Below are 900,867 nucleotides of genomic sequence, written 5' to 3' on the forward strand. Positions count from 1 at the left end.
GGTGCTGAAACCGACGGTGCCTTCAGTGAAGCCCGAGTTGTACTTGATGATGGTGCCTTGCAGCCAGTTGATCCGGCGGTCGGTCTCGCGTGCTTCGCCGTTCTTGCGGTAGGTGAGTTTCGCACCACGCTTGAATTGTTCGTTGGCGTACCAGTTGCGAGTGGTGCCACTGATGGACTGGCCTTCGATAAAGCCCTTGGCTTCGCTTTGCTCACTGCTGGTCTTGAGGGTCACGGGGGTGACCGCCTGGCTCTGGGATTCTGCGTACGCCGTCGCGGTGACGCTGCTGATGGCCAGGGCCAATAACGCGGTGCTGCTCAGTTTCATGGGTAACGCTCCTTTTCTTTCTTTTAGTGCCGGTCTTTTTTGGTGATACGGCTATTGGTTTTTACAACTCATTTACAGATCGCAAACGTTTGCATAAAGCCTGATCGGCGAATTACGGCAAGACGTCTGCGTCAGGGCTCCAAGGGAGCCCTCGCTGCGCGGCTAAGCGGTTATGGGTTCAGGCTGACGCCCGAGAATACGTTGCGACCGAAGGGGCTGACTTTGAACCCCTCGACTTTGGCACTCAGCGGCTGGTTGACCGTCGAGTGGGCAACAGGGGTAATCGGCACTTGCTGCTTGAGCAACTGCTGCGCCTGTTTGTAGAGCACGGTGCGCTGGTCGCGGTCGGTGACGACCTTGGCCTGCTTGATCAGCTTGTCGTAATCCTGGTCGCACCACATGGAGTAGTTGTTGCCACCAATGGCGTCGCAGCTGTACAGCGTGCCCAGCCAGTTGTCCGGGTCACCGTTGTCGCCGGTCCAGCCGATCAGGCTGACGTCGTGCTCGCCATTCTTGGTGCGCTTGATGTACTCGCCCCATTCGTAGCTGACGATCTGCACCTTCAGGCCGATCTTCGCCCAGTCGGCCTGGAGCATCTCGGCCATCAGCTTGGCGTTGGGGTTGTAGGGGCGTTGCACGGGCATGGCCCAGAGGGTGATTTCGGTGCCTTCCTTGACTCCGGCGGCCTTGAGCAACTCCTTGGCCTTTTCCGGGTTGTAGGCGGTGTCCTTGATCGTGTCGTCGTAGGACCATTGGGTCGGCGGCATGGCGTTGACCGCCAGTTGCCCGGCGCCCTGGTACACGGCGTTGAGGATGCCTTGCTTGTTCACCGCCATGTCCAGCGCCCGGCGCACTTCGACCTGGTCGAACGGTTTGTGACGGGTGTTATAGGCGATGTAGCCGAGGTTGAATCCAGGCTTCTCGATCAGTTGCAGCTTGGGGTCGTTCTTCAAGGCCGGCACGTCGGCCGGACGCGGATGCAGGGTGACCTGGCATTCGTTGGCCTTGAGCTTCTGTACCCGTACCGAGGCGTCGGTGTTGATGGAGAAGATCAGGTTCTTCAACTTGACCCGTTCCGGCGCCCAGTACTGCTGGTTGGCGACGTAGCGGATGTTGGAGTCTTTCTGGTAGCTCTTGAATTCGAACGGCCCGGTGCCGATCGGCTTCTGATTGATGTCGCTCGGCTTGCCGCTCTTGAGCAATTGGTCGGCGTATTCGGCGGACAGGATCGCGGCAAAACTCATGGCGATGTTCTGGATGAACGCCGCGTCCACGCTGTTGAGGGTCATGACCACGGTCAACGGCCCGGTCGCTTCCACTTTGGCGATGTTCTTGTTCAGGCTCATGCCGTTGAAGTACGGGAACTCGGTGGGGTATGCCTTGCGGAACGGATGTTGCGGATCGAGCATGCGATTGAAGGTGAACAGCACGTCGTCGGCGTTGAAGTCCCGGGTCGGGGTGAAGTAGTCGGTGGTATGAAACTTCACGCCTTCGCGCAGGTGAAAGGTGTACTTCAGGCCGTCTTCGGAAATGTCCCAACTCGTCGCCAGGCCCGGGACGACATTGGTTGCGCCTTTTTCGAACTCGGCCAGGCGGTTGTACAGCGGTTCAGCGGCATCGTTATCGGTGGCCGTGGTGTATTGGGCCGTGTCGAAACCGGCCGGGCTGCCTTCGGAGCAGAACACCAGGCTGCCATCGGCGGCGTGGGCTGCGGATGTAGCGGCCAGCAGGCCGGTGCCCAGCAATGCGGATAAAACCAAGGTATGGCGCATGACGCTCCCTCTCTCGTTCGGGGTGTTTTAACAGTGAACCGGTGTCCTTCCGGGGACCCGGAGCACTGAGCTCATTCCATTGCGTCGCGATGCCGCAGGATCAGCAAGCCGTCCAGGCCTCGACGGTAGGAGTCGTGGGCCAGGCGGTAAATGCGTAATGCCTGAAAGACTTGTGGGAAAAGGCGATACGTCCTAAACCAACTGCCGTGGTACGCAGTGCTTTTGGATGTAGGCGATTTCCTAAGTCTTGGCGTAAAGCAACGGTATGCCGTGGGAGCGAGCCCTGCTCGCGATGGCGTTGTGGGTAACTCCGCCATCGCGCTCATAGAAGGGGCTGCTACGCAGCCCAGCGGGAGCAAGCTCCCTCGCCACGGGTCGCCTTATTTGCTGACGCTGACGCCGTAGAAGGAGTTCAAGCCAAAGGGGCTGATCTTGAAGTCCTGCACGTTGGCGCGCATGGGTTGATACACCGTCGAGTGAGCGATAGGTGTCATTGGCACGGCATCCTTGAGGACGTGTTGTGCCTGTTTGTACAGTTCGGTGCGCTTGCCTTGGTCGGTGGTGCGCTTGGCTTCCTTGACGAGGCCGTCGAACTTCTTGTCGCACCATTTGGAGAAGTTGTTGCCACTCAGGGAGTCGCAACCGAACAGCACGTTGAGCCAGTTGTCCGGGTCACCGTTGTCACCGCTCCAGCCAATGATCATGGCCTGGTTCTCGCCGCCCTTGGAACGCTTGATGTACTCGCCCCATTCGTAGCTGACGATGTTGACGTTCAGGCCGATTTTCTTCCAGTCGGACTGCAGCATCTCAGCCATCAACTTGGCGTTCGGGTTGTACGGACGCTGCACCGGCATCGCCCACAGGGTGATGTTGGTGCCTTCTTTCACGCCGGCTTCCTTGAGCAGCTCCTTGGCTTTCTCAGGGTCGTACTTGGCGTCCTTGATGGTGGTGTCATAGGACCATTGGGTCGGTGGCATGGCGTTGACCGCCAACTGGCCGGCGCCCTGGTAGACCGAATCGATGATCTGCGGCTTGTTGACCGCCATGTCCAGCGCCTGGCGCACTTTGAGGTTGGCGAGCACGTTCGGCTCGTTGCTGCCCTTGATCTTGTCCATCACGTTGTAGGCGATGTAGCCGAGGTTGAAGCCAGCCTGGTCAGGCATCTTCAGGGCCTTGTCTTCCTTCAGCGCCTTGAGGTCGGCCGGGCGAGGGAAGAGGGTGATCTGGCACTCGTTCTTCTTCAGCTTCTGCATGCGCACCGACGGATCGGTGGTGATGGCGAAGATCAGGTTGTCGATCTTCACGTCTTCAGGCTTCCAGTAGTCCTTGTTTCCGGAATAGCGGATGTTGGAGTCTTTCTGGTAGCTCTTGAACACGAACGGACCGGTGCCTACCGGTTTCTGGTTGATGTCGGCGGCCTTGCCTTCCTTGAGCAACTGGGCGGCGTACTCGGCGGACTGGATCGAGGCGAAGCTCATGGCCATGTTCTGGATGAACGCGGCGTCGACATCCTTGAGGGTGAACTTGACGGTGTGGTCGTCGACTTTATCGATCTTGGTGATGTTGGTGTCCATCCCCATGTCGGTGAAGTACGGGAATTCGGTCGGGTACGCTTTACGGAACGGGTCATCCTTGCTGATCATGCGATTGAAGGTGAACAGCACATCGTCGGCGTTGAATTCGCGGGTCGGCTTGAAATACGGGGTGGTGTGGAACTTGACGCCTTCGCGCAGATGGAAGGTGTAGGTCAGGCCGTCGTCGGAAATATCCCACTTGGTCGCCAGGCCAGGAATCACGGCGGTGCCGCCGCGCTCGAACTGGGTCAGACGGTTGAACATGGTCTCTGCAGAGGCGTCGAAGTCGGTTCCGGTGGTGTACTGACCAGGGTCAAAACCGGCTGGGCTCCCTTCGGAGCAGAACACCAGGTTAGTCGCGGCTTGGGCGAAAGGTGCGCTGGCTAATAAGCTCGCGCCGACTAAAAACGGAATGACCGCTTGTTTAAGCATGTTGGCCTCATGATTTGTTGTCATTTTTGGATTTGAGGGCGACCTCGTGAGTCGTCCTGCGGATACTTATGCAGGCCCCATACCCAATGCAAGATCCAGAGCGGTCACAAGTCCGAAACAGTGGCACGAACGTACCTTAATGTCGCATCTGTGTAACTTCTGACGCATTTGATCGTTTGCGCGTGTTTTTTCGGGGCAATTTGCGCGCTTTCACGGTGCGTCGCCGAGGCGCGGCGCACCGTGATGGAGCGGGTGTTACTTCTTCAAACCCACGCCATAGAAGGGTGTAAGGCCAAATGGGCTGAGTTTGAAATCGGTCACTTGCCTGTTTATCGGCTGGAACACCGTGGAGTTGGCGATGGGCGTGATCGGCACTTGCTGCTTGAGGATTTTCTGCGCTTTTTGGTACAGGTCGATCCGCTGCTGGCGGTCGTTCGAGACCTTGGCTTGCTGGATCAGGCGGTCATAAGCCGGGTCGCACCACTTGGCGTAATTGCTGCCCTTGACCGCCGCGCAGCTATACAACACGCCCAGCCAGTTGTCGGGGTCGCCGTTATCGCCGGTCCAGCCGTAAATCATTGCGTCATGCTCGCCATTTTTGGCGCGCTTGATGTATTCGCCCCATTCATAGCTGACGATGTTGGCCTTGATGCCAATTTTGGCCCAATCCTGCTGGATCATCTGTGCAGACATTCGCGCATTGGGATTGGACGCGCGCTGCACCGTCATCGCCCATAAATTGATGGTGGTACCGGGCGCAACCCCGGCCTCCGTGAGTAGCGCCTTGGCCTTGGTCACGTCATGGGGTGCGTCCTGGATGGACGGGTCGAATGACCACTGCGCCGGCGGCAAGGCGTTTTGTGCCAGTTGCCCGGCGCTCTGGTACACGGCCTTGATGATTGCCGGCTTGTCGATGGCCACGTCCAGCGCCTGGCGCACCTTGAGCTGATCCAGCGGCGGGTGCGTCACGTTGTAGGCGAGGAAGCCCAGGTTGAAGCCGGGCTGCTTGAGCACCTGCAGGTTCGGGTCCTGCTCGATCAATTCGATGTCGGCCGGGCGCGGATAGCCGCTGACCTGGCATTCACCGCGCTTGAGCTTTTGCAGGCGCACGGCGGCGTCCGGGGTGATGGAGAAAATCAGGTTGTCCAGCTTCACGTCCTCGGGTTTCCAGTACGCGGTGTTGCCGGCGTAGCGGATTTGCGAGTCCTTCTGGTAGCGCTTGAACACGAACGGCCCGGTGCCGATGGGTTTCTGGTTAAGGTCGCCGGCCTTGCCTTCCTTCAGCAACTGCGCCGCGTATTCGGCGGACTGCACGGAGGCAAAACTCATCGCCAGGTTCTGCACGAAGGCGGCGTCGACGTTGTTCAAGTTGAAACGCACGGTGTGCTCGTCGACTTTTTCGACGCTCTTGGTCGTGGTGTTCAGGCCCATGTCGGTGAAGTACGGCGACTCGGTGGGGTAGGCCTGGCGGAACGGGTGTTGCGGGTCGAGCAGGCGCTGGAAAGTGAACAGCACGTCGTCGGCGTTGAAGTCGCGGGTTGGGGTGAAGTAGTCGGTGGTGTGGAATTTCACGCCGTCGCGCAGGTGAAAGGTGTAGACCAGGCCGTCTGGGGACACGTCCCAGCTCGTGGCCAATCCCGGTTCGACTTCGGTGCCGCCACGTTTGAATTGGGTGAGGCGGTTGAAGACGGTTTCGGCCGAGGCGTCGAAGTCGGTGCCGCTGGTGTATTGGCTGGGGTCGAACCCGGCGGGGCTGGCTTCGGAGCAGTAGACCAAGGTGGTGGCGGCTTGGGCCGTTGGGACGCTGCTGATCAGGGCGATGGCAAGTAGAAGAGGTTTGAAGGTGATCCGGTCCATGAAATCCCTTGAGGGTGGTGAGGTTTTCAGGAGAGTAGCGTTGTGGGTGGGGGTGTTGGAAATATCGAAAAGTGAGGGGGACCGTTGGGTTTGGGCATAGGCCGCTTTACGAGGCTGTGCTTCGATCCAATTGTGCGGGCTTGTTCGCGAAAGCGGCCTGACCTCCAACCTGATTTCCGCAGCTTTACCCCGATCCAACTGTGGGAGCGGGCTTGCCCGCTAAGGCGGTCTTATTGCCGACCTATTTCTTCCGGTCGTACACCGATCCATTGTGGGAGCGAGCCTGCTCGCGATGGCGGTCTGGTAGCCTGATTATGTTCTGTGGGCGGTATGTATATCCATTGCTGCGGTAACGGCGACTTAGGGGTTCGCCCTTACGGCGACTCACTTTTTTTTCAGACGCCAAAAAAAGTAAGCAAAAAAGGCTTGCCCCACCACTTGGTGCCTCGCCTGGGCTCGGCATGCCCTCACTCCGGCATTGCTTCGTGGGCCCACTCCACAATGCCTGCGTTCGGCCAGCGTGGTTAACGGGGCCCCAAAATCAAAAGCATTGGCGAGGCGGCCTTATAGCCGGCCTGTCTCCTGTGTCGTACTCCGATCCAACTGTGGGAGCGGGCTTGCCCGCGAAGGCGGTCTTATTGCCGACCTATTTCTCCCGGTCGTACACCGATCCATTGTGGGAGCGAGCCTGCTCGCGATGGCGGTCTGGTAGCCTGCTTATGTTCTGTGGGCGGTATGTATATCCATTGCTGCGGTAACGGCGACTTAGGGTTTCGCCCTTACGGCGACTCACTTTTTTTCAGACGCCAAAAAAAGTAAGCAAAAAAGGCTTGCCCCACCACTTGGTGCCTCGCCTGGGCTCGGCATGCCTTCACTCCGGCATTGCTCCGTGGGCCCGCCGCGAAGGGTCATCCATGACCCAACGCGGCTATCCCGGCATCCATGCCGGGATGCCCACTCCACAATGCCTGCGTTCGGCCAGCGTGGTTAACGGGGCCCCAAAATCAAAAGCATTGGCGAGGCGGCCTTATAGCCGGCCTGTCTCCTGTGTCGTACTCCGATCCAACTGTGGGAGCGGGCTTGCCCGCGAAGGCGGCCTTATAGCCGACCTATTTCTTCGGGTCGTACACCGATCCATTGTGGGAGCGAGCCTGCTCGCGATGGCGGTCTGGTAGCCTGATTATGTTCTGTGGGCGGTGTGTATATCCATTGCTGCGGTAACGGCGACTTAGGGTTTCGCCCTTACGGCGACTCACTTTTTTTCAGACGCCAAAAAAAGTAAGCAAAAAAGGCTTGCCCCACCACTTGGTGCCTCGCTAGGGCTCGGCATGCCCTCACTCCGGCATTGCTCCGTGGGCCCGCTGCGAAGGGCCATCCATGGCCCAGCGCAGCTATCCCGGCATCCATGCCGGGATGCCCACTTCACAATACCTGCGTTCGGCCAGCGTGGTTAACGGGGCCCCAAAATCAAAAGCATTGGCGAGGCGGCCTTATAGCCGGCCTGTCTCCTGTGTCGTACTCCGAGCCAACTGTGGGAGCGGGCTTGCCCGCGAAGGCGGTCTTATTGCCGACCTATTTCTCCCGGTCGTACACCGATCCATTGTGGGAGTGAGCCTGCTCGCGAAGGCGGCCTGATAGCCGGCCTGGTTCTTTTGGATGTACCCGATTCACCGGTTGAAGCAATACGCCTCCGTCTCGTCGAACACCTAACCCCCGTGGCGAGGGAGCTTGCTCCCGCTGGGGCGCGAAGCGGCCCCAACAGCAGCGACTGCATTTATCTGACACACCGAGGCGCCAGGGTTTGGGTCTGCTGCGCAGCCCAGCGGGAGCAAGCTCCCTCGCCACAAGGGGCTTTGTCGCTTCAAGTCAGTGTTCAGCCAGCCAAAAAACTGGCTGATCCACTGCCCATCATCACTGCATCAAAACCTCAATCGCCCCATCCGCCGTCATGCTCACCTTGCTGGTACCCGCTTCCACGTCCGGCGTCACGGATTCAGCGTCCATGGAGCCGCCTTTCATCATCATTGTCGGTGCGCGCATGAAAGGTTGTGGATAACCATTGGTGTTGAGGTTCAGGCTGACGATCTTGTAACCCTTGCCGCCCAAAGCCTCGGTGGCCAGTTGGGCGCGGGCCTTGAAGGCGTTGACGGCGTCTTTGAGCAGGGCGTCTTCGCTGGTTTGACGGGTGGCGGTGGAGATGGCGAAGTCCATGCCGCCCATTTTCATGTCGGTGAGCAATTCGCCGGTGAGTTTGGACAGGGCGGCGAAGTCGGCGCTTTCCAGTCGCAGTTCGGCGCGTTCACGCCAGCCGGTGATTTTCTGGCCCTTGTTGTCGTAGATCGGATAGCTGTTGCGGCTGCCCTGGCGCAGGGTGATGTCCTTCACTTCCTTGGCCTGGCCGATGGCTTTGTTCAGCGTGGTGCTGACGGTGGCGGCGAGTTTGGCCGGGTCGGTGTTTTGCTCCTCAGTGTAGAGGGTGACGATCATCAGGTCGCGGGCCACTTCCTGGCTGGCATCGGCGCGCAGGGAAATCTGGTTGTAATGAAGATCATCGGCGGCCAGGGCCGGCAGGCTGGCGACGGTGCCGAGGCTGAAAGCGAGCAGGGCGGCGTGACGACTGAACATGTGCATGAAAGCTCCTTGGGATGGTGCGCAGGGGTTTTGTCCGAGCCTGCGTAAACGGTAAGACTCTAGCTTTTATGGTCCGGTTCGCACAGTTACAACTTCTATACAGATAATGAGGCACGGGGCCGTGTGTCATTTCGAGGCTGTGGCGCTTTGCCGCATATCCGCCTCTGCAACCCGCGGCTTGGTTATACTCCGTGCGATCCGCCTGGAGCGCTCATCAGGAGAGCTCATGCTCGCCCCTTTGCAAATGACTTCTGCCTCTCGCCAGAACCTTTGGCGCCTGACGTTTATCCGCATTCTGGTCCTGGGGGCCCAGGCTGGGTCCGTGGGGCTCGCCTATTGGTTCGATCTGCTGCCGCTGCCCTGGCTGCAACTGGCGATCACCCTGGCTTTTTCCTCGGTACTATGCGCGCTGACCGCCATTCGCCTGCGCACCTCATGGCCGGTAACCGAGCTCGAATATGCCGTGCAACTGGCCTGCGACCTGTTTATCCACAGCGCGCTGCTGTATTTCTCCGGCGGCTCGACCAACCCTTTCGTGTCCTATTACCTGGTGCCGCTGACCATCGCTGCAGTGACCTTGCCGTGGCGGTTCTCGCTGATCCTTTCCGGCATCGCCCTGGCGCTGTACACGCTGTTGCTGGCGCGGTTCTACCCGCTGGAAACGTTCCCCATCGCCCGGGAAAACCTGCAGATCTACGGCATGTGGCTGAGCTTCGCCCTGGCGGCGGCGGTCATCACGTTTTTTGCCGCGCGCATGGCCGAGGAGTTGCGCCGCCAGGAGGAACTGCGGGCCATCCGCCGTGAAGAGGGCCTGCGGGACGAGCAGTTGCTGGCCGTGGCAACCCAGGCCGCCGGCGCCGCCCATGAATTGGGCACGCCGCTGGCGACCATGAGTGTGTTGCTCAAGGAGATGCGCCAGGATCACCATGACCCGGCGCTGCAAGAGGACCTCAGTGTGTTGCAGGATCAGGTCCAACTCTGCAAGGAAACCCTCCAATACCTGGTGCGTGCCGCCGAGGCCAATCGCCGACTGGCCATCGACATGCAAGACGTTACCGATTGGCTCGACGAGGCCCTTAACCGCTGGCACCTGATGCGCCCGGAAGCCAGTTATCGCTTCCAGCGCCTGGGCCAGGGTCCGGTGCCGCGCATGGCGCCGCCGCCGGACTTGACCCAGGCGCTGCTGAACCTGCTCAACAACGCCGCCGACGCCTGCCCCGAAGGCCTGGAAGTGGCGCTGGACTGGAACGCCTACGAGCTGACCATTTGCATTCGCGACCACGGCGCGGGTGTGCCGCTGGCGATTGCCGAGCAGATCGGCAAGCCGTTCTATACCACTAAGGGCAAAGGCTTCGGCCTGGGCCTGTTCTTGAGCAAAGCCAGCGTGACACGCGCCGGCGGCTCGGTGAAACTCTACCCCCATGAGGAAGGCGGCACGCTCACCGAGCTGCGCCTGCCCCATGCCGACCGAGGAGACGAAACATGAGTGACGAGATCCAAGTCGACGGCGAAGAGCTGCCGCACCTGTTGCTGGTAGATGACGACGCCACATTCACTCGCGTCATGGCCCGGGCCATGTCCCGTCGTGGCTTTCGGGTGAGTACCGCAGGTTCCGCCGAAGAGGGCCTGACCATCGCACAGGCCGACCTGCCGGACTACGCTGCCCTGGACCTGAAAATGGACGGTGACTCGGGCCTGGTGCTGCTGCCCAAGTTGCTGGAACTGGACCCGGAAATGCGCGTGGTGATCCTCACCGGCTATTCGAGCATCGCCACCGCCGTCGAAGCCATCAAGCGCGGCGCCTGCAACTACTTGTGCAAACCGGCGGACGCCGATGATGTACTGGCGGCGCTGTTATCCGAGCACGCCGACCTCGACACCCTGGTGCCGGAAAACCCCATGTCGGTGGATCGCCTGCAGTGGGAGCACATCCAGCGGGTACTGACGGAGCACGAAGGCAATATCTCCGCCACAGCCCGCGCCTTGGGCATGCACCGCCGCACCTTGCAGCGCAAATTGCAGAAACGTCCCGTGCGTCGCTGAACCTGCGCTGAACAAATGTTGTCCACCCTCGCGATAAATCGGGCCGTTGCACTATGATCGGCCCGAGTTCCTTTCTCTATTGAGCCTTAACCATGAATCAGAACGCTGAATATTCCGCGGTCAATGACGCAGTGCGCGGGCAGTTTTTCCGCCGTGTCTGGCAAATGACCACGCCATACTGGCGCAGTGAGGAGAAGGGCAAGGCCTGGACGCTGTTGATCGCCGTCATCGCGCTGTCGCTGTTCAGCGTGGCGATTTCGGTGTGGATCAACAGTTGGTACAAGGATTTCTACAACGCCCTGCAAGAGAAAAACAGCGCGGCGTTCTGGCAGTTGATCCTGTATTTCTGTGGCATCGCGGCGGTGGCGATCCTGGGTGCAGTGTACCGCTTGTACCTTACGCAGATGCTCACCATCCGCTGGCGGGCCTGGCTCACCGAGCAGCATTTCGCCCGTTGGCTCAATGACAAGAATTACTACCGCCTGGAGCAGGGCGGCTATACCGACAACCCGGACCAGCGCATTTCCGAAGACCTCAACAGCTTCACCACCAATACCTTGAGCCTGGGGTTGGGGCTGCTGCGTACCGTGGTCAGCCTGGTGTCGTTCTCGATCATCTTGTGGGGGGTGTCGGGCAGCATCGAAGTGTTTGGCTACACCATCCCCGGCTACATGTTCTGGTGCGCGCTGGTGTATGCGGCGGTGGGCAGTTGGCTGACGCATCTGATCGGCCGGCGCCTGATCGGCCTGAACAACAACCAGCAACGTTTCGAAGCCGACCTGCGTTTTTCCATGGTGCGGGTGCGTGAAAACGCCGAGAGCATTGCGCTGTACAACGGCGAGCCCAACGAGAACCGTCGCCTGAGCGGGCGTTTCGGCCTGGTCTGGCATAACTTCTGGGACATCATGCGAGTGTCCAAGCGCCTGACCTTCTTCACCTCCGGCTACGGCCAAATCGCGATCATCTTCCCATTCATCGTCGCCGCGCCGCGCTACTTCGCCGGCAAGATCCAACTGGGCGAGCTCATGCAGATCAACTCGGCGTTCGGCAATGTGCAGGAGAACTTCAGCTGGTTCATCAGCGCCTACTCCGACTTGGCCGCGTGGCGCGCCACCTGTGACCGTCTGCTGAGTTTCCGTCAGGCCATGAGTGACAACGAAGCGCGGGTGCCGGCCATCGACGTGCAAAACCAGGGCAGTGAATTGAAGGTCCACAACCTGGGGCTGGGCTTGAGCGATGGCCGCCATCTGCTTGGCAACGCCGACATGATCGTCGAGGCCGGCGAGCGAGTGATGCTCAGCGGCCGTTCCGGCAGTGGTAAATCCACTTTGCTGCGAGCGATGGGGCACCTGTGGCCCACCGGGCATGGCAGCATTGTGTTGCCAGCGGCGCGTTACCTGTTCCTCCCACAAAAGCCTTATCTACCGATTGGCAGCCTGCGGGAGGTGCTGAGTTATCCACAGCCCGGCGACATCTATCCCAACGAACGTTATGAGCAAGTGCTGGAAACTTGCCGCTTGCCGCACCTGATCGCGCGGCTGGACGAAAGCAACCACTGGCAACGCATGCTCTCGCCGGGCGAGCAACAACGCCTGGCCTTTGCCCGCGCCTTGCTTTATGCACCGCTCTGGTTGTACATGGACGAAGCCACGTCGGCGATGGACGAAGAAGATGAGGCGACGTTGTACCAGGCGCTGATCGAGCAGTTGCCCGGCCTGAGCATTGTCAGTGTCGGCCATCGAAGCAGTTTGAAACGTTTCCATCCACGACATGTACGTATCGAAAATGGCCAACTGGTGGAGCACACCGTGGTTGCTTGAACACCGTAAAACCTGTGGGAGCGGGCTTGCTCGCGAAAGCGGTAGGTCCGTTGAGATTGTGTGACTGACCCACCGCCATCGCGAGCAAGCTCGCTCCCACAAGGGTTTGGGATGAATCTGAGGCTGGTGTGCACAACCGATTCAATGGGAGAGCGAGCTTGCTCGCGATGATGACAACCCGGTCTATCTGCCAATCACAGATAATGGGGCCGCCGCGCCCCCGGTGATCGTACAACCACGTTGCGCTATGATGGTGCCATTCAGCCGCTTGCCGAGACACAGACACATGGAAAACCCGATCGACGTACCACGCCTTCCCCGCAAGCGCCGCAGCCTGGCGCAGGAGCTGGTGACGGTGCTGACCGAGCAGATTCGCGACGGCTTGCTCAAGCGCGGCGATAAATTGCCCACCGAGTCGGCGATCATGGAAGCCCATGGCGTCAGCCGCACCGTGGTGCGCGAGGCGATTTCTCGTTTGCAGGCGGCCGGCCAGGTGGAAACCCGCCATGGCATCGGCACCTTCGTGCTGGATACACCCAGCCCGAGCGGTTTTCGTATCGACCCGGCCACAGTGGTCACCTTGCGTGACGTTCTGGCGATCCTGGAGTTGCGCATCAGCCTGGAAGTGGAGTCTGCCGGGCTGGCAGCGCAGCGTCGCAGCGACGAGCAACTGGCCACCATGCGCGCCGCCCTCGACGCCTTGAGCGAAAGCGCCGCCCACGCCAGCGATGCGGTGGCCTCGGACTTCGCCTTCCACCTGGAAATCGCCCTGTCCACCGGCAACCGCTATTTCACCGACATCATGACTCACCTGGGTACCAGCATCATTCCGCGTACCCGGGTGAACTCCGCGCGCCTGGCCCACGATGACCAGCAGCGCTACATGAACCGCCTGAGCCGCGAGCACGAGGAGATCTACGACGCCATCGCCCGCCAGGACTCCGAGGCGGCCCGTGCGGCTATGCGTTTGCACCTGACCAACAGCCGCGAACGGCTGCGCCAGGCTCATGAAGAAGCGCAAGCGCAGGGCTAAGATGCTTCGCTGCCCTCTGTGGCGAGGGAGCTTGCTCCCGCTGGGCTGCGAAGCGGCCCCCTTTTTATGAGTGAGTGTTTCGCACTCAAGCGGGAGCAAGCTCCCTCGCCACAGGGGAGGGGTGTCCGGTTTTCTATCGGTGTGCCTGTCTGACCAATAGTAGGCGCCAGTCCTACGCGCTGATCCGCAACATTTGCGGCTCGGATATATCGTTGTCCCGGCCGCTCTCATAACTAACCTTGTAACGAAGCTCGACCAATTGGCCGGCGTAAGCTGTCAAGTCGGCATTGGTTAACGTCACTGTCACCCCCTTGCGTGGCGTACCTTCCTCGCCTTCGGTCAGAGATGTAAACGCGCCTACCGAAGTTGGAGGCGTCGAGCCGACGCCCACAGTCAGTTGGGCGTTCGAGTACGGGTGGAAAGCTGCATCCGGAATTTTCACGGTTAACGTCTTTGTCTTTGACAGGCTGAGCGTGACTTCCCCGCTGGCTGGAAAATCCTTGAGCGTCGGTTTCGCAAACGTCTTCGCCATGATGTCACTCCTTGTGAGGCGGCCCTGCTCGTTGCGGACGGGCGACTCACTTAAAGGTTGAAAAAAGGACTACAGCCGGGCATGGCACGGCCATGTCTGGGTTATGCCCCGTTGCCCTGACGACGCCTACTGGCAGAGTTGACAGTGGCGATGAGCGGTGCTGGTGCTCGGTCGGCAAGTTTCATCACTCTTCCAATTTCTCTCAGAGCCCCGATTTATAAGGCTTCGCAACAAATACCCCAGCCCCGGCACGCGACAAAAGACGAAATGCAGTTGACGTTCATATTTTAAGTTGTACGATGACCTACAACTTCTCGTGAAGCTGAACCATTTCTTACAACACAACATTTGCGTCCAGGGTGTTCGAATAATGAATCCACAAGAACTGAAGTCCATCCTCTCGTCTGGCCTGCTGTCGTTCCCGGTCACCGATTTCACTGCCCAAGGCGATTTCAATCGCGACAGCTATATCAAGCGCCTCGAGTGGCTGGCCCCGTATGGCGCCTCTGCATTGTTCGCAGCGGGCGGCACCGGTGAATTCTTCTCCCTGGCTGCCAGCGAGTACTCGCAAGTCATCAAGACCGCTGTCGATACCTGCGCTACCAGCGTGCCAATCCTTGCCGGTGTCGGCGGTGCCACCCGCCAGGCCATCGAATATGCTCAAGAAGCCGAGCGCCTGGGTGCCAAGGGCCTGTTGCTGCTGCCGCACTACCTGACCGAAGCCAGCCAGGACGGGGTTGCCGCCCACGTTGAAGCCGTGTGCAAATCGGTGAAGATCGGCGTCGTGGTCTACAACCGCAACGTTTGCCGCCTGAACGCCACCCTGCTGGAACAACTGGCCGAGCGCTGCCCGAACCTGATCGGTTACAAAGATGGCCTGGGCGATATCGAACTGATGGTGTCGATCCGTCGTCGCCTCGGCGACCGTTTCAGCTACCTGGGCGGCCTGCCGACCGCTGAAGTCTATGCCGCGGCCTACAAGGCCCTGGGCGTACCGGTCTACTCCTCGGCGGTGTTCAACTTCATCCCGAAAACCGCGATGGACTTCTACCACGCCATTGCCCGCGACGATCACGAGACCGTCGGCAAGATCATCGACGACTTCTTCCTGCCTTACCTGGACATCCGCAACCGCAAGGCCGGTTACGCCGTGAGCATCGTCAAGGCCGGCGCGAAGATCGTTGGCTATGACGCAGGTCCTGTGCGCACGCCATTGACCGACTTGCTGCCAGAAGAATACGAAGCACTGGCCGCGCTGATCGACAAGCAAGGCAAGCAGTAACAGACCCGGCAAGGCCGCTGAGCGATCAGCGGCTTTTTGCGTAAGGCTGTTTGTAACGACTTTATTTGAGGAGAAGCATCCGTGGCAGATGCAAAGCGTTTCGATAACTACATCAACGGTCAGTGGGTGGCCGGTGCCGACTATTGCACCAACATCAACCCGTCTGACTTGTCCGATGTCATCGGTGAATACGCCAAGGCTGACGCAGCGCAAGTCAACGCCGCCATCGAAGCCGCCCGCGCCGCTTTCCCGGCCTGGTCGACCTCGGGCATCCAGGCCCGTCACGACGCGCTGGACAAAGTCGGCAGCGAGATCCTCGCCCGCCGCGAAGAACTCGGCCAACTGCTGGCCCGGGAAGAGGGCAAGACCCTGCCTGAGGCCATCGGCGAAGTGACCCGCGCCGGTAATATTTTCAAATTCTTCGCTGGCGAGTGCCTGCGCCTGTCCGGCGATTACGTGCCGTCGGTGCGTCCGGGCGTCAATGTCGAAGTCACTCGTGAAGCCCTGGGTGTGGTCGGCCTGATCACCCCGTGGAACTTCCCGATCGCTATCCCTGCGTGGAAGATTGCCCCGGCCCTGGCCTACGGCAACTGCGTGGTGATCAAGCCCGCCGAGCTGGTGCCTGGCTGCGCCTGGGCTTTGGCCGAGATCATTTCCCGCGCTGGCTTCCCGGCCGGTGCGTTCAACCTGGTGATGGGCAGCGGCCGTGTGGTCGGTGAAGTCCTGGTCAACAGCCCGAAAGTCGACGGCATCAGCTTCACCGGTTCCGTGGGTGTGGGTCGCCAGATCGCGGTCAACTGCGTGGCGCGCCAGGCCAAGGTGCAACTGGAGATGGGCGGCAAGAACCCGCAGATCATCCTCGACGACGCCGACCTCAAGCAGGCCGTCGAACTGGCGGTGCAGAGCGCGTTCTACTCCACCGGCCAGCGTTGCACGGCTTCGAGCCGCCTGATCGTTACCGCGGGTATCCACGACAAGTTCGTCGCGGCCATGGCCGAGCGCATGCAGTCGATCAAGGTTGGCCATGCCTTGAAGGCTGGCACCGATATCGGCCCGGTCGTCTCCGAAGCCCAGCTCAACCAGGACTTGAAATACATCGACATCGGCCAGAGCGAAGGTGCGCGGCTGGTCAGCGGTGGCGGCGTGGTGACGTGTGACACCGAAGGTTACTTCCTGGCGCCGACGTTGTTTGCCGACAGTGAAGCTTCGATGCGCATCAGCCGCGAAGAAATCTTCGGCCCGGTGGCCAACGTCGTGCGCGTGGCTGACTACGAGGCGGCGCTGGCGATGGCCAACGACACCGAGTTCGGTTTGTCAGCCGGTATCGCGACCACCTCGTTGAAATATGCCAACCACTTCAAGCGCCACTCCCAAGCGGGCATGGTGATGGTCAACCTGCCGACTGCCGGCGTGGATTACCACGTGCCGTTCGGTGGGCGCAAAGGTTCGTCCTATGGTTCGCGCGAGCAAGGTCGCTATGCGCAAGAGTTCTACACCGTGGTGAAAACTTCTTACATCGGATCGTAAGTGCGGCACCGCCAGGGCAGGACATCCTGCCTTGGCGACACAATCTGCTGACCCGCATAAAAATAAATAGTGGGAGTACATTTACATGCAAGCGACCAAGCCGACTCACGTCCGCTATTTGATCCTGCTCATGCTGTTTCTGGTGACGACGATCAACTACGCTGACCGTGCCACCATCGCCATCGCAGGCTCCAGCCTGCAAAAAGACCTCGGCATCGACGCCGTTACCCTCGGTTATATCTTCTCCGCTTTCGGCTGGGCCTACGTGGCCGGGCAGATTCCTGGCGGCTGGCTGCTCGACCGTTTCGGGTCGAAAAAAATCTATGCCCTGAGCATTTTCACCTGGTCGCTGTTCACCGTGCTGCAAGGCTATGTCGGTGAATTCGGCATGTCCACGGCCGTGGTTGCGCTGTTCATGCTGCGCTTTCTGGTTGGGCTGGCCGAAGCGCCATCCTTCCCGGGCAACGCACGCATCGTCGCCGCCTGGTTTCCCACCGCAGAACGCGGCACCGCTTCGGCGATCTTCAACTCGGCGCAGTATTTCGCCACCGTGTTGTTCGCACCGCTGATGGGTTGGATCGTCTACCGCTTCGGCTGGCAGCACGTGTTCATCGTCATGGGCGTGATCGGCATCGTGTTCTCGCTGATCTGGCTGAAGGTGATCCATAGCCCGCGCCAGCACCCGATGATCAACGAAGCCGAGTTCAATCACATCGCCGCCAACGGCGCGATGGTCGATATGGACCAGGACAAGGGCAAGGAAAAGAAAGCCGACGGTCCGAAGTGGGATTACATCCGTCAACTGCTGACCAACCGTATGATGCTCGGTGTTTACCTGGGTCAATACTGCATCAACGGCATCACTTACTTCTTCCTGACCTGGTTCCCGGTGTACCTGGTGCAGGAACGCGGCATGACTATCCTCAAGGCCGGCTTCATCGCGTCCTTGCCGGCCATCTGCGGTTTCATCGGTGGTGTACTCGGCGGGGTCATTTCCGACTACCTGCTGCGCAAAGGCCACTCGCTGACCTTTGCCCGCAAGGCGCCGATCATCGCCGGCCTGCTGGTTTCCAGCAGCATCGTGGCGTGCAACTACGTGGACATCGAATGGATGGTGGTGGGCTTCATGGCCCTGGCCTTCTTCGGCAAAGGCGTGGGCGCGCTGGGTTGGGCCGTGGTGTCCGACACGTCGCCTAAACAGATCGCCGGTTTGAGCGGCGGCCTGTTCAACACCTTTGGTAACCTGGCATCGATCACCACGCCAATCGTCATCGGCTACATCATCAGCGCCACCGGTTCGTTCAAGTGGGCACTGGTGTTCGTGGGCTGCAACGCGTTGGTAGCAGTGTTCAGCTACCTGGTCATCGTTGGCCCGATCAAGCGTGTGGTACTCAAGGAACCTACGGCCAAGGATGCCGACATCTCCAGCCTGTCTGAAGCTAAATCCTGAAGGAGCGGCATCGATGCAACTGATTGAACATGCCGATTCGCCTCGTTACATCCGCCTGCATGAGCGGGACAACGTCGTGATCGTCGTCAATGACCAAGGCGTACCGGCCGGGACCGAGTTCCCGGACGGCTTGGTCACCGTGGACTTTGTACCGCAGAGCCACAAGGTCACCCTGGAAGATATTCCCGAGGGCGGCGAGGTGATTCGCTACGGCCAGGTCATTGGCTACGCGTTGCAGCCGATCCCCCGTGGCAGTTGGGTCAAGGAAGACCAGCTGCGCATGCCCACCGCGCCACCGTTGGACAGCCTGCCGCTGTCCACCGACGTGCCGGCGGCCGATGCGCCGCTGGAGGGTTACACCTTCGAAGGTTATCGCAACGCCGACGGTACCGTCGGTACGCGCAATATCCTCGGCATCACCACGACCGTGCAGTGCGTGACCGGGGTGCTGGATCACGCGGTCAAGCGCATCAAGGATGAGTTGCTGCCCAAGTACCCGAACGTCGATGACGTGGTGGCGCTGACCCATAGCTACGGCTGTGGCGTGGCGATCACCGCCACTGACGCCTACATCCCGATCCGCACCGTGCGCAACCTGGCGCGCAACCCGAACCTGGGTGGCGAAGCACTGGTGATCAGTCTGGGCTGCGAGAAATTGCAGGCCGGTCAGGTGATGCATGAAGGCGACAGCTCGGTGGACCTCAGCGAGCCTTGGCTGTATCGCTTGCAGGACTCCAGTCACGGTTTCACCGAAATGATCGAGCAGATCATGGAGCTGGCTGAGACTCGCCTGAAGAGACTCGACCAGCGCCGCCGCGAAACCGTGCCGGCCTCGGAACTGATCCTGGGCATGCAGTGCGGCGGCAGCGATGCGTTCTCCGGTATTACCGCCAACCCGGCCCTGGGCTATGCCTCGGACTTGCTGTTGCGTGCCGGGGCGACGGTGATGTTTTCCGAAGTCACCGAAGTGCGCGATGCCATCTACCTGTTGACCTCCCGGGCGCAAACCCAGGAAGTCGCCCAGGAGCTGGTGCGCGAAATGGACTGGTACGACCGGTACCTGGCCAAGGGCGAAGCGGATCGCAGCGCCAACACCACGCCGGGCAACAAGAAGGGCGGGTTGTCGAACATCGTCGAGAAATCCCTGGGGTCGATCGTCAAGTCCGGCAGCAGCGCGATCAATGGCGTGCTCGGCCCGGGCGAACGCTTCAAGCAGAAGGGCCTGATCTTCTGCGCCACGCCGGCCAGCGATTTCGTCTGCGGCACGCTGCAACTCGCGGCGGGGATGAACCTGCATGTGTTCACCACGGGTCGGGGCACGCCTTACGGCTTGGCGATGGCACCGGTGGTGAAGGTCTCGACCCGCACCGAACTGGCCCAGCGCTGGCCGGACCTGATCGACATCGACGCCGGCCGGATCGCCACCGGACGCGCCACCATCGAGGAGCTGGGTTGGGAGTTGTTCCACTACTACCTGGACGTGGCCAGCGGCAGGAAGCAGACCTGGGCGGAGCGGCACAAGCTGTTCAACGACATCACGCTGTTCAACCCGGCGCCGATTACTTGATCACTTGTTGATCGCCGAGAACCACTGTGGGAGCGGGCTTGCTCGCGAAGGCGGCAGTTCAGCTTGCATTGATGTTGGCTGAGCCGACGTCTTCGCGAGCAAGCTCGCTCCCACAAGGGGGCTGCGGTGGATATGGATTTTGTGTTCACCAAAGAACAAATGTGGGAGCGAGCCTGCTCGCGAAGACGCTTCACCAGACGCCAACGCCGTGGGTGGCTTATCATTAGCCACCTAACGACACCCCTTTCAAAGGTCCCCGGCATGCTGGCAATTTTCCTCGAAACCCTGAATATCACCGCGCCGGTGTTTGCCATGCTGTTTTTGGGGACGTTGCTCAAGCGCATCTACTGGATCAACGACAATTTCATCCACATCGCCTCGTCCCTGGTGTTCAACGTCACCATGCCGGCGCTGTTGTTCCTCGGCATCCTCCATGCCGACCTGCACGCGGCGTTGCAGCCCGACCTGCTGATCTATTTCTCCATCGCTACCCTGGTGAGCTTTGCGATGGCCTGGGGTTGGGCGATCTGGCGTTGCCCGCGCGAGGATCGCGGCATCTATACCCAAGGTGCGTTTCGCGGCAACAACGGCGTGATCGGCCTGGCGCTGGCGGCGAGCATGTACGGCGACTACGGGATTTCCTTGGGGGCGATACTCGCGGCGCTGGTGATCCTGTTCTACAACACCCTGTCGACCATCGTCCTGGCGGTATACAGCCCGGTGATCAAGTCCGATCCGTGGAGCATCTGCAAAAGCGTTATCAGCAATCCCCTGATCATCAGCGTGATCGTCGCCGCACCGTTTGCCTATTGGCAGATCGGCCTGCCGAACTGGTTCGAGACCTCGGCCAAATACCTCTCGCAAATGACCTTGCCCCTGGCGCTGATCTGCATCGGCGGCACGCTGTCCCTTGCAGCCTTGCGCAAGAGCGGCAAGATGGCCCTGAGTTCGAGCCTGGTGAAAATGGTCGGCCTGCCGCTGCTGACCACCCTCGGTGCCTGGCTCTGGGGTTTTCGCGGGGCCGAGTTGGGGATTCTGTTCCTGTACTTCGGCAGCCCCACCGCTGCGGCCAGCTTCGTCATGGCCCGGGCGGCCGAGGGTAACCATGAACTGGCGGCGGCGATCATCGTCATCACCACGTTGATGGCGGCGATTACCACTAATGTGGGGATTTTTGTGTTGCAGTGGGGTGGGTGGATCTAGGTTCGGGTTTGCGGTGTTCTTTCGATCCATTCGCGAGCAAGCCCGCTCCCATATTCGACCGCGTTCCCATGGAAGAACGCAGTCAATGTGGGAGCGGGCTTGCTCGCGAAGAGGCCTGACCTGTCACTGCAAGGCTCAGGCTTTTACTCAGGCTTCTGATAGCTATCGATCACTTCCTGCGCCGCCCGAAACGCATCGATCGCCGCCGGCACTCCGGCGTACACCGCGCAATGCAGCAGCGCCTCGCGAATCTCTTCCACCGTGCAACCGTTATTCAGCGCGCCGCGCACGTGGCCTTTGAGCTCCTGCGGGCATTTGAGCGCAGTGAGGGCGGCGAGGGTGATCAGGCTGCGGGTTTTCAACGGCAGGCCTTCGCGGCTCCAGACGCTGCCCCAGGCATGCTCGTTGACGAAGTCCTGCAAAGGTTGGGTGAATTCGGTAGCGTTGCCCAGGGCGCGGTCGACGAATGCGTCGCCCATGACCTGGCGACGCATGTCCAGGCCGGTCTTTGGAGTGTCGGTCACGGCAAATCCCTCTTATGGTGTTGGCGGCGCCAGGCGCGCAAAGAGCTGAACAGCAAAAATACCAGCAAGGCCGGCAGCACATAGAACAGCATCAGCCGTTCCAGTTGGCCGGCCAACGGCATGCCGGTGGTAAACGACACCACGTGCAGCCCGTAGGCCAGGTACAGGCCGAGGAACAACAGGCCTTCGGCGCGGGTGACGCGGTAACCGGAGTAGAACACCGGCAAGCACAACACAGCCACGCCGAGCATCACCGGCAGGTCGAAATCCAGGGCGTTGGGCGAGACGGAAAGTGGCGTCGGCGCGGCGAGGGCCGTCACCCCCAGCACGCCCAGTAAGTTGAACAGGTTGCTACCAATGACGTTGCCCACCGCGATGTCCCGTTGGCCCCTCAGCGCGGCGATCAGCGAGGTGGCGAGTTCCGGCAGCGAGGTGCTGACGGCGACGATGGTCAGGCCGATGATGCGCTCCGAAAGCCCAAGGTCCGTCGCCACTTCCACCGCCGCGCCCAGCAGCAAGTGCCCGGCATAAATCAGCATCGCCAGGCCCAGCACGATCATCGACAGGCTCTTGGGCCAGGACACCTGCGCAACTGCGACACCCGCCGCGTGGGGACGTACCGAATGCCGCGATTGACGCAGCAACAGGCCCAGGTACACCGCCAGGGCCATCAACAGCAGCATGCCGTCGAGTCGGGTCAGTTCTTCGTTCCAGGCCAGCACGAACACCAGCAGGGCGGCGCCGATCATCAACGGGATGTCCAGGCGCACCAACTGGCGCGAGACGCGCAGCGGGATGATCAGTGCCGACAGGCCGAGGGTAACGAGGATATTGAAGATACTGCTGCCGATCACACTGCCCACGGCGATGTCGGCGTTCTGCGCCAGGGTCGCTTGCAGGCTGACGGCCATTTGTGGCGCGCTGCTGCCGAAGGCGACGACGGTCAGGCCGATGATCAATGGTCGCACTTGCAAGCGTGCTGCCAGGCCCACAGCGGTGCGCACCAACAACTCGGCACCGGCAATCAGCAACAGCAGGCCGCCGAGCAGTTCGATCAGGCTGAGCAGCGGTAGGGCGGTAAGTAGGGAAATGGCCGGGCTCCGTCTATCAATCGTCGAGGGCTTGCACGCGCACCCGTGCGGTGCCGCTGCGCAACATGCCCAGTTGCTCGGCGGCTTCGCGGGAAACGTCGATCAGGCGGCCGCGTGAGTATGGGCCCCGGTCGTTGATGCGCACCACCACGCTGTCATTGTTGCCCAGGTTGGTGATTTTCACCCGCGTGCCGAATGGCAGCTGGCGATGGGCGGCTGTCAGGCTGTGCTGGTCGAAACGCTCGCCGCTGGCGGTGCGCTTGCCGTGGTGCCTGGAGCCGTAATAGGAGGCGACGCCGGTCTGGTCGTAGCCGTGTGGATCGACCGTCCCGCTCTGGCTGGCGCAGCCGGCCAGCAGGAACAGCAGGGCGCAGGCGCCGAGGAGACGCTTCATTTGAAAGTTTCCAAATACAAGTGTGGGAGCGGGCTTGCTCGCGAAGGGGCCATCAAATTCAACATCAATGTTGCATCCGATGACGCCTTCGCGAGCAAGCCCGCTCCCACAGGGGAATGAGCCAGATTCAAAGACTGGCTCCATGTCCATCAGCCCTCGAGCTTGCTTTTAAGCAATTCGTTGACCTGTTGCGGGTTGGCCTTGCCCTTGGAGGCTTTCATGGCCTGGCCGACGAAGAAGCCGAACATCTTGCCGCGCTTGGCTTCGTCTGCCGCCCGGTACTGTTCGACCTGCTCGGCGTTGGCTGCGAGCATTTCATCGAGCACGGCGCTGATCGCACCCGTGTCGGTGACTTGCTTCAAGCCGCGCTTTTCGATGATCTCGTCGGCGCTGCCTTCACCATTGGCCATCGCTTCGAAGACCATTTTGGCGATCTTGCCGGAGATGGTGTTGTCCTTGATGCGCAGGAGCATGCCGCCCAATTGCTCGGCCGACACCGGCGACTCGTCGATCTCCAGGCCCTGCTTGTTCAGCAGGCTGCCCAATTCAACCATCACCCAGTTGGCCGCCAGCTTGGCGTCGCCGCCGATGCTTACGACTTTCTCGAAGTAATCGGCCTGCTCGCGGCTGGTGGCCAGGACGTTGGCGTCATAGCTCGACAGGCCGAACTGCGCTTGGAAACGCTCGCGTTTCTGCGGCGGTAGCTCCGGCAGGGTGGTGCGTACGTCGTCGAGGAACGAGTTTTCGATAACCACCGGCAACAGGTCCGGGTCGGGGAAGTAACGGTAGTCGTTGGCTTCTTCCTTGCTGCGCATCGGACGGGTCTCGTCCTTGTTCGGGTCGTACAGGCGGGTCTGCTGGATGACCTTGCCACCGTCCTCGATCAGTTCGATCTGGCGCTGGATCTCGCTGTTGATCGCTTTTTCGATGAAGCGGAACGAGTTGACGTTCTTGATCTCACAGCGGGTGCCGAACTCAACCTGGCCCTTGGGCCGGATCGACACGTTGCAGTCGCAGCGCAGCGAGCCTTCGGCCATGTTGCCGTCGCAGATGCCCAGGTAACGCACCAACGCATGGATCGCCTTGACGTAGGCCACGGCTTCCTTGGCGCTGCGCATGTCCGGTTCAGAGACGATTTCCAGCAGCGGCGTGCCAGCGCGGTTCAGGTCGATGCCGGTGGCGCCGTTGAATTCTTCGTGCAGGCTCTTGCCGGCGTCTTCTTCCAGGTGCGCACGGGTAATGCCGACGCGCTTGACCGTGCCGTCTTCCAGGGCGATGTCCAAGTGGCCCTTGCCGACGATCGGCAGTTCCATCTGGCTGATCTGGTAGCCCTTGGGCAGGTCCGGGTAGAAGTAGTTCTTGCGGGCGAACACGTTGTGCTGGCCGATCTCGGCGTCGATCGCCAGGCCGAACATCACCGCCATGCGCACCGCTTCGGCGTTGAGCACCGGCAGCACGCCTGGCATGCCCAGGTCTACCAGGCTGGCCTGGGTGTTCGGCTCGGAGCCGAACGTGGTGGAGCTACCGGAAAATATTTTCGACCGGGTGGTGAGCTGGGTGTGAATCTCCAGCCCGATCACGACTTCCCATTGCATGTGTTTCTCCTCAGAAGCCGGTTGGGGTGCGGGTATGCCAGTCAGTGTTCTGCTGGTACTGGTGCGCCACATTGAGCAGGCGGCCTTCCTGGAAGTACGGCGCGAGCAGCTGTACGCCCACCGGCAGGCCGTCGACGAAACCGGCCGGCATGGACAGCCCCGGCAAACCGGCGAGGTTGGCGGTGATGGTGTAGACGTCTTCCAGGTACGCAGCGACCGGATCGCTGTTCTTGGCGCCGAGTTTCCACGCCGGATTCGGCGTGGTCGGGCCGAGGATGATGTCGACTTCGTTGAAGGCAGCCATGAAGTCGTTTTTCACCAGGCGACGGATTTTCTGCGCCTTGAGGTAGTAGGCATCGTAGTAGCCGGCGGACAGCGCGTAGGCACCGACCATGATCCGGCGCTGCACTTCGGCGCCGAAGCCTTCGCCACGGGAGCGCTTGTACAGGTCGATCAGGTTTTCCGGGTTCTCGCAGCGATGGCCGAAACGCACGCCGTCGAAACGCGACAGGTTGGAAGATGCTTCGGCCGGGGCGATCACGTAGTACGCAGGAATTGCGTGCTGCATGTTCGGCAGGCTGATTTCCTTGACCACCGCACCGAGCTTTTCCAATTCCTTGATGCTGTTGTGGATCAGGTCGGCGATACGCGGGTCGAGACCGGCACCGAAATATTCCTTCGGCACGCCGATGCGCAGGCCTTGCAGCGAACCGTTGAGGCTGGCGCTGTAGTCCGGCACCGGTTCATCGATGCTGGTGGAGTCGTTCGGGTCGAAGCCGGCCATGCCTTGCAGCAGGAGCGCGCAGTCTTCGGCGGTGCGGGCCAGCGGGCCGCCCTGGTCGAGGCTGGAGGCGTAGGCGATCATGCCCCAGCGCGAGACGCGACCGTAGGTCGGCTTCAAACCGGTGAGGTTGGTGAACGCCGCCGGCTGGCGAATCGAGCCGCCGGTGTCGGTGGCGGTGGCGGCTGGCAGCAGGCGCGCGGCCACGGCGGCAGCGGAACCGCCGGACGAGCCGCCCGGTACGTGCTCCAGGTTCCACGGGTTTTTCACTGCGCCGTAGTAGCTCGACTCGTTGGCCGAGCCCATGGCGAATTCGTCCATGTTGGTCTTGCCCAGGGTCACGGCACCGGCGGCGGCCAGCTTGGCAACCACGGTGGCGTCGTACGGGGCCTTGAAGTTGTCGAGCATCTTCGAGCCGCAACTGGTGCGGATGCCCTGGGTGCAGAACAGATCCTTGTGGGCGATCGGTGCGCCGAGCAGGGCGCCGCTCTCACCGTTGGCGCGCCGGGCGTCGGCGGCCTTGGCCTGGCTCAGGGCCAGCTCCGGGGTGAGGCTGATGAAACTGTTGAGCTGCGGATCGAGCTGGGCGATGCGCGCCAGCAGGACCTGGGTCAGCTCTTCGGAAGAAAACTTTTTATCGGCGAGTCCGCGGGCGATCTCGGCCAGGGTCATGTGATGCATGAGAGGCTCTTTCCCTTTAGTCGATGACTTTCGGAACCAGGTACAGGCCGTTTTCGACCGCTGGTGCGATGGACTGGTAGGCCTCGCGGTGATTGGATTCGGTCACGATGTCGGCGCGCAGGCGCTGGCTGGCTTCCAGTGGGTGGGCCAGAGGCTCGATACCGTCGGTATCGACCGCCTGCATCTCGTCGACCAGCCCCAGAATGCTGTTCAGGGCAGAAGTGATGTGTGGAAGATCGGCTTCATTGAGGCCCAGACAGGCCAGATGAGCGATTTTTTCCACGTCGGAGCGTTCAAGCGCCATGGGATTCTCCAGTGGAAAACAAAACGGACGTAGTCTGTCCGTGTGTTAGATTGTCGGAACACTACCGCAGTTCTACGGTCTTTTGGCCGCGATTGTAGGGTTTGGTGCGCAGAAAAGCGGTCAATTTAACATATTGGCGCCTTGCCCAAAATCCCTGTCGTTGTTAGAGTTTGCCGCACTTTTTTACCCACGCGTTGCCTAGGGTCCCTTTCCCATGTTCAAGAAACTGCGTGGCATGTTTTCCAGCGATCTTTCCATTGACCTGGGCACTGCCAACACCCTTATTTACGTGCGCGAGCGCGGTATCGTCCTGAATGAACCCTCGGTCGTGGCCATCCGCACCCACGGTAACCAGAAAAGTGTCGTGGCTGTCGGTACGGAAGCCAAGCGCATGCTGGGCCGTACACCGGGCAACATCGCGGCCATTCGTCCCATGAAGGACGGCGTGATCGCCGACTTCAGCGTCTGCGAAAAGATGCTGCAGTACTTCATCAACAAGGTTCACGAAAACAGCTTCCTGCAGCCCAGCCCTCGCGTGCTGATCTGCGTGCCATGCAAATCCACCCAGGTGGAGCGTCGCGCCATCCGTGAATCGGCCCTCGGTGCCGGTGCCCGCGAAGTATTCCTGATCGAAGAGCCAATGGCAGCTGCCATCGGTGCCGGCCTGCCGGTGGAAGAAGCCCGCGGCTCGATGGTTGTCGATATCGGCGGTGGTACCACCGAAATCGCACTGATCTCCCTCAACGGTGTGGTCTATGCCGAATCCGTACGTGTGGGCGGCGACCGTTTCGACGAAGCGATCATTACCTACGTGCGTCGCAACTACGGCAGCCTGATCGGCGAATCCACCGCCGAACGCATCAAGCAGGAAATCGGCACTGCCTACCCGGGCGGTGAAGTGCGCGAAGTCGACGTCCGCGGCCGCAACCTGGCCGAAGGCGTTCCACGTGCCTTCACCCTCAATTCCAACGAAGTGCTCGAAGCGCTGCAAGAGTCGCTGGCGACCATCGTGCAAGCGGTCAAGAGCGCCCTGGAGCAGTCGCCGCCGGAGTTGGCCTCGGACATCGCTGAGCGCGGCCTGGTGCTGACCGGTGGTGGCGCGCTGCTGCGTGACCTCGACAAGCTGCTGGCCCAGGAAACCGGCCTGCCGGTGATCGTGGCCGAAGACCCGTTGACCTGCGTTGCTCGCGGCGGTGGCCGTGCATTGGAAATGATGGACAAGCACACCATGGACCTGCTCTCCAGCGAATAAGTCTTGCTGGATGGTCTATGTTGTTCGCTCCCGGGCAGCACTTTGCAGTGCTGCCCGTTGGCGTTTATCTTCTGTCATTCGTATCCAGGCCGGTTTGATGCCGTATGAATAAAGAGAACATTTGCCTGGGAGGAGCGGCCTATTAAACCGCTTTTCGCCAAAGGCCCCTCATTGGGTGTGCGCCTGCTGGTGCTGGCCGTGCTATCGGTTGCGCTGATGGTGGTCGATGCCCGTTTTACGCTGCTCAAGCCTGTGCGCAGCCAGATGTCGCTGGTGTTAATGGAATCCTATTGGATCACCGACCTGCCCCAGCGTTTGTGGCAAGGTGTGGCCAGTCAGTTTGGCAGCCGGACCGAACTGGTCGCCGAAAACGAAAAACTCAAGACCGAAAACCTGCTGTTGCAGGGGCGCATGCAGAAGCTGGCGGCCCTCACCGAGCAGAACGTACGGCTGCGCGAGTTGCTCAACTCTTCTGCGCTGGTCAACGAAAAGGTCGAAGTGGCCGAATTGATCGGCATGGACCCCAATCCGTTTACCCATCGCATCCTCATCAACAAGGGTGAGCGCGACGGCGTCGTCCTCGGCCAGCCGGTGCTCGATGCCCGGGGCCTGATGGGCCAGGTCGTGGAGTTGATGCCGTACACGTCCCGCGTGCTGTTGCTGACCGATACCACCCATAGCATCCCGGTGCAGGTCAATCGCAACGGCCTGCGCGCCATTGCCAGCGGCACCGGCAACCCGGAACGCCTGGAATTGCGGCACGTAGCCGATACCGCTGACATCAAGGAAGGCGACCTGCTGGTCAGCTCCGGCCTCGGTCAGCGCTTCCCGGCCGGTTATCCGGTGGCGACGGTCAAGGAAGTCATCCATGATTCCGGCCAGCCTTTTGCCATCGTGCGTGCGGTGCCGACGGCCGCGCTGAATCGCAGCCGCTACCTGCTGTTGGTGTTCAGCGACAATCGCACGCCGGAAGAACGCGCCAACGACGCCGCCGTAGCCCAGGAAGCACAGGACCGCCAGGGCGGCGAGCCAGCTGCTTCCGGCACACCGGCGCCAGTGCCCGCCATCGTGCCGAAACCGGCAGCCCCTGCACCGGCCGCGACGGCCCCGGCAACGACACCGACTGCCGCACCCACTGCACCTACACCGGCCAGGCCTTCCGGTCATGCGCCGGCTGTCGCGCCCGCTGTACCCGCCACGACATCCACCCGGCCTTCGGCACACGCGCCAGCGGCCCAGCCCGCCAAGCCCGCAGCCAAGCCGCCCGTCTCCACGCCGGCTGCCGCGCCGGCCTCCAGGGGAGCACGAGAAGAATGAGCAGTACCCAATCCGGTAACGGCTGGATGGTCTGGCTGACCTTCGCCATCGGCCTGCTGCTCAGCGTTTCGCCGCTGCCGCAGTTCATGGAGATCCTGCGCCCGCTGTGGCTGGCCTTGTTGCTCGCATTTTGGGCGTTGGCCCTGCCGCACAAGGTCGGCATGGTCACCGCCTGGTGTCTGGGCCTGGCCGAAGACGTGCTCTACGGCACGCTGCTGGGGCAGAACGCGTTGATCCTGACGCTGATCACCTTCCTGGTGCTGTCGTTGCAGCAGCGCCTGCGCATGTTCCCCATGTGGCAGCAATGCCTGGTCATCCTGGTGATTTTCGGCCTGGCGCAACTGGTACAGCTGTGGCTCAGCGCGCTGACCGGCAATCGCCAGCCGACCCTGGCGCTGGTCTTGCCAGCCCTGGTCAGTGCTTTGCTCTGGCCCTGGATCAGCTTCGGCCTACGGGGCTTGCGCCTGCGTTTCAAAATCAACTGATTTGGTCAGGCATTGGCCCGCACCTTGAGAGGGAGATGTCTTGATGAAACCGCTTTACCTCGCCTCAGGCTCGCCGCGTCGCCGTGAGCTGCTCACGCAGATCGGCGTAGCCTTTACCGCCATCAGCGCGGACATCGACGAAACTCCCCTGAAAGATGAAACCCCATCGGCCTATGTCGAGCGCTTGGCGCGCGGCAAGGCCGAGGCTGGGCAACGCTCCTTGCAAGAAGACGGCGTGGACGGCTGCGTATTGGGCGCTGACACGGCGGTGGTGCTGGATGGGCGGATCCTGGGCAAACCCCTGGACCAGGCCGACTCCTTGTCGATGCTCCTGCGCCTGTCCGGTCGCGAGCATGAAGTGTTGACTGCCATTGCCGTACTGGACGGGCAGCGTTGCGAATCCCATGTGGTCCGCAGTCGGGTGCGCTTTCGGGCCATCACCGAGCGGGAAGCGGCGGCCTACTGGGCCAGCGGCGAACCCCGGGACAAGGCCGGCGGCTACGGCATCCAGGGGTTGGGGGCAGTGTTCGTCGCCGGGCTGGAAGGCAGTTATTCAGCCGTGGTCGGCCTGCCACTGTGCGAAACCTGCGAGTTGTTGGGCCATTTCGGCATACCCTGTTGGCAAACCTTGAACGCGCGCTGAGCGCCGTCTGACTGATGCGGCCATAATCGTGAATATGCCTGAACGAGACCCTGCCATGAGTGAAGAGATCCTGATCAACATCACGCCGATGGAATCGCGCGTGGCGGTGGTTGAAAACGGTGTGCTGCAAGAGGTTCACGTCGAGCGCACGCAAAAGCGTGGCATTGTCGGCAATATCTACAAAGGCAAGGTGGTGCGGGTGTTGCCGGGCATGCAGGCGGCTTTCGTCGACATCGGCCTGGACCGCGCGGCATTCATCCACGCGTCGGAAATCTCCATGCGCGAAGGCCCGGCAGTGGAGAGCATCAGCGCGCTGGTGCACGAAGGCCAGAGCCTGGTGGTGCAGGTCACCAAGGATCCGATTGGCTCCAAGGGCGCGCGGCTGACCACGCAATTGTCGATTCCGTCGCGCTACCTGGTGTACATGCCGCGTACCGCACATGTCGGCATTTCGCTGAAGATCGAAGACGAAGGCGAACGTGAACGTCTCAAGCAGGTCGTCAGCGACTGCGTGGAAAAAGAAGGCATCAAGGAAGCCGGTGGGTTCATCCTGCGCACTGCCGCCGAAGGGGCCGGGGCCGATGAAATCCTCATGGATATCCGCTACCTGCGCAGGCTCTGGGATCAGATCGCCGCGCAGATCAAGACCATCGCCACGCCCAGCGTGATCTACGAAGACCTGGGCCTGGCGCTGCGCACGCTGCGGGATCTGGTCAGCCCCAAGATCGAGAAGATCCGCATCGATTCCCGGGAAACCTTCCAGAAGACCACGCAGTTCGTGGCCGAGCTGATGCCGGAAATCGCCGACCGCCTCGAACATTACCCGGGCGAACGGCCGATTTTCGACCTCTACGGCGTCGAGGACGAAATCCAGAAAGCCCTGGAACGCAAGGTGCCGCTCAAGTCCGGCGGTTACCTGGTGGTCGATCCGGCCGAAGCCATGAGCACCATCGACGTTAACACCGGGGCGTTTGTCGGCCATCGCAACCTGGAAGAAACCATCTTCAAGACCAACCTGGAAGCGGCGACCGCCATTGCCCGCCAACTGCGCCTGCGCAACCTGGGTGGGATCATCATCATCGACTTCATCGACATGGAGGATGAAGAACATCAGCGCCAGGTGCTGCGCACCCTGGAGAAGCAGCTCGAGCGCGACCACGCCAAGACCAACATCATCGGCATTACCGAGTTGGGCCTGGTGCAGATGACCCGCAAGCGCACCCGCGAGAGCCTCGAGCAGGTGCTGTGCGAGCCCTGCAGCAGTTGCCAGGGGCGGGGCAAGCTGAAGACCCCGGAAACCGTGTGTTACGAAATCTTCCGGGAAATCCTCCGGGAAGCGCGCGCCTACCAAGCCACCGGTTATAGAGTGTTGGCGAACCAGAAAGTGGTGGATCGGCTGCTCGATGAGGAGTCCGGCAACGTCGCGGAGCTGGAAGCCTTTATCGGCCGCACGATTCGCTTCCAGGTAGAAACCATGTATTCGCAGGAACAATATGACGTGGTGTTGCTCTGAAGGGCCTGGGAAGCGGCGGGGCCGCTGATTTGATTATCTTTGCCAGGGGAGCCCAGTGACATGGAGCGTCTGACACGCATTTTGGCTGTGCTGACCCGCTGGGGGCTGAGCCTGTGCGCGCTGCTGCTGGTGTTGCTGGCGTTGTATGTCAGTCTCGGACGCGAGTTGGTTCCACTGGTGGCCGAGTATCGCGCCGAGGTCGAGACACGAGCCGGCGCAGCCTTGGGCATGCCCGTGCACATCGGCGGTCTCGACGGGAGCTGGAGCGCCCTGGCACCGGTACTGGCGGCGCGCGACGTGGTAGTGGGCGAAGGGGCCAATGCCTTGCACCTGGACCAGGTTCGCGCGGTGCCTGACCTCTGGGCCAGCTTGCTGGCGCGCCAGGTGCGCATCGCCAATTTGGAAGTCAGCGGCCTGAAGATCAGTCTCAAGGAGGGCGCGGATGGTAAATGGGTCCTGGAAGGTTTGCCGGTGCAGGACGACCGTCCCTTCGATCCGCAGCAACTGTTCGATCGCATGCAAGTGGTGTCCAGGCTGTCGGTGCTCGATAGCCAAGTGACCTTGCAGCCCCTCGAACAACCGCCGCTGACCCTCACCTATGTTGGCTTGAGCCTGCGCACCGGCGCTACCCGCCAGCGCCTGGACGCACGCCTGACCCTGCCCGACGGCCAACCCGTGGCGATCAACCTGCGCACCCGCATTCGCGCCAGCGACTGGAAAAATGGCGAGGCCGATGCCTATCTGAGCCTGCCGCAAAGCGACTGGGCGAAATGGCTGCCGAAACGCCTGACTCAACAATGGAATCCTTCCCGGATCAAGGCCGGCGGCGAGCTGTGGCTGAGTTGGGGCGAAGGCACGGTGCAAAGCGCGGCCGTGCGGTTGAACGCGCCGCAGCTCCAAGGCGCGTACGCCGAGCGCAAACCGGTAGACATCCACAATCTGGCCCTCAACGGCTATTTCCAGCGCAGCAGCCAAGGCTTCACCGCGACCCTCGACTCCCTCGCGATGAACCTGGGCGAGACCCGTTGGGAATCGCGTCTGCAATTGCAACAGAGCAACGCCACGGACAAGGCCGAAGAGCGCTGGCACCTGGAGGCCGACCGCCTCGACCTGACCCCGCTCACCCCGCTGCTCAATGCCCTGGCGCCGCTGCCCGAGGGACTGACGACGACCATCGACCGCCTGAAGGTGACCGGTGGCCTGCGCAACGTGCTGGTGGATTACCGGCCGCAGAACACCGGGGACCAGAAAGTCAGTTTCGCCACCAACCTGGACACCGTGGGCTTTGACGCCTATCACGGCGCTCCGGCTGCCCGTAACGTATCCGGGAGCCTGAGCGGCGACCTCGGCGGCGGCGAGCTGCGCATGGACAGCAAGGATTTTTCCCTGCACCTGGACCCGATCTTCGCCAAACCGTGGCAGTACCAGCAAGCCAACGCCCGGCTGACCTGGAAGCTGGACAAGCAAAGTTTCACCTTGATCGCGCCGTACCTGAAGGTGCTGGGCGAGGAGGGCCGGATTGCCGGTGACTTCCTGATTCGCCTGCATCTGGACCACAGCCAGGAAGACTACATGGACCTGCGGGTCGGCCTGGTAGACGGCGACGGGCGCTACACCGGCAAATACCTGCCGGCGGTCCTCAGCCCGGCGCTGGACGAGTGGTTGCGCACGGCAATCGTCAAGGGCGCGGTAGACCAAGGTTTTTTCCAATACCAGGGCTCGCTCAACCACGGTGCCGAGGATGCGGCGCGCAGCATCAGCCTGTTCTTCAAGGTGCATGACGCTGAACTGGCGTTCCAGCCGGGCTGGCCTTCGGTCAGCAAGGTCAGCGGTGACGTTTTCGTCGAAGACAGCGGCGTGCGCATCTTTGCCAGCCAAGGGCAATTGCTCGATACCCAGGTCAAGGATGTGTCGGTGAACATCCCCCACGTACCCAGCGGACAGAGCTCGCACCTGCTGTTGGACGGTGGCTTCAGCGGAGGACTGGGCGACGGCCTGAAGATTCTCCAGACGGCACCGATCGGCACGGCCGAGACGTTCGCCGGTTGGGAAGGCGAGGGCGATCTGCAAGGCAGCCTGAAGCTCGACATCCCGCTGGTCAAAGGCGAACAACCGAAGATCCTGGTGGACTTCGCCGTCGACAAGGCCCGGCTCAAACTCAGCGAACCGGCGCTGGAACTGACCCAGCTCAAAGGCGATTTGCGTTTCGACAGCAGCAAGGGGCTCAGCGGCAAGGGCATCAGCGCCCGGGCATTCGACCGACCCGTGACCGCACAGATTTTTGCTGAGGGCCGCGCCGGAGCGCTTAACACACGGGTCACGGCTTCAGGGCAGGTGGAGATCAAGAAACTCACCAGTTGGCTGAACGTCACGCAGCCGTTGCCGGTTTCCGGGGTGGTGCCTTACCAGCTTCAAGTGGTCCTCAATGGCGCCGACAGCCAGTTGTCGGTGAATTCCAACCTCAAGGGCGTTGCCGTTGACCTGCCCGCGCCGTTCGGCATGGCGGCCGATGTCGGTCGCGACACAACGTTGCGCATGACCCTGCAAGGGCCGGAGCGACGCTTTTGGGTCAATTATGGCGACCTGGCCAATTTCACTTACGCCGCGCCGAGTGAAAACATTGCCGATGGACGTGGCGAATTGTTGCTGGGCATCGGCGATGCGGTCCTGCCTGGGGCCAAGGGCCTGCGCTTGCGCGGTACGCTCTCGGAACTGGACGTCAGACCCTGGCAGGACCTGGTGAACAAGTATGCCGGCCAAGACCCGGGCGGCAGTGCCAAGCAGTTGCTCAACAGTGTCGATTTGACCATTGGCAAGCTCACCGCCATGGGCACGACCCTGGACCAGGCGTCGGTGCAACTTGATCGCAAGCCGGACGCCTGGGGCATGCGGCTCGACAGCCAGCAAGCCAAGGGCAGCGTCAGCCTGCCAGACGCCAAGGCTGCGCCGATCGGCATCAAGCTCGACTATGTTCGCCTGCCAGCTGCGGATCCTACGGTCCAGGCGGATGAGAATGCGCCGGACCCGCTGGCATCGGTCGATCCCGGTAAGATCCCGGCCATGGATATCGCCATTGACCAGTTGTTCCAGGGACCCGATCTCATCGGTGCGTGGTCGTTGAAAGTACGACCCACGGCCAAGGGCATTACGCTGAACAATCTGGACATGGGCCTCAAGGGCATGGTGTTGAACGGCAGCGGCGGCTGGGAAGGTACGCCCGGGTCCACCAACAGTTGGTACAAGGGGCGCATCAGCGGCAAGAACCTCGCCGATGTGCTCAAGGGCTGGGGGTTTGCGCCAAGCGTGACCAGCCAGGAATTCCGCCTGGATGTCGATGGGCGCTGGCCCGGTTCGCCGGCCTGGGTCGCCACCAAACGATTCTCAGGTAGCCTCGATGCCTCGCTGAGCAAGGGGCAGTTCGTCGAAGTCGAAGGCAGCGCCCAGGCGTTGCGGGTGTTCGGCCTGCTGAACTTCAACTCCATCGGCCGACGCCTGCGCCTGGATTTCTCCGATTTGTTCGGCAAGGGCCTGAGCTACGATCGGGTCAAGGGGTTGCTGGTGGCGAGCGAAGGGGTGTACGTGACCCGTGAACCGATTACCCTGACAGGGCCGTCGAGCAACCTGGAACTCAACGGAACGCTGGACATGGTGGCCGACCGGGTTGACGCCAAGCTGCTGGTGACATTACCGGTGACCAACAACCTGCCCATCGCCGCGTTGATCGTTGGTGCACCGGCGGTGGGTGGGGCACTGTTCCTGATCGATAAACTGATCGGCGACCGCGTGGCGCGCTTTGCCAGCGTAAAATATGACGTCAAGGGGCCATGGAAGGAGCCGAAGATCACCTTCGACAAGCCGTTCTGAAGGCTGGCGCCAGTCCCCCCGTGGGAGCGGGCTTGCTCGCGAATGCGTCAGCACATTCAGCACTTATGTGACAGACACACTGCCTTCGCGAGCAAGCCCGCTCCCACAGGGGCAGATGAAGCAAAAAGTGAGGGAAGCACCATGCCACTCGCAGTGATTCAAATGGTCAGCCAGAGCGACGTGCTCGCCAACCTGGCCCGTGCCCGCGTGCTGCTGGAACAGGCGGCGGCTGGCGGCGCGCGGTTGGCGGTGTTGCCTGAAAATTTTGCCGCCATGGGGCGGCGGGACATCGCCGACATCGGTCGCGCCGAAGCCTTTGGTCAGGGACCGATCCTGCCCTGGTTGAAACAGGCCGCCCGCGACCTCAACTTATGGATTGTGGCCGGCACGCTGCCGCTGCCGCCGGTGGAGCGACCCGAAGCCAAGGTCCACGCCTGTTCGTTGTTGATCGACGATCGAGGCCAAGTCGTGGCGCGCTATGACAAGCTGCACCTGTTCGACGTAGACGTGGCGGACAATCGCGGGCGCTATCGCGAGTCTGATGACTATGCTTATGGCGGCAATGTGGTGGTCGCCGACACCCCGGTAGGAAAGGTTGGCCTGACGGTCTGCTATGACTTGCGTTTCCCGGAGCTGTACAGCGAACTGCGGGCGGCCGGGGCCGAGTTGATCACGGCGCCCTCGGCGTTTACGGCGGTCACCGGCGCGGCGCATTGGGACGTGCTGATTCGCGCCCGGGCCATCGAAACCCAGTGTTATGTGCTGGCGGCGGCCCAAGGTGGGTTGCATCCGGGGCCACGGGAAACCTTTGGCCATGCCGCGATTGTCGACCCCTGGGGCCGCGTGCTGGCGCAACAGGATCAAGGCGAGGCTGTGCTGGTGGCCGAGCGCGACAGCAGCGAACAAGCGTCCATCCGGGCGCGCATGCCGGTGGCCAGCCATCGGCGCTTTTTCTCGCAGGGCGCTCGACAGCGGCCTGTCCAAGACGACGAATTCAAGGCGTAAAACATATGAGCGGGTTGTTGTCCTCAGTCAGTGAACACCTTCTTGCCCCCGGCGGCGTCACCCTGGAAAGCCTGCAAGGCGTACTGGGCGACCTGGCCGGTCCGGGCATCGACGCTGCCGACCTGTATTTCCAGGGGCAGATTTCCGAGTCCTGGTCGCTGGAAGACGGCATCGTCAAGGAAGGCAGTTTCAACCTCGACCAAGGTGTGGGCGTACGGGCCCAGTCCGGTGAAAAGACCGGTTTTGCCTATAGCAACGCCATCACTCTCGAAGCCTTGGGCGCTGCTGCCCGTGCGGCCCGCTCGATCTCCCGGGCCGGGCAGAACGGCACGGTCCAGGCCTTCAGCAGCCAGGACGTGGCGCAGTTGTACGCGCCGGATAACCCCCTGGAAGTCATGAGCCGCGCGGAAAAGGTCGAATTGCTCAAGCGCATCGACGTCGCCACCCGTGCCCTCGACCCCCGTATCCAGCAAGTCTCGGTGAGCATGGCCGGGGTCTGGGAGCGCATCCTGGTGGCGTCCACCGATGGCGGCCTGGCGGCGGACGTGCGACCGTTGGTGCGATTCAACGTCAGCGTGATCGTCGAACAGAATGGCCGTCGCGAACGTGGCGGCCATGGTGGCGGTGGACGCACCGATTACCGCTATTTCCTCACTGAAGACCGCGCCATGGGCTACGCCCGCGAAGCGCTGCGCCAGGCGCTGGTCAACCTCGAAGCTATCCCGGCCCCGGCGGGTACGCTGCCGGTGGTGCTGGGCTCCGGCTGGTCCGGTGTACTCCTGCATGAAGCGGTGGGCCATGGCCTGGAAGGAGACTTCAACCGCAAGGGCAGTTCGGCCTACAGCGGACGCATGGGCGAAATGGTCGCCTCGAAACTCTGCACCATCGTCGATGACGGCACCCTGGCCGGGCGCCGCGGCTCCTTGAGCGTCGACGACGAGGGCACTCCAACCGAATGCACCACGCTGATCGAGAACGGCGTGCTCAAGGGCTACATGCAGGACAAGCTCAACGCCCGGCTGATGGGCGTGGCCCGTACCGGCAATGGCCGCCGCGAATCCTACGCGCACCTGCCGATGCCGCGCATGACCAACACCTACATGCTGGGTGGCCAGAGCGACCCTGCGGAAATCATCGCTTCGGTGAAAAGGGGCATCTATTGCGCCAACCTCGGCGGTGGCCAAGTGGACATCACCAGCGGCAAATTCGTCTTCTCCACCAGCGAGGCCTACCTGATCGAAGACGGCAAGATCACCGCCCCGGTCAAGGGCGCGACCCTGATCGGCAACGGACCGGAGGCGATGAGCAAGGTATCGATGGTCGGCAACGATTTGAGTTTGGACAGCGGCGTAGGGACGTGTGGCAAGGACGGGCAATCGGTGCCGGTGGGTGTCGGCCAGCCGACCTTGAAGATCGACGCGATTACCGTGGGTGGCACGGGCGCGTGAAAATATTCAGGGGCCCCGTGGCGAGGGAGCTTGCTCCCGCTGGGCTACGCAGTAGCCCCAATGCGGTCGCTGCGCAACCGAGCGGGAGCAAGCTCCCTCGCCACGGTCATTGCTACCCTGGCAAGGGAGTGATGAGCCAGTGAACGATCAGCGCAGGCCGCGTTGGGTTTCGTCCAGCTCACGGATGTACTTGAAGATTTTACGGCTCGAGGCCGGCGGCTTGTTCTGCGCCACTTCGTGCTGGGCCTGACGGATCAGGGAGCGCAATTGCTGGCGATCGGCCTCCGGGTAGTCGATGACGAATTTTTCCAGGGTGCCGTCATCGCCTGCGATCAAGCGATCGCGCCAGCGTTCCAGGTTGTGGAAACGTTCGTTGTACTGCCGGGTGGAGGCATCGAGTTGATCGAGCAGAACCAGAATGGCGTCAGTGTCCTGATCGCGCATCAGCTTGCCGATGAACTGCAGGTGCCGTTTACGCGCGATATTCGCGGTGTGCTTGGGCGCATCGGCCAGGGCCCGGCGCAAGGCGTCGGTCAAGGGCAGTTTGGCCAGCAAGTCAGGCTTGAGTGTTGTCAGGCGCTCGCCGAGGTCAACCAGAGCATGCAGCTCGCGTTTGACCTGGGATTTGCTTTTTTCACCCTCGTAGAGGGAGTCGTCGTAAGAATCAACCATGGTGGCAGTCCGCAAAGAAACGCCGCCATGATAACCAGTCGGGGGCCGCTTGTCCGGCCCGGTCGCTCGAAGGCCTCGGGTTTGTACGCAAAGTTGCGTAGGCACCGTGCATGCAAACCCGGCCCGAAAATAGAATTTGAGTGGAGAACACCATGAGTGCAGTTCAGAGCGTCGGCCCGCAAGCATTGCCGGCACTGCAGGAACAAGTCGAGCAGATCCTTGCGCAGGCCAAGCGCCAGGGCGCCAGCGCGTGTGAAGTGGCAGTGTCCCTCGAGCAGGGCCTGTCGACGTCGGTGCGCCAGCGTGAGGTGGAAACCGTCGAATTCAATCGCGACCAGGGTTTCGGTATCACCTTGTACGTGGGTCAGCGCAAGGGTTCGGCCAGCACGTCGGCCAGCGGCCCGGATGCGATCCGCGAAACCGTCGCTGCGGCACTGGCAATTGCCAAGCACACCTCGGAAGACGAGGCCTCAGGCCTGGCCGATGCCGCGCTGATGTGCAAGGAACTGCGCGACTTCGACCTGTTCCACGCCTGGGACATCACTCCCGAGCAGGCCATTGAGCAGGCACTGCGTTGCGAAGCGGCGGCGTTCGAGGCTGACAGTCGGATCAAGAACGCCGACGGCACCACCCTCAATACCCACCAGGGCTGCCGCGTCTATGGCAATAGCCATGGGTTCATTGGCGGTTATGCGTCGACCCGCCACAGCCTCAGCTGCGTGATGATCGCCGAGGCCAACGGCCAGATGCAGCGCGATTATTGGTACGACGTGAGTCGCCAGGGCACGCTGCTGGCGGATCCGGTAAGCATCGGTGTGAAAGCTGCGCAGCGGGCGGCCAGCCGCCTGGGCGCACGGCCGGTGCCGACTTGTGAAGTGCCTGTGCTGTTTTCCGCCGAGTTGGCCGGTGGGCTGTTCGGCAGCTTCCTGTCGGCGGTGTCCGGTGGCAACCTGTACCGCAAATCGTCGTTTCTGGAAGGTGCGCTGGGTCAGAAACTGTTTCCGGAATGGATGACCATCGACGAACGTCCGCACCTGATGCAGGCCATGGGCAGCTCTGCGTTCGACGGTGACGGCCTGGCGACCTATGCCAAGCCGTTCGTGGAAAACGGCGAGCTGGTGTCCTACATCCTGGGCACTTATTCGGGCCGCAAGCTCGGCATGCCGAGTACCGCCAACGCTGGCGGCGTACATAATCTGTTCGTGACCCATGGCGAGGAAGACCAGGCCGCTTTGCTGCGGCGGATGGGGCGAGGCCTGCTGGTGACCGAACTGATGGGCCATGGTCTGAACATGGTCACTGGTGACTATTCCCGTGGTGCGGCGGGATTCTGGGTCGAGAACGGCGAAATCCAGTTCCCGGTCCAGGAAGTGACCATCGCTGGCAACATGCGCGACATGTTCAAGCAGATCGTGGCCGTGGGCAACGACTTGGAGCTGCGCAGCAACATCCGCACCGGTTCGGTGCTGATCGAGCGAATGACGGTGGCGGGTAGCTGACGTTAAATTGCAGTTAAAGGCGCGTCATCCTAGCGGGTGACGCGCTTTTTTTATGTTTGAGGAATCCCTGTGGCGAGGGAGCTTGCTCCCGCTCGGCTGCGCAGCAGCCGCAAAAATCTCAACAACAGCGAAAGACATGAAGGCCCTGATAGACAGGGTCTGCTTCGCAGACCAGCGGGAGCAAGCTCCCTCGCCGCGGTGGGGGCTATTCGCCCTCGTCGAAATAGTTGTTGATCAGCGCCACCAGGGCATCCAGCGCCTCCTGGGCCTGTTCGCCTTCGGTTTCGAGATGGATCTTGGTGCCTTTTCCGGCCGCGAGCATCATCATCGCCATGATGCTTTTGCCATCGATCAGGCTCTCAGGGCTGCGCCCAACCCTTATCTTGGTCTCCGGGAACTTGCCCGCTACGCCAACGAACTTGGCCGATGCCCGGGCATGCAGGCCCAGCTTGTTGATGATTTCAATTTCCCGAGCAGGCATCGCGATGTGAATCCTTTAGCTGAGGTCGCGGTGGCGAACCTGGACATTCTTCAGGGATTGTTGCAGGAGCTGACCCAGGCGTTCGGTCAGGTAGACAGAGCGGTGATGGCCACCGGTACAGCCGATGGCAATGGTGACATAGGCGCGGTTGCTCGCGGCAAAGCGAGGCAGCCATTTGAGCAGGTAGCTGGAAATATCCTGGTACATCTCCTCGACATCCGGCTGTGCGGCCAGGTAGTCGATCACCGGCTGGTCGAGCCCGGACTGCTCGCGCAATTCCGGCTTCCAGTAGGGATTGGGCAGGCAGCGCACATCGAACACCAGGTCGGCGTCTACCGGCATGCCGCGCTTGAACCCGAACGACTCCACCAAGAATGCCGTGCCCGGCTCCGGCTGGTTCAGCAGGCGCAACTTGATCGTGTCGCGCAATTGATACAGGTTCAGGTGCGTGGTGTTGACCTTCAGGTCCGCAAGGTCGGCGATGGGCCCGAGCAATTGGCTTTCGTCGTCGATGGCTTCGGCCAGGGAGCGATTGGCATTGCTCAGTGGGTGACGCCGGCGGGTTTCGGAGAAGCGCTTGAGCAGTGTTTCTTCATCGGCGTCCAGATAAAGCACATCGCATTGGATGTGCCGGCTGCGCACTTCTTCCAGCAGCTCGGGAAACCGCGACAAATGGCTTGGCAGGTTGCGCGCATCGATGGAGACAGCCACCAGCGGCTGCGCCAGCTCGGTATGGATCAGGGCGCGCTCGGCCAGTTCCGGCAGCAGGCCGGCGGGCAGGTTATCGATGCAATAGTAGCCACTGTCCTCAAGCACGTTGAGGGCCGTGCTTTTACCGGAGCCGGAGCGGCCACTGACGATGATCATGCGCATTGTTAATGACCGTTCTGCTCGTCCAGGACTACCTGATACAAGGCTTCGTTGCTCGGTGCGCTGCGCAGTTTTTCGCGCACTTCCTTGCGGTCCAGCATGCTGGCGATCTGGCGCAGCAGCTCAAGATGCGCATCGGTCGCCGCTTCCGGAACCAGCAATACGAACAGCAGGTCGACCGGTGCGCCGTCGATGGCGTCGAAATCTATGGCGGCTTCAAGGTGCAACAGTGCGCTGATTGGCGCGGCACAGCCCTTGAGGCGGCAGTGAGGAATGGCGATGCCGTTGCCAAAACCGGTGGAACCGAGTTTTTCACGGGCAACCAGGGCCTCGAAGACGTCCTGCATTTCCAGATCCGGCACTTCGCGGTGGATCAGGTTGGCGATTTGTTCGAGGGCTTTCTTTTTACTGCCACCCGGCGCGTTCACCATGGAACGGCCGGGGGTCAGGATGGATTCTAGTCGGATCATGGATTGGGGGGGTTAACGACCGGTTGCGCCCTGAAGGAGGCTCTGGGTCTTTTCCTTATGCTTTTTGAGTTGGCGATCCAGCTTGTCGGTCAGCAGGTCAATTGCGGCATACATGTCTGTGTGCTCCGCGTTGGCAACCACCTCTCCGCCGGGAATATGCAACGTGGCTTCGATTTTCTGCAGCAGCTTCTCGACGTTCATCGTGACTTGCACGTTGGTGATCTTGTCGAAATGCCTCTCCAAACGGTCGAGTTTTTCGCCGATGTAGGTGCGCAGGGGTTCGGTCACTTCCAGTTGGTGTCCACTGATGTTGACTTGCATACAGCTTCTCCTTCGTTGCCAGTGCATAAAGCGGCAGGCAGAAATGCCTGCCACTGGAACGCTGTGGCGTGGCCTGTTACATCAACCGCTTGCGTTCGCTCGAAGGTGCGATCCCGAGGGACTCGCGGTATTTGGCGACGGTACGGCGGGCCACCTGAATGCCTTGTGCCTCCAGTAAACCAGCGATCTTGCTGTCACTCAACGGCTTTTTCTGATTTTCCGCGGCCACCAGTTTTTTGATGATCGCGCGGATGGCCGTGGACGAGCATTCGCCGCCTTCGGAGGTGCTGACGTGGCTGGAGAAAAAGTATTTCAATTCATAGATGCCCCGTGGGGTATGCATGAATTTCTGCGTGGTTACCCGGGAAATCGTCGACTCGTGCATGCCCACTGCTTCGGCAATGTCATGCAGGACCAACGGTTTCATCGCTTCGTCGCCATACTCCAGGAAGCCGCGCTGGTGCTCGACGATCTGGGTGGCCACTTTCATCAGGGTTTCGTTACGGCTTTGCAGGCTCTTGATGAACCAGCGCGCTTCCTGCAACTGGTTGCGCATGAAGGTGTTGTCGGCGCTGGTGTCGGCGCGTCGAACGAAACCGGCGTACTGGGCGTTGACCCGCAGCTTGGGCACCGATTCCTGGTTCAGCTCCACCAGCCAGCGGTCGTTGTGCTTGCGCACGATCACGTCGGGCACCACGTATTCGGGTTCGGTGGATTCGATCTGCGAGCCGGGGCGCGGGTTGAGGCTCTGGACCAGCTCGATGACCTGGCGCAGCTCATCTTCCTTGAGCTTCATGCGGCGCATCAGTTGGCTGTAGTCCCGACCGCCGAGCAGGTCGATGTAGTCGGTGACCAGCCGCTTGGCTTCGGCCAGCCAAGGCGTCTTGACAGATAGCTGGCGCAATTGCAGCAGCAGGCATTCGCCCAGGTTGCGAGCGCCGATGCCGGCCGGTTCGAACTGCTGGATGCGATGCAGGACAGCCTCGATTTCGTCCAGCTCGATGTCCAGCTCAGGATCGAAGGCTTCGAGGATCTCTTCGAGGGTCTCGTCCAGGTAGCCCTGGTTGTTGATGCAATCGATCAGGGTGACGGCGATCAGGCGATCGGTGTCGGACATCGGCGCCAGGTTCAATTGCCACAGCAGGTGGCTTTGCAGGCTTTCGCCGGCGGATGTGCGGGTGGTGAAGTCCCACTCGTCGTCATCGCTGCTCGGCAGGCTGCTGGCGCTGGTCTGGTAGACATCTTCCCAGGCTGTGTCCACCGGAAGGTCGTTGGGGATGCGTTCGTTCCATTCGCCATCCTCGAGGTTATCCACCGTCGGGGCGGCTTCCTGGTAGGACGGTTCCGGGATTTCCGTGTTGCTCTTCTGCTCGATGTTGTCGGCCAGCGGATCGGTGTTGTCGAAATCGTCGCCTTCTTCCTGGCGTTCGAGCATCGGATTGGACTCCAGCGCCTCCTGGATTTCCTGTTGCAGGTCCAGGGTCGACAATTGGAGCAGGCGGATGGCCTGTTGCAGCTGCGGTGTCATCGTCAGCTGCTGGCCCATTCTCAAGACTAGCGATGGTTTCATGGCAGGGGCTTAACACCTTATTCGCCGGCGCACATGCGCCATCCACTACAGGGCGCCGAAGCGCCAAACTTAAGCAAATTATATGCCTGAAACTGAAGTGTTTGCCTAGGGCGTCGCCATAATAAATTAGCGACGCCCGGGTGATTTGCCAGACACTTTGCGCTTACAGGCGGAACTCATGGCCCAAGTACACTTCCTTGACCAGGTCATTGGCCAGGATGGCCGCGGAATCGCCTTCGGCGATCAGTTGGCCATCATTGACGATATAGGCGGTTTCGCAGATATCCAGGGTCTCGCGCACGTTGTGGTCGGTGATCAGCACGCCGATCCCCTTGGCCTTGAGGTGGTGGATGATCTGCTTGATGTCACCTACCGAGATCGGGTCCACGCCGGCAAACGGCTCGTCGAGCAGGATGAATTTCGGTGCGGTGGCCAGGGCGCGGGCGATTTCCACGCGACGGCGTTCGCCGCCGGACAGGCTCATGCCCAGGTTGTCGCGAATGTGGCTGATGTGGAATTCCTGCAGCAGGCTTTCCAGCTCCTGGCGGCGACCGGCCTTGTCGAGTTCCTTGCGGGTCTCGAGGATGGCCATGATGTTGTCGGCCACCGACAGTTTGCGGAAGATCGACGCTTCTTGCGGCAGATAGCCGATACCGGCCTTCGCACGGCCGTGCATCGGCTGGTGACTGACGTCCAGGTCGTCGATCAGTACGCGACCCTGATCGGCCTGGACCAGCCCGACGATCATGTAGAAACAGGTGGTCTTGCCCGCGCCGTTAGGGCCGAGCAGGCCGACGATCTGGCCGCTTTCGATGGACAGGCTGACGTCGCGCACGACCTGGCGGCTCTTGTAGCTCTTGGCCAGGTGCTGAGCTTTCAGAGTTGCCATTACTGGGCCTTCTGCTCGGTTTTCTTTTTAGGCTGGATCACCATGTCGATCCGCGGACGCTGCTCGGTCACCTTGCTGCCGGTGGCGCGACCGGCGCTGGCGAGTTTCTTGTTGGTGTCGTAGACGATTTTCTCGCCCTGGGTGACGTTGTTGTCTTTGTCGACGACCTTGGCGCGGTCGATCAGCACAACGCGGTCCTGGGAGGCGTGGTACTGGATGGTCACGCCATAACCCTGCACAGGCTTGGTATCGCCAGCGGTCTGCAACTGCTCGAAATAGGCGAGGTTGCCCACCGAGGTCACCACATCGATGTCGCCGGTCTGGGTACGGGTAATGGTCACGGTGTTGCCGGTGACCTTCATCGAGCCCTGGGTGATGATCACGTCACCTTTATAGGTGGCTACGCCGTTCTTGTCGTCCAGTTGGGCGTCGTCGGCCTGGATGCGGATAGGTTGGTCGCGGTCGGTGGGAAGAGCCCAGGCGCTCGCGCTTCCCAGTGCTGCGCCCAGACTGAGCAAAATAGGGAGGGTTTTAGCGAGCTTCATACTGTCCTCTTACGTTCGATAGCAGGTGTATCCTGCTTTCCTTCAAATACGCCTTCATTCCCGTGCCGGTCGATACACCACCGGCGCCGTCGATTCTAACGGGTTGCTCGGTCTGCGCATATTGTTGCTGCGGGAACACGGTCATGCGAGTGCTGGTGATGATGGTCGTGCGATTTTTCTCATCGGTCCGGGCAACGCGTACCGAGTCGATCAGTTCCACTTCGGTGCCGCCGGAATTGACTTCGGCGTGCTCGCTCTGCACGTGCCACGGAAACTCGGTGCCGCGGAACATGTTCAGGTCCGGCTTGGTCACCAGCGTAATATCGGTGGCCTTGACGTGGTCGACCTTGTCGGACGTCATTTCATACTGCACTTTGCCGTCAGGCAGGTATTGCAGCGTATGGGTATTGGTGGCGTACCAGTCGATTTTTTCCTCGATCTGGACCGCGGGTTGGTCGAGAAACCGTTCCGGGCTGATATTCCAGTAGCCCACCGCGGCGAAAATCGCCGCGATACAGCCAAACACCAGGATGGTGCGGATCTTTTTGCTTAGCATGATTGGCTCACAGGTACGCGGCGTTGGCCGCTTCGAGGCGGCCCTGGGCACGCAGGATCAGTTCACAGAATTCGCGGGCCGCCCCTTCGCCGCCTCGCGCCGTGGTGATGCCGTGGGCGTGTTCGCGTACGAAGCCGGCCGCGTTGGCAACCGCCATGCCCAGGCCAACACGGCGGATCACCGGCAGGTCTGGCAGGTCGTCACCCAGGTACGCCACTTGTTCATAGCTTAGGTTGAGTTGACCCAGAAGCTCGTCCAGCACCACGAGTTTGTCCTCGCGTCCCTGATAAAGGTGCGGGATGCCGAGGTTCTTCGCGCGTCGCTCCACTACCGGAGTCTTGCGGCCGCTGATGATAGCGGTTTGCACGCCGGCGGCCATCAGCATCTTGATGCCTTGGCCGTCGAGGGTGTTGAAGGTCTTGAACTCGCTGCCATCCTCGAGGAAATACAGGCGACCGTCGGTCAGCACGCCGTCCACGTCGAATACCGCCAGCTTGATGGCTTTGCCGCGTTGCAACAGGTCTTCATTCATTTACATGACTCCCGCACGCAGCAAGTCGTGCATGTTCAGGGCGCCCACCGGACGGTCTTCGTCGTCGACGACCACCAGGGCGTTGATCTTGTGGTCTTCCATGATTTTCAGGGCCTCGGCGGCGAGCATCTCGGGCCGGGCCGTCTTGCCGTGGGGTGTCATGACCTGGTCGATGGTCGCACTGTGGATATCGATGGTGCGGTCCAAGGTGCGGCGCAAGTCGCCGTCGGTGAAGATCCCGGCGAGCTTGCCATCGGCTTCGAGTACCACGGTCATGCCCAGGCCCTTGCGGGTCATTTCCATGAGCGCGTCCTTGAGCAGCGTGCCGCGCTGCACCCATGGCAACTCCTGGCCGGCATGCATCACGTTCTCGACTTTCAGCAGCAGGCGACGGCCCAGGGCGCCACCGGGATGGGAGAAGGCGAAGTCTTCGGCAGTGAACCCCCGGGCTTCCAGCAGGGCCACGGCCAGGGCATCGCCCATCACCAGGGCGGCGGTGGTGGAGGAAGTCGGCGCCAGGTTCAACGGGCACGCTTCATGCTCGACATGAACGTTGAGATTCACTTCGGCGGCCTTGGCCAGCGCGGAATCCGGATTGCCGGTGATGCTGATCAACTGGATGCCCAGGCGTTTGATCAGCGGCAGCAACGTGATGATTTCATTGGTTGAGCCTGAGTTGGACAGGGCCAGGATAACGTCGTCCCGGGTGATCATGCCCATGTCGCCGTGGCTGGCTTCGGCCGGATGGACGAAAAACGCCGTGGTGCCCGTACTCGCCAGGGTGGCGGCGATCTTGTTGCCGATATGTCCGGACTTGCCCATGCCGACCACGACCACGCGGCCCTTGCTGGCCAGAATCATCTCGCATGCGCGTACGAAATCAGCGTCGATATGGGGCAGCAAGCCTTGTACGGCTTCGAGCTCGAGGCGGATGGTACGTTGTGCCGATTGAATCAGGTCGCTGGATTGGCTCATGTCAGAAATCGTATAGCCCAATGAAAAGGCGGCGATTATAGCGGCAATGAACAATTCCCTCACGTAAGTTCGTCATGCTTTGTTCGAATGGTCCGTCAGGTCGATATAAAGTGGGCCTTTTACTGGCGAGCGGACTGAATGGGCACGGGCTTGGGCCTTGGGCGCATGGTGGTTGCAGTGATATAGTTCGCCGCTGGTTCGGGTACCCGGCGTCATCGACGTCTGTCGACTGGCCAGGGCATTCGAATGTGAGGCTGCATCGCAAGGAGTTTAGATGAGTGCCGACAACGCCTACGCGGTCGAGCTGAAGGGATTGTCCTTCAAGCGAGGGACGCGCAGCATCTTCAATGACATCGATATTCGCATTCCACGCGGCAAGGTCACCGGCATCATGGGGCCTTCCGGGTGCGGCAAGACCACGCTGCTGCGCCTGATGGGCGCACAACTGCGGCCCAGCGCCGGCGAAGTCTGGGTCAATGGCCAGAATCTTCCCGAGCTGTCGCGTAGCGACCTTTTCGATGCGCGCAAGCACATGGGCGTGCTGTTCCAGAGCGGTGCGCTGTTCACAGACCTCGACGTGTTCGAGAACGTGGCATTTCCCCTGCGGGTGCATACCGACCTGCCGGAAGAGATGATCCGCGACATCGTGCTGCTCAAGTTGCAGGCCGTCGGGCTGCGTGGCGCCATCGACCTGATGCCGGACGAGTTGTCCGGTGGCATGAAGCGTCGGGTCGCACTGGCGCGGGCGATCGCCCTCGACCCGAAGATCCTCATGTACGACGAACCCTTCGTCGGGCAGGACCCGATCGCCATGGGCGTACTCGTGCGCCTGATCCGCCTGCTCAACGATGCGCTGGGCATCACCAGCATCGTGGTATCCCACGACTTGGCCGAGACCGCCAGCATCGCTGACTACATCTATGTAGTCGGCGATGGCCAGGTGCTGGGGCAGGGGACGCCCCAGCAGTTGCAGGATTCGGACAACCCGCGCATTCGCCAATTCATGAAGGGTGATCCGGACGGGCCGGTGGCGTTCCATTTTCCGGCCACGGATTACCGTACCGATCTGTTGGGGAAGCGCTGATGCGCAAAAAATCATTGTTGGAAAGGATTCGTCTGTTCGGCCGTTCCGGCATCGACGTAGTGGCGGTGCTGGGCCGCTCCTCGTTGTTCCTGATGCACGCATTGCTCGGGCGCAGCTCGACCGGTGGCGGTTTTGGCCTGCTGGTCAAGCAGTTGCATTCGGTGGGCGTGATGTCCCTGGTGATCATCGTCGTCTCGGGGATTTTCATCGGCATGGTGCTGGCGCTGCAGGGCTTCAGCATCTTGTCCAGCTACGGTTCGGAGCAGGCGGTCGGGCAGATGGTTGCGCTGACACTGTTGCGTGAGCTCGGGCCCGTGGTCACCGCGCTGCTGTTCGCCGGGCGTGCCGGTTCGGCGCTGACGGCCGAAATCGGTAACATGAAATCCACCGAACAGTTGTCCAGCCTGGAAATGATCGGTGTCGACCCGCTTAAATACATCGTTGCCCCACGCCTGTGGGCCGGTTTCATTTCCCTACCGGTGCTGGCGATGATCTTCAGCGTCGTCGGGATCTGGGGAGGCTCGTGGGTGGCCGTCGACTGGCTGGGGGTCTATGAAGGCTCCTACTGGTCCAACATGCAGAACAGCGTCGACTTTCTCGACGATGTGCTCAATGGCGTGATCAAGAGTGCCGTATTCGCCTTCGTGGTGACCTGGATCGCCGTGTTTCAAGGCTATGACTGTGAGCCCACGTCAGAGGGGATCAGCCGTGCCACCACCAAGACCGTGGTATACGCCTCGCTGGCGGTCCTGGGCCTTGACTTTATTCTGACCGCCTTGATGTTTGGAGATTTCTGATGCAAAACCGCACCCTGGAAATCGGTGTCGGCCTTTTCCTGCTGGCTGGCATCCTGGCTTTGCTGCTGCTGGCCCTGCGGGTCAGTGGACTGGCGCCGACCGCGAGCACCGATACTTATAAACTTTACGCCAACTTCGACAATATCGCCGGTTTGACGGTCAGAGCCAAGGTGACGATGGCCGGTGTCACTATCGGCAAGGTCACGGCAATCGATCTGAATCGCGAGGACTTTACCGGTCGGGTGACGCTGCAGTTGGAAAAGCGCGTGGATAACCTGCCAACCGATTCCACTGCATCTATCCTCACGGCTGGGCTGCTGGGTGAGAAATACATCGGCATCAGCGTGGGTGGGGAAGACACCGTGCTCAAGGACGGTGGGGTGATCCACGACACGCAGTCATCGCTGGTGCTTGAGGACCTGATCGGTAAATTCCTGCTCAATACCGTTAGCAAAGACGCCAAATGAGGAGCTTTTGAATGATCTCTATCTTGCGACGTAGCCTGTTGGTGTTGCTTGCGGCGCTGCCGCTGATGGCCAGCGCCGTGGCTGCGCCTTCGGCACACGACATCATCCAGGACACGACGACCCGGTTGTTGGCGGACCTTGCCGCCAATAAAGAGAAGTACAAGCAGGACCCAAGCGCGTTCTATGACGCGCTGAACGGTATTGTCGGTCCTGTGGTGGATGCCGACGGCATCTCCAAGAGCATCATGACCGTCAAGTATTCGCGCAAGGCAACCCCAGCGCAGATGACGCGTTTCCAGGAAAACTTCAAGCGCAGCCTGATGCAGTTCTATGGCAATGCCTTGCTCGAGTACAACAACCAGGGCATCACCGTTTCGCCGGCCAAGGACGAAAGCGGTACCCGCACCAGCGTCGACATGCAGGTCAAGGGCAACAATGGCGCGGTCTACCCTGTTTCCTACACGCTCGAGAAAATCAACGACGAGTGGAAAGTGCGCAACGTGATCATCAATGGCATCAACATCGGCAAGCTGTTCCGTGATCAGTTCGCCGACGCCATGCAGCGCAACGGCAACAACCTGGACAAGACCATCGACGGTTGGGCCGGTGAAGTCGCCAAGGCCAAGGAAGTCACCGAAGAAGCCAAAGAGAAGCAGGAACAATGACCGAGTCGGCCGTTCGTCTGGGCGAGGCTGGCGAGCTGCTGGTCAGCGGTGTGCTGGACTATCGCACCGGCCCGGCGCTGCGCAAGCAGGGCCAGGCGCTGATCAAGTCCGTCAGTGCCGCGCAGGTGGTCATCGACTGCTCGGCGGTGCAGAAGTCCAGCAGCGTCGGCTTGTCGTTGCTGCTGTGTTTCATGCGGGACGCCAAGGCGGCCGGCAAGACGTGGAGCATCCGTGGGATGCCCGAAGACATGCGCGAAATAGCCCAGGTCAGCGAACTGACCGAGCTGCTGGCGCACCCCTGACCCACATCCTTGGGAAAGCCCCCCGTCAGAGTCCTGCTTTGCGGGGTTCGCAGGCCCGGGGCTTTTTTGTATGATGTGCGACCCGCGCGCACAGGGCGCCGATTGAGGTTGAGCATGCAGGCTGTAGAAGTGAAGAGCTTTCTTGAAGGAAAGCTGCCTGATACTCAGGTGGAAGTTGAAGGCGAAGGCTGCAATTTTCAGCTGAACGTGATTAGCGATGACCTGGCGGCATTGAGCCCGGTCAAGCGTCAGCAGAGCATCTATGCCCATTTGAACCCATGGATCGCCGATGGCAGCATCCACGCGGTCACTATGAAATTTTTCAGCCGCGCGGCTTGGGCCGAGCGCACCTGAGCCCAAGGGCCTCGAGATTCTTATGGATAAACTGATTATTACCGGCGGCGCTCGTCTTGATGGCGAGATCCGTATTTCCGGGGCAAAGAACTCCGCCCTGCCGATCCTGGCCGCAACCCTGCTGTGCGATGGCCCGGTGACCGTGGCCAACCTGCCGCACCTGCACGACATCACCACGATGATCGAGCTGTTCGGCCGCATGGGCATCGAGCCTGTGATCGATGAGAAGCTCAGCGTCGAAATCGATCCGCGCACCATCAAGACCCTGATCGCCCCGTACGAGCTGGTGAAAACCATGCGCGCATCGATCCTGGTGCTGGGTCCGATGGTTGCCCGTTTCGGTGAAGCCGAAGTCGCATTACCTGGGGGCTGCGCCATTGGCTCGCGTCCGGTGGACTTGCACATTCGTGGCCTGGAAGCCATGGGCGCGATCATCGACGTCGAAGGCGGCTACATCAAGGCCAAGGCACCTGAAGGTGGCTTGCGCGGCGCGAACTTCTTCTTCGATACCGTCAGCGTGACCGGTACCGAGAACATCATGATGGCTGCTGCATTGGCCAAGGGCCGCAGCGTGCTGCAAAACGCCGCGCGCGAGCCTGAAGTGGTCGACCTGGCGAACTTCCTGATCGCCATGGGTGCCAAGATCACTGGCGCCGGTACCGACACCATCACCATCGATGGCGTCGAGCGCCTGCATTCGGCCACCTACAAGGTGATGCCGGACCGGATCGAAACCGGCACCTATCTGGTGGCCGCTGCCGTCACCGGTGGCCGCGTCAAGGTCAAGGACACCGACCCAACCATCCTTGAAGCTGTCCTGGAGAAACTCAAGGAAGCCGGTGCCGAAGTCACCTGCGGCGAAGATTGGATCGAAGTGAACATGCACGGCAAGCGGCCCAAGGCCGTCAACGTGCGAACCGCTCCGTACCCGGCGTTCCCGACCGACATGCAGGCCCAGTTCATCTCCCTCAACGCCATTGCCGAAGGCACAGGCGCGGTGATCGAGACGATCTTCGAAAACCGTTTCATGCACGTCTACGAGCTGCACCGCATGGGCGCCAAGATCCAGGTCGAAGGCAACACCGCCATCGTGACCGGCACCGAGAAGCTCAAGGGCGCGCCAGTGATGGCTACCGACCTGCGGGCCTCGGCCAGCCTGGTGATCTCGGCCCTGGTTGCCGAAGGCGATACCCTGATCGACCGCATCTATCACATTGACCGTGGCTACGAGTGCATCGAAGAGAAACTGCAGATGCTCGGCGCCAAGATCCGCCGCGTGCCCGGCTAGTTCCGGCTGCCTGGACGCAGGGAGGCGTCCACCGATTTGTTTCGATCGAGGGTGGTTACACCCTCGATGTGTGTCCGGCGCCGCTTGCGCCCGGGCATGAGTACCTTGATAAGGACTGACGTTTCCCATGTTGACCATCGCACTGTCCAAGGGCCGCATCCTTGACGACACCCTGCCGCTTCTGGCTGAAGCGGGCATCGTGCCGACCGAGAATCCGGACAAGAGCCGCAAGCTGATCATCCCCACGACCCAAGCCGACGTGCGCTTGCTGATCGTGCGTGCCACCGATGTGCCGACCTACGTGGAACATGGCGCCGCCGACCTGGGCGTTGCCGGCAAGGACGTGCTGATGGAATACGGCGGCCAGGGCCTGTACGAGCCCCTGGACCTGCAGATCGCCCGCTGCAAGCTGATGACCGCCGGTAAAGTCGGCGCGCCGGAGCCCAAGGGCCGGCTGCGCGTGGCGACCAAGTTCGTCAACATTGCCAAGCGTTACTACGCCGAGCAGGGTCGTCAGGTCGATATCATCAAGTTGTACGGTTCGATGGAGCTGGCGCCGCTGATCGGCCTGGCGGACAAGATCATCGACGTAGTCGACACCGGCAATACCTTGCGGGCCAATGGCCTGGAGCCCCAGGATTTCATCGCCAACATCACCTCCCGGCTGATCGTCAACAAAGCCTCGATGAAAATGCAGCACGCCCGTATCCAGGCGCTGATCGATACCCTGCGCAAGGCAGTGGAATCGCGACACCGCGGCTGATTCACCTGCGCGACCTTGAGTCGCGCCCGTCTATCCGCGTCATAGCCAATTTTCTCAGGTGCCCACGCGAATGGACTGGTAGCTTAGGGCGCCTGAGCATTTGCCATTAATGAGGCCCTCGCTATGACCGCTCCCACCTCGATTCGCCGACTCAACGCTGCCGACCCGGATTTCGCGCATCATCTGGATCATCTGCTGAGCTGGGAAAGTGTGTCTGACGACTCGGTCAATCAGCGGGTGTTGGAGATCATCAAGGCTGTGCGCGAGCGTGGCGATGACGCCCTGGTGGAATTCACCCAGAAATTCGATGGCCTGCAAGTGGCATCCATGGCCGACCTGATCCTGCCGCGCGAGCGCCTGGAACTGGCCCTGACCCGGATCACCGTGCCCCAGCGCGAAGCCCTGGAAAAAGCCGCTTCCCGGGTGCGCGACTATCACGAACGGCAGAAACAGGACTCCTGGAGCTACACCGAAGCCGACGGCACGGTGCTGGGCCAGAAGGTTACGCCGCTGGACCGCGCCGGCCTCTACGTGCCCGGTGGCAAAGCGTCCTATCCGTCCTCGGTATTGATGAACGCGATCCCGGCCAAGGTTGCCGGCGTGACCGAAGTGGTCATGGTCGTCCCGACGCCGCGTGGCGAGATCAATGAACTGGTGCTGGCCGCCGCGTGCATCGCTGGCGTGGACCGGGTGTTCACCATCGGCGGCGCCCAGGCCGTGGCCGCGCTGGCCTATGGCACACAAAGCGTGCCACGGGTCGACAAGGTGGTCGGGCCGGGCAACATCTATGTTGCCACTGCCAAGCGTCACGTGTTTGGCCAGGTTGGCATCGACATGATCGCCGGCCCTTCGGAAATCCTCGTGGTATGCGACGGCCTGACCGACCCGGACTGGATCGCCATGGACCTGTTTTCCCAGGCCGAGCACGACGAAGACGCCCAGGCGATCCTGGTCAGCCCGGACGCAGAGTTCCTCGACAAGGTCGCCGCCAGCATCGACAAGCTGCTGCCGACCATGGACCGCGCCGAGATCATCAACACCTCGATCAACGGCCGTGGCGCGCTGATCAAGGTCGATGACATGGCACAGGCCATCGAAGTCGCCAACCGGATCGCGCCGGAACACCTGGAGTTGTCGGTCGCCGATCCGCAAGCCTGGCTGCCACAGATCCGCCACGCCGGTGCGATCTTCATGGGCCGCCACACCAGCGAAGCCCTGGGCGATTACTGCGCAGGGCCCAACCACGTATTGCCGACTTCCGGGACCGCGCGCTTCTCGTCGCCGCTGGGGGTGTATGACTTCCAGAAACGTTCGTCGATCATCTTCTGCTCCGAACAAGGCGCGTCGGAACTGGGCAAGACCGCGTCCGTGCTGGCCCGTGGCGAATCGCTGAGCGCCCACGCCCGCAGCGCTGAATACCGCATTCTTGACGATGAAGGACAGGGGAACTGATATGAGTAAATTCTGGAGCCCGTTCGTCAAGAACCTGGTGCCCTACGTGCCGGGCGAACAGCCGAAGCTGAGCCGCCTGGTCAAGCTCAACACCAACGAGAACCCTTACGGGCCATCGCCCAAGGCGCTCGCGGCGATGCAGGCCGAGCTGAACGACAACCTGCGCCTGTACCCGGACCCCAACAGCGACCTGCTGAAAAACGCAGTGGCCGGTTATTACGGCGTGCAGAGCAACCAGGTATTCCTGGGCAATGGTTCGGATGAAGTGTTGGCGCACATTTTCCATGGCCTGCTGCAACACGATAAGCCGCTGCTGTTCCCGGACATCAGCTACAGCTTCTATCCGGTGTATTGCGGGTTGTACGGCATCCCATTCGATGCGGTGCCGCTGGATGAGCAATTCCGCATCGATCCGGCGGACTATGCCAAGCCGAACGGCGGGATCATCTTCCCCAACCCGAACGCGCCAACCGGTTGCCTGCTGGCGCTGGAGGCCGTGGAGCAGATGCTCAAGGCCAGCCCGGATTCGGTGGTGGTGGTCGACGAGGCCTATATCGATTTTGGCGGCGAGACGGCCATCACCCTGGTGGATCGTTACCCGAACCTGCTGGTGACCCAGACCTTGTCCAAGTCCCGCTCGCTGGCAGGGCTGCGAGTGGGCCTGGCGGTCGGCCATCCGGACCTGATCGAAGCGCTGGAGCGAATCAAGAACAGCTTCAACTCCTATCCGCTGGATCGCCTGGCAAACGTCGGCGGCGCGGCGGCGTTCGATGATCGTGAGCATTTCGACAAGACCTGCCGGCTGGTCATCGAGCACCGAGAATGGGTCGTGGCGCAGCTACAGGCTAAGGGCTTTGAAGTGCTGCCTTCAGCGGCCAATTTCATCTTCGCCCGTCACCCCCGGCACGATGCGGCAGCCTTGGCGGCGAAACTGCGGGAGCAGGGCGTGATCGTGCGTCACTTCAAGCAGGAACGAATCGCGCAATTCCTGCGGATCAGCATCGGCACGCCAGAGCAGAATCAGGCGCTGATCGAAGCCCTGGGCGAGCTCTAAAGCCTGGCGCTGAAGCTGTGGGAGCGGGCTTGCCCGCGAATGCGTAGTGTCAGTCGATATCTCTTCGCTTGATCCACTGCATTCGCGAGCAAGCCCGCTCCCACAGGTTTAGAGGCGTCTTTGGCTCTACTCTTCTTCCTTGGCCGCAACCGGCGCCGGCGGTGGACGCAGGCCGATTTCAGCGGTGAGCTTGAGTTCCTTGCCGTTGCGCATGACCTGGATCGTGACCTTGTCGGTGGGCTTGATCCGCGCCACCTGGTTCATCGAACGGCGCCCATCGCCGGCGGGTTCGCCGTCGATGCTCAAGATCACGTCGCCCAGTTGCAAACCGGCCTTCTGCGCCGGGCCGTCGCGGAAAATCCCCGCGACCACGATTCCCGGGCGCCCGGACAGGCCGAAGGACTCCGCCAGCTCCTGGGTCAGCGGCTGGACTTCGATGCCCAGCCAGCCGCGAATCACCTGGCCGTGTTCGATGATGGACTTCATCACTTCCATCGCCAGCTTCACCGGAATGGCAAAACCGATGCCCTGGCTGCCGCCGGACTTGGAGAAGATCGCCGTGTTGATCCCGGTGAGGTTGCCATTGGCATCCACCAGCGCGCCGCCAGAGTTGCCGGGGTTGATGGCGGCATCGGTCTGGATGAAGTCTTCGTAGTTGTTCAGGCCCAACTGGTTGCGCCCGGTGGCGCTGATGATGCCCATGGTCACGGTCTGGCCGACACCGAACGGGTTACCGATGGCCAAGGCAACATCGCCGATGCGGATGCTGTCGGAGCGGCCGATGGTGATGGCTGGCAGGTTCTTCAAATCGATCTTGAGTACCGCGAGGTCGGTTTCCGGGTCACTTCCGATCACGCGGGCCAGGGTTTCGCGGCCATCCTTGAGGGCAACCACGATCTGGTCGGCACCGGCGGTGACGTGGTTGTTGGTCAGGATATAACCTTCCGGGCTCATGATCACGCCCGAACCCAGGCTCGATTCCATGCGCTTCTGCTTGGGCGAGTTGTCACCGAAGAAGCGGCGGAACTGCGGATCTTCGAACAGCGGATGGCTGGGCTTGTTGATGACCTTGGTGGTGTACAGGTTCACCACGGCCGGGGCGGCGGTCGTCACCGCGTCGGCATAGGACACGGGACCCTGCTGCACGGCCTTGGTTTGCGGGGCCTGTTGCAGATTGACGTCGAGGCTCGGCAAGCCCACCCATTCGGGGTAGCGCTGGATAATCAGTAGAGCGACAAGCACGCCAGCCAACAGCGGCCAGCCGGAAAAACGCAGCGCCTTGAGCATTAAGCACGTCCTACAAAGGTTGCAGGCGGTATGAGACCGCCCATAATGACGCGCATTATACGAGGCCGCACGCGCCTCTGAACGGGATATTTAGGAGTCTTTTCATGGCCGTCGCCCTGAGCACCCTGGTCGAAGAAGCGGATCGTTACCTGGCAAGCGGCCGGATCGCAGATTATTGCCCCAACGGCCTGCAGGTCGAAGGCGCGCCACAGGTGACGCGCATTGTCAGTGGTGTCACCGCCAGCCAGGCGTTGCTCGATGCCGCGGTCGCGGCCGAGGCCGACCTGGTGCTGGTGCACCATGGTTATTTCTGGAAGGGCGAGAACCCTTGTGTCACCGGGATGAAACAGCGTCGGCTGAAAACCTTGCTCAAGCACGACATCAGCCTGCTGGCCTATCATCTGCCGCTGGATTTGCACCCTGAGGTGGGTAACAACGTGCAATTGGCCCGTCAGTTGGACATCACCGTCGAGGGCCCGCTGGATCCGGAAAATCCCAAGGTCGTCGGCCTGGTCGGCTCCCTGTCGGAACCGATGACTCCTCGGGATTTCGCCCGCAAGGTCCAGGAGGCGATGGGGCGCGAGCCGCTGCTGATCGAAGGTGAACAGATGATCCGTCGGGTCGGCTGGTGCACGGGCGGCGGCCAGGGTTATATCGACCAGGCGGTGTTGGCCGGCGTTGATCTCTACCTCAGCGGCGAAGCCTCGGAGCAGACGTTCCACAGCGCCCGGGAAAACGGCATCAGCTTCATCGCCGCCGGGCACCATGCGACTGAACGCTACGGCGTGCAGGCGCTGGGTGATTACCTGGCGCGACGGTTTGCCTTGGAACATATCTTTATCGATTGTCCGAATCCCATTTAGACACTGTGAACCCTGTGGGAGTGGGCTTGCTCGCGAATGCAATGGCTCAGTCAACATTTATGCAACTGAACTACCGCATTCGCGAGCAAGCCCGCTCCCACAATAAGCATGCTCACAAAGATGGATATGGGCCCGAACCACCGGGCATATCCATATGCTGTTTCGATCTAGTTGGCGCCCTGAATAGAAGAGGTCGCTGTGCTAGGATTCCCCGCTCGAACACGGCCCGCTGGCCGTTCATAAGAAAGTTTTCGTGAGTAGCCATGGTCGACAAACTGACGCATCTGAAACAGCTGGAGGCGGAAAGCATCCACATCATCCGCGAGGTGGCCGCCGAGTTCGATAACCCGGTGATGCTGTACTCCATCGGTAAAGACTCCGCCGTGATGCTGCACCTGGCACGCAAGGCGTTCTTCCCGGGCAAGCTGCCGTTTCCGGTGATGCACGTCGACACCCGCTGGAAGTTCCAGGAAATGTACAAGTTCCGCGACCGCATGGTCGAGGAGCTGGGCCTGGACCTGATCACCCATGTGAACCCGGACGGCGTGGCGCAGGGCATCAACCCTTTCACCCACGGCAGTGCCAAGCACACCGATATCATGAAGACCGAAGGCCTCAAGCAGGCCTTGGATAAATATGGTTTCGACGCCGCGTTCGGCGGTGCCCGCCGCGATGAAGAGAAATCCCGCGCCAAGGAGCGCGTGTACTCGTTCCGCGACAGCAAGCACCGCTGGGACCCGAAAAACCAGCGCCCTGAGCTGTGGAATGTCTACAACGGCAAGGTCAACAAGGGCGAGTCGATCCGTGTGTTCCCGTTGTCGAACTGGACCGAGCTGGATATCTGGCAGTACATCTACCTCGAAGGCATCCCGATCGTGCCGCTGTATTTTGCTGCTGAACGCGAAGTGATCGAGAAGAATGGCACGCTGATCATGATCGACGACGAGCGCATCCTCGAGCACCTGTCGGACGAAGACAAAGCCCGTATCGTCAAGAAGAAAGTGCGTTTCCGTACCCTTGGCTGCTACCCGTTGACGGGCGCGGTGGAGTCCGAGGCCGAAAGCCTGACGGACATCATCCAGGAAATGCTCCTGACGCGAACTTCCGAGCGCCAGGGCCGGGTCATCGATCACGATGGCGCAGGCTCGATGGAAGATAAAAAACGTCAAGGTTATTTCTAAGGGGTTGTCATGTCGCATCAGTCTGATTTGATCAGCGAGGACATCCTCGCCTACCTGGGCCAGCACGAGCGTAAAGAGCTGCTGCGTTTCCTGACCTGCGGTAACGTCGACGACGGCAAGAGCACCCTGATCGGGCGCTTGCTGCACGACTCCAAAATGATCTACGAAGATCACCTGGAAGCCATCACCCGCGATTCGAAGAAAGTCGGCACCACCGGTGACGACATCGACCTGGCGTTGCTGGTCGACGGCCTGCAGGCCGAGCGCGAACAAGGCATCACCATCGATGTCGCGTACCGCTATTTCTCCACCGCCAAACGCAAGTTCATCATCGCCGACACGCCCGGCCATGAGCAGTACACCCGCAACATGGCCACCGGTGCCTCCACCTGTGACCTGGCGATCATCCTGGTGGACGCCCGCTACGGTGTGCAGACCCAGACCCGTCGCCACAGCTTCATCGCCTCGTTGCTGGGCATCAAGCACATCGTCGTCGCCATCAACAAGATGGATTTGAAAGGCTTCGACCAGGGCGTGTTCGAGTCGATCAAGGCCGACTACCTGAAGTTCGCCGAAGGCTTGAAGATGCAGCCCACCAGCATGCACTTCGTGCCGATGTCTGCCCTCAAGGGCGACAACGTGGTGAACAAGTCCGAGCGCTCGCCGTGGTATACCGGCCAGTCGCTGATGGAAATCCTTGAGACGGTGGAAGTGGCGGGCGACCGTAACTTCACCGACCTGCGTTTCCCGGTGCAGTACGTCAACCGTCCGAACCTGAACTTCCGCGGTTTCGCCGGCACTCTCGCCAGCGGCATCGTGCACAAGGGCGACGAAGTGGTGGTATTGCCGTCGGGCAAGAGCAGCCGCGTCAAATCCATCGTCACCTTCGAAGGCGAGCTGGAACACGCCGGCCCAGGCCAGGCGGTGACGCTGACCATGGAAGACGAGATCGACATCTCCCGGGGCGACCTGCTGGTGCATGCCGACAACGTGCCGCCGGTCACCGACAGCTTCGAAGCGATGCTGGTGTGGATGGCTGAAGAGCCGATGCTGCCGGGCAAGAAGTACGACATCAAGCGCGCCACCAGCTACGTGCCGGGTTCGATTGCCAGCATCGTCAACAAGGTCGACGTGAACACCTTGGAAGAAGGGCCGGCCAGCGCGTTGCAGCTCAATGAAATCGGCAAGGTGAAGATCGCGCTCGATGCGCCAATCGCCCTGGACGGTTACGAGAGCAACCGCACCACCGGCGCGTTCATCATCATCGACCGTTTGACCAACGGTACGGTCGGCGCCGGCATGATCGTCGCCCAGCCTTTGGCCCATGGCAGCAGCACGCACCACGGCAAACTGGCCCATGTATCGGTGGAAGAACGCGCCCAGCGCTTCGGCCAGCAACCGGCCACGGTCCTGTTCAGTGGCCTGTCGGGCGCTGGCAAAAGCACCCTGGCCTATGCGGTTGAACGCAAGTTGTTCGATTCGGGCCGTGCGGTATTTGTGCTCGATGGCCAGAACCTGCGCCATGACCTGAACAAGGGCCTGCCTCAGGACCGCGCCGGGCGTACCGAGAACTGGCGCCGTGCGGCTCATGTCGCCCGCCAGTTCAACGAAGCCGGCCTGCTGACCCTCGCCGCGTTTGTCGCCCCGGATGCCGAAGGGCGCGAACAGGCCAAGGCGCTGATCGGCAAGGAACGCTTGCTGACGGTCTACGTCCAGGCCTCGCCGACGGTATGCGCCCAGCGTGATCCGCAAGGCTTGTATGCCGCTGCCGGCGACAACATCCCGGGCGAGTCCTTCCCGTACGATGTGCCGCTGGATGCCGACCTGGTGATCGACACCCAGTCGCTGACGTTGGAGGAGAGCGTCAAGCAGGTGCTGGATCTGCTGCGCAAGCGTGGGGCGATCTAAGCAAGGCCGCTGTAAATAAAAAGCCCGCAGGTGAGTGATCATCGGCGGGCTTTTTCATTTCCAGAGAGCCACTCGGTCTACTGTGGGAGCGGGCTTGCTCGCGAAGACGGTGGAGCATCCAACGTCTTTACGAGCTGATACACCGCTTTCGCGAGCAAGCCCGCTCCCACAGGGGATTAACGGTGGTCTGGGTATTCGCGGTGCATCTGCTCAAGCAACGCATCCTTGTCCTGCCACAACTGGTTGATCCAGCCCTGGAACTCCAGGCGATACGTGCCGTCCTGGTCGTAGTTTCTGCCGACGAATTGCGGCGGGATCTTCAGTTCCTGGAAATGCACCACCACCTCTCCCACGTTGCCGCAGAGCAGGTCCCAGTATCCCGGACGACCGCCCGGATAATGCATCGTCACGTTGATGATCGATTCCAGTTGCTCGCCCATGGCATCGAGCACGAACGCTATGCCGCCGGCCTTGGGCTTGAGCAGGTAGCGAAACGGTGATTGCTGCTGGGCATGCTTGGCTTCAGTGAAACGCGTGCCTTCGACAAAGTTGAAAATACCGACTGGGTTGTTGCGAAACTTCGCACAGGTCTTGCGGGTGGTTTCGAGATCCTTGCCTTTCTTTTCCGGGTGCTTTTCCAAGTAGGCCTTGGAGTAGCGCTTCATGAATGGAAACCCCAGCGCCCACCAGGCCAGGCCGATGATTGGCACCCAGATCAGTTCCTGCTTGAGAAAGAACTTCAACGGGCGGATGCGCCGGTTCAGCACGTACTGCAACACCATGATGTCGACCCAGCTCTGGTGGTTGCTGGTGATCAGGTAGGAATGCTGATAGTCCAGGCCCTCCAGGCCGCTGAGGTGCCAGCGGGTGCGGCGCAGCAGGTTCATCCAGCCCTTGTTATTGCTGATCCAGGCTTCGTGGATGTGGCTCATCAGCCAGTCGGTGAGGCGCTGGGCGGCAGGGAAGGGCAGCAATAGCTTGAAGATCGCCACGATGAACAGCGGCGTGCAGCAGGCGATGGTGTTCAGCGCCAAGAGCAGCGAGGCAATGACGCCGCGCAGGGGAGCAGGCAGGAAATCGAGCATTTAAATATCCATGGGGCGGTTGGCGGCTTGGATCGCGGTCAGGGCGATGGTGTACACGATGTCGTCGACCTGGGCGCCGCGGGGCAAGTCGTTCACCGGTTTGCGCAAGCCTTGCAGCATTGGCCCGAGGCTGACGCAATCGGCGCTGCGCTGTACGGCCTTATGGGTGGTGTTGCCGGTGTTCAGGTCCGGGAAGATAAACACTGTCGCCCGGCCGGCCACCTGGCTGTTGGGCGCCAGTTGCCGCGCCACGGTTTCGTTGGCGGCGGCGTCGTATTGCAGCGGGCCGTCGATCAACAAGCCGTGTTGCGCTTCGTGGGCCAGCAGCGTCGCTTCGCGGACCTTCTCCACTTCCTCACCACTGGCTGATTCGCCACTGGAATAGCTGAGCATGGCCACCCGTGGCGTGATGCCGAACGCGGCGGCCGAGTCGGCGCTTTGCAGGGCGATTTCCGCCAGTTCCGTAGCGCTGGGGTGCGGGTTCATTACACAGTCGCCGTAGACCAGTACTTCTTCGGGAAAGAGCATGAAAAATACCGAAGACACCAGGGTGCAGCCGGGGGCGGTCTTGATCAGCTGCAAGGCCGGACGGATGGTGTTGGCGGTGGAATGGATCACGCCGGACACCAGCCCGTCGACCTCATCCAGCGCCAGCATCATGGTGCCAATGACCACGGTGTCTTCCAGTTGTTGCTCGGCCATCGGTGCGTTCAGGCTCTTGGTCTTGCGCAGCCGGACCATGGGCTCGACGTAACGCTCGCGAATCGAATCCGGATCGAGAATCTCCAGCCCCGGCGGCAGTTCGATGCCCTGGGCACGAGCAACTGCCTCGACGTCGGCCGGCTTGGCCAGGAGCACGCAGCGGGCGATGCCGCGTGCCTGGCAAATGGCAGCCGCCTGGACGGTCAAGGGTTCGCTGCCTTCGGGCAGCACGATGCGTTTGTTCGCCGCCTGGGCCCGTTGGATCAGCTGGTAGCGGAATACCGCCGGTGACAGGCGCATTTCCCGTGGCGTGCCGCAGCGCTGGTGCAGCCATTGTGCGTCCAGGTGGCTGGCGACGAAATCGGTGATGATCTCGGCACGTTCGCGGTCATCAATCGGAATTTCCTTGTTCAAACCGTGGAGCAGGTTGGCGGTGTCATAAGAGCCGGTGCTGACCGATAGCACCGGCAGGCCCGCCTGGAAAGCGCCTCGGCACAGATCCATGATGCGTGGGTCGGGCAGCGTGTCGCTGGTCAGCAGCAGGCCGGCCAATGGCACGCCGTTGATCGCCGCCAGGCTCACGGCCAGGATAATGTCGTCGCGATCGCCGGGAGTCACCACCAATACGCCGGGCTTGAGCAGTTCCACGGTGTTGCGCATGGTGCGGGCGCAAATGATGATGTTGCTCATGCGCCGAGTTTCGTAATCGCCGGCGTTGAGCACTTGCGCACCCATCAGGTCGGCCACGTCGCGGGTGCGCGGAGCGTTGAGTTCCGGGCGAAACGGAATGCAGCCCAGCAGGCGGAAATCGCCGCTGCGCAGCAAGGGCGAGTGCTCCTTGAGCCGTGCGGAGAACGCCTCGATGCTTTCGTCGGTACGGACCTTGTTGAGGATCACGCCGAGAACCTTCGGGTCTTTCGGCCCGCCGAACAGCTGCGCCTGCAATTCAACCCGCCCGGACAGCTCGGTCAGCACTTCGTTTTCCGGCGCCGAGACCAGGATGACCTCGGCGTCGAGGCTCTTGGCCAGGTGCAGGTTGACCCGGGCCGCGTAGCTGGCGCTGCGGGTCGGGACCATGCCTTCGACAACCAGCACGTCCTTGCCGACGGCCGCCTGCTGGTAAAGGGTGATGATTTCTTCCAGCAGCTCATCGAGCTGGCCATCGCCGAGCATGCGCTCGACGTGAGCCAGGCCCAATGGTTGCGGTGGCTTGAGGCCGTGAGTGCGGGCCACCAGTTCGGTGGAGCGTTCCGGCCCGGTATCGCCCGGATGAGGTTGGGCGATGGGCTTGAAAAAGCCGACTTTCAGCCCGGCCCGTTCGAGAGTACGCACTAGCCCGAGGCTGATGGAGGTCAGACCCACACCAAAATCGGTGGGCGCGATAAAAAAAGTTTGCATGCGGATTCTCTAAGGGTGCATGACAATGGCGTGACCTATGGCTGGTCATCTACCCACAATTCAGTCGCCAAGGTTATCGCTAACCGGGGCCTGCGCGCACCAGCCGCAGTCAAAGGGCTGGCCTATTTTTTCAATACGTTGCGCCGGATCCAGCACCCACGCCCGGGCCTGCCAGGGCGGCTGGTGGCGCAGGTGCTGGGTATGACCGCAGGACAGCTCGGCGACCCAGTGCCCATCCTCGTCCTGATGGAAACCGGTGACCGTCGGTCTGTCCGGGCAGGTCCGTTTGTCCGGGTTCCGTTCGCTTTCGGGCAAATCCTTGTTTAGACTTGTCCGTTCTTCATTCTTATGCAAAAGGTCTCGCCCCATGCTGATCGCCGCCAATAAGGCTGTCTCCATCGACTATACCCTGACCAACGACGCTGGTGAGGTCATCGACAGCTCTGCCGGCGGCGCTCCGCTGGTCTACCTGCATGGCGCAGGCAACATCATCCAGGGCTTGGAAAAAGCCTTGGAAGGCAAAACGGTCGGTGACGACCTGGACGTTACCGTCGAGCCGGAAGACGCCTACGGCGAATACTCCGCTGAACTGGTCAGCACCCTGAGCCGCAGCATGTTCGAAGGTGTGGACGAACTGGAAGTGGGTATGCAGTTCCACGCTTCGGCGCCCGATGGCCAGATGCAGATCGTCACTATCCGCGACTTGGAAGGCGATGATGTCACCGTTGATGGCAACCACCCGCTGGCCGGCCAACGTTTGAACTTCAAGGTCAAGATCGTCGACATCCGCGATGCCAGCCAGGAAGAAATCGCCCATGGTCACGTCCATGGCGAAGGTGGTCATCACCACTGATTTCTGCGCTACGCTCAGAGAACCGGAAAGGCGCCATACGGCGCCTTTTTCGTCGGTAGCTGGTAGCATCACCCATGGCTTTTTCGAAAAGATCGCAAACCTGGAGTTCGTCATGAGTGCTTTTCACGACCTTAAACTGAAAGCCCTGGATGGTCAGGAGCTTGCTCTGGCGCCCTTCAAGGGGCAAGTCGTGCTGGTGGTCAACGTCGCCTCCAAATGTGGCCTGACGCCGCAATACGCTGCGCTGGAAAACCTGTACCAGCAATACAAAGACCGGGGTTTCACCGTGCTGGGCCTGCCCTGCAACCAGTTCGCCGGGCAAGAGCCGGGGACCGAGCAGGAAATCCAGGAGTTCTGCAGCCTCAATTATGGTGTGACGTTCCCGCTGTCCAGCAAACTGGAAGTGAACGGGCATGATCGCCACCAGCTGTACCGCCTGCTGGCGGGCGAGGGCGCCGAGTTTCCCGGGGATATCACTTGGAACTTCGAAAAGTTCCTGCTGGGCAAGGATGGTCGCGTGTTGGCGCGATTCTCCCCACGCACGGCACCGGATGATCCGACAGTGATCCAGGCCATCGAGAAAGCACTGGCTTGAAGCCCCTGCACTGACCCCTGTGGCGAGGGAGCTTGCTCCCGCTGGGCTGCGCAGCAGCCCCCAGACCTGCCAACTCGGTCTGTCAGAAAGACCCGGTCGCTGCTGATGGGGCTGCTGCGCAACCCAGCGGGGATAAATCCCCTCGCCACAGGTTTGCACCCGGCTGTGCATTCGGTTGAGCCCACCCATCGCGATCCTCTCGGCTCCCTTCTGATCCTTAATCATTCCAATCAATAGTGCTATCCAGCACTTGGCACGCCACATATTATCCCCGTCATATTGACCTGTGACTTTGTCCCGTGGAGTGCCTCATGCCTGTAAAAGCCCTGTTCAGACCCTTCCACCTTGGCGCCCTCGAATTGCCGACCCGCGTGGTGATGGCGCCAATGACCCGTTCCTTTTCGCCGGGCGGTGTGCCAAACGCCAAGGTCATCGAATACTACCGTCGTCGTGCAGCGGCCGGGGTCGGCCTGATCGTCACCGAGGGTACGATCGTCGGGCACAAGGCTTCCAACGGTTATCCGAACGTGCCGCATTTCTATGGCGAGGCAGCGCTGGCCGGTTGGAAGCAGGTGGTGGACGCGGTTCACGCCGAAGGCGGCAAGATCGTTCCGCAGCTGTGGCACGTGGGCAGTGTGCGACGCATCGGCACCGAGCCGGATGCCGGTGTGCCGGGCTATGGTCCGAGCGAAAAACTCAAGGATGGCCAGGTCGTGGTCCACGGCATGACCCAGGCAGACATCGATGAGGTCATCGCTTCATTCGCCCAGGCCGCGAAAGATGCCCAGCGCATCGGTATGGACGGTGTGGAGATTCACGGTGCCCATGGTTATCTGATCGACCAGTTTTTCTGGGAAGGTAGCAACCAGCGCACAGACGGTTACGGCGGCAGCCTGGCCAACCGCTCGCGCTTCGCCATCGAGTTAATCCGTGCCGTGCGCGCGGCGGTGGGCGAGGGCTTCCCGATCATTTTCCGTTTCTCCCAGTGGAAACAGCAGGACTACACCGCGCGCCTGGTGCAAACCCCTGAAGCCCTGGACGAATTCCTCAAGCCGCTGTCCGAGGCTGGGGTGGATATTTTCCACTGCTCGACGCGTCGCTTCTGGGAGCCGGAGTTCGAAGGCTCCGAGCTGAACCTGGCCGGCTGGACCCGCAAGCTCACCGGCAAGCCCACCATTACCGTGGGCAGCGTCGGCCTGGATGGGGAATTCCTGCAGTTCATGGTCAACACCGACAAAGTCGCGCAACCGGCCAGCCTGGAAAAACTGCTGGAACGCCTGAATAACGACGAGTTCGACCTGGTGGCGGTGGGCCGTGCGCTGCTGGTGGACCCGGATTGGGCGCAAAAAGTGCGTGAAGGTCGAGAGCAAGACATCTTGCCGTTCAGCCGCGAGGCGTTGATGACGCTGGTTTAAGCGGCACCTGAACTGACGCTATCGCGAGCAAGCTTGCTCCCACATTCAATCTCCAGCGAACATCAGCCTAGTGTTCGACGAGGGTCTCCTGTGGGAGCGAGCCTGCTCGCGATGGCGACCTCAATATCGCCTCACATTCAACGCACTGTCGACGCAGCAGGCAGCACTGCTTCGCCGACACAAACCCCGCGCAGCTGTGCCTCGAATTGCTCGATCACCGATGCCCAGCCCTGGCGACTGGCATGTTGGCGCGCATTGAGCCTCACACAACGCAGGGTTTCGCGTTCCTCCAGCAGCCAACGCACTGCGTCGCAGAACGCCTCTTCATCCCCCGGCATCGCCAGCACGCCATTATGGCCGTGACGTATGTGCTGCGCGGCCGCAGCCTGGTCATAGGCCACCACGCCCAGTCCGGACGCCAACGCCTCCAGCACGACGTTGCCGAAGGTTTCGGTCAGGCTCGGAAAGACGAACACATCGCCGGAGGCATAATGGCAGGCCAAGGCCTCGCCACGTTGCGGGCCACAAAAGATCGCATCGGGCAGCGCCTGCTCCAATGCGCCGCGCTGCGGGCCGTCCCCCACCACCACCAGTTTCATTTTTAGCCCGGGAAACGCCTTGCGCAGTGTGTCGAAACTGCGCTGGAGCAGCCCGAGGTTCTTCTCAGGTGCCAGGCGTCCGACGTGAATCACGGCAATGTCGTCATCACCCAGGCCCCAGGACTCACGCAGGCTGGCCGAGCGCCTGACCGGATGGAACAGTTGGCTGTCGACGCCGCGAGACAGCAATGCCACCCGCTGGAAATGCCGCCGCTCCAGTTCCAGGCGCTGGCTGAGGCTGGGCACCAGGGTCAGGCTGGAGCGGTTGTGAAACCAGCGCAGGTAATGCGTGAGCAGGCGACTCAGCAAGCCGAGGCCGTACTGCTGGGTGTATTGTTGGAAGTTAGTGTGGAATCCGCTGACTACCGAAATGCCCAGGCGCCGCGCCGCTCGCAGTGCCGACAGACCCAAAGGCCCCTCAGTGGCGATGTACAGCACATCCGGACGCTGGCGTTTCCAGCGCCGCAGCAGCTTGTGCATCGACGCCTGGCCCCACTGCAAGCCCGGATAACCCGGCAGCGGCCAGCCCCGGCACAGCAGCAATTGCTCATCGTTGGCCGGGCGCTGGTCATTGGCCTGGCGGGGGCGGATCAACTCCACCCGATGCCCTCGGGCGCGCAAGCCGTCGCACAGGCGGCCCAGGGTATTGGCCACGCCATTGATTTCCGGCGGGAAGGTTTCAGTGATGAGGCTGATGTGCAAGGGTGTGGTCATGACCCCAGTGTCGACCGGGGCCATTTCGTCATTGTGACGCCAGGGTGATGGATTCGTGACAGCTTCAGCCCTGTCGGGCCAACGCGGTCTCGGCGCCTTGCTCCCGGACCCAGAACAATGTCGCCCCGGCCACCGCCGCCGGCATCATCAGGACATTGACCACCGGAATCAGCAGCACCAGATACACGCTGCCGCCAAAGCCCAGGCTCTGCCAGCGCTTTTCCCGCAGCCAGGCGAGCATCTCGTTCCAGCCCAGCTTGTGGTTGTCCGCCGGGTAGTCGATGTATTGGATCGCCATCATCCATACGCCGAACAGCAGCCACAGCGGCGCGGCCACGATGTTGATCACCGGAATGAATGACAGGACGAACAGCCCCAGGGCGCGGGGCAGGAAATACCCGAGCTTGCGCGCCTCCCGGGCAAAGGTACGTGGGACCATGGCGACCAGCTCGCCCCAACTGAAGGCCGGAAAGTCATCGGTACCGCGAACGACCACTTCGACTTTCTCGGCAAGAAAACCATTGAATGGCGCAGCGATGATGTTGGCCAGCATCGTAAAGGTGAAAAAAACCATCAGCACGACGAGCACCACGAACAGCGGCCAGAGGATATAACTGAGGAAACCCAGCCAGTCCGGCAGCGATGGCATCAGTGTGTCGACCCAGAGGCTGAATTGGTGGCCGGCCAAGTAGATTAAGCCGACGAATAGCAACAGGTTGATCGCCAGGGGCAAGAGTACGAACAAACGCAGGCCCGGGCTCAAGACCAACTTGAGGCCTTCTCGCAAATATTGCGGGCCGGACAGGACGGGGGCGGGCATAGGTGGCTCCGAGCGAAGGGTGAACGCGCCGACCTTACCGGCTTTGCCCAGCATGGGAAAGCGGCGACACGGCGCGTAACAACCTTTATTGCCGCGCCAAGCCCTATTGGGGGGACGGCTGGGGATAGAGCTCACCTATGAGCTGGATTGTTAAACCGTATTTCCTTAATCTTCGCTCCCTCGATACGCTGCACCCAATTCTTTGACAGGACTGTCGAACCAAAGCCTTCCCCAAGTGCATCCACAGTCCTTTTTTATTCGCGCCGCTCACCCGGCGTTCCGGCCCGTAAGGTCCGGTCAACAGGAGCAGGTCATGTCTGAAGTCCGTCATTCGCGAGTGATTATTCTCGGTTCCGGCCCTGCCGGTTACAGTGCTGCGGTCTATGCAGCCCGTGCCAACCTCAAGCCGCTGCTGATCACCGGCATGCAGGCCGGCGGTCAATTGACCACCACCACCGAAGTCGACAACTGGCCCGGCGACGTCCATGGCCTGACCGGCCCGGCCCTGATGGAGCGCATGAAGGAACACGCCGAGCGCTTCGAGACCGAGATCGTTTTCGATCACATCAATGCCGTGGATTTCGCTGCCAAGCCGTACACCCTGACCGGTGACAGCGCGACCTACACCTGCGATGCCCTGATCATTGCCACCGGTGCCAGCGCCCGTTACCTGGGCTTGCCGTCGGAAGAAACCTTCATGGGCAAAGGCGTTTCCGCTTGCGCTACCTGCGATGGCTTCTTCTACCGCAACAAACCCGTGGCCGTGGTCGGTGGTGGCAATACCGCCGTCGAGGAAGCTTTGTACCTGGCCAACATCGCCAGCACCGTCACGCTGATCCACCGCCGCGAGACCTTCCGCGCCGAGAAGATCCTGATCGACAAACTCAACGCCCGCGTCGCCGAAGGCAAGATCATTCTCAAACTCAATGCGACCCTGGACGAAGTGCTGGGCGACAACATGGGCGTGACCGGTGCCCGCCTGAAGAACAACGACGGCAGCTTTGACCAGATCACTGTCGACGGCGTCTTCATCGCCATCGGCCATACACCGAACACTTCGCTGTTCGAAGGCCAGCTGGAGCTCAAGGACGGTTACCTGGTGGTCAAGGGCGGCCGTGATGGCAACGCCACCGCCACCAGCATCGAGGGCATCTTCGCCGCCGGCGACGTGGCCGACCACGTCTATCGCCAGGCGATCACCTCGGCCGGCGCCGGTTGCATGGCGGCCCTGGACACCGAGCGCTACCTGGACGGTCTGCAGAACGCTTCGTTCTGACACGACAGGTATAAAAAACCGGCTTCGGCCGGTTTTTTTGTGCTCAGGCTCCACGCAACCCTGTGGGAGCGGGCTTGCTCGCGAATGCGGTGGATCAGCCAGCATAGTGTTGACTGGCACACCATATTCGCGAGCAAGCCCGCTCCCACAGGGGGACGTGTGATGCCCGGAACTCTCCCCAATCCCATCACCCCCGCAACCGCTCCTGAACAAAGTCCATCACCTTCAACGATTGATAGATCGCGTTCGCTGCCACGCGCCCAAACGGTCCACCATTCCAGTCCAGCAAATAAGGTTTGAACACCTTGTAGCGCTCGCTTTCCCCGCAAATGGCTTGCGCGATCACCCTGGCGCCGATAGACCCGGTGTTCAAGCCGTGGCCGCCAAATGACGTACACGCCCAGACGCCAGGTTCCAGCAGGCCCAGGTTGGGCATTTTGTTGGTGGAGTAGCCCATCAGCCCGGACCAGGCCAGCTCGATCTTCACCGATGCCAGTTGTGGATAGACGGACACCATGTCGGCCTTGAGCATGGTCGCCAGGGCTGTTTCGTCCTGTTCATTGCGCGTCGTGATACGTCCGCCCCAGAGCAGGCGGTCGCCTTCGACGACACGGTAGTAATCCGAGGCGCGACGGTCGTCGGAAAAGGCTGCGCTGGAATCCAGGACCTCTCTGATCGAGTCGCCCAGGGGTTCGGTCAGCACCACATAGGTGGCGATGGGCAGGTAGGCACGGTTGAGTTTTTGCAGTTCCGAGCCGCCGTAGCCACCGGCACAGAACACCAGGTCGTTGCAGTGCACGGCACCCAAGGCTGTACGGACGCTAAGGACGTCTCCTTTACGCTGCCACGCAAGCATCTTGGTACCTTCGTAGATCCGCCCGCCCGCCGCTTCGATGGCCAAGGCCAATCCCAGGCAGTAATTGAGCGGGTGGAAGTGCAGGGCTTTCGGGTCTTCGATGCCCTGGAAATAGCGCTGGGTGTGGGCCCGCTCGCGGACTTGCGCGGTGTCGAGGAAATTGAGTTCATAACCGAAGTCGCGGCGCATGCTCTCGATATGGTTTTTCACGCCGGCGCTGTCGTCGTAGCGTTTGACCCGGATCGTGCCGGCGGACGGGTCGCAACCGACCAGGTTAAGGTCCGTGATGTTGTGGCGCACGATGTCCACGCCCTCCACTGACATCTGGAACAGTGTCCTGGCCTGTTCCAGCCCCAGTTTCTTGCGGATCGCCCCCGAGCCTTCGGCCCAGCCCGGTGAAACCACTCCACCGTTGCGCCCCGACGCGCCCCAGCCGACTTGATGGGTTTCCAGCACGATCACCCGCTTGCCGCGCCGCGTCAGCTCCAGCGCCGTGGTGAGACCGGCGATGCCGGCACCGATGATGCAGACATCACAGCTTTCCTGAGTATCGAGCCCGGGCCTGGCCGGGCGCGGCAGCGAGGTCTGGGAATACCAGGTGGTGGGAAAGGACATGCTCGATCCTTGAAGTGTTCTGTGCGGGAGCGAGCAGGCTCGCCCCCACAAGGTGTGTTAGTTGACGACTGAGTAATCGACGCCATACCACTTGGTCGACAATTGAGTCAGCGTACCGTCCTTGTGCATCTGGCCAATGATTTCAGCCAGTTTGGCCTTCAGTTCCGGGTCGCCCTTGTCGGTGGCAATGGCCAAGGGTTCGTAGAACACCGCCGTGCCGCCGATGGCCCGCAATGGGTAGTTCTTCTTGATGGCGGCTTCCAGGGTGCTGCGTTGGGTGAGGATCGCGTCCAGGCGAACGCCGTTGCCCAGGCGCAGGTCATCCAGCGGTGCGAGAGAACCGGCGTAGGTCTTCATCTTTCCGGCCTTGACGTCGTAGGCGACCGGTGGCATGTCCGTGGCCTCAATGGCCAGTTGCTGGTTCAGATAATCTTCGGAGGTGGTACCGCCTTCAACACCAATGGTCTTGCCGTTGAGCGCCTTGCGGTCGGTCAGGGTCGAGTCGTTGTGTACGGCGAAAACGTAGGGCACGTAGTAGTACGTGGCGGGAAAGTCGAGGATCCGCGCACGGCTGCTGGTGGCGGTCATCGAACCGACGGACATATCCCATCGACCGTTCCACTTGCCGGCGGTGATCACGTCCCAGTCGGGCGTTACGAACTTGACCGCAACGCCCAGGCGCTTGGCGATTTCCTTGGACACATCGATATCGAAGCCATCGATTTCATTTTTGTCGTTGATGAAACCTTGTGGCGGCCAGGTCGCCGAGGTGGCGACGGTCATTTGTTTGCTGCTCTGGATCTTGTCCAGCACCGCCCCGGCGTTGGCGGCGCCGACGAACAGCAGCGACAGGGCGGCTGCCAGGGTGGTCAAGCGTTTTTGACTGAGCATGTGCATCTCCACTTTTCGTTATTGTTATGCGGGGTAAAGCGGGTCTCAGTGACCGATGATCTGCGACAGGAATTTCTGTGCGCGTTCGGTCTGCGGGTTATTGAAGAATTCGGCGGGCGTGGCCTGTTCGATCACCTGGCCCTGGTCCATGAAGAGCACGCGATCGGCTACCTTGCTGGCGAAGCCCATCTCATGGGTCACGCAAATCATGGTCATGCCGTCGGTGGCCAGTTCGCCCATCACATCCAGCACCTCATGGACCATTTCCGGATCCAGGGCCGAGGTGGGTTCGTCGAAGAGCATCACTTTGGGGTTCATGCATAACGCCCGGGCAATTGCCACGCGCTGTTGCTGGCCACCCGACAGTTGCGAGGGGTATTTGTCGGCGTGCTCGGCAATGCGTACTCGCTCCAGGTAGACCCGAGCGCGTTTTTTTGCCTCGGCGCTGGACACGCCCTGCACCAGTTGCGGGGCCAGGGTCAGGTTGTCCATGACGCTCAGGTGCGGGAACAGGTTGAAGCTTTGGAACACCATGCCGATTTCGCGGCGTACGGCGCTGACGCTCTCGGCTTCGCTGGTGAGGGCGATGCCGTTGACCTGGATGTGGCCTTTCTGGAAGTTTTCCAGATGATTGATGCAGCGGATCATCGTCGATTTGCCCGAGCCGGACGGCCCACAGACCACCAGGATCTCACCGGACGCGACGTTCAGGTCGACGTCCCGTAGCGCGTGGAAATTGCCATACCACTTGTTCAGGCCGCTGATGGCAATCATCGGGGCTCCGGCCTGCGCAACGGCTGCCGGGGCGAGTCGCTCGGCGGTGTTGGTTCGAGTCATCTGGATCAACCCCTTGCTGTGGATCGATTGACCCGTTTTTCGATACGCGCCTGTACCCGTTCGAGGATGAACGAAAGGGCCCAGTAGATCATCGCTGCGGTGATCAACATCTCCAGGTGTCGGAAGTCTGCACGACCCTGGGTCTTGGCCAGGTACATCAACTCCCAGACGCCAATCACCGACACCAGGGAACTGTCTTTGAGCATGGCGATGAACTGGTTACCGGTGGGCGGGATGATGACGCGCAGGGCCTGGGGCATGACCACCCGGCTCAGGGTCTTGAACGGGCTGATGCCCAGCGCCCGGGAAGCCTCCCACTGGCCCACCGGGATACTCTGGATGCCAGCCCGGAAAATCTCGGTCATGTAGGCGCCGTAGCACAGCGCCAGGGCCAGGATGCCGGCGGGCACCGCGTCGACCACGTAGCCCAGTTGCGGCAGCCCCAGATAGATCAGGTAAATCTGGATCAGCAGCGGTACGCCACGAAAGAACGAGGTATAGAACGAAGCGAGGGCATTGGCCAAGCCGTTGTTCGACAGCTTGGCCACCGCGCCGATCAATGCCAGGACAAAGGCAATCACAATGGCCACGGCGGAAATGTACAGTGTGGTCGCGGCCCCTTGGACGATCAGGAAACCGACCTTTTCGAGAATGAAACTGTAGGACAGGTTGAAAGTATCGAAGAAAGCCAGGAATAGGATCAGCAGTTCGATCCAGACTACCGTGGTCTGCACCTTGAACTTCAAGCGCCCCAGCACGTGGAAGTTCAGCGTGCCCAGCAGGGCGATGGCCAGGCCAGTGGCGATATTGCGGGCGGTCAGGCTGTCCGGCGCGTTGCCCAGCAATGGATGCAGGACCTGGCTGATGGTGCTGTTGCCCAGGTTCGTCAGGTATGAACCGAGGAACAGCAGCACGGCGATGCCGAGCAGAAAGCGAGGATCATTGGACTTTTTCTTATAAATTATATTGTCGTGATACATGACTGCCTCGGGCTTGTGGGTGGCGGCGATCTCATCAGGCTGAAAATGGGAATCGGCCAGTATTGCCAGTCAAAATCCAGTACGACAAGCGAGCAAAATTCGTTACGTCATTCCCTCAGCGCATCCTGATGTTCAGGCCAGTTTCGCAAGGCATGCCTCCAAGATGTCCAGCCCTTCCTCGAGCACGGCTGCCTCAGTCGTCAGCGGCGCCAGCAGCCGGATGATATGCCGCGATTTACCGCTGGGCATCAGCAGCAAACCCGCCTCCCGCGCCAGGGCCAGCAGCTGCGTCAATTGTGCCGCTGCCGGGGTGCCGTCGGCGTGGGCCAACTCGATACCGCGCATGGCGCCGATACCGGTCAGGCGGCCCAGGAAAGGTGACAGCCCACGGCGGCGCCAGGATTCGTAGCGGCTGACGATCGCCTCCTCCTGTTGCGTGCCCCAGGCGTGCAAGTTCGCGTCGGTCATTTCGTCCAGCGTTGCCAGTGCGGCGGCGCAGGCGATGGGGTTGCCTGAATAGGTGCCGCCCAGCCCGCCCTTGGGCAAGTTGTCCAGCAGCGCCTTGCGTCCCATCACCGCGCCGAGGGGGACGCCGCCGGCAATACTTTTACCCAGCAGGACCAGGTCTGGCTCGATGCCCAATCGCGAGAAAGCAAAGCGTTGGCCGGTGCGACCGAAGCCGGACTGGATTTCATCGGCGATCAGCAAAATGCCCTTTTCATCGCAGAACTGCCTCAGGGCCTGGGCGAATGGCACGTCCAGCGCCAGGAAGCCGGCTTCGCCCTGAACCGGTTCAATGATGAAACAGGCGACGTCATTCACGTCGATCTCAACGCTGAACAGCCGTTCCATGGCCTTCAGGGCCTCGGCGCAGGTTACACCGTTGTCCTGGCTTGGATAGGACAGGTGATAGACCGGCCCGGGCAGCACGCCGACTCTCTGTTTATAGGGCGCGACCTTGCCATTGAGGTTGAGGGTGGCCAGGGTACGACCGTGGAACGCGCCGTCAAACGCAATGACGGCGGTGCGTCCCGTGGCGCCGCGTACGATCTTCAAGGCGTTTTCCGCTGCCTCTGCGCCGCTGTTGGTGAGCATGCCGCTGATCGGATAACTCACCGGGACAAACGCCGCCAGGCGCTCCATCAACTGGATGTAAGGGGCATGAGGTGCTGCGTTGAACGCATAGTGGGTGAGCCGGGTGGCTTGTTCGCGGATGGCCTCGACGACACGCGGGTGGCAATGGCCGAGGTTCAACACACCGATGCCGCCGACGAAATCGATGTAGCGCTTGCCATCGCTGTCCCAGACTTCGGCATTTTTACCGTGGTTCAGGCAAACAGGGTGAACGATAGAGATCGACTGGCTGATGGTGTCGCTGTTCATGGATGACGGCTCGCAAGGCAAGAAGGCTTGCGATATTCAAGCCGCGAGCGGAGGGGCCCGGCAAACGAAATAAAGTTGCCGGGTCAATCTTAAAAGTCGGGATGTAGGCGCGGTGTCGCATTAGGGTTACGCAACCCGTGGCGAGGGAGCTTGCTCCCGCTGGGGCGCGCAGCGGCCCTCAAACCAGGCAACGCGGTGTATCGGGCCAATTGAGTTTGACTGTTTGGGTCTGCTGCGCAGCCCAGCGGGAGCAAGCTCCCTCGCCACAAAAGCGGATCTCACCACACAGGCAGGGTTGATCAGCGCCGTTGCAGCGGCTGCGCCTCGAATTTCACCCCCGCCAACCCATGGACCATCAGCGCACGGATATTGCCGTGATCGCTGCCTTCGGGCGTGGCCAGCACCGAGCGGTAATGTTCGCCAAACGCCAGGAGTGCTTCTTCATCGCTCAAGCCTTCGAGCAGCGCCAGGCCCAGGGTCTTGCACGAACCTTCGTTCTGCCCGGCAGCGTTTTCTACGCCGCCGTTGTTGAACGCCTGTGGCTGGTAGTCGTAGCCGGCGGCGATAAAGGCCAAGGTGTCGGCAAAGAGGTGTTCGCCGCTCTTGAGGCGGGTTCGCAGGGCATTCAGATCAAGCATCGGGTTTTCCTTTGGCGAACGCCGCTTGTTGTTCGGCGCTGGCTTCTTGCTGGTATTGGGCTTTCCATTCGGCGTACGGCATGCCGTAGACCACTTCGCGGGCGTCGTCGAGGCTGACCTCGATCTGGCGCTCATCGGCGGCGGCCTTGTACCACTTGGACAGGCAGTTGCGGCAGAAACCGGCGAGGTTCATCAGGTCAATGTTCTGCACATCCTTGCGGCTGTCCAGATGAGTGACCAGCCGGCGGAAAGCGGCGGCTTCGAGTTCGAGGCGTTCTTGAGGAGACATAGGACTCACTGCGAATGTAAGGATAGGGGTAGCTTGCGGCTAGCGGCTTGCAGCCAAGGTGATCGAGACCGACTCGGCAAATCGCAAGGCGTGGGGCTTGTCGACTTCGACCTCGGCGTACAGCACCGATTCGTTGGCCATGACCAGGTCGAGCAATTCCTGGGTCAGGCGTTCGAGCAGGGCGAAGCGATTGCCTTCCACGTGGGCGATGATCGCCTTGGTGATGGTGCGGTAGTTCAGCGCATGATCGATGTCGTTATCGCGGACTGCCTCCTGTGCTGCATACAGGATGGTCAGGTTGATCAGCACGTCCTGCTTGTTGAGGATTTCGTCCTCATTGATGCCGATGAAGGTGCGCAGGCGCAGGTCCTTGACCTTGATGCGTGCCATGGCTGGCTGAAGTTGTGGCATTTATTTGCTCCGTCGAATCAATTGCAAGAACTCCTGGCGGGTGGTGCTGGACTCGCGAAAGGCGCCGAGCATCACCGAGGTGTTCATGGTCGAGTTCTGTTTTTCGACACCGCGCATCATCATGCACATGTGTTGGGCTTCGATCACCACCGCCACGCCGGCGGCCTGGGTGACCTGTTGCACCGCGTCGGCGATCTGCCGGGTAAGGTTTTCCTGGATTTGCAGGCGGCGCGCGAACATATCCACCAATCGGGCGATCTTCGACAGTCCCAGGACCTTGCCCGTAGGAATATAAGCCACATGGGCCTTGCCGATGAAGGGCAACAGGTGATGTTCGCACAGCGAATACAGCTCGATGTCGGCGACGATGACCACTTCATCGCTGTCCGAGGCAAACAGGGCGCCGTTGACGATCTGCTCGACACTTTGTTCATAGCCGTTGCACAGGTACTGCATCGCCTTGGCCGCCCGTACCGGGGTGTCCAGCAAGCCCTCGCGCTCCGGGTCTTCGCCCAGGCCAATGAGGATCTCGCGGTAGTTCTGGGGCAGGGATAGCGTCATGGTGCATCCTCGGGGCAGGGCTATTTGACGTGCCGCCCGCCGTTGACGGTCAGGGTCGTGCCGGTGACGTAGGGATTGTCCAGCAAGTAACGCAGGCTTTGGTAGACCACTTCGCTGCCGGGTTCGATGCCCAGGGCGGACTTGGCCAGGGCCTTGGCACGGTAGGCCGCGTCGTCCTCGGGGTTGAACAGTAGCAGGGCCGGGGCGATGCCATTGACTTTGATGGCGGGCGCGAACTTCGCCGCGAACGACAGGGTCAGGCTTTCCAGGCCGGCCTTGGTGGCGCAATAGGCGATATGCCGACTGCTGCCCTTGCGTGTCACATCATCGCCGATATGCACGATGTCCGCTGGCGTCGAGCGCCGCAGCAGTTCGGCGCAATGCAGGTTGATCAGGTAGGGCGCAAGCATATGCACACTGAACATGGCGTTGAACGCCGCTGCCTCACTGCCCGGATTTTCGGCCAGCCAGGCCGAGGCGTTGTGCACGACAGCCCGCAGTCGGTCGGTGTGCTGCTTGAGCTGTTCGATAAAGGCCAGTATCCCCGCTTCACTGGAGAAATCAGCGAAGAGCATGATCGCTCCCAGCTCACGCAGCGTTTGCACGCCGGGACGTTCGGTGCGATAGGTCGCGATCACCGGTTGGCCGTCTTCCAGCAACCGTCGGGCGCAATGCAGCCCGACGCGCTGGGCTGCGCCGGTGATCAGGATCGGGGCGGTGGCGCTGGACATGGGTGGGCTCGGTTCACTGCAAAAGCAAAACTATAACAGCGACGCCGGGCGCGTCCTATGTACAAAGGTCAATCCGGTCGCGACTCAACTGCCCACAGGAATACTGTTGAGGCTGCTGGCATCAATGATTCTGAGCGGCCGGCTGCGTCCGTCGTGGCGTGCCGTTGAGCCAGTTCGCCAACAGATGAGTGGACATCGGAATAAACAGGTAGACCATCAATGGCGTCAGCACCAGCGTACTGATGAACACCCGGCTCAGCAGGCCCAATTCACCCAGCAGCGGGCCCAGCAGGAAATTGAACAACAGCGACACGGGGAAGAACGCGAGCCAGATCGCCACGGCCTGTTTCCAGCGCGGCGGCCGCTGGCCGACGGTACCGAACCAGCCATCGATACCACGAACCCGATGTTCGGAGGGATGGGCAAACAGATCACCGCCCCGTCCCAGCCAGGCCGTGCGGGACGCCGAGTGTTCCCAGGCGTGCAGGGTCTGCTCGTCGGCAAAGCGGAAAATAATCTGGAATTCGTCGTCCTGGGGCGGTGGCGCGAGGACGCCCGAGCCCAGGTAGCCGGGGAAATCGGTGGCCAATTGTTCGCCTTCGCGCAGCCAGGCGATCAGGTCTTGATAGCGGCCATTGGCGACGCGGCGGGCCACCATCAACGTGACGGGTGAGGTAGACATTTTGTATCTCCGTAAAACAGGCGCGGTGCTCCGGATAGGAGGTTCGCGGGGGACGCCCCGGGGTGGTGGGTAGCGTCTGGTCGCCAAAAAACAGGCAAGGATTATTCCCGATTGCGCGCAAAACAACAAAACCGCACGTCAAAGGCCGTTTGTTGTTGTAATGACGTGTCGGAGTGGGAGTAAACTGGGATCCAATTTGCCAGTCGGATTTGTCTGCCAAAATGAGCGTAAACACAGAAGACAACCTTGTTCTGCTGGCATCCGGTGCCTTGAAACGCGAGGAACTGTTCCCCATTCGCGAAGTGGCGCGCTTGACCGGCGTGAACCCAGTGACGCTTCGCGCATGGGAGCGGCGCTACGGTCTGATCCAGCCTACTCGCACCGAAAGCGGGCACCGTCTGTATTCTCTGGGCGATATCGAAAAAGTGCGCAACATCCTGGCCTGGATCGAGCGCGGCGTGGCGGTGAGCAAAGTCGGTAAGATCCTGGCAAAGACCGAGTCGGTGCAACCGGTCTCCACGCTGATCTCGTCCGATCTGGTCAGGGCCGATTATGCCCAGTGGCAGCAACAGGTGATGGACGCGGTTGGCAAGTTTGACGATGTGGAAATGGATCGTGTCTACGGGCAGATTTTTTCCACCTACGCCGTGCCGATCGTATTCCAGGACATCCTGCTGCCCATCTGGCGGCAATTGCTGCAACGCCAGCAGGAATTCGGCCGGACCAGCGAGTGGGTATTCTTCGACGGCTTCCTGCGTTCGCGCATTATCCAGCGGCTTTTGCTCAAGCGTGAAGGCTATTCGCCGCGTGTGCTCATCTGCGGCATTTCCGGCCAGTGCCGTGAGTTGGACCTGCTGGTCGCGGCGCTGTTCCTTTCCAAGGCTGAGGTGGGCGTCCGGCTCTTGGCGATCGGCTTGCCCTTCGACGAGTTGACCCTGGTTTGCCAGAAGATCCAGCCTTTGGCGCTGGTGCTGGTGTCCAACCACGCGCCGGTCCCTGATTTACCGAAGCGCCTCTCGAGGTTGGCGATGAGCCTGGATTGTCCGTTGATGTTGGCTGGTGATGCGTCCGAGTTGGCACAGGATGCCCTGGCTGGGTCGTCGATCGCCTGTTTGGGGAATGAGGGAACCATGATGCCCCGGCGCCTGCGTCAATTTTTGGCGGGCAACCTGGACACCTGAATCAGAGGTGCATGGTCGGATGGGTCAAACGATGTTGCTGCAGGATGTATTGGCGCAGGCGCTCGGTCTCGTCTTGATCATTCTGGCTCAGGTGATAGGCGAACAACCCTTGGTCCGTTTCCCGCTCAAAGACGCCTCGCAACGAAATTCTCTCGTAGCCTGACGGGCTGAACCACAAAGAAAACTGCCTGGGTGGCTTGGCGCGACTGCGACTCTCCAAGAGGACGCCTTTACAGGAGACTTCGTGGACCCAGAGGGGCCCCGGTTGGCCCTTGATGTTTTCCAGGGCTACGGGCTCGTCGAGCGTCAGGCGCCACGGGCGGATTTTCGGCCCGTCTTCATAGATGCTCGGAACGCCCAGGCGCAAGTGCATCGCATGGAATTCGTCTTCTACCAGGTGCAACGGAAAGGTCATTTGCTGATTTTCGAAATTGGCTTGTAGCGTGACCTGCTCGTTTGCCGCCAGGCGCGTCAGCAGGTCACGGATCTGCGATCCACCATTCACCAGCAGGCTCGACGTGACATCCCGTTCGTTCAACTGCGGGTTGTGCTGCATGGTGCGGATGAAATCCAGTTCATCCTGGGTGAGAAGGGCGTCACGCTGCATGATCTGCTCGAAATAAAAATTTACGTTTTCACTGGTGATTGTAGTGACTGACCATTAATTCGGGGTTTTGTTTGAACCGTTCGTCGCTTCAAGACGGGCAATTGTCTCCCGCGCGTCGGCCAGGTCCTTTTCGAGCTGGATGACCCGTTGTTGAGCCTTGACCTGGGCGGTGACATCTTTTTGCACACCTACGAAATAAGTGCGCCCATCAGCTTCGTTTTTTACCGTGGACAGTGACAGCTCGTTCCAGAACGGAGTGCCGTCCTTGCGGTAATTGCGCAGCACTTCGCGACAGGCTCCGCCTTCCTTCAACGCCTTGCGGATGTGTTCCAAGGACGGCTGGTCGCGATCGCCCGATTGCAGGAACCGGCAATCTTGGTAGAGGACTTCATCGCGGTGATAGCCGGTCAGTCGTTCGAAGGCCGGATTGACATAAATGAGGATGTTGTCTTCGTCGCCTTCTTGTTCAGCGACGACAATTCCGTCGTTAGATGCATTGATGACCAGTTGCATCAGTTGAGCGTTGATCATGGAGAACCCCTCTGCACGTCCCTGTTGAAGCAGCATTCTAGAAGAAAGCCGGGGGCTGTCTACTGGCCATTACCGGTATTGAGAGCCATTCGCGGCTTTGTGGGCGCAACTGTTACCATGACGGCTCTTTTATACAGTTTCAGGGAACAGATTGATGAAAGTCGCCATCCTTTCCGGCTCGGTTTATGGCACCGCTGAAGAAGTCGCCCGGCATGCTGCCAAGCTGCTTCTTGAAGCCGGGTTCCAAGCCTGGCACAACCCCCGTGCCACCTTGGCGGAGATACAAGCGTTCGGCCCGCAGGCTCTGCTGGCGGTGACCTCGACCACGGGCATGGGCGAGTTGCCTGACAGCTTGATGCCGTTGTATTCGAACATTCGCGATCAGCTCCCAGCTTTTTTTCGTGGCTTGCCCGGCGCGGTGATCGGCCTGGGCGATGCCAGTTACGGCGATACCTTCTGCGCGGGTGGCGAGCAGATGCGCGAACTGTTCGCCGAGCTGGGGGTGCACGAGGTGTTGCCGATGCTGCGCCTGGATGCCAGCGAAAGTGTAACGCCGGAAACCGACGCCGAGCCTTGGCTGGCTGAATTGGTCGGTGCGCTGCGCTCTTGAGTCGTTTGGCTGACCCGCTCGGTCAGTAAGCTGGCTGCCAATGCAACTACCGCTGCTGGAGGAGCTGACTAGACTGGTTTTCTTGCATATGAAGTCTTGATGACAGGATTCCTATAATAAGAAACCAGAGGTCAGAGCCGTGAGCGTAGCGCCCCTCCAAACGACACCCAGCGTCAAGGAACAGGTCAGTGCGGCCGAGTGGCAAACCCGGGTGGATCTTGCCGCCTGTTATCGGCTTGTCGCACTGCATGGGTGGGATGACCTGATCTTCACCCACATTTCCGCGAAAGTCCCCGGCACCGAGGATTTCCTGATCAACCCGTTCGGGTTGATGTTCCATGAAATCACCGCTTCCAGCCTGGTCAAAGTCGACCAGGCCGGTAACAAGCTGATGGACAGCCCCTACGAAATCAACCCGGCGGGCTACACCATCCACAGCGCGGTCCATGAGGTGCGCCATGACGTGGCCTGCGTGCTGCATACGCACACCGCGTCCGGCGTTGCGGTCTCGGCACAGAAGCAAGGCGTGTTGCCGATCAGCCAGCAATCGCTGTTCGTGCTGTCGAGCCTGGCCTATCACGCTTACGAAGGGGTGGCCTTGAACCATGAGGAAAAGGCGCGCTTGCAGGCGGACCTGGGCGAAAGCAACTTCCTGATGCTGCACAACCATGGCTTGCTGACGTGCGGCGGCACCATCGCCGATACCTTCCTGATGATGTTCACTTTTCAGCGGGCCTGCGATATTCAGGTCATGGCACTGAACGGCGGGGCCGAATTGATAGCCATTGAACCGCAGATCCTGGCCGGCGCCCGGGCGATGATCGCCGGCGTAACCAAAAGCGCCCAAGGCATGGGTGGCGCGCTGGCCTGGCCAGCGCTGCTGCGCAAGCTCGATCAGCAAGACGGCGGGTATAGAAACTGATGCACCCTGCCCAGATCCCCCTGCGTATCTGGCGCCAGCGTAGCCAGACCTTCATGTTTCGCGGCCATGCCATCCGTTATTGGGTCGCGGGCCAGGGCGAGCCACTGCTGCTGATCCATGGTTTCCCCACGGCCAGTTGGGATTGGCATTACCTGTGGCAGCCGTTGGCACAGCGCTACCGTGTAATAGCATGCGATATGCTCGGGTTCGGCGATTCCGCCAAGCCCATCGACCATACCTACAGCCTGTTGGAGCAGGCGGATCTGCAACAGGCTTTGCTGGCGCATCTGAAAGTGAGCCAAACGGTGCATGTGCTGGCCCATGACTATGGGGACAGCGTCGCCCAGGAGCTCATCGCGCGGCACTACGAAGCGCGTATCCAGCTCGCCAGTTGCGTCTTTCTCAATGGCGGTCTCTTCCCGGAGACCCATCGCCCCGTACTGGTCCAGAAACTGTTGCTCAGCCCCCTGGGCTGGTTACTCGGCCGGGCGTTCTCCCGACAAAGCCTGGCGAAAAGCTTCCGCGAGATTTTCGGTCCCGACAGTGCCCCCACTGAAAGCGAGCTGGATGATTTCTGGAGCCTGATACAAACCCATCATGGCCCAAGGATCATGCACAAGCTCATCGCCTATATTCCCGAACGACGGGTGCAGCGTGACCGCTGGGTGCGGGCGATGCAGCGCGGCGAAATACCGTTGCGGGTGATCGACGGCGCGCTCGATCCGATTTCCGGTGAACACATGGTGGCGCGCTACGAGGCCCTGATCCCGAACCCCGATACGGTGTTGCTACCCGATATCGGCCACTACCCGCACACCGAGGCGCCGTTGCAGGTACTCAAGCATTACCTGGCGTTTCGCGAAAACATCGCCGCGCCACACAGGCAGTTGGCCTGCTCATGACCCTGGCAGGCAGGCCTTCGGGCGTTTACGAGACCACATTCCACCGTAGATCCCTTGTGGGATCGAGCTTGCTCGCGATAGCGGTACGTCTGCCAGCAGCCAATCGAATGCGCCGCCGTGGCCTGGGCCCGCATCATCCCCCCGCCTTATCGCCCACCATTCACTCGCAATCGTGTTGATTGTGACCGGCTGATTTGTGCCGGACACTCGTGCCCATTGTCCTGTCGGCCTGCTGGAGTTCTGCCATGAATGAGTCTGTGCGCTTCGAAGATAAAGTCGTGATCGTCACGGGGGCCGGCGGTGGCCTGGGCCGTGCCCATGCGCTGCTGTTCGCCAGGCAAGGGGCGAAGGTGCTGGTCAACGACCTCGGCGGCTCCGCGCAGGGCGAAGGTGCCAACGCCACGGCGGCGGACAAGGTGGTCGCCGAGATCCGCGAGGCTGGCGGCATTGCCGAGGCCAACCACGACTCGGTTACCGACGGCGACAAACTTGTACAGAATGCCCTCGATGCCTTTGGCCGGGTCGACGTGGTGGTCAACAACGCCGGGATCCTGCGGGACAAGACCTTTCACAAGATGGACGACGCCGACTGGGACCTGGTCTATCGCGTCCATGTCGAAGGCGCTTACAAAGTCACCCGCGCCGCGTGGCCTCACCTGCGCGAGCAAAACTATGGACGGGTGATTTTCACCGCTTCCACCTCGGGCATCTACGGCAACTTCGGCCAATCCAACTACGGCATGGCCAAGCTCGGTCTTTATGGCCTGACCCGCACCCTCGCCATCGAAGGCCGCAAGAACAACATCTTGGTCAATGCCATCGCCCCCACCGGCGGCACCCGCATGACCGAAGGCCTGATCCCACCGCAGGTGTTCGAGCAGCTCAAGCCTGAACTGGTCAGCCCGTTGGTGGTGTACCTGGCGAGTGAAACCTGTCAGGAAACCTCCGGCCTGTTCGAGGTCGGCGGCGGCTGGATGGGCAAGGTGCGCTGGGAGCGCAGCCTGGGGACGGGCTTCGATCCTCGCAAAGGTTTTTCGCCCGAAGATGTCGCCGCTCATTGGCAGCAGATCTGTGATTTCGAGGATGCGGTGCATCCGAACGATAATCTTGAAGCGTTGAAGGAAATGATGGCGAATCTGCAGCGTTACGCTGTTTAGCCCGTTGCCTCGACCGCTTGCCGTCGTCAACGGCAACGACGGTCAGGGAAAGTATTTCTTCACCAAGGCCGTCCGGTTCGCGGCGGTCTCGATAGAGCACGGGTTTATCCCGTACGGCTTCTGTTGCGGGTTATTGGGGCACCGCTCTTGTATGATCAATGAACCCTTTCGCTGCATCTATCAGCAGCGAAAGGGCGCAGATTTAAACAGGCTCAGGGCTGCTTGAAGCCTGGTTTTCCGTTGGCCGCGCGCCAGTTTTTTATCTCGTCGACTATCGCCTCAGAGCTTTCCTTGCCAGGCTCGGGATAAAATAGAAGATCCGATCCTGCGGGGTGCTCTGAGATTCTCTCGAATTCTAGTACTGCATCGACATCGGCTTCTTCTGAAGGATAGTTGCCCTCTGAAATTTCTATTACAAATGCGAGGAACTCTTTCTCGGTTATGTCTGTTATTGAGTTTTTCATTACTTGCGCTCTCTATGAATTTCAATGTGTCTTTTAGGGGTGATGAGAGTAATGTTGTCGATATCGTAAACTTGACCATTTAAGGAGATGAAATGTTTGTGGTGAAGTTCATATCTTGTTCGGGCGCCAATTTTTTCAGCTTTCCTGACGTAGGCGGAGCGTCCTTTCTCCATACGAACCCGATTGCGTAAATTAAACTGTTGAGAAAGTATAGGATCCCCAGCGACGGCTTTCCAAAAAGCCTCCCGAAACCCCCTGAAATTCCTGAATTCCTTCCCTCTCAACTGTTCCGCAATCTGCGACGGAATAGGTGCCCCTTCTCCTTTTGATGCTGCATCCGCCCATATCCCTGAAACGGGAGTACCACTGCCCAGTGCAACCCCAGGATCTTCCCGCCGATCCCTGAACATGACGTACAGAGGCGGCAGGCCTGAGTCGATTGGGAAGACGAAAATATAATCATCGAAGCTGTTTACGGTTATTTCGGGGAACGGATCGATCCTTCCCGAAATGGGCATAACCGATGCGCCTGTATAAACAGGCGGGGCAGGCGGTTCGGCGGGAGGCGCGGTGGAACTGTTTGCGGGTTGAACGACCGGCGTCCACGTCAAAGTTCTGGGTGGGGTTTCTTCAGTTTTAGCGATGTAGAGGTTCTGTTGCGCGTTATAGGTAACGGGCGCCACTCGGACTTTCGACGGGTGGGTTACACCATCAGTGTTGATCACCAGGATCTCTGGCTGGTCATCCGCTGCTTCTTGGGAAGTGAGGCGTACCGGCAAGTCAACGACTCCGTCGGCCGCCGCGATTGCATGCAAGTCGTGGTGATGTGTCGGCGCGAGCTCGGAAAGTGGCGTGCTGAACGCATATCGCTCGGGTAATTCACCGTTCGCCAGCTTGGGTGAATAGAGCAGCGCGCCAAAACCCGCCAAGGCCGGCCCTGCCACTGCCGTGAGCGATTCGACAGCCATGGTGACTGCGGCTCGTAGCGCAGCCTGGATAGCCAAGGTTGCTTCCGGGCTTATGGCCAGGCTACTGCCGACGAGTGTGAACACCGGACCGGCTGCGGCTGACGCTCCCGGTATTGAATATGCGCGCCCCGCCAGGACTTGTTCCAGTGCTTGTGCCTGGGCTACGCGTAGGGTCTCGGCTTCGGCCGCCTTGCGTGCTTCTTCCGCGGATACCCATTCATCAGAACTGTTAAAGACGGTATAAATCGGTGGAATACCCGACTCGACTGGGAACACCGTGACGAACCCGCTGCCAAAATCATAATCCTCTAGCTCCGGTTCCTCCGCTAACCAGTTGATAGAGGCCCAAGGGCTCCTGCCCTCATAGAGAACAATATTTGGGACGCTAAAAGGCCGAGTCGTAGATGCGTCGGTCCCTTTTACGATGGGCGTCCAGGTCATCCTGATAGACGAGCCGTCCGGACTGTAGGACCTATAGACATTGTTGTGGGGGTCGAGTGTCGCAAGCCTGATCGGCACGCTGGAGGGTACCGATGTTCCGTCGGCGCCCGCCACGACGAAATCCATTTCGTGATTGGTGGTCACTGAGCCCAAGACAACCGGGAGATCGATTTCTCCTTTTGATACTGCAACTGCAAGTAAATCATTGGCGTTGTCGGGTACAAACTCTGATAGCGGAACACTCAGGGCGTAGCGTTCTCCGTTGCCAAGCTCTGACGGGTCGACAAGTGTTGCAAAGCCTGCGACGGCGGGTAACGCTGTTGCTGCAACCGCTTCTAGGATCGCCGAAACCGCGGAGCGTAACTCATCCGCGATACCCGAGGCGGTCACAGGGTTGGGAGCAAGACTCCCTCCTGCAATTGTAAATACGGGGCCGGCGGCTGCGGCGGAGCCCGATACGGGAAATGTACGGGTAGCCCGGTCTGGTTTACGTGCCTTCTGAACTTCTGCCTGGCGCCTCGCTTCTTCCGCGTCCCGTTCTGCAATGCGGGCCCATCTTTCGGCCTCCCATAACGCCATGGCGGCCTCGTGGGCTTGTTTAGCCGCTACTGTTGCGGCAACCTGTGCAATCCGTGCTTGTTCTTCAGCAGCGCGTTTAGCCTCGGCTTCGGCTGCCTTGCGCGCCTGTTCCTGTGCCAGGCGTTCGGCTTCCGCTTGGGCCCTTGCCTGAGCCTCTGCGGCTGCTTTCGCGTTTGCCTCGGCAATGGCTTTGTTGTGTGCGGCTAAGCGAGCATCCATTAGCTTGATTTGCTCAGCCAGAAACTTCGCCTCGTACGCCGCAGCATAAGAGACATTCCACTTGGAAATGGCATTGTAATAAGCCCTTTGTCCTCCACGACGGCCAATGAGCTCGAAACCTTTATAACGTGCGTCTTGAGTTTTGTGTGTCAGTGGATCATGACCATAATAAAGATTAGCTATTGCTATGTGTTGTTGATGGTCTGTCCTCGCTTTGAAAAGTTGTAATTTGAGTGTTCGCAATTCAATTTCGATCGCATCGGTTCCAGGAGGAACCACCGCAGCAACGGCCGCTCTTGTTTTTGCGAGTTCGGCGTTGGTTATATTAATGATATTGCCGATATTTTCGTTGAAAAGTTCTTCCGTGGATGTGTTGCTTTCCTCCAGCCAATCATAGGCATAATCCATGGCGTCGTAGGCACGATCGGAGTGGTCTGGGCCTGATACGCGACTTGCGCTAAATCCAAACCCGTCAGATGACGAAGGTGTGCGAGGTATACCTCTATTCACAAGGATGTTTTTTTCTTGCTGCATATCGAGTTCCTTTCGAATCGAATCTGAATAGCCAAACCGTCATTCAGCACGTACGGTCGTTCGTGGCTATTTGCGTAGCCCCCCATCCTGGGCGACCAAGGAAACTATAAGTTCGATCTCTAAATGCAGGCAGGTGAGCCTTTCCGACAATAACGTAGGAAACAAGAAGTTTTAACTCGGAAATAACCCCACATAAAAAAGGCCGCTGCAAAAAGCAGCGGCCTAAGGCATGACGTTGCAAAGGAGCTACAAATCAACGTCGGTAAAACACGGGATGACGGACCGATACACCAGCCCATCCGAATGACGGTGCGCCAGGCATGAGGGATGCCGCGGCGACTTGTGCTTGCAGGCCCGTTGCCCTGCAAGCCCGGCCAGCATAGGCATCGAGCCCAGCGGGAAACAGCCCGGATCCGGACATGCACCGTTGCAGGGCGTGTAACAGTAGCAGGTGCCGCATGAATATGCGCGGCGCTGATAGTCCATCATCCAGAGCGTCCATGCGCAGCGCAAAGGCCCGTCTCGCATGGGCTGTAATCCTTTTTAGGTACAGCGCGAATACCTCCTTGGTGCGCTTATCGCCCATGGCGTGCGGCAGTAGGGTGAAGCCTCTGTCACTCACCGGGGAAGACGCATGACAACAATAACAATGCGCGCCATCTTCAAGCCGCAGGCGCTGGCCGCCGCGGTGGCCTTGGGCTGCTGTGCCCAGGCGCAGGCCGTTTCATTCAACATTGGCGAGATCGAGGGTCAGTTCGACTCGTCGCTGTCCGTGGGCGCGAGCTGGGGCATGCGCGATGCCGACAAGGATCTGGTGGGCACGGTCAATGGCGGCAGGGGCCAGTCCTCCACCGGCGATGATGGGCGGCTGAACTTCAAGAAGGGCGAGACCTTTTCCAAAATCTTCAAAGGCCTGCACGACCTTGAACTCAAGTACGGCGACACCGGTGTGTTCGTGCGGGGCAAGTATTGGTATGACTTCGAACTCAAGGACGAAGGTCGCGAATTCAAGGACATCAGCGACAGCAACCGCAAGGAAGGCGCCAAGTCGTCCGGCGCGCAGATTCTCGATGCCTTCGTCTATCACAACTACTCCATCGCCGATTTGCCGGGCACCGTGCGGGCCGGCAAGCAGGTGGTCAGTTGGGGGGAAAGTACCTTCATCGGCAACTCCATCAACAGCATCAACCCGGTGGACGTATCCGCGTTCCGTCGCCCGGGTGCGGAGATCAAGGAAGGCCTGATCCCGGTGAACATGCTGTTCGCTTCCCAGGGTCTGACCGACAAGCTCACCGTCGAAGGTTTTTATCAACTGGAGTGGGACCAGACGGTTGTGGATAACTGCGGCACCTTCTTCGGTAACGATGTGGTGGCCGATGGCTGTACGACCGGTTACACCGTTGGTAGCCCGGCGATTGCGCCATTCGTGCCATTGACGCGTGCGTTCGGCCAGGAAATCCAAGTGAACCGCGAAGGGGTCGTCGTTGCCCGTGGCGGCGACCGCGATGCCCGGGATTCCGGCCAGTGGGGCACAGCGTTGCGCTGGCTCGGCGATGATACCGAGTACGGCCTGTACTTCATGAATTACCACAGCCGCACGCCTACCGTCGGGACCACAACGGCGGGGCTCTCGACCTTGGCAGCGTTGCCGGGAATGGTCGGGATTGCCAACGGCCTGGCCCCTGGCAGCGGCGCGGGCCTGGCCCAGAGCGTGATGCTGGGACGCGGTCAGTATTACCTTGAATACCCGGAAGACATTCGCCTGTACGGCGCCAGTTTCTCCACCACGCTGCCCACCGGTACCGCGTGGACTGGGGAAATCAGCTACCGCCCCAACGCCCCGGTGCAGATCAATACCAACGACCTGACCCTGGCGCTGGTCAACCCCATCGCCGGCGGCGCGGCATCGCCGATTGCAACCACGCCGGGTGCGGATAACACCGGTTACCGGCGCAAGGAAGTGACCCAGATCCAGAGCACCATGACCCACTTTTTCGACCAAGTGCTGGGCGCTGATCGCCTGACCGTGGTCGGCGAGGCGGCGGTGGTGCACGTCGGTGGGCTGGAGTCCAAGGACAAGCTGCGTTATGGCCGTGATTCGGTCTACGGTCAGTACGGGTTTGGCGGCGACACCGATGGCTTTGTCACCTCGACTTCCTGGGGCTATCGCGCCCGGGCGATCCTCGACTATTCCAACGTCATTGGCGGCGTGAACTTCAAGCCCAACGTGTCGTGGTCCCACGATGTGGCCGGTTACGGCCCCAACGGCCTGTTCAACGAAGGCGCCAAGGCCATCAGCGTCGGTGTCGATGCCGACTACCGCAACACCTACACCGCCAGCCTGAGCTACACCGACTTTTTTGGCGGCGACTACAACGTCCTTGAAGACCGCGACTTCCTCGCGTTGAGCTTCGGCGTGAACTTCTGATCTGGCTGACAAGGAAAACCCAATGCGCAAGATGATCCTGCAATGCGGTGCCCTGGCCCTGAGCCTGTTGGCCGCGAACGTGATGGCGGCGGTTTCGCCGGATGAAGCGAACAAGCTGGGCACCAGCCTCACGCCCATAGGCGCGGAAAAGGCCGGCAATGCCGATGGCTCGATCCCGGCCTGGACCGGTGGGATTGCGAAAAATGCCGGCGCCGTGGACAGCAAGGGTTTCCTGGCCGACCCGTTCGCCAATGAAAAACCGCTGTTTACCATCACCGCCGCGACGGTGGACAAGTACAAGGACAAGCTGTCCGAAGGGCAGGTGGCGATGTTCAAGCGCTACCCCGAGACGTACAAGATCCCGGTGTACCCGACCCATCGCAGTGTTGCGCTGCCGCCGGAGGTCTACGAGGCGGCCAAGCGCAGTGCCCTCAATGTGACATCCATCAACGACGGTAACGGCTTGTCCAATTTCACCGGCAACCGCTACTACGCGTTCCCGATCCCCAAGAACGGCGTGGAAGTGATCTGGAACCACATCACCCGCTATCACGGTGGCAACCTGCGGCGCATCATCACCCAGGCCACGCCACAGACCAATGGCGGCTTCACGCCGATCCGCTTTGAAGAAGAAATCGCCGTGCCGTTCCTGATCAAGGATGCCGACCCGGAAAAGGCCAGCAACGTGCTGACCTATTTCAAGCAGGAGGTCACCGCCCCGGCGCGCCTGGCCGGCAACGTGCTGCTGGTGCATGAGACGCTGGACCAAGTGAAGGAACCGCGCCTGGCCTGGATCTACAACGCCGGCCAGCGGCGCGTACGTCGCGCCCCGCAAGTGGCGTATGACGGGCCAGGCACCGCCGCCGACGGGTTGCGCACCTCCGACAACTTCGACCTGTTTTCCGGCGCCCCGGACCGCTACGACTGGAAGTTGGTCGGCAAGAAGGAAATGTACATCCCGTACAACAGCTACAAGCTCGACTCGCCCAGCCTCAAGTACGACGATGTGATCAAGGCCGGCCACATCAACCAGGACCTGACCCGCTATGAACTGCACCGGGTCTGGGAAGTGGTCGGTACGGTCAAGCCCAGCGAGCGGCACATCTACGCCAAGCGCCACATGTATTTCGACGAAGACAGCTGGCAGGCGGCACTGGTGGATCACTACGACGGTCGCGGCCAACTGTGGCGCGTGGCCGAAGGTCATGCCCAGTTCTATTACGACCATCAAAACCCGGGCTACACCCTTGAAGCGCTCTACGACATCATCGCCGGCCGCTACATCGCGTTGGGCATGAAGAACGAAGAGAAACACAGCTACGTGTACGGTTTCGAAGCCCGGGCGGCCGACTACACGCCGGCGGCTTTGCGTTCGACCGGGGTTCGCTAAGGGTTCGCCACGCTGGAACAATCACTAACGACCGGCAAGGGGCTTGCCGGTCGTTTTTTTATGGGCGCCAATCAGCGCGCTGAATACTTCTCCAAAGGTCAGCGACACAGGTCTAGGGTGGTGGAACAACAATAAACAGGATCTTCGCAAATGACTGCCATGACCCCGTGTCCGGACCGTCCAGGATTGCTGCCTCGCCTGTCCTCGACGCACGTGCCGCGGCGGTCCTTGAGCGAGCCCCTGTTGAGCTCCGAAGCGCGGGTAAAGCTGCTGTGCGCGCCGGCGGGCAGTGGCAAGAGCGCATTGTTCGCCGAATGTTTTCTCCAAGCCCCCGGCGACTGTCGACTGCACTGGTTGCCGCTGGGAGGTGCTGCGCTGGATGCGGCGCAAATGTGCGAGCGGTTGGCACAGACCCTCGGGTTGCCGGTGATGGACGAAGCCGGGCTCCTGGCCCATCTGGCGCGGTTGCAGACGCCCACCTGGCTGTTCCTGGATGATTATTGCCGGGTGCCCAATCCCGGGCTGGACCAGTTTCTCGATCGTCTGTTGAGCGCCAGCAGTCCAGCGCTGCAACTGTGGCTCAATGGCCGGCGTCGGCCTCACTGCAATTGGCCGCGATTGTTGCTCAATGACGAGCTGCATGAATTTGACGTGCAGGCGTTGCTCTTCACCGCACAGGATGTCGAGCAGTTGCTTCGCCATCTGCCTGGCCCGCAGGTGACCCGCACCGCCCGCGAAGTGATTCAGCGCAGTGGCGGTTGGTGCGCCGGGGTGCGCATCACCTTGCTCGAACGCTGTGAGTGGGCGCGCAGTCACGCATCGCCGAGTCGGGCGGGGACCTTGCCAGATTACCTTGAGTACGAGTTGTTCAGCTCGCTGACTGCGGACTTGGCCCAGGCCTGGCGAGTACTGGCGCACCTGCCGCGCTTCAATGCGCGGCTGTGCGAGCATTTGTTTGGCGACACTGTGGGCGCGCAGTGCCTGCCCTTGCTGCTGGAGCTGGGGTGTTTCATCGAGCCGTGGGAGCAGACGTCGGACTGGTTGCAGATTTTCCCCGCCTTGGCGCGGTTGGTGCGCGAGGAGCCCTGGTCGCAACGGCGCTCCTGGCATCGACGGGCCTGCCAGTGGTTTGCTGCCGAGCAGGATTGGCAGATGGCCTTCGAGCAGGCCATGCTCGCCGAGGAGTTCGAGACGGCCGTCAGCTTGTTGCAGCATTTGAGTTTCGAGCACGTCTTGCAGCACCAGAATGTGCAACTGTTGCTGAATCTGCATGATCAGCAAGGCGAGGCCCTGAGCCTTGGCACGCCGCAGTCGGTAGGGTTGGTCACCGCAGCCCTGCTGTTCGCCGGACGTTTCGATCAGGCGCAGGTGTGCATCGAACAACTGTCCCGATTCGCGCCGCAACCGCTGGCGGGGCGGCAGCGCCAATTGGTGGCGCGCTGGCAGGTGCTGCGGGGCTGGCTTCTGCACCTCTGCGGTGATGGCGAGTCGGCGCGCGAGCATTTCCTCCAGGCCCAGGCCAGCCTCGATCCGCAAGCCTGGGCGTTGCGGCTGCTATGCCTGTTGGGATTGACGCAACAGGCGCTGCTCAACGGTGAACTGGCGTCTGCACAATGGACTAACCGCCAGGCGTTATGCCTGGCTCGCGCCCACGGCTCGCTGGTGTTTGAAGGTTTGCTGGAGCTGGACCACGCCCAAGTGCTGGAACAGCGCGGTGCGCCTCACCGGGCCGATCATCTGCTCAGCGAGGTCCAGGCGTTGCTCGATAAGCCAGGCCAGGATTTTTCCGCGCTGCTGGGGCGCATTGCCCTGCGACGCGGTCGCCTGGCATTGCGCATGGGGCAGGAAGAGTGGGCCGCCGAGCAGTTTCAAACGGGCCTGGAAACGGGCCTGCGCAACCAGGACAAACAGGTGCTCTACGGCTTTCTCGGCAAGGCCTGCCTGGCTGCCCACCAGGGCGACTATGGCGAAGCGTTCGCGCAACTGCGCGATGCCGAACGGATCATGCAGCAGCGGCACATCCCCGACACCGTTTACCGTGGCGTCTTGCTGCAAACCAGTTGCCAGTTCTGGTTGCAACAGGGGCGTGCGGAGCTGGCCCATGAAGCCTTGACCCGAGTCCTGCGGCATTTTCGCGGACCGCAGGCCAAGCATGCGCCTCCGGCGACCCTGGAGCTGATTGCACGACTTGAATACTTGCTGGTGCTGACCGAGGTCTACCTGCATCAGGCACCGGACGCGGTAGCGCGCTTGCAGGCAATGATCGCCCGGGCCCAGCATAGTGAAATGCACAGCCTGGAAACGGAGCTGCACCTGGCGTTGACTGAAGTCGTCTGGTTGTCCGGTGACCGCGCCCAGGCCCGCGTGCTCATGCAGGAAGGGTTCAAGCGCGTCAGCTGTTGGCGGGCCGAGCAGGCTTTGCGCGAGCTGCGCCTGCGCCAGCCCGACCTGTTGCGCTGGGCTCAATCGACAACGCCGATCGAACAGGTGGCCGCCAATGAAGACACCTTGCTCAGTCATCGTGAACTGGAAGTGCTGGAGTTGATTGCCCAGGGGCATTCAAATCAGCAGATCGCCGAACGTCTGTTCATTTCGTTGCACACAGTGAAGACCCACGCGCGTCGCATACACAGCAAGCTGGGGGTGCAGCGGCGCACGCAAGCGGTGGCAAAAGCCAAGGTCATGGGTGTCATGGGCTAGAACGACTCGACGCGCAGGGTTTGATCCGAGCCAGGACTCGCCTCATAACCCATACGCCAACTCACGGCCCGGGTCGCCGACAACAGTCGTTGCGCCGCCGGGCCGTTTTCATCAGCGTGGAACAACGATGTCGGGCCGACAATCGTCATGACCGCCGCCACCTGGCCGATCGCATTGAACACCGGGGCGGACAAGGCATCCACGCCCGGCATCAGCAAACCATGCACGTGATGCAGGCCGCGATTACGGATTTGCTCGCACAGGGTGGCATAGGCCTGGTCGTCGGCCAGGGCATGGTGGGTGGTGCCTTCGACTTCCTGTTCCCGCAAGCCGATCGTCTCGCGTTCCGGCAGAAAGGCACTGAATACCAGCCCCGTGGATGAGCTGAGCAGCGGCAATACCGAGCCCAGTTGTGTCACCACGGTCACGGCCCGCACGGCCGGTTCGATGCGCACCACGGTCGCGCCATGGTTGCCCCACACCGCCAGGAAACAGGTTTCGTTCAGGTCGTCGCGCAACTCGGCCAGGGGCAGGGCGGCCACTTGCAACACGTCCATGCCGTTCAAGGCCGCCAAACCCACGCGCAGGGCTTCGCGACCCAAGCCGTAGTGGTTGGTGGCCGCGTTCTGCTCGGCAAAACCACTGGCGATCAACGCCTGCAAGTATCGATGAACCTTGCTTGCCGGCATTTGCACGTGTTCGGCCAGGCGTGACAGTGACGTGGAGGGGGACAGTTCGGCCAGGGCCTTGAGAATGTCGGTGCCGACTTCGGCCGAGCGGACTTTCTGTTTACCGTTGCTGAGCGGGGTTTCCATGGCGGCGCTGGGTCCAGAGGCGAATGGGCGTCTTTATAGCTTGACGGTCGCTGTCGAGCAAATTACGTTATGCGTAATTGAATTACGATAAAAATAACCCAATGCGCCTTACATCGCTCCGAGGAGTGACGGGCCGCATGCCTGGAGGCTCCATGAACCTCGATTCCACAGCGCCGGAGCTGGCTTACCAGTCCGGCTTTGGTAATGAATTCGCCAGCGAGGCGCTGCCCGGTGCGCTGCCCGTGGGCCAGAACTCCCCGCAAAAAGCTCCATACGGTCTCTATACCGAGCTGTTTTCCGGCACGGCATTCACCATGGCCCGCAGCGAAGCGCGGCGTACCTGGATGTATCGCATCCGGCCCTCGGCCCATCACCCGGCTTTCGTCAAGCTTGAACGACAAGTCGCTGGCGGCCCGCTGGGGGAGGTGACACCCAACCGGTTGCGCTGGAACCCGTTGCCGATCCCTGTCGAGTCCACCGATTTCATCGATGGGCTGGTGCGCATGGCGGCCAATGCCGGCGCGGATAAACCGGCCGGCATCAGTCTTTATCAATACGGCGCCAACCGCTCCATGGAGCGGGTGTTCTTCAACGCGGACGGCGAGTGGCTGATCGTGCCGCAGCTGGGGCGGCTGCGGATCGTCACCGAGCTGGGCATGCTGGACGTTGCGCCGCTGGAAATTGTCGTGCTGCCCCGAGGCTTGAAATTTCGCGTCGAACTGCTTGATCCCCAGGCCCGTGGTTATATCGCGGAAAACCATGGCGCACCGTTGCGCCTGCCAGACCTGGGGCCCATCGGCAGCAATGGCCTGGCCAACCCGCGGGACTTCCTGTCCCCCGTGGCCCATTACGAAAACCTCGCGCAACCGACCCCGCTGGTGCAGAAATTCCTGGGTGAATTGTGGGCCTGCGAACTTCCCCAATCACCCCTCGACGTGGTGGCTTGGCACGGTAACAACGTGCCGTATAAATACGACCTGCGCCGTTTCAACACCATCGGCACGGTCAGCTTCGACCACCCGGACCCGTCGATCTTCACCGTGTTGACGTCGCCCACCAGTGTCCATGGCCTGGCCAATCTCGATTTTGTGATCTTCCCGCCACGCTGGATGGTGGCGGAAAATACCTTCCGTCCGCCGTGGTTCCACCGCAACCTGATGAACGAATTCATGGGCCTGATCCAAGGCGCCTACGATGCCAAGGCCGAAGGCTTCCTGCCGGGCGGTGCGTCCCTGCATAGCTGCATGAGCGCCCACGGCCCGGACGGCGAGACCTGCACCAAGGCAATCAATGCCGACCTCTTGCCTGCGAAAATCGACAACACCATGGCCTTCATGTTCGAAACCAGCCAGGTCCTGCGTCCGAGCCGTTTCGCCCTGGACTGCCCGCAACTGCAAACCGACTACGATGCTTGCTGGGCTTCGCTGCCTGTCACCTTCGACCCGACCCGGAGATAACCCATGACTCAACTTTCCACTGCCCGTAGCTGGGTTGCCTCCGCCAACGGCCATGCCGATTTTCCGCTGCAAAACCTGCCGTTGGGCATTTTCAACATCGAGGGCGGCGCCTTGCGCAGTGGCGTGGCTATCGGCGATCAGATCTTCGATTTGCAAGCCGGGCTGCATGCAGGGTTGTTCGACGGCTTGGCGCAAGATGCGGTCGAAGCCATGGCCGGCGGCCAGCTGAACGCGTTTTTCGAACTGGGACGCGGCGCTCGGGCGGCTCTGCGTGAGCGTTTGCTGGAATTGTTGCGCGAGGACAGTCCGTGGCGTGGCAAGGTCGAGGCCCAGGATGCGAACCTGCTGTTGCCTGCGGCCGACTGCCAGATGCATTTGCCGGCGAAGATCAATGACTACACCGATTTTTATGTCGGCATCGAGCATGCGCAAAACGTCGGCAAGTTGTTCCGTCCCGACAATCCCTTGCTGCCCAACTACAAATACGTACCGATCGGCTACCACGGCCGCGCCTCGACCATTCGCCCTTCCGGCACCGATGTGCGCCGTCCCAAGGGCCAGACCCTGCCCGCCGGCCAGGCCGAACCGAGCTTCGGCCCGTGCGCGCGATTGGACTATGAGCTTGAACTGGGCATCTGGATCGGCAAGGGCAATGCCTTGGGCGAACCCATCGCCATCGGCGACGCTGCCGAGCACATCGGCGGTTTCTGCCTGCTCAACGATTGGTCGGCGCGGGACATCCAGGCCTGGGAATACCAGCCGCTGGGGCCGTTTCTGTCCAAGAGTTTCCTGACCAGTGTTTCGCCGTGGGTCGTGACGGCCGAAGCCCTCGAACCGTTCCGCCTCCCACAGCCGGCGCGCCCGCAAGGCGATCCGCAGCCACTGCCGTATCTGTTGGACAAACGTGACCAGGCCGGCGGCGCCTTCGATATCGAGCTGGAGGTCCTCTTGCTGACCGAAAGCATGCGTGAGCAGAACCTGCCGGCCCAGCGCCTGACGCTGAGCAATACCCAGTACATGTACTGGACCGTGGCGCAGATGGTTGCGCACCACAGTGTCAACGGTTGCCAGTTGCAGGCCGGTGACTTGTTTGGTTCGGGGACCTTGTCGGGCCCTCAGAGCGGTCAGTTCGGCAGCCTCCTGGAAATCACTGAAGGCGGGAAGAAACCGATCGAACTGGCGTCCGGTGAAGTGCGCCGGTTCCTGGAGGACGGCGACGAAATCATCCTGCGGGCCCGTTGCCGTCGCGAGGGTTTCGCCTCCATCGGTTTTGGCGAGTGCCGCGGCAAGATCCTGCCGGCGCATTGAGAGGGCAGGGCATGGAACTCTATACCTATTACCGCTCGACCTCGTCCTATCGGGTGCGCATCGCCTTGGCGCTCAAGGGCCTGAATTACCAGGCCCTGCCGGTCAACCTGATCGCACCGTCCGGGGGCGAGCATCGCCAACCGGCCTATCTGGCGATCAACCCCCAGGGGCGAGTGCCGGCGCTGCGCACCGATGAGGGCGAGTTGCTGGTGCAGTCACCGGCCATCATCGAATACCTGGAGGAACGTTATCCCCAAGTGCCGCTGCTCAGCGCCGACCTGGCGGTGCGTGCCCATGAGCGTGGCGTCGCGGCGCTGATCGGTTGCGACATTCATCCGCTGCATAACGTCAGCGTGCTCAACAAGTTGCGCCTGTGGGGCCATGACGAAGCGCAGGTGACGGAGTGGATCGGGCACTGGATCAGCCAGGGGCTGGCGGCAGTCGAGCAACTGATCGGCGATGATGGCTATTGCTTTGGTGCCGCGCCCGGATTGGCGGACATCTACCTGATTCCGCAGCTGTACGCGGCCGAGCGGTTCAATGTCTCGCTGCTGGCGTATCCACGGATCCGCCGTGTGGCGGCGTTGGCGGCTGCGCATCCGGCCTTCCAGCGGGCGCATCCGGCGAATCAACCGGATACACCCTGAGGGCCTGAACAAAGTTTGTCTGCTCAATGCACAATTGTATTGGGTGGCAGATGCCCCAGCCGTTCCGTCAGCCGGATCCGCTGGATCGGGTCTTCGCTGAGCATCAGGGCATGCTCCAGGTCGAAGCGTTCGGCGTTGGGGCAGTCGAGCCGCTGGTACAGGCTGGCGCGGGCCAGGTAATCGGCCGCGCTGGCGTTGCCCAGCTCCAACACCCGCTCGGCATCGATCAATGCGGCGATGTAATCGTCATTGGCCAGATGCAACTGGCGCAGATTGCGCGACAGGCGCTGGAGCATTTGCGTCGGCTGGGCGTCGACCATGTGTTCGGCCTTGAGCTGCATGTTCGCGCCGTATTGACGTTGCAGTAAGTCCCGGCAGTCGTGGGGGTACAACCGGCGACCACCGCACGGATCGAGCAAATGGTCGGCACCGGGCACCTTCAGCAGGAAATGCCCCGGGAAATTGACACCAACCATCGGAATTTCCAGGCCTCGGGCCAACTCCAGGGCGATCAAGCCGAGGGCCAGCGGTTGCCCGCGTTTGCGCACCAGGACCTTGTCGAGCAACGCTGCCCATGGACGCAGCGGCGTGGAATCGTCCTGGGCGAACCCCAAGTCATTGAGTCGTCGCAATAGCGGCTGGCCCAGTTCACTGACGGGCAGCATCGGCAGGTCATGGCTGACCCGCCGTTGCAGATCCTTGAAATCCTTCAGCAAGGCCGCTACGTCCACGTCATGGTGATGTTCGGCAGCGATCCAAAGTGCTGCTTCAAACAGCGCCGGTGGCGAGCGGTGCAGGCAGTCGAAAAAGGCTTGGCGCGGTTTCATCGGACTCTCCGAGGCTATGCCCCGTTTTAGCTCTGCCATGGGTTTTCGTCCAGTCCCGGACAAACGCAGCAACGAGATATGCCCAAAAGCACTGACGGCCCTGGCGCCTTATTCCGGCCTGCTCCAGCAATTTTTGCCTGCACGCCTATACTGGCGAAACAAACAAAAGTGATTCGGGAGCCTGTCGATGTTCGCTCTCATGCAAAGCTCCCGCCTTGAATCGCTGCACTTAAGCGTAGACCCGACCACCGGGTTGAAGGCGGTGATTGCCATACATTGCAGCCGCCCCGGGCCTGCCCTGGGGGGATGCCGTTATCTTGCCTACCCCGACGATGAAAGCGCCGTGGCCGACGCAGTGCGCCTGGCCCAGGGCATGAGCTACAAGGCTGCCCTGGCCGGCTTGCCCGTGGGCGGTGGGGTGGCGGTGATCATGCGCCCGGCCCATGTCGAAAGTCGGGCGGCGCTGTTCGAAGCCTTCGGTCGCTGCATCGAGCAGTTGGATGGGCGCTACATCACCGCCATCGACAGCGGTACTTCGGTGGCCGATATGGACTGCATCGCCCAGCAGACTCGCCACGTCACCAGCACCACCGCTTCGGGAGACCCGGCGCCCCACGCGGCGATGGGAGTATTTGCCGGCATTCGCGCCACGGCCATGGCCCGCCTGGGCAGCGACAACCTTGAGAGCCTGCGAGTGGCGATCCAGGGGCTGGGCAATGTCGGCTACGCCCTGGCCGAACAGCTCCATGCGGCGGGCGCCGAGCTGCTGGTCAGCGACATCGACCCAGGCAAGGTGCAATTGGCGATGGAACAACTGGGCGCCCACCCGATCGCCAACGATGCCTTGCTCAGCACCCCTTGCGACATCCTCGCCCCCTGTGGCCTGGGAGGGGTGCTCAACAGCCACAGCGTGGCGCAACTGCGCTGCTCCGCCGTTGCCGGTTCGGCCCATAACCAGTTGAGCAATCTGCAAGTGGCCGATCAGTTGGAAAGGCGCGGAATTCTTTATGCCCCCGACTATGTGATCAACTCCGGCGGCCTGATCTACGTCGCCCTGAAGCATCGCGGCGAAGAGCTGCCGACCATCACCGCACACCTGTCGAAAATCGGTGCGAGGCTCACCGAAGTCTTCGCCCACGCACAGGCGCAAAAGCGCTCACCGGCGCGGGTGGCCGATGAGTTGGCCGAGCGTTTGTTGTACCGATAGAACCTGACAGCCCTCTTCTGGCAGGGCCGGAAGAGGGCTGTGACGTTCCAAGCCTCGCCCGCCGCTACCTCAGCAGGTACACCGGAAAGCACTCGCACAGATGCATCACCCGGCGCCGGGTATTGTCCAGACGCGCGGCGTTGTCCGGTTGCTCCAGCAGGTCGGCGATCAGGTTCGCCACTTCGGCACATTCCGCTTCGCCAAAGCCGCGCGTGGTCAGCGCCGGGGTGCCGATGCGAATGCCACTGGTGATGGCCGGTTTCTGCGGATCGTCGGGGATCGCGTTTTTATTCAGGGTGATGTGGGCGCTTTCCAGCAATGCTTCGGCATCTTTGCCGGTGATGTTCATCGAGCGCAGGTCGAGCAGGAACATATGACAGTCGGTGCCGCCAGACACTACCCGCAAGCCGCGTCGGGTCAGGATGTCGGCCATGACCCGGGCGTTATCGATCACGCGTTGCTGGTATTGCTTGAAACCATCGCCCAAGGCTTCGTTGAAGGCCACGGCTTTGGCGGCGATGACATGCATCAGCGGCCCGCCTTGGTAGACCGGGAAAATCGTCTTGTCGAGCAGGGCGGCGTACTGCGCCTTGGCCAGGATCAAGCCGCCGCGCGGGCCGCGCAAGGTCTTGTGGGTGGTGGAAGTGATGAAGTCGGCGATGCCGACCGGCGACGGGTATACGCCTGCCGCGATCAACCCGGCGTAGTGCGCCATGTCCACCATCAGGTAGGCGCCGATCTCGTCGCAGATCTTGCGAAAGCGCTGGAAGTCGATGGTCCGGGAATAGGCCGAGGCGCCGGCGATGATCATCTTCGGCCGGTGCTCCCGGGCCAGTGCTTCCATTTGCGCGTAGTCGAGGGTTTCGGTTTCCTTCTCCAGGCCGTAGGAAAATGCCCGGTAGATCTTGCCGGAGAAATTCACCGAGGCGCCGTGGGTCAGGTGGCCGCCGTGGGCCAGGGACATGCCCAGGATCGTGTCGCCGGGTTCGAGCACCGCCAGGAATACCGCCTGGTTGGCCTGGGAGCCGGAGTGGGGCTGGACGTTGACGTATTCGCAGTTGAACAGTTTGCGAGCGCGTTCGATGGCCAGGTTTTCGATTTCATCGACGACCTTGCAGCCGCCATAGTAACGCTTGCCCGGATAGCCTTCGGCGTACTTGTTGGTGAGTACCGAGCCCTGGGCCTGGAGCACCTCCTCGCTGACATAGTTTTCTGACGCGATCAGCTCCAGGTGGGTTTCCTGGCGGTTGCGCTCGCGGTCGATCAGGCGGGCAATGGCGGGGTCGAAATTTTGCAGGCTCATGGTGTGGTTCCTTAAAGAAGTGCTTCGGCCGGCGACGCAGGCACGTGATACGGCAACACCCGTGGCTGGCTTTTGGTCGAATCGGATAGAAAAATGGACGTGTCTTTCAAGCCGCTGCCGGTGATCAGGATCACGGCGGTTTGCGGTGTGTCGGGGTGTGTTTGCGCATATTTCAACAGGCCGGCGAAGGCACTGGCGGCACCAGCTTCAGGGAAGACGCCGGTGCTGGCGGCCAATCTCGACGCCGCGGCGACGATGCTCGGGTCGCTGACACAGATGAACTCGCCGTCACTGGCGGTCACCGCGCGCATGGCTTTGAGCCGGTCGCGCGGCAACGCCACGTTGATGCTGCTGGCCAGGCTGGTGGGGGCGATGCGTTCGATGTGCTCCATCGGCTGGTCGCTGCGCCAGGCGCGGTACATGAAATTACTCTGCTCGGCCTGAACGCCGATCAAGCGTGGGATGCGTTCGATCCAGCCCAATTGCAGCAGGTCGAAGAAACCCTTATAGACCGACCCCAGGATGCAACCGTTGCCGACAGGGACGAACACCAGGTCCGGCACCTGCCAGTTGAGTTGTTCGCACATCTCGAACGCCACGGTTTTCTTGCCTTCGCTCATGTACGAATTGATGCCGGTGGTGCGGTTGTACCAGCCGTGGGTCTCACAGGCTTCGAGGCATTGTTCGAAGGCTTCGTCATATTGCCCATCGACCAGCACGATCTCGGCACCGTAGCCCTGCATCTGCGCGAGCTTCTCGCGAGGCGCGCTCTTGGGCAGGTAAATGACGTTGTGCAGGCCCAGGCTGGCGCTCATTCCGGCCAATGCCGAAGCGGCGTTGCCGGTGCTCGCCACCGCTACCGTACTGGCACCCGATTGCAAGGCGTGCGCTACCGCCAGGGCACTGGCGCGATCTTTCAAGGACCCGGTAGGTTGTCGCGATTCGTCTTTGACAAAGACTTTGATCCGGGCACCTTTACCGAGCAGTTCGGGGCGTGAGTACAGTGGCGTGTTCCCCACCAGCAGCGGCGGAATGAAGCGCGTGGAGCTCAATGGCATCAAGCGGTCATAGCGCCACATGCCACGGGCGTGATCCTGGGCCAGGCTGTCCCGGGACCATTGGCGCTTGAGTGTCGGGTAGTCGTAAAGCGCGTCCAGTGCGCCATCGGTCTTGCAATGGGGACAGTAGTAACTGACCTCATGGGGCTGGTAACTGCGATCGCAAACCAGGCACTGCAATACATACTCTCTGTACGAATTCTTCATGGTCACCCTCTGAAAGTACGCTGTGCTGGTGCTTTCCTTGCCGGCGTCGATCCGGTGGGCCGGACCGACGGGCACTTCGCTGGCAGAAGGTGTTTCAGATCACCATGATGGCGTCGATGGCGACCAGGGTGTTGCGTGCCAGGGCGCTGGCGCCGGCGGTGGTACGGGCCGGATAGGGCTTGGTGAAATACTCTTCCATGACGCGGTTGAGGGTGGGGAATTCGCTCAAGTCAGTGATGAACGCGGTGACCTTGACCACGTTAGCCAGGGTGCCGCCGGCCGCTTCGGCCATTTGCACCAGGTTGTCGAGGGTCTGGCGCAGCTGGCCTTCGAAATCCTGGGCCAATACTTCGTTGTTCAACGCCGAGACCGGAGTCTGCGCCGACAGGTAGATAGTCTGCCCGTGGCTGACCTTGATGCCTTGGGAATAGGTGCCCAGCGGCAGTGGTGCCTTATCGGTGAAAATGACGTTTTCTTCGCCGAGGAAAGGTTTGGCGACGGACTGGATTTGAGCGGTGGTTTGCATGGTTACGTTCCTTGTTAAGTGGATGGGTTAGTGCAAATCGGCAACCTGCTTGACGGCCAGGCTGGAGAACTCTTCATCGCGGCACCGGGCCGGGGAAAAATGCTGGTAATTGAGTTGCAGCGCTGCCAGGTCCTGCGGCATGGCGATGCCCAGGGCCGCGTGGCTGCACAGGCGTGCAATCGCAGGCGCCGCCTGGATGCCGTAGCCACCGAGGGCTGCCAGCCAGATAAAGCTTTCTTGCAGAGGGTCCTGGCCGAGCACCGGCGAGCGGTCGGCGACGAAGGTGCGCAGGCCCGCCCATTTGTTGACGATCGAGCGTGGACGCAGGCGGGTGGTGTTTTGCAAGCGGTCCATGGTGATTGCCAGGTCAAGTTCGTCCGGCAACGCGTCGCAGGGCAGCGAGGGGTTTTCATCGCAGGGCGAAACGATCAATCGCCCAGCTTCCGGCTTGATGAAAATATCTTCGTCGACGGTGCCCAGGTAGGGCGTGTGGTGTACGTCGCACTGGGGATCGACCGCCAGTACGGTGCGGCGCAGCGGGCGCACGCCCACGGTGGGCACGCCGCAGCGCTCGGCGAACGTATCGGCCCAGGCTCCGGCGGCGTTGACCACGATGGCCGCCTCCCATCGTTGGCCGTCCCGGGTGTGCAAGGTCCAGTGTCCGTCGCGGTGTTCGCCGCGCATCACCTCGGCTTCACGCTTGACCACGCCGCTGCGGGCGCGCAGGCCGCCCAGATAGGCGCCATGGATGCCGTGTACGTCCAGGTCGAAGGCGCTGGGCTCATGAATGCCGGCGCTCCAGGCGCCTTCGGCCAGGTAAGGCACCAGCTCCATCACTTGTTTGGCGTCGAGGAGCTCGGCCGTAGGCACTTGTCCCAGTACCGCGCTGAAACGCGCTTTGAGTTTGTCCACCCGCGACGCCTGGGCGACGATCAACGCGCCCCGTGGCGACCATAGCGGATGCTCGGCCAGGCCCTCGGGCGGGTTCTCGAAAAAACTGCGTGATGCACAGGTCAGCGAGCGGATCTGTTGGTTGCCGTAGCTTTCCATCGAGATGGCCGCCGAACGCCCTGTGGTGTGGTAGGCCAGTTGCTGCTCCTGTTCGAGCAGGCAAACGCTGCCGTGGGCGGACAGTTCATACGCGGCGGACACACCGGCAATACCGCCACCGACCACAATGAAATCGTAACGGGCGGTCATGGTCGGCTGCCCTCGGCGATGGCGGCGGCTTTGCTTTCCCGGGTATAGGTCAGGACGAAATGCGCCACCAGGCCGAAGATCAGGCCCCAGAACGCGGCGGCCAGGCCCAGGAAACTCATGCCCGAGGCCGTCACCAGGAAGGTGATCAGCGCGGCTTCCCGTTGTTTGTCGTCGGCCATGGCGCCGGTCAGCCCAGCGCTGATCGCGCCGAACAAGGCCAGGCCGGCGAGGGAGGCGATCAGCTCTTTTGGTAGCGCGGAAAATACCGAGGCCAAGGTCGCGCCGAAGGTACCCATCAGAATGTAGAACACCCCGCAGGCGATCCCGGCGATGTAGCGTTTATCGCGGTCCTCGTGGGCTTCGCGGCCGGTGCAGATCGCTGCGGTAATGGCCGCCAGGTTGAATCCGTGGGAGCCGAAGGGCGCCATCAGCACCGAGCCGATAGCGGTGACCGAAATGATCGAGCGCGCCGGCGTGTTGTAGCCCGAGGTCCGCATTACGGCCATGCCCGGCACGTACTGGCCGGTCAAGGTCACCAGCGCCAAGGGCAGACCAATGTTGATGATTGCGTGCCAGCTCCATTCCGGGGCAATGAAGACGGGGTGGGCCACCGCAATGGTGATCGAACTGCTATTGAGCTCACCGAACGAGGCCGCCACGGCGCAGCCGACAATCAACACTGACAGAATCGCGTAGCGCGGCGAAAAGCGCTTGAAAACCAGGTAAGCCGCGATCATGGCCAGCACCAGCGCCGGCTGCAGCTTGATGGACGTGAACAGTTCGGCACCGAAGCGGAACAGAATGCCGGCGAGCATGGCGGCGGCGATGGCCTTGGGCAGGCGGCTCATCAACTTGTCGAAGGCCCCCGACAAACCGACCACGGCGATGATCACCGACGCCACTACATAGGCGCCGATAGCCTGGGGCAGGGAGACTGTCGGCAGCATCGATACCAGTAACGCAGCACCCGGCGTCGACCACGCGGTGATCACCGGGACACGCAGGCGCCAGCTGAGGAACAGGCCGGTGATGCCGCTGCCAATGGAGATGGCCCAGATCCATGAAGACACCACATCGTTAGGCAGGTGCGCTTCCTTGGCAGCCTGAAACACGATGATGAGCGGGCCGGCGTAGGAGATGATCACGGCGATGAAGCCCGCGATAACCGCTGACAGAGATAGATCCTTTCTGAGTGTGTCCATGATGTCTCGACTTGGCGCGGCAGGGGCGCGCGGTGATCAGGGGATGATTGAGTCGATTGCTTCGATTCGAGATCAGTGTATTTGAATGAATTGAGTTGATTCAATAGCGCGGCGGATTGTTACCAGATATTTTTCTGCCATCAGAGTTCGTCGATGCTTTGTTTTAGCGATAACTGATTGATTTGCAGAAATTTAATCTCAGCTGAACATTTTTTCATGATGTCCTTAAAAACGATCCAATAATCGAATCAATCGACTCAATGCGCAGATTGTTTCGAATTATTAGTTGCCTAACCTCCATGTGATATGCTCGGATATTCATCATTTCTACGATGGGCAGTGATCATTCATGTGGGTTCCCCAGCTAAGCGAGTTCAGCCAGCCGATGTATTTATCGATTGCCGATGCGTTGGCGCGCGATATCAGCAACGGCGTGCTGAACGAAGGCGACCGCCTACCGACCCTGCGGGAGCTGGCCAATACCTTGAATGTCACACCAGGCACCATCAGTCGGGCCTACAGCGAGGCCCATCGGCGCCGGTTGGTGCAGGGGGAAGTAGGGCGTGGTACTTATGTGCTCAACCAGAAGCAGCTGGAGCTGCCGGCCAGCAACAGCGCCGGGCCATTGAACCTGGGGCAATCGGAGCTGCTGGATCTTTCGATCATCAAGCCGTACAGCGAAACCCTGGAGTACTGGTTGCGCGGCGCGTTGGTGGGCATGGCCAAGAGCACCGATTTCGCTCGCGCCCTGGATTACGCACCGGACGGCGGCCATCCGGCTCATCGGGAGGCGGGCGCGCAGTGGCTGCGCCACTCGTTGCCGGATGCACAGTGGCAACAGGTGGTCATTACAGCCGGAGCCCAGCACGGCTTGATGGTCGCGATGAGCGCCCTGACCAACGCTGGCGACCTGGTGCTCTGCGAAGCGCTTTGTTACCCCGGCATCATTTCCCTGGCCCACGGTCTCGAACGGAGACTGCGTGGTGTGCCGATGGATGAAGAGGGCATCATTCCCGAGGCGCTGCGCGAGCTGTGCCTGCGGGAAAAACCGGCGATGCTGGTCTGCGTGGCGACTTGCCAGAACCCGACGGCGGCGATCATGTCGCAAAAACGCCGGGCCCAGATTGCGGCGCTGGCGGAGGAATTCGATTTCATCATCCTGGACGATGATATCTATGGCTTCCTTGCCACCGATCCGTCGATCAAGCCGCTGTCGGCCTTTGCGCCGGATCGTTCGGTGTACCTGACCAGTCTGTCGAAGTCGGTCATGCCGGCGCTTCGCGTTGGCTACATCTACAGCCCGCCGAAGCTGCTATCACGCCTGACCTCGATGGTGCGAAGCAGCGTCTGGATGCCATCACCGTTGACCGCGCAACTGGCCAGTAACGTTATCACCGAGGGCCTGGACAAGAAGCTGATCCGCATCCAGCGCAACGAAGCCGCGGGACGACAGGCGATTGCCCAGGAAATCTTCTCCAATTTCGAACTCAAGACCCAGCCGTATTCGTATCACGTCTGGCTGACCCTGCCCGAACCCTGGACCAGTGACGAGTTCACCATGCTCGCCAGGGCCAACGGTGTGCTGGTGCTCAGCGGCACGCAGTTCCAGGCTGAGCGGTCGGGGACGACTCGTTGCGTTCGGCTGGTGCTGATGTCCCCTACCAGCCAGGACGAGTTGCGCTTTGCCCTGACCAAGCTGGCCAGCCTGATCGATTCAGACCCGCGTCGTTATTACTAAAAAAGATCGCAGCCTTTGGTAGCGCCTGCATGGTGCAAACATGCAAGCACTGCCAAAGGCTGCGATCTTCTTGGGTCATTCGCCCGGCGGATTGAGCAGTTCGGACAAGGCGTCCGGTTGGCTCTTGAACGCCTTGGCGAACACGTCACGATTCTTCGCCATGTAGATCCCGGCTTCTTCCACCTGTTGCTCGCTCAGCGATGGGACGGCTTTTTGCAACACCTCGGCCAGCAATTCGGCGAGTTCCAGCATTTTGTCATGACGGTCAGCTTCGGCTTTATCCATGAACAAGCGCTCCAGATCTCGGCTGCTGCGGTATACCACTTCGACGGCCATTCACCACCTCACATGCCTTCACATTGGTTGTCTTTGTGACTACTGTATTTATATACAGGCAAAAGGATAAGCGAATCCTCTTCCTTTGGATAGTGGCTTTTTAATGTAGACCGATTTCCAGGTTTGTCCCATGGGCAACTCTCCCCGCGAACGAGCCAGAAAAAACACAAAAGTGTCGGATGCGAGCTCATTGCCATCTCAGCCCTAGCCGCTGGCCTTTTTTCTGCATGCAGAACAACCGTCACGTCCAACCCGCATCATCCGGTCGAGTCGACCTAAGGAAACTACATCGTGAAAATCAACTGGGCCGAGAACCTGCGCCAGAACGTCCACCAGATGGCCGAGTCCCTGGGAAACCTGTTCGTCGAGACCTTTCACTACCTGGCGCTGTTCGCCATCGGTGCGGTCACTGCCTGGGCGGCGGTGATGGAGTTCCTGCAGATGATCGAGGCGGGGCACATCAAGATCGATGACATCCTGTTGCTGTTCATCTACCTGGAGTTGGGGGCGATGGTCGGGATCTATTTCAAGACCAACCATATGCCGGTGCGGTTTCTGATCTACGTGGCGATCACTGCACTGACGCGCCTGCTGATTTCCAACGTTTCCCACCACAATCCGCCGGACCTGGGGATCATTTACCTGTGTGGTGGCATCCTGCTGCTGGCGTTCGCGATCCTGGTGGTGCGCTACGCCTCGTCGCAGTTCCCCTCGGTGAAAGTCGAATCCCCGCACCGTAAGGTCGGCGCGGGTTCCAGTGAGCATGGCGAGGTGGAGAAGGGCGAAATCTAGAGGCCGGCGGCAGGGGATGACGAGCCCTGTGCCTGGGGTGGCGGCAGCTTGATGTTGTCGCCACCGGTCATTGCTTCGAGGATGGCCACGGCGCTGTGGCCCTGTTCGATGGCAATGCCGAACTGAATGCTTTGCACCAGGCGCCTGAGCCGTTCCGGGTCATTGCGCTGCTGGGCGCTGATCATGCGTTTGGCGACGATGCGCCCGCTCTTGGACAAAGTCAGCATGATGCTGCCGTCCAGGCCTTGGATGCTCAGGTTGATCTGATAATGCGGCGCAAAGGCCTCGGTAATAATCTGAAAAGGGTTGTCCATGATGCGTCACCGCCTGATTGAACGTGCAGTTGTTGACCGGCCATGATCGGAATTAGTTCGCAACACCGGACCATTGGCCATTCCATGATCGTGTTCATCTCAAGGTTCAGGATTGAACAGGCGAAATCAAAAGGAACGCAGCCTGCACAGTGCCTGGAAGAGAGTTAGCAAGTGGCATGCCGGAAAAACTGTCGGACAATGATCGCGGCACTTGGGCGTTGAACGCTCTGGAATGCGGCTGTTGTGGCTGCCCGTTTCGGGGCAATTACGCGGGGATGTTCGTTGACGGTGCGCCAGGAGACGGGGATTTGCGCGAACAAAGCGAGGCGAGGCAACTCCCGACATTAACAGCGCTTTTGACCGTTGTCCGGCTTTTTTTGCAAATCCATATTTATCTTTTTGAGGGGGTTGAATTGTTCTTCCGCCAGCCCGACTCTGTACTCAAGGGGCCGTTGCGCTAACGTCAATGGGCCCCTGGCGAGCTAGCCGAAATAAGGGATGAACTATGCAAATCCAAGTCAACAGCGATAACCATATTCAAAGCAGCATCCGACTGGAGGAGTGGGTACGTACTACCATTGAAAGCACGCTCGAACGTTACGAAGAAGACCTGACTCGGGTCGAGGTCCATTTAGGGGATGAGAACGGTGATAAGCCTGGCCCCCACGACCTGCGGTGCCAACTTGAAGCACGGCCAAAGGGCCACCAGCCGATTTCCGTGACGCACAAGGCCGACACGCTGGAGCTGGCGATCGAAGGAGCAGCCGAAAAACTGGAACATGCCCTGGAGCATCTGTACGGAAAACTGCGCGGCAAGCGCGGTGGGGTTACGGCGCCGACCGAATCCGCAGCCTTGGCCGACGCCATGCTGGAAGAAGAATTCCTGGAGAATGAACGGGCTGCGCTTCACGGCTGAAGCCTCGCTCATTTTAAATTCCTGACTGAAAAACGGGCCTGCACTTGCAGGCCCGTTTTGTTTTTGGGCGCAGTCTCCCGGACGGCTCGCTCCCACAATGGATCTTCGGCGGGCTTGAATTGTTTGTTCGACGCAGATTCCTGTTGGAGTGAACTTGCTCGCGATAGCAGTACCCGGGGCACTACGAATGCCAGCGCCGTCCGCTAGCGCAAAAACGCCTGCCGGTACTCCCCGGGCGTTGCGCCCAAGGCCTGGCGAAAGCGGTTGGTGAAATGGCTGGCGCTGGCAAACCCACAGGCCAGTGCTACATCGCCCACCGCTTGTTGCGTGTTGCGCAGCAGTTGCCGTGCCTGCGCCAAGCGCCTGGCCAACACATATTGATGAGGGGGCAGGCCGAAGCTTTCGCGGAACATCCTTGCGAAATGGTATTCGGACAACGCACACAACGCCGCCAATTGCCCCAGGCTGATCGCGTCCGCCAGATGGCTGTCGACATAATCCACCAGCATTCGGCGCTGATGTGCCGCCAGGCCGCCCTTGAGGCGAAGTCCTTGGCGCTGGCCGACCTGGCTGAGGAGCAAATGATCGAGCAGATCGTGGGCCAGGCTGGTGGTCAGGAGGCGTTCGCCGGGCTCGTCCCAGTTCAGGGCGATCAGCTGGCGAAAACGTTGAGCCTGTTGCGGGTCGTCGAGAAACGTTCCCTCACGCAGTTGCAACTGTCGGGGTTCACGGTCCAGCAGCGTGACGCAGCCGAGGGCGAATTGTTCGGGGCTGAAATACAGATGGGCGAGACGGATGTCGCCGTTGATGACCCAGGCCGACTCATGCCCAGCCGGCAAAATGCAGAGTTTGTCGGGAGCGCCGGTGGTGTCGGGCTGTTCGCGGCGAAACGTGCCGGTGCCGCCGGCGATATAGCAAGACAGCGTATGGTGGGTCGGCGCCTCGTAGTCTCGGGCGTCATGATGGTTGCTCCACAAAGCGGCCGCCATGCCGTCTCCGAGCTCGGCGCTATGCTCCAGGCGAGCATTGGGCGAACTGTTGAGGGCTTGAAAGACTTGCAAGTTTTGCAGTGTGGGCATGATCGGTTCTCTCCAGACCGAATCCTACTCCGTCCTTCGGCCGCTGCCAGCCTGCAACCCGACAAAACCGCAAGTTTACGCAAGTGCCGGTTGGGCAACGGCGTGACACTGAGGGTCATTGTCAGGAGCCGTCACTATGAACCTCTCGTTGTACCTGCTCACCGTGCTCATCTGGGGCACCACCTGGATTGCCCTGAAACTGCAGCTTGGCGTTGTCGCCATCCCTGTGTCGATTGTCTATCGCTTCGGCCTCGCCGCCCTGATTCTGTTTGCGATGCTGCTGCTCAGCCGTCGCCTGCAGGTCATGAACCGGCGCGGCCATTTGATTTGCGTGGCCCAGGGCTTGTGCCTGTTCTGTATCAACTTCATGTGCTTCCTCACCGCCAGCCAATGGATTCCCAGTGGGTTGGTGGCGGTGGTGTTTTCCACGGCCACGCTCTGGAATGCCCTCAATGCCCGGGTGTTTTTCGGCCAGCGGATAGCTCGCAACGTGTTGTTGGGTGGCGCCTTGGGGTTGCTGGGGCTGGCGCTGCTGTTCTGGCCGGAGCTGGCCGGTCACAGCGCGAGCCCGCAAACGCTGCTCGGGTTGGCGCTGGCACTGCTGGGAACGTTGTGTTTTTCGGCAGGCAACATGCTCTCGAGCCTGCAACAGAAGGCCGGGCTCAAGCCGTTGACCACCAATGCCTGGGGCATGGCCTACGGCGCGACGATGCTGGCGGGGTGGTGCATTTTCCAAGGCATTCCCTTCGACATGGAATGGAACACGCGTTATATCGGCTCGCTGTTGTACTTGGTGATCCCGGGTTCGGTGATCGGCTTTACGGCCTACCTGACGCTGGTGGGGCGCATGGGGCCGGAGCGCGCGGCGTATTGCACCGTGCTGTTCCCGGTGGTGGCGTTGAACGTCTCGGCGTTTGCCGAAGGTTATCAATGGACCGCGCCAGCGCTGCTCGGGCTGGTGCTGGTGATGCTGGGTAACGTGCTGGTGTTTCGCAAACCGCGGCCGCTGGCAGCGAATGGCGCGCTGGGTGCCCGCTGAGACATGACCTGTGATGAGGGAGCTTACTCCCTCGCCACAGGGGTGTGGTCTCGTGATGAATGGCAACAATCCGCCGGGCGGCTTATTTCCAGACTTGCGGGTTGACCAGGTTCTGCGGTCGTTCGCCCATCAAGGCGCTTCGCAAGTTTTCCAAGGCGAGGTTAGCCATGGCCTCACGGGTTTCATGGGTCGCCGAGCCGATGTGCGGCAAGGTCACGGCGTTTTTCAGCTGGAACAGCGGCGAATCGGCCAGTGGTTCTTTCTCGTAGACGTCCAGCCCGGCGCCGCGGATGCGGTTGTTCTGCAAGGCTTCGATCAGTGCCGGCTCGTCAACCACCGGACCACGAGAAATGTTGATGAGAATGGCGCTTGGTTTCATCAGGGCCAATTCGCGCTGGCCGATCAGATGGCGAGTTTTCTCGCTCAGTGGCACCACAAGGCAGACGAAGTCGGCTTCGGACAGCAACTGATCCAGTTCGCGGAACTGTGCGCCCAACTGGTTTTCCAGTTCGGTCTTGCGGCTGTTGCCGCTGTAGATAATCGGCATGTTGAACCCTAGCCGGCCACGCCTCGCAATCGCCGCTCCGATATTACCCATGCCGACAATGCCCAGCGTCTTGCCATGCACGTCGCTGCCGAACAACTGCGGGCCGACGGTGGCCTGCCATTGCCCGGCCTTGGTCCAGGCGTCCAGTTCAGCGACGCGGCGAGCGCTGCTCATCAGCAGGGCGAAGGCCAGGTCGGCGGTGCTTTCGGTGAGTACGTCGGGGGTATTGGTGAGCATGATCCCGCGTTCATTGAAGTACGCCAGGTCATAGTTGTCGTAGCCCACCGAGACACTGGACACCACTTGCAGCTTCGTCGCGTTTTGCAGCTGCTCGCGGCCAAGCTTGCGGCCGACGCCGATCAGGCCATGCACATGAGGCAGTGCTTCGTTGAACTGCGCGTTGATGTCGCCTTTCGACGGGTTGGGCACGATCACGTCGAAGTCCTGTTGCAGGCGCTCGATCATGGGCGGTGTGATACGACTGAAGGCGAGTACGGTTTTTTTCATCGTGCAAGGCTCATCTGCAGGGAATACCAAGCACGCTAACATTCCTGACGAGGGTTAGGCGAGACCGAAGCGTAATCAGCGTGCCGCGGATTCCATTTGTGGGAGCGGGCTCGCCCGTGAAGACGGTCTGACATTCCAACATCAATGTACGCTGCCCCGACACCTTCGCGAGCAAGCTCGCTCCCACAGGATGTTCGCAGTCTTCAGGAATTTACGCCGCCCGCAGCGAAATGAACGCGTAATTAACGGGGTCTTCGCAGACGACCCGCGCACCACTGGCCAGGACCTGTTCAGCGACGTCGTCACCGGAAAGGTGGAACTGCCATTCACTGGCCTGCGGCTCCAGCAGTTGCAAGCGGACCTGGTCGATGGCCATGGCGAACGCTGTCATATCGGGTAAATAGGCGGTAAAGCCGTCGCCCTTCAGCGCGGTGGTATGGATCCCCAGGGATGCGCAGATACGTTCCTTCAACCCGATGTCCTCACGGTCGGCCTGGCGCGAGCGTTCGATCAGGCGCGCCAGTTCCGCATCGACCAGCTTGCCGCCGAGGATCAGTTGCGGGCCGGTTTCCCACGATTCCGGCGGGCATTCCTTTACGGCGATGTTGAGGGGAATGTGCGGGTTGATTTCCATCGGATAGATACGGCACACCAATGGCCGGCGCTCATAGATGCGGCACAGGTTCTCTTCATCAAGGTTGCGGCAACGACCTGCGTTATAGGCGGCGAAGGTGATGGCCACGAGGGCTTCGGTGGTACCGCTGTGAACCACTGCCGAGCGGCGCTCGGCATGTTCGCGTTGCGCTGTCGGCAGGCCAAGGCCGTTGGGCAGGAAGGCTTCCACCAAGACAATCACCTGGCCGCCGTCTTCAGCCCACATCCGGGCCTCGTCGAGCGTCAGGGGAACGTGGTGATCGCTGCAGCATTTGCCGCACCCTACGCAAGAAAACGTTGTGTTCATTAATCAACCGATCGCATGAGGCTGGAGAGTGGCGACAGAAAAGCGCCGTGGTGAGCGGGCGAAGCAAGTTATGCGCCACTCATCGGGCGATGGCCGGGCGGGCAGCAGGACCGGACGAAGCCTGCGGTCCTGATCTCTCCTTGGGAATGAGAGTGTCAGAAAAAATCGCAGCCTCGCTCGGCCGCTGCTAAAGGCTACAGCGGGGCTACAGCAGGACAGCGGGCCTTAGTGGCCTTGCTCGGCGACAGCCTTGGCCGCCGTGATCAGGCATTTGGTCAGTTCAGGCGAGGAGAACTTGGTCAGTACTCCGTTGGCGCCGGCCAAGCGGGCTTTTTCACTGTTCATGGCACTGTCCAGCGAAGTGTGCAGCAACACGTAGAGGTGGGCGAAGTCCGGGGTTTCGCGCAGGGTTCGGGTGAGCGCGTAGCCGTCCATCTCCGACATTTCGATGTCGGAAACGATCAGGTTGATCTGTTGTGCCGTGCCTTGCAGGTCCAGCAGGCATTCGATGGCTTCCTTGGCGCTGCGGGCGGTGTGGCATTGCAGGCCCAGGTTGCGCAAGGTGTAGACCGACTGCTGCAGTGCGACCTGGCTGTCATCGACCACTAGGATTCGTGCGTTGCCCAGCACTTCGGCGTCTTCCATGCTCAGTTCGGTCGGCGCGGTTTCGATCTGCGCCGGGGCGATACCGTGGATGACCTTCTCGATATCGAGCACTTGCACCAACGTGCCGTCCACCGAGGTCACGCCGGTGATGAATGCGCGCACGCCGCCTGAGCCATACGGCGGCGGTTTGATGTCGGTGGTCAGGCAATGGACAATCTTGCTCACTGCCTGCACATGCAGGCCCTGCTTCGAGCGGCTGACGTCGGTGACGATCAGGCACCCGCCGTCCGGATCCTCAAGTGGACGTTCGCCAATGGCGCGGCTCAGGTCGATGACCGACAGCGATGCCCCGCGCAGGGTGGCGATGCCTTTGACGTGCGGATGCGACTCCGGCAGCCGGGTCAGCGGCGGGCACGGAATGATTTCACTGACCTTGAGCAGGTTGATTGCCATCAGCTTGCCGCTGCGCAAGGTAAACAGCAGAAGCGAAAGTGAATCTGCGCGGGCTTTGTTGGAAGACATAAAAACCTTCTGTGGAAAAAAGGTGGGGCGAGCCTGGAGATCGCCAAAACAGCTTTTGATATTGGGTTATCGACTTGTTGGGGGCAGGCTTTAGGGCGAATCCTGTCGATGCTCGGTTCGTTGCTCCAAGATGCCTATGGTGAAGTCGCTTTTGTGGCGAGGGAGCTTGCTCCCGGCTGGAGTGCGAAGCGCTCCTGCCAGTGGTGTGATTTCGAGGTTTACGACCGCTGCGCGGCCGAGCGGGAGCAAGCTCCCTCGCCACGGGAGAGCGCACAAACAATCATTTAAGCCCCAGCCGCCGCGCCATCCGCCCCAGGTTTGCCCGATCCAGCCCCAGCTCCCGGGCGGCGCTGGCCCAGTTGTGCTGGTGACGCTCCAGGCTGGCAGTGATGAGCTGACGCTGGAACGCATCCACTGCTTCGCGCAGATCCCCCGACACGGACGGCATGGCAGGCCCTGGATCGACGGAAGGCATTGGGTTATCCACAAGAGGCCGTGGCAGATCGAGTTCCTGGGCGCTGAGGCTGAGGATTTTCGGGCGCACCGCGCACCTGCCCAAGGCCTTCAAGGCGCTGCGGCCGATCAGGTGCTCAAGTTCACGCACATTACCCGGCCAGTCATAGGCCAGCAGTGCGGCCTGAGCATCACTGGTCAGGCGCAGGCTGCCCAGGCCCATGCGCGATCGATTCTGTTCCAGGAAGAAACCACTGAGCAGCAACACATCCCGTCCACGATCGCGCAGCGCCGGCACCTGCAACGGATAAACACTCAGGCGATGATAGAAGTCGGCCCGATAACGGCCGTTACGCACTTCTTCGGCGAGGTCACGATTGGTCGCCGCGATCAGGCGCACATCGACCCGGTGTTCCTTGTCCGAGCCCAGGCGTTGCAACTGGCCGCTCTGCAGCACACGCAGCAATTTGGCCTGGACGGTCAGCGACAGCTCGCCCACTTCATCGAGGAACAACGTGCCACCGTCGGCCAGCTCGAACTTGCCGCGACGTTCGTTCGTGGCCCCGGTAAAGGCGCCCCGTACATGACCGAAGAGTTCACTTTCCACCAGCGTTTCCGGCAAGGCGGCGCAATTGAGGCTGATCATCGGCTGTTCGGCGCGTTTTGACGCGGCGTGAATGGCCTGGGCCACCAGTTCCTTGCCCACGCCGGTTTCACCGGTGATCAGCACTGTCAGGTCGCTGCCGCCCACCAGGTTGATTTCCTCGACCAGGCGTTTATGGGCCTTGCTCTGGCCGACCATGTCGCGGTGTTGTTGGCCGCTGGCCTGGCGGTAGACCTCGGCGCGACGGTGCTCGTCTTCGGCTTTCAGGGCCAGGCGGTCGATGCGTTCGGCAGCGCTGACCGTTGCAGCGGCGAGGCTGGCGAAGGCTTGCAGGGCATTGAGGTCGATGGGTTCGAAGCGCTCCGGGTCCAGCGAGTCAAGGGTCAGCAGGCCCCAGGGCCGCTCGTCGACGAACAGTGGGCAGCCCATGCAGTCGTGGACTTCCAGATGCTCGTCCAGGCCCTCGACCAACCCGTCGTAGGGATCGGGCAGGTCGCTGTCGGCGGCGAAGCGCGTGGGGTGCGGGTTGGCCAGCAGGGCTTCGAAGCGCGGGTGTTCGCTGACTTGGAATCGTCGGCCCAGGGTGTCGGTGCTCAAGCCGTCCACGGCCAATGGCACCAGGCAGTCCCCGTCGAGGCGCAACAGCGCCGCCGCGTCGCAGGGCATGAGGGCGCGCAACGTGCCAAGCAAGCGACGATAGCGCTCGCCTTCAGGCAGTTCGCGAGATAAATCGGCCACCAGCGGTAGCAGCGAGGTCAGCAGAGCGGTTGCGGTCATAAAGACTCCATGTAGTCTGGATGACTATAACGTTATCGAAGTCTTAATGACTACATTGTCGTTAACATATTGATAATAAAGGGTAAAAAACCTGGCATGGAAACTGATAAGACTTATGCATCTGTTAACACGCCAGGAGTCACCCTTATGCTCAGTCGGGAAGAACGCGCCATCATTCGCTCCACCGTGCCATTGCTGGAAAGCGGTGGGGAAGCGCTGATCACTCACTTCTATCGCATGATGCTGTCCGAATACCCAGAGGTACGCCCGCTGTTCAACCAAGCGCACCAGGCCAGTGGCGATCAGCCTCGCGCCTTGGCCAACGGTGTATTGATGTATGCGCGACACATTGACCAATTGGACCAGTTGGGCGACCTGGTGGCGAAAATCGTCAACAAGCACGTCGCCTTGCAGATCCTGCCGGAGCATTACCCGATTGTCGGTACATGCCTGCTTCGGGCGATTGCCGAGGTGCTGGGCGAAGAAATCGCCACGCCCGAAGTGATTGCCGCCTGGGCGGGCGCCTATAACCAGTTGGCCGATATCCTGATCGGTGCCGAAACCGGCCTGTATGACAAGAAGGCTGCGGCACCGGGAGGCTGGCGCGGTGAGCGCGAGTTCATCCTGACGGCCAAGGTGCAGGAAAGCTCGGAAATCACCTCGTTCTACTTCGAACCGGAGGACAAGGGTCCGATCCTGGTGGCCGAGCCGGGGCAGTACATCGGTATGAAGCTGGTGCTGGACGGCGAGGAAGTACGCCGCAACTATTCGCTGTCGGCCCTGGCGGACAACGGCCAGTACCGCATCAGCGTCAAGCGCGAACCGGGTGGCCGGGTGTCGAACTACCTGCATCATCATTTTGAAGTCGGCAGCCGCATCCAGTTGTTCCCGCCGTCCGGGGACTTCTATCTCACCGCCAGCGACAAGCCGTTGGTGTTGATCAGTGGTGGCGTCGGCATCACTCCGACCCTGGCGATGCTGCAAGCGGCGCTGCAAACCGAGCGGCCGGTGCATTTCATCCACTGTGCGCGCAACGGCCGTGCCCATGCCTTCCGCGACTGGATCGACGGCCTGGCCGAGCGGCACCCGCAGCTCAAGCGCTTCTATTGCTACGACGAAGACGATGGCGTGAGCCCGACGGCTGACAGGGTAGGGCTGTTGAGCCAGGAGCAACTGGCGCAATGGCTGCCGGAACAGCGCGACGTGGACGCTTACTTCCTCGGACCGAAGGGCTTCATGGGCGCCGTCAAACGTCACCTCAAGGCCTTGGGCGTCCCGGACCAGCAGAGCCGTTACGAATTCTTCGGGCCGGCGGCGGCACTGGAGTAAGACGTCGGTACATCCAACCTCAATGCAAACTGATCCACCGCTTTCGCGGGCAAGCCCGCTCCCACAGGGATCTGCGCAAGTCTGATGCCAAGCGCTGCCTCCTTGTGGGAGCGAGCTTGCTCGCGATGGCGGCAGCAGGTCCATCCCTGTCCAACTGCCAGCATTAATCCGCACTTAACCCTCCTCCTGTTTATTCCCTTCAATGTTGGCGGCAGCCGCTCGTTCACTGTCACGGTCAGCGTGTAGACTTCGGCCATCCGATAGCGCGCCGGGTGTCACAAGGCTGCGCGTCGATCCATGCAGACATAGGAAAACGCAATGAATGAGCAAATGACGCGGTTGGGCCGTGAGCGGCGCTATCTGGTTTTGCTGGGGGTGATCTGCCTAGCGCTGATCGGTGGTGCGCTGTACATGCAAGTGGCCCTGGGTGAGGCTCCGTGCCCGCTGTGCATCCTGCAGCGCTACGCCCTGTTGCTGATTGCGCTGTTCGCCTTCATCGGCGCGGCCATGCGCAGCCGTCGCAGCCTGACGATTTTCGAAGGCCTGGTGGTGCTCAGCGCCCTGGCCGGTGCCGCTGTGGCGGGGCACCACGTGTATACCCAATTCTTTCCGGCGGTCAGCTGTGGCATCGATGTGCTGCAACCCATTGTCGATGACTTGCCGCTGGCAAAGATTTTCCCGCTGGGTTTCCAGGTCGATGGTTTTTGCTCCACTCCCTACCCGCCGATCCTGGGCCTGTCCCTGGCGCAATGGGCCTTGGTGGCCTTCGTGCTGACTGCCGTGCTGGTGCCGCTGCTGGTGTCGCGCAACCGCAGAAACATACGCTGAGACATCACAATGAAACGCCCCGGTTTTCTTCTTGAAGACCGGGGCGTTTTGCGTTTCAGTGTCGGGCCGGATCGGCCTTGATCCGAGACAAGAACGGTCTGCGACAATGTGCGACATGTTGTCACACATCTTGCGCCCTACAGCCTTTCTGAAGCCGAATAAACCTCTTCTACTGTAATAAAAAATTGTCTGGTTTCGAGAAACCTGCATCACTTGTAGCAGGCATTTTTAACAGCGAAGCGCTGAACCGCGAAGGCCCCGTAAAATGGGCGCTTGCGCGCAAAAGAAGTTCATCTCGCATGCACCAGGCTGTCTAAATCGGGCGCAGTAGGCCTACGTTTTTTTGGGGTTCTTGTTGAGAATCTATTTCGATAAGATGCTGGCCTGGCGTGATAGCGGCGAAGGATTATTGCCGGATTGGAGAGAAATTATTTCGGGATGAGACATGGTCTACAGCGTCTCAGCTCACTACAATCGCCCGCACCGATTTTCCGACCCGGCTCAAGCTTGAGCACGAGAGTGGTTGAAGGGCGCCAGCGCCCCATGCGACCCCAGGTGTCGGTGCCTCCAACTACCCGCACCAAATGGAATTGGGCTTGAACTAGGCCTTTGACCAACGAATAAGAACTCACTGCTGGCCCAGGATGTGTTGAACAGCGTCTGACGTTCGACGGGCAGCCCTTATTCAATCCAAGAAAATGCCAACCCTTGGCAGGGTGAAGTGTTGGCGATCAAAACCCAACTGCATTGCGCAAGCTGCTTTAGAGGTCGTGAGATGAGTAAAAACAGGTACCCCCGATTACTAGGCTTGTTGCCGCTGCTCGGCACGTTGCTGCTGTCAGGCTGCAACATGACCTTGCTCGATCCCAAGGGCCAGGTCGGCCTGGATGAACGAAACCTGATCATCACCGCCACGCTGCTGATGTTGCTGGTCGTTGTGCCAGTTATCGTCATGACTTTCCTGTTCGCCTGGAAGTACCGCGCCACCAACACCAAGGCCACCTACACGCCGAAGTGGTCGCATTCGACCAAGATCGAAGTGGCCGTGTGGACCATTCCGGTGCTGATCATCATCGCCCTGGGTTACGTCACCTATAAATCGACCCACGCGCTGGACCCGTACAAGCCGCTGGAATCCGACGTCAAGCCGATCACCATCGAAGTGGTCGCCCTGGACTGGAAGTGGCTGTTCATCTACCCGGAACAAGGCATTGCCACGGTCAACAAGATCGTGTTCCCGGCGCATACACCGATCAACTTCAAGATCACTTCGGACGCCGTGATGAACTCGTTCTTCATCCCTGCTCTGGGCGGCCAGATCTACGCGATGGCGGGCATGCAGACCAAGTTGCACCTGATCGCCAACCAGAACGCTGAAATGGACGGTATTTCCGCCAACTACAGCGGCGCGGGTTTCACTGGTATGAAATTCAAAGCGATCGCAACGACTCAGGAAGATTTCGACGCCTGGGTCAGTGAAGTCAAAAAGGCACCTAAACAGCTTGAACAGGCTGAATACGCAGCCCTTGCCAAGCCGAGCCAGAACAACCCAGTCGAACTCTATTCCTCGGTCACGCCGAACCTGTTTCAGATCATCGTCGATAAGTACGAAGGCATGAAGCCGGGCAAGCCTATGCACCACGAGAAGAAAGAGCACGAAGTGGCCGCGATGGAAGGGATGGACATGAGTTCGCATTCAGCTGCCGGGGCAGAGGAGTAAACGATGTTTGGTAAATTAAGTTGGGAAGCGATCCCGTTCCACGAGCCGATTGTCATGGTGACCCTCGCCATCATCGCACTCGGTGGCCTGGCGCTGTTCGCCGGTATCACTTACTTCAAGAAGTGGACCTACCTGTGGACCGAGTGGCTGACGTCGGTCGACCACAAGAAAATCGGCGTGATGTACATCATCGTCGCCATGGTCATGCTGCTGCGCGGCTTTGCCGACGCCATCATGATGCGGACCCAGTTGGCCATGGCCACCGAAGGTTCGCCTGGCTACCTGCCACCTGAACACTATGACCAGATCTTCACCGCCCACGGTGTGATCATGATCATCTTCATGGCGATGCCATTCTTCACCGGCCTGATGAACCTTGCGGTGCCGCTGCAGATCGGTGCGCGTGACGTTGCGTTCCCGTTCCTGAACTCGTTGAGCTTCTGGCTGCTGGTATCCGGCGTGGTGCTGATCAACCTGTCCCTGGGCGTTGGCGAGTTCGCCAAGACCGGCTGGGTTGCCTATCCGCCGCTGTCGGGCCTGCAATACAGTCCGGGCGTGGGGATGGATTACTACATCTGGGCGCTACAGCTATCTGGATTGGGGACAACGCTGACGGGGGTCAACTTCCTGGCCACCGTGGTGAAAATGCGCACCCCGGGCATGAAGCTGATGGACATGCCGATCTTCACCTGGACCTGCACCTGGGCCAACGTACTGATCGTCGCTTCCTTCCCGATCCTGACCGCTACCCTGGCTTTGCTGACGCTTGACCGCTACATGGATTTCCACATTTTCACCAATGAACTGGGTGGGAATCCGATGATGTACGTGAACCTGTTCTGGGCTTGGGGTCACCCTGAGGTGTACATCCTGATCCTGCCGGCGTTCGGTATCTTCTCCGAGGTCATCTCGACCTTCTCCGGCAAGAAACTGTTCGGCCATCACTCGATGATCTACGCCAGCGGCGCGATCTCGGTACTGGGCTTCATGGTCTGGCTGCACCACTTCTTCACCATGGGTTCGGGCGCCAGCGTCAACGCCTTCTTCGGCCTGGCGACGATGCTGATTTCGATCCCGACGGGGGTAAAGCTATTCAACTGGCTGTTCACCATCTACCAGGGCCGTCTGCGTTTCACCAGTCAGGTGATGTGGACCCTGGGCTTCATGGTGACCTTCGCCATCGGCGGCATGACCGGTGTGTTGCTGGCCATCCCGGGTGCTGACTTCGTGTTGCACAACAGCCTGTTCGTGATTGCGCACTTCCATAACGTAATCATCGGCGGCGCTGTATTCGGCTACATCGCAGGCTTTGCCTTCTACTTCCCGAAAGCGTTCGGCTTCAAGCTGCACGAAGGCTGGGGCAAGGCAGCGTTCTGGTTCTGGATCACCGGCTTCTTCGTCGCGTTCATGCCGCTCTATGTATTGGGCTTCATGGGCATGACCCGTCGCCTGAACGCCACCACCAACCCTGAGTGGGTGCCGTACCTGTACGTCGCCATGTTCGGTGCGGTGATGATTGCCGTCGGTATCGCCTGCCAGCTGATCCAGTTGTACGTCAGCGTGCGCGACCGCAACAAGCCAGAGAATATGTGCGAACACGGCGACCCGTGGAATGCCCATACCCTGGAATGGTCGACCTCTTCGCCACCGCCGTTCTACAACTTTGCCGTGCTGCCGAAAGCGGACGTCATCGACCCGTTCACCGAGGCCAAGGAAAACGGCACCGCGTACCAGGCCCCGGCCAAGTACGAGCCGATCCACATGCCTAACAACACCGCCACCGGTGTGGTCATGGGCGCGCTGTTGACCGTGTTCGGTTTCGCGATGATCTGGCACATCTGGTGGCTGGCCATCGCCAGTCTGGTCGGCACCGTGGTGTATTTCGCCATCCATGCCGCCCGTGACGATCAGGGCTACATGGTGCCGGTGGATGTCATCGAGCGCATCGAAGCCGAGCAGCACAAACGCCTGGTAGCGGCCGGGAAAGTCCCAGCCACCGCCACCCGTGTTGAAACCTCGTTGGAACAGGCTTAAACCATGTCGAACTTAGTGACCAATGTTGGACACGCCCATGGTCATGACCATGGGCACGATGACCATCACCACGACTCGGGCGAGATGACCGTATTCGGTTTCTGGCTCTATCTGATGACCGACTGCATTCTGTTTGCGTCGATCTTCGCCGCCTACGCGGTGCTGGTTAACAACGTCGCCGGTGGCCCGTCGGGCCACGACATCTTCGAGCTGCCATACGTACTGGGCGAAACCGCTCTGCTGCTGTTCAGCTCGATCACCTACGGCTTCGCCATGCTGGCGTTGTTCAAAGGCAAGAAAACCCAGGTACTGGGCTGGCTGGCCATGACGTTCCTGTTCGGTGCCGGCTTCATCGGCATGGAAATCAACGAGTTCCACATGTTGATTTCCGAAGGCTACGGCCCTAACCGCAGCGGCTTCCTGTCCGGGTTCTTCACCCTGGTCGGCACCCACGGCCTGCACGTGACCAGCGGCCTGATCTGGATGGCGATCATGATGTACCAGGTCCAGAAAAACGGCCTGACCGCTACCAACAAGACGCGCCTGAGCTGCCTGAGCCTGTTCTGGCACTTCCTGGACGTGGTGTGGATCTGCGTATTCACCGTTGTTTATCTGATGGGGACCCTGTAAATGGCTAACGCTCATTCCCATGATGGCCACGACGACGCCAGCCACGGCAGCGTCAAGTCCTACGCCATCGGCTTCATCCTGTCGGTGATCTTGACCGTCATTCCGTTCGGCCTGGTGATGTACCCATCGCTGCCCAAGAGCCTGACGCTTTGGATCGTTTTGATCTTCGCTGTGGTCCAGGTCCTGGTCCACCTGGTGTACTTCCTGCACCTGGACCGTTCCGCCGCCCAGCGTAACAACGTGGTCGCGTTTGTCTTTGCCGCGATCGTGATCGTCCTGCTGGTCGGCCTGTCGTTGTGGATCATGTTCAGCATCCACACCAACATGATGGCGCACTGAGGAAAGTCCGGATGTCCTTAAAGCACTTTATCCAAATCACCAAGCCGGGGATCATTTTCGGTAACGTGCTTTCTGTGGCAGGCGGGTTTTTCCTGGCCTCGAAAGGGCATGTCGATCTGGCCATCTTCCTGGCGGCCATGATCGGCACTTCCCTGGTGGTGGCGTCCGGTTGCGTGTTCAACAACTGCATCGACCGTGACATCGACATCAAGATGGAGCGCACCAAGAACCGCGCGCTGGTACAGGGATTGATCCCGGTACAACTGGCCCTGGCGTTCGCCACGGTGCTGGGCGTGGCCGGTGTCGCGCTGCTGTACTGGGTGGCCAACCCGCTGGCGGCGCTGTTCGCGGTGATCGGTTTTGTCATCTACGTCGGCCTCTACAGCCTGTACCTCAAGCGCAAGTCGGTGCACGGCACGCTGGTGGGCAGTCTGTCGGGGGCGATGCCGCCGGTGATCGGCTACGTGGCGGTGAGCAACAGCTTCGACATGGCTGCGCTGACGCTGCTGGTGATGTTCAGCCTGTGGCAGATGCCGCATTCCTATGCCATCGCGATCTTCCGCTTCAACGATTACTTGGCAGCCTCGATCCCGGTACTGCCGGTCAAACGCGGCATCCGCGTGGCGAAGAAGCACATCCTGCTCTACATCCTGGCCTTCCTCGTGGCGACCTTGATGCTGACTTTCAGCGGCTACGCCGGCATGAGCTACCTCGCCGTCGCCGCCGCCATGGGCATGTACTGGCTGTACATGGCCTGGACCGGCTACAAGGCCGTGGATGACACCGTCTGGGCACGCAAGCTGTTCGTGTTCTCGATCTTCACCATCACCGCCCTGAGCGTGATGATGTCCCTGGATTTCAAGGTGCCAAGTGAGTTGTTGCTGACTTACGCGCCTTAAGCTCCAGACGCTGTAAAAAAAGCCCCGCCTTCGAGAGAAGAGCGGGGCTTTTTCACTAATATTCCTGTGGGAGCGGGCTTGCTCGCGAAAGCGGTGGGTCAGTCGAGTTGATGTTGACTGACACGGCGCATTCGCGAGCAAGCCCGCTCCCACAGGGGGAAAGTCAACTTGGGCTTATTGCTGGGCGATGCTGTAGCCGTCGAAGGCCGTTTTTTGTTGCAGGGCGGTGACGATGCTTTTGCGGGTGACGGGTTGTTCGGTGCCGTCGTTGTCCAGGAAGGTTTCGCTTTCCAGCTCGGCTTCTTCGCCTTCGCCTGCAAAACTGAAACCCAGGAACTCGAAGGCCTCGCGGTCGACGTTCGGCTTGGAGCGAGGTGTGCGCAGGGGCAGGGTGACGCTGATGCCGTCCTTGCTGATGACGAATACCTCGGCTTCTTTCTTGGCCCGCGAGGCTTTTCCCTTGCTGCCGCTCGGGTTGCTGATGGCCTGGTGGGTCTGGTTCAGCACCTTCAGGGCCAGGCCATAGACCAGTTCCTGGAAGGCCGGGTCGTCCTTGTAGCTGGAGAGGATGCGGCTGATGGGGAAGCGGCTGCCCAGGTCTTCCAGCGCCGCGAAATCGGCGGCTTCGGCGTCCTTGAGTTGTTTGAGCTGGCCCATCAGTTCGTAGGCCTTGTCGTCGTCGAACGCATCGTGGGCCTGGCGGATGGCGTTGCGCAGTTCGCGGATCTGGTCGCTTTCGCGGTTCGACTGGAACGCATCGAGGACCATCTCGCTGATGTTCTTGGCCTGGGGCAGATGCTGTGAAAGATTGATGGAGTTTTCGTATTCCGCTTTGGACGACAGGGTGACTACGGATTCAGCGGTGTTGGAATCGGACATTGAAATTTCACTACTTCTGTTAGCTGGATGAGGCGAGAAAGGCATTGAGCTTTTTTCCGGCCGCCTAATCTATTGGACGCGAGCGATGTTGTCACGGTCGGACCGGCAGCCGGTGACCGATTGTTGCCGTTGTCAGGCGTCAGGCGTGCATCAGTGCCAGCAATCGCAACGCATCGGCCGTCGCGGCGCCGCTGGCGGTGTTGTCGAAAATGCACCAGGTGGGCGTGTCCGGGTCGCTCTTCAATCGCTTGGCGAATGGCTCCAGCCAGTTGTCTTCGTAAGGCGAATAGTAGATCCGCGGCGAGCCATGCAACCGGTAGTAACGAATGCCGGGCCAACCTGCGGGCTGATCGCCACCGGGCAAGGGCGAGGGATCGGCGCCGACGCGACCGATGCGCAGGTTATGCAGCAGCGCCGACGCCTGGGGCGCAAGCCAGCTCGGATGCCGTGGCTCCAGCACCGCATGGCCTTGATAGCGATCACGCAAGATCCTGAAAAACGCCCCGGCCACCGCGTCATCGAAGGCCAGAGACGGCGGTAGTTGGATCAACAGGCAGCCGAGCTTTTCTCCCAGCAGCGAGCATTGTCCCAGGAACTCATCCACCAGCCCTTCGCAATCGAGCAGTCGTCGTTCGTGGGTGATTATCTTCGGCACCTTGACCGAGAACCGAAAGTCCGGCGGTACGCTGTCCGCCCACTTCGCATAAGTGGCGGGACGGTGGGGGCGGTAGAACGAGCTGTTGATCTCCACGGCTGGCAAACGGGCGCTGTAGCGCTGCAGATGCGTTCCCTCGACAGGGAAGGCCGGCCATTGGTCGCGGGGAAGCGACCAGCCGGCGCAGCCCAGGTAAAGATGCATGGTTTCGCTCATTCGCAAATGACGTTCTTGCCCGCCAGCTTGGAGCGATACAGCGCCTGGTCAGCCCGGTGCAGCAATCCCGCCTGTTGTTCATCCTCGAAGCGCTGGACCACACCAAAACTCATGGTGATCTGAAAATCGCCAACCGGTAGCAGGTCGGACAGGCTCCGGCGAATGGTTTCGGCCATCAGGCTGGCGTCGGCCAATGTGGTGTTGGGCAAAATCATGATGAATTCATCACCGCCCCAGCGCACCAGCAAGTCGCCGTCGCGCTCGCAGCGTTTGACCGCCTGCACCACTTGCACCAGCGCTGCGTCGCCGAAAGCGTGGCCGTAACGATCATTGATGTCCTTGAAATCGTCGACATCCATGGCGATCAGCGACAAGGGCTCGCGAAAGCGTTGGGCGCGCTCGCAGGCCAACGGCAGCGCTTGCTCCAGGCGATAGCGGTTGGCGACCCGGGTCAAGGCGTCGGTCTCGGCGAGCCTGCGGTTCTCGTCGAGCTGGATCTGCAACTGATGGTTGACCCGGGACAGTTCGCGGGTGCGTTCGTCGATGATGGCTTCCAGGGACTTGTTGCGCCGCTCCAGTTGTTCGAACAGGCGTTTCTTGTCGTCGATGCTGCGATGGGCCCCGATCATGCGGGCCACCGTGCCGTCAGGATTGCGGGCGATGATGTAACCGCGATCTTCGATCCAGATGTAGGAACTGTCCTGCGTGCGGCAGCGGTATTCGGCCTGATAGCCGTGGGATCGTTGTTCCAGGTAGTCGTCGAACAAGGCCATGACCCGTGGATAATCCTCGGGGTGGATCACGCTTTCCCAGGTCAGCACGGTGTTGTCCAGCGTGTGTGGCAGATAGCCCAGCATCGTGTACCAACCGGGGTTGCGGTAGACGAACCCGGTGTTGGCGTTCCAGTCCCAGATGCCATCGCTGACCAGTTCCAGAATGGTATGCAGCACGCCTTCGTCCAGATCGGACAAGTCGAACCGCAACATATCGATCTTCGAGGCATCCCCCATCATTGTTTCCTCAATCAGCCTTGATATCAAAATGCTCGTCCAAGGATGAAGAGTAGCCGATGGGGCTGGGCGCCACTAGCGGCGCAGGTGTACGGTCCCAAGCCAATGCTGTCGCGGGTGGACAGCCCCTTGCGGCGACATCAATTGGTTGCGAGTTGAGGCTTCCCCCATTTCTCCAACGCAAAGTCGACAAAGCTGCGCAACTTCGGCAAACGGTAGCGATCCTGGGCATACATCAGGCTCATCGGGCGATGGGGCAGTTGATAATCCTGCAGCAGTGCTATCAGCGCTCCATCCTTGAGGTCCTGCGCCACCAGCGCGTCGGGCAGCATCACCACGCCCATGCCGGCCTGGGCCGCGCGATGCAGGCCCGCGGAACTGTTGATCAGCATCGGCCCGCTCACCGGCACCTTGATTTCGCCTTCCGGACCGTTGATCGGCCATTGGTCCTGGGCGAAGCGCCACTCGTCGCCTGCCAGATAGGCGAACGACAGGCAGTCGTGCTGTTGCAGGTCGGTGGGTTTTTGCGGGATGCCTCGTCGTGCAAGGTAAGCCGGGGCGGCGCAGGCAGTCAGGGTGTAGTCCATCAAGGGGCGGGCGATCAGCTTCGAGTCGGGAAGGCCGAGACGGACGGCAACGTCGAAGCCGTGGTCGAGCAAGTCCAGGCGTTGATTGGTCAGCACCACGTCGAGCTTGACTTGCGGGTAACGCTGGCTGAATTCGGCCAGGGCCGGCGCCAGGCATTCAGTGCCGAAAGTCAGCGGCGCGGTGATGCGCAGGGTGCCGGTGGGCTCGCCCTGGGTCTGTTCGGCCAGGCGCTCGGAATCGGCCACCAGCCCCAGCACTTCCAGGCAGCGCTGGTAGTAAGCCGAGCCAAATTCAGTCAGGCGCTGACGCCGGGTCGTACGGTTGATCAGGCGCATGCCGAGGCGTTGCTCCAATGCGCGGAGGTGATTGCCCACCATGGTCGTGGACATTTCGCACGCCTGGGCAGCCGCTGTCAGGCTGCCGGTCTCCACCACCTTCACGTAAACGGTCATTGCCTGGAATAGATCCATTATCAAGCTCGGCTTTTAAATGATTGAAGTAAAGCAGCGTTTATCCAGCAGCAGTGGCTAACCATACTGGAAAAAACCACCCGATGGAGCTTGATGCCATGACCGCTGCCTGCCTGATGACCACTTACCAACCCTTGGCGCTGAACTTCACCCACGGGTTGGGCACGCGCCTGTGGGATCAGGACGGCCGTGAATACCTCGATGCGGTGGCAGGTGTGGCGGTGACCAACGTCGGACACTCGCACCCACGGCTGGTGGCGGCGATCAGCGAGCAAGCCGGCCTGTTGCTGCACACGTCCAACCTGTACAGCATCGATTGGCAGCAGCGGTTGGCGCACAAGCTCACCGAGCTTTCAGGGCTGGAGCGGGTGTTTTTCAATAATTCCGGGGCCGAGGCCAACGAAACCGCATTGAAACTGGCGCGCCTCTACGGCTGGCACAAGGGCGTCGAGCAGCCTTTGGTGGTGGTCATGGACAATGCGTTTCACGGGCGCACCTTGGGCACCATGTCTGCCAGTGACGGCCCGTCGGTGCGGTTGGGTTTCAATCGGCTGCCCGGGGATTTCATCAAGGTACCGTTCGGCGATCTCGCGGCATTGGAACAAATACAGCAGGCCCATGCGGAACGCATCGTCGCCGTACTGGTGGAACCGATCCAGGGTGAAAGCGGCGTACAGCTGGCGCCGCCGGGCTATCTTCAGGCCTTGCGCGAGCTGTGCACCCGGCGGGCCTGGCTGCTGATGCTCGATGAGATCCAGACCGGTATCGGTCGGACCGGCCAGTGGTTCGCCTTCCAGCACGAGGGCATCGTGCCCGATGTCATGACCCTCGCCAAAGGCTTGGGCAACGGTGTGCCCATCGGTGCCTGCCTGGCGCGGGGCAAGGCTGCCGAGCTGTTTACGCCCGGCAGCCATGGCAGTACGTTCGGTGGCAACCCGCTGGCCTGTCGGGTCGGCTGCACGGTGCTGGACATCATCGAGGAGCAAGCGTTGGTGGACAACGCCAGGCTCCAGGGCGAGCGGCTGATGAGCCGGCTGCGGACCGAACTGGCGGACAACCCGAATGTGCTGGCGATTCGCGGCCAGGGATTGATGATCGGTATCGAACTCAAGCAACCGGTCCGCGACTTGACGCTTTGTGCCGCCCGGGACCATGGCCTGCTGATCAACGTCACACGGGGCAAGACCATCCGCCTGCTGCCGCCGTTGACCATAGACGAGCGCGAGGTGGAGATGATCGTCAGAGGTGTGAGCCGCTGCCTCGCACAGCAATGAGTTCGGTCCAGGCCCAATACACCAGGGCCGACGCGCTGATCGACGCGCCCAACAGGCACACCGCGACCCAGCCCCACTGGGCATAAACCTGGGTCGCGGCGGCAGCGCCCAAGGCGCTGCCCACGGAGTAGAAACACATGTATGCGCCCACCAGGCGGTTTTGCGCGTCAGGGCGTGCGGCGAAGATAAGGCTCTGGTTGGTGACGTGCACTGCCTGCACGGCGAAATCCAGGGCAATCACCCCGACAATCAGGGCCAGCAATGAAAACTGCGCGAACGCCGTGGCCAGCCACGACAGCGTCAACAATGCCAAGGCGACGCCGGTGGTGCGTTGCCCGAATCCCCGGTCGGCCCAGCGTCCGGCCTTTGAGGCGGCCAGTGCGCCGGCCACGCCCGCCAGGCCGAACAAGCCGACCTCGGTATGGGACAGCGACAGCGGCGGGGCGCTGAGTGGCAGCACCATGGCCGTCCATAACACGCTGAATGCGGCAAAAATCAGTAAGGCCAATACGCCCCTGACCCTTAAGGTGCGTTCCGTGATGAACAGTTTGAACAGCGAGCCGATCAGCGTCGGATAGGACACGCCGGGCCTGGGCGTGTGGGTCGCAGGCACGGCGATGGCGAGTACAACGGTCAGCGTCAACATCAACCCCGCCGAAACGAAGAACACGGCGCGCCAGCCCGCCAGGTCTGCGATGACTCCCGATACCAATCGGGCCAACAGGATGCCCAGCACCACCCCACTGGTGACCGTGCCCACAGCTTGCCCCCGCTGTTGCGGTGAGGCGAGGGTGGCTGTGTAGGCAACAACGACCTGCACCAGCACCGCCATCATCCCCACCAGGACCATCGCGCCCAACAACATCGGCCACTTTCCGGCGCATCCCGCGACAACCAGTGCCACGGCTGACAGCAGGGCCTGGCACAGCATCAAGCGCTTGCGATCGAGCAAGTCCCCCAGGGCAACGATGAACACCAGGCCCACGGCATAGCCCACCTGGGTCGCGGTCACCACGACGCCTGCCAGGCCCGGGGAGACCTGCAGGCTTTCAGCGATGGCGTCGAGCAGCGGCTGGACGAAATAGACGTTCGCCACGGCCAGTGCGCAGGTGACGGAAAACAGCAGCGTCAACGAGCGGCTCAGCCTGGGGGCATGAATCGGGGATGAATGTGCGACGGCTTCGGCGGATTGCGTCTCTGAGATCATGAGCCCTCCTTGGTTAAAACAGGTTTTGTTTTGAAACTGGTTGTTTGATTTCTAGCTGTTTCGGTTTTAATCTGCAACCAGTTTTTTCAACCAAGGGAGAGCGAAATGACACAGCAGGCATTGGCGGGCAAAGAGGAGTGCCCCGTGGCCCGGGCGGTTGAGGTCATTGGTGATCGCTGGTCACTGCTGATCATTCGCGACGCCTTTGACGATGTGCGCAGGTTCAGCGAATTCCAGAAGAACCTTGGGCTGGCGAAAAATATTCTCGCCTCGCGCCTCAAGGCGTTGGTTGAAGTCGGCGTGTTCGAGACCAGGCCCGCCTCCGACGGCAGCGCCTACAAGGAATACGCGCTGACGCAGAAGGGCCGCGAAGTTTTTCCCATCGTGGTGTCGATGCGTCAGTGGGGTGAGCGGCATTTGTTCGAGGTCGGAGAAACCCACTCGGTATTGCTGGATAAGGAGCATGATGAACCGATCGCACCACTCGAGGTGCGTTCTGCCAACGGCAGGAAACTCGAGCCAGGCGACTGCCATCGTCGCCGGGTGAGCAAACCCTGAGCGATGCGGTTCCTGATTGTAAGTTCTAGGTAAACGCAGCGCAGCGGGTGGAATTTTTAATCTTTATCGCGTTCCAACGCCCGCCAGAGTCGATTGTCTACACCCTGGCACTTCAGACTGAAAACCAGGAGCATTCCATGTTCACCTCGCGTCGCTTGATCGTTGTCGCTACCGCTGTGGCCTTGTTGTCCGGCTGCGCGTCGCCTAACCCCTATGACAATCAGGGGCAGGCCTCCACGGAATCTTCCGGCATGAGCAAGACCGCCAAGTACGGCGGCCTCGGTGCCCTGGCCGGCGCACTGGCCGGTGCGGCCATCGGTCACGATAACCGTGGCAAGGGCGCGTTGATCGGCGCTGCGGTCGTGGGGGCTTCGGCGGCCGGCTACGGCTACTACGCCGACCAGCAGGAAAAGAAACTGCGCGCCAGCATGGCCAATACCGGCGTTGAGGTTCAGCGCCAGGGCGATCAGATCAAACTGATCATGCCCGGCAACATCACCTTCGCCACCGACTCGGCGAACATCGCGTCCAGCTTCTACCAGCCGCTGAACAACCTGGCCGGCTCCCTCAAGGAGTTCAACCAGAACCAGATTGAAATCGTCGGCTACACCGACAGCACTGGCAGCCGCCAGCACAACATGGACCTGTCCCAGCGTCGTGCGCAGAGCGTGGCGACTTACCTGACATCCCAAGGCGTGAGCGGCGCCAACCTGTCGGCCCGTGGCGCCGGCCCGGACAATCCGGTGGCCAGCAACGCCGACGTCAATGGTCGCGCGCAGAACCGTCGTGTCGAGGTCAACCTCAAGGCGATCCCCGGCCAGCAATATCAGGGGGCGCCGCAGCAGCAGGGGCAGACTTACCAGCAGTACCCTTGATTGCTGCGCTGTAAATGAAACGGGGCCATGGAAACATGGCCCCGTTTTTTTGTGGCTGCCGCCACCCCTGCCTAGTCCGGGGACATGGTTTACACACAACCTGTGGCGAGGGAGCTTGCTCCCGCTGGGCTGCGCAGCAGCCCCAAAATCATTCACCTCGGTCCCCCTGGCACACCGCGTTCGCTGATTAGGGACTGCTGCGCAGTCCAGCGGGAGCAAGCTCCCTCGCCACAAAAGTGTTCACTTCAGTGAGTGGGTTCAGTTGGCCTCTTTCACCGCACTCAAAAATGCGCACGTGCGCTCCTGCTGCGGATGCTCGAAGATCTGCGCAGGAGTCCCTTGTTCGTGGATCTGCCCTTTATAGAAAAAGCACACCCGGTCGGCGAATTCCCGGGCGAAGCCCATCTGGTGAGTCACCATCAGCATCGTCAGGTTGTGCTCGGCCCCCAGCTTGCGGATCACGTTGAGCACCTCGCCGCACAGCTCCGGGTCAAGCGCCGAGGTCACTTCGTCGAACAGCATCACCTTGGGCCGCATCGCCAGTGCCCGGGCGATGGCCACCCGCTGCTGCTGGCCGCCGGACAACTGTGAAGGATAGTGGTCGAGCTTGCTGCCCAACCCCACCAGTTCCAGCAAATCGGCGGCACGCTCCCGGGCTTCTTTCGGGTTCATGCCCAGCACCTGCACCGGCGCTTCGATCACGTTTTGCAGCGCGGTCATGTGGGGGAACAGGTTGAAACTCTGGAACACCATGCCGATCTTGCCGCGCACTCGGCGAATGTGTCGGTCGTTGGCCGGCACCAGCACGCCGTTGCGGTTAGGCATGTGGGTCAGGGAATCATCCTCGATTCGGATCTGGCCCTGGTCGATGCCTTCCAGCGTCATCAGCACCCGCAGCAGCGTCGACTTGCCCGAGCCGCTGGGACCGATGATCGCGACCTTTTCTCCCGGTGCGACATCCAGGTTCAGATGGTCGAGCACCGTGAAGCTGCCGTAGCTTTTGGTCACGTCCTGGAAACTCACAATCGGCCGGGACGGAGTCGAGTCTTGCATAGCCGAGGCCTCCTGCTGCGACGCCAGCGTACTGCGCCGGGACAAATCGGTGGGCGTGGACTGAGGTAAAGTCATTAGCGTAGCTCCATGCGCGTTTCAAGGCGCCGTACCAGATAAGCCAAGGCAAGGCTCAGGGCGAGAAAAAACAGGCCAACCATGGTGATCGGTTCCAGGTAGCGGAAATTTTCCGAACCGATGTTCTTGGCCTGCTGCATGATTTCCACCACGGTGATCGCCGACAGCACCGGCGTGTCCTTGAGCATTGCCACCAGGTAATTGCCCAGCGGCGGCACGATCGGACGCAGCGCCTGGGGCAGGATGATGTTGCGGTAGGCGCTGTAGGGCGCGATGTTCAATGCCGTCACCGCTTCCCACTGCGCACGCGGCACCGCATCGAGGCCGCTGCGATAGACCTCGGCGATGTAGCAGGCGTAGTGCAGACCGATGCCGAGGATGCCGACCTGCATGGCCGTCAGGCTCAAGCCGTAGTTGGGCAGCACGTAATAGAGGAAATACACCTGGATCAGCAGCGGCGTGCTGCGGATGAACTCGATCACCGCCGTGGCCGGCCAGGACAGCCAGAGCTTGCGACTACGCCGGCCGATGGCGAGAAACAATCCCAGGACAATCGCGATCAGGAAGCCGATCAGGGTGATGCCCACGGTATTGAGGGAGGCGCGCAACAGGTCCGGCAGGATCTGTGCGGCGTAGGACCAGTCGAACAGCGTCATGACAGACCTCCACGCATCCGGCCCCGGCTCAGCCGTCGCTCGACTTTGCGCATGCCGAAGTTGATGGCCTGGGCCAGGATGAAATACAGCACCAGCGCCAGGCTGAAAATTTCCAGGGTCTGGAAGGTCGCCTGGTCCAGTTGTCGCGCTCGGAAGCTCAGGTCCGACAGGGTGATCAGCGACACCAGTGAAGTGTTCTTCAGCAGCTCGATCAACAGATTGGTTCCAGGCGGGATCGCCGCCAACAGAGCCTGGGGCAGGATGATCCGCTTGAAACGCGTGAAGCCGCTGAAATTCAGTGCCGTACAGGCTTCATATTGCCCCTTGGCCACCGAGCTGATCGCGCCGCGCATGACTTCGGCACCGTACGCGCCGATGTGCAGGCCCAGGCCGACAATCGCCACGGCGTAAGGGCTCAGCTCGATGTTGAATGGTGGTAGCGGCAACACGAAAAACAGCCAGAACAATTGCACCAGCAGCGAGGTGCCACGGAACACTTCGATATAGGTGATCGAAAACCAGCGCAGCGCTCGCCAGGGCGACAACCGCCCGAGGGCCGCCAGCACCGCGGCGACAATCGCCAGCAGCGAACCGAAGAACGTCACCTGAAGCGTGACCCAGGCCCCTTGAATCAATAACGGAAGTAATTCGCCCATGGTTCAACCCGATATCCGATGAAACAGGCAACAGGCATCACGCAACGCGCGTCACGCCTGTTTCGGCACGTCAGTCTCGACTATGGCTGAGCGCAAAGCTCGGCCGCAGTTTTGCTGGTGACGTTGGATTTGTCGAAACCGAATGGCGCCACGGCCTTGAGGTGTTCTTCGGAGCCCAGCCACTTCTTCAGTTCGGCGTTGACCGCGTCGCGCAGGTCCTTGTCTTCGGGGCGGAAGGCGAGGGCGCCGTAACCGATGTGGGAAGGGTCGTCCTTGAATTCGGTCATCGCCTCGACCTTGTCGCCGCCCTTGCCGGCCAGGCCTTTCATGGTCAGTTGCGTGCCGACGGCGGCATCGGCACGACCGGCGCGCACCGCTTGCAGTTGTGCGGTGGTGTCGGGGACCTGGAGGATCTGTTCATCCTTGACCCCGGAATCTCGAGCGTAAGCCAGGTTCACCGTGCCGGCCATGATCGCCAGCTTCACATCCGGTTGCTTGGCGATGTCTTCGTAGCTGTGGAGTTTCTTCGGGTTGCCCTTGGCCACGAGCAACGCATCGGGCAACTGGTATTGCGGGTCGGTGAACAACACTTGCTTGCAGCGCGCCGGGGTGATGTACATGCCGGCGGCAATCACGTCGAAACGACCGGCACGCAGGCCCGGGATCAGCGAGCCCCATTCGGTGAGTACACCGTTGACCTGCTTGATACCCATTTTGGCAAAAATGATCTTGGCGATTTCAGGCGATTCACCGGTCACGGTGCCGTCGGTTTCGGTGAAGGCGAACGGGGTTTCATTGGCGTAGCCGATCCGGATGCTGCTATTGCTTTTGACGGTGTCCAGGGTGGCCGCTTGAACGCTGCCGACCAGGCCGAGGACGGCGCAGGCCAGCAGGAGTCGACGCAGGGGCGCGCCGGTGCTGGGAAGAAAATTGCTCATCGATAAAATCTCCTGTTTCTTGTGGATCCGTCGTTGGACGGCTCTGTGGTAGGAGGCAGTGTTACAAGAGCAAAACGTACAGCGGCTGATCCAGGCTGGGCCATGGATCGGGAACGGCGCCGGTACAGGTCGATCCGGCTTTTTGTCAGGATAAGAACCTGCCTGGATGTCGACCTTGGACCGAGCATACAAAAGCCCCGACACCGATTGTATTGCACTAGGACAATTGCTTTGCCGTGATTGCCGCGCAATGCTGTGCGCACCAGAACACACGCGGGTTGCAGCGTCATGGATAAGTGGAAATCAGCCCTGGAAGTCGCCCGCAGCGGTGAATCCAAATACAAGATTCTGGTGCAGGCCATTGCCGATGACATCGAGCAGGGTGCCTTGGCCAACGAGCAACGCCTGCCGCCGCAACGGCAAGTGGCCGACGCCATGGGCATCAGCGTGCAGACCGTCACCAATGCCTATAAGGAATTGGAACGCCAAGGGCTGGTACGGTGCGAAGTGGGGCGCGGCAGTTTCGTTTCGCGGCGCATGAGTGATCGGGTCGCCACCTATATCCTCGACAGTCCCGAGCGGGCCCTGGTGGATTTTTCCATCACGCGAATCATGCACACCCGTGAACACGACCAGTTCTGGCGCGACACCTGCCTGGAGCTGAGCACCGAGGAAGACCAGCCGTGGATCCATGCGTTTCGTCCGATTGCCGGTTTTGAATCCCACCGTGAAGCCGCTGCGCAATGGATCGGCCGCCAGGGGCTGAAGGTCGATCGCAACGATCTCTTGATCACCAATGGCGCGGCCCACGGGATTTTCCTGGCCTTGGCGTCCCTGGCCGGCCCCGATGATGTGGTGCTCTGCGAAGGCGTGACCGACCATGGGGTGATCGGCAATTCACAAGTGCTGGGCTTCACCCTCAAGGGCCTGGAGATGGACCGCTACGGCATCGATCCCGAGCACTTCGAAGACATGTGCAGCAACGAGCGCATCACCGCGTTGGTGTGCACGCCGAACCTGAACAACCCCACCACCAGCCTGATGCCCGACGCCCGTCGGCGGGAAATCGCCGAGATCGCCCGACGCTTCGGCGTGCACATCATCGAGGACGACGTCTACGGCCCGCTGCTGGATGAACGCCGGGCGCCACCCATCAGCCATTACCTGCCGGAGCTGTCGTTCTATTGCACCAGCATGACCAAGTCGGTGCTCACGGGGCTGCGCATCGGCTATCTGGTGGTGCCCAAGCGCCTGGCCCTGCGCACAGAAAGCATCTTGCGGGTGAACAGCTGGATGGCCACGCCCATGGTTTCGGAGATTGCCGCGCGCTGGATTCGCGATGGACGCGCCGAGTCGCTGGTGCATCTGCAGCGCCGCTTGCTGTCGGGGCGCCAGGCGATGGTCAGCGAATACATGGGCGAGCACCTGCTGGGCCAGCATCCCCATGCGCTGAACGCCTGGATCGGCATCCCGCCCCATTGGGAAGTGGACAGCCTGGTACGGGCGCTGCGGCACAAGCATATCGCCGTGACCTCGCCCGATCCGTTCACCGTCCGTGGCACACCCAAACCCCGCGCGGTGCGGGTATGCGTCGGGGCCGAATGCAGCGATGAGGAAATGCGCGATGCGTTGATCGGCATGCGGGAGATCTTCAATCAGTATCCGCAGATCCATGATTTCTGATGTTGCTGGATTAATGCCCAACACAACCCCCTGTGGGAGCGGGCTTGCTCGCGAAGGCGGCGGCACATCCAGCATTGATGTGACTGGCAGACCGCTTTCGCGAGCAAGCCCGCTCCCACACTGGAATTGTGCTGTTCACGGGATCTGTGTCACTACAAACTAAATTGCCCTAGTACATTCATCACCACAATCCAGCCCTCTTAGACTGCGCCCAACACATCAGCTCGGGACGCGGTCATGGCAGTGTTGCAGCTTCAGGATATCTACCTCGCTCGCCAGCGCATCGCGTCGCTGGTCAGGCGCACGCCCATGGAACATTCCGCCAGCTTGTCACGGCTGATGGGGGTGGCGGTTTACCTCAAGCTCGAATCCCTGCAAATCACCGGCAGTTTCAAACTGCGCGGCGCGAGCAATGCCGTGGCGCAACTCAGCCCCGAGCAGAAGGCCCTGGGCGTGGTCACCGCATCGACCGGCAACCACGGCCGGGCGCTGGCCCATGCCGCTTCGCAGCAAGGGGTCAAGGCGATTGTCTGTTTGTCGAGCCTGGTGCCGGCCAACAAGGTGCAGGCAATTCGCGACCTCGGAGCCGAGGTGTGCATCGTCGGCCAGTCCCAGGACGATGCCCAGCGCGAAGCCGAACGCATCGCGAGGGAACAAGGCGCGACGTTTCTGCCGCCATTCGATCACCCAGCGATCATTGCCGGCCAGGGCACCCTCGGCCTGGAGATCCTCGAACAACAACCGGACGTGGCCCAGGTGCTGGTGCCGCTGTCTGGTGGTGGCTTGTTCGCCGGCGTGGCCTTGGCCCTCAAGAGCGCGAATCCAACAATCCAGGTCCATGGCATCAGCATGGCCCGTGGCGCGGCGATGCACGCCAGCCTCGCCGCCGGCCACCCGGTGGACATCGAAGAACTGCCGACGCTGGCTGACTCCCTCGGCGGCGGCATCGGTTTGGACAACCGCTACACCTTCGACATGACCCGCCAACTGAGCGATGACCTGCACCTGCTTTCGGAAGCCTCCATCGCCAATGCCATCCGCCACGCCTATCACCACGAACGCCTGGTCCTCGAGGGCGCGGCGGCGGTCGGCATCGCTGCGCTGCTCGACGGCCTGATCGAACCTCGCGGGCCCATCGTGCTGGTGGTCAGCGGGCGCAACGTCGACACCGAACACCATGCCCGCGTGATCGCGGGTGCCAACGCCTGATAACAACACCTGATAACTGCGCAACGGAGCCTGTCATGAGTGAAGTCATCCTATTGAGCGAAGCTGATCTGCGCAGTTGCGTGGCCCTCGACCTGCCCAGCATCGACGCCGTCGAACAGGCTTTCGTGCAACTGGCGACGGCCGCCGTGGCGATGCCGCCGATCCTGCGGTTGGACATTCCCGAACATAACGGTGAAGTGGATGTGAAGACCGCTTACCTGCCGGGCCTGGAACGCTTCGCCATCAAGGTCAGCCCTGGCTTTTTCGACAATCCCAAGCTCGGCCTGCCCAGCCTCAACGGCATGATGATGCTGCTCTCGGCGCGTACCGGTTTGCTGGATGCGCTGTTGCTGGACAACGGCTACCTCACCGCCGTGCGCACGGCGGCGGCGGGCGCGGTGGCGGCGCGTTGCCTGTCCCGCAAGGCGAGCCGCAGCGTCGCACTGATCGGCGCGGGCGAACAGGCGGCGTTGCAGCTCCAGGCGCTGCGTCTGGTACGGCCTATCGATGAAGTACGGGTCTGGGCGCGCGATGCGCAAAAGGCCCGTGCATTCAGCGCCGGACTGGCCCGCGACACCGGGCTTGCGGTCACGCCATGCGCCAGTGTCGACGAAGCCCTGGAAGGCGTGGACATCGCGATCACCTGCACGCCAAGCCGCGAGCCGCTGATCGAAGCCCGACACTTGCACCCCGGCCTGCACATCACCGCGATGGGCTCGGACGCGGAACACAAGAACGAGATTTCCCCGCAAGCCCTGGCGGCTGTCGATCGCTACGTCGCCGATCGCCTCAGCCAGACCCGCCTGCTTGGCGAACTGCACCACGCCCTGGCGGCCGGCGCCGTGGACGATGAGCTGGCGCTGATGGAACTGGGCCAAGTCCTGGCGGGGCAGCGGGCCGGGCGGACCAACGAGGCGCAAGTCACCCTGTGTGACCTCACCGGTACCGGCGCCCAGGACACCGCCATCGCCAACCTGGCTTTCGACCGGGCACGGGCGGCGGGCAAAGGCTTCGCCTTCGGGCGCTAAAGCTGTTTTTTCATTCGTGCGTCATTGATCAGAGGGCAGAGGGATGTCAGAGAAAGTCGTCAATCTTCCGTTCCAACGGGAGGAATACGCCCAGCGCCTGGCGAAGGTTCGCGCCGCCATGCAGGCCCAGGGCCTGGAGCTGTTGCTGGTCACCGATCCGTCGAACATGGCCTGGCTCACCGGCTACGACGGTTGGTCATTTTATGTGCACCAATGCGTATTGCTGGCGCTGGACGGCGAGCCGGTGTGGTTCGGTCGCGGCCAGGACGCCAATGGCGCCAAGCGCACGGTGTTCATGCAGGCCGATAACATCGTTGGCTACCCGGACATCTACGTGCAGTCCCGCGAGCGCCACCCCATGGACTACCTGTCCCGGGAAGTGATCATCGCCCGTGGCTGGGGCGCGCTGACCATCGGTGTGGAAATGGATAACTATTACTTCAGCGCCGCCGCCTACCTGTCGCTGCAAAAACACCTGCCCCAGGCAAAACTGGTGGACGCGGTGGGCCTGGTGAACTGGCAGCGGGCGGTCAAGTCGCCCCAGGAAATCGCCTACATGCGCATCGCCGCGCGCATCGTCGAGAACATGCACGGGCGGATCCTCGAACGGATCGAGCCGGGCATGCGCAAGAACGAATTGGTGGCCGAGATCTACAGCAGCGGCATCCTCGGTGCCGACGGCCATGGCGGCGATTACCCGGCCATCGTGCCGCTGTTGCCCACCGGCGCCGACGCCAGCGCGCCCCACCTGACCTGGGACGATTCGCCGTTCGAAAAGGGCGCCGGCACCTTCTTCGAAATTGCCGGTTGCTACAAGCGTTACCACTGCCCGTTGTCGCGGACGATCTACCTGGGCAAGCCGCCGGCGCATTTTATCGAGGGCGAAAAAGCGGTGGTCGAAGGCATCGCCGCAGGCCTGGACGCGGCCAAGCCGGGCAATACCACCGGCGACATCGCCGTGGCGTTTTTCAAGGTGCTGGAGAAATTCGGCATCCACAAGGACAGCCGTTGCGGCTACCCCATCGGTATCAGTTATCCGCCGGATTGGGGCGAGCGCACCATGAGCCTGCGTCCTGGCGACACCAGTGTGTTGCAACCGGGCATGACCTTCCACTTCATGCCCGGGCTGTGGATGGATGATTGGGGCCTGGAGATCACCGAGAGCATCTTGATCACCGAGACCGGCGTCGAGACGCTGTGCAACGTGCCCCGCCAACTGTTCGTGAAGGATTGAACGATGAGTGAACTGCCCGCCAATCCCATCAGCGCCACAGTCGATTTCACTCGCGAAGGCGTGCAGCACGGTTTTCTCAAGCTGCCGTATTCGCGGGATGATTCGGCCTGGGGCGCGGTGATGATTCCCATCACCGTCATCCAACGCGGCAGTGGCCCGACGGCGCTGCTCAGCGGTGGCAATCACGGCGACGAATACGAAGGTCCGGTGGCCCTGAGCAAACTGGCGCAGCAACTGACGGCTGAAGAGGTGAGTGGGCGGGTGATCATCGTGCCGTTCATGAACACCCCGGCGTTTCATGCCGGGCGCCGGACTTCGCCGATCGACAAGGGCAACCTGAACCGCAGCTTTCCTGGCAGGCCGGACGGCACTGTCACTGAGAAAATCGCTGATTATTTCAACCGCACGCTGCTGCCCTTGGCCGACGTCGTGTTGGACATTCATTCCGGTGGCCGGACCCTGGATTTCCTGCCGTTCGCCGCTTGCCATATCTTGCCGGATAAAGAACAGCAGGCGCGCTGCGAGGCCGGGATGCTGGCGTTCAACGCACCGTATTGCATGCGCATGCTGGAGCTGGACGCCGGGGCGATGTACGACACCGCGGCCGAATCCCAGGGCAAGGTGTTCGTGACCACCGAACTGGGCGGCGGCGGCTCGTCGACGGCCCGCAGCGTGGCGATTGCCGAGCGAGGCGTGCGTAATTTGCTGATCCACGCCGGCATCCTGCGCGGCGCGATCGACCTGCAGCCTTCGCTGGTGCTCGACATGCCGGACGCCAGTTGCTTCATCGCCAGCGAGCACGACGGCCTGCTGGAAATGTGCCGCGACCTGGGTGAACACGTAACCCAGGACGAGGTGGTGGCGCGCATTTACGACGCCACCCGCAGCGGCGTCGCCCCGGTTGAATACCGCGCCGCCCGCAGCGGCCTATTGGCGGCCCGGCACTTCCCTGGGCTGGTGCAATGTGGCGATACGTTGGCGGTGATTGCCGATGTGTTGGCCTGATGCAGATTGCGCAGGCCCATTGTGGCGAGGGAGCTTGCTCCCGCTCGGCTGCGAAGCAGGCGTCGCTTCTGACCTGAAGCCGGGAAGGAACCGAGATTAGGGCCGCTGCGCGACCCAGCGGGAGCAAGCTCCCTCGCCACAGTAATCGGTGTGATGTCTGAATTGCCTGGAGAGCCCCGGCCCATGCACAAGCTCGATCGCTACGACCTCAAGATCCTGCAAATCCTCGCCGAGGATGGGCGGATTACCAAATCGAGCCTGGCCGAGGCCATCAATCTGTCGGTCACGCCGGCCTGGGAACGGGTGCGCAAGCTGGAGATGGCCGGGTTGATCACCGGTTACCGCGCGCAGATCGACTGGGGCGCGGTGTTCAAGCGCCAGCAGGTGCTGGTGGAGATCACCCTGGCCCGCCATACCGCCCAGGACATGCGCCGGTTCGAACAGCGCATGGCCAGCGCTGCGCAAGTCGCGTTCTGTTATGCCACCGGTGGCGGGGTGGATTACCTGGCGATGATCCAGGCGCCGGACATCGATTATTACCAGCGTTTCGTCGATCAGTTGCTGCTCGAAGACCTCGGCATCGAACGCTACTTCACCTACATCGTCACCAAGACCATCAAGACTGGCGGCGCCTTGCCGGCGGAGTTGAGCGAGCCATCCTGAGCACAGCAGAAAAGCCGCTTTCGCTGCCTGGATTCAGAAAAAAACCAGGGTTTGACCCACGGCAAACGCCCGATTACCCAAGCGCCGCTGCCCTAGCATGGATTCACGCACACGCTCTGGAGTGAACGTCATGACTTACCAACACCCGCTGCTGTTCAAGGCGCTTTGTTATATCGATGGCCATTGGGTCCACAGCGACAGCGGCCACAGTATCGCCGTGCATAACCCGGCCACGCGCACGGTGATCGGCCATGTGCCGATGCTCGACCAACCGCAGATTATCGCGGCGGTGGACGCGGCCCACCGCGCGTTCACGGCGTGGCGCGAGCAGAGCCTGGACGCCCGCGGCGCGATCCTGCGGCGCTGGGCGGCGTTGATGCTCGAACACCGCGAAGACTTGGCGCGCATTCTCAGCCTGGAACAGGGCAAGTCGTTGGCCGAGTCCCGGGGCGAAATCGCCTATGCCGCGAGTTTCATTCCATGGTTCGCCGAAGAGGCCCGGCGCCTGTACGGGCAAAACATCCCCAGCCACATTCCCAATGCACATCTGGGCACGGTCAAGGAACCGGTGGGGGTCTGCGCGTTGCTGACGCCATGGAATTTCCCGTCGGCGATGATTACCCGCAAGGCCGCCGCTGCCCTGGCTGCCGGGTGCACCGTGGTGATCAAACCGGCCCACGAAACCCCGTACTCGGCCCTGGCCCTGGCGCAATTGGCCGAGGAAGCTGGGTTTCCCGCCGGGGTGTTCAACGTCGTACTGGGCGAGCCGCAGATGACCATGGAAAGCCTGGTCAAGGATCGCCGCGTACGCTCGGTGAGTTTCACCGGGTCAACCCGGGTCGGCAAACTGGTGCTGCAAGCCGCCGCCCATGACGTGAAGAAAGTCGCCCTGGAGCTGGGCGGCAACGCGCCGTTCATTGTTTGCTCCGATGCGGACCTGACGCTGGCGGTCAAAGTCGCGGTGGAGGCGAAATTCCAGACCTCGGGCCAGGATTGCTGCGCGGCCAACCGGATCATGGTGCAGCGTCCGGTGTACCAGGCGTTTCTCTCGCGTTTTGCCGCGGCGGTGCGGGCCTTGCGTGTCGGCCCTGCGATGGTCGATCAACAGGAGCAAGACGTGGACGTCGGCCCGTTGATGCATCAGGCCGCGTTCGACGTGACCGCCGACCGGGTTGCCGACGCGCTGGCCCTTGGCGCGCAACGTCTTGTTGGTGGCGAGGCCCATGCCTTGGGCGGGTTGTTCTACCAGCCGACGGTGCTGGCTGATGTCACGCCGCAAATGCGCATCTACTGCGAAGAAAACTTCGCACCCATCGCCGGGGTAATGCCGTTCGACACCTTGGACGAAGCCATCGACATGGCCAACGACACCGAATACGGCCTGGCGGCCTATATTTGCTCGAACCGCCTGGACGTCATCTACCCGCTGATCCGCCGTCTCGACCACGCCATGGTCGCGGTCAACGGCGTCAAGTTCACCGGCCATCCGATCCCCTTCGGTGGCATGAAAGCCTCGGGCCTCGGCCGTGAGGGTGGCAATGAGGGCTTCGAGCCCTTCGTCGAAACCAAATACTTTTGCCTGCACCACCAAGGCCAGTTCCCAGGAGAGCCCGCATGAGCCAAGAACTCAACACACTGTTCGAACAAGACCGTGCGCATTTCATGCACCCGTCCACCCACGCCCATGATCACGCCAGCGGTGCGCTCAAGGGGCGGATCATCAAGAGCGCGTCGGGCATCCGCATTCGTGACCATGAGGGCCGTGACTTCATCGACGCGTTCGCCGGCCTCTACTGCGTGAACATCGGCTATGGCCGCACCGAAGTGGCCGATGCCATCTACAAGCAGGCCAAGGAGTTGGCCTACTACCACACCTACGTCGGTCACTCGAGCGAGGCGATCATCGAGCTGTCCAGCCGCATCATGGACTGGGCGCCTGAGGGCATGAAAAAGGTCTATTACGGTTTGTCCGGCTCCGACGCCAACGAAACCCAGGTCAAGTTGGTGCGCTATTACAACAACGTGCTGGGGCGGCCACTGAAGAAGAAAATCATCTCCCGCGACCGTGGCTATCATGGCTCGGGCATCATGACCGGCAGTCTGACCGGGCTCGCGGCCTTTCATCAGCATTTCGACCTGCCGGTGGAAGGGGTCAAGCACACCGTGTGTCCTCACTGGTATCGCAAGGCCCCGGCGGGCATGGACGAAGCGACGTTCGTGCGTTATTGCGCCGATGAGCTGGAAAAAATGATCCTCGCCGAAGGTCCCGACACAGTGGCGGCGTTCATCGGCGAACCGCTGATGGGCACCGGCGGCATCATTGTCCCGCCTGCCGGCTATTGGGATGCGATCCAGGTCGTGCTGAAAAAATATGACGTGCTGCTGATCGCCGATGAAGTGGTCTGCGCCTTCGGCCGCCTCGGCTCGAAAATGGGCAGCCAGCGCTACGGCATGAAGCCGGACCTGATCACCACCGCCAAAGGCCTGACCAGCGCCTATGCACCGTTGTCGGCAGTGATCATCGGCGAAAAAGTCTGGAGCGTGATTGAAAAGGCTTCCCAGGCCGAAGGTGCCATGGGCCATGGCTGGACCTATTCCGGACATCCGATCTGCGCGGCGGCGGCGTTGGCCAACCTCGATATTCTCGAACGGGAAAACCTCACGGCCAATGCCGAGGACGTCGGTGGTTATCTGAATCGCCGCCTGCGTGAAACCCTCGAGGGCCATCCGCTGGTGGGAGAGGTGCGCGGTGATGGCATGCTGGCGGCGGTGGAATTCATGGCCGACCGTGAGCAACGCACGGCTTTCGATCCGGCATTGAAGGTCGGCCCGAAAGTCTCGGCCGCCTGCCTGGAGCGCGGCATGATCGCCCGCGCCATGCCCCACGGCGACATCCTGGGCTTCGCCCCGCCGCTGATCCTGACTCGCGAAGATGCGGACCTGATCGTCGATATCACCAAAGGGGCCATCGATCAGGTGGCGGGTGAGGTGTTGGCTTGAGATTTGTGGTGAGCGCGAAATTTTTGAATATCTGGGATCCAGTGTGGGAGCGGGCTTGCTCGCGAAAACGGTCTGCCTGAACCTATGATGTTAGATGTACCACCGCCTTCGCGAGCAAGCCCGCTCCCACAGCAGATTGTCAGTAGTTGCAGGATTTGTGTTCACCACGACCAATCTCCCACAGGGGATTTTCTTGGGCTAAAAAAAAGCCCGCCCGATCTCTGATCGGGCGGGCTTTTTGGTGTCGCGCGTAAATTACTTCTTCAAACCGTAATGCTCATCGAGCATGCCGGGCGAATTGGGGGCCTTTGGGGCGTAGTCCCGCGGCGGTTCCTGGATCCCTTTTGGTGGGGTCAGGCGTTCCCGTGGAGTCTGTGTCGCATCGGCTTGCAGGGCGGCCAGCAGACGTTGGCGAGTCTGCTCATCCAAGGCCAGACGATTGGCGCCTTCGGACAAATGATCTTGGACTTCCTGGTAGCTCTGGGTGAGTTTCTTCACCAGAGAAGCGGTGCTGTTGAAATGGGTGACCACTTCATTCTGGTAACTGTCGAAACGTTCCTGGATGTCGTCCAGCTGACGTTGGGTGCTGTTGGGCACCGCGTTGGGCAGCAATCGGGCAAGCAGGAATCCAATGGCGACACCGGCAACCAGGGCAAGAGTCGGCAACAACCAAACTAAGAGCGAGTGTTCCACGAGTCCTTCCTCTATAAACGGCTTTGCTTTACGTTAACGGCTCGGACCTGCGCTGTATACCGCGAAGAACATCGCAATCATGCCAGGCACAGACTTTTAGCTAGACGAGTCGACCCTATTCGGGGTCACGGAGTTCTTTCCCTTGCTTATGCGCGAAACCCCTGTAGTCATCGATGGCCCCGTCGGCCAACTGGAAGCCTTGTACCTGGACAGCGAGGCCCCCCGTGGCCTGGCGCTGATCTGCCACCCGAACCCGGTACAGGGCGGGACCATGCTCAACAAAGTGGTCTCGACCCTGCAACGCACCGCCCGTGATGCTGGCCTGGTTACGTTGCGTTTCAATTATCGCGGCGTCGGCGCCAGTGCCGGCAGCCATGACATGGGCACCGGCGAAGTGGACGACGCCCAGGCGGCCGCCCAATGGTTGCAGGCAAAATACCCGCAGCTGCCCCTGACCCTGCTTGGCTTTTCCTTCGGCGGATTTGTCGCCGCCAGCCTCGGCGGACGCCTGCAAGCCCAAGGTCAGTCGCCCAGGCACCTGTTCATGGTGGCCCCGGCGGTGATGCGCCTGGACGAGCAATCGCCCTTGCCGATGAACGGTGAGTTGACCGTGATCCAGCCGGAAAACGACGAAGTCGTCGATCCCCAGCTTGTCTACGAATGGTCAGACGCGCTGCAACGTCCCCATGAGCTGCTGAAAGTGGCAGAATGCGGACACTTTTTTCATGGCAAGCTGACCGATCTCAAGGATCTGATCCTGCCGCGCCTCTCGAATTGACAGCAGTCTGAAAGCGATAACCCATGACGACGCGTACCCGTATCCTGACCGGCATCACCACCACCGGCACCCCACACCTGGGCAACTATGCCGGCGCCATCCGTCCGGCGATCCTCGCCAGCCGCGACAGCAATGCCGATTCGTTCTACTTCCTGGCCGACTACCACGCCCTGATCAAGTGCGATGACCCGCTGCGCATCCAGCGTTCACGCCTGGAAATCGCCGCCACCTGGCTGGCCGGTGGCCTGGACGTGGACCGCGTAACCTTTTATCGCCAGTCCGATATCCCCGAGATCCCGGAACTGACCTGGCTGCTGACCTGCGTCGCCGCCAAGGGGCTGCTCAATCGTGCCCATGCCTACAAGGCCTCGGTGGACAAGAACGTCGAGACCGGCGAAGACCCGGACGCCGGCATCACCATGGGCCTCTACAGCTATCCGGTGCTGATGGCGGCCGACATTCTGATGTTCAACGCCCACAAGGTGCCGGTCGGTCGCGACCAGATCCAGCACGTGGAAATGGCCCGCGACATCGGCCAGCGTTTCAACCACTTGTTCGGCCAGGGCAAGGAGTTCTTCACCATGCCCGAGGCGCTGATCGAAGAGAGCGTCGCCACGCTGCCGGGCCTCGATGGCCGCAAGATGTCCAAGAGCTACGACAACACCATCCCCTTGTTCAGCAGCGCCAAGGACATGAAGGACGCGATCTCGCGGATCGTCACCGATTCCCGCGCCCCGGGCGAAGCCAAGGATCCGGACAACTCGCACCTCTTCACCTTGTTCCAGGCCTTCGCCACTGCGGCCCAGTCCGCCGAATTCCGTAGCGAACTGCTGCAAGGCCTGGGTTGGGGCGAAGCCAAGAATCGCCTGTTCCAGTTGCTCGACAGCGAGCTGGGTGAAGCACGCGAGCGTTATCACCAGTTCATCGAGCGTCCGTCGGACCTCGAAGACATCCTGCAACTGGGCGCGAAAAAAGCCCGGGCCGTGGCGACGCCGTTCCTCAACGAGCTGCGCGAAGCCGTTGGCCTGCGCTCGTTTGTCAGCCAGGTCCAGGTGGCGGCCAGCACCAAGAAGAAAGCCGCCAAGGCGGCGCGCTTCGTGAGCTTTCGCGAAGACGACGGCAGTTTCCGCTTCCGTCTGCTGGCGGCCGATGGCGAGCAACTGTTGTTGTCGCGCAACTTTGCCGATGGCAAGACTGCCGGCCAGGTCACCAAGCAATTGCAGGCCGGCCAGCCACTGGATGTGCGCAGCGACGAGCTGGGTTTCAGCGTTTGGCTCGATGATGCATGCGTGGCAGACAGCCCGGCTTTCGCCGACAGTGCCGCCCGGGATGCCGCCATCGAGGCGTTGCGCGTCGCCCTGACGCCTGCCCAGGACTGATTCAGCGCGTTATCCGACCATCGGCTCGAGTAAGGGCCGATTGCCATTCCCTTGGGCCGTCGCTACAGTGACGGCCCGTTTTTGTTGCCTTGCTAACGAATATGACGCCCCTAGAACGATATCAAGCTGATCTGAAACGCCCGGAATTCTTCCACGACGCAGCCCAGGAAACGGCCGTGCGGCATTTGCAGCGCCTGTACGACGATCTGGTCGCCGCCTCGAACAACAAGCCGGGCTTGTTGGGCAAACTGTTCGGCAAAAAAGACCAGACCCCGGTCAAGGGCCTGTATTTCTGGGGCGGCGTCGGCCGTGGCAAGACCTACCTGGTGGACACATTCTTCGAGGCGCTGCCGTTCAAGGAAAAGACTCGGACGCACTTCCACCGCTTCATGAAGCGTGTGCACGAAGAGATGAAGACCCTGGGCGGCGAGAAGAACCCGCTGACCATCATCGCCAAGCGTTTCTCCGACGAAACACGGGTGATCTGCTTCGATGAGTTTTTCGTGTCCGACATCACCGATGCGATGATCCTCGGTACTTTGATGGAAGAGCTGTTCAAGAACGGCGTGACGCTGGTCGCCACTTCCAACATCGTGCCGGACGGTCTCTACAAGGACGGTCTGCAACGGGCGCGCTTCCTGCCGGCCATCGCACTGATCAAGGAACACACCGAAATCGTCAACGTCGACAGCGGCGTCGACTATCGCCTGCGCCACCTCGAACAAGCGGAGCTGTTTCACTTCCCCCTGGACGCCGCCGCCGAAGAGAGCCTGCGCAAGAGCTTCCGCGCCCTGACGCCGGAATGCACCCAGGCTGTCGACAATGATGTATTGATCATCGAGAACCGCGAGATCCGTGCGATTCGCACCTGTGACGACGTCGCCTGGTTCGATTTCCGCGAATTGTGCGACGGCCCTCGCAGCCAGAACGACTACATCGAACTGGGCAAGATCTTCCACGCCGTGTTGATCAGTGGCGTCGAGCAGATGAGCGTCACCACCGACGACATCGCCCGCCGCTTCATCAACATGGTCGACGAGTTCTACGACCGTAACGTGAAGCTGATCATTTCGGCCGAAGTCGAACTCAAGGACCTCTACACCGGCGGTCGCCTGACTTTCGAGTTCCAGCGCACGCTGAGTCGTCTGCTGGAAATGCAATCCCACGAATTCCTGTCACGGGCGCATAAGCCGTAGGGCGATTCGGAAAACAAAAAAGGCCTGCGATTGCAGGCCTTTTTTGTGCCCTCGAGATCAGTCGTTTACTGCAAACCCTGTGGGAGCGGGCTTGCTCGCGAAGGGGTCAGTCTATTCAACATAGACGCAAGCTGAGCCGCCGCCTTCGCGAGCAAGCCCGCTCCCACATTGGGTTGTATTCAATCCTCGGTTCAGGCTGCCTGTTGAAACTGCTGCCGATACTGGTTCGGCGACAGGTCGGTATGTTGCCGGAACAGTCGTGCGAAGAAGCTCGCGTCGTCGTAGCCGACTTCATAGCTGATGGTCTTGATGCTCTTGCGGCTGCCGGACAGCAGGCCCTTGGCGGTTTCGATCCGTAGCCGTTGCAGGTAGTGCAACGGTTTGTCGCCGGTGGCGGTCTGGAAGCGGCGCATGAAGTTGCGGATGCTCATGCCGTGTTCCCGGGCGACGTCTTCGAAGCGGAACTTGTCGGCGAAGTGTTCTTCGAGCCAGTGCTGAATCTGCAGGATGATCACGTCCTGATGCAGTTTTTGCCCCCCGAAACCGATCCTCCCGGGTGAATAGCTGCGCTGGACTTCGTACAGAATGTCCCGCGCTACGGCCTGGGCCACGTTGGCGCCGCAGAAGCGTTCAATCAGGTAGATGTACAGGTCGCAGGCCGAGGTGGTGCCGCCGGCACAGAACAGGTTGTCGGCGTCGGTCAGGTGCTTGTCCTGGTTCAGGTGAACCTGGGGGAAGCGTTCCTTGAAGGCGTTGAAGAAGCGCCAATAGGTGGTGGCTTCCTTACCATCGAGCAACCCGGCCTCGGCCAGCCAGAACACCCCGGTGGCTTCGCCGCAGAGTACGGCGCCGCGGGCGTGCTGGTCGCGCAGCCAGGGCAGGACTTGGGGATACCGTTGGCACAGGGAGGCGAAGTCATCCCAGAAGGCTGGAAGGATGATGACATCGGTATTTTCCAGGCCGCTGTCCACCGGCATGATCACATCGCTGAAGCTGTTCACCGGCTTGCCGTCGGGGCTGACCAGCCGGGTTTCGAATGCCGGCGTCAGGCCGTGGCCCAGTTGTTTGCCGTAGCGCAGGCTGGCCAGGTGGAAAAAATCCTTGGCTTGCATGAGGGTAGAGGCGAAGACCCGGTCGACTGCCAGGATGCTGACGCGCCGCAAGGGCGAGGTGGCGTGAATAGAGGGCATAAGTGATCTTTATTTTTATAGGGGAAAGTGGTCATTCGACGGCTGGATCGTCTTATTTTTTGTCGGATGTGTCCAGTGTCCTGTCGCACGCCGCAGGCTTAGGCTTTGTCGGATAACAACGCCCAACCCTCACGAAAGGTGCGCCATGATCCCGAGAACACTGTTCACCCCCGAGCACGAATTGTTTCGTGACAGCGTACGAACCTTCCTCGAAAAAGAAGCGGTGCCGTACCACAGCCAATGGGAAAAACAGGGGCATGTGGACCGTCAGCTGTGGAACAAGGCGGGGGCGGCGGGGATGTTGTGCTCCCATATTCCTGAGGCCTACGGTGGACTGGATGCCGACTTCCTCTACAGCACCGTGGTGATCGAGGAGATCGGGCGCCTGGGGCTGACCGGGATTGGCTTTTCGCTGCATTCCGACATCGTTGCGCCGTACATCCTGCATTACGGCAGCGAAGCGCTGAAACACAAATACCTGCCGAAACTGGTATCGGGTGAAATGGTCACGGCCATCGCCATGACTGAGCCGGGGGCTGGCTCCGACCTGCAGGGCGTAAAGACCACGGCGGTGCTGGAGGGTGACGAGTACGTTATCAACGGTTCGAAGACGTTCATCACCAATGGCTTCCTGGCTGACCTGGTGATCGTGGTCGCCAAGACCGATCCGAAGGCCGGCGCCAAGGGCACCAGCCTGTTCCTGGTGGAGGCGGGCACGCCAGGCTTCGAAAAGGGCAAGCGCCTGGAAAAGGTCGGAATGAAGGCCCAGGACACGTCGGAATTGTTCTTCCAAGATGTCCGTGTGCCGAAGGAAAACCTCCTCGGACAAGCCGGCATGGGCTTCGCCTATTTGATGCAGGAGCTGCCCCAGGAACGCCTGACGGTTGCCATTGGCGGCTTGGCCTCGGCTGAGGCGGCGTTGCAATGGACCTTGGACTACACCCGTGATCGCAAGGCGTTCGGAAAGTCCATCGCGGACTTCCAGAACACTCGTTTCAAGCTGGCGGAGATGGCCACCGAGATCCAGATAGGCCGGGTTTTTGTCGACCGCTGCCTGGAGTTGCACCTGCAAGGCAAGCTCGACGTGCCGACGGCGGCGATGGCCAAGTACTGGGGCACCGACCTGCAATGCAAGGTGCTCGACGAGTGCGTGCAGTTGCATGGCGGCTACGGTTTCATGTGGGAATACCCGATTGCCCGGGCGTGGGCGGATGCGCGGGTGCAGCGGATCTATGCGGGGACTAACGAGATCATGAAGGAGATTATTGCGCGGTCGCTTTGATTATGCGGTGACTGTCAGGCCGCCTTCGCGAGCAAGCCCGCTCCCACATTCGACCGCATTCTTTCAGGAGAACTTGGTTAAATGTGGGAGCGGGCTTGCTCGCGAAGACTTTTTACCTGGCGATCAAGGAGCAGGGTTTGGGTGATCCTTGTGAATCGCCTCGATCCCCGCCAGCACTTCATCCGATAGCTTCAGGTCGAAGCTGGCTATGTTGCTGTCCAGTTGTTCCAGCGTGGTGGCGCCGATGATGTTGCTGGTCACGAACGGCTGCTGGGTGACGAACGCCAGGGCCATCTGGGCTGGGTCCAGACCATGTTCGCGGGCCAGCGCCACATAACGGCTGCACGCCGCTTCCGATTGCGGATTGAAGTAGCGCGCGAAACGGCTGTAGAGCGTCAGGCGGCCCTTGGCCGGTCGTGCGCCGTTTTCGTATTTGCCCGACAGGAAGCCGAACGCCAGGGGCGAATAAGCCAGCAGGCCGCACTGTTCGCGAATGGCAATCTCCGAAAGGCCGACTTCAAAGCTGCGGTTGAGCAGGTTGTACGGATTCTGGATCGACACCGCGCGAGGCCAGCCGCGGGCTTCGGCCAAGGCCAGGAACTTCATGGTGCCCCACGGCGTTTCGTTGGATATGCCGATGTGGCGGATCTTGCCGGCGCGGACTTGTTCGTCCAGGGCTTCGAGGGTTTCTTCCAGTGGGGTGAACGATTCCTCGGCGTTGTGCTTGTAGCCCAGTTGGCCGAAGAAGTTGGTGCTGCGTTCCGGCCAGTGCAATTGGTAAAGGTCGATCCAGTCGGTCTGCAGGCGCTTGAGGCTGGCATCCACCGCTTCGACGATGTGGCGGCGGTTGTGCTTGAGATTCTTGTCGCGGATGTAGTCGATGGTGTTGCCCGGGCCGGCGATCTTGCTTGCCAGGATCCAGTCGGCACGGTCACCGCGGCTCTTGAAATAATTGCCGATATAACGCTCGGTGGTGGCGTAGGTCTCGGCCTTCGGCGGCACCGGGTACATCTCGGCGGTGTCGATGAAATTGATGCCGGCACCCTTGGCGCGTTCGATCTGGGCGAACGCCTCGGCCTCGCTGTTCTGCTCACCCCAGGTCATGGTGCCGAGGCACAGGGCACTCACGTTCAGATCGGTACGGCCTAGCTGGCGATAATCCATCGGGGACTCCTTGGGCAAAACAATCATAAAAGCAGGTTGAAATATTTTTCGCAATCTGCATAATTGCGCACCTCTTTCTGCAGTGGAAGTGATGCGCCGCCGCCGAAGAATCTTGCCGTTGAACGGACGCGCCGACCCGAGCCCCCGAAAGCGTCTGTATCCGGCTGCCTTTGACTTGTCAAAGTACGCACTATTCAGTAAGATCCGCCGTCTAATTTACAGGGCGGCCCCTGAGGCTATAAAGAATGAAAACTTTTACTGCTAAACCGGAAACAGTAAAGCGCGACTGGTTTGTCGTCGACGCTGCTGGTCAGACCCTGGGTCGTCTGGCCACCGAAATCGCGAGCCGTCTGCGTGGCAAGCACAAGCCTGAGTACACCCCTCACGTTGACACCGGTGACTACATCGTCGTGATCAACGCTGAGCAAGTACGTGTTACTGGCGCTAAAACCACTGACAAAATGTACTACTCCCACTCCGGTTTTCCTGGCGGCATCAAGTCGATCAACTTCGAAAAGCTGATCGCCAAAGCCCCTGAGCGCGTGCTCGAGACCGCGGTTAAAGGCATGCTGCCTAAAAACCCACTGGGTCGCGACATGTATCGTAAGCTGAAAGTCTATGCGGGCGCTGCTCACCCTCATACTGCTCAGCAGCCCCAAGAACTGAAGTTTTAACGGAATAGTTCATTATGTCGGCGACTCAAAATTACGGCACTGGCCGTCGCAAGACTGCAACCGCACGCGTTTTCCTGCGTCCGGGCACTGGTAACATCTCCATCAACAACCGCACCCTGGATAACTTCTTCGGTCGCGAAACTGCCCGCATGGTAGTTCGTCAGCCGCTGGAACTGACCGAGACCGTCGAAAAATTCGACATCTACGTCACTGTTATCGGTGGTGGTGTAAGTGGTCAAGCTGGCGCAATCCGCCACGGCATCACTCGCGCCCTGATGGATTACGACGAAACCCTGCGCGGCGCCCTGCGCAAAGCCGGTTTCGTAACTCGCGATGCTCGTGAAGTTGAACGTAAGAAAGTCGGTCTGCGTAAAGCGCGTAAGCGTCCGCAGTACTCGAAGCGTTAATTTCGCTTCCGCTTTCAAAAGGCGCCCAGTTCCTCACGGAGCTGGGCGTTTTTTTATGCGTGAAAGAATTGCTCTGTGACAACTTGCCACATTCATAGAGCCCCTATACTACAAGGCTTAGCGGTTTGGCCGCTTGGTAATTACCTTGTCAGAATTGGGGGTTTTCATTACCATTCGGCAAAATTTTTATAAGTTCAGATTTTTACTTAGTAGACGCCTGATCTAACAGGCCACAAAGCTGATGGGAGAGGACTGAATGAGCAATGACGGCGTGAATGCAGGCCGGCGTCGCTTCCTGGTAGCAGCCACATCCGTGGTGGGTGCTGCAGGAGCGGTGGGGGCTGCGGTCCCGTTCGTGGGGTCATGGTTTCCCAGTGCCAAGGCGAAAGCCGCAGGTGCACCGGTGAAAGTGAATGTCAGCAAGATCGAGCCAGGCCAGCAGATGATTGCTGAGTGGCGCGGCCAGCCGGTGTTCATCGTCCGCCGTACAGAGGAAATCCTGGGGAATCTGAAAAAGATCGAGGGCCAGTTGTCCGACCCTTCCTCCAAGAACTCGACTCAACCGGAATATGTCAATCCTGAGACGCGCTCGATCAAGCCGGAAATCCTGCTGCTGATCGGCATCTGCACGCACCTGGGTTGCTCGCCAACGTTCCGTCCTGAAGTGGCCCCTGCCGATCTGGGCAAGGATTGGGTCGGTGGCTATTTCTGCCCTTGCCACGGCTCCCACTATGACCTGGCTGGTCGCGTCTACAAGTCGCAACCTGCACCTCTGAACCTGCCAGTTCCCCCGCATTCCTATGAGACCGACGACGTCATTGTCATCGGCGTCGATACGGAGAAAGCGTGATGAGCAAATTCATGGATTGGGTTGATGCGCGCTTTCCCGCGACCAAGATGTGGGAAGACCATCTCAGCAAGTATTACGCTCCAAGAAACTTCAACTTCTTTTATTTCTTCGGTTCCCTCGCACTGCTCGTTCTGGTCAACCAGATCGTCACCGGTGTCTGGCTGACCATGAGCTACACCCCGTCGGCTGAAGAAGCTTTTGCTTCCGTCGAATACATCATGCGTGATGTCGAGTACGGCTCGATCCTGCGTCTGCTGCACTCCACCGGCGCCTCGGCGTTCTTCATCGTGGTCTATCTGCACATGTTCCGTGGCCTGCTCTACGGTTCGTACCAGAAGCCTCGCGAGCTGGTGTGGGTTTTCGGCATGCTGATCTACCTGGCGCTGATGGCTGAAGCCTTCATGGGCTACCTGCTGCCGTGGGGCCAGATGTCCTACTGGGGTGCCCAGGTGATCATCTCGCTGTTCGGTGCGATCCCGGTCATTGGGAACGACCTGACCCAATGGATCCGTGGTGACTACCTGATCTCGGGCATCACCCTGAACCGCTTCTTTGCCCTGCACGTGGTAGCCCTGCCGATCGTGATTCTCGGCCTGGTGGTGCTGCACATCCTGGCGCTGCACGAAGTCGGCTCGAACAACCCGGATGGCGTGGACATCAAGAAACACAAGGACGAGAACGGCGTACCGCTGGATGGCATTGCCTTCCACCCGTACTACACCGTGAAAGACATCGTCGGCGTGGTGGTCTTCCTGTTCATCTTCTGTTCCATCGTGTTTTTCTTCCCGGAGATGGGCGGTTATTTCCTCGAGAAGCCGAACTTCGAACAGGCGAACGCATTCAAGACTCCTGAGCACATTGCCCCGGTCTGGTACTTCACGCCGTTCTACGCGATTTTGCGAGCTATCCCGGACAAGCTGATGGGCGTCATCGCCATGGGTGCGGCCATCGCCGTGCTCTTCGTCCTGCCGTGGCTGGACCGCAGCCCCGTCAAGTCGATGCGCTACAAAGGCTGGCTGAGCAAGATCTGGCTCGTGGTGTTCTGCATCTCGTTCGTGATCCTGGGCGTGCTAGGGGTACTGGCACCGACACCGGAGCGTACGTTGCTGTCGCAGGTTTGCACCTTCCTGTACTTCGCCTACTTCATTCTGATGCCGTTCTACACCAGGCTCGAGAAGACAAAACCGGTTCCGGAAAGGGTGACTGGCTGATGAAAAAGCTATTTGCTGTACTGATTCTTGCTGCCATGCCTGTACTGTCCTTCGCGGCCGAACACGGTGGTCCAGAGCTGGAAAAAGTCGACATCGACGTTTCCGATAAAGCGGCCATGCAGGACGGCGCCCGTACGTTCGCCAACTACTGCATGGGTTGCCACAGTGCCAAATTCCAGCGCTATGAGCGCGTGGCTGACGACCTGGGCATCCCGCACGAGCTGATGCTGGAGAAGCTGGTATTCACCGGCGCCAAGCTGGGCGACCATATGACCATCGGCATGCAGCCTGCAGACGCCAAGACCTGGTTCGGCGCTGCGCCGCCGGACCTGACCCTGGTGGCACGGGTGCGCGGCACCGATTGGCTCTACGGTTACCTGCGTTCGTTCTATGAAGATCCTGCGCGTCCATGGGGCGTGAACAACAAGGTCTTCCCGAACGTCGGCATGCCTAACGTCCTGGTCGGCCTGCAGGGTCGCCAGGTGGTAGGCTGCAAGCAGGTCCAGATTGTCGAGCACGGCAAGAAGCAATTCGATCCGCTGACCGGCACCGCTTTGACCCACGAAGCCTGCGATCAGTTGACCATATTGCCGAACACCGGCAGCCTGACACCGGAGCAGTTCGACGAGAAGGTCAAGAACCTGGTGACTTTCCTGGCCTACTCGGCCAACCCGGTGAAGCTGGAGCACCAGCGCATCGGTACTTATGTATTGCTGTACCTGGCGTTCTTCTTCGTATTCGCTTACCTGCTCAAGCGTGAATACTGGAAAGACGTGCATTGATAACGCTGTAAGCTGCAAGCCGTTGCTGTTAATCGTGCGCGCCCAAGGGCGTCTCTGAAGGTGTAACGAGCCTGGCCAGCCAGGTGTTACGAGAGACGTCCTCTGGGCGCGCTCGTTTTTCCGTTTTTCGATAATTTCAACAAGCGAGGAGGATCGCCATGGGCGTGACCAATCGGTTGGCCTGTTACTCCGACCCCGCCGACCACTATTCCCACCGGGTACGTATCGTACTTGCAGAGAAGGGTGTCAGCGCCGAGATCATTTACGTTGAGGCGGGTCGTCAGCCGCCGAAGCTGATCGAGGTGAACCCTTACGGCAGTCTGCCCACCCTGGTCGATCGCGACCTGGCGTTGTGGGAGTCGACCGTGGTGATGGAATATCTGGATGAGCGTTATCCGCATCCACCTTTACTGCCGGTGTACCCTGTCGCGCGTGCCAATAGTCGTTTGCTGATTCATCGCATCCAGCGTGACTGGTGCGGGTTGGTTGACCTGATCCTGGATTCCCGGACCAAGGAGCCCGCGCGAGTCGTGGCGCGCAAAGAGCTGCGTGAAAGCCTGACTGGCGTGTCGCCGCTGTTCGTCGACAAGCCGTTTTTCCTCAGTGAGGAACAAAGTCTGGTGGATTGCTGCCTATTGCCCATACTCTGGCGTTTGCCGATTCTGGGTATCGAACTGCCGCGGCCCGCCAAGCCGCTGCTTGATTATATGGAGCGCCAATTTGCGCGTGAGGCTTTCCAGGCGAGTCTGTCTGGCGTCGAACGCGACATGCGCTAAAGGCTTAGGGAGCCGCTATGAACTCCAGTCGACCTTATCTGGTCCGCGCGCTCTACGAGTGGATTGTGGACAACGATTGCACCCCGCATATGCTGGTCAATGCCGAGTATCCGTCGGTGCAGGTGCCGCAGGGTTTTGCCAATGATGGGCAGATTGTCCTGAACGTTTCGCCGGCTGCCGTGCGTCATCTGCACATGGACAACGACGCGGTCAGTTTCGAAGGGCGCTTCGGTGGTGTGCCACACACTTTGTACGTGCCTATCGCGGCGATCCTGGGGATTTATGCTCGGGAGAATGGCCAGGGTATGGTGTTTGAGTTGGAAGCACCGTTGGATGGTGAAGATGAGCTTGAGGCGGATGATGATTTGCCGCCACCGGATGATGAGCCGCCGCGGCCTAGCGGTCGGCCTAGTCTTAAGGTGGTGAAGTAGCGGAGCGGGTGATCTGTTCGCTGTTGCTGTTCGCTGAGGAAAATGCCTGTGTCGTGAGATGTGGGCATTTTTTTGGCTGTATTCACTGGTGGATTGGTGTGTATATCCGTTTCTTCGGTAACGGCTACTTAGGGTTCCGCCCTTACGGCCGGTCACTTTTGGAAGAGCCGGGAGCCGGACCAGCCAAAAGTAACCAAAAGCGCTTTGCCCCACCACTGGGCACCTCGCCTAGGCTCGGTGTGCCCTCACTCCGGCATTGCTCCGTGGGCCCGCCGCGAAGGGCCATCCATGGCCCAGCGCGGCTATCCCGGCATCCATGCCGGGATGCCCACTGCGCAGTGCCTGCGTTCGGCCCTTGTGGTTAACGGGGCGCCCAAGATCAAAAGCAAAGCAAAAGCGAGGCGGCCTAACGGCCGACCTGGCTCTCAGGGTGTATCCCCAGTGAAGCAAATGCCATAGCCGAGCAAAGCCCTGGATTGCGCCACCTATCCCTGTGGCGAGGGAGCTTGCTCCCGCTGGGTGGCGAAGCCGCCCCAAATCAGTGGCGCATTTCTTCAGCTAAACCACCTGAACCGGCCATACGACGGCTACGCCGCCGAGCGGGAGCAAGCTCCCTCGCCACAGGGGGCATCGTATGCCTTCAGATTAATGTTCGACTTTACCATTTTGCCCACATAACCCCACACATCCTTGCGCCTTTGCCTACAACTACGCCAGAATCCGCCCGCTTGTGCGCCTTGTCCCTGGGTTCTATTGTCTTCCTGCCACTGCCCATCAGTGGTCGGGTTTAGTAGCCCGGTAATTGCAACGGTTGCATGAGTCTCATCAGTCAGGCCTTCGCCTGCACTTGATGGTGGCTGTGCGCATGGCGCCTTAGGGCGCGCCGGGTTTCCGTTGCCTTACCGGTCTACTAACTTGCGCACAGCTGCCTCCTTTCGTTTAGTAGCGAGACGGTAGCTGCCTACTAACTTAAGGGAACGTAAAAATGTACAAAATAACTCCGAATCCCCCAGAAGCAGCCTCTACCGCACAATCCGAAAAATCCAAAGCCAAGCAGCAAGACGAAGCCACGAAACGTGTACTTGATCACTACTTGCTGCCAAAGCCGGATAAATCCCAAGACGCGCCAAAACCGGGCCAGGTATTCACCGTCGTGAAAGGCCTCGATAACGAATGCCTGCTCGCCAATCTCAGCGAAACCCTGGCCTCGGCGGACGCCATGGCCAACGAACTCGCATTCGACCTGGACGGCTCACGGCGTCATTTGGCGCTTGGCATTCAGCAGCTGATCGAGCTGAGTTCACTGCTGGCGAACCAGGTGCTGGATAACGTCGACCCGCGATAGCCATTAACGGCCAAGCCAGTTTTCGCCAGGCACTCTGTCTTCTGTGGGAGCGAGCTTGCTCGCGATGGTGTCAGGTCAGCACCATCGGCGTTGGCTGGCACACCGCAATCGCGAGCCAGCTCGCTCCCACAGTTGGATTGAGGTGCAGCCGGAGAGGCAGCTCGGCTGTCAGACCGCCTTCGCGAGCAAGTCCGCTCTCACATTTGGAACGGAGTACGACCGGAGAGACAGGTCGGCTTTAAGGCCGCCTCGCTCCGGTTTTTGATCTTGGGCGCCCCGTTAACCACGCTGGCCGAACGCAGGTATTGCGCAGTGGGCATCCCGGCATGGATGCCGGGATAGCCGCGCTGGGCCATGGATGGCCCTTCGCGGCGGCCCACGGAGCAATGCCGGAGTGAGGGCACACCGAGCCTAGGCGAGGTGCCGAGTGGTGGGGCAAGAGCGTTTTGCTTACTTTTGCGCTTCTCAAAAGTGAGCCGCTGTAAGAGCGGAACCGTCAGTGGCCGTTACCGCGGCAACGGATATACACACGAACCCCCGCCCATAACAGAAAAGACGAGCCCAAAAAAAACGGCGCCTCCCCACCCTGGAAGAAGCGCCGTTTTTTAGTAGTCCAACAAGCTGCGTCTCACAAAGCCCGCAACCGAACCACCCCTTAATCGATGTATTCAAACAACTTAACGATCTTCTGTACCCCGGAAACACCTTGCACCAGGTTAGTCGCCTGAGCGGCTTCTTTCTTGGTCAGCAAGCCCAGCAGATAAACGATGCCATTCTCGGTCACAACCTTGATGCGCGAGCCGGGAATGCTGGCGTCCGTGAGCATCTGGGTCTTGATCTTGGTGGTCAGCCACGCATCGTTCTGGCGTGCCAGCAGCGAGGAGGGTTGCAGGACTTGCAGCTCGTTATGCACGGTCTTGACCCGTTGCACGGCGCTGGCTTCCTGTTCGGCCTTGGCCTTGAGGTCGGCGCGTGGGGTCTGGCCGGCCAGCAGCACGACACCGTTGAAGCTGGTGACGACGATGTGCGAGTTGTTGTCCAGGTCCGGGTCGGCCTTGGCGATGTTCACTCCCACCTTGGTTTCGATCAGGGAGTCGTCGATCTTGCTGCCGAAGGTGCGGGTGCCGCGGTCGTCTTCAATCGGCTTTTCCCGGCTGGCGTTAACCACCGATGTGCAGCCGCTGATACCGAGGCACAGGGTCAGGGCCAGAAGGCCTAGGCGATTAGGGGTCATTCTTCACTCCCGAACAGTTGGCTGTCGATCAAGTCGCAAAGACAATGGATCGCCAGCAGATGGACTTCCTGAATACGTGCGGTGACATTGGCCGGTACGCGGATCTCGACGTCTTCAGGCAATAGCAGTGATGCCATGCCGCCGCCATCGCGACCGGTCAATGCTACGACAATCATTTCGCGATCATGTGCGGCCTGGATCGCTTGAATAATATTGGCTGAGTTGCCGCTGGTGGAGATCGCCAGCAACACATCACCGGGTTGGCCCAGGGCGCGGATCTGCTTGGAGAATATTTCGTTGTAGCTGTAGTCGTTGGCGATCGAGGTGATCGTCGAGCTGTCGGTGGTCAGCGCAATGGCCGGCAGGCTCGGGCGCTCGCGTTCGAAACGGTTGAGCAGCTCCGACGAGAAGTGCTGGGCGTCGCCGGCTGAGCCGCCGTTGCCGCACGAAAGCATTTTGCCCTCGTTGAGCAAGGCATTGACCATCACTTGGCTGGCTTGCTCGATGTGCGGTGCAAGTACGTCCATCGCCTGTTGCTTGGTGTCGATACTGGCCTGAAAAAGCTGGCGAATTCGCGATTGCATGTCCATCTGTGTGACCTTAAGTAGCGCGGCTTATCGGCACGAACATGTGCGGCGCGCAAAGCAAAGAGCAAAAAAGTTTAGGTGACGGTGTCCGGCTCGGCATGGGCGCTCAACTGTCGAAGGCGTTTTGCAGCCAGTTCAACTGGTCGGCGTTGCTGTCGATGGCAACCACGTCGAAGCGGCAGGGGTGATCGGCCCAGCGAGATTCGCGTTGCAGGAAGTGCTGCGCAGCGAAAACCAGCTTCTGGCGCTTGCGCTCGTCGATACTGGCGAGCGCGCCACCCCATTGAGTATTTTTTCTGTAGCGGACTTCGACGAATACTACTGTATCGCCGTCAAGCATGACCAGATCAAGCTCGCCGCGCTTGCATAGCCAGTTCTGCGCCACCAGCCGCAGTCCGTGCTGTTGGAGGTGCGCGAGGGCCAGGCCCTCGGCATCCCGTCCGCTTTGCTGGCGTGATCGGTCAGGCATCAGCGCTGGGTGTCCGGCAGGCGCTGGACCTGGCCGTTGACGAACTCTGCCCATGGCAGTTGACGTTGTACGCGCTGGGTCGGCGATACGGCCAGGCTACCCGACAGGCCTTCGATGCGGCTGTCCGGCAGGGTCTTGAGCTGGCCAAGGCGTGGCGCCAGTCGATAGGCGTCGGCACCCATCGCATACAGCCGGCCCAAACTGCCGCCTGCCTGGGGCCACTGGGCGGTAACCTGCTTGCGCAGCGGGTCATTGGCGTCGAGCAGCCAAGGGGTTTCGCAGAAACGAATGCCGCTCATGTCGTTGTACTGGTTCTGGTCGCCGCTGGCGCTGAACACGGACGACGTCGCGTAGACCGGCACGTCGCCGGCGTACTGGAAGTTCAGGGTCGGCTTGATCTGTTGGGCCTGCTGCGGGGTCGATGCCAGGAAAATGAACTCGATGTCCTGGCGACGCGAAGGCTGGGCCGCGACATTGGTGCCAACGGCGCTTTGCAGGCTCTTGGCGCGACCTTCGCTTTGGCGCAGCTGGAACATGTCGGCGATCTGCTGGGCCAGTTGCACGGGCTGATCGACGCGTTCGATAGCGATGATGGTGCCGCCGTTGCCCTGCCAATCCTGGCTGAAGGCCTTCAATACGCGGTCACCCCATTCACCCTTCGGCACCATCACAGCGGCACGGTGCAGGCCATCGGCACGGGCGCGACGGGAGACTTCCCGAGCCTCGTCTTCAGGAGCCAAGCCGAACTGGAACAGTTGGGGCGGGCCTTGTTCGCCTTCGCTGTAGTTCAGTGCCAGGGTAGTGATCGGCAATTGCGGGCGGGTACTGATCTGTTTGACCAGTGGCTTTTCCAGTGGTCCGACGACCAGTTGCACGCCGTCGGCCTGGGCCTTGCGATAAAACTCGTCCATGGAGGTCAGGCTGGAACTGTCATAAAACTGGATGCTCGGCGGCTTTTGCCCGGCCTGCTGGGCCTGGTAATGCGCTGCCATGAAGCCTTCACGCAAAGCCTTTGCGACGGCGGCCAATTGGCCATTCTGCGGCAACAGCAGGGCGATCTTGCTCAGCGGCTGGCTCGCCAGCTCCTTGAGCTTGACCAGCGGTGCCGGCAATTGAAGCGCGGCGGGGTGCTTGGGGTTCTGTTCGCGCCAATGATCGATCGCTGCCTGCTGTTGTTCCAAGGTGCCGGCGGTTTTCACCGCCAGCGCCAGGCTCAGCCAGCCACCCAAGTCATCGTTGGAGGTCGGTTGCAGTTGGTCGGTAGGCAACGAGGCGATCAAAGACCAGATGGCCTCGTGGTTTTTCGCCGCAGCGTCGTTTTCCAGTAGCGGTGCAATGAAGATGCGTTCCTTGGCCGCGGCCAAGGTCTGGCCGTCAGCCTCCAAGGCGCGGGCGCGGACAGTGCCTGTGCGGACCTGCTGGTCCACCGGCATTTCGCTCAGGTGTTGCAGGCTTGGATGGTTCAGGGCGGTCAGCGCGGCCTTGGGCTGGTTGCGCGTCATCGCCAGTTCAGCCGACAGTGTGCTGGCGAAAATCTGCTGGCCGGGCTTGAGTTGCTCCATCGGCACCTGTTGCAGGATTTGTGCGGACTGGCCGGCATTGCCCTGACGGTAGGCCAGGTCTGCGGCGCTGAGGCGTAACAGGGCGGCTTTTTCCGGTGTTTTGCTTTGGGCGGCCTGTTCGAGCAACTGCTCGATACTGGCGTCCGGGGTCCGTGGAAGCTCGCCAAGGCTGGACGAGGGCGAGCTGGCGCAGGCCGCCAGGAGGGCAGCGAGACAGAGGGCGGAGAACAGCCGCAGGCAAGCGATCATGTAAATGTTCCTGATACGAGATCAAATTAGCGTCGAATTGTACCCAAGCACTGGCCGGGGCGCGATGTTAGTGGCGTGAATCGATCAATTTAGGTATTTCAAAGAGTGCGGTGCAGCACAAAAGGCAGGTATTGCCCCAATGGCTAATGTGAACAGCCGAGACCGTCAGCACACGCTACAATGGCGGTTTTTACCGACCGTGAGGTGTGCGTTTTGACTGCTCCAGGTGCTTTGAATTCCGCTGCCGGCTCGCTTTATGTGGTGGCGACGCCCATCGGCAACCTGGACGATATCAGTGCCCGGGCGCTGAAAATCCTGCAGGAGGTTGCGCTCATTGCGGCTGAAGACACGCGGCACTCGCAGCGCCTGTTGCAGCATTTCGGTATTTCCACGCCATTGGCGGCCTGCCATGAACACAATGAGCGCGACGAAGGCAGTCGCTTCATTACCCGGCTGCTGGCAGGCGATAACGTCGCGCTGATTTCCGATGCGGGGACGCCGCTGATTTCCGACCCAGGCTATCACTTGGTGCGCCAAGCCCGGGCGGCCGGCATCGCCGTGGTACCGGTGCCAGGTGCTTGTGCATTGATTGCTGCGCTGTCGGCGGCGGGTCTGCCGTCGGATCGCTTCATCTTCGAGGGTTTCCTGCCGGCCAAGGCGGTGGGGCGACGGGCGCGCCTGGAGGCTATAAAGGAAGAGCCGCGCACGCTGATCTTCTATGAAGCGCCGCACCGCATCCTTGAGTGCCTGCAAGACATGGAGCTGGTATTTGGCCCCGAGCGCCAGGCGCTGCTGGCCCGTGAGCTGACCAAAACCTTTGAAACCCTGAAGGGCCTGCCGTTGGCGCAGTTGCGTGCCTTTGTCGAAGGCGACAGCAACCAGCAGCGCGGCGAGTGCGTCGTGTTGGTGGCGGGCTGGACGCCGCCGGACAATGAAGACGCTGTCAGCAGTGAAGCGATGCGCATCCTCGACCTGCTGCTGGAGGAAATGCCTCTCAAGCGTGCTACTGCCCTGGCGGCGCAGATTACTGGTGAGCGCAAGAACGTGCTTTATCAGGTCGCGCTGGAAAAACAGAAGGGGCAGTGAGCCGGGACGACGGGCGGGCTAAAGGCTTTTAGCGCTTGTTCTTCAGGCGCTCTACCGTTAACCTTCGCGGCGGAGAGTCGATCGGACAGTCGCTGCCCCCTATGAAAATTAGGGGGGGGAGGAAAGTCCGGGCTCCATAGGGCGAAGTGCCAGGTAATGCCTGGGAGGCGTGAGCCTACGGAAAGTGCCACAGAAAATAACCGCCTAAGCGCTTCGGCGCCGGTAAGGGTGAAAAGGTGCGGTAAGAGCGCACCGCACGGCTGGCAACAGTTCGTGGCTAGGTAAACCCCACTTGGAGCAAGACCAAATAGGGTCCCAAGGCGTGGCCCGCGCTGGGACCGGGTAGGTTGCTAAAGATGTCCAGTGATGGCCATCGTAGACGAATGACTGTTCAAGACAGAACCCGGCTTACAGATCGACTCTCCACCTTTTCCCTCCCTGCCAGAATCACTGGCAGACGCAGTTCCTAATACCAAAAAAATCTTACTCTTAACAAATCACTTTAACTTGTGCGCGCAGCCTCCTGTGCTCTCTCGGGTTGAGGCGAATATTCCTACGTCAGATTCTTGTTGACCCTCCTGAAACGCTCCTAAATCTCCGATCTATAAGGCTTTTCCTTCAATCCGCGCCTTGACGGTGCGGTAGGCGCATTCCTATAGTGTGCGCAAGTGGCGGAAAGTGGCACGAAGTGGGTTTTTTTGAAGGTAAAACGCTAAAAAGTGGAGAAACGCTGACGTGTTTCGCGGAGCTAACGCTATCAGTCTCGATGCAAAAGGCCGTCTCGCCATGCCGAGCCGGTATCGTGACGAGCTCGTTTCGCGAAGTTCGGGGCAGTTAATCGTCACGATCGACGCCGTTGATCCATGTTTGTCTGTTTACCCTCTGGATGAGTGGGAAATCATCGAAACCAAACTGCGCGCGCTGCCTTCGCTGCGTGAAGAAAACCGTCGCTTGCAACGCCTGCTGATTGGTAATGCCGTTGATCTGGAGCTCGACGGCAGCGGTCGTTTCCTGGTGCCGCCGCGCCTGCGCGAGTACGCCAAGCTGGATAAGCGCGCGATGCTGGTCGGCCAACTGAACAAGTTCCAGCTGTGGGACGAAGATGCCTGGAATGCGGTTTCTGCCGCTGACCTGGCTGCTATTCAACAACCGGGCGCCATGCCTGATGAACTGCGTGATTTGATCCTGTGACTACTGATAGCGGCTTTAACCACATCACCGTACTGCTTGACGAAGCCGTCGAGGCTCTCGCCGTACGTCCTGATGGCTGCTATCTGGACGGCACGTTCGGGCGTGGCGGGCACAGCCGGCTGATTCTCAGCCAGCTCGGTCCGGACGGCCGGCTGCTGGGGTTCGACAAGGATCCTCAAGCGATTGCCACCGGGCAAGCGCTGGCGGCCGAAGACGGCCGCTTTGTCGTTGTGCAGCGCAGCTTTGCCGAGCTGGGTTCGGAGGTCGCCGGGCGCGGCCTGGCCGGCAAGGTCAGTGGTGTGCTGCTCGACCTGGGCGTGTCTTCGCCGCAACTGGATGATCCCGAGCGCGGCTTCAGTTTCCTCAATGACGGCCCGCTGGACATGCGCATGGACCCGTCCCGCGGGATCAGCGCCGCCGAATTCGTCAACACCGCCCCGGTGGAGGAAATCGCCCGTGTCTTCAAGGAATACGGAGAAGAGCGTTTCTCCGGCCGTATGGCCCGTGCCGTGGTCGAGCGTCGCGACATCAAGCCATTCGAGCGCACCGGCGACCTGGCCGAGGTGCTGAAAGTCGCCAACCCAGCGTGGGAAAAGGGCAAGAACCCGGCGACCCGCGCGTTCCAGGGGCTGCGCATCCACGTCAACAATGAACTGGGCGATCTGGAAGCCGGCCTTGAGGCAGCGCTTGAAGCGCTGGAGATCGGTGGCCGGCTGGTGGTGATCAGCTTCCATTCCCTGGAAGACCGTATCGTCAAGCTGTTCATGCGCAAACTTACCAAGGGCGAAGCCGATAATCTGCCACGCAACCTGCCGGTGCGTTTCGAAGCCTTCGTGCCAAAGATCAAGATTCACGGCAAGGCGCAGTTCGCCTCCGAGGCCGAGCTCAAGGCCAACCCGCGTGCCCGTAGCGCTGTCATGCGTGTTGCGGAGAAGTTGCGGTGAGCAAGCTCTTCGCCAAGCCTCTGCCTGGCGGCAGCTTTTTCATGCTGCTGCTATTTATTGGCGTGCTCGTGTCGGCCATCGCCGTGTCTTATAGCGCGCACTGGAACCGGCAGTTGCTCAATACCCTTTACAACGAACTGAGTGTGCGCGACAAGGCGCAGGCCGAGTGGGGTCGGTTGATCCTGGAGCAGAGCACCTGGACCGCCCATAGCCGCATCGAAGTATTGGCCACCGAGCAGTTGAAGATGCGCATCCCCGGTGCCGCTGAAGTACAAATGGTGGCGCCATGATGAAACTCGAAGGGGCACTGTTCCCGTGGCGGTTCCGTCTGGTCCTGGGTTTGCTTGGGGTCATGGTCGCGGCGATTTCCTGGCGCATCATTGACCTGCAGGTTGTCGACCGCGACTTCCTCAAGGGGCAGGGCGATGCGCGCAGCGTGCGGCATATCCCGATTCCGGCGCACCGTGGCTTGATTACCGACCGCAATGGCGAACCGTTGGCCGTGAGTACTCCGGTGACGACCCTGTGGGCAAACGCCAAGGAAATGCAGCTGGCCAAGGAAAAGTGGCCTGCGTTGGCTGCCGCCCTTGGCCAGGATCCGAAGGCTCTGGCCGAGCGCCTTGAAGCCCAGGCCAACAAGGAATTCATTTATCTGGTGCGCGGGTTGACGCCCGAGCAGGGCCAGAGCGTGCTCGACCTTAAAGTGCCAGGCGTATATGGCATCGAAGAGTTCCGGCGTTTTTATCCGGCCGGTGAAGTCACGGCCCACATGGTCGGGTTCACCGACATCGATGATCGAGGCCGCGAAGGTGTCGAGCTGGCCTATGACGAATGGCTCGCCGGAGTCGCCGGCAAGCGCCAGGTCATCAAGGACCGGCGCGGCAGGCTGATCAAGGATGTCCAAGTCACCAAAAACGCCAAGGCCGGCAAGCCCTTGGCGTTGTCCATTGACCTGCGCCTGCAATACCTGGCCAACCGTGAGCTGCGCAATGCCATCGTCGAGAACGGTGCCAAGGCTGGCAGCCTGGTGATCATGGACGTGAAGACCGGCGAGATCCTCGCCATGGTCAACCAGCCCACCTACAACCCGAACAACCGTCGCAACTTGCAACCAGCCATGATGCGCAACCGGGCGATGATCGACGTGTTCGAACCGGGTTCGACCATGAAAGCCGTTTCCATGGCTGCGGCCCTGGAAACCGGGCGCTGGAAGCCGAGCGACACCGTCGAGGTTTATCCGGGCACGCTGCAGATCGGCAAGTACACCATCCGCGACGTTTCCAAGACCGAAGGCCCGGTGCTTGACCTGACCGGCATCCTGATCAACTCCAGTAACGTGGGCATGAGCAAGATTGCCTTCGACATCGGCGGCGAGACGATCTACCGCCTGGCACAGAAAATCGGCCTTGGCCAGGATACCGGCCTGGGCTTCCCGGGCGAACGCGTCGGCAACCTGCCGAACTACCGCGACTGGCGCAAGGCTGAAACGGCGACCTTGTCCTACGGCTACGGTGTTTCCGTGACGGCAATCCAGTTGGTCCATGCGTTTTCCGCGCTGGCCAACAATGGGCGCATGGCACCGCTGACCCTGATCAAGACCGACAAGGCGCCGCAGACGACCCAGGTGATTCCGGAGAATGTCGCCAAGACCATGCAAGGCATGCTGCAACAGGTGATCGAAGCTCCGCGTGGCGTGTTCCGCGCCCAGGTTCCGGCCTATCACGTAGCAGGCAAGTCGGGTACCGCCCGCAAGACCTCCGTGGGCACCAAGGGCTATGCCGAAAACTCCTACCGTTCGCTGTTCGCCGGCTTCGGCCCGATGAGCGATCCACGCTATGCAATCGTCGTGGTCATCGACGAGCCGAGCAAGGCCGGCTACTTCGGTGGCCTGGTGTCGGCGCCGGTATTCAGCAAGGTGATGTCCGGCACCCTTCGCCTGATGAACATTACCCCGGATAACCTGCCGCCGACGCAGCAGGCCAATACCGCGCCGGTCATACCCTTGAAAGCCGAAGGAGGGCGTGGCTGATGTCCCTGAGCCTGAACAAGATCTTTGCCCACGCCGGCCACGACCTGTTGATCCGCGAGTTGGCCCTGGATAGCCGCAATGTACGTGCCGGGGACCTGTTCCTGGCGGTGCCGGGTGCTCGTTTCGATGGTCGTGCCCATATCGCCGATGCGTTGAAGCGCGGCGCGGCAGCCGTGGCTTATGAAGTGGCAGGCGCGACCGTGCTGCCGATCACTGACGTTCCGCTGATACCGGTCAAGGGGCTGGCGGCGCAACTGTCGGACATCGCCGGGCGTTTCTACGGCGACCCGAGTCGCCACCTGAACCTTGTTGGCGTGACCGGCACCAACGGCAAGACCAGCGTGACCCAACTGGTGGCCCAGGCTTTGGACCTGCTCGGCCAGCATTGCGGCATCGTCGGTACCCTGGGCAACGGTTTCCATGGCGCGCTGGAAAGCGGCCTGCACACCACGCCGAACCCCATCGCCGTGCAAGCGACCCTGGCGGACCTGAAGAAGGCCGGCGCGAAGGCCGTTGCGATGGAAGTCTCCTCCCACGGCCTGGACCAGGGGCGAGTGACTGCGCTGGCGTTCGACGTCGCCGTGCTGACCAACCTGTCCCGTGACCACCTGGATTACCACGGCACCATGCAGGCCTACGGCGAAGCGAAGGCCAAGCTGTTCGCCTGGAATGAGCTGAAATGCCGGGTCATCAACATCGATGACGAGTTCGGCCGACAATTGGCTGCCGACAAACGCGAGTCCCGCTTGATCACCTACAGCCAGGAAGATGCCAGCGCCTACTTATATGTACGCCAGGCGCAATTCACCGATGAAGGTGTGCTCGCCACGCTGGTTACGCCCCAGGGTGAGCATCATTTGCGCAGCACCTTGCTGGGACGCTTCAACCTGAGCAACGTACTGGCCGCCATTGGTGCCTTGCTCGGCCTGGACTATGCGCTGGACGAAATCCTCAAGGTCCTGCCGAAGCTCGAAGGGCCGGCGGGGCGCATGCAACGCCTGGGTGGCGGTACGCAACCGCTGGTGGTGGTCGATTACGCCCATACTCCCGATGCCCTGGAAAAAGTCCTGTCGGCCCTGCGGCCTCACGCCAAGGGCAAGTTGCTGTGCCTGTTCGGTTGCGGTGGCGATCGTGATCGCGGCAAGCGTCCGCTGATGGCCGAAGTGGTCGAACGCCTGGCCGACGGCGTGCTGGTCACCGACGACAACCCGCGCAGCGAAGACCCGTTGCGAATTTTCGATGACATCCGCGGCGGTTTCTCGGCCGTGGACAACGTCACCTTCGTGGCCGGTCGCGGCCAGGCCATTGCCCAGTTGATCGCCAGCGCGTCGGCGGACGACGTCATCGTCCTGGCCGGCAAGGGGCACGAGGACTATCAGGAAATCAATGGCGAACGCCATGCTTTTTCCGATCTGGTGGAAGCCGATCATGCCTTGACCGCGTGGGAGGTGGCCCATGCTTAAGGCCTTGAAACTGAGCGAACTGACCAACGTCCTGAATGCGCGTCTCGTCGCTGCCGACGCCAGCTTCGATGGCGTCAGCATCGACAGCCGGGCCATTGCGCCTGGGCAGTTGTTCGTGGCTCTCACCGGGCCGCGTTTCGACGGCCACGATTACTTGAACGAAGTTGCGGCCAAGGGCGCGGTCGCTGCACTGGTCGAGCGGGAAGTGACCAACAGCACGTTGCCGCAATTGCTGGTCAGCGACACCCGCCAGGCCCTGGGCCAGCTCGGTGCGCTGAACCGCGCGGCCTATGCCAACCCGGTCGCGGCAATCACCGGTTCCAGCGGCAAGACCACGGTCAAGGAAATGCTTGCCAGCATCCTGCGCACCCGCGGTCCGGTGCTGGCAACCCGTGGCAACCTGAACAACGACCTCGGCGTACCGCTGACCCTGCTGGAACTGGCGCCGGAACACAGCGCCGCGGTCATTGAACTGGGCGCTTCACGCCTTGGCGAGATCGCCTACACCGTGGGCCTGACCAAGCCTCACGTGGCCGTACTCAATAACGCCGGGACTGCCCACGTTGGTGAGTTCGGCGGCCCGGAAAAAATCGTCGAGGCCAAGGGCGAGATCATCGAGGGGCTGGCTGCCGATGGCGTCGCCGTGCTGAATCTTGACGACAAGGCTTTCGAAATCTGGAAGACCCGTGCGGGCGAGCGCAAGGTGCTGACTTTCGCCCTGAGCAATCTTGCCGCGAATTTCTACGCCAGCGACCTGGATCGTGATGCCCGCGGCTGCCCAGCCTTCAATCTGCACAGCCCCGACGGCGTCGAGCGGGTCCAGTTGAACCTGCTCGGCACCCATAACGTTGCCAATGCCCTGGCGGCTGCGGCGGCTGCCCATGCCCTCGGCGTTTCGCTGCCGGGCATCGTCGCCGGGCTGAACGCGGTGCAACCGGTCAAGGGACGCACCGTCGCGCAACTGGCCAGTAATGGCATGCGCGTGATCGACGACACCTACAACGCCAACCCGACGTCCATGTGCGCGGCGGTGGATATCCTTGCCGGTTTCTCCGGCCGTACCGTGCTGGTGCTGGGAGATATCGGCGAGTTGGGCGAATGGGCGCAACAGGGCCATCACGACGTCGGCGCCTATGCCCGCGGCAAGGTCGATGCGCTTTATGCAGTGGGCCCGATGATGGCCCATGCGGTCGCCGCGTTTGGCGAGCACGCGCAGCACTTCACCACCCAGGCCGAACTGATTCAGGCGCTGAGTGCCGAGCAGGACCCGAACACCACCTTACTGATCAAGGGCTCACGCAGTGCGGCGATGGAAAACATCGTCGCGGCATTGTGCGGCACCCCGATGGAGAAACATTAATGCTGCTGCTGCTAGCGGAGTACCTGCAACAGTTCCACAAAGGCTTCGCGGTCTTCCAGTACCTGACCCTGCGCGGGATCCTGGGTGTACTGACTGCGCTGTCGTTGTCGCTGTTCCTGGGCCCGTGGATGATCCGCACTTTGCAGAACCTGCAAATCGGCCAGTCGGTCCGTAACGACGGCCCGCAATCGCACCTGTCCAAGTCCGGCACCCCGACCATGGGCGGCGCGTTGATCCTGTCGTCCATTGGCATCAGCACCTTGCTCTGGGCTGACCTGGCGAACCGTTACGTCTGGGTCGTGCTGCTGGTGACACTGCTGTTTGGCGCCATCGGCTGGGTCGATGACTACCGTAAGGTGATCGAGAAGAACTCCCGTGGGCTGCCAAGCCGCTGGAAATATTTCTGGCAATCGGTGTTCGGCCTCGGCGCGGCGATCTTCCTTTATATGACCGCCGCCTCGCCGGTGGAAACCACCCTGATCCTGCCGATGCTCAAGGATTACAGCATTGCGCTGGGCGCAGGTTTCATCGTGCTGACCTACCTGGTCATCGTCGGTTCGAGCAACGCGGTCAACCTCACCGATGGCCTTGACGGCCTGGCGATCATGCCGACGGTGATGGTCGGCGGCGCGCTGGGGATCTTCTGCTACCTGTCGGGCAACGTGAAGTTCGCTGAGTACCTGTTGATCCCGTATGTGCCCGGGGCAGGCGAGCTGATCGTGTTCTGCGGTGCGCTGATCGGCGCCGGCCTGGGCTTCCTCTGGTTCAACACCTACCCGGCGCAAGTCTTCATGGGCGACGTCGGTGCGTTGGCGCTGGGCGCAGCCTTGGGCACCATCGCCGTCATCGTTCGCCAGGAAATCGTCCTGTTCATCATGGGCGGCGTATTCGTAATGGAGACCCTGTCAGTCGTCATTCAGGTTGCCTCCTTTAAATTGACCGGCCGCCGGGTATTTCGCATGGCGCCGATCCACCACCACTTTGAACTCAAGGGCTGGCCCGAGCCGCGTGTGATCGTCCGTTTCTGGATCATCACCGTGATCCTGGTCCTGGTCGGCCTTGCCACCCTGAAGCTGAGGTAGAACGAGTGTCCCTGATCGCTTCTGACCACTTCCGCATCGTTGTCGGCCTCGGCAAGAGCGGCATGTCCCTGGTTCGCTTCCTGGCGAACCGGGGCGTGTCGTTTGCCGTGGCCGATACGCGGGAAAATCCTCCTGAGCTGGCCACGCTGCGGCGTGACTATCCACAGGTGGACGTGCGTTGTGGCGAGCTGGACGTCGAGTTCCTGTGTCGCGCCGATGAACTCTACGTGAGCCCTGGCCTGGCCCTGGCGACCCCGGCCCTGCAGGCGGCGGCTGCCCGTGGCGTGAAACTGTCCGGCGACATCGAGCTGTTTGCGCGTAACGCCAAGGCACCGATCATTGCCATCAGCGGCTCCAACGCGAAAAGCACGGTCACCACCCTGGTGGGCGAGATGGCGGCAGCGGCTGGCAAGCGTGTCGCCGTGGGCGGTAACCTCGGCACTCCGGCGCTGGACCTGCTCAGTGACGACGTCGAGCTGTACGTGATGGAACTGTCGAGCTTCCAACTCGAAACCACCGACCAGTTGAATGCCGAAGTGGCAACCGTGCTCAACATCAGCGAAGACCACATGGACCGCTACAGCGGCCTGCCGGCTTATCACCTGGCCAAGCACCGGATCTTCCGGGGCGCCCGGCAAGTGGTGTTCAACCGTCAGGACGCGCTGACCCGTCCGCTGATCGGCGAAGGGCTGCCGTACTGGACCTTCGGCCTCGGTGTTCCGGATTTCAAAGGCTTCGGTTTGCGCGAAGAGAACGGCGAGAAATACCTGGCCTTCGAATTCCAGAACCTGATGCCGGTGCGCGAATTGAAAGTCCGTGGTGCTCACAACCAGGCCAATGCCCTGGCGGCCCTGGCCTTGGGCCACGCGGTCGGCCTGCCGTTCGAGGCGATGCTGTCGGCATTGCGTAACTTTGCCGGCCTGGAACACCGTTGCCAGTGGGTGCGCGACCTTGATGGCGTGGCCTGGTACAACGATTCCAAGGCCACCAATGTTGGTGCCGCGCTGGCCGCCATTGAAGGGCTGGGGGCGGATATCGAGGGCAAACTCGTGCTGATCGCCGGCGGCGACGGCAAAGGGGCAGACTTCAAGGACCTGCGCGATCCGGTGGCGGCCAACTGCCGTGCCGTGGTGCTGATGGGCCGCGACCGCGAACTGATCGCCCAGGCGCTCGGCGATGCCGTGCCGCTGATTCGGGTCGCTTCGCTGGACGAAGCGGTGCAGCAGTGCCGCGCCCTTGCTCAACCGGGCGACGCAGTCCTGTTGTCGCCGGCCTGCGCCAGCTTCGACATGTTCAAGAATTACGAAGAACGTGGGCAGTTGTTCGCCCGGGCCGCGGAGGAACTGGCATGAGCCTGATGAATATCATCAAGCCGTACCCGTCGCCGTTGATTACCGGGCGTGGCATCGATCTGGATTTCCCAATGCTCGCCGGTTGCCTGGCGCTGCTGGGCCTGGGCCTGGTGATGATCACGTCGGCGTCGTCGGAAGTGGCCGCCGTGCAGTCGGGCAACACGCTTTATCACATGATCCGCCACCTGGTTTACCTGGTGATCGGCCTGGGGGCGTGCATTGTCACCATGATGGTGCCGATCGCCACCTGGCAACGCTTGGGCTGGTTGATGCTGATCGGCGCCTTCGGCTTGCTGGTGATGGTGCTGTTGCCGGGGATCGGTCGCGAGGTCAACGGCTCGATGCGCTGGATCGGCTTCAGCTTCTTCAACGTGCAGCCGTCGGAAATCGCCAAGGTGTTCGTGGTGATCTACCTCGCCGGTTATCTGGTGCGTCGCCAGAAAGAAGTGCGCGAGAGCTGGATGGGCTTTTTCAAACCGTTCATCGTGTTGCTGCCGATGGCCGGGCTGCTGCTGATGGAGCCGGACTTCGGTGCCACGGTGGTAATGATGGGCGCGGCGGCGGCGATGCTGTTCCTGGGCGGCGTCGGGTTGTTCCGTTTCACCCTGATGGTGGCGCTGGCAGTGGCGGCCGTGACGGTGCTGGTGCAGGCGCAACCTTATCGGATGGCGCGACTGATCACCTTTACCGATCCGTGGGCCGACCAATTCGGTTCCGGCTATCAATTGACCCAGGCGTTGATCGCCTTCGGTCGCGGCGAATGGCTGGGTGTGGGCCTGGGCAACAGCGTGCAGAAGCAGTTCTACCTGCCCGAAGCGCACACCGACTTCGTGTTCTCGGTCCTGGCCGAAGAACTGGGTGTGGTGGGCTCGTTGTGCACCGTTGCCTTGTTCGTATTCGTCTGCGTGCGCGGCATGTACATCGGCTTGTGGGCCGAGAAGGCCAAGCAATTTTTTGCCGCCTACGTGGCCTACGGCTTGTCGTTCCTGTGGATCGGTCAGTTCTTGATCAACATCGGCGTGAACGTCGGCCTGTTGCCGACCAAGGGCCTGACACTGCCGTTCCTCAGTTATGGCGGCAGCTCCCTGGTGATCTGCTGTGCCTGCCTCGGCTTGCTGCTGCGCATCGAATGGGAGAGTCGAACCCACCTGGGCAGCGAAGAGATGGAATTCCAGGAAAGCGACTTCGCCGAGGAGCCGACCCATGGGCGCTAATGTGCTGATCATGGCCGGCGGTACCGGCGGGCATGTGTTCCCGGCGCTGGCTTGTGCCCGGGAATTCCAGGCGCGCGGCTACACCGTGCACTGGCTGGGTACGCCACGGGGCATCGAGAACGAACTGGTGCCCGGCGCCGGCCTGGAGCTGCATCGGATCGATGCAAGCGGCCTGCGCGGCAAGGGTAAGCTGTCGTTGCTCAAGGCGCCGCTGATGCTGCTCAAGTCGATCTGGCAGGCGCGGGCGATCATCCGTCGGTTGCGGCCGGTCTGCGTGGTCGGGTTTGGCGGTTATGTGACCGGTCCTGGTGGTGTCGCGGCAAAACTGGCCGGTGTGCCGGTGATCGTTCACGAGCAGAACGCCGTGGCCGGTACCGCCAATCGGTTACTGGTGCCGTTGGCCGCTCGGGTCTGTGAAGCCTTTCCCGACACCTTTACCCTGTCGGGCAGCCGCCGCACCACCGGTAATCCGGTGCGCAACGAGCTGTTCCTGGATACACCGCGCCCGGCCCTGGCCGGACGCAAAGCGCGTTTGCTGATCCTCGGTGGAAGCCTGGGAGCAGAGCCGTTGAACAAATTGCTGCCCGAAGCCTTGTCGCAGGTCGCCACCGAACTGCGCCCGGAGGTGTTTCACCAGGCCGGCAAAAACCACGATGAAGTGACTGCCGAGCGCTACCGCGCCGCCGGTGTCGAGGCGCAGGTGCAGCCGTTCATCAAAGACATGGCCCAAGCCTATGGCTGGGCCGACCTGGTGATCTGCCGCGCAGGCGCGCTGACCATCAGTGAACTGGCTGCCGCCGGTCTGCCCTCGATGCTGGTGCCTCTGCCCCACGCCATTGACGATCACCAGACCCGCAATGCCGATTATTTGGCCCGTGAAGGCGCTGCCTTCCTGATGCCGCAAAGAACGACTGGCGCTGCGGATCTTGCCGCCCGCCTGACAGAGGTTTTGATGCAGCCGCAACGACTTGAAGACATGGCTCGCGCCGCGCGCCGCCTGGCCAAACCCGATGCCACGGCCCAAGTGGTCGATACCTGCCTGGAGGTGGCCCATGGTTGAGAATCGCAAAGCCATGCCCCAACCGGAAATGCGCCGTATCCGCCGCATCCACTTCGTCGGTATCGGCGGCGTGGGCATGTGCGGGATCGCCGAAGTGCTGCTGAACCTGGGTTACCAGGTCTCGGGTTCCGACCTGAAGGCATCCCCGGTTACCGAGCGCCTGGAGTCCTTCGGCGCACAGATCTTTATCGGCCACCGTGCCGAGAACGCCGCCAATGCCGATGTGCTGGTGGTTTCCAGCGCCGTGAACACCTCCAACCCGGAAGTCGCCACCGCCCTGGAGCGTCGCATTCCCGTGGTCCCGCGCGCCGAGATGCTGGCCGAACTGATGCGCTACCGCCACGGCATCGCCGTCGCCGGTACTCACGGCAAGACCACCACCACCAGCCTGATCGCCTCGGTGTTTGCCGCCGGTGGCCTGGACCCGACGTTCGTCATCGGTGGCCGTCTGAATGCCGCTGGCACCAATGCCCAGTTGGGCACCAGTCGCTACCTGATCGCCGAAGCCGACGAGAGCGATGCGAGCTTCCTGCACCTGCAACCGCTGGTGGCCGTGGTGACCAACATCGACGCCGACCACATGGCGACCTACGACGGTGACTTCAACAAGCTGAAGAAAACCTTCGTCGAGTTCCTGCACAACCTGCCGTTCTACGGTTTGGCGGTGGTATGCCTGGACGATCCGGTGGTGCGCGAAATCCTGCCGCTGATCAAGCGTCCGACCGTGACCTATGGCTTTGGCGAAGATGTCGACGTGCGCGCCATCAACGTACGCCAGCAGGGCATGCAGACCTTCTTTACCGTGCTGCGCCCTGATCGCGAGCCGCTGGATGTGTCGGTGAACATGCCCGGCAACCACAACGTCCTCAACGCGCTGGCGACCATTTGCATTGCCACCGACGAAGGCGTCGGCGACGACGCCATCGTCCAGGGCCTGTCCGGGTTCCAGGGCGTAGGCCGACGCTTCCAGGTCTACGGCGAACTGCCGGTGGACGGCGGCAACGTGATGCTGGTGGACGACTACGGCCATCACCCGACCGAAGTCGCGGCTGTGATCAAGGCCGTGCGCGGCGGTTGGCCGGAGCGGCGCCTGGTGATGGTCTACCAACCACACCGCTATAGCCGCACCCGCGACCTGTACGACGATTTCGTCCAGGTGCTGGCGGACGCCAACGTATTGCTGCTGATGGAAGTCTATCCGGCCGGCGAAGAGCCGATCCCGGGTGCCGACAGTCGTCAGCTATGCCACAGCATTCGCCAACGCGGACAGTTGGACCCGATCTACATCGAGCGCGGCGTGGACCTCGCACCGCTGGTCAAGCCGTTGCTGCGCGCCGGTGACATCTTGCTGTGCCAGGGTGCCGGCGACATCGGAGGCCTGGCCCCGAAACTGTTGAAAAGTCCGTTATTCGCTGGGGCAATCGTGGCTTCCAGCGAGGGGAAACTGAAATGACTGCTGCCTACGCCAATCTGGTCTCGACCATAGAGCCGAAAGCCTTCGGTCGTGTTGCCGTGCTGTTCGGCGGCAAGAGCGCCGAGCGCGAGGTGTCCCTCAAGTCCGGCAACGCCGTGTTGCAAGCCCTGCAAAGCGCCGGTGTCGACGCCTTCGGCATCGATGTGGGCGACGATTTCCTGCAGCGGCTGCTGAGCGAAAAAATCGACCGCGCCTTCATCATTCTTCATGGTCGCGGCGGTGAAGACGGCAGCATGCAAGGCCTGCTCGAATGCCTGGGCATTCCCTACACCGGCAGCGGCATCCTCGCGTCTGCCTTGGCCATGGACAAGTTGCGCACCAAGCAGGTCTGGCACAGCCTCGGTATTCCGACGCCGCGTCACGCTGTTTTGGCGAGCGAGGCCGATTGTATTTCGGCGGCGACGGAACTGGGGTTTCCTTTGATCGTCAAACCGGCCCATGAAGGTTCAAGTATCGGCATGGCGAAAGTGAATTCGCTGCCTGAGTTGACCGCGGCATGGAAAGACGCCAGTTCCTACGATTCGCAAGTGTTGGTCGAGCAATGGATCACCGGTCCCGAGTTCACCATCGCCACCCTGCGTGACCAGGTGTTGCCCCCGATTGCCCTGGGCACGCCCCACACGTTCTACGACTACGACGCCAAATACATCGCCAACGATACCCAGTACCGCATTCCCTGCGGGCTGGACGCCGCCAAGGAAAAACAACTGATGGACCTCACGGCCAAGGCCTGTGAGGCGCTGGGTATTGCCGGTTGGGGCCGGGCGGACGTGATGCAGGATGCCGACGGGCAGTTCTGGTTCCTGGAAGTCAACACCGCGCCGGGCATGACCGATCACAGCCTGGTGCCAATGGCGGCCCGTGCTGCCGGCCTGGATTTCCAGCAACTGGTGTTGTCGATCCTGGCGGCCAGTGTCGGCCATCAAGAGCCAAGAGGTTAAGCCATGCAAGGCGCATCGCTTCGTCATCAGCCCACCGCACCCGGCCGCAAGCCGGTGCCGCGGGGTGCCAGCCGGATGGTGGCCAAGGAGCCGATGTCGGCGCGCCTGCCGAAAGCCAATTTTGGTTTTCTCAAGAGCCTGTTCTGGCCGGTACTGCTGGTGGTGTTGGGGTTCGGTACGTATGAAGGCGCACAACGGCTGCTGCCTTATGCCGACCGGCCGATTGCCCGGATCAACGTGCAGGGCGACTTGAGTTACATCAGCCAGCAAGCGGTGCAGCAGCGGATCGCCCCCTACGTGGCGTCGAGCTTCTTCACCATCGACCTGGCGGCCATGCGCACCGAACTGGAACAGATGCCCTGGATCGCCCATGCCGAAGTACGGCGGGTATGGCCAGACCAGGTGTCTATTCGCCTGGAAGAGCAACTGCCAGTGGCCCGTTGGGGCGACGAGTCGTTGCTGAACAACCAGGGCCAGGCGTTCACGCCGCGGGAACTGGCGAACTACGAACATTTGCCACAACTGTTCGGTCCTCAGCGGGCCCAGCAGCAAGTGATGCAGCAATACCAGGTGTTGAGTCAGATGTTGCGGCCTCTGGGCTTCTCCATCGCGCGCCTGGAATTGCGTGAGCGCGGCAGCTGGTTCCTGACCACTGGCGCGGGCAGCTCGGGACCGGGCATCGAGCTGCTGCTCGGTCGCGGCAACCTGGTTGAAAAGATGCGCCGCTTCATCGCCATCTATGACAAGACGCTCAAAGAACAGATTACGAACATTGCGCGCATCGATCTGCGCTACGCCAACGGCCTCGCTGTTGGCTGGCGCGAACCTGTAGCGCCGACGACGGCCGCACCCGCCGTCGCGAAGAATTAAGAAGAGGCAGGACCCATGGCAAACGTGCAAAGCGGAAAAATGATCGTCGGTCTGGATATCGGCACTTCCAAGGTGGTAGCGCTGGTAGGCGAAGTCGCGGACGACGGCACGCTGGTCATCGTCGGGATCGGTACGCACCCGTCCCGCGGCTTGAAAAAAGGCGTGGTGGTGAACATCGAGTCCACCGTGCAATCGATCCAGCGCGCCATCGAAGAAGCGCAGCTGATGGCCGGTTGCCGGATCCACTCGGCGTTCGTCGGCGTGGCGGGCAATCACATCCGCAGCCTCAACTCCCACGGCATCGTGGCGATTCGTGATCGCGAAGTCAGCTCCGCCGACCTCGAACGCGTGCTCGACGCGGCCCAGGCCGTAGCGATCCCGGCCGACCAGCGTGTGCTGCACACCCTGCCGCAGGATTACGTGATCGATAACCAGGAAGGCGTGCGTGAGCCCCTGGGCATGTCCGGCGTGCGCCTGGAAGCCAAGGTCCACGTGGTCACCTGTGCCGTGAACGCGGCACAGAACATTGAAAAATGCGTGCGCCGCTGCGGCCTGGAAATCGACGACATCATCCTTGAGCAACTGGCCTCGGCCTACTCGGTGCTGACCGACGACGAGAAAGAGCTGGGCGTGTGCCTGGTGGACATCGGCGGCGGCACCACCGACATCGCGATCTTCACCGAAGGCGCCATTCGCCACACGGCGGTGATCCCGATTGCCGGCGACCAGGTGACCAACGACATCGCCATGGCGCTGCGCACCCCGACCCAGTACGCCGAGGAAATCAAGATCCGCTACGCCTGCGCCCTGGCGAAACTGGCCGGTGCCGGTGAAACCATCAAGGTGCCAAGCGTCGGCGACCGTCCACCGCGCGAACTGTCCCGCCAGGCCCTGGCCGAAGTGGTCGAGCCGCGCTACGACGAATTGTTCACGCTGATCCAGGCCGAGCTGCGTCGCAGCGGCTACGAAGACCTGATCCCGGCCGGCATCGTGCTGACCGGCGGTACGTCGAAGATGGAAGGCGCGGTCGAGCTGGCCGAAGAGATTTTCCACATGCCGGTGCGCCTGGGCGTGCCCCATGGCGTCAAGGGCCTGGATGACGTGGTTCGCAACCCGATCTATTCCACTGGCGTGGGCCTGTTGATGTACGGCCTGCAAAAGCAGTCCGACGGGATTTCGTTCTCAGGCATCGGCAGCCGCGACAGCTACAGCAACGACGAGCCGAAGGCGCCGCTGTTCGAGCGGCTCCAGGCTTGGGTGAAAGGCAATTTTTAACACAGGTTCAAAGCTTCGAGCGGCAAGTTTCAGGCTTGGCGCTGGAAGGCGGTAAAAAACGCAGTAGGCGAAAAAAAACTAGAGAATGTAAGGAGAGGGAAAATGTTTGAACTCGTAGACAACATCCCCGCTAGCCCGGTTATCAAAGTAATCGGAGTCGGCGGTGGCGGCGGCAACGCTGTCAACCACATGGTCAAGAGCAACATTGAAGGCGTTGAATTCATCTGCGCCAACACTGATGCCCAGGCACTGAAATCCATCGGCGCGCGGACCATCCTGCAACTGGGCACTGGCGTAACCAAAGGCCTGGGCGCCGGCGCCAACCCTGAAGTCGGTCGTCAGGCCGCTCTCGAAGACCGTGAGCGCATTGCCGAAGTCCTTCAGGGCACCAACATGGTGTTCATCACGACGGGCATGGGCGGCGGTACCGGTACCGGTGCGGCGCCGATCATTGCCGAAGTGGCCAAGGAAATGGGGATCCTCACCGTTGCGGTGGTGACTCGTCCGTTCCCGTTCGAAGGCCGCAAGCGCATGCAGATTGCCGACGAAGGTATCCGTCTGCTGTCTGAAAGCGTTGACTCGTTGATCACCATCCCCAACGAGAAGCTGCTGACCATCCTCGGTAAAGACGCGAGCCTCCTGTCGGCTTTCGCCAAGGCTGACGATGTACTGGCCGGTGCCGTTCGCGGTATCTCCGACATCATCAAGCGTCCGGGCATGATCAACGTCGACTTTGCCGACGTACGGACAGTCATGAGCGAAATGGGCATGGCGATGATGGGCACTGGCTGCGCCAGCGGTCCGAACCGTGCACGCGAGGCCACCGAAGCGGCCATTCGCAACCCATTGCTCGAAGACGTGAACCTGCAAGGCGCACGCGGCATCCTGGTGAATATCACCGCCGGTCCTGACCTGTCCCTGGGTGAGTACTCCGACGTGGGTAGCATCATTGAAGCCTTCGCTTCCGAGCACGCGATGGTCAAGGTCGGTACCGTTATCGATCCAGACATGCGCGATGAGCTGCACGTCACCGTGGTTGCCACCGGTCTGGGCGCGAAAATCGAGAAGCCTGTGAAGGTCATCGACAATACCGTTCACACCTCCATGGCTTCGCAACCGCAACAACAAGTGTCTGCCCGTCAGGAAGCGCCTGCGGTGAACTACCGTGACCTGGACCGTCCGACCGTCATGCGCAACCAGGCCCAGGCCGGTGCTGCGACTGCCGCGAAGATGAATCCACAAGACGATCTGGATTACCTGGACATCCCGGCATTCCTGCGTCGTCAGGCCGATTGATGGAATGTATCAGGGGGATACGGGTGATTGGTGTTCAGCAAAGGTCTGGTCTGCTATCATCGCCAGCCTTTGTTGATACCAGTTCGCAATTTGCGCTGAAGCGGCCCATGCCATGATTAAACAACGCACCCTGAAGAATATTATCCGTGCCACAGGTGTCGGCTTGCACTCCGGCGAGAAGGTCTACCTGACCCTCAAGCCCGCGCCTATCGATACCGGCATTGTGTTTTGTCGTGCCGACCTCGACCCTGTGGTGCAGATCCCTGCTCGCGCGGAAAACGTTGGTGAAACCACTATGTCGACCACGTTGGTCAACGGTGACACCAAAGTGGATACGGTGGAGCATTTGCTCTCGGCCATGGCTGGCCTGGGCATCGATAACGCCTACGTCGAGCTCTCCGCGTCCGAAGTCCCGATCATGGATGGCAGTGCCGGACCCTTCGTATTCCTGATTCAATCGGCTGGCCTGGAAGAGCAGGACGCAGCCAAGAAGTTCATCCGTATCCTGCGGGAAGTGACAGTGGAAGATGGCGACAAGCGCGCCACTTTTGTCCCTTTCGAAGGTTTCAAGGTGAGCTTCGAGATCGATTTCGATCACCCGGTTTTCCGTGACCGCACCCAGAGTGCAAGCGTGGATTTTTCCAGCACTTCGTTCGTAAAAGAAGTCAGCCGCGCCCGTACCTTTGGTTTCATGAGTGACATCGAGTACCTGCGCAAGCACAACCTCGCACTCGGCGGCAGTGTTGAAAACGCGATCGTGGTCGATTCCGATGGTGTTTTGAACGAAGACGGCCTTCGTTATGAAGACGAATTCGTCAAGCACAAGATCCTCGATGCTATCGGCGACCTCTACCTGCTGGGCAATAGCCTGATTGGTGAGTTCAAGGGCTTCAAGTCCGGCCACGCATTGAACAACCAGCTTCTGCGCAAGTTGATTGAGCAGAAGGATGCTTGGGAAGTCGTGACGTTCGAAGACGCCAGCACCGCACCAATCTCTTACATGCGCCCTGTCGCGGCCGTGTAAGCAAAAAACCTCTCTAGTTTTTTAAGGGCTGCCTTCGGGTGGCCCTTTTTTATGAACGCGATTCCTTGGAGTGATGCACTTGTGGCGGTTGTAACGGCTGCTACATCGCACAAACCACCCGATTACGCCCACTGGCCTTGGCCTGGTACAGCGCCTTGTCGGCGGCGTGCAGCAATTGTTCCAGTTCGCCGTACGGGCCTTGAACCCACGTGGCGATGCCGATGCTGACAGTCATCGGCACGTCCCCCGGCAACTGTTCCACGGCTTCGCGAATATTCTGGGCCATGGTGAAGGCGCCTGCGGTAGTCGTCTCTGGCAGCACCACCGAGAATTCTTCACCGCCGTAGCGCGCGGCAAGGTCAGCGGGGCGCCGGACATGTTCGCCGATCAACTGCGCCAGGGCTCGCAGGGCCTCATCCCCCCGCTGGTGGCCATGGCGATCGTTGAACGCCTTGAAGTGATCGGCATCGATCATCAGGACAGACAGCGGTTGGCCCGAGCGTTGGGCTCGTAGCCATTCCTGTTGCAGCATCTGGTCCAGTGTTCGCCGGTTGGCCAGCCCTGTCAGCGAGTCGATTGAAGCCAGTTGCGCCAATTCCCGCTCGGCATTGTGGCGGCGTCTCAATTCGCGGCGCAGCAGCCAGGTGAGCCAGAGCAAACTGATGCACAGCGCGCCCGTGGCGCCGCTGACCAGTAATGCCGTGCGTTTCCAGGATGCAAATACCTCTTGGGAGGAGAGCGCCACCACGACGATCAGTGGCAGGTTGCCGACCTGGGAAAAAGTGTACAGGCGCTGCGTCTGGTCGACGCTGGATATGCCGGTAAAGCTGCCGTTGCCTTCGTGCAGGATGCGCACGAAGTTTGGTCGGCTGCTGAAATCCTTGCCAATCATGTCTTCGGCCAAGGGTGGTTCTTGTGCCAATAGAATACCGTCGCGGCTGACCAGGTTGACCGTCCCGCCGTGGCCGATGTTCAGGCTCTTGAACAGTTGGCTGAAGTAGCTCAGGCGCATCGCGGCCTCGGCCACGCCCAGGAAGTCACCCTGCTCGTCGCTCAGTCGGTAGCTGAAACTGATGCGCCAGTCCTGGGCGATACTTCTGGAGCGGAACGGGCGGCTGATCATCATGCCCGGCTTGGGATCCTGGAGGTGGGACTGGAAATATTCGCGATCGGCGTAGTTGCCTTTGCGCGGTTCGATCGAGGCGGAATCGGCAATCACATCGCCGCGCTTATCGAGCAGCAGTATGTCGCCTTTATAAGGCGCCGCCGTGGCGCGGTCGAACAGGGCCAGATGGCGAATCGTCGGCGAAACATCCTTGAGGTCGTCACGTTTTGCGGTAGCGATCAGGCCTTGCAGCGACAGGTCGTAGAGTTCGACGTTGCGCAGCACGTCGGCGTCGATCAGTTGCACGATGTTGGTTGCCGCCCGTGTCGCCGCTTGCTGGGCACTGGCGTGCTCGCGAATCAGCAAGAAGGTCACGATGCCCAGGATGGCGATGACGACCAATGAACTGGCCAGTACGAGTACCCGTTCCGAGCGTATCGAAGAGGGGGGATTGCGGGGTGTCGCACTGCTCGCGCTCATGGTTCCGATGTCTGCATTGTCGTGTGGCTGGGATCCGTCCCAAAAGCGGGCATCACTGGGAGTGAGCCAGATACTGGCCTTTTGCTGAATTGTGCTTGGATCGGTGCGAGCGGGCAATCAATGTTCGCGCAATGACCTGTAGGAGCGAGGCAAGGCCGTTGGATTCCGATTCTGCGCCAGTTGGCTTTCGCCCAGCATTCAATGGGCTGGAAAATTCGCCAGGGAGGCAGCGTGGGGGCGAACGCGTCAGGCCGGTAAACGGATCCCGAAGGTATTGGCGCCATGGTCACTGCGCACGAACACATCTCCACCGTGCATCAGTGCTATCGCCTTGACGATGGCCAGCCCCAAGCCGTGGTTGGCGCCGCTGTTGCTGCGCGAGGCGTCCACCCGATAGAAGCGTTCGAACAGGCGCGGCAGGTGTTCGCCGGCGATCGGTTCGCCGGGGTTGGTAACGGCGAGGATGATCTGGTCGCCAAGGGCTTCGATGCGCACGTCGATCACCTGGCCTGGGGCGGTGTGCTGCACGGCGTTGCTCAGGAGGTTGATCAACGCGCGACGCAGGTGGGCGATCTCGATGTTGGCCCTGGCGTCGCCGCTGACCCGGACTTGGACCTGGGCGTCTTCGAGGATGAAATCCAGGTAGTCGAGGGTGGTTGCCACTTCACCGGCCAGGGACGTGCTGGTCAGCTTGGTGGCCTTGCTGCCCTGGTCGGCACTGGCCAGGAACAGCATGTCGTTGATGATCGAGCGCAGTCGTTCCAACTCTTCGAGGTTGGATTGCAGGACCTCGAAGTAGTGTTCGGCCGACCGCCCACGGGTCAGCGCCACCTGGGTCTGGCCGATGAGGTTGGTCAGGGGCGAGCGCAGTTCATGGGCAACATCGGCATTGAACGATTCGAGCCGCGAATAGGCCTGCTCGACCCGGTCGAGGGTGGCGTTGAAGGAACTGACGAACTGGCTGAGTTCCGGCGGCAGCGGCGTCAGTTGCAAGCGCCCGGACAGACGAGGAGGGGCCAGGCGCTGGGCTTCGTCGGAGAGTTTTATCAGGGGCTTGAGGCCGATTTTCGCCACCCAATAGCCCAGCAACGAAGCCAGCAGCACCCCGACAATCGCCAGGCTCACCAGGGCCACCAGCAGACGGTGCTGGGTCTGGTAGAAGGTCTCGGTGTCGATGCCGATCATGAAACGCAGCGGCGGACGATGGTCCTTGGCCGGGAACTGGCTCACCAGCACTTTCATTGGATAGTGCCGATGGGGCAGCTTCAGGTCGCGTTTACCCAGCGGCCCTTGGGCAAAGGCGCGGACCCGTGCATCGGGATTGCCGTATTCAAAGTGCGGATCACCGCTGACGATCCAGAAATGGATGCGTTTGTCTTCCTCGCCCAGCAGGCGCAGTTTGTTATTGATCTTGACCCAGTGCTCAGCCGTGCCGTAACGGCCAACGGTGGATTCCAGGACGCTGTAGCGGGCATCGAGCTCGGCTTCGGGCAGCAGGCCAAGGCCCTTGACGACCTGCTGGTACAAGGCGCCGCCAATCAACAGGAATACCAGCGCCGCCACCAGCGTGAACATGCCACTCAGGCGCAGGGCGATGCTGTTAGGGTTGGTCATCGCTTCGACTCTCCAGCACGTAGCCCATCCCGCGGATGGTGTGCAGCAGCTTCTGTTCGAACGGCCCGTCGAGCTTGGCCCGCAGGCGCTTGATTGCCACTTCCACGACGTTGGCGTCGCTGTCGAAATTGATGTCCCAGACCATTTCGGCAATGGCGGTCTTCGACAGGATCTCGCCCTGGCGGCGCGCCAGCACGCTGAGCAGAGAGAACTCCTTGGCCGTCAGGTCCAGGCGCTGGCCGGCGCGGGTGGCCTTGCGGCTGATCAGGTCGATCCACAGGTCGGCGATGCTCACCTGCACCGGTTCGTGGCCGCCACTGCGACGGGTCAGGGCCTGCAGGCGGGCCACCAGTTCCAGGAAGGAGAAGGGCTTGCCAAGATAGTCGTCGGCGCCGTCGCGCAGGCCCTTGATGCGGTCTTCGACCCGTTCCCGGGCGGTGAGCATGATCACCGGTGTCTGCTTGCGCGCGCGCAGGGCTCGCAGCACGCCGAAGCCGTCCAGGCCCGGCAGCATCACGTCGAGCACGATCACTGCGTAATCGCTTTCCAGGGCCAGGTGCAGGCCCTCGATACCGTCTGGCGCAACGTCCACGGTATAGCCCTGTTCGGTCAGGCCGCGGTGCAGGTAGTCCGCGGTTTTTTCTTCGTCTTCGATGATCAGAACGCGCATGGCCCCGCCTCAGTCTGTGGTCGTCTGTGCCATGGTCGGCGCGGATCCGGGCGAATGGGCGGGCCGATGAAACAGGCGCTCCAGCCACAAGTATATGACCGGTGTGGTGAACAGCGTCAGCGCCTGGCTCACCAGCAGGCCGCCGACCACCGCGATGCCCAACGGCTGGCGCAGCTCCGCGCCAGGGCCATAGCCGAGCATCAGCGGCAGGGCACCGAGCAGGGCGGCCAGGGTAGTCATCATGATCGGGCGGAACCTGGTCAGGCAGGCCTGGAAAATTGCCTCCTGGGGCGCCATTGCACCGTTGCGCTGGGCGTCGAGGGCGAAGTCGATCATCAGGATGCCGTTCTTCTTGACGATGCCGATCAGCAGGACCAGCCCGATCAGCGCCATGATCGAAAAATCCTGGCCCAGCAACCACAGCATGATCAAGGCGCCAAGACCGGCCGAAGGCAAGGTGGAAATGATCGTCAATGGATGCACGAAACTCTCGTAGAGCACACCGAGGATGATGTACACCGCCACCAGCGCGGCGAGGATCAGCCACGGCTGGCTGGCAAGAGAACTCTGGAATGCCTGGGCCGCGCCCTGGAAGTTACCGGTGATGGCGGCCGGCATGCCGATCTCGTTCTTCGCCTGGTCGAGGATGCGCACCGCATCGCCCAGGGCCACGCCGGGCGCCAGGTTGAACGACAGGTTCGCAGCCGGGAACATGCCATCGTGGGCGATGGACAGCGGGCCGTTGCTCGGGGCATCGAATCGGGCCAGGGCCGAGAGCGGCACCATTTCCCCGCTCAGGGGCGAGCGCAGGTAGAAATACGCCAGGCTTTGCGCCTTGCCCCGTTGCGCGGTGTCGAGTTCCAGGATCACGTTGTACTGGTTGGTCTCGGTCTGGAATTCATTGATCTGCCGCTGGCCAAAGGCGTCATAAAGGGCCTGGTCGACATCGGTGGCGGTGAGGCCGAAGCGTGCCGCCGCGCTGCGGTCGATGTTGATGTGGGTGACGCTGCCGCCCAGTTGCAAGTCGTTGGAAATATCACGGAACGCCGGATTGCCCCGCAACTTGTCGGTGAGTTTCTGCGTCCAGGCGTTGAGGCTCGGCCCGTCGTTGCTCTTGAGCACGTATTGATACTGGGCGCGGCTGGGGCCGGAACTGAGGTTGATGTCCTGCCCGGCGCGCAGGTACAGCACCACGCCGGGGATCTTCAGCAGTTTCGGGCGGATCCGGTCGATGAAGCCGCTGGCCGATACGTCACGTTCGCCCCGGGGCTTGAGGGCGATCCAGAAACGGCCGTTGGCGATGGTCTGGTTGTTGCCCGAAACACCCACGGAGTGGGAAAAGGTCTGCACCGCCGGGTCGGCGGCGACGATCTCGGCCAGGGCCTTGTGCTTGGCCACCATGTCCGGGAACGACACATCCGCCGCCGCTTCGCTGGTACCCAGCACCAGGCCGGTGTCCTGTACCGGGAAAAAACCCTTGGGAATGAACACGTAGCCCACCACCGCCAGCGCCAGGGTCAGGCCGAACACGCCGATCATCAACTTCTGATGGGCCAGTGCCCGGCGCAGGCCGCGCTCATACCAGCCGAGCAGGCGTTCGCCAAACCCTGCCTTGCCGTGGGTGTGATGCACCGGGGCGCGCATGAACAACGCGGCCAGGGTCGGTGCCAGCGTGAGGGACACCACCACTGAAATCAGAATGGTCGAGGTGGCGGTCAGGGCAAATTCCTTGAACAGGCGACCCACCACGCCGCCCATGAACAGCAGCGGAATGAACGCTGCCACCAGGGAGAAACTGATGGAGACGACGGTGAAGCCGATCTCGCCGGCCCCCTTGATCGCCGCTTCACGCATGCCGTCGCCGGCCTCCAGGTGCCGGTGAATGTTCTCCACCACCACAATCGCATCGTCCACCACGAACCCCACCGAGATGACGATCGCCACCAGGGTCAGGTTGTTGAGGCTGAAGCCCATCACGTACATCAGCGCGAAACTGGCGGTCAGCGACACCCCCAGTACCGCCGAGACAATCAGGGTCGCAGAGAGCTGGCGCAGGAACAGCGCCATCACCGCTACCACCAGCATCACGGCAATCAGCAAGGTGATTTCCACCTCGTGCAACGAGGCGCGGATGGTCTGGGTGCGGTCGATCAGCACCTTGACCTGCACGGCGGCAGGCAACATGGCTTGCAAGGTGGGCAAGGCCGCCTGGACACGGTCGACGGTTTCGACGATGTTCGCCCCCGGTTGGCGGAAGATCACCAGGTTGACCCCTGGTTCGTTGTCGGACCAGGCCTGGACGTAGGCGTTTTCCGAGCCGTTGACGACCTTGGCGATGTCCCTGAGCTGGACCGGCGCCCCGTTCCTGTACGACACGATCAGGTCGCCGTATTCCTCAGGCTGGAACAACTGGTCGTTGGTGGACAAGGTGGAAACACTTGACTCGCCGTACAGCGCGCCCTTGGCCAGGTTGAGGCTGGCTTGCTGCAGCGCCACGCGGATGTCGGCCAGCGTCAGGCCGATGGCGGCGAGCCGGTCAGCGGAGGCCTGGACGCGGATCGCCGGACGCTGCTGGCCGGTAATGTAGATCTGGCCTACGCCGTCGATCTGGCTGATCTGGCGAGAGAGCAAGGTCTCGACGTAGTCGCTCAGCTCCGTGCCGGGCATCAGGGTCGAGCTGATGCTGAGGATCAGCACGGGGCTGTCGGCTGGGTTGACCTTGCGCCAGGTCGGCAGGTTCGGCATATCGCTGGGCAGTTTGCCGGCGGCGGTATTGATCGCCGCCTGCACTTCCTGGGCGGCGGTGTCGATGCTTTTGTCGAGGCTGAATTGCAGGATCAGGTTGGTCGAGCCCAACGCACTGCTGGAAGTCATCTGGGTGATGCCGGGAATGGCGCTGAATTGCACTTCCAGCGGTGTCGCCACCGACGACGCCATGGTTTCGGGGCTGGCGCCGGGTAATTGGGCATTGACCTGGATAGTCGGGAATTCAGCTTCCGGCAACGGCGCCACGGGCAGGCGAGGAAACGCGATCGATCCCAGCAGGACCAGGGCGAAGGTCAGCAGAACCGTGGCGATGGGGTGATCGATGCACCACGCCGAAATCGAACCGCGGCCCTTCATGGTTGCGGCTCCGAGGTCTTGGCCAGGGCTGGCGGGTCACTGAGCACCTGGATGCTGGTACCCGGCTTGAGCCGTGACTGGCCGTCGCTTACCAACTGGTCGCCGGCATTCACCCCTTTGACGATGTGGATGTCGCTGTCCTGGTAAACAATCGTCACCGGGACGCTTTCGACCTTGTCGCCCTTGACCCGGTACACGAAGGCTTGCTCCAGGCCACGCTGGACGACGGTCGGAGGCACCACCAGCGCGTCCTTGTCGAGGGCGGTCTGGATCTTGAGTGTCACCAACTGCCCGGGCCATAGCCGTTGCGCGGCGTTGTCGAATTCCGCCTTGGCCCGCAGGGTGCCGGTGTTGGCGTTGATCTGGTTGTCGATCAGGCTCAGGCGCCCTTCGGCAAGCGCTTCCCCGGTGGCGCCCTCGGCGCCGATATAGGCCTTGACCAAGGCTTGCTCGGGGGCGGCGATCAATCGCTGCAACGTAGGCAACATTTGCTGGGGCAGGGAGAATTCCACGGCGATCGGGTCGATCTGGGTCACACTGAAGAGGCCTTCGGCATCGCTGGTGCGCAGGAAATTGCCTTCGTCCACATTGCGAATACCAACGCGACCGGTCACCGGAGAGCGGATCTGGGTGTAGGACAACTGCACCTGTGCCGAGTCGATGGCTGCCTGATTGCCTTGGACGGTGGCCTTGAGTTGGTTGACCAATGCCTGTTGCTGGTCGTAGGTCTGCTTCGACACGCCGTCGTCGACACTCAGTAGTTTGTAGCGCTTGAGATTGACTTGGGCCACCGCCAGTTGTGCCTGGCTCTCGCCGAGCTGGGCTCGGGCCTGGTCGAGGCTGGCGCGGATCGAGCGGTCGTCGATGGTCGCCAGCAAATCACCCTTTTTGACCAGTTGCCCTTCCTTGATCAACAGTTTGGTGAGGATGCCGTCGATTTGTGGGCGGATCACCACGCTGTGCAGCGACAGCACCGTGCCAATCCCGCTGGCGAAGCGCGGCACATCCTTTTGCACCACGCTGACGACCCGTACCGGAACGGCGGCGGGAGCGCCGGGCTTGGCGGTGACCGGCTTCATGACAAACCAGAGGACGAGGGCCGCCAGGGCGACCAGCAGTGCGACGAGCAGGACAGTTTTCTTCTGGATGCGCATGGATATGAAGGGCCGGTTCGGGACTCAGGATTTATAGCTTTCTTATATAGCGTTGCGAGCCGGTCAGGAAGGTGACGGCTAACTGTCAGGCTTGTCAGTTTCGTCTCGGTTGATGGTCGGATGAATCGTTGTTGCGCATCAATCTGCCCGCGCACTGCGATAACGGGCAGGTATACTGGCGCCTTTCACGGCTCGCCCTGCGGACCGACTTGCACGCATTACCCCGGAGCTTTACATGAATTCCCCGATACCTTCGCCTGCGGACGAGCTCCCGGGCGGCGAACAGGCCGACCTGCCCGACAGTGACGCTTCCAGCACCGAGAGCGGCAACGCGGCAATACCTGCGTTCAAGTTCCCGTTCAAGCCCGGCGAGCTGGCCTCGGCCAAAGGCGCCGCGCAGCAACCGTGGTACAAGAACGGCGCAAAGAACGGCCATACCAAGACCCCAGGCGCCGCGCCTCCCGGCACACGCCGCTCGATGGGCAAGCGCTGACACTCATTCCCCGAGCACGGCGGCGGCTTCAGTTCGCTGCCCGTGCCCCCGCCAGGCTTCCACTCAGTTCATAGGCCGTCAGCTCGGCCTGGTGCGCCGCCAGGATCTCCGGCAATGAGCCTCGCAGGTACTCGACCCAGGTCTTGATCTTCGCATCCAGGTATTGGCGCGAAGGGTAGATGGCATAGAGGTTGAGTTCCTGGGAGCGGTAGTTGGGCATGACCCGCACCAGCGTGCCGTTGCGCAAGCCTTCGATGGCGGCGTACACCGGCAATACCCCCACGCCCATGCCGCTGGTGATCGCGGTTTTCATCGCATCGGCAGAGTTCACCAAGAACGGTGAGCTGTTGATAGTGACCATCTCCTGGCCTTCCGGGCCGTCGAACACCCATTTTTCCAGCGGAATGACCGGGCTGACCAGGCGCAGGCAGGCGTGGTTGAGCAGGTCGCTGGGCTTTTGCGGGCAGCCGCTGGCTTTCACGTAGGCAGGTGAAGCGCAGACGATGCTGTAGGTGATGCCCAGGCGCTGGGAGACGAAGCCCGAGTCTGGCAACTCGCTGGCAAGCACGATGGAGACGTCGTAGCCCTCATCCAGGATGTCCGGTACGCGGTTGGCCAGGGTCAGGTCGAAGGTCACATCCGGGTGGGTCTTGCGGTAGCGGGCGATGGCGTCGATCACGAAATGCTGGCCAATGCCGGTCATCGTATGGACTTTCAACTGCCCGGCGGGGCGGGCATGGGCATCGCTGGCCTCGGCTTCGGCTTCCTCGACATACGCCAGGATCTGCTCGCAGCGCAGCAAGTAGCGTTTACCGGCCTCGGTCAAAGCAATGCGGCGGGTCGTGCGGTTGAGCAGGCGCGTTTGCAGATGGGCTTCCAGGTTGGAAACCGCACGCGAGACATTGGCGGTCGTGGTGTCCAGTTGCACGGCGGCGGCGGTGAAGCTGCCGGCTTCGGCAACGCAGCTGAACGCGCGCATGTTTTGCAAGGTGTCCATGAAGGGCTCTCTTGGGAGGTGGCAAATTGTGACATGAAGTTACAGAGCTGCGGGACCCCGACTAATGGATTATCGCGTTTACGGTAACAAAGATTCGCAGAAAGGTCGGCTTATCGCCGTTGGGGGCGATGCCTAGAATTGCCGCCACTGTGACGCAGGTTCGTTCTGATGTCTGGCGCAGAACTTGTGGGAGCGGGCTTGCTCGCGAAGGCGATGGACCTGGCCACGACGATGTTGAATGTTAGTTCGTCTTCGCGAGCAAGCCCGCTCCCACAGGATGTTCGTTTTCTCTCCTAGGAATTTTGCGCAAGTGCCGCGTTGCATCAGCAGAGAGCTGAAGACTCTCAGTGTTTGGGTTTTGACATTAACCATCAGCGGTTGCCTCGGCACAGGCGGGATCGCCCCGCAAGGCGAGGCGATGTCGGCCAATCAGTTGGCCACCGATGCCGCCATTCGCGAAGCCGCCCGCGACGCCCATTGGCCCACTCGCCAGTGGTGGCAAGCCTATGGCGACCGACAACTGGATCGCTGGATCGACCTGGCCGTGCAGGACAGTCCAAGCCTGGCCATGGCTGCGGCCCGAGTGCGTCAGGCCCGGGCACTGGCGGGTATCGCCGAGGCCGCCGAGTCGCTGCAGGTCAACGCCGAGTCGGCCCTCAAGCGCCACAACTGGCCCACCGATCAGTTCTATGGGCCTGGCGAGCTGGCCGACACCACCACCTGGGACAATAACGCAGGCCTGGGCTTGAGCTATGCCCTGGATCTATGGGGCCGTGAGCGCAACGCCAGCGAACGGGCCGTCGACCTGGCTCACGTCAGCGTTGCCGAGGCGCGGCAGGCGCAACTGGAATTGCAGAACAACATCGTGCGCGCCTACATCCAGTTTTCGCTGCACTACGCCCAGCGCGATATTGTCGTCGCGACGCTTCGCCAGCAGGAACAGATCCTCGATCTGGCCCAAAAACGCCTGGACGGTGGCATCGGTACCCATTTCGAAGTCAGCCAGGCCCAGGCGCCGCTGCCCGAAACCCATCGGCAACTCGACGCCCTCGACGAAGCCATTGCCTTGAGTCGCAATCAATTGGCCGCGCTGGCAGGCAAGGGCCCGGGGGAGGGCGCGCGCTTGCAGCGTCCAACGCTGGCCCTCGGTGCGCCCTTGAAGTTGCCGTCGGCCTTGCCCGCCGAACTGCTCGGCCAGCGTCCGGACGTGGTTGCCGGGCGTTGGCAGGTGGCGGCCCAGGCCCGCGGCATCGATGTGGCCCGCGCCGGCTTCTATCCCAACGTCGATCTGGTGGGGAGCTTGGGTTACATGGCCACCGGCGGTGGGGCGCTGGAGTTTTTGACCGGCAAGAAACTCACCTATAGCGTCGGGCCGGCCATCTCGCTGCCGATCTTCGATGGCGGGCGCCTGCGCTCACAATTGGGGGAGGCGGCGGCCGGTTATGACGTCGCCGTGGCGCACTACAACCAGACGCTGGTAAACGCGCTCAAGGGCCTTTCCGATCAGTTGATCCGTCGCGAGTCCCTGGACAAGCAACAAGCCTTCGCCGCCGAATCGGTGGCCGCCGCGCAGCGCACCTATGACATCGCGCTGGTGGCGTTCCAGCGTGGGCTGACTGACTACCTCAACGTGCTCAACGCCCAAAGTCTCTTATTCAAGCAGCAACAAGTGCAACAGCAAGTGGAAGCGGCGCGCCTGACGGCCCATGCCGACCTGGTGACCGCGCTGGGCGGTGGGCTGGAGGCAGGTAGCGACAGTGCTGACCTGAGCCACAATGCTGAGTAGTTCCTTCATGACGTCTTTACTCGCCCCCGCACGCTGGTTGTATCGCCTTGAATGGCGCCGTGGCTTTTTCGAATGGGCGCGCAGCGATGGGGTGACCTGGGTCTACATGTTCAAGGTCCTGTTTGCCGCGTTCCTGACGCTGTGGCTGGCGATGCGCCTGGAGTTGCCGCAACCGCGCACGGCCATGATCACCGTGTTCATCGTGATGCAGCCCCAAAGTGGCCAAGTCTTCGCCAAGAGTTTCTATCGCTTGCTCGGTACCCTGGCCGGCTCGGCGGTGATGGTGGCGTTGATCGCCTTGTTCGCCCAGAACACCGAGCTGTTTCTTGGCTGCCTGGCGATCTGGGTCGGCATTTGTTCGGCGGGGGCGGCGCGCTATCGCAACTTTCGCGCCTATGGCTTCGTGCTGGCGGGCTATACCGCCGCGATGATCGGCCTGCCGGCCCTGGCCCATCCGGAAGGAGCGTTCATGGCGGCGGTCTGGCGGGTGCTGGAGATTTCCCTGGGGATTCTCTGCGCCACGTTGGTCAGCGCCGCGATCCTGCCGCAAACCGCCAGCGCTGCCATGCGCAATGCCTTGTACCAGCGCTTCGGGGTGTTTGCCCTGTTCGTCACTGACGGTCTGCGTGGACGCAGCAAGCGGGAGGCCTTCGAGGCCGGCAATGTGCGTTTCATCGCCGAAGCCGTCGGCCTGGAGAGCCTGCGCAGCGTGACGGTGTTCGAAGACCCGCACATGCGTCAACGCAACGGCCGACTCAGCCGCTTGAACAGCGAATTCATGGGTATTACTACCCGCTTCAACGCCTTGCACCAGTTGCTCGAGCGCTTGCGCAGCAGCGCGGCGGACCACGTAGTGAACGCCATCAAGCCGGGCCTGCAAACCCTGGCTGAATTGCTCGACGGTTTCAGCGCGCGAGCCCTGACCGATGCCGATGCGGCGCGCCTGGCGGCGGCGCTGGCCGACTACAAGGCCGATTTGCCGGCCCAGGTGCGAAGGCTGCGGGCGCTGTTCCAGGAAACCGCACCGAGCGATGACCAGCAACTGGATTTCCACACCGCCTACGAGTTGCTCTATCGCTTCGTCGACGACCTGCATGGCTACGCCCTGACTCACGCCTCCCTGGCCGACCATCGCCACGAACGCGAGCGCTGGGACGAACCGTTCGTACCACAGACCAATTGGCTGGCGGCGACCGCATCGGGGGTTCGGGCTGCCTTTATTTTGCTGGTCCTGGGCAGCTATTGGGTCGCTACGGCCTGGCCGAGCGGCGCAACCATGACGATGATCGCCGCCGCCACCGTGGGCTTGTCGGCCGCCACGCCGAACCCTAAGCGCATGGCCTTCCAGATGGCTTGCGGCACGCTGTTCGGGGCGTTGATCGGCTTCGTCGAGATGTTCTTCATCTTTCCGCTGATCGACGGTTTCCCGTTGCTCTGCGTGATGCTCGCGCCGGTCATCATGCTGGGGTCATTCCTCAGTTCGCGCGCGCAATATGCCGGGGTCGGGCTGGGGTTGCTGATCTTTTTCTGCACAGGTTCCGTGCCGGACAACCTGACGGTCTACAACCCCTACGCCTTCATCAACGACTACATCGCGATGATCCTCGGCATGCTGGTGTGCGCCGCTGCCGGGGCAATCATCCTGCCGCCCAACAGCCGCTGGATGTGGCACCGTCTGGAGCAGGATCTGCGCGAGCAAGTGGTGTTCGCCATCAGCGGCGGGCTCAAGGGCCTCGCTTCGGGTTTTGAAAGCCGCACCCGTGACTTGCTGCACCAGGCCTACGGGCTGGCGGCGGGCCAACCCCGGGTGCAGCGCGATCTCTTGCGCTGGATGTTCGTGGTGCTGGAAGTCGGCCACGCGATTATCGAGTTGCGCAAGGAACAGGCGATTCTGCCGGTGCATCCGGCTTATGCCGAAAGCCAGCCATGGCGCCAGGCGATCCGGGTGATGGGGCGCGCGCTGGTGCGGCTGTTCCGCCAGCCGGGCCAGAGCAATCTGGAGCGTGCGCTGGTGGCGGTGGATCACGCCATCAGCCGCGTACAGGCCACCGACGAGCCCTTCGCCCCCCATTTCGACACTTCGGCCCTGCGCCGGGTGAAAAGTTACCTGCATTTCATCCGCACCTCGCTGCTCGACCCGCAATCACCCATGGCGGCCTATGCCAGGCCGCTGCTCCAGGAACCTGAACATGCCCCGTGAATTCGCCTTCCATGGCGTGTACATGCCCACCATGACCCTGATGTTTTTCATCGCGGCGGCCCTGGCCTGGGCCCTCGACCGCTTTCTCTCGGGGCTGGACCTGTACCGCTTTTTCTGGCACCCGGCGTTGCTGCGCCTGAGCTTGTTTACCTGTCTGTTCGGCGCCCTCGCGCTGACGGTCTACCGTTGAGAACGATGCGATGAAAAAGTTTTTCAGCCTCCTGGCGACGCTGTTGGTGCTGGCCCTGGCGCTGTGGATCGGCCGTACGTTGTGGGTGCACTACATGAACACGCCCTGGACCCGCGATGGCCGGGTGCGGGCCGACATCATCAACGTCGCCGCGGATGTCAGCGGCGAAGTGGTCGAGGTGCCGGTGCGGGATAACCAGACAGTGAAGAAGGGCGACTTGCTGATGCGCATCGACCCGGAGCACTACCGCATCGCGGTCAAACAGGCGCGCTCCCTGGTGGCGTCGCGCAAGGCTACTTGGGAAATGCGCAAGGCCAATGCCCACCGTCGCGCAGACCTGGACAGCCTGGTGATCTCCCGGGAAAACCGCGACGACGCGAGCAACATCGCCGACTCGGCCCTGGCCGATTACCAGCAGGCCCAGGCGCAATTGGAGGCGGCCGAACTGAACCTCGCACGCACCGAAGTGCGCGCTGCGGTGGATGGCTACGTCACCAACCTCAACGTGCACCAGGGTGACTATGCCCGCATCGGCGAAGCGAAAATGGCGGTGGTCGACATGCATTCGTTCTGGGTCTACGGCTACTTCGAAGAAACCAAATTACCCAAGGTGCGGATCGGGGATGCGGCGCAGTTGCAATTGATGAGCGGTGAGTTACTCAAGGGCCATGTGGAAAGCATCTCCCGCGGCATCTACGACCGCGACAACCCCCAGAGCCGAGAGCTGGTCGCCGACGTCAACCCAACCTTCAACTGGGTGCGCCTGGCCCAGCGGGTGCCGGTGCGCATTCATCTGGATGAAGTGCCGGAAGGTGTGCTGCTGGCGGCGGGGATGACCTGTACGGTGGTGGTCGAGCCGCGGGGTTAGCGCTCATACCATCAAACCCCTGTGGGAGCGGCCCGCGAAGGCGTCGGGACACTCGACATTGCTGCAAGCTGACACACCGCTTTCGCGAGCAAGCTCGCTCCCACATGGATTTCGGGTGGCTGCGAGATTTCAATTAGTGGCCAATTCCCGTGGCGAGGGAGCTTGCTCCCGCTGGGCGGCGAAGCCGTCCCTAAAGCGACCCACCCAGCCCAAATCGCTTCATCAACCCTTTCTCCAGCAACCCCTTGGGCAGCAAGCCAGCCATCAACGGCAATGCCCGGCTGCCATTGCCCAGGCGCAGCAGGCGCGGCGGCCTGGGTTGTTGCGCGGCTTTGAGCAACCCGGCGGCAAATTCGCTGGCCGGGGTCGGGTTGTCCTGGGACGCCTTGGCCCGGGCGCGAATGCCGTCGCGCAGGGGCCACCAGGGCGATTGCTCGCTGATCAGCTGTTCTGCTTCATGGCCGGCATTCTTGGCGAAACTGGAGGCAATGGCGCCGGGCTGGACTTCCATGACGCGGATGCCGAACGGTGCCAGTTCCATGCGCAGCGCATCGCTCAGGGCATGCACCGCTGCCTTGGAAGCGCAGTAGGCGCCGGCGAACGGCGTGACCAGCACACCGGAAACGCTGCCGATATTCACCACCAGTCCCTTGGCCCGGCGCAACACCGGGAACAGCGCGCGGGTCACCCCGACGACCGCGAACACATTGGTTTCAAACTGACGCTGCATCGCCGGTACGCCGCCGTCCAGCAGCGGCCCCATGGCACCGTAACCGGCGTTGTTGATCAACACATCGAGGCCACCGTGCTGTTGGTTGATCCGCTCGCTCAACTGCTCCAGGGCCGGGCCATCGTTGACGTCCAGTTGCTCAGCGTTGAAACCGGCGGCGCTGAGCTGCGCCACGTCTTCAGCCTTGCGTGCCGTCGCCCAGACTTGGTAGCCGGCGGCCTTGAAGGCATCGGCCAGGGCGCGGCCGATGCCGCTGGAACATCCGGTAATCAACGCAACGGGCATGGCGCATTCCTTATGCAAAAAGTCAGGAGAGGAAAATCAGTTGGAGAAAGTACCGTGCAATCGCTCGGCGCGAAACTCCAGTGTCTGCGGGCGATAGCCGGGACGCAGCGGCGGCAGGGGCAGGCAGTCTTGCCAGTTGGCGCCAGCCTGCAACGCGCCGGGGCCACGGTAGCGCGGAGCATCGTAGGGGTTGTCGGCCAGGTTGATGGTGTCGCCGGGCGCATAGGCTGCGATTCGCCAGCGCAATTCAGTCAGCGGCACGTCGTTGCCGTTGTTGAGATTCAGCGACAGCGGTCGGTCGGCGGGGCAGTGTTCGGGGGCATAGGTGATGCGCAGCTCCAGGCGATCCAGCTGCCGGTTTTCACGGTTCTCCTGCCAGAGCACCCAAGCGGCTACCAGTCCCAGCCCGACGAACGCCGCCAGGGACACCGGCAGTGCCTTGGCCGGATAGCGCAGCAACAGGATGAGCCAGGTGATGACCAGCAAAACGCCGATAAGCATGGTTGAAGCCTCCGATAGCATCGTCACATCCTACCGAAGGGAACGGGCAATGTTGAAGCGATGATGGGCCGGCGGCAAAGGCTCCATAAAAAAGCCCCCGGCCAACCGGCTGCGGATAGGGGACGCAGTCGGCTGGGCGAGGGCTTCTTGTTTGGCTGGTCTTACTGCGCGATGGTTTTCACCGATACGCCGCGTTCGACCGGGGTGGAGCGACCGTAGATGTCTTCGAAGCGTTCGATGTCGTCTTCGCCCAGGTAGCTGCCCGACTGGACTTCGATGATTTCCAGCGGGATCTTGCCTGGGTTGCGCAGACGGTGGACCGAGGCGATCGGGATGTAGGTCGACTGGTTCTCGCAGAGTAGGAACACGTTCTCGTCGCAGGTCACTTCAGCGGTGCCGCTGACCACGATCCAGTGCTCGGCACGGTGGTGGTGCATCTGCAGCGACAGGCACGCGCCTGGCTTGACCGAGATGTGCTTGACCTGGAAGCGGCCACCCATGTCCACCGAGTCATACGAGCCCCACGGACGATAGACTTCGCAGTGGTTCTGGGTCTCGGTACGGCCCTGGGCGTTGAGGGTGTTGACCATCTGCTTGACGCCTTGGACCTTGTCCTTGTGGGCGATCATCATGGCGTCCTTGGTTTCGACGACCACGATGTTTTCCAGGCCGATCACCGATACCAGCTTGCCGTTGCCATGGATCATGCAGTTGCGGCTGTCCTGGACCACCACGTCGCCCTTGGTGACGTTGCCGTTGGCGTCCTTTTCATTGACTTCCCACAGCGACGCCCAGCAACCGACATCGCTCCAGCCGGCGGACAGCGGCACCACGCAGGCGCGCTGGGTTTTTTCCATCACGGCGTAGTCGATGGAGTTGTCCGGGCAGCAAGCGAAAGTGGCTTCGTCGAAGGTGATGGTGTCGGCCGTTTGCTCACTGCGCTCCAGGGTCAGCAGGCAGGTGTCGTAGATGTCCGGGTCGTGCTTTTTCAGCTCTTCGAGGAAACGGCTGGCACGGAACAGGAACATGCCGCTGTTCCAGAAATAGCCGCCGGCCTCGACGAACTCGGTGGCGCGCTTGACGTCGGGTTTTTCGACGAAGTGCGAGACGCGGCTCACGCCTTCGGGCAGCAGCGCGTCGTTGGTCGACTTGATGTAGCCGTAGCCGGTTTCCGGTTTGGTCGCCGGTACGCCGAACAGCACCATTTCGCCGCGCTCGGCAGCCACGGTGGCCAGGGCCAGTGCGCGCTGCAGGGCTTTCTGATCGTCGATCACGTGGTCGGCCGGCAGCACCAGCATCAGCTCATCGCGGCCTTCGTTGACCAGCATCATCGCCGTCAGCGCCACGGCCGGTGCGGTGTTGCGCCCGAACGGTTCCATCAGGACGCGCTGGACTTCGAGCTTGCGATTGGCCAACTGCTCGTTGACGATGAAACGGTGGTCTTTGTTGCAGACCACGATCGGGGTGTCCATGCCTTCGAACACCAGGCGCTCGAGAGTCTGCTGGAACAGGGTGTGTTCACCGGTCAGGGCCAGGAACTGTTTAGGGAACTGCTTGCGCGAAAGCGGCCAAAGACGTGAGCCGCTACCACCTGACAAGATCACCGGAATCATGTGTGTTACTCCTTTGAAGCGAAATGGTTTTAGAGCTACTGCGTTCTGTCGTTTCACTCTCTTGTTGTTGTTTCGTACCCGACTGACACCCCGATTCAGGGTGGGAGCGGGCTTGCTCGCGAAAGCGGTGGTTCAGCCAACATCAATGTTGAATGTGAGACCGTATTCGCGAGCAAACCCGCTCCCACAGGGGTAATGCGTCAGTCGAGTGAATCTGTCAGCGGGTTGACACTGGACGCTTTACCCAGACCGGCGACAAGCTGCTTCCGGAGCCAGTGACGTACAGCACCGCTGCTTCACCGCGCTCAAGCGCGACAGGCTTGAGGTCGCCAACTTTCTTGTCGCCTTCGAACAGCGCCAGGCTCACTTTCACCGGGTTGATTTCACGCTCGCCACGGCCCTTGGCCGCCACGTTCGGTACCACTTCGGTCTTGCCGTCGGCGGTCTTGAGCGTCAGTGCCTTGTCGGTGAGGTTCTGTACGCGGACCAGGGACTTCTGCTTGTTCTTGAACGGCGGCTCTTCGATCAGTTGAGGCTGGCCGCTGGCGTTGTTGACCAGGGTGTAATAGTGATCGGGGGCCAGTTTTACCGGGACGGTCTGGCTGCCGACCTTGGCGCTGTAGTCACCGCCAGGCATGAAGCTGAAGTCGCTGCTGGCCAGGGGAGCCACGTCGTTGAGGTTGGTGCTGCCGACGGTGGCGCTGACTTCGGCGTTGCTGGCGTTGTAGATGCGCACGAAGCTCGAGCCTTTTGGCGCGACCGGGCCGTACAGGGCCGAGTCACCGGCGAAGGCGGACAGCGAGAGGGCGCTCATGCTGGCGACCAGGGCAACAGCCTTGAAGGAGCGAGCGGCGAGACGGCGAGGAGTAGTGTTGAAAGTCATGGTGGACCTCTCTTTCAGTTTTGCGCCCGGTCGGGCGTCTCGGATTGAGTGTTAGCGGCGACGTTCTGTTGATTTACGCCGGCTTGTTTGAGCTCTGCGACCCACTGCGGGTCCGCATCGCCGATATCGTTGTTCACGGGCAGGTAGCGCTCGGGGAATTCCCAGATCACCACTTGTGGCGGGCTGTTCTTGAAGGCATCGCTCTTGAGGTAGCTGAGCATCGGCAGAATCGGGCCATGGCCGTCTTCGGCGTAGTTCACCACGTCGCTGTGCAGGGCCTGCTTGAGTGCGCCGACGAAGTTCCAGTTCGGGTTGGCGCTGTAGCTGGTACCGATCAGGGCCACAGGCACCTGGGCGTCGGCGAACAGTGCGTCGTCGCCGGCCGGCTGGTCATCGGCTTCACGGGTGTTGCGCTTGACCAGTGGTTCCTGGGCAGGCATCAGGTTTTCAAACAACGGGTCCAGCGGCAGGAACTGGCGCAGGTCGCCCTTGTGGGTGATTTTTTCCGCAGGTTCGGTGACGAAGCGCTGTGGCTCACCGTTGAGTGGCGTTTTTTCTGCGATGGCCTTGGCCAGGTTCTCGGCGGCCACTTGCGCGCCTTCCGGGGTCCAGTGGGTGTCGGTGCGCAGGAACACTTGCTGGCCGCTTTGCTTGGCCTGTTGCAACGGGCCTAGCAAGTCGGGGGCAAGGATCTTGTCAGCCGCCACGCGGGCATGGAAATCCTGGTACAGGTTGGCGTGGATGCTGGATGGCTTCACTTCGCCCAAATGCTCTGGATACAGGCGCGCCTTGGCAGGCACGATCGCCATCACCAGGGTGATGCCTTGTTCCTTGAGCTTTTGGCGCACGCCTTCGACCAGGGCGTAGTTGCCTTGCAGGTTCAGCTCTTCGTTGACGATCGGGTTGAACTCTTCGTCGCTGTACAGCCATTGGTCGCGGCCCAGGACCACGCCTTTGCGGCCTTCATTGAACAGCTTGTAGTCCAGCGCAGCCCAGATGTTGGTGCCCAGGCGCTTGATCGGGAACTCGTCGTCGTAATGAGTTTCCACGGCCTTGGCCCAGCGTCCGTTGAGTACGGTCGCGTCGGGGTTGGTGCTGAAGCCGAAGAAACTGCGCATCGACCACAGGCCCAGTGCTGTCAGGATCAGCATGAACAGTGCGATGTAAAAGATGCGTAATGAGCGGGTCATGGTCAGATCCCTCAGAACTGGAAGTAAAGGAACGGCGAGAAGCTTTGCGCCGAAAGTTTGAGAATCGAAGCGATGAACAGCAGCAGTACGAGGGCGCGCATCACGTAGCGCGACCAATCCACAGTCCAGTAGGCCGGTTGCACCTGGGCTTCGACACCCACGGTGTAGCCCGGTTCGTGGATCGTGGCCGGGTTATCGCCCGGTACGGCTTTGATCAACCCCGGTTGTGCGGTGGCCGGGCCGTTGGCCTCGGTATTGACCTCAGGCTTGGTCTTGACCGGCGGACGATTGGTGTAGAAGTCCCGCAGGCCGAAGAAGGCGAGGGTGATGTAGGCCACCACCAGCGTGGCGATCTGCAGGCCGGTGAGATTGGCGCGGGTCAGTTCCGACAGCGACCAGTCGCCGAAGCTGAACATGGCACCGTACATGCGACCGGCCACGTGCAGGTTCTCGGAGCGGAAAATCACCCAGCCCATCACCACCAGCAGGAAGGTCAACGCCCAGCGGATCGGGTTGATGCTGCGCGGCGTGGTGTTGATGCCGACGGCTTTTTCGATGGCCAGCCAGATGCCGTGCCAAGCGCCCCAGATTACGTAGGTGATGTTCGCGCCGTGCCACAGACCTCCGAGCAGCATGGTCAGGAACAGGTTGCGATAGGTCATCAGCGTGCCTTTGCGGTTACCGCCCAGGGTGATGTAGAGATAATCGCGCAGCCAGGTGGAGAGGCTGATGTGCCAGCGCCGCCAGAACTCGGTGATCGACTGGCTGATGTAGGGCTGCTTGAAGTTTTCCATGAAGCGGAAACCCATCATCAAGCCCAGGCCGATGGCCATGTCGCTGTAGCCGGAGAAGTCGAAGTACAGCTGTGCGGTGTAGGCCAGGGCGCCGAGCCAGGCATCGCCCGTGGTCGGGTTCTGCAGGGCGAAGCAATGGTCGGCCACCACCGCCAGGGTATCGGCGATGAACACTTTCTTGATGAAGCCCTGCATGAAACGGGTGCAGCCTTCGGAGAACTTGTCCAGGGTGTGGGTGCGGTTGTTGAACTGGTCGGCCAGGTCGCGGAAACGCAACACGGGGCCGGCGATCAGGTGCGGGAAAATGGCCACGAACGCTGCGAAGTCGATCAGGTTGCGGGTCGCCGGGGTGTCACCGCGATAGACGTCGATGATGTAGCTGATGGATTCGAAGATGTAGAACGAGATCCCGATCGGCAACAACACATGGGTCAGGATGAACGGCTCCAGGCCGAAACTGGTCATGATCGCGTTGAGGCTGTCGACGCCGAAGTTCGCGTACTTGAAGTAGCCCAGGATGCTCAGGTCCACTGCCACGCCGAGCAACAGCCAGCGTTGGGCCGGTTTGGTGCGCACGCCGGCGGCACCCACCTTCAGGCCGATCCAGTAGTTCCACAGCGTTACGCCGGCGAACAGCGCCAGGAAGTCCACCCGCCACCAGGCGTAGAACACGTAGCTGGCGATCAGCAGCAGCAGGTTGCGATAGCGTTGCCCGCTCAAGTAGTACAAGCCGAGAAAGATCGGCAAGAACAGAAACAGGAACACATTGGATGAAAATACCATCCCGATCTCTCCATGTTGAATCAACAGTCAAGGGCCAGAGCCCCCCCAAACCCCCCCGTGAAAACCGGGGGGCGTAACACAGTTCATTTCTGATACTGCCCCTGTGGGAGCGGGCTTGCTCGCGAAGGCGGTGTATCAGTCGACATCATTGTTGAATGTCAGACCGAATTCGCGAGCAAGCCCGCTCCCACAAGGGTTCCCTGCCGAGCAGGGATAAGGGTGTCAGCTTCCTTTCTCACCTTTTTCCCGCGATGGGTCGTACACCCGGGTCAAGTCGCCGCCGAGGCGGAAGGTCTTGAACGGCTGCATTTCATGCTTGCGTTCCAACACATCCTCGGGGCAGGTGTAGAGGCTGCAGAACGGCTCGAGCCAGGCGAATTTGGAGTCGATCTTCAAATCCTTCATGTCCTGTTCGTCGCCGTTCTTCTTTTCGAAGATGTCCGGGTCTTTCACCCCGGCCAGCACCCGATCACCCAGGCGCTTGAGGGCACCGTTGTTTTCCTGGCGCAGGTCCACGCCGTTGACCTGGGCAAAACTGGCGATCATCGCCAGCGGCGGCAGGGCATAGTTGTGGTAGGACAGGGCCCGTTGCTTGCGCTTGAGTTCGTTGGGCAGGAAGCCGTCGGCATCGACCTGGTTGACGCCGACCTTGTATTCCTTGACGGCCCAGTCGAACAGGTCGCGGCGGTTGGTTGCCACGGAAGTGGCCATCACCGACCAGGCGGCCCAGTAGGAGTGGTTGTTGGTCTTGTCCAGCGGCAGGTTGTCCCAGTCACTGACCACCTGATCGGCCATACGGCTGAACCAACCCTCGATCAGTTGGGTTTGTTGCGGGTAATTGGCCAATGGGTGGGAGTCTGAAAACTTCAGGCGCACATAAGCCGAAGCCATGCTGCCCAGGGCCCATTTGCGCATGGACTTGCCGGTGTGGTTGAAGTCCTTGGACATCAACGCATCGGCCTGGGCCCAAGTGGTCAGCCAGTTCAGGGTGCATTGCAATTGTTCGGGGCGACCGTCACGCATGAATTGCATCACCTGCTTGCTGACGCCGCGCTCGATCTTGGTGATGTCGGCGGTGCTGTCACGGAAGGCTTTTTCCGATTGCACGTTCAGCGTGGCGCGAGCCTTGTCGGAGCCCTCGTACTTGCTGCGAAATTGCAGCGAGCCGGTGTAGGGCGCCGGAACCGCATCGCAGCCTTGGGCAGGTTCGCCCACCTTGACCTTCTCGATCGGGGCGAAGTAACCCTGTGGCGGGCGCAGCGGGGCGGCGGCCTGGGTGGCCCCGGCGAACATCGCCAGGGTCAGCAGGGACGGTGCCAACAGATTTTTCAACGTTCGGGTGCGCATGGTTCTGGTCATGAGACGAGACCTCATTGTCCGATCTGAGCCGTGGTTTGCTCGGCTTGCGGAGATGCGTTGCGTTTGCAGACTTTCGCTTCTACCTGCAGTGGCGCTGCACCGGCGTCGGGACCCTGGACTTCGACAGCCAGCAGGTTTTGCGAGGCCCAGTCGTCGTCGGTGCGCAGTTGGAAGGCGAAACGCCCATCGGTGTCGGAGGTATCCGGTTTTTCAATCTTGATATCCTCGTGGCGCCCATTCATGTACCAGAGGGTGGCTTGCAAGGTTTTCACCGACGTGTCGGCGAAGCGGATGTCGACCTGGTGGCTGCTGTTACGCAGATCCATGTTCTTGCTATTGACCATCAATTCGTTCTTGCCGGGCTTGAGCGCGGTCTTGCTGCTCATCACCGCCGGCTTGCCTTCGCAACCGTTGTTGTCCAGCAGCGCCATCATCTGGCGGTAGATGGTTTCCTGGTCCAGGCGGTACAGCGGCGAGAATTCCCAGATCAGGATTTTCGGCGGGTTCTTCTGGAACTCTTCGCTGCCCAGGTACTGGATCATCGCACCTTCGAAACCGCCGCCAGGGAAGGCAACGTTGAGGATGTCGGCGCCGATGGCCTCTTCCAGGAAACCGGCAAAGTTGTAGTTCTTGCCGCTGTGACTGGTACCCACGAGGGTGATCTGCGGGTTACCGGAATCACCGAACAGGTCGCCGTCACCGGCTTCTCCCTTGGGCTCGGTGGTGAACTGGTCCATGTACTGGATCGCGTAGCTGGTACCGCACAGTTGCCCGGCCATATTGTGCAAGGTGCCGGTCTTGCCCATGCGGCCGGACTTCTTGGTCTCGAACTCACGCTTGGGAATGTCGGCGAAGGCCGGCAGCTGCTTGACCTTTTCGGCAACGATCTTGGCGGTGCGCTGGGCGCCGTATGGCGTCCAGTGCTGGTCGCCACGGAAGTAGAAATCGTGGGCCGGCAGGGTTTCAGGCTGGTTTTCGTTGGTCAGCGGCGACAGGTCCGGCACCACATAACCCATCTGGGCGAAACGACCCAACATCGATTTGTAGTTGGTCAGGGCTTTCTCGTAATCGAAAGCGGCCTTTTCCTGTGGGTTGAGCTTGTTGCGGTTCACCAGGCCACGGGTTGGCTGGTAGACCAGCACCAGCTCGACGCCTTTTGCCTTGAACGCATCATGCAGCTGTTGCAGACGCTTGTAGCCGGCCGGGGTGGTGTTGAACTCGGTACGCAGGTCTTCCTGGGTACGGAACAGCCAGTCGCCCTGGGCCTGCACCAGCGTGGTGAAGTTTTGCTGGTAGCGCGTGGTGTAGTTCTTTGCATCGTGAGCGGCAGGGCACAGGTTGCAGCACGGTTCGGCGGTGAAAGTCGGCGCCTGGGTTTCATCGGCGCGGGCGCCGCTTGCGGCAGCGAGAATGCCGGCAGTCAGGGCGGACAGGCCCAGAAATTTAATCATCTGTGGGTTCATAAAGGTCATTCCTCAGTCCCGCATTTCGGTCTGGCGTTCGACAGGGTCGATCAGCACGGCTTTCTGCTGGCGCACCAGCAGGTCGAGAATTTCATCCTGGCGTTCGCCAAGAATCCCCGTGAAGCTGATGCCGCTGGATTTGGTCGGCGCGAGCATGGACACGCGGTACAGCTCGACGCTCAACGGCGAGTCGATGGACAACGGACCGCTGCCATTGCCGGCCAGTTCGCCACCGACCACGATCAGCGACACTTCAGCGTCGAACGGGTCGAGCTTGATGTCCCGGTCGGTGTCCGACAGGTCCTTGATGTGGCCGTAGAGGCCGGTCAGGCCGTTGGCCATGGACAGGTTTTCGTAGAGGCGGATGTTCACGCTGTTACGAATCCGGATGCCGTGGCGCTGGTTGCTGATCACTTTGTTGCCCCACAACAGGTTGTCAGCACTCTCATAGAGGGTGATGCCGTCGGTGTGGTTCTTGTAGATCTCGTTGTAGGCGATCAGGTTGTTCACGCTGTTACGGTCGATCACCACGCCCGAGAGTTTGTTGTCGTAGCTGCGGTTGTTGATGATGAAACTGTCGTTGACCTCACGGGAAATAATGATCCCGTGCTTTTTCTTGGTCCCGTAGACGGTGTTGTCGGCGATGATCAGCCGATGCGAACGGTCGTGGGGGTCAATGCCATAGACGATGTTGTCTTTGTAGGTGTTGCTCTTGACCACGAAGTCGCGGGTTTCATAGCAGTAGAAGCCGTACCACATGTCCGAAAACTCGGAACCGATGATCCAACCGGTCGGTTCCGGGCGCTTGAGCACCTTGGCCATGTTCGGGGTGTACTGGGAAATACTCACCCCATACGACTTACTGTTGGAGTAGCCGAAGCTGGCCATCTTGGTGTTGACGATGTAGGTCTCGGTACCACCCCAGGCCAGCAGGAACGGACGGAATTCCTTGGGCGAACGGAACGTGGCGGGGCCATTGTCCTTTTCACGCCAGCCGGTGACCTTGGTGTCGCGGATGAACATGTGGCCATCGTTGACCAGGAACGAACCGCCCTCCTGGGACAGGCGCAGTTCCTGGGTCTGCTTGTCGATTTCGAGGATGCCTTTCTGGCCGACGACAATCGGAATCTTCGCCAGGTAGACACCTGGCGAAGATTCGATGATGTACTTCGGCACTTTCTTGGCCAAGTCCTTGAGGTTCATGTAGCCGTCGTCAACGAAGATGGCCTGTGGGATGCCGTGCTGACGCACGACCCACTCGGCCATCTTGTTGTCGCCGCCGATGAAGTCCTTCAAGGCGTTTTCCTGCATCATCCGGCGCACGCTGATCTTGCCGGGCTTGCTGCGCACGATCTTGGCCGCGACCGCTTCGGCGGTATAGCCTTTGAGGTCGGGCAGGGTCGGCTTGGCCAGCTCCAGCGGTTCGGTCGGCGCGCTGCTGACGGTGTAGGTCTTGGCCCGTTGCAGTTCTTTGACCACGTTGCCCGGCTTGACCGCCGGTTCAACGTTGGCGAACGCCGGCGAGCCGGCCAGCAGCATGGCTGCGACCAACAGGCTGATCGAACCTTTCATCGCCTGGCTGTTCCTGAGGTAGCGGTTCATATCGGGCACTCCCATGGCCATTCGCATCAGAAGCGCCAGATCACGTCGACGAAGGCACGATGCATATACGAATCGACCTCTTTGCCGTAGGCGTCGCCTGGCTTGAACACGCCGCCACGAAAGCGCACCAGCGCCGACGGCTCATCAATTGATTGACTCAGCGCAGCCGGCAGCAGGCCTTGCTTGAAGTACTTGGTGACCACCAGGTCGACTTCCTGGCCCAGGTCCTTGTCGCCGTCACGCAGCGGCAGGGTCGAGGTGGAGAGGATCGCGCCGGTCACGTCGTCGGTGTTGTTCTCCACGGCGTTGATGCCGTTGCTGCCCACCGGCTTGTTGCCGTCCACGCGCCAGAACTTGTGGTACACCAGGCTGGCGTCGTACTCGTCACGCAACTGCCAGGAACCGAACAGGCTGGCGCTCTGGGTGTTGGCCATTTCGCCACGGAAGGCTTCGCCGAAACGGTGGACGCGCGAGCGGGTGCCGGTGAAGTTCGAACGGTTGCTTTGCAGGCCGTTCTGTTCGTAGTCCTCGCTGGCCCGGGCATAAGCCGCACCGACCTGCCATTGCGGGTCGAGGCGCAGGCGAATACCCAGGTCGGTGGCCCAGCCGTCCACGTCATCGCTGTGCTTGGCTTGCGCGGGGCGCGTGCCGTCGGCGTTGAGCGGGTTGACGGTGTCACGGTCGCCGGTCATGCCGGTCAGGCTGGCCCAGTAGTTGATGGTGTTGGTGTTGCGCCAGTTGTAGGCGTCGCTGTTGGCTTCCAGGCCCAGCCAGGTCAAGTCACCGTTCTGGGTCTTGTCCAGGGTGTCGGTGGGCTCGCCCGGGGTCGGGTAGTCGAGGCTGCCGTTGTCATGGGTGTGGTGGGCACGGATACCGGCCCACTGGCCTGGCATCCACTGGTAGCTCACATCACCGTAGACGTGCAGGCGATCCTTGTCCTTGGGGGACAATTCCTTGAGGTCGGTGCGGTATTCGCTGAACCGCTCGGCGACGCCGAGGTTGGCCCGCAACAGGGTGGTGTCGAAGATCCAGTTCAGGGCTTCGATATTGGTGTCGCGCCATTGGCCGTCGTCGTTGCGCAGGCGCTGGCGGCCGAACTTCAACTGCTCGCCCGGGTAGGGGGTCAGGCCGCGATAGCCAATCCAGAATTCGCGCATGGCCAGGTAGCTTTTCTTGGCTTCGCGGTCGCCACTGTCGGTTTGCTGGTTGGCGCCATCGGACTGTTGCAGGGTATCGGTCTCGATAATGTCGGAGGACGTCACGGCCTGGGCCATGGCGTAGGCGCTCCAGGCACCGCTTTCACCGTAGACCCATGGGCGCAGGTCCAGGCCGATACCGTTGACGTCGCCACCGCTCTGGGTGCCGAGGTCACGGTCGTCTTCGGACTGGCCGGTGATTTTCACTTCCAGGCCAAAGTTCTTGGTGTCCGTCAGGGCCGCCAGGGTCGGGCAGGACCACAGCAGGGCGCACGTCAGGCCAATACCGGCCTGTACAAAAGGATTGAGCTTCAAAAGCTTCATAGAGGTTCCTCGCCGTCATCTTCTTTTAGGGCTTGCAGTTCCAGCGTATCGGGGCTCATGGCGCCGCGAATGGCCTGCTCTTGTTGTAGCAGGCGTTTCGCTTGTGCAAGTTGTTCCGGCGGTAATTGTGCTTCGAGGGTCTGGGCAAGCTCGATCGCCTGCGGGGTGTTTTGCACCTTGGCCAACTGGCTGAAAACGTAGGCGTTGACCGGGTTGGGCTTGGTGCCCTTGCCTTGGGAAAAGAGCTGGGCGATAGCGAAATCGGCGCTGTTCTGGCCGTTGCGGGCGGCCTTGAGCAGATGGTCCAGGGCTTTTTGCGAGTACACCTGGCCCAGGTAGCCGCGGCGATAGATCTGGCCGAGGTAGTAGTCGGCGGCCACTTCGCGGCCAACGGCTTTCTGGAAATGCTCCTCGGCAGCCTTGGCGTCGGCTGGCACCCACTTGCCCTCGTAGTACAGCTTGCCCAGCAACAGTTCGGCGCGCGGCTGGTCGGCGGCGCGGCCGTTGTCCAGGTATTGCATCATCTTGTCGACGTCACCCAATTCAGGGAAGTCGTAGAGCAGTTGCGCCAGGCTGACCCAGGCGGCGGGGTAGCCAGGGGCGATGCCTTCGAGCAACGACTGGGCGGTCTTCTCGTCCGTCTTGCCCAGGCTGGCATCGGCCAGTACGCGAGCGACGCTGTCCACGCGCTGTGCGGACACGACGCCACGGCTGTGACCGGCCTGCATTTGCTGGATCAACTGGGCCTGCTGGTCCGCCTGGCCGCGTTTCTGATAGACCGTGGCCAGTTCGACGTAGCAGATGTCAGTCGTGGCCAACGCGGCCTTGCAGACCTTCTCGACTTCGTCCAGATGCTGGTCATAGGTGCCCTGGGTGCGATAGAGCAGAATCTGCGCCAGGCCCGCTTCCGGGTAACCGGCGCTGCGCCATTGGTTGATCTGCTGCTGGGCGTTGACGTTCGGGAAACTGTGGGGGTATTGCAGGTACAGCATCGCCAGTGGGATGAGCGTGTTGCCTTCACCGTTGGCGAAGGCTTTCTTCAACAGGCCTTCGGCTTCGTGTTTTTCAGCTTCGGTGGAGCCGGGCTTGGCCACCAGCAGGCGACCCAGGCGGGCCTGGGCCCGTGGCGAGATATCGGCCGCGGCGCGATAAGTTGCCTCGGCTTTTTTCATCTGCTCGGGATCGCGGCTGTCCACCTGGATATCGGCCAGGCCGACCTGGGCTTCGCTGTAGCCCAGGTCTGCCAGTTGCTGATAGTTCTGCTGCGCCAGCGCCGTGTCGCCACGCTTGAGCGCTTCGTTGGCCAGGCGCTGGTCGGGCAAGCCGGCGCAGCCGCCAAGGCCGATAGCCAGCGCCAGTGCGCACAGTGCATGTCCCGTGTGGGAGCGGGCTTGCTCGCGAAGCAGGCGCTGCGTTGCCACGGTGAGACCGCGTTGATCCTTTCGCGAGCAAGCCCGCTCCCACAGGAGCTGTGGGGTGGTCAGGATTTTTGTAATGGTCACGGGCATATCCTCGACTTAACGACCGACGGCCATGGCTTTGTCCATCAGCCAGCCCAGGTTCGGGCCACGGTCGCTGTTGACTTCTACTGGACGGCCGGACAGCGAGCTGTCCAGTGGCTCGTCAGGCTTGATCAGCACGCGGATATCGGAGGACAGGTCTTCGCTTTTCAGGCTGGTGCTGCTGACGATCTTGCCGGTACGGGTGGTGTCTTCGCCGGCGACCTGGAAGCTCACCGCAGTGCCTGGACGCACGTCGCCGAACTGGCGATAGGAGAAGCGCGCTTCGACGTTGGCTTCGGTGCCGCGTGGAACCAGAGTGAAGATCACGTCGCCCTTGCTGGCGTACTGACCGTTGGATACCAGCTGCTGGGACACGATGCAGTCGCATGGAGACGTCAGGGTGCCGGTCATTTGCTTGCCGAACAGTTCTTCAACCTTGGCCGGCTGCAATTGGTTGTCGTCCAGATGACCCTTGAGCACGTCGAGCATGCTGGTGCTAAAGGTCGCCAGCGGGGCGCCCTTGGCGGCAACGCCGTCAGCCTTGACCAGGCTTTGCACGGTGCCGTCACGTGGCATGGTGATGGACATGCCTTGGACGTTCACCAGACCAGCCTGGGCATGGCTGACGAAATACATGCCGTACACCGACTTGAAGATGAAACCGAACGCGGCCAGGCCGACGAGGAAGATCGCCAGGCTGAAGGTCACGGCCCGCAGGCGACCCAGGACGGTCATGCCGCCGTTCTGGTCCTTTTGCTTGCGCGCCTTGGTGAAGTTGTCGCGCTGCAGGGTCGCCAGCACGTCGCCGACGCCGACGATATCGCCGGCCAGGTGCGAGGTGATGATGTGGCGCAGTGTCGAGATGTCCCGCGGCTCCAGGTTCTGGAACTGGCAACCGGTGCGGCCGGTCTCGCGGTCGTAGGAGCGGATCTGCAGCTCCACATCCATGGCCAGGCCAAGGTTGTCGATGACGAACTGCAGGCGGGCCTTGTAGGTTTCACCGATTCTCAGCGGCGTCTGGCCGGCGTTGAAGCACAGCCCGCCCGCGGACAGGTCCAGGACCTTGACTTCCATGGGTGTACGGTCTGGGCCGAAGAAACGCAGCTTGGCCGGGATTTTTACCCGGGCGTGTTGGCGCTGGGCTTCTGATTCATGCACTACGTTGACATTCACGGCGGTGTTCATAGGGGCGATTTCCTAGTTAATTCATGCAAGTCCGGTCAGACCATCGTCAGCAGCACGGCGACAAAAATGCTGCCGGCGGAGAAGGTCATGGTCCGAGACGACCAAGTGTTGAACCAACGTTGAAAGCTGGCGAGATCACGGGTCAGGTGGGTGGGCTGGCGAGTCCAGGACTGTTGGTCGAGGCGGAAGAACACGTAGATCTTCACCAGCGCGCCGACGATCTGGTTGTAATAGAGAATCGCCGGGTAGGCAGGGCCGATCCGGTGACCGGAGCACGACAGCAGCAAGGTCAGGATCAACCGTGTGATGCCGATCCACAGCAGGTACACCAGGATGAACGCGGTGCCGTACTTGAAGCTGGCGATCAAGGCCACGGTCAGGCCCAGCAGCGAAGTCCACATCGATACACGCTGGTCGAACAGCACCACCGAGGTGAACAGGCCCAGACGTCGCAAGCCCAGGCCCAAGGCCCGGGAGTTTTGCCGCAGGTTGTTGCCGTACCAGCGGAACATCAGCTTGCGACTGGCCTTGATGAAGCTCTTTTCCGGCGGGTGCTCGACCGTGTTGATCGCTGCATCAGGCACGTAGAAAGTGTCGTAGCCCAGGCGCATCAGGCTGAACCAGCTCGACTTGTCGTCACCGGTGAGGAACTTGAAGCGGCCCAGGCGCCAGTGTTGCAGCGAGTCGCTTTCCACGTCGGCGATGAAGTCCGGGTTCGTCACCACAGTGGCGCGGAACACCGACATACGCCCGGTCATGGTCAGCACGCGCTTGGACAGGGCCATGGAGCACATGTTGATGTGACGCTGGGCGAAACGCAGTTTGTGCCATTCGCTCATGATGTAGCCGCCACGCACTTCGCAGAACTCGTTGGTGGTCAAGCCGCCGACGTTGCCGAACAGCTGGAACCACGGCACGGTCTTGCGCACGACGCCTTCGGCGAGCACGGTGTCGCCGTCGATCACTGCAACCACTGCACGGTCGTCCGGCAGGTGGCGGGAGATGGCGCGGAAACCGAAGGCCAGGCCGTCACGCTTGCCGGTGCCGGGGATGCGCACGAAATCCAGCTTGACGTGCGCTGGCGGGTTCATGCGGGCCCAGAGGCTCTTGACCAACAGTTCGTCGGACATTTCCACGATGGAGCAGACCACGGTGGTGGGCAGCCCGCAGTCGATGGCTTCGCGGATCACCGAGCTGTACACCTGGGCGGTGGTCAGCGCGTCGATCCGAAAGCTGGTGACCATCAGGTACACATGGGACGGGTCTGCCGCGCTGCCCAGCTTGCGTACCTTGCGGCGCAGGTGCGGGTAGACGATGTACAGGAAGATCATGCCGCGCACGAAATGCGTTGCTCCCATGGAGTAACGCCAAATGCCCACGGCACCGATCAGGAAGATGAAGTCCTTGGATTCGGAGTCGAACGTGGACGTGGGCAGCGCCGTGGCGATGCCCATCAATAAACTCAAGTAAAACAGCCAACCGGCGGCCTGAAGCAGGCCGTGCTTTAGCCTGTGCATAATCTGCATCCGTCTCTATCTCGGGCGGGCCTTGTGGGCGGCCCGATGGGTTAAGGCAGGCGAAAGGCCGGCCAGGGCAAGCCCTGGCCGGCAAACAGACTTACCAGCAGATGCCTTCGGTCCGGCCACTCGGGTTGGTGGCCTTGGACATGAAACCGACCAGGTCGATGACTTGCTTGCCTTCCGGTACGTTCTCGGTCAGCGCGCGGAACTTCTCGTCGCGGTTGCCCAGGATGATGATGTCGGCGTTGTCGACCACTGCGTCGAAATCGGAGTTGAGCAAGGACGAGACGTGAGGAATCTTCGACTCGATGTAATCCTTGTTCGCACCGTGGACACGGGCGTATTCGACGTTGCTGTCGTAGATGCGCAGGTCGTAACCCTTGCCGATCAGCATTTCCGCCAGTTCTACCAGCGGGCTTTCACGCAGGTCGTCGGTACCGGCCTTGAAGCTCAGGCCCAGCAGGGCGACTTTGCGCTTGTCGTGGCTGGAAACGATGTCGAAGGCGTTCTGTACCTGGGACTCGTTACTGCGCATCAGCGAGTTGAGCAGTGGAGCTTCCACGTCCAGGGAACCGGCGCGGTAGGTCAGGGCGCGAACGTCCTTGGGCAGGCACGAGCCGCCGAAGGCGAAGCCTGGGCGCATGTAGTACTGGGACAGGTTCAGGGTCTTGTCCTGGCAGACCACATCCATCACTTCACGGCCATCGACGCCGACGGCCTTGGCGATGTTGCCGATCTCGTTGGCGAAGGTCACCTTGGTGGCGTGCCATACGTTGCAGGTGTACTTGATCATCTCGGCGACGGCGATGTCCTTGCGGATGATCGGTGCGTCGAGCTCTTCGTACAGCGATTGCAGAACGTCGCCAGAGGCTGTGTCGAACTCGCCGATGACGGTCATCGGAGGTTGATCGTAGTCTTTGATCGCGGTGCTTTCGCGCAGGAACTCAGGGTTGACCGCGACGCCGAAATCAACGCCAGCCTTCTTGCCGGAGCAGTCTTCTAGGATCGGGATGACCACATTGGCAACGGTGCCCGGCAATACGGTGCTGCGAACCACGATGGTGTGGCGGGTGGTCTTGTCGCGCAGGACAAAACCGATCTCGCGGCATACCGCTTCGATGTAGTTCAGTTCCAGGTCGCCGTTCTTTTTGCTGGGAGTACCCACGCAAATCATCGACAGATCAGTATCACGAATCGCTTCGGCGAAGTTGGTGGTTCCGCGCAGTCGGCCTGTTTGAATACCTTGCGCCAGCAACTCGCCAAGACCCGGTTCAACGATCGGCGACTTACCCGCGTTGATCATGTCGATTTTGTCTTTGGCGACATCCACGCCAACTACATCATGGCCCCGTGCAGACAGGCAACCGGCACATACTGCACCGACGTAACCCAAACCAAATATGCTAATGCGCATCGCATTTACCTCTGTTTTTCACGCCATTAAATGGCCGGAGTTAATAGTGTCCAGCGGTCATAGTGCACTCGGAAATGTGGAATGCAGGCGCCACAAGTCCGTGTGCAGGCATACTAAGTTCCGAGTGTCCAAATAATTGCACTCAAGTTGTGCGCAAAATGGCCTAGTTGTTATGACCTGCCCTGTTATGCAGCCAGTCCTCGTTGTCGGGAACGTTCGTGCAAAGGTCGTTCACCTCTGATCCCTGGCAAAAAGCCCACAAAATCAGAAGCTTGTGTGCTCAGGAGAGCACGTTATAGGGGCGCAGCCTTGGCCTTGTAGGGGATAGTAATGGTGCGTTATCTCCCATCCTTTAAGGGTGGATCCAATAAGACGACCGTTTCGCTAAGTTGCCATGACAACTTGGTTACTTCGTTCGACGTCCTCTGTAAGTTATCTCTTACACGTACGGCGAGAATCGTTACGGGTGGTATGAGCCGTGCAATTTCACATAGTTCCGATCCGCTCATCGCGATTTTCGAAATTTTTCGAAATATTATCGAAGATGGCACTGCTCGCAATATGATGGCACTCGCCGTTTCGCCCTTTATGAATAGGGAGTTAGAGGGGGTAGATATACTTTTGCCACTACGGAAGAAAAAAATCGGTGCCACTACGCAAAAAACTGACGAGTGTCGAGTGAAAGAAAAGTTAGCAGGGGAGTGGGTCGATTTATTGGCGCCATGGAACTGGCGAAAGAGGAAGGAATTAAAATGACAAGTCGCCGATTGATCGAGGCCCCCAATCAGGGGGCGTTATAAGGTTATGCTTTATTCAGGGGCGTGGTCGCGCAGGAATACGAATTTGTCCGGGCTCGACTGTTGGGCGTTGAAGCGGTAGCCCTGTATGTCGAATTGCTTGAGTTGTGCAGGATCATTGATGCGTTCCTGGATCACGAAGCGACTCATCAGGCCGCGGGCTTTCTTGGCATAAAAACTGATGATCTTGTGCTGGCCGTTCTTCAGGTCCCTGAATTCGGTATCGATGACGCGCGCTTTAAGTGCGCTGCGCTTGACTGCCGAGAAATATTCATTGGAAGCCAGGTTCAACAGCATGTCATCGCCCTGGTCGGCCAGGGCTTCGTTCAGCCATTCGCTGATCCGGGTGCCCCAGAACGCATAGAGGTCCTTGCCGCGGGCGTTGGCCAGCTTCGTGCCCATTTCCAGGCGATAGGGCTGCATCAAATCCAGCGGGCGCAGCAAGCCGTAAAGACCCGACAGCATGCGCAGATGCTGCTGGGCGTAATCGAAGTCGGCTTCGCCAAAGCTTTGCGCGTCCAGGCCGGTATACACGTCACCTTTGAAAGCCAGCAGCGCCTGCTTGGCGTTCGCGGGGGTAAAGGCTGGCGTCCAGCTGCCGAACCGCGCGGCATTGAGGCCGCCGATCTTGTCGGAGACGTGCATCAGTTCGCTGATTTGCGCCGGCGAAAGTTCACGCAGCTGTTCGATCAGCTCCTGGGAGTGATCCAGGTACTGCGGCTGGGTAAAACGCTCGGTGGCCGGCGGTGTTTCGTAGTCGAGGGTCTTGGCGGGGGAAATCACCATCAGCATGCAATCGTCTCCTTCAAAGGTGCGGCGATTCTAGGGGGTTGTCCGGGTGGACTCCAGCTATTGGGGTGATAGGTGATGGGTGGTGAGTAATGGTGGGGGCTTTCGTGGCGAGGGAGCTTGCTCCCGCTCGAGCGCGAAGCGGTCGCCAGCTATCTTGGGGCTGCTTCGCAACCCAGCGGGAGCAAGCTCCCTCGCCACGCAAGCTGCAAAATGAGTTCGCCAGGATCAGCTATGATGCCGCGCAAGTTTCGTTATGGAGACATCCCTTTTGCGCATTGCCCTAATGTTATCGGCTTGGCTGTTGAGCCTCGCAGCCATGGCCGCGCCCAACGACGTCGCGACCCTGGACCGCAGCACCTGGCCGGAGCAATTGAGCAATCCGACCCTGTTCGATGTGGCCTCGCGGGCCGAAATCCTGATGTTCGCCCGGGTCCTGCTGGACACCGACGCCATGGATGAAATTGCGCTCAAGCAGTACCTGGGGCTGCGCACGGTCAATATGCCCGCAGTCGAGGCGTTGCGTGCGCGGTTGTGGCAGCGGTTGCTTGCCAATTACAACTTCGCCCAGCAGAGCTGCGACCAGGACGCTTCCTTCTGTTACCTGGTCGAGAACATGGCGACCCTGCGTGAAGAAGCGCGCCGGTTTCACCTCGATGAAGACTCCTACTACTTCAAGTGGGCCGGGCCAAGCCAGATCTTCCATACCCAATACCGGGACGAATTGTTGCGCAAAGCCGCGCTTTTTCCCCAGACCAGCAGCGAAATCGAACGTTTCGGCGATTACGAACGCAACGGCGCGGACATGCACGACCGACTGTTCCTGCTCACGTTTGACAGCGGTGCCAACGTTGCGCCGGATAACACCCCGTGGCTGACCGAATATCTGCGCAAGTCGAACATGAACGGCACGTTCTTCGTGCTGGGCAAGGACATCCAGGCACGGCTGGCGGAGCGCTCTGTCAACAGCTTGCAGGCGCTCTACTCGGGACAATGCGTGGGTGTGCAGGGGTGGGAGTTCCGTTCCCACAGCCACTGGCAGGACTGGCAGGACTCGGTGCGACGCAGTGTCGAGATGGTCAAGGGCAAGCTGCCTGAGAACTACGTACCGCTGTTCCGTCCGCCCCAAGGCCAGCGTCGTGGCGATGCCGAATCGTTCTTCAGGCAACAAGGCCTGCAAGTGGCGCTATGGGACATCGATCCACAGGACGGCAACGGTCGGCTCAAGCCCGAGCAGAGCGCCCAGCGCACGCTGACGCTGATGCTGCTGTGGCGTCACGGGGTGATCAACTTCAATGCCAAGCAGGATGGGGTGAAAACGGCGATGCCCTGGCTCATCACGCAGACGGCGCAAAGCGGGATCGGATGGGCGGACTGCCAGGAAGCGTTTCGCTGAAGCCATGAAAGGCCCGGAAACATTGGGGGGAGTGGAAATTTCGGCGCACATTCATGACAACCGGACTTCCGACTTTAACGGTGCGATGGCGGTACGCCAAGGGTTATTCGTCACTCTGAAAAATAAACTTCAAAAAAGCGTCAAAGTGCTTTTTCCTGTCATGGGTTTTGGAGTATCAAGAAGCCAGACCGCCGAAACCTGCAACACAGGTGGCGTCTTCCAAGACCCAGGTTGTGTGCAGTTCACCTGAATCCTCGCGGGTGAATTCGGTGGCTACTTCGAGGCGCAGCACTGTCACGGTATTGCGTCGAATGGCCCCCACATAGGTGACCGAGTATGGATGACCACGGACGTAGCCCTTCCTCCAACCAGCCAATCCTCTATGTACTCGATACCAACGTATTGATCCACGATCCAAACGCGCTCCTGAACTTCGAAGAACACCACGTTGCCATCCCGATGACTGTCCTTGAGGAACTCGACAAACTCAAGAGCGGCCACCACAGCGTTGCGGCCGAATGCCGGCAGGCGATCCGCCTGATCGACAAGACCCTCGGCGATGCCTCCCCGGAAGACGTTGAGCTCGGCGTGCCGATCCAGCGCGGCAAAAGCGGCCCCAAGGGTCTGCTCTCGATCTTGATGAGCAAGCGCACCGAACCCAACCTGGTGCTGCCTGAACACTTGAACGACAACATCATCATCAACCAGTTGATCGACCTGCACGCGCGCAACAAGGACCAAGCCGTGGTGCTGGTGACCAAAGACATCAACATGCGCCTCAAGGCCCGCGCCTGCGGGATCGCGGCGGAGGACTACAGCACCGACCAGTTGGTCGACGACGTCTCGCTGCTGCCCAACGGCTACCACAACATGACCGGCTCCTTCTGGGACCGTGTAAGCAAGGTCGAAACCCGCCAGGACCACGGCCGTACCTGGCACCAGGTGCAACTGATCGACAACCTGCCGGCGGTGCACATCAACGAATTCATCATCGACGAACAAGGATTCGTCGGCTGGATCAAGGAAATCCATGTCGACAAACTGCTGATACTCGACCTGCATCAAGAGCCCCTGCTGCACCAGGAGGCCTGGGGCCTTAAGCCGCGTGACATCTATCAGAGCCTGGCCCTGTTCGCCTTGCTCGACCCGGACATTCACCTGGTCAACCTGTCCGGCGCCGCCGGTTCCGGCAAGACCATCCTGGCCCTGGCCGCCGCCATTGAGCAGACCATGGTCAGCAAACGCTACCGGCGCATTATCGCCACCCGCAGCGTGCAGGGCCTCGACCAGGAAATCGGTTTCCTGCCCGGCACCGAAGCGGAGAAAATGGAGCCTTGGCTGGGCGCCATCACCGACAACCTCGAAGCCTTGCACATGGATGACGAAAGCACCCATGGCAGCGTTGACTACATCCTCAGCAAAGTGCCGTTGCAGTTCAAATCCCTCAACTACATCCGGGGGCGCAGCTTCCAGCAGAGCCTGATCCTGATCGACGAATGCCAGAACCTGACCCCTCACCAGATGAAAACCATCATCACCCGTGCCGGTGCCGGTTCCAAAGTGGTGTGCCTGGGTAACCTGGCGCAGATCGATACCCCTTACCTGTCCGCGACCAGCTCCGGGCTGACCTACCTGACCGAACGTTTCAAGGACTTCCCCAACGGGGTGCACATCACCCTGCAGGGCGTGCCGCGCTCGATCCTTGCCGAATACGCTGAATCGCACCTGTAACTCCAGCCAAACCGGGCGACTTCAGCGTCGCCCGGTTTTTTTGCGCCCGATAAGCAGGCTCTGTGGGAGCGGGCTTGCTCGCGAAGGCGGTGTAACAGCTATAAATAGGCTGTCTGACACTCCGCTTTCGCGAGCAAGCCCGCTCCCACAAGGGTTCTGCAATGATTGGATAGATGCGGACCGCCACCGGTGCGACAATCAGTCCTGCCGGAATCTGACCCACAGGTTTACAATCGACGCTCCCGATCAGGAGTAACCCTGTGCTGACTCATCTCGATTCCCAAGGTCGCGCCAACATGGTCGACGTGACCGACAAGGCCGTGACGTTCCGTGAGGCTACGGCCGAAGCTTTTGTGCGCATGTTGCCCGACACGCTGCAGATGATCGTCAGCGGTGGTCACCCCAAGGGCGATGTCTTCGCCGTCGCACGCATCGCCGGCATCCAGGCCGCGAAGAAAACCAGCGACCTGATTCCACTCTGTCATCCGTTGATGCTGACCAGCGTCAAGGTCGAGCTTACCGCTGAAGGGGAGGACCGGGTGCGTATCGTGGCCCGGTGCAAACTGTCCGGGCAGACCGGGGTGGAAATGGAAGCGCTGACCGCTGCCAGCGTTGCCGCGCTGACCATCTATGACATGTGCAAGGCCGTGGATCGGGGCATGATCATCGAAGGCGTGCGGGTATTGGAAAAGCTCGGCGGTAAAAGTGGCCACTTCCAGGCGGAGGCCCAATGAACATCACGGTGAAGTTTTTCGCTCGATATCGCGAGGCCTTGGGCGTGGACTCGGTAAAGGTAGAGGGCGATTTCGCCACGGTCGACGACGTGCGCGCGCTGCTCGCCCAGCGCGACGGTGCCGAGGTGCTGAGCGAGCAAAACCTGATGTGCGCGCGTAACGAAGATTTGTGCCAGCTCGATGAGCCGCTGGCGGACGGCGACGAAGTCGCATTCTTTCCCACCGTCACCGGAGGCTGAGCCATGGCGATTCGTGTGCAGGCCGATCCGTTCGACCCGGGCGCTGAAGTCAATGCGATGCACGCAGCCAACGTCGGCGTCGGGGCGGTGGTGAGTTTTGTCGGTTACGTGCGCGACTTCAATGACGGCCTCGACGTGTCCGGAATGTTCCTGGAGCATTACCCGGGCATGACCGAAAAGGCCTTGGGCAAGATCGCCACCGAGGCCGAGCAGCGCTGGCCGTTGCTCAAGCTGGAAGTGCTGCACCGCATCGGCGCCCTGGAACCGGGCGAGCCGATTGTTTTCGTGGCAGCCGCCAGTGCCCATCGCCAGGCAGCGTTCGATGCCTGCGCCTTTGTCATGGATTACCTCAAGACTCGCGCGCCGTTCTGGAAGAAGGAAAACACAATCGACGGCCCGCGTTGGGTCGAAGGGCGCGACAGTGATCATGCGGCGGCGGATCGCTGGAAGTAGTAGATACCCTGCAGTTCTTCATTGATTGTTATGCCGCCTTCGCGAGCAAGCCCGCTCCCACATTGGATGGATGTCGTACACAGTATTTGTATTCGACGCAGTTTCCTTGTGGGAGCGGGCTTGCTCGCGAAGAGGCCACCAGCCTCCCATCACTTTCTCCTGGTCCCCAATTGACGGTGTGTACATTAAAGTCCAGTATGGATTTATAAGTACAAAACACCGCTGTGCCTACTTTCTCTGCCAAACCAACAACAACCCGCGAGAGATCGATCATGAAGAAGCTTCCCCTCATCACCGGCCTGGCCTTGAGCCTGTTGGCCTCCGGCAGCCTGTTCGCCGCTGAAAAAAATCTGCGCATCGGCATCGAAGCGGCTTATCCGCCGTTTGCGTCCAAGACTTCAGAAGGGAAGATCGAAGGGTTCGACTACGACATCGGCAACGCTCTCTGCGCGCAGATGAAGGTCAAGTGCGAGTGGATCGAAGGCGAGTTCGACGGGCTGATTCCGGCGCTGAAAGTGAAGAAGATCGACATGGCGCTGTCGTCCATGACCATCACCGAAGAGCGCAAGAAATCGGTGGATTTCACCCACAAGTATTACTTCACCTCGTCGCGGTTGGTCATGAAGGAAGGCGCCGTGGTCGATGACCAATACGCCAGCCTCAAGGGCAAGACCGTGGGTGTGCAACGTGCTACCACCACCGACCGCTTCGCCACGGAAGTCTTCGAGCCCAACGGCATCACCGTCAAGCGCTACAGCAATAACGAAGAAATCTACATGGACCTGGCGTCGGGTCGCCTGGACGCGATTTTCGCCGACACCATTCCGCTGGAAGACTTCCTGTCGATGCCACGCGGCAAGGGCTACGCCTTTGTAGGCCCCGAGCTCAAGGATCCGAAGTACGTCGGTGAAGGCGCCGGTATCGCGGTGCGCAAGGGCAATACCGAACTGGTGGCGGACTTGAACAAGGCCATTGATGGGATTCGGGCCAGTGGCGAGTATCAGAAAATCCAGGCCAAGTATTTCAAGTCGGACATCTACGGCGACTGAAACATCGCCTTCGCGAGCAAGCCCGCTCCCACATTGGATCTTCGTTGGACATAAATCTTGTGTTCAACGCAAATCCTTTGTGGGAGCGGGCTTGCTCGCGAAGGCGTCAGCAAAGGCAACCCAAGGTCTCAGCCCTTCAACTCCTTCAACTCCTTCAACTCCTTCAAATGCTTGTACACCGTCGCCCGGCCCATGTTGAGTATATTCGCCACATAGTTGGACGCGCTCTTGCCCTTGAAAGCGCCTTCGGCATGCAACGCCAGCACCAGCTCGCGTTTGTGGTCGCGGGTCAGCAGGTTCAGGCTCAGCTGGCGCTCGCGCATCCAGGCGTGGAGAAAGGTATTGATCCGCTCCTGCCAGTCATCGCGAAACAATGAGTCCGGCTGGGGAATCAACTTGCCCGGCGAGAGGAACAGATCCAGCGCGGCCTTGGCATTCTCGAACAGCGAAATATTCAGGTTGATGCACAGCACCGCCAGCGGATGGCCGTCGGCGTCGCGCAATACGCTGGTGAGGCTGCGAATTTTCTGCCCATCCCAATTCAGCTTTTCGTACGGCCCGATATTTCGCTCGCTGACATCCTCGCTGAGCATGTCTTCCAGGGACGAATCGTCGCCGATCTCACGCTTGGACAGGTTATTGGCGATGTAATCGACTTTCTGCGTGCGCAGGTCGTGCAGCACCACTTCGGCGTGTGGATAGAAGAGCGTGGCGATGGCGTCGGCGATGGTGTGGAAATTATCCAGTGCCGGATCGGGTAGCGGGGCGTTCATGACAGGGCTCCTGGCAGCGTCAGCGCCCCGTGGAACAGGGGCGCGGGGAGTGTGCCGCAATCGAGGCGATGCGTCACCTGGGTGGGATCAACCCAGGCGTATCGGCGACAGCATGGCGTTGCTCAGGCCGAAACGGGTCAAGGCCTCGGGCAACGGTTCGCCACGCACCAGCGCCGCGCTGGCCTGGCCCATGGCTGGAGAGGTCTGGATGCCGTAGCCGCCTTGGGCCGCGACCCAGAACAGTCCGGGCACTTGTGAGTCGAAACCGGCTACCAGGTCACCGTCGGCCACGAAACTGCGCAAACCGGCCCAGGTGCGGGTCGGTCGGCGGATGGTCAGGGTGGTGGCTTCTTCGATTTGGTAGATCCCCATGGCGATGTCCAGTTCTTCAGGCTGCACGTCGTGAGGTTCCACCGGGTCGGCGTTGGCCGGTGAGCCGAGAAACATGCCGGCGTCGGGCTTCATATAGAAGGATTCGTCGAGGCTGACCAGCATCGGCCAGTCATGAATATCCACACCCTCTGGGCCGGCGAAGATAAAGGCCGCGCGCCGCTTGGGTTGCAGCCCCAGCTTCCGGGCGCCGGCCATGTCGGCGACCTGGTCGGCCCAGGCACCGGCTGCATTGATCAACACAGGTGCGCTGAAGGTCTGGCTGGCGGTCTCCACGTGCCACAATCCCTGGTCGTCGCGACTCAAGCCCAGCACTTCACTGTCGGTATGCACTTCACCGCCATTGCGGCGAATACCGCGCAGGTAGCCTTGGTGGAGCGCGTCGGTATCGATGTCACAAGCCGTGGGGTCGTAGATCGCGCCGTGGACCTTGTCCCGCCGCAGGATCGGCAGCCGCACGCAGGCTTCTTCGGCGCTGAGCAGTTGCATCTGCGGCACCGTCGCCTTGGCGCTGAGGTACTGATTGTTCAACTCGGCCGGGTCGCCGGTGAAGTCCACGGTCATTTCGCCCCGCGCGGTGAGCAAGGGATGTTCGCAGAAGCCACTTGGCGGGGCATCGAAAAAGTCCCGGCTGGCCTGGGTCAGCGCCCGCACCTGTGGCGTGCCATAGGCCGCGGTGTACAGCGCCGCCGAACGTCCGGTGGAATGGTAGGCCGGATGGGATTCGCGTTCGAGCACCATGACCCGCCCGTGGGGGGCCAGCCAGTAACCGGTGGAAGCACCGGCGATACCGCCGCCGATGATGATGAAGTCTGCTGAAGCCATGAAGCTCTCCTGTCGAGCACGGTGCCGGGCGTTCGCCAAACCCTGTGGGAGCGGGCTTGCTCGCGAAAGCGGTGTAACAGCCACATCAATGGTGAATGTGCTGCCGTCTTCGCGAGCAAGCCCGCTCCCACAGGGGAACAGTTTGGGTCAGATTTGCTGGTGCATCCGGTAAAGCGCATTCGCCAGCGCAACGTCTTCCAGCCCCAGGCCGATGGAGCGGAAGAACACGTGGCGGTCATAGTTCGGTCGCGCGACTCGTTCGCTGAGCAGGTCGGGCAAGTCGCCGACAACGCTCGACGCCTGCCAGCCGAACTGTTCGCCGGCGATCAGCATTTCCCCGGCAGAGCCTGGCGTGGTCTGGCGATAGCCGCAGAACACGTCCATGTCGCTGAGGCTTTGGGGCGGTACTTCGTGCGCTCGCGGCGCATTGGTGCTGATGGAGGTGATCAGGGTTGGCTTGCCGAGCGTGCTCGGGTCGAGCACCGCTTTGGCGGACGACGTGCAGAGCATCACCACATCGGCGTCCTTCAAAGCGGCTTGCAGGCTGTCGGCGATTTGCAGGCGTGGGTCCAGGCCGGTGAGCAACGCCAGTTCCTGTGCCGTTTTGCCTTTCAGGCTGGGCGAATAGAGGCTGATACCTTGCCAATCCCTCAGGCCCTTGACGTATTGCACGTGCGCCCGCGCTACCGCACCGCTGCCGATGACCGCCAGGCGTCGGGCTTGGAGCGGGGCGAGGGCATCCACGGCAACGGCGGTGGTGGCGGCGGTGCGAGCGGTCGTCAGTTCGCTGGCATCACACAGCAGCAGCGGCTGGCCAGTCTGCATCGACATCAGCAACGTCCAGGCGGTAACCAGCGCACCTTGTTCGCGCACGATGTAGGGCGAGGTCTTGATCCCGTAGACCTGGTCTTCGGCCAGCACGCCCAGATAATTGATGAAGTCCCCGGCGCCCTGGGGAAATTCCACGAGTTGCTGGGACGGTTGCACCGCTTTCCCGGCGGCGAGGTCGCGAAACAGCTTGCGCAGGGTTTGCGGCACATCGACGTGTCCGAGCAGTTCTCGGGCCTGGGCTTGGGTCATCACATAGGGCGTGGTGGTCATGGGGGCTCCGGGTGCTTTTTATAAACTAATTTGTCCATTATGGACTTTTAGTTTAATCGGGCAATATCCCAGGCGAAAAAAAACGCAGCCATTTCGGCTGCGTTTTCAGGATCGGCGATAGCGATTAAGGCCGCTTGCGCTCAACCGCCCGCAATAGATGCGTCGGCGGGGTTTCGCAGTTGATCTTTTTCCCCAGCAGCGCCTCGATGGACGGCAACTGATAGGAGTCATCCTCACCGGCGAAGCTGATCGATACACCCGCGGCGCCCGCACGACCGGTACGGCCGATGCGGTGCACGTAGTCATCCGGCACTTCCGGCAGGGTGAAGTTGATCACGTGGCTGATGCCGTCGATGTGAATGCCGCGACCGGCCACGTCGGTGGCGACCAGCACGCGGATCTTGCCTTCGCGGAAACCTTCCAGGGTCTTGATGCGCTTGTGTTGGGGCACGTCGCCCGACAGTTGGGCGGCATTGACGCCGTCGCGCACCAGGCGTTCCTCGATACGCCGCACTTCGTCCTTGCGGTTGGCGAACACCATCACCCGCTCCCAGCCGTTGTCGTTGACCAGGTTGTAGAGCAGCTTGTACTTGTCGGCACCGGCCACCGCATAGATGTGCTGCTCGACGTTTTCGCTGGCGACGTTCTCGGCTTCGATCTCGACGATGGACGGGTCGGTGGTCCACTGCTTGGCCAGGTTCATCACGTCTTCGGTGAAGGTCGCGGAAAACAGCAGGGTCTGGCGTTCGCTTTTCGGTGGGGTCTGGCGAATGATCTGGCGCACCTGCGGGATGAAGCCCATGTCGAGCATGCGGTCGGCTTCGTCCAGCACCATCACTTCGACCATGTCCAGGTGCACGTCGCCGCGCTGGTTGAAATCCAGCAGGCGGCCCGGTGTGGCGACCAGGATGTCGCAATGGCGGGCTTCGAGGTGCTTGAGCTGCTTGTCGAAGTCCATGCCGCCCACGAACGTCATGACGTTCAGGCCGGTGTACTTGGTCAGGTCGGCGGCGTCCTTGGCGATCTGCACCACCAGCTCGCGGGTCGGCGCGATGATCAGCGCTCGCGGCTCGCCCATGTAGCGTTCCTTGGGCGGCGGGGTCTGGAGCAGTTGGGTGATGATGGAAATCAGGAATGCGGCGGTCTTGCCGGTGCCGGTCTGGGCGCGACCGATGGCGTCCTTGCCGGCGAGGGTATAGCCCAGCACTTGCGCCTGGATGGGCGTGCAATACGGGAAACCCAGGTCCTGGATGGCGTGCATCAATTCTGGGGCGAGCTTGAAATCGTGGAAGCGGGTCTTGCCTTCCTGGGGTTCTACGACGAAGTCCTCGAGCTTCCAGGCGACGACCGGCGGTTTTGGCGCGCGTTCGCGGCGTGGCTTGGGGGCGTCGTTGCGTGGTTTTTCGGGTTCTGGAGCGATAAGAGGCTGGGCGGCGGGCTCTTTGTTTGCCTGTGCAACGGGGGCAGCCCGGCGCGGTTGTGGCGCATCGGTACGGCTCGGGGCGTGGACAGGGGCGCTTGCGCCAGGCGCGAGCTGCTCGGCCTCGCTTTTACCGAACATCTTCTTGAGTGCTTTGAGCACGGTCATCTCATCGATTGGTTAAGGAATGTACGCCGGCCAGTGTAATGCAAGAAACGGGCGCGGCGTAGTGTGATCATCAAAGGGCTGGCGTGGCGATTGGCCTCAGCGCAACCGCTCGGCCAGCCAGTTGCCGATGTCGCGAATCTCCTCGGGTAACACTTCGTGGCCCATTGGGTATTCCTGCCATATCACGGTGACACCATGCTGCTTCAAATACTCTTTCGCCGTCCGCCCCATGGGGTTAAGTACCACTTCATCGTACTGTCCGTGCAGCGCCAGCACCGGAATACGTTGCTGGCTGGCCGACAGCTGCAGTTCTTCGCTGAAAGTCGGTGCATAAGTGGAGAGTGCGATCACGCCCCCCAACGGGCCCTGCCATTTCACGAAAGCCGTGTGATAGACCACCGCGCCGCCTTGGGAAAATCCCGCCAGGAAAATCCGCGAGGCGTCTATTCCGCTGGCTCGCTGGGTTTCGATCAGATCGATGACCCGTTGTGCCGAAGCTTCCAGCTGCTGTTCATCGATGGCCCGGGCCGGGCTCAAGGCGCGGATATCGTACCAACTGGGCATGGCGTAGCCGCCGTTGATCGTTACGGGTTGGGTCGGCGCCTGGGGTAGAACGAAACGTGTCGTGAGCAGGCTTTGCTGCAACATTTCAGCGACCGGCATGAAGTCATAACGATCGGCGCCCAAGCCGTGGAGCCAGATAACACACGCGTCGGCAGTGCCGCTGGGCTCGAGAATCAGGGGGTCGGTCATGGTTGTGCTCCAAATTTGTGCGGGTGCGCCCAATCAGTGCGTGATTACAGTGCGTTCCCGGTGCCTCAGTTAATTAGATGTCGCAAAGTTGAAAGTTTTTGTCTTGACGTGTTTTGCATGGCCTAAGCGCAGCGGTCTGGTACGGGCTTTGCTATGGGGATGCTGAGTGATGATTCTTACGCTGCGCGGTAACACTATCAGTTAGCCGCGCCGCATGGGATATCAGAAATCCGGTGATGAATGTTCGCCAATAGCCGCTACGGGCTTCGCGAACGTGAAGGGCTACAGCCCGTTCGGCCGTTTGGTGAGAGATGGGCATGACCACTGTTTACGGACATCCTCATTATTAGACTCATAGCGAAGGTCCAGACGTCGGTTGACCCTAAAAAAAGCCAACAAGGGTCGGCAATGCCCCAAAAGGGTGCGACAGGGCTCGAGCTCCGACACAACAAGAGCAAAACTGGAGGTTTGAATGAAGTTACTGAAATCCACCCTGGCCGTCGTGACTGCTGCAGCAGTGCTCGGTGTCAGCGGGTTCGCTCAGGCGGGTGCAACCCTGGATGCCGTGCAGAAGAAAGGCTTTGTGCAATGCGGCGTAAGCGATGGCCTGCCGGGTTTCTCGGTGCCTGATTCGACCGGCAAGATCGTCGGCATCGACGCTGACTTCTGCCGTGCCGTGGCCGCTGCGGTATTTGGCGATGCGACCAAGGTCAAGTTCAGCCAGTTGAACGCCAAGGAGCGCTTCACCGCGCTGCAATCGGGCGAAATCGACATGCTCTCGCGCAACTCCACCATGACCAGCTCCCGTGACGCGGGCATGGGCCTGAAGTTTCCAGGCTTCATCACCTACTACGACGGCATCGGTTTCCTGGCCAACAACAAGCTGGGCGTCAAGAGCGCCAAGGAACTGGACGGTGCAACCATCTGCATCCAGGCCGGTACCACCACTGAACTGAACGTTTCCGACTACTTCCGCGCCAACGGCCTGAAGTACACCCCAATCACTTTCGACACCTCCGATGAAAGCGCCAAGTCGCTGGAATCCGGTCGTTGCGACGTACTGACCTCCGACAAGTCCCAGCTGTTCGCCCAGCGCAGCAAGCTGGCTTCGCCGAAAGACTACGTCGTTCTGCCGGAAACCATTTCCAAGGAACCACTGGGCCCAGTCGTGCGCAATGGCGACGACGAGTGGCTGGCCATCGTGCGCTGGACAGGCTACGCCTTGCTCAACGCCGAAGAAGCCGGTGTGACCTCGAAAAACGTTGAAGCTGAAGCCAAGTCCACCAAGAACCCTGACGTCGCTCGTATGTTGGGTGCTGACGGTGAATACGGCAAAGACCTGAAACTGCCGAAAGACTGGGTCGTACAGATCGTCAAGCAAGTCGGCAACTACGGCGAAATGTTCGAGCGCAACCTCGGCAAGGGCACTCCGCTGGAAATCGATCGCGGCCTGAACGCGCTGTGGAACGCTGGCGGCATTCAATACGCACCACCAGTGCGCTGATGGTTCTATCACCCGGTGGGCCAACCACCGGGTGATGTTCTGTTCCATTCTTTGCGGGGCACTTCATGCAAAATTCAATCGGCGCACCTAAGCAGAGGCTCAGCCTCAGCGATCCACGAGTGCGTGCGTGGGTATTTCAAGTCGTCACTGTCGTGGCGGTTATCGCGCTGGGCTGGTTTCTGTTCGATAACACACAGACCAATCTTCAACACCGGGGCATCACTTCCGGTTTCGGCTTCCTGGAGCGCAGTGCCGGTTTCGGCATTGCCCAACACCTGATCGACTACACCGAAGCGGACAGCTATGCCCGCGTCTTTGTCATCGGGTTGCTCAACACGCTGCTGGTGACCGTCATCGGCGTGATCCTGGCGACCATCCTCGGGTTCATCATTGGCGTGGCGCGCCTGTCGCAGAACTGGATCATTTCCAAGTTGGCGACCGTTTATGTAGAGGTTTTCCGTAATATCCCGCCGCTGCTGCAAATCCTGTTCTGGTACTTTGCCGTATTCCTCAGCATGCCCGGCCCGCGCGCTGCCCATAACTTCGGCGATACCTTCTTTGTCAGCAGCCGGGGCCTGAACATGCCGGCCGCGCTGGTGGCCGAAGGGTTCTGGCCGTTCGTGATCAGCGTTGTGCTGGCGATTGTCGCCATCGTGCTGATGACGCGCTGGGCCAACAAGCGTTTCGAGGCGACCGGCGAGCCGTTCCATAAGTTCTGGGTCGGCCTGGCGCTGTTCCTGGTGATTCCGGCATTGAGCGCGCTGCTTTTTGGTGCGCCGGTGCATTGGGAAATGCCTGAACTCAAGGGCTTCAACTTCGTCGGTGGCTGGGTGCTGATCCCGGAACTGCTGGCCCTGACCCTGGCGCTGACGGTGTACACGGCGGCGTTCATCGCCGAAATCGTGCGCTCGGGCATCAAGTCGGTGAGCCACGGCCAGACCGAAGCGGCCCGTTCCCTGGGGCTGCGCAACGGTCCGACCTTGCGCAAGGTGATCATCCCGCAAGCCTTGCGTGTGATCATTCCGCCACTGACCAGCCAATACCTGAACCTGGCGAAAAACTCCTCCCTGGCGGCCGGTATCGGCTACCCGGAAATGGTTTCGCTGTTTGCCGGCACAGTGTTGAACCAGACCGGCCAGGCCATCGAGGTGATTGCGATCACCATGAGTGTGTACCTGGCGATCAGTATCAGCATTTCCTTGCTGATGAACTGGTACAACAAGCGCATTGCGCTGATCGAGCGGTGAGGAAACGCGCATGACGACTCATACTTTCAAACCTGACATGCCCCCGCCGGGCAGCAGCATCGGCGTGGTGGCGTGGATGCGCGCCAACATGTTCTCCAGCTGGATCAACACGCTGCTGACGCTGTTCGCGTTCTACCTGATTTACCTGATCGTCCCGCCGCTGCTGCAGTGGGCCATCCTCGATGCCAACTGGGTCGGTACCACCCGCGCCGATTGCACCAAGGAGGGCGCCTGCTGGGTGTTCATCCAGCAGCGTTTTGGTCAGTTCATGTACGGTTACTACCCGACGGACCTGCGCTGGCGCGTAGACCTGACCGTGTGGCTGGCAGTGATCGGCGTAGCGCCGCTGTTCATCTCGCGCTTCCCGCGCAAGGCGATCTACGGCCTGAGCTTCCTGGTGCTGTACCCGATCATTTCCTGGTGCCTGCTGCACGGTGGCGTGTTCGGCCTGGACACCGTAGCGACCAGCCAATGGGGCGGCCTGATGCTGACCCTGGTAATCGCCACGGTCGGTATTGTCGGCGCGCTGCCGCTGGGCATCGTCCTGGCCCTGGGGCGCCGCTCGAATATGCCGGCGATTCGTGTGGTCTGCGTGACCTTCATCGAGTTCTGGCGCGGCGTGCCGTTGATCACGGTGTTGTTCATGTCCTCGGTGATGCTGCCGCTGTTCCTGCCCGAAGGCATGAACTTCGACAAGCTGCTGCGGGCGTTGATCGGGGTGATCCTGTTCCAGTCGGCCTACGTGGCCGAAGTGGTGCGCGGCGGCCTGCAAGCCATCCCCAAGGGCCAGTACGAAGCGGCCGCAGCGATGGGCCTGGGTTACTGGCGCAGCATGGGCCTGGTGATTCTGCCGCAAGCCCTGAAGCTGGTGATCCCGGGTATCGTCAACACCTTCATTGCGTTGTTCAAGGACACGAGCCTGGTGATCATCATCGGCCTGTTCGATCTGCTCAACAGCGTGAAACAAGCTGCCGCCGACCCGAAATGGCTGGGCATGGCCACCGAAGGCTATGTGTTCGCCGCCCTGGTGTTCTGGATTTTCTGTTTTGGTATGTCCCGCTATTCCATGCATTTGGAACGCAAGCTGGACACTGGCCACAAGCGTTAGGAGTTGACTCATGAGTGAAGCGATCAAACAGCCTGTGAGCCCTGAAGGCATTATTCAGATGCAGGGCGTGAACAAGTGGTATGGCCAGTTCCACGTGTTGAAGGACATCAACCTGAACGTCAAGCAGGGCGAGCGTATCGTGCTGTGCGGCCCGTCGGGTTCCGGCAAGTCCACCACCATCCGCTGCCTCAACCGCCTCGAAGAGCACCAGCAAGGGCGCATCGTGGTCGACGGCGTGGAACTGACCAACGACCTCAAGCAGATCGAAGCGATCCGCCGTGAAGTCGGCATGGTGTTCCAGCACTTCAACCTGTTCCCGCACCTGACCATCCTGCAGAACTGCACCCTGGCGCCGATGTGGGTGCGCAAGATGCCCAAGCGCAAGGCCGAGGAAATCGCCATGCACTACCTGGAACGCGTACGCATTCCAGAGCAGGCGCACAAATACCCGGGCCAGCTCTCCGGCGGTCAGCAACAGCGTGTGGCCATCGCCCGTGCCCTGTGCATGAAGCCAAAGATCATGCTGTTCGATGAGCCGACTTCTGCGCTCGATCCGGAAATGGTGAAGGAAGTACTCGACACCATGATCGGCCTGGCTGAAGACGGCATGACCATGCTCTGCGTGACCCACGAAATGGGCTTTGCCCGCACCGTGGCCAATCGCGTGATCTTCATGGACAAAGGTGAAATCGTCGAACAGGCCGCGCCGAACGACTTCTTCGACAACCCGCAGAACGACCGCACCAAGCTGTTCCTGAGCCAGATCCTGCACTGATCCGGTCTTAGGCAGTGAAATAAACCCGGACTCGTCCGGGTTTGTTTTTAATGGGCCGCTCAGCAAGCCGTGAGGGTCTCGTGTTCCTTGTGCACCGTCGTTTTGAATTGTCGCAAGTCTGCGTCTTCAGCGAAGGCATGGACATCGGCAAGCAAATGCGGATAGCGATCAAGCAGGCGCATCAGCAAGATCAATGCCTTGGGTGGCACTACCTCGCCGCGCTCGTAGCGGGAAAACGCATTGTGTCCACCGCCCGATAGCAGCAGTACCGCTTCCTTTTGCGATAAATGCAGTTTGCGCCGGACACGTTTGATCTCTTCGCCGATCATTCGCCTGGCCGCGTTGACCAGCTCATCACCTGCGTGGTCGTAGCGATCCGAGCAGCTTGAATCGAGCTCGACTTCGCCGCACATCTGACATTCCCAGCCAGACAAGTCATCGACCCGGCGTTCCAGTCCCTTGACGCTCATGGTTTCGCCGCGACCTTCGAAATGCAACATGCCTTCCGGGGCACCACAGCTGAAGCATTGCTGGTGTTTCATGAGTTTTTCTCCTTGAAGGAAATTACCGGTGGGCCTCCGCTGGGGCGGTACGTCACCTTCAGGTAAATCTGCAGACCGTGTGAATCGGCGTGGTAGACGTCATGCCAGACTCGATGATCGTCATAGGTGGTCATCGATTTGTAGAACTGTTTTCGCTCAAGCCCATGGATGACCTGCTGCATGTCCGAGACGTTTAAACCGAGCGTCCGAGCAGTGTTCTTCGCAGTGCTGGTGAAAGCTTTCCCTTTAAGCCGCCTGACATCTGCCTGTATTGCCGCCAAGGCGTAGTGGGGTGTGTTCTTTTCCATAGAACGGCGTGCCTTGTCCTTAAAATTACCCTCAAAGGGTAATTTTGACTAATCGAAAATCTCGTTTCTTTACCTCCCGTTGACCCTAGGCGGTTGCCGTCCTACGCGAAGCTGACTAACATGTCAGAAAATTCATCCTATGATTGGATGAAAGGATGGGTTCCATGTCAGACATTTCTCCATTAATTAAGCGATCCTTGGTCGATCAAGCCCTGGACCAACTGCGCCAGCGCATCAGCGATGGCGTGTGGGTCGTGGGGCAACGGTTGCCCACCGAGCCCGAGTTGGTGGCCGAGCTGGGTATCAGCCGCAACACCGTGCGCGAAGCCATGCGCGTGCTGGCGTTTTCCGGCTTGATCGAAATCCGCCAGGGCGACGGCAGTTATGTCCGGGCGACGGTGGATCCGCTGGACACTCTCAAGGTGCTGTCTCGCTGTTCATTGGATCAGGCCCGTGAAACCCGGCATATCCTCGAAGTCGAGGCCATCGGCCTGGCTGCGTTGCGGCGCACCGATGATGATTTGCGTGCCTTGCGCCAGGCGCTGAGAACCAGTGGCGAGCATTATCACGGCGATCTGGAGCACTACATCGCCTGCGACCTGGTGTTCCACCGTCTCCTTGTGGATGCCGCGCACAACCCGGCCCTCAGCGAGTTGTATCGCTATTTTTCCAGTGTCATCGGCGCGCAACTGCGCCAGAGCCTCAACATCGTTCCTCGTCATCAACATGTGTTCGACCTGCACGGCGAAATCCTCGACGCCGTCGAACGACAGGATCCGCAACGGGCCAAGGCCCTGTGCCGACAGTTGATCAATGAACCCTGAATCCGAGCGTTCCATGTCCCGCAATCTGTTTGACCGTACCCCTTCGACGGCGCCCAAGCGCGCCGCCGAACTCGAAGAAATGCTGATCGACGCCGAAGCCGACGACGCGCAGGTCCAACAAAGCCATCCGCTGGTGCGCAGGCCCTGGCTATTGCTGCTTGGGCTGATTCTGGTGGCGCTGAACTTGCGTCCTGCGTTGTCGAGCATGGCGCCATTGCTCAGCGAGGTTTCCAAAAGCCTCGGTCTGTCGGCTGCCCAGGCCGGTTTACTGACAACGCTGCCGGTGCTGTGCCTGGGCCTGTTCGCGCCGCTGGCGCCGGTGTTGGCGCGGCGCTTTGGTGCCGAGCGCGTGGTGTTGGGGATTTTGCTGACGCTGGCTGGCGGAATCATTTTGCGCAGTTCTTTCGGCCAGGTCGGGCTGTTCGCCGGCAGTATCCTGGCAGGCGCGAGCATTGGCGTGATCGGCGTCCTGTTGCCGGGTATCGTCAAGCGCGACTTTGCCAAGCAGGCCGGCGCCATGACCGGTGTCTACACCATGGCGCTGTGCCTGGGTGCGGCGATGGCTGCGGGCGCGACGGTGCCCTTGAGCGAGCACTTGGGCGACAGCTGGTCACTTGGCCTGGGTTTCTGGGTGGTTCCGGCGCTGCTGGCCGCGGTGTTCTGGTTGCCGCAAGTGGGTTCCAGGCACGGCGCCCACCAGGCGGCGTATCGGGTGCGTGGCTTGCTGCGTGATCCCCTGGCCTGGCAGGTGACGTTGTACATGGGGTTGCAATCTTCCCTGGCCTACATCGTGTTCGGCTGGCTGCCCTCGATTCTCATTGGGCGAGGCCTGACGCCGACCCAGGCCGGGCTGGTGCTGTCCGGCTCGGTTATCGTGCAGTTGATCAGTTCCCTGGCGGCGCCCTGGTTGGCAACGCGCGGCAAGGACCAGCGCCTGGCGATTGTGATCGTCATGGTCATGGCCTTGGGCGGGCTGTTCGGTTGCCTTTATGCACCCCTTGAAGGTTTGTGGGGCTGGGCCATCCTGCTGGGCTTGGGACAAGGCGCGACGTTCAGCCTGGCGCTCACACTGATCGTGCTGCGTTCGCGCGATGCCCACGTCGCCGCCAACCTGTCCAGCATGGCCCAGGGTTTCGGTTATACGCTGGCATCGCTCGGGCCGTTCGCGGTGGGCGTGGTCCACGACCTGACCGGGGGTTGGAATGCCTTGGGCTGGATCTTCGGGCTGATAGGGCTGGGCGCGATCATTGCGGGTGTCGGGGCCGGTCGGGCGTTGTACGTGGGCGTCACCAGCGAAAGGGCTACGGATCTTCGCTGATATCATTTTCATGGCGAATGACGATAGTGTTTCCGGCAGCGGCAGATTAACGTGCAGGTTTACTGAAACATTTTTCGGAGTTTGCCCATGAGTGATGCCCACAACGCTTTGATCACCCGTTTCTACCAGGCCTTCCAGCGCCTGGACGCCGAGGCCATGAGCGCGTGCTACACCGACGACGTGGTGTTCAGCGATCCGGCGTTCGGCGAGCTGCGTGGGCGTGATGCCGGCGACATGTGGCGCATGCTCACCACCCGGGCCAAGGACTTTTCCCTGACCTTCGATAACGTGCGCAGCGATGAACGTACCGGCGGCGCTCACTGGGTGGCGACCTACCTGTTCAGCCAGACCGGCAATGTGGTGATCAATGACATCCAGGCGCGGTTCGTCTTTCGCGACGGCAAGATCTGCGAGCACCACGACAGCTTTGACCTGTGGCGCTGGTCGCGTCAGGCGCTGGGCACCAAGGGCCTGCTGCTGGGCTGGACACCGTTGGTGCGCAACGCGGTCAGGGCCCAGGCGCTCAAGGGGCTGCGGGCGTTCCAGGCCAGTCGCTGATAAGATCGCCGCTGGTTCCCACATACCCGTTGAACATCTGTGACGACTGCCATCGAATCTTCCGACTTGCCTGTGCAAGGCCCGGTCGCACCGGACAAGCCTTGGTTCGTCTATTTGGTGCGGGCCGCCAACGGCTCGCTGTACTGCGGCATCAGCGATGATCCGGTGCGGCGTTTCGCCAAGCATCAAAGCGGCAAGGGCGCACGATTCTTTCTTTCCAGCCCGGCGGTGGCGCTGGTGTATACCGAAGCCTGTCGCGACAAGGGCGAAGCCCTGCGCCAGGAACGGCTGATCAAAAAACTCAGGAAAAGCGCCAAGGAATGCCTGGTCGCGAGTGCCGCGCAGGTTCATCAGCCAGGCTGATAGGCGCTTATCAGGAGGGTAGGCCGCCCGACCATGGCGCGCTAAGCTGCGGGCTTACTTCCTGCAGTGGCGAATCTCATGTCAGAGCTGATCCTTCATCATTACCCGACGTCTCCTTTCGCGGAAAAGGCCCGTCTGTTGCTGGGTTTCAAAGGGCTGTCCTGGCGCTCGGTGCATATCCCGCCAATGATGCCCAAGCCCGACCTGACAGCGCTGACGGGCGGCTACCGCAAGACCCCGGTATTGCAGGTCGGTGCGGATATCTATTGCGATACATCCCTGATCGCCCGTCGACTGGAACAGGAAAAAGCCTCGCCGGCGCTGTTCCCTGAAGGCCGGGAAATGATCGCGGCGTCCTTCGCAGCGTGGGCCGATTCGGTGGTGTTCCAGCATGCGGTGAGCCTGGTGTTCCAGCCGGAATCGGTCGCCGTGCGTTTTGCCAAGCTGCCACCCGAAGCGATCAAGGCGTTCATCAGTGACCGCGCGGGGCTGTTCAGTGGCGGCACCACCACTCGCTTGTCTGCCGAACAAGCCAAGCACCAGTGGCCAACGATCATGGCGCGCCTCGAGCAACAGCTGCAGCGCGAGGAAGGTGACTTCCTGCTGGGTGACCCTTCGATTGCCGATTTCGCCATGGCCCATCCGCTGTGGTTCCTCAAGGGCACGCCGGTGACTTCACCCCTGGTGGATGCGTATCCGGCTGTCTCGGCATGGTTGGCGCGGGTGTTGGGGTTCGGCCATGGTGCGTCGAGTGCGATGAGTTCCGAAGAAGCCCTGGAAGTGGCCCGCAACGCTGCACCCGCGGCGCTGCCGGATGAGTCGTTCGAAGAGCCGAACGGGTTTGCGAAGGGGCAGCAAGTATCGATCGCCGCGACTGACTATGGCGTCGATCCGGTGGCCGGGGAGTTGCTGTTTGCCGGTCGCGAAGAACTGAGCCTGCGCCGCGAAGACGGGCGTGGCGGGTCGGTGCATGTGCACTTCCCGCGGTTCGGGTTCCGGATTGAGGCTCGCTGAGCAACGAATGACCTGTGGGAGCGAGCAAGATCGCTCCCACAGGGGGGGGTGGCGGTTAACGGGTGGCGGTCAGTGCCTTGAGAATGTTTTCCGGCTCATACCCGCGAATCAACGTGCCATTCACGTCAAGGATCGGGATTCCCCGGCCGCCCAGCGCCTCGTAGGCCTTGCGCGCCTCGGCGTCTTTTTCGATATCGAATTCTCGAAACGGCACGCCTTTTTCATCCAGGAACCGCCGGGTCGCCTTGCAGTAGCCGCACCAGTCGGTGGCGTACAACACGACCCTGGCGTTGCCCCGGACCTGCTCGGAAACCATTTGTGACGGGTTGAACACTCGCTCGATCTTCCCCCAGCTCTGATACGCCACAACCACCAGCAGAATCAGCAGGAATTTCTTCAGGACCCCACCGAGCATCAATTACGCCGCTTGAGCTGGTCAGTCAGCGATGTCGGCAAACCCTTGATGATCAACGTGCCGGCTTCTTCGTCATATTCAATCTTGGAACCCAGCAAGTGCGCTTCGAAGCTGATGGACAACCCTTCGGCACGGCCCGTGAAGCGGCGGAACTGGTTGAGGGTGCGTTTATCCGCAGGAATTTCCGGCGACAACCCGTAGTCCTTGTTACGGATATGGTCGTAGAAGGCTTTCGGGCGATCCTCATCGATCAATTCGGAGAGTTCTTCCAGGCCCATCGGCTCGCCGAGCTTGGCCTGGCTGCTGGCGTAATCCACCAGGGTCTTGGTTTTCTCTCGGGCGTCATCTTCGGGCAGGTCTTCGCTCTCGACGAAATCACTGAACGCCTTGAGCAGGGTGCGGGTCTCGCCGGGGCCGTCGACGCCTTCCTGGCAACCGATGAAGTCACGGAAATATTCCGAGACCTTCTTGCCGTTCTTGCCCTTGATGAAGGAGATGTACTGCTTTGATTGTTTGTTGTTCTGCCATTCCGACACGTTGATCCGCGCCGCAAGATGCAGTTGGCCCAGGTCCAGGTGGCGGGACGGGGTCACGTCCAGCTCATCGGTCACCGCCACACCTTCGCTGTGGTGCAGCAGGGCGATGGCCAGATAGTCGGTCATGCCCTGCTGATAATGGGCGAACAATACGTGGCCGCCCACCGACAGGTTGGATTCTTCCATCAGTTTTTGCAGGTGCTCCACCGCCACGCGACTGAAAGCGGTGAAGTCCTTGCCGCCGTCGAGGTATTCCTTCAGCCAGCCGCTGAACGGATGTGCGCCGGACTCGCCATGGAAAAAGCCCCAGGCCTTGCCTTGCTTGGCGTTGTAGCTCTCGTTGAGGTCGGCGAGCATGTTCTCGATGGCCGTGGACTCCGCCAGTTCGGAGTCGCGGGCATGGAGCACGGCAGGGGTGCCGTCGGGTTTCTTGTCGATCAGGTGGACGATGCAATGACGGATCGGCATGGGTTTCTCGGCTGATGAAAGAGAGGAGGGCGTGCTCCCCGAAAAAGGGCCCAGTGTACCGCAATCACTGGTTTTGGAACCCGGCAAAGCCCCTTTCAGACCCTTCCGACAACCCATATGCACTTTTTTACCGTTTTAGCGCAAGAAACCTGACCAAATGGGTAGCTAGAGGCGGATATTTCACAGGCGTTGTGCTAGTTTTGCCCGGTCTTACGCGAACTCACTGCGTTAAGCGTGCATTCAGCATTTGTCAGGTCGAACCAAACCCGGTTTTCGGCATCTATTACCCCGATCCGTCGCGGTGATTGCCGAGGGTGCCTGATCAAGAGAGATCGGGCTCGATGGCTGACACTGCACTCTGCAATCCATATGAATTTGATAGGGAAGGAACACTACATGGCTCTTACTAAAGACCAACTGATCGCTGATTTGGCTGAAGCTGTAGACGCGCCGAAAACCACCGTGCGTGCACTGCTGGACCAACTGGGCCAAATCGTTGCCGATCAGCTGGAAAACGGCGGCGAACTCACTCTGCCAGGCGTTGGCAAGCTGAAAGTCACCGAGCGTCCTGCCCGTACCGGCCGCAACCCTTCGACTGGCGCTGCCATCGAAATCGCTGCCAAGAAAGTGATCAAGCTGGTTGTGGCCAAAGGCCTGACCGACGCGGTCAACAAGTAAGACCGCTGTAAAAAACCGTGCTGCGGAGCGATCCGGGCACGGTTTTTTATTGCCTTGGATAAAGGGGCCTGTGGTGAGGGGATAAATCCCTCATGGCGCGGCTTTTGTGGCGAGGGAGCTTGCTCCCTCGCCACAGGAGGTCGCCTTCAATCCTTGCGAATCCAGCGCGCCTGGCGCCAGGCCTGCTGCTGGGCCTCGGTCTGGAAGGTCCAAGCGACGAAACGACTTTGCTTCTGACCCTGGGACATTTCCACCACTTGGCTGTGCACGGCGCCGGCCTTCTTCAACGCGGCCTGAATCGCCGGCAGGTTCGAAGCCTTCGACACCAGCGTGCTGAACCACAGCACTTGCCCGGCCAGTTGCGCGCTTTCGCCAATCAGTTGCGTGACGAAGCGTGCTTCCCCACCCTCGCACCACAGCTCCGCGGCCTGGCCGCCGAAGTTCAGCACCGGCAATTTGCGTTTCGGGTCGGCCTTGCCCAATGCGCGCCATTTGCGTTGGCTGCCCCGGGTCGCTTCTTCCAGGGAGGCGTGGAACGGTGGATTGCACATCGTCAGGTCGAACCGCTCGGCGTCCTCCAGCAGGCCGAGGAGGATCTGCTTGCGGTTGGCCTGTTGGCGCAACTGGATGGCCTTGTTCAACCCGTTGGATTGCACGATGGCCTTGGCCGAGGCGATGGCCGTCGGGTCGATCTCCGAGCCCAGGAAGTGCCAGCGGTAATCGCTGTGGCCGATCAGCGGATAGACGCAGTTCGCGCCAGTGCCGACATCCAGCACCTTCACCGCCGCCCCGCGTGGGATTTCGCCTTCGTTATGCTCAGCGAGCAGATCCGCCAGGAAATGCACGTAGTCCGCCCGGCCAGGTACTGGTGGGCACAGGTAATCGGCGGGGATATCCCAATGGGCAATGCCATAGAAAGACTTGAGCAGCGCCCGGTTGAACACCCGCACGGCTTCGGGACTGGCGAAGTCGATGCTTTCCTTGCCATAGGGGTTGATGATCACAAACCTGGCCAACTCAGGCGTGGATTTGATCAGCGCTGGGAAGTCATAGCGGCCCTGGTGGCGATTGCGCGGGTGCAGGCTGGCTTTCTCGCGTGGTGCCAAGGGTTTGTCCTGCGGGGCAGACTTGGGTTTTTGGCGGGCAGGCTTGGGTGTGCGGGGGGTGGTCATGGGCGGGTCGATTCGGGGGGTGGCTCAAGAATGGCGGGCATTGTCCCACATCCAGCCTGGTCTTGAGGCCTGCACCGATTAAATGTGGGAGCGGGCTTGCTCGCGAAGGCGGTGTGTCAGTTAACAAATAGGCTATCTGATCCACCGCTTTCGCGAGCAAGCCCGTTCCCACAGAGGAGTGTGCAGCGGTAGTAAGAAAGTGCCAGGCAAAAAAAAGGAGGCCACCAGGGCCTCCTTTTTTCAATGCAAACCGCCGTTACAGACTGGCAATCCGCGCGTGCTGCTCGGCCAGCTTGCCCAAGGCCTGTTCCGCCTCGGCCAGTTTGGCCCGTTCCTTCTCAATGACTTCGGCCGGAGCCTTGTCGACGAAGCCGGCGTTGGACAGCTTGCCGCCGACGCGCTGCACTTCGCCTTTGAGGCGCAGGATTTCCTTGTCCAGGCGCGCCAGTTCCGCCGCCTTGTCGATCAGGCCGGCCATCGGCACCAGCACTTCCATCTCGCCGACCAGGGCAGTGGCCGACAGTGGCGCTTCTTCGCCGGCCGCCAGGACGGTCACCGATTCCAGCTTCGCCAGTTTCTTGAGCAGGGCCTCGTTCTCGTTGAGACGGCGCAGGTCTTCGGCGTTGGCGTTCTTCAGGAACAGGGTCAACGGCTTGCCCGGGCCGATGTTCATTTCGGCGCGGATGTTGCGCAGGCCTAGCATGAAGGTCTTGAGCCACTCGATGTCATCTTCGGCCGCCGGATCGATGCGGGTTTCGTTGGCCACAGGCCAAGGTTGCAACATGATCGTCTTGCCTTGGATGCCCGCCAGCGGTGCGATGCGCTGCCAGATTTCCTCGGTGATGAACGGCATGAATGGATGCGCCAGGCGCAGGGCCACTTCCAGCACGCGCACCAGGGTGCGACGGGTGCCGCGCTGGCGTTCGACCGGTGCGTTTTCATCCCACAGCACAGGCTTGGACAGCTCCAAGTACCAGTCGCAATACTGGTTCCAGATGAACTCGTACAAGGCTTGTGCGGCCAGGTCGAAACGGAACTGGTCCAGCTGGCGCGTCACTTCGGCCTCGGTGCGTTGCAACTGCGAAATGATCCAGCGATCGGCCAGGGTCAATTCATAGGCTTCGCCGTTCTGGCCGCAGTCCTCGCCTTTATCCAGCACGTAGCGCGCGGCGTTCCAGATCTTGTTGCAGAAGTTGCGGTAGCCTTCGACGCGGCCCATGTCGAACTTGATGTCGCGACCGGTGGATGCCAGCGAGCAGAAAGTGAAGCGCAGGGCGTCGGTGCCGTAGCTGGCGATGCCCTCGGCGAATTCTTCGCGGGTGGCTTTCTCGATCTTCTTCGCCAGTTTTGGCTGCATGAGGCCGGAGGTGCGCTTCTGCACCAGGCTCTCCAGGTCGATGCCGTCGATGATGTCCAGCGGGTCCAGGACGTTGCCCTTGGACTTGGACATCTTCTGGCCTTGGCCGTCGCGCACCAGGCCGTGGACATAGACGGTCTTGAACGGCACTTGCGGGGTGCCGTCCTCGTTTTTCATCAAGTGCATGGTCATCATGATCATCCGGGCGACCCAGAAGAAAATGATGTCGAAGCCGGTGACCAACACGTCAGTGGAGTGAAATTTTTTCAAGAACTCGGTCTGTTGCGGCCAGCCCAGTGTAGAGAAGGTCCACAGGCCCGAGCTGAACCACGTGTCGAGTACGTCGTTGTCCTGTTGCAGCGCAACGTCCGGACCCAGGTTGTGCTTGGCGCGGACTTCGGCTTCATCGCGGCCGACATAGACCTTGCCCGACTCGTCGTACCAGGCCGGGATGCGATGGCCCCACCACAGCTGACGGCTGATGCACCAATCCTGGATGTCGCGCATCCACGAGAAGTACATGTTTTCGTATTGCTTGGGCACGAACTGGATGCGGCCGTCTTCCACCGCGGCAATCGCTGGCTCGGCCAGCGGCTTGGTGGACACGTACCACTGGTCGGTCAGCCACGGCTCGATGATGGTGCCGGAGCGGTCGCCTTTGGGGACTTTCAGGGCGTGATCATCGACGCTGACCAACAGGCCGGCGGCGTCGAATGCCGCGACGATCTGCTTGCGCGCTTCGAAGCGATCGAGGCCGGCATATTCGGCCGGGAGCTTGCCGTCGACGCTTTCGTTCAGCGTGCCGTCGAGGTTGAACACCTGAGCCGCCGGCAACACGTTGGCGTTCTTGTCGAAGATGTTCAGCAGCGGCAGGTTGTGGCGCTTGCCGACTTCATAGTCGTTGAAGTCGTGGGCCGGGGTGATTTTCACGCAGCCGGTGCCGAATTCTGGGTCGCAGTAATCATCGCCGATGATCGGGATGCGCCGGCCCACCAACGGCAGTTCCACGAACTGGCCGATCAGCGCCTTGTAGCGCTCGTCGTTCGGGTTTACGGCGACGGCAGCGTCGCCGAGCATGGTTTCCGGACGCGTGGTGGCGACGATCAGGTAATCGTTGCCTTCGGCGGTCTTGGCGCCGTCGGCCAACGGGTATTTGAGGTTCCACAGGAAACCTTTCTCGTCGTGGTTTTCCACTTCGAGGTCGGAAATCGCCGTGTGCAACTTGGTGTCCCAGTTGACCAGGCGCTTGCCGCGATAGATCAGCCCGTCTTCATGCAGGCGCACGAAGGCTTCTTTCACCGCTTCCGACAGGCCGTCGTCCATGGTGAAGCGTTCGCGGCTCCAGTCTACCGACGAGCCGAGGCGACGGATCTGGCGGCTGATGTTGCCACCGGACTCGTCTTTCCATTCCCAGACTTTCTCGAGGAATTTCTCGCGCCCCAGGTCATGGCGGCTCTGGCCCTGGGCTTCGAGGCGCCGCTCCACCAGCATTTGCGTGGCGATACCGGCGTGGTCGGTGCCCGGCTGCCACAAGGTGTTGCGACCTTGCATGCGACGGAAACGGATCAGGGCGTCCATGATCGCGTTATTGAAGCCGTGGCCCATGTGCAGGCTGCCGGTGACGTTCGGCGGCGGGATCATGATGGTGTAGGAATCGCCCGCGCCTTGCGGAGCGAAATAATTCTCGGACTCCCAGGTGTTGTACCAGGAAGTTTCAATGGCGTGCGGCTGGTAGGTCTTATCCATGCGCGGCGGGACCCTATTGGCATTTATTCAGGAAAAGCCGGGAAGTATAGCGGGGCGAAGGACGCAGGGCGAGCCAGTACGCAGCGAGTGGTTAATAACAGGCGCAACAAATCCCCGTGGCGAGGGAGCTTGCTCCCGCTGGGGCGCGAAGCGGCCCCCAAAGTATCAAGGTGAGTGAGATGGGGGCTGCTCGCCAGTGTTACGGCTGCTTCGCAGCCGAGCGGGAGCAAGCTCCCTCGCCACAGAAGCAGGCATAACCCGGTTGATGATTACTCGTACTGACTGAGCAACCGCTCCATCCGCGCATCCAGCCGGCGCTTGATCTCGGTCTCGATGTGCGGGGCGAAGTCGTCGATGACGTCCTGCAGGATCAGCTGTGCGGCGGCACGCAGTTCGGTTTCCAGGTGCAGCAACGCGTCCGGACCCTTGGTCTCGGCCTTGGCGGCAGGCTTGGGCTCGGGCTGGCCGTTGATCGGGTCGAACAGCAGGGGGATCTGTTCATCGTGCACCGGCTCGTGCACAACCGTGTCGGTCAACAGCGGCGGTTGCAGGTTGTCGTCGCCGAGCAGTTGGCGGATCGACTCGAGGTCATCCAGCAGATGAGCGGGTTTTTGCGGCGGTTTTGGAGTGTCCATCGTAGGCTCAGAGTCGCTGTAAACGGTGGTCTTGCAGAGGATAGCCCTGTTCGCGGTAGAAACGGAAACTCTCCCGCGCGGCTTGCCGGATGGCCGGGTCTTCGACCACTACTTCCGCCACACGGGCGAAGCGTTGGGCAAAAGCCGGCACTTTCAGGTCGAGGTTGACCAGCAGGTCCTGGTGTTGACCGCAGTCATCCCCCAGCCCCAGCACAATCAGCCCCTCGGGTTCGTTTTCGGCCGGGCCATGGGGCACGAAGCTCTCGCCCTTGAAGGCCCACAGGCGGGCGTCCAGGTCCTCGCGCTGGGCGGCATCGCTGCAATGCAGGTAGATGCGGTGGCCCATGCGCCAGGCCTTTTCCGTGAGCTTGCAGGCGAAATCCAGCCGCGCCGAAGGATCGGCGCTGGGCAGGATGTAGAAATCGACTTTGGTCATTGCGGTTCCTGAGCCATCGCTGATGCCGCCCATGGGCGACGCCAGCGACGGTCATTGGGGTCAGGCCTTGGCGCGGTCCAGCAGGTACTGGGTCAGCAGGGGGACCGGACGGCCGGTGGCACCCTTGTCCTTGCCGCCGCTGGTCCAGGCCGTGCCGGCGATGTCCAGGTGCGCCCAGTTCAGGTTCTTGGTGAAGCGCGACAGGAAGCACGCCGCCGTGATGGTCCCGGCTTTCGGGCCGCCGATGTTGGCGATGTCGGCGAACGGGCTGTCCAGTTGTTCCTGGTACTCATCGAACAACGGCAACTGCCAGGCGCGGTCGTCGGCTTGCTGGCCGGCGCTGAGCAATTGGCCGATCAGCTCGTCGTTGTTGCCCAGCAGGCCCGAGGTGTGAGCGCCGAGGGCGACGACGCAGGCGCCGGTCAGGGTCGCGATGTCGATCACCGCTTGCGGCTTGAAGCGCTCGGAGTAGGTGAGGGCGTCGCACAGTACCAGGCGACCTTCGGCGTCGGTGTTGAGGATTTCCACCGTCTGGCCGCTCATGGTGGTGACGATGTCACCTGGACGCGAGGCGGTACCACTTGGCATGTTCTCGGCACAGGCCAGGATGCACACCAGGTTGATCGGCAATTGCAGTTCGAGCACGGCCCGCAGGGTGCCGAACACGCTGGCGGCGCCACCCATGTCGTACTTCATTTCATCCATGCCGGCGCCCGGCTTGAGGCTGATGCCGCCGGTGTCGAAGGTGATGCCCTTGCCAACCAGCGCGTATGGCTTCTCGGACTTTTTGCCGCCGTTGTATTGCATGACGATCAGGCGCGGCGGTTGGGCGCTGCCCTGGCCGACGGCGTAGAACGAACCCATGCCCAGGTCCTTGATCTTCTTCTCGTCGAAGACTTCGACTTTCAGGCCCTTGAATGCTTTGCCCAAGGCCTTGGCCTGTTCACCCAGGAACGTCGGGTGGCAGATGTTCGGCGGCAGGTTGCCCAGGTCACGGGTGAATGCCATGCCGCTGGCAATCGCGGCGGCGTGGGTCACGGCGCGCTGGACTTCAGCCTGGGCGGCCTTGATGGTCAGCAAAGTGACTTTTTTCAGTGCGCGGGGTTCGGCTTTCTGGCTCTTGAAGCGATCGAACTGGTATTCGCCGTCCAGCAGGGTTTCGGCCAGCAGGCGGTTCTTGCCGTAGCTGTCGCGACCCTTGACGATCAATTCGTCCAGTGCCAGGACGGCATCGCCACCGCCCAGGCCCTTCAGCGTACCCAGCACGCCGGCAATGATCTTGCGGAACGGGCGGTCGCCCAATTCAGCGTCCTTGCCCACGCCCACCAGCAAAACACGTTCGGCCTTGAGGTTGGACAGGTTATGCAGCAGCAGGCTCTGGCCCACTTTGCCGGCCAGGTCGCCACGCTTGAGCACGGCACTGATGGCGCCGCCGCTCAGGGCATCGAGTTGGGTGGCGACGACGCCGAGCTTGCGGTTTTCACCGACGGCAACGACCAGTGTGGCGGTTTTCAACGTTTCTGGGCTGACGCTTTTTACAACCAGTTCCATGTCCGGATCCCTGAGTGAATGGTCAAGATGCCAGGCGCCGACTTGTGGCGAGGGAGCTTGCTCCCGCTGGGCTGCGCAGCAAACCCCGCTTCTTTGCGGTTGCTGCGCAACCGAGCGGGAGCAAGCTCCCTCGCCACAAGTCCTGAGTGAAACGGTCACGGTCGCGCCGGCGACAAAGGCCGCAGTTTGAACCTCGCCGACCAAGCCTGACAAGCCACCCGTAGCGCTAACTTGTGGCTTTAATCACCGGCTTAGAGCGTGCGAAGTGACAGGCGCCTCCAATCACAGGATAATGCGCCTCTTTTTTCGGCGGTTCGCCTTGGCGGCCCGGCTCGATATGTATGCTTGTTTGGCCGCCTTAGCCTGACAATCCTGGAGTGTCTGGTTTGATCGTCTTTCGTTATCTATCCCGCGAAGTCCTGCTGACCCTGAGCGCCGTCAGCGCCGTGCTGCTGGTCATCATCATGAGCGGACGCTTCATCAAGTACCTCGCCCAGGCGGCGTCCGGTGCCCTGGATCCTGGCTCCCTGTTCCTGATCATGGGGTTCCGCCTGCCGGGCTTCCTGCAACTGATCCTGCCGCTGGGGTTGTTCCTCGGTATCCTGCTGGCTTACGGCCGTTTGTACCTGGACAGCGAAATGACCGTGCTGTCGGCCACTGGCATGAGCCAGCAGCGCCTGTTCCGTATCACGCTGTTCCCGGCCACGCTGGTCGCGCTGATGGTGGCCTGGCTGAGCCTGAGCCTTTCGCCCCAGGGTGCGAACCAGTTCCAACTGCTGATCAACCAGCAGGACGCCATGACCGAATTCGATACCTTGGTGCCAGGGCGCTTCCAGGCCTTGCGCGACGGTACCCGCGTGACCTACACCGAGCAGCTGTCGGAAGACCGCGTCAACCTGGGCGGTGTCTTCATTACGCAAAAGAACTTGTCCTCGGACCCCAAGAAGGATCGCGGCATTTCCGTGCTGGTGGCCGAGAAGGGCAAGCAGGAAATCAGCCCCGACGGCAACCGCTACCTGATCCTGAAAAATGGCTACCGCTACGACGGCAAGCCGGGGCAGGCCGATTACCGGGCGATCCAGTACGACACCTATGGCGTGCTGTTGCCCAAGCCAGAAGTCAGTGAAGAAGTGACCGACCGCGATGCGATGCCCACCGCCAGCCTGTTGGGCAGCAATGACATCCGTGCGCGCACCGAGCTGCAATGGCGCCTGTCGCTGCCGCTGCTGGTGTTCATCGTGACCCTCATGGCGGTCCCCCTGTCGCGGGTCAACCCCCGCCAGGGCCGTTTCCTCAAGCTGCTGCCGGCAATTCTTCTTTATATGGCTTACCTGACCATCCTGATTTCCGCCCGCAGTGCCCTGGAAAAAGGCAAGATCCCGCCGACGCTGGGCCTGTGGTGGGTGCATGGCATTTTCCTCGCCATCGGTCTGGGGTTGCTCTATTGGGAACCGCTGCGCCTGAAACTGGCCAGTCGCCGCAGCGCGCTGGAGGTGGCCCGTGGTTAAGCTCGATCGCTACATCGGCAGCAGCGTGTTCATCGCGATCCTCGCGGTACTGGGGATCATTCTTGGCCTGGCGACCCTGTTCGCGTTCATCGATGAAATGAGCGACGTCAGCGACACTTACACCTTGATGGATGTCGCGAGCTACGTGCTGTTGACCGCGCCGCGCCGTCTCTACGACATGTTGCCGATGGCGGCACTGATCGGTTGCCTGATCGGCCTGGGCAGCCTGGCCAGCAACAGTGAGCTGACCATCATGCGCGCCGCTGGCGTGTCCATCGGTCGGATCGTCTGGGCGGTGATGAAGCCGATGCTGGTGCTGATGCTGGTGGGCCTGCTGATCGGCGAATACATCGCCCCGGCGACCGAGAACACCGCGCAGGCCAACCGATCCCTGGCCCAGGGCGGTGGCGATGCGCAAAGCGCCAAGCATGGCCTGTGGCACCGCCAGGGTGACGAGTTCATCCACATCAACTCGGTCCAGCCCAACGGCGTGCTTTATGGCGTGACCCGGTATCGTTTCGACGACCAGCGGCACATGCTCTCGTCGAGCTTTGCCAAACGCGCCAATTTTGCCGAGGATCACTGGCAATTGACCGATGTCACCACCACGCTCTTCCATGACAAGCGCACCGAGGTGGTCGCTGCCCCGCAAGAGCGCTGGGACGTGTCGATCAGCCCGCAATTGCTCAGCACCGTGGTGATGGCGCCGGAATCCCTGTCGATTACCGGTTTGTGGGGCTATATCCATTACCTGGCGGACCAGGGCCTGAACAATGGCCGCTACTGGCTGGCTTTTTGGGTCAAGGTGTTGCAACCGCTGGTCACCGCCGCCCTGGTATTGATGGCGATTTCCTTCATCTTCGGCCCGCTGCGCTCGGTGACCCTGGGGCAACGGGTGTTTACTGGCGTGCTGGTGGGCTTCACGTTCCGTATTGCCCAGGACCTGCTGGGTCCTTCGAGCCTGGTGTTCGGTTTCTCGCCGCTGTTTGCAGTGCTGGTCCCTGCCGGTATCTGCGCGTTGGCCGGGCTCTGGCTGCTGCGTCGGGCGGGTTGACCCGGATTTCTTGTGGTGAGCGGGCTCTTGTGGCGAGGGAGCTTGCTCCCGCTGGACTGCGCAGCAGTCCCCTACACCCTGCCTGACCTATAGCCGTGGCGGATAAATCGAGGGCCGCTTCGCAGCCCAGCGGGAGCAAGCTCCCTCGCCACAAGAGCTCATCGACAGGCGAACGTGACGCTTGCGCGGTCTATCAGGTACAATTCCCGGCTATTTTTCGGCGGGCCATGCCTGCAGCCTTTTTGAGTGTTGATCCGTGAGTGATTTGAGTCATATCCGCAATTTCTCCATCATCGCCCACATTGACCATGGCAAGTCGACGCTGGCCGATCGCTTCATCCAGATGTGCGGCGGCCTGGCCGAGCGTGAAATGGAAGCCCAGGTCCTGGATTCCATGGACCTCGAGCGTGAGCGCGGGATCACCATCAAGGCCCACAGCGTTACCCTCTATTACAAGGCTCGCGACGGCGTTACCTATCAGCTGAACTTCATCGATACCCCGGGCCACGTCGACTTCACCTATGAAGTCAGCCGGTCGCTGGCGGCCTGTGAAGGTGCGTTGCTGGTGGTCGATGCCGGCCAGGGTGTCGAAGCCCAATCGGTTGCCAACTGCTACACGGCCATCGAGCAGGGCCTGGAAGTCATGCCGGTGCTGAACAAGATCGACCTGCCCCAGGCCGATCCGGACCGGGTGAAGGAAGAAATCGAGAAAATCATCGGCATCGACGCCACCGACGCGGTCACGTGCAGCGCCAAGACCGGCCTGGGCGTGGATGAAGTGCTCGAGCGCCTGGTGACCACCATCCCCGCGCCAACCGGCAATATCGAAGATCCGCTGCAAGCGTTGATCATCGATTCCTGGTTCGACAACTACCTGGGCGTGGTTTCCCTGGTTCGCGTGCGCCATGGCCGCGTGAAGAAGGGCGACAAGATCCTGGTCAAGTCCACCGGCAAGATCCACCTGGTGGACAGCGTCGGTGTATTCAACCCCAAGCACACCGCCACCGTTGACCTGAAGGCCGGTGAAGTGGGCTTCATCATCGCCGGTATCAAGGACATCCACGGGGCGCCGGTCGGCGATACCCTGACCTTGAGCACCACCCCCGACGTCGATGTGCTACCCGGTTTCAAACGTATCCAGCCACAGGTCTATGCCGGCCTGTTCCCGGTCAGCTCCGACGACTTCGAGGATTTCCGCGAAGCCCTGCAAAAGCTGACCCTGAACGACTCGTCCCTGCAGTACACCCCGGAAAGCTCCGACGCCCTGGGCTTCGGCTTCCGTTGCGGGTTCCTGGGCATGCTGCACATGGAAATCATCCAGGAGCGCCTGGAGCGCGAGTACGACCTGGACCTGATCACCACGGCGCCAACCGTAATCTTCGAGCTGCTGCTCAAGAACGGCGAAACCATCTACGTCGACAACCCGTCCAAGCTGCCGGACCTGTCGGCCATCGAAGACATGCGCGAGCCGATCGTGCGGGCGAACATCCTTGTGCCTCAGGAGCACCTGGGCAACGTCATTACCCTGTGCATTGAAAAGCGCGGCGTGCAGCACGACATGTTGTTCCTCGGCTCGCAGGTCCAGGTGACCTACGACCTGCCGATGAACGAAGTGGTGCTGGACTTCTTCGACCGCCTGAAATCCACCAGTCGCGGCTATGCTTCGCTGGACTATCATTTCGATCGCTACCAATCGGCTAATCTGGTGAAACTGGATGTGCTGATCAACGGCGAGAAAGTCGATGCCCTGGCATTGATCGTGCACCGGGACAACGCGCACTACAAAGGTCGTGCGTTGACCGAGAAGATGAAAGAACTGATTCCGCGGCAGATGTTCGACGTGGCAATCCAGGCCGCCATTGGTGGGCAGATTGTGGCGCGTACAACCGTCAAGGCGCTCAGAAAGAACGTATTGGCCAAATGCTACGGTGGCGACGTCAGCCGTAAGCGCAAGCTGTTGGAAAAGCAGAAGGCCGGTAAAAAACGCATGAAGCAGGTCGGCAACGTGGAAATTCCACAGGAAGCCTTCCTTGCGGTGCTCAGGTTGGATAGTTAGGTCCTATGTCGCTAAATTTCCCGCTGTTGCTGGTTATCGCCGTGTTTGTCTGCGGTCTGTTGGCGTTGCTTGATCTGTTGTTCCTGGCGCCCCGGCGTCGGGCGGCCATCGCCTCTTATCAGGGCAGCGTCAGCCAGCCTGATGGCGTGGTGGTCGAAAAGCTCAGCAAGGAACCGCTGCTGGTCGAATACGGCAAGTCGTTCTTTCCGGTGCTGTTCATCGTGCTGGTGCTGCGCTCGTTCCTGGTGGAACCGTTCCAGATCCCGTCCGGCTCGATGAAGCCGACCCTGGACGTGGGCGATTTCATCCTGGTGAACAAGTTCTCCTACGGCATTCGCCTGCCAGTGATCGACAAGAAGGTCATCGAGGTGGGTGACCCGCAACGCGGCGATGTGATGGTGTTCCGCTTCCCGAGCGACCCGAACGTCAACTACATCAAGCGCGTGGTCGGCCTGCCGGGCGACACAATCCGCTACACCGCCGACAAGCGCCTGTTTGTCAATGGCGAATCGGTGGCCGAGCAATTGCTCGGCTCCGAGCCGGGCACGCTGGGCAGTGCCGAGCTCTACCGGGAAAAACTCGGCGAGGCCGAACACCTGATCCGCAAGGAAATGAGCCGTTACCGCGCTACTCCGGACCATACGTGGACCGTGCCGGCGGGGCACTATTTCATGATGGGCGACAACCGCGACAACTCCAACGACAGCCGTTACTGGGATGATCCGAACATTCCCAAGAACCTGCTGGGCATGGTCCCCGACCGGAACATCGTCGGCAAGGCCTTTGCAGTCTGGATGAGCTGGCCGGAACCCAAACTCAGTCACCTGCCGAATTTCTCGCGGGTTGGCCTGATCAAGTAATCACACACGGCGCTGTTGAACACAGCGCCGAATGCATTTCTGGAGCCTGCACAAGGCGCCCGAAGGCATGAAGCCAACGATAGTCAGGACGTTATTTTTGAACACAGCGTTAATTGTCCCAAGCCAACGGTGCCTCGGCGCCGTGGCGGTGGAATCCAGCCACGAACTCAGCGTGGGTAAACCGTGAGCGTTTCTCTTAGCCGTCTCGAGCGTCAGCTCGGCTACACCTTCAAGGATCAGGAACTGATGCTCCTGGCCCTCACTCACCGCAGTTTTGCCGGGCGCAACAACGAGCGCCTGGAATTCCTCGGTGATGCCATCCTCAACTTTGTGGCCGGCGAGGCGCTGTTCGAGCGCTTCCCGTTGGCTCGCGAAGGCCAGTTGTCGCGTTTGCGCGCACGATTGGTGAAAGGTGAGACCCTGGCCGTACTGGCCCGTGGTTTTGACCTGGGCGATTACCTGCGCCTGGGCTCCGGCGAGTTGAAAAGTGGCGGTTTCCGTCGCGAGTCGATCCTGGCCGATGCCCTGGAAGCGTTGATTGGTGCGATCTACCTGGACGCCGGCATGGAAATGGCGCGCGAACGCGTGCTGGCCTGGCTGACCTCCGAGATCGACAGCCTGACGCTGGTGGACACCAACAAGGATCCGAAGACCCGTTTGCAGGAGTTCCTGCAATCGCGCAGTTGCGAACTACCGCGCTACGAAGTCGTGGATATCCAGGGTGAGCCGCATTGCCGAACCTTCTTCGTCGAATGCGAAGTTGTCTTACTGAATGAAAAAAGCCGGGGTCAGGGTGTGAGTCGTCGTATTGCCGAACAGGTAGCGGCCGCCGCAGCACTGATTGCCCTGGGCGTGGAGAATGGCAATGACTGATACAACTGTGACCCGTTGCGGCTACGTCGCCATCGTTGGCCGGCCGAACGTGGGCAAGTCCACATTGCTGAACCACATCCTCGGGCAGAAGCTGGCGATTACCTCGCGCAAGCCCCAGACCACTCGACACAACATGCTCGGTATCAAGACCGAAGGCGATGTCCAGGCGATCTACGTCGACACCCCGGGCATGCACAAGGGTGGCGAAAAGGCCCTGAACCGCTACATGAACAAGACTGCTTCGGCGGCGTTGAAAGACGTCGACGTAGTGATCTTCGTGGTCGATCGCACCAAGTGGACCGACGAAGACCAGATGGTCCTCGAGCGCGTCCAGTACGTGACGGGCCCGTTGATCGTGGCGCTGAACAAGACCGATCGTATCGAAGACAAGGCTGAGCTGATGCCGCACCTGAGTTGGTTGCAGGAGCAGTTGCCGAACGCCCAGATCATCCCGATTTCTGCCCAGCACGGTCATAACCTCGACGCGCTGGAGCGGGTGATTGCCGAACACTTGCCGGAAAATGATCACTTCTTCCCCGAAGACCAGATCACCGACCGCAGCAGCCGTTTCCTCGCCGCTGAACTGGTGCGCGAGAAAATAATGCGCCAGATGGGCGCCGAGCTGCCGTACCAGATCACCGTCGAGATCGAAGAGTTCAAGCAACAGGGCAAGACCCTGCATATCCATGCGTTGATTCTCGTCGAGCGTGACGGCCAGAAGAAAATCATCATTGGCGACAAGGGCGAGCGCATCAAGCGCATCGGCACCGAGGCGCGCAAGGACATGGAGCTGCTGTTCGACTCCAAGATCATGCTCAACCTGTGGGTCAAGGTGAAGGGCGGCTGGTCCGATGATGAGCGGGCGCTGCGTTCGCTGGGTTACGGCGACCTGTAATCCGTCCGGCGGTACACCACGGACCTTGTGGGAGCGGGCTTGCTCGCGAATGCGTCCTGTCAGTTGGCATCATTGTTAACTGACACACCGCATTCGCGAGCAAGCCCGCTCCCACATTGGTTTTGGGTCGTTTATCAAATTGTGCTCCGTCAGCGAGACTTCATTCCCATGCCCCCAACCCAACCCCTCGCCCAATCCGCCTACGTCCTCCACAGCCGCGCCTACCGCGAAAGCAGTGCCTTGGTGGATTTCCTCACGCCCCAAGGGCGGCTGCGGGCGGTGTTGCGGGCGGCGCGGGGCAAGGCCGGGACGCTGGCGCGGCCGTTCGTGCCGCTGGAAGTGGAGTTTCGCGGGCGGGGTGAGCTGAAGAACGTCGGTCGCATGGAAAGCAACGGCGTTGCAGCGTGGCTCAATGGCGAGGCACTTTTCAGTGGTTTATACCTCAATGAACTGCTGATCCGCCTGCTGCCCGCCGAGGACCCCCATCCTGCGGTCTTCGATCATTACGCCGCCACATTGCTGGCCCTGGCCGAAGGCCGTCCACTGGAGCCGCTGCTGCGCTCGTTCGAATGGCGGCTGCTGGATGACTTGGGTTATGGCTTCGCCCTCGACACGGACCTGCACGGCGAGCCCATCGCCGTCGACGGCCTGTACCGCTTGCAAGTGGATGCCGGCCTGGAGCAGGTCTACCTGTTGCAACCCGGGCTGTTCAACGGCGCAGAGCTGCTGGCCATGGCCGAGGCAGACTGGACTGCGCCGGGCGCGCTGTCGGCGGCCAAGCGCCTGATGCGCCAAGCCCTGGCGGTTCACCTGGGCGGCAAGCCGCTGGTCAGTCGCGAGCTGTTTCGCAAGCCCTGATCAACCCGTATGCTGTGGGCCGACTATTTGCTTATTCAGGAGCCTTTTCGTGAGCACCAGCAATCGCATTCTTCTCGGCGTGAACATCGACCATGTCGCCACGCTGCGCCAGGCCCGCGGTACGCGCTACCCGGACCCGGTCAAGGCCGCACTGGACGCCGAAGAGGCGGGCGCCGACGGCATCACCGTGCACCTGCGTGAAGACCGCCGCCATATCCAGGAGCGCGACGTGCTGCTGCTCAAGGACGTGCTGCAAACCCGCATGAACTTTGAAATGGGCGTAACCGAAGAAATGATGGCGTTCGCCGAGCGCATCCGTCCGGCGCACATCTGCCTGGTGCCGGAGACGCGCCAGGAGCTGACCACCGAAGGCGGCCTGGATGTGGCGGGGCAAGAGTCGCGGATCAGCTTGGCGGTGGAACGGCTGGCGAAGCTCGGCGCTGAAGTGTCGCTGTTCATCGATGCCGATGAGCGGCAGATCGAAGCGGCCAAGCGCGTCGGCGCCCCGGCCATCGAATTGCATACCGGTCGTTATGCCGATGCCGACACGCCCACCGATGTGGCCGACGAGCTGCAACGAGTCGCTGATGGAGTCAGCTTCGGCCTGGCCCAAGGTCTGATCGTCAACGCCGGCCATGGCCTGCACTACCACAACGTCGAAGCCGTCGCGGCGATCAAAGGCATCAACGAACTGAACATCGGCCACGCGCTGGTGGCCCATGCGTTGTTTGTCGGGTTCAAGTCGGCTGTGTCGGAAATGAAAGCGCTGATCCTGGCTGCCGCGAAGTCCTGACCGCAGCCACAAGACCCAATGTGGCTGCTCAATTAAGGCTTGCCTGATTCATTGTGGCGAGGGAGCTTGCTCCCGCTGGGCTGCGCAGCAGCCCCGTGGATCTGTCAGACACACCGGGTTGTCAGGGAGTTATTAGGGCCGCTTCGCGCCCCAGCGGGAGCAAGCTCCCTCGCCACGGGATCATCACAGCATCAGGATGGTGCACGGCCATCAGAGCTGCGGGCTTTCCTGGTTCGGCTTGCTCTTGTCCACACCCGGCACATGCAGGTTGCCCTCGGCCACTTGGTTGCCTTCGAGCTGTGGCTGTGTGACCCAGGTCAGGATGTCGTAGTAGCGGCGGATGTTCGCCACGAAATGCACCGGCTCGCCGCCCCGGGCGTAGCCGTAGCGGGTCTTGCTGTACCACTGTTTCTGGGACAGGCGCGGCAGGATCTTTTTAACATCCAGCCATTTGTTCGGGTTCAACCCTTCCTTGGCCGCCAGCTTGCGTGCGTCATCCAAGTGGCCGCTGCCCACGTTATAGGCGGCGAGGGCGAACCAGGTGCGGTCCGGCTCCTCGATGCTCTCGTCCAGTTGGTCCTTCATGTAGGCCAGGTACTTGGCACCACCCATGATGCTCTGCTTCGGATCCAGGCGGTTGGACACGCCCATCGCCTGGGCCGTGTTCTGGGTCAGCATCATCAGGCCGCGCACGCCGGTCTTGGAAGTGACCGCCGGTTGCCACAGCGATTCCTGGTAACCAATGGCCGCCAGCAGGCGCCAATCGACTTTCTCTTGCTTGGCGTAGGCCTTGAAGTGTTGCTCGTATTTGGGCAGCCGTTGCTGCAGATGCTGGGCGAAGGTGGTAGCGCCCATGTAGCCGAGGACATCGACATGCCCGTAATAACGATCCTTGAGACGTTGCAGCGTGCCGTTCTTCTGCACCTTGTCCAGGTAGCTGTTGATTTCGTTGAGCAGGCTGTTGTCTTCGCCAGGAGCCACCGCCCAGCTCTGGCTGCGGGCGTCACCCAGGTCGAAGGCGACGCGAACGTTGGGGAAGTACACCTGGTTCATCGCCACTTCGTTGGAATCCACCAGGGTCAGGTCGATCTGGCCTTCATCGACCATGCGCAGCAGGTCGACCACTTCAACGGCGTCGGATTCTTCGTATTCGATCCCCGGATATTGCTGTTTCAGCTGTGCCAGCTGCTCGGCGTGGGAACTGCCCTTGAGCACCATGATCTTCTTGCCGGCCAGGGCCGCCGCGTCGGTGGGGCGTGACTGGCCGTTGCGGTAGATGATCTGGGGGGTGACTTCCAGGTATGGGTGGGAAAACCGCACCTGTTTCTTGCGCTGTTCGCTGCTGACCAGGCCGGCGGCCGCCAGTACCGGGCCGTTGGGCTTGCCGACCTGGTTGAACAGATCGTCGAGGTTGTCGGCGGTCTCGATCTTCAGCTCCACCCCCAAATCATCGGCGAAACGCTTCACCAGCTCGTATTCGAAGCCGGTTTCACCGTTGCGATCCTCAAAGTAGGTGGCAGGGCTGTTTCGGGTAACCACCCGCAGCACGCCATCCTCCTTTACGCGCTCCAGTGTGTTGGGTTTCTCAACACAACCACTGAGCACCAGGAAGAGTCCGGTAGCGATCAGCCACTTGGCATATCGCGGACGCAAAGCCGTTGGGGAAAACATCTGCGCAGTATACGCAAACGGCCCCTGCCGCCATATCTCGACAGCAAAAGGCCAGTCTGCTAGCGGTTGCAAAACATGTCCGCAACTCAGGCCGGCCGGGGGGCACCGGCCCTCGGCTCGCTGAAAAATATCTCTGGGCGAGCCTCGAAATGGCGCTCCGATAAAGCCGTTCGGGCAAAGACCGACATTCGGCCAGTACCCCGCGTGCCGTTTCGGGTGCCGTTGCCAACGGTTTAGGCTAGAATGCACGGCCTCAAAGCACACCCCCTTCCCGAGGCTGTCCCGAAGATGTTGATCCTGCGCGGCGCTCCTGCCCTTTCTGCCTTTCGCCACAGCAAACTCCTTGAGCAACTGAGCCAGAAGGTTCCGGCTGTCAGCGGCTTGTATGCTGAATTCGCTCACTTCGCCGAAGTCACCGGCGGGTTGACCGGCGACGAACAGCAGGTGCTCGCGCGCCTTCTGAAGTACGGTCCCAGTGTTCCCGTCCAGGAACCGACCGGTCGTCTGTTCCTGGTGCTGCCACGGTTCGGCACCATTTCGCCATGGTCGAGCAAGGCCAGCGACATCGCCCGCAACTGCGGTCTGGCGAAGATCCAGCGCCTGGAGCGCGGCATTGCCTTTTATGTGGCGGGTGAATTCAGCGAGGCCCAAGCCCAGCTGATCGCCGACGGCCTGCATGACCGCATGACCCAGGTCGTACTGAGTAACCTGGAGCAGGCGTCCGGCCTGTTCAGCCATGCCGAACCCAAGCCGCTGACCGCCATCGACGTGCTCGGCGGTGGTCGCGCCGCGCTGGAAAAAGCCAACGCCGAACTGGGCCTGGCCCTGGCCGAAGACGAGATCGATTACCTGGTCAGCGCCTTCCAGGGCTTGAAGCGCAACCCGCACGACATCGAACTGATGATGTTCGCCCAGGCCAACTCCGAGCACTGCCGCCACAAGATCTTCAACGCCAGTTGGGACATTGACGGCCAGAGCCAGGAAAAAAGCCTGTTCGGCATGATCAAGAACACCTACCAGATGCACAACGAAGGTGTGCTCTCGGCCTACAAGGACAACGCCGCGGTCATCGTCGGCAACGTCGCTGGTCGTTTCTACCCGAACCCTGAGACCCGCCAGTACGGTGCGGTCCAGGAGCCGGTGCACATTCTCATGAAGGTCGAGACCCACAACCACCCGACCGCGATTGCCCCGTTTCCCGGCGCGTCCACCGGTTCCGGTGGCGAGATCCGCGACGAAGGCGCCACCGGGCGCGGTGCCAAGCCCAAGGCTGGCCTGACCGGTTTCACTGTGTCGAACCTGCAGATCCCGGGCTTCGAACAGCCGTGGGAAAAGCCCTACGGCAAGCCTGAGCGCATCGTCAACGCCCTGGACATCATGATCGAAGGCCCCCTGGGTGGCGCGGCGTTCAACAACGAATTCGGCCGTCCGGCCCTGACCGGTTACTTCCGTACCTTCGAACAGTCCATCACCACGCCTCGTGGCGAAGAAGTTCGCGGTTACCACAAGCCGATCATGCTCGCCGGCGGCATGGGCAACATCCGCGCCGACCACGTGCAGAAAGGCGAGATCCTGGTTGGTTCCAAGCTGATCGTCCTCGGTGGCCCGGCCATGCTGATCGGCCTGGGCGGCGGCGCCGCTTCCTCCATGGCCACCGGCACCAGCTCGGCGGACCTGGACTTCGCTTCGGTCCAGCGGGAAAACCCGGAAATGGAACGCCGTTGCCAGGAAGTCATCGATCGTTGCTGGCAGTTGGGCGAGCACAACCCCATCAGCTTTATCCACGACGTCGGCGCGGGCGGCCTGTCCAACGCCTTCCCGGAACTGGTCAACGACGGTGGCCGTGGTGGCCGCTTCGAACTGCGCAACATTCCGAACGACGAGCCGGGCATGGCCCCGCACGAAATCTGGAGCAACGAATCCCAGGAGCGTTACGTCCTGGCGGTCGGCCCGGCCGATTTCGATCGTTTCAAGGCCATCTGTGAACGTGAGCGCTGCCCGTTCGCCGTGGTCGGCGAAGCCACCGCCGAGCCGCAACTGACTGTCACCGACAGTCACTTCGGCAACAGCCCGGTGGACATGCCGCTGGAAGTGCTGCTGGGCAAGGCCCCACGCATGCACCGTTCGGCCGTTCGCGAAGCCGAGCTGGGCGACGATTTCGATCCGTCCACCCTCGACGTTGCCGAATCCATCGAGCGCGTCCTGCACCACCCGGCCGTGGCCAGCAAAAGTTTCCTGATCACCATCGGCGACCGCACCATCACCGGCCTCGTGGCCCGTGACCAGATGGTTGGCCCGTGGCAGGTGCCGGTGGCTGACGTGGCCGTGACCGCTACCAGCTTCGACGTCTACACCGGCGAAGCCATGGCCATGGGCGAACGCACGCCGCTGGCGCTGCTGGACGCCCCGGCGTCGGGCCGCATGGCGATTGGCGAGACCCTGACCAACATCGCGGCCTCGCGCATCGGCAAGATTTCCGACATCAAGCTGTCGGCCAACTGGATGTCCGCCGCCGGCCACCCGGGTGAAGACGCCCGCTTGTACGACACCGTCAAGGCCGTCGGCATGGAGCTGTGCCCGGAGCTGAGCATCACCATTCCGGTGGGCAAGGACTCCATGTCCATGGCCACGCGCTGGAACGACGAAGGCGTGGACAAGAGCGTGACCTCGCCGCTGTCGCTGATCGTGACCGGTTTCGCACCGGTTACCGATATCCGCCAGACCCTGACCCCGCAATTGCGCATGGACAAGGGCACCACCGACCTGATCCTGATCGACCTGGGCCGTGGCCAGAACCGCATGGGCGCCTCGATCCTGGCCCAGGTGCACGGCAAGCTTGGCTCGCAAGCGCCGGATGTCGATGATGCCGAAGACCTGAAAGCCTTCTTCGCTGTGATCCAGGGCCTCAACGCCGACGGTCATTTGCTGGCCTACCATGACCGTTCCGATGGCGGCTTGCTGACCACCGTGGTGGAAATGGCCTTTGCCGGCCACTGCGGCTTGAACCTGACCCTGGACAGCGTCGCCGAATCCGCCGCCGAGATCCCGGCCATCCTGTTCAACGAAGAACTGGGTGCGGTGATCCAGGTGCGCCAGGACGCCACCCCGGACATCCTCGCCCAGTTCAGCGCGGCCGGCCTGGCCGATTGCGTCTCGGTGATCGGCCAGCCGATCAACAACGCCCACATCAACATCACCTTCAACGGCGACACCGTCTTCGAAGGCCAGCGCCGCCTGTTGCAGCGCCAGTGGGCCGAAACCAGCTACCAGATCCAGCGCCTGCGTGACAACGCCGACTGCGCCGAGCAAGAGTTCGACGCGCTGCTGGAAGAAGACAACCCGGGCCTGAGCGCCAAGCTCAGCTACGACGTCAACCACGACGTGGCCGCGCCGTACATCAAGAAAGGCATTCGCCCACAAGTGGCGGTCCTGCGCGAGCAGGGCGTCAACGGCCAAGTGGAAATGGCGGCAGCGTTCGACCGCGCCGGCTTCAACGCGATCGACGTGCACATGAGCGACATCCTGGCTGGCCGTGTCGACCTGAACGACTTCAAGGGCATGGTCGCCTGTGGCGGCTTCTCCTACGGCGACGTATTGGGTGCCGGTGAAGGCTGGGCCAAGTCGGCCCTGTTCAACAGCCGCGCTCGCGATGCGTTCCAGGGTTTCTTCGAACGTACCGACAGCTTCACCCTCGGTGTGTGCAACGGTTGCCAGATGATGTCCAACCTGCACGAGCTGATCCCGGGCAGCGAGTTCTGGCCGCACTTCGTGCGTAACCGTTCCGAGCAGTTCGAAGCCCGCGTGGCAATGGTCCAGGTCCAGGAGTCGAATTCGATCTTCCTGCAGGGCATGGCCGGTTCGCGCATGCCGATCGCCATCGCCCACGGCGAAGGCCATGCGGAATTCGAAAGCGAGGAAGCCTTGCTCGAAGCCGACCTGTCCGGTTGCGTGTCGCTGCGTTTCGTCGACAACCACGGCAAGGTCACTGAAAACTACCCGGCCAACCCGAACGGCTCGCCGCGCGGGATCACTGGCCTGACCAGCCGCGACGGCCGCGTCACGATCATGATGCCGCACCCGGAGCGAGTGTTCCGCGCGGTGCAGAACTCGTGGCGTTCGGACGACTGGAACGAGGACGCGCCATGGATGCGCATGTTCCGCAACGCGCGCGTCTGGGTGAACTAAGACGGTGTACAAGCTCTGCTTCTTCGTCCCGGCCAGCCACCTGGACGTGGTCAAAAACGCCGTATTCGCTGCTGGTGGCGGGCGAATCGGCGACTACGACCACTGCGCCTGGCAAGTGCTCGGCCTTGGCCAGTTTCGCCCATTGGACGGCAGCCAGCCATTCATTGGCGAGGCGGGGCAGGTCGAACAGGTCGAGGAGTGGAAAGTGGAGCTTGTCGTCGCCGATGAGCTGATTCGTGGGGCGGTGCAAGCGCTGAAACAGAGCCATCCCTACGAGACACCGGCGTATGAAATCTGGCGGCTCGAGGACTTCTGATTCCCGGCCCGCTGAAATGAAAAACCCGCTGATAGCGGGTTTTTTATTGGGCGCGATTTGAAGCCAATCCACCGATGCACACGAAACCCCGTGGCGAGGGAGCTTGCTCCTGCTGGGCTGCGCAGCAGCCCCAATCACTCTGGCAACTCGGTGTGTCTGGCAGATCCAGGGGGGGCGCTTCGCGCCCCAGCGGGAGCAAGCTCCCTCGCCACCGGGGGGCTGTGTTCTTCCAGAGAGTGGTGTGGATCACAGGTTGAACAACACAAATCGTCTGTGGGAGCTTGCTCGCGATAGCGATTCACCGGTGTACACAGAACCCCGTGGCGAGGGAGCTTGCTCCCGCTGGGCTGCGCAGCAGCCCCAATCACACTCTGGCAACTCGGTGTGTCTGGCAGATCCAGGGGGGCGCTTCGCGCCCCAGCGGGAGCAAGCTCCCTCGCCACAGAGATTGGGGTCTAGGCTTTTACATCCGTCCTATGGCTCAGCACTGCCTCTTCCAACGCCTGCCACAACCCCGGTGCTTTCTCCCCCAGCAGCAGGTGCCAGACGCCACCGTCCAGCGGGCTCACCCCTTGGCAGCCCAAGGCCTTTAACTGGCCTTCGGACAACCCTTTGCCATCGGCCAGTCGCACCCGCAAACGGCTCATTGCCACGCATTCGACTTGCAACACATTGCTACCGCCGCCCAAGGCATCCAGCCATTGTTGCGCTTCGGTCCCGGACACGGCGGTTGCTGTGGTCGGTTCAACCACAGCGGCCGCAGGCCCAGCGGCAGGGTGGTCGGAGGAAGGCAGTGCCAGGCGAATTTCATCGGCGATGCTATCGGCCATCGGTCCCACCACCACCTGCAAGCTCCCGCCATTGCCGGGGCGCACCACGGCCATGGCGCCCAGGGCCTTGAGTTGTGCGTCGGACACCTTGTTGCGATCCACCATGTCCAGGCGCAGACGGGTCGTACAGGCACCAACCGTGATCAGATTGTCGGCACCGCCAAGTGCTTCGATGTAGGCCCCGGCCCGCTGGTTCTGCGCGATGGCCGGTTTGTCCCCGGCCGGAATATCTTCGCGGCCGGGGGTTTTCAGGTCGAAGCGGCGGATGCAGAAATCGAACACCGTGTAATAGATCACGGCATAGACCAGCCCCACCGGCACCACCAGCCAGCCGTTATTCGACTTGCCCCAACCGAGCACCATGTCGATAAAACCGCCGGAGAAGGTAAAGCCCAGGCGGATGTTCAGCAGGTCGGTAATCGCCATCGACAGCCCGGTGAGCAAGGCATGCAACAGGAACAGCAGCGGCGCGAGGAACATGAAGGCGAATTCGATCGGTTCGGTAACGCCGGTGAGGAACGACGTCAGCGCCATGGACAGCAAGATCCCGCCCATGACCTTGCGCCGCTGGGGCAGCGCATTGCGGTACATCGCCAGGCACGCGGCGGGCAGGCCGAAAAGCATCACCGGAAACATGCCCGTCATGAACTGGCCGCCGTTGGGGTCGCCGGCGAAGTAGCGGGTCAGGTCGCCGGTAACCACCGCGCCGGTGTGCGGGTCGGTGAAGCTGCCGAAGATGAACCACGCCATATTGTTGAGGATGTGGTGCAGGCCCGTGACGATCAACAGGCGGTTGAACACCCCGAACACGAAGGCACCGAAACTGCCGCTTTCCATCAGCAGGGCGCCGAAGTCGTTGATGCCCTGTTGGATCGGCGGCCAGATCAGGCCGAACACCACGCCCAGGCCCACGGCACTGAAACCGGTGACAATCGGCACGAAGCGCCGCCCGCCGAAGAACGCCAGGTATTCCGGCAATTTGATGTCCTTGAAGCGGTTGTACAGTGCACCAGCCATCAGACCGCTGATGATCCCGGCAAGCATGCCCATGTTGATGCTCGCATCGAGCACCTTCAGGGTGGCGATCATCACCAGGTAACCGATGGCCCCGGCCAGCCCCGCCGTACCGTTGTTGTCCCGGGCGAAGCCCACGGCGATGCCGATGGCGAAGATCATCGCCAGGTTGGCGAAGATCGCCTGCCCGGCATCATGGATGATGGCGATGTTCAACAGATCGGTGTCGCCCAGGCGCAGCAGCAGGCCGGCAATCGGCAGGATCGCGATGGGCAACATCAGCGCCCGGCCTAGGCGTTGCAGTCCTTCGATGAAGTGCTGGTACATGGCGTCTCTCCCTTTATTGTTCTTCGACGAGGCTTAGCCCAAGGGCCAATGTTGATGGCAGGCGCGCCTCACGGCATCGGCACTGCCCAGGTTCAGCAATTCGGCGCTGAGGCGAGCGCACTGGACGGCGTCTAGATGGCGCACGCGATCCTTGATCTCACCGATCTGCGGCGGGCTGACCGACAGTTCCCGCACACCCAGCCCGATCAGCACCGGCGTCGCCAGGGGATCGGAAGCCAAGGCGCCGCACACCCCAACCCAGCGGCCGTGTTTCGCCGCGCCGGCGCAGGTCTGGGCGATCAGCCGCAGCAACGCCGGGTGCAGGGCATCGACCCGGGCGGCGAGGCCGGCGTGGTCGCGGTCCATGGCCAGGGTGTATTGGGAAAGGTCGTTGGTGCCGATGGACAGGAAGTCCGCCTGCTCAGCCAGTTGTTCGGCCAGCAACGCAGCGGCCGGCACCTCGATCATCACCCCCAGTTGCGGACGTTCGTTCACGCCCATTTCGGTGGCGAGGGCTTCGAGGCGCTGGCGGATGTGTAGCAGTTCATCGACTTCGGTCACCATCGGCAACAGGATCCGGCACCGGTTCAGCGGGCGGGTTTGCAGCAAGGCCCGCAGTTGCTGATCCAAAAGTTGCGGCTGCACCTGCGCCAGGCGAATGCCCCGCAAGCCCAGCACCGGATTGGCCTCGGTCGGCAGTGGCAGGTAGGCCAGTTGCTTGTCGCCACCCACATCGATGGTGCGGATGATCACCGGCTTGTCGCCCATGGCATCGAGCACGGCTTGATAGGCCTGGCGTTGTTCCGCTTGGTCCGGCGCGGTGTGACGGTCGACGAATAGAAACTCAGTGCGCAACAAGCCTACGCCGTCGGCACCGTTTGCCAAGGCCTGGGCCGCATCGACACTGGACGCGACGTTGGCCGCCACGTCCACGGTGATGCCGTCACGGGTTTGCGCCGGTGTGTGGGCGAGGGCGTGTTGTTCGGCGCGTCGGGCCGTGCGCTGGGCTTGTTCGTGACGCACCTGGGTCAGGCGCTCGGCACTCGGCGCCAGTTCGAGGCGGCCACCGTCGGCGTCCAGCACCACCGAGGTGCCCGGTTCGCGGCCAAGCAAATCGTCACCCAGGGCCACCAGGCACGGCAGGCCCTTGCCTCGGGCCAGGATCGCCACGTGAGAGGTGGCGCCTCCCTCGGCCATGCACACGCCGGCCACGCCTTGGGCACTGAGTTGCAGCAGATCCGATGGGGTCAGTTCCTGGGCGGCGACAATGGCGCCCGGCGGCACGTCGAATTGCCAGGCCTCACCCAGCAGCGCCCGCAGGACCCGTTGGCGCAGATCGCGCAAGTCATTGGCGCGCTCGGCCAGCAGCGTGTTGCCCAGTTGCTGCAACACTTGGCACTGAGCATCGATGGAACGGCTCCAGGCGTGCGTCGCGGCGCTGCCCTGCTCGATGAAAACTCGGGCGGCATCCAACAGCAGCGGATCCTCCAGCAGCGCCAGATGTGCGCTGAAGATTGCTTCTTCATCGCGATGGCGTCGGGCCCTGGTGTCGTCCAGCGTGAGGCGGATCTCTTGGCTGACATGCTCCAGGGCATTGCTCAGGCGCCGGCGCTGGTCTTCGATATCGTGGCCGCCGGGGTCAGGCGGCAGTTGGATGCCCTTCAACCGAACCAGCGGGCCGGTTGCCAGGCCAGGGGCGGCGCACACGCCGTGCAGCACGCCGTCTTCAGCGGCTCTACGGTGCGGGTTGGTAGGCGGCGCCACGGCCTGGGTTTCTTCCGCCAGGGCTGTGGACAAGGTTGCCAGCAAGGCTTGCAGCGCCGCCTCGGCATCGCTGCCACGACTGCTGACGTGTACTTCGGCGTGCTCGGTGACGGCCAGGCCCATCATCCCCATCACGCTGTCGCAAGACGCCGACTTGCCGCCGAAATGCAGGTGCGAGCGGCTCTTGAAGCCCTGGGCGGTCTGGCGAATCAGCGCCGCCGGCCGGGCGTGCAGGCCGCCGCGATGGGCGATGCGGACCTGGCCGAACACTTCGAGGCTGACGTCCTGCTCTTGATCCTGCGTCCGGTTCGACGTCTTGGCGAGGATGTGCAGCAGCGGCTCGCCGACTTTCACCGCTTTTAGCGTGATGGGCCGCGCCTGGAAATGCTCGCCGTTGGTGATCACTAGCAAGCTGACCAGGCTCTTGCAGCGCTGCGCCACCTTGTCCAGGTCGTAGCGCAACAGCGGCTGGCCGTGGCTGACCCGCGCGCCTTCCTTGACCAGCATGGAAAAGCCGTCGCCCTGCAACTCGACGGTGTCCAGGCCCAGGTGCAGCAGCAGTTCGGCGCCATTGTCGGCCCGCAGGGTCACCGCGTGGCCAGTGCGGGCGACGTGAATCACTTCGCCGGCGCAGGGCGCATAAAGCGTGTCGTTCAGCGGGTCGATGGCAATCCCGTCGCCCATGGCACCGCTGGCGAACACCGCGTCCGGAACATTGGCGAGGGTGAGCACCGGGCCGCTGAGCGGGGCGCTGAGGGTCAGCTCTTTATTGTTGTTGGGCATGGGCTCGCTCTCTTCAAACGCTTATCTAAAAATCAGCAGGTCAGTGCGTACGCGTGACCTTGCTCAAGTGCCGCGGCTGGTCGGGGTCCAGGCCTCTGGCCACGGCCAGGCTGGCGGCCATGCCGTAAAAGCTCTGGATCGCCAGGATCGGGTCCAGGGCCGGGTGCTCAGTGCGGGTCAGGGTCAGGTCGCGTTCGGCGATGTCATCGGGCGCCGCCAACAGCACACGGGCGCCGCGCTGGCGCATGTCCGCGGCCAGGCTCAACACGCCGGCCTGTTCGGCACCGCGCGGAGCGAAGACCAGCAGCGGGTAGTTTTCATCGATCAGCGCCATCGGCCCATGGCGAACCTCGGCGCTGCTGAAGGCTTCGGCCTGGATCGCCGAGGTTTCCTTGAACTTGAGCGCTGCTTCCTGGGCGATGGCGAACCCGGCGCCCCGGCCGATCACCATCAATCGCTGACAGTCGCGCAGGGCTTCGACGGCGGTGTGCCAATCCTGGCGGGCGGCCGCGCGCAAGCCGTCGGGCAGGGCATCGCCGGCCTCCAGCAGTTCGGCGTCGTCTTTCCAGTGGGCCACCAACCGCGCACTGGCGCTGAGGGTGGCGATAAAACTCTTGGTGGCGGCGACGCTGCTTTCGACGCCGGCACACAGTGGCACGCTGAATTCACACGCCGCTTCCAAGGGCGAATCGGTGGCGTTGACCAGGGCCACGCTCAAGGCACCGCGTTTGCGCAACAGGCGCAGGCTGTTCACCAGGTCCGGGCTTTGTCCCGATTGGGAAAACCCGAACGCCACCTGGCCGCTGACTTTCAGCGGCGCCTGCTGCATGGTCACCACCGACATCGGCAACGAGGCCACCGGCAAGCCGAGTTGCTGCATGGTCAGGTAAGCGAAGTAGCTGGCAGCGTGGTCGGAACTGCCACGGGCGACGGTCATCGCCACTTGCGGCGGCTGGCGGCGCAGGCGTCCGGCAATCTCCAGCAAGGCCGGGTCCAACTGCTGCAACTGGCGTTCGACGGCTTCGAACGAGGCCAGCGCCTCCTCAAGCATTTTGGAAGTCAAATGGCTTCTCCTTCGACCATCACGTCGGTCAGGGTCAGGGAACGGTCAAGGCGCACGCAGTCGGCCCAGGCACCCGGTTGCAAGCGACCGCGTTCGGGCAGGCCGAGGTAGTCGGCGGGGAATTGCGACAGGCGCTGGGACGCTTCGGCGATGGGCAGGCCGATTTTCACCAGGTTGCGCAGGGCCTGGTCCATGGTCAGGGTGCTGCCGGCCAGGGTGCCATCGGCCAGCCGTACACCGCCCAGGCACTTGGTCACGGTGTGGCTGCCCAGCTTGTATTCACCATCCGGCATGCCAGCGGCGGCGGTGGAGTCGGTGACGCAATACAGGCATGGAATCGAACGCAGGGCCACGCGCATCGCGCCGGGGTGGACGTGCAGCAAATCCGGGATCAGCTCGGCATATTGGGCATGGGCCAGCGCCGCGCCGACGATGCCAGGTTCGCGGTGATGTAGCGGGCTCATGGCGTTATACAGGTGGGTGAAACTGGTCGCACCGGCCGCCAGTGCCGCGACGCCTTCCTCGTAGCTGCCCAGGGTGTGGCCGATCTGCATGCGCACGCCGCGAGCGCTGAGGGCACGGATCAAGGCATCGTGGCCGGCGATCTCCGGGGCGATGGTAATCACCCGGATCGGCGCCAGGGCCAGATAAGCTTCCACCTCGGCCATCAGCGCGGTGTGGGCGAAATTCGGTTGTGCACCAAGCTTGCCGGGGTTGATGTAGGGGCCTTCCAAGTGCACGCCCAAGACCCGGGCGCTGCCGCTCGGGCGCTGTTCACAGAATTCGCCGAGGGATTGGAGCACCTGGGTGATCTCTTCGCTGGGCGCGGTCATGGTGGTGGCCAGCAACGAAGTCGTGCCGAAACGCACGTGGGTGCGGGCGATAGTTTCAAACGCCGCGGCGCCTTGCATGATGTCCTTGCCGCCACCGCCGTGCACATGCAGGTCGATGAAGCCGGGCAGCAGGTAGGGCAGGTCATTGCTGGATGGATCGCAGGGTTGGCCTTCGACGGACACGACCCTGCCGTGCTCATGTAGCAGGCGGCCGCGAACCCAGCCATTGGCGGTGAGGATGTTGTCTTCGGACATGGGGATTCTCTGGTCGTCTAGCGCCGCAGCTCTGCGACAAAGTCGTAGTAGTCGTTGCGGCAATAGGTGTCGGTGACTTCGATGGGGGTGTTGTCTTCCAGGTAGCCGACCCGGGTCATCAGCAACATCGCGGTGCCGGGGGCGATGCCCACGAGGGCGGCGAATTCGTCCGAGGCGTTGATCGCCTGGATGTGTTGCAGGCCGCGCACCACGGGCTTGCCGATGCCATCGAGGAATTCATAGAGCGAATCGCCGACCGCTTGCGGCTTGGGAATGATCGAAGCGGGCAGGGTGCTCATTTCGATCGCCATGACCGTGTCGTCGGCTTTGCGCAGGCGCTTGAGCCGCGCGACTTTGTCGGTGGGCGACAGGCCCAGGCGGATCAATTCTTCGTGGGTCGGCGGGGTGATGTCCCGCTCCAGCCATTGGGACCCGGGCACAAAGCCCTTGAGCCGCAGCATCTCGCTGAAGCCGGAGAGGCGCGAAAGTGGTTGTTCCAGGCGCGGGGTGATGAACGTGCCCGAACCCTGGTTGCGGCGGATCAGCCCTTGGTCGAACAACACCTCCAAGGCTTTGCGCGCGGTAACCCGGGAAATGCCCAGTTGCTCGCTCAAACTGCGCTCGGACGGCATCGCCTGCTCGGCTTTCCACTGGCCAGCATGAATCGCCGTCTCCAGGTTGCGCGCCAATTGCAGGTACAGCGGCGTGGGTTGGGTGTCGTCGGGGCGCAGGGCCAGGATGTCGTTCATGTGGGTGTCCGATGCGGTTGTTGAGTTGTTGTCGCCCGGTAAGTGGGGTGGAAGCTAATACCACTTGAATACCATGTCAACGCTGCTTGGCCTGGGTTTAGACGGTTTTTTGGAGGGTTTCGGTGGGGTGGGATTGAAGTGGTATTAGAGGGCGTCGATTCGAAGGCAAAGAGTGCCGCCTGTGATGATGGTTGTCGAATGAACTGGTATTCATCCGTAGGCAATTTCTGACGGCGCGCTTTTTTGAAATTATTTTTCGATGCCGACCGGCGGTCACCCGAGACGGGGACTAATGGGTCTTTGTGGCGAGGGAGCTTGCTCCCGCTGGGGCGCGAAGCGGCCCCTGAAACCTGACAGCGCAGTGTGTCAGCCAAATTGAGTTCGACTGCCTTGGGTCTGCTGCGCAGCCCAGCGGGAGCAAGCTCCCTCGCCACATGGGCAGTGGCCTGTCAGATCCGCCCGGGTAGCGTTCCGGGCAGGGGTGCGATGAGGCCAGGTCAGGCAACGAAGATTTGCTGCCGGGCCAGAAAGCCTTTGTGGCGAGGGAGCTTGCTCCCGCTGGGGCGCGAAGCGGCCCCAAAACCAGACGCTGCGATGTGTCAGCCAAATTGAGTTCGACTGCCTTGGGTCTGCTGCGCAGCCCAGCGGGAGCAAGCTCCCTCGCCACGGGGGATGGTGTTGTGGCGAGGGGCTACGGACGAATCTCGATCATGGTGCCATCCGGCACCAGGTTCCAGACTTCGCGCATATCCACGTTGCGCATGGCAATACAGCCATCGGTCCAGTCCAAGGTGTGGAACAATTGTTCAGGGTTTTCTTCTGAGTCCGGCGTGCCGTGGATCATGATCATGCCCCCCGGCTCCACGCCTTCGCGGCGGGCGCGGGCGGCGTCGGCGATGTTGGGGTAGGAGATGTGCATCGACAGGTAAAAGCGATCGCTGGTCTTGCGCCAGTCGATCCAGTAGAAACCCTCGGGGGTGCGTTTGTCGCCTTCGATCAGCTTGGGCCCTTTCTTGGCGCCTTTGCCCAGGGAAATACGATAGGTCTTGAGCGGCTTGCCGTCGTTGATCAATTGCAATTGATGGGCGGACTTGAGCACCAGCACTTTTTCGATGGGCTTGCCGTTATAAGTGCCTACGGCAGAGGCCTGGGACACGGCGGTAAACGACAAGCAGAACAGGACAAGCAACCAACGCATTGAAACGATATCCCTAAAGGTGTCGCGGCTATATGGGTTTTGTCAGGTATTGGCAGGCTGGGCCAGTGGCGGAATCGATTCGGATCGCACCGGGTAATCCTCGGCTTGGCGGTCCGCATAGAAATATTCCAGGGTGCGGCCCACCGTGCGGAACGCCAGTTCATCCCAGGGAATGTCCGCTTCTTCGAACAGTTTCACTTCCAGGCTTTCGGGCCCAGCGGCGAAATCTTCGTCCACCAGCTCGGCGCGGAAGAATACATGCACTTGGCTGATGTGCGGTACGTCAATCAGCGTATAGATGCTTAAATTTCGCACCCGCGCGCAGGCTTCTTCAGCGGTTTCGCGCACGGCGGCCTGTTCGACCGTCTCGCCGTTTTCCATGAAGCCCGCCGGCAGCGTCCAGTAACCGCGCCGCGGCTCGATGGCGCGCCGGCACAACAAGACCTTGCTGCCCCAGGTGGGTACGCAACCGGCCACAATGTTGGGGTTCTGGTAATGGATGGTGTCGCAGGTGTCGCAAACAAAGCGCAGGCGCGAGTCGCCTTCGGGTATGCGCTGGGTCACCGGGTTACCGCACTGGCTGCAGAATTTCATGCTTGGATTCCTGAATGCTGCGCCTATCTTGGCGTGCGTGGGCCGGTGCGGCAAGTTGTCGTTTCGCGACACAACGCGGTGCGGGGGTTGGGCCGCTTGAATGATTGGTGCATGATGCAAGGTAGCGAATAAATCGAGAAGTCTCATGCTGGACGAGCTACTGCATCGAGTAAGCAACCATACCCCACGTGACCTGCAGGCCGACCGACGTTTCCCTGAAGCTGCCGTGCTGGTGCCGATCACCCGCAGTGACGAACCGGAGCTGGTCCTGACCCTGCGCGCCAGTGGGCTCTCGACCCATGGCGGCGAGGTGGCGTTCCCCGGCGGGCGCCGCGACCCGGAAGACCCGGACCTGATTTTCACCGCCCTGCGCGAAGCCGAGGAAGAAATCGGCCTGCCCCCCGGCCTGGTGGAAGTGATCGGCCCGCTCAGCCCGTTGATCTCCCTGCATGGGATCAAGGTCACGCCTTATGTCGGGGTGATTCCGGACTACGTCGAATATCAGGCCAACGATGCCGAGATCGCCGCGGTGTTCAGCGTGCCGCTGGAGTTTTTCCGCAAGGATCCCCGCGAGCACACGCACCGTATCGATTACCAGGGCTGCAGTTGGTACGTGCCCAGCTACCGCTTTGGTGAATACAAGATCTGGGGCCTGACGGCGATCATGATCGTCGAGCTGGTCAACCTGTTGTTCGACGCGGGTATCGACCTGCACAAACCGCCCAAGAGCTTCATCAATACCTGATGCCCAGAGGATCCTCATGAAATACCGCTTGGGCGATGCCCGTGTCGAAACCCACCCACAAAGCTGGGTCGCGCCCAACGCCACGCTGGTGGGCAAGGTCCGCCTCGAAGAGGGCGCCAGCGTGTGGTTCAACGCCGTGCTGCGCGGCGACAACGAACTGATCCTGATCGGCAAGCACAGCAATGTGCAGGACGGCACAGTGATGCACACCGACATGGGCTTCCCGTTGACCATCGGCACCGGCGTGACCATCGGCCACAACGCCATGCTCCATGGCTGCACGGTGGGCGACTACAGTCTCATCGGCATCAACGCGGTGATTCTCAACGGCGCGAAAATCGGCAAGAACTGCATCATTGGCGCCAACTCGCTGATCGGCGAAGGCAAGGAGATCCCCGACGGGTCCCTGGTGATGGGCTCGCCCGGCAAGGTGGTGCGGGAATTGACCGAAGCCCAGAAGAAAATGCTCGAGGCCAGCGCGGCCCACTACGTTCATAACGCCCAACGCTATGCGCGCGATCTGGCCGAGCAGGAACAATGAGCACGCCCGAACGCCCGGTTCGCTCGCCCTGCGTGAATGTCTGCGCGCTGGACGAGGACGACATCTGCACCGGCTGCCAGCGCACCGTGACGGAAATCACCCGCTGGAGCCGGATGGACAATGACGAGCGGCGCGGCGTCTTGGCGTTGTGTCATGAACGGGCCAAGGCCAGTGGGTTGGTGTGGATGTTGCCTGCACGGCCTTGATATCTATTTGTGTACACACCCCCTGTGGCGAGGGAGCTTGCTCCCGCTGGGCTGCGAAGCAGCCCCAATAACACTCTGGCAACTCGGTGCGGCTGGCAGATCCGAGGGGGGCTGCTGCGCAGCCCAGCGGGAGCAAGCTCCCTCGCCACAAAGATATTTCACACGGCTTTAGATGGCCGCCGCCCCAACCACCGATCCAACCCCACCACCGCCAGCGCAATCCCGACAAACCCCAACCAAATCCCCCCGGCATTGATGAACACCTGTGGATAACCCAGGTTCGCCACGTCGATGAAAGGGTAGGGGTAAGCCGCCAGTAAATCCCCCCGTAGCAACACATAGCCGAAATACACCAAGGGATAGATCACCCAAAGCCCGATGTGGCCCAGGCGCAAAGTGCCTTTGGGCACCCACAGCCACCAATAGATGAGGTACAGCAGCGGCACCACGTCGTGCAGCAACTCGTCGGCCACGAACTGCCAGCCTCCGGGTTGCCACAGGTGTCGCAACAGCAGGTTATAGGCGAGGCTGACCAGGGCGATGCTGACGGCGATGCCGCTGCGAACACTGGGCAGCAGGAACCAGCGGCGGGCGCTGGATTCGCGTGGGGTCAGCTCCCACGTCAGCACCACCGCCACCAGCGTATTGGTCAGCACAGTGAAGAAGCTGAAAAAGTTCACCAGCCCGCCCAGTAGGCTGGCACCCAACGTCCAGCGGCCGATCAGGATCAGGTACAGCTGAATGCTCAAGCCCGCCCAACCCAGCAGCGCCGCGACCGACACGAAACGCTGGCGCAGCGTGAGGCGACGAGCGACGCCCGTGTCCATGGCTCAAACCGGCCGTTTAGTGCGCATCAATTTGATGTACAGGCGCTCGACCTTCTCCCGTGCCCACGGCGTCTTGCGCAGGAAGGTCAGGCTCGACTTGATGCTCGGGTCGCTCTTGAAGCAACGAATATCGATGCGTTCGGCCAGGCCCGACCACTCGTAATGCTGCACCAGCGTGTTGAGGATCTGCTCCAGCGTCACGCCGTGCAGCGGGTTGTTGTTCGGTTCGGTCATGGGAGGCCTTCGGGCGAAAAGGGGGTAAAGCCGCGCACCTTAGCCGAGGTGCCGTTGTGGTGGAAGCATAGCCTTCGCCGTCGCCTCGCAGACCGTTGCCCTGTGGGGGCGCACTGTTACCGAATCCGAGATGATCCATGTCAGTAAAAACGCTTTCTCTATTGGAAACAGAACTTTATCCTTGCGCCGCTTGCTGAAACGTTTCTTTGGCCGGGCTAGAGCTGTTTTACAGCACTTCAATTTCCAGGCAAGACAGCGCTGTCCTGTGGGAGCGGGCTTGCTCGCGAAAGCGGTTTTTCCATTCAGCCCTTGGTTGACTGATCCGACGCATTCGCGAGCAAGCCCGCTCCCACAGGGACGCTGCCAACCGAATTTGCTTTTTTCAACTGAACCATGCCCGCGCAGGATCGTCATCTAAAGTGACTACCTGCGGGGACTCTTTAAACATCACGGAGAACACACTATGAGCGCTGAGGGTGCTTTGAGTCGAAGCCGTCTGCTACCGAGCTTGCTCGGCATTCTGCTTCTATTGATGGGCCTGGCCCTGCTGGCCGGGGGTGTCAAGCTGAGCACGCTTGGCGGTTCGTGGTATTACCTGCTGGCCGGTATCGGCCTGGCGCTGACTGGCGTGCTGCTGATCATGGCCCGTCGCGCGGCCCTGGGCCTGTACGCGCTGGTGCTGTTCGCCAGCACCGTGTGGGCCTTATGGGAAGTGGGCCTGGACTGGTGGCAACTGGTGCCGCGCCTGGCAATGTTGTTTGCCCTCGGCATCGTCCTGTTGTTGCCGTGGTTCCGCCGTCCGCTGCTGACCACCGATGCCTCGCCCATGGGCACCCGTGCCCTGGGCGCCGCCGTGGTGATTGCCGGTATCGCCGCACTGGCCAGCCAATTCACCAACCCGGGTGAAATCAAAGGCCAACTGGACCGCGACGCCGTGCCAGGCATGACCAACACCGCACCGGCCATGCAGGACGGTGACTGGAATTCCTATGGCCGCAGCGCCCACGGCGACCGTTACTCGCCGCTGGCGCAGATCACCCCGCAAAACGTCAGCAAGCTGAAAGAAGCCTGGACGTTCCGCACCGGCGATCTGCCAGGGCCGAACGACCCGGGCGAGACCACGGCGGAAAACACCCCGCTGAAGGTCAACGGCATGCTTTACGTATGCACGCCCCACAGCCAGGTAATTGCCCTGGAGCCGGAAACCGGCAAGGAAATCTGGCGTTTCGATCCGAAACTTTCCACGCAAAAAGCGGAAAACTTCAAGGGTTGGGCCCACATGACCTGCCGTGGCGTGAGCTATCACGATGACGCCGTGTACGCCTCGGCCGAACAGAGCCCGACCGGCACCGCCAGCACCACGCCGGCCAGCACCGTATGCCCTCGGCGGATCTTCCTGCCGACCGCCGACACGCGCCTGATCGCCCTCAATGCCGACACTGGCAAGATGTGCGAAGACTTCGGCGACAAAGGCCAGATCGACCTGAGCGCCAACATCGGCGGCTTCACGGCCGGTGGCTACTACTCCACCTCGCCACCGGCGGTGACCCAGAATCTGGTAGTCATCGGCGGCCACGTCACCGATAACGTCTCCACCGACGAGCCAAGCGGTGTGATCCGCGCCTACGACGTGCACACCGGCAAGCTGGTATGGAATTGGGACAGCGGCAACCCGGACGACACCACGCCGATTGCCGAAGGCCAGACCTACACCCGCAACTCGCCGAACATGTGGTCCATGTTCAGCGTCGATGAAAAACTCGGCATGCTCTACCTGCCGATGGGCAACCAGACCCCTGACCAGTTCGGCGGCCTGCGCACTCCGGAGTCGGAAAAATATTCCGCCGGCCTGACTGCCCTGGACATCGCCACCGGCAAGGTGCGCTGGTACTTCCAGTTCACTCACCACGACCTGTGGGACATGGACGTGGGCGGTCAACCGACCCTGATGGACATGAAGACCGCCGACGGCGTCAAACCGGCAGTACTGGCATCGACCAAGCAGGGCAGCATCTACGTGCTGGACCGCAGCAATGGCCAGCCGATCATCCCGATCAAGGAAATCCCGGTGCCGCAAGGCGCGGTGGAAGGCGATCACACCTCGCCGACCCAACCGATGTCCGACCTGAACTTCGTGCCGCCGGTCCTCAAGGAACGCGACATGTGGGGCGTGACCCCGTTCGACCAGATGCTGTGCCGGATCGACTTCAAGTCGCTGCGCTATGACGGCATGTTCACGCCGCCGTCGCTGCAAGGCTCGATTGTCTACCCGGGCAACTTCGGTGTGTTCGATTGGGGTGGCATCTCGGTTGACCCCGTGCGCCAGATTGCCTTCGTCAACCCGAGCTACATGGCGTTCAAGTCCAAGCTCGTGCCGGCGACAGAAGTGGCCGGTGGCCCGGGTCGCAAGAGCGAAACCGAAGGCGTGCAGCCAAACAAGGGCGCGCCCTATGGCGTGATCCTCGAAGCGTTGCTCTCGCCCATGGGCCTGCCTTGCCAGGCGCCGGCCTGGGGTTACGTGGCGGCGGTGGACCTGACCAACAACAAGACCCTGTGGAAGCACAAGAACGGCACCGTGCGTGACAGTTCGCCGGTACCGATCCCGCTGAGCATGGGCGTGCCGAGCCTCGGTGGTACGTTCACCACGGCCGGCGGCCTGGCGTTCCTCAGCGGTACGCTTGACCAGTACCTGCGCGCCTATGATGTGAAAAACGGCAAGCAACTGTGGGAAGGCCGCCTGCCAGCCGGCGCCCAGACCACGCCGATGACCTACACCGGCAAGGACGGCAAGCAATATGTGCTGGTCGTCGCCGGCGGCCACGGTTCCCTGGGCACCAAGCAGGGTGACTATGTGATCGCCTACAAACTGCCGGATTAAGCCCGACCGGCACCCATAAAAAAGGCGACACCTTTGCGGGTGTCGCCTTTTTTATGGCTTCAATTTCACATAGCGTGGCGAGGGAGCTTGCTCTGCTTTCGTGGCGAGGGAGCTTGCTCCCGCTGGGCTGCGCAGCAGCCCCCTGGATTTTCCAGACACACAGAGTCGCCTGGGAATATTTGAGGCCGCTGCGCGCCCCAGCGGGAGCAAGCTCCCTCGCCACGGGGGGTGTGCCAGCCTTACAACTCGATCTTCACCGCCTGCGAAGCCCGGGTTGCCTTGGCGCGGGCGGTTTCGATGGATTCGTCGCGGGCCAGGGCCACGCCCAGGCGACGCTGGCCGTTGACTTCCGGTTTGCCGAACAGGCGCAGGGCAGTGTCCGGTTCGCTCAGGGCGGCGCCGAGGTTGGCGAAAGCGGTCTGGGTCGACTGGCCTTCCACCAGGATCACCGCCGAAGCCGAAGGCCCGAACTGACGTATCAACGGGATCGGCAGGCCGAGAATCGCGCGGGCGTGCAGGGCGAACTGCGACAGGTCCTGGGAAATCAGCGTCACCAGGCCAGTGTCGTGGGGGCGTGGCGAAACTTCGCTGAACCACACCTGGTCACCCTTGATGAACAGCTCGACGCCAAACAGGCCACGACCACCCAGGGCCTCGGTCACCGCTTTGGCGACGCGCTCGGATTCAGCCAGGGCTACCGGGCTCATGGCCTGGGGCTGCCAGGATTCCTGATAGTCGCCTTTCTCCTGACGGTGGCCGACCGGCGCGCAGAAGGTGGTGCCGCCAATATGACGCACGGTGAGCAAGGTGATTTCATAATCGAAATCGATAAAACCTTCGATGATCACCCGGCCCTTGCCGGCCCGGCCGCCTTCCTGGGCGTAATCCCAGGCTTTCTGCACGTCATCGACGCTGCGCAGCAGGCTCTGGCCCTTGCCCGATGAACTCATCACCGGCTTGACCACGCACGGGAAACCCAGGGTCTCGACGGCCGTGCGGTAGTCTTCGACGGTGTCGGCGAAGAAATATGGCGAAGTCGGCAGACCCAGCTCTTCAGCGGCCAGGCGACGGATGCCTTCACGGTTCATGGTCAGCTGCGCGGCGCGGGCGGTGGGGATCACGGTGAAGCCTTCGGCCTCCAGTTCCACCAGGGTCGCGGTGGCGATGGCTTCGATTTCCGGCACGATGAAGTGCGGCTTCTCGGCCTCGATCACGGCACGCAGGGCGGCGCCGTCGAGCATGTTGATCACATGGCTGCGGTGGGCCACTTGCATGGCCGGCGCGTTGGCGTAGCGATCCACGGCAATCACTTCAACGCCCAGGCGTTGCAGTTCGATCACCACTTCCTTGCCCAGCTCACCGCTGCCACACAACAAAACGCGGGTCGCGGTGGGCGACAATGGAGTTCCGATACGGGTCATCTGAAGGTCCTCAAACAGGAGCGGATCATCGAGGGGCGCGCGCCGGGCGAGCTTCCCATGGGAGAAAGCGCGGCATTTTACATGAACCGCGGGGTTTGGCTTCAGCTGGCGACGGTTTGCTTGCGTAAACGCCAGGCCATGATCAGCCAGACAGCCGTGACCCCGGCGAATTTCGAGGCCAGGGCGGTGATCACCACGGCCGGCGTCAGGGCGTCGATCAGGCCGAAGAAAATGAACGTATCCAGGGGAATGCTCAAGGCCGAGCTGATCCACAGCCGGTCATGCAACGGGCGTTTGGTGATGGTGAACACCAGCCAGTCGATGCACTCCGACACGGCGAACGCGGTGGCGCTGGCCAAGGCAATGGTCGGGTCCGACGTGGCGTAGGACAACACCAGCGCCGCCAGCATCGCCGCGATGGCGCCATGGCCGAAGCGGGTCTGCACCATGTCCCGCAGGATAAACACCAGCCCACCCCACGCCGACCAGATGATGTCCAGGTGCGGTGCGGCGGAAAACGCGAAGTTGATCAGCACGACGCTGCTGATGTAGGCGATCAGGAAGAGCATGGGGTGGGGATCTCTGGTGGGGTGTCGGGTAAAACTCTCAAGGGCAACGATAGCCCCCGTGGCGAGGGAGCTTGCTCCCGCTGGGCCGCGAAGCGGCCCCAAATCCAGGCAACTCGGTGGATCAGGTTGATTGAGTGGCTTTGAGAGGGGGCTGCTGCGCAGCCCAGCGGGAGCAAGCTCCCTCGCCACGGGGCTTGTGTTCAGCCAATAGGGGCCAGAACACCGTCCGTCAATCCTCCTCGCTACCCTCCGCCTTCCAATACCCCACAGCCTTCACGAAATCCTGATCCAAGCCTTTCTCCTCCAGCAACACCTTGCGAATCTGCCGCGACACCTTGCTTTCGGTCGCAACCCAGGCGTACAGCTTGCCGTCGGGGATATCCAACTGTTGCACGGTGGTCAGCAGGTTGTTCTGGCGGCCTTCGCGCAACACCCAGATCACTTGCAACTGCGCCGGGCTCTTGAGGACCTGCTGCTCGGCGCCGTTTTCCACTTTCACCACCACCAGGGCACGCCGGTTCGGCGCCAGGCCTTCGAGGCGGCGGGCGATGGCGGGCAGGGCGGTTTCGTCGCCGATCAGCAGGTAACTGTCGAAAATGTCCGGCACGACCATCGAGCCCCGTGGCCCGGCGATATACAGGTATTGCCCGGGCGCCGCCTGGGCTGCCCAGGTCGAGGCAGGGCCATCGCCGTGGAGCACGAAATCGATGACCAGCTCCAGGCTGTCCAGGTCATAGCTGCGCGGGGTGTAGTCGCGCATTTCCGGCATCGGACCCTGGGCCTTGCCGGCGCTGGGGTTGAAATTTTCCAGGGCGGCGTGTTCCTCGGCGCTCTGCGGGAACAGCAGCTTCACGTGATCATCCGTGCCCAGGCTGACGAACCCGGCCAGTTCCGACCCGCCGACGGTGATGCGGCGCATGCGCGGGGTCAGGTCTTGCACCCGCAGCACTTGCAGGCGGCGACGCTTGATCTCGTGGTTGACGCGGTGAATGGTATTTGGATCGACATCAGTCATTGGCTTGACTCCGAAACAGAAGGGCGATCGGCCCCGTCGATGATGGCTTTGGCGGTGTCGTTGAGCAGGTCGCAGACCCTCAGGACTTCTTCCGGGCTCCAGCAACCCGGGTGCTGTTGCAACGCATGCCGCAGGTTATACACCGCTTCGTGGATCTGCGGTGGACGGTCATGGCCCTGCAACATGCGCTTGCTGGCCTCGATGCGCACCCACATCTCATCCAGTGCGGCGGCTTGTGCTTCAAGGAATAGACGTCCGGCGTCGGTCACGCTGTAGGACTTTTTACCACTTTCCGTGCTACCGCTGATCATTGCCGTCATTTCCAGAAAGCTCAGGGTCGGATAAATCACCCCGGGGCTGGGGCTGTAGGCGCCGTCGAACATGCCCTCGATCCGGCGGATCAGGTCATAGCCGTGGCAAGGCTGTTCGGCAATCAATGCCAACAACAGCAATTTCAAATCGCCGGAGGCGAAGACACGTGGTCCGCGGCTGCCACGCTCACGGCCAGCCGGGCGTTGTTCAAAACCATCCTGATCGTGTTTGGCATGCAAGTAAGGGGCTCTCATAGGCTGTTCTCCGTTCGGCATAAGCTAGCACTTAGATGTATCTTTTTATTTGGCGATATGTCTTTGGCGCTCGATTAAATCTGCAACTAAGATATATCGAGCGTTGCGTCGCACTATTTGTAATTAAGTAAGACCTTACCTGAATGTTACATGCATGCGGATGATGGGATTTTCGCCTTTTTCTCTTGACTTTGATCAAGGCCGCGGCGGGCCTGGCTATGTGGGTTTTTTCTTACATCCAAACTAATTTTTAATAAAATTGCGAAGAATTTTCCTCAACTCGCGTGCTGGTTTTACTACGCGCCTGTGGGAATCTGCCTGCTTTTTTTTAGTTGAAGAGAGCCGATCATGCCCCGGCGTTGAAGGGGCAGGCCAAGTGGTTGTTGGGCTGCAACTTCAACCCTTCTCTTTATGCTAAGAACAGGTGTTAACAACATGCTCAAACAACTCGTATCCGGTACTGCTCTGGTTGCTGCTGCCCTGGCTTCTTCGGCGGCGTTCGCCGTCGACGATGCTCGGTCCTCGATCCACATCACCGCGAACATCCCGACGCTGCAGTTCCATGTACAGCCGCGTGACCCGAACTTCGGTAAGGATGAAGTCATGAGCTACAACCTGGTCGCGGGCACATTGACTTCCCTGCGCCAGACCTTCGACGTGAAAAACACCAACGGCTCGGTCCATGCCTACATCGAGGGTGGCCCGGCAGCGCTGTACAACGGCCGTGACGCCATCGCCCTGACCACCAAGTTCAACGGCATCACCCTGACTGCATCCCCTCAGGAAGTGGTGGATGACGCAACCTCCACGCCAGGTACCCAGGCTGACATGACCATCGTTGCGGACAAGCCCCTGGATACCCAGAACGGCCTGTACACCGCCGACATGACCGTGATCTTCGACGCCGTGCCGCGCCCTTGATGCCGCTCGATGCCCGGTGAGTTTCACCTCATTGCCTGGGCATTGCCGCAGGCCGTCCGGCGCTCCCCCGCCGGGCGGTCCGCACCTGAAACGCCCTGATCGTTCGTTGATTATGAGAATCCGTTGATGTTTCCGATGACACCCATCGCGGGTGCCCTCGCGCTATGTTTGTGCGCGAGTGCATTGGCTGCGCCGACTGCCCCCGGTACCACGCCCAGGAGCCTGCTTGCCCAGGCCAAGGGGTTGCCGGCTGAGTTTGAATCGCACTTTTTCGATGTGCCTTTGGCGGTTCGTGTTGAACTCAATCAACAGTATCTCGGTGAAGCCATGGTGGTCTTGACGCGGGATGATCGTATTACCCTGCTCGAATTCACCGACACCCAGGACAGCGCGATAAAAGCTGTCGATCGCGAGCAATGGGAACAGCATCTCAAGCAAGGACAAAGGCTGGGCGCCTGCGAAAGCAGCTGCCCGTCCGGGCTGCTGGCGGTGCACTACAGTCTGGAAAATTCATTGGTATCGATCCTGACCAGGGACGTGGAGCGAGCCTACGAAACCAAGCGTTACCACGATCAGCCGGAAGGCGGCAGCCTCGGCCTGATCTTCAACAACCAACTGAATATCAATGGTGGCCAGGAACAGGACACGGGCGGGCGTTATGGCCTCAACGCCATGTCCAGCGTCGGCAACTGGAGCCAGTCACTGGACCTCCAGCTTTCGCGTCTTGGCGGCCCGGACGACAAGCTGTACCACGCCGTCCATGAGCTTTACACCCAACGAGAGATGGAAGGCAGTTTTTTCCGCCTGGGTTATTTCACCCCCAGCTCCGATGGCTTGAACCGTCAGATCCGTTCGTTCGGCGCCAACCCGGACACCGCCCTCGGGGTGATGTACGGCAGCTCCGACAGTCTGGTGCTGGAAAATCCCAAGCCCAGCGTCTACCCCATTTATGTCACCGCCAACCGCCAGGCTTCGGTGGAGATTTATCGCAACGGCCTGCTGATCAACAGCCAGGCAGTCAGCGCCGGCTTGCAGAGCCTGGACACGCGACCCTTGCCCGGTGGCATTTATGAAGTGGAAGTGCGGTTGATCGAGGACGGGCAGACCACCGCCACCAGCCAGGAGCTGGTCTACAAACCCAATAACTGGAGCAACTCGGAGGACCGCTGGCGCTACAACCTGTTCGCCGGGCGCGAAACCAGGCTCTGGAGCAACTGGGAAGACCAGCCTTCGGGTTTCACCACGGCGGGTGTGGGCCTCAATTATTTGCTGCATCCCCGGGTGATCCTGGGCGCTTCCACGCGCCAGGTGCAGGACAAAGTGCAAGTGGGCACCTCGGTGGACTGGACGCTCGCCAGCAACACCAGCCTGTACGCCAACGTCTATCAGACCCAGCAGTACGGCACCGGCATGGACGTGCAAGGCCTTTACAGCTATGGCCATGGCAGCGTCGTGGCGAGCCACAACCGTAGCTGGCTGGACACCCGCAACACCTATGAAACCCGACCGGACGGCACGCGCATTCGCCAGCGCAACGTGTTCGTCGGCCAAACCAGCAACTCCTCGTTGTCGATCAACCATCGCTTGAGCAACAAGACTTCCATCAATGGACGGCTGGCCTACAGCGAAGGCAATGTCCAGGGCACCGGGCTCGACCTGGGCTGGACCCAGCGCGGCAAGCTGCGCGGCAGCGATGCCAACTGGCGGCTGTCGCTGTTCGACCGCCCCGGGACTTCGAGTACCGACGACCGACGCAACCGCGGCGTCGACCTGAGCGTCAGTGTCGCGTTGGGCGGACCGGGCGAGTACTGGTCGGGCAGCATCGGCAGTCGCACATCACGGGACGGCGACCGCGACCACAATGCCTCTGTGACCTATCGCCGGGACCTGCAGGACCACGTCTTGCAGAGTGTCTCCGCCACGGCACTGGCCGACACCTATGGCGTGGGCCTGTCCAGCATCGCCAGTTTCATGACCGACTCGCTGTACGGCGACGGTTTCGTTCAGCGCTCGTCCTATAACGACAACCTTACCGGCGGCTTGAACCTGAGCAGCACCGTGGCCGTCGGCGGGCAGAAAACCGCCTTCACCGGCCAGCCCCAAGGGCGCGGCGCGGGCCTGATCGTCGACGTGGAAACCGACCTGGACGATGTCGCCCTGCGTGCCGACGACTTGACCGGTGGCAGCACGGCATTGCGCCCGGGCCGCAACTTCATCCCCATCACTGCCTACAAGAACAGCATGGTGACCTTCGACTTCGACGGCGTGCATCCGCCAGCGGCGAATATCGAGCCTGCACGGACCCGTTATCACCTGAACAAGGGGGGCGTGGACTACCGCAAGATCCAGGTGATGAAAACCGTGACCGTGCTTGGACGCCTGGTGGACGAACACGGCGAGCCGCTTCGGGGCCATCACGTGATCAACCACGCCAGTCGCGGCGTCAGCGAGGCGGACGGGTTCTTCTCGATGGAAATGAACGCCAGCTCGCCCACCCTGGAAGTGCGTTACGGCAGCGAACTGTTCTGCCGGTTCCGCCTCGACCCGGACAACGCCAACCGCGAAGGCGATGTGTTGATGATCGGTGATTTGCGCTGCACGCCGGACACGTTGGCGGATAGCTCATTGGGCGAGGCCGGCAAGGACCAGCAGCGCTCCTGATTCCTGATGTGTCGTGGAGAGCAAGGTGCGCGCCCCACGTGAAGGTTCTTTCTCCCATTTGCAGGGATTCGCTTTGATGTATGAGGTTGTATAGATGAAACCCTTATCGGTGGCCGTGCGCAGCGTGGTTTCGGTGTTGTTATTTGCGTCGCTCGTTGTTGGTTCGCCAATGGCCAATGCGTTGACGCAGGATATCAGTGCGATTTTTCGGCCTGACCCTGCGAAACCCATGGAAAACAAGTTCACCAATACCACGCCGGTGAGTGGGTATTGCGCCCAACTCCCAAGGGAATGCGAAATCAGCGGTATGTTCAGCATTCGATTGCCGCTTACTGCCAATGCGATCAGCGCTATCGAGGCGGGTCATGAAAATCCTCGGCAAGGTGCGATGTTTAAAGTGCCTGCCAATTGGCGCCCCATACAAGTTACCCATACGGGTACGGGCGAAACGGAAGTCGTTGAAGTGCGTTGGGCGGGTTTTGGGTCGAGACAATCGTTCCCCAATAGCACTGTGATCCAATTGGTTGGTGGAGGCGTGAGTGTTTTAAGGGCCCACCAGATGTTATGGACTGGCCTTGATTGGGTGTATGCGCCCTCACCATGTCGATACAGCGGGGTTGGCTTGGCTAACGATAGGGGTTATGGCTTTTTCTGGAAGACGCCAACGGAGGGCGTATGTGCCAAAAAGGCCAATTACCTGATCCCTCTCGGCAGCATGAATTACAGCTATCTGGACTTCGCTTACGAGCTGCGCACACCCGACCCATTGAAGATGTCGTCCGGCCAATACACCGGGTCGCTGACCTATAGCGTTGGTCCGGGGCAGGACGTTGACATGGGTGATGTGATGATCCCCACCGATTCGGCTATCACGCTCAACTTCAAGCTTGACGTCGAACACACCCTCAAAATCGAAATCCCCCCCGGCGGCAATCGCGTCGAATTGGTCCCCCAAGGCGGCTGGCAAGCCTGGTTGAACCAGGGCCAAAAACCGACCCAGCTGTTCCGCGACCAACGCTTCCATATCTCGGCCTCCTCCCGTTTCAAGATGGGGCTCGAATGCCAATACGTCAGTGGCAATACCTGCGCGATCACCGAAACAGGCACCGGTCATTCAGTGCCAGTAGACGTCAGCGTCAGCCTGCCCGATGGCCTGACTGACGCCGCCGGACAACCGGTCAACCGTCGCCGCCTGTTGCGTGACGGCAGTGGCACCGAACTGTTCCAGCCGGGCTTCTATGTCGATCGCCGGCCGGGAATGCTGCACTTCGAAGTTGGTCGCAGCCAGGTCGAAGCGATGCTGGACAGTGGGGCCAAGGACTATAGCGGCAACGTTACGGTGATCTGGGATTCGGAAGTTTAAAACCCTTGGCCTGTTCACTGGATGTATTGCCCCCCTCACGATTTGCTTGGATGCATGAGGTTGCATAGATGAAACTCTCGAGAAACCTGGCAAGTGGCATGGCTGCCGCGGTTTGGCTTGGCTGCTTGCCGGCTGTCGAAGCCGCCACGCTGGAGATTACCGCGCAATTCAGAGCGGACAGCGCAAAGCCCCAAGAGAACAAGTTCATCAATACCACTCGAAACAGCGGTTATTGCGAGCAATTTGCCGCGCTGTGCCAGTCGGTAGGGATGTTCAGCCTGAGACTGGGTACGGGCGCTTCCGGGGGGCCTATCCAGGCCAATCACGAAGATAATCGGCAAGGTGCGATGCTAAAGGCACCGGCCAACTGGCGGCCGGTACAGGTGACCCATTCCGGTACAGGGCATACAGAAACGCTTGAATTGCGCGTAGTCGGACTAGGCGGGGCGATCGGGCTGACACCTAGCCCGGCGGACATTGTCGGTGGTGGCGTGAGCGACGAAACCGCCTACAACATGATATTCGGCTCGACTTGGTGGCAAGCCCCTGCGCCCTGTGTGAGGCAGGGCGCCAGCATTTCCCACGCGTGGTTCTTCTGGAGGACTCCGGCGGAAGAGGCGTGCGCCAAACCGGCTCGATACCTGATTCCTCGATTCCAGTACCAAGACTTGAGCTTTGCCTACGAGCTGCGCACGCCCAATCCTTTGCAAATGGCCGGCGGCCAGTACCGGGGCTCGCTGACACTGGGCATCGGGCCGGGCCAGGATTTTGATTTCGGTGACGTCGTGATCCCCAATGATCCGGCGCTCACGCTCAACTTCACCCTGGATGTCGAACACGTCCTCAAGGTGGAAATTCCACCGGGGGGAAACCGGGTGGAATTGGAGCCTCGTGAGGGCTGGCAAGCCTGGTTGAGCAACGGAAGCAAACCGACCGTGCTGTTTCGCGACCATCAGTTTCGTATCTCGACGTCTTCACCGTTCACGATGAGGCTCGAGTGCCGGTACATGGCCGGCACGGAGTGCGGTGTAACGGCGCCTGGTTCCGAAATTTACTATCCGGTGGATGTCGATGTGACGCTGCCCGACGGCTTGACCAATACCAACGGGACACCGGTCATTCGCCAAACGGTGCCTGTCGGGGCCTTCACCAATCCCGTTCGATTTCTCCCGGTCCGCTATATCGATCGCAAGCCCGCCACCCTGCATTTCCACATCCGCAGCAGCAGTGTCGCGGCGATGCTCGATCGCGCGCCCGACACCTATACCGGCGCCGTCACGGTGATCTGGGATTCTGAAGTTTAAGTGGCGTGCCGTGGGGCAGTCTTCAATGAGTTGCGTTTAATACATGAGGTTAAGAGAAGTGATGAAGCATCTAGTGGCATGGGTTGGTTTTCTTCTGTTCGGCAGCATGGCCCTCGCCGGGCCGCAGATTGGTGTCGGGGTGGTCTACGACTATCTGGACGGCGACAAAAGCACCTACATGAAGCGGGTATTCAACGGCGGAACCTCCACGGCGTTCGTCAAGGTCAACATCCTCGAAATCGTTTACAACGAGGACGGCAGCTACCAGGAATTGCCCCTGGAGAACCAGGCCGGGGCCACCTCCAAGGATGGCCTGATGGCCAGCCCGGCGCGCCTGATCGTGCCGGCCAACGGCATGCAGGGCACCCGGTTGCTGTTCATGGGCAACCGCGACAAGGAGCGTTATTTCCGAGTGCGTTTCGTGCCGGTGGTGCCGGAAGCCGAAGACGAATTTGCCGTCAGTGCCGAGGAGCGTGAAGCGTACAAGAAAGAACGCGTGGCAGCGGGGGTCAAGGTCCTGGCCGGCTACGGCACGGTGTTTTTCGTGCGGCCCAAGGACACCCGTTTCGACACTGTGATCGATGACAGCGCCAATCGCTACGTGATGCGCAACAACGGCAACAGCGTCGTGGTGATCGATGAGTTCAAGGACTGCGAGGCGAAGAAAGAAACCGATTGCCGCCCGACCACCAAGCACCACGTCATGGCCGGTCGCACGTTTTCCTTCGACAAGGAGTCGGGCCGCGAATACCGCTTCACGCTGATCGAGGGCGGCAAGAGCAAAGCCGTCGAGATCAAGGGTTGACGGCTGCCGCCGCCGAACCGTCGCAGACGCCACAGGTAATCAAAATGTCCAAGCCATTGCTACACCCCCTCGCGTTGACCGCCCTGATGCTGCCCTGGGTCTCGGCCTGGGCAGCGGTCGAGCGGGAAACGTTCGAACTCCACGTGACCATCCCGACGGTGGATTTTTATGTGCTGCCCCTCGACCCGCAACTGGTCCAGCGCGAGCAACGCTTGCCGTTCAGTTCCATTACCAGCGAGCTCAGCCCGCTGCGGGCGACCTACGAGGTGAAAAACACCACCGGTGCCATCGGCGCGCGCTTGGCCGAGGAGGCTTATTTATCCAACGGCCGTGAGCGGATCGACTTGAAGGTGAAGTTCAACAACGTCGAACTGAACCTGGACTCGACCCAGGTCGTGACGGCCCTCGAAGCCAGGCCCGGCCGCCATGTGCCCCTGGAAATCGCCGCGATCAAGCCCGACGACGGGTACAGGTCGGGTGATTACTACGGCACGGTGCACATGGTGTTCGATGCCCTAGCGCCGTGAGTCTCCACAAGGGCTGGTGATGCTGATGGTTTTGTGTGGCGAGGGAGCTTGCTCCCGCTCGGCTGCGCAGCAGCCGCAAAGATGGCAAGTCAGAAGTTTCCATCTGGTTGGAAAAGCGGGGGCGGCTGCGCCACCCAGCGGGAGCAAGCTCCCTCGCCACGGGGGAGTTTGAATTTCGTTTTATTACTCAGAAGAGGTGTCAAGCAATGTTAAAAAAAGTGGTGCCCGTTACAGCCTTGGTTGCTGCAGTCCTAAGTCCTTCATGGGCATTGGCGGCTGATGATGCACGCACATCCATCCACATCACGGCGAACATTCCAAACAAGCAGTTTCATGTACAGCCTCGCAATCCGGATTTCGGCAGGGACGAATACATGCATTACGATCCGGTGAACAATACGCTGAGTTACGTGCGCCAGATCTTCGATGTAAAGAATACCGACGGCTCGGTCCATGCTTACATTCAGGAGGGCAGCGCTTATCTGAACAATGGCCGGATTGATATTCCATTGGCTGTGCTGTTCAACGGCGTCTACCTCAATGGAATGCCTCAAGAGGTAGTGGACGACGCCACGTCCACGCCTGGCACTCAGGTCGAGATGGTCATTCGCCCGACGGCCATGCCGGTCAATCGCTATGGGGGCGTGTACACCAGCCAATTCACCGTGATTTACGATGCCGTTCCACGGGTATCAGCCCTGTAGCGCGTAGTGCCACGGGGGAATATCCACTTCGTTTTATTACTTATAAGAAGATCGAGCATGTTTAATAAAATAGTGTCTGCAACTGCTCTGGTTGTTGCGATCCTGAACCCTTCGTGGGTGTTGGCAGCTGATGATGCACGCGCAGCCATCCATATCACGGCGAATATTCCGAATAAGCAGTTTCATGTGATGCCACGGGATCCGGAGTTTGGTAAGAACGAGTTTATGCATTACAACCCTGTGACCAAAAAGTTGTCCCCGGTGCGCCAAATTTTCGATGTGAAGAATACTGACGGTTCGGTTCATGCTTACGTTGAAGGAAACTCCTGGCTGCATGGCAAATATTCGATTCCCGTTGTAGTCGTGTTCAACAACGTCTTGCTACATCAGTTACCGCAGGAGGTGGTGGATGACGCCACGTCCACGCCCGGTACGACAGCTGAGATGCATATCTTCGCGCCGTTCCCGATTACTCCCAGCCTGTCCGGTTTGTACACCGGGAATTTCACCGTGGTCTTCGATGCGGTCCCTCGGGTTAGCCTGTAACTCACCGTGCCACGGGGAGTCTCCACTTCGTTTTATTACTAAAAGAAGAATTCAGCATGTTTAAAAAATAATGTCCGTAACAGCCTTGGCCGTTGCAGCCCTGAGCCCTTCGTTTGTGTGGGCGGCTGACGATGCGCTCGCCTCCATCCATATCACGGCGAACATTCCGAACAAGCAGTTCCACGTGCAACCACGCAATCCGGATTTTGGTAAAGATGAGTACATGTATTACAACACCGTAACCTATGACTTGAGCAGCATACGCCAGACCTTTGATGTGAAGAATACCGATGGCTCGGTTCATGCCTATCTTGATGGACGTTCTGTTTTGTCTAACGGTAGCGTGCTCATACCGCTGCGTGTCTTGTTCAACGACGTATTGTTGAGCGAGGTGCCTCAAGAAGTAGTGGATGACGCCACATCCACCCCAGGAACCCAGGTGGAGATGTTTATCCATGCGAGTCATTGGCCCATCCCTCGCACGCCTGGCCTGTACACCGGGAACTTCACCGTCATCTTCGATGCGGTACCCCGTGTAACCCTCTGACTTTGTGTGGCGAGGGAGCTTGCTCCCGCTGGGCTGCAAAGCAGCCCCCTCGAGGGCCACTCAATCATCCTGAACCACCGCGTCGCCAGGTTTTAGGGCCGCTGCGCGCCCCAGCGGGAGCAAGCTCCCTCGCCACATGTGTCTGCCCCTCTCACTGCTGTAATTCATTGCCGAGCCACCAACGGCTTGCACTGTGTATGGCTATCCGGTTGCAAGTAGGGCGACAGAAACGGCGCCATGCCCTTGAGCACTTGCACCGGCAGGGCCGAGGTGAATTTGAAGTTCTGCGCCGACACCCCTGGGACATAGGCGGTCAGGGTGCCGAAATGACTGTCTCCGATGTAGAACACAAAGGTGGCGGTGCGGTTGATCGATTTGGAGCTGAGGATGCGGCCACCCGCGCCGATGGCTTCGATGCGGTTGTCGCCGGTGCCGGTCTTGCCGCCCATGGCCAGCGGTGTGCCGTCGGCCAGTTTGAAACTGCCGGCCACGCGTTTCGCGGTGCCGGCATCCACCACTTGGGACAGCGCCCCGCGCAGGGCCTGGGCCACTTCCACCGGCATCACGCGCTTGCCGTTGTCCGGGTTGCTGACCAGTCGCGTTTCGTAGGGCGTATCGACGGCAAAGTCCAGGCTGTCGACGCGCAGCGCCGGTTGGCGGATGCCGTCGTTGAGAATGGTGCCCACCAATTCTGCAAGCGCCGCCGGACGGTCGCCGGAGCTGCCGATGGCGGTAGCCAGTGACGGCACCAGGTGGTCGAACGGGTAGCCGACTTTCTGCCAGCGCTGATGGATATCGAGGAACGCTTCGATTTCCAGCATGGTACGGATGCGACTGTCGCGGGCGCTCTTGTGCCGGCTCTTGAACAGCCAGCTGTAGACTTCCTGGCGCTCGAATTCACTCGCCTTGACGATCTGGCTGAACTTGGCGTCGGGGTTGTTCAGCAGGTAACCCATCAACCACAAATCCAGCGGGTGGACCTTGGCGATGAAGCCCTGGTCGGGCAGGTCATAGGCGCCTGGGCCATAGCTCTGGTAGAGCCGTTCCAGGCGTTCGTCGGTGAGTTTTTCGCTGCTCTTGACCGACTTGAGGTGTGAGCGCACGAACAGGTTGAAGCTCTCCTGGCTGTCGCCGGGAAAGAAGTAGCGGTGCACGGCGGCCAGGCGGATTGCCGTGGGGTGCATGCTGTCGAGGAAGGTTTCGAGGCGCTGGCCGGTGTCCTTTTTCTGGTACTTCTTCCAGAACTTGAGCAGGAACGAGGTGCCTTCGCGGTCGGCGAACTGGGCCAGGTACTCTTGGCGGCGCGGGTCTTGGTCGTCCTTGAGCAACTCGGCGCTGGCGTCGGGCCCGGCGTAGGTGGCGTAGCGCACCAGGTCGCGCATCAGGCGGATGAACGGCAGGTTGATCGACTCGCGCAGGGAGTCGCGCAGGGTTGGGTTGCGGCCGTTGTCCTCGCTGCGGAAGTTGTGGAAAGTGTGCAGCCCGCCACCGGTAAAAAACGCCTCGCCGGGGCTGGCGGAATAGGTACGGTCCAGTGCGGCTTCGAGCATTTTCGGCAGGCTGCGGTCGGTGTTCTGGATCAGGTAGTCGACGGCCCAGCGAGAGAGGCGGTCCTGTTCGGCGATCTCGGTTTTCTTCAGTTGCGCCGGGGTCTGCTGGCCGTAACGATCGTGAAGCTCGGCGATGATCTGCAGGTACGTGGTCAGTACCCGCAACTTGGCGGTGGAACCCAATTCCAGTTTGCTGCCTTCATTGATATCGAAGGGTTGGTCGGTGCTGTCGGTTTGTACTCGCACGCGGGAGCCGTCGGGGGTCAGCTCCAGCAGGGTGAAGCTGTAGCGCACCTGGGTGGTGCTGGTGGGGGTCAGCAGGCGTTCGCCCATCAGGCCGATCTCGGCGGCGAACGCCGGGTCGGCCAAACGCTTGAGGTATTCGGTGGCCTGGGCCTGCAAGTCGCTTTGCAAGGTGCTGGTGGCGGAGAGGTCCAGGCGATCGAGGTCGTACAGCGGCCGGTTGAGCAGCGTGGCGAGGCGGCTGCGGGCGGCGCTGATGCCTTTGTTGGTTTCGATGGGTTGGATGGTGGGTTGCTGCACCCAGTCGCGGTAACTGACTTTACTCGCCAGGGTCGCTTCGGCCAGGGCGGCATCGATGACGCCGTTTTGCGCCAACAGGCGGACGTGGCTGTCGGTCAGGCGCGCCAGTTCGTCGCGGCCCTTGGACAGGTAATGGGACGGGCGGCGCTGGGCGATCATCAACGAGAGCATCTCGCGCAGGGCCAGGCCTTTGTCCGCAAGGCTCTTGGGATCAGTCGCGGTGCTGGACAGTTGTTCGTTGGCCCGGTTGAAATCAGCGCCGTACCAGACCCGCAAGCCTTCCGCCATGCCATGCACTTCACCATGCCCGGGCACGGCGGAGAGCGGCACGCTGTTGAGGTAGTCGCGGATGACCCGTTGCCGTGCCTCGAGGGTCTGCGGGCCGGCCTGATAAGCGCGCACGCTGGCGGAGATCATCTGGCGGATTTTCTCCGCGCCCGACACGGTGAGGCCTTCGGGGGAGTGACGGTATTTTTCCAGTTGTGTCGCCAAGGTACTGCCACCGGCGGATTGCCCCGGCAAACTCAGCAACTTGGCCACCTGCGACCACGCCGCCATGCCGAAGCGCGGCCAGTCCACCGCGGGGTTTGCCAAGGGTTGCTTGGGGTCGAGCAGGAAGCGGTTCTCGATGAACAACAGGCTTTGCACCACCACCGGCGGGATCGCGTCGAAATTGGCGTACAGCTGCTGCGGGTACTTGAACTGATACACCGGTGCGGCGCGGCAGTCAGTGATGGTCAACCCCGCCTGGATCTTTTCGGCGTAGGGCACGAACAGGCCTTTCTTGACGTAATCCATCAGGGCCGGTGAGAAACGGGCCTGGGCCTGGATGACGTAGTCGCGTTTGAGCAAACGCGGCAAAAACTCCCCCAGCGAGCTGTAGCCCAACCGCCGATCGAACGGGCCGGCACCCGGGTAGACGATGGCATCGCTGGGCCCTGGCTGCACCGAATAGTTCAGCGACGCGGCGTACTTGCTGATCTCCCGGGCCTGGAACCGCGACGTGCGCATTTCCTTGGCCACCGCCAGGCCGACCACCACCACGACGATCAGCAACAACAACCAGAACGCCCGCCAGCCATGCCGTGCGCGGCGAGTTTTTTTGGGTGAAGGCGCTTCTTCCATACGTTCAGTCGGGACCACAGGTTTATTCGAATCGGTTTGCCACAAAGCGCCCATAGTCGACTGATCCATTAAGCAGATTGATCGGACTTGCTTGAAGCTTAGACGGTGGTTGGCGTGGGGGAGGGGAAATTGTGGGCGGATGTCATTGCCGGTCTGGCTGACTGATTAGCTGAATGGCTGAATGATTAACTGACTGACTGGCTTTTGTGGCGAGGGAGCTTGCTCCCGCTCGGCTGCGCAGCAGACGCAACCGGTGCATGGCTGAAGCGTTTGTTGTGGGTGGGAAAGCGGGGGCGGTGGTTTCAAATAGCGATTAGGTCCATGCAGTATCCCAGTGGGGGTAATCGCCAATATGTTCCACCAGCCCAGCGCGAACAGGATTGTCGGTGATGTAGTCGGCAGCGGGGCGAAGGGATTGGTTATCGCGGATGGCGCAATCGTGGAAGCCGCTTTGCCAGAAGGCACCGTTTCTGTTCATGGCTCGATTGATTGCAAGCGTGCTGCGAGATTTGATGATCTGCATGACCTGAGAGAGCTGGGCTCGTTCCAGTTGCACCAGCCAATGTAGATGGTCGGGCATCACAACCCAGGCGAGCGAGTTGACCAGACCTTGCTCATGAGCCAGACGCATTTCTGCAATCAACAAGCGACCCAGTCGCAGGTCTTCGAAAATAGGCACGCGTTGATGAACGATCGTAGTGACGAGGTAACCTCGCCCACGCTCCGAAGAGCGTCCACGACGCAGCCGATGAGAGTTTGGACGTAGAGGACGCATTCCTTGGCTTCCTGTGGTTGGGGTGTCCATTTACGGTAGCTTCGTCCACGACAATCCGATGCGCTGATGACTGAGCGACTTTTCCGAAAACACTGTAGTACTCGTGGCGAGGGAGCTTGCTCCCGCTGGGTGGCGAAGCCGCCCCTGCTTTTCCAGTCGTTGGAAATCGAGGGCTGCCATTTTTGCGGCTGCTGCGCAGCCGAGCGGGAGCAAGCTCCCTCGCCACAAGGGCAGTTGTGTCTGTGAGGCCCGTGCTAGAGCCATCTATCCCTCCCCAAGCATGACGCTGCACCCTCGCTGTGCGATACTCGAGGCCGTGATACAAAGCGGCTGAATCCAAGGTAATGCATCTCCAGAATCACTGTTCCTGTTGAAGCTATCCCTGAATTTCCCCGCTTTTATAGTGAATCTCTCTATCCCTGGCTTTTTATACTGCACGTCCCGCTGATCCTTAGGCTGTTGTTCCAAAGGACGGCCTGTCCACGAGACAGGTCCGGTTTCGGCAAGGTGGCAGGCTTACCGGCCTGCGGCTTTGGAGACCCGGTGGTCAATCCAATAACAAGACGAGGTTGTATCCCTATGCCTGTCGGCAATCATCTGCGCCATGGCGAGACCGCTCAGGGTGGTCCGCTCAAACGTGAACTCGGCGAGCGGCATATCCGCCTGATGGCCCTCGGCGCCTGCATCGGTGTCGGGCTGTTCCTCGGTTCGGCCAAGGCCATCGAAATGGCCGGCCCGGCGATCATGCTGTCCTACATCATTGGCGGCCTGGCCATCCTGGTGATCATGCGCGCCCTCGGTGAGATGGCCGTGCACAACCCCGTGGCCGGTTCGTTCAGCCGTTACGCCCAGGACTACCTCGGCCCGCTGGCCGGCTTCCTGACCGGCTGGAACTACTGGTTCCTGTGGCTGGTAACGTGCGTGGCGGAAATCACGGCGGTGGCGGTGTACATGGGCATCTGGTTCCCCGACGTCCCCCGCTGGATCTGGGCTCTGGCCGCACTGGTCAGCATGGGCTCGATCAACCTGATCGCAGTCAAGGCCTTCGGTGAATTCGAATTCTGGTTCGCCCTGATCAAGATCGTGACCATCATCGCCATGGTCATCGGCGGCGTCGGCATCATCGCCTTCGGGTTCGGCAACGACGGCGTGGCCCTGGGCATTTCCAACCTCTGGACCCACGGTGGCTTCATGCCCAACGGCGTACAGGGCGTGTTGATGTCCCTGCAAATGGTCATGTTCGCCTACCTGGGCGTGGAAATGATCGGCCTCACCGCCGGCGAGGCGAAGAACCCGCAGAAAACCATCCCCAATGCCATCGGCTCGGTGTTCTGGCGGATCCTGCTGTTCTACGTCGGCGCGCTGTTCGTGATCCTGTCGATCTACCCATGGAACGAGATCGGCACCCAAGGCAGCCCGTTCGTGATGACTTTCGAGCGCCTGGGCATCAAGACCGCCGCCGGCATCATCAACTTCGTGGTGATCACCGCTGCGCTGTCATCCTGCAACGGTGGCATCTTCAGCACCGGACGGATGCTCTACAGCCTGGCGCAGAACGGCCAGGCCCCAGCCGGCTTCGCCAAGACCTCAACCAACGGCGTCCCGCGCCGCGCCTTGCTGCTGTCCATCGCCGCCCTGCTGTTGGGCGTACTGCTCAACTACCTGGTGCCGGAGAAAGTCTTCGTCTGGGTGACCTCCATCGCCACCTTCGGCGCGATCTGGACCTGGGTCATGATCCTGCTGGCCCAACTCAAATTCCGCAAAAGCCTCAGCGCTTCGGAACGGGCGGCGCTGAAATATCGCATGTGGCTGTACCCGGTCAGCTCGTACCTGGCGCTGGCATTTTTGGTGCTGGTGGTGGGCCTGATGGCGTACTTCCCCGATACGCGCGTGGCGTTGTATGTCGGCCCGGCGTTCCTCGTATTGCTGACTGCACTGTTCTATATCTTCAAGTTGCAGCCAACCGGCGAAACCCGAAGCTCGGTGCGGTCAGTGTCGTAAATTAACCGCGATGTAAAAAGAGAGCCCCAGTCAGTGACTGGGGCTTTTTTATTGAACTGTGATTGACCGTCCGTCGAAGACTGTACCTGACCTGTAAGTTCTGACAGTAGACCTGCATCGGACCGCAGCCTAGCTTGAAAGCTCGCCAGCAGAGGAATGGCAAGGCGCCAAGATGAAAGATCTATCCGTACTGATGGCGATTGCACGAGTAACCTATGCGAATAACAAAAGTACTTAGCGAAAAAGAGGTGCTATTGTTTTTTACGATAGCTTCTTTTTTGTACGTATACCCTATTATCCATGCCGATTACGCCTATGTAGACGATAGTTGGCGAGAATTACTGGCGATCGATGACTGGTGGAGAATTCACGGCAGAGTGCTGGCTGAAATGCTTGCGAAGCTTATGGCGTTTAACAACGCAACCATTAATATTTTCCCGCTTCCATTATTGATTGCTACTTTTGCACTTGCCTATGCGATGACGAGACTGACGTTAAGGTATTTTCCTCGACCCGAGTGGACGGCGTGTCTCGTGATGCTCCCGCTGCTCTGTAATCCTTTTTTTTAGGTAACATCAGTTTCCAATATGATGGGCCGGGTATGATGTTGGCGGTTGTGGCTGCTGTTTTTTCTATCACCTGTCGTGTCCGCAATAGTTGCCTGCGAGGGTGCGTGTCGGCTATTTTAATAACAGTGCTGCTGAGCATCTATCAACTGGTCATCACAATTTTTATTGGGTTGTGCTGTATGGAGTGTTTGTGGAATGTCAGGAACGGCAAGCCGGCGCGGGAAGTGTTGAGAGAAATTGGGCAGCGCGGTTTACAGCTCTCCTTCGGAGGGTTTCTTTATTATTTTACCGCTTTCAAACTGACGAGCGACAGGCGCGGCTCGCTGGCGGAATTCGATTCGCACTGGCTTGAGGAGGTCGTCAGGAAATTTAAGTTCTCTATGGAAAAAGTGTTCGAGTTGATTAACGCCGGAAATGGATTTTTTCTATTTTAATGGTGGTCGTAGCCGGTGTGGGATATGTTCTGGTCATCAAGAACGTTTTAGCAATGGCCGGCGGTAGGGGCGAAAAAATTTTAGTGCTGGGGGCCTGTTTATGCGTACCGCCGGTGCTGATTGTTTGTATCCCTGGTCCGATGTTATTCGTGCTGGACCCTGTTTTGGAAGCTCGGGACTATCTGGGATTTTCTGTAGTGTTGTTTTTGTTGCTGCTGATGAATCATGAGGTTCTGGGGCGTGTTGGGTATAGGTTGCGAATGCTTTTGGTGATACCCGTTTTGGCAATGTACTCATTTGGCTACGGCTATGGGCAAGTTCTTGTCGCAAAAAAAGAGCTTGAGACGGCCGTGGCAATGTTTGTAGCTTATGACATTGTTGCAACAGAAGAATTTTTCAACTCCCCTGTGCTTTATTATGTTGAACCCCCTGCTGATGGAAAATGGTTGCCCAAAGCGCAGGGTGCCATAAGTTATATGCCGGCGTTGCGATACCTTTTGAGCAGCTCCAGTATGGTGCTCCGCCCAAATACTTTACCTCAGTACGGTATTAATAATGTGGTTTCAGAGAGGCGCGCCGCTTTTGATGCGGCGACGGCTGAGGGCAAGACGTATAGGCGGGTGGTAGACAGGAAGTTCTATTCATTTTATGTCACTGATTCAGGTGATTTTATTGTCATGAAAGATTTAACGGGTTCCGAAGGGTACATCAGGGGATGGTGGCGATAGTTACGCAGCCACCACCTCCCGCGGCTCAAAACTATCCGCCCGCGCCATCTGCCACATCCGCGAGTAAAACGCCCCGTTGACCTCACCCGTCAGCAACTCCCCCGGCTTCAAAAACACATGCAACTGGGAAAACAATTTGATCTCGGTCGCCGACATGCGCCGCACCAAATGCTTGGGCTGCAATTGCGAAGGGTGCTCCAGCCCAGCGGCGGCGAGCATTTCGGCCAGGGCCTTGAGGGTGTTGCGGTGGAAGTTGTAGACCCGCTGGGCCTTGTCCGGGACGACCAGGGCGCGTTGGCGCAGGGTGTCCTGGGTGGCGACGCCGGTGGGGCATTTGTTGGTGTGGCAGCTTTGAGACTGGATGCAGCCGATGGCGAACATGAAGCCGCGGGCGGCGTTGGCCCAGTCAGCGCCGATGGCCAGGACGCTGGCGATGTCGAAGGCGCTGACAATCTTGCCGCTGGCGCCGAGCTTGATCTTGTCCCGCAGGTTCAGGCCCACCAAGGTGTTGTGCACGAACAGCAAGCCCTCGCGCAGCGGTACGCCGATGTGGTCGGTGAACTCCACAGGCGCGGCGCCGGTGCCGCCTTCCTTGCCGTCGACCACGATGAAATCGGGCAGGATGCCGGTTTCCAGCATGGCCTTGGCGATGCCCATGAATTCCCAGGGGTGGCCCAGGCAGAACTTGAAGCCCACCGGTTTGCCGCCGGACAGTTCGCGCAATTGCTGGACGAACTGCATCAGCTCGATCGGTGTGGAGAACGCGCTGTGGCAGGCCGGTGAAACACAGTCCTCGCCCATGAGAATGCCGCGGGTCTCGGCGATTTCCCGGGTGACCTTGTGCTTGGGCAGGATCCCGCCGTGGCCGGGTTTGGCGCCCTGGCTCATCTTGATTTCGATCATCCGCACCTGCGGGTTCTGTGCCTGGACGGCGAAGCGTTCGGGGTCGAAGTGCCCGTCGCTGGTACGGCAGCCGAAGTAGCCGCTGCCCAGCTCCCAAGTCAGGTCGCCGCCGTGTTCGCGGTGGTAAGGGCTGATGCTGCCTTCACCGGTGTCGTGGGCGAAGTTGCCCAGCTTGGCGCCTTGGTTCAAGGCGCGGATGGCGTTGGCGCTCAGGGAGCCAAAGCTCATGGCGGAGATGTTGAACACTGACGCCGAGTACGGCTGGGTGCATTGCGGGCCGCCGACCGTGACGCGAAAACCGCTGGGGTCGCTCAGTGGGGCGGGGCGCATGGAGTGGCCGATGAACTCGAACCCAGTCTGGTAGACGTCGATCAAGGTGCCGAAGGGTTTGTCGGCGCTTTCGTTCTTGGCCCGGGAGTACACCAGCGAGCGTTGGGCCCGGGAAAAGGGCAGGGCCTCGCTGTCGGATTCGAGCAGGTACTGGCGGATCTCCGGGCGGATGCCTTCGACCAGGTAGCGGATGTTGCCCAGGATCGGATAGTTGCGCCGTACCGCGTGGCGGCTTTGCAACAGGTCGAACAGCCCCAGCAGGCTCAGCAGCCCGGTCACCAGGGCGATTGGCCAGAGCCAGTCATGCTGCAGGAACGGCAGGCTGATGAGGGTGAAGATCACACAGCCGGCAAAGAAGGCGTAACGACTCAGCAGCGACAGGCTCATGCGGTTTCCTTGGGATTGGGCGCTTGGTGGGGGGTATGGTACTCAGGAACACGAGCCTTGTGGTGGACATGATGAAACCCAATCCCGTGGCGAGGGAGCTTGCTCCCGCTGGGGCGCGCAGCGGCCCCGAAACCCGGCGACGCGGTGGATCAGATTGAACGCGTGGCGTTTGAGAGAGGGGGCTGCTGCGCAGCCCAGCGGGAGCAAGCTCCCTCGCCACGGGTGTGTCTGGCTCTGAACGATCGATGTTCCAGGCTCTTCAGCCCGCCTGTTTCATCTGCCGCATCGGCAGTTCCACGCGAAAGGTGGTACCGACACCGACTTCGCTGCGCACGGTGATGTCGCCGTGGTGTTTTTTCACGATCCCGTAGGACAGCGACAGCCCAAGCCCCGTGCCCTGGCCGACGGGCTTGGTGGTGAAGAATGGGTCGAAGATTTTCTGCAGGGTTTCCGGCGGGATGCCCGAGCCGTTGTCGGTGACTTCGATCCACACGCTTTCGTCCATCACGCCGTTACGCAAGGTGATGGTGCCGCGCTCCGGGCCGATGGCCTGGGCGGCGTTGACGATCAGGTTCATGATCACCTGGTTGATCTGCGACGGCAGGCATTCGACTTCCGGCAATGGACTGTATTGCTTGATCACGTCGGCCTTGTATTTGATTTCATTGGCGACGATGTTCAGCGTCGAATCGATGCCTTGTTGCAGATTGGCCAGCTGCCACTCCTGATTGGAATCGACGCGGGAGAAGTCCTTCAGGTCCTTGACGATTTGCCCGACCCGGGCGATGCCGTCCTTGGTTTCCTTGATCAGCACCGGAATGTCTTCGACCAGGAAATCCAGTTCCACCTGGTCGCGCAGCTTTTTGAGCTGCATCACCTGTTCCTGCGAAGCAATGTCTTGCTCGGCACTGCCATAAGCCGTGAGCATTTCCTGGAGCTTGCCGAAGTAGCCATCCAACGCCCCCAGATTCGAAGAAATGAAGCCGATCGGGTTGTTGATTTCGTGAGCCACGCCGGCCGCCAACTGGCCCAGCGAGGCGAGTTTTTCCGACTGCACCAGCTGGCTTTCGAGCATCTTGCGTTCGTCGATTTCCATTTGCAGCAGCTCGCTGGCCTGCTTGAACGCCTGGGTGCGCTGCTCCACCAGGTCCTCGAGCTTGTTCATCTTCAGGCGGGCCCGGGAGGTCATTTCCCATTTGGTGGTCAGGGTGTTGGCCATCTGCTGGACTTCGATGTTGTCGAAGGGTTTCTTCAGGATCAGCAACCGATCATGGCCGTTCAGGCGATCGAGCAGTTCGTCCCAGGAATAATCCGAATACGCGGTACAGACCACGACCTGAAGCTGCGGGTCGTGCTTCCAGAGCTCTTCGATGGTCTTGGCCCCATCCCAGCCTTCGGGCATGCGCATGTCGACGAAGGCCAGGGCATAAGGGCGTCCTTTCGCCGCGGCTTCCAGCAGTTTCCTCAGGCCTTCCTGGCCGCCGTAGGCCGAATCGAGCTCGAACACCGTGGCGGCAGGCTTCGGCGCATCGCCGAACAATGCGCTTTCCATGTCCTGCAAATCGGCGTTGGTTTCATCCTCTGGCGTGAGGATCTTGCGAAAATCGTCATGAATGGCGGGTGTATCGTCGATCAGCAAAATACGGCGGTTACTCAGGCTATTCATGGCTCACCTTCTGCGAGTTTCAGGGGCAGTTGCAACTCGAACGTCGCTCCTGTGCCTGGCCCCTCACTGTGAGCGGTGAGGTGGCCGTTCATTTCAATCGCTGCCAATGCGCAGCTGTGCAGGCCGAAGCCGTGACCTTCCTTACGTGTGGTGAAACCATGGGCGAAGATGCGCGTCATGTTTTCCTCGGGAATGCCTTCGCCTTCGTCCCTGACGCTGATCTGTAAGGTCTCGCCGTCGACGACCGAGGCCCTCAACGTAATATTCCGCGCATGGTTGGAAACCCCCGCCATGGCGTATTTGGCGTTGCTGATCAGGTTGATCAGGATCAGCAGCAATCGGTGCTTGTCGCCCATGATCCTTGGCACCTCGCCGTATTCCTTGATCACCGTAACATGATGGCGGGTCAGGGCGCCGGAGTTCATGCGCAGGGCGTCTTCGAGCAGTTCGCTCACCACCAGCGGTTCCAGCAGGCTGTTGGCGCCGGCATAGGATTGCTGCGTGGAGACGATGTCCTTGATGTGGTCCACGCTCTTGCTCAACTGGGCCAGTTCCTCGGTCAGGCCTTGCTGCTCCAGCGCGATAGCCTCGACCAGTTGGTTGAGATAACCCGGCAGCAGCTTGCCTTTCGTGTCCTCGGTGAGGAAGTGCCCCAGGTCATCGGCGTGTTCATTGATCAGTTGCATCGCCTTGGCCAGGCCAAGGGCTTTGCTGCTGCGCAGTTTGCGGCTGACCAGGTCGGCGGAGATGTTCACGCTGTTGAGCACATTGCCGACGTTATGCAGCACGTTGGTGGCGATTTCCGCCATGCCGGCCTGGCGGGCGGTGTCCATCAGTTCGCTCTGGGTGTCCTTGAGCTGGCGGGTGCGCTCCTCGACCCGTTGCTCCAGTTCGTCGTTGGCCGTTTGCAGGGCGTTGTTGACCCGCTTGATTTCGGCAAAGCTGCGCACCAGTCGGATCGCCAGCCAGATCAGGATCAGCACCAGGAACGTGGCGAACACCAGCAGGTAGACGTGGTTACGCTGATGCTTGGCGGCGGCTGTTTCCTGATCCTTCTCCAACAGGCTGGTGATGGTGTCCAGGCGGCTCGCCACGGACACGGCCTGGATGTTCTGCAACAGCTCGTTGACCCGCGGTTGCTCGCGCAGGATCAGCGCAATGTGCCGGCGCAGGATGTCGACAGAGCCCTGGAGTTTCGCGGGCAAGCGCTCCTTGTTGATTTCCAGCTTGTTCAGGCCAAGCAGGACTTCGGCGGCAATTTCGGGGGTGGTGACCTGGGCGAACTCCATGCTGCTGAGCAGCAGGTCGTAGGTTTCGATGGCGACGTTCTGCAGTTGCAACCTGTCCGTATCCGACAGCCGTGTGAACTCGCCCTGGATGTCGTCTTCGGCGGTGGGCAGGAAGGCCAATGAGTTGCGCAGCACCGCGTTGTGGGATTTGAACTGCTCCACCAGCCGGGTTTTTTCCTTGATTGCCTGCAAGTAGTCATTGCGCAGGCTTTCCCAGAGTGTGGCGGCATGGCGGCCCGGGACCGACTCGATGGCGTCGAGGCGTTGCCACAGGCCATTCATCTCATGCAGGGGCGAGACCAGGGGGTCGTAGTTGTGGCTCAAGGCTACACGGGCCTTGAGCACTTCATTGTCCCAGATCGCATCCTGCTGCTTGAGCAGGCGGACCAGGTCCCGGGCTTCGATATAGGAAGCGGCTTGCTGGGCGCCCGTCTCGACGTACATGAACAGTAGGATCGAAGCCAGTAACAGACCGATGAACGCCAGGCCGAAGCGTCTCAGAGTGGTCATAGAGGCTTGCCCTCCCATTCGCCGGTCAGGGTCTTGAGGAATTCAACGATCAGCTCCGTATCCTTGCCGGCCGGTTCGCGTCCCAACTGGTACTTGAACATCACTTCCACCGCGCGTTCCAGGGTCGGTGCCGACCCGCTATGGAAATACGGCGCGGTGATGGCCACGTTACGCAGGCTGGGCACCTTGAAGACCTGGCGATCCGCTTCGTCACCCGTGACGTTGAAGCGTCCTTCATCGGCCCGGGTGGGGTTGCCCCGGTCTTGGATGTAGTCACCCATGACGCCGAATTTCTGGAACATGTTGCCGCCGATGTTCACGCCCTGGTGGCACGCGATGCAGCCGTATTCCTTGAAGCGCTGGTAGCCGAACTTTTCCCGTGGGGTCAGGATGTCGGTATTGCCTTGCAGGTACTGGTCGAAGCGTGAATGAGGCGTCTGCAGGGTGCGTTCGTAATCGGCCAGGGCGCTGCGGATGCTGGCCTCGCTCACTCCCTCGGGGTAAGCCTCGGAAAAGTCCTTGGCATAGCCCGAGTTGTCGGCGATGCGCTTGACCACCGTTTCCCAGGTATTGCCCATCTCCGTGGGGCTGATCACTACGGTGTGCACCTGCTCTTCCAGGGTGTCGACGCGACCGTCCCAGAACTGGTGGAAGTTCAGGCTGGCGTTGAATACGGTCGGCGTGTTGACCTCCACGGGTTTGCCGTCGAAGCCCAGGGAAAGCGCCTTGTCGTCGGCACCGCCCTTGTCCAGGCGATGGCAGCTGGCGCAGGACAAGGTGTTATTGATCGATAGCCTTGGATCATTGAACAACCGCTGGCCCAGTTGGACGCGCTTGGGGTCGAGGGCAGGAACGGGTGGCAGTGGCTTGAGCGGTTCGTCCAGCGGCTCGGCGTGAACGCTCACGCTTGATCCCACGAGCAGGGCGAGAGCCAGAATCAGTCCATGTGACGCCATGGGATGCTTTCCTTGAAACTTTGGTTGAGGAAACTCGGGTGTTCACGAAAACGGGTTCTGGCGTAGCTCCCACTCAGTCATCCATTGGGCGAAGGCCTGGGGCTCCACCGCTTTGCTGAAGTAGTACCCTTGGGCCTCCTCGCACTGGTGGACCTTGAGAAACTCCAGCTGCTCACGGGTCTCCACGCCTTCGGCGATGATGTGCAGGTTCAAGCTCTTGCCCAGGCTGATGATCGTACTCACCAGTTTGGCGTCGTTGCTGTCGATGCTCAGGTCGCCTACGAACGACTGGTCGATCTTCAATACGTCCACCGGAAATTTCTGCAAATAGCTGAGGCTTGAATAGCCTGTGCCGAAGTCGTCGATGGCCAGTCGTACTCCCAACTGCTTGATGGCCTTGAGGATGCCGACGGTGGTATCGACGTTTTGCATCAGCACGCTTTCGGTAATCTCCAGTTCTAACTGTGTCGGGTCCAGGCCGGTTTCCTTGAGGGTGCGGGCGATGCCTTCGACGAAGCCGCGCTGGCGAAAGTCGATGGCCGAAACGTTGACCGACAGGTACAACGGGCGCATCCCCTCGGCCTGCCAGCGGCAGGCTTGTTGGCAGGCTTCCTGGAGCACCCATTGGCTCAGCGGCACGATCAGCCCGCTGTCCTCGGCCACCGGAATGAAATCCGAGGGATAGACCATGCCTGTATCCGGTCGATTCCAGCGCACCAGCGCTTCGACGCCGACCACTTTGCCGCTCGTCAGGTCGAGCTTGGGCTGGTAGTGCAGCAAGAACTCCTTGCGTTGCAGTGCCAGGCGCAAGCCCGATTCGATGGTCTGTTGCTGCCGGGCCCGGCGGTTCATGTCTTCGGTGAAGAATCGGTAGTCGTTGGGACCGTTCTCCTTGACGTTACGCATCGCCGTTTCGGCTTTCTTGATCAGCGCCACCGCGTCGAAACCGTCGGTCGGGTAGACGCTGATGCCCAGGCTCGCGGTGACGGTCAGGTCATGGCCGTCGATGGGTTGGGGCGCGCTGATGGCCGCCAGCAACTTGTCGGCCACGCCCTTGGTCTGTTGCGGGTCGACGACGTCTCCCAGCACCACCACGAACTCATCGGAGCCATAGCGGAACACCGAATCGGATTCGCGCACCACGGTCGCCAGCACCCTGGCGACCCGCTTGAGCATTTCGTCGCCCACCGGATGCCCCAAAGCGTTATTGATGCGCTTGAAACGGTCCAGGCCGATGAACATCACCGCCAGTTGCCGGTCGTGCCGGCGGCACTGGGCCATGCTCTGGGTCAGGCGATCGCCCAGCAACATGCTGTTGGGCAGCTCTGTGAGCACGTCGTATTGCAGCAGGTGCGAGACCTTGAGCAGTTCCTGGACGCGCTCTTCTATGGTGCGCTCCAGGCTGCGCATTTTTCTCGCCGCATCCTGGGCCAACTGCCATTTCCAGGTCATGGCACTGGCCATCTGGCGAATTTCCAGGGTGTCGAAGGGCTTCTTGAGAATCAGCAACTGATCGTCGAACTCGATCCGTTCGGACATGGTTTCCCAGGAGTAGTCCGAGAACGCCGTGCACAACGCGATCTGCAGGCGCGGGTCGGCCTCCCACAGCCGCTCGATGGTTTGCAGGCCGTCCCAGCCCGGTGGCATGCGCATGTCGGCGAACACCAGCGCATAAGGCTGGCCTTCGGATTGGGCGCGCTTGACCAGTTCCAGCGCCTCTTCACCCTGATAGGCCGAGTCGATCTGGAATTGCAGGCGACTGACCTGGGCCGTGCCGAACAGCAGGCTCTCGGTGTCGTCCAGCGAATCGTCGACACCGGCGCTGGGGCTGAGGATCTTGCGAAAGTCCTGGTGGATTGCCGGTGTGTCATCCACCACCAGGATTCGCCGGTTGGCAGGTACCGACATCGGGTTCATGGGATGCTCTCCGATAGCTGGCTCGGCGGCCGGGTCCAGTTGTCCGTCACCGGGACGATGCTGCCGGCCTTGAGCAGTTCGGCGGCCTGGCCGCTGTCGACCACGGTGCTGAAATAGTGCCCCTGGGCCTGCATCGCCCCGCCGCTGGACATCAGCGTGGTGCGTTGCTCCTGGGTCTCGACGCCTTCGGCAATGATGCCGATGCCCACGTCCCGGGCGAAGTTGATGATCGCCCGCAGGGTCGTGGCGTTCTCGGGGTCGGCGTTGGCGCTGTCGAGAAAACGCTGGGCAAGCTTGAGGTGGTTGACCCGATAAGTCTTGAGGTAATCGAACGAGGAGTACTCGGTGCCGAAGTCATCGATTGCAATCTGCACGCCCAGTTCACACAGGCGCGGCAGCACATCGTTGTGGGTCCACTTGGTCTGGGCCAGGGTCGCCTCGGTAACGTCGAAACGCAGGTCCCAGGGTGCAAGCTCCCAGCGCGCGGTGGTGCGCAGCACGTCGTAGATCAGTTCCGGGCCGGTCTTGAGTTGGGTCAGCGACAGGTCGATGGCGATCACCGGCGGCGCCATGCCCTGGTCGCGCCATTGGCGCATCTGCTGGCAGGCCTGGTCCAGCACCCAATGGCCCAGGCCGATGATGATGCCGGTCTTCTCGGCGGCCGGCATGAATGACTTCGGTTCCAGCCAGCCACGTTGGGGGTGGTTCCAGCGCACTTGCACGCCCATGCCGAGGATCTTGCCGGTGCCGAGGTCGACTTCGGGCAGATAATGCAGGTGCAGTTCGTTGTTTTCGATGGCTTGGCGCAGGTCACTGGCCAGGGCGACCCGGTCCGTGACTTCCTGGTTGATCTCCTCGTTATGGAAATGGTACTGGTTGCGGCCTTTCTCCTTGGAGCGATACAGAGCCATGTCGGACTGCGCCATCAGGCTGTCGGCGCTCAGGCTCTGTGGGGTATACAGGGCAATGCCGATGCTCACGGAAATCCGCACGTCGTTGCCGTCCAGCGAGTAGGGCGCCACCAGCGTGTCGCGAATCTTCGCCGCCAGCGCGGCGCAATGCGTGGCCTCATGGACGTCCAGTTGCAGGATGGCGAATTCGTCGCCACCCAGGCGCGCCACCACGTCGTTTTCCCGGGTACAGGCCTTGATCCGCGCAGCGACTTCCTGCAGCAGCAGGTCACCGATGGGATGGCCCAGCGTGTCGTTGATTCGCTTGAAGTGATCCAGGTCCAGGTAAAACATCGCAAATGGCGCGGCTCCCCGGCGCGCCGCGGCGAAGGCCTGGTGCAGGCGCTCGATCACGGTGGCGCGGTTGGCCAGCCCGGTCAGGCCGTCGGTGCGGGCCAGCAGGGCGATTTTCTCTTCGGCCAGCTTGCGTTCGGTGATGTCCAGGATGATGCCTTCGACCTCAAGCAGCAGGCCCTGCTCGTTGCGCACCGGAATGTAGCGGTTCTCCACCCAGCGGAACGTGTCGTCGCCGGTGCGCATGCGGAACTCGATCGAGGCGCCCGCGTTGTCCCGGTCCAGGACGCGGACCATGGCTTCGTCGACTTTGCCCTGGTCATCGGGATGGATCAGGATCTGCGCCCAGTCCGGCGCGTTGATCAGTTGCGCCGCGACATGGCCGAACTTGGTGATGTTATGGGAGATGTACATCAAGGCGAACGGCGGCTCGCCCCGCAGGCGATAAAGGATGGTCGGGCTGTTCTGCACGATGATATTGGCGTCGGCCAGCTCACGGGTGCGCTCCTGCACCGCCCGTTCGAGCATGTCCATTTTCAATGCTGCGTCTTCGGTCATCTGCCATTTGACGGTCAGGGCACTGGCCATCTGACGGATCTCGATGGCATCGAAGGGTTTTTTCAGGATGAGCAGGCGATCGCCCAGGTCGAGGCGCTGGGCGATGTCTTCCCAGGAGTAATCCGAATAAGCGGTGCACAGCGCCACTTGCAGCTTGGGGTCGGCGCGCCACAGCCGTTCGATGGTCTCCAGGCCATCCCAGCCGGGGGGCATGCGCATGTCGATGAACGCCATGGCGTAGGGTTGCCCCTGGGCGAGCGACGACTCCACCTTGTTCAGGGCCTCCATGCCCTGGAAGGCTGAATCCAGCACGAAGTTCTGGGCAGAAACCGCTATTGGCTCGCCGAACAAGGCCGCTTCGGCACTGCTCAGGCCGTCCTCTGGGTGCGAATCGGGGCTGAGGATCTTGCGAAAATCCTCATGGATCGTCTGGGTGTCATCGACGATCAGGATCCGCCGATTGGTTTTCTCCATCGGCAGGCTCATGGCCGTACGCCGCGAAGATGCTGATTAAAGAAACGTGGGCACATCTGATATCCCTTTCGCTGGCATGAGCATTCTGGCCTGTACTTGGCCCTTCATGGGGTACAGCATAGTCGTCTCATCGGGATGCGCCGGTCGGTGATGGCAAATTGTTTCTAAATTTTCGCAATCTACTAGCCTGTCTTTTGGAGGTAAGGTAGAACGGTTGTCGTGAACAGGAGGGGGTTGTAATGGAAGATCAGACGCCGGACGTTCCGGTTAATAAGCCCACGGTGTTGTTGGTCGATGATGAAGAGTCGATCCTCAATAGCCTGCGGCGGTTATTGCGCAGCCAGCCGTATGAAATCCTGTTGGCCGACAGTGGCGCCAAGGCCTTGGAAATCCTCAAGGAACGGCCGGTTGACCTGGTGATGACCGATGCGCGCATGCCCAACATGGACGGCGCGACGCTGCTGGCACAGATCCGCAAGCTCTATCCCTCGACGCTGCGCATCCTTCTCACCGGTTACGCCGACGTGGACATGATGACCAAGGCCATCAACGAGGGGCAGCTCTATCGCTACCTCAGCAAGCCGTGGAATGACGAGGAACTGGTGCAGGCCCTGCGCCAGGCCCTGGCCCACCAGCATTCCGAAAGCGAGCGCCAGCGCCTCGAAGCGCTGAACCGCGAGCAGAACCAGCAACTCAAGACACTGAACGCGACCCTGGAAAAGCGCGTGGCCTCGCGTACTTCCGAGCTGCAACAGACCGCCGACATGCTCGACCTGGCCTATGACGAGCTCAAGCGCAGCTATGTGACCAGCACCGAAGTGTTCTCATTGATCGCCAACCTGCGCCTGCCCAAGGCCAAGCAGACCAACCGGCAGATCATCGAGCTGATCAGGGTTTACAGCCGGCTGCATTTCCTCGACGAATCCACCGACCGCGACCTGACCATGGCCGCGGCGCTCTACAACATCGGCAAACTGAGCTGGACCGACAACATGATGGTCACGCCTGCCGACATGCTGCATCACAGTGAGCTCGATCTGTACCGGGCCTATCCGAAGCAGAGCGAGTCGCTGCTGATGACCCTGGATCCGATGAAAGACGCGGCGCGGATCATCCTGCATCACCAGGAGCGTTGGGACGGCAGCGGCTTCCCCGATCGCCTCAAGGGCGAGGCTATTCCGTTCGGTTCGCGGCTGCTGAAGCTGGCGGTGGACTTCATCGAACTGCAACGTGGGCTGATCCTCGAGCGGCAGATGAACAGCGATGAAGCACTGGTCTACATCCGCAACTACGCCGGCAAGCTGTACGACCCTGCCTTGATCGAGGACTTCATCAAGGCGTGCGGTGAATACCTTGAAGATGTGACCTTGTCCGACCCGATGGTGCAGGTCATGAGCACCCGGGAACTGGAGGCCGGCATGATCCTGGCACGCAACCTCAACGCCGACAACGGCATGCTGCTGCTCAATGCCGGCAAGGTCCTGAACGGTCCGCTGGTGGATAAACTCATCGCCTTCGAATCGATGGAAGGAGCCCGGTACAGCGTGTTCGTCAAGAAGCCGGAGGAAGAAGATCCTTCGGTGCCGAAGCCGATTTTGGGGTGAAGCGGATTTGACGAGCGACGCAATCCTCCCTGTGGGAGCGGGCTTGCCCGCGAAGGCACAATGTCAGTCGATACATTGGGTGACTGATACGCCGCTTCGCGAGCAAGCCCGCTCCCACAGGGGGATGTGTATGGGGCCAGATCCGGCGCCAGGCTTTGCTCCTGCCGCCAGGGTCTGTAACCTTCCTGGCATTTTTCTGCCCAAGGCTTCGACCCTCCATGAGCACTTCCATCATCCGCATCGCCGCCGCCCTGTTGATCGGGCCGGACGGTCGAACCCTGCTGGTACGCAAGCGCGATACCCTGGCTTTCATGCAACCGGGCGGCAAGATCGAGGCCCATGAACAACCGGTCCAGGCCCTGGCCCGGGAACTGGATGAAGAGCTTGGACTGAAGATCGACCCGGCCCAGGCCCGCTATCTGGGGCCGTTCAGCGCCCAGGCCGCCAACGAGCCGGGTTTCATCGTGCAGGCTGAAGTGTTTTTGCTGAACATCGACGCTGTGGTTTCTCCCGCCGCCGAAATCGAGGAAGTCCGCTGGATCGACCCGGCGGGTGACGGCGGTCTTTTCCTGGCGCCGTTGACAGGGCAGGTGATCCTGCCGTTCTATCGAGCCACACATCCCGTGACCTGCTGACTCAAGGATTGATGCTCATGATTGCGTTGTCGGACCTGCTGATTTTCGCCGCTGCCGCCTTGCTGATGGTGCTGACACCCGGCCCGAACATGATCTACCTGATTTCCCGCTCGATCTGCCAGGGCCGCAAGGCCGGGGTCACGTCCCTGCTGGGGGTGGTGGCGGGGTTCTTCGTGCACATGTTCGCGGCGGCGGCGGGGCTGACGGCGGTGTTCCTGGCGGTGCCCGTGGCCTATGAAGTATTGAAATGGGCCGGTGCGCTGTACCTGTTGTGGCTGGCCTGGCAGGCCGTGAAGCCGGGCGCACGCTCGCCCTTCGAGGCCCAGCAACTGCCGGCCGATTCGACGCGCAAGCTGATCACCATGGGCTTTCTCACCAGCGCCCTGAACCCGAAGATCGCGGTGTTCTATCTGTCGGTGTTCCCGCAGTTCATCAGCCCGGAACACGGTTCGCTGTTCAGCCAGAGCCTTATCCTGGGGCTGACCCAGATCAGCGTCAGTTTCAGCGTTAACCTGCTGATTGCCTTGTTCGCGGCGGGCATTGCCTCGTGGTTCGTCCACAACCCCACCTGGCTGGCTGCGCAGCGCTACTTCATGGGCTTTGTCCTGGGGGCGCTGGCGCTGCGCCTGATGCTTGAGCAGCGGCGTTCGGTGTGAACATTCGACGGCTGCGGGCCGTGGATGCCCAGGCGTATCGCCAACTGATGCTCCAGGCCTACGCGCTTCATCCCCAAGCCTTCACCTCCAGCACCCGCGAGCGGGCCGCGTTGCCCATCAATTGGTGGGAATCGCGCCTGACCAGCCGGCTCGATGTGTTGTTGGGGGCGTTCGTGGAGGAAGAGCTGGTGGGTATTGTCGGGCTGGCCCTGGAACCTCGGGAAAAAGCCCGGCACAAGGCGCTGTTGTTCGGTATGTACGTCACCGAGGCCCATTGTCATCGGGGGCTCGGTTATCAACTGGTCCAAGCGGCGATCGATGAAGCCCGCCGCCATGCCTTTTTGCGCCTGGTGCAACTGACCGTCACCGCCGGCAACGACCCGGCCGTCAAGCTCTACCAACGCTGCGGCTTCGTGCTCTACGGCCTCGAGCCCCAGGCGATCCGCGTGGGCGACGAATACTTCGACAAAATCCACATGTGGCTTGAACTCTAAAACCTTTCATGACCGTTGAGCTTTTGTGGCAAGGGGGCTAAAGCACTGCGGATCCCCCCTGTGGGAGCGGGCTTGCTCGCGAAGGCGGCGTATCAGTCGCAAGCAGCGCTGCCTGACCCACCGCTTTCGCGAGCAAGCCCGCTCCCACAATGGATTTGTGCTGTGAACACGATCAATGCCACCCAGCAAATCCCTGTGGGAGCGGGCTCGCTCGCGATTGGAACGACTCGGTCTCACCGAACGGCACTGACCCCATCCAGTGTCGAGAATGAAGTGTCCTTGGCTGTCAGCAGAAAGTCGCGCATGTACGGTGCATCGAGCATATCGGTGCGCACCGCCGCGTAGAGCGTGGCAAACAGACCTTTCTCCCCGAGGCGCTTGGCCTTCACGTAGCCCCGTGAGCTGTATTCATGCAGCGCCCAGTGCGGCATGCCGCACACACCTCGGCCGCTGGCGACCAGTTGCATCATCATCACCGTCAGTTCAGAAGTGCGCACCTGGGCCGGTTCGATGTCGGCCGGCTCCAGGAAGCGGGTGAAGATGTCCAACCGGTCCCGTTCCACCGGGTAGGTGATCAAGGTTTCGCTGATCAGATCCTCGGGCACGATGTAGGGCTTGCCTGCCAGGCGATGCTGGTTGGCGACGGCGAGCATCGCTTCGTAGGTGAACAGCGGCACATACGTGATGCCCGCCAGTTCCAGCGGATCGGAAGTCACCACCAGGTCCAGATCGCCCCGGGCCAGGGCCGGCAGCGGGGCGAAGGCGAAGCCCGAGGCCAGGTCCAGCTCGACTTCCGGCCAGGCGTCGCGGAACTGGTCGATGGTCGGCATCAACCATTGGAAGCAACTGTGGCATTCGATCGCCATGTGCAGGCGCCCGGCGGTGCCGCCGGCCAATCGGGCAATGTCCCGTTCGGCGCCGCGCAGCAAGGGCAGGGTAGCGTCGGCCAGTTGCAACAGGCGCAGGCCGGCGCTGGTGAACCGTACCGGCTTGGTCTTGCGCACGAACAACGGCATTCCCAGGCGCTCTTCCAACTCCTTGAACTGATGGGAGAGGGCGGACTGGGTCAGGTGCAGGCGTTCGGCGGCTTCCACCAGGCTATCGGCTTCGCGCAAGGCATGCAGCGTCTTGAGGTGACGGATTTCAAGCACCGCGGGCTCCATGAGTAAAACTTGTGATCAACACGAAAACGTTGAGTTTGTCTCATGTAGCCCCGGCTGTCGACAATGGCGCCATCTTTTACAGGAGGACTCACACCATGGCCCTGGCCCACACCCTCGGTTTCCCCCGCATCGGCGCCGACCGCGAATTGAAAAAAGCCCTTGAAGCCTACTGGAAGGGCGACCTCGCGCAGGCCGCATTGCAGACCGTAGGGCGTGAACTGCGGGCCCGGCATTGGCAATTGCAGAAAGACGCCGGCATCGACCTGCTGCCCGTTGGGGATTTCGCCTGGTACGACCAAGTGCTCGGTCACACCTTGGCGTTGGGCGCCGTTGCGCAGCGCTTCCAAAACACCTTGGATTCCGACGGCCAACCGACCCTCGACACCTTGTTCGCCATGGCCCGTGGTGCCACAACCAGTTGCTGCGCCGCCGACCACGGACACACGCAACACGCCCTGGAACTGACCAAGTGGTTCGACACCAACTACCACTACCTGGTCCCGGAGTTTTCCGCCGACCAGACTTTCGCCCTGAGCTGGACGCAGTTGTTCGACGAAGTCGATGAGGCCCACGCCCTTGGGCATCGGGTCAAGCCGGTGATCATCGGCCCGCTGACCTACCTGTGGCTGGGCAAGGCCAAGGGGGCGGCGTTCGACAAGCTCGACCTGCTGGAGCGCCTGCTGCCGGTCTACGGTGAAATCCTCAATCGCCTCAAGGCCCAAGGCGTGGAGTGGGTGCAGATCGATGAACCGATCCTCACCCTTGATCTGCCCCAGGCCTGGAAAAGCGCCTTCGAGCGGGCTTATCACATCCTCCAGTACTCGCCGCTGAAAAAACTCGTCGCGACTTATTTCAGTGGCCTGGCAGACAACCTCGGCCTGGCGGTGGGCCTGCCGGTGGACGGCTTGCACATCGACGCGGTGCGCGCGCCGGAGCAACTGGGCCAGGTGCTGGACCGCCTGCCGACCTACAAGATTCTCTCGGTGGGCCTGGTCAACGGGCGCAACGTCTGGCGTTGCGAGCTGGAGCAGGCGCTGGCGCAATTGCAACCGGCCCAGGAGCGTTTTGGCGATAACCTGTGGGTCAGCACTTCGTGCTCGCTGCTGCACAGCCCCGTGGACCTGGAACGTGAAGACCGCCTCGATCCCGAACTCAAGAGTTGGCTGGCCTTCGCCGTACAGAAGTGCGGGGAAGTGGCCGTGTTGCGCGATGCGCTGAACGATCCGCAGGCGCCCGCCGTTCGGCAGGCCTTGGCCGACAGCCAGAATGTACAGGCCAGCCGCGCCCGCTCGACTCGCATTCACAAACCTGAAGTCCAGGCCCGGCTGGCGGCGATCGGCCCCCAGGACAGCCAGCGGCGTTCACCGTTTGCCCAACGCATCGAACAGCAGCATGTGCGGCTGAAGTTGCCGGCGCTTCCCACCACCACCATCGGTTCTTTCCCGCAGACCCCGGCGATTCGCCTGGCACGCCAGGCCTACAAGCAAGGCAAACTTTCGGCCGACGATTATCAGGACGCCATGCACACCGAGATTCGCCATGCCGTGCAGATCCAGGAACGCCTGGGCCTGGATGTGCTGGTACACGGTGAAGCCGAGCGCAATGACATGGTGGAATATTTCGCCGAGCAACTGGACGGCTACGCCTTTACCCGTTTCGGCTGGGTGCAGAGCTACGGTTCGCGTTGCGTGAAGCCGGCGATCATCTACGGTGACATCAGCCGACCCAAGGCCATGACCGTCGACTGGATCCGCTATGCGCAAAGCCTCACCGACAAAGTCATGAAGGGCATGCTCACTGGCCCCGTGACCATGCTGATGTGGTCGTTCCCCCGCGAGGACGTGTCACGCCAGGTCCAGGCCCAACAACTGGCCTTGGCCCTGCGGGACGAAGTGGTGGACCTGGAAAAGGCCGGGATCAGGATCGTCCAGATCGACGAGGCGGCGTTTCGCGAAGGCTTGCCGCTGCGTCGCGGACAATGGCAGGAATACCTGGACTGGGCCGTGGAGGCTTTCCGCTTGAGCGCGTCGGGTGTGAGCGACGAAACCCAGATCCACACCCACATGTGCTACAGCGAGTTCAATGACGTGATCCAGGCCATCGCCGCCATGGACGCCGACGTCATTACCATCGAGACCTCGCGTTCGGCCATGGAGCTGTTGGACGCCTTCGAGGCCTTCGACTACCCCAACGACATTGGCCCTGGCGTCTACGACATCCACTCGCCACGGGTGCCGGACACGGCCGAGATGGTTGCATTGCTGAGCAAAGCCGCGAAGCGCATCGCCCCCGAACGGCTCTGGGTCAATCCCGACTGCGGCTTGAAAACCCGGGCCTGGCCGGAGACGGAAGCGGCGCTGGTGAACATGGTCGCGGCGGCCCGGCAGTTGCGTAGTCAGTTGGCTTGAGACTCGGATGTTGTGGCCGAACACCATGTTTCTGGCAAGGGAGCTTTTTGTGGCGAGGGAGCTTGCTCCCGCTGGGCTGCGCAGCTGCCCCAAAATTCCATGCCTTGATCATATTTCGAGGTTGAAGCGTTTTGGGACCGCTTCGCGGTCCAGCGGGAGCAAGCTCCCTCGCCACAGAGGGCCCACATAGCTTCAAAAGTAACCACTGGGCAATCTTCATCAAACTGTCACGCAACTGTGGCAGCGCGCTTGAACAAACTTCATCAGACTCGCGCTCTACTGGAGTCCTGCGTTTTGGTGTTTGTTCATGCGTGTATTCATTTTCCTGGCCGCTTTGTTCTGCGGCTTGCCGTCGTTTGCGGCTTCTCGTTGTGATGTCAACGTCGCGACCCAACGGGTCGATCTGGACCAGGTGAGCCTGGCGTACCAGAGCATTGGCCGTGCGTCGGATCCGGCGCTGCTGCTGGTGATGGGCCTGGGCGGGCAGTTGATCCATTGGCCGGACGAAGTGGTGGTGGCCTTGTGTGAACAGGGTTTCCGGGTGATTCGCTACGACAACCGCGACGTGGGTCTGTCGACCTGGCGCCAGGCGCCCGGCAGCGCCAACCTGACCTTCGAAGCCCTGCGCTACAAGCTTGGCCTGGCTGTAGACGCGCCGTATACCTTGACCGACATGGCCGACGACGGGCTGGGGTTGATGGATGCGTTGGGCGTGCAACGCTTTCATGTATTGGGGGCGAGCATGGGCGGGATGATCGCCCAGCACATGGCGGCCATGGCGCCAGGGCGGGTCGAGAGCCTGACCCTGATCATGACCAGTTCCGGCGCCCAGGGCCTGCCCGCGCCCAGCGAACGCCTGGTGCAATTGTTATCCCGGCGTGGTGCGCCGAATCGCGAAATGGCCTTGGAACAGCAAGCCGATCTGTTGGCCGCCCTGGGCAGCCCGATGGTGGTCGACGACCGTGAGGCACTGTTGCATCAGGCCGCCCTGGCCTATGACCGAGCCTTCAACCCCGAGGGCGTGAAGCGCCAGATCATGGCGATCATGGCCGAACCCAGCCGGGTGGCATTGCTCAATCAGCTGCGAGTGCCCACCTTGGTCGTCCACGGCACCGCCGACCCGTTGCTGCCGGTAATGCATGGCGTACATCTGGCGGCGCACATCCAGGGCAGTCAGCTGAAGCTGATCCCGGGCCTTGCCCATCGGTTCCAGGATGCGTTCAAGGCGCCATTGCTGGGGGCGGTGCTGCCGTATCTGAAGCAGCACCGCGAAGACGCCTCACACTGGGCGCAGATCGAGCCGGTGCAGGCGCCGAATCTGCTGTGACCACTTGAGGCTGGTGCGATTTATGTGGCGAGGGAGCTTGCTCCCGCTGGGCTGCGCAGCAGCCCTATCATCTACTTGTCGCCGCGGTGCCCCAGGCAGAACCCAGGGGTTGCTGCGCAACCCAGCGGGAGCAAGCTCCCTCGCCACGGTTCCGTCCATCCTCGATATCTGGATGGTTGGCTCTACCGCGCCTGAGCCTGCGCCACCAGCCACCCCATCAATTCCTGCAACGGCCCCGATGCCTGGGGCTTGCGTGGATGCACCAGGTGATAGCCCAACCCGGTCTTGACCTTCAGCTCGAACGGCATCACCAGCCGTCCGGCGCTCAGGTCGTCGCCGATCAGCGACCAATCACCAATCGCCACGCCGGTGCCCTGGGAAGCCATGGACATGGCCAGGTCGAGGGTTTCGAAATGCTGGCCTTTGCTGACATTGCTCAAGTGCACGTCGGCCGCATCGAGCCAGGCGTTCCAGTCGCGCTCGTCACGGGTCGGGTGCAGCAGCAGGTGTTGCTGCAGGTCGGCAGGTTCACGCAGCGGCACGGGGCCTTCCAGAATCGTGCGGGAGCAGACGGGCGTGAGTTGTTCATCGAACAGGTGCAGGCAGGCCAGCGGCCCGTCCGGCGGCGGGCCGTAGACCACCGCCGCGTCGAAAGTCTCGCGCTGGAAATCCACGCCGTGCCTGACGGTGGTGGTCAGTTCCACCGGCACGTCCGGCCGTTCCTTCTGCCATAGCAACAGGCGTGGCAGCAGCCAGCGCATCACACAGGTCGGGGCCTTGAGTTGCAGGGTCTGGCGCTTCTCGCCGACTTGCTCCACCGCTTCGCCGATCAGGCTGAACACCTGCTGCACCCGCGGCAGCCACGCCTGGCCTTCAGTGGTCAGGCTCAGGCCCCGTGCGTGACGCTGGAACAGCGCATAGCCCAAGTGATCCTCCAGCCCGGCGATCTGCCGACTCACCGCGCCTTGAGTGATGTGCAGTTGTTCGGCAGCCCGGGTGAAGTTGCAGCATTGGGCCGTGATCAGAAACGTGTGCAGCGCGGGCAGCGGGGGAAGTCGTTTCATTTGGATCCAAGCCATGACGTGAGGACATGGCTAGTATGACTTTTTATCCATTGTTGCCGCTATGGCCTGCCCGTTCCAATAACGCCATTCCCAAGGATAAACAAGGGCCTCGCAGCGTGCTGCGGATGCCCCGTCCAAGACAAGAAGAAGGGCAGTGGCAATGGCGACGTGCGGCGAAGTATTGGTCAAGTTACTCGAAGGCTATGGCGTGGAGCAGGTGTTCGGCATCCCCGGCGTGCACACCGTTGAGTTGTACCGCGGGCTGGCCCGTTCAAGCATCCGTCACGTGACGCCTCGTCATGAACAGGGCGCAGGTTTCATGGCCGACGGCTACGCCCGCGTCAGCGGCAAGCCCGGCGTGTGCTTCATCATCACCGGCCCTGGCATGACCAACATCACCACCGCCATGGGCCAGGCCTACGCCGATTCGATCCCGATGTTGGTGATCTCCAGTGTGCAATCGCGCAGCCAGTTGGGCGGCGGACGCGGCAAGCTGCATGAGCTGCCGAACCAGGCTGCGCTGATAGGCGGCGTGGCGGCGTTTTCCCACACGCTGATGTCTGCCGCCGAGTTGCCCGGCGTGCTGGCGCGGGCTTTTGCCTTGTTCCAGGCCGGGCGGCCACGGCCGGTGCACATTGAAATTCCGTTGGACGTGCTGGTGGAAGACGCCGACGCGTTGCTCGCCAGTTCGCCAGTGAACATCAGCCGCGCCGGCGCCGCGCCGAGCGCCGTGGCGCTCATGGCTGCCAAGCTGGCGGCGGCCAGGCGGCCGCTGATCCTGGCCGGTGGCGGTGCCATCGACGCAGCGGCCGAACTGACCGAGCTGGCCGAACGTCTCGGCGCCCCGGTGGCGTTGACCATCAATGCCAAGGGCATGCTGCCTTCGCGCCATCCCCTGTTGATCGGTTCCACCCAGAGCTTGGTGGCGACCCGCGCGCTGGTGGCCGAGGCTGACGTGGTCCTGGCCATCGGCACCGAGTTGGCCGAGACCGACTATGACATTACCTTTGCCGGTGGTTTCGAGATTCCCGGTGCGTTGCTGCGCGTCGACATCGACCCGGACCAGACCGTGCGCAATTACTCGCCGCACCTGGCCCTGGTGGCCGATGCCCGCAGCGCCGCGCAAGCCTTGCTCGACCAGTTGAACCGCCAACCCTTGGCCGAACACCACAAGGAGTGGGGCCCGGCCCGTGCGGCTCGCTTGCGTGCCGACCTTGCAGAAAGCTGGGATGCTGCGACGCGGGCCCAGAGCCTGTTTCTCGACACCGTGTTGCAGGCACTGCCTGACGCGGTGTTTGTCGGCGACTCCACGCAACCGGTGTACACCGGCAACCTGACGTTCAACCCCGAGCAGCCACGGCGCTGGTTCAATTCGTCCACCGGCTACGGCACGCTCGGCTATGCGCTGCCGGCGGCCATCGGCGCCTGGCTCGGCGGCCAGGGCCAAGGCCATGACCGCCCGCCCGTGGTGTGCCTGATCGGGGACGGCGGGTTGCAGTTCACCCTGCCGGAACTGGCCAGCGCCGTGGAAGCGCGCACACCGGTGATCGTGCTGTTGTGGAATAACCAGGGCTACGAAGAGATAAAAAAATACATGGTCAATCGCGCCATCGAGCCGGTGGGCGTGGACATCTACACCCCGGATTTCCTCGGGGTCGCCAAGGCCCTGGGTTGCGCCGCCGAAGCCATCGGTGACGTGGCGCAACTGCACGCCGCATTGCTCGCCGCCTGCGACCGACAAGGCCCGACCCTGATTGAAATCGATCAGGCCCGTTGGATGCTGGAGGCGTCGAAATGAGCGCGCTTACCACTCAGGACGGGTTGTACATCAATGGCCAGTGGTCCGCCGGCAATCAACCTTTGCGGGTGATCAACCCGGCGACCGAGGCACTGCTGGCCACGGTGCATGGCGGCGATGAGCACGCCGTCGACCAGGCCTTGGACGCCGCGACCCGGGCTTTCGGCCAATGGTCGATGACCACCGGTGCTGAACGCGGCGCGATCTTGCGCCGGATCGCCAGCGGCGTGCGAGACGGTCGCGAGCGGCTGATGCACCTGCAATCGAGCAACAACGGCAAGCCGCTGTTCGAAGCGGCCATCGATGTCGACGACGTGATCGCGACTTTCGAGTATTACGCCGAACTGGCCGAGGGCCTGGACGCCCGCCAGGACAGTTCGCTGCCATTGCCCAGCGATGATTTCAGCGCGCGCCTGCGCCGCGAACCCTGTGGTGTGGTCGGCTTGATCGTGCCGTGGAACTTCCCGATGGTCACCACCGCCTGGAAACTCGCGCCGGCCTTGGCTGCCGGTTGCTGCGTGGTGCTCAAACCGTCGGAAGTCACGCCATTGCCGGAGCTGGAACTGGCTTCGATCATCGCCGGATGCGGCTTGCCTGACGGGGTGTTCAACCTGGTCTGCGGCACGGGCCTGGCGGTTGGCGCGCCGCTGGCGGCGGACCCACGGGTGGCGAAAGTCTCCTTCACTGGCAGCAACGCCGTCGGTGTGCAAGTGATGCAACGGGCGGCGGAAACGGTCAAGGGCGTGAGCCTGGAACTGGGCGGCAAATCGTCCCTGCTGGTGCTGGCCGAAGCTGATCCGGACCTGGCGGTGGAGCTGGCCTGTGGCGGCGGTTTCTTCAATGCCGGGCAGATGTGTTCGGCCACCAGCCGTGTACTGGTTGCCGAGGAGTTGGTCGACGAATTCCTTCACCGGCTCAAGGCGCGTGCCGAGGCAATCCGCGTGGCCGACCCGTTCGACCCGGACGTGGAGATGGGCGCGCTGGTCAATCAGGCGCAATACCAGCGGGTGCTGGGGCACATCGACCGCGGCTTGAGCGCCGGGGCGACGCTGGTGTGCGGCGGTCAGCGACCGGCCCATCTGCCACGCGGCTTTTTTTTACAGCCGACGATTTTTGCCGATGTGCCCTTGGACAGTGCGTTGTGGTGCGAGGAGATTTTCGGGCCGGTGCTGTGTGTGCGCAGTTTCAGCACCCAGGCGCAGGCGATTGCCCTGGCCAACGACAGCCGTTTCGGCCTGGTGGCCAGTGTTGTCAGCCGTGATATCGAGGCGGCCGAACAGGTGGCCAACGCTTTGCAGGCAGGGCTGGTGTGGATCAACGCACCCCAGGTGATTTTTCCCCAGGCAGCATGGGGCGGCTACAAGCAGAGCAGTCTGGGCCGCGAGTTGGGGCCTTGGGGACTGGCGGCATTCCAGGAGATCAAGCATGTCATCCGGGCCGTCTGACGGCACGGTATGAGGTCATGCATGCCTCGAAAAAAGGCATGCGCCAGGAACATGGCTTCAATGAGTTTTTATCGATAGTCAGGGATTTTGCACAACCTCAGGATGGCCCTGGACACCGGCGAAGCCCTTGCATTACGGGGCTTTTGTCGGCGTCGACGGGTACGGGCGCAACGGTTTTGACCCACCTCATACTTAAAAAAACAAAGGGAGTCCTCCATGGGCGAGCATGATCTGAACAGACGTCAATTCATCAAGACTGCAAGTGTGGTTTCGGTCGCGGCGGCCGCCATGAGCGTGCCGTTCATCAGTGCCCGGGCCAGCGATACGCGCTTCGTCGGCAAGACCCTGCGCCTGCTGACCTGGTCCGATGACACCGGGCTGGCGGCGCTGCGCAACATCGCAGCGACCTTCGAGGCCAAGACCGGGGCCAAGGTCATTGCCGACCGCACCGGCAGTACCTCGGAAATGGTCGCCAAGCTCAAGGCCGGCGGCGACCGGCCGCAGTACGACATCATCACCCTGGCCGGCGTCGGCGCCGAGGGCCTGGCCGCCGCCGGGCTGCTGGAAAAGCCCGACCTCAACCGCATCCCCAATCTGGTCGATGTACCACCGCAATACCGCACCGGCGCGGGCGGCCACGGCATTGGCTACCTGCTGTGGTGCAACAGCCTGGTCTACAGCACCCGTACCTTGAAACAGGCGCCGGACAGTTATGCGGCACTGTGGGACGCAGACCTGGCGCCGAACATTTTCCTGCCGCCGCCGAACTGGACCGAGGCCATGGACCTGATCATCATCGCCGCCAAGTTGGCCGGTGGTGACGAACACAACATCGAACCCGGATTCAAGAAACTCGCCGAGCTCAAGGACCGGGTGGTGACCCTGGGGGAAAATCCCAACCAGATCGCCGAGCTGTTCCGCACGGGCTCCCTGGACATGGGCGGGTTGTACGCACCCGCGTTTTTCCCCAAGCAGATCCGCGATCCGGCCTACAGCCTGGGTGCGACGTTCGGCATGAAGGAAGGTTTCTACACCGACCTGATGCTCTCGGTCATGCCCAAGAACCGCCCCGGCGACACCGACCTGGCCTACGCCTTCCTCGACCACTCCCTCGACCCGCTGGTGCAGGGCAAGATGGCCGAAGACATCTTCAACGGCCCGGTCAACGCCAAGGCCATCATCTCCAGCGAAGCGCGCAAGAGCCCGTACATCCTCACCCCGGAGCAAATCGCCGACAAAGCGATCATGCACGACAACGCCTTCCTGGCGACGGTGCATGACCAGTGGATTCGCCGCTACACGGAAATCTTCTCCTCCTGATACCCAGTTCCACTATGGGAAATGCAGGGATCTGTGGTCGCCGCAGAACCAGCGTGGGAGATGGATGATTTTGTGATCGCCGCAGAACCAATGTGGGAGCGGGCTTGCTCGCGAAAGCGGAGGGTCAGTTGATGGAGATGTTGGCTGTGCTGCCGCCTTCGCGAGCAAGCTCGCTCCCACAGGGGATTGGGGGAGATGCATGGTTTTTGTGGTCGCCGCAGAACCAATGTGGGAGCGGGCTTGCTCGCGAAAGCGGAGGGTCAGTTGATGGAGATGTTGGCTGTGCTGCCGCCTTCGCGAGCAAGCTCGCCCACAGGGGATTGGGGGAAATGCATGGTTTTAGTGGCCGCCGCAGAACCAATGTGGGAGCGGGCTTGCTCGCGAAAGCGGAGGGTCAGTTGATGGAGATGTTGGCTGTGCTGCCGCCTTCGCGAGCAAGCTCGCTCCCACAGGGGATTGGGGGAGATGCATGGTTTTTGTGGTCGCCGCAGAACCAATGTGGGAGCGAGCTTGCTCGCGAAAGCGGTGGGTCAGTTGACGGAGATGTTGGCTGTGCTGCCGCCTTCACGAGCAAGCTCACTCCCACAGGGGATTAGGGGAAATGCATGGTTTTAGTGGCCGCCGCAGAACCAATGTGGAAGCGGGCTTGCTCGCGAAAGCGGAGGGTCAGTTGATGGAGATGTTGGCTGTGCTGCCGCCTTCGCGAGCAAGCTCGCTTGTATGGTAGGACTTGAAGGGAGGAGGAGGGACAAGGCTCGATTCTGACTGTTAGCCGCAGTACAGACCGTGGGAGATTTCACCCCTCCTCCTTTCACCCAAGCGCCGATAAAGAATGCATCTGGCCTAGACCGACGATAGGAACAAGCCTGCGCCTCTGGGTGAACCCTTCAAGTGTTCAAACCTTAGCCCGGAGGATTTTCAATGGCAATGCCGGTTTCTGTCGTAAAGCCGATCGTGGGTGTTGATGTCGCCAAGGATGAGTTGGTGATTTATCACGCAGAAACAGATCGACTCGAAGCGATCCCCAACACCAAAGCTGCGATCAAGAAGTGGCTCAAGGCGTTGCCCGCGCCAGTGGATGTCGCCATCGAAGCCACCAATATCTATCACCAGGAATTCGCCGACCTGGCTTATGCGCAAGGTTGTGTGATCTACATGATCGGCGGCTACGAGCTCAGCCATTACCGCAAAGGTGTCAAAGTTCGCGCTAAAACCGATGCGCTGGATGCTCGGTTGTTGGCTCGTTACTTGAACAACGAAGGCCACCAGTTGCACCCATGGACCCCGCCATCGCCCCTGTATTGCCGGCTTATAAGCCTTTTCCGGCGCCGAGCAGCCTTGGTTCAGGCGCGTGTCAGCCTCAAGCAAAGTTGGTCCAACGAACCGTTGCTCAAAACGGCGTTTGAGCACCAGATAAAGGCCATGCAACGACTGGAAATCTTGCTCGAGAAAACAATCCAGACGCAGTTGGAAGCAGCTGGCTTGAGCGCTCAGCTCAAGCGTTGCATGAAAGTCGAAGGTATCGGCCTATTGAGCGGTGCCCGTTTGCTCACGTCGTTTCAGCGTGGGGATTTCAGAAATGCCGATGCCTTCATCGCTTTTCTGGGCCTAGACCTGCGTATATCGGATTCAGGGAAAAAGAAGGGACGCCGCTGTCTGTCTAAGCGAGGTGACCCAGAGGCACGTCGATTGATGCATAACGCCGCGATGTCGGCGAGACGTACAGCGGCATGGAAGGGTTTTTATGAGGCACTGAGGGCCCGGGGACTCAGCACAACCGAAGCATTAGTTGCACTGGCCCGCAAGCTTGCTCGAGTGGTATTCGCCCTGCTGAAGAACCAGAGCGAATACTTACCGAAAGGCATTTAAGGGGTAGCCCCGCACCATAGAATCTCCCACAGGGGATTAGGGGAGATGCATGGTTTTAGTGGCCGCCGCAGAACCAATGTGGGAGCGGGCTTGCTCGCGATAGCGGTGGGTCAGTTGATGGAGATGTTGGCTGTGCTGCCGCCTTCGCGAGCAAGCTCGCACAGGGGATTGGGGGAGATGCATGGTTTTAGTGGCCGCCGCAGAACCAATGTGGGAGCGGGCTTGCTCGCGATAGCGGAGGGTCAGTCGATGGAGATATTGGAATTGAGCTGGTTTGAAAATGTGTTTGTTCTGTCGTTTTCCTCTGACGAGACTTTGCCATGGAACACCAACCGTTGATTCAATCGCGCAGTGTGGCGTCAATGCCTGCTTCGCGGGATCTTTCACCTACCGCCCGTGCATGGGTTTTCCTGTCGCCGTCGATGTTGTTTCTCGGTGTGCTGATCGCCGCCAGTCTGTTGGTGCTGCGCATGAGCGTCGGCACCAAGGGCGCGGAGTGGAGTGGGTTCAGTCTCGCCAGTTATGGGCAGTTGCTGGAACCCTACTATCTCAAGTCCCTGCTGCTGACCTTGCGCCTGGCCTTGATCAGCGCGGTAATCGCCGTGCTGCTGGCGATTCCCGTGGCCTACACCATGTCGCGGCTGGCCTCGCCATTGTTGCGGCGGGTGTTCCTGGCGGCGGTGTTGTTGCCGCTGCTGGTCAATCTGCTGCTGCAAAGCTACGGCTGGCTGGTGATCCTCGGCCCTGCCGGCATGCTCAATCAAGCCCTCATGGGCCTGGGTCTGATCAAACGACCGATCATGCTGCTGTACAACCAGAATGGCGTGTTGATGGGCCTGGTCCAGACCGCGTTCCCGCTGGCCGTGCTGCCCATCGCCAGCGCCATGCGCGGCGTTGCCCGCAGTTATGAAGAGGCCGCCGCGACCCTCGGCGCCAGTCGCTTCCAGGTGTTTCGCCAAGTGGTGCTGCCCATGAGCCTGCCCGGCATCATCACTGGCGCGACGCTGGTGTTTGCCTACAACGCCAGCAGCTTTGTCGTGCCGTTGCTGCTCGGCGGTCGACGGGTGCCGATGCTGGCGGTGATGGTCCATGACCAGATCGCCCCGCTGATGAACTGGCCGGCCGCGTCCGCCGCCGGGGTGGTGCTGATTGTCACCACGCTGATGATCATGACCCTGTCCGAATATTTCACCGGCCGCCGTCGGCGGATGCTGGAGGCTTCTCAATGAGCGCGTCGAGTCACAAACGCCAGTCGCTATTGCCCGGCGAAACCGGACGGGCCGTGGGGTTGCTGTCAGGCTTCATTCTGCTACTGGCGGTGTTGCCGATCCTGACCATGATCGTCATGTCCTTCAGCGGCGCGGCGAACCTGGATTTCCCGCCGAGCAGCTACAGCCTGCAATGGTATCGGGCCGCCTGGCACACCTTTGTCTCGCCGGATGCCAGCGACGTACTGAGCCTGGGCCAGGCCATGGGCACCAGCCTGCTGGTGGCCTGCCTGACCATGATCTTCGCCACGCTGATCGCGGTGCCGGCAGCCTATGCGCTGACCCGTTGCGAGTTCCGCGGCAAGGCCGTGGCGCTGCAATTGATGTCGTTGCCGCTGGTGTTTCCCATGGTGGTGCTGGGGTTGGCGCTGCTGTTGGTGTTCGACAGCTTGCCGTTCCAAATGACCACCTCACGCCTGGTCATTGCCCACGTCATCCTCGCCTTGCCGTTCGTGGTGAAGAACTGCACCGCCGCCATGCTCGGCATCGGCAGTGAAGTCGAAGAAGCCGCGCGAATGCTCGGCGCGACGCCACGGCGGGCCATCGTCGATGTGGTGGTGCCGTTGATGAAATCGGGGATTCTCGCCGGGATGCTGCTGGCGTTCATTGTCTCGTTCAACGAATTCACCGTGACCTATTTCCTCTACACCATCGACGTCATGACCGTGCCGATCTGGATGTACAGCCGCACCGTGTCGTCGCTGGACCCCACCGTTTTTTCGTTTGCCGTGCTCATCGTGCTGATCGACTTCGTGCTGATCTGGGCGCTGGAGAAACTGGTGGGCGAGGGCGGCGTTTCCTTTTGATTTCGAGGTGAAGACATGACTGGACTGATACTGGAAAACGTCGAGAAACATTACGGCTCGGCCTGCGCGGTAAAGGATGTGAACCTGCATTTGCCCGAGGGCAAGCTGGTGTGTTTCCTCGGGCCTTCGGGGTGCGGCAAGACCACGCTGCTGCGCATGATCGCCGGCCTGGAAAGCCTCAGCGGTGGTGAAATCCGCCTGGATGGCGAAGACATCGGCCATACCCCGGCACACCTGCGCAACTTCGGCATGGTGTTCCAATCGTTGGCATTGTTCCCGCACATGACGGTCGGCGAGAACATTGCCTATCCGCTGAAATTGCGGGGCGTGGGCAAGGCCGAGCAACAGGCGCGGGTCGTGGAATTGCTGGAACTGATCCAACTCCAGGCGATGATCGACCGGCCCGTGGCGAAACTCTCCGGCGGCCAGCGCCAGCGGGTAGCGATTGCCCGGGCGATTGCCGCCCGGCCGAAAATCCTCCTGCTGGACGAGCCGTTGTCGGCCCTGGATGCGAAGCTGCGCGAGTCGATGCAGGTGGAGATCCGTCAACTGCAGCAACGGCTGAACATCACCACGATTCTGGTGACCCACGACCAGCGCGAAGCCATGACCATGGCCGATATCGTGGTGGTGCTGGGGGAGCATCGCGTGCAGCAAGTCGGCACGCCGATCGAGATCTACCGGCACCCGGCCAACGAATTCGTCGCCGACTTCATCGGCTCAGGCAATATTTTCCCCGCCACCACACTGGGCAACGGCCGCGTGGGATTGCCGGGTGGGGACGCGCTGGACGTGCCGGCCAGCAACAGCATCAACGCCGGGGAGAAGATCAAGCTGCTGGTGCGCCCCGAAGACCTGCAACTGTCCTCGCCCCAGGCCTCGGCGGGCAATCGCTTGCTGGGTGAGGTGACGTTCGTGCGGGATATCGGCGCGACCATCGAAACCACGGTGCAGTGTTCCGGGGTCTCGTTCACGGCGTTGAGCACGCCATGCCAGGGGATGAACCTGGATATCGGCCATGCGGTGTCGGTGACCATACCGGCGCAGGCGTGTCGGTTGCTGGGTGCCTGAGTTCATCATCTCGAAAGATGAGTTGTCTTGACTGGCGCGTTCGCGAGCAAGCCCGCTCCCACAGGGGATCTTCAGTGAACACAGATTCTTTGTTCACAACCGATCAACTGTGGGAGCGGGCTTGCTCGCGAAGAGGTCAGAAAACGCTACACAAACTTCAGCTCAGACGGTCATCCGCAACCGCGCCAGATCCCGCAGCGGCGGTGCGCCGAACAGCCGGCTGTATTCGCGGCTGAACTGCGAAGGGCTTTCATAGCCCACCCGATACCCCGCCGCCGAGGCCTCCAGCCCTTCGGCCAGCATCAGGCGTCGGGCTTCCTGTAGGCGCAGTTGCTTCTGATATTGCAGCGGGCTCATGGCAGTCATGGCCTTGAAGCGATGATGCAGGGTCGAGACGCTGAGGTTCACTTCCCGGGCCAGGTCATCGATGCGCAGCGGCTGTTCGAAATGGCCGTTGAGCCATTTGATTGCCTGGCTGATGCGATGGCTCTGACTATTGGCGATGGCGATTTCGTACAGCCGAAAGCCCTGTGGACTGCGCAGCAGGCGATAGAGAATTTCCCTGCGTACCAAGGGCGCGAGCATAGCGATGTCTTTCGGCGTGTCCAACAGCCGCGCCAGGCGCAGCACGGCGTCGAGCATCGGCGTGTCCAGGCGCTCGACATACAGGCCGCGCCCGGCGGGGCGGGTCGGTACGCCCAGGGGGCCGGCGTCGGCGATCAGCGCGGTGATTTCCGCCGGGTCGATGTCCAGGCGCAGGGCCAGGATCGGCTGTTCGGTCGTAGCGTGGGCCATGCAGCCGCTCAACGGCATCGACACGGAGACCACCAGGTAATGAAGCGGATCGTAGTTGAACAATTCGTCGGCCAGGCGCACCTGCTTGCTGCCTTGGGCCATGACGCACAGCGCCGGTTGCGCCAGGACCGGGGCGAAACTTTGCGGCTTGCTGTGGCGCGACAGGTTCAGCGAACCGATGGCCGTGGCGTAGCTGCCGTCTTCGCTGGTGTTGCGGTCGATGATCGACGCCAGTTCGGCGCGCTGTTGTTCCAGGTACGTGTCCAGCGGGACGTGGGCGTGGTCGAGCGGCGACATGCCGGGATCCTCAGCAAATAGGAAGCGATGAACAAAGCTTATGTTTGTGCAAGACGCAGCGGTAGCCACATCCTGTTGAAAGCTTGCCTGATCCTGCACCGCGTGTCGGGCCATGACGTTGCAATATGGACGAAACTTGCTTGAAACCTTTTGTTTCAACTTCCCGGATCGTCGTTGGGTGGCCGGCCGTTTTTTTCCAGTCGACACGCAGGATTGTGCAACGGGTCGGCAGGAATCGACTAACGAGGCTGGCGTCGTGGCGCTTAACCTTTGATCCTGTCGCAGCCTGTTCCCGGCTGCACAACGGATGACCTGGGAGGGTTGAACATGACTACACATATCCCCGTCAGTCACATGGCCTTTGTACGCGCCCGTGCCGGTTGCTCCAAGCAATTGGGCGCACGGTTGGGCAGGCTGATCGCGCCATCTCGCCAGGCCCCCGGTTGCCTGCACTTTGCCTTGCAGCAATCGCAATGCGACGCTGACTTGTGGCTGGTATCCGGGTTGTGGGTCAACCAGCCGGCGATGGACGCCTACTTCAATTCCCCGGCCATGGCGATTTTCGCCGAGTTGGTGCAAGACCTGGTGGTGAGCAGCTTGGACTTCCATACGTTCAGGGAAGTGTCCGCCGCCCAGGCGACCGAAGGGTGCCTGGCGCAGGTACACAAACTGGCCGGTTGAAGGTTTAATGAGCGTCATTTTCCACCGCCAGGATGCACAAGACATGGCACGTAAAGCCTTTGAAACCTTTGAAGCTGTTTCCGCTGTCGTTCCCAAGGAGGGCGGTGGTTACCATGCGGCCATAGCCACCAAGGCCATCGGCGGCTCCGGCGCACCACGTTTCAACAAGGTACTTGAAGACCAGGCGTTCAAGACCGCGACCGAAGCCGACGACGCCGCTGCCGTACAGCTCACCCATCTTCAGGGTGTCAGCGAGGATGGTGGGTTGGTCTGGTAGCGACACGATCACCCGGTAGGGCTTTTGTGGCGAGGGAGCAAGCTCCCTCGCCACAGGTTGCTGTTTCTTCTTGAGAGCCGTGTCGCTTACTTCGGGCGATGCATCTTGAACAACGCCTCGGGCCCCAACTGGAAATAATCCGCCGGCCCGCCGCCGCGCAGAATCGGCTCGGCGGCGGCGGTGTCGTACACCCCGTCCTTCAGCAGCCACTTGGCGATGTGCACGGCGACCACTTCGCCGAGAATCAGCCAGCTCGGCACCAACCCTTTGTCCGCCCGTTGCAACTGGATGATCTGGGTAACCTTGCATTCGAAAGACACCGGGCTTTCAGCCACCCGCGGCACGCGAATCACCCGTGACGCCGCTGTCGTCAGGCCGGCCAGCTCAAATTCGTTGACCTCAGGCGCCACCATCGCGCAGCTCTGGTTCATCTGCTCGGCCAGCGGGCGAGTGGCCAGGTTCCAGGCGAACTCGCCGGTCTGTTCGATGTTGTTCAGGCTGTCTTTGCGCCCGACACTGGAGAAACCAATGATCGGCGGAATGTAATTGAAGGCATTGAAGAAACTGTAGGGCGCCAGGTTCAGGCGACCCTCGGCATCCTGCGAGGAAATCCAGCCGATGGGACGCGGGCCAACGATGGCATTGAACGGATCGTGAGGCAGGCCGTGGCCGTTGGCGGGTTCGTAGAAATGGATGTCATCGGGCATTGGCGGGTGTCCTGGAAGAGCCTTCGTAGGCGGCCAATAGTGCAAGGCGCAGCCTTTTATTTCCAGATTGGATTACGCAAAAAACATCGCAGCCTGTGGTCGCGGCCAGCGGGCCAGCCCACCCGACAGCGCTACCGAAGGCTGCGATCCTTTGGCATGAGCTTCATCAATCAGCTGATTGCTTCGGCAGTACCGGTCTTGTCAAAGCCATCGGCAGCGATGGCGTCAGCGGTGCCAGTCTTGTCGAAGCCGTCGGCGGCGATAGCGTCAGCGGTGCCAGTCTTGTCAAAGCCGTCGGCAGCGATGGCGTCAGCGGTGCCAGTCTTGTCGAAGCCATCGGCAGCGATGGCGTCGGCGGTGCCGGTCTTGTCGAAACCATCGGCGGCGTGGCTACCCGCGTGGCTGCGTTCGATGGCAGCGCTGGCGCCGGAGCCAAAGGAGGCGGTACCGGTTTTGTCGAAGCCGTCGGCAGCGAAGGTGTTGGCGGCCAGTACGGACAGGGTCAGGGCGAGAATCAGTTTGGTTTTCATGATTTGTTACTCCAGGTTCGTTGGCGATGTGTCTTGCATGGATTGAATGCTACGCCAATTAAATCGATTAAAAAGCGCAAAATAATGCTGAATTTAATCGATTAAGTAGATGTTAAGCGGGGCCCAATTAAATCGCCTGCCCATTGGGGCGAACGTCGCGCGGGTCTCCGATCACATGCAACCAGGGTGCGGTGCCAGCGTTAAGCGGTGATTAATCGCTGTTGGGGGCATGCATGACAGTTTTTTCATATATTCCCGACCTGTTTTTCACCGTCGCGCCCCCAGTCTGCGGCGCATGGCCGCCAAGAGCCGGCCGACACCCACACTGGAGCTTGACCTAGCGATGAATAAACTGCCCCAAATCACCCTGGCGTTCTGGGTGATGAAAATCTGCGCGACGACCCTGGGCGAAACCGCAGGGGATTTGCTCTCGATGACCCTCAACGTCGGTTACGCCATCAGCTCGCTGATCCTGATCAGCGTGTTTGTCTTGACCCTGGTCATGCAACTGATGGCCAAGACCTACAAGCCGCTGCTGTACTGGATCGTGATCCTGTCCACCAGCACGGCGGGCACCACCATGTCCGACTTCATGGACCGCACCCTTGAGTTGGGGTACGCCACCGGGTCGATGATCCTGATCGCGATTCTGCTGGGAATCTTCGCTGCCTGGCGCCTGAGCGGTGATTCACTCAACGTCACCAAGGTGCAGACCTTTCGCGGCGAGATGTTCTATTGGATGGCGATTCTATTTTCCAACACCTTGGGCACCGCGCTCGGTGACTACCTGGCCGACGATTCGGGCTTGGGTTTTGCTGGCGGCGCATTGCTGATCAGCTCGACCATTGCCGTGGTCGTACTGCTCAAGTACTTCACCAGGATTTCGTCGGTGGTGTTGTTCTGGATAGCGTTCGTGCTGACCCGTCCCCTTGGCGCGACGTTGGGCGACTTGATGACCAAGCCTCACGAAAAGGGCGGCCTGGACTTCGGCACTGTCGGCTCATCGGCGGTATTGGCGGGGGTTTTGATTGTGATGATCGCTGGCGCGGCGTATGCGCAAAACCGTTATGGCAAGCAGGGCACCGCTGAGTTGACTTGAGACCTGGTCGTCTCCCATCGCGAGCAAGCTCGCTCCCCCAGGGATTTACGCTAACCCTGTGGGAGCGAGCTTGCTCGCGATGGGGCCATGAGAGTCACCGTTGCAGTGACTGTGAAACCTCGTCAGTCGGTCACGATCCGCGAATGTTTGCGGGTGTCTTTCATGGTGATGTACACCAGCAACGAGACGGCGATGCATGCCGTCACGTACCAGTAGTAGCCGGTTTCCATGCCGATGCTCTTGAACCACAGCGCGATGTATTCAGCGGTGCCGCCGAAGATCGACACGGTCAGCGCGTAGGGCAGGCCGACGCCCAGGGCGCGGATTTCGGTGGGAAACAACTCGGCTTTCACCACGGCGTTGATCGAGGTATAGCCACTGACGATGATCAGCGCGGCCATGATCAGGAAGAACGCGCCCCACCAGGTCTGGATGGTGTGCAAGGTGGTGAGGATCGGCACGGTGCACAGCGTGCCCAAAATGCCGAAGGCAATCAGGATCGGCCGGCGACCGATCTTGTCCGACAGCCCGCCGATCACCGGTTGCAGGCACATGAACAGGAACAGCGTGGCAGCGGAAATGGTGGTGGAGTCGGAAATGCTCATGCCGACTGTGTTCACCAGGTATTTCTGCATGTAGGTGGTGTAGGTGTAGAACGCCAAGGTGCCGCCCATGGTCAGGCCGACCACGGTCATCAGCTCTTTGGGATGGCGCATCAAGGTGCGCATCGCGCTTTCCTTGGACTTCTCTTTCTTGGTGAACGACTCGGTTTCTTCCATGCCGCGTCGCAGGTACAGCGCCACGACCGCACACAGCGCGCCGATGGCGAACGGGATGCGCCAGCCCCAGGCGTACAGCTGTTCGGTGGTGAGGAACTGTTGCAACACGATCAGCACGCCCAGGGCGATGAGCTGGCCGGAAATCAAGGTCACGTACTGGAAGCTGGAGAAGAAACCGCGACGTTCCTTGGTCGCCATCTCGCTCAGGTAGGTCGCCGAAGTGCCGTACTCGCCACCCACCGACAGGCCTTGGAGCAAACGGGCGAATACCAGCAGGATCGGTGCGCCGACGCCAATGGTTTCGTAGCTGGGGCTCAGGGCGATGATCAGCGAGCCGAAGCACATCAAGTACACCGAGGCCATCAACGCACGTTTACGACCAGCGCGGTCAGCGTACAGGCCCATCAGCCAGCCACCGATCGGGCGCATCAGGAAGCCCACGGCGAAGATCGCGGCGGTGTTGAGCAATTGGGCGGTGGTGTCGCCCTTGGGGAAGAAGACTTTGGCGAAGTACAGCGAGAACGCGGCGTAGACGTACCAGTCATACCACTCGACCATGTTGCCGACCGAGCCGCTGAAAATCGATTTGATCCGGCTGGCGGTGGTTCTTTCACGGGCGGGCACGGCGGCCGACCCAATGGGCAGGGCGTTGGAGTTATCCATTGAAGGATCCTTCGTTTAATTGTTTTTGTGGAGCGCGTGGGAACGCAGCCTGCCAGGGCTATAGCAGGAGCTGTGCCACATGGCACAGGGCCGGTTTAGAGGGGGTGGGGTGCTTTGGTGAGCGGAAATCCGCTTGTTTTTGATTGTGGATGAGCGGGAATCCGCTTACTTGGGGGGCAGTGTTGTTTGTACCGGCCTCATCGCGAGCAGGCTCGCTCCCACACTTTATCCTGTGTACACATAACCCTGTGGGAGCGAGCTTGCTCGCGAAGAGGCCGGAACAGGCGCAGAAAATTCAGCCCCCCGACAAAAACATCTCCCGATTCAACCCATGCCGCTGCATTTTTTCATTGAAGGTGCGGCGCGGCAGTTGCAGTTCTTCGAGCACCGCTTTCACATCGCCTTTGTGTCGCGTCAGGGCGGCGCGCAGGCATTGGGCTTCGAAAGCTTCCTGCTGGGCGGCGAGGGACTGGCCGGGCTCGGCCTCCAGGGTGTGCGGTTGATCCAGCCCCAGCACCTGGCGTTCGGCGACGTTGGCCAGCTCGCGAACGTTGCCCGGCCAGTCGTGGCTGAGCAGATGGCTCAGTTGCGGGCCGCTCAGGGGCGCGGCGGGACGAGCGAGGCGTTCGGCGGCGCTGTGGGTGAAATGTTCGAACAGCAACGGGATGTCTTCGCGCCGCTCACGCAGCGGCGGCAAGCGCAGTTCGGCGACGTTCAAGCGGTAGGCCAGGTCTTCGCGAAAACGCCCGGCGCGGGCCTCGTCCAATAGGTCGGGTTTGGTGGCGGCGATGATACGCAGGTCCACCGGGATGCTCTGGTTGGAACCCAGGCGTTCGAGTTTCTGTTCCTGCAAGACCCGCAGCAGCTTGACCTGTTGGGCCAAGGGCATGCTTTCGATTTCATCGAGAAACAGTGTGCCGCCGTCGGCGTATTCGAGCTTGCCGATGCGCTTGCCCTGGGCGCCCGTGAACGCGCCGCTTTCATGGCCGAACAGTTCGGCCTCGAACAGCGGTTCGGGAATCGCCGCGCAGTTCAACGCGACGAAGGGCTTGTTCGCCCGGGGGCCGAAATCGTGCAGGCAACGGGCGACCAGTTCTTTGCCACTGCCGGTTTCGCCGCGGATCAACACGTTGACCGGCAGGGTCGCCAGGTCCAGCACTTGGCGCCGCAGGTTTTGCAGCGCACGGGACACGCCCAAAAGCGTTCCATCGAGCCGGGCCCTGGCGTCGGCCTGTTCATGCAAGCGGCGGTTCTCCAGTACCAGCGTGCGCTTGTCCAGGGCGCGGCGCAGGCTGCCGAGCAGGGCTTCGGGGCTGAAGGGTTTTTCGAGGAAGTCGTAGGCGCCGTCGCGCATGGCCTCCACGGCCATCGGTACGTCGCCGTGGCCGGTCAACAGAATCACCGGCAGGTCCGGATCCCGGCGCCGTACTTCGGCCAGCAGTTCCAGGCCACTGAGACCCGGCATGCGCACGTCGCTCAGGATCACCCCGGGAAAGTGCTCCGGCAGTTTCGCCAGGCATTCCTCGGCGCGACTGAACAGCTGTACCTGGAACCCTGACAGGCTCAACCATTGCTCGACGGCACTGCGAATGCTGCCTTCGTCGTCCACCACCATCACTGAATCAAGCACGCTGCGCCTCCTGATCGATAGGCAAGGTCATGCAGAACACCGCGCCGTTCGCGTGATTGTCCGCCGTCAGTCGCCCGCCGGATTCATGGACAATCGCAAACGAAACCGCCAGGCCCAGGCCCAGGCCATCGCCCACAGCCTTGGTCGTGAAGAAGGGATCGAACACCTGGGCCAAGTGTTCCTCGGCGATTCCGGTGCCGCTGTCACTGACCGTCAGGCGCCACAATTGATCATCCGCCTCCAAGCGTACTTCCAGGCGCTTGAGGGGCTGCTCGGCCATGGCGTCGAGCGCATTGCGCAGCAGGTTGATCAGCACCTGTTCGAGGCGGATCGCATCGCCGCGCAGCCACGCCGGACGGGTCAGGTGCAACACGGTGCTGACTTGTTCGTCCCGCAGGCGCGCGTCCAGCAATTGCAGCGCCTGGTCCACCACCGCGGCCAAGTCCAGGCGCTCGCGCAGGCCGCTGGGGCTTTTGCGGGCGAAGGTCTTCAGGTGACCGGTAAGGGCCGCCATGCGGGTCAGCATATCGTCCACCGGCTTGAGGGCCTTATAGGCGTCGTCGACCCGACCGTGATCGAGCAGCAGGCGCAAGGTCGCCAGTTGCATGCGCTGGGCCGTCAACGGCTGGTTGATTTCATGGGCCAGGGCCGCCGACATCTGCCCCAGCGCCGCCAGCTTGGCTGACTGCACCAGGCCGTCCTGGGCCGTGCGCAAATCCCGGGTACGTTCTTCCACCAATCGCTCAAGCTCTTCGCGGCTGCGCTGCCGCAGTCTCGCCAGGCGCCAGCGCTGGTTGAGGAATAGCAGCAGGAATACCAGCGCCAACCACAAGCCGGCGGCGGCAAGCCCGGCGTTGCGAAGGTCTTCGAAGGCGATCTGCGGACGGCGCAGCAAGTGCAGTGTCCAGCCTTCGGCGGTCAGCGGCAGGGATTCCCAGAGATATTGCGCCGGACCGTCGAAAGCCTCGACCCGGGCCAGGCGACTGTTCTCGTCAAAGTTACGCAGAGGCTCAAAGAGCAGCGGTTGCAGCGGCTGCTTGTCGTATTGGCGGGTCGTCTTGAGTTCGGCGCGGTCGCTGTCGGTCAGGGGTAGCAGGTGGCGATAACGCCAGCCGGGTCGGTTGGCGATGAAGATAATTCCTTTGGCATCGCTGACCAGCAGCGTGTCGCTGCCCTGGCGCCATTCGCGCTCAAGCTCTGGAAATTCCAGCTTCACTACCATCGCACCGAGGAACTCGCCGTTGTCCCCGGTCACGGCGCTGGACAGGAAATACCCGGGAATGCCGCTGGTCACGCCCACCGCATAAAAACGCCCGGTGCCCTGGGTGCGAGTCTGGAGGAAATAGGGCCGAAAGCCGTAGTTGTGCCCGACATAACTGCTGGGCAGCCGCCAGTTGCTGGCGGCGACGGCGAGGCCGTTGTGATCGAGCAATTCCAGGGTAGACGACTGCGCGGCACCGTTGATTTGTTCCAGCTTGCGGTTCAATGCATCCTGTTGCGCGGGGCTGACCGGTGCCTGGAGGGCCGAGCGCAACTCCGGATCCAGCGCCAGCACGGCGGGCAGGGCGCGGTAGCGTTCGATCAGGGTGTGCAACGAATTGGCGTACAGCGCCAGTTGCTGGTTGGCACGGTTGGCGTCTTCCTCCAGCGCCTCGCGCTCGGCGTGACGCACGGCCAGACTGGCGGCAACCGCCGCACCGGTGAGGATCAGCAGGGTGTACAACGACAGACGCAGGGTACGGGTGGTTGGCAGCATGCTGGCGCGGACAGGTCAAAAGTCGGGGCGGGCACGATAGCATGGCGCTTGCCCGGAGCGATCATGTACTTCAAACCCACCGCCCATCCCCTGTGGGAGCGAGCTTGCTCGCGATGACGTCGGTACTTATCGCCCCCTGCCCGGAACGCTACCCGGGCGGATCTGACAGGCCACTGTCTATGTGGCGAGGGAGCTTGCTCCCGCTGGGCTGCGCAGCAGACCCAAGGCAGCCGACTCAACTTGGCTGACACATCGCAGCGTCTGGTTTTGGGGCCGCTGCGCGACCCAGCGGGAGCAAGCTCCCTCGCCACAAGCGTTTTCCTGCCCAGCATTAAATCCTGGTTATCTGACCTGGCCTCATCGCGAGCAAGCTCGTTCCCACACCAGATCGCACGCGAACAAAAATCTTCGCCCACCGCCCATCCCGCAGGGTTTCTCGACGACAAAAAAAAACCGGTGAGCTTGTTGCCCCACCGGCCTTTCTACAGCATCAAAGTGTTTGTTACTGCACTTCTACCGCCAGGCTGTCGCTGATTTTCTTCTGCCAGATGGCTGGGCCGGTGATGTGCACCGACTCGCCTTTGCTATCGACCGCTACGGTCACTGGCATGTCCTTGACTTCGAACTCGTAGATCGCTTCCATCCCCAGTTCGGCGAACGCCAGGACTTTGGATTTCTTGATCGCCTGGGCCACCAGGTAGGCGGCGCCGCCGACGGCCATCAGGTAGACCGCCTTGTTGTCCTTGATCGCTTCGATGGCGGTCGGGCCGCGCTCGGATTTGCCGATCATGCCCAACAGGCCAGTCTGCTCGAGGATCTGGCGGGTGAACTTGTCCATCCGCGTGGCGGTGGTCGGGCCGGCCGGGCCGACGACTTCGTCGCCTACCGGGTCGACTGGGCCGACGTAGTAGATGAAGCGGCCCTTGAGGTCCACCGGCAAGGTTTCACCCTTGTTCAGCATCTCGACCATGCGCTTGTGCGCCGCGTCGCGACCAGTGAGCATCTTGCCGTTGAGCAGCACGGTTTCGCCCGGTTTCCAGCTCTGCACGTCTTCCGGGGTCAGGGTGTCGAGGTTGACGCGACGGGCCGACGGGCCGGCTTCCCAGACGATTTCCGGGTAGGCGTCCAAGGGTGGCGCTTCCAGCGACGCCGGGCCAGTGCCGTCGAGCACGAAGTGGGCGTGGCGGGTGGCGGCGCAGTTGGGGATCATGCACACCGGCAGGGAGGCGGCGTGGGTCGGGTAATCCATGATCTTCACGTCGAGCACGGTGGTCAGGCCACCCAGGCCCTGGGCGCCGATGCCCAGTTGGTTGACCTTCTCGAACAGCTCCAGGCGCATCTCTTCGATACGGTTCTGCGGGCCGCGAGCCTTGAGTTCGTGGATGTCGATGGACTCCATCAACACTTCCTTGGCCATCACTGCGGCTTTCTCAGCGGTGCCGCCGATGCCAATGCCGAGCATGCCCGGTGGGCACCAGCCGGCGCCCATGGTCGGAACGGTTTTCAGTACCCAGTCGACGATGGAGTCGGACGGGTTGAGCATGGCCATCTTCGACTTGTTCTCGGAACCGCCGCCCTTGGCCGCCACGTCCACTTCCACGGTGTTGCCCGGGACGATGGAGTAGTGGATGACCGCCGGGGTGTTGTCCTTGGTGTTTTTACGCGCACCGGCCGGGTCGGCCAGGATCGAGGCGCGCAGGACGTTTTCCGGCAGGTTGTAGGCGCGACGCACGCCCTCGTTGATCATGTCGTCCAGGCCCATGGTCGCGCCATCCCAACGCACGTCCATGCCCACACGCACGAACACGGTGACGATGCCGGTGTCCTGGCAGATCGGCCGATGGCCGGTGGCGCACATGCGCGAATTGATCAGGATCTGCGCCATGGAATCGCGGGCTGCCGGCGATTCTTCGCGCAGGTAGGCCTCGTGCATCGCCTGGATGAAGTCCACGGGGTGGTAGTAGGAAATGAACTGCAGGGCGTCGGCAACGCTCTGAATCAGGTCATCTTGCTTGATCACGGTCATGAGTCGCGCTCCTCTCTAAAGACGGGAACATTCAATAAGGTGCCGGCCGCTTGGGTGCATCGGTCGACGGGCGGCACCTCTATAAGGCACGCCGGGCATGCTGGCGCGACGCTAAAAAGGCGCGGCAGTATATCGCAGGCTGGCACCCTGTGGGAGCGAGCTTGCTCGCGATAGCGACGGATCGATGAGGTGGGAAGTGAAACCTGTGGCGAGGGAGCTTGCTCCCGCTGGGCTGCGAAGCGGCCCCAGGATTTTGCGGTCGCTGCGCAACCGAGCGGGAGCAAGCTCCCTCGCCACAGGGGCATCAGGCGCGCCAGCCGCTGCGTCAATCGGGCCATTGCTTTGACGCCATTTTTCTGCTCCAGAATTGAATGGTCATTTGTCCTACACGCCACTAAAGTGGCGTCTGGCCTGTAGCGTAGGACGCCTCCTGTCAGTTTATTTTTCCCATGGTGAGTCAACGATTGACCCATAACGCCATTCAACGTCTTTTGCTGAAACGCTTCGCTTTGGCGGCCGCGACTTACGCGCTGGCACTGGTGTTGTTGTGGCTGGCATTTTTCAGTGGTCATTACCTGGATTCGTTGCGCGGCGCGATCGTCGGCAGCGTGTTGGTGGTGTTGTGCCAGGCGGGGCTGTTCGCGTTGTTTATCACTGACCGCAACCTGCGGTTCGCCGACCCCAGCCTCACCGAAATCCAGGTGTTGATCGGCCTGGGCTGGCAGACCTGGATGATGGCCCACCTGGATCAGGCCCGGGGCGTGTTCCTGGTGTTCTATGTGCTGATCCTGCTGTTCGGTCTGTTTCATCTTTCGCGCCGGGCCTTCGTGCGTTGCGCGGCCCTGGTGTTTTTCAGCTTTACCGGCATAACGCTCTGGGACGGTTACTTTTTCCGGCTTCCCGATCCCACCCTGGCCGGGTTGCAAGTGTGCGTGTTGTTCATGGTGCTGGTATGGCTGGTGTTCTATGCCCGCTACGTCCAGACCTCCCGCCAGCGCATGCGCCAGCGGCGGTTTGCCTTGCAGGCACACCAGGACACCCTGCGCGGCATGATGCGCCAGCTCGAAGACCTGGTGGCCACGGATGAGCTGACCGGGCTGTTCAATCGCCGACACTTCCTGCGCCTGGCTTCCCGCGAACTCAACACCCTCAGGCCTGGCGTCGCCCATGGCCTGGCCTTGATCGACCTCGACCATTTCAAGCGCATCAACGACCTGTACGGCCACGCTGCCGGCGACCAGGTGCTCCAGGCGTTTGCCGCCGTCGCCACGGCGTGCCTGCGCGAAGGCGACGTACTGGCGCGTTATGGCGGCGAAGAGTTCGTCATGCTGCTGCCCGCCTGTGACCCTTCGCGCCTGACGGCCTGCTGCGAGCGGTTGCGGCTGGCCTTTACCGAAGTCGAACTGATCGGCTTGCAGGTCGGCCCCCTCAGTCTGTCAGCGGGGTTGACCATGTTGGAGATGGGCGACGACCTCGACAACGCCTTGCAGCGTGCCGACCAGGCGCTGTACCGGGCCAAGCGAGACGGGCGCAATCGTTGTGCCGCCGCCTGGGAGAATGTCGATGCCTGAACTCACGGTCGCCGGTCGGCAATGGACGGTGGCGGCGGGCAGTAACCTGCTGGACGCGTTGAATCAGTCCGGTGTGCCGGTGCCCTACAGTTGCCGCGCGGGTAGCTGCCATGCGTGCCTGGTGCAATGCGTGGGCGGCGACGTGCGCGACAGCCGGCCCGACGCCTTGAGCCCGACGCAGCGCGACCAGGGCTGGCGGCTCGCTTGCCAATGCCAGGTGGTCGAGGATGTGCAGATCCACACCTTCGACCCGCAACGCGACGGCCAGGCCGCCGAGGTGACGGCTGTGGATTGGTTGGGCGCCGAGGTGCTGCGCCTGCGCGTCGTCCCGCAGCGGTCGCTGCGTTATCGGGCCGGCCAACACTTGGTGTTGTGGGCTGACGGTGTCGCCCGGCCGTACTCCCTGGCGAGCCTGCCCGAGGAGGATCGTTTCCTGGAATTTCACCTCGATTGCCGCGAGCCCGGCCAATTCGTCAACGTGGCTCGACAGCTGAAGATTGGCGATCCGATCCGCCTTGGCGAACTGCGCGGCGGTGCCCTGCATTACGACCCTGACTGGCGCGAGAAGCCGCTGTGGCTGCTCGCCGCCGGCACCGGCCTGGCGCCGCTGTTCGGTCTGCTGCGCGAAGCCCTGCGTCAACATCACCAAGGCGCGATACGTCTTATTCATGTGGCCCATGATGCGCCGGGGCATTACCTGGCCAAACCCCTGGAGGCGCTGGCGGCCAAGCATGAAAATCTCACCGTCGAGCTGCTGACCACGGCCGAGGCGCCGCCTGCGTTGGCGCAACTGCGGCTTGTTTCCCGACAAACCCAAGCCTTACTCTGCGGCCATCCCGACCGGGTCGAGGCCTTTGCCAAACGTTTGTACCTGGCCGGCTTGCCGCGCAATCAACTGCTGGCCGACGTCTTCCTGCCCCGTGGTTGAGCGCTGATTTCCAGACGCGAGACCGACCATGACTGAAACCCTGTTGCTCGAACGCGAACGCGGCCTGCTGACCCTGCGCTTGAACCGCGCGCACAAGAAAAACGCCCTGACTCGGGACATGTACAGTCAATTGGCGCAGGCCCTGGCGATGGCCGATGCGGACCCGCAGATTCGCGCGGTGCTGCTCACCGGTTCCAGCGATTGCTTCACCGCCGGCAACGACATCGTCGACTTCCTCGAACAGCCGCCCAACGACCTCGACAACCCGGTGTTCCACTTCATGCTTGCGTTGCTCGATTGCAGCAAACCGGTGATCGCCGCCGTGGCCGGGCCGGCGGTGGGCATCGGCACCACGTTGTTGCTGCACTGCGACTTGGTCTACGTCAGCCGCGATGCGCGACTGCGCGTGCCGTTCGTCAACCTGGGGTTATGCCCGGAGTTCGGCTCCAGCCTGATCCTGCCACGCCTGCTCGGCCAGGCCAGGGCTGCGCAATTGTTGCTGCTGGGCGAGGGTTTCAGCGGTGAGCAGGCGGCAGCTTGGGGCATCGCCACCGAAGCGCTGGACAGCGGCGATGCCGCATTCGCCCGGGCACGGGACGCTGCGCTGCGTTTCGAGTCATTGCCACCTGAAGCGGTGCGCATCAGCAAGCAACTGATGAAAGCGCCGGACCGGGAACACCTGCGCAAGGTAATCGAAGAAGAGGGCACGCTGTTCACCCAACGCCTGCGCTCGCCCGAGGCGCTGGCGGCGTTGTCGGGGTTTATCAACAGGCATTGAATTTGTAGCGCCTGGCCAGGCCCCTTCGCGGGCAAGCTCGCTCCCACATTGGTTTTGCGTTGAACCGCTTTTTGTTAACGACGCAGATCCCCTGTGGGAGCGAGCTTGCTCGCGAAGGCGGTAGATCAGGCAGCACATTCTTCAGAAGGCAAAAACCAAAAAGCCCCGCCATTCACATGGCGGGGCTTTTGTTTTCAGCAAGCGCTCACTCAGACCATCGGGTCGCCAACGTGCAGGATCTTCATCCCGTTGGTGCCGCCGATGGTGTGGTAGCTGTCGCCCTTGGTCAGGATGACCCAGTCGCCGGTTTGCACCACGCCGCGCTTGACCAGTTCGTCCACTGCCGCCTGGCTGACTTCGCCCGGTTGCAGGGCGGCCGGGTCGAACGGCACGGTGTAGACGCCACGGAACATGGCGGCACGGGCCTGGGTTTCGCGGTGCGGGGAGAACGCGTAGATCGGCACCGAGGAACGGATGCGCGACATGATCAGCGGCGTGTAGCCACTTTCGGTCAGGGCGATGATCGCCTTCACGCCCGGGAAGTGGTTGGCGGTGTACATGGTCGCCAGCGCGATGCTCTCGTCGCAGCGCTCGAAGGTCTTGCCGATGCGGTGGCTGGAGGTCTTGCCGGTGGGGTGCTTCTCGGCGCCCAGGCAGATTCGCGCCATGGCCTGCACCGCTTCGAGCGGGTAGAGGCCGGCGGCGCTTTCGGCCGAGAGCATCACGGCGTCGGTGTAGTCGAGCACGGCGTTGGCTACGTCGGACACTTCGGCGCGGGTCGGCATCGGGTTCTGGATCATCGACTCCATCATCTGGGTCGCCACGATCACCGCTTTGTTGTGGCGGCGTGCGTGCAGGATGATCTTCTTCTGGATGCCCACCAGCTCGGCGTCGCCGATTTCCACGCCCAGGTCGCCACGGGCAACCATCACGGCGTCGGAAGCCTTGATCAGGCCGTCGAGAGTTTCGTCATCGGCCACGGCTTCGGCGCGTTCGATCTTGGCCACCAGCCAAGCGGTACCGCCGGCTTCGTCGCGCAGCTGACGAGCGTATTCCATGTCAGCGGCGTCGCGCGGGAAGGACACGGCCAGGTAGTCGACTTCCATTTCCGCGGCTAGCTTGATGTCGGCCTTGTCTTTTTCAGTCAGGGCCGGTGCCGTCAGGCCACCGCCGCGACGGTTGATGCCTTTGTGGTCCGACAGTGGGCCGCCGATGGTCACGGTGCAGTTCAGTTCGGTGGCAGTGGCGGTGTCGACGCGCATCACCACGCGGCCGTCGTCGAGCAGCAGCTCGTCACCCACGCCGCAATCCTTGACCAGGTCCGGGTAGTCGATACCCACCACCTGCTGGTTGCCTTCGGTCAGCGGATGGCTGGTGGAGAAGGTGAATTTGTCACCGATCTTCAGCTCGATGCGCTTGTTGGCGAATTTGGCGATACGAATCTTGGGGCCTTGCAGGTCACCCAGCAGGGCAACGAAGCGGCCGTGCTTGGCGGCGAGGTCGCGCACCAGCTTGGCACGAGCCTTGTGCTCTTCGGGGGTGCCGTGGGAAAAGTTCAGGCGGGCAACGTCCAGGCCAGCCAGAATCAGCTGTTCGAGAACTTCCGGCGAATTACTGGCCGGGCCAAGGGTAGCGACGATTTTGGTACGACGGACGGACATGCAAGACTCCTCAAGTTCAAGCGCCAGCGAAGGCTACTATGCTCTTTGGGTGTAGTCATTGTTCATATGCACTACTTTTTCGTTTGTTTTTCGAAATGAACATTCTTGAAAATTTTCACGCCTCTTTAAAGCTTGCCAAAGGTAGTTGTGGCGAGGGAGCTTGCTCCCGCTGGGTTGCGAAGCGACCCCAAACACGTCGGACGCGGGCTGCCTGATACACCGAGGGGCCGGTTTCAGGGCCGCTGCGCGCCCCAGCGGGAGCAAGCTCCCTCGCCACGGGATTGGCGCTTGCAGCTTCAGGCTGAAGATTTTCCCACCCAGGCCGATACAGGGCTCAAGACAGGAGAACCTCCCCATGCGATTCGTGCTTTTTGTTGCCCTGGCCCTGAGCATCACGGGCTGCACCCGTTGGTCGATGAACCACCACATGAACCTGGCCTACAAGGCCTATGACCGCGGCAATTGCGAGCAGGTCATGCTCGAACTGTCCCAGGTCGACCGCGCCAGCCGTGCCCGCCGCTACATGCAGCCGGAAGTCTCGATGCTGCGTGGCCAATGCCTGGAGCGGCAGAAGCTGTTTGTCGATGCTGCGCAGACCTACCAGTTCATCATCATGCAGTACCCTAACAGCGAATACGCCTTCCGCGCCCGCGCCCGTCTCGAAACCTTGCAGAGCCTGGGCCATTATCCGACCCGCAGCGCCTCGGCGGTCCGCCCGACAGCTTCCTGACCTGGTTTTAAGATTGCGGCTGGGTACCGCTGCGCCTGTTCCATGGGCTGGATGAAAGGTTCGTGTCGGCACTGGCTCCCCACCAACCTTGAGCTATATTGTACAAGTCGTATTAGAGCTTAACCTCTAAATTTAAGAGGCACCTGTGACCGGCGGCAACAGGGCTGAGACGCGTATGAGCGTCTGGCACCGGGATCGGGGAGAGCGGGCTGATGTGTGCTCGTTCCGAAGTGTTCGGTTGCCCTTGTTCGGGCTCGTTCAAAAAGCGATGCAAGACATGTACAAAAAACGGAAAATCGAGCGGCAGCAGTTGCCGTATTTCCTCAAGGTATTCAATGGTGTGAACGGTAGGCCTATCGGTTTCCTGGGCAACGTTTCCGAAGATGGCTTGATGCTGATCAGCCATTTGCCCTTGATGGTGGGGGCAGATTTTGATCTGCAACTTAAAATCCCGGCCGACGAAGGGCCGCAGCAGAACATCGTGCTCAGGGCCAATTGCCTGTGGTGCCGCGAAGACGTAACGCCACAGCATTTCGACGCCGGTTTCAGCCTGCAGTGGGCACCGCCTGAGTACGGGCAGTTGATCAGCGCGTTGCAGCAATATTTCAGTTTTCATCCGTTGCCGGAATCGGCCTGATAGCTGGCCTGACTCTCGTGGGTATACCTCACTTCAACTGTGGGAGCGGGCTTGCTCGCGAAGGCGGAGGTTCAGCTTGCATCGACGCTGAATGTACCGCCGCTTTCGCGAGCAAGCCCGCTCCCACAGGTTCTCCATGCATCCTGTACTTCTATGGGGCGTTCGATCTTCAGCGCTGAACCTTCGCCTCGTTATCCAGCATCTTCTCCAGCAACAACACGCCCATCTCGCCCATCTGATGAATCGCCAGGGCCAGGTTGCGCGGGGCGCCTTCCAGGTCTTCCGATAAATCCAAGATCAACGTACTCACCGAGCAGAAGGTTTCGTAGGTGTGGGCGAGCATGCCTTCGGGATCGGCGTCGGGGGCGACGATGAAGTAATCCACTTGCTTGGCGGTTTTCTGCTCGGGCTGGCCGTTGTTGGGCTTGAGGTAATAATCCAGGGCTCTTTGGGCGGCTTGGTCGAGCTTTTCGGGGTCGAGGGTTTCGTGGGGGGAGAGCGGGTCGGTATGGGGTGGATTGGGGGTTGGTTTGATCATATTCGTTTTTCCATGATTGGCGCTGCCACCCTGTTCGCGACTAAACGAGGGGTGGCGGCTGGACGCAGGTTAGTCGACCGGTGGAAAAACGAAGACCGGCGCGCCCGAGGGCGCCCTGCGCACAGCCACCATCAAGTGCGGGGATAGGGGAACCCGACTGGATGACGCTTGTGCATACCGTTCTTACCACCGGGCGACTAAACCCGATCGCTGGATATCAGCGATGCGAATCAAGTTACGGGGCAGGGCCAAGGCGCACAAGCCGGCGGATTCTGGCGGATCTGTAGTCCGTTACGCAAGGCGTTGTAGTCAGCCGGAGTTTGGCTTGCTCGCCGTAGGACCTATGCGGTCCCCGCCTTTTTCCATGCAAGATATTGCGTCACCAATTGCGCCCCCAATTCACTCGGGCGTGAATCCAGGGCCGGGATGGCGTGGGCGCTCAATTGCTTGTGCAGCTCGGCCCGGGCGTTCAAGTAGTCCACCGTCCCGCAATAGGCCAAGGCTTCAGGCAAGGTTTGCACCGGCGTCTGGCGCAAGCGGTCGAGTGCCTCCTCCCGCAGGCTGGCGATCAACACGCGATGTTGCTGGCCGAGTCGTTTGACGGCCGCCAGCAGTTCCTCGTCGTCTTCGTCGCGCAGGTTGGTCACCAGCACCACCAGGGCCCGGCGTTTTTGCCGGGCCAGCAGTTGGGTCACGGCCGCCTGGTAATCGGCGGGGCGTTGGCTGCTGTCCAGGTCGTAGACGGCGTTGAGCAAGACCTTGAGCTGGTCGCTGCCCTTGACTGGCGCAAGGTAGCGGGTTTGCTCGCTGGCGAAGGTGCTCAGGCCCACGGCATCGCCCTGGCGCAGCGCGGTGTAGCTGAGCAACAGGCAAGCATTGAGGGCGTGGTCGAAATGCGACAGCTCGCCGTCCTGGCTGCGCATGCGCCGGCCGCAGTCGAGCATGAAAATGATCTGCTGGTCGCGCTCGTCTTCGTACTCCCGGGCGATCGGGGTGCGGTGGCGAGCGGTGGCCTTCCAGTCGATCTGGCGCAGGCTGTCGCCTTCGCGAAATTCGCGCAGTTGATGGAATTCCTGACCCTGGCCGCGCCGTTGACGTTGGCGGATGCCGAGCTGGCTGAGCCAGTTATCCACAGCCAATAGCTGGCCGTCGTAGAGCCGGGCGAAATCCGGGTAGACGCGGGTGTGGTCGACCACATCCAGCAGGCGTTTGTCCGCCCACAGACCGAATGGGCTCGGCAGGCTGGTTTCGCAGTGAGCGAAGGTGAAATGGCCGCGCTTGAGCGGGCGCAGGCGATAGCCGACCTGGCTGTGTTGGCCGGGTTGCAGCTCCACCGACAAGGGCAGGTTTTCGAAGTCCAGGCCTTGGGGGATATGGTCGAAAATCTCGATGGCCAGGGGTTGCGCGCATTCATGCTGGATGTGCAGGCGCACTTCGCTCCAACGCCCGAGCGCCAGGCTCCCGGGCATTTGCCGTTGCACCCGCGGCGAGGGCAAGCGCTTGAGGCGCACCGCGTCGAGCAGCGCCAGGGCCAGCAAGGCCAGCAGCAGGCCCCAATTGATCGACAGCAGCGCCGATGGCAGCGCCACGCCCAGTGCCCGCAGCGCGCCCAGCACGATGCTCACCGCCAGCAAGACCGCGAGCCAGGTCAGCAACAGGCGTGAGGGTTTCATGGCTGAATTCCTTCGCAGAGGCCGTCTGCCTCGGCAAGGGCATCTGCGGCTGTGAGATTCCCCGTGGCGAGGGAGCTTGCTCCCGCTGGACGCGCAGCGTCCCCTTGCGGTGTGTCAGGCAAAACCAGGGGGCCGCTTCGCAGCCCAGCGGGAGCAAGCTCCCTCGCCACGGGGGAATGTGTTGCTTGATGCGGCTTAATTGCCACGGCCGGCCCCCTCGGGCTCATGATGTGGGCATTCACAACCGCGGCGCCGGCACTTGGTCGAGCAACTGCCCGAGCACCTGGTCCACCGACAGCCCTTCGATGTCCAGCTCCGGCGCCAGCCTTACCCGATGGCGCAGCACCGCCAGGGCACAGCCCTTGATGTCGTCCGGCACCACGAATTCACCGCCGCGCAACAACGCCCTTGCCCGGGCACAGCGCACCAGCGCAATCGAGGCGCGAGGCCCGGCGCCGAGGGTCAGCCCCGGCCAGGTGCGGGTGGTGCGGGCCAGGCGCACGGCGTAGTCGAGCACTTGGTCGTCCATCGGCAAATCGCTGGCAATGCGCTGCAGCGCCTGCACATCCTTGGCCTGCAACACTGTGCGCAACGGTTGCACATCGAGCATGTCGGCGCGGGTCGAGCGGCTGACCTGACGCACCATGTTCAATTCCTGGTCCGCGTCGGGGTAGTCCATGCGCACCTTGAGCATGAAACGGTCGAGCTCGGCTTCCGGCAGGGGGTAGGTGCCTTCCTGTTCGATGGGGTTCTGGGTGGCGAGCACCATGAACGGCTGGGCGATGGGCAGGGCACGGCCTTCCAGGGTGACCTGGCGCTCCTGCATGGCTTCGAGCAGCGCGGCCTGGGTCTTGGCCGGGGCGCGGTTGATCTCGTCGGCCAGCAGCAGGTTGGTGAACACCGGCCCTTTGCGCAGCTTGAATTGCTCGGTCTGCAAGTCGTATACCGCGTGACCGGTGACATCGCTGGGCATCAGGTCGGGGGTGAACTGGATGCGCGCGAACTCCCCGGCGAAACAACGGGCCAGGGCCCGCACCAGCAAGGTCTTGCCCAGCCCCGGGACGCCTTCGAGCAGGACGTGGCCGCCGGCGATCAGCGCCGTCAGCACGTCGTCGATCACCGCGCCCTGGCCGACCACCGCCTTATGCAGTTCGGTGCGGATGGCCTGGGCCAGTTGGCTGGCGCGCTGGCGCTGTTGGGCGGCGTGGGTCTGGCCGTCGGCAGGTTCGTTCTGTTCAGTCGTCAATTCTGGCGTTCTCCTAACGGTTCAATCCTATGACTAGCGACATGCTGCGGTTACATGATCCAACTCTTTCATGCTTGGAGTGCCGGGTGGTGACAACTGAGTCCCTGGCACACCTTAGCCCATTTGAAAATGCAGGTTCGCAAAGATCAATCCGGCGAAGCGTGCGGGCAAACCCGCTTCCACCGTGCGGGACCTGGGGGTGCTGCTGACCACGATCCCCGCGTCGATCAAGCGGCTCAGTTCCTCTGTTGCAAGCCGATCCTTCAAGCCGGTAAACACTTTGAACTCCGCACGCGGCATCGCCCCCTGGGTGAGAAGCGCCAGCACGGCCGCTGCGCTGGTGGGCCGGATGCCAGCATCGCGAAGGCCAGGATCCGTTGAAAACACATGGACAACCTGCTCGCGCAGCTTGGCCGGGTTCAGCGCGGTCGTCATGTAGTCGATCTGGTCATGGCAGACATCGAGCATGAACTCGATGAAGTTGAAGTAGTGCCGCTGCGAGAGTTGGCCGCGACCGTCATGGTCACCTTCACGAGGGCGATCAGCCAAGGCCAGGAAGCGGTAATAGTCATCTTGCCTGCGAGCCAGGCCGCGCGACAGTGACCAGAGGAAAGGTTTTAGCCCCAGTTGAACAAGTTGCAGGTGGGTGAGCATCCGAATCACTCGGCCATTGCCATCCAGGAACGGGTGAACGAGCGCCACTCGATGGTGGCCGGCCAGGGCTGCGATCAATTGGCGCCGCGGATCCTTGATTCGGCCATAGTGCAACTGCAAGTGCTCAAGCATGGGCAATACAGCCGCAGCCGCTGGGGCGATATGAGCGCCGACCTGGACCTGTTCGTTCTCTTCGGCCCGCAATCGGCCGGGTTCCATCAAGCGACCATCGCCCAGGGTCAGTTCTTGCGTCGAAGCGTCCTTGAACAGCCGACGATGCAGGTTAGCGATCAACTTGGGATCGAACATGGCAGAGAAGCTGTTCACAGGACGCATGCGAAGCAGCCGCTCCATCACCTCCTGCTGTGTCATGTGGTGCACCGCAAGCGCTTTGAGCTCTTTTCGTTCCCGTTTTGGCGTCGTGCGAGCAGCCTGGAGGTCAGCGATCTCGGTTCGATGCCCTTCGATCAGGTTCGAGTAGTAGGTATTGGTGATGCGCAACAGGCTCGCTAGTTGCCTGGATGTTTCATCAGCGAGCCGTCCGGCAAGAAACTCTGCCTTTCGCGGCAATTGGTCCGCCGCCTGGATGATCGAGTCGGGCAGATTCTCTGGCAGTACAGGGTCAAGGTACGTTTTCGAGGTGATCATCGGTTTGTTTCCAGCGAACACAAACGGCTACTTTTTAGGTAAATCTGCGGAAATTTTTTCGGAAAGTTAAATGGTCTTTAATTCCCGTAAATGCTAGGTATGGCGATACCGTACGATAGATGATGTGCAGCGTTTTTGCGGATTTTTTTGCGGAAAACTCATAAGGCATTCCTGATCGTTTGCAAATGGGCGACCTGGCGACAGAACTCGGCGCTGGACAGGCGCTGTTTCGGCCGGGGACTCAAGGCCTGGCTGATGGCCCGGGTGGGTTGCCGGGTCAGGCGGGCGAGCACCTGCCATTGTTCGGCGACGACCAGTTGTTCGAAGCCTGGGTGCAGATGGCGTGCGCGGCGCAGCACGTCTTGTTGCAAGGCGTGCAACAGGTGCTCCTGGCCGTTGTGCCGCCGATGGAAAGCGGCGCTGGCCTGCAAGTGTTCTTCCAGTTGACGCCGCGCCTTGGGCGCCGGTTGCTGCAGCGGGCCATGCCGCACCGCCGAGCGCCATAGCCACAGGCCTGCCAAGGCCAGCAGCGCGACCAGCGCCTGGGGAAAATAGCGCAGCAGCAAGGTCAGCAGGTTGTCGTGATCGGTATTGAACAGCAGCGTGACGTCGGTATCGGCGCTCAGGTACCAGAGCAGCCAGGCATTGTCGTACTGGTCGATGTGCTCGTTCTTCCACAGCTCGGCGTCGGTGATCACGGTGATCGAGCCCAGGCCCAGGGTCAGTTGCATCATATGGGTCGCCAATGCGCTGTTCGCCCAGACCTGGGCCAGGTTCTGCGGGTCTTCGAGATGGAAGGCCGTGTCGAAACCGACATACGCCGGTGCCTCTTCGTCTTCCAGGTACAACTTGGTCAGTTCCGGATAACGGTCCTTGATGAGTTCGGGTGCCTGCGCCTTGAGATCCTTGCTCAAGAGTTGATGCAGGTGCACCCGGTCGAGCAGCAAATCGCCGCTGCTGCCGGTGTTGTCGTCCCACAAGGCCTCGGCCACGAAGAGCAGTCGCCCACCGGCCCGGGTCCAGTTCATCAACTGGTCGACTTCCCGTGGCGTCATTTGGGTGCGTTCACCCAACAGCAGCAGGCTGCGCTGGCGAGGCTCGAGGTTGGGCAGCACGCTCAGGTTGTTTGCATGCTCGACGTTGATGCCTTGCTGGCGCAGGAAATGCTCGGCGGCCAGGTATGGATTGGCCTGGGCTTCGGGGGATGGGCCGTGCTCGACGATCTCCTGGTACGGCACCGCCTTGGCGTAGAGAAAGATAGCCAGGGCGCACACCAGCGCGGCCAGCAATGCTCCGGTCAGCATCCCTGCGCGCCGGCTCATCGAGACGCTCCCGGGCCGAACAGGCCGCGCCAGCCGTCGCACAATTCGTGTTGCAGATGGGGCGGTGGTGCGCGGTGTCCATAGGCAATGTTCTGCCAATGCAGGGTCAGGCTTTTGCCGAACGCCAGCAGGTCCTCATGTTGAAGCTGCTCGACACGTTGCAGGACCTGGCTTTCGGTGTCGGCCGGTTTCAACGCGATGTTGTAGTCATGGTGCAAGCGACTGAGCAGCGCCCGGTACAGCAGGCCCAGCGCCTCGCGAGGTTGGCTGGCCCACAGTTGCTCGACGCTGGCCGCCACGTCGGCCGGCAGGCTCTCTTCGCGAATATCCAGGCCGAACATCCGGGCGGGCGCCGCTCGTTCCACGCTTGACCGTTGTGTCGGCCGGCGATTCGCCAATTGCTTGAGCCGGTCGCGATAACGCCAGACCAGCCAGGCGATGGCGCCGGCCAGGCAGGCCCAGAGCATCACTTGGATCAGCGCGGCGGCCAAGTCGAAGCGTTGGCTGCCGAGCCATTTGAGCAAGCCCCTGAGCCAGCCCGGTTTCGCGTCGGTCTCGGGCGCTTCGGCGGTTTCTTTGGGGGTTTCCTCGCCGAAGCGATAGCGGGTGACCGTCTGCGGATTCTTGAAGGGCGGGGCGTCGAGGATCGCCTTGATACTGTCCCGGGAGGCTTCGCTGGTAAGCGGCTGGTTGAGTAGCCGCGGGCTGTCGGGTGCAATGGGATCTTCGCCGGCCCACGCCGCTGGCGATGGCGGCAGCAGTATCAGCGCCAGCAGCAACAATACGGGTGCTACAGCGCTCAGGCGCTGGCGCAGGCGCCGAAACACCAACTCGATGTCCCAGGCTTCGAGAATGGTGCGTCGGTTCAGATAGAGGCTGAAGCCGCAGGCGACGTAGATCGGCTCCCAGACGATCAGCAACAGTGGGTAGAGGAAATTCATCAGGTGTTCGAACCACAGCCAGTCGTGCTCGGCTGCGGCAACGAGCATCTGCCAATCCCATTCCAATTCGACCTGTTGCGGCACGAACAGATAGAACAGCACCATGAGGCCGAACCACAGGGCGGTTTCCAGGTGCGCGCCGATGATGGTCAACCATTGCGCGGCACCGCCGTTGCGTTGCAGCAACACGCGCAAGCGCTGCTCCCGCGCCTCACCGGCGAGCCCTTCGAGTTGCACCACGGGCATCAGGAAGCTGCGGCTCAGGCTCAGCCGGCGCCAAGTCAAGCTGGCCAGTAACTGGGGCTTGAGCAGCGCCGGCCACTGGCGCAAGGCCTGCCACAACGTGGGCGTCTCGCCAAACAGGGCCTTGGACAAAATGTACAGCGGCAGGCGGTCGAAGGCCGGTTTCAACCACCAGAACAGCATCACGACCAGGGACGGTGAATCCCACAGCAACACGGCCAACAATGCGTAGACCGGCAGCGTGACAATCGCCCAACTGGTCATCAGCAGGCGCCGATGCTGCTGGCTCATCAGCACGCCGAGGTCCATGGCTTCCCAGCTCGTGCGCGGGCGAATGACAACCGTGGCATCACTCAGGCGCATGGCGGGCCCGTCCGGCAAGCGACAGATAGCTGATGACCAGCAGCCACAACAGGGCGCCGACTGTGTATTTGGTCGCCGGCGTCACGGCACTGGAGGACCAGTACGCTTCGATGAACGCGGCGGTGAGCAAAAACAGCATCACGCCGGCGATCATCAGCACGCTCTTGCCGGCGGCGAGCCGCAAGGCTTCACCCCGGCTGAGGCGTCCCGGAGCGATCAGGGCCCAGCCCAGTTGCAGGCCGGCGGCACCGGCCAGGGCGATGGCGGTGAGTTCGAAGGCGCCATGGCCGATCACGAACGACCAGAATGTCCCACCGGAACCGATCTGGGTCAGGTGCCCGGCTATCGCGCCGATGGTCAGCCCGTTGAAGAGCAGGAAGAACACGGTTCCAAACCCGAACATCAGGCCGCTGGCGAAGGTCTGAAAGGCAATGCCGATGTTGTGCATGATGTAGTAGCCGAACATCACCCAGTCTTCGCTGGAAGCCCGCTCGACCGAACGTCCCAGGTGCCCGGAAGTGGGGTCGTACATGCTGCGTATCTGGTTGACTTCATCGGTGCTCACGACGCTGTAGATCAGCTCTGGAAACAGATAGACCAGCAGCCCGATGCCGAGCAGGCTGCCCAGGAAGATCAGGCTGGCAGCCAATACGAACGGCCACTGTTCGCGGACCAACCGGGGAAAACCGGCCAGGATGAACGTCGAGACGCTGGCCGATGGCCGGCTGCGGTCCCGGTAGAGTTGCTGATGACCGCGCAGCGCCAATTGTTGCAGGGTATCCACCAGCAAACTGCTGTAGCCCCGGGCCTGGGCCAACGCCAAGTGATGGCACAGCCGCCGATAGGCGCCGGGAAAGTCGCTGCTCTGGGCCACGTTGCGGCTGCGCTCCAGTTGATCGAGCAGGCCCGACAACTGCTCCCATTCCCCTTGATAACGGCTTTCGAATTGGCTTTGTTTCATGCGGACCCCAGCAGGCCGCGGGCGATGCCATCGAGTTCGGCCGCAGCGTTTGGCGTCGGCACGTTCAGCGGCGCGGCCAGGATGGCTGCCAGTTCGTTGACCCGCGCGGGGGAAAGGTCTGCCCGCCGTTCGGCAAAGCCCAGTACGGCGCGTTGCTCGTTCAGGCTCAGGGCGAAAGGCGCCCTGAGCGGTTGGGCCATGGGCAATGCCGGACGTTTGATCGGCTGTTCCAGATACACCACCAGCGTGCCCGCCGCGATGTCGCCCAGGCGCTTGAAGGCTGGATGTTGCAGGCAACTGATCGCACCGAAGGTGTAGCCGAAGGGCAGCATGTCGACAAAGCGCAACAGGTTGCGGATCAGCGAAGCCGACCAGCCGATGGGTCGGCCATCGTCCTGCACCACCCGCAGCTTCATGAACTGTTTGCCGGGGGATCGCCCTTGGTTCAGCACTTCGAACAGCACCATGTACCACCAGCTGACGACAAACAGCAGGATGGAACCAAGGCCGACCCCCAGTTCACCGAAAAACGCCAGCACGAGAAAGAGCACACCCAGCACCAGGCCGCGGATAGCCAGGTCGATGGCGAAGGCGATTGCGCGGGACATCAACCCCGCCGGACGCAAGGGCAGGTCGATACCTTCGGGTGTTTCGACCTGATAGCGCGTGTCCAGGGGCGCAGGCAGCGTCGCGTTCCTTTGCAGTGCTGGTGTCTCGAGCATGGGCTACCTGAATGATGGGCCGGTTCGAATGTTCAAGTTTGGCGTCGATGCTAGCAGCCTTTGTGCGGGCAAACGATACGGGAATCTGCCGGCACCAAGGATTAACTGTGGGGGCGAGCTTGCTTGCGAAGGCGGCTGCACAGCCAACACTGCTGCAAATTGCCCACCGCCATCGCGAGCAAGCCCGCTCCCATACGGAATTCAAAAGTTACAGGATTGCTGGTCTCAGGCGGGTTCCAGCGCCTAGACTTCGCCAGTCTTCAGCTCAGGAACAGCCCGTGACTTCCATCTTCTGGTACGACTACGAAACCACCGGCATCAACCCGCGTTGCGACCGGCCCCTGCAAGTGGCGGGTATTCGTACCGATTTCGAACTCAATGAAATCGACGAACCGGTGAACCTGTATTGCCGGCCCAGCGATGACATCCTGCCCCATCCGGCAGCCTGCGCGATCACTGGGATTACCCCGGCGTGCCTGGCCGAAAAAGGCCTGAGCGAAGCTGACTTCATGACCCGTGTCCATGGCCACCTGGCCGCCCCCGGCACTTGCGGCGCTGGGTACAACACCCTGCGCTTCGACGACGAGATGACCCGCTACAGCCTGTATCGAAATTTTTTCGACCCCTACGCCCGGGAATGGCAGGGCGGTAACAGCCGCTGGGACCTGATCGACCTGGTGCGCGCCGCCTATGCGCTGCGTCCGCAAGGGATTGTCTGGCCGCAGGAGGAGGGCCGCGTCACGCTCAAGCTCGAGCGCTTGACCGCCGCCAATGGCATCGATCATGGACAGGCCCATGATGCCTTGTCGGACGTGCGCGCAACCATCGCCCTGGCTCGACTGATCCGCCAAAAACAGCCACGGCTCTACGACTGGCTGTTCCAGTTGCGCAGCAAGCAAAAGGTGATGGATCAGGTGCGCCTGCTGCAACCGATGGTGCATATTTCCGGACGTTTCTCGGCCGAGCGAAACTACATCGGCGTCGTCCTGCCGCTGGCCTGGCATCCGAAAAACCGCAATGCCCTGATTGTCTGCGATCTGCACCTCGATCCCCAGGGCCTGCTGGACCACGATGCCGATCACCTGCGTCAACGTTTATATACTCGCCGTGACGCGTTGCTCGAAGGCGAATTGCCGGTGCCGCTCAAACTCATTCATATCAACAAATGCCCGGTGATTGCGCCGTTGACGGTGCTGCGCGCCGAAGATCAGGAGCGGCTGCAACTGGATATGGAGGGGTACCGGGAGCGGGCGTTGCGGCTAACTGACGCACAGAAAGTTTGGCAAGACAAACTTGAAGCTATTTATGGTCATGAAGATTTCACCGCCAGTGAGGATCCCGAACAGCAGTTATACGCAGGCTTCATGGGGGATCGTGATCGGCGTTTATGTGAACAAGTGCGCCTGGCGGACCCAGCGCAATTGGCCCGGGAGCGTTGGCCGTTCGACGATGAGCGTTTGCCGGAACTATTGTTCCGTTATCGCGCACGCAACTTTGCAGATACGTTGAGTCCTGAAGAGCAGGCGCGCTGGAGAGTTTTCTGCCAACAACGTCTGACCGCTCCGCAATGGGGGGCACCTAATACCTTGCAAAGTTTTGACGAGGCGATGGCCGAGTGGACGGTGCTTGCTACGCCCGCGCAGCGAGAAGTACTGCTGCAATGGCAGGATTACAGCCAGCAATTGCGCAAACGTTTTAGCCTCGAGACACAATGAAGACAAAATCACAGGCATAAAAAACGCCAGCAAATGCTGGCGTTTTTTGTTCGCAAAGAACAGCGCGAACCGATGAGGCTTAGCCCAGCAGGGTTGCCCAGCCTTCAACCACATCACCGCCCCACTTGGCTTTCCACTCTTTCAGAGTCTTGTGGTTGCCACCTTTGGTTTCGATGACTTCGCCGTTGTGCGGGTTTTTGTATTGCTTAACTTTGCGAGCGCGTTTGGTGCCGGTAGTTTTCACGGCGCCACGCGGTGCTTTGCTCGACTTGGCTTCTGGATCCAGCAGGGCAATGATGTCACGCAGGGACTTGGAGTATTCACCCATCAGCGTGCGCAGTTTGCCTTCGAATTCCAGCTCTTTTTGCAGTTTGTCGTCTTTGGACAGGTCGGCCAGACGTTGTTGCAGATCTTCAATGGCTTGTTTTGTGGCGTTGTATTCGTTGATCAAGGACATTTGGACTACCTTATGTAGGACGCGGGTGACAAGGAGACAGTGCGGTAATAGTAATCAGACAGTTTCATCAAGTAAACATTTAACCGGCGTTTTATTTAATTAACTAGCGCTGTGCCACAAAAAAGCTATTGCAGTTTAAATATCGATGAGCCTTTGTTCCGCCATATAGCGGCTCTCATCGGGCCGACCAGCGCTGCTGGCTTCGCCTCGGACGGCACGGCGTGTCATCGAATACTGCAGTTTTGCTGCGCAATGGCTAGAATGGACGCCTTTGCGAAGTTCTGGAGTTCCCTAATGCGCACTTTTCGGTTGGTGATTGCTTGCCCGGACCGCGTCGGTATCGTTGCTAAAGTCAGTAACTTCCTGGCGTCCCACAACGGCTGGATCACTGAAGCGAGCCATCACTCGGACAATCAGAGCGGCTGGTTTTTCATGCGTCACGAGATTCGTGCCGACTCGCTGCCCTTTGGCATCGAAGCTTTTCGTGAGGCCTTCGCACCGATTGCCGAAGAATTCTCGATGGACTGGCGCATCACCGACACCGCGCAGAAAAAGCGCGTGGTACTGATGGCCAGCCGCGAGTCTCACTGCCTGGCGGACTTGTTGCACCGCTGGCACAGCGATGAGCTCGATTGCGACATCGCTTGTGTCATTTCCAACCATGACGACTTGCGCAGCATGGTGGAGTGGCACGGCATTCCGTATTACCACGTACCGGTCAATCCGCAGGACAAGCAGCCGGCGTTCGCCGAAGTCTCGCGGCTGGTCAAGCAGCACGACGCCGAGGTGGTGGTCCTGGCCCGCTACATGCAGATCCTGCCGCCAGCCTTGTGCAGCGAATACGCCCACAAGGTCATCAATATTCACCACAGCTTCCTGCCCTCGTTCGTCGGGGCCAAGCCGTACCACCAGGCCTCGATGCGCGGCGTGAAGCTGATTGGCGCCACCTGCCATTACGTGACCGAGGAGCTGGACGCCGGGCCGATCATCGAGCAGGACGTGGTGCGCGTCAGCCATAGCGACAGCATTGAAGACATGGTGCGTTTCGGCCGTGACGTGGAGAAGATGGTCCTGGCGCGGGGCTTGCGCTATCACCTGGAAGATCGGGTGTTGGTGCACGGCAACAAGACCGTGGTGTTCTGAGTACACTCAAGGGGCCTGGACGAGCAATCGCCAGGCCCTTTTTCATGAGGCCAGCCATGACCGATCCGTTGGATAAAGCCACCTCAAAAGCGCCGGCAACCCTGGGCGAGGGCTGCCTGAGCCGCTACGACCCCGACGCGTTGAGTCCGGACGACGGCACCGAGTTTCCCGATGCGGCGCAATTGTGGGAACAGTTACATCCCCAGGATGAGCCCGAACAGAAGCGCTGATCGATCAGGCCTGCCTGAATTTGATCAGCTTCTTGATCAACGGTCGTCCGACCATCAAGAAGAACACCGGCCCGCCGGCCACCAGATAAAAATAATAGGTCACCGCCCGCCAGATCAGGATGGCCGCTGCGGCTGTGGATTTGCCCACCATGGGCGCCAGCAGAGCCGCCGATGTCAACTCCGCCGCCCCGGCACCGCCCGGCAGCAGGCTGAATTGTCCCGCACTCAAGGACAGCATCTGGATCAGGAAACTCCAGGCCCACTGCAAATCCGCCCCCAGTCCCTTCAGTGCGAGATACAACACGCTATAGCGCAAGGCCCAATGCAGGCAGGTCAGGCCGAACACCTGGAACAGGGTCTGGCGCGGCAATTTCAAGGTGTCGGTGAACGCCGCCAGGAAATGCAGGATCTTGCGCCCCCAGCGTCGCCGGGTGGTGCTCTTCACCCGCAAATGCCGCAACAGTCGCGCCCCGAGCAGGATCAGCCGGCGGTGATAGCGGGCCACCAGCACGCAGCCGAACAGCCCGCCAAACATTGAAATCGCGCTCAAGGCGAGCATCCATTCCATGCGCTGGCTGAGGTTCTGGAACAACGCGTAAAACAGAATGCCCACCAAGGCGCAAAGGAAAAACAGCAGGTCACTCAACTGGTCCATGGCAAACACCGCGCTGCCATGGGCTGGGCGCACGCCGTTGCGCGCCAGCAGGGCCATCAAGGTCAGCGGGCCGCCACTGCCACCGGGCGTCGCGCACATGGCGAACTCCGTGGACATCACCACGCCCAGGCTTTTCAGACCGCCGATGCGCCCACGGTGCTCGCCCAACAACAAGCGCAGGCGCACCGAGTTAAGGGCCCAGCACAGGACAATCATGCTGAGCATGGCCAGCAGCAGCGACAAGGGAAAGCGCTGCACCCGCGACCACATTTCCCCGCCGCCCACTAACAATGGAATCAGCAACGCCGTAAGCAGCGCGGCGCCCAGCCAGATCAGCCGTTTCATGCGGCGCTGCTGACCCGCAGGCCCTGGTTCGCCAGCCAGCCGATCTTGGTCATCGGCACGCGCCCGTCCTCCAGGAGGCGTTCGAGGGTTCGCAGCCAATAATCCCGGGAGAACGGGTGGCGCATGTCCACCGGGTGCAGGCCCAGGCGAATCACCGGCGCCTGGCGCCAGCGCTGTTCACGTTGGTCGCTGATGACTTTCGACAGGCCTCGACGCCAGGCACTGCGGGCGCTCCAGACCAGTCCCGGAGCATCGATGGTGGTGAAGTCGGGCAGACGATAAAGATGCTGGGGATCGCTGGTGTAGCTCAGTGGCAGTTGGCGCAGGGCTTGGCGCGTGCCTTCGCTCATCAGCCAGGCCGGGGCGACGAAACCTTCCAGCGGCCATTGGTAGCGCTCAAAGGTTTCGATGCCAGCGCGCAGGCGGGCGAGGGCGGCTTGTTCGGACAAACCGTAGAACTCGCCTTCATGGGTATAGACCCGGCGCATGAACCAGTCCTTGGGGTGACGGACCGCAGGGCCATCGTCGCAATGGTAGTAGCCATGCAGCGCCAGTTCGTCGCCGCGCTCGACCCTGCTGTCGAGCAGGTGCCGAAAGCCGGGATGGGCTTGCAGCGCGTTGGTGCGGTGAAAGTCGGGCACCACCAGCCAGGTCATGGGCACATGGCCGAGGGCGTCAACGGCTTCAACGAAAGGCTGGTAATCGGGCCAGGTTTGCGGCGCGACATCGTGCAACACCAATAATACGGTGGGCGAATGATTCATCGACACGGACCTCGCCTCAACCGTTGGCCAGCAACGGCATCTGTTCGCCGAGCACGGCGTGATAATGCCCCAGCAGGCTGTCGACCACGCAGTCCCAGGCGTAATGCCGTTCCACATGACGGCGCGCCAGGATGCCGCGGCGCTGGCAGCCTTCGGAAAAGAGCTGGCGCACGGCGTTGGCCATGGCCTGGGGGTTGTTGGGCGTGCACAGCAAGCCGCAGTCTTCATGGACGATTTCGGTGAACGCCCCGGCCGCCACCGCCACCACCGGAATGCCGCTGGCCATGGCTTCGAGAATCACCAGGCCGAAGGTTTCCTGGTCGCCGGCATGCAGCAGGGCGTCGGCGCTGGCCATGAGCCGGGCGACCTGCGGCGCCGGGCAGAATTCATCGACCACCGTGACGTTGTCCGGCACCACGGCGGGCATCGACGAGCCCACCAAGAGCAAGTGGTAGCGCTCGCCCAGGCGCTTCATGCACTTGAGCAGCACCGGCAGGTTTTTCTCCTTGGAGCCGCGACCGGCAAATATCAGCAGGCGCGTGTCTTCGGCGATGCCCAGCTCCGCGCGCAACTCCGGGTCGCGGGCGGCGGGGTTGAAGGTTTGCAAGTCGACGCCCAGAGGCTGCACATAGACGTTGCGAACCCCCAGGCCGGTCAGTTTGTCGGCCATGACCTGGCTGGGCGCCAGGACCCGGTCGAAATTGCCATACAACTTGCTGACATAGGCTTCGATATTGGGGGTGAACCAGTTGCCCATGCGGTTGCTGACCAGCAATGGCAGGTCGGAGTGATAGAAACCGATGACGGGCACGTCGAGCTGACGGCGGGCATCCAGCGCCGCCCATGCGGTGAGGTAGGGATCGCCGACTTCGATCAGATCCGGCTGTAGATCACGCAGGACATTACGCCAGGGCGCCAGGCGAAGCGGGAAGCGATAGCCTTTGCCAAACGGCAGTGCAGGGGCCGGAACCTTGTAGATCCCGTCGTGCTCGCTCAAATGTGCGCCGGGAATCAGCAGGCTATGGCGAATACCGGGCCGATCACCCAGGCGCCGATGCTTGGCATCCAGATAAGTGCGCACGCCTCCGCTGGCGGGGGCGTAGAACATGGTTATGTCCGCTATATGCACGATGAACATCCCTCCGGTCAGTGTTCTCCTGTGTTGACCTTTATGAAGAATAGATGTTCGGTTGGGGTTGTGGTGACGTAGCGGCTCTGCAAATGAGGTGGCGAGGGAGCGAGCTCCCTCGCCACATTTTTATTTCCAGCGCCCGGGGCCTTGATGCGCCAGGCGTGCTTTTATATAAGCGTGCAAAATGGCGTCATATCGCAACTCTCACAGGTGACCAAATGCCTGACTCATCGCAACTCATAATCGGGGCCGACCTTGCCGGCCAGCCTGTCGCCCAGGCCATGCGCCTGGCGAACCGTCATGGTCTGGTGGCGGGTGCCACCGGTACCGGCAAGACCGTCACCTTGCAGCGCCTGGCCGAGATGTTCAGCGATGCCGGCGTGGCAGTGTTTGCCGCAGACATCAAGGGCGACCTGTGCGGCCTCGGCGCCGCCGGCAACCCCCAGGGCAAGATCGCCGAGCGGATCGCCGGCATGCCTTGGCTAAACCACAAGCCTCAGGCTTATCCCGTGACGTTGTGGGACATCCACGGTCAATCGGGTCATCCATTGCGCACCACATTGAGCGAAATGGGCCCCTTGCTGATCGGCAGCCTGCTTGAACTGACGGACAGCCAGCAATCGGCGTTGTATGCCGCCTTCAAGGTGGCCGACCGCGAAGGCTTGTTGCTGCTGGATCTCAAGGACCTGAAGGCGCTGCTCAATCACCTCAGGGACAACCCCGAGTTGCTGGGCGATGACGCGGCGTTGATGACCACCGGCTCCAGCCAGGCTTTGTTGCGGCGCCTGTCCACTTTGGAACAGCAGGGCGCGGAAGCGTTGTTCGGCGAACCGGCCTTGCAGCTCGAAGACATCCTGCAACCGGCCAGCGATGGCCGTGGCCGCATTCACTTGCTGGATGCCAGCCGCCTGGTGCATGAAGCACCGAAGGTCTACGCGACGTTCCTGCTGTGGCTGCTGGCCGAACTGTTCGAGCAATTGCCCGAGCGCGGCGATGCGGACAAACCGCTGCTGGCGCTGTTCTTCGATGAGGCGCACCTGCTGTTTGCCGGCACGCCCAAGGCCTTGCAGGAGCGTTTGGAACAGGTGGTGCGGCTGATCCGCTCCAAGGGCGTGGGGGTGTATTTCGTCACCCAGTCGCCCGGCGACTTGCCGGATGATGTTCTGGCTCAGTTGGGGTTGCGCATCCAGCATGGCCTGCGGGCGTTTACTGCCAAGGAGCAGAAGTCGTTGCGGGCGGTGGCGGATGGTTTTCGGCCTAATCCGCAGTTCGATGCCCTGGCGGTGCTCACCGAACTGGGTATCGGTGAGGCCCTGGTGGGCACCTTGCAGGAAAAAGGTACGCCGGAGATGGTTCAGCGCGTGTTGGTGGCGCCACCGCAGTCGCGCATCGGGCCGCTGAGCGAGGCCGAGCGCGCCGGGCTGATCGCCAGTTCGCCGTTGCAGGGGCGCTATGACAAACCGATTGATCGCGAGTCGGCCTATGAAGTGTTGATGGGGCGTAAGGGGTTGGAGCCTCAGGCCGAAGTGGTTCCGGGCAAACCGGCGGGCGAAGAGCCGAGTTTTACCGAAAAGGCTGGGGAGTTCCTTGGCACGGCGGCTGGCCAGGCGTTGAAATCGGCGATGCGCCAGGCGGCCAATCAGTTGGGGCGGCAATTGGTGCGGGGGTTGATGGGGTCGTTGTTGGGGGGGAGCAAGCGTCGGTAGGCAAGGCCGGGTTGCTTTCACAAGGGAGGCGGGAGTTTGTGTGTATATACGTTTTTTTTGTGGCGGCTGCTGGCGGTTCCGCTCTTACAGCGGGTCACTTTTGGAAGAGCCGGGAGCCGGACCAGCCAAAAGTAACCAAAAGCGCTTTGCCCCACCACTCAGAGCCTCGCTAGGGCTCGGCATGCCCTCACTCCGGCATTGCTCCGTGGGCCGCCGCGAAGGACCATCCATGGTCCAGCGCGGCTACCTCGGCATCCATGCCGAGGTGCCCACTGCGCAATGTCTGCGTTCGGCCAGCGTGGTTTAACGGGGCGGCCAGATCAAGATCAAAAGCAGAGCAAGAGCAAGAGCAAGAGCAAGAGCAAGAGCAAGAGCAAGGCACTTCCAGCATCTATGTGGCTGAACCACCGCTATCGCGAGCAAGCTCGCACATGGAGTTGCGGGTGTTCACAGCATTTGCAAGCGACACAAAAACCTGTGGGAGCGGGCTTGCCCGCGAAGGCGTCGGCACATCCAACATCATCACAAACTGATCCTCCGCTTTCGCGAGCAAGCCCGCTCCCACAGGAGGAACGCGGTCCCACCTGAACTAGGTCGGCTATCAGGCCGCCTCGCGATGGACGTTGATCTCGGCGCCCCATTAACCACGCTGGCCGAACGCAGGCATTGTGGAGTGGGCATCCCGGCATGGATGCCGGGATAGCTGCGCTGGGCCATGGATGGCCCTTCGCAGCGGGCCCACGGAGCAATGCCGGAGTGAGGGCATGCCGAGCCCAGGCGAGGCACCAAGTGGTGGGGCAAGAGCGTTTTGCTTACTTTTCGCCGGGCCGCGCAGGCTTCTCAAAAGTGAGCCGCTGTAAGAGCGGAACCGCCAGTAGCCGTTACAAAAAAACGGATATACACACAAACTACAACCCCCCACCCATAGCGGTCCTACACCCAACCAAGAAACCCAGGTCAATCCTTAGGCCGAGCATGCGCCGCCAACCGCTCCAACGCCGCCCGCAGATTAGGATCGCTAATACCATCCGCCGTAGCCTGGATGGTCGCGGCCGCATCGGTAGACAGGTCCAGCGTGTGCCCCTTGACGCCCACCTGCACCGAGGACCATCCATGGTCCAGCGCGGCTACCTCGGCATCCATGCCGAGGTGCCCACTGCGCAATGCCTGCGTTCGGCCAGCGTGGTTTAACGGGGCGCCCAGATCAAGATCAAAAGCAGAGCAAGAGCAAGAGCAAGAGCAAGAGCAAGAGCAAGAGCAAGAGCAAGAGCAAGAGCAAGAGCAAGAGCAAGAGCAAGGCACTTCCAGCATCTATGTGGCTGAACCACCGCTATCGCGAGCAAGCTCGCACATGGAGTTGCGGGTGTTCACAGCATTTGCAAGCGACACAAAAACCTGTGGGAGCGGGCTTGCCCGCGAAGGCGTCGGCACATCCAACATCATCACAAACTGATCCTCCGCTTTCGCGAGCAAGCCCGCTCCCACAGGAGAAACGCGATCACCCTGAATCAGGTCGGCTATCAGGCCGCCTCGCGGCGGACGTTGATCTCGGCGCCCCATTAACCACGCTGGCCGAACGCAGGCCTTGTGGAGTGGGCATCCCGGCATGGATGCCGGGATAGCTGCGCTGGGCCATGGATGGCCCTTCGCAGCGGGCCCACGGAGCAATGCCGGAGTGAGGGCATGCCGAGCCTAGGCGAGGCACCAAGTGGTGGGGCAAGAGCGTTTTGCTTACTTTTCGCCGGGCCGCGCAGGCTTCTCAAAAGTGAGCCGCTGTAAGAGCGGAACCGCCAGCAGCCGTTACCAAAAAAACGGATATACACACAAACTACAACCCCCCACCCATAGCGGTCCTACACCCAACCAAGAAACCCAGGTCAATCCTTGGGCCGAGCATGCGCAGCCAACCGCTCCAACGCCGCCCGCAGATTAGGATCGCTAATACCATCCGCCGTAGCCTGGATGGTCGCGGCCGCATCGGTAGACAGGTCCAGCGTGTGTCCCTTGACGCCCACCTGCACCGTAGGCGGCTGCACCTTGAACAAAATCCGCGTCAGGCTGGCAAACTCCTCAAAGGCCTGCAATTGACGCAACAGACGCTTTTGCTGATAGCGCAAACGCGTGGCCCAATGGCCATCGGTGACGATCAGCAACAAACTGCCTTCGCGCCAGGACGCAACGTGGCAATGCTCACGGGCGGCGGGTTGCAGTTGGCTGTCCAGCAGCCGTTGCAGGTGGCCCAGGCGCTTGGCGTGGCCGAAGATGGCTTTGAGCGGCTTGGCTTCGCGCAGCAGAACGGCGGGTGCCTTGGCTGGAAGAGGGCGGAAGGCCATGAACTAATACCGCAAATGACAGAGGCGCCATGGTAGCAGAAAGCGCCGGATGCGCCTCGACCCTCTCGCCCAGCGGCGTTTTACCTGCCCAATCGATAAGTAACTTCTGCGCCTGGTGGGTTGAAGTTCGCGCAAAAGCCCTTATTTTATGCAAGCCCCGCCACAGCGCTGTGCCAGCATCGTGGAATAACGCCACTTTCCTCTCCATCGTTTCCGGGTAGAATGCTCGTTCGCATGCGGCCATGAGGGCTGCACGGGCGACTCACGGGGCCGCCCTCCATCCCTTTAGTGTGGAAGATCCTGCCGATATGTTTGCGCCTTTGTTAAAGAAACTTTTTGGAAGCAAGAACGAGCGTGAAGTCAAGCGCATGCTCAAGACGGTACAGACTGTCAATGCCTTCGAAGAGCAAATGGTGGCCCTTTCGGACGATCAGTTACGCGCCAAGACTGCCGAATTCAAGGACCGCATCGCCAAGGGTGAAACCCTTGACCAGCTCCTGCCCGAAGCCTTTGCGGTTGCCCGTGAAGCCGGCAAGCGGATCATGGGCATGCGCCACTTCGACGTTCAGTTGATCGGTGGCATGACCTTGCACGAAGGCAAGATCGCCGAGATGCGTACCGGTGAGGGCAAGACCCTCGTGGCGACCCTGGGCGTGTACCTCAACGCACTGTCCGGCAAGGGTGTGCACGTAGTAACGGTCAACGACTACCTGGCCCGTCGCGACGCCAACTGGATGCGTCCGCTCTATGAATTCCTCGGCCTGACCGTCGGCGTCGTCACGCCGTTCCAGCCGCCGGAAGAGAAGCGCGCCGCCTACGCCGCCGACATCACCTACGGCACCAACAACGAATTCGGGTTCGACTACCTGCGCGACAACATGGCGTTCAGCATGGAAGAAAAATTCCAGCGCGAACTCAACTTTGCCGTGATCGACGAAGTCGACTCCATCCTCATCGACGAAGCCCGTACCCCGCTGATCATTTCCGGTCAGGCCGAGGACAGCTCCAAGCTGTACATCGAGATCAACAAACTGATCCCGCAGCTCAAGTTGCACGTCGAGGAAGTCGAAGGCGAAGTGACCCAGGCCGGTCACTACACCATCGACGAGAAGACCCGCCAGGTCGAACTCAACGAAGCCGGTCACCAGTTCATCGAGGAAGTGCTCACCCGCGTCGGCCTGCTGGCCGAGGGCGAGAGCCTGTACTCGGCCCATAACCTGGGCCTGTTGACCCACGTCTATGCCGGCCTGCGTGCCCACAAGCTGTTCCATCGCAACGTCGAATACATCGTGCAGGATGGCCAGGTCGTGCTGGTGGACGAGCACACCGGCCGTACCATGCCGGGCCGTCGCCTGTCCGAAGGCTTGCACCAGGCCATCGAAGCCAAGGAAGGCCTGAACATCCAGGCCGAGAGCCAGACCCTGGCCTCGACCACGTTCCAGAACTACTTCCGCCTGTACAACAAACTGTCCGGCATGACCGGTACCGCCGACACCGAAGCGTTCGAGTTCCACCAGATCTACGGCCTGCAAGTGGTGGTGATTCCGCCGAACAAGCCGCTGGCTCGCAAGGACTACAACGACCTGGTGTTCCTGACCGCCGAAGAGAAATACGCGGCGATCATCAATGACATCAAGGAAGGCATGGCCCAGGGCCGGCCGATCCTGGTGGGTACCGCCACCATCGAGACCTCCGAGCACATGTCCGCCTTGTTGAACAAGGAAGGCATCGAGCACAAGGTCCTCAACGCCAAGTTCCACGAAAAAGAAGCCGAGATCATCGCCCAGGCCGGTCGCCCGGGTGCGCTGACCATCGCCACCAACATGGCCGGTCGGGGTACCGACATCCTGCTGGGCGGCAACTGGGAAGTGGAAGTCGCCAGCCTGGAAAACCCGACCCCCGAGCAGATCGCACAGATCAAGGCCGACTGGCAGAAGCGCCACCAGCAAGTGCTCGAGTCGGGCGGCTTGCAGGTGATCGCATCCGAGCGCCACGAATCGCGTCGTATCGACAACCAGTTGCGTGGCCGTGCCGGTCGCCAGGGCGATGCCGGTTCCAGCCGTTTCTACCTGTCCCTGGAAGACAGCCTGATGCGCATCTTCGCCTCTGACCGGGTGAAGAACTTCATGAAGGCCCTGGGCATGCAGCCAGGCGAGGCGATCGAGCACCGCATGGTGACCAACGCCATCGAAAAAGCCCAGCGCAAGGTCGAAGGCCGCAACTTCGATATCCGCAAGCAATTGCTGGAATTCGACGACGTCAACAACGAACAGCGCAAAGTGATCTATCACATGCGTAACAGTTTGTTGGCCGCCGACAACATCGGCGAAACCATCGCCGATTTCCGCCAGGATGTGCTCAACGCCACCGTCAGTGCGCACATTCCGCCGCAGTCGCTGCCCGAACAGTGGGATGTGGCCGGCCTGGAAGCCGCGTTGCAGAGCGACTTCGGCGTGGCATTGCCGATCCAGAAATGGCTCGACGAAGACGACCACCTGTACGAAGAAACCCTGCGCGAGAAATTGCTGGCCGAACTGATCGCCGCTTACAACGAGAAAGAAGACCAGGCCGGCGCCGAAGCGCTGCGCTCCTTCGAGAAGCAGATTGTGCTGCGAGTCCTGGACGACCTGTGGAAAGACCACCTGTCGACCATGGATCACCTGCGTCACGGTATCCACTTGCGCGGCTACGCCCAGAAGAACCCGAAGCAGGAGTACAAGCGCGAGTCCTACACGCTGTTCTCCGAGCTGCTGGATTCGATCAAGCGCGACTCGATCCGTGTGCTGTCCCACGTTCAGGTTCGCCGCGAAGACCCGGCCGAAGAAGAAGCTCGCCTGCGCCAGGAGGCCGAAGCCTTGGCCGCGCGGATGCAGTTCGAACATGCCGAAGCGCCAGGCCTGGAAGTGGTCGCCGAAGAGGGCGTAGACGTGGATGTGGCCTTGGCTACCGCGCCGGTGCGTAACGAACAGAAGCTGGGCCGTAACGAACTGTGCTATTGCGGTTCGGGCAAGAAATACAAGCATTGCCACGGGCAGATCCAGTAACCCCGTTTCAACGCAGAACGACCCGCGCCGCGACCAACCCTCGCGGCGTTTTGCCATTTTGATCCACCGTTCCGATAAAAACGGTGCCGATATACATCTATTTAAGGAGCGCATTCATGGCTGTTGGTCTTGGTCCGTTGCCAACGTTGCACCCGGTTGCCGGTTTTGAACTTGGTATCGCTTCGGCGGGCATCAAGCGCCCCGGGCGCAAGGATGTCGTGGTCATGCGTTGCGCCGAAGGCTCGACGGTGGCGGGCGTGTTCACCCTCAACGCTTTCTGCGCCGCGCCGGTGATCCTTGCCAAGCAGCGTGTGCAAGGGCCGGTGCGCTACCTGCTGACCAACACCGGTAACGCCAACGCTGGCACCGGCGCACCTGGCCTGGCCGCCGCCGAGCGCACCTGCGCCAAGCTGGCCGAGCTGACCGGTGTCGACGCCAGCCAAGTGCTGCCGTACTCCACCGGCGTGATCGGCGAGCCGCTGCCCGTCGAGAAAATCGAAGGCGCGCTGCAAGCCGCCCTCGACGACCTGGCGGAAAACAACTGGGCCGCGGCCGCCACCGGCATCATGACCACCGACACCCTGCCCAAGGGCGCGAGCCGCCAGTTCCAGCACGACGGCGTAACCGTGACTGTGACCGGTATCAGCAAAGGCGCCGGGATGATCCGCCCGAACATGGCGACCATGCTGGGCTACATCGCCACCGACGCCAAGGTTTCCCGCCAGGTGTTGCAGGACCTGATGCTTGACGGTGCCAACAAGTCGTTCAACCGCATCACCATCGACGGCGATACCTCCACCAACGACTGCTGCATGCTGATCGCCACCGGCAAGGCCAACCTGCCAGAGATCACCGAAGCCAGCGGCCCGCTGTTCGCAGCGCTGAAGCAGGCGGTTTTCGAGGTGTGCATGGAAGTGGCCCAGGCCATCGTCCGTGACGGCGAAGGCGCGACCAAGTTCGTGACTGTGCAGGTCAACGGCGGTGGCAATCATCAGGAATGCCTGGACGTCGGCTACACCGTGGCGCACTCGCCGCTGATCAAGACCGCACTGTTCGCCTCCGATCCGAACTGGGGCCGGATTCTCGCTGCCGTGGGCCGGGCCGGCGTGCCTGAGCTGGACGTGAGCAAGATCGATGTCTTCCTCGGTGAAGTCTGCATCGCCAGTGAAGGCGCCCGCGCCGCGACCTACACCGAGGCCCAGGGGGCGGCGGTGATGCAACAGGAAGAAATCACTATCCGCATCGAACTTGGACGGGGTGATTGCAGCGAAACCATCTGGACCACCGACCTGTCCCACGAGTACGTGAAGATCAACGCCGAGTATCGGACTTAACGGTTCGGGATCGAGTGGTGTCCATCGCGAGCAAGCTCGCCCCCACAATGATGATCACCTGTGGGAGCGAGCTTGCTCGCGATGGGGCCAGGACAGCCACCACCGGCCTGGAGGAATTGCACGGTGAAACGAATACACGTAGCGGCGGCGGTCATTCGTGACGCCGCCGGCAAAATCCTGATCGCCCGACGGGCCGATACCCAGCACCAGGGCGGCTTGTGGGAGTTTCCCGGCGGCAAGGTCGAGGCCGATGAGTCCGTCGAGACCGCCCTGGCCCGTGAGCTTCATGAAGAGTTGGGCATTGTCGTCGGCGTCGCCCGGCCGCTGATCAAGGTGCGCCACGATTACCCGGACAAACAGGTGTTGCTGGATGTCTGGGAGGTCTCGACATTCACCGGCGAGCCCCATGGTGCCGAAGGGCAACCGCTGGCCTGGGTCACGGCCCGCGACCTGACGAGCTATGAATTTCCGGCGGCCAACCAGCCGATTGTCGCGGCGGCTCGTCTGCCGGGCGAATACCTGATTACGCCGGAAGGCCTCGAAACCCCTGCTTTGTTGCGCGGCATGCAGAAGGCCATCGCTGGCGGGATCAAGTTGCTCCAGCTGCGTGCCCCCAACGGCTACGACCCGCAATACCGCGACCTGGCGGTGGACGCGGTGGGGTTGTGTGCCGGCAAGGCCCAATTGATGCTCAAGGGGCCGTTCGAATGGCTGGGGGATTTCCCTTCCGCCGGCTGGCACATCACCGCCGCGCAATTGCGCAAGCATGCGGCGGCCGGTCGACCATTTGGCAAGGACCGCTGGTTGGCCGCGTCTTGCCACAGCGCCGAGGAGCTGTCCCTGGCGCAACAGATGGACGTGGACTTCGTGACCCTGTCACCGGTCCAACCGACCGAGACCCATCCCGACGCCCAGCCGTTGGGCTGGGCCGAGGCTGCGCGCTTGATCGAGGGCTTCAATCGGCCGGTTTATCTGTTAGGTGGGGTGGGGCCTGGTGAGCGGCAGCAGGCTTGGGAAGCGGGGGCGCAAGGCGTGGCGGGGATTCGGGCGTTTTGGCCTGGGGTTTGATTCTGGGGTGTGGCTGCTGACCCCTTCGCGAGCAAGCCCGCTCCCACATGAGTCATCAGCGGACACAGACTTTGTGTACGAAATAGATCCCCTGTGGGAGCGGGCTTGCTCGCGAATACGGTCTGTCAGGCAATACAGTTCCCGGTTCAAACCTCAGGCTTGGCAGCCGCCTCCCAAAGCACCTCGGCTATTCCTTGTCGCCGGGCAATGACCCGCGCCGCTACGAACAGCAGATCCGATAACCGATTGATGTAGGCCAGCCCCGGTCCTTCCAGTGGTTCCACCGCATTCAACTGTTGGCAACGCCGCTCGGCGCTGCGGGCCAGGCTGCGGCAGACATGAGCCTGGGCGATCAGGGACGAGCCACCGGGCAAGATGAAATTCTCCAGCGGCCCCAGCTCCTCGTTCCACACGTCGATTGCCGCTTCCAGCCGCTCGACTTCCGCCATGTTTAGCGCCTGGTAGGCCGGCATCGCCAGTTCGCCGCCCAGGTCGAACAGCCGATGCTGACACGGTGCCAACACCTCGCTGATCTCCTGCAATGCCGGGTATTGAGTTGTTTCAGCGGCGAGGCCAGCCAGCAGCAAACCCAGCTGGCTGTTCAACGTATCCACCTCACCAATGGCCTCGACCCGTGGATGGTCCTTCGCCACGCGGCGACCATCGCCCAGCCCGGTTTCACCTTTGTCGCCGGTGCGGGTGTAAATCTTCGACAGGCGAAAGCCCATGTTCAACGCTCCAATTGCTTGTTTTCCTGCGGCACGATTGAAGTGCCCGCCAAGGGCAGGCGCAAGGTGAAGCAGGTGCCTTGGCCCGGCGCCGACTGGACTTCCATCTGGCCCTTGTGGTTGTTGGTGATGATGAAATACGAAACCGACAATCCCAGGCCGGTGCCTTGGCCGATTTCCTTGGTGGTGAAGAACGGCTCGAAGGTCCGCTTGCGTACGTTCTCGCTCATGCCGATACCGTTGTCTTCGACCTGGATTTCCGCCCACGGCGGATTCAACCGCGTGCGCAGGATAATGCGCCCGGGTTCGCCATCGTCCTGGCGCTGGTGGATCGCCTGGGCGGCGTTCTTCAGCAGGTTGAGCAGCACTTGCTCCAGCTCGTTCGCCGTGCCGGGCACCGGGCCCAGGTTCGGGTCGAACTGGCGGATGATCGCCTGGCCTTTGAAGTCGAAACCGATCGCCAGATCAAAGTCATTGCCGGCGATTTCCACGGCCTGGTCGATCAGCGCCGGCAAATCGCAAGGCGCCATTTGCCGGGTGCTGCGGCGGCTGAAGCTGAGCATGTGGGTGACGATCTTCGCCGCCCGGGCACCGGCTTGCTGGATGCCATCGAGCAGCTGTGGAATTTCCCGGCCCTGAAGGTAACGATTGACCTCTTCCAGGGCGATGCCCAATTGCTCGGCTTGTTCGAGATTGCGGGGCAGTTCCGGGGACAGGCGTCGACGGATGTTCTGCACGTTGTGCAGGATGGCGCCCAGCGGATTGTTGATCTCATGGGCCATGCCTGCCGCGAGGCCGCCGACCGAGAGCATTTTCTCCGATTGCACCATCATTTCTTCCAATGAAAGACGCTGGGTGATGTCATCGATGCGGATCACCACGCCACGCCCGGCGCCGCCCATCAAGGGGTAAAACGTCAGGGCGTAGTGCCGGGCCTCGTCGTCCTTGGTCCAGGTGACGCGTTCGATCTTGGCGACGGTATGCTGCTCGACGGTCTGCTTGAGCTGTGGCAGGTACGGCTTGAGTGGTTCGAAGGCAAGGAAGATCGGCTGGTTCAGGGCCTCGTCCAGGCGCGTGCCGGAGAGGGCGCTGGCTTCCTGGTTCCACTGGGTGACGTAGAGCTGTTCGTCGAGAGCGATCAGCGCCGAGGGCATGGAGTCGATGATGCTGTTGAGGTAGTTCTGGAACCCGGTGAGCTTTTTCTCGATCTTGCTGCGCACCTGGACTTCCAGTTCCAGCTTGCGGTTGGTGTGGCGGGTTTCTTCCGCCAATCCCTGGGCCTGGTCATAGGCCGCCTGGGAGTCGTCCCGCGCACGTTTGAGTTGCTGCTCCCGGGCTTCGATCCGCGACAGCATGGTATTGAATGCTTCGGCCAGGCTGCCGATTTCATCGTGATTGCCGCGAGCAGCGCGCAGGGCGTAGTTCTCCTCACGGGTGACCTGGCGTGAGAGTTCTTCGAGCTGGTGAATCGGCTGGGTGATCAGCCGCTTGATCTGCTGTGCGATGACCAGCCACAGCAGCACGCTGAAAATCAGGATGCCAAGGCTGGCGGTCAGGGTGCCGGTATAGAACGCTGTCGGCAGTTCGCTGCTGGCCACCAGCAAGAGATGGCCGGGCTCGGTACCGGGGCGGGGCAGGGTAATGACCTGGTTGCTGCGGAACTCGCTGGCCTGCCAGGCCTGCAAGTGCCGGAAATGGTCCGGCAGCTTGAGTTTTTCGGCATGCTGCAATTGCGCGAGACGTTCGCCCTGGCCGTCATACAGCGCCGCCGCCCGCAGCGGTGCGTAGCTGTTGAGTTCGTCGAGCAGGCGTTTGGCGCTCTGCGGCGATTGCAGGGCATCGGAAATCAGGCTCGGGTTGGCCACCAACCGGCCGATGGTTTGCAGGGCTTGGGGCGCCATGCTTTCCTGGGAGATGTAGTAGGCGGCGCTGATAAAGGTCAGGTTGGCCACCAGCAGGACAGTGGTCAATAACACCAACAGGGCGGCTAAAAGTTTCTGGCCGACCGGGAGGTTTTCAAGGCGCTGGCGCAATGGCATCAGACTCGTCGCTAAAAAAGGAACACGAGGGCCAGCGTAGCCGCTGGTCAGTCGCTGGGCAATCCAAGGTTTTCCAGGTGGGCGATCAGTCGCTGTCGCACTTGTTCCAAGTGTGGCACCGCCAGCTCATGTCGTCTCGCGGCCTTGCAGGCATGGCCGAGCAGGTAGCTGATCTCGGTACGGCGCCGATGGCTGACATCCTGGTACATCGAGGAGTAATTGGCGGCGGTGGCCTGGATCACCCGCTCCACTTCGGGTTGTAGATCTTCGGCCGCCGAGGGTTGACCGCAGCGTTCGAGCAGGTCGGTGAGTTCTGCGCACAAAGTAGCCACTTCGCAGCGATGTGCCTGCAAGCCGCCGTTGTTGCAATGGTGCAGTACGGTCAGGGGATTGATCGCACAGTTGAGCGCCAGCTTTCGCCAGAGACGGGTGAGGATATCGGCGCTCCATTCATGAGGGATGCCGGCGATGGCCAGGTCGTCCAGCCAGAACGGCGCCACCGGATGGGCGGGGTCGCCGAGCCAGGTAAAGCCATGGCCGGCGAACACCACGCGCCAATCACCGTCGCGGAACGCACCTTCAGTGCTCGAGGCGCTGATGCAGCGGGCCAGGGGCGCGCACTGGGCCACGGCGTCCTGGCTGCCGAGACCGTTCTGCAACAGGATCAGCTCCGAATCGGCGCTCAGTCGATGGGCCACCGAACTGACCGCCGCCACCGCGTCGTAGGCTTTGCACGCCAGTAGCAGGCGCTTGATCGGTTCCGGGCTGTGGGCCGTTTCGCCAGGTACCGGGTAGCATTGCGCCTGGCCCTGTTCCACCAGGGTCAATCCGCCGGCGGCTCGATAGGCCTGTAGGCGCTCCTCGTTGCGCAGCACCAGGCGCACCGGTAAACCGGCCCGGGCCAGGCGTGCGGCCCACAACGTGCCGAGGCTGCCGGCCCCCAGGACATGCCAGGTCGTAGACATCAGTTTTTTGCTCGGATTGGCGCAGGCATCTCAGGGCTCGCAGTATCGGCGGGAAAAGACCCGTTATAATGAGCCCGATTTTAACCACAAGCCAAGCGCGCGCCTTTGTACTGGCGCGCCTTTTTATTTGGAGAACACTACATGCCGTCATTCGACGTGGTATCCGAACTGGACAAGCACGAAGTCACCAACGCGGTTGAAAATGCCGTCAAGGAACTCGACCGTCGTTATGACCTCAAGGGCAAGGGCAGTTTCGAGTTCAAGGAACTGACCGTCAACCTGACCGCCGAGGCCGAGTTCCAGCTCGAGGCGATGATCGAGATCCTCAAGTTGGCGCTGGTCAAGCGCAAGATCGACGTGCAGTGCCTCGAGGTCAAGGACGCTTATGCCTCGGGCAAGCTGATGAAGCAGGAAGCTGTGCTCAAGGAAGGCATCGATAAGGAACTGGCTAAGAAAATCGTCGCTCACATCAAGGACGCCAAGCTCAAGGTGCAGGCTGCCATCCAGGGCGAACAGGTGCGAGTCACTGGCAAGAAGCGTGACGACCTGCAGGAAGCCATCGCGGCGCTGCGGGGCAAGGAATTCGGCATGCCGCTGCAGTTCAATAACTTCCGCGACTGATCCTTCAGTTGTATGGAGGCCTGTGGCGAGGGAGCTTGCTCCCGCTTGGGTGCGAAGCGCCCACCTATATGGGACTGCTACGCAGCCAGCGGGAGCAAGCTCCCTCGCCACAATGTGCCTCTGCAGGTCTTTTAGTGGTGACAGGAATAGGAGATAACGATGGACTTGAATGCTGAAGTGGACAACCTGGTCAAGGTTTCCCAAGCCTGGATCCCGATGATTATGGAATACGGCAGCCGGGTGCTGCTGGCGATCATCACCCTGGCCGTCGGCTGGTGGTTGATCAACAAGGTGACGCAGAAACTGGGCGCTTTGCTGGCCCTGCGCAATGCTGACCTCGCGTTGCAGGGGTTTATCAGTACTCTGGCGAACATCATTCTGAAAATACTGCTGATCGTCAGCGTCGCGTCGATGATCGGTGTGGAAACCACCTCGTTCGTTGCCGCCATCGGTGCAGCAGGCCTGGCAATTGGCCTGGCATTGCAGGGCAGTCTGGCGAACTTCGCTGGCGGCGTGCTGATCCTGCTGTTCCGCCCGTTTCGCATCGGTGACTGGATCGAAGCCCAAGGCGTAGCCGGTACGGTCGATAGCATCCAGATCTTTCACACGGTGTTGCGTACCGGTGACAACAAGACCGTCATCGTGCCCAACGGCAACCTGTCGAACGGCATCATCACCAACACCAATCGCCAACCGACTCGCAAGGTCGTGTTCGATGTGGGCGTGGATTATCAGGCCGACCTGCAAAAGGCCCGGGAAGTACTGTTGGCGCTGGCCAAGGATGAGCGCGTGCTGGCCGATCCGGCACCTGAGGCGGTGATTTCCACCTTGGGCGACAGTTCCATCACGGTGTCGCTGCGTATTTGGGTCAAGACGGCGGACTACTGGAGTGTCATGTTCATGCTGAATGAACAGGCGCGGGATCGTTTGAAGGATGCGGGCATCGATATCCCGTTTCCACAGCGAGTGATTCGGGTGGTTCAGGAATCTACGTTGGCTTAACGCTCGATCGGCTGTTGTTTGACTTTAAAGTCAGGCGTTGCGTAAAAAGTTGATTCAACAAAAAAGGCCCATCCGAAGATGGGCCTTTTTTTGATTACCGCGAACTAAGCTTCGGCAATTACAGAACCGAAATCGGGTAGTCGACGATCAGGCGGAACTCTTTGATATCGCCTTCGCCTTCATCAGCGTTAGCGTAGTGCCAGGCTTGACGAACACGGAAGGAAAGATCTTTTGCCGGGCCAGACTGAACAACATATTTGGCTTCGAAGTTGGTTTCGTTGTGCTTGCCATCTTCACCGTACAGACCAGCGTAAGGGCTGCCTGCTGGAGTGTTGGTGCCGTCGATGTCCCAACCTTTGACGTAACGGGTCATGAAGCTCAGACCAGGAACGCCATACTCAGCCATTTTCAGATCGTAACGGATCTGGGCAGACTTCTCGCCAGGGGCGTTGAAGTCAGAGTACTGGATGGAGTTGGCGAGGAAGATCGAGTCGCCACCACGGTTGTTCGTGCCCACGCCGATGTAGTCGAACGGCGTGTCGCCGTTGATTTTCTGGAAGGCTACGGTGATGGTGTGCGCTTTCAGGAACGAGAAAGCAGCTGCCAGGGAGAACGCGGTGTTGCTGATGTCGCCGGCCTTGGAGCTGCCGGTGTCAGTGGTGCGGTAGATGTTACCGTCCAGGTTCAACGACTGATCGCCACCCATTGGGATGGTGTAGTTCAGGTTGCCGTAGTACTGGTTCCAGATGTCTTCCAACTGGGCGCCATAGATCGATGCGCTCAGGTTGTCGCTGAATGCATATTTGCCGCCAGCGTAGTCGATGGTGTTGGCTTCTACACCAGCGTAGGTTGCAAACAGGCCGCCATTGCGAGCGTTGCGGTCCTGGCTGGTTGCCGAGTAGAAGTGGCCGGCTTCGAGGTCAAGGTCTTTGACTTCGCTGCTCTGCAGTTGGAAACCGCTGGCAGATTGAGGCAGGACGCGGGAACCACCTACAGCGAACACTGGAGCAGTGCTTGGCTGTTGGTCGCCGATTTTCAGCTCGGTCTTGGATACGCGGAACTTGATTGCCGCACCGGCCTTGCCTTGGCTGTCGTTGACGTCGCCATCGGCATCGCGGCTCATGTTGCCAGTGCCGCCAGTACCGTCACCGCCATCCAGCTTGACTGCCAGGTAACCGAATGCATCGACGCCGACGCCTACGGTACCTTGGGTGTAACCGGAGTTGAAGTTGCCCCAGATACCCTGGGTCCAGTCTTTCTGATCGGTAGCGCCGTCTTTGCGGTCACGGTTGAAGTAGTAGTTGCGCAGCAGCAGTTTAGCGCTGGCATCTTCAACGAAACCTTTGGCTTCAGCCTGGTCACTTACGAAAGGTGCGGCCGTAGCCATTTGAGTACTGGCTGCTGCAGCAACGGCCAGTGCGATCATGCTCCACTTCATCACGCGCATCGTGATTTGCTCCTTTGGTTTTAGAAGAGTACTGCCGTCCCACCTGTTTTATTATCTGGGCGGCTCTTTCTTTTTGTGTCGGCGCAAACTTATATCACGCCGACCCTATTGGCGATACTTGCCCATACAACCTTTCAGCTTCTTTACGACCATGTCGCCAATGGCTCGATCCGTGTCGCATTTTGGCTGAGCCGACGCAATCGGATTCACAACTTGGATGTTGTTTTTTTCTCCGGCATCGGTGCAAAGAGTCCGTCATTACCGCGCTTGAAGCTCCTGAGGGCAGCCTTGCCACTTTAATTCTAAGTATCTGCGGGGTCCGCTTCCGGCGGGGCCTTTAGATGATGCGGGGATGAATGCAACAAGCATGCACAAACCCGAATTTCTTTTACATTTTTTTCACATTTTACGGGTGGACTCGGTGAAAGCTCATGAAACCGGGCTCCAAAGGCCTTGTTTTAAATAGGGTTGACTGAGTACGGCTCCCGTGTTTGAAGCCGGAAAGCATCACCCGACAACCAAAAACGTTACCGGTTCACCCTACCTGTTGGGTAAATCCCGGATGCTTTGTGCACTGAGCGTAGACTCACTGTGCTGTTTTGGTGCAAAAAATTTACAAGCTGTACGAAAATCCAACAGTTCGGGTGCCGAGCCTGAGCGCCAGGCGATCGTTCCTGCCTTGGGCGAGGTCTTTTGCGCTGTGTTGGTGCGTGAGGCTGCACCTGTTGATGCCACGCTCTCGGAAAATCGTGTAATCACCCGTTTCGGCCTGGACGGTACGCAGTGATCAGACCGGCATTCGCGGGTATGCTGCAAGCCTGCGCCCGAGACAGGCCTGCGGGCTGTCGGGCCGGGCAGAATCAATAACGAGGAGTACGCGCGGTGTTTGCCTTAGATCCACGACTGCAACAAGACACATTGCCTATCGGCGATTTCCCACTGTGCCGGCTGCTGCTGTCCAATGATTCCAATTACCCGTGGTTCATCCTCGTGCCGCGGCGGGAAGATATCAGCGAATTGTTTCAGTTGGATGACGCTGGTCAATTGCAGCTGTGGCGGGAAACCACGACGTTGGCCGAGACCCTCAAGGATTCGTTCGATGCCGATAAACTGAACGTTGCAACCTTGGGTAACGTTGTCAGTCAGTTACACATGCATGTCATCGTTCGCAAGCATGACGATGCCGCCTGGCCGGCGCCGGTCTGGGGCAAACATCCGGCCCGGCCTTATAATGAAGAACAGGTCGCAGCCATTCGCGAACGGTTGCGCAGGGTCCTGGCCGATGATTTCAAGTTTCTGGAGGGCTGAACCATGAACCTTGAACAGCGAGTAACCGATCTGGAAAGCCGCCTGGCATTTCAGGATGACACCATCCAGGCATTGAATGACGTACTGGTGGAGCAGCAGCGGGTCGTCGAGCGTTTGCAGCTGCAGATGGCGGCGTTGCTCAAGCGTCAGGAGGACATGGCGGGGCAATTCGAGGCTTTTGAAGAAGAGGCACCGCCCCCTCATTATTGATGGCTCCGACGGGCAGGCAATAAAAAACCGCGAGCAGCCAGGCTGCATCGCGGTTTTTTTACGCTCGGATCAGCGACGCGGCAGCGCGGCGATCACGTCTTCGGCTTGCAAACCTTTGTCGCGGTTCATGACGGAGAATTCCACGCGCTGGCCTTCCACCAGGACGCGGTGGCCTTCGCCACGAATCGCCCGGAAGTGCACGAAAATGTCATCGCCGGAATCGCGGGAGATGAAACCGAACCCCTTGGACGTGTTGAACCACTTCACCGTGCCGGTATCGCGGTTGGACATGTCGTAGTTCTGCGTCGCAGCGGCTGGCGACGACTTCTTGTAGAAGCTCACGGCCAGGTGCAGAGCGACGGCCAGCAGTGCCGCGCCCAGGCTGAACAGAATGGCCGGTTGGCCGCCGATTTCCGGCATGGGTGCCAGCAGCGCCAAAGTTTGCAGGGCAACGGCCAGTACCAGCAAGACGCTGACGAGGTTTTGCAGTTGATGACGAGGACCTTTGTTCCAGTAAGGGATAACAGGGGCGAGGGTCAGGTTGAGCAGGCCGAAAAAGGCCAGGTACAGCGCATCGGGGTGTTGCAGGTAAGGTGTGGCTTCGGAACCCAGGCTAGGGATGAAGGACAGCAGCAGGGCAGCTGCGCCCATTAGCAAGTGGACGATTTTCAACATTTTGATTGGCTCACGGTTAAGACAGATCACAAGGAAGAGCTGGTCGGGGCGGTTCGCTTCGAAACAATGAGAGGCGTTGGACACGTACCCGAATCAGCCTATGCGCCATGCCCGGGAAAATAGGCGTAGCGACACACTGCCTATTTAACAGCAAAGCCTCGGCCTTCTCAAACGCGTTACGGGCGCCCACCACGCTGTTCGTCGGCCAAGACGCCCAGCTGGTGCTTGAGGGGCGCAGGCATTGGGTGTTGAATTCCCCTGATGGTCGGAACCGTCCGGTGTTCCGGCTTGTCGGTTCAGGAGGGGCCGGCGATCTGTCGCAGGCCGAAGGCGGCAAAAACCACTAGAGTTGCGGTGGCCGCTGTCGAATTCATCACCGTCAGGAGTTCAACCCACATGGCTATTGATATCGGAATCAGTGAAGAGGATCGCAAATCCATTGTTGACGGGCTTTCGCGCCTGCTCTCGGACACCTATGTGCTGTACCTCAAGACCCATAACTTCCACTGGAACGTTACCGGCCCGATGTTCCGGACGCTGCACTTGATGTTCGAGGAGCAGTACAACGAGCTGGCGCTGGCGGTCGATTCAATTGCCGAGCGGATTCGCGCCCTCGGCTTCCCGGCTCCCGGTGCCTATTCGGTGTACGCGCGCCTTTCTTCTATTAAGGAGGAGGAGGGCGTGCCGGGCGCGGAAGACATGATCCGGCAGCTGGTCGAAGGCCAGGAGGCGGTGACACGTACCGCTCGCGGCATCTTTCCTTTATTGGACAAGGTCAGCGATGAGCCCACAGCCGATTTGCTGACCCAGCGTATGCAGGTTCACGAAAAGACCGCCTGGATGCTGCGCTCGCTCCTGGAAAACCAGTAAGGCGCGCTTTGTATGGGGTGGCGAGGTGCGATATTGCCTGCGCCTCGTGGGTAGGACGGCGTAATTCGTCGCCTGCCTGCTGTTGGCTTGTCCTACGTCCATGGTCATAAAGTCGGCTGGATCTGGCGATGCCGTTGAGCTTCCATAGAGCCACAGATTGGTTGTTCCAATTGAGAGGCTCGTATGGCAAAGGAGTGTCAACGGTATGATCCAAGGAAAAGAATCCGGCGAAGCGGTGCGTGGGCGCTTGCCGCTCATACACGTCGATCCGTTCGTCAGGGGGTTCGACATGCAGCTGGCCCGGCCCCTGGCTCGTTCCATCCGCCTGAACGGGTTCGCTACTTGTCTGCGGCTGGAGCAGGTCTATTGGGATATTCTCAGGGACATGGCCCTGCTCAACAGCTGCTCCATCAGCACCTTACTGTCCCATGTGGACCGGGAGGTGCACCTGCGTCATGGCGGCGTACGCAATTTCAGCGGCCTGGTGCGAGTGGTCTGTGTGGTGCACAGCTTGAAGGAAACCGGGGTCGCGGCTGTAGAGCCTTCCTCGGCAGGGCGAGTCCCTGAGCCCTGTCGATGATGGCAGCGGCCTGTGCTGTCTAACGGCTGCACAGGCTGCATTTAATGGATATAATCCCGCTCTTTGCCGCAAAGCCCAGCCTTTGCGCGTGTAACCTGATCGCCGAGACAACCCCATGCCGATGTACGACTATCAATGTGCTTCCTGTGGTCATCAGATGGAAGCCATTCAAAAGATCAGCGCGGCACCGCTGGTCGATTGCCCTGCCTGCCAGGCGCCGGAACTGAAAAAGATGCTGTCCATGCCTGGTTTCCGCCTCGGCGGCACGGGCTGGTATGAAACCGACTTCAAGACCGGTGCCAAGAAAAACCTGGCCGGTGGCGACAAAGCTGACTGAGTTGAACACGCGCGAGTTCTTGCACGGGCAGGGCCTCCAACCGAATTTCGAATTACGAGAAGTGAAACCACTACCATGATGCGCAGCCATTATTGCGGCCAACTGAACGAAAGCCTGGAAGGTCAGGAAATTACTCTTTGCGGATGGGTCCATCGTCGCCGTGACCATGGCGGGGTGATTTTCCTCGATATCCGTGATCGGGAAGGCCTGGCCCAAGTGGTGTTCGATCCGGACCGCGCGGAAACTTTCGCCACCGCCGACCGCGTGCGCAGCGAATACGTGGTCAAGATCACTGGCAAGGTGCGCCTGCGTCCAGCCGGTGCCGGCAACGCCAACATGGCCTCCGGCATGATCGAGGTGCTGGGTTACGAGCTGGAGGTTCTGAACGAATCGGAAACCCCGCCGTTCCCGCTCAACGAATACTCCGATGTCGGCGAAGAAACCCGCCTGCGCTATCGCTTCATCGATCTGCGTCGCCCGGAAATGGCCGAGAAGCTGCGTCTGCGTTCGCGCATGACCACCAGTATCCGTCGTTACCTGGACGAGAACGGCTTCCTCGACGTCGAGACGCCGATCCTGACCCGCGCCACCCCGGAAGGCGCCCGCGACTACCTGGTGCCGAGCCGTACCCACCCCGGCAGCTTCTTCGCCTTGCCGCAATCGCCTCAGCTGTTCAAACAACTGCTGATGGTGGCCGGGTTCGACCGTTACTACCAGATCGCCAAATGCTTCCGCGACGAAGACCTGCGTGCCGACCGTCAGCCTGAGTTCACTCAGATCGACATCGAGACCAGCTTCCTCGACGAAAAAGACATCATGGGCCTGACCGAAGGCATGATCCGCAACCTGTTCAAGGAAGTGCTGGGCCTGGAATTCGGCGAATTCCCCCACATGACTTTCGAAGAGGCGATGCGCCGCTACGGTTCCGATAAGCCAGACCTGCGTAACCCGCTGGAACTGGTCGACGTGGCCGACCAGCTTACAGAAGTTGAATTCAAGGTATTCAGCGGCCCGGCCAACGACCCGAAATGCCGCATTGCGGCCCTGCGTGTTCCAGGCGGCGCCAGCATGCCGCGCAAGCAGATCGACGATTACACCAAGTTTGTCGGCATCTACGGTGCCAAGGGCCTGGCGTACATCAAGGTCAACGAGCGCGCCGCGGGCATTGACGGCCTGCAATCGCCGATCGTGAAAAACATCCCGGAGGCCAACCTCAACGTAATCCTCGACCGCGTTGGCGCGGTTGATGGCGATATCGTGTTTTTCGGCGCCGACAAGGCCAAGATCGTCAGCGAAGCCTTGGGCGCGCTGCGCATCAAGCTGGGTCATGACCTGAAGCTGTTGACGTGCGAATGGGCACCGATGTGGGTCGTGGACTTCCCGATGTTCGAAGAAAACGACGACGGCAGCTTCTCCGCGTTGCACCACCCGTTCACCGCGCCGAAGTGCTCGCCGCAAGAGCTGGAGGCCAACCCGGCCACCGCCCTGTCCCGTGCCTATGACATGGTTCTTAACGGCACCGAGCTGGGTGGCGGTTCGATCCGTATCCACCGCAAGGAAATGCAACAGGCAGTGTTCCGCCTGCTGGGCATCAACGAAGCCGAGCAGGAAGAGAAGTTCGGCTTCCTGCTCGATGCCCTGAAATACGGTGCGCCGCCCCACGGTGGCTTGGCCTTCGGCCTGGATCGACTGGTCATGCTGATGACTGGTGCCCAATCGATCCGGGAAGTGATCGCGTTCCCGAAAACCCAGAGCGCGGCCGATGTCATGACCCAGGCTCCGGGTGTCGTGGATGCCAAAGCCCTGCGTGAGCTGCACATCCGTCTGCGTGAACAGCCCAAGGCTGAGTAAGGCCGGCACCTGAGAAGGGCGCATCTTCGGATGCGCCTTTTCGTTGGGGTCGATATTTCTGGTTGCCGGCTGCGCATGCGCGGGGCGGGCAATGTTCCAAAGAGAAACCGGAGCGAGTTATGGCAGGTCATTCCAAGTGGGCGAACATCAAGCACCGCAAAGAACGTCAGGATGCCAAGAGAGGCAAGATCTTCACCAAGTGGATCCGTGAGCTGACGGTCGCGGCACGTCAGGGTGGCGGTGATCCGGGTTCCAACCCGCGCTTGCGCCTGGCCCTGGACAAGGCGTTGAGTGCCAACATGAGCCGCGACATCATCGACCGGGCCGTCGCCCGTGGCGCGGGTGCGACCGAGGCCGATAACGTCGAAGAGCTGACCTACGAAGGTTACGGTCCGGGCGGTGTGGCAGTGATGGTCGAGTGCATGACCGACAACCGCAACCGCACCGCGGCAGCCGTGCGTCACGCCTTCAGCAAGTGCGGCGGCAACTTGGGCACCGACGGTTCGGTGGCCTATTTGTTCGAGCGCAAGGGGCAGATCAGCTTCGCGCCGGGCCTCGATGAGGACGCCCTGACGGAGGCGGCCCTGGAAGCCGACGCCGACGATGTGATCGGTCATGACGACGGCTCGTTCGAGGTGTTCACCTCGTTCGCCAGCTTCTACGCCGTGCGCAACGCCCTGGAGGCGGCCGGTTTCAAGCCCGCCGATGCGGAAATCGTCATGCAGCCGACCACCAGCGCCGAACTGGACCTGGAAGGCGCCGAGAAGGTGCTCAAGCTGATCGACATGCTCGAAGACCTGGACGACGTGCAAAACGTTTATTCCAATGCCGATATCCCGGAGTCGGTGGCTGAGCAGCTAGGCTGATATTCTTGTGTGCAACGCGTTCTACCCAAATGCATGATTGCCAGGGTGGGAGCGGGCTTGCTCGCGAATGCGGTGCATCAGTCGATATTCATGTCGGATGTGACGCCCTCTTCGCGAGCAAGCCCGCTCCCACATGTCCAGGTAACCCCCTCTTCAAACCGCAGGCGCTATGACTCTAATCCTTGGCATCGACCCCGGTTCGCGCATCACCGGCTACGGCGTGGTTCGTGATACCGGGCGCGGCTGCGTGTACGTTGCGTCAGGCTGCATCCGCACCGGTGCCGGCGAGCTGCATGAGCGCCTGCAGATTGTTTATCGCGGCGTGCGTGAGGTCATCCAGACCTACGGTCCGGTCACTATGGGCATCGAAAAGGTCTTCATGGCGCGCAATGCCGATTCTGCCCTGAAACTGGGGCAGGCCCGGGGCGCGGCGATCGTTGCCGGCGCCGAGGAAAACCTGGAGATCGCCGAGTACAGCGCGACCCAGGTCAAGCAGGCGGTCGTCGGAACCGGGGCGGCAAACAAGGAACAGGTACAGATGATGGTGATGCACCTGTTGAAGCTGGTCAGCAAACCGCAGATCGACGCCTCCGACGCCCTGGCTATCGCCATTTGCCACGCCCATACCCGTTCCAGTCTGTTGCCCCATGGCTTGGGAACCGCACGCAGTCGTGGCGGGCGCCTGCGTCTCTGATAGCATCAGCGCAATCTCTCGTGAGCCCGAGCCTTTTTACGCCTGTGTTGTCGGCGTTCCTGCTCCGGTTGTTACTCGCCAGCCAGCGGCTGGCCTATGCCCAAGGATCTGAAACGTGATTGGACGCTTGCGCGGCACCCTGGCTGAAAAACAGCCGCCGCACCTGATTCTGGATGTGAACGGGCTCGGCTATGAGCTGGAAGTGCCCATGACCACCCTGTATCGCCTGCCGTCGGTCGGCGAGCCGCTGACACTGCATACCCATTTGGTCGTACGCGAAGATGCGCAGTTACTCTATGGTTTCGTCGGCAAGCGCGAGCGAGACTTTTTCCGCGAGTTGATCCGTCTCAATGGTGTCGGTCCGAAATTGGCCCTGGCCTTGATGTCGAGCCTGGAAGTCGATGAGCTGGTGCGCTGCGTGCAATCCCAGGACACCTCGGCCCTGACCAAGGTGCCGGGTGTCGGCAAGAAAACCGCCGAGCGCCTGCTGGTCGAGCTCAAGGATCGCTTCAAGACCTGGGAAGCGGTGCCGGCGATGTTCGCTCTGGTGCCGAACCAGCCGGATGCGCCTGCGCCAGCGGTCAGCGCCGAGAACGATGCAGTCACCGCGCTCATCTCCCTGGGCTACAAGCCGCAGGAAGCCAGCAAGGCGATTTCCGCTATCAAGGAAAAAGGCCTGAGCACTGAAGACATGATTCGTCGTGCCCTGAAGGGAATGATTTAAGTGATTGAAGCTGACCGCCTGATCGCCGCCACGGGCGCGCCCCGTGACCGCGAAGAAATCCAGGACCGCGCGATTCGCCCAGTCAGCCTGGCCGACTACATCGGCCAACCGACCGTGCGCGAGCAAATGGAGCTGTTCATCCAGGCAGCCCGCGGGCGCAGCGAGTCGTTGGACCATACGCTGATCTTCGGCCCGCCGGGCCTGGGCAAGACCACGCTTGCCAACATCATTGCCCAGGAAATGGGCGTGTCGATCAAGAGCACGTCGGGGCCGGTCCTCGAACGACCGGGCGATTTGGCGGCGCTGCTGACCAATCTGGAACCCCATGACGTGTTGTTCATCGACGAAATTCATCGGCTGTCGCCGATCGTCGAAGAAGTGCTGTATCCGGCCATGGAAGATTTCCAGCTCGACATCATGATCGGCGAAGGGCCGGCGGCGCGTTCCATCAAACTCGACTTGCCGCCCTTCACCTTGGTGGGCGCCACCACCCGCGCCGGCATGCTCACCAACCCGCTGCGCGACCGTTTCGGTATCGTCCAGCGCCTGGAGTTCTACAACAACGCAGACCTGGCGACGATCGTCAGCCGCTCGGCGGGTATCCTCGGGCTGCCGCTGGACCCGGACGGCGCCTATGAAATCGCTCGTCGGGCCCGGGGAACGCCGCGGATCGCCAACCGGCTGTTGCGCAGGGTGCGCGATTTCGCCGAAGTCCGGGCCAAGGGGCACATCACCAAACCGATTGCCGACCTGGCGTTGAACCTGCTGGACATCGATGAGCGTGGTTTCGATCACCAGGACCGGCGCCTGTTGCTGACCATGATCGAGAAGTTCGACGGTGGCCCGGTGGGTGTGGACAGTCTGGCAGCGGCCATCAGCGAAGAGCGCCATACCATTGAAGATGTGCTGGAACCGTACTTGATCCAGCAGGGCTATATCATGCGCACCCCACGCGGACGCGTAGTGACCCGCCATGCTTATTTGCATTTTGGCTTAAACATCCCGACACGAATGGGCGAGATGCCGGTGGTAGACGAATTCCTCGATGCCGTGGACGATTGAACGAGCCTCTATACGCCGACTTTTTCCTGGTTCGTGCTGTCCCAGACGAGGCCCGGAGCGTCAATGCGTTCGAGAATGAAAAAACAGTTGCCTGGCCGATTGGCAACCTGAGGAGTAAGCACTAGAGTATGCGCGCGCAAAACGGGCTGGAGTCGTTCGCACATCGCTGTCGCGTTTATTACGAGGACACCGATGCCGGCGGCATCGTTTACTACGTCAATTACCTCAAGTTTATGGAACGGGCTCGAACCGAACGGCTGCGGGAACTGGGTTTTGCCCAATCCGCGCTGGCAGGGGAGGACCTGTTATTCGTCGTGCATTCCAGCGAAGCGCGGTATCACGCGCCGGCGCGACTGGACGATGAGCTTCTGGTAAGTGCCGATGTCATCGAGTTGAACCGTGTCAGCCTGCGCTTCAAGCAGCAGGTCAGGCGGGCTACGGATAACGTGCTGCTCTGCGAAGGGCAGTTTTTGGTGGCCTGTGTGCGCACCTATAGTTTGAAACCCCGGGCCATTCCCGAAGCTCTACGTGCGGCCTTTGCCGACGTGAGCGGCGCGGGTACACACTCAGAGCAGGAGATAAAGCGTGGAAGCTAACGTCGTCGACCATTCCTCCATGTGGAGCCTGGTCAGCAATGCCAGCGTCGTGGTGCAGTTGGTAATGCTGATCCTGGTAGCCGCATCGGTGACCTCATGGATCATGATCTTTCAGCGCAGCAACATGCTGCGCGCCGGTCGCCGTGCCCTGGAGAGCTTCGAAGAGCGCTTCTGGTCCGGCATCGACCTGTCCAAACTCTACCGCCAGGCCGGCAGCAACCCGGACCCGGATTCGGGCGTGGAGCAGATCTTCCGTGCCGGCTTCAAGGAGTTTTCCCGCCTGCGCCAGCAACCCGGCGTCGATCCGGAAGCGGTCATGGAAGGTGTGGCCCGTGCCATGCGCGTCGCCATCTCCCGCGAGGAAGAAAAACTCGAGCAGGGGCTGTCGTTCCTGGCCACCGTCGGTTCGGTCAGCCCGTACATCGGTCTGTTCGGCACCGTGTGGGGGATCATGAACTCCTTCCGTGGCCTGGCTTCCGCCCAGCAAGCGACCCTGGCCACCGTGGCCCCGGGCATCGCCGAGGCATTGGTCGCCACCGCTATCGGCCTGTTCGCGGCGATTCCAGCCGTTATCGCCTACAACCGCTTCGCTGCCCGCAGCGAAACGCTGACTGGCCGTTACTACACCTTCGCCGATGAGTTCCAGGCGATCCTGCACCGCAAAGTGCACACCAGCGAAGAATAAGCAGGTATTTCCCAATGGCTTTAATCGCTCGAGCCCGAAAAAAGCGCAAGCCGGTTGCCGAGATGAACGTGGTGCCCTACATCGACGTGATGCTGGTGCTGCTGGTCATCTTCATGGTGACCGCGCCCATGCTCAATCAGGGCGTAAAGGTCGATCTGCCCAAGGTTTCCAGCGAAGCCTTGCCGCAGGACAATAACACCCAGGTCCTGACCATTTCGATCAAGGCTGACAAGACCTACTACTGGAACCTTGGCAGCGAAGTCGATACCGAGAAGCAGCAGGACCGGGCCATGACCCTGCCGCAGATGACCGACGCGGTGACCAAGATCATTCGTGTCGGCAATGACGCCGGCAAGCGCACGCAAGTCTTCATTCGTGGCGACAAGACCGTCGACTACGGCGCCGTGATGGGCGCCATGGGTGGCCTGCAGAAAGCCGGGGTCGGTAATGTTGGCTTGATTACCGAGGCGCCCTGATGCAGCAACAGCGAGAGCCGTCCGCCTCGGAAAGCTACTTCTGGCCCAGTGTCCTTGCCATCGGCTTGCATGTGCTGGTGTTCGGCATGCTGTTCGTCAGTTTTGCCATGACGCCTGAATTGCCGCCGGCCAAGCCGATCGTGCAGGCGACGTTGTATCAGCTCAAGTCCAAAAGCCAGGCTACGACCCAGACGAACCAGAAGCTTGCCGGTGAGGCGAAAAAATCCGCCGCGCGCCAGACCGAAGTCGAGCAGATGGAACAGAAGAAGGTTGAGCAGGAAGCAATAAAGGCTGCGGAACAAAAGAAAGAGGAAGCCGCTCAAAAGGCCGAAGAAGCCAAGAAGGCCGATGAGGCAAAAAAGGCTGACGAAGCCAAGAAGGCCGACGAAGCGAAGAAAACCGCCGAAGCGAAAAAGGCAGAAGAGAAACAATTGGCTGATATAGCCAAGAAGAAGGCCGAAGAAGAAGCCAAGAAAGCCGCTGAAGAAGAGGCCAAGAAAGCGGCCGCGGAAGAAGCGAAGAAGAAAATCGTCGAGGACGCGAAGAAAAAAGCGGCCGAAGACGCCAAGAAGAAAGCTGAAGCTGACGAGGCGAAAAAGAAAGTCGCCGAAGACGCGAAGAAGAAAGCCGCCGCCGACGCCGCCAAGAAAAAGGCCCAGGACGCAGCGCGTAAATCCGCCGAAGACAAAAAGGCCCAGGCCCTGGCAGATTTGCTTTCCGACACGCCAGAGCGCCAGCAGGCATTGGCCGATGAACAGGGCGATGAAGTCGCCGGCAGTTACGATGATTTGATTCGCGCCCGAGCGGCGGAAGGCTGGGCTCGTCCACCTTCGGCGCGCAAAGGCATGAGCGTAGAGTTGCAAATTGGCATGCTGCCCGACGGTACGGTTACCTCGGTCACGGTTAACAAGTCCAGCGGTGACGGTCCGTTCGACGCCTCGGCGGTCGCAGCGGTCAAGAACATTGGACGATTGACGGAAATGCAAGGAATGAAACCGAGCGACTTCGCTCCCTATCGTTCATTCAAGATGACATTCACACCTGAGGATCTAGCCTTGTGAGAAACCTTCTTCGAGGAATGCTTGTCGTTATCTGCTGCCTGGCAGGGATAGCGGTAGCAGAGGAAAAGAACATCCTGGTCACCAGCGGCAGCGATCGGGCTACCCCGATCGCCGTCGTACCATTCGGTTGGCAGGGCGGTAGTGTCCTGCCGGACGACATGGCGGAGATCATCGGCAACGACCTGCGCAACTCGGGCTATTACTCGCCGATTCCGAAACAGAACATGATCAGCCTGCCGACCCAGGCCAGTGAAGTCATCTACCGTGACTGGAAGGCCCTGGGCGCCCAGTACATCATGGTCGGCAGCATTGTCCCGGCCGGCGGTCGCCTGCAGGTGCAATACGCCCTGTTCAACGTCGCCACCGAGCAGCAAGTGCTGACCGGCAGCGTATCGGGCAGTGTCGATCAGTTGCGCGATATGTCGCACTACATCGCCGACCAGTCGTTCGAGAAACTCACCGGCATCAAGGGCGCGTTCTCCACTCGCATGCTCTACGTGACGGCGGAACGTTTCTCCGAGAACAATACCCGCTACACCCTGCAGCGTTCCGACTATGATGGCGCCCGTGCGGTGACCCTGCTGCAATCGCGCGAGCCGATCCTGTCGCCGCGTTTTGCCCCCGATGGCAAGCGCATCGCCTATGTGTCGTTCGAGCAGAAGCGTCCGCGCATCTTCGTGCAGCACATCGACACCGGTCGTCGTGAGCAGATCACCAACTTCGAAGGCCTGAATGGCGCGCCAGCCTGGTCGCCGGACGGTTCGCGCCTGGCGTTCGTGCTGTCCAAGGACGGCAACCCGGACATCTACGTGATGAACCTGGCCTCGCGTTCGATCTCTCGCGTCACCAATGGCCCGGGCATCAACACCGAACCGTTCTGGGGCAAGGATGGCTCGACCATCTACTTCACCTCCGACCGTGGCGGCAAGCCTCAGATCTACAAGACCAGCGCCGGTGGCGGTGGTGCCGAGCGCGTGACTTTCGTCGGTAACTACAACGCCAACCCTAAATTGTCGGCGGACGAAAAAACCCTGGTGATGATCCATCGCCAGGATGGTTTCACCAATTTCAAGGTGGCGGCCCAGGATTTGCAGCGCGGTAGCGTAAAAATCCTCACTGATAGCACTCTGGACGAGTCACCTACTGTTGCGCCCAACGGCACCATGGTAATCTACGCCACCCGCCAGCAGGGCCGGGGAGTCTTGATGCTCGTGTCCATTAATGGACGCGTGAGGCTCCCGCTTCCTACCGCACAAGGCGAAGTCAGAGAACCGTCCTGGTCCCCTTACCTGAACTGACGCGGCGCAATACGTTTTACTTAACACACTGGGGTTCATTAGGAGTTTCACGATGGAAATGCTGAAGTTTGGTAAATTTGCTGCGCTGGCTCTGGCCATGGCTGTAGCTGTAGGTTGCTCGTCCAAAGGCGGCGACAATGCCGGTGAAGGCGCTGTCGATCCAAACGCTGGTTACGGCGCTAACACTGGTGCTGTTGATGGCTCCCTGAGCGAAGAAGCTGCTCTGCGCGCAATCACCACCTTCTACTTCGAATACGACAGCTCGGACCTGAAGCCAGAAGCCATGCGCGCTCTGGACGTTCACGCCAAAGACCTGAAAGCAAACGGCGCTCGCGTTGTTCTGGAAGGCAACACCGACGAACGTGGTACTCGTGAGTACAACATGGCACTGGGCGAGCGTCGTGCGAAAGCCGTTCAACGCTACCTGGTACTGCAAGGTGTTTCCCCAGCTCAGCTGGAACTGGTTTCCTACGGCGAAGAGCGTCCAGTTGCTACCGGCAACGACGAGCAGTCCTGGGCTCAAAACCGTCGCGTCGAACTGCGTAAGTAATTCGTCATGCGAACGTGCCGTCGTGCTGTAACTGTTCTGGCTCTCAGCCTCGCGCCGCTTGCGGCGTGGGCTGCGGTTCCTGTGGTCGATAACGATGCCGGCTATAACAATAGCGGGAGCAGCTATCCGCCTGCAGGTTACGGTACGAACGGCGCCTATGCCGGGGGAGGGGTTTCGGCCCCTGTCTCGGCACAGGGCGAGCTGTTCAACCAGCTCCAGCAAATGCAGGATCAACTGTCGCGCCAGCAAGGCGTGATCGAAGTTCTGCAGAATGATATTTCGCGCATGAAACAGGAAAACCTGGAGCGATACCAGGATCTTGATCGGCGCATAGGAAGTGGTGCTGCACCTGCCGCGACTCCTGAGAATTCTAATGCCGGTGGCGATTTGAACGCCCCCGGTGCAGCCGCAGGCGCTGGCGCGGGGGCCGCTGCTCCGGCAGCACCTGCCGCCAGTGGCGAGCCGGCTGATCCGGCGAAGGAAAAGCTCTATTACGACGCTGCCTTCGACCTGATCAAGGCCAAGGATTTCGACAAGGCCAGCCAGGCCTTTGCCGCTTTCCTGCGCAAATACCCCAACAGCCAGTACGCGGGCAACGCCCAATACTGGCTGGGCGAAGTGAACCTGGCCAAGGGCGACCTACAAGGTGCCGGCCAGGCGTTTGCCAAGGTTTCCCAGCTGTATCCCAAGCACGCCAAGGTACCGGATTCGCTATACAAACTGGCTGACGTAGAGCGCCGCCTGGGTCACACCGACAAGGTCAAGGGCATCCTGCAGCAGGTGGTGGCCCAGTATCCGGGTACATCCGCCGCCCAGTTGGCCCAGCGTGATTTGCAACGCATGTAAGCCGGCTTGACGTTGAATTGAAGAAACCCGCGCCTGCCGCGGGTTTTTTCGTTAGAATTCACGCCCTTTTTATGAAACACGCTTTTTGGGATCTGCGCGTTGGCGAGGTTCCTTGAAGTGCCTGACGGAGGCGGACAGCCTGTTTAGCTGTTACGCCCGTGGCGACTATGCAAGACACATTGAGAATTACCGAAGTTTTTTACTCGTTGCAGGGTGAAACGCGAACGGCCGGGCTGCCCACCGTATTTGTGCGGTTGACCGGCTGCCCGCTGCGTTGCCAATACTGTGACAGTGCCTACGCCTTCAACGGCGGCACTTTGCGCACGCTCGACGATATCCTCGAGCAAGTTGCCGGCTATCGTCCGCGTTATGTCTGCGTCACAGGCGGCGAGCCGTTGGCGCAACCCAACGCCATCCCTTTGCTCAAGCAGTTGTGCGATGCCGGTTATGAGGTCTCGCTGGAAACCAGCGGCGCGCTGGATATCTCGGCCGTCGACCCGCGTGTCAGCCGCGTCGTGGACCTGAAAACCCCAGGCTCCAAGGAAGCGCATCGCAACCGCTACGAGAACATCGAGCTGCTGACGCCCCATGATCAGGTCAAGTTTGTCATCTGTTCGCGGGACGATTACGACTGGGCGGCGTCCAAGTTGATCCAGTACGGGCTCGACCAGCGGGCCGGCGAGGTATTGTTTTCGCCAAGCCATCACGACCTGAACGCCCGTGATCTGGCGGACTGGGTGGTAGCGGACAACCTGCCGGTACGCCTGCAATTGCAGCTGCATAAATATCTTTGGAACGACGAGCCGGGGCGCTGACATGACTGAACAATCGAATACCGAGAAACGTGCGGTCATCCTGCTGTCCGGCGGCCTGGATTCGGCGACGGTGGTGGCCATGGCCCGTGCCGAAGGCTACCGGTGCTACACCATGAGTTTCGACTACGGCCAGCGTCATCGTGCTGAACTGCATGCTGCCGAGCGGGTTGCCAGGGATTTGGGCGTGGTGGAGCACAAGGTGATCGGCCTGAACCTCAACGGCATTGGCGGCTCGGCCCTGACCGACAGCTCCATCGACGTGCCCGAAGCGCCAAGCGAAGGCATTCCGGTGACGTACGTGCCGGCCCGTAACACCGTATTCCTGTCCCTGGCATTGGGTTGGGCCGAAGTACTGGGCGCTCGCGACATCTTCATCGGCGTCAATGCGGTGGATTACTCCGGCTATCCGGACTGCCGTCCGGAGTTCGTCGAAGCGTTCGAGCGCATGGCCAACCTGGCGACAAAAGCCGGCGTAGAAGGACAAGGCTTCCGCATCCAGGCGCCGCTGCAAAATCTCAGCAAGGCAGACATCGTCAGGGCCGGTGTGAAGCTCGGCGTCGACTACGGGCTCACTGTTTCCTGCTATCAGGCCGACGATCAGGGCCGTGCTTGCGGCAAATGCGACAGCTGCCGATTGCGTGCGGAAGGCTTCGCAGCGGCGGGCGTGAGCGATCCAACCCCTTATTTTTGATTTATTTCAAATTAAGTGTTGAATAGTCCTTAGAAATCAGTATTATACGCGCCACCACACAGCGGGTCGTTAGCTCAGTTGGTAGAGCAGTTGGCTTTTAACCAATTGGTCGTAGGTTCGAATCCCACACGACCCACCATTTTTAGCAGTTTAGAAAATCCGGAAGGCCCACGTAAGTGAGGATTTCCGGGTTTTTTTTTGTCTGGAATAAACCGGTCCCGCCCAAGGGGCGGGGAATGGAGTCGAAGGGGCATACGCTCATGGCTTGATGGGCTATCAGCCTTTTTTCTCGCCCGAAGCGGAGCGGTAAATTCCCGGACCCAGCGCTTCCCACCCTAGCCAGCGTCCTGCAAGGATCCGCCATGAAGGCACCCGACAGATCCATTCGCTCTGTGGTCGCGAGGCAAATGCGAGCAGCCGGGGCTTTCGTACAACTTTGCTATTGAGCGTGCTGATACAGAACTTCGAGTAGTTCTTAAGTTCTTTGAGTTCAAGGGACAGCATATCGTTTGGGCACAGTAACAGTACGTCGCCAAAGGAATACAACTGGAACGCCTCGACGTCTATTTTTTGCGAAGTGACTTGGCGCGTTTTCCACATGGTTGCGCTCAGGTCCTGCAGCTTTATATCTTCTGGCAAGGCGTATCGCTCAGTCGTTTTTTGGCGAACTGATAAACCTCCCGCTGCAATGTAGGTTATCTGGCTCAAACTGCCTGGCGAAATCAATGTGAAGGCGCCAAAGGCGAATATCATCGCCACCAGGCCCTTGGAGGTACGGCTGTAGATATCCCCCTTGAAGCAATAAAATATGACGACCGGTAGTAGGGTAAAAATGAGTGTCAGCCAGGACATACCCGCCACGTAGGGGACGGTGTCCGAGGTTTCCTTCTCCATATATGAACGTATCGTCAACAGTATTGGGAAGGCTGCGAAGATAACGGTGACAAAGATGGAGATCGAGAGCAAGGTGACGAGCCAGAATTCCTGACGAGCGAGTATCCACGACAGTCGCCGCTGCCATGCTCCTTTTACCCTGCGCCACGCTGGAGTTATCTTGTTTTTGATTGCCTGCCAACGGGTGCGCCATTTTTGCTGGCGAGCACTTGGGGGGCGGGCAGTCTTATGCGTTTGTCGTCTTTTTCGCTTTGCTGGTTGATGGGTCGCCAAACGCTTCAAGCGAGTTCGATTTAACCTGGCTTGGACAACTATGCTTTTCTTGATGATTCTTTTGAAGGGCGTGAGTGCGTACATGAGAAAGCACGCAACGAAGACGATCAGGAATAATCCTGAAAATGTTACCCAGGCATTCAATTTTGACCAAAAGAAGGTCGCCCAGATGAATGAACTAAAGCCGACAACAGTGGGGAGCATCAAATAGAAGACAATTTTCGGTTGGTTGTCCTTCATGTTTGAAAACAGCGAAACCGAGCAACCGAACATCCACGTTGTTGCGCCCAGGATGAATAGATACGAAAGCATTAGCAACAGGACCAGGACTACCCAGACCAACAATGCGGACTTCACATCAATGGATGGCAGGAATAGGTCGATTCGTCCAATCGTACGGGTATAAAGATACAGTGTGGTGAACCCTAACCCTGTTGCGAACAGGCCTAAGCTCACTGTGATCTGGGTCCAATAGGAAAGAATGCGTTTGGCGGTGTGCTTGAACACTTCGTTGAAGGTTCTGTCAGGTGTAGCGGACAAGGCGTAGCTCCCTTACGAGGTAAAATTCCCGGCAGGTATAGTAACGCCAAGTCGCAGCCGCCAAATATTCGATCCATAGGTTTAGCGGATGTGCTGTTCGTAATGTTTTGGGTCCAAGCGCAACACCATCACCATCATCAGCCCCATGACCGCCGTGAGCGACCACCAAGCCCACTCGAAACTCCCCAATTGATCGCGGATCATCCCGGCAATCAACGGCGAGAGCCCGGCAATAAGGTAGCCGATACCCTGCACGTACGCGGTGAGGCTGCCGGCCCGGCGGGGGTTGTCCAAGTGATCGAGGGACACGATCAGGCTCATTGGGAACAGGCCACCGATGCCCAGCCCCAGCAGGCAGGGCCATAGCAGGCTGAAGCGTTCCGGGCTGAGGATCAGGCCGCAAAAGCCGCCGATGATCAGGGCCAGCAACACAGCCAGCACCAGGCGCTTGTCCTGGCTGCGGTTGGCAATCGCCGGGGTGAGCAGGCCGGATAATACTTCCATCGCTGTGAGAAACCCCAGGATTAAGCCGGCGTGCTGTTCGCTCCAGCCTTTCTCCACGTAGTACGGTGCCAACCAGGCCAACACGCAGGTGTAGGAGGCGGTACCCAGGCCGAAAAAGATCGCCAGCAACCGGGCCCGGCCGTTGGCGAAGAACGATTCCTGCTGCCGTGTCGGTGCGTCGGGCAAGGGCGTGACGGCCGAACGCTGAGCGTACCAGCAACCCAGTGCGACCAGCGCCAGCAGCGCCCAGATCGCCAGGCCGATGCGCCAGCTGCCGGTCTGTGCCAGGACGAAGGGTGAGAAGGACGCGGCAATGGCAGCGCCTCCCATGATCGACGTGACGTACAACCCCATGAGCAATGAAACGTTATTGGAGAAGCGCGATTTGATCAGCGCCGGCATCACCGCCTGGATCAGGGCGATGCCGATCCCGGCCAACACCGCACTGATGATCAGCTCGGCGGCACTGTCCAGGTACAGGCGCGACGCGGTGGCGATGCCGATGATCAACAGCGACAGTACGATGGTGCGGTGTTCGCCGATGCGCAGGGCGATGCGCATGCCCAGGAACATCGCCAGGCCCATCGCCATGACCGGCAGCATGGTCAGCAGCGAGGCGGTGCTGAAGCTGAGGGGCACCTCGCCGCGAATGGCTGACAACAACGGCCCCACCGCCGCCATTGAGGGGCGCAAGTTGAGCGCCACCAGCACGATGCTCACCATCAGCCAGACGGCATGGGTGCTTGAAGTTTTAACGTTTTCCATGACAGGGCCTTGGCTTGACAAAGCGTCATTTAGGCGGGTGCGGCTTGTCATGGGCAAACTGAAAACTGGCGGGGAATATTGAAAAATTAAATACCGTACTCAATCAATCAAGGTTCAGGAACTTGTGTGAAGAGGGAGCAAGCTCCCTCGCCACAAGCAGCCCGCAGCTTCCTATTCCATCTCCGGGCTCAGCGTCCCCAACCAAGCCACCAACCCCAGGACGATCACCGCCACGGAGAACTCCAGCACCATGCTGCGCCTCAGCGCATTCACCGCGACGTTGTGTTCACCGGTCTGTCGGGCTTTCTCCAGGAGTGGGCTCAGATGAAAGCGGTTCAGCGCGGCGAACACCAGCATGGCCGCGAACAGGACGAGTTTGAGCGCCAGCAACTGACCGTAGCGGCTGTCGAGCAGCCCTTCGACGCTTGGGCCGACGATGAACAGATAATTCACCACCCCTGTCACGCTAATGACTGCCACAATCACCGCCCCGGCGGTTTCAAATCCGGTCAGCGTCCGAGCCAGTACCGGCAGTTGGGGCTTGGCCTGGCGAAGCAGCAGGGCAAACGCGGCCAGGGCCCCGACCCAAGCGCCCGCTGCCCACAGATGCAGGAAGTCGGTGATGAAGTGCCAGCTACGAGGGGTGCCTTCGTCCATGGCGCCGTGTCCTGCCCAGGCCAGCGTCGCCAAGGCCACGGCCCCGCCCAGCATGACCAGGCCGAGGCTGGCGGTCGGCCAGCGTCGATTGAGCGTCACGGCGACCCCGGCCAGGAACAGCACCGCTATGCGCAGCGTCCAACTCAGGCCGACATCCGTCTCGAATACCATCATTTCAATGTGCGGCCACAACTCGGCCCAGTCCGAGACACCGCTCATGGCCCAGGCCATGCAGGCCATGGCAGCCAGGGAGAACAACCCGCCAAGCATCGCCGTAGTCCCCAACAGCGGTACGAAAGGCAACTGCGCGCCTGACACCCGCTCTTGGCCTCGCAGGCTATAGAGACCGAACGCAGCCAGGCCGAACAACAACATCAAATCCAGGTACAGCGCAAAACGCAGCGCGATGTTGATCGAGTCGCTCATCAACTCATTTCACCTTGAACGTGACGTTGCCGGTGATCGGGTGGGTGTCGGATGACACCGCGCGCCACTGGACTTGATAGGTGCCGGCAGCGAGGGGGGCGTTCGGGCTAATGACCATGGTTTTCGGATCATCGCTACCGGAAACCTTTGCTGGCATGGGCATCGGCGAATGCGCCGACATGCCGGGCATCTCGGTCATCAGCAGCTTGGCGCCGGAGAATTTGGTCATCAGGTTCTCGGAAAAGTGCAGCTCGATTTTTGCCGGCGCCGCGCCCTCCGCACCTTCGGCAGGAGTGGAGGACAGCAGTTTTGGATGGGCCTGGGCCAGGCCACTGAACAACAGGCCGACGGACAAGGCGACAGCGGTTTTGATGTATGACATGCAAGGACTCCTACAGCTTGGTTTTTAGTTTTAGTGAAACAGATCAGCGGGTCAGAACCACAGGCGCAGGCCCAGGACCAGGCGTGCTTCGCTGCGGTCCTCGCCTTCGTCCCGGACGTAGTCGGCAGTGTTGCCGTAGACACGGTTCCAGGTGACGCCGATGTACGGTGCGAACTCACGGCGTATTTCATAACGCAACCGCAGGCCCACTTCGGTGTCCGACAGCCCCGAACCGACGCCGCGGCCCGGATCGTTCTTGCCATAGAAATTGGCTTCGGCGGTGGGCTGCAGAATCAAGCGGTTGGTCAACAAGATGTCGTAATCCCCTTCCAGGCGCGCCGCGCTCTGTCCGTCTTCGCCGATGAAGGCGGTGGCCTCGGCTTCGAAGTTGTACAACGCCAGGCCCTGCAGGCCGAAGGCGGCCCAGGTTTGCGAATCGCCCGGCTTGAAGTCCTGGCGAACCCCGGCCACCACATCCCACCAAGGGCTGATGGCGTGGCCCCACAGGGCCTGGAGTTCGGCCTTTTCAGTCTTGCCATTGAGGCGTTCGCCTTCGGAGCGCAGCCATAAACGGTCGATATCGCCGCCGATCCAGCCCGACGCATCCCAGCTCAGGGCGCTGCCGTCGTCGGCGTCTTGCCACTCCAGTTGGTCCATCAGGAAGAATGAATTGACGGCGCTGTCGTGCACCGCATGCCCGCCGTGATCGTCATAGACGGCGGCGCGGTCGGCGGCGGTCAGCGCGGGAATCGGCGTGCGGCTGATGGTGGGCGCCGATTGCATGGGTTCCATGCCCTGCATCGAGTCCATGCCTTGCATCTGGCTGTGATCCATTCCCGGCATCTGGCTGTGATCCATGCCTTGTATATCGTTGCTTGCCGCCCAGGCCGGGGCGGTGACGCCGAGGGCAAGGCTGGCAATGAGTGCCATGGGGTATTGAAAAACAGTGGTCATGGTCGGCTCCTCATTCCTGCACCCGGACTTCACGGAACATGCCCATTTCCATGTGGTACAGCAGATGGCAGTGATACGCCCAGCGCCCGAGGGCGTCCGCGGTGACTCGGTAACTGCGTCGCGAGCCCGGTGGCACGTCGATGGTGTGTTTGCGCACCATGAACTGACCGTTTTCGTCCTCCAGATCACTCCACATGCCGTGCAGGTGGATGGGGTGGGTCATCATGGTGTCGTTGATCAGTACGATGCGCAGGCGTTCGCCATACTTGAGCAGCAGCGGTGCGGCATCGGAGAACTTCACGCCGTTGAACGACCAGACGAATTTCTCCATGTGCCCGGTCAGATGCAGTTCGATGGTGCGGCCCGGTTCCCGTCCGTCCGGGTCGGCAAAGGTGCTACGCAGGTCCGAATAGGTCAGCACCCTGCGACCGTTATTCCGCAGGCCGATACCGGGGTCGTCCAGCTTGGGCTTGACGCTCATGGCCTGCATGTCCACCAGCGGGTTGTCTTTCTCCGATTCGGGATGGGCCTGCATTCCGCCCATACCTGACATGGCGCCATGGTCCATGCCGGCCATGTCATCCATGCCCTGCATGTCGCCATCGTCCATGCCTTGCATCTGGCCCTGATCCATTCCCGCCATGCCCGCCATCCACCCGTGGTCCATGCCTTTCATGTCGCCCATGCCGCTCATTCCGCCGTGATCCATGCCGCCCATGCCCATGTCTTCCATGGTCACCAGTGGCCGAGGGTCGAGGGGCGGCACTGGTGCCGACAACCCGGCCCTGGTTGCGAGCGTGCCGCGGGCATACCCGGTGCGGTCCATGGATTGGGCGAACAGGGTATAGGCCTCTGCGGTGGGCTCGACGATGACATCGTAGGTTTCAGCCACGGCAATTCGAAATTCATCGACGCTCACCGGCTTGACGTATTGGCCATCGGAGGCCACGACCGTCATTTTCAGGCCAGGGATGCGGACGTCGAAATAGCTCATGGAGGAGCCATTGATGAAGCGCAGGCGGATGCGTTCACCTGGCTTGAACAAGCCGGTCCAATTCATGTCCGGCGCCTGGCCGTTCATGAGATAGGTGTAGGTGGCACCGCTGACATCGGCCAGGTCCGTGGGATTCATCTTCATTTGCGCCCACATCTTGCGATCGGCCACGGTGGCGGCCCAGCCGTTCTTGCTCACATCGTCAATGAAATCGCCGACGGTGCGTTTGTTGTAGTTGTAGTAGTCCGACTGTTTCTTGAGCTTGCGAATGACGTCGCCGGGGTCCTCGTCGGTCCAATCGGTGAGCATCACCACGTAGTCCCGTTCGTACTGGAAAGGCTCGGGTTCCCTGGCGTCGATCACCAACGGGCCGTAGACCCCGGATTGCTCCTGGAAACCGGAATGGCTGTGGTACCAGTAAGTGCCGTTCTGCCGGACCTTGAATTGGTAGACGTACATGCCATCGGGCTCGATGCCCTTGAAGCTCAGCCCCGGAACGCCGTCCATGTTGGCTGGCAGCAAAATACCGTGCCAATGGATGGACGTGGTGTCCTTCAGGCGATTGCGCACCCGCAAGGTCACGGTGTCGCCTTCACGCCAGCGCAGCAGCGGGCCGGGGACGCCGCCATTGATGGTCTGTGCGGTGCGCGGGTTGCCGGTGAAATTGACCGGGCTTTCGCCGATGAACAGGTCGAATTCAGTGCCTGTCAGCACGTTGGGCTGGCCGGGGCCGGCGACCGCCCAGACAGGCGCGCGCCACAGTCCCAGGCCGCCCAGGATACCGGCGGCGGTCAGGCCTTTGACGAAGGTTCGCCGGGAAGTCTTTGTTTGCATGCGATGGAAGTCCGTCAGTCGATTCGCTACGTGCCCAGGGCAAATTCCCTGGGCAGGTTTGAACGAAAAGATGACACAGGCGAGCGGGGCGAGTGATTACATTTCAGTCAGCTTGAAGGGGCGCGCAAGTGGGGTGATCGATGTTGAACCGGCCATTTTGGGGCTGCTTCGCAGCCCAGCGGGAGCAAGCTCCCTCGCCACGGGGGAACGCGTCCGGTGCTTGGGCGGGCGCAGGTCAGAATGATCTTTTGCAACGGTGGGATAACCTGTAGCCTTGCCGGCTTCACGCAGTCCGTGCCTGATTGATACCCACTTTCCCGGCGGTACCCGAGTGGTCCGGAGCCGGGTGTATACTCGACTTTCGCGCAATACGCGCTTGCAGGTCTTGCGAACATGACGCAAATTTCCGAACGTCTTCTGGTTCAAGCCCACCTCGACGCCAAGCAGCCCAAGCCGCTGACTGCCGAACAGGAGGCCTGGTATCGCGCCGCCATCGCCGCTGAGCTCAAGGCTCAGGACGCGGTGCTGGTCGCGCATTTCTATTGCGACCCGATCATCCAGGCCCTGGCCGAAGAGACCGGTGGCTGCGTATCCGACTCCCTGGAGATGGCTCGCTTCGGCAATGCCCATCCGGCCAAGACGGTGGTGGTGGCCGGGGTCAAGTTCATGGGTGAGACCGCCAAGATCCTCAACCCTGAAAAACGCGTGCTGATGCCCACCCTGGAAGCCACTTGCTCCCTGGACCTGGGTTGCCCGGTGGACGAGTTCTCGGCGTTCTGCGACCAGCATCCGGAGCGCACCGTGGTGGTGTACGCCAACACCTCGGCAGCGGTCAAAGCCCGGGCCGACTGGGTGGTGACGTCCAGCTGTGCGCTGGAAATCGTCGAGAGCCTGATGGACAACGGCGAGACGATCATCTGGGGCCCGGACAAGCACTTGGGCACCTACATCCAGCGCCAGACCGGTGCCGACATGCTGCTCTGGGACGGTGCCTGCATCGTCCATGAAGAGTTCAAGTCCAAGCAGTTGGAGGACATGAAAGCCCTGTACCCGGACGCCGCGATCCTGGTGCATCCTGAGTCGCCGACCTCGGTGATCGAGCTGGCGGATGCCGTGGGCTCCACCAGCCAGTTGATCGCCGCGGCCCAGAGCCTGCCGAACAAGACACTGATCGTCGCCACTGACCGCGGCATTTTCTACAAGATGCAGCAGCTGTGCCCGGACAAAGTCTTCATCGAAGCCCCCACCGCCGGCAACGGCGCGGCCTGCCGCAGTTGCGCACACTGCCCATGGATGGCGATGAATACCCTGGAGCGGATGCTCAAGAGTCTTCAGGCGGGCACCAACGAAATCTTTGTCGACCCGGCGCTGGTCCCCCAGGCGATTCGCCCGCTCAAGCGCATGCTGGACTTCACCCAGGCGGCGCGGATGAAGCTGGCGGGAAATGCCTGATTGTCGAGGTCTTGAGACTTGCGGGGCTTTCCGTGGCGAGGGAGCTTGCTCCCGCTGGGCTGCGAAGCAGCCCCTCTTGTCAGCGCCCGATACCTTAAAATAAACCACACAAGCCATCCACGACTGCTGCGCAGTCGAGCGGGAGCAAGCTCCCTCGCCACGGGGCTTGTGGTGCGTTCTTACTTGGTCTTCTTCGGAATCCGCACCAGCTGCGTATCCGAATAGATGTCATGCCAGCTGCGCTTGCGCTTATCGAACAGCGCCCAGATAAAGCCCAGCCCCAGCAGCAGCAACGACGCAATCGACACGACGAATCGCAGCAGCGCCTGCCACAGGCTGATGGCGGTGCCATCGGCGTTCTGTACGCGGACACCCCACACCTGCATGCCGAGGGTCTGGCCATTATGAGTCCAGAACTTGGCGAAGAAGCCGAAGAGCACGAACAGCAGCACACTGGACAGCAGCGGGTCGCCATCCAACGCGCCGGCTTCGGTGAGCGAGCGCATTTTTTCTTCACCGATGATCGCCATCTGGATCATCTTGTAGGCGCCGCTGGTGACAATCAGCAGGGCCGTGCAGAGTAAAAAGTCATAGAACATCGCTGCCAGGCGACGGCCCAGGCCGACGGGGGGAAAGTCGCCTTGGGGAGTGAGCAGGTGTTTGGGCATGACGGCCTCGGATGAAAAAGAAGCCATTTTACGGATTTACGCCCATAAAAAAGCCCCTGATATCAATCAGGGGCTTTTTAGTTCGCGAAAGCCTTAGGCCTCGGCTTGAACCTCGTCAGCCTGCATGCCTTTCTGGCCTTGCACAGCAACGAAAGTGACTTTCTGGCCTTCTTTCAGGCTCTTGAAGCCGTTGCCCTGGATAGCTCGGAAATGCACGAACAGGTCCGGACCGCTTTCAGGAGTGATAAAACCAAAACCCTTCTCGTCGTTGAACCACTTGACGGTACCGCTCTGACGTTGAGACATTTTCTTATTTCCTTTGACGCTAAAATTGATGACAGCCTCTTTCACATGAAAGAGTACTGGGGCTGGGTTGCAGGAAAGTAAGAGACGTCGAACGGGATGTAGCGAACTTCATTAGCTACTGCCCAGGTCACGATTCCAAGCGACCCATGCAAACACAGTGATCAAACTCTACGCCAACTACCAACGAAAAAACAACCCCCACGCAGAAGCCCGTATTTGCTCAGCCTGCCACCATTTACAGGGGTTGTCGGGCGGGGCTTATTCGATAGGCTAGTTCAATAAGTTGTGATCGTTATAAGCATCCATGAATGTCTAAGATGCACCTTTTTATGGCGGTTGCGTTACACATTAGTGCACGTATAACGCAACTGCGTTACGTATAGAAACAGTCAATCAACCACGGTAGTAGCGTTGTGGAACGAATGGCATTTTGCTTACAAGTAAAGGCACCTTTTTCCCACGCACAACAGCCCAGACAGGCGTATCCAGCGCGACATAGGCGCTGTCCAGATAGCCCATCGCCAACGGACCGCCCAAAGTCGGGCCGAAACCACCGCTGCACACCGTTCCGATAATGTCGCCCGCTTCGTTGACGATCTCGGCGCCTTCGCGCACCGGGGTACGTTCCTGGGGCAGCAGGCCGACGCGCTTGCGGCTCACGCCGCCCTGTTGTTGGGCGAATACGGTTTCAGCCCCGGGGAAACCACCGGCGCGAGCACCGTCGGCACGTCGCACCTTGGAGATGGCCCACAGCAGGCTGGCTTCGATCGGCGTTGTCTCGGTGTTCATGTCGTGGCCATAAAGGCACAGGCCGGCCTCCAGGCGCAGGGAGTCACGAGCACCGAGGCCGATGGCCGCGACTTCCGGCTCGGCCAGCAGGGCGCGGGCGAGTTTTTCCGCATCAGCGGCAGGTACGGAGATTTCAAAGCCATCTTCACCGGTGTAGCCCGAACGGCTGACAAAGCAGTCCACGCCCAACAGCGTGACGCGCTGGAACTGCATGAAGGTCATCTTCGCCACGTCCGGCGCCAGGCGTGCCAGCACGGTGACCGCCGCCGGGCCTTGCAGGGCCAGCAGGGCACGGGTTTCGAACAGCGGCTCGATGCTGCACTGCTCGCCAATGTGGGCACGCAGATGCGCCAGGTCCTGATCCTTGCAAGCCGCGTTGACCACCAGGAACAACTCGTCGTTGCCCAGGTTGGCAACCATCAGGTCGTCGAGGATGCCGCCGTTCGCGTTGGTGAACATGGCGTAGCGCTGCATGCCCACCGGCAAATCGATGATGTCCACCGGCACCAACGTTTCCAGGGCCTTGGCAGCTTCAGCACCGGTCAACCGGATCTGGCCCATGTGGGATACGTCGAACAGTCCGGCCTGAGCGCGGGTGTGCTGGTGTTCTTTCATCACGCCCAGTGGGTATTGCACCGGCATGTCATAGCCGGCGAACGGCACCATGCGGGCGCCGAGTTCAAGGTGCAGCGCATGCAGCGGGGTTTTCAGCAGTTGTTCGGTGGACATATCAGCTCCTGGAAAATGTTGAAGAAAGCGGGCGCATCAGCATTCGATGATGTTGACGGCCAGACCGCCGCGGGCGGTCTCCTTGTATTTGCTTTTCATGTCGGCGCCGGTCTGGCGCATGGTGCGGATGACTTTGTCGAGAGAGACGAAGTGATGCCCGTCGCCGCGCATGGCCATGCGCACCGCGTTGATGGCTTTCACCGAACCCATGGCGTTGCGCTCGATGCATGGCACCTGTACCAGGCCGCCGATGGGGTCGCAGGTCAGGCCAAGGTTGTGTTCCATGCCGATTTCGGCGGCGTTCTCCACTTGCTGGACGGTACCGCCCAACACTTCGCAGAGGGCGCCGGCCGCCATCGAACAGGCCACGCCGACTTCGCCCTGGCAACCGACTTCGGCACCCGAGATGGAGGCGTTTTCCTTGTACAGGATGCCGATTGCGGCGGCGGTCAGCAGGAACCGCACCACGCCATCCTCGTTGGCACCGGGGATGAAGCGCATGTAGTAATGCAGCACGGCCGGGATGATCCCCGCCGCGCCGTTGGTGGGGGCGGTGACTACGCGTCCGCCATAAGCATTTTCTTCGTTGACCGCCAAGGCGTACAGGTTGACCCAGTCCAGCACCGACAGCGGATCGCGCAGGGCGGCTTCAGGGTTCTTGCACAATTGGCGGTGCAGCGCCGCGGCCCGGCGCTTGACCTTCAGCCCGCCCGGCAGGATCCCTTCGTTGCGGCATCCGGCCGCGACGCAATCTTGCATCACCTGCCAGATCTTCAGCAGGCCGGCGCGGGTTTCGGCTTCGGGGCGCCAGGCGCTTTCGTTGGTCAGCATCACTTGGCTGATGGACAGGCCATAAGTGGTGCAGTGGCCCAGCAAATCCTTGGCACTTTTGAACGGGAAGGTCAGGGGCGTGGCATCTTCGACGATCCGGTCGGCGCCGGCCGCGCCTTCGTCCACGACAAAACCGCCACCCACCGAGTAATACTCGCGGCTGCGCACTTGCAGCCCCGCCGCATCGAAGGCGCGGAAAATCATACCGTTGGGGTGGAAGGGCAGCGGTTTGCGGATCATCGCCAGGTGCAGTTTTTCATTGAATTCGATGGGGTGCTGGCCGAGCAGGTTAAGGCGACCGTTGCTGCGAATATCCTGCAGGCGGGCGTTGACTGTCTCGGTGTCCACGGTGTCCGGGTGTTCACCTTCCAGGCCCAGCAGCACGGCCTTGTCGCTGCCGTGGCCTTTGCCGGTGGCGCCGAGCGAGCCGTAGAGCTCAACCTTGACGCTGGTGATGGTTTCGAGCAAATCGTCCCGACGCAGCCCTTCGGCGAAACGAGCAGCGGCACGCATCGGGCCGACCGTATGGGAGCTGGACGGGCCGATGCCGATCTTGAACAGGTCGAACACGCTTAACGACATGGTGTTTCTCCGGTTTCTTTTTATAAGGATCGACGAATATGAGCTTGGCGTAGATCCAATGTGGGAGCGGGCTTGCTCGCGAAGGCGGTGTGCCAGTCGATATTACTTGGCTGACACACCGCCTTCGCGAGCAAGCCCGCTCCCACAAGGGGATATGCGGTGTTGTTGAGAGGGCGTGCAAACCCGCCCCCTCCACAGGTCAAGCGTAGCTTTCGATCGATGGGCAGGCGCAGACCAGGTTGCGGTCGCCGAACACGTTGTCGACCCGGCCCACTGGCGGCCAGTATTTACCTTCGATCAACGACGCCACCGGGTACACCGCCTGTTCGCGGCTGTAGGGGTGGGTCCATTCGCCGACGAGTTCCGCCGCGGTGTGCGGGGCGTTTTTCAGCGGGTTGTCGTCTTTATCGAGGCTGCCGTTTTCCACTGCGCGGATTTCTTCGCGGATGCAGATCATGGCGTCGCAGAAGCGGTCCAGTTCTTCCTTGGATTCGCTTTCGGTCGGCTCGATCATCAACGTGCCGGCCACCGGGAACGACATGGTCGGGGCGTGGAAGCCGAAATCGATCAGGCGCTTGGCCACGTCATCGACGCTGATGCCGCTGCTGTCCTTGAGAGGACGCAGGTCGAGAATGCACTCGTGCGCCACCAGGCCGTTGCTGCCGGAGTAAAGCACTGGGTAATGCTCTTCCAGGCGACGGGCGATGTAGTTGGCGTTGAGGATCGCCAGTTGCGAAGCGCGCTTGAGGCCGGCGCCGCCCATCATGCGGATGTACATCCAAGTGATCGGCAGGATGCTGGCGCTGCCGAATGGCGCCGCGCAGACCGCGCCTTCCTTGCGTTCCATGTTGGCATGGCCAGGCAGGAACGGCGCCAGGTGCGACTTGACGCCAATCGGGCCGACGCCCGGGCCGCCACCGCCGTGAGGAATGCAGAAGGTCTTGTGCAGGTTCAAGTGGGAGACGTCGCCGCCGAACTTGCCCGGTGCGCAGAGGCCGACCATGGCATTCATGTTGGCGCCGTCGATGTACACCTGGCCGCCGTTGTCATGAATGATGCCGCAGATTTCGCGGATGCCTTCTTCGAACACACCGTGGGTGGACGGGTAGGTGATCATCAGCGCCGCGAGGTGCTCGCGGTGCTCGATGGCCTTGGCTCGCAGGTCTTCGATGTCGACGTTGCCGCGAGCATCGCAGGCGGTGACCACCACGCGCATCCCGGCCATGTTGGCGGTAGCCGGGTTGGTGCCGTGGGCCGAGGACGGGATCAGGCAGATGTCGCGGCGGTCTTCGCCACGGCTCTGGTGATAGGCGCGGATTGCCAGCAGGCCGGCGTATTCGCCCTGAGAACCGGCGTTGGGTTGCAGCGACACCGCGTCATAACCGGTGGCGGCGCAGAGCATGGCCTCCAATTCGTCGGTCAGTTGCTGATAACCGGCGCTTTGCTCGGCCGGGGCGAACGGGTGCAGGGCGCCGAACTCGGCCCAGGTCACCGGGATCATTTCGCTGGCGGCGTTGAGCTTCATGGTGCAGGAACCCAGCGGGATCATGGTGCGATCCAGGGCCAGGTCCTTGTCGGCGAGCTTGCGCAGGTAGCGCATCAGCTCGGTTTCGGAATGGTAGCGGTTGAACACCGGATGGCTGAGGATCGCCGATTGGCGCACCAGCTCGGCCGGGATACGGCTTTGCACGCTGGCGGCCAGGGCGGCGAAGTCAGGCACGGCCTTGCCCTCGGCAAACAGGTTCCACAAGGCCTCGACGTCAGCCTGGCTGGTGGTTTCATCCAGGGACAAGCCCAGGCGTTCAGTGTCCACCACACGCAGGTTGATGCGCTGGGCACGGGCCTTGTCGTGCAGGGCGGCGGTTTGTGCGCCGGTGTGCAGGGTCAGGGTATCGAAGAAGCTTTCTTGCTCGACACTCAGGCCCAGCGCGCCCAGGCCCTTGGCGAGAATCGCGGTCAGGTGATGGATGCGGTTGGCGATTTGCACCAGGCCCTTGGGGCCGTGATACACGGCGTACATGCTGGCGATATTGGCCAGCAGCACTTGGGCGGTGCAGATGTTGCTCGTGGCTTTTTCGCGACGGATGTGTTGTTCGCGGGTCTGCATCGCCAGGCGCAGGGCCGGCTTGCCGAAACGGTCTACGGAAACACCGACCAGGCGGCCGGGCATGTCGCGCTTGAAGGCGTCCTTGGTGGAGAAGTACGCCGCGTGCGGACCGCCGAAGCCCAGCGGTACGCCGAAGCGTTGGGCGCTGCCAATGGCGACGTCGGCGCCGAACTCACCTGGCGGGGTCAGCAGGGTCAAGGCCAGCAAATCAGCCGCGACCGCCACCAGGGCGTTGACGGCGTGGAAGCGTTCGGTCAGTTCACGATAGTCGAACAGGTCACCGTTGCTGGCCGGGTATTGCAGCAGCGCGCCGAAAAAGCCGCTGACGTCGCTCAGTTCGCGTTCGTCGCCGACCACCACGTCGATGCCCAGGGGCTCGGCGCGGGTGCGCAATACATCGAGGGTTTGCGGGTGGCTATGTACCGAGGCGAAGAAAGCGTTGCTGCCTTTGTTCTTGCTCAGGCGCTTGCAGAAGGTCATGGCTTCGGCGGCGGCCGTGGCTTCGTCCAGCAGCGAGGCGTTGGCGATCGGCAGGCCGGTGAGGTCGCTGATCAGGGTCTGGAAATTCAGCAGTGCTTCGAGACGGCCTTGGGAAATTTCTGGCTGGTAGGGGGTGTAGGCGGTGTACCAGGCCGGGTTTTCCAGCAGGTTGCGCAGGATCGGCGCCGGGGTATGGCAGTTGTAGTAGCCCTGGCCGATGTAGGTCTTGAACAGTTGGTTCTTGGCGGCGATGGCCTTGATCGAGGCCAGTGCATCGGCTTCGCTCTGGCCGTCGCCCATGTCCAGGACGCTGGTGCCCTTGATGCTTTCCGGGATGACACTGGCGCTCAGGGCTTCCAGGGAGTCGTAGCCCAGGCGTTCGAGCATGGCTTGCTCGTCGCTGGCGCGCGGGCCGATGTGGCGGGCGATGAATTCGTTGGCGGTGCCGAGATTAACGGTCATGGTGCGCTCCTCAGGCTTCGGCGTTGGCTTTGATCAAGCGGTCGTAGGCGTCTTGATCCAACAGCTTAGTCACTGCGTCGGCATCGGTCGGTTTAAAGCGGAAGAACCAGCCTTCGCCCATCGGGTCTTCGTTGACCAGTTCCGGGCTGGCGTCGAGTTTGTCATTCACTTCCAGGACTTCACCGTCCAAAGGCATGTACACACCGCTGGCGGCCTTGACCGACTCTACGGTAGAGGCTTCGGCGCCTTTGGCGTAGGCCTGCAGCTCAGGCAGTTGCACGAAGACCACATCACCCAGTGCATTCTGGGCGAAAGCGGTGATGCCCACGGTTACGCTGCCGTCGGCTTCGGCACGCAGCCATTCGTGATCTTCAGTGAAACGCAACTCGCTCATGGAAACTCCTGGGGCCAGACTCGTCTGGTGGACGCGATGAAAGGCACGGGGCTTGGCCCGGCCGAATGGTTATACCCATAGCAAGAATGCGGCCAATCTTCATAATTGCTTATATATCAATCGGTTGAATGGTTTTGTCGAAGCTTGGATCGACTTCGCTGTAGCGAAATCGCTACAGCTGGGAGGCTGGAAAAAATCGTTGTGGGATCAAAGCCTTGCGCAGCGCTGCTTAGCGATGAGTGTATCGATATCGTTCCGCTGTAGCGCTTTCAGTACAGGTGGAGGTCGTTTTTGATCGGCTTTGGGGCAGACACAGATCCCTTGTGGGAGCGGGCTTGCTCGCGAAGACGGTGTGCCAGCTAAGTTGATGTCGACTGACACTCCGCTTTCGCGAGCAAGCCCGCTCCCACATGGACCGAGTAAAGCTATGGCTTTCCGGAAATCCCGTACTTGCGCAACCGATGGGCGATCGCAGTGTGGGAAGTCTGCAGGCGGGCGGCGAGCTGGCGGGTGGAGGGATAGTTGGCATAAAGCGTTTCGAGCAGGTCTTTCTCGAAGGTCTCCACGGCCTGTTCCAGGCTTTCGACCTCCACGTCGCCTTGGCGCGCCACGGAGGTGCCGGCGATGTCGAGGTCGCCGATGTCCACCAGGCTGCTTTCGCAGATGGCCGCTGCGCGGAAGATCACGTTCTGCAATTGCCGCACGTTGCCCGGCCAGCGGTTACCCAACAGCGCCGGATAGGTGCCGGGGGCCAGGCGGCAGACCGGACGCTGGATCTGCGCACAGGCCTGCTGCATGAAATAACGCGCCAGCAACAGGATGTCCTGGCCGCGCTCGCGCAGCGGCGGCACTTCGACGTTGAGCACGTTCAGGCGATAGAACAAGTCTTCGCGAAACGAGCCTTCACTGACCATTTTCTCCAGGTTGCGGTGGGTGGCGCTGAGGATGCGCACGTTGACCTTGATTTCCCGGTCACCGCCCACTCGGCGAAAGCTGCCATCGTTCAGGAAGCGCAGCAGCTTGGCTTGCAGATACGGCGACATCTCGCCGATCTCATCGAGAAACACCGTGCCCTGGTTCGCCAGTTCCATCAGCCCTGGCTTGCCGCCCCGTTGCGCGCCAGTGAAGGCGCCGGGGGCGTAGCCGAACAGTTCACTTTCGGCCAGGTTTTCCGGCAGCGCGGCGCAGTTCAGGGCGAGGAACGGTGCGCCATGACGGGCGCTGATGGCGTGGCAGGCACGGGCCACCAGCTCCTTGCCGGTGCCGGTTTCGCCCTGGATCAGCAGCGGTGCATCCAGCGCTGCGACCCGTTGGGCCCGAGCCTTGAGTGTACGAATCGCCGGGGATTCGCCCAGCAATGCATCAAAGCCTTCGGCGTGATCGTGGTGCAGGGCCGACAAACGTTCGCCGATGCGGTTGGGCTGGTAGAGCGTCAGCAGGGCGCCAGCGTCGGTGATGGGCGTGGCGTCCAGCAGCAAGGTCTGGCCGTTGAGGGTGATTTCCCGCAGCGGCAGGCGAAAACCATTTTCCAGCAGCGCACCCAACAGGGCTTCGTCACCGAACAGCTCGGCGACGCTTTGCCCGGCGGGTTCCCGACCGTACAAGGCGATCAGCGCCGGGTTGGCCAGCAACACCTTGCCGGCGCTGTCCAGGGCCAGCACCGGGTCGGTCATGGCCGCCAGCAACGCGTCGAGCTGCAAGTGCCGGCGCTGGCCCGGCAGGATGTCCACCACCGTCACCGCCTGCACGCCACGCACGCTGAACAGCGCCTCGCGCAACTCATCCAGTACTTGCGGGCTGAGGGTCGGCGCGTCGATATAGACGTTGGGTGGCACCATTTCCACCGCATCCAGGTTGAGATTGCGCCCACCGAGCAAGGCCAGGACTTCCTGGGTGATGCCGACGCGGTCGATGAAGCTGACGTGGATACGCATGGGGCGGTTTTGGCTTCTGGAGTGCGAAGGGTGGCAAGTATGCCTTGGGCCGGGGTGTTGGTGAAACTGGTGCAGCTCTCGAGAAATATGCCGAACTTCTCTGTGGGAGCGGGCTTGCTCGCGAAAGCGTAGTGTCAGCAAAGCAGATATCGACTGATACACCGCTTTCGCGAGCAAGCCCGCTCCCACAAGGGGGCGCGGTGCAGTCGATATTGCCTACAACCCCACGTCCCATTCAGGCGTCTCGGGAAACTTGAGCACCAGGAAATCCAGCATGCTGCGCAGCGCCGACGGCATGTGCCTGCGGGATGCATACACCGCGTACATGCTCATCTGGCGGGGCTCGGCATGGGCCAGCAGGCGGATCAGTTCACCGTTCTTGATGTGGGCGCCGGCCTGGTAGCTGGGCAGCATCGCCACCCCGGCGCCGGCCATGGTGGCGCGCAGCAGCGTGCTGGCTTCGTTGGCGCTGATATTGCCCTGCACCGGCACCGAAACCTGTTCGCCGTCCTGTTCGAAATGCCACAGGCTCTTGCCGAAGTAGGAATGGGTCAGGCAGTTGTGCTGGCTCAAGTCCTCGACCCGTTGTGGTGTCGAGTGTCCACGCAGGTAACCGGGCGACGCGCAGATCACCGAGCGGCAGACCGTGAGACGGCGGGCAATAAGGTTCGGGTCCAGGTCGTTGCTCATGCGGATCGCCAGGTCGATGCGCTCGTCCACCAGGTTCACCGTGCGGTCGAGCATCTGCAGGTCGACGCTCACGCCTGGGTAGCGCGTGACGTATTCAGCCATGGCGGTTGCCAGTTGAGCCTGGCCGAACGAGGTGCTGGCGCTGATACGCAGCATGCCCCGGGGGGCGTCGTCCGGTGTGCCGACAGCCGCTTGCATGTCACCGGACAGCTCCAGCATCTGTCGGCAGCGCGGCAGGATTTCCGTGCCGGCGGCCGTCAGGCTCAGCTTGCGGGTGGTGCGGTGCATCAGGCGGGCGCCGACCCAGTCTTCCAGCTCCGCCAGGTACCGCGATACCACCGGCCGGGAGAGTTCCAGGTGTTCGGCTGCTGCCGACTGGCTGCCCAGATCCACCACTGTGACGAACACCTGCATTGCTTGTAGACGATCCATGATTTGCCCGGTTTCAGAAACAAACTATGTCCAAGCATCGCATTTTTTGAAACGAGCCGCGCCACTAAGCTCCCTTTCATTCCCTTGGGGCTTTTGGACAACGGAGCACACCATGACCGGTTTCATTTCACTCAAGCGACTGCTGCTGGCAACCGCAACCCTGGCGTTCGCGGCGCATAGCTGGGCGGCCGACCTGACACTGGATGTCTACAACCCAGGCGCAGCGGCGGTTTTTCCGGTGACCTCGGTCCTGGTCAGCGGTGAAAAAGAAGCGATTCTGGTGGACGCCCAGTTCGGCAAGACCCAAGCCGCGCAAGTCGTGGAAAAAATCCGCGCCAGCGGCAAGCGCTTGACCACGATCTACATCAGCCATGGCGATCCAGACTACTATTTTGGCTTGGAAACCCTGACCGCCGCGTTCCCTGAGGCCAAGGTGCTGGCGTCCGCGCCGACGGTCGAGCACATCAAGCAAACCATGGACGGCAAGCTGAAATATTGGGGACCGATCCTGAAGGCCGATGCACCGGCCAAGGCCATCCTGCCCCAGGTACTCAAGGGCGACAGCCTGACCCTGGAGGGCCAGCGTTTGCAGATCATCGGCCTCGACGGCCCGCAGCCGGACCGCAGCTTCGTGTGGATTCCATCGATCAAGTCGGTCGTTGGCGGTGTGGTGGTGGCGCAGAACATTCATGTCTGGATGGCTGACACCCAGACGCCGCAATCCCACAAGGACTGGCTGGCGACGCTGGCAGGCATCGAGAAACTGCAACCGGTCACGGTGATTCCGGGTCATTACCTGGGCGAAAGCGACCGCTCATTGGCCCCGGTCAGATTTACCGCCAATTACATCAAGGCCTTCGATGAGGAGACCGCCCGCGCCAAGGACTCCGCTGCGCTGATCGCCGCCATGAAAAAACGCTACCCGAACCTGGGCGAAGACAGTTCGCTGGAGCTCAGTGCCAAGGTGGCTAAAGGCGAGATGAAGTGGTGACTCATTGATTTCATGTGGCGAGGGAGCTTGCTCCCGCAGGGCTGCGAAGCGGCCCAATTTCAGCAAATGGAGCGTACCTGACACACCGCGTGAACCGTTTAGCGACTGCTTCGCAGCCGAGCGGGAGCAAGCTCCCTCGCCACAACGATGTACCACCGCAAAAGATTTGTCGTGCCCGTTTCGAGCACACCTTCAATGGCATCCATAGGTCATCACTGGAGTAAATCATGAGCAAAATCGCAATCATCGGCGCCACCGGTCGTGCCGGCAGCCAACTGCTGGAAGAAGCTCTGCGTCGGGGCCACAGCGTGACGGCCATTGCCCGTAACACTACGAAAATCGGCGAAAGGACAGGGGTTGTCAGCAAGCAAGTGGATATATTGGACAGCGAGGCCCTGACCGCTGCGGTCGCCGGCCACGACGTGGTCATCAGCGCGGCTCACTTCGCCACCGTGCCGGCCGACAAACTCGTCGCCCCGGTGAAAGCCGCCGGGGTCAAGCGCTTGCTGGTGGTTGGTGGGGCCGGTTCGTTGCTGCTACCGGATAACAGCCGAGTGATCGACAGTGATGGTTTCCCGGAGGAATACCTGGCCGAAGCCACGGCCGGTGCGTTGTTCCTGGACGTGCTGCGCAAGGAGCAGGACCTGGACTGGACCTTCCTCTCGCCTTCGGCGGAGTTCGTCGAAACCGAGCGCACCGGCCAGTTCCGTGTCGGCAAGGATCACCTGCTGTTCGATGACGCGGGACGCAGCTGGATCAGCTTTGCCGACTACGCCATTGCGCTGATCGATGAAGTGGAAACACCGCAGTTTTCGCGCGCGCGCTACACCGTCGGCTACTGATCCACCACGTCGCGAGTCCGTGTGGGAGCGGGCTTGCTCGCGAAGGGGCCGTCTTATCCTGCATCGATGCAAGCTGACCCGGCGCTTTCGCGAGCACGCTCGCTCCCACATTCTTCCCGATTCAGCCGTGAACCCTCACCCAGACGCTGACCAGCACGGTCGCCGCCATCAGCCACGCCACCGCCGCTACGGCCAGTGACGTCTCCAGGCGCATGCGATCGACCATCACATAGAGTGTCGCCAGGTACACGAAATAAGGAATGATCGACCACATACCGAACACGATGGTGGTCTTCAGTTCGTCGACCGAACGGCCCTTGCCGACGATGTAGTGGGCGATCAGGGCAAAGGTCGGGAACAGCGGCACCAGCCCTGCGATGTAATAATTCCTGGTCTTGGCCAGCATCGCCAGGATGACCACCACGGCTGCACCCAGCGCTGCTTTGAAAATCAGATCCACAAATCCACCGTCCGGTTAATGGCTCAGGCCATATTTTTTGACTTTGTCGAACAGCGTGGTCTTGGCCATGCCCAGTTCCTGGCTGGCCTGGGTCAGGTTGCCGCCGCTGCGTTGCAACGCGTCCACCAGCAGGTTGCGTTCGAACGCTTCCACGGCTTCGGCGAAGGCCAGGCTCTGGTTGCCGCTGCTGGCGCCGGCTCTTTTGAAGGCGGGGAGGCCGAGGGCATAACGTTCGGCGACGTTGCGCAGTTCGCGCACGTTGCCTGGCCAGTCGTGGCTCATCAGGTTCGACAGGGTCTGGTTGTCCAGCTGTGGCACCGTGCGGTCGAAGCGCAGGGACGACTGCTGGAGGAAGTGCTCGAACAATTGCAGGATGTCCTCGCGGCGCTCGCGCAGGGGCGGCAGTTCCAGGGTCACCACGTTGAGGCGGTAATACAAGTCGCTGCGAAACTGCCCGGCGCGGCTCATTTCGTCCAGGTCGGATTTGGTCGCGGCAATCACCCGGCAATCGACGGCCACGCTCTGGTTCGAGCCCAGGCGTTCAAGGGTGCGTTCCTGCAACACCCGCAGCAACTTGATCTGCAAGGGCAGGGGCATGCTTTCCACTTCATCGAGAAACAGCGTGCCGCCATCGGCGTGCTCGATCTTGCCGATCCGGCGTTTGCCGGCACCGGTGAAGGCGTTGGCCTCGTGGCCGAAAATCTCGCTTTCGAAGAGGTTTTCCGGCAGGCCGCCGCAGTTCAGCGCGACGAATTGCTTATCGTGGCGTCGACTGAAGTCGTGCAGGCAACGGGCAACCAGTTCCTTGCCGGTGCCGGTCTCGCCTTCGATCAGCACGTTGGCCGAGGTGTCGGCGACGTTGGCAATCAGCGCTCGCAGGTGTTGCATGGCTGGCGAGCGCCCGATGATCCGGCCTTCCAGGGAGTCGCGTTCGGCCAATTGCCGGCGCAGCGATGAAACCTCGCGGGCCAGGCTGCGCTGTTCCAGGGCGCGACGGGCGACGTCCACCAGGCGCTCCGGGGAGAAGGGTTTCTCCATGAAGTCATAAGCGCCTTTTTGCATGGCGCCGACGGCCATGGAGATGTCGCCGTGGCCGGTGATCAGCACCACCGGCAGGCTGCGATCCCGGGCCTTGAGGCGTGTCAGCAGCTCCAGGCCATCGATGCCCGGCAGGCGGATGTCGCTGATGACGATGCCGGCGAAGTTATCGTCGACTCGCTCCAGGGCCTCTTCGGCGCTGCCCACGCCGATGCAAGGAATGTCTTCCAGGCTCAGGGCTTGCTGGCAGCCCAGCAGGACATGGGGATCATCTTCGACGATCAATACGCTCAGGTCGTTGTTCATAGCGGCTCGGCAGGAGAAAGGCTTACCAACGGTAAACTGAGGACAAAAATGGTGCCACGCTCAACCGGATACTCGACACCCAGGTGTCCGCCGGCGGCTGCGGCCAGGCTCGCCGAAAGCGTCAGGCCGAGGCCCAGCCCCTGTTCGCCGGGCTTGGTGGTGAAGAACGGTTCGAACAGGTGCTTGCGTGCCTGCGGATCGATGCCGTGGCCGTTGTCGCGCACCCGCAGGCGATATTTGCCGTCGCTGATTTCGCCTTCGAGCCACAGCCGCGGCTCGGGTTGGGCCTGCATGGCGTCCAGGGCATTGCCGATCAGGTTCACCAGGATCTGCTCCAGGCGCGTCTGGTCGATTTGCAGCTGGACGTCGTCGAAACCGTTGTGGATTTCGATATCCAGGTGTTCAAGGCGCCCGCCCAGCAGTTGCAGGGCGGCCGCGACGGCCTTGCCCAGGCTCGCCCGGCCCTGGTCGTCGCCTCGGCGGGCAAACGCGCGCAGGCTGGCGGTGATGCGGCCCATGCGGTCGATCAGTTCGTTGATGGTCTTGAGGTTGGTACTGGCGACGTCTAACTGACCGCGCTCCAGAAAGCGCACGGTATTGCCGGACAAGGTGCGCAACGCCGCCAGCGGCTGGTTGAGTTCGTGGGCGATGCTGGTGGACATCTGACCGATGGCCGCCAGCTTGCCGGCCTGGACCAGTTCGTCCTGGGCCCTGCGTAATGTCTCTTCAGCCTGGCGTCGCTCGCGGATCTGGCCCTTGAGTCGTTCGTTGCTGGCACGCAGGTCGGTGGTGCGTTCGGTAATCCGACGCTCGAGCTGGTTGTTGGCTTCCTGCAAGGCTTCCCGGGCCGCGAGGCGGGTGGCGATGACCTTGCGTCGCTCATTCCAGGCGATCAACAGGAACGCCACCAGGGCGAAGGCGACGGCCACCAGGATGCCTTGGTTGATCGCCTGGCGCCGCAGGTCTTCAAGCGGGGTCAGCAAGGTGAAATTCCACGGTGTGTCGCTTAGCGGACGGGTCTGCGACAGGTAACTGATGGCCTGCTCGTCGGACACCAGTTCGGTATTGGCCGGGAAGGTCAGCTTTTCCATGCCTTCGGCGAGTTTTTCCCGGGCCAGGGGCACCAGTTCGTTCAGCGGGAACCAGTAATATTGCAGGCTGCGGGCCAGGCGTTCCTTGGTGTCGTCGCTCAGCGGGCGCACCGACTTGAGCCGTCGCGCCGGGTCGCTGGAGAGAATGATGATGCCGTTCTCATCACTGACGAAAGCCTCCAGGCGCGCCCGCTGCCAACGTTCCTCCATGGCTTCGAGGCGTACCTTGACCACGGCGACGCCGATAATCTTGCCCTGTTGTTCCAGGCCATGGGCCAGGTAATAGCCCGGTTCGCCGTTGGTGCTGCCGATCCCATAGAAGCGCCCCGGCTGACCGCGCACGGCGTTCTGGAAATAGGCGCGGAAGGACAGGTCTTCCCCCAGATAGCTATCGACGTCGCGCCAGTTGCTGGTGGCCAAGACCCGGCCGGTGGTGTCCATGACATAAATGGCCCGGCTGCGGCTGCGCCGGTTCAGGCCTTCGAGGTATTCGTTGACGGTCTTGCGGTGTTCGGGTGTCGGGTCGTCGAGCAGTACGGAGACGCTCGACTCCAACTCCAGCAGGCTGGGCAAGTAGGTGTACTTGCTGATCTCGCTTTCGACCGCGCGGGCATGCAGCTCCAGCTGGCGCTCGCCGTTCTCGGCAAGGCCGCGCACGCCGTAGTGCTCGCTGATCCAAAAGCCGAGGTAGCCCAGGCCGATCATCAACGCGATGACCAACGGCGGCAGGAACAGATGGCGAATCAGACGGGGCTTCACGGCAAGTGATGGCGGCGCGGCGCGATAAAGGGTGGGGTCGCATTTCATCACAGAAGCCTTGGGTCAACCAGTGTGGCGGCGGTCGTCCTTCGAACGCGGTCCTGTGGCGAGGGAGCTTGCTCCCGCTCGGCTGCGAAGCAGTCGCAATAGGGTTGATGCGGTGTGCCAGATACACCGCATTCGCCGGTTTTGGGGTCGCTGCGCGACCCAGCGGGAGCAAGCTCCCTCGCCACAGGAGCCGGTCCAAAGGAAGTGGCGCTTAGTGCTGCAGGATTTTCTCGAGGAAATGCTGCGCTCGTTCGGAGCGGGCGCTGATGTCGCCGAAGAACTCTTCCTTCTTGCAGTCTTCGATGATCTGCCCCTGGTCCATGAAGATCACCCGGTTCGCCACTTTGCGGGCGAAGCCCATTTCGTGGGTCACGCACATCATGGTCATGCCTTCGTGGGCCAGTTGCACCATGACGTCGAGCACTTCGTTGACCATTTCCGGGTCAAGGGCCGAAGTCGGTTCGTCGAACAGCATCACCACCGGGTCCATCGCCAGGGCGCGGGCAATCGCCACGCGCTGCTGCTGGCCGCCGGAGAGCTGGCCCGGATGCTTGTGGGCGTGGGCCGACAGACCGACTCGCTCAAGCAATTGCAGGCCTTTCTGGGTGGCTTCTTCCTTGCTGCGGCCCAGCACCTTGATCTGCGCGATGGTCAGGTTTTCGGTGATGGTCAGGTGCGGGAACAGCTCGAAATGCTGGAATACCATGCCCACTCGGGAGCGCAGTTTCGGCAGGTTGGTCTTCGGGTCGGCGATGGAGGTGCCGTCGACCACGATGTCGCCTTTCTGGAACGGTTCCAGCGCGTTCACGCACTTGATCAGCGTGGACTTGCCCGAGCCCGAAGGGCCGCACACCACCACGACTTCACCCTTGCTGACCTCGGTGCTGCAATTGGTCAGTACCTGGAAGTCCCCATACCACTTGTTGATATTCTTGATAGAGATCATACGGCGAACCTTTTTTGCAGACGCTTGACCAGCAGCGAGGCGGCAAAGCTGATTGTGAAGTACACGAGACCTGCGATGATCAGGAACTCATTGGAGCGGCCGATGATGTCGCCATTGGCCCGCGAAGCATTGAGGAAGTCCACCAGGCCGACGGTGTAGACCAGCGAGGTGTCCTGAAACAGGATGATGCTTTGTTGCAGCAACAGCGGGGTCATCTTGCGAAACGCCTGGGGCAGGATGATCAGGCGCATGGTCTGGCCATAATTCATGCCCAGTGCCTGGGCGGCACCCATCTGGCCCTTGGCAATCGACTGCACGCCGGCCCGCACGATTTCGCAGAAGTACGCGGCTTCGAACATCATGAACGCCACGACGCAGGAGCCGAACGCACCGATAGGCGTGTCTTCGCCAGTGATCCAGCGCAACACGAACGGCACCGCCAGGTAGAACCAGGTGATGACCAGCAGCAGCGGAATCGAACGGAAATAATTGACGTAGGCGCCGGCAATATTGGAAATCAGCTTGTTATGGGACAGGCGCATCAGCGCCAGGATGGTTCCCAGGACGATCCCGCCGACCACGCCCATGGCCATCAGCTTGAGGGTCATCACCATGCCGTTCCACAAGCCGGGAATGGCGGGGATGATGCCAGTGAAGTCGAATTCCATTATTTACCCCCCACGGAAATCAGGCCGGGCACCGCGACTTTCTTCTCGACCATGCGCATCAGCAGCATCAGGCTCATGTTCAGGGTGAAGTAGATCAGCGTCGCCAGCGTGAAGGCTTCGAACAGGTTGGCGGAGAACTCGGCGGTCTGCTTGGTCTGCGCGAGCAGTTCCATCAGGCCGATCAGCGAGGCCACGGAAGAGTTCTTGAAGACGTTGAGGAATTCCGAGGTAAGCGGCGGAATGATGATCCGGTAGGCCTGGGGCAGCAGCACATTCCAGTAGATCTGCGGCAGCTTGAAGCCCATGGCGCGGGCGGCCGATTCCTGGCCGCGTGGCAACGCCTGGATACCGGTGCGAACCTGTTCGCAGACCCGCGCGGCGGTGAACAGGCCCAGGCACACGACTACGCTCAGGTAGGCCGAAGTGGTCGGGTTCAGGTCCTGCTTGTACCATTCCTGCATATCGGCGGGCAGCAGGTCGGGCACCAGGAAGTACCAGATGAACAACTGCACCAACAGCGGCACGTTACGGAAAAGCTCCACGTAGCAGGTGGCGATACCCGACACCAGCCGGTTCGGCACGGTGCGCATTACACCGAGGATCGAGCCCAGCAGCAGGGCAACGATCCAGGCCACGACGGCGATGGCGATGGTCCAGCCCAGGCCGGCGATGTACCAGTCGAGATAAGTCTCGCTGCCCACGCCGGTAGACTTGAAGAACACGCCCCAGTCCCAGTTGTAATTCATTAGGGTCTCCCCTCAGATCGTTCGATGTACAAATGCCCGCCTGGGGAAGCTCCGTTCCCATCCTGATCGTGTTGATCAGGCACACGCTATCGGCTCGACAGCCACCGGTTCGAGTGTTTCCAGAAGTGCCAGCAGGGAGTGACCATCCCTTGGAAGGGGCAAGCCCTTCCAAGGGTAAGGTTAGTCAGTAATCAGGATTTCTTGTCGTCAGCCGCTTTGTCGGTCGGCGTGGCGATCAGGGCCTTGAGCTCGTCGCTCATCGGGAAGTTCAGGTTCAGGCCTTTTGGCGGGATAGGTTGCATGAACCATTTTTCGTAGATCGTGTTGATCTCGCCCGATTTGTAGGTTGCCACGATGGCGTCGTCGACAGCCTTTTTGAACGGCTCATCGCCCTTGCGCATCATGCAGCCGTAGATTTCATAGGACTGTGGCGTACCGGTCACGGCCCAGTCATCGGCCTTCTTGGCCTTGGCTGCCTCACCTGCCAGCAGGGCGTCGTCCATCATGAACGCGACGGCACGGCCCGATTCCAGCATCTGGAAGGACTCGCCGTGGTCCTTGGCGGAGATGACGTTCATGCCCATTTGTTTGTCGGCGTTCATTGCCTTGAGGATGCGCTCGGACGTGGTACCGGCGGTGGTTACGACGTTCTTGCCCTTGAGGTCGTCGAAATCCTTGTACTTGGAGTCTTTCTTGGACAGCAGCTTGGTGCCGATCTCGAAGATGCCAACGGAGAAGTCAACCTGCTGCTGACGCTCGACGTTGTTGGTGGTCGAGCCGCATTCCAGGTCCACGGTGCCGTTCTGGACCAGCGGGATTCGGGTCTGCGAGGTGACCAGGTTGTATTTGACCTGCAGGTCGGGCATAGCCAGGTCTTTCTTGATCGCTTCGACGACTTTCATCTGGATGTCGTGGGAATAGCCAACCGGTTTGCCCGAGGCGTCCGCGATGTAGGAAAACGGAATGGAAGCGTCGCGATGACCCAACGTGATAAAGCCGGACTCTTTGATCTTTTTCAACGTGCCGGTCAGTTCGGCTGCGAAAACCGGGGTGCTGATCAGAGCGGCAGCAATGGCTGCGCCCAGGAGATGGGGAACGATACGCATCGATGTTTCCTCGACATTGTTTTTTTTATTCGACCGATTTGTCGGCCCTGAGTGCTTCGAAGTGCCTGCAGCTCCTGTTGTGTTGGCATGCAGGTATTCGTCTCCAGGAGTGTAGAGCATGAGTCGTGCCAGGCCAGGCGCTTAAGGCTAAATCTTTGTTTAATAACGACAATAATGTTCTGTGTCAGGTTTAGTGGCTCGCTGGTTATCCGGTTGACCGAATTGACCAATGGGTCGCGTTCGGAAAACCGAATGAATTGAGTCCGTCCCCAATCCTGTGGGAGCGGGCTTGCTCGCGAAAGCGGTAGATCAGTCGACATCGATGTTGGATGAACTGCCCTCTTCGCGAGCAAGCCCGCTCCCACAGGAATATTCAGCGGGGCCAAAAATGCAAAAAGCCCCTGAATCGCCAGATTCAGGGGCTTTGGTTTGGCACGCTAGCGGATCACGCCGCTTCGATCTTGCGCCGGTTGTGCTCGACCTTGTCCAGGTATTGCTGCAGCTTTTCCTGCTCGGCCGGGGTGGTGAACAAGCCCAGCTTGCTGCGGCGCCACAGGATGTCGCGGGCGTCGAGGGCCCATTCATCGCTGCACAGGTAATCGACTTCCCGGGTGTAGAGGCCAGCGCCGATGTGCTCGCCCATGTCGCCGAGGGTGTGGACGCCTTCGAGCATGCGCCAGGTACGGCTGCCGTAGGTGGTGGACCAGCGACGGGCGATGTCCTTCGGCAACCAGTCGTACTTGTCGCGAATCGCCGAGCACAAAGCCTGCGGGGTGGTCATGTTCTCACCGCCAGGAAGCGTGGCTACGGCGGTCCAGCTTGGGCGCATCTGGGTGAAATAAGGTGCCAGTTGCGCCATGGCCGATTCGGCCAGTTTGCGGTAGGTGGTCAGCTTGCCGCCGAACACCGACAGCAATGGCGCTTCTTCGCCACCGCCCGAGAGCGCAAGGGTGTAGTCCCGGGTCACGGCCGACGGGTTGTCGGACTCGTCATTGCACAGTGGGCGCACACCGGAATAGCTGTGCAGGATGTCGTCGCGGCTGACCTGCTTCTTGAAGTGCGCATTGACAACCTTCAGCAGATAATCGGTTTCGCCGTCGGTAATCGCCACGTTGGCCGGGTCGCCAGTGTATTCGCGATCGGTCGTGCCGATCAGGGTGAACTGGTTCAGGTACGGAATGGTGAACACGATGCGCTGGTCTTCGTTCTGAAGAATGTGCGCATGCTCGCCTTCGTAGAGTTTCGGCACGATCAGGTGACTGCCCTGGATCAGGCGGATGCCATAGGGCGATTCCATCTTCAGGTCGTCGCGAATGAACTTGGCGACCCACGGGCCGGCGGCGTTCACCAACGCCTTGGCGCGAATCGAAAACAGGCTGCCGTCGGCACGTTCCATATGCAAATGCCACAAGCCCTTGCTGCGCCGAGCATTGACGCAGCGTGTACGGGTGTGGATATGCGCGCCTTTTTCCCGGGCGGCCATGGCGTTGAGCACCACCAAGCGTGCGTCATCGACCCAGCAGTCGGAGTATTCGAAACCGCGGGTGATCTCGCTTTTCAGTACGCTGTCGGCGCCGAACTTCAAACTTCTCGAGCCGGCGAGTTGCTCGCGTTTGCCGAGGTGATCGTAAAGGAACAGGCCTGCTCGAATCATCCAGGCGGGACGCAAATGTGGACGGTGGGGCAGGACAAAGCGCATCTGCTTGACGATATGGGGAGCCTTGGTCAGCAGCACTTCCCGTTCGGCCAGCGCTTCACGCACCAGGCGAAACTCATAATGTTCAAGGTAGCGCAGGCCACCGTGGATCAACTTGCTGCTGGCCGAGGAGGTATGGCTGGCCAGGTCGTCTTTTTCGCAAAGGAACACCGAAAGACCGCGACCGGCAGCGTCCGCGGCAATCCCCACGCCATTGATTCCACCACCAATGACGGCGATATCGTAAATCTCGGCGAGAGGGGGCGTAGGCAAGGTAGAAGTGGGCATCGGCTGGCCTCGGGCTCTTTTCGTAATATTTGAATTCGAACATAAATGTTCATTTGCGAAAATACTAGCCCATAAACACAGCAACAGCCAGCCGACTTCGATTGAAAATACTGATCAAAGGAAGCTGAAAGGAAAATTTACGAACATGAAGATGCTGAATGGAAGGTGGTGAGGGGGTGATCCTCTCACCGGTACAGAGGGAGGGGGTTAAACCACTTCCAGCCGAATCTTGTGCTGGCTGAGCAATTGCGCCAGGGCCGGCACCGGTTGCTGGTCGGTCACCAGGCAATCGATCAGGCTGATGGGGCCCAGGCGGACCATGGCATTGCGTCCGAACTTGCTGGAGTCGGCCGCCAGCAGTACTTGCCGGGCGTTGGCGATGATGGCCTGGGAAACCCGAACCTCCTGATAGTCAAAATCCAGCAGGCTGCCGTCTTCATCGATCCCGCTGATGCCCACCAAGGCGAAGTCGACCTTGAATTGGTTGATGAAGTCGACGCTGGCCTGGCCGACTACACCACCGTCGCGACGTACATTGCCGCCGGCGATCAGGACTTCGAAGTCGTCCTTGGCGCTGAGGATCGAAGCCACGTGCAGGTTGTTGGTGATGACCTTGAGATGGTTGTGATTGAGCAACGCCCGGGCGATGGATTCGGTGGTGGTGCCGATGTTGATGAACAGCGAGGCGTGGTCGGGGATCTGCGCGGCAATGGCTTCGGCGATGCGTTGTTTCTCATCACGCATCTGATCGGCGCGCATGGCGTAGGCGGTGTTTTCCACGCTTGAATCGTAGGCTGCGCCGCCATGGTAGCGGCGCAGCAGGTTCGCTTCCGCCAATTGATTGATATCACGGCGGATGGTTTGCGGGGTGACGATGAACAACTGCGCCATTTCATCGATGCTGACATAGCCGCGTTCGCGGACCAGTTCGAGAATTTGCTGCTGGCGGGGAGGCAGATTCATGGGGCTTCCTTTGGGCTGCCGTACAAAATTTGCCCATGATGCCGCAGGAATCCACTCCCGACCAGTTTCAGAACCCTATCGTGGCTTATTCAGCGTCTTCGTGAGGCTCCCAGTCACGGGTGCGGCTGACTGCTTTCTGCCAGCCGGCATAGAGTTTTTCCTTCGCTTGCTCGTCCAGTTGCGGTTCGAATTCGCGCTCGATCACCGCTTTGCCGCGCAATTCTTCCAGGCTGCCCCAGAAGCCGCACGCCAGGCCGGCCAGGTAGGCGGCGCCCAGGGCAGTGGTCTCGCGCATTTTCGGGCGTTCGACCTGGGTGCCCAAAATATCCGCCTGGAACTGCATCAGGAAGTTGTTCGCCACCGCACCGCCGTCGACGCGCAGGGCCTTGAGGCGTTCGCCCGAATCCTGCTGCATGGCGTCAAGTACGTCGCGGGTCTGGTAGGCAATCGATTCCAGCGCTGCGCGAATGATGTGATCGACCCGCACGCCACGAGTCAGGCCGAACAGGGCGCCGCGGGCATAGGGGTCCCAGTACGGCGCGCCAAGACCGGTGAAGGCCGGTACGAGGTACACACCGTTGCTGTCCTTGACCTTATTGGCGAAGTATTCGGTGTCCAGCGCGTCATTGATGATTTTCAGCTCGTCGCGCAGCCATTGGACGGTAGAACCACCATTGAATACCGCGCCTTCCAGGGCATAGGCCACTTCGCCGCGCGGGCCACAGGCGATGGTGGTGAGCATGCCATGGTTGGATTTCACGGCCTTGCTACCGGTGTTCATCAGCAGGAAGCAGCCGGTGCCGTAGGTGTTTTTCGCCTGGCCCGGCTCCACGCACATTTGGCCGAAGAGGGCGGCCTGTTGGTCGCCGGCGATGCCGCCGATGGCGATACCGCTTTTGGTCCGGCCGTAGATTTCCGAAGACGACTTCACTTCCGGAAGCATTTCGCGAGGGATGTCGAGGATGTCGAGCATCTTCGCATCCCACTCCAGCGAGTGAATATTGAACAGCATGGTGCGCGAGGCATTGGTGTAATCAGTGACATGGACCTTGCCACCGGTAAATTTCCAGATCAGCCAGCTGTCGACGGTGCCGAACAGCAACTCACCGTTGCGCGCGCGCTCGCGGCTGCCTTCGACGTTGTCCAGGATCCACTTGAGCTTGGTCCCGGAGAAGTACGGATCGGTGACCAGGCCGGTTGTTTCGCTGATGTACTGCTCGTGACCGTCGCGCTTGAGCTGCTGGCAGATCTCGGTGCTGCGGCGGCATTGCCAGACGATAGCGTTGTAAATCGGGCGGCCGGTGGTCTTGTCCCACACCACAGTGGTTTCCCGCTGGTTGGTGATGCCGATGGCGGCGACCTGGTCATGATGCAGGCCGGCCTGGGCCAGGGCTTCGACCATGACCGCGCTTTGGGTGGCGAAGATTTCCATTGGATCGTGTTCGACCCAACCGGGCTGCGGGTAATGCTGGACGAATTCGCGTTGGGCGGTGCAGACCACGTTGGCGTCACGGTCGAAAATGATCGCGCGCGAGCTGGTCGTACCCTGGTCGAGGGCAATGATGTAGTTCTTGTTCTCAATATCGGTCATGTCGATTGCCTTGGGACGAAAATAAGGGGAGAGGCCACGGCGCACGCTTGAATCGCACAAGCCTGCGCCGACTGTTTCAGGACGTTCTGGGCTTCCCGTCAATGGAAGGTGTTGCATCCTTTGTAGCAGTTATGGCGCTGGGCAGATGGCGGGCAATCAACCCGCGATAAGCCGCAGCGCCAAGGCACGCACCAAGAATCGGTGCAAAAATCGGAACCAGGAAGTACGGGACATCGCGCCCGCCCGTGAGGGAAATTTCACCCCAGCCTGCAAAGAAAGTCATCAGTTTAGGGCCGAAGTCTCGCGCCGGGTTCATCGCGAAGCCGGTAAGTGGCCCCATCGAGCTGCCGATCACTGCAATGAGCAGGCCGATCAGCAGCGGCGCCAATGCGCCGCGAGGCAGGCCATTGCTGTCATCGGTCAGGGACATGATCACGCCCATCAGGATGGCAGTGATGATCGTCTCCACCAGGAAGGCCTGGCCTGTGGACAGCGCCGGGTGCGGGTAGGTCGAGAACACCGAGGCCAATTCGAGGCTGGCTTCTGTGCCGCGAATCATGTGCCGCGACTGTTCGAAATCGAAAAATAGATTGCTGTATAGCGTATAGACCAGCAGGGCTCCACAGAAAGCACCGGCGATCTGGCAAACGATATAGAACGGAAGTTTGCGCTTTTCGAAGTCAGTGAAGAGGCTCAGGGCGATACTGACGGCTGGGTTCAGGTGCGCGCCGGAAATGCCCGCGCTGAGGTAAATGGCCATGCTGACGCCGACGCCCCAGATAATGCTGATTTCCCACAAGCCGAAACTTGCACCCGCGACCTTGAGCGCTGCAACGCAACCGGTACCAAAAAAAATCAGCAGGGCAGTGCCCAGGAATTCGGCCAGGCATTGGCTGGAAAGGGATGGCTGTTGTAAAGCAGTTGTCATTCAAACCTCGGTTTTTTGTTGTTTTGCTGCGCATCCGAAAAAGCTCGATAGCGCGATGTCCCCCGAGGCAGGATCCCCATCCTGTTCTCGGGTTGTTGCTTGAGACCTGTGTTCTGGCTTTCAGTTTCGAAAAAATATAGACAAGAAACGCTGGTGTCAAAGGTCGAAAGTGAACCATCGGTCACATTTCAACTATTCGTCTCGTGAATGTCTCTTCGAGCGGCGACATATAACGGTGCGGCGATGGGGTCGCAGCCTTTTTGCGGTTGATCGCTTAGAATCCGCTCCATGTTTTTTGATTAGCGTATCGAGGGGCCGTCATGACACCCGCGTTGGATCTGCTTAAGAAAGTGCGTGCCGAACATCGCATCCACAGCTACGAACACGACCCCAAGGCTGCGTCCTACGGTTTGGAGGCGGCTGAGAAGCTGGGGTTGGAGCCGGCGCAAGTGTTCAAGACGTTGCTGGCGGCCAGCGAAAAAGGCGAACTGCTGGTAGCGGTGGTACCGGTGGCCGGAAGCCTGGATTTGAAAGGACTGGCTCATGCGGCTGGGGTAAAAAAGGTCGAGATGGCCGACCCGGCCGCGGCGCAGCGCTCGACCGGCTATCTACTCGGCGGCATCAGCCCGCTGGGGCAGAAGAAGCGGCTGCGCACTTTTATCGACGCATCCGCACGATCACATTCCAGCATTTATGTCAGTGCCGGACGGCGCGGGCTGGAGGTCGAACTGGCGCCGGCAGTCCTGGCGGAGCATACCGGGGCGACGTTCGCCGATATCGGGCGTGCTTGAGAGGTATACGATTCTTCATCCGGGGCTGTAGGGCGAAAATTCAACGGATCTGTCACTGGAAAACCGGTGTCCAAGCAACTCATGCTCGCACATCAATAATAAGGAGAAGTGCCATGCAGCTTGCGTTTCATCAGATCGATGCGTTCAGCGACCGGCCGTTTGGCGGTAACCCGGCGATGGTCTATCGTCTCGACGCCTGGCTGGCCGATGATTTGATGCAGAAGATCGCCGCCGAACATAACCTGGCGGAAACGGCATTTCTCGTACGCGAAGGTCAGTATTGGCACATCCGCTGGTTCACACCCACCACGGAAGTGCCGCTGTGCGGGCACGCCACGTTGGCCAGCGCTCATGTGCTGTTCGAGATTTATCACGAAACCGCCGAGCGGCTGGATTTCATCTGCAGATCCGGTCCGTTGAGCGTCACCCGCGAAGGCGATCGGCTATGGCTCGATTTTCCGGCCATCGTGCCGGTCGAGCTGGGCGCTTCGCTGGCAGTCCAGAGCGCGTTGGGTGTCGAGGCGGTGGATGTGTTGAGCTCCAATGAGTTGTTCGTCGTACTGGAATCGGAGCAGGCGGTACTCGATTGCAAGCCGGACATGGCGGCCCTGGCGAAACTGCCATGGCCGGGGGCTATCGTGACGGCCCCTGGAAGCAAGCATGATTTCGTCTCGCGCTACTTTGCCCCGGCGATAGGCATCAACGAAGACCCGGTGACCGGCTCGACCCATTGCAGCTTGATTCCATACTGGTCCAAGCGCTTGGGTAAACACGGGCTGACGGCTTATCAGCGTTCAGCTCGCGGCGGGGCGCTGTTTTGCCGGCTGGAGGGCGATCGGGTGAAGATTGGCGGAGACGCGACGTTGGTGGCCAGTGGGACGTTGACGCTGGGCTGAGATCGCTTTCTTTGAGCTTTTTGACCTGGGTGGCGAGGGAGCTTGCTCCCGCTGGGCTGCGAAGCAGCCCCAAAACCTACCAACCTGGTGGTTCATCAGGTTCGCAGACTGAGGTGACTGTTTTGAGGTCCGCTTCGCGGCCCAGCGGGAGCAAGCTCCCTCGCCACAGAAGCGGCTCCCCTATTGTTGGGGTTAACTGGCCGCGCTATATCGCCGCACGCCGCTTTCCACCAGCGGTATCTGCGCCGCCGTGCTGCCCGAAGCCTGGAACAACACCAAATGCTCAGCCGCCACGCGGATGCCGACGCTGGCCCCGATCTGATGATCGGCATGGCTGGGGAAAATCGATTCCAGTTGCGCGCCGGTTGGCAATTGCAGGCGATACAGGGTGGAAGCCCCCAGGAACGTCTTGCCGACGATATGGGCTGTGAGCGGGCTGTCCGGTGCGTAGACGATGTCGTCCGGGCGCAGCAGCACGTCCACCGCAGCACCAATGGGCCAGGTGTAGGCGCGGTTGCCCTGCAGGATGCCCAGCTCGGTCTGCACCGATTCCGGGCTTTCGAGGCGGCCGCGAATGAAATAACCCTGGCCGATGAAACTGGCGACGAAAGGCGTCAGGGGTTCATGGTAGAGGTTGTAGGGCGTGTCCCATTGTTCCAGTCGACCTTCCTTGAACACGCCGACATGGTCGCTCACGGCGAAGGCTTCTTCCTGGTCGTGGGTGACCAGGATCGCGCTGGTGCCGCGGGCCTTGAGGATGTCCCGCACTTCATGGCTGAGCTTGCGTCGCAGCTCGCCATCGAGGTTGGAAAAGGGTTCATCGAGCAACAGCAACTGCGGCTCCGGTGCCAGCGCACGGGCCAGGGCCACGCGCTGCTGCTGGCCGCCGGACAGCTCATGGGGATAACGCTTGCCCAGGTTCTTCAGGTTGACCAGTTCCAGCAGCTCTTCGACGACGCGATGCTTGTCCGGATGCTTGCCAATGCCAAAGGCAATGTTCTGCGCCACGCTCAGGTGGGGAAACAGTGCATAGTCCTGGAACACCATGCCGATACGGCGTTTTTCCGGGGCGAGGGTAAAGCCTGGGCGGGAAATGGTTTCCCCGGCCAGCTGGATTTCGCCTTCGTGCACCGGCTCGAAGCCGGCGATGGCCCGTAGGGTCGTGGTCTTGCCGCACCCGGACGAACCGAGCAGGCAACCAATGTCACCGGCATTGAGGTGCAGGTTGAGGTGCTGGACAACCCGTTGGTCCTGGTAGCCGCACGCCAGGTTGTGCAGGTTCAGTAGCAGGGAATGGCTCATGCGTGGTGGTACGCCGGCTCGACCAGGAACTCGAGCAGGGCCTTTTGCGCATGGAGACGATTCTCGGCCTGGTCCCAGGCGACCGAGCGCGGATCGTCGAGCAGGTCGACGCTGATCTCTTCGCCACGGTGAGCCGGCAGGCAATGCATGAACAGTACGTCAGGATCCGCCAGGTCGAGCAGCGCCCGGTTGACCTGGAGCGGCGCGAAAAGCTTGAGGCGCTTGGCGGATTCTTCTTCCTGACCCATGGAGGTCCAGACGTCGGTACTGACCAGGTGCGCACCGGCCACGGCCAGCTTCGGATCACGGACGATAGACACCCGGTCCCCGGCTTTGGCGAGCAGCGCGGCGTTGGGGTCGTACCCTTCAGGGCAGGCGATGCGCAGCTGGAAATCGAATTGGATCGCCGCTTCTATATAGCTGTTGCACATGTTGTTGCCGTCGCCGACCCAGGCCACGGTCTTGCCCTGGATCGAGCCACGGTGTTCGAGGAAAGTCTGCATGTCGGCCAGCAACTGGCAGGGGTGCAGATCATCGGACAGGCCATTGATCACCGGCACGCGGGAATGGGCCGCGAATTCGGTCAGGGTGCTGTGGGCAAAGGTACGGATCATCATGGCGTCGAGCATGCTCGACATGACGATGGCGCAATCGCTGATAGGTTCGCCACGGCCCAGTTGGGTGTCACGGGGCGACAGGAAGATAGCCTGGCCACCCAACTGGATCATGCCGGCTTCGAAAGAGATGCGTGTGCGGGTCGATGATTTTTCGAAAATCATCCCCAACACACGGTTTTTCAAGGGCTCGAACAGTACGCCGCGCTTACGCAGGTCCTTGAGCTCCACGCCTCGACGGATCACGCCCAGCAACTCTTCGGGCGTGAAATCCATCAGGGAGAGAAAGTGCCTTGCGCTCATGATTGACTACCTTTTTGTAACTGACCGCAGATGCTCAAAGCCTTGTCTAATGAAAAAACGGGCGAGACCTGCGGCAAAAGCCGCACGGGGCGACGAAATAGGGGAAGGCGCGATCTTATAAGGAAATGTCGCGTCTTACCAATAGGGCTACGGTATTTGGGGATTTCAGCGAGGTCATTACGAGGCTGTGATGACGTTTTTGAGGCCGGTTTCCTGACAGCAGCGACCCATTTGTACACTGGCGTTGCTTGGCTTGGCAATTGAGCACGGCATTCATCCCCGCGTCGGCAGGCGATTTGCCGCCCGTGATTAGCGGATTTGGACCGCTGGCCGGAGGCTGTGAAACATTTCCTAATGCAAAGGGCTGGGTTATAAATGAGTCCCGAGCGACACAGGAGGCCCGAAATGGATTCGAAAGAGCAACAACTGATGGAATTGCTGGGGCTGACGGCACGCTCGTTGACGCACCTGACCGCATCGGTCACGTCGATGTCATTCGAGTTGTTGCGCAGCGACGACGAGGTGACCAAGGCGGCCGGTCGCCGGATGATCGATCGCATGGCCACGATCAGCAGCGGGCTCGATGAGCATTGGCGGTTGATCGGCGAGCTGACGGGGGTGCCCATTGCCCAGGAGGAAGTGGAAACCGTTGAGGAAATCCAACTGCTGGCGCCGCCTCCCGACTGATCGTAAGGCCAGCCATGGGTGCGCCTGATGCCCGGCGATTCACAGGACGAACGTCGCTGGCGCCGGCGCGAATCACGCGCCATAGTTTTGTTCCCGCGGCCAAAAGTGCCCGCCACGAATAAAACAGAGACTGGCCATGACCAAGACTCTCCACCACCGTGCGTGCCACCTGTGCGAAGCCATCTGCGGCTTGACCCTCGAAACCACCGAGACCGACGGCCAGGGCGTGGCGATCACGTCGATCAAGGGCGATGCGCTGGACAGCTTCAGTCGCGGTCACATCTGCCCCAAGGCCGTGGCCCTGCAGGATATCCAGAACGATCCGGACCGTCTGCGCCAGCCCATGCAGCGAATTGGCAACGAATGGCACCCCATTGCCTGGGATGACGCCTTCGCATTGGTGGCCGAGCGTCTGGCGGACATCCAGGCACGTCATGGCCAGAATGCAGTGGCGGTTTATCAAGGCAACCCCAGCGTGCATAACTATGGGTTGATGACCCACAGCAACTATTTCCTGGGCCTGTTGAAAACCCGCAGCCGCTTCTCGGCAACTTCCGTGGATCAGTTGCCCCATCACCTGACCAGCCACCTGATGTACGGCCATGGCCTGCTGATACCGATCCCGGATATCGACCACACCGATTTCATGCTGATCCTGGGCGGCAACCCGCTGGCGTCCAATGGCAGCATCATGACTGTGCCCGACGTGGAAAAACGCCTCAAGGCGATCCAGGCCCGTGGCGGTAAGGTGGTGGTGATCGATCCGCGTCGCAGCGAAACGGCAGCCATTGCCAACCAGCATATTTTCGTCCGCCCCGGTGGCGATGCCGCATTGCTGTTTGGCTTGCTCAATACCTTGTTCAGCGAAAATCTGACCCGTGACAGCCACTTGCCGGTGGACGGCCTGGAAGAGGTGCGTGAAGCCATCGCACCCTTCACGGCGCAAGCGATGAGCCCACTCTGTGCGGTGCCGGCCGAGCAGATCCGTCAATTGGCCCGGGATTTCGCCGCGGCGCCGTCAGCGGTGTGTTACGGGCGAATGGGGGTGTCGACCCAAGCGTTCGGCACGCTGTGCCAATGGCTGATCCAAGTGATCAATCTGGTCACCGGCAATGTCGACCGGGTGGGCGGGGCGCTCTGCACCGAGCCGGCGGTGGATCTGGTGGCGACGACCTCGGGAGGCCATTTCAACCGCTGGCAGAGCCGGGTATCCGGGCGTCCCGAGTATGCCGGCGAGTTGCCGGTTTCGGCCCTGGCCGAAGAGATGCTCACCGAGGGCGAGGGCCAGATCCGTGCACTGGTGACCGTGGCCGGCAACCCGGTGCTGTCCACACCCAACGGGCGACAACTGGAGCAGGCCCTCGATGGGCTGGAATTCATGGTCAGCGTCGATTTGTACATCAACGAAACCACGCGCTACGCCGACCTGATCCTGCCATCGACCTCGGCGTTGGAGAACGATCATTACGACACCACGTTCAATGTGTTCGCGGTGCGCAACGTAACGCGATTCAATCGGGCGATCCTGCCCAAGCCCGAGGGCGCATTGCACGACTGGGAAATCTTTGTCGGCCTGGCCAAGGCCTTCGCCGCCCGAACCGGCAAGGAACTCAAGCCGACCCTGCCGCCGGCACAGATGATTGACCTGGGCCTGCGCAGTGGAGCCTATGGTGATGCTTCGCCGCACAAGCTGTCGCTGGCCACCTTGTTCGATCACCCTCATGGCATCGACCTCGGCGCACTCAAGCCTAACCTGGCCCCGCGTCTGAAGACCGAAAACCAGCGGGTGCAAGCTGCTCCGGCCGTGATTCTCGCCGACCTTGAACGCTTCGCCGCGTTGCAGGCGCCCACACCCGATGAGCTGCTGATGATTGGCCGTCGCCATGTGCGCAGCAATAATTCCTGGATGCATAACTTTCATCGGTTGGTCAAAGGCAAGCCCCGTCATCAGTTGCTGATGCACCCCGATGACCTCGCCAGTCGCGGCCTTGTCGACGGCCAGCGGGTGAAGGTCAGCTCCCGGGTGGGCGTGATCGAAGTCGAAGTGCAGGGCAGCCTGGATATGATGAAAGGTGTGGTCAGCCTGCCCCACGGCTGGGGCCATGCGCGGCCGGGCGTGCAGATGACCATCGCCTGCGAGCAGCCGGGCTCCAGTGCCAACGACCTGACCGACCATCATCAGCTCGACGAGTTGTCCGGCAACGCGGCGCTCAATGGCGTGCCGGTGAAGGTGGCTGCTGCGTGAATTTGTCTCTCGGCCAGACCGAGCAGCATGCTCGGCTTTCCGTTACAATGCGCCACCGTGTCGACAACTTAAGTCGCGAAAGTTTAAGCCGAGGTGCTCCATGGATATCATCGAAACGATTAAAGACCAGATTGCCAATAACACCGTCCTGCTCTACATGAAAGGTTCGCCGAACGCGCCCCAGTGCGGCTTCTCGGCCAAGGCTGCTCAGGTTGTGATGGCGTGTGGCGAGAAGTTTGCCTACGTGGACATCCTGCAGAACCCGGAAATCCGCGCCAACCTGCCCAAGTACGCCAACTGGCCAACTTTCCCACAATTGTGGGTAGCCGGTGAGCTGGTCGGCGGTAGCGACATCATGACCGAAATGGCCGCTGACGGCTCGCTGCAGACCACCATCAAGCAAGCGGTAGAAGCTGCGGCGAACAAGACCGAAGCGTGATCGAGAAGGTCCTGTTCGCCTCACGTGTTGTGGTCGAACACGGACTTTGTGGGAGCGGGCTTGCTCGCGAAGGTGTGTCAGTTAGCATTTTTTATCTGGCCCACCGCCTTCGCGAGCAAGCCCGCTCCCACAGGAGATCGCAGTTGCCTGGAGTCCAGGCAATAAAAAGCCCCGCCTCTCGAAAGAGGGCGGGGCTTTTTAATGGCTCGCTTTCGGTGAAGGTTACTCTTCACCCATCTGCGATTGCAGGTAGTTTTCCAGGCCTACTTTATCGATCAGGCCCAGTTGGGTTTCCAGCCAGTCGATGTGCTCTTCTTCAGACTCGAGAATGTCTTCGAGCAGTTCACGGCTACCGAAGTCGCCAACGCTTTCGCAGTGGGCGATGGCGGCCTTGAGATCAGCGTGGCCGGTGCGTTCGATGCGCAAGTCGCACTCGAGCATTTCCCGGGTGTGCTCGCCAATGTGCAACTTGCCCAGGTCCTGGACATTCGGCAGGCCTTCGAGGAACAGGATGCGCTTGATCAGCTTGTCCGCGTGCTTCATCTCGTCGATGGATTCGTGGTACTCGTGCTTGCCCAGCTTGTTCAGGCCCCAATCCTCATACATGCGCGCATGCAGGAAGTATTGATTGATCGCGACCAGCTCATTGGCAAGGATCTTATTGAGATGCTGGATGACTGTAATGTCGCCTTTCATGGTGAGGGCCTGTCCTGTAATTGCTGTGTATAAAGCGGAGTTTGAGCCGCACATTTACCAGTGTCAAACCTAAGTTATTGAATAATAAATGAAAATTAATCGGAATAAGAATGTTTGTGTTCCGCGTCTTGAGGCTAACTAACTGATTTAAGAGCATAAAAAACCGGACATGAAGTCCGGTTCCTTGAAATGCTGATGTTTACGCGGCGGTAAATTCTACCGGGTAGGGGATCGACGCCTGCGCGGTTTGCACCTTGGCGAGGGTTTCACGCACCACTTCCTTGGCCAGGCATGCACATTTACCGCATTGGCTGGCTACGCCGGTGGCCTGGCGGACTTCGCGATAGCTGCAGCAACCTTCATAGATCGCTTCGCGGATTTGCCCGTCGGTGACGCCAGTGCAGAGGCATACATACATAAGTGAGAACCGTCGCTGGTTGTGACTCAATTGAGACGGATCTTAATGTTAACGAGAATGATTGTCAAAGTGGTTTCTGAAGCCCTTGCGCCAGAATGTCGCCTGACTGACGAACGGTTTTCTCATCGAGTGTGAAGGCGCACTGAAACGAAATCAGGAATTTGCACCATCGCCTAAAAACCGTTGAAGACAGTCCAAATGTGCGGTGTATGATGGTCGGTCCTTGCAAAGCGGGTTCGTGTCACAGGGCTGTCGCCTGAGGGTGGCAGGCTGGCCCGGACCTTGTTTTCACGTTATTACACCAGGAGATATCCAATGAGCGTACTCGTAGGCAAACAAGCCCCTGACTTCACCGTCCCAGCCGTCCTGGGCAACGGCGAAATCGTCGACAGCTTCACCCTGTCCTCGGCCATCAAAGGCAAATACGGCCTGGTGTTCTTTTACCCGCTGGACTTCACCTTCGTCTGCCCATCCGAGCTGATCGCACTGGATCACCGCATGGATGACTTCAAGGCACGCAACGTTGAAGTGATCGCTGTCTCGATCGACTCGCATTTCACTCACAACGCCTGGCGCAACACCCCAATCAACGGTGGCGGCATCGGTCAGGTGAAATACACCATGGCTGCCGACATGAAGCACGAAATCGCCAAGGCCTACGACGTTGAGTCCGAAGGCGGCGTGGCCTTCCGTGGCGCGTTCCTGATCGACGACAAGGGCGTTGTCCGTTCGCAGATCATCAACGACCTGCCGCTGGGCCGTAACATGGAAGAGCTGATCCGCCTGGTCGATGCACTGCAATTCCACGAAGAGCACGGCGAAGTTTGCCCTGCCAACTGGAAAAAAGGCGACAAGGGCATGACCGCATCGCCTGAAGGCGTTGCTGCTTACCTGGGCGAGCACGGCGACAAGCTGTAAGCGCACAAGGCATAAAAAAACCGGCCCTCGATGGGCCGGTTTTTTATGGGACTTCAAAATGAAAACACAGCCCCCCGTGGCGAGGGAGCTTGCTCCCGCTGGGTGGCGCAGCCGCCCCCAAGATCTTGTGAGCGCTGCGCACTCAAGCGGGAGCAAGCTCCCTCGCCACAAAGAGCCAGGCTTTAGGTCAGTCGTCGAAATCCTGCCACCCACCCATCTGCTTCCACCGATTGACGATGCCGCAGAACAGCTCGGCGGTCTTTTCGGTGTCGTAGCGGGCCGAGTGAGCTTCACGGCCATCAAAATCGATGTCCGCTGCCTGGCAGGCCTTGGCCAATACCGTCTGGCCATACGCCAGGCCGGCCAGGGTCGCGGTGTCGAAGCTGGAGAACGGGTGGAACGGGTTGCGCTTCATGTCCAGGCGCGCGACAGCGGCGTTGAGGAAGCCCAGGTCGAAGCTGCTGTTATGGCCGACCAGGATGGCCCGCTTGCAGCCGTTGGCCTTCAGCGCCTTGCGCACGCCCCGGAAGATGTCGGTCAGGGCCGTCTCTTCGCTCACCGCCATGCGCAGTGGGTGATCGAGCTTGATCCCGGTGAACTCCAGCGCGGCGGCTTCAACGTTGGCGCCTTCGAACGGTTCGACGCGGAAGAAATAGGTGTGGTCAGGGAACACGAAGCCTTTTTCGTCCATGCCGATGGTGGTCGCGGCAATTTCCAGCAAGGCGTCGGTGGCGGAGTTGAAGCCGCCGGTTTCTACATCGACGACAACGGGCAGATAGCCGCGGAACCGGGCCGCCATGGGGTGACGGGCGCCGCCCGAACCACCGTTGCCGTCCAGTTCTTCGTCGAAATGATCTTCACTCACGCGTTTTCCTCCAGCAGGCGCCAGCGCAGTTTTTCACCGGCGCGCAGCGGGATGACAGCCAGCTCGCCGAACGGCAGGCTGGCGGGGGCGGTCCACTCGTCGCGGACCAGGGTAATACGATCGGTGTTCACCGGCAGGCCATAGAAACGCGGGCCATGCAGGCTGGCGAAGCCTTCGAGCTTGTCCAGCGCGTTGCGCTGTTCGAACGCCTCGGCATACAGCTCGATGGCGGCATAGGCGGTGTAGCAGCCGGCGCAGCCGCAAGCGGCTTCCTTGGCATGCTGGGCGTGGGGCGCCGAGTCCGTACCGAGGAAGAACTTGGCGCTGCCGCTGGTGGCGGCGTCCAGCAGGGCTTCCTGATGGGTGTTGCGCTTGAGAATCGGCAGGCAGTAGAAGTGCGGCCGGATTCCGCCGACCAGCATGTGGTTGCGGTTGTACAGCAGGTGATGCGCGGTAATGGTCGCGCCGACGTTGGCCGAGGCCTCGTTGACGAACTGCACGGCGTCACCGGTGGTGATGTGTTCGAAAACCACCTTGAGTGTCGGGAAACGCTCCACGACGCGGCGCATGTGCTCGTCGATGAAGATTTTCTCGCGGTCGAATACGTCGACGTCGCCGCGCGTCACTTCACCGTGGATCAGCAAGGGCATTCCCACTTCGGCCATGGCCTCCAGCGCCGGGAAGATCTTGTCGATGCTGGTGACGCCGGAATCGGAGTTGGTGGTCGCGCCGGCAGGGTACAGCTTGGCGGCGTGGACAAAGCCGCTGGCCTTGGCGTCGCGGATCTCTTCGGGCTGGGTGCGGTCGGTGAGGTAAAGCACCATCAGCGGCTCGAAGCGGCTGCCGGCCGGGCGCGCGGCAAGGATGCGCTGCCGATAGCCATCGGCCTCGGCGGCGTTGCGCACTGGCGGAACCAGGTTAGGCATGATGATTGCGCGCCCGAAGGTACGCGCGACATCGGCGACGGTATGGGTCAACACAGCACCATCGCGAAGATGAATATGCCAGTCGTCGGGACGCAGCAGGGTCAGGCGGTTGGACATTGGGGGGCTTCCAGGCGGGTCAAACTCTGGGGAATGCTACCGGAAAAGACCGATTCAGGCACCCGCTATCAAGTTCTGGCCCCAGTGACCGATAGAGCCTATAGGTGCGCCATGAATCCGTGCAGCGCCGAGGACCTGCGTCTTACTCTCAGCGCGAGTCGATTTTTTGTATAAAAGCCAGTGGAGCCTCCCGTGCGCCAGCGTTATCTAGCCTTGCTCAGTGTGTTTGCCAGTTTTCCTGCCATGGCGCTCACTTTCCAGACCCGTCTGGAGAGCATTGAGTGGACGGTCGAAGGCGACAAGTTCGAGTGCCGGCTGAGCCAGCCGATCACCGATTTCGGCAGCGGTGAATTCGTGCGCCGGGCAGGCGAGCAGGCCACGTTCCGCCTCAAGGCTTACAACCCGATGCTCGGCGGCGGTTCCGCTACCTTGCTGGCGGCCGCTGCGCCGTGGCAACCGGGGCGGGGCGATATCAACTTGGGGTCGGTCAGCATTGGCAGCGGCGACGTGCTGTTCAACAGCTCGCAGATCCAGGCTGGTCGCTTGATCAGCGGGTTGATGGAGGGCCGTAGCCCGGTCGTGCGCCGCAACACCGAGGACGGACGGGTGTCGGAGGTCCGGTTGCTGCCTGTACGTTTCAATAAGGCTTTCAACGACTATCAAGGCTGCGTGGCGAAACTGCTGCCGAAAAATTTCGAGCAGGTGAAACAGACCCAGATCGGTTTCCCTGGCGAAGAAGTCGAGCTCGATGCACGGGCCAAGGCCCAGTTGCAGGTGATGCTCGACTTCATCAAGGCCGACCCGAGCGTCAACCACATCGAGCTTGACGGTCATTCCGACAACAGCGGCAATCGCCTGACTAACCGCGAGTTGTCACGCCGCCGGGCCCTGGCGGTGCAGGATTTTTTCAAGGCCAACGGTTTTCAGGAATCGCAGATCACCTTGCGTTTCCATGGCGAACGTTATCCCTTGGTACCCAATACCAACGCCGCCAACCGGGCCAAGAACCGGCGAGTGGCCGTGCGCCTGGAGCGCGTGGCGGTGACCCAGGTGCCGGCCACGCCAGCGCCGCAGCCCGCGCCAACAGCGGCGCCAGCGAAGGTTCCGGCCCCGGCTGCGGCGCCAGTCAAGGCTCCCGCTGCGACGCCCGCCCCGGCGACCGCGCGCACCTCCTGATTCGAGATTGATCGTCGCGCAATCGACATAATCTGTCGCTTCGTCGTCATAAGCTGTCGCGCCCCTGTAAATTATCCGCGCTGGACGTTAGACTTCCCGGCTTTCCGTACAACCCGTGGAGTGATGGCATGGCGGACGTAAACAAGGTCGTTCTGGCGTATTCCGGCGGCCTGGACACTTCGGTGATCCTCAAGTGGCTGCAGGACACTTATAACTGCGAAGTGGTGACCTTCACCGCTGACCTGGGGCAGGGCGAAGAAGTTGAACCTGCACGCGCCAAGGCTCAGGCCATGGGCGTCAAAGAGATCTACATCGACGACCTGCGCGAAGAATTCGTCCGCGACTTCGTGTTCCCGATGTTCCGCGCCAACACCGTTTACGAAGGAGAGTACCTGCTGGGTACGTCCATCGCCCGTCCGCTGATCGCCAAGCGCCTGATCGAAATCGCCAACGAAACCGGCGCCGACGCCATTTCCCACGGCGCCACCGGCAAAGGCAACGACCAGGTACGTTTCGAATTGGGTGCCTATGCCCTCAAGCCGGGTGTGAAAGTCATCGCCCCATGGCGCGAGTGGGACCTGCTGTCCCGTGAAAAGCTGATGGACTACGCCGAGAAACATGCGATCCCGATCGAGCGTCACGGCAAGAAGAAATCCCCGTACTCGATGGATGCCAACCTGCTGCACATCTCCTATGAAGGCGGCGTGCTGGAAGACACCTGGACCGAGCACGAAGAAGACATGTGGCGCTGGACCGTCTCCCCGGAGAAAGCCCCGGATGCTCCGCAATACCTTGAGCTGACCTATCGCAACGGCGATATCGTCGCCCTCGACGGCGTGGAAATGAGCCCGGCCACTGTGCTGGCTACGCTGAACCGCATCGGTGGCGAACACGGTATCGGTCGCCTGGACATCGTCGAGAACCGCTATGTCGGCATGAAGTCCCGTGGCTGCTACGAAACCCCGGGCGGCACCATCATGCTGCGCGCTCACCGGGCGATCGAATCGATCACCCTGGACCGCGAAGTGGCTCACCTCAAGGATGAGCTGATGCCCAAGTATGCGAGCCTGATCTACACCGGCTACTGGTGGAGCCCTGAGCGCCTGATGCTGCAACAGATGATCGACGCCTCCCAGACCAACGTGAACGGTGTCGTGCGCCTGAAGCTGTACAAGGGCAACGTGATCGTGACCGGGCGCAAGTCCGACGACTCGCTGTTCGATGCCAACATCGCGACCTTCGAAGAAGACGGCGGTGCGTACAACCAGGCCGACGCGGCCGGCTTCATCAAGCTCAACGCCCTGCGCATGCGCATCGCGGCGAACAAGGGTCGCAAGCTGTTCTGACCCGGGTGATACGAGAAACGGCCTGCCTTTGAGCAGGCCGTTTTTTTGGGGTGCCTATTGGTGCGCAGGTCGCTCGTCTGCCGCGGCACCGTCCAGTGGCCGCTCACCCGCGTGTACACCCGCCTTGGTGCCCGCATAGTTGTAGATGATGTACACGATGACGTCCGTGGCGCCTGCGACCGGTTTTGAATGACAAGCCTCGGTCGGGGGTTGCGATTGGCTGCAGACAATACAAATGACCCGCAGTGGCTGTTTTCGACCTCGATGTGGGAGCAATGATGCCTTGGCCTGGGCGGTCCTGCGCAGCATTCGTTTACGCCGGGAAGTCGAGTCAGCCATGGTTCTGATGAAATGCTTGCTCTTGCGAAAATCCGAGGGCGAATAGAGGGAGCGATAGTTGAAGTTCAGTGTGATGAAAAAAAGCAGCAACAGATAGAACGGAAAACTGATCAAGAACCAAAGATAGTATTCACGATCGTCGTCATCGAGAAAGGGCAGGGAAATCGCCGCGGAAGTTTCGGATAAAGTTGCGAATATCGCGATAAGTGTCATGGGGTTGGTAATGGTCTTCAAGGGTTTGTTCATGGTGGTGGCTCATGGATTGTTCTGGCTCGTGAATGAATTGGAAGTGGCTGTGGTTGATCGAGTGTAGGCACAGGTTAGACTGGCCGTGTTGAGTAAGAAGTATGGTTCGAGTGACGTCTGTTTTATATATGAGTTTCGGTGCTGGAAGTGCATTGGAAGTGGCATGGCCGGTAAATAATTCAGTTACGCTTTATGAATGAAATTGTTTTATCGGGTTGCTCGCGGCCGGGTTTGGCGATCAAAGAGCACACGACCCGTAGGGGCAACGGGTGATGAAGAAGACTCGCTCCCCCTCGCCAGACAAATTCATGTCACATTTTTTTCGGGGTAATTTGTAGGATTTTTCTGTATAGCTTGTAGGTTGCGTCTCTCGGTGCGAGCGGTCAGGGGGGGGCAGCATGCCAAGGTAGAAATGACTAGGCTATTGTGCGTGCTCTAAAAATTCGAACAGCGAAGTTGGATTTGCCCATGAATAAAGTGCTGATCGTGGATGATCATCCCGTCATTCGTCTTGCTGTACGTTTGCTGATGGAGCGTCATGGTTATGAAGTTGTTGCCGAAACGGATAACGGCGTCGATGCGTTACAATTCGCCCGCGACCTGGCGCCCGATATTGTCATTCTCGATATAGGCATTCCGAAACTTGACGGATTGGAGGTTATTGCCCGCTTGACCGCCAACCCTTCACCATTGAAAGTGTTGGTACTGACCTCCCAGGCACCCGGGCATTTCTCGATGCGATGCATGCAAACGGGGGCCGCCGGTTATGTATGCAAGCAACAGGACCTGACTGAATTATTGAGTGCGATCAAGGCGGTCCTGTCGGGCTACAGTTATTTCCCCAACCAGGCGCTGCATACAGTGCGTTCAAGTCTGGGTAACGCCAGCGAGTCCGATATGGTTGATCGCCTATCGGGACGGGAAATGATGGTCCTGCAGCAATTGGCTCGCGGAAAAACCAATAAGGAAATTGCCGATGGCATGTTCTTGAGCAACAAGACCGTCAGTACTTACAAGACGCGCTTGTTATTGAAGCTCAACGCACGCTCGTTGGTCGATCTGATCGAGCTGGCGCAACGTAATGGTTTGGTGTGAGCCCCAGATAGCGCGTATTCAGTAAAAAGCCTCCATCAGGGAGGCTTTTACGTGTCAGAGATCAAAGTCGTAATCGGCCAGTTGCTTCTGCAAGCGGCGCTCTTCGAGCAGATTATCGATGGTGCGGCGTTTACTCAGGTTGGTTTTCGCCACTTCCACGACCACAGGTTCCACGTCGTCGGCCTCAACGGCGATGAATTCGTCTTCCACATCCAGTTGTTCTTTACCAGCACTCATGGGTTCGACTCCAGGCTAAGACTGCCATTGGCGCTCCTTATATCGATAAACCACGGGCGGGTAAAAAAGATTTTTTCAATCGATGGATCAATTAAACCAATAGCGCCTCAATCGTCGGACGTCTTGTGCTTGTATTCGCATAAATCCTCGATTCGGCAGCTGCCGCAGCGGGGCTTGCGTGCCAGGCAGACGTAGCGTCCGTGGAGGATGAGCCAGTGGTGGGAGTCCAGCAGGAACTCCTTGGGAACGAATTTCAGCAGTTTTTTCTCCACCTCCACCACATTCTTCCCTGGGGCCAGCCCGGTCCGGTTGCTGACGCGAAAGATATGAGTGTCGACCGCCATGGTCAGTTGCCGGAATGCGGTGTTGAGTACCACGTTGGCAGTTTTGCGACCGACGCCGGGCAGGGCTTCCAATGCTTCACGCGTCTGCGGGATCTCACCGCCGTGGCGTTCGATCAACAGGCGGCAGGTTTCGATCACGTTCTTGGCCTTGCTGTTGAACAGGCCGATGGTCTTGATGTACTCGGACAGGCCTTCGACGCCCAGGGCGTAGATCGTTTCCGGCGTATTGGCCACTGGGAACAGCTTGGCCGTTGCCTTGTTGACCCCGACATCGGTGGACTGGGCCGACAGGATGACCGCGATCAACAATTCGAACGGCGAAGAATAGGCCAGTTCGGTTTTCGGTTCCGGGTTGTCCTCGTGAAAGCGACGGAATATTTCCAGGCGTTTTGCGGCGTTCATGGGCGCGGCTTTTCCTCGACGATTGAATGGGGGGCGACGGTTGTCCAGGCCTGGTGTGCAGCCAATAGCAGGCCCAGCAGAATGAACCCGCCCGGTGCGAGCAAGATCATGGGGATGTTGCTGCCGGTCAGCTCGCGCAAGGCTCCCAGCCCTGTCATCCACAGGCCAAACAGCCCGACCAGCCTGAGGCGCGCGGGCAGGGAGGATTCAGCGAAGAAACCCTCATGCTCCAGCACTACGCAACTCAAGGCGATCCAGCCAAAATAAAGGCTCAGCGGTTGAAACATTTCCAGCGCCCCGGCCTGTACGGCAAAGCCTGCACAAGTGGCCAGGGTGGCGGCCAGCACGACCGAGGCGAGCAGCCGCTGATACGTAGTCAGGCGGGGCCGAATCAGCCCCATCACCGAGCCGTGGCCGAGGATGACCAACGTCCAGGCCAGCCATAACCCCAGTGCACCGGCGAACGAGTCGCTCGCGCCGACCAACGGGACGAGCAGCAGGCCCTGCGTCAGTACCCATTGCTTACTCATTTGCAGCCACTCCGGTCAATTGAGCCTTGTGCTCGTCAAAATAACGCAACGCATCATGAACCGCCTGCAGCACGGCTCGAGAGGTCACGGTCGCGCCGGCGATCTGATCGAACTGCCCCGCGTCTTTGCTCAAGGCCCAACCGCTGTCCTCGGGCGCCTGCCGTGATTTTCCGGTAAAGGCCTGCAACCAGGCGTTCGGCCAACCGGCAATCGCCGCGCCCAATCCGGGCGTTTCGGACTGGCGCAGGGTTTTCACTCCAAGCAACCGACCCAACGGGTCAATGGCGATCAGCAGTTCGATGCTGCCTTCGTAGCCTGGCGCCTGGCTGCGCAACAACACGGCGCTGGGCTGGCCGTTGCGTGTGGCGAGGTAACCGCTCAGTAGCGTGCTATGGGCCAAGGCCAGCGGACCTGTCAGCACAGGCTGGGCCAGCGGCTGATTGTCATAGCGGTCGGCCGGCAGTACCTCGAGCACGCTCCTGTTGGCGATAGCGTGCTGTTGGGCCTCGATACGTCCGGCCGTGCCGATGTGCGTGAAGTAAGTGGCACCGATCCCCAGGGCGATCAAGAGAATGAGGATTGCCACGCCGCCGGGATGCTTCATGCCGGTTGCCGCCGTTGTCGCGCCTCGGCAAATCGCTCCAAGGCTGGTACGGCAAGGTTCATCAACAACACGGCAAATGCTACGCCGTCGGGATAGCCTCCCCAGGTGCGGATCAGATAGACCAGCAAGCCCATGCCGGCGCCAAATAACAGCCGTGCGAAGGGGGCCTTGGCGCCCGAGACCGGTTCGGTCGCGATGAAAAACGCTCCGAGCATGGTCGCGCCCGTGAACAGATGAAACAGCGGTGAGCCATGGGAATCGGAACCCGAGCCGTTCCAGCACAGCAGGCTGACGATAAACAAGCTGCCGAGCATGCCCACCGGCGCGTGCCAGCTGAACACCCGTTGCTGCAGCAGGAACACCCCCCCAACCAGGAACCCCAGATTGACCCACTCGCTGCCCAGGCCACCGAAGCGCCCGAATGCCGGATCGTGGGCGAACAGCTCGTCGACCGTCAGGCTCCGGTTGATTCGCAGGGTATCCAGAGCGGTGGCTCCGGCCCAGGCATCCGGCGTTTGCTGAGCGCCGAACACCTGCTGCAAGCCGTCCAGCAAACCCACGCCATGGGCCGCCGGCCATTGGCTCATGTGGGCGGGGAATGCCACCAGCACCAGCGCGTATCCGAGCATCGCCGGGTTGAAGGGGTTGGCGCCGACACCGCCCCACAGGTGCTTGCCAAACAGCAAGGCGCAGGCGGCCGCTGTGACGGTCAGCCACCAAGGGCAATAGGCCGGCAAGGCCAGGGCCAGCAGCGTGGCGCTGACCAGCGCGCTGCCGTCGTTCAGATCGGGTGTGAGGGGACGGCGGCGCAGACGCAACATCAGTGCTTCGACCGCCAGTGCGGTGAGCCCGGCCAATATCAGGTTGAGCGCGATGCCCCAGCCTTGGAACCACAGCAATGCCAGCCCGCCGGGCACCGTCGCCAGCAGCACGCGCTGCATCGTTGGCCGCAGCCGTTCGTCCAGCGGCTCAGGCCGTGGCATGAGCGTCCACCTGGCGTTCGGCGTCCTTCACGGCTTGCTCCAACGCCTGCACCTGCTCATCCGATGCGGCCGCCGTCCGGGCCTTGCTGAGTTCGGCGCGGCGCATCGCCAGTTGGATCTTGGCCCGCTTCAGCTCGGCACTTTGTACCGGTGCCACGGTTTGGGCCACGGGCGACGCGGCGCTCTCGAGCTGCGCCAGGGCTTGTTCCGCTGCTTCGAACTGACGCTGCAGGACGATCAATTGCGATTGCTGCTCGAAGGTCGGCGGGTGGCCGAAGGCTTTCAAGGATTTGTTCAACTGTGCCCGGCTCATGGCCAGGTCGACCTTGGCTTTTTTCAGGGCAGCATCGGCAGTGGCGGCTTTTTGCGCACGCACGCGCTCCAGTGCCGCTTGCACCGGATCCAGGGCCTGGGTTTGAGCCTGGGCGGCGCGCTGGGAGCGGGCCAGGCGTTCAGCCTGACGCTGCTCTTCTTCGCGGCGCAGGCGCGCATTGCGTTGTTCGAACCGCCGCCGGGCGTGGTTGCGCTTGACGGCGCGTGCCTGCTGTTCTTCCAGGCTGAAGGCCAAGCCTGCGACAATCGGCACCACGGTCGCCACTGGCAAGGGCCGCATTTCGATGCAGTCGACCGGGCAGGGCGCCACGCAGAGATCGCAGCCTGTGCATTCGTCGATGAGAACGGTATGCATCAGCTTGGCCGCGCCGACAATTGCGTCCACCGGGCAGGCCTGGATGCACTTGGTGCAGCCGATGCATTCAGCCTCGCGAATGAAGGCGATTTGCGCCGGGGCTGAACCGCGACTGGTGTCCAGTTCCAGCACCGGTATCTTCATCAGGTCGGCCAGGGCGGCGATGGTTTCCTGACCGCCGGGTGGACATTTGTTGATCGGCTCGCCCTGGGCGATGCCTTCGGCGTAGGGCTTGCAGCCAGGGTGACCGCATTTGCCGCATTGGGTCTGCGGCAGCAGGGCGTCGATACGTTGAATCAGGCTCATGTTTTGACCAGACCGCGCAAACCCAGAAATGCCACCGCCATCAGTCCGGCGCTGATCAATTGGATCGGCAGGCCCCGAAAGGGCAAGGGAATATCGTTATTCAAAGTGCGCCGGCGCAGATCGTCGAACAGGCTCAGCACCAACCAGAAGCCCAGCCCGGCACCCAGGCTCAGCGCCATGGCGTGGCCCAGGCCTCGGTCATCCTGGCCGTTGAGCAGCGTGACGCCCAGTACGCCGGCATTGCCGAGCAGCAATGGCCACAACCCCTCGAACGGCAGCGCTGGCAGCCAGCGCGCCAACAGGCGCAGCAAGGGGCCGATCAGCAATACGTTCAAGCACAGCCACGCCAGCAGGCGCAGCGAGGTCAGGCTCGTCGGCGCCAGCACCCCGTGATCGACCAGATAACCCAGGGTGCCGACAACCAACATCAGGCACGCCGTCGCCAGGCCCAAGGCATGCATTTTCCTCCTACCGTTGGTCGCCAGCAGCGGATCGACGCCCAGCGGCCAATGCAACACCAGGTTGTTGATCAGGGCAGCGCTGAACAGCGTGAGGAGGATTTCGGTCATGGGCGTGTTGGCGACAAAGGGCCTGTTGCAAGATTAGGCATTATCCGGCACCCGAGGAGCGTGGGCCAGATATGAAAATCCCACAGCCGCCTGCAAGGCGACTGTGGGATCGGTGCAGCACGCAACCGTGTTACTTGATCCGCTGGCCCGGCTTGGCGCCGCTGTCGGGGCTCAGCAGGTAGATTTCCTCACCGCCGGGGCCCGCTGCCATGACCATGCCTTCGGAAATACCGAAGCGCATTTTGCGCGGCTTGAGGTTGGCGATCATCATGGTCAGCCGGCCCTCGAGCTTGGCTGGATCCGGATAGGCGCTCTTGATGCCCGAGAACACGTTGCGTTGCTCATCGCCGATGTCCAGGGTCAGGCGCAGCAGTTTGTCGGCACCTTCTACGGCCTCGGCCTTGACGATCAGCGCTACGCGCAGGTCAACGGCGGCAAACGCGTCGAATTCGATTTCCGGCGACAACGGGTCCTTGGCCAACTCGCCGTTTCCGGCCGGGGCGCCGGTGTCGGTCTGGCTGGCGGTGAGGTCTTCCTTGGAGGCGTCGGTCATGGCTTGCACCTTGGCGGGGTCGATACGGGTCATCAACGGCTTGAACTCGTTCAACTGATGGTTGCTTAACAGCGTCTGGTGATCGTTCCAGGTCAGCGGCGCGACGTTGAGGAACGCCTCGGCATCGGCGGCCAGCAATGGCAGCACCGGCTTGAGGAAAATCACCAACTGGCGGAACAGGTTGATACCCAGGGCACAGATGGCCTGGACTTCGTCCTGCTTGCCTTCCTGCTTGGCCAGCGACCACGGGGCCTTGTCGGCGATCCAGGCGTTGGCACGGTCGGCCAGGCCCATGATCTCGCGCATGGCACGGGCAAAGTCACGACCTTCATACGCTTCGGCGATGCTGGGCGCCGCCGCCAGGAAGGCGTCGGTCAGTTCCGGCGCGGCGTTGCCGGCCACCAGCACGCCCGCGTTGCCTTTGTGGATGAAACCGGCGCAGCGGCTGGCGATGTTGACGACCTTGCCCACCAGGTCGGAGTTGACCTTCTGCACGAAGTCCTCGAGGTTCAGGTCCAGGTCGTCGACGCCACGGCCAAGCTTGGCCGCGTAGTAGTAGCGCAGGTATTCCGGCGACAAGTGATCCAGGTAGGTCCGGGCCTTGATGAAGGTGCCACGGGACTTGGACATTTTCTGGCCGTTGACGGTCAGGTAGCCGTGTACGTTGATGCCAGTCGGTTTGCGATAGCCGGCGCCTTCGAGCATCGCCGGCCAGAACAGCGCGTGGAAATTGACGATGTCCTTGCCGATGAAGTGATACACCTCGGCAGTGGAGTCCTTCGCCCAGAACGCATCGAAGTCCAGCTCCGGCGTCCGGTCGCAGAGGTTTTTGAAGCTCGCCATGTAGCCGATGGGCGCGTCCAGCCATACGTAGAAATATTTGCCGGGCTCACCGGGAATTTCGAAGCCGAAGTACGGCGCATCGCGGGAAATGTCCCATTCCTGCAGGCCGGAATCGAGCCACTCGGCGAGCTTGTTGGCAACCGCTTCCTGCAGCGTGCCGCTGCGGGTCCAGGCTTGCAGCATCTGCTGGAAATCCGGCAGCTTGAAGAAGAAGTGCTGGGAGTCCTTCAGCACCGGGGTGGCGCCGGAAATCGCCGACTTCGGGTCTTTCAGGTCGGTGGGTGCGTAGGTGGCGCCGCATTTTTCGCAGTTGTCGCCGTACTGGTCTTCGGTGCCGCACTTGGGGCAGGTGCCCTTGATGAAGCGGTCGGCCAGGAACATTTTCTTTTCCGGGTCGAAATACTGGGTGACCGAGCGGGTGGAGATATGGCCGGCGTCACGCAGCTTCAGGTAGATCTGGCTCGACAGCTCACGGTTTTCTTCGGCGTGAGTGGAGTGGAAATTGTCGAAGTCCACCAGGAACTCGGCAAAGTCGGCGCTGTGTTCAGCCTGGACGTTGGCGATCAGTTGTTCCGGGGTGATGCCTTCTTTTTCCGCGCGCAACATGATGGCCGAACCGTGGGCGTCGTCGGCGCAGACATAGATGCATTGGTTGCCGCGATGTTTCTGGAAGCGCGTCCACATATCGGTCTGGATGTATTCCAGCATATGGCCGAGGTGAATCGAACCATTGGCGTAGGGCAGGGCGCTGGTGACGAGAATCTTGCGTGGCTCGGACATGGGGCTCGGCTACTTGATGAAACGGAGGTCGGCCACTATAAAGCGCTGGCGGCTTTTTTTCACCCTGTGAGCCTGTTTCCGAATGCTGGCAGGGCTTCTGTAGCGAGGGAGCTTGCTCCCGCTGGGGGGCGAAGCCGCCCCAAAATGGTTGTGCGCCCTGATAACTGGACTGAGTCAGCCTTAAGGCGACTGCTGCGCAGTCGAGCGGGAGCAAGCTCCCTCGCCACACAGGCACGCGCGGCGTAGGATAGCGGCCTGTTTTTCAAGTCTTGCTATCGGAGTTGCCCATGAGCGCCGTCAATCGCGCAGCGGTGGAAGCCGTTCTTCGCCAGTACACCGACCCCTACCTGAACCAGGACCCGGTCAGCGCCGGATGCGTGCGCGCCATCGATATCCAGGGCGATCGCGTCAGCGTCCAGCTGGAAATCGGCTACGCCGCCGATCTGTTCAAGGGCGGTTGGGCGCAGATGCTGCAAATGGCCATCGAGTCCCTGGACGGCGTAACGGCTGCCAAGGTCGAAGTCACCAGCGTGATCGCCGCCCACAAGGCCCAGGCGCAGGTGCCGGGGTTGGCGAACGTCAAGAATGTGATCGCCGTGGCGTCGGGCAAGGGCGGCGTGGGCAAGTCCACCACCGCCGCCAACCTGGCCCTGGCCCTGGCCCGTGAAGGGGCGAAGGTTGGGATTCTCGACGCGGACATCTACGGTCCGAGCCAAGGCATCATGTTCGGCATTGCCGAAGGCACGCGCCCGCAGATCAAGGACCAGAAGTGGTTCGTCCCGCTCGAGTCCCATGGCGTGGAAGTCATGTCCATGGCCTTCCTCACCGACGACAACACGCCGATGGTATGGCGCGGCCCGATGGTGTCCGGCGCCTTGCTGCAGTTGGTCACGCAAACCGCCTGGGGTGACCTGGATTACCTGGTGATCGACATGCCGCCAGGCACTGGCGACATCCAACTGACCTTGGCGCAGAAAGTCCCGGTGGCCGGCGCGGTGATCGTCACCACCCCCCAGGATTTGGCGCTGCTGGACGCGCGTAAAGGTGTCGAAATGTTCCGCAAGGTGAACATTCCGGTGCTGGGCGTCGTGGAGAACATGGCCGTGCACATTTGCTCCAACTGCGGGCATGCCGAGCATCTGTTCGGTGAAGGCGGCGGGGAAAAACTGGCGACCCAGTACGGCGTCGAACTGCTGGCCTCGCTGCCGCTGTCGATGCTCATCCGCGAACAGGCCGACGGCGGCAAGCCCACGGTCATCGCCGAACCGGACAGCCAGATCGCCATGGTCTACCAGGAACTGGCCCGCCACGTCGGCGCCCGGATCGTGTTGCAGGAAGCAGCCTCGCCGGCGATGCCGAACATCACCGTCAGCGACGATTAATTACGCGCTGGCCCTTGTGGGAGCGGGCTTGCTCGCGAATGCGGTCGATCAGTCAACTTATCTGTTGAATGACACACCGCCTTCGCGGGCAAGCCCGCTCCCACATTTGGTTTTCGCGGAGTTTAGATCCGCAACCCGCCATCCATCTCCAGGATCCGACCGGTGTAGTAGTCGTTTTCGAAGATATAGGCTGCCGAATGGGCGATCTCTTCGGGCTTGCCCATGCGCTTGAGCGGAATCCCCGAAGTCATTTTTTCCAGGGCCTCGGGTTTCATGCCCAGGGTCATCTCGGTTTCGATGAAGCCCGGTGCGATGCCCGCGACACGAATGCCGTAGCGTGCCAGTTCCTTGGCCCAGGTCACGGTGGCGGCGGCCACACCGGCCTTGGCGGCCGAGTAGTTGGTCTGGCCGACATTGCCGGCGCGGGAGATCGACGAAATATTGATGATCGCGCCGCTGTTCTTCAGCTCGACCATTTTCGCCGCCACTTCACGGGTGCAGAGGAATACACCGGTCAGGTTGACGTCGATGACCGCCTGCCACTGGGCCAGGCTCATCTTGGTCATTTCGCCATCCTTGACCTTCAGCAGCAGGCCGTCGCGCAGGATCCCGGCGTTGTTGATCAGGCCATGTACCGCGCCGAAATCCTCGGCCACCCGGGCGACCATGTCGCTCACCTGTTCTTCATTGGCAACGTTGCACAGGTACGACCGGGCCTCGACGCCCTTGGCCACGCACGCGGCAACGGCCTGGTCGAGTTTTTCCTGGTTGAGGTCCACCAGGGCCAGCTTTGCGCCTTTGCCGGCCAGGTACTCGGCCATGGAGCGGCCCAAACCCTGGCAACCGCCGGTGATAATGATTACTTTGTCGGTGAGTTGCATTTCGTATGTCCCGGGCAGAACGATGGATAAGGTCCTTTGAAAGCTTCTCGATCTGCGACGTGCAGCCTGGCTGCGCAGAACTGCCCCGACGACTCGCTGGAACATTGCCCAGCTGTCCGACCGGTTTTTAAACGGATTTCATCAAAGGAGTCATAAATTGAGCGTTGACGCTGCCAAGCATGCACGAGAATTGCTGCTCAAGGAATACCGTGGAATGCTCTCCACCCATTCCAAATCCATGCCCGGTTTTCCGTTCGGCTCCGTCGTACCGTATTGCCTGGACGAGCAGGGCCGGCCGCTGATCCTGATCAGTCGAATCGCCCAGCACACCCACAACCTGCAAAAAGATCCCAAGTGCTCGATGCTGGTGGGGGAGCGGGGCGCCGAGGATGTGCAGGCTGTCGGGCGCCTGACCTACCTGGCCGAAGCGCAGCAATTGCAGGATGAAGCCGCTATCGACGCCGCCGCTGAGCGCTACTACCGTTATTTCCCCGACTCCCGTAACTACCACAAGGCCCATGATTTCGATTTCTGGGTGCTCAATCCGGTGCGTCATCGCTATATCGGTGGCTTTGGCGCCATCCACTGGCTCGACCAGGTCACCCTCGCCAACCCGTTCGCCGGCAAGGCCGAGGCGGGCATGATCGATCATATGAACGCTGATCACGCCAAGGCCATCGCCCATTACGTGGAACTGGCCGGCCTGCCGACAACCGAGCCGGCGCAAATGGTGGGCATCGACAGCGAAGGCATGCATTTGCGCATTGGCCAGGGCTTGTATTGGCTGGCTTTCCAAGCACCCTGCAACACGCCGACACAAGTGCGCGAAGCCTTGGTTTATCTGGCTCACGCCGTCCATTGGCCGAAAAAAGCTGAGGCCGACGCTTGATTTCACGAAAGGGCGACGTCATTTAAGGTTTCATAGCAAGGCATTCTTGCGTTGAGGAACCATTTGATGCGCCCTTTTTTGTTGCTCTTTCTGCTGTTCCCGGTGTTGGAGCTGTTCGTATTCGTCAAGATCAGCGGTGCGATCGGGTTTTTCCCGGCGCTGCTGCTGGTCATTCTAGGCACGATGCTCGGTGTGTTCGTGCTGCGTATCGCCGGCCTCGCCACCGCATTGCGTGCCCGTGAAAGCCTGAGCCGTGGCGAACTGCCGGCCCAGACCATGCTTGAAGGCCTGATGCTGGCCTTGGGTGGCGGCCTGCTGATCCTGCCTGGCTTTATCAGCGACGTGGTGGGCCTGGTGCTGCTGTTGCCTTTCACCCGTCGATTGCTGGCCAATAAAATGCGCCAGCGCGCCGAAGAACAGGCGATGCGCCAGCGGGCCTTTGCCGATGACCTGCAGCCACGTGGCGGTCCGGCTCCGCGCGAGCCCGTGGGCCGCGACCCCCAGGTGATCGAAGGCGAATTCGAACACCGCGACTCCAAGTAAAAAACTGCGCACGGCACCTTCGGGTGCCGTGTTCGTTTCAAGCCATCAAGCTAAAAAATTTTCTACCCCGCCCTTGTAATCGGCTTGCCCGCCCTTATGTATGGGTCACCGCAAGGTTTCCGGTGGCAACACCGGACAGACTTCCGCGGTTCGACTGACGAACCGCACCCGGCTTTGCCGGCTTTGTAAAACCCGCCGGGACTACACCGGCCGATGAAAACCAAAAATTAGGAGAGATCGACAATGAAGCTTCGTCCTCTGCATGACCGCGTCGTCGTCCGTCGCAGCGAAGAAGAAAAGAAAACCGCTGGCGGTATCGTCCTGCCAGGTTCGGCTGCCGAAAAGCCAAACCAGGGTGAAGTTCTCGCTGTTGGCCCAGGCAAAGCACTGGAAAACGGTGAAGTACGTGCGCTGTCCGTGAAAGTGGGTGACAAGGTTGTTTTCGGCCCTTACTCCGGTAGCAACACCGTGAAAGTAGATGGCGAAGACCTGCTGGTGATCGGCGAAAGCGAAATCCTCGCTGTCATCGAAGGCTGATACCCCCGCTCATTTTCCCGCTACTACCAAAGTATTTAAGGAATATCGATCATGGCTGCTAAAGAAGTTAAATTCGGCGACTCCGCCCGCAAGAAAATGCTCACCGGTGTCAACATCCTGGCTGATGCAGTAAAAGCGACCCTGGGCCCGAAAGGCCGTAACGTGATCATCGAGAAGAGCTTCGGCGCTCCGACCATCACCAAGGACGGCGTTTCCGTAGCCAAGGAAATCGAACTGGAAGACCGTTTCGAAAACATGGGCGCGCAGCTGGTCAAAGACGTTGCCTCCCGTGCCAACGATGACGCTGGCGACGGCACCACCACCGCCACCGTTCTGGCTCAGGCCATCGTCAACGAAGGCTACAAAGCCGTCGCTGCCGGCATGAACCCGATGGACCTCAAGCGCGGTATCGACAAGGCGACCATCGCCATCGTTGCCGAACTGAAAAACCTGTCCAAGCCATGCGCTGACACCAAGGCTATCGCTCAGGTAGGTACTATCTCCGCCAACTCCGACAGCTCCATCGGCGACATCATTGCCGAAGCCATGGAAAAAGTTGGTAAAGAAGGCGTGATCACCGTTGAGGAAGGCTCGGGCCTGGAAAACGAACTGTCGGTTGTAGAAGGCATGCAGTTCGACCGTGGCTACCTGTCCCCGTACTTCGTCAACAAGCCGGACACCATGGTTGCCGAGCTGGACAGCCCGCTGATCCTGCTGGTCGACAAAAAGATCTCCAACATCCGCGAAATGTTGCCAGTACTGGAAGCCGTCGCCAAAGCCGGCCGCCCACTGCTGATCGTTTCCGAAGACGTTGAAGGCGAAGCCCTGGCGACCCTGGTCGTGAACAACATGCGTGGCATCGTCAAAGTCGCAGCCGTCAAGGCTCCAGGCTTCGGCGACCGTCGCAAGGCCATGCTGCAGGACATCGCCGTATTGACCGGCGGTACCGTTATCTCCGAAGAGATCGGCCTGAGCCTGGAAAGCGCCACCCTGGAAAACCTGGGTAGCGCCAAGCGCGTGACCATCTCCAAGGAAAACACCATCATCGTTGACGGTGCTGGCGTTGAAGGCGACATCGAGTCGCGTATCGCTCAGATCCGCGCCCAGGTTGCCGAGACTTCCTCGGACTACGACCGTGAAAAACTGCAAGAGCGTCTGGCCAAGCTGTCCGGTGGCGTTGCAGTGATCAAGGTTGGCGCTGGTTCCGAAGTCGAAATGAAAGAGAAGAAGGCCCGCGTTGAAGACGCCCTGCACGCAACCCGTGCAGCCGTTGAAGAAGGCGTGGTACCTGGCGGTGGCGTTGCGCTGATCCGTGCTCTGGAAGCCCTGACCGGCCTGACCGGCGACAACGCCGACCAGAACGTCGGTATCGCAGTACTGCGCCGTGCCGTTGAAGCACCGCTGCGCCAGATCGCTGCCAACTCCGGCGACGAGCCAAGCGTTGTGGTCAACGAAGTCAAGAACGGCAAAGGTAACTACGGTTACAACGCTGCGACTGGCGTCTACGGCGACATGATCGAAATGGGCATCCTGGACCCAACCAAGGTGACCCGTTCCGCGCTGCAGGCAGCATCTTCCATCGGCGGCCTGATCCTGACCACCGAAGCGGCGATCGCTGATGCACCGAAGAAAGACAGCGGTGCTGGCGGCGGTATGCCAGACATGGGCGGCATGGGTGGCATGGGCGGCATGATGTAAGCCAGCCTTACCCCTGTAGCGAAAAACCCCGCCTTGCGAAAGCAGGCGGGGTTTTTTATTGCCTTGGGTTTACCCCGGTTTATGAAATACACGGGTTCCCTGTGGGAGCGGGCAAGCTCGCTCCCACAGGGATATGTATTTTCAAGCATTTACAGGCAAGGTGGCGGCTACAGACCCGGCCTTTAAAGCCGGGCGATACAGGATGAAGTAATAACAGCCCAGGCAGATCAGCCAACAGAATACGGCGGTCCACACATTGTGGGAAAAGAAGTGTGCGCCCTGCATCATGCGGCCGATGGAGAACACCGTTCCCAGGGTGAAGGCAAAGATGAGTGCCTGGCGCGCCAGGCGCGGACGGCGGTCACGCAATACGAAGAACAGCGCGAACAGCGTGAACCCGGTGGCGGCATGCCCCCCGGGCCAGCAGCGGCCGGGTTTATCGGTGGCCGGGCGTGGGCTCAGCAGTTCACTGTAGGTTTCCTTGCCCCCGAACTCCTTCAGGCTCCAGGGGCATTGCACTGCTGTCACCGCTTTCATTGGCGTGACGAAAGACGTCGCCAGCGCCAGGGAGAGCACCAGGCAGCCCAGTTCTCGCTTGAACGGCTTGAGCCGGGGCACAAAAAACGCGCTTATGAACCCGACGATGGAAAACACCGAGAAGGCGATGACCACCTGCTTCGCCCGGTCGTGGAGAATATCTTCCAGGAAATAACTGTGACGTCCGATGAAGGTGCCCACGGCCGGATCATAGAACAATCGGGCCAGGACCATGTCCAGATCGGTCCACTCCAGCAGAACCAGGATGACCGCTGTGACGGCGGGAATGGCAAGGCATAGCCAAAAGTTCAATGGGCGAGGGGCGGAACATATGACGCTTGATGACATGACAGGTCCTGAACAATGAAAGCGCCCCAGGGCATCAGCCTGGGGCAGTTCGGTTAACGTTCGCTGATTTGCTCGACACCCTCCTTGGGTGCCTTCCAGCCAAGCAGCTGTTGCTTGAAGCCATAACTGGCGGTTTGGTAATACGTGATTGCGCGTTTGATCAACGGATCGTCGCCGGTTGCCTTGGACTCGCGGCTCTCGGTCAGCGCATCGTCATGCCGTCGCAGACCCTGGCGCGGACTGAGAATTGCCAGATCCTTGCCATCGAACAGACCCAGGTGTTGGTAATTGCCCACGACAACGCGGGGTGGCGTCGGGTTGTCCTGCAACAGGTTGCGACCGAAGAACGTTGATTGATAATCCAGGTTCAGTAATCCAAGCAAGGTGGGCGCGAGATCGATCTGACTGGCCAGTTGGTCGCTCTCCCGCGGTTCGATCAGCTTCGGCGCGTAGATGAACAGCGGGATCTGATAGTTGCTGATCGGCAGGTCTTCCTTCCCTGCGCTGCCGGCGGTGTGGTCGGCGACGAAGACGAAGAGGGTGTTATCGAACCACGGTTTTTGCCGCGCCTGTTCCAGAAACTGACCGATGGCGTAATCGGTGTACTTTACCGCGCCATCACGGCCATTGCCGGATTTGATGTCTATCCGGTTATCGGGATAGGTGTAGGGGCGGTGATTGGAGGTCGTCATCAACTGCAGCAAGAAGGGCTGTTGCTTGGCGAAATTGGCATCGGCCAGCTTCAGTGTCTGTTTATACAGATCCTCATCGGCCATGCCCCAGGCATTTTTGAAATGGATCTCGGATTCGTCGATGCTGCTCTGATCGACAACCCGATAACCGTTGCCGCTGAAGAATGCATTCATGTTGTCGAAGTAACCGCGTCCGCCATAGACAAATACGCTGTCGTAACCGACTGCGCTCAATTGCTGGCCCAGGCTGGCAAAACCGCTCTCACGCCCGATGCGCTTGACGATCGAACGCCCCGGGGTTGGGGGGATAGCCAGGGTGATGGCTTCCAGGCCACGGTCGGTGCGAGTGCCCGTGGCGTAGAAATTGTTGAAATACAGGCTCTGTTTACGCAAGGCGTCCAGGTTGGGCGTCAAGTCGCGTTTGTCGCCATTGCTGCCCAGGTATTTGGCGCTAAGGCTTTCGATGGTCACCAGCACGATGTTCGGTTTACGGGGGGTGCCAGGGTTGTCGATCATTCGACGGATGTCTTGCGGGTCTTCACCGATGAAACGGGTATTGGGCTCGTTCAATTCGGCACGTATCTGCTGGGCCACAGTGGCCGGGGTCAGGCTGCTGTAGAACTGTCCGTAGTCCAGCTCGTTGTTACGGAATGCGGCGAAGAACTGATACGGGCCGTTGCTCGCCAGTTCGTTCTGGTAGGCATTGCCGCCTTGGGCACGCGGAGCGTCCTGGCTGAGCAGTTGCAGGCTCAGGCCTGCGATGGCCAGCAAGCCCAGCGCGTTGAACAGGCGCCCGCGCAGTTGTGGTAACGGGGCGGCCACGGCGGCATTGAAGGATTTGCGCAAGGCCAGGCTCAAGCCCACGGCCAGCACGGCGAGAATCGTCAGCAGGGTGCCGATCGGATACGACTCCAGCACGTTATTGAGCACTTCGTCGGAATAGACCAGGTAGTCAACAGCGATGAAATTGAAGCGCACGCCGAATTCATCCCAAAAAAGCCATTCGGCCACAGAGGTGAACAGCATGATGAAAATACTCACGGTCAAAAGCGCTTGAAGGAACCAGCGGTGACCGCGACGGCGCCATAAGGCCGGAGGGCAAAGCAGCAGATACAGGCCCATCGGCAGGATCGCATAGGCAAGGAAACCCAGGTCATACAGCAGGCCGATGCCGAACGTGGAAACGCTGAATCCCGCCGCCTCATCCAGATGGGTCAGTAACAAAACGGTTCGGGTCAGGAAAAAAATCGACAGCCAGATGCCGATGATCAGCAGCAGAAGGCGCATTGGCGCCATTTTAATAAAGTCCATTTACTACATTTCCTTATTAGATCAATCCGATAGTGCGAGAGTGTTGCCTTGTGACTGTAGTCAGTTTGTGAATCGATAGTGAAAAATCCATAAAAAAACTGATGGAATGAAGGTCATGGCTGGCGCGCCGCAAGGCCTAGCCCTGAGTCGGCATTGGCCGTAAGCTGCGCGGGCCAAGATGGCTGTTAACGTGTACGCAGAGGTGCCCATGCGAATTCTATTGGTCGAAGACAACCGCGATATCCTGGCCAACCTGGCCGACTACCTGGGCCTCAAGGGCTATACCGTCGATTGCGCCCAGGACGGTTTGTCGGGGTTGCACCTGGCCGCTACCGAGCACTACGACCTGATCGTGTTGGACATCATGCTGCCGGGCATCGATGGCTATACCCTGTGCAAGCGCCTGCGCGAAGACGCCCGGCGCGACACGCCGGTGATCATGCTCACAGCCCGGGATCAATTGGATGATCGCCTGCAAGGCTTCAAGTCCGGCGCCGATGACTACCTGATCAAGCCTTTTGCCTTGTCGGAGCTGGCGGCACGGATCGAAGCCGTCATGCGTCGGGCCCAGGGCGGCGGCCGTCGGGCCTTGCAGGTCAGCGACCTGACCTACGACCTCGATACCCTTGAGGTGACCCGCCAGGGCAAACTGCTCAAGCTCAACCCTGTAGGCCTCAAGCTGCTGGCGGTGTTGATGCAGAAAAGCCCTCATGTGCTGCGCCGGGAAATTCTCGAAGAAGCATTGTGGGGTGATGATTGCCCGGACAGCGACAGCCTGCGCAGCCACGTCCACCAATTGCGCCAGGTGATCGACAAACCGTTCGACAAACCGCTGTTGCACACCGTACACGGCGTCGGCTATCGCCTGGCCGAGGGCCGAGATGGAGTTTAAGCAGAGCCTTGCTCAACGGATCATTATCGCTTTCGCGCTGATGAGCGCGTTGGTGGCAGGAGCATTCGCCATGGGCATCGTGGCGACGGTTCACTTGGTGGAAGAGAAACTGATTTCCGCCGGGCTTGGCGGCGATCTGCAACGCCTGCTGTTGATGGACAGCGTCTCTGACTGGAGCCATCGTCCGGAACCCGACCAGCTGTTTTATTTCAGTGGCGGTCCCGGTGACTTCGAGCTGCCCAAGGACCTGCGCCATCTGGAGCGCGGTTTCCACGAGGTGTTTCGCGAACAGTTGTCGTATCACGCCATGGTCGAAGTCGTCGACGGTCGACACTACGTGCTGTTGCAAGACCAGAGCGATTTCGAGGAGCGCGAACGGGTGTTGTTCGCCGTGGTGCTGGTGGGCTTCGTGCTCAGCCTGGCGCTGGCGGTTTTCCTCGGTTGGGTGCTGGCGCGCCGGGTAATGGCGCCCGTGGTTCGCCTCGCCCGGCAAGTGCGTCATCGCGATCAACTGCTGGGGCTCGCTCCGCCGCTGGCACCGGATTATGCCGCCGATGAGGTGGGTGAGCTGGCGGTGGCGTTCGACGCAACGCTGGGACGGTTACGCCAGGCCCTGACGCGCGAGCGGTTGTTTACCAGCGACGTGAGCCACGAGTTGCGTACGCCGTTGATGGTCTTGGCGACTTCATGCGAGTTGCTGTTGGAGAACCCGGCGCTGGACCAGCGTGGCCGTACCCAGGTCGAGCGTATCAACCGAGCCAGCGAAGAAATGCGCGAGCTGGTGCAAACCTTTCTGATGCTCGCCAGGGCCCAACGTGAAGACAACGGCATGTCGCCTCGCTTGACCCTTGGACAGGTGGCGGAGAACCTCATTGGTGTGTGGCGCGCTGCCATCGAATCCAAAGGCCTGACGCTGGTCTTCGTACCGGGGCACCCCGTCGATACCCTGTATAACGCCACATTCCTGACGGCAGTGATGGGCAATCTGTTGCGCAATGCCTTGCACTACACCGATCAGGGGTTTATCCGCCTCTCACTGTCCGCCACCGGATTTGTGGTCGAGGACAGTGGCGTGGGCATTCCCGAAGAGAAGCGCGAGGCGATGTTCGAGCCGTTCGTGCGCGGTAATGAACAGCGCGGCGAAGGGCTTGGGCTGGGGCTTTCCCTGGTGCAACGAATCTGCGAGAACCAAGGCTGGACGGTGAGCCTCAGCACAATGGAGCCCAACGGTTGCCGCTTCGAGGTGCAGCTGGATCCAAGGGCGTGACGGTTTTCGTTGAAAAACCTTGTAACTATTGCACCCATCCGATGACATTTTTTTCACAAAGAGATGACATGGGGATTCATAAGGTTGAGCTGATCAGTTATGGAGCTCTTCCCCATGTCCAAACCCATCAAGCTCGATTTTTCTGAAAAGTACGACGAGCAACATGCCCGTAAATATTTTCAAAAGCATCGTAGCGGTCTGAGTCGTCGCCTTTCCAACCTTCGTGATCAACAACTGGCCCGGCACGCACTGGCGCTCGCCGGTGACCCGGGGCTGGTATTGGATTTGCCCTGTGGCGCGGGGCGTTTCTGGCCCTTATTGGCCGAAAAGCCGAATCGCGTCATCATTGGCGCGGACAATTCCGAGGCCATGCTCAAGACTGCTTTGGAGGCTCAACCGGCGGATGTCGTAAAACGGGTACAACCCTTGCACACTTCTGCGTTCGACATTGCGTTACCTGATAATGCCGTCGACAGCATTTTTTGCATGCGCCTGTTGCATCACATCGGTCAAGCCGAGCACCGCCTGGCGATCCTCAAGGAGTTCGGGCGCGTGAGTCGTGACAGTGTGATTGTTTCGTTATGGGTCGATGGTAATTTCAAGGCCTGGAAACGCAAGCGTCAGGAACGCACTCGTGGGCAGAAAGACTACCAGAATCGATTTGTGTTACCGGTTGCTACAGTAGAAGAAGAGTTTCGGCAGGCCGGGTTTCGCATTCAGGAACGACTGGACTTTCTACCGCTCTATGCCATGTGGCGAGTTTATGTATTACGCAAGAGGTAATGGCATGGGTATACAAGCAGCAGAGACATCAACGACCCCCCTCGATGACTTCGAGCATTTCTGGAGCCAGCAGGGGGAGTGGGTGGAAGAACCCAACGTGCGTCGCGGCGGTGAAAGCGGTGTGCAACGGATCAGGAGCAAGGACGGCAAGCTGCTTTATGCCAAGCGTCAGACCGGACATATTTATCGCAGTTGGTTGCACCCATTCGGTCGACCGACGGTGCTGCGCGAGCAGGATGCACTGCTGGCGTTGACCCGGCTCGATGTGCGTGTTCCCCAGCTGATTTTCTGTGGCGCCCAGCGGGACCCGGTTCATAAGTGGCGAGCGCTGCTGGTGACCAAGGCGCTCGACGGCTTTGAAGAAATCGAACACTGGTATGCCGCAGGTGGGCGCGAGCGTCACGGTGAAGCGGTGCATGATCAAATGCTCCAGGCACTGGCTGAAAGCCTGGCTCGCATGCACAAGGGCCGTTGGCAGCATGGCTGCATCTACATCAAGCACGTTTTTGTGCGTGTGACGGGAGAAGGCGAGGCGGCCAAACCCGAGGTGGCCTTGCTTGATTTCGAGAAGTGTCGCCAGCGCCTGACCGCTCAGCGAGCGGCTTCCCACGACATGAAGCAACTGCGGCGCCATTCGTCGTTCAGCGATGCCGACTGGAAAAAACTCGTCTACTTTTATGAGGCGGCGTTTGGCAGCGCTATCAAAGGTTTATAGCCATGAAACTAGAAATTGCTAGAGGTGTGTTTTTAGTGGGAGCCCTGGCAGTTGCATCGATGGCGGTGGCTGTCTGGGAGCAGCCACGCGCGCAGATCCTTAGTGTGTCCAATGCTGATGCGCACTGTCCTTTGCCACGCGTGGCGAAGGCCAGTGAGGCGATCCGGCCGGACAACGATCTGCTGCTGTTCATGTTCAGTCTTTCCCAGGGGATGAAGCCGCAGAGTTGAGCATCATGGAACCAGGATAAAAGGCCTCGCTTGTGCGAGGCTTTTTTTTGGATTTTTCCCACTTGCCACAAGTCTCCAGCAGGACCCGATGCCTCAGGGTTTGTCCGGCTTGGCCAGCAAGGTGTAGACGCAGGGCAGCACGAACAGCGTAAATAACGTACCGATCGACATGCCCGTGGCGATCACCGTGCCGATGTCGAAGCGGCTCACCGCGCCGGCACCTGTGGCGAGGATCAACGGCACCATGCCAAACACCATGGCTGCGGTGGTCATCAACACCGGCCGCAGACGAATCGACGCTGCCAGTTCCACGGCTTCGCGCGGCGTCAGGCCCTGTTCCTTGCGCAACTGGTTGGCGAACTCGACGATCAGGATCCCATGCTTGCTGATCAGGCCGATCAGCGTCACCAGGCCCACCTGGGTATAGATGTTCATGCTCGACCAGCCGAGGAACAGCGGAATCAATGCGCCGCAAATGGACAGCGGTACCGTCACCAGAATCACCAGCGGGTCGCGGAAGCTCTCGAACTGGGCGGCCAGTACCAGGAAGATGATTGCCAGGGCCAGGGCAAAGGTGACCCACAGCGCGCTGCCCTCCTGTACGAACTGCCGCGAAGCCCCGGCGTAATCGAAGGCGAAGCCCACCGGAGCCTCCTCCCGGGCGATCTGGCGGACCGTCTCGATGGCTTCACCCATGCTCACGATGGGAAAGCCTGAGATCGTCACCGCGTTGAGCTGCTGGAACTGATTCAGTTGTCGCGGTCGCGCCCGGTCGCTGACCTTGATCAGGGTCGACAGCGGCAAGGACTCGCCCTTGGCATTTTTTACGTAGTAGTTGTTCAACCGGTCCGGATTGTCCCGAAATGATCGCTCGACCTGGGCAATGACCTTGTAGCTACGCCCCTCGATGGTGAAACGATTGATTTCCGCCTCACCTAGCAGGGTCGCCAGTGTGCCGCCCAGGTCCTGCATCGAAACGCCCATCTGGGCCGCCTTGGCGCGATCAATATCGACCACGACCTCGGGTTTGTCGAACGCAAGGTCGATATCCATGAAGGCGAATTTGCCCGATTCCAAGGCGCGTTTCTTCACGCGTTCGGCGATCTCCAGCAGCGTGGCGTAATCCTTCGGCGAATTGATGACGAAGGCGAATGGCAGGCCTTCGCCGGTGCCGGGCAATGAGGGCAGGTTGAACCCGAAGATTTGCAAGCCAGGAATAGTCTCCAGCTTGGCCTGGACCTCTGGCAGGATTTCCATCTGGGTGCGGCTGCGTTCGTTCCAGGGCTTGAGCAGGAAGCCGCCGATGCCGGACTGCACACCGTTGTAGCCGTTGATCTGGAACGAGGAATAGTATTCGGGGAATTCCTTGAAGATGGTGAGGAAGTGGTCGGTGTAGGCGTTCAGGTAGTCGAGGTTGGTCGTCTTCGGGGCGTTGGCCATCATGAAGATGATGCCCTGGTCTTCGTCGGGCGCCAGTTCGGACTTGGTGAACATGATCAGCACCGGAATCAGCAGCAGTATGATCCCGGCAAACACCAGCACCACCGGCCGGGAATTGAGTGTGCCGTGAAGCAGGCGCTGGTAGCGGTTCTTCAAGCGTTCGAAAATCACGTCCAGCCGATGGGCCAGCCCAGACGGGTTTTCGTCATGGCGCAACAGCATCGCGCACATCATCGGCGAGAGGGTCAGGGCGACGATTCCGGAAATCACTACCGCCCCCGCCAGGGTCAAGGCGAACTCCTTGAACAAGGCCCCCGTCAGGCCTTGCAGCAGGCCGATCGGCGCGTACACCGCCGCCAGCGTGATGGTCATCGAGACCACCGGCATGGCGATTTCCCGGGCGCCTTCGATTGCGGCGTCAAAGGGCGTCTTGCCCTCCTCGATGTGCCGATGGATGTTCTCCACCACGACGATGGCGTCGTCCACCACCAGGCCAATGGCAAGCACCATGGCCAGCAGCGTCAGCAGGTTCATCGAGTAGCCCATCAACTGCATGAAGAACATCACGCCGATCATCGACAGAGGGATGGTCACCACGGGGATCAGCACTGAACGCAAGGCGCCGAGGAACAGGAACACCACGACGATGACGATCAGCACCGCCTCGAACAGGGTTTTCACCACCTCGTCGATGGATGCCTGGATGAACAGGGTGGCGTCGTAGGCGATCTCGGCCTTGAGATTGGTCGGCAACTGGGCCTCCATCTCCGGCATGATCTTGCGCACTTCCTTGATGACATCGAGCGGGTTCGCGCCGGGCGTGGCCTTGATCCCGATGTACACCGAGGGCGTGCCACCGAAGGAGCTGATGGTGTCGTAATTCTCGGCGCCCATTTCCACGCGAGCCACGTCCCGCAGCAGTACGCGGCTGTCCCCGTCGGTCTTGAGCGGGATCGCGGCGAAGGCCTCGGCCGACTTGAGTTCGGTGTTGGCGTTGATGCTGGTGACGACGTACTCGCCCTTGACTTCACCGGCAGCGGAAAGGAAGTTGTGCTGGCGCACGGCGTTGGTCACGTCGGCGGCGGTCAGGCCAAAACCGGCGAGCTTGACCGGGTCCAGCCACAGGCGCATGGCAAAGACCTGGTTGCCAAGGATCTCTGCCTCAGCCATGCCAGGCAGCGTCGCGAGCTTGGGCTGGATAACCCGTGACAGGTAATCGGTAATCTGCGGGTTGTTCAGTTCCTTGCTGAAGAAACTGATGTACATCAGCGCCGAGGCATCGGCCGCCTCGCGACTGAGGACCGGGTCCTCGGCGTCCTGGGGCAACTGGTTCTTGACCTCGTTGGCCTTGGCCAGCAGTTCGGTAAAGAGTCGGTCGCTGTTGGAGCCGATGCGGGCGTAGACCGAGATCACCGAGAAGTTCTGCCGGCTGACCGACGTCATGTAGTCGATGCCCTCGGCACTGGCCAGGCTCTGTTGCATCGGTTGGGTGATGTAGCCCTGGATGGTTTCGGCGTTTGCCCCGGGGTAGGCGGTGGTCACCGTGATCAGGGCGTTCTCCATTTGTGGATACTGCCGCAGCGGCAGCTTGCTCCAGGCCTGGAAGCCCAGCAGCACGATCAACAGGCTGACCACGGTAGCGAGCACCGGACGGCGGATGAACGGATCGGTAAAAGCCATGGGGGTTCCTTGATCAGTCCGCGCGTGGCGGGCTGTTCTGTTCGGTCAGGGTCTTGTCATCGCTGATCGCGATGTGCGTACCGTTGTCGAGCTTGATCTGGCCGGCAATCACGACTTGTTCGCCGCTCTGTACGCCTTTGGCCACCAGCACCTGGCCGTCACGGCGTTCACCGGTCTCGACGAAGCGGCGCTCGGCAATCAGCACCGGCTGGCCCTTGTCATCCTTCTCGACATTGCCGTCCGCGGCTTTCTTCTGCGTGACCACGTACATGGAATTGCCGTAGAGGGTGTACGTCACGGCGCTTTCCGGCACGACGATTCCGGCCGCAATGTCCGGCAGAATCACCTGCAGATCCGCGAACATGCCAGGCAGCAGCTTGCCGTCGGGGTTGGCCAGGGTGGCGCGCACCAGCACGTTGCGGGTGCTGTCCTCGACCTTGGGGTTGATTGCGCTGATGGCGCCGACGAAGTTCTGCCCGGGATAGGCCGAGACGCTGACGTTGACCGGCTGGGCAACCGCGAGCCGGGGCACCATCTGCTCGGGTACGTAGAAGTCCACATAGAGGCTGCTGAGGTCCTGCAGGGTGGCAATGACCGTGCCGCTGGCCAGGTAGTCGCCGACGTCCACCTGGCGAATGCCGATGGTGCCGCTGAATGGCGCAAGAATGTGTTTTTTGGCCAGCGAGGCCTTGAGTTGGTTGACCGTGGCCTGGTTCTTTTTCAACTGTGCCGAGAGTCGGTCGAATTCGCCCTTGGAGATCGCCTGGCTGCCCACCAGTTGCCGGCCGCGACCGAAATCCAGCTGGGAGAGGCCCAGGTCGGCCTCGGCGGTTTCCAGCAGGGCGCTTTCCACCTCGCTGTCGAGTTGCAGCAGCGGCTGGCCGGACTTGACCTTCTGCCCGGACTGGAACTGTACCTTCTGCACGGTCCCGGCAATTTCCAGGCTCAGGTCGACGCCTTGCAGGGCCTTGAGGCTGCCAACCGTGGGCAGGCGGGCCTGCCAGGGTTGCTCGGTGGCCTTGGCCACGGCAACGTTGACCGGCGGCTTGGGCACGGAAAACATCTGGATTTGCTGATAAACGGAAAAGGCCTTGTAGCCGGCCAATAACAGCACCACCAGCAGGACAACACCCAACATGATCAGCATGCGGCGTCGCAGCATGTTCCACTTCCTTGGAAATAAACTGAGAGAAAAGACAGGCAGGCGGGCACATTACTCTGACTACGCCAGCCATTCCAAATGATGTTTGCCGCTAATGTGTAAGAACTTTTCTTTAACGTTTCCCGTCCTCTCGTCAGGCCAAATGCAAATGGTTGTCCCAGAGCCCCGCCGGCAGATCCAGCGGTTTTGCCACCAGGTTCGATTGCCGGCAGTCATAGTAGCGGCAGCGTCCCTGGCCCGAGGTCACGACGAAGCCGTCGGCCACGGCGCCCACGCCGGCGCAGTCCGGCAGCGGCGCATCCAGGCGTACCGCGCCGCTGTCCAGGTCCCAGATGAAGAACCGGTTGCCCCGTGGGGCGGTCAGGGCGACCAGGCGCAGGTCGCTGTGCACGGCGACGCTGGCGGTGTAGTGCCCCATGGCCTGCAATTGCTCGTCAGCCACCGGAAATGCCTGAAATGGCTGGCCCGGCCGCTTGATCGCCACCAGCTCCGAGGGCTCGTGGGCAGGGCCCATGAACTGCTGGCCGGAAACGATGGTGCCGTCGCTGGCGATGCCCAGGTGACGAACGCTGTTCATCGACTGGCCGAGGGTTTCCTTGCTCAGCAGGGTGCCATCGCGGCGCATCAGCACCAGGCTCGGCTCCATGGCGTCGAGGTTCATTTCGACGCGGCTTTCGGCCTCGGTGCGGATGCCGCCATTGGCCACTACCAGCGTCTCGCCGTCGGGCATCCACGACACCTGGTGAGGGCCGATCCCGTGGGTGGGGATCTCGCCACTGTGGACCAGCCGCTCGCCTTCGAATCGGTAGACGCCCAGCAAGCCGCGACCCGGATCCGTGGTGTCGTTCTCGGTGGCATACAGCCATTCGCCGCTGTTGTGGATTACCGCGTGGCCGTAGAAATGCCGGTTCGGCAACGAGGTGATGGTTTGCAGCAGTGTGCCGTCGCGCAGATCGATCAGGTAGCTCTCGGTGCCCGGGCGACGGGCGACGAACAGCGCGATCGGGTGCGCCGGATGATTGATGATGTCATGGCAGCGCTGGCCAACCTGGGTGGCGAACACCCGGCTACCGTCCAGTCGATAGCCCACGGCATAATGCTTGCCATCGTCATCGTCCCGTGCCGAAAGCAATAGCGGACTCTTGTCCTTTTGCTTGAACAGCGTCCAGCCGCCAAGGGTAACGGCGCCGAGCAGCAAGCTGCCCAGTGCCAGGGCCTGACGTCGTAGCATGATCAGTCACCGTCGTTGGCATTGAAGCCCAGTTGAATGCCCAGCGCCTTGGCCAGTTCGCCTTCGTGCAGGCGATGGACGACGTTGAGGCTGTCGTACAAATCGTTGAGTTGCTGGCGCCCGGCATCGTCGTTGAGCATCTCGGTCAGCGAACGCTGGCTGCTGGCGAATAACTTCAACGACGCATCGTAGGCGGCATCGATCTTGTCGGCCAGAGGCTTCTGCTCGCTGGACAACAAGCCGCGCAAGCCTTTGTTATCCACGCCTGCCCACACGGTCCTGGCCGCGCTCAGGCTGGCTTCCAGGCCTTGCAGTGATGATTGGCTGCGCCAGGCATCGGCCTGGAACGGTTGGGGCACGCCCTTGCTCTGGCGGCCCATCGGTGTGCCGAGTTTCTTCTTCAGCGTGTCCAGGGCGGTGACCTGGACACGCAGCAGATCGGCGATGGCTTCGTGGGAATCGGCGTAGCGCTGGTTAGGAAACTTGCTCATCTGGGCGAGCATGCCGTCGTTGGTATTCCAGCGCGACAGGATCTCTTCGGCCAGTTGCTTCTGGCGCTCACCGATGGCGGTCAGCAGCGGACAGTATTTGGCTTTCTGCGCGTTGTCGGCCATGTCGATCTTGGCATCGAACAGCAGGTATTCGTAGGCCGAAAGACCTTGGACCACGACGCTGGACTTGGCCAGGCCGGCGGCGTCGATCTGCGGCTCGCTGTTGACCAGTTGCTCGACCTGGCGGCCCACCAGGTTTTTCTTGTCCGGCCAGAACTGCACCTGCCAGGCGCGGTTGCCCTCGGCCAGCGGCCCGATCAGCAATGGTTGCAGCTCAGCCCAGGCTTTTTGCGCCTTGAGAAAGTCGGCGCGGGCGGCCTCCAGGTTTTCCTTGCCTTGGCAGAACGCCAGGGCGCTGCTCGCCAGTTGCCGGTCGGCGTCGACCCAGCGGCTGTAGGTCGGCAGGATCACTTGCTTGGCGATGGCCGCCGAGGTGACCGCTTGCGGATCCTGGGGCGAGCAGGCGCCGAGGGCGATGGCGGCGAGGCTGGTGAACAACAGCTTGGGACGGAACATGTCGGGCTCCCGTGTTTCGGAAAGTGCGTTTAAAGGGAATTCAAAAAAGCCAGCAACGCGGTGCGCTGCTCGGCATCGAACGCTAATACTTGTCGTTGCGCCGCCTGCGCCTCGCCACCATGCCACAGCACGGCTTCGAGCAGATTGCGGGCGCGTCCGTCGTGCAGGAACTGGGTGTGGCCATTGACGGTTTCGGTCAGGCCGATGCCCCACAAGGGCGGTGTTCGCCAGTCACGGCCGCCGGCCTTGAATTCGCTGCGGTTGTCGGCCAGGCCTTCGCCCATGTCGTGCAACAGCAGGTCGGTGTAGGGGCGTATGACCTGGTTCGCCAGCTCCGGCTCGGCAGCGTTGGCGGACGTGGTGTATTTCGGCGTGTGGCAGGACTGGCAACCGGCCTGGAAAAACAGATTCTTGCCCGCCAGCACTTGGGGCGAACCCACCTCACGACGGGCCGGCACGGCGAGGTTGCGGCTGTAGAACAGCACCAGTCGCAGGATGTTGTCGCTGACTTCCGGCTCGCCGTCCGGGCCGTTGCCGCTGGGGGCGCGCTTGCAGTCGAGCTGGGTCTGGGTGCAGTCGTCGAAGGGCCGCAGGCTCGTCGTCAGGCCCATGTCACCGGAGAATGCATGGACGTTCTGCTGGTTGAGGTTCGGCTGTCCGGCCTTCCAGCCGAAACGCCCCAGCACGGTTTTTTGCAGGACATCGTCCCAGACCTGGTTGGGACGACCGGCTATGCCTTTGTTCTCCCGCGCCTGGGCCTCGGCGTTCGCCAGGATGGCTTCGTCGGGAATGGCCTCCAGCAATCCCAGGCCGATCATCGGCGGTGCGACGCGGGCGGAAAACCGCGTGTCGGGGTGCATCGGGCCATAGGCCAGCTGGCTGATCTGCAGGTTTGGCTTGCGCAGTTCCACAACGGTGCCGTCGGTGAAACTGACCGGGACGGGGCTGTAATCGACCCGTACCTTGCCTTCCGGAGCGACGCCGGGTACGGACATGTCTTGCAACTGCCCGCCATAGACCGGTTCTGGCACCACGCCCAATTGTTCGATGACCTTGGCGTAAGGCGCTGCGTCAGGAATCGACAGGCGCACCAGCATCGATACTGCCGTGGCCGCGTCTGGCGCGGGAGGATGGCCGCGGCCGTCCTTGATGTGGCAGTTCTGGCAGGCGTTGGTATTGAACAACGGGCCGAGACCATCGCGGGCGGTGGTGGTCGAAGGGGCGATCACCCAGGGGCTGCGGAAAAAGCTGTTGCCGACGCTGAAATCCACCCGCCGCGAAGGCGGCAGGTTGGCCGAAGGCAGGGAAAAGGCATTCTGATCCGTCTTGCGTACCGTCGCGGCGCCACCGGACCGGGCTTCCCCGGGCTCGGCCTGGGTAAAGCGCGGGGCATCATCGCAGGCACTCAGGCCCAAGGCCATGAACAGTGCACATAGACGAAGAGGCAACGACGGCATCGGGCATCCTGGAAGAGGAGTGAAACGGGGCGCAAAGTCTAACAGGGCGGCGCAGTTTGAATAAGAGGAATTATCGTTTGGTTTGAGGGGCTCTTGCTATTGGGTTGGCAACACTGCTCGCTTAGGCTTGCTCGATTCCCTGTGGCGCGGGAGCTTGCTCCCGCTCGGTTGCGCAGCAGCCGCGAAAATCCTGGGGCCGCTTCGCAGCCCAGCGGGAGCAAGCTCCCTCGCCACAGGGGGCAGTGTTGCCTTGGGCTAAACAGTTAACTGTTCATTTGCGGGCTACGGTTGGACAACAGCCCCCGGCACCAACGGCAGCTCCAGCGTCGCGATGAACCCACCTCCCGGATGGTTGCCCAACACCAGCGCACCGCCATGGCGCTCGGCGGCGCGACGAGCGATTGCCAGGCCCAGGCCATGACCGGCAGCGGTCTGGCCGGGCGCGCGGTAGAAGGGTTCGCCCAACTGCCCCAGGTGTTCGGCTTCCACCCCCGGCCCGTGGTCGCGCACGCTGATCAGGATCCGTTCGCCCTGGCGCACCGCGTGCATTTCGATCGAACGCCCGGCGGGATTGAAGCGCTGGGCGTTGCGCAACAGGTTGTCCACCGCCCGTTCGATCATCGTCGGCCAACCCTTGAGGGTCAGGTTTGGCTCCGCGTCCAACTGCACGTTTTGGTCGGGTGAGGCCAGTTGCGCATCTTTCTGCAGGGTGACCAGCAAGCTGTTAAGTTCCACCTCTTCCGCGCTGGCGTTATCGGCATCGACCCGGGCCAGGACGAGAATTTCGCTGATCAGCGCTTCCAGGCGATCACATTCGCGGGTCAGGCGCGGCCAGAGCTTTTCGCGTTCCTCGGGGCCGGCCCGTTCAGCCAGTGCCAGGGCGATGCGCAGCCGGGCCAGGGGTGAGCGCAATTCGTGGGACACGTCGCGCAATAGCTGACGTTGGCTGGCGATCAGGCTTTGCAGGCGTGCGCCCATGCGGTTGAAGTCGGTGGCCAGTACGCCGAACTCATCCCGACGGTTGGCCAGCTTGGCGAGGCTGTTCTGTTGGTAAGTGGCCTGGCCCAGGTCATGCACCGCACCGCGCAGGCGGCTCAGCGGACGGGTGATGGACAGGGTCACCAGCAGGCTGAACAAGGTCAGCACCACCAGCGCGATGCCCAAGGCACTGAGGGGCCAGAGCAGGCTTTCGCGGTGCCAGGCGTCCAGTTCCGGATGGGGAATGCGGTAGATGAACAGGTAAGTGTCGCCGGTCTTGGCGCTGGTGAATTCATCGGTCAGGCGTCGCCAGGGCAGGCGTCGGTCGTCGTTGTTCTGCCGCGCCTCGAAAGCGGCGGCACGACGGGGAAAAGTGCCGCGCACCACCGGGTCGCCGCTTTCGTTGAGCACCTGGACGTCGATGTGATACTGGCGCTTGCGCTGCTGCAGGATCTCCTGCGCGGCGTCTTCGCCCTGGCTTTCGTAGGTTTGCGTCCACTCTTCGGGCAGAGTGTTGAGGCCCGGGTGGCGACTGAGGATCCAGGCGTCCTGGTTCAGCATGTGGCCCATGAGAATCGAAAGCCCCGCGACCAGGGCGATGGCCAGCCAGAAACTGGCCAGGATGCGCCAGAACAATGAACGCACGTTGAGTCCTCGAAAACAAAGAAAGCCCAACGGCGATTCGCCGTTGGGCTGGGTACCTTCAGCGCATTATTGCGCTTTTTGCGGCTGCTGCGCTTTCCAGGCCTTGAATTCGGCCCATTCGGCGCGACGCTCGGCCTGCTTCTTCTGGATCGCGTCGAACTCTTTCTGCTGTTCAGGCTTGAGCAGCCCGCGGATCTGGGCATCGACTTTCTGATGCCGGGCTTCCATTTCGTCTTTCATGGCTTTCTGGTCGGCTGGCGACAGTTTGGCCAGGTACTTCTCTACCAGTTCGCGGCGCTCGTGACGCTGTTCGCCCATGATCTTGCGGATCTGTTGGCGTTGTTCGCGGCTCAGGTCCAGTTCGCTGAAGGGGCCTTTGTCGTGCATCATCCCGCCGTGACGTGGGCCGTCCATCGGACCCATCGGGCCGGGACCTTCAGGCATGGCCATGGCGACGGTAGGCAGGGCGGTAGCGAACATCAGAGCGATAAGGGTCTTGCGCATGGTGTTTCTCCTTGTCTCGTTCCCGGTCAGTTCCGGATGTGTGCAGGTTACGGAGATCAAGGTCAGCGGCGGTCAGGGGGGCGTAAAGCTTGGGTAAAGACGGTTTGGTGCGGGGCTTACAAAACCAATAAGCCTGCACAACGATTGTGCTGAATATAAGGTAACCGGGTGGCGAGGGAGCTTGCTCCCGCTGGGCTGCGAAGCGGCCCCAAGATTTTGCGGTCGCTGCGCAACCCAGCGGGAGCAAGCTCCCTCGCCACAGGGGATCGGTGGGGCCTAGAGACTGTAGTAATAGCCACGACTGCGCAGCGCCACGATGCGCGGCCGGCCGTCGGGGTGGGGGCCGATTTTCTTGCGCAGGTTGCTCACGTGCATGTCGAGGCTGCGGTCATAGAGGGTGAGCTTGCGCCCGAGGGCGATCTGCGCCAGTTCCTGCTTGTCCAGCGGTTCGCCCGGCTGCTTGAGCAACGCTTCGAGCAGGCGGCTTTCGGAAACGGTGAGGGTCTGTTCCTGCTCGTCGATGCTGACCACGCCACGTACCGGGCTGAAGGTCAGGTCCCCCAGTTCGATCTGGCTGGACACTGCCGCCGGATGGCTGCGCCGCAGCACGGCGCGCAAGCGGGCAGTCAGTTCGCGAGGGTCGCAGGGCTTAGCCAGGTAATCATCGGCCCCCAGTTCCAGGCCAAGGATCCGGTCCAGGGGTTCGCCCCGCGCCGAGAGCATCAGTACCGGCAGTTCCGGGTGGTCGTTGCGCAACTGCTTGAGCAGTTCCAGGCCACTGCCGTCCGGCAGCATCACGTCCAGTACTACCGCTGCCGGAGCGGTTTCGGCCAGGGCCTTGCGGGCACTTTGGCCGTCGTGGCAGGCCCGGACCTGAAACCCTTCCTGGCTCAACCAACTCACGAGGAGCTCACACAGCTCCTGGTCATCATCAATCAGTAACAGCTCGCTCATGACTCACTCAATTTAGCCATTGCCGACGTTGTCTACGTCCACCGCTGGCAAAGATACCGCAGAGCAGGGCCAATAGCGCTACCCCGGCGCCAATGACGAACCATTGTTGTTGATCGGTCAACAGGCGCGGCAATGGGCTCGCCAAGGCTTCCTTGAGTTGCAGCTTCAGACGCTGGTTTTCCTGGCGCAACCGGGCCAGCAACGCACTTTCGCGTTCGCTGTCGGCGCTTTGCAGTTGTTTACTCAGTTCTTCGCGCTGGCGTTCGCTGTCTTTCAAGCGTTGCTGCAGTTCGGCGATCTGGCCGCCGGCACTCAGGGACAAGGGGGTCGAATGGTTGCCCTCGGTGCTGTCCTCGCCATGGGCGGGGGCTCCGATCGCCAACGTGACCAATAACAGGCACAACGGACCTTTGCGCATTGCAACTCCTGAATTCCAATCGAGATTAGACAGGTTGTCGGCAGGCAAATGGGAAAGATGAACAACTGGGCGCAATGAGCCGCGAAGGCTCATCGCGCCAGGGGGATTTACGGCATGACTTGCTTGAAGGGCTTGACCACGACATTGGCATAGACGCCTGCGGCCACGAACGGATCGGCCTCGGCCCAGGCTTGCGCGGCAGCCAGGGAGTCGAATTCGACTACCATCAGGCTGCCACTGAAACCCGCGGCGCCCGGGTCATTGCTGTCGATCGCCGGGTGCGGGCCCGCCAGCACGACGCGGCCTTCGGCCTGAAGTTTTTGCAGGCGCTCCAGATGAGCGGGACGAGCGGCCTGGCGTTTTTCCAGGGAGTCGGCGACGTCGGTGGCAATGATTGCGTAGAGCATGTCAGTCCTCGGTTTTTGGCGTGGTGGGGTCGGCATCGTGCAGATGACGGGACAGGTAAATGCCCTGGCCAATCAGGAACAACAGCGTCATGCCCAGGCTGCCGAAGACTTTGAAGTCGACCCAGTACTGCTGGAACGTGAACGCGACGAACAGGTTGGCGGCGCCGCAAAACAGGAAAAACGCGATCCAGGCGATGTTAAGCCGGGTCCAGATCACGTCTGGCAGGCTCAGGGCATGGCCCATGATGCGCTTGATCAGCAGGCGGTCACCGACGAAATGGCTACCGATGAAGGCCAGGGCGAACAGCCAGTTGACCACCGGGGCTTTCCATTTAAGGAAGGTTTCGCTGTGGAACGCCAGGGTCAGGCTGCCGAAGACAAGGCAGGCGATCAGCGTCAGCCACTGACTTTTCTCCAGCTTGCGCTGGGACACGAACAACGCGCCATAGACCACCAGGGAGCTGATGATCAGCACGGCGGTGGCGCTGTAGATACCGCCTACAGTCAAGGAGTGACCGGCGATGTCGACGGTCCGGGGATCAAGTTTGTAGACGACGAAAAACAGCAGCAGCGGGATGAAGTCGATGAATTGTTTCACAGTGGCAGCCAGAAGCAGGATGTGGCGGCATAATAACAAACATCCTTGGCCGCGATAGGGCCAGCTGATTTGAGGTAACAAACTCTCGTGAATGTTGATTTGCACTGCCATAGCACGGCCTCCGATGGCGCCCTGGCGCCTGCGGTTCTGGTGGCGCGGGCGTTCGAGCACGGCGTGCGAGTCCTGGCCCTGACCGACCATGACACCCTCGAAGGCCTCGACGAGGCCCGCGGCGCTGCCACCGCGCTGGGCATGCAACTGGTCAATGGGGTCGAATTGTCCTGCACCTGGGGTGGGGCGACCATTCACGTGCTGGGCTACGGTTTCGATGTGAATGCACCGGCACTGGTTCAGGCCATCGCCCAATTGCGCGACGGCCGTTGGCTACGCTCCGAGGAGATCAGCCGCAAGCTCGCCCTCAAGGGCATGCCCGGTGCGCTGGAGGGCGCCCGGCAGATCCAGCAGGAACTGGGCGACAGCGGCAACGCCCCGGCCCGCCCACACTTTGCCGACTGGATGGTGCGCGAAGGGTTCGTGAAGGATCGCGCCGAAGCGTTTCGCAAATGGCTGGGGGCCGGCAAGCTGGGGGACGTCAAGCAGCATTGGCCGACGCTGGAAGAAACCGTTGAAACCCTGCGGGCGGCTGGCGCCTGGGTCAGCCTCGCGCATCCGTGGCACTATGATTTCACCCGTAGCAAGCGCCGCCGCCTGATCGCCGACTATATTCAAGCGGGGGGGCACGCTATTGAGGTGGTCAATGGCCATCAGCCGGCCGAGCAGGTCGGCAGCCTGGCGATCCTGGCCCGTGAGTTCGGTCTGCTGGTGACCGCCGGCAGTGATTTCCATGGCCCTGGGGGCTGGTCCGAGATTGGCGAATACCGCCCGTTGCCGGAAGATCTGCCACCGCTTTGGTGTAGATTCAAACATGATCCCGTTACCGCCGCCGTCTGAACAGGTAGAACACGTGAGTCAATTTTTCCAGATTCATCCGGAAAACCCGCAAGCGCGCCTGATCAAACAGGCCGTGGAAATCATCCGCAGCGGCGGTGTGGTGGTCTATCCCACCGATTCCGCGTACGCCATTGGTTGCCAGATCGGTGACAAGAACGCCGTTGAGCGAGTCAGACGCCTGCGTCAGTTGGATGACAAGCACAACTTCGCATTGATCTGCAGCGATCTCTCGCAGTTGGGCCTGTTCGCGAAGATCGACACCGGCACCTTCCGCCTGCTCAAGGCCCACTTGCCGGGGCCGTACACCTTTATTCTCAATGCCACGCGAGAAGTGCCGCGACTATTACTGCACCCGAAGAAGCGCACCATCGGGCTGCGGGTACCGAGCCATCCCATCGCCCTGGCGCTGTTGGCAGAGCTGGGTGAACCATTGATGAGCGTGACACTGATCATGCCCGGCGAGACTGAGCCGATGACTGATCCCTACGAGATTCGCCAGTTGCTGGAGCATCAAGTCGACCTGATCATCGACGGCGGTTTCGGTGGCATGAAGGCGTCCACCGTGATCAACCTGGCCGACGGCGAGCCGCAAGTGGTCCGCGTTGGCTGCGGCGACCCCGCGCCGTTCATGGCCGAGGCCTGAATGTCGGTTGTGGAAACCGCCGTGGACAGCGCAGACAGCCAGGCTGGCGCGCAACAAGAGCTGCCGTTCGCCATGGTCTATGGCCAGGCGGTCATGGAAATGCCCCTGGACCTTTACATCCCACCGGATGCGCTGGAGGTATTCCTTGAAGCCTTCGAAGGGCCGCTCGACCTGCTGCTGTACCTGATCCGCAAACAGAACATCAACATCCTCGACATTCCGGTGGCGGAAATCACTCGCCAGTACATGGGTTACGTCGAGCTGATGCAGTCGGTGCGCCTGGAGCTGGCGGCCGAATACCTGGTGATGGCGGCCATGCTCGCCGAGATCAAGTCACGCATGTTGCTGCCGCGCTCGGCGGAAGTCGAAGCGGAAGAAGACGACCCGCGCGCCGAACTGATCCGCCGCTTGCAGGAATACGAGCGCTTCAAGGTCGCGGCCGAAGGCCTTGATGGCTTGAACCGGGTCGGGCGCGATGTGGTGGTGCCCAAGCTCGATGCGCCCGAAGCGCGGGCGCGCAAATTGCTGCCCGATGTGAGCCTGGAAGAATTGCTGATGTCCATGGCCGAGGTCCTGCGCCGGGGCGACATGTTTGAAAGTCACCAGGTCAGCCGCGAAGCGCTGTCCACCCGCGAGCGCATGAGCGATGTGCTGGAACGGCTCAAAGGCGGCGGTTTCGTGCCCTTCGTCGAGCTGTTCACCGCCGAAGAGGGGCGCTTGGGTGTGGTGGTGACGTTTATGGCGGTCCTGGAACTGGTCAAGGAATCCTTGGTCGAGCTGGTGCAGAATGAGCCGTTCGCAGCGATCCACGTGCGGGCACGAGCCGAATAACGAGCAAATCAATGAATCTGACTGAACCCCGCGAGCTGGCACCCTTGCTTGAAGCTTTCCTGTTGGCTTCCGGAAAACCGCAATCGATGGAACGATTGTTCGAACTCTTCGAAGAGGGCGAGCGGCCTGAGCCGGCCGTGTTCAAGAAAGCCCTGACGCTGTTGGGGAAGTCCTGCGAAGGGCGAGCTTTCGAGCTCAAGGAAGTGGCTTCCGGTTATCGCCTGCAGATCCGCGAAAAATTCGCCCCCTGGGTCGGGCGCCTGTGGGAGGAACGGCCCCAGCGCTATTCCCGCGCCATGCTCGAAACCATGGCATTGATCGCTTATCGCCAGCCGATCACCCGCGGTGAGATCGAGGACGTGCGCGGCGTGGCGGTCAACAGTCATATCGTCAAGACGCTGCTGGAGCGTGAGTGGATTCGCGTCGTCGGTTATCGCGACGTGCCGGGTAAACCGGCAATGTTCGCCACCACCAAGGCCTTCCTCGACCACTTCAACCTGAAGAATCTCGATGACCTGCCGCCCCTGGCCGAGCTGCGGGAGCTGGAGCCCGAGCCGATGCTGGAGTTCGACGACGCCCCGGTGCCCCAAGGCCTCCAGGAACTGGCCGACGCCAGCGCCGAGCCCGAGGAACCCAAGGAAGAAACCAGTTTCCACTCGTTGTTGCTGGAGTTGGACACCATGGAGGAGGGCTTGAAGACCGATTTCGACGACCTGCTGCGCGAGGGGCCTGAGGGGGAGACGGATGAGTTGCCGGAGCCTGAAAGCAAGGTGGAACCTGAGCCAGAGCCAGAGCCAGAGCCAGAGCCAGAGCCAGAGCCAGAGCCAGAGCCCGAACCGGAAGAAGATATCCTCGGCGTGGCCGAAGCCCGGGAAAAACTGCTGGCCGCCGTCGCCGCCCTCCAGCCGCCGGAACCCGAACTGAGCGACGAAGAAGCCGAGGCTCGTGCATTGGCTGAAGCGATCGAAAACGAACGGCGCCAGTTCGACGATTGAGTTGACTGATACACCGTCATTCCCCTGTGGGAGCGGGCTTGCTCGCGAAGGCGGTGGGTCGGCCAGCATCTATTAACCTGACACGCCCTCTTCGCGAGCAAGCCCGCTCCCACATGAGTAATGTGGTACAGCAGGGCACCACCGGTCGGCGGAAAAAGCGCTGGGCCAGCATCCATCAGCTAGTCTCTGATGCGCAAACGCCTCAACGGGCGTATGATTCGCGACCCTTTGGCGATCCCTTCGCCACAGACCTGTTTCCAAAGCGTCAGGCCAAGCCTGACCCGACCACACCGGGAGGTGCCCAGAATGAAAGACCTAGACCAGAACGACAGCCAGGAAATCGGCCCAGCAGGCGAGAAACTGCAAAAAGTCCTCGCCCGGATCGGCGTCGGTTCGCGCCGCGACGTGGAAGCCTGGATCACCCAGGGCCGCATCAAGGTCAACGGTAAAGATGCCACCTTGGGCCTGCGTGTCGACATGCACGACGCCATCACCATCGATGGCAAGGTGATCAAGCGCGAAGAGGCCGCCGAAACGGTGCGCCGCGTGATCATGTACAACAAGCCCGACGGCGAGATCTGCACCCGCGACGACCCGGAAGGCCGTCCGACCGTGTTCGACAAGATGCCGCGTCCTAAAGAAGGCCGCTGGATCAATATCGGTCGCCTGGACATCAACACCACCGGCTTGCTGATGTTCACCACCGACGGTGAACTGGCCAACCGCCTGATGCACCCGTCCTACGAAATGGACCGCGAATACGCCGTGCGTGTACGTGGCGAAGTCGATGACGAGATGATCGAGCGGCTGAAGGCTGGCGTGGTCCTGGAAGACGGCCCGGCGCGTTTCACCGACATCAAGCAGGCGCCGGGCGGTGAAGGCTTCAACCATTGGTACCACTGCGTGGTGATGGAAGGTCGTAACCGTGAAGTGCGTCGCCTGTGGGAATCCCAGGGGCTGGTGGTCAGCCGTCTGAAGCGCGTGCGTTTCGGTCCGGTGTTCCTCAACTCCGATTTGCCGATGGGCCGCTGGCGCGAAATGAGCCAGTACGAAGTCGACATCCTGGCGGCTGAAGTAGGCCTCAAGCCGGTGGCGATGCCGCAGATGACCGCCAAGAGCAAGGACAAGCTGGAGCGGATGCAGCGTAAATCCTCGCGTCCGATGGGCAAGACCGAGCGGGTACGTACGCTGCGTCCTGCCGCTGAAGGCGTTGCGACCGGCCCGCGTCCTTCCCGCGAGCCACAGATCGAAGGCGAGCGCCCGGCCCGCAAGCCTGCGCCACGCCAGGACGGCGAGCGCGGTCCACGCACGCCACGCCCAGCCAACGGTCGCACCGAACGCGGTGAGGGCCGTGGTGCTCCTGCTGGCCGTGGTACGCCAGTTGCCGATCGTCCGGCCGACACCAAGCGTCCGGCCAAGCCGGCGCCGAAGAAACGCCCAGGTATCGTGTTGGCCGATCGCGACGCGCCATCGGGCAAACGCCGCGGCGCGCCGGCAGGCTCCGGACAGCGTCCTGGGTTTGGGCGTCGCAAGCCTGAGTAAGGCAGCTGTGGGCTTCTAGCTGCAAGCTGCAAGAAAAAAACGCCAATCTTCGGGTTGGCGTTTTTTTTTTGCCCTGGCTTTATTGATTGGGTGCCGGTGCGTCCGCTATCGCGAGCAAGCTCGCTCCCACAGTGGGGCGCAGTTGCTCGCAAATCTTCCATTCACCGAAGATCAATTGTGGGAGCGAGCTTGCTCGCGAAGAGGCCAGCAGCCTCACCACCATCCAGAGACTGCCCGCTCTTCCTTGTCGCTCGAAGCTCGCCGCTTGCAACTGCCCCTAAAGCACAAACCGCCCATCGAACATCGGTTGGTTATCCAGCGCCAGCACACCGCTTTCGAAAATCAGATCCAGGTGATGGCTGCCCTTGGCCCCGCCACCGAGCCCGAGGTGCAGGCCGCAATGGCGCTCCTCGAAACCGGCATTGCGGGCGTACAGGCTCTTGACCCCTTCGTTGGTGCCGATGCCCAGCTCCTCGATGCGTCGATTGGACGGATTGGCGTCCAGGTATTTGTTGAAGTCGTGTTCCAGGCCTGGCACGTCCGTGGCGATTTTCTGGATGGTCGAATCTTCGATCCACAATTCCAGGGGCGATTGCAGCACGCCGTATTTGCGCGCGAACGGAATAGTGCTGAGGAAGGTGCCGACAAATTTCACCCGGCCATTGATGGTGTCGCTGTGGGTGGCGATTTCCCCGGGGGCCAGGTCGTAATTGCCAACACCGTTGATATCGGTCCATTTCTTGACGCTGTTCAGAGCCGTGTCGAAATACGAGCCGTGGTCATCCTCGAAACTCAAGGTAGTCGCTTGGGACATGCGCCGGATCAGATGGCTGTTGAGCCCGGCGATACGCTGGGGAATGACGCTGAAGGTGTCGTAGAAATAATCGCCGTAGTCCTTGAACAGCAGCGATTTCTTCCAGTTGTCGGCCATGACGCCTTGCAGCGCACGGACAAAGTCCGGGCCGTCCGGGCGTGGGTTGGGCAGAGTGGATGAGTCGTAGAAGAAAATGTACAGATCGCTGTCGGCAATCGCCTTGGACAGGCGCTCGGTGGATTCAATATCCAGGCGCATCGCGCTGAACCGGAAGGGCGAGCCGCTGCCAGCCTGTTCGGCGATGGCGCCGGCCAACGCTTCGTAGTCTGCCGTATGGCCGAGCAGCACCTTGGCGGGCTGGATGCCGGCCAGGGCGGGGTGGTGTTCGAGGTAGTAAAGGAAATGTGAGATGGCTCGTTGTGTGTCCATGCTTATTCTTCCCTGACGATTGATTTGACGTCCCTGCAAAAGTGGCGGAGCCGACCGGCCGGATCAGCTCCGCCGGGTATCGCTTACAGAGGCCACATCGCCGTGCCGAACGGAACGACCGCATCGGCTTGCATCATTTCGACAGCGGCTTCATGGGTTGGCGCTTCAAACCATTCGTCCAGTTGCAGTTCGGTTTCCAAGTCTTTGTCCAGTGCTTGCATAGTGAATCTCCTAGAGGACTTTTTACGGAAAACGCGGGCCGATCCGGCGAGCAAAAACTACACAGAACCGGCACCGCAAAACTTGTCGGCACGATGCCTTGGCAAGTCGCTGAAAACCTAGTCGAGGGATTTTTGGATTGCAAAAAATAATTTTATTTTTTTGAATGAACTTTTTATTCCAAATTGAAAGGCGAACATTACTCATTCAAAAACAGCTGTCTGGGGCGTTTATTTATTAGGTAGCTACCTACCGTCAATTTGCAGGCAGCCGACGGAATATTCCTACTCGGCAAGAATTCCTTACGGGTTGTAAAGAAATGCTGACGTCCGGACCCGGTTGTGAAGGCCGCAGCGGCAGCCTCAGGGAGTTGTAAGAAAAAGCTTCCGCAGACGCCGCCCCAGCGGTTCATTGCAGGCTCTGGCCTGCTTGTTTCAAACACGCGGGGAGGGTCAGATGCGCTCCATGCCTGTCGTGCAGGTGAATAACAAGAAGGAGGCGCAATGAACGCCGCAGCTCAACCGCATTTCTCCCGTCGTGGCGTTTTTCGCGCCACACCCTTCAAGGGCTCGCAAGGGCCTGGACGCATTTTTGCAGTCGCCCGAGACGCTCGAGGCGGCCCCGTGCAATCCCGGCAAACGACACGCTGATCCGGTGGTGTCTGGCAGCAGGGGGTCGGCGGTGTACAATGCGCCGCGTTTTACTGTGACCCTTCGCGTTCCCACGCACTTTCAAGGTTATCCACCTTGTTCACTCCGCCACGTCACAAGCGTGTCGGGTTCGATTTCGTCACAGATAAAAACAAACAGGTGACGCATGACTGTTGAAACAACGCTGAATTCTTGGTGCCTGCGCTGGGGTTTGATCGGCGCTGCTTGAGATCCGATTCGAGCGGCAACGTCTAACGAACATCATCAAACCTTGCGTGAGACCCTTTTCATGAGTGGACAAAACTCGCATTCAGGCGAGCTGAAGCGCGGCCTGAAAAATCGCCACATCCAACTGATCGCCCTCGGCGGCGCGATCGGCACCGGGCTGTTCCTGGGCTCGGCGGGAGTGCTGAAGTCAGCCGGCCCGTCGATGATCCTCGGCTACGCCATTTGCGGCTTCATCGCCTTCATGATCATGCGCCAGTTGGGTGAAATGATCGTCGAAGAGCCGGTGGCCGGTTCCTTCAGTCATTTTGCCCACAAGTACTGGGGCGGTTTCGCCGGATTCCTGTCGGGTTGGAACTGCTGGATTCTCTACATTCTGGTGGGCATGTCCGAGCTGACTGCGGTTGGCAAGTACATCCATTACTGGGCCCCGGACATCCCGACCTGGGTATCGGCGGCGGCGTTTTTCATCCTGATCAACGCCATCAACCTGGCCAACGTCAAAGTTTTCGGTGAGGCCGAGTTCTGGTTCGCGATCATCAAGGTGGTGGCGATCGTCGGCATGATCGCGTTGGGCAGCTACCTGCTGGTCAGCGGTCACGGCGGCCCGCAAGCCTCAGTGACCAACCTGTGGTCCCACGGCGGGTTCTTCCCCAACGGCGTGAGCGGCCTGGTGATGGCCATGGCGATCATCATGTTCTCCTTCGGTGGCCTGGAAATGCTCGGTTTCACCGCCGCCGAGGCCGACAAACCGAAAACCGTGATCCCCAAGGCCATCAATCAAGTGATCTACCGGATCCTGATTTTCTACATCGGCGCCTTGGTGGTGCTGTTGTCCCTGACGCCTTGGGACAGTCTGCTGACCACCCTCAACGCCTCCGGCGATGCCTACAGCGGCAGCCCGTTCGTGCAAGTGTTCTCGATGCTGGGCAGCAACACGGCGGCGCATATCCTCAACTTCGTGGTGTTGACGGCGGCGCTGTCGGTGTACAACAGCGGTACTTACTGCAACAGCCGCATGCTGCTGGGCATGGCCGAGCAGGGCGATGCGCCCAAGGTTCTGGCCAAGATCGACAAGCGTGGCGTGCCGGTGCGTTCAATCCTCGCTTCGGCTGCCGTGACGTTGGTGGCGGTGCTGCTGAACTACCTGATCCCGCAGCATGCGCTGGAGCTGCTGATGTCGCTGGTGGTCGCGACCCTGGTAATCAACTGGGCGATGATCAGCTACTCGCACTTCAAGTTCCGCCAGCACATGAACCAGACCCGCCAGACGCCGTTGTTCAAGGCGCTGTGGTATCCGTATGGCAACTACGTCTGCCTGGCGTTCGTGGTGTTCATCCTGGGTGTGATGTTGCTGATCCCCGGCATCCAGATCTCGGTGTATGCGATTCCGGTGTGGTTGGTGTTCATGTGGGTGTGCTACCTGATCAAGGACAAGCGCAGTGCCCGGCATGAGCTGGCTGTGGCGGCTGCTGCCAAGTAAGCAGTCCTGAAAGAAACAACAAACCCGGCCAAGTGCCGGGTTTGTTGTTTCAGGCAAGACCCCAACCCCTGTGGGAGCGGGCTTGCTCGCGAAGCCGGTGGCACATCCAACATCATCAAAATTGACCCACCGCTTTCGCGAGCAAGCCTGCTCCCACAGGAGTTACGCGTCGCCCTGGGGATTCGCGGTATTCTGTGGAGCCTGATTTCGGACCCTTTCCCATGCTGGCGATTTCCAACACTGAGCACATCCCGGACGCCGAGATCGAGCTGACAGCCATCCGTGCCCAGGGGGCCGGTGGGCAAAACGTCAACAAGGTGTCCAGCGCCGTGCACCTGCGTTTCGACATCCCGGCCTCGTCCTTGCCCGAGTTCTACAAGGAACGCTTGCTGGCCCTGCGTGACAGTCGCATCACCAGCGACGGTGTATTGATCATCAAGGCCCAGCAGTATCGCACCCAGGAACAGAATCGCGCCGATGCCCTGGAGCGCCTGACCGAACTGATCCTGAGCGCCACCAAGGTTGAAAAGAAACGTCGCCCGACCAAGCCGACCCTGGGTTCGAAAAAACGCCGCCTGGAATCCAAGACCAAGCGCGGCTCGATCAAGGCCGGGCGCGGCAAGGTGGATTTCTAGCTTCTCTCCCGTTCCTCGCGATACCTCGGCGCCTGCCGGTACAGATAGACGCTCAGCGCCAGTCCGCCGAGGGCCGCCAGGGCCGCGAACAGAAAAATCGAGGCAAAGCCGAAGCCTGCGGCAATCGCTCCAGCCAAGGGGCCGGTAATCCCCAGGGATAAGTCAATGAACAGCGAATAGGCGCCTACCGCGGCTCCACGGCTGGAAGCCGGCACCAGGTTGACCGCCTCCACGCCCAAGGCCGGGAACACCAGGGAAAATCCGAAGCCGCTCAATGCCGCGCCTGCCAAGGCCCAGTGGGCATCCGGGGCGAGCCACAGCAGCAACAGGCCCAGGGTTTCCACCGATAGGCAGGCAATCGCCACGCGAAAACCACCCAGACGGTTGATCAGGTTGCCGAACAACAAGCGCGCACCGATGAAGCTGGCGCCAAACAAGCTCAGGCATAACACCGCGTTGTCCCAGTGCTGGGTGGCGTAATACAGGGTGATGAAGGTGGCGATGGTGCCAAACCCGATGGAGCCCAAGGCCAGGCCGCAGCCGTGCGGCAGAACACGCCCCAGCACGTGCATGAACGGCAGACGCTCGCCGACGACGATGGGCGCGGCAGTCTTGCGCCAGGCCAGTGCCAAACCCAGCAAACCCAGCAAGATAATGCTGACGCCCATGCTCCACAGCCCCAGGCTATTGACCAGCCACACCCCCAATGGCGCACCGATCGCCAGCGCGCCGTAACTGGCGATACCGTTCCAGGAAATCACTTTGGCGGTATTGGCCGCACCCACTCGGCCGATGCCCCAGCCAATCGACCCCGAACCCACCAGGCTTTCCGCACTGCCCAGCACCAGGCGACCGATCAACAGGCTGATCAGGCTGAACGTGGGCAAATGCGGCGTCCAGACCGATACCAGCATGAACACACCGCTCAGCCCGCAGCCGGCGAGACCGATCATGACCGCGCGCTTGCTTCCCTGGTTATCGATGATTCGTCCTGCATAGGGCCGACTGAGGAGGGTGGCCAGGTATTGCACGCTGATCACCAGCCCGGCCATCACCGCGCCGAAACCCAGTTCGCTGTGGACGTAGCCTGGCAACACTGCCAGGGGAATGCCGATGTTCAGGTAGCCGATGAAGGTGAACAGGACGATGGAGACGACTTGCAGCGTGACCGCCAAGGCGCGCGGGGAATCTGACATGGGGAAAGGGTCCACGGAGCAGCAGGATAGATAGGCTGCTTATGATAGCGGCGAGCGTGCTGTCAGCGGAGGTAAAAGTAAAACTATTTGCCCAGCGGTTTTTCAGCTGTCGGGCCGTTGGCCGACCAGTTGCGTGGTGACCAGCGCGGCGAGGGCATTTTCTTCGGTGCCGAAACGGGCCAGCAGGGCGGCTTGTTTCTCAGGGGAGAGGCGTGTCCAGATCTCGACCATTTTTTCGGCGGTGCCGATCAGCACGCTGGCTTGGGCTTCGCTGAAGGTGTCGCGGTCATCGGTCATGGTAGGGGCTCGGGATTCAGGCAGTGTGGAAAGCGCATCTTAGCGCTTTCCACACGGTCTGGTGATGCGGGTGTATCAGTCTTCGTTGTCGGCCTGGCGGCGTTCAGTGGCTTCTTTCGGCTCGGGTTGCTGGGCGTCTGGTTGCCCCCCGGCTTGTAGCGTGGTCGTCTGCTCAGTGTCGTGCAGGCTTGGGAAGGGGAGATTAGGGATCTCGTGCATATCGCGCTCCTCGCAAAGTCTGTTGATCGATCGGGTAGATCCGCGCTTTTACAAAGCCTGGGCAGGATACAGCAGGGAAAATGACAAATAGACGATTAATTTCCGTTGCGCCGACAGATGGGGTTGTCTGCACAGGTACGTCCATTTAGAGGTCTGATAACCAGCGATTCGCTTTCTCGACCGATGGTCGGAAACGCTCAAGACCGCGGATTACGGGCCGATAGCCCAGGCATATCCCCTCGCATTCGGTTGCGACGCCGCGTACCGCGGACATGGAGGTCGGGACGTGTCGCTCTCTGAACCTGGCCCTTTTTCGTACCCTGAGATCGCCCTTCATGTTTCTACAAAAGTCCTTGAAAACCCAGATTCTCGCTCTGCTGAGCGGCAGCCTGCTGGCAATGTTGCTGATCGCCCTGGCGTCCTTTCATTTCCTTTCCGACGGTGTCCAGAACTACCGCAACTTGATCGACGGCCCGTTGCGCGCTTCGCAGCTGATCGACGAGGCCAACCTGCAATTCAAGGTGCAGGTCCAGGAATGGAAAAACGTGCTGTTGCGCGGCAAGCAGCCGGCGGAATTGGATAAATATTGGAAGCAATTCGAAGACCGCCAGCACGATGTCCAGGCGCTTCTGGGCGAATTGACCGGGCATGCAGGCGTTCCGGCGCCGATCAAGGCGCGCATCGAGCGCCTGCGTGACGAGCATCGGCAGTTGGGCGCAGCCTATCAGAAGGGACGTGATGCGTTTGTCGCGGCGGGTAGCGATGCGGCAGCGGGCGATGCGGCAGTAAAAGGTGTGGACCGCGCGGCCAGTGAGCAAATGAGCGAACTGGTAATCGACCTGCACAAGCTTGGGGCCGAGCAGTCGGTATCGATCAGCGCGGGGGCCGAACGCACGATCCTGCTCGGTGCCGTGGTGATGCTGGTTTCGAGCCTGCTCATCGGACTGTTCAGCCTGTGGCTGGTCAACCGTAGCCTGGTGCAGCCTATCCGTAGCCTGATTGAATACGTGACCCAACTGAGTCGCGGTCGTTTTGCCGAGCGGGTGGTCAGCAGCCGTCAGGACGAATTGGGTGACCTGGCGCTGGCAGCCAACACCTTGCGTGAGTTCTTGGCCGAAACCTTTACACGCCTGCAACGCAGTGCCACTGAGCTGAACAGCGCCAGTGGCGAGCTCAACGCCATCGCCGGCCTGATGAGCCATGGCACCAATGAGCAATTCGAACGCACCGACCAGGTGGCGACCGCGATGAACGAAATGTCCGCCACCGCCCAGGAAGTTGCCCGTCACGCCGCGGATGCGGCGCGGGCGGCCGACGATGCCGATCAGTCGGCGCAGCAGGGCGAGAAGGTCATGCAAGGGACCATCCACACCATCACGCGCATGCGCGGTGAAATCGCCAACACGGCCACGGTTATTCGTCAGCTGGAAACCGACAGCGGTCGCATCGGCAAGGTACTCGAGGTGATTCGAGGGATCGCCGAACAGACCAACCTGCTGGCTCTTAACGCCGCCATCGAAGCAGCGCGCGCCGGTGAGGCTGGACGCGGTTTTGCGGTAGTCGCCGATGAAGTCCGCAGCCTGGCCCAGCGCACGGCGTCGTCCATCATTGAGATCAATCAGATTATCCAGACCGTGCAAACCGGCGCTGTGGACGCGGCCCAGGCCATCGAGAGCGGGCAGTCGCGCAGTGAAGAAAGTGTGGAACAGGTGACCCAGGCCGGCGCCATGCTCGAACGCATCACCCAGGCCGTCGAAGCGATTCGCGACATGAACCGCCAGATCGCTACTGCGGCGGAAGAACAGACCTCCGTGGCCGAGGACATTTCGCGCAACCTCACTGAAATCACCAGCATCGCCAGCACCAACCTGGACAACGTCCAGCGCACCGAGGCCGCTGGTCGTAATCTGCATGGCCTGTCGGGCCAGTTGAACGAAGTAACGGCGCGGTTGAGTGCCTGATCTCATACATTTGCCACAAAACTCATGATGAGCTGGGGGCTAGAGGGTCGATCTCAATAATCACGCCGCTTGCGGAACGCCCATCGCCCGGCAATCAGCGTGAAGGTCGCCACCAGTGCCACGAGGATCCAGAAACCCTCGGGATCACCGGCCAGTGGCACGCCGCCGACGTTCATGCCAAAGAAACCGGCAATGATGTTGATGGGCAATGCCAGCACTGTGACCACCGTCAGGGTGAACAGGGTGCGGTTGCTTTGTTCATTGAGGTTGGCGGCTATTTCTTCCTGCAACAGTTTGATCCGTTCACCCAGGGCGGTGAGGTCGTTGATGATCAGCGCGAACTCCTCGGTGGATTTGCGCAACTCCTTGACGTCTTCCTTTTGCAACCACTGCGGTGGACGATTGAGCAGGCGCAGCAACGATCCAGGTTCCAGGGCCAGCAGCCGTTGCAGGCGCACCAGCACCCGGCGTTGGCTGCCCAATTCGCTGCGATTGGTCGACAATCGCGAAGACAGCAATTGGTCTTCGATCTGATCGACGCTCAGGCTGGTCTTGCGCACGATCTGGGTCAGCACTTCGCCTTGGTCGCGCAACAGATGCACGAGCAGTTCCAGTGGTGAGCGAAAGCACTCGCCGGCCTTGACCGATGAGCGCAGCTTGTCGACCGAGTGCAGGGGCTGCAACCGCGCGCTGACGATCAATCGACTGCGCACGCACACCCACAAGGTGGAGACATCCGAAGAGACAAGGTTGCTGAGGTTGAACACGACATCGTTCACCACAGCCAGCAGCGCTGAGTCCACATGTTCGATGCGGGTCGAGCGCGAGCCTTCGTGCAAGGCTTCGAAGAAATCCTCGGGCAAGGCCAGATGACTTTTCATCCAGCGCTCGCACGCCGCGTGGGCCAGGTTCAGGTGCAGCCAGAGAAACTCATCTTCATTTTGCGGTTGTTCCAGGCTTTGCAGGGCTTGGGCCGAATCGATTTCCCGTCCGCGTTCGCCAGGACGGAAACGAAAGCCGTAAAGCAGGCCGAACAGATCCGGATCGCGGTGACTTTGATCGATGCTGTGGTTCATGAGGTCTCGCTGGCGGGAAGTGCCTGTGGCGGCGACAGGTTCACTTGAATGGCATCATCGCAAGCTTTCTTGATGCTTTTGTGACAGCTTGGGTTGCCTTGCCAGACCGGTAAAGATTTACACCGCGCACGCAAAAGAGCCGCGCAACTCGAAAGTTGCGCGGCTCTTTATGTTTTGCTTTAGATCAAGTGTCTTGCTTGTTGCTCAGGACTTTGCCGGTGGTCGCATCGAAGTCCACATCAAACTCTTTGCCGTCGGCGGTTTTCAGTTCCACTTCGTACTCATAGCCATTGAAGTGATTGTCCAGGTCAGTGTCGGTGATGGTCGCGCCCGGGTGCAACTTCAGGGCTTCTTCGTTCATCGATTCGAGGGACTTGATCTTGCCATCCTTGACCAACTGAGGGATCTGGTCGATCCGCACATCCGCTTGGGCAAGGCCGGCGGTGAGGGTCAGGGCAGCAGCGGCGAACAGGGCAGTCAACGTTTTCATAAGTTCTTTCCTTGGTGTCATTAAGGGTGAGTCGTTCAAGTGGGTTCAGATTATCTCTGGCAACTTAACTCACCCTTAATTCGGAAAACTTTTGAAACGCGGGATAAGCCCATGGAAATAAAACCGTAGTCCCATGGGCGTATTCGGGTCAGTAACCGCTTTTCTCCAACAGCTGCGCCACGCTGCCAGTTTCGGGGCGCTTGAAGTATTTAAGCAGTTCGCTGGCGCGGTTGGTGAAAATGCCATCGACGCCGGCATCCATCACTTTCTTGAAGTCCACCGCTTCATCCACGGTGTAGACATGCACCAGCAAACCTTGGTCATGGGTGTATTGGTTCATCCACGGTTGCACCAAGTCTGCGTAGCTCTGGCTACCGCCATGGGTCAACGCAGCGGACGGTCCGGTGCCGATGGCGCCCTGGGCCTTGGCGTACTGGACCCATTTTTCGAACTCGGCCTTGTCCTTGGGCTCCTGCTTGGCGTAATAGGCCGCCTTGTCGGTTTCGCCGGACTGGGCAAAAGGCACCGTGGACTTGGGTTCGATGTTGCCTTCGCCGACCCACAACAACAGGACCTTCGGCACTTTCGGCATTTCTTTGTGCAGCAATTCGAGGCTGCTTTTTTCAAAGGTCTGCAAGACAACTTTGCCCTTGCCCTGGCCCACCCCGGTGGCGCGCTTGGCCAGTTTGGAACCGGACGGGCTCAGCCAGCCGCGATCCTGCAGCTTGTCCTTCAGATCGCGCTCGATGCCAGGGAACAGTTTCGGCTCCTTGGTTTCGATGTACAGCCCCGGTTTTTGCTGCGGGTTGCCCTCGGCGATGTCGATCACTTCATCAAGAGTGAGGATCTTCAGACCAGCGAACGAAGGACGGGCGCGGTCCGGGTAGGCGGTGTTGAACCAGCTGCCGGCGTCGAGCGTCTTGAGTTCCGCCATGGTGAACGCGTTGGCGGTGCTGTCCTTGCGCTCGGGGAATTTGACCGCGACGTCTGTGGTGCGCAGCAAGCTGTCGTCATGCAGCACGAACAGCACCCCGTCCTTGCTGCGTTGCAGGTCCAGTTCAAGGTAGTCGGCACCTAGGTCGCGGGCCAGTTTATAGGAAGCAGCGGTGGATTCCGGCGCGTCGAACGAGGCGCCACGGTGGGCGATGACCGCTGGGTGAGGAATGCCCTGAAGGGTCGCCAGGACCTTGGGGCTCGGAGCCTCCGAGGCTTGTGTCTGGCCGAAGCCGAGCAACAGGCTCAGCATCAGGACGCTGCGGGTAAAAGTAACAGGCATGCTCGAGATCCTTTCGTAGGTTTTCTGCAAAACCTATCTTTTAACAACTGAACGCTTTTGGCGCTATCGCCATACCGACATAAACATGTGCAAAGCAGATTTTTCCCACGCATTTTTGGGTCGCTTTGCAGTACCCTTGGCCGCATCAGTTTCCCCGGCAGAGGGAGACGCGAAGCCATCGCTCCATATGCCCTGTGTGTAAACCATCGACCGGACGTCCAGCAGGACGCATTCATGAGGTTTACCATGCGCACCACCTCCACATTCATCTGTCAGGCCGCCGACCAGCTCAAGGGTTTCGTTGGCCTGAACCGCAAGACCGGCCAATACATTGTGCGATTCAGCGAAGACGCGTTCGGCATGGACGTGGCCGACGACGGCATCATTCCCACCAGCGAATTTGTCTGGGCGCCCGCGGCAGACGGCACCATGGCCCTCAAGCGCGAGCGGATCCAGTTGCTGCTGGACCAGAACATCGACGACCGCATCAACCTCAGCGAACCACTGCGGGTCTACATGGCCCGCGGCGATCTGCCGGAAATCGTGGCGGTGCGGCAGTTGGTGGCAGGCTGAGCCGCAATCTTGAATTGAAATGTAAGCCCTGTGGGGGTGAGCTTGCTCCCACTTGGGCTTTGCGGTGAACAATGAATCGGTAGGCGCCCGAAATAAATGTGGGAGCGAGCTTGCTCGCGAAGGCGGACTGTCAGTCGGTAACAATGTTGACTGACCCACCGCTATCGCGAGCAAGCTCGCTCCCACAGGTTTTTGTTTTAGCTGACAGGAATGTTATGAATTGAATGGGCACATGCTTCGACGAATGCTTGGATTAGCGGCGGTACGTGACCTTCCAATGCAGCACGCTCAGGCTGGAACAGCGTCGCGACAAAGAACGGATGGTCGCGCAGTTCCACGGCTCGCAAATCGCCAGCCGAATCCCTGGAGACGGCGTGCAAGCGTTCACTCAGCAAATCCTTTTCGAAATCCGGATTGACCCCGAATCGGCAGCGGTAGCCCTCGAAAGCTGTCTGCTGTCCGTAGGCTTTGGCAATCAGGGAATCTGCTTCGAACCGGAGGCTGTCGATGGTTTCAATCAAGGCACAGCTCAACGGCGTCAACAGCGCCCGTTCGGCGTCGGGGGCGGTTTCGCCATGGGCGGCATCGGCCCAGCCCATCACATTGCGCGCATATTCCAGTACCGAGTGTTGAAAACCGCCGCACGTGCCGAGGAAGGGGCGACGTTGTTCGCGGGCAAAACGAATGGCTCGCAAGGCGCCGTCTTCGTTTCGGTAAGGGCTCCCCGGCACACACCAGACGCCATCGAAGTCGTTCAGCATCGTGTCGTCGGCGATGAGCTCGGTGGCCACCCACTGGAAACGAATGTCATGGCCGGTTTGTTTTCCGGCCAGTTCCAGTGCGATGGGGATCGCTCGGTGGGCGGTGATGTGTGGGTCGTGATCGCCGATCAAGGCAATGTGCAAAGGATGCTGTTTTTCCATGGGAGGCTCGCCGCTTGTTGATTCCTGGTTGCCACTATAGATTGGCGCTCACGCAATCAATATTGGCGTTTCCCCAAGTGATCAATGCATCGACGCACTATCGTCTGGACTACCCCGATCTTTCCCTGATCCTGGCGCTTGTCCGTGGCGGCTCGCTGGCGCGGGCTTCGCGGTTGCTGAAAGTGGACGTGTCCACGGTATTTCGCTCGGTGCGCCGGCTTGAGGCGGCCCTGGGTCAGCCTCTGTTCGAAAAAAGCCGTTCCGGGTATTTGCCCACGAGTCTGGCCCAGACATTGGCCGAACAAGCCGAGCGCGCCGAGCAGGCCTTGGAGGCGGCGCGGGTGGGTGTGGAGCAGGGCGGTGAGGTCATCAGCGGCACGGTACGCCTGACGTGCAGTGACTCAGTCCTGCAGGCATTGCTGTTGCCTGCGCTGGCGCGGTTCATGCCCAACTATCCGGCGCTGACCCTCGAACTGAGCACTTCGAACGACTTCGCCAACCTCAGCCGCCGCGACGCCGACATCGCATTGCGGCTGACCCGTACGCCGCCAGAACACCTGGTCGGTCGAAACCTCGGCAACGTGGCGTACCGGGTCTGTGCCAGCGCCACTTACCTTCGCTTGATGCAACAGCAAGACCTGGCCTCCATGACTTGGATAGCACCGGATGATTTTCTTCCAGATCACCCCACCGTGGCCTGGCGCCGTCAACAGCTTCCTGGCGTCGTGCCTGCCTATCGCTGCAACAGCATGCTCTCGGTCACCGAGCTGGTGCGGGCCGGCCTGGGGGTTGCGGCGCTGCCGGACTTCCTGATTGACGAGCATCAGAGCCTGGTTCCGTTGGGCGAACCGTTGGCAGGGTATGACACGGCGCTTTGGCTGCTGACCCGTCCGGACTGCCGCGCCTTGCGTTCGGTGGTGACCTTGTTCGACGAGCTGGGGCGCAATCTGCGCTGGCGCTGACCTTAAACGAACGGCGTACGCACGGTTTAATCGAGGATGAGCGGCCAACGGTTATAGTGCTGTTAGCTCCAACCCCCGCCGAGAACATCATGATGACGAAATCGCCTCAACCCACCGCTGCTCCAGTTGACCATCTACGTTTTCATCGCCCCCACGCTCATCTGGGCCCGACGTTCGGCAATGACCGCTTCGCCCTGAGAGCGGAGGCTTTCGCGCGTTTTTTCGGGACGCCTATGTTCCTGGGGGCGCAAACGCTGATCGTGCTGTTATGGGTAAGCCTGAACTTGGTGGGGGTCTTTCACTTCGATGCTTATCCGTTCATTTTGCTTAACCTGGCGTTCAGCCTGCAATCGGCCTATGCCGCTCCGTTGATCCTGCTGGCGCAAACCCGTCAGGCGGCCCGGGACAAAGCCCAGGCCGAAGCCGATGCCCAGCATCGTGAAGCCTTGGCCATCGCCAACAGTGAGCGTCAGGCCCAAGCTGCTCAGAACACCGCGCAGTTGCTTGAGTTATTGGAACAGAACACCCGCCTGACGGAGATGACCAAGGCGTTGACTGAACGTATCGATAGCTTGACCACGGAAATGCATCAGAAATTCGTCAGTGCCCCACCGGCGCAGTAATCCTCAAACAGTCCCAATGCTTGACTGTGCGAGGCGATGTTCAGGCCTGGTAACAGGCCAGGAACATATCCAAGGCTGATTCGACCACTTGTGTTTGCTGGTCCAGGGACAAGCTCGGCTGGCCCATGGAAATCTGTGGCCAAAAAGCAAATGCCTTGAGCAAGCCATGCATCTGTTGAGCGGCAAATGCCGGGTCCAGCGGTTTCAGCCGGCCATCGGCCTGGGCAAGGCGAATCCATGACGTCAGGCCTTCTTCTCGCTCGCCCATGCGCGCAACCATGTCCTGGGCTCGTTCAGGAGAGTGAATCGTCGCGGCGATGGCGATGCGCGCCAGGTCGAGGAAGTTCTCATCAGCGAGCATGTGCAACTTGGCTTGAAGCAGCGTTTGAAGCTGTTCCCGTAACGGCTTTGTTGAATCGTAGGAAGTGTCTTGTTCTGCCGTAATGCTGTTCCATAACCGGTTCAGAATCTCGGCAAACAGCTCCTCCTTGCTGGGGAAATGGTTGTACACCGTGCGTTTCGATACGCCGGCCGTTGCTGCGATCTTGTCCATGCTGGTGATCTCGAAACCGCTGCTACGAAATTCGGCGATCGCGGCCTGAAGGATGGCTTCGCGTTTTCGTTCGGTAAGGCGCTGCGGTACGGTCATGGGCGTTCGTCGGTTGAGAGAGGAGAACTTGCACTGGGCAGTTTACTTGCTCCCGGGATTCATGCAATCTAGAAACTACACCGAGTGGTGTACTTCACGAGCGAACGGCTAAGCGTGCATGCAACGGCCATCCAGCGTCCCACCACGGCGAAGCGCAATTGCGACAACGTCCTTGGAGCTATCGCACCATGAGCATTCCTTCTTTTTCGACCGACAACCCACCTGCCGATCATTCGTCCCGGCACGAACAGGGCAAGTACCGCAATCGCGCCTACACACCGCGGGAAGGGGTCGGCAAGACCCTGCGTATCATCTGGAACATGATCTTCCACAAACCGCGCAGCACCCGGCCTGCGGGCGCTATCGATGTTCAGCCGTTGACGCACGCCGCGTTGCTGGCCGCGCCGAACCACAGCGTATTCCGCCTCGGTCACTCCACCGTGCTGCTCAAGTTACGGGACAAATTCTGGCTGACCGACCCGGTGTTCTCCGAACGCGCTTCGCCCGTACAATGGGCCGGTCCCAAGCGTTTCCATCAGCCGCCTATCAGCCTGGAAGACTTGCCGCCGATCGAAGCGGTGATCCTTTCCCATGATCATTACGACCACCTCGATCACCAGGCCATCCTCAAGCTTTCCGCCAAGACCCAGTATTTCCTGGCGCCGCTTGGCGTGGGTGACACCTTGGTCAAATGGGGCATCGAGGCCAACAAGGTGCGCCAACTGGATTGGTGGCAAGGCACCGAGGTGGACGGTATCGAGTTCGTTGCCACGCCGTCGCAGCACTTTTCCGGTCGCGGTCTGTTCGATAGCAACAGCACGCTATGGGCCTCCTGGGTCATGATCGACGGCGGCACGCGGATCTTCTTCAGCGGCGACACGGGTTATTTTGATGGCTTCAAACGCATCGGCGAGCAGTACGGACCTTTCGACCTGACGCTGATGGAAACCGGTGCCTATAACGTCGATTGGCCCCATGTCCACATGCAGCCGGAGCAAACCCTGCAGGCTCATATCGACCTCAAGGGCCGCTGGCTGCTGCCGATCCACAACGGTACGTTCGACCTGGCGATGCACGCCTGGTATGAACCCTTCGATCGCATCCTGGCCTTGGCGTGGGAGCGCAGCGTATCCATCACCACGCCGCAGATGGGCCAGGCATTCACCCTGAGCCAGCCGCAACGTGGCCGGGCCTGGTGGCTGGATGTAGAGGCCTCGGCCTATCAGAACCAGACCGGCGTGGCCTGACAACGGAAGCAATGCCCATCATTCGATCATGGCGTAGTCCGCCCGCTCCATTGGGTCCGGCGTGGCGCCCTTGATGTTCATCCCACGCCCCGGGGCGAAGCCGGGAAAGAACACCAGGCCTTCGGATTCCAGCCGAAAGGCCAGGGCCAGGCGCGTCACGTCGAGCAATTGGCCTCCGGCTTCGAAACGCCGGATGGCCTGGACCGAGACGCCGGATTGACGCGATAACTCCTCGACACTCCAGCCCAGCATGGCGCGGGCTTGCGCACTATGGGCGGGGGTGAATTGATACACAGCGATGCGTTGCAGGGTGGTCTTGATTGCGAGAGAGGCCATGGGAGTTCTCCAAAGCTGTTGAATTCAAAAATACTGTGTTTTTGTACAGTTGTTTTGAATCCGGATCAATCTCATTTTTTTGATCAATGCCCAGCGGTCCCTTCCTGCCAGGCGCTAGGAGCTTGACCCAGCACCCGGCGAAACATGGTGGAAAACGCTGCGGGACTGTCATAGCCCAGGTCCAGGGCAATGCGGGTCACCGAGTCCCCCTCAGCCAAGCGTGGCAGCGCCGACATCACGCACGCCCGTTGTCGCCATTGACTGAAGCTCAGCGTGGTTTGTCGGCTGAACAGCCGATTGAACGAACGCAGGCTGACAGGCAACTGCGCGGCCCATTGCGCGGGTGAAACATGGGCGTCGGGATGCTTGAGGAATGCTTGGCACAGCGATAAGAGGCGCGGGTCCTTGGGCAGTGGTAGGTGCAGCGGTAAATGGGCGCTGCGCGACAATTCGTGCAGCAGCAGATTAATCAACGCGCCGTCCCGTCCAGCCTCGTCATAGTCCGGCGCAAGCTCCACAGCCTCCAGCAGCAAGTGGCGCATCAGGGGCGAGACATTGATGACCTGGCAACGATCGTCCATGCCCGTCACGGCGGCCGGTTCGATATACAGGCTTCGCGTGCTGACGCCCACCATCAGCACCTCATGGTCGACCCCGGGCGGAATCCACACTGCCCGTTGCGGTGGTACCACCCAATTACCGTTCGTGGTGCTGACTTGCATCACACCCGTGGCGCCATACAGCAACTGTGCCCGGCGGTGATGGTGCAGCGGCAGTAAATGTCCGTGAGGGTAATCGGTACCAATGGCGACGACGGCCCTGGGCGTCGCATCCAATAAATCGATCGAAGTGTTGCGCATTGAAGGGTGACTCGAGATTGGCGTGAACGCGAACAGTATTGTCCGACTTGCTACAGCAGGCCAGCCCTCGTTTCCCTATCGTGGACGCCTCCATTCCTCGGACTTTCCTAGATGTTCTACGTTTTGCTCGCCTGTTTCGGCTGCCTGAGTGGCGTCACCGCCGTGCTGTTTGGATTCGGCGGCGGCTTTGTCGTGGTGCCCTTGATCTATCGCCTGCTGGTTTCAAGCCACGCAGGTGACGTTATCGGAGAATCGGCGATGCACATCGCCGTGGCCACTTCCACCTGCGTCATGATCGTCAACGCCCTGGTTGCCACTCGAAAACATCACCGCGCCGGACAACTGCTTCGTCATTACTTGTGGCCATTCGGCGGCTTCATCGCCCTGGGCGCGACCCTCGGCGCAACGGCCGCCACCTGGATGAGCGGCGAGATTATCCGCTACGCCTTCATTGCCTACTTGGGCCTGACCATTTTGGATTGCCTGCTGCGGCGAGGTTTTCTGACACGCGCCAGCGATGCCATCCCACGGTCATTGTCGACAATGGAGACGACGTTCGGTGGTACTGCTGTCGGAATCATTGCCACATTCCTGGGTGTCGGTGGAAGTGTCATGACCGTGCCGCTGTTGCGCCGGTGTGGCTTGAACATGTCCCAGGCCACCTCCATGGCCAACCCGTTGAGCGTCCCCGTCGCCCTGGCCGGCACCTTTACCTACATGGCCTTGGCCAGCTTCACTGACACAGACTTCGGCCCATGGTTTGTCGGTTACGTCGACCTACTGGCCTTTGTTGCACTCATACTCGGCGCGTTACTGGGTATTCGCCTGGCAACGCCGTGGATCGGGCGGATACCGGATCGCCTGCATGCGCGAGTGTATGTGGGGTTGTTGATGGTGGTGATGGGGGGGATGTTGCTGGGGTAGGGGCGTTATTGACCCGCCAACCCCGGCGCTTCCCGGATAATGAAGTGGTCCAGGTTCTCGATATTGGCACTGAATACCCCGAACGTCTGCTCGGGGTTTTTCTTGCTCGGCACCTGCTTCAACTTCGGCGTCACGCCATAAAAGAAGCAATACAACGGCGCGTCACTCTCGATGGCGTGCTTGATCTCTGCCAGAAACGCTTTGCGCTTGCGGTAGTTGTCGATCAGCTTCTTGCTCAGGTAAACGTTGACCGAGTAAGGCTTCTTCTTTGTCTCGCTCGGTTGCTTGACCCAGACCTTCTGTTCGAAATCGATGCGAAAACTGGCGCTGTGATAGTCCTCGATTTTCTTGATCTTGCCCCAGTAAATCAGCCCTTTGTTGTCCTGCAAGAACTCGATTTTCTTGAAGAAAGAACTGTAGGGCGCCGTGTGCTCGCCAATCTTCAGTGGCATGCGCTTGAGCAGATCCTTGTCCGCGAAGTTCGACACGAAGCACTCCACCGGATGGGCGAAGACATGGGTCTTGTCGGGCGCCGAATCACGGCTCGGGTGCTCGTCATGCCTGGCGATCGAAGGCACTCGCTCATCACGCAACACGTCCGCGTCCACCGCCGGGCTGGACGGCTTACGCACGTATTCACGTCGAACCAGCAACAGCTCCGAAGGGAAATGTTCCTCCCGACCGTCATCCGATTCCGCACCATCCACTTCCAGGCCCGACGCCGGTGCTTTCAGGCTGACATAAGGACAACCCTCGACATGCCGCGTGCTGGGGATGTTCTTGAAATGCGGCGTACGCACGTAGTTCACATTCTTGGCGTTGAACGTCCCCAACACATTCGCCGCATCAAATGCTGCCCGGCAGTCGTCGTTGGGGCATTGGAACTGTTCTTTCGCTGAATCGAACGCCACCGTCTCGTCGAAATTCAAATCGCGCACGTCATAGATCGACAGCTTGTCGTCGAGGCTGCGGCAGTAGGCGAGGTCGAATTTCATGAGGGGCTCGGGTCCTTGAGTGGGGAAGGGTATTAATAGCGGGAGGCGGGGTGGGTTGCACTGACTGTTTTCAGCTCAAAGTAAATATGTAGCAGTGCCGACCATGGACAAGGCCCGAGACGTTGCTGATATTCTTCCAGCACGACTCCGATCCTGTGGCGAGGGAGCTTGCTCCCGCTGGGCTGCGCAGCAGCCCCCATTTCAATATCACCAACAAAAACCACTGCCCGAACACAGACGACAGCGTCGCAATTACAACTCGCTTCACCACGCACGTGCATAACCGGAACTATATTGCCGGAAGTGGAGGGGTGAGCCACGACAATCGGAATTATAGTTCCGACTATGTTGGACAAGCCTGCTTCTGAAGCGAGCGTTGCTTACGCTGTGAGGCATTGCGAAGGCCAAGGTTGATGACAAGGGGGATCGAATGAGTGATGACGCAAAATCCGTAGGTACGCGTGCATGGCAGGGCGACAGGGTGATGATCACTAAGGCCGATAAGCCTCCTCTGGATCTGCTACCTCATGCTGATACGCCTCAGATGCGCAAGCCAGGTCGGTTGAAGGGGAAGATTCGGATGTCGGCGGATTTTGACCGCACCCCCGGGGACATCATCGAGGGTTTTGAGGGGCGGCCGTGAGTTCGGACGAATTTTCCTCATCTGAGATTTCAGCAGGCACCTCAGCAATGCAGGCTTCGTCGAACTCCCGCATAGTGGCCGTGTTGATAGCGCCGATTTTCAGCAGTGCTTCAGCCGAACTGTGAATCAACTCGAACGCCTCACTTTTGAATTCGTTAGTCATCAGTATCTCCAGTAAGTTGGACTCAAGCCTTACCCCACCCCCGTGGCGAGGGAGCTTGCTCCCGCTGGGCTGCGCAGCAGCTCAAAATGCCATATCACCAACAAAAAACCGCCGCCCGAACACGGACGACGGCATTTCATCAACAGTCAAAACCCCCGCAAAACCCGCGACGCCTTCCGCCACCAAGATTCATGCTGATTAAACGGATCATCCACCAATACCGCCGGCATATCCCGCAAACGAATCCATGGCTCATCCTGCCAGTGCAGCATGCAGAGCGACATCTTCGGCCAATCCAACACGCTCAACGTCGGCCGCTCCACCTTATGCGAGCAGCGCTCATCCCGCAGCGTAGGCACCACCTGATGCGTGATCCACTCACGCAGCAATCGATACTCAGGACAGTAGTGATAAACCAGCAACGCATAAACGCCCGACTCACTCAGCATCAGACGCTCTTCGGTCAAGCCGTGGACATGCACGAGCATCATCCGGCGCTGGTCGGGGTCAAGCTTGCGGGTCATGCGCTCATCGAGGTGCTTGCTCATCAGGCGTCCCAAGTCGGAGGCGCTGAACCAGGCCTGGTTTTCGACCAAGAGGGCATGCAGATGAATATTGTGGCGAATAAATTGAGTAGGAATCAGTGGATCAGACATGACCAACCTCCTTGCAGGAAGGCGCGCGGTCCGGTGTAACGCTGTAGCTGTTCATCCTTCAGGATGAAGGGAGAATTTTTAGGCATATCCATTACCTCTGTGTGGTGTCAGCTTTCTTAGGGCTGGGTGCCGGGAGCTAAGAAACCCCACACAGAGGGCCGGACTTATTCCCCTTTCGGGTCTTGTATTCGCCCACTCCCGGCATAACAGAGATTTTTTATGCGCACGGAGAAACCGTAGGCACAAAAAAGCCGCTACTGTCGGGTGCGGTTGGTCCGCTGTGTGAGGTGTTTCTTAGGCACCGGATTTGGAGACTATGGCTTTGCAAGCGATTGGTCAAGACGGAGTGTCTAGGTGGCGTCAATCCGTGGGGCAGCGTCAACTACGGTAGTTGTCAAGTTTGCTGATAGCTATATATATTTCGAATGTTTGCGTGGAAGAAAGAGCCTACCGAACCTGCATTTATTAGGGCTGTGTAAATGTCTTCTGGTACGTCGTAATAATCATAAATTGAGCCATTATTAAACTCAATTTGTAAGGTGGATGTCTCTGATTCATAGCCAACACTGGCTACGTTGCTTGAACTAACCGATATTCTTTCCATTTACGTTTTCTCCTTCAGGGTTTCCTGGTTTCGCCAGGCCGATACTAAAATTCCATAGTCCTCTGATGTGCGTGGAGTTGCCCAGTTCTTTGATACTTCTGGGTCTTTGCTGTTTGGATATTTGTCAGGAGGTAGTATGCTAATTCTGCATCTTGTTGGGAGCTTTGCTGCCTCTCCAACGATTATGGCCTCACCTGTTCTTAACACCGGGAGAGAATCAATTATTCCCGCTAATCCTTCTGACATTGCGGATTTAACTATGCCTCTATCCGTTGAGTTGTTTATTCGAAGCGCGATAATTGTTCCGCATTGCGATAAAATGGTTTCATCTATCTCTGAAGGTCTTTGGCTAACAATCATTGCTCCTACACCAAATTTGCGGCCCTCCTTTGCAATTCTTTGAACCATATGCTTCGCTAGCCCTGTTTCGGACTTGGAGAGATATCTGTGCGCTTCCTCTAGTACTACTAATAATGGGCGACTTTTCATCCCCGAGGATAGATTTCTACCCCATATTGCCGACTCAAATAAAATGTCTAGAATTGACCCGAGAAGTAAACTCAATCGAGTGGAGGGCATTCCTGATAAGTCAAGTATTGTGATGGGTTTATCATGTCCTAACCATTCAGCTAACAGCTCGTCTAGATCTTTTTCGACTTTGCCGTCTTTGTCTGGATTCCAAGGACCGGGATTTAGTAAAAAAGAATATTGTGAATCGAGCAATCGGGACTTCATTAGCTCGAGCTGCTTCTTTATTTGTCCGGGGCCACCTTTTTGTGGTGGGCTCTTACCAGCACCTGGCGGCTTAAATTTTGGTGAAATTAACTTGTCGAAGTCGCCCTTCGAGGTATAGGCCGGGTCTGTTAAGTCTTCATCGTTCCAGTTGACAGTGTCGTCATGGTACAGATCGTACCAGATTTTTTTTATTCTATACGGTAAAGGGGTGAATCCGGTTATTTTTTCCGGGTCAATATCTAGAATTTTGTTTGTTGTTAGGGAAAGCTTCTTTTCTTCAATAGTCTTGTCTAGGTACTGTGTTTTATAGGTTTCGTTCAAGTTGCCGCACAGAAAGTCAATAAGATTTTCGGGGGAGATACACCAGTATGGGATGAAGAGTTTATTTACGCTGTCTGGTGTGACTGAAAAAACTTTGGCAATATCTCCCAGTGCAGAGGCGTACTCACCATGGATGTCAATTAGTAAGACTCTGGATGATGGGAGTTTTATGTGGTCGTTGTGCAAGACGAGCGATCTTAGAATGGAAGCTGTGCTTGTGGATTTTCCTGAGCCGGTCGATCCTAATATTGCGGAGTGTCTTGAGACAAGTTTATTTAAGTCAACGCTAACGTCTATCCCATCTGAGCTCGACAATTTACCTATTTTAAATTGTCCTTCGTCTGAGGTCCCGAAAATTGTTAGAAGATCGCTATCGACAACAATGTGGACGTTGTCACCTATGCTGGGATATTCGCTAATACCTCTATCGAACTCGCCGCCGATGATCTCTCCGATTAATTCGACTCGTATCCAGCGTCTTTGCGGGAATATTTTATGGTCGCTTTCTAAGTTTGAAGATTCGTTTGATTCGGAAATAACACCATATAATTGATTGTATCCAAGGGGGATTTTTACGAAGCTTCCGACTTGGCCGATCCTGTAGTTTTTGCCCTCAAGAATAGTTATTCCGGACTCCATTGTTTCAGAAAGTTCAACAGCAATGGATGAACTCGAAACGGAACTAATATTCCCTAGCAATGTGGGGCTATACATGATGTTTGTCATCCCCGCTTGTTTGGATATGCGGTGGTTCAGAGAGTTGGAAGGGGGGAGTTAGTGGTATTTCTTCAAATTTAATTCCAAATTCACCTCCAGCAGTCGCCAAGAAACGAGTTAGTATCTTGAAGTCTCCAAGAAGAAAGTCCTCGTTCTTGAAGTATTCTTCTCTAATAGCTTCCCAGTTTTTGGCTGGTAGTATCCCCGTACGCCATTTCGCTTCTACTCCATTAATTATTGCCCCGTCCCTGCAGAAAACACTCACATTGGGACATTTCATAGCAATTTCGCGAGCGAATGACTCTTCAGATAGCTTATTGTATTGAAAGGCGAACATGGCTGTTGAGGGATTTGCTATTAAGCTTTCAATTATTTTTGAAGTTATGTGGGCGTCTGCGAAAGAAAAGCCTGATGAAATTAATAAAGTGTCTGGTTCTAAGAGGAAGTTTTTAAAGCGCTCAAATAGAGAAGAAAATGGTGCCGCTTGAGTTTGGTCGTATTTTATGTGTGATGGGTAAACCATGCTCGTGTTTTGTGAGTGAGGTATTCTGATGACCTCCTTGCTTGGCCCGATTTCCCATCCAATTGAACCGTGCAATTTCCATAGCCTTACCCACCTTGATGGTAGATCATTTCTTGAAATACTTGATGGGTCGAAAAAGGCATTTCTAGAGCCACTAAATCCATCGAAGTATGGTGTTTTAACGCGCTCTAATGCCTGCTCCACTAGTAAGTCATAATTTGTGGTGAAGATCTCAACTCCGTGCTTTCTATTAATTCCGTTAATCCAAGATACCAGTTCGCAGTATGGGGTGGGGCTCGCTGGTAGTTCTCGGTCAACTACTTTTTTTATGGAGTTGCATATGTTTTCCGTAAGCTGTGTAAAATTTTTGCTGTCATAGCCGTGAACTGTTGCTGTTCCTATAACATCCGCTAGTGCTCTAATTTTTGACAAGACTTTTTCGAAGTTTTTATCATCTATCGAGTTTTCAATTTCATTGAAAACTCTTAGGTCTTCCGTGGATAGATCTAACTTTATAGCGCGAGTTAAGCCTACAACGTTTGGGATTAGCGGCTCCCAAGTGTCTTTTCCAACGTTGATACTTACAGGTGCTCCCGCGCCGAGAAGGATCCCAATTTTCTTCTTGCCATTAGTGATGATCTGACGAAAGCCAAACATGTATTGGTCGGGGTTGTGCACGGACTCGTTCATGCCAGTTCCTTAGCTAAAAAAAAGCCCCGCATGAGCAGGGCTTTTTTAGCTACCCTAACAACCATGTAAGGTAGACTCTTATTGCATGGCATTACGCCACTGTCAATCCCAGCTCAAAGCCCCACCCGTCTGATACTCAATCACTCGCGTCTCAAAGAAATTCTTCTCTTTCTTCAAGTCCATGATCTCGCTCATCCAAGGGAACGGGTTAGTCGTGCCTGGATACTCTTCCTTAAGACCAATCTGCGACAGACGACGGTTAGCGATGAACTTGAGGTAGTCCTCCATCATCGCCGCATTCATCCCCAACACGCCGCGAGGCATGGTGTCGCGGGCGTATTCGATTTCCAGCTGGGTCCCTTGCAGGATCATCTGGGTCGCTTCTTCCTTCATCTCGGCATCCCACAGGTGTGGGTTTTCGATTTTGATCTGGTTGATCACGTCGATGCCGAAGTTCAGGTGCATGGATTCGTCGCGCAGGATGTACTGGAACTGCTCGGCGACGCCGGTCATTTTGTTGCGGCGGCCCATGGAGAGGATCTGGGTGAAGCCGCAGTAGAAGAAGATGCCTTCCAGGACGCAGTAATAAGCGATCAGGTTGCGCAGCAACTCTTTGTCGGTGTCCGGGGTGCCGGTTTCGAACTTCGGATCGGAGATCGAACGGGTGTATTTCAGGCCCCAGGCGGCTTTTTTCGCGACCGATGGGATCTCGTGGTACATGTTGAAGATTTCGCCTTCATCCATGGCCAGCGATTCGATGCAGTACTGGTAGGCGTGGGTATGGATCGCCTCTTCGAACGCCTGGCGCAGGATGTATTGGCGGCATTCCGGGTTGGTAATCAGGCGGTACACGGCCAGGACCAGGTTGTTGGCAACCAGGGAATCGGCGGTGGAGAAGAAGCCCAGGTTGCGCATCACGATGCGGCGTTCGTCGTCGGTCAGACCTTCCGGGTCTTTCCAGAGGGCGATGTCGGCGGTCATGTTGACTTCTTGCGGCATCCAGTGGTTTGCGCAGCCGTCCAGGTACTTCTGCCAGGCCCAGTCGTATTTGAATGGCACGAGCTGGTTGAGGTCGGCGCGGCAGTTGATCATGCGCTTTTCATCGACGGCGACACGGGCGGCGGCGCCTTCGAGTTCGGCGAGGCCTTCGGCGACGTCGAGTTTGTCGAGGGCGGCCTTGGCGCGAATGATCGCGGCCGAGTCGCTGGCCGTCACGGCCCGGGCTTCAAGAGCAGCGGCACCGCCGGCGCTGTCGAGGCGGTCCATGTTGGCTTCAGAAGCGTGGCCGGCGTTGGCGCCTTTTACAGCAACTTCGCCGTCTTCTTTGTCGAATTCGTCCCAGCTCAGCATGACGTGTCGTCTCCTGCGTGAGGGCCAGATGCCCGATGAAGGCCTACTGGCCGCGGTGGATCTTGGAAAATCGTTTGTTGCAGCAGCTAACGCAGGCAATAAACAGAAAAATGTACGGGCGATCCTGAAGCGGCTGTGTACGCGAGGAGGCTAGGGGCCCCTGCGTGGGCTTCAGGTTGGCTTGACTCCCTGTAAGGGAATATTGCAGGCCCGTTTAAGGCGGCATTATAAGGACTTTTTTGCCTACGTGCTGCGGCGAAATGGCTCACAGAAGGGGTGGCGAAGGGCATATCCGCGTGGGAGCGAGGGTTTACAAGGCTTTGGCCGTTGAAGATTTTTTTTGCATGAGTCGGATGGCCGTTTTTTTGATCAAAAAACGAGCGTTTTTTGCAGTTTTGCACTACATGTTGTGTTTATGAAGGGTTTTCAGCGGTTGCAGACACAACCAGGCCCGATCGAAATCGGGCCATGGAAAATGCCAGTATTGATCAATCGGTACGGCTTGAGCCGGTGCGATCGCTGCCATCGGCGGCGACGGTTGCCGAGTCGCTGTGGTCGAAACCGTCGGTGGCGATAGTGGCTGCATCCGTCAGGTTGTAGCGATCGATGGCGGCGGCGGAACCGGTGCGATCGAAGCCGTCGGCGGCGAAGCTATTGGCGGCCAGTACGGACAGGGTCAAGGCGAAGAACAGTTTGCTTTTCATGGTGGTTGCTCCTGGTTCGTTCATACGTTGATCAGCCGTTGGAGCAGCCGTTGCCCATGATGCTGTAGCGCAGGATGTGACGTTGGCCTTTGGAGTCGTCGTATTCCATCTTTGCCGGGACCACTTCGCAGATATTGGGGATTTCGCTCATGGAGATGACTTTGGCGATATCCAGGTGAGTGGAGTAGGTGTACTCCTCAATGGCTGGCTTTTGCTGTGCGACATCGGTCGGGGCCTCGTCTGCCATTGCGGTTGCGCAAAGACTGCCGAGGACCAGAACCCATAAAGCTTTCATCTTTATTTCACCTTTTTTGAGGTCGAATGGGGTCACGCAACCTTTTTGGGGTTGCGTGTGGAGCAAGTTTTGGAAGTTGGATTAACGGCCTTCGTGGGGGCTGTGTTGCGTTAATCGTGTTTGCCGGTTGGCGAGGCGGATTTTAGAAGGTGAGGGTAGGGGTAAACAGACTCGGTTTTGATAAACACTGTTGGTTGATCTGGTAATAATCGTCGTAGGAAGCGGTGGCTGTCTGTTACATCTGTGTTGGATCTACCGCCGTCTTCGCGAGCAAGCCCGCTCCCACAGGGGGATCTGTGTCGCACACAAAGTAGGCATTCACCGACATTCAACTGTGGGAGCGGGCTTGCTCGCGAAGGCGGCATTTACATCAAATGTTGATGTTGACTGACACACCGTCATCGCGAGCAAGCTCGGCTCCCACAGGGAAATTCCTGCTGGCAACGCCTTGCACGTTAGTACCGACATTTTGTAGGGACTTGTTACTACCATCGTCGAATGGTTCTATAGGCCCGCCCCGGGCTACAACGGGACCATACAAAAACAACTATGTCTCCGAGGTAAGAAAGATGAGTGCGGCTTCTCTGTATCCCGTTCGCCCCGAGGTTGCGGCCAGTACGTTGACTGACGAGGCGACCTACAAGGCGATGTATCAGCAGTCGGTCGTCAACCCGGATGGCTTCTGGCGCGAGCAGGCCAAGCGCCTCGATTGGATCAAGCCCTTCACCACGGTGAAGCAGACGTCCTTCGACGATCACCATGTCGATATCAAGTGGTTTGCCGATGGCACCTTGAACGTTTCCTACAACTGCCTCGACCGTCACCTGGCCGAGCGCGGCGATCAAATTGCGATTATCTGGGAGGGCGATGACCCGGCCGAGAGCCGCAACATCACCTATCGCGAGCTGCATGAAGAAGTCTGCAAGTTCGCCAACGCCCTGCGCGGCCAGGACGTGCATCGCGGCGACGTGGTGACGATCTACATGCCGATGATCCCTGAAGCCGTGGTCGCGATGCTGGCCTGTGCCCGGATCGGTGCGATTCATTCGGTGGTGTTCGGCGGTTTCTCGCCTGAAGCACTGGCCGGCCGGATCATCGACTGCAAATCCAAAGTGGTGATCACCGCTGACGAAGGCGTTCGCGCCGGCAAGAAGATCCCGCTCAAGGCCAACGTCGATGATGCGTTGACCAACCCGGAAACCAGCAGCATCCAGAAAGTCATCGTGTGCAAGCGCACCGGTGGTGGCATCAAGTGGAACCAGCACCGCGACATCTGGTACGAAGACCTGATGAAAGTCGCCGGCACCGTTTGCGCGCCGAAGGAAATGGGCGCCGAGGAAGCGTTGTTCATCCTCTACACCTCCGGTTCCACCGGCAAGCCCAAGGGTGTGCAGCACACCACGGCCGGCTACCTGTTGTATGCGGCGCTGACCCACGAGCGCGTGTTCGATTACAAGCCGGGCGAGGTCTACTGGTGCACCGCCGACGTCGGCTGGGTCACCGGCCACAGCTACATCGTCTATGGCCCGCTGGCCAACGGCGCGACCACGCTGCTGTTCGAAGGCGTGCCGAACTACCCGGACATTACCCGGGTGGCCAAGGTCATCGACAAGCATAAGGTCAATATCCTCTACACCGCGCCAACCGCTATCCGCGCAATGATGGCGTCGGGTACCGCCGCTGTTGAAGGCGCGGATGGCAGCAGCCTGCGCCTGTTGGGCTCGGTGGGTGAGCCGATCAACCCCGAAGCCTGGGACTGGTACTACAAGAATGTCGGCAAGGAACGTTGCCCGATCGTCGACACTTGGTGGCAGACCGAAACCGGTGGCGTGCTGATCAGCCCATTGCCGGGCGCCACGGCGTTGAAACCCGGTTCGGCCACGCGTCCGTTCTTCGGTGTGGTGCCGGCGCTGGTGGACAACCTCGGCAACCTGATCGAAGGCGCGTCCGAAGGCAACCTGGTGATTCTCGATTCGTGGCCAGGCCAGGCCCGTACGCTGTACGGCGACCATGACCGCTTCGTCGACACCTACTTCAAGACCTTCAGCGGCATGTATTTCACCGGTGACGGTGCGCGTCGCGACGAGGACGGTTACTACTGGATCACCGGCCGGGTGGATGACGTACTCAACGTGTCCGGTCACCGCATGGGCACGGCCGAGATCGAAAGCGCCATGGTCGCCCACCCGAAAGTCGCCGAAGCGGCGGTGGTCGGTGTGCCGCACGACATCAAGGGGCAGGGCATTTATGTCTACGTCACCCTGAACGCTGGCGAAGAAACCAGCGAGGCACTGCGCCTGGAACTGAAAAACTGGGTGCGCAAGGAGATCGGTCCGATTGCTTCGCCGGACGTCATCCAGTGGGCGCCGGGTCTGCCGAAAACCCGTTCGGGCAAGATCATGCGCCGCATCCTGCGCAAGATCGCCACGGCGGAATACGACGCGTTGGGTGATATCTCCACCCTCGCCGATCCAAGTGTGGTGGCGCACTTGATCGAGACGCACAAGACCATGAACGTCGCCTGACGGTAACCCGTAAAACCGAAAAGCCCCGCCCGGCAGTGCCGAGCGGGGCTTTTTTTGGATGTCGAGCGCGTAGCTCTGTGGCGAGGGAGCTTGCTCCCGCTGGGCTGCACAGCAGCCCCAAAACCAGACACTGCGGTCATTCAGTCATACCGTATCGGCCGACCTACGACTGCTGCGCAGCCGAGCGGGAGCAAGCTCCCTCGCCACAGGGTTGTGTGTGTGGCTGGCATGGTCCGCGAATAAATATCGAGCTTTGTCGTCAGACGCTTCCGAATGTTACCCATGTTTCGAAATGTGTAACCAAAGGCGCCACAACGGGGCGATGTGAAACGTAACGCCCTGCTACAGGGCGGCTCCAGACGTCTCTGAAAATAAGCCGACACGCTGTGCTTGCCGGATTAGAAGGGTTTGCGAATAATGGGCCCGCTATTTGCAGCATAGATCGGTTTCCCTTCTTTTGCCTTTGCATGAATTTGCGGGGCTGTCAATGTGCTCGATCCGCTTTCTTGGTGCTTCTGTAATTTGTTGTCGCATTGAAGAAATATCGGCTTCGGGCCTGTCGTTAGAATGCCGATCACTCGCTCGTCGTGGCCTGCGTTGAATAAAGCGTGGGCTTCCTAGGACGCAGCACCAAAGTTCGTTTCACCCATTCGCATATTGGGCTGTTGCTCACTCTGCCGTTTTTGCCCTTTACCGATGGAGTCCCAAGATGAAGAAACTTGTGCTGCTTGGCGCCCTGGCACTGTCCGTGCTGTCGCTGCCGACCTTCGCCGATGAAAAGCCTCTGAAAATCGGTATCGAAGCGGCTTACCCTCCGTTTGCCTCGAAAGCCCCGGATGGCAACATCGTCGGTTTCGACTACGACATCGGCAATGCGCTGTGCGAAGAGATGAAGGTCAAGTGCGTGTGGGTCGAGCAGGAATTCGACGGTCTGATCCCGGCGCTCAAGGTCCGCAAGATCGACGCGATCCTTTCGTCCATGTCCATCACCGAAGACCGCAAGAAGTCCGTTGATTTCACCAACAAGTACTACAACACCCCGGCTCGCCTGGTGATGAAGGCCGGCACCCAGGTCAGCGACGGCCTGACCGAGCTCAAGGGCAAGAACATTGGCGTGCAGCGCGGTTCGATCCACGAGCGTTTCGCCCGTGAAGTCCTGGCCCCGCTGGGCGCCGAGATCAAGCCGTACGGTTCGCAGAACGAGATCTACCTCGATGTTTCCGCAGGTCGTCTCGACGGCACGGTGGCAGACGCTACGCTGCTGAATGACGGCTTCCTGAAGACAGACGCCGGCAAAGGCTTCGCGTTCGTTGGCCCGGCCTTCACCGACGTCAACTATTTCGGCGACGGCGTGGGCATCGCGGTGCGCAAGGGTGACGCGCTGAAAGACAAGATCAGCGCTGCCATCGCAGCCATCCGCGAGAACGGCAAGTACAAGCAAATCCAGGACAAGTACTTCGACTTCGACATTTACGGCAAGTAAATACGTCGCTTTGATAAGTGCGAAATGGCGCAAGCAACAGAATCTCTGCGGTTTGCGCCATTTTTTCATCCCACATTCGAGGACCTGAATCATGTTGAAAGGCTACGGGGCTGTCATCCTCGATGGCGCATGGTTGACGCTTCAGCTCGCCTTGTCGTCCATGGCCCTGGCCATTGTCCTGGGGCTGATCGGCGTTGCATTGCGCCTGTCGCCGGTACGCTGGCTGGCGTGGCTGGGCGACCTGTATTCCACGGTCATTCGCGGCATTCCCGACCTGGTGCTGATCCTGCTGATTTTCTACGGCGGCCAGGACTTGCTCAACCGCGTCGCGCCGATGCTCGGTTATGACGACTACATCGACCTGAACCCGTTGGCGGCCGGTATTGGCACCTTGGGTTTCATCTTCGGTGCGTACCTGTCGGAAACCTTTCGCGGTGCGTTCATGGCGATCCCCAAAGGGCAGGCCGAGGCGGGCATGGCGTACGGTATGAACGGCTTCCAGGTGTTTTTCCGGGTGCTGGTGCCGCAGATGATTCGCCTGGCGATTCCGGGCTTCACCAACAACTGGCTGGTATTGACCAAGGCCACCGCGCTGATTTCGGTGGTGGGTCTGCAAGACATGATGTTCAAGGCCAAGCAGGCGGCAGACGCCACTCGCGAGCCTTTTACCTTCTTCCTGGCAGTGGCGGCGATGTACCTGGTGATCACCAGCGTCTCGTTGCTGGCATTGCGTCACCTTGAGAAGCGCTACTCGGTAGGCGTAAGGGCGGCTGATCTATGATCTTCGACTACAACGTCATCTTCGATGCCTTGCCGCTGTACTTCAGTGGCCTTGTGACCACCCTGAAGCTGCTGGCACTGTCGCTGTTCTTCGGTCTGCTGGCGGCGCTGCCCCTGGGTTTGATGCGCGTGTCCAAGCAGCCAATCGTCAACATGACGGCCTGGCTCTACACCTATGTGATTCGCGGCACGCCGATGCTGGTGCAGCTGTTCCTGATCTACTACGGGCTGGCGCAGTTTGCGATTGTGCGCGAGAGCTTCCTCTGGCCATGGCTGTCCAGCGCGACCTTCTGCGCATGCCTGGCGTTCGCCATCAACACCAGCGCCTACACCGCCGAAATCATTGCCGGCAGCCTGCGGGCCACGCCCAACGGTGAAATCGAGGCGGCCAAGGCCATGGGCATGTCGCGCTACAAGCTGTATCGCCGGATCCTGTTGCCATCGGCCCTGCGCCGCGCGCTGCCGCAATACAGCAACGAAGTCATCATGATGTTGCAGACCACCAGTCTGGCGTCCATCGTGACCCTGATCGACATCACCGGTGCCGCGCGCACGGTGAATGCGCAGTATTACTTGCCGTTCGAGGCCTACATCACGGCCGGCGTCTTCTACCTGTGCCTGACCTTCATCCTGGTGCGCCTGTTCAAATTGGCCGAGCGCCGCTGGCTGGGTTACCTGGCTCCGCGCAAGCACTGATAACGCATCGATCCGATCGACTGCTCAACGACTGACGTTTTGTGAGAACCGACCGCATGTACAAGCTCGAAGTCCAAGACCTGCATAAACGCTATGGCAGTCACGAAGTGCTCAAGGGCGTGTCCCTGAAAGCCGCCGCTGGCGATGTGATCAGCATCATCGGCTCCAGTGGTTCCGGCAAAAGTACCTTCCTGCGTTGCATCAATCTGCTCGAGCAGCCCCATGCCGGCAAGATTTTGCTCAACAACGAAGAGCTCAAGCTGGTGGCCAACAAGGATGGCGCGTTGAAGGCTGCGGACCCCAAGCAACTGCAGCGCATGCGTTCGCGGCTGTCGATGGTGTTCCAGCATTTCAACCTGTGGTCCCACATGACCGCGCTGGAAAACATCATGGAAGCGCCGGTGCATGTGCTGGGCGTTTCCAAGGCCGAGGCTCGCGAGAAGGCCGAGCATTACCTGAACAAGGTGGGCGTGGCGCATCGCAAGGATGCCTACCCGGGCCACATGTCCGGCGGCGAACAACAGCGCGTGGCGATTGCCCGTGCCCTGGCGATGGAGCCCGAGGTGATGCTGTTCGATGAGCCGACCTCGGCCCTCGACCCTGAATTGGTGGGCGATGTGCTCAAGGTGATGCAGGCCCTGGCCCTGGAAGGCCGGACCATGGTGGTGGTGACGCACGAGATGGGCTTTGCCCGTGAAGTGTCGAACCAGCTGGTGTTCCTGCACAAGGGCGTCGTCGAGGAAAGCGGCAACCCGCGCGAAGTGCTGGTCAATCCGCAATCGGAGCGCCTGCAGCAATTTCTTTCGGGCAGCCTCAAGTAATCGCTCCCGCTACGCACCTGATTTGGGTCATGCTGCGCACCGCGCGCCAGATGGTCTAATTTGGTTGCAGCCGCTTTTGGCTTTAACACTGTTTTTGCTTCGGATCGCCCGCCATGACTGCCCATCGAATAGGTTTCCTGATTTGGCCCAGCACTAAAGCCTTGACGCTGGCGCTGGCTGAGGAGGCCTTGCGCGTTGCTCAGCGGGTGCATCCGGATGTGATCTACGAATTGTCGTTCCTGCAGGCCGAGCCGGCAGCCGAGGGGCCGTGGCAATTGCCGGGCGAACCCTGGGCCGGCAAGCTTGAAGGCTTGCAGAAGCTTTTCCTGCTGGCCGACGAACCGCCGACCACCCTGGCGTCGCCCTTGAGCAGCGCCCTCAAGCAGTTGGTGCGGGCCGGTTGTGTGATCGGTGGCTTGTCCGCCGGTGTGTATCCCCTGGCCCAGTTGGGGTTGCTCGACGGTTACCGCGCGGCTGTGCACTGGCGCTGGCAGGACGATTTCTCTGAACGCTTTCCCAAGGTTATCGCCACCAGTCATTTGTTCGATTGGGACCGCGATCGCCTGAGCGCCTGCGGCGGCATGTCAGTGCTCGACCTGTTGCTGGCGGTGCTGGCCCGGGATCATGGCGCGGAGCTGGCCGGTGCGGTGTCGGAAGAGTTGGTGGTCGAGCGTATCCGCGAAGGCGGCGAGCGCCAGCGCATCCCGTTGCAGAATCGCCTCGGCTCCAGCCATCCGAAGCTCACCCAGGCGGTGCTGCTGATGGAGGCCAACATCGAGGAGCCGCTGACCACCGACGAAATCGCCCAGCATGTGTGCGTGTCCCGTCGACAGCTGGAGCGGATCTTCAAGCAATACCTCAATCGCGTACCGAGCCAGTACTACCTGGAGCTGCGCCTGAACAAGGCCCGCCAGATGCTGATGCAGACCAGCAAGTCCATCATCCAGATCGGCCTGTCCTGCGGTTTCTCCTCGGGGCCGCATTTTTCCAGCGCCTACCGCAACTTCTTTGGCGCCACGCCACGGGAAGATCGCAACCAGCGGCGCAGCAGCAGCCCGTTCGAATTGTCCTCGGTGCCGTCCGAGCGCGGCTAGGGCAGATAAGACTCCTGCGGTAAGGCAACTTACCTGTGGCGAGGGAGCTTGCTCCCGCTGGGCCGCGAAGCGGGCCCAAACGGTAACCCTGTTGCGTCAGATTGATTGGAGGTTTTCCTGGTGGATGCTGCGCGCCCCCAGCGGGAGCAAGCTCCCTCGCCACAGATTACTCCTCTAAAACTCCAGTTGTGGCTGGCCAGGGAAATGTAAATGCCGGCGCCTCAAATCCCGCTGCACCGTTTAAACTGCGCCTTTGCGACGCTATTTGTCGCATTGCCGTAAACCCGCGAAAAACGTGGGTTGGCGCTATAAGAAGTTGTCGCTTGGCGGCAAGGCCGGGCTGAAAACTGTCCTTACAATCCCTACCAAGCTCGCCAGTTCCAGGCGGGTGTTCCTCTTCAGGAGACTCCGATGTCCGTTGAGCAAGCCGCGGTACAACGCGCCGATTTCGACCAGGTGATGGTTCCCAACTATGCACCTGCTGCCTTTATTCCTGTGCGTGGTGCCGGTTCCCGCGTGTGGGACCAGTCCGGTCGCGAGTTGATCGACTTCGCTGGCGGTATCGCAGTCAATGTACTGGGCCATGCCCACCCGGCGCTGGTCGGTGCATTGACCGAGCAGGCCAACAAGCTGTGGCACGTGTCCAACGTGTTCACCAACGAGCCGGCCCTGCGCCTGGCCCATAAGTTGGTCAACGCGACATTTGCCGAACGTGCGTTCTTCTGCAACTCCGGCGCGGAAGCCAACGAGGCCGCCTTCAAGCTGGCCCGTCGTGTCGCGTTCGATCGGTTCGGCAGCGAAAAATACGAAATCATCGCCGCGCTCAACAGTTTCCACGGTCGTACCTTGTTTACCGTCAACGTCGGTGGGCAATCGAAGTACTCCGACGGCTTCGGTCCTAAAATCACCGGCATCACCCACGTTCCTTACAACGACCTGGCTGCACTGAAAGCGGCTATTTCGGACAAGACCTGCGCCGTGGTGCTGGAGCCGATTCAGGGCGAGGGCGGTGTGCTGCCGGCGGAACAGGCTTACCTGCAAGGTGCTCGCGACCTGTGCGATGCCCACGATGCGCTGCTGGTGTTCGACGAAGTGCAGACCGGCATGGGCCGCAGTGGCCACTTGTTCGCCTATATGCATTACGGCGTGGTCCCGGACATTCTCACCAGCGCCAAGAGCCTGGGCGGGGGGTTCCCGATTGCCGCGATGCTCACCACCGAAGCGTTGGCCAAGCACCTGGTGGTCGGCACCCATGGCACCACGTACGGCGGCAACCCGCTGGCCTGCGCGGTCGCTGAAGCGGTGATCGATGTCATCAATACGCCCGAAGTGCTGGCCGGCGTCAAAACCAAGCATGCCAAGTTCAAGGCACGCCTGGAGCAGATCGGCGCGAAGTACGGCCTGTTTACCCAGGTGCGCGGTTTGGGCCTGTTGATCGGCTGCGTGTTGAACGACGCTTGGAAAGGCAAGGCCAAGGACATCTTCAACGCCGCCGAACAGGAAGGCCTGATGATCCTGCAAGCCGGCCCGGACGTGATTCGCTTCGCGCCGAGCCTGGTGGTGGAAGACGCCGACATCGATGCCGGCCTGGATCGTTTCGAGCGGGCCGCGGCGAAGCTGACCCAGGCCTGATGCTTAGGGCCTGACAGGGTCCAAATGTGGGAGCGGGCTTGCCCGCGAAGGCGATTGATCAGTCAACATTTCCGTTGGAAGTGATGGCCTCTCCGCGAGCAAAACCGCTCCCACGCCCAGTTTTTTTTCTCTGTGTATCGACCTCAATAGTCGAACCGTTTATTTCAAGTTAAGGAGTGACACCATGCTGGTGATGCGCCCCGCGCAAATGGCTGATCTGGGCGAGGTACAGCGTCTGGCTGCGGACAGTCCGATCGGTGTCACTTCCTTGCCGGATGACGTGGAACGCCTGAGCGACAAGATCGCCGCGAGCGAAGCCTCGTTTGCCGCTGAAGTCAGCTTTAACGGTGAAGAGAGCTATTTCTTCGTCCTTGAAGACACCGCGACCGGCAAGCTGGCGGGCTGTTCGGCCATCGTCGCGTCGGCCGGTTATTCCGAGCCGTTCTACAGCTTTCGCAACGAGACCTTCGTGCACGCCTCCCGCGAGCTGAAGATCCACAACAAGATCCACGTGCTCTCCCAGTGCCATGACCTGACCGGTAACAGCCTGTTGACCAGTTTCTATGTTGTGCCGGAGCTGGTGGGTTCGCCGTGGTCGGAACTCAATTCCCGTGGTCGCCTGCTGTTCGTCGCCAGCCATCCGGAGCGGTTTGCCGATTCGGTGGTAACCGAGATCGTCGGCTATAGCGATGAAAATGGCGACTCGCCGTTCTGGGACGCCATCGGTCGTAACTTCTTCGACCTCAACTACGCCGCCGCCGAGCGCCTGTGCGGGCTGAAAAGCCGTACCTTCCTCGCCGAGCTGATGCCGCATTACCCGATCTACGTGCCGCTGTTGCCGGACGCCGCCCAGGAAGCCATGGGCCAGGTCCACCCGCGTGCGCAGATCACCTTCGACATCCTGATGCGCGAAGGTTTCGAGACCGATCATTACATCGACATTTTCGACGGTGGCCCGACCTTGCATGCCCGTGTCTCGGGGATCCGCTCGATTGCCCAGAGCCGCGTGGTACCGGTGAAGATCGGCGAACCGGTCAAGGGCGCCGGCCGGCAATACCTGGTGGCCAATGCCCAGCTGCAGGACTACCGCGCCGTGTTGCTTGAGCTTGATTACGCGCCGGGCAAGCCTGTAACGCTGGACATGGAAGCGGCCGAAGCCCTGGGTGTTGGCGAGGGTGCCAGCGTGCGCCTGGTGGCGGTTTAACGCTTTACAGCTGAGTTTCGCGGGTGGCGAGAGCGACCCGTTTGAGGAGATAGCATGATCGTTCGTCCCGTACGCAGCAGCGATTTACCCGCTCTGATTGCCCTGGCCCGCAGCACCGGCACCGGCCTGACCACCTTGCCGGCCAACGAAGAGCGCCTGGCCCATCGGGTCGGCTGGGCCGAGAAGACCTTTCGCGGCGAAGCCGGGCGCGGCGATGCGGACTACCTGTTCGTGCTTGAGGACGACGACGGTCGGGTGGTGGGCATTTCCGCCATCGCCGGTGCCGTGGGCCTGCGTGAGCCCTGGTACAACTTCCGGGTCGGCCTGACGGTCAGCGCCTCCCAGGAACTGAACATCTACCGGGAAATCCCGACCTTGTTCCTGGCCAACGACCTGACGGGCAATTCCGAGTTGTGCTCGCTGTTCCTGCACGCCGATTACCGCAACGGCCTCAATGGCAGGATGCTGGCCAAGGCGCGGCTGTTGTTCATCGCCGAATTCCCGCAATTGTTCGGCAACAAGATCATCGCCGAGATGCGCGGCATGTCCGACGACAACGGCCGCTCACCGTTCTGGGAGAGCCTGGGCCGGCATTTCTTCAAGATGGAATTCAGCCAGGCCGATTACCTGACGGGCGTGGGCAACAAGGCGTTCATCGCCGAATTGATGCCCAAATTCCCGCTGTACACCTGCTTCCTTTCCGAGGACGCGCGGGCGGTGATCGGTCAGGTTCATCCCGATACCGAACCGGCGCTGTCAATGCTCAAGAGCGAAGGCTTCAGCTACCAGGGTTACGTCGACATCTTCGATGCCGGCCCCGCCGTAGAGTGCGAAACCGCCAAGATCCGTGCGGTTCGCGACAGCCAGGCGCTGGTGCTGGCCATCGGCACGCCGGGCGACGATGCCACGCCATTCCTCATCCATAACCGCAAGCGCGAGGACTGCCGTATCACCGCTGCGCCGGCGCGCTTTGCCGCAGGCACTCTGGTGGTCGATCCGCTGACCGCCAAACGTCTTCAACTCAACGCTGGCGATCAGGTACGTGCCGTCGCGTTGTCTGCTGCTCGGGAGTCGAAATAATGAAGTCGCTGTATATCGCAGGTACTTGGCTCGAAGGCCAGGGCGACGTCTTTGAATCGTTGAATCCAGTGACTCAGCAAGTGCTGTGGACCGGCAAGGGCGCCACGGCGGCGCAAGTTGAGTCGGCGATACAAGCAGCACGCCAGGCCTTCCCGGACTGGGCCCGGCGTACGCTGGACGAACGCATCCAGGTGCTGGAAGCGTTTGCCGCCGCCCTGAAGAAGCGCGCGGATGAACTGGCCCGTTGCATCGGTGAAGAAACCGGCAAACCGCTGTGGGAAGCCGCCACCGAAGTCACCAGCATGGTCAACAAAGTCGCCATTTCGGTGCAGAGCTACCGCGAGCGGACCGGTGAGAAGAGCGGCCCCCTGGGCGACGCCACCGCCGTGCTGCGCCACAAACCTCACGGTGTGGTGGCAGTGTTCGGCCCTTACAACTTTCCCGGCCACCTGCCTAACGGCCACATCGTCCCGGCGTTGCTGGCCGGTAACAGCGTGCTGTTCAAGCCAAGCGAGCTGACGCCAAAAGTCGCCGAGCTGACGGTTCAATGCTGGGTCGAGGCCGGTCTGCCGGCAGGCGTGCTGAACCTGCTGCAAGGCGCCCGGGAAACCGGTATCGCCCTGGCGGCCAACCCGGGCATCGACGGGCTGTTTTTCACCGGTTCCAGCCGCACCGGCAATCTCTTGCATCAACAGTTTTCCGGGCGTCCGGACAAGATCCTGGCGCTGGAAATGGGCGGCAACAACCCACTGGTAGTGGATGAAGTGGCGGACGTCGATGCGGCGGTCTACACCATTATCCAGTCTGCGTTCATTTCGGCTGGCCAGCGCTGCACTTGTGCGCGCCGCTTGCTGGTTCCGCAAGGGGCATGGGGCGATGCTCTGCTGGCACGCCTGGTGGCGGTCAGCTCGACCATAGACGTGGGGGCTTTTGACCAACAGCCTGCACCGTTCATGGGTTCGGTGGTTTCCCTGGGCGCGGCGAAGGCGCTGATGGATGCGCAAAACCATTTGCTGGGCAAAGGCGCCGTGCCGCTGCTGGCCATGACCCAACCCCAGCCCCAGGCTGCGTTGCTGACGCCGGGCATCCTGGACGTGACGGCAGTGACCGAGCGGCCTGATGAAGAGCTGTTCGGACCGTTGCTGCAGGTGATTCGCTATGCGGATTTCCCCGCGGCAATCGCCGAGGCCAACAATACTCAGTATGGCTTGGCTGCCGGGTTGCTCTCGGACTCGCAGGCGCGCTACGAAGAGTTCTGGCTGCAAAGCCGGGCCGGTATCGTCAACTGGAACAAGCAGCTGACCGGTGCCGCGAGCAGCGCGCCGTTTGGCGGCATCGGCGCCTCGGGCAACCATCGCGCCAGCGCTTATTACGCGGCGGATTATTGCGCGTATCCGGTGGCTTCCCTGGAGACGCCGAAGCTTGTCATGCCGACTGCCCTGACCCCCGGCATAAAAATGGTGTAGCCCCATTCGCGAGCAAGCCCGCTCCCACATGGATTGCGCAAGCCCCTGTGGGAGCGGGCCTGCCCGCGAAGGCCGCGACGCGGTTGCAATTGATGCCTATAAAAACAGATTCTCGTGGAGCCTCGCTGATGAAATCCTATGAAGTCAACTTTGACGGTCTAGTGGGGCCGACCCATAACTACGGCGGACTCTCGTTCGGCAACGTCGCGTCCCAGAGCAACAGCCAGCAGTCCTCGAACCCCAAGGAAGCAGCGTTGCAGGGCTTGGCGAAAATGAAAGCGCTGATGGACATGGGCTTCCAGCAAGGCGTGCTGGCGCCGCAAGAGCGTCCGGACGTGGCGGCCCTGCGCCGGTTGGGTTTTGCCGGCAGCGATGCGCAGGTCATCCAGCAGGCGGCAAAAGAAGCGATGCCGTTGTTGGTTGCCAGTTGCTCGGCCTCCAGCATGTGGGTGGCCAACGCTGCCACGGTCAGCCCGAGCGCCGACACTGCTGACGGACGCGTGCATTTCACCGCCGCCAACCTGAACTGCAAATACCACCGCAGCATCGAGCATCCAACCACCAGTCGCGTCCTGGGGGCGATGTTTGCCAATCAGCAGCATTTTGCCCATCACGCCGCGTTGCCGGCGGTGGCTCAATTCGGCGACGAAGGCGCAGCCAACCACACCCGTTTCTGCCGCGCCTACGGCGAGGCCGGTGTCGAATTCTTTGTGTTCGGTCGTAGTGCCTTTGATCCCCGTTACCCTGCGCCACAGAAGTACCCGGCGCGCCAGACGCTCGAAGCGTCCCAAGCTGTCGCCCGCCTGCATGGCCTGAGCGAGGACGGCGTGGTCTACGCCCAGCAGAACCCGTCGGTGATCGACCAGGGCGTGTTCCACAATGACGTGATCGCGGTGGGCAACGGTGAAGTGCTGTTCTATCACGAGGACGCGTTTCTGGAGACCGACAAGATGCTGGCCGAGCTGAGCAGCAAGCTCGCCAAGGTCGGTGGCAAATTCCAGTCGGTGTGTGTGCCGCGTTCGGCGGTCACGGTGGATGATGCGGTGCGTTCCTACCTGTTCAACAGCCAATTGCTGTCGCGTCCAGACGGCTCGATGCTATTGATCGTGCCGGAAGAGTGCCGCAGCAACGAACGTGTCTGGCAATATCTGCAAGGCCTGACGGGCGCCGGCGGGGTGATTCGCGAAGTGAAGGTCTTCGACCTCAAGCAAAGCATGCAGAACGGTGGTGGCCCGGCCTGCCTGCGGTTGCGCGTGGCCCTCAATGAAACCGAGCTGGCGGCGGTCAACCCAGGGGTTATCATGACCGCGCCGTTGTACGATTCGCTGACCCAATGGGTCGAGCGGCACTACCGCGACCGCATGACCGAAAATGATCTGGCGGACCCGCAGTTGCTGCTTGAATGCCGTGCGGCACTGGATGAACTGACACAAATCCTTAAACTTGGCGCGGTTTATCCTTTCCAGATCAATTGAAAGCGCGCGCGACCTGACTACAGTCAAGGAAGGGCGCGTTGCCTTTATCTCCAGACGAGAACGTAAAAACATGAGCGATACCCTGCAGCTGATCCTTGAAGACACCGACGGCACCCAACTGGAAACCTCCTGCACCCGCGTCGCGGTGATGTGGCAAGGCAAGGAGTTGTGGATCCAGCAGGATGGCCGCGGTCAGTTGCTGATCGGCGTGGATGTCGAGGAAGGAGACGAGGAATACGCCAACCTGTTGCTGCGTCCATTGGCGACCAACCTGGTCAGCCTGCAACTGGAAATGGAACCGGCTGACGTCGGCGACGATGACCATGTCCATGGCCCGGATTGCGGCCACGACCATTAAGGAAACCGCGCTATGCTCGCCCTCGGCAAACTGCTTGAACTGACCCTCGCCGGCCGTGAACCGGCGGAGAAGACTCAACTGACTGTCGAAGGCGTACGGATGCGCTGGTTGAGCGAGGGCGCGCTGGAGGTCAAGCCGCCCGAAGCCCGGGACAACGGCCTGGACCTGCTGCTATCGGCCGGTATCCACGGCAACGAAACCGCGCCCATCGAATTGCTCGACCGCTTGCTGCATGACATCGCCCGTGGGGATTTGAAGCCGCGGGCACGCATTCTGTTTCTGTTCGGCAATCCCGAGGCCATTCGGCGCGGCGAGCGTTTCGTCGAACAGGACGTCAACCGGCTGTTCAATGGTCGCCATGAGCTGAGCGGCGGTGCCGAGGCGTTGCGGGCCTGTGAGCTGGAGCGGCTGGCCGCCAGTTTCTTCAATCGGCCCGAGCGCAGTCGCCTGCATTACGACCTGCACACCGCCATCCGTGGTTCGAAGATCGAGCAGTTCGCCCTGTACCCATGGAAAGAAGGCCGCCAGCATTCACGCCGTGAACTGGCGCGCCTGCGTGCGGCGGGCATGGAGGCGGTGCTGTTGCAGAACAAACCGTCCATCGTCTTCAGTTCTTATACCTACGACCAGCTCGGCGCCGAGTCCTTCACCCTGGAGCTGGGCAAGGCCCGGCCGTTCGGCGAGAACGAAGGCGTCAACGTGAGCCTGCTGGAAACCCGCCTGCAACAGATCATCGAAGGCAACGAGCCGGAACTGGACGACGGGCTCGGTGGCCTGCAACTCTTCAGCGTGGCGCGGGAAATCATCAAGCACAGCGACAGCTTCCGCCTGAACCTGCCAGCGGATATCGAGAACTTTTCGGAGCTTGAAAAAGGCTACGTACTGGCCGAAGACATCGCCCAGACTCGCTGGGTGATCGAAGAAGAGGGCGCGCGGATCATCTTCCCGAACCCGAAGGTCAAGAATGGCTTGCGAGCCGGGATCCTGATCGTGCCGGCCACGGATGAAAACCTGGCCTGAAATCAACATCGTTCAAATGTGGGAGCGGGCTTGCTCGCGAAAGCGGCGTGTCAGTCAAAAATTGTTTACTGATACACCGCTTTGGCGAGCAAGCCCGCTCCCACAGGTTTTTCTAGCGGTTTTTAGCTCGCTACCGCCCGCTGCTCACTGCGGCGCAACGCCCGGGTCTTGTGCAGGGTATCGGCGCAGGTCTTCGCTGCTTCCTGACCTTTGTGCACGAAATGCTCGAAGAAGAACTTCTGGTGTTCTTCGCCAGCATGAAAGTGATGCGGTGTGAGCACGACCGAGAACACTGGCACTTCGGTTTCCAACTGAACCTGCATCAGGCCGCTGATCACCGATTGGGCGACAAATTCGTGGCGATAGATGCCACCGTCCACCACCAGGCCTGCGGCGACGATGCCGGAATAACGGCCGGATTTGGCCAGTAGTTTGGCGTGCAGCGGGATTTCGAAGGCGCCGCCGACTTCGAAGAAATCGATGTCGCTCTCCTGATAACCCTGATTGACCATTTCAGCGACGAAGCCTTTACGGCTCTGGTCGACGATTTCCTTGTGCCAGCAGGCTTGGATGAACGCGACGCGCTCGCCCGGGTGGCTTTTGATCTTGCTGTCGATTGCGGTGGGTTGCATGTTCTGGTTCCTGTTTGTGTGAAAAACAGGGCGTCATGAATCGAAGGGGATTCGAGGGTACGCCGCATACAAGACAGTCGCGGTCGGCCCTTGGGTGTCAATCCCGTTCTCTCTTCATCCGGACTATGACCGTCGGCCCCGGGATCACACCGGGTCTGCTGACCTTGCCGCTACACCGCAAAAGCCGTGTACCACCAAGCGCTCGCGGGCTATGCACGTTGCGTGCAATTACCGCCGGTGGGGAGTTACACCCCGCCCTGAGAACGTTTTTGCCGCCATCGTTTTGGCAGCGGAGGATTTTTAACACATATTTCAGCGTAACGCATGAGCGGATTCCACAACGAACACATGGCCAGTCAGGAGCTTTCTGTGGCGAGGGAGCTTGCTCCCGCTCGGGTGCGAAGCAGCCGCAAAAATCTTGGGGCCGCTTCGCAGCCCAGCGGGAGCAAGCTCCCTCGCCACCGAAATTCCGTCGATCAGGCTTGATTATTCTTCGCCATGCCCGCAGTAATTGCCGTTCGAAAGGAATTTCCCACCACTTGAGCCCGAGGCCAGATTCATGAGCGTTATCGATCTTCGCAGCGACACGGTCACCCAACCCACCGCCGGCATGCTCGACGCCATGGCCAGCGCGCCGACCGGCGACGATGTGTATGGCGAAGACCCGACCGTCAATCGTCTCGAAGCCGAACTGGCCGGGCGCCTGGGGTTCGCGGCGGCGCTGTTCGTGCCCACGGGGACCATGAGCAACCTGTTGGGATTGATGGCCCATTGCGAGCGCGGCGACGAGTACATCGTCGGCCAGCAGGCCCATACCTACAAATATGAAGGTGGCGGTGCGGCGGTGCTCGGTTCGATCCAGCCCCAGCCCCTCGAAGTGCTGGCGGACGGTTCCCTGGACTTGGCGCATGTGGCCGCGGCGATCAAGCCCGATGACTTTCATTTTGCCCGCACCCGCTTGCTGGCCCTGGAAAACACCATGCAGGGCAAGGTGCTGTCGCTGGATTACCTGGCCCAGGCTCGGCGTTTTACCCGGGAGCATGGCCTGGCCCTGCATCTGGACGGAGCGCGGCTGTATAACGCTGCCGTGAAGTTGAATGTCGATGCCCGAGAGATCGCTCAGCACTTCGATTCGGTCTCGGTGTGCCTGTCCAAGGGGCTCGGCGCTCCGGTTGGCTCGGTCCTGTGCGGCAGCGTCGAGCTGATCGGCAAGGCGCGTCGGCTGCGCAAAATGGTTGGCGGTGGCATGCGCCAGGCCGGAATCCTGGCGGCGGCGGGGTTGTATGCCTTGGAGCATCAGGTCCAGCGCCTGGCCGACGACCACGCCAATGCCCAGCGCCTCGCCGAAGGATTGCGGACGGCGGGTTACCAGGTCGAGCCAGTGCAGACCAACATGGTGTACGTGCAAATGGGCGAGCGGGCCGAGGCGATCAAGGCGTTTGCCGCTGAACGTGGGATCAAGCTCAGCGCAGCCCCACGGCTGCGAATGGTCACGCACATGGACGTAAGCAGTGCGCAGATCGACCGGGTAGTCGAGGCTTTCGTCGAATTTTCTCGCCAATGACCCGTCAAGCGGGCCAATTGACAGTTTCTATCGCATAAACACGCTGTACCCCACGCGAAGGGCCGATATAATGCGGCCCTTTGCCGTTGCTTCGTCTGTTGACGTTTTGCACAGGCCTTTGGCCGCAGCCTCCGTGGAAGAACCTAATGAAAAGCGCAGAAATCCGTGAAGCCTTCCTTCGCTTCTTCGAAGAGCAAGGCCATACCCGAGTAGCCTCCAGCTCTTTGATTCCGGGCAACGACCCGACCCTGCTGTTCACCAACGCGGGGATGAACCAGTTCAAGGACTGCTTCCTGGGCCAGGAAAAACGTGCCTACACCCGCGCGGTGAGCAGCCAGAAATGCGTGCGCGCCGGTGGCAAGCACAACGACCTGGAAAACGTCGGCTATACCGCTCGTCACCACACCTTCTTCGAAATGCTGGGTAACTTCAGCTTCGGTGACTATTTCAAGCGCGACGCCATCACCTTCGCCTGGACCTTCCTGACCTCCGACAAGTGGCTGAACCTGCCCAAGGAGAAGCTCTGGGTAACGGTCTACGCCACCGATGACGAAGCCTATGACATCTGGACCAAAGAAGTGGGTGTCCCGGCCGAGCGCATGGTGCGTATCGGCGACAACAAAGGCGCGCCTTACGCCTCCGACAACTTCTGGACCATGGGCGACACCGGCCCGTGCGGCCCTTGCACCGAGATTTTCTACGATCACGGCGCCGACATCTGGGGCGGCCCACCCGGCTCGCCGGAAGAAGACGGCGACCGCTACATCGAGATCTGGAACAACGTGTTCATGCAGTTCAACCGCACCGCCGATGGCGTGTTGCATCCGCTGCCGGCACCGTCGGTCGATACCGGTATGGGCCTGGAGCGGATCAGTGCGGTGTTGCAGCACGTTCACTCCAACTACGAGATCGACCTGTTCCAGAGCCTGCTGAGCGCTTCGGCCCAGGCCATCGGTTGCACCAACGACAACCAGGCTTCGCTGAAAGTCGTCGCCGACCACATCCGTTCCTGCGGCTTCCTGATTGCTGACGGTGTGCTGCCGTCCAACGAAGGCCGTGGCTATGTGCTGCGCCGGATCATTCGCCGCGCCTGCCGCCACGGCAACAAGCTGGGTGCCAAGGGCAGCTTCTTCTATCAGATCGTCGCGGCTCTGGCGGCCGAGATGGGCGAGGCCTTCCCGGAGCTCAAGTCCCAGCAGGCGCATATCGAGCGCGTGCTCAAGGCTGAAGAAGAGCAGTTCGCCAAGACCCTTGAACAAGGTCTGAAGATCCTTGAACAGGACCTGGCCGAGCTCAAGGGCAACGTGGTTCCGGGCGATGTGGTGTTCAAGTTGTACGACACTTACGGTTTCCCAATGGACCTGACCGGCGATATCGCCCGTGAACGCAACCTGACCCTCGACGAGGAAGGTTTCGAACGCGAGATGGAAGCCCAGCGGGTGCGTGCGCGTTCCGCCAGCTCCTTCGGCATGGACTACAACAGCCTGGTCAAGGTTGACGTGGCCACCGAGTTCACCGGCTACGCTGGTACCACCGGTTCGGCCAAGATCGTTGCTATCTATAAGGACGGCCAGTCGGTCGACATCCTGAGCGAAGGCCAGGAAGGCGTGATCGTGCTGGACAAGACGCCGTTCTACGCCGAATCCGGCGGCCAGATTGGCGATAGCGGCTACCTGCAGGCCGGCAGTTCGCGCTTCGACGTGCGCGACACCACCAAGACTGGCGGCGCTTTCCTGCACCACGGCGTGCTGGCATCGGGCAGCCTGATGATCGCCGCCCCGGTGGCCGCCCATGTCGACGCCGACGTTCGGCATGCCACGTCGCTGAACCACTCCGCCACCCACTTGCTGCACGCCGCGTTGCGCCAGGTACTGGGCGAGCATGTCCAGCAGAAGGGTTCTTTGGTGGACAGTCAGCGCCTGCGCTTTGACTTCAGCCACTTCGAAGCCATCAAGCCTGAGCAACTCAAGGCGCTGGAAGACATCGTCAACGCCGAGATTCGCAAGAACTCCCCGGTAGAAACCGAGGAAACCGACATCGAGACCGCCAAGAAGAAGGGCGCGATGGCACTGTTCGGTGAGAAGTACGGCGACAGCGTACGCGTACTGAGCATGGGCGATTTCTCCGTGGAACTGTGCGGCGGCATCCACGCCAACCGGACCGGCGACATCGGCCTGCTGAAAATCATCAGCGAGGGCGGCGTGGCCTCGGGCGTTCGCCGCATCGAGGCGGTCACCGGCGCTGCGGCGCTGGCGTACCTCAACGCGGCAGAAGAACAACTCAAGGAAGCGGCGAGCCTGATCAAGGGCAGTCGTGACAACCTGATCGACAAGCTGTCGGCTGTGCTGGAGCGCAATCGCCTGCTGGAAAAGCAACTGGAACAGTTGCAGGCCAAGGCCGCCAGCGCGGCGGGCGACGATCTGTCGGCCCAGGCCGTGGACATCAAGGGCGTGAAGGTGCTGGCCGTGCGTCTCGACGGCCAGGACGGCAAGGCGCTGCTGGCGCTCGTCGATCAGTTGAAGAACAAACTCGGCCGCGCAGTGATCCTGCTCGGCAGTGTCCATGAGGAAAAGGTCGTTCTCGTCGCAGGCGTGACCAAAGACCTGACTGGCCAACTCAAAGCCGGTGATTTGATGAAGCAGGCCGCTGCGGCAGTGGGCGGGAAGGGCGGTGGTCGTCCGGACATGGCGCAAGGCGGTGGTACCGACGCCGGCGCACTGGACGCGGCACTGGCCCAAACCGTTGCATTTGTAGAGCAGGGTATTTAAGGCAGCGATCCGGGCTCGTGGTCTAGTAACGGGCCCGGTTACTGTTGATTGATTATTGGGCGCCCTTCATGGGCAGAGGCGGCTTTGAAATGGCTTTGATCGTACAGAAATTTGGAGGCACCTCGGTCGGCACTGTCGAGAGAATCGAGCAGGTCGCCGACAAGGTTAAGAAATTCCGTGAAGCGGGCGATGACCTGGTGGTTGTGCTGTCGGCAATGAGCGGCGAGACCAACCGTCTGATCGATCTGGCCAAGCAAATCAGTGGCGACCAGCAACCGGTACCTCGTGAACTGGACGTGATCGTTTCCACTGGTGAGCAGGTGACCATTGCCTTGCTGGCCATGGCGCTGATCAAGCGTGGCGTGCCGGCGGTGTCCTACACCGGCAATCAGGTTCGTATCCTGACGGACAGCGCGCACAACAAAGCGCGTATCCTGCAGATCGACGACCAGAAAATCCGCGGCGACCTGAAGGCTGGGCGTGTCGTCGTCGTCGCCGGCTTCCAGGGCGTGGACGAGCAGGGCAACATCACCACCCTCGGCCGTGGTGGCTCCGACACGACAGGCGTAGCGCTGGCGGCGGCTCTCAAGGCTGACGAATGCCAGATCTACACCGATGTGGATGGCGTCTACACCACCGACCCACGGGTAGTGCCTGTGGCTCAGCGACTGGACAAGATCACGTTCGAGGAGATGCTGGAAATGGCCAGCCTCGGCTCGAAGGTGCTGCAGATCCGGGCGGTCGAATTCGCTGGCAAGTACAACGTTCCGCTGCGCGTTCTGCACAGCTTCAAAGAGGGTCCGGGCACCCTCATTACTATCGATGAAGAGGAATCCATGGAACAGCCGATCATCTCCGGCATCGCTTTCAACCGCGATGAAGCCAAGCTGACCATCCGTGGCGTGCCAGACACCCCCGGCGTGGCGTTCAAGATTCTCGGCCCGATCAGCGCCGCGAACATCGAAGTCGACATGATCGTGCAGAACGTCGCGCACGATAACACCACTGACTTCACCTTCACCGTGCACCGCAACGATTACCCGGCCGCCGAAGCTGTGCTGAAAAAAACCGCTGGTGAAATCGGTGCCCGGGAAGTGGTGGGTGATACCAAGATCGCCAAGGTCTCGATCGTCGGTGTCGGCATGCGTTCTCACGCAGGCGTGGCCAGCCGCATGTTCGAATCCCTGGCCAAGGAAAGCATCAACATCCAGATGATTTCTACCTCGGAAATCAAGGTTTCCGTAGTGATCGAAGAGAAGTACCTGGAACTGGCTGTGCGCGCCCTGCACACGGCTTTCGAGCTCGACGCTGCTGCCCGACAGGGCGAGTAAGCGTTGCCTTGAGGGCGCGGCTTGACCGCGCCCTTTGTTTTTTTGAATGGCGCGTCCCCAAGACTGTTCTTTTGCCCGCGCTGGTCAATACTGAGGCTTGTAGGCTTCGACCGTTCCGGTTGTAGGTCCAATGCCTTCTTTTTGCAGACTGTTGTCCCTGAAGTGAATTGCGTGAGGAGAAAGGTATGCTGATTCTGACTCGTCGGTGCGCGGAAAGCCTGATTATTGGCGATGGCGAAATCACCGTGACCGTGCTCGGCGTTAAAGGAAACCAGGTGCGTATCGGCGTCAATGCTCCGAAAGAGGTTGCCGTGCACCGGGAGGAAATTTACCTGCGTATCAAGAAAGAGAAGGACGACGAACCAAGCCATTAATTTTTATCGATTTTTATGTTTGCAAACGGGGAGGAAGGTGGTTAATATACGCCCCGTGTTGCGGAGAGCTGGCCGAGTGGCCGAAGGCGCTCCCCTGCTAAGGGAGTACACCTCAAAAGGGTGTCGGGGGTTCGAATCCCCCGTTCTCCGCCATTATTCGTTTAGTGCGTCAGAACCTGGCTTGTTCAGTAAGTGTTTGAAATTACTGGAAAAAGCGCTTTACAAAAGGATTTGACGACCTATAATGCGCGGCAACAAATGCACTCGTAGCTCAGCTGGATAGAGTACTCGGCTACGAACCGAGCGGTCACAGGTTCGAATCCTGTCGAGTGCACCATTTAAGAGTTGTTTGCAGCAATGCAAATAACTTGGCTTCAACCAGTTGTGATCTGGTATAAAACCACAACTTGCACTCGTAGCTCAGCTGGATAGAGTACTCGGCTACGAACCGAGCGGTCACAGGTTCGAATCCTGTCGAGTGCACCAAACACCAAAAAGCCCGCGTTTAACGCGGGCTTTTTGCTGTCTACGATTTGCCTTTCACGCATCCCCTCTCATCGAACACGACCTCTGCACTGCGACCCTTCTTCGCCTTGTAGGTATACCGTGTGCTCGAATTCCTGATCTTGATCGCGTCCGGCTTGCCCAGCGCGCTTTCCACGTCGTACTGGCTCATGCCGATAAGGATCCGCCGATCCATGATGGCTTCGCGGCGCTGGCTGGCGTTGATGAGATTCCCGCAGCGGTCTTCGAACTGGCCGACCACTGTCGGTTCCTTGCGCTTGGTTTTGTTGCCGGATGTTTGCGGAAACTCGGCTTCGGGCAGCATCGGCTCAGTCATTGGTTCGATTGTGCCCACGTTGAAAGGATGGATTTCCTGAAGCGATAACGCGTCTCCCGGGCTACAGCTCAGCGTGGTGAAGGTGACATGCCCTGTGTGGTCTTCGCAGCGATGCACGGTTTGTCCGGCAGCCCACAAGGGCAGGCAGGGCAGGGCAGCGAGCAAAAACAGGTGGCGCCTGACAAGCATTCGAACGTCCTCCTTGACGATGAAAAAGAGAAGGTTAGTCGCTGCCGTTCTATCCGGGTGTGTGTTTTCTTTTCAGGATAAGTCATCGCAAAACCCAGGTTCAGCCTGCGTTCAGGTATGTCTCGCAAGCGCTTGTTCTTGCCATGATTTTTTAACGTTTTAAAGCGTCAAGCGGTGTATGATTGCGCCCGTCAGCCCCGCCGGGGCTTTGGAATATCTCCATGGACTTACCCAGTAGTTACTCAATATTCAGTTTTACCAATCATGAATTAACTGATTGATCCTTCCGGCGTGCTCCACTGCTGGGAGTGGAGTTCGCCTATGACCCAAGTAGAAGTAAAAAAAACGCAGGAAAGCCTTCAGGATCGTCTCGCTCAAGTCGTTGAGTTGCTGCAGCGCCAGCGGGTCGTTGAAGACCTGACGCATCGCCAGGAAGGTCCGCATCATGACCGGGTGGAAAACCTGGTCCACCGGCAGAATCTCGTCGAGCTGCAGCGCAAGCTCGATGACCTGCACTCTGCCGACGTCGCCTATATCCTTGAAGCGTTGCCCCTGGAAGAGCGTCTGACGGTCTGGCAGTTGGTCAAGGCTGATCGCGACGGTGACATCCTGCTCGAAGTGTCCGACTCGGTTCGTGAAACCCTGATCGCTGACATGGATGATCATGAGTTGCTGGCGGCGGCCAAGGAAATGGACGCCGACGAACTCGCCGACCTCGCGCCCGAACTGCCCCGGGACGTTGTCCACGAACTGATGGAAACCCTCGACGGCCAGCAACGTGAGCGTGTGCGCTCGGCGTTGTCCTACGACGAGGAGCAGGTCGGTGCGCTGATGGACTTCGAGATGGTGACGATCCGCGAGGACGTCAGCCTTGAAGTGGTATTGCGTTACCTGCGTCGTCTCAAGGAACTGCCGGGGCACACTGACAAACTTTTTGTGGTCGATTACGACGGCGTGCTGAAGGGCGTACTGCCTATCAAGCGTTTGCTCGTCAACGATCCGGAAAAGCAGGTGGCCGAAGTCATGGCCAGCGATCCGGTGAGGTTCCACCCGGACGAAGATGCGTATGACGCAGCTCAGGCGTTCGAGCGTTATGACTTGATTTCCGCTCCGGTGGTCGACAAGAACGGCAAGCTGATCGGCCGTCTGACCATCGATGAAATGGTCGACTTGATTCGTGAGGAAAGCGAAAGCGAAGTCCTCAACATGGCCGGTTTGCGCGAAGAGGAAGACATCTTCGCCTCGGTCTGGAAATCCCTGCGTAACCGCTGGGCCTGGTTGGCAATCAACCTGATCACGGCTTTTGTTGCCTCCCGGGTCATCGGCTTGTTCGAAGGCTCCATCGAGAAGCTGGTGGCGCTCGCGGCACTGATGCCTATCGTTGCGGGTATTGGCGGCAACTCCGGCAACCAGACCATCACCATGATTGTCCGTGCCATGGCGCTGGATCAGGTGAGTACCGGCAATACGTCGCGATTGATGCGCAAGGAACTTGCCGTCGCCTTGATCAACGGTGTGATCTGGGGTGGGGTGATCGGCGTGGTGGCTTATCTGCTTTATGGCAGTTGGTCGCTGGGCGTGGTCATGACTGCCGCGATGACGCTCAATTTGTTGCTGGCGGCGTTGATGGGGGTCTTGATTCCCATGACCCTGGCCCGCATGGGGCGTGACCCTGCCATGGGGGCCAGCGTAATGATCACCGCCGTGACCGACAGTGGGGGGTTCTTTATTTTCCTGGGGCTGGCGACTATTTTCCTGCTCTGAATCGTTCCCATGAAAAAGCCCGCCCTGTTTGGCGGGCTTTTTCATGGGCGCTGGAAAGGCGGATCAGGGCCAAATCCCAGGCAAAAAAAAGCCAGCACGAGGCTGGCTTTAATAAAAGGTTGCGATCAGGACGCGTCTGCGGCCATTTCTGCGTCGTGCGCGATCAGCGAAACGAGAGCGTTCTGCTGGCGATGAGAAAGTTGTCGGAAACGTTGAAGCAGCTCACGCTCATGCAATGACAGCTCCGGGCTGTCCAGGCGCATGCTCAACTCTTCACCCAACGCGCCTTCCTGGATAAGGCTTTGCTCAAGGCGCGCGATGATTTCGGAGTTCATGCTGCGGTGATGATTGCGAGCCACCTCGGCAATGCGTTCCCGCATTCCGTCTGGCAGACGTACGACGAACTTGTCAGCCGTACGGCTGGAATAAATTGCCTGTTTCAATGGGCGCATATATTTAACCGGTTAGTTCAGGGGAGCGGTTCTCGGGATTGGCCGCGGGATGTCGAATAGGACAAGCCCAGCGGCCAAATGTTCAACCTGAATTGTTAAGAGGCCCGCATCATGCCTCAAAATTGCCAGATCATTGGCGCCAATTCTGTGACAAATTCTGATCCGGGTAAAGGCGTTATGCCAGTACCCTTCATCAAAAAATGCGGACTGGTTGGAAAAATCCACAGGTTTGCATGCTGTGACCGTCGCATCGTGTCGTTGTGCCATACCGTCTGGCGGATAACCGCAATGAAGCAAAGGCGCCTATCGTCCTTGTCTTGTAAAGGATAGTGGCAAATGGCCGATTTACTAGCATTAGTACGCCAAGGACAGATGAGTGGTGGATGCAAGCTTCATGGGCGGCACCATTTGCCTACACTTAAAAAGCCATGCACGACATGACAAACGCAGGGTAGGCCGTTAACATGCACGCCGTCCCGTACACCGCGTTTCTCGCGGTCGACTTGTGTCTCAGTAGCTCAATTGGATAGAGCATCCCCCTCCTAAGGGGAAGGTTGGCAGTTCGAACCTGCCCTGGGACACCATTATATTCAGTGGGTTAGCGTATTCGTTGCAACCGCTCCCGCACGATCCCCTTAACGGAACACCATTCCCTGCCGATAACCTGTCGAGCCCCGTTTTCTCCAGCGTTTCGACGCGCAGGAACAGCTCGCAATGTGCGCCGCAACACAGCCACACCAAGCGATTCGGAAAACTCCTCGATCATGGTTGGCTGATGGCTATCATCTGCGTGCTATACCGGGCTGCGACATGATGTTTCGTTGTTTGCCATTGGGTGCATCTTCTTATTTGCCTGGACATCCTCGATGCTGGCGTACCACCAAAAAAGTTTTCTGATCGTCGATGATTTCTCGGATTTCCGCAGCTCGATCCGCTCCATGCTGCGTGAGCTGGGCGTCAAGGACGTGGACACCGCCGACACCGGTGAGGTGGCGCTGCGCATGTGCTCGCAGAAACGCTATGACTTCATCTTGCAGGATTATCACCTGGGCGATGGGCGTAAGAATGGCCAGCAAGTGCTTGAAGACCTGATGGTCGAGAAGCTGATCAGCCATGAAAGTGTCTTCCTCATGGTCACCGCCGAGACCAGCCAGGCGATGGTGCTCAGTGCCTTGGAGCATGAACCCGATGCGTACCTGACCAAGCCGTTCAACCGCTCTGGCCTTGCCCAGCGGCTGGAGCGGCTGGAGCAGCGCAAAACCCTGCTCAAGCCGATCCTGCAAGCCCTCGATCGTGGCAAGCCGATGGAAGTGCTGAACGCCTGCATCGCCCTGTGCAAGCAGGACCCGCGCTACGGGCCGTTGTGCCTGCGTTATCGGGCCGATGCGTTGCGCGACCTGAATCAGAACGAAGCCCTTGAGCGACTGTACAACTCGATCATCGCGGATCGCCCGTTGCCGTGGGCCTATGCGGGGCTGGGAAAGTTGATGTTCAAACGTGGCCAGGTGGGGCAAGCCAAGGCCGTTTATGAGAAGGCATTAAAAGTATTCCCAATGATGCCAGCGTTGTATGACGGCATGGCCGATGTGCTGGTGGCCGAAGGCGACACGAAACAGGCGCAGAGCGTGCTGGAAGAGGCGGTGCGCCTGTCGCCGCTGGCGGTGCGCCGACAGTCGCTGCTGGGCAAGCTGGCAATGACCAACGAAGACTACGACACCGCGTCCAAGGCTTATCGCCAGGCGGTCGGGCAGGGCGCACAATCGCGCTTCAAGGACCCGGAAAGCAACCTGGGCCTGGCCCATGCGCTGATCAGCAAGGGCAGTGCGAAAGGCCTGGATACCCGCACCCGGTTGGAAATCAACACTACCCTCAGTGCGGTGGCGAAAGAAAATCTCAACGATCCGGGGTTGCAGATCCGGGCGCGGCTGATGAAAGCCACGAGTTTGCTGCTCAATGACGCCGAAACCGCCGAAAAGCTCACCGAACAGGCCATGCAGCGCCTCGACGGCATGGAGCAGTTCATGAGCGCTGAAGCCGCGTTGCTGGTGGCCAAGCAGTTGCAGATGCTCGGCCAGGCCAGTGCCGGCGAGTCCATGCTCAAGAACTGCGCAGAAATCTACGGCGACGATCCGACCGTGATGCAAGGCATCGCCAAGCTCACCGATGACCCGAATATTCTCAACCAGGGCAATGCCGCCGCCGAGCTGAACCGCGAAGGCGTGCGTGTCTACAAGACCGGCGACTTGCCGCAGGCGCGAGAACTGTTCCGCCGGGCCCTGAAGATGCAACCGAAGAACATCAGTATTGCCCTGAATATGGCGCAGTCTCTGTTACACGGTACCGATACCCGTGTGGAATCGGAGCTGCTGACGGAGTGCCGCGCCTGTCTGAAACTGGTGGGCATGATGCCCGACACCGATGCGCGTTTTGCGCGTTATCAGAAACTGCGAAGCAAGGCATTTGGCGATGAATGACAGCGAACAGGCCCTCGATTTTTCCACGGTGATCGCGTCTACCGTGCACGACATGAAGAACTCCCTGACCTTGCTCATGCAGACCCATGGGCAGTGGCTGGAGCGTTTGCCGGCGCCTGAGCGCCAGTCCTCGGAGCAGGGCGTCATCGAGTTCGAGTTCGCCCATCTCAATAGCTTGCTGGTGCAACTGCTGGGGCTGTACAAGCTCGGTGTCAACCAGTTGCCGCTGCATCCGGCCTACCATGAGCTGGACGACTTTATCGAGGCGCAGCTGGCCGGGCATCAGGACGTGTTTCGCAGCCGTGGAATCATGGCCACTTACGAAGTCGATCCGCTTAGCCCACTGGGCTTTTTCGACCGCGAGCTGATCGCCTCGGTGCTCGACAACAGCATCAACAACGCCATTCGCCACGCGCGCCAGGCCTTGTTGATCAGTGTGAGCGATGAGGCCGGGCAGTTGGTGCTGACCATCAACGACGATGGCGAAGGCTACCCGGCCGAGATGATCGAGCGTCAGGCCGAATATGTGCAGGGCATCAACCATAGCAGCGGTAGCACCGGACTTGGCTTGTACTTCGCTGCGCGGATCGCCGGGCTGCATCAGCGCGGCGGTGTGTGCGGGCGGACGGAAATTGCCAATGGCGGTGTGTTGGGTGGAGGCGTGTTCCGGCTTTACCTGCCCTGAGCACGGTCGTATTGCGTAGGATTTTAATTGCCTCCGGGTGCTTGATATTCCGAACAGCCGAAGCCTATTTTGTACGGGTTGCCGTTCGCGGCTCGCACATAACAAGGATTGCGTCATGACGACCGATGGCCAGCGTTCACTCGCGCAGCGACTGACGGGCATTGATGAGATTGAGTGTGTCACGCCGGATTTGAACGGCGTGCCGCGAGGCAAGGTAATGACCGCGGAGGGTTTCCTCGAGGGCCGGCGATTGCAGCTGGCGCGGGGTGTGCTGCTGCAATGCATCATGGGCGGTTATCCACCGTCGCGTTTCTACGGCAGCGATGACGGTGACCTGGCGCTGGTGGCGGACCCGAAGCAGATCCACCGCCTGCCCTGGAGCCAGCAGCCACGCGCCCTGGCGATTTGCGATGCGGACGAGCTGACCGGTGAAAGCTCGGCCCTTTCGACGCGCGGCCAGCTCAAGGCGGTTGTCGCTCGCTACGCCGCAATGGGCCTGGCGCCGGTCGTCGCCACTGAGCTTGAGTTCTTCGTGTTCGCTCCCAATCCTGACCCGACCCAACCGTTCCAGCCGCCCCTGGGCCTGGACGGGCGGCGCGAGGACGGCCATTCGGCGTTCAGCATCAGTTCCAACAATGGCCTGCGCCCGTTTTTCAATGAAGTCTACGAATGCATGGCGGCGCTGGGCTTGCCGCGTGACACGTTCATGCATGAAATGGGCGTGAGCCAGTTCGAGATCAACCTGCTTCACGGCGACCCTTTGTTGCTGGCCGACCAGACCTTCCTGTTCAAGCACCTGCTCAAGGAAGTGGCGCTCAAGCACGGCCTGACGGTGGTCTGCATGGCCAAGCCACTGGCCCATACCCCGGGCAGTTCGATGCACATCCACCAGAGCGTTGTCGAATCGGTGAGCGGCCGCAATGTGTTCAGCGACGAGGCGGGCGAGCCGACGGCGGCCTTCCGGCATTTCATCGGTGGGCAACAGGCCTGTCTCGCGGATTTCACTGCGTTGTTCGCGCCGAACGTGAATTCCTACCAGCGCCTGTGCCATCCGTTTGCATCGCCGAATAACGCCTGTTGGTCTTATGACAATCGTTCGGCCGGCTTGCGAATCCCCGCGAGTTCGCCAGTGGCCCGTCGGGTCGAGAACCGCTTGCCCGGGGCTGATGCCAACCCCTACCTGGCGATTGCCGCCAGCCTGGCCGCCGGGCTCTACGGCATCGAGCATCACTTGGAGCCGAGCGCCGCGATCCAGGGCGAATTCCAAGTGCCGGATAATCTTTCCCTGCCATGTACCTTACATGCTGCCCTTGAGCGTCTGAAGCGTAGTCAACTGGCGAAGGAACTGTTCGGTGCGGAGTTCATCGAAGGCTACATCGCTTCAAAAACCCTGGAACTGACCAGTTTCTTTGATGAAATCACTCCCTGGGAGCGGCGTGTTCTAGCGGCCCAGGCATAACGAACCGTCGCATTCGGGCTATCTTTCAAGATAGCCCTTACTCAACTCAAGGAGCCGCTCGGAACGTCGATGCGCCAAATCTGGAAACCTTTTCGAGCGCTTTATTTCGCCTCGCTGATGATGTTGATCGGCTCGGGCCTCCTGAGTACTTACCTGGCCTTGCGCCTGGCCGCCGACCATGTGGACAGCCTCTGGGTCGGTGCGCTGATGGCGGCCAACTATTTCGGCCTGGTACTGGGCGGCAAGATCGGCCACCGGCTGATTGCCCGCGTCGGACATATCCGTGCCTATTCGGCCTGCGCCGGGATCGTCGGTGCCGCGGTGCTGGGCCACGGTCTGGTGGACTGGCTGCCGGCGTGGATCGTGCTGCGGATGATTGTCGGCCTCGGCATGATGTGCCAATACATGGTCATCGAGAGCTGGCTCAACGAACAGGCCGACGCCAAGCAGCGCGGCGCGGTATTCAGCGGCTACATGATCGCCTCGTACTTGGGGCTGGTGCTGGGGCAGCTGATTCTGGTCATGCATCCGGCCCTGGGCCTGGAGCTGTTGATGCTGGTGGCGCTGTGTTTCGCCCTGTGCCTGGTCCCGGTGACGCTGACGCGGCGGATTCACCCGGCGCCGTTGCATCCGGCGCCGATGGAGCCGCGCTTTTTTATCAAGCGTGTGCCGCAGTCGTTGAGTACGGTGTTGGGCGCGGGGCTGATCGTCGGTTCGTTCTATGGCCTGGCACCGCTGTACGCGTCTCAGCAGGGGCTATCGACCGAGCAGGTGGGTCTGTTCATGGGTAGCTGCATTTTTGCCGGCTTGCTGGTGCAGTGGCCGCTGGGCTGGCTGTCCGACCGTTACGACCGGGCACTGCTGATCCGTTGCTTTGCGCTGTGCCTGGCAGTCTGTGCCTTGCCGCTGGCGATCCTGCCGCAGGTGCCCTTGGAGGTGCTGTTCGTCGCCGGGTTCTTCTGTTCGCTGGTCCAGTTCTGCCTGTATCCGCTGGCAGTGGCTTTTTCCAACGACCACGTAGAAGGTGATCGGCGGGTGTCGCTGACGGCAATGCTGCTGGTGACTTATGGCGTTGGCGCCAGCATTGGGCCGTTGGCCGCAGGGGTGCTGATGAAACTGTTCGGCAGTCAGATGCTGTATGGTTTTTTTGCCTTCTTCGCGCTGGTGCTGGTATGGCGGATCCGGCCGAAAGCGGTGACCAATCTGCACCAGGTCGACGATGCACCGCTGCATCACGTCGCCATGCCAGACAACATGACCAGTTCACCTTTGGTGGCGTGTCTCGATCCACGGGTTGACGAACAGGTCGTGCAGGAGCAGATGCAGGCCTCGCCCAGCCCGGACGTCGAGCCGGAGCCGGAGCTGGAACCGGTCACCGAGGGGGCTGCGGACGAGCCGCCACCCTCCGATTTCACTCAGGCCAGGCCTTAAGCGGGCATAAAAAAACGGGCAATCCCTTCGCGAGGATTGCCCGTTTTTTCATGTGCTCGGAAATCAGAGGTCGTCTTTATCGAAACGACGGGCTTCACGCTGGAGCTGGTAGACAAAACGCTCGACCTGTCGTTGCACCAGGCCGCTGATGTTGTGGAAGCGAACGCCGGCGAAGGTGGTGTTGAATCGCTCTTCAAAATGCAGGTAACGCAGCTCGACCGGCGCGGTCATGTTGCCAAAGGGCAGGGCGGCGATGAAACGCTCGTAGACCTGGCCCAATTGCAGGCGTTCGGTAATGTCGCCGTCAAAGCGCAGCTTGCAACCGGTGGCGGAAATATCCAGCAGCTTACCGTTTACCGCCGACTTGAGCTTATCGCCACCGAGCTCGACGTTCACCAGTTGCGCCAGCTTCAGGGCAGCGCGGAAGGCGTTGCGACGCTGGTGGTAAACCACTTCGTCGGGCAGGGCGCCGCGGTAGCAGCGACCGTCGCTGGATTCCTTGATGGTGAACGGGCCGTTGCCGTCCCACGCGATGCGCACGCCGTCATGGAAACCCTCGACCCGAAACGGCTCGCCCGCCTGCAGGAAGCGCTCGCCATCCCTGGGGATCATTTCATCCAGGGCGATGGTGTTGTTGTCGCGATCGATATCCACCAGGTAGCTTTGGAAGCGCTGGGTGCGTTCATGGAAGGTAATGATCAGCGGGTCGTGGCTATCTTGAAGCATCCGCAGGTTGCCGGCGATTTCCAGGGGCGTCGAGAGGACCTTGGGGGGCTGCGGAGCATCATCCGCGCTTGAGTCGTTGAACACGGTGGGTCAATCTCCAGGCAAAATACGACTACGAATGGCCAGCATTTTGCCAGCATGTATCGCGCGTTGATAGTGCGCAGCCATGGTTCGTTTCATGCCTGGCTGAGGGGGCGTTGCTTGACCATGTTGGCGGTCGAGCCGCGAGCATCATACAGCGTAGGAACTTCGCCGCCATTGAGGATGCGCAACTGATTGGCGGTGGCGGCCTGCTGCATCTGGATCGACTGGCCGTTGCGCACGTTGGTGGCCTGGCACTGGGCGAGCAGGTCATTGAGCACTGCGCTCTGGGACAGCAACTGATCGCCAATCGACGACTGGCTCGCCAACTGTTCGAGGCCGTCGTGGTTGGCGGGCAGTTTAAGGCTGGCGAGAATCTCGCTGCGCTTGCGGCCATGCTGGTCGAGCAAGATGATCAGTGCCTGTTTTTGCGCCAGGATGTTTTCCAGCAGCGGCATGTCGCGACCGTGCAGGGCCAGGGATTCGGCCCGCAATAATTCCAGCAGTTGTTGCGCTGGAACAAAGTCATCGGTGATCAATTGCAATAAAGTCGAGTCGTGCATGGCTGGCCTTGGGTCTTAAGCGTCCAAAAGCCTGGCGCAGGCGGCAGCCTAGCGCTGGGCTTCGAAGTTGAGCAGTTTGCTGGCTACGCGGTTGCTGTCGACTTTATAGCTGCCATCGGCGATGGCTGCTTTCAACTCGGCCACGCGGGCGTTGTCGACGACAGGTTGATCGCGCAGCTTGTCAGTGACCTTCTGCAACTGCTGAGCCTCATTGCTGAGGTGTACGGACTCTCCGTTGCTGACCTGTTCGGCTGGCGTAGGCAGCGGCGCAGATTTGTCGGCTTCTTTGCTCGCGTTGGTACGCGTAGTGCCTGTCAACGGTGAAGAGCTGTTCAAACGGTTGAAATCGATGACCATGGTAAAAAACCTCTGGGTATTTGGACGCTTGCCATGTTTTCGGCCATTCCCAAAAAAACTTTAGGCTCATTTATTCAATGAACGTGCGCACGTCTGCGCTTGCCTTTGCGTAAGGCACAGTCTAGGGAACGTCGGGTCCAAGCGCCAGCTTTCTACCGTCTCTACCGGGGCTCTACCGGGTCACTACATCGCCACCTCCACCTGGCCGGGGGCTATTACCTGCGCCTTGATAACCCGTTGGGAATTGAGGTTTTTCACACGAATCTGCTCACGCATGCCACCGTTGGACAGGGCCTCGCCCGGCATCCGCACGGCCAGGGTACCGCTGCGGGCTGTAATCACGACCTGATCGCCCTTGCGGACCACCTCGGCCTGCTCCAGATGCACGAGCGTCACGATCTGATCGGCGACCATTGGTCGGACAAGTTTCTGTCCGATGGCCTGATCCACCGACGTCAGGAATCCCTGGGTGATCTGGCTGATGTCCCGTTCACGCAGCGTTACATCCTGAGGCTCGACGATCCCGGCCCGCTTGAGCGGACGAGTGGTGGTCACGATTTCCCGGAACAGGCGCACTTGAGCGGGCACGAACACCGTCCAGGGCGCGGCGCTGTCGCAACGAACCTTCACCGTGACGCGGCCCAGGGGCCTGGCAGGGCTCTCCAGGGACGCAGTCAATTCCTTGTCGCACATCGGCATGCGCAGGCGCGGATCGAGCTGGTTGACTTCGATTTCGTAACGACCTTCGGTTTGACTGGTTGCCAGATAGTCTTCTACGGTGAATTCAAGAAAGCCCTGAGTGACGCCGATAAGGAGATCAGGCAAGGTGACCGGAGCATCGGCACGGGCAAAGCCGCCCGATGCGAGCAGACTGGCAGCCAGCAGTGCACCGAGCCAGTGGCGGCAGCGAGTGGTCAGGCGTCGAGAAAATGTCGTTTGTGCGTTCATGCCGGTTGAATAGCAAGCCCCGTGCCGTTTAGTGATGAATGCGCGTCGGACACATTAGCGTTACGTAGGAGTCAGGGCATGGCGGGAGTAATGGATTCGGTAAACCAGCGCACACAGCTGGTCGGTCAGAATCGCCTGGAGTTGTTGCTGTTCCGTCTCGACGGCCAGCAAATCTATGGGATCAACGTATTCAAGGTCCGGGAGGTGCTGCAATGCCCCAAGCTGACCCTGATGCCAAAGTCCAGTCCCGTCGTGTGCGGTGTGGCGAACATACGCGGAGCGACCATCCCGATTCTCGATCTGGCCATGGCGACCGGTTCCGGTCGTCTGCTGGACCAGAGCAATCCGTTTGTGATCATCACCGAGTACAACACCAAGACCCAGGGATTCCTGGTGCGCTCGGTGGAGCGCATCGTCAACATGAACTGGGAAGAAATCCATCCACCGCCCAAGGGCACCGGCCGCGATCACTACCTCACGGCAGTGACCCGGGTCGACAACCAGTTGGTGGAAATCATCGACGTGGAGAAGATCCTCGCCGAAGTGGCACCTACCCCGGAAACGATTTCCGTGGGTGTGGTGGATGCCGAAACCCAGCACAAGGCGGTTTCGCTGCGCGTACTGACCGTCGATGATTCTTCGGTGGCACGCAAGCAAGTGACCCGTTGCCTGCAAACGGTCGGCGTCGAAGTGGTGGCGTTGAATGACGGGCGTCAGGCGCTGGATTACCTGCAAAAGCTGGTCGCAGAGGGCAAGAAGCCCGAAGAAGAATTCTTGATGATGATCTCCGACATCGAGATGCCAGAGATGGACGGATACACCCTGACATCGGAAATCCGCAGCGATCCGCGTATGCAAAAGTTGCATATCATCTTGCATACTTCATTGTCCGGGGTATTCAACCAGGCAATGGTCAAGAAAGTCGGCGCTGACGACTTCCTGGCGAAATTTCGGCCCGATGACCTGGCTTCGCGGGTCGTCGAGCGGATCAAGGCAGCAGAATAAAGGTCGGGCGCGTTGTGCGTCCGGCAAGTCAACACAATGAAAGAGGCGGTATCTTGTCTACGGGTAATTTGGATTTCGAACAGTTCCGGGTCTTCCTGGAAAAAGCCTGTGGCATCTTGCTTGGTGAAAACAAGCAATACCTGGTGTCGAGCCGTCTCAACAAGTTGATGGAACAACAGGGCCTCAAATCCTTGGGCGAACTGGTGCAGCGTATCCAGACGCAGCCGCGCAGCGGCTTGCGCGAGATGGTGGTGGATGCGATGACCACCAACGAAACCCTGTGGTTTCGCGACACCTACCCGTTCGAGGTGTTGAAGAACAAGGTGCTGCCGGCGGCCATCAAGGCCAGCCCGGGCCAACGCCTGCGGATCTGGTCGGCGGCCTGTTCGTCAGGGCAGGAACCCTATTCGCTGTCGATGTCCATTGATGAGTTCGAGCGGACCAACCTGGGCCAGCTGAAAGGTGGTGTACAAATCGTCGCCACCGACCTGTCCGGAACCATGCTCAACAACTGCAAGACCGGCGAGTACGACAGCCTGGCCATAGGCCGTGGCCTGTCGCCCGATCGCCTGCAACGTTACTTCGACCCGAAAGGGCCGGGTAAGTGGGTGGTCAAGGCGCCGATCAAGAGCCGGGTGGAGTTCCGCTCGTTCAACCTGCTGGACAGCTACGCCAGCCTGGGCAAGTTCGACATCGTGTTCTGCCGCAACGTCCTGATCTACTTCTCCGCCGAAGTGAAGAAGGACATCCTGTTGCGTATCCACAGCACGCTCAAGCCGGGCGGCTACCTGTTCCTTGGCGCTTCCGAAGCGTTGAATGGCTTGCCGGACCACTATCAAATGGTCCAGTGCAGTCCGGGGATTATTTACCAGGCGAAGTGATTGGCTTGGGTTGTCAAAAAAAAAAAGCGGGAGTCCCAAAAGGCTCCCGTTTTTTTATGCGCGTTAGCCCGCGCCACCGTCCCCTGTGGGAGCGAGCTTGCTCGCGAATGCGGTGGCACATCCAAAACCGATGTAAATGACAGACCGCCATCGCGAGCAAGCTCGGTCCTACAATGGAGTGGAATTTGCTCCATGAAAGCGGCAGAAAAGCGGCAGGCAGCGGAAGCCAGTTGCCGCTTTTCTGGCATTGCCGCTTTGCCGATGCCCGCAAAGCCCCGGTTTACGGGCTTTTTGAAAATGGCACGACGCTTGCTTTATCGACTGCACGTACATTCTGGTCACCCAAAGGTTTCCGACATGAGCATCAGCTTCGATAAAGCGCTCGGTATCCACGAACAGGCCCTGAGCTTCCGCGCCCAGCGTGCCGAAGTCCTGGCCAACAACATCGCCAACGCCGACACCCCGAACTACAAGGCGCGGGACCTGGATTTCTCCAAAGTGCTCGCCGAGCAGAACGAGAAGACCAAGAACGGCACCTTCGCCCTGAACATGACCAATAGCCGTCATATCGAGGCCGAAGGCCTGGGCAACGGCGATGGATCGCTGATGTATCGCACGCCGATGCAGCCTTCGATCGACCAGAACACCGTGGATGCTCAACTGGAACAGTCCAACTACGCGGAAAACTCCGTGAACTTCCAGGCCAGCTTCACCCTGCTCAACAGCAAATTCAAAGGGCTGGTATCGGCCCTGCGTGGAGAATAAGCCATGTCGATAGCGAGCGTATTCAACATCGCCGGCAGTGCCATGAGTGCCCAGACCACTCGCCTGAACACCGTCGCCAGTAACATCGCCAACGCCGAGACCGTTTCCTCGAGCATCGACCAGACCTACCGCGCCCGCCATCCAGTGTTCGCCACCATGTTCCAGGGCGGCCAGTCCGGTGGCAGCGATTCGCTGTTCCAGCAGCAAGACGCGGCCGGTCAGGGCGTACAGGTGCTTGGCGTGGTCGAAGACCAGAGCAACCTCGAGGCGCGCTACGAGCCCAACCATCCGGCGGCGGACGCCAAGGGCTACGTCTACTACCCGAACGTCAACGTCGTCGAAGAAATGGCCGACATGATTTCCGCCAGTCGTTCGTTCCAGACCAACGCCGAAATGATGAACACCGCCAAAACCATGATGCAGAAGGTCCTGACCCTCGGTCAGTGATAAGGGGCGAGTCACATGAGCGTTACCAATACCACTGGCGGTTTGAGCCTCAACGAGATCCTTGCCAACTCTTCGGTCAAGACCAACACCACCACCGATGGCCTGGCCTCGGCAGCGGGCGCGGCGACCGGCAAGAAAGAGCTGGGCAAGGATGCGTTCCTGCAATTGCTGGTCACCCAGCTGAAAAACCAGAACCCGCTGGAGCCTCAGGACAACGGTGAATTCGTTGCCCAGTTGGCACAGTTCAGCAGCTTGGAAGGCATCACCACCCTCAACACCACCGTGAGCGGTATCGCCGGCAACTACAACTCGTCCCAGGCATTGCAGGCCTCGTCACTGGTAGGGCGCTCAGTCATCGCCCCGGGCGACAAGGCCGTGGTCGATACCTCCAAGAGCCTCAACGGCACGGTGGTGGTTCCGGCTTCGGTAGCCTCCGTCGCGGTCAAGATCGTCGATAAAGACGGCAAGACCGTCCGCACCATCGATTTGGGCACCCAGAAAGCCGGCAACTCCGCTTTCATCTGGGACGGCAAGAACGACGCGGGCACGGTTGTCGAGTCGGGTACATACACATTCGCGGCCTCGACCACCATCGACGGCAAGGCCACGTCGCTGATCACCAACCTGCCGGCAACGGTCAGCAGCGTGACGATCAGCCAGACGGGCGGTGAGCTGATGCTCAACCTGGCCGGGCTGGGCAGCATCGCCCTGTCCAAAGTACAAACTATTGGTATATAGAGCCGACTAACCGGCACAAGGAGTCAACATGTCTTTTAACATCGGCCTTAGCGGTCTCTATGCCGCCAACAAACAGCTGGACGTGACCGGTAACAACATCGCCAACGTGGCGACCACCGGCTTCAAATCGTCTCGCGCGGAATTCGAAGACGTCTACTCGGCCACCAAGCTGGGCTCGGGCAGCAAGACCGTCGGCAACGGCGTGCGCTTGGCCAACGTTTCCCAGCAGTTCGGCCAGGGTGATGTGAACAACACCGGCAACGTGCTGGACATGGGTATCCAAGGCCAGGGCTTCTTTGTCCTGGAAAACAACGGCTCCTTGAGCTACACCCGTGCCGGTACTTTCAAGACCGATAAAGACGGCTACGTCACGAACAGTGATGGTACATCGCGTTTGCAAGGCTATGGCGTGGATGCCAATGGCAAGATCCAGAACGGGATCCTGACCGATCTGCGCATCGACACCTCGAACCTGCCGCCGAGTGCTACCAGCCTGATTTCGTCGACGATCAATCTGAACTCGACGGCGTTGCCGATCACCGCTGCGTTCAATCCGACCGATACGGCCACGTTCACCAAGCAATTCACCACGCCGGTCTACGACACCCAGGGTAACCAGCATTCCATGGACCAGTACATGGTCAAGACTGCTGGTAATACCTGGAATGTGTATACGCTGATCGATGGTCGTAACCTGAATGGTAGTTTGCCGACTACGACTGGGGCGAATGCGCCGGTCCCTTCGACCATGACCTTTGATTCAAGCGGTAAGCTGGTTCAGGTCAGCACCCCGAATCCGCCGGGTGCGCCGCTCACTGACAGCGACCTGAAGCTCACTGGCTGGATTCCCGGCACCGTAACCAACGGCGTATGGACCGCCAACGGCGCCGCGAGTGCACCAACCATCACAATCTCCATGGGCAACACCACCCAATTCAACGCGGACACCGCGCGGTCGATTCCCGCCCAGAACGGTTACGCCACCGGCCAGATCACCAACCTGACCATCGATGGCAGCGGTGTCTTGCTGGCCAACTTCAGCAACAACCAGACCAAGCCGATCGGTCAGATCGCACTCGCCAGCTTCACCAACGAACAAGGCCTGCAACCTGTCGGCGGCACCAGTTGGAAGGAAACCTTCGCGTCGGGCATCCCAGGCTATGATGCCCCGGAAACCGGCACCCTGGGTTCGATCGTCTCCAACTCCCTGGAAGAGTCCAACGTCAACCTGACCAACGAACTGGTCGAGCTGATCAAGGCCCAGAGCAACTACCAGGCGAACGCCAAGACCATCTCCACCCAGAGCACCATCATGCAGACCATTATTCAGATGACCTGATAGCGGGCTGTTTCAAAAAACCGACGTCTTGGGCGTCGGTTTTTTTATGGGTGAACTTTGAACGGTTGACCGTTTGTCGGGGGGCTGGTGCGGAATTTGCACTTCAGTCCAAATCGCTCAAAGAGCGTCAAGTTTCCATACGACTGTCATCAAGCCTGTATTGACTGACGACAGGGATGTCACCAAGAACCTAGGGACGGATACCCGTTGAAACCTCATAACGCTGTCATTGCGCCTGTCGTCGCGCCTCCATTGAAATCGCTACTGCGTCGGGGCCTGCTCGGCGCTGCGCTGTTCTCCGGTGTGATCAATATCCTGGCGCTAATTGGCCCGGTGTTCATGTTGGAAGTGTATGACCGGGTCATTCCGAGCCAGAGCGTGCCGACATTGATAGCGCTGGGTTTGCTGGCGTTGGGGGTCTATGCGCTTTCGGGGTTGCTGGATGTCATTCGCTCCCGTGTCATGGTGCGAATCGCTTCTTCGCTGGATCTGGCACTGTCCACCCAGGTCTTCAATGTGATTGCCGGTGCGTCGCTGAAAACGCCGATTACTGGCGATGCCCTGAAACCGGCCCAGGAACTGGACCAGATCCGGAACTTCATAGGCGGTCCGGGTCTGGTGGCGTTTTTCGATTTGCCCTGGATGCCGGTTTACCTCGCGGTGTGCTTTTACATTCATCCGCTGTTCGGTCTTTTGGCCGCCGGCCTGATGGTCATCCTCATCGCGCTGACCGTAACCACTGACCGGCAAACCCGCAAACTGATGCAGGCTTCGGCTGATGCACTGAACAAGCGCAATCATCTGGGCCAGCAAGCCCACCAGAACGCCGAGGCCCTCAAGGCCATGGGCATGTTGGCTAACACGTCGAATGTCTGGCAGAAGAATCACAGCACCTTCATCACCCTGCAACGACGCTCGATCGACATCGGTGGTTTTTACGGTGGCATTTCCAAAACCCTGCGCCAGATCGTCCAGTCGTCCGCCCTGGCGCTGGGGGCGTGGCTGGTGATCAAGGGGGACATGAGCGGCGGCACGATGATCGCAGCCTCGATTATTGTGGCGCGGACCCTGGCGCCGGCGGAGCAGGTGATTGCCACGTGGCGCAGCCTGTTGGGTGCCCAGATTGCTTGGAAGAAGTTGCTGGAAGTGTTTTCCATGTTCCCGGATGCCCAGAGCAAGACCGAGCTGCCCGTTGCCCATCGCAGTTTGCAGGTCGAAAGTATTTTTGCTGCGCCGCCCGGCGCGCAGCGCCTGACCTTGCAGAATATAAACTTCATGGTCGCCGCAGGCACCGCCGTTGGCGTGGTGGGGCCGAGTGCATCGGGCAAGTCGTCATTGGCGCGCGTGCTGGTCAACGCCTGGGCGCCGGCGCGGGGGCATGTCCGGCTCGATGGGGCGCCGTTGGACCTGCTGACCGAGCAGGCTCGCGGCAAGCTGATCGGTTATCTGCCGCAGAGCGTTGGTTTGTTCACTGGAACCGTCGCCCAGAACATCGCCCGGCTAGATCCTTCGGCACTGGACAGCGCGATTGTCAGCGCTGCGCAATTGGCCGGGGTTCATGAGCTGATCCTGCAGTTACCCCAAGGCTATGAAACCCAAGTGGGCGAGGGTGGGGTCAACCTCTCGGCCGGCCAACGCCAACGGGTGGCCCTGGCCAGGGCATTGTTTGGTGATCCGTTCCTGGTGGTCTTGGACGAGCCGAATTCAAACCTCGATGCCGAAGGCGAACAGGCGCTGGCCAAGGCCATCCTGGCGCTCAAGGCCCGTGGCGCAATCGTGGTGGTGATTGCCCATCGCACCAATATTCTGGCAGTGATCGATCAGGTACTGATCCTCGAAAACGGCGTGCAAGTCGCTTACGGCCCCAGGGATGTCGTCCTTAAACGACCTCCCGTAGCGCCTCCCAAGCCTTCCAATAATGTGGTGGAACTGGGAGCGTCGAACTGATGCATACCGATCAAGAAGTCACCCTGACCGCTTCCTTGTCCCGTCATCTGCGCTGGGGGGCGATCTCATTGGTGGTGCTGCTCGGTGGAGGGTTGACCTGGGCGGTGTGCACCAATCTGTCCGGCGCAGTGATCGCCACGGGCGTGGTGGCTGTGGAGGGGAGCGTCAAGACTATCCAGCATCCTACCGGCGGCGTCGTCGCCGAACTCCTGGTCAAGGAAGGGCAGGCAGTCGCTGCGGGGGACGTGCTGTTGCGCCTCGATGCCACATTGCCCGCTGCCAGCCAGGCCATCGTCAGTAAATCATTGAACCAGGCCTGGGCCCGTCTGGCTCGCCTGGAGGCCGAGCGGGACAATGCCAGCGAAGTGGCGATACCCCAAGAGTTGTTGACCCGCATGAGTGTGGATGAGGCCAAGGCTGTAATGGCCATCGAGCAGCAACTGTTCCTCGACCGCCGGGCTTCCCGCGAAGGCCAGAAGAAGCAGCTGCGTGAGCGTGTCCAGCAGCTCAACGAAACCATTGCCGGCCACGACATCCAGCAGAAAACCAAGCAAGAAGAAATCGAGCTGATCGACAGCGAATACCAGGCCGTCAAGAAACTGTTCGACAAAGGCATGATGACCCTCGACCGGGTCAATGCCCTGGCCCGGGGAATTGCCCGGCTGCGTGGGGAGCGGGGCCAGCTGATGGCCTCCATTGCCGAAGCGCGGGGCAAAATCGCCGAAACCGAATTGCAACGCCTTCAGGTTGACCAGACCTTCCGCAGTGAGGTGTCCCAGGAGTTGCGTGATCTGCTTGCCCGGCAGGGTGAGTTGATCGAGCGGGAAATCACTGCCAGCGACCAGCTCAAGCGCGTCGACATCATCTCGCCTATTGCCGGCCGCGTGCAGCAATTGGCGGTGCACACCATTGGCGGCGTGATTTCCCCTGCCGAAGGGTTGATGCAAATCGTCCCCGCCGATGATGAATTGCTGGTGGAGGCGAAAATCAGCGCCCAGGACATCGATCAACTGACGGTCGGGCAGTCGGCAATCTTGCGATTGAGCGCCTTCAACCGCAGCACCACGCCGGAACTGACCGGCACCGTGGTGCGCCTGTCAGCGGACTTGATTCAGGACGAACGTACCGGAATTGGCTTTTACCGGGCGGGCATCAAGATTCCTAAAAGTGAGTTGGCAAAACTCCAAGGGCTTGCCCTGGTGCCGGGGATGCCCGTGGAGTCGATGATCCAGACCGGCTCCAGGAACGTCATGTCTTATTTGCTTAAACCGATCAGCGATCATGCTCAGCGGGCCTTCCGGGAAGGATGAGGCTCTGCTGAATCAGCAGCGCGCAACCGAATCATCAACAGGGCAAGGAAGAAAAAATGGCAGTGATTAATGGGACATCGGGTACGGACACTTTGGTTGGTACTACGAGTGCGGATCAGCTATATGGGTTGGAAGGAAACGACTCGCTGAGCGGCGGGGACGGCAACGATTGGCTGGAGGGCGGTGCAGGTTCGGACACTCTCAATGGCGGGACAGGGACTGACACAGCGTCCTACGCCAATTCGACCGCTGGGGTGACAGTCAATCTGACCACAGGGACTGGACTGGGTGGGGATGCGCAGGGCGATACGTTGACAAGCATGGAAGCCGTAGTGGGCTCGTCTTTCAACGACACGCTGATCTCCCAGACCAATGGACATTCCCTACAGGGAGGGGGCGGTGATGACGTCTATGTCGTCAACGGGATCGGCGTAACAGTCTACGAGGCAGCTGGTTGGGGGAACGATGAGGTTCGGACAACACTTGCGGACCTGACGCTCGCGGCTAACGTTGAGCGCCTGACCTTTACCGGCACGGGTAATTTTATCGGTCGCGGCAATGCCTCGGACAACATCATTACCGGCGGCGCGGGTAACGATACCCTGATCGGTGGTGCAGGCGCGGACCAGTTGATTGGTGGTGCCGGTGTGGACACCGCCAGTTACGAAGACTCTGGCAATGTGACCCTGAACCTGAAAACCGGAGTACATACCGGAGCTGCGCTGGGTGACACTTTCGACGGTATCGAAACCTTCCGGGGCTCGGCCTCACTCGATACTTTCTACGCCAGTGCTGCCGCTGATAATTTGGATGGCTACTCCGGTAACGACACGCTGACTTACTCGCAGTCCGAACAGGGCGTCAACATCACGATGACTTCCGCCACGGCGGGGACAGGTGTGGGTGGTGATGCGCAGGGCGATACATTCACCAGCTTCGAGACCATCAGGGGCTCGAACTTTGGCGATGTATTTACCACCACAGCGGGTACTACCGAGTTTTATGGTGATGGCGGTAATGACGTTTACGTCATCAACGGCACTGCCAGCCAGTTCGTGCGAGAGTTTGCTGGCGGTGGTGATGATGAGGTACGCACCAATCAGGCCAATGTGACCCTGGCGACAGAGGTAGAGCGCCTGACCTTTACCGGCACGGGTAATTTTATCGGTCGCGGCAATGCCTCGGACAACATCATTACCGGCGGCGCGGGTAACGATACCCTGATCGGTGGTGCAGGCGCGGACCAGTTGATTGGTGGTGCCGGTGTAGACACCGCCAGTTACGAAGACTCTGGCAATGTGACCCTGAACCTGAAAACTGGAGTACATACCGGAGCTGCGCTGGGTGACACTTTCGACGGTATCGAAACCTTCCGGGGCTCGGCCTCACTCGATACTTTCTACGCCAGTGCTGCCGCTGATAATTTGGATGGCTACTCCGGTAACGACACGCTGACTTACTCGCAGTCCGAACAGGGCGTCAACATCACGATGACTTCCGCCACGGCGGGGACAGGTGTGGGTGGTGATGCGCAGGGCGATACATTCACCAGCTTCGAGACCATCAGGGGCTCGAACTTTGGCGATGTATTTACCACCACAGCGGGTACTACCGAGTTTTATGGTGATGGCGGTAATGACGTTTACGTCATCAACGGCACTGCCAGCCAGTTCGTGCGAGAGTTTGCTGGCGGTGGTGATGATGAGGTACGCACCAATCAGGCCAATGTGACCCTGGCGACAGAGGTGGAGCGCCTGACCTTTACCGGCACGGGTAATTTTATCGGTCGCGGCAATGCTTCGGACAACATCATCACCAGTGGCGCCGGCAACGACCTTCTGTTCGGTGGGGCCGGGGCCGACCAGTTCATCGGTGGTGAGGGAACCGATACCGTCAGCTACGCTGACAGCACTGCGGGTTTGACCATCAACACCCAAACGGGCATCCACACGGGCATCGCCACAGGGGATACCTACAGCAGCATTGAAGCCATTACCGGCTCCAACTTCAGTGATGTCTTTGTGGGTGACGCAGGCGCCAACATCTTCAACGGCGGCACTGGCCTGGACTTGTTGAGCTTCGCCAATGAGAGCTCAGGTATCACGCTGGACCTGAGTGCGCCTCTGGTGACAGGTGTCGCTGCGGGCGATAGCTACACCTCCATCGAGATTTTCCAAGGAACTGCCCAGGCTGATGCTTTCACCGGAAGTACAGGTGCTGCGGAAAACTTCATTGGTGGTGCAGGCGCTGATACGCTCAATGGCTTGGGCCGCGGCGACGGCGCCTGGTATCTGACCAGTAGCGATGCCGTGCAGGTCGACCTGCTGACGGGAACCGCGTCGGGTGGTGATGCGCAAGGCGACGTGCTGGCCAATATCGATAATCTGATCGGCTCGCAATTCAACGACACACTGACGGGCAATGCCTACTCCAACAAACTGGAAGGCGGAGCGGGTAGCGACTTGCTTTATGGCGGTGATGGCGATGACTTTATCTATGGCGGTACCGTCACGGATATCAGCACCCTTGCGCTGACGCCTTCCACTGGTGCCCAGGCCGATACGCTGTATGGCGGCAATGGCAATGACACCATGCAGAGTAGTGGCAACGACGTTGGCAGCACGCTTTACGGCGAGGCCGGCAGTGATACGTTGACGGTCTCCTCCGGTATTGCCTATGGCGGCGATGGCAACGATATCCTGACGGGAGCCGGCTACGCCTATGAACTTCATGGGGGCGCGGGTTTTGATATTTTCAATATGAATGCGTCTGGCGATGCCTATGGTGGGGAGGGTGGGGATGCCTACATCGTCAACTCAAAAAGCATGGTCGCCATTGAAGACACCGGGACGACGGGTGTGGACACTGTCAGGCTGAACAACATTCAGAGCGTCAACGACGTGCAGGTGATCAAGACCGATGCAGGCGCCTACATCTTCAACGCTGCCGATTACCAGAGCGGTAACCTGGACTCCGGTGTTTTCCTGAAAGACTGGTACGCAGGAAGCAATACCATCGAGACGTTCTTTACCAACAATGGCGACTCTTTCACTCTTCCGGTCTAAGCGTCCATCTGGCCACCGCACCATCTGTCGATTTCAGCGGATGTTGCGGTGAGATAAAACACCAACGGCAAAGCCCGCAATCAGGCTTTGCCGTTTTTTTTACCCAGCTTCCTCCACACAAAAGAAAACCCCCGATAAACCAGCGGTCTATCGGGGGTTTCTTCAGCAGGCGTCTTCACACGCCCACCCACTCAGCTTATTGGCAAGCTTCGCAATCCGGCTCGTCGATTGCGCAGGCCTTTGGCACTGGCGCAGGTCCTGCTGGAGCGGCCAGGACCGAGTCGTCACCGTGGTTACCGCCGCTGGAAACAGCGTTCAGCTTGCCGGTGTTGATGGTCGACTTCTCGGTGCTGGTGGCGGCCAGGGCACGGAGGTAGTAGGTGGTTTTCAGGCCACGGTACCAGGCCATGCGGTAGGTCACGTCCAGCTTCTTGCCCGAGGCGCCGGCGATGTACAGGTTCAGCGACTGAGCCTGGTCGATCCACTTCTGGCGACGGCTGGCGGCGTCGACGATCCACTTGGTGTCCACTTCGAACGCGGTGGCATAAAGCTCTTTGAGCTCTTGCGGGATGCGCTCGATCTGCTGCACCGAACCGTCGTAGTATTTCAGGTCGTTGATCATGACCGAGTCCCACAGGCCGCGAGCCTTGAGGTCGCGAACCAGGTACGGGTTGATCACGGTGAATTCGCCCGACAGGTTCGATTTCACATACAGGTTCTGGTAGGTCGGTTCGATCGACTGCGACACGCCAGTGATGTTGGCGATGGTGGCGGTCGGTGCGATGGCCATGATGTTGGAGTTACGGATGCCTTTCTGCACACGGGCGCGAACCGGTGCCCAGTCCAGGGATTCGTTCAGGTCAACGTCGATGTACTTTTGGCCGCGCTGGGCGATCAGGATCTGTTGCGAATCCAGCGGCAGCACGCCTTTGGACCACAGCGAACCCTGGAACGTCTCGTAGGCGCCGCGCTCGTCGGCCAGGTCGCAGGAAGCCTGGATCGCGTAGTAGCTGACCGCTTCCATGGACTTGTCGGCGAACTCGACCGCGGCATCGGAACCGTACGGGATGTGCTGCAGGTACAGCGCGTCCTGGAAGCCCATGATGCCCAGGCCGACCGGACGGTGCTTGAAGTTGGAGTTCTTCGCCTGTGGCACCGAGTAGTAGTTGATGTCGATCACGTTGTCGAGCATGCGCACGGCGGTGTTCACGGTGCGTTGCAGCTTGGCGGTGTCCAGCTTGCCGTCGGTGATGTGGTTCGGCAGGTTGATCGAGCCCAGGTTGCAAACAGCGATCTCGTCCTTGTTGGTGTTCAAGGTGATCTCGGTGCACAGGTTCGAACTGTGGACCACGCCCACGTGCTGCTGCGGGCTGCGCAGGTTGCACGGATCCTTGAAGGTCAGCCATGGGTGGCCGGTCTCGAACAGCATCGACAGCATCTTGCGCCACAGGTCTTTGGCCTGGACGACTTTGAACAGCTTGATCTTGTTGTACTCGGTCAGGGCTTCGTAGTACTCGTAGCGCTCTTCGAAGGCCTTGCCGGTCAGGTCGTGCAGGTCCGGCACTTCCGATGGCGAGAACAGGGTCCACTTGCCGTCATCGAAGACGCGCTTCATGAACAGGTCAGGGATCCAGTTGGCGGTGTTCATGTCGTGGGTACGACGACGGTCATCACCGGTGTTCTTGCGCAGCTCGATGAACTCTTCGATGTCCATGTGCCAGGTTTCCAGGTAGGCACAGACCGCGCCCTTGCGCTTGCCGCCCTGGTTGACCGCTACGGCGGTGTCGTTGACCACTTTGAGGAACGGCACGACGCCCTGGGATTTGCCGTTGGTGCCCTTGATGTACGAGCCCAATGCGCGAACCGGTGTCCAGTCGTTACCCAGGCCGCCGGCAAATTTCGACAGCATGGCGTTGTCGTGGATGGCGCCATAGATGCCCGACAGGTCGTCCGGAACGGTGGTCAGGTAGCAGCTGGAAAGCTGTGGACGCAGGGTGCCGGCGTTGAACAGGGTCGGGGTCGACGCCATGTAGTCGAAGGACGACAACAGGTTGTAGAACTCGATCGCACGGTCTTCGCGCTGCTTCTCTTCGATTGCCAGGCCCATGGCCACGCGCATGAAGAAGATCTGCGGCAGTTCGAAGCGGATACCGTCCTTGTGGATGAAGTAACGGTCGTACAGGGTTTGCAGGCCCAGGTAAGTGAACTGCTGGTCGCGCTCGTGGTTGATCGCCTTGCCGAGTTTTTCCAGGTCGAATTCGGCCAGGACCGGGTTCAGCAATTCGAACTCGATACCCTTGGCGACGTAGGCCGGCAGCGCCTTGGCGTACAGGTCGACCATTTCGTGGTGGGTCGCGCTCTCGGCGACTTCCAGGAAGCTCAGGCCTTCGGCACGCAGGGTGTCCATCAGCAAGCGGGCGGTCACGAAGGAGTAGTTCGGCTCACGCTCGACCAGGGTCCGCGCGGTCATCACCAGGGCGGTGTTGACGTCCTTGAGGGCGACGCCGTCGTAGAGGTTCTTCAGGGTTTCGCGCTGGATCAGGTCGCCGTCGACTTCTTCCAGGCCTTCGCAGGCTTCGGTGACGATGGTGTTCAAGCGGCCCATGTCCAGCGGCGCCAGGCTGCCGTCGGCGCGAGCGATGCGGATCGAAGGGTGGGCCTGGACCGGTGCGTCGGCCGGGGTGCGCGTGGCACGTTCCTTGGCGCGGGAGTCACGGTAGATCACGTAGTCGCGAGCCACTTTCTGCTCGCCGGCGCGCATCAGGGCCAGTTCGACCTGATCCTGGATTTCTTCGATGTGGATGGTGCCGCCCGAGGGCATGCGACGCTTGAAGGTCGCGGTGACTTGTTCGGTCAGGCGGGCCACGGTGTCATGGATTCGCGACGAGGCGGCAGCGGTGCCACCTTCAACTGCGAGGAACGCTTTGGTGATGGCGACGGTGATCTTGTCATCGGTGTAGGGAACGACAGTGCCGTTACGCTTGATCACACGCAATTGGCCCGGCGCGGTGGCGGACAGATCCGGGCTCGAATCGTTGGCCAGCGGCGCGGTGCCCTGCGGGTTCTCGCGAGTTGTGTCGGTGTGCATGGGTGTCTCCACATTCTCTATGTTTGTTTGGGCGCCATTACGGTGCCCACCGTTCCGTCCTGAAGCACTACAACCGACTGGGCGCCGGGCATAACAACTTCGGGACAGTAGGAAGCAGGCGTTTAATGCCGCTTCCATCCGAAGTTCTGAGTTGCGAGCCTGGGCTCGAAACCGGATTGCCAAGGTGGCAGTAATGGACTGCAACACCCGTACCGTTTCGGTCGTTTCGACCTCGAAACAGTTGCCATCCGCAGGGGCGGTCTGGGCTTGGGGAAATGCGATGTATCCGGTGAACAGAAGCAAGAAAAATCGCTTGAATTCTCTGTCCAACTTGTGTTTGGTTTTGGGCCGAAAACCCTACATGTAGGGTTTTTTACGCGGCGGGCTACAAGATAATGCGTTTTGGGGGGTGAATGCAACGTACTACCTGTGGATAAGCCTGTGCGTAATTTGTGTGCGAAACGTGGAACTGCGCTGTAGGCCGCGACCTAGCTGGAGTGGGCTATTTTTCATCGAATTACCGGATCGAAAAACAGCCCCGTGGTTTTTGCGGGCGCGGACATTACCACACTAAACCTGCCGCGACCGAACGCATTTGTTCGCTTGTTTTCTGTGCATCCGGCGTTTATACAATCGGCCCGTGCATGGGCATGTTTATCCTCCTTTAATGTGACAAAAACACGGAGGATCCTATTCGAACCTCTGGAATGGGCATTGTTGTGGCGAGGGATCCATCTGCAAGGGTTGTGGCCATCCGGTCCTTTATTTTCATAACAAGACGAGGCCCCCAGTGGAACAAGAACCCTGGCAGATATTGATCGTCGAAGATGACCAGCGGCTGGCCGAACTGACCCGTGAATACCTTGAGGGCAACGGGCTGCGCGTCGCCATTGAAGGTAACGGTGGGGTGGCGGCGGCGCGGATCATTGCCGAGCAGCCGGACCTGGTGATCCTCGACCTGATGCTTCCCGGCGAGGACGGCCTGAGCATCTGCCGCAAAGTCCGCCAGCAATACGACGGGCCGATCCTGATGCTCACCGCCCGCACCGACGACATCGACCAGATCCAGGGCCTGGACCTGGGCGCCGACGACTACGTCTGCAAACCGGTTCGTCCGCGCTTGCTGTTGGCGCGTATCCAGGCCCTTTTGCGACGCAGCGAGCCGGAGCCGTCCGTGGCGCAAAAGCAGCGACGCCTGCAGTTCGGCCCGCTGGTGGTCGACGATGCCTTGCGCGAAGCCTGGTTGCAGGGCAACGGGATCGAGCTGACCAGTGCCGAGTTCGACCTGCTGTGGCTGCTGGTGTCCAATGCCGGGCGCATCCTGTCCCGGGAAGAAATCTTCACCGCCCTGCGCGGTATCGGCTATGACGGCCAGGATCGCTCCATCGATGTGCGCATCTCGCGCATCCGACCCAAGATCGGCGACGACCCGGACCACCCGCGGCTGATCAAGACCATCCGCAGCAAAGGCTATCTGTTCGTCCCTGAAGCTTGCGTAGACCCGGCGCCGTGAACTCGATCTTCCTGCGTATATATGGCGGCATGTGTGCGGCGCTGGTGTTGGTGGCGGTCCTTGGCGTGCTGGCCCTGCACCTGCTCAACCAGACCCGCAGCGAGCAGTACCGCGAGCGCCTGGCCCACGGCACGTTTTCATTGATGGCCGACAATCTGCGACCAATGAACGACACCGAGCGGCGCCGGGCCCTGTTGGTCTGGGAGCGCCTGCTGGGTATTCCGCTGGCCTTGCAGACCTTCGCCCAGACCGATCTCGACCTCGGCCAGCGCACCCGCGTATTGCGCGGCCAGGCGTTGGTCGAGCAGACGGGGCCGCACGCGGCAAAAGTTTATCGGCTGGTCAACGATGTCGAGCAATTGATGCTGGTGGGGGAAGTCCAGCAGATCAGTGAACAACTGGCCCGGGCGACTATTTACCTGTTGGCCGACGAGCTGGTGCGCTATCCAGTAGCCGAGCAGCCCAAGCGGCTCGCGCAATTGGAGCAGGAGAAAGGCTTCGGCTTCGCGCTGCGGCTCATGACCGCCGAACAGGCGGACATGGACGAAGACCAGCGCCGTCGCGTGTCCGAGGGCGATACGGTGATGGCCTTGGGCAAAGGCGGCGACTCTATCCGGGTGTTCGCCGGCATGGTCGGCACACCGTGGGTGCTGGAGATCGGTCCGCTGTACCAGATGAACCCTTATCCGCCGCAATGGCTGGTGCTGATCGCAGCGCTGGGGCTGAGCCTGATCGGGCTGATCGTCTATCTGTTGGTGCGCCAACTGGAGCGGCGCTTGCGTGGCCTGGAGTCGGCCGCCACGCAAATCGCCCAGGGCAGCCTGGAAACCCGCGTGCCGGCCCGGGGTGCCGACTCGGTCGGGCGCCTGGCGGCAGCGTTCAACGGCATGGCCGAGCACCTTCAGCAACTGTTGGCGATCCAGCGTGAGCTGGTGCGGGCGGTGTCCCACGAATTGCGCACCCCGGTGGCGCGCCTGCGTTTCGGCCTGGAAATGATTGGCAGCGCCACCACGTCCCAGGCCCGCGACAAGTACCTGGCGGGCATGGATCACGATATCGAAGACCTGGATCGGCTGGTGGACGAGATGCTCACCTACGCGCGGCTGGAACAAGGGTCGCCGGCCCTGAACTTCCAGCGGGTGGACCTGGATGCGCTGGTCAATCAAGTGATCGATGAACTTGGGCCGTTGCGGGCCGGGGTCACGGTCGAGCGGGGCCTGTGCCTGTCGGCCGCCGACTGCGACGGTGCCTGGGTCGAGGCCGAGCCACGCTTCCTGCATCGTGCCCTGCAGAACCTGGTGGGCAATGCCATGCGCCACGCCCGTTCACGGGTGACCGTCAGCTACCAGGTGGGCCAGTTGCGCTGTCGGGTGGATGTGGAAGACGACGGGCCTGGCGTGCCGGAGGCGGCGTGGGAGCGGGTCTTCAAGCCTTTCCTGCGCCTGGATGACAGCCGCGCCCGGGCTTCCGGCGGCCACGGTCTGGGGCTTTCAATCGTGCGGCGAATCATTCACTGGCACGACGGCCGGGCGCTGATCGGCAAGAGCAAGAGCCTGGGCGGAGCCTGTTTCAGCTTGAGTTGGCCGAGGCATCAGGATCGGTCTTGAGGGAGGCGGCGCTTGATTGTCCGCCTTCGCGGGCAAGCCCGCTCCCACAGGGTGGACCGCATTTCAAATGTGGGAGCGGGCTTGCTCGCGAAGATGGCCTTTCAGGCGCTGTAAATCTCAGGCCTTGATACTTACCAGGCTCAACAATTGCCCATCCTTGACCCCAAACTGCGCCTGTAATTCACGGCCATGGCGCCATTCGGTCGACAGGTCTGTCAGCAACCGCAGCCGCACCTGCCCGTCATGTGTCCATTCCAGCACCTCGGCATGCTCGAAATAAAAGCGCTGCCCAACGATGGGGTACAGCGCCTTGAACAAGCTTTCCTTTACCGAAAAGGTCAGCGTCACCAACAGGGCCCGGTCTTCACGGGCAAGCGTTGCCATGCGCAGCAGTTCTGGCGGGGTGAGGATTTCACCGGCCAGGCGTTCGGCGCGCTCGGGATCGAGCAGGTTTTCCAGGTCCATGCCCAGTCCGTACCAGTCACTTTTTCGGGCGACGATGGCCGCCGCACGGCCGGTGCTGTGGGTGATGGAGCCGCTGACATGGGCCGGCCACACCGGCGCGCGGTCTTCGCCGATGGCCGGAACGCAGGGCTGGCCGTCAAGCCGTTGCAAGGCCGCCCGGGCGCAGATCCGACCGGCCAGGAACTCTGCCTGACGCTTGGCCACCGAACGCTGGATGCTCGGCGGCGGCTCGATGGCACTGTTCGAAAAGTCTTTGCCGGTCAGCAACTGCGAATCGAAGCGAGTGCTCAGCAGCACTGTACCGGGCAGGACTTCAGGCAACAGCCAGAGGTCATCCAGGGGCGAGCAGCAGGCGGGCAGGTCGGGGAGTGCGTTCATGCCCGGCATTTTGCCGGGTTGGCTTGAGACTGGGTAGTGGGGGGAGCCTGATGGGTGAGATCAGGCTTTGTGCGGCGAGGGAGCAAGCTCCCTCAGGGTTAGGTGTTAGCCGAAGATTTTCTTGAAAAACGCCTTCATGTCCGCCCAGGATTTTTCATCGGCTTGCTTGTTGTAGCCAATGTCCGGCCCGCCATGTTCACCGTGGCTCAGGCGGTCGGCGTCCGGGTTGCTGAAGCCGTGCTTGGCGCCTTCGAGGCTGACGAATTTATAGTCGGCCCCGGCCTTGTCCATCTCGCCCTTGAAGGCGGTGACGTTGTCTTCGGTGACCATGCTGTCCAGCGCGCCATGCTCCACCAGGATTTTGGCCTTGACGCTGCCGGGCGTGGCCGGGGTATTGGTCACCAGCGCACCGTGGAAACTCACCACACCGGCCAGCGGAACACCCTGGCGCGCGGCGTCCAGTACCACTTTGCCGCCGAAGCAGTAACCGATGGCCGCCAGTTTGTCCGGATCGGTCTGGGGTTGTTTCGTCAACAGGTCGAGCCCGGCCTGGAAGCGCGCGCTGGCCGCCTTGCCGTCCTTGAGCGCTGCCTGCATGAATGCCATGGCGTCCTTGGGGTGCTCGGTGTTCTTGCCGTCGCCGTACATGTCGATGGCCAGGGCGCTGTAGCCGAGGCCGGCGAGGTCACGGGCGCGGCGCTTGGCGTAATCGTTCAGGCCCCACCACTCATGCACCACTACCACGCCCGGGCGCGGCCCTTTGACGGCATCGTCGTAGGCGTAGTAACCGATCAGCTTGGTGCCGTCGGCACTGGTGTAGGGGATCTCCTGGGTCTGGATGGCGGCGTGGCTCGCGCCGCTTAACGCCAGAAGTACTACAGCAAGCAACCTGCGCATGGTGGATCTCCTTGAAAAACCGATTTGTGAGGCAAGACACTTTAGCCGATTCATTCAGCGCAGGTTCAGAGAGCGTTCAAGGGGTGTTCAGGGAGCGCTGGTTAACGTGGCTGCGACTTCACACATTACCCACGCTTCAAAGGAGCTTGACCATGACGCACATGAAAAAACTGCTGCTGGCCTTTACCGTACTGGGCGCCAGCGCCATGGCCCACGCCGATGACAATTTCGCCAGCCTGACCCTTGGCCAGACCAGCGACAAGGTCAAGAAATCCAATGCCCTGAACGACAATCTGAACCACCCGAACGCCGATGGCATCATTGGCAAGGACTCCACCTATGGCGTTCGCCTGGGCAAGCAAAACGACCAGGGCCGCTACTACGCGACCTACGACAACGTCTCGGGGACTCATAACGGCATCAAGCTGCGGCAGGAAAACCTGCTGGGCAGCTACGATGTGTTTTATCCGGTCACCAGCAGCACCAAACTGTTCGGCGGTGGCACGGCGGGCGTGACCAAACTGACCCAGGATTCGCCGGGCTTCAGCCGCGACAGCGACATTGGTTACGCAGTGGGCTTACAAGGGGGCGTGTTGCAGCAAATTTCGCAAAACACCTCGGTGGAACTGGGGTACCGTTACCTGCGCAGCAACGCCAGCACCGAGATGAGCCCCCATGGCGGCGACAAGGTCGGTTCGCTGGACCTGACCAGCAGCGCCCAGACTTACCTGTCCGCCAACTACACGTTCTAAGCGGCTGAGGGTGAGCGTATCCAGCCGGATCGGCCAACGACGATCCGGCGTCTTACGTTGAGGTGCGCAACACTGGATTGTTTGATTTGCCTGGGGAGGCTTCATGAAATTACTGGTCGTCGAAGACGAAGCGCTGTTGCGTCATCATCTGCAAACCCGTCTTACCGACAGCGGCCATGTGGTGCAGGCCGTGGCCAATGCCGAGGAAGCCTTGTACCAGGTCGGTGAATTCAACCACGATCTGGCGGTGATCGACCTGGGCTTGCCGGGCATCAGCGGGCTCGAGCTCATCCGCCGCCTGCGGTCCCAGGACAAGACATTTCCGATCCTGATACTGACCGCCCGTGGCAACTGGCAGGACAAGGTCGAAGGCCTGGCTGCCGGAGCCGATGACTATGTGGTCAAGCCGTTCCAGTTCGAAGAACTGGAAGCCCGGTTGAATGCGCTGTTGCGTCGCTCCAGCGGTTTCACCCAATCGACCATCGTCGCCGGCCCGCTGTCGCTGGACCTCAACCGCAAGCAGGCGTCCCTGGGCGAGGAACCGCTGGCGTTGACCGCCTACGAATACCGCATTCTTGAATACCTGATGCGTCACCACCAGCAGGTGGTCGCCAAGGACCGCTTGATGGAGCAGCTTTACCCCGATGACGACGAGCGCGACCCCAATGTCATCGAAGTGCTGGTCGGGCGCCTGCGCCGCAAACTCGAAGCCCCGGCCGGCTTCAAGCCGATCGATACCGTGCGTGGCCTGGGTTACCTGTTCAACGAGCGCTGCCAGTGATTCGTTCGCTACGGCTGCGGTTGATGCTGGCGGCCATGACCCTGGCGGTGCTGTTCATGCTGGCGCTGCTGCCAGCCATGCAAGGCGCGTTCAGCCTGGCATTGCAGGAATCCATCGAGCAACGGCTGGCCTCGGACGTGACCACGCTGATTTCCGCCGCCCGAGTGGAAAACAATCGGTTGAAGATGCCGGAGCAATTGCCCGATGAGCGCTTCAACCTCGCCGATGCTCGCCTGCTTGGCTATATCTATGACCGCGAGGGACGGCTGGTCTGGCGCTCGAAGGCGACTCAGGAAGAGAACATCAACTACACCCCGCGCTATGACGGCCAGGGCAACCAGTTCGCGCGTATCCGTGAAAACAACGGCCAGGAATTTTTTGTCTATGACGTCGAGATCAAGCTGCTCGGCGGTCAGAATGCGGCGTTCAGCATCGTCACCCTGCAACCGGTTCGCGACTACGAAGTGACCCTGCAAGGGCTACGGGACAACCTTTACCTGGGCTTCGGCGCGGCTCTGCTGGTGTTGCTGGCCCTGTTGTGGATCGGCCTGACGTGGGGCCTGCGGGCGCTGCGGCGCTTGAGCCAGGAGCTGGATGAAATCGAAAGCGGCACCCGGGAAAGCCTCAGCACCGAGCATCCTCGGGAGCTGTTGCGCCTGACCGGTTCCCTCAACCGCCTGCTGTACAGCGAGCGCGAGCAGCGCAGCCGCTATCGTGACTCCCTCGATGACCTGGCCCACAGCCTGAAGACCCCGCTGGCGGTGCTGCAGGGTGTCAGCGAAGACATGGCCCGGCGCCCCGGGGAACGTGGGCAAGCCTGGGTGTTGCAAACCCAGATCGAACGCATGAGCCAGCAGATCGGCTACCAGCTGCAGCGCGCCAGCCTGCGCAAAAGCGGGCTGGTGCGCCATCAGGTGCGATTGCGCCCGGTGCTGCAAAGCCTGTGCGACACCTTGGACAAGGTCTATCGCGACAAACAGGTGCATGTGGTTTTCGATCTGCCGGAACACTGCCAGGTGCCGATCGAGCAGGGCGCTTTACTGGAAATGCTTGGCAATCTGCTGGAAAACGCTTACCGGCTATGCCTGGGCGAAGTCCGCGTCAGTGTGCACCAGACCCTCGGCGGCACCGAGTTGAGCATTGAAGACGACGGGCCGGGTGTGCCGCCGGATCAGCGCGCGCGGATTCTCCAGCGTGGCGAACGGCTTGACCGCCAGCACCCGGGACAGGGCATCGGCCTGGCGGTGGTCAAGGACATCATCGAGAGCTACGGCGCCCAGTTGACCCTGGGGGATTCGGAGCTGGGCGGGGCGGCGTTTCGGATTCATTTTCCGGCGGTGTGACAGAAATTTTTCCGGTGCTTGCTGGCCCCTGTGGCGAGGGAGCTTGCTCCCGCTCGATTGCGCAGCAATCGCAAAAAAACGGGGCCGCTGCGCAGCCCAGCGGGAGCAAGCTCCCTCGCCACGGGCACCGGTAGATACACCGAAAAAGTTAAACGTGATGACTCAGCTCTCCCGTTCCCGATAAGCACCCGGCGTCACCCCTGTCCACTTCTTGAACGCCCGGTGGAACGCCGACGGCTCCGAGAACCCCAGTTGCTCGGCAATCTGCTGCAACGACAGGTCCGCGCGGCCCAGATGGTAGATGGCGATATCCCGCCGCAGCTGGTCCTTGAGCTCCTGGAAGCTGGTGCCTTCTTCGCGCAAATGCCGGCGCAACGTCTGCGGACTGATGTGCAAATGAGCGGCGACAGTCTCCAGGTCAGGCCAGCGATCCGTGTCGCGGCTCAACAGGCGGCGCAATTGGCTGCTCAGGCTATGGCCGTCGTCCGGGCGCGACAGCAGGTCGGCGGGGGAGCGTTCGAGAAAATGCTTGAGGGTCCGCTCGTCTTGCAGCAGCGGCATATCCAGGTAGCGGCTGCGGAATAACAGGCTGGTGTCCGGCGCGTCGAACACCAGCGGGCAGGGAAACAGCAAGTCGTATTCGGCGCCGTGGGCGGGCTTGGTGTAGCCGAAGGTCGCTTGCTCCAGGACGATGCGCTGGCCGATCAGCCAACTGGCGAGGCGATGCCAGACCACCAGCAGGCTTTCACTCAGGAAGTGATCCGGGTCCTGCAGCGTCGATTCGTCCAGCACCAGGCGCACCCGTTCACCTTCGCTCACCAGCGTCAGACGCGGGGCATCGGCGAACAGGCTGTAGAACAACAGGCCGCGTTGAAGCGCTTTTTCCAGGGTGCGACAGTGGATCAACGCGTGGCACATCATCGCGAATGTCCCCGGTTTACTCGGGGCCTGGCCGAAGCCCAGGTATTCATCATCAAGGCTTTGCCACAGCGCTTGCAGCAGCCGGGCGAACTGTTCCGGCGCGATTCGCGCGCGCGGTTCGTCCAGCAGTTCCGGGCTGATGCCCAGTTGTTGCAGCAAGGGTAAATAGTCGAACCCTTGCCGGCGCGCACCGCCCAGGGCGGCGCGGGCGAAGTGACTGGCGATCGTGCGTTGGCGCATGGCAGAAATCCGTCCGTTCAAGCGCGCGATGGTAGCAGGGGCTCGACGCTCGGCAAGGCGGATATCCGCCAAATCCTGGAGCTGCAAGCAGGCCATTGGCGGAAATTCGCCACTTGCACGCCTTGTTTAACACCCATGTGAAATCCGCCAAGCCGTCTGCTATACCGGATGTAGGACGTTTGTTGAAAATGGCACGCGGTTTGCGATGCGTTACGTAGGTCTGCCGCGTGCAGCCGACAAAACAAATCCCTCCAGTTGCAGGAGGGTTCGCAATTAAGGTGCCGTGGACGACAGGTGGAAGTCGTCGAACGGGACTCTTGAGGAAGGTTTGCCATGACGACTCGTCAGCCACTGTACAAATCCCTGTATTTCCAGGTGATCGTAGCCATTGCCATCGGTATTTTGCTCGGCCACTTCTACCCGCAGACCGGCGTTGCCCTCAAGCCATTCGGCGACGGCTTCATCAAACTGATCAAAATGGTCATCGCCCCGATCATCTTCTGTACCGTCGTCAGCGGCATCGCCGGCATGCAGAACATGAAATCGGTCGGCAAGACCGGCGGCTACGCGCTGCTGTACTTCGAAATCGTTTCCACCATCGCCCTGCTGATCGGCCTGGTCGTGGTCAACGTCGTGCAACCGGGCAACGGCATGCACATCGACGTGTCGACCCTGGACACCAGCAAGATCGCCGGTTTCATCTCGGCCGGTAAAGACCAAAGCATCATCGCCTTCATCCTCAACGTGATTCCGAACACCATCGTCGGCGCATTCGCCAACGGCGACATCCTGCAAGTGCTGATGTTCTCGGTGATCTTCGGTTTCGCCCTGCATCGCCTGGGTGCCTACGGCAAGCCGGTGCTGGACTTCATCGATCGCTTCGCCCACGTGATGTTCATCATCATCAACATGATCATGAAGCTGGCGCCACTGGGTGCTTTCGGTGCCATGGCGTTCACCATCGGCGCCTACGGTGTCGGTTCGCTGGTGCAACTGGGCCAGTTGATGATCTGCTTCTACATCACCTGTGTGGTGTTCGTGCTGGTCGTGCTGGGCGCCATCTGCCGCGCTCACGGCTTCAGCGTCGTCAAGCTGATTCGCTACATCCGTGAAGAACTGTTGATCGTGCTGGGTACTTCCTCCTCCGAATCGGCCCTGCCGCGCATGCTGATCAAGATGGAGCGCCTGGGTGCCAAGAAATCGGTCGTGGGCCTGGTTATCCCGACTGGCTACTCGTTCAACCTCGACGGTACTTCGATCTACCTGACCATGGCCGCGGTGTTCATCGCCCAGGCCACTGACACCCCGATGGACCTGACTCACCAGATCACCCTGTTGCTGGTGCTGCTGCTGTCCTCCAAAGGCGCTGCGGGCGTGACCGGCAGTGGCTTCATCGTGCTGGCGGCGACCCTGTCGGCCGTGGGCACCTTGCCGGTGGCCGGCCTGGCGCTGATCCTCGGTATCGACCGCTTCATGTCCGAAGCCCGCGCCCTGACCAACCTGGTGGGCAACGCTGTCGCGACCATCGTGGTTGCCAAGTGGGTCAAGGAGCTGGACGAAGATCAACTGCACACTGAGCTGGCTTCCGGTGGTCGCGGTATCTCCGATGTTCGTGAAGATGACGAGCAGATCGCGGCGGCGCAGATTGCGGCGGCTGAAACCTCTACTTCCGGCGCTGTGAAGTAATCTTCAGGCTCTAATGAAAAACCCGCTTCGGCGGGTTTTTTATTGGCTCAATTTTGAAGCCTGCGTGCTTCTGTGGCGAGGGAGCAAGCTCCCTCGCCACAATGGGGTTCACACTGAGCGCAATGGTCATCCCCAGTGACACCTGTGGTAATTGCCTCGCCGCAAACGCCTGCCTAGTCTTTAGCCATTGTCCCTAGGAGATTGCCCATGCAAGGCCCACTGGCATCGCTCAAGGTTCTGGATTTCTCGACCCTGTTGCCTGGCCCGTTCGCCTCGCTGCTATTGGCGGACATGGGCGCCGAGGTGTTGCGCATCGAATCACCGACTCGCCCGGACCTCTTGCGAATACTGCCGCCCCATGACCAAGGGGTCTCGGCCAGCCACGCCTATCTCAACCGCAACAAGCGCAGCCTTGCGCTGGACCTCAAGCAGCCGCAAGCGCTGGAAGTGATCAGGCAATTGCTGGGGGGCTACGACATTCTCTTGGAACAGTTTCGCCCTGGCGTGATGGAGCGGCTGGGGCTGGGGTACGAAACCCTGAAGGCGATCAATCCCCGGCTGATCTACGTTTCAATCACCGGCTACGGCCAGACCGGGCCCTACAAGGATCGCGCCGGCCATGACATCAACTACCTGGCCCTGGCGGGCCTGGCCAGCCACACCGGCCGTGCCGACAGCGGCCCGTTGCCATTGGCGATCCAGGCGGCGGACATAGCCGGTGGGTCGTTGCACGGGGTGATCGGCCTGCTGGCGGCGGTGATTGCCCGTCAGCAGACCGGGCAAGGCCAGCACCTGGACGTCAGCATGACCGATTGCGTGTTCAGCCTGAACGCCATGGCCGGTGCCGGCTACCTGGCCTGCGGTGTGGAGCCGGGTCCGGAAAACCAACTACTCAATGGCGGCAGTTTCTACGACTACTACCGCACCCGGGACGGACGCTGGATGTCCGTGGGTAGCCTGGAGCCGGCGTTCATGCTGGCTTTGTGCGAAGCCCTCGGGCGACCGGAGTTGGCGGCCCATGGCTTGTCGCCGAAACCCGAGCAGCAACGCACGCTCAAGCAGGCCTTGCAAACCGAGTTCGAGAAGCATGATTTCACCGAGCTTTGCCGTCTGTTTGCGCAGATCGATGCTTGCGTCGAGCCGGTCCTGAGCCTGGAAGAAGCCATAGGGCACCCGCAATTGCGAGCCCGGGACGTGGTGACCCAGGTGCCTCGGGGCGACGGTTCGAGCCAGACGCAGATGGCCTGCCCACTGAAGTTTTCCGAAGGGCTGCCCGAGCCTCGGCATATTGGCGCGGGGTTGGGGGAACACACCGACCAGGTGCTGGGGGAGTTGGGGTTCAGTGCGCAGCGGATTGCCGAGTTGCGGGCTGTTGGGGTGGTTTTGTAGTGTTCTTCAGGGCCTCTTCGCGAGCAAGCCCGCTCCCACACTGGACCTTTGGCGTCCACAACTCCCCTACTGTGGGAGCGGGCTTGCTCGCGAAGAGGCCAGCCCAGGCGCCACCTAAACCTGCTACTCCACCCGCGTCTCCCCGCTGAACACCAAGGTATTGCGGCAACTGCGGCACAGATACCGTCGCCCCTGGCGCACCAGGCTGTGGCGCTGGGCCGAGAACGGGAAATCACTGCCATCGCACGGGCATTTGTAGATGTAGCGGGTCACACTGCGGCGTTTGATTGCGTAGGTGTGGCAACGGTTGGGCGGTAGTTCGTAGACCCCGCGCATGATCAGTTGCCACTCTTCGCCGTGGGCCTGGATACGGTCGCCAAACAATTGATGAGCGATCAGGTGCGCGACTTCGTGGGCGACGGTCTGCTTGAGGAAGTCTTCGGCGTTTTCTTGGTACAACTGTGGATTGAAGCGCAACAGATTTTCATGCAGGTGCGCGACACCGGCCTTCTGGCCACGCAATTTGAAGCTGACCACTGGGCGTTTGAAAGGACGTTTGAAAAAGGATTCGGCTTGTTGGTAACACTCTTCGACGCGGGTATTGAGTTGCTCAAGCATGCTTTACGGGTCTCCAGAAACCCGAGTATGCCGCAAGCCTTCAGCGTTGCGAATCGCTCAGGCGCCCAGCGGTCATTTTTCCAGGGGCTCAAACACAGAAAGGCCGCCTTGCGGCGGCCTGTGCGGGCAGATCTGTTCTTTTTGTGAGAGAGCCTCGGTTGTTCAGTTGGTATAGACCGGGCCGACGCCCAGCCCCCAGACGATCACCGTGAATGCCATGATTGCCACCAGCACCACCAGGCCAACGGCCAGCACTGAACTGGAGAACAGGAAGCCTTCATCCTGCGGAATATTCATGAAGGTGGGCAGGCCGACGTAAAGCAAATAGACCGTGTAGCAGATAGCTGCCGTGCCGACGATCATCCCCAGCCACATGTGTGGGTAGAGCGCCGCCAGGCCGCCGATGAACAGCGGTGTCGCGGTGTAGGTGGCGAACGCGACGCAACGGGCCAGGCTCGGGTTGGCGTCGTAGGTACGGGCCATCCAGTGGATGAAAGCGCCCATCACCGCCACACCGCCCAACATGGCCAGGTAGGACATGACGGTCATCCACAGCGCGCTTTCCTGGGTCAGCATCACCGGTGGGCGATTGCCGATGACCCATCCCACCTGGGTGGTGCCGATGAACGCCGATATCGCGGGGATGGCCGCCAGGATCAGCGTGTGGGTGAGGTACATGTGGCTGATGCTTTCCTCCTGATCGCCACGGATGTCTTTCCATTCTTGATCAGGGTGGGTAAAGAGCCCCACGACATGATGGATCATAGCCAGTCACTCCTTTGTTATTGCCATCGCCCCCCAACGGAGCGCCTACGGGCCAAGGTGGCCAAGTAAGTAAAGGTCTGAATATGTGTGCGACCTTATGTCGCAGTATAGAAAGGAGTTATCGCCAGGGGGATGGGTGGCTTAGAGCAAATCGCGCTGTAAAAAAGCTGCCTAATCGCGGCTTGATCTGTGTCCCCAACCCTACGGCCCAAGAGGTCCCCCCGTGGCGAGGGAGCTTGCTCCCGCTCGGTTGCGCAGCGACCGCAAAATCTTAGGGCTGCTGCGCACCCCAGCGGGAGCAAGCTCCCTCGCCACCCGGGGGGCGGTGCCATACCGGAGGTTTTTTGCGTAAAATGCCGCCCTTTCGTCACACCTCACGGATTTCGCGTCATGGGCACTCTTACGGTCAACCAGAACAAACTGCAAAAGCGCCTGCGCCGCCTGGCCGGTGAGGCGGTCGCCGATTTCAATATGATCGAGGACGGCGACAAGGTCATGGTCTGCCTGTCCGGCGGCAAGGACAGCTACACCTTGCTTGATGTGCTGATGCACCTGCAGAAGGTGGCGCCGATCAAGTTCGACATCGTCGCGGTGAACATGGACCAGAAGCAGCCCGGGTTTCCCGAGCATGTGCTGCCGGCGTACCTCGAATCGCTCGGCGTGGAATATCACATCGTCGAAAAAGACACCTATTCGGTGGTCAAGGAACTGATCCCCGAAGGCAAGACCACCTGTTCGCTGTGTTCGCGCCTGCGGCGCGGAACCCTCTATACCTTCGCCGATGAGATCGGGGCGACCAAGATGGCCCTGGGTCACCACCGCGATGACATCGTCGAGACGTTCTTCCTGAACATGTTCTACAACGGCTCGCTCAAGGCCATGCCGCCCAAGCTGCGTGCCGATGACGGGCGCAACGTGGTGATCCGCCCGCTGGCGTATTGCAACGAAAAAGATATCCAGGCGTATTCGGACTTCAAGCAATTCCCGATCATCCCCTGCAACTTGTGCGGCTCCCAAGAGAACTTGCAGCGCCAGGTGGTCAAGGAAATGCTCCAGGAGTGGGAGCGCAAGACCCCAGGACGTACCGAGAGCATCTTCCGTGGCTTGCAGAACGTCATCCCGTCGCAACTGGCGGACCGCAACCTGTTCGACTTTACCAACCTGCGCATCGACGAAAACGCCACGCCGCGGTTCGTCAACGTGGTGAACCTCTGACGCTTGCGACAGCTTCCATACACGGCGCTTGCGAGCGCCGTTTTCATTTTGAACCCCAGGAGAGGGCATGCGCGATTACAAGTGGCTGCACGAGTATTGTCTGAACCGTTTCGGTTCGGCGGCTGAACTGGAAGCCCACCTGCCGGTGCCCAAGACCCCGGCGCAATTGCGCAAGATCAGCGACGACCGCTATCTCTCGACCATGGCGCTGAGGGTGTTCCGCGCGGGTCTCAAGCACAGCCTGGTGGACGCCAAGTGGCCGGCATTCGAAGAAGTGTTCTTCAAATTCGATCCGGAAAAGGTCGTGCTCATGAGCGCCGAACACTTGGAGCGACTGATGCAAGATGCGCGGATCATCCGCCACCTGGGCAAGCTCAAGAGCGTGCCGCGCAACGCGCAACTGATATTGGATGTGGCCCATGAAAAGGGCAGTTTCGGCGCGCTGGTGGCTGACTGGCCAGTGACTGATATCGTGGGCCTGTGGACCTATCTGAAAAAACACGGCCATCAGATGGGCGGTCACTCGGCGCCGCGCTACTTGCGGATGATGGGCAAGGACACCTTTACGTCCAGTTATGACGTAGTGGCAGCGCTCAATGCCCAGGACATCATCGACAAAGTCCCCACCAGCCAGCGGGACCTGGCGGTGATGCAGAATGCTTTCAACCAGTGGCATGAAGAGAGTGGGGGAAGGCCCATGAGCCAGATATCGATGATGCTGGCGTATACCGTCAATCATTGAGGCCGCGTCGCGCCCTTCGCGAGCAGGCTCGCTCCCACAGAGGCGTGCATTTCAAATGTGGGAGCGAGCCTGCTCGCGATAGCGGTGTATCAGGCGACAGAAATCTCGCCTTCCCCCGCCAGCCGCCGGTTCAACTGAAACCGCCAGCGCACATACAGCAAGGCCGAGCAGAACACCGCCACGCTCGCCATCATTTCAAGCACGCCGAACCACTGCCGGTTCGGGTCATAGGCCGCCAGCGCGCCCTTGATGAAATACAGGTTCACCACAAAGCACATCCACGAATGCCCGCGAGCGCTGCCGATGAGCATGCCTGGCGCCAGGATCAGCAACGGCACCAGTTCAATCAGCAGAATGACCCAGGGCCTTGCGCCGTGCAGGTCGGCGACCAACAGGTAATAAGCACTGAGCAAACCCACCAGCCCGAGAAAGCACAGCAGGCTGACGACGCGGGCGATGCGTACGCGCGGCTCCAGCCACTCCAAGGGCGGCAGGATTTTCGGCTTCTTAGCCACGGCCGTTCTCCAGCAGATGCGCGGTTTTCGCCAAGCGCGAGCCCAGGGCCCGGCACAGGGCGATCTCGTGCTCGTTCAGGCCGCTTTTGCCGTCGGCACCGGCGTGATGGCTCGGGCCATACGGCGTACCGCCACCCACGGTATCGATCAAGGCCGATTCGCTGTAGGGCAGGCCGGTGATCAGCATGCCGTGATGCAACAGCGGCAGCATCATCGACAGCAGGGTGGTTTCCTGGCCGCCGTGAAGGCTGGCGGTGGAAGTGAACACCCCGGCGGGCTTGCCCACCAGGGCGCCGGTCAGCCAGAGATTGCTGGTACCGTCGAGAAAGTATTTCAGCGGCGCGGCCATATTGCCGAAACGGGTCGGGCTGCCCAGCGCAAGTCCGGCGCAGTTTTTCAGGTCGTCGAGGCTGGCGTACAGCGGGCCTTGCTCAGGAATGTCCGGTGACACTGCTTCGCACTCGGTGGAAATCGCCGGCACCGTGCGCAGCCTGGCTTCCAGCCCGGCCTGCTCGATGCCGCGGGCGATCTGCCTGGCCATCTCATTGGTGGAGCCGCTGCGGCTGTAATACAACACCAGGATGTACGGCGTGGTCACGGCAGGATCTCCAGGATCTTCTCCGGTGGACGACCGATCATGGCCTTTTCACCGGATTCGAGAATCGGTCGCTCCATGAGCTTCGGGTGGGCGGCGATAGCGGCGATCAACTGGGCCTGGCTCAGGCTTTGGTCGGCCAGGTTCAGCGTTGCGTACTCCTCTTCGCCGGTACGCAGCAATTGCCGGGCGGTGATGCCGAGCTTGCCCAGGAGACGTTCGAGCTGCGTGGCGTCGAGCGGGGTTTCCAAGTAGCGGACCACCGTGGGCGTCAGGCCGCGGGCCTCCAGCAGTTCCAGCGCACCGCGGGATTTCGAGCAGCGCGGGTTGTGATAAAGCGTCAGATCGGTCATGAGCGGGTCGCATCTTGCGTAAGGTGGCGGCTATTCTACTGTGCCGCGAGGCCTTGAGCACATCGAGAGGCGATCGGTCGCGGCAGCGTTCACATTCAGACAAGGACTGGCACATGGCAAGGCGATTGACGGCGGCACTGACATTCATGGGCATCTTGTTGCTCGCCGGCTGCGGGAACGACTACGGCGTGGACCAGAACGGCCAGGCGATCGCCTCGCAACGGCTGGACAAGCAATGGGTAGTGCTCAATTACTGGGCAGAGTGGTGCGCGCCATGTCGCACCGAAATCCCGGAGTTCAATGCCCTGGCTGAGCAGCTCAAGGGGCGCAACGTCGGCGTGTTCGGGGTCAATTTCGACCAGGTGCAGGGCGAAGAACTCAAGAGTGCCAGTGACAAGATGGGGATTGGCTTCACGGTGCTGGCCCGCGATCCCGCGGAAATCTTCGACCTGCCTCGCAGCGAAGGGCTGCCGGTGACGTACATCATCGATAACCAGGGCAAGGTGCGCGAGCAGTTGCTGGGGGAGCAGACCGCAGCGGGGGTGATGGCGAAGCTAGAGGCGTTGCAGGCGCTTGAATAACCCCGGTTTCGGCAGATGGCTTTATGTGGCGAGGGAGCTTGCTCCCGCTGGACTGCGCAGCAGGCCCCTGCGTCCTTTCCGACACTGGGGTGACAGATACATTTTGGGGCTGCTTCGCAGCCCAGCGGGAGCAAGCTCCCTCGCCACAGGGGGCAGTCTCAGCCTTCCTCCAACCACCAGCGCAGCGGCTTGCCCTGGGCTGGCCAGAAGCGCATTTGCTCGATGGGCGAGACGTCCCAGCGTTCGACCTTTTCCAACGCCTGCAAGAAGCGCGTCTCTTGCTCCATCACCGCCGGGGCACACAGCTTGCGGGTGCTGCCGACCTTGCCGAAGCTCAAGCGATGGCCTTCCAGGGTATAGGGGGCGAACCAGTGGTTGCAGCCGCCGTTGCCATAGGCCCGGCCGTCATCGCCAAGCGTAATGGTCAGGTGGCTGTAGTCCATCAATGGCCGTTCACCGATCCATTCCAGGATGTAGCTGCGGTTGTGCTGCAGTTGCACCGGTTCGGCAGCGCAACCCATCAGACCGGCGCTGATCAGCGCCGCCAGGGCCAAACGTTTCATCAGGCCGCTTCCTGGCATTTGGGGCACAGGTGCTTTTCGCCGACGGTGGTCCAACCCAGTTCGGCGATGCGCGCGCTGGCCGCCGGCTTCTGGGCCTTGACGCCGAGCTTGGCATCGACGGCGAATTCGAAGCTCAGTGCCTTGGCGCAACCGTCACAGTTGACCTCCCAGGTATGGATCGCCAGTTCGCCAAATACCGGACCGGTGGTCATGGCGGTCCACTGGCCCATGGGTTTGAGCAAGTGCCGGACGGTGTCCACGGTCAGGCGCATGGACAAATCCTTGCTGCCCTTGAGGGTAACGAGCAATACATCGTTGGCCTGGATCGAACCGCCATTACCGGTGACCTGATAGCGGCCCGGCGCCAGGGCGCGGACTTCGGTCAGGGTGTGCTGGGGGTTCATCAGGGTGTAGCGGAAATCGTGTTCGGCCATGGGTCCTCCAAATAGGCGCGACATGCTAGCACGGGGCATGGCTGGGGATGGTCTTGATGCCGGCCAACCATAGAGCTGACCGACGAAACTCCATCTCTGTGGGAGCGGGCTTGCTCGCGAAAGCGGCGTGTCAGTTCATGAATGTGGTTCTGACACACCGCCTTCGCGAGCAAGCCCGCTCCCACGGGGGGGCTCAGGCTTAGTGGTCCACCAGGTTCCTCGGTGCGCCGGCGGCCCAGGCAGCGATGTTATCCAGAGTGGTCATGGCAATCGCAGCCAGGGCCTCGTGGGTCAGGAATGCCTGGTGGGCGGTAATGATTACGTTGGGAAAGGTCAACAGCCGTGCCAGCACGTCGTCCTGCAAGGGCTGGTCGGAGCGGTCCTTGAAAAACAGATCGGCCTCTTCCTCATACACGTCCAGCCCCAGGTAACCCAGCTGGCCGCTTTTCAACGCCTCGATCAGCGCCGGTGTATTCACCAGGCCGCCGCGCCCGGTGTTGATCAGCATGGCGCCGCGCTGCATCGTCGCCAGCGATCGGGCATTGATCAGGTGTCGACTCTGTTCGTTGAGCGGGCAATGCAGACTGATGATCTGCGCTTGCGCCAGCAGATCGGCCAGGGGCAAGTAGCGAGCCCCCAAGGCTTCGACCTGAGGGTTGGGGTAGGGGTCGTATGCCAGCAACTGGCAGCCGAAACCGGCCATGATCCGCGCAAATGTCGCGCCGATCTGCCCAGTGCCGATCACGCCGACGGTCTTGCCCACCAGGTCGAAGCCGGTCAGCCCATGAAGACTGAAATTACCGTCGCGGGTGCGGTTGTAGGCACGGTGCAGGCAGCGATTGAGCGCCATGATCAGCGCCACGGCATGTTCGGCCACTGCATGGGGCGAGTAGGCGGGCACCCGCACGATGCTCAACCCCAGGCGCTTTGCGGCGGGCAAGTCGACATGGTTGTAGCCGGCCGAGCGCAGCGCGATCAACCGGGTGCCGCCATGGGCCAGTCGTTCCAGTACCGGGGCGCTGAGGTCATCATTGATGAACGCACAGACCACTTCATGCCGTTCGGCCAGGGACACGGTGTCCAGGCTCAAGCGAGCCGGCTGGAACTGCAACTCCAGGCCGGCGGGCGGCGGGGCTTTGCTGAAACTGTCACGGTCGTAGGTCTGGCTGCTGAAAAGAATAGCGCGCATGGCGGCCTCCTGGCTCTGGGATGGACTCAGCATAACCGCCATCGTCCCTGCCGCCATTGCCCTGGATCAGGCGCTGATGCGTGCCTCGCTGGCCAGGCGATTGATGGCGCGCTCCAGTTCTTCCAGGGCTGCGGTGGCTTTAGGGTCCTGTTGCTTGAGCAGGGTTTCGCTGCGCTGGCAGGCGGCACGCAATTGCGGTACGCCGCAATAGCGGGTGGCGCCGTGCAGACGATGCACCCGTTCGATCAGCGCATTGTGATCGTTGGCCTCGTTGGCCTGGCGGATCGCTTCGCGGTCGGCTTCCAGGGACGCCAGCAGCATCGCCAGCATGTCTGCCGCCAGGTCGGCTTTGCCGGCGGCCAGGCGCAGGCCTTCCTCGTGATCGAGCACCAAGAGTTCGCTGCCGGCCGGGGCGTCGCCGTTGCGCTCCGGCGACTGGTTGCGCAGGGCCAGGCCGGTCCATTTCAACACCACCTGGGCCAGTTGCCGTTCGCTGATGGGTTTGGTCAGGTAATCGTCCATGCCGCTTTGCAGCAAGGCGCGTTTTTCGTTGGCCATGGCATGAGCGGTGAGGGCGACGATCGGCAACGGCGTGCAGTGCCGCTCGCTTTCCCATTGGCGGATCGCCTCGGTACTCTGGCGACCATCCATACCGGGCATCTGCACGTCCATCAGCACCAGATCGAAGGTCTCCTTTTGCACGGCCTTGACGGCGGCGTAACCACTTTCCACCGCCAGCACCTTGGCCCCCATGTCTTCGAGCAGTGTCTGTACCAGCAGCAGGTTGGCCGGGTTGTCGTCCACGCACAGCACTTTTGGCGCGCGGCTGGCCACGGGCTCGTTGGGTTCGCTGCGGGTCGGGCGCGGGTTGACCAGGTCGGAAAGCGAACGGCGCAACTTGCGGGTGCAGGCCGGCTTGGCCTGCAACTGACTGTGGGGGTTGGGCACCGAGAGGTGATACAGCGTCTGTTCAGTGGTGGGGCACAGCACAAGGACTTTGCAGCCCAGGTGCTCAAGGTCCCAGATATGTTGGTTGAGGCGCTCCGGCGGCATATCGTTGCTGGTGATGCCGAGCACGGCCAGATCGATCGCCTGGTCGGTCTGGTGGGCGATGGTCACGCCGTTGGTCAGGGTTTCCAGGGTGTTGAACGGCGTCACTTGCAGGCCGCAGTCTTCGAGCTGGTGCTGCAAGGCCTGGCGCGCCAGTTCGTGGTTCTCCAGCACCGCCACGCGCCGCCCCAGCAGCGGTGGACCGGGCAGGTCCTCGGCGTCGTCGCGGGTCTTGGGCAGGCGCAGGCTGATCCAGAATTCCGAGCCTTCGCCCGGCGTGCTGTCGACGCCGATCTCGCCACCCATCTGCTCCACCAGACGTTTGGAAATCACCAGGCCCAACCCGGTGCCGCCCGGTTGCCGGGACAGCGAATTATCGGCCTGGCTGAATGCCTGGAACAGCGCCCGCACGTCCTGGCTGGATAAGCCAATGCCGGTATCCTGGATGCTGATGCGCAACTGCACGCTGTCTTCGTGTTCGTCTTCAAGCATGGCCCGGGCGACGATGGTGCCCTCGCGGGTGAACTTGATGGCATTGCTCACCAGGTTGGTGAGGATCTGCTTGAGGCGCAACGGATCGCCCACCAACGACAACGGCGTGTCCCGGTACACCAGGCTCACCAGCTCCAGCTGTTTGGCGTGGGCTGCGGGCGCGAGGATGGTCAGGGTGTCCTGCAACAGGTCGCGCAGGTTGAACGGGATATTGTCGAGCACCAGCTTGCCGGCCTCGATCTTCGAAAAGTCGAGGATCTCGTTGATGATGCCCAGCAGGCTGTCGGCGGATTTTTCAATGGTGCCCAGGTAGTCGAGCTGACGCGGGGTCAGTTCGCTTTTCTGCAATAAATGGGTGAAGCCAAGGATGCCGTTGAGCGGCGTGCGGATTTCATGGCTCATGTTCGCCAGGAATTCGGACTTGATCCGGCTGGCCTCCAGGGCCTCCTTGCGGGCCAGGTCCAGCTCGATATTCTGGATCTCGATGGTTTCCAGATTCTGGCGCACGTCTTCGGTGGCCTGGTCGATGCTGTGCTGCAACTCTTCCTGGGCATTCTGCAAGGTGCTGGCCATGCGATTGATGCCTGAGGCCAGCTCATCCAATTCCTGGCTGCCCAGCGCAGGCAAGCGGGTTTCCAGGTGACCGTCCTTGAGTTGCGCCACTGCGAGCTTGATCTGGCTCAGCGGGCGATTGATCGTGCGCCCCATGCGCAGGGCCAGCAGCGCGGTCAGGCCCAAGCCGGCGGCAATCAACAACAGGCTGGCGAACAGGCTGCGATAACCCCGCAGCAGCATGCCACTGTGGGACAACTCCAGCTCGACCCAGCCCAGCAGGCGGTCGGCTTCCTCGGGAATCAGTTCGCCTGCCAGGTTGCGGTGCTTGCCGAATACCGGCAGCAGGTAGCGGGTGGCGTCGTTGCCGGTGCGTTGCAACAGTTGGGTGCTGTTGCCCTCCGGTGCCCGGTTGAGCATGGTCGGGCCGGCATGGGCCAGCGGCGAGCGATCGGGCGCGAGGAACGTCACGGCGCGTACGTCCGTTTGTTCGAGGGACTGGGTGGCGATGCGCTCCAGCAGATCGGTGTCCTGGCGGCTCATGGCCGGCGCGACCAGCGGGGCAAGCTGTTCGGCGATCATCTCGCCGCGTTGCAACAACTGGGCGTGCAGGTCCGATTGCTGCATCCAGGTGAAATAGCCGCCCAGGACCAACGCCATCAGGCTGGTCGGCAACAGGGTCAGCAACAGCACTCGGCCTTTGATTCCCAGTTTCTTGAGCACACGTGTCTCCTGCATCCAGCGGTCTGATTGAGCTCGCGTGCATCCGGCACGCAATACCTGCGCAGTGTAGCGATTTGCGGGCGGGCGATCTTCGTAAAAATCGTGTCGCGGATCTGGCACGCCGCCGGCTCAGGTTTTGGGCTGTGCGCTGCGCGGCGGGAGCAAGCTGACTCGCCACGGGCCCTGCTTATTCCTATAAGCCATAACCCCCTTACTTTGCGTGATATGGCCGCGCCAGGTTTGCCGGTATGATAGGCGCCCCCGCAGTCCGGATTGCGAATACGCCATGACTTTGCAGTACCCAACCATCGCCGATTGCGTCGGCAACACTCCGCTGGTCCGTTTGCAGCGCTTGCCCGGCGAGACCACCAATACGCTTTTGCTCAAGCTCGAAGGGAACAATCCCGCGGGCTCGGTCAAGGATCGGCCAGCGCTGTCGATGATCACCCGTGGCGAATTGCGCGGGCTGATCCAGCCTGGCGACACGCTGATCGAAGCGACCTCCGGCAACACCGGCATCGCCTTGGCCATGGCTGCGGCGATCAAGGGCTACAAAATGATCCTGATCATGCCCGACAACTCCAGCGCCGAGCGCAAGGCGGCGATGACGGCCTACGGTGCCGAGCTGATCCTGGTGACCCAGGAGGAGGGCATGGAAGGTGCCCGGGACCTGGCCGAGCGCATGCAAGCCGAAGGGCGCGGCAAGGTGCTGGATCAGTTTGCCAACGGCGACAACCCAGAGGCGCACTACACCAGCACCGGTCCTGAGATCTGGCGCCAGACCGACGGCACCATCACTCATTTCGTCAGCTCGATGGGCACCACGGGCACGATCATGGGCACCTCGCGCTATTTGAAAGAACAGAATCCGAACGTGCAGATCATTGGCCTGCAACCGATGGAAGGAGCGGCCATTCCTGGCATTCGTCGTTGGCCCGAGGAGTATCTGCCGAAGATCTACCAGGCCGACCGCGTGGACCGGATCATCGACATGGCCCAGCACGAAGCCGAGGACATCACCCGTCGCCTGGCGCGTGAAGAAGGGATTTTCTGTGGCGTGTCTTCGGGCGGAGCCGTGGCGGGCATGTTGCGCCTGTCCAAGGAAGTTGAAAACGCGGTGATCGTCGCGATCATCTGCGACCGAGGCGACCGCTACCTGTCGACCGGCATCTTCGACGCGCCTAACTGATGGCCAAGCAAGAGAAAGGCCTGCGCTTCCAGCCCAGCGGCGGAAGCCGGGCCCCGCAAGTGCCCACTGGTAAAAAGCAGCGCCTGACCATCGAGCGCCTGGCCAACGATGGCCGGGGCATTGCGTTTGTCGAAGGACGGACCTGGTTCGTCATCGGCGCCCTGGCCGGTGAAGAAGTCGAGGCGCGGGTGCTGGGTGCCCATGGCAAAGTGGTCGAGGCGCGTACCGAACGGGTATTCCTGCCCAGTGAGCTGCGGCGTCCGGCGCCGTGCATCCACGCCGGTCGCTGCGGTGGCTGCAGCGTCCAGCATTTGCCCCACGGCGAACAACTCGCCCTGAAACAGCGCATGCTGGCCGAGCAATTGTCGCGAGTGGCCGGTGTTGAGCCTGATGAATGGGCCGCGCCGTTGAGCGGTCCGGAATTGGGATACCGGCGTCGCGCCCGCGTGGCGGTGCGCTGGGACCAGAAGACGAAGACGCTTGAAGTAGGGTTCCGTGCCGTCGGCAGCCAGGACATCGTCGCCATCGGCGATTGCCCGGTGCTGGTACAGCCCTTGCAGCCGATCATGAGCCGCTTGCCGGACATGCTGCGCCGCTTGAGCAAACCCCAGGCGCTGGGGCATGTGGAGTTGTTCGCCGGCTCGTCCCTGGCGGTATTGCTGCGACACATGGCGCCGTTGTCGGAGGCCGACCTGAGCATCCTCAAGGACTTCTGCACTTTCCACGAAGCCCAGTTGTGGCTCCATGGCGAAGGCGAGCCGCAACCGGTCGATCCGCAGCAACCCTTGGGTTATCGCTTGGACACTTGGGATCTGGCGCTGGCTTACCGGCCAGGGGATTTCATCCAGGTAAATGCCGGCGTCAACGAGGCGATGATCGCCCAGGCTTTGCAGTGGCTTGCACCCCGATCCGAGGAGCGGGTGCTGGACCTGTTCTGCGGCCTGGGCAATTTTGCCTTGCCGCTGGCCAAGCGCGTGCGCCAAGTGGTGGCCGTGGAAGGCGTGCAAACCATGGTGGATCGTGCGGCCGCCAATGCGCTCAGCAACAATTTGAATAACACTGCCTTTTTTCAGGCCGATTTATCCCAGCCTCTGGCGGGTGCCGAATGGATCGGCGAAGGCTTTTCTGCGGTACTCTTGGACCCACCCCGTGACGGTGCTTTCGAGGTGGTGCGCAAGCTGGCGTCCCTGGGCGCCAAACGGGTGGTTTATGTATCGTGCAACCCGGCAACTTTGGCCCGGGACACGGTCGAATTGATCAAGCAGGGCTACCGGTTAAAACGTGCCGGGATTCTCGATATGTTTCCTCAGACGGCACATGTCGAGGCCATGGCGTTATTTGAAGCGAGCCAGGATGGCTTGTCCGACTGACCCGTTCGTGCATACCCGCCACAGTCCTGGGCGAAGGTACGGACAATGAAGGTCAGCGATGTTGACGCATTGAATCTGCGTCGTAGGGAAGGTAAGTAACGATGGTACAGGTGAGAGCACACCAGCCGATCAACACCGACGGCAGTATCAATCTCGAGGCTTGGCTCGATCACGCCGTCAGTATCGACCTGGCACTGGATCGCGAAGCCTTGAAGCAGGCCTGCGAATTCGCTCGCGAGGCGGAGCAGCAACACAACGCGGCGAAGAACCTCTGGTCCGAAGGCACCTCGAGTTTCCAGACAGGCCTGGAGATCGCCGAAATCCTCGCCGACCTCAAGCTCGACCAGGACTCGCTCGTGGCGGCGGTGCTGTACCGTGGCGTACGCGAAGGCCAGATCCAGCTCCCGGTGGTCAGCCAGCGCTTCGGTACCGTGGTCGCCAAGCTGATCGACGGTGTGCTGCGCATGGCCGCCATCAGTGCCAGCCTCAGCCCGCGCCAATCCATGGTCCTGGGCACCCAGGGCCAGGTGGAAAACCTGCGCAAGATGCTTGTGGCGATGGTCGACGACGTGCGCGTCGCCCTGATCAAGCTGGCCGAGCGGACCTGCGCGATCCGGGCGGTGAAATCCGCCGATGACGAGAAGCGCAATCGCGTCGCCCGGGAAGTCTTCGACATCTATGCCCCGTTGGCCCACCGACTCGGCATCGGTCACATCAAATGGGAGCTGGAGGACTTGTCCTTCCGCTACCTGGAGCCCGACCAGTACAAGCAGATCGCCAAGCTGTTGCATGAGCGACGCCTGGACCGCGAGCGTTTCATCACCGACGTAATGACCCAGTTGCGTGAAGAATTACAGGCCACCGGCGTTGAAGCCGACATCAGTGGCCGGGCCAAGCACATCTATTCGATCTGGCGCAAAATGCAGCGCAAGGGCCTGGAGTTCAGCCAGATCTACGACGTTCGTGCCGTTCGCGTGCTGGTTCCGGAAATGCGCGATTGCTACACCGCGCTGGGGATCGTCCATACCTTGTGGCGGCACATTCCCAAGGAATTCGACGACTACATCGCCAACCCCAAGGAAAACGGCTACCGCTCGCTGCACACCGCCGTGATCGGCCCGGAAGGCAAGGTGCTGGAAGTGCAGATCCGCACCCACGCCATGCACGAGGAAGCCGAGCTGGGGGTTTGCGCCCACTGGAAATACAAAGGCACTGACGTCAAGTCCGGCTCCAACCACTACGAAGAGAAGATCTCCTGGTTGCGCCAGGTCTTGGAGTGGCATGAGGAGCTGGGCGATATCGGCGGCCTGGCCGAACAGCTGCGGGTCGATATCGAGCCGGACCGGGTCTACATCTTCACCCCCGACGGCCACGCCATCGACCTGCCCAAGGGCGCGACGCCGCTGGACTTTGCCTATCGGGTCCACACCGAGATCGGCCACAACTGCCGTGGCGCGAAGATCAACGGGCGGATCGTGCCGCTCAACTACAGCCTGCAGACCGGTGAGCAGGTCGAGATCATCACCAGCAAGCACGGTACGCCAAGCCGCGACTGGCTGAACCCGAACCTGGGCTACATCACCACGTCGCGGGCGCGGGCGAAAATCGTCCACTGGTTCAAGCTGCAGGCCCGCGACCAGAACGTCGCCGCCGGCAAGACCCTGCTCGAACGCGAACTCGGCCGCCTGGGCCTGCCGCAGGTGGATTTCGACAAGTTGGCCGAAAAAGCCAACATGAAGACCGCCGAGGACATGTTCGCCGCCCTCGGTGCCGGCGATTTGCGCCTGGCGCAGTTGGTCAACCTGGCCCAGCAACTGGTGGAGCCGGAGCGTGGCAACGAGCAACTGGAGCTGATCCCACGCAAGGCCACTGGCTACAAGCCGGGCAAGCGCGGCGATATCCAGATCCAGGGCGTGGGCAACCTGATGACCCAGATGGCCGGCTGCTGCCAGCCGTTACCAGGGGATGCGATCGTCGGCTACATCACCCAGGGCCGTGGCGTGAGCATTCACCGCCAGGATTGCGCCTCGGTGCTGCAGTTGGCCGGTCGTGAACCGGAGCGGATCATCCAGGTCAGCTGGGGCCCGGTGCCGGTGCTCACTTACCCGGTGGACATCATCATTCGTGCCTACGACCGCTCCGGCCTGCTGCGTGACGTGTCCCAGGTGCTGCTGAACGAGCGGATCAACGTACTGGCGGTCAACACCCGCTCGAACAAGGAAGACAACACCGCACTGATGTCCCTGACCATCGAGATTCCGGGCCTGGATGCACTGGGGCGGTTGCTGGGGCGGATTTCCCAGTTGCCGAACATCATCGAGACCCGGCGTAACCGGACGCCAGGGTGATCCCATGACTAAGTGTGGGAGCGGGCTTGCTCGCGAAGACAATGTGTCAGTCGACATTAATGTTGTCTGATACGCCACTTTCGCGAGCAAGCCCGCTCCCACAGGGTTTTGTGTGATGAGACGGATTTGATGTATAGCCTCGAAGACCTGCTTCATTTGATGAACCGCCTGCGAGACCCGCAGTACGGCTGCCCGTGGGACATCAAGCAAACCTACGCGACCATCGTCCCCCATACCCTCGAAGAAGCCTACGAAGTGGCCGATGCCATAGAGCGCGGCGATTTCGATCACTTGCAGGGTGAATTGGGCGACCTGTTGTTCCAGGTGGTGTATTACAGCCAGTTGGCCCGGGAAGAAAACCGCTTCGAATTCGCCGGCGTGGTCGATAGCATCACCCGCAAGCTGATCCGTCGTCATCCCCATGTGTTTCCTACCGGTGACCTGTATGCGCCTGTGGATATCCCGCGCCTGAGCGAAGAGCAGGTCAAGCAGCGCTGGGAGGAGATCAAGGCGCAGGAGCGGGCCGAGAAAGCTTCGGCGCCCGAACAGTTGTCATTGCTCGACGATGTGCCCGGCGCGCTGCCGGCGTTGTCTCGTTCGGCGAAGTTGCAAAAGCGTGCGGGGCAGGTTGGTTTCGATTGGCCAGGTCCGCTGCCGGTGCTCGATAAAGTCCGCGAGGAGTTGGACGAAGTGCTCGAAGCCATGGCGGACAACGACGTGGCGGCCATCAATGACGAAGTGGGCGACCTGCTGTTCAGCGTGGTGAACCTGGCTCGCCATCTAAAAGTCGACCCCGAGACAGCCCTGCGCGGCGCCAACGCAAAATTCGAGCGACGGTTCCGATTTATCGAACAGGCATTGCGCGACACCCACCGTCCCATGGAAGATTGCACCCTCGAAGAGTTGGACGCCTTGTGGGGCGAAGCCAAACGTCAGGAAAAGAATTTGCCCAGCTGTGGCTGAGGCCGTTGCCTAAGTGAGTAAGCACCATGAGCCTTTCCCTTCGCGATCAACTGCTCAAGGCAGGGTTGGTCAACCAAAAGCAGGCCAAGCAGGTCGGCAAAGAAAAACAGAAGCAGCAGCGCCTGGCCCATAAAGGCCAAGTCGAACTGGATGACTCCCAGCAACGCGCGGCCCAGGAGGCTATGGCTGAGAAGGTCAAGCGCGACCAGGAACTCAACCGTCAGCAGCAGGAAAAGGCCGAACAGAAGGCCCGGGCCGCGCAGGTCAAGCAATTGATCGAAGTCTCGCGCCTGCCGAAGCTGACGACTGAGGATTACTACAACTTTGTCGACGACAAGAAGGTCAAGCGCATCTCGGTTAACACGCTGATGCGCAACAAGCTCAGCAGCGGCTCGCTGGCGATCGTCCACCACGCCGGTGGTTACGAAGTGATCCCGCGTGAAGCGGCCTTGAAGATCCAGGAGCGCGACCCTCAGCGCATCGTCCAGCTCAACACACAGACTGAAGAAGTGGATGCTGATGATCCGTACGCGGCGTATCAGATTCCTGATGATTTGATGTGGTAAAGCCAACAACCTGAAACAACACGTGGCGAGGGAGCTTGCTCCCGCTTGAGTGCGAAGCGCTCACAAAAAAGGGCTGCTATGCAGCCCAGCGGGAGCAAGCTCCCTCGCCACGGGGTCCCCGTGTCATTCAGGACTCCGCCATTTCTCGCGAGCGCAACCTCTCTTCGCGCTCCAGCTCAGCCTTGTAGCTTTGGGCATCCGTCTCGGAGTGGAACATCCCTACCAGCAAATCCTGTTGATGCACATCCCAGATCCGGATTCCGGCGGCAATGCCTTCGTGGGACATATGGGAGTCGTCGCGTTCAGTTACTTTCACAGTCATCTTGCAAGCTCTCCAATCTTTTAATCTGCAGCAAGGCGTGTGCAGGCCTTTGTTATAGATTTGGATAGCGTGCTAAGTAAATGCCTGGGCCCGTTAAGAAGTTTTCATGAAAATCGCAACAATCCTGCAGGTCAGGCCATGCGCGGCGTTTGGTCGCAGGTGTGGTTTGTGAAGAAAATTTCATGGTTTGTAGGCAACCCTTGAATTCATGCAAAACCCTATGGGAGGGCTTGAAGATCCGGGCATAAAAAAGCCCCGCATCTGCGGGGCTTCTTGATAAACAGCGTCGGTCAGCTGCCTTTCACAGCCTTGCCGTTGACCGTACCGTCCTGGAGCATGATGTTGTACTCCTTGCCGTCGGTCTCGACCTGTTGCAGGCGCACCAGCAGATAATCCCAGTCCTTGGCGAACCAGAGCACGGTGATGCGCTTGCTTTGTGTCGGATCGCGCACGCGTTCGACCTTGATGGCCTCGATCTGGCCGGCCTTGGTGTCGACCTTTTCCGAGCCCAGCACGCGGAAGTCATAGGTATCGACTTCACCGTCATCGACGACCTGGTAGCTCATGCTTTTCTTGCCAGCCGCCACGTCATGCTGCAGGGCCAGTTGATAGGTGGATTTATCAACCATGCCACGGTTCAGGGGCAGCTTGACCGCGTCACCACGATCGGTGCCGGTGACCATCTTGGTGTTCCAGTCGAAGTCCAGGTCGGCCTTCTTGGCCTTGCCCAGGCCACCGCGTTCGAAGTGGTAGGACTGTGGCAGCAAGGTGTCCTTGTCCAGGGTCAGGGTGCTTTCTTCGGTCAGGCTGGCGATCATCATCGAAGCCTTGAAGCTCAGCTTCCAGGTGCCGTTGGCTTCCTTGGTCAGGCTGCGTTCGGCGGTGCCGCTCATGGGCAACTGTTTCCAGTCGGCGGTGTAGCTGGCGGAGAACGGTTGAAGTTCCGAAGCCTGTGCCAGGGGCAAGGCAAGCAGAGCGCAAGCGAAGAGCAGGGCGCGACGCATAAAATCTCCTAGTATCGAATCAAATGGCCGCTGGCGGCGAGTAACTGGCCGTCCAGTGAGGCTCCGCGATCGTCGAGGGTCAGCCGTCCTTCGGCAAACCAACGCACGGCCATCGGGTAGATCTGGTGCTCGCGGGCGTGAACCCGTTGCGCCAGGCTTTGCGGCGTGTCGTGCAACTCTACCGGTATTACTGCCTGTACGACCAGTGGTCCGCCATCGAGTTCCTCGGTGACGAAGTGCACGGAGCAGCCGTGCTCCGTGTCTCCGGCCTCCAGGGCCCGCTGATGAGTGTGTAACCCTTTGTATTTGGGCAGCAGCGAGGGATGGATATTGAACAGGCGGCCCTGGTAGTGACGCACGAAGCCGGCGCTGAGGATGCGCATGAAGCCGGCCAGTACCACCAGTTGCGGATTGAAAGTGTCGATCTGTTCCATCAGCGCGGCGTCGAAGGCTTCGCGGCCATCGAACAGCTTGTGATCCAGGACGCGGGTGTCGATACCCGCCTCCCGGGCGCGTTGCAGGCCGTAGGCATCGGCGCGGTTGGAGATCACCGCGCGGATACGGACCGGGCTGTCGCCGGTCCGGGTGCTGTCGATCAGGGCCTGCAAGTTACTGCCGGTGCCGGACAGCAGCACCACGACGTCACAGGTTGCGGACATCAGTGCGCCTTAAGGTTTTTCAGCTCGACCTGGGCAGCGCCTTCGGCGGCGGTGGCGATCTGGCCGATGACCCAAGGTTGCTCGCCGGCTTCACGCAGTACGTTCAGGGCGGTCTCGACATACTCCTGGGCCACGCAGATCACCATGCCCACGCCGCAGTTCAGCACGCGGTGCATCTCGGTTTCATCGACGTTGCCTTGCTCTTGCAGCCAGTCGAACACCGCCGGGCGGGTCCAGCTCGCCACGTCGACCACGGCCTGGGCGCCTTTTGGCAGTACGCGCGGGATGTTGTCCAGCAGGCCACCGCCGGTGATGTGGGCCATGGCCTTGACGGCGCCGGTGTCCTTGATCAGTTTGAGCAGTGGCTTGACGTAGATGCGGGTCGGGGCCATCAGCAGGTCGGCCAGTGGCTTGCCGTCGAGCTGGGTGTTCTCGATGTCGGCACCCGAGACTTCGATGATCTTGCGGATCAGCGAATAGCCGTTGGAGTGCGGGCCGGAAGACGGCAGGGCGAGCAGGGCATCGCCGGCGGCGACTTTCGAGCCGTCGATGATCTCGGCTTTTTCCACGACGCCGACGCAGAAGCCGGCCAAGTCGTAGTCTTCACCTTCGTACATGCCGGGCATTTCTGCGGTTTCGCCGCCAACCAGGGAGCAGCCGGACAGTTCACAGCCAGCGCCGATGCCGGTCACGACCTGGGCGGCGGTGTCGACGTTCAGCTTGCCGGTGGCGTAGTAGTCAAGGAAGAACAGCGGCTCGGCGCCGCAGACCACCAGGTCGTTCACGCACATGGCCACCAGGTCGATGCCGATGCTGTCGTGCTTGTTCAGGTTCAGGGCCAGGCGCAGCTTGGTGCCGACGCCGTCGGTGCCGGAGACCAGCACGGGTTGCTTGTAGCCGGCCGGGATCTCGCAGAGGGCGCCGAAACCGCCCAGGCCGCCCATGACTTCCGGGCGCGCAGTGCGCTTGGCGACGCTCTTGATGCGTTCGACCAATGCTTCACCGGCGTCGATGTCTACACCGGCGTCCTTGTAGCTCAGGGAGGGTTGCTTGCTCATGATCCAGGCCTTTAGGGGGGATTTCTGGGTAACGACCGACCGCCGGAACCGTCGAATAGCCGTTGTACGGATTATTCCGGGTGCCCAGCCGTTGCCGGTCTGCGAAGGCGCGCGATTTTATCAGGCTTGAGGGGCAGCGGCCATCCTCGCGCCGACGGGCAGGGACATATCCTCGGAAAAAAAACGATATTTCTTATATTGGTACTGCGCAGCGCGTCTGTATAAGGTGTAGCGGTAAGCGACTATGGTGATGACAGTGCGAAACTTGCACCGGGCGTGTGAATGTTTTGCCGGGTGCCGTGGTCACAGCCATGCTCAATTTTCTTCACACGGCCTGTTCCAGCCGTTATGTCCGGGAATCTTCCATGCGTCTGTTCAAATTCTTGTCTGTGGGCTGCCTGGCGCTGATCAGCCTGGCGAGCCATGCCGAAACCCTCAATGGGCTTTATCAGGTACTCGAACCGGTCAGTAACCAGACCCCGGAGGAGCGTAACCAGGCGACGCTGCGCGCCCTGGACACGTTGGTGCTGCGCCTGACCGGCGATGCCAAGGCCGCCCAGAATCCCGGCCTGGCGGCGATCCGCAAGGATCCGCAGCAGATCATTCTTCAATACGGCTACGACGCCGGCCCCCCGGAAAGCCTCAAGGTGGACTTCGATCCGGCCAGCACCGACCGGGCCTTGCGGTCGGCGGGGTTGTCGCTGTGGAGCGCGAACCGGCCATCGATCCTGGGCTGGTGGCTGAACGACTCGACCGAAGGCTCCAGCCTGGTGGGTGACGGCCAGGCCAGCGCCACGCCATTGCGCCGCGCCGCGCAGCACCGGGGCCTGGCGCTGCACCTGCCGCTGGCCGACTTGAGCGAACAGATCGTCGCCACCGCGCCCAACCTTGAAGGCAGCGACCCGGCGCCATTGCGCGATGCCTCGGAGCGATACGCGGCGGATGCCTTGCTCGCGGTCCATGCCAAGGAAGAGGGCGGCCAGTGGCGAGGCACCTGGCGCCTGTGGCTGGGCGACCAGCGCGAGCAAGGCAATGCCCAGGGCGCCAATGCTGCAGCCCTGGCCGATGCGGTGATGCTGGCGGTGAGTCAACGGTTGGCACCGCGCTTTGTCGCCAAGCCGGGCGTGGCCACGGAGCAGACGCTGGAGGTGCAGGGCATGAATTTCGAGCGTTACGCGGCGCTGGGTCGATTGCTCGAGCCGTTTTCGGGGCAGTTGCAACAGGTTGAGGGTGACCGGGTCTTCTATCGGGTCAACGGCAGCGCCGAGCAATTGAAGGCGCAACTGGCCCTGGCGAAGCTGCAGGAAATCCCTGCCGGCGAGGCCGTTGCGCCGACGCCAGCGCCTCAGCCGGCCGCCGATGGCTCGGTCCCGGCGACACCGGCGCCGACCGCCAATTTGCGGTTCCACTGGTAGTTTCTTTCTTTATATAGCCAGGAGTGGTTCATGGGCGATACGCGGCGTTGGTTCTGGTTGGGTGGGTTCGCCCTGCTGTTCGCCTTCATCTATTTGTTGCATCCGATCCTGACGCCATTTCTGGTTGCGTTGCTGTTGGCCTATCTGTTCGACCCGGTGGTGGATCGCCTGGAAAAACTCGGCTTGTCGCGGACCTGGGGCGTGGTGACGGTCTTCGCGCTATTCACCTTGATCGTAGGCGCCCTGTTGCTGGTGTTGATACCGATGCTCGCCAAGCAACTGTTGCGCCTGTATGAATTGGCGCCGCAGATGCTCGATTGGTTGCAGCACAGCGCGGTGCCGTGGGTGCAGTCGAAGCTGGGGCTGTCGGACGGCTTCTGGAAGTTCGACAAGGTCAAGGCCGCCATCAGCGAGCACATGGGCCAGACCACGGACATCGTTGGCGTGGTCTTGAGCCAGGCCACGGCGTCGAGCCTGGCGCTGATCGGCTGGCTGGCCAACCTGGTACTGATCCCGGTGGTAGCCTTTTATCTGCTCCGAGACTGGGACCTGATGATGGCCAAGATCCGCAGTCTGCTGCCGCGCAATCGCGAAGAACGGATCATGACCCTGACCGGCGAGTGCCACGAGGTGCTGGGGGCGTTCGTGCGCGGGCAGTTGCTGGTGATGCTGGCGCTGGGCTTCATCTATGCGGCGGGGCTGATGCTGGTGGGGCTGGAGTTGGGGCTGTTGATAGGCCTGATCGCCGGGCTGGCGGCCATCGTGCCGTACATGGGTTTTGTGATTGGCATCGGCGCGGCGTTGATCGCCGGATTGTTCCAGTTTGGCGGCGACTTGTATCCAATGATCGGTATCGTCGCGGTGTTCATGGTCGGCCAAGCCTTGGAAGGCATGGTGCTGACGCCGTTGCTGGTGGGTGATCGGATTGGCCTGCACCCTGTGGCGGTAATCTTTGCGATCCTGGCGGGCGGCGAGTTGTTCGGTTTCACCGGGATCCTGCTGGCGCTGCCGGTGGCGGCGGTCATCATGGTACTGGTGCGCCATATGCACGATCTGTACAAGGATTCGGACATTTATAGTGGCGCCGAAGACCCTGACTTGTAGGGCAAATCGCCGGCGGGGCGTCAGGGAAACCGACGTTCCGTTCGCTTGCTGCTGCAAACCTTTGATTTTACTCGTGGTCCGGCGCATTGTGCGGTCCGTGTCACGGGTATAAACTTTGCGAACTTTACACAGAGGCCACTAACGGTTCCTTTGGAACTGTTCAGTCAGCATGAAACCGATTCAGCTGCCCCTAGGTGTGCGTCTGCGTGATGACGCTACCTTTATCAATTACTACCCAGGCGCCAATGCCGCTGCACTCGGCTATGTCGAGCGGCTTTGCGAAGCCGACGCCGGCTGGACCGAGAGCCTGATCTATCTATGGGGCAAGGACGGGGTAGGGCGCACGCACCTGTTGCAGGCCGCTTGCCTGCGGTTCGAGCAACTGGGCGAACCGGCGGTGTACCTGCCATTGGCCGAATTGCTGGATCGTGGCGTTGAAATCCTCGACAACCTCGAACAGTACGAACTGGTCTGCCTGGACGATCTCCAGGCGGTGGCCGGCAAGGCTGATTGGGAAGAAGCACTGTTTCACCTGTTCAACCGGCTGCGCGACAGCGGTCGGCGGCTGCTGATTGCTGCCTCGACGTCGCCGCGGGAGTTACCGGTGAAGCTGGCGGATCTCAAGTCCCGGCTCACCCTGGCGCTGATATTCCAGATGCGCCCGTTATCCGATGAAGACAAACTCCGCGCATTGCAGTTGCGCGCTTCCCGACGTGGCCTGCACCTGACCGATGAAGTCGGGCATTTCATCCTCACCCGTGGCACCCGCAGCATGAGCGCTCTGTTCGAGTTGCTTGAACGCCTCGATCAGGCCTCTCTTCAGGCCCAGCGCAAGCTGACTATTCCTTTTTTGAAAGAAACCCTGGGCTGGTAGAACCGTAATAGATAGTGGCTCTTAGCCTGCTCCGGACACGGCAAAACCCGCGGTCCTGCTGGGCTGCAGGCTGCATGATCTTCAAAACGGGCTTAAGCGCTTAGATGGCAACGTAAAACCGAGAAGTCACATTTGCATCGATTGAATTTGCAAATGAGGTTGATAGAAGGCATAGTCTCGCCATCTTTACTACTTCAGCCACGGTCGTGCCCATGCTAAATCGCTTCGCACCCCTCGTGCCTCTCGCACTCGTTACCCTGTTGTTCGGTTGCGCTGCCCACTCCCCAGTGTCCCAGCAAGAGCAACAACCACAGGTCAAGAACTCCGTTACCGCCCAGTCTTCCTCCGTTGCGTTCCAGGAAGAAATGGCCTCCGACAAAGAACTGGCCGCCTTCGCCGGCAGCAAGCCTTATCAGCTTCCAGTGCTGGCCGACAGCATTCTGGAGCGGGGCATGTCGTTGATCGGTACCCGTTATCGTTTTGGCGGTACCTCTGAAGCCGGTTTCGATTGCAGTGGTTTCATCGGTTATCTGTTTCGCGAAGAGGCCGGCATGAACCTGCCGCGCTCGACTCGCGAAATGATCAACGTTAACGCTCCGCTGGTTGCGCGCAACCAACTGGAACCCGGTGACCTGCTGTTCTTCAGCACCAATGGTCGTCGCGGTCGCGTCAGCCATGCCGGGATCTACCTGGGTGACAACCAGTTCATCCATTCCAGCAGCCGCCGCAGCGGTGGCGTGCGAATCGACAGCCTGGGCGACACCTACTGGAACAAGACCTTCATCGAAGCCAAGCGCGCCCTCGCGATGGCACCGACTGTGATGACGGCTCGCAAGTAAGCCCACAGTTTGTAAGGCAAACTTAAAGTCTTACTTGAAGTTTGCGACATAGCCGCTAGAATCCATGATCATTGATTGATGGCAATCCGCCTGCGTATTACGCGGGCGGATTTGTTTCCATCTCCACGGCAAAAAAGCCGCATCCAGATCAGGATTGTTCTGCATATGTCGACGTCGGCCCGCCTCGCTCTTGTGTTCCTCGCCGCGCTACTCAGCGCCTGTGCCAGCCGCACCCCGCCGCCTGCGCCGGTGCGGGCTCCGGTGGTCTTTGCCCCCTCGCAACCTTTTTCTCCTGCTGCCGAAGATGTGCTTTTCCGAGCGCTGGGCCTGGTGGGGACGCCGTATCGCTGGGGCGGTAACACGCCGGATTCGGGTTTCGATTGCAGTGGCCTGATCGGCTATGTCTACCGTGATGCGGCAGGTATTACCTTGCCGAGGTCCACCCGCGAGATGATCGGCATGCGCGCCCCGGATGTGGGTAAGGAAGCGCTGCAGACCGGGGACCTGATCTTCTTTGCCACCAACGGCGGTTCCCAGGTCAGCCACGCGGGGATCTATGTCGGTGAAGGCCGTTTTGTCCATGCGCCAGCCACCGGTGGCACGGTCAAGCTCGACAGCTTGTCCAAGGCTTACTGGCAGAAAGCCTATCTGAGCGCCAAGCGGGTGTTGCAGCCGGAGCATCTGGCGCGCAATCCCTGAAAAAGCCGCTACAGAGGCTGAAGTGGCGAGGGAGCTTGCTCCCGCTCGGTTGCGCAGCAACCGCCAGATGCTTGGGGCCGCTTCGCAGCCCAGCGGGAGCGAGCTCCCTCGCCACCGGGCTCATCCTCGAGTCTTCAAGGGTGGGTTATTTTCCCGACACCCGCCAAATCTTGTTCCCCACGTCATCGGCCACCAATAACCCACCCTGTTTATCGATCACCACGCCCACCGGCCGGCCCTGGGCTTTCTCGTCGGCGTTCAGAAATCCAGTGAGCACATCCACCGGTTCACCTGCGGGTTTGCCACCGCTAAAGGGCACGAAAATTACCTTATAACCACTGTGGGGCTTACGGTTCCAGGAGCCGTGCTGGCCGATGAAAGCCCCTTCGGTAAACGGTGCCGGCAAGTGGCTGCCTTCGGCGAAGGTCAGGCCCAGTGAGGCCGTGTGGGGCCCAACTGCGTAATCCGGGGCGATGGCCTTGGCCACCAGGGCCGGGTTTTGCGGCTCGACCCGGACATCGACGTTTTGCCCATAATAGCTATAGGGCCAGCCATAGAAAGCCCCGTCCTTGACCGAGGTGATGTAGTCCGGCACCAGGTCGCTGCCGATCTCATCCCGCTCGTTCACGGCCGTCCACAACGCGCCGCTGCTGGGTTCCCAGGCCAGGCCGTTGGGGTTGCGCAGGCCCGAGGCAAAGATGCGGTGGCTGCCGCTGGCACGGTCCACTTCCCAAATGGCCGCGCGACCTTCTTCAGCCTCGATGCCGTTTTCCGCGACGTTGCTGTTCGAGCCGGTGGTGACATAAAGCTTGCTGCCATCGCGGCTGGCGATGACATTCTTGGTCCAATGGTGGTTGATAGTCCCGCCCGGCAAATCGACGACCTTGGTCGGTTGCGCCTTGATCTGCGTTTCACCGTCTTTGTAGGGAAAGCGGATCAGCCGATCGGTGTCGGCCACGTACAGGTCATTGCCCACCAGGGTCATGCCGAACGGTGAGTTGAGGTTTTCCAGGAACACGGTGCGGGTTTCGGCAATGCCGTCGTGATTGGCATCGCGCAACAGCGTGATGCGATTGGGGCTGGGCACGCCGGCGCCGGCGCGGCCCATGACTTTCTTCATGACCCAGCCACGAATGCCCTTGGAATCGTCCGGTTTGGGCGGGGCGTTGGTCTCGGCCACCAGCACATCGCCATTGGGTAGTACGTAGAGCCAGCGTGGATGATCCAGCCCTTCGGCGAATGCCTCCACTTGGAGGCCCTGGGCCGGGGTTGGCTTGGCGCCTTGGGGCCAACCGACGGCTTCGGCAATATTCACCGTGGGGATCAGGGTCTTGTTCGGTTCGGGCAGTTTCGGCGAGGGGCCGGTGCCATCGGACACTTTCAGGCTGGAAGACTCGCCGCAAGCGACAAGTCCTGCGGCAAGGGTGACGATCAAGAGATGGGATGGCTTGAGCATGCTGGCTTCCCTATGAATGCATGTGGTTATTCATAGAGAAGCGTAGACGCGCGATGGTTCAACTGCGGGTAGGCCAGTTTGCCAGGTAAAACCTTGTGGGAGCGAGTCAGCCGTGGGCCTGTTTGAACAGCACGGCGACGCCTGGGTGATAGTGGCCAGCCTCGTTGCGCAATTTCCGGTAGGCATAGGGAAAGTACCAGGCCACGGCACAGGTGGTTTCCTTCTGCAGGTCGTCGACCATGTCCTGCAGTTCCTCAGGCGTGGCGCTCTGCTGGACTTTTTGCGGTGTGACGAACAGGCAACCCAATTTCAAGTCGCTGGCATAGCTGATGCGCTTGGCATCGCTGGTGACTTCCAGCAAAGGCTGGGTCAGGTTCAGTTGGTTGACCTTGGGCCAGCGCTGGGTGGCCTGGATAAAGGCGCGTTCCTCCGTGCTGGCGATGACCAGGTCGGCGCTGACGTTGCGTTCGCCTTCCTCGTTCTGCTTGCGGGTCGGGGCGCTTTGCAACGTGACCATCTCGGCCATCCAGGCGGCGGCCGACAACAGGCCGAGGTTGGTCCTTTCATCGAACCAGTAGGGCGTGTCGTTATCGCCGCGCACGGCGTTGTAGCGGTCGATACAGTCAAACCAGCGTTCCAGCACCGGACGCAGGAATTCCAGTTTTGGGTTGCTGATGATCATGCCTTGCATAACCTTGCCCTCTTGTTCTTGTGATATCGGGTCGTAGTGTCTCTTTGATATCACTTCCGCCAGCGTGACACAAGATTGGCGTCATTCCATTGATCTCGGCCAATAATCGGCGCTGGGCCTGTGGCAGCTTTAATTGACGCTCCACCCCCAACCCTCTAACCTTCGCGGCTTGTTTCAGGTGCTCTGTGGCCGTGGCCGACAGAGTGAAACAGGGAAGCCGGTGAGTGCACACGAACCCGGCGCTGCCCCCGCAACGGTAAATGAGTCAACGCTGCGCCTACGCCACTGTGTCGCGGACATGGGAAGGCGCGCAGCTCGGCATCACGCCGCTCATGAGCCCGGAGACCGGCCTGACTCATCCAACGGCATCACGGTGGGCGATGCCAGGCTTGCTGCCGTCTTTTTTTGTGCCCGCCCGCCGTTATCCAATCCCAACGGAGAGCTCCCCCATGACCGATACGTCTGATCGCGACGAACGCCACCTGGCGCGCATGCTGCGCAAAAAAGCCGTGATCGACGAGCGCATCGCCAATTCGCCGAACGAATGCGGCCTGTTGCTGGTGCTGACCGGTAACGGCAAGGGCAAGAGCAGCTCGGCGTTCGGCATGCTGGCGCGGTCCATGGGGCATGGCATGCAATGCGGCGTGGTGCAGTTCATCAAGGGGCGCAACAGCACCGGTGAGGAGTTGTTTTTCCGGCGCTTCCCGGAACAGGTGCATTTTCATGTCATGGGTGAAGGCTTCACCTGGGAAACCCAGGACCGCCAGCGTGACATCGCCGCCGCCGAAGCGGCCTGGGCGGTATCGCGGCAATTGCTGAGCGACCCAAGCATCGGCCTGGTGGTGCTCGACGAACTCAACATCGCCCTCAAGCACGGTTACCTCGACCTCGATCAGGTCTTGAGCGACTTGCAGGCCCGTCCGCCGATGCAGCACGTGGTGGTGACTGGGCGCGGTGCCAAGGTGGAAATGATCGAATTGGCCGACACGGTGACTGAAATGGGCATGATCAAGCATGCGTTCCAGGCCGGAATCAAGGCGCAGAAAGGCGTCGAATTGTGAGTGATGCTTCCCTGGCGAACCGCCAATGCCCGGCGGTGCTGATCGCGGCGCCTGCCTCGGGGCAAGGCAAGACCACCGTCACCGCCGCACTGGCCCGCTTGCACCGCAAACAGGGACGCAAGGTGCGTGTCTTCAAGTGCGGCCCGGATTTCCTCGACCCGATGATTCTGGAGCGGGCCAGCGGCGCGCCGGTCTATCAATTGGACATGTGGATGGTTGGCGAGCAGGAAAGTCGCCGACTATTGTGGGAAGCCGCCGGCGAAGCGGACCTGATCCTGATCGAAGGGGTGATGGGGCTGTTCGACGGCACTCCGTCCAGCGCTGATCTGGCGCGACATTTTGGCGTCCCGGTGCTGGCGGTGATCGATGGCACGGCCATGGCCCAAACCTTCGGCGCCCTGGCTTTGGGCCTGGCGCGTTATCAAGCTGACTTGCCATTCGCCGGGGTCTTGGCCAACCGGGTCGGCACCTTGCGCCATGCACAGTTGCTCGAAGGCAGCCTGACCGAAGGCTTGCGCTGGTACGGCGCGTTGTCCCGGGAAACCGGCATCGAATTGCCCAGCCGTCATCTCGGGTTGGTGCAGGCCAGCGAGTTGAACGACCTCGACCTGCGCCTCGACGCGGCAGCCGATGCGTTGGCCGGCAGTTGCGAAGTGGCGCTGCCGCCCGCGGTCGAATTCGCCGCCCCCGAAGTGATCACCGCGCAGCCATGGCTCGACGGTGTGCGCATCGCCGTGGCCCGGGACGAAGCGTTTGCCTTCACCTATGGCGCGAGCCTGGATCTGCTGCGGGCGATGGGCGCGCAGTTGAGCTTTTTCTCGCCGATCCATGACAGCGCATTACCCGAAGCCGATAGCCTGTATCTGCCTGGCGGCTACCCAGAACTGCACCACGTGGCGCTGGCCGGTAACGCACCGATGCTGGCGGCGATCCGTGCCCATCATGCAGCGGATAAACCCTTGCTCGCCGAATGTGGCGGCATGTTGTATCTGCTCGATTCCCTGACCGACGTCGAGGGCACCCGCGCCGAACTGCTGGGCTTGCTCGCCGGCGATGCGCAGATGCAAAAGCGTCTGGCGGCCCTGGCCCTGCAAGCAGTGGATCTGCCGGAAGGCACCTTGCGTGGGCACACTTATCATCATTCGCTGACCAGCACCGAGCTTGAGCCGATTGCCCGTGGCCATAGCCCTAATGGCGGGCGTGGCGCAGAGGCGGTTTTCCGGCAAGGGCGAATGACGGCTTCTTATGTGCATTTTTATTTTCCATCCAATCCCAGGGCGATTGCCGCGCTGTTTGCGCCTGACCTCGAGGCCGCCTTCGCGAGCAGGCTCGCTCCCACAAGGGACCCTGTGATCTCAAGTGCAACGCAATCCAGTGTGGGAGCGAGCTTGCTCGCGAAGCGGCCATGACCGACAACGCCTTCCCCCAGGCCGAACGCGACGCGGTCTACCGCGCCATCGCCGAACGCCGTGACATGCGCCACTTCACCGGCGGCACGGTTGAACCGGCCTTGCTGCGCCGATTGCTGGAGGCCGCGCACCAGGCACCCAGCGTAGGGCTGATGCAACCGTGGCGGTTTATCCGCATCAGCGACCGGGTTTTACGCGCAAACATCCAGCAGTTGGTGGAAGAAGAACGCATCCGCACCGCCGAGGCCTTGGGCGAGCGCAGCGATGAGTTCATGAAGCTCAAGGTCGAAGGCATCAACGACTGCGCCGAAGTGCTGGTGGCGGCGTTGATGGATGACCGCGAGCGGCACATCTTCGGTCGCCGGACGTTGCCGGAAATGGACCTGGCCTCGCTGTCCTGTGCGATCCAGAACCTATGGCTGGCCGCCCGCGTTGAAGGGCTGGGAATGGGCTGGGTGTCTCTGTTCGAACCCCAGGCCCTGGCTGACCTGCTGGGCCTGCCCGCCGGCGCCAAGCCGCTGGCGATATTGTGCCTCGGCCCGGTCGAAGGTTTTTATCCGGCGCCAATGCTCGCGTTGGAAGGCTGGGCGCAGCCGCGTTCGCTGAATGAGTTGCTCTATGAAAACCATTGGGGAGTGCGCCCATGAGCGTCGCGTTGCTCAGTGTCGCTGCGGTGGCGCTGGATGCGTTGCTGGGCGAGCCCCGGCGTTGGCATCCATTGGTAGCATTCGGCGGTTTTGCTGAACGCATCGAACAACGCTTCAACGCCGGCGGACGTGGCTGGCGCAGTCATGGCGTGACGGCATGGATCATCACCGTGCTGCCGCTGACCTTGCTCGCCACAGCCTTATCCTGGGCGCCGATGGTTGGGTGGTTGGTGGAGATTCTCGCACTGTACTGCGCCCTCGGCCTGCGCAGCCTCGGCGAACACGTCGAGCCGGTGGCACGGGCGCTGCGCGGCGGGGATCTGGACGAAGCACGCAAGCGTGTCGGTTACCTGGTCAGCCGCGAAACCGCGGAACTGGACGAAACCGCCGTGGCTCGCGCCGCCACCGAATCGGTGCTGGAGAACGGCAGCGATGCGGTGTTCGCCGCGCTGTTCTGGTTTGCGGTGGCCGGCGCGCCTGGCGTGGTGCTGTATCGCTTGAGCAATACCCTCGACGCCATGTGGGGTTACCGCAACGAACGTTTCGAACGCTTCGGCTGGGCGGCGGCCAAGATCGACGATGTGCTCAATTACATCCCTGCGCGCCTGGTGGCGTTGACCTACGCGTTGCTCGGCAAAACCCGCCTGGCGTTCAAGTGCTGGCGCACCCAGGGTCCGACCTGGGACAGCCCCAATGCCGGGCCGGTCATGGCCGCCGGTGCTGGTGCGTTGGGTGTCGAGTTGGGCGGGGCGGCGGTTTACCACGGTGAACTGCACCAACGTCCGCCGCTGGGCGAAGGCGTGCCGGCGAGCGCGGACTCCATTGATCGCGGCTGGCAATTGGTCCAGCGCGGCGTATGGTTGTGGTTGCTGATTCTCTGCCTGGGAGCTGAGTTTTATGCTTGAGCACGGCGGACGCTTGCGCAACGCGGCCTTGCAATACGGCATTGCCGAAGCCGATTGGCTGGATCTGTCCAGCGGCCTGGCACCCTGGCCGTTCGATGTCCCGACGATACCGTTGCGCGCCTGGGCACGCCTGCCGGAAACCGATGACGGACTGGAGCACGCCGCCTGCGATTATTACGGCGCGGCGCAGGTATTGCCGGTGGCCGGTTCGCAGATGGCGATCCAATTGCTGCCGCGCCTGCGCCGGGCGGGCAAGGTTGGCGTCTTGTCACCGTGCTACGCCGAGCACGCCGAAGCCTGGCGCCGCGCCGGCTACATCGTGCGTGAAGTGCTGGAAGCGGAGGTGGATTTCTTTCTCGACAGCCTCGACGTACTGGTGGTGGTCAACCCGAACAATCCCACCGGCCTGAGCCTGACTCCCGAGCGTTTGCTGGACTGGCACGCCCGTTTGGCCCAACGCGGCGGCTGGTTGGTGGTGGACGAGGCCTTTATGGACGTTACGCCGCACCTCAGCCTGGCGGACCAAACCCATCAGGTCGGGCTGATCGTGTTGCGGTCGTTTGGCAAGTTCTTTGGCTTGGCCGGGGTGCGCCTAGGGTTTGTATTGGCCGAGCGTCGCTTGCTCAAGTTACTCGCCGAACAGGTCGGGCCGTGGGTTGTCAGCGGGCCGACCCGGGTGCTGGGCCAGGCCTGCCTGCTGGATACCGCTGCCCAAGTCCGCCAGCGACAACGCTGCGAAGCCAGCAGTCAACGCCTGGCGCTGATCCTCGAACGCTACGGTTTCAAACCCCAGGGCGGCTGCGGCCTGTTCCAATGGCTGGTCACGGATCAGGCCCAGGAGCTTCACGATTTCATGGCCCAGCGCGGCATTCTCCTGCGCTTGTTCGTCCACAACAGCAGCCTGCGCTTCGGGCTGCCGGCTGATGACGCCGAGTTCCTGCGTCTCGAACAGGCGCTCGAGGCCTACACCAAGGACATCCAATGACCACAGTGATGGTGCAAGGCACCACGTCCGATGCCGGCAAAAGTACCCTGGTTACGGCGTTGTGCCGCTGGGTTCGGCGCCAGGGTGTCAGCGTGGTGCCGTTCAAACCGCAGAACATGGCGCTCAACAGCGCCGTGACAGCCGACGGCGGCGAAATCGGTCGCGCCCAGGCCGTGCAGGCCCAGGCCGCCGGCCTTGAACCGCATACCGACATGAACCCGGTGCTGCTCAAGCCCAACAGCGACACGGGCGCCCAAGTGATCATCCATGGCCGCGCCGTCACCACCATGAACGCCGTGGCCTATCACGATTACAAAGCCATCGCGATGCAAGCGGTACTCGCTTCCCATCAACGCCTGAGTGCGGCCTATCCGGTGGTGATGGTGGAGGGCGCCGGCTCGCCGGCGGAGATCAACCTGCGTGCCGGTGACATTGCCAACATGGGCTTTGCCGAGGCAGTGGATTGCCCGGTGCTGCTGATCGCCGACATCAATCGCGGCGGGGTATTCGCCCATCTGGTCGGCACCTTGGAGTTGCTGTCGCCCAGCGAGCAAGCGCGGGTCAAGGGCTTCATCATCAACCGTTTTCGCGGTGACATCGCCTTGCTGCAACCGGGCCTGGATTGGTTGGAAGCGCGCACCGGCAAACCGGTGGTGGGCGTGTTGCCCTACGTGATGGACCTGCACCTGGAAGCCGAGGACGGCCTCGACCAGCGCCAGGCCGACAAGGCCGAGCAGGTACTCAAGGTGGTGGTTCCGGTGCTGCCGCGCATCAGCAACCACACCGATTTCGATCCGTTGCGGTTGCACCCACAGGTCGACCTGCAATTCATCGGCCCCGGCCAGCCCATCCCGCCGGCCGACCTGATCATCCTGCCCGGTTCGAAAAGCGTGCGCAGCGACCTGACCTACCTGCGCGCCAACGGCTGGGAAACCACGATCCAACGGCACCTGCGCTACGGCGGCAAGTTGCTGGGCATCTGCGGTGGTTTGCAGATGCTCGGCCAGCAGGTCCACGACCCTCTGGGGCTGGAAGGCGCGGCGGGTTCCAGTGCTGGCCTGGCTCTGCTGGATTTCGAAACGACGCTGGAACATGAGAAACAACTGCGTAATGTCCGCGGGCGCCTGGCCTTGGAAAACGCCGAGGTCAGCGGCTACGAAATTCACGCGGGCGTGACCTCGGGCCCGGCATTAGAGCAGGCGGCGGTTCATTTGGACGACGGTCGTTGCGACGGCGCGCAAAGCCTCGATGGGCAGATTTTCGGCACCTATCTCCACGGGCTGTTCGAGTCGCCCCAGGCCAGCAGCGCGTTGTTGCGTTGGGCCGGGTTGCAGGATGTGCAGGCGGTGGATTACCACGGCTTGCGCGAGCGCGATATCGAGCGGCTGGCGGATCTGGTGGAACGGCATTTGGACATTGGGTTGTTGCGTCAGCTTTGTGGGATTTAGGGTGGCTGACTGGCCTCTTCGCGGGCAAGCCCGCTCCCACAGGGGAATGCATTTCAAACTGTGGGAGCGGGCTTGCTCGCGAAGAGGCCGGTCGCCACACCGCCAATAAAAGGTAATGACTCATGCTCCAACTCATCCTCGGCGGCGCCCGCTCCGGCAAAAGTCGCCTGGCGGAAAAACTTGCGGCCGAAACAGGCCTGCCAGTGACCTATATCGCCACCAGCCAACCCCTGGACGGCGAGATGAACGCCCGTGTCGCCCAACACCGCGCTCGCCGCCCGGCCGACTGGGCGCTGGTGGAAGAACCGTTGGCCCTGGCCCGTGTGCTGCGGGAGAACGCCGCGCCTGGACAATGCCTGCTGGTGGATTGCCTGACCCTCTGGCTGACCAACCTGCTGATGCTCGACGACCCCGAGCGGTTGAACGCAGAGCGCGAAGCGCTGTTGGACTGCCTCGTCGCGTTGCCCGGTGAAATCATTTTTGTCAGCAACGAGACCGGCATGGGTGTCGTGCCCTTGGGCGAGTTGACTCGCCGTTATGTCGATGAAGCCGGTTGGCTGCATCAAGCCTTGGCCGAACGGTGTCAGCGCGTCGTGCTGACCGTCGCCGGCCTGCCCCTGACTCTCAAAGGTACTGCGTTATGACTCACCGCTGGTGGCTGGACCCATGCAAGCCCCTCGACACCCAGGCCCTGAAACAGGCCACGGCCCGTCAGCAACAACTGACCAAACCGGCCGGCTCGCTAGGACGGTTGGAGTCGGTGGCGGTGCAACTGGCGGGGCTGCAAGGGCAGGTCAAGCCGCGCCTGGATCAAGTCTGGATCGCGATTTTCGCTGGCGACCATGGCGTGGTGGCCGAGGGCGTATCAGCCTTTCCCCAGGAAGTGACCGGGCAGATGCTGCTCAACTTCGTCAGCGGCGGAGCGGCCATCAGCGTCCTGGCGCGGCAATTGGGCGTGTCTCTGGAAGTGGTGGACCTGGGCACCGTGACGCCTGCGCTTGACCTGCCCGGTGTGCGGCATTTGCATGTCGGGCCGGGCACGGCGAATTTCGTCCACGGCCCGGCGATGACCGCGGCCCAGGGCGAACAAGCCTTGCAGGCCGGACGCGACAGCGTGACGCGCGCCGTCGCGGCGGGAACGCATTTGTTCATCGGCGGCGAAATGGGCATCGGCAACACCACGGCCGCCAGCGCCCTGGCCTGTGCCTTGCTCGATTGCCCAGTGGCGCATCTGGTCGGGCCGGGCACTGGGCTGGACGCGGCGGGTGTCAGCCACAAGGCCCAAGTGATCGAGCGGGCCCTGGCGCGGCACAATGCCCAGCGCGATGACCCGTTGCAGACCTTGTTCAACCTCGGCGGTTTTGAAATCGCCGCGTTGGGCGGTGCGTACCTGGCGTGTGCCCAGCAGGGCATCGCCGTGCTGGTGGATGGCTTCATCTGCAGCGTCGCGGCCCTGTTGGCGGTGCGGTTGAATCCTGAATGCCGGCCATGGTTGCTGTTCGGCCATCGCGGTGCCGAACCGGGCCATCGCCACGTGCTCGAAACCCTCGGCGCCGAACCGTTGCTGGACCTCGGCCTGCGCCTGGGCGAGGGCAGTGGCGCGGCGCTGGCGGTGCCGTTGTTGCGCCTGGCCTGTGACCTTCACGGGCAAATGGCGACGTTTGCTGAAGCGGCCGTGGCGGATCGCCCGGCATGACCTTGCGCCTGGACCTGCTGCGTCACGGCGAAACCGAGCTGGGCGGCGGACTGCGCGGCAGCCTCGACGACGCTTTGACCGCCAGGGGCTGGGAGCAGATGCACGCAGCGGTGTTGGCGGGCGGGCCCTGGGATCGGCTGGTGAGTTCGCCGTTGCAACGTTGCGCGCGTTTCGCCGAGCAACTTGGCGCCCGACTCGGTGTGCCGGTGCATCTGGACAAGGATCTGCAAGAGCTGCATTTCGGCGCCTGGGAAGGCCGCAGCGCGGCGGTGTTGATGGAGACTGACGCCGAAGCACTGGGCCGGTTTTGGGCCGATCCCTATGCCTTTACGCCCCCCGAAGGCGAGCCAGTGCTGGCGTTTTCCAACCGCGTCCTGGCAGCGGTCAACCGCTTGCACGCGGCCTATGCCGGTCAGCGGGTCTTGCTGGTCAGTCACGGCGGCGTGATGCGGCTGCTGCTGGCCCAGGCCCGCGGCTTGCCACGGGAGCAATTGCTCAACGTCGAAGTCGCCCATGGCGCACTGTTCTCCCTGACCGTGTCGGCAGGTTCAGTGCTCGAAGAGACGGATTGACCATGTTGCCGTTCTGGATCGCCCTGCAATTTCTCAGCAGCCTGCCGGTGCGCCTGCCTGGCATGCCCGAGCCCGAACAACTGGGGCGTTCGCTGCTGTTCTATCCATTGGTGGGGCTGGTGTTCGGTGCTTTGCTGTGGCTGCTCAATGCACTGCTGATGGGTGCACCGTCGCTACTCCACGCCGCGCTGTTGCTGACGGCCTGGGTGATGCTCAGCGGAGGCCTGCACCTCGACGGCCTGGCCGACAGCGCCGACGCCTGGCTGGGCGGTTTTGGTGACCGCGAACGCACGCTGCTGATCATGAAGGATCCGCGCAGCGGGCCGATTGCGGTGATCACCCTGGTGTTGGTGTTGTTGCTCAAGTTCGCCGCGCTGCTGGCATTGATCGAGCAGGGGCAAGCGTTGGCCTTGATCATCGTGCCGGTGCTGGGGCGTGCGGCGTTGCTTGGCCTGTTTCTCAGCACACCTTACGTGCGCGCCGGCGGGTTGGGCCAAGCGCTTGCCGATCATCTGCCCCGGCGCGCGGGTGGATGGGTGTTGTTGGTGTGTGCGTTGGGCTGTGTGCTGGTGGCGGGGTGGCACGGCGTTTGTGCATTGGCCGTTGCCTTCGCGGTGTTCGTTGGCTTGCGGCGGATGATGCTGCGCAGGCTCGGGGGCTGCACCGGGGATACCGCCGGGGCGTTGCTGGAGTTGCTTGAAATAGCGGTGTTGGTGGGGTTGGGGTGGGTCTGAGTTGACGGGAACGCGATGGTGGGCCGTTTCGGGATCTGAGGGGTCAACCCTTTAACCCACTCATCCGAGCAAACTCCATCAATCCACCGTCATGCCCAAGCCCCAATTTGTCCATGGCGGTGCGTTTTTGTCGGCTGATAGTTTTTTCACTGCGATTGAGCTGGGCTGCAATCTGTCTGCCCGACATCCCGTGCACGAACAGCCTCACCACCTCCAGCTCCCGTTCGGAAAGGCTCACCCGGTTGGCGTCCGAGCGCGTGGCGGCCAAGGATTGCCCTCGCAGAAGCTCAAGAAAAGCCGGGCATGCATACTGCCGTCCCTGGGTGACACCGAGGATAGCCTGTTTCAGTTCCATCAAAGGACTGCGTTTATCGAACAAGCCGTTCACGCCGGTATTGAGCAAGGCCTGCAACACGGACGGATTGCGTAGCATGGTGATCACGATCAGGGGGCAGGCGCGGTAGTGGCGTTTCAAATAGCCCATCAGGGCCAGGCCGTCCGGGAACTGCCCATCGGGCATCGAATAGTCGCTGATGACCAGGTCGCAGGGGGTGCGCTCCAAGTGCTGGAGCAGTTCATCGGCGTTGCGAGCCTTGGCAACCACTGAAAATCCAGCCCCCGCCAGGACCATTTCGATACCCGTCAGCACGACGGGGTGATCATCGGCAAGGATGATGCGTATAGGGTTGTCCGAAGGAGGCCTGTGCGACACTCGCGTATCGTCACAGGTGCTGAGGCCGAAAATGTCGCAGCATTCGGGCGTGTGGTTCAGATTCATTGCTGCCTCTACAGGGGCCAAGTACATCCCGACCGCTGCTGACAAGCCATCGGAGCGCTCAGATCAAGCCTCGTTCGCGCGCGATTTTTCCCGCGAGATGACGCGAACTGACGCCGAATTTTCGGCGAATGTTGTTGAAGTGATAATTAACGTTGGCCTCGCTGCAATCAACGATGACGGCAATCTCCCAAGAAGATTTGCCAGCCTCGCTCCATTGCAGAAATTCCTTCTCCCGCTTAGTGAGTCGGATCGTTTGAGCAGGGGTTTTTTCCGTGGAGTGGTAATGGTCCTGGTATGGCGCCGAACGTCCAGAAATCGCGGTGCTGTGGTACATGACTGAAACTCCCATTCATCATCATTATTTGATGGCGTGGGGGTGGCGGAATCTTCCCACTTCTTGATGGCATGGTTCGCACAACCCGTCTTCAAGCCCGCAGGCAGGGCTGAAAGCACGGTTTCGTTTATAGCTTGATTCAAAGCACCTGAAACCTGTCAGACATTACAGGTGGGGGACTCTAATGAGTAATGGTTGAAAAGGATGTCAGCCAAAGCGCCTGATTTTGTGGGATTTATTTCCGTCTGGTTGACGATTCCGTTTGTCCTGACCAAGCAAAAAACCAGGAGAAAGCGAGGCTAGGGAACATGGCATAAGGGAAAATCGCCATTTAAATTTGCATTCAATCAACCCCGGGTATATACACGCACTATGCTTCCTTCCCAATGCTTGTGCATCAACCTGCGTCGTGCCGCGCGTGGCGTCAGCAGGTATTACGACGGCGCCCTCGACGGCTTCGGGATCAACGTTGCCCAGTATTCTTTGCTGAGCAACCTGGCGCGCCTGGACCAGCCGAGTATTTCTTCCCTGGCCGAGGCCATGGGCCTGGACCGCAGTACCTTGGGGCGTAACCTGCGGGTGCTGGAAGGCGAGGGGTTGGTGGCGCTGGCCGAAGGTGAAGACCTGCGCAACCGCATCGTCGAGCTGACCGAAGCCGGGCATGCGCGGTTGGCGGCGGCGTTGCCGGCTTGGGAAGCGGCGCAACAACGATTGATCGATAAACTGGGTGCCGAGAAGCGCACAGCCTTGCTGGCCTTGCTGGATGAGTTGGCGTAACGCCGGTTCGTTCGATGACAAGCGGGTATATACCCGCGAGCGGAGAATAAGAATGACATCGATGTGGCGTACCTGTGGTTGGGTCCTGGTGGGGAGCGCGTTGATCCTGGCGTTGTCCTTGGGCGTGCGGCATGGCTTCGGCCTGTTTCTGGCCCCCATGAGCGCCGAGTTCGGCTGGGGCCGGGAGGTGTTCGCCTTCGCCATTGCCTTGCAGAACTTGATCTGGGGCCTGGCGCAGCCGTTCACCGGCGCGTTGGCTGACCGCTTCGGTGCGGCGAAAGTCGTGCTCATCGGCGGCGTTCTTTATGCCGTTGGCCTGGTATTCATGGGCATGGCCGACTCGCCATGGTCGTTGTCGTTGAGCGCGGGGCTTTTGATCGGTATTGGTCTCTCGGGTACATCGTTCTCGGTGATCCTCGGCGTGGTCGGACGTGCCGTGCCTCCGGAGAAACGCAGCATGGGCATGGGCATCGCCAGTGCCGCCGGCTCCTTCGGCCAGTTCGCCATGTTGCCCGGCACGCTGGGGCTGATCGGCTGGCTCGGTTGGTCGGCGGCCTTGTTGGTGCTGGGTTTGCTGGTGGCATTGATCGTGCCGTTGGTGAGCATGCTCAAGGATGTGCCGGCGCCGCTGCTGGGCCATGAGCAAACCTTGTCCGAGGCGTTGCGCGAGGCGTGCAGCCATTCGGGGTTCTGGCTGCTGGCGGTTGGTTTTTTTGTCTGTGGTTTTCAGGTGGTGTTCATCGGCGTGCATTTACCGGCCTACCTGGTGGACCAACACCTGCCGGCCAGTGTCGGCACCACCGTGCTGGCCCTGGTCGGGCTCTTCAATATCTTCGGCACCTATACCGCCGGCTGGCTGGGCGGGCGCATGTCCAAGCCACGGCTGTTGACCGGGCTGTACCTGGTGCGGGCGGTGGTGATCGGATTGTTCCTGTGGGCGCCGGTGACGACTACCACGGCTTATCTGTTCGGTATGGCGATGGGCTTGCTGTGGCTGTCGACCGTGCCTTTGACCAACGGCACGGTAGCGACGCTGTTTGGTGTACGAAATCTTTCGATGCTCGGTGGGATTGTGTTCCTGTTCCACCAATTGGGTTCGTTCCTCGGGGGCTGGCTGGGCGGGGTGGTGTACGACCGCACCGGCAGTTACGACCTGATCTGGCAAGTGTCGATCCTGCTCAGCCTGTTGGCCGCAGCACTGAACTGGCCAGTACGCGAACGCCCGGTGGCGCGCCTGCAAGCCCAGGCCGGTACAGCATGAGTCGCGTCGGCCCATGGTTGATTGCCGTCGGCGCTGGTCTGCTGCTGGCGTTCGCCTGGTGGGGTTGGCATCAGGGCGGGTTGGCCTTGATGCAACTGGGCATGGGTAATTGTTGAGCGGTGGACGACGTCGGGCGCGGCGGAGTAACGTCGTGGTCTGACGTGCGTTTAAGGGAATTCCGACATGTTGATGCGCTGGTTTGCTGTTCCTGCTCTGTTATTGGCTGTGGCTGGACCGGTCTTGGCGGCCGACTGCCCGCCGTTGCTGGAGGGCTCGCTGCCCAAGTTGCGGGCCAAGGAAACTATCGATCTGTGCCAACGTTTCGCCGGCAAGCCATTGGTCGTGGTCAACACCGCCAGTTTTTGTGGGTTCGCCCCGCAATTCAAAGGTCTGGAGGCGCTTAACCAGCGCTACAAGGACGAAGGGCTGCAAGTACTTGGCGTGCCGTCCAATGATTTCAAGCAGGAAGCCAAGGACGGCGCGGAAACGGCCAAGGTCTGCTACGTCAATTATGGCGTGACCTTCACCATGACCGAGCCGCAACCGGTGCGCGGTTCTGATGCCATTCCGTTGTTCAAGCATCTGGCCGAACAATCCGGCGCGCCGAAATGGAATTTCTACAAATACGTGGTGGACCGCCAGGGCAAGGTTGTCGGCAGTTTTTCCAGCCGGATCAAACCCGACGATCCCGAATTCATCAAGGCGGTAGAAGCGGCTATCGCCTCCAAGCCCTGAGCGCCAGCCACGAAAAAGCCCCGCCTCTGTGTAGAGAGCGGGGCTTTTTTTCGCTTCAGGTGACGAGTGGTTCAGATTCGCCTTGCAGCATCAGAAGCGGTAGGTCGCACCGACACCAAAACCGTTGGCGCTGTTTTCGTATTCAGCGTTGTAGGACTGGCCCAGGGCATTGGTTCGATTGATGTTGACTTTTTCTTCCTTGAGGTAGGAATAAGCCACATCGATGGTCAGGTCGTCGGTTGGGCTCCAGCCTGCGCCCAAGCTGAAGATGGTCCGGTCACCGGTAGGGATGCGTGGTGAGCGGTCGGTGTTGTTGGTCGGCGACTGGTCGAAGGACAGGCCGGTACGCAACACCCACTGCTTGTTCAACTGATACGACGTACCGATGGCGTAGGCCCAGGTGTCATGCCAGTTCTGTTCTTCAGTGATGGTGCCGAGAAACGCAGGGGCCAGCGCGCCACCGGCGGCCGGGGTCACGCCTTCGTTGTTGACGGTGATTTCCTTCAGGCGGCTCCAGCGTGTCCAGGTGCTGCCTGCATAAACGGTCCAGGCATCATTGAGCTGCTGGGTGACGGAAAAGTCCACCGACTCCGGTGTGGTGATGTCCAGCGACGCGTCATAGCGCGCGCCGTTGAGCAGGAACGCCGGTGTACCCGCGCCCGGGCTCACTTCGGTGTGGCCTTCGAGCTTGTACTTGACCTTGGAGTGGTAAGTCAGGCCGACACGGGTGGTGTCGGTCGCCTGGACCAGCACGCCGATGTTATAGCCGTAGCCGATGTCGTCGCCCTTGATCTTCACGTCACCGTCGTTTGGCGACAGCGGAGTGTTCAGGGTCGATTCCAGTGCACCGGAGATACGGTTGATGGTCGGGCCAAAACCGATCGATACCTTGTCATTGAAGGCATAGCTGACGGTGGGTTGGAAGGTGACGACCTTCACTTCGCTCTTGCTGCCGAAGTTGCCGCCCTGGAAGCCGTTTTCATAATCGGTGATCAGGCCGAACGGGGCGTAGACACCCAGGCCGAAGGCCCATTGGTCATCGATGGGCTTAACGTAATAGCCCATCGGAACGCCCGTGAGCGGGACCATGTCGCCCTTGTTGGTACCGGACTTGGTGCCGCTGGCATCGTTGATATCGGTGGAAGCATCGATGGCGGCAAAGCCACCGGTGACCTGTTGGCGCTTGAGGCGCGACATCCCGGCAGGGTTGCCAAACACGGTGCTTGCGTCATCGGCAGCGGAAGAACGGCCCGCAAAACCAGTGCCCATGCCACTGATGCTTTGTTCGTTCAAGGCAAAGCCACTGGCGAAAAGTTGTGTGGATGCCAAGGTAACGGCAAGGCCAAGGGTGGTTTTGAGCATGATTTTTTCATTGTTAGAACTCCTGATGGTCACCGGGGCGAAAATTACCAACATTTTCGTTCAAGCGCTATAGCTTGTATGGCTTGATTTAGAGGGGTTTTGTAGGACAATCCGACCAGAATCGCGACCGTTGTAGGAACTTTCCGAATTTCCCATCAGCAAGCGACCTGATTCAGTGGTGAAACACAGCTCTGCCAGGCACAAGTGAAATCTCGCAGGCGTCCCTGAGGGTGGAATGCTTGCCGCCAGATGCGGGCCATCCCGAGCAGATCATCGGCTTCGGGAAGCGTGGTGTTCCGTTCCTCCACCAGCAGCCAGGCGATGGCAGTGGCATAGCGCAGGTTGACGGTCAATTCCAGGTGCGGGCCGCTGAGAAAGGCGTGTTGGCTGGCCAGGCCGCGAACCAGGCTGGCGCGCTCCGGGTCCAGCGCGAGGTAATGATCCCAAAGCGCTTGGTGTCGAGGTTCGGTGATGCGATACAGGCCATGCCCGCGTCGGTCATGGAGGGCCGACCCCAGCGCTGACTGGCTGGCGGCTATGCCCAGCAACAAGGATTCCGCGGTTGCGCTATGACGCCCCAGGTAAAGGAGCGTCGGGCGGATCACATATCGACACAGTTCGCTGGCAGCGATACCCATAAAGCCCTCGGAATGCGAGATGGGCGGAGCCTGAAGGTGTGGGCTTGGCAGCGGTGGATCGGTTCAGGCCCCGCCGAAAGCGGATCATGCCGCTTGAGTTGAAGTGTAGTGTCATATTCCTGCTGTAAAGGGCTGTTTTTAAAACATCTTCAGCGAACGGTTATAACCGTTATATCCCTTGGTGCTTACGCCGTTGCGCTTTATCGAGAAATTCCAGGCAATAAAAAGCCCCGCTTTCTGGGCGGGGCCTTTGGGGTTTCAGCCTTTCTGGCGTATCAGGCAACCAGTGCCTGGCGAGTACGCTCGATCACGGCCTGCAGCGGTTCGGCGCTGGAGTATTGATCGGGGTACAGGCGTTCGCTGTGACGAGCGATGCCATGTTCGTTGACCAGGGTAAAGCTGAAGCAGCCTTTGCGAGCGGCCATGATCAGGCAGTTCATTGGAGCAAAAGCGTTGGTTAGGGTGCGGATGGCATCCTGTGTATGGATTTGATTAGACATGTTATGGGTGTTCCTACAAATGACACGGTTAAGAACCGTGCAACGTTAAAACGTTCCAGTAACGTCGACCACCATTGGTCGAACGAAGAACCCGACTGGAACAAAGCAGCCAGTTTGAGCGCTATAAAAAGGGCGCGCTTGGGCTGGCAGGTAGGTACTTAGGAGGGCAGGCAACACATCAAGGGCAAAGGTTCTGGGCCCGGGGTGAAGATCCTGATCAATTTGCAGGTTGGTTCGGTCAGAGTAATGAGCCTGGCAACACCCTTTGCATTCGATCAAAGGCTGTGTTGGCGCAAGGTTTACCTGGAAACCATCGAGGGGGTCGGTCTCTTTTTATCGGTGCTGCGTCCCTTGAGGGATGGCTGACCGCAGAGATGTGTTCGACCCGGAATTGACTTTCAGCTTGGTACTAACGCCGCGAATACTAACGGATCGAATTCCTGAAGGGAAGGGCATTGGTCAAAAAATATTCAAGCGGGTCGCAAGCCGATGCCCTCACCACCTTCAAGCTCGGGTTTCGCGACCCAATGCGCCAGAAAAATAGCAGCGTTATAACCCGTTCGCATGTTACTTGTGCACACTCGCCACGCCGCTTGTCACCGTACTGTCATGTGGGAACAATTGGGGGTGGGTGCCTGTATCCAAAATTTAAGTCAATGAAAAACATCGCTTTTTTTACTGGTGAAAAAATCGTCAGTTTAAGCGCAGGCCCCGTTCCACAGGGCTTGCGGCGAGTTCAGGGTAGGTTGTCCACTGAGTTATCCACAGCTTCTGTGGATTGTCCCAAGCGCTTGCTCTAGCACGGGCGTGCCGGTTTTTTTCGGCTTTACCCGCGCGAAAAAAAGAGTAGAGTGGCGCGCCTTCCGATCTGTCCCACAGTGCTTTATGAAGTTTCGCTCAGTATCAAATTCTGTTACTTCCACGCCCGCCAGTGTTACCCCACCCAAGCGCATTTCGATGCGAGTGGCTGAGTGGTTGCTCGACAGTCCGCGCCTGGGAGAAAGCCCCAGCGTCAAACACCTGGCCGGTCGCCTGCTCAAGCAGCCAGCCCGTGAAGGCGTGGTGGCCGCGCAAAGTCGCCTCGGGCAATTGATGTGCCGCGAATGCGGTAATGCCCGGGACCGGCGTATCGGCCACGACCTGCTGCGCCAGGCTGCACGGGCCGGTGATCACCGGGCTCGTCAGGCCCTCGGCGAAATCGAAGACTGAAACCGCAGTCCGAGCTGGGCAACCCCCAGCCGCTTGGTTAACCTTCGGGCTTTATCTCATCGGCAGGAAATGTCATGGCTATGGATTTGACCAGCTTGTTGCTGGGCCTGGCGGGGGCAGCGTTGCCGTTGCTCGCACTGTCATGGCACCTGCAACGCCAGGCCAGTGCCGCGCGGACCGAGCTGGCGCTGCAGGAAGAGCGCCTCGCCACTGCCCACATGGCCCACGACGGCCTGAACGCCCAGCTCGACGCTTGCCGCGATGAAATCAGCGACCTGAGCCAGGCCAACGCCGCCAAGCAAGCTGAACTCGCCGCCGCCTGTCGCGAAGTTGAGTTGTTGCAGATCGAGCGCGACAACGCCCGGGACGCGGCCCACGCCTGGAATCTTGAGCGCGCCAACAAAGAAGCCGAGTTGCGGCGGCTCGACGCCCAGGCGGCGTCGTTGCAGGCCGAGCTGCGCGAGCAACAGGACAGCCATCAACAGCGCCTGGATGACTTGCAAGGTTCACGAGACGAACTGCGGGCGCAGTTTGCCGAACTGGCCGGCAAAATCTTCGACGAGCGTGAGCAGCGCTTCGCCGAAACCAGCCAGCAGCGCCTGGGCCAGTTGCTCGATCCACTGAAAGAGCGCATCCAATCTTTCGAAAAACGCGTCGAGGAAAGCTATCAGGCCGAGGCGCGCGAGCGTTTCTCCCTGGGCAAGGAACTGGAGCGGCTGCAACAGCTGAACCTGCGCCTGAGCGATGAGGCCACCAACCTTACCCGGGCACTCAAGGGCCAGAAAACCCAGGGTAACTGGGGCGAATTGATCCTGGAGCGGGTGCTCGAACACGCGGGCCTGGAGAAGGGGCGCGAATATCAGACCCAGGTCAGTCTCAAGGGTCCGGACGGCGAGCGTTTCCAGCCTGACGTGTTGATTTATCTGCCCGGCGACAAACAAGTAGTGGTCGATTCCAAGGTCAGTCTTACCGCGTATCAGCAGTACGTGGCCGCCGAAGATGACGCCATCGGCCAGCATGCTATCAAGCAACATGTGGCGTCATTGCGAGCCCACGTCAAAGGTTTGGCCGGCAAGGATTACAAACGCCTGGACGGCCTGCACAGCCTGGATTTCGTGTTGTTGTTCGTGCCGATCGAAGCGGCGTTCTCCGCCGCCCTGCAAGCCGAGCCGAACCTGTTCCAGGAAGCCTTCGACCGCAACATCGTGATCGTCAGCCCGACCACGCTGTTGGCGACTTTACGGGTGATCGACAGCTTGTGGAAACAGGAACGCCAGAGCCAGAACGCCCGGGAAATCGCCGAGCGGGCGGGGTGGCTGTACGACAAGTTCGTGCTGTTCATCCAGGACCTGGACGAGATTGGTGGTCGCTTGCAGCAACTGGACAAAGCCTACAGCGCCGCACGCAACAAGCTGACAGAAGGGCGTGGCAACCTGATCAGCCGCAGCGAACAGCTCAAGCTGCTCGGGGCCCGGGCCAGCAAGAGCTTGCCTGCCGAATTGCTCGAACGGGCGATGACGGATGCGGATGGGTTGCCTGAGTTACCGGAAGAAACGGCAAAAGCCCAGGATTAATGAAACCCTTAGGCTTGATGCAAAACCCTGTGGCGAGGGAGCTTGCTCCCACTGGGCTGCGCAGCAGCCCCTTTTTGTGAGCGCTGCGCAGCAGCCCTTTTTGTGAGTGCTGTGCACTCAAGCGGGAGCAAGCTCCCTCGCCACAGAGGCCACCCTACATCCCCCGAGTTCTCTACAACGGCAAATGCCGACTCAACAACGCCCGCAACGCCGCTGGCTTCACCGGTTTGGCCAGGTAATCCAGGCCCGCCGCGTGCACCTGGGCGATCATCTCGGGGCGACCGTCGGCGCTGATCACCACACCCGGGATCGGCTCACCCATGCGCGTGCGCAACCAGGCCATCAACTCGGTACCGGTCTCGCCGTCGTCCAGATGGAAGTCCACCAGGGCCAATTGCGGCCGTCCCCCCTCGGCAAGCCAACGCTCGCATTCATCGCGGTTGCGCGCCGTCCACACCTGGCAGCCCCAGCGTGTCAGCAGGCTGTTCATGCCGATCAGGATGCTGTCTTCGTTGTCCACGCACAGCACCTGCGCGCCGCTGGGCAAATGGCCGTTGGGTTCGGCTACGGCGGCGGGTACGACTGCCGGTGCGTGGGCCAGGGGAACGCTGACGCTGAACACGCTGCCGCGCCCCGGCCAAGAGCGCACGCGCAAGGTGTGGCCCAGCACGCGGCACAGCCCATCGGCGATTGCCAGTCCCAGCCCCAGGCCTTTTTCAGCGCGGGTCTGGTGGCTGTCCAGGCGTTTGAATTCTTCGAAGATCACCTGCTGCTTATCCTCGGCAATACCCGGGCCGCGATCCCAGACTTCCAGGCACAACTCGCCGCTGCGTCGGCGCACGCCCAGCAACACCGGTCCCTTGGCATAGCGAAAGGCGTTGGTAAGGAAATTCTGCAAGACCCGTCGCAGCAGCTTGATGTCGCTGTCCACCCGCAGGTGTGAGCCTCGCACGCGAAACTTCAGGCCCTGCTCCTGGGCCAGCGCGGTGAACTCGGCGCCGAGGATATCGAACAGCTCATTAAGGGCGAAGGGCTTGCGGTCGGGGTTGATCTTGCCGTTTTCCAGGCGGGAAATGTCCAGCAGATCGGTGATCAAGTCTTCGGCCGAACGCAGCGAACTGTCCAGGTGTTGCACCAGTTGCCGGGCTTCCTGCGGCAGGTCTTCGTGCTGGTGGGACAGCGCAGCGGAAAACAGTCGTGCGGCGTTGAGCGGCTGCATCAAGTCGTGGCTGACGGCCGCCAGGAAACGGGTCTTGGATTGATAGGCCGCTTCGGCGGTGCTTTTGGCATCGGTCAGGGCCAGGTTCAGTTGCGACAATTCCCGGGTGCGCTCAGCCACCCGTTGCTCCAACCCTTCGTTGGCTTCCGTCAGGGCATATTCGGCCTCGCGGAACGCGGTGATGTCGGTGAAGCTCATGACGAACCCGCCGCCGGGCATCGGGTTGCCGATCAGCTCGATCACCCGGCCATTGGGAAACAGTCGCTCGGAGGTATGGGCGCGGCCCTGGCGCATCCAGTGCAGGCGCCGGGCAACATGGACTTCCGCCTCGCCGGGGCCGCACAGGCCGCGTTCGGCGTTGTAGCGGATGATGTCGGCAATGGGCCGGCCGACGCTGATCAACCCGTCCGGGTACTTGAACAACTCCAGGTAGCGCCGGTTCCACGCCACCAACCTAAGGGACTGATCGACCACGCTGATGCCTTGGGTGATGTTCTCGATGGCGCCTTGCAGCAGTGCCCGGTTGAACTGCAGCACTTCCGATGCTTCGTCCGCGATCCGCACGACGTCTTCGAGTTGCATCTCCCGGCCTTCAATCGCGGCTTTTACCACCGCCCGTGTCGAGGACGCCCCCAGTACACCGGCCAACAGGCGTTCGGTGTGGGCGATCCATTCGCTGTCAGCGTTCTGGCTGGGATTGAAGCCCTTGCCCTGGCGGTAGGCAAAGCGGATGAAGCTCTGCCGCGCCCGTTCTTCTCCGACGAAGCGTGCGGCCAACTGCAACAGGTCGTCGATGTGCACCGCGAGCATCGAGCGGGCGCTGGGACGGGCGCTGATTTCCTGGCCGATGAAGCGTCCGGCCTGCCAGTGCTCCGATACGCGCGTGCGTGACAGCACCGACACCCAGGCAAACAGAGTGAAATTACCGGCCAGTGACAGCACCACCCCTTGGGTTAGCGGAGTAATTGGCAGGTTCAATGGGTTGCCGTGCAGCCAGGCCAAACCCGGGAAACTGCCCAGCGACCAGCCCAGGCTGTGGGCGGCGATCGGCAGCACCAGGGTGTAGAACCATAGGAAAATCCCCGTGGCGAGGCCGGCGAATACACCGCGACGGTTGGCCTGCTTCCAGTACAGCGCGCCCAGCATGGCGGGGGCCAGTTGGGTCACGGCCGCGAAGGCAATCTGGCCGATGGTTGCCAGGCTCGCCGTCGAACCCAGCAAGCGGTAGCTGACATAGGCCAGCAGCAGGATCACCACAATGCTCACCCGCCGTACCGAAAGCATCCACTGGCGGAACACTTCGAACGGCCGCTCGGCGTTGTTGCGGCGCAACAGCCAGGGCAGCAGCATGTCGTTGGAGACCATGGTGGACAGCGCCACGCTCGCGACAATCACCATGCCGGTGGCCGCCGAGGCGCCGCCGATAAATGCCAGCACCGCCAGGGCCGGGTGGGCCTGGGCGAGAGGCAGGCTGATGACGAACGAATCCGGCAGTACCGAGCTGGGCAGCATCATTTGCCCGGCAAGGGCGATGGGCACGACAAACAGCGCGGCCAGGGCCAGGTACGCGGGGAATACCCACTTGGCCAGGCGCAGGTCCTGGGGCTCGATGTTTTCCACCACGGTTACGTGAAACTGCCGCGGCAGGCAGATGATCGCCATCATTGCCACACCGGTCTGCACCACCATGGACGGCCAGTTGATGGTTTCCTTCCAGTACTGCTCCAGCCGCGGCGCAAGCATCGCCTGGTCAAACAAATCATCGAAGCCGTCATAAAGACCGAACGTCACGAAGGCGCCGACCGCGAGGAAGGCGAACAGCTTGACCAGGGATTCGAAGGCAATCGCCAACACCATGCCACGGTGGTGCTCGGTGGCGTCAAGGTTGCGGGTGCCGAACACGATGGTGAACAGCGCCAGGATCAGCGAGACAATCAGCGCGGTGTCCTGAGCGCGGGTACCCATCGCATCGGCGCCAGCGCCGATCAGCAGGTTCACGCCGAGCACGATGCCCTTGAGCTGCAAGGCAATGTACGGCAACACGCCCACCAGGCAGATCAACGCCACCACCACCGCCAGGGATTGGGACTTGCCGTAGCGGGCGGCGATGAAGTCGGCGATGGAGGTGATGTTCTCCTGCTTGCTGATCATCACCATTTTTTGCAGCACCCACGGCGCCAGCACCATCAGCAGGATCGGCCCGAGGTAGATTGGCAGGAATGACCAGAGCTGTTCGGCGGCCTGGCCCACGGCGCCAAAGAACGTCCAGCTGGTGCAATACACCGCCAGCGACAGGCTGTAAACCCAGGCCCGCACCCGAGGCGGCAACGGCGTGCTGCGCCGGTCGCCGTAGAAGGCGATGGCGAACATGATGGCCATATAGGCCAGGGCAACAACGGCGATCAACCCGCTGGACAACGACATGGAAACTCCCGGACAAAGACACCGGGACTCGAGCCCGGCAAGACAGTCTCGCATGCCCGTCCGGGTTCGTCAGTGTCGACCAAGGTCGGGGCGTGGCGGGGTGTTGGGGCTTTTTGGGTTTGTAATGTTTGTGCGGGCCTCATCGCGAGCAAGCTCGCTCCCAGGGACTTGGGGCGAATACAGATCCATGGTTCACCCAGATCAAATGTGGGAGCGGGCTTGCTCGCGAATGCGGTCTTACTGACCCAGCGCGATATCCACCAACCGATACAACTCCTCGGCGTCCAGCGGCGCGGTGGCGAACAGGATGCGAAACACCGTCGGTGCCACCACCACGTTGACCAGGCGTTCGATGCCTGGATTGGGCTCGTCGGGATAACGATCCAGAATCGTCTGCAACTGGGCGCTGATGATTCCCACGCAATACCCCGGCGTAGCGCAGGCCTGGATGTCGCGCATCATGTTGCGCCCGGGCTCGGAGCTCATTTCGTCCAGGTACTGTTCGGCCCAGGCCAACAGGTCGCCGCGCAGGCTGCCGGTGTTGGCCGGTTCGCTGTCGGGGCGCATGCGGGCGATGGCGACGTCCGCCAGCAACGCCGGCAGATCGCCCCAGCGCCGATAGATCGTGGACGGCGTTACCCCCGCGCGCGCGGCGATTTGCGGCACGGTCAAGGTGGCGCGGTCCTGCTCCTGAAGCAGGGCGCGGACCGCCGAATGAATCGATTCCTGTACCCGGGCGCTTCTGCCGCCGGGGCGTAAACCTTCTTTAATAGCCATGGGTCGGACCTTAACACAAAGAATTTGCTTTAAGCGCACAGCGGTAGCACACTCGGCAAAAGCAAAAAATTAGCTTTTGTGCTTTTGCCTTTGGAGTGTGCCCATGTCTCGTCCAGCTTCGACCGGTGCCAGCCTGATCTTCCTGGCGCTTACCTTGCTCGGTTTTCTCGCCGCCTCCAGTGCGCCGACGCCGTTGTATCACCTCTATCAGGATCAGTTGCACTTTTCCCCGGCAGTGCTGACGCTGATTTTCGGTGTGTATGCGTTCAGTCTGTTGGCAGCCCTGCTGACTGTGGGTTCGCTGTCGGATTACCTGGGCCGCAAACCGGTTATTTTCGTCGCGTTGTTGCTCAACATGCTGGCGATGCTGCTGTTTATCAATGCTGACAGTGTCGCCTGGTTGATCAGCGCGCGGTTGATCCAAGGCTTTGCCACGGGCATGGCCACCAGTGTGCTGGGTGCGGCGTTGCTGGATTTCGATCGTCGGCAGGGTCCGTTGATCATCAGCATCGCACCGCTGTTGGGCATGGCATGCGGGGCGCTGGGTTGTGGCCTGTTGGCTGAGTACGCACCGTTGCCCCTGCAACTGACGTATTGGATTTTGCTGGGGTTGTTCCTCGCCCAGGCCCTTTACCTCTGGCGGCTGGCGGAGAGCGTCAGCCCACAAGCCGGCGCCTGGCAGTCCTTGCGCCCGACCTTGCATGTGCCGGTCCAGGCGCGAGGCGCCTTGTGGCTGATATTGCCATTGAACCTTGCGGCGTGGGCGGTGGGCGGCTTCTATTTGTCGCTGGCGCCTTCGCTGGTGCGGGCTGCGACGGGATCGACCTCCAACCTGATCGGCGGCGCGCTAGTGGCGGTGTTGACGCTCAGCGGTGCGTTGTCCATCTACACGCTGCGCAACCAGGGCGCAGACAAGATGTTGCGCCTGTCCGCAAGTCTCCTGGTCATCGGCCTGACGCTGGTGCTGGTCGCGGTGCACGGGGGCAGCTTGCCGTTGTTCTTCGTCGGCACGCTGGTCACCGGCAGCGGTTTCGGCGCCGGGTTCCTTGGAGCCTTGCGCAGCATCATGCCCCTGGCATTGCCCCATGAGCGAGCCGGTTTGATGTCGGCATTCTACGTCCTCAGCTATCTGGCGTTCAGCTTGCCGTCGCTGCTGGCCGGGAACCTGACGCGGGTGTTCGGGTTGATCCCCACCACGGATGGTTATGGCGCTGTGCTGATCGTGTTGTCGGCTGCTGCGTTGTTGGGTTTGTTGCGCCAGCCTGGGAAAAGAGCAGACGTTGGCGTTCGGCCTTGAAGGCTTGGATTGCAGGCGCCGCTGTCGGTTGATTTGCGCTAGCCTTGGCGTCTCAATGTTCATGGACCGATCCCTTTGAAAATCATCCGCAGCAAATCCTTCACCGGCGAGCGCGCGTGGGCCGCGCTGGATATCGCCAACATGAACGGCATCACCACGCGCCTGCACTGGACCGATCAGCCGTACAAGTGGCACATCAATGACGGGCAGGAAGTCTTCGTGGTGCTCGATGGGCAAGTGCAGATGTGCTATCGGGAAGAGGGCGTCGTAAAAGAGGTCCTGCTGGGAGTGGGAGATATTTTCTACGCCTCGGTGGGTGCCGAGCACGTGGCCAAGCCGTTGGGCGAAGCGAGAGTCCTGGTGATCGAGACCGAAGGCAGCGTCTGACTTATTTGCAAAACCGATAACAGATAGAGAAATTACCCGTTATATAGATATTCGATTCGGCTCTAGCATGGCTCCACCTCATCCGGGGAAGGAGTTCGCCATGACATGCTGTGCTGCTAAAAGCCGTTTGCGTCCATTGAGCCATTTGCCCAGGCCGCTGGAGGCCATCCGCCAATTCACGCCGAACTGGTTTGCCGTGGTAATGGGTACTGGCGTATTGGCCTTGGCCCTGGCGCAGTGGCCGGCGAACATGCCCGGCCTGCGTGCCGTGGGCGAAGGCTTGTGGTTGTTCAACATGGTTTTGTTCGTCGTGTTCTCCGGAATGTACACGGCCCGTTGGCTGTTGTTCTTCGATGAGGCGCGACGGATCTTTGGCCATTCAACCGTGTCGATGTTTTTTGGCACCATTCCCATGGGCCTGGCCACGATCATCAATGGCTTCCTCGTGTATGGGCTGCCGCGTTGGGGCGACGGTGTGGTGCCGTTGGCCGAGGCGTTATGGTGGATCGACGTGGCAATGTCGCTGGCTTGTGGCGTGCTGATTCCATTCCTGATGTTCACCCGTCAAGTGCATCGGATCGACCAGATGACTGCGGTATGGCTGTTGCCGGTGGTGGCCGCCGAAGTTGCCGCCGCCAGTGGCGGGCTGTTGGCACCGCATCTGGCAGATGTTCATGCGCAACTGGTGATGCTGGTGACGAGCTACGTACTCTGGGCATTTTCCCTACCGGTAGCGTTCAGCATCCTGACGATCCTGCTGTTGCGCATGGCCCTGCATAAATTGCCCCACGAAAACATGGCCGCCTCGAGCTGGCTAGCCCTTGGCCCCATTGGCACCGGCGCCCTGGGCATGCTTTTGCTGGGCAGTGATGCACCGCTGATCTTTACCGCAAACGGCCTGCCCGGCGTGGGCGAAATCGCCGCCGGCCTGGGCTTGGTCGCCGGTATCACACTGTGGGGCTTGGGATTCTGGTGGATGCTGATGGCGCTGCTGATCACCGCGCGCTATCTACGGGCCGGGATTCCCTTCAACCTTGGCTGGTGGGGTTTTACCTTTCCCTTGGGTGTGTATGCGCTGACCACGCTGAAGCTGGCGGAGGTGTTGCACCTGGGTTTTTTCAGCCTGTTTGGAGGCGTGTTGGTGGCGATGCTGGTGGTGATGTGGCTGATCGTCGGACGGCGTACCGTGCTGGGCGCCTGGCACGGCGAGTTGTTTGTGTCGCCGTGCATTGCGGGGCTGGCGAAATAATCGCTAAAGACAGGTAATGTGTGGCCTGGATCAAAAAACGTAATTCCAATAAGCGTCCACGCCACTCAGGAACATGGAAGATGAGTCACCCTTCGCAGTTCACCTTGCTTCGCACGCGGCGTTTCCTGCCGTTCTTCATCACGCAGTCCCTGGGCGCGTTCAACGACAACATTTTCAAGCAGTCGCTGATCCTCGCCATCCTCTACAAATTGACCATCGAAGGCGATCGCTCGATCTGGGTCAACCTCTGTGCACTGCTGTTCATCCTGCCGTTTTTTCTGTTCTCGGCGCTGGCGGGGCAGTTTGGGGAAAAGTTCGCCAAGGATGCGTTGATTCGCCTGATCAAACTCGGCGAAATCGTCATCATGACGGTCGGCGCGGTGGGCTTCGTATTCGATCATCTGTCGCTGATGCTGCTGGCGCTGTTCGCCATGGGCACGCATTCGGCGCTGTTCGGCCCCGTGAAGTATTCGATCCTGCCGCAAGCGTTGCGCGAGGACGAGCTGGTTGGCGGCAACGGCCTGGTGGAAATGGGCACGTTCCTGGCCATTCTTGCCGGTACCATCGGTGCCGGGATAATGATGTCCTCGGCCCATTACGCCCCCGTGGTGTCGACCGCGATCATCGGCGTCGCCGTGCTCGGTTACCTGGCCAGCCGCAGCATACCGCGAGCCGCGGCGGCCTCGCCGCAAATGCGCCTGAACTGGAATATTTTCAGCCAGTCCTGGGCGACCCTGAAGCTGGGGCTGGGACAAACCCCAGCGGTGTCTCGTTCGATTGTCGGCAACTCCTGGTTCTGGTTCGTCGGGGCGATTTACCTGACGCAGATCCCGGCCTACGCCAAGGAATGGATGCACGGCGACGAAACCGTGGTGACCTTGATCCTGACGGTTTTTTCGGTGGGGATCGCCCTGGGTTCGATGCTCTGCGAGAAGTTGTCCGGGCGCAAAGTGGAGATCGGCCTGGTGCCGTTCGGTTCGTTCGGCTTGACGGTGTTCGGGCTGTTGCTGTGGTGGCATTCCGGCGCAATTCCTGACAGTGTCGATGGCCATGGTTGGCTGCAGGTGCTCGGCTTCGGTCACGCCTGGCTGGTATTGATCGACATCCTCGGCCTAGGTGTGTTTGGCGGTTTCTACATTGTGCCGCTGTACGCGTTGATCCAGTCGCGCACCGTCGAAAACGAACGGGCGCGGGTGATCGCCGCCAACAACATCCTCAATGCGTTGTTCATGGTGGTTTCGGCCATTGTCTCCATCGTATTGCTGAGCCTGGCCAAACTGTCGATCCCGCAACTGTTCCTGGTGGTGTCGCTGCTGAACATCGGCGTCAACGCCTACATCTTCAAGATCGTTCCAGAGTTCAGCATGCGTTTCATGATCTGGCTGCTGAGCCATTCCATGTACCGCGTCGAGCATCGCAACCTGGAAGCGATTCCGGATGAAGGTGCGGCGCTGTTGGTGTGCAATCACGTGTCCTTTGTCGATGCCTTGCTGATTGGCGGTGCGGTGCGTCGGCCGATTCGCTTCGTGATGTACTACAAGATCTACAACCTGCCGGTGCTGAATTTCATTTTCCGCACCGCCGGAACGATCCCCATCGCCGGGCACCAGGAAGACATTCATATCTACGAAAAGGCTTTCACCCGAATCGCTCAGTACCTGAAGGACGGTGAGCTGGTGTGCATCTTCCCTGAAGGAAAATTGACCGCTGACGGTGAGATCAATGAGTTCAAGAGCGGGCTGACACGCATCCTCCAGGAAACCCCGGTGCCGGTGATTCCCCTGGCGTTGCAGGGGCTGTGGGGGAGTTTCTTCAGCCGTGATCCACGCAAGGGCGTGTTCCGCCGGTTCTGGTCGCGGATTACCCTGGTGGCGGGTTCGGCGGTTGCGGTGGAGGGGGCGACACCTTCGAAGTTGCAGGCGGTGGTGGGAGAGTTGCGCGGGGCAGTTAGATAGCCTGCGAGCTATAGACTAATCGCGAGCTGGCTCGCTCGCACAGTGGACCGCGTCGAACTCGGTCAAAATGTGGGAGCGAGCCTGCTCGCGATAGCGATAGTGGCCTTAAGCGCTGATCTTGAGCCCGATCAACCCGGCAACGATCAACGCCACGCTTGCCAACCGAACCGGCGCCATCGATTCACCAAACAGAATGATCCCGGCAATCACAGTGCCCACGGCCCCGACTCCGGTCCAGATCGCATAGGCTGTGCCCAGGGGCAATTGCTTCACTGCCAGGCCGAGCAGGCCCAGGCTGATCACCATGGCGGCAATCGTCAGTGCAGTGGGGAGAGGGCGGCTGAAACCGTCGGTGTACTTCAGGCCGACGGCCCAGCCGACTTCGAACAGGCCGGCAAAAAACAGAATGATCCAGGACATCACGTACCTCCATCGATGGATGGGGTCGTCCCCGGATTAACACTTGATCGACAGGCATGATCGAGTGGCGGGGCCGTCCCCGCGCTCGATTGATAGAGTGCCCATTATTGACCACTCGATCAAGTCTGCTTACTCGGCGGTTTGCCGGGCGGCGAGGGCGTCGCGGTCCTGTTTTTCGCTCATGCGGCGGAAATAGGTCGAGAGCAGGGCCCCGGAAATGTTGTGCCAGACGCTGAACAGCGCGCTGGGCACTGCCGCCAGCGGGGAAAAGTGTGCACTGGCCAACGCCGCGCCCAGGCCGGAGTTCTGCATGCCCACTTCCAGTGCCAGGGATTTACGCTGGGCCAGCGGCAGCTTGAACAGATGCCCAGTGAAATAGCCCAGCAAAAAGCCGAAGCTATTGTGTAACATCACCACGGCCATGATCAGCAGCCCCGATTCGGCAATCTTCGCCTGGCTGGCGGCAACGACGGCGGTCACGATGATGACGATGCTCACCACCGACACCAGTGGCAACACCTCCACAGCATGACGGACCTTGTTCCCCAGCAGCCGTTGCGCCACCACGCCCAGCACGATGGGCAGCAGCACCACTTGCAGGATCGACCAGAACAACTCCATGAACGACACCGGCAGCCAAGCCGAGGCCAGCAGCCAGATCAGCGCCGGGGTCAGCAGCGGCGCGAGCAAGGTGGTGACGGCGGCGATGGCCACCGACAAGGCCAGGTCGCCGCGGGCCAGCCAGGTCATGACGTTCGACGAGGTGCCGCTCGGGCAGCAGCCCACCAGGATCACGCCGACGGCGATTTCCGGCGGCAAATGGAAAACTTGGCAGAGCAACCACGCCACGCCTGGCATGATCACGAAATGAGCGACCACGCCCAAGGCCACGCGCCATGGGTGACGCGCGACTTCGGCGAAATCATCGAGCTTGAGGGTCAGGCCCATGCCAAACATCACCAGCCCTAGCAACGGCACAATGGCGCTTTTCAAACCGATGAACCAGGCCGGTTGCAGAAACGCCACGATGGCGAAAATCAGAACCCAGTAAGCGAAGGTATTGCCGACAAAGCGGCTCAATGCAGCCAATGCGCGCATGACCTGATCCTTATTATTGATAAACCACAAATATAAATGTGGGAGCGGGCTTGCTCGCGAAAGCGGGGCATCAGTCAACTATCAACTGACTGACACACCGCCTTCGCGAGCAAGCCCGCTCCCACAGGGTAATCACCAACCTTTAGATCCCCTGCGGAATCTCTTCCCCGCCCAACGCTTCAACCAGCGCCGGCAAGAATTCGCCGAACGTCAACATCATCAACGTGAAGCTGGCGTCCAACTGGCCGAGGGCTTCGTCGCCGCCGTCCTGTTCTGCCTGGTCTTGCAGCAGGTCTTCGAACTTCAGGCGCTTGACCACCATCTTGTCGTCGAGCACGAAGGACAGCTTGTCCTGCCAAGCCAGCGACAACTGGGTCACCACCTTGCCGGTGTTCAAGTGCAACTGGATTTCGTCGCTGGTCAGGTCTTGACGCTTGCAGCGCACAATGCCGCCGTCTTCGTGGGTGTCGCGCAGTTCGCATTCGTCCAGCACGAAGAAATCGTCGGCGGCTTTCTGGGTCTTGACCCAGTCGGTCATGGTGGCGGTCGGGGCCATTTTCACCGTGAGCGGGCGCACCGGCAGCGAGCCGATGACTTCGCGCAGGGTTGACAGCAGGTCTTCGGCGCGTTTCGGGCTGGCCGAATTCACCAGGATCAGGCCCTGTTTCGGCGCGATGGCGGCGAAGGTGGACGAGCGGCGAATGAATGCACGTGGGAGGAACGCCTGGATGATTTCATCCTTGAGCTGGTCCCGTTCCTTTTTATAGACCTTGCGCATTTGCTCGGCCTCGATCTCTTCGACCTTTTCCTTCAAGGCGTCGCGCACGACGCTGCCAGGCAGGATGCGTTCTTCCTTGCGAGCGGCGATCAGCAGGAAATCCTGGCTGATATGCACCAATGGCGCGTCTTCGCCTTTGCCAAACGGCGCGACGAAACCGTAAGTGGTCAACTCCTGGCTTGCACATGGACGCGCCAGTTTGCTGGCCAGTGCAGTTTCCAACGCCTCGGCATCAAAAGGCAGATCTTGGGTCAGGCGATAGATAAGCAGGTTTTTGAACCACATGGGGTGAGTCTCTCCTTTATACAAAGGGGGGCATTATTCTCTTCGCGGCGCGATAGGCCAACCCTTCGCTAAGCCTTTGGAAGGCCTGAAAAAATTAATTTAAAAAGTGCTTGCCAGCTTAAAGGCTGCTCCGTAGAATGCGCGCCACACCGAAAGCGAAGGGTGATTAGCTCAGCTGGGAGAGCGTCTGCCTTACAAGCAGAATGTCGGCGGTTCGATCCCGTCATCACCCACCATTCGTTAACAGTGTTACGCGCAGCGGTAGTTCAGTCGGTTAGAATACCGGCCTGTCACGCCGGGGGTCGCGGGTTCGAGTCCCGTCCGCTGCGCCATATTCGGTTATCTGGAACGCTGAACGCCAGGTGACCACAGAAAGCCCGCTAATGCGGGCTTTTTGCTGTTTGCAGTTCCTGCGGTGCGCAGCTCTTCATTCTTTTTTTGCTGAATTTTTAATTAAATCAGCACGTTACGAAAAACTGTGAGAGAATGCGCCCCGCATCGAAAGTGAAGGGTGATTAGCTCAGCTGGGAGAGCGTCTGCCTTACAAGCAGAATGTCGGCGGTTCGATCCCGTCATCACCCACCAAGCTTTCAATGTTACGCGCAGCGGTAGTTCAGTCGGTTAGAATACCGGCCTGTCACGCCGGGGGTCGCGGGTTCGAGTCCCGTCCGCTGCGCCATCTTCGATGACCTGGAACACTGAACGCCAGGTTGCCAACAAAAAGCCCGCTCAATCGAGCGGGCTTTTGCTGTCTGGCGTTTGCCGTTTACCTACTGCTCGGCGTTACGGCTGTGACGGTAATCGCTGACCGCTTCATACACCGCTTTGCGCAAACGGTTGATGCCGCCGATGGGGCGATGGGCCTCAATGCCGAACCAAGGGTTGAAGGACTGGTTGTCGCAAGCCAGGTTCAGCTTGGGCGTATCGAAGTCCTGAGGCGGCACCTTGACGCGCGCTACCGTCTCGAACGGGGCGTCGCTTTCTTGCCATTCAATGCTGGTGTCTTCGATGGGCATGTACTTGCTCGGATCCTGGCGCTGGATCTGCAGAACAAAACATGCCGGCACCCGATCTGTGGATAACTGTTGGGCCAGGGCGCTGCGCAAGAAATTTGGCAGGTCCTGGTTTTGCGCCGGCAGGGTATAGGCCGGGCAGCTGTCCGGGTCTGGCGCGACACGGAACTTGGCGTTGGCTTCACCGAACTTGTAGGGCGATACGGAAAAGTACGTGGTCTGGGTCGGACTGGCCGGTGGCGGCGAGAGGGTCGCCAGGGCGATGAACAAATGGCGGATCTGCCAGCTGCGCGGATCCACGCTCGGAAAGAAAGCCAGTGCTTTTTTTCCATCGGCTTGCGCGGCCACATTCTGACGATATTCGGCGACATCGCTGACGAAGAAGTTCGGATGATTGAACATCACGAAGTCCTGTTCGCCTTGCGACTGGCGCTCTTCCAGCAATTGCTTGCCCGGCAAGTTCAGCAGTTTGATGGCCATTCCGCGGGCATCGCGCAGGCTGTCGAACTGTGGATAAGCATTGCCGTTGGACAGACGTATGGTCGCTTGCCAGACCTTGCCCGGCTCGGCGAAAACCCCTTGGCGCAACGGCGCCGGCAAGTCGTTCGGCACTGTGACCTCGGCGATGACGCAACCGTGCGCCTTGGCATGGGCGTCCCGCAGATAGCGGGTCCCTTCGCGGTGTTGGTCGACGATGCGAATGGCGGTCTGGATGATGTCCCGGGTCATGGTTGCTTCGCCGGGAGGTACTTGTTCTTTGTCCGAGACCGGGCCGCTGTGTTGCCAGGCGAACCATGCCGCGGCCAGCGCCCAGCCCAGTAGCCCGAGGCCCAGCAGCCACAGCAATGTCTTGGCCAAAAAAGCGCCGAGGCGCAGCCAGAGCGTGATCAGCATGCAAACATCCTTTTACCTGTGGGGGTGATCATCAAAGTTGCGATTCCAGCGGCCCGCCCAGCACTTTTAAATATTCCAGCAGGGCCCAGCGTTCCTGCGGTTGCAGCAGGCGGCCAATCACGCCGTTGCCGCGTTCACCGGCGCGGAATTCATGTCCACTGTTGTGGTTGCCGGTGATCCGGGTATCGAAGAGAAAACCGTTGGTAAAGGCTTCGGTACGGTAGCCCAAGTGGCGTGGATCGTATTCGAAGCTTCCTTTATAGAAAGTGGTCGCTCGCTCGTCCTGGGGTGAGAGCAATTGATAGATCGTCGGCACCGAGCCGTTATGCAGGAACGGCGGCGTGGCCCAGACGCCCGCCAGCGGCCTGGCCTTGTAGGCGCGCAGTTCGCGCACGCCGATGGGCAGGCCGAAACCGTCCAAGGCCGGGCGCTCTGCCGGGGTGACGCCGGCGTCGCGGTAAGCGCGGTTTTCAACGAATGCGGTGACGTAGGCCAGGGCTTTGGCGACCGAGAGCTGGCTCATGTCCAGCGGTTGCGTCGGCGTCGGATGCAGTTGCACTTCCAGCTTCGCCAACTCGGCCGGATCCCATTGCAGGCTGGTCAGGTCGAAGCGATGGTCAGCGATGTTGTTGGCGGCGCCCGGGTCGGTGCCGATCACTTGCACGGGCAGCATGTGCAATTGCTGGACGGGCCTGTCAGGCCCCTGGACCACCTTCGGCACGTGGCAGCCGGCGCAGTTTTCGGTGAACAAGGCGCGGCCCTTGGCGGCCAGGGGTTTATCGATCGAGCCCAAAAGTGCTTCCGGCCATACGGGCGGCTTGAGCAGTTGCAAGGTTTCTTCGATCTTGTTCAGGTCGCGCACGCGCACGCTGGAAGGGTAACGCGCATCGCCCTGCAACGGTTTGCCCTGGGCATCGAAGAAATTCAGCGTGGCGCCGACACCGAGTGCCTCGCCCACGTTGCGCGCCATCGGCTGCTGCGCCGAGCCATTCCATTGCACCCAGTCGAATGTCCAGATTTCCCACAATTGCGGGTAATCCACCGGTGCGTTGGCGACCCGGTAGTTTTCTGCCGAAATGGCATCGCCAAAACTGGCGTTGGCAATGCGGCCGAAGGCGTCGGTACGGCCAGGACCTTCTTGCGTGGGGTATAGGCCGCGGTGGGTATCATTCCAGGCCACCCGCAGGAACGTATCCAGAGAAGCCTTGAAAGCTGTGCGCAACGCTTCCTGGCCGCTGTCGTAATCCTTGCCCAGTACCTGGCGGGCGAAACGTTCGAACTTCCAGGGGTTGTAGTAGGTGGACGCCAGGCTGGCGACCAGTGCCTGTCCGAAACTGCCTCCGCGCAACGTAGGAACACTGGAAGGCAGAACGTGTTGAGCCGACCCGCCATCGATTCGTATCGCCTGGCCCTTGAAGCGCAATTCGCCGGTGTGGCAAGCGGCGCAAGTGATATCCAGGAATTGGTCGTTGCTGCCCGGGTTCTGGTGCCGTGCGAAACCTACCGGCAAATTGCCGGGATTGCCGGGCGAAGCTTTCTGCGCCGGGTCGACCAGGAAACCGAAACGCGCCAGGTACTCAGGCGCAGCGAAGCGCTGTTGCGAAAACGGCAGTTCGAGGGCCGTGAACCATTCGTAGCGCAGGCCTTTGACCTGTGTGCCCTGGGGCGTGAAGTAATACGTCTGGCGCTCGGCGGCGCTCCATTGATCCAGGTAATGCACCTGTTCGACGGGGGTATAGAACGGCAATCGCGGATTGGCGATGTAATAAAGCACCACGGCCACGACAACGATCAGCAGCGCGAGGAGCAGCAAAAGAATGCGAGAGAGAAGGCGCACGGTAACGTCCTTGTTTTGTTGATATGCACTTATGCCTCAGTGCCGCGCGGCGGGCAAGTGGCCATTACCTGCGGCTTGGAGGGCAGCGGCAATTTGTCCCTGTACGTAACGGATGACAGATGCTTCATCCGCCCAGCCGTAAAAAGCGTTTGCGGACCTGAACTTATCCTCACTTTGTGGCTCACATGCCGGTAGCCATTGGTCGTGGCCGCCTGATAAGCTCGCGGCTTTACTCGATTGCCCTTTAGGCGCATGAACAAGGAAATAGCATGAAACAGCATCGGTTGGCGGCGGCGGTAGCCCTGGTTGGCCTGGTACTCGCGGGTTGCGACTCGCAGACCAGCGTAGAGCTGAAAACCCCGGCGCAGAAAGCTTCCTACGGTATCGGCCTGAACATGGGCAAAAGCCTGGCTCAGGAAGGTATGGATGACCTGGACTCCAAGGCAGTCGCCCAGGGCATCGAAGATGCCGTCGGCAAGAAGGAACAGAAGCTGAAAGACGACGAACTGGTCGAGGCCTTTGCCGCACTGCAAAAACGTGCCGAAGAGCGCATGGCCAAGATGAGCGAAGAGTCGGCAGCTGCCGGCAAGAAATTCCTCGAGGAAAACGGCAAGAAAGCCGGTGTCACCACCACCGCTTCCGGCCTGCAGTACGAAGTGGTCAAGAAAGCCGACGGCCCACAGCCTAAGCCGACCGATGTCGTGACTGTTCACTACACCGGCAAGCTGACCAACGGCACCGTGTTCGACAGCTCCGTTGAACGTGGCAGCCCGATCGATCTGCCGGTCAGCGGCGTGATTCCGGGTTGGGTCGAAGGTCTGCAACTGATGCACGTCGGTGAGAAGTACAAGCTGTACATCCCGAGCGACCTGGCCTACGGCGCCCAGAGCCCGAGCCCGGCCATCCCAGCCAACTCGGTCCTGGTATTCGACCTGGAGCTGCTGGCCATCAAGGATCCGACAAAAGAAGACGCAGCCAAGTAATTGCGTCTGCTATAACGACAACGCCTCGCTTATGCGGGGCGTTGTTGCATCCGGGCGGTGGAAATATCAAAAAAACGAACGCACAACGCAGACGGCAGTCATAGGCAATACAGGCGCTGTGCTAGACGCAGTCAGTCGATCAAGTCAATGAAATGTTGGGTTTTTTTATGTGAGTAAAAAACGCCCGATTTAAGCTTGGCCCTTATGGAACGGGGGCTACAGCGCTGAAACGCGGCTCTGTTCACAAGGTTATCCACAATTTGTGTGGATAACATTTCAGTGGGAGAAAAAATGAACGCACCGTGGAATTTTGCGCGATTCCTGCCCTTGGCAGGGCGCCTGCTGGCCCGCGGTCGATTGCCGACGTTATTGTTTGCCGTCGCCAGCAAGGGGGCCCGGGAAGGCGGTCGGCTGGGTAAGCTCAAGGAAGACCTGCGTTTGTTGCAGGCCCTGTGCCTGGCCTACTGGCGCGGCGAATACCGGGCCGTGAGTGCCAAGTCGATGCTTTCGGTGGTGGCGGGGCTCATGTATTTCCTCAGCCCCCTGGATGCGATCCCGGACATTCTGCCAATGTTCGGCATGTTCGATGACATCGCGGTGCTGGCATGGGTCATGAAGACCCTCGACGTCGAACTCGACGCGTTTCGCGCCTGGCGTTATCGCCAATCCCCCGAGAAGCTTGCCCGGGTTGAACGACTTCCCGATACACCGGAACAACTCCAACACCAAGGTCGGGAAAAGCCCTGATCCTGCGCCTCTTGCCCCAGACAATTCATCACCCGCGACCTTAGCCGGTATTAGGATTACACTTCCAAGGAAAAAGGCTGACTCGCTAAGTGTTTTTGTCCTACGGGGTAGACATGGATATTCAGATAATCACCCGCGACGGAGAGCCCGAATACGCGGTTTTGCCGTGGGAGCAGTACCAGTCGTTGTTGAAGGCAGCAGGCATCGAACAAGCACCACCGCGTGAAGCGACAGTCCGTCACGCGGCGGCCCCGGGCCAGGTTCTCCCTGGCCTGGATCAATTACGCAGTTTGCGCGAAGGGAAGGGCATCGCCATCGAGGCGCTGGCCCGCACGGTAGGTATCAGCCCGTCATATCTGGCCTTGATCGAGAGCGGCGAGCGACAGCCCGATGCCGCGATTCGACGCAGTCTGGCCTGGGAACTGACGGTGCCGGGTTGGAGGGAAGAATCGTGAGCGTACGCATCAGTCGGCAGCATTGGGATGGGTTACTGGGGGAGTTGGACCAGGCGCGCCGCCAGCGCCACCTATTGACGTACCGCGCATTGCTGGAACGCTTGCAGCTTCCCAGCCCTGCCATGCAGACCTTGACTGCGGCCCTTGAACACCTGGCGGCGCTGGATGCCCGGGCGGAACAACCGCTACGCAGCTCACTGGTCATCAGCCAGGGCGCCAGCCGTTTACCGCGCACCGGGTTCTTCGAGTGCGTTGAGCGCCTCGGTCGTTTTTCCGGGCCTTCCGATGGCGTGGCCGCCGCTTCCTGGCACGCTTCTGAAGTGGTCCGGGTATTTGAATACGAATACCCCGAGTCGGCGGAGGCCTGAGTGCTCTGGCGGATCAAGGCTCGGCTCGGCTACTGGCTGGCGCGACGGTTGTTTCATTGGCAATGGTTTGTCCGCCAACCTCGCGGCTGGGCCTGGCTCGAGGGCCAGTTCTCGCGCATGGCGAACCTGGGCGACGTCGGTGCGCAAAGTTTTTACGGGCACATCCTGACGTTTCGTGGCCAGGGGCTGGGCGCCCGCGAAGAAGGGGTTCGCCTGCTGCGGCTGGCGGCACTGGCGGGCGACGGCAAGGCCGCTTACCAGGTCGGTGTGATCAGCCTGGCCGGTACGGCCAGCAAGGCGCCGGATCCGGTCGAAGCGGCACGCTGGTGGACCTTGGCAGCGAAGGCCGGGCATCCGCTGGCTGAAATCAAGCTCAAGTCGCTCGATGCCCGTAACCCGTAGGGCAATTAGCGAATCGCCCTACGCCCGCTGCTTCTTTCGCTGACTTTTTTCCTCATCGATCCCCGGCACAGTCTCGCGCTTCCTGAGCGCTGCGAGACGTCTGCCCATGTCCGACCGTTTTTTCCTGCTGGCCCTTGATCGAGCCGTGTCCCAATGGACCCGATAAGCCGTATCGAGCAGGAACTCGACAGTTTCCCAGGCACCTTGTCGATCTACCGCGAGCAGCTCGAACGCTGGTATAGCCAGGCCGCGGACCGGGCCAGCCATCTAGTCGACTTGCCCTCGCTGATGGGCATGGAACGGTTGATCCGTTTCGGCGACAGCAGCACCGCCGTCAGCACCGGTGATGATGATTTCCTCTCTACCGTCGTTCGCTGCCCGCAAGGCGGGGTGATGACCATCGAGAGCAAATTCGAGTCGGTGTATGACATTCCGCTGGGCGACATCGTGGTGGATGTCGTCGCGGTGGACAGCGGCGAGATCACGCCAGTCAAGCTCGATGCCCAGGGCATCGGGACTTTCGAGGGGGAAGCGGGCCGGTTCTATCAGGTTCATGTCCAGGGCGAAGTTTCATCCGCACAAATCAACAGCCTGTTTTCTTCCTACGATGGCCTGAGCATTGAGCTGACGGACTGGTTACGTGGTGAGTGGCAGGGCTTCAAGCCGCAGTGGGCGCAGCAATCATTAGCGACCTCGGCGGCAGCGGTGGGCAACGGGCTGCTCGCCGGCAGTTGGGCAGCGATCGAAGGGGTGTGGGACAGCATTGGCCTGCTGTCGGACATCCTCAAGGACCCTGGTCAATTTATTGAGCGTTTGGGCGCCAGCGCTGCTCAGTTGCAAAAGCTCGCGCTGGACACGCCACTGGTCATGGCGAAGCTGCAATTGCTGGCCAGTGACGAAGCCGCGTTATGCCTGCTGGTGCGCACCGCCAGTCTCTGGCTGGACATGTTGCCGCCTAGCGAGGTGGCCGGCGAAGCGGCCGAAGCCTTATCGACTGTGGCGGTGCAGCTGCTGATCGATCTGTTGATCGGTGTGGTCTTGACCTTCACCGGGGCGGCTACCGGCGTGGCGTATTTGTCGATGCGCTTGGGGCATGTGGGCGTGCGGCTGCTGAACGCCATGCAGCGTTTTATCAGCGCGATGTTCGCGGTGGTCAACGGCTTCATGACCTATGTGGATCGCTACAAGACCGTAGCGGCCCGGGGGATCGCGGCCGGAGTTAAAAAGGGGCGTATGCAGCTTCGCTGGGACGCGCAGCGCAATACCACACTGAAAAAAGACGAATCCTACGTCGACGCGCCCAAACAATCGAAAAACCCCAACGGCGACAGCGCCGACACCGCAGCCCAGACCCAAACCAGCGGTTGCCCGGTGTCGATGGTCACCGGCGAAGAACTGCTGACCCTCGAGGACGGCACGCTCGATGGTCGGCTGCCGTTTGTCTTCACCCGGCTGTACCGCACCAGCGCCGTGGACCTGGACGTTGGGCTCGGACGCGGCTGGAGCCATGCCCTGGCGCATCGCTTGGAGCTGGAGGACGAGCAGGTCATCTGGGTCGACCAGGAAAACCGCCGCACCCCGTTTCCACTGCCCGATACCCGGCGTCCGGCGATCCACAACAGCCTGGCCCGCGCCGCGATTTACTTAGGGACCGAGCCGGACGAACTGATCATCGCCCAGCCCGGCGAGCAGGCACCTTTCCTACATTTTCGCGACGGTCGTCTGACCGCCCTCAGTGATCGCTACGACAACCGCCTGACGATCCAGCGCAACCTCCACGGTGACATCAGCCGCCTCGACAACGGTGCCGGACGCGCCCTGCGGCTGCGTTACGAGCAGCGTCAGCTGATCGCCGTGGATTATCAATCCTTCCACCCAGCCGCCAGCCTGGATGAAGCCTGGCGTACCGAACAGACCCTGGCGTCCTACCGCTACGACGGACGTTCCCGACTGATCGAAGCGACCAACGCCGTCGGTGAAAGCGAGCGCTACGACTACGACGACCAGCACGTCATCCTCCAGCGACAACTGGCCGGCGGGGCCAGCTTCTACTGGGAATGGCAGGGCGCCGGGCGGGCGGCTCGTTGCGTGCGGCACTGGGCCTCGTTCGCGCAGATGGACAGCCGCTACACCTGGGGCGAGGACGGTCGTGTCACGGTCCAGCACCTCGACGGCAGCCAGCAAGTGTATGTCCACGACGACCGGGCGCGGCTGGTGCGCCAGGTCGAACCCGATGGCGGTGAGCACCTCAAGGCGTACGACGAACAGGGCCGGTTGATTGCCGAGCAGGATCCGCTGGGCGCCGTCACCGAATACCGCTACGACGAAGTCGGGCGACTGGTGGCGCTGATTCCGCCCATTGATGAGCCCACGTCCTACGAATACCGCAAGGGTTTCCTGCACAGCCGTTCACGCGGCAACGCCGTGTGGACCTACCGGCGCAACGCCCAGGGCGATGTGACCGCAACCGTCGATCCTGATGGGCAACGTACCGCTTATGGCTACGACGCCCATGGGCAATTGCTGTTTATCCGTTACCCCGACGGCGGCGAACACCGCTTCATCAGGAATCGCCTGGGCCAGCTGACGGAAGAAATCCTGCCCGATGGCGGACGCTGGTGTTTTTCCTACGACGCCCTGGGACGGCTGCTGACCCGCCAGGACGAACACGGCGCCCTTATCCATTACCGATGGGACGCGGTAGGGCGAATGCTTCAGGTGACCTTGCCGACCGGCGCGACCCGGGCCTGGAGCTACAACGCCTACGGCAAGGTCACCAGCGAGCGCGACGAACTGGGGCGCGTCACCCGTTACGAGTACGCCGACGACCTGCACCTGATCAGCCGCCGCCTCAACCCCGACGGCACTGAGCTGAAGTATCGCTACGACTCGGCAAGGCTGTTGCTGACCGAGATCGAAAACGAATCCGGCGAAAAATACCGGCTGGACTACACGCCCAACGGTTTGATCCGACAGCAGATCGGCTTCGACGGCCAACGCACCGCCTACGCCTATGACCTCAACGGCCATTTGCTGGAAAAAACCGAGCACGGCGAAGACGGTTCCCTGCGCGCCACGCACTACCAGCGCGACGCAACCGGGCGCCTGCTGCTCAAGACCCTGCCCGACGGCCAGGCGATCGAGTACCGCTACGACCGGCTCGGCCGGCTGGTGCATGTCGATGACGGCACGGACCATCCGCTGGCCTTCGAGTACGACGCCCAGGACCGACTGATCACCGAGCACCAGGGCTGGGGCACCCTGCGCTATGGCTACGACGCCTGCGGACGGCTCAACCACCTGCGCCTGCCGGACCACAGCAAGCTCGACTATCACCACGCCCGAGGCGGTGCGCTGACTGCCATCGACCTGAACGGCGCACGGCTCACCGAGCACCAGATGCGCGGCGGTCGCGAACTGGAGCGCCAGCAGGGCCTGGTGCTCAGCCGGTACGACTACGACGAACAAGGCCGGCTCAAGGCCCAAACGGTGTGGCAGCACCAGGAGCAATTGTTCTGGCGCGATTATGCCTACAGCGCCAAGGGCAACCTTGAAACCCTTTCCGACAACCGCAACCGCCGCAATTACCGGTACGACCCGCTGGATCGCCTGATCCGCATCGACTATTCCCACACCGAGCCGCCGGAACACTTCGCCCACGACCCGGCCGGCAACCTGCTGATACAGGATCGCCCCGGCCCGACCACCCTCAAGGGCAACCGTCTGTTGAGGGAGGGCGACCGCCACTACGACTACGACGCCTACGGCAATCTGGTCCGCGAGCGCCGCGGCACCGCCCCCAGCCTCGTCACCGAATACCGCTACGACAGCCAGCACCGGCTGATCGGCGTCACCACGGCGGACGGTCGCGAAACGTCCTACCGCTACGACGCCTTTGGCCGACGCATCAGCAAGACCGTGGACGACCTGACCACCGAATTTTTCTGGCAGGGCGACCAAGTCGTCGCCGAAAGCAGCCCATGCCACCACCGCAGCTACCTCTACGAACCCGGCACCTTCCGCCCGCTGGCCATGCTCGACGGCAAAGGCCTCAACGCCTGCCCGTTCTACTACCACCTCGACCACCTGGGTACGCCCCAGGAACTGACCAACTATGGTGGCCAGGTCGTCTGGTCGGCGCGCTACAACGGCTATGGAAAAACCACCGAACTGACTCATGGCGGCGGCGAACAACTCGAACAACCGCTGCGCTTCCAAGGCCAATACCTCGACCCGGAAAGCGGCCTGCACTACAACCGGCACCGCTACTACAATCCCGAGACCGGCCGTTACTTGACGCCTGACCCGAGCAAGTTGGCGGGTGGGCTTAACGGGTATCGGTACACGGTGAACCCGACGGGGTGGGTGGATCCGTTGGGGTTGGTGGACTGCCCGGGGAAGGGCGGGTGTAAGCCGGCGGTTGGGGAGCAGGATCCGGCGGGTAAGGTTGGGGTGGATGAGGGGGAGCCGCGGCTTCCTAAACCAACCGCTGCTGAATTGGCCGAAAAAGAGGTCAGGCGTTTAGACAGGGAACAAGGTATGCACATGGTCGGTAAGCATAGCCCTGCGGTCCCTGATCAAGCGTGGATGCGACGAGCAATTGATGGAACAGACCCCATTACCGGCAAAACGCCTAAGAATAAACTAGGAAATCCAAGCTCAAGATTTTCCAGTTGGGAAATGCAGCTCAAAGCTTATAACCTTGCAGTTAATCGTAAGAAAAGTGGTCTCCCGCCATTTACGGGACGAGATCAGAGAAATAATCATATTGTCAGAATGGATCTGCCTGGGGCAGGTGAGGGTTACATTCCAAATAAGAAAGATCCAACGAAGCCAACGCTTGTAGCTATGGATCGGTTTGAAATGAAAATCGATCCGGATACAGAAATTCCATTTACGTTGTTTCCAATTAAATAGGTGTGAAGATGTTTATTGATCCTGGCACAGAGCTTCCATATGTACCTACACCATCCTATTTTTTAGGTTGCTTCGATATATATGATAGGGAAGAAACATTGGGTGAGGAGCTGGAAAAATTTGACCCAAACAATGCAGCTGATAGGGAGGTGCTGATTACTAATTATGCCTTGAAAGGAAAACGATCCTATCGAGAAAAGTTCTTGCTTTATAAATGCTTAGAGGGCGCGATTTTGGATAAAAGTTATGATTTTCAGGCTCTGCTTGAGCATGACTCTCAGGAGTGCTCATCGCTCCCCAACGGATGGGACACGATGGAGAATCCACGATTATTTTTTGAAGATATATATAAATTTGCAAGTGAGGTATGGGCAGATGACCTTCATAAGGCTGAAGCTGAGGACCAATCTAATTGGTACTATATATAGACGCCCATTTCGCGTAAAAAAATCTTACCATTTCCCATTACTTAACTAGCGAGGGTGCCAACGGAAAGCCCACTCACATCGATAAACTCAACCCCACCACCGGCTCCCGCCCAACCAAACCATCAACCAAATACACACTTCCCCCCAAAATCCCCTTGGCGTGATGCTTGGCCTGCGAAGCCAGTTCCGCCAACTGGCTCGCGTCCAGTTCCTCACACGCCTCCGAGCGTAAATGCACCACCCCAATCGACAACGACAACAACGCAAACTCCTGCCGAACCCCTTGCCGATTCAGCGCGGTAAAGCACCCAGCCTCCAGATGTTCAGGCCGGTAGAAGCGTCGGCAGTGGGTCTGGAAGTCGCTGAGCAACTGGTCCAGACGTTTGCGCCAGTCGTCCGGGCCGAGGACCAGGAGAAAATCGTCGCCGCCGATGTGGCCGACAAAGTCCCGGCTGGGGTCGATGCGTTCGTTCAGGCATTGGGCCAGGCACAGCAGGACTTCATCGCCGCGGCCATAGCCGTATATATCGTTGAAGGGCTTGAAGCTGTCGATGTCCACATAGCAGATCACCGACTCCTGACGCTGTTGCAACAGGCGAGTCAGGCATTGCTGGATCGGTACGTTGCCTGGCAGCAGGGTCAATGGGTTGGCGTAGCGGGCCTGTTGGATTTTCAGTTCGGTGATGAGTTTGAGCACGTCGATCACCCGGCCCAGGCCCAGGTAGATGCCGTTGAGGGTGATGATGAAGTCTTCTTCGATGCGCTGCCGCGCGCGGCTGGTAATCAGGCGGCTGACTTGTTGCAACGATTGGCTCAGTTCCACCGCGAGGAAGTCATCGCTCATCAAGCGGCTGATGGGTTTGCGGGCAAACAGGTCGGTGGCGAAGGGCTTGAGCAAGGCGTCCGAGAGCGAATGGCGATGGACGATGCCGCAGGGCTGCTCGTGGTCATCCAGCACGGCCAGGGAGTTGAGGTTGGCTTGGCGCCGGAATGCCTCCAGCACGGTGGCCGTCGGCGTGTCGTGGGCCACGGCCGGCTGCTCGTTGAGCAACGCGCCGAGATCGTTGATCTCTTCGCTGAGCGACACCGCGCCATTGTCTTGCCTGGGCATCAGCGTCCTGGCATCCCTGGCCGGTTTTTCCTGGGGACGGGCGAGCAGATAGCCTTGGACCAGGTCGACGCCCATTTCCATCAGCACCGCCAGTTCTTCCGGCAGTTCGATGCCCTCGGCGATCACTTGGGCCCGGGACGTGCGGGCGATTTTCAGGATCGAGCCGACGAACTCGCGCTTGAGGGCGTCCTGATGAATGCCGTCGATGAAATGCCGGTCGATCTTCACATAATCGGGGCGCAGCTCGGACCACAGCCGCAGGCTTGAATAGCCTGCGCCCAGATCGTCCAGCGCAATGGAAAAACCCATGGCCCGGTAATGATGCAGAGCGGTTTGCAGGAGTTGAAAGTCATCGATGGGCGTCTGTTCGGTGAGTTCGATGACCACCTGGCTGGGCGGTATTCCGAAATCCTGCAACAGTTGCAACGTGCGCCCGGTCTGGTGCGCCGACTCCAACAGGGACTCGGGCGAGACGTTGAGAAACAGCTTGCCCGGCAGTTTTTGCTCATTGAAGCGCTGGCAGGCGCTGCGGCGACAGGCCAGTTCCAGTTCGCTGAGGCGGCCGGCCTGGCGGGCCACCGAAAGCAGGGCAATGGGGGAGTGCAGCGGGCTATTGGAAGGGCCGCGGGTCAGGGCTTCGTAACCGACGATACGCCGTTCCGAAAGGCAAATGATCGGCTGGAACAGACTGTGCAAACCGCTTTGAGCCAGGATTGAACTCAAGGCGCCCAGCTGTTCTGTCGTGGTCATGGCAATCTCTGGCGATAAAAAAGGACGGGGCGCGATCCCTTCAAGGGGAGGCGCCCGGTCCTGTATTTCACGACAGACTGATGTCAGTTTGATGACACTCCGACGAGCATCACTGTTAAATGGCCATCATCTTAGTGCTTGGCGACAGCCGTGTTGAGTTTCAGGTAATCCAGCAGGATTCGCCCGGTTTCGCTCAGGTAGGCATCGTCTTCCGGCTTGGTTTTCTCCGGTTCGGTGATCAGGTCTTCGTCCTCTTTCTTCAGCTCTTTGAGCGGCTCTTCGCCCTTGGCCTTGCGACGCAGGTTTTCCATGGCCAGTTGCTTGGCTTCGATGTCGGCATGTTGGGCGCGACGGTCGGTTTCGTTCAGGGAGACGGTTTTCTCCAGCATCAACTTCTGCGCCAGGGCCAGCTTGTCGCGGATGAAGACAAACTCCGCGTCTTGGGCCGTGCGGGAATCATGCTCGGACTTGAGCTGGGCCAGGAACGGCTTGAACGGGTCCACGGCCGGTTTGATCGCAGGGCGAATGGTGTCCCACGGCATGGCCTCGGGCAGTGCGCTTTCACCGATTTCCTTGGTGTCGATGATCGACGGGTAATCGATGTCAGGCAGTACGCCCTGGTGCTGGGTGCTCTGGCCGGAAACCCGGTAGAACTTCGCCAGGGTCAGTTTCAGTTCGCCATGGTTGAGCGGCTGGATCGTTTGCACGGTGCCTTTGCCGAAAGTCTGGCCGCCAATGATCAGGGCGCGGTGGTAGTCCTGCATGGCACCGGCGAAAATCTCCGAGGCCGACGCCGACAGGCGATTGACCAGCAGGGCCATCGGGCCTTTGTAGAATGCGCCTGGGTTTTCGTCTTCAAGCACATCCACTCGGCCATCGGCGTTACGCACGAGCACGGTCGGGCCCTTGTCGATGAACAGGCTGGTCAGCTCGGTGGCTTCCTGCAGGGAGCCGCCGCCGTTGTTGCGCAAATCGATGACGACGCCGTCGACTTTCTCTTTCTGCAACTCGGTCAGCAGCTTCTTGACGTCGCGGGTGGTGCTCTTGTAATCCGGATCGCCGGCACGGAACGCCTTGAAGTCCAAGTAGAAGGCCGGGATCTCGATGATGCCGAGCTTGTAGTCCTTGCCGTCCTGCTTGAGGTTGAGGACCGATTTCTTGGCCGCCTGTTCTTCCAGCTTCACCGCTTCACGGGTGATGGACACGATCTTGCTGGTCTGGTCGTTCGGCGCATTGCTGGCCGGGATGACTTCCAGGCGCACCACCGAGCCTTTCGGGCCACGGATCAGCTTGACCACTTCGTCCAGGCGCCAGCCGACCACGTCGACCATTTCCTTGTTGCCTTGGGCGACGCCGACGATCTTGTCTGCCGGGCTGACCTGTTTGGTCTTGTCCGCAGGCCCTGCGGGAACCAGGCGCACGATCTTGACTTGATCGTTGTCGCTCTGCAGGACCGCGCCGATGCCTTCCAGGGACAGGCTCATGTTGATGTCGAAGTTTTCCGCGTTATCCGGCGACAGATAATTGGTGTGCGGGTCGTAGGACATGGCGAAGGTGTTGATGTACGCCTGGAAGACGTCTTCGGCGCGGGTCTGGTCCAAGCGGGCCAATTGATTCTTGTAGCGCTTGGTCAGGGTTTCCTGGATCTGCTTGGGATCCTTGCCGGCGATCTTCATGCGCAGCACTTCGTCCTTGACGCGTTTGCGCCACAGGTCATCGAGCTCGGCTGTGCTTTTGAGCCAAGGGGCGTCCTTGCGGTCCACCAGCAAGGTTTCCTTGGCGTTGAAATCGATCTTGTCGACGCCTTTGTTCAGCTCGGCAAGGGCGTAGTCCAGACGCGCCTTCACGCGGTCCAGGTAGCGTTTGTAGATGATGAAGCCGGCGTTCAGGTCGCCGCTCTTGAGGAAGTCGTCGAACTGGGTTTTCCACTTGTCGAATTCGGCGATGTCGCTGGCCAGAAAGTAACTGCGCGACGGATCAAGCAGCTTCAAGTAGCTGTCGTAGATGATGACCGAACGTGCGTCATCGAGCGGCGGCTTGCTGTAGTGGTGGCGCTTGAGCAACTCAACGACGTTAAGGCTGGCAATCACCTCGTCGCGATCGGGCTGAAGCTTGTCCCAGCTGTTGGCTGCGAACGTATCGTTCGACAACGGTAACAGGCCGAGGCCAATGACTAGCGCGAGGGCGGTGCTGGGGAACAGGTGCTTCATGCTGATTCGACGCAGGGACAATTGATAACGCATATTAGGCCGTCTTTGAAGTCGCCGGTTCCATGTGGCCCGGGCGCATAATGCAAGAAAGCCCGGCGTTAACAGCAGCGGGCCCAGTCGAGACTCACTATGGAGGCACCGTGAAAGCATTGCAAGGCGTTGAAGGCCAAGTGGTATGGGCAGATGAGCCAAGTCCTGCATGTGATGCAGGGCAAGTTCGTATTCGCGTGGCGGCGGCCGGCCTGAATCGGGCCGATTTGTTGCAAAAAGCCGGGCTTTATCCACCGCCTCCCGGAGCCAGCCAGGTGTTGGGGCTGGAGTGTTCCGGGGTGATTAGCGAGGTCGGGCCGGGGTCTTCCTGGCAGATCGGCGACCGTGTTTGTGCGTTGCTGGCCGGCGGGGGGATGGCCGAAGAAGTGGTGGTCGATGGCCGGCATGTCTTGCCGGTACCGGAGGGGCTTTCCCTGGCCGAAGCCGCCGCCCTGCCGGAGGTTTACAGCACCGCATGGTTGAATCTGTTTCAGCTTGCAGGGCTCAAGCCGGGTGAAAAAGTGCTGCTGCACGCCGGCGCCAGTGGCGTTGGCTCGGCCGCTATCCAACTGTGCAAGGCGTTTGGCAGCCCTTGCTGGGTGAGTGTCGGATCGGCTGAGCGCCTGGCCTATTGCGAAGCTTTGGGTGCCCAGGGCGGCGTGGTACGCACCGACGATATGGAAAGCCTGAACGACCTCGGCCCTTTCGACGTGATCCTCGATCCGGTGGGCGCCAACTACGCGAAACTCAACGTGAAACTTTTGTCAGTTGACGGGCGCTGGGTGCTTATTGGGCTGATGGGCGGCCGCGAGGCCCAACTGGACCTGGCGCAGGTCCTGGCCAAGCGTGTGCAGTTGCTGGGGTCAACCTTGCGCAGCCGCGACGATCAGTTCAAGGCGGATCTGTTCAGCGATCTGAGCCAGCAGGTCTGGCCGCTGTTCTCCGAAGGGCGCCTGAGCCCGCAACTGGCCAAGACCTTCCTCATCAAGGACGCCGAAGCGGCGTTTGCGCAATTGGCGACCAACAAGGTATCGGGGAAATTGGTGCTGCTGATTGATGAAAGCCTGAGTTAGTTCACAGGCCCTAGCGCATCGACTGACACGCCACCTTCCCCGTGGCGAGGGAGCTTGCTCCCGCTGGGTGGCGCAGCCGCCCCAATGGTCTGGCTGACAACCCCCGTCGCCTGATTTACGACTGCTGCGCAGCCGAGCGGGAGCAAGCTCCCTCGCCACGGGGGGCTTCGGGCTGCCCAGTGTTTTATTTCCAGGTGTGGATCGGCCATCCAGCCAATTCGGCGTGGGCCTTCAACACTTGGTCCGGGTTCACTACGTGTGGGTAATCCACCCGCAGCAGCAGCGGCAGATCATTGCGCGAATCGGAATAGAAACTCGCGCCTTCCAGGTTCTCCTCCTCGGCATCCAGCCAATCCAGCAGCCGGGCGATCTTGCCTTCGCGGTAGGTCAGGGTGCCCACGGTCTTGCCGCTGTACACCCCATGGGCCACTTCAAGTTCGATCGCCAGGATCTCATCGATGCCCAGGCGTTCGGCAATTGGCTTGACCAGGTGTGTGCCCGACGCCGAGATTACCAGGATCCGGTCGCCGGCCTTGCGGTGTTCGGCGATGGCCTTGGTGGCGTCGCTGAAGATGATCGGTTCGATGAAATCTTCAACCCACGGCGTCACCAGGTGTTCAATTTCTTCCGGCGTGCGGCCGATCATCGGTTCCAGGCTGAAGTCCATGTACTCTTCCATGCGCAGCTTGCCGTGACTGTAGGCGTCCATCAGCTCGTTGTTGCGCCGCATGAACGACTCGGGATCGACCCAGCCCAGGCGTCCCATCTGTTCGCTCCAGAGGGTGGCGCAGTCGCCATGGATCAGGGTTTCGTCCAGATCAAAAATTGCCAAGGCCATCAGCGCGCTTCTCTCTTCAAAATCAACAAGGCCATCAGGCTACCTCACACAGCGCCGACGGATCGATGAAAAGTGCCAGCCGCGCACCATCGGGATGCAAGTCGGCAGCCGAACGATTGAGTACGTCGACCACCAGCTCTACACCACGGGCCTCGACCCGGTAGCGGATCACGTTGCCCAGCAGGCTGTGGCTGCGGATCAGCGCATCGGGCTCGCCGTTGCGACTCAGTTCGATGGCTTCCGGGCGAATGGCGATACGACCGTTCATGGGGCGTTGCAACAAGCGGGTGGCGCTGTCGGCGTCCAGCAGGTTGTAGTTGCCGATGAAGCCGGCGGCAAAGACATCCACCGGCGCTGTGTACAGCGTTTCGGCATCGCCGCTTTGTACGATTTTTCCCTGGTTCATCAGGAAGATTCGGTCAGACATGGTCAGCGCTTCTTCCTGATCGTGTGTGACGAAGATCGTAGTCAGGCCCAGCTCGCGCTGGATCTGACGGATCTGTTCGCGCAGGTGCTTGCGAATCCGTGCATCCAGCGCCGACAACGGTTCATCCAGCAGCAACAGGCGCGGACGGGTCACCAGGGAGCGAGCCAGGGCCACGCGCTGGCATTGGCCGCCGGAGAGCTGATGGGGGTAGCGAGTGGCAAAGTCTTGCAGCTCAACCAGGCGCAATATTTCCAGCACTCGCTGACGGCTGGCCTCGGCCTCGATCTTTTGCATGCGCAGGCCGAAGGCCACGTTCTGTTCGACGGTCATGTTGGGGAACAGGGCGTAGCTCTGGAACACCATGCCGATGCCGCGCTTTTGCGGGCTCAGCGGGACAATGTCCTGTCCGTCCAGCAGGATCTGGCCGGCATCCACCGCAGTCAGGCCGGCAATGCAGCGCAACAGTGTGGATTTGCCACAGCCGGATGGGCCGAGGAGGGTAACGAACTCGCCCTTGCGGATTTCGCAGTTGATGTCGCTGAACACTGGCGTGCCGGCGTAGGTTTTTTGCAGGTGTTGGACGCTGACGTAGCTCATTGGCTTTTGTCCTTGTTCAAGATGTTGGCCGCCCAGGTCAGGACCAGTACGAAGAAGAAGTAGGAAATGACCAGCGCACTGGTGAAGTGGCCGCTGCTGTTGCGCATGTTGTTCAGGTACACCTGCAAGGTTTCATAGCGGGTGCCGACCAGGATGTTGGCGAACACGAACTCGCCGAACAGGAACGAGAAGGACAACAGCAGCGCTACCATCAAGCCCTTGCGCAGGTTCGGCAGCACCACCAGCACGGCCGCCTGGAAGGTGCTGGCGCCGAGCAATTGAGCGGCGTCCATCAGGTCGCGCAGGTTGATGGCTTGCAGGTTGTTAGTGATCGCCCGGTACATGAACGGCAGGGCGACGGTGAAGTAGCAGCCGATCAGAATCCATGGCGTGCCCACCATCGCCAGCGGCCCGGAGCCGTAGAGTTGCAACAGCCCGACCGACGACACCACCGGCGGCACCGCGAAAGGCAGCAGGATAAGGATGTTCATCAGCGCGTCGAGCTTGGGGAAGTGGTAATGCACCACGAACAGCAGCGGCAGGATCAGCACCACCGAAAGTACCAGCGCGCCGACGCAGACCAGCAGTGACTGGCCGAACGCGTTGAGGAAACGCGGATCGCTCCACAACTGCACATACCATTTGAAGGTGAAGCCGCTGGGCAGCACGGTGGCCGACCAACTGCTGGCGATGGAGTACACCAGCGTGCCGGCCAGGGGCAGCAGCAGGATAGCGAACAGCAAATACACCACTGCCCGATGATAGAGCCCGACGGAGCCCGGTTCAGCGCGAGACATGGTAGCTCCTCTTGAGCAGCAGCTGATGGACGATGGTCACCAGAGTCATCAGCGCCACCAAGATCACGGCCAAGGCGCTGGCCATGTTTGGGTCCAGGGAAATATCGCCAGAAACCATGGCGGCGATGCGAATCGGTAAAACGTTGAAATTGCCGGTGGTCAGCGCATAGACCGTCGCATAGGCGCCCAGAGCGTTGGCCAGCAGGATCACGAACGTGCCCAGCAGCGCCGGGGTCAGCACCGGCAGGCCGATGTGCCGCCAGAATTGCCAGCCGTTGGCGCCGAGCAGCTCGGCGGATTCGCGCCAGTCTTCGCGCAAGGCGTCAAATGCCGGATAGAGCAGCAGCACGCCGAGGGGAATCTGGAAATAGGTATAGAGGATGATCAGGCCGGTTTTCGAGTACAGGTTGAAATCCTCGATGATCCCCGCCTGCTTGAGCATGATCGTGATGCTGCCGTTGAACCCCAGCAAAATGATGAAGGCGAAGGCCAGGGGCACGCCGGCGAAGTTGCTGGTCATGTTGGCAAACGCATTGACGAAGTTGCGCAGCCGCGAATCCACCCGGCGCAGGGAATAGCTGCCCAACACGGCGATGATGATGCCGAACACACTGGACCAGAAGCTGATCTCCAGGCTGTGCTGGATCGCTTGCAGATAGAACTTGGAGCTAAAGATCTTGCTGAAGTTGGCCAGGCCCCAGCCGAACTCTTCCGATTCCAGGCTGTTGATCAGCACCCAGAGCAGCGGGGCGATCTGGAACACGATGAAGAAAATCGCGAAGGGCACCAGGCACAACGCTGCCAGCCATTTGCCGCGCGTCATGGCGTTCACTTGAGTAATTCCTGGCAATAGGGTTTGTCGTGGTCGATGCCGAGCAACTGGCAGATGGTGCCGCAGAGTTCTATCTGTCGGGGCGCGGCAGTGGGGTCGAGACTGAAGCCGCTGCCCAGGACAAACAGCGGCACTTCCCGTTCTTCAGCCAGCAGGCCGTTATGGGAACGGTCGTTGTTCATGCCGTGATCGGATGTCACCAGTACCTGATAACCGCCGTCGAGCCAGGCTTGCAGGTAGACCGCCAGGTTGATATCGGCCGAGCGGGCGCTGTTGCGGTACTGCGGTGTGTCAAGACCATGCTTGTGGCCGGCATCGTCGATGTTCATCGGGTGCACCAGCAGGAAATTCGGCTGGTAGCGCTGGCGCAAGTGTTCGGCGTCGGCGAACAGGTGCGAGTCGGGGTAGTGATCATTCCAGTAGAAATGCCCGTGCTGGATCGGCAGGTCGGGGTCATCGGTATGACGGTCCCGGCCGGCAATGAACGGTGACACGTTGTAGAGCTCGCTGACCCAATGATACGCAGCGGCGGCGGTACTCAAGCCGGCTTGGGTGGCGTAGTGAAAGATGCTGCGCTGGTTGGACAGGCGCGAGACATTGTTGTGCACGATCCCGCTGTCGATGGGCACGACGCCGGTGAGGATGCATTCATAGAGCGGACGGGACAGGGCCGGCAGTTCACATTCCAGTTTGTAGAGCGCCGCGCGTCCTGCGCCGACATAAGCCTGCAAATGTCCCATGGCATGCCGGGCGACCTCGTAGTTGAGGCCATCGAGCACCACCAGGATGACGTTGTGCTTCATGGGTACCGGGACTCCGGGACAGATACCAGAAAAATCGGATCAGCGAAGGTCCTGTGTGGGAGCGGGCTTGCTCGCGAATGCTGACTGACATTCAACATTGATATTGACTGACAGACTGCATTCGCGAGCAAGCCCGCTCCCACAGGGATCTTCATCGGATATCCGAGCGGGAGTTACCGCCTCACTTCATTTCGATGATCACGTTTTCCTGCCAAGCCTGCGGCAGTGCCTTGGAGGTTTTTTCCCACGCATCGGCATCCTTGATCGGGGTCACGCCCTTGTACTGCTCGTTGGGCAGCAGCTTGGCCTTGACGTCTTCCGGCAGCGTCAGATGTTCGGCGCGGATCGGACGGGCATTGCCCTTGGCCAGGTTGATCTGGCCGGCGTCGCTGAAGATGTATTCACGGGCCAGCTTCGCGGCGTTCGGGTGCTTGGCGTATTTGTTGATGATGGTGGTGTAGCCGGAGATGACCGAGCCGTCGGACGGAATCAGCACAACGTAGTCATCCGGATTGGCCATCTTCGCCTTGTAGCTCAGCCCGTTGAAATCCCAGACCACGCCGACTTCGACTTCACCCTTTTCCATCGTGGCGATGGTCGGGTTGGCCATGGAGATGCGCCCTTGCTTGGCGATTTCGGCGAACATCAACAAGGCCGGTTGCAGGTTCTTCTCGTCGCCGCCGTTGGCCAGGGCTGCTGCCAGCACGCCGTTGGCCGCCTGGGCCGCCGTGCTCACGTCACCGATGGAAACCTTGTATTTACCGGTTTTAAGATCGGCCCATTTGGTGGGTACGTCCGAGCCATGCAGCAGCTTCTTGTTGACGATGAAGGCGATGGTACCGGTGTAGGCCAGTGCCCAGTTACCGTCCTTGTCCTTGGCCCAGGCTGGTACCTGGTCCCAGGTGCTTGGCTTGTACGGTTGCACGACGCCCTGCTTGACCGCGATCGGGCCGAAGGCGGCGCCGACGTCGCCGATGTCGGCGCTGGCGTTGTCTTTCTCGGCGGCGAACTTGGCGATTTCCTGGGCCGAACTCATGTCGGTGTCGATGTGTTTCAGGCCGTAGAGCTTGGCCAGGTCGTCCCAGGTGCCTTTCCAGTTTGCCCAGTCGTCGGGCATGCCGACGCTGTTTACGGCGCCTTCCGCTTTCGCAGCGGCTTCCAACGTTTTCAGATCGGTATCAGCGGCCATGGCGGCGGTGCACATGGCAATGGTCGAGCCTAACAGTGATGCCAGGAAAAGCTGTTTCATCCGAAGCTCCTATGGGCGTTTTCAACGCTGCGATTGCGGTTGTGTTGGTCTAGGTCAGCAATACCTGAGCCAATTTAGGCGAGCCCTGTGACATTTTGATGTCGGCACCGGATGCCCCGGCAAATATCAGGTCCGTGAGGGTTGGCTGCGAATTAAGCGTAGACCATGGATAAACAGCTGATCTGAAAGGACTTGGCCGTTTATTTGCAGGTTGTAAAAACTACCGTTCGGCGGCTCTGTCATCTGCCAGTCATGTGCAGTGCCTAGGCTTGCTGGAGTTAAAGCGGATTGAGGGGCGCTCGATCCCTGCCCTGAAACAGTGCTGGTCTAGTCCAGATAGGTAACGTTGATGCGCATCGATGCAACCAAAGCGGTGACAGCCATTGGCCAAGTCCTGCAAGAGCAGCTCGATCACGGGCTGCTGGCGCCCGGTAGCAAGCTGCCGGCCGAGCGCAAGCTCAGTGAACTGTTCGGGACCACGCGCATTACCGTGCGCGAAGCGTTGTTGCAGCTCGAGGCCCAAGGGCAGATCTATCGGGAAGAACGCCGGGGCTGGTTCGTTTCACCGCCGCGCCTGGCCTATAACCTGATGCAGCGCAGCCATTTCCACGCCATGGTCGCGGCCCAGGGGCGGGTACCTTCTACCCAAGTGATTTCGGCTCGCCTGCAACCCGCGTCGGCGGCGGTGTGTGCCTGGTTGCAGTTGCCGGCGCTGTCCAGCGTGATCCAGATCTGCCGCGCGCGGCGCATCGACGAGCGCCTGGTGCTGTACGTCGAGCACTACCTGAACCCGCAATATTTCCCGGACATTCTCGAGTTCGACCTGAACCAGTCCATGACCGAGCTGTACGCCCGTCACTACGACCTGCACTACGGGCGGGTGAAGTTCGAGATCGTGCCCACCTCATTGCAACCGGAAGCCGCGGCGGCGCTGAAGGTCTCGGTGGGCAGCCCGGGGCTGCGCATTGCCCGGGTCAACTATGACCAGCACCAGCGGCTGATTGACTGCGACCTGGAATTCTGGCGACACGATGCCATTCATGTCGGGGTCGATGTACCGGAACAAACGCCGATGGCTTGAATTCAGAGCGACTCGTTGAGCTTGGTCAGGATCTTGAACACCACGGTGGCCAGGATCAACAGCATGCCGATCCACATGGCAAAGACTCCGACGTTCTTGTCGCGAAAGTTGAAACCGATGGCCAGCAGGATCATGCCGGCAATGATGGGCACCAGCATGGCGTTGAACGCAGACATCGAGATCATGACGACAGCCTTGTCGGGGGGATAAGGTCAGTCTAGTTGGGGTTTGGCTGGAGTGGGCTGACGTGTGTCACATCCCCCGCGATCCGGAGGCTGACACCGTTGTGGCGAGGGAGCTTGCTCCCGCTCCAGTGCGCAGCACTGGCAAATGCGCATTCAGTTGCAGAGTCAGGGGGGCTGCTGCGCAGCCCAGCGGGAGCAAGCTCCCTCGCCACAGGTGTCCACCGGTCCAAACAGACGGTTAGCTGCGGTTACGGCAACTCGCGGGACGCATAAAACGCACTCAACACCTTCACCAGATGCGCCAGGTCATGGCTGCCGCACAGCTCGCGGATCGAATGCATGGCGAAAGTCGGCAGGCCGATGTCGACGGTGCGCACGCCCAACTGGCTGGCAGTGATCGGGCCGATGGTCGAGCCGCAGCCCATGTCGCTGCGCACCACGAAGCTCTGCACCGGCACTTCTTCGGCCATGCACAGGTGCCGGAAGAACCCGGCGGTTTCGCTGTTGGTGGCGTAGCGCTGGTTGCTGTTGACCTTGATCACCGGCCCGGCGTTGAGCTTGGGACCGTGATTGGCGTCGTGCTTGTCGGCGTAGTTGGGGTGCACGCCGTGGGCGTTGTCTGCCGAAACCAGCAGAGATTTCTGAATGGTTCGTACAAACTCTTCCCCTTCAGGCAGCAGGCGACGCAGGGTCTGTTCGAGCATCGGGCCATCGGCGCCACAGGCCGAGCACGAGCCGACTTCCTCATGGTCGTTGCACACCAGCACGCAGGTTTCCTCGGTGTCGGCGTTCAGCAAGGCTTGCAGGCCCGCGTAGCACGACAGCAGGTTGTCCAGGCGCGCACCGGCAATGAAATCGCCGTGCAAGCCAATGACCGCGGCGCTTTGAGTGTCATAGAAACTCAGCTCGTAATCGAGCACCACATCGGCATTCAAACCGTGTTCGCGGGCCAGTTGGTCGGTGAGTACGGCGCGGAAGTCGACACGCTCGTCCCCGGCGAACTGCGCGAGGATCGGCGGCAGTTCGTTCTGCGGGTTGATGGCCCAGCCCTGGTTGGCCTCGCGATTAAGGTGAATGGCCAGGTTCGGAATCGTGGCGATGGGCGCCTTGAAATCGATCAGTTGACTTTCGACTTTGCCGTCACGGCGGAAGGTCACGCGCCCGGCCAGCGACAAGTCGCGATCGAACCACGGCGCCAGCAACGCGCCGCCGTAGACTTCGACGCCCAGTTGCCAGAACCCGTGGCGTTGCAGTTCTGGCTGCGGCTTGACCCGCAGGCACGGGCTGTCGGTGTGGGCGCCAACCAGGCGGATGCCATCGTGCAGCGCTGAGTTGCGGCCCAGCTTGAAGGCGATGATCGAGGAGTCGTTGCGCGTGACGTAATAGCGCCCATTGGCCTCGGTGGCCCAGGTCTCGCGTTCGTCAAGACGCTGGTAGCCTGCCGCTTCGAGACGCTGGGCAAGGCTGGCGGTGGCGTGGAACGGGGTGGGGGAGGCCTTGAGGAAGTCGATCAGGCCTTGGTTCAACTCTGCGCGCATAAGTAACTCCAGACAGCAATGGGCGCAAGTTTACCCCATCGACTGCCTGCGTTGCAGGCCCAATCCCCTGTCACTGATTGTGCTGCGTCCTCGGTATGGGTCAGTCCGAGGGCGCGATCCGCTTGCGCAGATGCGCCATGATCAAGGGCTTGTCCTGAGCCTTGGACGGTTCCGGCAGGTGCCGCGGCCAGTGCCTCAAGTGGCCGAATAGCTGTTGCTGACGCTTCGGTGCAAGGCGAAGAATCTCCCGCGATGCCGAATCCCACCAATGATGCCTGCACAGCTCGTAGTAAGGATGTTCCGGCGCCGCGCTGCCATACAACAAGTCGCGCCCGATCCTGTGCAAGGCTCCGCGCTGGTGGCGCAATTTCCATTTGATCTTCAGGCGACGCCAGGCCGACGGGAAGGGCCGGCTGCGCGGTACCTCATGGCAGCGCGCTATCAACTGATCGCTGAACGCCTCGCCGTGCTGGGCGAAAAAGTGCTCCTGCATGGTGTGGAAGAAGCGTTTGTCGGCGAAATAGTGATAGACGTGTTTGTTGGTTTCCTTGATGGCTTGGTGGCGCAACGTGAAGGAAATCGCGATTTGCTCGATGGTATGGATGTCAAAGCCGTCCTCGGTCCATTCATCGATCCGCTCAATGGCCTGGGACAGCAACGCTGCATCGCCGTCGGTCACACCGCACAAGCCACTGTTATAAAGCTTGAAGCTGTTGTTCTGATCCACGCCGTGGGTCAACAGGCAATCAGCCAGCTTGCGATAATCCTCGCGGCCACAGACGTAGTCCCAGTTGTATTCGAAGCGATCCATCAGGTACTGCCCTGGCCGGATTTGCTGGAACAACAGGTCGGGATCGGTGAGGAACAGCGTGTCGGTGTCGACGAACAGGGTTTTCTCGGCCAGCTTCAGCCCGGCGGCGATGGCGCAGGCTTTGCGCCGGTGCAGGTAACCATTATTGCCCTGCCATTGGGTCAGCAGTCCGGGGCTCAGCTTGACGGTCTCGATCGGCCAGCCCAGGTAGTCCTCGGGCCGGTCGGTCATGATTCTGATGCTCGGCAGTGTCGCCGGGTTGCCGTGGGCCAATGCCGTCAGGATGCTGAACTTGGCTTCGTGGCGATAAGCGTCCTTGTCCCCGTAGATCAGATACAGCAGTTGGTGACGAACTTTCCTGACGGGCGTTTCCTGAAAATCAATAACCTGCATGCCAAGCCTTTATCGGATGATCCATTTCCATGGAGAAGCAATTCTAGAACGGTGCAGGGCACTCGAAGCGCAAACGCTCGCCGCTTTGCGGATGGGTGAAACTGAGCATGCTGGCGTGCAGGCACAGCCGTGGCCAGGCAGCGAGGGCCTGCGGGTGGGCGTAGAGCCCGTCGCCCAGCAGTGGATGACCGATGGACAGCATGTGCACGCGCAACTGGTGGGAGCGCCCGGTGATCGGCGTCAGCTCGACCCGGCACCAGTCGCCGCAACGTTCCAGCACGCGCCAGAAGGTCAGGGCGTGTTTGCCGTGTTCATGGTCGACTACGTGCCGGGGCTTGGTCGGCGGATCGTAGCGCAGCGGCAGGTCGATGCTGCCACTGTCCAGCGTTGGTTGGCCCCAGCACAAGGCGGTGTAGGCTTTTTCGGTTTCGCGGTCATGAAACTGCCGGGACAACTCGCGATGAGTGTCCGGGTCGCGGGCCAACAGGATGATTCCGGAGGTTTCCCAGTCCAACCGGTGCACGATTCGCGCTTCCGGATAGCCGTTTTCCTGCAGGCGGGTGATCAGGCAGTCTTTGTTGTCATCGGCCCTGCCGGGCACGGAAAGCAACAGGGTCGGCTTGTCGACCACCAGGACGGCGGCGTCCTGATGAATGATGCGAATGTTGGACAGGGGCATTAAACAGTCTCGTTACAAACGCCAACGGCGGCTCGGGCCCATCTCATATTCCCAAGGAAGAGAAGGAGGGCCCGAGCCGCCGTGGCTCCTGCTGGATCTATCAGCGATCCGGCAGGGTGATGTTGAGTTCCAGAATCGAGCAACTGCCCTGGCTTTCAAGCGCCACGTGCACGTCATCGCTGCCGATGTTGACGTACTTGCGGATCACTTCCACCAGTTCCTTCTGCAAGGCTGGCAGGTAGTCAGGGGTGCTGCGTTGGCCGCGTTCGTGCGCCACGATGATCTGTAGACGCTCTTTCGCGACCGAGGCGGTACTGGGCTTTTTGTTGGCACGAAAGAAGTCAAAAAGGTTCATTACCTACCTCCAAACAGGCGCTCGAAGAAACCTTTCTTCGTTACATCGAGGAAACGATGCTCCACGGTTTTGCCCAGCAGGCGATCGACTGCATCGCTATACGCCTGGCCGGCGTCGCTCTGGTCGTCGAGAATGACCGGTACGCCGGAGTTCGAGGCCTTGAGTACCGCTTGGGATTCGGGGATCACGCCCAGCAGGGTGACAGCGAGGATTTCCTTGACGTCTTCGACGCCGAGCATTTCGCCGTCGCTGACCCGTTGCGGGTTGTAGCGGGTCAGCAGCAGGTGTTCCTTGATCGGCTCTTCGCCCTTTTCGGCGCGGCGGGACTTGCTCGCCAGCAGGCCCAGCATGCGGTCGGAGTCACGTACCGACGACACTTCCGGGTTGGTCACGACAATCGCTTCGTCTGCGAAGTACATGGCCAGGTGGGCACCTTTCTCGATGCCGGCCGGGGAGTCGCAGACCACGAACTCGAAGTCTTCCTTGAGTTGCATCAGGACCTTTTCCACGCCTTCCTGGGTCAGCGCGTCTTTGTCACGGGTCTGACTGGCAGCCAGCACGTAGAGATTTTCCAGGCGCTTGTCCTTGATCAGGGCTTGTTGCAGGTTCGCTTCGCCATTGACGACGTTGACGAAGTCATAGACCACGCGACGCTCGCAACCCATGATCAGGTCCAGGTTACGCAGGCCGACGTCGAAGTCGACGATGACTGTCTTGTGGCCGCGCAGAGCGAGGCCGGTACCGATAGCGGCGCTGGTGGTGGTCTTACCCACACCACCCTTGCCGGATGTAACCACGAGAATCTTGGCCAAGGTGTTTCACCCCTAAGGAAAAAAGGACTTTTTCAGCCCCTGAAGAACATCTCTGGAAAACTGCTGCAGTTGGACAGGCCAGGCGAAAATCGGATGGCGGGCGAGGTCTACCTCCGGTAAACACTGCCTGATCCTTTTTCCTACGTCGTTTAGCCGTTTTCGCTACGTTTTAGAGATGCTTGGAAAATGCGGCAGTATCCGTTAAAGCCGAATGATGTTCAACACGTCGCCCGTCAGGCTGATCTGGACGCCCGCCCCCCACAATGGGTCGCGGCGCAAATCCTCGGAAACCTTGTACTGCCCGGCGATGGAAACCAGCTCAGCGCTCAATTGCTGACAGAAAATCCTGGCTTTTGTATCACCCTTGACGCCGGCCAGCGCGCGACCGCGCATCGGGCCGTATACATGGATGTTGCCATCGGCCAGAAGTTCCGCGCCCGGACTGACCGAGGAAACGATGACCAGATCGCCACCCTGGGCATAAATCTGTTGCCCGCCGCGCACGGGCGAGGTGATGACGCGGGTCGGCTTGATCGTGGGCTCGGGTGGTTTTTCCGGGGTTTTCTTCGCTTCGACTGGGCTCAGTTCCAGCACGCGCTCCCGGGCGCCGGACGGCGGCAGCACCGGAATGTCCACGGCGATGGCGGCGGCGATGTCTTCGATGCGGCTGGCACGGATCGCCAGGGTGCGCAGGCCGTGCTGGCGGCAAACACGCATCAGGCCCGGCAGGTCCACGGCGCCTTCGCCGGCCGGCAGCTTGTCCAGGGCCAGCACCAGCGGGGCATTGCTGAAGAAATTCGGGGCCTGGGCGACTTTGGCCGCCAATTGCCGGTCAAGGCTCTCCAGGTCGTTGCGGGCCAGCTCCAGCACCGTAATGGCGAGCATGCTGCCCTTCAACTGGAACACGGGATCTTGGTCTAGCGGTTCGGTTTGGCTCATGGTCGGCGTACAACGGCTTGTCACTAAAAGTGCCGAGACTTATAACGAGATCGTCCGCGAGCCGCAACCCGGGTCGAACAATGTAGAATGCCCGGCCCATGTCTTTGTGGAAGCTGTAATGGATCGCCCGCGTTTTCGAGCTGCTTTTTTTCATCCGCGTTTCTGGCTGCTATGGTGCGGCCTGGGGCTATTGTGGCTGATCGTCCAGTTGCCTTATCCGTTGCTGCTGCGTGTCGGCCGTGCATTGGGTGCGCTGATGTACCGGGTGGCTGGCGACCGACGGCGCATCGCCCGGCGCAACCTGGAGCTGTGCTTTCCCGAAAAGTCCGCTGCCGAGCGCAAGCGTCTGCTCAAGGAAAACTTCGCTTCCACCGGCATCGCTTTCTTCGAAATGGCCATGAGCTGGTGGTGGTCGCGTTCGCGCCTGGCGAAGCTGGCCCATGTCGAAGGCCTGGAGCATCTCAAGCTGGCCCAGCGCGAGGGCAAGGGCGTGATCCTGATGGCGCTGCATTTCACCACGTTGGAAATCGGCGCGGCCTTGCTCGGCCAGCAGCACACAATCGATGGCATGTACCGCGAACACAAAAATCCACTTTTCGACTATATCCAGCGCCGGGGCCGTGAGCGGCACAACCTCGATTCCCTGGCGGTGGAACGCGATGATGTGCGCGGCATGCTCAAGCTGCTGCGTGCCGGTCGGGCGATCTGGTATGCGCCGGACCAGGATTACGGCGCCAAGCAAAGCGTGTTCGTGCCGTTGTTCGGCATCCAGGCGGCGACGGTCACCGCCACGAGCAAGTTCGCCCGCCTGGGCAAGGCGCTGGTCGTGCCATTCGTCCAGGAGCGCCTGGCCGATGGCAGCGGCTATCGCCTGGTGATCCAGGCCCCGCTGGAAGGGTTTCCGGGGGAGACTGAAGAGGCTGACTGCATCCGTATCAATCAATGGGTCGAGCAGTCGGTGCGAGATTGTCCCGAGCAATACCTCTGGGCCCACCGGCGCTTCAAGAGCCGTCCGCCGGGCGAGCCGAAGCTCTACGATAAGCGTGGTTGAATCTGCACTCGGCCAATTTCCAGCGTCACCTTGAGCACGGAGCATTGCGATGACCCCAGCTGAACCGGTTACAGGTTTGATTCTTTCCGGCGGCGGGGCTCGGGCAGCGTATCAAGTGGGTGTCTTGGCAGCGATTGCCGAGTTGTTGCCCGACGGGGCGCAGAACCCGTTCCCGGTGATCGTCGGCACATCTGCCGGCGCGATCAACGCGGTCAGCCTGGCCAGCGGGGCGATGGACTTCAAGAGCGCCATCGAACGCCTGACAGCCTTTTGGCAAACGGTGCGCAGCCATCAGGTCATGCGCAGCGACTGGCGCGGGGTGATTGCCCAGGCGACGCGTTTCATCACTCACAGCCTGCTGGGCCTTGGAGCCAAGCTGCCGGTGGCGCTGGTCGACAGTTCGCCGCTGCGCGAATTGCTCCAGGCGCAATTCCACGCGTCGGGTATCGAGCAAGCGATTTTCGAGGAGCAATTGCGGGCGGTGGCGGTGACCGCGTTCGGCTACGAGTCGGGCCAGGCCGTGACGTTCTATCAGGGACGCGGAACCATCGGTGCCTGGCTGCGCCATCGGCGCATTGGCGTGCCGACGCAGTTGTCGGTAGAGCACTTGCTGGCCAGTTCGGCGATTCCCCTGTTGTTCGCGCCGGTCAAGATTGGCCCGCAATACTTCGGCGACGGTGCCGTGCGTCAATCGGCGCCTATCAGCCCGGCCCTGCACCTGGGGGCCAATCGCGTGCTGGTCATCGGTGTCAGTGGCAACCCTCGTGGTGCGGGTGGCCAGGATCCTTCGGAGCGCAGCTACACCGGCCTGCAGCCGTCACTGGCGCAGATCGGCGGCCATATGCTCAACAGCACGTTCATCGACAGCCTGGAAAGCGACATCGAGTTGCTTGAGCGTCTGAACGCGTTCAGTCACTTGCTGCCCGACGACGTTCCCGCCCACACCCTCGGCGCGGCGCCGGTGGAGGTGCTGGTGATTTCTCCCAGCCAACCGATCGATGAAATTGCCGCTCGCCATCGGCAGGAGTTGCCCCGTGCATTGCGAGTATTCCTGCGCGGGCCGGGGGCGACCAAGACCAGCGGCGCGGGGGTGCTCAGTTACCTGTTGTTCGAGGCGGGGTATTGCAGCGAACTGGTCGAATTGGGGCGCCAGGATGCGTTGGCGCAGCGTGAGGAACTGAGTCGGTTCCTGGGGTTGGCTTGAGGGAGTGCGCCACTAAAACCGTGGCTGTCACGCAGCCAGTGTAGGAGCGGGCTTGCTCGCGCAGGCGACTGAGCATTCAACATCGATATCGGCTGACAGTCCGCTTTCGCGAGCAAGCCCGCTCCCACAAGGGATTTGTGGTGGGCTCTAAACCTGAGATCCAGTCAGGTCAGAAGTGATACTTCAGCAAGAAGCTGGTATTGCTCTGGTTGGTCTTGAATCCATCGCTGTCTTCGATGGCGTATTTGTTCTTCCAGTAATCATATTCCACGCCCACGTAGAGCTGCTTGGCGCCCAGGTTCAGTGCCTTGCCCAAGTCGTATTTGATCTGCGGGTTGATGTGCAGGTTGGCGTGGTACGTGCCTTTGGAGTTGGTGTCGTTGTCCACCACCCAGTCGATGAAACCGTCGATCAGGATATCGGACGAGCCCACGGGAATCGTGTAGGCCCACGCGGGAGTGATCTGCCAGACATTGTCGCCGGCGCGGGCGCCTTCGGTCTGACGGTTGTAGAAGTTCAGCTGGAAGTAGTCGAAACCGGGAATGTCCAGGTCGAAGCCCGGGCCGATCAGGTAGGACTCGTTGTCGCCTTCCCCGAACTCGTATGTCATGGCCAGCAGCACGTCCTTGATCGGGCCCAGCTCCAGCTTCTGGTCAAAGATCTTGCCGAACGACAGACGCGGGCTGAACTCACCGTAGTAGGTGTTCGCCCCGGCGTTGCTGTCTTCCTTGCCGTTGTAGAAGATCCGGTCGAGGAAGAAAAAGTTGTCCCCGTATTTCCAGGCGTCGGCGTGCTCGAAGGTGACGGTCTGCTGGATTCGCGGGTTGACCTGAAAATCCTTGCCGTACAGGTAGGTCAGGCTGTTGTTCTGCCACTGGAACAGGTCATCGGCCATCGCTTGGCCCCCGGCCAGCAGGGACCCTGCAAGTATCAGGCTGGTGCACATACGTTTCATTCGGTTTGCTCCCAAAGGTAAGTGGTACCGCTGTCTTTTTTCATTCAGCGCTCTGGTGTGGCGCCTTTTTCAACGGACAATAAACATCCGTTTGGTCAGCTTTTGCTCGTGGCAAATGCTGTTAGCAAGAGCTGAGCCAAGGCCGAAGCAGGCTCGCCCGAGCGGTTTGAAGCGGTCGAAAAAGGTGTTTTCAAGGGGCCGCAGTCCTGCGTAACGCCGGTAAAGCTGGCGTGTTGGTCAGGATTCGAGGGGGCTTCCTGGAGGTGCGGATTCGAACGGCCGCGCAGGATACGGACTTGCCTTGGCGGGCTCAAGTGCCCTGCATCGGCGCATTCGCGACGAATGTGGGGCGTGGTGGTGGGGCTGTGTCATCTGATGCTTTCCTCTGGTTTTTATTGTTGAGGCGCAGGCAGTCGCTGACGGGCGACCGGTCGTATGCCGGTCTGCCTGTCAGCGGTATTACACGTAGCGATTTTGGACGGCGTGGATCAGTTGGTGCGCGCGCCCTGGTTGATCCACGCGCCGATCAGATCGCGCTCTTGCTGGGTCATTTGGGTAATGTTGCCCAGTGGCATGATCTGGTTGGTCACGGCCTGGGCCTGGATGCGCGCGGCCTGTTGCTGGATCTGCTGCGGCGTGTCGAACATCACGCCGGCTGGCGCTGCACTGAACAACGGGCTGGTGGGCTTGGCCGAATGACAGACCGAGCAGCGTTCCTGGATCACGCTGTGGACCTTCTCGAACGACGGCCCCTGGGCGTTGGCGGCTTGGGCGGGCGCTGGGGCCGGCGCCGCGGGTGCGGCTTGCGGCTTGGCACCACCGCCCACGGCGGTTTCCGGCAGCGGCTGGTATTCGATGGCCGCCGGTGCCTTGGCCACGTCCGGTGCGCTCGTCACAGGCTTGGGGCCAGTGACATAAGCCAGGCAAATCATTGCCAGGGCACCGACCGGCAGCGTCCAGGCGAACCGGTTGCTGTCATGGCGCGTGTTGAAGTAGTGGCGCACCAACACAGCGGCCACCGCGATCCCCGCCAGGATCAGCCAGTTGTACGGGCTGCCGTAGGTGCTCGGAAAGTGGTTGCTGATCATGATGAACAGCACCGGCAGGGTGAAGTAGTTGTTGTGCCGTGAACGCAGCAGCCCCTTGGCCGGCAGTGCCGGATCGGGCGTGCGGTTCTCGGCGATGGCCGCCACCAGCGCGCGTTGGGCCGGCATGATGATGCGAAACACGTTGCCGACCATGATCGTACCGATGACCGCCCCGACATGCAGGTAGGCACCGCGACCGCTGAAGACCTTGCTGAACCCGTAGGCGGCGGCGATCAGCAGCACGAACAGGATCAGGCCGAGCAGGGCGGGGCGCTTGCCCAGGGCCGAGTCGCAGAGAAACGAATAGACGAACCAGCCGACGAACAACGAGCCAATGCCCAAGGCAACACCTTCGGGGCCGCTCAAGCCGCTACCGGGCGCCAGCAAATAAACGGTTGGGTTCCAATAGAACACCACGCACAGCAGGGCGATGCCCGACATCCAGGTGAAGTACGCTTCCCACTTGAACCAGTGCAGATTGTCCGGCATGGAGGGTGGTGCGAGTTTGTATTTTTCCAGGTGGTAGATACCGCCGCCGTGGATGGCCCACAGGTCGCCGGCCAGGCCGCTGCGGGGGTTGACGCGGTTGAGGTTGTTTTCCAGCCAGACGAAGTAGAACGACGCGCCGATCCAGGCCACGCCAGTGATCATATGAACCCAGCGCACGCTCAGGTTCAGCCATTCCAGCATATGTGCTTCCACAGTCTTTACCTCTCGCCCGTCATGCTTGTTTTCGCATAATCGGACGCTTCTCTTATTGGTGGGGGGCGAGGATCAACAGCTCATCCTCTTTGAAAAAATGCTCATCGCAGTTATTGCCTGTGCCACTGCGATCAACCACCAGGAAGTCATCCCGCTTTTCGATCGTCAGCACCGGGTGGTGCCAGACGCCGCGATGGTAATTAATGCCCTGCCTGCCGTTGGTGACGAAGGCGCGGACCAAGCCTGATACAGGTGCATCGCCAAGTGGCGCGACCACGATCAGAAAGGGATTGCCGAGCAGCGGTATGAAGGCCTGGCTGCCCAGCGGATGGCGCTCCAGCATGCGCACGGTCAATGGCATGTCCAGCGCGTCGGCGCGGAAGATGCTGATGATCGCCTGGTCGTCCGGCGTGGCGGTTTCCACCGTCGCCAGGCGATGAAAGCGCAGGGTCGAACCGTTGTTGATCATGAAGTGATCGCTGCCATCGGTTTCGATCACGTCACCGAACGGGGCGAAGGCTTCTTTGGTCAACGGTTCGATCTTGAGTGTGCGCATGCTGGTCTTCTTATCCAAAAAAATCTGTGTCGTTTGTTCAGCTTTTGTGGCGAGGGAGCTTGCTCCCGCTGGGACGCGCAGCGGCCCTGTTTTTCTGGGTGGGCTTCGCCACCCAGCGGGAGCAAGCTCCCTAGCCACAGGTGCACCCTTTATTTCGATACCTTGCCCAAAACCCGCAGGCGACTCACGCCCCCATCCGGGAACACATTGAGGCGGATATGGGTGATTGGCCCCAACGCCTTGATCTGTTCGGCGAAGGTGTGTTCCGCGTGCATCTCCAGCTTCTGGCTCGGCAGCAGTTCACGCCAGAACAACGACTGGGTTTCGATCTGGCTGTCGGTGCCGCCCTTGACGAAGGCGCCCTGGATCGAGCAACTGTCGGGGTAGTTGCCCTTGAAGTGCAGGGTGTCGACGACGACTTTCTCGACGATGCCGGCGTGGCCCAGGGCGACGATCACCCAATCATTGCCGGGGGTGCGACGACGGGCGGTTTCCCAACCGTCGCCCATGTTCACGCCGCGGCCCGGGTTGAGGATGTTGCTCATGCGGCCGAAGTGCTCGTCGGAGCAGGCCAAGGCGCGGCCACCATTGAGGGCGGCGGCGAGGTCGATCTGTTCGTTGTCGCCTACGGCCGACCAGTCGCGGAACGGAATGCCATAGACCCGCAGGCGAGCCACGCCGCCATCGGGATAGATATTGAAGCGCAGGTGGCTGAAAGCTTGGTCATTGTTGATTTCGTGGTAGTGGTGGCTGTTGCCTTGCAGCTCGACGGCCGACAGTACTTCAGTCCATTGGGTGTTTTCGTCCGGCTCGCCTTCGACCAGGAAGCAGGCTTCCAGGGAGGCCGACGGCGGGTAGTTACCGGTGAAGAATGAAGTGTCGATGTCCACGCCCTTGATCGAGCCGGCGACGCCCAGGCGGATCACCGCGCTGTCGTAGCCTTCGAAGCGCTTGCGGCGCGACTCCCAGCCGTCCATCCACTTGCCGTTGTCATCGAATACACCCTCCTTCCACACCGCTGGGGTCGGTTGGAACAGACGGTTGGCGTCGGCGAACCAGTCATCGGTGACGGAGATGATCTTGGTGCCCAGGCGGGCGTCGGCCAGGTTGACGAACTTCTCGAAAGGTACGGCGTAAGCTTTCATTCTTCTTGTCTGCCTTTAAATAAGTTGGCTGGAGATGCTTGCAGCAGGCTGCTCGCTAAAGGGTCAGTAGTCGGAACAACGCGATTTTGTTGATCTCTGCCAGCGCGCATTTGAATTCGGTGTCGATCGAATGGTGGATGCGCGTTTCGAACGCCGCGAGGATCTGGTGCCGGTTGCTGCCTTTTACCGCCATGATGAAGGGAAACTTGAACTTGGCTTTGTAGGCCTCGTTCAGCTCGGTGAAGCGTTGAAACTCTTCGGCCGTGCATTGGTGAATACCGGCGCCTGCCTGTTCGTTCGTGCTGGCTTCGGTCAGTTGGCCCTGGACGGCCGCTTTGCCGGCCAGGTCCGGGTGAGCGTTGATCAAGGCCAGTTGGCTGGCGTGATCGGCACTCAACAGGATATCGCTCATGCGCTGATGCAGGGTTTCGACCTGGTCGATCGACGAATCCTGGCCCAGCTCGAAAGCCTTTTCGGCCACCCATGACGAATGTTCGTAGATATCGGCGAAGGCCTTGACGAAGGCTTCGCGGCTCAGGGTGGAGGGCTTGAGGGTTTGGAACGCAGTCATTTCGACGCTCCCGCTTTCAGAGCCTGCGGGCAGGGATGGGTCTGCTGCCAATGGCGGGCGATGTCGACGCGCCGGGCGAACCAGACCTGCTCGTGGCCCTTGGCGTATTCGAGGAAGCGCTTGAGCGAGGCGAGGCGGGCAGGGCGGCCGATCAGACGGCAGTGCAAGCCGATGGAGAGCATTTTCGGTGCCTCGCTGCCTTCGGCATACAGCACGTCGAAAGCATCCTTGAGGTATTGGAAGAAATCGTCTCCGTTGTTGAAACCCTGCACCTGGGTGAAGCGCATGTCGTTGGTGTCCAGGGTGTACGGGATCACCAGATGCGGCTTGCCGTGGGGAGTGTTCGGTTCCCAGTAGGGCAGGTCGTCGTCATAGGTGTCGCTGTCATAGAGAAAGCCACCTTCTTCCATCACCAGCCGACGGGTGTTGGGGCCGGTGCGGCCGGTGTACCAGCCCAGCGGCCGCTCGCCGGTGATTTCGGTCAGGATGCGGATTGCTTCGAGCATGTGCTCGCGTTCCTGGGCTTCATCCATGTATTGGTAGTCGATCCAGCGATAACCGTGGCTGCAGATTTCATGTCCAGCGGCGACCATCGCACGAATCGCGTCCGGATGGCGCTGGGCGGCCATGGCCACGGCGAAGATGGTCAGCGGGATGTCGAATTCCTTGAACAGCTTGAGGACACGCCAGACACCGGCACGGCTGCCATACTCGTACAACGATTCCATGCTCATGTTGCGCTCGCCTTGCAGCGGTTGCGCCGCGACCATCTCCGAGAGGAACGCTTCGGATTCCTTGTCGCCGTGCAGAATGTTGCGTTCGCCGCCTTCTTCGTAATTGAGTACGAAGGACAGGGCGATGCGGGCGTTGCCCGGCCACTGGGCGTGGGGAGCGTTATTGCCGTAACCGATCAGGTCGCGTGGGTAGTCAGCGCTCACTGCAGTCTTCCTTCTTGTTCGAACCATGTGGGTGGCGCCCTGATGATGAATCACAGGCTGGCGTCACGACGATGGAGTGATTGTATACAACTTTATGCGCGATTTGTAAGCCCGTTTTTTTGCATTTTTCATCGAGTCCCCTGGTTTGTCTACACTGCAAGAAACCTGCCTACTTGGTCAATTAATCGCTACTGGAGCAGCGTATCCTTTGGTTTGGCTTGAAGTTGGGGCAGGGGCGCAATTGAACATGATGCGAGCAAAATATCTTCTTTTTATTGTGTACAATTTTTATGTAAAGTGTCTTAATTCATCCATCGCCGCAGCGTTTGATGCTCCGAAACGGTGCGGCTTGTCTTTCAACTGATTCTAAGGAGGCGCCGTGCCGGGCTGCACCGCAGCGAGGCGCGCACAATCGATGGGACGTTTGACTACTCACGTTTTGGACGCAGCCCACGGCTGCCCGGGCAGTGCGATCAAGATCGAGCTGTACCGCGTTGAAGGATCACACCTGCACTTGGTCGCCAGCGCGCAGACCAACAGCGACGGCCGCTGCGATGCGCCATTGCTGCAAGGGGATGACTATCGATCGGGGGTCTATCAGTTGCAATTCCATGCGGGCGATTACTACCGTGCCCGAGGTGTGCAACTGCCCGAGCCGGCATTCCTGGATGTGGTGGTGCTGCGCTTCGGCATTTCGGCCGAGCAGGAGCATTACCACGTGCCCCTGTTGATTTCGCCTTACGCCTATTCAACCTATCGAGGCAGTTGATCCCCCAAGCTGCTGCCTTGTCCTGGAAGCGACTGCGCATAGAGCTTCCCTGGTTTTCGCCCGCTCACACTGCGGGCTTTTTTTTGCTTGTCGATATGTGTTGTCTGGAAGGGCGCCTTCGCGAGCAAGCCCGCTCCCACATTTGAAATGCATTCCAATTGTGGGAGCGGGCTTGCTCGCGAAGCTTTTGTTTTTCTTAGCGACTCAGCAACGAAGCCGCCCCCGCGCTACCGAACAACCCGGCACTGACCCGGTTGAACCAGCTCTGCCCCTTGCCCGTGCGCAGATATCGAGCCGCGCCGTGGGCGCCGAGCCCGTAGGCCAGCTTGCACAGTAGGTCGAGCACGGTCCAAGTGGCGATCATGATCAGCAACTGCGGCAGGAACGGTTGCTCGGCACTCAGGAATTGCGGCAGGAAAGCGGCAAAAAAAAGAATGTCCTTCGGGTTGCTGGCGCCCAGCACGAAGGCCCGGCCAAACAGTGCGCGAAAGCGCGGCACGGCGGCGGCCTGGGGCACTTCGGCGCCTTGGGCCGGCTGGCGCGATTGCTGCCAGCTCTGCCAGGCCAGGTAGAACAGGTACAGCGCACCGACGATTTTCAGGGCGCTGAACAACTGTTCCGAGGCCATCAACAACGCACCAAGCCCCAGCGCCGAAGCGCTCAACAGGCAAATGGAGGCAATCACTCCGCCCAGGAATGCCGGGTATGAGCGGCGCAGGCCGTAGTTCAGGCTGTTGCCGATCATCAACAGCGACAGCGGGCCGGGAATGAGGATCACCACCAGCGCGGCGCCGCTGAACAACAGCCAGGTTTCCAGGTTCATTGCTTTTGCTCCTGATGTACAAAAGCCTCACCCAAGGGGTGAGGCGGGTGGATACGGTATCGCTTACAAAAAGATGAACTTGGCGATGAAGATCGCACAGAGCACCCACAAGCTGACGGAAATTTCCTTGTGTTTACCGGTGCCTGCCTTGAGTACCACGTAGGTGATGAAACCCAGGGCGATACCATCGGCGACCGAAAAGGTCAGGGGCATCATGATGGCCGTGACGATGGCCGGGATGCTGTCGGTCGCTTCGTCCCAGTCGATATGGGCCATACCGCCCATCATCAGCATGGCAACGTAGATCAAGGCGCCGGCCGTGGCATAGGCCGGAATCATCCCGGCCAGCGGTGCGAAGAACATGGCGGCAATAAATAACACACCGACGGTCACGGCGGTAAGCCCTGTCCGGCCACCCGCTGCCACACCGGCGGCGCTTTCCACGTAGCTGGTCACGGGAGGCACACCGACCATTGCGCCGAAGACGCTGGAGGCGCTGTCGGCTTTCAATGCGCGGGAGAGGTTTTCGATCTTGCCGTCGGCTTTCACCAGCCCGGCGCGCTGGGCAACGCCCATCAGGGTGCCGGCGGTGTCGAACATGTGCACGAACAGGAAGGCCAGCACCACGCTGATCATGCTGACATTGAACACGCCGGCCACGTCCATGGCCATCCAGGTGGGTGCCAGGCTCGGCGGCGTGGACATGACGCCGTTGTACTGCACCAGTCCCAGGCCCCAGCCGGCCAGCGTCACGGCGATGATGCTGATCAGGATCGCACCGAACACCCGGTGGTAACTGAGCACCGCGATCATCAGGAAACACACGGCGGCCAGCAACGGCCCAGGTTCACGCAGCGAACCGAGCTTGATCAACGTGGCAGGGCTGTCGACGATGATCCCGGCTGTCTTCAAACCGATCAACCCGAGGAACAAACCGACCCCCGCACCCATGGCGAAGCGCAGGCTCACCGGAATGCTATTGAGCAGCCATTCGCGGATTCGCGACAAGGTCAGGACCATGAACAGCACGCCGGAAACGAACACCGCGCCCAACGCGGTTTCCCAGTTGTAGCCCATGGTGCCGACCACGGTGTAGGTAAAGAAGGCGTTCAGGCCCATGCCCGGCGCCAGACCCACCGGCCAGTTGGCGTACAGGCCCATCAACAGACAACCCAAGGCAGCGGCGATGCAGGTGGCGACAAAGGCAGCGCCATGGTCGATGCCGGCGTCGGCCATGATGTTGGGATTGACGAAAATGATGTAGGCCATGGTGATGAAGGTCGTCAGACCGGCAATCAGCTCGGTCTTCACCGTGGTGCCATGCAAGCTGAGTTTGAAGATGCGCTCCAGCCAACCACTGCGTAATGGCGGCGAGAGATCCAGCGTCTGGGCGTCGGGTTTGCGGCTTTCCACAGCGAGTACTCCTCAAGAGTTTTATTGTTATTTCCAGCTACGCAGGCCCTGAGGGTGGTTGCGCAGCGTTGAGGCAGGTAAGGCTGGCGACGTTTGTTGACCTATTGGTCAGGAACTCGCACGAAGCGAATTATGCTTTTGTATACAAATAAAGCAAATAATGTTTTCTGTTTTGTCGACGAAATGTTTGGCGATCGGGGTATATCGCCCTTGCGGGCGCTATCGCGAGCAGGCTCGCTCCCACAGTGGAATGCGTTGAATATAAATTTTGTAGGCGGCCAGGCCCCTGTGGGATCGTGCTCGCGATAGCATCGGATCAGACACCTTCAGTCGCTAGATTTCCCCAGTGCCAGATTCACCGCCAACCACCCACTCACCGCTTCCTCCCCAGCCTCGGCAAACACCCGCTCCAGCAACTTCACTTGCTCACGGCGCAACGCCTGCTCGAACCGCTCCCCCTCAGCCGTCAACGCCAGCAGCCGCTTGCGCTTGTCCGTCTCGGACGCAACGCTGTCCACCAAGTGCATTTCCATCAACTGGCGCAACGGCATGTTCAGCGCTTGCTTGCTCACCCCGAGGACCGCCAGCAGCTCTTTCACACTCAGGGATGGGTAACGGGCGATGAAAAAAGCAATGCGCTGATGGACCCGGCTCAAACCCCGGCGCTCGAGCATCTCATCGGCCTTGGCGGTGAACGCCTGATAGCCGAAAAAAAAAGCTTCCATGGCCATTTGCTGAGAGGTCGGGTTTTTAAGGTCAAGCATATTGACGTATCCAGAGAGGTCGGAGTAATTTCGGTCAACTAGTTTGACTCATTTTTCCAGCGACCCGCTACAGGTGACCCTATGGCTTTTTCCGAACGTGTCTCGCGCCTCAAAAGTTCGTTGATTCGAGAAATTCTCGCTGCTGCGCAACGTCCTGAGGTGATGTCGTTCGCCGGCGGCCTGCCGGCAGAAGCCATGCTGCCGAAAGTCGAGTGGGCGGATATGCCGGTGTCCATGGGCCAATACGGCATGAGCGAAGGCGAGCCGGCCTTGCGTGAAGCCTTGGCCGCGCAGGCGCGCTCGCTGGGCCTGGCCTGTGAAGCGAATCAGGTGCTAGTGGTCAGCGGCTCCCAGCAGACCCTCGACTTGGCGGCCAAGCTGCACATCGATGTCGGCACTGAAGTGATGCTGGAAGCGCCGACTTACCTGGCAGCGTTGCAGATTTTCCAGCTGTTCGGCGCCGACTGTATCACCGTGGCCCTGGAGGCCGACGGTCCGGACCTTCACCAGTTGCGGGCGCGGCTGGAGCGGCATCGCCCAGCGTTCATCTACCTGATTCCGACGTTCCAGAACCCGTCGGCGGTGCGCTACAGCGAGGCCAAGCGCGATGCGGTGGCGGCGCTGCTGGACGAGTTTGGCGTCACCCTGGTTGAAGACGAACCCTACCGTGAGCTGACATTCGACGGCGGCAGTGCCACCCCGATTACCAGCCGCTTGAAAAAGGCCAGTTGGATCTACACCGGCACCGTGTCGAAAACTCTGTTGCCGGGGCTACGGGTGGGTTACCTGATCGCCAGCCCGGATCTGTTCCCGCACCTGCTGCGGCTCAAGCAATCGGCGGACCTGCACACCAATCGCATCGGCCAATGGCAGGCGTTGCAATGGATCGGCACCGAGCGGTACCGCGATCATTTGAGTGAGTTGAGGGATTTCTACCGGGACCGTCGCGACCGTTTCCAGGCTGCGCTGCACAAGCATTTTGCCGACATCGCGGATTGGAATGTGCCTCAAGGCGGACTGTTTTTCTGGCTGACTCTCAAGCAACCTTTGGACACCCGAACTTTGCTTGCCGCCGCGCTGGCGGTGGACGTTGCGTTCATGCCGGGCGAGCCGTTCTTCCCGGAACCGGACAAGCACCCGGGGCACCTGCGCTTGAACTTCAGCCACATCGATCCAGCGCGGCTGGATGAAGGGCTCGAGCGGTTGGCGGGGGTGGTGCGGGAGGCTTTGGCTGCGAAAGCGGCTTGATCCTAGGATTTGAAATGATTGTGCTGGCCCCTTCGCGAGCAAGCTCGCTCCCACAGGGTTCGGTGTTGAATACAGATTTTGTGTTCAGCAATGCCCACTGTGGGAGTGGGCTTGCTCGCGAAGAGGCCTTAAAGCACAACAGAAACCATCAAACCGCCGAAAAACGCTTATCCAGATAATCAATGATCACCTTGGACTCATACATCCAAGTGGTCTGGCCATTCTCTTCGATGCGCAGGCACGGCACTTTGATCCTGCCACCTTGCTCCAGCAGCGTCTGGCGATCCTGCTCGTTGTTTTTCGCATCGCGCAGGGCCAGGGGGACATTGAGACGACGCAGGGTGCGGCGGGTCTTCACGCAGAACGGGCAGGCGTGAAATTGGTACAGCGTCAGGCTGCGGGCCGCTTGGTCAACGTGCGCCTGAGCCTCGGCCGGGCGCTGTTTCTTGCCAGGACGGGTGATGAAGTCGATGAAGATGATGAGCTGGCCCAGGCCAACTCGAAGCGCTTTGACGATCACGGTGTAAGCCTCGCGGCAAGGAGGAAGAGGGCGCGCAGCTTACCCGATTTTTCACAGGCGAAAAAAAACCGGCGATCGACGCCGGTTTTTTTATGCTGCCGATTACTTGATGAGGCTGAGGAATTCCATGCGTGTCGCCGCATTTGCGCGAAATTCACCGAGCATCACCGACGTGATCATCGAAGAGTTCTGCTTTTCCACACCGCGCATCATCATGCACATGTGCTTGGCCTCGATCACCACCGCCACGCCCAGGGCACCAGTCACCTGTTGGACCGCGTCGGCGATCTGGCGGCTGAGGTTCTCCTGGATCTGCAGGCGACGTGCGTACATGTCGACGATACGCGCGACTTTCGACAGCCCCAGCACCTTGCCACTCGGGATGTAGGCCACATGGGCCTTGCCGATGAAAGGCAGCAGGTGATGTTCGCACAACGAGTACAACTCGATGTCCTTGACCAGCACCATCTCGCTGTTGTCGGAGCTGAACAAGGCACCATTGGTGACTTCTTCAAGCGTCTGTTCATAACCGCGGCAGAGGTACTGCATGGCCTTGGCAGCACGCTTGGGCGTGTCGAGCAGGCCTTCGCGGGAAACGTCCTCGCCCAGTTGGCCGAGAATCGCGGTGTAATTCTGTTCCAGTGTCACGGAGGCTGATTCCATAAGGGTTTCAGGAGGGTACTGATTCTGCTTGTACCTATTTTGTACCAAATCGGGCTTTTCGAGTCTCCGTGTTCGTTCTATCAACGCGAGCGGTTCATCGAGTTTTAGGGTCGGTAGCGATATGGGGTGCCGTGACCAAGCCGAAAGGCAATAAATGCAGGGTTTGTTCCCGCCATGGAAGCGCATGGTAGCGTATGTGTGTCGGCAGTTGTATGGCCGAGCGGCGCGAATCCGCAAATTCGTGACCATGGGTCGTCGGGTTCAGGAGGTCAACCCTGGGCGGCGCCCTCTGCCTCGTAGAGTGTGGCTGCGGTCATCCATAACACCAAGCCTTAACTGCACGGGCAGATGGACGAGACAGGGTTTTTCTTTTGCGTAAGCGTAGGCATGCGTCTATGTAATGGGCAAGACGTATTTAATGTGTCTCGAATATGTCGGCAGGCTAGACTCGTGTCAGAAATTTTGCAGCGTTATAGGGTGCTTATCGTCAAGCCGTGCGTTGGCAGGCATTAGATGACTCGCTCTTGTCGGGCGACGACTCTGTGTGGATACACTGCTTTTTATAAGGGCTTGACCGATAAAATCGACGGCTGTATTTTTACAGGGATTCAACTAATCGGGTAATGCAAGCATGGAGCTATCAAACGCAATTCCGGTATTTAGGATATCCTCTGAAAAGTTAGCCCGCGAATATTATGTGGGTGGCTTGGGTTTTTCGATAGATTGGCAGCATCGGCAGAATAATTATCCAGCCTATCTCCAGGTCAGTCGGGGCGCAGTTGTGCTTCACTTGACGGAGCATGAGGGTGATGCGGAGCCAGGGGCAACGGTATTGATCCCGATCAACTTCAGCGAAATAGATAACTTGCATGCTGAATTGAAGGGGCGGCTACCCGCTAATAAAATATCGCTTTTGGCTTCAAGCCAGAGTCATGTGCTGCAGATAGATGATCCCTTTGGCAACCATATAAGATTTGTCAGTCGCGCCTCCAGTGATGACTGAAATGCTGCAGCGAAAGCTGCAGCTTTTCTTATTTCAGTACCTTCCGCGCTACAAAAACGGCCCTGCGATTATGAAGCGAGGCTAACGAATAGGTCACATGGAACGCGGTTAAGAGTCTGCTGGTCGCCTCAATATGGGTTTGAACCCATGCATAATCTTCAATGCATTCAAAAATCAACAGGCCGTTGTCGCTGCATAAAGACCAGGCTTTTTGAAATAGATCGGCAAACGATCGGCTGTCTTTGTTCGAATAGCCAAATCCGATACCAGCCCATACGACGCAGGGATATTGGGGTAACTGCAGGGTTTCACTTCGAATATCGCCAACGCTAAACTCGGTGCGTTCGTAGTGGCCGTATGTCGCTCGTGCATCCAGGATGGCATGGGGGGAAATATCTATACCGTGGTAAGCCCTGTTGCGGTTAATAGCGCCTCTGAGGCCGCCGACATAGCAACCAATATCGAGGATCTGTTCGCAATCATATTGTTCTATCAGGCCTGATATAACCGAGTAGCGAGCCGCCAGGGTGCTGTCGGACAGGTATCCGTAGGCACCTTTGGTGTGCGCCTCATCTTGGCGCTCCGGATCAGCGGTAAGAGCTTCCCGCTCATCATCTGAAAGGTTTTCTTTCTCTGTGATGCTCATTACCTTCTCCATGGTTTGACAGTTGATACGCGAAATCATGACGTGTACAGAAAGGTTAACCCGTCCCTTTATTTGCCCGAAGTCATGTGGCTTCTTGAGGAAGACTATTTACTTTTTTACGATCCTTTTCAGGTGATAATTGAGCGAGAAGGGTGCCTGTTAATATCAATGCACAACCTATGCTCGCCTTGAGGGTTAGCGTTTCATTGAGAATCAGCCATCCTGCAAAGGCGGCAAACACTGCTTCAATACTTAGGATAATTGCACTGTGGGTCGCTTTGATGTGCCGTTGCGCAAGTATCTGTAGCGTAAAACCAATGGCAACGGACAGTACGCTGCCATAGAAAAGAGGGATGCCGGCATTAGACACGCTGTCGAGTGAAATCGGTTCGCTCACAATGGCGATGGCCAGTGAAAGCACAGCGCATGTTCCAGACTGGACGAGGGCCAGTCTAATGGATGGCAGCCGATGGCCAAATGTCGACAAAGCGATCAGTTGAAATGCCCAAAAGAATGCACTAGCCAATGTCAATAGGTCGCCGGGGTTAATATCGAAGCTTCCATGGATGCTAAGTAAATACAGGCCCGCTGTGGCCATTACTATGCCCGTCCAAACCCCGCTAGAATATCTATGGCCAAAAAAACTGCATAGAATGGGTACTAACGCAACGTACAGCCCAGTGATAAATCCCGTATTCGCTACTGTGGCATATTTAAGCGCTATTTGTTGCAGATTTATACCGCCAAAGAGTATGAGTCCGATGACGATTCCGGCTGACCAATCCTTCCATGACAGCGTGCGTGTATTATTCTCAAAAAAAACAAGCGGGAGTATAAGTAAGGTGCCTAAAGCGAAGCGTATTCCCGTGAACCAGAATGGCCCGATTGAACTCATTCCTATTTTTTGTGGAACAAACGCACAACCCCAAATAATGGCTGCAATCAGCAGCAATAAATTTGACATCATAACTTTTCTGTCCATAGAACCATGCTGTCATCTAGCGAGAGGAAGCCGATTATAAGTAGAAGCTTCTTATCGTCAAATGAATGGTTTCAGCAAATTTTATGACTTTTAAAGCAAGCGTGAAAAAATTACTGAAAAAACAACAGATTGGATCCAATTTTTGGATTTATATTTTTTTAGCATAAGATTATGGAAAACATCGACTTTCGATGCCCGAAACCGAGCTCAGACGGCCAGGAACCAACCTCTTGTTTCCCCTGAAGCCCGGCAAGGGCAGGGTTGCCTAATGCTAAACCGGTCAGTTGACGTTTACTCGTCGCGGCCTTCCATCATGGTGCGCTTGAGCATCACATAGACCGCTCCGGCTCCGCCGTGTTTCGCCTGGCAGGAGGTGAAGCCCAACACTTGCGGGTGCTGGCGCAGCCAGGTGTTGACGTGGCTCTTGATCATTGGACGCTTGCCGTCCAGTCGCACGGCTTTGCCGTGGGTGACGCGCACGCAGCGAATTTCGAACTTGGTGGCTTCGGCCAGGAACGCCCAAAGGGTTTCCCGGGCTTTTTCGACGGTCATGCCATGCAGGTCGAGGCTGCCTTCGAAAGGGATCTGGCCGACCTTCAGCTTGCGCATCTGGCTTTCCTGCACGCCATCGTGCGCCCACATCAGCTCGTCTTCAGGACCTACGTCAATCACGAATTGATCGGACAAGCCGTCCACGGTCGTGGCGTCGGTGCGCACGGTGGCGGCCTGGCGCAGCTTGGCGATCTGTGCGCGATCGGCTTTGGGTTTGCCGGTCTCGGCACGATCGTGCTTGATCGGTTTTACGCCCTGGATCGCACTCTTGAACAGGGAAAAGTCGTCGTCTTGCATGTCAGCCTCCGCGAAGGCCGGCCAGTTTACCCAAGTCCGACGGGATCAGGCGCGACAAAACGTCGGAAGGCGGGTCAGTCGTGCTTTTTCATCAGGTGCGGAGCCATGGCCAGCTCCAGGGATTGGCGGGCGCGACGGCGGCAGCGACGCCAGAGCCAGACGCCCAGCAACAGGACCAGAAGCCCGACGGCCAGGATGATCGCCGACCCCAGCGGGGTGGCATTCAGATCGCCCAGGGCAGGCGGGCGTCCCAGCAGGCTGGCCGCACCGGCCATCGCCAGCAGCACGCCGAGCGTCGCCAGGAGCGCAGCGATCGCCGCGCCAAAACGAAACCGCCAGTTGCTCTGGCCCTTGGGCCGCAAGCGACGTGCGTCAAAACCATCGGATAACTTCATTCCGACCTTCCTCAATGGGTATCGGCCCTTCGACCGGAAGATGCTTGGGTTGTTCCTGAGGCCAGGGCAAATGAGAGGCTTTACGGATGAGCGGAGCAACAGCCGCTCACCAGGGCATCAAGTGAAGTCGCGAGTCAGGGCCAGGGTGGCGAAGTTGTCCGCCATGATTGCCATTTCGGTCTGGTGCACATGTTCGGCGCTGAGCACGCCGCCCTTGTGCGGCAGGTCGCGGGTGGCGCAGGCATCCTCTACCAGGGTGCAGCGAAAGCCCAGGTTCTTGGCCGCTCGCACGGTGGTGCTGACGCTGGAATGGCTCATGAACCCGCAAACGATCAGGTCCAGCGGCCCGAGGTCTTCCAGGCGTTTCTTCAACTCGGTGCCATGAAAGGCACTGGGCAACAGTTTTTCGATAACCGTTTCGTCGCCCTGGGGTTCGAGCCCTGGAATGAATTCCCCGCGCTCGCCCTGTGGATCGAACAGCCCGCCATGGGTGCCCAAGTGGCGCACATGCACGATCGGCCGTCCGGCTGCACGGGCCGCGCCGAGCAATTGCTTGATGTTCGCGACGGCTGCATCCATGCCACTCAGGGCCAGGGGGCCGGCGAGGTATTCTTTCTGGGCATCGATGATGATCAGGGTCGCTTGACTCAGATTGGCCGCCGCGTAACCACGGCCGCTGAGTTGAAACATCGTTTTTGGAACGGACATTCTGGGGCTCCTTCGAGTGGGGCTTTTGCGACATTCTCCTCTGGCTGAGCGGTTCTGTGAATCGCTTCCATCGCAAGGGCCGCCGTTGCTGGCCTACAGCCTTGTCAATATGTTCGTCTTGTTCAATAGGCGACGCAAAAAACGGATGAATCCTACGTTTGGCCAGGCGCTTTTCTTTCGTCCTTGCGCCGCGTTTTGGTGGGATCGCGATTGGCTGGTAGACTCGCCCGTCGATTTTTCTGGAGTTTGCCGCCGTGATCACTTCCCGCCTTCGTACCCTGCGCGACCATATTCGTTGGGCCGTCAGTCGTTTCCATGGGGAGGATCTGTTTTTCGGCCATGGCACCGACAATGCGTGGGATGAAGCCCGTCAACTGGTGTTGGGCGCACTGCACCTGCCATGGGAAATTGCCGACAGCTACCTGGACTGCCGTCTCGAAGACGAGGAACTGGTCCATGTGCAGCGGCTGCTGCGCCGGCGCATTGCAGAGCGTATCCCGACTGCTTACTTGCTGGGCGAAGCCTGGTTCTGTGGGATGTCGTTCATCGTCGACGAACGTGTGCTGATTCCGCGTTCGCCCATTGGTGAGCTGATCGAAAAACGCTTTGAGCCGTGGTTGGGCCAGGCGCCTGCGCGGATTCTCGACCTGTGCACCGGTTCCGGTTGCATCGGCATCGCTTGTGCCTACGAATTCCCCGAAGCTGAAGTGGTGCTGGCCGATCTGTCGTTCGAGGCGCTGGAGGTGGCCAACCAAAACATCGAGCGCCACGGCGTCGATGAGCGCGTGTTCACTGTCCAGGGCGATGGTTTCGAGGGGCTGCCAGGGCAACGTTTCGACCTCATCGTGTCGAACCCGCCCTACGTCGATGCGGAAGATTTCGCCGACATGCCGGCGGAATACCAGCACGAGCCGGAGCTGGGCCTGGCCTGTGGCGACGATGGCTTGAACCTGGTGCGCCGGATGCTCGCCGAGGCGGCCGATCATCTGACCGAGAAAGGGTTGTTGATTGTCGAGGTGGGTAACAGTCAGGTACACGTCGAGGCACTGTACCCGGAAGTCGATTTTGCCTGGCTGGACTTCGAACGCGGCGGTCATGGTGTGTTCATGCTCAGCGCCGAGCAGTGCCGCCAGCACCAGGCGTTGTTTGTTTCGCGGGTTTGAGCTGATTGATCTGGCGGAACTGTCCTGTTTAGACCGGGAACAGGGTCTTTGTGGCGAGGGGATTTATCCCCGCTGGGGTGCGAAGCGCCCCCGAGAAGGGCTGCGCAATTATTCCGGAAAATCGCATCCGCCGGATTTACGACTGCTGCGCAGCCGAGCGGGAGCAAGCTCCCTCGCCACAGGGCCGTCGGTAATCAGTGACGCGTCGCAATCCAGATCAGCAACCCCGCCTGGAACATGGCGAAAGCCACCAGGCAGGTGATGGTGAAGCGAAGGCCGGTGTCTTCGCGCTTGAACTTGCTGACTTTTTCTTCCTGCTGCTTGAGCTTCACTTCCTGTTCCGCCAGGTTCTGCTCGGCTTGTTGCAGCATTTGTGCGGCTTCAAGGATTGTCACGAACTGCAGCTTCTCGGCGTTCCAGTCTCCCTGTAAATCACCCACCTGTGCTTGCTTGACGCTGCCCTTGAGGTGCTGGGCGTCGGCGTAGACCACTTCGAAACCCTGGGCCTTGAGAAAGCGATCACGGCGCAGGCGGGTGTCTTCGTTGAGCGCGTCCTTGTTGTTCAGATCGGTACCGTCTACCTGGTAGCTCGACCAGCGTTTTTTTGCCCAAGTGATGCCCTGGGCGGCGAGGAAGCGGCCAATACCACGGTTCATCGGCTCCACTTGCAGATTGTCCGGCGAAAAGAACAGGCGTTTTTCGACGTGATCGGCCCAGACGTCCAAGTGATTCTGTTCCTTGCGCACCCGCTGGCCTGGCAGCTGGATGCTCATGCGCAGCAGGCTGCGTTCCTTGCTGTGGCGTTCGGCGTAGCTGAACTCGACAAACCGCAGCGGCCGCGTGCCCGTGGCGCGGTCGGTCTTGAGCGGGGCCAGCCGGAGCATCTTGTGGTGCTCAGCCTGCACGTCTGCCCAATGTAGTTCCGCCATCGGCGGGGCGGAAGCTTCGGCAGTGGTCTCGGGTGAAGTTTCAGTGTCAGTCATAACGGCAAAATCCTGTCCAGGCCGGCGGGTCGGCAGCCAATGCGCTGTCCGACACCGGTTTATCGGCCGTTTTTGCCAACACTGGAGGGCTAAAATCGGTTATCGAGCAGCAATTGAGTCAATAAAATGCAAGATGCGAGTGCTCAGTTCGGCCGCCAGGGGCAGGTTGGGATCCTTGTACGAGGCCAATTGCCGCTTCACGTCGCCGGGCACGATGCGCAGCACATGGTTCATGCCCTCGATCAACACCAATTCGGCATCAGGCTTGGCGGCCTTCAACTGCCGGGCGTCGTCGACGCTGACCTGGATGTCATGGCTGCCCTGGATGATCAGAGCGGGCATCTTCAGCGCAGCAAAGGCCTGGGCTGGGTCCTGGCGGAACAGTGAGATCAGGTACGGCTGTACGCTGGGGCGGAAGATGACTTGCAACGGTGGCGGCACGTTGTCGTCAAGCCGACCGGCCTTGAGGCTGTCGAGCAGTTCGTTGCTGCGCAGCATCAAGGGTGGCGGCAAGCGGCTGCCCAGTTGTTGGCGTAGCACCTGGTCGATGGGGCGGGCGCTGCCGGACAGCGAAATAACTGCGGCTGCATTGGCCTGGGGTGCGGCAAGGCTGGCGATCAATGCCCCTTCGCTGTGGCCCAGCAAGACCAACGGGCCCAGCCGCGGGTCGGCGCCAAGCTTGCGGCTCCAGGCCACCGCGTCGGCCACGTAGGCTTCCACGCTCAGGTTGCGTTCGTCCGGCGTGGCCGCGAGGCTGGCGGCCACGCCGCGTTTGTCATAGCGCACGCTGGCAATGTTGTGTTTGGCCAGTACCCAGGCCAGGCGCTTGAGACTGTCGTTACGCCCGCCATCGGGGTTGTTTCCGTCGCGATCCGTAGGACCTGAGCCGGAAATGATCAGGACAACCGGCACCGGGTTGTCGGACTTGGGCAGCAGCAGGGTGCCGAAAAGCTCACCGTTGCCCGTGTCAAGGCTGATGGGGCGTTGCAACACTGTGGCCTGGGCCAGGCCAGTGAACAGGGTCAGACTCAAGACAAGCAGCTTTAACATCATCACGCCATTAGTTGCGAAGGTGCCGGTTGGACTGGCGGGCACCGATAAGGTTCGAGGATGAACTACGCAGGGAGCCTGCGTATACTGGCGTCCATTACGAATCCAAGGTTGAGTCTCTCAGCGATTTCACGGAGCACCCTGCATGTCCGGCAATACCTACGGCAAGCTGTTCACCGTCACCACCGCGGGCGAAAGCCATGGCCCGGCGTTGGTCGCCATTGTCGACGGCTGCCCGCCCGGCGTGGAGATTTCCCTGGACGATCTGCAACGTGACCTGGACCGCCGCAAGCCCGGCACCAGCCGCCACACGACCCAGCGCCAGGAAGCCGATGAAGTCGAAATCCTCTCCGGCGTGTTCGAAGGGCGCACCACCGGCTGCGCGATTGGCCTGCTGATCCGCAACACCGACCAGAAGTCCAAGGACTACTCGGCAATCAAGGATCTGTTCCGTCCGGCTCACGCCGACTACACCTACCACCACAAATACGGTGAGCGCGACTACCGTGGCGGCGGGCGCAGTTCGGCCCGGGAAACGGCCATGCGCGTGGCAGCGGGGGCAATTGCCAAGAAATACCTGGCCAGCCAGGGCATTGTGATTCGTGGTTACATGAGCCAGTTGGGGCCTATCGAAATCCCGTTCAAGACCTGGGATTCGGTGGAGCAGAACGCGTTTTTCTGCCCCGACCCGGACAAAGTGCCGGAGCTTGAAGCCTACATGGACCAACTGCGCCGGGACCAGGATTCGGTCGGCGCGAAGATTACCGTGGTGGCCGAAGGGGTGATGCCTGGCCTGGGCGAGCCCATCTTCGACCGCCTCGACGCCGAGCTGGCCCACGCCCTGATGAGCATCAACGCCGTGAAAGGCGTCGAGATCGGCGCCGGTTTCGCCTGCGTCGCCCAACGTGGCACCGAACACCGTGACGAACTGACCCCGCAAGGTTTCCTCAGCAACAACGCTGGCGGCATCCTCGGTGGCATTTCCTCGGGCCAGCCGATTATCGCCCACCTGGCCTTGAAGCCCACGTCCAGCATCACCACGCCGGGTCGCTCCATCGATATCCATGGCAACGCCGTGGACGTGATTACCAAGGGGCGCCATGACCCGTGCGTCGGCATCCGTGCCACGCCTATCGCCGAAGCGATGATGGCCATTGTGCTGATGGACCACTTGCTGCGCCATCGTGGCCAGAACGCCGACGTGCGGGTCGGCACCCCGGTGTTGGGCCAGCTCTGATGGCTGGCCTGCCGACTGCCGTGGCCTGACGACCATGGCGGCACTGCCGTACTGGCGGCTCTCCAGTTTCTACCTGTTCTATTTCGCGCTGCTCGGTTCGACGGCGCCATTCCTGGCGCTGTATTTCGATCACCTGGGGTTCAACGCGGCGCGCATCGGCGAGCTGGTGGCGATCCCCATGCTGATGCGGTGCGTGGCACCGAACATCTGGGGCTGGTTGGGGGATTACACCGGGCGGCGCCTGGCAATCGTGCGATTCGGTGCGGTCTGCACGCTGCTGGCTTTCTCGCTGATCTTTTTCGATAAAAGCTACGCCTGGCTGGCGATGGTCATGGCGCTGCATGCGTTTTTCTGGCACGCGGTACTGCCTCAGTTCGAGGTCATTACCCTGGCCCATTTAAGCGGGCAGGCCTCGCGCTACAGCCAGATTCGCCTGTGGGGCTCGATTGGCTTCATCATCACGGTGGTCGTGTTGGGGCGGTTGTTCGAATGGCTGAGCCTGGACATCTACCCGGTGGCGCTGGTGCTGATTATGGCCGGCATCGTGCTCGCCAGTTTCTGGGTGCCCAACGCCCAGCCGGTGCAGGGGCCGCGTATCGCGGGGGAAGGTTTCCTGCGGCAACTGCGCAACCCTGGCGTGCTGGCGTTCTACACGTGCGTGGGACTGATGCAGGTCAGTCACGGGCCGTATTACACCTTCCTGACGTTGCACCTCGAGCGACTGGGCTACAGTCGCGGATTAATCGGCCTGCTGTGGGCCGTCGGCGTGGTGGCGGAGGTCCTGGTCTTCCTGCTGATGAGCCGGATTCTCGCGCGGTTCTCCGTGCGTCGGGTACTGATGGTGAGTTTCCTGCTGGCGGCGTTGCGCTGGCTGTTGTTGGGATCGCTGGCCGAATTCCTCTGGGTGCTGTTGTTTGCCCAGGTGTTGCACGCGGCGACGTTCGGTAGCTTTCACGCTGCCGCCATCCATTTCGTGCAACGCAGCTTCGGTCCGCGCCAACAAGGCCAGGGGCAAGCCCTGTACGCAGCGCTGGCCGGCACCGGCGGAGCCCTGGGCGCGTTGTATTCGGGCTACAGCTGGAATGCCCTGGGCGCCGGCTGGACGTTCAGCCTCGCCAGCCTCGCTGCCTTCGCCGCAGCCGTAATCATTGCGACACGCATGCAAGAGGATCGGCCATGAGCCTTCGAACCGTTAATTTGCTGGAGCCATCGTCATGAGCAGCCTGTCCGTCTACCACGTCTCGAACCCCGAGATCCCGAACAAGGTGTTGACCCACCTCGAAGACATCGCCGCGACACTGGCCGAACAAGGTATTCACTTCGACCGTTGGGACGCGACGACGAAAATCCAGCCTGGTGCCAGCCAGGAGGACATCATCGCGGCCTATCAGGTTCGGATCGATGCGTTGATGACGGAAAGGGGCTACGCCACGGTCGAGGTCATCAGTGTTGATCGTAACCACTCTCAAGCAGCCGAACAGGGAGCAAGCTTTCTTGAGGAATACAGCCATAGCCAGGACGAAGTAAGATTTTTCGTCGCTGGCCGTGGTCTGTTTACCCTGCACCTCGACGACTATGTCTATGCCGTGCTGTGCGAAAAGCACGACCTGATCACGGTACCTGCCGGTACGCGCCACTGGTTCGACATGGGAGAGCACCCGCACTTCATTGCGATCCGTCTGTGCAACGACCCGCAAGGTTGGGGTACAAAAGTCACGGGCGATGACATCGCCAGCCGTTTCCCGCGCCTGGAAGACTGACCCCGTTCCGCGGGGATTTGTGCGATCAGGCTTGATTGCGAAATCACCCGGACGCTTGTGGGAGCGAGCAAGCTCGCACACAAGCGATCAGCGGCTATGCAAATGCAATAGCCGCTGATCATCCGATTGGGAGCGAGGGGTTCAGACGCTGTGGTAGGTCGGCAGGGCAAAGCGATGCTGGCTCTGCAGCAGCGTAATTTGCGGCAACTCGCTGGCTTGTTCGGCCAAGTCGCGACGGATCGCGCTGATCGCCCACGACAACTGATCCCCAGCATGCAATTGAGCGTAGGAAATCGTGCGCTTGAACAGCTTGCCGTCGCTATTGCGCAAAGTCAGCAAAATGCCGCCATCCGGGCGGGGCTGGGTGGTCACTTCGTAGTTGGAAAACAGCGACGCAAATTTCTCTTGAATCATATTCATAGTTGACTGCTCCATGGTGTGGCAAACCGTGGAGGGGTAGTTGCAGTGTCTGTGCCATCGTCGAGCTATGAATAAATTCTTTTAAAATCAGTAGCTTATAATTTGGCGTGATTTTCGCTTTCGTGCATCTTGCATGAACGGCCATCGTGCATCCTGCATTTTGCGTGGTTCTGCGGATTTATTTGGAACCAATCCACCTTCCGGTGCTCACGCTTCGCCTGCCCTGGGCTGTGGATACAAAACATTGCAAAAACCGCATGTACAGCGCCAGAACCGCTGGCGTACTTTCGAGCGAAATCCAGCTGCAGCCCGACAACAAAAACCGAGGCCCACGAGGTCGAACGGGGAGTCACATGAGTCGTACACCCAGCGACGCGATCACCTGGGGCATGATGCTGCGCAAGCTACCCGCCATTGCCAGGACCATTCCCCGGATTGTCCGAGGCATGAAGCTCGCCAACGTCCAGGACCCGACCCAGCCTTGCGGCCTGGGCTGGTGTTTCGAACAGGCCACGCAACGTAATCCCCATGGCCCGGCGCTGTTGTGCGGCGACACGGTGTGGAGTTATGCACAGGTCAACGAGCGGGCCAACCGTATGGCCCATTATTGGGTGGCAGAGGGTATCGGCAAGGGCGACTGCGTGGCGATTTTCATCGAGAATCGGCCACAGCTGTTGATCACCGTGCTGGCAGTGGCGAAAGTCGGCGCGGTCAGCGCGATGCTCAATACGTCGCAAACGGGCGACGCGCTGGTGCATAGCCTGGCCTTGGTCGCGCCTGTCGCGGTGGTGGTTGGGGATGAACGGGTCGCCGCGTTCAACGACGTGCGCGGCCGTACTGCATTACCGGACAACAGGGCCTGGTGGGTGGCGGATCAGGACAGCACCGGTGCTCCGCCAGGCTTCATCGACCTGATGACCAGCAGCAACGATTACCCCCTCGATAACCCGACGTGCAGCCGCCAGGTTTTTTTCAACGACCCATGCTTTTATCTCTATACCTCGGGCACCACCGGGCTGCCCAAGGCCGGGGTGTTTCGGCATGGTCGCTGGATGCGCACCTCCACCAGCTTCGGCCTGATCGCCCTGGACATGCAGCCCGACGACGTCTTGTATTGCACCTTGCCGCTGTATCACGCCACGGGCCTGTGCGTCTGTTGGGGCGCGGCGATCTGTGGCGCATCGGGGTTTGCCATCCGGCGCAAGTTCAGTGCCAGCCAGTTCTGGAGCGATGTGCGCCGTTACCGGGCCAGCACCCTGGGTTATGTCGGCGAGTTGTGCCGCTACCTGGTCGACCAGCCCGCCACTGCCGAAGACCGCCAGCATGGCGTGAAGAAAATGATCGGCAATGGTTTGCGGCCGGGGGCTTGGTCTGCCTTCAAGTCGCGTTTTGGCGTCGACCATGTCTGCGAGCTGTACGCGGCCAGCGACGGCAATATCGGCTTCACCAATATCCTCAACTTTGATAACACCGTCGGCTTTTCCCTGATGGGCTGGGAACTGGTGGATTACGACCATGACAGCGGCATGCCGTTGCGCAACCTGCAAGGGCGCATGCAGAAGGTGCCGAAGGGCCAACCGGGGCTGCTGATGGCGCGAATCGACGACAAGGCGCCGCTGGACGGTTACACCGAGCAGGCCTTGACTGAAAAAACCATTCACCGGGACGTCTTTGCTCCGGGAGATCGTTACTTCAATACCGGGGACCTGCTGCGCAATATTGGCTTCGGTCATGGGCAGTTCGTTGATCGCCTGGGCGACACCTATCGCTGGAAGGGCGAAAACGTTTCCACCACCGAAGTGGAGAACGTACTGCTGCAACATTCGCAGGTGGCCGAGGCGGTGGCCTACGGCGTAGAAATCGCGGGCACCAACGGTCGTGCCGGCATGGCGGCGATCACCCCGGCCGAATCCCTGGCGACCCTGGATTTCAGCGAGCTGTTGCAGTTCCTGCAATGCAAACTGCCCGGTTATGCGGTGCCGCTGTTCCTGCGCATCAAGGTGAAGATGGACACCACCGGCACCTTCAAATACCAGAAGACCCGGCTCAAGGCCGAAGCCTTCGACCCTTGCGTGGCAGGGGACGAACCGATCTACGCCTGGCTACCCGGTAGCCTGACCTACGTGCGGGTAGACCGGCAACTGGCGACCCGGATCCAGGGCGGGCAGTTGCGCTATTGATTGTGGCTATGGCGCGTGCAGAGAAAAAAGGGATGACAGGTCCCTGATCCCTCGGGAAACTAGCCGCTTTGCGAAGACCCAAGTGGAGTTTCCCATGTCCGATACAAGCCGCCAGATGACCCCGGATGAGGCTGCCGAGTTTGCCGAACAGGTGTTCAACGTTGCACGCCAGGGCGACGCTGCCATGATGGCTGCCTTGCTCAGCAAAGGCCTGCCGCCCAACCTGCGCAATCACAAGGGCGACACCTTGCTGATGCTGGCGGCTTATCACGGGCACGTGGAAACAGTGAAAGTACTGCTCGAACACAAGGCCGATCCGGAAATCCGCAACGACAACGGCCAGAGCCCGATTGCCGGTGCGGCGTTCAAGGGTGACCTGGCCGTGGTCACGGCGCTGGTGGACGGCGGCGCGCAAGTGGAAGGCTCGTCCTTCGATGGCCGCACCGCGCTGATGATGGCGGCGATGTTCAACCGGGTGGAAATCGTTGACTACCTGATCAGCAAGGGCGCCGACCCCAAAGCCAAGGACGCCAACGGCGTCTCGGCCCTGGATGCCGCCAAGACCATGGGCGCGGTGGATACCACGGCGCAGTTGGAGAAGTTGCTGGGCTGAAAGGCCAAGCGCTGGTCCCGACAGTTGATGTGGGGATCCTGACTCGACCGATGTGAATGCGCTATCCTGCCCGCCCTCAAAAAACCATTCGCCACAGGATCCACCCATGAAAGCCGCACTCGTCGAACTCATCAGCAAAATCAGCTCCGGCTGCCTGGGCGATGAGGAGATTGCGAAAATCGCTGACGAAGCGGCCCAGGCCTACGCCGCCCCGGCGGCTTTCCTGGCGGCCAACCCGGATATCAACTACGACGACACCTTCCCGATCCCGTTGGGAGAATGGGTGGTGGTGGGCAGCCTGCCGGACACCGTGCTGTTCCAGGCCGACACCTACGTGCAGTTGTTCGAACAGATCGTTGCCTCGTTCGGCCCCGGCGTCGAGTTCAATCTCAAGCCCAAGCAACTGGCGAAAACCGAGGCACTGACTGCGCTCAACCGCATCCAGATCCAGATGAGCAGCCTGAACAAGGAAAGCGGCGGCTACGTGCTGATGAACTTCAGCCAGTTGCTGGACGATGAGCTGCAAATGGTGCTGGTATATGGCGACGACCTGCCGCGGGTGCTCGAACTTTGCACCCAGGTCGGCATTGCCGCCGCGCCGTCGCTGGAAGCCCTCAAGGTCGCGGTCCACGTCTGACACAATAAAACGGAACCCTCGCTGGGGCCCGCTATCCTAAGTGTGCACATCACCACTTGGGAGCGACACCATGGGTTCCACTTTTAATGGCCTGATTGGCCTGATTATCCTGGCGCTCGATATCTGGGCGATCATCAATGTCCTCAAGAGTGGCGCCGAGACCGGGGCGAAAGTCCTGTGGGTGCTGCTGATCCTGCTGTTGCCGGTGCTGGGCCTGATCATCTGGGCGATTGCCGGGCCGCGTGGCAACGTGCGGATTTGACCGCTCCATTAAAAATGCCCGGCCGCCTTGAGCGACCGGGCATTTTTGTTGGGTGGGTATCAGGCCGTTGCCAGGGACTGCTTCTGCGAGGCACTCAAAAAGCGCAGCAAGGCCAGCAACGGGAAGGCGCTGCCGACGATCACCACCCACAACCAGCCGCCGTGCTCGTACAGCGCACTGGCGATCGACGAACCGAAGGCGCCGCCGACGAAGATGCTGGTCATGTACAGCGCGTTCAACCGGCTGCGGCTTTTAGCGTCGAGGGCATAGATGGTGCGCTGGCCGAGGACCATGTTCATCTGCACGCAGAAATCCAGGAGCACGCCGGTCACGGCCAGGCCAATGACGCTGTAGAGCGGATGAATGAACGCCGGCAAAAAGCTCAGGCTGGCAAACAGCATCGCCAGCAGCGAAGCGATGCGGGTGTGGCCCGCATCCGCCAGGCGCCCGGCGATGGGCGCCGCAATGGCGCCAATGGCACCGACCAGGGCGAACAGGGCGATTTCAGTCTGGGACAGGCCGTGGTTGCGTGACAGTTCCAGCGGCACGGCGGTCCAGAACAGGCTGAAGGTGGCGAACAGGCAGGCCTGGTAGAACGCCCGCTGGCGCAACAGCGGTTGCTGGCGCAGCAAGGTGCCGAGCGAGCCCAGCAATTGGCCATACGAGGCGCTATGGTCGGGTTGGCGCTTGGGCACGGTGAGTGCCAGGACGATGCTGATGACCGCCATCAGGGCGGCGGCGATCATGAACATCGCCCGCCAGCCGAAATGGTCTGCCACTACGCTGGAGAGCGGCCGCGCCAGCAGGATGCCCAGCAGCAGGCCGCCCATGATCCCACCCACGACCCGCCCCCGGGATTCCTCCGGCGCCAGGTGCGCCGCCAGGGGAATCAGGACCTGCACCGACACCGAGCTGAAGCCCACCAGCAGCGAGATCAGCAGGAACACATTCGGTTGCTCAGTGAACGCCGCTCCCAACAGGCTGGCAATCGCCACCACTGTGGTGAGGATCATCAGGCGACGGTTTTCCAGCAAGTCGCCCAACGGCACCAGGAAAAACAGCCCCAGGGCGTAGCCGATCTGGGTCAGCGAAACGATCAGGCTCGCCAGGGTGCTGCTCAGGCCAACGTCCGGTGCGATCAGATCGATGATGGGTTGGGCGTAATAGATGTTGGCGACGATGGCGCCGCAGCAGAAGGCAAATAGCAGGACCATGCCGCGGGTCAGGCTTGCGCCGACGGGCACGGTGGAGGAGTGAACACTCATGACAATCTCTTCAGCAGCTTGGGGGATGGCGCGAGGCTAAAGAATTGCGGCGCTCAGGAACAGGCTTTGCGGCTGATATCAGACATGCGCGCCGTTGATGATCGGCTCGACGCTGCTTCTGTGGGTTGGACACTGCTTCTGTGGCGAGGGGATTTATCCCCGATCGGCTGCGCAGCAGTCGTAGGCAATCAGGCAAGGCGGGTAAATTGCTGAACCGCAATGCCTGATCTTAGGGGTGCTGCGCAACCCATCGGGGATAAATCCCCTCGCCACAGGGGATTTCGTTTGCCCTCAACATTGGGCGCTGCTCTTTGCTTTTTTACTGCCCGCTATAGATCTGGTCGAAAACCCCACCGTCATTGAAGTGGGTCTTCTGCACCGTGCGCCAGTCGCCGAAGGTTTTTTCCACCGAGAGGAAATCCACTTTCGGGAAACGGTCGGTGTATTTGGCCAGTACGGCCGGGTCCCGTGGGCGCAGGTAGTTGGCGGCGGCGATTTCCTGGCCTTCAGGCGACCACAGGTATTTGAGGTAGGCCTCGGCAGCTTCGCGGGAGCCTTTTTTCTCAACGACTTTATCGACCACGCTCACCGGTGGCTCGGCTTCGGCGGAAACGCTTGGGTAGATCACTTCGAACTGGTCGCGGCCGAACTCGCGGGCGATCATTTCGGCTTCGTTTTCAAAGGTCACCAGCACGTCGCCGATCTGGTTGGTCATGAACGTGGTCGTCGCGGCACGACCACCGGTGTCCAGCACCGGAGCCTGCTTGAACAGTTTGCCGACGAAGGCCTTGGCTTTGTTCTCGTCTCCGCCGTTCTTCAGCACATAACCCCAGGCCGACAGGTAGGTGTAGCGGCCGTTACCGGAGGTTTTCGGGTTCGGCACGATCACCTGAACGCCGTCCTTGAGCAAGTCGGGCCAGTCCTTCAGTGCCTTCGGGTTGCCCTTGCGCACGATGAATACCGTGGCCGAGGTGAATGGAGCGCTGTTGTTCGGCAGGCGGGTGACCCAGTTCTCCGGCACCAGCTTGCCGTTGTCCGCCAGGGCGTTGATATCGGTGGCCATGTTCATGGTGATGACATCCGCCGGCAACCCGTCGATCACCGAACGCGCCTGCTTGCTGGAGCCGCCGAAGGACATCTGCACCGTGATGTTTTCGTTGTGCTCGGCCTGCCAGTGTTTCTGGAAGGCGGCGTTGTAATCCTTGTAGAAATCGCGCATCACGTCGTAGGAAACGTTGAGCAGGGTCGGGGCGGCGTGGGCCAGGCTGCCGAAGGTCAGGCCAGCGGCCAGAAGGGAGGCGCCAAAGAAGTTCTTCACTGCGAATTCCTTTTTATAGGTCAGGGGTCCGGGCAATTAGCCAGCACACTAGCGGCAAGCCAATAGGCCTTCAAGTATTAAAAAGTGCTTTGCTTATTCCAATTTCTTGAATAGCGCGTTGCCGCAACGGGAGCAAAACGCAGCACCGTGTTCGTGGCTGTTTTTCTTGCACACCGGGCAGTCGTGCTGGAGTTGGTCACCGCGCATCGCGGTGGCCAGTTCTGCCGTGAAAATACCCGTGGGCACGGCAATGATCGAATAACCGGTGATCATCACCAAGGATGACACGACCTGGCCCAGTGGCGTCTTGGGCACGATATCGCCAAAGCCCACGGTGGTCAGTGTCACGATAGCCCAATAGATGCCCTTGGGAATGCTGCTGAAGCCATGCTCGGGGCCCTCGATGACGTACATCAGCGTGCCGAACACGGTCACCAGGGTCGATACGCTGACCAGGAACACAATGATTTTTTGCTTGCTCCCCCGCAGCGCCGCCATCAGGTAGTTGGCCTGCTTGAGGTAAGGGCTGAGCTTGAGCACCCGGAAAATCCGTAGCATGCGGATGATTCGAATGATCAGCAGGTATTGGGCATCGCTGTAGTACAGCGCCAGGATCCCGGGCACGATCGCCAGCAGATCCACCAGGCCGTAGAAACTGAAGGCATAGCGCAGCGGTTTGGGCGAGCAGTACAGGCGCAGGCCGTACTCTACGATGAAGATGAAGGTAAAGCCCCATTCGATCCCGGCCAGCAGGGCCGCGTAGTTCTTGTGCACGCTGTCGATGCTGTCGAGCATCACGATGATCAGGCTGGCGAGGATGATCAACAGCAGGATGCTATCGAAGCGCCGGCCGGCCGCCGTGTCGCTCTGAAAAACCATGACGTAGAGACGTTCACGCCAGTTGTCGCTGCTGTCCATAATCTTCGCCTGAATTCGAGATCAGCGAAGCCTAGGGTGATTGCCCCGCGGAGCGCAAGGCGCGCTGTCGAGGCTGGCCTGATGCCATGCCCGGCCTGTGGCCTGGATCAGCCAGCAGGCGAGGATGAAGGGCGCCGTCAGGGGAGGCAGGCCGAGGACGGTAAAACCTGGCGTGAGCATGACCGCCAGGAGGATGCCCAGCAGCGGCAGCCATGGCTGGCGGTGTTGTCGACTGATGGCCAGCGCTACCAGGACGCAGTTGTAACCGCCCAGCCCCGAAAGCGCGGCTGCGTTTTCATGCTGCGACAAGGTGAAGACGAGGCCGACGACGGAACCGAACAATGCCCAACCGGCGGCGCGACGGTTGGCCAGCAGCAGGCCTGTGGCGATCAGCGCACCGGCCACTGGGTGGCCGAGAAACATGACCTGGCCCAGCCCGCTCAAATGAGCGGCCAGCAGGTTGGGTATCGTCATTTCAATCGAGATGGGTGGGGACTGCGGCGAGGTAAAACTCATCAGCAGCCAAGCCAACCCTACAAAGGGCGCGGTGTAGGCGGGCAGGCATCGATGGCCTCGGGTGCGCTTGAGCCATTGATGGGTCAACATCGCACTGAGGCCGCCGCTGGCGATGATCAATGGCGGCAGCAACGCTGACCAGGGCAAGGTAAGGCTCAACAGCAACCCCAGCAGGATGCCGTTGTAACTGAACAAGCCGGCTTGTCGATCAGCCTTTGCATAACCGCGGCGCTGGGCCGTGAGCAGCCCGGCCACGCCGCCCAGCAACGCACCGCCGAACAGGCTGGGCGCGGTGAACAGAATCGCCAGCATACACAGCAGGCCGCACAGTGGATGACGCTGGAGGAAGATCTGGCTGAAGCCGTTGAGCAGGGCAGTGGCCCAGTCGGGGCAGTGGGTGTTGGAAAAATGGTTGGGCATGATGGGTCAGGGATAAGAGAACACGGTGGCGAGGGAGCTTGCTCCCGCTCGGTTACGTAGCAACCGTCAGCAAGAGGGGGCCGCTGCGCGGCCCAGCGGGAGCAAGCTCCCTCGTCACAGGAATTTAGATCAACGTCTCGATACGCAACGAATTCGTCGACCCCGGCTGACCGAACGGCACGCCGGCGGTGATCAGCAGCGTGTCACCACGCTGGGCTATGCCTTGGGCCTGGGCGATTTCCAACGCGGTGGAACACACCTCATCCACCTGCCGCAGCCGATCGTTGACCACCGAGTGCACGCCCCAGGCCACCGTCAGGCGGCGGGCGGCCTGCAGGTTTGGGGTGAGGTTGAGGATCGGCACGGTCGGCCGTTCCCGCGCCGCACGCAGGCTGGAACTGCCCGATTCGCTGTAGTTCACCAGCACCGCCACCGGCAAGATGCTGCTGATCCGACGGATCGCGCAGCTGATGGCATCCGAGACCGTGGCCTCGGCTTTCGGCCTGCTGACATCCAATTGCGCCTGATAGTCAGGACCATTTTCCACCTGGCGAATGATCTTGCTCATCATCTGCACGGCTTCAAGGGGGTAATCGCCGGACGCCGTTTCCGCCGAGAGCATCACCGCGTCGGCCCCTTCGGCCACGGCGTTGGCCACGTCGGTGACTTCAGCGCGGGTCGGCGCCGGGGAGAAGCGCATCGATTCCAGCATCTGGGTCGCGACCACCACAGGCTTGCCGAGGGCACGGCAGGTACCAATGATGTTCTTCTGGATCTGCGGCACACTTTCGGCCGGCACTTCGACCCCCAGGTCACCGCGAGCGACCATGATCGCGTCGCTCAACTCGGCGATTTCCCGCAGTTGCGTCACGGCCGACGGTTTTTCGATTTTCGCCATCAGGAACGCCTTGTCGCCGATCAGCGCGCGGGCTTCGCGGATGTCCTCGGGGCGTTGCACGAACGACAGTGCCACCCAATCCACGCCCAGTTCGAGGCCGAAGCTCAAGTCGCGACGGTCCTTGTCGGTCAACGGGCTCAAGTCCAGCAGCGCCTGGGGTACGTTCACGCCTTTGCGATCAGACAGTTCGCCGCCATTGAGGACTTCGGTGTCGATGGCGTCACCGTGTTTGGCGGTCACGCGCAGGCGCAGCTTGCCGTCGTCCAATAGCAGGTCCATGCCGGGCCGCAGGGCCGCGATGATTTCCGGGTGGGGCAGGTTGACCCGACGTTGGTCACCGGGCGTTGGGTCAAGGTCCAGGCGCAGGGCTTGGCCGCGTTGCAGCAGCACCTTGCCGTCGACGAACCGGCCGACCCGCAATTTCGGCCCTTGCAGATCCATCAGAATGCCCAGCGGATAGTTGAGCTGCTGCTCGACCTCACGGATCCAGCGGTAGCGCTGGGCGTGGTCGGCATGTTCGCCGTGGCTGAAGTTCAGGCGAAAGATGTTCACACCGGCCTGGACCAGTTCGCGGATGTCATCGATACCGCGGGTCGCAGGGCCGAGGGTCGCGAGGATCTTGACCTTTTTATCAGGCGTCATGTTTGGGGTTCTCGAGAATCAGGATGGCGCGAAAGTCGTTGACGTTGGTGCGGGTCGGTTCGGTGACGATCAGCCCATCCAGCGCGGCGAAGTAGCCATAACCGTTATTGTTGTCCAGCTCATCGCTGGCACTCAGGCCCAGCTCGGCGGCGCGGCGATAGCTGTCTGGGGTCATGAGGGCGCCGGCGTTGTCTTCGGAGCCGTCGATGCCGTCGGTGTCGCCGGCCAGTGCATAAATGCCGGGATGACCCTTGAGGCTGTCGGTCAGGCTCAACAGGAATTCGGCATTGCGCCCGCCGCGGCCATCGCCCCGCACGGTCACCGTGGTTTCGCCGCCGGAGAGGATCACGCACGGCGCCGCCAGCGGTTGGCCGTGCAGGGCGACTTGCCGGGCGATGCCGGCGTGGACTTTGGCCACGTCCCGGGACTCGCCTTCCAGGTCGCCCAGGATCAACGGGCTGAAACCTGCCTGGCGAGCTTTCACGGCCGCTGCATCCAGCGACTGCTGGGGACGGGCGATCAGTTGGAAATGACTACGGGCCAGGCTCGCGTCGCCGGGTTTGACGGTTTCCGATTCCGCGCTATGCAGCCAGTCGAGCACCGAGGCCGGAACTTCGATGTTGTAGCGCCTTAGAATTGCCAGGGCCTGGGCGGATGTGCTCGGGTCGGCCACGGTAGGACCGGAGGCGATGACCGTGGCCAGGTCACCCGGCACATCGGAAATGGCATAGGTGTACACGGTCGCCGGCCAGCAGGCCTTGCCCAGGCGCCCGCCCTTGATGGCCGAGAGGTGCTTGCGCACGCAATTCATCTCGCCGATGGTGGCGCCGGACTTGAGCAAGGCCCTGTTGATCGATTGCTTGTCGGCCAGCGTAATGCCCGGCGCCGGCAGGGCCAGCAGCGCCGAGCCGCCGCCGGACAACAGGAAAATCACCTGGTCCTCTTCATTCAGGTTGCTGACCAGATCCAGCACCCGTCCGGCCACGGCAAGGCCGGCGGCGTCGGGCACCGGGTGGGCGGCTTCCACCACTTCGATTTTCTGACAGGGCGCGCCGTGGCCATATCGGGTCACCACCAGGCCAGTGACTTCGCCCTGCCAGCAGCGCTCGACCACTTGGGCCATGGCGGCGGCCGCCTTGCCGGCACCGATGACGATCACCCGGCCGCTGCGGTCGCTGGGCAGGTATTGTTCGAGGACTTGCTGCGGATGGGCCGCGTCGATGGCTGTGGCAAACAGCTCGCGCAGCAGTTGTTGCGGATCGACCGACATGGCGGGCTCCTGATTCTTATTATTAGTCTTGATGAAGTCCCCTGTGGGAGCGGGCTTGCTCGCGAAGACGGCTTCACATCCGATAAAGATGTTGACTGATCCACCGCTTTCGCGAGCAAGCCCGCTCCCACACAGTTTTGGGGATATCAGTTATCGCGAATCGAAAAATTCGCCATATGCTCCAGCCCCTTGATCAGCGCCGAATGGTCCCATTGGCTGCCACCGATGGCCGCGCAAGTGCTGAACACTTGCTGGGCGTTGGCAGTGTTGGGCAGGTTGATGTTCAGTTCCCGGGCGCCTTGCAGGGCCAGGTTCAAGTCCTTCTGGTGCAGGCTGATACGGAAGCCCGGGTCGAAAGTGCCCTTGATCATGCGTTCGCCATGCACTTCCAGGATCTTCGACGAAGCGAAGCCGCCCATCAGGGCCTCGCGGACCTTGGCCGGATCGGCGCCGTTCTTCGAGGCGAACAGCAGCGCTTCGGCCACGGCCTGGATGTTCAGCGCGACGATGATCTGGTTGGCAACCTTGGCGGTCTGGCCGTCGCCGTTGCCACCGACCAGGGTGATGTTCTTGCCCATGGCCTGGAACAGCGGCAGGGCGCGCTCGAAGGCGGCGCTGTCGCCGCCGACCATGATGCTCAACGTTGCGGCCTTGGCGCCGACTTCACCGCCGGACACCGGGGCATCGAGGTACTGCGCGCCTTTTTCGTTGATCTTCGCCGCGAACGCCTTGGTGGCGGTGGGCGAGATCGAACTCATGTCGATCACCACCTTGCCCGCGCCCACGCCGGACGCCACGCCATCGGCGCGGAACAGCACGTCATCGACCTGCGGAGTGTCCGGCACCATGACGATGATGAACTCGGCTTCCTGGGCAACTTCCTTCGGGTTGGCCAGCGCCACCGCGCCGCCGGCCAGCAGGTCGGCCGGGGCCGCGTCGTGATGCTGGGACAGGAACAGGCTGTGGCCGGCCTTTTGCAGGTTCAGTGCCATGGGGTGGCCCATGATGCCGGTGCCGATGAATCCGATTTTAGCCATGAGAGAATCCTCTTGTTGTTAGATGTCCGGTGTCTCTGGGTTCGGTGTCTCTGTGACGAGGGAGCTTGCTCCCGCTGGGTCGCGAAGCGGCCCCAGAAATCCATGCCGGGTGAAAAATCATGCGTCTGCTTCGCAGCCGAACGGGAACAAGCTCCCTCGCCACAACAGCTCGCGCTGGGTCAGATTGCGTTATGGGCTTTCAACCATCCCAATCCCGCTTCGGTGCTGGTCAGCGGTTTGTATTCACAGCCGACCCAACCCTGGTAACCGATGCGGTCCAGGTGTTCGAACAGGAAGCGATAGTTGATCTCCCCGGTGCCCGGCTCGTTACGCCCCGGGTTGTCCGCCAGTTGCACATGGTTGATCTCGCCCAGGTGGGTCGACAGGGTGCGGGCCAGATCACCTTCCATGATTTGCATGTGATAAATGTCGTATTGCAGGAACAGATTGGCGCTGCCCACCTGCTCGCGAATCGACAGGGCCTGGGCGGTGTTGTTCAGGTAGAAGCCGGGGATGTCGCGGGTGTTGATGGCTTCCATCACCAGTTTGATGCCCTTGGCTTGCAGCTTTTCGGCGGCGTACTTCAGGTTGGCGACGAAGGTTTTCTCCACCAGGGTTTCGCTGCAGTTGCGTGGGCGAATCCCGGCCAGGCAGTTGATTTGTGTGTTGCCCAGTACCTGGGCGTAGGCGATTGCCAGGTCGACGCCGGCGCGGAACTCCTCGACCCGGTCCGGCAGGCAGGCGATACCGCGCTCGCCCTTGGCCCAGTCGCCGGCCGGCAGGTTGAACAGCACTTGGGTCAGGCCGTTGGCGTCGAGCAAGGCCTTGAGTTCGGCAGAGCTGTAGTCATAAGGAAACAGATACTCGACACCACTGAAGCCGGCCTTGGCGGCCGCTTCGAAACGGGCGAGGAAATCCTGCTCGGTAAACAGCATGGACAGGTTGGCGGCGAAGCGTGGCATGGTGGTTTCCTATCAATATATGGAAGGCCCCTGTGGGAGCGGGCTTGCTCGCGAAAGCGGTGTGTCAGCCGACATCTTTGTTGGAACTGAAGCCGTCTTCGCGAGCAAGCCCGCTCCCACAGAGGGATGTCAGCAGGTCAGTCGAGTAATGAAATTGCCGTCGGCGCATCGTTGCCCACCAGCGCCAGGTCTTCGAATTCGTTGACCGCGTTGATCTCGGTGCCCATGGAAATATTGGTCACTCGCTCCAGGATGATCTCGACGATCACCGGCACCTTGAACGCCTCGATCATCTCCTGGGCCTTGCGCAGCGCAGGCTGAATCCCGGACGGTTCGAATACCCGCAACGCCTTGCAACCCAGGCCTTCGGCGACGGCAACGTGGTCCACGCCATAACCGTTGAGCTCCGGCGCGTTGAGGTTGTCGAATGACAGTTGCACGCAGTAATCCATGTCGAACCCACGCTGGGCCTGGCGGATCAGGCCCAGGTAGGAGTTGTTCACCACGACGTGGATGTACGGCAGCTTGAATTGCGCGCCTACCGCCAGCTCTTCGATCATGAACTGGAAGTCATAGTCGCCCGACAGCGCCACGACCTTGCGGCTCGGATCGGCCTTCACCACCCCCAGGGCGGCGGGGATGGTCCAGCCCAAGGGACCGGCCTGGCCGCAGTTGATCCAATGCCGTGGTTTGTAGACGTGCAGGAACTGCGCCCCGGCGATCTGCGACAGGCCGATGGTGCTGACGTAGCAGGTGTCCTTGCCGAATACCTGGTTCATTTCCTCGTACACGCGTTGTGGCTTGACCGGCACGTTGTCGAAATGGGTCTTGCGCTGCAGGCTGGCCTTGCGCTGCTGGCAATCTTGCAGCCAGGCGCTGCGGTTCTTCAGTTTGCCGGCGGCTTGCCATTCGCGGGCCACTTCAATGAATACGGTCAGGGCCGAGGCGGCGTCGGAAACGATGCCCAGGTCAGGCGTGAACACGCGACCGATCTGGGTCGGCTCGATGTCCACATGGATAAAGGTACGGCCTTCGGTGTAGACATCCACCGAGCCGGTGTGCCGGTTGGCCCAACGGTTGCCGACACCCAGCACCACATCCGACTTGAGCAGCGTGGCGTTGCCGTAGCGGTGGGACGTTTGCAGGCCGACCATGCCGACCATCAATGGGTGGTCGTCCGGAATCGTGCCCCAACCCATCAGCGTCGGAATGACCGGAATGCCGGTCAGTTCGGCAAACTCCACCAGCAGGTCGCTTGCATCGGCGTTGATGATGCCACCGCCGGCCACCAGCAACGGGCGCTCGGCCTGATTGAGCATCGTCAGGGCTTTTTCGATCTGCACGCGATTGGCGGTGGGTTTAGCCAGGGGCAGCGGTTGGTAGGCCTCGATGTCGAATTCGATTTCGGCCATCTGCACGTCGAACGGCAGGTCGATCAGCACCGGGCCCGGACGCCCGGAGCGCATCTCATAAAACGCTTTCTGGAACGCGTAGGGCACCTGGCCCGGCTCCAGCACGGTGGTCGCCCACTTGGTGACCGGTTTGACGATGCTGGTGATATCCACAGCCTGGAAATCTTCCTTGTGCATACGGGCGCGGGGGGCTTGCCCGGTGATGCACAGGATCGGGATCGAATCGGCCGAGGCGCTGTAGAGCCCGGTCACCATGTCGGTGCCGGCCGGCCCCGAGGTACCGATGCAAACGCCGATGTTACCGGCCTTGGTCCGGGTGTAGCCCTCGGCCATGTGCGAGGCGCCTTCAACGTGGCGAGCGAGGACATGATCGATGCCGCCAACCTTTTGCAGGGCGCTGTAAAGCGGGTTGATCGCAGCGCCCGGAATGCCGAAGGCGGTGTCCACGCCTTCACGGCGCATCACCAGGACGGCGGCTTCGATTGTTCTCATTTTGCTCATGGTTTTGTGCCTCTTACGTTTTGTAATTGTATACAAGTGGCTGTGCGCAGAGTGTATTCACGCCTGGCGACGCAGGTCAATCCATTTCCTCAAGCATCTGTTTCATTTGCAATCGAGGTGGAAACACGGCGTCTGCTCGTCGGAAAATGCACTTTGTTGGAATTATTGTATACAAAAATATCGTTTGTTGTGCTCTATTTGCGGTATTCGGTTTCGCCGAGGTGAAACCCGCATGGCTTCCCCATGACAAAAGAAGGACAGAACCATGAGCGCTCTAACCTTGAAAATTGCCAACGACTTGGCAGGACAAGCCCTGGCCACGGGCCGTGAAATCGCCGCCGCACCGTTGACGGTCGCGATCCTCGACGGCGGCGGACACCTGATCACCTTGCAGCGCGAGGACGGCGCCAGCCTGCTTCGCCCACACATCGCCATCGGCAAGGCCTGGGGGGCCATCGCCCTGGGCAAAGGTTCGCGCCTGCTCGCCCAGGACGCCCAGCAACGCCCAGCGTTCATCGCGGCGCTGAACAGCCTGGGGCAGGGCAGCGTCATACCGGCGCCGGGTGGGGTGTTGATCAGGGATCAGGAAGGCTATGTGGTAGGAGCGATCGGCATCAGTGGAGACACTTCGGACGTCGATGAGCAGGTGGCGGTTCAGGCGGTCGAGATATTGGGGTTGCGGGCGGATGCGGGGGTCAGTGCTTGATGCTTTTTCCACTTGGCTGACGCCATCGCGAGTAAGCTCGCTACCCCAGGGTTTGGTGCTGGAAACAAAATGTTCGAACACCACAAAGCCCTGTGGGAGCGGGCTTGCTCGCGAAGGCATTCGTTCAGACATATTCAGCTAAAAGTCCGACCGGGATTTTTTTGTTCCACCGCTAGCCTTTCAGGACTTCACTAAGAAAGGATGCCATGGAATGCCTGCATACTCAGCTTCACACCGTCTGCGCATCGGTCGCTTTGCGGAGCAAAACCGCATCTATTTACTGACAGCCAACACGTTGAAGCGCGAGCCGGTCTTCAAAGACTATGCCTTGGGGAGAATGGTCATCCGTCAGTTCAAGCAAATACAAGAACAAGGTCTAGCAGACTCTCTGGCCTTTGTTGTCATGCCTGATCATTTCCATTGGTTGATTCAACTGCATCAGGGGTCCTTGGGCCAATTGATGTGTCAGGTAAAATCAATGAGCGCCAAGGCAGTTAATGAGGCTGATAACAGAAGCGGAAGCCTATGGCAGCAGGGGTACCATGATCGCGCTTTGCGCAGGGAGGATAATCTAGTCAAGCTCGCTCGCTATGTTGTCGCCAACCCGCTGCGGGCGCGTCTGGTGAAGCGACTTGGGGAATATCCGTTGTGGGATGCCATCTGGGTTTGACTTTCAATTGAGTCGCCATCTTCGCGAGCAAGCCCGCTCCCACAGGGTTTGGTGCTGGACACAAAATGTTCGAACACCACAAAGCCCTGTGGGAGCGGGCTTGCTCGCGAAGGCGGTGCTAGCGGTCCATCAATCCGGCTCACACCCCTTCAGCACCAACCGAATAATCGTCTGTGCCGCCGCTTCATAGTCGGCTTCATCCAGCTTCGCCTTGCCGGTGACTGCGGTGATTTGCCAGTCGAAATCGGCATAGGTCTGAGTGGCGGCCCAGATGCTGAACATCAAGTGGTTGGGGTCGATGGGGGCGATTTGGCCGCGGTCGATCCAGGTCTGGATGCAGTCGATGTTGTGCCGGGCCTGGGCGTTGAGTTGCTCTACCAGATCGGGGCTCAGGTGAGGGGCGCCGTGCATGATTTCACTGGCGAAGACTTTCGAGGCGAAGGGCAGGTCGCGGGAAATGCGGATCTTGGAACGAATGTAGTGGCTCAACACCTCGCCCGGTACGCCGTCGGCGTTGAAGGGGGTCGAGGCCTGGAGGATCGGCTCGATGATGCTTTCCAAGACCTCGCGGTAGAGGTTTTCCTTGGACTTGAAGTAGTAATAGACGTTGGGCTTGGGCAGGCCGGCCTTGGCCGCGATGTCGCTGGTCTTGGTCGCGGCGAAGCCCTTGTCGGCAAATTCCTCGCTGGCGGCACGCAGGATCAATGCTTTGTTGCGCTCGCGGATAGTGCTCATAAACCCAGGGGTTCCTTGCCTGTTCTGGCGGTGGCGCATGGTAGCACCGGCCTCGCGCGGCGCTCAAGAATGCCCCCAGGCCGCGCCGCTCGCGGTATGCTGCGCGGCATTATCATTCAGGGAGCCTGACCATGGCCGGAAGCAGTTTGCTGGTATTGCTCGATGACATTGCCGCCGTACTCGACGATGTTGCGTTGATGACCAAGATGGCCGCCAAGAAAACCGCCGGCGTGCTCGGCGATGACTTGGCGCTCAATGCCCAGCAAGTCTCTGGCGTGCGTGCCGAGCGGGAACTGCCAGTGGTATGGGCGGTGGCCAAGGGTTCGTTCATCAACAAACTGATCCTGGTGCCGTCGGCGCTGGCGATCAGCGCCTTCGTGCCCTGGCTGGTCACGCCGTTGCTGATGGTGGGTGGCGCGTACCTGTGTTTCGAAGGGTTTGAAAAACTTGCCCACAAATTCCTTCATGGCAAGGCCGAAGACCAGGCCGAGCATGCGCAACTGGTCGAGGCGGTGGCTGATCCGGCGGTCGATCTGGTGGCGTTTGAAAAGGACAAGATCAAGGGCGCGATACGCACTGATTTCATCCTGTCGGCCGAAATCATCGCCATTACCCTCGGCACCGTCGCCGCCGCGCCGCTGACCCAACAGGTGATCGTGCTGTCGGGCATCGCCATTGTCATGACCATCGGTGTCTATGGCCTGGTGGCCGGGATCGTCAAGCTCGATGACCTGGGACTCTGGCTGACCCAGAAGCCAGGGCAGGCAGTCAAACGCATCGGCGCTGCCATCCTGAGTGCTGCGCCCTACATGATGAAAAGCCTGTCGGTGATCGGCACGGCGGCGATGTTCCTCGTCGGCGGCGGTATCCTCACCCACGGCGTGCCGGCGGTGCATCACTGGATTGAAGGCGTGGCGGCCAATGCCGGTGGTGCCGGGTTTATCGTGCCGATGTTGCTTAATGCTGTGGCAGGGATCGTTGCGGGTGGGGTGGTGTTGCTGGGCGTCATGGCCGTGGCCAAGCTTTGGAAAGCGGTACGAGCCTGAACCTCAGGATTGCGTTACCAAGTGAATCGGCGCCAGTACATGCGCCGAAAGGTATCGGGCCACGGCTTCGTCACTGCAGGCGCCAATGATCTGCGCATCGGGCAGCGCCTGGGTCACTTCTTGATGAGCTGTTCCCATGACGACCGCCTTGCCTGCAATTGAGAGCATGCCAATGTCGTTCATGCCGTCACCAAAGGCGATGCACGCGCCAATGGGGACATCAAGAAACGCAGCCAGCTGTTTCAGGGCATGGCCCTTGCAAACGTCGCTGGCCATGACTTCCAGGCACCACGTAAACGAGAAGACCGTGCTGATGCGATTTGCGAATCGCCGCTCCAGTCGCTTCTGCAAAGTCAGTAAAGCATGGTGATTTTTTTCGTTCTGAAAGAAAAACACCTTTTCGACGTTTTGCGTGGGCCACATGTCGGGTCGGATCACTGCCGGTTGAAAATGCGGGTTGCGGTTAAAGTCGCCGACATCATGCTCACGGCTGATTAACCAGCCGCTAGGACCGTACAGGTTGATGATCAGGTCAGGGCTGTGACGGGCTTCTTCAATCAGCCCTTGAACGACGTCGTCAGGCAGCGCTTTGCAAAGTGTCAGCCCACTACACGCGCTGCTGATCCTGGCACCGTTGGACGTGATCAGATGCAAGGGAGGCGAGTTTTTGTGAAGCAGTGTCTCGACATCGGCCTGTTGCCGACCCGTTGCCAACACCAGATGCAGGCCGGCGTCGTGAAGGTGGTGCATCACCGTCCGGGTGTACGTTCCCAGCGTATCGCCGGGCAATAGCAAGGTTCCGTCCAGGTCCGTAGCAATTAATGAATACATGGTGTTTCTCGAATAATTTACCGGGCCACAACCAACGGGCGTGACCCGGTACGGTGGATCAATGTCGGCCAAGCATCTTCAGCGACTGCTCACGGGTGAACGTCATCCGCTCCTCCAGCCGGGCGTTATCCTTCTCGAAGTAGATGCTTTTCTCTTCGTGACGTTGCTCGAACGGGGTAATCGTATCGAGCAGCGGCAGCGTGTCGATCAACAACTGGCGCGCGTAGCAAATCGCCCGATTGTAGGTATCGATAACTTCTTCGAACTCAGGGTAAATACAGAACGACACCTGATTGAGAATCGGGCCGTCGTCGATGCCTTCATTGATTTCATGGAGGGTTACCCCATGTTGGCGCTCGCCATTCTTCAGCGCCCAGTTGACGGGACGTACCCCACGGTACTGTGGCAGGTACGACAGATGCAGGTTGACGATGCGCTTGCAGCAGTCAATGTAAGTCCGAGGCAGTATTCGTTTGTGAAAAATCACCAAGCACAGGTCGCATGAAAAAAGGCCTTCCTTGTAGCCAGGCAGGTCTTCTATCTTGCCGCTTTCAATGAGGGGAATGCCCTTGTTCCGGCAGTACTGGATCAAAGTGAGTTCGCTGCTCACTGGCTCGAACGGATCCGCAACCACATAAGAGATGATGTGGTCGGGTGAGGCGTCGAAGTAGTTACAGGCAAAAATCGCCAGCTCACCTTTACCGCAGATCACCACATTCCTAGGCATGAGACAGTTCCTTTTTCATGTGTGTACTACTCGGTGTCGTCAGTGTCTGCATGATCGATTTCAAGGCGCTTACCAGTTGATCGTTCTCCTGGCGGGTGCGGCAGGAAATTCTCAGGTAGTGGTCTGAATCGGTGTTGCGCTTGCCAGAGCAATCCTTGACATAAAGGTCGTGCTCAAGCAGAAGGCGACACAAGGTTTGCGCCGGGACCTGCTCGGTCTGGCAATACACAAAGTTGGAGTCGGTCGCAAAGGCTGTAATGCCTTCGATTCCGTCCAGCGCCTGGCGCAACGCCTGAGTGTCACGGATGACCTGCTGGCAGCTGTCGAGGTATTCCTGTTTGTATTGCGGGAGATGCAGCAACATTTCCTCGGCAAAGCCATTGAGATTCCAAATGGGCAGTAGTGAATTGATCTGTGCCAGCAAGCCGTGGTTTGCACTGGCGAGGTAGCCGATACGGATCCCCCCGATGCCGAATGTCTTGCTCATACTGCGTATGACGGCCAGATTCGCATGCTTGTCCAGTGATGACAGCAGGGTGTTCGCGGCGCTGGGTGAAAAGTCCAGAAACGACTCGTCAACAATCAGCGCGATCTCCAGTTCAGCCAGTTGGCCGGCCAGTTCCGAGAGCGCTGCGGCTGGCGTGAGACGGCCGGTAGGATTGTTTGGCGATTCGATGACGACGACCGATGGGCGCTCTTTCTTGGCGGTCTGCAATACGGCATCCAGAGCGAGCTTAAAGCCCTGATCTGCGTAGGTGTGATAACTGATCGTGCGCTCCTCACCGAATACATTGGAGTATTCGTTGAAGGACGGAACGGTGACCAGCACTTTGCCTGGATAGACAGCGGGCAATAACTTAATGATTTCTGCTGCGCCATTGGATACGCAAAGCTGTCTGGCGGGTACGCCAATGAATTCGCTCAGTGACGCTTCAATAAGTTTCCGGCCGCCCGGATAGTTAAGGAGGATATCGTCGAAATTTTCCTTGATCCGGTCTTTCATCTGCTGCGGAGGAAAATGAAAATTATAGATCAAGGCGAAATCAAGGACGGGATAGCGCCAGTAGCCACCGTGGCGGCTCTGGAGAAATGCCAGGCGATCTCGACTGGAAATGTAATTGCACACCGTCAGGTCATAATAATTGTCGACCTCGTACCACTCGGTCGAAGGCACCACTGCCGCCTCGAAGTCCCACGTTCCGGTCTTGCACGCTTGTTTGAAGACGTCTTCGTAATAGGCGTTCAGGTTACCCTCTGCGACCTGAGCCTCCAGTTGCGCGCGCACATGGCTGGCGAACCGCGGAGAACCTATCCGATACAGATTAACGGTCTTGTACTGTTCCTCCCGCACCTGATGATTGCCATCCTTGGTCGAGCCAAAACTCTTGAGCTGCCCCTCATGAAGGTTCGCGTAGGTACCTTCCATGTTTTTCCCAAGTGGCGAAACCAGTGCAACCAGGTCGCTTGACGTGCGCAGCAGCTTTTCCAGGCAGGCTTCAGAGAAAAAGATGTCACCTTCAACGATGAGGGTGTCATGACCGATGTGTTGGCGAGCCAGGTACAACGAATAAATGTTGTTGGTCGTCTCCCAGTCCGGGTTATGCACGTACTCGATATCCAGTAGGGTTTCCAGGCTCTTCAGATGCTCGGTAATGATCTCGGCCTGATAACCCACTACCACCACGACCCGCGTGATGCCATGCAGCTGAAGATTGCTCAACGCGTTATCTATAAACGCAATGTCGTTGGTTTTGACCAACGGTTTGGGCATGTGACGGGTGCGATTGGCCAGGCGGCTGCCACGTCCGGCGCATAGAATAATGGCTGTTCCAGTGTTCATTTAATGTCCTTATTAATGAAAGATGAGCCGGGGTACCACGTGTTGATAAATCCACACGCCGTCTATCCGGCCGCTGAAGCTTTCCTCACCGCCGCTGTCCCCCCCGGTCTTGATGCCGGCACCCAAGCCGAAGGCGTGGAAGTTTGCCAGCGTTTGATTCGATACCGTGGTGGGGTTCAGGCGGTGATCCACGATCAGGCCGTGGCTGTCCTGGCGCAGGCTGATAGGAGAGCCGTCGATGTCGAGCAGTCGGACTGGCGTTGCGCTGAAACCGGTGCATTTGATCGCCAGATCGACCAAGTCAAGACGCATGCGCAATGTCTCTGGGCCGTCGGCATTGATATTCACAACGGTGAGATTGGGAATTTCTCCCCGTTGGATCTTGCGAGCAAATGTGAGCGAGTCATACCGAAGGCCTGAGTATCGATTGACACGTTGGCTGGCTTGGCAAACATCCGCGTCGACAAAAGGGTAGCCCTGGGCCAGCGCTGCTTGTGGAGAATCAAAGAAAAGCTTGAAGTCACGTTTGACAAGCAGTTGGATGGGGCCTTGAAAATCCAATTGTTCAATCAGGCGGATCAAGCAAGAAACGGCGCTGTGGGATGAGCCCACAATTGCAATGCTCTGGTAACGGCCTGCCTTGATTTGTTTGTCATACTGGCCTTTGAGCATGGCGTCGCTATTGATGGCATTCAGTTGAGGCAAGGCCATATCGTTGACTTGTCCGCCGAGGTTGACCATGACTTTTTTGCACAGTGCCTGCCGGGTCTGGCCATCTACCGTATAACGCACGGCATAGCGTCCATCTCCAGTCAGCTGAATTTCTTCGACGGTGGATAAGGTCGATACTTCGAAGCGCTTGTAAAGCGTCTTGTGTTGCTGGACGAAGGCGCCTATCTGTTCCAGAAACCGTCCTACGTGGCGCAACTCGACCGCCTCCTCACGTCGCTCGCTGAAATACCTCCATTGCGCCGTGGTGCGCAGGTATCGGCTGAGTTCATCATGTTTGTCCTGAAATTTTTCCAGGAACACGCCACCCAGAGAGTTGGCGGTAATGCGGTACTGTCCGATCGCGCCGCTTCCCAAAGTTTCGGATTTTTCCAGGATCAAACACCGGTGGATATCCTCCCTCTGTATAAGATCCGGCAACAATGAAATGTTTGCGGGCCCTCCGCCACATAAAATAATGTCGTAGTCGTCCTTGTTCATTCTTTCTCCGGTTTCGAGAGGGATACTTAAAATAGTAATTTCAAGGCGCAGAAATGCCTGAGGTCATTGTCAGCGGCCTCGATAGAAGGGCTGGTGCAGGCTTCAGGTATTACCGGCCGATAGGGAGTTCCTGGCCGATGGCGCAAGTTCCATGTTTGTTGTTAGTTAAGTTGCGATGTTTCAAACGGGTGAAAATAACGGCGAAGGTAAAGGCCATGAAGAGACTGGTCGCCGCCAGGAAAATGAACAGTGCCGTTCCGCTCAACGCCTGTATAAAAAATCCTCCGACAAGGGGTGCCACGGAAAAGCCAATACTGTAAAGCGACGCGGCGCCAAAGTAAGCGCCTCTCAGGTTTCGAGGCGCCAGGCTGTCGACAAATAAGTTCAAACATGGGAACAGAAGGGCTTGGCTAAGGCTTAACAGCAGAACCGCGCCGTACCACAACAGTTGCAGATGATAAAAGTGGGCCGCCAGTGCCATACCTGCCTGACTTGAAATCAGCAATACAGAACCGATATGGATCTTCGTCTCGAGTCGTACCTGTGCCAGCGCCTTGGCCAGTGGCAGTTGAAGCAGGACGATTACCGTGGCATGCAGCACGATAAGATTGGCGATAAAAGGCAGGTAGCCCTCAAACGCCAGCGAAGCCATCAACTGGGGCACGCTGGAGTCGAAGTTGCCGAAGATGAACATCATGACAACGTTGTTGATAACAAGCAGAAGGAACACATGATCCCGGGAGAGGATTTGCAAGGTGCTTCGCAGGGAGGTGGTGTTCATGGCTGCCAGCGTAATGCCCCGCCCGAACACCATGACGCCCGCCAGCAGGGCCAAATAGGAAATCGTCACCAATACAAAGGACAGGGAATCTGCAGAGATGCCGAGCTTGAGCCCGAAGTAGGGACCTACGGCGGCTCCGGCATTGAGGAAAAAGTAGCGCAGATGCATGGCTCGTTCCACCAGAAAGCGGGACTCGATGACATCGCCGATGACCGTCTTGATTGGATTGTTGACCAAGGCCCAGGAGAGATTGGCCAACAGCGTTCCGGCGATGTAGCCCTCTGCCTGAGTGCTGACCCCCAGCAGAAAATAGGAAACCATCGCCACCACGCAACCGGCCATGATGATTTTAAGTCGGCCAATTTTGTCGGAAAGGTATCCGCTGTAGAAGCTGGCCAACGAGGACAGTGCGATAGAGCAGGTCAAAATAACGCCGATGGTCGATGTGTTGAAACCGAACCGTGTGTATAAAACAATCGAAATGAATGGCCAAACCATCATCGATGTAGCGCGAGTCAAGAACGTTCCAACGAACAGCATCCATATAAAGAATGGCAGCGATGAGAGATAGCACTTAATGCGGGCAAATGGGAAGGCGAGCATAAATAATCACACGGGGTGTAATGCTTGAGGCACGACACTGAGGTAATAAAGCGCAAACGACGAGACTTGAGTGTCTGAAGTTTAACGAAGAGCAGACGCTATAGCGTGACTCATGAACAAGGTGTGCTCAGTCATTTTATGTAGCGAGCGCAGGTGCGTGATGAAATCTGCTGTTCGAAGCATCGGGGTGATGCGCAGCAATGGAAGGGAAGTTTTTTCATATCGAGTCCTTGATCTTAAATACGGTACTGCGTCCTTGTGGATCCAATCCTACACGACGTGTCACAAAATGTTAATAAAAAGTTCACAATCAAACATGCGGCGTCATGGATCAGCTCTTGCCGGTGCAATCGCGCGCGTTGTCTTTCTTGGACGAAGAGCAATCAGAAGAAATTAAGCCGGCGCGGAAGGGCATTGGGCAAGGGCCCAACAGCCAACACGCCAGATCGGGGCGTGTTGGCACTAACGGTTACTCGGCGATCTGCAACTTGCGCGACTCGGTGTACACGTAGCGTACCTTTTCATATTCGAACGGCGAGTTCAGCTGGCCGTAGCGGAAACCGGTCTGGTAGCGCTTGTCCACACCGCGTAAAAGCAGCAGTTCCGGGTGGTTGGAGCTGACTTCGGAGACGTTCAGGAAGTTGATCGCTGATTCGGCGGTGTAGTCCACCAGCAAGCCGGAAGTGTCGCGCAGGTTCGAGGGGCCGAAGATCGGCAGGACGAAGTAGGCGCCACCGGGCACGCCATAGAAGCCCAGTGTCTGGCCGAAGTCTTCGCTCTGGCGCGGCAGGCCCATGGCGGTGGCCGGGTCCCACAGGCCGGCGATGCCGACGGTGGTATTGAGCAACAGTCGGGCGGTGGTTTCCATCGAACGCTTGCCCTTGAATTGCAGCAGGCTGTTCATCAGGTTCGGCACGTCACCCAGGTTGTTGAAGAAGTTGCTGACCCCGGTGCGCACGAAACTCGGGGTGATGTAGCGATAGCCATCGACCACAGGCAGGAACACCCACTGGTCGAAGCGATAGTTGAAGTGATAGACCCGACGGTTCCACGACTCCAACGGGTCATAGACATTCAAGGCATTGAGCGTCGAGCGCTCGAACTCGCGCTGGTCCAGGCCCGGGTTGAACTTGAGCTTGGTCAGCGGCTCCTTGAAGCCATCGGAATCGACCACCACGGGCGCATTGGCCTTGCTGTTGTCGGCGTGGACCATGCCCGCACTCATTAACGCAGCGATAAGCAGCAGATATTTAGCCACGGAAGAACTCCAGCATGGCGTCGCTGTTGACGCGGTAGTTAAGGTTGCCGCAGTGGCCGCCCAGTGGATAAACCGTCAGGCGATCGCCAAAGGTCTTGCGCAGGAAACCCAGGTCGCCCGGGCCGAGGATCACATCGTCGGCGTTGTGCATGACGGCAATCTTCGGGCTCTCGTGCAGGTAATCCTTCAGTGCATACAGGCTCACTTGGTCAACCAACTGCAACAGGCTGCCGCCATCGGTGCGCGCACGCCACATCGGAATCACTTGTTCGGTGAGGTAGCAGTCGAAATCGCATTGCAGTGCGCGCTTGAGAAAGGGTGTCAGGCTGGTGCTTTCGGTAATCGGGAATTTGGGCGGAATGATCAAGCCGCGCCGATTGATCAGGTCCGAAGTGAACGCGATATCGGCGGCCGAGAAGCGGAACGACGTGCCGATCAGCATCGCCATCTGCTCGTTGCTCAGGTGTTGCTTGGACTGTTGGAAGTCATAAAGCAGCGCGTCGTTGAGGTCGATGTAGCCTTTTTGCTGGAAGTAACGGGTCAGCTTGTTCAGCACCAGCTCATAGAATGTGGTGGTGTTGTTGATGCCCTTGACCTCGGTCTGGACCAGTTTGTCCAGGTTGGTGATCGAGGTGTAGAGATTCACCGGCGGGTTGAGCAACAGCACTTTCTTGAAGTTGAAGCTGCGTCGGGTTTCGTCCAGATGGGCAACAAATGCTGCGTCCAGGGCGCCAAGGCTATAGCCGCTGAGGTAATACTCGGTCACCGGCAGCTTCGGGTTCTGGGCGCGCACGGCCTGCATCACCCGGTACATGTCCTCGGCGTCTTCCTTGGAAATGCCCGGCGTGGCGAAGCGCGAAGCAGCGCTCATGAAGTCGAAGCTGGTGGGCGACGAGAGTTGCACCACGTGATAGCCGGCCTTGTAGTAGAGCCGCTTGAGGTATTCGTTGATGCTGCTGTCAAACCGCGCCCCGGTGCCGGCGATCAGGAAGATCAACGGCGCGGGCTTGTCCTGGGTGGCCATGCGATAGGTGAGGCTTTTCACCGGCCAGAAATTGTCCGGCAGGATGAATTCGCGTTCCGGGCGCAGGGTCAGGCTGTGGTCCGATTGGTTGATGTCCTCGATCAGCGGCAGCTCCGGACGCAGGTCCGGCGGCGTGGTGGCGATGGTCGCCTCGAACGGGTTGGTCAAGGGATAGCCATAGCTGGCGGCATCGACATCCACCGCCAGCGCGGACGCACTCAGGATAAGGCCGCCGACGAGGGCAGCGAAGCGCAAGGAACGGAGCATGACTAGATCCCTAGGAGGAAGGTGCCGAATGAGGTTCGCAGGCTATGACCACCGAAGCGAAGCCAAGTGCCATGACTGGCATGAATCAGGCGCGAACGGGGTGCGATAGTAGCGGGACGATACACGTTCGCGGGTACTGAGGGCTAGTCATCTGATGACTGTCGCAATTGGGTGTCGCAATTGGGTGTCGCCGATCTGCCCTCTTATAGGGCGCCAAAGGCATGAGAATGGGAGCTGGCGTTCTGATGTCGTTTCTCGATGCCTCGACGTCGCAGGCAGAGCAGGTTCGTGAACGGCGCAGGTTGATGATCGACAGGTCAGTACTCCGCTGGCGTTCGAACCGGTTGCAGGTGAGCGTGATGGGGGCGCTGAGCACCATAACAATACGTTGACGCGGCCCGGCATCCGCCGGGCGCAGCACTTTCGGGGAAGTAACGATGAAGATGCGACGACTCTTGGGCGCAGGTGCCGCACTGGTACTGGCGATCAGCTCCACCCTGGCCAGCGCCGAAAACAAAACCCTGAGCATCGGTTACGTTGACGGCTGGTCCGACAGCGTCGCGACCACTCACGTGGCGGCCGAAGTCATCCAGCAGAAGCTTGGCTATGACGTTAAATTGCAAGCTGTTGCGACCGGGATCATGTGGCAGGGCGTTGCCACTGGCAAGCTGGATGCCATGCTCTCGGCCTGGTTGCCGGTGACTCACGGCGATTATTGGACCAAGAACAAGGACCAAGTGGTCGATTACGGCCCCAACTTCAAGGACGCAAAAATCGGCTTGATCGTGCCGGAGTACGTCAAGGCCAAGTCCCTCGAAGATCTGAAGACCGACGATTCCTTCAAGAAACGCATTGTCGGCATCGACGCCGGTTCAGGCGTGATGCTCAAGACCGAACAGGCGATCAAGGATTACGACCTGACCGGTTATCAACTCAAGGCCAGTTCCGGCGCCGGCATGATTGCCGAGCTGACCCGTGCCGAGAAGAAAAACGAATCCATCGCCGTCACCGGTTGGGTGCCGCACTGGATGTTCGCCAAGTGGAAACTGCGCTTCCTGGAAGACCCGAAAGGCGTTTATGGCGCGGCTGAAACCGTAAACAGCATCGGCAGCAAGGGCCTGGAAGCCAAGGCGCCGGAAGTGGCTGAGTTCCTGAAGAAATTCCAGTGGGCGTCCAAGGATGAGATCGGCGAAGTCATGCTGGCCATCCAGGAAGGCGCCAAGCCCGAAGCTGCGGCCAAGGATTGGGTCGCCAAGCACCCGGACCGCGTGAAGGAGTGGACCGGCAAGTAATTCGCCTGGTTTAGCCGTCAAAAAAAACCGCATGACGTCGCGTCATGCGGTTTTTTTGTGTCCGCGATTATTCAGTTTGCGCCGGCCCCCCCTGTGGGAGCTGCGAAATTTTGCGAGAAACTGGCAAAACCGTCATGTCGTTCTAATACTAAGGTCGTCTGGAACCTGGCCTTGAGCCGCATAGAGTAGGGTTGTTCCAACTTAAATCTGTGCTGCGAGGATAAAAACAATGAACGACAGCATTTACCTCTCGATTCAAAACAGCCCGCGCTTCAAGGAGCTGGTGAGAAAAAGGGAAAAGTTCGCCTGGATTCTCTCGGCGATCATGCTTGGGCTGTACTCCGGCTTCATTCTTCTGATTGCCTATGGGCCACATATTCTCGGGGCGAAAATCACGCCCGAGTCCACCATGACCTGGGGAATTCCAATTGGCGTCGGCCTGATTCTCTCGGCCTTCGTCCTGACCGCTATTTACGTGCGACGCGCCAACGGCGAATTCGACGACCTGAACAATGCGATTCTCAAGGAGGCTCAGCAATGATCCGGCGTCTATTGGCTCTATTGAGCATCGCAGCGTTCGCCCCGGGCGCCTGGGCGGCGGAAGCCCTGACTGGCGCGGTGCAGAAACAACCCCTCAACGTCCCGGCTATCTTGATGTTCGTGGCGTTCGTCGGCGCAACTTTATATATCACCTACTGGGCGTCCAAGAAAAACAACTCGGCGGCCGACTACTATGCGGCCGGCGGCAAGATCACTGGCTTCCAGAACGGCTTGGCAATCGCCGGCGACTACATGTCGGCGGCGTCCTTCCTGGGTATTTCCGCGCTGGTGTTTACTTCGGGCTACGACGGCCTGATTTACTCCATCGGCTTCCTGGTGGGCTGGCCGATCATCCTGTTCCTGATCGCCGAACGCCTGCGTAACCTGGGTAAATACACTTTTGCCGACGTGGCGTCCTATCGCCTCGGGCAAACCCAGATCCGCAGTCTGTCCGCCTGCGGCTCGCTGGTGGTGGTAGCGTTCTACCTGATCGCGCAAATGGTCGGTGCCGGCAAGTTGATCCAGCTGCTGTTCGGCCTGGACTATCACGTTGCGGTGATCCTGGTCGGTATCCTGATGTGCCTCTACGTGCTGTTCGGCGGCATGCTGGCCACCACCTGGGTACAGATCATCAAGGCGGTGCTGTTGCTGTCGGGTGCCTCGTTCATGGCGCTGATGGTCATGAAGCACGTCAACTTCGACTTCAACATGCTGTTTGCCGAAGCGGTGAAGGTTCACCCTAAAGGCGAGGCGATCATGAGCCCTGGCGGCTTGGTGAAGGATCCGATCTCGGCCTTCTCCCTGGGCTTGGCGCTGATGTTCGGTACTGCGGGCCTGCCGCACATCTTGATGCGCTTCTTCACTGTGAGCGACGCCAAGGAAGCGCGTAAGAGCGTGCTCTACGCAACTGGCTTCATCGGCTACTTCTATATCCTGACCTTCATCATCGGCTTCGGCGCGATCCTGCTGGTCAGCACCAACCCGGCCTTCAAGGACGCCGCAGGTGCCTTGCTGGGCGGCAACAACATGGCGGCGGTGCATTTGGCCAACGCCGTGGGCGGCAGCATCTTCCTGGGCTTCATCTCGGCGGTAGCCTTTGCCACCATCCTGGCGGTGGTAGCGGGCCTGACCCTGGCCGGCGCCTCGGCGGTATCCCATGACCTGTATGCCAGCGTGATCAAGAAAGGCAAGGCCAACGAGAAGGACGAGATTCGCGTCTCGAAAATCACCACCATCGCCCTGGCGGTGCTGGCGATCGGCCTGGGCATCCTGTTCGAGAAGCAGAACATCGCGTTCATGGTGGGCCTGGCGTTTTCCATCGCGGCGAGCTGCAACTTCCCGGTGCTGCTGCTTTCGATGTACTGGAAGAAGCTGACCACCCGTGGCGCCATGATCGGCGGCTGGCTGGGCCTGGTGAGTGCCGTGGGCTTGATGATCCTTGGCCCAACCATCTGGGTGCAGATCATGGGTCACGAGAAGGCGATCTTCCCGTATGAGTACCCAGCGCTGTTCTCGATGGCCATTGCCTTCGTCGGCATCTGGTTCTTCTCCATCACCGACAAGTCGACTGAAGGCGCAAACGAGCGGGCGCTGTTCTTCCCGCAGTTCGTGCGTTCGCAGACGGGTCTGGGGGCGAGTGGGGCGGTTAATCACTGAGGCAGCGGCAAGCTGCAAGTTGAAAGCTTCAAGTTAAAGCGGTGCGTTTGAAGAGATACCCCGGTCGAGAGGCTGGGGTATTTTTTTGTGCGCGATAATTGTGGCGTGAATGAAGGCGCTTTCGCGAGCAAGCCCACTCCCACCTTGGAGTGCATTCATCCTGCGGGAGCGGGCTTGCTCGCGAAGGCGTCAGCCCTGCTGCTGAATAAGTAAAAGGCACAAACAAAACGGCCCCCGCTCCTATATAAGAAGCGGGGGCCGTTCCGGTGCAGCTTGAGACCTTCTTACAAGGCAGGTCTTACTTGCGGTCTTCCAGCTTGGTGATGTCACGCGACTCGTAGCCGGTGTACAACTGGCGTGGGCGGCCGATCTTGTACGGGCTGGAGAGCATTTCCTTCCAGTGGGAGATCCAGCCGACGGTCCGCGCCAGGGCGAAGATCACGGTGAACATGCTGGTTGGAATGCCGATCGCCTTGAGGATGATCCCCGAGTAGAAGTCGACGTTCGGGTACAGCGAGCGCTCGATGAAGTACGGGTCGGTCAGGGCGATCTCTTCCAGGCGCATGGCCAGTTCGAGTTGCGGATCGTTCTTGATCCCCAGTTCCTTGAGCACTTCGTCGCAGGTCTGCTTCATGACGGTGGCGCGCGGGTCGCGGTTCTTGTAGACCCGGTGACCGAAGCCCATCAACTTGAACGGATCGTTCTTGTCCTTGGCCTTGGCAATGAACTTGTCGATGTTCGAGACATCGCCGATTTCATCGAGCATGGTCAGTACCGCTTCGTTGGCACCGCCGTGGGCAGGGCCCCAGAGTGCAGCGATACCGGCGGCGATACAGGCGAACGGGTTGGCACCCGACGAGCCTGCCAGGCGCACGGTGGACGTCGAGGCGTTCTGCTCGTGGTCGGCATGGAGGATGAAGATCCGGTCCATGGCCTTGGCGAGCACCGGGCTGATCGGTTTGATCTCGCACGGGGTGTTGAACATCATATGCAGGAAGTTCTCTGCATAGGTCAGGTCGTTGCGCGGGTACATCATGGGCTGGCCCATGGAGTACTTGTAGACCATGGCTGCCAGGGTTGGCATCTTCGCCACCAGGCGAATCGCGGAGATTTCGCGATGCTGGGGGTTATTGATGTCCAGGGAGTCGTGGTAGAAGGCCGAGAGAGCGCCGACAACGCCGCACATGACGGCCATCGGGTGGGCATCGCGACGGAAGCCGTTGAAGAAGGTCTTCAACTGTTCGTGAACCATCGTGTGGTTCTTCACGGTGCTGACGAACTGGGCCTTTTGCTCTGCGGTTGGCAGCTCGCCATTGAGCAGCAGGTAGCAGGTTTCCAGGTAGTCCGACTTTTCAGCCAATTGCTCGATCGGGTAGCCGCGGTGCAGCAGGATGCCGTTGTCGCCGTCGATATAGGTGATTTTCGACTCGCACGAAGCGGTCGACATGAAACCTGGGTCAAAGGTGAAACGGCCCGTGGCCGTCAGGCCCCGTACGTCGATTACATCGGGACCAACGGTGCCGGTTAAAATGGGCAGCTCGACGGGGGCTGCGCCCTCGATGATCAACTGCGCTTTTTTGTCAGCCATGTGGCCTCCTATTAATGCTTGGAATCATCAGACAGACCCCCCACGCAGGGCCCGCACCACTATAGTGAGATAAATTCGAATGTCAATTTGCCTAAAGTCTTGCTCCAGAAGGCTTTAACCGGACTTTTTCCGCGAAATTGCCTGCCGTTTACGCCTTTTCCGATGTATGTGCAATGCGCTATTAGGGGAAGGTGAACGCGTTGTCATTAGTAGCCTAACTGTCTATACTCGGCCACCGACCGCCAGGGGCTTTTGGGCCTGCTTTCTTGGGGGTCGTCACTCCCTGGGTGGTGAGTACCTGACCAGTGCGCGCCCCAACAACTTTGCCCTGATTGTTAGGGGCTCTTCAGTGTGAAAAAAAGCCGTGAAAAGCCAACGACCTGTAAACCTAGACCTAAGGACCATCAAACTCCCAGTCACTGCTTACACGTCCATTCTTCACCGAATTTCCGGTGTCATTCTCTTCGTCAGCCTGGCCATCATGCTTTACGCATTGGACAAGTCGCTCGACTCGGAAGAAGGCTTCGGTCAGGTGAAAGCGTGTCTGACCAGTCCGCTAGCCAAGCTAGTGATTTGGGGCATCCTGTCCGCCTTGCTGTATCACTTGGTTGCCGGTGTGCGCCACTTGATCATGGACATGGGCATCGGTGAGACGCTGGAAGGCGGCAAGCTGGGCTCGAAAATCATTATCGCCGTGTCTGCGGTGCTGATCGTTCTGGCAGGAGTCTGGATATGGTAACCAACGTCACGAACCTCTCGCGTTCGGGCCTCTATGACTGGATGGCGCAGCGTGTGTCTGCGGTCGTTCTCGCGGCTTACTTCATCTTCCTGATCGGATATGTCGTAGCAAATCCCGGCCTGGGCTATGCCCAATGGCACGAACTGTTCGCAAACAACTGGATGCGTATCTTCAGTCTGCTGGCACTTGTCGCACTGGGCGCTCACGCCTGGGTCGGCATGTGGACCATCGCGACCGACTACCTGACGCAGATGGCGTTCGGCAAGTCGGCGACTGCCGTACGTTTCCTTTTCCAGGCAGTATGCGGCGTTGCGATGTTCGCTTACTTCGTCTGGGGTGTGCAGATTCTCTGGGGTATCTGATCCATGGCTAACATTCCAACGATTTCTTTTGACGCCATCATCATTGGTGGTGGCGGTGCCGGCATGCGCGCTGCGCTGCAGCTGGCACAAGGCGGTCACAAGACTGCCGTGATCACCAAGGTTTTCCCGACCCGTTCGCACACTGTATCCGCCCAGGGCGGCATCACTTGCGCCATCGCTTCGGCCGATCCGAACGATGACTGGCGCTGGCACATGTACGATACCGTCAAGGGTTCCGACTACATCGGTGACCAGGACGCTATCGAATACATGTGTCAGGAAGGTCCAGCCGCAGTGTTTGAGCTGGACCACATGGGCCTGCCGTTCTCGCGTACCGAAACCGGCCGCATCTACCAGCGTCCGTTCGGTGGCCAGTCCAAGGACTACGGCAAGGGCGGCCAGGCAGCGCGCACTTGCGCGGCGTCCGACCGTACCGGTCACGCGCTGCTGCACACGCTTTATCAGGGCAACCTGAAAGCCGGCACCACGTTCCTGAACGAGTACTACGCTGTTGACCTGGTGAAGAACCAGGACGGCGCCTTCGTCGGCGTGATCGCAATCTGCATCGAAACCGGCGAAACCACCTACATCCGCGCCAAGGCCACCGTACTGGCGACCGGCGGTGCAGGTCGTATCTACGCTTCCACCACCAACGCCCTGATCAACACCGGTGACGGCGTCGGCATGGCCCTGCGTGCTGGCGTACCGGTACAAGACATCGAGATGTGGCAGTTCCACCCGACCGGCATCGCCGGCGCCGGTGTACTGGTCACCGAAGGTTGCCGCGGTGAAGGCGGTTACCTGATCAACAAGCACGGCGAGCGTTTCATGGAGCGTTATGCTCCGAACGCCAAGGACCTTGCTGGTCGTGACGTCGTGGCTCGTTCGATGGTTAAAGAGATCATCGCCGGCAACGGCTGTGGCCCTAACGGCGACCACGTGATGCTCAAGCTCGACCACCTGGGCGAGGAAGTGCTGCACAGCCGCCTGCCAGGCATTTGCGAACTGTCCAAGACTTTCGCTCACGTCGATCCTGTCGTCGCGCCGGTTCCGGTCGTTCCAACCTGCCACTATATGATGGGCGGCGTTGCCACCAACATTCATGGCCAGGCAATGACCCAGAACGCCGACGGCGTGGACGAAATCATCCCTGGCTTGTTCGCAGTGGGTGAAGTGGCTTGCGTATCGGTTCACGGTGCCAACCGCCTGGGCGGCAACTCGCTGCTCGACCTGGTGGTCTTCGGCCGCGCTGCCGGCCTGCACCTGGAAAAAGCGCTGACCGACGGTATCGAATACCGCGACGCCAGCGACACCGACATCGAAGTCGCCCTCAAGCGCCTGGCTGGCCTGAACGAGCGTACCGAAGGCGAAGACGTCGCCACCCTGCGTCGCGAGCTGCAAAGCTGCATGCAGAACTACTTCGGTGTGTTCCGTACCGGCGAATACATGCAGAAGGGTATTGCCCAGCTGGCGCAATTGCGTGAACGAATTGCCAACGTGAAGATCAACGATAAGTCGCAGGCGTTCAACACTGCCCGTATCGAAGCGCTGGAATTGCAGAACCTGCTGGAAGTGGCCGAAGCCACCGCCATCGCCGCTGAAGTGCGTAAAGAGTCCCGTGGTGCCCACGCCCGCGAAGACTTTGAAGACCGTGACGACGAAAACTGGCTGTGCCACACCTTGTACTTCCCGGGTGATAAGCGCGTCACCAAGCGTGCCGTGAACTTCTCGCCGAAGACCGTTCCGACGTTCGAACCCAAGATCCGGACTTACTAAGGGTGGCCGCCATGTTGCAAGTCAGTGTTTATCGCTACAACCCTGATCAGGACGCCGCGCCGTTCATGCAGGATTTCCAGGTCGAGACCGACGGTAAAGACCTGATGGTGCTGGACGTACTGGCCCTGATCAAAGAGCAGGACGAAGGTTTTTCCTATCGTCGCTCTTGCCGCGAGGGCGTTTGCGGCTCCGACGGCATGAACATCAACGGCAAGAACGGCCTGGCCTGCATCACGCCGCTGTCGGCCGTGGTCAAGGGCAACAAGCTGATCGTCCGTCCGTTGCCAGGTTTGCCGGTTATCCGTGACCTGGTCGTCGATATGAGCATCTTCTACAAGCAATACGAGAAGGTGAAGCCATACCTGCAGAACGACACGCCGGCTCCGGCCATCGAGCGTCTGCAGTCTCCGGAAGAGCGTGAAAAGCTCGACGGTCTGTACGAGTGCATCCTGTGCGCTTGCTGCTCGACCTCGTGCCCGTCCTTCTGGTGGAACCCGGACAAATTCCTGGGGCCGGCCGCCCTGCTGCAAGCGTATCGCTTCCTGGCAGACAGCCGTGACACCAAGACATCCGAGCGTCTGGCGGCACTGGATGACCCGTTCAGCGTTTTCCGCTGCCGCGGGATCATGAACTGCGTCAACGTCTGCCCGAAAGGCCTGAACCCGACTAAGGCCATCGGTCACGTACGTAACATGCTGCTGCAAAACGGCGTGTGATTCAGCTGCTGTACCCGTAGAACCGCTGTACCCGTAGAGGCGAGGGCGTGGGCTTCAACCCACGTCCTGGCTATAACCAGAACAGCTGCTTACAAAGTGGCCGTTCTTATTTTGAAGAAATGAGACAAGCAGGGGCATCCGGGCTGGTACCCGGACTATCAGCGTGATCCTAAGTGGCTTGTTTTAGTCGCTGCACTCGGACTTCTGCAAGTTTGCTCGGTGTTTTCGCCGGTGGTGTTCCCCTAATCGAGGGTGACCAAGCATGCAAGAAAGCGTGATGCAGCGCATGTGGAACAGTGCCCACCTCTCCGGTGGTAACGCTGCCTATGTGGAAGAGCTCTACGAGCTCTACCTGCACGACCCTAACGCTGTGCCAGAAGAATGGCGCACCTACTTTCAGAAGTTGCCGGCTGACGGGAACTCTGCCACTGATGTTTCGCACTCGACAATTCGCGATCATTTCGTGCTGCTGGCAAAGAACCAGCGCCGCGCTCAACCGGTGTCTGCCGGCAGCGTGAGCAGTGAGCATGAGAAGAAGCAAGTTGAAGTGCTGCGACTGATCCAGGCCTACCGGATGCGGGGCCACCAAGCAGCCCAGCTGGACCCGCTGGGGCTGTGGCAGCGTCCTGCACCTGCAGACCTGTCGATCACTCACTACGGCTTGACCAATGCCGATCTTGATACGACCTTCCGTGCCGGCGACCTGTTCATCGGCAAAGAGGAAGCGAGCCTACGCGAAATTCACGAAGCGTTGCAGCAGACATATTGCCGCACCATCGGCGCTGAGTTCACGCATATCACCGATTCCGAGCAGCGCCAGTGGTTCCAGCAGCGTCTGGAAAGCGTTCGTGGCCGTCCGACGTACTCCGCCGAGATCAAGAGCCACTTGCTCGAGCGCGTCACCGCCGGTGAGGGCCTGGAGAAATACCTGGGCACCAAATACCCAGGCACCAAGCGTTTCGGCCTGGAAGGCGGCGAAAGCCTGATTCCAATGCTCGACGAGCTGATCCAGCGTTCGGGTTCCTATGGCACCAAGGAAGTGGTCATCGGCATGGCCCACCGTGGCCGTCTGAACGTTCTGGTCAACACCTTCGGCAAGAACCCGCGCGAGCTGTTCGACGAGTTCGAAGGCAAGAAGAAGGTCGAGCTCGGTTCCGGTGACGTCAAATATCACCAGGGCTTCTCGTCCAACGTGATGACCTCGGGTGGCGAAGTCCACTTGGCCATGGCTTTCAACCCGTCCCACCTGGAAATCGTTTCTCCGGTGGTCGAGGGTTCGGTCCGTGCCCGTCAGGATCGCCGCAACGACCCGACCGGCGAGAAGGTGCTGCCGATCTCCCTCCACGGTGACGCGGCATTCGCCGGTCAAGGCGTGGTCATGGAAACCTTCCAGATGTCGCAGACCCGCGGTTTCAAGACCGGCGGCACCGTGCACATCGTGATCAACAACCAGGTCGGTTTCACCATCAGCAACCCGGAAGACTCGCGTTCCACCGAGTACGCAACCGACGTCGCGAAAATGATCCAGGCGCCGATTCTCCATGTAAATGGCGATGACCCGGAAGCCGTGCTGTTCGTGACCCAGTTGGCCATCGACTACCGCATGCAGTACAAGCGTGACGTGGTGATCGACCTGGTCTGCTACCGTCGTCGCGGCCACAACGAGGCCGACGAGCCAAGCGGCACCCAGCCTCTGATGTACCAGCAGATCGCCAAGCAGCGCACTACCCGTGAGCTGTATGCCGAGCGCCTGACCCAGAGCGGCGTACTGGATGCAGCGCGCGTCCAGGAAAAAGTCGATGAATATCGCAATGCCCTGGACAACGGCCTGCATGTTGTAAAAAGCCTGGTCAAAGAGCCGAACAAAGAGCTGTTCGTGGACTGGCGTCCGTATCTGGGCCACGCCTGGACCGCTCGTCACGACACCCGCTTCGACCTCAAGACCCTGCAGGAACTGTCCGCCAAGCTGCTGGAAATTCCGGAAGGCTTCGTGGTCCAGCGCCAGGTCGCGAAAATCTACGAAGACCGTCAGAAGATGCAAGCCGGCGGCCTGCCGATCAACTGGGGGTACGCCGAAACCATGGCGTACGCGACCCTGGCGTTCGAAGGTCACCCGATTCGCATCACCGGCCAGGACGTAGGCCGCGGTACTTTCTCGCACCGCCACGCAGCGTTGCACAACCAGAAAGACGCCGGCACCTACATCCCGCTGCAACACCTGTACAAAGGCCAGCCACGTTTCGACCTGTACGATTCGCTGCTGTCCGAGGAAGCCGTCCTGGCGTTCGAATATGGCTATTCCACCACCGAGCCGAATGCGCTGGTGATTTGGGAAGCCCAGTTCGGCGACTTCGCCAACGGTGCCCAGGTGGTTGTCGACCAGTTCATCACCAGCGGCGAGCACAAGTGGGGTCGTCTCTGCGGTCTGACCATGCTGTTGCCACACGGTTATGAAGGGCAGGGGCCGGAACACTCTTCGGCACGTCTGGAGCGTTACCTGCAATTGTGCGCCGAGCACAACGTCCAGGTCTGCGTACCGACGACCCCGGCTCAGATCTACCACCTGCTGCGTCGTCAGGTCATCCGTCCGCTGCGCAAGCCGCTGATCGTGCTGACTCCGAAGTCGCTGCTGCGTCACAAACTGGCGATCTCCACCCTCGAAGACCTGGCCGAAGGCTCCTTCCAGACCGTTATTCCAGAAATCGATACGCTGGACGCGGCGAAGGTGACTCGCCTGGTCCTGTGCAGCGGCAAGGTCTACTACGACCTGCTGGAAAAACGTCGTGCCGAAGGCCGCGAAGACATCGCCATCGTGCGTATCGAGCAGCTTTACCCGTTCCCGGAAGAAGACCTGATGGAGGCCATCGCGCCTTACACCAACCTCACCCACGTGGTGTGGTGTCAGGAAGAACCGATGAACCAAGGCGCGTGGTACAGCAGCCAGCATCACCTGCGTCGCAGCATTGGCAACCATAACAAGGCCCTGGGCCTGGAATATGCCGGCCGTGATGCTTCTGCGGCACCTGCGTGTGGTTATGCGTCGATGCACGCCGAGCAGCAGGAAAAACTGCTGCAAGATGCTTTCACTGTTTAAGCCTTCGTGCTGACTGAAACCGAATTTTAAGGACCCACAGATAATGGCTATCGAAATCAAAGCCCCGTCATTCCCGGAATCGGTTGCCGATGGCACCGTTGCCACCTGGCACAAGAAACCAGGCGACGCTGTAAAGCGTGACGACCTGATCGTCGACATCGAGACCGACAAAGTCGTTCTGGAAGTGTTGGCCGAAGCTGACGGCGTGCTCGGCGCAATCGTTGCCGAAGAGGGCGCTACCGTCCTGTCCAACCAGGTACTGGGCTCGATCGAAGAGGGCGGTGCTGCCGCTGCTGCTCCGGCCGCCGCCGCTGCTCCTGCTGCAGCCCAGGCCGCAGCGCCTGCTGCCGATGGCGAAGACGATCCAGTCGCTGCCCCGGCCGCTCGCAAGATCGCCGAAGAAAACGGCATCAACATCGCTTCCGTTGCCGGCACCGGCAAGGGTGGTCGTGTGACCAAGGAAGACGTAGTGGCCGCCGTTGCTGCCAAGAAGGCCGCGCCTGCCGCTGCCCCGGCCAAGCCTGCCGCGCCTGCCGCTGCTGCTCCGGTGTTCGCTGCCGGTGATCGCGTTGAAAAACGCGTTCCGATGACTCGCGTTCGCGCTACCGTGGCCAAGCGTCTGGTAGAAGCCCAGTCGAACATGGCGATGCTGACCACTTTCAACGAAGTCGACATGACTGAAGTCATGGCCCTGCGTTCGAAGTACAAGGATCTGTTCGAGAAGTCCCACAACGGCGTACGCCTGGGCTTCATGTCGTTCTTCGTCAAGGCTGCCACCGAAGCGCTGAAACGCTTCCCGGCCGTCAACGCGTCGATCGACGGTTCCGACATCGTCTACCACGGCTACGCCGACATCGGTGTTGCGGTTTCCAGCGACCGTGGCCTGGTGGTTCCGGTCCTGCGCAACGCTGAATTGATGAGCCTGGCCGAAATCGAAGGCGGCATCGCCACCTTCGGCAAGAAGGCCCGTGACGGCAAGCTGTCCATCGAAGAGATGACCGGCGGTACGTTCACCATCACCAACGGTGGTACATTCGGTTCGATGATGTCGACCCCGATCGTCAACCCGCCGCAAGCGGCGATCCTGGGCATGCACAACATCCTGCAGCGTCCGATGGCGATCAACGGTCAGGTCGTGATTCGTCCGATGATGTATCTGGCACTGTCCTACGATCACCGCCTGATCGACGGTAAAGAAGCCGTGACTTTCCTGGTAACCATCAAGAACCTGCTTGAAGATCCGGCTCGTCTGTTGCTGGACATCTGATTTCGCCGCGAGGGCCGGTCGGTTGACCGGCCTCTTGCTGAAACAACCGGTTTCGTCCCACGACGGTCACCACGAGTGACCGTTCGGTTTGATTCGAAAAGGAATGACTCATGACTCAGAAATTCGACGTGGTAGTGATTGGTGCGGGCCCTGGCGGCTACGTAGCGGCCATCAAGGCTGCGCAACTGGGCCTTACCACTGCCTGCATCGAGAAATACACCGACAAAGAGGGCAAGTTGGCCCTTGGCGGTACTTGCCTGAACGTCGGCTGCATTCCATCCAAGGCGCTGCTGGACAGCTCTTGGAAATTCCACGAAGCGCAAGACGGCTTGGCTATTCACGGCATTGGCGGTGTCAACCGCGAAAGCGTCACCATTGACGTGCCTGCCATGGTTGGCCGCAAAGCCAACATCGTCAAAGGCCTGACCTCAGGTGTTGCCACCTTGTTCAAGGCCAACGGCGTGACCTCGATCCAGGGCCACGGCAAGCTGCTGCTGGGCAAGAAAGTCGAAGTGACCAAGCCAGACGGCTCGGTTGAAGTGATCGAAGCCGAAAACGTCATCCTCGCACCAGGCTCGCGTCCAATCGACATTCCACCGGCTCCGGTCGACCAGAACGTGATCGTCGACTCCACCGGCGCCCTGGAATTCCAGACCGTGCCAAAACGCCTCGGTGTGATCGGCGCTGGTGTGATCGGCCTCGAGCTGGGTTCGGTATGGTCGCGCCTGGGTTCGCAAGTGACTGTGCTTGAAGCCCTCGACACCTTCCTGATGGCCGCCGACACCGCGGTTTCCAAGGAAGCGCTGAAAACCCTGACCAAACAGGGCCTGGACATCAAGCTGGGCGCTCGCGTGACCGGCTCCAAGGTCAACGGCGAAGAAGTCGTGGTGACTTACACCGACGCCAACGGCGAACAGACCATCACGTTCGACAAGCTGATCGTTGCGGTCGGCCGTCGTCCGGTGACCACTGATCTGCTGGCAGCCGACAGCGGCGTGGTAACCGATGAGCGCGGTTTCATCGCTGTCGATGACCAGTGCGCAACTGCCGTACCGGGCGTTTTTGCCATCGGCGACGTGGTGCGCGGCATGATGCTGGCGCACAAGGCGTCCGAAGAAGGCATCATGGTCGTCGAGCGTATCAAGGGCCACAAAGCCCAGATCAACTACGACCTGATCCCATCGGTTATCTACACCCACCCGGAAATCGCATGGGTCGGTAAAACCGAACAGGCCTTGAAAGCCGAAGGCGTTGAAGTTAACGTCGGCACCTTCCCGTTCGCTGCCAGTGGCCGTGCCATGGCCGCCAACGATACCGGCGGTTTCGTGAAAGTCATCGCCGACGCCAAGACGGATCGCGTTCTGGGCGTTCACGTGATTGGCCCAAGCGCTGCCGAGCTGGTACAGCAAGGCGCGATCGGTATGGAATTCGGCACCAGCGCTGAAGACCTGGGCATGATGGTCTTCTCCCATCCGACCCTGTCCGAAGCCTTGCACGAAGCGGCCTTGGCCGTAAATGGCGGCGCCATCCACGTGGCGAACCGCAAGAAGCGTTAATAGACAATAAGAAACCACGGCGGTATCGGCCCGTCGTGAGCCTTGCGAGCAAGACTCACCGCGGAATGTCCGCTGGACGCAGTCTTGCGTAGCTGAGCCGGTTCACCGGAAAGCTACGCGAGCAGCAGTCACAGGTGGTGCGGCACCTCGATGGTGCAGCACCGAATGCGCAGTACCTAACGAAGACGGTAATAAGCATGAATCTTCACGAGTATCAGGGTAAGCAGCTGTTCGCTGAGTACGGCCTGCCAGTATCCACCGGTTACGCGGTAGACACCCCGGAAGCGGCAGCAGAAGCTTGCGACAAAATCGGCGGCAGCGAATGGGTTGTCAAAGCCCAGGTTCACGCCGGTGGTCGCGGTAAAGCGGGCGGCGTCAAGCTGGTTCGCAGCAAAGAAGACGCCAAAGCCTTCGCACAGCAGTGGCTGGGCAAGCGTCTGGTGACTTACCAGACTGACGCCAACGGTCAGCCAGTCACCAAGATCCTGGTTGAATCGTGCACTGATATCGCTAAAGAGCTGTACCTGGGCGCTGTCGTTGACCGTTCGAGCCGCCGCATCGTGTTCATGGCTTCCACCGAAGGTGGCGTGGACATCGAGAAGATCGCTCACGATACCCCTGAGAAAATTCTCAAGGCCACCATCGATCCACTGGTTGGCGCACAGCCATTCCAGGGTCGCGAGCTGGCTTTCCAGCTGGGCCTGGAAGGCAAGCAAGTCACTCAGTTCGCCAAGATTTTCGTAGGCCTGGCCAAGCTGTTCCAGGACCACGACCTGGCACTGCTGGAAGTGAACCCGCTGGTGATCAAGGCTGACGGCGACCTGCACTGCCTCGATGCCAAGATCAACATCGACGCCAACGCCATGTACCGTCAGCCTAAGCTGAAGACTTTCCACGATCCGTCCCAGGACGATCCGCGCGAAGCGCACGCTGCCAAGTTCGAACTGAACTACGTAGCCCTGGAAGGTAACATCGGCTGCATGGTCAACGGTGCTGGCTTGGCCATGGGTACCATGGACATCGTCAACCTGCATGGCGGCAAGCCAGCCAACTTCCTCGACGTAGGCGGTGGTGCTACCAAGGAACGCGTAACCGAAGCGTTCAAGATCATCCTGTCCGACACCAATGTCGCCGCAGTACTGGTCAACATCTTCGGCGGCATCGTTCGTTGCGACATGATTGCCGAAGGCATCATCGGCGCCGTGAAAGAAGTCGGCGTGAAAATCCCGGTTGTTGTTCGCCTCGAAGGCAACAACGCTGAGCTGGGCGCTAAAGTACTGGCAGAAAGCGGTTTGAACATCATCGCTGCTACCAGCCTGACCGACGCTGCTCAACAAGTCGTTAAAGCTGCGGAGGGCAAATAATGAGCGTCCTGATCAATAAAGACACCAAGGTTATCTGCCAGGGTATTACCGGTTCGCAAGGTAGTTTCCACACCCAGCAAGCCATCGAATACGGCACCAAGATGGTCGGTGGCGTAACACCGGGCAAAGGCGGCACCGAGCACCTGGGCCTGCCAGTGTTCAACACCGTGAAAGACGCCGTAGCAGCCACTGGCGCCACCGCCAGCGTGATCTACGTTCCGGCTCCTTTCTGCAAGGATTCCATCCTGGAAGCAGCTTTCGGCGGCATCAAGCTGATCGTCTGCATCACCGAAGGCATCCCGACCATCGACATGCTGGAAGCCAAGGTCAAGTGCGACGAGCTGGGTATCACCCTGATCGGCCCTAACTGCCCGGGCGTGATCACTCCAGGCGAATGCAAGATCGGCATCATGCCAGGTCACATTCACTTGCCAGGCAAGGTCGGTATCGTTTCCCGTTCCGGCACCCTGACCTACGAAGCTGTGAAGCAGACCACTGACGCCGGTTTCGGTCAGTCGACTTGCGTCGGCATCGGCGGTGACCCGATCCCAGGCTCCAACTTCATCGACATCCTGAAGCTGTTCCAGGAAGACCCGAAGACCGAAGCGATCGTCATGATCGGTGAGATCGGCGGTTCGGCTGAAGAAGAAGCGGCTGCCTACATCAAGGCAAACGTGACCAAGCCGGTTGTTTCCTACATCGCGGGTGTGACTGCTCCTCCGGGCAAGCGCATGGGCCATGCTGGTGCGATCATCTCCGGCGGCAAAGGCACTGCAGACGAGAAATTCGCTGCGCTGCAAGACGCAGGCGTAAAAACCGTGCGTTCGCTGGCAGACATCGGCAAGGCCCTGGCCGAGCTGACTGGCTGGGAAATGAAGAAGTAAGCTTCGGCTGACCTTTTCGTTCCAGCAACAAAGGCCACCTTCGGGTGGCCTTTGTCGTTTCTGGCCTTGGGGATTCGTTGATCTGCCTTTTGGGCCGTGGTTATCTACCAAGCGGGGCGAGCCGAAGAATAGATACGTAAATGCGACACGCGAACGTCGCGTATCGGATAGTTCGCCCCTTAACAGTGCGTTTGTCGGCCAAATTCGTTAGGCTAGCAGCCATTTTTGCGGTCGCCGCCCACAAGGAAGCGATCTGCTAAACGGGCCGGTCCCATACGGATCGGCAGCATTTCCCTCACCCATAAGGGAAATCCCTCTCTAAATTCCGATTCAGTAGTGTGGTTTCCTTAATGAAAGTGTTGAAAGGCCAGGACATCCTGGCGCTTGGTTTCATGACATTTGCGCTGTTCGTCGGCGCCGGCAACATCATCTTTCCGCCTATCGTCGGTTTGCAGTCCGGGCCTCATGTCTGGATGGCGGCGCTGGGCTTCCTGATCACGGCGGTCGGTCTGCCGGTCATCACGGTCGTTGCGTTGGCCAAGGTCGGTGGCGCGATGGACGCCTTGAACAGCCCCATCGGCAAGGTCGCCGGTGGTGTGCTGGCGGCGGTCTGCTACCTGGCCGTCGGCCCGCTGTTCGCCACGCCGCGTACCGCCACCGTCTCGTTCGAAGTCGGCCTGGCGCCGCTGACCGGTGAAAGCCCGCTGGCGTTGTTGGCCTACAGCGCGGTGTATTTCCTGCTGGTGTTCTTCATCTCGCTCTATCCGGGCCGCTTGCTGGACACCGTCGGACGCTTTCTCGCGCCACTGAAGATCATCGCCCTGGCCGTACTGGGTATCGCCGCGTTTGCCCTGCCAGCCGGCGATATTGGCGTGGCGACTCCCGAATACGTCGCCGCGCCGTTTTCCCAAGGGTTTATCAACGGCTACCTGACCATGGATACCCTGGGCGCCCTGGTGTTCGGCATCGTCATCGTCAACGCGATCCGTTCCCGTGGCGTCGAGTCGCCCGCCCTGATCACTCGCTACGCCATCATCGCCGGGCTGATCGCCGGCGTGGGCCTGGCGCTGGTCTACGTCAGCCTGTTCCGCCTGGGGTCGGGCAGTCATGAAGTGGCTGTCGGCGCGACCAACGGCGCCGCTGTGCTGCATGCCTACGTGCAACACACGTTCGGCAACCTGGGCAGCGGCTTTCTTGCCGTGCTGATTTCCCTGGCGTGCCTGGTGACTGCGGTTGGCCTGACCTGCGCCTGCGCCGAGTACTTCAGCCGCGTCTTGCCCCTGTCCTACAAGACATTGGTGGTGATCCTGGCGGCGTTTTCGCTGCTGGTGTCCAATCTGGGCCTGACCAAGCTGATCGCCTTCTCGATTCCGGTCCTGACCGCGATCTATCCACCCTGCATCGCCTTGGTGGCACTGAGCTTCTGCAAGGATTTCTGGAACGAGCAAGGGCGCATCGTAGGGCCGGTGATGCTGGTGTCGTTCCTGTTTGGCCTGATCGATGCCCTCAAGGGCGCCGGGTTGGCGGACTGGATGCCGGCGCAGCTGGCTCACCTGCCGCTCAGCGAGCAAGGCCTGGCTTGGCTGGTGCCTTCGGTGATGACGCTGGCAGTCGCGGTGGTGTGTGATCGCCTGCTGGGCAAGCGCAGCGAAGCCTTGGCGTAAATAACCGAGAGGGAGTCCTCGCTGGAAATGGAAATGCCCCGTATCAATCGATGCGGGGCATTTTTTTGGTGCAGTGTCTTTTTCCGTGGACTAACGTCGAAGCAATGTCTTGAAAGTTGCGAAAATCTCTGTGGGAGCGGGCTTGCTCGCGAATGCGATCTGTCTGTCAGCCATGTATTGATTGACCCACCGCTTTCGCGAGCAAGCCCGCTCCCACAGGGTTCACCGCGACTATTGCTCCAGCTCTTGTTTTCGTCACACAGGAAATCGAATGTCATTCATCCAAGCCAATCTGATTCACTTGCTTGCCGCCGCCTGGTTCATCATCTGCTGGGGCGGCTATACCCGTTACGCCACCTGGAAAGCCCGCGATACAGCGTGCCTGGCCAGCGTGATGCACTTGTACCGCGAAGACTGGATGCGGCGCATGCTGTTGCGTGAAAACCGCATCGCCGATGCCAGCGTGATCGGTAACCTGGAGCGCAACGCGTCGTTCTTTGCCTCCAGCACGCTGATTATCCTGGCAGGGATCCTGACCGTGCTTGGCGCGTCTGACCGTGCGGTGTCGCTGCTGGCGGACCTGCCGATGGTGCAGCAAGCGTCCCAGGGCATGGCGGAGGTTAAATTGCTGTGCTTGGCCCTGGTGTTTGTGTACGCATTCTTCACCTTCAGTTGGTGCATGCGCCAATACAACTTCGCCGCAGTGCTGGTGGGTTCGGCGCCGATGATTGGCGAACGCCATGTGTCCGAGCAGGAGCGCAAGGCTTTTGCACTCAGGGCGGCGCGGGTGATTTCCATGGCGGCCAACCAGTTCAACTTCGGGCTGCGCTCGTATTATTTCGGCATGACCATGTTGGCGTGGTTCGTCAGCCCCTGGTTGTTCATGTTGATGAGTGCTGGCGTGGTGTTTGTGCTGTATCAGCGCGAGTTCCATTCCGATGTACTGGACGTGATGGTCTATACCCCAACGGAAGCGCCTGTGACTGAAGTCGGTAAGGAAGCGGTCTGACAGACAATTCCTTGAATGACAGGCGAAAGAAAACCCGCACCAGGCGGGTTTTCTTTTGCCGCTAAAACCGGATCAGTTGGTTTTAGGCGCGGTAGCAGGAGCTTGTTCCTGCGTGGCGGCTTTGTTCGATTCGGCCTGATCTTTGGCGGCTTCGGCGTTTTCTTTCGCCGCGTCGTTCACTTTATCCTGTGCTTTGCTCATGTCTTGCTGAGCTTGTTCAGCATGTTGGTTGGCATCTTGAGCTTTGTCCTCGGATTTTTTATCGCAGGCAGCGAGACCGAGGGAGGCGGTCAACATCAAGGCAATAGCTAAAGTCTTACGCATGGGGTGTTTCTCCTTATGGAAATAACTACTGGCCGTTTGAGCGCAGCCCCCAAGATTAAGTTCCTGCTTTGTCATAGATATATAACTTTCCAATCGGATGGAACTTTACAGGTGGCGCCTGCTATCAGGCCCTGTCCTTTACCGGAGCGGTTAACAAATGGTCGAAGACCCTGTTTTTGAGCGCGCGACACGCTTTTTATCGGCGCTCAGGCATTGCCAAGTACTGGGCTTGAAGCTGCACAGCGCCAATCGTGAAGGCTTGACGGTCATTTTGCCCTTCAGTCCCCGCATCGTTGGCAACCCACTCACCGGTATTATCCATGGTGGCGCGCTGACGTCATTGATGGACACGGCCTGCGGGATGTCGACCTTGTGCGTTCTCCCGCAATTCGAGGTCTGCCCGACCCTGGACCTGCGCATCGACTACATGCACGCCGCCGAGCCTCATAAGGATGTCTACGGCTTCGCCCAATGCTATCGGGTCACCCCGGACGTGATCTTCACCCGTGGTTTTGCCTATCAAGACGACCCCGAGCAGCCCATCGCCCATGTGGTGGGTACGTTCATGCGCCTCGGCCAGCACGCCCGGGGCATAAGCAAGAGCGGCCCGATGGCTGCCGTGGACCGGCCATGACCGACATCACCCAGGAACAACTGCGCCAGGCTTGCGCGCAGGGCGACTACGCGCGGCTACTGGCCTCGATCCCCTATGCGCAACTTATCGGCGTCGAGTGCACGCGCCAGGACGATACGCTGGTGTTCCGCTTGCCGGCCAACAAGGACAACATTGGTAACCCTTTGTTGCCTGCCATCCATGGCGGGGTCATCGCCGGTTTCATGGAATTGGCCGCTGCCGTCCATTTGCTGATCGCCACTGGCGCCCCGGGCGTGCCGAAAATCATCGACTTTTCGCTGGATTACCTGCGCACCGGGCAGTTTCGCGACACTTACGCCAAATGCCAGGTCTGGCGCCAAGGGCGGCGGGTGGCCAACGTCGCGATCACCGCCTGGCAAGACGTTGAGGCCGAACCCATCGCCACCGCCCGGGCACATTTCAAAATCCAGGAGCCCACAAAAACCGATCGCCCTTGAAATCATCCCCATTGCCCCCACCTTGAGGACATCCCGCCGCCAATCTCTGCGAGGCGGACACCACCATCCACTTGGAGTTTGATGACCATGAGCGTGGAAACTCAAAAGGAAACCCTGGGCTTCCAGACCGAGGTGAAGCAACTGCTGCACCTGATGATTCACTCGCTGTATTCAAATAAGGAAATTTTCCTTCGCGAGTTGATTTCGAACGCCTCCGACGCCGTCGACAAATTACGTTTCGAAGCCCTTTCCAAGCCTGAATTGCTGGAAGGTGGCGCTGAGCTGAAGATCCGAGTGAGCTTCGACAAGGACGCGAAAACCGTCACCCTCGAAGACAACGGCATCGGCATGAGCCGCGAAGAAGTGATCACGCACTTGGGCACCATCGCCAAGTCCGGCACTGCCGACTTCATGAAGAACCTGTCTGGCGATCAGAAGAAGGATTCCCACCTGATCGGCCAGTTCGGCGTTGGTTTCTATTCTGCGTTCATCGTCGCCGACCAAGTCGAAGTGTTCAGCCGCCGTGCCGGCCTCGCTGCGAGCGAAGGCGTGCACTGGTCGTCCAAGGGCGAGGGCGAGTTCGAAGTTGCCACCGTCGACAAGGCTGATCGCGGTACTCGCATCGTGCTGCACCTCAAATCCGGTGAAGACGAGTTCGCCGATGGCTGGCGCCTGCGCAACATCATCAAGAAGTATTCCGACCACATCGCGCTGCCGATCGAGCTGCCGAAGGAAGTCACCGCTGCCGAAGGCGAAGAAAAGCCCGAAGTGGAGTGGGAAACCGTCAACCGCGCCAGTGCCCTGTGGACCCGTCCACGCACCGAGGTGAAGGATGAGGAATACCAAGAGTTCTACAAGCACATCGCCCATGACTTCGAAAACCCGCTGAGCTGGAGCCATAACAAGGTCGAAGGCAAGCTGGAATACAACTCGCTGCTGTACGTGCCGGCCCGCGCGCCGTTCGATCTGTACCAGCGCGAAGCACCGCGTGGCCTCAAACTCTACGTACAGCGCGTATTCGTGATGGACCAGGCCGAGTCGTTCCTGCCGCTGTACCTGCGCTTCATCAAGGGTGTGGTGGACTCCAACGACCTGTCGCTGAACGTATCGCGGGAAATCCTGCAGAAAGATCCGATCATCGACTCCATGAAGTCGGCGCTGACCAAGCGTGTATTGGACATGCTGGAGAAACTGGCGAAGAACGAGCCAGAGCAGTACAAGGGCTTCTGGAAGAACTTCGGCCAAGTGATGAAAGAAGGCCCGGCCGAAGATTTCGCCAACAAAGAGAAGATCGCCGGCCTGCTGCGCTTTGCCTCGACCCAGGGTGACGATGGCGAGCAGATCGTAAGCCTGGCCGATTACCTGGCCCGCGCCAAGGAAGGCCAGGACAAGATCTACTACCTGACCGGCGAAACTTATGCACAGGTCAAGAACAGCCCGCACCTGGAAGTCTTCCGCAAGAAAGGCATCGAAGTGCTGCTGCTGACCGACCGCATCGACGAATGGCTGATGAGCTATCTCAACGAATTCGACGGCAAGAGTTTTGTCGACGTTGCGCGCGGTGACCTGGACCTCGGCAACCTGGATTCGGAAGAAGACAAGAAAGCTGCCGAAGAAGTCGCCAAGAGCAAGGAAGGCTTGGTCGAACGGATCAAGACTGCCCTGGGCGACGCCGTCAGCGAAGTGCGGGTTTCTCACCGCCTGACCGACTCTCCAGCGATCCTGGCCATCGGCGAACAGGACCTCGGCCTGCAAATGCGCCAGATCCTCGAAGCCAGCGGCCAGAAAGTGCCGGACTCCAAGCCGATCTTCGAATTCAACCCGGCCCACCCGCTGGTGGAGAAGCTCGACAACGAACAGAGCGAAGAGCGTTTCGGCGACCTCTCGCACATCCTGTTCGACCAGGCAGCTCTGGCGGCCGGCGACAGCCTGAAGGACCCGGCGGCGTATGTGCGCCGCCTGAACAAGCTGCTGGTTGAACTGTCAGCTTAATCAAGTGCAGGAAAAACCCGCTTCGGCGGGTTTTTTCATTTCTGATATTCAGTTAAAGAGGAGTCCGTCATGAGTCAGGTTACGGTTCGTTCGCTGGTCTATCAGATCGAAGGTCAAGACTATGAGGGCCGCCTGGCCTTCGACGTCAATCAGCAGGGCCCGCGCCCGGGTTTGCTGATGGCACCGAATTGGATGGGCGTTGGTGCGGGTGCCGAGGAGATCGCCAGATCGGTGGCCGCCAATGGCTACGTGGTGTTGATTGCCGATCTTTACGGCCAGAAGGTGCGCCCGGGCAACGCCGACGAAGCGGGCGCGGCGATGATGCCTCTCAAGAGCGACCGGGCTCTGTTGCGCAGGCGCATGCAGGCGGCGTTCGAGCAATTGCAAAGCCAGGGCGACGCGCAGGTCGACACGTCGAAACTCGCCACGTTCGGTTTCTGCTTCGGTGGTTGCTGCGCCCTGGAGCTGGCCCGTACTGGCGCACCGCTGAAAGCGACCATTTCATTTCACGGCACGCTGGATACTCCGAACCCAGCAGATGCGCAGAACATCCAGGGTTCGGTGCTGGTGATGCACGGTGCCTCGGATCCGCTGGTGCCGAAGGAGCAACTGCCGGCCTTCGTAGACGAAATGAACGCTGCCGGGGTGGATTGGCAACTGCTGAGCTACGGCGGAGCGGTGCACTCGTTCACCGACCCGCAGGCCAATGTGCCGGGCAAGATGATGTACAACGCCAAGGTCGCCGGGCGGGCGTTCAGGTCGATGCATAACTTGCTGGATGAAGTGTTCAAGGGCTGAGGTCGGGCCTGGCGCTGAGTATTGTTGGTGTCAGAGCTGGCCCCTTCGCGAGCAAGCCCGCTCCCACAGTGGATCTGCAATGCCCACAATATTGTGAGCAACTCGGTCCTTGTGGGAGCGGGCTTGCTCGCGAAGGGGCCCAGCCAGGCACCGCTGAAATCAGGGCAGCTCGATCCGCTCGCTTTCCCCCGGCACGGTCGGCCAGTCGCCAGCCGCCCAGCGCTGGCGCGCCTCATCGATCCGGGCCGGGTCGCTGGAGACGAAGTTCCAGTTCATCCGCCGCGGACCATCCAGCGGTGCGCCGCCGAACAGCACGGCATGGCAATCACTCTCGGCAAACAGCGTCATTTCCTCCCCGACCGGCAATATCACCAACGAGTGAGGCTCAACCGGCTCGCCGTCCAGCAACGCCTCGCCGCTCAACACATACAACGCCCGCTCTGCATGCTCGGTGGGAATCAGCAATGTCGTTGCGGTCTGCAGGTTCAGTTCGGCGTACAGCGTAGGAGACAGCACCGGCACCGGCGATTCCAGGCAAAAGCCTGACCCGGCGATCATACGGATGCTGACCCCCAGATTATCGCTGACGGGCAGGCTCTGTGCCGGATGATGGCTGTAGTGCCCTGGCCCCTGTTCGTGGGACTTGGGCGAGGCCAGCCAGATTTGCAACCCGTGCATGACGAAACCGCTTTGCAGCAGTGCTTCGGGCGTGCGCTCGACATGGGCGATGGCGCTGCCGGCGGTCATCCAGCTGACATCCCCAGCCTCCACCACCTGATCGGAGCCCAGGCTGTCCTTGTGCTGGAGTGTTCCCTCGAACAGGTAGGTGAGGGTGGACAGGCCGATATGGGGATGCTGGCGGATGTTCATGCCTTTGCCGGCCGGGTAGGCCGTTTGCAGCATGTGGTCGAAAAATACGAAAGGTCCGACGCTGCGACACTTGGCGGATGGCAATGGGCGAAGAATCGGCTGGCCTTCGACATCTTCAGCGCGGGGGCGAACAGTCAGGAGGGTGGTCATGGTGTCTTCCAGGGCGAACAACGGTTGCGCCAAGCATACCCCGTCGCTCCCGGCCACAGCACGCATGCCTTGAACCCGTGCGGGACGGTTGGGGTCTATGCTGCTCATGACACTCTGGAGTGTGCCCGTGCCCACGACCCGCTTGATCTTCGCTTGCCTGATGGCTGTTTCCAGTTTTTGCGCCATGGCCCGCGAATATGCCTACAGCGATGCTCACTTGCATTACGTCGATTTCTTTCAGGAAACCGCCGGGATGCCCAAGCTGCTCCAGGCGATGGCGGACAATCGTATTGAGCATGTGATGATTTCCGGCATTCCGGTGGCCAAGAAATGGCATGAGGACGAACCCAAGCGTCCTCGCTATTACGCCGGCGACGATGCGGACGCCTATTGGTACAGCGCCACTGACGTGATCGTGGCCGCTGCAGTGGGCAAATTGACCCCCGAACAACGCCAGCGTTTTCATCCTTTCCTGTCAGGGTTCAATCCCAACGACAAGAACTCCGACGCGCATATCCAGCGCATGCTCGATCTGTATCCGGGGCTGTGGCAGGGCATCGGCGAAGTATTCACGCGCCATGACGACCTGACCGCGTTGACCTCGGGCGACACTGCACGCGCCAACAACGAAGCCATGACGCGGATCTATCACCTGGCGGCGGAAAATGACCTGCCGGTAATGCTGCATTCCAACATCACGTCCAAGCGTGAGAAAAATCCGCTGTACCTGGCGGAAATTGAAGAGCCGTTACGTAATCATCCGCACACGCGCTTCATCTGGGCGCATGCCGGCACCAGCATGGAAATCCATCGTCACCAGACCCAATTGGATTTCCTGTTGCCGACCCTGACCCGAATGCTTGAATCCTACCCCAACCTCTACATCGACCTGTCCTGGAGCCTGCTCACGCCCTACTTGCTGGACGAGGCGGGCAAGCCTCGGCAGGCGTGGGTAAAGCTCGTGGAGCGCTTCCCGGAGCGCTTCATGGTGGGATCAGACGTGGTAGGGCGTTTCAACAAGCTCGGTAAGCAACTGCACAGCTTCGATCCGTTCCTGGATGCCTTGCCTGAAGATGTCGCGAAGAAGGTGGCGCGGGATAACTTTTTGGCGGTGTTGCCTCGCTCAGTAGCCCGCTAAACGGCTGTTGTGGCGAGGGAGCTTGCTCCCGCTGGGCTGCGTAGCGGCCCCGCTGCGCAGTCGAGCGGGAGCAAGCTCCCTCGCCACGGATTATCGGTGTGCACGTTTGTCATCAGCCTGTCACCCCCGCGTCATACCCTCGCGCTCATCTCAATCAAGGAGCGCACTATGCACCTCACCCGTTCAAGCGCACTGGTCGCGCTGTTGTTGACCTGTGGCCTGGCCCAGGCAGAAGTCCGTGTCGAAGGTCCGGTGGAGTATGGCGTTTTCGAAGGGACGCAAGCCGAGCTGCAGTCGGGGGAGCGGGTCCTGCGGCGCAGTAACCAACCGATCCGCCAGACCGAAAGCGTGCCGGCGAAGCTGGGCACCAAGTTCGGCATGCGTTATCAACTGGCGGGCAAGGTCGCCGATGACCAGCCGTTGACTCTGTTGTACTTCACGCCGGGCATCCGCACCCCCGATGGCGTGCGCCACGATAAATTCGAGATCATCCAGAAACTGGTGCCCGGCGCCCCTCAGGACGTCATGGCCTACGAATTCACCGAAAGCCACGAAGTGGTGCCGGGGGAATGGCGGTTCATGGTGTTCCAGGGTGACCGACTATTGGCGCAACAGCGGTTTGTTGTGCGCTGACACTCATCCCTCACAGCACAACTTGTGGGAGCGGGCTTGCTCGCGAAGGCGTACTGTCAGGCACTATCGATGTGCATGACCCACCGCATTCGCGAGCAAGCCCGCTCCCATAGGAATTGTGCGGTATAAGAAGCAGGCAAAAAAACGCCCCGAATCAGCCGGAGCGTTTTTTGTGTAGCGGCGGGGCTTACTTGCCCTGCCAGCGCTTCAGTACCAGGGTGGCGTTAGTGCCGCCGAAGCCGAAGCTGTTGCTCATCACGGTGTCGATGGTGGCGTTTTCGCGAGTCTTGGTCAGGATCGGCATGTCAGCGACAGCCGGGTCCAGCTCGTCGATGTTGGCGGAGCCAGCCATGAAGTTGCCTTCCATCATCAGCAGGCAGTAGATCGCTTCGTGAACGCCAGCGGCGCCCAGGGAGTGACCCGACAGGCTCTTGGTGGAACTGATGGCCGGGGCCTTGTCGCCGAATACCGCGCGCACGCCTTCCATTTCCTTGGCATCACCGACCGGAGTCGAGGTGCCGTGGGTGTTCAGGTAGTCGATTGGGGTGTCGACGGTGGACATGGCCATCTGCATGCAACGGATGGCACCTTCGCCGCTAGGGGCGACCATGTCGTAGCCGTCGGAAGTGGCGCCGTAGCCGACGATTTCCGCGTAGATCTTCGCGCCACGGGCGAGGGCGTGTTCCAGCTCCTCGACCACGACCATGCCGCCACCGCCGGCGATGACGAAACCGTCACGCTTGGCGTCGTAGGCGCGGGAGGCCTTTTCCGGCGTTTCGTTGTATTGGGTGGACAGGGCGCCCATGGCGTCGAACAGGAACGATTGGCTCCAATGCTCTTCTTCACCGCCTCCGGCGAAAACGATGTCCTGCTTGCCCAGCTGGATCTGCTCGACCGCGGTACCGATGCAGTGGGCACTGGTGGCGCAAGCGGAGGAGATCGAGTAGTTGACGCCCTTGATCTGGAACGGCGTGGCCAGGCAAGCCGAAACGGTGCTGCCCATGGTCCGCGTGACACGGTACGGGCCAACACGCTTGACGCCTTTCTCGCGCAGGATGTCCAGCGCTTCCATCTGGTTCAAGGTCGACGCGCCACCCGAACCGGCGATCAGGCCGGTCCGCACATTGGAAACCTGCTCGTCGGTCAGGCCGGAGTCAGCGATGGCATCCTTCATGGCCAGGTAGGCGTAAGCCGCCGCATGGCCAACGAAACGGTAGATCTTGCGATCGATCAATTCTTCGAGGGGAAGGTCAATGGAGCCGGAAACCTGGCTACGCAGACCCATTTCGGCATAGTCCGGATTGAACCGGATGCCCGGGCGACTTGCACGCAGGTTAGCGGAGACGGTCTCTTTGTCATTGCCCAGGCACGAAACGATGCCCAGACCAGTGATAACGACGCGGCGCATGCGGATAACCCTTAGAAGTTGTCAGTGGAGGTGAAAACGCCGACCCGAAGGCCTTCGGCGGTATAGATCTCGCGACCATCGACAGTGACCGAGCCATCGGCGATAGCCAGGTTCAGCTTGCCTTTGAGGACGCGCTTGATATGAATGTTATAGGTGACTTTCTTCGCGGTCGGCAGGACCTGACCAAAGAACTTCACTTCGCCCGAACCCAGGGCGCGACCGCGACCTGGCAGGCCTTGCCAGCCAAGGAAGAAACCGACCAGCTGCCACATGGCATCCAGGCCCAGGCAACCTGGCATCACCGGGTCACCTTCGAAATGGCAAGCGAAAAACCACAGGTCCGGAGTGATATCCAGCTCGGCGACCAATTCACCTTTGCCGTACTTGCCACCCTCTTCGCTGATAAGGGTGATGCGATCCACCATCAGCATGTTCGGGGCGGGCAGTTGCGCGTTACCTGGGCCGAACAGCTCACCGCGACTGCAGCGCAGCAGATCTTCCCGGGTAAAGGCGTTTTGTTTGGTCATGCGAGCTCCTCAATAGTCCCATGCGGCAGGGTGGGGCAAATCTTCCCGGCCGATCGAAGCGTTCATGCCTCGAATCGACAGCCTACTCATAGACTATTGCGTTGTAGTGAAAGTCACAGCGCACGGGAAATGAATGTACACCTGTGCACTGAAAATTTTATTCAAGCCCCGTCGAGGCTTGTTCGGGTGCCTAAGACTGCCGCACTTTCGCCTTTCACGCCAGTCGCAGATGGTCTTGAGACCTGTACTAATTTACCCAGCGCTGCAGAACCTGCTGCAGGTCAACCCTTTTGAACGGCTTGGCCAGGTAATCGTTCATGCCGGCGGCCAGGCAAGCTTCGCGGTCGCCCTGCAAGGCATTGGCGGTCAGGGCGATGATCGGTACCTCGGTGCAGCCAGGCAACTGGCGGATCTGGCGCGTGGCTTCGTAGCCATCGATGATGGGCAACCGGCAGTCCATGAGGATCGCGTCGAAGATCAGGCTTTCGGCGCTGCGTACGGCCTGGGCGCCATCGGTGGCGACGCTGACTGTGAAGCCCAGGCTGCGGAGCATGGCTTCGATCACCGTCTGGTTCACTGGGTTGTCTTCCACCAGCAGCACATTGCGGCCTGCGCCATCGCCGCTGCGGACAGGCTGTCGCGGCGCCAGGGTCGCTGGCGTCTGGCGCGACAAGGCCAGGGGAATTTCCAAAGTAAACACTGAGCCTTGGCCTTCTTCGCTCTGGGCCCGCAACGTGCCGCCCATGCGCTCGGCCAGGGTGCGGGCGATCGGCAGGCCCAGGCCGGTGCCGCCGTAGCGCCGGGAAATCGAGCTGTCGGCCTGCTGGAAGGCGTCGAACATGCGCTCCAGGCTCTCGGCCGGAATGCCAATGCCGCTGTCGCGCACAGTGCAGGTAAACCACAGCAGTTCGTGGTCCAGCGCTTGCCACTGGCATTGCACCGTGACACGGCCTTGCTCGGTGAATTTCAGCGCGTTGCCGATCAGGTTCACCAGGATCTGCCGTATTCGCGTCGGATCGCCCTGGACCTGCAAGGCTTGCATGTCGTCCGGGATCAGCAGGTCCAGGCCGAGCTTGCGCTGGGCGGCGCTGTGCTGGAACGACTGGGCGCAACTGCCCACCAATTCCGCCAGGTTGAACGGGATGTGCTCCAGTTCCAGGGCCGCGCGCTCGATGCGCGAGAAGTCGAGGATGTCGTTGATCACTTTGAGCAGGTGTTCGGTGGATTCCGAAGCCAGCGCGGTGTACTCCTGCTGCTCGTCGGTCATCCGCGTGGTTTCCAGCAGTTGCAGCATGCCCAGCACGCCGTTCATGGGCGTGCGCAATTCATGGCTCATCATCGCCAGGAAATCGGACTTGGCACTGTTGGCCTTCTCCGCTTCTTCCCGGGTCTTGATCAGTTGCGCCATGGCCTGGTGCTGTTCCCGGCTGGCTTGTTCCAGCCCGCCGGCCAGGTTGTTGATGTGCCGCGACAACGCCCCCAGTTCGGCATCGTCGACGATGGGCAGCGGGGTGCTGTAGTCACCTTGCTGGATGGCCTTGACCGCATCGCCGATGTCGCGGATCGGCCGCGACAGATTAGCGGCCAGGCGGCGTGCCACCAGGAACGTGAACAGCAAGGCGAACAGCGCCAGGATCGCCGCCTTGAAGAGGATTTCCTGTTGCCGCTGGCTGAAGGCGTCACTGGACATACCGACAACCACCCGGCCCAGGTAATCCTCTCCCGGCGCTTCGGTCGACCCGCTGTTGCCCTGCAGGAAATCATTGTTCAAGGCAATGCGCTGCAGGCGAACCGGGGCCTGGAATACTTCCACCTGTTGGGAGCGGCTGCGAGTCTGCTCGGGTTGTTCGACGTAAACCAATATCTTGTCGGTGCTGTCCTGAACTTCCAGGAAGCGCACGTGGGGTGTCGCCAAGGTCGCGGTGAGCAGGCTTTCGAGGACCTCGTTGTTACCGGAGATCACCCCGTATTCCGTGGCGGGGGCCAGTTGGTTGGCGATCAGTTGCCCGGTGTGATTGAGCTCCTGGCGCAGGTCCTGGATCCGCACGAAGGTAAAGAAGCTGATCAGCAGCACGGTCAACAGCAAGGCCGGGCCGAGGGCGATGAGCTGGGTGCGGGTATTGATGTCCCAACGGCGACGCAAGGTCATGGGCGGTGTTCTCCTTCGGCCAACGCCGCAGCGACGGATTCGGCGTCAATCGGTTCTATCCCCAGCGAGCGGGAAACCTGCTGGTTGCCCAGGACTTTGAAACGGTCCGGATACAGCGTGCGGGGCCAGGTCGCGGCAGGGCGGTCGAGCAGCTCGTCGAGGATCGCCAGCCAATCGTCCTGGTCGCTGTAGGTGCTGGCCAGGCTACCGGCCTTGACGAACGCGGCGCTGGGCCCGATCAGCGCACGCTGGCGGGCATAGCTGCTGAGCAACAGGTTTTTCACGGTCTTGGGGTTGTACAGGTCGGGGTCGTCCAGGCCCAGCAGCACATCGCTCTGACCCAGCAGGTTTTGCAGGGGGCGGCTGTCGTTGGTGTCGTTCCAGCGTTGGGTGACGATCTCCAGGCCCAGCGGCCCGGCTGCGTGCCGAATGTCCTGGAGCAAAAATTCACTGTGCCTGTCATACAGCACGCCGACCCGCCGGACTTGCGGCAGCAGAGCACGAATCAGCCGCAGTTGCCGTGCCACGGGAGGATCGCTCCACAGCAGGCTCAGGTGATCGGGCGTCGCTTCGCCCAGACGGTCCCGGGCCTGTTGACGGCTGATTCGCAATACCAGAGTGGCCGGTCCGCGGACCTCTTGCAGGCGCCAGTCGAGGCTGGGCAGGTCGAGCAGCACCAGGCGCACATTGCCAGGCAGTTTTCCCGGTGCTGGCAGGCCGGACAACGGGGTAAACCGCACCGTGTCTTCGGGGCGCAAGGCTCCGAGGGCCTGGGTGAAAGACTGTACGCCGGGACTGTCCTCGGCGCCGGTCAACAGAATCTCGGCGGACCGGGCCTCGAACGATGCCAGCCAACCGGCCAATACCAGGCATAGCACCCGCGACAGGCGGCCATGAAATGGCGTCATGCGCAGTCGGCACCGGAACATCTAGAAGGACAACTCCGCGCTGAAGTACAGGACGTGTCGGGAGTCGTAGCGGTTGTCGATGAACGTGGTGGGCTGGTTATCGAGGCGCTGCTGCAGGACGCCCGCCAGTTCCAGGTTGGCCTTGCCCAGGGGGATGCGACGGGCAAGGCGGGTGTCGACCCGTTCGAAGCGGTAGCCATTGAGGGCGTCGGCGGCGTAATAGAACACGGCGCTGTTCCAGCCCTGGCCCCAGTCCCGCAGCCAACCGGCCGAGCCACTGTTGCGGGCGGTCAGTTGCTCGTCCAGCGGGTTGCTGGCCTGGGCGTCGACATAGGCATAGGTCAGGCGCAGGCGGTCGGCCGTGGTCAGGCGCCAGTCGAGCTGGGTCTCGGTCCCGGAGAACCGGGACTGGTTGGCGTTGCTGGCTATGTACTGGTTGTTGCGCAGCGGTTCGCTGATCATGCCGGTGATCTCGTCATGGAACAGCTTCACATCGACCGTCAGGCCCAGGTCCGCAAAGTAACCGTTATAACCCAATTCCCGCGAGCGCATGTGTTCCTGCTCCAGGTTTCCCGGGCCGCGGGTCTGGACGAAATAACGGGCGCTGCGCTGGCCGAAGGCGGCGGGCTGCAGATTGGTGACCTGATAGCTCCAGTTGACGTTGTTTTCGAACATGTCCGGCGAACGCACGGCTTCGGAGTACACCGCCCGTAGCCCATGCCGCGGAGTGATCAGGTAGTTGACCGCCACCCGGGGTGTCAGCGAACTGCCGGTCAGGCGCGTGTCCTCGAACATCGCGCCGCCCTGTAACAGCCAGTGTTCGCTGGCCCGCCATTCGAGCTGGCCGAACAGCCGCCAGGTGGAGTCGTCCAGCGTGCCATTGAAGTACGTCTCGGAGTCGGCCCGGTCGTAGCGATAGTTGGCCCCGGTGACCAGGCGCAGGCTGTCGGACAGGCTCAGGGTGTCCTGGATTTCCAGGTCGTAGCGTGATTCGCGGGCGCTCTGGTCGATGTCGCCGCACAAGGTCTGCGAGGCGCCGTTGCGCCATTGGTCGAGCACCTGATTGGCGAGTGCCTGCTCCTGTGGCGTGCCGGCCGGTGCGCCGGTGCCGGTGAAACGGGTGATATTGCGCGCCAGCTTCTCGGCATAGTTGGGGTTGAGCTGCCACAGGTCGGTCAATTGCGGGCTGAAGGACACTTCGGCGTCGCAGGCACGCCAGGTCTGCTGGCGATCCCAGTGCTGGACCGAGCCTTGTACATAAAGGCTGTGGTCAGGATTCAGGTCCAGGTTCCAACGCAGCGAACCAGCGTAATCCTTGGCGATGACATCGGAGTTATCCCCAGCGGCGGTAATGCCGGCAAACACCGGGCGGTAGGTATAGGGCCGCTGGTTGGTCCCATCCTTGGCATTCAATTGCCAATCGATGCTTTGCTGCTCGTCCAGGGTCTGGCTGACCGACAGATTGAAGCGGTTCAGGCGCCGACTGTCGCGGTAGTCGGCACCGTTGCGGTCACTGTCAAAGCCATCATCTTCCTGCCCGGACAGCGAAAGCCGCAGGTCGCCACCGTCCCAGCCGGTGCCTTGGCTGGCGTACCAGTCGCTGATGCCACGCTGGCCCCGGGTGATTTTCAATCGGGTGCCGTGGCTGTCGGCGGGGGCGCGGGTGATGATGTTGACCACCGCCATCAGCGCGTTGGCGCCGTAGCTGACCGTGTTGGGGCCACGGAAGACTTCGATGCGGTCGATGTCCTCCATGGCCACCGGAATATCGCTCCAGTCCACCGTGGCCAGGCCGGCGCGGTACACCGAGCGGCCATCGATCAACACCTGCATGCGTCGCGCTTCGCTGGCGTTGGTGCCGTGGTAGTTCACGGCCGCCTGGTTGCCGCTGATATTGCCGACCATCATGCCCGGCACCAGGCGCAGCAATTCGCTGATGTCCCGCGCGCCGCTGGCCTTGATCAACTCGCTGTCCAGCACCGTCATGCTGCCTGGCACCGCCGCTGGCGATTGCTTCAGGCGCGTCGCCGTCAGCACTTGGGGCAGGGGTTGGCTGTCCACGAACAGGTCGTCGCCCAGCACTGGCGGGCTGATGACCAGCGCCAGTAGCAATGACGAACCTGAACGGGAAGGGCCAAGAAACACGGCACAGCCTTTGATAACGAAAGAATGGCCGGCATGTTAACTGAGCTGAACGACTTTTCCATTCACGTTGACAGCATTTTCCTAGGAATTGATGGTCAGCTTCCTACAGCGAGCGGTAATTGTTGCCGGGGCTGGTCGCGATCCGGCCGCTCCGTATAATGCCCCGCATTGCCACTTGGTATGGATGAACGGATTGCATATGACTGAACAGCGCTCGATTGCGGTCCTGGGAGGCGGGAGTTTCGGTACAGCCGTGGCTAACCTGCTGGCCGAGAATGGTCACCCGGTGCGCCAATGGATGCGTGACCCCGAGCAGGCCGAGGCCATCCGGGTCAATCGCGAGAACCCGCGTTACCTCAAAGGCATCAAGATCCGCCCGGAAGTGGAGCCGGTCACCGACTTGCAGGCAACACTGCAGGACTGCGATCTGTTTTTCGTCGCCTTGCCGTCCAGTGCCTTGCGCGCGGTCCTGGCCCCTCATGCCGATCGCTTGAGCGGCAAGTTGCTGGTGAGCCTGACCAAGGGCATCGAGGCGCAGACGTTCAAGCTGATGAGCGAGATCCTGGAGGAAATCGCGCCCAAGGCTCGCATCGGTGTGATTTCCGGCCCGAACCTGGCGCGGGAAATCGCCGAGCACGCCTTGACCGCCACTGTGGTCGCCAGTGAAGACGAAGAACTCTGCCAACGGGTCCAGGCCGCGCTCCATGGCCGCACCTTCCGGGTCTATGCCAGTGCCGATCGTTTCGGCGTGGAGCTGGGCGGGGCGCTGAAAAATGTCTATGCGATCATCGCCGGCATGGCGGTTGCGCTGGGCATGGGGGAGAACACCAAGAGCATGCTGATCACCCGGGCGCTGGCGGAAATGACCCGTTTTGCCGTCAACCAGGGCGCCAACCCGATGACTTTCCTGGGCTTGGCTGGGGTCGGGGACCTGATCGTCACCTGTTCCTCGCCCAAGAGCCGCAACTACCAGGTCGGGTTCGCCCTCGGCCAGGGCCTGAGCCTTGACGAGGCCGTGTCGCGCCTGGGCGAAGTGGCGGAAGGGGTGAGCACCCTCAAGGTGCTCAAGGCCAAGTCCCAGGAAACCGGGGTCTATATGCCGCTGGTCGCCGGCCTGCATGCGATCCTCTTCGAAGGGCGCACGCTGGAACAGGTGATCGAACTGTTGATGCGCGCGGAGCCGAAGACCGACGTCGATTTCATTTCCACCAGCGGCTTCAACTGAGCCGCGATTGATCGCAAGCAGGAGCGAACCATGAACGATCCGAAAGGGCAGCCCCAATACGAATCCATCCTGCTGCGTGTGCTGTGGATGGTGATTTATCTGCTGGTCTGGCAGGTGGCGCAGTTCATCCTCGGCGCCGTGGTGCTGGTGCAACTGATCTATCGGCTGATCTACGGCGCGCCGAGCGCCAGCCTGATGAATTTCGGCGACAGCCTGAGCCAGTTCCTGGCGCAGATCGGTCGTTTTGGCACCTTCCACAGCGACCAGAAGCCTTGGCCATTCGCCGACTGGCCGACCCCGCGCACACCGGAGGGCGAAGCGCCGCACGCAGTAGCACCTGCTGCGCATCCCGTTCGGGATGAAGAGCCGAAGCTATGAAGCTCTGGGTATTGCGTCACGGTGAAGCCGAGCCTTACGGCGCCCGTCCCGATCCCGAACGGGCCCTGACCGCCCACGGGCGCGAAGAAGTGTTGCGCAGTGCCGCGCACTTGATTGGCCAGCCTCTGACTGCCATTTACGCCAGCCCCTACCTGCGGGCGCAGCAGACTGCACACCTGGTGCGCGAAGCGCTGGGGTTCGAGCCGGCGTTACAAACGGTCGATTGGCTCACACCAGAAACCCGACCGCAAAAAGTCCTCGAACAGCTGGAGGATGAGGGCGACGTGCTGCTGGTCAGCCACAATCCCCTGGTGGGCACCTTGCTGGGCTTTGTGCAACACGGTCATTTGCAACAACCTGAGCAAGTGCACACTGCTGGCCTCGCCGAGCTGGAAGGCGACCTGCCGCTGGCGGGGGCAATGCAGCTCAAGGCTATCAGGCACCCTTGAAGGGTGGCCGCTGAATAACAATCAAAAGGGAACACAACGATGAGTCTGTGGCGCACCACCCCCAACATCGAGCAACTGAACGCGGCGGGCAAGAACACTATCAGCGAAGTGCTGGATATTCGTTTCGAATCTTTCGACGATGAGTCCCTGACTGCCAGCATGGTGGTTGATCACCGTACCCACCAACCGTTCGGCCTGCTGCATGGTGGGGCGTCGGTGGTGCTGGCCGAAACCGTCGGGTCGATGGCCGCCTATCTCTGTGTGGATACCAGCAGATTCTATTGCGTGGGCCTGGAAATCAATGCGAACCATCTGCGTGGCGTACGCAGCGGCCGGGTGACGGCCACGGCGCGGGTCGTTCACCTGGGCCGCACGACCCAGGTCTGGGACATCCGCCTGACCAACGACGACGGCAAGGTCAATTGCGTATCGCGCCTGACCATGGCCGTGGTGCCCTTGGGTGAGCAGCCGCCGGCGCGTTGAAAGCCGATTTGCGCCTGGCCGGCTGTTGTGGCGAGGGAGCTTGCTCCCGCTGGGTCGCGAAGCGGCCCCAAACCCACCGGCTCGATCAGCCTGGCGCACCGAGTTGCCCGATCTTGGGCCTGCTGCGCAGGCCAGCGGGAGCAAGCTCCCTCGCCACGGGTGTTCGAACACAAAATCCCGGGGTGAGCGGGGCGCAGCCCCATAGCCCAAGCCCGACTGTCATCATTCCTGGCAGTTACGGTCATTGCCGCGCCGCCGGGCAGTGCGCAGAATCGAGCCCAGTTACCCCAATGGATCGGCCGTCATGTCGCAACAGGTATTTTTCGCTCACGCCAATGGCTTCCCCTCGGCCACCTACGGCAAGCTGTTCGCCGCGCTGGCGCCGCAGTACGCGGTCGCGCACCTGGAGTTGCACGGTCACGACCCGCGTTTTCCGGTGGACGATAACTGGAACAATTTGGTGGACGAGCTCATCCATCACCTGGAACAGCAGCCGGAACCGGTGTGGGGCGTCGGCCACTCCCTGGGCGGTGTGCTCCATCTGCACGCGGCGTTGCGTTGCCCGCAGTTGTACCGGGGCGTGGTCATGCTCGACTCGCCGGTGCTGACCCGGGCCGACCGATGGGTGATCCTGGCCGCCAAGCGCCTGGGGTTCATCGATCGCCTCACCCCGGCCGGTCGAACGCTGGGACGGCGCGAAGAGTTTGCCGACCTGGCGTCGGCCCGGCAGTACTTCGCCGGCAAGACCCTGTTTCGCGGCTTTGACCCGGAATGCTTTGACGCCTACCTGCAACATGGTCTGCAGCAAGTCGGCGACCGCTTGCGGCTGCGTTTCGACCCGGCCACGGAAATCAGTATTTACCGTGGCGTGCCGCACACCAGCCCTGGCCGCGCCCGCAAGCTCCAGGTGCCCCTGGCGGTGGTGCGTGGCCGGCAGAGCCGCGTGGTGATGCGCCATCACACCCGTTCGGTAGGGCGCATGCCCCATGGCGAATCCTTGAGCATGCCGGGCGGCCACATGTTTCCCCTCGAACGTCCGCAAGACACGGCCAACCTGCTCAAGGACCTGTTCCAGCGCTGGGAAGAGCGCAGCGCATGAGCGTGGTCGAGGAAGTCCGCCTGAGCCTGCCTCACATCGAGTTGGCAGCCCACCTGTTCGGCCCGGAAGATGGGCGGCCGGTGATCGCCTTGCATGGTTGGCTGGACAACGCCAACAGCTTCGCCCGGCTGGCCCCTCGGCTGGAGGGGCTGCGGGTGATCGCCCTGGACATGGCCGGGCATGGGCATTCCGGGCATCGGCCGCCCGGTGCCGGCTATGCCCTGTGGGACTATGCCCATGATGTGTTGCAGGTTGCCGACCAACTGGGCCTGAAGCGTTTCGCCCTGTTGGGCCATTCCATGGGCGCCATCGTCTCGCTGGTGCTGGCCGGTTCCTTGCCGGAACGGGTGACGCACCTGGGCTTGATCGATGGAGTGATTCCTCCTACAGCCAAAGGCGATAACGCCGCCGAACGCATGGGCATGGCCCTGCAAGCGCAGTTGGATCTGCAACATAAACGCAAACCGGTCTATAAAACCCTCGACCGGGCCATCGAAGCGCGTATGAAAGGATTGGTGGCGGTCAGTCGCGAGGCCGCCGAGCTGCTGGCCCAGCGCGGCCTGATGCCGGTGCCCGGCGGCTACACCTGGCGCACCGACAACCGCCTGACCTTGCCGTCGCCCCTGCGCCTGACCGATGAGCAGGCCATGGCGTTCGTGGCGCGGGTCGGTTGCCCTGCGCACCTGGTGGTGGCGGCTGACGGCATGCTTGCCAAGCACCCCGAGCTGCTGGAGCGTCTACCCTTCAGTCATGAACAGTTGCCCGGCGGCCATCATTTGCACCTGAACGACGAATTCGGTGCCACGCTTGTAGCAGACTGTTTCAATCGGTTCTTCGCCGTTTCTTGACTTGCGCCGGGCAACTGTCGAGGCTGGGCGGGTTGAAAGGGAGACAACCATGACAGACCTCTGTTTAGCAGCCTCGCGGTGCCTCGAAGACGCCCGTTCCTTCCAAGCGTCCCAGGCCAAGCCGATCCAATGAAATTATTCGTTCACTCACTCATCCTGCTGGCGCTGGCATGCTTCGGCCCGGTGTCGTTCGCCGCCGATGTGCCCGGCAGCCAGGACCTGGCGCGCGTGCCCCGCATGCCCGACGCGCAGATCGTCGACTATCGGCAAACCAGTGACCTGGAGCGCATCTATCCCATGGGCTCGATCCGCAAGATCAGCGGCCAGCTGCGCTTCGATGGCCAGGTGGACGCCCGTGGCAACCTCACCTCGGTCACCTATGAGCTGCCCCCGGAGCACGCCGCTACCGAGGCCTTCACCACGGCCCGCGAAGCCTTGCAGAAGCAAGGTGCCGAGCTGCTGTTCTGGTGCCAGGCCCGTGACTGCGGCGAAAGCAGCCTGTGGGCCAACGACGTATTCGGCAATGCCAAGCTCTACGGCGCCGATAACGGCCAGGCCTACCTGCTGCTGCGCCTGGCGCCGCCGGCGGACAACACGCTGATCGCGCTGTACGGCATCACCCGCGGCAATCGCAAGGCCTACCTGCATGTCGAACAGTTCGAGGCGGGCGCACCGCTCGGGGACTTGTTGCCGACTTCGGCAACCTTGTTGCGCCAGCTCAAGGACACCGGGGCCCTGGACTTGCCGCGCCTTGTTGCAGAGCCGGACGATACCTGGCTGCGCCTGTTGTCCCGGGCGCTGAACCTGGATACGGGCCTGCGGGTCAGTATCGCCGGTCCCCGAGCCGAAGACTGGCTCCAGGCGCTGGCAGGCCAGGGCGTCCGGGCGGCGCGCATGGAAGTCGCCAGCGGCGCTGCGACGGGCCTGCACCTGGAGTTGCTGCGCTAAGCTTTTCCGAGGCGATGGGGCTTACGCCGTCGCCCCGGTCCTGTTCATTTTTTCGAGACCCTACATGCTCAATAACGATCGGCTGTTGGTGCAGATCCTGCTCCTGGTGTTGTTCGGCGCAAGCCTTTGGGTGATGGCGCCGTTCTGGTCGGCGCTGTTCTGGGGCGCGGTGCTGGCGTTCGCCAGTTGGCCGCTGATGCGCCTGCTGACCCGTTGGGTCAACGGTCGCGAATCCCTGGCGGCGGCCTTGCTGACGGTGGGCTGGATGTTGCTGGTGGCGGTGCCGCTGGTGTGGCTGGGATTCAACCTGGCGGACCATGTGCGTGATGCCACGGCTTTCATCAAGGATGCGCAAGTCGATGGCCTGCCCGAAGCACCGACCTGGCTGGGCGGCATCCCCTTGGTGGGCGAGCGCTTGGTAGGCATCTGGAACAGCATCGACCAACAGGGTGCCGCCATGATGGTGTCTGCCAGGCCTTACCTGGGCCAAGTCGGCAACTGGTTGCTGGCCCGCAGTGCGCAGATCGGCGGCGGCATTCTCGAACTGACCCTGAGCATCGTGTTCGTGTTCTTTTTCTATCGCGATGGGCCGCGCCTGGCGGTGTTTGTCCATGGGCTGCTGGAACGACTGATCGGCGACCGTGCCGGCTATTACATCGAACTGGTGGCCGGTACGGTGCAACGGGTGGTCAACGGCGTGATCGGCACTGCAGCGGCGCAGGCCGTGCTGGCTCTGATCGGCTTCCTGATCGCCGGTGTGCCGGGCGCGCTGGTATTGGGTATCGTCACTTTCCTGCTGAGCCTGATCCCGATGGGGCCGCCCCTGGTCTGGATTCCCGCCACGGCCTGGCTGGCGTGGAAGGGTGAATACGGGATGGCGGTGTTCCTTGGCATTTGGGGCACGTTCATCATCAGCGGCGTGGACAACGTGCTCAAGCCATATCTGATCAGCCGTGGCGGAAACCTGCCATTGGTCATCGTGTTATTGGGTGTGTTCGGCGGATTGATCGCCTTCGGCTTCATCGGCCTGTTCATCGGCCCGACCTTGCTGGCGGTGGCGTACAGCCTGCTGACGGACTGGAGCAAGAGCCAGGCGCGGTAACCTTGCTCATCCGGGTAAGCCTGGCTTCAAAGGGCCAGGCTTACCGGTGAATCAGGTCGCTACGTTGAGGTGTTTGCCCACGGTGGCCACGTTATCCAGCGAATATTGCCGGCTGAGGTTGGCGATCATTTTGCCCAGTGCTTCACTGACATTGGCCTGGTCGGTGGCGCTGTCGGTGCTGCGGTCGGCCTGCAAGGCGCTGGTCAATTCGCTGGCGTTGATGCTGCCATCGCCATCAGTGTCGAGCTGGCTGAACAGCTCTCCACCGGAGGCCTGTTGTGCGGGTGGCGGCGGTGGGGCGAGGCTGGCGGCGAGTTCGTCGAGACTGACGGTGCCGTCTTCATTCGTGTCCAGGGCCGAGAACACTTGCTGGCTATTGGTACTCGTCCCGGTGCCGGCCAGCCCGTTGCTCAGTTCATCGCTGCTGACCACGCCGTCACCGTCGGTGTCCAGGGCGCTGAGCAAGGCGTCGGCCAGCTCGGTATCCGGCGCCTGGTCCCGTGGAGGTGGAGGCGGCGGGGCCATCGCAGCTATTTCCTCGCTGCTGAGGTCACCGCTGCCATCGCTGTCCAAGTCATCGAAGTTCTTGCTCAAGCTGACCAGGATGCCGTCGTCGCTCTTCTGTGACAGGGCAGTGTCCAGCTCGTCCTGATCGACCGAACCGTTGTCGTTGCTGTCGAGCTTGCTGAGCAACTCTTTCTGGAATTGCTGGCTGCGGGCACTGTTGGTCGTGGTACTGCTGGTGCTGGTGTAGGTCGAGTAACTGCTGACGCTACCGATCATGGGCGCTCTCCTTGGGCTGGAATAGCCGGTGGGTGCACCGGCTCATGCAGCCTCAGTGGGGCAGTTGTCGGGGGTGTGTGGAGTTTGTACCGAGAGCTTTACACAGTGGCGTGGGAGCGGGCTTGCTCGCGAATGCGGTGCATCAATCGATACATGGCTGGATGACACACCGCATTCGCGAGCAAGCCCGCTCCCACAGGTGAAGTCTGGGATGCCTAAAGGCGAGGCAAGCTGATCACCGCCGTCAACCCGCCGCCCGGCGTCTCTTCCAGGCTCAATTGCCCGCCCAGGCGCTGGGCGGCTTCGCGGGCGATGGTCATGCCCAGGCCGACGCCGCCGGAGTTGCGGTTGCGTGAGCCCTCCAGACGAAAGAACGGCTCGAACACGGCTTCACGCTTGTCCGCTGAGATGCCGGGACCGTGGTCGATGACCCGGATCAGTACCTGATGACGTTGGTCTTCGAGGGTGATCAAGGCGTGGCCGGCATAGCGCAGGGCGTTGTCCATGAGGTTATTGATGCACGAGCGCAGCGCCATCGGTTGCACCTGCAACGGGGCACAGGAACCGCTGGTTTGCACGTCGGCGCCCTGGTCCTGGGCGTTTTCGCTCAGCGATTCCACCAAGGCTTGCACGTCCATCCATTGCAGTGCTTCGCTGGTGCGTTGTTCGTGCAGGTAGGTCAGCGTGGCATCGAGCATGTCGATCATATCGTCCAGGTCCTGGCACATCTGGCCTTGCAACTTGAGATCATCGATCTGCTCCAGGCGCAGCTTGAGCCGCGAGAGTGGGGTGCGCAGGTCGTGGGACACCGCGCCGAGCATGCGTGAGCGTTGCTGCACCTGCTCGCGAATCCGCCGTTGCATCAGGTTGAACGTGTGGGCGGCCTGTCGCGCCTCCCGAGGACCGTCTTCATCCAGTGGTGGGCTGTCGAGGTTTTCACTCAGGCGCTCTGCGGCGTCGCTCAGGCGCTGGATCGGTCGGGTCAGCAGTTTGGCGCCGTACCAGGCGCCGACGATCAGGAACACGAACTGAAACGTCAGCGGCACCACCGGACCGCCGAACCAGGGGCGCGGAGGGCGGTTGGGGGGCGGGCCAAAGGGCGGCGGGCCTTCGTTGTTACGCGAAAACTCAGGCGGCGGCCCGGGCAGTGGCGGCCTGTCGTAATGGAAAAACCAGGCAAAGGCCAGCAGATGCGCCAGGACGATAGCCAGCAGCAGCACGCCAAACAGGCGGCCGAACAGGGAGTCGAGGCGCAACCGCATCAGCCGATGTCCCGAGCGTCGAACAAGTAGCCCTCACCGCGTACGGTCTTGATCAGTTGCGGGGCCTTGGGATCGTCGCCCAGCTTCTGGCGCAGGCGCGAGACCAGCAGATCGATGCTGCGGTCGAACGCCTCGATGGAACGGCCGCGGGCGGCGTCCAGCAGTTGCTCGCGGCTGAGCACTCGGCGCGGTCGTTCGATGAACACCCACAACAGGCGAAATTCAGCGTTGGACAGCGGCACCACCAGCCCATCGGCAGAGATCAACTGGCGCAGGACGCTGTTGAGCCGCCAGTTATCGAAGCGGATATTGGCGCGTTGCTCGGTGCGGTCGTCGCGCACTCGGCGCAGGATGGTCTGGATGCGCGCGACCAGTTCCCTGGGTTCGAAAGGCTTGGCCATGTAATCGTCGGCGCCCAGTTCCAGGCCGATGATGCGATCGGTGGGTTCGCACCGGGCGGTGAGCATCAGGATCGGGATGTCCGATTCGCTGCGCAACCAGCGGCACAATTGCAAGCCATCCTCACCGGGCAGCATCAGGTCGAGCACCACCACGTCGAAACGCTCGGCCTGCATCGCCTGGCGCATCGCGGCGCCATCGGTCACGCCGCTGGCGCGGATGCTGAAACGGGCCAGGTAGTCGATCAGCAGTTCGCGGATCGGCACATCGTCGTCGACAATCAGCGCACGGGTGTTCCAGCGTTTGTCATCGTCGAGCGTTTTTTGGTTGTCAGAGAGTGCAACGGGGGTGTTCTGCATGGATGCATCATCTGCCAGGTGGGCTGCCAACCGCAAAGAAGGCGGCAAGATTGGGGCTTCAGCATAGGCTTGGCACCGCGAGGCGTGAAGCGCTGAAGACGGATAGGGGCGAGGGACGGTAGCGGGTCGGCGTGTTGCGCGCATGTCAGGAATGTATCGGCTTCGACACAAAGGCCGGTATCGTCCATGCTGCAAGGTGACCGATGAGATTTACCGATCATCGGGTCCCGCACCGGCGCTGGTTCCGCTACAATGCGCGCCGATTTCGACCTGCCTGAGAGCCCGCTCATGTCCGCCTGCCAGACGCCCATCATCGTCGCCCTGGATTTCCCTACCCGTGACGCCGCCCTGAAGCTGGCCGACCAGTTGGACCCCAAGCTCTGCCGGGTCAAAGTCGGCAAGGAACTGTTCACCAGTTGTGCTTCTGAGATCGTGGGTACCCTGCGTGACAAGGGGTTCGAGGTGTTCCTGGACCTGAAATTCCATGACATCCCCAACACCACCGCCATGGCCGTCAAGGCTGCCGCGGAGATGGGCGTGTGGATGGTCAATGTGCATTGCTCCGGCGGCCTGCGCATGATGGCGGCCTGCCGTGAAGTGCTGGACCAGCGCAGTGGCCCACAACCCTTGCTGATCGGCGTGACCGTGCTGACCAGCATGGAGCGCGAGGACCTGGCCGGGATCGGCCTGGACATCGAGCCCCAGGAGCAAGTGTTGCGCCTGGCTGCGCTGGCACAAAAAGCCGGCCTGGATGGTCTGGTGTGCTCGGCCCTGGAGGCCAGCGCTCTGAAAGCGGCGCACCCGTCGTTGCAACTGGTGACCCCGGGGATTCGTCCGACGGGCAGCGCCCAGGACGACCAGCGGCGCATCCTGACCCCACGCCAGGCATTGGACGCCGGCTCCGATTACCTGGTGATCGGCCGTCCGATCAGCCAGGCGGCGGATCCCGCCAAGGCGCTGGCGGCCGTGGTAGCCGAACTGGCCTGACCTAACCCCGCAGTACTTATGTGGGAGCGGGCTTGCTCGCGAAGGCAGAGTGTCATGCGCCATTTATGCCGGCTGACACTCCGCCTTCGCGAGCAAGCCCGCTCCCACAGGTATTTTGTGACTAGACCTTAAGTACGAGCTTCCCGAAGTTTTCCCCGCTGAACAACTTGGTCAACGTCTCGGGGAACGTCTCCAGCCCTTCGACGATGTCTTCCTTGCTCTTGAGTTGTCCCTTGGCCATCCAACCGGCCATTTCCTGCCCGGCGGCGGCGAATTGCGCGGCATAATCCATCACTACAAAGCCCTCCATGCGCGCCCGGTTGACCAGCAGCGACAGGTAGTTGGCGGGGCCTTTCACCGCTTCCTTGTTGTTGTACTGGCTGATAGCGCCGCAAATCACCACGCGGGCCTTGAGGTTCAAGCGGCTGAGCACAGCGTCCAGGATATCGCCGCCAACGTTATCGAAATACACATCGACGCCTTTGGGGCATTCGCGCTTGAGGCCGGCATGAACGTCTTCGTTCTTGTAGTCGATGGCGCCGTCGAAGCCCAGTTCATCGATCAGGAACCGGCATTTATCGGCGCCACCGGCGATGCCTATCACGCGACAGCCTTTGATCTTGGCAATTTGCCCGGCGATGCTGCCCACCGCACCCGCAGCGCCGGACAGCACCACAGTCTCGCCAGCCTTGGGCGCGCCCACGTCCAGTAACGCGAAGTAGGCGGTCATGCCCGTCATGCCCAGGGCTGACAGGTAACGCGGCAGTGGTGCCAGTTTCGGATCGACCTTGTAGAAACCTCTTGGCTCGCCAAGGAAATAATCCTGCACGCCCAGCGCGCCGTTGACGTAGTCCCCTACCGCAAACCCAGGGTTGTTCGAGGCAATCACCTGGCCGACACCCAATGCCCGCATCACCTCACCGATGCCCACCGGCGCAATGTAGGACTTGCCTTCGTTCATCCAGCCACGCATGGCCGGATCCAGGGATAGATATTCGTTCTTCACCAGGATCTGACCGGCTGCCGGTTCGCCGACCGGTACTTGTTGATAAGTGAAAGTCTCGCGTGTCGCGGCGCCCACCGGGCGTTTGGCGAGCAGGAACTGGCGATTGGTCTGGGCAGTCATGGCTGGCACTCAATATGAATGAAGCCTTGTTGATAGACCTTCGAGGCGTTGGCCGCAAGGTTTGCGACCTCGGCGAATGCAGCTCGATCCAACACGGTGATAGTGCCGCCGGCCTCGTTATCACTGGCACCCATGGGGATGTAACCGGCATCTGGATAGTGCTGCCTTGCCACACCGGGCTGTGGCTACACTGGCGCGACCCCGCATTCTTCGAGGAATTGACAATGAGCATGACGTTTTCCGGACAGGTCGCCGTGGTAACTGGCGCCGCTGCGGGCATTGGCCGCGCCACCGCACAGGCGTTCGCGGCAGAAGGCCTGAAGGTGGTGGTGGCCGACCTGGACGTGGCGGGCGGCGAGGGCACGGTGCAGTCGATACGCGAAGCGGGCGGCGAGGCCGTGTTCGTGCGCTGCAACGTGACGTTGGAGGACGACGTGCAGAACCTGATGAGCGAAGTGATCAAAGCCTATGGTCGTCTGGACTATGCCTTCAACAATGCCGGGATCGAGATCGAGAAGGGCAAGTTGGCCGACGGGACTGTCGATGAGTTTGACGCGATCATGGGCGTCAACGTGAAAGGCGTCTGGCTGTGCATGAAATATCAACTGCCATTACTACTCGCCCAAGGCGGCGGAGCCATCGTCAATACCGCTTCGGTGGCCGGCCTGGGGGCAGCGCCGAAGATGAGCATTTATGCGGCCTCCAAGCATGCTGTGATAGGCCTGACCAAATCGGCGGCCATCGAATATGCCAAAAAGAAGATCCGCGTGAATGCGGTTTGCCCGGCCGTGATCGACACCGACATGTTCCGTCGCGCTTATGAGGCGGACCCGAAGAAAGGCGATTTCGCCAACGCCATGCACCCGGTGGGGCGTATCGGCAAGGTCGAGGAAATCGCCAGCGCGGTCTTGTACCTGTGCAGCGATGGCGCGGCTTTCACCACGGGGCATTCCCTGGCGGTAGACGGCGGTGTCACGGCGTTCTGACGGATGCGTCCCTTCCATCCGTAGGACAAGGCCCGCACTGGTTGCGGGCTTTTTCTTGAGCGCTCAAAAAATACTCGACGCGGCCCGTCAATGTGTTTCAAAGGGTGAGAAACGACGGTTTTGGCGATGTTCTCGTACATCGTCCGAGCGCCGCCTGTGCTTAACTGTTTCCGGAAATAAAACAAATGCTTAGGAGCTTGGTTACTCATGGAGTTGAGAATCGACCGACAGGCCCTGGTGCCTGTCGTGCAGCAAATTGTCGACGCACTGACCGGATGGATCCGACAGGATGCGGTACAACCGGGGACTCGCTTGCCCTCCGTGCGCCAATTGGCGCGACAGAATCTGCTCAGCCAATCGAGCGTCAATGAAGCCTGTGAACGCCTGGTTGCTCAAGGATTGTTGGCATCCCGCCACGGCTCGAGCTTTTTTGTCGCGCCGCCGTCTTCGTCCGCCCCCGGGCCCATCGGCAACAGCCAACCGCTGGATCCGCTCGCCGGGGGCTGCGTGGCGGACAGCTCGCACTGGGAGCTGCCGTTGGGCGCCGGCGGGTTGCCCGAGAGCTGGCGTGAAAGTGATGACCTGGGGTACGCGATTCGCCAGGTCACCCGCACCGATATGGCGGGGCTGTTCAATTACAGCACGCCGCTGGGGTTGCCCGCCCTGCGTGAGCAACTGTCCAGGCGCATGAAGCAATTCAATATCGAAGCCGACGAAAACCTGATCCTGACCACCACCGGGGCGACCCACGGGCTGGACCTGATCGTGCGCACACTGCTGCAGCCGGGCAGCTGCGTTGTGGTGGAGAGCCCCGGTTATTCGAAGCTGTTCGACCTGCTCAGGTTGCACAGGATCCAGATGGTCGAGCTGCCCAGGACCCCGCGCGGCCCGGACATCGATGCCCTGCAGGGCCTGTTGGCGACGCACCGGCCCAGTGCCCTGTTCATCAACAGTGCCTGCCACAATCCGACCGGCAGCAGCCTGGGCCCGACCGTGGCCCAGCGGCTGCTGCAACTGACCCGGCAATACGCCGTGCTGGTGATCGAAGACGACGTCTATGCCGACTTTCAGAATTCCACACGCACGCGGCTGGCAGCGCTGGACGCCGATGTGGTCTATGTGGGCAGCTTTTCCAAGACCCTGAGCAGCTCGTTGCGCGTGGGTTTTGTAGTGGCCGGGCCCTCGGTGATTGCGCGCCTGAGCGAGGTAAAGGCGATTACCAGCTTGGGCGGGTCGCGGTTCGGTGAGTCGGTACTGGCCAATCTTCTGGCCAATGGGGCTTATCGAAAACTGGTCCAGCGCCAGCGACAACGTCTGGGCACCGACAGGGCGGTGGTGCTGCAGGTATTGGAGGACGCCGATTGGGAGGTGTTCGGTAAACCAGCCGGTGGTCTTTTTATTTGGGCACGTGCGCCCTTGTCTGACTACGCTGGGTTGGAACGCTTGGCCAAGCGGTTCGGCGTAATGCTGTCATCGCGCACGGCATTCAGCCCCTCGGGGGCCGACACTGACTGGCTGCGGATCAACGTCGCCTATGCCCGCGATCCCAGGGCCATGGCATTTTTCCGGGCCGTGGCGTTGGATCGACCTCAAGTGTTCTGAAAACGACGCAGCTGTAGCTTTTTGCCATTATTCCGACGCCAGCATCTTGTGTTGCAGGGCGTCTCGTTGCGAATCTGCAATCAACACACACTGGCAGAGGACTGAGCGCAATGATTTCGGCCGTGCAAGCACGTTTTGCCAACTTGGGTATGGCAAAGAAACTGGGCATCGGGTTTGTCCTGGTGCTGCTGCTCACCGCAGTGGTTGCGGCCATCGGCGTCTGGTCCCTGCAGGCCATCAGCAATCGCTTCGAGGGGCTGAAGCAGATGTCTTCCCTCAATAGCGGCTTGCTCAAGGTCCGTCTGCTAGAGCAGGAGTACGCCTTGCGCTCTGACGCCAAGACGGCCGATGCCTTGCGTCAGGGAGTCGATGGGCTGGTGGCCCTGGCGAATGAACTCAAGCTCCAATCGGCCGCCAACGTGCCGGTGATGGACGATGTGGAGCAAGCCCTGGCGGCTTATCGCAAGGCATTCGACGAGTTTGTCGGCCTGAGCCAGAGCAAGGACCTGGCGCTGGAAATGGCCAGTTGGTCGGTGTCCAGTGTCGCCAATAACCTGGACGTGTTGCAGGCGGGGTTGGCGGATGATGGCGCTTATACCCTCAAGGACTCGGAAGGCAAGGAGGGCGCCGAATTCATCGAGCAGGCCAACCAGGTCAGCGAAGTATCGCGGCTGATGCTGCAAGCCATGAACGAAGCGCGGGTGCGGCTGGACCAAAGCCGCAAGGGCAGTGATGACGGGGCCAGGCAAGGCAGCATCGAGCAGGCTGAGCAAGCCATGAAGCAGGCCGAGGCGCTCAAGGGCACCGTCAAGGACCCGGGTTACCAGACCGTGCTCAACGAAGTGGCCGGGCACATTAGCGGGTTCAATGAACAACTGGCCGAATACACCGGCCTGCTGGCCAAGGAAAAAGTCGTCTACCAGCAATTACATGAACGCGCCGCCCAGGTTGTCGAGCGGGTTGACCAGGCCTACGGCGCCGAAGATGGTGCGATGCGGGCCGAGCTGAAGAAAAACGCGCTGCTGATCATCGCTTCGTCAGCCCTGGCGCTGCTGGTCGGGTTGATCGCGGCGTGGGTGATTACCCGGTTGATCGTGGCGCCGCTGCGCAGCGTCATTCGCGTCGCCCAGCAGATTGCCTCGGGTGACCTGAGCGCCACGGTCGAAGTGACACGCCGGGATGAGATCGGCCAGTTGATGCTGGCCATGCAACAGATGGGCGCTGGGTTGAGTGGTATTGTCAGCGGTTTGCAGGCAGGTATCGAACAGTTGGCCAACTCCGCGCAATCGCTGTCAGCGGTGACCGAGCAGACCAACCTGGAAGTCAGCAGCCAAAAAGAGGAAACCGAGCAGGTCGCCACGGCCATGAACCAGATGACTGCCACGGTTCACGATGTGGCCCGCAACGCCGAAGAAGCGGCGCAAGCGGCCCAGACGGCCGATGACAAAGTCGAAAGCGGTCAGCAGGTGGTTCGCCAGAGCATGGCGCGTATCGAGCAATTGGCCGACTCGGCCACTTCCGCCAGCTCCAGCATCGAAAGCCTCAGCGCCGAAATCCAGAACATCGGCACAGTGTTGAGTGTGATCAAGAGCGTGGCCGAACAAACCAATCTACTGGCGCTCAATGCCGCCATTGAAGCGGCCCGGGCCGGGGAACAGGGCCGGGGCTTTGCCGTTGTGGCCGATGAAGTACGTGCCCTGGCCCGGCGCACGCAACAATCCACCGAGGAAATCGAGCGACTGGTCAGCGCTTTGCGCTCAGCGGCCCAGGCGTCCGTGCAGCAAATCCAGAGCAGTGGCGAACTGGTGAAGATGGCAGTCAGCGATGCACTGCAGACTGAGAGCGCCTTGGGCAGTATCGCGGCGGCAGTATCGTTGATCCAACAGATGAACCAACAGATCGCAGCGGCGGCCGAGCAGCAGAGTTCGGTGGCCGAGGAGATCAATCGCAGCGTCACCAGCATCCGCGCCAGCGCCGATCAATCGTCCCTGGCAATGCGCGGCAACGCCGCTTCCAGTATTGAGCTGGCGCAGTTGGGGGTGGAGCTGAAGGGGATGGTGGGGCATTTCAGGTTGTGAGTTGACGCTTGTTCAACGCACGACCTGTGGCTTCCTGGTTTTCCTGGTTGCAAGTGAACGCCCGTCGTTAAGGGGCTGCTGCGCAGCCCAGCGGGAGCAAGCTCCCTCGTCACGGTGTGGCTTTCCGGCAGGGCAGCCTCAGTCGTAGACCTTTTTCTTCTTCCAGTCCGCGTCGGCCTCGACTTCCTTCAAGCCTTCGGTCAACTGATTGACTTCGCCTTCCACCGGCTGGGTCTTGGCCAGGACCATGGAGTTGGCGCGAGCCAGGAGTTTTTCCAGGTAGGCCAGTTGTTCTGCGTAGACCTGGGGCTCCTGTTGCTTGCGCAGATATTGCACCCCACGTTCGAATGCCAGGCGGGCCTGCCCCGGTTGTTCCTGCTGCAAAGCCTGTTGGCCCAGGTTGTTGAAGAACTCGATGTGCAACAGGACCAACAGGTGGCGAACTTCGCGAATCCAGCGCTTGGCTTCGTTGGGTGGCAGGAAACCGTCCTGGGCGGCGCGAGTGATCTGGCCGTGCAAGGCCTCGAGCAGGAAGCGCACGTCCTTGGCCTTGGCTTCGGTCTGGATCGGCGCCGGTGGGTTGTTCACTGGGATCGACTCACCCTGGGCAGCCAGTGCAGACAGTTCGTCCAGGCGAGCCTTGACGGGCGCATTACCTTTGTCCAGGTTGAGCAGGCGCTGGCAAACGTTGACCTCAAGGCGTGTCATCAGCAACTTCAAGGCCGGGGTCATCAACTGCCCCGGAAACGTTTCGGTCAGCTCGCCACAACGGCGCAAACGGTCGTTGAGTTCAACCTTGGTGCGGGCCTTTTCCAGCTTGTTGTTTTCCACCACATGGTTCATGTAGCCAATGGCGATCAACAGGGCGATCCCGGCTACGACGAGCAGGGTGATCATGAGTGGTGTCACCGGTAAGACCTCTTTATTAGGGTACGCATGTCATGAGTGTAGTGGCTTGGCTTTTAAGCGCATAGGCCTGCACGACGCGATTAGACGGGCGTCACGCTGTGTGGGAAGCACAACTGGCATGGATGCACATTGCCACTATTTGCCGGGCGCGACTATAGCGTCTCGGCGGGCGACAGAATATAGGCGTCAGAGACCGGGCGGGTAAAATCTCCCCAATCGGTGTGAAACGGGGCGAAGTCATTGATTTAAATAAATTTATATCTGGGGGTTGACGACCCTCCAATCCATCCATAGAATGCGCGCCACTTACAGCGTAAAGCACTCAGCCAAACGCGATAAGCAGTGAATGTTGTACGTGTGTCCCCTTCGTCTAGTGGCCTAGGACACCGCCCTTTCACGGCGGTAACAGGGGTTCGAGTCCCCTAGGGGACGCCATTGCGGGAATAGCTCAGTTGGTAGAGCACGACCTTGCCAAGGTCGGGGTCGCGAGTTCGAGTCTCGTTTCCCGCTCCAGTTTTAAACAGCGTTGCTTCAGGGCGGCGTTGAGTGAAACCAGTATCGGTATCTTCGGATGCGGATCTGGGCACTGGAACACACACCATGTGTTCCGGGCAGCGTGTCCCCTTCGTCTAGTGGCCTAGGACACCGCCCTTTCACGGCGGTAACAGGGGTTCGAGTCCCCTAGGGGACGCCATTTGCGGGAATAGCTCAGTTGGTAGAGCACGACCTTGCCAAGGTCGGGGTCGCGAGTTCGAGTCTCGTTTCCCGCTCCAAATTCAAAAAAACGCCGCTCATTGAGCGGCGTTTTTTTATGCCTGTGAAAAAGTATTTATTGGGAAGGGTCATGGCCCACTTCGTTAGGGCAACTTTGTGGCCTGAGAGGGGCGGGCCTTTCGCTGCCTTAATAATGAAGGGGAAGTGCTGGCACTTCATTCAATATTCAAGGAAAAGCCCTGAACAAGATTAATAATCCATTCCTTGGAAAATGCACTTCTCCTAACCTTCCAGTACCCATTCTGGAGGCGCACTTATGCTGGTTTTCATTAAATCGATGGTCATTGGGCTTTGTATTGCAGCCCCTGTGGGGCCCATCGGGCTGTTATGTATACAAAGAAGTCTTACGCTTGGGTGGCGAGCCGGTTTCGCGACGGGGCTGGGGGCGGCCACGGCTGACTCGATCTATGGATTTATCGGTGCCCTGGGTATCACGGCCATCATAGCGACCCTTATCAGCTTTAAACCCTGGCTGTGTATTTTTGGCGGGATCTTCCTCGCTTATATCGGTTACCAAACCATACGCTCCAACAGTGGCGCTACCGCTATGGCAGGTGAGCGCGCCAATATGTTCAAAGCCTACTCGACCACGCTGTTCCTGACCCTGTCGAACCCCATGACTATTTTGTCGTTCATCGCGATATTTGCCGCCTTGAGCGACGGCATGGCCAGTGATCAAGGCAGCCAGCACGCCGTATTGCCAATGGTGACAGGCATCTTCCTGGGCTCGGCTGCCTGGTGGTTGGGGTTGAGCGGGTTCTCTTCCATTTTCAAGGCGCGAATTGCCCAATCAAAGCTGAGGCTGATCAACTACTTTTCCGGGTCGACCATCACCATCCTGGGGGTTTATCAAGTAGCCACTGGCGTCATGCTGGCCACCGGAACCTGACCGGCCATCGTTGCCAGGCTTGTCCCTCCTTGAACGAGGGATAAGCCTGGCAACGGCCGTTTTATTGCAATCTGAAACCCTGGCTACGGCGCATAATGTGTCCATTATGTCCCCGCACAGGTTCAACCGTGCGTCCGGTCGTACGCCGTAGTTCAATGTAACGAGCCTGCCCCTCGTTTTCCGCGCACTTTGCAAAAACCTACCTTGCCTTTCTGTATGACACAGTTGCGTGGTGAAAGACGACACTTGACGGCTACACCGGGAAACGCGAGCTTTTCATTAAATTTTGTACTTTTAACCGGGGAACGCACATGGATCGTATAGACGTAAAAATCCTGGGTAAGGTACAGGACTGCGGTCGCATATCCATCACGGAGCTTTCCAAGCATGCGGGTCTTTCTATTCCTGCTACCAACGACAGGTTGCGCAAACTGGAAGACTCCGGCGTCATCAAGGGCTATAGCGCGCAGTTAGATCCAACCAAACTGGGGTACGGCATATCGGCTGTCGTCGGCATCACCACACTCAAGCCGGCAAAATCCAAACTGATAGCGACGCTCACCGATATACCCGAAGTCGTCGAATGCCTGCACATCACCGGGAATGATTCCTACTTGATCAGGATCTATGCCAAGTCGATGGCTGACATCGAGGGCATCATTGCGAAAATCAATGCATACGGTGAGACGCGTACCAGCATTGTCCTGTCCATTCCTATCGAGAGAAGAAAGCTCGCTCCGTGAGCCCGGGCGTCTGTCCGGCGTGAAGTGGTCGTTCTACGAGGTCGCTCCCAGCCATCGACGCCAGGCTAACCCTGGCACGGGTGGGGGCGTTTATATGGCCAGCGAGACATCCATACGAGCAAGAGCATCATGGCAGCGGGGCAAACGGTGACCGCCAATAGGCCGATGTGCAAATCCGAATGCGCTGAAATAATACCCACAAGCCATGGAATCAGACTGCACCCGGCGTTACCAGAGGCGGTCAATACAGAGAACATGGTTGCTCCACCCTGAGGGTATGCATCGGCCGTAATGGCGAGCATCGTTGGCCATAGGCAACTGCCTGAAAACCCTGCGGCGATGGCAGCGGTCAACGCCAATGCGGGGCTGGGTGCAAAGCTGATCACGAAAAACAGGACCACGGTAACGGCGCAGCAACCCAGCATCAGTGAAATGGCGGCTATCCGCTCTTGCAGCAGGGCGGTGGCAATGCGACCGAGCGCCATGCCAATTGAGAAGCCGGCGAGCGCAAAGCCTCCTGTTTCTTTTGAATAACCCAGTCCTTGCTCAGCGAAGGCGGGCAGCCATTGGGACAGTCCCGTTTCCGTTGCCCCACCGAGAAAGATGGCAATCATGCAGGCGATGAAATAAGGCTGCCGGATCAGCGTGGGCATGGATTCGCGCTGCACGTGGTCCTGTATCAAGGGCGGCAGGGTTGTTCGCATGAACAATAGGAACGTTGCAATCGGTGCAATGAGCAACCCCAGGGCAACCATGCGCCAGGAAATGTCCCACTGCAGTGCCAGGCTGGCGATCAGCACGGCGCTGACAGCGCCGATGCAGAAATACGAATGCAGCCAGTTCATGGCGGCGCTTCGGCGTTCGGGTTGCAGGGCTGCGACAATGGGGCTGAGGATCATGTCCAGCACACCCGCACCGAAACCCATGACGGCAACGGCAAATAACAGGAAGGTATAGGACGGTGCAAAAGCCACGAGCCCCAGGCCCGATGAAGTGGTCGTCAGTCCAAAAAGGATGATCAACCTGGCGTTTCCCCTGTCAGCCAATGGCCCGGTGATCAGAATGGCCACGATGAAACTGAGGAACATGACGGCGGGAATCCGTCCCAGTTGCTCCGTGGTCAGCCCTGAGGAGGCGCCAAAGGCATCGCTGAACGTTGTCAGGTATACCGGCAGAAAGTTGAGCGCCATGGCCAAGCACATCATGGCGGCATAGCACGCATAAAGCGCGTGACGATTGGAGTGGGGCGCAGGCAGCATTGTTTATGAGCTCTTGAAATTAGAAACGTGGGGCGCCGTGCTCTTTCCAGCAGCATTCAGTCCATTCGATTTCTGAGAAATGCGCGGCAAAAGACGAATCGCCGGGACTGCTGGCGAAGAAGCCAAATTGCACAAGTGCTTCTGCGTGAAACATGTGAAACATGCGCATCATGCAGAAATGTATCCCGTCAACTGAGTTTTCCAAGAGGAAGTCACTGCCTCTTCGGCTCAGCCGGTAATGCATGGTTTGTGTGATCCGGTCGAAATTAGCCATGGACCAGTCTGAGAAACCATTGTTTGTCACGACGGAAAACAGTTGTTGAAAGCCATTGTTCTGATACTCGATGCCGCTTTTCATCCAATTGTTTTTATCTTGATAAATGAACAGGCCGCATTGGTCGAAATGGACATTTGAAGCAAAAGATACCTTGGCCTTCAATGTCCAATATTGTTCCTCGCTTGCGACCACAATGGCCGGCGCATTGTCATACTCCAGACCGTAATAAGTGCCTCGCCAGAAATCGGTGTCGGGCGTGGTGTGGATAATTATTTCTTGATCGCTGATGGAGGATCGCTCTGGCACGTTGATCCAGCGCCAGTCTGCAATAGTGAGCTTCTTCATATTTATTGCCTGGAAAACCATTGGTTTATTTCATCATGGTGATGAACACAGACGTCCGCCGCGCTCAGGTCCTGCTGCCCTGAGTTAGGGTTGAGCAGGCCAACACAAAACATGCTGGCGGCCTTTGCCGCCGCCACGCCATGGGCAGAGTCTTCAATCACGGCGCAGGACGAAGGGGGAACACCCAAGCGCTTGGCAGCCATGAGGAAAATCTCGGGATCTGGCTTGCTATGTTCAACCTCATCGCCACAAACGATTTCGCTGAAGAAATGTTTTAGCCCGGCGTTACGCAAAATGAGCTCGACAAGTTCTCGAGGCGAAGAAGAGGCGACTGCGCAGGGCATTGCTGCTGTCTTCAATGCAGTGAGAAGTTGTGTCACGCCTGGCATGGCGGGGAGGGGCGTTGATTGCAACGCGTCCATCAATAGTCGGTGATGCTCCGCCATAAGGCCATCCAGAGAGTCTGCAAGTCCGTATTCGGTTTTGATCGCATTCCACATATGACGTTGAGTAGTGCCTACAAAACGCGACAGTTCGGTTTCATTCAGCACCACGCCATGGCGTGCATAAGAAAGCCTTTCCTGTTCCATATAGACGGGTTCGCTGTCGATCAGAACGCCATCCATATCAAAGATGAAACCTTGAATAGCCGACATCAATGCACACGCTGCTGTCTAGGGTCGCGCTTGAAATGCAAGAAGTTATAGTGCGAACGTGCTTCGAACTCATGCAGTTTGAATGATTTTGTCATTTCAATGTCTTGGAACCCTTCACCATCGATCAATGTAGTGGTGTCCGAGCCGCCAATTATGATCGGTAATTGCATGAGCATGATTTCGTCAACCAAGTCGAGATTGAATACCTGCCAGTTCAATTGGCCGCCACCTTCGACCATGATGTGATTGATACCGCGGGCTTCCAGCATCGGGAAGAGCTGTTTGAAGTCGACCCGCGCGGTGCCTGCAAACAGTACCTCTTTACCATGGGCGCGGATTTGCTCGATCATCTCGTGATCACGGGCCTGCTCGGTAGTCGCGATGATGGTTCGCTCGGGAGAACTGAGGATCTTTGCCGACGCTGGGAAGTTCAGCGATGTGGTGGGAATGATACGAACGGGGTTACGACCCGCTCCGTAGCGATTATTCAATTGCGGATCGTCTGTGGTAATCGTGTTACGGCCGACCATGATGGCGTCCACTTCTCCACGAAATTTATGAATGAAGCGCATGTCATCGTCATCGAAATGCTTGAAAAGCGGCTTGCTGGATGCTTCATTGCCGAGCGTCAGTTTGCCGTCAATGGAAATCTGACTAAATACAGTAACTTTCATAAAAGAATCCACTGGAAAGTGCGGGTGAAATTTAGCGTGACAGGTGTTGGGGATTGGGAGTGAAAACGCTTTTTACGGTAGGTGCGCAAGGATCATTCAATAAAAGATCGAAGGCGGTTGAGTACGCTTCAAGAGAATAGCGATGGGTGACCAGTTTTCCTAAGTCAGGGAGTCTTTGGGCAATGCGCAGCGCCTGGGGAAAGTGCTGGTTGTATTCCCCCGCCGCAATGATGCTGATGGCGTTGACTAGAAAGTGTTTAACAGGAAGCGAATATTTATAGTTTCCGTTGAAGCCGAACAGGACGATCCTGCCACCTCGGTCAACCCTATTGGCGGCGGTCTCGAGCTGATGGCCCACGGTGTCGATGACAACATCGAATTTCTCCTGGTCCTGTGTGGAGCACTCAAGTTCCTCTGGATGCACAATATCCAGACCCAAGGATCGCCCGAATTCAATTCGGAAAGTATTCAAGTCGGTGGCACGTGTATGGACACCCATGCCGCGCAGAAGTAGTTGCGCGACCAGGCTCATTGGGCCCGATCCGAGAAGCAGTACACGATCGCCCGCTTTGATGGACGCTTGTTCAATGTTGTTCAGGATACACGCTACGGGTTCAATCAAGACCGCTGTTTCCCACGTCATATCGTCTGGGATGCAATGAACGAAGCGCTCGCGGGTTATGAAACGCTCTGCAAATGTACCGTGTTTGTTGACGCCGGCGATATCGAGGCCAGCATTTGAACCGCCGCTGCATAGATGGGTGTTAGCTGAGTTGCAGTATTCGCAGTTACCACAATATTCGTTGGGGTCTATCACCACGCGCATACCTTTGCGTATGCGGGTGACACCTGCCCCTGTATTGACTACGACGCCGACGGCTTCATGACCGCGAACGATGCCCTCGTGTCCTTCTTCACGCCCTGACAATACCGCCAGATCCGTTCCGCAGATACCGGACATTACGATGTCGATTTCAACACCATCGGCGGGTAGTTCGCTGGGCTCGTCGTGTGTCACCAAGCCCAACTGTCGCGCGCTCACTAAGCTGATTGCCTTCATATTACCCATCGGTGCTCTATTGAATTTTTGATCAAGGGTGCCAACTAGCTGCGTTAGGCCCATTTCATTCATGGAAACCTTGGTCGGCATTATGCAAGGTGGACGGAGTTTGTTTCAGTCGAAAAAGAATTACCGATAACGACATGATGATTCATGTTGTTTCAGCTTGGCGCTCCAGGCGCAGTGGATATTGGCTATGCAGTGCTTTTAATCGGACTGGCAGCCCATGAATATTATTATTTAGTTACAGGTAGCCATGGGTAAAGAGCACCGTGGGTATGAAAATCCATTTCATCCCTCAAGGCTGTGCACCAGGTTTTCAATCGCTGCCAGGGCGGCCTCATCCGCAGGCGGCGCTGCATGGTTTGCGCTGCGTATCTGATACGCGAGACGGTACTCGCTGGGTGTGCAATTGGCGTATTGCTTGAAGGCCCGGGCGAAGTAGGACGGGTCTTTGAAACCGGCCTCGTAGCCGATGCTGGTGATGGGCATCTGGCTGTTGTCGAGCAGTTCCTTGGCGAAGCTCATGCGCTTGTTCAGCACGTAGTCGGTGAAGCCCAGTCCATTGGCTTCCTTGAACAGGCGACTGAAGCGAAACGTTGTCATGCCGCAACGCTTGGCCAGGTCGCGTTGATCGATGCTGTCGCGAAAATGCTGGTCGATGTACAGCATGATGTGATTCAGGGCCTGGTGTTTCTGGTGCCCGGAGGTCAGGCGGATGCTGTCCGGCAGGGTCGGGGAGTGGTCGATCTGCGAGGTGTTGCGCGGGCCGCTGGCATGGCGACGCAGTTCGCACAATTGCACCACCGCGGTGAGGTAGCGTTTGCGCTCGGTGGCTGAAAGAGGCAGCACCATGTATTCCCAGACGCTGGAGCGCATTGCCCAGACGGCCAATTCTTCGGAATGCTGCACGGTGAACATGGTGATGGGAATGCCCGGAACCGTGCGCTTGATCTCCAGTAAACGCCTCAAGCCCGGGGTATCCGGGCGATCAAAATGGACGCAGATCATGTCGGCCTGTTCGCCGCTGGGCAACATGGCGTTTTTGGCGATCGCACACTCACAGGCGTCTTTGAACTGGCTGACGAGTTCCTCTGTAGTTCGATCATGGGTCAGATCGATCCACAACAGCTTTGGCTTTCTGGTCAGGGTCGACGTCATGTGCCTACTCAAGTGGTTCTTCCTGCCCTCTAGCTAGCAGTATCGTCAATGTGCCATCACCGCGCCGAATAAATTCATATAAAGAACCGCTCCGTTAGCGCTATCTCGCTTCCAGCTGCATGGCAGGCGAGCGTTGGCACCTCACAACGGCAAAGCCACACGCTGCGCAAAAAAATCCTAGCGATGTGCAAAATCCTCCTAACGGCTATGCCTGCCCTCTGACTAGGGTTGCATCAGGCAGTTCAGAACGTACTGCCCCTCGTAAAAACAACCCTCGTGAGGTGCGCAAAATGAATCTGCAAACAATCAAGGCTTCGGCAGTGAAGTTCGCCAAAGATGAAGACGGGCTGACCATCGTGGAATACGCCGTGGCGGGTGGGTTGATCACCGTGTTGGTGGCCGCAGCGTTCGTTCTGCTGGGCGGTGCGGTGAATACCAAGATCCGCGCGCTCTGCCAGGCCGTCAATGGCAACGTGGCCTGCTGACAGCGAGAGCCTGCGGTAGGGGGCACGGTACTTTTAAAGGAATAACCGCTTGCGACTCTTTAGCTGTGAGTACAACGGATAAATCAAACGGACTTCACGCTGTCCCCTCCAACCCCCGTTCGTGGCGGTACAACCGATAAGCGTGAGGTACATGAAATGACTCTTCTCACCCTAAGAACTTCCATCTGCCAGTTCGCCAAAGATGAAGACGGCCTGACCATCGTCGAATACGCGGTGGCGGGTGGCTTGATCACGGTGCTGGTGGCGGCGGCATTCGTGCTGCTGGGCGGCGCCGTGGATACCAAGATCCGCGCGCTCTGCGCCGTCGTCAACAACGCTGTCTGCTAACCAATATCCCCAATAAGGAGACGCGCCATGTCCATGGAATTGCTAGTGTCCACATTACTGCTGCTAGGACTGCTGGGTGTCGCGGTGGTGAGCGATCTGCGTCGCCACCGCATCCCCAATACACTCGTCCTGTTGGGCATCGCCCTGGGATTGGCCGGCCAGGTTTATACCGGCGGGGTCAATGGACTGGGCGACAGCCTGCTGGGAATGCTGATCTGTTTCGCACTGTTCCTGCCCATGTATGCGGTAGGCGGCATGGCGGCCGGCGACGTCAAGCTGATGACCATGGTCGGCAGTTTCCTACCCTTTCATTACGCACTGTGGGCCGCGCTTTTCAGCTTGATTGCCGGCGGCGTGTGCGGCTTCCTGATCGTGTTGGCCCGCGGGCAGCTGCTACAGACCCTCGGGCGCTACTGGCTGATTGTGCGCGCCCAGGCCTATCTCGCGCCTACTTCGGATGAAGTGGCCGGCAAACCTTTTCCTTATTCGATTGCGATCCTGATCGGCACCTTGAACAGCGTCTACTGGCAGTTGATTGCCGGTGGATGGGGAGTCTAGTCATGCACGTCATCAACGATAGCGATGCCTACCCCAGCGAGCGCGAAGCGGTGCAACGCCTGGCGCCCCAGCCTGCCTGCATCCGCGACACCGGCCTGACCGACAGTTTCCTTGGCGAGTTGGTGTGCAAACACCTGCACGAGGCCGGCGTGCTGGACATGTCACGGCTGGTGGAGCGCCTGGCGCTGACCGGCGCGGTGCTCGAAGAAGTCCTGACGTTCCTGCGCAAGGACGGTCGCGTCGAAGTGCTCGGCCAGATCGGGCAGGCGAGTGTGCAGGCGCTGCGCTACGGCCTGACCGAGCGCGGTCGCAGTTTCGCCCGTGATGCCCTGGCCCGTAGCGGCTACATCGGCGCGGCGCCTTTTCCGGTGAGCACCTATCGCTCGCTGATCAAGATCCAGACCATTCACCATGGCCGCATCACTGCCAAGGACATGCATCAGGCCTTGGCGGGGCTGGTGCTGAGCCAGGGCATGCTCGACCAGTTGGGCGTGGCGCTCAATTCCGGGCGGGCAATCATGATTTATGGCCCGGCGGGTACCGGCAAGACCTACGTCAGCAGCCGGTTGATCCGCCTGTTCGCCGAGGCCATATGGGTACCCCATGCCATTGTCATCAACGAGTCGGTGATCGAAATCTACGACCCGCAGGTGCACCAGCGCCTGGATGACAACAGCCAATCGAACAACCTCATGCTCAATGAAGGCATCGACCGTCGGCTGCTGTGCTGCAAGCGCCCCATTGTCATCACGGGCGGCGAGTTGAGCATGGAGCAATTGGACGTGCGCTACGACCCCTTCACGCGCCAGTACCAGGCCGCCTTGCAACTCAAGGCCAGCAATGGCCTGTTCATCATCGATGACATGGGCCGCCAGCGCATGGCCCCGGCCGAGTTGCTCAATCGCTGGATCGTGCCCATGGAAGAGAAGCGCGACTTCATCAACCTGGGCGGCGGCCGTCACTGTGAGCTGCCGTTCGATCTGGTCCTGGTGTTTTCCACCAACCTCAATCCCCTGGAACTGGCCGACGAGGCCTTCCTGCGGCGCATTGGCTACAAGGTGCAGTTCGGTTACCTCAAGCCCGAAGAATATGAACGCATCTGGCGCCAGGAATGCGAACGCCTGGGCCTCGCCCATGACCCGCTGCTGGTGCGCTATGTGCTGCAGCGGCTGTATGCCAGCGAAGGCATGCCGCTGGTGCCATGCCATCCCCGTGACCTGCTGAACATGGCGCTCGACCGCCAGCGTTACCTCGGCGGTGCCGGACCCTTATTGCCGCAAGAGCTGGACTGGGCGTGGCACAACTACTTCGTCCAGCTCGACTTCCTTTGATTCGGAGATATCGACATGAGCTCTCGTACGCTTTCGCTGATTGGCGTTTCCCTGGTAATGGGCCTTGGTGCCGCATGGATGGCGGACTCCTGGCTGAGCGCACGACTCAACGCCACGCCTGACGACCACTTGCGAAGCGTGGTGGTGGCCACGGTGGAAATTCCTTTCGGGCAGATGGTCGAGGCCCAGCAAGTCACCACCGTTCGCATGCCCATGGACACGATTCCGGACGACGCCTTCGATTCCAGCGAGCAAGCCGTGGGCAAGATCGCCACGTTCGACATCCTGCGTGGCGACATCGTGCGCGGTGCGCGGTTGAGTGAACACCTGGGCGGCAGCACCCTGGCTTCGTTGATCGCTCCCGACAAGCGCGCCATTTCAGTTCGGGTGGACGATGTGGTCGGGGTGGGCGGTTTCCTGTTGCCGGGTAACCGGGTCGATGTGCTGGCGACCAAGACCACTACGGCCGGCAGCAACAGCGCCGTGTCGCGGACCATCCTTGAAAACCTGCGCGTGCTGGCGGTCGACCAGACGGCAGGGACCGACAAGACCCAACCGGTGGTGGTGCGGGCGGTGACGCTGGAGATGTCCGCCACTGAAGCGGAAGCGCTGGTCACTGCGCAAACCGAAGGCAAGCTGCAACTGGCACTGCGCAACCCATTGAACCTGGAGAAAAAAGCCGTAGTGGCCGCGCCAACGCCAGCCGCACCGGTCATGGCGGTCGCTGCCGCTGTGGTGCCACGGCCCGTGCAACGGTTCGCCAAGGCGCAGGACGGCGGCTCGGTCACGGTGATCCGCGGCATCGAAAAAAGCGTGATCAGCCTGCGCTGACAAATATCCACAACACCTGGCCCTGTGATTAAGGCGATACCGCTCCTCTACGGCAGTCAACGAGGACGAGACAATGAACCCCAGTATTCGGCAGCCTTTGGCTGTACCTCGGCGCCAGGAAGGGGCAGTGAGTGTATTGATGGTGATCGCGTTGGTGGCGATTTCCATGATGGCGGCATTGGCCCTGGATGGTGGGCACATGCTGCTGAACAAGACGCGCCTGCAGAACGCAGTGGATGCGGCAGCCCTTGGCGGCGCCAAGACCCTGAGCCAAGTCGCCGGCGGCATCAACATGGCCAGCACGACCCGCGCGGCGGCCCTGGACACGCTGAACAAAAATGCCCAAGCCTCGGGCAACAATGAGTTGTCGACGGCGGTCGCCGGCAACCCAGGCGCGTTTGCCGTGGTGGAGCTGTCCAACAGCGTCTATGGCCCGTTCTCCTACCCCGGCCCGACGGACGCCAAGTACGTCCGGGTATCGGTGTCCAGCTATCAGCTGAGCGGTTTTTTCTGGAGCTTCGTGCAGACGATGGGCAGTGCCGGCCTGGGCAACAAGAGAGTGGCAGCGATTGCCACGGCGGGGCCCAGCCCGACCTCGCCTTGTGACCTGGCACCGCTCATGGTTTGCGGTGATCCGACCCAGTACAACCCGACCGCGGGCAACTTCTGGGGATATCACTTTGGTGATCTTAGGGTCTTGAAGACGGCTGCGGGGAACTCATCACCCATTGGGCCGGGCAATTTCCAGTTGCTCGATTTCGGCTCCGGTGGCAGTGCGGTCCGAGAAGACCTGGCGGGTGGTGGCTCGGTCTGTCGCAGCGTCGGCGACAACGTCCAGACTTCGCCGGGCAACAAAGCCGGGCCGACCTCCCAAGGCTTGAACACGCGCTTCGGCATCTACAACGGCCCGGTCAGCGCGTCGGACTATCCACCGGATATTGTCACTACGTCGAGCACGCCGGCGTTGACCTACAACGATGCGCTTTCCCAGGCGCAATACAAAGGCAAGCCCGTCACGTCGAGCAACGGCGATCTCTCGGCCGGCGGCGAGGCGATTCAGGATTACAACGACTGGCGAACCAAGGTCGCCGCCTGTGTGGCGGGGGGCGCCAGCGGTTGCCAGAGCAACGGGGTTTTCGAGCGCCGGATGTTGAAGATAGTGATTGGCAATTGCACCGGCAAGCAGGGCGGCTCAACGTCGATTCCGGTGCTGGGGTTCGGTTGTTATTTCGTCGTGCAGCCGGTCGACGGCGGAGGCTCGGACTCCCTGATCTTTGGCCAGTTCGTCCAGGAATGCGAAGGCGACAACGTGCCTGGCCCTACGCCCTCCAGTGATTCCGGCCCGCAGATCATCCAACTCTACAAAACCTATCTCAACGGCAGCGGCACTCCGAGCACCGACTCGTAGGAGGCGTCATGAGACATGCCCCATCATTCAAGCCACCGCACGCCCAGCGAGGCGTAGCGCTGGTGGAATTCACCCTGGTGCTGCCGATGTTGCTGCTGCTGTTGCTGGCGTTCGGCGAGTTCGGCCGCATGCTCTACCAGTACAACGTGTTGCTGCAGGCCAGTCGTGATGCCGACCGTTTCGTTGCCAGCCAGGCCTGGAACTCGACCCTTGGCACCGTCGCCTTGAGCAGCACGCTCCAGACCCAGACGAAAAATCTCGCCGTGTATGGCGTGCCCAGCGCCACCGGCAGCGCCGTGGTGTCGGGCTTGACCACGGCAAACGTGCAAGTCGTCGCCGTGGGCACCGACCATGTACGCGTCACCATTACCTACACCTTCTGCCCGGTGATTGGCGCAGGCAATTGCACCGGGTCGATTCCGGGGTTCTTCGGCAACGCCATACCGCTGGGCATCCAGTTGGTCGCGAGCACCGTCATGAGGGCGCTGTGATGAACAACAAATACATGCGCGGTACGTACATCGTGGAGTTTTCCTTCGTCGGCCTGCTGGTTTTCATCCTGCTGTTCGGCGTGGTGGAAATGGGCCGGCTGTACTTCACCGCCAACGCGCTGGACGAGGCCGCGCGCCGCGGTGCGCGCCTGGCGGCAGTGTGCAACATCAGCGATCCGGTGGTGCTGCGCCGGGCCATTTTCAACGCCGCGACAGACGCGGGGACCAGCCAACTCATCAGCAGCCTGGCCACCTCGAACCTGGCGCTGACGTACCTGGATGTCAACGGTGCCGTGGTGGCGAACCCCGCCGACACGGCCAGCACCACCGGCTTCCGAGCCATTCGCTACGTCCGGCTGAGCGTGCAGGGCTTCGTGTTCAACCTGTTCATTCCCGGGTTTGGCGTGCCCATTACCTTGCCGGTCTTCAGGGCCACCCTGCCGCGCGAAAGCCTCGGCCGTCATTCCGATTCCGCGGAGATCACACCATGCTGAATACCAGGGAAACCGTACTACCGACCGCCACCGGCAAAGCCGGGCTGCGGTTACTGATCAGCAGCCGTGACGCCTCGTCCCTGCGCGACCTGCAATGCGTCTGCCAGCGCATGCCGTGCCTGGAAGTCAGCACCCGCCTGGTCAGCAATGGACATGTCGATCCGCTCTACGGCCTGGATCGGATGCCCGACCTGTTGCTGTTGCGGGTCAGCCACCTGTGGCGCGAAGAGCTGGCGGCGTTGCTCCAGCGTCCGGCCCATGAGCGTCCACCGATGCTGGTGTGCGGTCTGCTCGGCGAGCAGGAAGGCATGCGCCTGGCGATGCAGGCCGGTGCCCGTGACGTACTGCCCGAACCGTTCGCCGAAACAGAATTGGTGGCCGCCCTGAATCGCCTGGTGACAGAGGTTCGCCTCGGCAATGGCGCCGAAGGCAAGCTGATCGCCGTGGTCAGTGCCAAGGGCGGTTCCGGCGGGACGCTGCTGGCGTGCAACCTGGCCCAGCAGCTCAGCGCCCGGGCGGGCAGTACCCTGTTGTTGGACATGGACCTGCAGTTTGGCAGCGTGACCCATTACCTGGACGTGGCCCAGACCCACAGTCACCTGGAAGTGCTGCAGCAAGTCGACGACCTGGACAGCATCGCGCTGCGAGGTTTCTGCAGCCACTTCAGTCCCACCCTGCATGTGTTGGGTGGCCGGGGCGGTGAACTGTGCCTGCCCCAGGACGCCCAGCCCGAACAGCTCGACACCCTGTTGCAACTGGCCCGCGCCAGTTACGACTGGGTGGTGGTGGACCTGCCGCGCCAGATCGACCACCTCACCGGTACTGTTCTGGAACAAGTGGACCGGGTCTACGTGGTGGTGCAGCAGAGCGTCAGCCACCTGCGCGATGCCAGCGCCCTGGTGCGGATTCTTCGCGAAGACTTGGGTGTGCGCGGCGACCAGTTGCAGATTGTGGTCAACCGCTATGACAAGTCGGCCGCCATCAGCCTCAAGGACATCGGTGAGGCCCTGCGTTGCGTGAACCTGTCCAAACTACCCAATGACTTCAACCTGGTCAGCCAGAGTCAGAACACTGGCGTGCCGTTGGGGCTGCATGCGCCGAAGGCGGCGATTACCACCGCCCTGCGCGATTTGACCGAAGACCTGGTCGGTCACCAGATGGCCAAAGACAAAGGCCTGTTCAAACGCGCCTTCAACCGTTTCTTCGGGGGATGACCCATGATCAGCGACTTCCGCAACCGCTTGCGCAAACAGCCCGGTAAACCCGGCCCTACGACTGCCCAGCAAGGCGACAGCCAGGCGGACACGGCAGAAGTATTGATGCCTTGGGAACAGGCGATCCCCGATGTGCTCTACGAAACCCGCAGCCAGGTCACCCCGGTCGAAGCCGAGTGGCGGGAAAAAATCTACCAGCAGTTGCTCAAGGTCATGGACCTGTCCTTGCTCGATGCCCTTGAGCAAGTCGAGGCCACGCGGCAGATCCGCGACATTTGCCAGCGGCTTCTGGATGAACATTCGGCGCCGGTGAGTTCCGCCAGCCGCCAGTTGATCATCAAGCAGATCACCGACGAAGTCCTTGGACTGGGTCCACTGGAACCGCTGCTGGCCGACCATAGCGTGTCGGACATCCTGGTCAACGGGTTTGCCTCGGTGTATGTCGAGCGCTTCGGCAAGCTGCAAAGGACCGACGTGCGCTTTCGCGATGACCAGCATTTGCTGAACATCATCGACCGCATCGTCTCCAGCCTGGGGCGGCGCATCGATGAGTCGTCGCCGCTGGTGGACGCCCGGCTCAAGGATGGCTCGCGGGTCAACGCGATCATTCCGCCGCTGGCCATCGACGGTCCGAGCATGTCGATCCGGCGTTTTGCCGTGGACCTGCTCAACACCGACAGCTTGATCCAGGTGGGCACCATGACCCCGGCCATCGCCTTGCTGCTCAAGGCCATCGTCCGCGGGCGCCTGAATGTGCTGATTTCGGGCGGGACCGGCAGCGGCAAGACCACCATGCTCAATGTGCTGTCCAGCTTCATTCCCCATAACGAACGAATCGTCACCATCGAGGATTCGGCCGAACTGCAACTGCAACAACCTCACGTGGTGCGTCTGGAAACCCGGCCGTCGAACATCGAGGGACGCGGCGAGGTGAGCCAGCGCGAACTGGTGCGCAACAGCTTGCGGATGCGCCCGGACCGCATTGTCATTGGCGAGGTGCGCGGCGCCGAGGCACTGGACATGCTCACCGCCATGAACACCGGTCACGATGGTTCCCTGACCACCATCCACGCCAACACCGCGCGGGATGCGCTGGGTCGAATCGAGAACATGGTGTCGATGACCGGCGCGACATTTCCGATCAAGGCCATGCGTCAACAAATTGCCTCGGCCATCGATGTGGTGATTCAGCTGGAGCGTCAAGAAGACGGCAAGCGTCGTGTGGTCAGCATGCAAGAGATCAACGGGATGGAAGGAGAGATCATCACCATGACCGAGATTTTCTCTTTCACGCGCCATGGCATCGGTGAACATGGCGAGGTGCTTGGCGATTATCGGCCCAGCGGCATGATCCCGGCCTTCCGCGATGTGCTGGCCAAGCGCGGCATCGAATTGCCGTTGACCCTGTTCCGCCCTGAATGGATGGAGGCTCGGCAGTCATGAACAATATTCCCGGCGAGTTCATCCTGATTTTCCTTGGCATGGTGTTCATTGCGGTCTTCCTGCTCTCCCAGGGCGTGGTGGTGCCGGTGTTCGGCGAGGCTGGCAAGATGCGCAAGCGTATTCGTGGGCGCCTGCATGTGCTGGAGAAGGCCAACCATCTGCCCAACATGCAAACCGTGTTGCGGCAGAAATACCTGACGCGCCTGTCGCCCCTGGAAGCCAGGCTCGAACAGCTGCCGTTCATGGCCAACCTGACACAACTGATCGAGCAGGCCGGTCACGAATACCGCGCCTATCGGGTGATGCTGCTGGGCCTGGCCCTGGGTGTGGCGGCGGGGGCCTTGGTGCTGATGGTTTCGCCGCTCTGGTGGCTGGCGTTGGCGGCGGCGTTTGCGTTCACCTGGCTGCCGGTGCTGAAAATCCTGCGCGACCGCAGCAAGCGTTTCGCCGCGTTCGAGGAAGGTTTGCCGGACGCGCTGGATGCCATGTGTCGGGCCCTGCGCGCCGGTCACCCATTCAACGAAACCCTGCGCCTGGTTGCCGAGGAGCACAAGGGACCGGTCGCCCATGAGTTCGGCATGACCTTCGCCGACATCAACTACGGCAACGATGTGCGCCGGGCCATGCTCGGGTTGTTGGAGCGCATGCCGAGCATGACGGTGATGATGCTGGTGACGTCGATCCTCATCCACCGCGAAACCGGCGGCAACCTGACCGAAGTGCTCGAACGCCTGAGCCGCTTGATCCGTGGACGCTTTCGCTTCCAGCGCAAGGTCCGCACGTTGTCGGCCGAGGGGCGGATGTCGGCCTGGGTGCTGGTGGCGATCCCCTTTGTGCTGGCCATCGCGATCATCCTCACAAGCCCCAGCTACATGCCGGTGCTGATCAATGATCCCATCGGCCACAAGCTGATCATCGGAGCGTTCTGCGCCATGTTGATCGGAATTCTCTGGATACGAAAAATCATCCGGATCCAGGTTTAAACGCTGTCTTGCCGTGAGGTATCGGTCATGGATTTTCTGCTCGGGTTGTTCAGTCGATTCACCGGGAACGAGGAAGTGGCGCGCCTGTTGTTCATCATTGTGATCGGTCTCAGTACGGTGCTGGCGGTAGTGGCCGTGCTTTTGCTGATGCTGGGCCTGCAAGACCCGGTGCAACGGCGCCTGGCGCTGATCAAGCGAGGGTATTCCGGCAGCACGTCGGGGCAGGACGCGCCGGGTAACCTGCAACTGCTGCTGGAGCGCGTCGGCCAGCGTTTCGCCTCGACCGATCCGGCCCGGACGTCCGCGACCCAGACTTTGCTCATCCACGCCGGTTATCGCTCCGCTTCGGCGGTGCAGATTTATTGGGCCGTGCGCCTGATGTTGCCGCTGTCGCTGCTCGGCGTTTCGGTGTTGCTGGTGCCGATGATCAAAGTCTCCGGCGTCTTCGTGCTGTTGGCGGTCACCCTGATGGCGGGCGTCGGCTGGCTGCTGCCGGCAATCTATGTCGGCAAGCGTAAACAGGCACGGCAGGGCCGGCTGCGGGCTGCCTTTCCCGATGCTCTGGACTTGATGGTGGTGTGTGTCGAATCGGGCCTGGCCCTGCCCACCACCATTGAGCGGGTGGCGGAAGAGATGTTGGTCAGCCAGGTTGAGCTGGCTGAAGAATTGGCCCTGGTGAACGCGCAGATCCGCGCCGGGATTACCAGTACCGAGGCCCTCAAGCAACTGGCCGTGCGCACCGGACTGGAAGATATCCAGGGTTTGGTCAGCCTGTTGGCGCAGAGCATTCGCTTCGGCACCAGCGTGGCCGACACCCTGCGAATCTATGCTGATGAATTCCGTGACCGGCGCACCCAGGCGGCCGAAGAAATGGGCGCTAAAATCGGCACCAAGCTGATCTTCCCGCTGATTTTCTGCCTGTGGCCAAGCTTCTTCCTGGTTGCCATCGGCCCTGCAATGATCGGCGTGTTCAGGGCCTTCGGGAATATGTAGAAAGGCCTGCCCGAGACTTAAAAAGCATTCCCTCTGGGCCGCGTAGCGGCCCTGTTTTTTTTGCGGCTGCTGCGCACCCGAGCGGGAGCAAGCTCCCTCGCCACGGTTATTGTGGTGATACCAATCCCCAGCCAGACACCCGCCCTTGTGGCGAGGGAGCTTGCTCCCGCTGGGCCGCGCAGCGGACCCTGGCTTTCTGCGGCTGCTGCGCACCCGAACGGGAGCAAGCTCCCTCGCCACCGGTATTGCTGCTACGCCAATCCCCAAGCAAAAAAGCACTTGATGTGCCCAAACCAAAAGATCGCAGCCTTCCCCAGCGCCTACTTGGAATCTGAAGTAGGCGCTGGGGAAGGCTGCGATCTTTTTGCTTCTAGCCCAGGCTCATTTACTGCTGGTGATTTCTCCCCCCGAATCCTGGTCAAAGAATTCCGGGATCGGGTAGTTGAAGCTGTTGAGCCAGCGCTGCATGGCCATCTCGCGTTCGGCGGCCGAGGCGGTTTGCAGGTTGGTGGACGCTACGACGCCCCGTATCTGCAGCTGCATCCAGCTTTCGGTGCCTTGCTGTGCTGCCGAGGAGGGGCCTGGGTCAATCGCCCAGGCGGTGGCGGACAGGCAAGCCATGCCCATGATCATCAACTGTTGGATTTTCATCTCTAGGACTCCTCGTAACGCTCTACTTGACCGCACTGGATGAGGCATCGACGACCTCGTTCAGGCGGTTCGCTTGGGACGTCACTGCTTTGTTGGCCGAGCCCCTGATTTTTTCCGCGCGGGCCTGGGCATCTGCCACTTGTTGGGGGGTGAGCTTGCTCATGTTCGCCAGTTCGGCAGCCTGCTTCCAGTTATCCTGATAAATCAGCAGCGTCACCATATTGAGCGCTGCCAGCGTGTCAGACTGCTGCAGTTCCATGGCGGTCATGAACTCGAAGCGGGCTTCGGCAATGCGCCGTTGGTTGAGGTAGACGACCCCCAGATCGTTGCGGACCTTGCCTTCAGTCGGCGCCATTTTCGCTGCGCGTTCGAGGTGTTCCGTGGCGCTGGCGTTATCGTTCCTGGCGGCGGCCAACTGGCCCAGGCCATGCTCGCCATCGGACGCCAGGCAAGTCCCGAGCAAGCTTTTATACAAGGGTTCGGCCTCGTTACGCCCCATCAGGCGCAGCACCCGAGCCTTGCGCAGGCGCACCTGGACAAGGTCATTGGGCAGGCGCTCGAGGTTCGCCAGGCTCGCGTATAAACGCCCTTCGTTGGCCATGTCGTCAGCCAGGTTCAGCGCCAGCTCCTGATCAGCCTCGGGCTTGGCGCAACTGGCCGAGCGTGAAGCCACACCATTGCTGGCGCAGCCGGCGAGCATCAGCGCTGCCGTTATCGCAATCACCGCTTTCATTGAGTATCCCCCGGTACCAGGTGGAAGGGTCGGCACGTTGAACTTCAGCGGCCGGCTCATTGCGAGAGCCCGCTGCGGTTGTCGAACTCGCCATGTTCGAGGAAGTACATGCGGTAGAAATTCGGGTCGTAGTTGCGCAGTTGCTCACCCGGCAGTGTCGGCAGTTGCGCATCGGCGGCCAGGGGTTGGACCAGGTGTGGCGTGACGATCATCAGCAACTCGCGTTCCTCGCGGTTGATGGAATTGTCGCGAAAGAACGCGCCGAGGATCGGAATGTCGCCCAGCCCCGGAAACTTGTTCACTTGAGAGCTATTGCGTGTGCTGATCAGGCCACTGATGACGAAGCTTTCGCCATCGGCCAACGCGATGCTGGTATCGGTACGGCGTACCGTGAGGGCCGGAACCAGAGTCCCGGCAATGTTCACCGCGTTGGTGAAGTCCAGTTCGCTGACTTCCGGGGCGACCTTCAGCGCTATGCGGTTTTTGCCGATGACGGTGGGTGTCAGGGTCAGGCGGATGCCGAACTCCTTGTACTCGATGGAGACGTTATCGCTGCCGGCACTGGGCACCGGGATCGGCACCTCGCCGCCGGCCAGGAAACTTGCACTCTGCCCGCTGAGAGCCACCAGGCTGGGGCGCGCCAGGGTATAGGCAAAGCCGCTGCCCTCCAGCGCGTTGATCATCAACAGCGTCTTGCCGGTGGCAAACGACAGATTGAACATATCGTTATTGACCGGCAATGAGGGCCGGACAATACCGCCAACTGTGGGCAAGGTTCTCGGCGCACCGAACAGGAAGTTACCGCGACTGCCGAAAATCGACGTCGAGGCTTCCTTGAGCTTGGTCCGGCTGACTTCAACGAAGCGGATATCGGTCTGCACCTGGGCAAGCAGCATCGGGTCCTCGGAAGGCCCGCTGGCCACGCTGGTCAGCGCTGCGGTGGCCCTGCCTTTGACGAAGACCATGCTCTGGCGCGGGGTTTTCGAACAATCCGTCCAGACCATCAGGCTGGTGGCCCCGGGCATCAGGCCCGTGAGGATGAATGAATCGCTGCCGCTGGGCTGCACATCGGCAATTTTCGGGTCGCCCACCGCCAACTTCGTCACGGGAGCAAGGATGCGCAATTCGTTCTGCAGGCCCTGGCCGACCTCGAAGGTCGCCGGCAGGTTTTCCAGTTGGGAACAATTGGCCGTCGCGGCCTGAGCGGCATTCAGGCCGAGGCCCATCCAGAACATGCCATGGATTAATTGTTTTAATGCGGGCACGGTACGATTAGACATAAGTGATCCTCGACAGATGGGCCATTCTTGGCTAACGAGCTGCCACGGATCACTTTTCGGGGCCCGGGCCACCCCTTTTCATTTCACCTGACCACCCCAGAGGCGTCAGCGACAGGCCTGGCTGTACGCAAGCAGGCACATCACACCGACGGGACTGATCATCAGGCGCTTTCGAAGCATTTTCGAAACCCTGATATCCGGGTTTCCAGCCAGAGTGAGAAGCGGCCATCGGGTCACCTCCCGGACGGTCAAATCAACCGCCCGATCTCTTCCTCCTGACGGTAGACCACCCATAGCAAAGCGCCATTCGTAATGTGAAATTTCTGTCTAAAAACTGACGTTAGGAGAATTCCGGAAATTGTGACCGTCAAAAAAATGTCTTATCCAGCATGGCGAGGGTTGAATTGCATACCGGAGAGCCGCGAATACAAATTTTGACAACACCATAAAAAAAGGCCCGTCGGGTTAACCGTACGGGCCTTCGGATGATTGATCGCAATCAGTGCTTGCTGTCTTGGTCCGACATCGCCAGCAATTGCTTCTCCTGGTTCCAGTCGAACGGCTCGTCGTTCTGTTCCGCTTCGAAACGACGCTCTTCCAGGGCCTGGTACAAGGCGATTTCCTCGTCCGGCATGTAATGCAGGCAATCACCGGCGAAGTACCAGAGCAGGTCGCGAGGCACCAGGTGGGCGATCTGCGGATAACGCACGATGACCTGGCACAGGAGGTCCTGGCCCAAGTATTGGCTTTCGATCGGATCGACGGGGAGCTGCGCTCGCAGCTCGTCGAAGCGCTCCAGGAACAGGGCATGGCTTTCTTCGGGAACCTGCTCGGCCTCACCCACGGCGACCAGGATGCTGCGCAAGTGGTCCAGCAAGACAAGGTGATCGGCAACGATGTTGGACACGAGATAAGTCCTCAAGAGCAAAACGGGCGCAGGAGTATAAAGCCCTTGCGCCCGCTTTTATAGCTGACCGGCGTACCTGTCCGTCAGGATCAACGGACCTTGCCTTGCGCCAGCGTCAGCTCTTGCTTATCGAAGTCATCCACGTCGATGACCTTGCGTCGCGCCGCTTCGGCCGCACGCAGGGTCTGCGCTTCACCGGCTTGCAGCACGCCGGCTTCCAAGGCTGCGTCGATAAGATGCTCACCGGGCGCCGGATTGAGTTGGCCTTGCTTGAGCGCGATGTGCAGCTTTTTGTGCAGTGGTTGGGCGGCGGCCAGCAGGTCACTGGCGTGTTGCAGCGCGCCCACCGGGTCGTCGGCCGATTGCGGGCGATAACAGCCCTGCAATAATTCTTCGAGGGTCGGGTCGCCCTTGGTTCGACCGATGACCGCCGCCACCTCGGCGTCCAGCCTGTCGCTCGGGCCTTTATGGCGACGACCGAAGGGGAATACCACCAAGCGCAACAGGCAACCGAGTACGCGGTTCGGGAAGTTGCCCAGCAATTCATCCAGTGCACGCTCCGACTGGCCCAGGCTTTCTTCCATGGCCCAGGTGAACAATGGCGCCATGTGGTCCGGGGAGTCGAGGTCGTGGTAGCGCTTGAGCGCCGCGGATGCCAGGTACAGGTTGCTCAATACATCACCCAGGCGTGCCGACAACCGTTCACGGCGTTTGAGCTCGCCTCCCAGCAACATCATGCTCAGGTCCGCCAGCAGGGCGAATGCTGCTGCCTGTCGGTTGAGCGCGCGGAAATAACCCTGGCTCAAGGCATTGCCGGGAGTTCGTTCGAAACGCCCCAGGCCCAGGTTGAGCACCAAGGTGCTGGCGGCGTTGCTGATGGCAAAGCCAATGTGCTTGAGCAGCAATCCGTCGAATTCCAGCAGTGCCTGGTCCTTGTCGTCGCGGGTTGCCAGGGCCATTTCCTTGAGCACGAATGGATGGCAGCGAATGGCCCCCTGGCCAAAGATCATCAGGTTGCGCGACAGGATATTCGCGCCTTCCACGGTGATGAAGATCGGCGCACCTTGCCAGCTGCGCCCCAGGTAATTGTTCGGGCCCATGATGATGCCCTTGCCGCCATGCACGTCCATGGCGTGGCTGATGCACTCTCGGCCACGCTCGGTCAGGTGGTACTTGAGAATGGCGGACAACACCGAAGGTTTTTCCCCCAGGTCCACCGCGTTGGCGGTCAGCATGCGTGCCGCGTCCATCATCCAGGCGTTGCCACCGATACGCGCCATGGCTTCCTGGATGCCCTCGAATGCCGAGAGCGGCACGTTGAACTGTTCGCGCACCTGGGCGTACTGGCCAGTCACCAGGCTGGTGAACTTCGCCGCACCCGTGCCGACTGCCGGCAAGGAAATCGAGCGCCCGACCGACAGGCAATTCATCAGCATCATCCAGCCCTTGCCGAGCATCGCCTGGCCGCCGATGAGGAAGTCCAGGGGAATGAATACGTCCTTGCCCCAATTCGGTCCGTTCATGAAAGCGGCGCCGAGGGGCAGGTGACGGCGACCGATGTGGACGCCGGGGGTGTCGGTGGGAATCAGCGCGAGACTGATGCCCAGGTCTTCTTCATCGCCCAGCAAATGGTCGGGGTCATAGGCCTTGAAAGCCAGGCCCAGCAGGGTCGCTACCGGGCCGAGGGTGATGTAGCGCTTTTCCCAATTCAGGCGCAGGCCCAAGGTTTGCTGGCCTTGCCATTCACCCTTGCAGATGATGCCGGTGTCGGGCATCGCCCCGGCGTCGGAGCCGGCCAGCGGCCCGGTCAGGGCGAAGCAGGGGATATCGTCGCCGCGGGCCAGGCGCGGCAGGTAGTGGTCACGTTGTTCATCGGTGCCATAGTGCAGCAGCAGTTCCGCCGGGCCGAGGGAGTTGGGCACCATCACGGTGGACGCCAGGTCGCCGCTGCGGGTGGCCAGCTTCATCGCCACTTGGGAGTGGGCATAGGCGGAGAATCCCTTGCCGCCGTATTCCTTGGGAATGATCAAGGCGAAGAAACCATGGGCCTTGATGTGCGCCCAGGCTTCGGGCGGCAAGTCCATGGCCTGGCCGATCTGCCAGTCGGTGACCATCGCGCAGAGCTCCTCGGTGGGGCCGTCGAGAAACGCTTGCTCCTCTTCGGTCAGTCTGACCTTGGGGTAGGCCAGCAGCGTGTCCCAGTCCGGACGCCCGCTGAACAGTTCACCGTCCCACCACACCGTGCCGGCGTCGATGGCGTCGCGCTCGGTCTGGGACATGGGGGGGAGGGTTTTCTGGAACCAGTCGAACATCGGCGCACTGAAATACCGGCGCCGCAGGTCCGGTAGCAGCAGCGGGGCCGCGACGGCGGCGAGCACGACCCAGAGAACCAGCATCAGCCAGCCGGGCGCGTGGCTGAAGATGCCCATGGCCAGCAGGTAGACCGCGACGATGCCCAGCGCGGGCAGCGGGTCGGTGCGCCGATGCGCCAGCCAGGCGATCCCGATGATCAGTACCAGTAACCACAACAACAGCATATGTAATCCTCCGTGAACCAGGGCAAACCGACCTTCAGAGCGTAGACGGCCTCTGCAAAACCGGCGGTCGGCGCGATGGGACAGGTTTCGTGGGAAATCCTGGGTGCATTGCGCCAGTCTGGTTGGCAACAGCCGTGGGAAATCGTTCGTTGATAGCGTGAGAAAACGCCATTGTTTGGCCGAAATGTCGTTATTGCCGGGCCAGCGCTGTGGATAGACTCAGCAATTTGCGAACCGATGTCCTGTGGCGAGGGAGCTTGCTCCCGCTCGGTTGCGCAGCAACCGCATAAAGCTGGGGCCGCTGCGCAGCCTAGCGGGAGCAAGCGCCCTCGCCACATGTCGCCCCGCGCGACGATTTGAGTCGAGCCTGATCCGGCGTATGCTGCTGCGGCATTTATCCATCGAGGAAGCCGTGATGCTGAAGATCTGGGGTCGGAAAAATTCGTCGAATGTGCGCAAGGCGTTGTGGTGCGCCGAAGAGTTGGGGCTGGCCTATGAGGCCATCGATGCGGGCGGTGCGTTCGGTGTGGTGGACACCCCCGAGTACCGGGCGAAGAACCCCAACGGCCGCGTGCCGATGATCGAAGACGACGGCTTCGTGCTCTGGGAGTCCAATACCATTGTGCGTTACCTGCTGGCCCGTCATGCGTCGGGTTCGGCCTGGTACCCCACGGATGCCCAGGCCCGTGCCAACGCGGAAAAATGGATGGACTGGACCACGTCCAGCTTTGCTGGCCCGTTTCGCACTGTGTTCTGGGGCGTCTTGCGCACCCCGGCCGAGCAGCAGGACTGGGCCGCCATCGAGGCGGCGATCAAGGAATGCGAAAGCTTGCTGGCAATGGCGGAGCAGGCCCTGGGCGAGCATCCTTACCTCTCGGGTAAGGAAATCGGCCTGGGCGACATTCCCCTGGGCAGTTTCATTTATGCCTGGTTCGAGATGCCTATCCAGCGTGCCGCGCTGCCGAACGTCCAGGCCTGGTACACGCGGTTGCAGCAGCGCCCGGCGTATCGCAAAGCGGTCATGACCGCGTTGACTTAATACTTACTATCGACACACTTGACTGTACTTGTGCGGCGACGCCAAGCACCATTGCCTTCGTGCGCCGTGGTTGTATTGCTCGCCGCCCGCCCTTATCCAATTTTTCTTCTTTCCCTTCTTGGTGCGTAATCCGATATGAGTTCCGCTCTGTCCATCCGGCAGTTAACCAAAACCTACGGCAACGGTTTCCAGGCCTTGAGTGGTATCGATCTGGACGTCGCCGAAGGTGATTTTTTCGCCTTGCTTGGCCCCAACGGCGCCGGCAAGTCCACCACCATCGGCATTCTTTCAACGTTGGTGAACAAGACCAGCGGCACGGTGAATATCTTCGGCCATGACCTGGACCGCGAGCCTGCCGCCCTCAAGCGCTGCATCGGCGTGGTCCCTCAGGAATTCAACTTCAACCAGTTTGAAAAGACCTTCGACATCGTCGTGACCCAGGCCGGTTACTACGGCATCCCGCCGAAGATCGCCAATGAGCGTGCCGAGCAGTACCTGACCCAGCTGGGCTTGTGGGACAAGCGTGACGTGCCGTCCCGTTCATTGTCCGGCGGCATGAAGCGCCGTTTGATGATCGCCCGCGCCCTGGTGCACGAGCCGCGTTTGCTGATCCTCGACGAGCCGACCGCAGGCGTGGACATCGAACTGCGTCGTTCGATGTGGACCTTCCTGACCGAGCTGAACCAGAAAGGCATCACCATCATCCTCACCACGCATTACCTGGAAGAGGCCGAACAGCTGTGCCGCAACATCGGCATCATCGACCATGGCACCATCGTCGAGAACACCAGCATGCGCCAGTTGCTCAGCCAGTTGCATGTGGAAACCTTTTTGCTGGACCTGAAAAACGGCCTGGCAGTGGCGCCCCAGCTCATCGGCTATCCGGCCCGCCTGCTGGACGGTCATACCTTGGAAGTGCAGGTGGACAAAGCCGTCGGCATCACCGGCTTGTTCACGCAACTGGCCCTGCAGAACATCGAAGTGCAGAGCCTGCGCAACAAGACCAATCGCCTCGAGGAGTTGTTCGTGTCTTTGGTGGAGAAAAATCTGGCGAAGGTGGCGGTATGAGTTCCGAACTACGACCCAACCTCATCGCCCTCAATACCATTGTTTACCGTGAAGTCCGGCGTTTCATGCGGATCTGGCCGCAGACCCTGCTACCGCCGGCCATCACCATGGTTTTGTACTTTGTGATCTTTGGCAACCTGATCGGCCGGCAAATCGGCGACATGGGTGGCTTCACGTACATGGACTACATCGTGCCGGGGCTGATCATGATGTCGGTGATCACCAACGCCTACGGCAACGTGGTGTCGAGTTTCTTCGGCAGCAAGTTCCAGCGTTCCATCGAAGAACTGATGGTTTCGCCGGTCTCGCCCCATACGATCCTCATCGGCTACACCCTGGGCGGCGTGTTGCGCGGCTTGGCCGTGGGCCTGATCGTGACGTTGCTATCGTTGTTCTTTACCCACTTGCAGGTGCATCACCTGGGGGTGACGATACTGGTGGTAGTGCTCACGGCCACGATTTTTTCGCTGCTGGGCTTCATCAATGCCGTGTTCGCGCGCAACTTCGACGACATCTCGATCATCCCAACATTCGTGCTCACGCCATTGACCTACCTGGGCGGAGTGTTCTACTCGATCTCGCTGCTGCCACCTTTCTGGCAGACCGTGTCCTTGGCCAACCCGGTGCTGCACATGGTCAACGCCTTCCGCTATGGCATCCTCGGGGTGTCGGATATCAAGATCAGCATTGCGATCACCTTCATGCTGGTGGCGACTGTGGTGCTTTATGTCAGCTGCGCGCGGCTGCTGGTGAGTGGGCGGGGGATGCGTACCTGACACGCTGTGCCTATTGCAGAACCCCTGTGAGAGCGAGCTTGCTCGCGATGGCGCCAGCCAGGACAGCGCAAATGGCCTCCATTATCGGGGGCCTTTTTGTATCTCACATCCGGCTTTTCTTGCGCCGCCGCCATTGCCGCGCTACCCACCAGCGCCAGTAACTCATGGTGACGAAGTAGGCGAGGGCGCCGAGAACCAGGCCAGTCACCACCGAGCCCAGCAGGAACGGCTGCCACAAAGTCGACAACTGGCCGCTGATCCATTCCCAGGTCAATTCTTCCGGCAGCGTGCGGGCCGGCACGTCCATCAGCCAGGCACCGGTCTGGTAGGTGCAGAAAAACACCGCCGGCATGGTGATCGGGTTGGTCAGCCAGACCAGGCTCACCGCGATCGGCATGTTGCCACGCACCGCGATGGCAAGGGCGGCGGCCAATAACATTTGCAGGGGGATGGGCAGGAACGCGGCAAACAGGCCAACGGCCATTGCCCGGGCCACTGAGTGCCGATTGAGGTGCCAAAGGTTGGGATCGTGCAGCAGGGTGCCGAGAAAACGTAAGGATTTATGTTCCCGGATGCTCTCTGGGTCTGGCATGTAGCGTTTGAATAGGCGCCGGGGCATATGGCTTCTCGGTCGGTTCAAAGCAATAAAGCGGCAAGTATGTCCGGATTCTACGGCCGGCAGATTCAGACTTTGTGACAATTGATAACGCCCACGGTGCCCGAGACCGGCTAAGCCTAGAGAAAGGACGCTCAAGGATGGGTTTATGCGCACAGGGTTGGTCGCGCTTGCACTGGGGCTGTTGGCCCCGGTTTTTTTTCCGGCGCTGCCGCCGTTATGGCTCGTTGCAGCCATGCCGGTGCTGGCGCTGATGATGGTGCCGTTTCGAGCCTACCCGCTGGGTTTTTTCCTGTTCGGGTTGGCTTGGGCGTGCCTGTCGGCGCAGCAGGCTCTGGACGACCGGCTGCCTGCCACGTTGGATGGAGAAACCCGTTGGGTCGAAGGACGCGTCGTCGGCTTGCCGCAACACAGCGATGGCGTGGTGCGCTTCGAGCTGGCCGATGCCCGGTCGCGTCGCACCCGGCTGCCGGCATCGATGCGCCTGGCCTGGTTTGGGGGGCCACCTGTCAGCAGCGGCGAGCGATGGCGCTTGGCGGTAAAACTCAAGCGGCCCGCCGGGTTGTTGAATCCCCATGGCTTCGACTATGAAGCCTGGCTGTTGAGCCGGGGCGTTGGCGCGACCGGTACGATCAAGGCTGGCCAACTGCTGCAACCGGCCCGAGGCGCGTGGCGCGACGGTATCCGACAGGCACTCGCGCAGGTCGACGCCCAAGGCCGTTCCGGGGCGCTGGCGGCGTTGGTCCTGGGCGATGGCGCTGGTTTGAGTCGCGAGGACTGGCAAGTACTGCAAGACACCGGCACCGTTCATTTACTGGTGATCTCCGGGCAGCACATCGGTCTGCTCGCCGGGCTGGTTTACCTGATGGTCGCGGGTGCGGCACGTTTTTGCGTGTGGCCGGGGGCGCTGCCGTGGTTGCCTTGGGCCTGTGCGCTGGCCTTCATCGCGGCACTGGGCTACGGCTTGCTTGCCGGCTTCGAAGTGCCGGTGCGGCGGGCCTGTACGATGATCGGCCTGGTGCTGTTGTGGCGTTTGCGCTTCAAGCATCCGGACCCATGGTGGGCCTGGTTGCTGGCTTTCGTTGGGGTGTTGGTGTTCGATCCGCTCGCCAGCCTGCGACCGGGGTTCTGGCTGTCGTTCGCCGCCGTCGCTATCTTGATATTCACCTTCGGCGCTCGCCTGGGGCCCTGGCGCTGGTGGCAAACCTGGACCCGTGCCCAATGGCTGGTTGCGGTCGGTCTGTGTCCGTTGTTGTTGATCCTGGGCTTGCCCGTCAGCCTCAGCGGGCCGCTGGTGAATCTGTTTGCGGTGCCCTGGATCAGCCTGTTGGTGCTGCCGTCGGCACTGCTTGGCACGGTGTTGTTGCCCGTGCCGTTCATTGGGCAAGGGTTGCTGTGGATCGCTGGTGGGCTGATCGATCTGCTGTTCCAGGGGCTCGCGCTGATTGCCGGGCGCATGCCCGCCTGGGTCCCCGTTGCGGGGCCGCCGTGGGCCCTGGTCATCGCCGCCCTTGGGGCTTTTTTGCTGCTGCTTCCCAACGGCGTGCCGCTGCGCTTGCTGGGCTGGCCGATGATGCTGCTGATGGTATTTCCACCGCGAGAAGACGTCCCGCCAGGACACGCCGAAGTCTGGCAATTGGACGTGGGCCAGGGGCTGGCGGTGCTGGTACGCACCCGTCATCACGTCTTGCTTTACGACGCCGGGCCGCGTTTCGGCGACGCCGACGTGGGCGAACGCATCGTGCTGCCCACCTTGCGCAAGCTGGGCGTGCGTGGTCTGGACCTGATGTTGCTCAGCCATGCGGACGCCGATCACGCCGGCGGTGCCCGCGCCGTGCGCAATGGGCTGCCAACGTTACGGGTGATCAGTGGCGATCCTGACGCGCTGCCCGACGAGTTGAACGCCGGACCCTGCAACAGCGGCGAGCGTTGGGAATGGGACGGGGTCGGGTTCGAGTTGTGGCAATGGCCATCAGCCCTGGAAAGCAACCAGAAATCCTGCGTCCTGCAGGTGGACGCAGGCGGCGAACGCTTGCTGCTGACCGGCGATATCGACACCCGTGCCGAGCGCGCCCTGCTGGACGGGCCCTTGGCGGTGCAAACCCAATGGCTGGCCGCGCCTCATCACGGCAGCCGCAGTTCGTCGTCGATGGCGCTGTTGTCGCGCCTCAAGCCTCATTCGGTGTTGATTTCCCGGGGGCAGGGCAACGCCTTCGGTCACCCCCATCCGCAGGTGATGGCGCGGTATCGCTGGTCTGGCGTGGCGATTTATGACAGCGCCGAACTGGGCGCCATTCGTCTGCAACTGGGCGCCTTCGAGCCGCCGAGCACCCAGGCCGGGCAGCGGCGCTACTGGCGCGACCCGCCGCCCGCCGGGCCGGCGCTGCAACATTGATCCAGCTCAACCGAGCGAGGCGCTTGTCGGCGCAGCGGGTCTGCAAAGCGAGTCTGTGTGATAAAGTGGCGCACTTTTTCGAGGGGGCAGTCACTGTGTGGGAATTGGTCAAATCTGGCGGCTGGATGATGTTGCCGATCATTCTGAGTTCCATCGCGGCACTGGGTATCGTTGCCGAACGCCTGTGGACCCTGCGGGCCAGCCGCGTGACCCCGGAGCATTTGCTCGGGCAGGTCTGGGTCTGGATCAAGGACAAGCAGCTCAACAAGGACAAGCTCAAGGAGCTGCGGGCCAGCTCGCCCCTGGGTGAAATCCTCGCCGCCGGGCTGGCGAACTCCAAGCATGGTCGCGAGATCATGAAGGAGTGCATCGAGGAAGCCGCCGCCCGGGTCATCCATGAACTGGAGCGCTACATCAACGCCCTCGGTACCATCGCCGCCATGTCCCCGTTGTTGGGCCTGCTGGGTACGGTGCTGGGCATGATCGATATTTTCAGCGCCTTTACCGGCTCCGGCATGAGCACCAACGCCGCCGTGCTGGCGGGTGGGATTTCCAAGGCATTGATTACCACGGCGGCTGGCCTGATGGTGGGGATTCCGTCGGTGTTCTTCCACCGTTTCCTGCAACGGCGCGTTGACGAATTGGTCGTCGGCATGGAGCAGGAAGCCATCAAGCTGGTCGAGGTGGTGCAGGGCGACCGTGACGTCGACCTGGCCGGGGGCAAGAAGTGAAATTCCGCCGCAAACCTCGGGAAAACATCGAAATCAATCTGGCCTCGCTGATTGACGTGGTGTTCATCCTGCTGCTGTTTTTCGTCGTGACCACCACGTTCACCCGTGAAACCCAGCTCAAGGTTGAATTGCCGCAAGCCGTCAGTGGCTCGCCGGCTGAAGACCAGCAACTGAAAAACCTGGAAATCACCATCAGCGCCGAAGGTGCGTTTTCGGTGAATAACCAGTTGCTGCCAAAGAGCGACCTGGCGAGCCTGATCGATGCGCTGCAGAAGGAATCCGGCGGCGATACCAATCTGCCGCTGTCCATCAGCGCCGATGGCAAGACCCCTCATCAATCGGTGATCACCGCCATGGACGCGGCCGGCAAGCTCGGCTTCAGCCATCTGCGCATGACCACGGTCGAGGCGGCGCCTGCTCCCTGATGGCCATGTCCGATCGATTGCTTGCCGCGTGGTACGAAGGTCATCCGGCCCTGGTGGCGTTGCGTCCGCTGGAGTGGCTGTACCGCCGGGTGGTGGTGGGCAAGCGTGAGCGATTCCTGGCCGGGGAAGGCGAGATTTACCAGCCAGCCGTGCCGCTGATCGTGGTCGGTAACATCACGGTTGGTGGCACCGGCAAGACACCGCTGATCCTGTGGTTGATCCAGCACTGCCAGCGCAGTGGCCTGCGCGTCGGTGTGGTTAGCCGCGGCTACGGCGCCAAGCCGCCGCACCTGCCCTGGCGAGTGGCGGCCGAGCAGGGCGCCGACATCGCCGGTGACGAGCCGCTGCTGATCGTCCAGCGCACGGGTGTGCCGTTGATGATCGATCCGGATCGCAGCCGCGCCGTCCGGGCACTGCTGGACGCTGAGCCGCTGGACCTGATCCTGTCCGACGACGGTATGCAGCATTATCGACTGGCCCGGGACCTCGAACTGGTGCTGATCGACAATGCCCGTGGCCTGGGCAATCGCCGCTGCCTGCCCGCCGGCCCGTTGCGCGAGCCGGTCGAGCGCCTGCAATCGGTTGACGCCGTGCTGTACAACGGCGCCGATGACGACCGCGAAGACGGCTTTGCCTTGGTCCTGCAGCCCACTGAGCTGGTAAACCTGGCCAGTGGCGAACGACGGCCCCTCGACCATTTCTCTCCCGGCCAGGCCCTTCACGCCGTGGCCGGCATCGGCAATCCCCAGCGTTTCTTCAAGACCCTCGAAACGCTACACTGGCGACCAATACCGCACGGGTTCGCCGATCATGCTCAATACAGCGCCCAAGCGTTGAGCTTCACGCCTTCGTTGCCCGTGGTCATGACGGAAAAGGACGCGGTCAAATGCCGCGCCTTTGCCGCGCCTGACTGGTGGTACCTGGCGGTGGATGCTGTGCCGTCGCCAGCCTTCAGGGCGTGGTTCGATACGCAGTTGATGCGCCTGTTGCCGGATCGGCTTTTGCCTTAAAACCTTTTATCCAGGGGACTTCCATGGACACCAAACTGCTCGATATTCTGGCCTGCCCTGTCTGCAAAGGCCCGCTCAAACTCAGCGCCGACAAGACCGAACTGATCAGCAAGGGCGCGGGCCTGGCCTATCCGATCCGTGATGGCATCCCGGTGATGCTCGAAAGCGAAGCCCGCACCCTGACCACCGACGAGCGCCTGGATAAATGACCACAGCCTTTACCGTCGTCATTCCGTCGCGCTTCGCTTCGACGCGCCTGCCCGGCAAGCCGTTGCTGGTGATCGCCGGCAAGCCGATGATCCAGCACGTCTGGGAACAGGCCAGCAAAAGCAGCGCCCAGCGTGTGGTGGTGGCAACGGACGATGCGCGCATCGTCGAGGCTTGCAAAGGCTTTGGCGCCGAGGTCGTGTTGACTCGCGAAGACCATAATTCCGGCACCGATCGCCTGGCCGAGGTCGCCGCAAAGCTGGGCCTGGCGCCTGACGCCATCGTGGTCAATGTGCAGGGTGACGAACCGCTGATCCCGCCGAGCGTGATTGATCAGGTCGCCGCCAACCTCGCCGCCCACACCGAAGCGCGCATGGCGACCCTGGCCGAGCCGATCGAGGATGTGCAGACCCTGTTCAACCCCAACGTGGTGAAGGTGGTCAGCGACCTCAACGGCCTGGCCTTGACCTTCAGCCGTGCAACGTTGCCCTGGGCGCGGGATGCATTCGCCCAAAGCCGCGACGTGATGCCCGAAGGCGTACCGTACCGCCGCCACATCGGCATCTATGCCTACCGTGCCGGTTTCCTCCAGGACTTCGTCGCCTGGGGGCCGTGCTGGCTGGAAAACACCGAATCCCTGGAACAGCTGCGTGCCCTGTGGCACGGCGTGCGCATCCATGTGGCCGATGCATTGATCGCCCCGCCGACTGGCGTCGATACCCCTGAAGACCTTGAGCGCGTTCGTCGCTTGCTGGAGGCCTGATGCGGGTTCTGTTCGTCTGCCTCGGCAACATCTGCCGCTCGCCCACCGCCGAAGCCATCCTGCGACAAAAGTTGCGCGAGGCTGGGTTGGAGGGGCAGGTGGAAGTCGCTTCCGCCGGCACCGGTGACTGGCACGTGGGCAAGGCGCCGGACAAGCGCAGCCAGGCGGCCGCATTAAATCGGGGTTACGACTTGTCGGCCCAGCGCGCGCAGCAGGTGACCCGCGCCGACTTCGCCACCTACGACCTGATCCTGGCGATGGACAGCAGCAACCTGCGCAACCTCAAGGCCCTGCAACCAGCGAATGGCAAGGCCGAGCTGGACCTGTTCCTGCGGCGCTATGAAGCCGAGCTCGATGACGTGCCGGACCCGTATTACGACGGCGAGCAGGGCTTCGAGCAAGTACTGGACTTGATCGAACACGCTACGGATCGCCTGGTGATCGAATTGAAGGGCCGCTTATGACTTTGCAGGTACAGGCGGGCGCCAGTCTCAAGCCCTTCAACAGCTTCGGTGTGGACGTGAAGGCCCGGCTGTTCGCCGAAGCCCACGGCGATGATGATGTTCGCGAAGCGCTGGCCTATGCCGATGAACATGCGGTGCCGCTGCTGGTGATCGGCGGCGGCAGCAACCTGCTGCTGACCGGCGATATCGATGCGTTGGTGTTGCGCATGGCCAGCAAAGGGATTCGCCTGCTCAGCGACGACGGCGAACGGGTGATAATCGAGGCCGAAGCAGGGGAGCCCTGGCATCCTTTCGTCCAGCACACGCTGGCGCAGGGTTGGTCGGGACTGGAAAATCTCAGCCTGATCCCCGGAACCGTGGGCGCGGCACCCATGCAAAACATCGGCGCCTACGGTGTTGAGATCAAGGACGTCTTCGCCGGCCTCACGGCCCTCGACCGTCAAACCGGTGAATTACGTGAGTTCACCCTCGAAGAATGCGCGTTCGCCTATCGCGATAGCCTGTTCAAACAGCAAGCCGGCCGCTGGTTGATCCTGCGGGTGCGCTTCGCCCTCAGTCGCGCCGCGCACCTGCACCTGGAATACGGCCCGGTCCGCCAACGATTGAGCGAACAGGGTATCGAGCAGGCGACGCCCACTGATGTCAGCCAAGCCATTTGCAGCATTCGCAGCGAGAAACTCCCGGATCCGGCCGTGTTGGGCAATGCCGGCAGCTTCTTCAAGAACCCGTTGGTGCCGGCCAGCCTGGTGGCGCAACTCAAGCTGCAATACCCGGACCTGGTGGCTTATCCACAGCCTGAGGGGAAGATGAAAATCGCCGCCGGCTGGCTGATCGAGCGCGCCGGCTGGAAGGGTTTTCGCGACGGGGATGCCGGGGTGCATAAGTTGCAGGCGTTGGTGCTGGTCAACTATGGCAATGCCACTGGCCCGCAACTGTTGGATTTGGCCCTGCGCATTCAGAAAGACATTGCCGAACGGTTTCAGGTCGAGCTGGAAATGGAACCCAATCGGTACTGAGCCGCGCTTGCGCACCCGCTTGAAAAAAACGCCCTGCGCACCCTGCATACATTCATTCGTGCAGGATTGTGCAGGGCGTTTTGCTTGATCCTGGGTTAATTTAGCCGCCTAACGATGCGAACATAATCGCATCTTGAAGGCCCGGTGCAGACGCCTATGGACGTGTGCATAAGAGAGCCCGATCAGCCTGAGCCAGTCTGCGACTACCGAACCGTCAACCAAGCGGCAGATTGCTCGACCCCATAACTCGATCCTCTATGCGGGCGTGCCCATGATTACCCTGAAACTCAATGGAAAAGACCATCAACTGGATGTGACCGAGGACATGCCGCTGCTGTGGGCGATTCGCGATGTGGCCGGCTACAACGGTACTAAGTTCGGCTGCGGCATGGGCCTGTGCGGCGCGTGCACGATTCATATCGACGGTGCCCCGGCGCGCAGTTGCATTACGCCGATCGGCTCGGTGAAAGGGCAGGACATCAGCACCATCGATGCGCTTCACGCCGACCCGGTCGGGCAAATCGTCCAGAAAGCCTGGCTCGATACAGCGGTGGCGCAGTGCGGTTACTGCCAGGGCGGGCAGATCATGTCCGCGACCGCCTTGCTCAAGACCAACCCCAACCCGAGCGACGAGCAGATCGAAGAAGCCATGGTGGGCAATATCTGCCGCTGCGGCACCTATAACCGGATCAAGATCGCGATCCGCCAAGCCTCGACTCACCTGAAGGAGGCCAAGGCATGAGCCGCTTGCCCAATGATTTCGTCCTTAGCAACCTCAGCCGTCGTGGCTTCCTCAAAGGCGCGAGCGCCACGGGTGTGCTGGTCCTGGCCGCGAGCTGGGGCTTGCCGGATGCCTTTGCCGAGGAAAAGAAATACGGCGCCGAGGGCATGCCCCACGGCGCGGTCGACGATCCCAAGGTGTACGTGAGCATTGCCACCGACGGCAGCGTGACGGTGATTTGCAACCGTTCGGAAATGGGCCAGGGCGTGCGCACCAGCCTGAGCATGGTGGTGGCCGATGAGCTGGAAGCGGATTGGGCGTTGGTGAAGGTGCAGCAAGCGCCGGCTGATGAAGCGCGCTTCGGCAACCAGGACACCGACGGTTCGCGCAGCATGCGTCACTGGTACGAGCCGATGCGCCGCTGCGGCGCCGCCGCCCGGAGCATGTTGGAGCAGGCCGCCGCAGCGCAGTGGAACGTTCCGGTGGGCGAATGCCGGGCTCAGTTGCATAAAGTGGTGCACCAGCCTTCCGGTCGCGAACTGGCTTACGGCGCCTTGGCTACCGCTGCCAGTGCCTTGCCAGTGCCGGCCCGCGACAGCTTGCGCCTCAAGCAACCCGCTGACTTTCGCTACATCGGCAAGGAAGCGACCCGGGCCGTCGACGGTGCGGATATCGTCAACGGTCGCGCGGTGTTCGGTGCCGATGTGCATTTCGAAGGCATGCTCTACGCCGTCATCGCACGTCCGCCGGTCTACGGTGGCAAGGTCAAGACCGTGGACAGCAGCGCGGCGCTGAAAGTACCGGGCGTGGTCAAGGTGGTGCAGATCGAAGGTCGGCCGTTGCCGTCGGAGTTCCAGCCCCTGGGCGGCGTGGCGGTGCTGGCAAAAAATACCTGGGCAGCGATCAAGGGCCGCGAAGCGCTGAAAATCGAGTGGGATGACGGCCCGAACGCCGGTTATGACTCGATTGCCTATCGCAAGGAATTGGAAGCGGCCGCCCTCAAACCCGGCAAAGTCCTGCGCAATACCGGCGACCTCGATGACGCGTTGGCCAAGGCCGATTCGAGCCTGGAAGCGACGTACTACCTGCCGCACCTGTCGCAATCGCCGATGGAACCGATGGTCGCCGTCGCCCGGTTCAAGGATGGCCAGTGCGAAGCCTGGGCGCCGAGCCAGGCCCCTCAGGTGACCCGCGAGCGCATCGCCGAACGCCTGGGCATCGCTTTCGACAAGGTCACGGTGAATATCACGCTGCTGGGCGGAGGTTTCGGGCGCAAATCCAAGCCTGATTTCGTCGTCGAAGCGGCGGTGCTGGCCAAGGAGTTTCCAGGCCAGGCGATACGGGTGCAATGGACCCGCGAGGACGACATCCATCACTCGTATTTCCACACCGTGTCGGCCGAATACCTGAAGGCCGGCCTGAACCAGGACGGGATGCCATCCGGCTGGTTGCATCGCACCGTCGCCCCGAGCATCACGGCGTTGTTCGCACCGGGCATGACCCACGAAGCCCCGTTCGAAGTGGGCATGGGCTTGACCAACATGGCATACGCCATCCCCAACCTGCGCCTGGAAAACCCCGAAGCGGTGGCTCACACGCGGGTGGGCTGGTACCGCTCGGTGTCGAACATTCCCCACGGTTTCGCGATTCAGAGTTTCATCGACGAATTGGCCCACAAGGCCGGTCAGGATCCGCTGAAGTATCACGTCAAATTGCTCGGCCCGGATCGTAAGATCGATCCGCGTACCTTGAGCGAAGAATGGAACTACGGTGAATCCCCCGAGCGTTATCCCATCGATACGGCGCGGATTCGTGTCGTGCTGGAAACGGCCGCCAAGGCCGCCGGTTGGGGTCGGCAGTTGCCCAAGGGTCGAGGGTTGGGCTTGGCTGTGCATTACAGTTTCGTCACTTACGTCGCGGCAGCGATTGAAGTGGAGGTCAAGGACGATGGCACGGTGATCGTGCACAAGGCGGACATTGCGGTGGACTGCGGGCCACAGATCAACCCTGAGCGCATCCGTTCGCAGTTCGAAGGGGCCTGCGTCATGGGCTTGGGTAACGCGATGGTGGGTGAAATAAGCTTCAAGGATGGCAAGGTCCAGCAAGACAACTTCCACATGTATGAGGTGGCGCGCATGTCCCTGGCACCCAAGGAAGTGGCCGTGCATCTGGTCACTCCTCCGGGCGAAGTGCCTTTGGGCGGCGTCGGCGAACCCGGCGTGCCGCCGATCGCGCCGGCGCTGTGCAACGCGATTTTCGCCGCCACCGGCAAACGCATCCGTAACCTGCCTGTGCGCTATCAGCTGCAAGGCTGGCAACAGGCCAAGGCCTGATGGACAGCGTCGATCTGAACGTCTTGCGCAGCGTGCTCCAGTGGCGTCGCGCCGGGCAGCGGGTGGTGTTGTTCACCGTGGTCCAGACCTGGGGCACCGCGCCCAGGCCACCGGGGGCGATGTTGGCCCTGCGCGAGGATGGCGTGGTGATTGGCTCGGTGTCGGGCGGTTGTGTCGAGGACGACCTGATCGCCCGGCTGCACGACGGTCGTATCCCGGCGGACGGTCCGCCGGTGCAACTGATCACATACGGCGTCACGCGCGAAGAGGCGGCGCGTTTCGGCTTGCCGTGCGGCGGCACCCTGCGGCTCACCGAGGAGAGAGTAGGCGACCCGCAATGGGTCGCCGAACTGCTGGACCGCTGCGAAGCCCACGAGATTGTTGCCCGTGAACTGACGGTTGCCAGCGGTGACGTGGTCTTGACTCCGGCCAGCAAAACCGACGCCCTGGTGTTCGATGGCAAGGTCTTGCGGGCCATTTACGGCCCACGCTGGCGACTTCTGCTGATCGGCGCCGGGCAGTTGTCGCGGTATGTGGCGGAAATGGCCCGGTTGCTGGATTTCGAGGTGTTGATCTGCGATCCGCGCAAGGAATTTGTCTATGGTTGGGAAGAGCAGCATGGTCGCTTCGTCTCAGGTATGCCTGACGAAGCGGTATTGAGCATCCAGACCGACGAGCGCACAGCCATTGTCGCCCTGACCCACGATCCGCGCTTGGACGACATGGCGCTGCTCACGGCGCTGGATTCCAGGGCTTTTTATGTCGGCGCCCTGGGGTCGCGGGTCAATAGCCAGAAGCGACGGGAAAACCTGGCTCAGCTAGGCTTGTCGGCAGGGGCCATCGAACGACTGCATGGGCCGATTGGCCTGCACATCGGCAGCCACACACCGGCGGAAATCGCCTTGTCGTTGCTGGCCGAAATCGTGGCGATCAAAAATGGTGTGGAACTGCGGCAGAAAAAGTCGTTGTAGGTCGCAGGCAAGGAGGGTGTATGGGAAAGTCGATTGGCGTGATCATCCTCGCGGCCGGATCGGGCAGCCGTTTCCGCCAAGTGGCAGGGGCTGGCAAGGATAAGCTGCTGGCCGATTGCACGGGACGTGACGGCGCTGTCCGGTCGGTGCTCGAGCATGTGCTGGTGAATTTACCTGCATCCCTGGAAAAGCGCGTGCTGGTGACAAGCACGGATCGTCCGCAAGCCATCCGCATGGCCCAGGCCTATGGATGTGATTATGTGGAGCTGGACTCGCCCGGCTTGGGAGACAGCATTGCCGCTGGCGTCCAGGCCTGCCCTGATCTCGATGGCTGGCTGATGGTATTGGGCGATATGCCATTTATCCTGCCGTCGAGCATCGATCAAGTGGCGGCGGGGATTCACGGGGACGGTATCAGCGTGCCGGTCCTTGCAGGTGAGTATGGGCATCCGGTGGGCTTTGGCAGTGGATTTGCGTCGAAACTGATGGCGTTGACCGGGGATCGTGGCGCCAAGGCGTTGTTTGCCGGGGCGCAAGTGGTCGAAGTGCCGGTGGACGACCCTGGGGTCACCTGGGATGTTGATGTGCCAGAGGCATTGGCCTTCAAATAACAGCCGATGCAGATGCCCGCTCCCACAGAGTTAAGTGGATAAGTCGTGAGGCATAAAAAAGCCCCGCCTGGCATGAACCAGGCGGGGCTTTTACTGGGCGATGGAATCAGGCGTGAGGTTTAGGCTCGTGCTCTTTTTCCAGGGCTTCAGTGTGACGCGGTGCGACTTCTTCTACGGCGTGTCGAGGTTCGTCGATCACCGGAGCCGATTCAACCGGGGTTGGTTCGGCGGCGGTTTCGGCGACTGGAGCAGGCGCCGCTTCGACGACTTCGACGATCGGAGCGGGCTCGGCAGCAGGCGCTTGAGCGGCGTCAGCGGCAGCTTGTTCGGCTTCCTTCTGCAGGCGCTCGGCTTCACGCTTGCGACGGCGAACTTCACGTGGATCGTTCGGCGCACGACCGTTCTCGGTCAGGGCGCTGGCAGGTGCAGGCTCTTGCACCGGGGCCGGTGCTTCGGCAACCACAGGCGCTTCAACCACTGGAGCCGGCGCGACTGCTTCTGGCTCGACCGCTTTCACGGGTTCTGGCGTCGGCTCTGGCTCAACGACCGGCGCCGGTGCGGCTGGCTCGGCATGCCAGTTGAACGCGGTCTGCTCCTCGCGAACAGGTTCTGGTGCTTTTTCCTCAGCTGGTGCTTCGACGACCGGTTCGGCGGCAGCCACCGGTTGCTCGGCGACTGGTGCGGGCTCGGCAGTCACTTCAGCTTCAGGCTGGGCTTCAAGTGCCGGTGCAAGTTCCACTTCCGGCGAAGCCGTGGCTTCTACCGGGGTGGTGGCTTCGACCACAGGCGCTTCGACAGCCGGCGCGCTTTCCACGGCTGCGGTGGCGCGTTCGGCTTGTTCGTGAGCCTGGGCTTCGGCCGGAGCGCTGATGGCGCTGCTGGCAACGGCTGCGGTCACGGCCAGGCCTGCGGCAAGGTCGGCGGCGCTTGGCGCTTCGGCGTTCTCGGCGGATTCGGACTCTTCCGAACCCTCGATCACGTTGCCGTTGGCGTCACGTTGACGTTCACGACGGTTGCTGCGACGACGCTGGCCACGGGAGCGGCGACGTGGACGATCACCTTCGGCGCTGTCCTGGCCGTCTTCCTGCAGTTGCTCTTCGGCGCTCAACACTTCTTCTTCGCTGGCTGCGGCGGCTGCCTGCTCGGCGCGTGGCTGACGTTCTTCACGTGGAGGACGCGGTGCACGTTCTTCACGAGGCTGGCGGGCCGGACGTTCTTCAGCGGTAGCTGCGGTAGCTGCGGCGGCAACGGCTGGGGCAGCATCCAGTGGCTCGCGCAGTTCGCGGACACGTTCTTCACGCTCGCCACGTGGCTTGCGGTCTTCACGAGGGGCGCGTGGCTGACGTTCTTCACGCGGCGCACGCGGTGCGCGTTCTTCGCGGGCTACGGCTGGCGCTTCCTCACGGGCTTCGCGAGGCTGGCGCTCTTCACGCGGCTCGCGTGGTGCGCGTTCTTCACGTGGAGCACGTTCTTCGCGCGGCTTGCGTTCTTCGTCACGGCGACCGTTACGGTTGCGGGTCTGCTGGCGACCGTTGCGGCGCTCCTCGTTGCGGGCAGGGCGCTCGGTAGCGGCTGGCTTGGCGACGACGGCGGGGGCTGCGGGCTCTTCCTTGGTGGCAAACAGGCTGACCAGGGACTTCACCAGGCCTTTGAACAGGCTTGGTTCTGGTGCGGCGGCCGGAGCGGCAACCGGAGCGGCGACTTCGGTCGGAACCGGAGCGTTGGCGCGGGCAGGTGCAGTCTTGACCGCTGCTTCCTGGCGAACCAGGGTGCGGGTGGCGGCGGCAGCTGGCTGGACTTCTTCCACTTCGGCAGCGGCCGCGGCGATTTCGTAGCTGGACTGGTTGGTGTGGGCTTCCGGGCTGTCATCGCGCAGGCGCTGCACTTCGAAGTGCGGCGTCTCGAGATGATCGTTCGGCAGGATGACGATGCGGGCCCGGGTGCGCAGTTCGATCTTGGTGATCGAGTTGCGTTTTTCGTTGAGCAGGAACGCGGCCACCGGGATCGGCACCTGGGCGCGAACTTCGGCGGTACGGTCTTTCAGGGCTTCTTCTTCGATCAGGCGCAGGATCGCCAGGGACAGCGACTCGACGTCACGAATGATCCCGGTGCCGTTGCAACGCGGGCAGACGATGCCGCTGCTTTCGCCCAGGGATGGACGCAGGCGCTGACGGGACATTTCCAGCAGGCCGAAGCGCGAGATGCGGCCGACCTGTACGCGGGCGCGGTCGGCTTCCAGGCATTCGCGGACTTTTTCTTCCACGGCGCGCTGGTTTTTGGCCGGGGTCATGTCGATGAAGTCGATGACGATCAGGCCGCCGATGTCGCGCAGGCGCAACTGACGGGCGATCTCTTCGGCCGCTTCAAGGTTGGTCTGCAGGGCGGTTTCTTCGATGTCGCTGCCTTTGGTGGCGCGGGCCGAGTTGATGTCGATGGACACCAGCGCTTCGGTCGGATCGATGACGATGGAGCCGCCGGAAGGCAATTCGACGACGCGCTGGAAGGCGGTCTCGATCTGGCTTTCGATCTGGAAGCGGTTGAACAGTGGGACGCTGTCTTCGTAGAGCTTGATCTTGCTGGCGTACTGCGGCATCACCTGGCGAATGAAGGTCAGGGCTTCGTCCTGGGCTTCGACGCTGTCGATCAGCACTTCGCCGATGTCCTGGCGCAGGTAGTCGCGGATGGCGCGGATGATCACGTTGCTTTCCTGGTAGATCAGGAATGGCGCGGAGCGATCCAGCGAAGCTTCTTTGATGGCGGTCCACAGTTGCAGCAGGTAATCGAGGTCCCACTGCATTTCTTCGCTGCTGCGGCCAAGGCCGGCGGTGCGAACGATCAGGCCCATGTCGGCGGGTGCAACCAGGCCGTTCAGGGCTTCACGCAGTTCATTGCGCTCTTCGCCTTCGATGCGACGGGAGATGCCGCCGGCACGCGGGTTGTTCGGCATCAGGACCAGGTAGCGGCCGGCCAGGCTGATGAAAGTGGTCAGGGCTGCGCCCTTGTTGCCACGTTCTTCTTTTTCGACCTGGACGATGACTTCCTGGCCTTCGCTCAGGACGTCCTTGATGTTGACGCGGCCTTCAGGGGCCTTCTTGAAGTATTCGCGGGAGATTTCTTTGAGGGGCAGGAAGCCGTGGCGCTCGGAGCCGAAATCGACAAAGGCAGCCTCAAGGCTTGGTTCGATGCGAGTAATCCGGCCTTTATAGATGTTGGCCTTCTTCTGCTCGCGTGCACCGGATTCGATATCCAGGTCGTAGAGGCGCTGGCCGTCTACCAGTGCAACACGCAACTCTTCGGGTTGAGTTGCGTTAATCAGCATTCTTTTCATGTAGTACCGTCGGTTTCCGGGCTGCCGGAAACGGCGTGCGGCACACACGACTTCTCACGGTCGGTGTCAGGTGCGTCATGGAAGTGGCGAGGCCACTCCAGTGTCCAGCGAGTTCGACCCAATGATGGCGAAGTCGCGACGGACGCGTCCTGCTTGCTGGTACTCAAGCACTCAGTCAGGAGGAGGAATCAACCGGCGTCTGTGGACGAGATGAAGCGTCTAAATATAAGCCTAGTGCTACACAGTCCGACGGTTGTACATCTCCACCCTACACGTATCCCTGATAATTCGGGTGCTGCCGCGCGCAGAATCCGCAGCGGGTTGGCATTTACCGTGAGCTCCGAAAGGGGAGGTCACGCATCATGGCTAATTTAGGCGTTGTTTCCGAAGCTCTCGCTCGGGGTCGTTCGCAACTGACTGCACTTTGTGAACTGGCCGTGAATGTGGCGCGCGAGGCGAGTCAAAACTCTGCTTCGCGGCGTATTTCAGGCCTCATGTCACCTGCGCTCGTTACACCTGCAAACTCTACCGTTACGTAGCGAAAGCCCCGTAGGACGGCCTCTCGTCCTCGTGAATTGCGTTGGTCAGGGCCGGTTTTTGGCCGTTGGTCCGCTGTCCAGCCACTTTTGGCGGCGTTCGCGACTATAGCAGCAATGATTAAGTGCTTCAATTCCATAAAAATTGTTATGATCGCCGCCATGACAACTACTGCCCCTTCGACCCCTGGCGTTCAACTGCTCGAGGTCTTGCCGGAATATGCCGGCCAACGAATCGATAATTTCCTTCTGGCCCGACTCAAAGGTGTGCCCAAGACCTTGATCTACCGCATTTTGCGCAAAGGCGAAGTGCGGGTGAACAAAGGTCGGATCAAGCCCGAATACAAGCTCCAGGCGGGCGACATCGTGCGCGTGCCGCCGGTTCGCGTGCCTGAGCGCGATGAGCCGGTCCCTTTGGCCCAAGGCCTGTTACAGCGTCTCGAAGCCTCCATTGTCTACGAAGACAAGGCGCTGATTGTGATCAACAAGCCCGCAGGCATTGCGGTTCATGGCGGCAGCGGCTTGAATTTCGGTGTCATCGAGGCCTTTCGTCAGTTGCGTCCCGATGCCAAGGAGTTGGAGTTGGTCCATCGCCTGGATCGCGACACCTCCGGCCTGCTGATGATCGCCAAGAAACGCAGCATGCTGCGCCACCTGCACGAGCAATTGCGCGGCGATGGTGTGGACAAGCGCTACATGGCGCTGGTGAGAGGCCGGTGGGATACCTCCATCAAGCAAGTCCGCGCGCCGTTGCTCAAGAGCAACCTGCGGTCCGGCGAGCGCATGGTGGAGGTAAACGAAGAGGGCAAGGAGGCGCTGACCGTCTTCAAGGTGCTGCGCCGCTTCGACGACTTCGCCACCTTGATCGAGGCCAAGCCGGTCACCGGCCGTACGCACCAGATTCGCGTCCATACGTTGCACGCCGGGCATTGCATTGCCGGTGACAGCAAATACGGCGATGACGATTTCACCAAGGAAATCCGCGACCTGGGTGGCAAGCGCCTGTTCCTGCATGCCTATATGCTAACCGTGCCGCTGCCTGATGGTGGCGAGCTGAAATTGCAGGCTCCTGTCGATGACATGTGGGCCAAGACCGTGGAGCGGTTGAGTGCATCCTGATTACAAGCTGCTGATCTTCGATTGGGACGGCACTCTGGCAAACTCCATCGGTCGGATTGTGGATGCGATGCATGTCGCGTCGGATCGTTCGGGTTTGGCTCGGTGCGACGATTTTGCGGTCAAGGGCATCATCGGCTTGGGGCTGCCGGAAGCGATTCGCAGCCTGTATCCCGAGATCAGCGACGATGAACTGGTCGTTTTTCGCCAGCATTATGCCGACTGCTACATCGCGCTGGAGGCTGAGCCTTCGCCATTGTTCGAGGGTGTGGCAGATACCCTCCAGAGCCTGCGGGCCGACGGGTATCGGCTGGCGGTTGCCACCGGCAAGGCCCGGCGGGGGCTGGATCGGGTTTTGAAATCCCACGGTTGGGACGATTACTTCGATATCACCCGCGCTGCGGACGAAACGGCCAGCAAGCCGCATCCGCTGATGCTCGAGCAGATCCTTTCCCACTGCGGTATGCGGCCTGATCAGGCGCTGATGGTGGGGGACTCGTCCTTCGACCTGCAAATGGCGCGCAATGCCGGCATGGGGTCGGTGGCCGTGAGTTATGGTGCGCAGACGATCGAGGCGCTACAGGCGTTCGAGCCACGGCTGGCCATTGATCATTTTCCTGAATTGCACGCCTGGCTGAGCCAGCGGGCCAATTAAGTTTTGCTGGGGATTCACGCATGACCGACGAATGGAAAGCACCGGACAAGGCCAGTAACGGGAGCGGTGACGATAAAAGCTGGAAGCTGTTGGAAAAGACCTTGCTGGCCAGTGTCCAGGAGCAGCGTCGTTCCCGCCGTTGGGGCATTTTCTTCAAGTTGCTGACGTTTGTTTATCTTTTCGTCGCGCTGGCGCTGTTCACGCCGCTGATGAACATGGAGAAAAGCGCTGTCAGCGGATCGGCCTACACCGCATTGATCGATATCGAGGGGATGATCGCCGACAAGGAGCCTGCCAGTGCAGACAATATTGTCGGTAGCCTGCGGGCTGCTTTCGAGGATCCGAAGGTCAAGGGCGTAGTGCTGCGCATCAACAGCCCGGGGGGTAGTCCGGTGCAGTCGGGGTACGTCTATGACGAAATCGTTCGTCTGCGGGCGTTGCACCCGGAAACCAAGGTCTACGCGGTTATTTCCGATCTTGGCGCGTCCGGGGCGTATTACATCGCCAGCGCGGCGGACCAGATCTATGCGGACAAAGCCAGCCTGGTGGGCTCCATCGGTGTGACGGCGGCCGGCTATGGCTTTGTCGGGACAATGGAGAAGCTGGGGGTGGAGCGTCGGGTGTATACCTCTGGCGAGCACAAGTCTTTCCTTGATCCATTCCAGCCGCAAAAACCTGAAGAAACCGCGTTTTGGCAGGGCGTGCTCGATACCACCCACAGGCAGTTCATCGCCAGCGTGAAGAAAGGGCGGGGCGAGCGACTGAAAGACAAGGAGCATCCAGAGCTGTTCTCCGGGCTGGTCTGGTCGGGGGAGCAGGCGTTGCCCCTGGGGTTGGTCGATGGCCTGGGCAGTGCCAGTTCGGTGGCGCGGGATGTGATTGGCCAGAAGGATTTGGTGGACTTCACCATCGAAGAGTCCCCGTTTGATCGCTTCTCGAAAAAGCTGGGCGCCAGCATCGCTGAGCACCTGGCGATGTGGATGGGCTTCCAGGGGCCGGTGCTGCGTTGATCTGAAAGATTGCACCGATTCCCCGCCACAAAGGTGTGCAGGCCCACGCTTCAGGGGACTTGCACGCCCTCGGCCAGCAACATATCCACAAGACGAATCAAGGGCAGGCCCACCAGGCTGGTGGCGTCCGGCCCTTCGGTGCTCTGAAACAGGCTTACACCCAATCCCTCGGCCTTGAAGCTACCGGCGCAGTCGTAAGGTTGCTCGGCCCGCAGGTAGCGTTCGACGCGCTCCGGGTCCAGGGTGCGCATGTGGACGGTGAACGGAACGCAGTCGACCTGGCAGGTGCCGGTCTGGCTGTTGAGCAGCGCCAGGCCTGTCAGGAAGGTCACCCGAGTGCCGCTGGCAGCCAATAGTTGCTCGCGGGCATTGTCGAAGGTGTGAGGCTTGCCGAGGATGCGTTCGCCGAGCACGGCCACCTGGTCCGAACCGATAATCAGATGAGCTGGATGGTGGTCGGCCAGTGCCAAGGCTTTTTCCCGGGCCAGGCGTTTGACCAGTTCGATGGCGGGCTCGTCGGGGTGACGACTTTCGTCGATGTCCGGTGAGCTGCAGACGAATGGCAGCCCCAGGCGGGCAAGCAATTGGCGACGATAAATCGAGCTGGAAGCAAGTAATAAAGGCAGCATGGACATCTCCCAAGGGCAGGCGCGAATTCTAGCGAGGCGCGCAAGTGACGGACAGGGCTGAATTTCCTTTGACATGGCCGGGTGCATCCCTATAATGCTGCGCCTATGTTGAATGACCCGATTCCACCTCACGTTGACCCGCGCAAATTGGCTGACCGTGGCACCACCCTCAAAGGTGAACTGCTGCTGGCCGATTTGAAGAGACTCTGCGACCCGCTTTCCGACAATGTCGGGACGGTCCAGGCCAAATTCGTTTTTGAACGAGATGAACGTAAATCTGTGGTTATCCACAGCTTTATCGACACTGAAGTCAAAATGGTTTGCCAGCGTTGTCTTGAGCTGGTCACCCTGCCGATCCACAGCGAATGCAGTTATGCGGTGGTGAAGGAGGGTGCGAATACCCAGTCGTTGCCGAAAGGTTATGACGTGCTGGAACTGGGCGAAGATCCTTTGGATCTGCAGTCACTGATCGAGGAGGAGCTTCTGCTTGCCTTGCCCATTGTGCCTGCTCATCATCCGGAAGAATGCCAGCAGCCGGCGGGAGCAGATGAGCCCGAACCGAGCGAGGACGAGGTAACGCGGTCCAACCCGTTCAGTGTATTGGCGCAGTTAAAGCGTGACCCAAACGTTTAGGAGTTAATCAATTATGGCTGTTCAGCAGAACAAAAAATCCCGCTCTGCCCGTGACATGCGCCGTTCGCACGACGCTCTCGAGGCTAGCACCCTGTCTGTAGAAAAAACCACTGGTGAAGTTCACCTGCGTCACCACGTATCGCCAGAAGGCGTATACCGTGGCCGTAAAGTGATCGACAAGGGCGCTGACGAGTAAGCACTTGTCCGCTCAAGTCATCGCGATTGACGCAATGGGCGGGGACTTCGGTCCCCGCAGCATTGTTCAGGCCAGCCTTGCTTGCCTGAATGCTACGCCCTCGCTGCACCTGACCCTCGTCGGTCAACCCTCCATTCTCGAAGAAATGCTCAGCGGCCAATCGGCTGTGGATCGCACGCGCCTGACAATCACTCCGGCGTCCGAAATCATCACCATGGACGAAAAGCCGGCCCAGGCCCTGCGCAGCAAGCCTGATGCCTCGATGCGGGTGGCCCTCGAGCTGTTGCGCGATGGCAAGGTCCAGGCGTGTGTCAGTGCGGGCAATACCGGTGCGCTGATGGCGTTGTCGCGCTACGTGCTCAAGACCCTGCCGGGTATCGACCGGCCGGCGATGGTGGCGGCGATCCCCACCCAGCGCGGTTTTTGCCAGTTGCTCGACCTGGGCGCCAATGTCGATTGCAGCGCTGAACACCTGCTGCAATTTGCGGTGATGGGTTCGGTGGCGGCGCAAACCCTGGGCATCGTGCGCCCTCGCGTGGCCTTGCTGAATATCGGCACCGAAGACATCAAGGGCAATCAGCAGGTCAAGCTGGCCGCTACGCTGTTGCAGGCTGCGCCAGGTATCAATTACATCGGCTTCGTCGAAGGCGATGGTTTGTACCGTGGTGAAGCTGATGTGGTGGTGTGTGATGGCTTCGTCGGCAACATCCTGCTCAAGTCCAGCGAAGGCCTGGCGACCATGATCGGCCAGCGCATCGAGACGTTGTTCAGGCAAACCATCGCTTCGCGGGTGATCGGTGCCTTGGCGTTGCCGTTGATGCGTCGCTTGCAGGCAGACCTGGCGCCAGCGCGGCACAACGGGGCGAGCTTTCTCGGCCTGCAGGGTATTGTGATCAAGAGCCACGGTTCGGCGGGTGTGGAGGGTTTCCAGAGTGCGATCAATCGAGCGGTGATCGAGATCCAGGAGAACCTGCCCGAGCGCCTGCATGGCCGCCTCGAAGATTTGTTAACTTAGGCGTTTTCGTCCGACAATGCTTAAATGTGACCGGTCGGTTCAAGCCGCCATCCAACTGTCAGTTTCCTAGCGCCCCCCAGGGGCGTCAATTTTTGACGGCAAGATCATTAGGGGCTTTGTTTTCATGTCTGCTTCCCTCGCATTCGTCTTTCCAGGACAGGGCTCGCAGTCCCTCGGCATGCTGGCCGAGCTGGGCGCGCAATACCCGCTGATCCTCGAAACATTCAAAGAAGCTTCCGATGCCCTCGGTTACGACCTGTGGGCACTGACCCAGCAAGGGCCGGAAGAACAACTCAATCAAACCGACAAGACCCAACCGGCCATCCTGACCGCCTCGATTGCGCTTTGGCGCCTGTGGCTGGCCGAAGGTGGCGCACGCCCTGCGTTCGTCGCCGGCCATAGCCTGGGCGAATACAGCGCCTTGGTCGCCGCCGGCAGCCTGAACCTGGGTGACGCGGTGAAGCTGGTGGAGCGTCGCGGCCAGTTGATGCAGGAGGCCGTTCCGGCCGGGCAGGGCGGCATGGCTGCGATCCTCGGCCTGGAAGACGCCGATGTGCTGGCTGCTTGTGCCGAAGCGGCGCAGGGTGATGTGGTCAGCGCGGTGAACTTCAACTCCCCCGGCCAAGTGGTCATCGCCGGTGCCAAGGCCGCTGTCGAGCGCGCCATCGAAGGCTGCAAGGCTCGCGGTGCCAAGCGCGCCATGCCGCTGCCGGTCAGCGTGCCGTCGCACTGCGAACTGATGCGTCCGGCTGCCGAGCGCTTCGCCGAGTCCATCGCCGCCATCGACTGGCAGGCGCCGCAGATTCCCGTAGTGCAGAACGTCAGCGCCAATGTGGCGCCGGATCTTGAAACACTCAAGCGTGATCTGCTGGAACAGCTCTACAAGCCGGTTCGCTGGGTCGAATCGGTGCAAACCCTGGCTGCCAAGGGCGCGACTGAGCTGGTCGAATGCGGTCCGGGTAAAGTCCTTGCCGGCCTGAACAAGCGCTGCGCCGAAGGCGTATCGACTTCCAATCTCAACACCCGAGACGCTTTCGCTGCCGCTCGCGCAGCGCAGGCCTGAACAGGAGAAGCTTGCATGAGTCTGCAAGGTAAAGTTGCACTGGTGACCGGTGCAAGCCGTGGCATCGGCCAGGCCATTGCCCTGGAACTGGGTCGTCAAGGCGCCATTGTCGTAGGTACCGCGACTTCCGCTTCGGGCGCCGAGCGTATCGCTGCGACCTTGAAGGAAAACGGCATCCAAGGCACTGGCCTTGAGCTGAATGTCACCAGCGACCCATCTGTCGCGGCGGTGCTGGCGAGCATCCAGGAGCAGTTCGGCGCTCCGGCGATCCTGGTCAATAATGCCGGTATCACCCGCGATAACCTGATGATGCGCATGAAAGATGACGAATGGTTCGACGTGGTCGACACCAACCTGAACAGTCTGTACCGGCTGTCCAAGGGCGTTCTGCGCGGCATGACCAAGGCCCGTTGGGGACGAATTATCAGTATCGGCTCGGTTGTGGGTGCCATGGGCAACGCAGGCCAAGTAAACTATGCTGCGGCGAAAGCCGGTCTGGAAGGTTTTAGCCGCGCACTGGCACGTGAAGTGGGTTCGCGCTCGATTACGGTAAACTCGGTTGCACCGGGTTTCATCGACACCGACATGACCCGTGAGCTGCCGGAAGCACAGCGCGAAGCCTTGCTGACACAGATTCCGCTGGGTCGTCTGGGGCAAGCTCAAGAAATCGCGTCCGTGGTCGCTTTTCTTGCGTCGGACGGTGCGGCATACGTGACCGGGGCTACAATCCCGGTAAACGGCGGGATGTACATGAGTTAAATGTGACGGATTGCTTCAAAAAAATGTCATACGAGCTGTCTAAAATCCGTTATAAAGCTGCAATCAATTTATAGACGGCGGGCCGCAGGGTTTGAGGAGTGAAGCTTTCGGTTGAAAAACCGAAAAGTTCTTCTATACACTTACCCACTGGCCAGCTGCCTGAATTTGTCCATTAGGAGTGAAAACAAGGTATGAGCACCATCGAAGAGCGCGTCAAGAAAATCGTTGCCGAGCAACTGGGCGTTAAAGAAGAAGAAGTTGTGAACACCGCTTCCTTCGTTGAAGACCTGGGTGCCGACTCCCTTGACACCGTTGAGCTGGTGATGGCTCTGGAAGAGGAATTCGAAACCGAGATTCCTGACGAAGAAGCTGAAAAGATCACTACTGTACAAGCTGCTATCGACTACGTTACCAGCCACCAGGCGTAATCGTTTTTAGTCGTCGCTCGCTGTCATGGAAAAACCGCACTGCCGTTACGGCGTGCGGTTTTTTCTTTAGGCCTGATGCAAAGTCGTCATTAGAAAAAGGAGAGTGCTGTGTCGCGTAGACGCGTCGTAGTCACCGGTATGGGTATGTTGTCGCCACTGGGCACGGATGTGCCGAGCAGCTGGCAGGGCATTCTGGCTGGCCGCAGTGGCATTGGTCTGATCGAACACACCGACCTTTCTGCCTATTCCACCCGTTTTGGCGGCTCGGTAAAGGGCTTCAATGTCGAGGAATACCTGTCGGTCAAGGAAGCTCGCAAGCTTGACCTGTTCATCCAGTACGGCCTGGCTGCCGGTTTCCAGGCAGTACGTAACGCGGGTCTGGAAGTCACCGACGCCAACCGTGAACGCATCGGCGTGGCCATGGGTTCGGGTATTGGCGGCTTGACCAATATCGAAGAAACCAGCCGCACACTGCACGATTCGGGGCCGCGGCGGATTTCTCCGTTCTTCGTGCCGGGCTCGATCATCAATATGATTTCCGGTTTCCTGTCCATCCACCTCGGTGCACAGGGGCCTAACTACGCCATTGCCACGGCTTGCACCACCGGGACCCACTGCATCGGCATGGCCGCGCGCAACATCATGTACGACGAAGCCGACGTGATGATCGCCGGTGGCGCCGAGATGGCAGCCTGCGGACTGGGCATGGGTGGCTTCGGCGCGTCCCGTGCGCTGTCGACCCGCAATGACGAGCCGGCCCGTGCGAGCCGACCATGGGACAAGGGACGCGATGGCTTCGTGCTGTCCGACGGCGCCGGTGCGTTGGTGCTCGAAGAGCTGGAGCACGCCAAGGCGCGCGGCGCGACCATCTATGCCGAGCTGATTGGCTTTGGCACCAGTGGCGACGCGTACCACATGACATCGCCTCCGGCCGATGGCGCCGGTGCTGCCCGTTGCATCGCCAATGCCTTGCGTGACGCGAAGCTCAATGGCGAGCAGGTGCAGTACATCAACGCCCATGGCACATCGACCCCGGCTGGCGACTTGGCCGAGGCCCAGGCGATCAAGACCGTGTTCGGCGAGCACGCCTATAAGCTGGCGATCAGCTCGACCAAGTCCATGACCGGTCACCTGCTGGGTGCGGCAGGGGCAGTCGAGGCGATCTTCAGCGTGCTGGCGATCAACAGCCAGACCGCGCCACCGACCATCAACCTCGATGAGCCGGACGAAGGCTGCGATCTGGACTTCGTGCCGCACACGGCCCGCAGCATGGACATCGACGTGGTGTTGTCCAATTCCTTCGGCTTCGGCGGGACCAACGGCTCGCTGGTGTTCCGCCGGTTCGCCGGTTGATGGAAAGCTGGGTCGACGGTCAGCCAGCCGACGTTCTGTCGCTGAAAGATCGCGGCCTGGCTTATGGCGATGGATTGTTTGAAACGATCCTCGTGCGCAATGGTAAGCCCGTTCTGCTGGATTCTCACCTGCACCGCCTGGCGCTGGGTTGCCGGCGCTTCGAAATCAATGTCGATTGGGTCGTGCTGAAGGGCGAGCTGCAGGCCTATGCGCAACATCTTGGCGACGGCGTGCTGAAACTGATCGTCACCCGGGGCGACAGCCTGCGCGGATATGCCGCTGATCCATCAGCCCCGGCCCGACGCATCCTGCAGGGCAGCCCTCCGGCGAAGTATCCTGTTGCTCACGCCGAGCAAGGCGTAAGCCTGTTTCCCTGCGCCGTGCGCCTGTCCGAGCAGCCCTTGCTCGCCGGCCTCAAGCACCTCAATCGCCTGGAGCAGGTGCTGGCCCGTGCCGAATGGACGGATGCGCAATACGCCGAAGGCTTGATGCTGGACACGTCCGGACGGGTGATCGAAGGCGTATTCAGCAACCTGTTTTTGGTGCGCGACGGCGTGTTGATCACGGCGGACCTGAGCCGCTGCGGCGTGGCCGGCGTGATGCGTGGGCAATTATTGTTTCAAGCCGAGTCCCATGGCATCGCCACGCACATCACCGACATTGGCCTCGAGCAGTTGCATCAGGCTGATGAAGTCTTTGTCTGCAACAGTGTCTATGGCGTGTGGCCAGTGCTCGCGTGTGGTTCGGCGCGCTGGTCGGCAGGGCCGCTCACCCGTAAACTGCAGACCCTTGCCCGCGCGCTATTGGATGCTTGATTCGTGAGACGTAAATTCTTGCTGCTGCTGGAGACCGGACTGGTTCTGGCAGGGCTGTTGTTGGGTGCTTCGGCCTGGAAGATTCATTCGGCGCTGCAACAGCCGTTGAACATCACCCAGGAAGAGATGCTGGACGTGCCCAACGGGACCACCCCGACCGGAACCCTCAAGCGCCTGGAAGCCGACGGGCTGATCAAGGATGCCTTCTGGCTGCGTATCTATTGGCGCTTCAATCTGGCCGACCAGCCGCTGCATACCGGTGAGTACCGGATGGTGCCGGGCATGACCATGGAAGGCTTGATCGGTGTCTGGAAGCGCGGCGAGGTGGTGCAATACAGCGTAACGCTGGTGGAAGGCTGGAATTTCCGTCAGGTGCGTGCCGCGCTGGCCAAGGATGAAAAACTCCAGCAGACCCTCGCCGGCTTGAGCGACAGCCAGGTCATGGAGCGTCTAGGTCATTCCGGGGTATTTCCCGAAGGTCGGTTCTTCCCGGATACCTATCGCTTCGTGCGCGGTACGTCGGACGTCGACCTGCTGAAAAAAGCCTACGACCGGCTGGAAGACGTGCTGGCCAAGGAGTGGGCGCAGCGTGCAGCGGACGTGCCTTACACCCAACCCTATGAAGCGCTGATCATGGCGTCGCTGGTGGAAAAGGAAACGGGCGTGCCCCAGGAGCGCGGACAAATCGCCGGTGTGTTCGTGCGGCGCATGCGCCTGGGCATGCTGCTGCAGACCGACCCCACGGTGATCTATGGTTTGGGCGAGCGCTACACGGGCAAACTCACCCGTGCCCATTTGAAAGAAGAAAATCCCTATAACACCTACTTGATCCCGGGGTTGCCGCCGACGCCGATTGCGATGGTGGGGCGCGAAGCGATTCATGCCGCCTTGAACCCGGCGTCGGGCAACAGCCTGTACTTTGTCGCTCGCGGTGATGGCAGCCACGTGTTTTCCGATGACCTGGAGTCGCACAACAACGCGGTGCGCGAATTCCAACTCAAGCGCCGCGCCGATTACCGCTCCAGTCCGGCTCCGGCCGCGCCGGAAGGACAGGCGCCGATTCCCGCTGCGTCGCCCGATACAGCGCCCGAAGCCGTGCCCCAGGTGCCTCCTCAGGAGCCTGCGCCGGGACCGAATGCCAGCGAGCCGCCGAGCCCGCAATGACTTTGATTAAGGACTGCCCGTGACTGGCTTGTTTATTACGCTGGAAGGCCCCGAAGGCGCGGGCAAGAGCACCAATCGCGAATACCTGGCAGAGCGCCTGCGAGCGGCCGGCATCGAGGTGGTGCTGACCCGCGAGCCGGGCGGTACGCCGCTGGCCGAGCGGATCCGCGAAGTGTTGCTCGCGCCCGTTGAGGAAGTGATGAACCCCGACACCGAGCTGTTGCTGGTGTTCGCTGCGCGGGCGCAGCACCTGGCCGAGGTGATTCGCCCGGCGCTGGCCCGTGGCGCCGTGGTGCTCTGCGATCGTTTTACCGATTCGACTTATGCTTATCAGGGCGGTGGCCGGGGCTTGTCCCTGGAGCGCATCGCCGTACTGGAATCCTTCGTCCAGGGGGACCTGCGACCAGACCTGACCCTGGTGTTCGACTTGCCGGTGGAAATCGGCCTGGCCCGCGCCAGCGCCCGAGGTCGGCTCGATCGTTTCGAGCTTGAAGGCCAGGCGTTCTTCAATGCGGTGCGCGATGCCTTCCTGGGGCGCGCCAAGGCCGATCCGGCGCGTTACCTGCTGATCGATGCGGCGCAATCGTTGACCCAGGTCCAGCAGTCCCTGGATGGCTTGCTGCCGCGTTTGTTGGAGCGTGCCCGTGGCTGAAGCCTATCCCTGGCAGGACGGCCTGTGGCAGCAGCTGGCCGGTCGAGCCCAGCATGCCCATGCCTATCTGCTGCATGGCCCGATCGGTATCGGCAAGCGGGCACTGGCCGAGCGCCTGATGGCCAGCCTGCTGTGCCAGCGCCCAGGGCCTTCGAATGCGTGCGGCGAATGCAAGTCCTGCCTGTTGCTCAAGGCTGGCAGCCATCCCGACAATTACGTGCTGGAACCGGAGGAAGCGGATAAGGCGATCAAGGTCGACCAAGTCCGTGATCTGGTCAGCTTCGTGGTCCAGACCTCGCAGATGGGCGGACGCAAGGTGGTGCTGATCGAGCCTGTCGAGTCGATGAACATCAACGCCGCCAACGCCCTGCTCAAGAGCCTTGAGGAACCTTCCGGCGATACCGTGCTGTTGCTGGTCAGTCATCAGCCGAGCCGCTTGCTGCCGACCATCAAGAGTCGTTGCGTGCAGCAGGCCTGCCCGTTGCCGAGCGAGGCGATGAGCCTGCAATGGCTGGCCCAGGCCTTGCCCGACAGCACCGATGAAGAACGTGTCGAGCTGCTGACCCTGGCGGCCGGCTCGCCCCTGGCGGCGGTCAGTCTCCAGGCCCAGGGCGTGCGAGAGCAGCGGGCGCTGGTGGTGGACGGTGTAAAAAAACTGCTCAAGCAACAACAATCCCCCACGCAACTGGCCGAGGGCTGGAACGCTATACCGCTGCTGTTGCTGTTCGACTGGTTCTGCGACTGGTCGAGCCTGATCCTGCGTTATCAACTGACCGAAGACGACGCGGGCCTGGGTTTGACGGACATGCGCAAGGTGATCCAGTACCTGGCGCAAAAAAGCAGCCAGGATAAAATCTTGAACATCCAGGACTGGATCCTTGCCCAACGTCAGAAGGTGCTGGGCAAGGCGAACCTCAACCGCGTGCTGTTACTCGAGGCGCTGTTGGTGCAATGGGCGGGATTGCCTGGTCGAAACTGACTAGACTCAGCTCAATCGCAGCGGAGATCAGCATGAACGAACCTGTCAGTCCCGGGCCACGCAATGGCATCCTGTCCCTGACCATCAAGGACAGCTCGGTGCTCTATGCCGCCTACATGCCCTTCATCAGGAATGGCGGCCTGTTCATCCCCACCAACAAGAATTATCGCTTGGGTGATGAGGTGTTCATGCTGTTGAACCTGATGGATGAACCGGAGAAAATTCCTGTCGCCGGCAAGGTCATCTGGATAACTCCCAAGGGTGCCCAGGGCAATCGGGCCGCCGGCGTTGGCGTGCAGTTCAACGACGGTGACAATTCGGCCCGCAATCAGATTGAAACCCACTTGGCCGGCTCGCTGAAGTCCGACCGTCCCACTCATACGATGTAGCCAACCTTTTATGCTTGTAGATTCCCATTGTCATCTCGACCGTCTCGATCTTTCCGTCCATGACGGCTCCCTGGATGCTGCGCTGGACGCGGCCCGCCAACGCGGTGTCGGGCACTTCCTGTGCATCGGCGTCAGCGCCGACAACGCAGCCGACGTCAAGGCGCTGGCCGAGCGTTACGCCGATGTCGATTGCTCGGTCGGCATCCACCCGCTGGACGTCAAGGCCGATGCCGCGCCGGCGCTCGATTGGCTGCTGCGCGAGCTGGATCATCCTCGGGTGGTCGCCATTGGCGAAACCGGCCTGGACTATCACTACGAACCGGAAGCTGCGCAAGTACAACAGGCGTCGTTCCGGTTGCACCTGGAGGCGGCGCAGCAGACGGGCAAACCGGTGATTATCCACACCCGCGGCGCCCAGGCCGATACGCTGGCCTTGCTGCGCGACGCCGCGTTGCCCCAGGCCGGTGTGCTGCATTGCTTCACCGAGGATTGGGACATGGCCAAGGCTGCGCTGGACATGGGCTATTACATCTCGCTGTCGGGCATTGTGACGTTTCGCAACGCCGACGCCTTGCGTGACGTCGCCAGTAAAGTGCCGGCCGATCGCCTGTTGGTGGAAACCGACTCGCCGTACCTGGCACCGATTCCGTATCGCGGCAAACCCAACCTTCCGCAATACGTTCGGGAAGTGGCCGAATTCCTGGCGATGCTGCGCGGCGAGTCCTATGAGCGCTTCGCGGAACAGACGACGGAAAATTTTAAGCAATTGTTTCCACTGGCCCACGTCCGGCCAGCGCAGGGCTGAATTTCGCGCAAAAAAAACCCGGGTTCTGGGGGGTGAATCCGGGTTAAGACCATTAGGAGTAAAACAAAGGCACGCGGTCCGTTGGTACCTTTATCGGCGCGTCACTTGGGGGAGATGTCGCGCCGACAGTTCAAGTATTGATCAGTATGCGGGCGCGTCCAGTCTGGCCGGGGTGGTTTTTAAACAAATTTGGAATACGCTCGCTTCGGATAAGTTCTCACCATAGCCAGGGCGTGCCGGGGCGGCGTTTCGGCCTCGCAAGCGTGCAGCGCGACCTGTACGGTTTTGTGAAGAACTGTGGTCGAGAACGGATGATCCGTGCATTTTTGCGTAAGTTAGGCATAATACCCGGCTTCGAATTTTGACCCTTCAGACCTTTTTCTTATGCACAAAGAACCCCGTAAGGTCCGTGAGTTTCGTCGCCGCGAGCAGGAAATTCTCGACACCGCGCTCAAGTTGTTCCTCGATCAGGGTGAAGACAGCGTCACCGTCGAGATGATTGCGGATGCCGTGGGTATCGGCAAAGGCACGATTTATAAACACTTCAAGTCCAAGGCCGAGATCTACCTGCGCCTGATGCTCGATTACGAGCGCGATTTGAACGAGCTGCTGCATTCGGCCGATGTGGACAAGGACAAGGAGGCCCTGTCCCGGGCCTACTTTGAGTTCCGCATGCGCGACCCCCAGCGTTACCGCTTGTTTGACCGCCTGGAAGAAAAAGTGGTCAAGGGCAACCAGGTGCCGGAGATGGTCGAGGAGCTGCACCGGATCCGTGCCTCGAACTTCGAGCGCCTGACGCTATTGATCAAGGGCCGGATCAGCGAAGGCAAGCTCGAGGACGTGCCACCGTATTTCCATTACTGCGCTGCCTGGGCGCTGGTGCACGGCGCGGTGGCGCTATACCACTCGCCGTTCTGGAGCAATGTATTGGAAGATCAGGAAGGGTTCTTCCAATTCCTGATGGACATCGGTGTGCGCATGGGCAACAAGCGCAAGCGCGACACCGATGTTCCGAGCAGCTGAGTCATTCAGATGTCTTATTGCGCCATGTCCGCTTACATGGCGCAGTGCCCCAGGAATATACTCAGGCTTGGGTCTTGCGAAAACTTGAGTTTCAGGTCAAGTTTCGTAGGCCCGATTCTTCTTTCGCCGGAGTGATCCATGATCGTTGACCGTCAAGGCAGGCGTTTTCGCAATTTGCGGATCAGCCTGACTTCTGCCTGCAACTACGCTTGTACCTACTGCGTGCCTGACGGCAAGCGGCTGGTGGCTGCGCAGGACGAATTGTCGGCCGAGGCGATGGCGCGGGGCGTGGCGTACCTGATCGAAGCCGCCGGTATCGAACGGCTGCGCATCACTGGCGGCGAGCCGCTGGTCAGCCCCAAGCTCGAACGTTTCATGACGGCAGTGGGGCGGATGGGCCTGGAGGACATCAGCCTGACCACCAATGGCCAATTGCTGGCGAAAAAGCTGCCCTTGCTGGTGGACGCCGGTATCCGTCGCATCAACGTGTCCCTCGATACCCTGGACCCTGCCGCGTTTCGCAGTATCGCCCGCGGTGGCGACCTGGCGACCGTGCTCGATGGCATGGAGCAGGCCCGGGCGGCGGGGATGAAGATCAAGGTCAACATGGTGCCGTTGCGTGGACAGAATCTGGATCAGGTAATGCCCTTGCTCGAGTATTGCCTGGAACGTGGCTATGAACTGCGTTTCATCGAATTAATGCGCATGGGGCACCTGGCTTCTGATTCCAACGCTTTTTTGCAGCAGTTTGTCAGCCTCCAGCAACTGCTCAGCCTGATCGGCGATCAATACGAGTACCTGCAAGCCGATGCACCGGTGGATGCCACCGCCGTGCGCTATGAGATTCCCGGATTAGGCTACTTCGGTGTGATCGCCAACGAAAGCGTGCCGTTCTGCCGTACCTGCTCGCGGCTGCGGTTGTCTTCTACGGGTTGGCTGCATGGCTGCCTCTCGTCGAGCAACCGTCACTTCGTCGGCGACCTGCTGGACAAGCCCCGTCACCAGGCGTTGCCTGCGCTCCAGCGCTTGCTGGTGAAGGCATTGGGAGACAAGCAGGAGGTGGCGTTTTCTGGCGGTGCGACCATCATGAAAATCATCGGCGGCTGATCAAACTCCCGGGTCAGCCTGTGATTCAAGGCTGAAACACACCTGTTCCATGAGCTGGCGCAAAAGCTGCATCCCACGACCATTCGCCGGTTTTCCGACACCGGTTTCTGGAGGGTAGGATGCGTAGCCTGGTTTTGCTGCTGGCCGTTTTGGTGCTTGGCGGTTGCATGAATGTCAGCGACATGGGGGAGGGGGTTCGTTATCACATGAGCGACGCCGGCCTGCTCGACCACAGCGACAGCCGTCGTGTGAACAATTTGCGCATTCAGCCGGACTCGTTCATTTACATTGCCCAAGGTGCATTCGCGCCGCCTGGCAGCGCCTATCCGCGTCCGAATGTCGTGGCCGAAGAGGCTTTCAACGGTTTCATTGAGTATTTCCCCATGGTCCGTCGTGCCCGTGGGCCCGAAGGCCTGGATGAGGCCATGGGCGAGGCCCGCGCCGCCGGTGCCCACTATTTGCTCTATACCCGCTTCGCCAAGGCAGATAACCGCATCGGCAACACAGATGAATGGCTGGATGAGGAAGCCGTGGATCGCCTGGGTGTCGACACCAGCGTGATTCAAATCATGTTGATCGAGACCAGCACCCAGTATTTGATTGATACTGCACGCATCAAGAGTCGTGGCGGTTTACTGACACTGCACGACAAGCAACCACAAGACCTCATTGCCACGCCGTTGCGTGAATACGCCCGCAGCCTGTTGGGGATGAGCGACGAGTAATGACCAGGAGTCACCATGAGCGGACCGCAAAAAGCCAATGATTTGTTGGGGCAGATCCCCAAGACCAAAGGCCTGCCGCCGGTCCACTTGTGGAATCCCGACTTCTGCGGCGACATCGACATGCGCATCGCCCGGGACGGGACCTGGTACTACCTGGGTACGCCCATCGGGCGCAAGCCGATGGTCAAGCTGTTCTCCACCATCATCCGCCGCGACGGCGATGATTATTTCCTGATTACCCCAGTAGAAAAAGTCGGCATCAAGGTCGACGACGCGCCATTCGTGGCCGTGACCCTGGAGGTCGAAGGTGAGGGCGACGGGCAATTGCTGCGCTTCACCACCAATGTCGACGAAACCACTGAGGCCGGTGCCGAGCATCCGATGCGGGTGATGATCGACCCTCAAACCCAGGAACCTGCCCCCTACGTGCACGTGCGCAGCAATCTCGAAGCATTGATTCATCGCAACGTGTTCTACCAACTGGTGGAGCTGGCGGTCAGTCGCGAGATCGATGGGCAACGCTGGCTTGGGGTCTGGAGCGGCGGCGTGTTCTTTCCCATAGGCCTGGAACCGTAACTCTTGTGGGAGCCGGCTTGCTCGCGAAGGCACTGGCACATCTAATATCTTCTCAACTGACCCACCGCTATCGCGAGCAAGCTCGCTCCACAGGCGGTTTACGCAAAATTCAAATTGACAGCCAATCATATGATCATTAGCGTGGGTCACCATCATGCGTGGCCCACGGGGTTTTCATGTCCAGCAGTTTTCATGCATCGACCGTCGATTGGCTGGGTGGCTGGATAGCTGCCGGCGAGGTCAAGCCTGGGCAGACCATCAAGGTCGAGGCAGACCTGGGCCAGCAACTGGGCGTCAGCCGTACCGTCATTCGTGAGGCGATCAAGACGCTGGTGGCCAAAGGCATGCTCGAAGTCGGGCCGAAAGTCGGCACGCGGGTACTGCCGGTGCGGCGCTGGAACCTGTTCGACCCGCAAGTGGTTGGCTGGCTGTCACGCAGCGGCCTGCCGGAAAACTTCGTCGATGACCTGCTGGACCTGCGTCGTACCATCGAGCCGATGGCGGTACGTTGGGCCTGCGAACGGGCCACCGCCGATCAGGTTCAGGCGATCCGCCTGGCCTACCATGCACTGGAGCGGGCCGTGGACAGCGGTTCTGATTACAACCGCGCCGACCAGTTTTTCCACGAATGCATCCTGGCCGCCAGCCACAATCAATTCATAGAACAGATGGTCCCGGCCCTGGGGGCGTTGCTTGCCGTGTCATTCGAGGTGTCGGCCGCCGACCCGGATGAACTGCGCCGTACCTTGCCCATCCATAAGGATATCGCCGAGGCCATCGCCGCCCGCGATGCGGCGCGGGGCGTCTGGGCCTGCATGACCCTGATCGATAACGCTGACCTGGCCATCAAGCGCTTTTACCCCAATGTCATGGCCGGTCGAACCGAGAACACCGGGCACACCGGGAACGGGAGATTTCAATGAAGTGGACGGCACTTACCGAGCATCGGGCGCAACTGGGCGAAGGGCCCTTCTGGGATGAGCCGACCCAGGCATTGTATTGGGTCGATATCGCCGGCAAGCAGGCGTTGCGGCTGATCGGCGCCAACGTTCAGATCTGGCAGATGCCCGAGCATGTGTCCGCGTTCATACCCACCCAAAGTGGTGACGCGCTGGTGACCCTGAGCAGTGGCGTGTACCGGCTGGACCTCGATTCGCCAGGCCTGGAACCGAGGTTGACGCTGCTGTGCATGGCCGATCCCCAGCCAGGCAACCGCGCCAACGAAGCCCGTTGCGATGCCTTGGGCCAACTCTGGCTCGGCACCATGCAGAACAATATAGGTGAAGAGGGCGAGGATTTGCCCATCGAGCGGCGGTCCGGTGGGCTGTTTCGCGTCAGCGCGGATGGACGGGTCATGCCATTGCTGCGCGGGCTGGGCATCCCCAACACCTTGCTCTGGAGCCCCGATGGCACCACGGTGTATTTCGGCGAAAGCCTCGACGGCACGCTGTATCGGCACTTTATCTATCCGGAAGGCAACCTGGCGCCTGCCGAAGTCTGGTTCGGCCCCCACCCGCGGGGCGGGCCGGACGGCTCGGCAATGGATGCGCGGGGTTATGTCTGGAATGCACGTTGGGACGGCAGTTGCTTGCTGCGGTTGCATCCGGACGGCCATGTCGATCGGGTGATCGAGTTGCCGGTCAGTCGCCCCACCAGTTGCGTGTTCGGAGGGCATGACCTCAAGACGCTGTACATCACCACGGCGGCCAGTCCGTTGGGTCATCCGCTGGACGGCGCGGTCCTGTCCATGCGGGTGGATGTGCCGGGAGTGGCCTGCACGAGGTTTGCTGGCTGAATCCCAAAATATGGGATGTAAATATATATATTGAGATTATTTGGTGGCCGGGTTTATAGTCGGCTCCATCAGCAATACGCACTCACACTAAAAAAACAAAACAGGTGAAGCGATGCAACGATCTTCCCCCGTACGCCCCAGCGGCGTACGCGAGCCACTGCTTCTTCAAGCGCCTTTGGGCCGGTCATCGATGGATGCCCGGTTTTTGTCGTGCCTGGGCGCAGGAGCCTTGAGCCATGGCTGAGCCGCTTGTCCTGCCACCTGTGCCGGAGCCGCCAAAGGGCGAACGGCTGAAGGGCAAGGTCGTGCTGCTCACGGGAGCCGCGCAAGGCATCGGCGAGGCAATTGTCGCGGCGTTCGCTTCGCAACAGGCTCGCCTGGTGATCAGCGACATTCAGGCCGAGAAGGTCGAGGCCCTGGCCGCCCAATGGCGAGCGCGCGGGACGGATGTGCAAGCGCTCAAAGCCGATGTGTCGAAACAGCAGGATTTGCAGGCCATGGCCCGTCGTGCCGTCGAACTGTACGGTCGTATCGATGTGCTGGTGAACTGCGCGGGTGTGAACGTCTTCCGCGATCCGCTGGAAATGACCGAGGAAGATTGGCGCCGCTGCTTCGCCATCGACCTGGATGGCGCCTGGTACGGCTGCAAGGCGGTATTGCCGCAGATGATCGAGCAGGGCGTGGGCAGCATCATCAACATCGCTTCCACCCACTCGTCCCACATCATTCCCGGCTGTTTCCCTTACCCGGTGGCCAAACACGGCCTGCTGGGCCTGACCCGCGCCCTTGGCATCGAATACGCGCCCAAAGGGGTTCGCGTCAACGCCATCGCACCGGGCTACATCGAAACCCAACTGAACCTCGACTACTGGAACGGCTTTGCCGACCCCCGAGCCGAACGCCAACGTGCACTGGACCTGCATCCGCCACGCCGTATCGGGCAACCGATCGAAGTGGCCATGACGGCCGTGTTCCTGGCCAGTGACGAAGCACCCTTTATCAATGCCTCATGCATCACCATCGATGGGGGACGTTCGGTCATGTACCACGACTGAATATTTCCGAATTGCAGTCGGAAACTCGCCTGTCATTCAATCATCATACGATATGACTATTCAGGCCTATGCTGTGTAGCAACTTGATGTAACCGCCCAGCCTGCGCTTTTCCACCGATGGTGGAGCAGATCCCTGGACGTTTGGCTTTCAATAAAAAAAACAAGGAGTCAACTATGAATCATCGTCGTGGGATCCGTTCCCTGTGCCGCGCCGCCCTGGCGGTAACCGCAGTCAGCCTCAGCAGCAGCTTGCTGGCGGCTGATCCGGTAAAAATCGGTTTCCTGGTCAAACAGGCCGAAGAACCCTGGTTCCAGACCGAATGGGCGTTCGCCGAGAAGGCGAGCAAGGACAAGGGCTTCGAGCTGATCAAGATCGCGGTGCCTGATGGCGAGAAAACCCTCTCGGCCATCGACAGCCTCGCCGCGAATGGCGCCAAGGGCTTCGTGATCTGCCCGCCAGACGTGTCCCTCGGCCCGGCCATCATGGCCAAGGCCAAGCTCAACGACCTCAAGGTCATTGCCGTGGACGACCGATTCGTCGATGCCAGCGGCAAGTTCATGGAAGACGTGCCGTACCTGGGCATGGCCGCATTCGAGGTGGGCCAGAAGCAGGGCGCAGCGATGGCCGCTGAAGCGAAAAAGCGTAATTGGGATTGGAAAGAAACCTACGCGGTGATCAACACCTTCAACGAACTGGACACCGGCAAGAAGCGCACCGACGGCTCGGTCGATGCCCTGAAGAAGGCCGGGATGCCGGACGATCACATTCTCTTTACCGCACTCAAGACGCTGGACGTACCCGGCAGCATGGACTCCACCAACTCGGCCCTGGTGAAACTGCCTAGCGCTGCGAAAAACCTGATCATCGGCGGCATGAACGACAACACCGTGCTGGGCGGCGTACGCGCCACCGAAGCCGCCGGGTTCAAGGCGGCCAACGTGATCGGTATCGGTATCAACGGCACCGACGCCATCGGCGAACTGAAAAAGCCTAACAGCGGTTTCTTCGGTTCGATGCTGCCAAGCCCGCACATCGAAGGCTACAAAACCGCCGAAATGATGTTCGAGTGGATTACCACCGGCAAGGAACCGCCTAAATACACTGCCATGGACGAGGTGACGCTGATCACCCGGGAGAACTTCAAGCAAGAGCTGGAAAAAATCGGCCTGTGGAACTGACGGCTGGTTGATTCAAAAGCGGCCCTGGCCACATGAGTGGCGGGGTCGCTTGATCTCTGTAAGTTCGAGGTGGTTATGCAAGCGCAAACAGCGACACAGCAACACAACATTGGCGGCAGCTTGCGATTCAACGGGATCGGCAAGAGCTTTCCCGGCGTGCAGGCCCTGGCCAATATCAGTTTCGTTGCGCATCCAGGGCAGGTTCATGCCTTGATGGGCGAAAACGGCGCGGGCAAGTCCACGTTGCTGAAGATTCTCGGCGGCGCCTACATGCCGAGCAGCGGCGACTTGCAGATCGGCGAACAGACGATGGCGTTCAAAGGGACCGCCGACAGCATTGCCAGCGGCGTGGCGGTGATCCACCAGGAGTTGCACCTGGTGCCGGAAATGACCGTCGCCGAAAACCTGTTCCTGGGTCATTTGCCGGCACGCTTCGGCCTGGTCAATCGCGGCCTGCTGCGTCAGCAGGCGTTGAAGCTGCTCAAGGGCTTGGCCGACGAAATCGATCCTTTGGAAAAAGTTGGTCGCCTGTCCCTCGGCCAACGCCAATTGGTGGAAATTGCCAAGGCACTGTCCCGTGGTGCCCATGTCATCGCCTTCGACGAACCCACCAGCAGCCTTTCGGCACGGGAAATCGACCGCTTGATGGCGATCATCGCCCGCCTGCGGGACGAGGGCAAAGTGGTGCTTTACGTCAGCCACCGCATGGAAGAAGTCTTCCGCATCTGTAACGCGGTGACCGTGTTCAAGGATGGCCGTTATGTCCGGACCTTCGAGAACATGAGCGAGTTGACGCACGATCAGTTGGTCACGTGCATGGTCGGTCGCGATATCCAGGACATCTATGACTACCGTCCTCGGGAGCGCGGCGATGTGGCGCTGCAGGTCAAAGGCCTGTTGGGGCCGGGTTTGCGTGAGCCGGTAAGTTTCCAGGTGCACAAGGGCGAAATCCTTGGGCTGTTCGGGCTGGTCGGTGCCGGTCGTACCGAGCTGTTTCGCTTGCTCAGTGGCCTGGAGCGCCAGACCGAGGGTGGTCTTGTCCTGCACGGCAAGGATTTGAAATTGCGTTCGCCGCGCGATGCCATCGCAGCTGGCGTGTTGCTCTGCCCGGAAGATCGCAAGAAGGAAGGCATCATCCCGTTGGGCAGCGTGGGCGAGAACATCAACATCAGCGCCCGTCCGTCCCATTCGACCCTGGGTTGTCTGCTGCGCGGCGATTGGGAGCGGGGCAATGCCGACAAACAGATCAAGTCGCTGAAAGTGAAGACCCCGACAGCGGGGCAGAAAATCATGTACCTGTCCGGCGGCAATCAGCAGAAGGCGATTCTGGGTCGCTGGCTGTCGATGCCGATGAAAGTCCTGCTGCTGGACGAACCGACCCGTGGCATCGACATCGGCGCCAAGGCCGAGATCTACCAGATTATCCACAACCTGGCGGCCGACGGCATCGCGGTAATTGTGGTGTCCAGCGACCTGATGGAAGTGATGGGCATTTCCGATCGGATCCTGGTGCTTTGCGAAGGGGCCATGCGCGGCGAGCTGCCGCGCGACCAGGCCAATGAATCCAACCTGCTGCAACTGGCGCTGCCGCGCCAACGCGTTGCCGACGCGGCGAACTGAGAGGTAAATCATGACCATTCAAAACAATGCACTGCCAACGGCACGCAAACCCCTGGATATGCGCCGCTTCCTGGACGACTGGGTCATGCTGCTGGCGGCCATCGGCATCTTCGTGCTCTGTACGTTGATGATTGACAACTTCCTCTCGCCGCTGAACATGCGAGGCCTGGGCCTGGCCATTTCCACCACCGGCATCGCCGCCTGCACCATGCTGTATTGCCTGGCGTCCGGGCACTTCGACCTGTCGGTCGGCTCGGTGATTGCCTGTGCCGGTGTCGTCGCGGCGGTGGTGATGCGCGACACCAACAGCGTGTTCCTGGGCGTCAGTGCGGCACTGGTGATGGGGCTGATCGTCGGCCTGATCAACGGCATCGTCATCGCCAAGCTGCGGGTCAATGCGTTGATCACCACGCTGGCGACGATGCAGATCGTCCGTGGCCTGGCTTATATTTTCGCCAACGGTAAAGCGGTGGGCGTGTCGCAGGAATCGTTCTTCGTCTTCGGCAACGGCCAATTGTTCGGCGTGCCGGTGCCGATCCTGATCACCATCGTCTGCTTCCTGTTTTTCGGCTGGTTGCTGAACTACACCACCTACGGGCGCAACACCATGGCCATCGGTGGCAACCAGGAAGCGGCGCTGTTGGCAGGGGTGAACGTTGATCGCACCAAGATCATCATCTTTGCCGTGCATGGCGTGATTGGCGCGCTGGCTGGGGTCATCCTGGCGTCGCGCATGACCTCGGGCCAACCGATGATTGGCCAGGGTTTCGAACTGACCGTGATCTCGGCTTGCGTGCTGGGTGGGGTGTCGCTGAGTGGTGGTATCGGCATGATCCGCCACGTCATCGCCGGGGTGTTGATCCTGGCGATCATCGAAAACGCGATGAACCTGAAGAACATCGACACGTTCTACCAGTACGTCATCCGCGGCTCGATCCTGCTGCTGGCGGTGGTGATCGACCGCCTCAAACAACGCTGAAACCTGCCTGCACCGGACCGGCTCATCACGAGCCGGCCCGGTCTGTCGCACACCGATGATCCCTGTGGGAGCGAGCCTGCTCGCGAAGGCGTCTTCCCTGACGCCACAAATCACCCGGCCTTGCGCAACGCTTCGACCAGTTCCTGTTTTCGCATCTTGGACCGCCCAGGAATATTTTTCGCCCGGGCTTCTTTCATCAGGTTATCCACCGTCTGGGCCTCATGGGAGGCTTTGCTGGTGCGTGGGTGACCTTCGCGGGACTTGGCGGCGCGGCGGGCCGATTCCTTGCGGTCGGTTTTCTTTTCAGTGGCCGGTTTTTCCTTGCCTGAACCGCCGGAGCGTTCTCCGCCGCCGGACTGTTTGTTCACCGTCGCCCAAGCCCGCGCCTCGGCTTCGTTCTCCGACACACCCTTGTTCTCATAACTCTCTTCGATGTGCTCGGCCTTGCGCTTTTGCTTGTCGGTGTATTTGTCTTTGCTTCCACGAGGCATGGATTTTTCCTCCTCAAGTGTCTGAGCAGAGGCTACTGGCTGGCAGCGCCACCTTCCGAACCCGAACCACCGGTAGTGGTCTTCGAGCCCGTGCCAGTCTCGGCATTATCCGGAGCCGTAGAGTCCGGTGTATTCATTCCACCCTGACGACCTGTGTCATTACCCTGCACACGCGGATCGGTGCCGGTGGCGGGTGGCTGGCCATTGTTCAGGCCGCCGCCGGTGCCGTCGGTATTCAACTTGGGCAGGCCTTGCGTGGCTGGAGAATTAGGCGCCTGCACCGGATCGGTCGGTCCGGTGCCGGAAGTGGAAGCCGCGAAAGCCACTGAAGACAGCAGCGCGGCGAACGTGAATGCAGTCAGCCTTGAAGTGATCATGGTGTCGCCTCCATTTTTCCAAATGCTTACCTCATCTTGGGTCGCTGCAGTCTGAGGTTGGTGCCTTGGGGGCGACGAATGGCACGCTTGGGTGTAAGTCGTCAAATTTGCCGCGAAATGTGACGAGCGCCGTCCGGCGGCTTAGTATGGTGCTTTCCATTGGCTACAAGGCCTGTTCATGTCGATCGAAATCCGTCCTGCGCAACCCAGCGATGCGCCTCAAATCCTTGCCTTCATCACCGAGTTGGCCGATTACGAAAAGGCCCGCCACGAAGTCATTGCCAGTGTGGCCGACATCGAGCGCAGCCTGTTCAGCGAAGGCGCGACCGCCCATGGGCTGATCTGCCTGCGCGACGGCGTGCCGATTGGTTTTGCGGTGTTTTTCTTCAGTTATTCCACTTGGCTGGGCAGCAATTGCCTGTACCTCGAAGACTTGTACATCACCCCGGAACAGCGCGGTGGCGGGGCGGGCAAGACGTTGCTGCGCCACTTGGCAAAAGTTGCCTGCGACAACGATTGCGGTCGCTTCGAGTGGAGCGTGCTGGACTGGAACACCCCGGCCATCGAGTTCTACAAATCCCTCGGCGCGCAACCCCAGGAAGAATGGGTGCGCTACCGAATGGACGGCAAGGTGCTACGGGACTTCGCCCAAGGCAACTGAGCGGCTCACGAGTGCGCAGCGCACGCGTACTCGGCGAACCCCGGTCGTTGTTCGAGGCGCTCGCAATAGGCCGCCACCGCCGGATAGTCCGGACGCTCCATGGGCGTCTGGCGCCAGCGGTGCACGGACAGGCCGATGAGCACATCGGCGAGGGAGAAGTCCTTGCCGGCCACGTAGGCCCCGGTGCGATTCAATTGCTGCTCCAGCAAACCCATCTTGTCGTTCCAGCCCTTGATTCCGGCGGCGATGCGCTGTGGGTCCTGGCAATCCGGATCCTTGCGTACCAGGGCGTAAAACGGATATCCCCAAGATGGGTTGAGTTCCGTCGCCTGCCAATCCATCCATTGTTCGACCCGTGCCCGGGCGGCCGGCTCGACGGGCAATAAATCGCTGCGCCCATGCTTGCCTACCAAGTAGCGGCAGATGGTATTCGATTCCCAGAGCACGCCGTTCTCATCGATGATCACCGGGACCTGGGCATTGGGGTTCAAAGCCAGGAACGCCGGATCATGAGTCGAATTGAAGCCGATCCCCCAGTCTTCGCGTTCGTAAGGAATTTCCAGTTCCTGACACGTCCACAGTACCTTTCTGACGTTGATTGACGAAGTACGTCCGAGAATTTTCAGCAATTGTCCCATCACGTTTTCCCTGAGTGTTAAGGCATCCGATCAAAAAACGTAGCAGGCTCCCGGGCGGATGGCGATTGGCTTTTTATTGAAATTTCGCAATCCCAATATATGGGAGGCATATTTATATATTGAGATTTCGCCTCGCCCAGGTTTATAGTCCGTCTCACTCACTGCCAATAAACAGAACAGGTGAAGCGGATGCAGGCGCAATTGATCGCGCTCGATTGGGGGACTACCTCTTTACGGGCTTATAAACTCGGGGCCGGTGGCGAAGTGCTCGAACAGCGCGCGCTGTCGTCGGGGATCATGCAGTTGCCGTCCGGACCGCGAACCGTGGCTGGCCAGGCATGCGCCGACGGTTTTGAACTGGCCTTCGACGAGGCCTGCGGCGACTGGCTCGATGCCCAACCCGGCTTGCCGGTCATTGCCTGCGGCATGGTCGGCAGCGCCCAGGGCTGGCGCGAAGCGCCTTACTGCGATACCCCCGCCAACGTCGCCAATCTCGGACATTCCCTACAAACCGTGCGCAGTCTTCGCGGGGTTGTTGTGCACATCGTGCCGGGAGTGATCCAACGCTCACGCTTGCCCAATGTGATGCGCGGCGAAGAGACCCAGGTGCTCGGCGCCTTGCACAGCCTGCCGAGCGATGCCGTACTGATCGGCTTGCCGGGCAGCCACTCGAAATGGGTGGAAGTGGTCGACGGTTGCATCACGCATTTCGATACGTTCATGACCGGCGAGATCTTCGCCGTGCTCAGCGACCACAGCATTCTCGGCCGCACTCAACAGCGTGGCGCGACGTTCGACGGCCCGGCCTTTGATCGCGGCGTGCAGGTGGCGTTGTCGGTGGATGGCCAGATCGGCCCGTTGTCCACCGTGTTCAGCGCCCGCAGCCTGGGCTTGACGGGCGAACTGCCTGCCAGCGCCCAGGCGGACTATCTGTCCGGGCTGTTGATCGGCCATGAGCTGACCGCGCTGGCCACCGTACAGCGCCGTCGCCGTGACCGCATCCACTTGCCGACGGTGGTGCTGATCGGCAATTCGCAACTCTGCGCTCGTTATCAACGAGCCCTCGACGCCTGCGGTTTTGCCCGGGTGACCCTGGCCGAACAGGCCACCGAACGTGGCTTATGGCAACTGGCCGTGGCGGCCGGGCTGCTCGGCGCCACCGCTTCTTAACCTGACTGGAGGTCTGAACATGCTCACACAAGCATTGGCGCACAACGGGCTGATCGCGATCCTGCGGGGTTTGCGTCCCGAAGAGGCGGCCGCCATCGGTGAAGTCCTGTATAGCGCCGGATTTCGCGTCATTGAAGTACCGCTCAATTCCCCCGAACCGTACGAAAGTATCCGCATCCTGCGTAGCACCTTGCCCGCCGATTGCCTGATCGGTGCCGGTACCGTGCTTACGCCGGAGCAGGTCGAACAAGTGAAGGCCGCCGGTGGCCAAGTGATCGTCATGCCCCACAGCGACCCCAAGGTCCTGCGGGCGGCGAAAGCGGCCGGGCTGTACCTGTCGCCAGGCGTCGCCACGCCGACCGAAGCCTTTGCCGCACTGGCCGAAGGCGCCCATGTGTTGAAGATGTTCCCGGCCGAGCAAATGGGTCCGGCGGTGGTCAAGGCCTGGCTTGCGGTGCTGCCGGCCGGGACCGTGCTGGTGCCGGTCGGTGGGATTACGCCGGACAACATGGCGGTGTTCGTCGAGGCCGGCGTCAAAGGGTTCGGCCTCGGTTCCGGGCTGTTCAAGCCGGGGCTGACGGCGGAGGAGGTGGCGGTGCGCGCCAAGGCCTACGTGGCCGCGTGGAATGCCTTGAACTAAGACTTTTCCAGCGCCCCGTGCGCTGCATCTGACAAGAGAGACAACAAGATGAAAATCACCAAACTGACCACGTTTATCGTTCCACCGCGCTGGTGCTTCCTCAAGGTTGAAACCGACGAGGGCGTTACCGGTTGGGGCGAGCCTGTGGTTGAAGGCCGTGCCCACACGGTGGCGGCTGCCGTTGAAGAATTGTCCGACTACCTGATCGGCAAAGACCCACGCAACATCGAAGACATCTGGACTGTGCTTTATCGCGGTGGCTTTTACCGGGGCGGTGCCATTCACATGAGCGCCCTGGCCGGTATCGATCAGGCGCTGTGGGATATCAAGGGCAAGGCCCTGGGCGTGTCGGTCAGCGATTTGCTCGGCGGCCAGGTGCGCGACAAGATTCGCGTGTATTCGTGGATCGGTGGTGATCGCCCGGCAGACACCGCCCGAGCGGCGAAGGAGGCGGTGGCGCGGGGCTTCACGGCGGTCAAGATGAATGGCACCGAAGAGCTGCAGTTTCTCGACACCTTCGAGAAAGTCGACCTGGCCCTGGCCAACGTCGCGGCGGTACGCGATGCGGTCGGGCCGAACGTCGGCATCGGCGTGGACTTCCACGGCCGCGTGCACAAGCCAATGGCCAAGGTGCTGATGAAAGAACTCGACCCGTACAAGCTGATGTTCATCGAGGAACCGGTGCTCAGCGAAAACTACGAGGCTCTCAAGGAACTGGCGCCGCTGACCAGCACGCCGATCGCCCTGGGCGAGCGGTTGTTTTCCCGCTGGGATTTCAAGCGCGTGCTCAGCGAAGGCTACGTCGACATCATCCAACCGGATGCGTCCCACGCCGGCGGCATCACCGAAACCCGCAAGATCGCCAACATGGCCGAGGCCTATGACGTGGCGCTGGCGCTGCACTGTCCGTTGGGCCCCATCGCCCTGGCGGCGTGCCTGCAACTGGATGCGGTCTGCTACAACGCGTTCATCCAGGAGCAGAGCCTGGGTATCCACTACAACGAGAGCAACGACCTGCTGGACTACATCAAGGATCCGCAGGTGTTCGACTATGACAAAGGCTTCGTGAAAATCCCCAACGGCCCGGGCCTGGGCATCGAGATCAACGAGGAATACGTCATCGAACGCGCGGCCATCGGCCATCGCTGGCGCAACCCGATCTGGCGCCATGCCGATGGCAGTTTTGCCGAGTGGTGAGTGCCTAGACACCACTGTCCCCGTGGCGAGGGAGCTTGCTCCCGCTCGACTGCGCAGCGGTCGCAGAGATGTCAGCCCATACATCCAGGGGGCTGCTGCGCAGCCCAGCGGGAGCAAGCTCCCTCGCCACAGCTGTCGACTTGACTGCTCGTTCGTTCCGCCCCCAATAAACATAAAAAGAGGCACCTCCCATGCAAGCGCACCCCCTGAGCGCGCAGGCGTCATTGGTGACGCCCAGCCGCAAGCGTTTTTTCATCATGGTCCTGCTGTTCATTACCGTAGTGATCAATTACTTGGACCGCAGCAACCTGTCGATCGCCGCTCCCGCGCTGACCAGCGACCTGGGCATCGATCCGATCCACGTCGGGCTGATCTTCTCGGCGTTCGGCTGGACCTACGCCGCCATGCAAATCCCTGGCGGCTGGCTGGTCGACCGCGTACCCCCGCGCATTCTCTACAGCGTGGCGTTGCTGTTGTGGTCGGCGGCCACGGTGATGCTCGGTTTCGCCGCCAGTTTCATCGCGCTGTTCGTGCTGCGCATGGCCGTCGGTGCCCTGGAAGCGCCGGCTTATCCGATCAACAGCCGCGTGGTCACCACTTGGTTTCCCGAGCGCGAGCGGGCCACGGCCATCGGGTTCTACACGTCCGGGCAGTTTGTCGGGCTGGCGTTCCTGACGCCGGTATTGGCGTGGCTGCAACATGCCTTCGGTTGGCACATGGTGTTCGTGGCGACCGGTGCGGTGGGGATCATCTGGGCGGCGATCTGGTACGCGGTGTATCGCGAGCCACGGGATTTCAAGGGCGCCAATGCCGCTGAAATCGAACTGATCCGCGAGGGCGGCGGGCTGGTGGATATCCAGGCCGAAACGGCCAAGGCCAAGGCAAAATTCAGCTGGACCGACTTGGGTATCGTCCTGACCCAACGCAAGTTGTGGGGCATTTACCTGGGGCAGTTCTGCCTCAACTCTACGCTGTGGTTTTTCCTGACGTGGTTCCCGACTTACCTGGTGAAATATCGCGGCATGGATTTCATCAAGTCCGGCTTGCTGGCATCGCTGCCATTTCTCGCGGCGTTCGTTGGCGTGTTGTGTTCCGGATTCTTCTCCGACTGGCTGATCCGTCGCGGCGCTACCGTTGGGTTCGCGCGCAAGCTGCCGATCATTGGCGGGTTGTTGATTTCCACCTCGATCATCGGTGCCAATTTTGTTGAGTCGACGCCGTTGGTCATCGCCTTCCTGGCCTTGGCATTCTTCGGCAACGGCCTGGCGTCGATCACGTGGTCGCTGGTGTCGACCCTGGCGCCAGCACGGCTGCTTGGACTGACTGGCGGGGTGTTCAATCTCATCGGCAACTTGGCGGCCATCGCCACGCCGATCGTGATCGGCTTCCTTGCCAGTGGCGATTCGTTTGCTCCGGCCATTACCTATATCGCGGTTCTGGCATTGTGTGGCGCGCTTTCCTACATCCTGCTGGTCGGGAAGGTCGAGCGCATCGAGTTGTAGTCCTACGGGGCGGGCGACCATAATGCCGCCCGTTCCCCGCTCACTGTTGAAGGCCGGCTATGCAGCAAGACGATCCAAAAATTACCAGGGACGCCGCGCCCACAGGCACCCAGACATTGTTGCGTGGCCTGGGTGTGGTGCAGGCAGTTGCCAGCGGCGCCCGTGACTTGAAGGAAATCGCCCGGCTGATCGGCACCACCCGCAGCACCACCCATCGCCTCGCCAGTTGCCTGGTGGACGAACGTTACCTGCGCGTGGTGCCCCAAGTGGGTTACCTGCTGGGGCCGAAGCTGATCGAGCTGGGTTTCCAGGCCCGGGAAGAATTGCCGCTGGTGAGCCTGGCAGGGCCGTATCTGGACGAGCTGTCGGTGCTGACTGGAGACACCGTTCACCTGGCGATTCGCGAGGGCGACGAGGTGCTGTATCTGTTGAAGAATCCGGGGCGCAATGGTCCAGAGATGCGCTCGCGGGTGGGCCACCGCATGCCATTGGCGCGCACGGGAATCGGCAAGGCGCTGATGCTTGATGACTCTCAAGAACAGTGGAAAAGATTGTATGAAATCAGCCTGCCGGCCGGCGGGAAGAATCAGTTCTGGCCCCAGCATCAAGAGCAATCCTGGGAACAGTTCCATCAACGAATGGTGGAGTATGTGGCGGGGGGCTATGCCTTCGACCTGGAAGACAACGAACCGTCGATCCGCTGTGTGGCGGCGCCGATTCGCGACGCCGGCAAGCGCATCGTCGCCGGTATCAGCATCGCTAGCACCGTACCCTACATGCCGCTGGAAAAAATGGCCGAGCTGATTCCCCTGGTCAAAGGGGTCACAGCCCGGCTCTCGGCGGAACTGGGCGCCAAGGTCTGACGAAGGTCAGGCCTTGAGCGTTGCCATGTCGATGACGAAGCGGTACTTCACGTCTCCGGCGATCATGCGGCTGTAGGCCTCGTTGATCTGGCGGATGTCGAGCATTTCAATGTCGCAACTGATGTTGTGTTCGGCACAGAAGTCCAGGACTTCCTGGGTTTCTGCGATACCGCCGATCAACGAACCAGCCAGGACGCGACGGCCCATGATCAAATTGGCCGCATGGACCGGCGGATCGATCGGCTCTACCAGGCCCACCAGGATGTGTACACCGTCGAACCGCAGGGTACTGAGGTAGGGATTCAGGTCGTGCTGCACCGGAATGGTGTCCAGCAGGAAGTGGAAGCGTCCGGCCGCAGCGGCCATCTGCTCGGCGTCGGTGGACACGATCACATGGTCGGCGCCCTGGCGACGGGCTTCTTCCGCCTTGCTCGCCGAGCGAGTGAACAGCGTTACTTCAGCGCCCATCGCCTTGGCGAACTTGATGCCCATATGGCCCAAGCCGCCCATGCCGAGCACGCCGACCTTGTCGCCGGCTTTCACGCCGTAGTGCTTGAGCGGGGAGTAGGTGGTGATGCCGGCACAGAGAATCGGTGCGGCGCCGGCCGGATCGAGCGCGGCCGGGATGCGCAGCACGAAGTGCTCGTTGACTACAATGCTGTTGGAGTAACCGCCCATGGTATGCCCGCCGCTGATACGATCCGGGCTGGCATAGGTCTGGGTCATGCCCTGGTAGCAGTATTGCTCCAGGTCAGCATGACAAGCTTCGCACTCGCGGCAGGAGTCGACCATGCAGCCAACACCCACCAAGTCACCGACCTTATAACGGGTGACATTCGCACCGACGGCGGTAACCTTGCCTACGATTTCGTGGCCGGGCATCAGCGGGTAGACCGCGATGCCCCATTCGTTGCGAGCCTGGTGGATATCGGAGTGGCAGACGCCACAGTAGAGAATGTCGATTGCCACGTCGTCGGCCTGTGGGCTGCGCCGCTCGAATTTCATGGGGGCGAGGGGCGCGGTGGGCGATTGAGCGGCGTATCCGATGGCGGTGTACATAATGAACCTCGCTAAACAGTGAACAGTGGTGAGGCGATCTATTCTGGGAGCCATGGCGGCATTCGGCGATGGCGATTCCTACGGGTGTCGTGCCTAATCCTCCGACCTTGGTCGTGGATTGATCCTATGGAGTACCAGACCTGCGATGATGTTCCCATCCCTTTATCCATGAAGTTTTTCCCATGTTGCTGACCCGTCATCTCGATGCCAACGCGGCGCTGGTTTCGCTGATCGAACCCCTGGCGACCCGTGACGGCTTTATTCCTACACGGCTGCCTGGCGTGCAAGTGCTGCGGTGCAGCCAGGACATTGCCCGTGGCCCACAGCTCTACGAGCCGAGCCTGGTGATCATTGCCCAGGGCAGCAAACTGGCGTACCTGGGGCCGCGCACGCTGGAGTACGGCGCTGGGCATTACCTAATCCAGGCGTTACCGGTGCCGTTCGAGTGCGAAACCTATGCCATGCCCAATGCTCCGCTGCTTGGGATATCCGTTTCGATCGACCGGGCGCTGTTGGGCGAGCTGGTGCTGGCGATGGGGTTGATGCCGGGGCGAAGCCTCGCGGCGCAGACGCCGGAGTCCATGACCAGCGCCGTGCTCGATGGCGCCATGCGCGGATGCGTCGAGCGCCTGTTGCAGTGCTTGCACGACCCGCTGGAGTGCCAGGTCATGGGCCAGGCGCGACTGCGCGAATTACTCTTCGCCGCCTTGCGCGGGCCTCAGGCTGATGTATTGCGGGCGCTGGTGGAGCAGCAAGGGCAGTTCGCTCGGATTGCTGCGGCCCTGAGCCACTTGCATACGCACTTCACCGAACCGCTGAACGTCGAGACGCTGGCCAGTTGCGCGAACATGAGCGCCTCGACCTTTCATGAACATTTCAAGCGCAGCACCTTGCTGTCGCCGGTGCAGTATCTGAAACGGCTGCGCCTGCTCAAGGCCCAGCGGCTGCTGCTCACCGAGGGCTTGGGCGTGGCCCAGGTCGCGCATCAGGTGGGGTATCAGAGCTCGTCGCAGTTCAGCCGGGAGTACAAACGCTACTTCGAGCGTAATCCCGGGGAAGAGCGCGCAGCTTGATACACTGAAAATCCTTTGTGGGAGCGGGCTTGCTCGCGAAAGCGGTGTATCTGCCGGCATTTTTGTCGACTGACCCACCGCTTTCGCGAGCAAGCCCGCTCCCACATTTGGACTGTGATGTTCCTCTGATTGCGGGCAACAAAAAGGCCCCCATTGCGGGAGCCTTGATGTTCAGTGCGTCGACTTACATGTTCGGGTAAGTCGGCCCACCGGCGCCTTCCGGCGAAACCCAGGTGATGTTCTGTGCAGGGTCCTTGATGTCGCAGGTCTTGCAGTGCACACAGTTCTGGGCGTTGATCTGGAAGCGCTTCTCGCCGTCTTCCTTGGTCACCACTTCGTATACGCCGGCCGGGCAGTAGCGTTGGGCCGGTTCGTCGTACAACGGCAGGTTCTTGCTGATCGGGATGCTCGGGTCGGTCAACTTCAGGTGGCAGGGCTGTTCCTCTTCATGGTTGGTACCGGAGATGAACACCGAGCTGAGTTTGTCGAAGCTGAGCTTGCCGTCCGGTTTCGGGTAGTCGATCTTTTTGCAATCGGCCGCCAGCTTCAGGCAGGCATAGTCGGGCTTGTTGTCGTGCAGGGTGAACGGCAGCTTGCCGCCGAAGATGTTCTGGTCGAGCCAGTTGAAGCCGCCGCCGATAATGGCACCGTACTTGTGGATTGCAGCACCGAAGTTGCGGCTGGCGAACAGCTCTTCATGCAGCCAGCTGGCCTTGAAGGCGTCCACGTAGGTGTTCAGTTCTTCAGCGCCTTCGGAGCCCGCGAACAGCGCATCGGCCACGGCATCGGCGGCGAGCATGCCGGATTTCATGGCGGTGTGGCTGCCCTTGATCTTGGCAAAGTTCAGGGTGCCGAGGTCGCAACCAATCAGTGCGCCACCCTTGAAGACCATTTTCGGCAGCGAGTTCAGGCCGCCCTTGGCGATGGCGCGGGCGCCGTAGCTGACGCGCTTGCCGCCTTCGAGGTACTGCTTGAGCACTGGGTGATGCTTGAGGCGTTGGAACTCGTCGAACGGCGACAGGAAGGTGTTGCTGTAGGACAAGTCAACGATCAGGCCGACCACCACTTGGTTGTTTTCCAAGTGATAAAGGAAAGAGCCGCCGGTGTTTTCGGTGCCCATGATGTCCAGCGGCCAGCCAGCGGTGTGCACCACCAGGCCTGGCTGATGCTTGGCCGGGTCGATTTCCCAGATTTCCTTCAGGCCGATGCCGTAGTGCTGGACGTCGGCTTCGCTGTCCAGGTTGAAGCGCTTGATCAGTTGCTTGCCGATGTGGCCACGGCAGCCTTCGGCGAACAGCGTGTATTTGGCGCGCAATTCCATGCCAGGGGTGTAGAGGCCTTCCTTTGGGTGGCCTTCACGGTCGACACCCAAGTCACCGGTGATAATGCCGCGTACCACGCCATTTTCGTCGAACAGCGCTTCCTGGGCGGCAAACCCAGGGTAGATTTCCACGCCCAGGTTCTCGGCCTGCTGGGCCAGCCAGCGGCACAGGTTGCCCAGGGAAATAATATAGTTGCCTTCGTTGTGCATGGTCTTGGGCACGAAGAAGTCAGGGATTTTGCTCGCGGTCTCGGGGCTTTTCAGGACATAAATGTCATCGCGCTTGACGGGCGTGTTCAAGGGCGCGCCGAGTTCTTTCCAGTCCGGGAACAGCTCGTTCAGGGCACGGGGTTCGAACACCGCGCCGGAAAGGATATGCGCACCGACTTCGGAGCCTTTTTCGACCACGCAGACGCTGATTTCCTTACCGGCTTCGGCGGCCTTCTGTTTCAGTCGGCAAGCGGCAGACAGGCCAGCGGGGCCGGCACCGACGATGACCACGTCGAATTCCATGTATTCGCGTTCCACAGGCTATCTCCTACTCAAGGCTCACAGTTTTTCTAATTGGAGGTTTGGCGTTGCATCCGTTGTTTCCTTCGCGAAAGCGACGAAAGCGACAATGGATGAAACGCGGTTCTCTCTTAAGCGGCGCATTATATCTACACCACTCTCAGGGTCCAATACAAACGTTTGTTTGAAATTGCCGCAGCCCAGATAAATCACTGACGTACGGCTTATGACTGACCATTTTGCCGTATTGACCGGAATAGGCGTTCCGGTCAAGATACGGGCGGTTTTGCGCTCGCCGTAGGCTGACTATTGGTTTCAAGAGCACCTCTAAAGACAGGGCCAAGGCAGCACAAAGGGACGTATTGCGTGGTTCGGACGCGCAGTTTACACGCCGCGATAATGAATGACCCATCAGTCATCACTGACGAATGGTCTTCACTCCCGTGAGCAGGGTCATGTGTGGTTCATGCCGGCGTTTTTAGAGGTGCCCTTGCGCCCATGATCATCAACCGCCAGGTTCGCCTAGGCGACTTTCTTTTCACCGGAGAGTAACGAGGAATCCATGAAGGTTCTTGTAGCTGTCAAACGAGTGGTCGACTATAACGTCAAGGTTCGCGTCAAGGCGGACAACTCCGGCGTCGACCTCGCCAACGTCAAGATGTCGATGAACCCTTTCTGCGAAATCGCCGTAGAAGAAGCCGTACGCCTGAAAGAAAAAGGCGTGGCGACTGAGATCGTCGTCGTCTCCATCGGCCCGACCACCGCCCAGGAACAGCTGCGCACGGCGCTGGCACTGGGTGCCGATCGCGCCATCCTCGTCGAATCCGCCGAAGACCTGACCTCCCTGGCCGTGGCCAAGCTGCTCAAGGCCGTTGTCGACAAGGAACAGCCTTCGCTGGTGATCCTCGGCAAACAAGCCATCGACAGCGACAACAACCAGACCGGCCAGATGCTTGCAGCATTGAGCGGCTACGGTCAGGGTACGTTCGCGTCGAAAGTCGAAGTCAGCGGCGACAGCGTTGCCGTGACCCGTGAAATCGACGGCGGCGCGCAGACGGTTTCCCTGAAACTGCCGGCCATTGTCACCACCGACCTGCGTTTGAACGAGCCGCGTTATGCGTCGCTGCCAAACATCATGAAAGCCAAGAAGAAGCCTCTCGAAGTGCTGACTCCGGACGCTTTGGGCGTTTCCACTGCCTCCACCAACAAGACCGTGAAAGTCGAAGCGCCGGCTGCACGTAGCGCGGGCATCAAGGTCAAGTCGGTGGCTGAACTGGTCGAGAAACTGAAAAACGAAGCGAAGGTAATCTAAATGACTATCTTGGTTATTGCTGAACACGACAACAAAGTGTTGGCCCCGGCCACGCTGAACACCGTCGCTGCCGCTGCCAAAATTGGCGGCGACATCCACGTCCTGGTGGCCGGGCAGGGCGCTGGCGCCGTTGCCGAAGCCGCTGCGAAAATCGCTGGCGTGGCAAAAGTACTGGCGGCCGACAACGCTGCCTACGCGCACCAGTTGCCGGAGAACGTCGCTCCGCTGGTAGCTGAGCTGGGCAAGGGCTACAGCCACATCCTGGCTGCCGCCACTTCCAACGGCAAGAACATCCTGCCGCGCGTTGCCGCTGCACTGGATGTCGACCAGATCTCCGAAATCATCTCGGTAGAAAGCGCCGACACCTTCAAGCGCCCGATCTACGCTGGTAACGCCATTGCCACCGTGCAATCGACTGCTTCGGTCAAGGTCATCACCGTGCGCGCCACCGGTTTCGATCCGGTTGCCGCTGAAGGTGGCTCGGCTGCCGTTGAGGCCGTAGGCGCTGCCCATGACGCGGGTATCTCCAGCTTCGTCGGTGAAGAACTGGCCAAGTCCGACCGTCCGGAACTGACCGCTGCCAAGATCGTCGTTTCCGGCGGCCGTGGCATGCAGAACGGTGATAACTTCAAACATCTGTACGCCCTGGCTGACAAGCTGGGCGCTGCCGTCGGTGCTTCCCGCGCGGCGGTTGACGCAGGTTTCGTACCCAACGACATGCAGGTCGGCCAGACCGGCAAGATCGTTGCGCCACAGCTGTACATCGCCGTCGGTATCTCCGGCGCGATCCAGCACCTGGCCGGCATGAAAGACTCCAAAGTGATCGTAGCGATCAACAAGGACGAAGAAGCGCCGATCTTCCAAGTGGCCGACTACGGTCTGGTAGCAGACCTGTTCGAAGCCATCCCTGAGCTGGAGAAGCTGGTCTAATCCGGCGTCTTCACTTATAAAGAGCCCGGCCTTTTGGCCGGGTTTTTTATTTCCGTATCAGAGGAGCGTATCGCCATGGAACTGCGCCGTTTGGTTGGTTGGTCGTTGCTATGGGCACTGGTGGTTGTGCCGGGCCTGTCTGCCGCTGCCGGCAAATGCGAGCGACTGATTGCCACTGGCAGCCCGGATGCGCCGCCTTATCTCTGGCAAGACCCCCATGACCCCAAGCACTTGATCGGTGCCGGTGCCGATCTGCTGATGCAAGTGGGGGCGGAGCTGGGGCTCAAGATCGAACTGCTTTACGCCGGCAAGCGTGCCCAGGCGCTGGATGAAGTGCGCAGCGGCCGCATGGACCTGCTGACCGATGCTCCGCTGACCAGCAGCGGGCTTGAAACCCTGGACTACGTGCACCCGCCCTTGCTGGAAAACGATTACCTGGTCTGGACCCGCAAGGATTCGACGCTGGTCATCAATGAACCCGGCGACCTTCATGGACACCCAGGCGCATTGTCGGAAAAGTCGCGGATGACCTCGGATTTTGGCGTCTTTGCCGAGCAGAAATTATCCCTGGTCCGCACGCCCAACCTGACCCAGGCATTCCAAAAACTGCTGCTGGGAGAAGTGGAATATGTCCTGGCGGGCCGCTATTCGGGCTTGGCAATGGCGCAGACGCTGGGGATGGCGAACGACCTGCAGGCTTCGCCGCAACCGGTGGATAAACCGGGGCTGTTCCTCGCGATTTCCCATAACTCCGCCTGCAATGACCCATGGTTACGCGGACAGCTGGCGCAAAAGATGACAGAATTGGCCGCGTCCGGCCTGGCGGAGGCTGTGTTGCAGCGCAATCTGGAGCGTTGGAACACACAGTTGCAGCCACCTGTCAGTGCCCCAAAACAGTAGGGAACATTAGTGACTATTCGACCTCTTTTCGCTGCCCTGGCCGTTATGGCTCTGGCGGGCTGCGCAGCCGATCCGGCGCCGAATGAACAGATACGCCTGACTGAACAGGCATTGGAGCAAGCCCGGGCCGTGGGCGCCACCGCCGACGAAGTGCCCGAATTGAAGCTGGCTGAAGACAAGTTCGCCCGGGCCAAATCGAACATGGCCGACGCATCCTACAAGAAGGCGCGGATGCGGGCCGAACAGGCCGAACTCGATGCTCGCCTGGCTGAAGCGAAGGTGCTGACCCTCAAGAGCCAGGAGCAACTGAACGTGCTCGACACGCGCATCAAGCGCTTGCGCAAACAATTGAGGGATGATGCCCAATGAAGCCGTCCCATGTTTTTGGCGGCCTGGTCCTGACGGGCCTGGCCAGCTTGTACGGCTGTGTGGGCCAGCGCAGCGAGGCCGCGCTCGAGCAAGCCAGTTCCGATTTCCAGAAGGTCAAGGAAGACGCCAACGTATTGCGTGCCGCGCCCCGGGACGTCATCCGTGCCGGTGAATCCCTGGCCCGCGCCGATCGCTTGTCCAGCTATTGGGGCAGCGGCGAGGATGTGCAGCACTATGCCTACCTGAGCCAGCGCTACAGCGAGATCGCCCGTGAGCATAGCAACCAGGTGCTCAACGAAGAGCGCGCCGCGAAGCTCGAATTGGAGCGTCAGCGCCTGCAATTGGCCCTGCGCGAGTCCAAGCTGTTGAGCGTGCAGCAACAGGGCAAATGGCTCGAAGAGCAGATCATGGCGATGGCGACGACCCAGACCGATCGCGGCCTGGTCATGACGCTGGGTGATGTGTTGTTCGACACCGGTGAAGCGGAACTGAAAAACTCGGCCAACCGGATAGTACTCAAGATTGTGCAGTTCCTGCAGCTCAACCCCAAGCGCGTGGTGCGCATCGAAGGGTACACCGACAGCACGGGCGGCAAGCAGGAGAACCTCAAGCTGTCTCGCGACCGAGCGCAAGCAGTGGCGGATGTGCTGGTGGACCTGGGGATTGATGAAAAACGCATCCAGGTCGAAGGCTACGGCGATGAGTACCCGGTAGACGTCAATGCTTCCGAGCGTGGCCGGGCGCAGAACCGTCGCGTTGAAATTGTGTTCTCCGATGAAAAAGGCCAGCTCGGCGCCACCCGTTAAGGGCTGCGTCACTGGAAAACCCGGCCCCGCTAACGGCGCCGGGTTTTTTTTGGCTCAAAATAGATGATCCACGGGTACAGTTGGGGCTGTCACTGCGCTGTATGGTCAAGTAATCTGGCAACTGTCCCAGTACACTTCTAAACTGTTCCGGTATCGTTTCCGACAAGAATAAAATGCCCGTGAAATCGAGTGCTGCGTCATGACCAACCTTCTTCTCTATCAACGTATCGCCCAACAGCTGGCCGAAGACATCCGTCGCGGGGTCTATCAGCCCGGTGAGCGCGTACCTTCGGTGCGCAAGATGAGTTCGCAGCTCAACGTCAGCCATGCCACGGTGTTGCAGGCCTACGCGAACCTTGAAGACCAGGGACTCATTCGCGCGCGGCCGCAGTCGGGCTACTACGTGCACCAGACGCCGGCCTTGACGGCGCCGACCCCGGACATCGCCCGGGTCGAACGCCCGGGCCTGGTGACTCGCAGCAGCATCATCCAACAGGTGTTGGTCGAGTCGCGTCGCGAAGGTGTATTCCCCCTCGGGGCGGCGGTGCCGAGCGTCGATTACCTGCCCGTTCGGGCGTTGCATCAGCAGTTGGCCAAGGTCACGCGTTTTCACAGTCCGCGAGCGTTCAGCTACATGTTCAGCCCGGGCTTCGAGCCATTGCGGCGCCAGGTGGCGATTCGAATGCGCGATGCCGGCGTGGTGGTAGACCCCTCCGAAGTGGTGATCACCCATGGCTGTGTCGACGCGCTGCAAATGTCCTTGCGAGTGCTGACCCGGCCGGGCGATTTGATCGCCGCCGAGTCGCCCACTTATTACGGTTTGCTGCAACTGGCGGACCTGCTGGGCCTGAAAGTCATCGAAATTCCCAGTGACCCGGTCACCGGCATGAGCCTTGAAGCCTTGCAACTGGCGGCCAACCAATGGTCGATCAAGGCATTGGTGCTGACCACGCGCCTGAGCAATCCCCTGGGCGGCACCATGCCGGAGGAGCGCCAGAAGCAGTTGCTGCGCCTGGCCTCGGACTTCGACATCCAGATCGTCGAGGACGATATCTACGGCGAGTTGATGTTCGAGCAGGGCCGCACCAAGGCACTGAAGGCCTACGACCGCTTGGATCGGGTCATCTACTGTTCGAGTTTCTCCAAGACGTTGTCGCCGGGTGTGCGCATCGGCTGGATGATCGCCGGGAAATTCCAGCAGGAAATCCAGCGCCTCCAGACCTTCAGCACACACTCGGCGTGCAGCGTTACGCAGATGGGCATCGCGGCGTACCTGGAAAATGGCGGCTACGACCGGCACCTGCGTTTCATTCGCCAGGAATACCGCAAGAACCTCAGCGCCTTCCAGCTGGCGGTACAGCAGTATTTTCCCGAAGGTACGCAAATGAGCCGTCCCACCGGGGGATTCATCCTGTGGGTGAGCCTGCCGGGACGGGTCAATACCCAGGAATTGCATGTGCGGGCGTTGCAACAGGGCATCAGCATCGCGCCAGGGCTGATCTTCAGTAACACCGAGCAGTTCAACCACTGCATTCGTTTGAACTGCGGCACGCCCTGGAACCGCGAGGCAGAACGGGCGTTGATGACGCTGGGGCTGCTGGCCACTCAGCTGTGCCAGGAGACGGCCAGCGGATTATTTTAGAAATCAGGGGCTTGGCTTGATGTGCTTGTCAGCGCCTCATTATCAGGCGAGCATGGACGTCTCTGCCGTGAATGTCGTTTTTTATGAAAGCCATTGTTCCTGCCGCCTGGGTTTTGATCGGCCTGTTGACCGCCTTCCATACGGGAGGCGTCACGGCGGCTTCGGCCCAGGAAAAGCCTGCCGCCAGCACTGCGAAAGAGGCTGCGAAAAAACCGTCGGCGATTAAACAGGCTCCTGCGAAAAAAGCGGCTCCCGCGAAGAAGAAAAAACGCGCGCCCATCGCTTCCAAGAGCAAGTCGGCCCATGAGGTCGCCAAGACCCCGTTGCCCCCGGCCAAGCTGGACTTGAGCCTACCCCATGACATGGTCGAGGAGCTGCAGCCGCCCGGTAAGGTCGCGTTGCCCAAGCGTGAGGCACTGTTGCCGTCCATGTTCGGGCAGAAACCCGGACCGTTCCAGCTCAACGGCCGTTTGCTGAGCAATGAAATGCAACTGCCGCTGCGCAATCAGGAGCGTAGTGAAGTTGAAGGCGCGGCGCTGGATTTCGAATTCAAGCAGTAGAGTCCCGCAAGTACGCAGCTCGTCGCTGACTGTTCAGTCATTTGGACATGAATAAAAAAACACGCAGACGGTAATTTAAAACGAGTGTTTTAGCCGCTACTCTGTGTCCTGTTACCCATCATTACCTGTTTCGAGGATCTTCTCGTCATGAAATGCCGTGAGGGCTGTGGCGCTTGTTGCATAGCCCCTTCCATCAGCTCGCCGATCCCAGGCATGCCCCATGGCAAACCCGCGGGAGAACGTTGCGTGCAATTGTCGGTCGATAACCTGTGCCGGATCTTCGGCCAGCCGGAGCGTCCGTCGGTGTGCTCGGCGTTCGAGGCGGATATCGAGGTCTGCGGCGACAGCAGCGAAGAGGCCATCCGGCTGATCGGCTGGTGGGAGCAAGTGACGGCAGCCTAGTGGGTGAATGATCGGCACCGAAATGAACGAACTTGGACAATAAGGAAAAGAATTATGGGTTCGCTGCATCGTATGGCTGTGATGTGTGGTTTGACCGTGCTGCTGGCGTCGGCCACTGCGCAGGCAGAGGACTGGCAGGTCGCCAAGGAAAAGGATGGCATCAAGGTTTCCCTCAGTGAGGTGGCAGGCTCCAAATACAAGGCCTACCGCGGCGTGACGGTCATGAAAACCAGCATCGAAAAGCTGCGCGCCCTGCAGGAAGATGTGTCCGGCGCTTGCAGTTGGATTCATGAGTGCAAGAGTCAGAAGTTGCTCAAGCATGAAGGCAACAAAAGCTGGACCTACACCCAGTTCAATACGCCTTGGCCGGTGACGTCCCGGGATTCGGTGCTGGAGGTTACTACCGAGGAAGGCGCCGATGGCAGCCTGACCCGCAAGCTCAAGGGCGTGCCGAAGTATCTGCCTGAGGAGAAGGGGTTCGTCCGCGTGACCCAGGTCGACGGCTTCTGGACATTCACGCCAAAGGGCCCCAATCAGGTCGAAGTGACTTACCAAGTCCACACTGAGCCTGGTGGCGACGTACCGTCCTGGCTGGCGAACAAGTTCGTGGTGGATGCGCCGTTCAACACGCTGCAAGCGCTGAAGGAACGTGCCGAAAAATAACCGGCCTTGCCGTTACCTGAAGACCGCCCGCGAGGCGGTCTTTTCATGTGTGCCGTCCAACAGCCCGGCGGAACGATTGCTCAACGGCCAATGTCGAGATGAAGGTAAACCAGGCCCTGAATTGATCGAGGAGACACCGATGCAGAAGTGGGAAATCACTTTCGTGGATGATCATGGCGAAGCCATCGCCGAACACTTCGACTATCACCAGGAGCCCACCATGGAGCAGGCCGCACAATTGATTCGCGAAAGATTGCTTCCAGTGTCCGCCCAGCTGGATCTCAATGACCTGGAAGGTCGCACCCAAGATCCAACCCTGAAGAACCTCAAATCCCAGCACAGCATCGAAATCATCAGCATTACACCGATTTCATGAAATCGTTGCCTGGCCTCGCTTGGCAGTGGCTATCACTTGAGGCTACTCTGCAAGTGAGATCAGCGAAAGGATCGCGAAGGTCCGGTCTTGTCAGCTACATGCTTGTGTCCCGACGGTTATTTGATGCCGTACCGCGTACTGCCAAGGGCTGTGCGCACGGGAAAACGGAAAGTCTATCCATCGGTCTGAGGGGGACGTTTCATGAGCACAGCCTATCAAGAAGACATCAGCACCAGCGTATTGCGCCGCATGAAAGAAGGCGGTTTCGATTTTTCCCGATTCCATCCTATTGAGTTCTACGCCATTTTCCCGGACGAGGAGCGGGCGCGCAGGGCGGCAGGTCATTTTCGGGGCGAATCGCTGAATGCGCAGATCAGTGCGCGGGATGACGGGGCCTGGTCATTGGAACTGAGCCGGGTGATGTACGCCACATACGATGACATCGGAGACTTCGAGCAAGACTTCGAAGCCGTCGTCGAACCCTTGGGGGGCGTCATCGAGGGGTGGGGCGTCAAGCAGGAGATCCGGCGCCTGCAAGCCTGACAATTATTGACTGTAACTGCAGCAACGGCTGACCTTGTGTCGGCCGTTTTCGTATGCGCGCCAGTGACGACTGACCCATCTTCGTGCTCTCCGGGTGCGAAACCTGCGTGGTGCCCGGCGGTCTGACCCGCGTGGCGCTGCGCGAGGGCTCCCTGGTGGTGAGGGACCAAGGACACCTGGGTGGTGGAGGATTGAAGGAAACCTGTAATGCTGAGTAGAACCGCCTCGGATCTGCATGGGATGTCACGTTACCTGGACGTGCGGAAACCGAAATGGACGCACGCCTGCACTACACCGACATCAGCGACATCCTCGAAGGGGGCCTGCATGCCTGGCTCACCGAATTCATCCCACTGGTCCGCGAACTGGGCGACGCCATCCACAGTTCCTACCTGGAGGTCATATGAGACTCTCGATCAGCCACGAAACGGCCTACCACTATGAGGACCAGGTTCGCGCCAGCATCCAGTACCTGCGTCTTACCCCCCACGACAGCGAACGCCAGCACGTGCTGAGCTGGCAGCTCGATTTGCCACGACCGGTGCGAGCGCAACTGGACCCGTTCGGCAATATCCTTCACGTGCTGACCCTGGACGAGCCCCACGAAACAGTGATCATCGGTACCCGGGGACAGGTGGATATCGACCCGTCGCGCGAAGCGGAACATGAGAGCCAGTCGGCGCTGCCGTTCTTGCGGTTCACCCGGCTGACCGAGGCAGACGAAGCCCTTCGGGCATTCGCCCTGCAGCAATGCAAGCAGCGTCGCGATCGCACGGCATTGATCGACCTGATGCACGGGCTGAACCAGCACATGGCCTACACGCCTGGCTCCACCGCGGTCGAGACCAGCGCGGCCCAGGCTTTCGCCGGTCGTAGCGGTGTGTGCCAGGATCACGCCCATGCATTCCTGGCCTGCGCCCGCAGCTTGGGCGTGCCGGCGCGGTATGTGTCGGGCTATCTGTTCAGCGAGCAGAGCGAACACCTGGCCAGTCACGCGTGGGTCGAGGCCTGGCTCGATGACGCCTGGTACAGCTTCGATGTGACCCATAAACTGGCCCGACCGGAGCGACATTTGAAACTGGCGGTAGGCCTGGACTACCTCGATGCCTGTCCGGTGCGGGGCATGCGGCGTGGCGGTGGCGGTGGCGGCGAGCAGATGCACGCCAAGGTGATCGTGATGCCAGCGCCGGTGATCACCGTGCAACAGCAATAACCCTGTGGCGAGGGAGCTTGCTCCCGCTGGGCTGCGCAGCGGCCCCTTAACCAGCTTGCGAGCCCTTTGCACTCGGACTGGAGCAAGCTCCTCATAAAAGCGATCTCACGGAGCCGGCTGTTGCTTACGCCCCGCCATATGCTTGAGGTACCCCACCAGTAGATCCAGCTCGGAATCTGGCAGGACCGCCGCAGAGAACCCCGGCATCTTCCCTTGTGGCCAGCGCCGCAAGGCCTGGGGGTCGCGGATATAGCGCTTGAGGAAATCGCCGGAGAAATACTCGGTCGGATTGAAAGGAATGTTCAGGTCCGGGCCGAACTGGGCGTCCCCGGCGCCATTGAGCCGGTGGCACGCCAGGCAATTTTTCTGGAACAGTTCGAAGCCTTTGTTGACCGGGTCATCCTTGGCCAGGTTGGCTGCCGGAAGCAGGGCAGGGAAGCGTTCGGCCACGGCTGACAGACGCTTGATACTTGCCACTGCATACGGCCATTGCTCCGGGCTGATATGTCCCGCCTGGGGATCGGTCCAGACCAGGTAGAAAGGTCCGGCGCTGGACTTGCCTTGCGCCAGCGGCGGCCAGGGCTGGGCCGGGTCTTCGATCGCCAGCCAGGCCTGGGCGCCGTGAGTGTTGAGTAGCGGTGCGGCGGGCATCTCGGCGGCGAATCCGTCCAGGGCAACGGCCTGCAAATGATCGTCTGGTCGGACGCCCGTCAATAGCGCCGCCAGCGGCACGGCGCGATAACTCATCGGTTTCTTGTAGGAAACGTCTTCGATGATCTGGACTGTGCGGGCTTCAGGGTGCTTGAGCAGTTCTTCGGTTTGCCAGGTGCGAGCCGTCGCGCCCAGCTCAAGCACCAGCTGTGCGGCATACAAGGGCGTGCTGAGCAGCAACGCCCCGAATACAATGAGAGCTTTCAAGTGGAACGCCTTCCATGTCGAGGGGGGTGCCACAGAGGTTGGCACAGCTATCGCGACTCGAACAGCGAACCCGCCTTATTTTTGGCGAAACAACTTGATGAACTTATGGATGCCTGCCCGCAGGATTCAGCCGATCACTTTGGTGATATTCGGCAAAATCAACAGCAACGTCGTGGCAAAGAGAATGAGTCCGGCTTGACGAACTTTCGAATGTTTGAACATGGCTGACCCGCCTTTTTTGTTATTTCCTGAGGCCAGCCTGCATATCCATGATGGCTGGCATTGCACTTCCTGTATGACAAGGGCCTCGGCAAAACCCGACGACTTTTCTTGTACAAGGTTTACATTAGGGGCCGCGGGCCACTTGGCTTAGATCCAATTAATATGAATCGCTATGGAATAGCTCTAAAAATGGCATGAGGCTCATTGCCATCTTCTTGGCGGCCCTTTGGCTAGACAGCTTGCTCTCCTGAATCGGTTAACCCGATAGCTCGCTACCGTTCGTCTGAGCGTGGTCGTCAATGCCGCTGAGCATTGTGGTCATTGAATCCGGGGCCGCTGGGCTTATGGTTAAGGGCGTTGCGTTACCCATTGGTGGTTCGAGGATGTCATGACCGAAGCTTTGATTTTCGACGCGCTACGCACGCCCCGTGGCAAGGGCAAGGCCGATGGCGCGCTGCACAGCGTCAAACCAGTGAGCCTGGTAGCCGGCCTGTTGAATGCCCTGCAACAACGCATGGACCTGGACACCAGCCAGGTGGACGACGTCGTGCTCGGTTGCGTGACGCCGATGGGCGAGCAGGGCGCCGACATCGCCAAGACGGCTGCCGTCGTGGCCGACTGGGATATCAGCGTGGCGGGCGTGCAACTCAATCGCTTCTGTGCCTCGGGCCTGGAAGCAGTGAACCTGGCCGCAATGAAAGTACGTTCCGGGTTTGAAGATCTGGTGGTGGCCGGCGGCGTTGAATCCATGTCCCGGGTTCCCATGGGCAGCGATGGCGGCGCGTGGGCGCTGGACCCGCAATCCAACCTGCACGGTCACTTCATTCCCCAAGGCATCGGTGCCGACCTGATCGCCACCCTTGAAGGCTTCAGCCGCGAGGACGTCGATGCCTACGCGCTGCATTCCCAGCACAAAGCCGCGCGAGCACGAGGCGACGGTTCGTTCGCCAAATCCCTGGTCGCGGTGCGGGACCAGAATGGCCTCGTGCTGCTGGACCACGACGAGTTCATCCGCGCCGAGTCGACGCTCGAAGGCCTGGGCAAGCTCAAACCGAGCTTCGAAGCGATGGGCCAGATGGGGTTCGACGGCACGGCGTTGCGCATCTATAGCCACGTCGAGCGAATCAACCACGTGCACACGCCGGGCAATAGTTCCGGCATCGTCGATGGTGCAGCCCTGATGCTGATCGGTTCCGAAGCCAAGGGACGCGCGATGGGCTTACAGCCCAGGGCTCGGATCGTCGCGACGGCCGTCACCAGCACCGACCCGACCATCATGCTCACCGGTCCGGCCCCGGCCAGCCGCAAGGCTTTGGCCAAGGCCGGCCTGCGGGTCGAGGACATCGACCTGTTCGAGGTCAACGAAGCCTTCGCTTCGGTGGTGCTCAAGTTCATCAAGGACATGGCCATCGATCCCGCCAAGGTCAACGTCAACGGCGGATCCATTGCCATGGGCCACCCGTTGGGCGCTACCGGGTGCGCCATCCTCGGCACCTTGCTCGATGAGTTGGAGGCGCGTCGCCTGCGCTATGGCCTGGCGACCCTCTGTGTCGGCGGCGGCATGGGCATTGCCACCGTCATCGAACGCCTCTGAGCCCGATTTCAAGGAACATTTTTCATGACCGAAGCCATCCGCTACGAAACCGGCCCCGATCGGATCGTCGTCCTGACCCTGGACATGCCGGGCCAGAGCGCCAACACCATGAACACGGTGTACCGCCAGGCCATGGCCGCCTGCGTCGCCCGTTTGACCGCTGAAAAGGATTCGATTGTTGGGGTAATCATCACCTCCGCCAAGAAAACCTTCTTCGCCGGAGGTGACCTCAACGACCTGGTCAAGGTCGGCAAGCCCGAGGCCAAGGCCTTCTATGACATGGTGCTGGGGCTCAAGGCGCAACTGCGCGCGCTGGAAACCCTCGGCAAGCCAGTGGTGGCAGCCATCAATGGTGCGGCCCTGGGAGGCGGCTGGGAGATTTGCCTGGCCTGCCATCATCGCGTAGCGCTGGACCACCCGCCCGTGCAGATCGGCCTTCCTGAAGTCACCCTTGGCCTGTTGCCGGGCGGCGGCGGGGTGGTGCGGATGGTGCGCCTGCTCGGCCTCGAAAAGGCCTTGCCCTACCTGCTCGAAGGCAAGAAGTTGGGCCCACGACCGGCGCTGCAGGCTGGCTTGATTGACGAGCTGGCAGAAGATATGGACGAACTGCTGGCCAAATCCCGGGCCTGGATTCTCGCCAATCCCAACGCCGTCCAACCCTGGGATACGAAGGGTTATCGGCTCCCGGGCGGCTTGCCGTCCGATCCGCACCTCGCGCAAATGCTGGCGATCGCCCCCTCTATCCTGCGGAACAAGACCCAGGGCTGCCTGCCGGCCCCGGAGAAAATCTTGTGCGCTGCTGTGGAAGGCGCACAGGTGGATTTCGATACCGCTCACTTGATCGAAACCCGCTACTTCACTGAACTGACCACCGGCCAGGTGGCAAAAAACCTGATCGGCACGTTCTGGTTCCAGCTCAACGAGATCAAGGCCGGGGGCTCTCGCCCGCAGGGCTTGGCGCCTTGCCTGACGCGAAAAATCGGCGTGCTCGGTGCGGGCATGATGGGCGCCGGCATTGCCTGCGTCAGCGCCGTGGCCGGTATTGCGGTGGTGCTCAAGGATGTCGAGCGCGCAGCCGCCGAGAAGGGTAAGGCTCGTTCGGCGGCATTGCTGGACAAAAAAGTCGCCCGTGGTCAGCTCACTGCCGAGCAGCGCGACGCTACGCTCGCGCGGATCCACACCACCGACAGCGACGCTGACCTGGCGGGGTGCGATCTGATTATCGAAGCGGTGTTCGAGGATCGCGCCCTGAAAGCCCGCGTGTCAGCCGCGGCCCAGGCCGTCGCGGGCCCCGACGCAGTGATCGCCTCCAACACTTCCACGTTACCCATCACCGGCCTGGCCACGGCGGTGCCGGATCCGACGAAGTTCATCGGCCTGCACTTCTTCAGCCCGGTGGAAAAAATGCCTTTGGTGGAGATCATCAAGGGTGCCCGCACCAGCGATGAAACCCTGGCAAGGGGCTTCGATTTTGTCCTGCAAATCAACAAGACGCCGATTGTGGTCAACGACAGTCGCGGCTTCTTTACTTCCCGAGTATTTGGCACCTATACCCATGAGGGCATCGCCATGCTCGGCGAAGGGGTAAGTGCGGCGATGATCGAGACTGAAGCGCGCAAGGCCGGGATGCCCGTCGGGCCTCTGGCAATCTCTGACGAAGTTTCCCTCAGTCTGATGAGTCATATCCGTCTGCAAACCGCCAATGACCTGCGGGCAGAAGGGAAAACGCCGATTGAGCACCCGGCGTTCAGAGTGATCGACTTGATGCTCAATGAATTCAAACGACCTGGAAAGGCTGCCGGCGCCGGTTTTTATGAATACCCGGCCAGCGGGCAAAAATACCTTTGGCCGCCGCTCAAGCAACGCTTCGAGCAAGCCGACGGGCAGATCTCGCCGCAGGATATTCGCGATCGCCTGTTGTTCGTTCAAGCGCTGGAAACCGTACGCTGTGTGGAGGAGGGCGTGCTGACTGCGACGGCGGATGCCAACGTCGGCTCGGTCTTCGGTATCGGCTTTGCTGCCTGGACCGGCGGGGCATTGCAGTTCATCAACCAGTACGGCCTTCGGGACTTCATCGCTCGTGCCCAATACTTGGCTGAGCAATACGGCGAGCGATTCGCCCCGCCGACTTTGCTGCTGGAAAAAGCCGCCAGGGACGAACTGTTCTGACAGGCGTGGGAAGGGGCTTGCCTTGGGACCGTGTTTCAAGGCAGGCTCTTGGGTGTGCAATATTCCCATCACGTGTCAGGTATTTTTTATGTCGCTACGCATCTGCATTCTGGAAACCGATGTCCTGCGTCCAGAGCTGGTCGATCAATATCAGGGTTACGGGCAGATGTTCCAACGGCTGTTTTCCCAGCAGCCGATAGCGGCCGAGTTCATCGTGTACAACGTGATGGAGGGCCACTACCCAAGCGATGACGAGGAGTTCGATGCCTACCTGGTGACCGGCAGCAAGGCTGATTCCTTCGGCACCGACCCGTGGATTCAAACCCTCAAGACCTTCCTGCTGGAGCGTTACCAGCGTGGCGACAAACTGTTGGGGGTGTGCTTCGGCCATCAACTGTTGGCGCTGTTGCTGGGTGGCAAGACTGAACGCGCCACCCAAGGTTGGGGCGTCGGCACCCATCGTTACAAACTTGCCGCCAAGGCACCGTGGATGAGCCCGGTCATGGAAGAACTGACCTTGCTGATCAGCCACCAGGACCAGGTTACCCAATTGCCTGAAGACGCCACGGTCATTGCCTCAAGCGATTTCTGCCCGTTCGCTGCCTACCACATCAACGATCAGGTGCTGTGCTTCCAGGGCCATCCGGAGTTCATCCACGACTATTCCCGGGCGTTGCTGGAGATTCGCCAGCAACACCTCGGTGAACAGATCTACAGCCAAGGCGTGGCAAGCCTTGCCCAGGAGCATCATGGCACCACGGTAGCGGAGTGGATGATGCGGTTTGTGGCTCAGAAGCGGCTTTGAGCGACAAGCTGCGAGCTACAAGTTAAGCGCTGCAATCCTGAGCTTGCAGCTTGCAGCTTGCAGCTTGCAGCTGCTCCTCCTCCTACAACCACCCCGACCGCTTGAAGCTCGCCCACAACGCGGTGCAACCCACGGCGATAAACCCAAGCACCGCAAAATACCCGTAGTGCCAATTCAGCTCGGGCATGTCCCGGAAATTCATCCCGTAGATCCCTGCCACTGCCGTCGGGAACGCCAGGATCGCCGCCCAGGCTGCGAACTTGCGCTGCACCACGCTCTGGCGCGACGCTTCGAGCAACACACCGACTTCAATGGTCTGGCTGGCGATGTCCGCCAGGGTGGTGAGGTCTTCCATCTGCCGCGTGACATGGATCTGCACATCGCGGAAATAGGGGCTCATATTCTTGTCGATGAAGGGAAAATCCAGCCGCTGCAACTCTTCGCTGATCTCCACCATCGGCGCCGCGTAGCGCCGCAGGCGTAACACGTCGCGGCGCAAGCTGTGCAGATTCTGGATATCCCGCTCGTTCAGGGCGCTGCACAACACATTGCGCTCCAGCTCATCGATCTCGGCGTGAATGGCTTCCCCCACCGGCTGGTAGTTTTCGATCACGAAATCGAGGATGGCGTAGAGTACGAAATCTTCCCCGTGCTTGAGCAGGATAGGGCGCGCCTCACAGCGTTGTCGGACGTGGGCGTAGGACGCCGAGTGCCCGTTGCGCGCAGTGATGATGTAGCCCTTGCCCGCGAAGATATGGGTTTCGATGAACTGCAGCTTGCCGTCTTTGCGTATCGGCGAGTAGGTGACGATAAACAGCGCGTCGCCGAAGGTCTCCAGCTTGGGACGGCTGTGCTTCTCCATCGCGTCTTCGATCGCCAGTTCATGCAGGTTGAACTGGCGTTGCAAATTGGTCAGCTCCAGGGCGGTAGGCTCTTCAAGGCCAATCCACACGAAGTGACCGGGTTTCGCGGCCCAGGCACTGCCTTCGTCCAGGGTGATGTTGGTGACTTTTTTACCGGCGCTGTAAACCGCAGCAGCAACGACTCTACCCATGGTGATGGTTCTTCTTCTTGGAAAAATGGCAGTGATAATGCAGCGCCCAGCTTAGCGTGCCCTGCTACTTGAGAGTCAGCAAAATCTGCCGAGTTCGCAGGCAAAAGAAAACCCGCCGATCGCGGGTTTCTTTTCAGGCGACCTGCAACTGGCGGTCCATCGCTTCGATGCAGTTGCGCATCTGTTCACGGCATTGGGCGATGAGCTGGGGCATGTCGTCCATGGTAAGCCCGGCCGTAGGAATCGCCGGCAAGGAGCGTATGAGAATATCGCCGCTGCGCCAGCGATTGAGGCGCATAGGCTTGATGTAGCGGCTCACGCATACAGGAGTTATCGGCACGCCGGCCGCTATCGCCATCCGAAATGCGCCTTGCTTGAAGGGCAGCAGGTCTTCGCCAAAATTGCGCGTGCCTTCCGGGAACACCCAGATTGAGGTGTCTTCATGCTGCAGCGTATGGGTGGTCGTCTGGATCGATTGGCGTGCCTTGATGGCGTTGCCTCGGTCGATCAGCACGTTGCCGGCCAACCAGAACAGTTGCCCGAACAGCGGCACCCACTTCAGGCTCTTCTTGCCGATGCATACGGTACGGCGCGGCACCACGTTGCCGAACATGAACAAGTCATAGTTGGATTGGTGATTGGCGATGATTACGCAGCTCTGGGATTTGTCCTCCAGCGTGCCCACATCGGCCCGGACCCGCAGACCCAGGATGTACATAGCGGGCAGGGCATACAGCCTGGCACATATACGGCTGTTGTCCGGGTTGAACGGCCGGCAGATACCCACAACCACCCCAAGCACACCCGCCAGGACAAAATGCAGCCCCATCAGCAACATACGCAGAACAAACAACATCTACAGGCCCTATCGGGACAAAAGGTGGCGCAGTGTACGGATGTGCACTGTTTTCAGCAATTGTCCCTATAGAGGTACGATATGTAGGCTGACTCGCAGCCTCAGCCCATATGTTCCTGGTCCAGCAAGATCGCGCTGTCCAGGGTTTCCAGCAATGCCTTGCGGACTTTCAGCTTGGTGTTCTTGTGAGCGGTCATGTTGATCTTTTTCAACTGGCGCGCTGCTTCCAGCGCCGCGCCCTGCAATTCTTCGGCAGCTACCACTTTGTCGAGGAAGCCCGCATCCACAGCGCCTTGCGGGTTGAACATCTCGGCATTGATCACCGAGCGATGAAACGCTGATTTGCGCAGGCGATCACGGGCCAGCTCGATACCGGCGTGATGCATGGTCATGCCGATCTGCACTTCGTTCAGGCCAATGCTGAACGGCCCATCCACACCAATGCGATAGTCCGCCGACAGCAGCAGGAACGCACCCTTGGCCACCGCGTGCCCGGTGCAAGCGACGACGACGGGGAAGGGGTGCGACAACAGGCGACGGGCCAGGGTCGAGCCGGCGGTAACCAGGCTCACCGCTTCCTTGGGGCCAGCGGTCATGACTTTCAAGTCGTAACCACCCGACAAGATCCCCGGTTGCCCGGTAATGATCACCACTGCCCGATCCGCTGTCGCCTGGTCCAGCGCAGCATTAAATGCGGCAATCACATCCGGCGAAATGGCATTCACCTTGCCGTTGTTCAAGGTCAGGGTCGCGATACCGTCGTCGAGATGGTAGGCAATCAGGTCGCTCATGACGCTATTCCTTGTAAGAGAAGTGACGCAGACGTTACCCAGCGCTGCCGGCCAGGTAAAGCGCCATGACTGACTCACCGGTCAGCCCCAGGTCACGTAAACCGTCTGGCCAGCCCACCCAGCCACGCCCTCATCTATAGAGGGGCGACTGCACAGCCCCGGAGATTGGCCGGTTTGCCATGCCCAAGCGCGTTTGAATCCCCGACCCACCTTAACCGCATGAAAATTCTGAAAAAAACCTTTGCCATCGGAAAAGCTTTCGACTACATTAGCGCGCCTCGACAGACTGAACAGTTTGTCGAGATACGGTGAAGTGTCCGAGTGGCTTAAGGAGCACGCCTGGAAAGTGTGTATACAGGAAACTGTATCGAGAGTTCGAATCTCTCCTTCACCGCCACATTCTGCAAACATAAACCCCTGATTTTCCTAGAGAAAGTCGGGGGTTTGTGGTTTTTGGCGTCCAAAAAATAGTCCCATGGGAAAGCCCTGGGCCCGGTATAAACCCGGCGTACTTGATATAAAAACTCGAGAGACGCTCAGTAAGCGGGTGAACAATCATCGCGGTAGAGCCAATGGTGCTTGACGCCGTAATTGCTCTTTCAATCGCGTCTTGCAGCAAGTCAATTGCAAAGCCTTGGCCTTGAGCTGCAAAAGTTATCCCCATTCGCCCCACCTGGAGAGGGTTGGCCTCAGCGCCGCTCATCGCAAAGGGACGACTGATCAATCCCAAGGTCTACCTCAAACACGCATCCAATGACCGGGACGTCCCATGTCATATCCACGAGTCGGCTTCGCTTGCCAATACCGTCATCCCGAGCGAAGTCTTTCACCCAGTCAGTTAAAGCTCATCGAAGCCCCGTTCAATCCTCGTACCACGACGCTGCGCTGGATGGACAGCGTGTCGCCGCAGATGGCCCGCGACAGGTTGGTGGACGTGGTGGGGCACAATCTTGAGGCTCAGTTGCGCTTGATTGCCTACGTCGCCGAGCTTCCGGCGGCGTTGCGCATGCTTCGGCTAAGCAGCGACCTGCTGCCGTTCTACAGCCATCCCAAGGTGAACGGGTTTTATCAGGATCCTGCGATCCGCGGCCTGCTTGAAGAACGTTTCGCCGCGATTGGCAACCTCGCGCGTTCAGCGGATATACGGCTGTCGTTTCACCCCGGCCAGTATTGCGTACTGGGCTCGGATAAACCCCCGGTGGTAGAGAACAGCCTGGCGGAGTTTGAATACCACGCCGACATGATCCGGATGATGGGATACGGTCGGCGTTTCCAGGATTTCAAATGCAACGTACACATCGCCGGCCGCCTGGGGGGCGAGGGGATACGTTCGATCTGGCTGCGGTTGTCGGAAGTGGCGCGCCATTGCATCACCTTCGAAAATGAGGAAAAAACCTACGGTGTGGACGATTGTCTGCAACTCGCCGACCTCGCGCCCGTCGTGCTGGACATTCACCATTGTTGGATCAACGAGAACGACTACATCGCACCGGACTCCCCGCGAGTCGATCGCATCATCGAAAGTTGGCGAGGCGTTCGACCCACCATGCATTACTCCCAACCGCCGGAGCGACTTCAGGAATTGGGTTTCGATGCAGATCGCAAACTTGAAATGGACGCCTTGTTAAAGGTTGTGTCCAAGCGAGATCTATACGGCCACAGCGCGCAGATGTGGAATCGCTGGACGAATGAATACGCGCTCAGGTTCCTGGACCGTTTCGACATCATGCTGGAAGCGAAGGACAAGAACCTGGCGGCGCTGGCGTTTTATGAATGTGTTGTGGCCTCGGGTCGTCAGTTCACTGAGGTAAAAAGCCTTTCTGGCGACTTACGTGTTGAATGACCTTTTGCGTCGTGTATCACCTTGCAGCAGTAAGTTGATCATTAGGCTTGCGACATGCCCGGCACATCCATGTTGATCCTGCGCCACGCCGCTTCGGCAAAGCTGTACACCGAAAAAGCGATCAAGCCCAACGCCATCAGCATCAGGACCACACCGCCGGCCGGCAGGTTCTGAAGTGCATTGAGGGCGTCTTTCATCCCGGGTGGGTCCATGGCTTTGTAAGCCGAGCCGCTGACCATCAACAGCAGGGCGATTTCGATGAAGACGATACCTCGGGCGATAAGACCGAAGCGCGACACCGGGCGCACATAGCGCATGACGTCTTCGTCCGCTTCGAAGTACTTCTCGAATGACGCTTTCCAGCCCTTGATGATGTGAGCGATGCCCACCCCCAGCGGCACCAGGGCGATGAGGTAAATCAGGATATTGGAGTGGTCCCAGGACAACAGGCGCGCCAGTAGATCCTGGGTCTGTCCGCCACCGGAGCCGCCGGAGTTTTTCAACCCGCTGACCAGCAGCGTCAATGCAAAGAACGCGAGCGCGCCGTTGATCAAGCCGCCCGCCAGCAAGCCCATGCGAATCACCACGCCTTTAAGTTCCTTGCCGTGATGATCGACGTCGCGGGTGGCCTGCAACACGCGCCACCCGGCGAAGGCGAGCAGGCCCATGACCACCAGGCCGACCAAGGCATGGCCGAAGGGCTGGCTGAGCAGCGCCTCCAGGCTGCTATGGCTGTCCTTCGGGTTGCTTGAATCTCGAGCCGCCAGCAGCGCGAAGATACCCATGATCAGATAAATGACACCGCGAGCGGCGTAACCGCCTCGTGCCAGTAAGACCAAGCTATGGTGGGGTGACATACGCGGATATTCCAGACAGGTGATAAGCAGCAGACCTGTGGTGTTGCGAGGGGTTCGATTGGTGTTCGGGGGCAGGCTCGCCTGTGGTATTGGCGAGATGGCCATGATCACGACGGCATTACTTTGCCCACGCAATAGAGCAGGTCAGGTATTCAACGGCAACTGCGGCGTATCCGGATTCAACTGCTGGCGCCTGAACTGCCCCGGCGGCTGGCCATGGATCTGGCGAAAGCGCCTGGAAAAATAAGCCTCGTCGGCAAACCCGCACAACCTCGCCACTTCGCCCACGGGCCGCGTCCCGTTGAGCAGGTAATTACGCGCCGCATGCATCCGGCGCTCAAGCACCAGTTCGGTGAAGGTCTTGCCGATTTCCTTGCGCAACCAGTGAGTCAGGTAGGTGGGTGACAAGTACGTCGCGGCAGCCACCTTGATCAGGTTAAGGTCAGGATCGGCAATGTTCTTGCGCAGGTACTCCGACATCCGGCTCAGTGCGTCGCGCCGGCTGACCTCCGCGGCGTTCTCCTCGGCCAACCGTTTCAGGGGCTCGGCGTACAAGGCGCAGACGCTGCCGATCAGTTGCAGCAACAGACCCTTGAGCATCTCCCGGGTGCCGAATTGACGGTTCTCGTCCAGCACCCGCATCTGTTCGATCAAGGTGCAGATTCTGGCGAAATCCTCATCGCCCAGGATGAAGTCCAGATGTTCCTGGAAACGGAAGGGCGACAACTCGGGCGCCAGCAGAATCGAGACTTCTTCCAGGTCCATCGGGTCGCATTGCAAATGCGGCAGCAAGAAGGTCTGGGAAAAATTGATCACGATGAAATTGCTGTCCGCCGGGTGCGGGATCACATGCACGCGATGGGGCAGGATGAAGGCCAACGTGTTGCGTGGAAACGCCCGCTCGACGTTGCCGATGTGCTGCACCGTATCGCCGCCGAGGTTGATCTGGATCTGGAAATACTCGTGGCGATGGGGGCTGGTTTCGGCGCGCCGGCCCTTTTTGTCGCGGATGTAGAAATCAGTCAATTCGCTGCGTTGCTGCATGACATAGGTGGGGACTCGGCTCGGTGATGACATCCCTGGGAATCCTGTGCGGGCGCATGGCGATGACGGAGATTGTGACGGTGTACCCGAGCTTTTTTCAAGGCGTTATACGACGAGGAAGAGGGGCTGCGGCTTTTTCTCTACCTGGAGCCTCCAAAATCATTGTCCAAAAACGAAACGGCCTAGCTTTACAATTTATTCCTTTAAAAACAGTAAGTTAATTAATAAGAAGAAAAATATAGGAAGCCGGATTTTCTTGGACAGGTTCCGTCATCGCGGTTTTCAGTGGGAAAAATGATCTAACGCCCCGGTTGATTTTGGAAGGTTGTACGACCACTGTTGGAGCCACGCAACCCGATCCTCATCCAAAAACAATCAAGAGGTGCGCATTCCATGAACCTGTTCCCATCCCTCGCTGATCCTCCCGTCTGCTGCATCGACAGGTCCTGTTGCAAGGTGTCATCGAACGCCTGACACCGGCTGTCCCGCACCGCTGCTTCCAGTCGTAAACATCCTGCCCCGACATCGAGGGCAATGGCTTCGGCTGCTCGTAAACATTTCGACGCTTCTAACAATAACGAGGTCTATTCATGTCGAATTCCCACACCTCCCAGTCCACCGCCGCGCCGACCATTGCCAGCGCCCGGGACGCCGTCGTGCCTGAGCGGCTGCCGTCGCGGCGGCGCTGGTTCATGCTGTCGTTGCTGCTGATCGCGACGATCATCAACTACATCGACCGAGTGAACATCTCGATTGCCGCGCCGTTCCTCGCCAAGGACCTGGGCCTGGACAAGATCGAGATGGGTCTGATTTTTTCCGCGTTCGCCTGGACCTACGCAATCGCCTTGGTGCCCGCCGGGTTCATTGCCGACCGCTTCGGTTCGCGCTTCACTTACGGCGTGTCATTGATCAGTTGGTCGACCGTTACCGTGTGCCAGGGCTTGGCCACAGGGTTTGCCTCGCTGTTCGGTTTGCGCCTGGCAGTCGGCGCGATGGAAGCACCGGCGTTCCCGGCCAACAGCCGTGCGGTCACGGTGTGGTTCCCGGCGCGTGAGCGGGGCTTGGCCAGCAGCATTTACGTCTGTGGCCAATACCTGGGCACCGCATTGTTTACCGGCGCGCTGCTGTGGCTGGCGACTACTTACGATTGGCGCCATGTGTTCTACAGCACCGGTGCATTGGGTATCGTTTTCGGTGTCGCCTGGCTGTTCCTGTATCGCGACCCGATGAACTGCAAGAAGGTCAGCAAGGAAGAACTCAAGTACATCGAAGCCGGCGGCGGGCTGGTCAAGAGCAGCCAGGAGCGCACCCGATTCAACTGGCGGCAGATCGCCGAGCTGTTCAGCTATCGGCAGGTCTGGGCGATTTGCATCGGTAAATTCGCCAGCACTTCGGCCTTGTACTTTTTTCTCACCTGGTTCCCGACCTACCTGATCGAAGAGCGTCAGTTGACCATGATCAAGGCCGGGATCTTCGCCGTGCTGCCGTTCGTGGGGGCGACGGTGGGCATTCTGCTCGCCGGGATCGTGTCCGATCTGCTGATACGTCGCGGCTATTCATTGTCCTTTGCGCGCAAATTGCCGCTGGTGGTCGGGTCGATGTTGGGCATGTCCATCGTGCTGGTGAATTTCACCGACTCGAACGTGATCTGCATTGCCATCTTGACCATCGCCTTTTTCGCCCAAGGGATCGCGTCGTCCTCGTGGGCGGCCGTGTCGGAAGTGGCGCCCAAGGAACTGATCGGGCTGACCGGCGGAATCACCAGTCTGGCGGCCAATATCGGCGGCATCGTCACGCCCATTGTGATTGGTGCGATCGTGCACAAGACCGGCTCATTCGCCTTGGCCTTCTGGTTCATCGGCGGTGTCGCGCTGATCGGCACCTTGTCCTATTCGTTGCTGCTCGGTCGTTTGTACCGCATCGAACTCAAGGCGCGCTGAGGCCGGAAAAAACCGTTTTCTCCAACACGAGGCGGCATTCCTCCAACTTCACCAAAGGTTGCCGCCGTACGCTGACGCTTCCAACAGGACTTAGACCAGGATGAACATGACCGAGTACGTCTTTACCCCGGACCTGCCAGTGACCCTGCCAGTGATTGGCACCCAACAGCGCTTTCCCGTCGGCCGGGTCTTCTGTGTTGGTCGCAACTACCCATGGCCTGATACCCAGGGCGAATCCCGAGTGCCGCCGGTGTTCTTCATGAAACCTGCCAGCTGCGTCGTGGACGCGATCGGTGAGGTGGCGTTTCCGTCGGTGACGGAGGAGTTCGTGCACGAAATCGAGCTGGTCGTCGCCATCGGCGAGGGCGGCGCCAACATTCCGGAAAGCCAGGCGCTGGCCTATGTCTGGGGCTACGCCGCCGGCCTCGACCTGACCCGGCGCGACGTCCAGCGCCTGGCCAAGCGCAACGGTTTGCCGTGGGAAGGCGCCAAGGTGTTCGACGGCGCCGCACCCATGACCGCCATCGTGCCGGTTTCCCGGGCAGGGCACCCTGACGGGGAGCTGTGGCTGAACGTCAACGGCGAAGAACGCCAGCGCGACAGCCTCGACAGCCAGATCTGGTCGGTCAGTGAAATGATCGCCCGCATCTCCCAATCGGTGGCGCTGCGGGCCGGCGACCTGATCATGACCGGCAGTCCGGCAGGGGTCGATTTACTGCAGCCGGGCGACGTCATTACGGCCGGCATCGACGGCATCGGCCAATTAGAAATGCGCGTCGGTCAGCGACCTTGAACCCGGCGTTTGTCTTGTTGATTTGAGAAAGGAAGGAACACATGTCCAACACCTTGAAAGTGGCTTTGGTGACCGGCGCCGGCAGCGGGATCGGCCGTGCGGTGGCCCTCGGCCTGATGGAAGATGGCTACACGCTGGTATTGGCCGGTCGCCGGCCAGAGCCCTTGCAGGCATTGGTCGAATTGGCCGCTGTGGATGGGCGCGAGGCCCTGGCAGTGCCCACGGATGTGCGTGACCCGGTCAGTGTCGATGCGCTGTTTGCAACCATTGCAGAGGTCTATGGGCGCCTCGACGTCGTGTTCAACAACGCCGGCATCAATGCCCCCGCCGTGCCGCTGGATGAACTGACGTTCGAGCAATGGCGAAACGTGATCGACACCAACCTCAACGGTGTTTTCCTCTGTGCCCGTGGCGCCTTCGGCCTGATGCGCCGGCAACAGCCCCAAGGTGGCCGGATCATCAATAACGGTTCGATCTCGGCCCACACTCCACGGCCGTTCAGCAGCGCCTACACCGCCAGCAAACACGCAGTGCTGGGACTGACCAAATCCCTGGCCCTGGACGGGCGCGAATACAACATCGCTTGCAGCCAGATCGACATCGGCAACGCCCTGACTGAGATGTCCGTGCGCATGACCAAGGGCGTGCGCCAGGCCAACGGCACCATCGCGGTGGAGCCAATGGTGGACGTCAAGCACGTGGCCGATGCCGTGCGCTACATCGCCGGCCTGCCGCTGTCGGCCAACGTCCTGAACATGACCGTCATGGCCACCGCCATGCCGTTTGCCGGCCGCGGTTGAGCCTGCGTGCTGTTCATTTTTTGAGGATATGCATTCGTGGCGAGGGAGCTTGCTCCCGCTTGAGTGCGAAGCGCTCATAAAAAGAACCGGGGCCGCTACGCAGCCCAGCGGGAGCAAGCTCCCTCGCCACGGGAATTCAAGCCAGCCTCGAGTGAGCACCATCGCGCTTGAACCGGTTTTTCTTATTTCGTTATGAGGTCCATATGAAGCCAGAAGTCTTGCAACTCAGCCCGATCCTGATCCCTGAAATCAACGCCCGGCTCAACGAGCTGTTCACGGTGCGGCGCTATTTCGAACAGGCCGACAAGCCTGCCTATGTGCAGGAACATGGCGCCAACATTCGTGGCGTGATCACCGGCGGGCATACCGGCATCAGCCAGGCGCTCATGGCGCAATTGCCGAAACTGGAAGTGGTGGCCGTCAACGGCGTGGGCACCGATGCGGTGGACCTGGCCTACGCCCGTGATCGCGGCATCCGCGTCACGGCCACCATCGGCGCGCTGACCGAAGACGTCGCCGACCTGGCCATCGGCTTATTGATTGCCGTGTGCCGTGGCTTGTGCACCGGTGATCGCTATGTGCGCTCAGGCCAATGGCCCCACAGCCCGACCCCGCTGGCACCGCTGCCCTTGGCCCGCCAGGTGTCCGGCATGCGCATCGGCATCGTCGGCATGGGCCGGGTCGGCCGCGCCGTCGCCACCCGAGCCGCCGCATTCGGTTGCCCGATCAGCTACACCGACCTGCAACCCATGGACGACGTGAGCCACACCTTCGTCGCCGATCTCAGGCAACTGGCCCGCGACAGCGACGCCCTGATCCTCGCGGCGGCCGCTGACAAGGCTGAAGCCATCATCGATGCCGAGGTGCTGGAGGCCTTGGGCAAGGGCGGCTATCTGATCAACGTGGCCCGGGGCAAATTGGTCAACGAGGCCGACCTCGTGGCTGCACTCACCGCCGGTGACATCGCCGGTGCGGCGCTGGATGTGTTTGTCGACGAACCGAACGTGCCCCAGGCCTTGTTTGGCAACGAGCAGGTGGTCCTGCAACCGCACCGCGCGAGCGCAACGTTGCAGACCCGCACGCGGATGGGGGAAATGGTGGTGGCGAGTTTGTTGGATAGTTTTGCGGGAAGGGTGGCGCAGGGGTGTGTGACGGGGTGAATGCCGGGCTGCTTCAGGGATGTGACGCTTCCTTGAAGTGGCCGTGCACTGCGTCAGGCATATCCGGGCGGGAGCCATGTTGCGACGTGGTTACAATACGGAAGTTGTGAAAAAACACAACCAGAGTACCATCGGCTCAAAGACAGGGAAGCCCATGGATATACTCACGCCATCACGTTTTGACGACGCTGCGATTTTGTACCCGAACGACAAGGCTGGGCTTGATCGTTGCCTGCGTATTTTGAGGATGGCTCGCCCCAAAGTGTTCGCGGACCTGCAAAAGCTTTTTGGGGCGCACGGTATCGACTTGTTCAAACCCAGAGCCGCAGCGCATTGGGTGGTGATCGATGTAGGCGGCAATAACCTCAGGGTGATAGGCGGCGTCAACTTCACCCGGCAGAAGTTCTACGTCAAACACATCTATACGCATGCCGATTACGACGTAGCCAACGCCTGGTACGCAAGCAACAAAGGGGTAAAACGATGAGCGCAGCCCGGAATGACCTTCAAGCCGTGATCGCAACGCTTGGCGAGTTGCACGCGGTGCTGGAGCGCTTGCGCGGTGAGTTTGTGCATGGCATCAAGACCCCTGCCGATTACGAACGCGCGACCAGCCTGCTCGATGAACTCACCGACGGGCGCGAACTGAGCAAGACTGAGGAGAAAATTCTCGTTGAGCTTGAGGAAGAGATGCTGGCTTACCAGCGCGACTCCGAGCAATTCCGCGAATCGAACGCCGCTTTGGAGGCGAGCTGCACCCCTGTGCAGTTGATCAAGGATTTGATGGAGACACTCGGACTTACCGGTTCGGATCTCCCTGAAATCGGTGATAAAACGGCGGTGTCCAAAGTGCTCAGTGGGGATCGGCCTATCAGTCACAAGATGGCCTACGCGTTGGCGGAGCGGTTTGCGATGGAGCCGAGTGCTTTCTTGTCCGCAGGGCCAGCGAAATCGGCTCCTGTCGAAACAGTTCATCTTCCCGTCAGGAAAGCCTCAACGTATTACCGTTATCGCAGCGACCCTATAACTGCACAGTCAGTGAAGGAGACCGGCGCCGGTGAATACAAAGTAGTGGCTTCGAAGGGCCGCGGGAAGACAGCCAAGGAACCGGACAAGGGGTAGATCTTGCTGATCAAGCTTCAAGGGTCGGTTGTCGAGTCACGCGTTGCCAGAATGATCCGCACCCCCATGCTCACCCCAACAAGCACAGCAGCAAGACCTGACACCTCCAAAAGTGTCGGCAGCCGACCTTGAAACCACAAGCCAAGCAACGTCGCGAATAGCGACTCCAGGGCAATCAACTGCCCGGAAAGCACCATGGGCAGGCGTCGGGACGCGGCGTTCCAAGCCCAGGCTCCGCCAACGGATGACATCAGCGCAATCACGAAACCCCAGAGATATAAATGTCCAGCGACGGAAATACTAAAGCCCAGGCTCGGCAGTTTGAGCAGGTTGAGCGCTTGTACCGCCGGTAACAAGCACAAGGTGCCGAATCCGGCGCCAGCCATCATGAGGCCGGTCCATGCGCCTGACGCCTGGGACGGTAGCTTTAGCAAGGCGCGCTGGTTCACCCAACTGAACGCGAGCCACAAGACCACGGCACCGATTGAGAACAACACACCCATCAGCCAGGAACCATCGCTTGCAACGGGTTGACGAATCGCGCCGAGATTTGACAGCACCAGCCCACCCGTCAAGAAAAACAGCGGGATCGCCAGTTTGCGCCATTGAAGGGTCTTGGCCGTGGCGTTGCCCAGCAGTGCCAGCAAGACCGGCACCATTCCAATAAAAGCCGGGGTCAGTACTGGCCCGCCGAAGATAATGCCGGCGGCGATGCAGGCGCTATAGCCGAGGTAGCCAGTAACGCCCAGGCCTGCGGCCAAAAATACCTGGTCGCGGTGTAAGAGCCGAAGTTGGGCCCGATATAGCAGTACGACCCCCATGCCCAACGTACCGGCAATAAGAAAACGCACGATCATCAAGTCATAGATCGTGTAGGCGCCGGTGACGTAGGGCGCGATGAAGTTCAGCGCCCAGCTCAGCGTGGCGACGACGGCGAGGGCCAATCCGGCGATGATGTTTGAGTGGTGGGACTGGACCATCAGGCGTGCGCCTCGATATACCGGCCATTGGCGAGTAACCGTCCTGGTTCAGTACCGCCATTGCAGCAAGTCTGCGAATCCTCTATAAAATCTGGCGCTGGCATCGCGTTCCTCTCGACCGTTGTTGGCCCAGGATATCTGACCCGCATGGAGCATCATCGTGAGCCACTCGCCGCGCCGCCTCAACTTTCCAGTCAACATTTGCCCGCGCAAGACGTCCCGCGCCCTGCGACATACCTGGAGCCTCACCTTACTGACGCTGCTCACCGGATGCGGAGCGCTGTCGGATGTCCGCTCTTTCTCCACCCCTTACTCGACGCCTGACGGTGGCGAGACAGCGCGTTTGCGGGTGATCAGCGACGGCATGATCAGGGCCGTACCCAAGTCCGATTGCGTGGATTTCCGCCTGCCGGGCGCCGGGGTCATGGTGACGTTTCGTGATGGCTACGCCAATCGCAACGGCGAGAGCCTGGGCATGCCAGCTGTCGACAAACACTCATCTTCCACGGTAATGACTGAGTTGCTGGTGCCTGCCGGGCAGCCCATCGCTTTTCATTACATCGGTGCTCAATGCTACAACATGTTCAGCTTTGTCCCTAAGGCGGGGATGGACTACCAACTGGATGCTGTGGGGCGTTTCAAATGCGGGGTGACTCTCCAGCAATTGCACGTGGGAACAGCAGAGCGTCCCTCTTCATCCTTGAAGGACAGCAAATTGTGCAGGGCGACGGATAACTTATAGCGTTGAGGTTCCAAGGACCCCATAACGATTGGAAAGGAGCTTCATCATGAGCCCCATCCCCACCTTCCAAACCCGCCGGCTCATCCTCACGCCCCTTGAGCTGACGGACGCACCGGCGATTCAACGATTATTCCCCCACTGGGAAGTGGTTCGTTACCTGGACAGTCGCGTGCCTTGGCCTTATCCGGATGACGGCGCGCTGACGTACGTGCGCGACCATGCGCTCCCGGCTATTGCGGCCGGGCGCGAGTGGCACTGGATGATCCGCATCGCCGAAGCCCCGACACAGAGCATCGGCAGCATCAGCCTGTACGACCAGCCTGGCAATCACCGGGGTTTCTGGTTGGCGCCGCAATGGCAGCGACAGGGCTACATGCGCGAGGCTTGTGAAGTGATCAATGCCTATTGGTTTGAAGCGCTGAAGCGCCCGGTCATGCAAGTGCCCAAGGCGGTGGGCAACCAGGCTTCACGCAGGGTTTCGGAATATGAAGGGATGCGCCTGATCGGGACGCAGCAGGGGGAGTTTGTCTGTGGGTCGTTGCTTAAGGATATCTGGGAAATGACGCGTGGGAATTGGCTTGAGAAAAAGACCGCGTTGGAATCGAATTGAGCAGCATCAAATGGGTCAAGTCGCCTGTGAACGACAATTCACCACGGTCGTCGTCAGGATCTATCTGTCGGGTTAACGGGTAAAGGAATGTGAAATGGATATTCCACAGGGTTTCAGGCCGTTATTTCGTAGTAGCCCTTTTTTTGACTTACTAGGTCCCTTTTATTATCGGGAAAACTCCGAAGGTTTTACCGTTGGGATTCGGGTAGAGGAGAAACACACCAATGCGCGTGGAATCGCTCACGGAGGATTGTTCATGGCGCTGGCTGATATCGCGCTGGGCTACAACGCTGCGTTCTCGAAAGATCCGCCTCTTAAGCTCGTGACGACCACGATGACTACTGATTTCGCTGGCTCCGCTAAGATCGGCGATTGGTTGGAGGCTGCCGTAGATATTCAAAAAACCGGTAGTCGATTGGTGTTTGCCAATACCTATATCAGCGCTGGAGAGGAACGCGTGGTTCGAGCCAGTGCATCTTTTCTGGTGCTCAGCTAGGTGGAGGCTGAACTGGCCCAGATGCGTCAGGGAGATCCGAAAGTGATGCTCGTTGATGGTCTTGAGTTGTATCGTCCTCTGCGGTGCGTTGCTTAAGGAGGTGGGGATTCATGAGTACCTGTCACCGGCGATTGACGTCCAAATCCGTTAACGACGATGTACAACAGTGGACCGATTGATACGAAGATCGCCGTGATCAGGAAGTAAGGCAGCAACGATGTGAGCGACCTGCCTTTCGAACGTGTGTCCCGGTACATCCAGATGCACGCCATGCTAGCGAGCAGATAAAGGTCGATGACTACCTGCGCGGTGTCCGGGCTGGACATGAGCCTGACGCCGAATTCCAGGAGCGATTGCTCGGCGAGAAACACAATACTCGCCGTGTAAATTGAAAAAAGTAGGAGCGCGACAAGTGCAACGTAGGGTCTTTTCACTCTACCTCCTTGGACTCGTTCATTGGTCAATAGAGGTAGGCTAGTGATTTGACCGTCATGGTTTCAATGACCTCTGAGGTCATGGACGCCACTCACCCGCAATGCCAGAGTCAACGGATGACCAGTCGACCTTTTTCTCGAACAACGCCACCAACCTCGGCCGGTGCGCAACTGCGTCACTTGCGCCAACAGGCCGGGCTGAGTCAGTTGGACTGTGCACTGATAACAGGGTTATCTCAGCGTCACCTTAGTTGCATCGAGACGGGGCGCGCCAAGCCAAGCCCTGGCACTTTGCATAACTTGTTGACTGCCCTGGATGTACCTTTGGAGCGATGCAACGACATCTTCATCGCCAGTGGTTATGCCCCTCGCTACGAAACGACGCCGCTCACGTCGTCGTCAATGGAAGTGGTACGTGATGCCATTAATCATGTACTTCACGCCAATAACCCCGCTCCGGCGATTGTTCTGGGTGCCCAATGGGACATCCTTGCAGCCAACACTAGCGCGGGTGTTCTGTTCGATCTGGTGGGTCTTGCCAGGGATGCGCCCGATGGGCTCAACCTCTTGGCGACACTGCTGCAACCCGGTGGCTTGGGCGACCATTTGAGTAACGCCGAGGAAATAAGATCAGTGGCCTGGCAACGGGCATCTCGGGAAGCCTTGAGTAATCCTGCGTTGGCAGAGATTCTGAAGAGCCTGCCGGCCCCACACAGCTCTGCGGCGCTGGTCAACGAGCTGCCTCCGCTGTTGCTGACACGAGTCGAGTCTCCCCACGGTGAGCTGAAGTTCATGTCAACGTTCACAACTTTCGGCATGCCGCTCGACATCACGATGAGCTCATTGCGTATCGAACATCTGATTCCTGCCGACGCGAAGACCTGGGAGGTGATGACTAAGGCATATGAGCAGGCACAACACTAATAATGATCAAGGAAGAACACATGCAGCCGTCACTCAATCGAATCATGTTGTATGTCCGGGACGTTCAAGCGACCTGCGATTTTTATGAGCGTCATTTCGGTTTTACCAGTCAACGAAAAACCGATGACCGCGTCACCGAATTGAGCCCTGCAAACGGCGGCGCGATCCTGATGGTTCACCCGGCAGGTAAGGCCGTTAAAACAGGACAAGTCACCGTAAAGCTTGTCTTTGATCTCCAGGACGTCGAGGGTTTCAAGGCCAAATGCCTGGCCCAAGGCCTGAGGTTTGGCGCTACGCACAGGGCGGACGGTTACTCTTTCGCCAACGCCAAAGACCCCGACGGTAATTCCATTTCCATCTCCAGCAGGGCGTTTGCATGCAGCTGAACTTTCAAAAGATGCATGCCAATGGCGATGACTTCGTTATTGTCGATTCGCGACATTCGGCCAACCCGGTGACGAGTGCCATGGCCCAGCGAATGGGGGATCGGAACCGGGGTGTGGGCTTCAACCAACTCGCGGTATTGCTCGATTGCGACGATGCCGATGCGCGTGTGATGTTCTGGAATGCAGATGGCTCCGCGCTGGATGTTTGCGGCAGTGCGACGCGGGGGGCGGCGGATAGGCTGATGCGCGAAGCAAATGTTACTTCGGTAAAGCTGCGCACTAACCGTGGTTTGCTCACATGCGAACGTACCCCAACCGGCGACATTTGCGTCGAGATGGGCGTGCCGCTTTTCGGCTGGTCGGACGTCCCCCTGGCACAAGAGCTCGACACCGCTGCCTTGCCACTCGTGGGCAGTCCAGCCGCTTGCAGCATGGGAAATCCCCACTGCACCTTTTTTGTCGATGATCTGGCCAGCATTGATATCGCGACGATCGGCCCGGCCATCGAAACCAACCCGCTATTCCCTCTCAAGACCAACGTTCATTTCGTCCAGATCATTGACCGCAAGCATATTCGGTTGCGCATATGGGAGCGCGGGGCGGGGATTGCGCTGGGTTCGGGGTCCTGTTCGTGTGGCGCGGTTGTTAATGGAGTACGTCGTGGCTTGTTGGACAACACCGTTGAGGTTGAATGTGATGGCGGGTGTGTGACGGTTCACTGGAACGGCGTGGACAAAGTCTTTCTTATCGGCCCGGTGCAGGCGAGCTTTTCGGGGACGATGAGCCAGGGTTGAGTTGGCATGGGTATCAACCCTGGTGCCGCTGCCTTAAGGCCCGTCTACTCAACGGTTCTCTGGGGGGAGACACAGCCTTTTTGGAGCCTCCTTTCCAGGGCGTGTACTCAACGGTTATATAAAATTCGGTCGGATAATTTCTCGGAATCGTAAAGCCTGCTACCCGCCCCATGTCCATTTTCTTGCATCGCTCGGTGAGGCGTCGCTGCAAGTCGGGATCGGGTTTGAACGCTTCCGGCTGGAGAAAGCTAAGGTCAAGTTCAGCCAGGCAATCCAACACACGTCCTTGCGGATCGGCCCAGCCCCTGAAAGTCGCTACCCCGATACTATCAAGGGATTCCTGAGCAAAGGTTTGCTGCCAGACAAAATCGCTTTGCTCCATCTCAACGCGCGCCTGCCTGTGTCGAAGTCGATCCGATTCAGGTATTTGCGACGGACTGGAAAAAATAAGCAATTGGACCAGTTCCACTTCTTCAGCTGTCGCGCTCGCGAACGTCTCGGCGCCTGCAGAAGGCAGGATGATATCCCAGCAAACCTTTTCAACGAGTGCGGCCAACTTGGCGTTATCCGGGAAGCGTCCTGGAGGTAATTTGGGGTCGGCTTCGGCTGTACAACTGAGTAATTCGTTCTTGCGATTTATCTTTACTCGTAGTGTCTGTTCGCCTATCCAGTCGTGACGATTGGCAGCCTGTGCGGCGCGGGCCAAAACAGCATTGAATTGGTACAGAGTCGTCTGCCGGAAATAGGCTGCTCGTTGCACGTCTGTCCTGGGGGAGGGGTGTGTTGCATCGCAGCCGACCAACGATAAAACGATGCTAAGCAGTAACGGCTGGAGCAGCATGCTTGTCGAGCGAGGCATATTCAGATCCATTGAAAAAAGGCGGGACGATTGTACAGTGACAACGGGACTACCAGGCGTTACTTGAGTGCGCTCAATCCCAGCAATCGGATCAGCGCGTACTGACACGAATGACGCTGAGGAAACCCCCAGCAAAGCAATGGCTACTTGGATTCGCTGCGTTTATCGCAAGAGCGGATCGAGGAGCACATCAATCACTTCATCATCAGCCCTGACAGTATCGAAGCGACGTTGGAGTGGTTGGATAAGAGCCGGGCTGGCGGGAGCAGTACCGGGCGTTGTGGAATTCGAGGGTTGTGGGTAGGTTGATTTGATGGCTGATCGAGTGAGTGGAGCTTGGTTTAGAGCCTCAAGGACAGATACCCCTGGAGTTTGAAATGATTGATGAGCCATTTTTTCCTTACCAGAGCCTAGCGTCCGATTTGCTCGCATTTCTACCCGAGGACAGCACGGACGGCTCTCACGATCTTTCCCATATCCATCGAGTATGGATCAATGTTCGGCGGCTACAGGAAAAAGAAGGTGGGGACTTAGAAGCATTGCTTGCAGCAACCATTTTGCATGATTGCGTGGCAGTCGAGAAAAGCTCTCCATTACGGGCGCAAGCATCAACGCTTTCGGCCAAGAAAGCCGCCTCTATTTTGGAACGCATGAGTTGGTCTACGTCGCGAATTGAGCTAGTTGCTCACGCGGTAAAAACCCACAGCTTCTCAGCTGGTTTCGAACCCCTGACCCTTGAAGCCAAAATTCTTCAGGACAGTGACCGACTAGACGCCATCGGAATGGTAGGGGTCGCACGCTGCTTCTACGTTTCTGGGCGAATGGGCTCCGCGCTGTATGACGTTAAAAACCCCAGTGCCGTAGGCAGAGATTATCAAGACAAACGTTTCACCATTGAGCATTTCCACACGAAATTACTCAAACTCGCTTCAGGGTTCCAAACAGCCGAAGGTGCTCGGTTGGCGGCAGTTAGGCATGCGCGTCTCAATAGTTTTCTAAATGACTTCATGGAGGAGATCGGAGCACCAAGCTGGAATAGCGATTGTGCCAGCATAAACCCAAACCCACCCCAGCCGCGCTGATCTACAATGCCACTCCTTCGCTGGAGGCCGGCATTCCGTGGATGCTTTTTCCCTTGTCTATCAACGCCTGATCCAATGGGTCATCGAACCCATCACCGATCAGTTCTTCGGCATTTTCAACCTGAACGGCCGCTTTGGGATCCTGTTTCTCTGCGCGTCCTACAGCGTCGCCTATGGCCTGTTCCGGTTCAGACAACATCGGGGGCTGACTGACGCGGGTTCGTTTTGGCAGTTCATCGGTGGCCGCCAGGTGCATTTGCATCGTTCGGCACTGCTGGATTACCGCTATTTCTTCGTGCGCGCCATTCTCAAATTCGTCTTGGTGCTGCCCATCGTTCATCTGGTTGATCCATACATTTTTCGCTCAGGGGATTACCTGGCTTTTTTCAGCAATCTTTGGGGCGCTCGCCCGCGTCTGGGGACGAATTTTTCCCTCGCATTGGCCTATGGGCTGGGGGTGTTCCTGATGAAGGATTTCGCTCACTACTGGGTGCATCGCGCTTTTCACTCGCGTTGGCTCTGGGCGTTTCACAAGGTTCATCATTCGGCGCCGGTGTTGGTGCCAGCCACTGCGAGCCGAGTGCACTTCGTCGAGAAAATCGTCGAGACGCTTGGCATCACCGCCAGTGTGGGGCTCTTCGCGGGAAGTTTCTGGTATGTCTGCGGCGGGGAGGTCAGTGGCTACACGCTGTTCGGTGTGACCTACCTGGTGGTCATCTTCAATAGCCTGGCGGCCAATCTGCGGCATACCCATGTCTGGCTGTCATTTGGCCCTGTGGTTGAGCACCTGCTCAACAGTCCGGCACAACACCAGATCCACCACAGCGACGCGCCTCGGCATTTCAACCGCAATTTCGGCATCAACCTGTCGCTGTGGGACTGGATGTTCCGGACACTCTATGTCACCCGTTCACAGCCTGAGCTGCTGCGTTTTGGCACCGGTGAGCAGGACCACCATCGGTACCTGACGGTTTACGGATTGATCGCCACGCCGTTTATCGAAATCGCTCGCAAGCTGCTGGAGAAACGTGGGCGCAGGGTTGGCTGGTTGTAAAGGAAAACCCCCGGTTCGTGTTGAATCGCAGGCGGTGTGGTTGCTGGCGTTTCCAAGGTCGTAATCCTACGACTCCAGCAAACGATAACCCGTGGCGAGGGAGCTTGCTCCCGCTGGGCTGCGTAGCAGCCCTTTAGATGCGCGCGTCGCATAACGCAGCGGGAGCAAGCTCCCTCGCCACGGGATTGTTGGCCGGCAGGTTTATAAACTGAAGTCAGCCCAGGCGGCGAAACCCCTGCCATCAGCCACGTCGAGGTCGCTGTGTGTGCTGGCCGGGAACAGAGCGCTCCCTTCTGGCGAGTTCGTCATCGTTTCTCCTGCGCTTCAAAAATGAAAGGGGGACGCCCATTTTGAATTATTGGGCACCACCCGCTGGCGTCTCGTCGGCACCGTCCGCTGGTGCTCCGTAAGCGTCCGCCCAACACACCTTGCGTGATTAAACGGGCACCCACCTGTGCGGCAACAGCTCGGTAATCTCACTCGCCCGCTGCGTCGGCAGGCGTGTAAGAACATCCTTCAAATACGCATACGGATCATGCCCGTTGAGCCGCGCCGACTGGATCAAACTCATGATCGCTGCGGCACGTTTACCACTGCGTAACGAGCCCGCGAACAGCCAGTTCGAGCGACCAAGAGCCCACGGCCGAATTTGATTCTCGCACCAGTTATTATCGATGGGTACAGCACCGTCATCGAGATAACGCGTTAGCGCTATCCAGCGTTTGAGGCTGTAATCCAATGCCTTGGCGATGGCCGATCCCTCAGGCACAAGCTGCCTCTGGGCGATCATCCAGGTATGAAGTGCGTCGATAATAGGCGCTGCTTTTTCCTGCCGTATTCGCTGTCGGACACCCGGTTCCAGCTCGCGGACTTCTCGTTCTACTTCGTACAAGGCCCCGATGTAGTGCAGCGCTTTTTCGGCGATCTGGCTTTTGTTGGTCGCGTGCAAGTCGAAGAACTTGCGGCGTGCATGGGCCATGCAGCCGATCTCCGTGACGCCCAGTTCAAAGCCTGCCTTGTAGCCAGCGAAGTCGTCGCAGACTAGCTTGCCGTTCCAGTGGCCAAGGAAGGCTCGGGCATGTTCGCCAGCACGGCTCGGACTGAAGTCATAAACGACTGCTGCCAGATCGCAGAACTGGCTGGTGGCATAGGCCCAGACATAAGCGCGGTGAGTTTTCTTAGCGCCAGGCATCAGCATTTGTACCGGCGTCTCGTCGGCGTGGACGACGCCGTGCGTCAGCACGGCTTCGCGCAGCGCATCAACCAGCGGCTGTAATTGCACGCCGCAGTTGCCCACCCATTGCGCCAAGGTCGAGCGAGCAATAGGCAGTCCGGCGCGGCCGAAGATTTTCTCCTGCCGATACAGCGGCAGATGGTCGGCAAACTTGGCCACCATGACGTGGGCCAGCAGGCCCGCCGTCGGGATGCCTTTGTCGATGACGTGCGCCGGTACCGGCGCCTGGATCAGTGTTTCGCACTGCTCGCAGGCCCATTTTCCACGGATATGGCGCTCGACCGTGAAAACGCCCGGTGTGTAGTCGAGCTTTTCGCTGGCATCTTCGCCGATACGCTTGAGGGCGCAGCCGCATTGGCAGTGGCTGTTTTCCGGTTCGTGATGGATCAGAGTGCGAGGGAACTGCGGTGGCAGCGCAGCGCGCTTGGGCTGCTGGCGCATTTTGGCTTCGACAGACACGGGTTGCAGTGCTTCAAGCTCAGCTTCGATGGCGGCGATATCGGTGTCGATCAAGTCGTCGAGCAAGCTGGCTTGATCCGGACTTAGCTGCTCGCTGCGCTTGGCAAACTTGAAGCGTTTGAGCAGCGCGATCTCGTGGGCCAGCTTCTCGTTGACCGACTTGTGATGAGTAATTTGCTTGTCCATCGTCTCGACGCGCTGGATCAACTGCGCCGCCAAGGCTCGCAGTTCTTCAGGGTTTAATTGATCGAGATTCGGATGCGAAGTCATACCGCCGATTTTGCCAGAGAGGGCACATGGCTGCGACAGACTGATGGGCCAATTGCGCTGGCAAGCGCGCCATGGCAGGTCTTAAAGCATCGAGATGATTCCGCCTGCACCGACGCGCTGCCAAGGTAAACCGAGCACCAGGGCCTGAAGTTGCTCGGCATCCAACTCAACTTCTGAGCCGTGTCGCACACCCGGCCAGAAGAAGCGTCCTTGATTCAAACGCCGGGCGGCAAGCCAAATCCCCACGCCGTCATGCACCAGCACTTTCATGCGATTGGCGCGGCGGTTGGCGAACAGATAGGCACAGTGCGGCTTCGCCGCACCGAACACCGCGACAACTCGCGCCAGCGCGGTTTCAGTGCCGGCGCGCATGTCCATGGGCTCGGTGGCGAGCCAGATGGAGTCGACGCGGATCATCGAAGCAGGTCTCGTAGGAAAGCGGAACACGACGCTGCATTTTCTGTCGGCCAACTCACCACAACTACGCCTTTTGAATGAGGCACTTCGATCCTAATCGTGGCAGAAAGGACTTGATGCACCGCTGGCGCTGCCTTGACCGGGATGAAGGCGGTTTGCAGCGCCAGAGTTTTCTGCGCATGCACCCGAATCCATTTATGGACTAGATTGGCGTTGAGGTTGTGGGTCAAAGCGACATTGGCAATCGAGGTGTCAGGCTGCGCACATTCGGCAATGACTTGGGCCTTGAAGGATTTGGAATAGGAACGACGTTCTTGTGGCATGGGCGTCCGCTTAAAAAGGCTAAAAAATGGTGTCCACTTAAATTTAGGTGGACACCATCGCCTTAAGCGATGGCATCAGGAAGATGTGTTGCCCAGACGGTTACGGTGCTCCGTAAGGTACGCCAATCTCGACCCGATCAGCCTTTACCCAGCCTGTATAGTCGTCGCCGCTCTTGGCGATGAAGTTCACCTCCAGCCATGATTCGTCTTCAAGGCTGGAGTAAACGGTGAGGGAATCGCCGGGAACTACGAAAATCTTTTTATTGGCACAGGCTTCATCCGGCGCTTCGTGAAAATGCAGGCGTCCGGTGCCAATGACCTTGCCTTGTACCGACGGGTGAAACTCAGGCACCGTTCCGGAGATTTTTTCCGCCAGGGCCGAACAGTTAACAGCGGCCTGGCTCAGGCTGCTGAAAAGGCACAGGCACAACACGCTTGAACGCAGATACATCTTGGCGAATTCCGTTTGGAGTGGAGGCGTAGGATAGTTAAGTCGGAAACGATTGGAAAAGTGACATATCCAGAGAAAAAGAAGACAGCATTACTTTTCACGATCAGCTGTTTTTGCCGGACGAAGCAATCATTCATGTTCCGCTGCCAACATCGACCTGAACTGAGCAATGATTTCCGAAGATAACCCGGCACCTTCGAACACTGCGCAGGCAACTGTCGCTCCACTTGATCGCCTGGCCTGGAGGAAATCGCAAATATCAGGCGCTTCTGCATGTTCCCAGACCATTCCACCAATGGCGACGACCATGTACGGCATTTTCGTTAAGCCGCAGCGAGTCAGTACCACCCGTTACAAACTGTCTTTTTTGTCTGCAGGGGATTGCGCCAGAAACTCCGCTATCAGCAATGCAACTTGCTGCTGAATCAGCCCGCGAGCACGACCGCCATCACCGTCCTGACAAATGATGCCATCGCCCGGCACCTCCTCTTCGAGCATGCCCTGCGCACCAGGTTTGCACATCGACATGAAGCTGAAATGGCTTGCGTCGTTGATCTCGATGTAACGGCTCAACGCCGAGGGCAGGCGCTTGGCCAGGTTCGCAGATTCCAACTCAGCGGGGAGCTCTCGTGACGGCACACCGGCAGCGATCACCAGGGCGGGGATAGGCAGCGCGGCCAAGCTTTTATCGGTCATGCCCCGTGAAAGGCCGAGGTCCAATGTCACCACCGCAGTAACGCGTTTATCGCGCCAATCGGCGGCCAGTTCGGCCTTTGATTCAGCGGTGCTGGCGGGGTTCATCTGTTCGTAAACGGTGCAGCTGGCTAGCTGCGGGTGGGTTTTACAGTCTTGGGCGAAGCGCTCCGGGTCGAAGCGAGCACCGGCGATCTCCAGGGCAGTCCAGCCGCCGAGTGAATGGCCCACGGCTGCAATTCGGCCATTGGCGACCCGGCCAAATTTTTCAGGTTGGGTCGTGACTGCATCGATGGCTCGGCGCAGGTCAACGGGCCGCTGCCATAACTGCGCCGCTGCTTGGGAGCTGCGGTCATGGGTGGTACTGCCTGGGTGGTTGATGGCGGCGACGATGTAACCCTTCTGGGCCAACGAACTGGCCAGCCAGATCTGGTTGCTCCAGTTGCCCCTGTAGCCGTGGGAGAGCACCACCAATGGATGTTCGCCGGCAGTGGGCGGCGCGTTACGCACGGCAGCGGCGCCGACAAACACCACGTTATCGGCGATCAGTTGCGGGGATTCGGTCGTTGCGCTGGGGTACCAAACGACCATCTCCAGTGCGCGGCCATTGTTTGGATCCGGCAGTGTGGAGGATTGGAAACCGATAGGGTTTGCGTCAGCGAATGCGGTGGTCGTCAGGCAAGCCAACAACAGGGCGCCGAAAGCTGTTTTCAATGTCGTTTCTTCCTTGATTAGACGAATGGGGCTGTCGATAAGCACGGGCATTAAAACTCAGATTCGAACCGTTGCGCACAACTTTCATCGATCAAAGATCCTAGCCTGCGAAAGCAAACTCCGGGGGGGCGAATCGGTCGCTGGTGTCCATACGAATATTGCGCAGCGCCACGGTTTCCAGGTGTGACGCATAGAGCGACTCGGAGAAATAACTGATCAGAATGGAGCGACGGCGTGCGCCGATCACGTTCAGGCTGCCCGCGTGCACCAGATCGACATCGAACACCAGAATGTCACCGGCAGAGCCTGAAAGCTGTACGGCGCTTGATTCGTCATGGAAGTCGAAGGGGGCGTCCGGCTCAGGTCGATGGCTGCCGGGGACGATCCGTGTCGCGCCGTTCTCGGGGCCGTAATCGTCGAAAAAAGCCAGGGCAGTTGCGATGTCGCCTGGTCGTTGGGCCGACAGATCGCGGTGCAGTTGTTGTTGGCCGCCATTGGCAAGGGGCTCGCGGCCTTCCACATGGGAGAGGAAGAACCGTTCGCCGATCAACTCACCTGCCACCGTCAGTACTGGGTAGACGAAATACAGTTACCGGATTGCCATCCAGAAGCTGTCGGCCTGCAATGTCGCGGAAGGTGTTACCTCAAGCATTTCGTACTTCCGGCATGTAGAAGGCTAAAGGTCGAGAGGCTTTACCCTGTGTGTTTTATACATTTTCTGGACTTCTGGGTTGTCCAAGCTTTCGTACGTGATGTCTTCTTTGTCCAGCCCATCTAGGCCTCTGATGCCACTGATGGTTTCCGGCCACTCGTCACGGCTGGATATGGCTACTCTGAATGGTTTCAGGTAGTTGTCAAGATGCCCTTGGCCAGGCTCTCGGATCTCATCGCTGAGCGCTCGTAGGTAATCGTCTTTGTTTGTTTTTGACCAATCGATAGCGAACTTGGCTCGATAACAGAGCTCTATGAAGACTAATAGAATCGTACGTCCATTGCCGTCAAGAAAGGGGTGCGCGAAAGCCAGTTGACCCATCACCTCACCAGGATGCTCTCTGAAGTGTTTCTTATCGGCCGCCAGTTGAAGTGCATAATCGACAGACCTCTTGATGAGTTCCGGGCGCTCGAAAGCTGTGCTGCGGGGGTCGTTATGGAATCCTTTGAAGACGGCCAGGTGAGGTACTAGCTCGTTTCGATCTTTCCCCGCCCAAGGATAAAAGCCAGAAAATAAAATCTTGTGAACTTTGAGCACCGTCTGGAAGGTAATGGGTCTCCTTTTCGCTAGATAAGCAAGAGCATCTTCGATACTTGCCTCGAAGGAAAGATGCTCAGATTCTTTTACCTCAATAGGATCTTTCAGTCGTAATGAATTTTGAAGATACCCTGCGGTTTCGAAATCACCGAACGGATCAAAACTCATGCGCTACGTTTCTTGGCGCGTCTTTTCTCCTGAAGGTACTCGCCTTGGAGTGTCAGGATCTGTGATTTACTCAGGACGCCCTTTCTCTTGAGATTGACGAGCAACTGTTCGATGCCATCCAGCTCGACGACATCCCCAGCCAGACGAGTGATGGTCGCAGCCATACGGCTCATACCGTCAAGTTCAGCAGTGATATTGTGGGCTTTTGCAAGCTTTCGGACCTGAGTCGCAACGCTAGCAGTACCTGTTTGGGTCATTGGAAAGTCCTCTACTTACGACCAAACCATAGCATGAGGCTGTTTTTCTGTCTCCACGGGCTATGCACGGGCTATGGGTAAAACGACGTCCGTGGTGTGCTGTATAGATCAGTGGCCCTGGCGTTTCAAAATGTCGTGGTACCGTCGTAACTCTGTGTTCTTAAGATGCCGATGAGCCCGTCGCGAAGGAGCTTGCTCCCGCTTGACCGGGCTGGCGCTCCAGTGCGAAGCGCTCACAAAAGGGGCCGCTGCGCAGCCCAGCGGGAGCAAGCTCCCTCGCCACAGATTGTCGGCTAGCAGGCTTATAGAGTGGAACCTGCCGGTGCCGCATCCAATCGTCGGGCAATTACATCACGTCACACCCATCACGCAGCGGGATGCAGCTCCCAATGATGTGTACGACATTTCTGTAGCCCAACCTCCCTTTTCTGCTTTTCGCCCCCATTTGCAGACGGGCGCATCCCACAATCCAATCGCGTATTCCCATCAAGCGCGGGATAATACGGCCTGGCTTGAGGTCACAAGCTTTTCCCCTGATTGTTTTGGCGGCAGAAGGATCGATCGCATGACAGACTGGCTCCAGAGCTACGGAGAAATGGCCGAGCGGGTCCGCCGCCATGACTGGAACGCTACCCCGCTCGGGCAGCCGAAAGAGTGGCCCGATGTGTTGAAAACCACCGTGGCGCTGAGCCTTGCTTCCCATTTTCCCCAGGCGATTGTGTGGGGGCCGGAGCTGACCACGTTGTACAACGATGCGTTTCTGCCAATCCTCGGCAATAAGCCCGAGGCGTTGGGCCGGCCGTTTAATGAGGTCTGGCAGGAGGCTTGGAGCGACATCGGTCCGATTGTGCAGGAAGCATTCAACGGGCAAGCAACCTACATCGAAAACTTTCCCCTGGTCATCGAACGTGGCGGCGGCCCGGAACAGGCTTATTTTACCTTCTGCTACAGCCCGATTCGCGACCAGTTCGGCAAGGTCGTGGGCATGCTGGACACTGTCACCGAAACCACCTCGACGGTGTTCATGACCCAGCGCCTGGCAGTGCTCGATGCCATCGGCAATGCCGTGGCGACCGCTACCGACCCGTTGGCGATCATGGCGACCACCACGCGAATCCTGGCGGCACACCTGAACCTGTCCAACTGCGCCTATGCAGACATGGATGAGGACGAGGATGGCTTCACGATTCGCGGCGATTGGGCCAGGGTCGGCTCCCCCAGTATCATCGGGCACTACCGGCTGGCCGATTTCGGTCGGCTGGCGGTGGCCAACCTGCGGGCCGGTAAACCGTTGGTGGTCAACGACAACCTCGCGGAGTTGGCGCCCGAGGAAGCCGCGACGTTCCAGGCGATTGGCATCGCGGCGACAATTTGTGTCCCGCTGATCAAAAACGGGCGTTTGACCGCACTGATGGCGATCCACGACAAAACGCCGAGGGTCTGGTCATCCAATGATCTGGCGTTGTTGCTGGAAGTCACGGAGCGATCCTGGGCCCACATCGAGCGTACCCGGGCGGACGCGGCAGTCCGCGAAGGCCTGGCGGCCCTGGCCGAACTGAACGCGACGCTGGAGGAGCGGGTCGAGGAGCGCACCACACGGCTGAAGCAGACGGAAGCGGCGCTGCGCCAGTCGCAAAAGCTTGAAGCCATCGGTCAGCTCACTGGCGGCGTGGCCCATGACTTCAATAATCTGCTGACGATCATCCGCTCTTCGGTCGATTTTTTACGCATGCCCAATCTTTCCGACGAGCGCCGGCAGCGCTACATGACGGCGGTTTCCGAGACGGTGGAGCGCGCCGCCAAGCTGACCAGCCAGTTGTTGGCGTTTGCCCGGCGCCAGCCGCTGAAACCGGAAGTCTTCGAAGTGGGTAAGCAGGTGCAGAGCCTGGGGGACATGCTGCAAACCGTTACGGGAGCGCGGATCGAGGTGGTCGTCGAATTGTGCGGCCGACCTTGTTACATCCGCGCGGATTTGAGCCAGTTCGAAACGGCCCTGATCAACATGGCCCTGAATGCCCGTGATGCCATGAACGGACAGGGCACGTTATGGCTTCGGCTTCAGTGCGGTGATGGCCTGCCGCCGATTCGCGGTCATGCCGGGGCCCGGCAGGCCTTCGCCGCCATTGTGTTGGCGGACACCGGCACGGGTATCGATTCGCAGGTGCTGGAGCACATCTTCGAGCCTTTTTTCACCACCAAGGAAGTGGGCAAGGGCACGGGATTGGGGCTGTCCCAGGTTTTCGGTTTTGCCAAGCAGTCCGGCGGCAATGTCGATGTTTCGACCGTGGTGGGAGAGGGGACAGTGTTCACCTTGTACCTGCCGGAGGTCGAGGCTGAGGAAATCCATGAGCCGGGCACCGAAGAAACCACGCACTTGGTGCTGGAAAAGGGCAAGCGGCGGGTGTTGGTCGTGGAGGACAATTTGGAGGTGGGACGTTTTGCCAACCAGATCCTCCAGGACCTGGGCTATGAAACGGCCTGGGCGACCAATGCCGAAGAGGCGCTGGAAATGGTCGGGCCGGATGCGATGGCCTTTGATGCGATATTTTCTGATGTCGTGATGCCGGGCATCAGCGGTATCGCCCTGGCCAGGGAGTTACGCCAGCGCCGGGCGGACCTGCCGGTGGTGCTGACGTCGGGCTACAGCGAAGAGCTGGCCCGCAATGGCCATGAAGGTTTTGAATTCTTGTCCAAACCTTATTCGGCTGATCAGGTTTCGCGGGTGTTGAGCCGGACGATATTGGGCTCTGATTGAGTGTTTCCTTTCTGAAACAGTGGCTTCCATTCGTCGGGCTGGGGTCTGTTGAACGGGCAGTCTGTTGATGACCGGCTAGTCTCAGTTCGTGAAGGCCGATATTTCCAGGCAATCGGTTGTTGCCGGTATGGGCCTCGGCGATAGGGGAATAGCGATGGGAGCACCGTACAGCGAGGAAAACGGAGCCGCGTATCCGATCAACGAAGGGTTGCAATGCGGTCAGTCGGCCTACCGGTCAGACTTTGGTGACGAGCCGATCAAGTCCATCAGGACGAAGGTACCCAAAGTGTCGCGCGGGGAAAAAGCCAAGTTTTTACCCCGGGTTCCGGTCCGCAAATAATGTGCAAGTACAGCAAGCGCAGCCCCGTCACTGAGCGGGGCTTTTTTTCGACCGGATCCGGGCGGATACGCGGATGGATCGTAAATATTTTTCATCTTTTTTCAGACGGTGGTGTCTTTCACGTTTCTTTCACAAGCCGGCACGTAGTCTGAGCTCATCCGTTAGAAAGCAGTACCTGCCCGTTTCCCCAGCGGGCTTTTTTTTGCCTGTCATAAAATAAAACGCCTATTCGCTGTCCAACCGTCATGGCTGACGCCGTTTGGCGTAGACTCGCGCCCGCGCGCACTGGCCATTTTTCCCCAATGCGGCATTCTTGAGGTTTCTATCATGCGTTTGACTTTGTCCACCTTGGTACTTGGGTTGTTGATTGCCCAGGGCGCGATGGCTGCCGGCGACGGAACCGCTGCGGTCGGCGGTGGTCTGGGCGGTGTGTTGGGTAATGTGGTCGGCCAGCAAATGGGCGGCAGCACAGGCGCTGCGATTGGCGCGGGTGTCGGCGGTGCTGCCGGCAGCGCGGTAGGGGCACGCAAGGGCAGCCGTACGGAAGCGGCCATCGGTGGCGGCCTGGGTTCGGCAGGTGGTTCGATTGTCGGTAACCGTCTGGGCGGCTCCACCGGCTCCACCATCGGCGCAGGCGTTGGCGGCGCAGCGGGCGGCGCGTTGGGCAGCAACCTGTCCAATGACAACGACAGCCACTCCGGCGGCAAGAAGCACAAGCACAAGAGAAAGCATCGTTAAGCCGATGCTTGAATGAAAAGACCCGGCCTCGTGCCGGGTTTTTTGTTTATTGCGCGCCGTAACGGCGAACACCCGTAAATCAAATTTTCAGAGTTCTTTGTTCTTCGGCATTTAGCTGGAACGTTTACTGTTTCCCCGCCTCGAATTCATACATCCATCAGCAACGCGAGGTGTGCCATGACGCCGGAAACCGAAGGCAAGGAAGAGAAGGGCCCCACGGGTGTTCCTTTCGTCAATGACCCTGGCCCCACCGATCCTGGCCCCAACGACCCGGGCAACGAGGATCCGGGTTCCTTGATGGACGATGCCCAGGTTCCCCTGAACGACGCCGATGACGCGGCAGACGTCGGGCAAATCGAGGTTGAGGACGAGGACGAATCCTACGATTGAGCAAGACAAGGCTGACACCCTCTGCTGCTCTGTTCATGTAGGCACATCAGGAGACTGTCATGACAGCTGGAACCCACGCACCCGAAGACGAAGAAACCCCGGAATACCCGCTTCCCTCACCGACCAACCCGCTGAGTCGCGACCAGCTTCCCCCCGATGACGATGCCGGTGTGGAGCAAGTACCCAATGAGAACGATGAGGATATCGAGGCGACCCCGGATGATCCGGACATTGCCGGGGACGATGCGTCCGGTAAGCCGAGTTGATCATCAGCGTTGCCGCCTGTCGATTGAGGGGCACCATCGACCAGCGAGGCTTGCCACACATCAGGTAGGTACCTTGAAAAGGAGACTCACCATGATGAAACCCAACCTCACAGCACTGACACTGGCCGGGATTCTTTCGGTCAGTTCGATGGCTGTTTTCGCACAATCTTCAAACAGCACGCCGCCGGTGGACAAAGGCGGGATGCCGCCTTCAACCCAGATGGACGCCGGTTCCACCTCCGACACCAGCGGCAACGCCTTGCCCCCAGGTTCAGTGCAGGGTGGTAACGGTGGCGATGCGAGTGGCAGCAGCACCAATCCGGGCACAGGCACCGGTTCGACCAGTGGCGGTAGCACGATGGGCGGCGCCCCGGCTGGGGGGGCGACCAACGGTGGCACTGGAACCAGCGACAGCGGCGGTGGCTCAAGCGGCGGCGGTTCGGGCTCGGGTGGCTCTGGCGGTTCCGGCCAATAACTTTAATCAGACCCATTGAAGTGGCGAGGGAGTTCGCTCCCGCTGGAGGGCGAAGCACTCCCCTGGAGCATTGCTCAAAAAAACAGCTTCCTCGCCCCACCAATCAAGCCGCCCAACGATTTTCCATTGCCTGTCCCAACCCCCTCTCGCTATTCTGCTGAATCCTTTAAGGCAAACAGATGCCCGGGTCGTACCTGAGCCATTCCTGGAATGTTGTGTTGATAACGGATCAGATGCGATGAATGCACCATTGAAAGAGTTGGGCCCGATCAAGGCTGTGATTTTCGACATGGATGGCTTGTTGCTGGACACCGAAGGCATCTATACCGAGGTCACCTCGATCATCGCTGAGCGCTACGGTCGCACCTTCGACTGGAGCGTCAAGCAGAACATCATCGGTCGCGGCGCCGGGGATCTGGCTCGATATGTGGTCCAGGCCCTGGAGCTGCCAATTACGCCGGAGGAATTCCTGGTCATACGTGAACCGCTGATGCGCGAGCGTTTTCCCCGTGCGCTAGCGATGCCGGGCGCCGAAGAACTGGTGCGGCACTTGAAGGCCAGCGGCGTTCCGATAGCGGTGGGGACCAGTTCGTCGAGCCAGTCGTTTGCGCTTAAAACCACGTTGCACCGGGACTGGTTCGCACTGTTCGATTTCATCGTGACGGCGGACGACCCTGAAGTCACTGCGGCGAAGCCGGCGCCGGACATCTTCCTTACCGCTGCGCGGCGCCTGGGCGTTGCGCCTCGCGATTGCCTGGTGTTCGAAGACTCGCCGTTCGGCGTAACGGCCGCGAAAGCTGCCGGCATGACCGCCATCGCCATTCCGGACCCGGCCATGGCTGACGAAAAATATGCCCATGCCGACAACATCATCCGTTCGCTGAAAATGTTCCAGCCAGGCCTTTGTGGCTTGCCGGAATTGGAGTGGGCATGAAAAAGGGCTGCTGTGCAGCCCTGCGGGACCAAGCGCCCTCGTCACAGGGTTGACCCTGTGACCCGACTTTTTCATGCCGGGATCAGGCGCCGAAACCACCGTCGATGGTCAGGCTGGCACCGGTGATATAGCCGGCTTCCGGCCCTGCCAGGTACGCGACGAAGCTGGCGATTTCATCAACCTTGCCGTAGCGTCCAATAGCCATGAGCCCCATCAGGCTGGAGGCGAAGTCGCTGTCGGCCGGGTTCATGTCGGTGTCCACCGGGCCCGGCTGCACATTGTTGACGGTGATGCCGCGCGGGCCCAGGTCGCGGGCCAGGCCTTTGGTCAGGCCCACCAACGCAGCTTTGCTCATGGCGTAGGGGCCACCGCCGGCGAAGGGCATGCGATCGGCGTTGGTGCTGCCGATATTGATGACTCGACCACCTTCGCCCATGTGGCGGGCCGCGGCCTGGGTGGCGATGAAGACGCTGCGCACGTTGATCGCCAAGGTCTGGTCGAAGTCTTCAAGCTTGAATTCATCCAGCGGTGCCATTGCCAGCACGCCCGCGTTATTGACCAGGATGTCCACCCGGCCAAAGGCCTCGACGGTAGCTGCGACGGCGTTGCGGATGGCGTCGGCGTCGGCGCTGTCGGCCTTGATCGCCAGGGCCTTGCCGCCCGTCGCGGTGATGCTGTTCTGCAATTCTTCAGACTTGGCGGCGGAGCTGACGTAAGTGAAGGCCACCGCTGCGCCTTCTGCGGCGAGGCGCTTGACGATGGCGGCGCCGATGCCGCGGGAACCGCCTTGGATCAGTGCAACTTTACCGCTTAATGTTTGAGTGCTCATGGTGTTCTCCAAACGTGCCGCGGCGAGATTGCCGCAGTTGATGGACGGAGTATCGGCAATTGGTTCTCGGCTGTGTAGACGCTTATTGATACAGTCTGTGTAAACCAAAAGTTTAGAATGGTCTTTATGGAAACCTTCAACAGTATCGAATGCTTTGTGCGCAGCGCTGAAGTCGGCAGTTTTGCCGAGGCCGCACGACGCCTGAGCGTAACCCCGGCTGCGGTGGGTAAAAGCGTTGCCAAGCTTGAGGCTCGCATGGGCGTGCGCCTGTTCCAGCGTAGCACCCGCAGCTTGACGCTGACGGAAGCGGGCCAGTTGTTTTTGAGCGAAGTCAGTAGCAGTTTCAATACCATCCAGAACGCCGTCGCCAACCTGGCCAGCGCCGGTGGGCAACCAGCGGGGACGCTGAAGGTGAGCATGGGCACGGCGTTTGGGCGGCTGTATGTCGTGCCGTTGCTGGGAAAATTCTTGCAGCGCTTCCCGGCGATCAATCCGGACTGGCATTTCGATAATCGCCAGGTGGACCTGATCGGCCAGGGTTTCGATGCGGCCATCGGTGGCGGTTTCGACCTGCCTCAAGGCGTGGTGGCGCGCAAATTGACGGTGGCCCATCGGGTGCTGGTCGCCTCGACGGACTACCTGAAAACCCATCCGGCGGTGACAGGGCCGGAAGATCTGTCACAGCATCAGGGCATCCTGATCCGCTCGCCCCAGACCGGGCGCGTCCGTTCCTGGCAACTGACCAGTCGCGATCTGGAACACAGCCCGCTGACGCTCAAGACGCGCATGACCATGAGCGATTCGGAAGCCGACGGCGCCGCCGCGGCGCAAGGGTTGGGCATCGGCCTGGTGAGCATGCCGATTGCCGTTCCCTTCCTGGAGTCCGGGGCGCTGCAGCGGGTGCTGCCGGACTGGTACGTGGATGATGGCAATATCTCCATCTACTACGCCGAGCACAAACTGTTGCCAGGCAAGACCCGGGCGTTCGTGGATTTCATCATCGAGCAGTTTGCTGAACAGGGCTTGGCGCGGCGGTTCAGTGCGGTTTGAGTTGGGCTCTGGACCGGGTTGGCCTGCAAAGTGAAACTCAGCGCCCAAACCGCCCCGGCCAGCCAATGATGGTCTTGGGCCGAGGTGTCGCATAAGTGCGCACTTTCGACGTCGACAATCCCAGCCTCACGAGGGATTCGGCAATGGTCACCGCCGCAGTCACCCCATCGACCACCGGCACTCCGGTGCGCTGGCGGATCTGCTCATCGAGCCCGGCCATGCCGCCGCAGCCCAGGCAGATTACTTCGGCCTTGTCCTGACTGACCGCCAATTCGGCCTGATGCACGATGGCTTCCACTGCCCGTTGCGGATCCTGTTCGAGTTCCAGCACCGCCAGGCCACTGGCCCGTACCGAGGCGCAACGGTCGAACAGGCCGGAGAGCTTGAGGCGATCTTCGATCAGCGGCACGGTGCGGTCCAGGGTGGTGACCACCGAATAAGCGTGACCGAGGAACATCGCAGTGCTGGCGCCGGCATCCGTGATATCCACGACCGGTACGTTCAACAGTTCCTGCAAACCTTCGCGCCCGTGTTCGCCATAACCTGCCTGGATCACCGCATCGAACGGCTGGTCGTAGGACATCACCCGGTCCATGACCGCAATGGCCGCCAGGTAGCTTTCAAAGTTGCCCTCGATGGAATCGGCCCCGAAATATGGCGTGAGCCCGACGATTTCGGTGCCCGGTGCAGCCACGGCCTGGGCTTGTCGGGCGATGGCTTGGGTAATGGATTCGGTGGTGTTGACGTTGACCACGAGAATTCGCATGAGCTGTCCTCCTTAACGGGTAAAGAATGCGGCCCGAACCAGTTGGGCCACTTGAGCGATTAATGGCTGACGTTATCCACAGCGATGGACTCGCCGCTGACGTCTTCGTAATACGGCTGGCGCTTGGCGATGATCAGGTACAGCAGCCCTGCAATCGAAGCGCCAATCAACCAGGAGAAAGGTGAAATACTGTCGAAGCCGGGCACCAACGCCAGGATAATCGCGATCAGCGCGGCCGGAATAAACGCCGCCACCGCGCGCAGGTTCACGCCGTTACTGTAGAAATACGCACCGTTTGGGGCCTCGCTATACAGTTGCGGCACGTTGATGCGGCCTTTTCGCACCAGCCAGTAATCGACCATGATCACGCCATACAGCGGCCCGAGCAGGGCACCGAGGCCGGACAGGAAATACACGATCACCAGCGGGCTGTTGTACAGGTTCCACGGCAGGATCAGCACCGCAATGGCGGCGCTGATCAGCCCGGCGCGGCGGAAGGTCAGGTACTTGGGCGCCAGGTTGCTGAGCACGAAGGCCGGTGCAACGAAGTTGGCCATGATGTTCACCGCGACGGTGACAATCAGAAACGCCAGGCAACCGAGCACGAGGAAGAACGTGTTGGGGATCGAGGCGATGACTTGCGTCGGGCTTTCGATGATTTGGCCGTTGATCTGGAACTGCGCACCGCACAGCAGGATGGTAATGGTGGCGAAAACCAGAATATTCACCGGCAGGCCCCAGAAATTTCCGACGATGATGGTTCGACGGCACGGCGATGAGCGAGCGAAATCACAGAAGTTGAGAATCAAGGTGCCGTAGATCGACAGCCACAAGGCCCCGCCGGCGAAAATATTGCGCCACATTTCGCCGCCGGTCAGCGGCTCGCGGATCGACCAGGCAATGGTTGCTCCGGCTTGGGTGTACATCCAGCCGGCCAGTGCGGCGACCGTCACCAGAATGACCGGCCCGGCAAAGCCTTCATAGCGGCGCACCGTCTCCATGCCGTAGGCCAGGATGATCAGCTGCACGAACCAGATCGCCACGAAACACACCCAACCCAGGCTCGACAGGCCGAGGATCGAGTCGTGATCGTAATCGGCGAAGCCGGGATGGATCGCCACGAGCAACACGCGGAAAACCACCGACGCCAGGTACGTCTGGATACCGAACCAGGCGATGGCGATGACTGCCCTGATCAGCGCGGGAATCTGTGCGCCGTGAATGCCAAAGCTGATGCGGCTGATCACCGGAAACGGTACGCCGGTTTTCTGCCCCATGTAGCCGGACAGGTTCATGAAGCCATACACCAAAGCCGCGCCGATTCCCAAGGACAGCAAGATCTGCCAGCCGCCCAGCCCCAGGGCATACACGCCGATGGCGAAGGAGTAATTGGCGATGTTATGCACATCGTTGGTCCACAGGGCGAAGATGCTGTAGCGACCCCAACGGCGACCTTCGGCCTTGGTCGGCGCAAGGTCCTTGTTGTGCAGCCTCGGACTCAACGCCAGGGAGGCGCTTTGATCGTCAAGGGCAGTGGTGGAGGAGGGCAGATCCAGCGCGATATTGTTAGAAAGACTTGTACGCATTCCGGCAGGCTCCTGATTCTCGGCGCAGCGATGACTGTACATGAGCGCGGGGCTCGACATATCTTCGTCGCGGCGGGCGAGCATCATTGGTTATGGGGCATCTGCAGCCTGTACGGGATAGGGCGCTTCAGGCTAGCGGATCTAAAGTGTGTGTATATTTTATGAGTTTTGTATACAAGACACTCGTCGACTCTAGCCATATCCATGCCATCCGACGATCTAACTAAACAGCTGTTAATTTCCTTCGGTTATTGAAATCCAATAACTCATTGAAATCTAGCGTTTATAAATTGACCGTTTGAACAGGTATTTATTTTTTAAGCCGATGGCGACAAAGAAAGGAGGCATGCGAGGGAGGCGGGATGGTGTAACTTTTCAGCGCATTGTTTAAATGAGTGCACACAAAAATGGCACCGGTGGTGACATTTTTGTGTACAGGGTCAGGTGAGAGTTACAGCGCTTTGGATTTGGCGATGATATTCCCGGCGTGCAGGCCGCATTCCTTCTGCGTGGCTTCTTCCCACCACCAGCGGCCTTCGCGCTCGTGCTGGTTCGGCAGCACCGGACGGGTGCAGGGCTCGCAGCCGATGCTGATGAAGCCGCGCTCATGCAGGCTGTTGTAAGGCAGCTCCAGCATGCGGATGTAGCCCCAGACTTCTTCGCTGGTCATCTGCGACAGCGGGTTGAATTTGTACAGGGTGCGCTCCGGGGTGGAAAACGCCGTGTCGATTTCCAATACCGCCACCTGGCTGCGGGTGCCAGGGCTCTGATCGCGACGCTGGCCGGTGGCCCAGGCGTAAACATCGGTCAGTTTGCGGCGCAACGGCTCGATCTTGCGAATGCCGCAGCACTCACCGTGGCCGTCCTTATAGAAGCTGAACAGGCCTTTTTCCTTTACGAATGGGTCGAGTTTCGTGTGGTCCGGCGAGACCAGTTCGATGTCGATCTTGTAGTGCTCGCGCACCTGATCAATGAAACGATAGGTCTCGGGGTGCAGGCGACCGGTGTCGAGGCTGAACACCTTGACGTTCTTGTTCAGTTTCCAGGCCATGTCCACCAGCACCACGTCTTCGGCGCCGCTGAAAGATATCCACAGGTCATCGCCGAATTCGGCAAAGGCCAGCTTGAGGATGTCCTGCGGGGACTTGTTGGCATAGGTCGTGGCGAGTTCCACGACATCAAACGATGGGCTCATCAGGCGGTTTCCTACAGGTCGGTGGCGCTGGGCGCTCTATATGGGGCTGATGGTAACAAAAGCTGTCGAGGCTGGCGCGCTCCTGTGCGTTGCGCGGGCACTGGCGAATGGCTAGAGTCGTCAGGCCTTTTGTTCGCTCAACCGATAAACATCAAATAATGGGAGTGTCTTGTGGAAATTGCCTGTCTCGACCTGGAGGGTGTGCTGGTCCCGGAGATCTGGATCGCCTTCGCTGAAAAAACCGGGATTGAATCCCTCAGGGCAACCACTCGGGACATCCCCGACTACGACGTGCTGATGAAGCAACGGTTGCGCATCCTCGACGAACACGGCCTCAAGCTGTCCGATATCCAGGAAGTCATCGCCACCCTCAAGCCACTGGAGGGCGCCATCGAGTTCGTCGACTGGCTGCGCGAGCGTTTCCAGGTGGTGATCCTGTCCGACACGTTCTACGAATTTTCCCAGCCATTGATGCGCCAGTTGGGTTTCCCGACATTGCTCTGCCATCGCCTGATTACCGATGATGGCGGGCGCGTGACCGGCTACCAGTTGCGTCAGAAAGATCCCAAACGCCAGTCGGTCCTGGCCTTCAAGAGCCTGTATTACCGGGTGATTGCGGCGGGGGACTCCTACAACGACACCACGATGTTGGGTGAAGCCGACGCCGGGATTCTGTTTCATGCACCGGACAATGTGATTCAAGAATTCCCGCAATTCCCGGCCGTGCATAGCTTTGCCGAGTTGAAGCAGGAATTTCTCAAGGCTTCGAACCGCAGTCTGACTCTTTAACCACTATCCCTGTGGGAGCGGGCTTGCTCGCGAATTCAGTGTGTCGGTCAACATCATCATTTCTGACCCGCCGCATTCGCGAGCAAGCCCGCTCCCACAGAAGATGGTGTGGTAACTAAAGGGTCTGCAAGGTCTCCAACAACACCCTGACCTTGGTAATCGACTCCTGATACTCCGCCTGCCAATCCGAGTCCGCGACAATCCCGCCGCCGCCCCAGCAGCACACTTGCCCGTCCTTGACCAACAGGCTGCGGATGGCGATGGAGCTGTCCATTTCCCCGCGCACGTCCAGATAGAGCAACGAGCCGCAATACAGTCCGCGGCGGGTCGGTTCGAGCTCGTCGATGATCTGCATGGCACGGATTTTCGGCGCGCCGGTGATCGAGCCACCGGGAAAACTGCCGGCGATCAGGTCCAGGGCGTCCTTTTCGGCGGCCAGTTCACCGGTCACGCTGCTGACCAGATGGTGCACGTTCGGGTAGCTTTCCAGGCTGAACAATTCCGGCACGCGCACCGAACCGACACGGCAGGTGCGGCCAAGGTCGTTGCGCAACAGGTCGACGATCATCAGGTTTTCCGCGCGATCCTTGGGGCTGGCCAGCAGCTCGGCGGCGTGGGCCGCATCTTCGCCGGGCGTCGCGCCGCGAGGCCGGGTGCCCTTGATCGGTCGGGTTTCGACATGGCCTTCGCTGACCCTGACGAAACGTTCGGGTGACAGGCTCAGGACGGCGCCGCCCTCCGGCAGGCTCTGGAACCCGGAAAACGGCGTCGGGCAAGCCGTCCGCAGCGCCTGGTACGCGATCCAGGCATCGCCATCGCAGGGGGCGCGAAAGCGCTGGGCGAAGTTGACCTGGTAGCAGTCTCCGGCCTGGATATACGCCTGGATACGCTCGAATGCCTGCCGATAGTCTTCTGCACTCAGGTCGGGTGCCATGGGCCCGTCAAGGCTGAAGGCGCCGGCGAGGGCCGTGGTCGGCCGGCTGAAAAGTTCGACCAGCCGCTGGCGCTCGCTTTCGACGCAATGTGGATGGAACACCAACTGACTGGTACCGGCCTGGTGATCGCTGACCAGCGCCCAGTCGTACACGCCAAAACGCGCATCGGGCAGTTGCAGATCATCGTTGGCGTGGGACGGCAGGGCTTCGAGGTGTCGGCCGAAGTCGTAGCTCAGGTAGCCGATCAGGCCGCCGGCGAAGGGTAATTGCACTGTGTCTGGCAGGACTGCGGGCCCCAGTTGCGTCAGTTGAGTGCGCAAGCGTTGCAGGAAAGCGACGCCGCTTTCGTCCGGCAACACTGCCAGCTGCTCCAGGGGCCAGGCGCTGAGAAGGTCGTAGCGACCGCGCTCGGCGCTTGGCCGGCCGCTGTCGAGCAGCACGCTACCGGGGGCATGACGGATCGCCGCAAAGTATTCGGCGGGGTTGGCATGGTAGGGCAGCGGGTGTACGGAGCAGGTTGGCATGGGCGGGGGTGGGTCAGCCGTTCAGGCGGGGGAGCGATTGTAATCCCTCTGTAGGATTTGCTCCTAGAGGGATGTCGGAGATGAGCACATCCGTGGCTATCGAAGCTATCTGGGTATGAACACTTTGTGGCTACCCGAGTGATCTGGATATGAACACCTTTGTGGCGAGGGAGATCCCGCCGCGTCTTCGACGCTGCGCTGTCGCGCAGCAAACAGTTCATCGTAAATTGGAAGAACGCGCGCGGGGCAAAGGCCGTAACCAGCACTGGTGTGTCAGCACCCGAGAGGGAGAGTGACCTGCACGGTATCGGCGTGGAGTCGTTGATGGCACGGCCAGGCCGTGACCTCGTATAAGAGAGTGAATCCTTTCGCCACCGTGTACCCCGCGCGCGTCATTCAATCCTGCGAGGAATTGCCATGGCGCGCAAGAACCAAAAGCGTTTTGAGATTATTCATCACCACTGTGCCGGTATTGACGTGGGAAGCCGTGAGCATTGGGTCGCTGTAAACCCAGAGCAGTACGATCCTGCTGTCCGTCAATTCTCCACGTTTACCGACGATTTGATCGCACTGGCCGACTGGCTCCAGTCGTTGAACATCAGTGTCGTGGCCATGGAGGCGACGGGCGTTTACTGGATTCCGCTTTTCGAAGTGCTGGATGCGCGTGGCTTTGAGGTTTATCTGGTTAACTCACGTGCTACGCGGCAGACCTCTGGGCGCAAATCCGATGTGCTTGATTGCCAGTGGATCTGGCAACTCATGACGCACGGCCTGCTCAGCGGCGCTTTTCGCCCTTCTGATGAGATCTGTTCGATGCGTTCGTTGGTCCGCCAGCGCGCCAATAAAGTCTGCGACCAAGCCAAGTCGATCAATCGTATGCAGAAGGCCTTGAGTCAGATGAACATCCAGTTGGCCCAGGTTATCAGTGACATCACCGGGGTGACGGGTTTGAAGATCTTGCGGGCTATCGTCCAAGGCGAGCGTTCCCCTGAAAAGCTTTCAGCCTTGCGCGACGGACGGATCAAGGCCGATCAGGAAACCATCGCTCGCAGCTTGCATGGCAACTGGCGGGCAGAGCATCTACATGCGCTAGGCCAGGAGCTGGCGTGCCATGACTTCTTGGAAAAGCAGATCGCTGAATGCGATCAAGCCATTGCCCAGGCGCTAGCGCGACTTCCAGTTCTTCAGCCGGAGACAGGACTGCCTTGCAAGCCCTTGCGCAGTGCACATCGCTCAGCCGATCAACAACTGGCGCTACACCAGGCACTGATCAAGGTCATGGGCGTGGATTTAACGGCCATTCCCACCATCGGTATTGATATTGCGTTGGTACTCGCCAGCGAACTGGGGCCGGACTTATCACGTTTCCCGACCTCGCAGCACTTAAGCTCTTGGCTTGGTCTGGCCCCTCCCACGCGAATATCAGGAGGCAAACCGCTTCCTGGTAAAGCGCCTAAAATCATCAATCGAGCCGCCCAAGCCCTCAAGCAAGCGGCCTCCAACGCACGGCAGGATAAAAGTTTTTATTGGCGCCAGCCACCGTGCCCGCCTGACGCGGATGGACACTAGTTGCGCGATCAAGGCGACGGCTCATCAACTGGCGCGATTGATTTACGCCATGCTCACCAAAGGCCAACCCTACGTTGAGAAAGGGATAGAAGAGTTTGAGGAGAAAAGCCGGGGACGCCAACTGCGGGCTCTGGAGCGCAAAGCCCGAAAGTTGGGTATGCAATTAGTTAAGGCTGCATGATTTTTAGAAGCAAAAACAATGGGTTGTATTTTGTTTGATAAGAGCTTGCTCCCGCTGGGTTGCGAAGCAACCCCCAGGGCAGTTGAATGCAATCAACCTGATGCACCGAGGTGTTGGGCTTTGGGGTTGCTGCGCAACCCAGCGGGAGCAAGCTCCCTCGCCACAGGGTTTCACACTTGCGCCTTCAAACCTCGGCCTCAACCCTCAACCGGCGGAATATGCCCAAACAACGCCTGGGCAAACGCCACGCGTTCTTCCACGGTTTCGATAACGCCCCGGGCCTGGAGGTCTTCCAAGCGGGCTTCCACTGCGTGGGTGCGCAGGGTCAGGCCGCAGTCGTTGGCGATCTGGATGTTCAGCCCCGGCCGGGCGTTCAGTTCCAGGATCAACGGCCCTTTCTCCTGGTCCAGCACCATGTCGACGCCGATGTAGCCCAGCCCGCACAGTTCATAGCAACCGGCGGCCAGTTTCATGAAACCGTCCCAGTAGGGCAGTTGCACGCCGTCCACCGCGTTGGTGGTGTCGGGGTGTTTGGTGATGATGTTGTTCAGCCAGGTGCCGCGCAGGGTCAGCCCCGTGGCGAGGTCGACGCCCACGCCGATGGCGCCCTGGTGCAGGTTGGCCTTGCCGCCGGACTGGCGGGTCGGCAACCGCAGCATCGCCATCACCGGATAGCCCATCAGCACGATGATGCGGATGTCCGGCACGCCTTCGTAGCTGATGCTCTTGAAGATCTGGTCTGGCGTCACGCGATATTCGATCAGCGCCCGGTCACGGTGGCCGCCCAGGGAGTAAAGGCCGGTGAGGATGCTGGAGACATGGTGCTCGATTTCCTCATGGCTGATGATCTTGCCGGACACCGTGCGATAGCGGCCCTCGAAACGGTCGGCGATGACGATGATGCCGTCGCCGCCGGCGCCCTGGGCCGGCTTGATCACGAAGTCGGTGCGCCCGCCGATGATCTCGTCGAGCTTGTCGATTTCCTTTTCGGTGGAGATCACCCCGTACAGTTCCGGCACATGAATGCCGGCGGCGATCGCCCGTTCCTTGGTGATGATCTTGTCATCGACGATGGGGTACAGGCTGCGCTTGTTGTACTTGAGCACGTAATCGGCATTACGCCGGTTGATGCCCATGATGCCCCGGGCTTCCAGGGCCTTCCAGGTTTTCCAGAAGCCGAACATTACGAATCAGCCTTGAGGAAGGCTTTGAACCGCACCAGCTCGGTCAGGCGGTAGCCGCGATAACGACCCATGGCCAGCATGAAACCCACCAGGATCAGCAGGATCGCCGGGAAGGTGAACACAAAGTACACCAGCTCCGGCACGCTCATGATCAGGTGTGCCAGGGACGCGGCGAACAAGGTGCCGATGGCGACCTTCATCGCATGGCCGGCGCCGCGTTCTTCCCAAGTGATGGACAACCGCTCGATGGTCATCGTCAGGATCACCATCGGGAACAGCGCCACGGACAAGCCGCGCTCCAGGCCCAGCTTGTGGCTGAACAGACTGATGGCGGCGATCAGCACCACCACGAATGTCAGCACCACTGAAAGCCTCGGCAGCATCTGCAACTTGAGGTGTTCCAGGTACGAGCGCAGCGACAGGCCCAGCGTCGTGATCACCGAGAACAGGATAATCCCGAAGCCCAGCTGGGTTTCGCGGAAGGCGAGGGCGATCAGTACCGGGGTGAACGTTCCCAAGGTCTGCAGGCCGATCAGGTTGCGCAGCACCAGGATTACCAGCACGCCAATCGGGATCATTACCATGATCATGAAGGTCTGCTGGGTTTGCAGCGGCAGGCCGTAAAGCGAGTATTCGAGGAAGTTGGCGTCGGTGTTTTCGTCCGTCAGCTTGGCCAGGCGAATGGCGTTCATTTCGCTGTTGTTCATGCTGAAGGTCACGGTGGCTTTCTTGCCGCCATCGACGGTGATCAGGTTTTCGTCGCCGGTCCACCACAGCAGGCGGTCGGTGGGCAGGCCCTGTTCGCCGGTGTCGGGGTTGAAATACAGCCAGTCGGTGCCGTTGAAACTGCGCAGCCACAGTTCAGGCACCTGCGGTTGATCGGCCACCAGACGGATGGTGTGGACCTTTTCCACCGGCACGTGAGCGATGGACAGTACCAGTTCGACGATCCGGGCCTTGTTGGCTGAAGCGGGGTCGCCGGCCAGCAGCAACTTGACGTTGTCGTCGTTGAGGTTATTGACCCGCTTGATGGCTTCGCTGATGAACGTCTCGACGTCGGCCGAGTGCTGGCGAATCGGCGCGAGCAGGGCTTCGGCGGCGAGCTTCTCCGGGCCTTCGACGGCAATGCTGTCGCGGAAAGTCGGGCCCTTGACCTTGGTTTTTTCGGCGCTGTAGCGCTTGGTCAACACCAGGCGGTAATAAAGGGTCTGGTTGCCCTTGGCGCGACGGGCCGACCACGTCACCTTGCGGTTGCCGTCGACCCGGTTCACCGCCACGCCGTAATTATTGGAAATGAAACTCTCGTTGAGGCTCACATAATCGCGGCTCAGGGGCGGCACGAACATCTGGATCTTCACCGGATCCTTGGCATTGGGCATGAACTCGACCTTAGCGTCGATGTTCCACAAGTCGTCGGTGGCGTCTTCGGTTACCGGGATGCCGAGCACGAAAATCTGATAGGCCGTCACCGACAGGCCCAGCACCACCAGGATGGCGATCAGCATTTTCAAATGGAGGGTCAGGGAGCGCATTGGAATTACTCTGCGGTTTGAGCGGCATTGGCGCAGGCGGGTTTGCCAGCAGCGTATTTAAGACTGGGATCGACCAGTGCGTCGAAGCGCTTGAGCGCCTCGGAACCGATCAGCAACGGGTATTGGAAGGCGCTACGGTCGGTCAGGTTCACTTCGATGCTGCGCAGGGCCGAGCCCATGCAGATGTCCAGTTCGATGACCGGTCGGGCTGTGTATTTCTTGCCTTCTTCCGGGTCGTAGTCACCGGCGCGGCGCTTGATCTTGCTGACTCGGGCCAGCGGACGTTCGATGGGGTGCGAGTGGGCCGCGTCGATGGCCAAGTAGAAGCGCACCCAGGATTCGCCATTGCGCTTGAAGCGCTTGATGTCGCGGGCACTGAGGGACGCGGTCTTGGCGCCGGTGTCCAGCTTGGCCGCGACCTCCAGGTCGATGCCTTGCAGGGCGGCGTATTCATTGAGGCCATACACGGTTTTTTCACCCGCCGCGGCAAGCCCCGGCAGGCACATGAAATAGAGAGCGGCAGATAAGGGCTTGAGTGTCATAGATCCTGGTGCGCAGCGTTCCGTTTATCGGTTCAGGCCCTGGCATTACTGCACAAGCTCCTTCGTAGCCTTCCCTTATATAGAAGGGAGCGGCAAACAGCGGCGCATTCTAGCACGGTGGTTTTCTGACGCCACCGCCGGCCGGAGGCTGCAACCCCCCCGATCAACGAGTTATGGTGCAGGCGCTTATTAGACGATTGTCGACAATATGTATTTTTGCTTTGACGTTTACCTGGTTTATGGTTAGTTTTTGCCATATTGATTTTCAAGGTGTCGACAATATGCTCGATCAGCTCGAAACCCCGGTGATGGTGCAGGACGACTCGGAGACCCTTTCCGAGAACGTCTTCCGGCGTATCCAGGCCGCCATCGTCAAAGGCGAGATCGCCCCGGGCAGCAAGATTTCCGAGCCTGAGTTGGCGCGCACCTATGGCATCAGCCGTGGTCCGTTGCGCGAAGCGATCCATCGTCTGGAGGGCCAGCGCCTGTTGGTGCGCATTCCCCATGTCGGTGCCCGGGTGGTGTCGCTGAGCCACGCCGAGCTGCTGGAACTCTACGAGATCCGTGAGTCCCTCGAAGGCATGGCCTGCCGCCTGGCAGCCGAACGCATGTCCCTGGAAGAAATCGACGAACTGCGCCGAGTCCTGGAAACCCACGAACGTGATGCAGCGTTTCAGGCCGGTGTCGGTTATTACCAGCAGGAAGGCGACTTCGACTTCCATTACCGGATCATCCAGGGCAGCGGCAACCGCACCCTGACGCAAATGCTTTGCGGCGAGCTCTACCAACTGGTGCGCATGTACCGCATCCAGTTTTCCACCACCCCCAACCGTCCGCGCCAGGCGTTTGCCGAGCACCACCGGATTCTCGACGCCATTGCCGACCGTGACGGTGAATTGGCCGAATTATTGATGCGCCGGCATATCGGCGCGTCCAAACGCAACATCGCGCGTCATTTCCAGGACAGCGCCGCCACTGAACGAGGTGAGTCATGAGTTCCAGCCAAAGCACGCCAGGCCAGCGTTTCCGCGATGCGGTCGCCAATGAGCATCCGCTGCAAGTGGTGGGGGCGATCAACGCCAACCACGCGCTGCTGGCCAAACGCGCCGGTTTCAAGGCGATCTACCTGTCGGGCGGCGGCGTGGCGGCCGGTTCCCTCGGCGTGCCGGACCTGGGCATTACCGGCCTGGATGATGTACTGACCGATGTGCGCCGAATCACCGATGTCTGTGACCTGCCGCTGTTGGTGGACGTGGATACCGGTTTTGGTTCCTCGGCGTTCAACGTGGCGCGCACGGTCAAGTCGATGATCAAGTTCGGCGCGGCGGCCATTCATATCGAAGACCAGGTCGGCGCCAAGCGCTGCGGCCATCGTCCGAACAAGGAGATCGTCTCGCAGCAGGAAATGGTCGACCGCATCAAGGCCGCGGTCGATGCACGCACCGACGACAGTTTTGTGATCATGGCCCGTACCGATGCCCTGGCCGTGGAGGGACTGGAATCGGCCCTGGACCGCGCAGCCGCCTGCATCGAGGCCGGTGCCGACATGATTTTCCCGGAAGCCATCACTGAACTGGAGATGTACAAGCTGTTCGCCAGTCGCGTGAAGGCACCGATCCTGGCCAACATCACCGAATTCGGCGCGACGCCGCTGTACACCACCGAGCAGCTTGCCGGTGCCGATGTGTCGCTGGTGTTGTACCCATTGTCGGCCTTCCGCGCCATGAACAAGGCCGCCGAGAACGTCTACACCGCGATCCGTCGCGATGGTACGCAACAGAATGTCGTCGATACCATGCAGACCCGCATGGAGCTTTACGATCGCATCGACTACCACACCTTCGAGCAGAAGCTCGATGCGTTGTTCGCTGCGAAGAAGTAAGGCGCGTTCATTCTATAAATTGCCGATTCCCTACAAATTCAAAAAGATTGGAGACAGCAAATGGCCGAAGCAAAAGTACTCAGTGGCGCCGGGCTCCGTGGCCAGGTGGCCGGGCAAACCGCCTTGTCCACCGTAGGCCAGTCGGGTGCCGGCCTGACCTACCGTGGCTATGACGTTCGCGACCTGGCGGCCGATGCGCAATTCGAAGAAGTGGCCTACCTGCTGCTGTACGGCGAGCTGCCGACCCAGGCGCAGTTGGACGCCTATATCCATAAGTTGCGTCAATTGCGGGATTTGCCCCAGGCCTTGAAAGAAGTGCTGGAGCGCATTCCCGCCGACGCCCATCCGATGGATGTGATGCGCACCGGCTGTTCGTTCCTGGGCAACCTGGAGCCGGAGAACGACTTTACCGAACAACACGACAAGACCGATCGCCTGCTGGCCGCGTTCCCCGCGATCATGTGCTACTGGTACCGGTTCAGCCATGAAGGCCTGCGCATCGAATGCGTGACCGACGAAGCGTCCATCGGCGGACATTTCCTGCACCTGCTGCACGGCAAGAAGCCGAGCGAACTGCACGTTAAGGTGATGAACGTGTCGCTGATCCTTTACGCCGAGCACGAATTCAACGCCTCGACCTTCACCGCCCGGGTCTGCGCCTCTACCTTGTCGGACCTGTTCTCCTGCATCACCGCGGCCATCGGTTCGCTGCGCGGCCCGCTGCACGGTGGCGCCAACGAAGCGGCGATGGAAATGATCGAGCGCTTCAGTTCACCGCAGGACGCCATCGAAGGCACCCTCGGCATGCTGGCGCGCAAGGACAAGATCATGGGCTTCGGCCATGCGATCTATAAGGACAACGATCCACGCAACGAGGTGATCAAGGGCTGGTCGAGAAAACTCGCCGATGAAGTGGGCGACACCGTGCTGTTCCCGGTTTCCGAAGCCATCGACAAGACCATGTGGGAGCAGAAGAAGCTGTTCCCCAACGCCGACTTCTACCATGCCTCGGCGTACCACTTCATGGGCATCCCGACCAAGCTGTTCACGCCGATCTTCGTCTGCTCGCGCCTGACCGGCTGGGCTGCCCACGTGTTCGAACAACGCGCCAACAACCGCATCATCCGACCGAGCGCCGAATACACCGGCGTCGAACAGCGCAAGTTCGTGCCAATCGAACAACGCTGAGCTGGAGGGACGCTGACTCTGCAACTGAAGAAATCTACCACCCCTTGTGGGAGCGGGCTTGCTCGCGAATGCGAACTGACATCCAACATTGATGCCGACTGATACACCGCCTTCGCGAGCAAGCCCGCTCCCACAGTGGACCGAGTTCCACTTCAGCGGCTGCGCCAGCCCCTTCTGAAACCACCGTGACCCGAGTCCTGACGATGAACACAGAATTTCGCAAACCGCTGCCCGGCACTTCGCTGGATTATTTCGATGTTCGAGGGGCCGTGGATGCCATCCGCCCCGGCGCCTATGGCAGCCTGCCGTACACCTCCCGCGTGCTGGCCGAAAACCTGGTGCGTCGCTGCGACCCGGCCACGCTGCGCGAGTCGCTGCTGCAGTTGATCGAACGCAAGCGCGACCTGGATTTCCCCTGGTTCCCGGCCCGAGTGGTGTGCCACGACATTCTCGGCCAGACCGCCCTGGTGGACCTGGCCGGCCTGCGTGATGCCATCGCCTTGCAGGGTGGCGATCCGGCGCAGGTCAATCCGGTGGTGCCGACCCAACTGATCGTCGATCACTCCCTGGCGGTGGAAAGCGGCGGTGCCGACCCGCAGGCGTTCGCCAAGAACCGCGCCATCGAAGACCGACGCAACGAAGACCGCTTTCATTTCATCAACTGGACCAAGAAAGCCTTCAAGAACGTCGATGTGATTCCGCCGGGCAACGGGATCATGCACCAGATCAACCTGGAAAAAATGTCCCCGGTGATCCAGCAGCGTGACGGCGTGGCATTCCCCGATACCTGCGTGGGCACTGACAGCCATACGCCCCACGTCGATGCCTTGGGTGTGATCGCCATTGGTGTCGGTGGCCTGGAAGCCGAAAGCGTCATGCTCGGTCGCGCCTCGTGGATGCGCCTGCCGGAAATCATTGGCGTCGAGTTGACTGGCCAGCTGCAGCCGGGCATTACCGCCACCGATATGGTACTGGCGCTGACCGAGTT

General features: G+C 60.5%; 844 protein-coding genes, 14 tRNA genes, 1 other RNA gene, 8 pseudogenes and 2 riboswitches (2 of these 869 cut by a window edge). Of the genes and pseudogenes, 484 read left to right on the forward strand and 383 right to left on the reverse strand.

All coding sequences use genetic code 11. The features are described from left to right. The 5 genes from PFLQ2_RS23750 to PFLQ2_RS23730 all read right to left on the reverse strand — a co-directional run. On the reverse strand, window positions 1-327 hold the 5' portion of the coding sequence (locus PFLQ2_RS23750) for an OprD family porin (RefSeq protein WP_003177944.1). 1,089 nt of this gene lie to the left of the window's left edge; only the first 327 of its 1,416 coding nucleotides appear in the window; it begins with the start codon at window positions 325-327; the stop codon falls past the left edge of the window. Between the two features lie 170 nt (window positions 328-497). Continuing rightward, complete coding sequence (locus tag PFLQ2_RS23745; protein ID WP_003177947.1) at window positions 498-2,099, reverse strand: ABC transporter substrate-binding protein; 1,602 nt, start codon at window positions 2,097-2,099, stop codon at window positions 498-500. A gap of 380 nt (window positions 2,100-2,479) precedes the next feature. Further along, window positions 2,480-4,105: an ABC transporter substrate-binding protein gene (locus tag PFLQ2_RS23740; RefSeq protein WP_003177949.1), complete on the reverse strand. Its 1,626-nt coding sequence runs from the start codon at window positions 4,103-4,105 to the stop codon at window positions 2,480-2,482. Between the two features lie 255 nt (window positions 4,106-4,360). Beyond that, complete coding sequence (locus tag PFLQ2_RS23735; RefSeq protein WP_003177951.1) at window positions 4,361-5,962, reverse strand: ABC transporter substrate-binding protein; 1,602 nt, start codon at window positions 5,960-5,962, stop codon at window positions 4,361-4,363. Window positions 5,963-7,873: 1,911 nt separating this feature from the next. Then, window positions 7,874-8,593, reverse strand: a complete 720-nt coding sequence (locus PFLQ2_RS23730; protein WP_003177953.1) for an SIMPL domain-containing protein — start codon at window positions 8,591-8,593, stop codon at window positions 7,874-7,876. 226 nt (window positions 8,594-8,819) lie between these two features. Between PFLQ2_RS23730 and PFLQ2_RS23725 the strand changes: the two genes are divergently transcribed. The 4 genes from PFLQ2_RS23725 (at window position 8,820) to PFLQ2_RS23710 (ending at window position 13,489) form a co-directional block, all read left to right on the forward strand. Continuing rightward, window positions 8,820-10,079 (forward strand): ATP-binding protein, encoded by a 1,260-nt coding sequence (locus tag PFLQ2_RS23725; RefSeq protein WP_003177955.1) that lies wholly within the window; start codon window positions 8,820-8,822, stop codon window positions 10,077-10,079. After that, the gene (locus tag PFLQ2_RS23720) at window positions 10,076-10,636 is read left to right on the forward strand and encodes a response regulator transcription factor (protein WP_003177957.1); all 561 of its coding nucleotides are present in this window, start codon (window positions 10,076-10,078) and stop codon (window positions 10,634-10,636) included. Before PFLQ2_RS23725 ends, PFLQ2_RS23720 begins: the two co-directional genes overlap by 4 nt. 92 nt (window positions 10,637-10,728) lie before the next feature. After that, window positions 10,729-12,456, forward strand: coding sequence for an ABC transporter ATP-binding protein/permease (locus PFLQ2_RS23715; protein WP_003177959.1), 1,728 nt, complete (start codon window positions 10,729-10,731; stop codon window positions 12,454-12,456). 286 nt (window positions 12,457-12,742) lie between these two features. Beyond that, on the forward strand, window positions 12,743-13,489 hold the full coding sequence (locus PFLQ2_RS23710; protein WP_003177961.1) for a FadR/GntR family transcriptional regulator: 747 nt from the start codon (window positions 12,743-12,745) through the stop codon (window positions 13,487-13,489). Between the two features lie 172 nt (window positions 13,490-13,661). Here the strand turns inward: PFLQ2_RS23710 and PFLQ2_RS27525 are convergent, their stop codons facing one another. Next, complete coding sequence (locus PFLQ2_RS27525) at window positions 13,662-14,021, reverse strand: hypothetical protein (protein ID WP_033045909.1); 360 nt, start codon at window positions 14,019-14,021, stop codon at window positions 13,662-13,664. A gap of 370 nt (window positions 14,022-14,391) precedes the next feature. On the opposite strand from PFLQ2_RS27525, the gene kdgD reads away from it, so the two are divergent. From kdgD to PFLQ2_RS23685, 5 genes are all read left to right on the forward strand, one after another. Continuing rightward, window positions 14,392-15,303 (forward strand): 5-dehydro-4-deoxyglucarate dehydratase, encoded by a 912-nt coding sequence (gene kdgD, locus PFLQ2_RS23705; RefSeq protein WP_003177964.1) that lies wholly within the window; start codon window positions 14,392-14,394, stop codon window positions 15,301-15,303. An 81-nt stretch (window positions 15,304-15,384) separates the two neighbouring features. Continuing rightward, the gene (locus PFLQ2_RS23700) at window positions 15,385-16,830 is read left to right on the forward strand and encodes an aldehyde dehydrogenase family protein (RefSeq protein ID WP_003177966.1); all 1,446 of its coding nucleotides are present in this window, start codon (window positions 15,385-15,387) and stop codon (window positions 16,828-16,830) included. Window positions 16,831-16,915: 85 nt separating this feature from the next. Beyond that, window positions 16,916-18,280 carry an MFS transporter gene (locus PFLQ2_RS23695; protein ID WP_003177968.1) on the forward strand — a complete coding sequence of 455 codons (1,365 nt, stop codon included), beginning with the start codon at window positions 16,916-16,918 and terminating at the stop codon, window positions 18,278-18,280. A gap of 13 nt (window positions 18,281-18,293) precedes the next feature. Then, window positions 18,294-19,847: a galactarate dehydratase gene (gene garD, locus PFLQ2_RS23690; RefSeq protein ID WP_003177969.1), complete on the forward strand. Its 1,554-nt coding sequence runs from the start codon at window positions 18,294-18,296 to the stop codon at window positions 19,845-19,847. Window positions 19,848-20,108: 261 nt separating this feature from the next. Next, a complete protein-coding gene (locus tag PFLQ2_RS23685; RefSeq protein WP_003177971.1) occupies window positions 20,109-21,050 on the forward strand; it encodes an AEC family transporter in 942 nt (313 codons plus the stop codon). A 143-nt stretch (window positions 21,051-21,193) separates the two neighbouring features. Here PFLQ2_RS23685 and PFLQ2_RS23680 read toward each other — a convergent pair whose 3' ends face one another. From PFLQ2_RS23680 to gatC, 6 genes are all read right to left on the reverse strand, one after another. Beyond that, complete coding sequence (locus PFLQ2_RS23680) at window positions 21,194-21,544, reverse strand: carboxymuconolactone decarboxylase family protein (protein WP_371261152.1); 351 nt, start codon at window positions 21,542-21,544, stop codon at window positions 21,194-21,196. Window positions 21,545-21,570: 26 nt separating this feature from the next. Continuing rightward, the gene (locus PFLQ2_RS23675) at window positions 21,571-22,632 is read right to left on the reverse strand and encodes a calcium/sodium antiporter (protein WP_033045910.1); all 1,062 of its coding nucleotides are present in this window, start codon (window positions 22,630-22,632) and stop codon (window positions 21,571-21,573) included. A 49-nt stretch (window positions 22,633-22,681) separates the two neighbouring features. Then, window positions 22,682-23,059, reverse strand: coding sequence for a septal ring lytic transglycosylase RlpA family protein (locus tag PFLQ2_RS23670; RefSeq protein ID WP_003177976.1), 378 nt, complete (start codon window positions 23,057-23,059; stop codon window positions 22,682-22,684). 149 nt (window positions 23,060-23,208) lie between these two features. Next, window positions 23,209-24,654, reverse strand: coding sequence for an Asp-tRNA(Asn)/Glu-tRNA(Gln) amidotransferase subunit GatB (gatB, locus tag PFLQ2_RS23665; protein ID WP_003177978.1), 1,446 nt, complete (start codon window positions 24,652-24,654; stop codon window positions 23,209-23,211). Between the two features lie 10 nt (window positions 24,655-24,664). Continuing rightward, window positions 24,665-26,116: an Asp-tRNA(Asn)/Glu-tRNA(Gln) amidotransferase subunit GatA gene (gatA, locus tag PFLQ2_RS23660; RefSeq protein ID WP_003177979.1), complete on the reverse strand. Its 1,452-nt coding sequence runs from the start codon at window positions 26,114-26,116 to the stop codon at window positions 24,665-24,667. Between the two features lie 16 nt (window positions 26,117-26,132). Then, entirely contained in the window at window positions 26,133-26,420 is a 288-nt protein-coding gene (gene gatC / locus PFLQ2_RS23655; protein ID WP_003177981.1) for an Asp-tRNA(Asn)/Glu-tRNA(Gln) amidotransferase subunit GatC, read from the reverse strand. A gap of 214 nt (window positions 26,421-26,634) precedes the next feature. Here gatC and mreB point away from each other — a divergent pair, with 214 nt between their 5' ends. The 8 genes from mreB (at window position 26,635) to tldD (ending at window position 37,947) form a co-directional block, all read left to right on the forward strand. Next, entirely contained in the window at window positions 26,635-27,672 is a 1,038-nt protein-coding gene (gene mreB / locus PFLQ2_RS23650) for a rod shape-determining protein MreB (RefSeq protein ID WP_002555108.1), read from the forward strand. 141 nt (window positions 27,673-27,813) lie between these two features. Then, complete coding sequence (gene mreC / locus PFLQ2_RS23645; RefSeq protein WP_083455095.1) at window positions 27,814-28,989, forward strand: rod shape-determining protein MreC; 1,176 nt, start codon at window positions 27,814-27,816, stop codon at window positions 28,987-28,989. Then, window positions 28,986-29,474, forward strand: coding sequence for a rod shape-determining protein MreD (gene mreD / locus PFLQ2_RS23640; RefSeq protein ID WP_003177985.1), 489 nt, complete (start codon window positions 28,986-28,988; stop codon window positions 29,472-29,474). The genes mreC and mreD overlap by 4 nt, the downstream gene beginning before the upstream one ends. Before the next feature lie 43 nt (window positions 29,475-29,517). Next, entirely contained in the window at window positions 29,518-30,117 is a 600-nt protein-coding gene (locus tag PFLQ2_RS23635) for a Maf family protein (RefSeq protein ID WP_003177987.1), read from the forward strand. A 55-nt stretch (window positions 30,118-30,172) separates the two neighbouring features. Beyond that, window positions 30,173-31,630 carry a ribonuclease G gene (gene rng, locus PFLQ2_RS23630; protein ID WP_003177988.1) on the forward strand — a complete coding sequence of 486 codons (1,458 nt, stop codon included), beginning with the start codon at window positions 30,173-30,175 and terminating at the stop codon, window positions 31,628-31,630. Window positions 31,631-31,690: 60 nt separating this feature from the next. Next, on the forward strand, window positions 31,691-35,494 hold the full coding sequence (locus PFLQ2_RS23625; RefSeq protein ID WP_003177990.1) for a YhdP family protein: 3,804 nt from the start codon (window positions 31,691-31,693) through the stop codon (window positions 35,492-35,494). Between the two features lie 141 nt (window positions 35,495-35,635). After that, complete coding sequence (locus PFLQ2_RS23620; RefSeq protein WP_003177992.1) at window positions 35,636-36,499, forward strand: carbon-nitrogen hydrolase family protein; 864 nt, start codon at window positions 35,636-35,638, stop codon at window positions 36,497-36,499. A gap of 5 nt (window positions 36,500-36,504) precedes the next feature. Next, window positions 36,505-37,947, forward strand: coding sequence for a metalloprotease TldD (gene tldD / locus PFLQ2_RS23615; protein WP_003177994.1), 1,443 nt, complete (start codon window positions 36,505-36,507; stop codon window positions 37,945-37,947). Window positions 37,948-38,094: 147 nt separating this feature from the next. Here the strand turns inward: tldD and yjgA are convergent, their stop codons facing one another. After that, complete coding sequence (gene yjgA, locus PFLQ2_RS23610) at window positions 38,095-38,619, reverse strand: ribosome biogenesis factor YjgA (protein WP_003177995.1); 525 nt, start codon at window positions 38,617-38,619, stop codon at window positions 38,095-38,097. A gap of 152 nt (window positions 38,620-38,771) precedes the next feature. Here yjgA and pmbA point away from each other — a divergent pair, with 152 nt between their 5' ends. Continuing rightward, window positions 38,772-40,118 (forward strand): metalloprotease PmbA, encoded by a 1,347-nt coding sequence (pmbA, locus tag PFLQ2_RS23605; protein ID WP_003177997.1) that lies wholly within the window; start codon window positions 38,772-38,774, stop codon window positions 40,116-40,118. A gap of 205 nt (window positions 40,119-40,323) precedes the next feature. On the opposite strand, the gene PFLQ2_RS23600 is transcribed toward pmbA, so the two are convergent. The 10 genes from PFLQ2_RS23600 to PFLQ2_RS23555 all read right to left on the reverse strand — a co-directional run bounded on the left by PFLQ2_RS23600 (window position 40,324) and on the right by PFLQ2_RS23555 (window position 47,327). Further along, window positions 40,324-40,599: an HPr family phosphocarrier protein gene (locus tag PFLQ2_RS23600; protein WP_003177999.1), complete on the reverse strand. Its 276-nt coding sequence runs from the start codon at window positions 40,597-40,599 to the stop codon at window positions 40,324-40,326. Window positions 40,600-40,614: 15 nt separating this feature from the next. Beyond that, a complete protein-coding gene (gene rapZ, locus PFLQ2_RS23595) occupies window positions 40,615-41,472 on the reverse strand; it encodes an RNase adapter RapZ (RefSeq protein ID WP_003178001.1) in 858 nt (285 codons plus the stop codon). A gap of 2 nt (window positions 41,473-41,474) precedes the next feature. After that, the gene (gene ptsN / locus PFLQ2_RS23590) at window positions 41,475-41,939 is read right to left on the reverse strand and encodes a PTS IIA-like nitrogen regulatory protein PtsN (RefSeq protein ID WP_003178002.1); all 465 of its coding nucleotides are present in this window, start codon (window positions 41,937-41,939) and stop codon (window positions 41,475-41,477) included. Between the two features lie 12 nt (window positions 41,940-41,951). After that, entirely contained in the window at window positions 41,952-42,260 is a 309-nt protein-coding gene (gene hpf, locus PFLQ2_RS23585; RefSeq protein WP_003178005.1) for a ribosome hibernation-promoting factor, HPF/YfiA family, read from the reverse strand. Between the two features lie 76 nt (window positions 42,261-42,336). Next, window positions 42,337-43,830 (reverse strand): RNA polymerase factor sigma-54, encoded by a 1,494-nt coding sequence (locus PFLQ2_RS23580; RefSeq protein WP_003178007.1) that lies wholly within the window; start codon window positions 43,828-43,830, stop codon window positions 42,337-42,339. A gap of 163 nt (window positions 43,831-43,993) precedes the next feature. Beyond that, window positions 43,994-44,719: an LPS export ABC transporter ATP-binding protein gene (gene lptB / locus PFLQ2_RS23575; RefSeq protein WP_003178009.1), complete on the reverse strand. Its 726-nt coding sequence runs from the start codon at window positions 44,717-44,719 to the stop codon at window positions 43,994-43,996. Beyond that, complete coding sequence (gene lptA / locus PFLQ2_RS23570) at window positions 44,719-45,264, reverse strand: lipopolysaccharide transport periplasmic protein LptA (RefSeq protein ID WP_003178011.1); 546 nt, start codon at window positions 45,262-45,264, stop codon at window positions 44,719-44,721. The genes lptB and lptA overlap by 1 nt, the downstream gene beginning before the upstream one ends. Further along, window positions 45,251-45,820, reverse strand: a complete 570-nt coding sequence (gene lptC, locus PFLQ2_RS23565; RefSeq protein ID WP_003178012.1) for an LPS export ABC transporter periplasmic protein LptC — start codon at window positions 45,818-45,820, stop codon at window positions 45,251-45,253. Before lptC ends, lptA begins: the two co-directional genes overlap by 14 nt. Before the next feature lie 7 nt (window positions 45,821-45,827). Then, complete coding sequence (locus tag PFLQ2_RS23560) at window positions 45,828-46,352, reverse strand: KdsC family phosphatase (protein WP_003178014.1); 525 nt, start codon at window positions 46,350-46,352, stop codon at window positions 45,828-45,830. Then, window positions 46,353-47,327, reverse strand: a complete 975-nt coding sequence (locus PFLQ2_RS23555) for a KpsF/GutQ family sugar-phosphate isomerase (RefSeq protein ID WP_003178016.1) — start codon at window positions 47,325-47,327, stop codon at window positions 46,353-46,355. A gap of 274 nt (window positions 47,328-47,601) precedes the next feature. Here PFLQ2_RS23555 and PFLQ2_RS23550 point away from each other — a divergent pair, with 274 nt between their 5' ends. The 10 genes from PFLQ2_RS23550 (at window position 47,602) to hisC (ending at window position 55,553) form a co-directional block, all read left to right on the forward strand. Beyond that, window positions 47,602-48,411: an ATP-binding cassette domain-containing protein gene (locus tag PFLQ2_RS23550; RefSeq protein ID WP_003178018.1), complete on the forward strand. Its 810-nt coding sequence runs from the start codon at window positions 47,602-47,604 to the stop codon at window positions 48,409-48,411. Further along, complete coding sequence (mlaE, locus tag PFLQ2_RS23545; RefSeq protein ID WP_003178019.1) at window positions 48,411-49,208, forward strand: lipid asymmetry maintenance ABC transporter permease subunit MlaE; 798 nt, start codon at window positions 48,411-48,413, stop codon at window positions 49,206-49,208. Before PFLQ2_RS23550 ends, mlaE begins: the two co-directional genes overlap by 1 nt. Continuing rightward, the gene (mlaD, locus tag PFLQ2_RS23540; RefSeq protein WP_003178020.1) at window positions 49,208-49,675 is read left to right on the forward strand and encodes an outer membrane lipid asymmetry maintenance protein MlaD; all 468 of its coding nucleotides are present in this window, start codon (window positions 49,208-49,210) and stop codon (window positions 49,673-49,675) included. Before mlaE ends, mlaD begins: the two co-directional genes overlap by 1 nt. 11 nt (window positions 49,676-49,686) lie before the next feature. Further along, window positions 49,687-50,340, forward strand: coding sequence for an MlaC/ttg2D family ABC transporter substrate-binding protein (locus PFLQ2_RS23535; RefSeq protein ID WP_003178021.1), 654 nt, complete (start codon window positions 49,687-49,689; stop codon window positions 50,338-50,340). Beyond that, window positions 50,337-50,642: an STAS domain-containing protein gene (locus PFLQ2_RS23530; protein ID WP_003178023.1), complete on the forward strand. Its 306-nt coding sequence runs from the start codon at window positions 50,337-50,339 to the stop codon at window positions 50,640-50,642. The genes PFLQ2_RS23535 and PFLQ2_RS23530 overlap by 4 nt, the downstream gene beginning before the upstream one ends. 114 nt (window positions 50,643-50,756) lie before the next feature. Next, complete coding sequence (locus PFLQ2_RS23525) at window positions 50,757-50,996, forward strand: BolA family protein (protein ID WP_003178025.1); 240 nt, start codon at window positions 50,757-50,759, stop codon at window positions 50,994-50,996. Between the two features lie 22 nt (window positions 50,997-51,018). Next, a complete protein-coding gene (gene murA / locus PFLQ2_RS23520) occupies window positions 51,019-52,284 on the forward strand; it encodes a UDP-N-acetylglucosamine 1-carboxyvinyltransferase (RefSeq protein WP_003178028.1) in 1,266 nt (421 codons plus the stop codon). A gap of 127 nt (window positions 52,285-52,411) precedes the next feature. After that, window positions 52,412-53,047: an ATP phosphoribosyltransferase gene (gene hisG / locus PFLQ2_RS23515; protein WP_003178031.1), complete on the forward strand. Its 636-nt coding sequence runs from the start codon at window positions 52,412-52,414 to the stop codon at window positions 53,045-53,047. Window positions 53,048-53,170: 123 nt separating this feature from the next. Beyond that, window positions 53,171-54,499, forward strand: a complete 1,329-nt coding sequence (hisD, locus tag PFLQ2_RS23510; RefSeq protein ID WP_003178033.1) for a histidinol dehydrogenase — start codon at window positions 53,171-53,173, stop codon at window positions 54,497-54,499. A gap of 1 nt (window position 54,500) precedes the next feature. After that, complete coding sequence (gene hisC / locus PFLQ2_RS23505) at window positions 54,501-55,553, forward strand: histidinol-phosphate transaminase (protein ID WP_003178035.1); 1,053 nt, start codon at window positions 54,501-54,503, stop codon at window positions 55,551-55,553. 126 nt (window positions 55,554-55,679) lie between these two features. On the opposite strand, the gene algW is transcribed toward hisC, so the two are convergent. Continuing rightward, on the reverse strand, window positions 55,680-56,840 hold the full coding sequence (algW, locus tag PFLQ2_RS23500) for a Do family serine endopeptidase AlgW (protein WP_003178037.1): 1,161 nt from the start codon (window positions 56,838-56,840) through the stop codon (window positions 55,680-55,682). Window positions 56,841-56,944: 104 nt separating this feature from the next. On the opposite strand from algW, the gene PFLQ2_RS23495 reads away from it, so the two are divergent. The 3 genes from PFLQ2_RS23495 (at window position 56,945) to cysN (ending at window position 60,792) form a co-directional block, all read left to right on the forward strand. Beyond that, window positions 56,945-57,703, forward strand: coding sequence for a Nif3-like dinuclear metal center hexameric protein (locus tag PFLQ2_RS23495; protein WP_003178039.1), 759 nt, complete (start codon window positions 56,945-56,947; stop codon window positions 57,701-57,703). Window positions 57,704-57,966: 263 nt separating this feature from the next. Continuing rightward, complete coding sequence (cysD, locus tag PFLQ2_RS23490; protein ID WP_003178041.1) at window positions 57,967-58,884, forward strand: sulfate adenylyltransferase subunit CysD; 918 nt, start codon at window positions 57,967-57,969, stop codon at window positions 58,882-58,884. Window positions 58,885-58,893: 9 nt separating this feature from the next. After that, window positions 58,894-60,792 (forward strand): sulfate adenylyltransferase subunit CysN, encoded by a 1,899-nt coding sequence (gene cysN, locus PFLQ2_RS23485; RefSeq protein ID WP_003178043.1) that lies wholly within the window; start codon window positions 58,894-58,896, stop codon window positions 60,790-60,792. Between the two features lie 176 nt (window positions 60,793-60,968). Here cysN and PFLQ2_RS23480 read toward each other — a convergent pair whose 3' ends face one another. Genes PFLQ2_RS23480 through PFLQ2_RS27530 form a run of 3 tightly spaced genes read right to left on the reverse strand, consistent with a single transcriptional unit; the run spans window position 60,969 to window position 64,376 of the window. Then, window positions 60,969-61,877 (reverse strand): acyltransferase, encoded by a 909-nt coding sequence (locus PFLQ2_RS23480; protein WP_003178045.1) that lies wholly within the window; start codon window positions 61,875-61,877, stop codon window positions 60,969-60,971. Further along, a complete protein-coding gene (pta, locus tag PFLQ2_RS23475; RefSeq protein WP_003178048.1) occupies window positions 61,878-63,977 on the reverse strand; it encodes a phosphate acetyltransferase in 2,100 nt (699 codons plus the stop codon). 60 nt (window positions 63,978-64,037) lie between these two features. Then, window positions 64,038-64,376: a DUF3565 domain-containing protein gene (locus PFLQ2_RS27530; RefSeq protein ID WP_088021764.1), complete on the reverse strand. Its 339-nt coding sequence runs from the start codon at window positions 64,374-64,376 to the stop codon at window positions 64,038-64,040. Here PFLQ2_RS27530 and PFLQ2_RS23470 point away from each other — a divergent pair. From PFLQ2_RS23470 to PFLQ2_RS23460, 3 genes are all read left to right on the forward strand, one after another. Beyond that, complete coding sequence (locus tag PFLQ2_RS23470; protein WP_003178049.1) at window positions 64,345-64,830, forward strand: FKBP-type peptidyl-prolyl cis-trans isomerase; 486 nt, start codon at window positions 64,345-64,347, stop codon at window positions 64,828-64,830. The genes PFLQ2_RS27530 and PFLQ2_RS23470 overlap by 32 nt on opposite strands. 112 nt (window positions 64,831-64,942) lie before the next feature. Further along, window positions 64,943-65,425 (forward strand): glutathione peroxidase, encoded by a 483-nt coding sequence (locus PFLQ2_RS23465; RefSeq protein ID WP_003178051.1) that lies wholly within the window; start codon window positions 64,943-64,945, stop codon window positions 65,423-65,425. Window positions 65,426-65,736: 311 nt separating this feature from the next. Then, window positions 65,737-66,840 carry an NADH:flavin oxidoreductase gene (locus PFLQ2_RS23460; protein WP_003178052.1) on the forward strand — a complete coding sequence of 368 codons (1,104 nt, stop codon included), beginning with the start codon at window positions 65,737-65,739 and terminating at the stop codon, window positions 66,838-66,840. Window positions 66,841-66,977: 137 nt separating this feature from the next. On the opposite strand, the gene PFLQ2_RS23455 is transcribed toward PFLQ2_RS23460, so the two are convergent. Both PFLQ2_RS23455 and cysZ read right to left on the reverse strand, forming a co-directional pair. Beyond that, complete coding sequence (locus PFLQ2_RS23455) at window positions 66,978-68,177, reverse strand: glycosyltransferase family 4 protein (protein WP_003178054.1); 1,200 nt, start codon at window positions 68,175-68,177, stop codon at window positions 66,978-66,980. A gap of 40 nt (window positions 68,178-68,217) precedes the next feature. Continuing rightward, window positions 68,218-68,973, reverse strand: a complete 756-nt coding sequence (gene cysZ, locus PFLQ2_RS23450; RefSeq protein WP_003178056.1) for a sulfate transporter CysZ — start codon at window positions 68,971-68,973, stop codon at window positions 68,218-68,220. 313 nt (window positions 68,974-69,286) lie between these two features. Between cysZ and trxB the strand changes: the two genes are divergently transcribed. Further along, window positions 69,287-70,249 carry a thioredoxin-disulfide reductase gene (trxB, locus tag PFLQ2_RS23445; RefSeq protein ID WP_003178057.1) on the forward strand — a complete coding sequence of 321 codons (963 nt, stop codon included), beginning with the start codon at window positions 69,287-69,289 and terminating at the stop codon, window positions 70,247-70,249. A 187-nt stretch (window positions 70,250-70,436) separates the two neighbouring features. On the opposite strand, the gene PFLQ2_RS23440 is transcribed toward trxB, so the two are convergent. The 11 genes from PFLQ2_RS23440 to PFLQ2_RS23390 form a co-directional block, all read right to left on the reverse strand. Beyond that, window positions 70,437-71,720, reverse strand: coding sequence for an NAD(P)/FAD-dependent oxidoreductase (locus tag PFLQ2_RS23440; RefSeq protein ID WP_003178058.1), 1,284 nt, complete (start codon window positions 71,718-71,720; stop codon window positions 70,437-70,439). A 57-nt stretch (window positions 71,721-71,777) separates the two neighbouring features. Continuing rightward, entirely contained in the window at window positions 71,778-72,611 is an 834-nt protein-coding gene (locus PFLQ2_RS23435) for a transporter substrate-binding domain-containing protein (RefSeq protein ID WP_003178059.1), read from the reverse strand. Window positions 72,612-72,656: 45 nt separating this feature from the next. Beyond that, window positions 72,657-73,448 (reverse strand): amino acid ABC transporter ATP-binding protein, encoded by a 792-nt coding sequence (locus PFLQ2_RS23430; protein ID WP_033045913.1) that lies wholly within the window; start codon window positions 73,446-73,448, stop codon window positions 72,657-72,659. A gap of 5 nt (window positions 73,449-73,453) precedes the next feature. Continuing rightward, entirely contained in the window at window positions 73,454-74,428 is a 975-nt protein-coding gene (locus PFLQ2_RS23425) for an amino acid ABC transporter permease (RefSeq protein ID WP_003178061.1), read from the reverse strand. A 132-nt stretch (window positions 74,429-74,560) separates the two neighbouring features. Next, on the reverse strand, window positions 74,561-75,811 hold the full coding sequence (locus PFLQ2_RS23420) for a 2-aminoadipate transaminase (protein WP_003178062.1): 1,251 nt from the start codon (window positions 75,809-75,811) through the stop codon (window positions 74,561-74,563). 299 nt (window positions 75,812-76,110) lie between these two features. Continuing rightward, the gene (locus tag PFLQ2_RS23415; protein WP_003178063.1) at window positions 76,111-76,449 is read right to left on the reverse strand and encodes a HopJ type III effector protein; all 339 of its coding nucleotides are present in this window, start codon (window positions 76,447-76,449) and stop codon (window positions 76,111-76,113) included. After that, window positions 76,442-76,738 (reverse strand): DUF1244 domain-containing protein, encoded by a 297-nt coding sequence (locus tag PFLQ2_RS23410; protein WP_003178064.1) that lies wholly within the window; start codon window positions 76,736-76,738, stop codon window positions 76,442-76,444. The genes PFLQ2_RS23415 and PFLQ2_RS23410 overlap by 8 nt, the downstream gene beginning before the upstream one ends. A 39-nt stretch (window positions 76,739-76,777) precedes the next feature. Further along, entirely contained in the window at window positions 76,778-77,149 is a 372-nt protein-coding gene (gene folX, locus PFLQ2_RS23405) for a dihydroneopterin triphosphate 2'-epimerase (RefSeq protein ID WP_003178065.1), read from the reverse strand. After that, window positions 77,150-77,710: a GTP cyclohydrolase I FolE gene (gene folE, locus PFLQ2_RS23400; protein WP_003178066.1), complete on the reverse strand. Its 561-nt coding sequence runs from the start codon at window positions 77,708-77,710 to the stop codon at window positions 77,150-77,152. A 20-nt stretch (window positions 77,711-77,730) separates the two neighbouring features. Then, window positions 77,731-78,441, reverse strand: coding sequence for a dihydromonapterin reductase (gene folM / locus PFLQ2_RS23395; RefSeq protein WP_003178067.1), 711 nt, complete (start codon window positions 78,439-78,441; stop codon window positions 77,731-77,733). Window positions 78,442-78,562: 121 nt separating this feature from the next. Then, on the reverse strand, window positions 78,563-79,123 hold the full coding sequence (locus PFLQ2_RS23390) for an antibiotic biosynthesis monooxygenase (RefSeq protein WP_003178068.1): 561 nt from the start codon (window positions 79,121-79,123) through the stop codon (window positions 78,563-78,565). A gap of 221 nt (window positions 79,124-79,344) precedes the next feature. On the opposite strand from PFLQ2_RS23390, the gene PFLQ2_RS23385 reads away from it, so the two are divergent. Continuing rightward, a complete protein-coding gene (locus PFLQ2_RS23385; RefSeq protein ID WP_003178069.1) occupies window positions 79,345-80,304 on the forward strand; it encodes a MerR family transcriptional regulator in 960 nt (319 codons plus the stop codon). 1 nt (window position 80,305) lies between these two features. Here PFLQ2_RS23385 and PFLQ2_RS23380 read toward each other — a convergent pair whose 3' ends face one another. After that, on the reverse strand, window positions 80,306-80,911 hold the full coding sequence (locus tag PFLQ2_RS23380; RefSeq protein WP_003178070.1) for a hypothetical protein: 606 nt from the start codon (window positions 80,909-80,911) through the stop codon (window positions 80,306-80,308). 54 nt (window positions 80,912-80,965) lie between these two features. Then, window positions 80,966-81,442: a PAS domain-containing protein gene (locus PFLQ2_RS23375; protein ID WP_003178071.1), complete on the reverse strand. Its 477-nt coding sequence runs from the start codon at window positions 81,440-81,442 to the stop codon at window positions 80,966-80,968. A gap of 154 nt (window positions 81,443-81,596) precedes the next feature. Between PFLQ2_RS23375 and PFLQ2_RS23370 the strand changes: the two genes are divergently transcribed. The 4 genes from PFLQ2_RS23370 (at window position 81,597) to PFLQ2_RS23355 (ending at window position 85,033) form a co-directional block, all read left to right on the forward strand. Next, window positions 81,597-82,052, forward strand: coding sequence for a flavodoxin (locus PFLQ2_RS23370; RefSeq protein WP_003178072.1), 456 nt, complete (start codon window positions 81,597-81,599; stop codon window positions 82,050-82,052). Window positions 82,053-82,191: 139 nt separating this feature from the next. After that, complete coding sequence (locus PFLQ2_RS23365) at window positions 82,192-82,974, forward strand: class II aldolase/adducin family protein (RefSeq protein ID WP_003178073.1); 783 nt, start codon at window positions 82,192-82,194, stop codon at window positions 82,972-82,974. Next, window positions 82,974-83,876 (forward strand): alpha/beta fold hydrolase, encoded by a 903-nt coding sequence (locus PFLQ2_RS23360; RefSeq protein ID WP_003178074.1) that lies wholly within the window; start codon window positions 82,974-82,976, stop codon window positions 83,874-83,876. Before PFLQ2_RS23365 ends, PFLQ2_RS23360 begins: the two co-directional genes overlap by 1 nt. A 245-nt stretch (window positions 83,877-84,121) precedes the next feature. Beyond that, window positions 84,122-85,033 (forward strand): SDR family oxidoreductase, encoded by a 912-nt coding sequence (locus PFLQ2_RS23355; RefSeq protein WP_003178076.1) that lies wholly within the window; start codon window positions 84,122-84,124, stop codon window positions 85,031-85,033. 212 nt (window positions 85,034-85,245) lie between these two features. Here the strand turns inward: PFLQ2_RS23355 and PFLQ2_RS27535 are convergent, their stop codons facing one another. Together PFLQ2_RS27535 and PFLQ2_RS28335 are read right to left on the reverse strand one after the other, a co-directional pair. Continuing rightward, window positions 85,246-85,497: a bacteriocin immunity protein gene (locus tag PFLQ2_RS27535; protein WP_033045914.1), complete on the reverse strand. Its 252-nt coding sequence runs from the start codon at window positions 85,495-85,497 to the stop codon at window positions 85,246-85,248. Then, window positions 85,497-88,238 carry an S-type pyocin domain-containing protein gene (locus PFLQ2_RS28335; protein WP_003178078.1) on the reverse strand — a complete coding sequence of 914 codons (2,742 nt, stop codon included), beginning with the start codon at window positions 88,236-88,238 and terminating at the stop codon, window positions 85,497-85,499. The genes PFLQ2_RS27535 and PFLQ2_RS28335 overlap by 1 nt, the downstream gene beginning before the upstream one ends. Before the next feature lie 634 nt (window positions 88,239-88,872). On the opposite strand from PFLQ2_RS28335, the gene PFLQ2_RS23350 reads away from it, so the two are divergent. The 3 genes from PFLQ2_RS23350 to PFLQ2_RS23340 all read left to right on the forward strand — a co-directional run bounded on the left by PFLQ2_RS23350 (window position 88,873) and on the right by PFLQ2_RS23340 (window position 94,756). Next, window positions 88,873-90,666, forward strand: a complete 1,794-nt coding sequence (locus PFLQ2_RS23350; RefSeq protein WP_003178079.1) for a DUF1302 domain-containing protein — start codon at window positions 88,873-88,875, stop codon at window positions 90,664-90,666. Between the two features lie 22 nt (window positions 90,667-90,688). Continuing rightward, window positions 90,689-92,056 (forward strand): DUF1329 domain-containing protein, encoded by a 1,368-nt coding sequence (locus PFLQ2_RS23345; RefSeq protein ID WP_003178081.1) that lies wholly within the window; start codon window positions 90,689-90,691, stop codon window positions 92,054-92,056. A 150-nt stretch (window positions 92,057-92,206) separates the two neighbouring features. Next, window positions 92,207-94,756: a helix-turn-helix transcriptional regulator gene (locus PFLQ2_RS23340; protein WP_003178082.1), complete on the forward strand. Its 2,550-nt coding sequence runs from the start codon at window positions 92,207-92,209 to the stop codon at window positions 94,754-94,756. Here the strand turns inward: PFLQ2_RS23340 and PFLQ2_RS23335 are convergent. Further along, entirely contained in the window at window positions 94,753-95,571 is an 819-nt protein-coding gene (locus PFLQ2_RS23335) for an IclR family transcriptional regulator (RefSeq protein WP_003178083.1), read from the reverse strand. The two genes, PFLQ2_RS23340 and PFLQ2_RS23335, sit on opposite strands and share 4 nt — an antisense overlap. A 152-nt stretch (window positions 95,572-95,723) precedes the next feature. On the opposite strand from PFLQ2_RS23335, the gene hmgA reads away from it, so the two are divergent. Genes hmgA through maiA form a run of 3 tightly spaced genes read left to right on the forward strand, consistent with a single transcriptional unit; the run spans window position 95,724 to window position 98,983 of the window. After that, complete coding sequence (hmgA, locus tag PFLQ2_RS23330; protein ID WP_003178085.1) at window positions 95,724-97,028, forward strand: homogentisate 1,2-dioxygenase; 1,305 nt, start codon at window positions 95,724-95,726, stop codon at window positions 97,026-97,028. Between the two features lie 3 nt (window positions 97,029-97,031). Next, window positions 97,032-98,336, forward strand: a complete 1,305-nt coding sequence (fahA, locus tag PFLQ2_RS23325; protein ID WP_003178086.1) for a fumarylacetoacetase — start codon at window positions 97,032-97,034, stop codon at window positions 98,334-98,336. A gap of 11 nt (window positions 98,337-98,347) precedes the next feature. Beyond that, window positions 98,348-98,983 (forward strand): maleylacetoacetate isomerase, encoded by a 636-nt coding sequence (maiA, locus tag PFLQ2_RS23320; RefSeq protein ID WP_003178087.1) that lies wholly within the window; start codon window positions 98,348-98,350, stop codon window positions 98,981-98,983. Window positions 98,984-99,006: 23 nt separating this feature from the next. Here the strand turns inward: maiA and PFLQ2_RS23315 are convergent, their stop codons facing one another. Continuing rightward, on the reverse strand, window positions 99,007-99,810 hold the full coding sequence (locus PFLQ2_RS23315; RefSeq protein WP_003178088.1) for a SirB1 family protein: 804 nt from the start codon (window positions 99,808-99,810) through the stop codon (window positions 99,007-99,009). Between the two features lie 187 nt (window positions 99,811-99,997). Between PFLQ2_RS23315 and PFLQ2_RS23310 the strand changes: the two genes are divergently transcribed. Beyond that, a complete protein-coding gene (locus PFLQ2_RS23310; RefSeq protein ID WP_003178091.1) occupies window positions 99,998-101,017 on the forward strand; it encodes a Glu/Leu/Phe/Val dehydrogenase family protein in 1,020 nt (339 codons plus the stop codon). A gap of 64 nt (window positions 101,018-101,081) precedes the next feature. Here PFLQ2_RS23310 and glyA read toward each other — a convergent pair whose 3' ends face one another. From glyA to PFLQ2_RS23285, 5 genes are all read right to left on the reverse strand, one after another. Next, window positions 101,082-102,320 (reverse strand): serine hydroxymethyltransferase, encoded by a 1,239-nt coding sequence (gene glyA, locus PFLQ2_RS23305; protein ID WP_003178092.1) that lies wholly within the window; start codon window positions 102,318-102,320, stop codon window positions 101,082-101,084. 11 nt (window positions 102,321-102,331) lie between these two features. Then, window positions 102,332-103,585 (reverse strand): threonine synthase, encoded by a 1,254-nt coding sequence (gene thrC, locus PFLQ2_RS23300; protein ID WP_003178094.1) that lies wholly within the window; start codon window positions 103,583-103,585, stop codon window positions 102,332-102,334. A 94-nt stretch (window positions 103,586-103,679) separates the two neighbouring features. After that, complete coding sequence (locus PFLQ2_RS23295; protein ID WP_003178096.1) at window positions 103,680-104,111, reverse strand: Rid family detoxifying hydrolase; 432 nt, start codon at window positions 104,109-104,111, stop codon at window positions 103,680-103,682. 27 nt (window positions 104,112-104,138) lie between these two features. Next, complete coding sequence (locus tag PFLQ2_RS23290) at window positions 104,139-105,311, reverse strand: NAD(P)/FAD-dependent oxidoreductase (protein ID WP_003178098.1); 1,173 nt, start codon at window positions 105,309-105,311, stop codon at window positions 104,139-104,141. Further along, on the reverse strand, window positions 105,308-106,513 hold the full coding sequence (locus tag PFLQ2_RS23285; RefSeq protein WP_003178099.1) for a benzoate/H(+) symporter BenE family transporter: 1,206 nt from the start codon (window positions 106,511-106,513) through the stop codon (window positions 105,308-105,310). The genes PFLQ2_RS23290 and PFLQ2_RS23285 overlap by 4 nt, the downstream gene beginning before the upstream one ends. A gap of 349 nt (window positions 106,514-106,862) precedes the next feature. Here PFLQ2_RS23285 and PFLQ2_RS23280 point away from each other — a divergent pair, with 349 nt between their 5' ends. After that, entirely contained in the window at window positions 106,863-108,251 is a 1,389-nt protein-coding gene (locus tag PFLQ2_RS23280; RefSeq protein WP_003178101.1) for a PLP-dependent aminotransferase family protein, read from the forward strand. Window positions 108,252-108,326: 75 nt separating this feature from the next. On the opposite strand, the gene PFLQ2_RS23275 is transcribed toward PFLQ2_RS23280, so the two are convergent. Then, the gene (locus tag PFLQ2_RS23275; protein ID WP_003178103.1) at window positions 108,327-108,587 is read right to left on the reverse strand and encodes a YebG family protein; all 261 of its coding nucleotides are present in this window, start codon (window positions 108,585-108,587) and stop codon (window positions 108,327-108,329) included. Window positions 108,588-108,878: 291 nt separating this feature from the next. Between PFLQ2_RS23275 and PFLQ2_RS23270 the strand changes: the two genes are divergently transcribed. Further along, window positions 108,879-109,379 (forward strand): phosphate-starvation-inducible protein PsiE, encoded by a 501-nt coding sequence (locus PFLQ2_RS23270; protein ID WP_003178104.1) that lies wholly within the window; start codon window positions 108,879-108,881, stop codon window positions 109,377-109,379. On the opposite strand, the gene PFLQ2_RS23265 is transcribed toward PFLQ2_RS23270, so the two are convergent. Continuing rightward, the gene (locus tag PFLQ2_RS23265; protein WP_003178105.1) at window positions 109,376-109,693 is read right to left on the reverse strand and encodes a DUF3509 domain-containing protein; all 318 of its coding nucleotides are present in this window, start codon (window positions 109,691-109,693) and stop codon (window positions 109,376-109,378) included. The two genes, PFLQ2_RS23270 and PFLQ2_RS23265, sit on opposite strands and share 4 nt — an antisense overlap. Before the next feature lie 176 nt (window positions 109,694-109,869). Here PFLQ2_RS23265 and PFLQ2_RS27550 point away from each other — a divergent pair, with 176 nt between their 5' ends. Both PFLQ2_RS27550 and PFLQ2_RS23260 read left to right on the forward strand, forming a co-directional pair. Then, window positions 109,870-110,154: a hypothetical protein gene (locus tag PFLQ2_RS27550; protein ID WP_033045915.1), complete on the forward strand. Its 285-nt coding sequence runs from the start codon at window positions 109,870-109,872 to the stop codon at window positions 110,152-110,154. A gap of 44 nt (window positions 110,155-110,198) precedes the next feature. After that, the gene (locus tag PFLQ2_RS23260) at window positions 110,199-110,609 is read left to right on the forward strand and encodes an HPF/RaiA family ribosome-associated protein (RefSeq protein ID WP_003178107.1); all 411 of its coding nucleotides are present in this window, start codon (window positions 110,199-110,201) and stop codon (window positions 110,607-110,609) included. Between the two features lie 203 nt (window positions 110,610-110,812). On the opposite strand, the gene PFLQ2_RS23255 is transcribed toward PFLQ2_RS23260, so the two are convergent. Further along, window positions 110,813-111,688 carry an AraC family transcriptional regulator gene (locus PFLQ2_RS23255; RefSeq protein WP_003178109.1) on the reverse strand — a complete coding sequence of 292 codons (876 nt, stop codon included), beginning with the start codon at window positions 111,686-111,688 and terminating at the stop codon, window positions 110,813-110,815. A 136-nt stretch (window positions 111,689-111,824) separates the two neighbouring features. Between PFLQ2_RS23255 and PFLQ2_RS23250 the strand changes: the two genes are divergently transcribed. Next, window positions 111,825-112,727, forward strand: a complete 903-nt coding sequence (locus PFLQ2_RS23250; RefSeq protein WP_003178112.1) for a DMT family transporter — start codon at window positions 111,825-111,827, stop codon at window positions 112,725-112,727. Window positions 112,728-112,809: 82 nt separating this feature from the next. Here the strand turns inward: PFLQ2_RS23250 and PFLQ2_RS23245 are convergent, their stop codons facing one another. From PFLQ2_RS23245 to norR, 4 genes are all read right to left on the reverse strand, one after another. Beyond that, window positions 112,810-113,781 (reverse strand): 2-hydroxyacid dehydrogenase, encoded by a 972-nt coding sequence (locus PFLQ2_RS23245; RefSeq protein ID WP_003178113.1) that lies wholly within the window; start codon window positions 113,779-113,781, stop codon window positions 112,810-112,812. A gap of 211 nt (window positions 113,782-113,992) precedes the next feature. Further along, the gene (locus PFLQ2_RS23240) at window positions 113,993-114,742 is read right to left on the reverse strand and encodes a YkgJ family cysteine cluster protein (protein WP_033045916.1); all 750 of its coding nucleotides are present in this window, start codon (window positions 114,740-114,742) and stop codon (window positions 113,993-113,995) included. 225 nt (window positions 114,743-114,967) lie between these two features. Next, window positions 114,968-115,870 carry a chemotaxis protein CheV gene (locus PFLQ2_RS23235; protein WP_003178115.1) on the reverse strand — a complete coding sequence of 301 codons (903 nt, stop codon included), beginning with the start codon at window positions 115,868-115,870 and terminating at the stop codon, window positions 114,968-114,970. Window positions 115,871-116,150: 280 nt separating this feature from the next. Next, window positions 116,151-117,704, reverse strand: a complete 1,554-nt coding sequence (gene norR / locus PFLQ2_RS23230; RefSeq protein ID WP_003178117.1) for a nitric oxide reductase transcriptional regulator NorR — start codon at window positions 117,702-117,704, stop codon at window positions 116,151-116,153. A gap of 147 nt (window positions 117,705-117,851) precedes the next feature. Between norR and hmpA the strand changes: the two genes are divergently transcribed. The 7 genes from hmpA (at window position 117,852) to cyoE (ending at window position 125,483) form a co-directional block, all read left to right on the forward strand. Next, window positions 117,852-119,033, forward strand: coding sequence for an NO-inducible flavohemoprotein (gene hmpA / locus PFLQ2_RS23225; RefSeq protein WP_003178118.1), 1,182 nt, complete (start codon window positions 117,852-117,854; stop codon window positions 119,031-119,033). A gap of 318 nt (window positions 119,034-119,351) precedes the next feature. Further along, the gene (locus PFLQ2_RS23220) at window positions 119,352-119,861 is read left to right on the forward strand and encodes a disulfide bond formation protein B (protein WP_003178120.1); all 510 of its coding nucleotides are present in this window, start codon (window positions 119,352-119,354) and stop codon (window positions 119,859-119,861) included. Between the two features lie 775 nt (window positions 119,862-120,636). Beyond that, window positions 120,637-121,581, forward strand: coding sequence for a ubiquinol oxidase subunit II (gene cyoA, locus PFLQ2_RS23215; protein ID WP_003178122.1), 945 nt, complete (start codon window positions 120,637-120,639; stop codon window positions 121,579-121,581). 3 nt (window positions 121,582-121,584) lie between these two features. Continuing rightward, window positions 121,585-123,615 carry a cytochrome o ubiquinol oxidase subunit I gene (gene cyoB, locus PFLQ2_RS23210; RefSeq protein ID WP_003178124.1) on the forward strand — a complete coding sequence of 677 codons (2,031 nt, stop codon included), beginning with the start codon at window positions 121,585-121,587 and terminating at the stop codon, window positions 123,613-123,615. A 3-nt stretch (window positions 123,616-123,618) separates the two neighbouring features. Then, a complete protein-coding gene (locus PFLQ2_RS23205) occupies window positions 123,619-124,245 on the forward strand; it encodes a cytochrome o ubiquinol oxidase subunit III (protein WP_003178126.1) in 627 nt (208 codons plus the stop codon). Beyond that, window positions 124,246-124,584: a cytochrome o ubiquinol oxidase subunit IV gene (gene cyoD, locus PFLQ2_RS23200; RefSeq protein WP_003178128.1), complete on the forward strand. Its 339-nt coding sequence runs from the start codon at window positions 124,246-124,248 to the stop codon at window positions 124,582-124,584. It begins immediately after the preceding gene. 11 nt (window positions 124,585-124,595) lie between these two features. Next, a complete protein-coding gene (gene cyoE / locus PFLQ2_RS23195; RefSeq protein WP_003178131.1) occupies window positions 124,596-125,483 on the forward strand; it encodes a heme o synthase in 888 nt (295 codons plus the stop codon). Window positions 125,484-125,657: 174 nt separating this feature from the next. On the opposite strand, the gene PFLQ2_RS23190 is transcribed toward cyoE, so the two are convergent. The 4 genes from PFLQ2_RS23190 to PFLQ2_RS23175 form a co-directional block, all read right to left on the reverse strand. Beyond that, on the reverse strand, window positions 125,658-126,362 hold the full coding sequence (locus tag PFLQ2_RS23190; RefSeq protein WP_003178132.1) for a hypothetical protein: 705 nt from the start codon (window positions 126,360-126,362) through the stop codon (window positions 125,658-125,660). A 139-nt stretch (window positions 126,363-126,501) separates the two neighbouring features. After that, the gene (locus PFLQ2_RS23185; protein ID WP_003178133.1) at window positions 126,502-127,221 is read right to left on the reverse strand and encodes a DUF72 domain-containing protein; all 720 of its coding nucleotides are present in this window, start codon (window positions 127,219-127,221) and stop codon (window positions 126,502-126,504) included. A gap of 8 nt (window positions 127,222-127,229) precedes the next feature. Next, complete coding sequence (locus tag PFLQ2_RS23180; RefSeq protein WP_003178136.1) at window positions 127,230-128,243, reverse strand: sensor domain-containing diguanylate cyclase; 1,014 nt, start codon at window positions 128,241-128,243, stop codon at window positions 127,230-127,232. A gap of 140 nt (window positions 128,244-128,383) precedes the next feature. Beyond that, window positions 128,384-129,301 (reverse strand): LysR family transcriptional regulator, encoded by a 918-nt coding sequence (locus PFLQ2_RS23175; RefSeq protein WP_003178137.1) that lies wholly within the window; start codon window positions 129,299-129,301, stop codon window positions 128,384-128,386. Window positions 129,302-129,399: 98 nt separating this feature from the next. Here PFLQ2_RS23175 and PFLQ2_RS23170 point away from each other — a divergent pair, with 98 nt between their 5' ends. Beyond that, entirely contained in the window at window positions 129,400-130,575 is a 1,176-nt protein-coding gene (locus tag PFLQ2_RS23170; RefSeq protein WP_003178139.1) for an aspartate aminotransferase family protein, read from the forward strand. Here PFLQ2_RS23170 and PFLQ2_RS23165 read toward each other — a convergent pair. Beyond that, the gene (locus PFLQ2_RS23165; RefSeq protein ID WP_003178141.1) at window positions 130,541-131,782 is read right to left on the reverse strand and encodes an MFS transporter; all 1,242 of its coding nucleotides are present in this window, start codon (window positions 131,780-131,782) and stop codon (window positions 130,541-130,543) included. The genes PFLQ2_RS23170 and PFLQ2_RS23165 overlap by 35 nt on opposite strands. A 105-nt stretch (window positions 131,783-131,887) precedes the next feature. On the opposite strand from PFLQ2_RS23165, the gene PFLQ2_RS23160 reads away from it, so the two are divergent. Next, window positions 131,888-132,340, forward strand: coding sequence for a winged helix-turn-helix transcriptional regulator (locus tag PFLQ2_RS23160; RefSeq protein WP_003178143.1), 453 nt, complete (start codon window positions 131,888-131,890; stop codon window positions 132,338-132,340). Window positions 132,341-132,477: 137 nt separating this feature from the next. After that, entirely contained in the window at window positions 132,478-133,215 is a 738-nt protein-coding gene (locus PFLQ2_RS23155; protein ID WP_003178145.1) for an OmpA family lipoprotein, read from the forward strand. Between the two features lie 258 nt (window positions 133,216-133,473). On the opposite strand, the gene ehuA is transcribed toward PFLQ2_RS23155, so the two are convergent. From ehuA to ehuB, 4 genes are all read right to left on the reverse strand, one after another. Next, on the reverse strand, window positions 133,474-134,268 hold the full coding sequence (gene ehuA, locus PFLQ2_RS23150) for an ectoine/hydroxyectoine ABC transporter ATP-binding protein EhuA (RefSeq protein WP_033045918.1): 795 nt from the start codon (window positions 134,266-134,268) through the stop codon (window positions 133,474-133,476). Between the two features lie 74 nt (window positions 134,269-134,342). Continuing rightward, window positions 134,343-134,999, reverse strand: a complete 657-nt coding sequence (ehuD, locus tag PFLQ2_RS23145; protein ID WP_003178148.1) for an ectoine/hydroxyectoine ABC transporter permease subunit EhuD — start codon at window positions 134,997-134,999, stop codon at window positions 134,343-134,345. After that, complete coding sequence (gene ehuC, locus PFLQ2_RS23140) at window positions 134,996-135,655, reverse strand: ectoine/hydroxyectoine ABC transporter permease subunit EhuC (RefSeq protein WP_003178151.1); 660 nt, start codon at window positions 135,653-135,655, stop codon at window positions 134,996-134,998. The genes ehuD and ehuC overlap by 4 nt, the downstream gene beginning before the upstream one ends. Window positions 135,656-135,735: 80 nt before the next feature. Further along, a complete protein-coding gene (ehuB, locus tag PFLQ2_RS23135; protein WP_003178153.1) occupies window positions 135,736-136,593 on the reverse strand; it encodes an ectoine/hydroxyectoine ABC transporter substrate-binding protein EhuB in 858 nt (285 codons plus the stop codon). Window positions 136,594-136,881: 288 nt separating this feature from the next. Between ehuB and PFLQ2_RS23130 the strand changes: the two genes are divergently transcribed. From PFLQ2_RS23130 to PFLQ2_RS23095, 8 genes are all read left to right on the forward strand, one after another. Further along, entirely contained in the window at window positions 136,882-138,276 is a 1,395-nt protein-coding gene (locus PFLQ2_RS23130) for a PLP-dependent aminotransferase family protein (protein ID WP_003178155.1), read from the forward strand. Between the two features lie 237 nt (window positions 138,277-138,513). Further along, the gene (eutB, locus tag PFLQ2_RS23125; RefSeq protein ID WP_003178157.1) at window positions 138,514-139,485 is read left to right on the forward strand and encodes a hydroxyectoine utilization dehydratase EutB; all 972 of its coding nucleotides are present in this window, start codon (window positions 138,514-138,516) and stop codon (window positions 139,483-139,485) included. A 35-nt stretch (window positions 139,486-139,520) separates the two neighbouring features. Next, window positions 139,521-140,513: a cyclodeaminase gene (locus tag PFLQ2_RS23120; protein WP_003178159.1), complete on the forward strand. Its 993-nt coding sequence runs from the start codon at window positions 139,521-139,523 to the stop codon at window positions 140,511-140,513. A gap of 43 nt (window positions 140,514-140,556) precedes the next feature. Beyond that, entirely contained in the window at window positions 140,557-141,747 is a 1,191-nt protein-coding gene (gene doeA / locus PFLQ2_RS23115) for an ectoine hydrolase DoeA (RefSeq protein WP_003178163.1), read from the forward strand. 3 nt (window positions 141,748-141,750) lie between these two features. Next, window positions 141,751-142,752: a N(2)-acetyl-L-2,4-diaminobutanoate deacetylase DoeB gene (doeB, locus tag PFLQ2_RS23110; RefSeq protein ID WP_003178165.1), complete on the forward strand. Its 1,002-nt coding sequence runs from the start codon at window positions 141,751-141,753 to the stop codon at window positions 142,750-142,752. 183 nt (window positions 142,753-142,935) lie between these two features. Beyond that, entirely contained in the window at window positions 142,936-143,415 is a 480-nt protein-coding gene (locus tag PFLQ2_RS23105) for an Lrp/AsnC family transcriptional regulator (protein WP_003178167.1), read from the forward strand. A gap of 130 nt (window positions 143,416-143,545) precedes the next feature. Further along, complete coding sequence (locus PFLQ2_RS23100; protein ID WP_003178168.1) at window positions 143,546-145,033, forward strand: NAD-dependent succinate-semialdehyde dehydrogenase; 1,488 nt, start codon at window positions 143,546-143,548, stop codon at window positions 145,031-145,033. Further along, entirely contained in the window at window positions 145,030-146,415 is a 1,386-nt protein-coding gene (locus PFLQ2_RS23095) for an aspartate aminotransferase family protein (protein WP_003178170.1), read from the forward strand. Before PFLQ2_RS23100 ends, PFLQ2_RS23095 begins: the two co-directional genes overlap by 4 nt. Before the next feature lie 255 nt (window positions 146,416-146,670). Here PFLQ2_RS23095 and PFLQ2_RS23090 read toward each other — a convergent pair whose 3' ends face one another. After that, complete coding sequence (locus PFLQ2_RS23090) at window positions 146,671-147,108, reverse strand: YhcB family protein (protein ID WP_003178172.1); 438 nt, start codon at window positions 147,106-147,108, stop codon at window positions 146,671-146,673. Between the two features lie 148 nt (window positions 147,109-147,256). On the opposite strand from PFLQ2_RS23090, the gene PFLQ2_RS23085 reads away from it, so the two are divergent. From PFLQ2_RS23085 to zapE, 3 genes are all read left to right on the forward strand, one after another. After that, a complete protein-coding gene (locus PFLQ2_RS23085) occupies window positions 147,257-147,886 on the forward strand; it encodes an alpha/beta hydrolase (RefSeq protein ID WP_003178174.1) in 630 nt (209 codons plus the stop codon). A gap of 23 nt (window positions 147,887-147,909) precedes the next feature. Continuing rightward, window positions 147,910-149,265, forward strand: coding sequence for a tryptophan--tRNA ligase (locus PFLQ2_RS23080; RefSeq protein WP_003178176.1), 1,356 nt, complete (start codon window positions 147,910-147,912; stop codon window positions 149,263-149,265). 101 nt (window positions 149,266-149,366) lie between these two features. Then, the gene (gene zapE / locus PFLQ2_RS23075; RefSeq protein ID WP_003178179.1) at window positions 149,367-150,461 is read left to right on the forward strand and encodes a cell division protein ZapE; all 1,095 of its coding nucleotides are present in this window, start codon (window positions 149,367-149,369) and stop codon (window positions 150,459-150,461) included. 191 nt (window positions 150,462-150,652) lie between these two features. Here zapE and PFLQ2_RS23070 read toward each other — a convergent pair whose 3' ends face one another. Next, window positions 150,653-151,549 (reverse strand): GlxA family transcriptional regulator, encoded by an 897-nt coding sequence (locus PFLQ2_RS23070; RefSeq protein WP_172680580.1) that lies wholly within the window; start codon window positions 151,547-151,549, stop codon window positions 150,653-150,655. 247 nt (window positions 151,550-151,796) lie between these two features. Between PFLQ2_RS23070 and PFLQ2_RS23065 the strand changes: the two genes are divergently transcribed. After that, a complete protein-coding gene (locus PFLQ2_RS23065; protein WP_003178183.1) occupies window positions 151,797-152,933 on the forward strand; it encodes an acyl-CoA dehydrogenase family protein in 1,137 nt (378 codons plus the stop codon). A gap of 123 nt (window positions 152,934-153,056) precedes the next feature. Here the strand turns inward: PFLQ2_RS23065 and PFLQ2_RS23060 are convergent, their stop codons facing one another. Next, complete coding sequence (locus PFLQ2_RS23060) at window positions 153,057-154,097, reverse strand: NADP(H)-dependent aldo-keto reductase (protein ID WP_003178185.1); 1,041 nt, start codon at window positions 154,095-154,097, stop codon at window positions 153,057-153,059. Window positions 154,098-154,342: 245 nt separating this feature from the next. Between PFLQ2_RS23060 and rplM the strand changes: the two genes are divergently transcribed. The 8 genes from rplM (at window position 154,343) to PFLQ2_RS23020 (ending at window position 160,573) form a co-directional block, all read left to right on the forward strand. Further along, complete coding sequence (gene rplM, locus PFLQ2_RS23055) at window positions 154,343-154,771, forward strand: 50S ribosomal protein L13 (protein WP_003178186.1); 429 nt, start codon at window positions 154,343-154,345, stop codon at window positions 154,769-154,771. 14 nt (window positions 154,772-154,785) lie between these two features. Next, complete coding sequence (gene rpsI / locus PFLQ2_RS23050; protein WP_003178188.1) at window positions 154,786-155,178, forward strand: 30S ribosomal protein S9; 393 nt, start codon at window positions 154,786-154,788, stop codon at window positions 155,176-155,178. Window positions 155,179-155,434: 256 nt separating this feature from the next. Continuing rightward, complete coding sequence (petA, locus tag PFLQ2_RS23045) at window positions 155,435-156,028, forward strand: ubiquinol-cytochrome c reductase iron-sulfur subunit (protein WP_003178190.1); 594 nt, start codon at window positions 155,435-155,437, stop codon at window positions 156,026-156,028. Continuing rightward, on the forward strand, window positions 156,028-157,239 hold the full coding sequence (locus PFLQ2_RS23040) for a cytochrome b (protein ID WP_003178191.1): 1,212 nt from the start codon (window positions 156,028-156,030) through the stop codon (window positions 157,237-157,239). The genes petA and PFLQ2_RS23040 overlap by 1 nt, the downstream gene beginning before the upstream one ends. Then, window positions 157,239-158,021, forward strand: coding sequence for a cytochrome c1 (locus PFLQ2_RS23035; RefSeq protein ID WP_003178193.1), 783 nt, complete (start codon window positions 157,239-157,241; stop codon window positions 158,019-158,021). The genes PFLQ2_RS23040 and PFLQ2_RS23035 overlap by 1 nt, the downstream gene beginning before the upstream one ends. Before the next feature lie 158 nt (window positions 158,022-158,179). Continuing rightward, window positions 158,180-158,797, forward strand: a complete 618-nt coding sequence (locus PFLQ2_RS23030) for a glutathione S-transferase N-terminal domain-containing protein (protein ID WP_003178195.1) — start codon at window positions 158,180-158,182, stop codon at window positions 158,795-158,797. A 17-nt stretch (window positions 158,798-158,814) separates the two neighbouring features. Then, the gene (locus tag PFLQ2_RS23025) at window positions 158,815-159,228 is read left to right on the forward strand and encodes a ClpXP protease specificity-enhancing factor (RefSeq protein ID WP_003178197.1); all 414 of its coding nucleotides are present in this window, start codon (window positions 158,815-158,817) and stop codon (window positions 159,226-159,228) included. A 985-nt stretch (window positions 159,229-160,213) separates the two neighbouring features. Then, complete coding sequence (locus PFLQ2_RS23020) at window positions 160,214-160,573, forward strand: DUF6124 family protein (protein WP_003178199.1); 360 nt, start codon at window positions 160,214-160,216, stop codon at window positions 160,571-160,573. Window positions 160,574-161,228: 655 nt separating this feature from the next. Here the strand turns inward: PFLQ2_RS23020 and PFLQ2_RS23015 are convergent. From PFLQ2_RS23015 to PFLQ2_RS23000, 4 genes are all read right to left on the reverse strand, one after another. Beyond that, entirely contained in the window at window positions 161,229-161,807 is a 579-nt protein-coding gene (locus tag PFLQ2_RS23015) for a BON domain-containing protein (protein WP_003178201.1), read from the reverse strand. Beyond that, entirely contained in the window at window positions 161,804-162,397 is a 594-nt protein-coding gene (locus tag PFLQ2_RS23010; RefSeq protein WP_007904374.1) for a phosphoheptose isomerase, read from the reverse strand. Before PFLQ2_RS23010 ends, PFLQ2_RS23015 begins: the two co-directional genes overlap by 4 nt. Window positions 162,398-162,500: 103 nt before the next feature. After that, window positions 162,501-162,863 (reverse strand): YraN family protein, encoded by a 363-nt coding sequence (locus PFLQ2_RS23005; protein ID WP_003178204.1) that lies wholly within the window; start codon window positions 162,861-162,863, stop codon window positions 162,501-162,503. Further along, window positions 162,863-164,674, reverse strand: a complete 1,812-nt coding sequence (locus PFLQ2_RS23000) for a penicillin-binding protein activator (protein WP_003178206.1) — start codon at window positions 164,672-164,674, stop codon at window positions 162,863-162,865. Before PFLQ2_RS23000 ends, PFLQ2_RS23005 begins: the two co-directional genes overlap by 1 nt. A 180-nt stretch (window positions 164,675-164,854) precedes the next feature. On the opposite strand from PFLQ2_RS23000, the gene rsmI reads away from it, so the two are divergent. From rsmI to lpxC, 18 genes are all read left to right on the forward strand, one after another. Then, window positions 164,855-165,760: a 16S rRNA (cytidine(1402)-2'-O)-methyltransferase gene (gene rsmI, locus PFLQ2_RS22995; RefSeq protein ID WP_172680578.1), complete on the forward strand. Its 906-nt coding sequence runs from the start codon at window positions 164,855-164,857 to the stop codon at window positions 165,758-165,760. A gap of 73 nt (window positions 165,761-165,833) precedes the next feature. After that, an RNA gene (rnpB, locus tag PFLQ2_RS28395) (RNase P RNA component class A) lies at window positions 165,834-166,187 on the forward strand. Between the two features lie 308 nt (window positions 166,188-166,495). Further along, window positions 166,496-166,951, forward strand: coding sequence for a division/cell wall cluster transcriptional repressor MraZ (mraZ, locus tag PFLQ2_RS22990; RefSeq protein ID WP_003178209.1), 456 nt, complete (start codon window positions 166,496-166,498; stop codon window positions 166,949-166,951). Continuing rightward, window positions 166,948-167,895, forward strand: coding sequence for a 16S rRNA (cytosine(1402)-N(4))-methyltransferase RsmH (gene rsmH, locus PFLQ2_RS22985; protein ID WP_003178211.1), 948 nt, complete (start codon window positions 166,948-166,950; stop codon window positions 167,893-167,895). Before mraZ ends, rsmH begins: the two co-directional genes overlap by 4 nt. Further along, complete coding sequence (gene ftsL, locus PFLQ2_RS22980) at window positions 167,892-168,185, forward strand: cell division protein FtsL (protein WP_003178214.1); 294 nt, start codon at window positions 167,892-167,894, stop codon at window positions 168,183-168,185. Before rsmH ends, ftsL begins: the two co-directional genes overlap by 4 nt. Beyond that, window positions 168,185-169,924: a peptidoglycan D,D-transpeptidase FtsI family protein gene (locus PFLQ2_RS22975; protein ID WP_172680581.1), complete on the forward strand. Its 1,740-nt coding sequence runs from the start codon at window positions 168,185-168,187 to the stop codon at window positions 169,922-169,924. The genes ftsL and PFLQ2_RS22975 overlap by 1 nt, the downstream gene beginning before the upstream one ends. After that, window positions 169,924-171,387, forward strand: a complete 1,464-nt coding sequence (locus PFLQ2_RS22970; RefSeq protein WP_003178219.1) for a UDP-N-acetylmuramoyl-L-alanyl-D-glutamate--2,6-diaminopimelate ligase — start codon at window positions 169,924-169,926, stop codon at window positions 171,385-171,387. Before PFLQ2_RS22975 ends, PFLQ2_RS22970 begins: the two co-directional genes overlap by 1 nt. After that, complete coding sequence (locus PFLQ2_RS22965) at window positions 171,380-172,747, forward strand: UDP-N-acetylmuramoyl-tripeptide--D-alanyl-D-alanine ligase (protein ID WP_003178222.1); 1,368 nt, start codon at window positions 171,380-171,382, stop codon at window positions 172,745-172,747. The genes PFLQ2_RS22970 and PFLQ2_RS22965 overlap by 8 nt, the downstream gene beginning before the upstream one ends. Next, entirely contained in the window at window positions 172,747-173,829 is a 1,083-nt protein-coding gene (gene mraY, locus PFLQ2_RS22960) for a phospho-N-acetylmuramoyl-pentapeptide-transferase (protein WP_003178223.1), read from the forward strand. The genes PFLQ2_RS22965 and mraY overlap by 1 nt, the downstream gene beginning before the upstream one ends. Before the next feature lie 5 nt (window positions 173,830-173,834). Next, window positions 173,835-175,181: a UDP-N-acetylmuramoyl-L-alanine--D-glutamate ligase gene (gene murD, locus PFLQ2_RS22955; protein ID WP_003178225.1), complete on the forward strand. Its 1,347-nt coding sequence runs from the start codon at window positions 173,835-173,837 to the stop codon at window positions 175,179-175,181. Continuing rightward, window positions 175,178-176,395: a putative lipid II flippase FtsW gene (ftsW, locus tag PFLQ2_RS22950; protein WP_003178227.1), complete on the forward strand. Its 1,218-nt coding sequence runs from the start codon at window positions 175,178-175,180 to the stop codon at window positions 176,393-176,395. The genes murD and ftsW overlap by 4 nt, the downstream gene beginning before the upstream one ends. Next, a complete protein-coding gene (gene murG, locus PFLQ2_RS22945) occupies window positions 176,385-177,455 on the forward strand; it encodes an undecaprenyldiphospho-muramoylpentapeptide beta-N-acetylglucosaminyltransferase (RefSeq protein ID WP_003178228.1) in 1,071 nt (356 codons plus the stop codon). The genes ftsW and murG overlap by 11 nt, the downstream gene beginning before the upstream one ends. Further along, window positions 177,448-178,908, forward strand: coding sequence for a UDP-N-acetylmuramate--L-alanine ligase (gene murC, locus PFLQ2_RS22940; protein ID WP_003178230.1), 1,461 nt, complete (start codon window positions 177,448-177,450; stop codon window positions 178,906-178,908). Before murG ends, murC begins: the two co-directional genes overlap by 8 nt. Then, on the forward strand, window positions 178,905-179,870 hold the full coding sequence (locus PFLQ2_RS22935) for a D-alanine--D-alanine ligase (RefSeq protein ID WP_003178232.1): 966 nt from the start codon (window positions 178,905-178,907) through the stop codon (window positions 179,868-179,870). The genes murC and PFLQ2_RS22935 overlap by 4 nt, the downstream gene beginning before the upstream one ends. 3 nt (window positions 179,871-179,873) lie before the next feature. Beyond that, window positions 179,874-180,740 (forward strand): cell division protein FtsQ/DivIB, encoded by an 867-nt coding sequence (locus PFLQ2_RS22930; RefSeq protein WP_033045919.1) that lies wholly within the window; start codon window positions 179,874-179,876, stop codon window positions 180,738-180,740. A gap of 15 nt (window positions 180,741-180,755) precedes the next feature. Beyond that, on the forward strand, window positions 180,756-182,015 hold the full coding sequence (ftsA, locus tag PFLQ2_RS22925; protein WP_003178237.1) for a cell division protein FtsA: 1,260 nt from the start codon (window positions 180,756-180,758) through the stop codon (window positions 182,013-182,015). A 102-nt stretch (window positions 182,016-182,117) separates the two neighbouring features. Beyond that, entirely contained in the window at window positions 182,118-183,311 is a 1,194-nt protein-coding gene (ftsZ, locus tag PFLQ2_RS22920) for a cell division protein FtsZ (protein ID WP_003178239.1), read from the forward strand. A gap of 112 nt (window positions 183,312-183,423) precedes the next feature. After that, a complete protein-coding gene (lpxC, locus tag PFLQ2_RS22915; RefSeq protein WP_003178240.1) occupies window positions 183,424-184,335 on the forward strand; it encodes a UDP-3-O-acyl-N-acetylglucosamine deacetylase in 912 nt (303 codons plus the stop codon). A gap of 100 nt (window positions 184,336-184,435) precedes the next feature. Here the strand turns inward: lpxC and PFLQ2_RS22910 are convergent, their stop codons facing one another. The 5 genes from PFLQ2_RS22910 to PFLQ2_RS22890 all read right to left on the reverse strand — a co-directional run bounded on the left by PFLQ2_RS22910 (window position 184,436) and on the right by PFLQ2_RS22890 (window position 192,481). Beyond that, complete coding sequence (locus tag PFLQ2_RS22910) at window positions 184,436-185,920, reverse strand: sensor domain-containing diguanylate cyclase (RefSeq protein WP_003178241.1); 1,485 nt, start codon at window positions 185,918-185,920, stop codon at window positions 184,436-184,438. A gap of 246 nt (window positions 185,921-186,166) precedes the next feature. Next, window positions 186,167-187,534 carry a heavy metal sensor histidine kinase gene (locus tag PFLQ2_RS22905; RefSeq protein WP_003178243.1) on the reverse strand — a complete coding sequence of 456 codons (1,368 nt, stop codon included), beginning with the start codon at window positions 187,532-187,534 and terminating at the stop codon, window positions 186,167-186,169. Further along, a complete protein-coding gene (locus PFLQ2_RS22900; protein WP_003178245.1) occupies window positions 187,521-188,204 on the reverse strand; it encodes a heavy metal response regulator transcription factor in 684 nt (227 codons plus the stop codon). The genes PFLQ2_RS22905 and PFLQ2_RS22900 overlap by 14 nt, the downstream gene beginning before the upstream one ends. 9 nt (window positions 188,205-188,213) lie before the next feature. After that, window positions 188,214-191,327 carry a multidrug efflux RND transporter permease subunit gene (locus PFLQ2_RS22895; RefSeq protein WP_003178248.1) on the reverse strand — a complete coding sequence of 1,038 codons (3,114 nt, stop codon included), beginning with the start codon at window positions 191,325-191,327 and terminating at the stop codon, window positions 188,214-188,216. Continuing rightward, a complete protein-coding gene (locus PFLQ2_RS22890) occupies window positions 191,324-192,481 on the reverse strand; it encodes an efflux RND transporter periplasmic adaptor subunit (RefSeq protein WP_003178249.1) in 1,158 nt (385 codons plus the stop codon). Before PFLQ2_RS22890 ends, PFLQ2_RS22895 begins: the two co-directional genes overlap by 4 nt. 235 nt (window positions 192,482-192,716) lie before the next feature. Between PFLQ2_RS22890 and PFLQ2_RS22885 the strand changes: the two genes are divergently transcribed. Beyond that, window positions 192,717-192,974, forward strand: a complete 258-nt coding sequence (locus PFLQ2_RS22885; protein WP_003178251.1) for a hypothetical protein — start codon at window positions 192,717-192,719, stop codon at window positions 192,972-192,974. A gap of 28 nt (window positions 192,975-193,002) precedes the next feature. On the opposite strand, the gene PFLQ2_RS22880 is transcribed toward PFLQ2_RS22885, so the two are convergent. After that, entirely contained in the window at window positions 193,003-193,971 is a 969-nt protein-coding gene (locus PFLQ2_RS22880; protein WP_003178254.1) for a LysR family transcriptional regulator, read from the reverse strand. Between the two features lie 310 nt (window positions 193,972-194,281). Here PFLQ2_RS22880 and PFLQ2_RS22875 point away from each other — a divergent pair, with 310 nt between their 5' ends. Genes PFLQ2_RS22875 through PFLQ2_RS22860 form a run of 4 tightly spaced genes read left to right on the forward strand, consistent with a single transcriptional unit; the run spans window position 194,282 to window position 199,015 of the window. Further along, window positions 194,282-195,757: an efflux transporter outer membrane subunit gene (locus PFLQ2_RS22875; protein WP_003178256.1), complete on the forward strand. Its 1,476-nt coding sequence runs from the start codon at window positions 194,282-194,284 to the stop codon at window positions 195,755-195,757. 7 nt (window positions 195,758-195,764) lie between these two features. After that, the gene (locus PFLQ2_RS22870; protein WP_003178258.1) at window positions 195,765-197,957 is read left to right on the forward strand and encodes an FUSC family protein; all 2,193 of its coding nucleotides are present in this window, start codon (window positions 195,765-195,767) and stop codon (window positions 197,955-197,957) included. Further along, window positions 197,947-198,147: a DUF1656 domain-containing protein gene (locus PFLQ2_RS22865; RefSeq protein ID WP_003178261.1), complete on the forward strand. Its 201-nt coding sequence runs from the start codon at window positions 197,947-197,949 to the stop codon at window positions 198,145-198,147. The genes PFLQ2_RS22870 and PFLQ2_RS22865 overlap by 11 nt, the downstream gene beginning before the upstream one ends. A 10-nt stretch (window positions 198,148-198,157) precedes the next feature. Further along, window positions 198,158-199,015 carry an efflux RND transporter periplasmic adaptor subunit gene (locus PFLQ2_RS22860; RefSeq protein ID WP_003178263.1) on the forward strand — a complete coding sequence of 286 codons (858 nt, stop codon included), beginning with the start codon at window positions 198,158-198,160 and terminating at the stop codon, window positions 199,013-199,015. A 190-nt stretch (window positions 199,016-199,205) separates the two neighbouring features. On the opposite strand, the gene PFLQ2_RS22855 is transcribed toward PFLQ2_RS22860, so the two are convergent. The 14 genes from PFLQ2_RS22855 to PFLQ2_RS22790 form a co-directional block, all read right to left on the reverse strand. Then, a complete protein-coding gene (locus tag PFLQ2_RS22855; protein ID WP_003178265.1) occupies window positions 199,206-200,030 on the reverse strand; it encodes an SDR family oxidoreductase in 825 nt (274 codons plus the stop codon). A gap of 36 nt (window positions 200,031-200,066) precedes the next feature. Beyond that, window positions 200,067-200,531 (reverse strand): hypothetical protein, encoded by a 465-nt coding sequence (locus tag PFLQ2_RS22850; RefSeq protein ID WP_003178267.1) that lies wholly within the window; start codon window positions 200,529-200,531, stop codon window positions 200,067-200,069. 161 nt (window positions 200,532-200,692) lie between these two features. Then, entirely contained in the window at window positions 200,693-202,144 is a 1,452-nt protein-coding gene (locus tag PFLQ2_RS22845; protein ID WP_033045920.1) for a mannose-1-phosphate guanylyltransferase/mannose-6-phosphate isomerase, read from the reverse strand. Between the two features lie 217 nt (window positions 202,145-202,361). Further along, complete coding sequence (locus PFLQ2_RS22840; protein WP_003178270.1) at window positions 202,362-203,027, reverse strand: alginate O-acetyltransferase AlgF; 666 nt, start codon at window positions 203,025-203,027, stop codon at window positions 202,362-202,364. Between the two features lie 14 nt (window positions 203,028-203,041). After that, window positions 203,042-204,217: an alginate O-acetyltransferase gene (locus PFLQ2_RS22835; RefSeq protein WP_003178272.1), complete on the reverse strand. Its 1,176-nt coding sequence runs from the start codon at window positions 204,215-204,217 to the stop codon at window positions 203,042-203,044. Window positions 204,218-204,228: 11 nt separating this feature from the next. After that, window positions 204,229-205,794 carry an MBOAT family O-acyltransferase gene (locus tag PFLQ2_RS22830; protein ID WP_003178274.1) on the reverse strand — a complete coding sequence of 522 codons (1,566 nt, stop codon included), beginning with the start codon at window positions 205,792-205,794 and terminating at the stop codon, window positions 204,229-204,231. Window positions 205,795-206,016: 222 nt separating this feature from the next. Next, a complete protein-coding gene (locus PFLQ2_RS22825; RefSeq protein ID WP_033046402.1) occupies window positions 206,017-207,141 on the reverse strand; it encodes a mannuronate-specific alginate lyase in 1,125 nt (374 codons plus the stop codon). 23 nt (window positions 207,142-207,164) lie between these two features. Further along, window positions 207,165-208,616: an alginate O-acetyltransferase gene (locus PFLQ2_RS22820; protein ID WP_003178290.1), complete on the reverse strand. Its 1,452-nt coding sequence runs from the start codon at window positions 208,614-208,616 to the stop codon at window positions 207,165-207,167. Between the two features lie 12 nt (window positions 208,617-208,628). Continuing rightward, window positions 208,629-210,218: a mannuronan 5-epimerase AlgG gene (gene algG / locus PFLQ2_RS22815; protein WP_003178294.1), complete on the reverse strand. Its 1,590-nt coding sequence runs from the start codon at window positions 210,216-210,218 to the stop codon at window positions 208,629-208,631. A gap of 26 nt (window positions 210,219-210,244) precedes the next feature. Beyond that, window positions 210,245-211,729: an alginate export family protein gene (locus PFLQ2_RS22810; RefSeq protein ID WP_033046404.1), complete on the reverse strand. Its 1,485-nt coding sequence runs from the start codon at window positions 211,727-211,729 to the stop codon at window positions 210,245-210,247. Window positions 211,730-211,734: 5 nt separating this feature from the next. Beyond that, window positions 211,735-213,240, reverse strand: coding sequence for an alginate biosynthesis TPR repeat lipoprotein AlgK (gene algK / locus PFLQ2_RS22805; RefSeq protein WP_003178296.1), 1,506 nt, complete (start codon window positions 213,238-213,240; stop codon window positions 211,735-211,737). Between the two features lie 15 nt (window positions 213,241-213,255). Further along, window positions 213,256-214,425 (reverse strand): alginate biosynthesis protein Alg44, encoded by a 1,170-nt coding sequence (locus tag PFLQ2_RS22800; protein ID WP_003178297.1) that lies wholly within the window; start codon window positions 214,423-214,425, stop codon window positions 213,256-213,258. Between the two features lie 35 nt (window positions 214,426-214,460). After that, complete coding sequence (alg8, locus tag PFLQ2_RS22795) at window positions 214,461-215,942, reverse strand: mannuronan synthase (protein ID WP_003178299.1); 1,482 nt, start codon at window positions 215,940-215,942, stop codon at window positions 214,461-214,463. Window positions 215,943-216,042: 100 nt separating this feature from the next. Then, window positions 216,043-217,359 (reverse strand): nucleotide sugar dehydrogenase, encoded by a 1,317-nt coding sequence (locus PFLQ2_RS22790; protein WP_003178301.1) that lies wholly within the window; start codon window positions 217,357-217,359, stop codon window positions 216,043-216,045. A gap of 471 nt (window positions 217,360-217,830) precedes the next feature. On the opposite strand from PFLQ2_RS22790, the gene PFLQ2_RS29490 reads away from it, so the two are divergent. Then, window positions 217,831-218,115 carry a hypothetical protein gene (locus PFLQ2_RS29490; RefSeq protein WP_152632670.1) on the forward strand — a complete coding sequence of 95 codons (285 nt, stop codon included), beginning with the start codon at window positions 217,831-217,833 and terminating at the stop codon, window positions 218,113-218,115. Between the two features lie 53 nt (window positions 218,116-218,168). On the opposite strand, the gene yaaA is transcribed toward PFLQ2_RS29490, so the two are convergent. Continuing rightward, window positions 218,169-218,948, reverse strand: coding sequence for a peroxide stress protein YaaA (yaaA, locus tag PFLQ2_RS22785; protein WP_003178303.1), 780 nt, complete (start codon window positions 218,946-218,948; stop codon window positions 218,169-218,171). A gap of 268 nt (window positions 218,949-219,216) precedes the next feature. On the opposite strand from yaaA, the gene PFLQ2_RS22780 reads away from it, so the two are divergent. The 7 genes from PFLQ2_RS22780 to PFLQ2_RS22755 all read left to right on the forward strand — a co-directional run bounded on the left by PFLQ2_RS22780 (window position 219,217) and on the right by PFLQ2_RS22755 (window position 224,547). After that, window positions 219,217-220,341, forward strand: a complete 1,125-nt coding sequence (locus PFLQ2_RS22780) for a polysaccharide deacetylase family protein (RefSeq protein ID WP_003178306.1) — start codon at window positions 219,217-219,219, stop codon at window positions 220,339-220,341. Window positions 220,342-220,345: 4 nt separating this feature from the next. Further along, window positions 220,346-220,591 carry a hypothetical protein gene (locus tag PFLQ2_RS30365; protein WP_160167762.1) on the forward strand — a complete coding sequence of 82 codons (246 nt, stop codon included), beginning with the start codon at window positions 220,346-220,348 and terminating at the stop codon, window positions 220,589-220,591. Window positions 220,592-220,677: 86 nt separating this feature from the next. Further along, window positions 220,678-222,072, forward strand: a complete 1,395-nt coding sequence (locus PFLQ2_RS22775; protein WP_003178308.1) for a PhoH family protein — start codon at window positions 220,678-220,680, stop codon at window positions 222,070-222,072. Between the two features lie 260 nt (window positions 222,073-222,332). Further along, the gene (gene moaC / locus PFLQ2_RS22770) at window positions 222,333-222,806 is read left to right on the forward strand and encodes a cyclic pyranopterin monophosphate synthase MoaC (RefSeq protein WP_003178310.1); all 474 of its coding nucleotides are present in this window, start codon (window positions 222,333-222,335) and stop codon (window positions 222,804-222,806) included. Beyond that, the gene (gene moaD, locus PFLQ2_RS22765; protein WP_003178312.1) at window positions 222,803-223,045 is read left to right on the forward strand and encodes a molybdopterin converting factor subunit 1; all 243 of its coding nucleotides are present in this window, start codon (window positions 222,803-222,805) and stop codon (window positions 223,043-223,045) included. Before moaC ends, moaD begins: the two co-directional genes overlap by 4 nt. Before the next feature lie 3 nt (window positions 223,046-223,048). Continuing rightward, the gene (gene moaE, locus PFLQ2_RS22760; RefSeq protein ID WP_003178314.1) at window positions 223,049-223,498 is read left to right on the forward strand and encodes a molybdopterin synthase catalytic subunit MoaE; all 450 of its coding nucleotides are present in this window, start codon (window positions 223,049-223,051) and stop codon (window positions 223,496-223,498) included. Between the two features lie 272 nt (window positions 223,499-223,770). Further along, entirely contained in the window at window positions 223,771-224,547 is a 777-nt protein-coding gene (locus PFLQ2_RS22755) for an ABC transporter substrate-binding protein (protein WP_003178316.1), read from the forward strand. A 128-nt stretch (window positions 224,548-224,675) separates the two neighbouring features. Here the strand turns inward: PFLQ2_RS22755 and PFLQ2_RS22750 are convergent, their stop codons facing one another. From PFLQ2_RS22750 to PFLQ2_RS22730, 5 genes are all read right to left on the reverse strand, one after another. Further along, window positions 224,676-225,320: a helix-turn-helix transcriptional regulator gene (locus PFLQ2_RS22750; RefSeq protein WP_003178318.1), complete on the reverse strand. Its 645-nt coding sequence runs from the start codon at window positions 225,318-225,320 to the stop codon at window positions 224,676-224,678. A gap of 87 nt (window positions 225,321-225,407) precedes the next feature. Next, window positions 225,408-226,535, reverse strand: coding sequence for an NAD(P)/FAD-dependent oxidoreductase (locus PFLQ2_RS22745; protein WP_003178320.1), 1,128 nt, complete (start codon window positions 226,533-226,535; stop codon window positions 225,408-225,410). Between the two features lie 147 nt (window positions 226,536-226,682). Beyond that, complete coding sequence (locus PFLQ2_RS22740; RefSeq protein WP_003178322.1) at window positions 226,683-227,636, reverse strand: ornithine cyclodeaminase family protein; 954 nt, start codon at window positions 227,634-227,636, stop codon at window positions 226,683-226,685. Window positions 227,637-227,760: 124 nt separating this feature from the next. After that, window positions 227,761-229,224, reverse strand: coding sequence for an ATP-dependent RNA helicase RhlB (rhlB, locus tag PFLQ2_RS22735; protein WP_003178323.1), 1,464 nt, complete (start codon window positions 229,222-229,224; stop codon window positions 227,761-227,763). A 96-nt stretch (window positions 229,225-229,320) separates the two neighbouring features. Beyond that, window positions 229,321-229,977: an alpha/beta hydrolase gene (locus tag PFLQ2_RS22730; protein ID WP_003178325.1), complete on the reverse strand. Its 657-nt coding sequence runs from the start codon at window positions 229,975-229,977 to the stop codon at window positions 229,321-229,323. 472 nt (window positions 229,978-230,449) lie between these two features. Between PFLQ2_RS22730 and PFLQ2_RS22725 the strand changes: the two genes are divergently transcribed. The 4 genes from PFLQ2_RS22725 to PFLQ2_RS22710 all read left to right on the forward strand — a co-directional run bounded on the left by PFLQ2_RS22725 (window position 230,450) and on the right by PFLQ2_RS22710 (window position 234,611). After that, the gene (locus tag PFLQ2_RS22725; RefSeq protein ID WP_003178326.1) at window positions 230,450-231,481 is read left to right on the forward strand and encodes an amino acid ABC transporter substrate-binding protein; all 1,032 of its coding nucleotides are present in this window, start codon (window positions 230,450-230,452) and stop codon (window positions 231,479-231,481) included. A gap of 65 nt (window positions 231,482-231,546) precedes the next feature. Next, complete coding sequence (locus tag PFLQ2_RS22720) at window positions 231,547-232,728, forward strand: amino acid ABC transporter permease (RefSeq protein WP_003178329.1); 1,182 nt, start codon at window positions 231,547-231,549, stop codon at window positions 232,726-232,728. Window positions 232,729-232,738: 10 nt separating this feature from the next. Beyond that, a complete protein-coding gene (locus PFLQ2_RS22715; RefSeq protein ID WP_003178330.1) occupies window positions 232,739-233,836 on the forward strand; it encodes an amino acid ABC transporter permease in 1,098 nt (365 codons plus the stop codon). A 10-nt stretch (window positions 233,837-233,846) separates the two neighbouring features. Next, on the forward strand, window positions 233,847-234,611 hold the full coding sequence (locus PFLQ2_RS22710; RefSeq protein ID WP_003178331.1) for an amino acid ABC transporter ATP-binding protein: 765 nt from the start codon (window positions 233,847-233,849) through the stop codon (window positions 234,609-234,611). A 59-nt stretch (window positions 234,612-234,670) separates the two neighbouring features. On the opposite strand, the gene PFLQ2_RS22705 is transcribed toward PFLQ2_RS22710, so the two are convergent. Both PFLQ2_RS22705 and PFLQ2_RS22700 read right to left on the reverse strand, forming a co-directional pair. Next, window positions 234,671-235,153 (reverse strand): type II toxin-antitoxin system MqsA family antitoxin, encoded by a 483-nt coding sequence (locus PFLQ2_RS22705; RefSeq protein WP_003178333.1) that lies wholly within the window; start codon window positions 235,151-235,153, stop codon window positions 234,671-234,673. Then, window positions 235,150-235,461 carry a type II toxin-antitoxin system MqsR family toxin gene (locus PFLQ2_RS22700; protein WP_003178335.1) on the reverse strand — a complete coding sequence of 104 codons (312 nt, stop codon included), beginning with the start codon at window positions 235,459-235,461 and terminating at the stop codon, window positions 235,150-235,152. Before PFLQ2_RS22700 ends, PFLQ2_RS22705 begins: the two co-directional genes overlap by 4 nt. A gap of 164 nt (window positions 235,462-235,625) precedes the next feature. Between PFLQ2_RS22700 and PFLQ2_RS22695 the strand changes: the two genes are divergently transcribed. The 5 genes from PFLQ2_RS22695 to PFLQ2_RS22675 all read left to right on the forward strand — a co-directional run bounded on the left by PFLQ2_RS22695 (window position 235,626) and on the right by PFLQ2_RS22675 (window position 239,538). Next, window positions 235,626-236,285, forward strand: a complete 660-nt coding sequence (locus tag PFLQ2_RS22695; RefSeq protein ID WP_003178336.1) for a FadR/GntR family transcriptional regulator — start codon at window positions 235,626-235,628, stop codon at window positions 236,283-236,285. Then, complete coding sequence (locus tag PFLQ2_RS22690; RefSeq protein ID WP_003178338.1) at window positions 236,275-237,603, forward strand: CynX/NimT family MFS transporter; 1,329 nt, start codon at window positions 236,275-236,277, stop codon at window positions 237,601-237,603. Before PFLQ2_RS22695 ends, PFLQ2_RS22690 begins: the two co-directional genes overlap by 11 nt. Before the next feature lie 87 nt (window positions 237,604-237,690). Beyond that, window positions 237,691-238,161, forward strand: a complete 471-nt coding sequence (locus tag PFLQ2_RS22685; protein WP_003178340.1) for a nuclear transport factor 2 family protein — start codon at window positions 237,691-237,693, stop codon at window positions 238,159-238,161. 39 nt (window positions 238,162-238,200) lie between these two features. After that, window positions 238,201-238,524, forward strand: coding sequence for a GIY-YIG nuclease family protein (locus PFLQ2_RS22680; RefSeq protein WP_003178342.1), 324 nt, complete (start codon window positions 238,201-238,203; stop codon window positions 238,522-238,524). Window positions 238,525-238,602: 78 nt separating this feature from the next. Then, complete coding sequence (locus PFLQ2_RS22675) at window positions 238,603-239,538, forward strand: glutathione S-transferase family protein (RefSeq protein ID WP_003178344.1); 936 nt, start codon at window positions 238,603-238,605, stop codon at window positions 239,536-239,538. A gap of 55 nt (window positions 239,539-239,593) precedes the next feature. On the opposite strand, the gene PFLQ2_RS22670 is transcribed toward PFLQ2_RS22675, so the two are convergent. Continuing rightward, window positions 239,594-239,953 carry a glutaredoxin family protein gene (locus PFLQ2_RS22670; RefSeq protein ID WP_003178346.1) on the reverse strand — a complete coding sequence of 120 codons (360 nt, stop codon included), beginning with the start codon at window positions 239,951-239,953 and terminating at the stop codon, window positions 239,594-239,596. Beyond that, entirely contained in the window at window positions 239,953-240,957 is a 1,005-nt protein-coding gene (yejK, locus tag PFLQ2_RS22665) for a nucleoid-associated protein YejK (protein ID WP_003178348.1), read from the reverse strand. Before yejK ends, PFLQ2_RS22670 begins: the two co-directional genes overlap by 1 nt. Before the next feature lie 396 nt (window positions 240,958-241,353). Here yejK and PFLQ2_RS22660 point away from each other — a divergent pair, with 396 nt between their 5' ends. Continuing rightward, window positions 241,354-241,635, forward strand: coding sequence for an HU family DNA-binding protein (locus tag PFLQ2_RS22660; RefSeq protein ID WP_003178349.1), 282 nt, complete (start codon window positions 241,354-241,356; stop codon window positions 241,633-241,635). Window positions 241,636-241,781: 146 nt separating this feature from the next. Here the strand turns inward: PFLQ2_RS22660 and rlmF are convergent, their stop codons facing one another. The 5 genes from rlmF to PFLQ2_RS22635 form a co-directional block, all read right to left on the reverse strand. Continuing rightward, window positions 241,782-242,807 (reverse strand): 23S rRNA (adenine(1618)-N(6))-methyltransferase RlmF, encoded by a 1,026-nt coding sequence (rlmF, locus tag PFLQ2_RS22655; protein ID WP_003178351.1) that lies wholly within the window; start codon window positions 242,805-242,807, stop codon window positions 241,782-241,784. 256 nt (window positions 242,808-243,063) lie between these two features. Next, window positions 243,064-245,910: a valine--tRNA ligase gene (locus tag PFLQ2_RS22650; RefSeq protein ID WP_003178354.1), complete on the reverse strand. Its 2,847-nt coding sequence runs from the start codon at window positions 245,908-245,910 to the stop codon at window positions 243,064-243,066. Window positions 245,911-246,179: 269 nt separating this feature from the next. Further along, entirely contained in the window at window positions 246,180-246,545 is a 366-nt protein-coding gene (locus PFLQ2_RS22645) for a hypothetical protein (RefSeq protein WP_003178357.1), read from the reverse strand. Window positions 246,546-246,552: 7 nt separating this feature from the next. After that, window positions 246,553-246,981 (reverse strand): DNA polymerase III subunit chi, encoded by a 429-nt coding sequence (locus PFLQ2_RS22640; RefSeq protein ID WP_003178359.1) that lies wholly within the window; start codon window positions 246,979-246,981, stop codon window positions 246,553-246,555. A gap of 60 nt (window positions 246,982-247,041) precedes the next feature. Next, window positions 247,042-248,532 (reverse strand): leucyl aminopeptidase, encoded by a 1,491-nt coding sequence (locus PFLQ2_RS22635; protein WP_003178361.1) that lies wholly within the window; start codon window positions 248,530-248,532, stop codon window positions 247,042-247,044. A gap of 386 nt (window positions 248,533-248,918) precedes the next feature. On the opposite strand from PFLQ2_RS22635, the gene lptF reads away from it, so the two are divergent. The 8 genes from lptF to pdxJ all read left to right on the forward strand — a co-directional run bounded on the left by lptF (window position 248,919) and on the right by pdxJ (window position 257,429). Further along, the gene (gene lptF, locus PFLQ2_RS22630) at window positions 248,919-250,040 is read left to right on the forward strand and encodes an LPS export ABC transporter permease LptF (RefSeq protein ID WP_003178362.1); all 1,122 of its coding nucleotides are present in this window, start codon (window positions 248,919-248,921) and stop codon (window positions 250,038-250,040) included. Next, window positions 250,033-251,094, forward strand: a complete 1,062-nt coding sequence (gene lptG, locus PFLQ2_RS22625) for an LPS export ABC transporter permease LptG (protein ID WP_003178365.1) — start codon at window positions 250,033-250,035, stop codon at window positions 251,092-251,094. The genes lptF and lptG overlap by 8 nt, the downstream gene beginning before the upstream one ends. A 256-nt stretch (window positions 251,095-251,350) precedes the next feature. Continuing rightward, a complete protein-coding gene (gene lepA / locus PFLQ2_RS22620; RefSeq protein WP_003178366.1) occupies window positions 251,351-253,150 on the forward strand; it encodes a translation elongation factor 4 in 1,800 nt (599 codons plus the stop codon). Between the two features lie 5 nt (window positions 253,151-253,155). Further along, window positions 253,156-254,010, forward strand: a complete 855-nt coding sequence (gene lepB / locus PFLQ2_RS22615; protein WP_003178369.1) for a signal peptidase I — start codon at window positions 253,156-253,158, stop codon at window positions 254,008-254,010. Between the two features lie 183 nt (window positions 254,011-254,193). Continuing rightward, the gene (gene rnc / locus PFLQ2_RS22610; protein WP_003178372.1) at window positions 254,194-254,883 is read left to right on the forward strand and encodes a ribonuclease III; all 690 of its coding nucleotides are present in this window, start codon (window positions 254,194-254,196) and stop codon (window positions 254,881-254,883) included. Further along, window positions 254,876-255,778, forward strand: coding sequence for a GTPase Era (gene era / locus PFLQ2_RS22605; RefSeq protein ID WP_003178374.1), 903 nt, complete (start codon window positions 254,876-254,878; stop codon window positions 255,776-255,778). The genes rnc and era overlap by 8 nt, the downstream gene beginning before the upstream one ends. Window positions 255,779-255,946: 168 nt before the next feature. Further along, a complete protein-coding gene (gene recO / locus PFLQ2_RS22600) occupies window positions 255,947-256,636 on the forward strand; it encodes a DNA repair protein RecO (protein WP_003178376.1) in 690 nt (229 codons plus the stop codon). A gap of 49 nt (window positions 256,637-256,685) precedes the next feature. Continuing rightward, window positions 256,686-257,429, forward strand: a complete 744-nt coding sequence (pdxJ, locus tag PFLQ2_RS22595) for a pyridoxine 5'-phosphate synthase (RefSeq protein WP_003178379.1) — start codon at window positions 256,686-256,688, stop codon at window positions 257,427-257,429. Between the two features lie 210 nt (window positions 257,430-257,639). On the opposite strand, the gene mltF is transcribed toward pdxJ, so the two are convergent. Then, window positions 257,640-259,100: a membrane-bound lytic murein transglycosylase MltF gene (gene mltF / locus PFLQ2_RS22590; protein ID WP_003178381.1), complete on the reverse strand. Its 1,461-nt coding sequence runs from the start codon at window positions 259,098-259,100 to the stop codon at window positions 257,640-257,642. Between the two features lie 288 nt (window positions 259,101-259,388). On the opposite strand from mltF, the gene purL reads away from it, so the two are divergent. Both purL and PFLQ2_RS22580 read left to right on the forward strand, forming a co-directional pair. Beyond that, the gene (purL, locus tag PFLQ2_RS22585; RefSeq protein WP_003178383.1) at window positions 259,389-263,285 is read left to right on the forward strand and encodes a phosphoribosylformylglycinamidine synthase; all 3,897 of its coding nucleotides are present in this window, start codon (window positions 259,389-259,391) and stop codon (window positions 263,283-263,285) included. Window positions 263,286-263,289: 4 nt separating this feature from the next. Next, window positions 263,290-263,601 carry a YqfO family protein gene (locus PFLQ2_RS22580; RefSeq protein WP_003178385.1) on the forward strand — a complete coding sequence of 104 codons (312 nt, stop codon included), beginning with the start codon at window positions 263,290-263,292 and terminating at the stop codon, window positions 263,599-263,601. Between the two features lie 455 nt (window positions 263,602-264,056). Here the strand turns inward: PFLQ2_RS22580 and nagE are convergent, their stop codons facing one another. From nagE to PFLQ2_RS22545, 7 genes are all read right to left on the reverse strand, one after another. Beyond that, a complete protein-coding gene (gene nagE / locus PFLQ2_RS22575; protein WP_003178388.1) occupies window positions 264,057-265,772 on the reverse strand; it encodes an N-acetylglucosamine-specific PTS transporter subunit IIBC in 1,716 nt (571 codons plus the stop codon). A 33-nt stretch (window positions 265,773-265,805) separates the two neighbouring features. Next, a complete protein-coding gene (gene ptsP, locus PFLQ2_RS22570) occupies window positions 265,806-268,319 on the reverse strand; it encodes a phosphoenolpyruvate--protein phosphotransferase (protein WP_003178390.1) in 2,514 nt (837 codons plus the stop codon). A gap of 40 nt (window positions 268,320-268,359) precedes the next feature. Beyond that, window positions 268,360-269,382: an SIS domain-containing protein gene (locus PFLQ2_RS22565; protein WP_003178392.1), complete on the reverse strand. Its 1,023-nt coding sequence runs from the start codon at window positions 269,380-269,382 to the stop codon at window positions 268,360-268,362. Continuing rightward, entirely contained in the window at window positions 269,379-270,470 is a 1,092-nt protein-coding gene (nagA, locus tag PFLQ2_RS22560; protein WP_003178394.1) for an N-acetylglucosamine-6-phosphate deacetylase, read from the reverse strand. The genes PFLQ2_RS22565 and nagA overlap by 4 nt, the downstream gene beginning before the upstream one ends. 17 nt (window positions 270,471-270,487) lie before the next feature. Further along, window positions 270,488-271,219: a GntR family transcriptional regulator gene (locus PFLQ2_RS22555; protein WP_003178396.1), complete on the reverse strand. Its 732-nt coding sequence runs from the start codon at window positions 271,217-271,219 to the stop codon at window positions 270,488-270,490. Window positions 271,220-271,910: 691 nt separating this feature from the next. Beyond that, window positions 271,911-272,417, reverse strand: a complete 507-nt coding sequence (locus PFLQ2_RS22550; protein WP_003178398.1) for a L,D-transpeptidase family protein — start codon at window positions 272,415-272,417, stop codon at window positions 271,911-271,913. Between the two features lie 42 nt (window positions 272,418-272,459). Beyond that, window positions 272,460-273,011 carry an NUDIX hydrolase gene (locus tag PFLQ2_RS22545; protein WP_003178400.1) on the reverse strand — a complete coding sequence of 184 codons (552 nt, stop codon included), beginning with the start codon at window positions 273,009-273,011 and terminating at the stop codon, window positions 272,460-272,462. A gap of 145 nt (window positions 273,012-273,156) precedes the next feature. Between PFLQ2_RS22545 and PFLQ2_RS22540 the strand changes: the two genes are divergently transcribed. Genes PFLQ2_RS22540 through PFLQ2_RS22530 form a run of 3 tightly spaced genes read left to right on the forward strand, consistent with a single transcriptional unit; the run spans window position 273,157 to window position 274,503 of the window. Next, window positions 273,157-273,756 (forward strand): CoA pyrophosphatase, encoded by a 600-nt coding sequence (locus tag PFLQ2_RS22540; RefSeq protein WP_003178402.1) that lies wholly within the window; start codon window positions 273,157-273,159, stop codon window positions 273,754-273,756. A 16-nt stretch (window positions 273,757-273,772) separates the two neighbouring features. After that, window positions 273,773-274,297: a gamma carbonic anhydrase family protein gene (locus tag PFLQ2_RS22535; RefSeq protein WP_003178404.1), complete on the forward strand. Its 525-nt coding sequence runs from the start codon at window positions 273,773-273,775 to the stop codon at window positions 274,295-274,297. Then, a complete protein-coding gene (locus PFLQ2_RS22530) occupies window positions 274,294-274,503 on the forward strand; it encodes a DUF1289 domain-containing protein (RefSeq protein WP_003178406.1) in 210 nt (69 codons plus the stop codon). Before PFLQ2_RS22535 ends, PFLQ2_RS22530 begins: the two co-directional genes overlap by 4 nt. Before the next feature lie 158 nt (window positions 274,504-274,661). Here PFLQ2_RS22530 and PFLQ2_RS22525 read toward each other — a convergent pair whose 3' ends face one another. Next, window positions 274,662-275,330, reverse strand: coding sequence for a Pr6Pr family membrane protein (locus tag PFLQ2_RS22525; RefSeq protein WP_003178408.1), 669 nt, complete (start codon window positions 275,328-275,330; stop codon window positions 274,662-274,664). Window positions 275,331-275,333: 3 nt separating this feature from the next. After that, window positions 275,334-275,564 (reverse strand): VF530 family DNA-binding protein, encoded by a 231-nt coding sequence (locus PFLQ2_RS22520; RefSeq protein WP_003178410.1) that lies wholly within the window; start codon window positions 275,562-275,564, stop codon window positions 275,334-275,336. A gap of 463 nt (window positions 275,565-276,027) precedes the next feature. Here PFLQ2_RS22520 and PFLQ2_RS22515 point away from each other — a divergent pair, with 463 nt between their 5' ends. Beyond that, the gene (locus PFLQ2_RS22515) at window positions 276,028-278,442 is read left to right on the forward strand and encodes a glucose/quinate/shikimate family membrane-bound PQQ-dependent dehydrogenase (protein WP_003178411.1); all 2,415 of its coding nucleotides are present in this window, start codon (window positions 276,028-276,030) and stop codon (window positions 278,440-278,442) included. 239 nt (window positions 278,443-278,681) lie between these two features. Here PFLQ2_RS22515 and purT read toward each other — a convergent pair whose 3' ends face one another. From purT to PFLQ2_RS22495, 4 genes are all read right to left on the reverse strand, one after another. Further along, window positions 278,682-279,863, reverse strand: coding sequence for a formate-dependent phosphoribosylglycinamide formyltransferase (purT, locus tag PFLQ2_RS22510; RefSeq protein ID WP_003178413.1), 1,182 nt, complete (start codon window positions 279,861-279,863; stop codon window positions 278,682-278,684). 101 nt (window positions 279,864-279,964) lie between these two features. After that, a complete protein-coding gene (locus PFLQ2_RS22505; protein ID WP_003178415.1) occupies window positions 279,965-280,432 on the reverse strand; it encodes a hypothetical protein in 468 nt (155 codons plus the stop codon). Window positions 280,433-280,661: 229 nt separating this feature from the next. Next, window positions 280,662-281,447, reverse strand: a complete 786-nt coding sequence (locus tag PFLQ2_RS22500; protein ID WP_003178417.1) for a siderophore-interacting protein — start codon at window positions 281,445-281,447, stop codon at window positions 280,662-280,664. Next, window positions 281,444-282,013 (reverse strand): PadR family transcriptional regulator, encoded by a 570-nt coding sequence (locus PFLQ2_RS22495; RefSeq protein WP_003178419.1) that lies wholly within the window; start codon window positions 282,011-282,013, stop codon window positions 281,444-281,446. The genes PFLQ2_RS22500 and PFLQ2_RS22495 overlap by 4 nt, the downstream gene beginning before the upstream one ends. A 435-nt stretch (window positions 282,014-282,448) precedes the next feature. Between PFLQ2_RS22495 and PFLQ2_RS22490 the strand changes: the two genes are divergently transcribed. From PFLQ2_RS22490 to PFLQ2_RS22455, 9 genes are all read left to right on the forward strand, one after another. Further along, on the forward strand, window positions 282,449-282,934 hold the full coding sequence (locus tag PFLQ2_RS22490; protein WP_003178420.1) for a CS1 type fimbrial major subunit: 486 nt from the start codon (window positions 282,449-282,451) through the stop codon (window positions 282,932-282,934). A gap of 126 nt (window positions 282,935-283,060) precedes the next feature. Beyond that, complete coding sequence (locus tag PFLQ2_RS22485) at window positions 283,061-285,595, forward strand: CS1-pili formation C-terminal domain-containing protein (RefSeq protein ID WP_003178422.1); 2,535 nt, start codon at window positions 283,061-283,063, stop codon at window positions 285,593-285,595. Between the two features lie 94 nt (window positions 285,596-285,689). Beyond that, a complete protein-coding gene (locus PFLQ2_RS22480) occupies window positions 285,690-286,958 on the forward strand; it encodes a hypothetical protein (RefSeq protein WP_003178425.1) in 1,269 nt (422 codons plus the stop codon). A gap of 68 nt (window positions 286,959-287,026) precedes the next feature. After that, on the forward strand, window positions 287,027-288,262 hold the full coding sequence (locus tag PFLQ2_RS22475) for a hypothetical protein (protein WP_003178426.1): 1,236 nt from the start codon (window positions 287,027-287,029) through the stop codon (window positions 288,260-288,262). 61 nt (window positions 288,263-288,323) lie between these two features. After that, window positions 288,324-289,067 carry a pilus assembly protein gene (locus PFLQ2_RS22470; protein WP_033045923.1) on the forward strand — a complete coding sequence of 248 codons (744 nt, stop codon included), beginning with the start codon at window positions 288,324-288,326 and terminating at the stop codon, window positions 289,065-289,067. A 44-nt stretch (window positions 289,068-289,111) separates the two neighbouring features. Then, the gene (locus PFLQ2_RS22465; protein ID WP_003178429.1) at window positions 289,112-289,594 is read left to right on the forward strand and encodes a CS1 type fimbrial major subunit; all 483 of its coding nucleotides are present in this window, start codon (window positions 289,112-289,114) and stop codon (window positions 289,592-289,594) included. Between the two features lie 374 nt (window positions 289,595-289,968). Next, window positions 289,969-290,298, forward strand: a complete 330-nt coding sequence (locus PFLQ2_RS22460) for a hypothetical protein (protein ID WP_225970857.1) — start codon at window positions 289,969-289,971, stop codon at window positions 290,296-290,298. A gap of 57 nt (window positions 290,299-290,355) precedes the next feature. Beyond that, complete coding sequence (locus tag PFLQ2_RS27555) at window positions 290,356-290,844, forward strand: hypothetical protein (protein WP_033045924.1); 489 nt, start codon at window positions 290,356-290,358, stop codon at window positions 290,842-290,844. Between the two features lie 70 nt (window positions 290,845-290,914). Next, window positions 290,915-291,391: a CS1 type fimbrial major subunit gene (locus PFLQ2_RS22455; protein WP_033045925.1), complete on the forward strand. Its 477-nt coding sequence runs from the start codon at window positions 290,915-290,917 to the stop codon at window positions 291,389-291,391. 164 nt (window positions 291,392-291,555) lie between these two features. On the opposite strand, the gene PFLQ2_RS22450 is transcribed toward PFLQ2_RS22455, so the two are convergent. After that, a complete protein-coding gene (locus tag PFLQ2_RS22450; protein ID WP_003178439.1) occupies window positions 291,556-294,663 on the reverse strand; it encodes a transglycosylase domain-containing protein in 3,108 nt (1,035 codons plus the stop codon). Window positions 294,664-294,922: 259 nt separating this feature from the next. Beyond that, a complete protein-coding gene (locus PFLQ2_RS22445) occupies window positions 294,923-295,384 on the reverse strand; it encodes an REP-associated tyrosine transposase (RefSeq protein ID WP_003178440.1) in 462 nt (153 codons plus the stop codon). A 579-nt stretch (window positions 295,385-295,963) separates the two neighbouring features. Between PFLQ2_RS22445 and PFLQ2_RS22440 the strand changes: the two genes are divergently transcribed. The 4 genes from PFLQ2_RS22440 to PFLQ2_RS22425 all read left to right on the forward strand — a co-directional run bounded on the left by PFLQ2_RS22440 (window position 295,964) and on the right by PFLQ2_RS22425 (window position 299,116). Next, entirely contained in the window at window positions 295,964-297,385 is a 1,422-nt protein-coding gene (locus PFLQ2_RS22440; RefSeq protein WP_003178442.1) for an amino acid permease, read from the forward strand. 215 nt (window positions 297,386-297,600) lie between these two features. Next, window positions 297,601-297,954, forward strand: coding sequence for a hypothetical protein (locus PFLQ2_RS22435; protein ID WP_003178445.1), 354 nt, complete (start codon window positions 297,601-297,603; stop codon window positions 297,952-297,954). A gap of 32 nt (window positions 297,955-297,986) precedes the next feature. Beyond that, window positions 297,987-298,388 (forward strand): glucosyltransferase domain-containing protein, encoded by a 402-nt coding sequence (locus PFLQ2_RS22430; RefSeq protein WP_003178446.1) that lies wholly within the window; start codon window positions 297,987-297,989, stop codon window positions 298,386-298,388. Beyond that, complete coding sequence (locus tag PFLQ2_RS22425) at window positions 298,388-299,116, forward strand: hypothetical protein (protein ID WP_003178447.1); 729 nt, start codon at window positions 298,388-298,390, stop codon at window positions 299,114-299,116. The genes PFLQ2_RS22430 and PFLQ2_RS22425 overlap by 1 nt, the downstream gene beginning before the upstream one ends. On the opposite strand, the gene PFLQ2_RS22420 is transcribed toward PFLQ2_RS22425, so the two are convergent. The 6 genes from PFLQ2_RS22420 to PFLQ2_RS22395 all read right to left on the reverse strand — a co-directional run bounded on the left by PFLQ2_RS22420 (window position 299,117) and on the right by PFLQ2_RS22395 (window position 309,362). Next, complete coding sequence (locus PFLQ2_RS22420; protein ID WP_003178450.1) at window positions 299,117-300,736, reverse strand: FMN-binding glutamate synthase family protein; 1,620 nt, start codon at window positions 300,734-300,736, stop codon at window positions 299,117-299,119. A 259-nt stretch (window positions 300,737-300,995) separates the two neighbouring features. Further along, the gene (locus PFLQ2_RS22415; protein WP_003178451.1) at window positions 300,996-302,402 is read right to left on the reverse strand and encodes an ATP-binding protein; all 1,407 of its coding nucleotides are present in this window, start codon (window positions 302,400-302,402) and stop codon (window positions 300,996-300,998) included. After that, window positions 302,399-304,201, reverse strand: a complete 1,803-nt coding sequence (locus tag PFLQ2_RS22410; RefSeq protein ID WP_003178453.1) for a DAHL domain-containing protein — start codon at window positions 304,199-304,201, stop codon at window positions 302,399-302,401. The genes PFLQ2_RS22415 and PFLQ2_RS22410 overlap by 4 nt, the downstream gene beginning before the upstream one ends. Next, on the reverse strand, window positions 304,198-305,157 hold the full coding sequence (locus PFLQ2_RS22405) for a cytochrome-c peroxidase (RefSeq protein ID WP_003178455.1): 960 nt from the start codon (window positions 305,155-305,157) through the stop codon (window positions 304,198-304,200). The genes PFLQ2_RS22410 and PFLQ2_RS22405 overlap by 4 nt, the downstream gene beginning before the upstream one ends. A 42-nt stretch (window positions 305,158-305,199) precedes the next feature. Continuing rightward, window positions 305,200-307,074 (reverse strand): putative bifunctional diguanylate cyclase/phosphodiesterase, encoded by a 1,875-nt coding sequence (locus tag PFLQ2_RS22400; RefSeq protein ID WP_003178456.1) that lies wholly within the window; start codon window positions 307,072-307,074, stop codon window positions 305,200-305,202. Further along, window positions 307,071-309,362, reverse strand: a complete 2,292-nt coding sequence (locus PFLQ2_RS22395; protein WP_003178458.1) for a GGDEF/EAL domain-containing response regulator — start codon at window positions 309,360-309,362, stop codon at window positions 307,071-307,073. The genes PFLQ2_RS22400 and PFLQ2_RS22395 overlap by 4 nt, the downstream gene beginning before the upstream one ends. Before the next feature lie 227 nt (window positions 309,363-309,589). On the opposite strand from PFLQ2_RS22395, the gene PFLQ2_RS22390 reads away from it, so the two are divergent. From PFLQ2_RS22390 to PFLQ2_RS22375, 4 genes are all read left to right on the forward strand, one after another. After that, window positions 309,590-310,954 carry an HD domain-containing phosphohydrolase gene (locus PFLQ2_RS22390; RefSeq protein WP_003178462.1) on the forward strand — a complete coding sequence of 455 codons (1,365 nt, stop codon included), beginning with the start codon at window positions 309,590-309,592 and terminating at the stop codon, window positions 310,952-310,954. Between the two features lie 218 nt (window positions 310,955-311,172). Next, a complete protein-coding gene (locus PFLQ2_RS22385) occupies window positions 311,173-311,589 on the forward strand; it encodes an NUDIX hydrolase (RefSeq protein WP_003178465.1) in 417 nt (138 codons plus the stop codon). A 17-nt stretch (window positions 311,590-311,606) separates the two neighbouring features. Then, a complete protein-coding gene (locus PFLQ2_RS22380; protein ID WP_003178467.1) occupies window positions 311,607-312,245 on the forward strand; it encodes a LysE family translocator in 639 nt (212 codons plus the stop codon). Next, window positions 312,242-312,739: a GNAT family N-acetyltransferase gene (locus PFLQ2_RS22375; protein ID WP_003178470.1), complete on the forward strand. Its 498-nt coding sequence runs from the start codon at window positions 312,242-312,244 to the stop codon at window positions 312,737-312,739. Before PFLQ2_RS22380 ends, PFLQ2_RS22375 begins: the two co-directional genes overlap by 4 nt. Before the next feature lie 233 nt (window positions 312,740-312,972). Here the strand turns inward: PFLQ2_RS22375 and metR are convergent, their stop codons facing one another. Next, a complete protein-coding gene (metR, locus tag PFLQ2_RS22370; protein ID WP_003178472.1) occupies window positions 312,973-313,890 on the reverse strand; it encodes a transcriptional regulator MetR in 918 nt (305 codons plus the stop codon). A gap of 107 nt (window positions 313,891-313,997) precedes the next feature. Here metR and metE point away from each other — a divergent pair, with 107 nt between their 5' ends. Both metE and PFLQ2_RS22360 read left to right on the forward strand, forming a co-directional pair. After that, window positions 313,998-316,310, forward strand: a complete 2,313-nt coding sequence (metE, locus tag PFLQ2_RS22365; RefSeq protein ID WP_003178474.1) for a 5-methyltetrahydropteroyltriglutamate--homocysteine S-methyltransferase — start codon at window positions 313,998-314,000, stop codon at window positions 316,308-316,310. Between the two features lie 307 nt (window positions 316,311-316,617). Continuing rightward, complete coding sequence (locus PFLQ2_RS22360) at window positions 316,618-317,637, forward strand: alpha/beta fold hydrolase (protein WP_003178475.1); 1,020 nt, start codon at window positions 316,618-316,620, stop codon at window positions 317,635-317,637. 182 nt (window positions 317,638-317,819) lie between these two features. Here PFLQ2_RS22360 and PFLQ2_RS22355 read toward each other — a convergent pair whose 3' ends face one another. Beyond that, window positions 317,820-318,701 (reverse strand): LysR substrate-binding domain-containing protein, encoded by an 882-nt coding sequence (locus PFLQ2_RS22355; protein ID WP_003178477.1) that lies wholly within the window; start codon window positions 318,699-318,701, stop codon window positions 317,820-317,822. Between the two features lie 160 nt (window positions 318,702-318,861). On the opposite strand from PFLQ2_RS22355, the gene PFLQ2_RS22350 reads away from it, so the two are divergent. From PFLQ2_RS22350 to PFLQ2_RS22320, 7 genes are all read left to right on the forward strand, one after another. Then, on the forward strand, window positions 318,862-320,499 hold the full coding sequence (locus PFLQ2_RS22350; RefSeq protein WP_003178479.1) for a 5-guanidino-2-oxopentanoate decarboxylase: 1,638 nt from the start codon (window positions 318,862-318,864) through the stop codon (window positions 320,497-320,499). Next, window positions 320,496-321,944 carry an aldehyde dehydrogenase family protein gene (locus PFLQ2_RS22345; RefSeq protein WP_003178481.1) on the forward strand — a complete coding sequence of 483 codons (1,449 nt, stop codon included), beginning with the start codon at window positions 320,496-320,498 and terminating at the stop codon, window positions 321,942-321,944. Before PFLQ2_RS22350 ends, PFLQ2_RS22345 begins: the two co-directional genes overlap by 4 nt. A gap of 216 nt (window positions 321,945-322,160) precedes the next feature. Next, window positions 322,161-323,264, forward strand: coding sequence for an ABC transporter substrate-binding protein (locus PFLQ2_RS22340; protein ID WP_003178483.1), 1,104 nt, complete (start codon window positions 322,161-322,163; stop codon window positions 323,262-323,264). A 921-nt stretch (window positions 323,265-324,185) separates the two neighbouring features. Beyond that, on the forward strand, window positions 324,186-325,133 hold the full coding sequence (locus PFLQ2_RS22335) for an IS110 family transposase (protein ID WP_003178485.1): 948 nt from the start codon (window positions 324,186-324,188) through the stop codon (window positions 325,131-325,133). A 320-nt stretch (window positions 325,134-325,453) separates the two neighbouring features. After that, entirely contained in the window at window positions 325,454-326,362 is a 909-nt protein-coding gene (locus PFLQ2_RS22330; RefSeq protein ID WP_003178486.1) for an ABC transporter permease, read from the forward strand. Then, window positions 326,359-327,207: an ABC transporter permease gene (locus tag PFLQ2_RS22325; RefSeq protein ID WP_003178488.1), complete on the forward strand. Its 849-nt coding sequence runs from the start codon at window positions 326,359-326,361 to the stop codon at window positions 327,205-327,207. Before PFLQ2_RS22330 ends, PFLQ2_RS22325 begins: the two co-directional genes overlap by 4 nt. A gap of 15 nt (window positions 327,208-327,222) precedes the next feature. Continuing rightward, the gene (locus PFLQ2_RS22320) at window positions 327,223-328,278 is read left to right on the forward strand and encodes an ABC transporter ATP-binding protein (protein ID WP_003178490.1); all 1,056 of its coding nucleotides are present in this window, start codon (window positions 327,223-327,225) and stop codon (window positions 328,276-328,278) included. A gap of 162 nt (window positions 328,279-328,440) precedes the next feature. Here the strand turns inward: PFLQ2_RS22320 and PFLQ2_RS22315 are convergent, their stop codons facing one another. Further along, a complete protein-coding gene (locus tag PFLQ2_RS22315) occupies window positions 328,441-329,370 on the reverse strand; it encodes an AraC family transcriptional regulator (protein WP_003178492.1) in 930 nt (309 codons plus the stop codon). A gap of 327 nt (window positions 329,371-329,697) precedes the next feature. Between PFLQ2_RS22315 and PFLQ2_RS22310 the strand changes: the two genes are divergently transcribed. Next, window positions 329,698-330,051 carry a putative quinol monooxygenase gene (locus tag PFLQ2_RS22310; RefSeq protein ID WP_003178494.1) on the forward strand — a complete coding sequence of 118 codons (354 nt, stop codon included), beginning with the start codon at window positions 329,698-329,700 and terminating at the stop codon, window positions 330,049-330,051. 43 nt (window positions 330,052-330,094) lie between these two features. After that, on the forward strand, window positions 330,095-330,328 hold the full coding sequence (locus tag PFLQ2_RS22305) for a hypothetical protein (RefSeq protein WP_003178497.1): 234 nt from the start codon (window positions 330,095-330,097) through the stop codon (window positions 330,326-330,328). 86 nt (window positions 330,329-330,414) lie between these two features. Here the strand turns inward: PFLQ2_RS22305 and PFLQ2_RS22300 are convergent, their stop codons facing one another. Beyond that, complete coding sequence (locus PFLQ2_RS22300; RefSeq protein WP_003178499.1) at window positions 330,415-331,035, reverse strand: flavin reductase family protein; 621 nt, start codon at window positions 331,033-331,035, stop codon at window positions 330,415-330,417. 170 nt (window positions 331,036-331,205) lie between these two features. Then, a complete protein-coding gene (locus PFLQ2_RS22295) occupies window positions 331,206-331,565 on the reverse strand; it encodes a hypothetical protein (protein ID WP_003178501.1) in 360 nt (119 codons plus the stop codon). 343 nt (window positions 331,566-331,908) lie between these two features. Between PFLQ2_RS22295 and PFLQ2_RS22290 the strand changes: the two genes are divergently transcribed. Beyond that, window positions 331,909-332,664, forward strand: coding sequence for a COG4705 family protein (locus PFLQ2_RS22290; RefSeq protein WP_003178503.1), 756 nt, complete (start codon window positions 331,909-331,911; stop codon window positions 332,662-332,664). A gap of 122 nt (window positions 332,665-332,786) precedes the next feature. Here PFLQ2_RS22290 and PFLQ2_RS22285 read toward each other — a convergent pair whose 3' ends face one another. From PFLQ2_RS22285 to PFLQ2_RS22270, 4 genes are all read right to left on the reverse strand, one after another. Then, window positions 332,787-334,106, reverse strand: coding sequence for an MFS transporter (locus tag PFLQ2_RS22285; protein WP_003178505.1), 1,320 nt, complete (start codon window positions 334,104-334,106; stop codon window positions 332,787-332,789). A 295-nt stretch (window positions 334,107-334,401) separates the two neighbouring features. Continuing rightward, window positions 334,402-335,736, reverse strand: a complete 1,335-nt coding sequence (locus PFLQ2_RS22280; RefSeq protein ID WP_003178507.1) for a sigma-54-dependent transcriptional regulator — start codon at window positions 335,734-335,736, stop codon at window positions 334,402-334,404. Further along, window positions 335,729-337,492 carry a sensor histidine kinase gene (locus tag PFLQ2_RS22275; protein WP_003178509.1) on the reverse strand — a complete coding sequence of 588 codons (1,764 nt, stop codon included), beginning with the start codon at window positions 337,490-337,492 and terminating at the stop codon, window positions 335,729-335,731. Before PFLQ2_RS22275 ends, PFLQ2_RS22280 begins: the two co-directional genes overlap by 8 nt. Before the next feature lie 502 nt (window positions 337,493-337,994). Then, complete coding sequence (locus PFLQ2_RS22270) at window positions 337,995-339,518, reverse strand: fumarate hydratase (protein WP_003178511.1); 1,524 nt, start codon at window positions 339,516-339,518, stop codon at window positions 337,995-337,997. Between the two features lie 464 nt (window positions 339,519-339,982). Between PFLQ2_RS22270 and PFLQ2_RS22265 the strand changes: the two genes are divergently transcribed. The 3 genes from PFLQ2_RS22265 to PFLQ2_RS22255 are packed head-to-tail and all read left to right on the forward strand — an operon-like array spanning window position 339,983 to window position 342,795. Next, window positions 339,983-341,089 (forward strand): GGDEF domain-containing protein, encoded by a 1,107-nt coding sequence (locus PFLQ2_RS22265; RefSeq protein WP_003178513.1) that lies wholly within the window; start codon window positions 339,983-339,985, stop codon window positions 341,087-341,089. Then, window positions 341,082-342,017 (forward strand): iron-sulfur-binding ferredoxin reductase, encoded by a 936-nt coding sequence (locus tag PFLQ2_RS22260; protein WP_003178516.1) that lies wholly within the window; start codon window positions 341,082-341,084, stop codon window positions 342,015-342,017. Before PFLQ2_RS22265 ends, PFLQ2_RS22260 begins: the two co-directional genes overlap by 8 nt. A gap of 28 nt (window positions 342,018-342,045) precedes the next feature. Further along, window positions 342,046-342,795, forward strand: coding sequence for an enoyl-CoA hydratase-related protein (locus PFLQ2_RS22255; protein ID WP_003178517.1), 750 nt, complete (start codon window positions 342,046-342,048; stop codon window positions 342,793-342,795). Window positions 342,796-343,004: 209 nt separating this feature from the next. Here the strand turns inward: PFLQ2_RS22255 and pyk (PFLQ2_RS22250) are convergent, their stop codons facing one another. Further along, on the reverse strand, window positions 343,005-344,456 hold the full coding sequence (pyk, locus tag PFLQ2_RS22250) for a pyruvate kinase (protein WP_003178520.1): 1,452 nt from the start codon (window positions 344,454-344,456) through the stop codon (window positions 343,005-343,007). A 355-nt stretch (window positions 344,457-344,811) separates the two neighbouring features. Between pyk (PFLQ2_RS22250) and PFLQ2_RS22245 the strand changes: the two genes are divergently transcribed. Together PFLQ2_RS22245 and PFLQ2_RS22240 are read left to right on the forward strand one after the other, a co-directional pair. Beyond that, a complete protein-coding gene (locus PFLQ2_RS22245; RefSeq protein ID WP_003178522.1) occupies window positions 344,812-345,186 on the forward strand; it encodes a tetratricopeptide repeat protein in 375 nt (124 codons plus the stop codon). 277 nt (window positions 345,187-345,463) lie between these two features. Beyond that, window positions 345,464-345,823: a PilZ domain-containing protein gene (locus tag PFLQ2_RS22240; protein ID WP_003178524.1), complete on the forward strand. Its 360-nt coding sequence runs from the start codon at window positions 345,464-345,466 to the stop codon at window positions 345,821-345,823. A 169-nt stretch (window positions 345,824-345,992) separates the two neighbouring features. Here PFLQ2_RS22240 and PFLQ2_RS22235 read toward each other — a convergent pair whose 3' ends face one another. The 8 genes from PFLQ2_RS22235 to PFLQ2_RS22200 all read right to left on the reverse strand — a co-directional run bounded on the left by PFLQ2_RS22235 (window position 345,993) and on the right by PFLQ2_RS22200 (window position 355,134). Next, window positions 345,993-346,361: a DUF6124 family protein gene (locus PFLQ2_RS22235; RefSeq protein ID WP_003178526.1), complete on the reverse strand. Its 369-nt coding sequence runs from the start codon at window positions 346,359-346,361 to the stop codon at window positions 345,993-345,995. A gap of 341 nt (window positions 346,362-346,702) precedes the next feature. Next, the gene (locus PFLQ2_RS22230) at window positions 346,703-348,034 is read right to left on the reverse strand and encodes a DUF58 domain-containing protein (protein WP_003178528.1); all 1,332 of its coding nucleotides are present in this window, start codon (window positions 348,032-348,034) and stop codon (window positions 346,703-346,705) included. Window positions 348,035-348,272: 238 nt separating this feature from the next. After that, window positions 348,273-349,280, reverse strand: a complete 1,008-nt coding sequence (locus PFLQ2_RS22225) for an AAA family ATPase (protein ID WP_003178530.1) — start codon at window positions 349,278-349,280, stop codon at window positions 348,273-348,275. 114 nt (window positions 349,281-349,394) lie between these two features. Then, window positions 349,395-350,582 carry a Fic family protein gene (locus tag PFLQ2_RS22220; protein WP_003178532.1) on the reverse strand — a complete coding sequence of 396 codons (1,188 nt, stop codon included), beginning with the start codon at window positions 350,580-350,582 and terminating at the stop codon, window positions 349,395-349,397. 158 nt (window positions 350,583-350,740) lie between these two features. Further along, a complete protein-coding gene (locus tag PFLQ2_RS22215; RefSeq protein ID WP_033045928.1) occupies window positions 350,741-351,904 on the reverse strand; it encodes a DUF4350 domain-containing protein in 1,164 nt (387 codons plus the stop codon). Beyond that, window positions 351,901-353,451, reverse strand: a complete 1,551-nt coding sequence (locus PFLQ2_RS22210) for a DUF4129 domain-containing protein (RefSeq protein ID WP_003178536.1) — start codon at window positions 353,449-353,451, stop codon at window positions 351,901-351,903. Before PFLQ2_RS22210 ends, PFLQ2_RS22215 begins: the two co-directional genes overlap by 4 nt. Further along, window positions 353,438-354,412 (reverse strand): stage II sporulation protein M, encoded by a 975-nt coding sequence (locus PFLQ2_RS22205; RefSeq protein WP_003178538.1) that lies wholly within the window; start codon window positions 354,410-354,412, stop codon window positions 353,438-353,440. Before PFLQ2_RS22205 ends, PFLQ2_RS22210 begins: the two co-directional genes overlap by 14 nt. Next, window positions 354,409-355,134 (reverse strand): RDD family protein, encoded by a 726-nt coding sequence (locus tag PFLQ2_RS22200; protein ID WP_003178539.1) that lies wholly within the window; start codon window positions 355,132-355,134, stop codon window positions 354,409-354,411. Before PFLQ2_RS22200 ends, PFLQ2_RS22205 begins: the two co-directional genes overlap by 4 nt. A 278-nt stretch (window positions 355,135-355,412) precedes the next feature. On the opposite strand from PFLQ2_RS22200, the gene sbcB reads away from it, so the two are divergent. Then, window positions 355,413-356,849: an exodeoxyribonuclease I gene (gene sbcB / locus PFLQ2_RS22195; RefSeq protein ID WP_003178541.1), complete on the forward strand. Its 1,437-nt coding sequence runs from the start codon at window positions 355,413-355,415 to the stop codon at window positions 356,847-356,849. A gap of 79 nt (window positions 356,850-356,928) precedes the next feature. Here sbcB and mvaT read toward each other — a convergent pair whose 3' ends face one another. Continuing rightward, window positions 356,929-357,306, reverse strand: coding sequence for a histone-like nucleoid-structuring protein MvaT (mvaT, locus tag PFLQ2_RS22190; protein ID WP_003178543.1), 378 nt, complete (start codon window positions 357,304-357,306; stop codon window positions 356,929-356,931). A 294-nt stretch (window positions 357,307-357,600) separates the two neighbouring features. On the opposite strand from mvaT, the gene purU reads away from it, so the two are divergent. Then, complete coding sequence (gene purU, locus PFLQ2_RS22185) at window positions 357,601-358,449, forward strand: formyltetrahydrofolate deformylase (protein WP_003178545.1); 849 nt, start codon at window positions 357,601-357,603, stop codon at window positions 358,447-358,449. Window positions 358,450-358,505: 56 nt separating this feature from the next. Beyond that, entirely contained in the window at window positions 358,506-358,679 is a 174-nt protein-coding gene (locus tag PFLQ2_RS30415) for a hypothetical protein (protein WP_003178547.1), read from the forward strand. Between the two features lie 4 nt (window positions 358,680-358,683). Here the strand turns inward: PFLQ2_RS30415 and PFLQ2_RS22180 are convergent, their stop codons facing one another. Genes PFLQ2_RS22180 through PFLQ2_RS22170 form a run of 3 tightly spaced genes read right to left on the reverse strand, consistent with a single transcriptional unit; the run spans window position 358,684 to window position 361,581 of the window. Beyond that, window positions 358,684-359,679 carry a lysylphosphatidylglycerol synthase transmembrane domain-containing protein gene (locus PFLQ2_RS22180; RefSeq protein ID WP_003178549.1) on the reverse strand — a complete coding sequence of 332 codons (996 nt, stop codon included), beginning with the start codon at window positions 359,677-359,679 and terminating at the stop codon, window positions 358,684-358,686. Beyond that, window positions 359,676-360,443 (reverse strand): DUF2334 domain-containing protein, encoded by a 768-nt coding sequence (locus PFLQ2_RS22175; protein WP_033045929.1) that lies wholly within the window; start codon window positions 360,441-360,443, stop codon window positions 359,676-359,678. The genes PFLQ2_RS22180 and PFLQ2_RS22175 overlap by 4 nt, the downstream gene beginning before the upstream one ends. A 16-nt stretch (window positions 360,444-360,459) precedes the next feature. Beyond that, complete coding sequence (locus PFLQ2_RS22170) at window positions 360,460-361,581, reverse strand: glycosyltransferase family 4 protein (RefSeq protein ID WP_033045930.1); 1,122 nt, start codon at window positions 361,579-361,581, stop codon at window positions 360,460-360,462. A 212-nt stretch (window positions 361,582-361,793) separates the two neighbouring features. Here PFLQ2_RS22170 and PFLQ2_RS22165 point away from each other — a divergent pair, with 212 nt between their 5' ends. Further along, window positions 361,794-363,281 carry a helicase HerA-like domain-containing protein gene (locus PFLQ2_RS22165; protein WP_003178555.1) on the forward strand — a complete coding sequence of 496 codons (1,488 nt, stop codon included), beginning with the start codon at window positions 361,794-361,796 and terminating at the stop codon, window positions 363,279-363,281. Between the two features lie 957 nt (window positions 363,282-364,238). Here PFLQ2_RS22165 and PFLQ2_RS27570 read toward each other — a convergent pair. Together PFLQ2_RS27570 and PFLQ2_RS22160 are read right to left on the reverse strand one after the other, a co-directional pair. After that, window positions 364,239-364,385: pseudogene (locus PFLQ2_RS27570) on the reverse strand (DUF721 domain-containing protein); the annotation flags it as partial. A gap of 773 nt (window positions 364,386-365,158) precedes the next feature. Continuing rightward, on the reverse strand, window positions 365,159-365,614 hold the full coding sequence (locus PFLQ2_RS22160) for a DUF721 domain-containing protein (protein ID WP_003178559.1): 456 nt from the start codon (window positions 365,612-365,614) through the stop codon (window positions 365,159-365,161). A gap of 308 nt (window positions 365,615-365,922) precedes the next feature. Between PFLQ2_RS22160 and secA the strand changes: the two genes are divergently transcribed. The 3 genes from secA to PFLQ2_RS22145 all read left to right on the forward strand — a co-directional run bounded on the left by secA (window position 365,923) and on the right by PFLQ2_RS22145 (window position 371,060). Beyond that, window positions 365,923-368,658, forward strand: coding sequence for a preprotein translocase subunit SecA (gene secA, locus PFLQ2_RS22155; RefSeq protein ID WP_003178561.1), 2,736 nt, complete (start codon window positions 365,923-365,925; stop codon window positions 368,656-368,658). 116 nt (window positions 368,659-368,774) lie between these two features. Continuing rightward, window positions 368,775-369,992 (forward strand): bifunctional glutamate N-acetyltransferase/amino-acid acetyltransferase ArgJ, encoded by a 1,218-nt coding sequence (gene argJ / locus PFLQ2_RS22150; RefSeq protein WP_003178563.1) that lies wholly within the window; start codon window positions 368,775-368,777, stop codon window positions 369,990-369,992. Window positions 369,993-370,115: 123 nt separating this feature from the next. Further along, window positions 370,116-371,060, forward strand: a complete 945-nt coding sequence (locus PFLQ2_RS22145; RefSeq protein WP_003178566.1) for a Nudix family hydrolase — start codon at window positions 370,116-370,118, stop codon at window positions 371,058-371,060. Between the two features lie 146 nt (window positions 371,061-371,206). Here the strand turns inward: PFLQ2_RS22145 and PFLQ2_RS22140 are convergent, their stop codons facing one another. The 3 genes from PFLQ2_RS22140 to PFLQ2_RS22130 are packed head-to-tail and all read right to left on the reverse strand — an operon-like array spanning window position 371,207 to window position 374,792. After that, window positions 371,207-371,788, reverse strand: a complete 582-nt coding sequence (locus tag PFLQ2_RS22140) for a cob(I)yrinic acid a,c-diamide adenosyltransferase (protein ID WP_003178568.1) — start codon at window positions 371,786-371,788, stop codon at window positions 371,207-371,209. Window positions 371,789-371,790: 2 nt separating this feature from the next. Further along, window positions 371,791-373,827, reverse strand: coding sequence for a sensor histidine kinase (locus tag PFLQ2_RS22135; protein WP_003178570.1), 2,037 nt, complete (start codon window positions 373,825-373,827; stop codon window positions 371,791-371,793). Between the two features lie 47 nt (window positions 373,828-373,874). Then, entirely contained in the window at window positions 373,875-374,792 is a 918-nt protein-coding gene (locus PFLQ2_RS22130; RefSeq protein ID WP_003178572.1) for a putative 2-dehydropantoate 2-reductase, read from the reverse strand. A 141-nt stretch (window positions 374,793-374,933) separates the two neighbouring features. Between PFLQ2_RS22130 and PFLQ2_RS22125 the strand changes: the two genes are divergently transcribed. Together PFLQ2_RS22125 and PFLQ2_RS22120 are read left to right on the forward strand one after the other, a co-directional pair. Next, window positions 374,934-375,413, forward strand: a complete 480-nt coding sequence (locus tag PFLQ2_RS22125) for a YajQ family cyclic di-GMP-binding protein (protein ID WP_003178574.1) — start codon at window positions 374,934-374,936, stop codon at window positions 375,411-375,413. Window positions 375,414-375,572: 159 nt separating this feature from the next. Continuing rightward, the gene (locus tag PFLQ2_RS22120) at window positions 375,573-376,415 is read left to right on the forward strand and encodes a mechanosensitive ion channel family protein (RefSeq protein WP_003178576.1); all 843 of its coding nucleotides are present in this window, start codon (window positions 375,573-375,575) and stop codon (window positions 376,413-376,415) included. A gap of 118 nt (window positions 376,416-376,533) precedes the next feature. Here PFLQ2_RS22120 and PFLQ2_RS22115 read toward each other — a convergent pair whose 3' ends face one another. Beyond that, window positions 376,534-377,862, reverse strand: coding sequence for an OprD family porin (locus PFLQ2_RS22115; protein WP_003178578.1), 1,329 nt, complete (start codon window positions 377,860-377,862; stop codon window positions 376,534-376,536). 487 nt (window positions 377,863-378,349) lie between these two features. On the opposite strand from PFLQ2_RS22115, the gene PFLQ2_RS29545 reads away from it, so the two are divergent. From PFLQ2_RS29545 to PFLQ2_RS22105, 3 genes are all read left to right on the forward strand, one after another. Next, window positions 378,350-378,649 carry a hypothetical protein gene (locus PFLQ2_RS29545; RefSeq protein WP_152632682.1) on the forward strand — a complete coding sequence of 100 codons (300 nt, stop codon included), beginning with the start codon at window positions 378,350-378,352 and terminating at the stop codon, window positions 378,647-378,649. Between the two features lie 95 nt (window positions 378,650-378,744). After that, a complete protein-coding gene (locus tag PFLQ2_RS22110; protein ID WP_003178579.1) occupies window positions 378,745-379,170 on the forward strand; it encodes an HIT domain-containing protein in 426 nt (141 codons plus the stop codon). A gap of 3 nt (window positions 379,171-379,173) precedes the next feature. Next, on the forward strand, window positions 379,174-379,380 hold the full coding sequence (locus PFLQ2_RS22105; protein ID WP_003178581.1) for a SlyX family protein: 207 nt from the start codon (window positions 379,174-379,176) through the stop codon (window positions 379,378-379,380). A 69-nt stretch (window positions 379,381-379,449) separates the two neighbouring features. On the opposite strand, the gene PFLQ2_RS30875 is transcribed toward PFLQ2_RS22105, so the two are convergent. Continuing rightward, window positions 379,450-380,055: a cold-shock protein gene (locus PFLQ2_RS30875; RefSeq protein WP_003178583.1), complete on the reverse strand. Its 606-nt coding sequence runs from the start codon at window positions 380,053-380,055 to the stop codon at window positions 379,450-379,452. A 396-nt stretch (window positions 380,056-380,451) separates the two neighbouring features. Between PFLQ2_RS30875 and PFLQ2_RS22095 the strand changes: the two genes are divergently transcribed. The 18 genes from PFLQ2_RS22095 to PFLQ2_RS22010 all read left to right on the forward strand — a co-directional run bounded on the left by PFLQ2_RS22095 (window position 380,452) and on the right by PFLQ2_RS22010 (window position 394,196). Continuing rightward, the gene (locus PFLQ2_RS22095; protein WP_003178585.1) at window positions 380,452-380,925 is read left to right on the forward strand and encodes a Dps family protein; all 474 of its coding nucleotides are present in this window, start codon (window positions 380,452-380,454) and stop codon (window positions 380,923-380,925) included. 205 nt (window positions 380,926-381,130) lie between these two features. Beyond that, the gene (locus PFLQ2_RS22090) at window positions 381,131-381,505 is read left to right on the forward strand and encodes a ribbon-helix-helix domain-containing protein (RefSeq protein WP_003178587.1); all 375 of its coding nucleotides are present in this window, start codon (window positions 381,131-381,133) and stop codon (window positions 381,503-381,505) included. A gap of 115 nt (window positions 381,506-381,620) precedes the next feature. Further along, a complete protein-coding gene (locus PFLQ2_RS22085; RefSeq protein WP_003178589.1) occupies window positions 381,621-381,842 on the forward strand; it encodes an FmdB family zinc ribbon protein in 222 nt (73 codons plus the stop codon). A 75-nt stretch (window positions 381,843-381,917) separates the two neighbouring features. Further along, window positions 381,918-383,693 (forward strand): aspartate--tRNA ligase, encoded by a 1,776-nt coding sequence (aspS, locus tag PFLQ2_RS22080; protein WP_003178591.1) that lies wholly within the window; start codon window positions 381,918-381,920, stop codon window positions 383,691-383,693. A 119-nt stretch (window positions 383,694-383,812) separates the two neighbouring features. Continuing rightward, entirely contained in the window at window positions 383,813-384,559 is a 747-nt protein-coding gene (locus PFLQ2_RS22075) for a YebC/PmpR family DNA-binding transcriptional regulator (RefSeq protein WP_003178593.1), read from the forward strand. Window positions 384,560-384,728: 169 nt separating this feature from the next. Further along, complete coding sequence (ruvC, locus tag PFLQ2_RS22070; protein WP_003178595.1) at window positions 384,729-385,253, forward strand: crossover junction endodeoxyribonuclease RuvC; 525 nt, start codon at window positions 384,729-384,731, stop codon at window positions 385,251-385,253. A gap of 115 nt (window positions 385,254-385,368) precedes the next feature. Next, window positions 385,369-385,977 carry a Holliday junction branch migration protein RuvA gene (ruvA, locus tag PFLQ2_RS22065; protein WP_003178597.1) on the forward strand — a complete coding sequence of 203 codons (609 nt, stop codon included), beginning with the start codon at window positions 385,369-385,371 and terminating at the stop codon, window positions 385,975-385,977. After that, window positions 385,978-387,039, forward strand: coding sequence for a Holliday junction branch migration DNA helicase RuvB (gene ruvB, locus PFLQ2_RS22060; RefSeq protein ID WP_003178599.1), 1,062 nt, complete (start codon window positions 385,978-385,980; stop codon window positions 387,037-387,039). Between the two features lie 128 nt (window positions 387,040-387,167). Further along, on the forward strand, window positions 387,168-387,635 hold the full coding sequence (gene ybgC, locus PFLQ2_RS22055) for a tol-pal system-associated acyl-CoA thioesterase (protein WP_003178601.1): 468 nt from the start codon (window positions 387,168-387,170) through the stop codon (window positions 387,633-387,635). Next, entirely contained in the window at window positions 387,625-388,320 is a 696-nt protein-coding gene (gene tolQ / locus PFLQ2_RS22050) for a protein TolQ (protein WP_003178603.1), read from the forward strand. The genes ybgC and tolQ overlap by 11 nt, the downstream gene beginning before the upstream one ends. Window positions 388,321-388,343: 23 nt before the next feature. Beyond that, window positions 388,344-388,796 carry a protein TolR gene (tolR, locus tag PFLQ2_RS22045; protein ID WP_161798348.1) on the forward strand — a complete coding sequence of 151 codons (453 nt, stop codon included), beginning with the start codon at window positions 388,344-388,346 and terminating at the stop codon, window positions 388,794-388,796. Then, window positions 388,796-389,857: a cell envelope integrity protein TolA gene (tolA, locus tag PFLQ2_RS22040; protein ID WP_003178608.1), complete on the forward strand. Its 1,062-nt coding sequence runs from the start codon at window positions 388,796-388,798 to the stop codon at window positions 389,855-389,857. The genes tolR and tolA overlap by 1 nt, the downstream gene beginning before the upstream one ends. Further along, window positions 389,854-391,155 (forward strand): Tol-Pal system beta propeller repeat protein TolB, encoded by a 1,302-nt coding sequence (gene tolB, locus PFLQ2_RS22035; protein WP_003178610.1) that lies wholly within the window; start codon window positions 389,854-389,856, stop codon window positions 391,153-391,155. The genes tolA and tolB overlap by 4 nt, the downstream gene beginning before the upstream one ends. Window positions 391,156-391,207: 52 nt before the next feature. After that, on the forward strand, window positions 391,208-391,705 hold the full coding sequence (pal, locus tag PFLQ2_RS22030) for a peptidoglycan-associated lipoprotein Pal (protein WP_003178634.1): 498 nt from the start codon (window positions 391,208-391,210) through the stop codon (window positions 391,703-391,705). 6 nt (window positions 391,706-391,711) lie between these two features. Continuing rightward, window positions 391,712-392,551: a tol-pal system protein YbgF gene (gene ybgF / locus PFLQ2_RS22025; protein ID WP_003178635.1), complete on the forward strand. Its 840-nt coding sequence runs from the start codon at window positions 391,712-391,714 to the stop codon at window positions 392,549-392,551. A gap of 167 nt (window positions 392,552-392,718) precedes the next feature. Continuing rightward, the gene (queE, locus tag PFLQ2_RS22020; protein WP_003178637.1) at window positions 392,719-393,366 is read left to right on the forward strand and encodes a 7-carboxy-7-deazaguanine synthase QueE; all 648 of its coding nucleotides are present in this window, start codon (window positions 392,719-392,721) and stop codon (window positions 393,364-393,366) included. Between the two features lies 1 nt (window position 393,367). Next, a complete protein-coding gene (gene queC, locus PFLQ2_RS22015) occupies window positions 393,368-394,057 on the forward strand; it encodes a 7-cyano-7-deazaguanine synthase QueC (protein ID WP_003178638.1) in 690 nt (229 codons plus the stop codon). A 63-nt stretch (window positions 394,058-394,120) separates the two neighbouring features. Further along, window positions 394,121-394,196: transfer RNA gene (locus tag PFLQ2_RS22010), tRNA-Lys, on the forward strand. A 137-nt stretch (window positions 394,197-394,333) separates the two neighbouring features. On the opposite strand, the gene PFLQ2_RS22005 is transcribed toward PFLQ2_RS22010, so the two are convergent. The 6 genes from PFLQ2_RS22005 to PFLQ2_RS21980 all read right to left on the reverse strand — a co-directional run bounded on the left by PFLQ2_RS22005 (window position 394,334) and on the right by PFLQ2_RS21980 (window position 401,280). Continuing rightward, complete coding sequence (locus PFLQ2_RS22005) at window positions 394,334-395,764, reverse strand: hypothetical protein (RefSeq protein WP_003178640.1); 1,431 nt, start codon at window positions 395,762-395,764, stop codon at window positions 394,334-394,336. Window positions 395,765-395,845: 81 nt separating this feature from the next. Further along, window positions 395,846-397,033, reverse strand: a complete 1,188-nt coding sequence (locus PFLQ2_RS22000) for a cyanate transporter (RefSeq protein ID WP_003178643.1) — start codon at window positions 397,031-397,033, stop codon at window positions 395,846-395,848. 171 nt (window positions 397,034-397,204) lie between these two features. Then, entirely contained in the window at window positions 397,205-398,116 is a 912-nt protein-coding gene (gene copD / locus PFLQ2_RS21995) for a copper homeostasis membrane protein CopD (protein WP_003178645.1), read from the reverse strand. A gap of 4 nt (window positions 398,117-398,120) precedes the next feature. Then, window positions 398,121-398,498, reverse strand: coding sequence for a copper homeostasis periplasmic binding protein CopC (copC, locus tag PFLQ2_RS21990; RefSeq protein ID WP_003178647.1), 378 nt, complete (start codon window positions 398,496-398,498; stop codon window positions 398,121-398,123). Between the two features lie 51 nt (window positions 398,499-398,549). After that, a complete protein-coding gene (locus tag PFLQ2_RS21985; protein ID WP_003178648.1) occupies window positions 398,550-399,452 on the reverse strand; it encodes a copper resistance protein B in 903 nt (300 codons plus the stop codon). Window positions 399,453-399,462: 10 nt separating this feature from the next. Next, window positions 399,463-401,280, reverse strand: a complete 1,818-nt coding sequence (locus PFLQ2_RS21980; protein WP_003178650.1) for a copper resistance system multicopper oxidase — start codon at window positions 401,278-401,280, stop codon at window positions 399,463-399,465. A gap of 393 nt (window positions 401,281-401,673) precedes the next feature. Between PFLQ2_RS21980 and nadA the strand changes: the two genes are divergently transcribed. Next, complete coding sequence (gene nadA / locus PFLQ2_RS21975; RefSeq protein ID WP_003178652.1) at window positions 401,674-402,732, forward strand: quinolinate synthase NadA; 1,059 nt, start codon at window positions 401,674-401,676, stop codon at window positions 402,730-402,732. Between the two features lie 179 nt (window positions 402,733-402,911). Here nadA and PFLQ2_RS21970 read toward each other — a convergent pair whose 3' ends face one another. The 8 genes from PFLQ2_RS21970 to PFLQ2_RS21935 all read right to left on the reverse strand — a co-directional run bounded on the left by PFLQ2_RS21970 (window position 402,912) and on the right by PFLQ2_RS21935 (window position 413,136). Beyond that, complete coding sequence (locus tag PFLQ2_RS21970) at window positions 402,912-403,400, reverse strand: RDD family protein (RefSeq protein ID WP_003178654.1); 489 nt, start codon at window positions 403,398-403,400, stop codon at window positions 402,912-402,914. 93 nt (window positions 403,401-403,493) lie between these two features. Further along, on the reverse strand, window positions 403,494-403,706 hold the full coding sequence (locus tag PFLQ2_RS21965) for a cold-shock protein (protein WP_003175786.1): 213 nt from the start codon (window positions 403,704-403,706) through the stop codon (window positions 403,494-403,496). A 393-nt stretch (window positions 403,707-404,099) separates the two neighbouring features. Next, window positions 404,100-405,224: a glycine cleavage system aminomethyltransferase GcvT gene (gene gcvT, locus PFLQ2_RS21960; protein WP_003178657.1), complete on the reverse strand. Its 1,125-nt coding sequence runs from the start codon at window positions 405,222-405,224 to the stop codon at window positions 404,100-404,102. Window positions 405,225-405,260: 36 nt separating this feature from the next. After that, complete coding sequence (locus PFLQ2_RS21955; protein ID WP_003178659.1) at window positions 405,261-406,637, reverse strand: L-serine ammonia-lyase; 1,377 nt, start codon at window positions 406,635-406,637, stop codon at window positions 405,261-405,263. Window positions 406,638-406,836: 199 nt separating this feature from the next. Further along, window positions 406,837-409,686 carry an aminomethyl-transferring glycine dehydrogenase gene (gene gcvP / locus PFLQ2_RS21950; RefSeq protein ID WP_003178660.1) on the reverse strand — a complete coding sequence of 950 codons (2,850 nt, stop codon included), beginning with the start codon at window positions 409,684-409,686 and terminating at the stop codon, window positions 406,837-406,839. Window positions 409,687-409,696: 10 nt separating this feature from the next. Continuing rightward, on the reverse strand, window positions 409,697-410,080 hold the full coding sequence (gene gcvH, locus PFLQ2_RS21945) for a glycine cleavage system protein GcvH (RefSeq protein WP_003178662.1): 384 nt from the start codon (window positions 410,078-410,080) through the stop codon (window positions 409,697-409,699). 425 nt (window positions 410,081-410,505) lie between these two features. Further along, on the reverse strand, window positions 410,506-412,014 hold the full coding sequence (locus PFLQ2_RS21940) for a sigma-54-dependent transcriptional regulator (RefSeq protein WP_003178664.1): 1,509 nt from the start codon (window positions 412,012-412,014) through the stop codon (window positions 410,506-410,508). A 216-nt stretch (window positions 412,015-412,230) separates the two neighbouring features. Further along, entirely contained in the window at window positions 412,231-413,136 is a 906-nt protein-coding gene (locus PFLQ2_RS21935) for a LysR family transcriptional regulator (RefSeq protein WP_003178666.1), read from the reverse strand. Window positions 413,137-413,248: 112 nt separating this feature from the next. On the opposite strand from PFLQ2_RS21935, the gene PFLQ2_RS21930 reads away from it, so the two are divergent. Then, the gene (locus PFLQ2_RS21930; protein ID WP_003178668.1) at window positions 413,249-414,127 is read left to right on the forward strand and encodes an MBL fold metallo-hydrolase; all 879 of its coding nucleotides are present in this window, start codon (window positions 413,249-413,251) and stop codon (window positions 414,125-414,127) included. Window positions 414,128-414,354: 227 nt separating this feature from the next. Beyond that, window positions 414,355-414,969 (forward strand): NAD(P)-dependent oxidoreductase, encoded by a 615-nt coding sequence (locus tag PFLQ2_RS21925; RefSeq protein WP_003178670.1) that lies wholly within the window; start codon window positions 414,355-414,357, stop codon window positions 414,967-414,969. Window positions 414,970-415,090: 121 nt separating this feature from the next. On the opposite strand, the gene PFLQ2_RS21920 is transcribed toward PFLQ2_RS21925, so the two are convergent. The 11 genes from PFLQ2_RS21920 to PFLQ2_RS21870 all read right to left on the reverse strand — a co-directional run bounded on the left by PFLQ2_RS21920 (window position 415,091) and on the right by PFLQ2_RS21870 (window position 427,603). Then, the gene (locus PFLQ2_RS21920) at window positions 415,091-415,420 is read right to left on the reverse strand and encodes a GlpM family protein (protein WP_172680585.1); all 330 of its coding nucleotides are present in this window, start codon (window positions 415,418-415,420) and stop codon (window positions 415,091-415,093) included. Window positions 415,421-415,444: 24 nt separating this feature from the next. Then, entirely contained in the window at window positions 415,445-416,773 is a 1,329-nt protein-coding gene (locus PFLQ2_RS21915) for a sigma-54-dependent transcriptional regulator (RefSeq protein WP_003178674.1), read from the reverse strand. Then, the gene (locus tag PFLQ2_RS21910; RefSeq protein WP_003178676.1) at window positions 416,770-418,671 is read right to left on the reverse strand and encodes a sensor histidine kinase; all 1,902 of its coding nucleotides are present in this window, start codon (window positions 418,669-418,671) and stop codon (window positions 416,770-416,772) included. Before PFLQ2_RS21910 ends, PFLQ2_RS21915 begins: the two co-directional genes overlap by 4 nt. A gap of 211 nt (window positions 418,672-418,882) precedes the next feature. Beyond that, the gene (locus PFLQ2_RS21905; protein WP_003178678.1) at window positions 418,883-419,617 is read right to left on the reverse strand and encodes an amino acid ABC transporter ATP-binding protein; all 735 of its coding nucleotides are present in this window, start codon (window positions 419,615-419,617) and stop codon (window positions 418,883-418,885) included. Continuing rightward, entirely contained in the window at window positions 419,614-420,285 is a 672-nt protein-coding gene (locus tag PFLQ2_RS21900; protein WP_003178680.1) for an amino acid ABC transporter permease, read from the reverse strand. Before PFLQ2_RS21900 ends, PFLQ2_RS21905 begins: the two co-directional genes overlap by 4 nt. Beyond that, entirely contained in the window at window positions 420,285-421,031 is a 747-nt protein-coding gene (locus tag PFLQ2_RS21895; RefSeq protein ID WP_003178681.1) for an amino acid ABC transporter permease, read from the reverse strand. The genes PFLQ2_RS21900 and PFLQ2_RS21895 overlap by 1 nt, the downstream gene beginning before the upstream one ends. Window positions 421,032-421,222: 191 nt before the next feature. Further along, complete coding sequence (locus PFLQ2_RS21890) at window positions 421,223-422,137, reverse strand: glutamate/aspartate ABC transporter substrate-binding protein (protein ID WP_003178683.1); 915 nt, start codon at window positions 422,135-422,137, stop codon at window positions 421,223-421,225. 445 nt (window positions 422,138-422,582) lie between these two features. Beyond that, on the reverse strand, window positions 422,583-424,121 hold the full coding sequence (gene glpD / locus PFLQ2_RS21885) for a glycerol-3-phosphate dehydrogenase (RefSeq protein ID WP_003178685.1): 1,539 nt from the start codon (window positions 424,119-424,121) through the stop codon (window positions 422,583-422,585). A 207-nt stretch (window positions 424,122-424,328) separates the two neighbouring features. Beyond that, entirely contained in the window at window positions 424,329-425,084 is a 756-nt protein-coding gene (locus PFLQ2_RS21880) for a DeoR/GlpR family transcriptional regulator (protein WP_003178686.1), read from the reverse strand. A gap of 85 nt (window positions 425,085-425,169) precedes the next feature. Next, window positions 425,170-426,675 (reverse strand): glycerol kinase GlpK, encoded by a 1,506-nt coding sequence (gene glpK, locus PFLQ2_RS21875; RefSeq protein WP_003178687.1) that lies wholly within the window; start codon window positions 426,673-426,675, stop codon window positions 425,170-425,172. Window positions 426,676-426,751: 76 nt separating this feature from the next. Continuing rightward, window positions 426,752-427,603 carry an MIP/aquaporin family protein gene (locus PFLQ2_RS21870; RefSeq protein WP_003178688.1) on the reverse strand — a complete coding sequence of 284 codons (852 nt, stop codon included), beginning with the start codon at window positions 427,601-427,603 and terminating at the stop codon, window positions 426,752-426,754. A 320-nt stretch (window positions 427,604-427,923) separates the two neighbouring features. On the opposite strand from PFLQ2_RS21870, the gene ybaK reads away from it, so the two are divergent. Beyond that, window positions 427,924-428,394, forward strand: a complete 471-nt coding sequence (ybaK, locus tag PFLQ2_RS21865) for a Cys-tRNA(Pro) deacylase (RefSeq protein ID WP_003178690.1) — start codon at window positions 427,924-427,926, stop codon at window positions 428,392-428,394. A gap of 113 nt (window positions 428,395-428,507) precedes the next feature. Further along, window positions 428,508-429,290, forward strand: a complete 783-nt coding sequence (locus tag PFLQ2_RS21860) for a PhzF family phenazine biosynthesis protein (RefSeq protein ID WP_003178691.1) — start codon at window positions 428,508-428,510, stop codon at window positions 429,288-429,290. Between the two features lie 192 nt (window positions 429,291-429,482). Here PFLQ2_RS21860 and PFLQ2_RS21855 read toward each other — a convergent pair whose 3' ends face one another. Both PFLQ2_RS21855 and argF read right to left on the reverse strand, forming a co-directional pair. Then, complete coding sequence (locus tag PFLQ2_RS21855; protein WP_003178693.1) at window positions 429,483-430,592, reverse strand: ABC transporter ATP-binding protein; 1,110 nt, start codon at window positions 430,590-430,592, stop codon at window positions 429,483-429,485. After that, window positions 430,589-431,509 (reverse strand): ornithine carbamoyltransferase, encoded by a 921-nt coding sequence (gene argF, locus PFLQ2_RS21850; RefSeq protein WP_003178695.1) that lies wholly within the window; start codon window positions 431,507-431,509, stop codon window positions 430,589-430,591. The genes PFLQ2_RS21855 and argF overlap by 4 nt, the downstream gene beginning before the upstream one ends. A 405-nt stretch (window positions 431,510-431,914) precedes the next feature. Between argF and PFLQ2_RS21845 the strand changes: the two genes are divergently transcribed. From PFLQ2_RS21845 to grxD, 3 genes are all read left to right on the forward strand, one after another. Beyond that, window positions 431,915-432,196 carry a hypothetical protein gene (locus tag PFLQ2_RS21845; RefSeq protein ID WP_003178697.1) on the forward strand — a complete coding sequence of 94 codons (282 nt, stop codon included), beginning with the start codon at window positions 431,915-431,917 and terminating at the stop codon, window positions 432,194-432,196. Between the two features lie 136 nt (window positions 432,197-432,332). Further along, window positions 432,333-434,441, forward strand: a complete 2,109-nt coding sequence (locus PFLQ2_RS21840) for a molybdopterin oxidoreductase family protein (protein WP_003178699.1) — start codon at window positions 432,333-432,335, stop codon at window positions 434,439-434,441. Between the two features lie 100 nt (window positions 434,442-434,541). Beyond that, window positions 434,542-434,880 carry a Grx4 family monothiol glutaredoxin gene (grxD, locus tag PFLQ2_RS21835; protein WP_003178700.1) on the forward strand — a complete coding sequence of 113 codons (339 nt, stop codon included), beginning with the start codon at window positions 434,542-434,544 and terminating at the stop codon, window positions 434,878-434,880. Window positions 434,881-435,102: 222 nt separating this feature from the next. Here the strand turns inward: grxD and bfr are convergent, their stop codons facing one another. Together bfr and PFLQ2_RS21825 are read right to left on the reverse strand one after the other, a co-directional pair. Further along, window positions 435,103-435,576: a bacterioferritin gene (bfr, locus tag PFLQ2_RS21830; protein ID WP_003178701.1), complete on the reverse strand. Its 474-nt coding sequence runs from the start codon at window positions 435,574-435,576 to the stop codon at window positions 435,103-435,105. 199 nt (window positions 435,577-435,775) lie between these two features. After that, complete coding sequence (locus PFLQ2_RS21825) at window positions 435,776-435,994, reverse strand: bacterioferritin-associated ferredoxin (protein ID WP_003178704.1); 219 nt, start codon at window positions 435,992-435,994, stop codon at window positions 435,776-435,778. 315 nt (window positions 435,995-436,309) lie between these two features. Here PFLQ2_RS21825 and PFLQ2_RS21820 point away from each other — a divergent pair, with 315 nt between their 5' ends. Beyond that, on the forward strand, window positions 436,310-436,912 hold the full coding sequence (locus PFLQ2_RS21820; RefSeq protein WP_003178707.1) for a peroxiredoxin: 603 nt from the start codon (window positions 436,310-436,312) through the stop codon (window positions 436,910-436,912). A 187-nt stretch (window positions 436,913-437,099) separates the two neighbouring features. Here PFLQ2_RS21820 and rnt read toward each other — a convergent pair whose 3' ends face one another. Further along, on the reverse strand, window positions 437,100-437,777 hold the full coding sequence (rnt, locus tag PFLQ2_RS21815; protein ID WP_003178708.1) for a ribonuclease T: 678 nt from the start codon (window positions 437,775-437,777) through the stop codon (window positions 437,100-437,102). Next, complete coding sequence (pyrC, locus tag PFLQ2_RS21810) at window positions 437,774-438,820, reverse strand: dihydroorotase (protein ID WP_003178709.1); 1,047 nt, start codon at window positions 438,818-438,820, stop codon at window positions 437,774-437,776. Before pyrC ends, rnt begins: the two co-directional genes overlap by 4 nt. Window positions 438,821-439,012: 192 nt before the next feature. On the opposite strand from pyrC, the gene PFLQ2_RS21805 reads away from it, so the two are divergent. Together PFLQ2_RS21805 and PFLQ2_RS21800 are read left to right on the forward strand one after the other, a co-directional pair. Continuing rightward, on the forward strand, window positions 439,013-439,996 hold the full coding sequence (locus PFLQ2_RS21805) for a flagellar protein MotY (RefSeq protein ID WP_003178710.1): 984 nt from the start codon (window positions 439,013-439,015) through the stop codon (window positions 439,994-439,996). A gap of 128 nt (window positions 439,997-440,124) precedes the next feature. After that, window positions 440,125-441,342, forward strand: a complete 1,218-nt coding sequence (locus PFLQ2_RS21800) for an argininosuccinate synthase (RefSeq protein ID WP_003178711.1) — start codon at window positions 440,125-440,127, stop codon at window positions 441,340-441,342. Window positions 441,343-441,677: 335 nt separating this feature from the next. Here the strand turns inward: PFLQ2_RS21800 and PFLQ2_RS28600 are convergent. Continuing rightward, window positions 441,678-441,927, reverse strand: a pseudogene (locus tag PFLQ2_RS28600) (hypothetical protein); the annotation flags it as partial. Between the two features lie 468 nt (window positions 441,928-442,395). Here PFLQ2_RS28600 and PFLQ2_RS21790 point away from each other — a divergent pair. Next, window positions 442,396-443,022 carry a response regulator transcription factor gene (locus tag PFLQ2_RS21790; protein ID WP_003178715.1) on the forward strand — a complete coding sequence of 209 codons (627 nt, stop codon included), beginning with the start codon at window positions 442,396-442,398 and terminating at the stop codon, window positions 443,020-443,022. A 54-nt stretch (window positions 443,023-443,076) separates the two neighbouring features. Here PFLQ2_RS21790 and PFLQ2_RS21785 read toward each other — a convergent pair whose 3' ends face one another. The 8 genes from PFLQ2_RS21785 to metG all read right to left on the reverse strand — a co-directional run bounded on the left by PFLQ2_RS21785 (window position 443,077) and on the right by metG (window position 449,861). After that, on the reverse strand, window positions 443,077-443,259 hold the full coding sequence (locus PFLQ2_RS21785) for a PA3496 family putative envelope integrity protein (RefSeq protein ID WP_003178717.1): 183 nt from the start codon (window positions 443,257-443,259) through the stop codon (window positions 443,077-443,079). A 107-nt stretch (window positions 443,260-443,366) separates the two neighbouring features. Beyond that, a complete protein-coding gene (gene nth / locus PFLQ2_RS21780) occupies window positions 443,367-444,005 on the reverse strand; it encodes an endonuclease III (RefSeq protein WP_003178720.1) in 639 nt (212 codons plus the stop codon). Then, complete coding sequence (locus PFLQ2_RS21775) at window positions 444,002-444,535, reverse strand: Rnf-Nqr domain containing protein (protein WP_003178722.1); 534 nt, start codon at window positions 444,533-444,535, stop codon at window positions 444,002-444,004. The genes nth and PFLQ2_RS21775 overlap by 4 nt, the downstream gene beginning before the upstream one ends. Continuing rightward, window positions 444,528-445,139, reverse strand: coding sequence for an RnfABCDGE type electron transport complex subunit G (locus tag PFLQ2_RS21770; RefSeq protein ID WP_003178724.1), 612 nt, complete (start codon window positions 445,137-445,139; stop codon window positions 444,528-444,530). Before PFLQ2_RS21770 ends, PFLQ2_RS21775 begins: the two co-directional genes overlap by 8 nt. Continuing rightward, on the reverse strand, window positions 445,136-446,122 hold the full coding sequence (locus PFLQ2_RS21765) for an RnfABCDGE type electron transport complex subunit D (protein ID WP_003178726.1): 987 nt from the start codon (window positions 446,120-446,122) through the stop codon (window positions 445,136-445,138). The genes PFLQ2_RS21770 and PFLQ2_RS21765 overlap by 4 nt, the downstream gene beginning before the upstream one ends. Further along, window positions 446,109-447,116 carry an electron transport complex subunit RsxB gene (gene rsxB, locus PFLQ2_RS21760; protein ID WP_003178728.1) on the reverse strand — a complete coding sequence of 336 codons (1,008 nt, stop codon included), beginning with the start codon at window positions 447,114-447,116 and terminating at the stop codon, window positions 446,109-446,111. Before rsxB ends, PFLQ2_RS21765 begins: the two co-directional genes overlap by 14 nt. Beyond that, on the reverse strand, window positions 447,113-447,685 hold the full coding sequence (locus PFLQ2_RS21755) for an Rnf-Nqr domain containing protein (RefSeq protein ID WP_003178730.1): 573 nt from the start codon (window positions 447,683-447,685) through the stop codon (window positions 447,113-447,115). Before PFLQ2_RS21755 ends, rsxB begins: the two co-directional genes overlap by 4 nt. 130 nt (window positions 447,686-447,815) lie before the next feature. After that, window positions 447,816-449,861 (reverse strand): methionine--tRNA ligase, encoded by a 2,046-nt coding sequence (gene metG / locus PFLQ2_RS21750; RefSeq protein WP_003178732.1) that lies wholly within the window; start codon window positions 449,859-449,861, stop codon window positions 447,816-447,818. A 287-nt stretch (window positions 449,862-450,148) separates the two neighbouring features. Here metG and apbC point away from each other — a divergent pair, with 287 nt between their 5' ends. Further along, window positions 450,149-451,243, forward strand: coding sequence for an iron-sulfur cluster carrier protein ApbC (gene apbC, locus PFLQ2_RS21745; protein ID WP_003178734.1), 1,095 nt, complete (start codon window positions 450,149-450,151; stop codon window positions 451,241-451,243). A gap of 122 nt (window positions 451,244-451,365) precedes the next feature. Here apbC and PFLQ2_RS21740 read toward each other — a convergent pair whose 3' ends face one another. Then, entirely contained in the window at window positions 451,366-452,124 is a 759-nt protein-coding gene (locus PFLQ2_RS21740) for an SDR family oxidoreductase (RefSeq protein WP_003178736.1), read from the reverse strand. 157 nt (window positions 452,125-452,281) lie between these two features. Between PFLQ2_RS21740 and PFLQ2_RS21735 the strand changes: the two genes are divergently transcribed. The 4 genes from PFLQ2_RS21735 (at window position 452,282) to groL (ending at window position 455,791) form a co-directional block, all read left to right on the forward strand. Further along, on the forward strand, window positions 452,282-453,013 hold the full coding sequence (locus PFLQ2_RS21735) for a HugZ family protein (protein ID WP_003178739.1): 732 nt from the start codon (window positions 452,282-452,284) through the stop codon (window positions 453,011-453,013). A gap of 66 nt (window positions 453,014-453,079) precedes the next feature. After that, complete coding sequence (locus PFLQ2_RS21730; RefSeq protein WP_003178741.1) at window positions 453,080-453,556, forward strand: FxsA family protein; 477 nt, start codon at window positions 453,080-453,082, stop codon at window positions 453,554-453,556. 243 nt (window positions 453,557-453,799) lie between these two features. Next, on the forward strand, window positions 453,800-454,093 hold the full coding sequence (locus tag PFLQ2_RS21725) for a co-chaperone GroES (RefSeq protein WP_003178744.1): 294 nt from the start codon (window positions 453,800-453,802) through the stop codon (window positions 454,091-454,093). A gap of 51 nt (window positions 454,094-454,144) precedes the next feature. Next, window positions 454,145-455,791, forward strand: coding sequence for a chaperonin GroEL (gene groL / locus PFLQ2_RS21720; RefSeq protein WP_003178748.1), 1,647 nt, complete (start codon window positions 454,145-454,147; stop codon window positions 455,789-455,791). Between the two features lie 141 nt (window positions 455,792-455,932). Here groL and PFLQ2_RS21715 read toward each other — a convergent pair whose 3' ends face one another. Both PFLQ2_RS21715 and PFLQ2_RS21710 read right to left on the reverse strand, forming a co-directional pair. Next, window positions 455,933-456,676: a phosphatase PAP2 family protein gene (locus PFLQ2_RS21715; protein WP_003178750.1), complete on the reverse strand. Its 744-nt coding sequence runs from the start codon at window positions 456,674-456,676 to the stop codon at window positions 455,933-455,935. Window positions 456,677-456,729: 53 nt separating this feature from the next. Continuing rightward, window positions 456,730-458,679 carry an LTA synthase family protein gene (locus PFLQ2_RS21710; RefSeq protein WP_003178752.1) on the reverse strand — a complete coding sequence of 650 codons (1,950 nt, stop codon included), beginning with the start codon at window positions 458,677-458,679 and terminating at the stop codon, window positions 456,730-456,732. A gap of 208 nt (window positions 458,680-458,887) precedes the next feature. Here PFLQ2_RS21710 and colR point away from each other — a divergent pair, with 208 nt between their 5' ends. The 5 genes from colR (at window position 458,888) to PFLQ2_RS27575 (ending at window position 462,566) form a co-directional block, all read left to right on the forward strand. Beyond that, window positions 458,888-459,571 carry a two-component system response regulator ColR gene (gene colR, locus PFLQ2_RS21705; RefSeq protein WP_003178755.1) on the forward strand — a complete coding sequence of 228 codons (684 nt, stop codon included), beginning with the start codon at window positions 458,888-458,890 and terminating at the stop codon, window positions 459,569-459,571. Continuing rightward, window positions 459,561-460,838: a sensor histidine kinase gene (locus tag PFLQ2_RS21700; RefSeq protein WP_003178757.1), complete on the forward strand. Its 1,278-nt coding sequence runs from the start codon at window positions 459,561-459,563 to the stop codon at window positions 460,836-460,838. Before colR ends, PFLQ2_RS21700 begins: the two co-directional genes overlap by 11 nt. A gap of 114 nt (window positions 460,839-460,952) precedes the next feature. Further along, window positions 460,953-461,621, forward strand: a complete 669-nt coding sequence (locus tag PFLQ2_RS21695) for a class I SAM-dependent methyltransferase (RefSeq protein ID WP_003178759.1) — start codon at window positions 460,953-460,955, stop codon at window positions 461,619-461,621. Between the two features lie 4 nt (window positions 461,622-461,625). Then, window positions 461,626-462,336 carry a lipopolysaccharide kinase InaA family protein gene (locus PFLQ2_RS21690; protein ID WP_003178761.1) on the forward strand — a complete coding sequence of 237 codons (711 nt, stop codon included), beginning with the start codon at window positions 461,626-461,628 and terminating at the stop codon, window positions 462,334-462,336. Window positions 462,337-462,338: 2 nt separating this feature from the next. After that, a complete protein-coding gene (locus PFLQ2_RS27575; RefSeq protein WP_033045933.1) occupies window positions 462,339-462,566 on the forward strand; it encodes a hypothetical protein in 228 nt (75 codons plus the stop codon). Window positions 462,567-462,659: 93 nt separating this feature from the next. Here the strand turns inward: PFLQ2_RS27575 and PFLQ2_RS21685 are convergent, their stop codons facing one another. From PFLQ2_RS21685 to PFLQ2_RS21635, 11 genes are all read right to left on the reverse strand, one after another. Further along, on the reverse strand, window positions 462,660-465,686 hold the full coding sequence (locus PFLQ2_RS21685; protein ID WP_003178765.1) for a multidrug efflux RND transporter permease subunit: 3,027 nt from the start codon (window positions 465,684-465,686) through the stop codon (window positions 462,660-462,662). Window positions 465,687-465,699: 13 nt separating this feature from the next. Next, window positions 465,700-466,848: an efflux RND transporter periplasmic adaptor subunit gene (locus PFLQ2_RS21680; protein WP_003178766.1), complete on the reverse strand. Its 1,149-nt coding sequence runs from the start codon at window positions 466,846-466,848 to the stop codon at window positions 465,700-465,702. A gap of 133 nt (window positions 466,849-466,981) precedes the next feature. Further along, entirely contained in the window at window positions 466,982-468,079 is a 1,098-nt protein-coding gene (locus PFLQ2_RS21675; RefSeq protein WP_003178767.1) for a DUF1513 domain-containing protein, read from the reverse strand. Window positions 468,080-468,081: 2 nt separating this feature from the next. Continuing rightward, window positions 468,082-469,146 carry an imelysin family protein gene (locus PFLQ2_RS21670; protein ID WP_003178768.1) on the reverse strand — a complete coding sequence of 355 codons (1,065 nt, stop codon included), beginning with the start codon at window positions 469,144-469,146 and terminating at the stop codon, window positions 468,082-468,084. 29 nt (window positions 469,147-469,175) lie between these two features. Next, window positions 469,176-470,603, reverse strand: coding sequence for a di-heme oxidoredictase family protein (locus PFLQ2_RS21665; protein ID WP_003178769.1), 1,428 nt, complete (start codon window positions 470,601-470,603; stop codon window positions 469,176-469,178). Between the two features lie 282 nt (window positions 470,604-470,885). Continuing rightward, entirely contained in the window at window positions 470,886-472,226 is a 1,341-nt protein-coding gene (locus tag PFLQ2_RS21660; RefSeq protein ID WP_003178770.1) for a sensor histidine kinase, read from the reverse strand. A gap of 66 nt (window positions 472,227-472,292) precedes the next feature. Then, window positions 472,293-472,730: a Spy/CpxP family protein refolding chaperone gene (locus PFLQ2_RS21655; protein ID WP_003178771.1), complete on the reverse strand. Its 438-nt coding sequence runs from the start codon at window positions 472,728-472,730 to the stop codon at window positions 472,293-472,295. A 276-nt stretch (window positions 472,731-473,006) separates the two neighbouring features. Beyond that, on the reverse strand, window positions 473,007-473,684 hold the full coding sequence (locus tag PFLQ2_RS21650; protein WP_003178772.1) for a response regulator transcription factor: 678 nt from the start codon (window positions 473,682-473,684) through the stop codon (window positions 473,007-473,009). Between the two features lie 7 nt (window positions 473,685-473,691). Further along, on the reverse strand, window positions 473,692-474,102 hold the full coding sequence (locus PFLQ2_RS21645; RefSeq protein ID WP_003178773.1) for a hypothetical protein: 411 nt from the start codon (window positions 474,100-474,102) through the stop codon (window positions 473,692-473,694). A gap of 107 nt (window positions 474,103-474,209) precedes the next feature. Further along, the gene (locus PFLQ2_RS21640) at window positions 474,210-474,509 is read right to left on the reverse strand and encodes a YciI family protein (RefSeq protein WP_003178774.1); all 300 of its coding nucleotides are present in this window, start codon (window positions 474,507-474,509) and stop codon (window positions 474,210-474,212) included. Between the two features lies 1 nt (window position 474,510). After that, window positions 474,511-475,107, reverse strand: a complete 597-nt coding sequence (locus tag PFLQ2_RS21635) for a septation protein A (protein ID WP_003178775.1) — start codon at window positions 475,105-475,107, stop codon at window positions 474,511-474,513. 87 nt (window positions 475,108-475,194) lie between these two features. Here PFLQ2_RS21635 and PFLQ2_RS21630 point away from each other — a divergent pair, with 87 nt between their 5' ends. The 5 genes from PFLQ2_RS21630 to rluB all read left to right on the forward strand — a co-directional run bounded on the left by PFLQ2_RS21630 (window position 475,195) and on the right by rluB (window position 480,069). Beyond that, complete coding sequence (locus PFLQ2_RS21630; protein WP_003178776.1) at window positions 475,195-476,058, forward strand: PHP domain-containing protein; 864 nt, start codon at window positions 475,195-475,197, stop codon at window positions 476,056-476,058. A gap of 13 nt (window positions 476,059-476,071) precedes the next feature. Next, window positions 476,072-476,701 carry an L-threonylcarbamoyladenylate synthase gene (locus tag PFLQ2_RS21625; RefSeq protein ID WP_003178777.1) on the forward strand — a complete coding sequence of 210 codons (630 nt, stop codon included), beginning with the start codon at window positions 476,072-476,074 and terminating at the stop codon, window positions 476,699-476,701. Window positions 476,702-476,833: 132 nt separating this feature from the next. Next, a complete protein-coding gene (locus PFLQ2_RS21620) occupies window positions 476,834-477,532 on the forward strand; it encodes a segregation and condensation protein A (protein ID WP_165826070.1) in 699 nt (232 codons plus the stop codon). Between the two features lie 11 nt (window positions 477,533-477,543). Further along, on the forward strand, window positions 477,544-478,527 hold the full coding sequence (gene scpB / locus PFLQ2_RS21615) for an SMC-Scp complex subunit ScpB (RefSeq protein ID WP_003178779.1): 984 nt from the start codon (window positions 477,544-477,546) through the stop codon (window positions 478,525-478,527). A gap of 306 nt (window positions 478,528-478,833) precedes the next feature. Beyond that, window positions 478,834-480,069 carry a 23S rRNA pseudouridine(2605) synthase RluB gene (gene rluB, locus PFLQ2_RS21610; protein ID WP_003178780.1) on the forward strand — a complete coding sequence of 412 codons (1,236 nt, stop codon included), beginning with the start codon at window positions 478,834-478,836 and terminating at the stop codon, window positions 480,067-480,069. A 277-nt stretch (window positions 480,070-480,346) separates the two neighbouring features. Here the strand turns inward: rluB and PFLQ2_RS21605 are convergent, their stop codons facing one another. Together PFLQ2_RS21605 and PFLQ2_RS30420 are read right to left on the reverse strand one after the other, a co-directional pair. Continuing rightward, a complete protein-coding gene (locus tag PFLQ2_RS21605; RefSeq protein ID WP_003178781.1) occupies window positions 480,347-481,312 on the reverse strand; it encodes a hypothetical protein in 966 nt (321 codons plus the stop codon). 83 nt (window positions 481,313-481,395) lie between these two features. After that, window positions 481,396-481,533 carry a hypothetical protein gene (locus PFLQ2_RS30420; protein ID WP_003178782.1) on the reverse strand — a complete coding sequence of 46 codons (138 nt, stop codon included), beginning with the start codon at window positions 481,531-481,533 and terminating at the stop codon, window positions 481,396-481,398. Window positions 481,534-482,470: 937 nt separating this feature from the next. On the opposite strand from PFLQ2_RS30420, the gene PFLQ2_RS21595 reads away from it, so the two are divergent. Both PFLQ2_RS21595 and arfB read left to right on the forward strand, forming a co-directional pair. After that, window positions 482,471-483,889, forward strand: coding sequence for an amino acid permease (locus tag PFLQ2_RS21595; protein ID WP_003178783.1), 1,419 nt, complete (start codon window positions 482,471-482,473; stop codon window positions 483,887-483,889). Between the two features lie 221 nt (window positions 483,890-484,110). Next, window positions 484,111-484,524 carry an alternative ribosome rescue aminoacyl-tRNA hydrolase ArfB gene (gene arfB / locus PFLQ2_RS21590; RefSeq protein WP_003178784.1) on the forward strand — a complete coding sequence of 138 codons (414 nt, stop codon included), beginning with the start codon at window positions 484,111-484,113 and terminating at the stop codon, window positions 484,522-484,524. Here arfB and PFLQ2_RS21585 read toward each other — a convergent pair. The 3 genes from PFLQ2_RS21585 to PFLQ2_RS30425 form a co-directional block, all read right to left on the reverse strand. Beyond that, window positions 484,521-485,720: an MFS transporter gene (locus PFLQ2_RS21585; protein WP_003178785.1), complete on the reverse strand. Its 1,200-nt coding sequence runs from the start codon at window positions 485,718-485,720 to the stop codon at window positions 484,521-484,523. The two genes, arfB and PFLQ2_RS21585, sit on opposite strands and share 4 nt — an antisense overlap. Before the next feature lie 102 nt (window positions 485,721-485,822). Beyond that, the gene (locus PFLQ2_RS21580) at window positions 485,823-486,017 is read right to left on the reverse strand and encodes a hypothetical protein (RefSeq protein ID WP_003178786.1); all 195 of its coding nucleotides are present in this window, start codon (window positions 486,015-486,017) and stop codon (window positions 485,823-485,825) included. 75 nt (window positions 486,018-486,092) lie between these two features. Next, on the reverse strand, window positions 486,093-486,236 hold the full coding sequence (locus PFLQ2_RS30425) for a hypothetical protein (protein ID WP_003178787.1): 144 nt from the start codon (window positions 486,234-486,236) through the stop codon (window positions 486,093-486,095). A 335-nt stretch (window positions 486,237-486,571) separates the two neighbouring features. Between PFLQ2_RS30425 and PFLQ2_RS21575 the strand changes: the two genes are divergently transcribed. Continuing rightward, on the forward strand, window positions 486,572-488,197 hold the full coding sequence (locus tag PFLQ2_RS21575; RefSeq protein ID WP_003178788.1) for a methyl-accepting chemotaxis protein: 1,626 nt from the start codon (window positions 486,572-486,574) through the stop codon (window positions 488,195-488,197). 53 nt (window positions 488,198-488,250) lie between these two features. On the opposite strand, the gene PFLQ2_RS21570 is transcribed toward PFLQ2_RS21575, so the two are convergent. From PFLQ2_RS21570 to PFLQ2_RS21560, 3 genes are all read right to left on the reverse strand, one after another. Further along, complete coding sequence (locus tag PFLQ2_RS21570; protein ID WP_003178791.1) at window positions 488,251-489,273, reverse strand: transporter; 1,023 nt, start codon at window positions 489,271-489,273, stop codon at window positions 488,251-488,253. A 184-nt stretch (window positions 489,274-489,457) separates the two neighbouring features. After that, on the reverse strand, window positions 489,458-489,763 hold the full coding sequence (locus tag PFLQ2_RS21565) for a PepSY domain-containing protein (RefSeq protein ID WP_003178793.1): 306 nt from the start codon (window positions 489,761-489,763) through the stop codon (window positions 489,458-489,460). Window positions 489,764-489,911: 148 nt separating this feature from the next. Beyond that, on the reverse strand, window positions 489,912-491,039 hold the full coding sequence (locus PFLQ2_RS21560; RefSeq protein ID WP_003178795.1) for a glycerophosphodiester phosphodiesterase: 1,128 nt from the start codon (window positions 491,037-491,039) through the stop codon (window positions 489,912-489,914). A 246-nt stretch (window positions 491,040-491,285) separates the two neighbouring features. Between PFLQ2_RS21560 and PFLQ2_RS21555 the strand changes: the two genes are divergently transcribed. Continuing rightward, window positions 491,286-491,612 carry a DUF2025 family protein gene (locus tag PFLQ2_RS21555; protein WP_003178797.1) on the forward strand — a complete coding sequence of 109 codons (327 nt, stop codon included), beginning with the start codon at window positions 491,286-491,288 and terminating at the stop codon, window positions 491,610-491,612. A gap of 197 nt (window positions 491,613-491,809) precedes the next feature. Here PFLQ2_RS21555 and PFLQ2_RS21550 read toward each other — a convergent pair whose 3' ends face one another. Then, window positions 491,810-492,535 (reverse strand): CTP synthase C-terminal region-related (seleno)protein, encoded by a 726-nt coding sequence (locus PFLQ2_RS21550; RefSeq protein ID WP_003178798.1) that lies wholly within the window; start codon window positions 492,533-492,535, stop codon window positions 491,810-491,812. 14 nt (window positions 492,536-492,549) lie between these two features. Here PFLQ2_RS21550 and PFLQ2_RS21545 point away from each other — a divergent pair, with 14 nt between their 5' ends. Together PFLQ2_RS21545 and PFLQ2_RS21540 are read left to right on the forward strand one after the other, a co-directional pair. Continuing rightward, complete coding sequence (locus PFLQ2_RS21545; RefSeq protein ID WP_088021767.1) at window positions 492,550-493,497, forward strand: LysR family transcriptional regulator; 948 nt, start codon at window positions 492,550-492,552, stop codon at window positions 493,495-493,497. Window positions 493,498-493,589: 92 nt separating this feature from the next. Continuing rightward, the gene (locus PFLQ2_RS21540) at window positions 493,590-494,120 is read left to right on the forward strand and encodes a DUF1003 domain-containing protein (protein WP_003178802.1); all 531 of its coding nucleotides are present in this window, start codon (window positions 493,590-493,592) and stop codon (window positions 494,118-494,120) included. A 40-nt stretch (window positions 494,121-494,160) separates the two neighbouring features. On the opposite strand, the gene PFLQ2_RS21535 is transcribed toward PFLQ2_RS21540, so the two are convergent. Next, a complete protein-coding gene (locus PFLQ2_RS21535; RefSeq protein ID WP_003178805.1) occupies window positions 494,161-494,769 on the reverse strand; it encodes a TetR/AcrR family transcriptional regulator in 609 nt (202 codons plus the stop codon). A 188-nt stretch (window positions 494,770-494,957) separates the two neighbouring features. On the opposite strand from PFLQ2_RS21535, the gene PFLQ2_RS21530 reads away from it, so the two are divergent. Further along, window positions 494,958-496,016 carry an MBL fold metallo-hydrolase gene (locus PFLQ2_RS21530; protein ID WP_003178807.1) on the forward strand — a complete coding sequence of 353 codons (1,059 nt, stop codon included), beginning with the start codon at window positions 494,958-494,960 and terminating at the stop codon, window positions 496,014-496,016. Window positions 496,017-496,034: 18 nt separating this feature from the next. Here the strand turns inward: PFLQ2_RS21530 and PFLQ2_RS21525 are convergent, their stop codons facing one another. Together PFLQ2_RS21525 and PFLQ2_RS21520 are read right to left on the reverse strand one after the other, a co-directional pair. Continuing rightward, window positions 496,035-496,352, reverse strand: coding sequence for a helix-turn-helix domain-containing protein (locus PFLQ2_RS21525; protein WP_003178809.1), 318 nt, complete (start codon window positions 496,350-496,352; stop codon window positions 496,035-496,037). 83 nt (window positions 496,353-496,435) lie between these two features. Next, window positions 496,436-497,212, reverse strand: a complete 777-nt coding sequence (locus tag PFLQ2_RS21520; RefSeq protein WP_003178811.1) for an AraC family transcriptional regulator — start codon at window positions 497,210-497,212, stop codon at window positions 496,436-496,438. A gap of 111 nt (window positions 497,213-497,323) precedes the next feature. On the opposite strand from PFLQ2_RS21520, the gene PFLQ2_RS21515 reads away from it, so the two are divergent. Beyond that, window positions 497,324-498,136: a sulfite exporter TauE/SafE family protein gene (locus PFLQ2_RS21515; protein ID WP_003178813.1), complete on the forward strand. Its 813-nt coding sequence runs from the start codon at window positions 497,324-497,326 to the stop codon at window positions 498,134-498,136. 5 nt (window positions 498,137-498,141) lie between these two features. Here PFLQ2_RS21515 and PFLQ2_RS21510 read toward each other — a convergent pair whose 3' ends face one another. From PFLQ2_RS21510 to PFLQ2_RS21485, 9 genes are all read right to left on the reverse strand, one after another. Further along, window positions 498,142-499,131, reverse strand: coding sequence for a hypothetical protein (locus tag PFLQ2_RS21510; protein ID WP_003178815.1), 990 nt, complete (start codon window positions 499,129-499,131; stop codon window positions 498,142-498,144). 614 nt (window positions 499,132-499,745) lie between these two features. Then, window positions 499,746-499,937: a hypothetical protein gene (locus PFLQ2_RS21505; protein WP_003178818.1), complete on the reverse strand. Its 192-nt coding sequence runs from the start codon at window positions 499,935-499,937 to the stop codon at window positions 499,746-499,748. A gap of 146 nt (window positions 499,938-500,083) precedes the next feature. Next, on the reverse strand, window positions 500,084-500,593 hold the full coding sequence (locus tag PFLQ2_RS21500) for a BRO-N domain-containing protein (protein WP_003178819.1): 510 nt from the start codon (window positions 500,591-500,593) through the stop codon (window positions 500,084-500,086). Window positions 500,594-500,987: 394 nt separating this feature from the next. Then, window positions 500,988-501,197: a KTSC domain-containing protein gene (locus tag PFLQ2_RS28605; protein ID WP_088021768.1), complete on the reverse strand. Its 210-nt coding sequence runs from the start codon at window positions 501,195-501,197 to the stop codon at window positions 500,988-500,990. Then, entirely contained in the window at window positions 501,198-502,967 is a 1,770-nt protein-coding gene (locus PFLQ2_RS28610) for an ATP-binding protein (protein WP_003178821.1), read from the reverse strand. Continuing rightward, the gene (locus PFLQ2_RS28615; RefSeq protein WP_003178824.1) at window positions 502,960-504,183 is read right to left on the reverse strand and encodes an SIR2 family protein; all 1,224 of its coding nucleotides are present in this window, start codon (window positions 504,181-504,183) and stop codon (window positions 502,960-502,962) included. The genes PFLQ2_RS28610 and PFLQ2_RS28615 overlap by 8 nt, the downstream gene beginning before the upstream one ends. A gap of 102 nt (window positions 504,184-504,285) precedes the next feature. Beyond that, window positions 504,286-505,533 carry a ribonucleotide-diphosphate reductase subunit beta gene (locus PFLQ2_RS21495; protein WP_003178826.1) on the reverse strand — a complete coding sequence of 416 codons (1,248 nt, stop codon included), beginning with the start codon at window positions 505,531-505,533 and terminating at the stop codon, window positions 504,286-504,288. A gap of 488 nt (window positions 505,534-506,021) precedes the next feature. Next, window positions 506,022-506,237, reverse strand: a complete 216-nt coding sequence (locus PFLQ2_RS21490) for a hypothetical protein (RefSeq protein ID WP_003178829.1) — start codon at window positions 506,235-506,237, stop codon at window positions 506,022-506,024. Window positions 506,238-506,268: 31 nt separating this feature from the next. Further along, the gene (locus PFLQ2_RS21485; RefSeq protein ID WP_003178831.1) at window positions 506,269-506,532 is read right to left on the reverse strand and encodes a DUF2790 domain-containing protein; all 264 of its coding nucleotides are present in this window, start codon (window positions 506,530-506,532) and stop codon (window positions 506,269-506,271) included. A gap of 569 nt (window positions 506,533-507,101) precedes the next feature. Between PFLQ2_RS21485 and acs the strand changes: the two genes are divergently transcribed. The 13 genes from acs to astE all read left to right on the forward strand — a co-directional run bounded on the left by acs (window position 507,102) and on the right by astE (window position 522,166). Next, entirely contained in the window at window positions 507,102-509,057 is a 1,956-nt protein-coding gene (acs, locus tag PFLQ2_RS21480) for an acetate--CoA ligase (RefSeq protein WP_003178833.1), read from the forward strand. A 709-nt stretch (window positions 509,058-509,766) separates the two neighbouring features. After that, window positions 509,767-510,540: an ABC transporter substrate-binding protein gene (locus PFLQ2_RS21475; protein ID WP_003178835.1), complete on the forward strand. Its 774-nt coding sequence runs from the start codon at window positions 509,767-509,769 to the stop codon at window positions 510,538-510,540. Between the two features lie 91 nt (window positions 510,541-510,631). Continuing rightward, window positions 510,632-511,321: an ABC transporter permease gene (locus tag PFLQ2_RS21470; RefSeq protein ID WP_003178836.1), complete on the forward strand. Its 690-nt coding sequence runs from the start codon at window positions 510,632-510,634 to the stop codon at window positions 511,319-511,321. Then, window positions 511,318-512,016 carry an ABC transporter permease gene (locus PFLQ2_RS21465; RefSeq protein WP_003178837.1) on the forward strand — a complete coding sequence of 233 codons (699 nt, stop codon included), beginning with the start codon at window positions 511,318-511,320 and terminating at the stop codon, window positions 512,014-512,016. Before PFLQ2_RS21470 ends, PFLQ2_RS21465 begins: the two co-directional genes overlap by 4 nt. A gap of 56 nt (window positions 512,017-512,072) precedes the next feature. Next, on the forward strand, window positions 512,073-512,837 hold the full coding sequence (locus PFLQ2_RS21460; RefSeq protein WP_003178839.1) for an ABC transporter ATP-binding protein: 765 nt from the start codon (window positions 512,073-512,075) through the stop codon (window positions 512,835-512,837). Window positions 512,838-512,950: 113 nt separating this feature from the next. Further along, window positions 512,951-513,931 (forward strand): GlxA family transcriptional regulator, encoded by a 981-nt coding sequence (locus PFLQ2_RS21455; RefSeq protein WP_003178842.1) that lies wholly within the window; start codon window positions 512,951-512,953, stop codon window positions 513,929-513,931. A 411-nt stretch (window positions 513,932-514,342) separates the two neighbouring features. Beyond that, window positions 514,343-515,563 (forward strand): aspartate aminotransferase family protein, encoded by a 1,221-nt coding sequence (locus tag PFLQ2_RS21450; protein WP_003178849.1) that lies wholly within the window; start codon window positions 514,343-514,345, stop codon window positions 515,561-515,563. Between the two features lie 184 nt (window positions 515,564-515,747). Further along, on the forward strand, window positions 515,748-516,767 hold the full coding sequence (gene aruF / locus PFLQ2_RS21445; protein WP_003178851.1) for an arginine/ornithine succinyltransferase subunit alpha: 1,020 nt from the start codon (window positions 515,748-515,750) through the stop codon (window positions 516,765-516,767). Between the two features lie 54 nt (window positions 516,768-516,821). After that, a complete protein-coding gene (gene astA, locus PFLQ2_RS21440; RefSeq protein ID WP_003178854.1) occupies window positions 516,822-517,847 on the forward strand; it encodes an arginine N-succinyltransferase in 1,026 nt (341 codons plus the stop codon). Continuing rightward, window positions 517,844-519,313, forward strand: a complete 1,470-nt coding sequence (gene astD, locus PFLQ2_RS21435) for a succinylglutamate-semialdehyde dehydrogenase (RefSeq protein ID WP_192814257.1) — start codon at window positions 517,844-517,846, stop codon at window positions 519,311-519,313. Before astA ends, astD begins: the two co-directional genes overlap by 4 nt. 128 nt (window positions 519,314-519,441) lie before the next feature. Further along, on the forward strand, window positions 519,442-520,788 hold the full coding sequence (gene astB / locus PFLQ2_RS21430) for an N-succinylarginine dihydrolase (protein WP_003178860.1): 1,347 nt from the start codon (window positions 519,442-519,444) through the stop codon (window positions 520,786-520,788). Window positions 520,789-520,858: 70 nt separating this feature from the next. Next, window positions 520,859-521,146 carry a hypothetical protein gene (locus PFLQ2_RS21425; RefSeq protein ID WP_003178862.1) on the forward strand — a complete coding sequence of 96 codons (288 nt, stop codon included), beginning with the start codon at window positions 520,859-520,861 and terminating at the stop codon, window positions 521,144-521,146. Window positions 521,147-521,158: 12 nt separating this feature from the next. Beyond that, complete coding sequence (astE, locus tag PFLQ2_RS21420; protein ID WP_003178864.1) at window positions 521,159-522,166, forward strand: succinylglutamate desuccinylase; 1,008 nt, start codon at window positions 521,159-521,161, stop codon at window positions 522,164-522,166. 122 nt (window positions 522,167-522,288) lie between these two features. On the opposite strand, the gene PFLQ2_RS21415 is transcribed toward astE, so the two are convergent. Continuing rightward, entirely contained in the window at window positions 522,289-522,798 is a 510-nt protein-coding gene (locus PFLQ2_RS21415) for a 6,7-dimethyl-8-ribityllumazine synthase (RefSeq protein ID WP_003178865.1), read from the reverse strand. A gap of 101 nt (window positions 522,799-522,899) precedes the next feature. Next, window positions 522,900-523,067: riboswitch (FMN riboswitch) on the reverse strand. A gap of 290 nt (window positions 523,068-523,357) precedes the next feature. Between PFLQ2_RS21415 and ltaE the strand changes: the two genes are divergently transcribed. From ltaE to PFLQ2_RS21380, 7 genes are all read left to right on the forward strand, one after another. Beyond that, entirely contained in the window at window positions 523,358-524,362 is a 1,005-nt protein-coding gene (gene ltaE, locus PFLQ2_RS21410; RefSeq protein ID WP_003178867.1) for a low-specificity L-threonine aldolase, read from the forward strand. Between the two features lie 146 nt (window positions 524,363-524,508). Beyond that, window positions 524,509-527,130, forward strand: coding sequence for an alanine--tRNA ligase (gene alaS / locus PFLQ2_RS21405; RefSeq protein ID WP_003178868.1), 2,622 nt, complete (start codon window positions 524,509-524,511; stop codon window positions 527,128-527,130). A gap of 89 nt (window positions 527,131-527,219) precedes the next feature. Further along, on the forward strand, window positions 527,220-528,461 hold the full coding sequence (locus PFLQ2_RS21400) for an aspartate kinase (protein ID WP_003178870.1): 1,242 nt from the start codon (window positions 527,220-527,222) through the stop codon (window positions 528,459-528,461). A 185-nt stretch (window positions 528,462-528,646) separates the two neighbouring features. Beyond that, entirely contained in the window at window positions 528,647-528,835 is a 189-nt protein-coding gene (gene csrA, locus PFLQ2_RS21395) for a carbon storage regulator CsrA (RefSeq protein ID WP_003178872.1), read from the forward strand. 62 nt (window positions 528,836-528,897) lie between these two features. Next, a tRNA-Ser gene (locus PFLQ2_RS21390) sits at window positions 528,898-528,988 on the forward strand. 107 nt (window positions 528,989-529,095) lie between these two features. Beyond that, window positions 529,096-529,172: transfer RNA gene (locus tag PFLQ2_RS21385), tRNA-Arg, on the forward strand. Between the two features lie 72 nt (window positions 529,173-529,244). Then, window positions 529,245-529,321 (forward strand) — tRNA-Arg (locus PFLQ2_RS21380). Window positions 529,322-529,361: 40 nt separating this feature from the next. On the opposite strand, the gene PFLQ2_RS21375 is transcribed toward PFLQ2_RS21380, so the two are convergent. Continuing rightward, a complete protein-coding gene (locus tag PFLQ2_RS21375; RefSeq protein ID WP_003178874.1) occupies window positions 529,362-529,865 on the reverse strand; it encodes a hypothetical protein in 504 nt (167 codons plus the stop codon). Window positions 529,866-530,186: 321 nt separating this feature from the next. On the opposite strand from PFLQ2_RS21375, the gene mgtE reads away from it, so the two are divergent. Then, the gene (gene mgtE / locus PFLQ2_RS21370) at window positions 530,187-531,629 is read left to right on the forward strand and encodes a magnesium transporter (RefSeq protein WP_003178875.1); all 1,443 of its coding nucleotides are present in this window, start codon (window positions 530,187-530,189) and stop codon (window positions 531,627-531,629) included. Between the two features lie 125 nt (window positions 531,630-531,754). On the opposite strand, the gene PFLQ2_RS21365 is transcribed toward mgtE, so the two are convergent. Then, a complete protein-coding gene (locus PFLQ2_RS21365) occupies window positions 531,755-532,081 on the reverse strand; it encodes an Arc family DNA-binding protein (RefSeq protein WP_003178899.1) in 327 nt (108 codons plus the stop codon). A 507-nt stretch (window positions 532,082-532,588) separates the two neighbouring features. Here PFLQ2_RS21365 and PFLQ2_RS21360 point away from each other — a divergent pair. The 5 genes from PFLQ2_RS21360 to PFLQ2_RS21340 all read left to right on the forward strand — a co-directional run bounded on the left by PFLQ2_RS21360 (window position 532,589) and on the right by PFLQ2_RS21340 (window position 538,130). Beyond that, window positions 532,589-532,665, forward strand: a tRNA-Arg gene (locus PFLQ2_RS21360). A 282-nt stretch (window positions 532,666-532,947) separates the two neighbouring features. Further along, window positions 532,948-534,555: a tetratricopeptide repeat-containing response regulator gene (locus PFLQ2_RS21355; RefSeq protein WP_003178901.1), complete on the forward strand. Its 1,608-nt coding sequence runs from the start codon at window positions 532,948-532,950 to the stop codon at window positions 534,553-534,555. Further along, window positions 534,548-535,240, forward strand: coding sequence for a sensor histidine kinase (locus tag PFLQ2_RS21350; RefSeq protein ID WP_003178904.1), 693 nt, complete (start codon window positions 534,548-534,550; stop codon window positions 535,238-535,240). The genes PFLQ2_RS21355 and PFLQ2_RS21350 overlap by 8 nt, the downstream gene beginning before the upstream one ends. 217 nt (window positions 535,241-535,457) lie before the next feature. Then, window positions 535,458-536,699, forward strand: a complete 1,242-nt coding sequence (locus tag PFLQ2_RS21345) for a glutamine synthetase family protein (protein WP_172680587.1) — start codon at window positions 535,458-535,460, stop codon at window positions 536,697-536,699. A gap of 69 nt (window positions 536,700-536,768) precedes the next feature. Next, on the forward strand, window positions 536,769-538,130 hold the full coding sequence (locus tag PFLQ2_RS21340) for an MFS transporter (RefSeq protein ID WP_003178908.1): 1,362 nt from the start codon (window positions 536,769-536,771) through the stop codon (window positions 538,128-538,130). A 63-nt stretch (window positions 538,131-538,193) separates the two neighbouring features. Here PFLQ2_RS21340 and PFLQ2_RS21335 read toward each other — a convergent pair whose 3' ends face one another. The 4 genes from PFLQ2_RS21335 to flgA form a co-directional block, all read right to left on the reverse strand. Next, the gene (locus PFLQ2_RS21335; protein ID WP_003178910.1) at window positions 538,194-538,940 is read right to left on the reverse strand and encodes a flagellar brake protein; all 747 of its coding nucleotides are present in this window, start codon (window positions 538,938-538,940) and stop codon (window positions 538,194-538,196) included. A 92-nt stretch (window positions 538,941-539,032) separates the two neighbouring features. Continuing rightward, complete coding sequence (locus PFLQ2_RS21330; RefSeq protein WP_003178911.1) at window positions 539,033-539,500, reverse strand: flagella synthesis protein FlgN; 468 nt, start codon at window positions 539,498-539,500, stop codon at window positions 539,033-539,035. 48 nt (window positions 539,501-539,548) lie between these two features. Beyond that, entirely contained in the window at window positions 539,549-539,857 is a 309-nt protein-coding gene (gene flgM / locus PFLQ2_RS21325; RefSeq protein WP_003178913.1) for a flagellar biosynthesis anti-sigma factor FlgM, read from the reverse strand. 183 nt (window positions 539,858-540,040) lie between these two features. Beyond that, a complete protein-coding gene (gene flgA, locus PFLQ2_RS21320) occupies window positions 540,041-540,805 on the reverse strand; it encodes a flagellar basal body P-ring formation chaperone FlgA (protein WP_003178915.1) in 765 nt (254 codons plus the stop codon). 78 nt (window positions 540,806-540,883) lie between these two features. Here flgA and PFLQ2_RS21315 point away from each other — a divergent pair, with 78 nt between their 5' ends. The 9 genes from PFLQ2_RS21315 to PFLQ2_RS21280 all read left to right on the forward strand — a co-directional run bounded on the left by PFLQ2_RS21315 (window position 540,884) and on the right by PFLQ2_RS21280 (window position 552,302). Further along, the gene (locus tag PFLQ2_RS21315; RefSeq protein ID WP_003178917.1) at window positions 540,884-541,810 is read left to right on the forward strand and encodes a chemotaxis protein CheV; all 927 of its coding nucleotides are present in this window, start codon (window positions 540,884-540,886) and stop codon (window positions 541,808-541,810) included. A 53-nt stretch (window positions 541,811-541,863) separates the two neighbouring features. Beyond that, window positions 541,864-542,691 (forward strand): protein-glutamate O-methyltransferase CheR, encoded by an 828-nt coding sequence (gene cheR, locus PFLQ2_RS21310; RefSeq protein ID WP_003178919.1) that lies wholly within the window; start codon window positions 541,864-541,866, stop codon window positions 542,689-542,691. Window positions 542,692-543,048: 357 nt separating this feature from the next. Beyond that, a complete protein-coding gene (flgB, locus tag PFLQ2_RS21305; protein ID WP_003178921.1) occupies window positions 543,049-543,456 on the forward strand; it encodes a flagellar basal body rod protein FlgB in 408 nt (135 codons plus the stop codon). A 3-nt stretch (window positions 543,457-543,459) separates the two neighbouring features. Further along, entirely contained in the window at window positions 543,460-543,903 is a 444-nt protein-coding gene (gene flgC / locus PFLQ2_RS21300) for a flagellar basal body rod protein FlgC (protein ID WP_003178923.1), read from the forward strand. 15 nt (window positions 543,904-543,918) lie between these two features. Then, on the forward strand, window positions 543,919-544,641 hold the full coding sequence (gene flgD / locus PFLQ2_RS21295; RefSeq protein WP_003178924.1) for a flagellar hook assembly protein FlgD: 723 nt from the start codon (window positions 543,919-543,921) through the stop codon (window positions 544,639-544,641). A 28-nt stretch (window positions 544,642-544,669) separates the two neighbouring features. After that, window positions 544,670-545,980, forward strand: coding sequence for a flagellar hook protein FlgE (gene flgE, locus PFLQ2_RS21290; protein WP_003178926.1), 1,311 nt, complete (start codon window positions 544,670-544,672; stop codon window positions 545,978-545,980). A gap of 207 nt (window positions 545,981-546,187) precedes the next feature. Beyond that, window positions 546,188-547,927: a type I secretion system permease/ATPase gene (locus PFLQ2_RS21285; RefSeq protein WP_003178928.1), complete on the forward strand. Its 1,740-nt coding sequence runs from the start codon at window positions 546,188-546,190 to the stop codon at window positions 547,925-547,927. Beyond that, the gene (locus tag PFLQ2_RS27585; RefSeq protein WP_003184066.1) at window positions 547,927-549,237 is read left to right on the forward strand and encodes an HlyD family type I secretion periplasmic adaptor subunit; all 1,311 of its coding nucleotides are present in this window, start codon (window positions 547,927-547,929) and stop codon (window positions 549,235-549,237) included. The genes PFLQ2_RS21285 and PFLQ2_RS27585 overlap by 1 nt, the downstream gene beginning before the upstream one ends. Window positions 549,238-549,293: 56 nt before the next feature. After that, window positions 549,294-552,302 (forward strand): beta strand repeat-containing protein, encoded by a 3,009-nt coding sequence (locus PFLQ2_RS21280; protein ID WP_003178932.1) that lies wholly within the window; start codon window positions 549,294-549,296, stop codon window positions 552,300-552,302. Window positions 552,303-552,498: 196 nt separating this feature from the next. Here PFLQ2_RS21280 and PFLQ2_RS21275 read toward each other — a convergent pair whose 3' ends face one another. Beyond that, on the reverse strand, window positions 552,499-555,390 hold the full coding sequence (locus PFLQ2_RS21275) for a ribonucleoside-diphosphate reductase subunit alpha (RefSeq protein WP_003178934.1): 2,892 nt from the start codon (window positions 555,388-555,390) through the stop codon (window positions 552,499-552,501). 790 nt (window positions 555,391-556,180) lie between these two features. Here PFLQ2_RS21275 and PFLQ2_RS21270 point away from each other — a divergent pair. Both PFLQ2_RS21270 and PFLQ2_RS21265 read left to right on the forward strand, forming a co-directional pair. Next, a complete protein-coding gene (locus tag PFLQ2_RS21270; protein WP_003178936.1) occupies window positions 556,181-556,903 on the forward strand; it encodes a response regulator in 723 nt (240 codons plus the stop codon). Then, window positions 556,900-558,510, forward strand: a complete 1,611-nt coding sequence (locus PFLQ2_RS21265) for an ATP-binding protein (RefSeq protein ID WP_003178938.1) — start codon at window positions 556,900-556,902, stop codon at window positions 558,508-558,510. Before PFLQ2_RS21270 ends, PFLQ2_RS21265 begins: the two co-directional genes overlap by 4 nt. Window positions 558,511-558,627: 117 nt before the next feature. Here PFLQ2_RS21265 and PFLQ2_RS21260 read toward each other — a convergent pair whose 3' ends face one another. Together PFLQ2_RS21260 and PFLQ2_RS21255 are read right to left on the reverse strand one after the other, a co-directional pair. Then, window positions 558,628-559,353 carry a 4'-phosphopantetheinyl transferase family protein gene (locus PFLQ2_RS21260; RefSeq protein WP_003178941.1) on the reverse strand — a complete coding sequence of 242 codons (726 nt, stop codon included), beginning with the start codon at window positions 559,351-559,353 and terminating at the stop codon, window positions 558,628-558,630. A 105-nt stretch (window positions 559,354-559,458) separates the two neighbouring features. Then, a complete protein-coding gene (locus PFLQ2_RS21255; protein ID WP_003178943.1) occupies window positions 559,459-560,250 on the reverse strand; it encodes a dienelactone hydrolase family protein in 792 nt (263 codons plus the stop codon). Window positions 560,251-560,402: 152 nt separating this feature from the next. Here PFLQ2_RS21255 and PFLQ2_RS21250 point away from each other — a divergent pair, with 152 nt between their 5' ends. From PFLQ2_RS21250 to PFLQ2_RS21240, 3 genes are all read left to right on the forward strand, one after another. After that, window positions 560,403-561,002: an outer membrane beta-barrel protein gene (locus tag PFLQ2_RS21250; RefSeq protein ID WP_003178945.1), complete on the forward strand. Its 600-nt coding sequence runs from the start codon at window positions 560,403-560,405 to the stop codon at window positions 561,000-561,002. A gap of 103 nt (window positions 561,003-561,105) precedes the next feature. Next, complete coding sequence (locus tag PFLQ2_RS21245; protein WP_003178946.1) at window positions 561,106-561,783, forward strand: response regulator; 678 nt, start codon at window positions 561,106-561,108, stop codon at window positions 561,781-561,783. After that, window positions 561,780-563,126, forward strand: coding sequence for an ATP-binding protein (locus tag PFLQ2_RS21240; RefSeq protein ID WP_003178948.1), 1,347 nt, complete (start codon window positions 561,780-561,782; stop codon window positions 563,124-563,126). The genes PFLQ2_RS21245 and PFLQ2_RS21240 overlap by 4 nt, the downstream gene beginning before the upstream one ends. Window positions 563,127-563,288: 162 nt before the next feature. Here PFLQ2_RS21240 and PFLQ2_RS21235 read toward each other — a convergent pair whose 3' ends face one another. After that, window positions 563,289-564,287 (reverse strand): AraC family transcriptional regulator, encoded by a 999-nt coding sequence (locus PFLQ2_RS21235; RefSeq protein WP_003178952.1) that lies wholly within the window; start codon window positions 564,285-564,287, stop codon window positions 563,289-563,291. Between the two features lie 333 nt (window positions 564,288-564,620). Here PFLQ2_RS21235 and PFLQ2_RS21230 point away from each other — a divergent pair, with 333 nt between their 5' ends. Both PFLQ2_RS21230 and PFLQ2_RS21225 read left to right on the forward strand, forming a co-directional pair. After that, window positions 564,621-565,973: a dicarboxylate/amino acid:cation symporter gene (locus tag PFLQ2_RS21230; protein WP_003178954.1), complete on the forward strand. Its 1,353-nt coding sequence runs from the start codon at window positions 564,621-564,623 to the stop codon at window positions 565,971-565,973. Between the two features lie 207 nt (window positions 565,974-566,180). Next, entirely contained in the window at window positions 566,181-567,362 is a 1,182-nt protein-coding gene (locus tag PFLQ2_RS21225) for a CaiB/BaiF CoA transferase family protein (RefSeq protein WP_003178957.1), read from the forward strand. A gap of 123 nt (window positions 567,363-567,485) precedes the next feature. Here PFLQ2_RS21225 and PFLQ2_RS21220 read toward each other — a convergent pair whose 3' ends face one another. Continuing rightward, window positions 567,486-567,980 carry a SprT family zinc-dependent metalloprotease gene (locus PFLQ2_RS21220; RefSeq protein ID WP_003178959.1) on the reverse strand — a complete coding sequence of 165 codons (495 nt, stop codon included), beginning with the start codon at window positions 567,978-567,980 and terminating at the stop codon, window positions 567,486-567,488. Between the two features lie 162 nt (window positions 567,981-568,142). After that, the gene (locus PFLQ2_RS21215; RefSeq protein WP_003178961.1) at window positions 568,143-568,745 is read right to left on the reverse strand and encodes a Yip1 family protein; all 603 of its coding nucleotides are present in this window, start codon (window positions 568,743-568,745) and stop codon (window positions 568,143-568,145) included. 390 nt (window positions 568,746-569,135) lie between these two features. Here PFLQ2_RS21215 and ttcA point away from each other — a divergent pair, with 390 nt between their 5' ends. Both ttcA and PFLQ2_RS21205 read left to right on the forward strand, forming a co-directional pair. After that, a complete protein-coding gene (gene ttcA, locus PFLQ2_RS21210; RefSeq protein WP_003178962.1) occupies window positions 569,136-569,960 on the forward strand; it encodes a tRNA 2-thiocytidine(32) synthetase TtcA in 825 nt (274 codons plus the stop codon). A gap of 67 nt (window positions 569,961-570,027) precedes the next feature. After that, window positions 570,028-570,702, forward strand: a complete 675-nt coding sequence (locus PFLQ2_RS21205) for a DNA-3-methyladenine glycosylase I (protein ID WP_003178964.1) — start codon at window positions 570,028-570,030, stop codon at window positions 570,700-570,702. An 89-nt stretch (window positions 570,703-570,791) separates the two neighbouring features. Here the strand turns inward: PFLQ2_RS21205 and PFLQ2_RS21200 are convergent, their stop codons facing one another. Genes PFLQ2_RS21200 through arsC form a run of 3 tightly spaced genes read right to left on the reverse strand, consistent with a single transcriptional unit; the run spans window position 570,792 to window position 572,165 of the window. Then, window positions 570,792-571,217 carry a DUF2069 domain-containing protein gene (locus PFLQ2_RS21200; RefSeq protein ID WP_003178965.1) on the reverse strand — a complete coding sequence of 142 codons (426 nt, stop codon included), beginning with the start codon at window positions 571,215-571,217 and terminating at the stop codon, window positions 570,792-570,794. Beyond that, complete coding sequence (gene wrbA, locus PFLQ2_RS21195; RefSeq protein WP_003178967.1) at window positions 571,210-571,815, reverse strand: NAD(P)H:quinone oxidoreductase; 606 nt, start codon at window positions 571,813-571,815, stop codon at window positions 571,210-571,212. The genes PFLQ2_RS21200 and wrbA overlap by 8 nt, the downstream gene beginning before the upstream one ends. Continuing rightward, window positions 571,812-572,165 carry an arsenate reductase (glutaredoxin) gene (gene arsC / locus PFLQ2_RS21190; RefSeq protein WP_003178969.1) on the reverse strand — a complete coding sequence of 118 codons (354 nt, stop codon included), beginning with the start codon at window positions 572,163-572,165 and terminating at the stop codon, window positions 571,812-571,814. Before arsC ends, wrbA begins: the two co-directional genes overlap by 4 nt. 113 nt (window positions 572,166-572,278) lie before the next feature. Here arsC and PFLQ2_RS21185 point away from each other — a divergent pair, with 113 nt between their 5' ends. Then, window positions 572,279-572,746 carry a TlpA family protein disulfide reductase gene (locus PFLQ2_RS21185; RefSeq protein WP_003178970.1) on the forward strand — a complete coding sequence of 156 codons (468 nt, stop codon included), beginning with the start codon at window positions 572,279-572,281 and terminating at the stop codon, window positions 572,744-572,746. Window positions 572,747-572,904: 158 nt separating this feature from the next. On the opposite strand, the gene PFLQ2_RS21180 is transcribed toward PFLQ2_RS21185, so the two are convergent. The 4 genes from PFLQ2_RS21180 to PFLQ2_RS21165 all read right to left on the reverse strand — a co-directional run bounded on the left by PFLQ2_RS21180 (window position 572,905) and on the right by PFLQ2_RS21165 (window position 577,749). Further along, on the reverse strand, window positions 572,905-573,309 hold the full coding sequence (locus PFLQ2_RS21180) for an META domain-containing protein (RefSeq protein ID WP_003178972.1): 405 nt from the start codon (window positions 573,307-573,309) through the stop codon (window positions 572,905-572,907). Beyond that, the gene (locus PFLQ2_RS21175) at window positions 573,309-573,743 is read right to left on the reverse strand and encodes a hypothetical protein (protein WP_003178974.1); all 435 of its coding nucleotides are present in this window, start codon (window positions 573,741-573,743) and stop codon (window positions 573,309-573,311) included. Before PFLQ2_RS21175 ends, PFLQ2_RS21180 begins: the two co-directional genes overlap by 1 nt. A gap of 199 nt (window positions 573,744-573,942) precedes the next feature. Next, window positions 573,943-574,932 (reverse strand): 2-hydroxyacid dehydrogenase, encoded by a 990-nt coding sequence (locus tag PFLQ2_RS21170; RefSeq protein WP_003178976.1) that lies wholly within the window; start codon window positions 574,930-574,932, stop codon window positions 573,943-573,945. Window positions 574,933-574,998: 66 nt separating this feature from the next. Further along, the gene (locus tag PFLQ2_RS21165) at window positions 574,999-577,749 is read right to left on the reverse strand and encodes a response regulator (protein ID WP_003178978.1); all 2,751 of its coding nucleotides are present in this window, start codon (window positions 577,747-577,749) and stop codon (window positions 574,999-575,001) included. Window positions 577,750-578,035: 286 nt separating this feature from the next. On the opposite strand from PFLQ2_RS21165, the gene cysM reads away from it, so the two are divergent. From cysM to PFLQ2_RS21140, 5 genes are all read left to right on the forward strand, one after another. Further along, window positions 578,036-578,938 (forward strand): cysteine synthase CysM, encoded by a 903-nt coding sequence (cysM, locus tag PFLQ2_RS21160; protein ID WP_003178980.1) that lies wholly within the window; start codon window positions 578,036-578,038, stop codon window positions 578,936-578,938. Further along, on the forward strand, window positions 578,938-580,308 hold the full coding sequence (rlmD, locus tag PFLQ2_RS21155; protein ID WP_003178982.1) for a 23S rRNA (uracil(1939)-C(5))-methyltransferase RlmD: 1,371 nt from the start codon (window positions 578,938-578,940) through the stop codon (window positions 580,306-580,308). Before cysM ends, rlmD begins: the two co-directional genes overlap by 1 nt. Window positions 580,309-580,409: 101 nt before the next feature. After that, window positions 580,410-582,656, forward strand: a complete 2,247-nt coding sequence (relA, locus tag PFLQ2_RS21150) for a GTP diphosphokinase (protein WP_003178984.1) — start codon at window positions 580,410-580,412, stop codon at window positions 582,654-582,656. A gap of 129 nt (window positions 582,657-582,785) precedes the next feature. Then, window positions 582,786-583,619, forward strand: a complete 834-nt coding sequence (gene mazG, locus PFLQ2_RS21145; protein WP_003178985.1) for a nucleoside triphosphate pyrophosphohydrolase — start codon at window positions 582,786-582,788, stop codon at window positions 583,617-583,619. 26 nt (window positions 583,620-583,645) lie between these two features. Then, window positions 583,646-584,185 carry a DUF2058 domain-containing protein gene (locus tag PFLQ2_RS21140; protein WP_003178987.1) on the forward strand — a complete coding sequence of 180 codons (540 nt, stop codon included), beginning with the start codon at window positions 583,646-583,648 and terminating at the stop codon, window positions 584,183-584,185. A 127-nt stretch (window positions 584,186-584,312) separates the two neighbouring features. Here PFLQ2_RS21140 and PFLQ2_RS21135 read toward each other — a convergent pair whose 3' ends face one another. From PFLQ2_RS21135 to purM, 4 genes are all read right to left on the reverse strand, one after another. Beyond that, window positions 584,313-584,507, reverse strand: a complete 195-nt coding sequence (locus tag PFLQ2_RS21135) for a hypothetical protein (RefSeq protein ID WP_003178988.1) — start codon at window positions 584,505-584,507, stop codon at window positions 584,313-584,315. 290 nt (window positions 584,508-584,797) lie between these two features. Next, on the reverse strand, window positions 584,798-585,511 hold the full coding sequence (locus tag PFLQ2_RS21130) for a DUF3108 domain-containing protein (RefSeq protein ID WP_003178990.1): 714 nt from the start codon (window positions 585,509-585,511) through the stop codon (window positions 584,798-584,800). Window positions 585,512-585,519: 8 nt separating this feature from the next. Next, window positions 585,520-586,170, reverse strand: coding sequence for a phosphoribosylglycinamide formyltransferase (purN, locus tag PFLQ2_RS21125; RefSeq protein WP_003178991.1), 651 nt, complete (start codon window positions 586,168-586,170; stop codon window positions 585,520-585,522). Then, window positions 586,170-587,228, reverse strand: a complete 1,059-nt coding sequence (gene purM / locus PFLQ2_RS21120; RefSeq protein ID WP_003178993.1) for a phosphoribosylformylglycinamidine cyclo-ligase — start codon at window positions 587,226-587,228, stop codon at window positions 586,170-586,172. Before purM ends, purN begins: the two co-directional genes overlap by 1 nt. Before the next feature lie 365 nt (window positions 587,229-587,593). Here purM and PFLQ2_RS21115 point away from each other — a divergent pair, with 365 nt between their 5' ends. From PFLQ2_RS21115 to PFLQ2_RS21095, 5 genes are all read left to right on the forward strand, one after another. Continuing rightward, on the forward strand, window positions 587,594-588,643 hold the full coding sequence (locus PFLQ2_RS21115; RefSeq protein WP_003178995.1) for a DUF2066 domain-containing protein: 1,050 nt from the start codon (window positions 587,594-587,596) through the stop codon (window positions 588,641-588,643). A gap of 30 nt (window positions 588,644-588,673) precedes the next feature. Continuing rightward, window positions 588,674-589,747 carry an AI-2E family transporter gene (locus PFLQ2_RS21110; protein WP_003178997.1) on the forward strand — a complete coding sequence of 358 codons (1,074 nt, stop codon included), beginning with the start codon at window positions 588,674-588,676 and terminating at the stop codon, window positions 589,745-589,747. Window positions 589,748-589,916: 169 nt separating this feature from the next. Next, window positions 589,917-590,621, forward strand: coding sequence for a DnaA regulatory inactivator Hda (gene hda, locus PFLQ2_RS21105; protein ID WP_003178999.1), 705 nt, complete (start codon window positions 589,917-589,919; stop codon window positions 590,619-590,621). Between the two features lie 212 nt (window positions 590,622-590,833). After that, on the forward strand, window positions 590,834-591,460 hold the full coding sequence (locus tag PFLQ2_RS21100) for a C40 family peptidase (protein WP_003179001.1): 627 nt from the start codon (window positions 590,834-590,836) through the stop codon (window positions 591,458-591,460). A gap of 165 nt (window positions 591,461-591,625) precedes the next feature. Further along, window positions 591,626-592,159, forward strand: coding sequence for a C40 family peptidase (locus tag PFLQ2_RS21095; RefSeq protein WP_003179003.1), 534 nt, complete (start codon window positions 591,626-591,628; stop codon window positions 592,157-592,159). A gap of 145 nt (window positions 592,160-592,304) precedes the next feature. Here PFLQ2_RS21095 and PFLQ2_RS21090 read toward each other — a convergent pair whose 3' ends face one another. Then, entirely contained in the window at window positions 592,305-593,615 is a 1,311-nt protein-coding gene (locus tag PFLQ2_RS21090) for a PQQ-dependent sugar dehydrogenase (RefSeq protein WP_003179005.1), read from the reverse strand. A gap of 106 nt (window positions 593,616-593,721) precedes the next feature. Then, a complete protein-coding gene (locus PFLQ2_RS21085; protein WP_003179007.1) occupies window positions 593,722-594,306 on the reverse strand; it encodes a hypothetical protein in 585 nt (194 codons plus the stop codon). A gap of 159 nt (window positions 594,307-594,465) precedes the next feature. Next, a riboswitch (cobalamin riboswitch) is annotated at window positions 594,466-594,674 on the forward strand. A gap of 81 nt (window positions 594,675-594,755) precedes the next feature. Between PFLQ2_RS21085 and cobO the strand changes: the two genes are divergently transcribed. The 10 genes from cobO to PFLQ2_RS21035 all read left to right on the forward strand — a co-directional run bounded on the left by cobO (window position 594,756) and on the right by PFLQ2_RS21035 (window position 603,763). Beyond that, window positions 594,756-595,367 carry a cob(I)yrinic acid a,c-diamide adenosyltransferase gene (gene cobO, locus PFLQ2_RS21080; RefSeq protein WP_003179008.1) on the forward strand — a complete coding sequence of 204 codons (612 nt, stop codon included), beginning with the start codon at window positions 594,756-594,758 and terminating at the stop codon, window positions 595,365-595,367. Then, window positions 595,364-596,776 (forward strand): cobyrinate a,c-diamide synthase, encoded by a 1,413-nt coding sequence (locus PFLQ2_RS21075; RefSeq protein ID WP_003179010.1) that lies wholly within the window; start codon window positions 595,364-595,366, stop codon window positions 596,774-596,776. Before cobO ends, PFLQ2_RS21075 begins: the two co-directional genes overlap by 4 nt. Next, a complete protein-coding gene (gene bluB, locus PFLQ2_RS21070; protein ID WP_003179012.1) occupies window positions 596,773-597,423 on the forward strand; it encodes a 5,6-dimethylbenzimidazole synthase in 651 nt (216 codons plus the stop codon). The genes PFLQ2_RS21075 and bluB overlap by 4 nt, the downstream gene beginning before the upstream one ends. Next, window positions 597,420-598,328, forward strand: coding sequence for an adenosylcobinamide-phosphate synthase CbiB (gene cbiB, locus PFLQ2_RS21065; protein WP_003179014.1), 909 nt, complete (start codon window positions 597,420-597,422; stop codon window positions 598,326-598,328). Before bluB ends, cbiB begins: the two co-directional genes overlap by 4 nt. Further along, window positions 598,321-599,313, forward strand: coding sequence for a threonine-phosphate decarboxylase CobD (gene cobD, locus PFLQ2_RS21060; protein ID WP_003179016.1), 993 nt, complete (start codon window positions 598,321-598,323; stop codon window positions 599,311-599,313). Before cbiB ends, cobD begins: the two co-directional genes overlap by 8 nt. Beyond that, complete coding sequence (locus tag PFLQ2_RS21055; RefSeq protein ID WP_003179019.1) at window positions 599,310-600,761, forward strand: cobyric acid synthase; 1,452 nt, start codon at window positions 599,310-599,312, stop codon at window positions 600,759-600,761. The genes cobD and PFLQ2_RS21055 overlap by 4 nt, the downstream gene beginning before the upstream one ends. Before the next feature lie 122 nt (window positions 600,762-600,883). Further along, window positions 600,884-601,405 (forward strand): bifunctional adenosylcobinamide kinase/adenosylcobinamide-phosphate guanylyltransferase, encoded by a 522-nt coding sequence (cobU, locus tag PFLQ2_RS21050; RefSeq protein WP_003179021.1) that lies wholly within the window; start codon window positions 600,884-600,886, stop codon window positions 601,403-601,405. Continuing rightward, on the forward strand, window positions 601,402-602,457 hold the full coding sequence (cobT, locus tag PFLQ2_RS21045) for a nicotinate-nucleotide--dimethylbenzimidazole phosphoribosyltransferase (RefSeq protein ID WP_003179023.1): 1,056 nt from the start codon (window positions 601,402-601,404) through the stop codon (window positions 602,455-602,457). Before cobU ends, cobT begins: the two co-directional genes overlap by 4 nt. Next, window positions 602,454-603,029: an alpha-ribazole phosphatase family protein gene (gene cobC / locus PFLQ2_RS21040; protein ID WP_003179026.1), complete on the forward strand. Its 576-nt coding sequence runs from the start codon at window positions 602,454-602,456 to the stop codon at window positions 603,027-603,029. Before cobT ends, cobC begins: the two co-directional genes overlap by 4 nt. Before the next feature lie 2 nt (window positions 603,030-603,031). After that, window positions 603,032-603,763 (forward strand): adenosylcobinamide-GDP ribazoletransferase, encoded by a 732-nt coding sequence (locus PFLQ2_RS21035; protein ID WP_003179028.1) that lies wholly within the window; start codon window positions 603,032-603,034, stop codon window positions 603,761-603,763. Window positions 603,764-603,806: 43 nt separating this feature from the next. On the opposite strand, the gene PFLQ2_RS21030 is transcribed toward PFLQ2_RS21035, so the two are convergent. Both PFLQ2_RS21030 and PFLQ2_RS27590 read right to left on the reverse strand, forming a co-directional pair. After that, a complete protein-coding gene (locus PFLQ2_RS21030; protein WP_050551565.1) occupies window positions 603,807-604,541 on the reverse strand; it encodes a response regulator transcription factor in 735 nt (244 codons plus the stop codon). A gap of 58 nt (window positions 604,542-604,599) precedes the next feature. Then, complete coding sequence (locus PFLQ2_RS27590; protein WP_033045937.1) at window positions 604,600-604,875, reverse strand: response regulator transcription factor; 276 nt, start codon at window positions 604,873-604,875, stop codon at window positions 604,600-604,602. Between the two features lie 372 nt (window positions 604,876-605,247). On the opposite strand from PFLQ2_RS27590, the gene PFLQ2_RS21025 reads away from it, so the two are divergent. The 3 genes from PFLQ2_RS21025 to PFLQ2_RS21015 all read left to right on the forward strand — a co-directional run bounded on the left by PFLQ2_RS21025 (window position 605,248) and on the right by PFLQ2_RS21015 (window position 607,648). Further along, entirely contained in the window at window positions 605,248-605,652 is a 405-nt protein-coding gene (locus PFLQ2_RS21025) for a MarR family winged helix-turn-helix transcriptional regulator (protein ID WP_003179032.1), read from the forward strand. A 52-nt stretch (window positions 605,653-605,704) separates the two neighbouring features. Beyond that, window positions 605,705-606,913 carry an MFS transporter gene (locus PFLQ2_RS21020; RefSeq protein ID WP_003179033.1) on the forward strand — a complete coding sequence of 403 codons (1,209 nt, stop codon included), beginning with the start codon at window positions 605,705-605,707 and terminating at the stop codon, window positions 606,911-606,913. Between the two features lie 183 nt (window positions 606,914-607,096). Then, a complete protein-coding gene (locus PFLQ2_RS21015; RefSeq protein ID WP_003179037.1) occupies window positions 607,097-607,648 on the forward strand; it encodes a glutathione peroxidase in 552 nt (183 codons plus the stop codon). Window positions 607,649-607,738: 90 nt separating this feature from the next. Here the strand turns inward: PFLQ2_RS21015 and PFLQ2_RS21010 are convergent, their stop codons facing one another. The 3 genes from PFLQ2_RS21010 to PFLQ2_RS21000 all read right to left on the reverse strand — a co-directional run bounded on the left by PFLQ2_RS21010 (window position 607,739) and on the right by PFLQ2_RS21000 (window position 610,148). After that, entirely contained in the window at window positions 607,739-609,064 is a 1,326-nt protein-coding gene (locus tag PFLQ2_RS21010; protein WP_003179039.1) for an OmpP1/FadL family transporter, read from the reverse strand. Window positions 609,065-609,165: 101 nt separating this feature from the next. Next, window positions 609,166-609,648 carry a hypothetical protein gene (locus PFLQ2_RS21005; RefSeq protein ID WP_033045938.1) on the reverse strand — a complete coding sequence of 161 codons (483 nt, stop codon included), beginning with the start codon at window positions 609,646-609,648 and terminating at the stop codon, window positions 609,166-609,168. A 275-nt stretch (window positions 609,649-609,923) separates the two neighbouring features. Further along, window positions 609,924-610,148, reverse strand: coding sequence for a hypothetical protein (locus PFLQ2_RS21000; RefSeq protein WP_003179043.1), 225 nt, complete (start codon window positions 610,146-610,148; stop codon window positions 609,924-609,926). An 885-nt stretch (window positions 610,149-611,033) separates the two neighbouring features. On the opposite strand from PFLQ2_RS21000, the gene PFLQ2_RS27595 reads away from it, so the two are divergent. Further along, complete coding sequence (locus PFLQ2_RS27595) at window positions 611,034-611,357, forward strand: hypothetical protein (protein ID WP_003179045.1); 324 nt, start codon at window positions 611,034-611,036, stop codon at window positions 611,355-611,357. Between the two features lie 188 nt (window positions 611,358-611,545). Next, the gene (rmuC, locus tag PFLQ2_RS20995) at window positions 611,546-612,931 is read left to right on the forward strand and encodes a DNA recombination protein RmuC (protein WP_192814258.1); all 1,386 of its coding nucleotides are present in this window, start codon (window positions 611,546-611,548) and stop codon (window positions 612,929-612,931) included. Window positions 612,932-613,103: 172 nt separating this feature from the next. On the opposite strand, the gene PFLQ2_RS20990 is transcribed toward rmuC, so the two are convergent. Next, window positions 613,104-616,574 carry a hybrid sensor histidine kinase/response regulator gene (locus PFLQ2_RS20990; protein WP_003179051.1) on the reverse strand — a complete coding sequence of 1,157 codons (3,471 nt, stop codon included), beginning with the start codon at window positions 616,572-616,574 and terminating at the stop codon, window positions 613,104-613,106. Between the two features lie 237 nt (window positions 616,575-616,811). Then, entirely contained in the window at window positions 616,812-617,351 is a 540-nt protein-coding gene (locus PFLQ2_RS20985) for a TetR/AcrR family transcriptional regulator (protein WP_003179053.1), read from the reverse strand. Window positions 617,352-617,454: 103 nt separating this feature from the next. Here PFLQ2_RS20985 and PFLQ2_RS20980 point away from each other — a divergent pair, with 103 nt between their 5' ends. The 4 genes from PFLQ2_RS20980 (at window position 617,455) to PFLQ2_RS20965 (ending at window position 622,239) form a co-directional block, all read left to right on the forward strand. Then, window positions 617,455-618,648 (forward strand): MFS transporter, encoded by a 1,194-nt coding sequence (locus tag PFLQ2_RS20980; RefSeq protein WP_003179054.1) that lies wholly within the window; start codon window positions 617,455-617,457, stop codon window positions 618,646-618,648. A 75-nt stretch (window positions 618,649-618,723) separates the two neighbouring features. Continuing rightward, the gene (locus PFLQ2_RS20975; protein ID WP_003179056.1) at window positions 618,724-619,035 is read left to right on the forward strand and encodes a cupin; all 312 of its coding nucleotides are present in this window, start codon (window positions 618,724-618,726) and stop codon (window positions 619,033-619,035) included. A gap of 100 nt (window positions 619,036-619,135) precedes the next feature. Beyond that, window positions 619,136-620,284 (forward strand): TDT family transporter, encoded by a 1,149-nt coding sequence (locus PFLQ2_RS20970; protein WP_003179057.1) that lies wholly within the window; start codon window positions 619,136-619,138, stop codon window positions 620,282-620,284. 80 nt (window positions 620,285-620,364) lie between these two features. Continuing rightward, the gene (locus PFLQ2_RS20965; RefSeq protein WP_003179059.1) at window positions 620,365-622,239 is read left to right on the forward strand and encodes an MFS transporter; all 1,875 of its coding nucleotides are present in this window, start codon (window positions 620,365-620,367) and stop codon (window positions 622,237-622,239) included. Between the two features lie 105 nt (window positions 622,240-622,344). Here PFLQ2_RS20965 and sugE read toward each other — a convergent pair whose 3' ends face one another. The 3 genes from sugE to rdgC all read right to left on the reverse strand — a co-directional run bounded on the left by sugE (window position 622,345) and on the right by rdgC (window position 624,820). Then, a complete protein-coding gene (gene sugE / locus PFLQ2_RS20960) occupies window positions 622,345-622,659 on the reverse strand; it encodes a quaternary ammonium compound efflux SMR transporter SugE (RefSeq protein WP_003179061.1) in 315 nt (104 codons plus the stop codon). A 129-nt stretch (window positions 622,660-622,788) separates the two neighbouring features. Beyond that, on the reverse strand, window positions 622,789-623,757 hold the full coding sequence (locus tag PFLQ2_RS20955) for a bile acid:sodium symporter family protein (RefSeq protein WP_003179062.1): 969 nt from the start codon (window positions 623,755-623,757) through the stop codon (window positions 622,789-622,791). A 142-nt stretch (window positions 623,758-623,899) separates the two neighbouring features. Further along, on the reverse strand, window positions 623,900-624,820 hold the full coding sequence (gene rdgC, locus PFLQ2_RS20950; RefSeq protein ID WP_003179064.1) for a recombination-associated protein RdgC: 921 nt from the start codon (window positions 624,818-624,820) through the stop codon (window positions 623,900-623,902). Between the two features lie 160 nt (window positions 624,821-624,980). Here rdgC and PFLQ2_RS20945 point away from each other — a divergent pair. The 4 genes from PFLQ2_RS20945 (at window position 624,981) to PFLQ2_RS20930 (ending at window position 625,499) form a co-directional block, all read left to right on the forward strand. Continuing rightward, window positions 624,981-625,056: transfer RNA gene (locus PFLQ2_RS20945), tRNA-Val, on the forward strand. Between the two features lie 19 nt (window positions 625,057-625,075). Beyond that, a tRNA-Asp gene (locus PFLQ2_RS20940) sits at window positions 625,076-625,152 on the forward strand. 177 nt (window positions 625,153-625,329) lie between these two features. Next, a tRNA-Val gene (locus tag PFLQ2_RS20935) sits at window positions 625,330-625,405 on the forward strand. 17 nt (window positions 625,406-625,422) lie between these two features. After that, a tRNA-Asp gene (locus tag PFLQ2_RS20930) sits at window positions 625,423-625,499 on the forward strand. A 91-nt stretch (window positions 625,500-625,590) separates the two neighbouring features. On the opposite strand, the gene PFLQ2_RS20925 is transcribed toward PFLQ2_RS20930, so the two are convergent. Further along, window positions 625,591-626,727 carry a catalase family protein gene (locus PFLQ2_RS20925; protein ID WP_003179066.1) on the reverse strand — a complete coding sequence of 379 codons (1,137 nt, stop codon included), beginning with the start codon at window positions 626,725-626,727 and terminating at the stop codon, window positions 625,591-625,593. A gap of 31 nt (window positions 626,728-626,758) precedes the next feature. After that, window positions 626,759-628,564: a di-heme-cytochrome C peroxidase gene (locus PFLQ2_RS20920; protein ID WP_003179068.1), complete on the reverse strand. Its 1,806-nt coding sequence runs from the start codon at window positions 628,562-628,564 to the stop codon at window positions 626,759-626,761. A gap of 269 nt (window positions 628,565-628,833) precedes the next feature. Between PFLQ2_RS20920 and PFLQ2_RS20915 the strand changes: the two genes are divergently transcribed. From PFLQ2_RS20915 to PFLQ2_RS27600, 7 genes are all read left to right on the forward strand, one after another. Then, entirely contained in the window at window positions 628,834-629,547 is a 714-nt protein-coding gene (locus PFLQ2_RS20915) for an FKBP-type peptidyl-prolyl cis-trans isomerase (protein WP_003179071.1), read from the forward strand. A gap of 291 nt (window positions 629,548-629,838) precedes the next feature. Then, the gene (locus PFLQ2_RS20910) at window positions 629,839-630,294 is read left to right on the forward strand and encodes a YkvA family protein (RefSeq protein ID WP_003179072.1); all 456 of its coding nucleotides are present in this window, start codon (window positions 629,839-629,841) and stop codon (window positions 630,292-630,294) included. A 113-nt stretch (window positions 630,295-630,407) separates the two neighbouring features. Beyond that, window positions 630,408-630,749 carry a helix-turn-helix domain-containing protein gene (locus PFLQ2_RS20905; RefSeq protein ID WP_003179073.1) on the forward strand — a complete coding sequence of 114 codons (342 nt, stop codon included), beginning with the start codon at window positions 630,408-630,410 and terminating at the stop codon, window positions 630,747-630,749. Then, window positions 630,746-631,117, forward strand: a complete 372-nt coding sequence (locus PFLQ2_RS20900) for a hypothetical protein (protein WP_003179080.1) — start codon at window positions 630,746-630,748, stop codon at window positions 631,115-631,117. The genes PFLQ2_RS20905 and PFLQ2_RS20900 overlap by 4 nt, the downstream gene beginning before the upstream one ends. Beyond that, on the forward strand, window positions 631,118-631,519 hold the full coding sequence (locus PFLQ2_RS20895; protein ID WP_003179081.1) for a sel1 repeat family protein: 402 nt from the start codon (window positions 631,118-631,120) through the stop codon (window positions 631,517-631,519). Between the two features lie 153 nt (window positions 631,520-631,672). Beyond that, on the forward strand, window positions 631,673-636,436 hold the full coding sequence (locus PFLQ2_RS20890; RefSeq protein WP_003179082.1) for an RHS repeat-associated core domain-containing protein: 4,764 nt from the start codon (window positions 631,673-631,675) through the stop codon (window positions 636,434-636,436). 8 nt (window positions 636,437-636,444) lie between these two features. Next, a complete protein-coding gene (locus tag PFLQ2_RS27600; protein ID WP_033045940.1) occupies window positions 636,445-636,864 on the forward strand; it encodes a hypothetical protein in 420 nt (139 codons plus the stop codon). Window positions 636,865-636,937: 73 nt separating this feature from the next. Here PFLQ2_RS27600 and PFLQ2_RS20885 read toward each other — a convergent pair whose 3' ends face one another. Beyond that, window positions 636,938-638,725: a bifunctional diguanylate cyclase/phosphodiesterase gene (locus tag PFLQ2_RS20885; RefSeq protein ID WP_003179084.1), complete on the reverse strand. Its 1,788-nt coding sequence runs from the start codon at window positions 638,723-638,725 to the stop codon at window positions 636,938-636,940. Window positions 638,726-638,856: 131 nt separating this feature from the next. Further along, window positions 638,857-640,935, reverse strand: a complete 2,079-nt coding sequence (locus PFLQ2_RS20880; protein ID WP_172680589.1) for a carboxy terminal-processing peptidase — start codon at window positions 640,933-640,935, stop codon at window positions 638,857-638,859. Window positions 640,936-641,075: 140 nt separating this feature from the next. Here PFLQ2_RS20880 and PFLQ2_RS20875 point away from each other — a divergent pair, with 140 nt between their 5' ends. After that, window positions 641,076-642,038, forward strand: coding sequence for a zinc-binding dehydrogenase (locus PFLQ2_RS20875; protein ID WP_003179088.1), 963 nt, complete (start codon window positions 641,076-641,078; stop codon window positions 642,036-642,038). A 184-nt stretch (window positions 642,039-642,222) separates the two neighbouring features. Here the strand turns inward: PFLQ2_RS20875 and PFLQ2_RS20870 are convergent, their stop codons facing one another. From PFLQ2_RS20870 to PFLQ2_RS20845, 6 genes are all read right to left on the reverse strand, one after another. Beyond that, a complete protein-coding gene (locus PFLQ2_RS20870) occupies window positions 642,223-642,876 on the reverse strand; it encodes an HAD family hydrolase (RefSeq protein ID WP_003179090.1) in 654 nt (217 codons plus the stop codon). Window positions 642,877-642,910: 34 nt separating this feature from the next. Further along, window positions 642,911-643,900: an ABC transporter ATP-binding protein gene (locus PFLQ2_RS20865; RefSeq protein ID WP_003179092.1), complete on the reverse strand. Its 990-nt coding sequence runs from the start codon at window positions 643,898-643,900 to the stop codon at window positions 642,911-642,913. Further along, window positions 643,897-644,697, reverse strand: coding sequence for an ABC transporter permease (locus PFLQ2_RS20860; RefSeq protein WP_003179093.1), 801 nt, complete (start codon window positions 644,695-644,697; stop codon window positions 643,897-643,899). Before PFLQ2_RS20860 ends, PFLQ2_RS20865 begins: the two co-directional genes overlap by 4 nt. After that, window positions 644,684-645,520, reverse strand: coding sequence for an ABC transporter permease (locus PFLQ2_RS20855; RefSeq protein WP_172680590.1), 837 nt, complete (start codon window positions 645,518-645,520; stop codon window positions 644,684-644,686). Before PFLQ2_RS20855 ends, PFLQ2_RS20860 begins: the two co-directional genes overlap by 14 nt. Window positions 645,521-645,525: 5 nt before the next feature. Continuing rightward, on the reverse strand, window positions 645,526-646,332 hold the full coding sequence (locus PFLQ2_RS20850; protein ID WP_003179098.1) for an alkaline phosphatase family protein: 807 nt from the start codon (window positions 646,330-646,332) through the stop codon (window positions 645,526-645,528). Window positions 646,333-646,513: 181 nt separating this feature from the next. Continuing rightward, window positions 646,514-647,581 (reverse strand): ABC transporter substrate-binding protein, encoded by a 1,068-nt coding sequence (locus PFLQ2_RS20845; RefSeq protein ID WP_003179100.1) that lies wholly within the window; start codon window positions 647,579-647,581, stop codon window positions 646,514-646,516. Between the two features lie 349 nt (window positions 647,582-647,930). Here PFLQ2_RS20845 and PFLQ2_RS20840 point away from each other — a divergent pair, with 349 nt between their 5' ends. After that, window positions 647,931-648,662: a UTRA domain-containing protein gene (locus tag PFLQ2_RS20840; RefSeq protein WP_003179101.1), complete on the forward strand. Its 732-nt coding sequence runs from the start codon at window positions 647,931-647,933 to the stop codon at window positions 648,660-648,662. Window positions 648,663-648,664: 2 nt separating this feature from the next. On the opposite strand, the gene PFLQ2_RS20835 is transcribed toward PFLQ2_RS20840, so the two are convergent. From PFLQ2_RS20835 to minC, 7 genes are all read right to left on the reverse strand, one after another. Beyond that, a complete protein-coding gene (locus PFLQ2_RS20835; RefSeq protein WP_003179103.1) occupies window positions 648,665-648,847 on the reverse strand; it encodes a hypothetical protein in 183 nt (60 codons plus the stop codon). Window positions 648,848-649,095: 248 nt separating this feature from the next. Further along, a complete protein-coding gene (locus PFLQ2_RS20830) occupies window positions 649,096-650,385 on the reverse strand; it encodes a M18 family aminopeptidase (protein WP_003179105.1) in 1,290 nt (429 codons plus the stop codon). A 100-nt stretch (window positions 650,386-650,485) separates the two neighbouring features. Then, window positions 650,486-651,589, reverse strand: coding sequence for a hypothetical protein (locus tag PFLQ2_RS20825; protein ID WP_003179107.1), 1,104 nt, complete (start codon window positions 651,587-651,589; stop codon window positions 650,486-650,488). Window positions 651,590-651,632: 43 nt separating this feature from the next. Beyond that, complete coding sequence (locus PFLQ2_RS20820) at window positions 651,633-652,268, reverse strand: RluA family pseudouridine synthase (RefSeq protein ID WP_003179109.1); 636 nt, start codon at window positions 652,266-652,268, stop codon at window positions 651,633-651,635. Between the two features lie 100 nt (window positions 652,269-652,368). Next, the gene (minE, locus tag PFLQ2_RS20815; protein WP_003179111.1) at window positions 652,369-652,623 is read right to left on the reverse strand and encodes a cell division topological specificity factor MinE; all 255 of its coding nucleotides are present in this window, start codon (window positions 652,621-652,623) and stop codon (window positions 652,369-652,371) included. After that, the gene (minD, locus tag PFLQ2_RS20810; protein ID WP_003179114.1) at window positions 652,623-653,435 is read right to left on the reverse strand and encodes a septum site-determining protein MinD; all 813 of its coding nucleotides are present in this window, start codon (window positions 653,433-653,435) and stop codon (window positions 652,623-652,625) included. Before minD ends, minE begins: the two co-directional genes overlap by 1 nt. A 201-nt stretch (window positions 653,436-653,636) precedes the next feature. Further along, window positions 653,637-654,374, reverse strand: coding sequence for a septum site-determining protein MinC (gene minC, locus PFLQ2_RS20805; protein WP_003179116.1), 738 nt, complete (start codon window positions 654,372-654,374; stop codon window positions 653,637-653,639). A 118-nt stretch (window positions 654,375-654,492) separates the two neighbouring features. Here minC and PFLQ2_RS20800 point away from each other — a divergent pair, with 118 nt between their 5' ends. Together PFLQ2_RS20800 and PFLQ2_RS20795 are read left to right on the forward strand one after the other, a co-directional pair. Next, window positions 654,493-655,425: a lipid A biosynthesis lauroyl acyltransferase gene (locus tag PFLQ2_RS20800; protein ID WP_003179117.1), complete on the forward strand. Its 933-nt coding sequence runs from the start codon at window positions 654,493-654,495 to the stop codon at window positions 655,423-655,425. 49 nt (window positions 655,426-655,474) lie between these two features. Continuing rightward, window positions 655,475-656,629, forward strand: coding sequence for a patatin-like phospholipase family protein (locus PFLQ2_RS20795; protein WP_003179119.1), 1,155 nt, complete (start codon window positions 655,475-655,477; stop codon window positions 656,627-656,629). Window positions 656,630-656,798: 169 nt separating this feature from the next. Here PFLQ2_RS20795 and PFLQ2_RS20790 read toward each other — a convergent pair whose 3' ends face one another. The 6 genes from PFLQ2_RS20790 to puuE form a co-directional block, all read right to left on the reverse strand. After that, on the reverse strand, window positions 656,799-657,584 hold the full coding sequence (locus PFLQ2_RS20790) for an outer membrane protein OmpK (RefSeq protein WP_003179121.1): 786 nt from the start codon (window positions 657,582-657,584) through the stop codon (window positions 656,799-656,801). Between the two features lie 488 nt (window positions 657,585-658,072). Continuing rightward, a complete protein-coding gene (locus PFLQ2_RS20785) occupies window positions 658,073-659,374 on the reverse strand; it encodes a urate hydroxylase PuuD (RefSeq protein ID WP_003179123.1) in 1,302 nt (433 codons plus the stop codon). A 52-nt stretch (window positions 659,375-659,426) separates the two neighbouring features. Next, entirely contained in the window at window positions 659,427-659,930 is a 504-nt protein-coding gene (locus PFLQ2_RS20780) for an ureidoglycolate lyase (RefSeq protein WP_003179125.1), read from the reverse strand. Window positions 659,931-660,079: 149 nt separating this feature from the next. After that, complete coding sequence (gene alc / locus PFLQ2_RS20775; protein ID WP_003179126.1) at window positions 660,080-661,075, reverse strand: allantoicase; 996 nt, start codon at window positions 661,073-661,075, stop codon at window positions 660,080-660,082. A 55-nt stretch (window positions 661,076-661,130) separates the two neighbouring features. Then, window positions 661,131-661,646 carry a 2-oxo-4-hydroxy-4-carboxy-5-ureidoimidazoline decarboxylase gene (gene uraD, locus PFLQ2_RS20770; RefSeq protein ID WP_003179127.1) on the reverse strand — a complete coding sequence of 172 codons (516 nt, stop codon included), beginning with the start codon at window positions 661,644-661,646 and terminating at the stop codon, window positions 661,131-661,133. Beyond that, window positions 661,643-662,584: an allantoinase PuuE gene (gene puuE, locus PFLQ2_RS20765; protein WP_003179129.1), complete on the reverse strand. Its 942-nt coding sequence runs from the start codon at window positions 662,582-662,584 to the stop codon at window positions 661,643-661,645. Before puuE ends, uraD begins: the two co-directional genes overlap by 4 nt. A gap of 415 nt (window positions 662,585-662,999) precedes the next feature. On the opposite strand from puuE, the gene uraH reads away from it, so the two are divergent. Next, entirely contained in the window at window positions 663,000-663,353 is a 354-nt protein-coding gene (gene uraH / locus PFLQ2_RS20760) for a hydroxyisourate hydrolase (protein ID WP_003179133.1), read from the forward strand. Window positions 663,354-663,549: 196 nt separating this feature from the next. On the opposite strand, the gene PFLQ2_RS20755 is transcribed toward uraH, so the two are convergent. The 3 genes from PFLQ2_RS20755 to PFLQ2_RS20745 form a co-directional block, all read right to left on the reverse strand. Beyond that, window positions 663,550-664,176, reverse strand: coding sequence for a LysE family translocator (locus PFLQ2_RS20755; RefSeq protein WP_003179136.1), 627 nt, complete (start codon window positions 664,174-664,176; stop codon window positions 663,550-663,552). 63 nt (window positions 664,177-664,239) lie between these two features. Further along, window positions 664,240-665,589 (reverse strand): NCS2 family permease, encoded by a 1,350-nt coding sequence (locus PFLQ2_RS20750; protein ID WP_003179139.1) that lies wholly within the window; start codon window positions 665,587-665,589, stop codon window positions 664,240-664,242. 326 nt (window positions 665,590-665,915) lie between these two features. Next, on the reverse strand, window positions 665,916-666,353 hold the full coding sequence (locus PFLQ2_RS20745; RefSeq protein WP_003179141.1) for a MarR family winged helix-turn-helix transcriptional regulator: 438 nt from the start codon (window positions 666,351-666,353) through the stop codon (window positions 665,916-665,918). A gap of 81 nt (window positions 666,354-666,434) precedes the next feature. Between PFLQ2_RS20745 and PFLQ2_RS20740 the strand changes: the two genes are divergently transcribed. Beyond that, window positions 666,435-667,601, forward strand: coding sequence for a PLP-dependent aminotransferase family protein (locus PFLQ2_RS20740; protein WP_003179143.1), 1,167 nt, complete (start codon window positions 666,435-666,437; stop codon window positions 667,599-667,601). A gap of 148 nt (window positions 667,602-667,749) precedes the next feature. Here the strand turns inward: PFLQ2_RS20740 and PFLQ2_RS20735 are convergent, their stop codons facing one another. Then, window positions 667,750-668,121 carry a glutathione S-transferase N-terminal domain-containing protein gene (locus PFLQ2_RS20735; RefSeq protein WP_003179146.1) on the reverse strand — a complete coding sequence of 124 codons (372 nt, stop codon included), beginning with the start codon at window positions 668,119-668,121 and terminating at the stop codon, window positions 667,750-667,752. A gap of 102 nt (window positions 668,122-668,223) precedes the next feature. Then, entirely contained in the window at window positions 668,224-668,769 is a 546-nt protein-coding gene (gene folE, locus PFLQ2_RS20730; protein WP_003179148.1) for a GTP cyclohydrolase I FolE, read from the reverse strand. 646 nt (window positions 668,770-669,415) lie between these two features. Here folE (PFLQ2_RS20730) and PFLQ2_RS28635 point away from each other — a divergent pair. After that, on the forward strand, window positions 669,416-669,787 hold the full coding sequence (locus tag PFLQ2_RS28635) for a glyoxalase superfamily protein (RefSeq protein ID WP_083455112.1): 372 nt from the start codon (window positions 669,416-669,418) through the stop codon (window positions 669,785-669,787). A gap of 28 nt (window positions 669,788-669,815) precedes the next feature. On the opposite strand, the gene PFLQ2_RS27610 is transcribed toward PFLQ2_RS28635, so the two are convergent. The 5 genes from PFLQ2_RS27610 to PFLQ2_RS20715 form a co-directional block, all read right to left on the reverse strand. Beyond that, complete coding sequence (locus tag PFLQ2_RS27610) at window positions 669,816-670,433, reverse strand: class I SAM-dependent methyltransferase (protein WP_033045942.1); 618 nt, start codon at window positions 670,431-670,433, stop codon at window positions 669,816-669,818. Window positions 670,434-670,515: 82 nt separating this feature from the next. Beyond that, entirely contained in the window at window positions 670,516-671,415 is a 900-nt protein-coding gene (locus PFLQ2_RS27615; RefSeq protein WP_033045943.1) for a DMT family transporter, read from the reverse strand. A 291-nt stretch (window positions 671,416-671,706) separates the two neighbouring features. Beyond that, window positions 671,707-672,264: a Smr/MutS family protein gene (locus PFLQ2_RS20725; RefSeq protein WP_003179150.1), complete on the reverse strand. Its 558-nt coding sequence runs from the start codon at window positions 672,262-672,264 to the stop codon at window positions 671,707-671,709. A 74-nt stretch (window positions 672,265-672,338) separates the two neighbouring features. Beyond that, a complete protein-coding gene (locus PFLQ2_RS20720) occupies window positions 672,339-672,659 on the reverse strand; it encodes a hypothetical protein (protein WP_003179152.1) in 321 nt (106 codons plus the stop codon). 117 nt (window positions 672,660-672,776) lie between these two features. Then, window positions 672,777-673,367: a cysteine hydrolase family protein gene (locus tag PFLQ2_RS20715; protein ID WP_003179154.1), complete on the reverse strand. Its 591-nt coding sequence runs from the start codon at window positions 673,365-673,367 to the stop codon at window positions 672,777-672,779. Between the two features lie 254 nt (window positions 673,368-673,621). Here PFLQ2_RS20715 and prmB point away from each other — a divergent pair, with 254 nt between their 5' ends. Next, complete coding sequence (gene prmB / locus PFLQ2_RS20710) at window positions 673,622-674,530, forward strand: 50S ribosomal protein L3 N(5)-glutamine methyltransferase (protein ID WP_003179156.1); 909 nt, start codon at window positions 673,622-673,624, stop codon at window positions 674,528-674,530. A 194-nt stretch (window positions 674,531-674,724) separates the two neighbouring features. Here the strand turns inward: prmB and PFLQ2_RS20705 are convergent, their stop codons facing one another. Together PFLQ2_RS20705 and PFLQ2_RS20700 are read right to left on the reverse strand one after the other, a co-directional pair. Beyond that, window positions 674,725-675,513: a hypothetical protein gene (locus PFLQ2_RS20705; RefSeq protein WP_003179158.1), complete on the reverse strand. Its 789-nt coding sequence runs from the start codon at window positions 675,511-675,513 to the stop codon at window positions 674,725-674,727. Between the two features lie 99 nt (window positions 675,514-675,612). Then, window positions 675,613-676,566, reverse strand: a complete 954-nt coding sequence (locus PFLQ2_RS20700; RefSeq protein ID WP_003179160.1) for an alpha/beta hydrolase — start codon at window positions 676,564-676,566, stop codon at window positions 675,613-675,615. 142 nt (window positions 676,567-676,708) lie between these two features. Between PFLQ2_RS20700 and aroC the strand changes: the two genes are divergently transcribed. From aroC to PFLQ2_RS20685, 3 genes are read left to right on the forward strand one after another with little or no spacing between them, the layout of a single operon-like run. Beyond that, complete coding sequence (gene aroC, locus PFLQ2_RS20695; RefSeq protein WP_003179162.1) at window positions 676,709-677,800, forward strand: chorismate synthase; 1,092 nt, start codon at window positions 676,709-676,711, stop codon at window positions 677,798-677,800. 34 nt (window positions 677,801-677,834) lie between these two features. Continuing rightward, complete coding sequence (locus PFLQ2_RS20690) at window positions 677,835-678,980, forward strand: MFS transporter (protein ID WP_003179164.1); 1,146 nt, start codon at window positions 677,835-677,837, stop codon at window positions 678,978-678,980. 34 nt (window positions 678,981-679,014) lie between these two features. Further along, window positions 679,015-679,560: a 1,2-dihydroxy-3-keto-5-methylthiopentene dioxygenase gene (locus PFLQ2_RS20685; protein WP_003179165.1), complete on the forward strand. Its 546-nt coding sequence runs from the start codon at window positions 679,015-679,017 to the stop codon at window positions 679,558-679,560. A 141-nt stretch (window positions 679,561-679,701) separates the two neighbouring features. Here the strand turns inward: PFLQ2_RS20685 and PFLQ2_RS20680 are convergent, their stop codons facing one another. Beyond that, window positions 679,702-679,980 carry a DUF3509 domain-containing protein gene (locus tag PFLQ2_RS20680; RefSeq protein WP_003179167.1) on the reverse strand — a complete coding sequence of 93 codons (279 nt, stop codon included), beginning with the start codon at window positions 679,978-679,980 and terminating at the stop codon, window positions 679,702-679,704. 353 nt (window positions 679,981-680,333) lie between these two features. On the opposite strand from PFLQ2_RS20680, the gene PFLQ2_RS20675 reads away from it, so the two are divergent. From PFLQ2_RS20675 to PFLQ2_RS20660, 4 genes are all read left to right on the forward strand, one after another. Beyond that, a complete protein-coding gene (locus tag PFLQ2_RS20675; protein ID WP_003179169.1) occupies window positions 680,334-682,160 on the forward strand; it encodes a long-chain-acyl-CoA synthetase in 1,827 nt (608 codons plus the stop codon). A gap of 94 nt (window positions 682,161-682,254) precedes the next feature. Next, window positions 682,255-682,773 carry an ankyrin repeat domain-containing protein gene (locus tag PFLQ2_RS20670; RefSeq protein WP_003179171.1) on the forward strand — a complete coding sequence of 173 codons (519 nt, stop codon included), beginning with the start codon at window positions 682,255-682,257 and terminating at the stop codon, window positions 682,771-682,773. Between the two features lie 106 nt (window positions 682,774-682,879). Then, window positions 682,880-683,410 (forward strand): hypothetical protein, encoded by a 531-nt coding sequence (locus PFLQ2_RS20665; RefSeq protein ID WP_003179172.1) that lies wholly within the window; start codon window positions 682,880-682,882, stop codon window positions 683,408-683,410. Between the two features lie 70 nt (window positions 683,411-683,480). Next, complete coding sequence (locus tag PFLQ2_RS20660) at window positions 683,481-683,672, forward strand: PLDc N-terminal domain-containing protein (protein WP_003179174.1); 192 nt, start codon at window positions 683,481-683,483, stop codon at window positions 683,670-683,672. A 59-nt stretch (window positions 683,673-683,731) separates the two neighbouring features. Here PFLQ2_RS20660 and PFLQ2_RS20655 read toward each other — a convergent pair whose 3' ends face one another. The 9 genes from PFLQ2_RS20655 to gcl all read right to left on the reverse strand — a co-directional run bounded on the left by PFLQ2_RS20655 (window position 683,732) and on the right by gcl (window position 694,831). Then, window positions 683,732-684,937 (reverse strand): MFS transporter, encoded by a 1,206-nt coding sequence (locus PFLQ2_RS20655; protein WP_003179176.1) that lies wholly within the window; start codon window positions 684,935-684,937, stop codon window positions 683,732-683,734. A 319-nt stretch (window positions 684,938-685,256) separates the two neighbouring features. Further along, window positions 685,257-686,255, reverse strand: a complete 999-nt coding sequence (locus PFLQ2_RS20650) for a sulfate ABC transporter substrate-binding protein (RefSeq protein ID WP_003179178.1) — start codon at window positions 686,253-686,255, stop codon at window positions 685,257-685,259. Between the two features lie 93 nt (window positions 686,256-686,348). Beyond that, complete coding sequence (locus PFLQ2_RS20645; RefSeq protein ID WP_003179179.1) at window positions 686,349-687,173, reverse strand: ion transporter; 825 nt, start codon at window positions 687,171-687,173, stop codon at window positions 686,349-686,351. Window positions 687,174-687,194: 21 nt separating this feature from the next. After that, complete coding sequence (locus PFLQ2_RS20640; protein WP_003179181.1) at window positions 687,195-688,109, reverse strand: urea transporter; 915 nt, start codon at window positions 688,107-688,109, stop codon at window positions 687,195-687,197. 124 nt (window positions 688,110-688,233) lie between these two features. Beyond that, the gene (gene pyk / locus PFLQ2_RS20635; RefSeq protein ID WP_003179183.1) at window positions 688,234-689,649 is read right to left on the reverse strand and encodes a pyruvate kinase; all 1,416 of its coding nucleotides are present in this window, start codon (window positions 689,647-689,649) and stop codon (window positions 688,234-688,236) included. Then, window positions 689,639-690,919 carry a glycerate kinase type-2 family protein gene (locus PFLQ2_RS20630; RefSeq protein WP_003179185.1) on the reverse strand — a complete coding sequence of 427 codons (1,281 nt, stop codon included), beginning with the start codon at window positions 690,917-690,919 and terminating at the stop codon, window positions 689,639-689,641. The genes pyk (PFLQ2_RS20635) and PFLQ2_RS20630 overlap by 11 nt, the downstream gene beginning before the upstream one ends. 146 nt (window positions 690,920-691,065) lie before the next feature. Further along, window positions 691,066-691,956: a 2-hydroxy-3-oxopropionate reductase gene (locus PFLQ2_RS20625; protein WP_003179187.1), complete on the reverse strand. Its 891-nt coding sequence runs from the start codon at window positions 691,954-691,956 to the stop codon at window positions 691,066-691,068. 179 nt (window positions 691,957-692,135) lie between these two features. Then, a complete protein-coding gene (gene hyi / locus PFLQ2_RS20620) occupies window positions 692,136-692,918 on the reverse strand; it encodes a hydroxypyruvate isomerase (RefSeq protein WP_003179188.1) in 783 nt (260 codons plus the stop codon). A gap of 137 nt (window positions 692,919-693,055) precedes the next feature. Further along, window positions 693,056-694,831 (reverse strand): glyoxylate carboligase, encoded by a 1,776-nt coding sequence (gene gcl, locus PFLQ2_RS20615; protein WP_003179190.1) that lies wholly within the window; start codon window positions 694,829-694,831, stop codon window positions 693,056-693,058. 265 nt (window positions 694,832-695,096) lie between these two features. Here gcl and PFLQ2_RS20610 point away from each other — a divergent pair, with 265 nt between their 5' ends. Further along, the gene (locus PFLQ2_RS20610; RefSeq protein ID WP_003179191.1) at window positions 695,097-695,537 is read left to right on the forward strand and encodes a GlcG/HbpS family heme-binding protein; all 441 of its coding nucleotides are present in this window, start codon (window positions 695,097-695,099) and stop codon (window positions 695,535-695,537) included. Window positions 695,538-695,748: 211 nt separating this feature from the next. Beyond that, the gene (locus PFLQ2_RS20605) at window positions 695,749-696,207 is read left to right on the forward strand and encodes an REP-associated tyrosine transposase (RefSeq protein WP_003179193.1); all 459 of its coding nucleotides are present in this window, start codon (window positions 695,749-695,751) and stop codon (window positions 696,205-696,207) included. A 129-nt stretch (window positions 696,208-696,336) separates the two neighbouring features. Here PFLQ2_RS20605 and PFLQ2_RS20600 read toward each other — a convergent pair whose 3' ends face one another. Next, window positions 696,337-696,942: a TetR/AcrR family transcriptional regulator gene (locus PFLQ2_RS20600; RefSeq protein ID WP_003179195.1), complete on the reverse strand. Its 606-nt coding sequence runs from the start codon at window positions 696,940-696,942 to the stop codon at window positions 696,337-696,339. Window positions 696,943-697,073: 131 nt separating this feature from the next. Between PFLQ2_RS20600 and PFLQ2_RS20595 the strand changes: the two genes are divergently transcribed. Next, window positions 697,074-697,988 (forward strand): DUF808 domain-containing protein, encoded by a 915-nt coding sequence (locus tag PFLQ2_RS20595; RefSeq protein ID WP_003179197.1) that lies wholly within the window; start codon window positions 697,074-697,076, stop codon window positions 697,986-697,988. 3 nt (window positions 697,989-697,991) lie between these two features. Here the strand turns inward: PFLQ2_RS20595 and PFLQ2_RS20590 are convergent, their stop codons facing one another. The 7 genes from PFLQ2_RS20590 to PFLQ2_RS20560 all read right to left on the reverse strand — a co-directional run bounded on the left by PFLQ2_RS20590 (window position 697,992) and on the right by PFLQ2_RS20560 (window position 706,528). Next, window positions 697,992-698,819: an HAD-IIB family hydrolase gene (locus tag PFLQ2_RS20590; RefSeq protein ID WP_003179199.1), complete on the reverse strand. Its 828-nt coding sequence runs from the start codon at window positions 698,817-698,819 to the stop codon at window positions 697,992-697,994. Between the two features lie 58 nt (window positions 698,820-698,877). Next, entirely contained in the window at window positions 698,878-699,546 is a 669-nt protein-coding gene (locus PFLQ2_RS20585; protein WP_003179201.1) for a formyltransferase family protein, read from the reverse strand. Beyond that, the gene (locus PFLQ2_RS20580; protein WP_003179203.1) at window positions 699,539-701,386 is read right to left on the reverse strand and encodes an aminotransferase class I/II-fold pyridoxal phosphate-dependent enzyme; all 1,848 of its coding nucleotides are present in this window, start codon (window positions 701,384-701,386) and stop codon (window positions 699,539-699,541) included. The genes PFLQ2_RS20585 and PFLQ2_RS20580 overlap by 8 nt, the downstream gene beginning before the upstream one ends. 12 nt (window positions 701,387-701,398) lie before the next feature. Then, window positions 701,399-702,595 (reverse strand): SidA/IucD/PvdA family monooxygenase, encoded by a 1,197-nt coding sequence (locus tag PFLQ2_RS20575; protein WP_152632698.1) that lies wholly within the window; start codon window positions 702,593-702,595, stop codon window positions 701,399-701,401. Window positions 702,596-702,704: 109 nt separating this feature from the next. Continuing rightward, window positions 702,705-703,979, reverse strand: coding sequence for an MFS transporter (locus PFLQ2_RS20570; protein ID WP_003179207.1), 1,275 nt, complete (start codon window positions 703,977-703,979; stop codon window positions 702,705-702,707). Window positions 703,980-704,448: 469 nt separating this feature from the next. Then, a complete protein-coding gene (locus PFLQ2_RS20565; protein WP_003179209.1) occupies window positions 704,449-705,237 on the reverse strand; it encodes an MlaA family lipoprotein in 789 nt (262 codons plus the stop codon). Continuing rightward, entirely contained in the window at window positions 705,230-706,528 is a 1,299-nt protein-coding gene (locus PFLQ2_RS20560; RefSeq protein WP_003179211.1) for a hypothetical protein, read from the reverse strand. The genes PFLQ2_RS20565 and PFLQ2_RS20560 overlap by 8 nt, the downstream gene beginning before the upstream one ends. A 437-nt stretch (window positions 706,529-706,965) precedes the next feature. Here PFLQ2_RS20560 and PFLQ2_RS20555 point away from each other — a divergent pair, with 437 nt between their 5' ends. From PFLQ2_RS20555 to PFLQ2_RS20545, 3 genes are all read left to right on the forward strand, one after another. Beyond that, the gene (locus PFLQ2_RS20555) at window positions 706,966-707,820 is read left to right on the forward strand and encodes a glycine betaine ABC transporter substrate-binding protein (RefSeq protein WP_003179214.1); all 855 of its coding nucleotides are present in this window, start codon (window positions 706,966-706,968) and stop codon (window positions 707,818-707,820) included. A gap of 229 nt (window positions 707,821-708,049) precedes the next feature. Then, window positions 708,050-708,361 carry a DUF485 domain-containing protein gene (locus PFLQ2_RS20550; protein ID WP_003179217.1) on the forward strand — a complete coding sequence of 104 codons (312 nt, stop codon included), beginning with the start codon at window positions 708,050-708,052 and terminating at the stop codon, window positions 708,359-708,361. After that, on the forward strand, window positions 708,358-710,016 hold the full coding sequence (locus tag PFLQ2_RS20545) for a cation acetate symporter (protein ID WP_003179218.1): 1,659 nt from the start codon (window positions 708,358-708,360) through the stop codon (window positions 710,014-710,016). Before PFLQ2_RS20550 ends, PFLQ2_RS20545 begins: the two co-directional genes overlap by 4 nt. A gap of 298 nt (window positions 710,017-710,314) precedes the next feature. Here the strand turns inward: PFLQ2_RS20545 and gltA are convergent, their stop codons facing one another. Continuing rightward, the gene (gene gltA / locus PFLQ2_RS20540; RefSeq protein ID WP_003172803.1) at window positions 710,315-711,604 is read right to left on the reverse strand and encodes a citrate synthase; all 1,290 of its coding nucleotides are present in this window, start codon (window positions 711,602-711,604) and stop codon (window positions 710,315-710,317) included. A gap of 364 nt (window positions 711,605-711,968) precedes the next feature. On the opposite strand from gltA, the gene sdhC reads away from it, so the two are divergent. The 11 genes from sdhC to PFLQ2_RS20490 all read left to right on the forward strand — a co-directional run bounded on the left by sdhC (window position 711,969) and on the right by PFLQ2_RS20490 (window position 726,035). Next, entirely contained in the window at window positions 711,969-712,343 is a 375-nt protein-coding gene (gene sdhC / locus PFLQ2_RS27620; protein WP_003179220.1) for a succinate dehydrogenase, cytochrome b556 subunit, read from the forward strand. Then, the gene (gene sdhD / locus PFLQ2_RS20535; protein ID WP_003179222.1) at window positions 712,337-712,705 is read left to right on the forward strand and encodes a succinate dehydrogenase, hydrophobic membrane anchor protein; all 369 of its coding nucleotides are present in this window, start codon (window positions 712,337-712,339) and stop codon (window positions 712,703-712,705) included. The genes sdhC and sdhD overlap by 7 nt, the downstream gene beginning before the upstream one ends. 3 nt (window positions 712,706-712,708) lie before the next feature. Continuing rightward, a complete protein-coding gene (sdhA, locus tag PFLQ2_RS20530) occupies window positions 712,709-714,481 on the forward strand; it encodes a succinate dehydrogenase flavoprotein subunit (RefSeq protein WP_003179224.1) in 1,773 nt (590 codons plus the stop codon). An 11-nt stretch (window positions 714,482-714,492) separates the two neighbouring features. Next, complete coding sequence (locus tag PFLQ2_RS20525; RefSeq protein ID WP_003179226.1) at window positions 714,493-715,197, forward strand: succinate dehydrogenase iron-sulfur subunit; 705 nt, start codon at window positions 714,493-714,495, stop codon at window positions 715,195-715,197. A gap of 262 nt (window positions 715,198-715,459) precedes the next feature. Then, window positions 715,460-718,291, forward strand: coding sequence for a 2-oxoglutarate dehydrogenase E1 component (locus tag PFLQ2_RS20520; RefSeq protein WP_003179228.1), 2,832 nt, complete (start codon window positions 715,460-715,462; stop codon window positions 718,289-718,291). Window positions 718,292-718,334: 43 nt separating this feature from the next. Continuing rightward, on the forward strand, window positions 718,335-719,558 hold the full coding sequence (gene odhB / locus PFLQ2_RS20515) for a 2-oxoglutarate dehydrogenase complex dihydrolipoyllysine-residue succinyltransferase (protein WP_003179230.1): 1,224 nt from the start codon (window positions 718,335-718,337) through the stop codon (window positions 719,556-719,558). A gap of 110 nt (window positions 719,559-719,668) precedes the next feature. Next, the gene (gene lpdA / locus PFLQ2_RS20510; RefSeq protein ID WP_003179231.1) at window positions 719,669-721,114 is read left to right on the forward strand and encodes a dihydrolipoyl dehydrogenase; all 1,446 of its coding nucleotides are present in this window, start codon (window positions 719,669-719,671) and stop codon (window positions 721,112-721,114) included. A gap of 197 nt (window positions 721,115-721,311) precedes the next feature. Further along, entirely contained in the window at window positions 721,312-722,478 is a 1,167-nt protein-coding gene (gene sucC, locus PFLQ2_RS20505) for an ADP-forming succinate--CoA ligase subunit beta (protein WP_003179235.1), read from the forward strand. Continuing rightward, window positions 722,478-723,362, forward strand: coding sequence for a succinate--CoA ligase subunit alpha (gene sucD / locus PFLQ2_RS20500; RefSeq protein WP_003179236.1), 885 nt, complete (start codon window positions 722,478-722,480; stop codon window positions 723,360-723,362). The genes sucC and sucD overlap by 1 nt, the downstream gene beginning before the upstream one ends. 350 nt (window positions 723,363-723,712) lie before the next feature. Next, window positions 723,713-725,026, forward strand: coding sequence for a branched-chain amino acid transport system II carrier protein (gene brnQ, locus PFLQ2_RS20495; protein ID WP_003179238.1), 1,314 nt, complete (start codon window positions 723,713-723,715; stop codon window positions 725,024-725,026). A gap of 271 nt (window positions 725,027-725,297) precedes the next feature. Continuing rightward, window positions 725,298-726,035, forward strand: coding sequence for a DUF599 domain-containing protein (locus PFLQ2_RS20490; protein WP_003179240.1), 738 nt, complete (start codon window positions 725,298-725,300; stop codon window positions 726,033-726,035). A gap of 72 nt (window positions 726,036-726,107) precedes the next feature. Here the strand turns inward: PFLQ2_RS20490 and PFLQ2_RS20485 are convergent, their stop codons facing one another. After that, the gene (locus PFLQ2_RS20485) at window positions 726,108-726,359 is read right to left on the reverse strand and encodes a hypothetical protein (protein ID WP_003179242.1); all 252 of its coding nucleotides are present in this window, start codon (window positions 726,357-726,359) and stop codon (window positions 726,108-726,110) included. Window positions 726,360-726,516: 157 nt separating this feature from the next. Between PFLQ2_RS20485 and PFLQ2_RS20480 the strand changes: the two genes are divergently transcribed. From PFLQ2_RS20480 to PFLQ2_RS20465, 4 genes are all read left to right on the forward strand, one after another. Continuing rightward, on the forward strand, window positions 726,517-726,993 hold the full coding sequence (locus PFLQ2_RS20480; protein ID WP_003179244.1) for a PaaI family thioesterase: 477 nt from the start codon (window positions 726,517-726,519) through the stop codon (window positions 726,991-726,993). Then, entirely contained in the window at window positions 726,990-727,451 is a 462-nt protein-coding gene (locus PFLQ2_RS20475; RefSeq protein WP_003179246.1) for a PaaI family thioesterase, read from the forward strand. The genes PFLQ2_RS20480 and PFLQ2_RS20475 overlap by 4 nt, the downstream gene beginning before the upstream one ends. 87 nt (window positions 727,452-727,538) lie before the next feature. Further along, complete coding sequence (gene htpG, locus PFLQ2_RS20470) at window positions 727,539-729,443, forward strand: molecular chaperone HtpG (RefSeq protein ID WP_003179247.1); 1,905 nt, start codon at window positions 727,539-727,541, stop codon at window positions 729,441-729,443. 69 nt (window positions 729,444-729,512) lie between these two features. Next, window positions 729,513-730,241: a dienelactone hydrolase family protein gene (locus PFLQ2_RS20465; RefSeq protein ID WP_003179249.1), complete on the forward strand. Its 729-nt coding sequence runs from the start codon at window positions 729,513-729,515 to the stop codon at window positions 730,239-730,241. Between the two features lie 159 nt (window positions 730,242-730,400). Here PFLQ2_RS20465 and PFLQ2_RS27625 read toward each other — a convergent pair whose 3' ends face one another. Then, window positions 730,401-731,261 carry a pirin family protein gene (locus PFLQ2_RS27625; RefSeq protein WP_033046423.1) on the reverse strand — a complete coding sequence of 287 codons (861 nt, stop codon included), beginning with the start codon at window positions 731,259-731,261 and terminating at the stop codon, window positions 730,401-730,403. Between the two features lie 121 nt (window positions 731,262-731,382). Between PFLQ2_RS27625 and PFLQ2_RS20460 the strand changes: the two genes are divergently transcribed. Together PFLQ2_RS20460 and PFLQ2_RS20455 are read left to right on the forward strand one after the other, a co-directional pair. Beyond that, complete coding sequence (locus PFLQ2_RS20460) at window positions 731,383-732,399, forward strand: amidohydrolase family protein (protein ID WP_172680591.1); 1,017 nt, start codon at window positions 731,383-731,385, stop codon at window positions 732,397-732,399. 168 nt (window positions 732,400-732,567) lie between these two features. Next, on the forward strand, window positions 732,568-733,032 hold the full coding sequence (locus PFLQ2_RS20455; RefSeq protein WP_003179254.1) for a DUF3859 domain-containing protein: 465 nt from the start codon (window positions 732,568-732,570) through the stop codon (window positions 733,030-733,032). A gap of 187 nt (window positions 733,033-733,219) precedes the next feature. Here PFLQ2_RS20455 and fabB read toward each other — a convergent pair whose 3' ends face one another. The 5 genes from fabB to PFLQ2_RS20430 form a co-directional block, all read right to left on the reverse strand. Beyond that, the gene (gene fabB, locus PFLQ2_RS20450; RefSeq protein WP_003179256.1) at window positions 733,220-734,440 is read right to left on the reverse strand and encodes a beta-ketoacyl-ACP synthase I; all 1,221 of its coding nucleotides are present in this window, start codon (window positions 734,438-734,440) and stop codon (window positions 733,220-733,222) included. Between the two features lie 11 nt (window positions 734,441-734,451). Next, window positions 734,452-734,967: a 3-hydroxyacyl-[acyl-carrier-protein] dehydratase FabA gene (fabA, locus tag PFLQ2_RS20445; protein ID WP_003179264.1), complete on the reverse strand. Its 516-nt coding sequence runs from the start codon at window positions 734,965-734,967 to the stop codon at window positions 734,452-734,454. A gap of 247 nt (window positions 734,968-735,214) precedes the next feature. Continuing rightward, window positions 735,215-737,116 carry an ATP-binding protein gene (locus tag PFLQ2_RS20440; protein WP_003179266.1) on the reverse strand — a complete coding sequence of 634 codons (1,902 nt, stop codon included), beginning with the start codon at window positions 737,114-737,116 and terminating at the stop codon, window positions 735,215-735,217. Next, the gene (locus PFLQ2_RS20435; RefSeq protein ID WP_003179268.1) at window positions 737,113-738,045 is read right to left on the reverse strand and encodes an ABC transporter substrate-binding protein; all 933 of its coding nucleotides are present in this window, start codon (window positions 738,043-738,045) and stop codon (window positions 737,113-737,115) included. The genes PFLQ2_RS20440 and PFLQ2_RS20435 overlap by 4 nt, the downstream gene beginning before the upstream one ends. Continuing rightward, window positions 738,046-740,169, reverse strand: a complete 2,124-nt coding sequence (locus tag PFLQ2_RS20430; RefSeq protein WP_003179269.1) for a TonB-dependent receptor plug domain-containing protein — start codon at window positions 740,167-740,169, stop codon at window positions 738,046-738,048. It abuts the gene before it with no gap. A gap of 199 nt (window positions 740,170-740,368) precedes the next feature. On the opposite strand from PFLQ2_RS20430, the gene PFLQ2_RS20425 reads away from it, so the two are divergent. From PFLQ2_RS20425 to PFLQ2_RS20390, 8 genes are all read left to right on the forward strand, one after another. Continuing rightward, window positions 740,369-741,394 carry an NAD(P)H-dependent glycerol-3-phosphate dehydrogenase gene (locus tag PFLQ2_RS20425; RefSeq protein ID WP_003179271.1) on the forward strand — a complete coding sequence of 342 codons (1,026 nt, stop codon included), beginning with the start codon at window positions 740,369-740,371 and terminating at the stop codon, window positions 741,392-741,394. A 30-nt stretch (window positions 741,395-741,424) separates the two neighbouring features. Beyond that, window positions 741,425-741,772 carry a DUF4389 domain-containing protein gene (locus PFLQ2_RS20420; RefSeq protein ID WP_003179272.1) on the forward strand — a complete coding sequence of 116 codons (348 nt, stop codon included), beginning with the start codon at window positions 741,425-741,427 and terminating at the stop codon, window positions 741,770-741,772. Further along, window positions 741,769-742,221 (forward strand): phosphohistidine phosphatase SixA, encoded by a 453-nt coding sequence (gene sixA, locus PFLQ2_RS20415; RefSeq protein ID WP_003179274.1) that lies wholly within the window; start codon window positions 741,769-741,771, stop codon window positions 742,219-742,221. The genes PFLQ2_RS20420 and sixA overlap by 4 nt, the downstream gene beginning before the upstream one ends. Window positions 742,222-742,260: 39 nt before the next feature. Then, window positions 742,261-742,704, forward strand: a complete 444-nt coding sequence (locus PFLQ2_RS20410) for a hotdog fold thioesterase (RefSeq protein WP_003179277.1) — start codon at window positions 742,261-742,263, stop codon at window positions 742,702-742,704. Between the two features lie 304 nt (window positions 742,705-743,008). Beyond that, on the forward strand, window positions 743,009-743,803 hold the full coding sequence (locus tag PFLQ2_RS20405; RefSeq protein WP_003179279.1) for an alpha/beta fold hydrolase: 795 nt from the start codon (window positions 743,009-743,011) through the stop codon (window positions 743,801-743,803). Next, window positions 743,800-744,651, forward strand: a complete 852-nt coding sequence (locus PFLQ2_RS20400; RefSeq protein ID WP_003179281.1) for an alpha/beta hydrolase — start codon at window positions 743,800-743,802, stop codon at window positions 744,649-744,651. The genes PFLQ2_RS20405 and PFLQ2_RS20400 overlap by 4 nt, the downstream gene beginning before the upstream one ends. Before the next feature lie 129 nt (window positions 744,652-744,780). Next, window positions 744,781-745,599, forward strand: coding sequence for a DUF4892 domain-containing protein (locus PFLQ2_RS20395; protein ID WP_003179282.1), 819 nt, complete (start codon window positions 744,781-744,783; stop codon window positions 745,597-745,599). 64 nt (window positions 745,600-745,663) lie between these two features. Next, on the forward strand, window positions 745,664-746,701 hold the full coding sequence (locus PFLQ2_RS20390) for an AI-2E family transporter (protein WP_003179284.1): 1,038 nt from the start codon (window positions 745,664-745,666) through the stop codon (window positions 746,699-746,701). A gap of 51 nt (window positions 746,702-746,752) precedes the next feature. Here PFLQ2_RS20390 and xopAW read toward each other — a convergent pair whose 3' ends face one another. From xopAW to PFLQ2_RS20375, 3 genes are all read right to left on the reverse strand, one after another. Continuing rightward, window positions 746,753-747,484 carry an EF-hand domain-containing protein gene (xopAW, locus tag PFLQ2_RS20385; RefSeq protein ID WP_003179286.1) on the reverse strand — a complete coding sequence of 244 codons (732 nt, stop codon included), beginning with the start codon at window positions 747,482-747,484 and terminating at the stop codon, window positions 746,753-746,755. Between the two features lie 215 nt (window positions 747,485-747,699). Continuing rightward, window positions 747,700-748,746 carry a sensor histidine kinase gene (locus PFLQ2_RS20380; RefSeq protein ID WP_003179288.1) on the reverse strand — a complete coding sequence of 349 codons (1,047 nt, stop codon included), beginning with the start codon at window positions 748,744-748,746 and terminating at the stop codon, window positions 747,700-747,702. Then, window positions 748,746-749,504, reverse strand: coding sequence for a response regulator (locus tag PFLQ2_RS20375; RefSeq protein ID WP_003179290.1), 759 nt, complete (start codon window positions 749,502-749,504; stop codon window positions 748,746-748,748). The genes PFLQ2_RS20380 and PFLQ2_RS20375 overlap by 1 nt, the downstream gene beginning before the upstream one ends. A 288-nt stretch (window positions 749,505-749,792) precedes the next feature. Between PFLQ2_RS20375 and pyrF the strand changes: the two genes are divergently transcribed. Continuing rightward, a complete protein-coding gene (gene pyrF / locus PFLQ2_RS20370; RefSeq protein WP_003179293.1) occupies window positions 749,793-750,491 on the forward strand; it encodes an orotidine-5'-phosphate decarboxylase in 699 nt (232 codons plus the stop codon). 121 nt (window positions 750,492-750,612) lie between these two features. Here pyrF and PFLQ2_RS20365 read toward each other — a convergent pair whose 3' ends face one another. Together PFLQ2_RS20365 and PFLQ2_RS30370 are read right to left on the reverse strand one after the other, a co-directional pair. Then, window positions 750,613-751,617: an NADP-dependent oxidoreductase gene (locus PFLQ2_RS20365; protein ID WP_003179295.1), complete on the reverse strand. Its 1,005-nt coding sequence runs from the start codon at window positions 751,615-751,617 to the stop codon at window positions 750,613-750,615. Next, complete coding sequence (locus PFLQ2_RS30370; protein WP_160167763.1) at window positions 751,614-751,751, reverse strand: hypothetical protein; 138 nt, start codon at window positions 751,749-751,751, stop codon at window positions 751,614-751,616. Before PFLQ2_RS30370 ends, PFLQ2_RS20365 begins: the two co-directional genes overlap by 4 nt. A 90-nt stretch (window positions 751,752-751,841) precedes the next feature. On the opposite strand from PFLQ2_RS30370, the gene PFLQ2_RS20360 reads away from it, so the two are divergent. The 4 genes and pseudogenes from PFLQ2_RS20360 to PFLQ2_RS30955 all read left to right on the forward strand — a co-directional run bounded on the left by PFLQ2_RS20360 (window position 751,842) and on the right by PFLQ2_RS30955 (window position 756,283). Continuing rightward, entirely contained in the window at window positions 751,842-752,603 is a 762-nt protein-coding gene (locus tag PFLQ2_RS20360; protein ID WP_003179297.1) for an SDR family oxidoreductase, read from the forward strand. A 207-nt stretch (window positions 752,604-752,810) separates the two neighbouring features. Beyond that, complete coding sequence (locus tag PFLQ2_RS20355; RefSeq protein WP_003179300.1) at window positions 752,811-754,205, forward strand: PLP-dependent aminotransferase family protein; 1,395 nt, start codon at window positions 752,811-752,813, stop codon at window positions 754,203-754,205. Window positions 754,206-755,197: 992 nt separating this feature from the next. Continuing rightward, window positions 755,198-755,422, forward strand: a pseudogene (locus PFLQ2_RS30950) (HAMP domain-containing protein); the annotation flags it as partial. Further along, a complete protein-coding gene (locus tag PFLQ2_RS30955; protein ID WP_371261161.1) occupies window positions 755,420-756,283 on the forward strand; it encodes a methyl-accepting chemotaxis protein in 864 nt (287 codons plus the stop codon). The pseudogene PFLQ2_RS30950 and the gene PFLQ2_RS30955, both read left to right, overlap by 3 nt. 138 nt (window positions 756,284-756,421) lie before the next feature. Here the strand turns inward: PFLQ2_RS30955 and PFLQ2_RS20345 are convergent, their stop codons facing one another. Then, window positions 756,422-757,180, reverse strand: a complete 759-nt coding sequence (locus PFLQ2_RS20345) for a hypothetical protein (protein WP_003179304.1) — start codon at window positions 757,178-757,180, stop codon at window positions 756,422-756,424. A 371-nt stretch (window positions 757,181-757,551) separates the two neighbouring features. Between PFLQ2_RS20345 and PFLQ2_RS20340 the strand changes: the two genes are divergently transcribed. The 6 genes from PFLQ2_RS20340 (at window position 757,552) to PFLQ2_RS20315 (ending at window position 759,598) form a co-directional block, all read left to right on the forward strand. After that, window positions 757,552-757,627: transfer RNA gene (locus tag PFLQ2_RS20340), tRNA-Glu, on the forward strand. 2 nt (window positions 757,628-757,629) lie between these two features. After that, a tRNA-Gly gene (locus tag PFLQ2_RS20335) sits at window positions 757,630-757,705 on the forward strand. A 105-nt stretch (window positions 757,706-757,810) separates the two neighbouring features. Continuing rightward, window positions 757,811-757,886: transfer RNA gene (locus PFLQ2_RS20330), tRNA-Glu, on the forward strand. A gap of 3 nt (window positions 757,887-757,889) precedes the next feature. Continuing rightward, window positions 757,890-757,965 (forward strand) — tRNA-Gly (locus PFLQ2_RS20325). Window positions 757,966-758,222: 257 nt separating this feature from the next. Then, complete coding sequence (locus PFLQ2_RS20320) at window positions 758,223-758,855, forward strand: LysE family translocator (RefSeq protein ID WP_003179306.1); 633 nt, start codon at window positions 758,223-758,225, stop codon at window positions 758,853-758,855. 311 nt (window positions 758,856-759,166) lie between these two features. After that, on the forward strand, window positions 759,167-759,598 hold the full coding sequence (locus PFLQ2_RS20315) for an Lrp/AsnC family transcriptional regulator (protein ID WP_003179309.1): 432 nt from the start codon (window positions 759,167-759,169) through the stop codon (window positions 759,596-759,598). Window positions 759,599-759,663: 65 nt separating this feature from the next. Here PFLQ2_RS20315 and PFLQ2_RS20310 read toward each other — a convergent pair whose 3' ends face one another. From PFLQ2_RS20310 to PFLQ2_RS20285, 6 genes are all read right to left on the reverse strand, one after another. Further along, on the reverse strand, window positions 759,664-760,857 hold the full coding sequence (locus tag PFLQ2_RS20310; protein WP_003179310.1) for an MFS transporter: 1,194 nt from the start codon (window positions 760,855-760,857) through the stop codon (window positions 759,664-759,666). Between the two features lie 19 nt (window positions 760,858-760,876). Beyond that, complete coding sequence (locus tag PFLQ2_RS20305; protein WP_003179311.1) at window positions 760,877-761,479, reverse strand: DUF1349 domain-containing protein; 603 nt, start codon at window positions 761,477-761,479, stop codon at window positions 760,877-760,879. A gap of 2 nt (window positions 761,480-761,481) precedes the next feature. Continuing rightward, window positions 761,482-762,135, reverse strand: coding sequence for an HAD family hydrolase (locus tag PFLQ2_RS20300; RefSeq protein ID WP_003179312.1), 654 nt, complete (start codon window positions 762,133-762,135; stop codon window positions 761,482-761,484). Further along, entirely contained in the window at window positions 762,135-762,809 is a 675-nt protein-coding gene (locus PFLQ2_RS20295) for a dihydrofolate reductase family protein (protein ID WP_003179313.1), read from the reverse strand. The genes PFLQ2_RS20300 and PFLQ2_RS20295 overlap by 1 nt, the downstream gene beginning before the upstream one ends. A 31-nt stretch (window positions 762,810-762,840) precedes the next feature. After that, window positions 762,841-763,941 (reverse strand): zinc-dependent alcohol dehydrogenase, encoded by a 1,101-nt coding sequence (locus PFLQ2_RS20290; protein ID WP_003179314.1) that lies wholly within the window; start codon window positions 763,939-763,941, stop codon window positions 762,841-762,843. A gap of 219 nt (window positions 763,942-764,160) precedes the next feature. Then, entirely contained in the window at window positions 764,161-765,030 is an 870-nt protein-coding gene (locus tag PFLQ2_RS20285) for a response regulator transcription factor (RefSeq protein ID WP_003179315.1), read from the reverse strand. Between the two features lie 290 nt (window positions 765,031-765,320). Between PFLQ2_RS20285 and PFLQ2_RS20280 the strand changes: the two genes are divergently transcribed. The 12 genes from PFLQ2_RS20280 to PFLQ2_RS20225 all read left to right on the forward strand — a co-directional run bounded on the left by PFLQ2_RS20280 (window position 765,321) and on the right by PFLQ2_RS20225 (window position 775,609). Continuing rightward, entirely contained in the window at window positions 765,321-765,515 is a 195-nt protein-coding gene (locus tag PFLQ2_RS20280; RefSeq protein WP_003179316.1) for a Flp family type IVb pilin, read from the forward strand. A 156-nt stretch (window positions 765,516-765,671) separates the two neighbouring features. Further along, complete coding sequence (locus PFLQ2_RS20275) at window positions 765,672-765,863, forward strand: Flp family type IVb pilin (RefSeq protein ID WP_003179317.1); 192 nt, start codon at window positions 765,672-765,674, stop codon at window positions 765,861-765,863. 27 nt (window positions 765,864-765,890) lie between these two features. Next, window positions 765,891-766,421 (forward strand): A24 family peptidase, encoded by a 531-nt coding sequence (locus PFLQ2_RS20270; protein WP_003179318.1) that lies wholly within the window; start codon window positions 765,891-765,893, stop codon window positions 766,419-766,421. A 2-nt stretch (window positions 766,422-766,423) separates the two neighbouring features. After that, window positions 766,424-767,752 (forward strand): ATPase AAA, encoded by a 1,329-nt coding sequence (locus PFLQ2_RS20265; protein ID WP_003179320.1) that lies wholly within the window; start codon window positions 766,424-766,426, stop codon window positions 767,750-767,752. Between the two features lie 15 nt (window positions 767,753-767,767). Further along, entirely contained in the window at window positions 767,768-768,583 is an 816-nt protein-coding gene (gene cpaB, locus PFLQ2_RS20260) for a Flp pilus assembly protein CpaB (RefSeq protein WP_003179321.1), read from the forward strand. Between the two features lie 73 nt (window positions 768,584-768,656). Next, window positions 768,657-769,991, forward strand: coding sequence for a TadE/TadG family type IV pilus assembly protein (locus tag PFLQ2_RS20255; RefSeq protein WP_003179323.1), 1,335 nt, complete (start codon window positions 768,657-768,659; stop codon window positions 769,989-769,991). Window positions 769,992-769,999: 8 nt separating this feature from the next. Further along, window positions 770,000-770,482 (forward strand): TadE/TadG family type IV pilus assembly protein, encoded by a 483-nt coding sequence (locus tag PFLQ2_RS20250; protein ID WP_003179324.1) that lies wholly within the window; start codon window positions 770,000-770,002, stop codon window positions 770,480-770,482. Continuing rightward, on the forward strand, window positions 770,482-770,976 hold the full coding sequence (locus PFLQ2_RS20245; protein WP_003179326.1) for a TadE family protein: 495 nt from the start codon (window positions 770,482-770,484) through the stop codon (window positions 770,974-770,976). Before PFLQ2_RS20250 ends, PFLQ2_RS20245 begins: the two co-directional genes overlap by 1 nt. Beyond that, window positions 770,970-772,190: an AAA family ATPase gene (locus PFLQ2_RS20240; protein WP_003179327.1), complete on the forward strand. Its 1,221-nt coding sequence runs from the start codon at window positions 770,970-770,972 to the stop codon at window positions 772,188-772,190. Before PFLQ2_RS20245 ends, PFLQ2_RS20240 begins: the two co-directional genes overlap by 7 nt. A gap of 3 nt (window positions 772,191-772,193) precedes the next feature. Next, the gene (locus PFLQ2_RS20235) at window positions 772,194-773,633 is read left to right on the forward strand and encodes a CpaF family protein (protein WP_003179330.1); all 1,440 of its coding nucleotides are present in this window, start codon (window positions 772,194-772,196) and stop codon (window positions 773,631-773,633) included. After that, window positions 773,630-774,616 carry a type II secretion system F family protein gene (locus tag PFLQ2_RS20230; RefSeq protein WP_003179332.1) on the forward strand — a complete coding sequence of 329 codons (987 nt, stop codon included), beginning with the start codon at window positions 773,630-773,632 and terminating at the stop codon, window positions 774,614-774,616. The genes PFLQ2_RS20235 and PFLQ2_RS20230 overlap by 4 nt, the downstream gene beginning before the upstream one ends. A gap of 27 nt (window positions 774,617-774,643) precedes the next feature. Next, window positions 774,644-775,609, forward strand: a complete 966-nt coding sequence (locus tag PFLQ2_RS20225) for a type II secretion system F family protein (RefSeq protein ID WP_003179334.1) — start codon at window positions 774,644-774,646, stop codon at window positions 775,607-775,609. Window positions 775,610-775,990: 381 nt separating this feature from the next. Here PFLQ2_RS20225 and PFLQ2_RS20220 read toward each other — a convergent pair whose 3' ends face one another. From PFLQ2_RS20220 to PFLQ2_RS20200, 5 genes are all read right to left on the reverse strand, one after another. Beyond that, a complete protein-coding gene (locus tag PFLQ2_RS20220; protein ID WP_003179335.1) occupies window positions 775,991-776,260 on the reverse strand; it encodes a DUF3613 domain-containing protein in 270 nt (89 codons plus the stop codon). A 22-nt stretch (window positions 776,261-776,282) separates the two neighbouring features. Further along, on the reverse strand, window positions 776,283-776,993 hold the full coding sequence (locus tag PFLQ2_RS20215) for a tetratricopeptide repeat protein (RefSeq protein ID WP_033045945.1): 711 nt from the start codon (window positions 776,991-776,993) through the stop codon (window positions 776,283-776,285). Between the two features lie 56 nt (window positions 776,994-777,049). Further along, window positions 777,050-778,273: a type II and III secretion system protein family protein gene (locus PFLQ2_RS20210; protein ID WP_003179338.1), complete on the reverse strand. Its 1,224-nt coding sequence runs from the start codon at window positions 778,271-778,273 to the stop codon at window positions 777,050-777,052. Between the two features lie 499 nt (window positions 778,274-778,772). After that, window positions 778,773-779,180, reverse strand: coding sequence for a PA2817 family protein (locus PFLQ2_RS20205; RefSeq protein WP_003179340.1), 408 nt, complete (start codon window positions 779,178-779,180; stop codon window positions 778,773-778,775). 89 nt (window positions 779,181-779,269) lie between these two features. Beyond that, window positions 779,270-781,717 (reverse strand): acyl-CoA dehydrogenase, encoded by a 2,448-nt coding sequence (locus PFLQ2_RS20200; protein WP_003179342.1) that lies wholly within the window; start codon window positions 781,715-781,717, stop codon window positions 779,270-779,272. A 415-nt stretch (window positions 781,718-782,132) separates the two neighbouring features. Here PFLQ2_RS20200 and PFLQ2_RS20195 point away from each other — a divergent pair, with 415 nt between their 5' ends. The 3 genes from PFLQ2_RS20195 to PFLQ2_RS20185 all read left to right on the forward strand — a co-directional run bounded on the left by PFLQ2_RS20195 (window position 782,133) and on the right by PFLQ2_RS20185 (window position 784,600). Continuing rightward, window positions 782,133-782,756: a glutathione S-transferase family protein gene (locus PFLQ2_RS20195; RefSeq protein ID WP_003179344.1), complete on the forward strand. Its 624-nt coding sequence runs from the start codon at window positions 782,133-782,135 to the stop codon at window positions 782,754-782,756. Window positions 782,757-782,891: 135 nt separating this feature from the next. Continuing rightward, window positions 782,892-783,824, forward strand: coding sequence for an ABC transporter ATP-binding protein (locus tag PFLQ2_RS20190; RefSeq protein WP_003179346.1), 933 nt, complete (start codon window positions 782,892-782,894; stop codon window positions 783,822-783,824). Further along, window positions 783,821-784,600, forward strand: coding sequence for an ABC transporter permease (locus tag PFLQ2_RS20185; protein ID WP_003179348.1), 780 nt, complete (start codon window positions 783,821-783,823; stop codon window positions 784,598-784,600). Before PFLQ2_RS20190 ends, PFLQ2_RS20185 begins: the two co-directional genes overlap by 4 nt. A gap of 103 nt (window positions 784,601-784,703) precedes the next feature. Here PFLQ2_RS20185 and PFLQ2_RS20180 read toward each other — a convergent pair whose 3' ends face one another. Further along, entirely contained in the window at window positions 784,704-785,219 is a 516-nt protein-coding gene (locus PFLQ2_RS20180) for a DUF2062 domain-containing protein (RefSeq protein WP_003179350.1), read from the reverse strand. 145 nt (window positions 785,220-785,364) lie between these two features. Between PFLQ2_RS20180 and PFLQ2_RS20175 the strand changes: the two genes are divergently transcribed. The 12 genes from PFLQ2_RS20175 (at window position 785,365) to PFLQ2_RS20120 (ending at window position 796,863) form a co-directional block, all read left to right on the forward strand. Beyond that, window positions 785,365-787,611 carry a DNA internalization-related competence protein ComEC/Rec2 gene (locus PFLQ2_RS20175; RefSeq protein ID WP_003179351.1) on the forward strand — a complete coding sequence of 749 codons (2,247 nt, stop codon included), beginning with the start codon at window positions 785,365-785,367 and terminating at the stop codon, window positions 787,609-787,611. 95 nt (window positions 787,612-787,706) lie between these two features. Then, window positions 787,707-788,342 (forward strand): MotA/TolQ/ExbB proton channel family protein, encoded by a 636-nt coding sequence (locus PFLQ2_RS20170; protein WP_003179353.1) that lies wholly within the window; start codon window positions 787,707-787,709, stop codon window positions 788,340-788,342. Next, complete coding sequence (locus PFLQ2_RS20165) at window positions 788,339-788,767, forward strand: ExbD/TolR family protein (protein WP_003179355.1); 429 nt, start codon at window positions 788,339-788,341, stop codon at window positions 788,765-788,767. The genes PFLQ2_RS20170 and PFLQ2_RS20165 overlap by 4 nt, the downstream gene beginning before the upstream one ends. Next, entirely contained in the window at window positions 788,767-789,777 is a 1,011-nt protein-coding gene (gene lpxK, locus PFLQ2_RS20160; protein WP_003179356.1) for a tetraacyldisaccharide 4'-kinase, read from the forward strand. Before PFLQ2_RS20165 ends, lpxK begins: the two co-directional genes overlap by 1 nt. 23 nt (window positions 789,778-789,800) lie before the next feature. Beyond that, window positions 789,801-789,986: a Trm112 family protein gene (locus tag PFLQ2_RS20155; protein ID WP_003179363.1), complete on the forward strand. Its 186-nt coding sequence runs from the start codon at window positions 789,801-789,803 to the stop codon at window positions 789,984-789,986. Further along, window positions 789,983-790,747 carry a 3-deoxy-manno-octulosonate cytidylyltransferase gene (gene kdsB / locus PFLQ2_RS20150; protein ID WP_003179365.1) on the forward strand — a complete coding sequence of 255 codons (765 nt, stop codon included), beginning with the start codon at window positions 789,983-789,985 and terminating at the stop codon, window positions 790,745-790,747. The genes PFLQ2_RS20155 and kdsB overlap by 4 nt, the downstream gene beginning before the upstream one ends. Next, window positions 790,747-791,211, forward strand: coding sequence for a low molecular weight protein-tyrosine-phosphatase (locus PFLQ2_RS20145; protein ID WP_003179367.1), 465 nt, complete (start codon window positions 790,747-790,749; stop codon window positions 791,209-791,211). Before kdsB ends, PFLQ2_RS20145 begins: the two co-directional genes overlap by 1 nt. After that, window positions 791,208-792,227 (forward strand): UDP-N-acetylmuramate dehydrogenase, encoded by a 1,020-nt coding sequence (murB, locus tag PFLQ2_RS20140; RefSeq protein WP_003179369.1) that lies wholly within the window; start codon window positions 791,208-791,210, stop codon window positions 792,225-792,227. Before PFLQ2_RS20145 ends, murB begins: the two co-directional genes overlap by 4 nt. Window positions 792,228-792,498: 271 nt before the next feature. Then, a complete protein-coding gene (locus PFLQ2_RS20135; RefSeq protein ID WP_003179370.1) occupies window positions 792,499-792,969 on the forward strand; it encodes a (2Fe-2S)-binding protein in 471 nt (156 codons plus the stop codon). Beyond that, window positions 792,966-795,281, forward strand: coding sequence for a xanthine dehydrogenase family protein molybdopterin-binding subunit (locus PFLQ2_RS20130; RefSeq protein WP_003179372.1), 2,316 nt, complete (start codon window positions 792,966-792,968; stop codon window positions 795,279-795,281). The genes PFLQ2_RS20135 and PFLQ2_RS20130 overlap by 4 nt, the downstream gene beginning before the upstream one ends. After that, window positions 795,281-796,252 (forward strand): XdhC family protein, encoded by a 972-nt coding sequence (locus PFLQ2_RS20125; protein WP_003179374.1) that lies wholly within the window; start codon window positions 795,281-795,283, stop codon window positions 796,250-796,252. The genes PFLQ2_RS20130 and PFLQ2_RS20125 overlap by 1 nt, the downstream gene beginning before the upstream one ends. A 20-nt stretch (window positions 796,253-796,272) precedes the next feature. Continuing rightward, window positions 796,273-796,863 (forward strand): nucleotidyltransferase family protein, encoded by a 591-nt coding sequence (locus PFLQ2_RS20120; protein ID WP_003179375.1) that lies wholly within the window; start codon window positions 796,273-796,275, stop codon window positions 796,861-796,863. Window positions 796,864-796,969: 106 nt separating this feature from the next. On the opposite strand, the gene rne is transcribed toward PFLQ2_RS20120, so the two are convergent. Beyond that, window positions 796,970-800,191, reverse strand: a complete 3,222-nt coding sequence (gene rne / locus PFLQ2_RS20115) for a ribonuclease E (RefSeq protein WP_003179377.1) — start codon at window positions 800,189-800,191, stop codon at window positions 796,970-796,972. 698 nt (window positions 800,192-800,889) lie between these two features. Here rne and rluC point away from each other — a divergent pair. The 3 genes from rluC to PFLQ2_RS20100 are packed head-to-tail and all read left to right on the forward strand — an operon-like array spanning window position 800,890 to window position 803,508. Next, a complete protein-coding gene (gene rluC / locus PFLQ2_RS20110; RefSeq protein ID WP_033046427.1) occupies window positions 800,890-801,846 on the forward strand; it encodes a 23S rRNA pseudouridine(955/2504/2580) synthase RluC in 957 nt (318 codons plus the stop codon). Beyond that, window positions 801,836-802,498, forward strand: coding sequence for an HAD-IIIA family hydrolase (locus PFLQ2_RS20105; RefSeq protein ID WP_003179381.1), 663 nt, complete (start codon window positions 801,836-801,838; stop codon window positions 802,496-802,498). The genes rluC and PFLQ2_RS20105 overlap by 11 nt, the downstream gene beginning before the upstream one ends. Window positions 802,499-802,518: 20 nt before the next feature. Beyond that, complete coding sequence (locus PFLQ2_RS20100; protein WP_003179382.1) at window positions 802,519-803,508, forward strand: S49 family peptidase; 990 nt, start codon at window positions 802,519-802,521, stop codon at window positions 803,506-803,508. 50 nt (window positions 803,509-803,558) lie between these two features. Here the strand turns inward: PFLQ2_RS20100 and PFLQ2_RS20095 are convergent, their stop codons facing one another. Beyond that, complete coding sequence (locus tag PFLQ2_RS20095) at window positions 803,559-804,137, reverse strand: Maf family protein (protein WP_003179384.1); 579 nt, start codon at window positions 804,135-804,137, stop codon at window positions 803,559-803,561. 105 nt (window positions 804,138-804,242) lie between these two features. Here PFLQ2_RS20095 and PFLQ2_RS20090 point away from each other — a divergent pair, with 105 nt between their 5' ends. The 23 genes from PFLQ2_RS20090 to araH all read left to right on the forward strand — a co-directional run bounded on the left by PFLQ2_RS20090 (window position 804,243) and on the right by araH (window position 824,447). Further along, window positions 804,243-804,770, forward strand: coding sequence for a YceD family protein (locus tag PFLQ2_RS20090; protein ID WP_003179389.1), 528 nt, complete (start codon window positions 804,243-804,245; stop codon window positions 804,768-804,770). A gap of 13 nt (window positions 804,771-804,783) precedes the next feature. Continuing rightward, window positions 804,784-804,966: a 50S ribosomal protein L32 gene (rpmF, locus tag PFLQ2_RS28640; protein WP_003179396.1), complete on the forward strand. Its 183-nt coding sequence runs from the start codon at window positions 804,784-804,786 to the stop codon at window positions 804,964-804,966. Between the two features lie 4 nt (window positions 804,967-804,970). Beyond that, complete coding sequence (plsX, locus tag PFLQ2_RS20085) at window positions 804,971-805,981, forward strand: phosphate acyltransferase PlsX (RefSeq protein ID WP_003179398.1); 1,011 nt, start codon at window positions 804,971-804,973, stop codon at window positions 805,979-805,981. 124 nt (window positions 805,982-806,105) lie between these two features. Continuing rightward, window positions 806,106-807,044, forward strand: coding sequence for an ACP S-malonyltransferase (gene fabD, locus PFLQ2_RS20080; RefSeq protein ID WP_003179400.1), 939 nt, complete (start codon window positions 806,106-806,108; stop codon window positions 807,042-807,044). Between the two features lie 15 nt (window positions 807,045-807,059). Then, window positions 807,060-807,803, forward strand: coding sequence for a 3-oxoacyl-ACP reductase FabG (gene fabG / locus PFLQ2_RS20075; protein WP_003179402.1), 744 nt, complete (start codon window positions 807,060-807,062; stop codon window positions 807,801-807,803). Between the two features lie 191 nt (window positions 807,804-807,994). Beyond that, window positions 807,995-808,231, forward strand: coding sequence for an acyl carrier protein (gene acpP / locus PFLQ2_RS20070; protein WP_003175607.1), 237 nt, complete (start codon window positions 807,995-807,997; stop codon window positions 808,229-808,231). A gap of 108 nt (window positions 808,232-808,339) precedes the next feature. Continuing rightward, window positions 808,340-809,584, forward strand: a complete 1,245-nt coding sequence (fabF, locus tag PFLQ2_RS20065; protein WP_003179403.1) for a beta-ketoacyl-ACP synthase II — start codon at window positions 808,340-808,342, stop codon at window positions 809,582-809,584. Then, the gene (gene pabC, locus PFLQ2_RS20060; protein WP_003179405.1) at window positions 809,584-810,399 is read left to right on the forward strand and encodes an aminodeoxychorismate lyase; all 816 of its coding nucleotides are present in this window, start codon (window positions 809,584-809,586) and stop codon (window positions 810,397-810,399) included. The genes fabF and pabC overlap by 1 nt, the downstream gene beginning before the upstream one ends. A 3-nt stretch (window positions 810,400-810,402) precedes the next feature. Continuing rightward, window positions 810,403-811,563 carry an endolytic transglycosylase MltG gene (gene mltG, locus PFLQ2_RS20055; RefSeq protein ID WP_003179408.1) on the forward strand — a complete coding sequence of 387 codons (1,161 nt, stop codon included), beginning with the start codon at window positions 810,403-810,405 and terminating at the stop codon, window positions 811,561-811,563. A gap of 19 nt (window positions 811,564-811,582) precedes the next feature. Then, window positions 811,583-812,215 carry a dTMP kinase gene (gene tmk / locus PFLQ2_RS20050; protein WP_003179410.1) on the forward strand — a complete coding sequence of 211 codons (633 nt, stop codon included), beginning with the start codon at window positions 811,583-811,585 and terminating at the stop codon, window positions 812,213-812,215. After that, entirely contained in the window at window positions 812,208-813,194 is a 987-nt protein-coding gene (locus PFLQ2_RS20045; protein ID WP_003179412.1) for a DNA polymerase III subunit delta', read from the forward strand. Before tmk ends, PFLQ2_RS20045 begins: the two co-directional genes overlap by 8 nt. Window positions 813,195-813,226: 32 nt before the next feature. Then, window positions 813,227-813,583 carry a PilZ domain-containing protein gene (locus tag PFLQ2_RS20040; RefSeq protein WP_003179413.1) on the forward strand — a complete coding sequence of 119 codons (357 nt, stop codon included), beginning with the start codon at window positions 813,227-813,229 and terminating at the stop codon, window positions 813,581-813,583. Between the two features lie 10 nt (window positions 813,584-813,593). Next, window positions 813,594-814,388 (forward strand): TatD family hydrolase, encoded by a 795-nt coding sequence (locus PFLQ2_RS20035; RefSeq protein WP_003179416.1) that lies wholly within the window; start codon window positions 813,594-813,596, stop codon window positions 814,386-814,388. Between the two features lie 384 nt (window positions 814,389-814,772). After that, window positions 814,773-815,411, forward strand: coding sequence for a TetR/AcrR family transcriptional regulator (locus PFLQ2_RS20030; RefSeq protein WP_003179418.1), 639 nt, complete (start codon window positions 814,773-814,775; stop codon window positions 815,409-815,411). A 138-nt stretch (window positions 815,412-815,549) separates the two neighbouring features. Beyond that, entirely contained in the window at window positions 815,550-816,518 is a 969-nt protein-coding gene (locus tag PFLQ2_RS20025; protein ID WP_003179420.1) for a GTP 3',8-cyclase MoaA, read from the forward strand. A gap of 119 nt (window positions 816,519-816,637) precedes the next feature. Further along, entirely contained in the window at window positions 816,638-817,243 is a 606-nt protein-coding gene (locus PFLQ2_RS20020) for a DUF4823 domain-containing protein (RefSeq protein WP_003179422.1), read from the forward strand. A 15-nt stretch (window positions 817,244-817,258) separates the two neighbouring features. After that, window positions 817,259-817,819: a DUF1285 domain-containing protein gene (locus PFLQ2_RS20015; protein ID WP_003179424.1), complete on the forward strand. Its 561-nt coding sequence runs from the start codon at window positions 817,259-817,261 to the stop codon at window positions 817,817-817,819. 176 nt (window positions 817,820-817,995) lie between these two features. Continuing rightward, window positions 817,996-818,742: a FadR/GntR family transcriptional regulator gene (locus tag PFLQ2_RS20010; protein ID WP_003179426.1), complete on the forward strand. Its 747-nt coding sequence runs from the start codon at window positions 817,996-817,998 to the stop codon at window positions 818,740-818,742. Beyond that, entirely contained in the window at window positions 818,739-819,614 is an 876-nt protein-coding gene (locus tag PFLQ2_RS20005; RefSeq protein WP_003179427.1) for an SMP-30/gluconolactonase/LRE family protein, read from the forward strand. Before PFLQ2_RS20010 ends, PFLQ2_RS20005 begins: the two co-directional genes overlap by 4 nt. A gap of 236 nt (window positions 819,615-819,850) precedes the next feature. Continuing rightward, complete coding sequence (locus PFLQ2_RS20000; protein ID WP_003179429.1) at window positions 819,851-820,669, forward strand: SDR family oxidoreductase; 819 nt, start codon at window positions 819,851-819,853, stop codon at window positions 820,667-820,669. Between the two features lie 174 nt (window positions 820,670-820,843). After that, window positions 820,844-821,848 (forward strand): substrate-binding domain-containing protein, encoded by a 1,005-nt coding sequence (locus PFLQ2_RS19995; RefSeq protein WP_003179430.1) that lies wholly within the window; start codon window positions 820,844-820,846, stop codon window positions 821,846-821,848. A 75-nt stretch (window positions 821,849-821,923) separates the two neighbouring features. After that, window positions 821,924-823,468, forward strand: a complete 1,545-nt coding sequence (gene araG / locus PFLQ2_RS19990; RefSeq protein ID WP_003179431.1) for an L-arabinose ABC transporter ATP-binding protein AraG — start codon at window positions 821,924-821,926, stop codon at window positions 823,466-823,468. A 10-nt stretch (window positions 823,469-823,478) separates the two neighbouring features. Then, on the forward strand, window positions 823,479-824,447 hold the full coding sequence (gene araH, locus PFLQ2_RS19985; RefSeq protein ID WP_003179432.1) for an L-arabinose ABC transporter permease AraH: 969 nt from the start codon (window positions 823,479-823,481) through the stop codon (window positions 824,445-824,447). Window positions 824,448-824,557: 110 nt separating this feature from the next. Here the strand turns inward: araH and PFLQ2_RS19980 are convergent, their stop codons facing one another. Both PFLQ2_RS19980 and PFLQ2_RS19975 read right to left on the reverse strand, forming a co-directional pair. Continuing rightward, on the reverse strand, window positions 824,558-824,938 hold the full coding sequence (locus PFLQ2_RS19980; RefSeq protein WP_003179433.1) for a Rho termination factor N-terminal domain-containing protein: 381 nt from the start codon (window positions 824,936-824,938) through the stop codon (window positions 824,558-824,560). Window positions 824,939-824,970: 32 nt separating this feature from the next. Then, window positions 824,971-825,315 carry a hypothetical protein gene (locus PFLQ2_RS19975; RefSeq protein ID WP_003179434.1) on the reverse strand — a complete coding sequence of 115 codons (345 nt, stop codon included), beginning with the start codon at window positions 825,313-825,315 and terminating at the stop codon, window positions 824,971-824,973. A 178-nt stretch (window positions 825,316-825,493) separates the two neighbouring features. On the opposite strand from PFLQ2_RS19975, the gene PFLQ2_RS19970 reads away from it, so the two are divergent. Then, window positions 825,494-825,976 carry a GNAT family N-acetyltransferase gene (locus tag PFLQ2_RS19970; protein ID WP_003179435.1) on the forward strand — a complete coding sequence of 161 codons (483 nt, stop codon included), beginning with the start codon at window positions 825,494-825,496 and terminating at the stop codon, window positions 825,974-825,976. A gap of 5 nt (window positions 825,977-825,981) precedes the next feature. On the opposite strand, the gene PFLQ2_RS19965 is transcribed toward PFLQ2_RS19970, so the two are convergent. Further along, the gene (locus PFLQ2_RS19965) at window positions 825,982-826,614 is read right to left on the reverse strand and encodes a glutathione S-transferase family protein (RefSeq protein ID WP_003179436.1); all 633 of its coding nucleotides are present in this window, start codon (window positions 826,612-826,614) and stop codon (window positions 825,982-825,984) included. A 189-nt stretch (window positions 826,615-826,803) separates the two neighbouring features. Here PFLQ2_RS19965 and PFLQ2_RS19960 point away from each other — a divergent pair, with 189 nt between their 5' ends. The 5 genes from PFLQ2_RS19960 (at window position 826,804) to PFLQ2_RS19940 (ending at window position 831,986) form a co-directional block, all read left to right on the forward strand. Continuing rightward, a complete protein-coding gene (locus PFLQ2_RS19960; protein ID WP_003179437.1) occupies window positions 826,804-827,784 on the forward strand; it encodes a 2-dehydro-3-deoxygalactonokinase in 981 nt (326 codons plus the stop codon). Between the two features lie 19 nt (window positions 827,785-827,803). Further along, a complete protein-coding gene (locus PFLQ2_RS19955) occupies window positions 827,804-828,424 on the forward strand; it encodes a 2-dehydro-3-deoxy-6-phosphogalactonate aldolase (RefSeq protein ID WP_003179438.1) in 621 nt (206 codons plus the stop codon). 48 nt (window positions 828,425-828,472) lie between these two features. Next, window positions 828,473-829,621 carry a galactonate dehydratase gene (gene dgoD, locus PFLQ2_RS19950; protein ID WP_003179439.1) on the forward strand — a complete coding sequence of 383 codons (1,149 nt, stop codon included), beginning with the start codon at window positions 828,473-828,475 and terminating at the stop codon, window positions 829,619-829,621. 191 nt (window positions 829,622-829,812) lie between these two features. Next, on the forward strand, window positions 829,813-831,123 hold the full coding sequence (locus tag PFLQ2_RS19945) for an MFS transporter (RefSeq protein WP_003179440.1): 1,311 nt from the start codon (window positions 829,813-829,815) through the stop codon (window positions 831,121-831,123). 59 nt (window positions 831,124-831,182) lie between these two features. Beyond that, complete coding sequence (locus PFLQ2_RS19940) at window positions 831,183-831,986, forward strand: IclR family transcriptional regulator (RefSeq protein WP_003179441.1); 804 nt, start codon at window positions 831,183-831,185, stop codon at window positions 831,984-831,986. Between the two features lie 6 nt (window positions 831,987-831,992). Here PFLQ2_RS19940 and PFLQ2_RS19935 read toward each other — a convergent pair whose 3' ends face one another. After that, the gene (locus PFLQ2_RS19935; protein WP_003179442.1) at window positions 831,993-833,045 is read right to left on the reverse strand and encodes an NAD(P)-dependent alcohol dehydrogenase; all 1,053 of its coding nucleotides are present in this window, start codon (window positions 833,043-833,045) and stop codon (window positions 831,993-831,995) included. Between the two features lie 182 nt (window positions 833,046-833,227). Between PFLQ2_RS19935 and PFLQ2_RS19930 the strand changes: the two genes are divergently transcribed. Next, window positions 833,228-834,118, forward strand: coding sequence for an AraC family transcriptional regulator (locus PFLQ2_RS19930; RefSeq protein ID WP_003179443.1), 891 nt, complete (start codon window positions 833,228-833,230; stop codon window positions 834,116-834,118). Between the two features lie 184 nt (window positions 834,119-834,302). Here PFLQ2_RS19930 and PFLQ2_RS19925 read toward each other — a convergent pair whose 3' ends face one another. Further along, window positions 834,303-835,967, reverse strand: coding sequence for an electron transfer flavoprotein-ubiquinone oxidoreductase (locus PFLQ2_RS19925; RefSeq protein WP_003179444.1), 1,665 nt, complete (start codon window positions 835,965-835,967; stop codon window positions 834,303-834,305). Window positions 835,968-836,511: 544 nt separating this feature from the next. Between PFLQ2_RS19925 and PFLQ2_RS19920 the strand changes: the two genes are divergently transcribed. The 14 genes and pseudogenes from PFLQ2_RS19920 to PFLQ2_RS19865 all read left to right on the forward strand — a co-directional run bounded on the left by PFLQ2_RS19920 (window position 836,512) and on the right by PFLQ2_RS19865 (window position 845,665). Beyond that, a complete protein-coding gene (locus tag PFLQ2_RS19920; RefSeq protein WP_003179445.1) occupies window positions 836,512-837,261 on the forward strand; it encodes an electron transfer flavoprotein subunit beta/FixA family protein in 750 nt (249 codons plus the stop codon). Beyond that, entirely contained in the window at window positions 837,262-838,191 is a 930-nt protein-coding gene (locus PFLQ2_RS19915; RefSeq protein WP_003179446.1) for an electron transfer flavoprotein subunit alpha/FixB family protein, read from the forward strand. Between the two features lie 75 nt (window positions 838,192-838,266). Beyond that, window positions 838,267-839,091: a substrate-binding periplasmic protein gene (locus PFLQ2_RS19910; RefSeq protein ID WP_003179448.1), complete on the forward strand. Its 825-nt coding sequence runs from the start codon at window positions 838,267-838,269 to the stop codon at window positions 839,089-839,091. A 9-nt stretch (window positions 839,092-839,100) separates the two neighbouring features. Next, window positions 839,101-839,460, forward strand: a complete 360-nt coding sequence (locus PFLQ2_RS19905; RefSeq protein ID WP_003179450.1) for a DUF4398 domain-containing protein — start codon at window positions 839,101-839,103, stop codon at window positions 839,458-839,460. Continuing rightward, window positions 839,457-840,266, forward strand: a complete 810-nt coding sequence (locus tag PFLQ2_RS19900) for an OmpA family protein (RefSeq protein WP_003179452.1) — start codon at window positions 839,457-839,459, stop codon at window positions 840,264-840,266. Before PFLQ2_RS19905 ends, PFLQ2_RS19900 begins: the two co-directional genes overlap by 4 nt. A 199-nt stretch (window positions 840,267-840,465) precedes the next feature. Further along, window positions 840,466-841,908, forward strand: coding sequence for a PLP-dependent aminotransferase family protein (locus PFLQ2_RS19895; protein WP_003179454.1), 1,443 nt, complete (start codon window positions 840,466-840,468; stop codon window positions 841,906-841,908). Window positions 841,909-841,991: 83 nt separating this feature from the next. Continuing rightward, the gene (locus tag PFLQ2_RS19890) at window positions 841,992-842,468 is read left to right on the forward strand and encodes a hypothetical protein (RefSeq protein ID WP_003179456.1); all 477 of its coding nucleotides are present in this window, start codon (window positions 841,992-841,994) and stop codon (window positions 842,466-842,468) included. A 147-nt stretch (window positions 842,469-842,615) separates the two neighbouring features. Next, window positions 842,616-842,870: a YkgJ family cysteine cluster protein gene (locus PFLQ2_RS19885; protein WP_003179458.1), complete on the forward strand. Its 255-nt coding sequence runs from the start codon at window positions 842,616-842,618 to the stop codon at window positions 842,868-842,870. Window positions 842,871-842,924: 54 nt separating this feature from the next. Continuing rightward, window positions 842,925-843,533, forward strand: a complete 609-nt coding sequence (locus PFLQ2_RS19880; protein WP_003179459.1) for an START domain-containing protein — start codon at window positions 842,925-842,927, stop codon at window positions 843,531-843,533. Between the two features lie 139 nt (window positions 843,534-843,672). Then, window positions 843,673-843,909 (forward strand): hypothetical protein, encoded by a 237-nt coding sequence (locus PFLQ2_RS19875; RefSeq protein WP_003179461.1) that lies wholly within the window; start codon window positions 843,673-843,675, stop codon window positions 843,907-843,909. A 201-nt stretch (window positions 843,910-844,110) separates the two neighbouring features. Further along, complete coding sequence (locus PFLQ2_RS19870) at window positions 844,111-844,452, forward strand: ribonuclease E inhibitor RraB (protein ID WP_003179463.1); 342 nt, start codon at window positions 844,111-844,113, stop codon at window positions 844,450-844,452. Between the two features lie 80 nt (window positions 844,453-844,532). After that, a pseudogene (locus PFLQ2_RS30960) lies at window positions 844,533-844,647 on the forward strand (hypothetical protein); the annotation flags it as partial. A gap of 62 nt (window positions 844,648-844,709) precedes the next feature. Continuing rightward, window positions 844,710-844,859, forward strand: a pseudogene (locus tag PFLQ2_RS29620) (alpha-E domain-containing protein); the annotation flags it as partial. Continuing rightward, window positions 844,856-845,665 carry a transglutaminase family protein gene (locus tag PFLQ2_RS19865; RefSeq protein WP_003179469.1) on the forward strand — a complete coding sequence of 270 codons (810 nt, stop codon included), beginning with the start codon at window positions 844,856-844,858 and terminating at the stop codon, window positions 845,663-845,665. The pseudogene PFLQ2_RS29620 and the gene PFLQ2_RS19865, both read left to right, overlap by 4 nt. 105 nt (window positions 845,666-845,770) lie before the next feature. Here the strand turns inward: PFLQ2_RS19865 and PFLQ2_RS19860 are convergent, their stop codons facing one another. Then, window positions 845,771-846,583 carry a c-type cytochrome gene (locus PFLQ2_RS19860; RefSeq protein WP_003179471.1) on the reverse strand — a complete coding sequence of 271 codons (813 nt, stop codon included), beginning with the start codon at window positions 846,581-846,583 and terminating at the stop codon, window positions 845,771-845,773. 610 nt (window positions 846,584-847,193) lie between these two features. Here PFLQ2_RS19860 and PFLQ2_RS19855 point away from each other — a divergent pair. The 3 genes from PFLQ2_RS19855 (at window position 847,194) to PFLQ2_RS19845 (ending at window position 851,373) form a co-directional block, all read left to right on the forward strand. Further along, the gene (locus PFLQ2_RS19855; RefSeq protein ID WP_003179474.1) at window positions 847,194-848,399 is read left to right on the forward strand and encodes an acetyl-CoA C-acetyltransferase; all 1,206 of its coding nucleotides are present in this window, start codon (window positions 847,194-847,196) and stop codon (window positions 848,397-848,399) included. Window positions 848,400-848,423: 24 nt separating this feature from the next. Further along, window positions 848,424-850,568: a 3-hydroxyacyl-CoA dehydrogenase NAD-binding domain-containing protein gene (locus tag PFLQ2_RS19850; protein WP_003179476.1), complete on the forward strand. Its 2,145-nt coding sequence runs from the start codon at window positions 848,424-848,426 to the stop codon at window positions 850,566-850,568. A gap of 88 nt (window positions 850,569-850,656) precedes the next feature. Further along, on the forward strand, window positions 850,657-851,373 hold the full coding sequence (locus PFLQ2_RS19845) for an amidotransferase (protein WP_003179479.1): 717 nt from the start codon (window positions 850,657-850,659) through the stop codon (window positions 851,371-851,373). A gap of 82 nt (window positions 851,374-851,455) precedes the next feature. On the opposite strand, the gene PFLQ2_RS19840 is transcribed toward PFLQ2_RS19845, so the two are convergent. From PFLQ2_RS19840 to PFLQ2_RS19830, 3 genes are all read right to left on the reverse strand, one after another. Beyond that, on the reverse strand, window positions 851,456-852,427 hold the full coding sequence (locus tag PFLQ2_RS19840; protein WP_003179481.1) for a magnesium and cobalt transport protein CorA: 972 nt from the start codon (window positions 852,425-852,427) through the stop codon (window positions 851,456-851,458). Window positions 852,428-852,560: 133 nt separating this feature from the next. Then, on the reverse strand, window positions 852,561-853,283 hold the full coding sequence (locus PFLQ2_RS19835) for a lysophospholipid acyltransferase family protein (protein ID WP_003179482.1): 723 nt from the start codon (window positions 853,281-853,283) through the stop codon (window positions 852,561-852,563). Between the two features lie 101 nt (window positions 853,284-853,384). After that, window positions 853,385-854,074, reverse strand: coding sequence for a crotonase/enoyl-CoA hydratase family protein (locus PFLQ2_RS19830; RefSeq protein ID WP_003179484.1), 690 nt, complete (start codon window positions 854,072-854,074; stop codon window positions 853,385-853,387). A 307-nt stretch (window positions 854,075-854,381) separates the two neighbouring features. On the opposite strand from PFLQ2_RS19830, the gene PFLQ2_RS19825 reads away from it, so the two are divergent. Further along, window positions 854,382-854,471: transfer RNA gene (locus PFLQ2_RS19825), tRNA-Ser, on the forward strand. Between the two features lie 372 nt (window positions 854,472-854,843). Continuing rightward, window positions 854,844-855,917 (forward strand): UV damage repair endonuclease, encoded by a 1,074-nt coding sequence (locus PFLQ2_RS19820; protein ID WP_003179486.1) that lies wholly within the window; start codon window positions 854,844-854,846, stop codon window positions 855,915-855,917. A gap of 41 nt (window positions 855,918-855,958) precedes the next feature. Here PFLQ2_RS19820 and PFLQ2_RS19815 read toward each other — a convergent pair whose 3' ends face one another. Both PFLQ2_RS19815 and PFLQ2_RS19810 read right to left on the reverse strand, forming a co-directional pair. After that, entirely contained in the window at window positions 855,959-856,774 is an 816-nt protein-coding gene (locus PFLQ2_RS19815; RefSeq protein ID WP_033045948.1) for a DUF1206 domain-containing protein, read from the reverse strand. A gap of 144 nt (window positions 856,775-856,918) precedes the next feature. Then, a complete protein-coding gene (locus PFLQ2_RS19810) occupies window positions 856,919-857,851 on the reverse strand; it encodes a helix-turn-helix transcriptional regulator (RefSeq protein WP_003179489.1) in 933 nt (310 codons plus the stop codon). A 557-nt stretch (window positions 857,852-858,408) separates the two neighbouring features. Between PFLQ2_RS19810 and PFLQ2_RS19805 the strand changes: the two genes are divergently transcribed. The 6 genes from PFLQ2_RS19805 to PFLQ2_RS19780 all read left to right on the forward strand — a co-directional run bounded on the left by PFLQ2_RS19805 (window position 858,409) and on the right by PFLQ2_RS19780 (window position 863,633). Beyond that, entirely contained in the window at window positions 858,409-859,758 is a 1,350-nt protein-coding gene (locus PFLQ2_RS19805) for an MFS transporter (RefSeq protein WP_003179491.1), read from the forward strand. A gap of 100 nt (window positions 859,759-859,858) precedes the next feature. Then, entirely contained in the window at window positions 859,859-860,551 is a 693-nt protein-coding gene (locus tag PFLQ2_RS19800) for a fumarylacetoacetate hydrolase family protein (protein ID WP_003179494.1), read from the forward strand. A gap of 41 nt (window positions 860,552-860,592) precedes the next feature. Next, window positions 860,593-861,351 (forward strand): SDR family oxidoreductase, encoded by a 759-nt coding sequence (locus PFLQ2_RS19795; RefSeq protein ID WP_003179496.1) that lies wholly within the window; start codon window positions 860,593-860,595, stop codon window positions 861,349-861,351. Between the two features lie 203 nt (window positions 861,352-861,554). Next, window positions 861,555-862,511 (forward strand): 2-hydroxyacid dehydrogenase, encoded by a 957-nt coding sequence (locus tag PFLQ2_RS19790; protein WP_003179498.1) that lies wholly within the window; start codon window positions 861,555-861,557, stop codon window positions 862,509-862,511. Window positions 862,512-862,665: 154 nt separating this feature from the next. Continuing rightward, a complete protein-coding gene (locus PFLQ2_RS19785; protein ID WP_003179499.1) occupies window positions 862,666-862,998 on the forward strand; it encodes a type II toxin-antitoxin system HigB family toxin in 333 nt (110 codons plus the stop codon). Then, on the forward strand, window positions 862,995-863,633 hold the full coding sequence (locus PFLQ2_RS19780) for a helix-turn-helix domain-containing protein (protein WP_003179500.1): 639 nt from the start codon (window positions 862,995-862,997) through the stop codon (window positions 863,631-863,633). The genes PFLQ2_RS19785 and PFLQ2_RS19780 overlap by 4 nt, the downstream gene beginning before the upstream one ends. Window positions 863,634-863,650: 17 nt before the next feature. Here the strand turns inward: PFLQ2_RS19780 and PFLQ2_RS19775 are convergent, their stop codons facing one another. Continuing rightward, on the reverse strand, window positions 863,651-864,613 hold the full coding sequence (locus PFLQ2_RS19775; RefSeq protein ID WP_003179501.1) for a DMT family transporter: 963 nt from the start codon (window positions 864,611-864,613) through the stop codon (window positions 863,651-863,653). A gap of 160 nt (window positions 864,614-864,773) precedes the next feature. Between PFLQ2_RS19775 and PFLQ2_RS27630 the strand changes: the two genes are divergently transcribed. The 3 genes from PFLQ2_RS27630 to PFLQ2_RS19765 all read left to right on the forward strand — a co-directional run bounded on the left by PFLQ2_RS27630 (window position 864,774) and on the right by PFLQ2_RS19765 (window position 866,461). After that, on the forward strand, window positions 864,774-865,355 hold the full coding sequence (locus PFLQ2_RS27630) for a hypothetical protein (RefSeq protein ID WP_088021769.1): 582 nt from the start codon (window positions 864,774-864,776) through the stop codon (window positions 865,353-865,355). A 46-nt stretch (window positions 865,356-865,401) separates the two neighbouring features. Further along, entirely contained in the window at window positions 865,402-865,965 is a 564-nt protein-coding gene (locus tag PFLQ2_RS19770) for a GNAT family N-acetyltransferase (protein WP_003179503.1), read from the forward strand. A gap of 94 nt (window positions 865,966-866,059) precedes the next feature. Continuing rightward, window positions 866,060-866,461, forward strand: coding sequence for a PaaI family thioesterase (locus PFLQ2_RS19765; RefSeq protein ID WP_003179505.1), 402 nt, complete (start codon window positions 866,060-866,062; stop codon window positions 866,459-866,461). 92 nt (window positions 866,462-866,553) lie between these two features. Here the strand turns inward: PFLQ2_RS19765 and PFLQ2_RS27635 are convergent, their stop codons facing one another. Then, window positions 866,554-866,895, reverse strand: coding sequence for a hypothetical protein (locus PFLQ2_RS27635; protein WP_033045949.1), 342 nt, complete (start codon window positions 866,893-866,895; stop codon window positions 866,554-866,556). Window positions 866,896-867,012: 117 nt separating this feature from the next. Between PFLQ2_RS27635 and PFLQ2_RS19760 the strand changes: the two genes are divergently transcribed. From PFLQ2_RS19760 to dapF, 3 genes are read left to right on the forward strand one after another with little or no spacing between them, the layout of a single operon-like run. Beyond that, complete coding sequence (locus tag PFLQ2_RS19760) at window positions 867,013-867,819, forward strand: helix-turn-helix domain-containing protein (RefSeq protein WP_003179507.1); 807 nt, start codon at window positions 867,013-867,015, stop codon at window positions 867,817-867,819. Window positions 867,820-867,839: 20 nt separating this feature from the next. Further along, entirely contained in the window at window positions 867,840-868,205 is a 366-nt protein-coding gene (locus PFLQ2_RS19755; RefSeq protein WP_033045950.1) for a VOC family protein, read from the forward strand. Then, a complete protein-coding gene (gene dapF / locus PFLQ2_RS19750; protein WP_003179511.1) occupies window positions 868,196-868,999 on the forward strand; it encodes a diaminopimelate epimerase in 804 nt (267 codons plus the stop codon). Before PFLQ2_RS19755 ends, dapF begins: the two co-directional genes overlap by 10 nt. 13 nt (window positions 869,000-869,012) lie before the next feature. Here dapF and PFLQ2_RS19745 read toward each other — a convergent pair whose 3' ends face one another. Continuing rightward, on the reverse strand, window positions 869,013-869,858 hold the full coding sequence (locus PFLQ2_RS19745) for a hypothetical protein (RefSeq protein ID WP_033045951.1): 846 nt from the start codon (window positions 869,856-869,858) through the stop codon (window positions 869,013-869,015). Window positions 869,859-870,235: 377 nt separating this feature from the next. Between PFLQ2_RS19745 and PFLQ2_RS19740 the strand changes: the two genes are divergently transcribed. Next, on the forward strand, window positions 870,236-870,940 hold the full coding sequence (locus PFLQ2_RS19740) for an HD domain-containing protein (protein ID WP_003179514.1): 705 nt from the start codon (window positions 870,236-870,238) through the stop codon (window positions 870,938-870,940). 37 nt (window positions 870,941-870,977) lie between these two features. Then, a complete protein-coding gene (locus tag PFLQ2_RS19735) occupies window positions 870,978-871,994 on the forward strand; it encodes a sterol desaturase family protein (protein ID WP_003179515.1) in 1,017 nt (338 codons plus the stop codon). Window positions 871,995-872,430: 436 nt separating this feature from the next. Here PFLQ2_RS19735 and tnpC read toward each other — a convergent pair whose 3' ends face one another. From tnpC to PFLQ2_RS19700, 9 genes and pseudogenes are all read right to left on the reverse strand, one after another. Further along, entirely contained in the window at window positions 872,431-873,957 is a 1,527-nt protein-coding gene (gene tnpC, locus PFLQ2_RS19730) for an IS66 family transposase (protein WP_003177796.1), read from the reverse strand. An 81-nt stretch (window positions 873,958-874,038) separates the two neighbouring features. Further along, window positions 874,039-874,374, reverse strand: a complete 336-nt coding sequence (tnpB, locus tag PFLQ2_RS29625; RefSeq protein WP_003177794.1) for an IS66 family insertion sequence element accessory protein TnpB — start codon at window positions 874,372-874,374, stop codon at window positions 874,039-874,041. After that, window positions 874,371-874,697: an IS66-like element accessory protein TnpA gene (tnpA, locus tag PFLQ2_RS28655; protein ID WP_003177792.1), complete on the reverse strand. Its 327-nt coding sequence runs from the start codon at window positions 874,695-874,697 to the stop codon at window positions 874,371-874,373. The genes tnpB and tnpA overlap by 4 nt, the downstream gene beginning before the upstream one ends. A 100-nt stretch (window positions 874,698-874,797) precedes the next feature. Beyond that, window positions 874,798-875,148 carry a hypothetical protein gene (locus tag PFLQ2_RS19720; RefSeq protein WP_003179518.1) on the reverse strand — a complete coding sequence of 117 codons (351 nt, stop codon included), beginning with the start codon at window positions 875,146-875,148 and terminating at the stop codon, window positions 874,798-874,800. A gap of 129 nt (window positions 875,149-875,277) precedes the next feature. After that, window positions 875,278-875,463, reverse strand: a pseudogene (locus PFLQ2_RS30590) (glutamine amidotransferase); the annotation flags it as partial. A 36-nt stretch (window positions 875,464-875,499) separates the two neighbouring features. After that, a complete protein-coding gene (locus PFLQ2_RS19715) occupies window positions 875,500-876,555 on the reverse strand; it encodes an alpha/beta hydrolase family protein (RefSeq protein WP_003179523.1) in 1,056 nt (351 codons plus the stop codon). A gap of 100 nt (window positions 876,556-876,655) precedes the next feature. After that, window positions 876,656-877,126, reverse strand: a pseudogene (locus PFLQ2_RS19710) (phytanoyl-CoA dioxygenase family protein); the annotation flags it as partial. 105 nt (window positions 877,127-877,231) lie between these two features. Continuing rightward, entirely contained in the window at window positions 877,232-877,972 is a 741-nt protein-coding gene (locus tag PFLQ2_RS19705; protein ID WP_003179526.1) for a Fic/DOC family protein, read from the reverse strand. After that, window positions 877,969-878,229 (reverse strand): hypothetical protein, encoded by a 261-nt coding sequence (locus PFLQ2_RS19700; protein WP_003179535.1) that lies wholly within the window; start codon window positions 878,227-878,229, stop codon window positions 877,969-877,971. Before PFLQ2_RS19700 ends, PFLQ2_RS19705 begins: the two co-directional genes overlap by 4 nt. A 565-nt stretch (window positions 878,230-878,794) precedes the next feature. Between PFLQ2_RS19700 and PFLQ2_RS19695 the strand changes: the two genes are divergently transcribed. The 6 genes from PFLQ2_RS19695 (at window position 878,795) to PFLQ2_RS19665 (ending at window position 884,127) form a co-directional block, all read left to right on the forward strand. After that, window positions 878,795-880,984, forward strand: a complete 2,190-nt coding sequence (locus PFLQ2_RS19695) for a response regulator (protein ID WP_003179542.1) — start codon at window positions 878,795-878,797, stop codon at window positions 880,982-880,984. A gap of 667 nt (window positions 880,985-881,651) precedes the next feature. Next, window positions 881,652-882,062: a glycine zipper domain-containing protein gene (locus tag PFLQ2_RS19685; protein WP_003179547.1), complete on the forward strand. Its 411-nt coding sequence runs from the start codon at window positions 881,652-881,654 to the stop codon at window positions 882,060-882,062. 177 nt (window positions 882,063-882,239) lie between these two features. Then, window positions 882,240-882,452 carry a hypothetical protein gene (locus PFLQ2_RS19680; RefSeq protein ID WP_003179549.1) on the forward strand — a complete coding sequence of 71 codons (213 nt, stop codon included), beginning with the start codon at window positions 882,240-882,242 and terminating at the stop codon, window positions 882,450-882,452. Between the two features lie 59 nt (window positions 882,453-882,511). Continuing rightward, window positions 882,512-882,718: a hypothetical protein gene (locus PFLQ2_RS19675; protein ID WP_003179551.1), complete on the forward strand. Its 207-nt coding sequence runs from the start codon at window positions 882,512-882,514 to the stop codon at window positions 882,716-882,718. 91 nt (window positions 882,719-882,809) lie between these two features. Then, complete coding sequence (locus tag PFLQ2_RS19670; RefSeq protein WP_003179553.1) at window positions 882,810-883,193, forward strand: hypothetical protein; 384 nt, start codon at window positions 882,810-882,812, stop codon at window positions 883,191-883,193. Window positions 883,194-883,431: 238 nt separating this feature from the next. Next, window positions 883,432-884,127, forward strand: a complete 696-nt coding sequence (locus tag PFLQ2_RS19665) for an HAD-IA family hydrolase (RefSeq protein WP_003179555.1) — start codon at window positions 883,432-883,434, stop codon at window positions 884,125-884,127. A gap of 82 nt (window positions 884,128-884,209) precedes the next feature. On the opposite strand, the gene PFLQ2_RS19660 is transcribed toward PFLQ2_RS19665, so the two are convergent. Then, window positions 884,210-884,956 (reverse strand): 3-oxoacyl-ACP reductase family protein, encoded by a 747-nt coding sequence (locus tag PFLQ2_RS19660; protein ID WP_003179557.1) that lies wholly within the window; start codon window positions 884,954-884,956, stop codon window positions 884,210-884,212. Window positions 884,957-885,082: 126 nt separating this feature from the next. Between PFLQ2_RS19660 and PFLQ2_RS19655 the strand changes: the two genes are divergently transcribed. Continuing rightward, window positions 885,083-886,006 (forward strand): LysR family transcriptional regulator, encoded by a 924-nt coding sequence (locus tag PFLQ2_RS19655; RefSeq protein WP_003179558.1) that lies wholly within the window; start codon window positions 885,083-885,085, stop codon window positions 886,004-886,006. Between the two features lie 37 nt (window positions 886,007-886,043). On the opposite strand, the gene PFLQ2_RS19650 is transcribed toward PFLQ2_RS19655, so the two are convergent. From PFLQ2_RS19650 to PFLQ2_RS19640, 3 genes are all read right to left on the reverse strand, one after another. Continuing rightward, window positions 886,044-886,772 carry an aspartate/glutamate racemase family protein gene (locus tag PFLQ2_RS19650; protein WP_003179559.1) on the reverse strand — a complete coding sequence of 243 codons (729 nt, stop codon included), beginning with the start codon at window positions 886,770-886,772 and terminating at the stop codon, window positions 886,044-886,046. A 59-nt stretch (window positions 886,773-886,831) separates the two neighbouring features. Further along, window positions 886,832-888,358, reverse strand: a complete 1,527-nt coding sequence (locus PFLQ2_RS19645) for an NCS1 family nucleobase:cation symporter-1 (protein WP_003179561.1) — start codon at window positions 888,356-888,358, stop codon at window positions 886,832-886,834. A 451-nt stretch (window positions 888,359-888,809) separates the two neighbouring features. After that, a complete protein-coding gene (locus PFLQ2_RS19640; protein WP_003179562.1) occupies window positions 888,810-889,553 on the reverse strand; it encodes a phosphoadenylyl-sulfate reductase in 744 nt (247 codons plus the stop codon). A 171-nt stretch (window positions 889,554-889,724) separates the two neighbouring features. Between PFLQ2_RS19640 and thrH the strand changes: the two genes are divergently transcribed. Beyond that, window positions 889,725-890,342, forward strand: a complete 618-nt coding sequence (gene thrH, locus PFLQ2_RS19635; protein WP_003179563.1) for a bifunctional phosphoserine phosphatase/homoserine phosphotransferase ThrH — start codon at window positions 889,725-889,727, stop codon at window positions 890,340-890,342. Window positions 890,343-890,457: 115 nt separating this feature from the next. Here thrH and pabB read toward each other — a convergent pair whose 3' ends face one another. Beyond that, on the reverse strand, window positions 890,458-891,801 hold the full coding sequence (pabB, locus tag PFLQ2_RS19630) for an aminodeoxychorismate synthase component I (protein WP_003179564.1): 1,344 nt from the start codon (window positions 891,799-891,801) through the stop codon (window positions 890,458-890,460). A 417-nt stretch (window positions 891,802-892,218) separates the two neighbouring features. On the opposite strand from pabB, the pseudogene PFLQ2_RS19625 reads away from it, so the two are divergent. After that, window positions 892,219-893,551: pseudogene (locus PFLQ2_RS19625) on the forward strand (IS110 family transposase). Between the two features lie 197 nt (window positions 893,552-893,748). Here the strand turns inward: PFLQ2_RS19625 and PFLQ2_RS19620 are convergent. From PFLQ2_RS19620 to PFLQ2_RS19610, 3 genes are read right to left on the reverse strand one after another with little or no spacing between them, the layout of a single operon-like run. Then, window positions 893,749-894,735: an alpha-L-glutamate ligase-like protein gene (locus PFLQ2_RS19620; RefSeq protein ID WP_003179566.1), complete on the reverse strand. Its 987-nt coding sequence runs from the start codon at window positions 894,733-894,735 to the stop codon at window positions 893,749-893,751. Then, complete coding sequence (locus PFLQ2_RS19615; RefSeq protein WP_003179567.1) at window positions 894,735-896,267, reverse strand: inactive transglutaminase family protein; 1,533 nt, start codon at window positions 896,265-896,267, stop codon at window positions 894,735-894,737. The genes PFLQ2_RS19620 and PFLQ2_RS19615 overlap by 1 nt, the downstream gene beginning before the upstream one ends. A gap of 5 nt (window positions 896,268-896,272) precedes the next feature. Further along, complete coding sequence (locus PFLQ2_RS19610; RefSeq protein WP_003179569.1) at window positions 896,273-896,809, reverse strand: ATP-dependent zinc protease family protein; 537 nt, start codon at window positions 896,807-896,809, stop codon at window positions 896,273-896,275. A gap of 281 nt (window positions 896,810-897,090) precedes the next feature. Between PFLQ2_RS19610 and PFLQ2_RS19605 the strand changes: the two genes are divergently transcribed. The 4 genes from PFLQ2_RS19605 to acnD form a co-directional block, all read left to right on the forward strand. Further along, entirely contained in the window at window positions 897,091-897,804 is a 714-nt protein-coding gene (locus PFLQ2_RS19605) for a GntR family transcriptional regulator (protein WP_003179571.1), read from the forward strand. Further along, window positions 897,801-898,691 carry a methylisocitrate lyase gene (prpB, locus tag PFLQ2_RS19600; RefSeq protein WP_003179574.1) on the forward strand — a complete coding sequence of 297 codons (891 nt, stop codon included), beginning with the start codon at window positions 897,801-897,803 and terminating at the stop codon, window positions 898,689-898,691. The genes PFLQ2_RS19605 and prpB overlap by 4 nt, the downstream gene beginning before the upstream one ends. Before the next feature lie 60 nt (window positions 898,692-898,751). Beyond that, complete coding sequence (gene prpC / locus PFLQ2_RS19595; RefSeq protein WP_003179576.1) at window positions 898,752-899,879, forward strand: bifunctional 2-methylcitrate synthase/citrate synthase; 1,128 nt, start codon at window positions 898,752-898,754, stop codon at window positions 899,877-899,879. A gap of 203 nt (window positions 899,880-900,082) precedes the next feature. Next, window positions 900,083-900,867 carry the start of a Fe/S-dependent 2-methylisocitrate dehydratase AcnD gene (acnD, locus tag PFLQ2_RS19590; RefSeq protein WP_003179577.1) on the forward strand. 1,807 nt of this gene lie beyond the right edge of the window, so the window shows 785 of its 2,592 coding nt (coding positions 1-785); it begins with the start codon at window positions 900,083-900,085; its stop codon lies off the right edge, out of view.

This window comes from Pseudomonas fluorescens Q2-87, assembly GCF_000281895.1.
In the GTDB taxonomy this organism is placed as follows: domain Bacteria; phylum Pseudomonadota; class Gammaproteobacteria; order Pseudomonadales; family Pseudomonadaceae; genus Aquipseudomonas; species Aquipseudomonas fluorescens_S.

Bases quoted from the DNA above. Each gene is read 5' to 3' on its own strand.
- nagA (WP_003178394.1), bottom strand. From the start codon at position 270,470: ATGTCCGAAGACAACATCCTCACCGCCAATGGCTGGGTTCGCGGCCGC.
- PFLQ2_RS29490 (WP_152632670.1), top strand. From the start codon at position 217,831: ATGAGCCGTGCAATTTCACATAGTTCCGATCCGCTCATCGCGATTTTC.
- PFLQ2_RS20180 (WP_003179350.1), bottom strand. From the start codon at position 785,219: ATGCCCCGGCGCCTATTCAAACGCTACATGCCAGACCCAGAGAGCATC.
- PFLQ2_RS20425 (WP_003179271.1), top strand. From the start codon at position 740,369: ATGACTGAACAGCGCTCGATTGCGGTCCTGGGAGGCGGGAGTTTCGGT.
- PFLQ2_RS19695 (WP_003179542.1), top strand. From the start codon at position 878,795: ATGACAGACTGGCTCCAGAGCTACGGAGAAATGGCCGAGCGGGTCCGC.
- minE (WP_003179111.1), bottom strand. From the start codon at position 652,623: ATGAACCTTTTTGACTTCTTTCGTGCCAACAAAAAGCCCAGTACCGCC.
- PFLQ2_RS23560 (WP_003178014.1), bottom strand. From the start codon at position 46,352: ATGAATGAAGACCTGTTGCAACGCGGCAAAGCCATCAAGCTGGCGGTA.
- PFLQ2_RS20095 (WP_003179384.1), bottom strand. From the start codon at position 804,137: ATGCTGCCTTTATTACTTGCTTCCAGCTCGATTTATCGTCGCCAATTG.
- kdsB (WP_003179365.1), top strand. From the start codon at position 789,983: ATGACCACAGCCTTTACCGTCGTCATTCCGTCGCGCTTCGCTTCGACG.
- PFLQ2_RS22930 (WP_033045919.1), top strand. From the start codon at position 179,874: ATGCAAGGCGCATCGCTTCGTCATCAGCCCACCGCACCCGGCCGCAAG.
- PFLQ2_RS20440 (WP_003179266.1), bottom strand. From the start codon at position 737,116: ATGACCTTGCGTCGCCGTTGGGACATCAATACCCGCACCCAGCTCATC.
- PFLQ2_RS22695 (WP_003178336.1), top strand. From the start codon at position 235,626: ATGTCAGACATTTCTCCATTAATTAAGCGATCCTTGGTCGATCAAGCC.
- rpsI (WP_003178188.1), top strand. From the start codon at position 154,786: ATGTCGGCGACTCAAAATTACGGCACTGGCCGTCGCAAGACTGCAACC.
- PFLQ2_RS20380 (WP_003179288.1), bottom strand. From the start codon at position 748,746: ATGCGGTTGCGCCTCGACTCCCTGTTCGGCCGCCTGTTTGGCGTGCTG.
- prpC (WP_003179576.1), top strand. From the start codon at position 898,752: ATGGCCGAAGCAAAAGTACTCAGTGGCGCCGGGCTCCGTGGCCAGGTG.
- PFLQ2_RS22525 (WP_003178408.1), bottom strand. From the start codon at position 275,330: ATGGACACGGGCGTCGCTCGTCGCCTCACGCTGCGCCAGCGTTTCGTG.
- PFLQ2_RS20700 (WP_003179160.1), bottom strand. From the start codon at position 676,566: ATGATGTTAAAGCTGCTTGTCTTGAGTCTGACCCTGTTCACTGGCCTG.
- PFLQ2_RS23695 (WP_003177968.1), top strand. From the start codon at position 16,916: ATGCAAGCGACCAAGCCGACTCACGTCCGCTATTTGATCCTGCTCATG.
- PFLQ2_RS23730 (WP_003177953.1), bottom strand. From the start codon at position 8,593: ATGCACATGTTCAGTCGTCACGCCGCCCTGCTCGCTTTCAGCCTCGGC.
- PFLQ2_RS22490 (WP_003178420.1), top strand. From the start codon at position 282,449: ATGCTCAAACAACTCGTATCCGGTACTGCTCTGGTTGCTGCTGCCCTG.
- PFLQ2_RS19650 (WP_003179559.1), bottom strand. From the start codon at position 886,772: ATGCGAATTCTCGTGGTCAACGTCAACACCACCGAATCCATTACCCAA.
- PFLQ2_RS20025 (WP_003179420.1), top strand. From the start codon at position 815,550: ATGATCGTTGACCGTCAAGGCAGGCGTTTTCGCAATTTGCGGATCAGC.
- PFLQ2_RS22675 (WP_003178344.1), top strand. From the start codon at position 238,603: ATGTCAGAGCTGATCCTTCATCATTACCCGACGTCTCCTTTCGCGGAA.
- PFLQ2_RS20000 (WP_003179429.1), top strand. From the start codon at position 819,851: ATGGCTGAGCCGCTTGTCCTGCCACCTGTGCCGGAGCCGCCAAAGGGC.
- mltF (WP_003178381.1), bottom strand. From the start codon at position 259,100: ATGTTTTCCCCAACGGCTTTGCGTCCGCGATATGCCAAGTGGCTGATC.
- PFLQ2_RS19835 (WP_003179482.1), bottom strand. From the start codon at position 853,283: ATGTTGTTTGTTCTGCGTATGTTGCTGATGGGGCTGCATTTTGTCCTG.
- PFLQ2_RS21785 (WP_003178717.1), bottom strand. From the start codon at position 443,259: ATGAGTGCTGGTAAAGAACAACTGGATGTGGAAGACGAATTCATCGCC.
- PFLQ2_RS23385 (WP_003178069.1), top strand. From the start codon at position 79,345: ATGAGCGTAAACACAGAAGACAACCTTGTTCTGCTGGCATCCGGTGCC.
- PFLQ2_RS20020 (WP_003179422.1), top strand. From the start codon at position 816,638: ATGCGTAGCCTGGTTTTGCTGCTGGCCGTTTTGGTGCTTGGCGGTTGC.
- folM (WP_003178067.1), bottom strand. From the start codon at position 78,441: ATGTCCAGCGCCACCGCCCCGATCCTGATCACCGGCGCAGCCCAGCGC.
- PFLQ2_RS20655 (WP_003179176.1), bottom strand. From the start codon at position 684,937: ATGAGTGTTCACTCCTCCACCGTGCCCGTCGGCGCAAGCCTGACCCGC.
- PFLQ2_RS20480 (WP_003179244.1), top strand. From the start codon at position 726,517: ATGGTCGAAGACCCTGTTTTTGAGCGCGCGACACGCTTTTTATCGGCG.
- arsC (WP_003178969.1), bottom strand. From the start codon at position 572,165: ATGACCGATCTGACGCTTTATCACAACCCGCGCTGCTCGAAATCCCGC.
- PFLQ2_RS22385 (WP_003178465.1), top strand. From the start codon at position 311,173: ATGAGCACTTCCATCATCCGCATCGCCGCCGCCCTGTTGATCGGGCCG.
- PFLQ2_RS22350 (WP_003178479.1), top strand. From the start codon at position 318,862: ATGGCGACGTGCGGCGAAGTATTGGTCAAGTTACTCGAAGGCTATGGC.
- gatC (WP_003177981.1), bottom strand. From the start codon at position 26,420: ATGGCGCTTGAACGCTCCGACGTGGAAAAAATCGCTCATCTGGCCTGT.
- PFLQ2_RS22395 (WP_003178458.1), bottom strand. From the start codon at position 309,362: ATGAGCCTGCCGATGGAGAAAACCAATCGGCGGATCCTGATCGTCGAT.
- PFLQ2_RS23525 (WP_003178025.1), top strand. From the start codon at position 50,757: ATGCAGGCTGTAGAAGTGAAGAGCTTTCTTGAAGGAAAGCTGCCTGAT.
- PFLQ2_RS23420 (WP_003178062.1), bottom strand. From the start codon at position 75,811: ATGAACAGCGACACCATCAGCCAGTCGATCTCTATCGTTCACCCTGTT.
- PFLQ2_RS30420 (WP_003178782.1), bottom strand. From the start codon at position 481,533: ATGCAAGCACTGGACAAAGACTTGGAAACCGAACTGCAACTGGACGAA.
- PFLQ2_RS22175 (WP_033045929.1), bottom strand. From the start codon at position 360,443: ATGAATCATTCGCCCACCGTATTATTGGTGTTGCACGATGTCGCGCCG.
- sdhD (WP_003179222.1), top strand. From the start codon at position 712,337: ATGGTAACCAACGTCACGAACCTCTCGCGTTCGGGCCTCTATGACTGG.
- PFLQ2_RS23250 (WP_003178112.1), top strand. From the start codon at position 111,825: ATGAACCTCTCGTTGTACCTGCTCACCGTGCTCATCTGGGGCACCACC.
- PFLQ2_RS23455 (WP_003178054.1), bottom strand. From the start codon at position 68,177: ATGGCCCCGGTCGACACTGGGGTCATGACCACACCCTTGCACATCAGC.
- PFLQ2_RS23410 (WP_003178064.1), bottom strand. From the start codon at position 76,738: ATGTCTCCTCAAGAACGCCTCGAACTCGAAGCCGCCGCTTTCCGCCGG.
- PFLQ2_RS22120 (WP_003178576.1), top strand. From the start codon at position 375,573: ATGGACTTGAATGCTGAAGTGGACAACCTGGTCAAGGTTTCCCAAGCC.
- cyoB (WP_003178124.1), top strand. From the start codon at position 121,585: ATGTTTGGTAAATTAAGTTGGGAAGCGATCCCGTTCCACGAGCCGATT.
- PFLQ2_RS22130 (WP_003178572.1), bottom strand. From the start codon at position 374,792: ATGTCTACGACCTGGCATGTCCTGGGGGCCGGCAGCCTCGGCACGTTG.
- PFLQ2_RS23275 (WP_003178103.1), bottom strand. From the start codon at position 108,587: ATGGCCGTCGAAGTGGTATACCGCAGCAGCCGAGATCTGGAGCGCTTG.
- PFLQ2_RS20825 (WP_003179107.1), bottom strand. From the start codon at position 651,589: ATGCAGGTTATTGATTTTCAGGAAACGCCCGTCAGGAAAGTTCGTCAC.
- rapZ (WP_003178001.1), bottom strand. From the start codon at position 41,472: ATGCGCATGATCATCGTCAGTGGCCGCTCCGGCTCCGGTAAAAGCACG.
- PFLQ2_RS23255 (WP_003178109.1), bottom strand. From the start codon at position 111,688: ATGCCCACACTGCAAAACTTGCAAGTCTTTCAAGCCCTCAACAGTTCG.
- algW (WP_003178037.1), bottom strand. From the start codon at position 56,840: ATGCTCAAGGCGCTGCGTTTTTCCGGCTGGCCGCTGTTGGCTGGCGTG.
- PFLQ2_RS20030 (WP_003179418.1), top strand. From the start codon at position 814,773: ATGCACAAAGAACCCCGTAAGGTCCGTGAGTTTCGTCGCCGCGAGCAG.
- PFLQ2_RS22260 (WP_003178516.1), top strand. From the start codon at position 341,082: ATGCCTGAACTCACGGTCGCCGGTCGGCAATGGACGGTGGCGGCGGGC.
- sugE (WP_003179061.1), bottom strand. From the start codon at position 622,659: ATGTCCTGGATCATTCTGTTTTTTGCCGGCCTGTTCGAAGTCGGCTGG.
- PFLQ2_RS22440 (WP_003178442.1), top strand. From the start codon at position 295,964: ATGCCTGTCGGCAATCATCTGCGCCATGGCGAGACCGCTCAGGGTGGT.
- secA (WP_003178561.1), top strand. From the start codon at position 365,923: ATGTTTGCGCCTTTGTTAAAGAAACTTTTTGGAAGCAAGAACGAGCGT.
- alc (WP_003179126.1), bottom strand. From the start codon at position 661,075: ATGAAAGCTTACGCCGTACCTTTCGAGAAGTTCGTCAACCTGGCCGAC.
- PFLQ2_RS22410 (WP_003178453.1), bottom strand. From the start codon at position 304,201: ATGACCACTCTGAGACGCTTCGGCCTGGCGTTCATCGGTCTGTTACTG.
- lepB (WP_003178369.1), top strand. From the start codon at position 253,156: ATGTCGCTAAATTTCCCGCTGTTGCTGGTTATCGCCGTGTTTGTCTGC.
- PFLQ2_RS23240 (WP_033045916.1), bottom strand. From the start codon at position 114,742: ATGAACACAACGTTTTCTTGCGTAGGGTGCGGCAAATGCTGCAGCGAT.
- ttcA (WP_003178962.1), top strand. From the start codon at position 569,136: ATGGGCACTCTTACGGTCAACCAGAACAAACTGCAAAAGCGCCTGCGC.
- rluC (WP_033046427.1), top strand. From the start codon at position 800,890: ATGACAACTACTGCCCCTTCGACCCCTGGCGTTCAACTGCTCGAGGTC.
- PFLQ2_RS19645 (WP_003179561.1), bottom strand. From the start codon at position 888,358: ATGCGTACAAGTCTTTCTAACAATATCGCGCTGGATCTGCCCTCCTCC.
- PFLQ2_RS20145 (WP_003179367.1), top strand. From the start codon at position 790,747: ATGCGGGTTCTGTTCGTCTGCCTCGGCAACATCTGCCGCTCGCCCACC.
- araG (WP_003179431.1), top strand. From the start codon at position 821,924: ATGCAAGCGCAAACAGCGACACAGCAACACAACATTGGCGGCAGCTTG.
- PFLQ2_RS20200 (WP_003179342.1), bottom strand. From the start codon at position 781,717: ATGCTGTTGTTGTGGTTACTGGTACTGATCATCGGGATCGCCTGGCTG.
- ehuD (WP_003178148.1), bottom strand. From the start codon at position 134,999: ATGACGCTGTTCGACTGGTCCTACGCCGCACAGATCCTGCCGGACCTG.
- acpP (WP_003175607.1), top strand. From the start codon at position 807,995: ATGAGCACCATCGAAGAGCGCGTCAAGAAAATCGTTGCCGAGCAACTG.
- PFLQ2_RS21170 (WP_003178976.1), bottom strand. From the start codon at position 574,932: ATGCGCGCTATTCTTTTCAGCAGCCAGACCTACGACCGTGACAGTTTC.
- PFLQ2_RS21670 (WP_003178768.1), bottom strand. From the start codon at position 469,146: ATGTTCCGTCCCAAGCTGTTGTTCACCAGCCTCGCCGCCATCGCCCTC.
- PFLQ2_RS23160 (WP_003178143.1), top strand. From the start codon at position 131,888: ATGACACAGCAGGCATTGGCGGGCAAAGAGGAGTGCCCCGTGGCCCGG.
- mlaD (WP_003178020.1), top strand. From the start codon at position 49,208: ATGCAAAACCGCACCCTGGAAATCGGTGTCGGCCTTTTCCTGCTGGCT.
- PFLQ2_RS27555 (WP_033045924.1), top strand. From the start codon at position 290,356: ATGTTTAATAAAATAGTGTCTGCAACTGCTCTGGTTGTTGCGATCCTG.
- apbC (WP_003178734.1), top strand. From the start codon at position 450,149: ATGAGCGCCGTCAATCGCGCAGCGGTGGAAGCCGTTCTTCGCCAGTAC.
- PFLQ2_RS20175 (WP_003179351.1), top strand. From the start codon at position 785,365: ATGCGCACAGGGTTGGTCGCGCTTGCACTGGGGCTGTTGGCCCCGGTT.
- PFLQ2_RS23555 (WP_003178016.1), bottom strand. From the start codon at position 47,327: ATGAGCCAATCCAGCGACCTGATTCAATCGGCACAACGTACCATCCGC.
- PFLQ2_RS23285 (WP_003178099.1), bottom strand. From the start codon at position 106,513: ATGGACACACTCAGAAAGGATCTATCTCTGTCAGCGGTTATCGCGGGC.
- yejK (WP_003178348.1), bottom strand. From the start codon at position 240,957: ATGCCGATCCGTCATTGCATCGTCCACCTGATCGACAAGAAACCCGAC.
- PFLQ2_RS20300 (WP_003179312.1), bottom strand. From the start codon at position 762,135: ATGTCGGCTATTCAAGGTTTCATCTTTGATATGGATGGCGTTCTGATC.
- PFLQ2_RS23235 (WP_003178115.1), bottom strand. From the start codon at position 115,870: ATGTCTTCCAACAAAGCCCGCGCAGATTCACTTTCGCTTCTGCTGTTT.
- PFLQ2_RS21315 (WP_003178917.1), top strand. From the start codon at position 540,884: ATGGCGGGAGTAATGGATTCGGTAAACCAGCGCACACAGCTGGTCGGT.
- cysD (WP_003178041.1), top strand. From the start codon at position 57,967: ATGGTCGACAAACTGACGCATCTGAAACAGCTGGAGGCGGAAAGCATC.
- yaaA (WP_003178303.1), bottom strand. From the start codon at position 218,948: ATGCTGATGGTGATTTCCCCCGCCAAGACCCTCGACTACGAAACACCG.
- PFLQ2_RS20745 (WP_003179141.1), bottom strand. From the start codon at position 666,353: ATGCTTGACCTTAAAAACCCGACCTCTCAGCAAATGGCCATGGAAGCT.
- PFLQ2_RS22725 (WP_003178326.1), top strand. From the start codon at position 230,450: ATGAAGTTACTGAAATCCACCCTGGCCGTCGTGACTGCTGCAGCAGTG.
- PFLQ2_RS20640 (WP_003179181.1), bottom strand. From the start codon at position 688,109: ATGCCCAACCATTTTTCCAACACCCACTGCCCCGACTGGGCCACTGCC.
- PFLQ2_RS20090 (WP_003179389.1), top strand. From the start codon at position 804,243: ATGTTGAATGACCCGATTCCACCTCACGTTGACCCGCGCAAATTGGCT.
- PFLQ2_RS22460 (WP_225970857.1), top strand. From the start codon at position 289,969: ATGCATTACGATCCGGTGAACAATACGCTGAGTTACGTGCGCCAGATC.
- PFLQ2_RS19790 (WP_003179498.1), top strand. From the start codon at position 861,555: ATGAAGCCAGAAGTCTTGCAACTCAGCCCGATCCTGATCCCTGAAATC.
- PFLQ2_RS23310 (WP_003178091.1), top strand. From the start codon at position 99,998: ATGTTCGCTCTCATGCAAAGCTCCCGCCTTGAATCGCTGCACTTAAGC.
- PFLQ2_RS22660 (WP_003178349.1), top strand. From the start codon at position 241,354: ATGGCTCTTACTAAAGACCAACTGATCGCTGATTTGGCTGAAGCTGTA.
- PFLQ2_RS19820 (WP_003179486.1), top strand. From the start codon at position 854,844: ATGTCATATCCACGAGTCGGCTTCGCTTGCCAATACCGTCATCCCGAG.
- era (WP_003178374.1), top strand. From the start codon at position 254,876: ATGACTGATACAACTGTGACCCGTTGCGGCTACGTCGCCATCGTTGGC.
- PFLQ2_RS20550 (WP_003179217.1), top strand. From the start codon at position 708,050: ATGAACGACAGCATTTACCTCTCGATTCAAAACAGCCCGCGCTTCAAG.
- PFLQ2_RS20820 (WP_003179109.1), bottom strand. From the start codon at position 652,268: ATGCCCCTGTCCAACATTCGCATCATTCATCAGGACGCCGCCGTCCTG.
- PFLQ2_RS21605 (WP_003178781.1), bottom strand. From the start codon at position 481,312: ATGGACACACAACGAGCCATCTCACATTTCCTTTACTACCTCGAACAC.
- gatB (WP_003177978.1), bottom strand. From the start codon at position 24,654: ATGCAATGGGAAGTCGTGATCGGGCTGGAGATTCACACCCAGCTCACC.
- PFLQ2_RS21245 (WP_003178946.1), top strand. From the start codon at position 561,106: ATGAAATTACTGGTCGTCGAAGACGAAGCGCTGTTGCGTCATCATCTG.
- ehuB (WP_003178153.1), bottom strand. From the start codon at position 136,593: ATGAGCAATTTTCTTCCCAGCACCGGCGCGCCCCTGCGTCGACTCCTG.
- PFLQ2_RS22850 (WP_003178267.1), bottom strand. From the start codon at position 200,531: ATGCTTATCGGCGTTTTGCTGGTCATCACCTGGCTCATCCTGTTGCTG.
- PFLQ2_RS28605 (WP_088021768.1), bottom strand. From the start codon at position 501,197: ATGGAAAGAATATCGGTTAGTTCAAGCAACGTAGCCAGTGTTGGCTAT.
- PFLQ2_RS22470 (WP_033045923.1), top strand. From the start codon at position 288,324: ATGAAGCATCTAGTGGCATGGGTTGGTTTTCTTCTGTTCGGCAGCATG.
- aruF (WP_003178851.1), top strand. From the start codon at position 515,748: ATGCTGGTGATGCGCCCCGCGCAAATGGCTGATCTGGGCGAGGTACAG.
- PFLQ2_RS20715 (WP_003179154.1), bottom strand. From the start codon at position 673,367: ATGTCCGTTCCAAAAACGATGTTTCAACTCAGCGGCCGTGGTTACGCG.
- PFLQ2_RS21010 (WP_003179039.1), bottom strand. From the start codon at position 609,064: ATGTTGGTAATTTTCGCCCCGGTGACCATCAGGAGTTCTAACAATGAA.
- PFLQ2_RS21715 (WP_003178750.1), bottom strand. From the start codon at position 456,676: ATGTCATCAAGCGTCATATGTTCCGCCCCTCGCCCATTGAACTTTTGG.
- ltaE (WP_003178867.1), top strand. From the start codon at position 523,358: ATGAGCGTTATCGATCTTCGCAGCGACACGGTCACCCAACCCACCGCC.
- PFLQ2_RS22965 (WP_003178222.1), top strand. From the start codon at position 171,380: ATGCTTAAGGCCTTGAAACTGAGCGAACTGACCAACGTCCTGAATGCG.
- PFLQ2_RS22320 (WP_003178490.1), top strand. From the start codon at position 327,223: ATGACTGGACTGATACTGGAAAACGTCGAGAAACATTACGGCTCGGCC.
- PFLQ2_RS22355 (WP_003178477.1), bottom strand. From the start codon at position 318,701: ATGAAACGACTTCCCCCGCTGCCCGCGCTGCACACGTTTCTGATCACG.
- PFLQ2_RS21175 (WP_003178974.1), bottom strand. From the start codon at position 573,743: ATGGCCGAACACGATTTCCGCTACACCCTGATGAACCCCCAGCACACC.
- purL (WP_003178383.1), top strand. From the start codon at position 259,389: ATGTTGATCCTGCGCGGCGCTCCTGCCCTTTCTGCCTTTCGCCACAGC.
- PFLQ2_RS22200 (WP_003178539.1), bottom strand. From the start codon at position 355,134: ATGCTCGAGACACCAGCACTGCAAAGGAACGCGACGCTGCCTGCGCCC.
- PFLQ2_RS19845 (WP_003179479.1), top strand. From the start codon at position 850,657: ATGTCGCTACGCATCTGCATTCTGGAAACCGATGTCCTGCGTCCAGAG.
- PFLQ2_RS22690 (WP_003178338.1), top strand. From the start codon at position 236,275: ATGAACCCTGAATCCGAGCGTTCCATGTCCCGCAATCTGTTTGACCGT.
- PFLQ2_RS21365 (WP_003178899.1), bottom strand. From the start codon at position 532,081: ATGCGCCCATTGAAACAGGCAATTTATTCCAGCCGTACGGCTGACAAG.
- PFLQ2_RS23740 (WP_003177949.1), bottom strand. From the start codon at position 4,105: ATGCTTAAACAAGCGGTCATTCCGTTTTTAGTCGGCGCGAGCTTATTA.
- PFLQ2_RS19660 (WP_003179557.1), bottom strand. From the start codon at position 884,956: ATGAGCACTCAAACATTAAGCGGTAAAGTTGCACTGATCCAAGGCGGT.
- PFLQ2_RS20865 (WP_003179092.1), bottom strand. From the start codon at position 643,900: ATGAGCTACGTCAGCGTCCAACACCTGCAAAAAACCTACGCCGGCACG.
- PFLQ2_RS23040 (WP_003178191.1), top strand. From the start codon at position 156,028: ATGAGCAAATTCATGGATTGGGTTGATGCGCGCTTTCCCGCGACCAAG.
- PFLQ2_RS22775 (WP_003178308.1), top strand. From the start codon at position 220,678: ATGGATGACCACGGACGTAGCCCTTCCTCCAACCAGCCAATCCTCTAT.
- PFLQ2_RS22210 (WP_003178536.1), bottom strand. From the start codon at position 353,451: ATGCGCCTGAGTGATGCCACGGTTGTCATTCGCCCGCGCACGAGCTGG.
- PFLQ2_RS20590 (WP_003179199.1), bottom strand. From the start codon at position 698,819: ATGTATTCATTAATTGCTACGGACCTGGACGGAACCTTGCTATTGCCC.
- PFLQ2_RS20130 (WP_003179372.1), top strand. From the start codon at position 792,966: ATGAGCCGCTTGCCCAATGATTTCGTCCTTAGCAACCTCAGCCGTCGT.
- PFLQ2_RS22095 (WP_003178585.1), top strand. From the start codon at position 380,452: ATGGCTATTGATATCGGAATCAGTGAAGAGGATCGCAAATCCATTGTT.
- PFLQ2_RS19795 (WP_003179496.1), top strand. From the start codon at position 860,593: ATGTCCAACACCTTGAAAGTGGCTTTGGTGACCGGCGCCGGCAGCGGG.
- rsmI (WP_172680578.1), top strand. From the start codon at position 164,855: ATGGCGGTTTTTACCGACCGTGAGGTGTGCGTTTTGACTGCTCCAGGT.
- cyoA (WP_003178122.1), top strand. From the start codon at position 120,637: ATGAGTAAAAACAGGTACCCCCGATTACTAGGCTTGTTGCCGCTGCTC.
- PFLQ2_RS23735 (WP_003177951.1), bottom strand. From the start codon at position 5,962: ATGGACCGGATCACCTTCAAACCTCTTCTACTTGCCATCGCCCTGATC.
- PFLQ2_RS23435 (WP_003178059.1), bottom strand. From the start codon at position 72,611: ATGCTCAGTCAAAAACGCTTGACCACCCTGGCAGCCGCCCTGTCGCTG.
- PFLQ2_RS20870 (WP_003179090.1), bottom strand. From the start codon at position 642,876: ATGGCCTTGGCAATTTTTGATCTGGACGAAACCCTGATCCATGGCGAC.
- PFLQ2_RS23290 (WP_003178098.1), bottom strand. From the start codon at position 105,311: ATGACCGCCCGTTACGATTTCATTGTGGTCGGTGGCGGTATTGCCGGT.
- PFLQ2_RS23580 (WP_003178007.1), bottom strand. From the start codon at position 43,830: ATGAAACCATCGCTAGTCTTGAGAATGGGCCAGCAGCTGACGATGACA.
- PFLQ2_RS23100 (WP_003178168.1), top strand. From the start codon at position 143,546: ATGACTTACCAACACCCGCTGCTGTTCAAGGCGCTTTGTTATATCGAT.
- PFLQ2_RS21215 (WP_003178961.1), bottom strand. From the start codon at position 568,745: ATGATCCATCATGTCGTGGGGCTCTTTACCCACCCTGATCAAGAATGG.
- PFLQ2_RS22160 (WP_003178559.1), bottom strand. From the start codon at position 365,614: ATGGCCTTCCGCCCTCTTCCAGCCAAGGCACCCGCCGTTCTGCTGCGC.
- rne (WP_003179377.1), bottom strand. From the start codon at position 800,191: ATGAAAAGAATGCTGATTAACGCAACTCAACCCGAAGAGTTGCGTGTT.
- PFLQ2_RS19755 (WP_033045950.1), top strand. From the start codon at position 867,840: ATGCAGCCGTCACTCAATCGAATCATGTTGTATGTCCGGGACGTTCAA.
- PFLQ2_RS21015 (WP_003179037.1), top strand. From the start codon at position 607,097: ATGTTGATGCGCTGGTTTGCTGTTCCTGCTCTGTTATTGGCTGTGGCT.
- PFLQ2_RS19855 (WP_003179474.1), top strand. From the start codon at position 847,194: ATGACCGAAGCTTTGATTTTCGACGCGCTACGCACGCCCCGTGGCAAG.
- PFLQ2_RS22495 (WP_003178419.1), bottom strand. From the start codon at position 282,013: ATGAGAGCCCCTTACTTGCATGCCAAACACGATCAGGATGGTTTTGAA.
- PFLQ2_RS23495 (WP_003178039.1), top strand. From the start codon at position 56,945: ATGGCCGTCGCCCTGAGCACCCTGGTCGAAGAAGCGGATCGTTACCTG.
- PFLQ2_RS21090 (WP_003179005.1), bottom strand. From the start codon at position 593,615: ATGCTCAAGCCATCCCATCTCTTGATCGTCACCCTTGCCGCAGGACTT.
- PFLQ2_RS21645 (WP_003178773.1), bottom strand. From the start codon at position 474,102: ATGCGCAAAGGTCCGTTGTGCCTGTTATTGGTCACGTTGGCGATCGGA.
- PFLQ2_RS20705 (WP_003179158.1), bottom strand. From the start codon at position 675,513: ATGACTGACACTGAAACTTCACCCGAGACCACTGCCGAAGCTTCCGCC.
- zapE (WP_003178179.1), top strand. From the start codon at position 149,367: ATGACGCCCCTAGAACGATATCAAGCTGATCTGAAACGCCCGGAATTC.
- tldD (WP_003177994.1), top strand. From the start codon at position 36,505: ATGAGCGGGTTGTTGTCCTCAGTCAGTGAACACCTTCTTGCCCCCGGC.
- PFLQ2_RS30425 (WP_003178787.1), bottom strand. From the start codon at position 486,236: ATGCACGAGATCCCTAATCTCCCCTTCCCAAGCCTGCACGACACTGAG.
- PFLQ2_RS19655 (WP_003179558.1), top strand. From the start codon at position 885,083: ATGGAAACCTTCAACAGTATCGAATGCTTTGTGCGCAGCGCTGAAGTC.
- PFLQ2_RS23185 (WP_003178133.1), bottom strand. From the start codon at position 127,221: ATGCATCTTTACCTGGGCTGCGCCGGCTGGTCGCTTCCCCGCGACCAA.
- PFLQ2_RS23635 (WP_003177987.1), top strand. From the start codon at position 29,518: ATGAAACCGCTTTACCTCGCCTCAGGCTCGCCGCGTCGCCGTGAGCTG.
- rlmD (WP_003178982.1), top strand. From the start codon at position 578,938: ATGGCCAAGCAAGAGAAAGGCCTGCGCTTCCAGCCCAGCGGCGGAAGC.
- PFLQ2_RS20670 (WP_003179171.1), top strand. From the start codon at position 682,255: ATGTCCGATACAAGCCGCCAGATGACCCCGGATGAGGCTGCCGAGTTT.
- PFLQ2_RS23670 (WP_003177976.1), bottom strand. From the start codon at position 23,059: ATGAAGCGTCTCCTCGGCGCCTGCGCCCTGCTGTTCCTGCTGGCCGGC.
- PFLQ2_RS20475 (WP_003179246.1), top strand. From the start codon at position 726,990: ATGACCGACATCACCCAGGAACAACTGCGCCAGGCTTGCGCGCAGGGC.
- PFLQ2_RS27530 (WP_088021764.1), bottom strand. From the start codon at position 64,376: ATGGAGACAGCCTTATTGGCGGCGATCAGCATGGGGCGAGACCTTTTG.
- PFLQ2_RS19910 (WP_003179448.1), top strand. From the start codon at position 838,267: ATGGAACTGCGCCGTTTGGTTGGTTGGTCGTTGCTATGGGCACTGGTG.
- PFLQ2_RS21595 (WP_003178783.1), top strand. From the start codon at position 482,471: ATGAGTGGACAAAACTCGCATTCAGGCGAGCTGAAGCGCGGCCTGAAA.
- PFLQ2_RS22840 (WP_003178270.1), bottom strand. From the start codon at position 203,027: ATGACTTTCAACACTACTCCTCGCCGTCTCGCCGCTCGCTCCTTCAAG.
- PFLQ2_RS23105 (WP_003178167.1), top strand. From the start codon at position 142,936: ATGCACAAGCTCGATCGCTACGACCTCAAGATCCTGCAAATCCTCGCC.
- PFLQ2_RS22530 (WP_003178406.1), top strand. From the start codon at position 274,294: ATGAGCACGCCCGAACGCCCGGTTCGCTCGCCCTGCGTGAATGTCTGC.
- groL (WP_003178748.1), top strand. From the start codon at position 454,145: ATGGCTGCTAAAGAAGTTAAATTCGGCGACTCCGCCCGCAAGAAAATG.
- dgoD (WP_003179439.1), top strand. From the start codon at position 828,473: ATGAAAATCACCAAACTGACCACGTTTATCGTTCCACCGCGCTGGTGC.
- PFLQ2_RS19785 (WP_003179499.1), top strand. From the start codon at position 862,666: ATGGATATACTCACGCCATCACGTTTTGACGACGCTGCGATTTTGTAC.
- PFLQ2_RS22800 (WP_003178297.1), bottom strand. From the start codon at position 214,425: ATGAACACCGCCGTGAATGTCAACGTAGTGCATGAATCAGAAGCCCAG.
- PFLQ2_RS27590 (WP_033045937.1), bottom strand. From the start codon at position 604,875: ATGTACCACAGCACCGCGATTTCTGGACGTTCGGCGCCATACCAGGAC.
- PFLQ2_RS20405 (WP_003179279.1), top strand. From the start codon at position 743,009: ATGTCGCAACAGGTATTTTTCGCTCACGCCAATGGCTTCCCCTCGGCC.
- PFLQ2_RS20135 (WP_003179370.1), top strand. From the start codon at position 792,499: ATGATTACCCTGAAACTCAATGGAAAAGACCATCAACTGGATGTGACC.
- PFLQ2_RS22720 (WP_003178329.1), top strand. From the start codon at position 231,547: ATGCAAAATTCAATCGGCGCACCTAAGCAGAGGCTCAGCCTCAGCGAT.
- flgB (WP_003178921.1), top strand. From the start codon at position 543,049: ATGAGCATCAGCTTCGATAAAGCGCTCGGTATCCACGAACAGGCCCTG.
- PFLQ2_RS23370 (WP_003178072.1), top strand. From the start codon at position 81,597: ATGAAAGTCGCCATCCTTTCCGGCTCGGTTTATGGCACCGCTGAAGAA.
- PFLQ2_RS21220 (WP_003178959.1), bottom strand. From the start codon at position 567,980: ATGCTTGAGCAACTCAATACCCGCGTCGAAGAGTGTTACCAACAAGCC.
- PFLQ2_RS20955 (WP_003179062.1), bottom strand. From the start codon at position 623,757: ATGCGCGCATTGGCTGCATTGAGCCGCTTTGTCGGCAATACCTTCGCT.
- PFLQ2_RS19605 (WP_003179571.1), top strand. From the start codon at position 897,091: ATGCTCGATCAGCTCGAAACCCCGGTGATGGTGCAGGACGACTCGGAG.
- fahA (WP_003178086.1), top strand. From the start codon at position 97,032: ATGACTCAACTTTCCACTGCCCGTAGCTGGGTTGCCTCCGCCAACGGC.
- PFLQ2_RS20285 (WP_003179315.1), bottom strand. From the start codon at position 765,030: ATGACGTCGACCCTGACCAGAAAGCCAAAGCTGTTGTGGATCGATCTG.
- htpG (WP_003179247.1), top strand. From the start codon at position 727,539: ATGAGCGTGGAAACTCAAAAGGAAACCCTGGGCTTCCAGACCGAGGTG.
- PFLQ2_RS20465 (WP_003179249.1), top strand. From the start codon at position 729,513: ATGAGTCAGGTTACGGTTCGTTCGCTGGTCTATCAGATCGAAGGTCAA.
- tnpA (WP_003177792.1), bottom strand. From the start codon at position 874,697: ATGCCACAAGAACGTCGTTCCTATTCCAAATCCTTCAAGGCCCAAGTC.
- PFLQ2_RS20965 (WP_003179059.1), top strand. From the start codon at position 620,365: ATGAGTCACCCTTCGCAGTTCACCTTGCTTCGCACGCGGCGTTTCCTG.
- PFLQ2_RS22335 (WP_003178485.1), top strand. From the start codon at position 324,186: ATGGCAATGCCGGTTTCTGTCGTAAAGCCGATCGTGGGTGTTGATGTC.
- PFLQ2_RS30875 (WP_003178583.1), bottom strand. From the start codon at position 380,055: ATGTTGAAAATCGTCCACTTGCTAATGGGCGCAGCTGCCCTGCTGCTG.
- lptC (WP_003178012.1), bottom strand. From the start codon at position 45,820: ATGCTAAGCAAAAAGATCCGCACCATCCTGGTGTTTGGCTGTATCGCG.
- PFLQ2_RS20355 (WP_003179300.1), top strand. From the start codon at position 752,811: ATGGAGTTGAGAATCGACCGACAGGCCCTGGTGCCTGTCGTGCAGCAA.
- nagE (WP_003178388.1), bottom strand. From the start codon at position 265,772: ATGTACCAGCACTTCATCGAAGGACTGCAACGCCTAGGCCGGGCGCTG.
- PFLQ2_RS23085 (WP_003178174.1), top strand. From the start codon at position 147,257: ATGCGCGAAACCCCTGTAGTCATCGATGGCCCCGTCGGCCAACTGGAA.
- PFLQ2_RS19665 (WP_003179555.1), top strand. From the start codon at position 883,432: ATGAATGCACCATTGAAAGAGTTGGGCCCGATCAAGGCTGTGATTTTC.
- PFLQ2_RS22180 (WP_003178549.1), bottom strand. From the start codon at position 359,679: ATGAAACGGCTGATCTGGCTGGGCGCCGCGCTGCTTACGGCGTTGCTG.
- argF (WP_003178695.1), bottom strand. From the start codon at position 431,509: ATGAGCGCAAGGCACTTTCTCTCCCTGATGGATTTCACGCCCGAAGAG.
- PFLQ2_RS22305 (WP_003178497.1), top strand. From the start codon at position 330,095: ATGGCACGTAAAGCCTTTGAAACCTTTGAAGCTGTTTCCGCTGTCGTT.
- PFLQ2_RS27525 (WP_033045909.1), bottom strand. From the start codon at position 14,021: ATGGCGAAGACGTTTGCGAAACCGACGCTCAAGGATTTTCCAGCCAGC.
- PFLQ2_RS21520 (WP_003178811.1), bottom strand. From the start codon at position 497,212: ATGCGCAACACTTCGATCGATTTATTGGATGCGACGCCCAGGGCCGTC.
- ftsA (WP_003178237.1), top strand. From the start codon at position 180,756: ATGGCAAACGTGCAAAGCGGAAAAATGATCGTCGGTCTGGATATCGGC.
- PFLQ2_RS23425 (WP_003178061.1), bottom strand. From the start codon at position 74,428: ATGTATCACGACAATATAATTTATAAGAAAAAGTCCAATGATCCTCGC.
- PFLQ2_RS21565 (WP_003178793.1), bottom strand. From the start codon at position 489,763: ATGAAAACGTTGACTGCCCTGTTCGCCGCTGCTGCCCTGACCCTCACC.
- PFLQ2_RS20610 (WP_003179191.1), top strand. From the start codon at position 695,097: ATGAGCGCTCTAACCTTGAAAATTGCCAACGACTTGGCAGGACAAGCC.
- PFLQ2_RS20925 (WP_003179066.1), bottom strand. From the start codon at position 626,727: ATGCTGATCACGCTCTGGCTGCGCCTCGGCGCTTTTTTGGCCAAGACA.
- PFLQ2_RS21730 (WP_003178741.1), top strand. From the start codon at position 453,080: ATGCGCCCTTTTTTGTTGCTCTTTCTGCTGTTCCCGGTGTTGGAGCTG.
- PFLQ2_RS20835 (WP_003179103.1), bottom strand. From the start codon at position 648,847: ATGATCTCGATGTCTGCGTTCAACGCCATGCTGGTGCCCATCATTGCC.
- PFLQ2_RS19760 (WP_003179507.1), top strand. From the start codon at position 867,013: ATGACCAGTCGACCTTTTTCTCGAACAACGCCACCAACCTCGGCCGGT.
- PFLQ2_RS21825 (WP_003178704.1), bottom strand. From the start codon at position 435,994: ATGTATGTATGCCTCTGCACTGGCGTCACCGACGGGCAAATCCGCGAA.
- PFLQ2_RS21650 (WP_003178772.1), bottom strand. From the start codon at position 473,684: ATGAGCGAGCTGTTACTGATTGATGATGACCAGGAGCTGTGTGAGCTC.
- PFLQ2_RS23095 (WP_003178170.1), top strand. From the start codon at position 145,030: ATGAGCCAAGAACTCAACACACTGTTCGAACAAGACCGTGCGCATTTC.
- PFLQ2_RS19975 (WP_003179434.1), bottom strand. From the start codon at position 825,315: ATGATCACTTCAAGGCTGACTGCATTCACGTTCGCCGCGCTGCTGTCT.
- PFLQ2_RS27550 (WP_033045915.1), top strand. From the start codon at position 109,870: ATGCCGGAAAAACTGTCGGACAATGATCGCGGCACTTGGGCGTTGAAC.
- PFLQ2_RS20575 (WP_152632698.1), bottom strand. From the start codon at position 702,595: ATGAACAAGGACGACTACGACATTATTTTATGTGGCGGAGGGCCCGCA.
- ptsN (WP_003178002.1), bottom strand. From the start codon at position 41,939: ATGATCCGACTAGAATCCATCCTGACCCCCGGCCGTTCCATGGTGAAC.
- PFLQ2_RS21665 (WP_003178769.1), bottom strand. From the start codon at position 470,603: ATGCCGTCGTTGCCTCTTCGTCTATGTGCACTGTTCATGGCCTTGGGC.
- PFLQ2_RS20860 (WP_003179093.1), bottom strand. From the start codon at position 644,697: ATGTCTCGCGCTGAACCGGGCTCCGTCGGGCTCTATCATCGGGCAGTG.
- hisD (WP_003178033.1), top strand. From the start codon at position 53,171: ATGACCGCTCCCACCTCGATTCGCCGACTCAACGCTGCCGACCCGGAT.
- PFLQ2_RS19765 (WP_003179505.1), top strand. From the start codon at position 866,060: ATGGATATTCCACAGGGTTTCAGGCCGTTATTTCGTAGTAGCCCTTTT.
- PFLQ2_RS21525 (WP_003178809.1), bottom strand. From the start codon at position 496,352: ATGGCCTCTCTCGCAATCAAGACCACCCTGCAACGCATCGCTGTGTAT.
- aspS (WP_003178591.1), top strand. From the start codon at position 381,918: ATGATGCGCAGCCATTATTGCGGCCAACTGAACGAAAGCCTGGAAGGT.
- pabB (WP_003179564.1), bottom strand. From the start codon at position 891,801: ATGCCAACCTGCTCCGTACACCCGCTGCCCTACCATGCCAACCCCGCC.
- PFLQ2_RS20660 (WP_003179174.1), top strand. From the start codon at position 683,481: ATGGGTTCCACTTTTAATGGCCTGATTGGCCTGATTATCCTGGCGCTC.
- cyoD (WP_003178128.1), top strand. From the start codon at position 124,246: ATGGCTAACGCTCATTCCCATGATGGCCACGACGACGCCAGCCACGGC.
- PFLQ2_RS23175 (WP_003178137.1), bottom strand. From the start codon at position 129,301: ATGGATCTATTCCAGGCAATGACCGTTTACGTGAAGGTGGTGGAGACC.
- PFLQ2_RS20520 (WP_003179228.1), top strand. From the start codon at position 715,460: ATGCAAGAAAGCGTGATGCAGCGCATGTGGAACAGTGCCCACCTCTCC.
- PFLQ2_RS22405 (WP_003178455.1), bottom strand. From the start codon at position 305,157: ATGGCGTCACATGGACTGATTCTGGCTCTCGCCCTGCTCGTGGGATCA.
- PFLQ2_RS23080 (WP_003178176.1), top strand. From the start codon at position 147,910: ATGACGACGCGTACCCGTATCCTGACCGGCATCACCACCACCGGCACC.
- PFLQ2_RS21340 (WP_003178908.1), top strand. From the start codon at position 536,769: ATGCGCCAAATCTGGAAACCTTTTCGAGCGCTTTATTTCGCCTCGCTG.
- PFLQ2_RS21485 (WP_003178831.1), bottom strand. From the start codon at position 506,532: ATGAAAGCTTTATGGGTTCTGGTCCTCGGCAGTCTTTGCGCAACCGCA.
- PFLQ2_RS19870 (WP_003179463.1), top strand. From the start codon at position 844,111: ATGAGCACAGCCTATCAAGAAGACATCAGCACCAGCGTATTGCGCCGC.
- PFLQ2_RS21490 (WP_003178829.1), bottom strand. From the start codon at position 506,237: ATGAAAAGCAAACTGTTCTTCGCCTTGACCCTGTCCGTACTGGCCGCC.
- PFLQ2_RS22425 (WP_003178447.1), top strand. From the start codon at position 298,388: ATGGTGGTCGTAGCCGGTGTGGGATATGTTCTGGTCATCAAGAACGTT.
- PFLQ2_RS21100 (WP_003179001.1), top strand. From the start codon at position 590,834: ATGCTAAATCGCTTCGCACCCCTCGTGCCTCTCGCACTCGTTACCCTG.
- PFLQ2_RS21505 (WP_003178818.1), bottom strand. From the start codon at position 499,937: ATGACTAACGAATTCAAAAGTGAGGCGTTCGAGTTGATTCACAGTTCG.
- PFLQ2_RS23460 (WP_003178052.1), top strand. From the start codon at position 65,737: ATGCCTGTAAAAGCCCTGTTCAGACCCTTCCACCTTGGCGCCCTCGAA.
- PFLQ2_RS21905 (WP_003178678.1), bottom strand. From the start codon at position 419,617: ATGATCTCTATCAAGAATATCAACAAGTGGTATGGGGACTTCCAGGTA.
- PFLQ2_RS22390 (WP_003178462.1), top strand. From the start codon at position 309,590: ATGGAAGATCAGACGCCGGACGTTCCGGTTAATAAGCCCACGGTGTTG.
- PFLQ2_RS21230 (WP_003178954.1), top strand. From the start codon at position 564,621: ATGACGACTCGTCAGCCACTGTACAAATCCCTGTATTTCCAGGTGATC.
- PFLQ2_RS27625 (WP_033046423.1), bottom strand. From the start codon at position 731,261: ATGACCACCCTCCTGACTGTTCGCCCCCGCGCTGAAGATGTCGAAGGC.
- nth (WP_003178720.1), bottom strand. From the start codon at position 444,005: ATGAACGCCGCAAAACGCCTGGAAATATTCCGTCGCTTTCACGAGGAC.
- uraH (WP_003179133.1), top strand. From the start codon at position 663,000: ATGGGACGTTTGACTACTCACGTTTTGGACGCAGCCCACGGCTGCCCG.
- PFLQ2_RS22115 (WP_003178578.1), bottom strand. From the start codon at position 377,862: ATGCGCGTGATGAAGTGGAGCATGATCGCACTGGCCGTTGCTGCAGCA.
- araH (WP_003179432.1), top strand. From the start codon at position 823,479: ATGACCATTCAAAACAATGCACTGCCAACGGCACGCAAACCCCTGGAT.
- glpK (WP_003178687.1), bottom strand. From the start codon at position 426,675: ATGACCGATATTGAGAACAAGAACTACATCATTGCCCTCGACCAGGGT.
- PFLQ2_RS23035 (WP_003178193.1), top strand. From the start codon at position 157,239: ATGAAAAAGCTATTTGCTGTACTGATTCTTGCTGCCATGCCTGTACTG.
- PFLQ2_RS20800 (WP_003179117.1), top strand. From the start codon at position 654,493: ATGGATCGCCCGCGTTTTCGAGCTGCTTTTTTTCATCCGCGTTTCTGG.
- argJ (WP_003178563.1), top strand. From the start codon at position 368,775: ATGGCTGTTGGTCTTGGTCCGTTGCCAACGTTGCACCCGGTTGCCGGT.
- PFLQ2_RS23375 (WP_003178071.1), bottom strand. From the start codon at position 81,442: ATGATCAACGCTCAACTGATGCAACTGGTCATCAATGCATCTAACGAC.
- PFLQ2_RS20435 (WP_003179268.1), bottom strand. From the start codon at position 738,045: ATGTTCCGGTGCCGACTGCGCATGACGCCATTTCATGGCCGCCTGTCG.
- PFLQ2_RS22890 (WP_003178249.1), bottom strand. From the start codon at position 192,481: ATGCGCATCCAGAAGAAAACTGTCCTGCTCGTCGCACTGCTGGTCGCC.
- gatA (WP_003177979.1), bottom strand. From the start codon at position 26,116: ATGCATCACATGACCCTGGCCGAGATCGCCCGCGGACTCGCCGATAAA.
- PFLQ2_RS19740 (WP_003179514.1), top strand. From the start codon at position 870,236: ATGATTGATGAGCCATTTTTTCCTTACCAGAGCCTAGCGTCCGATTTG.
- PFLQ2_RS21765 (WP_003178726.1), bottom strand. From the start codon at position 446,122: ATGCCACGGCCTGAGCCGCTGGACGAACGGCTGCGGCCAACGATGCAG.
- PFLQ2_RS22430 (WP_003178446.1), top strand. From the start codon at position 297,987: ATGATGTTGGCGGTTGTGGCTGCTGTTTTTTCTATCACCTGTCGTGTC.
- gcvP (WP_003178660.1), bottom strand. From the start codon at position 409,686: ATGACCGTTAATCTCGGCACCGCCAACGAATTCATCGCCCGCCACATC.
- sucC (WP_003179235.1), top strand. From the start codon at position 721,312: ATGAATCTTCACGAGTATCAGGGTAAGCAGCTGTTCGCTGAGTACGGC.
- PFLQ2_RS23550 (WP_003178018.1), top strand. From the start codon at position 47,602: ATGAGTGCCGACAACGCCTACGCGGTCGAGCTGAAGGGATTGTCCTTC.
- PFLQ2_RS22905 (WP_003178243.1), bottom strand. From the start codon at position 187,534: ATGACCAACCCTAACAGCATCGCCCTGCGCCTGAGTGGCATGTTCACG.
- PFLQ2_RS19640 (WP_003179562.1), bottom strand. From the start codon at position 889,553: ATGAGCCCATCGTTTGATGTCGTGGAACTCGCCACGACCTATGCCAAC.
- PFLQ2_RS21235 (WP_003178952.1), bottom strand. From the start codon at position 564,287: ATGCGCCAACGCACGATCGCCAGTCACTTCGCCCGCGCCGCCCTGGGC.
- PFLQ2_RS20400 (WP_003179281.1), top strand. From the start codon at position 743,800: ATGAGCGTGGTCGAGGAAGTCCGCCTGAGCCTGCCTCACATCGAGTTG.
- PFLQ2_RS19775 (WP_003179501.1), bottom strand. From the start codon at position 864,613: ATGGTCCAGTCCCACCACTCAAACATCATCGCCGGATTGGCCCTCGCC.
- PFLQ2_RS20970 (WP_003179057.1), top strand. From the start codon at position 619,136: ATGACATGCTGTGCTGCTAAAAGCCGTTTGCGTCCATTGAGCCATTTG.
- PFLQ2_RS19620 (WP_003179566.1), bottom strand. From the start codon at position 894,735: ATGTTCGGCTTCTGGAAAACCTGGAAGGCCCTGGAAGCCCGGGGCATC.
- PFLQ2_RS21935 (WP_003178666.1), bottom strand. From the start codon at position 413,136: ATGGATCGTCTACAAGCAATGCAGGTGTTCGTCACAGTGGTGGATCTG.
- PFLQ2_RS22240 (WP_003178524.1), top strand. From the start codon at position 345,464: ATGTACAAAAAACGGAAAATCGAGCGGCAGCAGTTGCCGTATTTCCTC.
- PFLQ2_RS21955 (WP_003178659.1), bottom strand. From the start codon at position 406,637: ATGTCGTTAAGCGTGTTCGACCTGTTCAAGATCGGCATCGGCCCGTCC.
- PFLQ2_RS20245 (WP_003179326.1), top strand. From the start codon at position 770,482: ATGAACAACAAATACATGCGCGGTACGTACATCGTGGAGTTTTCCTTC.
- PFLQ2_RS21135 (WP_003178988.1), bottom strand. From the start codon at position 584,507: ATGACTGTGAAAGTAACTGAACGCGACGACTCCCATATGTCCCACGAA.
- PFLQ2_RS20220 (WP_003179335.1), bottom strand. From the start codon at position 776,260: ATGAAAATCCAACAGTTGATGATCATGGGCATGGCTTGCCTGTCCGCC.
- PFLQ2_RS23720 (WP_003177957.1), top strand. From the start codon at position 10,076: ATGAGTGACGAGATCCAAGTCGACGGCGAAGAGCTGCCGCACCTGTTG.
- PFLQ2_RS21890 (WP_003178683.1), bottom strand. From the start codon at position 422,137: ATGCGTATCGTTCCCCATCTCCTGGGCGCAGCCATTGCTGCCGCTCTG.
- hmpA (WP_003178118.1), top strand. From the start codon at position 117,852: ATGCTCAGTCGGGAAGAACGCGCCATCATTCGCTCCACCGTGCCATTG.
- PFLQ2_RS20560 (WP_003179211.1), bottom strand. From the start codon at position 706,528: ATGCTCCGTTCCTTGCGCTTCGCTGCCCTCGTCGGCGGCCTTATCCTG.
- murA (WP_003178028.1), top strand. From the start codon at position 51,019: ATGGATAAACTGATTATTACCGGCGGCGCTCGTCTTGATGGCGAGATC.
- PFLQ2_RS21465 (WP_003178837.1), top strand. From the start codon at position 511,318: ATGATCTTCGACTACAACGTCATCTTCGATGCCTTGCCGCTGTACTTC.
- ybgF (WP_003178635.1), top strand. From the start codon at position 391,712: ATGCGAACGTGCCGTCGTGCTGTAACTGTTCTGGCTCTCAGCCTCGCG.
- PFLQ2_RS20310 (WP_003179310.1), bottom strand. From the start codon at position 760,857: ATGCTGCCTGCGCCCCACTCCAATCGTCACGCGCTTTATGCGTGCTAT.
- PFLQ2_RS20290 (WP_003179314.1), bottom strand. From the start codon at position 763,941: ATGAATGAAATGGGCCTAACGCAGCTAGTTGGCACCCTTGATCAAAAA.
- prpB (WP_003179574.1), top strand. From the start codon at position 897,801: ATGAGTTCCAGCCAAAGCACGCCAGGCCAGCGTTTCCGCGATGCGGTC.
- PFLQ2_RS21695 (WP_003178759.1), top strand. From the start codon at position 460,953: ATGTCCAAACCCATCAAGCTCGATTTTTCTGAAAAGTACGACGAGCAA.
- scpB (WP_003178779.1), top strand. From the start codon at position 477,544: ATGAATCTGACTGAACCCCGCGAGCTGGCACCCTTGCTTGAAGCTTTC.
- PFLQ2_RS20375 (WP_003179290.1), bottom strand. From the start codon at position 749,504: ATGCAGAACACCCCCGTTGCACTCTCTGACAACCAAAAAACGCTCGAC.
- PFLQ2_RS20360 (WP_003179297.1), top strand. From the start codon at position 751,842: ATGAGCATGACGTTTTCCGGACAGGTCGCCGTGGTAACTGGCGCCGCT.
- PFLQ2_RS21930 (WP_003178668.1), top strand. From the start codon at position 413,249: ATGACCGGTTTCATTTCACTCAAGCGACTGCTGCTGGCAACCGCAACC.
- PFLQ2_RS23440 (WP_003178058.1), bottom strand. From the start codon at position 71,720: ATGTCCTTTCCCACCACCTGGTATTCCCAGACCTCGCTGCCGCGCCCG.
- PFLQ2_RS21870 (WP_003178688.1), bottom strand. From the start codon at position 427,603: ATGACAACTGCTTTACAACAGCCATCCCTTTCCAGCCAATGCCTGGCC.
- PFLQ2_RS22685 (WP_003178340.1), top strand. From the start codon at position 237,691: ATGAGTGATGCCCACAACGCTTTGATCACCCGTTTCTACCAGGCCTTC.
- mraY (WP_003178223.1), top strand. From the start codon at position 172,747: ATGCTGCTGCTGCTAGCGGAGTACCTGCAACAGTTCCACAAAGGCTTC.
- PFLQ2_RS20690 (WP_003179164.1), top strand. From the start codon at position 677,835: ATGGCGGCACTGCCGTACTGGCGGCTCTCCAGTTTCTACCTGTTCTAT.
- PFLQ2_RS23315 (WP_003178088.1), bottom strand. From the start codon at position 99,810: ATGAAACCGCGCCAAGCCTTTTTCGACTGCCTGCACCGCTCGCCACCG.
- PFLQ2_RS23180 (WP_003178136.1), bottom strand. From the start codon at position 128,243: ATGGGGGATGCCTCGAAGATCGATATGTTGCGGTTCGACTTGTCCGAT.
- PFLQ2_RS23745 (WP_003177947.1), bottom strand. From the start codon at position 2,099: ATGCGCCATACCTTGGTTTTATCCGCATTGCTGGGCACCGGCCTGCTG.
- PFLQ2_RS19670 (WP_003179553.1), top strand. From the start codon at position 882,810: ATGATGAAACCCAACCTCACAGCACTGACACTGGCCGGGATTCTTTCG.
- PFLQ2_RS22705 (WP_003178333.1), bottom strand. From the start codon at position 235,153: ATGAAACACCAGCAATGCTTCAGCTGTGGTGCCCCGGAAGGCATGTTG.
- lpxK (WP_003179356.1), top strand. From the start codon at position 788,767: ATGGCCATGTCCGATCGATTGCTTGCCGCGTGGTACGAAGGTCATCCG.
- PFLQ2_RS22205 (WP_003178538.1), bottom strand. From the start codon at position 354,412: ATGAAACAAAGCCAATTCGAAAGCCGTTATCAAGGGGAATGGGAGCAG.
- PFLQ2_RS27615 (WP_033045943.1), bottom strand. From the start codon at position 671,415: ATGGACAGAAAAGTTATGATGTCAAATTTATTGCTGCTGATTGCAGCC.
- PFLQ2_RS21095 (WP_003179003.1), top strand. From the start codon at position 591,626: ATGTCGACGTCGGCCCGCCTCGCTCTTGTGTTCCTCGCCGCGCTACTC.
- PFLQ2_RS22865 (WP_003178261.1), top strand. From the start codon at position 197,947: ATGCCCCGTGAATTCGCCTTCCATGGCGTGTACATGCCCACCATGACC.
- folX (WP_003178065.1), bottom strand. From the start codon at position 77,149: ATGCCACAACTTCAGCCAGCCATGGCACGCATCAAGGTCAAGGACCTG.
- PFLQ2_RS21030 (WP_050551565.1), bottom strand. From the start codon at position 604,541: ATGAATCTGAACCACACGCCCGAATGCTGCGACATTTTCGGCCTCAGC.
- PFLQ2_RS21985 (WP_003178648.1), bottom strand. From the start codon at position 399,452: ATGACCACTGTTTTTCAATACCCCATGGCACTCATTGCCAGCCTTGCC.
- PFLQ2_RS22215 (WP_033045928.1), bottom strand. From the start codon at position 351,904: ATGAGCCGGCGCGCAGGGATGCTGACCGGAGCATTGCTGGCCGCGCTG.
- glyA (WP_003178092.1), bottom strand. From the start codon at position 102,320: ATGAGCCTGCAAAATTTCGACCCCGCCATTGCCCGCCTGATCGACCGC.
- PFLQ2_RS21800 (WP_003178711.1), top strand. From the start codon at position 440,125: ATGGCGGACGTAAACAAGGTCGTTCTGGCGTATTCCGGCGGCCTGGAC.
- PFLQ2_RS21725 (WP_003178744.1), top strand. From the start codon at position 453,800: ATGAAGCTTCGTCCTCTGCATGACCGCGTCGTCGTCCGTCGCAGCGAA.
- PFLQ2_RS21530 (WP_003178807.1), top strand. From the start codon at position 494,958: ATGAGCATTCCTTCTTTTTCGACCGACAACCCACCTGCCGATCATTCG.
- PFLQ2_RS22330 (WP_003178486.1), top strand. From the start codon at position 325,454: ATGGAACACCAACCGTTGATTCAATCGCGCAGTGTGGCGTCAATGCCT.
- lpxC (WP_003178240.1), top strand. From the start codon at position 183,424: ATGATTAAACAACGCACCCTGAAGAATATTATCCGTGCCACAGGTGTC.
- PFLQ2_RS28610 (WP_003178821.1), bottom strand. From the start codon at position 502,967: ATGTATAGCCCCACATTGCTAGGGAATATTAGTTCCGTTTCGAGTTCA.
- PFLQ2_RS21455 (WP_003178842.1), top strand. From the start codon at position 512,951: ATGACTGCCCATCGAATAGGTTTCCTGATTTGGCCCAGCACTAAAGCC.
- PFLQ2_RS20830 (WP_003179105.1), bottom strand. From the start codon at position 650,385: ATGCGCGCAGAGTTGAACCAAGGCCTGATCGACTTCCTCAAGGCCTCC.
- PFLQ2_RS22105 (WP_003178581.1), top strand. From the start codon at position 379,174: ATGAACCTTGAACAGCGAGTAACCGATCTGGAAAGCCGCCTGGCATTT.
- queC (WP_003178638.1), top strand. From the start codon at position 393,368: ATGACTGAACAATCGAATACCGAGAAACGTGCGGTCATCCTGCTGTCC.
- PFLQ2_RS21690 (WP_003178761.1), top strand. From the start codon at position 461,626: ATGGGTATACAAGCAGCAGAGACATCAACGACCCCCCTCGATGACTTC.
- PFLQ2_RS23265 (WP_003178105.1), bottom strand. From the start codon at position 109,693: ATGGACAACCCTTTTCAGATTATTACCGAGGCCTTTGCGCCGCATTAT.
- PFLQ2_RS23340 (WP_003178082.1), top strand. From the start codon at position 92,207: ATGACTGCCATGACCCCGTGTCCGGACCGTCCAGGATTGCTGCCTCGC.
- mreB (WP_002555108.1), top strand. From the start codon at position 26,635: ATGTTCAAGAAACTGCGTGGCATGTTTTCCAGCGATCTTTCCATTGAC.
- PFLQ2_RS23620 (WP_003177992.1), top strand. From the start codon at position 35,636: ATGCCACTCGCAGTGATTCAAATGGTCAGCCAGAGCGACGTGCTCGCC.
- PFLQ2_RS20910 (WP_003179072.1), top strand. From the start codon at position 629,839: ATGAACGCACCGTGGAATTTTGCGCGATTCCTGCCCTTGGCAGGGCGC.
- PFLQ2_RS21880 (WP_003178686.1), bottom strand. From the start codon at position 425,084: ATGAATCTGCCTCCCCGCCAGCAGCAAATTCTCGAACTGGTCCGCGAA.
- PFLQ2_RS22845 (WP_033045920.1), bottom strand. From the start codon at position 202,144: ATGATTCCGGTGATCTTGTCAGGTGGTAGCGGCTCACGTCTTTGGCCG.
- PFLQ2_RS23530 (WP_003178023.1), top strand. From the start codon at position 50,337: ATGACCGAGTCGGCCGTTCGTCTGGGCGAGGCTGGCGAGCTGCTGGTC.
- PFLQ2_RS22290 (WP_003178503.1), top strand. From the start codon at position 331,909: ATGAATAAACTGCCCCAAATCACCCTGGCGTTCTGGGTGATGAAAATC.
- hisC (WP_003178035.1), top strand. From the start codon at position 54,501: ATGAGTAAATTCTGGAGCCCGTTCGTCAAGAACCTGGTGCCCTACGTG.
- odhB (WP_003179230.1), top strand. From the start codon at position 718,335: ATGGCTATCGAAATCAAAGCCCCGTCATTCCCGGAATCGGTTGCCGAT.
- PFLQ2_RS23725 (WP_003177955.1), top strand. From the start codon at position 8,820: ATGCTCGCCCCTTTGCAAATGACTTCTGCCTCTCGCCAGAACCTTTGG.
- sdhA (WP_003179224.1), top strand. From the start codon at position 712,709: ATGGCTAACATTCCAACGATTTCTTTTGACGCCATCATCATTGGTGGT.
- PFLQ2_RS21965 (WP_003175786.1), bottom strand. From the start codon at position 403,706: ATGTCTCAACGTCAGAGCGGTACCGTCAAGTGGTTCAACGACGAGAAG.
- ruvC (WP_003178595.1), top strand. From the start codon at position 384,729: ATGACTCTAATCCTTGGCATCGACCCCGGTTCGCGCATCACCGGCTAC.
- PFLQ2_RS21510 (WP_003178815.1), bottom strand. From the start codon at position 499,131: ATGAAATTCGACCTCGCCTACTGCCGCAGCCTCGACGACAAGCTGTCG.
- PFLQ2_RS23170 (WP_003178139.1), top strand. From the start codon at position 129,400: ATGACCGCTGCCTGCCTGATGACCACTTACCAACCCTTGGCGCTGAAC.
- PFLQ2_RS21740 (WP_003178736.1), bottom strand. From the start codon at position 452,124: ATGCAACTCACCGACAAAGTAATCATTATCACCGGCGGTTGCCAGGGT.
- PFLQ2_RS22270 (WP_003178511.1), bottom strand. From the start codon at position 339,518: ATGACCGTGATCAAGCAAGATGACCTGATTCAGAGCGTTGCCGACGCC.
- PFLQ2_RS21910 (WP_003178676.1), bottom strand. From the start codon at position 418,671: ATGAAATGCGACCCCACCCTTTATCGCGCCGCGCCGCCATCACTTGCC.
- PFLQ2_RS22400 (WP_003178456.1), bottom strand. From the start codon at position 307,074: ATGAACCCGATGTCGGTACCTGCCAACCGGCGAATCCTGGTGGTGGAT.
- PFLQ2_RS20125 (WP_003179374.1), top strand. From the start codon at position 795,281: ATGGACAGCGTCGATCTGAACGTCTTGCGCAGCGTGCTCCAGTGGCGT.
- ptsP (WP_003178390.1), bottom strand. From the start codon at position 268,319: ATGCCCAACAACAATAAAGAGCTGACCCTCAGCGCCCCGCTCAGCGGC.
- PFLQ2_RS23415 (WP_003178063.1), bottom strand. From the start codon at position 76,449: ATGCTTGATCTGAATGCCCTGCGAACCCGCCTCAAGAGCGGCGAACAC.
- PFLQ2_RS22360 (WP_003178475.1), top strand. From the start codon at position 316,618: ATGCGTGTATTCATTTTCCTGGCCGCTTTGTTCTGCGGCTTGCCGTCG.
- PFLQ2_RS21840 (WP_003178699.1), top strand. From the start codon at position 432,333: ATGACCAAGACTCTCCACCACCGTGCGTGCCACCTGTGCGAAGCCATC.
- hpf (WP_003178005.1), bottom strand. From the start codon at position 42,260: ATGCAAGTCAACATCAGTGGACACCAACTGGAAGTGACCGAACCCCTG.
- hmgA (WP_003178085.1), top strand. From the start codon at position 95,724: ATGAACCTCGATTCCACAGCGCCGGAGCTGGCTTACCAGTCCGGCTTT.
- lptB (WP_003178009.1), bottom strand. From the start codon at position 44,719: ATGGCAACTCTGAAAGCTCAGCACCTGGCCAAGAGCTACAAGAGCCGC.
- PFLQ2_RS20665 (WP_003179172.1), top strand. From the start codon at position 682,880: ATGAAAGCCGCACTCGTCGAACTCATCAGCAAAATCAGCTCCGGCTGC.
- PFLQ2_RS23295 (WP_003178096.1), bottom strand. From the start codon at position 104,111: ATGCAAACCACCGCTCAAATCCAGTCCGTCGCCAAACCTTTCCTCGGC.
- PFLQ2_RS20790 (WP_003179121.1), bottom strand. From the start codon at position 657,584: ATGAAACGTATGTGCACCAGCCTGATACTTGCAGGGTCCCTGCTGGCC.
- acs (WP_003178833.1), top strand. From the start codon at position 507,102: ATGAGTGCGGCTTCTCTGTATCCCGTTCGCCCCGAGGTTGCGGCCAGT.
- cobD (WP_003179016.1), top strand. From the start codon at position 598,321: ATGCTTGAGCACGGCGGACGCTTGCGCAACGCGGCCTTGCAATACGGC.
- PFLQ2_RS21515 (WP_003178813.1), top strand. From the start codon at position 497,324: ATGTTCTACGTTTTGCTCGCCTGTTTCGGCTGCCTGAGTGGCGTCACC.
- PFLQ2_RS22715 (WP_003178330.1), top strand. From the start codon at position 232,739: ATGACGACTCATACTTTCAAACCTGACATGCCCCCGCCGGGCAGCAGC.
- PFLQ2_RS23155 (WP_003178145.1), top strand. From the start codon at position 132,478: ATGTTCACCTCGCGTCGCTTGATCGTTGTCGCTACCGCTGTGGCCTTG.
- ehuC (WP_003178151.1), bottom strand. From the start codon at position 135,655: ATGGGCGAATTACTTCCGTTATTGATTCAAGGGGCCTGGGTCACGCTT.
- copD (WP_003178645.1), bottom strand. From the start codon at position 398,116: ATGAGCGACTCGATCAACATCGCGCTGCGTTTTGCGCTGTACCTGGAT.
- PFLQ2_RS23355 (WP_003178076.1), top strand. From the start codon at position 84,122: ATGAATGAGTCTGTGCGCTTCGAAGATAAAGTCGTGATCGTCACGGGG.
- pabC (WP_003179405.1), top strand. From the start codon at position 809,584: ATGGAAAGCTGGGTCGACGGTCAGCCAGCCGACGTTCTGTCGCTGAAA.
- PFLQ2_RS23120 (WP_003178159.1), top strand. From the start codon at position 139,521: ATGAGTGAAGTCATCCTATTGAGCGAAGCTGATCTGCGCAGTTGCGTG.
- PFLQ2_RS19685 (WP_003179547.1), top strand. From the start codon at position 881,652: ATGCGTTTGACTTTGTCCACCTTGGTACTTGGGTTGTTGATTGCCCAG.
- cobO (WP_003179008.1), top strand. From the start codon at position 594,756: ATGACCGATACGTCTGATCGCGACGAACGCCACCTGGCGCGCATGCTG.
- PFLQ2_RS21755 (WP_003178730.1), bottom strand. From the start codon at position 447,685: ATGACCGAAATCCTCCTCACGCTGTTCAGCGCTGCCCTGATCAACAAC.
- PFLQ2_RS21280 (WP_003178932.1), top strand. From the start codon at position 549,294: ATGGCAGTGATTAATGGGACATCGGGTACGGACACTTTGGTTGGTACT.
- PFLQ2_RS22285 (WP_003178505.1), bottom strand. From the start codon at position 334,106: ATGGATAACTCCAACGCCCTGCCCATTGGGTCGGCCGCCGTGCCCGCC.
- PFLQ2_RS21900 (WP_003178680.1), bottom strand. From the start codon at position 420,285: ATGGAATTCGACTTCACTGGCATCATCCCCGCCATTCCCGGCTTGTGG.
- PFLQ2_RS23025 (WP_003178197.1), top strand. From the start codon at position 158,815: ATGAACTCCAGTCGACCTTATCTGGTCCGCGCGCTCTACGAGTGGATT.
- PFLQ2_RS30365 (WP_160167762.1), top strand. From the start codon at position 220,346: ATGAAAGGCCCGGAAACATTGGGGGGAGTGGAAATTTCGGCGCACATT.
- PFLQ2_RS21025 (WP_003179032.1), top strand. From the start codon at position 605,248: ATGCTTCCTTCCCAATGCTTGTGCATCAACCTGCGTCGTGCCGCGCGT.
- ybaK (WP_003178690.1), top strand. From the start codon at position 427,924: ATGACACCCGCGTTGGATCTGCTTAAGAAAGTGCGTGCCGAACATCGC.
- PFLQ2_RS20365 (WP_003179295.1), bottom strand. From the start codon at position 751,617: ATGACTGCCCAGACCAATCGCCAGTTCCTGCTCGCCAAACGCCCGGTG.
- PFLQ2_RS22135 (WP_003178570.1), bottom strand. From the start codon at position 373,827: ATGCCATTGCGCCAGCGCCTTGAAAACCTCCCGGTCGGCCAGAAACTT.
- mazG (WP_003178985.1), top strand. From the start codon at position 582,786: ATGTATAGCCTCGAAGACCTGCTTCATTTGATGAACCGCCTGCGAGAC.
- PFLQ2_RS20395 (WP_003179282.1), top strand. From the start codon at position 744,781: ATGAAATTATTCGTTCACTCACTCATCCTGCTGGCGCTGGCATGCTTC.
- PFLQ2_RS20855 (WP_172680590.1), bottom strand. From the start codon at position 645,520: ATGACGCGCGGCAAATGGCTGGCAGCGTTGTGCCTGGTGCCCTTCGCG.
- PFLQ2_RS21555 (WP_003178797.1), top strand. From the start codon at position 491,286: ATGCGCACCACCTCCACATTCATCTGTCAGGCCGCCGACCAGCTCAAG.
- PFLQ2_RS20725 (WP_003179150.1), bottom strand. From the start codon at position 672,264: ATGCAAGACGACGACTTTTCCCTGTTCAAGAGTGCGATCCAGGGCGTA.
- yjgA (WP_003177995.1), bottom strand. From the start codon at position 38,619: ATGGTTGATTCTTACGACGACTCCCTCTACGAGGGTGAAAAAAGCAAA.
- PFLQ2_RS22645 (WP_003178357.1), bottom strand. From the start codon at position 246,545: ATGGACACTCCAAAACCGCCGCAAAAACCCGCTCATCTGCTGGATGAC.
- pyrC (WP_003178709.1), bottom strand. From the start codon at position 438,820: ATGTCCAACCGCCTGACCCTGCTGCGTCCCGACGACTGGCATATTCAT.
- PFLQ2_RS21790 (WP_003178715.1), top strand. From the start codon at position 442,396: ATGAATAAAGTGCTGATCGTGGATGATCATCCCGTCATTCGTCTTGCT.
- PFLQ2_RS20015 (WP_003179424.1), top strand. From the start codon at position 817,259: ATGAGCGGACCGCAAAAAGCCAATGATTTGTTGGGGCAGATCCCCAAG.
- PFLQ2_RS23165 (WP_003178141.1), bottom strand. From the start codon at position 131,782: ATGATCTCAGAGACGCAATCCGCCGAAGCCGTCGCACATTCATCCCCG.
- PFLQ2_RS19930 (WP_003179443.1), top strand. From the start codon at position 833,228: ATGTTGCTGACCCGTCATCTCGATGCCAACGCGGCGCTGGTTTCGCTG.
- PFLQ2_RS21550 (WP_003178798.1), bottom strand. From the start codon at position 492,535: ATGGAAAAACAGCATCCTTTGCACATTGCCTTGATCGGCGATCACGAC.
- PFLQ2_RS22880 (WP_003178254.1), bottom strand. From the start codon at position 193,971: ATGGACACCTTGCAAAACATGCGCGCGTTCAGCTGCGTTGCCGAAGCC.
- PFLQ2_RS20740 (WP_003179143.1), top strand. From the start codon at position 666,435: ATGGCTTTTTCCGAACGTGTCTCGCGCCTCAAAAGTTCGTTGATTCGA.
- doeA (WP_003178163.1), top strand. From the start codon at position 140,557: ATGTCAGAGAAAGTCGTCAATCTTCCGTTCCAACGGGAGGAATACGCC.
- PFLQ2_RS22235 (WP_003178526.1), bottom strand. From the start codon at position 346,361: ATGATCAAACCAACCCCCAATCCACCCCATACCGACCCGCTCTCCCCC.
- PFLQ2_RS22170 (WP_033045930.1), bottom strand. From the start codon at position 361,581: ATGTTCATCGTGCATATAGCGGACATAACCATGTTCTACGCCCCCGCC.
- arfB (WP_003178784.1), top strand. From the start codon at position 484,111: ATGCTGGCGATTTCCAACACTGAGCACATCCCGGACGCCGAGATCGAG.
- metE (WP_003178474.1), top strand. From the start codon at position 313,998: ATGGCCCTGGCCCACACCCTCGGTTTCCCCCGCATCGGCGCCGACCGC.
- PFLQ2_RS27610 (WP_033045942.1), bottom strand. From the start codon at position 670,433: ATGAGCATCACAGAGAAAGAAAACCTTTCAGATGATGAGCGGGAAGCT.
- PFLQ2_RS20890 (WP_003179082.1), top strand. From the start codon at position 631,673: ATGGACCCGATAAGCCGTATCGAGCAGGAACTCGACAGTTTCCCAGGC.
- PFLQ2_RS21710 (WP_003178752.1), bottom strand. From the start codon at position 458,679: ATGGACTTTATTAAAATGGCGCCAATGCGCCTTCTGCTGCTGATCATC.
- PFLQ2_RS23465 (WP_003178051.1), top strand. From the start codon at position 64,943: ATGAGTGCTTTTCACGACCTTAAACTGAAAGCCCTGGATGGTCAGGAG.
- PFLQ2_RS21580 (WP_003178786.1), bottom strand. From the start codon at position 486,017: ATGACCGATGACCGCGACACCTTCAGCGAAGCCCAAGCCAGCGTGCTG.
- PFLQ2_RS23190 (WP_003178132.1), bottom strand. From the start codon at position 126,362: ATGTCCGATTCCAACACCGCTGAATCCGTAGTCACCCTGTCGTCCAAA.
- PFLQ2_RS22860 (WP_003178263.1), top strand. From the start codon at position 198,158: ATGAAAAAGTTTTTCAGCCTCCTGGCGACGCTGTTGGTGCTGGCCCTG.
- trxB (WP_003178057.1), top strand. From the start codon at position 69,287: ATGTCTGAAGTCCGTCATTCGCGAGTGATTATTCTCGGTTCCGGCCCT.
- PFLQ2_RS21255 (WP_003178943.1), bottom strand. From the start codon at position 560,250: ATGCGCAGGTTGCTTGCTGTAGTACTTCTGGCGTTAAGCGGCGCGAGC.
- PFLQ2_RS20235 (WP_003179330.1), top strand. From the start codon at position 772,194: ATGATCAGCGACTTCCGCAACCGCTTGCGCAAACAGCCCGGTAAACCC.
- PFLQ2_RS21260 (WP_003178941.1), bottom strand. From the start codon at position 559,353: ATGAACGCACTCCCCGACCTGCCCGCCTGCTGCTCGCCCCTGGATGAC.
- flgD (WP_003178924.1), top strand. From the start codon at position 543,919: ATGAGCGTTACCAATACCACTGGCGGTTTGAGCCTCAACGAGATCCTT.
- PFLQ2_RS20625 (WP_003179187.1), bottom strand. From the start codon at position 691,956: ATGGCTAAAATCGGATTCATCGGCACCGGCATCATGGGCCACCCCATG.
- PFLQ2_RS22165 (WP_003178555.1), top strand. From the start codon at position 361,794: ATGCCTGACTCATCGCAACTCATAATCGGGGCCGACCTTGCCGGCCAG.
- PFLQ2_RS20585 (WP_003179201.1), bottom strand. From the start codon at position 699,546: ATGCCTAGGAATGTGGTGATCTGCGGTAAAGGTGAGCTGGCGATTTTT.
- PFLQ2_RS21110 (WP_003178997.1), top strand. From the start codon at position 588,674: ATGGGCGATACGCGGCGTTGGTTCTGGTTGGGTGGGTTCGCCCTGCTG.
- PFLQ2_RS19700 (WP_003179535.1), bottom strand. From the start codon at position 878,229: ATGACCCAAACAGGTACTGCTAGCGTTGCGACTCAGGTCCGAAAGCTT.
- maiA (WP_003178087.1), top strand. From the start codon at position 98,348: ATGGAACTCTATACCTATTACCGCTCGACCTCGTCCTATCGGGTGCGC.
- PFLQ2_RS20225 (WP_003179334.1), top strand. From the start codon at position 774,644: ATGGATTTTCTGCTCGGGTTGTTCAGTCGATTCACCGGGAACGAGGAA.
- PFLQ2_RS21655 (WP_003178771.1), bottom strand. From the start codon at position 472,730: ATGCGCAAGACCCTTATCGCTCTGATGTTCGCTACCGCCCTGCCTACC.
- PFLQ2_RS22745 (WP_003178320.1), bottom strand. From the start codon at position 226,535: ATGGCTTCAGCAGACTTCATCATCATCGGCGGCGGTATCGCCGGTGCT.
- tnpC (WP_003177796.1), bottom strand. From the start codon at position 873,957: ATGACTTCGCATCCGAATCTCGATCAATTAAACCCTGAAGAACTGCGA.
- PFLQ2_RS23280 (WP_003178101.1), top strand. From the start codon at position 106,863: ATGTGGGTTCCCCAGCTAAGCGAGTTCAGCCAGCCGATGTATTTATCG.
- PFLQ2_RS20120 (WP_003179375.1), top strand. From the start codon at position 796,273: ATGGGAAAGTCGATTGGCGTGATCATCCTCGCGGCCGGATCGGGCAGC.
- sucD (WP_003179236.1), top strand. From the start codon at position 722,478: ATGAGCGTCCTGATCAATAAAGACACCAAGGTTATCTGCCAGGGTATT.
- PFLQ2_RS23060 (WP_003178185.1), bottom strand. From the start codon at position 154,097: ATGGATTATCGCCAGCTAGGCCGTACCGATCTGAACGTGAGTGCCCTG.
- PFLQ2_RS22085 (WP_003178589.1), top strand. From the start codon at position 381,621: ATGCCGATGTACGACTATCAATGTGCTTCCTGTGGTCATCAGATGGAA.
- lptA (WP_003178011.1), bottom strand. From the start codon at position 45,264: ATGAAGCTCGCTAAAACCCTCCCTATTTTGCTCAGTCTGGGCGCAGCA.
- PFLQ2_RS21330 (WP_003178911.1), bottom strand. From the start codon at position 539,500: ATGCACGACTCGACTTTATTGCAATTGATCACCGATGACTTTGTTCCA.
- PFLQ2_RS23390 (WP_003178068.1), bottom strand. From the start codon at position 79,123: ATGTCTACCTCACCCGTCACGTTGATGGTGGCCCGCCGCGTCGCCAAT.
- thrC (WP_003178094.1), bottom strand. From the start codon at position 103,585: ATGAAGAATTCGTACAGAGAGTATGTATTGCAGTGCCTGGTTTGCGAT.
- cysM (WP_003178980.1), top strand. From the start codon at position 578,036: ATGACTTTGCAGTACCCAACCATCGCCGATTGCGTCGGCAACACTCCG.
- PFLQ2_RS22910 (WP_003178241.1), bottom strand. From the start codon at position 185,920: ATGAGCGCGAGCAGTGCGACACCCCGCAATCCCCCCTCTTCGATACGC.
- PFLQ2_RS21685 (WP_003178765.1), bottom strand. From the start codon at position 465,686: ATGGCTTTTACCGATCCGTTCATCCGCCGTCCGGTGCTCGCTACCGTG.
- PFLQ2_RS19805 (WP_003179491.1), top strand. From the start codon at position 858,409: ATGTCGAATTCCCACACCTCCCAGTCCACCGCCGCGCCGACCATTGCC.
- PFLQ2_RS23260 (WP_003178107.1), top strand. From the start codon at position 110,199: ATGCAAATCCAAGTCAACAGCGATAACCATATTCAAAGCAGCATCCGA.
- PFLQ2_RS27535 (WP_033045914.1), bottom strand. From the start codon at position 85,497: ATGAAAAACTCAATAACAGACATAACCGAGAAAGAGTTCCTCGCATTT.
- PFLQ2_RS23015 (WP_003178201.1), bottom strand. From the start codon at position 161,807: ATGACCCCTAATCGCCTAGGCCTTCTGGCCCTGACCCTGTGCCTCGGT.
- rpmF (WP_003179396.1), top strand. From the start codon at position 804,784: ATGGCTGTTCAGCAGAACAAAAAATCCCGCTCTGCCCGTGACATGCGC.
- PFLQ2_RS20840 (WP_003179101.1), top strand. From the start codon at position 647,931: ATGCGCATCGATGCAACCAAAGCGGTGACAGCCATTGGCCAAGTCCTG.
- PFLQ2_RS19935 (WP_003179442.1), bottom strand. From the start codon at position 833,045: ATGTACACCGCCATCGGATACGCCGCTCAATCGCCCACCGCGCCCCTC.
- PFLQ2_RS19960 (WP_003179437.1), top strand. From the start codon at position 826,804: ATGCAGGCGCAATTGATCGCGCTCGATTGGGGGACTACCTCTTTACGG.
- norR (WP_003178117.1), bottom strand. From the start codon at position 117,704: ATGACCGCAACCGCTCTGCTGACCTCGCTGCTACCGCTGGTGGCCGAT.
- aroC (WP_003179162.1), top strand. From the start codon at position 676,709: ATGTCCGGCAATACCTACGGCAAGCTGTTCACCGTCACCACCGCGGGC.
- ftsZ (WP_003178239.1), top strand. From the start codon at position 182,118: ATGTTTGAACTCGTAGACAACATCCCCGCTAGCCCGGTTATCAAAGTA.
- PFLQ2_RS21450 (WP_003178849.1), top strand. From the start codon at position 514,343: ATGTCCGTTGAGCAAGCCGCGGTACAACGCGCCGATTTCGACCAGGTG.
- rng (WP_003177988.1), top strand. From the start codon at position 30,173: ATGAGTGAAGAGATCCTGATCAACATCACGCCGATGGAATCGCGCGTG.
- PFLQ2_RS23600 (WP_003177999.1), bottom strand. From the start codon at position 40,599: ATGCCTGCTCGGGAAATTGAAATCATCAACAAGCTGGGCCTGCATGCC.
- PFLQ2_RS20410 (WP_003179277.1), top strand. From the start codon at position 742,261: ATGAGTCTGTGGCGCACCACCCCCAACATCGAGCAACTGAACGCGGCG.
- rsxB (WP_003178728.1), bottom strand. From the start codon at position 447,116: ATGAGCCTGATTCAACGTATCGACGCCCTGCTGCCGCAGACCCAATGC.
- PFLQ2_RS21350 (WP_003178904.1), top strand. From the start codon at position 534,548: ATGAATGACAGCGAACAGGCCCTCGATTTTTCCACGGTGATCGCGTCT.
- PFLQ2_RS20265 (WP_003179320.1), top strand. From the start codon at position 766,424: ATGCACGTCATCAACGATAGCGATGCCTACCCCAGCGAGCGCGAAGCG.
- PFLQ2_RS22275 (WP_003178509.1), bottom strand. From the start codon at position 337,492: ATGCTGCCAACCACCCGTACCCTGCGTCTGTCGTTGTACACCCTGCTG.
- PFLQ2_RS20455 (WP_003179254.1), top strand. From the start codon at position 732,568: ATGCACCTCACCCGTTCAAGCGCACTGGTCGCGCTGTTGTTGACCTGT.
- PFLQ2_RS22445 (WP_003178440.1), bottom strand. From the start codon at position 295,384: ATGCGTCCTCTACGTCCAAACTCTCATCGGCTGCGTCGTGGACGCTCT.
- PFLQ2_RS19810 (WP_003179489.1), bottom strand. From the start codon at position 857,851: ATGTCATCACCGAGCCGAGTCCCCACCTATGTCATGCAGCAACGCAGC.
- PFLQ2_RS20990 (WP_003179051.1), bottom strand. From the start codon at position 616,574: ATGTCGTTGTCCAGCGGGTTGATCGCCGTTGTTGCCCTGGCCTATATG.
- PFLQ2_RS22975 (WP_172680581.1), top strand. From the start codon at position 168,185: ATGAAACTCGAAGGGGCACTGTTCCCGTGGCGGTTCCGTCTGGTCCTG.
- PFLQ2_RS20005 (WP_003179427.1), top strand. From the start codon at position 818,739: ATGAAGTGGACGGCACTTACCGAGCATCGGGCGCAACTGGGCGAAGGG.
- PFLQ2_RS22855 (WP_003178265.1), bottom strand. From the start codon at position 200,030: ATGCCCGTTGCGTTGATTACCGGATGTTCCAGCGGCATCGGCCGCGCC.
- astE (WP_003178864.1), top strand. From the start codon at position 521,159: ATGCTCGCCCTCGGCAAACTGCTTGAACTGACCCTCGCCGGCCGTGAA.
- PFLQ2_RS20345 (WP_003179304.1), bottom strand. From the start codon at position 757,180: ATGATCACCCTGCTCGTCGTAGCCGGGATCGCCCTGTTGATCGCCATT.
- cobC (WP_003179026.1), top strand. From the start codon at position 602,454: ATGACCTTGCGCCTGGACCTGCTGCGTCACGGCGAAACCGAGCTGGGC.
- PFLQ2_RS19675 (WP_003179551.1), top strand. From the start codon at position 882,512: ATGACAGCTGGAACCCACGCACCCGAAGACGAAGAAACCCCGGAATAC.
- cpaB (WP_003179321.1), top strand. From the start codon at position 767,768: ATGAGCTCTCGTACGCTTTCGCTGATTGGCGTTTCCCTGGTAATGGGC.
- PFLQ2_RS20490 (WP_003179240.1), top strand. From the start codon at position 725,298: ATGTCATTCATCCAAGCCAATCTGATTCACTTGCTTGCCGCCGCCTGG.
- bluB (WP_003179012.1), top strand. From the start codon at position 596,773: ATGACCGACAACGCCTTCCCCCAGGCCGAACGCGACGCGGTCTACCGC.
- moaD (WP_003178312.1), top strand. From the start codon at position 222,803: ATGAACATCACGGTGAAGTTTTTCGCTCGATATCGCGAGGCCTTGGGC.
- PFLQ2_RS22650 (WP_003178354.1), bottom strand. From the start codon at position 245,910: ATGGATAAGACCTACCAGCCGCACGCCATTGAAACTTCCTGGTACAAC.
- PFLQ2_RS21185 (WP_003178970.1), top strand. From the start codon at position 572,279: ATGGCAAGGCGATTGACGGCGGCACTGACATTCATGGGCATCTTGTTG.
- PFLQ2_RS23535 (WP_003178021.1), top strand. From the start codon at position 49,687: ATGATCTCTATCTTGCGACGTAGCCTGTTGGTGTTGCTTGCGGCGCTG.
- PFLQ2_RS20630 (WP_003179185.1), bottom strand. From the start codon at position 690,919: ATGTCGGTCGATCCGCAACAACTGCTGCGCGAGCTGTTTGCCACAGCC.
- PFLQ2_RS20250 (WP_003179324.1), top strand. From the start codon at position 770,000: ATGAGACATGCCCCATCATTCAAGCCACCGCACGCCCAGCGAGGCGTA.
- fabD (WP_003179400.1), top strand. From the start codon at position 806,106: ATGTCTGCTTCCCTCGCATTCGTCTTTCCAGGACAGGGCTCGCAGTCC.
- PFLQ2_RS21000 (WP_003179043.1), bottom strand. From the start codon at position 610,148: ATGTCTAATCAAATCCATACACAGGATGCCATCCGCACCCTAACCAAC.
- gcvH (WP_003178662.1), bottom strand. From the start codon at position 410,080: ATGAGCGAGTTGCGTTTCACTGAAGATCACGAATGGCTGCGTGCCGAA.
- PFLQ2_RS22535 (WP_003178404.1), top strand. From the start codon at position 273,773: ATGAAATACCGCTTGGGCGATGCCCGTGTCGAAACCCACCCACAAAGC.
- PFLQ2_RS22300 (WP_003178499.1), bottom strand. From the start codon at position 331,035: ATGCCCGATGACATCCATTTCTACGAACCCGCCAACGGCCACGGCCTG.
- PFLQ2_RS21675 (WP_003178767.1), bottom strand. From the start codon at position 468,079: ATGCTACGACGTCAGGCCCTGGCACTGGGCAGCTTGCTGCTCGGCGCC.
- bfr (WP_003178701.1), bottom strand. From the start codon at position 435,576: ATGAAAGGCGACATTACAGTCATCCAGCATCTCAATAAGATCCTTGCC.
- PFLQ2_RS20270 (WP_003179318.1), top strand. From the start codon at position 765,891: ATGTCCATGGAATTGCTAGTGTCCACATTACTGCTGCTAGGACTGCTG.
- PFLQ2_RS22245 (WP_003178522.1), top strand. From the start codon at position 344,812: ATGCGATTCGTGCTTTTTGTTGCCCTGGCCCTGAGCATCACGGGCTGC.
- PFLQ2_RS19680 (WP_003179549.1), top strand. From the start codon at position 882,240: ATGACGCCGGAAACCGAAGGCAAGGAAGAGAAGGGCCCCACGGGTGTT.
- PFLQ2_RS19850 (WP_003179476.1), top strand. From the start codon at position 848,424: ATGACCGAAGCCATCCGCTACGAAACCGGCCCCGATCGGATCGTCGTC.
- PFLQ2_RS20850 (WP_003179098.1), bottom strand. From the start codon at position 646,332: ATGAAGCACAACGTCATCCTGGTGGTGCTCGATGGCCTCAACTACGAG.
- PFLQ2_RS20580 (WP_003179203.1), bottom strand. From the start codon at position 701,386: ATGAACACTGGAACAGCCATTATTCTATGCGCCGGACGTGGCAGCCGC.
- murB (WP_003179369.1), top strand. From the start codon at position 791,208: ATGACTTTGCAGGTACAGGCGGGCGCCAGTCTCAAGCCCTTCAACAGC.
- PFLQ2_RS19890 (WP_003179456.1), top strand. From the start codon at position 841,992: ATGAAAGCCATTGTTCCTGCCGCCTGGGTTTTGATCGGCCTGTTGACC.
- PFLQ2_RS20685 (WP_003179165.1), top strand. From the start codon at position 679,015: ATGAGCAGCCTGTCCGTCTACCACGTCTCGAACCCCGAGATCCCGAAC.
- rluB (WP_003178780.1), top strand. From the start codon at position 478,834: ATGAAAGACCTAGACCAGAACGACAGCCAGGAAATCGGCCCAGCAGGC.
- flgE (WP_003178926.1), top strand. From the start codon at position 544,670: ATGTCTTTTAACATCGGCCTTAGCGGTCTCTATGCCGCCAACAAACAG.
- PFLQ2_RS22090 (WP_003178587.1), top strand. From the start codon at position 381,131: ATGATCCAAGGAAAAGAATCCGGCGAAGCGGTGCGTGGGCGCTTGCCG.
- PFLQ2_RS22870 (WP_003178258.1), top strand. From the start codon at position 195,765: ATGACGTCTTTACTCGCCCCCGCACGCTGGTTGTATCGCCTTGAATGG.
- PFLQ2_RS21055 (WP_003179019.1), top strand. From the start codon at position 599,310: ATGACCACAGTGATGGTGCAAGGCACCACGTCCGATGCCGGCAAAAGT.
- PFLQ2_RS22750 (WP_003178318.1), bottom strand. From the start codon at position 225,320: ATGAACGCCCCGCTACCCGATCCGGCACTGGATAATTTCCACACCATC.
- PFLQ2_RS21925 (WP_003178670.1), top strand. From the start codon at position 414,355: ATGAGCAAAATCGCAATCATCGGCGCCACCGGTCGTGCCGGCAGCCAA.
- gcl (WP_003179190.1), bottom strand. From the start codon at position 694,831: ATGAGCAAAATGAGAACAATCGAAGCCGCCGTCCTGGTGATGCGCCGT.
- flgM (WP_003178913.1), bottom strand. From the start codon at position 539,857: ATGGTCATCGATTTCAACCGTTTGAACAGCTCTTCACCGTTGACAGGC.
- PFLQ2_RS21680 (WP_003178766.1), bottom strand. From the start codon at position 466,848: ATGCTGCGACGCCGCATGCTGATCATGTTGGGTGTTGTCCTGCTGGTG.
- cobU (WP_003179021.1), top strand. From the start codon at position 600,884: ATGCTCCAACTCATCCTCGGCGGCGCCCGCTCCGGCAAAAGTCGCCTG.
- pal (WP_003178634.1), top strand. From the start codon at position 391,208: ATGGAAATGCTGAAGTTTGGTAAATTTGCTGCGCTGGCTCTGGCCATG.
- PFLQ2_RS20185 (WP_003179348.1), top strand. From the start codon at position 783,821: ATGAGTTCCGAACTACGACCCAACCTCATCGCCCTCAATACCATTGTT.
- PFLQ2_RS23000 (WP_003178206.1), bottom strand. From the start codon at position 164,674: ATGATCGCTTGCCTGCGGCTGTTCTCCGCCCTCTGTCTCGCTGCCCTC.
- PFLQ2_RS20905 (WP_003179073.1), top strand. From the start codon at position 630,408: ATGGATATTCAGATAATCACCCGCGACGGAGAGCCCGAATACGCGGTT.
- PFLQ2_RS21375 (WP_003178874.1), bottom strand. From the start codon at position 529,865: ATGCTTGTCAGGCGCCACCTGTTTTTGCTCGCTGCCCTGCCCTGCCTG.
- minC (WP_003179116.1), bottom strand. From the start codon at position 654,374: ATGAGCCAAACCGAACCGCTAGACCAAGATCCCGTGTTCCAGTTGAAG.
- PFLQ2_RS22325 (WP_003178488.1), top strand. From the start codon at position 326,359: ATGAGCGCGTCGAGTCACAAACGCCAGTCGCTATTGCCCGGCGAAACC.
- PFLQ2_RS22710 (WP_003178331.1), top strand. From the start codon at position 233,847: ATGAGTGAAGCGATCAAACAGCCTGTGAGCCCTGAAGGCATTATTCAG.
- PFLQ2_RS21140 (WP_003178987.1), top strand. From the start codon at position 583,646: ATGAGCCTTTCCCTTCGCGATCAACTGCTCAAGGCAGGGTTGGTCAAC.
- hyi (WP_003179188.1), bottom strand. From the start codon at position 692,918: ATGCCACGCTTCGCCGCCAACCTGTCCATGCTGTTTACCGAGCAGGAT.
- PFLQ2_RS22820 (WP_003178290.1), bottom strand. From the start codon at position 208,616: ATGAACCCACAGATGATTAAATTTCTGGGCCTGTCCGCCCTGACTGCC.
- metG (WP_003178732.1), bottom strand. From the start codon at position 449,861: ATGTCCGAGCCACGCAAGATTCTCGTCACCAGCGCCCTGCCCTACGCC.
- PFLQ2_RS20555 (WP_003179214.1), top strand. From the start codon at position 706,966: ATGAAGATGCGACGACTCTTGGGCGCAGGTGCCGCACTGGTACTGGCG.
- PFLQ2_RS22825 (WP_033046402.1), bottom strand. From the start codon at position 207,141: ATGCGCACCCGAACGTTGAAAAATCTGTTGGCACCGTCCCTGCTGACC.
- brnQ (WP_003179238.1), top strand. From the start codon at position 723,713: ATGAAAGTGTTGAAAGGCCAGGACATCCTGGCGCTTGGTTTCATGACA.
- pyk (WP_003179183.1), bottom strand. From the start codon at position 689,649: ATGACGCCTGATAAAAAGGTCAAGATCCTCGCGACCCTCGGCCCTGCG.
- PFLQ2_RS21020 (WP_003179033.1), top strand. From the start codon at position 605,705: ATGACATCGATGTGGCGTACCTGTGGTTGGGTCCTGGTGGGGAGCGCG.
- mlaE (WP_003178019.1), top strand. From the start codon at position 48,411: ATGCGCAAAAAATCATTGTTGGAAAGGATTCGTCTGTTCGGCCGTTCC.
- alaS (WP_003178868.1), top strand. From the start codon at position 524,509: ATGAAAAGCGCAGAAATCCGTGAAGCCTTCCTTCGCTTCTTCGAAGAG.
- purN (WP_003178991.1), bottom strand. From the start codon at position 586,170: ATGTCCGCAACCTGTGACGTCGTGGTGCTGCTGTCCGGCACCGGCAGT.
- PFLQ2_RS22140 (WP_003178568.1), bottom strand. From the start codon at position 371,788: ATGGGCTTTCGCCTGTCGAAGATTTACACCCGCACCGGCGACAAAGGT.
- PFLQ2_RS23680 (WP_371261152.1), bottom strand. From the start codon at position 21,544: ATGCGTCGCCAGGTCATGGGCGACGCATTCGTCGACCGCGCCCTGGGC.
- fabA (WP_003179264.1), bottom strand. From the start codon at position 734,967: ATGACCAAACAAAACGCCTTTACCCGGGAAGATCTGCTGCGCTGCAGT.
- folE (WP_003178066.1), bottom strand. From the start codon at position 77,710: ATGACGCTATCCCTGCCCCAGAACTACCGCGAGATCCTCATTGGCCTG.
- PFLQ2_RS22895 (WP_003178248.1), bottom strand. From the start codon at position 191,327: ATGAAGGGCCGCGGTTCGATTTCGGCGTGGTGCATCGATCACCCCATC.
- PFLQ2_RS20525 (WP_003179226.1), top strand. From the start codon at position 714,493: ATGTTGCAAGTCAGTGTTTATCGCTACAACCCTGATCAGGACGCCGCG.
- dapF (WP_003179511.1), top strand. From the start codon at position 868,196: ATGCAGCTGAACTTTCAAAAGATGCATGCCAATGGCGATGACTTCGTT.
- pyk (WP_003178520.1), bottom strand. From the start codon at position 344,456: ATGTCCGTCCGTCGTACCAAAATCGTCGCTACCCTTGGCCCGGCCAGT.
- PFLQ2_RS22700 (WP_003178335.1), bottom strand. From the start codon at position 235,461: ATGGAAAAGAACACACCCCACTACGCCTTGGCGGCAATACAGGCAGAT.
- PFLQ2_RS21250 (WP_003178945.1), top strand. From the start codon at position 560,403: ATGACGCACATGAAAAAACTGCTGCTGGCCTTTACCGTACTGGGCGCC.
- PFLQ2_RS21115 (WP_003178995.1), top strand. From the start codon at position 587,594: ATGCGTCTGTTCAAATTCTTGTCTGTGGGCTGCCTGGCGCTGATCAGC.
- PFLQ2_RS20885 (WP_003179084.1), bottom strand. From the start codon at position 638,725: ATGACCACGACAGAACAGCTGGGCGCCTTGAGTTCAATCCTGGCTCAA.
- PFLQ2_RS20100 (WP_003179382.1), top strand. From the start codon at position 802,519: ATGACCGACGAATGGAAAGCACCGGACAAGGCCAGTAACGGGAGCGGT.
- PFLQ2_RS20845 (WP_003179100.1), bottom strand. From the start codon at position 647,581: ATGAAACAGCTTTTCCTGGCATCACTGTTAGGCTCGACCATTGCCATG.
- PFLQ2_RS20980 (WP_003179054.1), top strand. From the start codon at position 617,455: ATGTCTCGTCCAGCTTCGACCGGTGCCAGCCTGATCTTCCTGGCGCTT.
- PFLQ2_RS19875 (WP_003179461.1), top strand. From the start codon at position 843,673: ATGCAGAAGTGGGAAATCACTTTCGTGGATGATCATGGCGAAGCCATC.
- ftsW (WP_003178227.1), top strand. From the start codon at position 175,178: ATGAGCCTGATGAATATCATCAAGCCGTACCCGTCGCCGTTGATTACC.
- rhlB (WP_003178323.1), bottom strand. From the start codon at position 229,224: ATGACCGTGCTCAAAGCACTCAAGAAGATGTTCGGTAAAAGCGAGGCC.
- PFLQ2_RS22475 (WP_003178426.1), top strand. From the start codon at position 287,027: ATGAAACTCTCGAGAAACCTGGCAAGTGGCATGGCTGCCGCGGTTTGG.
- purU (WP_003178545.1), top strand. From the start codon at position 357,601: ATGCGCACTTTTCGGTTGGTGATTGCTTGCCCGGACCGCGTCGGTATC.
- PFLQ2_RS20040 (WP_003179413.1), top strand. From the start codon at position 813,227: ATGAACGAACCTGTCAGTCCCGGGCCACGCAATGGCATCCTGTCCCTG.
- PFLQ2_RS22380 (WP_003178467.1), top strand. From the start codon at position 311,607: ATGATTGCGTTGTCGGACCTGCTGATTTTCGCCGCTGCCGCCTTGCTG.
- PFLQ2_RS21130 (WP_003178990.1), bottom strand. From the start codon at position 585,511: ATGCGTCGCGCCCTGCTCTTCGCTTGCGCTCTGCTTGCCTTGCCCCTG.
- rdgC (WP_003179064.1), bottom strand. From the start codon at position 624,820: ATGTGGTTCAAAAACCTGCTTATCTATCGCCTGACCCAAGATCTGCCT.
- PFLQ2_RS21275 (WP_003178934.1), bottom strand. From the start codon at position 555,390: ATGCACACCGACACAACTCGCGAGAACCCGCAGGGCACCGCGCCGCTG.
- PFLQ2_RS30415 (WP_003178547.1), top strand. From the start codon at position 358,506: ATGACCGATCCGTTGGATAAAGCCACCTCAAAAGCGCCGGCAACCCTG.
- PFLQ2_RS19980 (WP_003179433.1), bottom strand. From the start codon at position 824,938: ATGCCTCGTGGAAGCAAAGACAAATACACCGACAAGCAAAAGCGCAAG.
- PFLQ2_RS19970 (WP_003179435.1), top strand. From the start codon at position 825,494: ATGTCGATCGAAATCCGTCCTGCGCAACCCAGCGATGCGCCTCAAATC.
- PFLQ2_RS21970 (WP_003178654.1), bottom strand. From the start codon at position 403,400: ATGCCCAAACACCTGCTCACTCCCCAAGGCGACTTTCCCCCCGTCGGC.
- PFLQ2_RS20320 (WP_003179306.1), top strand. From the start codon at position 758,223: ATGCTGGTTTTCATTAAATCGATGGTCATTGGGCTTTGTATTGCAGCC.
- PFLQ2_RS22420 (WP_003178450.1), bottom strand. From the start codon at position 300,736: ATGAGCCTGTCGCTGCTGAGTCGTTACGCCTTCTTTGCCGGCTGTGTG.
- PFLQ2_RS21980 (WP_003178650.1), bottom strand. From the start codon at position 401,280: ATGCAAACAAAGACTTCCCGGCGAACCTTCGTCAAAGGCCTGACCGCC.
- PFLQ2_RS22970 (WP_003178219.1), top strand. From the start codon at position 169,924: ATGTCCCTGAGCCTGAACAAGATCTTTGCCCACGCCGGCCACGACCTG.
- PFLQ2_RS21225 (WP_003178957.1), top strand. From the start codon at position 566,181: ATGCAAGGCCCACTGGCATCGCTCAAGGTTCTGGATTTCTCGACCCTG.
- PFLQ2_RS20035 (WP_003179416.1), top strand. From the start codon at position 813,594: ATGCTTGTAGATTCCCATTGTCATCTCGACCGTCTCGATCTTTCCGTC.
- PFLQ2_RS22415 (WP_003178451.1), bottom strand. From the start codon at position 302,402: ATGAATAGCCTGAGTAACCGCCGTATTTTGCTGATCGACGATACACCC.
- recO (WP_003178376.1), top strand. From the start codon at position 255,947: ATGCCCCCAACCCAACCCCTCGCCCAATCCGCCTACGTCCTCCACAGC.
- PFLQ2_RS22455 (WP_033045925.1), top strand. From the start codon at position 290,915: ATGTCCGTAACAGCCTTGGCCGTTGCAGCCCTGAGCCCTTCGTTTGTG.
- PFLQ2_RS23380 (WP_003178070.1), bottom strand. From the start codon at position 80,911: ATGCAGCGTGACGCCCTTCTCACCCAGGATGAACTGGATTTCATCCGC.
- PFLQ2_RS27575 (WP_033045933.1), top strand. From the start codon at position 462,339: ATGAAACTAGAAATTGCTAGAGGTGTGTTTTTAGTGGGAGCCCTGGCA.
- PFLQ2_RS21940 (WP_003178664.1), bottom strand. From the start codon at position 412,014: ATGCGTATCCACGTCAGCTTCATCGACCGCGTCGGCATCACCCAGGAA.
- PFLQ2_RS30955 (WP_371261161.1), top strand. From the start codon at position 755,420: ATGGGCGCTGGGTTGAGTGGTATTGTCAGCGGTTTGCAGGCAGGTATC.
- relA (WP_003178984.1), top strand. From the start codon at position 580,410: ATGGTACAGGTGAGAGCACACCAGCCGATCAACACCGACGGCAGTATC.
- PFLQ2_RS21855 (WP_003178693.1), bottom strand. From the start codon at position 430,592: ATGAGCCATTCCCTGCTACTGAACCTGCACAACCTGGCGTGCGGCTAC.
- PFLQ2_RS22835 (WP_003178272.1), bottom strand. From the start codon at position 204,217: ATGACCCGCTCATTACGCATCTTTTACATCGCACTGTTCATGCTGATC.
- PFLQ2_RS19720 (WP_003179518.1), bottom strand. From the start codon at position 875,148: ATGTATCTGCGTTCAAGCGTGTTGTGCCTGTGCCTTTTCAGCAGCCTG.
- PFLQ2_RS22295 (WP_003178501.1), bottom strand. From the start codon at position 331,565: ATGAAAACCAAACTGATTCTCGCCCTGACCCTGTCCGTACTGGCCGCC.
- grxD (WP_003178700.1), top strand. From the start codon at position 434,542: ATGGATATCATCGAAACGATTAAAGACCAGATTGCCAATAACACCGTC.
- PFLQ2_RS22740 (WP_003178322.1), bottom strand. From the start codon at position 227,636: ATGACCACCACGCCCTATGTGATGACCCAAGCCCAGGCCCGAGAACTG.
- PFLQ2_RS23030 (WP_003178195.1), top strand. From the start codon at position 158,180: ATGGGCGTGACCAATCGGTTGGCCTGTTACTCCGACCCCGCCGACCAC.
- PFLQ2_RS22540 (WP_003178402.1), top strand. From the start codon at position 273,157: ATGCTGGACGAGCTACTGCATCGAGTAAGCAACCATACCCCACGTGAC.
- PFLQ2_RS21915 (WP_003178674.1), bottom strand. From the start codon at position 416,773: ATGAACAACGACCTGAGCGTATTGATCGTCGAAGATGATCCCCATGTC.
- PFLQ2_RS23020 (WP_003178199.1), top strand. From the start codon at position 160,214: ATGTACAAAATAACTCCGAATCCCCCAGAAGCAGCCTCTACCGCACAA.
- flgA (WP_003178915.1), bottom strand. From the start codon at position 540,805: ATGAACGCACAAACGACATTTTCTCGACGCCTGACCACTCGCTGCCGC.
- PFLQ2_RS23360 (WP_003178074.1), top strand. From the start codon at position 82,974: ATGCACCCTGCCCAGATCCCCCTGCGTATCTGGCGCCAGCGTAGCCAG.
- PFLQ2_RS22340 (WP_003178483.1), top strand. From the start codon at position 322,161: ATGGGCGAGCATGATCTGAACAGACGTCAATTCATCAAGACTGCAAGT.
- sixA (WP_003179274.1), top strand. From the start codon at position 741,769: ATGAAGCTCTGGGTATTGCGTCACGGTGAAGCCGAGCCTTACGGCGCC.
- PFLQ2_RS20280 (WP_003179316.1), top strand. From the start codon at position 765,321: ATGAATCTGCAAACAATCAAGGCTTCGGCAGTGAAGTTCGCCAAAGAT.
- PFLQ2_RS28335 (WP_003178078.1), bottom strand. From the start codon at position 88,238: ATGCAGCAAGAAAAAAACATCCTTGTGAATAGAGGTATACCTCGCACA.
- PFLQ2_RS23480 (WP_003178045.1), bottom strand. From the start codon at position 61,877: ATGCTCGATTTCCTGCCTGCTCCCCTGCGCGGCGTCATTGCCTCGCTG.
- PFLQ2_RS22465 (WP_003178429.1), top strand. From the start codon at position 289,112: ATGTCCAAGCCATTGCTACACCCCCTCGCGTTGACCGCCCTGATGCTG.
- astB (WP_003178860.1), top strand. From the start codon at position 519,442: ATGAAATCCTATGAAGTCAACTTTGACGGTCTAGTGGGGCCGACCCAT.
- PFLQ2_RS27585 (WP_003184066.1), top strand. From the start codon at position 547,927: ATGCATACCGATCAAGAAGTCACCCTGACCGCTTCCTTGTCCCGTCAT.
- PFLQ2_RS20985 (WP_003179053.1), bottom strand. From the start codon at position 617,351: ATGGCTATTAAAGAAGGTTTACGCCCCGGCGGCAGAAGCGCCCGGGTA.
- petA (WP_003178190.1), top strand. From the start codon at position 155,435: ATGAGCAATGACGGCGTGAATGCAGGCCGGCGTCGCTTCCTGGTAGCA.
- PFLQ2_RS23220 (WP_003178120.1), top strand. From the start codon at position 119,352: ATGAATGAGCAAATGACGCGGTTGGGCCGTGAGCGGCGCTATCTGGTT.
- PFLQ2_RS21035 (WP_003179028.1), top strand. From the start codon at position 603,032: ATGTTGCCGTTCTGGATCGCCCTGCAATTTCTCAGCAGCCTGCCGGTG.
- PFLQ2_RS22900 (WP_003178245.1), bottom strand. From the start codon at position 188,204: ATGCGCGTTCTGATCATCGAAGACGAAGAAAAAACCGCGGACTACCTG.
- cyoE (WP_003178131.1), top strand. From the start codon at position 124,596: ATGTCCTTAAAGCACTTTATCCAAATCACCAAGCCGGGGATCATTTTC.
- mreD (WP_003177985.1), top strand. From the start codon at position 28,986: ATGAGCAGTACCCAATCCGGTAACGGCTGGATGGTCTGGCTGACCTTC.
- PFLQ2_RS22450 (WP_003178439.1), bottom strand. From the start codon at position 294,663: ATGGGCGCTTTGTGGCAAACCGATTCGAATAAACCTGTGGTCCCGACT.
- csrA (WP_003178872.1), top strand. From the start codon at position 528,647: ATGCTGATTCTGACTCGTCGGTGCGCGGAAAGCCTGATTATTGGCGAT.
- PFLQ2_RS23625 (WP_003177990.1), top strand. From the start codon at position 31,691: ATGGAGCGTCTGACACGCATTTTGGCTGTGCTGACCCGCTGGGGGCTG.
- PFLQ2_RS20190 (WP_003179346.1), top strand. From the start codon at position 782,892: ATGAGTTCCGCTCTGTCCATCCGGCAGTTAACCAAAACCTACGGCAAC.
- PFLQ2_RS22480 (WP_003178425.1), top strand. From the start codon at position 285,690: ATGAAACCCTTATCGGTGGCCGTGCGCAGCGTGGTTTCGGTGTTGTTA.
- PFLQ2_RS20315 (WP_003179309.1), top strand. From the start codon at position 759,167: ATGGATCGTATAGACGTAAAAATCCTGGGTAAGGTACAGGACTGCGGT.
- PFLQ2_RS23470 (WP_003178049.1), top strand. From the start codon at position 64,345: ATGCTGATCGCCGCCAATAAGGCTGTCTCCATCGACTATACCCTGACC.
- PFLQ2_RS20795 (WP_003179119.1), top strand. From the start codon at position 655,475: ATGACCCCAGCTGAACCGGTTACAGGTTTGATTCTTTCCGGCGGCGGG.
- PFLQ2_RS22315 (WP_003178492.1), bottom strand. From the start codon at position 329,370: ATGTCGCCGCTCGACCACGCCCACGTCCCGCTGGACACGTACCTGGAA.
- PFLQ2_RS22885 (WP_003178251.1), top strand. From the start codon at position 192,717: ATGAATTCCCCGATACCTTCGCCTGCGGACGAGCTCCCGGGCGGCGAA.
- PFLQ2_RS19780 (WP_003179500.1), top strand. From the start codon at position 862,995: ATGAGCGCAGCCCGGAATGACCTTCAAGCCGTGATCGCAACGCTTGGC.
- PFLQ2_RS21775 (WP_003178722.1), bottom strand. From the start codon at position 444,535: ATGAGTAAGCAATGGGTACTGACGCAGGGCCTGCTGCTCGTCCCGTTG.
- pyrF (WP_003179293.1), top strand. From the start codon at position 749,793: ATGTCCGCCTGCCAGACGCCCATCATCGTCGCCCTGGATTTCCCTACC.
- PFLQ2_RS20675 (WP_003179169.1), top strand. From the start codon at position 680,334: ATGAGTCGTACACCCAGCGACGCGATCACCTGGGGCATGATGCTGCGC.
- PFLQ2_RS21415 (WP_003178865.1), bottom strand. From the start codon at position 522,798: ATGCAACCCACCGCAATCGACAGCAAGATCAAAAGCCACCCGGGCGAG.
- PFLQ2_RS22555 (WP_003178396.1), bottom strand. From the start codon at position 271,219: ATGAACGACATCCTGGCCCTGCGCCCCGACGACACCCAACCCACGCCG.
- PFLQ2_RS23205 (WP_003178126.1), top strand. From the start codon at position 123,619: ATGTCGAACTTAGTGACCAATGTTGGACACGCCCATGGTCATGACCAT.
- PFLQ2_RS19840 (WP_003179481.1), bottom strand. From the start codon at position 852,427: ATGGGTAGAGTCGTTGCTGCTGCGGTTTACAGCGCCGGTAAAAAAGTC.
- PFLQ2_RS22755 (WP_003178316.1), top strand. From the start codon at position 223,771: ATGAAGAAGCTTCCCCTCATCACCGGCCTGGCCTTGAGCCTGTTGGCC.
- PFLQ2_RS20595 (WP_003179197.1), top strand. From the start codon at position 697,074: ATGGCCGGAAGCAGTTTGCTGGTATTGCTCGATGACATTGCCGCCGTA.
- PFLQ2_RS22125 (WP_003178574.1), top strand. From the start codon at position 374,934: ATGCCGTCATTCGACGTGGTATCCGAACTGGACAAGCACGAAGTCACC.
- PFLQ2_RS21770 (WP_003178724.1), bottom strand. From the start codon at position 445,139: ATGAAGCATCCCGGCGGCGTGGCAATCCTCATTCTCTTGATCGCCCTG.
- PFLQ2_RS21475 (WP_003178835.1), top strand. From the start codon at position 509,767: ATGAAGAAACTTGTGCTGCTTGGCGCCCTGGCACTGTCCGTGCTGTCG.
- PFLQ2_RS20915 (WP_003179071.1), top strand. From the start codon at position 628,834: ATGAAACAGCATCGGTTGGCGGCGGCGGTAGCCCTGGTTGGCCTGGTA.
- PFLQ2_RS21355 (WP_003178901.1), top strand. From the start codon at position 532,948: ATGCTGGCGTACCACCAAAAAAGTTTTCTGATCGTCGATGATTTCTCG.
- PFLQ2_RS20720 (WP_003179152.1), bottom strand. From the start codon at position 672,659: ATGAAGTTATCCGATGGTTTTGACGCACGTCGCTTGCGGCCCAAGGGC.
- xopAW (WP_003179286.1), bottom strand. From the start codon at position 747,484: ATGATCGGTAGCGTCAGCAGTTACTCGACCTACACCAGCACCAGCAGT.
- PFLQ2_RS21845 (WP_003178697.1), top strand. From the start codon at position 431,915: ATGGATTCGAAAGAGCAACAACTGATGGAATTGCTGGGGCTGACGGCA.
- PFLQ2_RS19920 (WP_003179445.1), top strand. From the start codon at position 836,512: ATGAAGGTTCTTGTAGCTGTCAAACGAGTGGTCGACTATAACGTCAAG.
- PFLQ2_RS23130 (WP_003178155.1), top strand. From the start codon at position 136,882: ATGGATAAGTGGAAATCAGCCCTGGAAGTCGCCCGCAGCGGTGAATCC.
- PFLQ2_RS23430 (WP_033045913.1), bottom strand. From the start codon at position 73,448: ATGACTCGAACCAACACCGCCGAGCGACTCGCCCCGGCAGCCGTTGCG.
- PFLQ2_RS20295 (WP_003179313.1), bottom strand. From the start codon at position 762,809: ATGAAAGTTACTGTATTTAGTCAGATTTCCATTGACGGCAAACTGACG.
- PFLQ2_RS23685 (WP_003177971.1), top strand. From the start codon at position 20,109: ATGCTGGCAATTTTCCTCGAAACCCTGAATATCACCGCGCCGGTGTTT.
- flgC (WP_003178923.1), top strand. From the start codon at position 543,460: ATGTCGATAGCGAGCGTATTCAACATCGCCGGCAGTGCCATGAGTGCC.
- PFLQ2_RS21460 (WP_003178839.1), top strand. From the start codon at position 512,073: ATGTACAAGCTCGAAGTCCAAGACCTGCATAAACGCTATGGCAGTCAC.
- gltA (WP_003172803.1), bottom strand. From the start codon at position 711,604: ATGGCTGACAAAAAAGCGCAGTTGATCATCGAGGGCGCAGCCCCCGTC.
- PFLQ2_RS30370 (WP_160167763.1), bottom strand. From the start codon at position 751,751: ATGGGTGCCAGTGATAACGAGGCCGGCGGCACTATCACCGTGTTGGAT.
- hisG (WP_003178031.1), top strand. From the start codon at position 52,412: ATGTTGACCATCGCACTGTCCAAGGGCCGCATCCTTGACGACACCCTG.
- alg8 (WP_003178299.1), bottom strand. From the start codon at position 215,942: ATGCACAGGCTAAAGCACGGCCTGCTTCAGGCCGCCGGTTGGCTGTTT.
- ehuA (WP_033045918.1), bottom strand. From the start codon at position 134,268: ATGCAAGACTCGACTCCGTCCCGGCCGATTGTGAGTTTCCAGGACGTG.
- PFLQ2_RS22520 (WP_003178410.1), bottom strand. From the start codon at position 275,564: ATGACCGAACCGAACAACAACCCGCTGCACGGCGTGACGCTGGAGCAG.
- fabG (WP_003179402.1), top strand. From the start codon at position 807,060: ATGAGTCTGCAAGGTAAAGTTGCACTGGTGACCGGTGCAAGCCGTGGC.
- PFLQ2_RS22220 (WP_003178532.1), bottom strand. From the start codon at position 350,582: ATGATCACCTCGAAAACGTACCTTGACCCTGTACTGCCAGAGAATCTG.
- PFLQ2_RS20645 (WP_003179179.1), bottom strand. From the start codon at position 687,173: ATGGACAGCAGCGACAACTGGCGTGAACGTCTCTACGTCATGGTTTTT.
- PFLQ2_RS22505 (WP_003178415.1), bottom strand. From the start codon at position 280,432: ATGCTCTTCCTGATCGCCTACATCAGCAGCGTCGTGCTGATCAACTTC.
- PFLQ2_RS22790 (WP_003178301.1), bottom strand. From the start codon at position 217,359: ATGCGCATTAGCATATTTGGTTTGGGTTACGTCGGTGCAGTATGTGCC.
- PFLQ2_RS21895 (WP_003178681.1), bottom strand. From the start codon at position 421,031: ATGAATTACAACTGGGACTGGGGCGTGTTCTTCAAGTCTACCGGCGTG.
- ybgC (WP_003178601.1), top strand. From the start codon at position 387,168: ATGCGCGCGCAAAACGGGCTGGAGTCGTTCGCACATCGCTGTCGCGTT.
- PFLQ2_RS22830 (WP_003178274.1), bottom strand. From the start codon at position 205,794: ATGGTATTTTCATCCAATGTGTTCCTGTTTCTGTTCTTGCCGATCTTT.
- cysN (WP_003178043.1), top strand. From the start codon at position 58,894: ATGTCGCATCAGTCTGATTTGATCAGCGAGGACATCCTCGCCTACCTG.
- PFLQ2_RS19865 (WP_003179469.1), top strand. From the start codon at position 844,856: ATGAGACTCTCGATCAGCCACGAAACGGCCTACCACTATGAGGACCAG.
- PFLQ2_RS20195 (WP_003179344.1), top strand. From the start codon at position 782,133: ATGCTGAAGATCTGGGGTCGGAAAAATTCGTCGAATGTGCGCAAGGCG.
- algG (WP_003178294.1), bottom strand. From the start codon at position 210,218: ATGAACCGCTACCTCAGGAACAGCCAGGCGATGAAAGGTTCGATCAGC.
- PFLQ2_RS21535 (WP_003178805.1), bottom strand. From the start codon at position 494,769: ATGACCGTACCGCAGCGCCTTACCGAACGAAAACGCGAAGCCATCCTT.
- PFLQ2_RS27600 (WP_033045940.1), top strand. From the start codon at position 636,445: ATGTTTATTGATCCTGGCACAGAGCTTCCATATGTACCTACACCATCC.
- pta (WP_003178048.1), bottom strand. From the start codon at position 63,977: ATGCAAACTTTTTTTATCGCGCCCACCGATTTTGGTGTGGGTCTGACC.
- PFLQ2_RS22345 (WP_003178481.1), top strand. From the start codon at position 320,496: ATGAGCGCGCTTACCACTCAGGACGGGTTGTACATCAATGGCCAGTGG.
- PFLQ2_RS20215 (WP_033045945.1), bottom strand. From the start codon at position 776,993: ATGAAAGCGGTGATTGCGATAACGGCAGCGCTGATGCTCGCCGGCTGC.
- PFLQ2_RS22000 (WP_003178643.1), bottom strand. From the start codon at position 397,033: ATGGAAAACGTTAAAACTTCAAGCACCCATGCCGTCTGGCTGATGGTG.
- PFLQ2_RS20275 (WP_003179317.1), top strand. From the start codon at position 765,672: ATGACTCTTCTCACCCTAAGAACTTCCATCTGCCAGTTCGCCAAAGAT.
- PFLQ2_RS20155 (WP_003179363.1), top strand. From the start codon at position 789,801: ATGGACACCAAACTGCTCGATATTCTGGCCTGCCCTGTCTGCAAAGGC.
- fabB (WP_003179256.1), bottom strand. From the start codon at position 734,440: ATGCGCCGCGTCGTTATCACTGGTCTGGGCATCGTTTCGTGCCTGGGC.
- PFLQ2_RS23710 (WP_003177961.1), top strand. From the start codon at position 12,743: ATGGAAAACCCGATCGACGTACCACGCCTTCCCCGCAAGCGCCGCAGC.
- PFLQ2_RS21500 (WP_003178819.1), bottom strand. From the start codon at position 500,593: ATGTCTGATCCACTGATTCCTACTCAATTTATTCGCCACAATATTCAT.
- PFLQ2_RS20600 (WP_003179195.1), bottom strand. From the start codon at position 696,942: ATGAGCACTATCCGCGAGCGCAACAAAGCATTGATCCTGCGTGCCGCC.
- PFLQ2_RS19940 (WP_003179441.1), top strand. From the start codon at position 831,183: ATGCAGCAAGACGATCCAAAAATTACCAGGGACGCCGCGCCCACAGGC.
- PFLQ2_RS19995 (WP_003179430.1), top strand. From the start codon at position 820,844: ATGAATCATCGTCGTGGGATCCGTTCCCTGTGCCGCGCCGCCCTGGCG.
- queE (WP_003178637.1), top strand. From the start codon at position 392,719: ATGCAAGACACATTGAGAATTACCGAAGTTTTTTACTCGTTGCAGGGT.
- PFLQ2_RS20010 (WP_003179426.1), top strand. From the start codon at position 817,996: ATGTCCAGCAGTTTTCATGCATCGACCGTCGATTGGCTGGGTGGCTGG.
- PFLQ2_RS19965 (WP_003179436.1), bottom strand. From the start codon at position 826,614: ATGGGACAATTGCTGAAAATTCTCGGACGTACTTCGTCAATCAACGTC.
- murC (WP_003178230.1), top strand. From the start codon at position 177,448: ATGGTTGAGAATCGCAAAGCCATGCCCCAACCGGAAATGCGCCGTATC.
- PFLQ2_RS22670 (WP_003178346.1), bottom strand. From the start codon at position 239,953: ATGCTCGGTGGGGTCCTGAAGAAATTCCTGCTGATTCTGCTGGTGGTT.
- PFLQ2_RS22935 (WP_003178232.1), top strand. From the start codon at position 178,905: ATGACTGCTGCCTACGCCAATCTGGTCTCGACCATAGAGCCGAAAGCC.
- uraD (WP_003179127.1), bottom strand. From the start codon at position 661,646: ATGACTGCGTTCCAAACCCTCAAGCCCTCCACCCTGAGCCGCGAAGCC.
- PFLQ2_RS19900 (WP_003179452.1), top strand. From the start codon at position 839,457: ATGAAGCCGTCCCATGTTTTTGGCGGCCTGGTCCTGACGGGCCTGGCC.
- PFLQ2_RS22730 (WP_003178325.1), bottom strand. From the start codon at position 229,977: ATGACCGACCCCCTGATTCTCGAGCCCAGCGGCACTGCCGACGCGTGT.
- PFLQ2_RS23335 (WP_003178083.1), bottom strand. From the start codon at position 95,571: ATGGAAACCCCGCTCAGCAACGGTAAACAGAAAGTCCGCTCGGCCGAA.
- cysZ (WP_003178056.1), bottom strand. From the start codon at position 68,973: ATGCCCGCCCCCGTCCTGTCCGGCCCGCAATATTTGCGAGAAGGCCTC.
- PFLQ2_RS19880 (WP_003179459.1), top strand. From the start codon at position 842,925: ATGGGTTCGCTGCATCGTATGGCTGTGATGTGTGGTTTGACCGTGCTG.
- PFLQ2_RS21005 (WP_033045938.1), bottom strand. From the start codon at position 609,648: ATGGGTATCGCTGCCAGCGAACTGTGTCGATATGTGATCCGCCCGACG.
- PFLQ2_RS19770 (WP_003179503.1), top strand. From the start codon at position 865,402: ATGAGCCCCATCCCCACCTTCCAAACCCGCCGGCTCATCCTCACGCCC.
- PFLQ2_RS21560 (WP_003178795.1), bottom strand. From the start codon at position 491,039: ATGCCTGTTACTTTTACCCGCAGCGTCCTGATGCTGAGCCTGTTGCTC.
- PFLQ2_RS19955 (WP_003179438.1), top strand. From the start codon at position 827,804: ATGCTCACACAAGCATTGGCGCACAACGGGCTGATCGCGATCCTGCGG.
- PFLQ2_RS21470 (WP_003178836.1), top strand. From the start codon at position 510,632: ATGTTGAAAGGCTACGGGGCTGTCATCCTCGATGGCGCATGGTTGACG.
- pmbA (WP_003177997.1), top strand. From the start codon at position 38,772: ATGAGTGCAGTTCAGAGCGTCGGCCCGCAAGCATTGCCGGCACTGCAG.
- purT (WP_003178413.1), bottom strand. From the start codon at position 279,863: ATGACCCGTATCGGAACTCCATTGTCGCCCACCGCGACCCGCGTTTTG.
- PFLQ2_RS20545 (WP_003179218.1), top strand. From the start codon at position 708,358: ATGATCCGGCGTCTATTGGCTCTATTGAGCATCGCAGCGTTCGCCCCG.
- PFLQ2_RS21640 (WP_003178774.1), bottom strand. From the start codon at position 474,509: ATGCTCTACGCAATCATTGCCACCGACGTCGCCGACTCCCTGGAAAAA.
- PFLQ2_RS19895 (WP_003179454.1), top strand. From the start codon at position 840,466: ATGACCAACCTTCTTCTCTATCAACGTATCGCCCAACAGCTGGCCGAA.
- hda (WP_003178999.1), top strand. From the start codon at position 589,917: ATGAAACCGATTCAGCTGCCCCTAGGTGTGCGTCTGCGTGATGACGCT.
- PFLQ2_RS19815 (WP_033045948.1), bottom strand. From the start codon at position 856,774: ATGTCACCCCACCATAGCTTGGTCTTACTGGCACGAGGCGGTTACGCC.
- PFLQ2_RS20780 (WP_003179125.1), bottom strand. From the start codon at position 659,930: ATGCGCACACTCAAGATCGAACCGTTGACCAAAGAAGCCTTCGCCCCG.
- PFLQ2_RS19610 (WP_003179569.1), bottom strand. From the start codon at position 896,809: ATGACACTCAAGCCCTTATCTGCCGCTCTCTATTTCATGTGCCTGCCG.
- PFLQ2_RS28635 (WP_083455112.1), top strand. From the start codon at position 669,416: ATGGAGCTATCAAACGCAATTCCGGTATTTAGGATATCCTCTGAAAAG.
- PFLQ2_RS20305 (WP_003179311.1), bottom strand. From the start codon at position 761,479: ATGAAGAAGCTCACTATTGCAGACTGGCGCTGGATCAACGTGCCAGAG.
- copC (WP_003178647.1), bottom strand. From the start codon at position 398,498: ATGTCATACATCAAAACCGCTGTCGCCTTGTCCGTCGGCCTGTTGTTC.
- moaE (WP_003178314.1), top strand. From the start codon at position 223,049: ATGGCGATTCGTGTGCAGGCCGATCCGTTCGACCCGGGCGCTGAAGTC.
- PFLQ2_RS22640 (WP_003178359.1), bottom strand. From the start codon at position 246,981: ATGACCAAAGTCGATTTCTACATCCTGCCCAGCGCCGATCCTTCGGCG.
- PFLQ2_RS21495 (WP_003178826.1), bottom strand. From the start codon at position 505,533: ATGCTGAGCTGGGACGAATTCGACAAAGAAGACGGCGAAGTTGCTGTA.
- PFLQ2_RS19705 (WP_003179526.1), bottom strand. From the start codon at position 877,972: ATGAGTTTTGATCCGTTCGGTGATTTCGAAACCGCAGGGTATCTTCAA.
- PFLQ2_RS20240 (WP_003179327.1), top strand. From the start codon at position 770,970: ATGCTGAATACCAGGGAAACCGTACTACCGACCGCCACCGGCAAAGCC.
- PFLQ2_RS22545 (WP_003178400.1), bottom strand. From the start codon at position 273,011: ATGAAATTCTGCAGCCAGTGCGGTAACCCGGTGACCCAGCGCATACCC.
- PFLQ2_RS20755 (WP_003179136.1), bottom strand. From the start codon at position 664,176: ATGAACCTGGAAACCTGGCTGTTGTTCAGCGGCGCCGCGCTGGTGGTG.
- PFLQ2_RS22230 (WP_003178528.1), bottom strand. From the start codon at position 348,034: ATGAAACCCTCACGCCTGTTGCTGACCTGGCTCGCGGTCTTGCTGGCG.
- PFLQ2_RS23005 (WP_003178204.1), bottom strand. From the start codon at position 162,863: ATGCCTGACCGATCACGCCAGCAAAGCGGACGGGATGCCGAGGGCCTG.
- PFLQ2_RS19830 (WP_003179484.1), bottom strand. From the start codon at position 854,074: ATGAGCGACCTGATTGCCTACCATCTCGACGACGGTATCGCGACCCTG.
- PFLQ2_RS21540 (WP_003178802.1), top strand. From the start codon at position 493,590: ATGACGAAATCGCCTCAACCCACCGCTGCTCCAGTTGACCATCTACGT.
- PFLQ2_RS22550 (WP_003178398.1), bottom strand. From the start codon at position 272,417: ATGCGTTGGTTGCTTGTCCTGTTCTGCTTGTCGTTTACCGCCGTGTCC.
- PFLQ2_RS20390 (WP_003179284.1), top strand. From the start codon at position 745,664: ATGCTCAATAACGATCGGCTGTTGGTGCAGATCCTGCTCCTGGTGTTG.
- PFLQ2_RS19945 (WP_003179440.1), top strand. From the start codon at position 829,813: ATGCAAGCGCACCCCCTGAGCGCGCAGGCGTCATTGGTGACGCCCAGC.
- murG (WP_003178228.1), top strand. From the start codon at position 176,385: ATGGGCGCTAATGTGCTGATCATGGCCGGCGGTACCGGCGGGCATGTG.
- PFLQ2_RS21570 (WP_003178791.1), bottom strand. From the start codon at position 489,273: ATGAACCACAGCATCGATCAAAGTCACCGCGATCCGGATCTGTTCGGC.
- kdgD (WP_003177964.1), top strand. From the start codon at position 14,392: ATGAATCCACAAGAACTGAAGTCCATCCTCTCGTCTGGCCTGCTGTCG.
- PFLQ2_RS21400 (WP_003178870.1), top strand. From the start codon at position 527,220: ATGGCTTTGATCGTACAGAAATTTGGAGGCACCTCGGTCGGCACTGTC.
- PFLQ2_RS22515 (WP_003178411.1), top strand. From the start codon at position 276,028: ATGAGCGCTGAGGGTGCTTTGAGTCGAAGCCGTCTGCTACCGAGCTTG.
- PFLQ2_RS23715 (WP_003177959.1), top strand. From the start codon at position 10,729: ATGAATCAGAACGCTGAATATTCCGCGGTCAATGACGCAGTGCGCGGG.
- PFLQ2_RS22435 (WP_003178445.1), top strand. From the start codon at position 297,601: ATGCGAATAACAAAAGTACTTAGCGAAAAAGAGGTGCTATTGTTTTTT.
- PFLQ2_RS20420 (WP_003179272.1), top strand. From the start codon at position 741,425: ATGAACGATCCGAAAGGGCAGCCCCAATACGAATCCATCCTGCTGCGT.
- PFLQ2_RS23010 (WP_007904374.1), bottom strand. From the start codon at position 162,397: ATGGACATGCAATCGCGAATTCGCCAGCTTTTTCAGGCCAGTATCGAC.
- PFLQ2_RS21085 (WP_003179007.1), bottom strand. From the start codon at position 594,306: ATGCAAGGCATGATCATCAGCAACCCAAAACTGGAATTCCTGCGTCCG.
- PFLQ2_RS23065 (WP_003178183.1), top strand. From the start codon at position 151,797: ATGATCCCGAGAACACTGTTCACCCCCGAGCACGAATTGTTTCGTGAC.
- PFLQ2_RS20255 (WP_003179323.1), top strand. From the start codon at position 768,657: ATGAACCCCAGTATTCGGCAGCCTTTGGCTGTACCTCGGCGCCAGGAA.
- PFLQ2_RS21860 (WP_003178691.1), top strand. From the start codon at position 428,508: ATGCAGCTTGCGTTTCATCAGATCGATGCGTTCAGCGACCGGCCGTTT.
- PFLQ2_RS22635 (WP_003178361.1), bottom strand. From the start codon at position 248,532: ATGGAACTGGTTGTAAAAAGCGTCAGCCCAGAAACGTTGAAAACCGCC.
- PFLQ2_RS21205 (WP_003178964.1), top strand. From the start codon at position 570,028: ATGCGCGATTACAAGTGGCTGCACGAGTATTGTCTGAACCGTTTCGGT.
- glpD (WP_003178685.1), bottom strand. From the start codon at position 424,121: ATGCCCACTTCTACCTTGCCTACGCCCCCTCTCGCCGAGATTTACGAT.
- PFLQ2_RS19745 (WP_033045951.1), bottom strand. From the start codon at position 869,858: ATGCCTCGCTCGACAAGCATGCTGCTCCAGCCGTTACTGCTTAGCATC.
- colR (WP_003178755.1), top strand. From the start codon at position 458,888: ATGCGAATTCTATTGGTCGAAGACAACCGCGATATCCTGGCCAACCTG.
- PFLQ2_RS28615 (WP_003178824.1), bottom strand. From the start codon at position 504,183: ATGAACGAGTCCGTGCACAACCCCGACCAATACATGTTTGGCTTTCGT.
- cobT (WP_003179023.1), top strand. From the start codon at position 601,402: ATGACTCACCGCTGGTGGCTGGACCCATGCAAGCCCCTCGACACCCAG.
- tolA (WP_003178608.1), top strand. From the start codon at position 388,796: ATGCAGCAACAGCGAGAGCCGTCCGCCTCGGAAAGCTACTTCTGGCCC.
- PFLQ2_RS21820 (WP_003178707.1), top strand. From the start codon at position 436,310: ATGAGCGTACTCGTAGGCAAACAAGCCCCTGACTTCACCGTCCCAGCC.
- rplM (WP_003178186.1), top strand. From the start codon at position 154,343: ATGAAAACTTTTACTGCTAAACCGGAAACAGTAAAGCGCGACTGGTTT.
- PFLQ2_RS20210 (WP_003179338.1), bottom strand. From the start codon at position 778,273: ATGTCTAATCGTACCGTGCCCGCATTAAAACAATTAATCCATGGCATG.
- PFLQ2_RS22500 (WP_003178417.1), bottom strand. From the start codon at position 281,447: ATGACTGATGTCGATCCAAATACCATTCACCGCGTCAACCACGAGATC.
- mgtE (WP_003178875.1), top strand. From the start codon at position 530,187: ATGACCCAAGTAGAAGTAAAAAAAACGCAGGAAAGCCTTCAGGATCGT.
- PFLQ2_RS21700 (WP_003178757.1), top strand. From the start codon at position 459,561: ATGGAGTTTAAGCAGAGCCTTGCTCAACGGATCATTATCGCTTTCGCG.
- lpdA (WP_003179231.1), top strand. From the start codon at position 719,669: ATGACTCAGAAATTCGACGTGGTAGTGATTGGTGCGGGCCCTGGCGGC.
- PFLQ2_RS21345 (WP_172680587.1), top strand. From the start codon at position 535,458: ATGACCGCGGAGGGTTTCCTCGAGGGCCGGCGATTGCAGCTGGCGCGG.
- PFLQ2_RS20570 (WP_003179207.1), bottom strand. From the start codon at position 703,979: ATGCTCGCCTTCCCATTTGCCCGCATTAAGTGCTATCTCTCATCGCTG.
- PFLQ2_RS21585 (WP_003178785.1), bottom strand. From the start codon at position 485,720: ATGTCAGATTCCCCGCGCGCCTTGGCGGTCACGCTGCAAGTCGTCTCC.
- purM (WP_003178993.1), bottom strand. From the start codon at position 587,228: ATGAGCAAGCAACCCTCCCTGAGCTACAAGGACGCCGGTGTAGACATC.
- PFLQ2_RS20680 (WP_003179167.1), bottom strand. From the start codon at position 679,980: ATGAATATGATTCAAGAGAAATTTGCGTCGCTGTTTTCCAACTACGAA.
- PFLQ2_RS19615 (WP_003179567.1), bottom strand. From the start codon at position 896,267: ATGCGCTCCCTGACCCTCCATTTGAAAATGCTGATCGCCATCCTGGTG.
- PFLQ2_RS22255 (WP_003178517.1), top strand. From the start codon at position 342,046: ATGACTGAAACCCTGTTGCTCGAACGCGAACGCGGCCTGCTGACCCTG.
- PFLQ2_RS20485 (WP_003179242.1), bottom strand. From the start codon at position 726,359: ATGCGTAAGACTTTAGCTATTGCCTTGATGTTGACCGCCTCCCTCGGT.
- rlmF (WP_003178351.1), bottom strand. From the start codon at position 242,807: ATGACCACCCCCCGCACACCCAAGCCTGCCCGCCAAAAACCCAAGTCT.
- astA (WP_003178854.1), top strand. From the start codon at position 516,822: ATGATCGTTCGTCCCGTACGCAGCAGCGATTTACCCGCTCTGATTGCC.
- mvaT (WP_003178543.1), bottom strand. From the start codon at position 357,306: ATGTCCTTGATCAACGAATACAACGCCACAAAACAAGCCATTGAAGAT.
- PFLQ2_RS22485 (WP_003178422.1), top strand. From the start codon at position 283,061: ATGTTTCCGATGACACCCATCGCGGGTGCCCTCGCGCTATGTTTGTGC.
- tnpB (WP_003177794.1), bottom strand. From the start codon at position 874,374: ATGATCCGCGTCGACTCCATCTGGCTCGCCACCGAGCCCATGGACATG.
- PFLQ2_RS27595 (WP_003179045.1), top strand. From the start codon at position 611,034: ATGAAGTTTCGCTCAGTATCAAATTCTGTTACTTCCACGCCCGCCAGT.
- PFLQ2_RS20880 (WP_172680589.1), bottom strand. From the start codon at position 640,935: ATGAAGCACCTGTTCCCCAGCACCGCCCTCGCGCTAGTCATTGGCCTC.
- PFLQ2_RS20230 (WP_003179332.1), top strand. From the start codon at position 773,630: ATGAACAATATTCCCGGCGAGTTCATCCTGATTTTCCTTGGCATGGTG.
- PFLQ2_RS23350 (WP_003178079.1), top strand. From the start codon at position 88,873: ATGACAACAATAACAATGCGCGCCATCTTCAAGCCGCAGGCGCTGGCC.
- eutB (WP_003178157.1), top strand. From the start codon at position 138,514: ATGGCAGTGTTGCAGCTTCAGGATATCTACCTCGCTCGCCAGCGCATC.
- PFLQ2_RS19915 (WP_003179446.1), top strand. From the start codon at position 837,262: ATGACTATCTTGGTTATTGCTGAACACGACAACAAAGTGTTGGCCCCG.
- PFLQ2_RS23245 (WP_003178113.1), bottom strand. From the start codon at position 113,781: ATGAAAAAAACCGTACTCGCCTTCAGTCGTATCACACCGCCCATGATC.
- PFLQ2_RS21180 (WP_003178972.1), bottom strand. From the start codon at position 573,309: ATGAAACGTTTGGCCCTGGCGGCGCTGATCAGCGCCGGTCTGATGGGT.
- gcvT (WP_003178657.1), bottom strand. From the start codon at position 405,224: ATGTCCACCGAACAACTGCTGAAAACCCCGCTGCATGCGCTGCACCTT.
- PFLQ2_RS23345 (WP_003178081.1), top strand. From the start codon at position 90,689: ATGCGCAAGATGATCCTGCAATGCGGTGCCCTGGCCCTGAGCCTGTTG.
- garD (WP_003177969.1), top strand. From the start codon at position 18,294: ATGCAACTGATTGAACATGCCGATTCGCCTCGTTACATCCGCCTGCAT.
- nadA (WP_003178652.1), top strand. From the start codon at position 401,674: ATGACGCAAATTTCCGAACGTCTTCTGGTTCAAGCCCACCTCGACGCC.
- doeB (WP_003178165.1), top strand. From the start codon at position 141,751: ATGAGTGAACTGCCCGCCAATCCCATCAGCGCCACAGTCGATTTCACT.
- PFLQ2_RS22310 (WP_003178494.1), top strand. From the start codon at position 329,698: ATGACTACACATATCCCCGTCAGTCACATGGCCTTTGTACGCGCCCGT.
- PFLQ2_RS22075 (WP_003178593.1), top strand. From the start codon at position 383,813: ATGGCAGGTCATTCCAAGTGGGCGAACATCAAGCACCGCAAAGAACGT.
- PFLQ2_RS20605 (WP_003179193.1), top strand. From the start codon at position 695,749: ATGCCTGCATACTCAGCTTCACACCGTCTGCGCATCGGTCGCTTTGCG.
- PFLQ2_RS21575 (WP_003178788.1), top strand. From the start codon at position 486,572: ATGTTTCTACAAAAGTCCTTGAAAACCCAGATTCTCGCTCTGCTGAGC.
- cbiB (WP_003179014.1), top strand. From the start codon at position 597,420: ATGAGCGTCGCGTTGCTCAGTGTCGCTGCGGTGGCGCTGGATGCGTTG.
- PFLQ2_RS21425 (WP_003178862.1), top strand. From the start codon at position 520,859: ATGAGCGATACCCTGCAGCTGATCCTTGAAGACACCGACGGCACCCAA.
- PFLQ2_RS19800 (WP_003179494.1), top strand. From the start codon at position 859,859: ATGAACATGACCGAGTACGTCTTTACCCCGGACCTGCCAGTGACCCTG.
- PFLQ2_RS19885 (WP_003179458.1), top strand. From the start codon at position 842,616: ATGAAATGCCGTGAGGGCTGTGGCGCTTGTTGCATAGCCCCTTCCATC.